The sequence below is a fragment of the Ktedonobacter racemifer DSM 44963 genome, assembly GCF_000178855.1.
GTDB lineage: Bacteria > Chloroflexota > Ktedonobacteria > Ktedonobacterales > Ktedonobacteraceae > Ktedonobacter > Ktedonobacter racemifer.
Genome location: NZ_ADVG01000003.1, coordinates 1,324,130 through 2,246,875, shown reverse-complemented (window position 1 = coordinate 2,246,875; position 922,746 = coordinate 1,324,130). Strand labels below are relative to the sequence as shown.

General features: G+C 52.6%; 767 protein-coding genes and 59 pseudogenes (1 of these 826 running past the window's edge). 405 read left to right on the top strand and 421 right to left on the bottom strand.

The window, feature by feature from the left end; translation table 11 throughout:
• Positions 1-819, bottom strand: partial view of an RNA-guided endonuclease InsQ/TnpB family protein gene (locus tag KRAC_RS38805; protein ID WP_007916844.1) — the 5' portion only. It extends 345 nt beyond the left edge of the window; 819 of the gene's 1,164 nt are visible here — the first part of the coding sequence; the start codon lies at positions 817-819; its stop codon lies off the left edge, out of view.
• On the opposite strand from KRAC_RS38805, the gene KRAC_RS38800 reads away from it, so the two are divergent.
• Positions 805-1,419, top strand: coding sequence for a DUF6585 family protein (locus KRAC_RS38800; RefSeq protein ID WP_040445690.1), 615 nt, complete (start codon positions 805-807; stop codon positions 1,417-1,419). The genes KRAC_RS38805 and KRAC_RS38800 overlap by 15 nt on opposite strands.
• 78 nt (positions 1,420-1,497) lie before the next feature.
• Here KRAC_RS38800 and KRAC_RS67150 read toward each other — a convergent pair whose 3' ends face one another.
• Positions 1,498-1,848, bottom strand: coding sequence for a GNAT family N-acetyltransferase (locus KRAC_RS67150; protein WP_075164462.1), 351 nt, complete (start codon positions 1,846-1,848; stop codon positions 1,498-1,500).
• Here KRAC_RS67150 and KRAC_RS38790 point away from each other — a divergent pair.
• The 4 genes from KRAC_RS38790 (at position 1,836) to KRAC_RS38775 (ending at position 4,309) form a co-directional block, all read left to right on the top strand.
• The gene (locus tag KRAC_RS38790; RefSeq protein ID WP_007916842.1) at positions 1,836-2,486 is read left to right on the top strand and encodes an IS607 family transposase; all 651 of its coding nucleotides are present in this window, start codon (positions 1,836-1,838) and stop codon (positions 2,484-2,486) included. The two genes, KRAC_RS67150 and KRAC_RS38790, sit on opposite strands and share 13 nt — an antisense overlap.
• On the top strand, positions 2,446-3,609 hold the full coding sequence (locus tag KRAC_RS38785; RefSeq protein WP_007916841.1) for an RNA-guided endonuclease InsQ/TnpB family protein: 1,164 nt from the start codon (positions 2,446-2,448) through the stop codon (positions 3,607-3,609). Before KRAC_RS38790 ends, KRAC_RS38785 begins: the two co-directional genes overlap by 41 nt.
• A gap of 68 nt (positions 3,610-3,677) precedes the next feature.
• Positions 3,678-3,941 (top strand): hypothetical protein, encoded by a 264-nt coding sequence (locus KRAC_RS72190; RefSeq protein WP_211221391.1) that lies wholly within the window; start codon positions 3,678-3,680, stop codon positions 3,939-3,941.
• 23 nt (positions 3,942-3,964) lie between these two features.
• Complete coding sequence (locus tag KRAC_RS38775; protein ID WP_052568927.1) at positions 3,965-4,309, top strand: NUDIX hydrolase; 345 nt, start codon at positions 3,965-3,967, stop codon at positions 4,307-4,309.
• A 387-nt stretch (positions 4,310-4,696) separates the two neighbouring features.
• On the opposite strand, the gene KRAC_RS38770 is transcribed toward KRAC_RS38775, so the two are convergent.
• Positions 4,697-5,734, bottom strand: coding sequence for a cellulase family glycosylhydrolase (locus KRAC_RS38770; RefSeq protein WP_007916840.1), 1,038 nt, complete (start codon positions 5,732-5,734; stop codon positions 4,697-4,699).
• Positions 5,735-6,024: 290 nt separating this feature from the next.
• Complete coding sequence (locus tag KRAC_RS38765; RefSeq protein WP_007916839.1) at positions 6,025-7,059, bottom strand: LacI family DNA-binding transcriptional regulator; 1,035 nt, start codon at positions 7,057-7,059, stop codon at positions 6,025-6,027.
• 698 nt (positions 7,060-7,757) lie between these two features.
• On the opposite strand from KRAC_RS38765, the pseudogene KRAC_RS38760 reads away from it, so the two are divergent.
• The 7 genes and pseudogenes from KRAC_RS38760 to KRAC_RS38725 all read left to right on the top strand — a co-directional run.
• A pseudogene (locus KRAC_RS38760) lies at positions 7,758-8,273 on the top strand (ISL3 family transposase); the annotation flags it as partial.
• A 161-nt stretch (positions 8,274-8,434) separates the two neighbouring features.
• The gene (locus KRAC_RS38755; RefSeq protein ID WP_007916837.1) at positions 8,435-9,046 is read left to right on the top strand and encodes a hypothetical protein; all 612 of its coding nucleotides are present in this window, start codon (positions 8,435-8,437) and stop codon (positions 9,044-9,046) included.
• 760 nt (positions 9,047-9,806) lie between these two features.
• Complete coding sequence (locus tag KRAC_RS38750; protein ID WP_007916836.1) at positions 9,807-10,349, top strand: dihydrofolate reductase family protein; 543 nt, start codon at positions 9,807-9,809, stop codon at positions 10,347-10,349.
• A 212-nt stretch (positions 10,350-10,561) separates the two neighbouring features.
• On the top strand, positions 10,562-11,209 hold the full coding sequence (locus KRAC_RS38745; protein WP_075164461.1) for a sensor histidine kinase: 648 nt from the start codon (positions 10,562-10,564) through the stop codon (positions 11,207-11,209).
• Positions 11,210-11,594: 385 nt separating this feature from the next.
• Positions 11,595-13,184, top strand: a complete 1,590-nt coding sequence (locus tag KRAC_RS38740) for a DUF7125 family protein (RefSeq protein WP_007916835.1) — start codon at positions 11,595-11,597, stop codon at positions 13,182-13,184.
• Between the two features lie 18 nt (positions 13,185-13,202).
• Positions 13,203-13,598 carry a response regulator gene (locus tag KRAC_RS38735; RefSeq protein WP_007916834.1) on the top strand — a complete coding sequence of 132 codons (396 nt, stop codon included), beginning with the start codon at positions 13,203-13,205 and terminating at the stop codon, positions 13,596-13,598.
• Between the two features lie 380 nt (positions 13,599-13,978).
• Complete coding sequence (locus tag KRAC_RS38725) at positions 13,979-14,371, top strand: DUF7694 domain-containing protein (RefSeq protein ID WP_420795836.1); 393 nt, start codon at positions 13,979-13,981, stop codon at positions 14,369-14,371.
• A gap of 627 nt (positions 14,372-14,998) precedes the next feature.
• On the opposite strand, the gene KRAC_RS38720 is transcribed toward KRAC_RS38725, so the two are convergent.
• The 12 genes and pseudogenes from KRAC_RS38720 to KRAC_RS38665 form a co-directional block, all read right to left on the bottom strand.
• A complete protein-coding gene (locus KRAC_RS38720) occupies positions 14,999-15,640 on the bottom strand; it encodes an HAD family hydrolase (protein ID WP_007916830.1) in 642 nt (213 codons plus the stop codon).
• 738 nt (positions 15,641-16,378) lie between these two features.
• Positions 16,379-17,836 (bottom strand): ATP-binding protein, encoded by a 1,458-nt coding sequence (locus KRAC_RS38715; protein WP_007916828.1) that lies wholly within the window; start codon positions 17,834-17,836, stop codon positions 16,379-16,381.
• A gap of 368 nt (positions 17,837-18,204) precedes the next feature.
• Entirely contained in the window at positions 18,205-19,095 is an 891-nt protein-coding gene (locus KRAC_RS38710; protein WP_007916827.1) for a hypothetical protein, read from the bottom strand.
• 148 nt (positions 19,096-19,243) lie between these two features.
• A complete protein-coding gene (locus KRAC_RS38705; RefSeq protein ID WP_007916826.1) occupies positions 19,244-20,611 on the bottom strand; it encodes an IS701 family transposase in 1,368 nt (455 codons plus the stop codon).
• 545 nt (positions 20,612-21,156) lie between these two features.
• On the bottom strand, positions 21,157-21,831 hold the full coding sequence (locus KRAC_RS63345; protein WP_052568921.1) for a histidine phosphatase family protein: 675 nt from the start codon (positions 21,829-21,831) through the stop codon (positions 21,157-21,159).
• A 296-nt stretch (positions 21,832-22,127) separates the two neighbouring features.
• Positions 22,128-22,299 (bottom strand): annotated as a pseudogene (locus tag KRAC_RS80005) (ISNCY family transposase); the annotation flags it as partial.
• Positions 22,300-22,314: 15 nt separating this feature from the next.
• Positions 22,315-23,623 (bottom strand): annotated as a pseudogene (locus KRAC_RS38690) (RNA-guided endonuclease InsQ/TnpB family protein).
• A 152-nt stretch (positions 23,624-23,775) separates the two neighbouring features.
• Positions 23,776-25,038 (bottom strand): annotated as a pseudogene (locus KRAC_RS38685) (ISNCY family transposase); the annotation flags it as partial.
• Between the two features lie 363 nt (positions 25,039-25,401).
• Entirely contained in the window at positions 25,402-25,893 is a 492-nt protein-coding gene (locus KRAC_RS38680; RefSeq protein ID WP_007916810.1) for a nitroreductase family deazaflavin-dependent oxidoreductase, read from the bottom strand.
• A gap of 173 nt (positions 25,894-26,066) precedes the next feature.
• Positions 26,067-26,480: a DUF6022 family protein gene (locus KRAC_RS38675; protein WP_157507571.1), complete on the bottom strand. Its 414-nt coding sequence runs from the start codon at positions 26,478-26,480 to the stop codon at positions 26,067-26,069.
• 134 nt (positions 26,481-26,614) lie between these two features.
• Entirely contained in the window at positions 26,615-26,893 is a 279-nt protein-coding gene (locus tag KRAC_RS38670; protein ID WP_007916802.1) for a helix-turn-helix domain-containing protein, read from the bottom strand.
• Positions 26,894-26,904: 11 nt separating this feature from the next.
• On the bottom strand, positions 26,905-27,615 hold the full coding sequence (locus KRAC_RS38665) for an IS6 family transposase (protein ID WP_007916800.1): 711 nt from the start codon (positions 27,613-27,615) through the stop codon (positions 26,905-26,907).
• 116 nt (positions 27,616-27,731) lie between these two features.
• On the opposite strand from KRAC_RS38665, the gene KRAC_RS38660 reads away from it, so the two are divergent.
• Complete coding sequence (locus tag KRAC_RS38660) at positions 27,732-28,010, top strand: hypothetical protein (protein WP_007916798.1); 279 nt, start codon at positions 27,732-27,734, stop codon at positions 28,008-28,010.
• Positions 28,011-28,455: 445 nt separating this feature from the next.
• Entirely contained in the window at positions 28,456-29,148 is a 693-nt protein-coding gene (locus tag KRAC_RS38655) for an alpha/beta fold hydrolase (protein WP_040446678.1), read from the top strand.
• Between the two features lie 120 nt (positions 29,149-29,268).
• Here KRAC_RS38655 and KRAC_RS38650 read toward each other — a convergent pair whose 3' ends face one another.
• Both KRAC_RS38650 and KRAC_RS38645 read right to left on the bottom strand, forming a co-directional pair.
• Positions 29,269-30,879: a penicillin-binding transpeptidase domain-containing protein gene (locus KRAC_RS38650; RefSeq protein WP_007916793.1), complete on the bottom strand. Its 1,611-nt coding sequence runs from the start codon at positions 30,877-30,879 to the stop codon at positions 29,269-29,271.
• 430 nt (positions 30,880-31,309) lie between these two features.
• A complete protein-coding gene (locus KRAC_RS38645) occupies positions 31,310-32,437 on the bottom strand; it encodes an RNA-guided endonuclease InsQ/TnpB family protein (protein WP_007916791.1) in 1,128 nt (375 codons plus the stop codon).
• Positions 32,438-32,511: 74 nt separating this feature from the next.
• Between KRAC_RS38645 and KRAC_RS67145 the strand changes: the two genes are divergently transcribed.
• Complete coding sequence (locus KRAC_RS67145; protein ID WP_007916789.1) at positions 32,512-32,706, top strand: ribbon-helix-helix domain-containing protein; 195 nt, start codon at positions 32,512-32,514, stop codon at positions 32,704-32,706.
• A gap of 114 nt (positions 32,707-32,820) precedes the next feature.
• Here the strand turns inward: KRAC_RS67145 and KRAC_RS38640 are convergent, their stop codons facing one another.
• The gene (locus KRAC_RS38640) at positions 32,821-33,309 is read right to left on the bottom strand and encodes a DinB family protein (protein ID WP_007916786.1); all 489 of its coding nucleotides are present in this window, start codon (positions 33,307-33,309) and stop codon (positions 32,821-32,823) included.
• A gap of 426 nt (positions 33,310-33,735) precedes the next feature.
• On the opposite strand from KRAC_RS38640, the gene KRAC_RS38635 reads away from it, so the two are divergent.
• Entirely contained in the window at positions 33,736-35,373 is a 1,638-nt protein-coding gene (locus KRAC_RS38635) for a zinc ribbon domain-containing protein (protein WP_007916784.1), read from the top strand.
• 72 nt (positions 35,374-35,445) lie between these two features.
• Here the strand turns inward: KRAC_RS38635 and KRAC_RS63340 are convergent, their stop codons facing one another.
• Positions 35,446-35,757: a transposase gene (locus tag KRAC_RS63340; RefSeq protein WP_052568915.1), complete on the bottom strand. Its 312-nt coding sequence runs from the start codon at positions 35,755-35,757 to the stop codon at positions 35,446-35,448.
• A 97-nt stretch (positions 35,758-35,854) separates the two neighbouring features.
• A complete protein-coding gene (locus tag KRAC_RS38625; RefSeq protein ID WP_007916782.1) occupies positions 35,855-36,982 on the bottom strand; it encodes an RNA-guided endonuclease InsQ/TnpB family protein in 1,128 nt (375 codons plus the stop codon).
• Between the two features lie 75 nt (positions 36,983-37,057).
• Between KRAC_RS38625 and KRAC_RS67140 the strand changes: the two genes are divergently transcribed.
• Positions 37,058-37,249: a ribbon-helix-helix domain-containing protein gene (locus KRAC_RS67140; protein WP_007916780.1), complete on the top strand. Its 192-nt coding sequence runs from the start codon at positions 37,058-37,060 to the stop codon at positions 37,247-37,249.
• A gap of 271 nt (positions 37,250-37,520) precedes the next feature.
• Here KRAC_RS67140 and KRAC_RS72185 read toward each other — a convergent pair.
• From KRAC_RS72185 to KRAC_RS67125, 4 genes and pseudogenes are all read right to left on the bottom strand, one after another.
• A pseudogene (locus KRAC_RS72185) lies at positions 37,521-39,031 on the bottom strand (ISNCY family transposase).
• A 227-nt stretch (positions 39,032-39,258) separates the two neighbouring features.
• Positions 39,259-40,230 (bottom strand): GAF domain-containing sensor histidine kinase, encoded by a 972-nt coding sequence (locus KRAC_RS38610; RefSeq protein ID WP_338010137.1) that lies wholly within the window; start codon positions 40,228-40,230, stop codon positions 39,259-39,261.
• Complete coding sequence (locus KRAC_RS38605) at positions 40,175-40,492, bottom strand: hypothetical protein (RefSeq protein ID WP_040445685.1); 318 nt, start codon at positions 40,490-40,492, stop codon at positions 40,175-40,177. The genes KRAC_RS38610 and KRAC_RS38605 overlap by 56 nt, the downstream gene beginning before the upstream one ends.
• Before the next feature lie 159 nt (positions 40,493-40,651).
• On the bottom strand, positions 40,652-40,819 hold the full coding sequence (locus KRAC_RS67125) for a winged helix-turn-helix domain-containing protein (protein WP_244422480.1): 168 nt from the start codon (positions 40,817-40,819) through the stop codon (positions 40,652-40,654).
• Between the two features lie 374 nt (positions 40,820-41,193).
• Here KRAC_RS67125 and KRAC_RS38600 point away from each other — a divergent pair, with 374 nt between their 5' ends.
• From KRAC_RS38600 to KRAC_RS38590, 3 genes are all read left to right on the top strand, one after another.
• Positions 41,194-41,829: a hypothetical protein gene (locus KRAC_RS38600; protein ID WP_007916771.1), complete on the top strand. Its 636-nt coding sequence runs from the start codon at positions 41,194-41,196 to the stop codon at positions 41,827-41,829.
• Between the two features lie 162 nt (positions 41,830-41,991).
• Complete coding sequence (locus KRAC_RS38595; protein ID WP_083815007.1) at positions 41,992-44,190, top strand: sensor histidine kinase; 2,199 nt, start codon at positions 41,992-41,994, stop codon at positions 44,188-44,190.
• A 3-nt stretch (positions 44,191-44,193) separates the two neighbouring features.
• The gene (locus KRAC_RS38590) at positions 44,194-44,841 is read left to right on the top strand and encodes a response regulator (RefSeq protein ID WP_007916766.1); all 648 of its coding nucleotides are present in this window, start codon (positions 44,194-44,196) and stop codon (positions 44,839-44,841) included.
• A 1,081-nt stretch (positions 44,842-45,922) separates the two neighbouring features.
• Here the strand turns inward: KRAC_RS38590 and recD2 are convergent.
• Positions 45,923-48,505: an SF1B family DNA helicase RecD2 gene (recD2, locus tag KRAC_RS38585; protein ID WP_040446668.1), complete on the bottom strand. Its 2,583-nt coding sequence runs from the start codon at positions 48,503-48,505 to the stop codon at positions 45,923-45,925.
• A 281-nt stretch (positions 48,506-48,786) separates the two neighbouring features.
• Positions 48,787-49,323: a hypothetical protein gene (locus KRAC_RS38580; RefSeq protein ID WP_007916761.1), complete on the bottom strand. Its 537-nt coding sequence runs from the start codon at positions 49,321-49,323 to the stop codon at positions 48,787-48,789.
• A 199-nt stretch (positions 49,324-49,522) separates the two neighbouring features.
• Between KRAC_RS38580 and KRAC_RS76805 the strand changes: the two are divergent.
• From KRAC_RS76805 to KRAC_RS38565, 4 genes and pseudogenes are all read left to right on the top strand, one after another.
• A pseudogene (locus KRAC_RS76805) lies at positions 49,523-50,356 on the top strand (serine/threonine-protein kinase); the annotation flags it as partial.
• 255 nt (positions 50,357-50,611) lie between these two features.
• Positions 50,612-51,184: pseudogene (locus tag KRAC_RS76800) on the top strand (EF-Tu C-terminal domain-related protein); the annotation flags it as partial.
• A 105-nt stretch (positions 51,185-51,289) separates the two neighbouring features.
• Positions 51,290-51,697: a helix-turn-helix domain-containing protein gene (locus tag KRAC_RS38570; protein ID WP_007916755.1), complete on the top strand. Its 408-nt coding sequence runs from the start codon at positions 51,290-51,292 to the stop codon at positions 51,695-51,697.
• A gap of 85 nt (positions 51,698-51,782) precedes the next feature.
• Positions 51,783-52,241, top strand: coding sequence for a hypothetical protein (locus tag KRAC_RS38565; protein ID WP_007916753.1), 459 nt, complete (start codon positions 51,783-51,785; stop codon positions 52,239-52,241).
• Positions 52,242-52,918: 677 nt separating this feature from the next.
• On the opposite strand, the gene KRAC_RS38560 is transcribed toward KRAC_RS38565, so the two are convergent.
• Together KRAC_RS38560 and KRAC_RS72180 are read right to left on the bottom strand one after the other, a co-directional pair.
• Entirely contained in the window at positions 52,919-54,145 is a 1,227-nt protein-coding gene (locus KRAC_RS38560) for an ISL3 family transposase (protein WP_083815006.1), read from the bottom strand.
• Positions 54,099-54,527 (bottom strand): transposase family protein, encoded by a 429-nt coding sequence (locus tag KRAC_RS72180; protein ID WP_052568911.1) that lies wholly within the window; start codon positions 54,525-54,527, stop codon positions 54,099-54,101. The genes KRAC_RS38560 and KRAC_RS72180 overlap by 47 nt, the downstream gene beginning before the upstream one ends.
• Before the next feature lie 21 nt (positions 54,528-54,548).
• Here KRAC_RS72180 and KRAC_RS38550 point away from each other — a divergent pair, with 21 nt between their 5' ends.
• Both KRAC_RS38550 and KRAC_RS38545 read left to right on the top strand, forming a co-directional pair.
• The gene (locus tag KRAC_RS38550) at positions 54,549-55,199 is read left to right on the top strand and encodes a transposase (RefSeq protein WP_007916751.1); all 651 of its coding nucleotides are present in this window, start codon (positions 54,549-54,551) and stop codon (positions 55,197-55,199) included.
• Positions 55,200-55,213: 14 nt separating this feature from the next.
• Entirely contained in the window at positions 55,214-55,483 is a 270-nt protein-coding gene (locus KRAC_RS38545) for a WD40 repeat domain-containing protein (RefSeq protein WP_007916749.1), read from the top strand.
• 93 nt (positions 55,484-55,576) lie between these two features.
• Here the strand turns inward: KRAC_RS38545 and KRAC_RS38540 are convergent, their stop codons facing one another.
• Positions 55,577-56,818, bottom strand: a complete 1,242-nt coding sequence (locus KRAC_RS38540; protein WP_007916747.1) for a hypothetical protein — start codon at positions 56,816-56,818, stop codon at positions 55,577-55,579.
• Between the two features lie 153 nt (positions 56,819-56,971).
• Complete coding sequence (locus KRAC_RS74850; protein ID WP_211221390.1) at positions 56,972-57,250, bottom strand: hypothetical protein; 279 nt, start codon at positions 57,248-57,250, stop codon at positions 56,972-56,974.
• A gap of 6 nt (positions 57,251-57,256) precedes the next feature.
• Between KRAC_RS74850 and KRAC_RS38530 the strand changes: the two genes are divergently transcribed.
• Positions 57,257-57,511 carry a carbon storage regulator gene (locus tag KRAC_RS38530; protein WP_007916746.1) on the top strand — a complete coding sequence of 85 codons (255 nt, stop codon included), beginning with the start codon at positions 57,257-57,259 and terminating at the stop codon, positions 57,509-57,511.
• A gap of 101 nt (positions 57,512-57,612) precedes the next feature.
• Here the strand turns inward: KRAC_RS38530 and KRAC_RS38525 are convergent, their stop codons facing one another.
• Positions 57,613-58,503 (bottom strand): SMP-30/gluconolactonase/LRE family protein, encoded by an 891-nt coding sequence (locus tag KRAC_RS38525; RefSeq protein WP_007916745.1) that lies wholly within the window; start codon positions 58,501-58,503, stop codon positions 57,613-57,615.
• Between the two features lie 368 nt (positions 58,504-58,871).
• Positions 58,872-60,257: an ISNCY-like element ISKra7 family transposase gene (locus tag KRAC_RS38520; protein ID WP_007916744.1), complete on the bottom strand. Its 1,386-nt coding sequence runs from the start codon at positions 60,255-60,257 to the stop codon at positions 58,872-58,874.
• Between the two features lie 323 nt (positions 60,258-60,580).
• Here KRAC_RS38520 and KRAC_RS38515 point away from each other — a divergent pair, with 323 nt between their 5' ends.
• Positions 60,581-61,018, top strand: a complete 438-nt coding sequence (locus tag KRAC_RS38515) for a transposase (protein ID WP_007916743.1) — start codon at positions 60,581-60,583, stop codon at positions 61,016-61,018.
• A 6-nt stretch (positions 61,019-61,024) separates the two neighbouring features.
• A pseudogene (locus KRAC_RS38510) lies at positions 61,025-61,261 on the top strand (transposase); the annotation flags it as partial.
• A gap of 54 nt (positions 61,262-61,315) precedes the next feature.
• Here KRAC_RS38510 and KRAC_RS38505 read toward each other — a convergent pair.
• Entirely contained in the window at positions 61,316-62,680 is a 1,365-nt protein-coding gene (locus KRAC_RS38505; protein ID WP_157507569.1) for an RNA-guided endonuclease InsQ/TnpB family protein, read from the bottom strand.
• 211 nt (positions 62,681-62,891) lie between these two features.
• Between KRAC_RS38505 and KRAC_RS38495 the strand changes: the two are divergent.
• The 3 genes and pseudogenes from KRAC_RS38495 to KRAC_RS38485 form a co-directional block, all read left to right on the top strand.
• A pseudogene (locus KRAC_RS38495) lies at positions 62,892-64,037 on the top strand (ISNCY family transposase); the annotation flags it as partial.
• 358 nt (positions 64,038-64,395) lie between these two features.
• Complete coding sequence (locus KRAC_RS38490; RefSeq protein WP_007916730.1) at positions 64,396-65,703, top strand: RNA-guided endonuclease InsQ/TnpB family protein; 1,308 nt, start codon at positions 64,396-64,398, stop codon at positions 65,701-65,703.
• 165 nt (positions 65,704-65,868) lie between these two features.
• Positions 65,869-67,254 (top strand): ISNCY-like element ISKra7 family transposase, encoded by a 1,386-nt coding sequence (locus tag KRAC_RS38485; protein ID WP_007916728.1) that lies wholly within the window; start codon positions 65,869-65,871, stop codon positions 67,252-67,254.
• A 263-nt stretch (positions 67,255-67,517) separates the two neighbouring features.
• On the opposite strand, the gene KRAC_RS38480 is transcribed toward KRAC_RS38485, so the two are convergent.
• Positions 67,518-69,029: a zinc ribbon domain-containing protein gene (locus tag KRAC_RS38480; RefSeq protein ID WP_007916727.1), complete on the bottom strand. Its 1,512-nt coding sequence runs from the start codon at positions 69,027-69,029 to the stop codon at positions 67,518-67,520.
• Between the two features lie 409 nt (positions 69,030-69,438).
• Positions 69,439-70,413, bottom strand: coding sequence for an LLM class flavin-dependent oxidoreductase (locus KRAC_RS38475; RefSeq protein ID WP_007916725.1), 975 nt, complete (start codon positions 70,411-70,413; stop codon positions 69,439-69,441).
• A 573-nt stretch (positions 70,414-70,986) separates the two neighbouring features.
• Between KRAC_RS38475 and KRAC_RS38465 the strand changes: the two genes are divergently transcribed.
• On the top strand, positions 70,987-71,871 hold the full coding sequence (locus KRAC_RS38465; protein WP_007916722.1) for a site-specific integrase: 885 nt from the start codon (positions 70,987-70,989) through the stop codon (positions 71,869-71,871).
• Positions 71,872-71,990: 119 nt separating this feature from the next.
• Here the strand turns inward: KRAC_RS38465 and KRAC_RS63335 are convergent, their stop codons facing one another.
• The gene (locus KRAC_RS63335) at positions 71,991-72,395 is read right to left on the bottom strand and encodes an ankyrin repeat domain-containing protein (protein ID WP_007916718.1); all 405 of its coding nucleotides are present in this window, start codon (positions 72,393-72,395) and stop codon (positions 71,991-71,993) included.
• Between the two features lie 479 nt (positions 72,396-72,874).
• Here KRAC_RS63335 and KRAC_RS38455 point away from each other — a divergent pair, with 479 nt between their 5' ends.
• On the top strand, positions 72,875-74,377 hold the full coding sequence (locus tag KRAC_RS38455) for a GMC family oxidoreductase (RefSeq protein ID WP_007916716.1): 1,503 nt from the start codon (positions 72,875-72,877) through the stop codon (positions 74,375-74,377).
• A gap of 292 nt (positions 74,378-74,669) precedes the next feature.
• On the opposite strand, the gene KRAC_RS80000 is transcribed toward KRAC_RS38455, so the two are convergent.
• Complete coding sequence (locus KRAC_RS80000) at positions 74,670-74,876, bottom strand: zinc ribbon domain-containing protein (RefSeq protein WP_420795848.1); 207 nt, start codon at positions 74,874-74,876, stop codon at positions 74,670-74,672.
• Between the two features lie 75 nt (positions 74,877-74,951).
• Here KRAC_RS80000 and KRAC_RS38450 point away from each other — a divergent pair, with 75 nt between their 5' ends.
• The 7 genes from KRAC_RS38450 (at position 74,952) to KRAC_RS38420 (ending at position 81,725) form a co-directional block, all read left to right on the top strand.
• Complete coding sequence (locus KRAC_RS38450; RefSeq protein WP_007916712.1) at positions 74,952-75,947, top strand: serine hydrolase domain-containing protein; 996 nt, start codon at positions 74,952-74,954, stop codon at positions 75,945-75,947.
• 437 nt (positions 75,948-76,384) lie between these two features.
• A complete protein-coding gene (locus KRAC_RS38445) occupies positions 76,385-77,161 on the top strand; it encodes a hypothetical protein (protein ID WP_007916710.1) in 777 nt (258 codons plus the stop codon).
• A gap of 95 nt (positions 77,162-77,256) precedes the next feature.
• The gene (locus KRAC_RS38440) at positions 77,257-77,973 is read left to right on the top strand and encodes a hypothetical protein (protein WP_007916708.1); all 717 of its coding nucleotides are present in this window, start codon (positions 77,257-77,259) and stop codon (positions 77,971-77,973) included.
• Positions 77,974-77,982: 9 nt separating this feature from the next.
• Positions 77,983-78,393 (top strand): ArsR/SmtB family transcription factor, encoded by a 411-nt coding sequence (locus KRAC_RS38435; RefSeq protein ID WP_007916706.1) that lies wholly within the window; start codon positions 77,983-77,985, stop codon positions 78,391-78,393.
• Between the two features lie 211 nt (positions 78,394-78,604).
• Positions 78,605-79,369, top strand: coding sequence for a 3'-5' exonuclease (locus KRAC_RS63330; protein WP_007916704.1), 765 nt, complete (start codon positions 78,605-78,607; stop codon positions 79,367-79,369).
• Positions 79,370-79,486: 117 nt separating this feature from the next.
• On the top strand, positions 79,487-80,404 hold the full coding sequence (locus KRAC_RS38425) for a tetratricopeptide repeat protein (RefSeq protein WP_007916703.1): 918 nt from the start codon (positions 79,487-79,489) through the stop codon (positions 80,402-80,404).
• Positions 80,397-81,725: a hypothetical protein gene (locus KRAC_RS38420; RefSeq protein WP_007916701.1), complete on the top strand. Its 1,329-nt coding sequence runs from the start codon at positions 80,397-80,399 to the stop codon at positions 81,723-81,725. The genes KRAC_RS38425 and KRAC_RS38420 overlap by 8 nt, the downstream gene beginning before the upstream one ends.
• Before the next feature lie 129 nt (positions 81,726-81,854).
• Here KRAC_RS38420 and KRAC_RS38415 read toward each other — a convergent pair whose 3' ends face one another.
• The 3 genes from KRAC_RS38415 to KRAC_RS38405 all read right to left on the bottom strand — a co-directional run bounded on the left by KRAC_RS38415 (position 81,855) and on the right by KRAC_RS38405 (position 84,410).
• Positions 81,855-83,513: an FAD-dependent oxidoreductase gene (locus KRAC_RS38415; protein WP_007916699.1), complete on the bottom strand. Its 1,659-nt coding sequence runs from the start codon at positions 83,511-83,513 to the stop codon at positions 81,855-81,857.
• 189 nt (positions 83,514-83,702) lie between these two features.
• Positions 83,703-83,969, bottom strand: a complete 267-nt coding sequence (locus tag KRAC_RS38410) for a ubiquitin carboxyl-terminal hydrolase 14 (protein ID WP_007916697.1) — start codon at positions 83,967-83,969, stop codon at positions 83,703-83,705.
• A gap of 177 nt (positions 83,970-84,146) precedes the next feature.
• Complete coding sequence (locus KRAC_RS38405; protein WP_007916694.1) at positions 84,147-84,410, bottom strand: hypothetical protein; 264 nt, start codon at positions 84,408-84,410, stop codon at positions 84,147-84,149.
• A 1,104-nt stretch (positions 84,411-85,514) separates the two neighbouring features.
• Between KRAC_RS38405 and KRAC_RS69530 the strand changes: the two genes are divergently transcribed.
• Positions 85,515-86,264, top strand: coding sequence for a metallopeptidase family protein (locus KRAC_RS69530; protein ID WP_007916693.1), 750 nt, complete (start codon positions 85,515-85,517; stop codon positions 86,262-86,264).
• A gap of 355 nt (positions 86,265-86,619) precedes the next feature.
• On the opposite strand, the gene KRAC_RS38395 is transcribed toward KRAC_RS69530, so the two are convergent.
• Entirely contained in the window at positions 86,620-87,171 is a 552-nt protein-coding gene (locus KRAC_RS38395) for a transposase (protein WP_157507754.1), read from the bottom strand.
• Positions 87,153-87,752 (bottom strand): helix-turn-helix domain-containing protein, encoded by a 600-nt coding sequence (locus tag KRAC_RS38390; RefSeq protein WP_007916261.1) that lies wholly within the window; start codon positions 87,750-87,752, stop codon positions 87,153-87,155. Before KRAC_RS38390 ends, KRAC_RS38395 begins: the two co-directional genes overlap by 19 nt.
• 71 nt (positions 87,753-87,823) lie before the next feature.
• On the opposite strand from KRAC_RS38390, the gene KRAC_RS38385 reads away from it, so the two are divergent.
• The gene (locus KRAC_RS38385) at positions 87,824-88,027 is read left to right on the top strand and encodes a hypothetical protein (protein ID WP_007916689.1); all 204 of its coding nucleotides are present in this window, start codon (positions 87,824-87,826) and stop codon (positions 88,025-88,027) included.
• On the opposite strand, the gene KRAC_RS38380 is transcribed toward KRAC_RS38385, so the two are convergent.
• From KRAC_RS38380 to KRAC_RS72170, 23 genes are all read right to left on the bottom strand, one after another.
• A complete protein-coding gene (locus tag KRAC_RS38380; RefSeq protein WP_007916687.1) occupies positions 88,024-88,740 on the bottom strand; it encodes an IS6 family transposase in 717 nt (238 codons plus the stop codon). The two genes, KRAC_RS38385 and KRAC_RS38380, sit on opposite strands and share 4 nt — an antisense overlap.
• A complete protein-coding gene (locus KRAC_RS63325; RefSeq protein ID WP_007916685.1) occupies positions 88,737-89,915 on the bottom strand; it encodes an eCIS core domain-containing protein in 1,179 nt (392 codons plus the stop codon). Before KRAC_RS63325 ends, KRAC_RS38380 begins: the two co-directional genes overlap by 4 nt.
• A gap of 437 nt (positions 89,916-90,352) precedes the next feature.
• Complete coding sequence (locus KRAC_RS63320) at positions 90,353-93,160, bottom strand: eCIS core domain-containing protein (protein WP_007916684.1); 2,808 nt, start codon at positions 93,158-93,160, stop codon at positions 90,353-90,355.
• 353 nt (positions 93,161-93,513) lie between these two features.
• Positions 93,514-96,018, bottom strand: a complete 2,505-nt coding sequence (locus KRAC_RS63315) for a DUF6519 domain-containing protein (protein WP_169460989.1) — start codon at positions 96,016-96,018, stop codon at positions 93,514-93,516.
• A 60-nt stretch (positions 96,019-96,078) separates the two neighbouring features.
• A complete protein-coding gene (locus KRAC_RS38360) occupies positions 96,079-98,199 on the bottom strand; it encodes a hypothetical protein (RefSeq protein WP_007916682.1) in 2,121 nt (706 codons plus the stop codon).
• On the bottom strand, positions 98,196-100,802 hold the full coding sequence (locus KRAC_RS38355; protein WP_007916681.1) for a putative baseplate assembly protein: 2,607 nt from the start codon (positions 100,800-100,802) through the stop codon (positions 98,196-98,198). Before KRAC_RS38355 ends, KRAC_RS38360 begins: the two co-directional genes overlap by 4 nt.
• Complete coding sequence (locus KRAC_RS38350; protein WP_007916680.1) at positions 100,802-103,318, bottom strand: putative baseplate assembly protein; 2,517 nt, start codon at positions 103,316-103,318, stop codon at positions 100,802-100,804. Before KRAC_RS38350 ends, KRAC_RS38355 begins: the two co-directional genes overlap by 1 nt.
• Positions 103,315-103,680 carry a GPW/gp25 family protein gene (locus KRAC_RS38345; RefSeq protein WP_007916679.1) on the bottom strand — a complete coding sequence of 122 codons (366 nt, stop codon included), beginning with the start codon at positions 103,678-103,680 and terminating at the stop codon, positions 103,315-103,317. Before KRAC_RS38345 ends, KRAC_RS38350 begins: the two co-directional genes overlap by 4 nt.
• A complete protein-coding gene (locus KRAC_RS38340; protein ID WP_007916678.1) occupies positions 103,680-103,997 on the bottom strand; it encodes a hypothetical protein in 318 nt (105 codons plus the stop codon). The genes KRAC_RS38345 and KRAC_RS38340 overlap by 1 nt, the downstream gene beginning before the upstream one ends.
• A 2-nt stretch (positions 103,998-103,999) precedes the next feature.
• On the bottom strand, positions 104,000-104,509 hold the full coding sequence (locus KRAC_RS38335) for a phage baseplate assembly protein V (RefSeq protein ID WP_007916676.1): 510 nt from the start codon (positions 104,507-104,509) through the stop codon (positions 104,000-104,002).
• Positions 104,506-105,630: a phage late control D family protein gene (locus KRAC_RS38330; RefSeq protein ID WP_007916673.1), complete on the bottom strand. Its 1,125-nt coding sequence runs from the start codon at positions 105,628-105,630 to the stop codon at positions 104,506-104,508. The genes KRAC_RS38335 and KRAC_RS38330 overlap by 4 nt, the downstream gene beginning before the upstream one ends.
• Before the next feature lie 12 nt (positions 105,631-105,642).
• A complete protein-coding gene (locus tag KRAC_RS38325) occupies positions 105,643-105,945 on the bottom strand; it encodes a LysM peptidoglycan-binding domain-containing protein (RefSeq protein ID WP_007916672.1) in 303 nt (100 codons plus the stop codon).
• 4 nt (positions 105,946-105,949) lie between these two features.
• Positions 105,950-106,600 (bottom strand): hypothetical protein, encoded by a 651-nt coding sequence (locus KRAC_RS38320; protein ID WP_007916670.1) that lies wholly within the window; start codon positions 106,598-106,600, stop codon positions 105,950-105,952.
• 60 nt (positions 106,601-106,660) lie between these two features.
• Complete coding sequence (locus KRAC_RS72175; RefSeq protein ID WP_007916668.1) at positions 106,661-107,917, bottom strand: eCIS core domain-containing protein; 1,257 nt, start codon at positions 107,915-107,917, stop codon at positions 106,661-106,663.
• Positions 107,918-107,955: 38 nt separating this feature from the next.
• Positions 107,956-109,125: an eCIS core domain-containing protein gene (locus KRAC_RS63310; protein ID WP_007916666.1), complete on the bottom strand. Its 1,170-nt coding sequence runs from the start codon at positions 109,123-109,125 to the stop codon at positions 107,956-107,958.
• The gene (locus KRAC_RS38305; protein WP_007916665.1) at positions 109,122-109,403 is read right to left on the bottom strand and encodes a hypothetical protein; all 282 of its coding nucleotides are present in this window, start codon (positions 109,401-109,403) and stop codon (positions 109,122-109,124) included. Before KRAC_RS38305 ends, KRAC_RS63310 begins: the two co-directional genes overlap by 4 nt.
• Entirely contained in the window at positions 109,400-111,427 is a 2,028-nt protein-coding gene (locus KRAC_RS38300) for an ATP-binding protein (protein ID WP_007916664.1), read from the bottom strand. Before KRAC_RS38300 ends, KRAC_RS38305 begins: the two co-directional genes overlap by 4 nt.
• Positions 111,424-112,641 (bottom strand): Pvc16 family protein, encoded by a 1,218-nt coding sequence (locus KRAC_RS38295; protein WP_007916663.1) that lies wholly within the window; start codon positions 112,639-112,641, stop codon positions 111,424-111,426. The genes KRAC_RS38300 and KRAC_RS38295 overlap by 4 nt, the downstream gene beginning before the upstream one ends.
• Positions 112,638-113,411: a hypothetical protein gene (locus KRAC_RS38290; RefSeq protein ID WP_007916662.1), complete on the bottom strand. Its 774-nt coding sequence runs from the start codon at positions 113,409-113,411 to the stop codon at positions 112,638-112,640. Before KRAC_RS38290 ends, KRAC_RS38295 begins: the two co-directional genes overlap by 4 nt.
• Positions 113,411-114,184: a T4 family baseplate hub assembly chaperone gene (locus KRAC_RS38285; protein ID WP_007916660.1), complete on the bottom strand. Its 774-nt coding sequence runs from the start codon at positions 114,182-114,184 to the stop codon at positions 113,411-113,413. The genes KRAC_RS38290 and KRAC_RS38285 overlap by 1 nt, the downstream gene beginning before the upstream one ends.
• Positions 114,185-114,187: 3 nt before the next feature.
• On the bottom strand, positions 114,188-114,715 hold the full coding sequence (locus KRAC_RS38280) for a phage tail protein (protein WP_007916655.1): 528 nt from the start codon (positions 114,713-114,715) through the stop codon (positions 114,188-114,190).
• Between the two features lie 40 nt (positions 114,716-114,755).
• Positions 114,756-116,705, bottom strand: a complete 1,950-nt coding sequence (locus tag KRAC_RS38275) for a phage tail sheath C-terminal domain-containing protein (protein WP_007916653.1) — start codon at positions 116,703-116,705, stop codon at positions 114,756-114,758.
• 637 nt (positions 116,706-117,342) lie between these two features.
• Positions 117,343-117,501, bottom strand: coding sequence for a hypothetical protein (locus KRAC_RS72170; protein WP_169460988.1), 159 nt, complete (start codon positions 117,499-117,501; stop codon positions 117,343-117,345).
• Positions 117,502-117,775: 274 nt separating this feature from the next.
• Here KRAC_RS72170 and KRAC_RS38265 point away from each other — a divergent pair, with 274 nt between their 5' ends.
• A complete protein-coding gene (locus KRAC_RS38265) occupies positions 117,776-118,084 on the top strand; it encodes a hypothetical protein (protein WP_007916649.1) in 309 nt (102 codons plus the stop codon).
• 195 nt (positions 118,085-118,279) lie between these two features.
• Here the strand turns inward: KRAC_RS38265 and KRAC_RS38260 are convergent.
• Positions 118,280-118,729: pseudogene (locus KRAC_RS38260) on the bottom strand (transposase); the annotation flags it as partial.
• Positions 118,730-119,008: 279 nt separating this feature from the next.
• Positions 119,009-121,363 carry a hypothetical protein gene (locus tag KRAC_RS38250; protein WP_244422441.1) on the bottom strand — a complete coding sequence of 785 codons (2,355 nt, stop codon included), beginning with the start codon at positions 121,361-121,363 and terminating at the stop codon, positions 119,009-119,011.
• Between the two features lie 811 nt (positions 121,364-122,174).
• Here KRAC_RS38250 and KRAC_RS38245 point away from each other — a divergent pair.
• From KRAC_RS38245 to KRAC_RS38165, 18 genes and pseudogenes are all read left to right on the top strand, one after another.
• The gene (locus KRAC_RS38245) at positions 122,175-123,107 is read left to right on the top strand and encodes a hypothetical protein (protein WP_007916646.1); all 933 of its coding nucleotides are present in this window, start codon (positions 122,175-122,177) and stop codon (positions 123,105-123,107) included.
• 103 nt (positions 123,108-123,210) lie between these two features.
• The gene (locus KRAC_RS67105; protein ID WP_007916645.1) at positions 123,211-123,528 is read left to right on the top strand and encodes a hypothetical protein; all 318 of its coding nucleotides are present in this window, start codon (positions 123,211-123,213) and stop codon (positions 123,526-123,528) included.
• Positions 123,529-123,688: 160 nt separating this feature from the next.
• Positions 123,689-124,597 (top strand): hypothetical protein, encoded by a 909-nt coding sequence (locus tag KRAC_RS38240; RefSeq protein WP_007916644.1) that lies wholly within the window; start codon positions 123,689-123,691, stop codon positions 124,595-124,597.
• A gap of 188 nt (positions 124,598-124,785) precedes the next feature.
• Positions 124,786-126,369 (top strand): hypothetical protein, encoded by a 1,584-nt coding sequence (locus KRAC_RS38235; protein ID WP_007916643.1) that lies wholly within the window; start codon positions 124,786-124,788, stop codon positions 126,367-126,369.
• Positions 126,363-126,563 carry a carbon storage regulator gene (locus KRAC_RS38230; RefSeq protein WP_007916642.1) on the top strand — a complete coding sequence of 67 codons (201 nt, stop codon included), beginning with the start codon at positions 126,363-126,365 and terminating at the stop codon, positions 126,561-126,563. The genes KRAC_RS38235 and KRAC_RS38230 overlap by 7 nt, the downstream gene beginning before the upstream one ends.
• Positions 126,564-126,649: 86 nt before the next feature.
• Positions 126,650-126,829 carry an ISL3 family transposase gene (locus KRAC_RS38225; protein WP_007916640.1) on the top strand — a complete coding sequence of 60 codons (180 nt, stop codon included), beginning with the start codon at positions 126,650-126,652 and terminating at the stop codon, positions 126,827-126,829.
• 363 nt (positions 126,830-127,192) lie between these two features.
• A complete protein-coding gene (locus KRAC_RS38220) occupies positions 127,193-127,453 on the top strand; it encodes a hypothetical protein (RefSeq protein ID WP_007916638.1) in 261 nt (86 codons plus the stop codon).
• Between the two features lie 70 nt (positions 127,454-127,523).
• Positions 127,524-128,927 (top strand): annotated as a pseudogene (locus KRAC_RS63305) (PAS domain-containing sensor histidine kinase); the annotation flags it as partial.
• A 709-nt stretch (positions 128,928-129,636) separates the two neighbouring features.
• Positions 129,637-130,521 carry a site-specific integrase gene (locus KRAC_RS38210; protein WP_157507563.1) on the top strand — a complete coding sequence of 295 codons (885 nt, stop codon included), beginning with the start codon at positions 129,637-129,639 and terminating at the stop codon, positions 130,519-130,521.
• A 133-nt stretch (positions 130,522-130,654) separates the two neighbouring features.
• Positions 130,655-131,428: a hypothetical protein gene (locus KRAC_RS38205; protein ID WP_007916636.1), complete on the top strand. Its 774-nt coding sequence runs from the start codon at positions 130,655-130,657 to the stop codon at positions 131,426-131,428.
• A 97-nt stretch (positions 131,429-131,525) separates the two neighbouring features.
• Positions 131,526-132,236 carry a hypothetical protein gene (locus KRAC_RS38200; RefSeq protein ID WP_007916635.1) on the top strand — a complete coding sequence of 237 codons (711 nt, stop codon included), beginning with the start codon at positions 131,526-131,528 and terminating at the stop codon, positions 132,234-132,236.
• A 9-nt stretch (positions 132,237-132,245) separates the two neighbouring features.
• Positions 132,246-132,656 (top strand): ArsR/SmtB family transcription factor, encoded by a 411-nt coding sequence (locus KRAC_RS67100; RefSeq protein WP_007916634.1) that lies wholly within the window; start codon positions 132,246-132,248, stop codon positions 132,654-132,656.
• Positions 132,657-132,867: 211 nt separating this feature from the next.
• Positions 132,868-133,629 (top strand): 3'-5' exonuclease family protein, encoded by a 762-nt coding sequence (locus tag KRAC_RS38190; RefSeq protein WP_007916633.1) that lies wholly within the window; start codon positions 132,868-132,870, stop codon positions 133,627-133,629.
• A gap of 105 nt (positions 133,630-133,734) precedes the next feature.
• Positions 133,735-134,640: a tetratricopeptide repeat protein gene (locus KRAC_RS38185; protein ID WP_007916632.1), complete on the top strand. Its 906-nt coding sequence runs from the start codon at positions 133,735-133,737 to the stop codon at positions 134,638-134,640.
• A complete protein-coding gene (locus tag KRAC_RS38180) occupies positions 134,633-135,988 on the top strand; it encodes a hypothetical protein (protein WP_007916631.1) in 1,356 nt (451 codons plus the stop codon). The genes KRAC_RS38185 and KRAC_RS38180 overlap by 8 nt, the downstream gene beginning before the upstream one ends.
• 2 nt (positions 135,989-135,990) lie before the next feature.
• Positions 135,991-136,230, top strand: coding sequence for a DUF2695 domain-containing protein (locus tag KRAC_RS38175; RefSeq protein WP_007916630.1), 240 nt, complete (start codon positions 135,991-135,993; stop codon positions 136,228-136,230).
• A 300-nt stretch (positions 136,231-136,530) separates the two neighbouring features.
• Entirely contained in the window at positions 136,531-137,028 is a 498-nt protein-coding gene (locus KRAC_RS38170; protein WP_007916629.1) for a hypothetical protein, read from the top strand.
• Positions 137,029-137,448: 420 nt separating this feature from the next.
• Positions 137,449-137,973, top strand: a complete 525-nt coding sequence (locus tag KRAC_RS38165) for a hypothetical protein (RefSeq protein ID WP_007916628.1) — start codon at positions 137,449-137,451, stop codon at positions 137,971-137,973.
• A 346-nt stretch (positions 137,974-138,319) separates the two neighbouring features.
• Here the strand turns inward: KRAC_RS38165 and KRAC_RS76795 are convergent.
• The 3 genes and pseudogenes from KRAC_RS76795 to KRAC_RS63290 form a co-directional block, all read right to left on the bottom strand.
• Positions 138,320-139,318 (bottom strand): annotated as a pseudogene (locus KRAC_RS76795) (alpha-hydroxy acid oxidase).
• A 355-nt stretch (positions 139,319-139,673) separates the two neighbouring features.
• Complete coding sequence (locus KRAC_RS63295; RefSeq protein WP_157507561.1) at positions 139,674-140,381, bottom strand: pentapeptide repeat-containing protein; 708 nt, start codon at positions 140,379-140,381, stop codon at positions 139,674-139,676.
• A 249-nt stretch (positions 140,382-140,630) separates the two neighbouring features.
• Positions 140,631-141,161: an SMI1/KNR4 family protein gene (locus KRAC_RS63290; RefSeq protein ID WP_007916626.1), complete on the bottom strand. Its 531-nt coding sequence runs from the start codon at positions 141,159-141,161 to the stop codon at positions 140,631-140,633.
• Positions 141,162-141,494: 333 nt separating this feature from the next.
• On the opposite strand from KRAC_RS63290, the gene KRAC_RS67095 reads away from it, so the two are divergent.
• Both KRAC_RS67095 and KRAC_RS80730 read left to right on the top strand, forming a co-directional pair.
• A complete protein-coding gene (locus KRAC_RS67095; RefSeq protein ID WP_007916625.1) occupies positions 141,495-142,118 on the top strand; it encodes a metallopeptidase family protein in 624 nt (207 codons plus the stop codon).
• Positions 142,119-142,129: 11 nt separating this feature from the next.
• Positions 142,130-142,849: pseudogene (locus KRAC_RS80730) on the top strand (IS701 family transposase); the annotation flags it as partial.
• A gap of 89 nt (positions 142,850-142,938) precedes the next feature.
• Here the strand turns inward: KRAC_RS80730 and KRAC_RS38135 are convergent.
• Positions 142,939-143,535, bottom strand: coding sequence for a dihydrofolate reductase family protein (locus KRAC_RS38135; RefSeq protein ID WP_007916623.1), 597 nt, complete (start codon positions 143,533-143,535; stop codon positions 142,939-142,941).
• An 887-nt stretch (positions 143,536-144,422) separates the two neighbouring features.
• Between KRAC_RS38135 and KRAC_RS38125 the strand changes: the two genes are divergently transcribed.
• The 3 genes from KRAC_RS38125 to KRAC_RS38115 all read left to right on the top strand — a co-directional run bounded on the left by KRAC_RS38125 (position 144,423) and on the right by KRAC_RS38115 (position 148,916).
• Positions 144,423-145,790, top strand: a complete 1,368-nt coding sequence (locus KRAC_RS38125) for a sulfatase family protein (RefSeq protein WP_083815004.1) — start codon at positions 144,423-144,425, stop codon at positions 145,788-145,790.
• A 277-nt stretch (positions 145,791-146,067) separates the two neighbouring features.
• The gene (locus tag KRAC_RS38120) at positions 146,068-147,426 is read left to right on the top strand and encodes an MFS transporter (RefSeq protein ID WP_007916620.1); all 1,359 of its coding nucleotides are present in this window, start codon (positions 146,068-146,070) and stop codon (positions 147,424-147,426) included.
• Positions 147,423-148,916: a sulfatase gene (locus KRAC_RS38115; protein WP_007916619.1), complete on the top strand. Its 1,494-nt coding sequence runs from the start codon at positions 147,423-147,425 to the stop codon at positions 148,914-148,916. Before KRAC_RS38120 ends, KRAC_RS38115 begins: the two co-directional genes overlap by 4 nt.
• A gap of 87 nt (positions 148,917-149,003) precedes the next feature.
• On the opposite strand, the gene KRAC_RS38110 is transcribed toward KRAC_RS38115, so the two are convergent.
• The gene (locus KRAC_RS38110; protein ID WP_007916618.1) at positions 149,004-149,786 is read right to left on the bottom strand and encodes a hypothetical protein; all 783 of its coding nucleotides are present in this window, start codon (positions 149,784-149,786) and stop codon (positions 149,004-149,006) included.
• Positions 149,787-149,986: 200 nt separating this feature from the next.
• Between KRAC_RS38110 and KRAC_RS67085 the strand changes: the two genes are divergently transcribed.
• From KRAC_RS67085 to KRAC_RS38065, 9 genes are all read left to right on the top strand, one after another.
• A complete protein-coding gene (locus KRAC_RS67085) occupies positions 149,987-150,424 on the top strand; it encodes a recombinase family protein (RefSeq protein WP_338010143.1) in 438 nt (145 codons plus the stop codon).
• Positions 150,360-150,974 carry a GAS domain-containing protein gene (locus KRAC_RS63285; protein WP_052568900.1) on the top strand — a complete coding sequence of 205 codons (615 nt, stop codon included), beginning with the start codon at positions 150,360-150,362 and terminating at the stop codon, positions 150,972-150,974. The genes KRAC_RS67085 and KRAC_RS63285 overlap by 65 nt, the downstream gene beginning before the upstream one ends.
• A gap of 109 nt (positions 150,975-151,083) precedes the next feature.
• Positions 151,084-152,157 (top strand): substrate-binding domain-containing protein, encoded by a 1,074-nt coding sequence (locus KRAC_RS38100; RefSeq protein ID WP_083815002.1) that lies wholly within the window; start codon positions 151,084-151,086, stop codon positions 152,155-152,157.
• Between the two features lie 926 nt (positions 152,158-153,083).
• Positions 153,084-154,127: an aldose 1-epimerase family protein gene (locus KRAC_RS38095; protein WP_007916608.1), complete on the top strand. Its 1,044-nt coding sequence runs from the start codon at positions 153,084-153,086 to the stop codon at positions 154,125-154,127.
• A gap of 470 nt (positions 154,128-154,597) precedes the next feature.
• Complete coding sequence (locus KRAC_RS38090) at positions 154,598-156,154, top strand: sulfatase-like hydrolase/transferase (protein WP_075164455.1); 1,557 nt, start codon at positions 154,598-154,600, stop codon at positions 156,152-156,154.
• Positions 156,155-156,421: 267 nt separating this feature from the next.
• A complete protein-coding gene (locus KRAC_RS38080) occupies positions 156,422-157,909 on the top strand; it encodes a sulfatase family protein (protein WP_007916603.1) in 1,488 nt (495 codons plus the stop codon).
• Between the two features lie 48 nt (positions 157,910-157,957).
• The gene (locus KRAC_RS38075; protein ID WP_007916601.1) at positions 157,958-159,388 is read left to right on the top strand and encodes a sugar porter family MFS transporter; all 1,431 of its coding nucleotides are present in this window, start codon (positions 157,958-157,960) and stop codon (positions 159,386-159,388) included.
• On the top strand, positions 159,385-160,734 hold the full coding sequence (locus KRAC_RS38070) for a sulfatase family protein (protein ID WP_007916597.1): 1,350 nt from the start codon (positions 159,385-159,387) through the stop codon (positions 160,732-160,734). Before KRAC_RS38075 ends, KRAC_RS38070 begins: the two co-directional genes overlap by 4 nt.
• 71 nt (positions 160,735-160,805) lie before the next feature.
• The gene (locus KRAC_RS38065; protein WP_007916595.1) at positions 160,806-162,110 is read left to right on the top strand and encodes an anaerobic sulfatase maturase; all 1,305 of its coding nucleotides are present in this window, start codon (positions 160,806-160,808) and stop codon (positions 162,108-162,110) included.
• Positions 162,111-163,170: 1,060 nt separating this feature from the next.
• Here the strand turns inward: KRAC_RS38065 and KRAC_RS38050 are convergent.
• The 11 genes from KRAC_RS38050 to KRAC_RS38000 all read right to left on the bottom strand — a co-directional run bounded on the left by KRAC_RS38050 (position 163,171) and on the right by KRAC_RS38000 (position 175,440).
• Complete coding sequence (locus KRAC_RS38050; protein ID WP_007916590.1) at positions 163,171-163,887, bottom strand: IS6 family transposase; 717 nt, start codon at positions 163,885-163,887, stop codon at positions 163,171-163,173.
• Positions 163,888-164,088: 201 nt separating this feature from the next.
• A complete protein-coding gene (locus tag KRAC_RS38045; RefSeq protein WP_040446627.1) occupies positions 164,089-166,347 on the bottom strand; it encodes an FAD-dependent oxidoreductase in 2,259 nt (752 codons plus the stop codon).
• Between the two features lie 22 nt (positions 166,348-166,369).
• Positions 166,370-167,761, bottom strand: coding sequence for a hypothetical protein (locus tag KRAC_RS38040; RefSeq protein ID WP_040445671.1), 1,392 nt, complete (start codon positions 167,759-167,761; stop codon positions 166,370-166,372).
• A 122-nt stretch (positions 167,762-167,883) separates the two neighbouring features.
• Positions 167,884-168,771, bottom strand: a complete 888-nt coding sequence (locus KRAC_RS38035) for a carbohydrate ABC transporter permease (RefSeq protein ID WP_007916585.1) — start codon at positions 168,769-168,771, stop codon at positions 167,884-167,886.
• Positions 168,772-168,783: 12 nt separating this feature from the next.
• A complete protein-coding gene (locus KRAC_RS38030; protein WP_007916584.1) occupies positions 168,784-169,752 on the bottom strand; it encodes a carbohydrate ABC transporter permease in 969 nt (322 codons plus the stop codon).
• Between the two features lie 2 nt (positions 169,753-169,754).
• A complete protein-coding gene (locus KRAC_RS38025; protein ID WP_040445670.1) occupies positions 169,755-171,101 on the bottom strand; it encodes an extracellular solute-binding protein in 1,347 nt (448 codons plus the stop codon).
• A 61-nt stretch (positions 171,102-171,162) separates the two neighbouring features.
• Positions 171,163-172,227 carry a LacI family DNA-binding transcriptional regulator gene (locus KRAC_RS38020; RefSeq protein ID WP_007916580.1) on the bottom strand — a complete coding sequence of 355 codons (1,065 nt, stop codon included), beginning with the start codon at positions 172,225-172,227 and terminating at the stop codon, positions 171,163-171,165.
• Positions 172,228-172,452: 225 nt separating this feature from the next.
• A complete protein-coding gene (locus KRAC_RS38015) occupies positions 172,453-172,812 on the bottom strand; it encodes an IS3 family transposase (protein ID WP_274532153.1) in 360 nt (119 codons plus the stop codon).
• A 75-nt stretch (positions 172,813-172,887) separates the two neighbouring features.
• Positions 172,888-173,709, bottom strand: a complete 822-nt coding sequence (locus tag KRAC_RS38010) for an IS6 family transposase (RefSeq protein WP_007916578.1) — start codon at positions 173,707-173,709, stop codon at positions 172,888-172,890.
• A gap of 509 nt (positions 173,710-174,218) precedes the next feature.
• Entirely contained in the window at positions 174,219-174,725 is a 507-nt protein-coding gene (locus KRAC_RS38005) for a nitroreductase family protein (protein WP_007916576.1), read from the bottom strand.
• Between the two features lie 196 nt (positions 174,726-174,921).
• Entirely contained in the window at positions 174,922-175,440 is a 519-nt protein-coding gene (locus KRAC_RS38000; RefSeq protein WP_211221386.1) for a hypothetical protein, read from the bottom strand.
• 51 nt (positions 175,441-175,491) lie between these two features.
• Here KRAC_RS38000 and KRAC_RS37995 point away from each other — a divergent pair, with 51 nt between their 5' ends.
• The 5 genes from KRAC_RS37995 (at position 175,492) to KRAC_RS72160 (ending at position 187,708) form a co-directional block, all read left to right on the top strand.
• Complete coding sequence (locus tag KRAC_RS37995) at positions 175,492-175,995, top strand: ClbS/DfsB family four-helix bundle protein (RefSeq protein WP_007916571.1); 504 nt, start codon at positions 175,492-175,494, stop codon at positions 175,993-175,995.
• Positions 175,996-176,553: 558 nt separating this feature from the next.
• Positions 176,554-180,579 carry a sigma-70 family RNA polymerase sigma factor gene (locus KRAC_RS69520; RefSeq protein ID WP_007916570.1) on the top strand — a complete coding sequence of 1,342 codons (4,026 nt, stop codon included), beginning with the start codon at positions 176,554-176,556 and terminating at the stop codon, positions 180,577-180,579.
• A gap of 41 nt (positions 180,580-180,620) precedes the next feature.
• A complete protein-coding gene (locus KRAC_RS37985) occupies positions 180,621-185,657 on the top strand; it encodes a DEAD/DEAH box helicase (protein ID WP_007916568.1) in 5,037 nt (1,678 codons plus the stop codon).
• A gap of 23 nt (positions 185,658-185,680) precedes the next feature.
• Positions 185,681-187,327, top strand: coding sequence for an NERD domain-containing protein (locus tag KRAC_RS37980; RefSeq protein ID WP_169460987.1), 1,647 nt, complete (start codon positions 185,681-185,683; stop codon positions 187,325-187,327).
• Between the two features lie 51 nt (positions 187,328-187,378).
• Positions 187,379-187,708 carry a hypothetical protein gene (locus KRAC_RS72160; RefSeq protein WP_007916565.1) on the top strand — a complete coding sequence of 110 codons (330 nt, stop codon included), beginning with the start codon at positions 187,379-187,381 and terminating at the stop codon, positions 187,706-187,708.
• Positions 187,709-187,997: 289 nt separating this feature from the next.
• Here KRAC_RS72160 and KRAC_RS37975 read toward each other — a convergent pair whose 3' ends face one another.
• From KRAC_RS37975 to KRAC_RS72155, 4 genes are all read right to left on the bottom strand, one after another.
• Positions 187,998-191,582 carry an ATP-dependent DNA helicase gene (locus tag KRAC_RS37975; RefSeq protein ID WP_157507555.1) on the bottom strand — a complete coding sequence of 1,195 codons (3,585 nt, stop codon included), beginning with the start codon at positions 191,580-191,582 and terminating at the stop codon, positions 187,998-188,000.
• Positions 191,583-191,721: 139 nt separating this feature from the next.
• A complete protein-coding gene (locus KRAC_RS37970; RefSeq protein WP_007916562.1) occupies positions 191,722-193,335 on the bottom strand; it encodes a hypothetical protein in 1,614 nt (537 codons plus the stop codon).
• Between the two features lie 108 nt (positions 193,336-193,443).
• Positions 193,444-195,531, bottom strand: coding sequence for a UvrD-helicase domain-containing protein (locus KRAC_RS37965; RefSeq protein WP_007916561.1), 2,088 nt, complete (start codon positions 195,529-195,531; stop codon positions 193,444-193,446).
• A gap of 1,811 nt (positions 195,532-197,342) precedes the next feature.
• Entirely contained in the window at positions 197,343-197,513 is a 171-nt protein-coding gene (locus tag KRAC_RS72155; RefSeq protein ID WP_157507552.1) for a hypothetical protein, read from the bottom strand.
• Positions 197,514-197,878: 365 nt separating this feature from the next.
• Here KRAC_RS72155 and KRAC_RS37955 point away from each other — a divergent pair, with 365 nt between their 5' ends.
• The 17 genes from KRAC_RS37955 (at position 197,879) to KRAC_RS37870 (ending at position 235,463) form a co-directional block, all read left to right on the top strand.
• Positions 197,879-198,712: a DUF4007 family protein gene (locus tag KRAC_RS37955; protein ID WP_007916559.1), complete on the top strand. Its 834-nt coding sequence runs from the start codon at positions 197,879-197,881 to the stop codon at positions 198,710-198,712.
• 2 nt (positions 198,713-198,714) lie between these two features.
• Positions 198,715-199,200 (top strand): hypothetical protein, encoded by a 486-nt coding sequence (locus KRAC_RS37950; RefSeq protein ID WP_040445667.1) that lies wholly within the window; start codon positions 198,715-198,717, stop codon positions 199,198-199,200.
• Positions 199,188-203,156, top strand: coding sequence for a hypothetical protein (locus KRAC_RS37945; RefSeq protein WP_007916557.1), 3,969 nt, complete (start codon positions 199,188-199,190; stop codon positions 203,154-203,156). The genes KRAC_RS37950 and KRAC_RS37945 overlap by 13 nt, the downstream gene beginning before the upstream one ends.
• Entirely contained in the window at positions 203,153-205,495 is a 2,343-nt protein-coding gene (locus tag KRAC_RS37940) for a hypothetical protein (RefSeq protein ID WP_007916556.1), read from the top strand. The genes KRAC_RS37945 and KRAC_RS37940 overlap by 4 nt, the downstream gene beginning before the upstream one ends.
• Positions 205,495-206,922: a BREX system Lon protease-like protein BrxL gene (gene brxL / locus KRAC_RS37935; protein ID WP_007916555.1), complete on the top strand. Its 1,428-nt coding sequence runs from the start codon at positions 205,495-205,497 to the stop codon at positions 206,920-206,922. The genes KRAC_RS37940 and brxL overlap by 1 nt, the downstream gene beginning before the upstream one ends.
• Before the next feature lie 1,972 nt (positions 206,923-208,894).
• Positions 208,895-209,896: a DUF4007 family protein gene (locus KRAC_RS37930; RefSeq protein WP_007916554.1), complete on the top strand. Its 1,002-nt coding sequence runs from the start codon at positions 208,895-208,897 to the stop codon at positions 209,894-209,896.
• 14 nt (positions 209,897-209,910) lie between these two features.
• Entirely contained in the window at positions 209,911-213,405 is a 3,495-nt protein-coding gene (locus tag KRAC_RS37925; RefSeq protein ID WP_007916553.1) for a hypothetical protein, read from the top strand.
• A gap of 3 nt (positions 213,406-213,408) precedes the next feature.
• Positions 213,409-214,209, top strand: coding sequence for a phosphoadenosine phosphosulfate reductase family protein (locus KRAC_RS37920; RefSeq protein WP_007916552.1), 801 nt, complete (start codon positions 213,409-213,411; stop codon positions 214,207-214,209).
• 115 nt (positions 214,210-214,324) lie between these two features.
• Positions 214,325-216,157 carry a hypothetical protein gene (locus KRAC_RS37915; RefSeq protein WP_007916551.1) on the top strand — a complete coding sequence of 611 codons (1,833 nt, stop codon included), beginning with the start codon at positions 214,325-214,327 and terminating at the stop codon, positions 216,155-216,157.
• Positions 216,154-217,704, top strand: a complete 1,551-nt coding sequence (locus KRAC_RS37910; protein WP_007916550.1) for a hypothetical protein — start codon at positions 216,154-216,156, stop codon at positions 217,702-217,704. Before KRAC_RS37915 ends, KRAC_RS37910 begins: the two co-directional genes overlap by 4 nt.
• Positions 217,705-223,047 carry an FtsK/SpoIIIE domain-containing protein gene (locus tag KRAC_RS37905; protein WP_007916549.1) on the top strand — a complete coding sequence of 1,781 codons (5,343 nt, stop codon included), beginning with the start codon at positions 217,705-217,707 and terminating at the stop codon, positions 223,045-223,047.
• Entirely contained in the window at positions 223,037-224,200 is a 1,164-nt protein-coding gene (locus tag KRAC_RS37900; protein WP_007916548.1) for a cysteine desulfurase family protein, read from the top strand. The genes KRAC_RS37905 and KRAC_RS37900 overlap by 11 nt, the downstream gene beginning before the upstream one ends.
• A gap of 662 nt (positions 224,201-224,862) precedes the next feature.
• Positions 224,863-227,703: a type I restriction endonuclease subunit R gene (locus KRAC_RS37890; protein ID WP_211221385.1), complete on the top strand. Its 2,841-nt coding sequence runs from the start codon at positions 224,863-224,865 to the stop codon at positions 227,701-227,703.
• Between the two features lie 78 nt (positions 227,704-227,781).
• Positions 227,782-230,340, top strand: coding sequence for a class I SAM-dependent DNA methyltransferase (locus tag KRAC_RS37885; protein ID WP_007916545.1), 2,559 nt, complete (start codon positions 227,782-227,784; stop codon positions 230,338-230,340).
• On the top strand, positions 230,337-231,989 hold the full coding sequence (locus tag KRAC_RS37880) for a restriction endonuclease subunit S (protein WP_007916544.1): 1,653 nt from the start codon (positions 230,337-230,339) through the stop codon (positions 231,987-231,989). Before KRAC_RS37885 ends, KRAC_RS37880 begins: the two co-directional genes overlap by 4 nt.
• Positions 231,986-234,190, top strand: a complete 2,205-nt coding sequence (locus KRAC_RS37875) for an AAA family ATPase (RefSeq protein ID WP_040445665.1) — start codon at positions 231,986-231,988, stop codon at positions 234,188-234,190. The genes KRAC_RS37880 and KRAC_RS37875 overlap by 4 nt, the downstream gene beginning before the upstream one ends.
• Positions 234,174-235,463, top strand: a complete 1,290-nt coding sequence (locus KRAC_RS37870) for a hypothetical protein (protein WP_007916542.1) — start codon at positions 234,174-234,176, stop codon at positions 235,461-235,463. Before KRAC_RS37875 ends, KRAC_RS37870 begins: the two co-directional genes overlap by 17 nt.
• Before the next feature lie 39 nt (positions 235,464-235,502).
• Here the strand turns inward: KRAC_RS37870 and KRAC_RS79995 are convergent.
• Both KRAC_RS79995 and KRAC_RS37860 read right to left on the bottom strand, forming a co-directional pair.
• Positions 235,503-235,703 (bottom strand): annotated as a pseudogene (locus KRAC_RS79995) (hypothetical protein); the annotation flags it as partial.
• An 821-nt stretch (positions 235,704-236,524) separates the two neighbouring features.
• Positions 236,525-237,067 carry a helix-turn-helix domain-containing protein gene (locus KRAC_RS37860; RefSeq protein WP_007916536.1) on the bottom strand — a complete coding sequence of 181 codons (543 nt, stop codon included), beginning with the start codon at positions 237,065-237,067 and terminating at the stop codon, positions 236,525-236,527.
• Between the two features lie 177 nt (positions 237,068-237,244).
• On the opposite strand from KRAC_RS37860, the gene KRAC_RS37855 reads away from it, so the two are divergent.
• The 6 genes from KRAC_RS37855 to KRAC_RS37830 all read left to right on the top strand — a co-directional run bounded on the left by KRAC_RS37855 (position 237,245) and on the right by KRAC_RS37830 (position 242,392).
• Positions 237,245-237,742, top strand: a complete 498-nt coding sequence (locus KRAC_RS37855; RefSeq protein ID WP_007916534.1) for a hypothetical protein — start codon at positions 237,245-237,247, stop codon at positions 237,740-237,742.
• Positions 237,743-237,787: 45 nt separating this feature from the next.
• Positions 237,788-238,696 carry a phospholipase D-like domain-containing protein gene (locus KRAC_RS37850; RefSeq protein WP_007916532.1) on the top strand — a complete coding sequence of 303 codons (909 nt, stop codon included), beginning with the start codon at positions 237,788-237,790 and terminating at the stop codon, positions 238,694-238,696.
• Positions 238,697-238,761: 65 nt separating this feature from the next.
• A complete protein-coding gene (locus KRAC_RS37845) occupies positions 238,762-239,697 on the top strand; it encodes a class I SAM-dependent methyltransferase (protein ID WP_007916531.1) in 936 nt (311 codons plus the stop codon).
• The gene (locus KRAC_RS37840) at positions 239,694-240,914 is read left to right on the top strand and encodes a class I SAM-dependent methyltransferase (protein WP_007916529.1); all 1,221 of its coding nucleotides are present in this window, start codon (positions 239,694-239,696) and stop codon (positions 240,912-240,914) included. Before KRAC_RS37845 ends, KRAC_RS37840 begins: the two co-directional genes overlap by 4 nt.
• Positions 240,915-240,950: 36 nt before the next feature.
• Positions 240,951-241,529, top strand: coding sequence for a hypothetical protein (locus KRAC_RS37835; RefSeq protein WP_007916527.1), 579 nt, complete (start codon positions 240,951-240,953; stop codon positions 241,527-241,529).
• Positions 241,530-241,621: 92 nt separating this feature from the next.
• Entirely contained in the window at positions 241,622-242,392 is a 771-nt protein-coding gene (locus KRAC_RS37830; RefSeq protein WP_007916525.1) for a winged helix-turn-helix domain-containing protein, read from the top strand.
• A 386-nt stretch (positions 242,393-242,778) separates the two neighbouring features.
• Here KRAC_RS37830 and KRAC_RS37825 read toward each other — a convergent pair whose 3' ends face one another.
• The 3 genes from KRAC_RS37825 to KRAC_RS37815 all read right to left on the bottom strand — a co-directional run bounded on the left by KRAC_RS37825 (position 242,779) and on the right by KRAC_RS37815 (position 246,089).
• A complete protein-coding gene (locus tag KRAC_RS37825; RefSeq protein ID WP_007916523.1) occupies positions 242,779-245,010 on the bottom strand; it encodes a tetratricopeptide repeat protein in 2,232 nt (743 codons plus the stop codon).
• A 17-nt stretch (positions 245,011-245,027) separates the two neighbouring features.
• Positions 245,028-245,426, bottom strand: coding sequence for a hypothetical protein (locus KRAC_RS37820; RefSeq protein WP_007916521.1), 399 nt, complete (start codon positions 245,424-245,426; stop codon positions 245,028-245,030).
• A 246-nt stretch (positions 245,427-245,672) separates the two neighbouring features.
• On the bottom strand, positions 245,673-246,089 hold the full coding sequence (locus tag KRAC_RS37815; protein WP_007916520.1) for a hypothetical protein: 417 nt from the start codon (positions 246,087-246,089) through the stop codon (positions 245,673-245,675).
• A gap of 362 nt (positions 246,090-246,451) precedes the next feature.
• Here KRAC_RS37815 and KRAC_RS78635 point away from each other — a divergent pair, with 362 nt between their 5' ends.
• The 4 genes from KRAC_RS78635 to KRAC_RS37800 all read left to right on the top strand — a co-directional run bounded on the left by KRAC_RS78635 (position 246,452) and on the right by KRAC_RS37800 (position 253,188).
• Positions 246,452-246,883 (top strand): IS66 family transposase, encoded by a 432-nt coding sequence (locus KRAC_RS78635; RefSeq protein WP_075164454.1) that lies wholly within the window; start codon positions 246,452-246,454, stop codon positions 246,881-246,883.
• 5 nt (positions 246,884-246,888) lie between these two features.
• Complete coding sequence (locus KRAC_RS78630; protein ID WP_075164453.1) at positions 246,889-247,392, top strand: IS66 family transposase; 504 nt, start codon at positions 246,889-246,891, stop codon at positions 247,390-247,392.
• A gap of 244 nt (positions 247,393-247,636) precedes the next feature.
• Complete coding sequence (locus KRAC_RS37805) at positions 247,637-250,918, top strand: AAA family ATPase (RefSeq protein ID WP_007916519.1); 3,282 nt, start codon at positions 247,637-247,639, stop codon at positions 250,916-250,918.
• Positions 250,915-253,188 (top strand): hypothetical protein, encoded by a 2,274-nt coding sequence (locus KRAC_RS37800; protein WP_007916518.1) that lies wholly within the window; start codon positions 250,915-250,917, stop codon positions 253,186-253,188. The genes KRAC_RS37805 and KRAC_RS37800 overlap by 4 nt, the downstream gene beginning before the upstream one ends.
• A gap of 200 nt (positions 253,189-253,388) precedes the next feature.
• On the opposite strand, the gene KRAC_RS63265 is transcribed toward KRAC_RS37800, so the two are convergent.
• The 5 genes from KRAC_RS63265 to KRAC_RS37775 form a co-directional block, all read right to left on the bottom strand.
• Positions 253,389-254,294, bottom strand: coding sequence for an EVE domain-containing protein (locus KRAC_RS63265; RefSeq protein WP_007916517.1), 906 nt, complete (start codon positions 254,292-254,294; stop codon positions 253,389-253,391).
• A gap of 82 nt (positions 254,295-254,376) precedes the next feature.
• Positions 254,377-254,841 carry a DUF6884 domain-containing protein gene (locus KRAC_RS37790; RefSeq protein WP_007916516.1) on the bottom strand — a complete coding sequence of 155 codons (465 nt, stop codon included), beginning with the start codon at positions 254,839-254,841 and terminating at the stop codon, positions 254,377-254,379.
• Positions 254,842-255,153: 312 nt separating this feature from the next.
• Positions 255,154-255,879, bottom strand: a complete 726-nt coding sequence (locus KRAC_RS37785; RefSeq protein WP_007916514.1) for a hypothetical protein — start codon at positions 255,877-255,879, stop codon at positions 255,154-255,156.
• Positions 255,880-256,068: 189 nt separating this feature from the next.
• Complete coding sequence (locus tag KRAC_RS37780) at positions 256,069-257,802, bottom strand: DUF2357 domain-containing protein (protein WP_007916512.1); 1,734 nt, start codon at positions 257,800-257,802, stop codon at positions 256,069-256,071.
• On the bottom strand, positions 257,777-259,474 hold the full coding sequence (locus tag KRAC_RS37775) for an McrB family protein (RefSeq protein ID WP_007916511.1): 1,698 nt from the start codon (positions 259,472-259,474) through the stop codon (positions 257,777-257,779). Before KRAC_RS37775 ends, KRAC_RS37780 begins: the two co-directional genes overlap by 26 nt.
• Before the next feature lie 405 nt (positions 259,475-259,879).
• Between KRAC_RS37775 and KRAC_RS37770 the strand changes: the two genes are divergently transcribed.
• Together KRAC_RS37770 and KRAC_RS74830 are read left to right on the top strand one after the other, a co-directional pair.
• Positions 259,880-261,565, top strand: coding sequence for a hypothetical protein (locus KRAC_RS37770; RefSeq protein WP_007916510.1), 1,686 nt, complete (start codon positions 259,880-259,882; stop codon positions 261,563-261,565).
• Positions 261,566-262,311: 746 nt separating this feature from the next.
• Complete coding sequence (locus KRAC_RS74830) at positions 262,312-263,790, top strand: DUF4268 domain-containing protein (protein WP_007916509.1); 1,479 nt, start codon at positions 262,312-262,314, stop codon at positions 263,788-263,790.
• A gap of 546 nt (positions 263,791-264,336) precedes the next feature.
• Here KRAC_RS74830 and KRAC_RS37760 read toward each other — a convergent pair.
• The 8 genes from KRAC_RS37760 to KRAC_RS74825 form a co-directional block, all read right to left on the bottom strand.
• Positions 264,337-265,248 carry a WD40 repeat domain-containing protein gene (locus KRAC_RS37760; protein WP_007916508.1) on the bottom strand — a complete coding sequence of 304 codons (912 nt, stop codon included), beginning with the start codon at positions 265,246-265,248 and terminating at the stop codon, positions 264,337-264,339.
• 120 nt (positions 265,249-265,368) lie between these two features.
• Entirely contained in the window at positions 265,369-266,238 is an 870-nt protein-coding gene (locus KRAC_RS37755; RefSeq protein WP_157507550.1) for a hypothetical protein, read from the bottom strand.
• A gap of 529 nt (positions 266,239-266,767) precedes the next feature.
• The gene (locus KRAC_RS37750; RefSeq protein WP_007916506.1) at positions 266,768-267,349 is read right to left on the bottom strand and encodes a hypothetical protein; all 582 of its coding nucleotides are present in this window, start codon (positions 267,347-267,349) and stop codon (positions 266,768-266,770) included.
• Between the two features lie 49 nt (positions 267,350-267,398).
• Positions 267,399-267,914, bottom strand: a complete 516-nt coding sequence (locus KRAC_RS37745) for a hypothetical protein (RefSeq protein WP_007916504.1) — start codon at positions 267,912-267,914, stop codon at positions 267,399-267,401.
• 203 nt (positions 267,915-268,117) lie between these two features.
• A complete protein-coding gene (locus KRAC_RS37740) occupies positions 268,118-268,765 on the bottom strand; it encodes a hypothetical protein (RefSeq protein WP_007916500.1) in 648 nt (215 codons plus the stop codon).
• 61 nt (positions 268,766-268,826) lie between these two features.
• A complete protein-coding gene (locus tag KRAC_RS37735; protein ID WP_040445659.1) occupies positions 268,827-269,015 on the bottom strand; it encodes a hypothetical protein in 189 nt (62 codons plus the stop codon).
• Positions 269,012-269,287 (bottom strand): hypothetical protein, encoded by a 276-nt coding sequence (locus KRAC_RS37730; RefSeq protein ID WP_007916499.1) that lies wholly within the window; start codon positions 269,285-269,287, stop codon positions 269,012-269,014. Before KRAC_RS37730 ends, KRAC_RS37735 begins: the two co-directional genes overlap by 4 nt.
• 228 nt (positions 269,288-269,515) lie before the next feature.
• Positions 269,516-270,001, bottom strand: a complete 486-nt coding sequence (locus KRAC_RS74825) for an SHOCT domain-containing protein (protein WP_007916498.1) — start codon at positions 269,999-270,001, stop codon at positions 269,516-269,518.
• Between the two features lie 865 nt (positions 270,002-270,866).
• On the opposite strand from KRAC_RS74825, the gene gad reads away from it, so the two are divergent.
• Together gad and KRAC_RS37715 are read left to right on the top strand one after the other, a co-directional pair.
• A complete protein-coding gene (gad, locus tag KRAC_RS37720) occupies positions 270,867-272,258 on the top strand; it encodes a glutamate decarboxylase (protein ID WP_007916497.1) in 1,392 nt (463 codons plus the stop codon).
• 827 nt (positions 272,259-273,085) lie between these two features.
• Positions 273,086-273,319, top strand: a complete 234-nt coding sequence (locus KRAC_RS37715; RefSeq protein ID WP_007916491.1) for a hypothetical protein — start codon at positions 273,086-273,088, stop codon at positions 273,317-273,319.
• 73 nt (positions 273,320-273,392) lie between these two features.
• Here KRAC_RS37715 and KRAC_RS37710 read toward each other — a convergent pair whose 3' ends face one another.
• On the bottom strand, positions 273,393-274,394 hold the full coding sequence (locus KRAC_RS37710; protein ID WP_007916490.1) for an LLM class flavin-dependent oxidoreductase: 1,002 nt from the start codon (positions 274,392-274,394) through the stop codon (positions 273,393-273,395).
• Positions 274,395-274,571: 177 nt separating this feature from the next.
• Here KRAC_RS37710 and KRAC_RS37705 point away from each other — a divergent pair, with 177 nt between their 5' ends.
• On the top strand, positions 274,572-275,435 hold the full coding sequence (locus tag KRAC_RS37705; RefSeq protein WP_007916489.1) for a helix-turn-helix transcriptional regulator: 864 nt from the start codon (positions 274,572-274,574) through the stop codon (positions 275,433-275,435).
• 30 nt (positions 275,436-275,465) lie between these two features.
• On the opposite strand, the gene KRAC_RS37700 is transcribed toward KRAC_RS37705, so the two are convergent.
• From KRAC_RS37700 to tnpA, 4 genes are all read right to left on the bottom strand, one after another.
• Positions 275,466-276,629, bottom strand: coding sequence for an RNA-guided endonuclease InsQ/TnpB family protein (locus KRAC_RS37700; RefSeq protein ID WP_007916488.1), 1,164 nt, complete (start codon positions 276,627-276,629; stop codon positions 275,466-275,468).
• Between the two features lie 17 nt (positions 276,630-276,646).
• Positions 276,647-278,440: a group II intron reverse transcriptase/maturase gene (gene ltrA, locus KRAC_RS37695; protein ID WP_007916487.1), complete on the bottom strand. Its 1,794-nt coding sequence runs from the start codon at positions 278,438-278,440 to the stop codon at positions 276,647-276,649.
• A 563-nt stretch (positions 278,441-279,003) separates the two neighbouring features.
• Positions 279,004-279,168 carry a helix-turn-helix domain-containing protein gene (locus KRAC_RS79990; RefSeq protein ID WP_083814999.1) on the bottom strand — a complete coding sequence of 55 codons (165 nt, stop codon included), beginning with the start codon at positions 279,166-279,168 and terminating at the stop codon, positions 279,004-279,006.
• Positions 279,161-279,562 (bottom strand): IS200/IS605 family transposase, encoded by a 402-nt coding sequence (gene tnpA, locus KRAC_RS37690; RefSeq protein ID WP_007916486.1) that lies wholly within the window; start codon positions 279,560-279,562, stop codon positions 279,161-279,163. The genes KRAC_RS79990 and tnpA overlap by 8 nt, the downstream gene beginning before the upstream one ends.
• A 209-nt stretch (positions 279,563-279,771) precedes the next feature.
• Between tnpA and KRAC_RS37685 the strand changes: the two genes are divergently transcribed.
• The 9 genes from KRAC_RS37685 to KRAC_RS63260 all read left to right on the top strand — a co-directional run bounded on the left by KRAC_RS37685 (position 279,772) and on the right by KRAC_RS63260 (position 290,616).
• Positions 279,772-280,176 (top strand): hypothetical protein, encoded by a 405-nt coding sequence (locus KRAC_RS37685; RefSeq protein ID WP_157507548.1) that lies wholly within the window; start codon positions 279,772-279,774, stop codon positions 280,174-280,176.
• Between the two features lie 181 nt (positions 280,177-280,357).
• Positions 280,358-281,509: a type IV secretion system protein gene (locus tag KRAC_RS37680; RefSeq protein WP_244422440.1), complete on the top strand. Its 1,152-nt coding sequence runs from the start codon at positions 280,358-280,360 to the stop codon at positions 281,507-281,509.
• Positions 281,510-281,539: 30 nt separating this feature from the next.
• Positions 281,540-282,238, top strand: a complete 699-nt coding sequence (locus tag KRAC_RS37675; RefSeq protein WP_007916483.1) for a CHAP domain-containing protein — start codon at positions 281,540-281,542, stop codon at positions 282,236-282,238.
• Between the two features lie 24 nt (positions 282,239-282,262).
• On the top strand, positions 282,263-282,649 hold the full coding sequence (locus KRAC_RS37670) for a hypothetical protein (protein ID WP_007916482.1): 387 nt from the start codon (positions 282,263-282,265) through the stop codon (positions 282,647-282,649).
• 37 nt (positions 282,650-282,686) lie between these two features.
• On the top strand, positions 282,687-283,145 hold the full coding sequence (locus tag KRAC_RS37665; protein WP_007916480.1) for a PrgI family protein: 459 nt from the start codon (positions 282,687-282,689) through the stop codon (positions 283,143-283,145).
• A complete protein-coding gene (locus KRAC_RS37660) occupies positions 283,142-285,880 on the top strand; it encodes a VirB4 family type IV secretion system protein (protein ID WP_007916478.1) in 2,739 nt (912 codons plus the stop codon). Before KRAC_RS37665 ends, KRAC_RS37660 begins: the two co-directional genes overlap by 4 nt.
• Entirely contained in the window at positions 285,877-288,810 is a 2,934-nt protein-coding gene (locus tag KRAC_RS37655; RefSeq protein WP_007916476.1) for a type IV secretory system conjugative DNA transfer family protein, read from the top strand. The genes KRAC_RS37660 and KRAC_RS37655 overlap by 4 nt, the downstream gene beginning before the upstream one ends.
• Before the next feature lie 72 nt (positions 288,811-288,882).
• On the top strand, positions 288,883-289,650 hold the full coding sequence (locus KRAC_RS37650; RefSeq protein WP_007916473.1) for a hypothetical protein: 768 nt from the start codon (positions 288,883-288,885) through the stop codon (positions 289,648-289,650).
• Between the two features lie 12 nt (positions 289,651-289,662).
• Entirely contained in the window at positions 289,663-290,616 is a 954-nt protein-coding gene (locus tag KRAC_RS63260; protein ID WP_052568887.1) for a DUF3102 domain-containing protein, read from the top strand.
• Positions 290,617-290,940: 324 nt separating this feature from the next.
• Here KRAC_RS63260 and KRAC_RS37640 read toward each other — a convergent pair whose 3' ends face one another.
• A complete protein-coding gene (locus KRAC_RS37640) occupies positions 290,941-291,360 on the bottom strand; it encodes a VOC family protein (RefSeq protein WP_007916470.1) in 420 nt (139 codons plus the stop codon).
• Between the two features lie 565 nt (positions 291,361-291,925).
• Between KRAC_RS37640 and KRAC_RS37635 the strand changes: the two are divergent.
• Positions 291,926-292,483 (top strand): annotated as a pseudogene (locus KRAC_RS37635) (RNA-guided endonuclease InsQ/TnpB family protein); the annotation flags it as partial.
• Positions 292,484-292,703: 220 nt separating this feature from the next.
• Here KRAC_RS37635 and KRAC_RS37630 read toward each other — a convergent pair.
• From KRAC_RS37630 to KRAC_RS37605, 6 genes are all read right to left on the bottom strand, one after another.
• The gene (locus KRAC_RS37630) at positions 292,704-293,681 is read right to left on the bottom strand and encodes a S1C family serine protease (protein WP_007916469.1); all 978 of its coding nucleotides are present in this window, start codon (positions 293,679-293,681) and stop codon (positions 292,704-292,706) included.
• Positions 293,682-294,089: 408 nt separating this feature from the next.
• A complete protein-coding gene (locus KRAC_RS37625) occupies positions 294,090-295,109 on the bottom strand; it encodes a Na/Pi cotransporter family protein (RefSeq protein WP_007916468.1) in 1,020 nt (339 codons plus the stop codon).
• A gap of 194 nt (positions 295,110-295,303) precedes the next feature.
• Positions 295,304-296,266, bottom strand: a complete 963-nt coding sequence (locus KRAC_RS37620; RefSeq protein ID WP_007916466.1) for an ATP-grasp domain-containing protein — start codon at positions 296,264-296,266, stop codon at positions 295,304-295,306.
• Between the two features lie 92 nt (positions 296,267-296,358).
• Positions 296,359-297,615, bottom strand: coding sequence for a hypothetical protein (locus KRAC_RS37615; protein WP_007916465.1), 1,257 nt, complete (start codon positions 297,613-297,615; stop codon positions 296,359-296,361).
• Positions 297,616-297,722: 107 nt separating this feature from the next.
• Entirely contained in the window at positions 297,723-298,511 is a 789-nt protein-coding gene (locus KRAC_RS37610) for an alpha/beta fold hydrolase (RefSeq protein ID WP_007916463.1), read from the bottom strand.
• 308 nt (positions 298,512-298,819) lie between these two features.
• Positions 298,820-299,269: a helix-turn-helix domain-containing protein gene (locus KRAC_RS37605; RefSeq protein WP_007916462.1), complete on the bottom strand. Its 450-nt coding sequence runs from the start codon at positions 299,267-299,269 to the stop codon at positions 298,820-298,822.
• A gap of 419 nt (positions 299,270-299,688) precedes the next feature.
• Here KRAC_RS37605 and KRAC_RS37600 point away from each other — a divergent pair, with 419 nt between their 5' ends.
• The 3 genes from KRAC_RS37600 (at position 299,689) to KRAC_RS79985 (ending at position 304,416) form a co-directional block, all read left to right on the top strand.
• Positions 299,689-302,457, top strand: coding sequence for a helix-turn-helix domain-containing protein (locus KRAC_RS37600; RefSeq protein ID WP_007916460.1), 2,769 nt, complete (start codon positions 299,689-299,691; stop codon positions 302,455-302,457).
• A gap of 27 nt (positions 302,458-302,484) precedes the next feature.
• Positions 302,485-303,801 (top strand): FAD-dependent oxidoreductase, encoded by a 1,317-nt coding sequence (locus tag KRAC_RS37595; RefSeq protein ID WP_007916458.1) that lies wholly within the window; start codon positions 302,485-302,487, stop codon positions 303,799-303,801.
• A gap of 423 nt (positions 303,802-304,224) precedes the next feature.
• Complete coding sequence (locus tag KRAC_RS79985; RefSeq protein ID WP_083814998.1) at positions 304,225-304,416, top strand: helix-turn-helix domain-containing protein; 192 nt, start codon at positions 304,225-304,227, stop codon at positions 304,414-304,416.
• A 270-nt stretch (positions 304,417-304,686) separates the two neighbouring features.
• On the opposite strand, the gene KRAC_RS74820 is transcribed toward KRAC_RS79985, so the two are convergent.
• Positions 304,687-304,878, bottom strand: coding sequence for a hypothetical protein (locus KRAC_RS74820; protein WP_040445657.1), 192 nt, complete (start codon positions 304,876-304,878; stop codon positions 304,687-304,689).
• Positions 304,879-304,951: 73 nt separating this feature from the next.
• On the bottom strand, positions 304,952-306,115 hold the full coding sequence (locus KRAC_RS37585) for an RNA-guided endonuclease InsQ/TnpB family protein (protein WP_007916456.1): 1,164 nt from the start codon (positions 306,113-306,115) through the stop codon (positions 304,952-304,954).
• 181 nt (positions 306,116-306,296) lie between these two features.
• Here KRAC_RS37585 and KRAC_RS37580 point away from each other — a divergent pair, with 181 nt between their 5' ends.
• Positions 306,297-307,328, top strand: a complete 1,032-nt coding sequence (locus KRAC_RS37580; protein WP_157507541.1) for a hypothetical protein — start codon at positions 306,297-306,299, stop codon at positions 307,326-307,328.
• A gap of 39 nt (positions 307,329-307,367) precedes the next feature.
• A complete protein-coding gene (locus KRAC_RS37575) occupies positions 307,368-308,774 on the top strand; it encodes an NAD(P)/FAD-dependent oxidoreductase (protein ID WP_007916454.1) in 1,407 nt (468 codons plus the stop codon).
• A 139-nt stretch (positions 308,775-308,913) separates the two neighbouring features.
• On the opposite strand, the gene KRAC_RS37570 is transcribed toward KRAC_RS37575, so the two are convergent.
• The 6 genes from KRAC_RS37570 to KRAC_RS72145 form a co-directional block, all read right to left on the bottom strand.
• Positions 308,914-309,567 carry a hypothetical protein gene (locus KRAC_RS37570; RefSeq protein ID WP_007916453.1) on the bottom strand — a complete coding sequence of 218 codons (654 nt, stop codon included), beginning with the start codon at positions 309,565-309,567 and terminating at the stop codon, positions 308,914-308,916.
• Between the two features lie 321 nt (positions 309,568-309,888).
• Positions 309,889-310,137 (bottom strand): KGG domain-containing protein, encoded by a 249-nt coding sequence (locus tag KRAC_RS37565; protein WP_007916445.1) that lies wholly within the window; start codon positions 310,135-310,137, stop codon positions 309,889-309,891.
• Positions 310,138-310,541: 404 nt separating this feature from the next.
• A complete protein-coding gene (locus KRAC_RS37555; protein WP_007916443.1) occupies positions 310,542-313,094 on the bottom strand; it encodes an alpha-galactosidase D in 2,553 nt (850 codons plus the stop codon).
• Positions 313,095-313,288: 194 nt separating this feature from the next.
• Complete coding sequence (locus KRAC_RS37550) at positions 313,289-314,590, bottom strand: WD40 repeat domain-containing protein (protein ID WP_007916440.1); 1,302 nt, start codon at positions 314,588-314,590, stop codon at positions 313,289-313,291.
• A gap of 286 nt (positions 314,591-314,876) precedes the next feature.
• Positions 314,877-315,857: a hypothetical protein gene (locus KRAC_RS37545; protein ID WP_007916438.1), complete on the bottom strand. Its 981-nt coding sequence runs from the start codon at positions 315,855-315,857 to the stop codon at positions 314,877-314,879.
• Positions 315,858-316,201: 344 nt separating this feature from the next.
• Positions 316,202-316,384, bottom strand: coding sequence for a hypothetical protein (locus KRAC_RS72145; RefSeq protein WP_007916435.1), 183 nt, complete (start codon positions 316,382-316,384; stop codon positions 316,202-316,204).
• A 334-nt stretch (positions 316,385-316,718) separates the two neighbouring features.
• Here KRAC_RS72145 and KRAC_RS79980 point away from each other — a divergent pair, with 334 nt between their 5' ends.
• Complete coding sequence (locus KRAC_RS79980; protein ID WP_083814997.1) at positions 316,719-316,856, top strand: winged helix-turn-helix domain-containing protein; 138 nt, start codon at positions 316,719-316,721, stop codon at positions 316,854-316,856.
• 258 nt (positions 316,857-317,114) lie between these two features.
• Entirely contained in the window at positions 317,115-317,441 is a 327-nt protein-coding gene (locus KRAC_RS72140) for a hypothetical protein (protein WP_157507539.1), read from the top strand.
• Here KRAC_RS72140 and KRAC_RS37530 read toward each other — a convergent pair.
• From KRAC_RS37530 to KRAC_RS37515, 4 genes are all read right to left on the bottom strand, one after another.
• Positions 317,384-318,490: a Gfo/Idh/MocA family protein gene (locus KRAC_RS37530; protein WP_007916433.1), complete on the bottom strand. Its 1,107-nt coding sequence runs from the start codon at positions 318,488-318,490 to the stop codon at positions 317,384-317,386. The two genes, KRAC_RS72140 and KRAC_RS37530, sit on opposite strands and share 58 nt — an antisense overlap.
• Positions 318,491-318,557: 67 nt before the next feature.
• Positions 318,558-319,523 carry a sugar phosphate isomerase/epimerase family protein gene (locus KRAC_RS37525; protein ID WP_007916431.1) on the bottom strand — a complete coding sequence of 322 codons (966 nt, stop codon included), beginning with the start codon at positions 319,521-319,523 and terminating at the stop codon, positions 318,558-318,560.
• A gap of 15 nt (positions 319,524-319,538) precedes the next feature.
• Positions 319,539-320,306, bottom strand: a complete 768-nt coding sequence (locus KRAC_RS37520; protein ID WP_007916428.1) for an SDR family NAD(P)-dependent oxidoreductase — start codon at positions 320,304-320,306, stop codon at positions 319,539-319,541.
• Between the two features lie 22 nt (positions 320,307-320,328).
• On the bottom strand, positions 320,329-321,480 hold the full coding sequence (locus KRAC_RS37515) for a Gfo/Idh/MocA family protein (protein WP_007916426.1): 1,152 nt from the start codon (positions 321,478-321,480) through the stop codon (positions 320,329-320,331).
• A 145-nt stretch (positions 321,481-321,625) separates the two neighbouring features.
• Here KRAC_RS37515 and KRAC_RS37510 point away from each other — a divergent pair, with 145 nt between their 5' ends.
• Entirely contained in the window at positions 321,626-322,366 is a 741-nt protein-coding gene (locus KRAC_RS37510; protein WP_007916423.1) for a FadR/GntR family transcriptional regulator, read from the top strand.
• A 14-nt stretch (positions 322,367-322,380) separates the two neighbouring features.
• Positions 322,381-323,433: a zinc-dependent alcohol dehydrogenase gene (locus tag KRAC_RS37505; RefSeq protein ID WP_007916421.1), complete on the top strand. Its 1,053-nt coding sequence runs from the start codon at positions 322,381-322,383 to the stop codon at positions 323,431-323,433.
• A 1,018-nt stretch (positions 323,434-324,451) separates the two neighbouring features.
• On the opposite strand, the gene KRAC_RS37500 is transcribed toward KRAC_RS37505, so the two are convergent.
• The 3 genes from KRAC_RS37500 to KRAC_RS37490 form a co-directional block, all read right to left on the bottom strand.
• The gene (locus KRAC_RS37500) at positions 324,452-324,832 is read right to left on the bottom strand and encodes an apurinic/apyrimidinic endonuclease family protein (RefSeq protein ID WP_007916420.1); all 381 of its coding nucleotides are present in this window, start codon (positions 324,830-324,832) and stop codon (positions 324,452-324,454) included.
• 953 nt (positions 324,833-325,785) lie between these two features.
• Entirely contained in the window at positions 325,786-326,328 is a 543-nt protein-coding gene (locus KRAC_RS67055) for an NUDIX domain-containing protein (RefSeq protein WP_075164452.1), read from the bottom strand.
• Positions 326,329-326,695: 367 nt separating this feature from the next.
• Positions 326,696-328,252: a hypothetical protein gene (locus tag KRAC_RS37490; RefSeq protein ID WP_007916417.1), complete on the bottom strand. Its 1,557-nt coding sequence runs from the start codon at positions 328,250-328,252 to the stop codon at positions 326,696-326,698.
• Positions 328,253-328,610: 358 nt separating this feature from the next.
• On the opposite strand from KRAC_RS37490, the gene KRAC_RS37485 reads away from it, so the two are divergent.
• The 11 genes from KRAC_RS37485 to KRAC_RS37435 all read left to right on the top strand — a co-directional run bounded on the left by KRAC_RS37485 (position 328,611) and on the right by KRAC_RS37435 (position 340,380).
• Positions 328,611-329,108: a hypothetical protein gene (locus tag KRAC_RS37485; RefSeq protein ID WP_075164512.1), complete on the top strand. Its 498-nt coding sequence runs from the start codon at positions 328,611-328,613 to the stop codon at positions 329,106-329,108.
• A 45-nt stretch (positions 329,109-329,153) separates the two neighbouring features.
• The gene (locus KRAC_RS37480; RefSeq protein ID WP_007916415.1) at positions 329,154-330,059 is read left to right on the top strand and encodes a phospholipase D-like domain-containing protein; all 906 of its coding nucleotides are present in this window, start codon (positions 329,154-329,156) and stop codon (positions 330,057-330,059) included.
• Positions 330,060-330,126: 67 nt separating this feature from the next.
• Entirely contained in the window at positions 330,127-331,065 is a 939-nt protein-coding gene (locus tag KRAC_RS37475) for a class I SAM-dependent methyltransferase (RefSeq protein ID WP_007916414.1), read from the top strand.
• Positions 331,062-332,276, top strand: a complete 1,215-nt coding sequence (locus KRAC_RS37470; protein WP_007916413.1) for a class I SAM-dependent methyltransferase — start codon at positions 331,062-331,064, stop codon at positions 332,274-332,276. Before KRAC_RS37475 ends, KRAC_RS37470 begins: the two co-directional genes overlap by 4 nt.
• Positions 332,277-332,302: 26 nt before the next feature.
• Positions 332,303-332,884: a hypothetical protein gene (locus KRAC_RS37465; protein WP_007916412.1), complete on the top strand. Its 582-nt coding sequence runs from the start codon at positions 332,303-332,305 to the stop codon at positions 332,882-332,884.
• A 101-nt stretch (positions 332,885-332,985) separates the two neighbouring features.
• Positions 332,986-333,744, top strand: a complete 759-nt coding sequence (locus KRAC_RS37460; RefSeq protein WP_007916408.1) for a winged helix-turn-helix domain-containing protein — start codon at positions 332,986-332,988, stop codon at positions 333,742-333,744.
• A gap of 399 nt (positions 333,745-334,143) precedes the next feature.
• A complete protein-coding gene (locus tag KRAC_RS37455; protein ID WP_007916405.1) occupies positions 334,144-334,551 on the top strand; it encodes an Rrf2 family transcriptional regulator in 408 nt (135 codons plus the stop codon).
• 186 nt (positions 334,552-334,737) lie between these two features.
• Positions 334,738-335,640, top strand: coding sequence for an NAD(P)/FAD-dependent oxidoreductase (locus KRAC_RS37450; RefSeq protein WP_007916403.1), 903 nt, complete (start codon positions 334,738-334,740; stop codon positions 335,638-335,640).
• A 19-nt stretch (positions 335,641-335,659) separates the two neighbouring features.
• Positions 335,660-337,192 carry a DHA2 family efflux MFS transporter permease subunit gene (locus KRAC_RS37445; RefSeq protein WP_007916400.1) on the top strand — a complete coding sequence of 511 codons (1,533 nt, stop codon included), beginning with the start codon at positions 335,660-335,662 and terminating at the stop codon, positions 337,190-337,192.
• A 554-nt stretch (positions 337,193-337,746) separates the two neighbouring features.
• Positions 337,747-338,649 carry a class I SAM-dependent methyltransferase gene (locus KRAC_RS37440; protein ID WP_007916398.1) on the top strand — a complete coding sequence of 301 codons (903 nt, stop codon included), beginning with the start codon at positions 337,747-337,749 and terminating at the stop codon, positions 338,647-338,649.
• 198 nt (positions 338,650-338,847) lie between these two features.
• Positions 338,848-340,380 (top strand): zinc ribbon domain-containing protein, encoded by a 1,533-nt coding sequence (locus KRAC_RS37435; RefSeq protein WP_007916395.1) that lies wholly within the window; start codon positions 338,848-338,850, stop codon positions 340,378-340,380.
• Between the two features lie 81 nt (positions 340,381-340,461).
• Here KRAC_RS37435 and KRAC_RS37430 read toward each other — a convergent pair whose 3' ends face one another.
• Positions 340,462-341,118: a DoxX family protein gene (locus KRAC_RS37430; protein WP_007916389.1), complete on the bottom strand. Its 657-nt coding sequence runs from the start codon at positions 341,116-341,118 to the stop codon at positions 340,462-340,464.
• 854 nt (positions 341,119-341,972) lie between these two features.
• On the opposite strand from KRAC_RS37430, the pseudogene KRAC_RS76780 reads away from it, so the two are divergent.
• Positions 341,973-342,221, top strand: a pseudogene (locus KRAC_RS76780) (integrase core domain-containing protein); the annotation flags it as partial.
• A 16-nt stretch (positions 342,222-342,237) separates the two neighbouring features.
• Here the strand turns inward: KRAC_RS76780 and KRAC_RS76775 are convergent.
• Together KRAC_RS76775 and KRAC_RS37420 are read right to left on the bottom strand one after the other, a co-directional pair.
• The gene (locus tag KRAC_RS76775; protein ID WP_040445653.1) at positions 342,238-342,435 is read right to left on the bottom strand and encodes a hypothetical protein; all 198 of its coding nucleotides are present in this window, start codon (positions 342,433-342,435) and stop codon (positions 342,238-342,240) included.
• Between the two features lie 108 nt (positions 342,436-342,543).
• On the bottom strand, positions 342,544-342,882 hold the full coding sequence (locus tag KRAC_RS37420) for a hypothetical protein (protein ID WP_007916387.1): 339 nt from the start codon (positions 342,880-342,882) through the stop codon (positions 342,544-342,546).
• A gap of 336 nt (positions 342,883-343,218) precedes the next feature.
• Between KRAC_RS37420 and KRAC_RS37415 the strand changes: the two genes are divergently transcribed.
• The 3 genes from KRAC_RS37415 to KRAC_RS67040 all read left to right on the top strand — a co-directional run bounded on the left by KRAC_RS37415 (position 343,219) and on the right by KRAC_RS67040 (position 345,400).
• Positions 343,219-343,710, top strand: a complete 492-nt coding sequence (locus KRAC_RS37415) for a hypothetical protein (protein WP_007916386.1) — start codon at positions 343,219-343,221, stop codon at positions 343,708-343,710.
• 557 nt (positions 343,711-344,267) lie between these two features.
• Complete coding sequence (locus KRAC_RS37410) at positions 344,268-344,867, top strand: helix-turn-helix domain-containing protein (RefSeq protein WP_007916261.1); 600 nt, start codon at positions 344,268-344,270, stop codon at positions 344,865-344,867.
• Positions 344,849-345,400 (top strand): transposase, encoded by a 552-nt coding sequence (locus KRAC_RS67040; RefSeq protein WP_157507746.1) that lies wholly within the window; start codon positions 344,849-344,851, stop codon positions 345,398-345,400. Before KRAC_RS37410 ends, KRAC_RS67040 begins: the two co-directional genes overlap by 19 nt.
• Positions 345,401-345,463: 63 nt before the next feature.
• Here the strand turns inward: KRAC_RS67040 and KRAC_RS37400 are convergent, their stop codons facing one another.
• The 5 genes from KRAC_RS37400 to KRAC_RS37380 form a co-directional block, all read right to left on the bottom strand.
• Positions 345,464-345,994: a hypothetical protein gene (locus KRAC_RS37400; RefSeq protein WP_007916384.1), complete on the bottom strand. Its 531-nt coding sequence runs from the start codon at positions 345,992-345,994 to the stop codon at positions 345,464-345,466.
• Positions 345,995-346,187: 193 nt separating this feature from the next.
• Positions 346,188-346,802: a DUF6985 domain-containing protein gene (locus KRAC_RS37395; RefSeq protein WP_211221384.1), complete on the bottom strand. Its 615-nt coding sequence runs from the start codon at positions 346,800-346,802 to the stop codon at positions 346,188-346,190.
• Between the two features lie 389 nt (positions 346,803-347,191).
• Positions 347,192-348,082, bottom strand: coding sequence for a PhzF family phenazine biosynthesis protein (locus tag KRAC_RS37390; RefSeq protein WP_007916381.1), 891 nt, complete (start codon positions 348,080-348,082; stop codon positions 347,192-347,194).
• A gap of 610 nt (positions 348,083-348,692) precedes the next feature.
• Entirely contained in the window at positions 348,693-349,676 is a 984-nt protein-coding gene (locus KRAC_RS37385; protein ID WP_007913590.1) for an SDR family NAD(P)-dependent oxidoreductase, read from the bottom strand.
• 172 nt (positions 349,677-349,848) lie between these two features.
• Positions 349,849-350,421 carry a TetR/AcrR family transcriptional regulator gene (locus tag KRAC_RS37380; protein WP_007916380.1) on the bottom strand — a complete coding sequence of 191 codons (573 nt, stop codon included), beginning with the start codon at positions 350,419-350,421 and terminating at the stop codon, positions 349,849-349,851.
• Between the two features lie 801 nt (positions 350,422-351,222).
• On the opposite strand from KRAC_RS37380, the gene KRAC_RS37370 reads away from it, so the two are divergent.
• A complete protein-coding gene (locus KRAC_RS37370) occupies positions 351,223-351,786 on the top strand; it encodes a GNAT family N-acetyltransferase (RefSeq protein WP_007916379.1) in 564 nt (187 codons plus the stop codon).
• 349 nt (positions 351,787-352,135) lie between these two features.
• Here KRAC_RS37370 and KRAC_RS37365 read toward each other — a convergent pair.
• Positions 352,136-352,513, bottom strand: a pseudogene (locus KRAC_RS37365) (IS6 family transposase); the annotation flags it as partial.
• A 613-nt stretch (positions 352,514-353,126) separates the two neighbouring features.
• A complete protein-coding gene (locus KRAC_RS37360) occupies positions 353,127-354,077 on the bottom strand; it encodes an alpha/beta hydrolase (RefSeq protein WP_007916377.1) in 951 nt (316 codons plus the stop codon).
• 1,343 nt (positions 354,078-355,420) lie between these two features.
• Here KRAC_RS37360 and KRAC_RS37355 point away from each other — a divergent pair.
• The 3 genes from KRAC_RS37355 (at position 355,421) to KRAC_RS78615 (ending at position 357,381) form a co-directional block, all read left to right on the top strand.
• Complete coding sequence (locus KRAC_RS37355) at positions 355,421-355,903, top strand: hypothetical protein (RefSeq protein WP_040445650.1); 483 nt, start codon at positions 355,421-355,423, stop codon at positions 355,901-355,903.
• A 186-nt stretch (positions 355,904-356,089) separates the two neighbouring features.
• Positions 356,090-356,749, top strand: a complete 660-nt coding sequence (locus KRAC_RS78620) for an MFS transporter (protein WP_007916376.1) — start codon at positions 356,090-356,092, stop codon at positions 356,747-356,749.
• Positions 356,641-357,381, top strand: coding sequence for an MFS transporter (locus KRAC_RS78615; protein ID WP_169460986.1), 741 nt, complete (start codon positions 356,641-356,643; stop codon positions 357,379-357,381). The genes KRAC_RS78620 and KRAC_RS78615 overlap by 109 nt, the downstream gene beginning before the upstream one ends.
• Before the next feature lie 126 nt (positions 357,382-357,507).
• Here the strand turns inward: KRAC_RS78615 and KRAC_RS67030 are convergent, their stop codons facing one another.
• The gene (locus KRAC_RS67030; protein ID WP_007916373.1) at positions 357,508-358,176 is read right to left on the bottom strand and encodes a winged helix-turn-helix transcriptional regulator; all 669 of its coding nucleotides are present in this window, start codon (positions 358,174-358,176) and stop codon (positions 357,508-357,510) included.
• Between the two features lie 229 nt (positions 358,177-358,405).
• Here KRAC_RS67030 and KRAC_RS37330 point away from each other — a divergent pair, with 229 nt between their 5' ends.
• Complete coding sequence (locus KRAC_RS37330; protein ID WP_211221383.1) at positions 358,406-359,308, top strand: alpha/beta fold hydrolase; 903 nt, start codon at positions 358,406-358,408, stop codon at positions 359,306-359,308.
• A gap of 53 nt (positions 359,309-359,361) precedes the next feature.
• Positions 359,362-361,547, top strand: a pseudogene (locus KRAC_RS79065) (RNA-guided endonuclease InsQ/TnpB family protein).
• Here the strand turns inward: KRAC_RS79065 and KRAC_RS73975 are convergent.
• The 6 genes from KRAC_RS73975 to KRAC_RS37300 form a co-directional block, all read right to left on the bottom strand.
• Positions 361,498-361,731, bottom strand: coding sequence for a hypothetical protein (locus KRAC_RS73975; protein ID WP_007916369.1), 234 nt, complete (start codon positions 361,729-361,731; stop codon positions 361,498-361,500). The pseudogene KRAC_RS79065 and the gene KRAC_RS73975 sit on opposite strands and share 50 nt — an antisense overlap.
• A 39-nt stretch (positions 361,732-361,770) precedes the next feature.
• Positions 361,771-362,664, bottom strand: coding sequence for an ABC transporter ATP-binding protein (locus tag KRAC_RS37320; RefSeq protein ID WP_007916367.1), 894 nt, complete (start codon positions 362,662-362,664; stop codon positions 361,771-361,773).
• Complete coding sequence (locus tag KRAC_RS37315) at positions 362,654-363,736, bottom strand: ABC transporter ATP-binding protein (RefSeq protein WP_007916364.1); 1,083 nt, start codon at positions 363,734-363,736, stop codon at positions 362,654-362,656. The genes KRAC_RS37320 and KRAC_RS37315 overlap by 11 nt, the downstream gene beginning before the upstream one ends.
• A gap of 16 nt (positions 363,737-363,752) precedes the next feature.
• Positions 363,753-364,631, bottom strand: a complete 879-nt coding sequence (locus KRAC_RS37310; RefSeq protein WP_007916363.1) for an ABC transporter permease — start codon at positions 364,629-364,631, stop codon at positions 363,753-363,755.
• 25 nt (positions 364,632-364,656) lie between these two features.
• On the bottom strand, positions 364,657-365,739 hold the full coding sequence (locus tag KRAC_RS37305; protein WP_211221382.1) for an ABC transporter permease: 1,083 nt from the start codon (positions 365,737-365,739) through the stop codon (positions 364,657-364,659).
• Between the two features lie 96 nt (positions 365,740-365,835).
• Positions 365,836-367,623, bottom strand: a complete 1,788-nt coding sequence (locus KRAC_RS37300) for an ABC transporter substrate-binding protein (protein WP_007916361.1) — start codon at positions 367,621-367,623, stop codon at positions 365,836-365,838.
• Between the two features lie 748 nt (positions 367,624-368,371).
• On the opposite strand from KRAC_RS37300, the gene KRAC_RS37295 reads away from it, so the two are divergent.
• On the top strand, positions 368,372-369,634 hold the full coding sequence (locus KRAC_RS37295; protein WP_040445648.1) for a WD40 repeat domain-containing protein: 1,263 nt from the start codon (positions 368,372-368,374) through the stop codon (positions 369,632-369,634).
• Between the two features lie 265 nt (positions 369,635-369,899).
• Complete coding sequence (locus KRAC_RS37290; protein WP_007916359.1) at positions 369,900-372,992, top strand: alpha-mannosidase; 3,093 nt, start codon at positions 369,900-369,902, stop codon at positions 372,990-372,992.
• A gap of 101 nt (positions 372,993-373,093) precedes the next feature.
• On the opposite strand, the gene KRAC_RS37285 is transcribed toward KRAC_RS37290, so the two are convergent.
• On the bottom strand, positions 373,094-374,248 hold the full coding sequence (locus KRAC_RS37285; RefSeq protein ID WP_007916358.1) for a GntR family transcriptional regulator: 1,155 nt from the start codon (positions 374,246-374,248) through the stop codon (positions 373,094-373,096).
• 269 nt (positions 374,249-374,517) lie between these two features.
• Positions 374,518-374,865 (bottom strand): carbohydrate ABC transporter permease, encoded by a 348-nt coding sequence (locus KRAC_RS37280; RefSeq protein WP_040445647.1) that lies wholly within the window; start codon positions 374,863-374,865, stop codon positions 374,518-374,520.
• Between the two features lie 540 nt (positions 374,866-375,405).
• Between KRAC_RS37280 and KRAC_RS37275 the strand changes: the two genes are divergently transcribed.
• Together KRAC_RS37275 and KRAC_RS37270 are read left to right on the top strand one after the other, a co-directional pair.
• Positions 375,406-377,490 (top strand): GxGYxYP domain-containing protein, encoded by a 2,085-nt coding sequence (locus KRAC_RS37275; protein ID WP_007916356.1) that lies wholly within the window; start codon positions 375,406-375,408, stop codon positions 377,488-377,490.
• A 115-nt stretch (positions 377,491-377,605) separates the two neighbouring features.
• Positions 377,606-378,391, top strand: coding sequence for a phytanoyl-CoA dioxygenase family protein (locus KRAC_RS37270; RefSeq protein ID WP_007916355.1), 786 nt, complete (start codon positions 377,606-377,608; stop codon positions 378,389-378,391).
• Positions 378,392-378,573: 182 nt separating this feature from the next.
• Here the strand turns inward: KRAC_RS37270 and KRAC_RS37265 are convergent, their stop codons facing one another.
• A complete protein-coding gene (locus KRAC_RS37265; protein WP_157507738.1) occupies positions 378,574-379,671 on the bottom strand; it encodes a Gfo/Idh/MocA family protein in 1,098 nt (365 codons plus the stop codon).
• Between the two features lie 716 nt (positions 379,672-380,387).
• Here KRAC_RS37265 and KRAC_RS37260 point away from each other — a divergent pair.
• The 3 genes and pseudogenes from KRAC_RS37260 to KRAC_RS37250 form a co-directional block, all read left to right on the top strand.
• Positions 380,388-380,597, top strand: a pseudogene (locus KRAC_RS37260) (IS607 family transposase); the annotation flags it as partial.
• A 38-nt stretch (positions 380,598-380,635) separates the two neighbouring features.
• Complete coding sequence (locus KRAC_RS37255) at positions 380,636-381,931, top strand: RNA-guided endonuclease InsQ/TnpB family protein (RefSeq protein WP_007916353.1); 1,296 nt, start codon at positions 380,636-380,638, stop codon at positions 381,929-381,931.
• Between the two features lie 258 nt (positions 381,932-382,189).
• Entirely contained in the window at positions 382,190-383,581 is a 1,392-nt protein-coding gene (locus tag KRAC_RS37250) for an FAD-binding protein (RefSeq protein ID WP_169460985.1), read from the top strand.
• A gap of 458 nt (positions 383,582-384,039) precedes the next feature.
• Here the strand turns inward: KRAC_RS37250 and KRAC_RS37245 are convergent, their stop codons facing one another.
• Complete coding sequence (locus KRAC_RS37245) at positions 384,040-385,245, bottom strand: RNA-guided endonuclease InsQ/TnpB family protein (protein WP_007916351.1); 1,206 nt, start codon at positions 385,243-385,245, stop codon at positions 384,040-384,042.
• A 318-nt stretch (positions 385,246-385,563) separates the two neighbouring features.
• Here KRAC_RS37245 and KRAC_RS37240 point away from each other — a divergent pair, with 318 nt between their 5' ends.
• Entirely contained in the window at positions 385,564-386,178 is a 615-nt protein-coding gene (locus tag KRAC_RS37240; RefSeq protein ID WP_007916350.1) for an IS607 family transposase, read from the top strand.
• Complete coding sequence (locus KRAC_RS37235) at positions 386,150-387,403, top strand: RNA-guided endonuclease InsQ/TnpB family protein (RefSeq protein WP_007916349.1); 1,254 nt, start codon at positions 386,150-386,152, stop codon at positions 387,401-387,403. The genes KRAC_RS37240 and KRAC_RS37235 overlap by 29 nt, the downstream gene beginning before the upstream one ends.
• Positions 387,404-387,560: 157 nt before the next feature.
• Here KRAC_RS37235 and KRAC_RS37230 read toward each other — a convergent pair whose 3' ends face one another.
• Positions 387,561-389,093 (bottom strand): zinc ribbon domain-containing protein, encoded by a 1,533-nt coding sequence (locus KRAC_RS37230; protein WP_007916348.1) that lies wholly within the window; start codon positions 389,091-389,093, stop codon positions 387,561-387,563.
• Positions 389,094-389,634: 541 nt separating this feature from the next.
• On the opposite strand from KRAC_RS37230, the gene KRAC_RS63250 reads away from it, so the two are divergent.
• From KRAC_RS63250 to KRAC_RS37210, 3 genes are all read left to right on the top strand, one after another.
• On the top strand, positions 389,635-390,369 hold the full coding sequence (locus KRAC_RS63250; protein WP_007916346.1) for a winged helix-turn-helix domain-containing protein: 735 nt from the start codon (positions 389,635-389,637) through the stop codon (positions 390,367-390,369).
• Positions 390,366-394,175 carry a WD40 domain-containing protein gene (locus KRAC_RS37215; RefSeq protein WP_007916345.1) on the top strand — a complete coding sequence of 1,270 codons (3,810 nt, stop codon included), beginning with the start codon at positions 390,366-390,368 and terminating at the stop codon, positions 394,173-394,175. Before KRAC_RS63250 ends, KRAC_RS37215 begins: the two co-directional genes overlap by 4 nt.
• Positions 394,176-394,324: 149 nt before the next feature.
• A complete protein-coding gene (locus KRAC_RS37210) occupies positions 394,325-394,876 on the top strand; it encodes a ClpP family protease (RefSeq protein WP_007916344.1) in 552 nt (183 codons plus the stop codon).
• Between the two features lie 832 nt (positions 394,877-395,708).
• Here the strand turns inward: KRAC_RS37210 and KRAC_RS37200 are convergent.
• The 3 genes from KRAC_RS37200 to KRAC_RS37190 form a co-directional block, all read right to left on the bottom strand.
• Positions 395,709-396,806, bottom strand: a complete 1,098-nt coding sequence (locus KRAC_RS37200) for a WD40 repeat domain-containing protein (protein ID WP_274532169.1) — start codon at positions 396,804-396,806, stop codon at positions 395,709-395,711.
• A gap of 20 nt (positions 396,807-396,826) precedes the next feature.
• Entirely contained in the window at positions 396,827-398,785 is a 1,959-nt protein-coding gene (locus KRAC_RS37195; protein WP_007916342.1) for a serine/threonine-protein kinase, read from the bottom strand.
• 473 nt (positions 398,786-399,258) lie between these two features.
• Complete coding sequence (locus KRAC_RS37190; protein ID WP_007916341.1) at positions 399,259-400,227, bottom strand: Na/Pi cotransporter family protein; 969 nt, start codon at positions 400,225-400,227, stop codon at positions 399,259-399,261.
• 122 nt (positions 400,228-400,349) lie between these two features.
• Between KRAC_RS37190 and KRAC_RS37185 the strand changes: the two are divergent.
• Both KRAC_RS37185 and KRAC_RS79975 read left to right on the top strand, forming a co-directional pair.
• Positions 400,350-401,515: pseudogene (locus KRAC_RS37185) on the top strand (RNA-guided endonuclease InsQ/TnpB family protein).
• A 59-nt stretch (positions 401,516-401,574) separates the two neighbouring features.
• Complete coding sequence (locus KRAC_RS79975) at positions 401,575-401,922, top strand: MGH1-like glycoside hydrolase domain-containing protein (RefSeq protein WP_075164451.1); 348 nt, start codon at positions 401,575-401,577, stop codon at positions 401,920-401,922.
• A gap of 1,212 nt (positions 401,923-403,134) precedes the next feature.
• Here the strand turns inward: KRAC_RS79975 and KRAC_RS76755 are convergent.
• Complete coding sequence (locus KRAC_RS76755) at positions 403,135-403,287, bottom strand: hypothetical protein (protein WP_157507531.1); 153 nt, start codon at positions 403,285-403,287, stop codon at positions 403,135-403,137.
• A gap of 20 nt (positions 403,288-403,307) precedes the next feature.
• Here KRAC_RS76755 and KRAC_RS73970 point away from each other — a divergent pair, with 20 nt between their 5' ends.
• Complete coding sequence (locus KRAC_RS73970) at positions 403,308-404,057, top strand: transposase (RefSeq protein WP_083814993.1); 750 nt, start codon at positions 403,308-403,310, stop codon at positions 404,055-404,057.
• A gap of 10 nt (positions 404,058-404,067) precedes the next feature.
• Here KRAC_RS73970 and KRAC_RS37165 read toward each other — a convergent pair whose 3' ends face one another.
• The 3 genes from KRAC_RS37165 to KRAC_RS76750 all read right to left on the bottom strand — a co-directional run bounded on the left by KRAC_RS37165 (position 404,068) and on the right by KRAC_RS76750 (position 406,546).
• A complete protein-coding gene (locus tag KRAC_RS37165; protein WP_007916323.1) occupies positions 404,068-404,481 on the bottom strand; it encodes an HIT family protein in 414 nt (137 codons plus the stop codon).
• A 729-nt stretch (positions 404,482-405,210) separates the two neighbouring features.
• Positions 405,211-405,996, bottom strand: coding sequence for an integrase core domain-containing protein (locus KRAC_RS67010; protein WP_244422436.1), 786 nt, complete (start codon positions 405,994-405,996; stop codon positions 405,211-405,213).
• Complete coding sequence (locus tag KRAC_RS76750; RefSeq protein WP_040445642.1) at positions 405,947-406,546, bottom strand: helix-turn-helix domain-containing protein; 600 nt, start codon at positions 406,544-406,546, stop codon at positions 405,947-405,949. Before KRAC_RS76750 ends, KRAC_RS67010 begins: the two co-directional genes overlap by 50 nt.
• A 537-nt stretch (positions 406,547-407,083) precedes the next feature.
• On the opposite strand from KRAC_RS76750, the pseudogene KRAC_RS37145 reads away from it, so the two are divergent.
• Positions 407,084-407,732 (top strand): annotated as a pseudogene (locus KRAC_RS37145) (RNA-guided endonuclease TnpB family protein); the annotation flags it as partial.
• A gap of 135 nt (positions 407,733-407,867) precedes the next feature.
• Here KRAC_RS37145 and KRAC_RS79970 read toward each other — a convergent pair.
• A pseudogene (locus tag KRAC_RS79970) lies at positions 407,868-409,019 on the bottom strand (IS3 family transposase).
• 65 nt (positions 409,020-409,084) lie between these two features.
• Between KRAC_RS79970 and KRAC_RS67005 the strand changes: the two are divergent.
• Positions 409,085-409,730: pseudogene (locus KRAC_RS67005) on the top strand (zinc ribbon domain-containing protein); the annotation flags it as partial.
• A 59-nt stretch (positions 409,731-409,789) separates the two neighbouring features.
• Here the strand turns inward: KRAC_RS67005 and KRAC_RS79965 are convergent.
• The gene (locus KRAC_RS79965) at positions 409,790-409,960 is read right to left on the bottom strand and encodes a transposase (protein WP_420795847.1); all 171 of its coding nucleotides are present in this window, start codon (positions 409,958-409,960) and stop codon (positions 409,790-409,792) included.
• On the opposite strand from KRAC_RS79965, the gene KRAC_RS79960 reads away from it, so the two are divergent.
• Together KRAC_RS79960 and KRAC_RS72125 are read left to right on the top strand one after the other, a co-directional pair.
• Positions 409,919-410,167, top strand: a complete 249-nt coding sequence (locus tag KRAC_RS79960; protein WP_420795846.1) for a Kelch repeat-containing protein — start codon at positions 409,919-409,921, stop codon at positions 410,165-410,167. The two genes, KRAC_RS79965 and KRAC_RS79960, sit on opposite strands and share 42 nt — an antisense overlap.
• Entirely contained in the window at positions 410,104-410,322 is a 219-nt protein-coding gene (locus KRAC_RS72125) for a hypothetical protein (protein WP_007916319.1), read from the top strand. Before KRAC_RS79960 ends, KRAC_RS72125 begins: the two co-directional genes overlap by 64 nt.
• 51 nt (positions 410,323-410,373) lie before the next feature.
• Here KRAC_RS72125 and KRAC_RS79955 read toward each other — a convergent pair whose 3' ends face one another.
• Both KRAC_RS79955 and KRAC_RS37110 read right to left on the bottom strand, forming a co-directional pair.
• The gene (locus KRAC_RS79955) at positions 410,374-410,655 is read right to left on the bottom strand and encodes a hypothetical protein (RefSeq protein WP_040445638.1); all 282 of its coding nucleotides are present in this window, start codon (positions 410,653-410,655) and stop codon (positions 410,374-410,376) included.
• 34 nt (positions 410,656-410,689) lie between these two features.
• The gene (locus KRAC_RS37110) at positions 410,690-411,799 is read right to left on the bottom strand and encodes a hypothetical protein (protein WP_040445637.1); all 1,110 of its coding nucleotides are present in this window, start codon (positions 411,797-411,799) and stop codon (positions 410,690-410,692) included.
• A 722-nt stretch (positions 411,800-412,521) separates the two neighbouring features.
• Between KRAC_RS37110 and KRAC_RS37105 the strand changes: the two genes are divergently transcribed.
• Positions 412,522-413,583 carry a LacI family DNA-binding transcriptional regulator gene (locus KRAC_RS37105; RefSeq protein ID WP_007916318.1) on the top strand — a complete coding sequence of 354 codons (1,062 nt, stop codon included), beginning with the start codon at positions 412,522-412,524 and terminating at the stop codon, positions 413,581-413,583.
• Positions 413,584-413,830: 247 nt separating this feature from the next.
• A complete protein-coding gene (locus KRAC_RS37100) occupies positions 413,831-415,108 on the top strand; it encodes an ABC transporter substrate-binding protein (RefSeq protein ID WP_007916317.1) in 1,278 nt (425 codons plus the stop codon).
• 167 nt (positions 415,109-415,275) lie between these two features.
• On the opposite strand, the gene KRAC_RS76740 is transcribed toward KRAC_RS37100, so the two are convergent.
• The gene (locus tag KRAC_RS76740) at positions 415,276-415,851 is read right to left on the bottom strand and encodes an RNA-guided endonuclease InsQ/TnpB family protein (RefSeq protein WP_244422435.1); all 576 of its coding nucleotides are present in this window, start codon (positions 415,849-415,851) and stop codon (positions 415,276-415,278) included.
• A gap of 6 nt (positions 415,852-415,857) precedes the next feature.
• Positions 415,858-416,412, bottom strand: coding sequence for an RNA-guided endonuclease InsQ/TnpB family protein (locus tag KRAC_RS76735; protein ID WP_052568869.1), 555 nt, complete (start codon positions 416,410-416,412; stop codon positions 415,858-415,860).
• Between the two features lie 133 nt (positions 416,413-416,545).
• Between KRAC_RS76735 and KRAC_RS37090 the strand changes: the two genes are divergently transcribed.
• The 6 genes from KRAC_RS37090 to KRAC_RS37065 all read left to right on the top strand — a co-directional run bounded on the left by KRAC_RS37090 (position 416,546) and on the right by KRAC_RS37065 (position 424,616).
• Positions 416,546-417,481: a carbohydrate ABC transporter permease gene (locus KRAC_RS37090; protein WP_007916315.1), complete on the top strand. Its 936-nt coding sequence runs from the start codon at positions 416,546-416,548 to the stop codon at positions 417,479-417,481.
• A 39-nt stretch (positions 417,482-417,520) separates the two neighbouring features.
• A complete protein-coding gene (locus KRAC_RS37085) occupies positions 417,521-418,393 on the top strand; it encodes a carbohydrate ABC transporter permease (RefSeq protein ID WP_007916313.1) in 873 nt (290 codons plus the stop codon).
• A 52-nt stretch (positions 418,394-418,445) separates the two neighbouring features.
• On the top strand, positions 418,446-420,362 hold the full coding sequence (locus KRAC_RS37080; RefSeq protein WP_007916311.1) for a glycoside hydrolase family 127 protein: 1,917 nt from the start codon (positions 418,446-418,448) through the stop codon (positions 420,360-420,362).
• 230 nt (positions 420,363-420,592) lie between these two features.
• Positions 420,593-422,473, top strand: coding sequence for a beta-L-arabinofuranosidase domain-containing protein (locus KRAC_RS37075; protein ID WP_007916310.1), 1,881 nt, complete (start codon positions 420,593-420,595; stop codon positions 422,471-422,473).
• A 322-nt stretch (positions 422,474-422,795) separates the two neighbouring features.
• Positions 422,796-423,305: a VOC family protein gene (locus KRAC_RS37070; RefSeq protein ID WP_007916308.1), complete on the top strand. Its 510-nt coding sequence runs from the start codon at positions 422,796-422,798 to the stop codon at positions 423,303-423,305.
• A 489-nt stretch (positions 423,306-423,794) separates the two neighbouring features.
• The gene (locus tag KRAC_RS37065; RefSeq protein ID WP_007916306.1) at positions 423,795-424,616 is read left to right on the top strand and encodes an IS6 family transposase; all 822 of its coding nucleotides are present in this window, start codon (positions 423,795-423,797) and stop codon (positions 424,614-424,616) included.
• Between the two features lie 174 nt (positions 424,617-424,790).
• On the opposite strand, the gene KRAC_RS37060 is transcribed toward KRAC_RS37065, so the two are convergent.
• The 4 genes from KRAC_RS37060 to KRAC_RS37045 form a co-directional block, all read right to left on the bottom strand.
• Positions 424,791-425,618 (bottom strand): alpha/beta fold hydrolase, encoded by an 828-nt coding sequence (locus KRAC_RS37060; RefSeq protein WP_007916304.1) that lies wholly within the window; start codon positions 425,616-425,618, stop codon positions 424,791-424,793.
• Positions 425,619-425,796: 178 nt separating this feature from the next.
• On the bottom strand, positions 425,797-426,330 hold the full coding sequence (locus KRAC_RS37055; protein ID WP_007916302.1) for a MarR family winged helix-turn-helix transcriptional regulator: 534 nt from the start codon (positions 426,328-426,330) through the stop codon (positions 425,797-425,799).
• Positions 426,331-426,352: 22 nt separating this feature from the next.
• Positions 426,353-427,621: an RNA-guided endonuclease InsQ/TnpB family protein gene (locus KRAC_RS37050; RefSeq protein ID WP_007916300.1), complete on the bottom strand. Its 1,269-nt coding sequence runs from the start codon at positions 427,619-427,621 to the stop codon at positions 426,353-426,355.
• The gene (locus KRAC_RS37045; protein WP_007916299.1) at positions 427,599-428,207 is read right to left on the bottom strand and encodes an IS607 family transposase; all 609 of its coding nucleotides are present in this window, start codon (positions 428,205-428,207) and stop codon (positions 427,599-427,601) included. Before KRAC_RS37045 ends, KRAC_RS37050 begins: the two co-directional genes overlap by 23 nt.
• 185 nt (positions 428,208-428,392) lie before the next feature.
• Between KRAC_RS37045 and KRAC_RS37040 the strand changes: the two genes are divergently transcribed.
• The 8 genes and pseudogenes from KRAC_RS37040 to KRAC_RS70360 all read left to right on the top strand — a co-directional run bounded on the left by KRAC_RS37040 (position 428,393) and on the right by KRAC_RS70360 (position 433,248).
• Positions 428,393-429,754 carry an FAD-dependent oxidoreductase gene (locus tag KRAC_RS37040; RefSeq protein WP_007916297.1) on the top strand — a complete coding sequence of 454 codons (1,362 nt, stop codon included), beginning with the start codon at positions 428,393-428,395 and terminating at the stop codon, positions 429,752-429,754.
• 477 nt (positions 429,755-430,231) lie between these two features.
• On the top strand, positions 430,232-430,735 hold the full coding sequence (locus tag KRAC_RS37035) for a VOC family protein (protein ID WP_007916290.1): 504 nt from the start codon (positions 430,232-430,234) through the stop codon (positions 430,733-430,735).
• Between the two features lie 191 nt (positions 430,736-430,926).
• Entirely contained in the window at positions 430,927-431,232 is a 306-nt protein-coding gene (locus KRAC_RS37030; RefSeq protein WP_075164447.1) for a DUF5372 family protein, read from the top strand.
• Position 431,233: 1 nt separating this feature from the next.
• Positions 431,234-431,401 (top strand): hypothetical protein, encoded by a 168-nt coding sequence (locus tag KRAC_RS74815; RefSeq protein WP_211221381.1) that lies wholly within the window; start codon positions 431,234-431,236, stop codon positions 431,399-431,401.
• Positions 431,398-431,661 carry a recombinase family protein gene (locus KRAC_RS74810; RefSeq protein ID WP_052568865.1) on the top strand — a complete coding sequence of 88 codons (264 nt, stop codon included), beginning with the start codon at positions 431,398-431,400 and terminating at the stop codon, positions 431,659-431,661. Before KRAC_RS74815 ends, KRAC_RS74810 begins: the two co-directional genes overlap by 4 nt.
• Positions 431,658-432,080, top strand: a pseudogene (locus KRAC_RS79950) (recombinase family protein); the annotation flags it as partial. The gene KRAC_RS74810 and the pseudogene KRAC_RS79950, both read left to right, overlap by 4 nt.
• A pseudogene (locus KRAC_RS79945) lies at positions 431,965-432,336 on the top strand (recombinase zinc beta ribbon domain-containing protein); the annotation flags it as partial. The pseudogenes KRAC_RS79950 and KRAC_RS79945, both read left to right, overlap by 116 nt.
• Before the next feature lie 63 nt (positions 432,337-432,399).
• On the top strand, positions 432,400-433,248 hold the full coding sequence (locus KRAC_RS70360; RefSeq protein ID WP_169460960.1) for a hypothetical protein: 849 nt from the start codon (positions 432,400-432,402) through the stop codon (positions 433,246-433,248).
• 24 nt (positions 433,249-433,272) lie between these two features.
• Here the strand turns inward: KRAC_RS70360 and KRAC_RS37020 are convergent, their stop codons facing one another.
• Positions 433,273-434,790, bottom strand: a complete 1,518-nt coding sequence (locus KRAC_RS37020; RefSeq protein ID WP_169460984.1) for an ISL3 family transposase — start codon at positions 434,788-434,790, stop codon at positions 433,273-433,275.
• Positions 434,791-435,017: 227 nt separating this feature from the next.
• Here KRAC_RS37020 and KRAC_RS37015 point away from each other — a divergent pair, with 227 nt between their 5' ends.
• The gene (locus KRAC_RS37015; RefSeq protein WP_052568858.1) at positions 435,018-435,593 is read left to right on the top strand and encodes an IS4 family transposase; all 576 of its coding nucleotides are present in this window, start codon (positions 435,018-435,020) and stop codon (positions 435,591-435,593) included.
• A gap of 38 nt (positions 435,594-435,631) precedes the next feature.
• Here the strand turns inward: KRAC_RS37015 and KRAC_RS37010 are convergent, their stop codons facing one another.
• Positions 435,632-436,453: an alpha/beta fold hydrolase gene (locus KRAC_RS37010; protein ID WP_007916288.1), complete on the bottom strand. Its 822-nt coding sequence runs from the start codon at positions 436,451-436,453 to the stop codon at positions 435,632-435,634.
• 641 nt (positions 436,454-437,094) lie between these two features.
• Here KRAC_RS37010 and KRAC_RS63210 point away from each other — a divergent pair.
• Complete coding sequence (locus tag KRAC_RS63210; protein WP_007916286.1) at positions 437,095-437,817, top strand: TetR/AcrR family transcriptional regulator; 723 nt, start codon at positions 437,095-437,097, stop codon at positions 437,815-437,817.
• Between the two features lie 111 nt (positions 437,818-437,928).
• Entirely contained in the window at positions 437,929-439,326 is a 1,398-nt protein-coding gene (locus tag KRAC_RS37000; protein WP_007916285.1) for a phenylacetate--CoA ligase family protein, read from the top strand.
• 22 nt (positions 439,327-439,348) lie between these two features.
• Here KRAC_RS37000 and KRAC_RS72110 read toward each other — a convergent pair whose 3' ends face one another.
• Positions 439,349-439,486 (bottom strand): hypothetical protein, encoded by a 138-nt coding sequence (locus KRAC_RS72110; protein WP_157507523.1) that lies wholly within the window; start codon positions 439,484-439,486, stop codon positions 439,349-439,351.
• A 308-nt stretch (positions 439,487-439,794) separates the two neighbouring features.
• Between KRAC_RS72110 and iscB (KRAC_RS36995) the strand changes: the two genes are divergently transcribed.
• The 7 genes and pseudogenes from iscB (KRAC_RS36995) (at position 439,795) to KRAC_RS36965 (ending at position 445,647) form a co-directional block, all read left to right on the top strand.
• Positions 439,795-441,084, top strand: a complete 1,290-nt coding sequence (gene iscB / locus KRAC_RS36995; protein ID WP_007916284.1) for an RNA-guided endonuclease IscB — start codon at positions 439,795-439,797, stop codon at positions 441,082-441,084.
• Between the two features lie 58 nt (positions 441,085-441,142).
• Positions 441,143-441,634, top strand: coding sequence for an SRPBCC domain-containing protein (locus KRAC_RS36990; protein WP_007916283.1), 492 nt, complete (start codon positions 441,143-441,145; stop codon positions 441,632-441,634).
• 274 nt (positions 441,635-441,908) lie between these two features.
• Positions 441,909-443,204, top strand: a complete 1,296-nt coding sequence (locus KRAC_RS36985; protein ID WP_007916282.1) for a hypothetical protein — start codon at positions 441,909-441,911, stop codon at positions 443,202-443,204.
• Complete coding sequence (locus KRAC_RS36980) at positions 443,191-443,577, top strand: transposase (protein WP_040445634.1); 387 nt, start codon at positions 443,191-443,193, stop codon at positions 443,575-443,577. Before KRAC_RS36985 ends, KRAC_RS36980 begins: the two co-directional genes overlap by 14 nt.
• Positions 443,578-443,609: 32 nt before the next feature.
• Positions 443,610-443,834 (top strand): hypothetical protein, encoded by a 225-nt coding sequence (locus KRAC_RS72105; protein WP_157507519.1) that lies wholly within the window; start codon positions 443,610-443,612, stop codon positions 443,832-443,834.
• A gap of 339 nt (positions 443,835-444,173) precedes the next feature.
• Positions 444,174-444,638 (top strand): hypothetical protein, encoded by a 465-nt coding sequence (locus KRAC_RS36975; protein ID WP_007916279.1) that lies wholly within the window; start codon positions 444,174-444,176, stop codon positions 444,636-444,638.
• A 293-nt stretch (positions 444,639-444,931) separates the two neighbouring features.
• Positions 444,932-445,647 (top strand): annotated as a pseudogene (locus KRAC_RS36965) (IS6 family transposase).
• A 347-nt stretch (positions 445,648-445,994) separates the two neighbouring features.
• Here KRAC_RS36965 and KRAC_RS36955 read toward each other — a convergent pair.
• Both KRAC_RS36955 and KRAC_RS36950 read right to left on the bottom strand, forming a co-directional pair.
• Entirely contained in the window at positions 445,995-447,749 is a 1,755-nt protein-coding gene (locus KRAC_RS36955) for a peptide ABC transporter substrate-binding protein (RefSeq protein ID WP_007916275.1), read from the bottom strand.
• Positions 447,750-448,233: 484 nt separating this feature from the next.
• Positions 448,234-448,560 carry a cupin domain-containing protein gene (locus KRAC_RS36950; protein WP_157507517.1) on the bottom strand — a complete coding sequence of 109 codons (327 nt, stop codon included), beginning with the start codon at positions 448,558-448,560 and terminating at the stop codon, positions 448,234-448,236.
• Between the two features lie 94 nt (positions 448,561-448,654).
• On the opposite strand from KRAC_RS36950, the gene KRAC_RS36945 reads away from it, so the two are divergent.
• From KRAC_RS36945 to KRAC_RS36935, 3 genes are all read left to right on the top strand, one after another.
• Positions 448,655-448,954: a hypothetical protein gene (locus tag KRAC_RS36945; RefSeq protein ID WP_007916273.1), complete on the top strand. Its 300-nt coding sequence runs from the start codon at positions 448,655-448,657 to the stop codon at positions 448,952-448,954.
• Positions 448,955-449,354: 400 nt separating this feature from the next.
• The gene (locus KRAC_RS36940) at positions 449,355-449,717 is read left to right on the top strand and encodes an effector-associated constant component EACC1 (protein ID WP_007916272.1); all 363 of its coding nucleotides are present in this window, start codon (positions 449,355-449,357) and stop codon (positions 449,715-449,717) included.
• Between the two features lie 284 nt (positions 449,718-450,001).
• Positions 450,002-451,078, top strand: a complete 1,077-nt coding sequence (locus tag KRAC_RS36935; RefSeq protein WP_157507515.1) for a hypothetical protein — start codon at positions 450,002-450,004, stop codon at positions 451,076-451,078.
• 247 nt (positions 451,079-451,325) lie between these two features.
• Here the strand turns inward: KRAC_RS36935 and KRAC_RS69500 are convergent, their stop codons facing one another.
• The 8 genes from KRAC_RS69500 to KRAC_RS36895 all read right to left on the bottom strand — a co-directional run bounded on the left by KRAC_RS69500 (position 451,326) and on the right by KRAC_RS36895 (position 460,239).
• Positions 451,326-451,496 (bottom strand): DUF4158 domain-containing protein, encoded by a 171-nt coding sequence (locus KRAC_RS69500; RefSeq protein WP_157507513.1) that lies wholly within the window; start codon positions 451,494-451,496, stop codon positions 451,326-451,328.
• A 900-nt stretch (positions 451,497-452,396) separates the two neighbouring features.
• Positions 452,397-452,792, bottom strand: a complete 396-nt coding sequence (locus KRAC_RS36925; protein WP_007916268.1) for a nuclear transport factor 2 family protein — start codon at positions 452,790-452,792, stop codon at positions 452,397-452,399.
• A gap of 225 nt (positions 452,793-453,017) precedes the next feature.
• Positions 453,018-453,482: an SRPBCC family protein gene (locus tag KRAC_RS36920; RefSeq protein ID WP_052568857.1), complete on the bottom strand. Its 465-nt coding sequence runs from the start codon at positions 453,480-453,482 to the stop codon at positions 453,018-453,020.
• A gap of 901 nt (positions 453,483-454,383) precedes the next feature.
• Positions 454,384-454,965 (bottom strand): dihydrofolate reductase family protein, encoded by a 582-nt coding sequence (locus tag KRAC_RS36915; RefSeq protein ID WP_007916265.1) that lies wholly within the window; start codon positions 454,963-454,965, stop codon positions 454,384-454,386.
• A 915-nt stretch (positions 454,966-455,880) separates the two neighbouring features.
• A complete protein-coding gene (locus tag KRAC_RS36910) occupies positions 455,881-456,504 on the bottom strand; it encodes a histidine phosphatase family protein (protein WP_007915324.1) in 624 nt (207 codons plus the stop codon).
• Between the two features lie 165 nt (positions 456,505-456,669).
• Positions 456,670-458,277 carry an ISL3 family transposase gene (locus KRAC_RS36905; RefSeq protein ID WP_007915325.1) on the bottom strand — a complete coding sequence of 536 codons (1,608 nt, stop codon included), beginning with the start codon at positions 458,275-458,277 and terminating at the stop codon, positions 456,670-456,672.
• 829 nt (positions 458,278-459,106) lie between these two features.
• Entirely contained in the window at positions 459,107-459,658 is a 552-nt protein-coding gene (locus KRAC_RS36900; protein WP_157507737.1) for an IS630 family transposase, read from the bottom strand.
• Complete coding sequence (locus KRAC_RS36895) at positions 459,640-460,239, bottom strand: helix-turn-helix domain-containing protein (protein ID WP_007916261.1); 600 nt, start codon at positions 460,237-460,239, stop codon at positions 459,640-459,642. Before KRAC_RS36895 ends, KRAC_RS36900 begins: the two co-directional genes overlap by 19 nt.
• 127 nt (positions 460,240-460,366) lie before the next feature.
• Here KRAC_RS36895 and KRAC_RS36890 point away from each other — a divergent pair, with 127 nt between their 5' ends.
• A complete protein-coding gene (locus KRAC_RS36890) occupies positions 460,367-460,639 on the top strand; it encodes a helix-turn-helix domain-containing protein (protein ID WP_040445629.1) in 273 nt (90 codons plus the stop codon).
• A 127-nt stretch (positions 460,640-460,766) separates the two neighbouring features.
• Here KRAC_RS36890 and KRAC_RS36885 read toward each other — a convergent pair whose 3' ends face one another.
• On the bottom strand, positions 460,767-462,188 hold the full coding sequence (locus KRAC_RS36885) for an IS701 family transposase (protein ID WP_007916259.1): 1,422 nt from the start codon (positions 462,186-462,188) through the stop codon (positions 460,767-460,769).
• A 368-nt stretch (positions 462,189-462,556) separates the two neighbouring features.
• Between KRAC_RS36885 and KRAC_RS36880 the strand changes: the two genes are divergently transcribed.
• Both KRAC_RS36880 and KRAC_RS36875 read left to right on the top strand, forming a co-directional pair.
• Positions 462,557-463,498 (top strand): PAS domain-containing protein, encoded by a 942-nt coding sequence (locus tag KRAC_RS36880; RefSeq protein ID WP_007916257.1) that lies wholly within the window; start codon positions 462,557-462,559, stop codon positions 463,496-463,498.
• Positions 463,499-463,588: 90 nt separating this feature from the next.
• Entirely contained in the window at positions 463,589-464,260 is a 672-nt protein-coding gene (locus KRAC_RS36875; protein ID WP_007916256.1) for a hypothetical protein, read from the top strand.
• Between the two features lie 504 nt (positions 464,261-464,764).
• Here KRAC_RS36875 and KRAC_RS36870 read toward each other — a convergent pair.
• From KRAC_RS36870 to KRAC_RS36850, 5 genes and pseudogenes are all read right to left on the bottom strand, one after another.
• Positions 464,765-465,526 carry a glucose 1-dehydrogenase gene (locus tag KRAC_RS36870; RefSeq protein WP_007916255.1) on the bottom strand — a complete coding sequence of 254 codons (762 nt, stop codon included), beginning with the start codon at positions 465,524-465,526 and terminating at the stop codon, positions 464,765-464,767.
• Complete coding sequence (locus KRAC_RS36865; RefSeq protein WP_007916253.1) at positions 465,487-466,092, bottom strand: PAS domain-containing protein; 606 nt, start codon at positions 466,090-466,092, stop codon at positions 465,487-465,489. The genes KRAC_RS36870 and KRAC_RS36865 overlap by 40 nt, the downstream gene beginning before the upstream one ends.
• A gap of 1,440 nt (positions 466,093-467,532) precedes the next feature.
• Positions 467,533-467,928, bottom strand: coding sequence for a hypothetical protein (locus KRAC_RS36860; protein ID WP_007916249.1), 396 nt, complete (start codon positions 467,926-467,928; stop codon positions 467,533-467,535).
• A gap of 185 nt (positions 467,929-468,113) precedes the next feature.
• Positions 468,114-468,536, bottom strand: coding sequence for a hypothetical protein (locus KRAC_RS36855; protein ID WP_157507511.1), 423 nt, complete (start codon positions 468,534-468,536; stop codon positions 468,114-468,116).
• 153 nt (positions 468,537-468,689) lie between these two features.
• A pseudogene (locus KRAC_RS36850) lies at positions 468,690-469,818 on the bottom strand (RNA-guided endonuclease InsQ/TnpB family protein).
• A 54-nt stretch (positions 469,819-469,872) separates the two neighbouring features.
• Here KRAC_RS36850 and KRAC_RS78605 point away from each other — a divergent pair.
• The 4 genes from KRAC_RS78605 (at position 469,873) to KRAC_RS36835 (ending at position 473,424) form a co-directional block, all read left to right on the top strand.
• Positions 469,873-470,088 carry a ribbon-helix-helix domain-containing protein gene (locus tag KRAC_RS78605; RefSeq protein WP_274532151.1) on the top strand — a complete coding sequence of 72 codons (216 nt, stop codon included), beginning with the start codon at positions 469,873-469,875 and terminating at the stop codon, positions 470,086-470,088.
• A 46-nt stretch (positions 470,089-470,134) separates the two neighbouring features.
• Positions 470,135-471,514, top strand: a complete 1,380-nt coding sequence (locus KRAC_RS36845; protein ID WP_007916245.1) for an IS4 family transposase — start codon at positions 470,135-470,137, stop codon at positions 471,512-471,514.
• 337 nt (positions 471,515-471,851) lie between these two features.
• Positions 471,852-472,151 (top strand): YciI family protein, encoded by a 300-nt coding sequence (locus KRAC_RS36840; RefSeq protein WP_244422434.1) that lies wholly within the window; start codon positions 471,852-471,854, stop codon positions 472,149-472,151.
• 10 nt (positions 472,152-472,161) lie between these two features.
• The gene (locus KRAC_RS36835) at positions 472,162-473,424 is read left to right on the top strand and encodes an RNA polymerase sigma factor (RefSeq protein WP_007916234.1); all 1,263 of its coding nucleotides are present in this window, start codon (positions 472,162-472,164) and stop codon (positions 473,422-473,424) included.
• Between the two features lie 83 nt (positions 473,425-473,507).
• Here KRAC_RS36835 and KRAC_RS79940 read toward each other — a convergent pair whose 3' ends face one another.
• Both KRAC_RS79940 and KRAC_RS73965 read right to left on the bottom strand, forming a co-directional pair.
• The gene (locus KRAC_RS79940; protein WP_007916233.1) at positions 473,508-473,729 is read right to left on the bottom strand and encodes a DUF6338 family protein; all 222 of its coding nucleotides are present in this window, start codon (positions 473,727-473,729) and stop codon (positions 473,508-473,510) included.
• Positions 473,730-473,742: 13 nt separating this feature from the next.
• Positions 473,743-474,012 carry a hypothetical protein gene (locus tag KRAC_RS73965; protein WP_007916231.1) on the bottom strand — a complete coding sequence of 90 codons (270 nt, stop codon included), beginning with the start codon at positions 474,010-474,012 and terminating at the stop codon, positions 473,743-473,745.
• 91 nt (positions 474,013-474,103) lie between these two features.
• On the opposite strand from KRAC_RS73965, the pseudogene KRAC_RS36820 reads away from it, so the two are divergent.
• Positions 474,104-475,679, top strand: a pseudogene (locus tag KRAC_RS36820) (nuclease/transposase family protein).
• Between the two features lie 269 nt (positions 475,680-475,948).
• Here the strand turns inward: KRAC_RS36820 and KRAC_RS36810 are convergent.
• The 3 genes from KRAC_RS36810 to KRAC_RS63205 form a co-directional block, all read right to left on the bottom strand.
• Complete coding sequence (locus tag KRAC_RS36810) at positions 475,949-478,738, bottom strand: PEP/pyruvate-binding domain-containing protein (RefSeq protein ID WP_007916227.1); 2,790 nt, start codon at positions 478,736-478,738, stop codon at positions 475,949-475,951.
• 79 nt (positions 478,739-478,817) lie between these two features.
• The gene (locus KRAC_RS36805) at positions 478,818-479,462 is read right to left on the bottom strand and encodes a TetR/AcrR family transcriptional regulator (RefSeq protein ID WP_157507509.1); all 645 of its coding nucleotides are present in this window, start codon (positions 479,460-479,462) and stop codon (positions 478,818-478,820) included.
• A 317-nt stretch (positions 479,463-479,779) separates the two neighbouring features.
• Complete coding sequence (locus tag KRAC_RS63205; RefSeq protein ID WP_007912989.1) at positions 479,780-481,021, bottom strand: IS110 family RNA-guided transposase; 1,242 nt, start codon at positions 481,019-481,021, stop codon at positions 479,780-479,782.
• A 37-nt stretch (positions 481,022-481,058) separates the two neighbouring features.
• Here KRAC_RS63205 and KRAC_RS72100 point away from each other — a divergent pair, with 37 nt between their 5' ends.
• Together KRAC_RS72100 and KRAC_RS36795 are read left to right on the top strand one after the other, a co-directional pair.
• Complete coding sequence (locus KRAC_RS72100) at positions 481,059-481,232, top strand: hypothetical protein (RefSeq protein WP_007912987.1); 174 nt, start codon at positions 481,059-481,061, stop codon at positions 481,230-481,232.
• Positions 481,233-481,431: 199 nt separating this feature from the next.
• Positions 481,432-481,845, top strand: a pseudogene (locus KRAC_RS36795) (DDE-type integrase/transposase/recombinase); the annotation flags it as partial.
• Positions 481,846-482,099: 254 nt separating this feature from the next.
• On the opposite strand, the gene KRAC_RS36790 reads toward KRAC_RS36795, so the two are convergent.
• Entirely contained in the window at positions 482,100-482,864 is a 765-nt protein-coding gene (locus KRAC_RS36790; protein ID WP_007916225.1) for a class I SAM-dependent methyltransferase, read from the bottom strand.
• 985 nt (positions 482,865-483,849) lie between these two features.
• On the opposite strand from KRAC_RS36790, the gene KRAC_RS72095 reads away from it, so the two are divergent.
• From KRAC_RS72095 to KRAC_RS72085, 3 genes are all read left to right on the top strand, one after another.
• Positions 483,850-484,173: a hypothetical protein gene (locus KRAC_RS72095; protein WP_157507507.1), complete on the top strand. Its 324-nt coding sequence runs from the start codon at positions 483,850-483,852 to the stop codon at positions 484,171-484,173.
• Positions 484,174-484,243: 70 nt separating this feature from the next.
• The gene (locus tag KRAC_RS72090; RefSeq protein WP_157507505.1) at positions 484,244-484,516 is read left to right on the top strand and encodes a hypothetical protein; all 273 of its coding nucleotides are present in this window, start codon (positions 484,244-484,246) and stop codon (positions 484,514-484,516) included.
• A gap of 466 nt (positions 484,517-484,982) precedes the next feature.
• Positions 484,983-485,210, top strand: coding sequence for a hypothetical protein (locus KRAC_RS72085; protein WP_007916219.1), 228 nt, complete (start codon positions 484,983-484,985; stop codon positions 485,208-485,210).
• Positions 485,211-485,225: 15 nt separating this feature from the next.
• Here KRAC_RS72085 and KRAC_RS36775 read toward each other — a convergent pair whose 3' ends face one another.
• Entirely contained in the window at positions 485,226-486,344 is a 1,119-nt protein-coding gene (locus tag KRAC_RS36775; RefSeq protein ID WP_007916217.1) for a hypothetical protein, read from the bottom strand.
• A gap of 767 nt (positions 486,345-487,111) precedes the next feature.
• Between KRAC_RS36775 and KRAC_RS76730 the strand changes: the two genes are divergently transcribed.
• Both KRAC_RS76730 and KRAC_RS76725 read left to right on the top strand, forming a co-directional pair.
• Positions 487,112-487,402, top strand: coding sequence for a hypothetical protein (locus KRAC_RS76730; RefSeq protein WP_040445628.1), 291 nt, complete (start codon positions 487,112-487,114; stop codon positions 487,400-487,402).
• A complete protein-coding gene (locus KRAC_RS76725) occupies positions 487,306-487,722 on the top strand; it encodes a hypothetical protein (protein ID WP_244422433.1) in 417 nt (138 codons plus the stop codon). The genes KRAC_RS76730 and KRAC_RS76725 overlap by 97 nt, the downstream gene beginning before the upstream one ends.
• A 119-nt stretch (positions 487,723-487,841) precedes the next feature.
• On the opposite strand, the gene KRAC_RS36765 is transcribed toward KRAC_RS76725, so the two are convergent.
• The 5 genes from KRAC_RS36765 to KRAC_RS36740 form a co-directional block, all read right to left on the bottom strand.
• Positions 487,842-489,008, bottom strand: a complete 1,167-nt coding sequence (locus KRAC_RS36765) for a baeRF7 domain-containing protein (protein ID WP_007916216.1) — start codon at positions 489,006-489,008, stop codon at positions 487,842-487,844.
• 640 nt (positions 489,009-489,648) lie between these two features.
• Positions 489,649-490,092: a transposase gene (locus KRAC_RS36755; RefSeq protein ID WP_052568853.1), complete on the bottom strand. Its 444-nt coding sequence runs from the start codon at positions 490,090-490,092 to the stop codon at positions 489,649-489,651.
• Complete coding sequence (locus KRAC_RS72080) at positions 490,067-490,468, bottom strand: hypothetical protein (RefSeq protein WP_040445626.1); 402 nt, start codon at positions 490,466-490,468, stop codon at positions 490,067-490,069. Before KRAC_RS72080 ends, KRAC_RS36755 begins: the two co-directional genes overlap by 26 nt.
• Positions 490,431-491,402: an ISL3 family transposase gene (locus tag KRAC_RS36745; RefSeq protein ID WP_052568852.1), complete on the bottom strand. Its 972-nt coding sequence runs from the start codon at positions 491,400-491,402 to the stop codon at positions 490,431-490,433. Before KRAC_RS36745 ends, KRAC_RS72080 begins: the two co-directional genes overlap by 38 nt.
• A gap of 310 nt (positions 491,403-491,712) precedes the next feature.
• On the bottom strand, positions 491,713-492,357 hold the full coding sequence (locus tag KRAC_RS36740; RefSeq protein ID WP_007916214.1) for a TetR/AcrR family transcriptional regulator: 645 nt from the start codon (positions 492,355-492,357) through the stop codon (positions 491,713-491,715).
• A gap of 151 nt (positions 492,358-492,508) precedes the next feature.
• On the opposite strand from KRAC_RS36740, the gene KRAC_RS36735 reads away from it, so the two are divergent.
• The 4 genes from KRAC_RS36735 (at position 492,509) to KRAC_RS36720 (ending at position 496,204) form a co-directional block, all read left to right on the top strand.
• Positions 492,509-493,609 (top strand): saccharopine dehydrogenase NADP-binding domain-containing protein, encoded by a 1,101-nt coding sequence (locus KRAC_RS36735; protein WP_007916212.1) that lies wholly within the window; start codon positions 492,509-492,511, stop codon positions 493,607-493,609.
• A 1-nt stretch (position 493,610) separates the two neighbouring features.
• Positions 493,611-493,916, top strand: a complete 306-nt coding sequence (locus KRAC_RS36730) for an MDR/zinc-dependent alcohol dehydrogenase-like family protein (RefSeq protein ID WP_040445625.1) — start codon at positions 493,611-493,613, stop codon at positions 493,914-493,916.
• 192 nt (positions 493,917-494,108) lie between these two features.
• Complete coding sequence (locus KRAC_RS36725; RefSeq protein ID WP_007916211.1) at positions 494,109-495,200, top strand: SDR family oxidoreductase; 1,092 nt, start codon at positions 494,109-494,111, stop codon at positions 495,198-495,200.
• Between the two features lie 131 nt (positions 495,201-495,331).
• Positions 495,332-496,204 carry an SDR family oxidoreductase gene (locus tag KRAC_RS36720; protein ID WP_007916210.1) on the top strand — a complete coding sequence of 291 codons (873 nt, stop codon included), beginning with the start codon at positions 495,332-495,334 and terminating at the stop codon, positions 496,202-496,204.
• 428 nt (positions 496,205-496,632) lie between these two features.
• Here the strand turns inward: KRAC_RS36720 and KRAC_RS36715 are convergent, their stop codons facing one another.
• Together KRAC_RS36715 and KRAC_RS36710 are read right to left on the bottom strand one after the other, a co-directional pair.
• A complete protein-coding gene (locus tag KRAC_RS36715) occupies positions 496,633-498,096 on the bottom strand; it encodes an MDR family MFS transporter (RefSeq protein WP_007916209.1) in 1,464 nt (487 codons plus the stop codon).
• Positions 498,097-498,114: 18 nt separating this feature from the next.
• On the bottom strand, positions 498,115-498,459 hold the full coding sequence (locus KRAC_RS36710; RefSeq protein ID WP_007916207.1) for a cupin domain-containing protein: 345 nt from the start codon (positions 498,457-498,459) through the stop codon (positions 498,115-498,117).
• 327 nt (positions 498,460-498,786) lie between these two features.
• Here KRAC_RS36710 and KRAC_RS36705 point away from each other — a divergent pair, with 327 nt between their 5' ends.
• Positions 498,787-499,950, top strand: coding sequence for an RNA-guided endonuclease InsQ/TnpB family protein (locus tag KRAC_RS36705; protein ID WP_007916206.1), 1,164 nt, complete (start codon positions 498,787-498,789; stop codon positions 499,948-499,950).
• 121 nt (positions 499,951-500,071) lie between these two features.
• On the opposite strand, the gene KRAC_RS36700 is transcribed toward KRAC_RS36705, so the two are convergent.
• The 9 genes from KRAC_RS36700 to KRAC_RS36665 form a co-directional block, all read right to left on the bottom strand.
• Positions 500,072-503,200 carry a winged helix-turn-helix domain-containing protein gene (locus KRAC_RS36700; protein WP_007916205.1) on the bottom strand — a complete coding sequence of 1,043 codons (3,129 nt, stop codon included), beginning with the start codon at positions 503,198-503,200 and terminating at the stop codon, positions 500,072-500,074.
• Between the two features lie 629 nt (positions 503,201-503,829).
• Positions 503,830-503,982 (bottom strand): hypothetical protein, encoded by a 153-nt coding sequence (locus KRAC_RS72075; protein WP_007916200.1) that lies wholly within the window; start codon positions 503,980-503,982, stop codon positions 503,830-503,832.
• A gap of 24 nt (positions 503,983-504,006) precedes the next feature.
• The gene (locus KRAC_RS36695; protein WP_007916199.1) at positions 504,007-504,666 is read right to left on the bottom strand and encodes an alpha/beta hydrolase; all 660 of its coding nucleotides are present in this window, start codon (positions 504,664-504,666) and stop codon (positions 504,007-504,009) included.
• A 21-nt stretch (positions 504,667-504,687) separates the two neighbouring features.
• Positions 504,688-505,653 (bottom strand): ring-cleaving dioxygenase, encoded by a 966-nt coding sequence (locus KRAC_RS36690; protein ID WP_007916198.1) that lies wholly within the window; start codon positions 505,651-505,653, stop codon positions 504,688-504,690.
• 21 nt (positions 505,654-505,674) lie between these two features.
• Positions 505,675-506,283, bottom strand: coding sequence for a DsbA family protein (locus KRAC_RS36685; RefSeq protein WP_007916197.1), 609 nt, complete (start codon positions 506,281-506,283; stop codon positions 505,675-505,677).
• Between the two features lie 17 nt (positions 506,284-506,300).
• The gene (locus tag KRAC_RS66965; protein WP_007916196.1) at positions 506,301-506,579 is read right to left on the bottom strand and encodes a ubiquitin carboxyl-terminal hydrolase 14; all 279 of its coding nucleotides are present in this window, start codon (positions 506,577-506,579) and stop codon (positions 506,301-506,303) included.
• Positions 506,580-506,651: 72 nt separating this feature from the next.
• Positions 506,652-507,278 carry an NAD(P)H:quinone oxidoreductase gene (gene wrbA, locus KRAC_RS36675; protein WP_007916195.1) on the bottom strand — a complete coding sequence of 209 codons (627 nt, stop codon included), beginning with the start codon at positions 507,276-507,278 and terminating at the stop codon, positions 506,652-506,654.
• Between the two features lie 95 nt (positions 507,279-507,373).
• Positions 507,374-508,264 (bottom strand): DUF5996 family protein, encoded by an 891-nt coding sequence (locus tag KRAC_RS36670; RefSeq protein ID WP_007916193.1) that lies wholly within the window; start codon positions 508,262-508,264, stop codon positions 507,374-507,376.
• 159 nt (positions 508,265-508,423) lie between these two features.
• The gene (locus tag KRAC_RS36665; RefSeq protein ID WP_007916192.1) at positions 508,424-509,050 is read right to left on the bottom strand and encodes an RNA polymerase sigma factor; all 627 of its coding nucleotides are present in this window, start codon (positions 509,048-509,050) and stop codon (positions 508,424-508,426) included.
• Positions 509,051-509,404: 354 nt separating this feature from the next.
• On the opposite strand from KRAC_RS36665, the pseudogene KRAC_RS36660 reads away from it, so the two are divergent.
• From KRAC_RS36660 to KRAC_RS36645, 4 genes and pseudogenes are all read left to right on the top strand, one after another.
• Positions 509,405-510,607: pseudogene (locus KRAC_RS36660) on the top strand (RNA-guided endonuclease TnpB family protein); the annotation flags it as partial.
• A 238-nt stretch (positions 510,608-510,845) separates the two neighbouring features.
• On the top strand, positions 510,846-511,373 hold the full coding sequence (locus KRAC_RS36655) for a Dps family protein (protein WP_007916188.1): 528 nt from the start codon (positions 510,846-510,848) through the stop codon (positions 511,371-511,373).
• 153 nt (positions 511,374-511,526) lie between these two features.
• Entirely contained in the window at positions 511,527-512,522 is a 996-nt protein-coding gene (locus KRAC_RS36650; RefSeq protein WP_157507503.1) for a ring-cleaving dioxygenase, read from the top strand.
• A gap of 479 nt (positions 512,523-513,001) precedes the next feature.
• Complete coding sequence (locus KRAC_RS36645; RefSeq protein ID WP_007916181.1) at positions 513,002-513,904, top strand: COG4705 family protein; 903 nt, start codon at positions 513,002-513,004, stop codon at positions 513,902-513,904.
• A gap of 87 nt (positions 513,905-513,991) precedes the next feature.
• On the opposite strand, the gene KRAC_RS36640 is transcribed toward KRAC_RS36645, so the two are convergent.
• From KRAC_RS36640 to KRAC_RS36625, 4 genes are read right to left on the bottom strand one after another with little or no spacing between them, the layout of a single operon-like run.
• A complete protein-coding gene (locus tag KRAC_RS36640; RefSeq protein WP_007916179.1) occupies positions 513,992-516,649 on the bottom strand; it encodes an FtsX-like permease family protein in 2,658 nt (885 codons plus the stop codon).
• Positions 516,649-517,311, bottom strand: a complete 663-nt coding sequence (locus KRAC_RS36635; protein WP_007916178.1) for an ABC transporter ATP-binding protein — start codon at positions 517,309-517,311, stop codon at positions 516,649-516,651. The genes KRAC_RS36640 and KRAC_RS36635 overlap by 1 nt, the downstream gene beginning before the upstream one ends.
• Positions 517,304-517,966 carry an ABC transporter ATP-binding protein gene (locus KRAC_RS36630; protein ID WP_007916177.1) on the bottom strand — a complete coding sequence of 221 codons (663 nt, stop codon included), beginning with the start codon at positions 517,964-517,966 and terminating at the stop codon, positions 517,304-517,306. The genes KRAC_RS36635 and KRAC_RS36630 overlap by 8 nt, the downstream gene beginning before the upstream one ends.
• Positions 517,967-517,970: 4 nt before the next feature.
• Positions 517,971-518,606, bottom strand: coding sequence for a hypothetical protein (locus KRAC_RS36625; RefSeq protein WP_211221380.1), 636 nt, complete (start codon positions 518,604-518,606; stop codon positions 517,971-517,973).
• Between the two features lie 380 nt (positions 518,607-518,986).
• Here KRAC_RS36625 and KRAC_RS36615 point away from each other — a divergent pair, with 380 nt between their 5' ends.
• From KRAC_RS36615 to KRAC_RS36605, 3 genes are read left to right on the top strand one after another with little or no spacing between them, the layout of a single operon-like run.
• A complete protein-coding gene (locus KRAC_RS36615) occupies positions 518,987-520,699 on the top strand; it encodes a bifunctional lysylphosphatidylglycerol flippase/synthetase MprF (protein ID WP_007916175.1) in 1,713 nt (570 codons plus the stop codon).
• 53 nt (positions 520,700-520,752) lie between these two features.
• Complete coding sequence (locus KRAC_RS36610) at positions 520,753-521,430, top strand: response regulator transcription factor (RefSeq protein WP_007916174.1); 678 nt, start codon at positions 520,753-520,755, stop codon at positions 521,428-521,430.
• Positions 521,427-522,938, top strand: coding sequence for a sensor histidine kinase (locus KRAC_RS36605; RefSeq protein ID WP_007916173.1), 1,512 nt, complete (start codon positions 521,427-521,429; stop codon positions 522,936-522,938). Before KRAC_RS36610 ends, KRAC_RS36605 begins: the two co-directional genes overlap by 4 nt.
• A 61-nt stretch (positions 522,939-522,999) precedes the next feature.
• Here KRAC_RS36605 and KRAC_RS79060 read toward each other — a convergent pair.
• The 7 genes and pseudogenes from KRAC_RS79060 to KRAC_RS36570 all read right to left on the bottom strand — a co-directional run bounded on the left by KRAC_RS79060 (position 523,000) and on the right by KRAC_RS36570 (position 530,514).
• Positions 523,000-524,203: pseudogene (locus KRAC_RS79060) on the bottom strand (RNA-guided endonuclease InsQ/TnpB family protein).
• Between the two features lie 2 nt (positions 524,204-524,205).
• Positions 524,206-524,784 (bottom strand): IS607 family transposase, encoded by a 579-nt coding sequence (locus KRAC_RS36595; RefSeq protein WP_007916172.1) that lies wholly within the window; start codon positions 524,782-524,784, stop codon positions 524,206-524,208.
• A gap of 51 nt (positions 524,785-524,835) precedes the next feature.
• The gene (locus tag KRAC_RS36590) at positions 524,836-525,261 is read right to left on the bottom strand and encodes a zinc-binding dehydrogenase (protein ID WP_040445621.1); all 426 of its coding nucleotides are present in this window, start codon (positions 525,259-525,261) and stop codon (positions 524,836-524,838) included.
• Positions 525,262-525,846: 585 nt separating this feature from the next.
• On the bottom strand, positions 525,847-527,316 hold the full coding sequence (locus tag KRAC_RS36585) for a cytochrome P450 family protein (protein WP_007916170.1): 1,470 nt from the start codon (positions 527,314-527,316) through the stop codon (positions 525,847-525,849).
• A gap of 68 nt (positions 527,317-527,384) precedes the next feature.
• A complete protein-coding gene (locus KRAC_RS36580) occupies positions 527,385-528,422 on the bottom strand; it encodes an FUSC family protein (RefSeq protein ID WP_040445620.1) in 1,038 nt (345 codons plus the stop codon).
• Between the two features lie 115 nt (positions 528,423-528,537).
• Positions 528,538-529,890 (bottom strand): Dyp-type peroxidase, encoded by a 1,353-nt coding sequence (locus KRAC_RS36575; protein WP_007916168.1) that lies wholly within the window; start codon positions 529,888-529,890, stop codon positions 528,538-528,540.
• Between the two features lie 78 nt (positions 529,891-529,968).
• Positions 529,969-530,514, bottom strand: coding sequence for a hypothetical protein (locus KRAC_RS36570; protein WP_007916167.1), 546 nt, complete (start codon positions 530,512-530,514; stop codon positions 529,969-529,971).
• Between the two features lie 435 nt (positions 530,515-530,949).
• Here KRAC_RS36570 and KRAC_RS36565 point away from each other — a divergent pair, with 435 nt between their 5' ends.
• The 4 genes and pseudogenes from KRAC_RS36565 to KRAC_RS79935 all read left to right on the top strand — a co-directional run bounded on the left by KRAC_RS36565 (position 530,950) and on the right by KRAC_RS79935 (position 535,359).
• Complete coding sequence (locus tag KRAC_RS36565; protein ID WP_007916166.1) at positions 530,950-531,351, top strand: DUF202 domain-containing protein; 402 nt, start codon at positions 530,950-530,952, stop codon at positions 531,349-531,351.
• Positions 531,352-531,433: 82 nt separating this feature from the next.
• Positions 531,434-532,810, top strand: coding sequence for a DUF2252 domain-containing protein (locus KRAC_RS36560; protein WP_007916165.1), 1,377 nt, complete (start codon positions 531,434-531,436; stop codon positions 532,808-532,810).
• A gap of 136 nt (positions 532,811-532,946) precedes the next feature.
• Positions 532,947-533,633, top strand: coding sequence for a hypothetical protein (locus KRAC_RS36555; protein ID WP_007916164.1), 687 nt, complete (start codon positions 532,947-532,949; stop codon positions 533,631-533,633).
• A gap of 551 nt (positions 533,634-534,184) precedes the next feature.
• Positions 534,185-535,359, top strand: a pseudogene (locus KRAC_RS79935) (RNA-guided endonuclease InsQ/TnpB family protein).
• Positions 535,360-536,096: 737 nt separating this feature from the next.
• Here KRAC_RS79935 and KRAC_RS36540 read toward each other — a convergent pair.
• Entirely contained in the window at positions 536,097-536,684 is a 588-nt protein-coding gene (locus KRAC_RS36540) for a TetR/AcrR family transcriptional regulator (RefSeq protein ID WP_007916163.1), read from the bottom strand.
• A 128-nt stretch (positions 536,685-536,812) separates the two neighbouring features.
• Between KRAC_RS36540 and KRAC_RS36535 the strand changes: the two genes are divergently transcribed.
• Complete coding sequence (locus KRAC_RS36535; protein ID WP_007916162.1) at positions 536,813-537,655, top strand: SDR family oxidoreductase; 843 nt, start codon at positions 536,813-536,815, stop codon at positions 537,653-537,655.
• Positions 537,656-538,334: 679 nt separating this feature from the next.
• Here the strand turns inward: KRAC_RS36535 and KRAC_RS36530 are convergent.
• Together KRAC_RS36530 and KRAC_RS76695 are read right to left on the bottom strand one after the other, a co-directional pair.
• Complete coding sequence (locus tag KRAC_RS36530; protein ID WP_083814982.1) at positions 538,335-539,384, bottom strand: IS4 family transposase; 1,050 nt, start codon at positions 539,382-539,384, stop codon at positions 538,335-538,337.
• Positions 539,359-539,664, bottom strand: a complete 306-nt coding sequence (locus KRAC_RS76695) for a hypothetical protein (protein WP_040445617.1) — start codon at positions 539,662-539,664, stop codon at positions 539,359-539,361. Before KRAC_RS76695 ends, KRAC_RS36530 begins: the two co-directional genes overlap by 26 nt.
• Positions 539,665-539,839: 175 nt before the next feature.
• On the opposite strand from KRAC_RS76695, the pseudogene KRAC_RS36520 reads away from it, so the two are divergent.
• A pseudogene (locus KRAC_RS36520) lies at positions 539,840-541,163 on the top strand (Tn3 family transposase); the annotation flags it as partial.
• A 235-nt stretch (positions 541,164-541,398) separates the two neighbouring features.
• On the opposite strand, the gene KRAC_RS36515 reads toward KRAC_RS36520, so the two are convergent.
• The 7 genes from KRAC_RS36515 to KRAC_RS36485 all read right to left on the bottom strand — a co-directional run bounded on the left by KRAC_RS36515 (position 541,399) and on the right by KRAC_RS36485 (position 549,476).
• Positions 541,399-542,346, bottom strand: a complete 948-nt coding sequence (locus KRAC_RS36515) for an NADP-dependent oxidoreductase (protein ID WP_007916155.1) — start codon at positions 542,344-542,346, stop codon at positions 541,399-541,401.
• 55 nt (positions 542,347-542,401) lie between these two features.
• Complete coding sequence (locus KRAC_RS36510; RefSeq protein WP_007916154.1) at positions 542,402-543,424, bottom strand: GlxA family transcriptional regulator; 1,023 nt, start codon at positions 543,422-543,424, stop codon at positions 542,402-542,404.
• Positions 543,425-543,750: 326 nt separating this feature from the next.
• Positions 543,751-544,149 (bottom strand): response regulator, encoded by a 399-nt coding sequence (locus KRAC_RS36505; RefSeq protein ID WP_007916152.1) that lies wholly within the window; start codon positions 544,147-544,149, stop codon positions 543,751-543,753.
• 9 nt (positions 544,150-544,158) lie between these two features.
• Positions 544,159-546,720 (bottom strand): PAS domain S-box protein, encoded by a 2,562-nt coding sequence (locus tag KRAC_RS36500; RefSeq protein WP_007916150.1) that lies wholly within the window; start codon positions 546,718-546,720, stop codon positions 544,159-544,161.
• A gap of 305 nt (positions 546,721-547,025) precedes the next feature.
• Positions 547,026-547,328, bottom strand: a complete 303-nt coding sequence (locus tag KRAC_RS36495) for an SDR family oxidoreductase (RefSeq protein WP_007916146.1) — start codon at positions 547,326-547,328, stop codon at positions 547,026-547,028.
• 2 nt (positions 547,329-547,330) lie between these two features.
• Positions 547,331-548,278, bottom strand: coding sequence for an NADP-dependent oxidoreductase (locus tag KRAC_RS36490; protein WP_007916144.1), 948 nt, complete (start codon positions 548,276-548,278; stop codon positions 547,331-547,333).
• A gap of 238 nt (positions 548,279-548,516) precedes the next feature.
• Positions 548,517-549,476 carry an NADP-dependent oxidoreductase gene (locus KRAC_RS36485; RefSeq protein ID WP_007916141.1) on the bottom strand — a complete coding sequence of 320 codons (960 nt, stop codon included), beginning with the start codon at positions 549,474-549,476 and terminating at the stop codon, positions 548,517-548,519.
• A 222-nt stretch (positions 549,477-549,698) separates the two neighbouring features.
• Here KRAC_RS36485 and KRAC_RS76690 point away from each other — a divergent pair, with 222 nt between their 5' ends.
• Entirely contained in the window at positions 549,699-550,175 is a 477-nt protein-coding gene (locus tag KRAC_RS76690) for a GntR family transcriptional regulator (RefSeq protein ID WP_052568846.1), read from the top strand.
• 30 nt (positions 550,176-550,205) lie between these two features.
• Positions 550,206-550,658: pseudogene (locus tag KRAC_RS69485) on the top strand (aminotransferase-like domain-containing protein); the annotation flags it as partial.
• A 240-nt stretch (positions 550,659-550,898) separates the two neighbouring features.
• Here KRAC_RS69485 and KRAC_RS36475 read toward each other — a convergent pair.
• Positions 550,899-551,144, bottom strand: coding sequence for a helix-turn-helix domain-containing protein (locus KRAC_RS36475; RefSeq protein ID WP_052568841.1), 246 nt, complete (start codon positions 551,142-551,144; stop codon positions 550,899-550,901).
• Between KRAC_RS36475 and KRAC_RS36470 the strand changes: the two genes are divergently transcribed.
• Positions 551,143-551,448, top strand: a complete 306-nt coding sequence (locus KRAC_RS36470; RefSeq protein WP_040445616.1) for a hypothetical protein — start codon at positions 551,143-551,145, stop codon at positions 551,446-551,448. The two genes, KRAC_RS36475 and KRAC_RS36470, sit on opposite strands and share 2 nt — an antisense overlap.
• A gap of 14 nt (positions 551,449-551,462) precedes the next feature.
• Here the strand turns inward: KRAC_RS36470 and KRAC_RS36465 are convergent, their stop codons facing one another.
• A complete protein-coding gene (locus KRAC_RS36465; RefSeq protein WP_007916140.1) occupies positions 551,463-552,581 on the bottom strand; it encodes a hypothetical protein in 1,119 nt (372 codons plus the stop codon).
• Positions 552,582-553,030: 449 nt separating this feature from the next.
• Here KRAC_RS36465 and KRAC_RS66960 point away from each other — a divergent pair, with 449 nt between their 5' ends.
• Both KRAC_RS66960 and KRAC_RS36460 read left to right on the top strand, forming a co-directional pair.
• Complete coding sequence (locus KRAC_RS66960; protein WP_075164445.1) at positions 553,031-553,828, top strand: TetR/AcrR family transcriptional regulator; 798 nt, start codon at positions 553,031-553,033, stop codon at positions 553,826-553,828.
• Positions 553,713-555,287: a DHA2 family efflux MFS transporter permease subunit gene (locus KRAC_RS36460; protein ID WP_007916138.1), complete on the top strand. Its 1,575-nt coding sequence runs from the start codon at positions 553,713-553,715 to the stop codon at positions 555,285-555,287. The genes KRAC_RS66960 and KRAC_RS36460 overlap by 116 nt, the downstream gene beginning before the upstream one ends.
• A 217-nt stretch (positions 555,288-555,504) precedes the next feature.
• Here the strand turns inward: KRAC_RS36460 and KRAC_RS36455 are convergent, their stop codons facing one another.
• From KRAC_RS36455 to KRAC_RS79930, 3 genes and pseudogenes are all read right to left on the bottom strand, one after another.
• A complete protein-coding gene (locus KRAC_RS36455; protein WP_007916132.1) occupies positions 555,505-557,028 on the bottom strand; it encodes a zinc ribbon domain-containing protein in 1,524 nt (507 codons plus the stop codon).
• A 439-nt stretch (positions 557,029-557,467) separates the two neighbouring features.
• A pseudogene (locus tag KRAC_RS72070) lies at positions 557,468-557,614 on the bottom strand (IS982 family transposase); the annotation flags it as partial.
• Between the two features lie 234 nt (positions 557,615-557,848).
• Positions 557,849-558,013, bottom strand: coding sequence for a helix-turn-helix domain-containing protein (locus KRAC_RS79930; RefSeq protein WP_157507497.1), 165 nt, complete (start codon positions 558,011-558,013; stop codon positions 557,849-557,851).
• 233 nt (positions 558,014-558,246) lie between these two features.
• Here KRAC_RS79930 and KRAC_RS36445 point away from each other — a divergent pair, with 233 nt between their 5' ends.
• Positions 558,247-559,671, top strand: coding sequence for a hypothetical protein (locus KRAC_RS36445; RefSeq protein WP_040445614.1), 1,425 nt, complete (start codon positions 558,247-558,249; stop codon positions 559,669-559,671).
• Positions 559,672-559,708: 37 nt separating this feature from the next.
• Here the strand turns inward: KRAC_RS36445 and KRAC_RS36440 are convergent, their stop codons facing one another.
• Positions 559,709-562,300: a HEAT repeat domain-containing protein gene (locus KRAC_RS36440; protein WP_007916121.1), complete on the bottom strand. Its 2,592-nt coding sequence runs from the start codon at positions 562,298-562,300 to the stop codon at positions 559,709-559,711.
• Between the two features lie 362 nt (positions 562,301-562,662).
• Between KRAC_RS36440 and KRAC_RS76685 the strand changes: the two genes are divergently transcribed.
• Genes KRAC_RS76685 through KRAC_RS80725 form a run of 3 tightly spaced genes read left to right on the top strand, consistent with a single transcriptional unit; the run spans position 562,663 to position 563,870 of the window.
• The gene (locus KRAC_RS76685; protein WP_040445613.1) at positions 562,663-562,899 is read left to right on the top strand and encodes a hypothetical protein; all 237 of its coding nucleotides are present in this window, start codon (positions 562,663-562,665) and stop codon (positions 562,897-562,899) included.
• Between the two features lie 32 nt (positions 562,900-562,931).
• On the top strand, positions 562,932-563,519 hold the full coding sequence (locus tag KRAC_RS36430; protein WP_040445612.1) for an MFS transporter: 588 nt from the start codon (positions 562,932-562,934) through the stop codon (positions 563,517-563,519).
• Between the two features lie 33 nt (positions 563,520-563,552).
• Positions 563,553-563,870 carry an integrase core domain-containing protein gene (locus KRAC_RS80725; protein ID WP_075164442.1) on the top strand — a complete coding sequence of 106 codons (318 nt, stop codon included), beginning with the start codon at positions 563,553-563,555 and terminating at the stop codon, positions 563,868-563,870.
• Here KRAC_RS80725 and KRAC_RS70355 read toward each other — a convergent pair.
• The 5 genes and pseudogenes from KRAC_RS70355 to KRAC_RS76675 all read right to left on the bottom strand — a co-directional run.
• Positions 563,849-563,959 (bottom strand): annotated as a pseudogene (locus KRAC_RS70355) (IS6 family transposase); the annotation flags it as partial. The gene KRAC_RS80725 and the pseudogene KRAC_RS70355 sit on opposite strands and share 22 nt — an antisense overlap.
• 104 nt (positions 563,960-564,063) lie before the next feature.
• Positions 564,064-564,504, bottom strand: a complete 441-nt coding sequence (locus KRAC_RS36420; protein ID WP_007916119.1) for a YybH family protein — start codon at positions 564,502-564,504, stop codon at positions 564,064-564,066.
• A 620-nt stretch (positions 564,505-565,124) separates the two neighbouring features.
• On the bottom strand, positions 565,125-565,706 hold the full coding sequence (locus KRAC_RS36415) for an IS200/IS605 family accessory protein TnpB-related protein (RefSeq protein WP_052568839.1): 582 nt from the start codon (positions 565,704-565,706) through the stop codon (positions 565,125-565,127).
• Positions 565,699-567,495: pseudogene (gene ltrA / locus KRAC_RS36410) on the bottom strand (group II intron reverse transcriptase/maturase). Before ltrA (KRAC_RS36410) ends, KRAC_RS36415 begins: the two are co-directional and overlap by 8 nt.
• A gap of 582 nt (positions 567,496-568,077) precedes the next feature.
• The gene (locus tag KRAC_RS76675; RefSeq protein ID WP_157507493.1) at positions 568,078-568,524 is read right to left on the bottom strand and encodes a hypothetical protein; all 447 of its coding nucleotides are present in this window, start codon (positions 568,522-568,524) and stop codon (positions 568,078-568,080) included.
• Positions 568,525-568,540: 16 nt separating this feature from the next.
• Here KRAC_RS76675 and KRAC_RS76670 point away from each other — a divergent pair, with 16 nt between their 5' ends.
• Positions 568,541-568,825: a hypothetical protein gene (locus KRAC_RS76670; RefSeq protein WP_040445607.1), complete on the top strand. Its 285-nt coding sequence runs from the start codon at positions 568,541-568,543 to the stop codon at positions 568,823-568,825.
• Positions 568,826-568,925: 100 nt separating this feature from the next.
• Here KRAC_RS76670 and KRAC_RS36395 read toward each other — a convergent pair whose 3' ends face one another.
• From KRAC_RS36395 to KRAC_RS36385, 3 genes are all read right to left on the bottom strand, one after another.
• Positions 568,926-569,759: an NAD-dependent epimerase/dehydratase family protein gene (locus KRAC_RS36395; protein WP_007916116.1), complete on the bottom strand. Its 834-nt coding sequence runs from the start codon at positions 569,757-569,759 to the stop codon at positions 568,926-568,928.
• A 233-nt stretch (positions 569,760-569,992) separates the two neighbouring features.
• The gene (locus KRAC_RS36390; protein WP_007916115.1) at positions 569,993-571,027 is read right to left on the bottom strand and encodes an aldo/keto reductase; all 1,035 of its coding nucleotides are present in this window, start codon (positions 571,025-571,027) and stop codon (positions 569,993-569,995) included.
• A 248-nt stretch (positions 571,028-571,275) separates the two neighbouring features.
• Positions 571,276-573,054: a thiamine pyrophosphate-requiring protein gene (locus KRAC_RS36385; protein WP_007916113.1), complete on the bottom strand. Its 1,779-nt coding sequence runs from the start codon at positions 573,052-573,054 to the stop codon at positions 571,276-571,278.
• Between the two features lie 1,280 nt (positions 573,055-574,334).
• Between KRAC_RS36385 and ltrA (KRAC_RS36380) the strand changes: the two genes are divergently transcribed.
• The 4 genes from ltrA (KRAC_RS36380) (at position 574,335) to KRAC_RS36370 (ending at position 578,514) form a co-directional block, all read left to right on the top strand.
• Positions 574,335-576,140: a group II intron reverse transcriptase/maturase gene (gene ltrA / locus KRAC_RS36380; RefSeq protein ID WP_007915677.1), complete on the top strand. Its 1,806-nt coding sequence runs from the start codon at positions 574,335-574,337 to the stop codon at positions 576,138-576,140.
• On the top strand, positions 576,095-576,622 hold the full coding sequence (locus KRAC_RS76665) for an RNA-guided endonuclease InsQ/TnpB family protein (RefSeq protein WP_244422428.1): 528 nt from the start codon (positions 576,095-576,097) through the stop codon (positions 576,620-576,622). The genes ltrA (KRAC_RS36380) and KRAC_RS76665 overlap by 46 nt, the downstream gene beginning before the upstream one ends.
• Entirely contained in the window at positions 576,612-576,872 is a 261-nt protein-coding gene (locus tag KRAC_RS76660; RefSeq protein WP_244422427.1) for a transposase, read from the top strand. Before KRAC_RS76665 ends, KRAC_RS76660 begins: the two co-directional genes overlap by 11 nt.
• Positions 576,873-577,182: 310 nt before the next feature.
• Positions 577,183-578,514, top strand: a complete 1,332-nt coding sequence (locus tag KRAC_RS36370) for a hypothetical protein (protein ID WP_040446522.1) — start codon at positions 577,183-577,185, stop codon at positions 578,512-578,514.
• A gap of 322 nt (positions 578,515-578,836) precedes the next feature.
• Here the strand turns inward: KRAC_RS36370 and KRAC_RS36360 are convergent, their stop codons facing one another.
• Positions 578,837-579,811: an aldo/keto reductase gene (locus KRAC_RS36360; RefSeq protein ID WP_007916101.1), complete on the bottom strand. Its 975-nt coding sequence runs from the start codon at positions 579,809-579,811 to the stop codon at positions 578,837-578,839.
• A gap of 690 nt (positions 579,812-580,501) precedes the next feature.
• Between KRAC_RS36360 and KRAC_RS36355 the strand changes: the two genes are divergently transcribed.
• The 3 genes from KRAC_RS36355 (at position 580,502) to KRAC_RS36345 (ending at position 583,297) form a co-directional block, all read left to right on the top strand.
• A complete protein-coding gene (locus KRAC_RS36355; RefSeq protein WP_007916099.1) occupies positions 580,502-581,131 on the top strand; it encodes an IS607 family transposase in 630 nt (209 codons plus the stop codon).
• Positions 581,091-582,407, top strand: a complete 1,317-nt coding sequence (locus tag KRAC_RS36350; RefSeq protein WP_007916097.1) for an RNA-guided endonuclease InsQ/TnpB family protein — start codon at positions 581,091-581,093, stop codon at positions 582,405-582,407. The genes KRAC_RS36355 and KRAC_RS36350 overlap by 41 nt, the downstream gene beginning before the upstream one ends.
• Positions 582,408-582,943: 536 nt before the next feature.
• Positions 582,944-583,297, top strand: a complete 354-nt coding sequence (locus KRAC_RS36345) for a winged helix-turn-helix transcriptional regulator (protein ID WP_007916095.1) — start codon at positions 582,944-582,946, stop codon at positions 583,295-583,297.
• Positions 583,298-583,957: 660 nt separating this feature from the next.
• Here the strand turns inward: KRAC_RS36345 and KRAC_RS72055 are convergent.
• Positions 583,958-584,131: an MmyB family transcriptional regulator gene (locus tag KRAC_RS72055; RefSeq protein WP_157507491.1), complete on the bottom strand. Its 174-nt coding sequence runs from the start codon at positions 584,129-584,131 to the stop codon at positions 583,958-583,960.
• A 215-nt stretch (positions 584,132-584,346) separates the two neighbouring features.
• On the opposite strand from KRAC_RS72055, the gene KRAC_RS36335 reads away from it, so the two are divergent.
• Complete coding sequence (locus tag KRAC_RS36335; RefSeq protein WP_007916086.1) at positions 584,347-584,757, top strand: MerR family transcriptional regulator; 411 nt, start codon at positions 584,347-584,349, stop codon at positions 584,755-584,757.
• 53 nt (positions 584,758-584,810) lie between these two features.
• Here KRAC_RS36335 and KRAC_RS36330 read toward each other — a convergent pair.
• Together KRAC_RS36330 and KRAC_RS36320 are read right to left on the bottom strand one after the other, a co-directional pair.
• A pseudogene (locus KRAC_RS36330) lies at positions 584,811-585,961 on the bottom strand (IS3 family transposase).
• Between the two features lie 232 nt (positions 585,962-586,193).
• Positions 586,194-586,703, bottom strand: coding sequence for a helix-turn-helix domain-containing protein (locus tag KRAC_RS36320; protein ID WP_007916080.1), 510 nt, complete (start codon positions 586,701-586,703; stop codon positions 586,194-586,196).
• A 348-nt stretch (positions 586,704-587,051) separates the two neighbouring features.
• Between KRAC_RS36320 and KRAC_RS72050 the strand changes: the two genes are divergently transcribed.
• A complete protein-coding gene (locus KRAC_RS72050; RefSeq protein ID WP_157507489.1) occupies positions 587,052-587,216 on the top strand; it encodes a hypothetical protein in 165 nt (54 codons plus the stop codon).
• A gap of 379 nt (positions 587,217-587,595) precedes the next feature.
• Here KRAC_RS72050 and KRAC_RS36315 read toward each other — a convergent pair whose 3' ends face one another.
• Positions 587,596-588,801, bottom strand: a complete 1,206-nt coding sequence (locus KRAC_RS36315; RefSeq protein ID WP_007916072.1) for an MFS transporter — start codon at positions 588,799-588,801, stop codon at positions 587,596-587,598.
• 484 nt (positions 588,802-589,285) lie between these two features.
• On the opposite strand from KRAC_RS36315, the gene KRAC_RS36310 reads away from it, so the two are divergent.
• The 4 genes from KRAC_RS36310 (at position 589,286) to KRAC_RS36290 (ending at position 593,953) form a co-directional block, all read left to right on the top strand.
• The gene (locus KRAC_RS36310; protein WP_007916069.1) at positions 589,286-589,732 is read left to right on the top strand and encodes an SRPBCC domain-containing protein; all 447 of its coding nucleotides are present in this window, start codon (positions 589,286-589,288) and stop codon (positions 589,730-589,732) included.
• A 2-nt stretch (positions 589,733-589,734) separates the two neighbouring features.
• The gene (locus tag KRAC_RS36305; protein WP_040445604.1) at positions 589,735-590,118 is read left to right on the top strand and encodes an ArsR/SmtB family transcription factor; all 384 of its coding nucleotides are present in this window, start codon (positions 589,735-589,737) and stop codon (positions 590,116-590,118) included.
• Positions 590,045-590,509, top strand: a complete 465-nt coding sequence (locus KRAC_RS66940; protein ID WP_244422426.1) for an SRPBCC family protein — start codon at positions 590,045-590,047, stop codon at positions 590,507-590,509. The genes KRAC_RS36305 and KRAC_RS66940 overlap by 74 nt, the downstream gene beginning before the upstream one ends.
• 2,751 nt (positions 590,510-593,260) lie before the next feature.
• Positions 593,261-593,953 (top strand): DUF998 domain-containing protein, encoded by a 693-nt coding sequence (locus KRAC_RS36290; RefSeq protein WP_007916060.1) that lies wholly within the window; start codon positions 593,261-593,263, stop codon positions 593,951-593,953.
• 599 nt (positions 593,954-594,552) lie between these two features.
• On the opposite strand, the gene KRAC_RS36285 is transcribed toward KRAC_RS36290, so the two are convergent.
• From KRAC_RS36285 to KRAC_RS36265, 4 genes and pseudogenes are all read right to left on the bottom strand, one after another.
• A complete protein-coding gene (locus KRAC_RS36285) occupies positions 594,553-595,227 on the bottom strand; it encodes a transmembrane-type terpene cyclase (RefSeq protein ID WP_007916058.1) in 675 nt (224 codons plus the stop codon).
• 152 nt (positions 595,228-595,379) lie between these two features.
• Positions 595,380-596,679: pseudogene (locus tag KRAC_RS79925) on the bottom strand (RNA-guided endonuclease InsQ/TnpB family protein).
• The gene (locus KRAC_RS36275) at positions 596,666-597,256 is read right to left on the bottom strand and encodes an IS607 family transposase (protein ID WP_007916053.1); all 591 of its coding nucleotides are present in this window, start codon (positions 597,254-597,256) and stop codon (positions 596,666-596,668) included. The pseudogene KRAC_RS79925 and the gene KRAC_RS36275 overlap by 14 nt, the downstream one beginning before the upstream one ends.
• 1,219 nt (positions 597,257-598,475) lie before the next feature.
• Positions 598,476-599,654: a DDE-type integrase/transposase/recombinase gene (locus KRAC_RS36265; protein ID WP_007916047.1), complete on the bottom strand. Its 1,179-nt coding sequence runs from the start codon at positions 599,652-599,654 to the stop codon at positions 598,476-598,478.
• Between the two features lie 378 nt (positions 599,655-600,032).
• Here KRAC_RS36265 and KRAC_RS72045 point away from each other — a divergent pair, with 378 nt between their 5' ends.
• The 3 genes from KRAC_RS72045 to KRAC_RS36250 all read left to right on the top strand — a co-directional run bounded on the left by KRAC_RS72045 (position 600,033) and on the right by KRAC_RS36250 (position 602,385).
• Complete coding sequence (locus KRAC_RS72045; protein WP_007916045.1) at positions 600,033-600,209, top strand: hypothetical protein; 177 nt, start codon at positions 600,033-600,035, stop codon at positions 600,207-600,209.
• 1,297 nt (positions 600,210-601,506) lie between these two features.
• On the top strand, positions 601,507-601,815 hold the full coding sequence (locus KRAC_RS36255) for a hypothetical protein (protein ID WP_007916043.1): 309 nt from the start codon (positions 601,507-601,509) through the stop codon (positions 601,813-601,815).
• Positions 601,816-601,860: 45 nt separating this feature from the next.
• Positions 601,861-602,385, top strand: a complete 525-nt coding sequence (locus KRAC_RS36250) for a phosphatase domain-containing putative toxin (protein WP_007916041.1) — start codon at positions 601,861-601,863, stop codon at positions 602,383-602,385.
• 130 nt (positions 602,386-602,515) lie between these two features.
• Here KRAC_RS36250 and KRAC_RS79920 read toward each other — a convergent pair whose 3' ends face one another.
• Positions 602,516-602,626, bottom strand: a complete 111-nt coding sequence (locus KRAC_RS79920; RefSeq protein ID WP_157507487.1) for an HAD hydrolase-like protein — start codon at positions 602,624-602,626, stop codon at positions 602,516-602,518.
• A gap of 302 nt (positions 602,627-602,928) precedes the next feature.
• Between KRAC_RS79920 and KRAC_RS76645 the strand changes: the two genes are divergently transcribed.
• From KRAC_RS76645 to KRAC_RS36235, 3 genes are all read left to right on the top strand, one after another.
• A complete protein-coding gene (locus tag KRAC_RS76645; RefSeq protein ID WP_040445598.1) occupies positions 602,929-603,267 on the top strand; it encodes a transposase family protein in 339 nt (112 codons plus the stop codon).
• A complete protein-coding gene (locus KRAC_RS36240; RefSeq protein ID WP_052568838.1) occupies positions 603,261-604,160 on the top strand; it encodes an ISAs1 family transposase in 900 nt (299 codons plus the stop codon). The genes KRAC_RS76645 and KRAC_RS36240 overlap by 7 nt, the downstream gene beginning before the upstream one ends.
• A 76-nt stretch (positions 604,161-604,236) precedes the next feature.
• Positions 604,237-604,677 carry a VOC family protein gene (locus tag KRAC_RS36235; protein WP_040445597.1) on the top strand — a complete coding sequence of 147 codons (441 nt, stop codon included), beginning with the start codon at positions 604,237-604,239 and terminating at the stop codon, positions 604,675-604,677.
• A 136-nt stretch (positions 604,678-604,813) separates the two neighbouring features.
• Here KRAC_RS36235 and KRAC_RS36230 read toward each other — a convergent pair whose 3' ends face one another.
• From KRAC_RS36230 to KRAC_RS78600, 5 genes and pseudogenes are all read right to left on the bottom strand, one after another.
• Positions 604,814-605,083 carry a transposase gene (locus KRAC_RS36230; protein WP_040446514.1) on the bottom strand — a complete coding sequence of 90 codons (270 nt, stop codon included), beginning with the start codon at positions 605,081-605,083 and terminating at the stop codon, positions 604,814-604,816.
• Positions 605,084-605,353: 270 nt separating this feature from the next.
• A pseudogene (locus tag KRAC_RS36220) lies at positions 605,354-606,536 on the bottom strand (RNA-guided endonuclease InsQ/TnpB family protein).
• Between the two features lie 180 nt (positions 606,537-606,716).
• Positions 606,717-606,947, bottom strand: a complete 231-nt coding sequence (locus KRAC_RS36215) for a hypothetical protein (protein WP_157507485.1) — start codon at positions 606,945-606,947, stop codon at positions 606,717-606,719.
• Between the two features lie 72 nt (positions 606,948-607,019).
• Positions 607,020-608,252, bottom strand: coding sequence for an ATP-binding protein (locus KRAC_RS36210; RefSeq protein WP_007916037.1), 1,233 nt, complete (start codon positions 608,250-608,252; stop codon positions 607,020-607,022).
• Positions 608,253-608,434: 182 nt separating this feature from the next.
• On the bottom strand, positions 608,435-608,560 hold the full coding sequence (locus tag KRAC_RS78600) for a hypothetical protein (protein WP_274532176.1): 126 nt from the start codon (positions 608,558-608,560) through the stop codon (positions 608,435-608,437).
• 74 nt (positions 608,561-608,634) lie between these two features.
• Here KRAC_RS78600 and KRAC_RS36205 point away from each other — a divergent pair, with 74 nt between their 5' ends.
• Positions 608,635-609,360 carry a glycoside hydrolase family 127 protein gene (locus tag KRAC_RS36205; RefSeq protein ID WP_244422424.1) on the top strand — a complete coding sequence of 242 codons (726 nt, stop codon included), beginning with the start codon at positions 608,635-608,637 and terminating at the stop codon, positions 609,358-609,360.
• 229 nt (positions 609,361-609,589) lie between these two features.
• Here KRAC_RS36205 and KRAC_RS66925 read toward each other — a convergent pair.
• Positions 609,590-610,905: pseudogene (locus KRAC_RS66925) on the bottom strand (RNA-guided endonuclease InsQ/TnpB family protein).
• Positions 610,906-611,327: 422 nt separating this feature from the next.
• Positions 611,328-612,350 (bottom strand): IS630 family transposase, encoded by a 1,023-nt coding sequence (locus KRAC_RS66920; RefSeq protein WP_157506630.1) that lies wholly within the window; start codon positions 612,348-612,350, stop codon positions 611,328-611,330.
• Between the two features lie 401 nt (positions 612,351-612,751).
• Here KRAC_RS66920 and KRAC_RS36185 point away from each other — a divergent pair, with 401 nt between their 5' ends.
• The 4 genes from KRAC_RS36185 (at position 612,752) to KRAC_RS36170 (ending at position 616,254) form a co-directional block, all read left to right on the top strand.
• Complete coding sequence (locus tag KRAC_RS36185) at positions 612,752-613,294, top strand: CbrC family protein (RefSeq protein WP_007916035.1); 543 nt, start codon at positions 612,752-612,754, stop codon at positions 613,292-613,294.
• A gap of 37 nt (positions 613,295-613,331) precedes the next feature.
• Positions 613,332-613,769 (top strand): virulence activator alpha C-terminal domain-containing protein, encoded by a 438-nt coding sequence (locus tag KRAC_RS69480; protein WP_157507483.1) that lies wholly within the window; start codon positions 613,332-613,334, stop codon positions 613,767-613,769.
• Positions 613,770-613,839: 70 nt separating this feature from the next.
• Entirely contained in the window at positions 613,840-614,751 is a 912-nt protein-coding gene (locus KRAC_RS36175; protein WP_007916031.1) for a DMT family transporter, read from the top strand.
• A gap of 105 nt (positions 614,752-614,856) precedes the next feature.
• Positions 614,857-616,254: an MFS transporter gene (locus KRAC_RS36170; protein ID WP_052568832.1), complete on the top strand. Its 1,398-nt coding sequence runs from the start codon at positions 614,857-614,859 to the stop codon at positions 616,252-616,254.
• 50 nt (positions 616,255-616,304) lie between these two features.
• Here KRAC_RS36170 and KRAC_RS36165 read toward each other — a convergent pair.
• The 3 genes and pseudogenes from KRAC_RS36165 to KRAC_RS63185 form a co-directional block, all read right to left on the bottom strand.
• Positions 616,305-616,754, bottom strand: a pseudogene (locus tag KRAC_RS36165) (ISAzo13-like element transposase-related protein); the annotation flags it as partial.
• A complete protein-coding gene (locus KRAC_RS36160) occupies positions 616,690-617,196 on the bottom strand; it encodes an NUDIX hydrolase (protein WP_007916027.1) in 507 nt (168 codons plus the stop codon). The gene KRAC_RS36160 and the pseudogene KRAC_RS36165, both read right to left, overlap by 65 nt.
• A 793-nt stretch (positions 617,197-617,989) precedes the next feature.
• Positions 617,990-620,704: an Hsp70 family protein gene (locus KRAC_RS63185; protein WP_007916018.1), complete on the bottom strand. Its 2,715-nt coding sequence runs from the start codon at positions 620,702-620,704 to the stop codon at positions 617,990-617,992.
• A gap of 440 nt (positions 620,705-621,144) precedes the next feature.
• Between KRAC_RS63185 and KRAC_RS36140 the strand changes: the two genes are divergently transcribed.
• Positions 621,145-621,627, top strand: coding sequence for a DinB family protein (locus tag KRAC_RS36140; RefSeq protein ID WP_007916016.1), 483 nt, complete (start codon positions 621,145-621,147; stop codon positions 621,625-621,627).
• A 169-nt stretch (positions 621,628-621,796) separates the two neighbouring features.
• Here KRAC_RS36140 and KRAC_RS36135 read toward each other — a convergent pair whose 3' ends face one another.
• Positions 621,797-622,339: a transposase gene (locus tag KRAC_RS36135; RefSeq protein ID WP_007916015.1), complete on the bottom strand. Its 543-nt coding sequence runs from the start codon at positions 622,337-622,339 to the stop codon at positions 621,797-621,799.
• An 81-nt stretch (positions 622,340-622,420) separates the two neighbouring features.
• Positions 622,421-622,849 carry a helix-turn-helix domain-containing protein gene (locus KRAC_RS36130; protein WP_244422422.1) on the bottom strand — a complete coding sequence of 143 codons (429 nt, stop codon included), beginning with the start codon at positions 622,847-622,849 and terminating at the stop codon, positions 622,421-622,423.
• A 657-nt stretch (positions 622,850-623,506) separates the two neighbouring features.
• On the opposite strand from KRAC_RS36130, the gene KRAC_RS36125 reads away from it, so the two are divergent.
• Entirely contained in the window at positions 623,507-624,961 is a 1,455-nt protein-coding gene (locus KRAC_RS36125) for an MDR family MFS transporter (RefSeq protein WP_007916012.1), read from the top strand.
• Positions 624,962-625,372: 411 nt separating this feature from the next.
• Here the strand turns inward: KRAC_RS36125 and KRAC_RS36120 are convergent, their stop codons facing one another.
• Entirely contained in the window at positions 625,373-626,395 is a 1,023-nt protein-coding gene (locus KRAC_RS36120) for a group II intron reverse transcriptase/maturase (protein WP_052568830.1), read from the bottom strand.
• Positions 626,396-626,439: 44 nt separating this feature from the next.
• On the opposite strand from KRAC_RS36120, the gene istA reads away from it, so the two are divergent.
• Positions 626,440-627,918: an IS21 family transposase gene (gene istA, locus KRAC_RS36115; protein WP_007905079.1), complete on the top strand. Its 1,479-nt coding sequence runs from the start codon at positions 626,440-626,442 to the stop codon at positions 627,916-627,918.
• On the top strand, positions 627,911-628,705 hold the full coding sequence (istB, locus tag KRAC_RS36110; RefSeq protein WP_007905082.1) for an IS21-like element helper ATPase IstB: 795 nt from the start codon (positions 627,911-627,913) through the stop codon (positions 628,703-628,705). Before istA ends, istB begins: the two co-directional genes overlap by 8 nt.
• Before the next feature lie 183 nt (positions 628,706-628,888).
• Here the strand turns inward: istB and KRAC_RS36105 are convergent, their stop codons facing one another.
• The 8 genes and pseudogenes from KRAC_RS36105 to KRAC_RS36080 all read right to left on the bottom strand — a co-directional run bounded on the left by KRAC_RS36105 (position 628,889) and on the right by KRAC_RS36080 (position 634,251).
• Positions 628,889-629,665 carry a reverse transcriptase domain-containing protein gene (locus tag KRAC_RS36105; RefSeq protein ID WP_244422421.1) on the bottom strand — a complete coding sequence of 259 codons (777 nt, stop codon included), beginning with the start codon at positions 629,663-629,665 and terminating at the stop codon, positions 628,889-628,891.
• Positions 629,666-630,236: 571 nt separating this feature from the next.
• Positions 630,237-630,368 (bottom strand): zinc ribbon domain-containing protein, encoded by a 132-nt coding sequence (locus KRAC_RS78595; RefSeq protein WP_420795845.1) that lies wholly within the window; start codon positions 630,366-630,368, stop codon positions 630,237-630,239.
• On the bottom strand, positions 630,331-630,417 hold the full coding sequence (locus KRAC_RS78590) for a zinc ribbon domain-containing protein (protein ID WP_420795844.1): 87 nt from the start codon (positions 630,415-630,417) through the stop codon (positions 630,331-630,333). The genes KRAC_RS78595 and KRAC_RS78590 overlap by 38 nt, the downstream gene beginning before the upstream one ends.
• Positions 630,408-630,638 carry a hypothetical protein gene (locus KRAC_RS76635; RefSeq protein WP_052568827.1) on the bottom strand — a complete coding sequence of 77 codons (231 nt, stop codon included), beginning with the start codon at positions 630,636-630,638 and terminating at the stop codon, positions 630,408-630,410. The genes KRAC_RS78590 and KRAC_RS76635 overlap by 10 nt, the downstream gene beginning before the upstream one ends.
• 117 nt (positions 630,639-630,755) lie before the next feature.
• Positions 630,756-631,471, bottom strand: a pseudogene (locus KRAC_RS36095) (IS6 family transposase).
• 25 nt (positions 631,472-631,496) lie between these two features.
• Positions 631,497-631,856: a TniB family NTP-binding protein gene (locus KRAC_RS36090; protein WP_040445588.1), complete on the bottom strand. Its 360-nt coding sequence runs from the start codon at positions 631,854-631,856 to the stop codon at positions 631,497-631,499.
• 236 nt (positions 631,857-632,092) lie between these two features.
• Entirely contained in the window at positions 632,093-633,013 is a 921-nt protein-coding gene (locus KRAC_RS36085; RefSeq protein WP_007916005.1) for a PhzF family phenazine biosynthesis protein, read from the bottom strand.
• A 359-nt stretch (positions 633,014-633,372) separates the two neighbouring features.
• Positions 633,373-634,251 (bottom strand): patatin-like phospholipase family protein, encoded by an 879-nt coding sequence (locus KRAC_RS36080; RefSeq protein ID WP_007916003.1) that lies wholly within the window; start codon positions 634,249-634,251, stop codon positions 633,373-633,375.
• 685 nt (positions 634,252-634,936) lie between these two features.
• On the opposite strand from KRAC_RS36080, the gene KRAC_RS78585 reads away from it, so the two are divergent.
• A complete protein-coding gene (locus KRAC_RS78585; protein ID WP_007915993.1) occupies positions 634,937-635,068 on the top strand; it encodes a hypothetical protein in 132 nt (43 codons plus the stop codon).
• Positions 635,069-635,159: 91 nt separating this feature from the next.
• Here the strand turns inward: KRAC_RS78585 and KRAC_RS73955 are convergent, their stop codons facing one another.
• From KRAC_RS73955 to KRAC_RS36040, 7 genes and pseudogenes are all read right to left on the bottom strand, one after another.
• On the bottom strand, positions 635,160-635,360 hold the full coding sequence (locus KRAC_RS73955) for a hypothetical protein (protein ID WP_169460982.1): 201 nt from the start codon (positions 635,358-635,360) through the stop codon (positions 635,160-635,162).
• A gap of 898 nt (positions 635,361-636,258) precedes the next feature.
• Positions 636,259-637,149 carry an AraC family transcriptional regulator gene (locus KRAC_RS36065; RefSeq protein ID WP_007915990.1) on the bottom strand — a complete coding sequence of 297 codons (891 nt, stop codon included), beginning with the start codon at positions 637,147-637,149 and terminating at the stop codon, positions 636,259-636,261.
• 42 nt (positions 637,150-637,191) lie between these two features.
• Positions 637,192-638,327 (bottom strand): annotated as a pseudogene (locus KRAC_RS76630) (Gfo/Idh/MocA family protein).
• 37 nt (positions 638,328-638,364) lie between these two features.
• On the bottom strand, positions 638,365-639,228 hold the full coding sequence (locus KRAC_RS36055; RefSeq protein ID WP_007915977.1) for a sugar phosphate isomerase/epimerase family protein: 864 nt from the start codon (positions 639,226-639,228) through the stop codon (positions 638,365-638,367).
• Positions 639,229-639,320: 92 nt separating this feature from the next.
• Positions 639,321-640,640 carry an RNA-guided endonuclease InsQ/TnpB family protein gene (locus KRAC_RS36050; protein WP_007915975.1) on the bottom strand — a complete coding sequence of 440 codons (1,320 nt, stop codon included), beginning with the start codon at positions 640,638-640,640 and terminating at the stop codon, positions 639,321-639,323.
• Between the two features lie 192 nt (positions 640,641-640,832).
• On the bottom strand, positions 640,833-641,660 hold the full coding sequence (locus KRAC_RS36045) for a sugar phosphate isomerase/epimerase family protein (protein ID WP_007915973.1): 828 nt from the start codon (positions 641,658-641,660) through the stop codon (positions 640,833-640,835).
• 12 nt (positions 641,661-641,672) lie between these two features.
• Complete coding sequence (locus KRAC_RS36040) at positions 641,673-642,680, bottom strand: zinc-dependent alcohol dehydrogenase (protein WP_007915971.1); 1,008 nt, start codon at positions 642,678-642,680, stop codon at positions 641,673-641,675.
• A gap of 260 nt (positions 642,681-642,940) precedes the next feature.
• On the opposite strand from KRAC_RS36040, the pseudogene KRAC_RS36035 reads away from it, so the two are divergent.
• From KRAC_RS36035 to KRAC_RS36000, 6 genes and pseudogenes are all read left to right on the top strand, one after another.
• A pseudogene (locus KRAC_RS36035) lies at positions 642,941-643,645 on the top strand (IS6 family transposase).
• 430 nt (positions 643,646-644,075) lie between these two features.
• Positions 644,076-644,282 carry a hypothetical protein gene (locus tag KRAC_RS76625; protein WP_040445585.1) on the top strand — a complete coding sequence of 69 codons (207 nt, stop codon included), beginning with the start codon at positions 644,076-644,078 and terminating at the stop codon, positions 644,280-644,282.
• Positions 644,269-645,420 carry a PAS domain S-box protein gene (locus KRAC_RS76615; protein ID WP_040445584.1) on the top strand — a complete coding sequence of 384 codons (1,152 nt, stop codon included), beginning with the start codon at positions 644,269-644,271 and terminating at the stop codon, positions 645,418-645,420. The genes KRAC_RS76625 and KRAC_RS76615 overlap by 14 nt, the downstream gene beginning before the upstream one ends.
• Positions 645,378-646,316, top strand: a complete 939-nt coding sequence (locus KRAC_RS78580; protein ID WP_338010141.1) for a PAS domain-containing sensor histidine kinase — start codon at positions 645,378-645,380, stop codon at positions 646,314-646,316. The genes KRAC_RS76615 and KRAC_RS78580 overlap by 43 nt, the downstream gene beginning before the upstream one ends.
• 991 nt (positions 646,317-647,307) lie before the next feature.
• Positions 647,308-648,217 (top strand): annotated as a pseudogene (locus KRAC_RS79915) (IS3 family transposase); the annotation flags it as partial.
• A 244-nt stretch (positions 648,218-648,461) separates the two neighbouring features.
• Positions 648,462-648,962, top strand: coding sequence for a VanZ family protein (locus tag KRAC_RS36000; RefSeq protein ID WP_007915959.1), 501 nt, complete (start codon positions 648,462-648,464; stop codon positions 648,960-648,962).
• A 614-nt stretch (positions 648,963-649,576) separates the two neighbouring features.
• Here KRAC_RS36000 and KRAC_RS35995 read toward each other — a convergent pair.
• The 4 genes from KRAC_RS35995 to KRAC_RS35980 all read right to left on the bottom strand — a co-directional run bounded on the left by KRAC_RS35995 (position 649,577) and on the right by KRAC_RS35980 (position 653,832).
• The gene (locus tag KRAC_RS35995) at positions 649,577-650,188 is read right to left on the bottom strand and encodes a maltose acetyltransferase domain-containing protein (RefSeq protein ID WP_007915957.1); all 612 of its coding nucleotides are present in this window, start codon (positions 650,186-650,188) and stop codon (positions 649,577-649,579) included.
• A gap of 68 nt (positions 650,189-650,256) precedes the next feature.
• On the bottom strand, positions 650,257-651,714 hold the full coding sequence (locus KRAC_RS35990) for an MATE family efflux transporter (protein WP_007915956.1): 1,458 nt from the start codon (positions 651,712-651,714) through the stop codon (positions 650,257-650,259).
• Between the two features lie 234 nt (positions 651,715-651,948).
• A complete protein-coding gene (locus KRAC_RS35985) occupies positions 651,949-653,061 on the bottom strand; it encodes a Gfo/Idh/MocA family protein (RefSeq protein WP_007915955.1) in 1,113 nt (370 codons plus the stop codon).
• Between the two features lie 21 nt (positions 653,062-653,082).
• Positions 653,083-653,832 (bottom strand): sugar phosphate isomerase/epimerase family protein, encoded by a 750-nt coding sequence (locus KRAC_RS35980; RefSeq protein WP_007915954.1) that lies wholly within the window; start codon positions 653,830-653,832, stop codon positions 653,083-653,085.
• Positions 653,833-654,196: 364 nt separating this feature from the next.
• On the opposite strand from KRAC_RS35980, the gene KRAC_RS35975 reads away from it, so the two are divergent.
• Positions 654,197-655,081, top strand: a complete 885-nt coding sequence (locus KRAC_RS35975) for an AraC family transcriptional regulator (RefSeq protein WP_007915953.1) — start codon at positions 654,197-654,199, stop codon at positions 655,079-655,081.
• A 376-nt stretch (positions 655,082-655,457) separates the two neighbouring features.
• Positions 655,458-655,967, top strand: a complete 510-nt coding sequence (locus tag KRAC_RS35970; protein WP_052568825.1) for an MFS transporter — start codon at positions 655,458-655,460, stop codon at positions 655,965-655,967.
• A gap of 132 nt (positions 655,968-656,099) precedes the next feature.
• Here KRAC_RS35970 and KRAC_RS35965 read toward each other — a convergent pair whose 3' ends face one another.
• A complete protein-coding gene (locus tag KRAC_RS35965) occupies positions 656,100-656,561 on the bottom strand; it encodes a MarR family winged helix-turn-helix transcriptional regulator (protein WP_007915952.1) in 462 nt (153 codons plus the stop codon).
• Between the two features lie 61 nt (positions 656,562-656,622).
• Here KRAC_RS35965 and KRAC_RS35960 point away from each other — a divergent pair, with 61 nt between their 5' ends.
• Positions 656,623-657,273: an ankyrin repeat domain-containing protein gene (locus tag KRAC_RS35960; RefSeq protein WP_007915948.1), complete on the top strand. Its 651-nt coding sequence runs from the start codon at positions 656,623-656,625 to the stop codon at positions 657,271-657,273.
• A gap of 616 nt (positions 657,274-657,889) precedes the next feature.
• On the opposite strand, the pseudogene KRAC_RS79910 reads toward KRAC_RS35960, so the two are convergent.
• Positions 657,890-658,688, bottom strand: a pseudogene (locus KRAC_RS79910) (ABC transporter permease).
• A 6-nt stretch (positions 658,689-658,694) separates the two neighbouring features.
• Positions 658,695-658,907: pseudogene (locus KRAC_RS35950) on the bottom strand (ABC transporter ATP-binding protein); the annotation flags it as partial.
• A gap of 219 nt (positions 658,908-659,126) precedes the next feature.
• On the opposite strand from KRAC_RS35950, the gene KRAC_RS35945 reads away from it, so the two are divergent.
• A complete protein-coding gene (locus KRAC_RS35945; RefSeq protein WP_007915946.1) occupies positions 659,127-660,365 on the top strand; it encodes an MFS transporter in 1,239 nt (412 codons plus the stop codon).
• A gap of 260 nt (positions 660,366-660,625) precedes the next feature.
• Here KRAC_RS35945 and KRAC_RS35940 read toward each other — a convergent pair.
• Positions 660,626-661,330 (bottom strand): annotated as a pseudogene (locus KRAC_RS35940) (IS6 family transposase).
• Positions 661,331-661,416: 86 nt separating this feature from the next.
• On the opposite strand from KRAC_RS35940, the gene KRAC_RS35935 reads away from it, so the two are divergent.
• Positions 661,417-661,710, top strand: coding sequence for a sigma-70 family RNA polymerase sigma factor family protein (locus tag KRAC_RS35935; RefSeq protein WP_040445581.1), 294 nt, complete (start codon positions 661,417-661,419; stop codon positions 661,708-661,710).
• A 27-nt stretch (positions 661,711-661,737) separates the two neighbouring features.
• Here KRAC_RS35935 and KRAC_RS76605 read toward each other — a convergent pair.
• The 4 genes and pseudogenes from KRAC_RS76605 to KRAC_RS35920 all read right to left on the bottom strand — a co-directional run bounded on the left by KRAC_RS76605 (position 661,738) and on the right by KRAC_RS35920 (position 665,656).
• Positions 661,738-663,104: pseudogene (locus KRAC_RS76605) on the bottom strand (DHA2 family efflux MFS transporter permease subunit).
• Between the two features lie 137 nt (positions 663,105-663,241).
• Complete coding sequence (locus tag KRAC_RS35925) at positions 663,242-664,057, bottom strand: SDR family NAD(P)-dependent oxidoreductase (protein WP_007915943.1); 816 nt, start codon at positions 664,055-664,057, stop codon at positions 663,242-663,244.
• A gap of 235 nt (positions 664,058-664,292) precedes the next feature.
• Positions 664,293-664,442 (bottom strand): hypothetical protein, encoded by a 150-nt coding sequence (locus tag KRAC_RS72030; protein ID WP_157507481.1) that lies wholly within the window; start codon positions 664,440-664,442, stop codon positions 664,293-664,295.
• A gap of 626 nt (positions 664,443-665,068) precedes the next feature.
• The gene (locus KRAC_RS35920) at positions 665,069-665,656 is read right to left on the bottom strand and encodes a TetR/AcrR family transcriptional regulator (RefSeq protein WP_007915941.1); all 588 of its coding nucleotides are present in this window, start codon (positions 665,654-665,656) and stop codon (positions 665,069-665,071) included.
• A 129-nt stretch (positions 665,657-665,785) separates the two neighbouring features.
• Here KRAC_RS35920 and KRAC_RS76600 point away from each other — a divergent pair.
• Positions 665,786-665,944: pseudogene (locus tag KRAC_RS76600) on the top strand (NAD-dependent epimerase/dehydratase family protein); the annotation flags it as partial.
• Positions 665,945-665,994: 50 nt separating this feature from the next.
• Here the strand turns inward: KRAC_RS76600 and KRAC_RS35910 are convergent.
• The 5 genes and pseudogenes from KRAC_RS35910 to KRAC_RS35895 form a co-directional block, all read right to left on the bottom strand.
• On the bottom strand, positions 665,995-666,807 hold the full coding sequence (locus KRAC_RS35910; protein WP_007915940.1) for an alpha/beta fold hydrolase: 813 nt from the start codon (positions 666,805-666,807) through the stop codon (positions 665,995-665,997).
• Positions 666,808-666,992: 185 nt separating this feature from the next.
• Positions 666,993-668,285 (bottom strand): RNA-guided endonuclease InsQ/TnpB family protein, encoded by a 1,293-nt coding sequence (locus KRAC_RS35905; protein WP_007915939.1) that lies wholly within the window; start codon positions 668,283-668,285, stop codon positions 666,993-666,995.
• A 20-nt stretch (positions 668,286-668,305) separates the two neighbouring features.
• Positions 668,306-668,452: pseudogene (locus KRAC_RS76595) on the bottom strand (MerR family DNA-binding transcriptional regulator); the annotation flags it as partial.
• 55 nt (positions 668,453-668,507) lie between these two features.
• Entirely contained in the window at positions 668,508-669,008 is a 501-nt protein-coding gene (locus tag KRAC_RS35900) for an SRPBCC domain-containing protein (protein ID WP_007915936.1), read from the bottom strand.
• Positions 669,001-669,351 carry an ArsR/SmtB family transcription factor gene (locus KRAC_RS35895; protein ID WP_040446489.1) on the bottom strand — a complete coding sequence of 117 codons (351 nt, stop codon included), beginning with the start codon at positions 669,349-669,351 and terminating at the stop codon, positions 669,001-669,003. Before KRAC_RS35895 ends, KRAC_RS35900 begins: the two co-directional genes overlap by 8 nt.
• 729 nt (positions 669,352-670,080) lie before the next feature.
• Between KRAC_RS35895 and KRAC_RS66890 the strand changes: the two are divergent.
• Positions 670,081-670,227, top strand: a pseudogene (locus KRAC_RS66890) (zinc ribbon domain-containing protein); the annotation flags it as partial.
• 323 nt (positions 670,228-670,550) lie between these two features.
• Here the strand turns inward: KRAC_RS66890 and KRAC_RS35890 are convergent.
• From KRAC_RS35890 to KRAC_RS35865, 6 genes are all read right to left on the bottom strand, one after another.
• Complete coding sequence (locus tag KRAC_RS35890; RefSeq protein ID WP_007915932.1) at positions 670,551-671,354, bottom strand: class I SAM-dependent methyltransferase; 804 nt, start codon at positions 671,352-671,354, stop codon at positions 670,551-670,553.
• 19 nt (positions 671,355-671,373) lie between these two features.
• Positions 671,374-671,799, bottom strand: coding sequence for a DUF4260 domain-containing protein (locus KRAC_RS35885; RefSeq protein WP_007915931.1), 426 nt, complete (start codon positions 671,797-671,799; stop codon positions 671,374-671,376).
• 20 nt (positions 671,800-671,819) lie between these two features.
• On the bottom strand, positions 671,820-672,161 hold the full coding sequence (locus KRAC_RS35880) for a YrdB family protein (RefSeq protein ID WP_007915929.1): 342 nt from the start codon (positions 672,159-672,161) through the stop codon (positions 671,820-671,822).
• A gap of 55 nt (positions 672,162-672,216) precedes the next feature.
• On the bottom strand, positions 672,217-673,590 hold the full coding sequence (locus KRAC_RS35875; RefSeq protein ID WP_007915927.1) for a transposase: 1,374 nt from the start codon (positions 673,588-673,590) through the stop codon (positions 672,217-672,219).
• Between the two features lie 146 nt (positions 673,591-673,736).
• A complete protein-coding gene (locus KRAC_RS35870) occupies positions 673,737-674,315 on the bottom strand; it encodes a TetR/AcrR family transcriptional regulator (RefSeq protein WP_007915925.1) in 579 nt (192 codons plus the stop codon).
• A gap of 236 nt (positions 674,316-674,551) precedes the next feature.
• Complete coding sequence (locus tag KRAC_RS35865) at positions 674,552-675,445, bottom strand: EamA family transporter (protein WP_007915919.1); 894 nt, start codon at positions 675,443-675,445, stop codon at positions 674,552-674,554.
• A gap of 85 nt (positions 675,446-675,530) precedes the next feature.
• On the opposite strand from KRAC_RS35865, the gene KRAC_RS35860 reads away from it, so the two are divergent.
• From KRAC_RS35860 to ltrA (KRAC_RS35850), 4 genes and pseudogenes are all read left to right on the top strand, one after another.
• On the top strand, positions 675,531-676,040 hold the full coding sequence (locus KRAC_RS35860) for an Lrp/AsnC family transcriptional regulator (RefSeq protein WP_007915917.1): 510 nt from the start codon (positions 675,531-675,533) through the stop codon (positions 676,038-676,040).
• A pseudogene (locus KRAC_RS72020) lies at positions 676,018-676,155 on the top strand (DUF4158 domain-containing protein); the annotation flags it as partial. The gene KRAC_RS35860 and the pseudogene KRAC_RS72020, both read left to right, overlap by 23 nt.
• Before the next feature lie 176 nt (positions 676,156-676,331).
• On the top strand, positions 676,332-677,279 hold the full coding sequence (locus KRAC_RS35855; RefSeq protein WP_007915915.1) for an LLM class F420-dependent oxidoreductase: 948 nt from the start codon (positions 676,332-676,334) through the stop codon (positions 677,277-677,279).
• Positions 677,280-677,963: 684 nt separating this feature from the next.
• Positions 677,964-679,736, top strand: coding sequence for a group II intron reverse transcriptase/maturase (ltrA, locus tag KRAC_RS35850; protein ID WP_007915906.1), 1,773 nt, complete (start codon positions 677,964-677,966; stop codon positions 679,734-679,736).
• A gap of 269 nt (positions 679,737-680,005) precedes the next feature.
• Here ltrA (KRAC_RS35850) and KRAC_RS35845 read toward each other — a convergent pair whose 3' ends face one another.
• A complete protein-coding gene (locus tag KRAC_RS35845; RefSeq protein ID WP_007915904.1) occupies positions 680,006-680,914 on the bottom strand; it encodes an IS982 family transposase in 909 nt (302 codons plus the stop codon).
• Between the two features lie 194 nt (positions 680,915-681,108).
• Here KRAC_RS35845 and KRAC_RS35840 point away from each other — a divergent pair, with 194 nt between their 5' ends.
• From KRAC_RS35840 to KRAC_RS79905, 4 genes are all read left to right on the top strand, one after another.
• Entirely contained in the window at positions 681,109-681,567 is a 459-nt protein-coding gene (locus KRAC_RS35840) for an Rrf2 family transcriptional regulator (RefSeq protein WP_007915902.1), read from the top strand.
• A gap of 157 nt (positions 681,568-681,724) precedes the next feature.
• Positions 681,725-682,306, top strand: coding sequence for a TetR/AcrR family transcriptional regulator (locus KRAC_RS35835; RefSeq protein WP_007915901.1), 582 nt, complete (start codon positions 681,725-681,727; stop codon positions 682,304-682,306).
• An 89-nt stretch (positions 682,307-682,395) separates the two neighbouring features.
• The gene (locus KRAC_RS35830; protein WP_007915899.1) at positions 682,396-683,124 is read left to right on the top strand and encodes an SDR family oxidoreductase; all 729 of its coding nucleotides are present in this window, start codon (positions 682,396-682,398) and stop codon (positions 683,122-683,124) included.
• Between the two features lie 254 nt (positions 683,125-683,378).
• A complete protein-coding gene (locus KRAC_RS79905; RefSeq protein WP_007915895.1) occupies positions 683,379-683,822 on the top strand; it encodes a stage II sporulation protein M in 444 nt (147 codons plus the stop codon).
• Positions 683,823-684,438: 616 nt separating this feature from the next.
• Here KRAC_RS79905 and KRAC_RS72015 read toward each other — a convergent pair.
• The 4 genes from KRAC_RS72015 to KRAC_RS35805 form a co-directional block, all read right to left on the bottom strand.
• Positions 684,439-684,657: a hypothetical protein gene (locus KRAC_RS72015; protein ID WP_157507477.1), complete on the bottom strand. Its 219-nt coding sequence runs from the start codon at positions 684,655-684,657 to the stop codon at positions 684,439-684,441.
• 544 nt (positions 684,658-685,201) lie between these two features.
• Positions 685,202-685,540 (bottom strand): GIY-YIG nuclease family protein, encoded by a 339-nt coding sequence (locus tag KRAC_RS35815; RefSeq protein WP_007915893.1) that lies wholly within the window; start codon positions 685,538-685,540, stop codon positions 685,202-685,204.
• Entirely contained in the window at positions 685,533-686,024 is a 492-nt protein-coding gene (locus tag KRAC_RS35810; RefSeq protein WP_007915891.1) for a DUF3291 domain-containing protein, read from the bottom strand. Before KRAC_RS35810 ends, KRAC_RS35815 begins: the two co-directional genes overlap by 8 nt.
• 38 nt (positions 686,025-686,062) lie before the next feature.
• Positions 686,063-686,620: a hypothetical protein gene (locus KRAC_RS35805; protein WP_007915890.1), complete on the bottom strand. Its 558-nt coding sequence runs from the start codon at positions 686,618-686,620 to the stop codon at positions 686,063-686,065.
• Between the two features lie 198 nt (positions 686,621-686,818).
• Here KRAC_RS35805 and KRAC_RS35800 point away from each other — a divergent pair, with 198 nt between their 5' ends.
• The 4 genes from KRAC_RS35800 to KRAC_RS35785 all read left to right on the top strand — a co-directional run bounded on the left by KRAC_RS35800 (position 686,819) and on the right by KRAC_RS35785 (position 690,071).
• On the top strand, positions 686,819-687,742 hold the full coding sequence (locus KRAC_RS35800) for a GNAT family N-acetyltransferase (RefSeq protein WP_007915888.1): 924 nt from the start codon (positions 686,819-686,821) through the stop codon (positions 687,740-687,742).
• 242 nt (positions 687,743-687,984) lie between these two features.
• Positions 687,985-688,623, top strand: coding sequence for a hypothetical protein (locus tag KRAC_RS63175; protein ID WP_007915886.1), 639 nt, complete (start codon positions 687,985-687,987; stop codon positions 688,621-688,623).
• An 87-nt stretch (positions 688,624-688,710) separates the two neighbouring features.
• Entirely contained in the window at positions 688,711-689,106 is a 396-nt protein-coding gene (locus KRAC_RS35790) for a hypothetical protein (protein WP_157507475.1), read from the top strand.
• On the top strand, positions 689,100-690,071 hold the full coding sequence (locus tag KRAC_RS35785; protein ID WP_007915882.1) for a sodium:calcium antiporter: 972 nt from the start codon (positions 689,100-689,102) through the stop codon (positions 690,069-690,071). The genes KRAC_RS35790 and KRAC_RS35785 overlap by 7 nt, the downstream gene beginning before the upstream one ends.
• Before the next feature lie 65 nt (positions 690,072-690,136).
• Here KRAC_RS35785 and KRAC_RS35780 read toward each other — a convergent pair whose 3' ends face one another.
• The 3 genes from KRAC_RS35780 to KRAC_RS72010 form a co-directional block, all read right to left on the bottom strand.
• Positions 690,137-691,369 (bottom strand): MFS transporter, encoded by a 1,233-nt coding sequence (locus KRAC_RS35780; protein ID WP_007915881.1) that lies wholly within the window; start codon positions 691,367-691,369, stop codon positions 690,137-690,139.
• A gap of 204 nt (positions 691,370-691,573) precedes the next feature.
• Positions 691,574-692,551 (bottom strand): UDP-glucose 4-epimerase GalE, encoded by a 978-nt coding sequence (gene galE, locus KRAC_RS35775; RefSeq protein WP_007915879.1) that lies wholly within the window; start codon positions 692,549-692,551, stop codon positions 691,574-691,576.
• A gap of 133 nt (positions 692,552-692,684) precedes the next feature.
• Positions 692,685-692,840, bottom strand: coding sequence for a hypothetical protein (locus KRAC_RS72010; RefSeq protein ID WP_157507473.1), 156 nt, complete (start codon positions 692,838-692,840; stop codon positions 692,685-692,687).
• Positions 692,841-693,041: 201 nt separating this feature from the next.
• On the opposite strand from KRAC_RS72010, the gene KRAC_RS35770 reads away from it, so the two are divergent.
• Positions 693,042-693,500: a carboxymuconolactone decarboxylase family protein gene (locus KRAC_RS35770; RefSeq protein ID WP_007915876.1), complete on the top strand. Its 459-nt coding sequence runs from the start codon at positions 693,042-693,044 to the stop codon at positions 693,498-693,500.
• Between the two features lie 280 nt (positions 693,501-693,780).
• Positions 693,781-694,356 (top strand): YbhB/YbcL family Raf kinase inhibitor-like protein, encoded by a 576-nt coding sequence (locus tag KRAC_RS35765; RefSeq protein ID WP_007915875.1) that lies wholly within the window; start codon positions 693,781-693,783, stop codon positions 694,354-694,356.
• Between the two features lie 104 nt (positions 694,357-694,460).
• On the opposite strand, the gene KRAC_RS35760 is transcribed toward KRAC_RS35765, so the two are convergent.
• The 5 genes from KRAC_RS35760 to KRAC_RS35740 form a co-directional block, all read right to left on the bottom strand.
• Positions 694,461-695,036, bottom strand: a complete 576-nt coding sequence (locus KRAC_RS35760) for an antibiotic biosynthesis monooxygenase (protein WP_007915874.1) — start codon at positions 695,034-695,036, stop codon at positions 694,461-694,463.
• 85 nt (positions 695,037-695,121) lie between these two features.
• Complete coding sequence (locus KRAC_RS35755; protein WP_157507472.1) at positions 695,122-695,391, bottom strand: hypothetical protein; 270 nt, start codon at positions 695,389-695,391, stop codon at positions 695,122-695,124.
• Between the two features lie 39 nt (positions 695,392-695,430).
• On the bottom strand, positions 695,431-696,651 hold the full coding sequence (locus KRAC_RS35750; protein WP_007915873.1) for a sialate O-acetylesterase: 1,221 nt from the start codon (positions 696,649-696,651) through the stop codon (positions 695,431-695,433).
• A 149-nt stretch (positions 696,652-696,800) separates the two neighbouring features.
• Positions 696,801-698,354 (bottom strand): outer membrane protein assembly factor BamB family protein, encoded by a 1,554-nt coding sequence (locus tag KRAC_RS35745; RefSeq protein WP_007915872.1) that lies wholly within the window; start codon positions 698,352-698,354, stop codon positions 696,801-696,803.
• Positions 698,347-698,961, bottom strand: coding sequence for an RNA polymerase sigma factor (locus tag KRAC_RS35740; RefSeq protein WP_007915871.1), 615 nt, complete (start codon positions 698,959-698,961; stop codon positions 698,347-698,349). Before KRAC_RS35740 ends, KRAC_RS35745 begins: the two co-directional genes overlap by 8 nt.
• Positions 698,962-699,323: 362 nt before the next feature.
• On the opposite strand from KRAC_RS35740, the gene KRAC_RS35735 reads away from it, so the two are divergent.
• The 4 genes from KRAC_RS35735 (at position 699,324) to KRAC_RS35720 (ending at position 704,540) form a co-directional block, all read left to right on the top strand.
• Positions 699,324-699,938 (top strand): hypothetical protein, encoded by a 615-nt coding sequence (locus KRAC_RS35735; protein WP_007915870.1) that lies wholly within the window; start codon positions 699,324-699,326, stop codon positions 699,936-699,938.
• A gap of 105 nt (positions 699,939-700,043) precedes the next feature.
• On the top strand, positions 700,044-701,543 hold the full coding sequence (locus tag KRAC_RS35730) for a phage terminase large subunit family protein (RefSeq protein ID WP_007915868.1): 1,500 nt from the start codon (positions 700,044-700,046) through the stop codon (positions 701,541-701,543).
• Positions 701,544-701,666: 123 nt separating this feature from the next.
• On the top strand, positions 701,667-702,125 hold the full coding sequence (locus KRAC_RS35725; protein ID WP_040445577.1) for an SRPBCC family protein: 459 nt from the start codon (positions 701,667-701,669) through the stop codon (positions 702,123-702,125).
• A gap of 171 nt (positions 702,126-702,296) precedes the next feature.
• The gene (locus tag KRAC_RS35720; protein WP_007915865.1) at positions 702,297-704,540 is read left to right on the top strand and encodes a HEAT repeat domain-containing protein; all 2,244 of its coding nucleotides are present in this window, start codon (positions 702,297-702,299) and stop codon (positions 704,538-704,540) included.
• On the opposite strand, the gene KRAC_RS35715 is transcribed toward KRAC_RS35720, so the two are convergent.
• On the bottom strand, positions 704,517-705,113 hold the full coding sequence (locus KRAC_RS35715) for a TetR/AcrR family transcriptional regulator (protein WP_007915863.1): 597 nt from the start codon (positions 705,111-705,113) through the stop codon (positions 704,517-704,519). The two genes, KRAC_RS35720 and KRAC_RS35715, sit on opposite strands and share 24 nt — an antisense overlap.
• Before the next feature lie 220 nt (positions 705,114-705,333).
• On the opposite strand from KRAC_RS35715, the gene KRAC_RS63170 reads away from it, so the two are divergent.
• The 4 genes from KRAC_RS63170 to KRAC_RS35695 all read left to right on the top strand — a co-directional run bounded on the left by KRAC_RS63170 (position 705,334) and on the right by KRAC_RS35695 (position 708,587).
• Complete coding sequence (locus tag KRAC_RS63170; protein WP_007915862.1) at positions 705,334-705,762, top strand: PPOX class F420-dependent oxidoreductase; 429 nt, start codon at positions 705,334-705,336, stop codon at positions 705,760-705,762.
• A gap of 394 nt (positions 705,763-706,156) precedes the next feature.
• Positions 706,157-706,696 (top strand): DUF6036 family nucleotidyltransferase, encoded by a 540-nt coding sequence (locus tag KRAC_RS35705; RefSeq protein ID WP_007915859.1) that lies wholly within the window; start codon positions 706,157-706,159, stop codon positions 706,694-706,696.
• A gap of 173 nt (positions 706,697-706,869) precedes the next feature.
• Entirely contained in the window at positions 706,870-708,075 is a 1,206-nt protein-coding gene (locus KRAC_RS35700; RefSeq protein ID WP_007915858.1) for an RNA-guided endonuclease InsQ/TnpB family protein, read from the top strand.
• A gap of 71 nt (positions 708,076-708,146) precedes the next feature.
• A complete protein-coding gene (locus tag KRAC_RS35695) occupies positions 708,147-708,587 on the top strand; it encodes a hypothetical protein (protein ID WP_007915856.1) in 441 nt (146 codons plus the stop codon).
• Between the two features lie 46 nt (positions 708,588-708,633).
• On the opposite strand, the gene KRAC_RS35690 is transcribed toward KRAC_RS35695, so the two are convergent.
• The gene (locus KRAC_RS35690) at positions 708,634-709,314 is read right to left on the bottom strand and encodes a hypothetical protein (RefSeq protein ID WP_007915854.1); all 681 of its coding nucleotides are present in this window, start codon (positions 709,312-709,314) and stop codon (positions 708,634-708,636) included.
• A gap of 272 nt (positions 709,315-709,586) precedes the next feature.
• On the opposite strand from KRAC_RS35690, the gene selD reads away from it, so the two are divergent.
• The gene (gene selD, locus KRAC_RS35685; RefSeq protein WP_007915853.1) at positions 709,587-710,642 is read left to right on the top strand and encodes a selenide, water dikinase SelD; all 1,056 of its coding nucleotides are present in this window, start codon (positions 709,587-709,589) and stop codon (positions 710,640-710,642) included.
• A gap of 60 nt (positions 710,643-710,702) precedes the next feature.
• Here selD and KRAC_RS35680 read toward each other — a convergent pair whose 3' ends face one another.
• Entirely contained in the window at positions 710,703-711,812 is a 1,110-nt protein-coding gene (locus KRAC_RS35680; RefSeq protein ID WP_007915851.1) for a winged helix DNA-binding domain-containing protein, read from the bottom strand.
• 219 nt (positions 711,813-712,031) lie between these two features.
• Between KRAC_RS35680 and KRAC_RS35675 the strand changes: the two genes are divergently transcribed.
• Together KRAC_RS35675 and KRAC_RS35670 are read left to right on the top strand one after the other, a co-directional pair.
• A complete protein-coding gene (locus KRAC_RS35675; protein WP_007915849.1) occupies positions 712,032-713,006 on the top strand; it encodes a helix-turn-helix transcriptional regulator in 975 nt (324 codons plus the stop codon).
• A gap of 121 nt (positions 713,007-713,127) precedes the next feature.
• Entirely contained in the window at positions 713,128-714,264 is a 1,137-nt protein-coding gene (locus tag KRAC_RS35670) for an AZOBR_p60025 family cell surface glycopolymer formation protein (protein ID WP_007915847.1), read from the top strand.
• 94 nt (positions 714,265-714,358) lie between these two features.
• On the opposite strand, the gene KRAC_RS35665 is transcribed toward KRAC_RS35670, so the two are convergent.
• The 3 genes from KRAC_RS35665 to KRAC_RS35655 form a co-directional block, all read right to left on the bottom strand.
• A complete protein-coding gene (locus KRAC_RS35665; protein ID WP_007915840.1) occupies positions 714,359-715,174 on the bottom strand; it encodes a COG4705 family protein in 816 nt (271 codons plus the stop codon).
• 186 nt (positions 715,175-715,360) lie between these two features.
• Positions 715,361-715,813, bottom strand: a complete 453-nt coding sequence (locus KRAC_RS63165; protein ID WP_007915838.1) for an HIT family protein — start codon at positions 715,811-715,813, stop codon at positions 715,361-715,363.
• A gap of 174 nt (positions 715,814-715,987) precedes the next feature.
• Complete coding sequence (locus KRAC_RS35655; protein WP_007915836.1) at positions 715,988-716,749, bottom strand: hypothetical protein; 762 nt, start codon at positions 716,747-716,749, stop codon at positions 715,988-715,990.
• Positions 716,750-717,260: 511 nt separating this feature from the next.
• Between KRAC_RS35655 and KRAC_RS35650 the strand changes: the two genes are divergently transcribed.
• The 7 genes from KRAC_RS35650 to KRAC_RS35620 all read left to right on the top strand — a co-directional run bounded on the left by KRAC_RS35650 (position 717,261) and on the right by KRAC_RS35620 (position 728,939).
• Positions 717,261-718,058, top strand: a complete 798-nt coding sequence (locus KRAC_RS35650) for a class I SAM-dependent methyltransferase (RefSeq protein ID WP_007915834.1) — start codon at positions 717,261-717,263, stop codon at positions 718,056-718,058.
• A 245-nt stretch (positions 718,059-718,303) separates the two neighbouring features.
• Positions 718,304-718,741: a hypothetical protein gene (locus KRAC_RS35645; protein WP_007915832.1), complete on the top strand. Its 438-nt coding sequence runs from the start codon at positions 718,304-718,306 to the stop codon at positions 718,739-718,741.
• Positions 718,742-718,891: 150 nt separating this feature from the next.
• A complete protein-coding gene (locus KRAC_RS35640; RefSeq protein WP_007915831.1) occupies positions 718,892-720,823 on the top strand; it encodes a glycoside hydrolase family 127 protein in 1,932 nt (643 codons plus the stop codon).
• A gap of 461 nt (positions 720,824-721,284) precedes the next feature.
• Positions 721,285-723,081 (top strand): ABC transporter ATP-binding protein, encoded by a 1,797-nt coding sequence (locus tag KRAC_RS35635; RefSeq protein ID WP_007915829.1) that lies wholly within the window; start codon positions 721,285-721,287, stop codon positions 723,079-723,081.
• Positions 723,078-724,838 (top strand): ABC transporter ATP-binding protein, encoded by a 1,761-nt coding sequence (locus KRAC_RS35630; protein WP_007915826.1) that lies wholly within the window; start codon positions 723,078-723,080, stop codon positions 724,836-724,838. The genes KRAC_RS35635 and KRAC_RS35630 overlap by 4 nt, the downstream gene beginning before the upstream one ends.
• Before the next feature lie 128 nt (positions 724,839-724,966).
• A complete protein-coding gene (locus KRAC_RS35625) occupies positions 724,967-728,056 on the top strand; it encodes a winged helix-turn-helix domain-containing protein (RefSeq protein WP_007915825.1) in 3,090 nt (1,029 codons plus the stop codon).
• Positions 728,057-728,219: 163 nt separating this feature from the next.
• Positions 728,220-728,939 carry a TMEM175 family protein gene (locus KRAC_RS35620; protein ID WP_007915824.1) on the top strand — a complete coding sequence of 240 codons (720 nt, stop codon included), beginning with the start codon at positions 728,220-728,222 and terminating at the stop codon, positions 728,937-728,939.
• Between the two features lie 13 nt (positions 728,940-728,952).
• On the opposite strand, the gene KRAC_RS35615 is transcribed toward KRAC_RS35620, so the two are convergent.
• The gene (locus KRAC_RS35615) at positions 728,953-731,052 is read right to left on the bottom strand and encodes an XRE family transcriptional regulator (protein ID WP_007915823.1); all 2,100 of its coding nucleotides are present in this window, start codon (positions 731,050-731,052) and stop codon (positions 728,953-728,955) included.
• A gap of 113 nt (positions 731,053-731,165) precedes the next feature.
• Between KRAC_RS35615 and KRAC_RS35610 the strand changes: the two genes are divergently transcribed.
• Both KRAC_RS35610 and KRAC_RS35605 read left to right on the top strand, forming a co-directional pair.
• The gene (locus KRAC_RS35610; protein ID WP_007915822.1) at positions 731,166-731,567 is read left to right on the top strand and encodes a hypothetical protein; all 402 of its coding nucleotides are present in this window, start codon (positions 731,166-731,168) and stop codon (positions 731,565-731,567) included.
• 274 nt (positions 731,568-731,841) lie between these two features.
• Positions 731,842-733,095 (top strand): MFS transporter, encoded by a 1,254-nt coding sequence (locus KRAC_RS35605; RefSeq protein WP_007915821.1) that lies wholly within the window; start codon positions 731,842-731,844, stop codon positions 733,093-733,095.
• 4 nt (positions 733,096-733,099) lie between these two features.
• On the opposite strand, the gene KRAC_RS35600 is transcribed toward KRAC_RS35605, so the two are convergent.
• A complete protein-coding gene (locus KRAC_RS35600) occupies positions 733,100-734,062 on the bottom strand; it encodes a helix-turn-helix transcriptional regulator (protein ID WP_007915820.1) in 963 nt (320 codons plus the stop codon).
• A gap of 234 nt (positions 734,063-734,296) precedes the next feature.
• Here KRAC_RS35600 and KRAC_RS35595 point away from each other — a divergent pair, with 234 nt between their 5' ends.
• From KRAC_RS35595 to KRAC_RS35580, 4 genes are all read left to right on the top strand, one after another.
• The gene (locus tag KRAC_RS35595; RefSeq protein ID WP_007915819.1) at positions 734,297-736,561 is read left to right on the top strand and encodes a PAS domain S-box protein; all 2,265 of its coding nucleotides are present in this window, start codon (positions 734,297-734,299) and stop codon (positions 736,559-736,561) included.
• Between the two features lie 112 nt (positions 736,562-736,673).
• Complete coding sequence (locus tag KRAC_RS35590) at positions 736,674-737,084, top strand: VOC family protein (RefSeq protein WP_007915818.1); 411 nt, start codon at positions 736,674-736,676, stop codon at positions 737,082-737,084.
• Positions 737,085-737,128: 44 nt separating this feature from the next.
• A complete protein-coding gene (locus KRAC_RS35585) occupies positions 737,129-737,554 on the top strand; it encodes an SRPBCC family protein (protein ID WP_007915816.1) in 426 nt (141 codons plus the stop codon).
• A gap of 4 nt (positions 737,555-737,558) precedes the next feature.
• Positions 737,559-738,140: a YdeI/OmpD-associated family protein gene (locus tag KRAC_RS35580; RefSeq protein WP_007915815.1), complete on the top strand. Its 582-nt coding sequence runs from the start codon at positions 737,559-737,561 to the stop codon at positions 738,138-738,140.
• Positions 738,141-738,246: 106 nt separating this feature from the next.
• On the opposite strand, the gene KRAC_RS35575 is transcribed toward KRAC_RS35580, so the two are convergent.
• The 7 genes from KRAC_RS35575 to KRAC_RS35545 form a co-directional block, all read right to left on the bottom strand.
• Positions 738,247-739,734, bottom strand: coding sequence for a carboxylesterase/lipase family protein (locus KRAC_RS35575; protein WP_007915814.1), 1,488 nt, complete (start codon positions 739,732-739,734; stop codon positions 738,247-738,249).
• A gap of 336 nt (positions 739,735-740,070) precedes the next feature.
• Positions 740,071-740,877, bottom strand: coding sequence for an SDR family NAD(P)-dependent oxidoreductase (locus KRAC_RS35570; protein ID WP_007915813.1), 807 nt, complete (start codon positions 740,875-740,877; stop codon positions 740,071-740,073).
• Positions 740,878-741,004: 127 nt separating this feature from the next.
• A complete protein-coding gene (locus KRAC_RS35565) occupies positions 741,005-744,049 on the bottom strand; it encodes a winged helix-turn-helix domain-containing protein (RefSeq protein WP_157507469.1) in 3,045 nt (1,014 codons plus the stop codon).
• 225 nt (positions 744,050-744,274) lie between these two features.
• Entirely contained in the window at positions 744,275-745,159 is an 885-nt protein-coding gene (locus tag KRAC_RS63160) for a VOC family protein (RefSeq protein WP_007915811.1), read from the bottom strand.
• 15 nt (positions 745,160-745,174) lie between these two features.
• Positions 745,175-746,032 carry a DUF2785 domain-containing protein gene (locus KRAC_RS35555; protein ID WP_040445572.1) on the bottom strand — a complete coding sequence of 286 codons (858 nt, stop codon included), beginning with the start codon at positions 746,030-746,032 and terminating at the stop codon, positions 745,175-745,177.
• A 107-nt stretch (positions 746,033-746,139) separates the two neighbouring features.
• Entirely contained in the window at positions 746,140-747,099 is a 960-nt protein-coding gene (locus KRAC_RS35550; protein ID WP_007915808.1) for an acetamidase/formamidase family protein, read from the bottom strand.
• Positions 747,100-747,117: 18 nt separating this feature from the next.
• The gene (locus tag KRAC_RS35545; protein WP_007915798.1) at positions 747,118-748,545 is read right to left on the bottom strand and encodes an APC family permease; all 1,428 of its coding nucleotides are present in this window, start codon (positions 748,543-748,545) and stop codon (positions 747,118-747,120) included.
• Between the two features lie 373 nt (positions 748,546-748,918).
• Between KRAC_RS35545 and KRAC_RS35540 the strand changes: the two genes are divergently transcribed.
• From KRAC_RS35540 to KRAC_RS35525, 4 genes are all read left to right on the top strand, one after another.
• Positions 748,919-749,617 carry a hypothetical protein gene (locus KRAC_RS35540; protein ID WP_007915796.1) on the top strand — a complete coding sequence of 233 codons (699 nt, stop codon included), beginning with the start codon at positions 748,919-748,921 and terminating at the stop codon, positions 749,615-749,617.
• 216 nt (positions 749,618-749,833) lie between these two features.
• Positions 749,834-751,018: a sensor histidine kinase gene (locus tag KRAC_RS35535; RefSeq protein ID WP_007915794.1), complete on the top strand. Its 1,185-nt coding sequence runs from the start codon at positions 749,834-749,836 to the stop codon at positions 751,016-751,018.
• 34 nt (positions 751,019-751,052) lie between these two features.
• On the top strand, positions 751,053-751,658 hold the full coding sequence (locus KRAC_RS35530) for a response regulator transcription factor (RefSeq protein WP_007915792.1): 606 nt from the start codon (positions 751,053-751,055) through the stop codon (positions 751,656-751,658).
• A gap of 41 nt (positions 751,659-751,699) precedes the next feature.
• Complete coding sequence (locus KRAC_RS35525) at positions 751,700-752,866, top strand: GNAT family N-acetyltransferase (protein ID WP_007915791.1); 1,167 nt, start codon at positions 751,700-751,702, stop codon at positions 752,864-752,866.
• Between the two features lie 79 nt (positions 752,867-752,945).
• Here the strand turns inward: KRAC_RS35525 and KRAC_RS35520 are convergent, their stop codons facing one another.
• Positions 752,946-753,422, bottom strand: a complete 477-nt coding sequence (locus KRAC_RS35520) for a hypothetical protein (RefSeq protein ID WP_007915790.1) — start codon at positions 753,420-753,422, stop codon at positions 752,946-752,948.
• Between the two features lie 229 nt (positions 753,423-753,651).
• The gene (locus KRAC_RS35515; protein ID WP_007915789.1) at positions 753,652-754,950 is read right to left on the bottom strand and encodes a dihydroorotase; all 1,299 of its coding nucleotides are present in this window, start codon (positions 754,948-754,950) and stop codon (positions 753,652-753,654) included.
• A 167-nt stretch (positions 754,951-755,117) separates the two neighbouring features.
• Between KRAC_RS35515 and KRAC_RS35510 the strand changes: the two genes are divergently transcribed.
• Positions 755,118-756,164 carry a quinone-dependent dihydroorotate dehydrogenase gene (locus tag KRAC_RS35510; RefSeq protein WP_007915788.1) on the top strand — a complete coding sequence of 349 codons (1,047 nt, stop codon included), beginning with the start codon at positions 755,118-755,120 and terminating at the stop codon, positions 756,162-756,164.
• 47 nt (positions 756,165-756,211) lie between these two features.
• On the opposite strand, the gene KRAC_RS35505 is transcribed toward KRAC_RS35510, so the two are convergent.
• The 7 genes from KRAC_RS35505 to KRAC_RS35475 form a co-directional block, all read right to left on the bottom strand.
• Positions 756,212-757,804 (bottom strand): ABC transporter permease, encoded by a 1,593-nt coding sequence (locus KRAC_RS35505; RefSeq protein WP_007915783.1) that lies wholly within the window; start codon positions 757,802-757,804, stop codon positions 756,212-756,214.
• Positions 757,801-758,733, bottom strand: coding sequence for an ABC transporter ATP-binding protein (locus KRAC_RS35500; protein ID WP_007915781.1), 933 nt, complete (start codon positions 758,731-758,733; stop codon positions 757,801-757,803). Before KRAC_RS35500 ends, KRAC_RS35505 begins: the two co-directional genes overlap by 4 nt.
• 2 nt (positions 758,734-758,735) lie before the next feature.
• Positions 758,736-759,470, bottom strand: coding sequence for a TetR/AcrR family transcriptional regulator (locus KRAC_RS35495; RefSeq protein ID WP_007915779.1), 735 nt, complete (start codon positions 759,468-759,470; stop codon positions 758,736-758,738).
• A gap of 178 nt (positions 759,471-759,648) precedes the next feature.
• Positions 759,649-760,188, bottom strand: a complete 540-nt coding sequence (locus KRAC_RS35490; RefSeq protein ID WP_007915777.1) for a GNAT family N-acetyltransferase — start codon at positions 760,186-760,188, stop codon at positions 759,649-759,651.
• Between the two features lie 172 nt (positions 760,189-760,360).
• Positions 760,361-761,167, bottom strand: a complete 807-nt coding sequence (locus KRAC_RS35485; protein WP_007915775.1) for a DUF6585 family protein — start codon at positions 761,165-761,167, stop codon at positions 760,361-760,363.
• A gap of 104 nt (positions 761,168-761,271) precedes the next feature.
• Positions 761,272-761,844 carry a P-loop nucleotide/nucleoside kinase family protein gene (locus tag KRAC_RS35480; RefSeq protein WP_007915774.1) on the bottom strand — a complete coding sequence of 191 codons (573 nt, stop codon included), beginning with the start codon at positions 761,842-761,844 and terminating at the stop codon, positions 761,272-761,274.
• Positions 761,845-761,878: 34 nt separating this feature from the next.
• Entirely contained in the window at positions 761,879-763,216 is a 1,338-nt protein-coding gene (locus KRAC_RS35475) for a glycosyltransferase 87 family protein (protein ID WP_007915772.1), read from the bottom strand.
• Between the two features lie 932 nt (positions 763,217-764,148).
• Here KRAC_RS35475 and KRAC_RS35465 point away from each other — a divergent pair.
• Genes KRAC_RS35465 through KRAC_RS35460 form a run of 3 tightly spaced genes read left to right on the top strand, consistent with a single transcriptional unit; the run spans position 764,149 to position 765,814 of the window.
• On the top strand, positions 764,149-765,078 hold the full coding sequence (locus tag KRAC_RS35465; RefSeq protein WP_052568819.1) for an IS110 family RNA-guided transposase: 930 nt from the start codon (positions 764,149-764,151) through the stop codon (positions 765,076-765,078).
• Positions 765,038-765,475 carry a hypothetical protein gene (locus KRAC_RS76590; RefSeq protein ID WP_052568817.1) on the top strand — a complete coding sequence of 146 codons (438 nt, stop codon included), beginning with the start codon at positions 765,038-765,040 and terminating at the stop codon, positions 765,473-765,475. The genes KRAC_RS35465 and KRAC_RS76590 overlap by 41 nt, the downstream gene beginning before the upstream one ends.
• Positions 765,476-765,514: 39 nt before the next feature.
• Positions 765,515-765,814 carry a hypothetical protein gene (locus KRAC_RS35460; protein ID WP_211221374.1) on the top strand — a complete coding sequence of 100 codons (300 nt, stop codon included), beginning with the start codon at positions 765,515-765,517 and terminating at the stop codon, positions 765,812-765,814.
• Between the two features lie 133 nt (positions 765,815-765,947).
• Here KRAC_RS35460 and KRAC_RS35455 read toward each other — a convergent pair whose 3' ends face one another.
• The 3 genes from KRAC_RS35455 to KRAC_RS35445 form a co-directional block, all read right to left on the bottom strand.
• Positions 765,948-767,330, bottom strand: a complete 1,383-nt coding sequence (locus tag KRAC_RS35455) for a transglycosylase domain-containing protein (protein ID WP_007915769.1) — start codon at positions 767,328-767,330, stop codon at positions 765,948-765,950.
• 186 nt (positions 767,331-767,516) lie between these two features.
• On the bottom strand, positions 767,517-768,686 hold the full coding sequence (locus tag KRAC_RS63150) for a D-alanyl-D-alanine carboxypeptidase family protein (RefSeq protein WP_007915768.1): 1,170 nt from the start codon (positions 768,684-768,686) through the stop codon (positions 767,517-767,519).
• Between the two features lie 2 nt (positions 768,687-768,688).
• The gene (locus KRAC_RS35445; protein ID WP_040445568.1) at positions 768,689-769,246 is read right to left on the bottom strand and encodes an RNA polymerase sigma factor; all 558 of its coding nucleotides are present in this window, start codon (positions 769,244-769,246) and stop codon (positions 768,689-768,691) included.
• A gap of 315 nt (positions 769,247-769,561) precedes the next feature.
• Here KRAC_RS35445 and KRAC_RS35440 point away from each other — a divergent pair, with 315 nt between their 5' ends.
• The 3 genes from KRAC_RS35440 (at position 769,562) to KRAC_RS35430 (ending at position 771,570) form a co-directional block, all read left to right on the top strand.
• On the top strand, positions 769,562-770,083 hold the full coding sequence (locus KRAC_RS35440; RefSeq protein ID WP_007915766.1) for a DinB family protein: 522 nt from the start codon (positions 769,562-769,564) through the stop codon (positions 770,081-770,083).
• 185 nt (positions 770,084-770,268) lie between these two features.
• On the top strand, positions 770,269-770,595 hold the full coding sequence (locus KRAC_RS35435; RefSeq protein WP_007915765.1) for a PadR family transcriptional regulator: 327 nt from the start codon (positions 770,269-770,271) through the stop codon (positions 770,593-770,595).
• A 24-nt stretch (positions 770,596-770,619) separates the two neighbouring features.
• On the top strand, positions 770,620-771,570 hold the full coding sequence (locus KRAC_RS35430; protein ID WP_007915764.1) for a hypothetical protein: 951 nt from the start codon (positions 770,620-770,622) through the stop codon (positions 771,568-771,570).
• A 118-nt stretch (positions 771,571-771,688) separates the two neighbouring features.
• Here KRAC_RS35430 and KRAC_RS69460 read toward each other — a convergent pair whose 3' ends face one another.
• Complete coding sequence (locus tag KRAC_RS69460) at positions 771,689-772,528, bottom strand: arsinothricin resistance N-acetyltransferase ArsN1 family A (RefSeq protein WP_007915763.1); 840 nt, start codon at positions 772,526-772,528, stop codon at positions 771,689-771,691.
• A 160-nt stretch (positions 772,529-772,688) separates the two neighbouring features.
• On the opposite strand from KRAC_RS69460, the gene KRAC_RS35420 reads away from it, so the two are divergent.
• Complete coding sequence (locus KRAC_RS35420) at positions 772,689-773,450, top strand: SDR family oxidoreductase (protein WP_007915762.1); 762 nt, start codon at positions 772,689-772,691, stop codon at positions 773,448-773,450.
• Positions 773,451-773,516: 66 nt separating this feature from the next.
• Here the strand turns inward: KRAC_RS35420 and KRAC_RS35415 are convergent, their stop codons facing one another.
• Both KRAC_RS35415 and KRAC_RS35410 read right to left on the bottom strand, forming a co-directional pair.
• Positions 773,517-773,879, bottom strand: coding sequence for a VOC family protein (locus KRAC_RS35415; RefSeq protein ID WP_007915760.1), 363 nt, complete (start codon positions 773,877-773,879; stop codon positions 773,517-773,519).
• Positions 773,880-774,039: 160 nt separating this feature from the next.
• Complete coding sequence (locus tag KRAC_RS35410) at positions 774,040-774,972, bottom strand: helix-turn-helix transcriptional regulator (RefSeq protein ID WP_007915758.1); 933 nt, start codon at positions 774,970-774,972, stop codon at positions 774,040-774,042.
• A 204-nt stretch (positions 774,973-775,176) separates the two neighbouring features.
• Here KRAC_RS35410 and KRAC_RS35405 point away from each other — a divergent pair, with 204 nt between their 5' ends.
• Positions 775,177-775,539, top strand: coding sequence for a hypothetical protein (locus KRAC_RS35405; protein ID WP_211221373.1), 363 nt, complete (start codon positions 775,177-775,179; stop codon positions 775,537-775,539).
• Positions 775,540-775,648: 109 nt separating this feature from the next.
• Here KRAC_RS35405 and KRAC_RS35400 read toward each other — a convergent pair whose 3' ends face one another.
• A complete protein-coding gene (locus KRAC_RS35400; protein ID WP_007915754.1) occupies positions 775,649-776,062 on the bottom strand; it encodes a winged helix-turn-helix transcriptional regulator in 414 nt (137 codons plus the stop codon).
• 327 nt (positions 776,063-776,389) lie between these two features.
• Between KRAC_RS35400 and KRAC_RS35395 the strand changes: the two genes are divergently transcribed.
• From KRAC_RS35395 to KRAC_RS35365, 9 genes and pseudogenes are all read left to right on the top strand, one after another.
• Entirely contained in the window at positions 776,390-777,130 is a 741-nt protein-coding gene (locus KRAC_RS35395) for an SDR family NAD(P)-dependent oxidoreductase (RefSeq protein WP_007915752.1), read from the top strand.
• Positions 777,131-777,227: 97 nt separating this feature from the next.
• Positions 777,228-777,455 (top strand): annotated as a pseudogene (locus tag KRAC_RS76585) (enoyl-CoA hydratase/isomerase family protein); the annotation flags it as partial.
• Positions 777,456-777,542: 87 nt separating this feature from the next.
• A complete protein-coding gene (locus tag KRAC_RS73945) occupies positions 777,543-777,938 on the top strand; it encodes an MBL fold metallo-hydrolase (RefSeq protein ID WP_169460959.1) in 396 nt (131 codons plus the stop codon).
• Between the two features lie 269 nt (positions 777,939-778,207).
• Positions 778,208-778,528 (top strand): GNAT family N-acetyltransferase, encoded by a 321-nt coding sequence (locus tag KRAC_RS35385; RefSeq protein WP_007915750.1) that lies wholly within the window; start codon positions 778,208-778,210, stop codon positions 778,526-778,528.
• A 147-nt stretch (positions 778,529-778,675) separates the two neighbouring features.
• Positions 778,676-778,942, top strand: coding sequence for a ubiquitin carboxyl-terminal hydrolase 14 (locus KRAC_RS35380; protein ID WP_007915749.1), 267 nt, complete (start codon positions 778,676-778,678; stop codon positions 778,940-778,942).
• Between the two features lie 41 nt (positions 778,943-778,983).
• On the top strand, positions 778,984-779,148 hold the full coding sequence (locus tag KRAC_RS73940) for a hypothetical protein (RefSeq protein ID WP_169460981.1): 165 nt from the start codon (positions 778,984-778,986) through the stop codon (positions 779,146-779,148).
• 214 nt (positions 779,149-779,362) lie between these two features.
• The gene (locus KRAC_RS35375; protein WP_007915748.1) at positions 779,363-781,021 is read left to right on the top strand and encodes an FAD-dependent oxidoreductase; all 1,659 of its coding nucleotides are present in this window, start codon (positions 779,363-779,365) and stop codon (positions 781,019-781,021) included.
• Between the two features lie 179 nt (positions 781,022-781,200).
• The gene (locus tag KRAC_RS35370; protein WP_007915747.1) at positions 781,201-781,743 is read left to right on the top strand and encodes a P-loop nucleotide/nucleoside kinase family protein; all 543 of its coding nucleotides are present in this window, start codon (positions 781,201-781,203) and stop codon (positions 781,741-781,743) included.
• A gap of 5 nt (positions 781,744-781,748) precedes the next feature.
• A complete protein-coding gene (locus tag KRAC_RS35365) occupies positions 781,749-782,735 on the top strand; it encodes a phosphotransferase enzyme family protein (RefSeq protein WP_007915746.1) in 987 nt (328 codons plus the stop codon).
• Positions 782,736-782,784: 49 nt separating this feature from the next.
• Here KRAC_RS35365 and KRAC_RS35360 read toward each other — a convergent pair whose 3' ends face one another.
• Positions 782,785-783,618 carry an LLM class flavin-dependent oxidoreductase gene (locus KRAC_RS35360; protein WP_007915745.1) on the bottom strand — a complete coding sequence of 278 codons (834 nt, stop codon included), beginning with the start codon at positions 783,616-783,618 and terminating at the stop codon, positions 782,785-782,787.
• A 599-nt stretch (positions 783,619-784,217) separates the two neighbouring features.
• Here KRAC_RS35360 and KRAC_RS35355 point away from each other — a divergent pair.
• The 4 genes and pseudogenes from KRAC_RS35355 to KRAC_RS35340 all read left to right on the top strand — a co-directional run bounded on the left by KRAC_RS35355 (position 784,218) and on the right by KRAC_RS35340 (position 789,930).
• Entirely contained in the window at positions 784,218-785,387 is a 1,170-nt protein-coding gene (locus tag KRAC_RS35355; protein WP_007915744.1) for a hypothetical protein, read from the top strand.
• A gap of 29 nt (positions 785,388-785,416) precedes the next feature.
• Positions 785,417-787,153, top strand: a complete 1,737-nt coding sequence (locus tag KRAC_RS35350) for a thiamine pyrophosphate-binding protein (RefSeq protein ID WP_007915743.1) — start codon at positions 785,417-785,419, stop codon at positions 787,151-787,153.
• Positions 787,154-787,465: 312 nt separating this feature from the next.
• Complete coding sequence (locus KRAC_RS35345; protein ID WP_244422418.1) at positions 787,466-788,395, top strand: 3-oxoacyl-[acyl-carrier-protein] synthase III C-terminal domain-containing protein; 930 nt, start codon at positions 787,466-787,468, stop codon at positions 788,393-788,395.
• Between the two features lie 301 nt (positions 788,396-788,696).
• Positions 788,697-789,930: pseudogene (locus KRAC_RS35340) on the top strand (RNA-guided endonuclease InsQ/TnpB family protein).
• Between the two features lie 31 nt (positions 789,931-789,961).
• Here the strand turns inward: KRAC_RS35340 and KRAC_RS35335 are convergent.
• Both KRAC_RS35335 and KRAC_RS35330 read right to left on the bottom strand, forming a co-directional pair.
• Entirely contained in the window at positions 789,962-791,704 is a 1,743-nt protein-coding gene (locus KRAC_RS35335) for a peptide ABC transporter substrate-binding protein (protein ID WP_007915741.1), read from the bottom strand.
• A gap of 455 nt (positions 791,705-792,159) precedes the next feature.
• The gene (locus KRAC_RS35330; protein ID WP_007915740.1) at positions 792,160-793,002 is read right to left on the bottom strand and encodes an SGNH/GDSL hydrolase family protein; all 843 of its coding nucleotides are present in this window, start codon (positions 793,000-793,002) and stop codon (positions 792,160-792,162) included.
• Between the two features lie 258 nt (positions 793,003-793,260).
• On the opposite strand from KRAC_RS35330, the gene KRAC_RS35325 reads away from it, so the two are divergent.
• Positions 793,261-794,634, top strand: a complete 1,374-nt coding sequence (locus KRAC_RS35325) for a glycosyltransferase family 87 protein (protein ID WP_007915739.1) — start codon at positions 793,261-793,263, stop codon at positions 794,632-794,634.
• A 202-nt stretch (positions 794,635-794,836) separates the two neighbouring features.
• Here the strand turns inward: KRAC_RS35325 and KRAC_RS35320 are convergent, their stop codons facing one another.
• Positions 794,837-795,718: a R2-like ligand-binding oxidase gene (locus KRAC_RS35320; protein WP_007915738.1), complete on the bottom strand. Its 882-nt coding sequence runs from the start codon at positions 795,716-795,718 to the stop codon at positions 794,837-794,839.
• A gap of 385 nt (positions 795,719-796,103) precedes the next feature.
• Between KRAC_RS35320 and KRAC_RS35315 the strand changes: the two genes are divergently transcribed.
• Positions 796,104-797,918 carry a tetratricopeptide repeat protein gene (locus KRAC_RS35315; protein ID WP_007915737.1) on the top strand — a complete coding sequence of 605 codons (1,815 nt, stop codon included), beginning with the start codon at positions 796,104-796,106 and terminating at the stop codon, positions 797,916-797,918.
• A gap of 58 nt (positions 797,919-797,976) precedes the next feature.
• On the opposite strand, the gene KRAC_RS35310 is transcribed toward KRAC_RS35315, so the two are convergent.
• The gene (locus tag KRAC_RS35310) at positions 797,977-798,381 is read right to left on the bottom strand and encodes an ester cyclase (RefSeq protein ID WP_007915735.1); all 405 of its coding nucleotides are present in this window, start codon (positions 798,379-798,381) and stop codon (positions 797,977-797,979) included.
• Between the two features lie 158 nt (positions 798,382-798,539).
• Between KRAC_RS35310 and KRAC_RS35305 the strand changes: the two genes are divergently transcribed.
• From KRAC_RS35305 to KRAC_RS35290, 4 genes are all read left to right on the top strand, one after another.
• A complete protein-coding gene (locus KRAC_RS35305; protein WP_007915733.1) occupies positions 798,540-799,007 on the top strand; it encodes a MarR family winged helix-turn-helix transcriptional regulator in 468 nt (155 codons plus the stop codon).
• Positions 799,008-799,205: 198 nt separating this feature from the next.
• Positions 799,206-799,814, top strand: coding sequence for a TetR/AcrR family transcriptional regulator (locus KRAC_RS35300; protein WP_007915724.1), 609 nt, complete (start codon positions 799,206-799,208; stop codon positions 799,812-799,814).
• Positions 799,815-800,060: 246 nt separating this feature from the next.
• Positions 800,061-801,350, top strand: a complete 1,290-nt coding sequence (gene iscB, locus KRAC_RS35295) for an RNA-guided endonuclease IscB (protein WP_040445563.1) — start codon at positions 800,061-800,063, stop codon at positions 801,348-801,350.
• A 54-nt stretch (positions 801,351-801,404) separates the two neighbouring features.
• Entirely contained in the window at positions 801,405-802,652 is a 1,248-nt protein-coding gene (locus KRAC_RS35290) for a cytochrome P450 family protein (protein ID WP_007915720.1), read from the top strand.
• Here the strand turns inward: KRAC_RS35290 and KRAC_RS35285 are convergent.
• Positions 802,626-802,850 carry a hypothetical protein gene (locus KRAC_RS35285; RefSeq protein ID WP_007915718.1) on the bottom strand — a complete coding sequence of 75 codons (225 nt, stop codon included), beginning with the start codon at positions 802,848-802,850 and terminating at the stop codon, positions 802,626-802,628. The genes KRAC_RS35290 and KRAC_RS35285 overlap by 27 nt on opposite strands.
• Positions 802,851-803,247: 397 nt before the next feature.
• Here KRAC_RS35285 and KRAC_RS35280 point away from each other — a divergent pair, with 397 nt between their 5' ends.
• A complete protein-coding gene (locus KRAC_RS35280; RefSeq protein ID WP_007915716.1) occupies positions 803,248-804,462 on the top strand; it encodes a glycoside hydrolase 5 family protein in 1,215 nt (404 codons plus the stop codon).
• Between the two features lie 267 nt (positions 804,463-804,729).
• Here the strand turns inward: KRAC_RS35280 and KRAC_RS35270 are convergent, their stop codons facing one another.
• The 4 genes from KRAC_RS35270 to KRAC_RS79900 all read right to left on the bottom strand — a co-directional run bounded on the left by KRAC_RS35270 (position 804,730) and on the right by KRAC_RS79900 (position 808,603).
• Positions 804,730-806,154: a transposase gene (locus KRAC_RS35270; protein WP_040445561.1), complete on the bottom strand. Its 1,425-nt coding sequence runs from the start codon at positions 806,152-806,154 to the stop codon at positions 804,730-804,732.
• 603 nt (positions 806,155-806,757) lie between these two features.
• Positions 806,758-807,378 carry a TetR/AcrR family transcriptional regulator gene (locus KRAC_RS35265; RefSeq protein ID WP_007915711.1) on the bottom strand — a complete coding sequence of 207 codons (621 nt, stop codon included), beginning with the start codon at positions 807,376-807,378 and terminating at the stop codon, positions 806,758-806,760.
• A 196-nt stretch (positions 807,379-807,574) separates the two neighbouring features.
• Positions 807,575-808,183, bottom strand: coding sequence for a GrpB family protein (locus KRAC_RS35260; RefSeq protein WP_007915709.1), 609 nt, complete (start codon positions 808,181-808,183; stop codon positions 807,575-807,577).
• A 75-nt stretch (positions 808,184-808,258) separates the two neighbouring features.
• A complete protein-coding gene (locus KRAC_RS79900) occupies positions 808,259-808,603 on the bottom strand; it encodes a DUF3592 domain-containing protein (protein WP_157507467.1) in 345 nt (114 codons plus the stop codon).
• A gap of 429 nt (positions 808,604-809,032) precedes the next feature.
• On the opposite strand from KRAC_RS79900, the gene KRAC_RS35250 reads away from it, so the two are divergent.
• Positions 809,033-809,920, top strand: coding sequence for a cyclase family protein (locus tag KRAC_RS35250; protein WP_007915707.1), 888 nt, complete (start codon positions 809,033-809,035; stop codon positions 809,918-809,920).
• A gap of 115 nt (positions 809,921-810,035) precedes the next feature.
• Positions 810,036-810,818 carry a hypothetical protein gene (locus tag KRAC_RS35245; protein WP_007915706.1) on the top strand — a complete coding sequence of 261 codons (783 nt, stop codon included), beginning with the start codon at positions 810,036-810,038 and terminating at the stop codon, positions 810,816-810,818.
• Positions 810,819-810,886: 68 nt separating this feature from the next.
• Here the strand turns inward: KRAC_RS35245 and KRAC_RS35240 are convergent, their stop codons facing one another.
• The 3 genes from KRAC_RS35240 to KRAC_RS63145 form a co-directional block, all read right to left on the bottom strand.
• Positions 810,887-811,708: a MerR family transcriptional regulator gene (locus KRAC_RS35240; RefSeq protein WP_007915705.1), complete on the bottom strand. Its 822-nt coding sequence runs from the start codon at positions 811,706-811,708 to the stop codon at positions 810,887-810,889.
• Positions 811,709-811,789: 81 nt separating this feature from the next.
• Complete coding sequence (locus KRAC_RS35235; RefSeq protein ID WP_007915703.1) at positions 811,790-812,971, bottom strand: beta-galactosidase; 1,182 nt, start codon at positions 812,969-812,971, stop codon at positions 811,790-811,792.
• Between the two features lie 2 nt (positions 812,972-812,973).
• Positions 812,974-813,786 carry a PIG-L deacetylase family protein gene (locus tag KRAC_RS63145; protein WP_007915702.1) on the bottom strand — a complete coding sequence of 271 codons (813 nt, stop codon included), beginning with the start codon at positions 813,784-813,786 and terminating at the stop codon, positions 812,974-812,976.
• 323 nt (positions 813,787-814,109) lie between these two features.
• Here KRAC_RS63145 and KRAC_RS35225 point away from each other — a divergent pair, with 323 nt between their 5' ends.
• Positions 814,110-815,510, top strand: coding sequence for an FAD-binding oxidoreductase (locus tag KRAC_RS35225; protein WP_007915700.1), 1,401 nt, complete (start codon positions 814,110-814,112; stop codon positions 815,508-815,510).
• Positions 815,511-815,585: 75 nt separating this feature from the next.
• On the opposite strand, the gene KRAC_RS35220 is transcribed toward KRAC_RS35225, so the two are convergent.
• The 5 genes from KRAC_RS35220 to KRAC_RS35200 form a co-directional block, all read right to left on the bottom strand.
• On the bottom strand, positions 815,586-816,080 hold the full coding sequence (locus KRAC_RS35220; protein WP_007915699.1) for a DinB family protein: 495 nt from the start codon (positions 816,078-816,080) through the stop codon (positions 815,586-815,588).
• Positions 816,081-816,437: 357 nt separating this feature from the next.
• On the bottom strand, positions 816,438-818,006 hold the full coding sequence (locus tag KRAC_RS35215; RefSeq protein ID WP_007915698.1) for a flavin-containing monooxygenase: 1,569 nt from the start codon (positions 818,004-818,006) through the stop codon (positions 816,438-816,440).
• Between the two features lie 85 nt (positions 818,007-818,091).
• Positions 818,092-818,520: a nitroreductase family deazaflavin-dependent oxidoreductase gene (locus KRAC_RS35210; protein ID WP_007915697.1), complete on the bottom strand. Its 429-nt coding sequence runs from the start codon at positions 818,518-818,520 to the stop codon at positions 818,092-818,094.
• Between the two features lie 33 nt (positions 818,521-818,553).
• Positions 818,554-819,180, bottom strand: a complete 627-nt coding sequence (locus KRAC_RS35205) for a TetR/AcrR family transcriptional regulator (RefSeq protein ID WP_007915696.1) — start codon at positions 819,178-819,180, stop codon at positions 818,554-818,556.
• A gap of 114 nt (positions 819,181-819,294) precedes the next feature.
• Positions 819,295-819,921: a TetR family transcriptional regulator gene (locus KRAC_RS35200; RefSeq protein ID WP_007915695.1), complete on the bottom strand. Its 627-nt coding sequence runs from the start codon at positions 819,919-819,921 to the stop codon at positions 819,295-819,297.
• 519 nt (positions 819,922-820,440) lie between these two features.
• Here KRAC_RS35200 and KRAC_RS35195 point away from each other — a divergent pair.
• Positions 820,441-821,391, top strand: coding sequence for a GNAT family N-acetyltransferase (locus tag KRAC_RS35195; RefSeq protein WP_007915694.1), 951 nt, complete (start codon positions 820,441-820,443; stop codon positions 821,389-821,391).
• A 427-nt stretch (positions 821,392-821,818) separates the two neighbouring features.
• Entirely contained in the window at positions 821,819-823,069 is a 1,251-nt protein-coding gene (locus tag KRAC_RS35190) for an outer membrane protein assembly factor BamB family protein (RefSeq protein ID WP_040445558.1), read from the top strand.
• A 135-nt stretch (positions 823,070-823,204) separates the two neighbouring features.
• On the opposite strand, the gene KRAC_RS35185 is transcribed toward KRAC_RS35190, so the two are convergent.
• The gene (locus KRAC_RS35185; RefSeq protein WP_007915689.1) at positions 823,205-823,843 is read right to left on the bottom strand and encodes an NAD(P)-dependent oxidoreductase; all 639 of its coding nucleotides are present in this window, start codon (positions 823,841-823,843) and stop codon (positions 823,205-823,207) included.
• Between the two features lie 858 nt (positions 823,844-824,701).
• Here KRAC_RS35185 and ltrA (KRAC_RS35180) point away from each other — a divergent pair.
• The 5 genes and pseudogenes from ltrA (KRAC_RS35180) (at position 824,702) to KRAC_RS35160 (ending at position 831,930) form a co-directional block, all read left to right on the top strand.
• Positions 824,702-826,507, top strand: a complete 1,806-nt coding sequence (gene ltrA / locus KRAC_RS35180; protein ID WP_007915677.1) for a group II intron reverse transcriptase/maturase — start codon at positions 824,702-824,704, stop codon at positions 826,505-826,507.
• Positions 826,498-827,656 (top strand): annotated as a pseudogene (locus tag KRAC_RS79895) (RNA-guided endonuclease InsQ/TnpB family protein). The gene ltrA (KRAC_RS35180) and the pseudogene KRAC_RS79895 overlap by 10 nt, the downstream one beginning before the upstream one ends.
• Before the next feature lie 258 nt (positions 827,657-827,914).
• Positions 827,915-828,355: a hypothetical protein gene (locus KRAC_RS35170; RefSeq protein ID WP_169460980.1), complete on the top strand. Its 441-nt coding sequence runs from the start codon at positions 827,915-827,917 to the stop codon at positions 828,353-828,355.
• A gap of 574 nt (positions 828,356-828,929) precedes the next feature.
• Positions 828,930-830,069: an epoxide hydrolase family protein gene (locus KRAC_RS35165; RefSeq protein WP_007915673.1), complete on the top strand. Its 1,140-nt coding sequence runs from the start codon at positions 828,930-828,932 to the stop codon at positions 830,067-830,069.
• A 283-nt stretch (positions 830,070-830,352) separates the two neighbouring features.
• The gene (locus KRAC_RS35160) at positions 830,353-831,930 is read left to right on the top strand and encodes an MDR family MFS transporter (RefSeq protein ID WP_052568811.1); all 1,578 of its coding nucleotides are present in this window, start codon (positions 830,353-830,355) and stop codon (positions 831,928-831,930) included.
• A gap of 132 nt (positions 831,931-832,062) precedes the next feature.
• Here KRAC_RS35160 and KRAC_RS35155 read toward each other — a convergent pair whose 3' ends face one another.
• Positions 832,063-832,482: a hypothetical protein gene (locus KRAC_RS35155; RefSeq protein ID WP_007915671.1), complete on the bottom strand. Its 420-nt coding sequence runs from the start codon at positions 832,480-832,482 to the stop codon at positions 832,063-832,065.
• A gap of 152 nt (positions 832,483-832,634) precedes the next feature.
• On the opposite strand from KRAC_RS35155, the gene KRAC_RS63140 reads away from it, so the two are divergent.
• Positions 832,635-834,548, top strand: coding sequence for a serine/threonine-protein kinase (locus KRAC_RS63140; protein WP_244422416.1), 1,914 nt, complete (start codon positions 832,635-832,637; stop codon positions 834,546-834,548).
• 82 nt (positions 834,549-834,630) lie between these two features.
• A complete protein-coding gene (locus tag KRAC_RS35145) occupies positions 834,631-834,987 on the top strand; it encodes a hypothetical protein (RefSeq protein ID WP_007915669.1) in 357 nt (118 codons plus the stop codon).
• A 139-nt stretch (positions 834,988-835,126) separates the two neighbouring features.
• Here the strand turns inward: KRAC_RS35145 and KRAC_RS35140 are convergent, their stop codons facing one another.
• The 3 genes from KRAC_RS35140 to KRAC_RS35130 all read right to left on the bottom strand — a co-directional run bounded on the left by KRAC_RS35140 (position 835,127) and on the right by KRAC_RS35130 (position 838,570).
• Positions 835,127-836,002: a COG4705 family protein gene (locus tag KRAC_RS35140; RefSeq protein WP_007915668.1), complete on the bottom strand. Its 876-nt coding sequence runs from the start codon at positions 836,000-836,002 to the stop codon at positions 835,127-835,129.
• Between the two features lie 289 nt (positions 836,003-836,291).
• Positions 836,292-837,980 (bottom strand): serine hydrolase domain-containing protein, encoded by a 1,689-nt coding sequence (locus tag KRAC_RS35135; RefSeq protein ID WP_157507463.1) that lies wholly within the window; start codon positions 837,978-837,980, stop codon positions 836,292-836,294.
• Positions 837,981-838,051: 71 nt separating this feature from the next.
• Complete coding sequence (locus KRAC_RS35130) at positions 838,052-838,570, bottom strand: HNH endonuclease (protein WP_169460979.1); 519 nt, start codon at positions 838,568-838,570, stop codon at positions 838,052-838,054.
• Positions 838,571-838,849: 279 nt separating this feature from the next.
• Here KRAC_RS35130 and KRAC_RS35125 point away from each other — a divergent pair, with 279 nt between their 5' ends.
• A complete protein-coding gene (locus KRAC_RS35125) occupies positions 838,850-839,644 on the top strand; it encodes a PhzF family phenazine biosynthesis protein (protein WP_007915664.1) in 795 nt (264 codons plus the stop codon).
• Positions 839,645-839,707: 63 nt separating this feature from the next.
• Here KRAC_RS35125 and KRAC_RS63135 read toward each other — a convergent pair whose 3' ends face one another.
• Positions 839,708-840,325, bottom strand: coding sequence for a P-loop NTPase family protein (locus tag KRAC_RS63135; protein WP_007915662.1), 618 nt, complete (start codon positions 840,323-840,325; stop codon positions 839,708-839,710).
• Between the two features lie 551 nt (positions 840,326-840,876).
• Between KRAC_RS63135 and KRAC_RS35115 the strand changes: the two genes are divergently transcribed.
• Both KRAC_RS35115 and KRAC_RS35110 read left to right on the top strand, forming a co-directional pair.
• Positions 840,877-841,383, top strand: coding sequence for a shikimate kinase (locus KRAC_RS35115; protein WP_007915660.1), 507 nt, complete (start codon positions 840,877-840,879; stop codon positions 841,381-841,383).
• 68 nt (positions 841,384-841,451) lie between these two features.
• Positions 841,452-841,757 (top strand): S24/S26 family peptidase, encoded by a 306-nt coding sequence (locus tag KRAC_RS35110; protein ID WP_007915659.1) that lies wholly within the window; start codon positions 841,452-841,454, stop codon positions 841,755-841,757.
• Positions 841,758-841,877: 120 nt separating this feature from the next.
• Here the strand turns inward: KRAC_RS35110 and KRAC_RS35105 are convergent, their stop codons facing one another.
• The 5 genes from KRAC_RS35105 to iscB (KRAC_RS35085) all read right to left on the bottom strand — a co-directional run bounded on the left by KRAC_RS35105 (position 841,878) and on the right by iscB (KRAC_RS35085) (position 846,183).
• Positions 841,878-842,486 carry a transglutaminase-like domain-containing protein gene (locus KRAC_RS35105; RefSeq protein ID WP_007915657.1) on the bottom strand — a complete coding sequence of 203 codons (609 nt, stop codon included), beginning with the start codon at positions 842,484-842,486 and terminating at the stop codon, positions 841,878-841,880.
• 61 nt (positions 842,487-842,547) lie between these two features.
• The gene (locus KRAC_RS35100; RefSeq protein WP_007915655.1) at positions 842,548-843,069 is read right to left on the bottom strand and encodes an AAA family ATPase; all 522 of its coding nucleotides are present in this window, start codon (positions 843,067-843,069) and stop codon (positions 842,548-842,550) included.
• Between the two features lie 15 nt (positions 843,070-843,084).
• Complete coding sequence (locus KRAC_RS35095) at positions 843,085-843,711, bottom strand: hypothetical protein (protein WP_040445556.1); 627 nt, start codon at positions 843,709-843,711, stop codon at positions 843,085-843,087.
• A gap of 385 nt (positions 843,712-844,096) precedes the next feature.
• The gene (locus KRAC_RS35090; RefSeq protein ID WP_157507461.1) at positions 844,097-844,849 is read right to left on the bottom strand and encodes a DUF2182 domain-containing protein; all 753 of its coding nucleotides are present in this window, start codon (positions 844,847-844,849) and stop codon (positions 844,097-844,099) included.
• Positions 844,850-844,893: 44 nt separating this feature from the next.
• The gene (gene iscB, locus KRAC_RS35085) at positions 844,894-846,183 is read right to left on the bottom strand and encodes an RNA-guided endonuclease IscB (protein WP_007915649.1); all 1,290 of its coding nucleotides are present in this window, start codon (positions 846,181-846,183) and stop codon (positions 844,894-844,896) included.
• Positions 846,184-846,675: 492 nt separating this feature from the next.
• On the opposite strand from iscB (KRAC_RS35085), the gene KRAC_RS35080 reads away from it, so the two are divergent.
• The 4 genes from KRAC_RS35080 to KRAC_RS35065 all read left to right on the top strand — a co-directional run bounded on the left by KRAC_RS35080 (position 846,676) and on the right by KRAC_RS35065 (position 852,174).
• On the top strand, positions 846,676-849,828 hold the full coding sequence (locus KRAC_RS35080) for a winged helix-turn-helix domain-containing protein (protein WP_007915648.1): 3,153 nt from the start codon (positions 846,676-846,678) through the stop codon (positions 849,826-849,828).
• Between the two features lie 192 nt (positions 849,829-850,020).
• On the top strand, positions 850,021-850,536 hold the full coding sequence (locus KRAC_RS35075) for a DinB family protein (protein WP_007915646.1): 516 nt from the start codon (positions 850,021-850,023) through the stop codon (positions 850,534-850,536).
• Positions 850,537-850,654: 118 nt separating this feature from the next.
• Positions 850,655-851,473, top strand: a complete 819-nt coding sequence (locus tag KRAC_RS35070; protein WP_007915643.1) for an alpha/beta fold hydrolase — start codon at positions 850,655-850,657, stop codon at positions 851,471-851,473.
• A gap of 128 nt (positions 851,474-851,601) precedes the next feature.
• Positions 851,602-852,174 carry a non-canonical purine NTP pyrophosphatase gene (locus KRAC_RS35065; RefSeq protein ID WP_007915642.1) on the top strand — a complete coding sequence of 191 codons (573 nt, stop codon included), beginning with the start codon at positions 851,602-851,604 and terminating at the stop codon, positions 852,172-852,174.
• 20 nt (positions 852,175-852,194) lie between these two features.
• On the opposite strand, the gene pabB is transcribed toward KRAC_RS35065, so the two are convergent.
• Positions 852,195-854,063 carry an aminodeoxychorismate synthase component I gene (pabB, locus tag KRAC_RS35060; RefSeq protein ID WP_007915637.1) on the bottom strand — a complete coding sequence of 623 codons (1,869 nt, stop codon included), beginning with the start codon at positions 854,061-854,063 and terminating at the stop codon, positions 852,195-852,197.
• Positions 854,064-854,194: 131 nt separating this feature from the next.
• Positions 854,195-855,160: a CPBP family intramembrane glutamic endopeptidase gene (locus tag KRAC_RS35055; RefSeq protein WP_007915633.1), complete on the bottom strand. Its 966-nt coding sequence runs from the start codon at positions 855,158-855,160 to the stop codon at positions 854,195-854,197.
• A gap of 565 nt (positions 855,161-855,725) precedes the next feature.
• Between KRAC_RS35055 and KRAC_RS35050 the strand changes: the two genes are divergently transcribed.
• From KRAC_RS35050 to KRAC_RS35030, 5 genes are all read left to right on the top strand, one after another.
• Positions 855,726-856,730 carry a LacI family DNA-binding transcriptional regulator gene (locus tag KRAC_RS35050; RefSeq protein ID WP_007915629.1) on the top strand — a complete coding sequence of 335 codons (1,005 nt, stop codon included), beginning with the start codon at positions 855,726-855,728 and terminating at the stop codon, positions 856,728-856,730.
• 104 nt (positions 856,731-856,834) lie between these two features.
• Positions 856,835-858,118, top strand: a complete 1,284-nt coding sequence (locus tag KRAC_RS35045) for an ABC transporter substrate-binding protein (protein WP_007915627.1) — start codon at positions 856,835-856,837, stop codon at positions 858,116-858,118.
• A 30-nt stretch (positions 858,119-858,148) separates the two neighbouring features.
• Complete coding sequence (locus KRAC_RS35040) at positions 858,149-859,081, top strand: carbohydrate ABC transporter permease (protein WP_007915625.1); 933 nt, start codon at positions 858,149-858,151, stop codon at positions 859,079-859,081.
• Positions 859,082-859,107: 26 nt separating this feature from the next.
• Positions 859,108-859,941: a carbohydrate ABC transporter permease gene (locus tag KRAC_RS35035; protein ID WP_007915623.1), complete on the top strand. Its 834-nt coding sequence runs from the start codon at positions 859,108-859,110 to the stop codon at positions 859,939-859,941.
• 268 nt (positions 859,942-860,209) lie between these two features.
• Positions 860,210-861,379, top strand: a complete 1,170-nt coding sequence (locus tag KRAC_RS35030; RefSeq protein ID WP_007915617.1) for a glycoside hydrolase family 5 protein — start codon at positions 860,210-860,212, stop codon at positions 861,377-861,379.
• Positions 861,380-861,406: 27 nt separating this feature from the next.
• On the opposite strand, the pseudogene KRAC_RS35025 reads toward KRAC_RS35030, so the two are convergent.
• Positions 861,407-862,643: pseudogene (locus KRAC_RS35025) on the bottom strand (RNA-guided endonuclease InsQ/TnpB family protein).
• 203 nt (positions 862,644-862,846) lie between these two features.
• Between KRAC_RS35025 and KRAC_RS66860 the strand changes: the two are divergent.
• Both KRAC_RS66860 and KRAC_RS35020 read left to right on the top strand, forming a co-directional pair.
• On the top strand, positions 862,847-863,155 hold the full coding sequence (locus KRAC_RS66860) for a cellulose binding domain-containing protein (RefSeq protein WP_083815059.1): 309 nt from the start codon (positions 862,847-862,849) through the stop codon (positions 863,153-863,155).
• Between the two features lie 246 nt (positions 863,156-863,401).
• On the top strand, positions 863,402-864,745 hold the full coding sequence (locus KRAC_RS35020; protein WP_007915613.1) for an Nramp family divalent metal transporter: 1,344 nt from the start codon (positions 863,402-863,404) through the stop codon (positions 864,743-864,745).
• 65 nt (positions 864,746-864,810) lie between these two features.
• Here the strand turns inward: KRAC_RS35020 and KRAC_RS35015 are convergent, their stop codons facing one another.
• Positions 864,811-865,287, bottom strand: a complete 477-nt coding sequence (locus KRAC_RS35015) for a DinB family protein (protein ID WP_007915611.1) — start codon at positions 865,285-865,287, stop codon at positions 864,811-864,813.
• A 155-nt stretch (positions 865,288-865,442) separates the two neighbouring features.
• Between KRAC_RS35015 and KRAC_RS35010 the strand changes: the two genes are divergently transcribed.
• The 3 genes from KRAC_RS35010 (at position 865,443) to KRAC_RS35000 (ending at position 867,070) form a co-directional block, all read left to right on the top strand.
• Entirely contained in the window at positions 865,443-865,988 is a 546-nt protein-coding gene (locus KRAC_RS35010; protein WP_007915610.1) for a ribonuclease FAU-1 family protein, read from the top strand.
• Positions 865,989-866,022: 34 nt separating this feature from the next.
• The gene (locus KRAC_RS35005; protein WP_007915609.1) at positions 866,023-866,628 is read left to right on the top strand and encodes an HAD-IA family hydrolase; all 606 of its coding nucleotides are present in this window, start codon (positions 866,023-866,025) and stop codon (positions 866,626-866,628) included.
• Positions 866,629-866,761: 133 nt separating this feature from the next.
• The gene (locus KRAC_RS35000) at positions 866,762-867,070 is read left to right on the top strand and encodes a nucleoside triphosphate pyrophosphohydrolase family protein (protein WP_007915608.1); all 309 of its coding nucleotides are present in this window, start codon (positions 866,762-866,764) and stop codon (positions 867,068-867,070) included.
• 52 nt (positions 867,071-867,122) lie between these two features.
• Here the strand turns inward: KRAC_RS35000 and KRAC_RS34995 are convergent, their stop codons facing one another.
• From KRAC_RS34995 to KRAC_RS34970, 6 genes are all read right to left on the bottom strand, one after another.
• Positions 867,123-868,160, bottom strand: a complete 1,038-nt coding sequence (locus KRAC_RS34995; RefSeq protein ID WP_007915607.1) for a Gfo/Idh/MocA family protein — start codon at positions 868,158-868,160, stop codon at positions 867,123-867,125.
• Positions 868,161-868,212: 52 nt separating this feature from the next.
• On the bottom strand, positions 868,213-868,746 hold the full coding sequence (locus tag KRAC_RS34990; protein WP_040445555.1) for an NUDIX hydrolase: 534 nt from the start codon (positions 868,744-868,746) through the stop codon (positions 868,213-868,215).
• 71 nt (positions 868,747-868,817) lie between these two features.
• Positions 868,818-869,624 (bottom strand): GNAT family N-acetyltransferase, encoded by an 807-nt coding sequence (locus KRAC_RS34985; protein ID WP_007915605.1) that lies wholly within the window; start codon positions 869,622-869,624, stop codon positions 868,818-868,820.
• 155 nt (positions 869,625-869,779) lie between these two features.
• Positions 869,780-870,097 carry an AzlD domain-containing protein gene (locus KRAC_RS34980; RefSeq protein ID WP_007915603.1) on the bottom strand — a complete coding sequence of 106 codons (318 nt, stop codon included), beginning with the start codon at positions 870,095-870,097 and terminating at the stop codon, positions 869,780-869,782.
• Positions 870,094-870,903, bottom strand: coding sequence for an AzlC family ABC transporter permease (locus KRAC_RS34975; RefSeq protein ID WP_007915602.1), 810 nt, complete (start codon positions 870,901-870,903; stop codon positions 870,094-870,096). Before KRAC_RS34975 ends, KRAC_RS34980 begins: the two co-directional genes overlap by 4 nt.
• A 47-nt stretch (positions 870,904-870,950) precedes the next feature.
• Entirely contained in the window at positions 870,951-871,805 is an 855-nt protein-coding gene (locus KRAC_RS34970; RefSeq protein ID WP_007915601.1) for an AraC family transcriptional regulator, read from the bottom strand.
• Between the two features lie 263 nt (positions 871,806-872,068).
• Between KRAC_RS34970 and KRAC_RS34965 the strand changes: the two genes are divergently transcribed.
• Positions 872,069-872,515, top strand: a complete 447-nt coding sequence (locus KRAC_RS34965) for a hypothetical protein (protein ID WP_007915600.1) — start codon at positions 872,069-872,071, stop codon at positions 872,513-872,515.
• 170 nt (positions 872,516-872,685) lie between these two features.
• On the opposite strand, the gene KRAC_RS34960 is transcribed toward KRAC_RS34965, so the two are convergent.
• From KRAC_RS34960 to KRAC_RS34910, 11 genes and pseudogenes are all read right to left on the bottom strand, one after another.
• The gene (locus KRAC_RS34960; protein ID WP_007915599.1) at positions 872,686-873,063 is read right to left on the bottom strand and encodes a response regulator; all 378 of its coding nucleotides are present in this window, start codon (positions 873,061-873,063) and stop codon (positions 872,686-872,688) included.
• On the bottom strand, positions 873,053-875,296 hold the full coding sequence (locus tag KRAC_RS63130) for a PAS domain S-box protein (RefSeq protein ID WP_007915598.1): 2,244 nt from the start codon (positions 875,294-875,296) through the stop codon (positions 873,053-873,055). The genes KRAC_RS34960 and KRAC_RS63130 overlap by 11 nt, the downstream gene beginning before the upstream one ends.
• Before the next feature lie 91 nt (positions 875,297-875,387).
• On the bottom strand, positions 875,388-875,651 hold the full coding sequence (locus KRAC_RS34950) for a hypothetical protein (protein WP_007915597.1): 264 nt from the start codon (positions 875,649-875,651) through the stop codon (positions 875,388-875,390).
• A gap of 217 nt (positions 875,652-875,868) precedes the next feature.
• Positions 875,869-876,607, bottom strand: a pseudogene (locus tag KRAC_RS80720) (IS1 family transposase).
• Between the two features lie 140 nt (positions 876,608-876,747).
• A complete protein-coding gene (locus KRAC_RS34940; protein ID WP_007915594.1) occupies positions 876,748-877,707 on the bottom strand; it encodes an NAD-dependent epimerase/dehydratase family protein in 960 nt (319 codons plus the stop codon).
• A gap of 52 nt (positions 877,708-877,759) precedes the next feature.
• Entirely contained in the window at positions 877,760-878,251 is a 492-nt protein-coding gene (locus KRAC_RS34935) for a hypothetical protein (RefSeq protein WP_007915593.1), read from the bottom strand.
• A gap of 66 nt (positions 878,252-878,317) precedes the next feature.
• Positions 878,318-879,853, bottom strand: coding sequence for a zinc ribbon domain-containing protein (locus KRAC_RS34930; RefSeq protein ID WP_007915585.1), 1,536 nt, complete (start codon positions 879,851-879,853; stop codon positions 878,318-878,320).
• A 176-nt stretch (positions 879,854-880,029) separates the two neighbouring features.
• Positions 880,030-880,233: a hypothetical protein gene (locus tag KRAC_RS34925; protein WP_007915584.1), complete on the bottom strand. Its 204-nt coding sequence runs from the start codon at positions 880,231-880,233 to the stop codon at positions 880,030-880,032.
• 291 nt (positions 880,234-880,524) lie between these two features.
• Entirely contained in the window at positions 880,525-881,199 is a 675-nt protein-coding gene (locus tag KRAC_RS34920) for a hypothetical protein (protein WP_007915576.1), read from the bottom strand.
• Positions 881,200-881,365: 166 nt separating this feature from the next.
• Positions 881,366-882,061, bottom strand: coding sequence for a response regulator (locus KRAC_RS34915; RefSeq protein WP_007915574.1), 696 nt, complete (start codon positions 882,059-882,061; stop codon positions 881,366-881,368).
• Complete coding sequence (locus KRAC_RS34910; RefSeq protein WP_040445554.1) at positions 882,051-883,343, bottom strand: sensor histidine kinase; 1,293 nt, start codon at positions 883,341-883,343, stop codon at positions 882,051-882,053. The genes KRAC_RS34915 and KRAC_RS34910 overlap by 11 nt, the downstream gene beginning before the upstream one ends.
• A gap of 380 nt (positions 883,344-883,723) precedes the next feature.
• Between KRAC_RS34910 and KRAC_RS34905 the strand changes: the two genes are divergently transcribed.
• The 4 genes from KRAC_RS34905 to KRAC_RS34890 all read left to right on the top strand — a co-directional run bounded on the left by KRAC_RS34905 (position 883,724) and on the right by KRAC_RS34890 (position 889,449).
• Positions 883,724-884,533, top strand: coding sequence for an ABC transporter ATP-binding protein (locus KRAC_RS34905; RefSeq protein WP_007915557.1), 810 nt, complete (start codon positions 883,724-883,726; stop codon positions 884,531-884,533).
• Positions 884,526-887,759: an ABC transporter permease gene (locus KRAC_RS34900; RefSeq protein ID WP_007915555.1), complete on the top strand. Its 3,234-nt coding sequence runs from the start codon at positions 884,526-884,528 to the stop codon at positions 887,757-887,759. Before KRAC_RS34905 ends, KRAC_RS34900 begins: the two co-directional genes overlap by 8 nt.
• A gap of 35 nt (positions 887,760-887,794) precedes the next feature.
• A complete protein-coding gene (locus KRAC_RS34895) occupies positions 887,795-888,415 on the top strand; it encodes a hypothetical protein (RefSeq protein WP_007915554.1) in 621 nt (206 codons plus the stop codon).
• Between the two features lie 218 nt (positions 888,416-888,633).
• Positions 888,634-889,449, top strand: a complete 816-nt coding sequence (locus KRAC_RS34890) for an IS5 family transposase (RefSeq protein WP_007915552.1) — start codon at positions 888,634-888,636, stop codon at positions 889,447-889,449.
• A gap of 121 nt (positions 889,450-889,570) precedes the next feature.
• Here the strand turns inward: KRAC_RS34890 and KRAC_RS34885 are convergent, their stop codons facing one another.
• Positions 889,571-892,903: a GH92 family glycosyl hydrolase gene (locus KRAC_RS34885; RefSeq protein WP_007915549.1), complete on the bottom strand. Its 3,333-nt coding sequence runs from the start codon at positions 892,901-892,903 to the stop codon at positions 889,571-889,573.
• 727 nt (positions 892,904-893,630) lie between these two features.
• On the bottom strand, positions 893,631-894,125 hold the full coding sequence (locus tag KRAC_RS34880; RefSeq protein ID WP_007915548.1) for a MarR family winged helix-turn-helix transcriptional regulator: 495 nt from the start codon (positions 894,123-894,125) through the stop codon (positions 893,631-893,633).
• A gap of 273 nt (positions 894,126-894,398) precedes the next feature.
• Between KRAC_RS34880 and KRAC_RS34875 the strand changes: the two genes are divergently transcribed.
• A complete protein-coding gene (locus KRAC_RS34875) occupies positions 894,399-895,862 on the top strand; it encodes a catalase (protein ID WP_007915547.1) in 1,464 nt (487 codons plus the stop codon).
• Between the two features lie 101 nt (positions 895,863-895,963).
• Here the strand turns inward: KRAC_RS34875 and KRAC_RS34870 are convergent, their stop codons facing one another.
• Positions 895,964-897,169, bottom strand: coding sequence for an exo-alpha-sialidase (locus KRAC_RS34870; protein WP_040445553.1), 1,206 nt, complete (start codon positions 897,167-897,169; stop codon positions 895,964-895,966).
• Between the two features lie 299 nt (positions 897,170-897,468).
• A complete protein-coding gene (locus tag KRAC_RS63125) occupies positions 897,469-899,130 on the bottom strand; it encodes a GGDEF domain-containing protein (RefSeq protein WP_007915545.1) in 1,662 nt (553 codons plus the stop codon).
• A gap of 171 nt (positions 899,131-899,301) precedes the next feature.
• Here KRAC_RS63125 and KRAC_RS72005 point away from each other — a divergent pair, with 171 nt between their 5' ends.
• Together KRAC_RS72005 and KRAC_RS34860 are read left to right on the top strand one after the other, a co-directional pair.
• Complete coding sequence (locus KRAC_RS72005) at positions 899,302-899,499, top strand: hypothetical protein (RefSeq protein ID WP_157507459.1); 198 nt, start codon at positions 899,302-899,304, stop codon at positions 899,497-899,499.
• Positions 899,500-899,519: 20 nt separating this feature from the next.
• On the top strand, positions 899,520-900,452 hold the full coding sequence (locus tag KRAC_RS34860; RefSeq protein ID WP_007915544.1) for a PhzF family phenazine biosynthesis protein: 933 nt from the start codon (positions 899,520-899,522) through the stop codon (positions 900,450-900,452).
• A gap of 14 nt (positions 900,453-900,466) precedes the next feature.
• Here the strand turns inward: KRAC_RS34860 and KRAC_RS34855 are convergent, their stop codons facing one another.
• Both KRAC_RS34855 and KRAC_RS34850 read right to left on the bottom strand, forming a co-directional pair.
• On the bottom strand, positions 900,467-901,123 hold the full coding sequence (locus KRAC_RS34855) for an HAD family hydrolase (protein ID WP_007915543.1): 657 nt from the start codon (positions 901,121-901,123) through the stop codon (positions 900,467-900,469).
• 230 nt (positions 901,124-901,353) lie between these two features.
• Entirely contained in the window at positions 901,354-902,013 is a 660-nt protein-coding gene (locus KRAC_RS34850; RefSeq protein ID WP_007915541.1) for a nitroreductase family protein, read from the bottom strand.
• A 118-nt stretch (positions 902,014-902,131) separates the two neighbouring features.
• On the opposite strand from KRAC_RS34850, the gene KRAC_RS34845 reads away from it, so the two are divergent.
• The 4 genes from KRAC_RS34845 (at position 902,132) to KRAC_RS66845 (ending at position 905,307) form a co-directional block, all read left to right on the top strand.
• The gene (locus tag KRAC_RS34845) at positions 902,132-903,034 is read left to right on the top strand and encodes a LysR family transcriptional regulator (protein ID WP_157507457.1); all 903 of its coding nucleotides are present in this window, start codon (positions 902,132-902,134) and stop codon (positions 903,032-903,034) included.
• A gap of 201 nt (positions 903,035-903,235) precedes the next feature.
• Positions 903,236-904,468: an RNA-guided endonuclease InsQ/TnpB family protein gene (locus tag KRAC_RS34840; protein ID WP_007915531.1), complete on the top strand. Its 1,233-nt coding sequence runs from the start codon at positions 903,236-903,238 to the stop codon at positions 904,466-904,468.
• A gap of 138 nt (positions 904,469-904,606) precedes the next feature.
• The gene (locus tag KRAC_RS34835) at positions 904,607-904,990 is read left to right on the top strand and encodes a hypothetical protein (RefSeq protein WP_007915530.1); all 384 of its coding nucleotides are present in this window, start codon (positions 904,607-904,609) and stop codon (positions 904,988-904,990) included.
• Positions 904,990-905,307 carry a hypothetical protein gene (locus KRAC_RS66845; RefSeq protein ID WP_007915529.1) on the top strand — a complete coding sequence of 106 codons (318 nt, stop codon included), beginning with the start codon at positions 904,990-904,992 and terminating at the stop codon, positions 905,305-905,307. The genes KRAC_RS34835 and KRAC_RS66845 overlap by 1 nt, the downstream gene beginning before the upstream one ends.
• A gap of 33 nt (positions 905,308-905,340) precedes the next feature.
• Here the strand turns inward: KRAC_RS66845 and KRAC_RS34830 are convergent, their stop codons facing one another.
• Positions 905,341-906,300 carry an LLM class flavin-dependent oxidoreductase gene (locus KRAC_RS34830; protein ID WP_007915528.1) on the bottom strand — a complete coding sequence of 320 codons (960 nt, stop codon included), beginning with the start codon at positions 906,298-906,300 and terminating at the stop codon, positions 905,341-905,343.
• 171 nt (positions 906,301-906,471) lie between these two features.
• Here KRAC_RS34830 and KRAC_RS63120 point away from each other — a divergent pair, with 171 nt between their 5' ends.
• A complete protein-coding gene (locus tag KRAC_RS63120) occupies positions 906,472-907,059 on the top strand; it encodes a TetR/AcrR family transcriptional regulator (protein ID WP_007915527.1) in 588 nt (195 codons plus the stop codon).
• A 135-nt stretch (positions 907,060-907,194) separates the two neighbouring features.
• Complete coding sequence (locus KRAC_RS72000; protein WP_157507455.1) at positions 907,195-907,359, top strand: hypothetical protein; 165 nt, start codon at positions 907,195-907,197, stop codon at positions 907,357-907,359.
• A gap of 57 nt (positions 907,360-907,416) precedes the next feature.
• Here KRAC_RS72000 and KRAC_RS34820 read toward each other — a convergent pair whose 3' ends face one another.
• On the bottom strand, positions 907,417-909,690 hold the full coding sequence (locus KRAC_RS34820) for a DEAD/DEAH box helicase (protein WP_007915525.1): 2,274 nt from the start codon (positions 909,688-909,690) through the stop codon (positions 907,417-907,419).
• A gap of 324 nt (positions 909,691-910,014) precedes the next feature.
• Here KRAC_RS34820 and KRAC_RS34815 point away from each other — a divergent pair, with 324 nt between their 5' ends.
• From KRAC_RS34815 to KRAC_RS63115, 3 genes are all read left to right on the top strand, one after another.
• Entirely contained in the window at positions 910,015-910,950 is a 936-nt protein-coding gene (locus KRAC_RS34815) for an MBL fold metallo-hydrolase (protein WP_007915523.1), read from the top strand.
• Between the two features lie 171 nt (positions 910,951-911,121).
• The gene (gene asnB / locus KRAC_RS34810) at positions 911,122-912,969 is read left to right on the top strand and encodes an asparagine synthase (glutamine-hydrolyzing) (RefSeq protein ID WP_007915521.1); all 1,848 of its coding nucleotides are present in this window, start codon (positions 911,122-911,124) and stop codon (positions 912,967-912,969) included.
• Positions 912,970-912,989: 20 nt separating this feature from the next.
• Positions 912,990-913,460: a MarR family transcriptional regulator gene (locus KRAC_RS63115; RefSeq protein WP_007915519.1), complete on the top strand. Its 471-nt coding sequence runs from the start codon at positions 912,990-912,992 to the stop codon at positions 913,458-913,460.
• Between the two features lie 3 nt (positions 913,461-913,463).
• Here KRAC_RS63115 and KRAC_RS34800 read toward each other — a convergent pair whose 3' ends face one another.
• Together KRAC_RS34800 and KRAC_RS34795 are read right to left on the bottom strand one after the other, a co-directional pair.
• Positions 913,464-913,808, bottom strand: a complete 345-nt coding sequence (locus tag KRAC_RS34800) for an antibiotic biosynthesis monooxygenase family protein (protein WP_007915517.1) — start codon at positions 913,806-913,808, stop codon at positions 913,464-913,466.
• Positions 913,809-913,856: 48 nt separating this feature from the next.
• On the bottom strand, positions 913,857-915,044 hold the full coding sequence (locus tag KRAC_RS34795; RefSeq protein WP_007915515.1) for a cytochrome P450: 1,188 nt from the start codon (positions 915,042-915,044) through the stop codon (positions 913,857-913,859).
• A 115-nt stretch (positions 915,045-915,159) separates the two neighbouring features.
• Between KRAC_RS34795 and KRAC_RS63110 the strand changes: the two genes are divergently transcribed.
• Both KRAC_RS63110 and KRAC_RS79880 read left to right on the top strand, forming a co-directional pair.
• Positions 915,160-915,945, top strand: coding sequence for a LysR family transcriptional regulator (locus KRAC_RS63110; RefSeq protein WP_007915513.1), 786 nt, complete (start codon positions 915,160-915,162; stop codon positions 915,943-915,945).
• Between the two features lie 191 nt (positions 915,946-916,136).
• Positions 916,137-916,832 carry a peptidoglycan-binding domain-containing protein gene (locus KRAC_RS79880; protein WP_007915511.1) on the top strand — a complete coding sequence of 232 codons (696 nt, stop codon included), beginning with the start codon at positions 916,137-916,139 and terminating at the stop codon, positions 916,830-916,832.
• Between the two features lie 61 nt (positions 916,833-916,893).
• On the opposite strand, the gene KRAC_RS34785 is transcribed toward KRAC_RS79880, so the two are convergent.
• The 7 genes from KRAC_RS34785 to KRAC_RS34760 all read right to left on the bottom strand — a co-directional run bounded on the left by KRAC_RS34785 (position 916,894) and on the right by KRAC_RS34760 (position 922,506).
• Positions 916,894-918,063, bottom strand: coding sequence for a methyl-accepting chemotaxis protein (locus KRAC_RS34785; protein WP_040445552.1), 1,170 nt, complete (start codon positions 918,061-918,063; stop codon positions 916,894-916,896).
• A gap of 47 nt (positions 918,064-918,110) precedes the next feature.
• Positions 918,111-919,382, bottom strand: a complete 1,272-nt coding sequence (locus tag KRAC_RS34780) for a serine/threonine protein kinase (protein ID WP_007915509.1) — start codon at positions 919,380-919,382, stop codon at positions 918,111-918,113.
• Between the two features lie 400 nt (positions 919,383-919,782).
• The gene (locus tag KRAC_RS71990) at positions 919,783-919,923 is read right to left on the bottom strand and encodes a hypothetical protein (RefSeq protein WP_007915504.1); all 141 of its coding nucleotides are present in this window, start codon (positions 919,921-919,923) and stop codon (positions 919,783-919,785) included.
• Positions 919,920-920,825, bottom strand: coding sequence for a class I SAM-dependent methyltransferase (locus KRAC_RS34775; RefSeq protein ID WP_007915502.1), 906 nt, complete (start codon positions 920,823-920,825; stop codon positions 919,920-919,922). Before KRAC_RS34775 ends, KRAC_RS71990 begins: the two co-directional genes overlap by 4 nt.
• An 11-nt stretch (positions 920,826-920,836) precedes the next feature.
• Positions 920,837-921,751, bottom strand: a complete 915-nt coding sequence (locus tag KRAC_RS34770) for a hypothetical protein (protein ID WP_007915501.1) — start codon at positions 921,749-921,751, stop codon at positions 920,837-920,839.
• Between the two features lie 171 nt (positions 921,752-921,922).
• A complete protein-coding gene (locus tag KRAC_RS34765) occupies positions 921,923-922,249 on the bottom strand; it encodes a hypothetical protein (protein WP_040445550.1) in 327 nt (108 codons plus the stop codon).
• On the bottom strand, positions 922,246-922,506 hold the full coding sequence (locus KRAC_RS34760; protein ID WP_157507453.1) for a hypothetical protein: 261 nt from the start codon (positions 922,504-922,506) through the stop codon (positions 922,246-922,248). The genes KRAC_RS34765 and KRAC_RS34760 overlap by 4 nt, the downstream gene beginning before the upstream one ends.
• Between the last annotated feature and the right edge of the window lie 240 nt (positions 922,507-922,746).

Below are 922,746 nucleotides of genomic sequence, written 5' to 3'. Positions count from 1 at the left end.
GCGATTTTTCAGCAATCCCTTGAGGTGGAGGTCCTCAATGCCAATGATCCCGTAACAGGTGGCGAGCCGAGTGGTCAGCTTGTGGAGCACATCATCGCGCAGGCAGGTAATCCGGTAGTGCAGGCGTGCTACCTGTTTGCGTGCTTTCTCTCGGTTCTTTGATCCCAGTTTCCGACGATGCAGGCGCTTGTTCGCCCGGCGCAGTTTCCCCAAGGCGGTTTTGAGGAACGCTTGGTTCTCGATTCCCTCTCCCGTACTCAAGGTCGCCAACCGGTTCAATCCGACATCGATGCCAACAGCCACCTGTTTCTTCTCCGCACTCTCATCTGGCATTTCCACCTGAATGGAGACAAACCACCAATCGGCTGTTTTGGTGATCCGTGCCCCTCTCACGCGGCCCGCAAACCGGAGCTTCTCGGCCATATTCACCCAGCCGAGCTTGGGGACCCAGATGCGGTGATCACCGAGTTCAAACTGATCGTTGGCGAGATAGAAGCTGGGTTTGCTTCGCTTTTTGCTCTTGAACTTGGGGCGACGAGCACGGCCTTCAAAGAACGCGGTAAACGCCTTGCCCAAATCAAGAAACGGCTGGTCTGAAGCGTTTTTGGTGACCTCCCAGGTCCAGGGGAACTGCTCGCGCCTGATCGCATTGAACTGCTTCTTGAGTTTGAGGGCCGTGGGTTTCTCTGCGGCCTCATACTGCCGATTCCACTCGGCCAGTGCCCAGTTCCAGACAAAGCGTGCAGTTCCGGCGGCTTTGGCAAAGGAGATGGCTTGCTCCGGTGTGGGATGGAGTCTGATTTTATGGGCACGAATCATTGGTATTTCCCCTTGCACTACGCCAAAACACGTTGTACCTATATAGTAGAACATATATTCCCCTGTGTCAATGGCAAAGAAATGTATGCTTGGTGCCATCATCTGATGGTGTTTTCCTACCTTTTTGCAAACTGTTGTACACTCTATCGAGAGGGACGCAAGCGACAGATCGTTGCCTGGGAGCAGGTCAGGTTTATCCAGAGACAGGTCGCATACATATGGGGAAAGCCGCAGGGCTTTTATCTGGTGCAACTTGTAGATGGCTCACAGATAGCGCCGGGGTTACTTATCGCGGATATTGAAGAGCTGGGTGACGCGATTGAGCAAGAGATGACTCGACTGTTTCTGCCCACATTCCTGGCTGACTATGAGGCAGGTAAACCCCTTGTCTTTCCAGGGCTCTGCATTACCAATCAGTATATAAGTAGCAGCGAGGAGAAAATTCCTTGGATCCAGGTGGAGCAGTTCGAGGTGAGCAGCGAGAAGTTAGTTATCAGTGAGCGAGGCTCATCTCAAGCCTGGCTTTCGCTCCCGGTTCAGCAGATCCCCAACCTCTGCGTCCTGCTTGCGCTGTTAGAGCATATTGGGAAGTATGTTTGAGTCTTTTGGGAAGGTGCGCCAGCACCTCCCTGATCCTTTCGAAGAGAGCGTTTTTATTGGGGAGTTCGCTCGCGCCATTCATGCACGAGCAGAGAATAGGTGGCCGGCCATATCGATCAGCTGGCCTTCATGCTCCCAGCTTTTGCGACGGACGCCTTCAAAGGTAAAGCCCAAGCGCTCTGCAACGGCACGTGAGCGGCTGTTGCGCACATCAGCTTGGAGACCTACGCGATTGACGTGGAGGAGATCAAAGGCATAGTGCAGCATAGCTTTAAGTGCCCGCGTCATCAAACCTCGCCCTGTGGCACCTTGACCGAGCCAGTAACCAACCTCGGTTGAGCGGATGTGAGGATCGATAGGAAAAAAGAGGTTGCAACAGTATTGATTTTCCGTAGCGAATCGTGTAGAATCGTAGCATGGAGCATACATATTCGCCGAAGCATTTTAGCAAGCTGGTTGGGGTATCCGTTTTCACCCTGCAACGATGGGACCGCAATGGTACCCTGAAAGCCCATCGTACCCCAACCAATCGCCGGTACTACACCCATGATCAGTATCTTCAGTACCGGGGTCTGGTTGCCAGTTCGCAAGGCAAAACCATCGCGTATGCTCGTGTCTCCTCTCCTTCACAGAAAAGTGATCTTGCAACGCAAAAAGACGCCCTTCGGGCCTACTGCCTGGAACACCACATCAAAGTGGATCAGTGGATCGAAGATATTGGCTCAGCCCTCAACTACAAACGCAAAGGCTTCAACCAGATCATTGAAGAAATTGAACTCGGGGCAGTCAAGCGATTGGTGATCGGCTACGAAGATCGTTTTGTGCGCTTTGGCTACGACTGGTTTGAATCCTTCTGTGAACGACATGGAACCGAAATCCTTGTCGTGAATGGAGAGGCCCTCTCCCCAAACGAGGAGTTAGTGAAAGACCTCCTGGCAATCATTACCGTCTTTTCCGCCCGTTTACATGGCCTGCGTTCCCACAAAAATACCATTCGGGCGGCTGCTCTGGGAAAGGAGATCACGGATGATCAAAGCGCACAAGATCCGGCTCCATCCCACTCCTGAGCAAGTCAATTACTTTGTAAAGGCCGCAGGAACCAGCCGCTTTGTATGGAACTGGGCGCTGGCCGAGTGGAATCGCCAATATGAGGCTGGGAAGAAACCCACGGCCTTGAAGCTCAAGAAGCAATTCAACGAGATCCGGCGGGAGCACTTCCCCTGGACCTGGGAAGTCACGAAGAATGCCTCAGATCAACCGATTCTGGAGCTGGGGAAGGCGTTCACGGCGTTCTTTGAAGGTCGTGCTCGCCGCCCGAGGTTCAAGAGCAAGAAACGAAGCAAACCCAGCTTCTATCTCGCCAACGATCAATTGGAACTGGGCGATCATCGCATCTGGGTTCCCAAGCTCGGATGGGTGAATATGGCAGAAAACCTGCGCTTTCAAGGAAAGTTGACAGGCGCACGGATCACGAAAACGGCTGACTGGTGGTTTGTAAGTCTTACCATTGAACTGCCGGATGAACTCCCTGAAAAAAGGCAAGCAGCCGTAGGTATTGATGTGGGCCTGAACCGACTGGTGACCCTGAGCACCGCCGAGGGATACGAGAACCAAGCGTTCCTCAAAACAGCGCTGGGGAAACTTCGTCAGGCGAACAAATGCCTCCATAGACGGGTCAAAGGATCAAAAAACCGCGAGAAAGCTCGCAGACAAGTCGCACGACTTCATTACCGCATTACGTGCCTGCGAGATGATGTGCTCCACAAACTGACCACCAGACTTGCCAATTGCTATGGAATGGTCGGGATTGAAGATCTCAATCTCAAGGGATTCCTCAAGAATCGCAAGCTTGCCCGCTCGTTCTCTGATGCCGCACTTGGCAAACTTTTGAACCTGCTCAATGCGAAGGTGGAGCAGCGCGGTGGACAGGTTCAAAAGGTGGGGCGCTTCTTCCCCTCCAGTAAGACCTGCCACGCGTGCGGTTGGAAGTGGGAAGACATGGAGGTGTCTGATCGCGTTTTCCTATGTCAAAACCCCACCTGTGCGTATCATCAGTTTGAGCAGGATAGAGATCATAACGCATCTCTTAACGTCTTGCACGAGGCCCTGCGCTTGATCGGGCTGATTGATCAAGCCGTCGACGATATTGGCTCAGGCGACGACGTAAACTTGACTGCGGACGCGGGGTAAGACCAAAAAGGCTCCGGCCTTCAGGCACCTACGGATGAAACAGTAACAACAAAATTCCCGGTGAATGGGTGCATGCACACATTTGCTACGGAAAATTGGAGCAGAATACCACCAACCATACGCCCATTGAGCCAGATCCCCACCCAGGGAATACCGTCATCGCAGAAGCGTGTGAGGCCGCGTTTGATGAAATTCTGCGCATCCTCCAAGGTCCGTATAGTTATGCCCCAGCCCAGCCATTCAGCAAGGTAAACACGATTCTCAGCAACAAATGCAAGAAACTCAGGAGCATGACGCATCTCAAGAATTTGCAGGGACGCTCCATCACCTAATCCCTCTTTTGTCAGGGGAAGTCATGGAAGAGGCTGGTCTGGATCTGCACCAGGCGGAGGTCGTACGTTTTGCCGGACTGGTTAGCTGGCCGGTCTCGACGGATCTCACCGGAGCACGTATGGGCATGTACGCCTTTCTGGCGCGCCTGACTCCTGATTATCCGCTCTGGCCTGATCGTGTCACAGAGGAAGGCGTCCTGTCCTGGAAGGTGTTAGACTGGGTGTGTGATCAGAATAATCCCCTGGTTGTGAATAATATCCCCCACTTTTTGCCCATGATGCTGGCTGAGCAACAATCGCAGGAGTACTGCTGCTCTGCTCACAATGGGCGTGTGCAAATGGTGACCAGTGCTTTATCGACGCAGTGATCACCACTGATCTGCGCCAAAGCAACAGGTTTCAGCTACGCTCTCCGTTCTGGGCAGGAGCCTGGCGATCCCCTTTTCTCAGAGACGCGGAGCGACCTTCAGTTACCATTCATCCCTGAGAGCCCAGACAAGCTCTTCTACAATCTCATTGCGCATGTCGTGGGCAGGGGAAACCCCTGCGCCCCCTTTCCCTAACACCTCTTGTTTTTCTGCACTAGCCATCGATATGAGTAATATTCGTGATCAGAAAACGAGGAAGCTAAAAAGAAAGAGCAGCCATTGAAAACAGCCTTGTCTGTTAAAAATATGTAACCTCTTTTCTACGAACAGAGGTTACATATCCTGATATTGCCGAGCACTATTTCTGCGGGAGAACCAGTAGGATTATTAGAGACCGTAAGAGTGTTTGAGGCGACTCACGCCTGAAGCATTATTGTTAGTAAGCGTGAGATCGGTACCGCTACCATTGAGCGTTTCCATGCTATAGCCATCGCCATTGCGCAGTCCGGGCCAGTACACCGAGCCCAGATGCCAGGAGCGCATGAGGTCCGTGCCAGCCTGAACATAGGCGATATAGCCGTTATTATTGATCGGACCATTGTAGTCCCATCCTGAAGTCATTGGAGCTCCCCACTCATCAACGACGGTACGATAGGCGCAGGAGCCAATACGGGCCTTGAAATCATTGATCCAGGCGTCGTAGCTTATCTGGTTAGGATTCCAGAAGCCATAGTTGTGGAGAGAGACGAAGGTTCCGTCTAAGCGGCTGTCCGCGCAGACAGAGGTAACATGGTCATTATAGCCAGCGCCGCTCACAAAGATCTGGCTTCTGGAGACTAAGGGATAATTGTTGATCCACTGAACGACGATGTTGGTCCATTCGCTATCGCTGTAGCCATGTGGCTCGTTCATCGGCTCGTAGTAGACCAGTTTGTTGCTATGATACTTGTTGGTGACCGTTTTCCACATTTGCCAGAAGGTTGTCAGATCGTCAATCTTGCCGTCCTGGAACGAACCGGTGCCCTCCCAGTAGCTCAAGATCACCTTGAAGCCCTGGTCCGTAGCGGCTTTGATCGCGCCAGTATACGCATTCCAGAACTGGCCATTCACGGTATATGGATTGATCGGCAGTCTCACCGTGTTCGCGCTGAGATTCGTCGCGAACCCTTTGATAATCGCGCGCGCTTTTGCATAAGTCACAGCATAATTGTCCAAGACCGAGAGGCCTGAAGGAACCACCGCATCATTGGCGAAGTTATCTCGTGGGTCAGCCCAGTTCACGCCATGAAACTGGTCAGGTGTAACGATATTGCCTTGAGACGCATGTGCGGTTGGCATATTGACCGCTTGCGTTATGAAAAGCATAGCCAGCATCAGGGCTGCTCCCATCACACACGCGAGTCGCATTTTACGCTGCTGAAACATACTATTTCATACTCCTTTTAGATCGGACACCATCAATGTGTCCTGTAGACTGAAGATATATCAAAATATCTCCTTCACTCCTTGAAATCAGTCCATCTATCAGCTCATCATAGAGCGCATGGATTGGGAAAGTAATGAAATTTTATGTACTGAAAACCTGCTAGAGGCCTATGCAGCAAAAAAACTTACCTACTTGTGGCTATCAACATCCTCCTTTCAAAACAAACACCAGGTAATCGTGTGGGTAGCCACCCGCCTATAAATATGTGGCTCCATCCCCCCCCACACGATTACCTGGTGGCAGGTGGAGCGGACGAATTCCTGACGATCAGGCTCGTCGAGAGAACCGTGCGGCACTCAACAGCCGGGGTTCCACCAATCAGAGCAGTCAGATTACGAACCGCCTGCATGCTGATCTCCAGGATCGGTTGATGAACCGTCGTCAAACCACCCGCGATCAGATCTGCATGAGCGATATCATCGAATCCCACCAGTGAGATGTCACCGGGAATACGCCAATGCAGCGCATGCAGGATACTCGCCACCGCACCTGCCGTCATATCATTGGGCGTAAAAATCGCGGTGACGGCATCTGGTAGCTGCAACAACCGCTCAATCTTCTCCTGCTCGATACCAATCACATGCCATTCAGGCTGGAACATCGCCTGAGCCTCGCGCAACGCCTGCTCATAGCCCTGGAAACGAGCCAGGAAATGTGGATGCTCAAATACCGGTGATGGCTCCACATACGCAATACGCCGATGACCAAGATCCAACAGATGCCGAACCGCTTGATAAGCGCCCGCGCGATGATCCACATCAACAAAGCCAACGGTATCTGGAACCTCCTGCGTCCACACCGCCACCACTGGAAGTGGAGAGCGTGCGAGCAGACTCAACAAAAGTTCCTCATGGTGTGGCGTAGACGAGCGCACCAGCAAACCCTCAATGCGTCCATCCAGATAGCGAGCCACATCCGCGATCGAACTGCTCCTCTCCCGTGGATAGACAACCATTCCCGGCAGATCATACGTGGCCACCGCCTCCATCAGCCCGATCAGAAAAGCTCCATCTAAAGTCAGCGCCGCCGCCGCCGGATACGTCTCCTGGCCCAACACAATCCCAATCTCACGAGTGCGCTGAGTACGCAAATTACGAGCAACGGCATTTGGAATATAGCCAAGCTGTGAAGCCGAACGCCGCACACGCTCAATCGTGTGTGTTGGAATCTGATGAGCCGCGGCACTGCCACTCAGAATCTTCGAGACTGTCGAGATACTAACGCCAGCATGAGCCGCCACATCTCGCATCCTCACAATGGCCATTTCACGCTCCTCGTGAGCAAAAAATATTGGGAAATCGATTGCGTAACTCTATTGTACAAGATTACTTAGAAATAATAAGTATGTCAAGGCTATTCTTTTGAAGATCCAACTACTGGAAGTAAAACCAGCACCCCTAGTATTCCATCTACCCGTCATAGAGGTATGGCAACAACATCCTGTTGTATTGAAGAGGTTGAGGACACGGAGATGAATGATGGCTGAGAGCGTGTTTGCTTCTCATGAAAGCGGCATTCTCCTATGTATGCAAACGTAGAGCGAGAAGATGAAAGCGGCAACTGATCTCATCAATCTCTGCAGTTCATATGATAGAGCACGCTGTTACAGTGACTTTCGCTCTGGCGGCTGGCGTAATGATGAGAAGCAAACACGCTCTCAGGTGCGCACAACTGTTATTGCCAGGTACTGGCTTCCTTGAACAGTGCGGAGGCAAGCAGGGAACTACGCCTGGCCATCTCCTTTGGCGTGTAGGGTCTTCCCTGCTCAAGCCATCAAGTGATGGCTTCCACCAACATCGCGGACACCAGGGCTGGATATAGTATTTCAAACTGACGAAGTAACTCTCACCCGTGCAGATAACAATCAAGGTTTTTTGTTCGACTTGTGCTTCCACTGTGAAAGAAGAGATACTCGCCTTCTTCTCTTCGCTTCAAGTACTCTTCTAAAGCGGGTCAATCCCATATCGGGAACTGTTGGACCGTGGCTACACTCAATCGTATCAGTCAGTGCGTGACCAGTTGCTTCGCTTACTTCCAGGAGGGAAGAAGAACGCTGCAAAAGCATGCCCTCTCTCTTCAACTCCTCTCTCCTCGAAGTCTGCGGCTTTCCTCTTTCTTCGTCAGCCTGAAGCACTTTCGATCGATGAACAAGAAACACTCACCACACTCCAGCAATTCGATCCAGAGATCGAGCAGGCCTACCGCCTGGTTCAGCAGTTTGCCCAGATGCTACGCACACGTACCGGAGAGCGGCTTGACGCTTGGCTTGAGAGCGCCAGAGCAAGCCAGATCCGGGAAATTCAGAGCTTCATCCAAGGGATCGAACGGGATAAAGCAGCGGTGGTGGCAGGTCTGACTCTTTCACAGAACAATGGACAGGTGGAAGGCTTCGTGAACAAGCTCAAGCTGATCAAGCGCCAGGGATATGGTCGCGCCAGCTTCCCCTTGCTCCGCCAGCGCATGCTTTACGCTTTCTAAAAAGTATACCTGAAAATGAAGGAAAAAGCATCGCCCAAAGAGACGGTGTTTTTGACCAGCACCTCCGCTATCATAGGGGACAACCGGCTGCTGCAGAGGACTGTTCCCAGGCTCTCTGCTGTTGTGACGTGCGCACCACCAGCATCACAGGAGGAGAAACCATGGCTGCTCTCATCGACTACCCGCAGCGATACTTTGAACTGTGGAACTACACTCCCACATTCAATCAATTACTCTTTCTGGCTAACCCCTCTATGTCTCCGAGTTCTGGGGACACATGCCCTCTACCCCGCATTGATGTGCTCTTTTGGTCGGTTGCCTATCTGCAACTTCCCGCAGACTTCATGGGGTTGACGATGGATCTCGCTCTTCCAGAACAGGTTGACAGCGTTTGCCAGTTATTAGGTGGTTCGCTGCCTTCACGATACCATGTCTATAGATTGCGGGGAAAAGAGTATGAAGGATATGTGGTGGCAGGTGGATATGCCGTTGATGAAAGTGCACGACCATTCGACGAACCATCCAAGTGGGATCTGCCAAAGGGACCAGGGTTCCCTTTCGTCAAGGAAGAACTGTCTGCTTTTTTAAAAGAAGGGCTTATTCCTCTGGACTTGCCCGCTAGCTACTGGACGAAGCTGGGTCAACGGTACGGCACATGGATTCGCAATATCTCTCTTTATGCAGAGCACCCTGATGAAGCTCTCAAGAACTTCCTGGAAGGAGTCAAAGACGGATATACGCATGAGGCACCCAGTTCTGACTCTCACCCCTAACTGAGACCTCCCCGGCATCAATGACCGGGGCTTTCTCGCTCGGTTTTCTGTAAGCATCCCTTGTCCTTTGAGGGGCACTCCACCTGAGCAAGTGGGCAGAGCGCCCCTCAAATGGCCAAGTTCCACGAAAAGGTACGGAGTCAGGCGAGCTATGGCGAATTTCCCCTTCCCTCTCAACTGGAGAAAAAGCAAGCAAACACCATTTCACCAAAGTTGTGTATGAACCACTCTTCGCTTTTACTACCATTTCTGTCTCCCGTTTTCCGTCGAGAAAGGCATGTTTTGAGATGCTGTTTTTGAGATGGGTTTTGACCCAATACAACAAGTTATGAGACACATGAAGCCGAGGGCAAGAACCCGAGGCTTTTGGGCGTTTGGCTATCTCATGAAACGGCACAGCCTGTTGAAAAAGTCATTGATGGATGAGTATATCAGGCCATCATACTTCTATTTACGCTCAAATTTCGCGGCCCCGGAATAAAATGATGAGGTTTTTGGGACTTTTCCAACAGGCTGGTTGGTTTTGAGATAACGAGAACATGGGATAACAGACGAATCCTGGTTCATTCCCGACACTGAACTCGCCTCTCAGGCGACTCCTTCTCTCTGTTTGCCTGTTTGAGAGGCCGATCTCAAAGCGCTCTTGTTCCGATATTTTCCCTTGATTTGCGATGAGTTTTGGGTCAAGCCGGTGTCCTATAAGTGAAAGGTGATTGACACCTCTCGTACATCTCGTTTGAAGAGGAAAGGACACCATCTTATGCGTAACATTATCGAATATACTCTCGTCTCGGTAGACGGCGTCTACGCCGGAGCAGCCATCTCAAGATTTTCTGAATACCGCGACGACGAGGCGTATATGCGGGACGGATTAGACCAGGCACTGGCGTGCGGCGCGCTGTTGATGGGCCGCACGACGTACGAGGGCTTTGCTAAGATTTGGCCCAGACGCACCGACCCGTGGGCTGACAGGATCAATGCCATGCCAAAGTATGTCTTCTCATCGACGTTGGAAAAAGCCGACTGGAATAACTCAACCATCGTTCGAGGCGATGTGTTTGCTGAAGTGACCAAACTCAAGCAGCAAGAAGGAGGCGATCTTCTCATCTATGGGCATGGCCTTCTCGCTGAGACATTGTTCAAGCACCACTTGCTCGACGCCCTCGGTCTCTCGATCTTTCCGTTTGTTCTCGGGCAAGGAAAGCAGCTCTTCCGACAGGGCGAAACCGCCACGTTGAGGCTTGTTGCGACAAAGAGCTTTTCGAAAGGCATTGTCAAGCTCACCTATGAACCACAGTCCTGATGGGTATTCGGCTCTGCAGTTGGTCCCATTTTTGACAACCTGTGGAGCTTTATCTCTGGATAAAAAGACTCTTCTCTCTTAATTGGCGTTTAGACTAAATTCTTGTAAAGCCAGACGGGAAGCGGTTTCATACAATTCATAGCTAAATGGATCCAGTCCGCTCCCCAGGCCGCTTCATACAAAATTAGTCTAAACACCAAGCCAGCCATGAGTTGAAAGCTCCATTGACTACCCTGACGCTCTTATCCTCTCGTCTGAGAAAGAAACTGACTGAGAACGATAGTTTCATGGCAGAACAAATGCTCATACGAATGGAAGGGCAGGTGCGAACGTTGACCTGCTTGATCAATGATCTGTTAGATGTCTCCAAAATACAGGTAGGGAGATTGGACTATGCCAAAGAACCTTTTGATCTGGATGCGTTGATCAACGAGATTGTTGAAACGGCACAACTGACGAGCCCAGGCCATAGGTTAATGATTCATGGAGCCTCGCATGCGACAATTAGTGGGGACTGGGACAAACTGGGACAGGTCTTTATCAACCTGTTGAGCAACGCCATCAAATATTCCCCTCAGGCAGACCATGTGGATATCTCCCTGGAGACCGTGCAAGATGGAGCTTTTGTGCGCATCCAAGATGCTGGGATTGGCATTCCCAAGGAGCGCCAGGACCGACTCTTTGAGCGTTTCTATCGTGTTGATACGTCCAAGCAGAACGATGTTCCCGGACTCGGTCTGGGCTTATACATTGCACATGAGATCATCAAGCATCATGGAGGAGAAATCATGGTGAGCAGTGAGGAGGGGAAAGGATCAATCTTCTCAGTTTCGCTTCCTTTGCACGTATCCGCCACGTAGGAGACCATTCCAGCATGGGTGCCTGACTTCAACGAGCCAGATGTGCACTCTACTTTCTATCGATAGAGAACTCCTACACAGAGATTGGCGGCCTTATGAGCACCCAGATTGAAGGATCTTACGCAACCTCGCTGATACGAAAAGTGGTCTGTTGAAAGAGTGCGTATGAGCCACTACGTTGGTAAAATGAGGCCGAGTGGACTATGGCGCACATGAGTTAATCAGAAAAGAGGTAGAGACCACCTGATGCATTTTTCTCCCATGCGACACGCTTCAAGGACGTCAATCATATCGCATGGACGTGATGCAAGCAACTGTCCTCTCGTCAAATGAGAAACCATGTGACATACTATAGTATCTACATTTGTCGAGTGAGAAAGAGAGCATGATGGATTCGTTCCCCTCCGATGCCACATCGGTCCCGATGGTTCCTCCTCCATCACCACTTGAGCCGACAGGGATCCCTCATTTGGATCTGGTGTTAGGTGGAGGGCTTCCAAAAGGAGCATTAACGGTTATTCTTGGACCGCCTGGGAGTGGGAAAACCACGCTTGCCAGTCAGATCGCGTTCGCCGCAGCTCAGCGTGGAGAGAAAGTTCTCTTTTTGACAGCACTGTCTGAACCAACGACAAAGCTCTTAGAACATCTGCGTTCCTATAGCTTCTTTGCGCCAAACCTCGTTGGTCGCACTGTACAAGTGTTCAGCTTGCAGCAATTTTTCCCACCGGAAGGTCCCATAACGGGGAAGGCGATTGTGGCAGAAGTGCATCGTATGAAGGCGAGTGTCGTGGTGCTTGATGGCTTTCAAGGGTTACGTGGCCAGGACACCGATTTTGTTGCCGCCCGCCGCCTCCTCTACGATCTTGGAACACAATTGAGTATGTTGGGCACAACCTCACTCGTCACAGCGGAGGCAGATCCCCGCGATACAACGCTCTTTCCAGAGATGACCACTGCGGATGTGCTCATCGGGCTCTACAATACATTGCTCGGCGTGCGCACTCATCGGGCGCTTGAGGTGCTCAAAGTACGAGGGAAAGCGGCATTACCAGGCCTCCACGGTTTGGCGATCAACGAGATAGGGGTACACGTTTTCCCTCGATTGGAAACCCGCCTCAGGCACCCGTTCAAGGTGGGCTGGAATAAGAAAACGCTCTCAGCAACGCCAGCGAAACGAGCGACCTTTGAATTGCCCGAACTTGATACCTTGCTTGGCGGTGGCTTGACCCGGCAAACAGGGACGGTCCTGATTGGGAGTCCCGGAACGGGCAAGACACTTCTCGCGCTCCAATTTCTCCTTGCTGGCGTAGCAGAGGGAGAGCCGGGAGTGTATCTCGGCTTTCGAGAGACAGCAGATCAGTTGGTTCAAAAATCGGAGGACTTTGCGTGGAGCCAACAATTACAGCACGCTTTGTCTGCGAGGAGGGGATTGACCGTCCACCACTGGGATCCGGTTGAATTGGACCCCGATCATGTTGCCACAGAGGTGCTTGCGGCATTAGAGCAAATAGGTGCACGGCGTCTGGTCATTGATAGCCTTGCTGAATGGGAGCGAGCCATCCAAAGGAGCAGTGGAGCCGAACGTGTTCCCGATTATCTCGCGGCATTCCTGAGTCTCTTACGTGAACGGGGTGTGACGCTGCTTGCCATCAAAGAGCCAACGCAAGGCATCATCACGCAACCGGATTTCTCCGTGAATGAACTGACGGTGCTTGCAGAAAATGTGGTGTCTATGCAGCACCTCATCTATCAAGGGAAACTCCATCGCATCCTCTTCGTTCCGAAGATGCGCTTTTCCGCCCACGATGAAACGCTCCGTGATTTTCTGATTACGACGCCCGAGGGGGTGCGTGTGCTGACACCCAATGAGCGTGAACAGGACATCTTGATCAAATTAGCAGAGCAGCAAGCAGCAATCCAACGGAGGGAGCCCCCCCCACAGAGGAGTTCCCCTTCAGAGCAAGAGCAACACTAAGAAAGCAGGATGTAACACTTGCATGAGGAAATATACGAACCACCCATCGTCTTGATCGTTGACGATGACATCCCGATTACCGAAATCCTGACGCTGGTGGTCGAGAGCCTTGGGTACCAGCCATTGGTCGCCTTTAATGGACAACAAGCGCTCGACCTCGCCCGTGAGCACTGGCCAGCGCTTGTGCTCACGGACGTGATGATGCCCATTATGGGGGGGATTGGTGTGGTGCAAGGGTTACGTGAGGAAGCAAGCGCAAGGGGAATCGCGCCGCCGCACATGGTACTACTCACCGCAGCCAACATATGGCCTGAGTTATCTTTGCCTGTAGACGCTCTCATCTCTAAACCATTTCATATATATCAGCTTGAGCAACTCATTCACCGCTTCCTTCCCTCACCAGCTTCCTCCTAGTTTCTCTCCTCACGTGGATACCTTCTCTGCTTGCTCTCTAGCAGAAAAACAAGATGAGCAAAGACGTACGCAACAGAAGGCCCGTTCTTTTGCCTTGTATCTCATCTGTTCTCAAAAATCAGCGAACCTGCGTAAGAGCCGTCGTATACGTCAACCTGGGCAGACTCTGAGGGAGGGAGTATGAAGTGCTGATAGTTCCCATCAGGGACGTGTACTTTCATGTCGCGGCCATAGTAGGATTTGCGCTTTCTGTAGTCAGCGAGCGGGATGGTTGAATCAATCCTGCAGAGATAGGTGTTGTTGTCCTGCTTTTTATAGAGCATGTAAATATTGGGATTCGATGAGGTACTCTTTTGGGAACTCTCTGAGGTAATCTCTACGTGGGAAAAAGAGTCCGAAGGGCCTGTGAAGCGTTTTTTCTTGATGAAAGATTACCTCAGATAATTGTCGAAATTCCCTCACGGAATTTCAATATTTACACCTATAGAGATAAAATGCGCATTAAGGATGAACTCGTCGGGCCTGAATGTGAAGGTGTTGAGCTGTTTCCCGCACGCTCACGGGAAGTGGACACAAGCAACCACTATCACCTATGGGTCATTGATGATCCCACATTCCGCTTCCCATTTGGGTTTACCCGGCGCCTGGTCACCGAAGCAACCATTGGTGATGCGCGACAAGAGCCATGGCCAGCCAATGAACGCCCAGCTGATTGTCTTTCCGAAGAAGAAATGAGAGCACTTCTCCAGCAAGAACAACGCAAGTGTTCTTAACACACGCGACATTGCACTGGATACGGCTTCTTCAGAGGCCATATCCAGTGCAATGGAGAGACACAGATCAAGAAAGCGCTTTTTTTGGAGGCAAGTATTCTATAAATAATAGAATACCAAATTTTGGTAATGTCGGGACCCTCAAAAGCTGGGGAGCAAAATGTTGCGTTCGTTCACACACGTGGTCATTGGTTTCATCTCAATCGTATGGTGGTCCATACCCTTTCGTGGTAAACACAGGTGTAGCCCCTGTTCCTTTGAGGTATAGCTGCAGGAAGCAGCTATACCTCTTTGATGGAAATAAAAAAAGAAGACACACGTCTAGCTTTTCAGCCATCTACACAAAGCATCCTCCCCCATCCTAGCGAGTTCAGCTCTATCACCTGAGAAGAGTTCTACTAAGCAAGCACTATTCACCAAACCTGATGGAGTTCCATATCCTCGCCCTTTTCTGCTTTTGACGGATATCTCCCCGTTTTGGCGAGTTTATGAGTCAAACGACAGGTCCTCTTATGACAATCTACCGCCACAATGCATATGGATCTACCTATACGAACGTTTCGCGGCCGAGATAGCCATGCTCATTCGCTTTTCAAAGGAGTATGGGACACACTGGTAAATGCTCCTTCAGGTTACATTAAGGATGATATCCTTCAATTCAATCAGAGTTTCGATTCGATAGCTAGCCTGTGAAAAGTCATGTGCTTTTGTAAAGTCGTTATAGACAATGACACAGTCAATACCGGCCGCCACGGCTGAGTTCAGCCCTCTGGATGAATCCTCTACAACCAGTGTCTCTTCTTTGGTGGCTCCGAGGCGCTTTAAGCCGGTCAGGTATGGTTCCGGGTGCGGCTTGGTGAGCTTGTAGTCTTCGCGAACAAGGACGAAATCCATGAATTGTCTAACTTGGCGCTTTTCATGGATAATTTCAAAATCCACACGTTTTGCAGTCGTCACGATGGCCATGCGGACGTATTTTGACAGTTCAGCAAGAGTTTCAACGACGCCTTCAATCTCAATGGCTTCTGTTCTAAGATATTCCTGATAATAATCATTACGAACCTCACGCTGCCTGCTGATGGTCTGTTCATCAATACCTGCCGCCCTGGCTTGGGCCCAAGTGCCCAATCCCTGGTTCATGTCCCGGAGGTATTGATCCTTGTCCAAAGTCAAACCAATGTCCGCCAGGGCGCGTTCTCCAGCTTTGTAATACCAGAATTCGGTATCCACCAGAACACCATCATGATCGAAGAGTATGTACTTTTTCACTGTCTTGATCCTTTCCGGTAGCCGCGGCAACCAAGTTGTAAATTTGCACGCTTCATGGGAGGAATTTCGCTCATTCCGTGGGAAGCTTGGTCTGTAGGAAGTTTGGTCTCTTTTCCATAACAATACAACGTCGCGCGGGAAATCCCACGCAATGTGCAAATTTTCTCCCATGAAGCGTGCAAATTTACACAAGGATTTATCTGTCTTCTTTGCTATGAAAGAATATTTTCAGTTCTTCTTTTCCAGTTTAGTAGGACCTAAAAAAGCTTTTTGAGTGTGGTTCATCCTTTGCCAGAAGCAGCGAAGAGTAGTAGTAAATAGCGTGAATGTTCGACGATTTTTAAGGTGAAATGTAGGAAATCGGCGCCAATCATAGGAATCGACCAGGAAGACGCTGAAGAAACCGCTCCCCATTTGGGGTATCAGAGTGGAATGTTGTCAATAAACCGAGCGAACGCCCAGTCTGCGCGAGGCATTCCCATCTGGAAATCTCCCTATGGTGCGGGCAAACGCTGCCTCTCTCTGTGGGTCGCTCCCGTCCCAGAAGCTTATGCTTCAGACAGCTTGCCGAACGGAGAGGTCTCCCGCGCCATAGGGGAATGTTCTCTCTGGCGGCACGAAACGCGCGAGGGCGTCCGCAGGAAGCGAGTCCGTGATGGCGTAGCACCATCCCGTGCCCACACACGGATCTCGCCGCCCGAACTTCCTCAAAGGACGTGCGTGGCGTCCTTTCCACGCTCAGGCATCCCTCTTCGTGGGAAAGGTGACCGTAAAGGTCGAGCCTTTTCCGACCTCGCTGTCCACCGTGATGGTTCCTCCATGGCCCTTGACGATCTCGGCCACAATGTAGAGTCCCATGCCCAAACCAGGGATCGCACTCTGCCTGAGATCAGCAGCCCGATAGAAGCGCTCAAAAATCTTGTCGCGCTGCTCGCGCGGGATGCCCAGGCCATGATCGGTCACCTGGATCGTGACCACCTCGTCAGAGGCGGAGAGTTCCACCTCGACGGTCTTTGCATCGGGAGCATACTTGATGGCATTGCTGAGCAGGTTGGTGAACACCTGTCTGAGCCAGTCTCGATCCCCGATCAGGCTGGTCTGCACACTTCCACGGACCAGAATGGTATGGCTGGGACTCGTGTGCTGCAGGGTGTCGATGACCCCCCGCACCAGCTCGTCGAGATCCACCCGCTCCCGGATGTACTCCAATCTCCCTGCCTGGATCTTGGAGACATCCAGTAACTCTGCGATCAGGCGTTCCAGTTGCTTGACAGGTCCCTCCACCCGGGAAAGCGCGGTGGCTGCCTCGTGCTGGGCATGCTTTTCGAGGCGTTTGCGCACTAGTTGGGTTTGTATCTTGACCGCCGTGAGTGGGGTCTTGAGTTCATGGCTGGCCATACTGATAAAGTCATCCTTGCGTTGCTCCAGTTCTTTGCGCGCCGAGTTATCGAGCACAAAGTTGATCACCTGTAGGGGATGATCCTGCAAGAGGACCCCGCATACGAGCACTGGAAGGCGACTGCCGTCCTGACAAAGGTACTCTTTCTCATAGGGCGTCAGTGAGTGCTGAGTGGCCAGTTCCTGATGAGCTTGCTGGGTTCGAGCCAGATATTCTAGAGGGGCCATCTGCAACCAGTTCAGGCGCCCCGCGCGGAGGTCTTCGCGGGTATAGCCGGTCATGCGCAGAAAGGTGTCGTTCGCATCCATAATCTGGTCCCCCTCGCTGACAAAGATCCCGATGATCTTGGACTTCATCAAGGCGTCTGCGCGTTCCTGACCCGGGCGCAAGGCTGCCTCGATCCGCTTCTGCTCGTCGATATCGGTGCCGGTGCCAACCCACTTGACGATCTGGCCTGCTTCATTGCGCGAAGGCTCGACGCGGACTAAAAACCAGCGATACTCCCCGGTCTGGCTATTTCTGAGACGATCTTCGTGCTCATACGTTTCTCCCGTGTCCAGGGCATGCTGTACGAGCGCTTGGGTGCCTTCACGATCATCGGGATGGATGAACTGGAGCTGCGCCCATTTGTCGTGGCGTACCTGCTCAAAAGTCAACCCCGTGTAGTTCAGCCAGCGCCTGTTTGTGTAGTCGTGTAGGCCGTCGGGTCGTGCTGTCCAAACCAACTGGGGAATGGTCTCGATCAGCGTGTCACCTGACGGAGGAGTGACACGCCTCGTCTGCTTTATCTTCGACATAGTACGGTAAATCCCCTTTTCACGTGTCCCAATCCCTGGTAACGAAGATGCGTACCTGCTCTGAGAGAAAGAAAGTAGGTCGAGTGAAATGACCTGATATATTCGAGAAACAAACGAGCTGGCACTTCGTATTCCCGGTCAGCTGCTTATAATAATTGGGGTCAAGTGCTCAGGTTTCGGGTCATTACCACCAGCGCCTTGGACGCGGCAGGCGAGATCGCGAGCGATGTATTTACAATATTCCACGCTGATCCCCCAGATGGGAAGCGGTTTCTCCAGCGTCTTCCTGGTCGATTCCTATGATTGGCCACTACAGTCGCACTTGTTGGGAACCAGAGGAGATCATTGACAGCAAAGAGCGCGACAATCTAGCGCGCTTCGATGTCAGATTGGAGCCTGGCAGCTGTGCGCTCCAAGTTGGCAATGGTCAAGCTCTCCGTCATGCCAAGATACTGCTTGTAGGTATGACGGCGGACACAACGAGAAGCCGACCAATAGCGCGTCTGTTGACCATCCTTGTATCCTCGATGCCCCGTAAAGCGCCCCATAGGCCCAACGAAACGGAAGGAGGAAAGGGTCGCCAACCAGTCAAACCACGCGCGCGAATTGGGTTCCAGATGCACCTCGCCTTCTTGCGAACTGATGATCACGTAGGTACCCGGCGCGCTGTATTCGATCAGGGGAGGCATGCGAGAGCGAGCGAGTTGTTCAACGGGATGCAGAGGTCTCGGTACAGGCCGTGGACCAGGAGGTTCTTGCTCAACCCCAGGAATCGACAGTGCGGAGAGCTGCGTTCCCACCAGTGGTTGCAGGAAGGATTCTAGGGCGGTGAGACGATGCTCGACCGATCGCTCCCGCTCCTGGAGCAGCGCCAGCGTGAGCTGGGCAATCTGCTCCTGAAGAGTCACCACCTTGGTTTCCAGGGAAGCCAGCCTTTGGATCTGGTCCGCTTCCTGCATGTGGGAGGGGAGCAACGAGCAGGCGGTGGAGGCCGGTTCCCTTTCATTTTCAGGCGCTGAGAGGGCTTGCACTTGAGAAGGGACGAGAAGAGGAGAGGCTACATCCAACGGCCGAGATGCCTGGAGTGGGCGGCCATGCAGACTGGCTACCTGTTGCAGGTGTTCCTCCATCACACATTTCATCCGTGCATCCGTCGGGTGGGTGGACAAGGGCACATGGGCCTCTTTGAGCCAGTGGTGGAGCGTCTTGGGATGAATGCCAAGCAGACGAGCACCGTCTGTGACAGGAAGAAGAGTCATATTCAGAACTCATGCGCAAGGAAAGATACGATGGGAGACAACATGCGCACAAATTTCCAGGAACTCCAGCACTTCCAGGAAATTTCTGCGCGTGTCTAGGAAATGACACGCGCCAGGGCAAAGCCAAGAAAGTGGGAATCAGCCAGGATTAGCCAGCCTTGAGACGACGTTTGATGTGGTAAGAGCTCGCCGTGCTTTGGTGGCAACGACGCCACCACGACCAGGCAAGCACCCGGCGTGTGGACGAAGACAAAGGCCAGATGAGCCGTGCGAGCAAATGGCGCACTTCAGGAATGGTCAAGGGAAGTACGCAGGGTTGGGTAGCAGACTCAGAAGTCGTAGGATGATCAGTGGGGAAACGCTCTGTTGCACAAATTCCTGCAAGATAAGCAAGAGCCAACAGCACGAGCGTAATGTGCCGGTACCAACCGATGAAGCTCCGTACTTCGTAGTGATCCATGCCGAGATCTTTGCCAATCTCAAAATTTTCCTCAACACGCCATCTGGCACCAATGGCCTTGACCATTGCTGGCAGGGTGGTTCCTTGCGGAGCAAAGACAAAGTAGTACGCTTTCTCAGATGGATCAGCGAGGCTACGACGAATGAGCAACCAATGTCTTCCATCATCCTCCCACTGGCGCAGCATGGGGACGATGGCCCAGTCGAAGAGCCTGGGGCCTTTGCTGCCTTCGCTCATTGACAGGCGCTGCCAGTTCCCATCGTGAAGGACGAACGCTTCGACCAATGCGGCCTCTTCGCGTCTGCGTCCAGTCGGTGTCTGGAATCCGACTGGTTCATTGCAAGCCACAGCCATCACGTAAGGATACGCACGCATTTCCAACCAGGTTCGCAGGTCCAGATTGCCCCCGTAAACCGTATCAGCTACGACCCAGGAAATGGGGATCTGAGCTTGCCAGATGCGTTCGATCATGCGCTGGGCCAACTCTGGCTTTGTCTGGAAACGAACCGATGCTGGGATGCCTGCGGCTCGACACCGATCGCGATCCTCGCACCAGTCCAAGGGCAAATACAGTTCGCGATCAATCAGGGTATGCCCTTTGGCCGTCACATATGAGAGAAAAACTCCGACCTGGCAATTCTCGACTCGGCCCGTGGTTCCGCAATACTGCAAGCCAACGCCAGCTGATTTTTCGCCTCGCTTGGGAAAGCAGCTTTCGTCGATGACCAGGATAGGCGATTGCAAGCCCAGTTTTTCAAGCACATACGTACGCAAATCATCACGTACGCCATCGGTGTCCCAAACGGCTTGCGAGAGCAGGCGTTGCATGCCATCAGGACGAGCTTCTCCGGCGTGTTCAGCTAATTGCCAGCCATTTTTGCGGGATATTTCGCTCAAAATCCCTTGCAGGTAGGCCAGTACCCGGCGATGTGGCTCTGGTCGGGCAAAGCGCTGGGCGAGGCGCTCATGCAGACGAAAAAGGGGTTGGACCCAGCGACAGACATCGGCAGGGGTCGTCTTGGTTCCGGTGAAGGTGGCATGCTTGTTTCGCTTCATCTTCTTCTCCTTTTAGATGTCGCTATCTGATTTCAGGTTTCACACCTACAGATTGCCACATCTGGAAGAAGATAATGATGTTGCTTTTCTTATACTTTTCTGGTTCTTATTGCTGAGTTAACAAGTGCGACTGTAGTGTTGGCGCCGATTTCCTACGTTTCACCTTAAAAATCGTCGAACATTCACGCTATTTACTAAGTAGGAAATATCTCTTTCCCGCTCTTCTTTGGATTATTGATTTTTAAAATTCAAATCAGGTTTTAGCTTCTTAGTGGGAGGCGTGCTTCCGGGAGGGTACGCTGTTACAGGGGTCACTAGATTGACGCGGACAAAACACACTCTAAGCTCTGAGACAGCCTGAGAGGTCAATTCGTTTCATGGGAATGACCGCTGGTTTGTCGACTCCGGAAATCACGTCTCATCGCAAATGAACATGCCTCCGCAAGAGAAGCTCAGTTCGTCACTCTTTGGTGAGCTTAATTAAAGTACAGCGAAATCCGAAGTCAACAAACCAGCGGTAGTATATCTCAGCTTTGGGGACTCTATCAAATCGGGGGAAGCTCAATCACATCGGCAGCTTCCCCGGAGAGGTGGCTGATACTGGCCCAGGCGCGTAGTTCGCCATGCATTTCACCGTTGTTGTTCGTCAGTTCAATCTCAGTGATTGAGCAATTATGCATTAGCCTGTAGTCAGGTTGTGCGTTTGCTTCCCGGCAGAAGTAATTGACTAGCTTTATGAAAATGCCACCGTGTGCAGCAATAAGAATCCGTTGATTCGAGCGTTCGTGTATGGCTGTCAGCAATCCCCGGCGTGAACGTTCAATCAATTCCAGAAAATTTTCGCCACCGGGAAAACGTTCTTCCGGGTGGCCGTTGGCCCAGGCTGTGTAGATCTGACCATAGCGATTCCAGTTTTCGAGCGTGGGTGCCATTTTTTCCAGATCTCCGACGTTGATTTCGCGAAAATCTTCGACGATCTCTACCGGGAGATGATGTGGTCTGGCGATAATCTCCCCGGTTTCGGCAGCGCGTTTCAGGGGCGAGGCATAGATGGCGTCAAGTGGTAGATCCTTGAGAAAGATTGAGGTCTGCTCGGCCTGCAGGACGCCTTTCGGTGTTAAGGAATAGTCAACGAGTTTATAGGAAAATTCTTTGGTAATGTTTGCGAGATTTTCGCCATGTCGAACCAGGTAAAGCGTATTGGTGGATATGGTACTCATGGGCCCTTTCGTCTGAGTTGTTCTATCTGTGTTGTTTGCCGTACGTCTGCTTGCGGACTCTCTGCTATCGTATCCTATTTTAGCTGAGCCTGACAAGCTATCTTCCAGCGTTTCCAACAGCATTTTTTTCTATGTCGGCAATCTTTCAGTGAGGAGCATTTCTTCAAGGGCAGCTAAATACGCTTCAGGAGATTTGCGAAAGCGAGTGCGATCACGCTGTATCATCTGGCGATAGTCCAGTTCATTGCGCAGGGTATGCCAGCGAGAGATATCTGTGAGATGAAGGTCATCGCTGGTGAAGTGATGGTGGCAGGAAGCAACCAGAGCGATGACACGAACAGGTCCGCGTGCAACCAGACCAGGAGAAGCACTCTTTCGCCCAGTTGCTCGTCGCTCAGAGTGCCGGGCCGAACCAAAATAGTGCTCCAGGTCATTGTTGGTGCGAGGAAGATCAGGCACATCGTAACAGTCAGTACCCTACGGCTAAAGCCGAGGGCTTGGAGTTGTGTCTGAACTCCACCGCAATTCAGCATACCTTTTCAGGCGTGCGGCTTTGGCTTCATCGTCCGACACAGAAGGCGCGTACTGACAAGAGGCCCGTTCCTCTCCAGTCTTGCCGGATAAGAAGCGTTCGCATCGCAATGTTTCTTGCACCAACCAGATCGGCATGGAGCGTGTACTGACAATTCTGACAGACGAAGAGCAATCCTTTGTTGGGTCTATTCTCTTTGCAGGTGTGCCCACATTTGGGGCACGCTTGCGAGGTGTAGTTGGCATCGACCTTGATCGCCATACTTCGATGTAAGAGCGCTTTATAGGCAATCATGCTATGCAACTCAGCGAAGGACCATTTGGAGAAGGTACGATTGGCTTTTCGCTGTTTTGCATTTTTGCCTTTGCGTCGTTTGGTACGCTCTCGAATGTCTGTCAGATGCTCCAGTCCAATCAAGCTTTGAGGGTGCTGTTGGACAATCCGCTTACTCACGACATGATTGGTATTCTGCTTCAACCGTCTCTCTCGTCCACTGATGGCAACGAGCCTTCTTGTCGCTGAACGAGTGCCTTTCTTTTGCAGACGTTTTCTCAGTCGTGCGTAGTGGTTTGCCTTGGGGACAATCTGTTTGCCTGAATGGAAGGTGCAATCCCCTTGCATCGTCGCCGTGACGGCAAGGTATCGCATCCCCACATCCACGCCAACGACTTGCTTGTGTGTTTCAGGTGTAGGATCAGCCGTCTCAATTTCAAGAGAGACAAGGAGGTAAAATTGTTTCTTGGGCTTGTCATACCAGAGTTTAGATGCACCAATCTCCGCTCCACGCTGGATCAATGCCACATGCTTATTGTAGCCAGTATAGGGCACGATAACACGTCCCTCAAGGGTCAGGATGCTCACCTGCTGCTCTTTCTTGAAGGTGTAGTCTTTCTTGTACTGATAGGTCAACGTGGGGGAGATGAACTAGGGAGCCTTATCAAGCCCTTTGTAGCGTTTCTTGGTCTTCCCTTCCTTACGATGAACAGCATTGTTCTTGACCTTTGTCCAGAGGGTTTTATACGAGGCTCCAACTTGGCGAGGAACAGAACAGGCCATTTGCGAAGGCAGATGAAAACGGAGGCGGATCTCTTCGTAGGTGGCATCTTGCAAACGAACAGCATTGCTCATCTTGCCATGCGCAAAGGCGTACTGGCTCACATAGTTGAGAGAATCCCGATACGCCAGTTGCGTTGTACGTAATGCCTTGAATTGCTCGGGCGTTGTATTCAATTTGAGTTTCGCTGTTACTACCGTTTGCATACGCTAAATTATACCATAGTTTTCATCTGACTGTCAACAATACATGAGCAGATGAGAGAATGTCTACGGCGTATTCCACCCAAGCCACCGACAAAGGAACGCCGCATTCCTCCCCATGCCTGAAAGGGCAGGGGCATCCTGCGGCGTTTTGGGTGAAACAATCCGGGCCAATAACTGGCGGTGACTTTACGAAAGGTGGTCAGCATCGTAGCGAGCGCCTCAGAGGAAGTTGAAACGTCCGCCATGGAGTCAAGAAGCTCCTCATAGCGTTGCCGAACCTGTGCTCCCTTCAGTTTTTCATCATTCGAGAGGATATGCGCGGCTCGATACACCCAATGATAGCCGGTTTGGACATCTGACCACAGGGATCTTGTTGCCATTAATCCTTTAGTCAGCATCGACTGCAAACGTTCTAACTCACGTGGCAAGCGCCCCCTTTTTTCAACCACGCTTGTGAGTGAGGCGAGAAGAGCGGTCATGCGTTCCTGTAATTTGAGACCCGAAGCGGAGAGCGGTGGTCGTCCATCGTCAGTGAGTGCACTTCGCACCGCGAGACAATAGCCTCGAATAGCTTGCGCCTCGGTGTCTGTTCGTTTTTCCAGACCTCGTTCAATAGGGCGAATGCCACGAAGCTGCTTCTTCAATTCCTTTTTCGCATGACGATCGGCCTCATAGACAGGTTTGGCCGCCTCGCGCAAGTAGTGGAAATGACATAACTGATGTGGGATATCCGGCAGAACCGTCTGAACAGCGTTACGAATGGAGTGTTGACCATCCGTCACAACGCCGCGAATGGGTACCGGGAGGGAAGCTTGTACCTCGCGCAGCAGCGCTGCGAGATCGGCTTCACTGGCACTGAGTAAACTACGAGCCAACAACACTTCACCAGAGGGACAATCGCGGAGAACCCACAGCACTTCGTGCCCCACATCTGGTTGTAACCCATCCAGAGCCAAAATCACGAAGCCTTGGGGCAAGAGACGTTGACGCAAGCGCGCCTGGTCTGTCAGATGGAGTGTCACTAACTCTTCATAGCGTGCGAGCAAATTCGTCACAGTGCGTTCAGATATCAGTACACTGCGTGCGAGCAACTCTCGGTGGATTTCTGGAACGCTGCGGTGATGCGTGTAGCGAAGCGCGCCAATCAGCGCGATCACATCGAGGCCGAACTCCCCATGAGGCAAGGCCCAGTGCCCTTCCTCCTCTGGACGGTAGGATCGATGATACCATCCACAGGATGGATTTTGACAGCGGCGAATTTTGAGCGTGAGTTGGCACAAACGGTCGAGGGTGGTCACCGTGCGAACAGCAGAGGATGCTACCCACAACCGCTTTCCGCACTCCCAGCACTGCTCATGCAGGGGTACAAGCAGGCATTGTTGTGTTGCTTCAGGACGACTATGTTTTCTTGCCATCGCCTCTTTGCTAAAGGAATTACCATGGACAAGCCTCATTACTCACAAGCCGCTCGTGCGAGATGAGGAAGAGGACTGTACGTGTTCTTTGTCTCAAAAAGGTTTGCCGCAAAGCACTCAGAGATGTACAAACGGCAAACCATTGATTCGTTCAGGGAGACGTTCTCGTCTCCCTTTCGCAAGGGCCGATTCCAGGCTTCTTTTCAAGACGTAAGAGTATCGCGGAGCCTGAATTGGCGTGCAGGTGCACGATCTGGTAGAGAGGCGCGCTCGGTAAAACCGGCAGGCCGCATGTGTATGGGAGCCACGCTACCTCCGCTCCTACTCAGTTCGATCTGATCGTGTTCGTTGTGCTAGTATTGCTCATGAAAACAGAGCCTTTCCTTCAGGAGCATTTCTCTCCGCGCCTTGCCACTCGGATAGACTTTTGACGAGAAAAACGGGGTGACGCGGCGCTTCCACCTCAAACTCCTCCAGTGAAGAAGCTGGGGTGACGTTGTAATACTGTCGAATAAAAGAGGGAAAGCTGTCAAGATGTTCTTTCAGAACGAGTGCGGCTTCCTTGGTGGATAACTCGGTCGCAGAAACCGTTTCTGTGTGACGACCAACCCTCAGCGTGGCTACCCCTGCCGCCCGTAGGTTGCGCACCCAATTGACGGCACCGAACGGGGCAGTGATCCATCGCTGTCCGTTCTGTTTCACGATGGTCACTGGCGTGGTACGAAGCTGGCCGCTTTTGCGACCGCGTACAGTGAGCAGGGTCATACCGCCCATGCTCATGCCTACACGCAGCATGGTCCTTGTGATGAAGAGCCCCAGACGAAAAGTAAATGAGGAGTTATAGGTTTTTGCCATGAGATGCTCTCTTCTTTCTTGTCGTTCTGCTCGCGTGTTCCCCGCAGATGTGCAGAGAGCTTCGAGGATGAACAGTATCTCTTCCAGCGCTTGTCGCTGATAAGGATATGGTGTGTTTAGCAAGGCTGATTGCTTTTTTCAGTTTATGATGCTTGCAAATCTGGAAATGTGGATCACTCAACCATCAGTGCAATGACGATATGATTGGTTTGCTCGCTTGCCAGCATGAGTGGCGAACGAGGAATGCGAAACTGGGTATGGTCGTGGAAGTAGCAGATGAGCAGTGTGCCCAGAATGTCTTCATTTTCCTGGCACAGCACGCACCAGAAGCGACGTTCTCGCTCTTCCTGCGGCCCCCATTGCTCTCGTGAGAATGGGATCGTTCCTGGAAAGCCTGGATCACAGGTCAGGCCCGCTTGTTTGAGTTCAGCAGACAGTGGTTGGAACAGTTCCTGGCTATATCTCGCATAGACCTGCTCGGCTGCTCGAGCAAAAATCGCCTCCAAGGCTGATCGATGTTGTTCCACGACCTCCTGCCAGTGCGCATCGACATATTGCTGAACATACGTTGCGATCGTTTCGATCATTCTCTCTTTGAGGGACATGGTTTCGACCAAGGTTGTCGTCTCTTTGTCTCCTTCTCTATGAGAATTTGAGTACATTTACTTCAACAAAGGCTGAGCGGGATGAAGCTTCCTCTACCTCTCTTGCTTGACTCTCTTTAGTTTTTCTCGTGTTGCGGCTGAACCAGATCGTCGGGGCCAGACCCAGTTTCAAGAACCACATTAGACACAATCTGACGCAACTGTTCCTGAAGGGTCTGTTGTTGCTCCGGCGAGAAGCCATGGAGGGAACGTTCATTAAAAGCGATCACCACAGGGTCAAGCTGATGAACGATCTCACGCCCTTCGGATGTGAGGGAAAGCCGAACAATTCGGCGATCTACCTGGGGTTGTGTTGCAAGAAATCGCAAAGGAAGAAACTGGACGTGATTGTTCATCACAATCGTTCTTACACGGCCACTCCAAACAGCGTGGCAACCAACGCGACCTGCCCTCCGACATCTCCTTTTGCCACCCCTTGTACTTGCCCTTTCCTCAGCCTGTTCATCATCTCGTATCCTTGTAAGGTTCGCCAGGCGGTCTCGAAGGTGAAAAAGCCCATCCCTGGTTTCGTCAACCGTTTGATGAACCGATGGTCTTGCTCAATCACGTTATTGAGGTACTTGATTTGCCGCAACTCACAACGTTCAGAGATGATTCCAGCTGCTTTGAGGTCATTGAAGGCTTTGGGATAGGCAGCATTTTTATCGACGTTGATGACCCGTGGCGAGCTCGTATGAGAGGCGGAGAGGGTTTTCACAAAGAAGTGCTTGGCGGCTTCCCCATCTCTGGTTGAGCTCAGCCAAAAATCGAGCGTGTTTCCCTCTGAATCAACCGCCCTATACAGGTACATCCACTCTTTCTTGATCTTGATGTACGTCTCGTCAACGCGCCACGAGTCGGTTGTGGGCTTCAAATGGAGATGGCAGCGTTTCTCCAGTTCTGGAGCATACTGCTGGACCCACCGATAAATCGTGGTATGATCGACATGCAATCCCCGTTCCAGCATGATTTCTTCGAGATCTCTGTAGCTGAGCGAATAGCGCAAGTACCACCTGACGCACAAGAGAATAACGTCGGTCTGGAAGTGACGCCATTTGAACGGGTGTTGCTCGGTCATATCTGATCCTTTTTGGCTCTTTTCTCTCCACTGTAGCAGATCAGTTTATTTCTTGCAACACAACCGCCAGGCTCGCCCAGGCACGTTCCGATTATGTAAAAATTCAGGATCTGATCATGGGAATCACGCTCCCAGGCGCGTTTGTGGGAGGGATCATCGCGCTAGTTGCCATGATAGTGTTTGACGTATTCCATCCACTAGCAATGAATTGGCTCGAGCAGTTGCTCTTCCGAATGGGATTCTGGCAAATGGAGTTCTGGCTCAGCGATTCTCCAAGTTACCCTTTCCTAGGATTGTTTGTTTTCTTCGTGGCGTTTGTGCTGTTCGCGTTCCTTCCCTGGTGGCTGGTGTCTAAACTGATCAGGAAGAGGCTTCTCACAGAAGAGAGCAGTTGAAGACTGAGGCTTTTCCAGCACTTTCTCTATCTCGGTGCCCAACCCGTGGGCACTACGAAATCTTCCTTGGGTCAAGTCTGAACAGTTTCAGGAATTATTCCTTCTTGACAATATTGAATTTAAGAAATATTATGCATATACTCATCAATGCGATACCAGAAGGAATTTACTTCCTATCTTTTCCTTAGCACTACTATCACATTTCTACATAATAAAACCACCTCTATCTGACTTGGCTCCTTCTTGGCAAGCATTTGATCGAGATATTCAGATTAAATATTGCCGTCTTTATCTATATCTTTCAATATTAGCATGCTGCTGCTGCTGCGATGCTACTCGCTTCATGAGGAGCTACGTCAATGTTGACATGGGAGCAACGCGAACAAGAACTATGTTCTCGTCTCATCTTGAATTAACCCGTAAGCCCATCACGGGATGCCAGGTCTTGCTTTGCGTACCGGGGACCTATTGTTCGCCCGAAGTCTTTGACCTGTTGGATGAAACACTCTTTCCAGACCTGCAACTCCTGCCTATATCCTGGATGACCTCTCCCGGCCCGTGGGACATTCCAACGCTTGGAAGGCGTGTCGCCGCGCTCCTTCGTGAACTGGACCTTGGCCCGGCTCTGATCGCGGGACATTCAACCGGAGGCCCTATCGCACTGGTCGCTGCGCTCACCGAACCTTCGCTCGTGAGCGGTCTGCTGCTCATCGATACCGGAGCCAATACCCATGGGCATGGGGATATAACGAGCATCATCAAGGCCATAGAGGCGGGCGGAGGGACGGAGTTTCACCAGCGTCTCTTGCGCCGTAGCTTCTATTACCAGCCGGAGCAGGCATTTATGCAACGTCTCCTCGCCTATGCTGGTCGTGTATCGCGTGAAGCGGCCCTGCAAGTGCTCACCAGCCAATCTATGGTCGACCTGGCGGGTGACCTGCCGAAGCTTACGATGCCCACCGTCGTCGTGCATGGGACACATGACCAGGCGCGAACGATTGCTCACGCCGAATTCCTGGTAGAACACCTGCCGCACGCTGAATTACGTCTGCTGGACTCAGGCCACACGCCGATGGTGGAGGTGCCAGCCGCGTATGAGCAGGCAGTGCAGCGCCTCCTTACTCTGACGCGCGAGTAAATCAAGTGGTAGTCAGATAAAGGACCGCAAACGTATCTACTCAGGACTTCTCGCCAATACGACACCCCCTTACCCTTGGCGAAGCGTCGTATTGGATGTCTTTTGACTTGCACAGCCGTTCTACTGAAGTAGACGGTTAGTGTAGCAGTATCCTGCTGGAGGAGGAGGTGGCTGATCCGCCTTCACCAAACCCTGGTCAAAGATGTCGTTATAGGTGGCGGTAATCACGGGACCGACGGCATCTGCACCCTCACCACCATTCTCTTTCATCGCGACAATTGTCAGAGCAGGCATCTTATCAGTTTGTTGGTAGTTGTAAGGTGCCTGAGTAATCAACCAGCCATGAGCATGCTGTCCAGGTCCAATCTCAGCAGTACCAGTCTTACCAATAATGCCCCAGCGCGAAGTCGAGAGCATGGCGCCATGCACAAAATCATTGTTGCCAGAGCCACACTGTACTACGCCGTACATAGCTTTACGTGTGTCAATGGCTGTCTGCTGTTTAAGTTGAGCATCGCCCAGGTTTTGAGGTGAAAAAGTCTTGACCGGTGCCTTATCACGTGTGGCAACCTTGCTCAAGACGGTAGGCTGCATCAACTGCCCATCATTGGCGGCAATATTATTGATCATCGCCATCTGGAACGGGGTCACAAAATCGACGCCCTGGCCAAAGGCGTTGTCCACAAGGGTATTCTCGTCAAGTGTTCCATTGGTCTGGGTCACCCGGCTGACAGCAACGGGCAATTCAAAGGGAATCTTTTCGCCCACTAAGAACTTCTTATTGTATGCCAGCCACGAATCAACACCCATATCATCGCCAATCTTGGCGAAGAGGACATTGTCCGAGTGCGCAAAGCCATAGCCAGTTGAGACATTATAGTTGCGTGTAAAAGGATCGAGATTGCTAAATGCTGGAGTAAACAGGTGCTGACCTAGAGTAACAGGACCATGAGTGAATTTTGGCTCATAGACCCGGTCCAGCGAGGTCGTTCCCGAATCAATGGCTGCCATCAGGGTTGTGGCCTTATAGGTTGAACCAGGCACATACTGGCCCTGGGTGGGGCGGAAGACCAGGGGCCGCTCTGGATCATTGGCCATCTGGTTGTAGTAGGAGAGATCGGCATGGGTAAGCGTCTGGGCCATTTTGTTGGGATCATAGCCTGGACTGCTATACATGGCCAGGACTTCGCCTGTGTGCGGGTCCATAACCATAGCTGAGCCACGATCAGTGGGAAACGAATTGACGCCATCGAAGGGGGCATGCAGGGCGAAATTCTTGACCAGGATGCGCTGGATACGCACATCTATCGTGAGATAGATATCATCGCCCAAAGGTGAGCGGTGCAGCGTCTTATTCACCTGGTTATCTAATGACGTCATGCCGACGCGCCCGGAGAGATAGTCGTCAAATTTGGCTTCCAGTCCCGTTGACAGGAAGTATGGGCCGGGATAGTAGCCAATCAAGCCAGCGAGCGAGGGCTCATAGTAATGACGTACATAGCCGCCACAGGCCTTGGGGTCCGGCTGTGAGTCGGCCAATAGGACGCCGTTGCGGTCGAAAATGCGTCCGCGCTGTGGCACGCTGGTACTCATACAGCTACGCAAATTGCGCGGGTTAGAGGTCACCTGGTCAGCGACCGCGACCTGCCAGTAGACCAGGCCTGCACTCATAGCCAGAAACAAGACCAGGAACAATTGCGTGATACGGCGAATACCGTGGCTTATGTTCATCTCTATCCTCAAATGTGCAGACAGCGTTCGCGACTGCCTTTTTCTTTATCGCAAGGTGCTATACGCATTTAGCGGATTTGGTTGGTTTCTAGGAGAGGTGGTATTTGAAAATGGTCTGGGAGGGATGATGTTGCCATACATTTCCTCTGCTTTCTATGGAACTCTGAGTCATGGGAATCATTTACTGACCTCGTGATAAGAAACTAAACGCACTTAGGCCAGAGGCGAGCTAGCTTCTTGCACAAACAGAGGGCTTCTGGTTGTTCTCTCGGTCAGATGCACTCAAAGGAGGATGGATTCTGTCTTACTTCCAGGGTACACTGAAATTGACACTCCCCCAGCTAAAGCACGGGGGATTCTTCCTTCAACCAGGCGGCTTGCTGGCTCCCATTGCTGAGAGGCAGTAGCGGCCCTCCTGTCCAGAAGCGTTTTATGCACTCAGTGGTGCATCAGTTCCCGTCTGCCCGACGGTACTGAGAGCTTTCTGCAAAATGTTCACGGCGGCGTTGTGATCCCTGTCCAACACCACACCACAACCTGTGCAAATGTGCGTTCGTACACTCAGACTCTTCTTGACGAGCGTGCCACAGGCTGAGCAGTTCTGACTCGTGTAGTGTGGAGAGACTGCTATCACAGGGATACCATGCAAAGCGGCATAATACTTCACCCACGTCAGGAATCGCCCCCATCCAGCATCGCTGATGCTTTTCGAGAGGTGCCGATTACGTACCATATTGCGGATCTGAAGGTCTTCAAAGGCAATCAGGTCGTGAGACGAGACGAGCGCGTTCGCCTGTTTTCGGGCAAAATCTTCGCGCTGCCTTTGCACGTTCAAATGCGCTTTGGCGACGGCTTGACGAGCTTTCTTACGATTCTGACTCTTCTTCTGTTTCTTGGAGAGACGACGTTGCAAGCGTTTGAGGCGCTTCTCTGCCTTGCGATAGTGGCGGGGATTCTCAACGATTGCGCCCTCAGAATCGGTAGAGAACGCTTTCAATCCAACGTCGATGCCAACGTGTTTCCCAGTAGGAACATGCTCGATCTGGCGCTCTGCCTGTACCGCAAACTGGGCATAGTATCCATCGGCACGACGGATGAGACGGACACGCTTGATCTGCTTCATAGGGAAGGTTTCAATGTCACGCGTCCCTACCAGACGCAGACGACCAATCCCGCAGCCATCAGTGAAGGTGATATGCCTCCCATCAGGATCAAGCTTCCATCCTGTCTGTTTGTATTCTACTGAGCGGTTATCGTGCTGAAAGCGAGGATAGCCTTTCTTGCCCGGTTTCTTCTGTTTGCAGTTGTCATAGAAGCGAGCTATGGCTGCCCATGCCCGATCAGCACTGGCTTGACGTGCTTGGGAATTGAGGGAGGAAGCAAAGGGGAATTCTTTAGCAAGGATGGCACAATAGCATTGCAGGTCATTCTTCGTGGCGTGTCCATCCATCCACAAACGCAAGCACTTGTTGCGAATAAACTGGACGATGCGAATAGCCTCATCAATGGCGGGGTATTGTTGCGTATTGCCGTCCAACTTGTATTCATAGATCAGCATTGCGCCTCTTGCTCCTTTCCTCATGCTCTGCTATAATTATACATCGGAATTCTGATGTATGCAAGAGGTTGAAAATGAGACGCACCAATATTTACCTGAACGAAAGACAACACGAAAAATTACATGAGCAAGCGGAGAAAGAGGGTGTTCCAGTTGCAGAATTAGTACGGCGTGCCGTGGATGCGTTTCTTATGTGGTACGATCCGTCCTATCAGCCAACTCCACCCAATCCACCCCAAACAAGGAAGAGCCATTCATCCCCCGGATAAATCACGGGGGCTTTCTGGCTCGTTTTCTGTAAATAGACCTGTCAGAGCAATCCATCAGGATCATACGGACAGGCCACCTGTTGGCCTGTCTTACCAGGAGGCATGCCTCGAAGGCTAGATGTCCAGAGCCCGAAGGCCATGCATGCCTAGCGAGTAGCTGATTTCGCCGCCGTGATGCAGGTCATGTTCAATCACATGCCAGACAACCCAGCCACGCGTGTACGCATATTTTTGGCCTTCCAGTTCTGCCTCGAGGACGGCTTGCAAATCGGTGGGCGTGTAACGTGCCAGTGCCTCCTGCATCACCTGCCAGGTGAGAGCCAACCCGTTTACGATCTCACTGGCGGAGCGTATTGGAGAACCAGGTGAGTTCCAATAGGAGAGCGCGTCAAAAGCGTCATCTCCCTCGTGCAGAACATCGTGGTACCAACCTGCGCGCGCTGCAATAATATGACGCGCCACCTCACCGATTGAACGCAGATGAGGCGCAGCACGCAACGCAAGCTGCTCAGGGGATAACGGGGCAAGGGCTTTGCTTAATTCGCTCTGATATTTTTGCCAACCCTCAGTCATAATGGCAAGAGTGATATTCGCGTTCCCCATCAATCGTGTTTCCTCCTCTGTTTTTCATTGCATCTTGGAAGATGCAACGCCAGTATAGCACATCAGCTTTTCTTTTTTAACAGCAACCACTCATATGCTCCTCTACAATTGATGTCCTTGATTTACAACATATCGATAGGGGGAGCAAGGCCAGGAGCTGGCTAACTCGGCGGGAGTACTACCACTGCTCATGCTTCGCGCTGATTGCTCACTCTTGGCCCTAAAATCTGCTCGCTCTTCATGCTTTTTACCAGAAGACATGGCGAGAAAGCCCCGGTCATTTGATGCCGGGGATGAATCGCCACTCCTGTGTACGAGAAGAGAACAGGAAAAAACACGCTTCTAGAACTTGCGTTCTCCCCAGCTCTCTGGTAGAATAGGCGTATCAGCAGAGTCCGTAGGTGAGCGTGCAAGCGAGGAGCAGGAATGCCGAAAAAATGCCAGGGGCAGGGGAAGCCGAAGGAAGAGCAAGAAAAGCGACCGGCGACCCCCACGTTTTTGCTCGAACTGCCATTGGTCGTTGATGCCGGACAAGCCGCCCGCCTGCGCGCCCACCTGGAAGCCGCCCGTCATCTCTACAATGCTCTCCTCTCAGAAGGACAACACCGGTTGAGGCGCATGCGAGCTGACCCCACCTGGCAAGAGGCTCGTACCTTTCCTCGCACCCACAAGACCGAGCGAGCGGCCGCCTTCTCAGCTTTGCGCAAGGCCCACGGCTTCACCGAAGCCGCCCTGCACGAGGCTGTGAAAGGGCTACGCGTCGGCTGGATTGCCGAGCACGTTGAGGCCGTGCTGGCCCAAACGCTGGCGACACGCGCCTATCGTGCCCTCAACCGCGTTTGCCTGGGCAAAGCCAAACGGGTCCGCTTCAAGAGCCGAGGACGCGGCTTCTCCAGCATCGAGAATAAGCGCAACGATACTGGTCTCCGCTTTGTCCTGCAGCCACCCGAAGACGGAAACGCGGGGTATCTCCTCTGGAACGGAGACCAGCTGCCTGCCCTCATCGACTGGAAGGATGAGGTGGTCACCTATGGCCTGAGGCACCGCATCAAATACGCTCGCCTCATCCAGCGCCCCGCCAGCAGCAAGAGAGCCACCGGAGCCGATGAAGAGGGGTATCGCTACGTTGTGCAACTCGCCCTGGAGGGCAAGCCCCACCACAAGCCCAAGCATACGGTCGGCAAGGGCACCGTCGGAGGGGATCTAGGACCCTCGAGCCTGGCCCTCGTTCCCCAGGAAGGGGAGGCGAGCCTGGAAGTGTTCTGCGCCGAACTGGCGCCTGATGCCAGAGCCATCCGCCGCTTGCAGCGGCAGATGGATCGGCAGCGGCGGGCAGGCAACCCGGAGCACTACGACGAGAAGGGGCGCATCAAGAAGCAGGGCAACAAGAAACTGCGATGGAAGCAGAGCAAGCGCTATCAGGCCACCCGACGACGCAAGGCGACCAAAGAGCGCAAGCTGGCGGCGCACCGCAAGAGCTTGCATGGCCGCAAGGTCCATGAAGTGATGGCGCTGGGCAATACCATCGTCATCGAAAAGATCTCCTACAAGACATGGCAGAAGCAGTTTGGCAAGAGCGTGGGACTGCGAGCCCCAGGGATGTTTGTAGAACTGTTGAGACGCACCGTTGCAAGCACGGGCGGCACCCTGGTCGAGGTCTCCACACGCACGACGGCGCTGAGCCAATGGTGCCACGGCTGTGGCAGACGGGTCAAGAAGCCGCTTTCTCAGCGCTGGCACCAGTGCGAATGTGGCATTGGGCCTGTGCAACGCGACCTCTATTCCGCCTTTCTGGCCGCCTACCTTGATCCAGCAGCCCCCATTCCCTCGTGTGCCCGATACCAGGGGTATTGGGAGGGTGCGGAAGCGCGCCTGCGGGCAGCACACGAGCGTACCATACAACGCGCGAAAGAAGGGCAGAGCATGCCCCGAAGCTTTGGTCTGACCAGAGCCGGAGCGCGTCTGCCCAAAAGTTCAGGGGAACTACCACTAGAGCCAGCGCTTCGCCTTCGGGGCGAAGGATTGGAAGCGTGGAACGAACCCCTGGAACCCCCGCGGCTTTAGCGCGGGGAGCTCTCAGCACCTCGATCACAGACCTGTAATTGACCTCGCCCTCCCCATCTGGACCAGAGGCAACTACAGCAAGTAACCACATTGACGAGAGCAGGCTTCAATGATCTGACGCTTGTGACGAAGCCACTCTCTGGCTCGAATCAGCTCCTGAGTAAGATGGTCAAGATCGCGACAGCAGAGATTGCCCATTTCAACCTGTTTGAGATAACGCCAAACGCCCTCGTCGGGGTTGAGATCGGGAGCATAGCCTGGCAGTTGCTCTAAATGGACTCGTTTGCCCATCTTGGTGCGGAGAAAGGCTTTGATCTCCTCAGCTCGGTGAATGGGAGAGCCATCCCAAATGATCAGGATCTGGCCGGAGATCTTACTTGACACTCCCCCGGATAAATCCAGGGGGATTCTTCCTTCATCCAGGCGGCTTGCTGACTCCCATGACTGAGAGGCAGTAGTGGCCCTCCTGTCCAGAAGCGTTTCATGCACTCAGTGGTGCATCAGTTTCCGTATGCCCTACGGTACTGAGCGCTTTCTGCAAAATGTTGAGCGCTGCATTGTGGTCCCTGTCGAGCACTACACCACAGCCAGTACAAACGTGTGTGCGTATGCTCAACGTTTTCTTGACGAGCGTGCCACAGGCTGAACAGTTCTGACTCGTGTAGTGGGGGGATACCCTGATCACAGGGATACCATGCAAAGCAGCATAATACTTCACCCAAGCCAGAAATTGACCCCATCCAGCATCGTGGATACTCTTTGCCAAGTGTCGATTCTTGACCATGTTGCGAATATGCAAGTCCTCAAAGGCAATCAGGTCGTGAGACGAGACGAGCGCGTTTGCCTGCTTTCGGGCAAAATCTTCGCGCTGCCTTTGAACTTTTACATGCGCATACGCCACGACTTGACGGGCTTTCTTGCGATTCTTACTCTTCTTCTGTTTTCGTGAGAGGCGACGTTGCAGGCGTTTCAGACGTTTTTCAGCCTTACGATAATGGCGGGGGTTCTCAACAGTGCTCCCCTCAGAATCGGTGTAGAACGCCTTCAACCCAACGTCAATGCCAACCCGTTTCCCTGTTGGAATGTGCTCAATGTTTCGTTCTGCTTGCACAGCAAACTGGACATAATAGCCATCAGCACGACGGATGAGACGAACTCGCTTAATCTGCTTGAGAGGGAAGGTTTCAATGTCACGTGTGCCAACCAGACGCAAACGCCCAATCCCGCAGCCATCAGTGAACGTGATATGTCGCCCATCTGGTTCTAGCTTCCAGCCAGTTTGCTTATACTCGACGGAACGGTTATTTTTCTGGAAACGTGGATAGCCCTTTTTCCCTGTTTTTTTCTGTTTGCAGTTATCATAGAAACGCTCAATAGCAGACCAGGCACGATCCGCACTGGCTTGACGTGCCTGAGAATTGAGAGAGGAAGCAAAGGGAAACTTTTTAGCAAGAACGGCGCAATGGCATTGCAAATCATTCTTGGTTGCGTGATCATCCATCCACAGACGAATACACGTATTGCGAATGAATTGCACAATGCGAATAGCTTCATCAATAGCTGCGTATTGCGCTTTGGTGCCATCCGCTTTGTATTCGTAGATCAGCATTGCCATCCTTGCCTTTCGTTGTTCTTTCTGCTATAGTATACATCAATAAGTGCTGTATGTCAAATGGGGGAAAAGATGAAACGAACTAATTTATATCTCACTGAGAAGCAAATGGAGCGTCTTCACCAACGTTCTGAAAAGGAGGGAGTAGCAATAGCGGAACTCGTGCGACGTGCTGTAGATAGCTTTCTCGCATGGGATGATCCAACGTACCAGCCCGACCCGATCCACCCCAAAACAAGGAAGAGCCATTCATCCCCCGGCTAAAGCAACGGGGGCTTTCTGGCTCGGTTTCTGTAAGAGTACTTTCAGAAACCCGACCACTGCCCCTGCATCATAAGAGTTTTTGCGCACTTGCATGTACAATTTGCCATCGAGTGTGATCCCGCTGATAGCTGAAAGATGATCGCGTGTCAATTTGACTCGTAAAATTGGAGTCCGCCGCCTTGGTGCCCAAGTTCGCACCGCTATTGGCAACAAATAAACTCCTGCTTCATCTACCCAAAGAATGGTACGCCTTTCTTGTTCTGCTTTTTTTCTAGGATCGTAAACTCATCTTAGAGAGTCGTCCCTCCAGAGCAGCCAGGTAAGCGGTAGGATCTTTGCGAAAGCGAAACTGCTGACGACGGGCTTGCTGCCGAGAAGCTATCTGTTTTCTCAGATGATGCCAGGCGAGCAGATCGTGAGGAACAAGTTCTTTGTCTGTGAACAAATGCAAACGGGTAGCAAGCGCTGCGGTCACGCAAACCGGTCCGCGCACGACCAGCCCAGGAATGGTTCCTTTGCGTCCGGTTGCTCGACGCTCGCTGCGACGAACGTAGCCGAATGCCTGCTCGAGATCATTGTTCGTCCTGGGCATCGCTGCCACCTGGTAACAGTAAAAGAGGTGAGGGGCATAACTTTCAGTGACTTTGAGGAAATGCACAAGAGCCGAGCCCCCTGCTTCTGCTTGCTCGGCGCGCTCTCGCATCCGCATGAGGTGTTCCTCAAAGCGCTTCTGCACTTCTTCTGCCTCTCGCTGCTCCTGGTTGCTCAACCCATGGGCCACTTCCAAGAGCAACGCAAAGAGCGGACGCACCAGCGCAAACAGCTCCTCAGTGGCCAGCAGCCCCTTATTCAAGAGACGCTTTAATCGTTCAAGTTCGATGGGGAGCCCCTTTTTTCTGCCACCCGATCAAGTGAGTCATTGATCGCTTGAATCCGCTCCTGCAAACGGAGGCCAGAAGCCGACAGAGGCGGTATCCCATCATCAGTCAAACTGGCTCTGACTGCCAGACAGTAATCGTGAATCACTTCCACCTCGGCATCGGCCCTCGTTTCGACGGCTCGCTCGATGGGACGCACACCTCGGATCTGCTTTTTGAGTTCCTTTTTTGCATGTCGATCCGCTTCGTAGATCGGTTTGGCAGCTTCACGCAAATAATGAAAGTGGCAGAGTTGATGAGGAACCTCGGGAAACACTCTGGCCACTGCACGTCGAATGGAAAGCTGTCCATCGGAGACCAGACCATTGATAGGGACAGGAAGAAGTTCTTTCACCTCTCTGAGCAGACCTGCCAGATCTTCTTGGGTTGAACTCAGGAGCGCTCTGGCCAACACAATCTCCCCTGAGAGCACTTCCCGGATGACCCAGAGCACCTCATGCCCCACATCGGGTTGCAATCCATCGATGGCCAGGATCACTCGTTCTTGGGAGGAGAAACGAGCTTGCAGTCATTGCTGGCAAGAGAGATGGAGCGTCACCAATTCCTCGTAGCGGTGCATCAGATGCTCAACCGTCCGTTCACACACCCGCAGCCCTCGCTCCTGCAAGATCCGCTGTATTTCTGGGGCTGAGCGCTGTTCTCGATAACGCAACCTGCCCACCAAAGCGATCAGATCCAGACCGCATTCTCCATGGGGTAAAGCCCAGAGGCCTTCTTCCTCTGGTCGATAGGGATGCTTGTACGCTTGGCATGCTGGATTGGGGCAACGACGGACGACCAAGCGTAACTGGACCAGCCCCTTGATCGTGAGGATCTTGCGGTGCGCATGATAGGCCACTGGCATCCACTCGCCGCAAGACTGACAGTGCACCTCTTGTGGCTCCAAACGGACGTGCTGCTCAGCCCGGGGACGGGCTACCCTTCTTCCTTTCACTTTCCTCTTCCTCCTCTTTGGGTCTCGACATAATTACCCGCTATTTCCCGCTAAGGACTAACAAGAAAAACAAGCAGGAGAAGCGTTATTCTCTCTTACCCTACTCGTCTGTTTCAGCTCAGCCTATTTTTCCTCAGTTATGGGCTGAACCCTTGAAGGGGCAAAGAAAGGATAAAGCGCTTCATTGTGCCTGCCTCAGTTCGCACCGTAATCATACCCTGATGGGCTTGAGCAATGCGCTGAGACACCCACAGTCCTAAACCTAACCCTTGTGAATGCGCCCCTTTCACAAAAGGCTGGAACATAGACTCGAGCTGTTCTGGTGGTATCGCTGGCCCTCGATTGCTCACCGTGAGAATGGCCCAAAGACCGTCCATGCGCTGTTCCTGGGTGAGGGTCACGTGGATAGGGGTATTTGGCTCTGCGTAGGTGGTTGCGTTGGAGAGCAGATTCTCGATGACTTGGGCAAGACGATCCCGGTCAGCAATCAGGATGAGCTGCTCAGGAGCCTGGATCTCAATAGCATGTTCTGATGTTCTCCAGATGGGAACGAGATCTTCAACCAGCTCAACCAGATCAATTGGTTGGCGTTGGAGAGAGAACAGGCCTTGTTTGAGACGAGACACGTCCAGGAGATTGGAAATCAATCCATTCAATCTCAATACAATCAAGTCAACAGCTTGGAGTTCGCGCACATAGGTTTCCTGCATTTCCCGACGTGCGCGCCGCTTCAGCAGATCAAGTCGTCCTTTAAGGGGTGTCAGATAGTTGTGCAAATCATGCGCCATGACTGTCAATATTTCTTCAGCAGCAAGCCGCTTCGCCTGTTCCGTTGCTTCCCTGGTGTGTTGTTCCACGAGTTCTGCCCGATGGAGGACAACACCGACCCAATGGGTGACGGCTTCGAGAAAAGGCAGATCGTGTGTGGTAAAACAATGGGAGGTGCTGGATGAAACGAGCAACACCCCTCGCCTCTCGGCATCCACATTGAGTGGCACCAGGATCTCTGACTTAATCCCCAGATCCTGTTTCATTCCCGGCAACTCCTGGGGATCATGCTGTGCTTGTCCGGTCCAATAGGTTTGGCCTGTTAGGTAGACCTCGACCACCCGCCCCCCCGCTTGCCAGCGGCAGGCAATCTAATCCAATGGCTTTTTCTTTCTTGCCCAACGGAGTCACACTTGTTCCATAGGCGATGAGACTCTCCGTGCTAGGATCATAGAGAAACACATCGACTTTTTCCGCATCCAGCGCCTGCGTGACGAGCTGCGCGGTCTGCTGGAAGGTTTCAGCCACATCTGTCGCTGGCAGTTGGAGCAAGCTTTGCAATGTCGTGAGAAGTTTGTCATGTTTCGGTACTTCAGATAACATACCAGCTTCCCCCTCTCTTTCTGGCACACAAGGAGAGAGTAACTGGTGTCGGAACTCCTGGTGCCAGGGGTTGTGCTACGTAGGGTATCATCTTGCTAGTCCTTAGCGGAACTTAGAGGGGTTTTATGTCGGGAAGCCCTCTTCTCTTCTTTTTTTAGTTTACTCCTTTCTCCAAGACCTGTTTACGATCCTTGTTTTTTTTATGGCTGGCCAGCGCTCCTCGTACCAAGTCCTGATAGCTTCTTCGTTGCGTTGAGTGGCCCGTTCAATAGGCTGCTGAACGCTCCACCCAGCTTCTTGGAGCAGTCGTGCCCACGGGGTGCGCAACGAGATTGCTGCAAACAACTGTCATTTCAGAAAGGCACGCCTCTGCGCCTCTCTCCGCAATCATTCGGTGGTGCTGAAAGCAAGGTCAGCGTCCTTGATCTGCCGTCCTGAAAAGGTTGATCCTTTGCCTCATTCACACACGTATTGTAACCTGTCACCCTTCTTTGCCATGCCCAGGCAATCGGGACTCCTGTCCTGGGTGGAGTCGGGACACCTTTTCCCGATAGAATCGGGACTCCCGTCCCATCACAACGAGACTCTTCGTCCGCTATGCTTGAAGCGTGCAGTGACATCGGGAAGAAGAGAAATACCTCGCAGTCACTCTGTTGCAAACGTCGAAATCGCAGGCTGTTCCTGCAAGAAAGGTATGAACTATGTCATCTTCAACACTGTATCGGCTCAGCGGCATTGGCCTGCTCGTTGGTGGATTACTTGCCACTCTCGGCACCATCATTCAGGGATTCTCCAACGATAACCTGCTCAGTCCTCTCTGGATTCCCGCAGGTTTGGCCGTCCTGATCGGGGAAATGTTCTTCCTCTTAAGTCTCCCAGGTCTGTACACGCGTCAGGCTCACAACGCTGGAGTCATCGGACTCGTTGGCTTCATCTTGTTCTTCTTGTCAGCGCTTCTGCTCGGTATCGGCACGAGTACGCTGTACATTTTCATTTTTCCCTGGCTGACTCAGAATGCTCCCAGGTTGGCAGATGGACCTTCGGCTCTGAACATTTTCTTCCCCGTGGCCGGACTCCTGAACCTGATCGGCGCACTTCTCTTTGGGATCGCGACGCTACGCGCAGGTATCCTTTCACGTGCAGCGGCCATCTTGCTCCTGGTCGCCGCAGTCGTGAGCTTTGCCGCGAACTTTGTCCCGCTCCCCTATATGAGCAGTATTACCACAGCACTGACCTTTATTGCACTCGCGTGGTTGGGTTCCTCGCTTCTGACAGAGCGGAGTCAGGAGGCGACCACTCTCTCTCCGGTCAGCCCCCCAAACAGCATTCGTGTCTAATGCAAAACTGGCTCGAACGTCCCGCTGGTTTCTCGATGCCCCACGCAAGCTCATGGTGGGGCATCAGGCGCCATTTCTCTCGAGGGGTACGCTCCCCCTTGGCGCTTCTCATCATGAGAAGCCAGCGTATATGTGGTAATATGAAAAGAGGCAATTCCTTTGATGCGTCGAACAAAAAGTTCTGTGGAGTGTGGGGGCATGAACGTTCCTCCGACAGCAACATCTGAAACGGTCGGATCTGCATCACGAGGCGATCTGCGCCAGCATTCGGGCTTGCTCCTGCTCACACGCATGACATGCATTGTAGTGGATACGCTGGCGCTTGCATTGTTTGTCGTCACACTTCCCACGTACTTTGCACATTTGCACACCACCTGTCCCGCTGCCTCCTGTAGTTTTGGTCAGCTTTCTGCGAGTGCCACACACTCCCTGTCCGTCTTCGGTCTCTCCTTGCACACCTATGCTGTCCTGGTCGTCACCTTCGTCGTCATCGCCACCTTTCTGTGCGTGGCGCTCGCAGCTCTCCTCCTCTTCCGTAGATCTGACACCTGGATGGCGCTCCTGGCTGCTGTCCTGCTGGTGTTCTTAGCGACGAGCGACTCCACCGCAGACACCTCAGTCCTTCGCCCCTGGCTTGGTTCGGCCCTGGCTGTGCCGGTGGCTGGCATCTCAAATTATCTGGGGGCAATCGCCCTTCCGCTGCTCTTCTCTCTCTTTCCCTCCGGGCGGTTTGTTCCCGGTTTCCTCCGCTGGCTCGTGCTCGCCCAGCTCATCATTGGAGTGATCTTCATCCTCCCTTTCTCTCCTCCCGCTCTCGTGCTTATCCTCAGTAATTTCTTTTGGATCAGCTGTTTGCTCTGCTTGGTAGGAGCCCAGATCTACCGTTATCGACGGGTTTCCACTTCGGTGGAACGTCAGCAAACCAAATGGGTCATCTTTGGCTTGTTGCTGACCGGGCTTCTTGCTTTCGGGCTCTTGCTTCCTGCACTCCTCTTCCCACTCTTGCGTCAGCCTGACTCTCCCTACTTCACTCTCTGGACGCTGATTGCCACGTTCATCCTGACCCTTTCCACCGTTGTGTCCCTGAGTCTGGCTATTTTGCGCTATCGCCTCTGGGATATCGACCTCATTATCAAGCGCACGCTGGTCTATGGTATCCTCACCGCTTGTGTGGTCGGTTTCTACGTTTTGGTCGTTGGCTACCTCGGTGCGATCTTTCACACCGGCAGCAACCTCCTGATTTCTTTGCTAGCCACCGGCCTGGTTGCAGTACTCTTCCAACCGCTGAGAGAACTGCTCCAGCGCGCTGTGAACCGGCTGCTCTTTGGGCAACGCGATGAACCTTACAGCGTCATCTCCCAACTGGGACAGCGTCTGGAAGTCACGCTCGCTCCTGATGCAGTCCTTGCCGTCATTGTAGAGACCATAGCCCAAGCGCTCAAGCTTCCCTACGCGGCTGTCGCCTTGAAGCAAGACGAGGAGTTTCCTATTGCCGCCTCCTATGTTTCCCCAAAGGGGAGAGGGGATGCCGTGCTCCATAGCCCAGACACCTTCCTCCATCTGCCGTTATTGTATCAAAGCGAGCCTGTCGGTGAATTGGTGCTCGCCCCACGCACTCGTGGTGAATCCTTGACTCCAGCGGATCAGCGCCTGCTCGCTGACCTTGCCCGCCAGGTGGGAATCGCCGCTCACGCGGTACGGCTCACCGCCGATTTACAACAGTCCCGCGAACGCCTGGTGACTGCCCGTGAGGAAGAGCGCCGCCGCCTGCGCCGCGATCTGCATGATGGCCTGGGACCGGCCCTGGCTAGCATGACGCTCAAACTCGATGCAGCACGCAATTTGCTTACACGCGACCCCGCTGCCGCCGATGCCCTGCTCATCGATCTCAAGAAACAGACGCAGGCATCCCTGACTGACATTCGCCGCCTCGTCTATGCGCTCCGTCCCCCCTCCCTGGATGAGCTTGGGTTGGTCCAGGCGCTGCGTGAGCAGGCCGAGCAGTATCTGCAAGATGGATTGCGCATAACGCTCGATGCGCCGGAGCCGCTCCCGCCACTGCCTGCCGCCGTCGAAGTCGCGACCTACCGCATCGTGCAGGAAGCGATGACCAACGTGGTCCGTCATGCCCAGGCACGCACCTGTATCATTCGTCTTGCCCTCAACCTGGGCTTGGACATAGAGGTGTGTGATGATGGCCGGGGCATCCCGACAGGGCAGCGTGCGGGCGTTGGCCTGACCTCCATCCGCGAACGGGTAGCGGAGCTTGCTGGCATCTGCGAGATTGAGGCGAGACCTTCCGGGGGAACGCGTCTACACGTTCAACTCCCGCTGCCGAAGGCGACTGAACGAGAGGAGTAATCGATGGAACCGATTCGTGTCCTGATCGCAGACGACCATCCACTCTTTCGCGATGGACTGCGCACCCTGTTACAATCAAGAACTGAGACCGAAGTGCTGGGCGAGGCCGCCACCGGCGAGGAAACCATCGCCAAGGCCGCTACTTTGCAACCAGATGTGATCTTGATGGATATTAACATGCCCGGAACTAACGGCATCGAGGCCACACGCCGTATCCTGCATACCAGTCCGCACACCGGCGTCCTAGTCGTGACCATGTATGAAGATGACGACTCGGTCTTTGCCGCCATGCGTGCTGGTGCGCGCGGCTATCTGCTCAAAGGAGCCGACCAGGACGAAACTATGCGGGCTATTCAGGCCGTCAGTCGCGGCGAAGCCATCTTCAGTCCTGTGATCGCCAAACGCCTGATTCGCTACTTTACTCCCACCAAAGCCTCGACAACGCCACCCCAGGCATTTCCTGAATTGACCGAGCGTGAGCGCGAAATCCTGAGCCTGCTCGCTCAGGGACTCAACAACGCCGAGATTGCACAGCGTCTGGTGCTCAGCCTGAAAACGGTACGAAACCACCTTTCCAACGTCTTCAACAAACTCCAGGTCGCTGACCGCGTCCAGGCCATCATTCGCGCGCGCGAGGCTGGGCTCGGATGAGTGCAGACGCGGGCAGCGGATCATCATAATAAGGCCATGCAGTCCTCACGTGCTTGTTGGTCGTGAGGAATACTGGGGGGGTAGGGAGGCATCACATGAGAACCACACGACCTGCTTCTAGTGTACTGAAAAACCCGCCAAAAAGGGAAGAACAAAACCACCCAATAGTGGGCGAAGTACTGGTAAATAAGGTGACGAGTGATCAGGTTTTAGGGCGAAGAGTGAGCAATCGGCGCGAAGAGTGAGCAGCTCAACTATTGGCGACGAGGGAAGTCGCTTGAGATGTGGATCGTTCTCAATCGTTTCTGTAAATTCGCGTGCGAATTTTCCTGTTTTTGCCTGCTATGAGTGGGCTATAGTAGCATGAAACCCAGCGAGACGCGCCTGTTTCAGTCCAAAAACAGGTCGGAACAGGGCAGCAGAAGCTCACAATCCAAGCAATTTTTGCTCATGAATTTACACTATTGAAAGTTGTAAATCTGCTTGTAAAGCCATGTTGCTCATCAGTAATAGATGAGCTGATCACTCTTCGTGCCGATTGCTCACTCTTCGCCCTAAAATCTGTCAACTCTTCGCACTTACTACCAGTTGGGCCTTAGAGTAAAAAATCTGGTGACATCCTCTCTCCAAAGCCTCTTAGCGGAATTTAGCGGGGTGAAAATGTCGCGCCCCCAGTATCTCCCTCTCAGTACAATGTGAGAAGGGCCCGGATCACCGAGCCTTCTCACTATCTGCTATACTAGGGTCAGAACTTAAGCCGTTAGCCCTAGCTAACGAGGAGTGTTAAGCAAAACAAGGATTACCTGCAGCGCCAACTTCAGCAAATCCTTATCCAATAGCACATCTCGTACCTTCTCAAGAAGGGTAACACGCCGGGGTTGACGGCGTTTCTGTTTTTTCCGCACCGCCTTCACCCCCTTTCTAATTTAATCTGGATGATTTCAGCATACAACGAATTTAAAAAGCGCCAAGGAAGTTCTATAACCTCTTTCATGGAAAGCGTTTGTAGCTACTAGGGGTTTGTGAATAGTAGGAACCAAAAGTTGGAATAGGAACGGAGCCCTTTCTGGGCTCCGTTCACTCAAGTGTGAGCTTTTGTATGTTTCCCTGGGGATTCGATCAGCAACTGCTGAAGTGCCGTCTGCCTAACAATGGTCTGGTTGTTCCGGACAGCCAGTGCCAACGCTTTTCTGCTCCCCACAAATATCACTAACTGTTTGCCTCTGGTGAGTCCTGTGTAGATGAGGTTGCGAAAGAGCATGGTAAAGTGCTGGGTCGTGATAGGGAGAATCACTGCGGGAAATTCACTGCCCTGACTTTTATGGATCGTGATTGCATACGCCAGCTCGATTTCTGAGAGGGCTTCTTTGGCAAAGGTGACGGATTTGGTCTCACCGCCGAGGGGAAAGGCCACCGTCATCTGTATGTCTTCATTGTCAATAGCTGTGATCATACCGATATCGCCATTAAACACTTGCAAGTCATAATTATTGCGCTTCTGGATAATTCTATCTCCCACCCGAAAGATCCGCTCGCCCAAGCGCAGCTGCGCAATCCCAGGGCGAGGAGGATTGACAGCCTCCTGCATGCGTTTGTTGAGGGCAATGGTTCCCAGGCTGCCCTTTGTCATGGGAGAAAGAATTTGGATTTCCGCGCCTTTGCCAAGATATTGGGGAATGGTGTGGCTATACAACCTGGTAATGGTCTCTGAGGCATTCATCCCATAGTGCAAGGTGGAGTGATGGGGGATCTTTTTGAGCACTGCCTCTAGCTCCTCGATGTGGGTAGTGGTAGCCGCTAAGGTTGCAATATCAACATGCCGGAATTTGTCAGGAATGACAAACAGGTATTCCTCGTCAGAGACGTGTTCGTCCTGGTTGTCTGCCTTGAGGGTAGGAATGCTATTGGGACCATTCGCATCCTTGTCAGCGTTGTTGGCAGTACCAGGAGCACCTGATGCCCCATTCCCTCTGGTTATCAGCGTTTTGACACGCTTAATAAAATGCAGTTGTTCCTGGGTAGCTTCTTCTGAATCAAGGAAGAGGCAATCAATCTGCTTCCAGGCATCGCGCTTCTCAAGAGGTGAGACAATCCGGGGCATCACCCCTTTGTTGATCTCATGGGCAGAGCGGATAATCGAGGACTGCTCTGCCTGCCGGAAGATTTTGGTCAATCTGAAACAGACCACGGTCTGTGACTGGATCAGATCGTGAAATACATTGCCTGCGCCAACAGCGGGCAACTGGTCAGGGTCGCCAATAAGGAGCACCTGTGTGAGAGGGGAGACAGCCCGCAGCAAGGCCGCTGCCAGGTGGACATCCAGCATCGAGGACTCATCAATAATGAGCACATCGGTAGCCAGCGGGTCTTGCTCATTTTTCTTAAAGCCGCCGATTGCAGGTTGCCACTCCAACAAGCGGTGAATAGTTTTGGCCTCTTGCCCAATGACTTCTGTCATACGCTGGGCAGCTCGTCCGGTCGGTGCTGCCAGAAGCACCTGCTTTTTCATTGCGAGCAGCAGCCTGACCAGCACTCGTGTGGTGGTGGTTTTTCCTACTCCGGGACCACCAGTGAGCAGCGAGAAGCCCTGCTGGACCATGCCTGTGATGGACCGTTGCTGTTCCTCACTGAGGGCAATGGCTTGGTGTTCGCAGAACCGCGTGATCCACCTGCTCACCCGATCCTCCTCCACAGGGATGGTCTTTTTTGCCAGGTCTTTCACTTTTTTGGCAATGTATGTTTCATCAAAATAAATGGAGGGTGCATAGTAGCAGGTGATTGGTAATGCCTCCTGCGCTAGCGCGCCAGGTGTCTGCGACAGGACCCGCATCTTGACTTTGTTTTCAGCGACCAAGGTGGCAAGCAGTGCTTCTGTTCGGCTGTCAAGTGAGAGCGACAACAGATCATTGACCGCTTTGACAATCTGCTCGCGGGTTAAATAGCAATGACCTTCTTCCCGGCTATTATCCAGCACATGGTCAATGGCCGCCTGAATGCGCTGGTCTGACTCTTCACCCAAGCCCATGTTCCGGGCAATAGTGTCCGCCGAGAAAAAACCAATGCCATAAATATCTTCTGCCAGTTTATAGGGGTTTTCTGAGACAATGGCAATCGCCTCTTTGCCATAGGTTTTATAAATCTTGGTCGCGAACAGCGTGCTGATATCGTACTGTTGCAGAAAGAGCATCACGTCTTTAATATCTTTGTGCTCTTCCCAAGCGCGCGCAATCATCTCCAGCTTTTTGGTGCCAATGTTGGGCACCTCATCTAAGCGTTCTATCTGGGTATCAAAGACCTCCAGGGTCTCTTTGCCAAAATACGTGACAATGGCTTTTGCCGTAGCAGGGCCTACCCCTTTAATGAGTCCAGAGCCCAAGTATTTTTGCAAGGCATTGGCTGTGGCCGGTTTTTTCTCCACCACTCTTACCGCTTTGAATTGGTCACCAAACTTTTGGTGGTGGGTCCAGTTGCCGTAAAAGTCCATTGTCGCGCCAGCGAACACTTTGGACTGATGCAGCGTGACCGCCACTTCCTCCTGCGGTCTGTCAAACGGGCTGATTTTCAGGACGGTCCAGCCGGTCTCCACACTATGAAAGGTGATCCGTTTGACAATGCCGGAAATTTTTTCAAGCGTATTCTGTTGGGTAAAGACAGATGATGCCATACACGCTGTTTCATCCTCCTGCTCATGTAGAAGCATTGTAGCACAGGCTAAAACGACTCTGAGCAGCAAACTTGGTACCATTAGGACTTCCATTTTGGTTGGACCAAGCACAGCAAAAAGCGGTGTTTCTTGATGCTCTGTGGCGTCTCTGTACTCTGCCTGGAAAGGAGCGCGGATGCGCCATGCGAAGCTATTAGAGTGCACCGTTTCGGGGGGTTATGCAAAAATCCCCTAATTGTCCCAGAGCTTGGTCGAGAAGCTCCGCTAATGAGGAACCATATTCAATAAAAAAACGGAATAGCTTGTCCTTGCTCGTCGTGCAAGCTGATTCGCTCTCCGAAAAATATATTTTTCTGTCGCGCAACTGCATACTCATCATGTACTTGTCCGCTTACTGCAAACAGATCGCGGGAGTAGGGATCGGTAGAACGGGAATTAATGTACCCACGACGCCGCCAAGTTTGATGATAAAGTCGGCAATGATAAAGTTCTTCAAAGAGGGTAGATAACTGTTCGAGCTGCCCCTCTAGAGTCTCTGACCTACCAAAGAAGACTTTGCGAATAAAAACCTTGCTTGCAACAGCGTTTCCTTGCTCAACCGGAACTGCAACACCGGTTGGGAGATGAGGTCCGGGTTGATAGGGCTTTCCCACCCATAATTGGACCTCTAAGGGCAGAACATTATCAGCAATAATGCGAACTTCTCTCAAACTATCTCCAGGATCAATTATTACGGCAAGTTTATGTAATAGCTCTGCAAAATATGCCTTTTGATCAGCAGATACTTCAACACCCCAATGAATAGGTATATTTGTCATTTTCAATGCCCTTTACCAGGGAGTTACGGTAGAAAGCAAAAAGAGCGCATCTAGACAGCAACGTCTAGCAGTGGTAGACTTAAGCGCAGCACATCATTGACACAAGTCGGAAATCAGCGGGAAGGAACATCTGGCGCACCGTTCTCGCGCGAGTGGCTCTTCCGCTGACGTGTATGCTCTCCTTTCAGGAGGTCGGTCTATGCAGTCTTCCGCCATCTACTGTGATGCCTGTGGTGCCGGCAACCGTCCACAGGCCCGATTTTGCATGGCCTGTGGTCAGACGATGCCCGTTGCTTCTTCGCTTCCCCCCACGGTGCAAGCCACACCAGTTGTCTCTTCTGCCGCACCCACAGTCCTGGCAGGATCGACTCCCGGCTCTCCTTCTCTGACCGGGCTGCTCCCTGCCCACTCTCTACTCAAGCAGCGCTATCTGATCCTGAGCCGACTGGGCCAGGGTGGGATGGGAGCCGTCTACCGAGCGGCAGATACCCAGTTGGGGGACCGGCTGGTGGCGGTCAAGGAGATGAGCCAGAAGGGACTGGACCCGCAAGAGGTCGCTGAAGCTGCCGCAGCCTTCAAGCGCGAGGCGCTCATGCTCGCCGGTCTGTTCCACCGCCACCTGCCACGCATCTATGATCATTTTGCCGATGCTGGGCGGTACTATCTGGTGATGGATTTCATCGCAGGCGAAACGTTGGAAGAGCACCGGGTCAAAGTTGGGGGCAAACTCCTGCGAGAGGAGGTGCTCGACATCGGTCTCCAACTGGCTACTGTCCTGGATTACTTGCACAGCCATCAGCCTCCCATCATCTTCCGTGACCTCAAGCCTGCCAACGTCATGCGCACTCCAGAGGGGGACCTGTTCCTCATTGATTTTGGCATCGCCCGTCACTTCAAAGCCGGGCAGGCCAAAGACACCGTTGCCTATGGCTCAGCGGGGTATGCGGCCCCCGAGCAGTACGGTAAAGCGCAGACGACACCACAGTCTGATGTTTACAGCCTGGGGGCAACTTTGCACCACTTGCTTTCCGGCCATGATCCTTCACTGTCCCCATTCCGCTTCGCCTCGCTCTTCGGTGCAGGCACTCCTGCTGACCTGGGCACGCTGATTGCGCGAATGGTGGACATGGACGTCGAGAAAAGGCCAGCCAGCATGGCCGAAGTCAAGCAGGAACTGCAACGTCTTCACCATCTAGCTGCTCAACCGTTGCCGCCCACACAGATAGCAGGAGCTCTGCCACTTCCGCTGACTCAACTAGCAAGAAATTCGCTGCCTCCCCTCTCGCTTCAAGCAACGGATAAGCCGTTCCTGATGGCGGTAGAGGATGTGTTTGGGATCAAGGGCCGCGGAACCATTGTCACCGGGCGCATTGAACAGGGCACCATCAAAGTAGGTGAACAGGTAGAAATCGTCGGGATGAAGAAGACACGCACGGTTGTCGTTGCCGGGGTGGAGATGTTTCGGAAGATGCTGGATCAGGGAAGAACTGGGGACAACGTGGGCTGTCTGCTACGAGGAGTAGAGCGCGAAGATGTCGAGCGGGGCCAGGTGCTGGCCAGGCCAGGATCGATCAAGCCGTACAAGACCTTCAAGGCGCAGATGTCTCTGTTGTCGAAGGAAAAGGGAGGGCGTCACGCTCCGTTCTTCAACGGCGATCGTCTACAGTTCTACATTCGCACGACGGACGTGACGGGAGCGATCAGGCTGCCGGAGGGCGTGGAGATGGTGAGGCCAGGGGAGGATATCGAGGTAACCGTGGAGTTGATGCAGCCGGTGGCCATGGAAGAGGGTGTGAACTTCGTCATCCGCGAAGGTGGCCGCACCGTTGGCGCGGGCGTCTGCACAGGGGTCAAGGGCTAGCCTTGGTGAGGCGCGAGTGATGAGGGGCGAACCCGGAAGAGAGCCGTATTGCACCGCATCACCTCTGCTCACCTGAGGTCTACCAAAAGAGAAGGAGCGAGCACAATGCCGATAACAGTGACCCCTGAGCTTCGTCAGGCGGCCCGGCGCGAGCTGGTCAGGCAGATTGAGCAGGGAGCCTCAGTCCAAGATGCAAGAGTGAGCAGTGTGGTTTCCATGCATCGGACGACGGTCTATCGCTTGCTCAAGCGGGTACAGCGTGAAGGAGGAGAACAGGCATTGATCGATGGACGGCATGGTCACCCGGTCAAACTGCGTGGGGAAATCCTCACCTTTCTGATCGAGTCCTGCCAGAGCAACCCTTGTGTCTCCAGCCCTGTGGTGCAACGCCTGATGCAAGAGCGCTTCGGTCTTTCCATTAGCGTCAGTCAACTCAATCGCGTCAGAGCCAGCCTGGGATTGACTCGCAGGCTGATACCGCGAGAAAAAAAAGCCCAAACAGATCTCGGTTGAACCAGGATACGGTGAAGGTGCGGGAGGCTTACTGTTATTAGCCACAGCAAACGAAACCGGGCTACTGGCGCACTTGGAGCATGCATTGCCAACGGAAATGACCTCTTCTCGTCCTCCATTAGTGGGCAGTTCAACAGTGGTCCGCCAAAGACTCCTGCTGACGCTGTTGTTTCTGAGCGCTGATGGGCTCCATCGCACCTGGGATCTACGCAGCTACACCGGCGATGGTTTGGCGCTCCTCACCGGGCGCAAGCGGGCCTATGGCTATCGCTACACTGAAGCCTTTTTGTCGCAAGTAGTCGGCGCGGGTGGTGCAGAAAGCCTGACGGATGCTCTTGCTCGATGGACGACCAATCTCTGGCATCCAGAAGCTGAAAATCCTGAGAAACCTCAGTCTCTCACATGCTACATCGATGGACATCGCAAGCCCGTCTACAGCGAGATACTCATTCCTCGTGGACTGATCGGACGCCTGGGAGTGATCCTGGGCTGTCGGGCACTGGTGTTGCTTCATGACGATCAGGGGCATCCCTTGGAAACTTGATCAAGACATGGTTTGCACATACCGTTAGTAATGCTTGCGATAAAATTATTGCACAGAGCAAAGAGATTTGAGTACACTACAAGCATGGAGAGTTGTCGTTTCTCGTCGGAAGTGCCCCTGGTGCTGGTAGAGCACTGAGAGGGGTTCTTGTGCCGAAACGTCGATATAAACGTAGAGAGCCTACGAATGATTGGCAACAGATCCATCCACTGCTCAAAGATACCGCACAGATCAATTACGAGATAATTAGGCTCGTCGTGCTTTGGGGTCAAACCCCTAAAGAGCGAGGAGCGCAAATAGGCCTCTGAGTATGAATGGAACGAAAACGGGTTCTGACGCAAAGTTGGTGGTAAGCTCTTCAAGAGGAGCACAGCGTTGCTCGAATGACGTTATTAACGCCGACGTAATTCTGAGCCGATTTAGAACCGGAATGGCTGCTTTTCGAGGGCGAAAGAAATGATCATTTTTTTTCGCTTCAATGGCGCATCTTTTTTCTGAGCACGCTTCTCACGCGGCGTCAAGGGGAAGCGAAGCGGCCTTGATACCGCGTGAGAAGCGTGCTACACTCGCTCAGCCATTGAGGCAAAACGCGCCTAAACCGGCTCGGATTTTCACCGGCGCTGACAACGTCGGAAAAGGGACGAAGCAACTCAATACCGCAAGGATTTTCCTGGTGATTACGCAGCACAGAGCACACGTATGCGAAGCAGATCAAAATTGGCTCGTCCATACATGCTACGTTTGATCAGCTTCAGCTTATTGATGGCGCCTTCTACGGGCCCTTGGCTCCACTGCAATCTCAATCCTGCTCGAACAGCGGCCTCATCTCGTTGTAATCCCTTGGCAAAACTGATCAACTCTGGAATCTTGCTCCTTTGCACCTCTTTGTACCATTCTGTCAGTCCTGCATCAGTCTGCTCATGAAGCAAGTGAACAAAGGCTTGGGTCAGTCGATGGAGCAAGACAAACCCACCCTCATCCTGACAGAGTTGAGCCAGTTGTGCTCGTTGTTTCTCGTTCAGGCGTTCTCCAGGCAACAGGAAACACCAACGGAGCGGACCTGGTGCCGGGATGGAAGCTTTGAGGGGTTTGGGTTGCCTGCTTTGCTTCCTGCCCGTCCTGGCTGGCATCCCTGCTTGCTGACGTAATTGGGTCACATAGTTGGTGAAGACTGAGCGACAACCATTATAGCCTTGCTCCCGGATTTCCCGATACAACTGTAAAGAATTGTCGCATCCCTCCTCGGCAAAACGATGCTGGAGGTAAGAGGTGTAGGGCATGAGCTTCGTTGGACGAGATTTGTACACTGGTGGATGGGGTGGCCCCTGGAGAAGTCGTCGCACCTTCTTGCGGCTCATCCGTAGCTCAGTGGCAATGTTGCTTTGATTGTACCCTTGTTCGGAAAGGGAGATGACTCGCTCATAGACCGTCATCCTTCGTTGCTGACTCACGTGCTTATCTGCTTCGTGCCGAAGAAGCGGAAGCGAGGGCTCAACTGACCGCGCTCTTTGAGCTGGCCCACCGAAAATCTGTTCAATCAGGGGGTACTCTCGACGCAGAATGCGTTCGAGTGTCTCACCCAAATTCTGTGAAAGGTGAAACCGATCAGCAACCTGGGTAGCGAGAGGGGCCGCCTCTCGTGCTGCCTGAGCATAGCTTCCGCTCCGGTCACGGCTGATCAGCTTCACGCCTGGATGGGCCTTGAGCCAAGCCTTTACTGTCGCTTTTTCTCTGTCAGGTAACAGATCAACGAGATGCCGTTGTTCGAGGTCGACCAAAACCGTGCCATATTTCTGCCCTTTGCGCAGCGCAAAATCATCAATGCCAAGGGCTTCTGGGATGGCTCGCTGAGGCACCTCAAGCGTTCGAACGAGCCGCAGAAGCGTATCGGAACTCACGGACATCCCCAGCACCCTTGCCAAACGTGCGCCAGCATGCGCCTCCCAGCATGAGTCCAATCGTTTGTAACTGGTTTTCGCAGCGCTTCGTTCGTCGGGCGTAGGCTTTGATTTGCTCGCCAAGCCGTTCGGCAAAGGTGCGCCGGGGACAGATACTGTTTGAGCAGACAAAACGGCGCACGCGCAAGACGAGTTGCACCCCGAAATCGGCCCAACACAGATCGGTGATGACGCGGGTGTAATAACAATGAACCTGCCGTGAAGCCGTCTGACACAAGGGGCAGCGAGCCATTGGATTCGAGCTGGTAACCAGGACAACGAGTTGCTTGCCAGTGATTTCCATGGAGATCAGCTTCAAGCCAGAGCAGGAGGGTAACAAAAAATCCATATCACTCTCAATAACAAGGTTGTGCTGGTTTCTCTTCCCAATCAGGGAAATCTGCGAAATATCCACCTTGATTTTGAAGAGCTTACCACCAACTTTGCGTCAGAACCGCCTTTGGCTCCTGGAAAGGTCGAGCGGCGAGAATTTGAGTATGTGCGCCACGGCACGCGCTCGTTCATCCTGAGCCGTAACGTCGTGACCGGCCAGGTCGTAGCTCCCGCCTGCGGACCTACCCGGACCGAAGCGGATTTCCTGGCCCATGTTCAGGCGCTGGTTGCCACTTCGTCCGAGGTCAAGCGGTGGCACATCGTCTGTGACTGTTTGAACACCCATCAGTCCACCTCGTTGGTCGAGTGGGTCGCCACACGTGATGGCCTGCAGGAAGAACTGGGGGCCAAAGGGAAGAGCGGGATACTCGCCTCCATGGCGAGCCGGGCCGCGTTTCTGACTGATCCAACGCACAGTGTCGTCTTCCATTACACCCCAAAACATAGCTCCTGGATGAATCAAATCGAAATCTGGTTGTCTATTCTGGTGCGCAAACTGCTCAAACGGGGCTCCTTCACATCCATAGACGATTTGCAGACCAAGGTACTGGCGTTTATTGAGTATTACAACCGGACAATGGCCAAGCCGTTCCAGTGGACCTATCTGGGCAAGGCGTTGACCGTTTAAAAAGGATAACGACCATGACTTCTCCTTCCATGTCGAGAGAACCTGCTTGTAGGTATCAAGGGCATGCGGATGGTGTCTTTGCGGTGGCCTGGTCTCCCGATAGCCAGTATATCGCCTCAGCTTCCTGGGATCTCACTGTCCAAATCTGGACGGTGGCGAATGCCAGTCACGTCTTGACGTACTCGGGACACGCCGACCGGGTCATTGCGGTCACGTGGTCGCCCGATGGGAAGCATATTGCCTCAGGCTCCTGGAATCAGACGGTCCAGCCCGGCGAATGGTGAGGGGTAGTTGAGCCATAAATACCTCTTTAAGAATTGAACAGCACTTCATGAGGATGCTAGTATAAGCGCATTGGACGTTTTATTCAAGCAGGGTCAAACAGCTTTCTCCTGCTCAGGTTGACTCTTTGCGCAGAGCCAGAGCGAGACATGCTCCGGCTGCATGGTCTCCTGCACTACCGCTAGCAAGTACTGGCTCAACTGAGTCAAGTCGATTTCGTTATGGAGAGTGGCCCCGAACCTGGTCAGCACTTTTTCCGCGTTATACTTGCGGCGATAGAAGCTGCGGTCGATCACCTGCTGGATGGCGCGACGGAGGGATTGGAAAAGCGCCGCGACGGTCAGTGTCGAAACGACAATCGGCACCGGCGAATTCTGGGTAATTCCTTGGAGAGTGAACTGGAGCCCAAAGACCAGCGCCAGGTAGGTCAGCACCAACAGGGCCGAGAGCAACAGATAGATCAGGGTACGGCTGATCAGGCGGTCGATGTCATAGAGCTGAGCGCACAGAATCGAGATCCCAATGCTCAGCGGGAGACACATGATAGCTATGTCAAACAGGTACTGGCTCAAAGGGCTATTATCGTTTAGAAAAAGAATGGTGCCGATGACCAGCACGACCAAGATGATAACACCATAGGCTAACCACTTGATTTGCTGGCGCTCGCGTTCCCTTGCGCGAATGAAGCGCAGGATGAGCGAAACAAATGCTGCGATGGTAAGAGGCAATTGCAGAATATTGAGAATACTCCCCTGGTTCACCCAGAACGTGGTGAAATTCGCGTCTCCAGAGAGCGCTCCGCCGATATAAGCCACCTGGTTTATAAGGACAGCAAGAGAGGTCATGATAGCGGCCAGCCAGCCAACAATCCGCCAGCGTCGTGTGAGCGGGTGGCCATTGGGAAAGAGCAGTGGCAAAAAGACAAGCATGAGGCTCCAGTTGAGCGGCCAGCAGGTATCTCCCAGCCAGTTAAATATGCCTGAGCCTGGCAGCAGCACGTGTCCATGTATAGTGCTGTATGTCGAATAGGCCCCGCTGAAATCAGTAATACCCGTGCCTATACCCACACTGCAAAAGATCCAGCCAATGGTGTTATCTGGCCGCTGCGAGATAATAAGAGCGCCAACAGTGCCGAAGCAGGCAAAGGCAATGCCGGTGAGAATAATATGGCCGCCCTGCCGCAGATTTCCGCCGTCCAGAAACCAGATGACGGTGGCCGAGAGAATCAAAAGCATCGAAATGCTCCAGGCGGCCCAGGCCAGCCCGCGTGCCATTTTCTGGTTGAATTTGAAAATACTCTGCTGTTTGCTCTCTGACAGGATACCAGGTCGGCTCATACACGATCCTCGCTATTGTAGTTTCAGTCTTTAAAACGAAGGGCGGGCACCAATTGTGCTATGAAGATTGTGAATAGCATAGCACACATACCGTCACAGGATCGTTACGGGCGTTTCTTTCGCTAAAAGTTGTGATGCCTGGCATCACAACTTTTAGCGAATATATCCCTTACTCACGCAGAGTTCCGCGCTGAGGACCGAACCGCTGGCTGCGCCGCGAATGGTGTTGTGGCCGAGCAGCACGAATTTGTAGTGCAGGATCGGGCAGGTGCACAGGCGGCCCAGCGTCACCGCCATGCCGCGTCCGGCGTCGCGATCGCTTCCGTCTCTGAGAGAACAGTGTACGTTTGGGATGTGCCTGAGGACATGTAGCAGGCGAAAGGCAGCCAACCGCTGCCTTCTGGAGATCGTACAACAGGTCTTCAACTCCAAAAGGATTTGAGCCTCGGTGTACTAGTCATACGACGCAAGGAAGGGGAGAGCATTATCCTCTCTGGTACTATTCACGTAAAAGTGCTTGAGGTGAATGAGGGAAGGGTCAAGATTGGGATCACAGCTCCCCCCGAGGTCGATATTGTGCGCGAGGAAATAGTGAGACGTGGTGCATACACACAACACCCTGACACAGACCAGAGTGATATGCAACAAAGTGCTCAGCGATCCTCATTTTTGAGGGAGGCAACTGAGAGCTAGCTACTCGGAAAAGTGGGAACCGGAGAACCTTCTGGTAAATTGGCGAACCGGTTCACGTACTTGGCGAGTGGCTCTGTCGGACAGGGCAGCCTGGGCCTGTGTCACGGCCATCCGGCGCCGGGTACTGGTGCTTGGCTGACCAGCACCTGCCCGGTCCGAGCCGCGACCGCTTCGTTGACCTGCTCGATGCCGCGCCACTGGGCCGCCAGCAGGAACAACGTCTTGCGGTCCGAGCCGCCGAGCATGGCAGCGAAGATCGCGCGGTCGTGCTCGATGCGCTGCAGCACTTCGCCACCCTCGCGGACCCGCACAACCGCACCCTCTGGTGCATCATCACAGCCGGTGTGTGAACGGGTGTCCGCTGTCTGGACCCAGATAGCGCCTTCGGCGTCCATGCAGATGCCGTCAGGGCCAAGACCCTCAGCCCACACCCGCCGGTTGGACAGGCTACCGTCGGCTTCGATGTCGAATGCGATGAGTCGCCCAGTGAAGGACTCGGAGATAATCAGTGTCGAGTTATCTGGCGTGATCACCATGCCATTGGGAAAGGCCAAATCAGCCGCGACTTGGCGAGCCAAGCCGTCCGGAGTGACCAGCGCGATGATGCCGGACGTGGGCGAAGCCCCTCTGAGGAACTCGAAATTGATGCTGTTGAGGTAGATGTTGCCCCGGCCATCCACGACGATCTCGTTCCAGAAATCGGCGATCCCGCTGAGGTCGGCGTGCCGGACCATCGACCCGTCCGGCTCCCTGCGCACAAGCTCCTTGCCCGTGACCAGCAGGCGGCCATCGGGTAGCCAGTCGATGGACCAGCCGAGGCCAGCAGGTCCGTGGCCGGTGACTTCGCTGTTGCCGTCGAGGTCGACCGCGACGATCTCGCCCGTCCCCCAGTGGGCGAACCATAGTCGGCCCTCGTGCCAGCGAGGCGATTCGACATAGGCGAGCCCGTCCAGCAGGACTTTGGGTTCAGGCATCGATGATGCGTTTGACATCAGTGCCTCCTTCGATCCAGGTCACGCCTGGTGGGACGGCAGGGATCGCCGGTCCTCATCGGCGAACCAGGCGTTGCCTGTCTTACGACAAAAAACGTCATTTACACTTTCTAGAAGAAGTATACCAGATGGAGAGCGGTTTTCCCAGCGTCTTCCTGGCCGATTTCTACGTTTCGCGCCAATTTCCTATGTTTCGGGTCTGGCCCAAAACGGCAATCTCAACCTGTACCACTTTCCCAAAACGATCCATTGGACGCGCCACATACGACTAGTACTAGTTTGCGGTGCGAAATGGAGAGAAGCGCATGAGAAGGGCGTTGAGAGCCATTGCTCTCGGTATCATGGATGAGGTTCTCTCTGGATGAGCCCTAGGCGACCGTGGCCTGGGCAATATGGCGCAGGTTACTGGAGATGATGCCCAGACCGATCCAACGTTGCATCCCGTCTTCCCCGTGATAGGCACATCTGCGCAACCCATAATCGCGGCGCAGGCTGTGAATGCGCCCCTCGATCCCCGCACGCCAGCGGTAGGCTCGTTTGAAGGCTCGTGTGTGTTCTTGGGCTCGTTGCTCCTGCGAGCGCTTGCCCTCCGCAGGGATCGCCACCACCTTGACCCCTGCGGCTTGCGCTCGCTCACGCGTCCCTGCAGCGTGAACCCCGCGATCGCCGACCAACCAGCGCGGAGGGTGCGCAAAGAGGGGCTGATGATGGGCAAGTGCTTCATCAGCCTGTCCATGCTCATGAGGAGCCGCACAGATCTCAAAGCGCGTGACGATGCCCCCCTCTACCTCGTCGAGCACCACGTGCCGACCGAACTCCACCAGGGCCCCACCTTTGTGGCGAGGGATAGCACGGGTATGCGGTTCGAAGAGGCTGAGGACTTTCTCGCTGGCAGCCACCTTCTTGCCTTCCAGCACTCGGACGTGGGCTTGCGTGATGACCCGTTCGATAAGCGGGAGCACCTGCTGAGCTGAAAGAAGCAGTCGCTGGGCTGGTGCCTCCGCCTGGCAGCTCAGGTTCGCGGCAACCTGCTTGGCCTGCTTGACCATTTGCTGGGTGGTCGTGATCAACTTGTGGTAGAGCGCTCGTTGTTGCTCCTCTTTCTGCTCCCCTTTGCGCCGCAACAGCCGATGCAACGACTGCGCAGCACGACGCGCTGAGCGCACTCGGCTCCGGCAGGCTTGCTTTACCGACGTGAGCGTGCCCTCCACCAGCGGTTTGGCCCGCTGCACGAAGCGGGAAAGCGCCCTCACGCCGTCCACGAGCAAGCCACTGTCGGTGGGATGATGAATGTTGGTCTGCACACAGGTGGCATCAAGGCGCAGTTTGCGTCCGCTGGTGACCTTGGCCTGCCTCGCCAGATGCACCACGCGGTCATTGAGGGTATGCACCGTCTCTGGGCGGATGGTGTGGGCCCAGCGAATGAGCGTGGTATCATCAGGGACTCGCTCAAAATAGACGCGGCAAAACCAGCGCAGCACCAGGCTGTCCTTGACGCGTTCCTCCGTTTCTTGAAAGCTCCACTGATACAAGTGTTTGCAGATGAGCATGCGCAAGATCACTTCCACCGGCGTCGAATGCCGCCCATGCACCAGCGTCCAGCGATAGCGCTTCCCCAGATCTCCACGGACGTGCTGATAGAGGTCATCATCGTCGAGCAACCCATCCAACTGCTTGAGGACAGGATCGGTTTGGGCTGCCACCTCGGGCACGCGGGCAAACACATCTTCTGGTTGGTAGCAATCGATGAGCATGGCCCTTCCTTTCTCTGCCTGATAAGCCCCTCTTGTTCATTCTACCACGCTCTTTCTTCGCTCTTTCTGCTCTCAAGCCGCTTCAGTGGCTCCATTTCGCACCGCAAACTAGTACTAGTATCCCTTGCGAAATGCAGCCTGTAGAGCCGCTTCTTGGGCTAATCAGCCTTCTCGAAACGTGACTGAGCGATGGATAGGCTCCTCTGGCCGGAAAGAGAGGAACCAGCCCGGAAGGAGGGAGAAGCCAGAGTAAGTCACTCATGCCTGCGTTGAACTGGGATATTTCCCTGCTCAGTGGTAGAATTGGAGAGGAGGAAAGAGCCATGAAAAGAAAACTATCCCGAATGGAACGGATATTTGCCAAGATAGCGGCTCAGGCAGTCGAGACCGACCCGGTGCTCAGCGAACTGGATGCGGTTTTGGACGCATATCCGCTTGCTCGCCAGGTGTGCGCAAGATTGGACGGGCTGGGGGAGGATGCTATATCGGGAGAAGTGCTGCTGCGTCTGTTGCTCGTCAAGTATCTGTATACCTGGAGTGAGCAGGAAACGGTCGAGCAAGTGGAAGACAGCTTGGTGCTGCGTTGGTTTTGTCGGCTGGAAATGCGGCCAGCGCCCCTCGAGAGCCTCGTGAGCCGGGCAGCCAGTCAGGTGTCTCCTGCTGTGCTGGAAGAACTCGCAAACCGAGTGGAACGGGCGAGTGAGAGGGCGAAAAGCAGCGAGGGACGACTGCGGCCAGAGTTTCGCCAGCGCCAGAGGTAAACGCTCATGTTAATGGACTGCTACGCGCGAGAAGATGTATTTGCGCAGGTGCCCGAGTTGGCAGCAGAGATCGATCCTGTGCTCTCTCGCCTGAACGTGCTGCTTGATGATGACGAGTTGTATCACCAGGTGCGGGCGGACTTCGGCCAACGGTATCAATCTATGTTGGTTCACGGGCGACACTCGACGCCGGTGGAAGTGCTCTTGCGGATGCTCATCCTCAAGCACCTGTATCAGTGGAGCTGTGAAGTACCCCACGCCTAAAGGCGGGGGCTTCGACAGTGGCTGTCTCCCTCCTCAGAGAGCGCCAGTCGCTGTGGGACGCTTCCCGCCCCGACCCACCTTCCTGGTGGGTTTGCCTTTCTTGCGAACAGGAAGGGCTCCTTGCAGCTCATAGCGGCGCAGAACGTTGAGCGCGGCGTTCTCATCGCGATCGAGCTCAGCCCCACACGTGGAGCAGGAATGCCATCGCACCGAGAGATCTTTGGGGACCAGAACCCCGCAGCCACTACACACCTGGCTCGTCTGCTGGGGCGCCACCTTCATCACCATGCCGCCAGCCTCTTCCGCTTTGCAGGCACACAGCGTGATGAAACGACCCCAGGCCGCGTCCATGATGCTCTTGTTCAGGCCGCTCTTGGCGGCTGCTCCATTGGGCAAATAGTGCGGCACCGCCGCCGCTGTCGTGCTACCTTCGCTTCCCTCTGTCGTTATAGGGATCTCCTCCTTCTTGGGCTTGGGCCTTGCCGTCATATTGGGGATCTGCAACGCCTCAAACACCAGGGTCTCATACTGATTGACCAGTCGACGCGACGTTTGATGCAGGAAGTCCTGCCGCCGATGGCGCACCTTGCGATAGAGCCGCGTCAAGGCGCGCTTGGCTCGGTTGCGTCGATGACTGCCTCGCTTGCGCCGAGACAGCTTGCGATGCGCCTCTTTGATCTGCTGCTCGGTCGAACGGTAGATGCGAGGGTTGGCGATCTGCTCGCCTGTAGAAAGCGTGGCATAGGAGGTGATGCCCACATCCACACCCACCGTCTTGCTGGAGGGATGGACCGGCGTGGAATGGATGGCCTGCTCCACGCTGAAGACCGCATACCACTGGTCGCCATCATGTTTAATGGTGCAGGCCTTGATGCTGCCTTTGATGGGTCGATGCATCACCATCTTGAGATGCCCGATCTTCGAAAGCTTCAACCGACAGGTTTTCTTGCCCTTGTTGTCATGGGGAGTGAGGGCGCCAATGATGGTATACCCGCTCTGCGGATACGTGAAGGAACGATAGCGAGTATTGGATTTGTACCTTGGGTAGCCTGGGGTTTGCCCCTCAGCGACGCGACGGAAGAAGGCACGCATGGCTTTGTCGAGACGTCGGAGCACATCCTGTTGCACCTGGGAATGAATCTCCTGATATTCGAGGCGTTCTTGCTTCACCTGAGGCAATTGGTCGGCCTGCATGCCATAGGAGACCGAGACGTCAGCCATCTTGTAGGCGGCGGTGCGTTCTTCCAGGCTCGCGTTGTAGAGCTCTTTACAGCGACGAAGGGTCCACAGGAGGGTGCTTTCTTGTTTGCGCGTGGGATACAAGCGATAGACATAGGCTTTGACACGCACTGGCGCCTCGTCTGGTTGCGGTCCTGGTGTGTCATTCGCGTCTTCCATGCGCCCCCTCCTCTCGCGGCATTCCTGCTCACTTCAGTGCTGAGACCTGTTTACAGACATAGAACAGAATTTCAAGAAGCAGTATACAAAAGCCTCGCTTTGTTGTCAAGCCCTCGCGTTCCTCCGCTCCTCCGCCACCTAGACCATTCCCAAAAGGAACGGCCCTTGTATCCCCATGGCTCAAGCCAGGGGTTTTACGGGCCGGTTCGATAAAGAACTGGAAGGGCGCGTCAAAGATAGCTTGGTCCTGCGCTGGTTCTGTCGGGTCGCCTTCCATACCGTTCCCGATGCCAGTACGGTGTGGTGCTGGGAACAGACGCTGTGACCGGAAACGATCCATGCCCCGAACGATCGTGTGGTGGAGCTGGCGGCGCAGGCCAGGGTGACCAAAGGGCGCAAGCTGCGGCTGGATGCGACGTGCCTGCAGACCACCATTCATCACCCCACAGACAGCGGGTTGTTGGTGGACAGTGTGCGCGTGCTCTCTCGAATGGTGCAGCGGGCCAGACCGCTGATCCAAGCGCCAGTCAAGAATATCCAACAACTCTGCCGTTCCCGAATGCGCACCGCCCGGTGCACCGCTCAGACGTTGCACCGGCAACTGCGGCGCAAAGGGGAAGACAAGGAAGCCGAGCAGAAGAAACTGTATCAGAAGTTGGTGGAAACCACCGAGCAGATGGTGCAGCAGGCCAGAAAGGTCGTACGCGTGCTGAGCAAGGAGACCCAGCAATCTGCACAACTGCTGGCACGCCAGGCTAAACAGGTCCTGCCCCTGGTGGAGCGGGTCATCACCCAAACCCGTAAGCGCATGCTGGAGAACAAAAAGGTGCCCGCGGGCGAGAAGGTGCTGAGCCTGTTTGAGCCGCACACCCGTGCCATTCCGCGGCACAAGGGCGGAGCCCTGGTCGAGTTCGGACGACAGGTCATGCTCGATGAGGTCGAGGGAGGCATCGTGACGCGCTACGAGATCCTGGAACACCCGGAAGAGCATGGACAGGCTATCGACGCTGTGGTCCACCATCGGGAGGTGTTTGCCCGGCCCCCCCATCTCGTCACTGGCGACCGTGGGGTCCACTCGGCAGACACAGAGGAACGTCTGCGGGCGGCGGGCGTCAAGCGGATCGCTATTCCGGCAATGGGCAAGGTGTCGGAGGAACGGCAGGCGTTAGAACGCACGCGCGGTTTCCGGCGCGGCTATCGCTTCCGCGCGGGTATCGAGGGGCGGATTGCGAGCCTGAGACGCGACTACGGATGGAGCAAATGCCGCTATCACGGGCAGGACGGGATGGAGCGGTGGCTGGGTCTCGGGGTTCTCGCCAGTAATCTCAGGCATATCGCCCAGAAGCAGAGTGCATAACCCCCTCCCTCAGAGGGAAGATCACTCTACCACATAAAACTCAGCAATACATAATCACTGTTGAATTTTCATCGTCTCTACAGGCCACTGGAGCCATTTCGCAATGGATACTAGTACTACAACAGCACCACTTAAAACGTGGGGTGGCTCCACAGGCTCACTGCCACATTACAAGTCTTCTACAAAGAAGGAGCCTAAGAAGTCACCTAAAACGCCGCAGGATGCCCCTGCCCTTTGAGGCATGGGGAGGAATGCGGCGTTCCTTTGTCGGTGGCTTGGGTGGAATACGCCGTAGACATGCTCTCATCTGCTCATGTATTGTTGACAGTCAGATGAAAACTATGGTATAATGTAGCGTATGCAAACGGTATTAACAGCGAAACTCAAATTGAATACAACGCTCGAGCAATTCAAGGCATTACGTACAACGCAACTGGCGTATCGTGATTCACTCAACTATGTGAGCCAGTACGCCTTTGCGAATGGCAAAATGAGTAATGCTATTCGTTTGCAAGATGCCACCTACGAAGAGATCCGCCTCCGTTTTCATCTGCCTTCGCAAATGGCCTGTTCTGTTCCTCGCCAAGTTGGAGCCTCGTATAAAACCCTCTGGACAAAGGTGAAGAACAATGCTGTTCATCGTAAGGAAGGGAAGACCAAGAAACGCTACAAAGGGCTTGATCAGGCTCCCAAGTTCATCTCCCCCACGTTGACCTATCAGTACAAGAAAGACTACACCTTCAAGAAAGAGCAGCACGTGAGCATCCTGACCCTTGAGGGACGTGTTATCGTGCCCTATACTGGCTACAATAAGCATGTTGCATTGATCCAGCGTGGAGCGGAGATTGGTGCATCGAAACTCTGGTATGACAAAGCCAAGAAGCAATTTTACCTCCTTGTCTCTCTTGAAATTGAGACGGCTGATCCGACACCTGAAACGCACAAGCAGGTCGCCGGAGTGGATGTGGGGATGCGATACCTTGCCGTCACGGCGACGATGCAAGGGGATTGCACCTTCCATTCAGGCAAACAGATTGTCCCCAAGGCAAACCACTACGCACGACTGAGAAAACGTCTGCAAAAGAAAGGCACTCGTTCAGCGACAAGAAGGCTCGTTGCCATCAGTGGACGAGAGAGACGGTTGAAGCAGAATACCAATCATGTCGTGAGTAAGCGGATTGTCCTACAGCACCCTCAAAGCTTGATTGGACTGGAGCATCTGACAGACATTCGAGAACGTACCAAACGACGCAAAGGCAAAAATGCAAAACAGCGAAAAGCCAATCGTACCTTCTCCAAATGGTCCTTCGCTGAGTTGCATAGCATGATTGCCTATAAAGCGCTCTTACATCGAAGTATGGCAATCAAGGTCGATGCCAACTATACCTCGCAGGCCTGCCCCAAATGTGGGCACACCTGCAAAGAGAATAGGCCCAACAAAGGATTGCTCTTCGTCTGTCAGAATTGTCAGTACACGCTCCATGCCGATCTGGTTGGTGCAAGAAACATTGCGATGCGAACGCTTCTTATCCGGCAAGACTGGATAGGAACGGGCCTCTTGTCAGTACGCCCTGATGTGTCGGACGATGAAGCCAAAGCAGCACGCCTGAAACGGTATGCTGGATTGAGGTGGAGTTCAGACACAACTCCAAGCCCTCGGCTTTAGCCGTAGGGTACTGACTTCATAACATATATACCTCGCTAAGTGGTGCTGTAGTACTAGTTTGCGGTGCGAAATGGAGCCACTGAAGCGGCTTGAGAGCAGAAAGAGCGAAGAAAGAGCGTGGTAGAATGAACAAGAGGGGCTTATCAGGCAGAGAAAGGAAGGGCCATGCTCATCGATTGCTACCAACCAGAAGATGTGTTTGCCCGCGTGCCCGAGGTGGCAGCCCAAACCGATCCTGTCCTCAAGCAGTTGGATGGGTTGCTCGACGATGATGACCTCTATCAGCACGTCCGTGGAGATCTGGGGAAGCGCTATCGCTGGACGCTGGTGCATGGGCGGCATTCGACGCCGGTGGAAGTGATCTTACGCATGCTCATCTGCAAACACTTGTATCAGTGGAGCTTTCAAGAAACGGAGGAACGCGTCAAGGACAGCCTGGTGCTGCGCTGGTTTTGCCGCGTCTATTTTGAGCGAGTCCCTGATGATACCACGCTCATTCGCTGGGCCCACACCATCCGCCCAGAGACGGTGCATACCCTCAATGACCGCGTGGTGCATCTGGCGAGGCAGGCCAAGGTCACCAGCGGACGCAAACTGCGCCTTGATGCCACCTGTGTGCAGACCAACATTCATCATCCCACCGACAGTGGCTTGCTCGTGGATAGCGTGCGGGTGCTCTCCCGCTTTGTGCAGCGGGCCAAACCACTGGTGGAGGGCACGCTCTTGTCAGTGAAGCAAGCCTGCCGGAGCCGAGTGCGCTCAGCGCGTCGTGCTGCGCAGTCGTTGCATCGGCTGTTGCGGCGCAAAGGGGAGCAGAAAGAGGAGCAACAACGAGCGCTCTACCACAAGTTGATCACGACCACCCAGCAAATGGTCAAGCAGGCCAAGCAGGTTGCCGCGAACCTGAGTTGCCAGGCGGAGGCACCAGCCCAGCGACTGCTTCTTTCAGCTCAGCAGGTGCTCCCGCTTATCGAACGGGTCATCACGCAAGCCCACGTCCGAGTGCTGGAAGGCAAGAAGGTGGCTGCCAGCGAGAAAGTCCTCAGCCTCTTCGAACCGCATACCCGTGCTATCCCTCGCCACAAAGGTGGGGCCCTGGTGGAGTTCGGTCGGCACGTGGTGCTCGACGAGGTAGAGGGGGGCATCGTCACGCGCTTTGAGATCTGCGAGGCTCCTCATGAGCATGGACAGGCTGATGAAGCACTTGCCCATCATCAGCCCCTCTTTGCGCACCCTCCGCGCTGGTTGGTCGGCGATCGCGGGGTTCACGCTGCAGGGACGCGTGAGCGAGCGCAAGCCGCAGGGGTCAAGGTGGTGGCGATCCCTGCGGAGGGCAAGCGCTCGCAGGAGCAACGAGCCCAAGAACACACACGAGCCTTCAAACGGGCCTACCGCTGGCGTGCGGGGATCGAGGGGCGCATTCACAGCCTGCGCCGCGATTATGGGTTGCGCAGATGTGCCTATCACGGGGAAGACGGGATGCAACGTTGGATCGGTCTGGGCATCATCTCCAGTAACCTGCGCCATATTGCCCAGGCCACGGTCGCCTAGGGCTCATCCAGAGAGAACCTCATCCATGATACCGAGAGCAATGGCTCTCAACGCCCTTCTCATGCGCTTCTCTCCATTTCGCACCGCAAACTAGTACTAGTACATCGGCAGGCTATTGTTCCGTGACACTCCGCCGGCGGTTAAAACCGCGCGGCTTCTTGTGGCACTGCTACGTACGCGATCCTCTGAGTGGATGTCCCGTGGGGACGACTCGGCGAGGAGCGTAGTGGGTGAGCAATACCCGAAGAGACGCTTGCCATCCCTCACGTCTTCTTCGGCGCGGTGCCCTGCGCGACCACGGCTCCATACCCTGCGCCAAGAATGGATGGTTCTCCTGCGCATTGGGCGGCTTGGGAGCCGTGCCCACCTCCCGCTTTCGCGGACCTCTCTGCCTGCAGAGGAGCGTGAGGCTTTTCCTTGTGACACTGGCAGGATCCAAAGCGAGCCAGAAGTCGCTTGCCGATGACGCGGGAGGCATTGCGATCGGCATGGTCCCTCGCATCACAGCTGGGGCAAGACATGAGGGGTGATCCTGGCGTGTAGCCCTCTGCGGGTTGCCCATAGGCATAGCGAGCGATCGCCCCTCCGCAGTCGGCATGCTCCCGGCTCGTGTTGCGCGGGTTCACCCGACAGGTGATGATCCCCTGGTGGAAGGCTTTGTAGCGTGTATAGCGGAAGATGCGTCCGCGCAGCCAGTACGAGCGCTTCTCGTTGCCTCGGCGGCTGAAGCTGCCCTTCACTGGCTTGAAGTGCCCCAGGTGCTCGAAGACGAGGATGGAGGCGCCGTGGGCCTGGGCAAAGGCCACGATGCGATGGCTCACCTGGTGCGCGGTGTCCTCATCGAGGGCGCGCACCTTCGCCCACCGCTGCACATTGTCCTGTTCCCCCTCCGCAATGATGCCTGTGGCTCGTCGGTTGCGGGCAATGCGTCCAAGTTGTCTTTTCCTAAGGCCGTGGAGTCGCTTCCCGCCTCTAATGAAGCGGGTCGCCACCACCGTGCCTTCGACGGTTTGGATCGTACAGGCTGCCAGGTGGGTATCGATGTTGAGGTCCACGGCGCACAGCCGCGTGCCTTTCTGCTCGCTGAGTTGCATCTGCGCTTTTTGTGGACGCTCGATCTCGCGTTGCAGTGGGGTGTGCAGCCACCAGCGCCCACCCTTGCGCACCAACTGGGGGCTGCCTGCTTCCTGCGGCGTGCAGCCCTGGGGCAGGGGAGGGCCTGAGAGGCGCAGTTTGGTCCAGACCCAGCTGCGCCCCGTCCACAGCTTGAGCAGGATCTTGGGGCAAGCCCTCTCCTCAGTCGTGTCTGGTCTTGCCCCCTGGATGGGGGGGCCCTCGGCCTGCTGTCCCAGGGAGCGGCCCTTCCACATCCCGGCGTAGAAGGAGACGGAGCGATTCCAGGTGCGAGGAGGGACCGGAGGACGCTCAGTAAACCGCTTCTGTTTTGCCTGGGCCTTCTCTTTGCGCGCACGCCATTTGGCCAGGCTGGTCGTGAAGGCGTGGGCAGCTCCTAAAGCCGCATGGATGGTGGCACGGCGGAACATGGCCGGGAGCTCTTGCGCGATCTGGGAGAGCGGCATGACCGGGTGAGGGTTCTGTTTGGTGGCATGGGTAAGGCGTTCCAGAGCCGTCAAGGCCTCCTGGCTGGAGAGGTCGAGGATCAGAGGGTGGGCCTGGATGACCTCGAAGTAGAAGGACGCTACCTGATTGAAGAGGGTCTGCGTGGCGTGAAACCAGTTCGCCTGCTCGGAGCGAAGGAGCACAGCTTGCTTCATGGTCTTGGTACTCCTGAAAGGTTTCCCTGCCATGGGTCCACTTCTTCCTTTCTTCCTCGCGGTGCCCCCGCTTGCCGCTGAATAGGGGTTGAGAGGGTTCTGCTCCCCTTGTTCGTGCCAACGGAACAGGCATCTGCCTCATATGGCTCGTGCAGAGTATAGCACAGATGGAACACACGTTCAACCCTCTTCGAGGAAAGCCAGCAGAGGATGAAGCCAAGGCAAACCAGCCTCACTGCTGAGGCGACAAGCTACGTGGTTTGCGGCGGGTTCTTCTCTCTCAAGAGGCAAGGGCTAAAGCCGCGTACGCCTAACTACTGGGGCTAAAGCCCCATAGCTTGCGGCGGGCTAAAGCCCTTTTCTGTCAAAGGGCATTCTCCTCGCATTTCCACCAGGGCATCACGATAGGTTAGATTTGCCCAAGTAGTCGCATGATTCGGAACTGCTCATCTTTGCCATTCTTCACCGGAATGGGCATAATCAGCAACTCATCCAATCCTGCTTCCAGGTTCTTCTTCAGACGCTCCTCGATAGTGGCTTCATCTCCAGAAACGACCAGATTCTCTATAAGCGCTTCGGAGAGCTCACCCTCTGGCGAGACAGGAAAGCCCGCGTTCGCGAACATTTTGGCATAGAAGGGAAGCTTCCCGTAAAGCCCTAACTGCCGTCGCGCGGCCGCTATTACCTCCTGCCGATCCTGGCTAAGCGCCACCGGAATATGCGCTACCAATGGCGGTACAGGACGCCCTTCGCTAGCCGCTCCAGTTCGTAGGGCTGGCAATGCTTTCTCCAGCAGATAGTGTACTGGACAATTCCATGAGAGCGCGCCGTCCGAGATTGCGCCCGCAAGTTGAAACGCGTTCTCGCGCAAAGCCGAAACCAGCAGCGGAGTATGTGGCGCACGGGGAAACGTTGATTTGACGTTGTAAAAGCGCCCCTGGTAATCCACCTTGCCATCCCAGAGCAAGCCACGCAGCACGGCAACGTATTCGCGCAAGTGTTCCAGAGGGTCAGCCATCGCGAGACCATAGACGCCCTCTATAATTGGGCGATGGCTCGGCCCGACGCCGAGGCGCAAGCGCTCCGGGACCAGATCATTGAACGCGAGTACCTGCTGGGCCAGCGCCAGGGGATGCCGGGGATAGGTGGGAACAATCGCTGTTCCCATGCGTATCTTGCTCGTTTTCATCGCTGCAGCAGTGTATATACCGAGCGTATCGGGAGCAGGCGTTACCTGCGTCATCCAGACCTGTTCGATACCGGCGACCTCCGCGTCAACAATCGCTGCTACCGCTGAAGCCGCATCCGGGGCAGCTATCGCCAGGCCAATCCGCTCGCGTGCCGTGCGAGATGCGGCTGGAGAGGATGCATTACTGGTTTGCATACATGGCACTCTTTCTAGACTATAGTGAATACACTTTCTAAAGACAGAATAACGGTTCTCGCCTAACGGTAAATTGGAAATTTCTTGGCTCTCCCGCAATTTGATACTGCAGGCGAACCCCTCTGAGCAGTCTGCTCAAGGGATGGGCAGCGAGCAGGGTGAGACTGGTTTATGTAACCACAGCCTCTGCTCACCCGTATTACAGCAGAACACGCGTTCTCGTTCATGAGAACCGCAGCGCATAAGAAGGCAGAGCAAGGATGGATGTTGAGTCGCTCCATCCTTCCTGCTCTGCTGGCACTGCACGTGCAACAGATAGAGCCTGGCTCTCTGTCTGCACCTTACGAGAAGACAACACGTATCCTGTGTCGACCGGTGCATGGTTCCCATCTTCTCTGGGAGGCAAGCGCCAGCACAACACAGGGCACCAAAGAGAGCACGGAGCCCCTCTTCACCGTCTTCTCCCTGCTCTGCAGAGGATTGCCTCTGTAGGCAGACGGCTTCGCAATTACTGAACGCAACGACAGACCTTGTAAAACCACGTCATTTCACACACAGAAGAATGTGCCTACGATGGGGAAACGACCAGGGCTCCTTTATGAAGCGCAACAGAGGCTGGACAGTTTGATGGCGCTGGGACAGAGCCGCGCGCACGCCAAAGCCCAGGCTCGCGTCCTGGGAACCTATCACTGGCCGTTTTCTGATGGAAAGATTCACGCCTATACCACACGGACAACATATCAGAACATCGTAATGCGCTTTTTGTGCTGGTGCCGCGCAACGCATGGGACCAAACGCCTGCACGAGATCGATCAGCGTGCGGATGCGCTCGTCTCTGCCTACTTGCAACTGCATGTGCAGGAGGGCTACAGCCCCTGGACGCTCTCCACCACGCGCAGCGCCTTGCGCCTCTTCTTTGGTTCTCCTACTCTTGCCAGCGAGGTGGCATTACCGGCACGTCGCCGAGAGGCCATTCGTCGCTCCCGTACCCCTTTTTTGCATCAGAAACGGCCTCGCCACATGTCTCCAGAAGCCTGGCAGGATCTGCTTGCCTTTCTTGGCGCAACCGGCTTACGGCGGCATGAAGCGCGAGCACTGCGGGTTGGTCAAATCGAGAGGCAGTTAGATGGACACGTGGTACTCGCCCACGTCCACGGCAAAGGAGGCAAAATACGCCAGGTTCCTGTCCTTCCGGGGCAAGAAACAACTGTGCTCCGCCTGGTCGAGGGACGGCGGGGCGAGGAGAAGGTCTTTCCTCGCCTCCCGAAGCACCTCGATATCCATGCCTATCGTCGACAATATGCCCAGGCACTCTATCAATCGCTCTCTGATTGTCCTCTGCCCCCGCCACAGGGTCGCCTGCCCCAGGGCATCCTTGATGAGGAAGCCGTTCTGGTCGTGTCACGCGCGCTGGGGCATAACCGTCGAGACGTGGTCCTGACCTCCTACCTGCGCTAAGCAGACACCATCACCCAGGAACAGTACTATGGATTCAACTTGAAGTTGGGCCAACATGAGTGTGGCCGCGAGCAGAGAGCAGCACGCTGCGTTTCCCATCCATCCTTGTCGCCCATTCCTTATCCCGCGGAGTTCCCTTCTTGACCTGCTGCTCCCTGTTCAAGAGAGGCTTGCAGGAGCCGTTTCATGGCAGCGCCTCGTGCAACCTGCCACGGAGCCGACCTGCTCTTCCCTTTGGTATGAACATCGGCTCCTCGTGAGAGCAGGAACGCGACCATCTCCACCTTCCCACACTTGACGGCACGGCACAGAGGGGTATCGCCCAGTTTATCTCGTGCTTCTAGATCTGCTCCACCATCCAGCAAGGCTTGGGCAACTGGGACATTTCCCCGTCGCGCCGCCATGTGCAACGCGGTACAGTGTTTGAGCTTCTCCCGAGCGTTGACGTTTGCTCCGCCTTGAACCAGGACACGAACGACATCCGCGCCATATGCCCCATAAGAGGCATTGCCGACGAAATACAATGGGGTGTGCCCCTGTCATTTCTTCGATATCCTGGTTCATACACAGGTTTGGTGAATGTTGAGTTTATGATAGCTGAAGTGATCCATTCCTTGAGCACAAACGCCCGAGCATTTGCCACTTTATTGAAGAGGTTTCACCAAACCTGTGTATGAACCGATATCCTGGCGCGTTTATATCATAAAATGGCACACCTCTCTCGGAAACCGCTTCTGGAGCAGCATGATTTTATACAACCATTAATTGGCGCAAAGCTGAAATGAGAGACGCCGAAAGGCAGGGCAAGTTGTCCTTTGCCCCCATGGTTAGCACTTTGTCAAATCGGTTGGTTATTCGTAGGTTCGCTGATGTTGACATGTAGTACTTGCATCGCTGCCATAAAATACAAAGCGATATATGAGAAATACTACGTTAAGCTGAACGGTGGAGCAGTTTCGCCTCCTCGAGGAAAGGCCCTCAAGCAAGTAAGAAAGAAGAAAAAATGATATACGACTATATTCTTGTGGGAGCTGGTTCTGCAGGGTGTGTGCTGGCCAATCGGTTGACCGAAGATTCTGCAACCTCGGTTCTCTTGCTCGAAGCTGGTGGCACTGATGAGACGGTGCCGGACATCTATGATCCCATGAAGGCGTTCGCACTGGCTCATACCGCAGTTGATTGGGCCTATACGACCGAAGCAGAACCCCATCTCAACCATCGGAAGATCGATTGGCCGCGGGGCAAAGTGCTCGGGGGCTCCAGTTCCATCAACTACATGGTGTATGTGCGGGGGAATCGCTATGACTTTGATCACTGGCAAGCCCTGGGAAACGACGGCTGGAGCTACGCGGAGGTGCTGCCCTATTTCAAGAAAGCGGAAAACCGGGAATACGGGGCCTCCGCCTATCACGGCGTCGGAGGTCCGCTCAATGTTTTTGAGCCGCCTGCGATCAATCCACTGACTGAAGCGTTTCTCGAAGCCGGAGAAGAACTGGGCTGGTCACGCAATGACGATTCCAATGGAGCGTCGCAGGAAGGCTTCGGCACGTTTCAGAGCACCATCCGCGCTGGCAAACGGCACAGCACCGCCGTCGGCTATCTGCATCCCGTGATGCATCGCCCCAATCTCACCGTCTGGACAGACACGCTGGCGACGCACGTCTTGTTTGAAGGAACACATGCGGTGGGGGTCGCCGCTCTCAAAGATGGCTGCGAAGAGCAGGTCTGGGCGAAGAAAGAGGTCATCCTGTCTGGTGGCGCCATCAATTCCCCTCAGCTGCTCCTGCTCTCTGGTGTAGGGCCAGGTGAGCACCTCCAACAAGTGGGTATACGTGTGGTGGCTGATGTGCCGGGGGTCGGGGAAAATCTGCAGGATCATCCAGGCGTCTTTACGTACCACACCACGAAACCCTACTTCTCAGCGTTTGGCGACTTGGCCGCCTCTGGGAACGCGTTCGTGAAGACCCAATCGGCTCTCCCAGAGCCAGACCTCCAACTGATCTTTGGTCCGTTCTTTCTCCCGCCAGTTCAGGGGAATGGCTATACCGTTATCGTCGTGCTGGCAACTCCGCAAAGCCGTGGTCGGATCAGGCTGCGCTCATCGGATCCGACACAGTATCCGGCAATCTTTGCCAACTATCTGGCGAAGCCGGAGGATGGAGAAAAGTTCATCAAGGGAATCCAACTCGTACGACGCCTGAACCAGACCAAAGCGTTGGCGGCCTTCTATCAAGCGGAGGTATATCCAGGGGCGCAGCTGCAGCGAGCAGAAGAGCTCGCCGAGTTCGTCCAGGCGTTTTATCATACCGTTGGCACGTGTAAGATGGGGCAGGATGCGCTGGCGGTGGTCGATGAGCAGTTACGGGTCCGGGGAACAGCCAGTCTGCGGGTCGTGGATGCTTCCATTATGCCCACCATTGTAAACGGCAATACCAATGCCGCGACGATCATGATCGCGGAGAAGGCTGCTGACTTGATCAAAGCCACCAGCACAGTCCTGCGCTGAAGTCGCCCGTCGTGTAGGCTGCCTGGGAGCGGGAGCAACTGGAGAAGGAGACTGGCAGGAGGGACCCAAAAAGGATGCGGCCATAACCGTACAGGGCGGATGCGCCGCGCTAATTGACTTGACGTGGAGGCGCAGATTCTATGACAACTCCGTTCTCCGAAACTTACTCATATATGGACACGCCATACGCGGTGTTCGGTTCCTGCTTCAGTGCAAACAGCAAGCTTTTCGCTCGTCTTACACCTGCTCCACAGGCGTCAATTCCCGCAGAACTTGCGGTACTCCATTCCTCTTATGCCAACGCTGCTAAGTTTCTGGCAGCGTTGTAATCTCGATCCTGCACGCTTCCACAATCCATGCAGACAAAGATACGATCCGAAAGCGTGAGTGTCTCATTGACCCAACCACAACATGAACAGGTTTTCGAGGAAGGCTCCCAGCGGGAGACCCGCTTAATCTCCAAATTTACATCTTCTTGACACAAGGTGTCAGGTTTCATCGATACAATTGGAAACAAGATGACTCTGGTCATTATACATTCATCTACACATGCATCAGAATCTGGAGGGATCGTATGATCAGTGAAAAAAGATTGGCATTGGCACTTGAGCAGGTAGAGAAAGACCATCCTCTGAGTGGAGCTCTTCTGATTGCTCAGGACGGAAACGTCTTATTTGAAAAAGCGTATGGCTTTGCAAGTAGACAATTGCAGGTTCCCAACGTCCTTGAAACCAAATTTCATATCGCCTCGGTGACCAAGATGTTTATCGCGATGGCTGCGCTGGTTCTCTCTGAACAAGGACAGATTTCGCTTCAGGAAAAGCCGTGCCACTATCTGCCCGAATTAGCAGTGCTCGATCAGCATATCACGCTTCATCATCTGTTATCCCATACGTCCGGTTTACAGGATATTTACGATATCCCGAACCTGCGGTTTGAGATGCAACGACTCAAAAACGAACAGGGAGATCTGCTCTCGTATCTGGTCAAGCTGCCCCAATTGTTCCAGCCTGGTGAGGGATGGAGATACAGCAGCACTGGCTACATTTTGATGGGCTATCTTCTGGAAAAAGTGACTGGCTTGTCGTTCGACGAATTGATGAAACGCCATGTTCTCACGCCGCTCGGCATGACCAATACCGGCCTGGATCGGCCTCGGCGGATTAATCTCGGACGTGCCTATGGTCATAGCGTTGAGAATGGAGAAGTGGTCCATGCGGACAATGACCGCTTGAGCATTTTCGAGGAGGCACCTGGAGAGCTATACTCAACGGTGCAGGATCTCAAAACGTGGTGTGACGCGATGTTCACGTGTCCACTGGTCTCTCCACACACGTTGGAGTTGATGTTTTCATCGCACGGGCAAGGCTCTATGTGGGGGATTTCCTGGCAGTATGGATATGGATGGTTTCTTGCTCCTGGCTTTCGGATGCACGGAGGCGGAACTCAGGGCTTTTGCTCGCTGATCAGACAATATCCAGAGCAGAAGGTCAGTATCGTTGTACTCTTGAACTCTTACATGGATACGTATCCAATCATCAGCGCGGTTGAGCCACTTCTTCTGAACTAATCACTCGTTTGGTGACAGCTCTCAAAGAGAGGAGCTGATTCGCGTTACTGCTCTCGCTGACCAACACTTCCATCCAGCAGACGATGGCCGCCAGTCTCTGTCAGATAGGTGTTAACATTCCTCCTCTACTGGCTTCAGAGGCCAATTGGCCATCATCACTGCCAAGATCTGTCAACTCTCCGGGTCTCCCGCTACTTTGGTGATAAGATCTTCAATATGGTGGAGCGTGTTTTTTATCTGGGATTGAAAAACAAGAGCCATCAGAAAAACAAACTCATCCTTCACCAAAGTAGCGGGAGACCCATACTCAGGCTGAATTTATACAATGATGTTCCTGTTCATGTAGATTCCCGTTCACTGGCTCATCCGCCTGCCAATGCAGGTGGGTGAGCCAGTTTTTTTCATGTCTTTTTTCAAACAAAAGAAGGAGAATCCCTATGCGTCGAGAAGATGCACGCTATCGCTTCTTGCTCCAAGAACTAGAAGCCTTCACCGCCGTGTACAGGAAGACGGCCCAGGCCTGGTTTGTGGAGTTTACCCGTGACTCATCCCACGTGACCGACCAGGAACACGGCTACCGACGTGTCTTTCCTGGGCAGCTACTCGCCCGGATCGAGGGCTTTGACACTCCCAAACAGCTCTTTCAGCCCTTTGGCCCGCTCCCACAACCCGCGCGCTTCTTTCTGCCCTATCGCGACATCGTTCTGACCCCGTTCAATGATGAGATAACACGACAACTCGTTGCATGGTGGCACAAAGAGTGGCGACGCCAGTTTCTCGATTTTGCCCATATCCCACCTGCGCCGCCGACACGCCCCAGGGTACTCATCCCCTGTGGCTTTCGCACCTGGCGCTATACCGATCAATTCCTGGTCAGGATCGAAGGCGGAGTGAGAACGCGCCACTGTCAGGTGAGCACGTATTGCACAGGCTACGCTATCTGGCGTTTTCCGCTCCCTCCCGCGCCGTTGCGGCTGCTGCCTCCCCTGCTCCTGCCACGGCTCCATCGGCTGGCGGGCCTCACCGATTGGCGACAACTGGAACAACTCCCTCCCGCAGTACATCGCGCCCTCTCAAAACGCGTGGCCCAACTGATCACCTTTTACACGACGCGCCCCCTTCAGGTCACCCCACTGCCATTGCCCTCGCACACACCGCTCTGCCAGGATATCCCACAACAACAGAGCATGCAGAGAACCTCCGCTCATGAATAAGCGTTCCCTTCCCCGTTGCCGCAGCCCTCCATCACGCCTCTCACACGATCAACGTCTCACCAACAACTCACTCATAGAAAGGACATCAAACTGTCATGTCTGAGACCAACCATGATGCGCATGTATCACTTGATGCTAACAACACGGCACACCACCCCACACACGAGGACCGGTCCTACCGGTACCTCCCATTGGGTGGTCGTATCCTTGATCGCGAACACATTATCACCCTCATCGATCACCGCCCCCGCCTGCTTGCACCGGGCATCGAGATCGTGTTCGCAAGCGAACGCCTGGCACCACTTTTGATTCAGGACCAGGCCGACCAGGAGGTCCTGCTCGACTGGTATCTTCACGCGCGTCCCTCGACCCCTCGACCGTTTCTCCAGCTCGGCACCCACCTGCTCTCACGAGCACACATCTGTGAATTTCTGGAGAGTGTCATCGAAGGCGACACGACGCTCCTCCTGCGCTCTATCTCACTACCAGACCCGCTCATGGGAGACACAACCTCCTCCATCCAGACCCTGGAACTGCGAGGACGGACCGCCGATGCGGTCCGACACTGGCTCTCGGCGCAGACAGAGATTATTGTGCCTTTGAGGCTTGCCGCCAGTCTGCCTTCCACAGCCCTGGGGTTCATGCAGGAAGCGCCCTCCTGTCCCCATTGCGAAAGCTGGCTCACGCCTCATGTGGACCAGCAAACACAGCGCACCCTGACCCTGGTCTGCCCGCTCTGTCAGTACACCGACGGCCCCTTTACCCGAAACGAGGATCACACTCCTTCAACCAACATACCAACGAAAGGATAAACATGCCCTATGAATACACAACAACAACGTTCCTCGCATCTCTCGCTTATGCCTTCCGTCGCGGAGACAGCCTCAGAGTCAGGTGAGAACACCGATTGGAGAGAAGCAGGATTAGAAGAGGACGCAGGCCTCGTGCTCCTGCTTGAGGCCCTCGCCAGCCCCATCCGGTTTCGTTTGCTCCGCTTACTCGCGCAAGAAGGCGGCAACCTCTGTGTCCGGGAGTTGGCCGAACGAATCCCACGTAGCCAGCCCGTCGTCTCGCATCATTTGCGGCTCTTGCTGTTTGCCAAACTGATCGGGGTGAAGCGCCTGGGAACGCATAACTACTACTACATCTTGCCCGACAAGCTCAAAGAGATACGCGAGGCGCTGGCCTCCGTTGAACACCTGCTGCAACAGAGACGTGAGGATCAGCACTAAACACAAAGTACCTCTTCAGGGTCGAGATCTGCAACATTACCCCTGAAGAGGCCTGCGGGAAGAGAGAGCGGGAGTCTTCCAGAACTCTCTCATCTCTGAGGATACCTCACGATCTCCCGGCATGCAACATTCTCCCCATTGTTTTCTGGTAGCGACAGCCTCCCACTACGCATGTGGGAGGCTGTCGTCCTTTGTCTGAAAGGAAATGTCTATGACGCATACCAACCCACCACGCTTTGATTACCAGCAGGCCATGGAACAAGCACGTGCCCTCCTGGCAGAAGAGCAGCAGGCAAGCCTCATGCCCTCAGGCCTCTCTCACAGAGCGCGAGCACAGAGACGCGAACGGCTCGGGCACCTGCTCATGCAGATCCAGATCCGTATGCAGCAGGAGATTGGTCACTTGCGTTACGCCCTGCACACGCTCCCACCACTGCCACCGTTACAGGAGATCCGCTGGGCGCAGGAGATGCTGGCACGCCCCGATCTGGCCGTGTTCCACCTGACCACCGCCGGGCTCGCACATGACGCTGAAATTATCGCGGTAACCCTGGTTGATCGAGCAGGTCTGCCCATCGAGCACCTCGTGGTTCGTCCGACAGAGCCCATTTCCTTTGCACGTGGGGAGGCCCATGGTCTGAGCGCCGCCCAACTGGCGTCGGCGCCCTCTTTCCCTGAGGTGTGGGATCGGCTTGCCCAGGCCTGTCAGGGTCGCTTCTTGCTCAGTTTCCAGTGCGACTACGACATGGCGCGGCTTGAAGAGGTGAGCACACAGTTGCACCTTCCGCCTCTCAGCGTCCAGATGGAGGATCTGCGCGCCCACACCCGGTCCTACTTTGGCGAACTCGGGTTGCGGCTCTCAGACCTCTGCGAACGATGTGGGATCACCCTTCCACCCACACCTGATCCCCTCCACTGTGCCCGGGCACTGCATGCCGTGCTCTGCGCCATGGCACACGAGGGCAAGGAGTTCTAACCATTACGCCCAACCTGCCAGGGGAGAAGAGGAGGAACATCACCACGCTCCCCCTGGCACCCTACCATCATCCACAACACACCAATTATTCATCCTTAGAAAGGACATGATGATACTATGCCTACGTTTTCATCACCAACACCCACCCTTGCCTCAGAGATCGGCTACGCTTTGCACCAGATCCTCATCCTGCGTCCAACCCATCCGCTCACCGAGATCTTCTCTTATGTGAGCGATGAGGGGACCGTTGCACGCACACAGCTCTCTGAGCACATGGCCACCTGGTCTGCGCAACTGAGGCACCCACTGCCCACCACACGCATCTTCCTGAACAAAGAGCATACGAAGCGCCTGCTTTTGCAACGCGGGACCGCCTATGCACTGCTTGGATCCCCTGAGCAGGCACGGCAGGATCTGCATGCCCTCCTGCAACACAGTGGAACCACGACGAGGCAACTGGAAGGCCTCGCCTGTCTCGTGCTCGCCGTCCTCGCCACGGAACAGGAACGCTACCCGGATGCGCTTCCACTCTGGAAACAGGCACGGGCCTGGCTTCATCCACAGGAATATGACCACTTAGCGTTGACCTGGTACTACACGAAGGTGCTCGTGCAGCTCAACCACCTGCGCACAGCCTACCGGGTCCTCACCGAGATCCTCTCCCCCACCACGCCTGGCCTACGCCTGCCACGACAGAAGGAACGGGCGGAAGCCTACGCCGAACTCTTCTCCCAACGTGGTGGGGTGTGTTCCCTCTTGCAGTACCATCAGGAAGCCATCGAGGACCTCAATGCCGCAATTGAACTGCATCCCACCTGTGCGCGCCTCTTCTCCATTCGCGGGTTACTTCACGCCAAACGGCAGCACTGGCAGGCGGCCTATAATGACCTCTGGCGTGCCTTGCACGCGATGCCAGAAGACCAGGCACTGGCCGATTGCCTCTTCGTCGTCATGCAACGCCTGGGTACTCAGCTTGCAGTCCCCACGACCACACCTGCCATGCACACGAGAAGAGGAGGAACAAGGCGTGCCTAACCACCCACCGTCCACATTCACCCGCCAACTTCAGGCGTTACGCGCATCGCTACCTCCAGAAGCACCTGATCCCCTGATCGATCCTCCACCCCACGCGTTCCTGCGCCTGTGGGAATGTGCCAGGGCCGCAGGTATCGTGGTGAGCAAACTCTTCGTGGTTCGCCAGCCGCTTGATTCCCATGCCGCAGGGGCCTATTCCGTTGAGCATCATGACATCTGGGTCTGGTCTGCACCGGAGATGCCAGAAGAGCAGGTCCTGCGCACCCTTCTCCACGAACTAGCTCATGCCCAGTGTCCCCCGAAACTGCCCTATGCATCGTTTGAAGAGGAGTGGGCAGAAGAACGAGCGACCTGGCAGCGCGCCATTGCCCTGGCCCACAGATGGGGCATGACTCATCTTTTCCCGGAAGAGACCATAGCAGAGATCCAGGAAGAGGTGGAGGCGTGTTTGCAGCAACGTCTCGCCGCCTCTACCATCCTTGGTAGCACAGATATGGAGCGCACCGAACAGGCCCTCAGACAAATCCGGCTTGAAGCCCATGCCCGCGGGTGGACCGGTCAACTGCTGCATGACGTCCTGACAGGGACATGCGCTAATCCAGGGTACCTTGGGCAAGTGCTCACCTTTGATCGCTGCGTCCTTCACGCGTGCTGGGAAACAGTGCATGAGCCTGAAGCGGATCCCGACCCGGACACGCTCTTTGGCCCCCTCTCTCATCTCCATGACGCTACCCAGCTCATCCGCGCGGTGGAGATGCTCCAACGCGCACTCGCCTCCTGCGCCCGGCAAGAAGAGGCATTGCGAGCACGTCTTGCCAGCCGCTCCTGGCACAGGACGACATCGGGCAAGGTGTCATATGAGCAAAGCCGACAGGTCATACACGATGAGACCGCACTGCAAGAGGCCATTGCGCTGGTCAACCAGCTTTGCTTTGAAGCTCGTGGCTACGCCCTGCGCATGCACTGGCAACAGTATGAGACCCTGTTCGCCCAGCATGATCAGGAAAGGCAGCCAGCGCACCTCTACTGCCTCCAGCTCATCTTTACCCCATGGACGGAGGTACTCACCACCATTGCCCCCTGGATGGATGCAGCAGAGCTTCCACCCTGTCCGCCCAGACATCCCAGAGCAGTCTGGTTTCTGTTTCCATCCGGGCAAGACATAACCCCGCTTGAGGCGGCCTGGCAACTCTTTGTCCTTTCCTGGGTCAATTGTGCGGATATCAGCTATGAAGGGCTCTTCCACACATCTACGTCGCCTCTACAAGACAGTGGTGAGTCCCAAAGAGCCGTCACTTCAGAGGACATGGAAGGCGTATAAAAAACGTACCGATGGTAGATGAACACGCAAGACGGCGCCTCGTTGGAGGCGCCGTCTTGTTGCGCTTTGGATAAAGGAAAAGATGAAACACAAGAATAAAATCATACGCAGATGGCATTCGCTCGCCGCTCAGTGAGCGAACGCGAGGTACTCATGGACGGAACGCACCGAGGCCGAGCCTTCGCCGACAGCAGCTGCGACTCGCTTGATCGAGCCCGCCCGAACGTCGCCAACGGCGAACAATCCGGGATAGCTCGTCTCAAAGGGCAGCGGTCGCCGGCCCAATGCTTCCCATCGTTCGTCGAGGTGCTCCTCGCCTATAGACCGGTCGGTGAGCACAAAACCGTGCTCATCGAGGGCCGCGCATCCTGACAGCCAATCCGCGGCAGGATCTGCGCCGATAAAGGAGAACAGAGCACTGCACGGCAACACGACATCGCCGCCAACAGTAGTGACACGTATCGACGTAAGGGTCTGGTCACCCTCCAGACTGGCGATTTTGGTGTTGGTTCGTACGGTGATGCGAGCATCGGCCTCGATCCGGTCGACGAGGTAGCGCGACATGCTGGCGTTCAGGTCGTGGCCGCGGATGACGATGGTAATCGGGCTGCCAGCCGCAGCCAGGAACAGTGCAGCCTGACCGGCCGAGTTGCCCCCTCCTGCGACCACGACCGGCGACCCGGCACAGAGGCGGGCTTCCATCTCGGTGGCCGCGTAGTACACGCCGTTGCCTTCAAAGTCTGTGAGACGGGTAGCATCGAGTCGCCGGTAGCGGACCCCGCTGGCGACGATCACGGCGCGACTTGCAACTTCAGTCCCATCCGAAAGGCGGACCACGAGATGCCCAGCCTCTTCACGCAGCGACGAGGCCAGACACGGGCTCGTGAGGTGGGCGCCGAACTTTTCCGCTTGCACAACGGCCCGCTGAGTGAGGTCGCCGCCGGAAATCCCGGTCGGGAACCCGAGGTAGTTCTCGATGAGCGAGCTAGTCCCTGCCTGGCCCCCAACGACGGCCATCTCGACGACCAGGGTTCGCAGTCCCTCGGAGGCGCCATAAACAGCAGCCGCCAGACCGGCTGGCCCTGCACCGACTACGACGAGATCGAAACAACGCTCGGGAAGGCTGTTGATGGTCAAGCCGAGGTACTCCGCCAACTCTCCAGGGGTCGGGCGGCGCAAGACCGAGCTAGAGGCGATCACGACTGGCAACTCGCCCGGGGTGACGGAGAACTCGCGCAGGAGGCGGTCGACGGCAGCATCGCGATCCGGGTCCAGCCACTCATGGGGGATACGGTTGCGGGCCAGGAACTCTCGGATCCGGAGTGACTCGGGCGAGAACCGGGAACTCACGACGCGGATGGCACCTGATGCACCGCTCAGCAGTATTGACCTGCGAACGAGAAAGGCTGCGAGAATCGTGTCACCGAGGCCGGGGTTCGTCGCGATCACATGTTGCAGTGCTGCCCTCGGTACGACGATGACCTCGCCGGACTGGGTGACGCGGGCCGACAGATACACCCGCTGGCCAGTCAGCAAGTTCAGCTCGCCCAGAAATCGACCAGGACCGTGGCGAGCGACGATCCGCTCCTCGCCGTCAGAACGGACCACGATCTCGACAGCCCCCGAGAGAATCACGTAGAAGTCGTAGGTAGTGTCCCCTTCCCGATAGAGGTATTCGCCCGCAACCACCGATCGTCGGGTCCCGAGCGCACCGAGAATGGCAAGTTCGGAGTCATCGAGTGTGGGAAACGCGGCGGCGTCATCAGCCAGAGACGGACGGTAGCTCATTACTTCGGCCTCCTTGACGGTGGTCCTGCGAACTCGCAGGGACCACCAGATATATTCCCTGTGTCATCATCCTGCTCCGATTTTCATATGCAAACGTATGCAAGCACACGTTCACACCGAATTTCGTTGTTCCTGTTTCATCCGCAGGTGCCTCCGGGCCGAAGCCTTTTGGTCTTACGACGTGGAGTGTCACCTCAACTCCATTGCTACCTCGTCAATATAACACCAGACCCAGTCCTCTCCCGGCTCGTGAGATTGGATCAGCGGGTGACCCGTCGCGTGAAAATGTTTTGTCGCATGCTTATTTTTTGAACTATCGCAGCAACCAACATGGCCGCAGATCAGACAGAGACGTAGATGAACCCACGTATCACCTGTTTTCAGACAGTCTTCGCAACCATTGGCAAATGGAGTCACCTCCTGTATCTGGTCCAGATGTGTACAATCTTTCGCCATCAATTTTTCCTTTCTTACCAAAAAACGAACAGCTTCAGCACCTCACTCAGGAAGTTCTTTCCGTTTAAGCTCAAACTCCGTCTTGCTCATATGTCCTGTTTTAAATGTTGCAATCCAGGCATACCTGATACACGCTCGCATTCCCTGTCACCTCAACCTTCCAGAAGACGAGCCTGCTCAGCTTCTGTGAATAATGGCAGATACTCCTGATGGCGTCGAAGCACAGTTAGGAGAAGAGGTAAAGCCGATCGCCTCAATGACACGATAGGCAAACGTCATCCCAGTGCGCTGAGTCTCCGTGAAATCCTCATCATGTTTTCCAACCATCGCGCGGGTGAGAATACCACAGCCACCAATACTGAGAGCCACCCATACAGTAGTTCGGCGTTCCAAGAGCATCTTTTCGACGAATTCTAATGGTCGAGGGAGATCCCTTCTCATTGTTCCTCCTCCTCAGGAGACACTTCGTACGTCATCGAAAGCAGACGTGGACGTCAAGGCAGCCAGGCACTGTTGGGAAAGGATTAAGTCCTTTTAAGCTTACCAGCAAATCGAGGAACGTTCTTCACCTCCATCAATATTTTCTGAAGTATACTGGGCTCTTCCATAGCCCGTCAATATTTTCCATATAAATATTGACAAAATGCGCATCAAAGATGAATTCGTCGGGCCAGAATGTGAAGGAGTCGAACTCTTCCCCGCGCGCTCACGGGAAGTGGACACCGCCAACACTACCACCTGTGGATTATCGATGATCCCACCTTCCGCTTCCCATCCGGCGTCTGGTCACTGAAGCAACCATTGGTGATGCGCGACAAGAGCCATGGCCAGCCAATGAACGTCCAGCTGATTGTCTTTCCGAAGAAGAAATGAGAGCACTTCTCCAGCAAGAACAACGCAGGCGTTCTTAACACACGCGACATTGCACTGGATATAGCCTCTGAAGAAGCCGTATCCAGTGCAATGGAGAGACACAATTCAAGAAAGTGCTTTTTGGAGCAATAATTCTACAAATAATAGAATACCAAATTTTGGTATTTTCAGACCCTCAAAAAGCTGGGGAGCAAAATGTTGCTTTCGTTCACACACGTGGTCATTGGTTCCATCTCAATCGTATGGTGGTCCAAACCCTTTCGTGGTAAACACAGGTGTAGCCCCTGTTCCTTTGAGATATAGTTGTAGGAAGCAGCTATACCTCTTTTGATGAAAAATTAAAAAGAGATACACATCTAGCTTCTCAACCATCTTCTCAAAGCATCCTCCCCCATCTGAATGAGATTGACTCGATTTGGCAGGGGTGTGACAAAAAATGAGAGTGTTCCTCCCTTTGAACTCGCTATAAAAGCGGGTGATGGTCTGGCTTGTTTCTGAGAGCAAAAGTGCTATATTCAAAGAAGTGTGGCGCGTCTCTCTTGCATGGCGCACTCATCATCGAGCATTACCCTATCAGAAGGAAGGAAGAATCTGCCTATTTCATAGCGCAAGGGAAGCGACGTCCCTCTTTACTGAGAGGGAATACATTTCCAAGATAAGAGGAGGCCAACGATGACAACGACGAAGTCTGCTCACTCTTCTGATAATGCTGACGATCTCGATGCTCCTGACAAGAACGCAGCCGGGTCAGATAAGACGAATCAGCAAACGCATACTCACAAGAATATGTGGAGGTGGGTGGTCATAATAGTGAAACTACTCGTTTTCCTCTTCTTCGGCTTCTGCTCATTCTTTGTCCTGTATATTCCCCTGTCTCGTGCGGTAGATAACCCCTCCGCACTCCTGATCACCAGTGGTCTGGTGCTCCTCCTCATCGTCGGAATGGGATATCTATTAAAGGTTCGCTCTACTGCTACACATACAGCAAAGAACAGACAATCAGCGAATGTGTATGAGAAAGCGCAAACAAAAAAGCCAGGCAACCGCATAACTATGGTGAAACCTGACGTTTTTGACCGGCTGGTCCAGGAGGCTGTCAATTCCATTCCCGACGAGTTTCAGAAGTACATGGACAATCTGGCAATCATGATCGAAGATGAGCCGGACGCCGAGACACTCGAAAGAGTAGGGACTGGTGATGGGCGTCTTCTGTTGGGGTTGTATCAGGGCGTCCCGCTCTCTTGCTATGGGAGCCACTACTCGCTCATACCCGAGCGTATCACCATCTATCAGCACGCTATTGAAGACTATTGTCACGGCGATCTTGATCGTATTCGCGCGCAGGTCAGAAAAACGATCCTCCATGAAGTGGCTCATCACTTTGGCATAGAACACGAAGAAATGCCGATTTGGATCCAATAAGGGAGAAAAACAGCAGAAGAAATCTTCCTTGTGGGTACGACTTCTCACGATACAATGTATAGTATAAAAAATAGCGTAAGGGAAACGAGCCAAAATATGCCATACTACCGGTACTTTGTGGACTCGGGAAAGCATACCTGATTTCGGGTATCTATCCTGAGCAATTTGAGCTCAAGTTGCCACGATCTGGTGAGCTTAAAACAAGCCGAAATCCCAAGTCCACAAAGTACCACTAGTGCTCCGTTCGTTAAGTGCAGTAGCAAAACGGATTGGCTTCTAGAACCGGATCATGCGATAAGCCTGCTTGTTTTTGTTACTGGTGGATTTAACAAAAGCAGCACTAGTGCTCAATTCCTCAAAGGCGGTAAGAAAAGAGACGGTGCAGGTGGCGTCGCGTTTTGGGCGGCCGTCCCCAGATCCACGGTTTGGCTCGCCGATTGAGTTGCGCCGTGGCGACGCTCATCGCTCGCTCGATCTCATGAGCATTGGCAAAACTCTGGCCAGCGAAGGCATCGCGTCGGAAGAGGCGCCACCACCCTTCTTGCAGATTGAGCCAACAGGCGCCTTTGGGAATGAAGATGTGCTGGAGGCGCGGATGGTCCACCAGCCAGGTGCGGGTTTCCAGACTATTGTGACTGGAGAGATTGTCCGTGATGATAAAGATGTCCCCTGTCGGATTATCCGCCTCGATGTCTTTGAGCAGCTCAATGTAGTTCTTGGAATTACGCGCAGCCGCACAGCGCGTGATCTCCTTGCCATCGCGGACCCGCAGCGCTCCATAGATCCACACCTTGTCATCCCCACGACTGTATTCCAGGGGAGCTTTGATGCGGTGCCCATCCGCTGACCAGCCAGGCGCTGGCGCGAAGGTACGCGGGGTCACCGGTCCTAACTCGTCAGTGCAGATGGTCGTCGACCCGTCGGGTGGCTCGGTGTAGTGGGTGACGACCGCAGTTCTTTTGGGGCAAAGTCTTTGTCATCACTGGTTCCCCAACTCTGGCGATTGCGCCAGCGTACCCCTTCACGCAGGTAGATCCGTCGGATCTGGCTCCGCTCCACCTGGATACCCGCGGCATGGGCCGCCTCCGTGAGAGCATCCAAGCTCCATTGCGCTGAACCTTCTTCCTCGCGGGCCTGCAGGCTCCCATCGGCATACCGCTCTAACCTCCCTGGAGGTGGTCGCTTCACCAGGGCGAGAATCCGGCTGCGCTCCTGCTCGGTCAAGCGCGGTTTACGTCCCGCTCCTTCCCGCATTCCCAGGCCGTTGATCCCTTGCGCATTGAAGCGGTTCAGGTGGATGCGCACGGTTCTCGGATGGCATGAGAGCGTGGTGGCGATCTCTTGCGGCGTCTTGCCTGCCCAGCTCTCCACCACCATCTGGGCATGAAACTTCCAATCAGCAGGTGCGTGGTGACTCCTGGCCAGTTTGCGCACCTGGCGTTCTTCCTGGGCATCCTGCGCCGCTCGGGCTTGCACGTGTTTGGGCATCGCTCTGCTCCTCTCTTGGTGACTTGCTTTCTCTCTTTTAGCGTATCACCAATGAGGAATTGAGCACTACTATGAATGGCAAAGATTTTGAAAAAAGTATTGAAAATCTTATACTACTACGTAGCAAACTTTATCAAAAGAAAGAAGCAGTTTGCGATATAATTATGTATAATTCAGGTATTGTCAACTTATTTGTAGGAATGGGGATAACTGCTGAGCTAGAAAGAGGAAACAGGTTGCGGAACAGTAAGAGGCTTGGGATAGAGAGGCGTTAGCTGACCAATTTCACTCCGGTAACCTCATTCCAGGTCTGGAATCGGGTCTGTAACATGGCATGGTATTCCCCGGCACTCAAACGATGTCGTCGCGGTTGAAAATGGCCGGAGATGGGACCGAAAGCAGAAAGAAAGCGTTGCGCATGTTTGGCTGATTTGAAGCGCCGCATTTTCTTTTCTCGCAAACGTGTGGGGTGATGCGAGTTCTCTGCTCGGTTGTTCAATCCTTTGTGCTGTCGATGTTCTACTGTCGGCAAGATTTCGCGTTTGGCCGCTCCATAACTCCTGAGCTTATCGGTAATGATCACACGCGGGGCGTATTGCAATCCTTTGAGGAGTTTGCGAAAAAATCTTTTAGCAGTCTTTTTGTTCCGTCGGCTCTGCACGAGGATGTCGAGCACGTTGCCATTCTGATCAACGGCTCGCCATAAGTAGTACTTCTGGCTGCGAATCGTGAGTACGACCTCATCCATATGCCACTTATCCCCACAGCGAGGGCGACGACGGCGCAGTTCATTGGCGTAGGTCTGCCCAAATTTTAAACCCCACTGCCGGACCGTTTCATAGCTCACGACGATCCCGCGTTGTGTCAAAAGCTCTTCTACATCACGAAAACTGAGCGAGAAACGGAAATACAACCACACAGCATGGCTGATGATTTCAGGCGGGAAACGAAAACCTTTGTAATCGGGAGGAAAGCTGTTTGTTTTCATACAGCCATTCTAGCATAGTGTTCAGCTCTATTGCCAAGTTGACAATACCCCTTATCTTTCTGTTCCACCTCCGTTAAGGACGCATAGATCATCTCATCCGTAAAGGAGCCCAGTTGCGGGTCGTCCTTGAGGAGTGAGAGCCCGATGGTGGGGTCCGGCCCTCGCGGGACCACCTGCTCCGCAGGCATCTCGATCTCGGTCACCGCCTGTAGTGCTGGCCTGACCTCCTTCAGATACGCCTCCTTAGCCGAACCTTCGAAATACGCCAGCTCTTGGTTGATCTTCGCTCTAGCCTCTTTGGACAACTTTCCGTGATTCCTGACTCTCTTGGCCATCAACTGCCCGCGATAACGAGCGGCGGCCTCATCTCGACTCCGCCGCGTGTCGTCTGCGGGCGTGCGTTGGACTACTGCCATCCCACCTGGCTGCTGCACCACATGCGTCAGCTCATGGGCAATCAGCCGCCTTCCTTGGTGCGTCCCCAGTGCGAACTGGCCTGCACCGAACGCAATGTCGTGCCCCATCGTGTAGGCATTAGCGTTCACGTCCTGCGCCGATTGCTCGGCTGCCGAGCCGGTATGCACCCGCACTCGGAAAAAGTCGTGACCGAAGCGCTGTTCCATGTCCTGCCGTAACGTCGGCTCCAGCGGCCTGCCGGGGCTGGCAAGGGCCTGGTCTACGCTGGCGGGCACCGCGCCCATCAGCCCATTCGATTGCCCTGAGAAGCGCTGGATGTGCGGTGGTACGCCGCTAACGGCTTGATAGGTCGGCATCCGCATCACCTGATCGGAGAGGCGGTCGGCTTCCTGCTCATAGTCGTCTCCCGGCTGGTTGATCGCCAGTTTCGTCTGTAGCACTCCTACGGCAGGAGCATGGATGGGAATCCGGCTAAAATCGTGTCCGAAGCGGGATGCTCTGTCAAAGGCGGAGCTGAATGAAGGCCCCTGTTCCTGAGCAGGAGCGCTGCCTGGTACAGTAACTGGGGCTGAAGGAGGCTCGAACGCTCTTTGAGAACGAAGCAACATGGACTGCTCACGGCGGCACGTCGCGCATTCACCACCAGCAGGGGTGTGCTGGCCGAAGGCACAGCTACGCTGCACAAGACTGCTTTTGGCTGCTGATCCACTCACCGTCTTGTGCTGTACCTGGGCTTTCGCATAGGTTCGATCACTCATGCTGTTGCCTTTCGATATACCCTCAACTATCTTGGTCTATTTGGCTCGCCGATGAAATTTACAACGCTAAGCATTAAAGCAGCTTCGCATGCTCTTCGAGAGGAAGAGTTTACAATCGGCAACGGCTTCGACGAGGGCCTCCCAACGTGCCGCATAATCAGATGCCAATGAAGCGCAGCGTAGTGGGCAGTCCGATTTGATGCGGCACGTTAGGCAGTTACGATGGGCAACGAAAAGAAGCTGTCCATTCTACTACCTGTTTACCTGGCTGCCACCTTTCTGTGGTTAACCTCACTGGCACGTCGTTTTGTGAGCATATAATCAACATAATAAGATTGATCTACTGACAAACCCTTTTGCGTAGCAATGCCGCTCAACGCATTCGCGGTTTGATGGGTTTTGCTGCTCTCTACCCATCCTACGCAGGCTCGAGAGGCTTATCGACTACGGTAGCTGAGAACGCCCATCAAGCTTTCGTTCATGTTCTCGTTGATCACGCCAAGGTCTTTCTCGAGCAACTCCACGTGCTCCTTGAGTTCCTCATCGAGGCCGTAGATGAGCTCTGAGATCTGGTTAAAATCCTGGAGAGCCATATACAGATCTCCGAGAGTCACTCTGCGAACGCCTAATTGTTCCCCGGACACAATTGACAACACCTCAGGCAGGGGAATATATTCAGCCATCCCTATCGCAGCGAACATCTCACGGCTCTTGGACAAATTCTCGATGAGCTTGACTCCCCGACCCACATTCACATTGATTTCATTCACATCGTCACGAAGCTTTCGTGAGAGATCCAATTGGTCGGAAACTATCGATTGGGCATCGATGCAGAAATCCCCGAACACATCGGCCCCGGCCGCGGTTTGTGACTCCGAATCAAGCTCAGAGGCGTCATGATGCATCTCTTCGAGCCTTTGATGTTGGCCTTGGTAGTCATTTATCAGCGTGGTGGTCGTGTTGAGGATGTACTTGGCGGACCTCACTTGCTCGCTGAAGATCCATCCTTCCCCCGATAGCTTCGATAAGGTCTGATTTACTTTTTCCAGTGCGGCCATAAGTTCGAACGCCGCGTCGATGGGAAGCAGTACGGCCTTTGCCATAGTGGCAATTTTCGCGATGACTTGCGTGCCTTTCGCACGCAAGTTTTCTACCTTCCCTTTGATCTTTGAGAGATCCGGCTTCGGGCCACTGGGGTCCGTGGAAGTGCCGGATGTTTTCGGCCTTTTTTTAGCCGGTTTGACTGCTTCCGGCGAAACGGACTTCGACGAGCCCGGCTTCTCGGTGCCAGGTTTCACGCGCAGCGGTCCCATATGGGTAGTTACCGCCGGTTCATCCGCATGGACTCCCGCCGGTTTTGTCGCAGGCTTGGCCGTACCCCCGAACGGTGTCCCCGGCTCGGACGTGGGGGCTGTTTTCGAGGCCGAAGCGGTCGGGTCGACGGTCTTGGTAGGCTCGGTAGCGGGTTTCGAACTCGCTTTTCCGCCCAGCCCGCCTCCCGCGTCACCCGGACCTGTCCCGCTTGTCACTGCCGGTTCATCCGCACGGACTTCCGCCGATTTTGCCACACCTCCCAACTCTTCCGTGCTCTCTGACGGTTTGGCTCCCCCAGCTCCTTTCGGTCCTTCCACCGGAGCCAGTTCTTTTTGAGCAGGAAGTTTCGAGGAACCGCCGGAGAGAGAACCGCCTTCTGGCTTCTCCGCGTAGAGGAGCTCGGCTTTGTACTCTGGCACTCCCGCCTTGGCTGAGGTGGTGGCTGTGTGTTTCGTTGTGGCCTTATCACTTGGATCCAACGGTTGGTTCCCCCGGGGCATCTTCGGTCGAACCGGCCCGTAAACTTCCAACTCCAGGCCTTTCTCTCTGGCGTAGGTCCTTAAAAGGAGGAGGCAATCTTCTTTCTCTGGGCCACATGGCATCTGATCGACTCCAACCATCAGTTTCCCTCCCCTCACATCGACGTTTGCGAGCCGCAGGCGAAGGGAAAACACCGCCTGCGCCTCCGCGTGAGCGCCGGAGGGGGCGTGGGTCTGCCGACGCCCTAGGAAAGCTCCCAGATCCGATGCCACCTGAGTGCCGTCTGGTCCCACTACCTGGATCGCCGCGTGAGTATCAAAACCCATTCCGAGAGTTGCACCTGGATCGGAGCTGGGAAGGCGGTTTGTACCTCCACCCGTGAAGACAGGGAGATCCGTTTCTGGATCTCGGCCCGAAGGCCGGGGAGCGGTGGAGGTGAAACCGCGCTGGTTCAGGACAATGTTGACTAAGTCTTCCGGGGTGAGGGCAGGTGTGGGTTTAGTGGGCGGAGCGAGCGCCATTCCTATCCGCGTGGCCGACCGTACGGAAACCGGACTTTCGCTTTCCAGAAGGGTGGACGTGGCCGCCTCTGCTTCCCTCTCGTGTGCCGCAGATGGGTCGATCATCGGAGAGGCGGATCCCGTCCCTCCCCGCTCCTGCTGGATCACATGCGCCAATTCATGCGCCAGGATTCGTTGCCCTTGCGGGGCATGAGGCGCATACTCCTCTGGCCCAAACACTATGTCTTGTCCCACCGTATAGGCCGCCGCATTCACCGCTCGCGCTGACTCCGCCGCCCTCCCCCCGGTATGTACCTGCACCCGGGAAAAGTCGTGGCCGAAGCGCGGCTCCATGAAGGCGCGAGTCGCCGGGTCGAGAGGTTGACCGGGTGAGAGCAATACTTCTTGGACGATGGGCGGTGCTGCAACCTGTCCCATGTCGCCAGCCTGGACGCGCTTCGTCCGCAAGTTCTCATGTTCCCAGCCCGGCTGCTTCGTCTGACACTTGGGGCACGCTCCACCGCAGGCGCAAGCACGCTGTAAATGCGGCTCCGGCATCCGCATCACCTGATCGGAGAGGCGGTCGGCTTCCTGCTCATAGTCGTCTCCCGGCTGGTTGATCGCCAGTTTCGTCTGTAGCACTCCTACGGCAGGAGCATGGATGGGAATCCGGCTAAAATCGTGTCCGAAGCGGGATGCTCTGTCAAAGGCGGAGCTGAATGAAGGCCCCTGTTCCTGAGCAGGAGCGCTGCCTGGTACAGTAACTGGGGCTGAAGGAGGCTCGAACGTTCTTTGAGAATGGAGCAATGTGGACCGTTGATTACGACATACCGAGCATTCATCACCAGCAATGATGTGCTGTCCACATGCACAGGTACGCTGCAAGAGACTACTCCGGGCACTCAACGTCTTCTGTTGTGCTTGAGTTTTCGCATAAGCTCGATCTCTCATGGTGTTGCCTTTCGCTGCACCTGAACACAGTTGCTCATTGAACAGTCCACCAACGATGCTCTATCTTTGGTAATGGTGCAAAAATGGCTGTTTGGTGTAACATATTGCTCTGCTTTTCTAGACAGATACTCCTCAGCATATATGATCCTCCTGGTGAATCTCAAAACATCAATCCCTACGTAGAAAATGCACTGATGCCTTCTGCTTCGTATGTAGTAGAAGGCACATGAACTCCCCTTTCTGCATACGCATTCGAGAACCTGCTATCTCTGCTCTTTCACCTGCAATGGGTATCAGAGACGGATGGAATGATAAACACTTCCCTTCTGGTCATAATCTGGCTGGTTGAGAGTCTAGGTTATCTGTACAAAAACCGCGAAAGGTATCACGAAGTCACCTCCTGGCTGACCATCAAAATTGCCGTCAAGTGCAGCTCCATTGTCCTGCTCAGTGATCGCTGGTCCAATGTTTGTATGTTCACTACCCAAGATCTTCAATGTATAGGAACTTGCTGTAAAAGTTCGAGGCTCAATAGCAGTGAATTGCACAACCGTATTGTTTGTGTTTGGTTTAAATGCTAAATTACCAGCTACCCTTACAGAAGTTTGATTTGCGCTTCGCGTTACTTCTATGCTCTGTGGCTGGCCATTTGGTGCAATACCGTTAGGACTTACGGGGCGATTGAAAGTGATCTCGATGACATTAACCGACATGGCATCACCAAATTGTACATTTGGTAAAGTTGGCGGAGTCGTGGAAGTGGGAGGCACCTGCGACAGGTCTAAGGTAAATGCACTGGGTGCTCCCTGCTGAGCAGAGGTAAAATTGATCGTCGTAATACGCAGTGGTGTTGGTGGCTCGCCAAGATAAAACCAGCTCTCGAAGTCACTTGCCAGCGTTCCGGCGCCAGAGGATAGATGCAGGGCTGTACGCGGCGTCTGCCCGTCGCTTCGTGTGTCCGGTTGCCCAAAGGCTTGCCCATCCAGGTAGTACCGTTCGGTGCCCTGGTTGCTCCAGATATCGTGGCCTTTGAGAGTTACTCGTATACGCGGCTGGATGGTCTGCCCGCTGGCAGATGCTGTGATTGATCCCAATGTGACGGGTAAGTTAGCGATGAGTGTTGCAGCAGGCTCAGCACTTGTTGTGCTCGATGGACTTTGGAGCATCCATTGAATAACGTTGGCTTCCACTGTCGTCACGCCGTTCAGAATCAAGCTCATATAAAACTCGTTGCTAAGGCCTGTTCTACCAAGTATCAGTGATGCCGGTACTTCCAGTGTGACAATAACGGTTGCTGGGCTGATCGATAGCTGTTCTGGTACTGCATCCAGCGTGATTTTCAAGCCCTCACTGATAAATTGTGTGGGTGTGAATAAGTCGTCATTCCTCCAGTTGAGACCAATGACATGAATAGCCGGCGAGGCAAGAGCAGGGAAGCATTCACGGCAATCCTGCACATACAATTGCTGATTCTGCGGGTTGAGACGCAGTAGCGCGATGCGACCATAGTGGTGCTGGATCCCTACCGGCGACTGCGCACTGGGATTGGTATTGGGTATTTGATAGGGAGGCCACTCGATATCGCCCGTGGCCGTTCGTGCCGGGATGAGCCAGTAGTCACCCGTTCGATAGGTACCTTGCGAGAGCAATACCTGGATGCCGCCCTCAAGTGACTGCCAGTCGTGAGTGATAGCCAGGCCATTGCGCACATCGTCTGGATTTGCTGATGATCCCATCTGATCCCAACGGCGAAGTTTGGGATGGAGATTTTGATCAACCGCTGCAGGCCCGGTTTCCATTGTAATGATGCGATTTGCCGCATCTACACTGCTAATACGTAACAGTTCACCTGGAAGCCCTTTCAGGTCTTTTTCGTCGTCCATCACCTCTACCCATTGTCCGGGCGCAAAACCCAGGACAGTATCAGGGCCAACGTCGTACACGGTAATGTCGTTGCCGCTGAAGCTTTCGATCGTCGTCACAACCGAACCGTTTTCACGTGACCACTTGAAGGTTGGGCCACTGGGACTATCGCTGCCATAATGTATCTCGACGCGATAGAACTGGTTCTCCAGCAGTTGATAGCCAGACTCAGGTGGGATAAGGCAAGGATCATCAGGGTTATCGACAGGCTGCGTACGAGCGTTCAAGGTACCTGTGCTTGGTGCCACAAGATCATCCCATTGTTGGCTTTTACTGATGCATGTCATCTGGCTGGAGAACCGGGCTATTTTTTGCGAGATGGTGTCGATTTCTTTCGTAAGCGCGGCAATGGTTGCCGCGCTGTTTGCATTACGTGATCGTTTGGCTTTTGCCAGTGCCGCAGCCAACTCAGCAAGCCTTGTCTGCAACCCGGAAACATCCGAGGGTAGAGCTAAAGGCAGGATTTTGACCTGCCACACAGTTTGCGCACGAGTAGTGGTATCGGGTCCACCTAGGGCAACCTCACGAATGTGTGGGTCGTCCAGGGCTGTAATGTGTCGCTGCCACACGTCGAGATAGACAATTGCCCACAGTGTCTTTTTATCCTGGAGGAGAGTCACGACGTCTGGTGGCACCGCATTGGGCAGGTATGGTTGATTATCATACGTAACGTCGGCATCATTTTCACACATAATACCATCGATGTAAAAGCGACCCTGGCTGATGAGCAGAGTGTTATTGTCCTGGACGCTAATCTTAAAACCACTATGGTTCATCGGAGCGCCGCATAGTCCAATTACATCCTTCGTTTCTGTCTCAATGTGATATTGGTCTATAGCCTGCTGTTCGTTCCAGTCAGCGTCCGTTTGCACACGCCCCTGCTGCATTATGACTTTTGTATAGTGTTTCTTGGGATCAAATGTTACTCGACTCAAATCAGCCTTCATTATAAGCCTCCATAGGAACGACCCTCGCGGTCACCTTGCCTATCGATGTTATGATGCATAGAAAATTCCAGCTTCTAATCCGAAACGCAGGTATTCGCCCAGGCGAACGCGCAGGTTGGTTTCACGTTGCGGTTGGTAGAGATTATGAAATGCGCCCATTTCCGCTTCATCATCGGCTCCCCTCCGGATTTCAACGGCGCAGCGCTGACACAGTTGGCAATAGCCAGGATCTCCATAACGTAAGGAGGTAAATTGTGGGTGCATACGTACCGCGTCCTCGTCTGTTGCAGGCTGGCAGTGGTAGCGGTGAGGAACGATGGATGCCGGTGGTAGATATGAGAAACGCACACAACCGGCCTGCCGCCGGTCAGAAAGAACGGCTGCCGACAACGGCAACCAGGTATCTCCGATGGCAAGACTGGCAAGGAAGATGGTATTTGAGGCCAATTCCATTTCGCTGGTGTGTACCTTGCCGATAATAGTGCTATTTTCGATGTGCAGTGGCCCTCCTGCCGCGAGTTCATCGACAGGTGCCGAGTAAGCTACCAGCGTTTCTGCCGTCGCATCGACGATGCTGTTGGCGATCTGTACATGCGTGTTGTCGCTCACGACTTGCAAGCCACCGATGATGCATGAATCGATTTCAACCTGCACGTTAACAGCTTCTACGATTAGGCTCGGTACGGACGAGTGCTGTGGTGTACCATCAATGGAGAGCGTCAGACCTGGGACAAAGGTGCAATGCAGTAGGCGGAGCCGGCTCAGATTTCCGGTTACGCGCAGCGTATATCCACTGATCAGCAGGCCGTTCAGGGTTACCTCCGCGTTCTCGTCTCCGCTGATGGCAATCTCAGCCGTCGCGGTTGGATCTGTCGGAACGACGATGGGCCGCTGATGGTTGTCAGCACGCAGTTCGATATGTTTCGTGGCAGAGATACTCTTTGGCCCAACATAGCGACCGTTATCAGTAATGAGTACCACGCCATCTCCGCTCAGTGCTTGCAGCGCATCATCAATGGTGGCGTTTGGCGTGGGAACCTGTCCAATCGTCTGCTGTTCGAGCGGGAGTGTACTGCTGCGGTCGTAGTCTCCCCCACCCATGTCCGCACTGAAACCGTAAGGAAAGGTGACATGCACATTGGTAGGCGCTTCCTTGCTCGGTGGGAAAGCGATACGGCCCAGGACGGGATCGATTGCGATCTTGTCTTGCGGCACATGCGCCCAACCAATCACTTTATTACTCGCATCCACGAGATCGCTCAGGTTGCAAACTTCAATCAGGTCAGATATTTTCTGGGATGGCTGTTGCGGATCGGGCAACACTGGATGCTCATTGACATTGAGCAAAAGGCTCTTCGAATCATCACCGTAATAGCTGTCCAGGTAGCTATCGAGTACGCGGCGGCTGATCGGCATCGGGACATCGGTCGGCACAGCCAGCGGCGACATTTCATTCAAGCTCTGTTTGCGGCTGAACAAAGGCGTGTTGTTGCCTAATGGACTGAACAGGTAGCGATAGGGATCTGACGAGAATTGCGCAGCGGGCGAGTTGCTCAGGCCATATGCGCCTAAGCGCCAGAGGAAGATTCCAATATTCGGTATATTGTATCGCCCACGGCCGCTGGCTATGCGACGTACATCCAGGGTATGTGCTATGCTATCGAACGCACTATTCAGACGCTCCAGCGGTTCCCATCTTCGCAGGTTAGGGGCATACAGATTGTTGGGACGCAGGTGTTTCATATACTGCGTCGTGGCCAGCAATTGGAAGAATTCCACTACGTGCGCGCTCCAGTTCGTGGTGCTCCGTGCAAGCTCCTCCAACATGGCAACCGTCCCCTTACGCCGGCGAAACCCAATCGTGTTGGCCACCTCGGCACGATGAACAGCGGTAAGAGGATCAATTGTCCCACCAGTTTCTGCCCTCGCGGCCGGGTTGATGTCGTACAGGCCGCGATAGCCGATCAAGTCTCCAATGTAGGGTATGACCCAGCCAGCACAGGTCTCGATGAACTGATCATCGTAGAGTTGCGCCAGGTTCTCCTCGGTAACCGCTACCTGTTCAGCGATGACTGCGAGCAGCGCCTTTAATGGTTCACCCTGCTCCGCGTCGCGAATACGATAAATAGCAGGCAACAGGGCATATAGCCTTTCGATATCAAAGCTCATGGCATTACCCCCAGATCGTCGAGTGGCGCCGGATCGAGTGTGAGCAATTCCGCTGCGACTATGCTCCCTTCTGCGCCCGGCTGGGGCACTGCCGCCACAAGAACAGAGTTCAATTGACTGTAACTCCCAGGCGGGAAGAAATGGATAAGATTGTGCGCAACGGCTCTTTCGAGATCATAGAGAATCAGGCGACGAGGACGATAAAGTTTATAGAGATCTACCGCTACTACTCCCGGAACCGCCTGCATGGTGGCGATGACCTCGCTCTGCGTCACTGGCTGGCCAAATGCCCGCGCGTCGAAGGAGAATGCGTCGCGCAAAGCGTTTTCAACTGCTGTCAGCACAGGATGCTGGGAATAATCTGGGGCTACTTTGACCCTGGCTGCTATCCTGAAGTAGGCCTGCCGATATGTTTGTACACGCAGTGGCACATAAGGATCGCCCGCCATCTGCATCGCAGACAACAGGTTGTTATAGGTCGGACTGCCTTCGCCCACGGCCAGGCCGTTCGCCCCCGCAACGGTTACGAATACGCCTCGCACCTGTCCGCTCCATGTCCAGGTTGCCAGGGCCTTTGCAATCCCGGAGAATGCACGGGCAAAGTCCTCGTAATCCTGCAATGAAACGATGCGATCCAGCGTGAGGATAGTCAGCGGCACATTGAGGCGCGCCTTTTCAAGGGCTTTGGGATCAGTAGCCCCGGTGGCATCAAGACCCTCGGGGTCAGCCGCTCCACTGGCATCCACCGGATTGGTAACGGCCTTGACACCCAGGGGCCGCATCATCAACAGGCTGAGTTGCCCTGCTTTGACTAATCCTGCCGTTCCGATACCCTTACGATACGTTGCTCGTACATTCCCCTGGCCCGTAGGAAGGCGAGCCCCAGTAACTCCATCGCCGAATTCGATGCTTGTTTTTTGGTTATCATTGGTATTGGTCACAAAGATGCGATTGCGTGGTCCATGCCCATAAAGTGTAGGTACTTCGTGCCATTCGATATCGTTGACGCGCACCGTCAGGGTAGATTCCTCGCCACTTGCTGTCGCTGAGCTGATATAGGTGAGTGGAGGCTGGCGCAAGGTGAATTGTTGGTAGGACTGGCTGGCATCACCGCTGCCAAGCGTCTCTCCTAGCACAGTTTCTCCATGCGTAGCAAGCGCAACATTGGCATTGATACGAACGGTTGTGGGATCATAGCTATTTTGCAGGCCTGTACTCAGCGTGATCACCATCCCGTCAGAAGAGACATTTTTGATGGCGACGATCTCGCTGATCGCCGGGTCGCTAGCAGCCGCATTCGGCGCCATGCCGCTGATCACCAGAGTTTGGTTAGCTTGAAGGTCTGGCGCCGCCTGCGAAAGAGCAATCGTACCGACACCTGCTTGTAGTGGTGAGGGTGTTATCGGTATTTCAGCCAGATCCAGCTTTTCACTTTGGGCAAAAACGACGACCCCACGGGGTGAGCCAAATTGGTTCAGATGCTTCGTCGTGTCCGGCGTTATCCGGGTTGTCTTCGACGTTAGCGTATAGTTGTTCTGCGAGGTGTCCAGGACGGAGTTAACCCTATAAAGTGCATGACGCGAGAGGTCGGAGAAAACAATCCAACTGCCCTGTACGATGCCTGCATACGTGGTATCTAAATTGAAAGGGCTCCCTAAGGTACCGAAGTTCCACTCGTTGGCACGTGAGCTTCCCGTCGATAAGCCATAATTTGTCAGCACGCTATCGGGTAGCGTTCGCACATCGGGCGCATTTGCCCCGAAGAGGGCGGCGCGTTTGCGGAAAGTATACACCTCTGAAACGGCGGGGGGATTTATGCTGGCCGTGCCCAGCCCCTTATTCCACGTGACGAGTGTGCGTCCATTCGTGTTATCGAGAGTCACGGTCGTCACTTGGCGAAAATCCCATTGTTCACTGTTCGTATTTCCTTCGCGTTCGCTGCCCACGAAGAGTATACCATCGCTCGGCTTAAGCCCGGTCGTGGTGCCTTTCAGGTAGGCCTGGGTATCACCATTTTTAGGCTGTACAAGGTGCGTTGTTTGCGGCTTGAGCGCATTCCATGAGGCCTTCGCGGTGATCTTTTCAATCGTCTCAAACGTCTGCGGCAACTGGCTGGGTCCCGGAATACTTTGCACTTTCGTACCAATATCAATGGTCGCGTGGCCGGGTGCTCCCTTTGCATCCTCTACGGTAAAAGCCAGGTAGGTGCTGGCCGCGACGCCCGGGCGCATCTTGTAGCCGATAAGCTGCGCAAGCTCTATGAGGGAAACCCGCTCGGTCGCCGTACGCAGGTAGGATTCGTTGGCGATGCGCTCCTGATAGAAGGTGAGCACATCGGCAACAGCGGCCCAGGCATCAAGAAGCGCCAGCGAGAAATCATTGTCATCGCGTGTTTTGAGTTGCTGTAGCGCAGGATAGTCCTGCGCAAACAAGGACAGGCGCGCCAGCATGCTATCTTTAAACTGCGAATGCGTACCAACGCGATAGGTAATCGCCGATAATCCAGGTCGGTTGTACACGGGCGCTGGCGTCTCAACGTGAATTCCCTCGCAACAGCCGCAGTCGTTTAAATTGACGAGAGAGACATCGGTGACATCGCTCATTATTTCCCCCCCTCCATAGTCAATCGAAAAACTCCGTGCTCCGGAAAATTCGGATCGTTGTCGAGTCGAGCAATCTCCATGCGTCCCATTTCGAGCTTCCCGTTAGCTAGTGCCACCTGCTGTGGATCGGGCCGGCCCTGCCGCTGAAACAGTGTGATCTGCACAAATGAGACTCCCTCGGCCGCCATTGCCGCTGCATACAAGGGGCTAAGGTAGACCGGCTGCCCAAACGTGAAGTTATCCGGGTGGAAAACCCCTCGTTGTCCGTCTGGCAGGATTCGATCGCTGAAGACCTGCAGGAGAGCAAACTTGACGTGGCTGCGGAAGTAGTCCGGCAATACGCAGATCGTCATATTAATCTCCAGCGAGACATACAGCGGATCATCAATCTCCATGTCATAACCGGCCATACGATACCTGTCCATACGCTGAAACAATGCCGACTTAAAGCCGCTGTCGACGGGTACACCTCCCACGCGATCTACAGAGAGGAATACTGTACGCCAGCTCCCCGTCCAACGGAAGCTTGCAGAGGCGCGTTGGATACGGGTGTCGCGCTGGGCAACTGCTGCGTAATCTTCCTGAGTCACGGCTCGTTCCTGGATGCGAAAAGCCCATGGGGCCTTCTGGCGCACATCTTCTATACCCTCAGGTTCGACGCCGCCGCGTGCCGCCAGTGGATTGCGCACACTTACGATGGCGGGATTATCAATCAGGATATGGGCAATGGAATCGGCTCCAACATTGCTGTGCACACCGTTGCCCACGCGGTAACTGGCCGTAAAAACGCTGCCCGGCTCTGGTCGTAAGCCGTACTGATCATCACCAAAACGGAGATACGAAATCCCATCCGCTTCGGTCTCTACGACAAAATACTTATCGTTTGGACCGCTACCCAGCAGATCGTATAGTGGGGTCCATTCCTGTGGCAGTGCGTCTAATGAGTTGTTCAACTTGATTGCCGGTCGGGTATCTGAGACATCCCAGGTCATAACGGCGCTGGCCGATGGCGGTGGGTTCTGAGGATCAAAGGGAGCCGCCCGGGTAAGGGGACGACTTTGTAAGTGTGGGCGGTAGCGCGGATAAATAGAAACTGGATTGCTTTGCTCGCAACGATTCCCGCTCGCTACGAGCACCTCAGAGAGGGTGGGCGCGGGAACCGGATTGAGCGTTTCCAGCGGTATAGTACGACCGGAGTCGGCCAACACGATATTGCCATGTGCCACGCTCACGTTATCAACCAGCACCTGGTCTCCGTTATCAAGCGTCAAGGTGGAAGAGATACAAAGCGGGAAGGGTAGAGCATCGTCGCTGTGCCACTCGATCTCGGTCACATCTAGCGGATTATCATTGGAAGGGTTCTGAAATTGTCCGCCCAAGGGGTCTTGAATGAGCCTGACATCTGTTAGCCGCACAGCGCAGCGATGAGTAGGATCGGCATTCTCTGCTACGCCTGTCTGTGTCCCGCGTACCTCCTCAAAGATCAGCACATCACCCACTTTCAAATTCGGCAAATGCCCTTGAAGCGTGGCGTTAGTGGCTCCTTTGGGTAAGCAACACTCATTTGCCCCCCAGGTGTAGAAGGTGAGTTTGTTGTGTGCCTGGTACAGTTCATCAGCATCCTCCATCGTCTCAAATATCTCCGGGTTGAGCGCAAGGGCTGCTGCATAGGTCGATGGATACGATGATATATGCACGGGTTGACCATCGAGATGAGTAAAAAGCTGGGTTCCTTGCGGCAGCGGCGCTAGCCCACTACCCGATTTCACAAGGTCAGCGTTTACCTGGATCTGCACCCAGACACGCGCATTACTACCGTCGTGCATGAAGTAATCCACCAGTCTGGCGTGGCGCCGGACTGAGATGCGCCTGCGGGCCGTTCCCAGGTAAGCTTCGGTAGCGACGGCATCCTGCTGGTAGCTCAGGTAGTCACCGACATAGGCCAGCAGTTCTACCAGGGCGATACCGAGGTCAGCCGCATTACGCTCTTGCCATTGCGGCAGCAGCACCGCCATGCGGTCGAGCATTAACTGACGGAAGCTGTTGAAATCCTTGGACAGGTAATCGATCTCTGGCTCAGAACGGGGTTCTGGAGGACACACCTGCTCATCCCGGCAATCGAAGTCGTTAGGGCAATCTATTTTGAACGAGAAGTCGACTGCGGAGAGCAGGGGATCAAAACTATCTGGCTGCCTCCGATCCTGGATGCTGCGTATCAGGCGCAGCGTGTAGATCGAGAAATCCCCCGGTGCATTGACCTGCACACTCAGCACCTCAGGCGGGTTACCTACGCCATCCGTACCGATCGTCATTTGAGTAGCCACCACATTGGTGATGCGCTTCCCTCCCTCAATCACTATGTTAGCCAGAGTCAGTGCCGTGCCGACCATGGGTTTAATAAAATGCACGTATAACGTGACCTCGTCCTGATCAACCTCTAAATAGTCGATGCCATTGAGCGTCTTATGGCGGCGTACAGCTTCCCTTCGCCGATCATCACAGCAGAAGTAGATCATATCTCTGCTCCTCCCTGTACGAATTGCGCCACCTGTTGCTGTTGAGTCTTCCGAACGGTGTAACTCACGAATATACTCAGGGTCGCATCTACACTCTGCACCTTCACGGCATTCACTTGAATGAGGTCACCAAGCCATTGTTGTAGCGCACCCTGCACGGTAAGTTGGGTAGCCGCCGCCAGCGCATCTCCATTAGGCGCAAAGACCAGTTGTAGCACACCGCAGCCAAATGTGGGGCGATTGACGCGCTCTCCAGGTGAGGTAAAGAGCACCTGCTCGATCAAGTCACGAATATAGTCATCATCAGTTGTCTCCGCGCTATGGCCGCGCCCATCGAAGTGAAATGGATAATCAAGCAGCATTACATTCCCCTCACTTGAACTTGCGTCTCCAGAGCCAGCAATCCCGTCCCGGTTGGCATGCAGATGGCCTGGCTATCCTGCAACACCACAGGCATACCACCAGCCAGCACCCTTGTCGCACTAGTAATCCATTGAGCGGTGACGCAAGGCCCATTGCCAGGAGGCACGAATGGGCAGCCAGCGACAACATACGGACTTGCCTGCGTCACAACCGGTTGACCGCCAACCATCACACGTGGATTGGGTACGAGCGGCTGTGCTTGTCCGCCGTGCATACACATTACAGTTGCACCAACATGTAAGAGAAAGCCAGGCATAATTAAATCACCTCCAATGCTCCGTCGTTAATCGAAACCTGCGGACCTGTCAACTGGATGGTGCCTCCTATCCCATCATCGATCGTGATGCCCAGGCTAGTCATGGTGATCTTTTGCCCTCCTGATGTCTGCAATGTAATGCCGCCGATACCGGGTGTGTCATCGAGCAGGATACTGTTTCCAGCATCGGTTTGAATCAGCACTTTGTTGTAGGGCGGCGGAACAAGCCGTGCGGGAGGCATCTCTGCTACCGAACCCCACCAGCAACCGGACCAGATAGGGTAATCGGGATCACCGTGCTCAAACTCGATCCACACGCCCGCGCCGACCTTAGGCAGGGCGAAAAAACCCATGCCGCTACCGCCAAATGGAGCGCATGGCATGGCCCAGCCGCTCTCGTCATCGCCCATCACATCGGGTACATTTGCTTTTATACGCCCGATCATGAGTGGATCATCTATGTCGGTCACGACACCGCGATATTTTCCATAAAATGTATGATCATTGTTCATGGCAGTACTACCGGCAGCAAAGTGCCTGTCCCCTCTCTACTGATCGTGAATCTCTGCGTGTACGTGCCGCGTGCGATGGTATGCGTAACGCGGCGCACATAATAGTTACCATCATAGGCAAATCCAGCACCGCGCACTCCAACCAGTCCTCGCGCACGTAACACATTTCCATAGCGAACCGTGTCAATTTCACCTTCGCCTCTGACCGCATCCGGCGAATTGGTAACTGTGGCAACGGCTGATGTCGCTGCTTGAGCCGGGTCCTGGTTGGCCGTGTCACGCAACTGAACGGTCCGTTTGGCGGGTGTCGCGCCACTGACAAGCGGTGGCAAACGCAAGGACGGCAGCTGCGGAATGGGAATGCTCAGCCTGGTAATAGGCTCGACAAAACTTCCCTCTGTGCCAACAGGTGTTAAGGCATCATTTGAAAATTGTATGCTTGGACTATTAGTAGAAGGCCCCATATTCATCGAGATGGCTGGTTGTGGAACGCTCAGGTGTGTCTCCGGTCCCCAGTAGACAGTGTCCACACCGAAGGTGAGTGGCTCTGTATAGAATACGAATCCATTGCGCTTTGCCATGCGCTGAATAAATTTCAGGTCGGTTTCATGCTGACGGGAAACGCGCTGTAGTTCAATCGGTATATTCGTTGTCGGTGTCACCCGGTAGGGTGGCAGCAATCCATACTGCACATAATTCGCCAGTATGCGATTCACGATGACGAAGTCGGACTGATTTTTGTAAGGCCGATTCACTTCTTTCAGATCAAGCATAACGGTAGCATTTTTTCCCGTCACAGTCAGCGTAGACAGACCGGGATCGCTAGCAGGTGAAAACTGCTGATGCGTAATCACACCATTGATCAGCACTTCCGGTGACGCGCCCAGCAAAACACCAATCACAACACGGTTGAACGGATCGAGTGAGCCGCCACTGAGTAAGCTGTATCCCATAAGCGAATCCCTGCTTAAGGCGAAGGTTATCTGGAAGCCATCCCCCTGATCCGCGTCGTTCGTTACCTCGACATGCGTCAACGCATTCATGATATCGTAGGATGCGGGCAGCGGTATGGTCTCGCCCAAAAGTAAAATGAGACGGATGCCCAGTAAGCTGCTAAGCATATCTTCCTCGTTCTACAGGTTCGGCAAAGCAATCGTGATGACATTGCCAATCTCATCAGTAAGTTCGGTGGGTTGCAGCACATCATTGGCATCGCAGATGCGCCAGAACTGCCTGGGATCGCCTAGATAACGCGTGGTAATGTTGTCGAGCCGGTCTCCTTGCACTACCGTATGCTCGACAAGTGTCGTTAGAGCTGCGCTTGATGGAATGAAGCGGCGGCGGACGTAGCGAATCTCTCGCGGCAAACCGTCGCTATCCACCATGTTCATGGTGGCAACGTCGAGGTTGTAATAGCGGCTGGTCTTGTCAAACATGCATTTAACCTCCCGGTGTGGATGGCAGAGATGATATACTGCCAACGCTGCTGATGGTCGCCATGACCTCTTTGACGACCTGGTGCGCCATAAACAGGGCTCCTCCAACGCTTGGGAGTCCCAGATCCATGTAATTGAGGACGCGCATCCCCAGACTGACCTTGGCAAGAATGGGATTCAAATTAGGATCGAAGGCCTGCTCTGTAATACTGAAGCTAGTCAACCGGACGGGCAGGACGCGTTTCGCTCCCCACACAAAGAGCGTGAGGGGCGCTTCCGGAGGAATGATCTCGATGATGCCAATTGCGGCCAGCACTTCATTGGCGATAACCAGCGCAGATTTGGGATACAGCAGCATCTCCAGGGCCGAAAGTGCAGGATAGATGCCCATGTTTACGGTGTTGCTGTCCCCTTTTTCCAATTGGTCCGTGGCATCGATCTCTATATCAATGTTGATGGTCTCTTCCGGCGGGCCCTTTAGCCGCAAAGCCTCGCCCCGGCTGGTATCGCTGCTGGCCGTCGTTTGCGGCGTCAACGTCCGCGTGAGTGTGTCTGGGTTGTACTGAAACACAACCACGCTCGCCAGCGGATTGGCCGGGTCAAGCCCGATAATGGCCCCTTTTTGTAGTTTAGGCGAACCAGGGAAAGTCGTCATAGCGATGTATATCCTTTACAAGAGCGATTACGATAGAGCCGTCCCTCAATAGTGTTTCTGCTAAGGCACCGGCGTCCTGATTCCTTCATGACGGGCAAAACCTAGATATCTATGTGCTGTATGCGTCTGTACGCGACAACCTTTGCCAGAAGTCTCATTGCCAACGTAGAACTCATGCGGAATACGGTCTACCGATTGGCCAGCAGTGGGGGCTCCAGGAGCTACTGGTGAGGGTGTTCCACCGAAATGGAACCAGTTGTCTACAAACGCCCCATCTGTTTCCCTCCAGAAAGAAGTTGTTGAAAAGGCGGCAGGAGATTCCCAATCATTTGCTTGATCATTCGTTTTAGCGCCAGGAAAGTTCTCGTTGACAGTGGCGCCAACTATTGTGCCACCAACATTATCCACAACCCGGTATCCAAGTTCTGTCCAGTATGCGGGGGCAACACAGCCTGTTGCCCACGGAGGGCAGGCGCCGTGATCAGTGGGTACGCCTCTTGCTAACAAGTGATGTGGTTTCCTGACCGTTAAACTTCCAGTAAAGCGTCTTGCAGTTGCTCCTGTTCCTTCACGCACCTCAACATCTATGTCATTCAGATGTGCGCTTCCTTCCGTACTTTTTACCCTGACCTCTTCACCCGTGGGTGGGCCCTGAAAAGCTATCTTATCTGGCCCAATGCTTATTCTCCAACGAAGATGTGTAGGATCACTGAAACCAGAAGCTCTAAGTACGCTTGTTGTTGAAAAACTACGCGGATGTTCACCACAGAAAAACCAGAGAGCATCGTGTGGAAAACGCAGTACCTGCGCCCACGACAGGACTGCTGCCGGAGCAGCAGCTTCCGCCTCATCTGGCGTTTCTTCAGGTGCTGTGGAAGCCGCTGCGTCCACTCCCACAGTCTCTCCTGCCGGAGCATCTGTATTTATTCCGGCGTCGGCAACCGCAGCGTCTCCTCGTTCTCCACCCCCACCAGCCACATGCGTATTCCCCAAATCTGATGATGCACTGCGAATCTGAACAATACTTAAATCGTACCCAAAGCGCGGCTCCATAAATACACGAGTACTTGTGTCCAGTGGCTCTCCTGGAGATAGCAGCACACCATGCACGATAGACGGTACCTTTAAAGATGGTGCCAAGGTTGTCCCATGCCTCTGCAAACTGCGCCGTTTATTACGACATTCTTCACACTCTCCATCCACCCCAGCATGTCCTCCACAGTTGCACTTGCGTTGAAGCAGCCTAGTTGGCATAGCAATAAAGGATGGCTTTGATATCGATGTAGTTTTCACTTGGGCTTGAGTTTGTGTGCTCATCAGATCATTGTTCCTTCATACACTTCTTCATGCATAGGCTAACACGTAACTCCTGGACTACCCCTCTTCTCCCAGTGGGGTACACTCAAACTTGCAACATTCTCAGCATCTACGGTACCTGCAGGCACAGATGAGATGTGCGAGATAATAGCACTTACTCCATTTTCAACCTGCTGAGCGATTTGTTCTGCTCCATACTGACCAAAGGGCTTGCCTGGTACATAGCAGTAGGCAGATGCCCCACCACCAATAGCCCCGGCCGCTGCCTGACTGGCGATAGAATTCACCATGAATTGAGCTGGATCGAAATGATGCTGAGATTGCCAACAATGGGCCAATTCATGAGTTAGCAAGCTGGGATTTGATCCAGGGGTTCCAAACAATGCTGGCCCAGCATTGATAACTGTCCCTAAACTGGATGCAAAAAGGCCGGGTACAACAGTCGTAAATGGACGACCTCCACCACCGAGCGCATCTGAGATATAAATATCCCCATAATTCAAGCTGCTGCCATAGACCGAACGGGCCGCCGGCTCTTCGGTAGCGGGGTCAAGTCTACGAAGGCCTGATGGCAATCTTATGCCAAAGGGTAAACGATGAAGACTGCATGGGCCTATATTTCGTGAGATGTTACTGGCAGCAGTGCCATGTACAACGCTCTGGGCAACAGTATTGGCCTCTTGCTCAGCGACATCACCAGGATCATTTACAATCAGTGTCTCCGGGACTATGCCATTACCATCTTTTTGTTGAGCCACGTGTGTTAACTCATGCGCTAGCAGAAATCGCCCAGCAATAGTATGCGGATTGTAGCTTCTTGATCCAAACACCACATCCCGTCCCACTGTATACGCCAGCGCATTCACCGCCCGCGCTGATTCGGTCGCCCTTGCATCCGTGTGCACTCTCACCTGGCTGAAATCATGGCCAAAGCGCGGCTCCATAAATGCACGAGTCTTCTGATCCAGTGGTTGCCCTGAGGATCGCAGTACTTCATGAACGATAAACGGCACTGTCGAAGGCATTGCCTGGGTAGCTGCTCTCCGCTGCAAACTCAATCGCTTCCTACGACACTCCTCGCACTCCCCATCCACGCCCGGATTTCCACCACAGGCGCACTTACGCTGGAGCAGGCCTGTTTGAACAGGTGTGAAAGACCGTTGTGACGTTGGTGAAGCCTTTATCTGAACCTGAGTTTGCATACTCATCCTTTCATCCCTCCATACACCGACTGTGCCATCTGGGCTCCTATCACGTCAGCTTGCGAGCCGCGCGCCACAGTAAACGATCCTCCATTTAAGCGCGCTATCTCCCCACCGTTCGCCAATGATGCAGGTACCCCCTGCTCCGCGAAGAGCCGCGCAAGTTCTCGCTCTACCGCCGCACCGATTTCATAACGGTCGCCCTGGACAAAGCCGTGCAGTACAAGCTCCTCGATGTGCAGCTCTACGTTTGGCGATCTTTGTGATGATGGTCGTTTCGTCATATCCAACCTCCTATCTCTGATTCGGTCAGGGGCTTCTCCAATTTGGCATATTCGCCGCGCGCTGCCTGCACAAGATGCTTCATACGCACCGGCTCCCCTGCATTTGCCGCCAGAAAAGCGGCACTGAGCGCGATATTGCGAATGTTGCCACCCGTCACATTCAATCGTGCGAGTTTACCTACATCCAGTCTTTCTGTAGGTGTAGCAGGTGGGAAGATGCGCCGCCAGATCTCGGCCCGTTGTACCGCATCGGGAAACGGAAACTGTACGATGAAACGGATACGCCGCAGGAAAGCCGCATCCAGTGCATTTTTCATATTGGTAGTCAGGATCGCCAGTCCGCGATAGGCTTCCATGCGCTGTAATAGATAGCTGACTTCGATGTTGGCATAACGGTCGTGGCTGTCTTTGACCTCGCTGCGTTTCCCGAACAACGCATCAGCCTCATCAAAAAGCAGGATGGCCCCTCCCTCCTCTGCCGCGTCGAACACGCGCCGCAGGTTCTTCTCCGTCTCGCCGATGTACTTACTGACGATTGAACTCAGGTCGATATGATACAAGTCCAACCGCAATTCGTGCGCCAGCACCTCCGCCGCTAATGTTTTCCCGGTGCCGCTCATGCCTGCGAACAGTGCACTGATGCCCAAACCACGTGAGCTTTTCCTGGCAAATCCCCACGCCTCGTAGACCTTGTTGCGCTGCCGGACATGCGCCGCAATTTCTCGCAGTATCGAGCGTTGCGCATCCGGCAGCACCAGATCCTCCCAGGTGGCAACAGGGTCGATACGCTGCGCGAGTCCTTCTAGCTGTGGACGCGCCTGCAGACGGCAGGTGTCCCACAAAACGCTGCTCATTTCATCAATTGCTGCCGCATCCTCAACCGACTTCACATATCCGAGCACTTCTATGCTGGTAGACAAAATGGTTGACGTACTCAAGCTAAACTGTGAAACCAGGCCATCCAATCGCCCATTTAAATGCCCTGCCGCCTCGCCTAGCGCCTGCTGCCAGGTGGCACGCTGCTCCTGCAATGTTGGCCTGCACACATCAAAGCTAATGACTGGCCGTCGTAAAGTGCGCCAGCGTTCGCGGTTGCTGATAACTAACGGACTTCTCATGTTTTCGAGAAGCTGCGTTATCGCGTTCCCGTGTGCGCTATCGGTCGCGTCCAATTCATCACATTCAATCAGCAGAACGCAGCCACTCAGTACAGACTCACGCTCCCACAGGCGCTGGAAGGCATCGAGTTCAACCGGACTGGTGGGAAGAGCAGAAGCAGCCATCCTGTACAATTTGAGGCCTGACGCGTTACAGGCTGCCGCCGCAATAGCCAGTTTACTGGCCGTTTCATCTCCGCACAATTGCACAATCGATAGAACCGCCGAACTTGCCGCCTGTCTCCATACGTACCCGACTCGCTCGGCTAGCGCCACATGCGATGGTACCAAATCACCTGTATCTCTCACCGGCTGAACCAGCCCAACCAGCCGCTCGTCCAGGTGCTGCATGCCGATCAGGTAATGAAGAATACGCTCATCAATACGTAGAGAATTCAAGGTCAGCAAACTTCCCGTGCCAACCTCGATCAGCCTCCAGTAGCGCAGCGGGGCATCTGGCACCAGTGCTTCCCAGTGGGGTTGAGGTAAAGCCGCCAGCGCCAGGCTAAACGTAGGATACGTCTTCGTCGCGTCCCCTTGAGCGGCAGCGCACAGGGAAGTAAAAGTTGAATCGAATTCTATTCCCGTACATAGCAACAGGATATCGCGCTCGAAAGACGAGAGACCAAACGCGCTGCACAGCGCCTCCACCGTCGATGGCTTCGGCATGGCTGATACAGCTTCCTGCAGAGCTTGCTGTGCCGCTATTCCCTTCTCCTCCGCCTCTCTTTTGCGCTCTGGATCAGCCGCACTCTCGCCACTCATCATCACAATATGGCACTCCATTGCAGCACGTACAACATCTAGCGTTGCCTTTAGATAGCGTTGGTTCGCCTCGATCCAGTTGTTCTTTGCTAGTATGTTCATGGAATATGCACCTTTGGTCCGCTATAGTTGCCAGCTGATATGTCTAATGCGCTCTCCGCGTCATTCACCCGAATACGCGCAAGATAATCTCCAGTTGGCACGTTCTGGATAGGGACGGTGATGGAATTGCTATCCGCACTACGTGAAGGAGCCAGAAATGTGTAGGTCGTGGATAGGTCATTCGACACCTGGCTCAGCAGCAAAACCACCCGCTGGTCCTTGCCCACGATTGGATTGGCTTGCAGCGTCACATTAGTGGAAGTGGCCGTAATCTGATATACTCCGCCGCTCTTATTGATGGATGGCCGTAAGACAAAGGCGGCTATATTAGACTCAAACTCAACGCTGGTATGCCTGGCGGGAGGGATACCTATATAGATTGGCTGTATCACCTGCAGGCTCTGTAGACCTGCCCGCACACCCGCGGGGACCGTTACCACCAGGCGTTCATTGGTCATGCCGGGATCGGGTGTTGCCTCGATGTCACCAAACAGGACAAGTGTGTGATCCGCGCGTAGATTATGCCCCTGCAGGGTGAGTTTGGCTCCAGGCGTCGAGTCAATCATCTGCGGCGTCATAGAGTCAATCATTGGTTGGTTAAATGGCAGCACATAGAGCTTGCGCTGCAGAACAGGAGGAGCTTCCACTGGCCTATCCTCGCTCTCGATCAGGACGACGCTTCCCTGATAGGCAACGGAGAGCGTATATGGCGTTTGCAGGAAGACAGACCAGAGCTTCGATAACTCCTCCAGGGATAGGGCGATAGGCGTAAAGCGTACCATCTCGATGCTATCGGCAAGATTCGATGAAGTGGGAGCGGGAAACGTGGTATGCAAGATAGTGTCTTGAATTTCCTGACGCGAGAGGATGGGTTGGCTATGCAGCTTTCGCACAACGCTTCCCAAAACGAGTTGTGGCTCAAACTTGGTATCATCGCCGTAGAAACTAAAGAGGTAGTGCAGATCCAGCGCTGCCTGCGGACGCTGCATAACCGTCCCATCAGCACGACGTGTGGGCAAGTCAGCATTCCGTAAAGCGGCATTAGGTGTCACCTGGTAGAGAAAGAGATTCACCCCCACAAAAGTTGTGTCATTCGTCAGCGTCTCAGGACGCACTGTGCGAACATCAGCGCCATTGACATCAACACCCACTACAGCATGCAGAATGCGTTTGAGGGTTGCGGTAACGGTGGCTATAGCCAGATAATTGCTCATCTCTGCCCTCCATTCTGCTGCTTTAAGTAGTCATCTAGTGAAAGCTTTGGTCTCGGGCGCGTAGATGGAGGGCCTACTGTAGCTTCTTTCGTTGGCATAACGGCTCGCACCTCGATGCGACCGATAGTCACGCGGATAGTTGGCGCTGATGTCGATTTTTCAGCCGCTGATACTTCGAGATGTTGAACTGGCAGCAAAGCTCTGGTTAAAGGAGCCCAATTCGTCGAAAGGGATGTGCCCAAGGAGTCCTCATTCGCGGTAGGCCCAGAGACAGTAGATGATGAGACGATACTCCAGGTGGGCATGGTTGCCCCTTGAACAATACCCCTTTCCGCACCTGGCACGCCACGGATTGTGAGGTCCTCCAGTTTTGACGATCGACCTCTGTGCTTTACCTGTTCGGGATGCGCGTGAGCGTCCTGATCGTGCGCCAGGAAGGATTGGCCTCCGGCGTGTTCGGGAGTCTGAGGGTGAATCGCGTGGCGGCGGAACAGGCGCGATGCAGCAGGACTAGGGCGGTCCCTTGCAGGCCCAATGTTATCGTGCACGGTATCCACTGCTCTATCCTCGTGCTCTATGTTGAGCGCTTCCCTGGCTAACGATTGCTCAGGCGCGAGAATCTGTTGTATCACTGAGGCATCCTCGTACTCGAGTGGGTGCGTACCGCTAGTGAGTATCGGCTCTGGCGCAAATATAGGCGCGAGAATCGGCTGTACCATCGGTGCAACACCCAAGGTGCGTTCAGCGAGTCGGGTAAGAAAGTCAGCCATCAGGTCACCATTTCTATATACAATTGCCGCCGGGCAGCACTCATCGACAAAATATCACCCTCACTCCACCCATAAGCTTGCGCCAGGATATGCACTTCGCGCAGCAAGCGCTTCGCCTCCATGCTAATCTCATGCCACAAAAACGTAACAATATCGAACATACTTTGCCAGTGATGGCCGCAGACCGGGCAGGTGAGGGCAAGTTGTATCTCGGCCAGCGGGTCTCGCTCGATCATCTGTGCTGTTACCGACTCTATCACCGGATCAGGCAGCTCTTCCATTGCTACTGGCAGACCATCATAGCAGGCCTGCACAATACAGCACTGCACCAGCCGGTTGCGAGCACTACCAACATCCTGGTTGTTCGCGATAGCGGCCAGATCCTGGCTGTTAGGCAAGCGAAAATGTAATTCGTAACCATCGACACTCATCTGCTGCAACTCGTTAGCAGTATCTGCAAACAAGCTGTCTGCAGCCATGCTTTTAGCCGTTATACCTGGCACTAACCCCATGGCAGCCAGATCAAGCATGCACTCCGCCTGCTCTCGACATTGGAGGCAGGTAGCCAGGGCCACGAGCCGCGAGCCAAAGGTATGTGCGCGAACCGTGAGAAGGTTGCTATCTCTTTGGCCGATACTCAGCCTAGCAAGTGCGTCCCACGACATTTCTGGGAAAGCGGATGCCAGGATGATAAGCGCCTGGTCGATTGGGTGCCGTCCCTGGCCAGTTTCCCAGATATGGAGTATCTCTTGACCAGAAAGTGCTAGCATCATAGCTTAGGTCGCCGGTATGGTGAACGATGGCTCGGTTGGTTCGGTAACGCTATCATCACGTTCCCATCCTTCGTTCTCTAGCTTGATATGCTGGATGGCTATAGCATTCGCATTCGCATCCAGATCGGGCATAGCCTGGTACTCAGAGACCCAGCAGCGATAGATTTTATAGGCAATCACCAACTGACCGGCCTCGTTATACAACTCTAGGATGATATCCTTCCGGAAATCCCTGAGCGACACCTCGGAACCAAGGCCCGCATTTTGCAGCCAAACCTTATTCGCCCACTTCTCGAATTCGGTATCGTGCGTGACACCTCGCTCGAGCGTAATCGCATCGTACTTGACGCGCCCGGGAGACTTGCGACTGGTGCTCGCATCGCCCCCCTCTCGATGCTCTACCACCTCCGATGTGCGCTTCAGCGCACTGACCTTGCTGATACCCGCTACGTAGCGACCATCCCACTTGACACGAAATTTGAAATTCTTGTATGGATCAAAGCGCTGCGTGTTGACGGTAAACTGGGCCATGTTTTTCTCTCCTTATTCCCGATGGATCCCAGGGGAAGCTTTAGACCTCGATCTGGCCTGATATCTGCTGGATCTGAATAATCACGAACTCTGCAGGCTTTAAGGGTGCGAAGCCCACGACGATATTGACTATACCCAGGTCTCTATCATTCTGCGTGGTCGTCTCGCCATCACACTTGACAAAGTAGGCCTGCCTCGGTGTTGTGCCTTGAAACGCTCCCTGGCGGAAGAGATTGTGCATGAACGCACCAACGTTGAGACGAATTTGCGCCCACAGTGGTTCATCGTTAGGCTCGAACACCACCCATTGCGTGCCCTGGTAGAGGCTCTTCTCAATGTAGAGAGCTAAACGACGGATAGGGATGTATTTGTACTCATTTCCGGCAGCGTCACTGCCCAGTAGAGTACGACTACCCCAACCCACCGGCCCATAGGCAGGGAGCACACGCAAACAGTTCACCCCCTGGGGGTTGAGGATGCCATTTTCCGCGTCATTGAGCTGGTACTCGATGCCTTGCACTCCTACTAGTAGCGTCTCCGTACCCGCGGGCGCCTTCCATATACCGCGTGTACTATCGATGCGGGCATAGACTCCTGCCATCGTGCCACAAGGGGCACAGGCCCGCAGCCCTCCCCCATTCGATGGATCGGGAACTAGAATCCAGGGGTAATAGATGGCAGCATAGGATGTTTTAGGAATAATCTGCCCCGCGGTAGTATTGAGGATTGCCTTGTACATGTCATCCGGCCCAAAGACAGGTGGCGTTGTGTTGTGTGGCGCATCCGCAATAAGGAAGGCCCCTCGTTCCTGACAGTACGCAGCCGCTTCTGATAGAATGCTCACATCCGTTATCCCCGGCAAGCAGAGTAAGTTGAACAGGTTAACGGCCTCAAGCGCATAGATCCCTTCGCGCTTTGAGCGATCCGCTATGAATAGATCGTACTCTTCCGTTGCTACAAATGCCCCCCCCTGAGCTCCCTTCAGAGTATGCAGTTGTGCTGCAGTCGTCTGGGCTCCAGAAGTCTGGCCGACGAGAAGGTTCAAATCGCTCGCGAGGTTATCATTGGGTACTGCCCGTATCACTACAGACGAGTTTCTGCCATAGGTTCCGGAAGCAAGCGTGAGAGTGTTATGCGTCGTATCTGGCGTACAGGTGAAATTGCTAAAGGCCGAGTCTGCTGGTCTCAACTCCTTGACAGCATTTTGGACGGCGGTAGCGGCATGTTGCAGATCGGTGAAGGTTGCAGTTGTCGGCAATGTTACCGTATATGGGCTAGAGTTATCCAGACTAATACGGAAACTATTTACTGTCGTGCTTGGGACAGAGGTGATATTGCTGATGGTGCCGCTGGTCAATGTTCCATGGTTAGGTATTGTTGGGGCTGGGAGTGTAGCGTTATCCTTTATAAGGTCCTCGATGGTAACAAGTTGTGAAATACCGTTCACCTGAGTCAGAACATAATTTGCATCCGCACTGTTCATCGAGAGACCTGTCGGATTGCCGGAAGTGTCCTCAGGACCGACAAACTTTTCTATGACACTATCTGAGGAGTTTGATTTAGAAGTACTGACAAATATCAGGTTAAAGGTACTAGAGGTGGGGCCTGGATCAACGAATACATCAGTATATCTGTTTACCTCGCCTGCGTACAACTCATTCACCCGTAATACATCTTTCGAGGATGTGCTGTCCTGTAAGGTAAGCGTATTAGGTTTTGTGTCTTGACCGATGAGTCGTATGACCCATGCCTCGCTACCACCATTGAGGAAAAACTGGTTAATTGCGTAGCTCATTTCTGAGTAGGAGGCCAGGCCTCCAAAGCTGCGCTCGTAATCGGCGTAACTGAGTATATGAGTCGCCAGGTTGACCGGCCCGGTCTTCGCAAGTCCCACAAATGCAGTGACAGAAGTGCTGACCCCCGTGATGGTATGCACCCCACTGGGTATTTCCTGGACATAAATGCCTGGATATGTTGGTTTGATGGGCATTTGGGATCCTCCTTGCTTTAGCTTGGTACAAATAATTAGCCCATCCAATCAATGTTTGGGTTTAGGCATATTGCACCTCATTGCACTTTAGTTGAGTAACACTTCGCCAGATATTACTACAGTGATTATAGTAAAACGTGTGTATAACAATTTTTTAGAGGAGAAATTTTTAAAATTGCAAAGTGTAGTATTTCATTGATGAACATTAAATAGAGGTATTGTCAACTTAGGGGAAGTAACCGAACAATGTGCCAAGATAGCGTCATAAAAACAAATCTTACTGCTCCTGATTTCAAGGGGTTCCTCTTCCCGCATACTCACCTTGATGCGAATGATGCCTTGTCTTTGAATGTATCCTCTGATACGACAATGGGTACACGCAGCGGAAAATGGATTGATCTCAAGGCATTCCGCGATCCCACCGGAAATCAGGTTCCAGCTGGCATGTGATGAAATGTACTTTTTTGATGTTTTGGTGCGATCTCCAGAACTCTTTCTAGACGAGGGCACCCATGTATCGAGTGCCCTCGCTGGACAGCGATGAGTTCGCAGAAACTTTGCAATACAGTCTTCCAGTTTCCGTCTTATAATAAACGCAAAAAGCGTTGTCGCTGTACTCTACCTTTTCTACGCAGGCTTATCGAAAGGGGGCACCGGGCCAGAGGGGGCGCACAAAGTCGATCCAACTGCGCGATTCCTGCCGGGTGAGGCGACCGCCAATATTGGCCGTGATCTGGCCTGCATGGCGCAACATTTCTGAGCGCGACCCCGTACTTAAGGCACTCCAGCCGCTCATCTTCCAGTCGAACTCAAATATTTCCCATTTGGCCCGAAGCATTGATGTCGCAGAGCGACATGAAAGTGGATGAAAATGGTTATACTAACTGGGGTGGTGAGTACAAGTGGTCGTTCCCAGAGTGATACCCTTAGTTCGAGCCCGAAGCTGACCGGGGTGCGTCCAGCATGAATGACTGTTGCCATGAGCACGAGGAGGAAACATGTCGGTTGTTTCGCACCCAGCACCCATCACCCCTGCGGGAGAGACAAGGTTCATCAAGAGGAGGTTCGTTATGCAAATCATCTATGAGCGCTGTGCTGCCATTGATGTGCATCAGAAGACAGCCGTAACCACCGTCTTGATCACGCAAGCCAATGGGCACCAGCAGAAGCAGACGCGGACGTTTGCGACCACGACTAGTGATCTGCTGCTGCTCGACGATTGGTTGCACGAGTTAGGCGTTACCGTGGTCGCCATGGAAAGCACGGGCGTGTTCACGCCTCCCCCAATGTTGCCAATTGGGGTAGACACAGCCAGCAGAGGGTGCAGGAGACATCGGACTCACACGAAAAACGACGCGGATCTGCTGCTCATCGACTGACCTTGACCCGCTTTCGTGGAAGAAGAAAATCTTTGTGTATACTCTTTCACAAGACCCTCTATGGTCAAGTCCTAAAAGCAGAGAAACAGAAGCACGATGAAACTCATGAGCCAAAGGAAGGCAAAACAAGCCCTCGACCAGTGCCACAGCACAGGCATTGAAACCCTGAGAAGAAGCTCATCTGTATGGTTGCTCTCAAGCAGTTCGTTTGGCATGAGCCAACTGCGCTGCCTCAAAAATCAGGGGCTGATAGCACGATTGTTCCTGCCACATGCGGAAGATGATCCTGACCCAGACATTTGCCAAAGCACGGACCGCCATACTATGGCTCTTGCCCTCTGCTCGTTTGCGTTGGTAATACGTAGCCGCCCACGGCTGCGAGAGGGTCGTCTGCCAGGCGAACTGATGCAGGGCATTGCGCAGCGGCTTCAAGCAGGCAAAGCGTTTGTGAGCTTTAGCAAAGTTGCCACTTTGGAACGGCACAGGAGCTGTGCCAGCCAATTCCTGCACACTTTGGGCATCCTGGTAACGGGATCGGTCATCGCCCCATTCGGCCAGCAGGCGGGGAGCCAGACGTTTGGCAGCACGAGGCAGAGATTGCCATAGCTCATGATCGGGGTGCTTCAAAAAAAGTGTGCGAATCTCTCCACCGGCACCTCCAACCCGGCATCCTATTTGCCTATGACCCGATTACCACAGCCCATGGGCAATTGCGAGCGGCATTTCCACATCTCCCTCCAGACGATGAGTCTCACCTACCAAAAAGCCTGGAACATTCACACTGAGCATCCGTGCCCTGTTCGTTCCAGCAAAGTTCAGCGCCTGGAACGGATCCAATCCAGCTACTTCACGCCAACAGCCCGATCTGCTCATAACTCTTCTTTTTTCTGGCCATACGACTATAAGAATCACATCAATAAAGCACTATTCCCTCTCCAAAGGGTAGACTTCTTCATCCACCTGTTGTTCAGGCACAACAGACGCCAAATAAGCATACCACTCAAGCCACGCAAGGATCTGCTGTTGATTGGCAAGATGCCAGACCCGTTCTGGATTGCTCCTCTCAATGATTTCAATAACACGTCGACGGCTTCGAGGAGCCAGACGCACACCAATGCTGTAACATTCAGTATCAATACGCTTCCCCAGGGCACTCACCCATTGCACCAAGGGGCGTGGCAAATTGGTGAGCAAAGCCTGCTCTTCTTCCACAGGAAGCCGCTGAGACTCAGCCCAGGCCAGATAGGTTTGTATCTCATACCTCACCTCAGCATCACTGGGATCATATGGGGTAGAAAGAACCTCATTCACCACCGCCTGGCGGTGCCTCTCGTAATCCTGAGGGGTAAAGAATTCGCCATCAAGATCCACAAAGAGATAGCCATAGCGCTCCAGGCCTTGTGCGCCACCTGCTGCCCAGAATTCCTGCAACCATCCCGTTTCAATGATCACCTCGTGAGGCAGAGGACGTTTCCCCTCACCTGGCATGCCTGAACCCTTGCGCGCTACTGCCTCAAGTACCCACTCCAGATGATCATATGAAAGGCCCCCATCCAGGATCCACTGCGCCCAGGCCACAAATTCGGCAGGAGGCTCTTCCTGCCCTTGAACATAGGCATAGTATCTCTTGATCACCCATCCCCCACCCAACCGAGCAGGGCGACATCCAGGATCAGGGAACCAGGTGCGCACCAGGGCATCCACCGCCGCCACATGCAGCCACTCCGGGTGCTCATACATGCGTTTGAGATAGACCCCAACCTTCTCATTGCTCTGACTGAACCGCTGTGAGTAGTCCAGAGCCAGCGCCTCAAACTGCTCATGCGTGCCTGTCTCATAGGCCACCTTCATGGCGGACACCTGATCTCGCAGCGAGAGGAGGAACACTCCAGCCTCATCACTGCTAGCGCTATCCCAGTCCTTTTCTTGGGCGAAGGGGAGCAAGGCATGGTCATCAACAATAACGCTGTCAGGGCATGGAGGAGATGATTGACCAGGTTCCTCTCGGGTCTGTGCTTGGTGTGAACCATCGACCCGTTTTTTTGTTAGACCTGGTTCACTCACTTCTTTTTCACTTCTATCATGTATTTCTTTTTTAGATAGTTGAGAATTAATAAGAGAAGTGAAGTGAGTGCGCGCGTGCGCGCGTGTATGCGTATGGGTCTGCGATTGTTGATCACCAAGGTCGACCTGGTCTTGTCCCAAAGGTCTGGTATTGCTTGCAACCCTCGACCTGTTCTCAACAAGTTGACCTTTCTCCACACAAGTGGATGGAGCATGTTGAGGGCTCGTCTCTTCCCCTATCGTCGACTTCTTCCAGGAAGAATGCTCTTTTTGCGCCAGGGTTGCTCGTTCCTTCAGCAACATATCGTTCAGCGAGTTCATCTGGGCACTGGGTGATGAGGAGACCTGCATGCGCTCATCTGATGCGTGTGTGGGGAGAGGCGTTGCTGGATAGGCAAACTCCTCCCAGATAATGGTGGTAATAGACGCCCTCACTGCAGGCGTGATACGCATCCCGTATGACTGGAACACCGACGCCAGGCGCTCAACCGTCTGGCGCACCTGATCTTCTCTCCTGGCTGGTTCGCCATGGCTTTGCTCTGTCAAGGAAGGGCACTCTTGCGTGTTTGCTCCCTGTGATGGAGGCGGGGCCAGGTGAAGGGACGGTGATACATGAGATTGCACATCCATTCCTTCCTTTCCATAGGAAGCACGAAAGGCGGCTTCCATAGACGCCGAGACCCGTTGCAGTGCGCGCGAATGGCTCACCCCTTTGCGTCGACCGACTAATCGGCGTACCTGCTCCGCACGCATTGGCAGACAGGGCGTTGAGGTGAGGGGAAAATAATAGCAGGCCCCCATCCCTCTGGGCTGTTTCACCTTGAAGAGGAGGCTTGCGGCCTGCAAGACCGACAGGTACTTTGTTGTTGTGTCATAGCACCAGGGCCAGGCATATGAGGGAGAGGTACACAACGTGCGAATGCTCTGGACCTTGAGCACGACAACGGTCTGGGGATCTTCACGAGGGGCAAGGCGTATCCGTTCAAGCGTAGCTACACGGAGCCAGTGGGCAAGGAACTCCCGCCCATTGAGACAGCGCCGATCCCGGGGAAATCCAAAAAGCTGCTGCACGCGCACAAGCAGCGGTGTGGGAACCTGATCCAAAGACGCCTGTGCACACACCGGCGTTTCATGGGCTCTTGTGTGTTCGGAAGGAGGATGAGGACCATGCTCAGACGTCTCTGACGATTGCGGGGTGCTCTCTCTAAAAGTCATGTTGTGCTGTCTACCTTTCATCATGATGAAGCCATGTGGCTCTCACGCGCTTGTTGGTCGTGGGAAAGAGTGGGAGTAGGGAGGCATCACGTGAGAACCACACGACCTGCTCTTAGTGTACTGAACTACCCGCCAAAAAGGGAAGAAGAAAACCACCCAATAGTGGGCGAAGTTCTTCTCAATTTTGCGCGAAGTTGAATGCATGTCTGGGCAGAGAGCATGGTTCTTCTTCCGTATTTGCCTCCTTGCCCTACCCCAAAGCCGCTTCCCAGGCCTACCGAGAAGCGCAAGAGGAATGCCCCCTGACAAGAATGCCCAAAAATGCACATTTCCCTCTGTTGTTCACCGCCACATTCCCGGAAATGCATCATTGACCCGAAAGTCGTTTTTGGGTACAACAAGAGTGGAACTGCTGTTCGTCCAAAGGGGATGAATAGATCCTGGCAATGTCCAGGGGAGCCTGCCCACCTCGCGACCGAGGGGGCAGGAAGTGGTGCAGTCTGCATCTGGGCCGAGCGGTTCTCTCGTCCATGAGAGAGAGCTGTTCTGCTCTTGTGGCACCACGGGCACGAAGCAACGTTGAGTCTCTCCGTTGCTCCGCGCCTTCAGGCAATCCTCATCCAGGTGTCGAGTCTCTCCACCTGCATGAGCCACGTCTCGTATCCAACGATTTCCTGGCGATTATTTTTGCGCAGAAAGGAGGTCTTTCCCACAAAAGAGCATCCGTGACTCTTGTCCTCTTTTCCCTGATGGGTGAAGAGGTGTGGCGCCTTTCTGTGTTTTTTTGGTCTCACGAAAGGAGTCACTAACGATGAGTCAAGGATCACTCTGCCCCTGTGGGAAACACTGCCGCGCTACGGCGGCCCTTCGCGACCTCATCGACACCCAGAATCAGCTCTGCCTGCTGGCACGCGAAGAGTCTATCATCATTAGCATTCTGGAGCACCTGCACCATGTGGTGAGCGCGTCACAACACCGCTTTACCTCGTGGTTGAGCGCAGTTGCTGCCTGCGAGACGGCTCAGGCCAATCTCGCGATTGCCCAAAGCATCTCCAGGTCTCGGAATACAACGCCTCGCTGGGCTGTCGAAGCCGAGCAGCGTCTTTTTCACCAGTGGGTGAAGAAGGAGCAGCACCACTGGGAACAACGGCTCGCGCAGATCCAACGGGGCATGGCCACCTATCGTGCCTATCTCCAGAAGTGCGCGCAGCAGTTCGTGCTCACACCGGAGTGTCTGGCGTTGTGTCTTCCTCTTCTCGATGAACTTCTGCGCCAGCTGGAAGAACGGATTGAGCAACACCATCTGGCATCCATCTCCGCGCACGAACTCTTTCTGCAATTTGAGCAGCGCTGGAACTACGAGCGAGATCGCCTCGACTATGAGATCACTCAGGTACCCCAGGCCTATCAGGCTGGACGCAATCAAGCGCAGGCTCGATGGGGGCTCTACGTCGTGACCGGGATCGGTCGACCGGTAAGCCTGACACAGGCGAATATGAACTATCAGTTCATGGTGCACAATCGGCAGTTGGAACTCTACTCCCAGCAATGCAAACTGTTTCTTACCACCAAAGTCGAACAGTTTCGTCTCTACGCCCAACAACTGGAAGGACAGTACAAGGCAGCCGTGCTTGCCGCCCAACAAGAACGCTGGCAGATATTGCACACGCAATTGTCTGTTGAGGTGGCTGATCCCGACCAACTCTCATCACTCCAGGCGCTGGTCCTTTCGTACTTTCTCTAGGTTCCCTCTCTCAAACGCAGTCCCACAGCCTTCTCCCGCGCGGGAAGGATGGGCTGCGTTTTTTTATTGTTCTTCACCTTGCCCCAAAAAGGAGTCACACATCATGACACATCATGCTCACACTTCCTGGTCATTTCCTGGTATCCCCCACACCGGGTATTCTCCCGATTGCGCAGCGGATACCAGAAGCTTGAATCTTGTTCTCCGAGCACATGGTCCTCTCTTGCTGCCCCGGATCAGCCCGTTTCCCGTTCACCGGGTCTGGTGGACAGTGTTCGGCCCCCTGGCCAGTCTCGAGGTCCCTCCCGGACACCCTGCCGCGAGGCAAAAGCAGCTCTCGCCTCGCGAATGGCAGAGTCTGCTCCTGGTCACTGGCGTGGTTTCACACGCGTCGGGCCATCTATCCTACGCGGCCCTTTAAGGCATTTTTGGACAAAGACCAGGCAGTTGCCTCGTGTCTGTTTCATCACGTGAAGATGAGAGAATAATGAACATACCACAAAAAAACGCCCAGCGTAGTTGCAATACGCTGGGCGTTCTCACTCCCTCTCTTCTCACACTGAAAAGAAAGGATTCTTCGCATGTTTAGAATACCATCACTGGATGATGTTTTCAATGCTGTTCCACCCCACTATGACGATGGTCGCGTACAGCAACAGGTACTCCTCTCCAGGGAGTTCTCCCAGCTCTTCCCCGAGACCATCTATGGCGGGCGACAGGTCCTCTGGTGGTGCCCTCGCTGCGCTACTCCCTGGTGGCAGGCTGATCACCGCCTCTTCGTGCTTCGGCTCTCTTCTGAGCAGGCGGCCTACATTGGACACCAATTACACGCGCCGATGCGCCAGGATGGCATCTTTCATGAGTTACCCATGCGCGTCTGCCCGGACTGCCTGGGAGCCGTCTGTGTCATTGATACCTATCCTGGTCGTCTAAGCTCACAGATCCTCTGGCATGCCCTGCCCGATACGACAAGCACCTCTTTGAGGTCTCTCCCCACCAACCTGGGTCTCGTCTCGAAGAGAGACAGAGGCTCTTCTGCACGAGACACGCTTCCTCAGGCCTTTCTGTTTGCCATGGCTGAGCAAACGCCACGTGAGAACGCGTTGTCGCTCGCACAGATGGGGAACGCCATGCTGACCTGGCAGACAGACCTACCTGGGGAACTCGATGCGGTCGCCTGGCAACTCCGCTGGGTAGAACGGACCCTTCCTCCTCCAAGGGCCGATGAATGTGAGCCGCTCGGCGCTGCTCACCTGGCACGTCTCACCCATCTGGTCGAGCCTGCGCCAGGGATGAGCTGGCAGGGGTTTCTCTGGCAACCACCCGAGATGCTGAGCAGCGCGCTTTTTACGCGCCATCCCCTGATCGTGCTCCACGCGGCACTCCTGCCACAGGCAGAGCAAACCTCTATCTTTCATCTCTATTCCCTCTGGCAACGCCTCTTGCCCAGGGTCTTTGAGGCAGCCCAATGGGAAGAGCCTCTCGCATGACTGAGCTCTTTTGCCAGGGTTCTTCGCCCACTCCTACAGCCCGTTCGCCTCCCCCTCCTGTCCCTTTCTCACTCTCCATCTTCTTCCTCTTCGCCCTTCACTCCCACCAGGAGCGCGCTCATATGCGTCACACAGCATTGTAGGCGTGTTGCTCCCGGTGGGAGCGTGTTCTTTGGAAAGGAATCCCTATGACGGATTTGCTTCTTCCCGCCTGGTATCGTGCGGTTCAGGTCCCCAGTCGGAGCGCACAACAAGCACTCTTCGCCACGCTTGAAAAGATTGTCGCGACCATCGACCTGACGTTGACCGTCAACACCTATATGGCGGGTGGCAACTACTACATCATCGTCTTTTGCTTAGGCGCCATAGCCCCTCCCGAGCAGGAACAAAAGCGCCTCGAAGCCCCTCTCACGCCTTACAGGCCCTTTCTGACCCTTGAAGAGACCCAGCTGGATGCTCTTGTCCGCGCGCGTTTGAGCAAAGAGCATGAAATTGCCAGGGATACACAGTTTGGCAGAACCCATGTTTCTCACCAGTATCGCCCGGTCGCCTTTCACGATACGCCCAACGTCATCCTCTCTCAGGAGGAGAGAGACCGGCGAAATCAGGCCTGGATTGCCACCATTGAGACCATCCTTGCGGAGGGCAAACCCTTCGTGGAAGTCTTCAAAATGATGTTCGCCGGGGAGCGGATAACATCAGGCGTTCCCCCGGTACAGGCTGACCCCTTTTATGTCAGCATCTTCTGCCAGATGCTGGATCATGCCCAGCTCTGGCTCTGGACGGCCTCTGCCAGGCAGATGTACCAGGACCTCCTCCAGACCCTTGAGGATTTCTGGGTGCGTAAGGGGTGGACAACACCTGATGACCAGCTGGGCCACTTTAACACGCTGGTTGCCGACCTCTTCAAGACGGATCAGCGGTACTGGATCGAGTTTGATGAGCCACAACCAGGTCCCCTGGGTCGCGTGCGGGCCGTGTTTCTCTACCCGCGCTATCCGGCACGAGAGCTCAATAGACTCATTGACCCGAGCACGCATCTGGACGCCTGGCTTCAGGCGCACCAGATCCTCGGGCAGGAAGCCGCGCGCTGGAACATTGATATCATTGGCGAGAATGCATCGGTCCTCTTGCGCCTATCCTACGATACACAGTACGCGTGTTGGGTCCTGCCACACGACCATCACATGAGCCAGGTGTTTCCCTGGACACGCTGGCTTGCCATCGCGGCCGGGATGCTCCACAAACGCTATGCACGCTCCCCTCAGGCTCCAGCATTTCCTGATCGTGTCGTCTCCTACCAGACCAAAGCATCCGTCCCGCGTAAACGTGGAAAAGGGAAGCCCAAAGAGAAGTGGGTCACGCATTCGCGCACGTACACCACCGTCTCCTACGACCTCTCAGAGACGGCTCTTCGCCCTACGATGAGCGAAGCCCCAGAGCCCACAAGCACGAACAAACGCAAGAACTGGCTGGCCCAGGCCCAACCAGAAGATCTGCTCTATGAGCAGCGGATCATCGACACTTTTACCCGTAGCTACCCAACACGCAAAGATGGCACCCGGCGGGAGGGAGAGGTCACCGTCAAGCATCCTGACCCCAAGTGGGTCCCTCTGCTTCGCCCCGCGTTGCGCAAACGGCAGGTGATCAAAAAAGCAGTTGCCAGCGCTTACGAAGAAGACGCAGTTCCTCCAGAACAGGAAACGCCACCTGCGAACCCGCCAATGCCATTAGGCCCCTTCACAAAAGAAAGGAACAACCCATCATGCTAGTTCTACGGCGCAAGGAAGGGGAGAAAATTCTCCTCGCTGGCACTATTCTCGTAGAAGTGCTCGAGGTACATGAGGGAAGGGTAAAACTCGGGATCACGGCCCCTCCCGAGGTCGACATTGTACGCGAGGAAATAGTGCGATGTGATAACCATTCTCAACTCCCCTTTTTCAAGGGAGCATCAAATGTGAGCTAGATCCACTCTCTACGCTTCTTTCCCACTCTAAATTGCGCTATTGTCCCCATGCGTTTGGGCTTCCGTCCTGGCTGGAGAGCGCCCAGATGAGCCCGGTACGAGAACTGCGACAGTTTGCGCAAGGGATTGAGCGGGGGCGTGCCGCAGTAGAAGCGGCACGCCCCCGACCAGAAAGCAATGAGCGAAACGAAGGCTACGTGACCAACTTGAAACTTATCAAGCGTGAAATGTATGTCCAAGCCACGTTTGACGTACTTCGCTCATGAAGAAACTTTAGATTGAGCACAATCCTATTGACAACAACACAATTTGGGGGTAATCTTTTTTCACACGTTGACCATTGTATGTTGACATTTGTGAAAAAGGCTGTTCTCGACAGGAATAGTTATGGGAACTCTTGCTCAGAAGAGAACGTCTTTCACCTCCGTTGCGCATGGCAATCCCTCTCTTCAAAGAGAGGAAGACGGTACTTGCCGTAGAGCGCATGCAAAGACGCAGAATACCATCTGTTGAAGAATGATGGCGTGGTGAACGTCCAGCCAGGTTGGAACAGATCGTTTCATTGAGCGAGCACGTCTGCTCCTTTTGCCCAAGGGACTGAGCAAGGGGGAAAGAAGAGAAGTCATGCTATGTGCCCAGATACTACATTAGTGAGCGCTCTGCTCACATCACGTCCTCAACATACATCTCTCTTGGAGGCACTTCCCCGTGCCTCATGTGTCGTCGATGACACTGAGACGGTTGTGGATGCCAATACGAGCGCACAGGCCGTGACCGGGGGAATACGAAATGCCAGCTCGCTTGTTTCTCGACTAGAGCAGATCATTTCTCTAGACCTCTTGAGTTCAGAGCAGGTACGCATCTTCGCCACCAGGGATTGGGACACGTGAAAGGGATATTAACTGCACTATGTTGAAGAGCAAGCAAACCAGGCGTGTTCATCCTGCATCAGGTGACACACTGATCGAGGCTATTCCCCAGTTGGTCTGGACGGCACGACCCAACGGCTGGCACGAGTATGTGAACCAGCGTTGGTGTAACTATACCGGGCTCACCCTTGAACAGGTGCAAAGCGTATGGGCTCATTTCCAGTTCATCCATCCTGATGATCAGGAAGGGAACCGAATGCATTGGGAGTATGCCCTGGAGACGGGAGCCATGTTTGAGCACGAAGAGCGTCTCAAACAGTGTCCGACGGGAGAGTATCGCTGGTTCTTAACTCGTGCCATGCCAATGCGCGATGAAACAGGTCAGATCGTTTCGTTGTTTGGCACCTGCACCGATATCGACGAGCAGAAGCGGATCGAAGAAACCTTGCGCCCGGCTCTGGAGCGCGCAGACACCTTGATGAAGTCCAAGATTATCGGGATCTTTGTCACCGAAGGCGAGCAGATTGTGGATGCGAACGATACCTTTCTGCGCATGACCAGCTATACGCGAGAAGACCTGCACGCGGGGTGCATGAACGTGTTGCAGATGACCCCTCCAGAATATATGGCTCGGACCCTGCAGGCTCGTCAGGAACTGGACACCCAGGAGTCGATGACGCCCTATGAAAAAGAGTACCTCTGTCAAGATGGCAGTCGCCTGCCGGTGCTTGTGTGCGGGGTCGTCTTCCAGCATTCTTCACGCCAGGTGATCAACTCTGTGCTGGATAATTCGGCGCGCAAAGAACTGGAACAACACAAGGATGACTTTCTCAATATCGTTAGCCATGAACTGGGGACTCCGCTCACTGCGGTCAAGCTGCAGACCCACCTGGTGCGAAAACGCCTTGAAAAGCACTCCCAGCACGAGGCGGCCACCGAGCTTTCCAGGGTGGAGGGGCCCGTCAAGCAACTGGAACGCCTGATCGCGGAGTTACTGGATGCCTCCAAGATCCAGGCAGGGAGATTGGAGTACGTCCGGAAGCGTGTGGATCTGGGCGAGCTGCTGCGGGAGGTCACCGACACCATGTAACATACGAGTCCCAGTCATACCATTGTGGTCCATGGGAGCGTGCAGACCAGCCTGATTGGGGATCGAGACCGGCTGGGACAGGTCTTCAGCAACTTGCTCAGCAATGCCATCAAGTATTCTCCCGATGCAAAGACCGTCGAGGTGGAGCTCTCCTCCTCCGAAGAGGCGGTCACGATCTTGGTGCGAGATTATGGCCTGGGCATCCCTCGAGAGCAGTGCGACAAGATTTTTGAGCGCTTCTATCGGACCGATGTTGCCAGGCTGCGAGCGATCCCCGGGCTGGGCATGGGGCTCTCTATTGTGGCTGAGATCGTCAAGGGCCATGGGGGAACCATCGTGGTAGACAGCGACGTCGGAAAAGGATCGACCTTTACCGTCACCCTTCCCAAGAGGAGGGAGGCCTGAGTGTGGAGAGCACGCCACGCACGTCATCTGAGCCCGTGAGATCTGTGTTTGGGCACGGATGGTACTCCTGCTTGCTGTGGACGCCTTCGCGTGTTTCGTGCCGCCCGAGAAAAAATCCCCCTATGGCGCGGCGGAGCCGGTAGACCTCTCCGGTTCAGCAAGCTGTCTGAAGCATGAGCTTCTGGGACGGGAGCGACCCACGACGGCAACCATCCCCAGTGAAGCCTCCTACCACTCAACCAGAGTAAGGCGCATATTCTCTTTTTCCAAGAGAAAAGTCGCTTTTTGAGAAAGTGGTGGAAAACATGTAACCACAGCCTCTACTCATCCGTATTACAGTAGAACATGCGTTCTCATTCACGAGAACCGCAGTGCATAAGAAGGCAGAGCAGGGTAGATGTTGAGTCGCTCCATCCTTCCTGCTCTGCTGGCACTGCACGTGCAACAGATAGAGCCTGGCTCTCTGTCTGCACCTCACGAGAAGACAACACGTATCCTGTGTCGACTGGTGCATGGTTCCCATCTTCTATGGGAGGCAAGCGCCAGCACAAAACAGGGCACAAAAGAGATCACGGAGCGCCTCTTCACCGTCTTCTCCCTGCTCTGCATATGCTCACCTATGCAAACAGACGGCTTCGCAATTACTGAACGCAACGACAGACCATGTAGGGCAACCACATCATTTCACACAAAGAAGAGTGTACCTGCGATGGGAAAACGACCAGGGCTCCTCTATGAAGCGCAACAGAGACTTGACGGCTTAATGGCGTTGGGGCAGAGCCGTGCGCACGCCAAAGCCCGAGCCCGTCTCCTGGGAACCTATCACTGGCCGTTTTCTGATGGGAAGATTCACGCCTATACTACACGGACAACGTATCAGAACATCGTGATGCGCTTTTTGTGCTGGTGCCGAGCAACTCATGGGATCAAACGCCTGCACGAGATCGACCAATGTGCAGACACGCTCGTCTCTGCCTACTTGCACCTGCATGTGCAGGAGGGCTACAGTCCCTGGACACTCTCCACCACGCGCAGCGCCTTGCGCCTCTTCTTTGGTTCTCCTACTCTTGCCAGCGAGGTGGCATTACCGGCACGTCATCGAGAAGCCATTCGTCGCTCCCGTACCCCTTTTTTGCATCAGAAACGGCCTCGCTACATGTCCGCTGAAGCCTGGCAGAATCTCCTTGCCTTTCTTGGCGCAACCGGCTTACGGCGGCATGAAGCGCGAGCGCTGCGGGTTGGTCAGATCGAGAGACAGCCAGATGGACACGTGGTGCTTGCCCACGTCCACGGCAAAGGGGGCAAATTACGCCAGGTTCCTGTCCTTCCAGAGCAAGAAACAACTGTGCTCCGCCTGATAGAGGGACGGCGGGGCGAGGAGAAGGTCTTTCCGCGCCTCCCCAAGCACCTCGATATCCATGCCTATCGTCGGCAATATGCCCAGGCACTCTACCAATCCCTTTCTGGTCGTCCTCTGCCCCTGTCACAGGGACGACTGCCCCGTGGCATTCTTGATGAGGAAGCCGTCCTGGTCGTATCACGCGCGCTGGGGCATAACCGTCGAGACGTGGTCCTGACCTCCTACCTGCGCTAAGCAGACACCATCACCCAGGAACAGCGCTGTTCCTGTGCATATAGATTCTTTCTTCGTACGTACTGGCTCATCTGCCTGCACTGACAGGCGGGTGAGCCAGTTTTTTCATGCCTTTTATGAAAGGAGCATTCCTATGCGTCGAGAAGATACCCGCTATCGCTTTCTGCTCAAAGAAATAGAGGCCTTCACCAGCCTCTACAAAATGACAGCCCGAGACTGGTTTGTGGAGTTTACCTGTGACCCATCTCACGTGACAGAGCAGGAACACGGCTACCGACGTGTCTTTCCTGAGCAAGTACTCGCCCGTATCGAGGGCTTTGACACCCCCAAACACCTCTTTCAGCCCTTTGGCTCCCTCCCTCAACCCTCTCGCTTCTTTCTGCCCTATCGCGACAAGGTCCTCACTCCGTTCAATGAGGAGATGGAGCAGCACCTCGCCGAGTGGTGGCAGCAGGAGTGGCGACGCCAGTATCTCGATTTTGCCCACATCCCGCCTGCGCCACCGACACGTCCCAGGGCTCTCATCCCCTCTGGCTTTCGCACCTGGCGCTATACTGATCAACTCCTGATCAGGATCGAAGGCGGGGTGAGAACGCGCCACTGTCAGGTGAGTACGTATTGCACAGGCTACGTTATCTGGAGCATTCCGCTCCCTCCCGCGCCATTGCGTCTGCTGCCTCCTCTTCTGCTCCCACGGCTCCATCGGCTCGCGGCCCTCACCGATTGGCAACAACTGGAACACCTCCCACCCGCAGTACATCGCGCCCTTGCCAGACGTATGACTCAACTGATCACCTTTTACACAGCGCGTCCCCTTCAGGTCACCTCACTGCCATTGCCCTCGCACACACCGCCCTGCCAGGATATCCCACAACAGACCATGCAGAGAGCTCCTGTCCATGACTAGCCATTCCCTTCCCCGTTGCCGCAGCCCTCCATCGCGCCTCACTCTCAAGATCAACGTCTCACCAACAACGCACGTATAGAAAGGACATCATACCGTTATGTCTGAGACCCACCATGACACATATACATCTCTTGAGGCTGACGACAAGGCCCACTACGAGAACCAGTCCTACCGATATCTTCCACTGGGTGGGCGCATCCTTGATCGCGAACACATGGTCACCCTCATCGATCATCGCTCCCGCCTGCTTGCACCGGGGATCGAGGTCGTGTTCGCAGGCGAGCGTCTGGCACCACTTTTGATTCAAGACCCAGCCGACCAGGAGGTCCTGCTCAACTGGTATCTCCACGCGCGTCCCTCGATTCCTCGACCGTTTCTCCAGCTCGGCACCCACCTGCTCTCACGCGCACACATCTGCGAACTGCTGGAAAGCGCCATTGAGGGCGACACTACCCTCCTCCTGCGCTATAACTCACTGCCAGATCCACTCATAGGAGATGCCGCAACCTCCTCCATCCAGACCCTGGAACTGCGGGGACAGACCGCCGATGCGGTTCGCCACTGGCTCGCGGCGCAGACAGAGGTCATTGTGCCACTGAAACCGGTTGCCAGCCTGCCTTCCACGGCATTGGGGTTCATGCAGGAGTCTCCCTCTTGCCCCCATTGTGAAAGCTGGCTCACACCCCATGTGGATCAGCAAACACAGCGCACCCTGACCCTGGTCTGTCCACTCTGTCAGTACACCGACGGCCCCTTTACCCGCAACGAAGACCACACTCCTTCAACCAACACACCGAAGAAAGGATAAACACGTCTTATGAACACACAGCAACAACGTTCCCTGCATCTCTCGCTCATGCCTTCCGTCGCGGAGACAGCCTCAACGCCGCGTGAGAACACCGATTGGAGAGAAGCAGGATTGGAAGAGGACGCAGGGCTCGTGCTCCTGCTTGAGGCCCTCGCCAGCCCCGTCCGGTTTCGTTTGCTCCGCTTGCTCGCTCAAGAAGGCGGCAACCTCTGTGTGAGTGAACTGGTTGAACGAATCCCGCGCAGTCAGCCCGTCGTCTCGCATCATTTGCGGCTCTTGCTGTTTGCCAAACTGATTGGAGTGAAACGCCTGGGAACGCATAACTACTACTACATCTTGCCCGACAAGTTGAAAGAGATACGCGAGGCCCTGTCCTCCGTTGAACACCTGCTGCAGCAGAGACGTGAGGATCAACGTTAAACACAAAAAACCTCTTCAGGGATACAGATCTCGCAAATTCCCCCTGAAGAGGCACAGTGAAAAGGGAGCGGGATTCCCTCCAACGCTCTCTCCTCTGAGCATTCCTCACGATCTCCCAGGCATGCAACACTCTCCCCATTGTTTTCTGGTGACGACAGCTTCCCACATGCATAGTGAGAGGCTGTCGTCCTTTGTCTGAAAGGAAATGTATATGACACATACCAACCCACCACGCTTTGATTACCAGCAAGCCATCGAGCAAGCACGTGCCCTCCTGGAAGAAGAGCAACAGGCAAGCCCTGTGCCCTCAGGTCTCTCTCACAAAGCGCGAACACAGAGACGCGAACAACTCGGGCAACTGCTCATGCAGATCCAGATCCGCATGCAGCAGGAGATTGGTCACTTGCGTTACGCTCTGCATACCCTGCCACCACTGCCACCCTTGCAGGAGATCCACTGGGCGCAAGAGATGCTGACACGTCCCGATCTGGCCGTGTTCCACCTCACCACCGCCGGGCTCACAGATGATGCCGAGATTATTGCCGTCACACTGGTTAATCACACAGGCATGCCCATTGAGCATCTTGTCATTCGCCCAACGGAACCCATCTCGTTCGCGCGCTGCGAAGCATTTGGTCTCTCGGTGGCTCAACTGGCTTCGGCGCCACTCCTTACCGAAGTATGGGGCCAACTCATCCAGGCTTGCCATGATCGCTTCTTGCTCACGTTCCAGCGCGACTATGTTGTGGCGCGATTGGAAGCTGCCGCTAAGCGTTTGCAGCTTCCACCTCTCTCCATACAAATGGACGATCTACGCGCTCACACTCGCGCCTATTTCGGCGAACTCGGGCTGCGTCTCTCAGATCTGTGCGCGCGATGTGGGGTCACGCTCCCATCCACGCCTGATCCCCTCCAATGCGCCCAGGCCTTCTATGGCGTGCTCTGCGCCATGGCTCGTGCAGGCGAGGACTAACCATCACCCCAAAGACCAGCCAGGGGGAGCGAAACAGCACCACTCTCCCTCTGGCACAGCACCATCAGACAATATGCTTCAGTAAGAAAGGACTTTGGTTACATCATGCCCACATTTTCATCACCAACACCCACCCTTGCCTCAGAGGTTGGATACGCATTGCGCCAGATCCTCACCCTGCATCCAACCCACCCGCTCACCGAGGTCTTCTCCTCCGTGAGCGAGGAGGGGACCGTTGAACGCACACGCCTCTCTGAGCACATGACCACCTGGTCTGCCCACCTGAGACACCCTCTGTCCAACCCACGCATCTTCCTGAACAAAGAGCGCACCCAACGCCTGCTTTTACAACGCGGGACGGCCTATGCCCTCCTTGGAGCCCCTGAGCAGGCACGGCAGGATCTGCATGCGCTCCTACAACGCGGTGGAACGACAACGAGGCGACTGGAAGGACTCGCCTGCCTCGTGCTTGCAATCCTCGCCACGGAACAGGAACGCTACCCGGATGCGCTCCCGCTCTGGAAACAGGCGCGGGCCTGGTTCCACCCACAGGAATACGACCGCTTAGCGTTCACCTGGTACTTTGCGAAGGTCCTCGTGCAGCTCAACCACCTGCGCAAGGCCTACCGGGTCCTCACCGAGGTCCTCTCCCCCACCACTCCTGATCCACGCCTGCCACGACAGGAGGAACGGGCGGAGGCCTATGCCGAACTCTTCGCGCAGCGTGGCGGGGTATGCTCTCTCTTACAGTACCATCAACAAGCCATCGAGGATCTCAACGCCGCGATTGAACTGCATCCCACGTGCGCTCGCTTCTTCTCCATTCGCGGGTTACTCCACGCCAAACAGCAGCACTGGCAGGCGGCCTATCATGACCTCTGGCGAGCATTACACGAGATGCCAGAAGACCAGGCACTGGCCGATTGCCTCTTCGTCGTCATGCAACGCTTGGGCACACAGTTTGCAGTCTCCACTACGACACCTGCTAGGCGAGGGACGAGGCATGCATAACCGCCCATCTACTACGTTCACTCGTCAACTCCAGGAGCTGCGTGCATCGCTGCCTCCAGAGGCACCTGATCCCCTGATCGATCCGCCACCTGACGCGTTCCTCCACCTGTGGGAGTGTGCCAAAGTCGCGGGGATAGGGATGCGCGACCTTCTGGTGGTACGTCAGCCACTGGATTTCCGCGCTGCGGGAGCCTATTCTATCGAGGATCATGACATCTGGGTTTGGTATGCCCCTGACGCACCAGAGGAGCAGGCCCTGCGAACCCTGTTACACGAACTGGCACATGCTCAATGTCCTCCTCAACTGCCCTATGCGTCCTTCGAAGAGGAGTGGGAGGAAGAGCGGGCAACCTGGAAACGGGCCATTGCCCTGGCCCACGCGTGGGAGATGGGGCATCTCTTCTCGGAGGAGATCGTTGCAGGGCTCCTGGAAGAGGTGGAGGCGTGTTTGCAGCAGCGCCTCGCCGCCTCTGCCATTCTTGGGAGTACCGATACCGAGCGGACAGAGCGTGCCCTCAAGCAACTCTGGCTCGAAGCCAATGTACGGGGATGGGCGGGTGAGTTGCTCCATGATGTGCTCACAGGGGCCAACACTGACCCTGGTTTGCTCATGGAGGTGCTCACCTTTGATCGCTGCATGCTGCATGCCTGCTGGGAACTGGTGCATGAGCTCGAGGACGATCCTGATCCTGACATACTCTTTGGTCCCCTCTCTCGCCTGGGAGAAGGCTCACTTCTGGCAAACGCAGTAGAGATGCTCCGGCGGACCCTCACCTCCTGTGCCCGCCAGGAAGAGGTGCTGCGCACCCGTCTCGCCACGCTGTCCTGGCAGGTGGTGACGTTGGGAACGATGTCCTATGAGCGAAGTCGCCAGGTGGTGCAGGATGAGGTATCGCTTCAAGAGGCCATTGCTCTGGTCAACCAGCTTTGCTTCGAGGCTCATGGCTATGCCCTGCGGATGAACTGGCAGTGTTTTGACGAACTGTTCTCAAAGCAAGAGCAAGTTACCCATCCGGCAAGGCTCTACTGTCTCCATCTCTTCTTCACTCCCTGGACAGAGGTGCTGACCGAGATCACACCCTGGATAGACCCGGAGATGCTCCCAGACTGTCAGAAACGTCTCCCCAGGGCCGTCTGGTTCCTGTTTCCCAGAGGGGTAGATACCACGCTGCTTGAGGTCGCGTGGCAACTCTTCCTGCTGTCCTGGATCAGGTGTGCTGAGATCAGCTATGAAGGCTCGCTCTCCACTCCGGTGAATCCTCTCCAAGATAGGAGAGAGGCTCAGCGGGCACCTTCTCCAGAGGACAGCGAAAGCGGTAATGGGAGCACGATGGGAGGGACGGCGTGACGATGTTGGATCAACGCCAATTTGACGCGCTCTCTACCTGGTTGCAAGAACCCCAGCAGTGCCATGCCAGGCCGAGCAAGAAGGGGTGGCGCTACAGGTGTAACCACACCTTTGAGCATACAGCCATCTGGCTGAGGCGTCAGGGTCTGAATGTCGAAAGCCACCTGGAGCAGTTGAGAGCGCTAGGGATCACCTGCGATTGTGGCATCCTCTCAACGCTCATTGACTGGCCCACACCCTAGCCAGTTTCTCTGCGCGCATTTCATCATCTTCTTCTCTTCCCTCTCCACTCCCACTGTGTTGTACTGCTTTGATTCCAGCAAGAGCGCGAAGCACATGACAATCGGATCACGTTCCTGCTGTATCTCAAGCGCACAGCTACAGACAGGTAGGAGGGAAAACAGGGGAACATCATCAAGACGACAAACACACAGAGAAGACACGTCATCTGTATGTTCTTGTCATGGAAAAGGAATGCCTCCTGCCCGGCCATGATCACGGCTGGGCAGGAGGCATTGTTGTGTTAAAAAAGGAGAGAAAGTATGTCAGACCGACAGGCAAAACGCCAACGCCGCGCCGAGCGAAGAGCGGCGGCGAGCCAGGAGGGGGGAATATCTCATCCTCCCCGGGGTGCACCGCCGCTCTTCACTGAGCGTTCTTCAGTTGCCTCAAGCCATCTCGCCATTGCGCTCAGTGCCGCCGTTCCTCTTCGTGTGCTAGGACTCTATGAACGGCAGGGTCCCGATGAGAATGACCTGGAAGCAGCCCGTCAGGTAGGAACACTGCTTGCATCAAAGGGAGATGTCCTCCTCTTTGGAAGCCAGGTGAGAGGAGAAACTGCTAAGCTCTTCAATCATGTTGCACAGGCTCTAGCGATACTCTCGTTTGCCCCAGGTGGCATGACGTGCTTTGGCCAGCATTTTGACGCTCAGGCCATCCTCGCTGGCTTCTTTGGAGGAGAGGAGGCGAAACGCTATTGTGAACAGGTATCAGGAACAGCCCATGCAAAGCAAGAGATTCCTGACAACCAGGGTGAGTAGGAAGACGCCACCTCAAGAAAAGGCTTGAAAGCAGAAGAAATGAGAGCACGTCTCCAGCAAGAGAAAAGCAGGCGTTCCTAAAAGATACGCTATGAGACATTCCTCCGGGCACTGCCTCTGAAGAGCGCAGTGCCCGGAGGAATCCAGAGGCACTTTTCAAGAGCTCTTTTTTTCAAGGAAGGCAAACCTGATCTAAATGGGGTATACTGAAAACTAACAATCTGGTTAAAAAGCTGATTGCTGCCGTAGTGCGCGGAAAAAGGGCTGTTCATACCCATACCAAGGTTTTTCCATCTGAGGCCAATGGAAGGAGAGCGCCAAATCTCACCTCCGCATTTCGCCGAAGAGGAGAGCCACTCTAGCCAGTGGGAACTGCTGCGTCTATGATTAGTCATTGCTGATTGGCTTAAAGGAAATAAAATGTCAGGTAGACCTTCTTCTCATCTTATTTGGGCAATTTTTGGCATCGTGGGTCCCGCTGTAGTACTTATCAATTTCTTCCTACCGTATATCTTTGTCAACTCATATGATGTCGCAAGGTCACAATCACTTTGGGGTATGGCAGTAACATCGCCTCCAAATATTCAGTACTTTGTTGCGGGAGCGGTGGTGCTTTACTGGCTCGCAATTCTTCTCCCAATGGGAGCTGCGTTCAGCGTGCTTCTCAGAAGAGGAAAGAAGTCCAGAGCATTGTTGGGGTTCAGTATCGTTCTTGCTGTTCTCGGTTTCCTCATGAGCTTGATCTTTGACTTATTCACCATGGTTTTTGCTGGCTTTGGCATGCCCAGTCGTCACCTTCCAGCTCTGTCTTTCTCTTTTGGTCCAAACTTCTGGCTTGCACCGATCGGTTTCCTCCTTTCTCTCGGAAGTTGTCTTTTTTTTCTTTCTCGAAAAACTGAGCTACATAGCTCAAATACGTTGCCAAAAGTGTCAGAGATCTCCTGATCGTTAACTTCAAAATATTTTTGGAACACCGCCCCTGCAGATCAGGTTTGCCATCCTAGTTTTTTTTGAACAGGTAATTCTACAAATAATAGAATACCAAATTTTGGTAATTTCGGACCCCCAACAAGCTGGGGAGCAAAATGTTGCTTCCGTCCACACACGTGGTCATTGGTTCCATCTCAAGTGTATGGTGGCTCATACCCGATACCGCGCTGTATGATGCCTGATGCGTTTGGTCAATCCAAAGTAAGCAAAAAAGTCTTCCGGGGTAGTTTCTCCTGGAAGATCCGTAGCGTTCAGGAGAATGCTGGACAAGGATTGGCAGTCCTCGTGATCGTTGCTCTTCCTATCTGACGAGAGAGCGAGTGATGCTCAAGAGAGTCGGGCAGCCTGCCAGAGCCATAGCCAGTTCGAATTCAGCGCGTAACAGCTGTAAGACATGATACACACCGCTTTCCCCATCGACTGCCAGGCCCCAGAGAATAGGACGGCCAAGCAGGACAGCACGAGCACCGAGTGCCAGTGCCTTAAGGACCGACGTATGCCACCATCGACGTAGACCTCGCAGCGACCCGCAACTGCCTCAACCACTTCGGGCAGCGCTTCAATGCCCGTGACAACACTATCGAGTTGGCGACCGCCGTGGTTGGAGATAATAATCCCAGCGGCTCCATAGGAGAGAGCAAGACGTGCATCTTCTGCGGTGAGAATGCCTTTGAGGAGGATGGGAAGCGAGGTGAGAGAGCGGAGCCAGGGAAGGATTTCCTAGGTGAGAGAGTCGTTTTGGGCGGTTTCCTCCTCATTGCCGCTCTCCTCCATATGAGGAGAAGCATTACCGCTCCCCACAGCAGGATAGTGCGTCTGGAGCAAATCACCGAGATGGTTGCGACTGTCTCTCTCCCGATTGCCCCGCTGCGGCCCATCCACCGTGAGCACAAGCCCCTGGTAGCCGGCTTTCTCTGCGCGTCTGACCAGATGTTCTGCCTGGCGGTAGGAGTCAATGTAGAGTTGGAACCAGCGTGGTGACTTCCCCGTCTGTGCAATCTCTTCCAGACTACATGTGGACTGAGTACTCACGATCATGAGCGTGTCTGCTTGTTGGACGGCGCGCAGTGGCGCATTCCCCATCAGCGTGGGCCAGACCGTGTCCAGTTGTTGGGGCTATCAGGATGGGCATGCTGACAGGAATGCCTAACACGCTCGTTCGCATGTCAATCGTTTTGACGTCGACTAAAACGCGGGGGCGCAGTTGCAGTTGCTCGAAGGCAACTCGGTTGGCACGCAGACGCACCTCATCATCACTGCCTCCTTGATAATAGTCCCAAGCCCAAGGAATGTGTGCCATCCGCTGCTCCGCGAGCACTTCATAGTCTGACAGGTTGACAGGTTGCATTGCAACCTCCTTCCACAAAATAATGTTCCTCTTTTGCACACTTCGAACTGGCCAAATGCGTCAAGCATCATGTAGCGAAGTGTCGCTCATACCCTTTCATGCTAAACACAGGTGTAGCCCCAGTTCTTTTGAGGCATTCCTGTATGCTTCCCTGTCGAGGAGGCGCAAAGGTATGAGGAACACATTTTGCCTCTGATAAAGGGCAAGTAGCCCATGTCATCTGAAGTGAAACATAAACAGGTGAAGGTACTCATGCTACCATACGTGCATACGTTGAGTATCATCTCTTGTACAGATCTCGCCATGTTTACCATACCGTCGCCTGAGGAGGTTCCTGAAGCCGATGCTTTGTCTCCCATGGCGATGATGGTGACAGATCACGATCCCACACACTATCGTCATTTCCATAGGAATGAAAAAGAGCCAGTAATGAAGGGATGATCTCACTCTCAATACCCGCCTCACGAAGGAAGCTCTCTGGGAGACGTCCAGATGAGCGTGCCAGCGTGTAAAGGTCAATAAGCGGCGGACGGCTACAATGAAGTTCTTCTAAGCCATTGACACTCGAAAGGTCAACATCACCAAGGATGGTATGGTTACTATAGGCCCCTTGCACCTTTGCCCCAGAGAGGACTCCCCATGTAAAATTGGTTTGCGTCAAATCAGCCTCTCGTAAATCTGCTTCTACCAGGAAGGCATGAAAAAAGCTTGCCCATGAGAGATTGGCATTTCTCAGATCTGCTCTCCAGAGATTGGCATCAGCCACACTTGCTTCTACCAAATAGGACTCTCTCAAATCTGCATACTCAAGTTTTGCTATATTTAAGATTGCTCTATAGAGATCAGCCTGGCGGAGATCGGCGCCCAAAAGATTAGCATGAACGAGACGGGCACCTCTCAAATTAGCACCACTCAAGTCTGCAAGGCTTAAATCACAATCTTCCAAATCGGCATCGCTTAAATCGACATGATGGGGATAACGTTTCTTGATATATCCATTGCCTGCTGCCTGCAAACTATTTTCTCGTTCCTCCTCCGCCCACTCTTTTCTCCACTGATTCCAGGTTTCCACTCCTTCGCGAAGAAGGGCAAGATGTTGAGAATTCGCCATCTATTCTCCTCTATACAATGGTCCTCGACGAAACGCGTTTTACTCTGCATTCTTGTGGCGCATGACAAAAGTGGCAACCCTCCGCTCTCGTGAGCAGTTTCATGGACGCTCAAAAACATGCCTACAAACTCAGCATTTGACATAGAGATCTCCTTACACAACGTTGATGAAGCGTGCCCGCTGAAAGAGAAGCTTTTCCGCCGCATTCCAATCACAAGGCAAAAAAAGCGTTCCATCAAGAAGCCTCTGAAGCCATTGCTCTATTGAAGGCGCTTCAAGAACGTGTATATTCGGATCTCTGCTGTTATCATTCATAAGAACACGATGTTCAGGATGAGCGCAATCGACGCACGAGTAGCTATTACACCCATGGTCATAGATGATCAGCAGCTTTTCAGGCCATACTCTTTCTTCTATACCACCCACGCTCGCAGACCGAAGCTCGATATAACTCTCGATGAGAGACATTGCACATTCATCACATCCATTGTGTAGTAGCGAGAGACCGAACGCTCCATCGCCCACCTCTCGATAGATTCGTCTCAAAAGCGATGGTAACGGGAAGCCGAGCATTGCTTCCGCTTCTAGCAATGCTTCTTCAGAAAGACATGCAGCCCAACGATGTTTTCGCTCCGACGTGAGCGCTTTCATAAGGACAAGAAGCCTCTCTTCGGTTTCGTCCATCTGCATTTATCCTTTCTTTTCAGCTAATGACCGCCATAGCGTACCAGGAAAGAATTTATTTGTCTTGTCGAATCTACCTGAGACTATAGATACTGGGTAGAAAGCGCATATTCGCCCTCCTGTAAGCCTCCTCTTTAATGGCGCAAGGGAAGCGACGTCTCTCTTTAGTAAGAGTGAAATAGTCTCCAAGATAAGAGGGGGTCAACGATGACAACGATGAAGTCTGCTCACTCTTCTGATGATGCTGGCGATCTGAATGCTCCTGGCAAGAATGCAGCCGGGTCAGGTAAGACGAATCAGCCAATGCATACTCACAAGAAGACGTAGAAGTGGGTGGTCGTCATAGTAAAACTGCTCGTTTCCCTCTTCTTCGGCTTCTGCTCTTTCTTTGTCCTGTATATTACCCTGTCTCGTACGATAGGTAACTCCTCCGCGCTCCTGATCACCAGTGGTCTGGTACTCTTCCTCATCGTCGGAATGGGATATCTGTCAAAGGTTCGCTCGACTGCTACACATACAGCGAAGAACAGACCATCAGCGAATGTGTATGAGAAAGCGCAAACAAAAAAGCCAGGCAACCGCAAAACCAGGTTGCAACCTGACGTTTTTGACCGGCTGGTCCAGGAGGCTGTCAATTCCATTCCTGACGAGTTTCAGAAGCACATGGACAATCTGGCAATCTTGATCGAAGATGAGCCGGATGCCAAGACCCTCGAAAGAGTAGGTACTGGTGATGGGCGTCTTCTGTTGGGATTGTATCAGGGCGTCCCGCTCGCCTCTTATGGAAGCCACTACTCGCTCTTGCCCGAGCGTATCACCATCTATCAACGCGCTATTGAAGACTATTGTCACGGCGATCTTGATCGTATCCGTGCGCAGGTCAGAAAAACGATCCTCCATGAAGTGGCTCATCACTTTGGCATAGAACACGAAGAAATGCCGATCTGGATTCAATAAGGGGGGATAACGTCTCTCGCCTGCCCAACACGAGCCTCATCACGCGTTTGCGCCTGGATGCCTGTCTCTACGATCCTGCCCCGGCTTGCACCGCTGGAAAACGTGGTCGCACTGCCCACAAGGGCAAAGCCCAGCCCAAGCTGGCTGCGCGGCTCAGCGATCCCAGCACGCCGTGGCAGAAACACACGCTGTCCTGGTATGGGGGAGCGACACGCGAGATGGAAATCGCCACGGGCACAGCGCTGTGGTATCAATCTCCTGTTCCTCCGGTTGCCATCCGGTGAGTGCTCATTCGCGACCCTCAAGGCCAATACGAGCCCACAGCCCTGTTGTGCACTGATCAAAACGCCGATGCAACCCAAATGGTGGCGTAGTTTGTCTTGCGCTGGTCGCTGGAAGTGACCTTTCATGAGGTACGTGACCATTTGGGGGTCGAGACGCAGCGCCAATGGTCGGATTTGGCGATTGCGCGCACGACTCCTGCATTGTTGGGACTGTTTTCGCTCGTCACCATTTTTGCTCATCAGTTGTTGGGAGGGCAAGTGTTTCCGGTTCGGCAGGCGGCTTAGTACAGCAAAACCTTGCCGACCTTTTCCGATACGCTTGCCTTCGTTCGTCAGCATCTGTGGCCCTCCACCTTTTTTTCGGTGTCGCCCCTAGATGCCGACACAGTGCAAATTCCACGAGCCCTTTTCGACCGCCTCGTGGAGACGCTCGCTTTTGCTGCTTAGTCACAACATGTTGTCTGTCAAATTTGGATAAAGTCTACCTCAAGAGATGTCAAAGTATCCTTTCGGTCAGTTTCCATCGACGTATGCGTTCACACGCTTTTGTGGAGGACTTCGTAACGCACAAGGATGTTATCGGAGTCCTCCCAACGGCGGACTTCCATGAGCCGAAGCGACGCGTCCGGCTTGCCCACGAAGACAGGGACTCCTTCGCCTAAGACGATGTTGCCAATCATCAGATGGATCTCATCAACCAGATCATGCGCCAGCAGATCGTTCCACAGGGTCCTGCTGCCTGTAATCAAAATATCTTTGCCTGGTTGGCGTTTGAGTTCGGCAATCTGCTGGTACGCGTCTGCCCGCCTGATGATGCGGTAATTGGGCCAGTTTCCTGTCAGCGTATCTGAGACGACGATGTTGTTGACGGACTTGCTCTCCTGGATGATCTCCCTCTGTTCGTCTGTCCATTCATCAGAATCTGGATTCTCGGCGACCTTCGGCCAGTAACCGTGGAACAGCTCGTGGGAAACACGACCCACAAGAAATGTATCGGCTGTACGCAGCAGTTCAGCATTATAGCCGTTAAAGGCTCTGCCACCCATCACCGGGAACATGACCGAGACATCATTGCCTGGGCCCGTGTGATACCCATCCAGTGAGATGATGTTGTAGACAATAATTTTCCCCATACGATTTCTCCTTTTTTTCATTGGCTCTCTGCAAAAGCGAGCCTCTTCACTGTTCTCCTCACCTCTTCTTGCCGTGACTGCAGAAACCGGCAAAATGCTTTTTTCATGGTATTCTTCTCTTGCAAGGGGAAGCAGTGTCGCATTCTCGTCAGAAAAAACTGCTCGAAATTTGGCTTGTCAGGACAAGACCAGGATTCATGTCCCCATTGTCGTCAGTTCTGCCAGATCTCACAATTTACAACCGTCGAGCGGAGGAAATCGCTCTCTGAGCGATTTCCTCAAGCGTCCTGCTCGCTTCTGCTCACTCTTCGCACCGATTGCTCACGTTTCACCTCAAAACCTGCTCACCTGTCAGCCAATTTACCAGCTACAGCCTGACACTCCCTCTGTCTGCAGGCTTCATCTCCTTCCTCGGACAAGCCTGCTTCTCCGAGCAGCCTCTCCTGTCTGCTTTGCTTGACCGTTCTTTATCTCCCTGCTCCTCATCCTCGTTTTCCCTTTCATCCCTCCATTTATCCTCGCTTTGACCCGCTCCTTTTCCCTGTTGGGCTAACGAAGACTTATGAAGGCAGGCAGAAACTCTTCTGCAAACTCATTGCGCATGTCGTGGGCGTCGGGACGGGACTTCATCCCCTTGACAAACAGAACGATTTTATGTTACTTATTAATTACACGAGTAATCTACGAGTAATTGGGATAGTGTTGGCGCATTGTCGCTTTGTCTTTGCGTTGTCACACTGCCTGTGAGCGTACTGATGGCGATCAACGTCATCGCCAAATATTCATTTTTGAGTGGCCTCTCGTCACTGAAATGGAGGTATGCTGCCTCTACACGGATGGGCAGCATACAAACAATTTGGGCGAGGTGGACATGAGCAAAGGAGCCCATGAGATTGAATGTTCTACTCATTATGAGCGACGAGCATCGTCGTGATGCAATGGGATGTTCTGGACATCCCGTTGTGCAGACGCCATATCTGGACAACTTGGGCAGGAAGGGCACACGTTTTACCAATGCCTACTGCAACAGTCCTCTTTGTATTCCGAGCCGGGCAAGTTTCGCTACAGGTCGACATGTTCACGAAATTGAATACTGGGATAATGACAAGCCCTATAGCGGGACACCAAACAGTTGGGGAAGTTATCTAGATGAACGGGGTGTCAAAGTTGTAACAATTGGCAAATTGCATTTTGACCCTTCAAAGACCAATGGTTTTATGGATCAGCGTTATCCACGCCAAACAGGCAATGATCCAGCCGGATTATACCGCGAGCCAGTTCAAAAGCGCGAGCAGGCGCGGAGTCGGTTTGAAGAAGCCGGTTCTGGCGATTCCTGGGTGCAGAGTACAGAGTTGGAGACACAGGCAGCGATCGATTTTATTGCGAGTGAGGCTGGACAACAAGAATCCCCCTGGGTGTTATGGTTGAATTATCTTCCTCCTCATTTTCCGCTTATTGCCCCTCCTTCATTCTATGACTTGTACCCGGAAGACAGGGTTGACCTTCCATATGATTATCCATCGAAGGAATATCATCCAGCCATGGAAGAACTGCGTAACCATTTTGATGGACGCAACCTTGATGAATCTATCCTCCGTCGTACCCGCGCTGCCTATTATGGATTGGTAACCTATATAGACAACCAGATAGGGCGTGTTGTACAGGCCCTTGAACAGAGTGGGCTGGCTGAAAATACACTTATCGTCTACACGAGTGATCACGGTGAGTTACTTGGAGATCATGAACTGTGGTGGAAGAGCGCGATGTATGAACAATCCGTGGGCATTCCGTTGATCATGGCGGGACCAACCATCGCTCGGAATGCGGTTCGCTCGGACCCTATATCGCTTATTGACCTGGCACCCACTATCGCCGAGGCGGTTGGTGTCGCCCCAGATCCAGTCTGGCAGGGGCGTTCTTTTCTTTCTGTAGCTCAAGGACAGGAATACCGGCCCGTTTCGGAGAGTATCTTGAGCCAGTATCATGCACACGGTGTGAGTCACGGCATCTTTATGATTCGAAAGGGGCGCTTTAAATACATCTATTATCCTTCTTTCCCTGCACAATTGTTCGACCTTGACGCTGATCCTTTAGAGATGCACGATCTCTCAACTGTTTCCGATTATGCATCTATCATAGCTGAGCTCCATGCGGAGCTCATACGAAGAGTCGATCCCGATGCGGTGGACCAAAGAGCACTCGCAAATCAGAGGGAGCGACGCAGGGCGTATAAGGCTTCCATTGGCAGTCATTAAGGAACCTCAGTGCATATCGATAGAGATGAACTATTTATTCAGAGCAGCTCAAACCTATCCTTTTTTGTTTTGAAGTGTCATAAACCGCAATGTTGCACAGAATGCATTGTCTCTCTTGATTGAGATGAATCCACCACTGGTGGTGGCAAGAACAGGAAGTTTGGGATAGCATCACCAGAACTTCATGGAAGAGAGTAATACCTTGCTGCCCTTCATCTTTTGAATATTTCAGATGAGGGGAGTCAACCATCAATATATGTAAATGTATGGAGGCATCATGGAAACAAAGACGTCACACATTGCTGAGAGTAGGCTGTTGACCAAGAGTGTCGGATTTATCGCTTTTGTCAGCGCGATGGGCGCATTTCTAGACGGCTATGACAATTTGGTCATTGGCGCCGTGCTTCTTTTGTTACAGCCAGCCTGGAAGCTTACAGCGCCGCAGCTCGGATTAATTAGCTCGGCGGCATTTCTCGGTATGGCGCTCGGTGGACTTATTTTTGGCCGTTTAACCGATAAAATCGGGCGTCAGACCTCATTCATTCTAGACCTATCGCTGTTTGTTATTGGTGGACTCGTGAGCGCGTTTGCTTCGAATATCTCCATTCTGCTCATCGGGCGCTTTATTGCAGGCCTTGCAATTGGCGCAGACGTGCCGATTAGTACATCGCTGATTGCAGAATTCAGTCCAAAGAACAAGCGCGGTTTTCTTACCGGTCTGATGCAACCATTCTGGTTTGCTGGTGCAACCGTATCGGGCATCGTCACCATTGTGTTTCTTCTGAATGGAAATCAGAATGCGTGGCGTTGGGCACTGGGGCTAAGTGCCGTGATTGCCGTAATTGTTATGCTTTTACGTACTCGTATGCCGGAAAGTCCACGCTGGTTACTTGCGAAAGGCCAAAATGTGGATCAGGAGGAGTTCAGTAGAAAGGTTGACGAAAGCTCAACAAGCGTACCATCTTCTGTTGATGCAGAGTCGAAAGTGAGTGTGTTATTTAGCAAGAGGTATGCGGTTCCTTTAACCGTTGTCCTCGTGTTCTGGTTTGTGAGCATTTACCGAGGATCGTCCTTCAACTCGTATTTACCGATCCTGCTCCAGACCTTTGGTGTTCATGGCAATATAGCTGCACTTGAAGTGAACACCGTGCTGTACCTGATCTACGCTGTGGTCTCCTTTATTACAGCTCTTTTCTTGGATCGCATTGGTCGAAGATCGATCATACTCACGAGCTGGCTTATTAATGTGGTGTTTACATTCGCTGTTGCGTTTGTTACCGGATCGCAACCGATCCTCTTTGTGGCATTGATTTTGGCCTCTACCATTTGCAACCAGATTGTCACCACAGCTCTTTATCCGTGGTCCGTTGAATTTTTTCCGACGATGTTGCGAGGTACTGCGCAGGGGTTAGCTACCGGGATCAGCCGCTTTGGTGCTATGTTCGCAACATTCATCTTCCCTATTCTCCAGGTTAGCCTGGGATGGACCTGGGCCGTTACCGTTGTATCGGTAGTGATGTTCATCGGCCTGATCGTTGGTTTCATCTTGCGGCCGGTCGCAACAGAAAATCGTTCGCTTGAAGAAATCCTCGGAAGCGAAAGCAAGCTGATAGGGACAGAAGGAGAAAAAGCTTGAACTGCATTGTCATTCTTTGTGATACGCTACGGTGGGATCATTGTAGTCCATATCATAAGGGTCATCCACTCAGTGACCTCTCTGGTGAGCAGGCACCGTGGGTTGTTCCTACACCAAATATAGAGCGGTTGGCAGATCGCGGAACTGTTTTTGACAATGCGTGGTGCGGTTCATCGCCGTGTATGCCAGCACGACGTGACATCTACACTGGTCGCTACGAGTTCCTTGAGCGAGGATGGGGTCCACTGGAGGATGATGATCTTGATTTGCCTCGTCAGATATCTGGTCCCAAGCCGGCTTCTCTCACCAGATTATTAACTGATGGATATTCTGTCAGCCATCTGATCACGGATCATTTTCATCTGTGGGAGCAGGGTGCTGGAAACTATCATATGGGATATGCTGGCTACGAGTTTATTCGGGGGCATGAAGGAGACGCCTGGAAGACGGACCCCATTACCTTTCCATGCCCCGATGATCCTATGAGCAAGGTGGAGCGTCATCATCGTAACGTCTTCTTAACCAGAAAGAAAGAAGAAGACTATTTTTGCGCGCAAGTATTTACACGGGCGAGCGAGTGGCTACAAGCCAATCATGGTTATAAAGATTTCTACCTGCATATTGATTGTTTTGATCCGCATGAACCCTGGGATCCACCTGAAGAATATGTAAAGATGTTTGATCCACGTGGGTATCAGGTAGAGCGCTGGCATTCAAAACCGCCCTACGATTTCTGGCGCCGACATATGACGGAAGACGAGCTACGTCACTTTCAGGCACGTTATGCTGCTAGTGTCGTGTTCACTGATAAATGGCTCGGTACATTCCTGGATACAATGGATGCATTACATCTCTGGGAAGATACAGTTGTGATTTTTACGAGCGATCACGGGACGTTCAATGGTGATCATGGCCGAATTGGTAAAACCCAAACGCATCAGTTTGGTGCACTCAGCCACATTCCGTTCATCCTTGTGCATCCAGACTATAGAGTAGGTGAGAGAAGAGATCAACTCGTCCAACTTGTCGACATTTACCCAACCGTATTAAGTGTCCTTGGCCGCCCATGTCCTCCTGGGCGGCATGGTGTAGACTTGCTTCCCATTTTGCAAAATAGGACCGCGAAGGCCCACACATATGCCATTTCGGGACAATTTGGGAAAAGTGTTTCGATCACGGATGGAGATTGGATTCTCCATCAATCCCCCGGTCCGGAAAATCAACCACTCTATTGGCACGGACACCAGACCGCACGTTTTGATCCGCTGGGATATACGCTGGGTGCCTACCAGGATGGACGGCGTCCAGTTGTCAATTATCCCTCGTGGGCAGAGCCAACCTGGCTGAGTAACAGGGAAGAAGATCCCAATGAGCTTTACAATCAGGCCAATCAGTATCACGGGCAAGTAGATCGTTTAACCGAAGCGTTGAGAGACCTCTTCATTGAGCTTGGCGCGCCTCAGGAGCAATTTCAACGCTTGAATTTATAGATGCATGCATCCTTCCCAGATGTAGCAAGCTATATGGAGGGCTAAAACGTATTTTTCTTCCATACACCTGGCTGGGGTAGAACACCACTAACCGGTGGCTGAACACAAGACCCCCTTGCGTAGCCTGACGAGGGCTCGATTGGAAGGTTGCTTCCTTGCTAGAACAGGCGTCTGAGCGTCTTTCTTTTGCCGCCCTCGTCGCTTGGGCTCAACCCAGGGTGTGGGAGCAACCTTGTAGTGCAAGAGTTCGCTTACACTCCAGATGTGGTCGGTGAGCCCTGCTGCCATGGCAGGCGTACAGACTCTGCCCTCATGGGTCAGCTTACAGAGCTCATGATGTGGCCAACACAGGTTGTAAGTCGTGCCCAGCAGGTACATTCCCGTTTCCAATGGACGCAGGCGGCGAGCGCCTTGGCGACATTTGCGTGTCAAGGTGGCAAGTCGCTGACGCATGGTGGCATTCAAGCGCTCAATGAAGGCAGTGTTGAGAACACTTCCCCCTTGGGATTGCTGCAAAAGCCGCTCAGCCTCCTCTTGTGAGCCATGCGACATGGTGCGCGTGACCTCAACAACGCGTTTCTTCTGTGTCCGCTTGATCACCGTCCCAATATGCAGGTCTGGCCAGAGACACAAGCGAGCTCGCCCTCGTCCTGGTGTGTCTTTGACCTTTTCGCGAAAAGCTCGCTTGATGCTGCCTGGATACGCCGCCCAGCCATCGGTCAAGACCAGCAGCGCTTTCAGAGGCTCTGCACAGCGTCGTACCTGTTGCAAGATCCGATCAGCCAGCACCCGATCACGGGTGAGTGAGACGGTTCCAGCCAGCCAGAGGCGTGTCTTGACCATGATCGCCAAGCCCATCCAGGCCACCATCTTGCAGCCTTTAATGGTATGATTGCAAATGATAAATTCTGTGTGAGCCGTTTCGCCAAGCTACATCTGGGTCAGTGGCAACTCCCATTATCCTTACGAGCCCAAGCTGCTCGACAGTTGGCGTATCATAGGGAGAGATATCCTTTTTCTTCTTCTCAGGCAGGAGATGCCTATGAAACAACGCCTCTGGAGAGTCCACCATCAGACCGTTAGCAGGCCTGATGCTCAGTTCCGCTGGGGGAAAAATCTGGCATCCTTCCTCGCTGCGACAATTGCTGACCAATCCCACCTATACCGGCACCCTGTATGCCAATCGGAAACACGTCACACAGACTCGTTGTCGCCGTTCTCCTTTACAACCTGCAGGTCGGGGTGAGAGTTCCGTTCCCACCCCTTCAACCGACTGGATAGTGGTGAGCCAGGTTCCCATGATTGTGAGCCAAGAGTGCTTTGAGCAAGTGCAGGCCAAGCTCCGAGAGAATGCCAGCTTAGCCGGGCGCAATAATACCGCCCACCCCTATCTGCTGCGCATCCCTCGTGAGTTGTGGTCTTTGTTGAGGAGCTTGTGTTGGGGTGACGCGCGGAACGCACGCGTATTATCTCTGCCACGGCAAATGGCATCCCATCCACACCCATGAAGAACGTTGTCGCTCACGTTACATTCCGGTTGGTCAGCTTGATGATCTTGTGTGGTCGGATCTTTGTCAACTCATCTCTGATCCCACCAATCTTGCCCTGGCCCTGCGGCGCGCTCAAGCAGGGGACTGGTTGCCTCAGGAAATGCAGGCCCGGCAAGAGCAACACCGGAAAGCGCTTGCCGCTCTCACAGCACAGATGGAACGACTCACTGAAGCCTATCTGGGTGGCGTTTTCCCTCTAGAGGAATATCGTCACCGTCGTCAGGAACTTGAGCAACGGCTCGTTGCCTTGGATCAGCAGAACCGCTTGCAGCAAGCCCTGATTCATCAACGGATGGAGATCTCCGGGATGTGTGAAGCGCTCACGGCTTTTTGTCAGCGGATTCAGGCAGGATTAGTAGAGGCAACATTTGAGCAGAAACGGCAGATGGTCGAGTTGCTTATTGACCGCGTTATTGTGACGATGGGCGAGGTGGAGATCCATTACGTGATCCCCACCTCTCTACGAAGCGAACACATTCGTTTTTGTCATTTGCATCCCGATTTTTGATGGAACCGAGCAACAATGAGAGATTGTACTTCTTGTTCATTTCCTTTACAATACGAGAACGCGCCCTATTCTCGTCAATGTTCCAGGTAGGGCAGCCAGTAATTGAATTTTGCCGGGGGAATGTATTTTGAAAGCGCGTTCAGCTACCAGTAATGATGTAGCCAGAAGAGCAGGTGTATCTCGAGCGGCCGTCTCTGTAGTCCTTAATGGCGCACGAAGTAATATTCGAGTTTCTGCAGAAACTCGGCAACGTATTTTGACTGCGGCTTCTGAGCTTGGCTACTCTCCTGATCTGGCGGCCCAATCCTTGCGTCGAGGACGGAGCAGGGTTATTGGATATGTAAGACGTTCTTTTAATGGAGTGCTCTATGAGCAACCTGTTCCATACCATCTGGGTGCGAGCATAACACGTGCGGCTCAAAACAACGGCTACCATGTTATTGAAGTAAGTGCCGAAGGCTATACCTTCCATCATAGGAAAGAGCTTCTCCAACATCTGCTTGGTTATCGCGTAGATGGCGTCATCTTTGATTGGCCAGGTAGCGTGTCCGATGCCCAACAATTTGTTGACGAAGGTTTACCGATTGTCCAGCTGATTCGTCCGCAACTCGAAGTGTACACTTCGAGTGTTACAGTTGACTCATCACAGGGAATCAACGAGGCGATTCACCACCTGGTAAGTCAAGGACATCAGCGTATTGCATTTCTTGGCAATGGAGGGTCTCATCCTGTCGACAGGATGAGGTTGAACAATTTCAGGCGAGCGTTGGAACATAGGAAGGTAGCTGTATGCGATGAATATCTTCGCTTAGGAAGTGTGTATTCTCTGGAGGAGGGATACAGGTTTACGCAGGATTTGCTCTCTTTAGAGATACCTCCAACAGCGCTCTTTGTGGCGTCCGATATACAAGCGTTAGGTGTGCTTCGAGCTTTGTATCAAGCAGGCGTACGCGTTCCTGAAGATCTGAGCGTGATCAGTTACGACGATACCTTTGCCGCGTATTTATATCCACCTTTGACCAGTGTTTCCCAGCCACTTGAAGAGGTTGCTGAACGAGCTGTTGCACTCATTATAGAAGAGATTGAAGCTACACATACTATCCAGGAAAAAGTCCAGATTGTGCTTCCCACCCGGCTGACGATACGAGCGTCTACAGCCCCTCCTGGAGCGAAGGGAAGCTAAAACGGCGAAGCGTGAATAGCACATTTTCTCCTCATTCGCTGAGACAGGGCTTTTTGCTTGTCCCGTAATAACCGGACAAGCGGGTGGTGCAGGAGGGCAGCTAGCCCACCTGCTAGCGCCCGAGGTGTCCTCGCCTCCCTTTCTTTCCGCCCGCCGCCGAAGGCGGCAAAACAGGCGATTCGGGTAAACCGAAAAGCCCTGTTCGCTGAGAAACATCCTCTTGACAAACAGAACCATTTCATGTTATTAAATAATTACACGAGTAATCAAAGAACAATAAGAGCTCGTGTTGACGCATTGCCACTTTGTATTTGCCGCCGTTACAAGGTGTGTGAGCGTGGTCTGTGCGCCAACCTTTATCGCCAAATATCCTCTTTCGAGTCGCTTCGCTTCTCGTCAGCATAATGGATGAGTGACGCATCATTATGGTCGGAAAGCCAACGATTGGTTCAGGAGAGGCGGGAATGAGCGAAGGAGCCCGTGAGATTGAACGTTCTACTCGTTATGGGCAATAGACATCGACAGGATGCTATAGCTAGTTTCGGACGTCCCGTTGTATACACAGCTGTTCGAGTTTAAGCAAGCTGGTTATGGAGGGCACATGTTTTACCACTGTCTACCCCAACAGTCCTCTCTGCATTCTGAGTCGGACAAGTTTTGCTACGGTCCATTATTCCTCGTGGTTAGAATCAATCAGGTTGAGTAATAGGGAAGAAGATCCAAATGATCGTGCAGGCCGATACTCAGATCAAGTGGAGCGCTTAACCGGAGCATTGTGAGATCCATTCATCGAGAGTGGAGCGCCGCAGGAGCAATTTCAACGCTTGACTTTGTAGAATGCATCCATATTTTCCAGGTAGAGCACTTTGGAGATTTGAAAAGTATTTTTCTTTCATACAAGTGGTTGGCAGAAGGGAGTAATAACCATGACGCTGGGATATGGCGTTTCCACGATAGCAGATCTGCGACAAAGAGTTGGGAATCTAAGGCAACTTGCCGGGTATCAACGGGTCCTCTTGCAAGAGGGGCGCGGGCACGGCAATGAGGTCCTTCTTGTTCGAAATGGAACCGGTCTTTCCTTCCAGATTTCTATCAGCCGAGCCTTTGATCTTGGCTTATGCGAGCTCTATGGAGTCCCTGTGAGTTGGTTATCAGCTACGGGACCAGTTGCACCGCATTTCTACGAAAAAGATGGTCGGGAGTGGAATCGGGGTTTTGAAGGAGGTTTGTTAGCCACATGTGGTCTGACCTATATGGGTAAACCGAATATGGATCAAGGTGAAGCGCTCGGATTACATGGGAGAGTTTCTTTTATCCCGGCAGAGTTGTTACGCTCGGAAGCAGTACAAACCAGCGATGCATACGAGTTGATATTTCAGGGACGAGTACGACAATCGTCAGCGGTTGGGGAAAACATCACGCTCACCCGAACGATTCGAACTGCCATGGGAACGAACCGCATCAGTATCGTGGATGAGGTCACCAATGAGGCATTCACTCCGATTGACCATATGATCCTCTATCACTTTAATCTTGGTTTTCCGCTAATCAGCGAGACATGTCGCATCTTCATTCCAGAAGCGCGCACGAGACGCTGGATTCAGGGGGATGGACCCGTCACAGCTTGGGATCGTTTTCAGGAGCCGTCCGATGCGGCACCGACCGTGCTCCTTCACGAAGGAATACGGGGAGAGCATGGTTGGATAGAAGTCTCCGTGGAAAATAAGATCAGATGGAACGAGCAAGAAAAAACGCTGCGGGCCAGCATTCGCTATCTGCGTGAAGCGTGCCCGTTTCTTACGCAATGGAAAAATGCTGCCAGAGGGGAATATGTTCTTGGATTTGAACCGGGGAATACCTCAACCGAAGGACGAGCTTTGCATCGCGAGCAAGGCACGTTGCCGCAACTTCAGCCTCAAGAGACACGACGCTATGAGTTCGTGTTGGACTTTTCACTGCGTGATTGTTGAAGAGCGCATAAGGATTTGACTATAGAGACATGTAGTAAAGGAAGATCAGTCACCAGACCCCATAGCTAAAGTTAGAGGCTTGCACCTCACCTCCCTCTACCAGGGGACCAGGGGTGGACGCATTAGCATTCAGGACGAGCCTGAACACCGTTAGGACGGGTGACAGGCCGCTTCAACCAAGCGGTACTCTCCGCAGAGAGTCGCCCCACCAGGAAAGGGTACTCACAGGTTGAGCTAGCGAGTAGGGCTTTGGCCCCATGCCGATCCTGGCATGCTGAACAGTCTGGCTGATGCAGGTATCCATGCATCACAAACCGTTTCTCGTGCTGTGCAGAGGAGTGCCTTTGCTCTAGCCTGTTCTCAGCGTATAAGTTCTTATTCTCAAACAGTGTAGTAAAACCGGAAAGGAGAGGGCAGACCCCCGCCACCCATGCGCCTTGTAAGGACTCGGCATTCCTCCCCGCGCATGAATGCGGGGGGCTCCTGCCTCGATTCAGATGAATGTCATTTGTATAATGATGGATACATTTCGACGTGATCATATGTCGTGTTATGGCAACCCATGGATTCAAACGCCGAATCTGGAAGCATTTGCACGCGGTGGTGCACGATTCGATAACGCCTATATTGGATCTTATCCATGTATGCCTGCCCGGCAGGATCTATGGACGGGGAGGCTAAACTTTCTACGGAGAGGATGGTCACCACTAGAGTATGATCAAGATGACCTTGTGACATTGGTGAAACAGCATGAGCATGTCTCGATGCTTATTACTGACCATTATCACCTCTGGCAGTATGGTTCTGGGAACTACCACTTTGGTTTTGACGGCGTTGAGATGATCCGTGGGCAAGAAGCGGATAACTGGATTACCAATGCGGATATTCCTATTGATTATCCCGCCTCGCCAGAGAAATTAAATCGGAACTGGGCCAAATACAGGCGGAATACCAAACATTTTCGTGCCGAAGAAGATTATTTCGCGGGTCAGGTCTTTCAGAAGGCGATGGATTGGGTTGAACATAATCAAACGTTAGAGGACTTCTTTCTACTCATTGATAATTTTGATCCTCACGAACCGTTTGATCCCCCCGCCAGTTATGCGGATCTCTACAATCCAGGTTACCAGGGCGAGTCGATCATCTGGCCGCGCTATGGGACCGCAGATCGATTCTCACCGGATGAATTAAAGCAAATTCATGCTCTGTACTGTGGAGAAGTTACCTATGTCGACCATTGGTTTGGGAAGTTCTATCGTAAATTACAAGAGCTCAACCTGCTGGAAGATACGATGGTCATTGTGACAAGCGACCACGGTTTCCTGTTTGGAGAACACAACTGGGTCGGAAAACATGCTCGCATTCTCTATCACGATATCGCACGCACGCCGTTGCTGGTACAGGCACCGGGTATTGCACCAGGAACAGTCTACAACGAGCTTGTTCAGATGGCGGATCTCACCCCCACGATTCTTGATGCGCTGGAAATACACGTGCCTCAGAGCATACAAGGATGCAGTCTCCTTCCGCTCTGGCAGGCAGGCGCTTCTGCTGGAGACGACATTCGCTCTCGTCATGAAATTCTCTTTGGCGTCTTTGGTGGACCCATGTATTGTACCGATGGTGAATGGCTGTTGGTGAAAAAGCCCCGGGAAGGCAATCATCCATTGTATTGGTATACACGGTCACATTACAACAATTGGGATTTTGGCCAGCAAAACTTTTCAGAGGATGCGAAGGAACGCTTAAAGATCTGGGACGGTAACCGCTTCCCGGTACAATACGAAAACGCGCATCCCGGTCATGCGGCACCAGCTATGCTCAGGCGACCTGAAGATTATCGAACTCACATCCAGAAACCAGAAGACGAACTCTATCACATCGCGTCAGATCCATTGCAGCAGTCCGACAAGAAGAACACTAATCGCGCAGTATTGGCGCATATGAAGCAACTAATGAGTGCATCGATGGAGAAATTAGACGCACCTGAAGAACAATGGGCTCGGCTAGGTCTGGCAAGGAGGTAATGATGCATATTCGTGTATGTTTGACAAATCTGGATATTTACCTGCCAGGAGCCAGCGAAGATCTACGCGAGTGCATGAGATCCTGCGGTATTGAAGTGGATAAAGGCGAGACGCATATAGAGGAAGTCAAATGCCTTGGACATTGCTATCCCTGCAATCTCGGACTTTTCGTCGAGGTCGATGGAAGGCCAGTTCAATTGGCTGCAAAAAATTCCCATAGTCGTAAGCAGGGATAGCTAAACATGATCTACACAAGAGGGAGAAGAGTTGAAAACAAAACGACCACATATTGTTCTTTTTAATCCTGATCAGTGGCGTGGAGATGTAGCGGGGTACGTGGGAAATCCGGCGGCTGTCACACCGACACTTGACCATCTCGTGGAAACCGAGGCAGTCGCATTCAGCCAAGCCTATTGTCAGAATCCTGTCTGCACGCCCAGTCGGTGCTCCTTCATGACGGGTTGGTATCCACATGTCAGGGGTCATCGCACCATGTTCCACATGCTGCAACCAGATGAACCGATGTTGCTCAAAACGCTGAAGGACGAGGGGTATTTTGTCTGGTGGGGTGGAAAAAACGACGTCGTGCCGGCACAGAATGGCTTTGATGCATACTGCGACGTGAAATATCATCCTGCTCGCTCTCCTCTTCCTACATGGGGTGTATTGTCTGAAAAAGAGTGGCGTGATGATCCTGAGAGCGATACTTATTATTCCTTTCTCGCGGGACGGGCGGAGCCTGCTCCGGGTGAAGCCCATGTCTATGATAGCGATTGGGCCATGATAGAGGGAGCCATAGAGGCAATCCGGCAGCATAAGCAAGACGATCAGCCACTTTGTCTTTATCTCCCCTTGTGGGATCCGCATCCACCGTACACCGTAGAAGATCCCTGGTTTAGTCTGATAGACAGATCGAAGGTGCCCCCGCGTATTCCATCACCGACAGACTGGCAAGGCAAGCCAGCAATGCTCAAAGGAATTGCGGAAAACCAGCGATTACAGTCATGGACAGAAGATCGCTGGGCCGAACTGCGTGCCACCTACTATGGCATGTGTGCGAGAGTGGACCATCAACTCAAACTTGTGCTTGACGCTCTACGCGAGGAAGGTATGTATGACGATACAGCCATCCTCTTCTTCTCCGATCATGGTGACTTTACCGGCGATTATGGACTCGTTGAGAAAACGCAGAACACCTTTGAGGATTGTCTGACGCGTGTTCCTTTACTGATCAAGCCACCTGCCTCGGTCCCCATCACGCCAGGGGTACGTGATACCCTGGTTGAACTGATCGATGTGCCCGCAACTGTTGAGGCATTGACCGGAATTCCCGTGCGCCACACGCATTTTGGCCGCTCTCTCTTACCGCTCCTTGCCGATGAGACAGCACAAGGACGGGATGCTGTTTTCTGTGAAGGGGGCAGACTCCATCAGGAAACCCAGGCGATGGAATTAGAGAGTGTCAACGATCAGAATAAGCAGGGTCTGTACTGGCCACGTCTCAGCCTCCAGCGTCGTGAGGGAACAGAACATACCAAAGCTGTCATGTGCCGTACAAAGGATTTCAAATATGTACGTCGACTCTATGAGAAGGATGAGCTTTACGACCTGCACACCGATCCCTACGAGCAATGCAATCGTATTGATGATCCTGCATTTGCCTCCGTGAGAGACATGCTCAAAGATCGTCTGTTGACCTTCTATCAAGAGACGAGCGATGTCGTGCCAATCAAAGCTGATCAACGGGAGGCGTAGCCTCTCAATCGTCAGAGTAGAACAGTAAAATAACAGGAGGTTCATTGTATGAACCAATCGCAAGCATCGTTAACTGCTGGAAGACGTTTTACATTCATGGTGTACTTCTTCGGCGCGTTAGGTGAATTCCTGTTTGGATTTGACACCGGAGTCATCGGAGTCGCGTTACTTTTTATCAAGAAAGATATGAATCTGACTCCCTTTGTGCAGGGGTGGGTTGTGAGTTCGCTCCTCCTGGGGGCGGCAATTGGAGTAGGATGTGCAGGTGTGCTCTCTGATCGTTTTGGACGGCGGCCGATACTGAAAGTAATGGCCATCGTCTTCATCCTGGGAGCGATTGGAGCCGCCCTTTCTCCCGACGTAGGCTGGCTGATCTTCTCCCGTTTTGTGATGGGGCTTGGTGTAGGAGCATCGGCAGTCGTCGTAATGGTCTATCTGGCAGAAATGGCTCCCACCGAAATGCGTGGAAAAATCGCTTCCCTGGGTCAGATGATGGTCGTTTGTGGTATTATGGGCGCCTATCTGGTTGATTATGGACTCTCACCATGGTCCGCCTGGCGTTGGATGCTTGGATTGGGGGCCATTCCCTCGCTCATTCTCTTCATAGGACTGTTCTTCTTGCCTGAGAGTCCTCGCTGGCTGGTCAAGCAGGGGAGAATACAGGAAGCGGTAGCCGTATTTCGTCATATGGGACGCGCAGAGCCTGAGACTGAGTTGCATGAGATTGAGGCTATCGAATCTCAAAAAGTAACACGAAGCTTCTGGGAGGTGTTACGTGAACTAACCGGACCTGGTCTGCGCCTGGCGTTGATCGCCACCCTTGGGCTGTCAGTGCTGTCGCAGTTTATGGGGATTAACTCGATCATCTTCTATGCGCCGACAACACTTGTCTCGGTCGGATTTGGTCAGACGGCATCGATTATCGCGAATTTTGGTATCGGCGCATTGAACGTGATTGTGACTATCATCGCGTTATCCATCATAGACCGCGTAGGTCGTAAACGTTTGCTTCTTGTGGGTTGTGTCGGCATGGTTGTAACGATGGCAATTCTGGGCATTACCACTCTTGCCCTTCCTCATGGAAGCAGTGTTGTGGCTGGGGCGACACTGGTCTGCCTCTCCCTCTTCGTGGTCTCATTTGGGATAAGTTGGGGCGTTTGTATGCGTGTAGTGGTCTCAGAACTCCTCCCGCTCAACGTCCGGGGGACCGCTATGGGTCTGGTTCTGGTCTTTAACTGGTTGGCGAACTTTCTTGTTGGCCTGGTGTTCCCGGTTGCATTGGCCGCGACTGGAATTTCCATTGTCTTTTTTGTCTTTGCCGGGGTAGGGATTCTTTCTTTCTTTTTCGTGCTTGGTCTAGTACCTGAAACGAAAGGCCGGAGTTTGGAGCAAATTGAGGCTGATCTGCGTCGGCATAGTCAACATCCTATCGCGTCTCCATCTCTTGGAAGTCAGCAAGAAAGCGATGTCAGAGTATGAATGGAGGGAAACCGCATATCTTTGTAGTCACATGTCATGATCTTGGGCAGCATCTTGGCTGCTATGGTGTAGAGAGTGTACAATCGCCAAACCTTGATAGATTGGCGGTAGAAGGTACCAGATTCGACCGGGCCTTCTGCACCGCTCCTCAGTGCAGTCCGAGCCGAGCTAGTCTGGCGACCGGTCGCTATGCGCACAATAATGGCGTTATGGGTCTCTCGCATTTAGGCTGGGATCTGTATCCTGAGGAAAAACATGCAGCTGCGAGGATGGCGGAGCACGGTTACGAGACGCATCTGTTCGGATTGCAGCATGTGACGCAGAATGCTCACCGTCTGGGTTTTCAGTACCTGCATGCACAAGGAACAGGGCATGGTGGAGGAACGGAGTCCTCTACCGCACGGAAGGTGAGTGTAGCCGTGGAGGAATTCCTCCACGGCCCACAGCCGCAGAGCCCACTCTACGTGGAGATCAACTTCTTTGAACCGCATCGGCCATACGATTTTGGTGGAGTGGAAGCCGATACCTCGGCAGGTGTATGGGTGCCACCGTATCTTCCTCAGATTCCTGAGGCCCGGGAGGAGATGGCAGCTTTACAGGGAGCTATTCGTGAGGTAGATCATGCCATTGGGTGTATACTTGACGCATTGGATCAGGCAGACCTGTCGCACCGTTCGCTTGTCATCTTCAATGCTGATCATGGATTGCCTATGCCTCGTGCAAAATGTACCCTTTACGATCCTGGAATCAGCATCGCGCAGATTGTCCGTTGGCCTGAAGGGGGAGTGCCAGCGGGCAGGGTGGTTACGGAAATGGTGAGCAACCTTGACGTTTTGCCAACCATACTAGAGGCCGCTCGATGCCCCATTCCCGTGGAGGTGCAGGGGATCTCTTTCCTGGCGCTCTTGCGCAATGAGCCACATCGAGCGCGGAAGGAGATTTATGCCGAGAAGAATTTTCACAGCTATTACGATCCCATGAGGTGTATTCGCACCGAGCGGTTCAAATATATCCGCAATTTCGAGGTCAATTTCTCAATAGAGGTCCCTGGAGACATACAACAGGGTCCGATCTTTTGTAGCGATCCTGGTCGGTACACCAGCCAGCGCCAGCAGTTGATTGAGCTCTATGATCTCTCGGCTGATCCCCTTGAGCAAGACAATCTGGCGGGGCATCCTGAAGTAGCTGACATACAGTGGGAGTTGGACCGACGTCTGTGGTCGTGGATGGAGGAGACGCAAGATCCTTTGCTACAGGGACCAATTGCCTCACCTCGTTACCACATGGCTATGCAAGGGCATCTAGCCACAAGGCAAGCGGGAAACGGCATCGACGTTGGTCCGTAAGGGGGTCCTGTTCCTAGGAGCGAGTAGTTGAGCCGGGCAAGCAAAGGTTGTTCATGGAAAGGAACCACACCATGGTAGATGTATCTGCTGAGGCCACGCCTCTCACCCCTCCGGCTTTTCATATCATGACGAAGCCACGAGGGGCTATCTGCAATCTGGATTGTGCGTACTGTTACTTTTTATCGAAAGAACTGCTCTACCCTGGAAGTCGTTTTCGCATGTCCAATGACTTATTAGAAGAGTATATTCGTCAGTACATTGAAGCACAGAGTGTACCAGAGGTGACGTTTGCGTGGCAGGGAGGCGAACCCACCTTAATGGGACTCGACTTTTTCCGGCTCGCGGTGAGCTATCAGCAGAAATATAGCCGTCCTGGTATGCGCATCTATAATGCATTGCAAACGAATGCCACCCGGCTTGATGATGACTGGTGTCAATTTTTTCGCGAGCAGCATTTCCTTATAGGCGTGAGCCTGGATGGCCCGCGGGAATTCCACGATATCTATCGTGTCGATAAAGGAGGAAACGCGACCTTTGATCGCGTCATGACCGGTATCGCTCTGCTGAAAAAGCACCAGGTTGAATTTAATATTCTCACGACACTACATGCTGCTAATGCCGAGCATCCATTGGAAGTCTATCGTTTCCTCCGTGATGAAGTGGGGACCCAGTTTATCCAGTTTATCCCAATTGTCGAGCGTGACAATGAGACCGGCTTCCAAGAAGGTGATTATATTACGCCACGTTCGGTGACTGGTGAGCAATATGGACAGTTTCTCTCCGTCGTTTTTGATGAATGGGTTCGTCATGATGTCGGACAGGTGTTTGTGCAAATCTTCGATGAAGCCCTGGCCGCCTGGTCGGGGAATCATCCAGGTTTGTGTATCTTTGGAGAGACATGTGGAACGGCACTCGCCATGGAGCATAATGGTGATATCTACTCCTGTGATCATTACGTTGAACCAAAGTACAAACTGGGGAATATGCAATTTATTCCCCTTGCCCAACTGGTGGGAAGCGAGCAGCAGCGCCGCTTTGGTCAAGCGAAACGAGATACCTTACCCCGCTACTGCCGGGAATGCGAGGTGCGTTTTATCTGTAATGGAGGCTGCCCCAAGGATCGCACGCTCACGACTCCTGATGGTGAACCGGGATTGAACTATCTCTGTGCGGGATATAAGGCCTTTTTTAAACATATTGATCGTCCGATGAAGATGATGGCGCAAGAATTGCGTGCACACAGGCCACCTGCAAATATCATGTACTACCTGGCTCAGGAAGAATCTGCACTCCAGCGACGCTATGAACGTGCGAGCCGGAATGAACCTTGCCCTTGCGGTAGTGGTCGGAAATTCAAGAGGTGTCATGGTGCTTGACCTTTACTGAAGAGGTCATTTCCAAGATGCAAGGGCTCTTCGCGAGAAGATTGCTTATGTACTTTAAGTGTGTTGATGTAATTTGTCCGTTGCGGTCCTTTTGCTGATCTAACATATCTCTATACTCGTGTGGCGTTCCCTGCTCGTCAGTACAAAGAAGAAAGAAGGCCTTTTGAGGGCACTGGGAATACGCGACAACGATTTCAAAAGTGATTCTCTTCTTCTGCATGATGACTCTCGTCCTCATACCGCAGTTTTACGGCGGCATGCCAAATAGCATGGATGCACTATAGGGTCCAGCAGGCAAAGAACCTGTTGATGAAGAGGAGATCGTCTCCAAGATCTGAGATTGCTATTGAGCTCTCCCACACCAATGGAGATACGTACAGTGCAAAACTGTGATTGTTATCTGCAGGGGCCCCCGTGCAGATAACAATCACAGTTTTTTAGTCCTGTTCGTGCTTCCTCTGCTAAAGATGAATACTCTTCCTTCTTCTCTTCGCTTCAGGTACTCTTCTAAAGCAGGGCAATCCCAATCCCTCATCCGCTTTCTCCTGGAACAAGAAATTGCCTACCATGAAAGTGCATGGAGCCTGTTTGAGAGCATCCGTTTGTGTGGTTTTCTCCTCTCTGTTCTTGCTCACGTAGAAGACGTACGTCTGTTGTGGGAGGCCAAAACGACGATCTTTGACACCTGGTGTGGTTTTGATGTCCAATTTCTGGTCGGCGCTGGTGTTTCTCCCACAGTAAGGTATCTCCAATCCATCCAGGAAGAATGGGCACAGGATGCGATGGCATACATCGAAGAATGCCAGGCAACAGGGAACTTCCACCATTTGGAGCGGTACCGCGAGGAAACACAGAGGTCCTTTCATAGGATAGGTTCTTCAGTGACATCAAACACGACAGAGCACCCGAAGCCGCAATAAATCGAAGTTGGCTCTCCCAAACACCAGCCGTTTTTGAGGTATTGTCAACTTATTTGTAAGAGCGGAGATTATTGCTGAGTTATAAAGAAGAGAGATACTGAAGACAGCGAAATACTGGGGAGGGGTGGCTGTTATGTGATGAGTTTTCCTGCGGTTATCTCGTTCCATTCCAGGAATCTGCCCTGTAGAATGATACGGTATTCCCTGGCGCTCAAGCGGTGCCTGCGCAACTGGAAATGCCCAGTTATGGGTTCGAAGGCTGAGAGAAAGCGTTGGGCCTGCTTGGCTGATTTGAAGTGCCGCATTTTCTTCTCTCGTAGCCGCGTTGGCTGGTGGGAATTTTCCGCTCGATTGTTCAATCCTTTGTGTTGCCGATGCTCCACGCCAGGCAAGAGCTCGCGTTTTGCTGCTCCATAGCTCTTCAATTTATCGGTAATGATCACTCGTGGGACGTGGTGCAACCTTTTGAGAAGCTTGCGGAAAAACTTCTTGGCAGCGTGTTTGTTGCGCCGACTCTGTACCAGGATATCGAGTACATTGCCATACTGATCGACAGCGCGCCACAAATAATGCTGCTTCCCATTGATTTTGAGAAAGACTTCATCCAGGTGCCACTTGTCTCCCATCTGCTTTCGGCGGCACTTCAATTCATTGGCATATGTCTGGCCGAATTTCAAGCACCATTGCCGAATTGTTTCATCGGTTAGCGCTATCCCACGCTCGGCCATGATCTCTTCAATATCACGAAAACTGAGCGAGAAACGGAAATACAGCCAAACTGCATGGCTGATAATTTCAGGTGGGAAGCGAAAACCTTTATAGGTTGGAGCAGTGGAGGTTGCTTTCATGAAGCTATTCTAGCACATTGTTCAGCTATGTTTTTAAGTTGACAATACCCCTGTCTGCTTCCCTTTCTGTGGGCGCTTTGTTCCTTTAGGGTAAGGGCCCTCGAGTATTAACGGACCGAATTACCACGCTAAGCGCTTAGCGTGGTAATTCGGTCCGTTAATACTCGAGGGCCCTATATTGCTAAGCGGCTCTGAGCATTATTATTCAGCGTAGCAGCGGATCTCAAAGAGAGCAGCGGAAACTTCTCCATGTTGCTTTAACAAATGGATGGAGAGGCAGTCCGTCGTGATCGGTTCCTTGAGTGTGACCGTATTGCGTGTCTGGTGATTATCTGTGTTCTCGACAATGAGTTGCTCACCCGCGCAGAGACGATAATGCTTGACACAAAAGGGCATAACGCGTTCAGGATGCCCCATAAGCACCGATTCCATCGGATGATCAAAATCCGTGTCGAAGGCAAGCTCTATTCGCCTGATACGCTGGGGTTGTTCCCAACGTAGTTCCAGGGTGGGCAATGGATCGTTGAGTGCTGCAACCCAGGCATTTGGCTGACTCGTAGGTCTCGCTATCCCATTCGCTACATTGGTCGGGCTAAAGACGGTCAGTGGTGGCTCACAATGTAACGCAAAGTTATGTCCTCCAGGTCGCCTCTGGGGTTGCCACATCTCAAACGTCTCGACACCGATGTCCTCTGCTGGCTCTTGCGTCCGACTATATTTTGCTGAGAGAATGCCTGTGAGCCGTTGCTCACTTCCGTATAATGCGACCTGCTCGTTCCGCATGGCACACAGAAAGACGTAGCGTGGTTCATCAATAGTGACCGGAAAATTGACTGCGATTTCCTGATGCGCTCCCGCTTCCAGGGCGATGTCAAGTGCTCCGAGCATTACGTCTGGTGTGCAGTTATCGGGCCGATCACTTGTGCGCAGTTCAACCCGTAACGTGGTTGCTTCAGCGACATCAGCTATCAGGGTGAGAGTGGGCATGGGGCCAGCTACGATAGGAAGCATCTGCGCCCACGCACTGGTCAGTGGAATCAGAGGTCCATTAGTTGGCAGTTCGGCTAGCCGTAGCTCACTGGAGGCACTTATGCGAGCCTGCTTCACCAGATCGTCGGGATCATCCAGACGGAAGCCAGGGATATGTTGTCCGCTCCGTATGAGATCGCGTTGCAGTTGCCGCGTATACTCGGTTTCACTAAGAGCAGCAGGAAGAAGGTTTTGTCGCATACAGATCGCTGCAGCCATGCCCACTGCTTGCGCGGCATAAGCACATGTCGCCATCACGCGAGAAGAGCCAAACGCGACATGCGAGGCGCTCATGATGCGACCCGCCAGGAAAAGGTTATGGACATTCCTGCTATACAAACAGCGATAAGGAATCTGGTAAACGCCACGGGCATGCCACTGATTACAGCCAGGACGCTCGCTAAATACGCCATCCGCTGGATGCAGGTCAATCGACCAACCACCAAAGGCAATAGCATCATGGTGATGGCGTTGCTCAACGATATCCCGCTGGTTCAGCATGTAATCGCCCTCGAAGCGTCTGCTCTCACGCTTCCCTGGAATGGAACCTACCCACTCCAGGGTAAGGGTCTCTGCCTCGGGAAACTTGCCCGAGTTCTTGATATAGTTCCAGACGCCATAAACAGTCTTCCACAGCTCCCACTTGATCGTCTCTGTTTCATGTACTGTGTCCAGGCGACCGCCATACTCCATCCACCAGAGTCGGCAGCCATAATCCTTCGTGTTGAAGCTACGGAAGCGCGGTATCCTCGTGATATCTTCCAGGGCATATGCTGGGGGCATAAAGGTAACTGGCTTACCAACATCTTTGCTATAGAAGTAGATGGAATGCCCAAGGAGATCTCCATATTCGGCATCTGGCGCGAAGCCCTCGTCAAATTCCTGGCGGGACTCCGCCCCCATGCGAAAGGCTGCACCCGCCAGGAATGCCAGTGCACCATCGCCGGAGGCGTCACAGAAGAGAGGTGCATGCACATGGTACATTGTCGAGTTCTGGCTACAAAAGGCCTGGATGGCATCAACGCGATCAGGTTGCGTTTTCGTAATATCGATTAAAGCGGTATTTAAGAGCAATGTAATGTTCGGCTCAACAGTCACTTTCTCTAGCAGAATCGTATCAAAGATGATTGCGTTTCCCTCAGGGTTGCGATAGAGATTCTCGACTAGAAGCTCATCAAGAATACCTCCCTCACGCGCCCAGCGATTGTTATTGCCCATGTGAGAGGTCGCGCCCAGCACCCAGAGGCGTACCTCGCTCGACGCATTGCCGCCCAATACCGGGCGGTCCTGCACTAGTGTCACCTTCACCCCCGCCCGGGCTGCGGTAATAGCGGCGCAGACGCCCGACATACCTCCACCAATAATAACCAGGTCGCACTGTAGCTCTTTACTACGATAAGCGCGCCTCGCGACTGGCGCTTCCTGCTGCATCGGCATTGCTCACTCCTTCTTTCTAGTTATACATTAAATAGGCAGTTGCGTTACATGTTGTATTGCTCGTAAAACGTACCCAATGAGCGCTAAAGGCAGTCGGAAACTCGTGGTGGACGTACTTGCCTGCGGGTATGCTGAGCGTGTCATAAGTTTGCCAGTTCTGGGTTCCCAGGAAATCGACCTCAATGGTAATGTCAACGGTCTGAGGTGCGTCATGATAGAGGTGAAGTCCTTTATGTTCGAACCCGGTCATCAGGTAGGGGTCGGAGGGGACATCTGATTTCACTGGTGCCTCCCACCAGGGGCCACCCCAACCCCTGGGTTTGCCAAACTGCCACAGGTCGTCTGTTTTTCCAAACCAGAGACCCGCCTGAGGTTCGCCCGCTAGTAAGTTACTATCGTGCGTTGGCGTGACCTGATTTCCACCCATGACGAGGAAGCCGCGGAAAGCACAGAAGTCAGGAACAACGCGCAGATGGGTAGAGATTGGCCGTACCCCCCAGACCTTGCCACCGTAGGTGGTCGGCGAGAGCTCGTAGAACATACCGTGGCAGTCCATCAGGAAGCGTTCATGCTCTACCTCGCGGATGCGGGGCCACTCGGTCTGCCAGAAATGGTCAAAGGTATGCGACCCCTTGGGAAGGCGATAGCGCGACCAGGAGCCATCCGTAAAGACGCGCAAGATTGCCGATGCCTTATCCCAGCCGGTGGCAAAGATCGCGCTTCCAAAATTCATGCGACCCGTAACCTCGTTGAAACCTGTGCGCTCTAGAATTGTCCAGCGCTCGCCATCCCACTCGGCCAGGCGACCAGCCGCCTGTGTTCCCGCGAAGTCGCGCTCATCATAGGTGTTATTGGTAACAACCACACGTCCATGGCTGGTGTGGCCCGACTTGAAATGCGGTTGTGCGCCCCGTGGAATCTGTAGTTCCTGTGTTAGATCATAAAGTTGCTCGATATTGAAGGTATTAAGGTCAAACTCAAGAAACAGGCCCTCCATTGTCAGGAAGTAGACCTTGTTGGCAGGATCATGCAGATGTCTCATGGTCGCCGCCAGGCGGTGATCCTGTAGCGCTTCGATGGTGCGCACATTCCCTTCAACATCGATAATGTGGGGTCCGAGGATAACCTGGTTTGTCTCCGTATGAAGCAAGCGATTGGCATAGGTGCCAACAACGCTCTCAGGTCGCTTACGTATCTGTAAGTCCTCGTCAACCTCATACAGTCCGGTTCCCGCGCCCGTTGTGCGTGTATGAGACACATAAGTAATGAACCAGAGGCGGTCTGCCCAGGTCATAAGGCCTCCAATACCGCTTTCGCTCCGTGCTGGTAGTGCATCACCTTTGACGGCCAGGCCGGGTATAACGCCGCCAATATTGAGCATGTGATTCCTCCGTACTGATGTATGCATATACTGTTAACCTTTCCTCAGTGCTGTATCTCTTAATGATAGCCGGGTATCAGACACCGGCTATCAGAGTTATGCAATGTCTGAGGCCAGCCACAGAAAGTTCTATGGCTGGTCCTGGTATATTAGCCCTTCAGGCCAGAGCGAGCCAGGGCCTGTATAAACTGGCGTTGCATAAACAGGAACACCACGATAATGGGTACTACGGATGAGACGGCACCCGCCATTATTAGTGACGCGGTGAAGCCCCCACTCTCGTCAACATAGCTTGTCAACCCCAGGGGAATGGTAAAATTGGGTTCGCTGGTAAGCATGACGAGTGGCGTCTCGTAGTCATTCCAGCTCCAGACAAAGGCCAGGATGGCGAGTGAGGCCAGTGCGGGCTTTGCCAGGGGCAGGATAATACGCCAGTAGATATGCCAATCGTTCGCGCCGTCGATACGTGCCGCGTCGCTCAGCTCCTGGGGAATGGTCAGGAAAAACTGGCGTAGGAGAAAGGTTCCTAAAGCCGTAAAGATCCCTGGCAGGATCAATGCCCAGAGGGTATCGTAGAGGCCCAACTGCTGGAAGAGGATAAAACGAGGTACCAACAGCAATTGAGCTGGAATAATGAGCGTACTGATATAGAGAAAGAAGAGCGTGTCTCTCCCTCGAAAGCGCAAGCGTGCAAAACCATAGGCCGCCAGGGAAGCCGTGAGGAGTTCTCCAAGGACACGTACGATGGCGACCATTACCGAATTCCCGATATACATCGTCAACGGATGCTCGCCAGTCCAGACCGTGACATAATTCTCCCAGTTGAGCGGGTTGGGAAACCATTGAACTGGCATGCTAAACACATCAATTTCGCGCTTGAGAGATGAGATGAGCATCCAGGCGAAAGGGAGCAAGAACAAGATTGCCAGCAGCCACATCACAATGCTGATAATCGTCCATTGCACCTTTTTACGCTGCTTCATCGTCCAGGTGCTTCTGCTTCGTGCTCTCGTATGCGTCAATGCGGGTGTTGCCATAAGCTATCCTTTCTAGCTATAGAAGATGCCTCGCCGCTGGATACGCCATAGAAGCAGCGTCAGCAACAGGACTGCCAGGAACATCACCCAGGCCATAGCCGCCGCGTAGCCAAAGCGATAGAACTGAAATCCACTCTGATAGATATAATAAGAGAGCACGGTTGTTGAGCGTCCGGGTCCGCCCTGCGTCATCAGGTTGATCATGCCAAAGTTCTGCGATGCGCCGATGAAGCCGGTCACCAGCAGGAAAAAGATGGCAGGAGATAGGAAGGGCAAGGTAATAACACGAAAACGTGCCCAGGCTCCCGCGCCATCAATCGCCGCTGCTTCGTGTAGTTCCTGCGGCACATCCTGAAGCGCCGCGAGATAGATAATCGAAGCGTAACCCACGCCACTCCAAACCGCCATGAAGATCAGGGCTGGTAGCGCCCACTGGGAGGAGACCAGCCACAGAGGTGGCTGACTGACTCCCAGTGCCTTTAAGATCGTATTGATTGGCCCATAGGTAGGATGGTAGAGTAGAATCCATGTCGTCGCGATAGCCACGCTGTTCGCGATGAAGGGGATAAAGAAAATGACGCGCAATACCGCTCGCCCAGGGATCGGACCATTCAGGGCCAGGGCTACGAGTAGCCCAGCCACGGTAGTCAATGGAACACTGATGCCTACATAGATGAGCGTAATACGTGCGCTCTCCCAGAAGTTTGGATCATGCAGCAACGTGACAAAGTTCTGTAATCCGATCCATTGAATGCCACCCAGGCCCGAAACCACGTCCCAACGCGTGAACGCGATCACGAGCGCGAAGATAAGTGGCAACAACGTAAAGAAGAGAAAGCCAATGAAGTTAGGGGCGATAAAGAGATAGCCAACCCATTCGGCAGGTTCTCCCCTGGCGCGTGCGGCCGTTCGCTTACGAATAACCTTCGCCTCTTTCGTCTCTGCTGGCATCGTTGTCTCTCTGTTGTACAACGTGCTCATAATCAAGCTCCTGCTTTCTTGATCGCATCGTCGCACTGCTGTTTCACTGTACTTACCCATTGATCGGGACTGATCTCGCCAATTAAGCAGCGATCAGTCTGACTCTGCGTAATCTGCATGATTTGCGCACCTGCCACAGTGATCGTATCTGTGACGAATTTGAGGTCAGGGGCAAATACGGCCTTTTTAAAGGCCTCAACGTCATAGAGCGTAGCTTTATTGCTGCCCAGGATACCGTTTACCTGCGTATCCTGATCGATGTTGGGGAGCACCGGGTTCTTGCCAGCGGTTAGCATATATTTGCTGCCGTCGCCTAACCAGTAACGGATGAAGGTCCAGGCGGCATCCTTATTCTTTGTCCTGGGATGCATCATAATCCAGTTGTTAAGGCTTCCACCATTATAAAAAGTAGAAGCGTTGTCAGGTCTGGGCATCGGCGCGAAGGTAGTCATAAAGTCGTGCGGGTACTTGCTTGTATCGTTGACGTAACGTAGCGAGAAGGGAGAGGTTATCCACATCGCTTCCTGCCCCGTCAGGAAAGGATTTTGCGCGTAGGCGCGCAGATTCTGCGCCAGTACCTCGGTCCAGGGAAAGGCGCTCTTCTCTTTGATCATATCGACGTGGAGTTGCAAATCTTGCTTAAAGACAGGATTGTCAAAATTCGATTCTTTGCCCCCGTCTTTATAATTCGCGTTTGGACCCAGAGTAATGAGAGGCAGACCAGGGGATGAATAGGCGCCATACACGGTCTTACCTCCGCTGGTGCTCGTCAGTTTCTTTGCCATCTCGCGATAGTCACTCACGGTCCAGCTTGCTGGCACTTGCAAGCCAGCGGCATCGAGCATTTTCTTGTTGATCGCGACGAAATTTGGCTCGCGAGTGGTAGGGAGGCTATAGTATTTATTGTCAGGTTTAAAAATGGCCTCATTGTTTTGAGTCCAGGAAGAGAGGTCACTATCGCCATTCACATAAGAAGTCAGGTCAACGGCGAGATTAGCCTTGATACGCTGAGACATACGAGCGACAGTATAGGAGAAATAGATATCGATAGGGGTGCCGCCTTGCAGAGCTGTATCAAGCTTGGTATTGCCAGTGTCATCGTTAACGAAGCGCGTGTACTTTACCTGAATATTCGGATGCGCCTTGTGAAACGCCTCTATCAGTTTTGCGGGACCGTTTTCGGCTGGGACTCCTCCCCAGACATTCAGCGTAACAGAGTTTCCACCAGTACCCGAACCGCTGCCGCAGCCAGCAAGTAAGGCAGAAGTAGCAAGAGCTACCCCTCCTGCCTGGTAGAGAAAGGTGCGGCGGTTGACTCTCGTAAAAGCATCATGTTGTGGTGTCATCATAGACTCCTTTCCCAGTTTTTCATCAGAAAAACTGGCTAAGACCAATACACCGTCTTGTCGTTTAAGAGCTAAGAGTGGGCGGCAGGTTCCCTCCAACCGACCGGGTTGAATCACGCAAAATAACAGTCGTAGGAATAGAAATGCGTAAACGCTCTTCGTCATGGCGTTCAAGGAGAACGACCAGGCGTTGTGCCGCAATCTCGCCAATGCGTTGCCAGCCAATATGCACGCTAGAAAGCGTTGGCATAGTAAACTCAGTAATGGGCTCATCGTAGAAACCCATCACTGAAACCTGCTCGGGAACCGGAATGTTTGCTTCCTTGAGCGCGCGCAGACCGCCAATCGCTAGCATATCAGCGGCATAGAGTATAGCGCTAAAATCCCGAGTTCTGGCAAGCAAGTCCTGTGTGGACTGGTAACCATCATTTGGGGTAAATTCTGAAGTCGTAGTGATCAATTGAGCGTCATAAGCCAAACCAGCTTCGCACAGGCCAAGCCGATAGCCAGCCAATTTATCCTGGCTTGTTGTCGTAATAGAGGGGCCATTGATAAACGCGATGCGGCGGTGTCCCAAGCGCACTAATTGAGTGGTAGCCTGCGCTGCACCGCGTATATAGTCGCCCAGTACGCAGTTGATCTCGCGTTCGCCCACATGGGCTGCGGTGAGCACAAACGGAACGTTTGCTTGTTCCAGGGCATCAATGACCTGGACGGAAATAATGCCACCAATGAGCACGACACCATCTGCCTGAGTAAGATGGTGCAGATCGCTTTCAGCCGGAGCCTCCCAGATAGCCCGGCGCAGGCTCATATGCAACCCTTTACGCCGTAAGACTCGCTCAATACCATCAATAACGATGGTATTGAAACTAGAAATGTTCTGGCTTTCCCGTTTCTGCTCCTCCGGCTCGCTCTCACTATCGACACCACGTATCGCGATGACAATCCCATTTCCAGTATGTTGGAGAATCCCCTCCTGATACATTGGATAACCAAGTTCTGTGAGAGCTTGCAGGACAATAGCGCGAGTACGTTCATCAACACTTGCGCTATTATTGAGCACACGGGAAACAGTAGCTGTCGAAACATGAGCGCGTTCAGCAATATCACGCAATTTGATCCGCATGAAATACGTTCCTGACGTCGAAAATATTTATCATCATCGATGAAAGTAGTATACATAATAAAGAAACATTTATACAAGATTAGCGAAAAACTTGCAAGAAATTTTCATAGGAGCAGAGAGAGCAAATAAATGCTTGCACCAAACAAACTCGGTTGTGTTGCAAGAACAAAACTGATCTGTTAAAGTGGAATTGACCCAGAAAAATGGACTCTTGAAATGTGGAGATCAACTCCTCTTTGACTGATGTGCTTGCTCGAAAGCAAGTGGACTGACATACTGGAGTGTCGAGTGCAACCGGATGGGGTTATAGAAGCATTCCAGGTACTCAAAAATGGCTGAGCGGGCCTGCTGCCTGGTCTGGAAACGCACGCGATTGGTACACTCTTTGGCGAGGGTCGCAAAGAAGGACGCCATCGGCGCATTCTCCCAACAATTGGCAGTGCGACTCATACTGACCTCAATCCCCAGCTCACGCAAGGCAGTCTGATAACGCTCACACGTAAACTCGCTTCCCCTATCTGAATGATGGAGCAGCCCCACCTCCGGCTGGCGTCTAGCGACCGCCATGCGCAACGCCAGTTCCACCAGAGGGTAGTGTCAGAACTGAGAGCACTGAAACTCATAAGGAGTCCTGAGAATCTACTACTTGTGCGTTTCTCGCTATGAGGCTACTTGTATGAACGCTTTCAAGGCAGCAAGTCGTCGGAGGAAAGCTTGTCGTTGTTGTAAGAGTGAGACAAATGCTTTCATAGGAGAGCGGGAACGGAAATAGTTCCGTAATTCATCAAAGACAGAACAGAAACGGGCTGCTGATTCGAAGCTTCCGAAGCCACGCATGGGATAATAGCGTTGCTTGATTCCTCGATGGTCTTGCTCCAACCGATTATTCAAATACTTGTTTGTTCGATGCTGGATGTTGCTGCTCATCGTCTCACGTATGGCCCGCGGATAGGACGTATGGCCGTCCGTCGTCACTTGATCGGGAACATGGCCAACGACATCAACGGCCTGCTGGAAAAACTGCTTGGCTGCCTCCATGTTCCTCTTCTCGCTCAGCCGAGAATCAACCAGATGGCCATCAGAATCGATGGCCCGATACAAGTAGCACCACTTTCCATGCACCTTAAGGTACGTTTCGTCGACGTACCAGGATTTTCCCGCCTGTCCACGTCGCCGGGTTCGTAACTGCTCTGCGATCAGTGGAGCAAACCGTGTTTCCCAATCTCGGATGGCTTCATGAGTAAAGACAAAGCCGCGTTCGAGGAACATTTCGGCGACATCACGCAGGCTCAGTTTGTAGCGCAACCGCCACAAGACTGCGAGGAGGACGATGTCCGTGGGGAATTCAAGGTAGTTAAAGGGCGTACCGGTTCGTTCATTGAAAATATGTCGGCAATGTGGGCAGAAGAACATTGCATAGCCAAGTTTCGTTTTCTTCGCTCGTTCTCTGGTGCTCGTTGCTGTACAATGGGGACAGTTCATTGGTCAATGTTCCTCGTTCCGTCAGAATGCTGAGATCAGCATACCAGAAATACGACCCCTATGCCAAGATGGTGTCTGAGTTCTGACAGAACCCAACGCAGGCGTTCTTGAACGTATAATGTGACATTCCTCCGGGTACAGTCTCACAAGAGCACAGTACCCGGAGGAATTGGCAGATGCTTTTCAATGCCGCGCTTTTTTGAGCGAATATTCTACAAATAATAGAATACCAAAATTTGGTAATCTCGGATCCTCAAAGAGTTGGGGAGCAAAGTATTGCCTTCGTTCATGCACACGTTCACCAGTTCAAACCTTGAAGTGTATGGTAACTGGTGCCCTTTCTTCATGGATAAGAGATATGGCAACTATCTCCCTTGAGGCTTTCTTGCCATTCTGCTTTATCTTTGCCTGAACTTATCCAGACAAACGGTACCACTATAGCGATCCAGTGGAGTCTTTTTTTCCACTGCCTGGTGCAACCATAAACCGATCGCCAACATGACGTATTTCTATTCGAAAGGCTGGTTCCAGCGGCCGCGATGAACAACCTCGCCCAGCGGTTTGCGCTTCTTCAGTCCTTTCCCAAGCGAGGTCGCAGGATAGCCGAAGGGGACAATCGCCAGGATCTCGATGTTCTCGGGGATGTTGAGGAGAGGCCGCACATCCTGGAGGTTGTTGAAGCCAACCCAGTTCGATCCAATGCCCCGCGCCCACGCCGTCAGGATCATAGATTGAACTGCTCGGCTAGCATCGGAGACGGCAAATGGGCTTTGCTCCATCCCTACCACAATCGCGAGAGGCGCCTGAGCGATATAGGGGCCAGAACGTGCGAGGGTGGCAAGCTGACCCAATATCTCCTGGTCCTCAATCACAATAAAGTGCCAGGGCTGCCCGTTCATACTACTGGCAGTCAAGTGTCCCGCTTCAACAATTTGCCGAACCGCGTCCTCAGGAATGGGCTTCTCCTGGTATTGTCGCACGGCAAGCACAGTGCGAACAGATTCAAATACGTCCATCGGTTTTTCTCTCTTTCTCGCCCCAGTAAGGCAATGATGGGATTCATTCACTACTGTCCAATAACACATAGTGACGCCCAAATATGCCGTTCGGCACGGAAGTAACTGGTGAATGGTTTTGGCCTCGTTCTTTACTCCTGCCCGTTTCGCTGTTAATATCTCATCTATATCCGTTATAGAAGTGCATAGGAAATGCTTACATGTACTTTTTACGAAAAGTCGAAAATTGCCAGCCGAAGGTGATCGGTTTCTTGCATTCCGGCAGATTATGCACGTGTTGCGCCGTTCGATCTGCCAACGTTACCGCTTCTGGACGGGCAATATTACTCGCATCGATGCCGATCCACAACCGTTCCCCTGGATTAGATCCCACCAGATAAGAGGTGAAGATCTCTCGCAAGCGTTTCTCATCAATAAGCCCATCTGCAAATGCTTCGTACAAACTCGGCCATTTACGCTCAAACCAGAGCGATTGCGAGCGTTCTGGAAACGAGTTGGCCTGTGTTTCGGCCATGAAAGCGTCAACGGTATTGAACAGGGCATCCTTCGCACGCAGAAAGCAGTCATAGATGTCGTGACGAAATTGCCGTATTGTGTTAATGTCTCTCAAAGAGTATGTTTCCCTTGTTTGATAATCTGAACAATACTCGATGAGACCGCCCTCCGCAAGAGAGGGAGCTTTGTCAACGGTCATCGAAGCGTCAACGAGAGGCACGCTTGCCTCCATCTCTTTCCCAGGTATTTCGCGTTATTCGAAAGGATCTCTATGTCTCCCCCAACAAATAAAGCTGAACTGCTCGAAATGATGGAGTGTGGCTATACGGCTTTTGAAGCATTCCTCGCCCCGCTCAGCGAAGCGCAGTTGACCGAGTCAGGTGTGAGCGGCGACTGGTCGCTCAAAGATATCCTGGTCCATCTAGCAACCTGGCAAGGGCGCGCTGCTCAGATTCTTGAGGCAGCCCAGCGCAATGAACAGCCGCAACTCACACCTTCGATTAAAACAGATGAGGAGGTGGATCAGTTCAATCATGCAACCTTTGCTGCCAACCGTTCGCGCCCGCCGGTGGAAGTCAAACAGGATTTTCATGCCTCCTACCAGCAGATCCTGGCAGCGACTGAGGCATTGAGCGAGGAAGATCTGTTTGATCCAGGACACTTTGCTTGGATGAAAGGGAACGCGCTCTGGACGGTCGCCAAGGGTGATACGTTTGGGCACTACGATGAGCACAAGCCAACGATCGAAGCGTGGCTAGCGCGCCAGCGTTTCTAACCTTTCTCCATGATGCCGCTTCTCTGATAAGGCGGTGAGTATTTCTCACTCAACCGGTTTTATGAGTGTTGAAACTCCATCGCCTGGATTAGCCTAAGAGGCGGCTTCGTAACATATAATGATTTGCATTATTTAATCTCCACCTCAAAGAAGAGCTTCGTAACGCTTCCAATGCGATTTAGTCTAAACGTTAAATTATCATTTGCTTCTGAAAAACCTAAGCGACTGACCTCTAGCCGTTTCTAACATTGAAAATGAATTTGTATACTTATCATTACAATATTTAGGAATTATTCCTTCTTGACAATATTGAATTTAAGAAATATTATGCATATACTCATCAATGCGATACCAGAAGGAATTTACTTCCTATCTTTTCCTTAGCACTACTATCACCTTTCTACATAATAAAACCGCCTCTATCTGACTTGGCTCCTTCTTGGCAAGCATTTGATCGAGATATTCAGATTAAATATTGCCGTCTTTATCTATATCTTTCAATATTAGCATGCTGCTGCTGCTGCTGCGATGCTACTCGCTTCATGAGGAGCTACGTCAATGTTGACATGGGAGCAACGCGAACAAGAACTAAGCGAAAAGCTTCACTATATTGAGATACTCGGCGAATTAAACATTCCAGAAGAGTGGGTAACTCAATTTCGTGGGTTTATTACACACCAATTCCAACATCAAGAACCGGCTTATGTTCTACGTTCATTTATCAAACAATATCCTGCCTGCCTTGCTACCTATCTTGTTATGCAAGGAGTCTATAGCTACCAGGAGGGAAATTACTGGTCGCATATTATCGACGAATATGAATTAGCGCCCAATCATACCCACCTGCTGGGCGATTTCTTCAGAAAATTTCTTCATCAACATAACCTTTCCTCTTTTGCCGGCGTAGAAGGTCATAAATTCGTATCAGTCATCCTTCTTCATGGGGGTATTCCCACCTACTCGCTCCACGATTTCTTTGAATATGTATTAGCACCCGCTCTTTCACGTCCTCATATTTATGGTGAAGATGGAGCTGAAATTATCGCAAACTGGTTGGGAAGAAAACATCAAAGTAGTATTGACAAACCCATCACACGCTTCCTTCAATATGGCGGGAAGCTAGCTGCCGACTTTGTAGAGCGCAGTCTTTACATGGCCCAATATTACGCAGAGAATGAATTATTCCCCTCTCTGGAAGAACTAGGGCTGCCTACACGCGTTGTCACTGCCTATGGGCAATGGGTCAAAGAACGAAAACACCAGCGGAATAGCAATCGGACTCGGCTCCAACGTCCAATTATTTCACTTGACCCCTGGAGTGGCGTCCTTCTCCTTGAACTCCCAAGCCAAACCCTAACCCTTTCTGACAAAATTGATACCTGCACCTGGTATGTTACGGTTGATGAAGAAGAGATTGAACAAGTTACCCTATCGCCACAATGGAAAAATGAACGTTGGGAGACAGAAAATTGGCAAATAGAGCTACCCTATGTCGCAGCTCATTATCAGATCAGCTTTGAATTTTTGGGTAATAAGCGTACCTGGCAATTTCATAGTCTGAGTGCGTCAAACACCTTCTTTGCCTTTGATGCTGACTACGGCACACTGCTTCCTCTTCGGCATACACTTCCAGCGAAGACACTCTGGCTTGTTTTTCCCGACAACACATCCTTGCGCATCAAGGGAGGGAAACAACATGAACAACTCCCATCCCTTGCAGGAGCTAATGGTCAATTTTTCATTGAAGAATGGGATCTCAGTAGTGCAGATGCCATTACCTTGGAAGACGAAAGCATTCCTATTGAACTCGATTGGTCTGCATTTCAACCCTATCTGGAAGGTCAGGAAGTACAAGGTCTTTCCTTTCACAAGGGCGAACCCCGTATCTTTATCGGATCAGCACCGAAACTTCGTATCCCGTTTCCCCCTCAAAGCAACCTCAGCGCGGAAATACGCCGCTGGCGTATAGTGCTTAAGGCACGGCACACTGCTTCGACACAAAGCATCAATTTAGAGGAGCTCTCATATTTTTTTCAAGATCATACAATTTACTGTTCTCTTGAAGAGAGTGAACTAATCGATTTCAACTACGATCGTATCTATGACCTCTCTTTACGAGGTCCATTGGGACGAGATATCACCTTTACCTTTGCGATCCTACATAAACTTGATATCAAGACCAATACAATTGACAGCATTAGACTCCCGCAACAAACTGGACAATTCCCTGCTCCTGTCATTACCATTCAGACCTCGTCAAAAATTGCTATCGAGAGTCGACAGAGTGCCACACAAATCATTCAAGCCCAAGATCATCACTACCACATAGAAATGGACCGCCAGGCACACTACCTTGAGCTTTTATTACAGCCACGCTCTTTACCACAACACTACAAGATTCCTCTCACGCTTCCCTTTCCAACGCTCCATTGGGCACTTGTCGAAGACAGTCAGCAAATACCAAGGCTTGAGTGGAAAACGAAAACTATGTCTATTCCATTCGCGCAGCTGGAACAGCTGAGCCGGCCCAAAATATTCGTTGAAATTGTCCCTCACACTCCACTCAATCTCGTCATCAAAGGGAAACTTCTAGTTCACTATAGCAAGCAACATCCTCCGCAGATCATTTATACACGAGGGAAAACTGCTTCAAGGCTAACATTTCGCCTGGCAGAAGCCCTTGATAGTATTCGCCAAAGCCAGGAAGGATACATCTCAATTGACTTAGAGCTAGAAGGTATTCCTGGTCATGCTAGTGCTCCCTGCTTATCGATAGCGAGTATCACCCAGACACTCAACGTGCACCACTTGGCACTAGAAAACCACTTGAAGAATACTTCCAGAATCCTCAATGTCTCCTGGAAGGGGGGGCATGAACTGCGTCAACGTGTGATCCGCCTATGGTCGCTTTGGCGCCCTTGGGAGCCACCCATGGTGCAAGCCATTCCAGACAGGTTACGAAGCGAATGCTATCAGTTCCAAATACCTGCTGAGGAAATTCCCCCAGGAAAATATCGCGTAGAGATGGCCATAGAAAACACTCACACCTCACATACAGTACTCAGGCCATTCCGCGACGCATCAGATATTGCGGATGTGTTCATTGGCACAGAAGTAGAACGTCAAAGGCATCTGAGGCATACACCACACACTGTTGAGGGAATACTAGAACAACTTTTAGCGGCACCACCACCATTCGATCAACAACGATTACTCTATCTTTTGAAACAGAAACTGCTCCCCAAAAAGAGTATGAAATACTTTGACAAAGTGTGTGAAACGTTGCTGGTTATGGTAAGCCACGTCGCGACACTTCCTTACGAAGGTTATGCCTTCTTTGAAGTATTTCGTGACTACCTTCAGGATTTCCCAATTCACCTACTCGCCTATCTCTCTCGCTACAGTCGTGCGGCAGAGATGAAAAAGCGCTGGCAATTTGAAGAGCTTCTTGCAAAAATATTCCCCCAAATGGGAGTCGATACTCTCCTACAACACATTCATACCCAGGAGAGTATCCCTCTCTCAGAGTTGTTGAATGTCCTACCAGAGCTACAAAATGAGGAAAAGCAGAGTGAGGCAATATCAATTCTTCAGGATGCATCCATAACCATAATTGACTACCAAAACGAGGAATGGTCATCGGAAGTAGATGACGACTTCGACCAGATATATGAAAGTCTCTATGAGGTCGTCGTGGACAGCTTGCGGCAATATTTCCGAGAAATCACACAGTTTCCTCTCCTCAACGCTGAACAGGAAAAAAAGCTGGCTCATCAGATCAAATTTGGACAGCAGGCAAAAGAAGAGCTTGAAAAGAGAGGAGAAGCAAGTAGCTACATCCATGTACGCATCCAACAAGGGAAGATTGCAAGAGAGAAACTGATCGAACATAATTTACGCTTGGTTATCAGTGTTGCAAAGAAATATGCACGCGTGGGCCGTCAACTAGAAGATCTCATTCAAGAAGGAAACCTTGGCCTTATTAGAGCATGTGAGAAATTTGATACAGATAAAGGCTATCGGTTTTCAACTTATGCAACCTGGTGGATTAGGCAGGCAATAACACGCAGTTTGGCAGAGCAATCAAGGACAATCCGGCTTCCTGTCTATTTGGTAGAAAAACTACACCAATTACACAGAGGCCAAAGAGACCTTGAATTGCAGTTGGGACGAGAGCCAACGCTCGAAGAGCTGGCAAAACACCAAAATCTAGACATCGACAAAGTTCAAGAATATCTAGTGCTCCGGCAGCAAATATTATCACTCGATGCTCCTATTGGCGCTGAACAAGAGACGACATTAGGAGAAATGATTGAGCAGCCACGCTCTGACCCACAAGAAAACATCAACAATTATGCGGATAAAGAAGCAGTATCTCAATTGATGCAGAATCTGACCGAACGCCAGCGTAGAGTCATTTCATTACGATTTGGACTAGAAGATGGGAAAATCCACAAGCTAGAAGAGATTGGCTCTATGCTCAATGTGACGCGAGAAAGAGTGCGCCAGATAGAAGAAAAGGCATTGCGCCAGCTAAAAATAGATGCTTATAGATTACAATTGAATGATCTTCTGGCAATCTAGAAATTAGCTATATAACTAGTGACAAGAGGAGTGCTTCATTCATGGCAACCCTGAATCCAATCGAGGCAATGGATACCATTCGGCAGACATATTTGCGCTACCTAAAAACTATCTATCCATTTCAAGATATTTCGCTGCAAAAGGCCTTTCATACCGAAATTGCACAACCAGACCTCCTAGTGAAAGGGCCTATGCTCGAAGCTGCGCCACCATTCCAGCACGGTCGTAGCATCAATGAATTGATCGACGCGGATATTCTTCATCCTTCTTTTCGCAAGCTTGGCAGTGATGCTTTACCTATCAAGCGCCCTCTTTATCTTCACCAGGATCAGGCTATCACCCATATAGCCAATCACCAACGCAACCTTATCGTTGCTACTGGCACAGGCTCTGGTAAAACAGAAGCATTCCTGCTTCCCATCCTCAATCACCTCTTACAGGAAGAGGAACAGGGCACACTACGTCAACCCGGTGTACGCGCACTCCTTCTGTACCCGATGAACGCGTTAGCAAACGATCAGCTACGTCGTCTACGGCGTGTTCTCGCCAATTATCCCTCCATTACCTTTGGACGCTACACAGGTGAAACCGAAGAGGCAGAAAAGGACGCTGAGGAACGCTTCTATCAGCAGTTTCCCTCAGAGCAACTCCTACCAAATGAGATTATTAGCCGCACCAGGATGCGCAATGCCCCACCACATATCCTGCTTACTAACTACGCAATGCTTGAATACTTGCTTCTTCGCCCCGAGGACTGCGAATTCTTCGATGGGGAGAGCGGTAAGCACTGGCGATTTCTGGTTCTGGACGAGGCTCATATTTATGATGGAGCAAGCGGTATCGAAATCGCGATGCTTCTACGCCGCCTGAAGGATCGAGTGGTCCAGAGCGAGCCTGATCGTCTGCGCTGCATAGCTACCAGCGCAACCCTCGGCAAAGGGAGGAGCGATTTTGTAGCCGCGGCGAACTTCGCCTCTAACCTCTTTGGTGAGACCTTTGAATGGCATCCAACCGATCCCAAACGGCAGGATGTCATTGAGGCAACACGTATTTCTCTGGCCGAGCTCGGTAGTGCCTGGGGAGGCGGAACACCCACACTCTATTATGCTCTAAAACAGACTATCGCAGCCCTTTCGATATCCGAAAGCGTTGATACCCCACCGCTTCACCTCTCTTCACTTCTTGAAACACTCACCACGGCCACCGCGCCCTTTTTTACTGAACAAACAGCTGTGCATGAAGCTCAGTACTATGCGACAAAGCAATGGGAGTCTGATACGCACGCAACGTCAGAGCATGAGCAAACCCAGCATGCTATCAATGCATTCCTCTATGGACTACTGCGCGGTGATCAGCATATTCATGATCTACAGAATCAGTTGGGCACGCAACCACGCTTGCTTGGTGATATCGCCCATCACATCTTCCCTGGTGATCCTCAGGCAGAGCAACACCTGGTAACACTAGTCGACCTGGCAGTACGCGCTCGTCCTGAGCCAATAAGTTTTTCGCTACTTCCGGCACGCTATCACGCCTTCGCACGAGCCCTGGAAGGAGTCTTTGCCTGTCTCAATATACAGGGGCATAGCGATCATCAACCCCATCTTTTTCTCAGTCGACATGAGACATGCCCTGAATGTCAGGGCTGGGCCATCGAATTAGCAGCCTGTGCCCGTTGCGGTGCAACCTACACTGTTGGGCGGCTTGCCTCAAGGGATGAGCATCAACACAATAAAGCAGAAAAAACACGCACCTATCAGTTTCATCAACTGGCTACGACCGCGCAAGATGTCTCACACAAAGCGGGCTGGTTTCTGCTCAATCAACAGATACTTCAGGTAGATGAAGATGAAATCACTGCTGTGGGAGAGGACGTGGACAATGCGGCAGAGAGTGAGAAAATCTACGCATTTTGCCCTCAATGTGGCAAGCTTACAAACACCGCACAAACGCAGTGTTCTTGCGGGGGCTCTTGTATTTCTTTTCTCGAGCTAACCACCTCGCAGTTTGGGGGTCAGTCCAAAGAGACAGAACCTCGCAAGTGCATTCAGTGTGGCGCACGCAGTACTGGCGGCGTCATTTACCGTTTCTTAACAGGCCAGGACGCTCCCGCCAGCGTTATGGCGACTGCCCTCTATCAGCAATTGCCTTCCTCACCAGACCCCGATGCAGTTGACCTTCCAGGAGAAGGCCGTAAACTTCTTGTTTTCTCTGACAGTCGACAGGATGCTGCTTTCTTTGCGCCCTACCTTGAGAGAACATACAACCAGGTACTGCATCGTCGCCTCATCTTTAAGGCGCTTCTCGCGCACCATCACCCTGATGAAGAAGCACTTCGTCTGCAAGATATGGTCAAATATGTTCTGAAAGAGGCTGATCAGGCTGGTATGTTTACCAGTCGCCAGGGCCGCAATGAGCGTCAACTCCTCGTCAAAACCTGGCTGATGCAAGAACTCATTGCCCTTGACCGTCGTCTGAGTTTAGAGGGTGTTGGCTTATTGCAGTTCCGCTTGGTTCGCCCGGACCGTTGGAAGGCACCAATCAGCTTACAGACCGCCCCTTGGAATCTTTCCAATGACGAAGCCTGGCTCTTATATACACTCCTGTTAGACACACTCCGTCAGCAGAGTGTCACTACGTATCTGGAAGATGTTGACCCTTCCAGCGAGCACTTCGCTCCGCGCAGTAGTGAATTCTATGTCCGTGGCGAACAATCCGACAGCAAAAATAGGATCTTGAGTTGGATCCCTGTTCAGCGTACCAATCGTCGCCTCGATATTCTTGAGCGCATCCTCGTCAGATGTGCGCCTGAGCTTTCTCCAGAACAGCGTAGACAGGAAGGGATAAAACTCCTCAAGGAGATCTGGCTCCAGTTTGTTGAACCACGCTCTCTCATCTGGCGCGATTATATCCTGAGTAGTAGGCACCCTAAAAGCGGCGTCGTATATCGTCTCAATCATGAATTCTGGGAGTTAGTGCCACTCATTCACGATCAGACAGTCTATCGTTGCAATGTCTGCCGCACGATCACAGCGAGTTCGCTCAAGGGCATCTGCCCGACACTTGGCTGTCGGGGAACACTAGAAACCTACCAGGCCGAGCAAATACACGCCGAGGAGGACCATTACCGCAGCGTCCTCTATCTCAATATGCAGCCTCTTCCCCTTTCTGCCCTGGAACATACGGCACAGTGGACCAGTGATGAAGCTGGTAAGATCCAAGAACGCTTCATCAATGGTGAGGTCAATGTCCTCAGTTGCTCAACGACATTTGAGTTGGGTGTAGATGTTGGCGAACTACAAGCAGTCCTGATGCGCAATGTCCCGCCAACAACAGCAAACTATGTACAGCGCGCTGGTCGGGCTGGCCGTCGAACCGATTCGGCAGCCTTCATACTGACCTATGCTCAGCGCCGCTCACATGATCTTACTCACTACAGCCATCCGGAGCGCATTGTTGCCGGCCATATCAGCCCGCCACGGATCGTGCTCGCCAATGAAAAGATCATTCGTCGTCATATGCAGGCTGTGCTCCTGGCGGCATTCTTCCGGTTTATACACGATAGCGAACAGCGTACCTTTAACACAGTCGGAGCATTTTTCCAGCCAGAAGAAAACAATATAAAAAACGGTACTGACTTGCTTCAGGTCTACGCACAAGCCTACCCGCAACATGTACAAGAAGCGCTGCGACGTATCGTCCCCGCCGAGATGCACGACTTGGTCCATATGGACACCTGGGGCTGGTTTCATACACCTGATGAGGATGGATTGCTTGACCTGCTCCAACGCGTCCACACTGAAATTACCTATGATCTCGATGAATATAACCTTTGGATGGATGAGGCTTCCCAAAAGCGCGATTTTAGAGAGGCCCGGAACTACCAGCAGATGATTCGCACAATTCGTGGCCGCTCACTTCTTGGCTTTATGGCTTCACGCAATCTTTTGCCAAAATATGGCTTCCCCACCGATATCGTTGCGCTAAAAACTGATCATATTGCCGATGATACGGCTCGAGTGGTGCAACTTGAACGCGACCTACGTATCGCACTCTCCGAATATGCTCCAGGAGCCGAAGTGGTCGCCGCCAAGCACATCTGGGTCGGCGGTGGGCTCTATAAAATGCCTGGGCGCACCTGGCCCGCGTACCAGTATGCCATCTGCCCCGCATGCAACCGCTTCTTACAAGTGAAGATGGATGAGCATGTCAGCCTGGGGAATGTTTGCTCTTGTGGCAATCCCTTTAAAAATCCACCCAGGACGTTCGTCAGGCCAGAGTTCGGTTTTGTCGCGGCTCGCAATTCAACGCGTTCAACAGGTGAGGCACGTCCACAACGGCTCTATAGTTCGCGCATCTATTTCACCGAATACACAACCGTAGATAACGGCTCGACACAGCCTACCTACGAAGTTGTCGAAGCACTCTCAAGCGCAGATGTGCAGGTTTCAACCTATTACTCGCGCTTTGGCAAACTTGCCCTGGTCAATGAGGGGCCAGAACGCCGTGGCTTCCGTATTTGCCAGGAGTGTGGTTTCGCGGAAAAGGCTCCTCCCGTCATTTCTGCGGTACGGGCTCGCAAGCCAGGAAGATCGAGAGAACATTACAACCCGCGTACAGGAAAAGTATGTGGAGGTCTCATCCACACCCATCACTTAGGCCATGAGTTTATGACAGATGTCGTTGAGATCCGTTTTCATGGCTACCTGGCTCGCTCAAACGAAAAGACGCTCTGGCGCTCACTCCTCTACACATTGCTCGAGGGAGCATCTCAGGCTCTCAACATCCGCCGTGACGATCTGGATGGAACGCTCTATTTCCCAACTAAAGACAATCCTGCCTCTCTTATGCTCTTCGATAATGTGCCTGGTGGCGCAGGTCACGTCAAACGCATTGATGAAGAGATTGAAGCCGTTTTCAAAGCTTCACTGGCGCGGGTCGAACATGCCTGCTGTGGGCCAGAAACCAGCTGCTATGAATGCCTGCGCAACTACCGGAACCAGGCGTATCACGATGAGTTAAAGCGAGGGGAAGCACTTACCTTCCTGACTCAATTACTCACAAGCGCGGGGAAATAGAAAGGACACGACGAATGGCGCATATGATTCCATCTCCAATGCGGTCTGACACGAAAAGTCCAGCTGAGCGAAGGCTCTATGAGCTCTTTCGTACCCAACTCTCTGATGATTGGCTGGTATTCCACAGTGTTCCCTGGCAGGCACGCAACGTCAAATATGGCGCACGGGATGGAGAGGCAGACTTTGTCCTTCTGCATCCCGACATCGGGCTGCTTGTGCTCGAAGTCAAAGGCGGCCATATTCGCTATGTAGGGGAATCAGGGCAATGGTTTAGCAATGAATACGTGATCCATGACCCCTTCGAGCAAGCAAAAACCAGCAAATACCACCTACTTCAGGTTCTGAAGGAACAGCCATACTGGTCTTCCCATCGGATTAATATTGGGCACGCGGTCGCCTTTCCAGACGTCGATATCAGCCAATCCCATCATATGCTGCGACCCGACGCCCCTCGCACAATTATTCTAGATAAAGGGCAGACCAGAAACCTTGAAGCATGGCTACATGACGTTTTCCACTACTGGAGTGGGCAGAATCAGGATAGTGGCACTCCAGGCCAGTTTGGCGCCAGAGAAGTAAAAAATGTGCTGAGCCCTTCTCTTTACCTAAAACCGCTACTCAGTTCCGAGTTTGAAGATGAGGAAGAGGAGTTTCTACGCTTGACGCAGGAACAGTTTCAACTCCTGGATTTCCTACGCCACCATCGACGTGTTGCCATTAGCGGATGCGCTGGATCAGGGAAGACACTCATGGCAGTTGAGAAAGCAAAAAAACTGCATCAACAAGGCTTCTCTGTCCTTCTCACCTGCTATAACTACAACCTGGCAGCTTATTTACGTGAGAGTGTCAATGACTATCCCAATATCCATGTCCACCACTTTCACGGCCTTTGCAGTCACCTCGCCAAAGAGGCTGGCTTACTCAATGAAAAAGCGCTGCAATCGCCTTCACAGGATTACTACAATACCACGCTACCCTCATTGCTTTTTGAGGCAATAGATCGTGTAGATTGGCGCGTTGACGCGATCGTTATCGATGAAGGGCAGGATTTTCGCGAGGAGTGGGAACTCGCACTCCAATACCTGCTCCATGATCCTGATAACGGCATTTTCTATATTTTCTATGACAATAACCAGAAGCTTTATCAAGAGGATCAACGCTACCTTCCGCTACAACAGGCCCCATTCCCTCTCTCGAAAAACTGTCGCAATACGCGCCACATCCACAACTTTGCGCTCCAATTCTACGATGCAGACAGTCTCATTACCTCTGATACCCCACAGGGTCGGGAAGTCGTCATCGAACGCTACTCGGGTAATGATCAACTAAAGAAATTGCTTCGACGTACAATCCATCATCTCGTCCAAGAAGAGCAGGTTGCTGCCGAGGATATCGTCATCCTCACTCCACGAGCCCCACAACATTCAGCACTGACACATATGGGGATGCTGGGGAATTTTCGCCTGGTTTCAACTCCTACCTGGGCTAGCGGCGAAATATTCTACACAACTATTCACCAGTATAAAGGTCTGGAAAGTCCTGTCGTCATCTTGGTCGAATTGGAACCCGACTATGCCCCAAACATAGAAACCTTGCTCTATATTGGAAGTTCCCGTGCACGTAACCATCTTATTGTGCTCTCACATGAGCAGCTTGATGTATCGCTTTAGTGTAATCTTCAGCTATTAACGTTTGAGATAGTTATACAGGGAGGCGCTTTCATGGCATTTCAAATTGAAAACCTCAGGGCACTGGCAAGTTATCGTCTAAACAACCCCGCCGATTTCCAGCAGCATTGTAAGCTACCAAATGCGTTAATAGCAAGCTTACGCCTAGCAAGAAACGGCTTAGTTGTACATCATTGTAATTGTGCTCATATGCAAAATGCCGTGGATAAACCCGACCTGGATATATATCCTAAATTTGGGTTTCTTCTACGAGAGTTTCCGACCTTCCAAACTATTGCTAACAATGCTGACATCCCGCTTTTCTTTACATGTCCAAGCAAAGAATGTCGCTTAGGGTTAGCCAATATAAACAACATCAGTTAACCCTCTCCCTCCTATTTTGATAGGAGAAGTAAAAACTACTTAAGGACAAGTACAGAAACGCTGGAAGTGATCAGGGTTGCCAAAAATCACCAATCAGCTAACTTTTTAGCCAGGTCAACCTTATATGAGCACATCGCTATATATTCTGCAAAGATTTAGTGATGTGCTCAATGTTTGAAGTGTAATACAATCACTGTGAGCCAGACCAAGACTAATCATTTAGGGCTGGCTCAGAAAGGGCAAAAGTGTCATATCAAAAACTGTAAAAAGATAAACTATTCAAACGAACCTACGAAAAGTATTCACGAATGAGCATATCGGCGTCGCCGCTGAGATCTTCCGACTCTTCTGTAATAATCAACTGGTGCGGAAAGTTTTTGCGGTACCAGTCATTCTTCTTCTTCCAATGTGCTCGATAAGCAGCATTATCTAACCGGCCTAGATGTTCCCAGTACCACTGCTTCCCATTCCAGGTAATCGTAAAATCAGGCAAGTAGAATGTTCCATCCTCGGCAAACAGAGGAACTTCATATTGAAATGGTATCTCACGCTCCGTTAACATGTTGGCGATGATCACCTCGGATTTCGAGCGCACAAAGATATCAGCCAACGTTTTATGATACCTCCATTCCTGCTTCCAATCACGTATCGTATGCATTTCCAACGGCAGCGGGTGGAAATCGAAAAGCGAAGCATCGATATTTACCAGGTGTGATTTCTCCGGACGACGCATACGCAAAAGCGGTGAGATATCACCTTGAACAAGCAAAGTGCAATGCCGTCGAGCTCGCGTCACGCCAGTATAAAACAGCTCACGAGAGAGCAAGGTTGTTTTCTCCTTAGGAAGGATAAAGTATACCCGCTCAAACTCGCTGCCTTGAGATTTATGCACTGAAATAGCATAAGCCAGCTCTAAATTATCCTCTACAATTTCCTTTTTAGGATACTCCACCCACAAATGAGACTTGCGACTGAAGATAACCTGAAACCTCTTAAGGTAAAAATACGGCTTCCAGTATTCGCCTGTATCATAACCATGGGGCTTTACAAACCCCAGTTCTCCGTTAAAAACCTCTACCTGCTCAGATTTTTTAGCCGTTGCGTTATATGCCCACATTGGTCTGGCTTTTGAACTGTTAACAATCTGCATCACTTTATCAAAAAGCGCAACGTGAGCAAGCTTCTTATTTAAACCATGATTGTGAGAAAATTGCTGCAATATCTCATTTAGATAGACAGTCCCAAACTGTTCCCCTCTATAGGGAGAGATCACCTGCTGATACTCAGCTCGTTGCCCAAAAGCCTTGTTCCATAATTTATATGGTTGCTCTGGATTAAAACTCTCTCCAGTATCCTGCTCCATATCAGCGACAATCGTTGAGGTGAGCTTTTGCACGAGATCCTCGGGATTTTGCCAATAGAGGACGCGCAAATCTTTATCAATATCCCCACCCTCCTGAAGACTAAGCAGGAAGTCCTCTGGCAAAAAGCTTTCCGAGAAGGAGTGAATAACTTCATCTTTCTCATCTACCTGATTGGAGCGTGTGTACAGCGAAGCTAATTTTAGTATGCTCTCGCCTTCCCCCTTTAGGCGCCCTTCCATCTGCCGTATGTTTGTCGTTAGTACGCCGACACCCTCAGCCATAGACTCATGCAACCAATCGATGATATCGGCAAAAACACGGCCACGACCTATTGGAGGCAGCTGATTAGGATCACCGACAAAAATCAAACGCTTTACTGTTTCCCATTTGATCGCCCGGAAAAGCGCAGCAATCAAATCGAGATCCAGCATAGAAGCCTCATCAATGATAAAGGTCGCGATCCCCTCTTCTCTTCTTCCCCCAGTCCGCCGATAGGTCATATTCTCTGTATTAATCCAGTTGCGACGAGCAAGAAACGAATGGATTGTCGCAGCAGATTGGCCAGTCGCCTCCCTCAATCGATCTGCGGCTTTACCCGTCGGGGCCAATAACTGAAATGAAGCGCCCTCGCCCTCAGTTCGCTTAATTGCTTGAATAAGCGCCTTAATGACTGTCGTTTTTCCCGTACCAGCCGCACCTGAGAGCACACTGAGGGAGCGGGGAAATATTTTCTGACAGACCTCGACTTGTCCATGGATAGCGTTTCGGTATTCATCAGGATTTTGTTCTTGCAGCGGGCTATCTGAGTGCGATAAAAAATTGAACCAGTGCTGCTCAGTCATCGGCACTTTGAATGTAATGCTGGGACGTTGAGCAAGCAGGCGTAATTGCCTTTCTATAAGGCGCTCATCTTCATGCACATATTTCAAGTACAAGTAATGCTCGTTCCCAATTTGGCGCTGAGTAAGTGCGTGAGACAATTCATTCTGGTCAACTTTAAAATACTGGAGGGTATATTGGTGTCTCTTCCATTCAGGCATAAAGCTCAATCTTCGGTTGATTTGATCAAGGACGATGCTGGTAGGAGAGAAGACGTGCTTTTGCTCTCGCTTCAAGTACTCAACGCACAAAGCACGCAAGCGACGCCAATCATTGGTTTCGGCCAGAAACTCTCCTCCCAATTCCGGAGAAGGAAAGACCCCGTGATCAATTTTACTAAAAGGAATGATATCGTCTGCGTCGTCACCAACATACTGCTCGCTAATGACATAAGGATTTTCAGCAATCTCATGTAGTGACCCCTGGAAACCGTATGACCCGCGCTGTGCGTCATCCGCCAGGAGGCGACGCAATTGATCAACCGATAGATCGAAGCGTGGCAAGAGGTCACGCAACAGGTGCTTTTGCTCATCTGATTGCAACTGCCATTGGCGCTTAAGCTTTCGCTGCCTATCCGCCGAAATTGACAGGTCAGGAACTGCATCAATTTCACCGTCCAGGTACTGGAAAAGGGTGGATTTGACAGCTTTTTCTTCGCCCCGCTGTGTGTAGCCTTTAATAAGCGGCACAGCTTCTTTGAAGTCGAGGAAATCAAAAACCTTTGCCAGGCCAGGATACAGTCCGCGGCTTCGCCAAAGCTCTCCCACAAGCGAATGTAACCAGCTTAGACGCAATGACCAGTTATCGCTCGTATCACCCAACTCTTTGAGGTATGCCGCTACTTCGATAAAGTACTCAATCAATGCCAATGCGTCATCGTCGGTCATTATGCGGGTTGCATACTTAAACTTGCGCTGGTTGTCAGGAACAAAAAGAATTTTCTCCAGGACGTCTGGTTTGTCTAAATAAAGGTGGTATGGGATACGAAAGCCTTCATCAGGGTAATGGGAAGTAATGTTGCGCTGCCAGATGAATCCTCCTCCAAACCGCTCCTTCGTCTCTTGCGTACAATTTTCATAAAACAACATCTGGCCCACCCGTTTAACGCGCGATACCCCCACGATCACATACGCCTGTGCATCATCCTCGCTGAAAGGGTTGCTATAGTTCGCATAGTAGAAGATCAGGCTGCGATCCTTCTCGATCTGGCTAAAATACTGATCAGCATATTCGCGCCGTTTATCATAATCAAAGTTCCCATTTGCTTTTTTAATGCCATCTCGATAATACATCTCTTCATACGGCCAAATACAGATGGTAGAAGGGGGAAGTTCCCATTTGCGTTTAGGAGGGAGCGGCTTGCCAAAAAAGGCGGGAGGATCGGCTTCAGCCGTTAATGTCTTGCTTCCAAATGCATTGATACTGTAGATACAGGGAGGAACTTTACTTAATTCAGAACAACACTGGCCACGATTCTCCTGCTCCCACTCAAGATTGCGTTCTTCGCCAATTTTCGTTCCTGGATAGGAGTATTGACCAATGCAATAGGTATTAGCCGCCGGATTGCTGCAGATGCGTCCATTCCAACCATCCATATGCCAGGCTACACGAGCAGAGATATGATTTGTCATTTCCCAAGCCACTTTCATTTAATAATAGCAAAATCCAGATGAATACTATTATAAACCATACGCCCTTTTATAACAGCATTCGCCTCCTATTGGAGAACCTCATAGTCCTTTCAGGTACTCCGAACATGCGTTGAGTGTTTTACTCTTCATCCTCATAATCAAACTGCCTGGCTCTCACTCTTGTATCCCTAGGCATATCTAGACGATCAGCACGCATTGGAGTATTTCTTTTATGACCACGTACGGGAATCTTCGTCCCGGGTTCTTTGTAACGGAGCGAGCGCAAAACTCGGTAATGTGGCATAACTGATCTCTCTTGCCAGGTTAAAGATTCTGGATCAAATGCCATCAAGGCCTCTACCCACGAACCAGTTGGGTGCAAGACCGAATGCCAGGGGCTATTTAATCCACTTGAAATATCCTTGTAGATGATAATTTGATATCGATGCTCTACTGTATTATTCCTATCTGCTTTACCGTTCCTTAAAAATAGACTCGCCATCTGAAAGTGTTCTACTCGCTCACTTCCAATGGTGTCAAGATCGTCGTCTCGGTAAGCTCCCATCAATGCTTGCCAGGCCGTCATAAGCCAGGTAGAGAAAAACAATTGGGCTTGTCTACATTGTTTACATAACTGATATGAATAAGGAGGACTCCCTGTTACTTCTTCACTTTTTGGGATTTGACATGCACCACCTTGAAAACACTGGAACCATACAGGAGCTACCCAGGGGTAATCAATGTGCTTCCTGGCCTCTTCCACTGTCGTGGGGAGATTCATTGACCAAACAATCTTCCCCTGGGTATTCACTACATTTAATGAAATAAAGTCCCGTTCTTGCTCATAGAGCTTTTTCCATTCTTGATCTGATACACTTCGCAACATTGAGGAGTGCTCACGTAACGAACTATCACTTGCAGAAAACAGAAAAATAGCCGCTGTATCCGGACAAACAAGCGTTTTCATTGGCTGAAAAAAGCCAAACCAGAGATGAGGAACATGAAATTCTGGAGTCAGCACAGGTCGATTGCTATGCTTAAGCGTAACACGCTTCTGCTCAATCATATTGATCGCATCTGTATAGAAACTAAACGACCTGGCTTGCTCGAGGCCCGCAAGAAGTAACAAACGCCAGAAGACTTGCCTCTGTATGCTATTATTCTGATTGCTCGCTTGATGTATTTCTTTTTGCAGTTGATACCGACAACGCTCAATCACTGGAAAGCTCAATAACTCGCCTGGTTTTAAAGGAGCAAATGCATGGTGAGTTTCTGACTTTGTTCGCTTGTTCTCTACATTTTGTGCCTTAGCAACCTGCTGCATTTTTGCCGCTGGCTTACTATTTCGTCCAATGGCTTCTAAACTGCTGCGAATTTTTGGCTTGAGTTCTATCTGTTTACGACCCAAAAACGCCAGCCCTTTTTCGCTGTATCCACACACAGCAATCCATTTGCTTTGGGCTATTCCTTGCAATACTTGTTTACCCTCATCTTCAACAACATCAAATACATGAACCAAGTTGGTCTTAACCAAATCGTAGTAGTAGCTGCTTGCTCCGTAGTAAAGAACGGCCGATTTTCTCGAAGAGGATAACTCTAGAGAGTCAAACATCAAAGAAAATCTATCAAAAGAAATCTGATGAGGTACTTTTACGCAACAGCAAGGAATACCATCATCGTCGATCCTCCATACCAACCCCTCAAACGGCTTCCGTTGCTGTAAATACTGTTGTTCAACTTTAGTAAGCCGCATCTTTGCTTGCTTCCTTCTTTTAGGGATGAATTCAGTATCACGATGACCGCATTAGGTGAGGTCTCAGTGTGCTGTAGAGTATGGGCAACTCAAGAATTTCGATCTGTGTTAGGTCTGCTGCTCTACGTTCCAGTAGCGCGTGTCAAATCCCTCGAACAAAGGAGACTTGGACGTTGTGGGAACGGCGAGCAGTAAAGCGCGCATGGCACGAGTCATACCGACGAAGAGGAGACGGCGTTCCAGGGCCAGGGCTTCGTTCTGCTCTTCTGGCGTGGACTGGCTGGGTTTGCGCATGTATTTGTTGACTTTGTGAAAGCCTGCCAGGGCCACGATGGGAAACTCAAGCCCCTTGGCTGAATTGAGGGTGAGGATCTTGACACAAGGACGTTTCAGGTCGAGGTACTGGCCACTCATAAACGCGGCCTCGATCTGATAGCGCTCAAGAGCGGCGGCGAGACTGCGCCCGACTTTCTCGTTGGGGCAGAGAATGGCACAGGAACCGATACCCAGGCGATAGGTACGCCTGGCGGCAGTGAGGAAGCTCGCGAGGAGTTGGGCCTCTTCCTGGTCGTTGTTGACATTGCGCACGATGGGCAATGGGCCGTTGTAGATGTACTCTCGCTCAACCGGATCGCTGTCGAGAATGCCTTGCTGGAGGTAGGATTGTGCAGCCTCGCCAATCTCGCGCGTCGAGCGATAGTTGGCATGCAGAATGCCAGTGCGGCCACGGAATTGCAGATCTTTGTGAATGCTAGACCAGGTGAAGTGGCTGCCATAGATGGACTGGTTGGCGTCTGCGGTGATAAAGAGTCCTCTGGGGGTCTTGCAGAGTTGCGTCATGAGACGAAGGGCGCTCGGATCGAGATCCTGCGCTTCGTCGACAATGACAGCCTCATATTGCCGAGTGATCTGGCGTTGCGCTACCAGTTTCTCCGCCTGGGTGCGCAGTTGATGCCATGTAATCTTCCGTTCTCGCGCGAGCAACTGCTCTAGTTTCTCATGCACAGACCAGACGGCGCGACGCTGGAGGGCACTGAGAGACATCTGCCGTCCCGGTCGTGGAGCTGCCAGGTACTGTTCTAGGGATTCAAGCTGATTCGCGACGATGACACGGTTGATCTCTTGCAGGAGATAGTCGAAGTTTACATCCTTGATGAACTGGCGCTGCGCTTTTTGCTGCACGACTGAGCCAGTATATGAGGCATCCTGCATAGCCTGGAGCAATAGATCGTCGAGCTCTTGCTGATCAATAATTTCAGTTTGAATACCTGCCTCTTTGAGGATGTCGCGTGCGATAAGATCAGTGGTGCTTACCTCGACAAACTTGATGTCCTTTCCCAATAGCTGCTCCAGGAGTTGCTCTGAAGAATGAACCAGGGCGTTGGTATAGGTTGTGAAGAGGATACGAAAGTCGTCGTGTCCGCGCTCGCGAAACTCGCGGATCAGGGCATAGACACGGTGCAGGGCAATCGCGCTTTTCCCAGTACCTGGTCCACCCTTCAGAAGCGTTGGACCAGCGGAGGTAAGACCCCAGGTGACGAACTTCTCCTGCTCGGGTGAGAGCTTGAGCAAGAAGGCCAGCAGGTCGCCTTCTTTGTAGCGCATCAGGCTATTGATCTCTGGCAGAAGGTAATCGGCCTCCTCGAAGACCTGGCTCAGAGGCTTTTCAAAGAGCGCGGTGTGGACCTTGAGCTTATAGTCATCGGGGACATGGGAAGCATCCAGGAGACTGTCTTCATCCTCAATAGATAACAAATCAGCATGGTATTGCGCGGGGATGAGCAGGTTTACCAGCAGTTTTTTAGTGATGGGCGAGGGCAAAGCTTGCGAGGGTGGAATGGTTGCCCCCTCATGTGTATATTTATCAACACGCTCTGAAAACGTTTCTTCGGGACTATACCCTCCCAGGTATTCGCTTTTATACTCCTTTTTGTAAGTCTTCTCTTGCCGCTTCTCTAAATGAAGGAGGCTAATATATGGATGCTGCAAGGTGTACATGATCCGATAATCGCCGCTCTCCAGGCGATAGACATCCCGATTGTTATGGGTGAGCTGCTTTTTGAGATCGCCATCAGGCAGGGGATCTTGCGTTAAATAATGGATTTTTTCCAGAATCTGATGGGCAATTTTAGGTGGAAGGGCAAGCCATTCAGTCTGAAACGTGGGCTTCATCGTCGTCAACCACTCAGAGCTCATATGGTACCTCGGTATTTCTATGGAGATGGAGCATGATTATAAACAGAATTTAGCAGCAAATTGTCGAGATAATCTTCTCTGGTGTACTTATTTTATGCTCATATTGTCATTTTTGCAAGAAAAATCTTATAGATGTAACGATACTATTTCAGAAAGCTCTCTTCTCTAGCACTCGTCCTTCTGATTCCTTACTAGTGATGCCAAATTTTATCGAGTGATAAATAGTTATGCTCGACATTTTGCTCTCACATGTAGTACAGTACAATACACAAGCATCAATCAACCTCTGTTATTACTTAAGCCTTCTCCTTGGACCAGCAGTATCAAGGTCTGTTAGCTGAATACGGCATCAGCATGAGTATGTCTCGCTGGGAAATTGTTATGACAACGCTGTGAGCTAGTCTTTCATTGGGACACTCATACGAGATCGAAGTAGCATAAAAAATGCTGGCAGAAAAGACTCTCTCCAGCATTTTTTATGGCCTACTCGCTCACTGTTCCATTCTTTAATGGATAGCTATTCAACCAACTTCACAGCATTTGTAAAGTACTGCAATTTCAGACACTATCATCTACGTTAAGATTTCAGTTTAAACAAGCGAAATATAGGGGAAAAGCTTTATGAACTTTCTTTCTCTCAATTGGTGTGGATTACAATGGACGCCATGGATACCCTTTACAAGCTCAGATATCAATACACTCCCAACAGGACCAGGTGTCTATCGAATTAAAGCAATAGACATAGACGAACTTTTTTACATTGGGCAAACTGGGCGGAACTTGCGAGAGCGCCTGACTGCATTAATTCGCAATACACTGGACGATCCGGAGCAAATGCCGTTTAATGATCCACACACAGCAGCTCCCTCGCTCTGGGCATGGGGGGATGCAGAGGGGCTCGACTTTGCCTGTTCTGTCGCACCAGTCCCAGCGACGCTAAGCACAGAAAAGCGTGAAGCCTTTGAATGCAGTGTCCTTTGGCGTTACCGATTGGAGTTTGGCTCATCCACACGATGCAACCATGGACGATTTCATCCTCTCTATGTCAAGTCTGGAAATGGAAGAAGTGGTTTCCGTGGAGGGAGATTACCAGAGGGAGAGACAAATCCAGCATGGGGCCCAAGTTATCCAGCACTGCCAGCACAAGGATTACCACAAGAAGAGACCTGGCTGTCACTCGAATGGAGTGAGCTAGCCACTTTGAACCCATCTGCGATCTCCCATATCCCCGAAGAACCCGGCATTTGCAAAATCATCAATGGAGAGAATAGGCTTGTCCTCGTCGAACTCGATCAAAATCTGCATAGCCTCATGGATCGCTTATCTCGAAGAGCATGGAGATCCACAGGCATACAGCATTCTACAATAACGTTTCCTCCTGGTTTTCCCCCGTATCAGTTACGGGAAATAAAAAACGACCTGATAGCCGGGTACTACAGCCTTACCAGACAACCACCATTGGAGCAGCAACGGTTCAACTAGAGTCAAGAAAAACAAATCGTGAAATCGCATTTCATGGGGCGAGACCAATCTTACCGTTTCACTCCATGAAATACCAAATGAGTTCTGAGCTTTTAGAACAACATCAAGATAATAACAACCTGGATGGCGCTTTTGTTCAAGCTACTCTTCTCTGGCCCAACTAATGACTCGAATATGCACCTTCAACAGAAAGAATTTGCATCCGTATCGATGCGCACCATCAAATCCTGCACTATCGCCTTCTCATCTCCTCTCCTCACCAGTGTTCAGGCTTCCCTGGGTAGAAAGATAACCATATTTGCACATTACTAAATATGGCTTTATCCTTCTCATCCTATGGTACCTAGCTCGCGCTTGAGCCAGCGCTCCGTTCTCACAAACACAATCTCCTGGCGTACCTGCTCGCTCAATCGATAGAGTGGAACTTCACCTTTGAGCCGCCATCGATTATCGGGAAACGCTTTCGTATGCAACTGAGCCGGCAGCCAGTAGTGATCCAACTTTTTTCATACTCAACAGCCGCAAACCTGATCGCCTTTGCTCTCCTTTCCTCCTCTCGCATCATATAATGACAACTTTATGAAAGGTCCTATTCACCTAAACTTAAATTATAATTAATCAAACATAAAGATTAGGTATTGCTTAACAAGCAATTTTGGTATAAAATAAACTCATATACATTCAACCGTATCTATGCACAAGAGCATTAGTAGGGAATCCTCCAAGCCAAAACAATTTTTGATTCTTTATAAGTACCCTCAACAAAGATCAGTATGTATTGTTTCGGCTTATTTCTGCTTTATTGTAGCATTTGGTTTACGATTAAACTCAATCAACTGAACTGTTATTAACAGGGAGTTAACTTATGGGAAAAACTATGGGTTTTTTTCAGAACTTCAACTTGGACTTACGCCGATTGAGTGATGCTCTCATTTACATCCAGAACACCCCAACGGCGAGCCAAGAAGAATTGGCTCGTGGGATGAGCGTAAATAGACCAGTTGCAGAGGGATTTTCAGCCTGGCTTCGTCATACAGGATTAGCAAAAATCGTGGTTAATGATGTTTCTCAGACCAAGAAAAGCTACCAATTAACTCAATTTGGTGAACTTGTAGCTCGTTATGACCCTACACTTTCCAATTTGGGGACTCAATGGATTTTGCATTATTATTTATCTGTGAAGCAAGATGAAGCATCCGATGCTTGGTATATTCTAATTAACCATTATTTACCTTTTCATACTGATTTTACAAGCGATAAATTTCAAGCTTATTTTCAAAACCTGATGAAAACAGATGCGAAAAACCGCTCCGCTCTCACGAAAGACCCTGCAGCGGCCCTATACACATATATTCAACCAGATGCATTAGCAAAACTGCATATTTTAGAAAGACAAAACAAAGCCTATGTGGCTCGTCGCCCCAACTATCCATCACCACTTATTATTGGATATATGCTTTTCGACTGGTGGCAACATCGCTATGATTATACAAATACCCTCCGTTTCTCTCAGCTTTGTAACGAAGAAGAGAGCATCGGCCGAATTTGTCTGGCTGATGTAAGCCAAGTAAGACGTTTTATTATAGAACTAACTGGACTAGGATACCTGAGTTTTTCTGATACACAACACGAACCAGTAAATCGTCTCCAGCAGCGCCAAGCAAGTAGCCTGCTTGAACAATACTACAAACAACTATGAACATGACAGATATCGAAAAGGAACTAGCAACTCGCATTCGTAACGTATGCAACGTACAGGCACGATATCGTATTCTTTGGATAGTTGGAGAACCACGATGTGGAAAATCTTTTCTCTGTAAGTCCCTATGCAAAAACAATGGATGGAAATACATTAACTATACTCTCGGCCAGGGGTTCTTAGACTGTGTAGTTGGGCAAGAAGAAATATACCGGCCTAACAACTTCTTAGATGATTTATATCGCTGGTGTAATAAAACTACTGCAGACTTCATAGTCTTCGATGAAATTGAGCCCCTGTTGAGTTTATGGACATGGGATATACAAGAAGAATTTTTCAAACTTGTAGGTCGTGCTCCAGGCTTAACAACTGGCGTGGTAATTACAACTCGCACCCGAACGGCCCAGCAGCTAAATAAAATATTTTTAGAGATGGATCAAAATCATATTTATGAGATAAAGCAAGGAGTGACCTCATGGTTCAAATGATGCGCAATGTAGTGCAAATTCAAGGGGGATTTAAACCATCTGTACAACTTCCCAAAGACTTCTTTAACGAAGAGTATAACCGCCACTTTGTCGAAAGCTATATCCCTACACATGACACTCTTGATATTTTTATGAAAATACGGGATAGTTTACAGATGAATTCTGAGAACCGTGCAAAACTATTCATGGGCACTTATGGTACAGGCAAATCAGATCTCATGTTGATGATATCAAACTATATTACACGTTCATCAGACGATCCACTACTAGCTCCTTTCTTTGAACGACTCCATAACCTTAATAGTAGTAAAGCTAAAGCTATTCAGGATGCACGATTGCATAAACCTCCATTTCTCCTTGTCCTACTACAAGCCGATACAGCAACCACTTTTAGCAGTTTTGTTTTAGATGGCCTAGAAAAAGCTCTAGCTCAAATTGGGCTATCAGATATTATGGATGATACCTACTATCGTGCAGCCACTGATCTTATAGCGCAGTGGGAACGAGAACTTCCAGATAACGTTGAACGAGTAGATAGATGGTTACAAGAAAATTACGGTATGACATTAGGCCAACTAAAACATGATCTTATGGGTCCGCAGGCTGATGGTGCGCTAGACATATTTAGAGTAGTAACAAACAAAATAATAGGGATGCCTTTTCATCCAACTGCGGTGATTGAAAGGCCTGATGACGCCTTCAATGCCGTTTCAAAAAAGCTGGTAGAGAGCGGGAAATACAGCGGGGTATTTATAATCGCGGACGAGTTCACGCATTTATTGCAAAAATTAGCCGAACCATCAACAAACGCACCAAATATTAAAGCTATAGATAATCTTGCTGAAACAGCTTCTAGATCTGGAAAAAACCAAATCCACTTCTATGTTGTAAGCCTCCATGGCTTTTCTAGTGCTGGGAACCAAGCGAATACGCTCTCGTCACAAACTGCACTAGAGCGCACTGGCGGACGTTTTATCCAAGGCCAGATATCTTTAAGATCTCAATATATGGAGGAACTTATTAGCGCCGCTATAGTTAAAAAAGTTTCTCCGGCATCGCTTTTTGAAAAAGATATGCAACAGCAAGATGAGCTTCTTTCCTTGGCGATGAGCCTATGGGGACAGCGTTCGGAAAGACACGATCGAGAGTGGATGAAGAAGACAATTATACAAGGATGTTTTCCACTCCACCCCTTGACAGCTTATTGTTTACCTCTCCTCAACAATAGATTAGCGCAAAACGAACGCACAATGTTTAGCTTTTTGTGGGATGAAAGCCGTGGGCTTAAATCTTTTATAGACACAGCGCATTTAAGATCGGATGACGGACGGCTCAACTTACTCTCTTTGGATCAGTTATTTGCGTACTTTGAAGGTAGCTTGAAAGAGAAAAATACTGAACTCTTCTATCTCTATCAACAGTTCAGCTCAAAGCTAACGCCAGAACAAATACATACAGGGCTAGAAGGGCGGTTGTTAAGAACTCTTATTCTGCTTGATATGACTACTAGTAGCGATTCATCTAGTGCTCCATCAAATTTGCGCACTACTTGGGAGCTACTGCGTCAGGCTCTAAGTCTTTCTCCAAGACAATTGACGGAATTTAATACTGCTCTCAAACAACTAGAACAAGCCGGCATCGCTTATCCCAATCAAGCAGGATATTACCAATTAGTGAAACAGGGGCAAGCGAATCCTAGTGAGCTACGAGGAAGAGTCGAACAATATGCAAAAAGTATTCCGTTTTTGCCCCTCAGCTTATTAAATGAAAGACATCCATTAACAGATATCGAAGCCACAGGCTATAATAAGAAACACGGTACAGAGCGCAAGCTCATAGCCAAATTTGTCAGCGTAGCTGATTTAGCGAGTCCTGCAAACCTCCCCAAAGACCTACCACAAACAGATGGCCTACTATGGTATGTTACAGCCTCTACAGAAGCAGAACGTCTGCAAGCCTGCACTTTAGCCATACAATTAACAAAAACGTACGATCAATTAGTCATAGCGATACTACGTTCACCTACTGATATTATTGAGCGCCTTAAGCGAAAATTAGCTGTAGAGAAGCTAATCAAAGATTCTGATTATAGTCAATCAAGTTACCAGGAACTATTGAAAGAAAGTGGTTTGGTAGGTTCAGACTACTATTCCGCTTTCAATAATGAGTTGCAGAGATTCGGCCATTATGCAGAAATTGAATGGTATCAGCAAGGAAGAGCAACTACAGTACAAACACAATTACAACTTGAAGAACTGGCAACAAAAATAATGGAGAAAGTGTTTCCTCTCACACCAACCCATAGCACAAGGCAACATCTTTCAAAGGCTCCCCGCAACACATCAAAATTGAAAGAGGCATTAGATTCATTGATAAGCGCCCCATTCCGTCGGCCTGCAAGCACAAGTAGAAAATCTATTACAGAGGCAATTTTGGCTAACGGTGCAGAGGAATTAGGTCTGATAGAGTATAAAGATCACGAAGGCGGATACAATATCTATGATGTGTGTGTGCCAGACAGAAGCCAAAGCAAAGCAGTCTGGCAATATTTAGATAGACAATTACAAAAGCAGGGAATTAGCTGGTCAGAAATTGTAGAGCAATTAAAATGTCGTCCCTATGGTTTATACGCACCAGTCATACAACTTTTTCTAGCCGCTTTTTTGCGATTGAATCGGGACTATATTGAAGTCTATACAATAAAAAATAATCACATAGGGAGAAGTCATTACGACCAACGTATAGACGTTACTGGAGAAGTCATTATCAAAATGGTAGATAGTCCCAAAGACTACCTGATCAGTTATAAACCCTTACCACAACAGCAAAAAGAGTTTCTAATGGGTTTAAAAGACATTTTAACTTCAAGCGCGGAATTTTCCAATTATAGAGATATAGAAACAGAGTCATTACACAATCAGGTTGCTACATTCCTACATCAAAGAATAAAAGCTATTCCAATTCTCTCTCAAGTTCCTTCTCTAAGTGAGCTAAGTAGCATATTACCAGGCATACCGGAAGAGACTATCAAAATAGCTATAACCTTAATAGAGATAGCACTGCAACCAGATGATAGATCAAGAGCAGCATCCTTACTTGAAACCTTGCCTCTCAAGATAGGATTATCTGCTAATTACACAGAGTGGACTAGTAATACTATTCAGCAAGCATTATTGTTATTAAAAAGTGCCTATCACCAGCTTCTCCAAATTTCAAAGAGGCTGAGACAGTCAATTATAATGTCACTCAGCCAATGGTTTGGCTTAGCAGAGCCAACAGAAATTGAGCAAGACGTTTTTAAAGCCGCCAACAAATGGCGAAAAGAAAAAGTAGGAACCGTGCGAACAATCGATATGGAAAACAAATCAGATGCTCGCATGCTACTGCACTTACTTGATAACCCTTATAGTTTTGAGCAGGTCTTCTTTAATGCTTTGCCGGCCAATTGGGGATTACATCCTATTAGCCAATGGCAAACGCTTAACACGAGAAGGCTCTTTTTGGAGCGTTTTGAGCAAGCGATACAAACCATCGAACACAAAGCAGCCACACAACTAAGACAATCAACAGGTAAAGACTCTGGAGCAAACGAGAGGCAAGTAACAAACCTAACAAAATCTATTGCAGCCTCTCAACCCGAGATAGTCAGAGTAAAGTCATCAACTATTAATAACGCACCATCCTATGTATCCTCGTCGCCTATACCAGAGGCAAAAGATCCAGGTGCAGAGCAAAAGCAGATAAACATACCTGTCACCTCATCTCCCAATAACTATCAGGCACAAAAAAACACAAATAACAAAACTGAGAAAGATCCGAGTAATATACAGCAAACATTTAACGAGAATTCCATAGAAGATGCATTCCAGACGATACGAGCTATCATTGACAATCTTACACCAAGAAACCAACGATTGCTGTGGACGAAGCTAGTTGAGGAGTATGACCCTCGATGATCACTATTTACTCTGACTTTCACCAACTCAAACAGATAAAACGGACTAGGGATACTTTCATTGCAAGTAGAATACAAGATTATGTACCCCTCCGACAGTGGCTACGCCATGCACTCGACAAAGTAGATAATGATCATGAGGTATATGTACAACTTCCAATCCTAGAGCATTGGTTGAGAGATCTCCGCGACTATAGCCCACAATTAATTAAATGGAGAGAAATACGGCTAGATTCTTATTTTGAACAAAGATTTGGTTTTCCGCCACCAAGGGAACTACCAGAAACAGCACAACAAGATTTGATACATACGCTAGAACCATCGTACAACAAATCCATTGTCGACCCTATCGGGTGGATATTGGGGAAAAAAATAAATTCCATTTGGGAAGGATCACCTTCAGATAAACAGCATCTAGCTAATGTGGCAGCAAATATTTTAAAAGGGAAAGCAATCCCAAGCATGTTCCTCTCACTGGTCAAATTACGTATAGCACAATGGGCAGAACAAGACAATCGCTACCAAATTTTTCTTGATAATACGCTCAAGGAGGCAGCAGAAGAAGTTTTTCTCGGTTGGGCGTTACGATCTTATCCTGCTAACCCTCTCGTTGATCAAAATAAAAATATAGCCTTTATAGAAGATTGCAGCCAGCACACAGATATCGGCATAGAGTGCTTAAAGAAACATAATATACAAATTAAACGTTTTTGGTCTGCTCAAATTAGTACAGATATAGAGCCAGACTTAATGCAGATCGTAAACTCAATGTCCGGTTTGGCTAATGCTGAATTGGACGCTATTGATAGATTAGCCAGAAAATACACTGAACAACTCACGAATGCGCTTATAGAAAATATCAAAATACGCTTCTCACATCTCTCGCATACGAAAGACGTTATAGAAAAGCTGGGAAAAATTGCCACACCTCTGATTCCTAATGATCCCGTCGAGACATGGTCAGCAGAACAATGGCTAGATTGGGTCGCAGATGACTACATGCCTTATTTCATGTGGATACTCCGTACAAAACGTTCTCGTGAGAAACAAATGAAACTAGCGTACCAGTTCGAGGAATGGTTAATAAAGAACTATTCCCAATTGTCCCAAAATTCCCAGGCACCTTTTTCTCCACATCAACTAAACGAAATTAAAGAGTCCTTCAAGTCCCATAAAGTCGATATTGTTCTCTGGTTTATCGTTGACGGGTTAACATGGTGGCAAGGTAAAAAATTAGCTGATTTTTGTATAGAAAGAGAAATAAACAGTATTCACATTCAACCGGCAATATCAGCTCTACCAACAATTACTTCAATATCTAAGAATGCCTTGATAAATGGCTATCTTGATGCATCGACGATGAACCAGCCTCCAGCACACATTATTAAAAATCGTCTCGCCAAAGAAGTCACAAATATACAAGTGTTTACGCAAGCGAATGATCTAGAGCAGGCGTATGCTACTGATTTAGCTCCAGGACTCTATACCCTACTTTATAATGCGCTTGACCATCACAGCCATACACTACAAGGCTTCACAGATGATGAAAGCATCGACGGGCACCTCCAACTCATTGCGCGACTCATCAAAGAAGGATTCGCACGGAGTATGGAACAAGGCTTACACCCACGAGCATTTATCAGTAGTGATCATGGCAGCACCCTGTTGCCAGAAAAGGCGACCGTGCTGAAAATCCCACAATTTGCTTACATGTTAGATGACGATAGCAGTGTAGAGGAAATCTCGACCATAAACAAGGTAAAACCGTTTCAGCGAACACGTGTTTGTGCAACAAACAATATGCCAAATGAAAGTGACTTACGCAGTATTTCAACTAATTGGTATTTTTTGCAAAAAGACGTGTTTAATTTATCAAAACAATTCTTGATTCCCAAAGGCTATAGTGCTGTGGAGAGACGACCTACTGGATGGACACATGGAGGAGCAACGCCTGAAGAAGTAGTAGTAGCAAATCTTGAACTACAACCGTCATTAGAGGAACTGATCGCACCTATCCTACAAATAGAGGGAAGCCTCCGGACAGGTACGATTAGCAAGCTGGAAACGATAATCAAAAACCCAAATAATTTCCCACTCAAAATCATACAATTCTCCATAGATAACGTACTAGTGCCCATGAAACCAACGAGAATAGGCGCTAACTCCACTATATTGATTCCTATCCAAGTACAAACGACAAGTAATCAATCTGACCAATATATCAAATGGTTTCTCTCATATGAAAGGGGCGGTCAACATACAAGTATTGAAGGATCTGTAAACATACAAGTGCGACGCTTATATGCCAACACGTTAGATGATATGTTTGAGGAATTATAATGATGCTACATTTTGAAGAAAAAGCACTTCAATATTATGGTGAAGTATGTGTAAATAAAGGACTCGTCCGTAAAGCAAGCATAGGAACCACAAGTGTTCCTATGTATGTAAGCGAGTGGATTGTCTCACGCTATTTAACCGATGGACAAATCGATGCAGCAGCCCGGCAAAACATGAGAGATTTTGTCAATAAGCATTTACCATCAAAAGATCAGAAAGAACAATTAAAATCTAAACTAAAAAACGGTGGGACGCTTCTCATCCTGGATACCTACAGTGTTGAGGTTAACCTTCGTACAAATGAATATATCTTAAAAATTCCTTGCTTGGATGAGAACAAGGCAACTATCGAACCATATATTGTAGAACTTTATCCTCTTCTACTAAATGGTGGTGTATGGGGTGTTGGCCGCCTAGAATATCAATCACCCGATGAAAGAGAACATACGTTTGGGCAGATACGTATGGTTGACTTTCGACCCATGCAAGCAGCAACGATTGATATGGAGCTCTTTTGCGAGCAACGCAAATATTTCACATTAGAAGAATGGAGAGATCTGCTTGTAAGTAGTATGGGGTACAACCCCGCATTCTATACTCCTGAACAGATGATGCTCCTCCTTGCGCGCCTCGTCCCAATTGTTCAAGAGCGTGTCAATTTAATAGAATTAGCCCCCAAAGGCACAGGGAAATCCTTTGTTTACCTCAATCTATCCCGCCACGTACGTCTGATCTCTGGAGGAAAAGTTACTGCTGCAGTTTTATTCCACAATAATGCAACAAATCAATCGGGACTACTCACAAGGTTTGATGTCGTGGTTTTTGATGAAGCTCAGTCTCTCTCTTTTGATAATCCAAATGAGGTCATTGGCGTGCTTAAAGACTACTTGGAGTCTGGGAGTTTTTCACGAGGTGGGAAACAACAAAATACAGCGACATCTGGTATTGTCATGATCGCAAATATACCATTGGCAGCTGATGGAAATCCGCGTTTTGAAAACCTATTCTTAGACCTACCCGAATTCTTACGAGAGACGGCCTTTATTGATCGCATTCATGGGATATTACCTGGATGGAAGCTACCTAGGATTGAAGCAGAATCGATATCGACTCATATAGGTTTTAAGGCAGATTTCTTTGGAGATGTCCTTCATTCCTTACGTCGCACTGCTGGTTATGAAGATCATATTAAGGCCTATGGACAAATTACAGGAACAAATGACATTCGTGATCGTAATGCTATCATCCGCTTAGCCACCGGTTATTTAAAACTACTTTTTCCTGATTTAAAGCCAAGTCAGGAGGAATTAGTAAACTACTGTCTACGCCCAGCAGCCTCATTACGACAACTAGTACGTAACCAGCTCACAATAATGGACCCAGAATATAAGCCACTTTATATCGATGTAGCATTTACCCAACAATAGCTTTTGAGTGAAGTAGGCTGTTCCTCACATTTGGGGATTTGGGCAGTGCAATGAGAACGCTCCACGCCCTGAAAGCGCGCCAAATCTTGCTACCATGTCACCCAACCAGCAGGTTGCTCAAGAGAGAACTTCACTGGAAAGAACCAGCCAACTCAATGCTGATCGAAATCCTGCACAACCCACTGTATGCGGGAGCGTTTGTCGACGAACATCGACCTACAAACCGGGTCACCGTGGCTCATGAGCGGTTCGTAGACCCATGGAAGAATAGGTCACCATTCAATAGGGAGCCTATCCTGCCTACATCACTTGGGAGCAATATCACCGCAATCAAGCACAGCTCGCCGAAAATGCGCGGAGGCCCACGCTAAACAAACTGCCGTTCGAGGGATACCTGGAGCCCCACTCGAAGGCGAAGCGTTGCAGCAAGGACTGATGTGCTGTGGCCAGGTGTAGGTATCGCATGCGTATGACCTACAAGCGCCATATCCGCTATCTCTGTGATGAGTTTAAACGCCTTTACGCTGGTGCCACGTGTATGTTCCTAGATGGCTCGCCATTGAGGATGTGATGGTCAACGCGTTCTTCGACTCCCTGCGCCCGGCCAAATGGATGCCCTTCAAGCCTTGTTGGCAAGGCGAGCCTGGGAAGAGAACAGTTAGCAGTACCACCGCGATCAGGCCACACGTGCCACGTATGAGGCCCATCTAGCCTGGCGCAGGTGTATGACAGTTGACCCTGACAACCGCCTGGTCACAGCTGAACTGGAACGACGATGGGAAGAAAAGTTGGTGCCCAAGCGTCAGGCTGAGAAAAAGGCGGAGCACTTTAAGCATCGTCCTGTCTTCCCGACGCTTTCTCTCGAGTTGCGAAAGGCTCTTGAGCAGATTGGCCCAGCTCTGCTAGCCCTGTGGGCCAGCAGAAAATCAGCAATGAACACGAGAAACGCTTGCTGCACGCACTCATCAGCCGCGTCATTGCCACTCAGCTTGCTGCTGAATTCATCGAAATCAAGATTATCTGGATCAGTGGGCACTTTTCTGTGGCGCAAGTGATCCCTCCGATCCATCGACAAATAAATGCAAACCATTGCATGGAGCCGATGACTCAGGTTGACGAGTTAACCAGACAGGGGGATTACCGAACAACTCACTGCCGAGGGTTTTCACACAGTCCGCAGACGAACCGTCACAGTTGGCACCATTCACAAACTGAGAAAGAATCATAGTCAGGTCAGTTTTCTGCATCGGAAGGTCTCCATGATTGATAGGGTCTTGACCATACCAGGGTTGACATGAGAACTGGATATCAGACAGAGGTGGACCTATCACCCCAAGTGTATCAAGGCAAACTGACAGAACCAGATATTCAATAATTGCCTGGGTATCGAGTGCACTTAATCCGCGATGATCCTGACCTTTTAGCACGACTTCTCGTCGATATGGTACCACACACCATACATCTCTCCGTAAGAGAGTGTTCTGATAGATGGACGAACAGCCAAGAGGGAGATTCCTTAGCTATTCGTCCATTTGCCTAAGTACTCGACCAAAACCTCTTTGAAATGCTTAGTGGCAGTTTTCCCAGAAAATTTTTTACGATATCAATTTTGCCTTTTTTTAAGTTTTACTGCATGGTCACTAATTTATTAAAAAAGAAACGCTATATTTCCATTAATTTACTATTTTTATACTTATTAATCCGCACCTTCAATACATCATAAAATATGCTTCAGAGAATATACGATTATATTGGCCTCGTTAGTACTTTTACCATATTGACATTTGTGCCTTTATAACTTATTTTAACGTTGCATAACAAACGTGGTCCGGTTTCAAAGGAGAAACATCTACTGACTTTCTATCAATAGATTTCATCTCCTCTTCCTTTTCGCCAAATTATATGCATCTCTTTAATGCCATAGGCAAAAATTTGAATTATGCATGTTAATTACTTATAGAAGGAGAAAAGCGTGTCTGCTGACCTTCAGAATTTCATTCCTAGTCAATCATCTTTAAATGATCCTCAGCAGCGTGAGCTTGATCTGACCTCATTAACAATACAACACCCGCAAGCAGCCTTTGCTCGTCATGAAACCTTTCACCCTCGCTTTGGTTGGATAAAGAAAGGATTTGATCGTTCTCGGCAAAATAGCAATGTCTTTTTGAAAGAGGATGCAACCACCATTCTTGGGGTTGGTAAAAATATGGTGCGTTCCATTCGCTACTGGTGTTCGGCTTTCAAGGTATTGGCTGAAACCCAGGAGAAGAATGCACGAACCAAGGAGATTGTCGCAACTTCTTTTGGAGCTCGTTTGCTGGCCGATGATGGCTGGGACCCTTATATTGAAGATCCAGCATCTCTCTGGTTGCTCCATTGGTATTTGCTCAAGCCACCCTGCATAGCAACAACCTGGTATTTTGCGTTCGCGTGTTTTAAACGGGCAGAGTTCTCGGTCGATAGCCTCTACAATGCATTGGAAGAATATATCCGTCAGCAGTTTCCCAAGCAAAATGTGGCAGAATCTTCGCTCCAAAAAGATATTCTTTGTCTTTTACATATGTATGTTGGCCTCAAGTCACGTTCTAATGCCATGGAAGAGATGCTCGATAGCCCATTTACCACTCTGGGATTGATCCAACTTGAGAGTGATGGCAAACATTATTCATTTCACGTAGGCTATAAAAATACTCTTCCTCCCGAGATCATTGTAGTTGCCTGTCTGGAGTTCGCGAAGAATGTTGGCAAAGGTGAGCGCACAATTTCGATTCCTCGTCTGATGTATGAAGAAGGTAGTCCAGGTACAGTTTTCAAACTAACAGAAAGCGCACTTATAGATGCTATTGAGCAGGTTACACAATCAGATCAGCGCCTCTCGCTTTCAAACACTGCTGGCATTATTCAGCTAGCTTTTACTCAGCATCCCACAGTCCTGGCCGAATCACTTTTAAATCAATATTATCAACATGATTAGCAAGAAGTAGAAGCATGGAACAAAAACTCTCTGACGTTATTTCCTTAAAGCGAAGATACAACCGCTCAATTAACCTTGAACGCGATCTTTCACTTACCGAAAGTGTTCTTGGTTATATCCCAACATCATGGGCATTGGATACCAGTAAGCATATCCTCCATGCCTTAATTACTGAAAACACCGTACGCGCCTGGACAATTACTGGTGTTTACGGAACTGGTAAATCTGCATTCGCACACTTTCTATCTGCACTGATTGCTCCTAAGGCTGATCCACTTCGGCACAATGCACAAGCTATCTTGGAACAATATTTAGGTCCACACCATCCATTAATCAACAGTGTTATTGATCAACTTCCCGAAAGCGGATTACTCCGCGCAGTCGCTACTGCACAACGTGAGCCTTTGAGTTATACCATCCTACGTGCCCTTCGTCGTGGCTGTGAACTCATCTGGCCCCACAATTTCGACCAACAGCCCCTTGCCAGTGTCTTCCAAGACTTGGAAGATTTAGTGGAGGAGGATCAGAAAATTCCCAATCAGGAGATCCTCCAATGCATCCAGCAGGTTGCGAAGGAAACGCAGATGGGTATCCTTCTCATCATTGATGAGTTGGGCAAGGGATTAGAATACGCGGCTTGGCATCAAGAGAGCGATGATCTATATTTGCTACAACAATTAGCTGAACTGCCAGCTAATGAGCAAGCGCCAAAAATTTCTGTTCTGGGACTCCTCCATCAATCCTTTGCAGAGTACGCTCAAAATCTGACAAAAACACAGCGCAATGAGTGGAGCAAAATTCAGGGCAGGTTTGAGGATATTCCTTTCACAGCCACCAACGATCATATGCTACACCTGCTCAGCCAAGCCATTGATCATTCTCATGCTCCAGATCTCCTGCCTTTTCTAGAGAATTGGGCAACAACCTGGCAAAGAACACTCCATACCCATGATATTCACCAAGAACGTCTGACTATTGAAGAGTTCAGCAATCTCTATCCACTGCATCCTCTAGCAGCATTAACCTTGCCTACCTTGTGTAGTCGCTATGCCCAGAATGATCGCTCACTTTTTACTTTCCTAACCAGCCAGGAGCCCTATTCCTTCACCTCGTTCTTGCAAACAACGCCCGCGCAAGGGAGCCAACCAACAACCTTAAAGCTCCATCGTATCTATGATTATTTTGTGGAAGCCTCTAGTATTTCGCATTCAGCCAAGGCATCAACCCAACGTTGGGTTGAGATTCAAGGACGAATTTTGGATGCCCAGCATTTAGAGGCCGATCTAGTACAGGCTCTAAAAACAATAGGTATTCTCAACCTTGTTGATACGTTTGGAGCACTCCGCGCAACTCCTCAGCTTGTTATACTGGCTTTGTCAGAAGATCCTACGGATATCCAAGAGGCTCAACACTGGACACAGGTTATTGAACTTTTGATTCAGCGTGGTTTGGTGACACATCGGAAACAACTTGATGAGTTACGCATTTGGGAGGGTTCAGATTTTGATATCGAGCAGGCGACAACTGTAGCCATTGAAAAAGAGCAAGCCTCGCTGGCCAGCCTCTTAACCAAGGCTTACCCGTTGTCCCCTGTCATTGCACAACGTCACAGCTATACCACAGGCACATTGCGCTATTTTGAACGTCGCTACATCAGTGACTATAACGAGTTAACTCAGATTCGGCCCACCAGCCCCGATAGCGATGGCGTTATCGCCTATTGGTTAGGTGAACAGCTACCTGCACACTGCCCATCGTCGACCACCGATGGCAAACCCTTTGTAGTACTGGCCGGCAAAAATATTGAGAAACTCGCCTCTGTAAGCCGTGAAGTAGCCGCATTAGCTACCATTGATGCAACAGCTCCCCAGCTGCAAAGTGATGGTGTGGCCCGTCGCGAAGTCCGCCAACGTCTCACACAAACGCGGCGGCTCCTCATCGATGTGTTGGAGCAATCATTCCTCTCAGGCAAAGAAGACGTTCCTTGTATATCTTGTGGGAACCTGCTACACCTGCGAACACTCAAAGATTTCCAGCGGCACCTTTCGGCTCTTTGTGACCAGGTCTATCCCCAAACACCTGTACTCTGGAACGAACTAATCAATCGCCGTGATATAACGTCCCAAGGAGCCAAAGCGCGTCGGGAGCTGTTAGAAGCGATGTTGCGTAACCCTCATATTGAGCGTCTCGGCCTCACAGGAAATGGTCCTGAAACCAGTATCTATCTATCCGTGCTCAATCATCCGGGTATTCACCGCTATACTAACGACCAGTGGAGTTTTGTTGAACCTAAGGAACCAACAATTCTTGGAGTGTGGCAAGCCATTGAACAGTTTTGCTTAGACGCTCGCACCCAACCAGAAACACTAGATCGCCTCTATACCACATTAGAAGCGCCTCCTTATGGAATGAAAAAAGGAGCTATTCCACTCTTTCTTGCAGCAGTACTTCTCTATCATAAAGATGATGTCAGCATGTATCAAGATAACACCTTTATTCCATTATTAGGTGCTGAACATTTTGAACTGCTAGTTAAACAACCTGGACGTTTTGCAGTCAAACATTTTGAGGTGACTGGTCTGCGTATGCAAGTTTTTAAGGAATTAGCCTTGCTTTTACGCCGTCCTCAATCCTCTACTGTATCCGCCACCCGCAACAATACCGTACTGAGCATCGTCAAGCCGCTTATCCAATTTGGGAATAGCTTACCTGCCTACACACTGAAAACCAGTCAGCTAAGCCCAGAAGCAATAGCAATCCGCAATGCAATTCGCAGTGCCCGTGAACCTGATGAACTGCTCTTTACGGCCCTTCCTCATGCCTGTGGCTTAGACCCTATTAGCACTCAGGAAGAGCACGATGAGACCAAGATTCAAAAACTGAAAGAAGTATTGATCCGTTCTTTGCAAGAACTGCAACTAGCATATGATCGACTTCTTGAAAAATGCAAATTTTTGTTTTACAATACATTTACTGTTCAAAGTGACATTTCAAAAATCAGAGAAGACCTTCGCGTGCGCGCTCAATACTTGAAAGATAACTGCATTGAGCGACAGATGCGCAGCTTCCTTTTTGCAGCAATCAATGATACAGCAGATGAAAGAGATTGGTTAGAGGCTCTACTCATGGTTGTTGCAGACAAACCAGCGATTTCGTGGACCGATGACGATGTGACACGCTTTGAGGTTCGCTTAGGGGATTTGGCTCGTCGCTTTATCCACTTAGAAGCAATCAAAAAAGAAGCCTATCAGCAGCCAGCTGGTTTTGAGGCACGACGCATTACCGTGACACAACCTGATGGCTATGAGAGTCATCATATTGTTTGGCTCAATCATGAGCATCAAGCAAAAATTGAAGAGCTTGTTGAACATATTTTACAGAGTGACATTATTCATGGTAATGAGCAACTACAACAAGAACTTGTTGCAGCACTCGTTGAGCGCGTCTATCAATCAACCACACCTCAGCACAATTCTTACCGTGCTCCGCAAAAGGGAAAGGAAGCCTAACTCATGGGAACAAAAGAAGTTCGACATATCCTCGGACTTTCTGGAGGCAAGGACAGTACAGCACTAGCGATTCTCATGCACAAAAAAGTTCCGCACATGGAATATTTTTTCTGCGATACGCATAAAGAACTCCCGGAAACCTATGAATATCTTGATCGCATCAAGGCTCGGTTGGGCATTAAAATTACGTATCTCAGTGCAGAGCGTGGTTTCGATCACTGGCTTGACGTCTATGGAGGCTTTCTCCCCTCACCAAAGATGCGCTGGTGTACGAAACAACTCAAAATTATTCCTCTTGAACAATTTATTGGCGACGATGATGCGGTTAGCTATATTGGCATTCGCGCTGATGAGAAGCGCGACGGCTATATATCCACAAAACCTAATATACGTCCAGTCTATCCTTTTAAAGAAGCTGGTTTGGTCCACGCAGATATTGTGCGTCTACTCGAAGAAAGCGGCATTGGGCTACCCAATTATTACAAGTGGCGCTCGCGCTCTGGCTGCTTCTTCTGCTTCTATCAAAGGAAATATGAGTGGGTTATGCTTGCCGAGGAGCATCCAGATCTCTTTGCAGAAGCGGTGCAGTATGAACAAGAGCATAGCGATGGTCGTAGTTTCTCATGGATCCAAGGTGAAACCCTCACGGAGTTGCTCGCTAGAAAAGACCGTATTCTAGCAGACCATGAGAAAACATTAGCTCGCAAACAACTTCAGAAACCGAATAAAAGTTTAGCCCAGGCTCTTGCAGACGTACTTGACGACGAGGATGACAGCCTCCCCTGCTTGGTCTGTCACCTCTAAACAACATATTAGATTGTATTTTGTGGATGAAAAGCATTTTGCGTTTTTCATCCACCCTATATTCCGAATTCTTGCATTTTCCAGAGCCTAGACTCTAAAGAAGACGAGGAATACTATGGCTTTTCATGACTCTGCATGGATACGCTTTCTCCGCCAATATGGGCCGGTACCAACCAATGATAATATGTATGATGAGTTTATTCAAAAAGCTGCCCGTAGCAAAAAATTGAGTCCAGTTTCCTTCTCTGCTGAATATCTTGACGAACTTATTGATAATTTCAAATCCGATGCTCCTATCTCAGTCATTCTCACCGGTACTGCTGGAGATGGCAAAACCTACTATTGCCGCCAAATCTGGATGGCACTTGGCGGGACAGAGGTTGCCTGGACTCAAAAAAACAAAATTCGTACATTGCGTCTTTCTGCAAACCGCGATCTGATTGTTATTAAGGATCTTAGCGAGTTCTCTGCCGAAGAAGCGCAAATATTCTTGCCGCAAATTGCTGCGTGCATCGATCGTCAAAATACTGAAAAAGTTTATCTCATCGCTGCTAACGATGGACAGTTGATGGAAAAATGGCGCGATATTGCTGCAACCCCACAGATTAGCAAAGTACGCCAAACTATCGAGAACCTCCTCGTCAATGAGCAAAAGGAGCATCCAGACTTTTCTCTACGGCTCTATAATCTCAGCCGCCTTCCTATTCGTCGCGTCTTTCCGCGCATTCTCGATGCAGTCCTCAATCACGAAGGCTGGCAACATTGTGAGCAATGTCCCTTCCGTCAGCCAACTACTTCTGCTCAACAGTGCCCCATTTGGGAGAATAAAGAGCGACTGCAAAATGATGCGATAACGCGCGAGCGAATCCTGCAGCTGCTTGAATTGTGTGAACTTAATACTATTCATCTCCCCATCAGGCAACTCCTTTTGCTCGTCTCCAATATACTCCTTGGGCATCCTAATACAAAAGAACATTTGATGACCTGCAAAGATGTTGCACAGATTATTGATAATGGAGATACAGCTCAAGGAAGCCTCTACCGCAATATCTTTGGCGAGAACCTCGGTAAACGTCGTCGCCAATCCACAGAAGTTTTTGTCGCGCTCAATCGCTTTGGCATTGGCAATGAAACGAACAGCAACGTCGATAATATGCTCATTTTCGGGCAGGATGATCCAGCCCAGGAAGAGAACTACCAGCGATTCGTGCTTGCAGATACTTACTACGGCGCCGACCATTCGTTTCAGAGTCAACAAAAAGCCTATCTTGAGGGCACAACGACAGACAATAGCGAAAAATTCCTTTCGATGCTACGTGCTCAACGCCAACGCTTATTCTTCACGCTTACCCCAGAAGCAGCTACTGAAACAAAGCTTTGGAGCCTGACTGTTTTCCAATATGCTGGTGACTACCTTGAGATTATTGAGAAGCTTCGGCAGACTGGCAAAATAACCTCAAAGCAATCGCTCGCACGTTTAGTCCAGGGACTCAACCGCATCTTCACCGGCCTCCTTGCCCACGAAGCGGAACACTTAGTTCTGGCGACGTCAGGCAGTCATTCTCAGGCGCGTGTTTGCCATGTTTTAGAAGAGTATGTGTCTGTCTCAAAAAAATCGGGTACCTATGTGATCCTGGAACTTGACCATAATGAGCGCCCGCTCCTTACTGTCTCGTTAGGAAAAGAAGACGGCCTCCAGGTTCCTCTCCACCTCCAATTGACACGGTTCGAATTTCTATGTCGCGTTGCTGAGGGTGCTCTCCCTAGCAGCTTCTCACGTGAGTGCTACGAAGACATCCTTTCGTTCAAAACGAATCTCCTGCGCCAGCTCGATTATCGCCGCAAATTAGATGATGATGATCCAGATGCTGAGCTAAATTTGAACATGATTTATCTCGACAATGATGGAGATATCAAGGAGAGCTCTCTGGAGGTCCAATTTTCATGATTACATCGTCAAATACTTCCAACAATAAAAGTATTGAAGTCGATATGCTGGTGGATGAAGAGATATGGGGTCATCGTATTTACAATGAGCAAACGCCTTGGCTCTGCTTTCTTGAGTTCTTAGGTGTGCTCTATGCGATCAACAAAGATCCTCACCAGCAAACCTTTGTCGAAGTTGAGCCAAATACACTGAGTTATCTGCCACAATATCGGCTGTACCTACGTAACATTCTCTTTAATAATCCTCGCCTCGTTGCTGTTATGAAAGAAACCACCAATGAGGAAGGGCGTTGGCAGCGCTGGTTCAGCTATATGCAAGACAGTGGTGCAGGACTAAGCGCACAGGCTGATTTTCGCTATTTACAGCAACGCTTCGAAAAATTTTCTGATTTTGTGAAGGTCATTGATTTTCTCCGTGGTACCGCCATTGAAGGTGATAGTAATAAACGTTGGAGTTCAAAGTTTGTCTTTCCTTATGGGCCTGCCTGCTTCTATGAGGATGTCTCTGTCTCTACTAGAGGTTCCGTTACAAATGATAGACGCTTCTTTGCTCGTACTGGCGAGATTCTTTATCTCATGCTCTGCCGCAGTAATCGAGGACCGGAGCTATTGCTTCAGTTTGAGAATATCCTCTTCAAAGAAAATAAATGGAACAAAATCGTTCGAGCACTCCAGCCTGACGCAACAAAAGAGCCAACTCCTAGTAAAGCGAGAGAGGGCGCCTATCTCCCAGGGGGAACACGCCAAAGATATCAAGACCTGGCTGATGATTGGCTTCATATCTTCCGCTGTTCTATGCCTGGATATGATGCTCTTCCACACATTGTGACCATTATGGGCCTACACATGCTCCTCTACATTTTAGAGCGTGCAAGTGAAACCATTCGACACTCGGACCGCGTCACCTTTGTGCTGGAAATCATTGGCCCAGAGAAAAACAGCGTTCATCAATTGGCGACAGCATCCTACCAAGAGAATAATCGATTATCGCAACAGGCTGTAGAAGCCTACATCGATCAGAAGATCTCCACGCCATCTTGGCAGGATGCCATTATGAATAATGACATTGAAGCCATCCGCCAACTTCTCGACACTGATTTTTCCTTAAAAAATGCAGAGAAATCAGACCTCGATCAAGATGCGGAGAAGATCATTAAAGAGTTTAAAAATCGTGCCCTCAACCGGCATCAAAAACATCTGGAAAAAGTTCATGGTGTGTGGGGTGGTGTGATTGGACTCTCCTCCAGACGGAACAGTCGCTATACACGCTATACCCCTAAAGATATTCTGTTAAAAACACTTGTCTTATGCACCGTTACGGGTCGTATGGAATTTCAAGAGTTTCTTCATCAACTGTATACAAAATACGGCTTTATCATTGGCCAAAAGCAAGCGCTGCAGTATTTTGATGCTAAAAAAGCAGAACAAGATGATTTCACAATGAATGCCAAGCGCTTGGAAGACCGTCTCGCTAGCTTGGGACTACTGAAGCGGCTCTCAGATGCATGTGCTTACGTTGAAAATCCATTTGCCCAGGAGCTCCAATAAATGAATACACATCAGTTAATCGGCCTGGTAGCCGCTGACATTATCAAACAATCCTTGGAAACACGTGAAGACCAGGATACGACTGTTGCCCGTTTCCTATTGGATCGTCTCACGCAAACTCAAGTTGCAGAAATTTGCCGCCAGATCCTGAAAGACCCGTTACTCCAACATGAAGTTGAGATAAAAATTCCACGTGCATTTGCTGATGAAGAGGAACTACCAGAGTCAATATTGACCAGTGAGCGTACTACCTACTGGCGCAATGCTCCATGCGACAAACCTATTCTTATTCTCGCCAACAATGATGATGATCAGGGACAATCGTTAAACGATCTTACCTCACTCAATGCAAAAGAGCTAAAATCCAGTATTGATACCTGGATTATGATTGCCAGCCGTATGCTTCCGTTGACTGACGAACAGAAAAAACAGTGGGGGAAAGCTCTAGCTGGTTTGCAACAAGCGAATGAATATACGCTTGAAATGTTTGCTGACTATGTAGCTCAGGTTCATAATTGTATTGCACAAGAACACATTCCACTTATTGAGGCACTAGGCTATGCCCTACCTGTCTTAGAAATCCCCAGAGATACTGGTTATTTTCAAGCAATCCCTGAGAAAAATCGTACAAGTGTGGCAAAATGGCAAAAACACTACCAGGACGCTATCTCCAAACGTGCCAGTCTCTTGCGCAAACATCTCCCGAATCAACAACGCATTGATGATGATGATCTCCTAAAACAATTCAACAATGTTAAAGATGAGATTATACCCGAAGCCCATGAAGTCATTCAGCGTTTTCTTACCGCTCTAGATGATTGGACGGAAGAGAGCGCACAACTTGCTCAATTCGAATGGGAGAAAGACGGTATTAGTGGACTCTTTACCGGTCTCAAAACCAAAAAGGTAGACCTTGCAACTGAGACAAGGGATTTTTTTGAAGATGAAGATCCTGATGAATTGACGCCAGATGATCTGCTTTATCTAGATGCGCTCTCAAAACGGAAAATCACCCGTGAGCCAGTTGATGAGGATAAAGAGTTCTACGATAGACATCATCTGACCTTGGATAAAAAGCGCCCACTCAAAGCGAAATGGGATAAATTTGTCTATGGGAAACCGATTGAGTGTACCGATTTTCTTGTCGGTCTGCTTGACTGCATAGAACGGCTGATTGCACAAGCTGGAGGCGCTCAGGAAAAACGGCGCTTCATCGTCAAAACCCAATATGAAAAGGGTAAAAGCAAGTGGCTTAATGCACTCAATCAAGATGTTGGCCTCTATTTCTGTACGCGCTACCGCGGGTTCGATACTTTGACAAGGCCTTTTATCGATTGGCAAACTTTTTGGTTGTTTGAATATGATCGCCTTATCGATGAGCAAAAAAACAAGGAAAATAGTAAAGGCGAAAAATTCACGAAGAATGTGTCCACTGCTCGCGATGCGACACAGATTAAGTTTCATGTTAGCCTGACGTATGTTATCCATGGGAAACAGGAGACAGCGACCACACAGCTCATCTGGAAGTGTAATCCAGCCACTATTGGAATGGAACTCAACGATGATCTGAACCGCTTGAGCAAAAAACCATTTCTGCTGACCTCGGTCAATCGCGAACCAGTGAGCAAAAAGGGGCATTTGCAGGAAGTTTCCTTAAATGATGTCACTACTCTTGAGGCTGCCTTTAGCCAAGATAGAGGCTCGCTCGTCAGTACTTCAGCCAAAGCATTAGACGCTTCCAAAATCTTCTTAACAAAACTTCAAGAAGCATATAAAGATGGACGCATTGCCCAAGATGGACAGGCAATTCTTAAGCAGACTTGGGACACATTCGCTACGACCTATACCCATGCAATCCAAAGCTTTGCAGATGCTGAAGGCATCGCCAGTGATGCTATTCTCCATCAAGCTGATGCCTATTGTCATTTGCTTCAAGTGCTTCAACAATATGCAGCAGGAGATAAGAACCGCGTAGACCTCTGGCACCCAGTCTTAGAAATTGGTACTGTTCGCATTCTCGATGGAAAACCTGCCGCCATTATTGCACCCTGGCATCCGCTACGTTTGCTTTCTATCTCAGTGAAGGCTCGCCAGATAGCCCACTTTGTTCAGTATCTCATCGAGAACCCAAATGTAGAGTTTGGTGATGATCGACTCTTCTTCTTCCACCTCAAAAATGATATGAGCCATCCTTACTATCCAGAGGTTACAATTGGCTTCCAGGGTGAGCAACCTAGGCTTCTCGGCCTTTCAGACACCGTCAATGACTATAGCTTGATGGAAATCCCATTGCGTGATGATATCGATCAAACAACCAATGAAAATCCCCAGGAAGCCTCTGAAAAAGTTCGAGAAGTAATACGGCGCTACCTCGAGCTTCAACCGCACAAGCGATCTAGTATGGGCATCGTTCTCTACAATTGTGACTCTAAAGGCCTCCCTATGGCTGTTGTTGATAAGCTCTCCTCTCTTTATGACAGCAAAGCCGCCAATGAGGTTTGTTGTCAGATCATTCTCCGCCACCAGGATACGCAGAAGCTGAGCGAACTTTACGAGAAAATGATCGATACAGTCGAAAACGATCCTGATGCATTTATTGCCAGCGAATCTGAGAATGATTTCATGTCACGTCTGCGTATCGGCATTATGGCTACCGATGCGGAAACAAACGAAAACTCTCAGGAAAAGATGACTGACATTGTCTTCTTACAAGACGTAATCTCCCGGCAAGCCCAGATTGTTTGGATTCCAGTGGAGATAGATAGTGATGTCCCCCAACCCTTACAACATTTTCCTGCACGTTGGTCGCGTCGCCATCCCACAGCATACGGAGATTTACGCTCGATCGTTTATCTTGTTTGTCCAAGCCAGCCCGCTGTTGGTACAGCCTATTTGGATGCGATCCATGATGTGGTTGGCGAACATCCAGAAAAAGGGAAACACTTCCTACCATCACGCCAGGTCTCATTTCAAGACAATAAAACCCAGCGTATCTTCCAGGAAGTTCATCAACTTGGCGAGTGGGTTGTCAATTATGATGATCTCCTAGAAAGGCGCTTGCTTCAACATCAAAATGTGACTGTCATTAAGTACCAACAAAATCGTGCACAAGACCGCAATCTCATCATTTCTTCAACCTCATCATTTCAGTTGCTACAAGTACTTGTCAAACAACGCTTGGAGAAACTCAGTCTCTCCAATGAAATAGACATTGATAAACTGGCACAAACATGTATCAATGAGGCCAAAAACCTCTCAGGAGATATCGTCCTACGCGCCGCTCGCCGTGGAGCTAATGCCAGTGAACTCATCGGACTGGTACTTAGCAAATACCTCATTTCATCTGAACTCCAATCTGGTGAGCCTGTTGGTTGGTTCTTCTTAGATGATTATGCAAGCTGGTTGGGACAAGATGAACAACAAATAGCTGATATTATGGCTCTAGCCCTCTGTCAATACAATGGCGTTCCCACTTTAAAAATCATCATTTCCGAGGCCAAATATTTTGAGGCCAATGTAGCAGATGCACGCAAAACCTCACAGAAACAATTAAAAGATACTGTTAAGCGTATTCAAGATGCGCTCTTCCAAAACCCTAGCCGCCTAGATCGTGACATCTGGCTAGCGAGACTGAGCGACCTGCTGATAGATGGTATTCTAGTAAACTCTCATCAACCTATTGATATACAACAATGGCGCGATGACCTGCGCAAGGGAAAGCTACAGATTGAAGTCAAAGGCTATTCACATGTTTTTGCCCCCATTCCAGATGCTGTCATCAGCGACGATCCTCAACTAAAATTAGGGGGCATTGATGGTTGCTATCAAGAAGTTTTTGGACGCAAACACATTCAGGAGCTCCTTTTAGCACTCTATCGAAACAAACCATGCATGCCAATACGCGCGAGTTTAGGGGATCACCGTCCCTGGCTCGAACATACGCCCCGTTACCCTGCACCAGACACCTTATGGAAAATGCAGCCTGCTACAAACCAGATACCGTTAAATGGTCAAACGCCTAGTACGTCCTCGAATGGCCACACTCTAGCAGTTCCACAAGTTGCAAGCGACAGCGGCTCAGGTGAACACATAGCAATAGGTAATGGGAACCATACTCCCAACAAATCACAAATTACAAACCAGGGTACAATGCAACTTCATGTCCACAAACCAACACTGGGTACAAACACACAAAGCAACCAAGGCGCCAGCCAAACCGCTGTGATCGAAAAGAATGAGCAATGGAGCCAAGCAGTACAGCAGACATTGCAAAAGGCGCTTATCAGCTATAGCCTTCAGGCTAAGATTCTGGGGTCACGCCTTACGCCGAATGCACTACTTATTCGGCTTAAAGGCTCAGATCATCTCAAAGTTGAGGATTTGGAGAAGAAGAAATCTGTCCTGCTCACCACCCACGGACTCTCTCTCCTCCATATTACTGCCCAGCCAGGTGAGATAGTCGTCTCGATTGCTCGTCCGCAGCGAGAAACCGTCTCTTTGCTCGATGTTTGGAAAGAGCGCGAATTCTTTACCGGTCCAGGTGAGATGAACCTGTGCTTCATTCTTGGTATCAAAGAAATGGATGGTGAACTCCTTTACCTCAATGTGGGCAAGTCCAACGATAAAGTTGAACAGCACGCACCTCACACACTTATTGCCGGAACCACAGGAAGCGGCAAATCTGTGCTGATGCAAAACCTGCTGCTTGATATCTGCCAAACCAACTCATCCAAACTTGCACATATCTACTTGATCGATCCTAAAAAAGGAGTTGACTATCAACAACTCCTTGATCTCCCCCATTTACGCGAAGGGATCATCACAGAGCAAGGAAGAGCACAAGAGATTCTGAGTTCACTCGTCGCTCAAATGGATCACCGCTATGATCTTCTGGCCAAAGCGAAAGTCAACAACCTGGTAGATTACAACAAAAAAGTGTCTCTAGCGGAACGTCTTCCAGTCCTTTGGCTTGTACATGATGAATTCGCCGATTGGATGTTGGTAAGTGAGTATAAAGAAGCAGTTTCGGCCTCGGTGCAACGTCTTGGTACGAAAGCCCGAGCCGCAGGAATTCACCTCATTTTCGCTGCCCAAAGGCCTGAAGCCAATATACTCCCACCACAACTACGAGACAATCTAGGCAACCGCCTAATATTGCGCGTTGAAAGCCAAGGCACCTCCGAAATTGCTTTAGGAGAAAAGGGAGCCGAAAAACTTTTGGGCAAGGGTCACCTGGCGGCGAAACTCGGTGGGGAAATCACCTATGCTCAAGTCCCATTTTTATCCAGTGAAGACCAATTCCAAGTTGTTGACGAGATTAGGAAGTACGATAATGAACGCTAATACGCGACCTAAGCCCATTTATATGGATTACCATGCCACCACACCCATGGACCCACGTGTAGTAGAGCGTATGCTCTACTACATGACTCAGGCTTTCGGTAATGCAAGCAGCACAGATCATACTTATGGAGATGAAGCTGAAGCCGCTGTCACAGCTGCAGCACGCCACATTGCCACCTTACTCGACACAGCTCCTCGTAACATTATCTTCACATCAGGAGCAACCGAGAGCATTAACCTTGCTCTTCAGGGGCACTGCAATGCCCGCACGCCCCGCCAACGTATCGCCGTCTCTCCTACCGAACACAAAGCCGTCCTTGATACCTGCCAGGCTCTTCAACAACAAGGAAAAGCCATTTTAACCTGGCTACACGTTGACCAACAAGGGCGTATCGATCTGGACCATCTGAAACGTGTCTGTCAGACAGGCATTGACCTTATTTGCATTATGGCTGCCAATAACGAGATTGGGACCGTTGCCCCAATCCAAGAAATTGCCAACATTGCAGCTCAATACAACGCGGCCTACTTCTGTGACGCCACGCAGGGTGTTGGAAAAATTCCCATCGACTTTGATGCCGCTGGTATTACCTATCTCGCCCTCTCGGCACATAAAATGTATGGACCCAAAGGCTCAGGAGCCCTCATCGTCCAACCAGGAGCCAATCTTCTCCCTCTCATCCATGGAGGTGGCCATCAACAGGGCATGCGATCTGGCACCCTCAACGTTCCAGGTATCGTCGGCCTCGGCGAAGCCTGCAAACTACGTTCCCAGGAAATGGATCAGGACGAGCCAGTCATTCAAGCGAAAAGAGATCATCTCCAAAACCTTCTCCAGGCGCACATTCCCCAACTAGTTATCAACGGAGACCTTCATCATCGTTTAGCAGGCAACCTCCACATTTCTATTCCTGGCCTCAATAACAGCATACTTATTGCCCATCTTAGGCACAAACTCGCCATCTCCACAGGCTCGGCCTGCACATCGGGCATTGAAGCCCCCTCTCATGTCCTCCAAGCCATTCACCTACCCTCTAACCTCATCGAAGGTGCCCTACGCATCAGTATTGGCAAATTCACCACCACCGCCGATATTATCAATACTGCCCATATCCTCATTCAAGCCCAAGCAGCAATCGCACAAAAACAGTAAGCTAAGATCTCAAAGAGGCAACCCAGCAAAACGAGACCATTTCATTGGACGCGTTCTCCTTTTTTAAGGATGAAGTTAGAAATTCTAGCCACCGTATTCTTAAAGAGAGCGTTAACGAAAGAAGAGTGTATAGTATGCGCAAAATCAATGATCAACAGGAATTAAATCTCATTCTTCAGAGGAAAGTAGGCTTCCTGAGGAACGCAGGTACCACCGCCATGGCTTCTACTTGGCACAATCTCGCTAAGCTCCGACCACAACCAGGTTTTTGCGGAACTACAATCATGGTCGTAAAGCCACGTGGAAAGCAAGGCTATGACAAATACTTTGCCGCTACAGAAAAAGAGATACCAGATAACGAAAAACGCTGTCGTTGGTGTTGGCCTGACCTAGCGTAGAGATACTACCATAGCTTTTAAAGAAGATTGTTCGAACATATTTAAATTTCCAGGCAGAGAGTGCAGCGTCTAAAGACGTAGAGCAAGAACGAGAACAATCATTCGTCGAATTGAGATATGGGATTGTGAGTGGAGAGCCATATACGCGAGAGCAGGCTACTCAAGCATAGACAACAGATAAATGCACAAACCAGCAAACAATACTAGTTCGATGTGCTTGATCTACTTTCGATCCTATATATTGCTCCAGATGATAAATGTTGGGTGTATAATATCAATCGACAATTTGATTTTGATATTGAGGATCTACTTTTACCAAAAGAGGTAGGAGCAAGAATGCTAACAGAGGCTGAGACCCGTTTACAACTGATCGACGAAAAATTGGCAAAAGCAGGATGGAGCGTGAAACGTGGCAATGTCAAGGTCGAGCATCCTCTGCCAGAAACGGGGAGAAGTGCCCTGGAAAACAAGCAACAGTATTCTGCTGAAACGAGATATGACAATGAGCGCGTGGATTATCTTCTCTTTGGAGAGGATGAGAAACCTATCGCCGTTGTCGAAGCAAAAAAAAATAGCGACGATCCACTTGTGGGGCAATGGCAAGCTAAGCAATATGCTGAACATATAGAGCGCCTTTACCACAGAAAGCCTTTTCTATTTCTCACAAATGGCGACGTCCATTACTTTTGGGATCTCACTAGCGGCTTTGTGCCAAGACCTATCAGCGGTTTCTTCAATCTGGAGGATCTTCAGCGACTCAGAGCATTACAGCTTTATCGCAAAGATCTGCACAAAACAAAGCTCAATCTAAACATAGCTGGCAAAAAACGTCCATATCAAAAAGAGGCCATAGAGAGTGTGCTTGATGCTATAGAAGCTGGACTGCGTAAATTTCTGCTGGTGATGGCGACTGGGACAGGCAAGACCAGAACAGTGATAGGCTTAGTCGATATACTCCTGAGAGCTAGCCTAATCCAAAATGTCCTTTTTCTGGCAGATAGGAGAGAACTGGTGACACAGGCAATGGGTGATCTGAAACATTTTTTGCCGCGTGAAGCCTGCTCAAGGATGGAAGGACAAGAAATTGATCTCACAGCACATATTCATGTAGCAACTTACCCTAGTATAATGCAGGTGTATAAACGGCTTTCCCCCGGGTATTATGATCTCATTATCGCGGATGAAAGTCATCGTTCGATTTATCAGCGCTACAAAGAGCCATTCGATTATTTTAACGCGCTACAATTGGGATTGACTGCTACTCCAACTGATTATATCGACCATAATACATTTGAACTTTTTGGCTGTTCCCCTCGCCAACCAACGTTTTATTATTCATATAAAAGAGCCGTTGAAGAAGGTTTTCTGGTTGATTTTCAAAAAGTGCTTGATACCCAAACGACATTTCAAATAGAGGGCATTAAGGCAGAGCAGCTATCGCCAGAAATGCAGAAATATCTGAAGGATCAAGGGATTAATTTGGATGATCTGGATTTTGAGGGTAGTGATCTGGAGCGAAAGGTCAGTAACACCGGTACAAATGATGCTATTGTCAATGAATTTCTAGAGAAATGCCGCAAAGAGGCCGGAGGAACTCTGCCCGCGAAAAGCATTATCTTTGCTGTCAGCCATTATCATGCCATGGAGTTAGCCGACAGCTTTCGCCGTGTACGTCCGGATCTACCCTACCTTGCAGCAGTGATTGATAGTCATATTGTGCGCGCCGACAAGCTCCTCGACGATTTCAAGCGGCAAGATTTTCCGCGCGTTGCGATTTCAGTCGATATGCTAGATACCGGAATTGACGTACCAGCTATTCAAACACTAGTCTTCGCAAAACCCGTTCTTAGCAAAGTCAAATTCTGGCAGATGATTGGGCGAGGGACACGACTTTGGGAAGATCCCATAACAAAAGAGAAGAAGAAAAGCTTTTTAATTCTTGACCACTGGAAAAATTTTGAATACCACGATGAGCACGCGAAGGGTGAGATTCCAACGCTTACCGCTCCTCTACCAGTCAGCCTCTTTCTCCTCAGACTAGAGAAATTGCAACTACTACGAGAACAAGGACATGACGAAGCTAGAGGAGCTGTCGATCAACTCCAACAGATGCTGGCTGGATTGCCACGTGATCACATACATGTCAGCCCACATCGCCCTTTCTTAGATGTTCTGGCACGTCACGAGAGTTGGAACTATCTTGACCAGGATATGGCTACTGTGACGGAGAAAATCGGCCCTCTTTTCCGCTACTATAACGAGGTCAATTACCTAGAAATGACCTTTGCCATTCATACCGAACAACTCGCCATCGCCTATCTCAAAGGTTCGCCTGAACAAATTCGACGTCTGAGAGAACATATTGAGCGTGCTCTCAAGTTGTTACCTACAGGTCTCCCTGAAGTACAGGCCCAGGCAGAGAAAATTCGCTGGGTATTGAGTAATGAGTTCTGGCAATTTCTCTCGTACGATCGCATTATGGATATGCAACGAATCTTTACGCCACTAATGCGCCATCGCCAGACTGAGTCTGAGCCTATTTTAAAACTGACTTTGCCAGATAATATTGCCAGCCGACGCTGGATTATCTATGGACCTAGCGGAGAAGGGACCTTTGTTGATAACTATCGTAGTCAGGTCGAGACGCATATAAATAATCTGGCCGACCAGATTCCGACCTTATATCGAATAAAACATGTTTTGGCTCAGCAAGAGCCCTCGCTGGATGAAATGCAGGCTATCGCCGAGACATTAAACAAGCCCGATCTCTATATTACAGAGGAGATCCTGCGACGGGTCTATGAGAAGTCAGACGCGGGCCTGCAGGACTTTCTCTATCATATCCTCGGCAGGCGCCGTTTTATGAGCCGCGAAGAACAAGTCCGGGAAAACCTGCAGCGCTTTATGAATGAATTTCCTGCAGTTCTAGCTTCCAGAAAGGATTTTCTGCGCACAGTAGGGACTTGGATTCTAAATAATAAGCCACTAGTTCAAGAGGATCTAGAGAAGCCGCCTTTTAGCCGGATTGGTAATGCGCGGAAACTTTTTACCAGCCAAGAACTCCAACGTATTCTTGAGTTTGCTAATACACAGCTTGCTTCTTAATGGCTATCTCTGTAGTCAGCTGTAAGGAATTTACGTTATAATAGAGCAGTTGGAACATATGTAGAAAAGGACGATGTAATGCTCTCTCCCCGATTAAGACAACAGGTATTTGCGCTCTGGACAATGTTCTGGTCAAGCGGCATGAATAATCCTTTAACTGCTATTGAGCAAATCACGTATTTACTATTTCTAAAACGTCTGGAAACGCTGGACCGCAACCGTCTGAAGCAAGGCAAACTTTCTATTTATGGGCGTCGCCCCAATTGTCGTTTACCTCACCATCCAGACGATTCCATTGATATCGATCAACGCCTGCCCGAGGGAGCGAACCCGGTAGATTACCAACGGTGCAGTGGACACGGAACCTGCCGCTGGTCGTATATTGCCAGACCCAGGCCACCAGTCAAGGACCCAGAAAGCGATGAAGAAATTACCACTCATAAACAGATCAGCCAGTATGCCTTTCCATGGCTGCGTGTGTTGGACGACACTTTGAGGGTACGTGGCAATGGGAACAATGGGGAACGCATTCAGATCTCTACTCCGATGGAGGATGCGTATTTTCAGTTTCCCGGCGAAAAGGGGGGTATGCTGGAACGTGCACTTATCCAGGTCGATAATATTTTTAAATATATAGGTAGCGCAAACGAAGATATCATGGGAGATATCTTTGAGTATTTACTAAGCGAGATCGAGGCTTCTGGCAAAAATGGGCAGTTCAGAACTCCTAGGCATATCATTCGTTTTATGATTGAACTGCTTGATCCTCAATTCAATGAGCTTATTTGCGACCCGGCAGCAGGTTCAGGGGGCTTTTTGATCAATAGCATTCAGCACGTGCTCAAGAAGTATTCTGAAGATACAGTAATTTATGAATGGAATGGCACGCCTCATCGCATCTATGGCGTTCCTCCCAAACCGTACCCTACGCCAGAGAGCTGCACAGGGTATGATAATGATCGCACCATGGTGCGTATTGGCTGGATGAATATGATCCTGCATGGCATCGAGAATCCTCGCATGATCCTGCGTGATGCGCTGAGCCAGCGTATGGAAGATCAGGATAGGTATGATGTCGTGCTGGCAAATCCGCCGTTTGCTGGCCAAGTGGATGTAGGGGATGTCCACCCAGATCTGCCTCGCCACCCCAATAACCGACACAGGCCGATTACGGACAAGAGCGACCTGCTCTTCCTCTGGCAAACCCTGCGCATCCTCAAAAATGGCGGGCGGGCGGCGGTCATCCTGCCCGAAGGTGTGCTTTTCGGTTCGACCAACGCCCATAAAGAACTACGCAGGCAGCTTCTGCTGGAGAACATTGTGGATGGGGTCATTTCATTGCCCGCAGGTGTGTTCTCTCCATATACAGGCGTCAAAACGTCGATCCTGATCTTTCACAAACATAAGGGGGAGTATCGTGCTGGTCAGGAGCCAGTGACCAAAAGCGTCTGGTTTTATGATGTGAGCATTGAAGGCTATTCCCGGGATGCCAAACGCAGGGAGAGGCCGGAGGAAAATGACCTGTGGGATGCTATGGAGAAATGGTCCAGGCAGATCATCGAGGATACCAAGTATTCCAAGCCGGAGATAGAGACAGTGCGCTGGCGCTTGGTTGATGAAGAGATGCTGAAGATCTTTCCCGAGTATCGCGAGAGCCTGGAACCAGAATTGGATAAGTCCTGGGGGCTGCACGAACTTTTCAAAGAATTCGCGGATCTACCCTCTCACCATCCTGAGTCCTTGAAGGCCTATGTGCAGGAGCGAACGCGCCCACGCATTGAGCAGCTTTATACGCAAGCGCTGGCTATTTGCGAGGCATCGCTTCGCGTCCAGGAGCGCTCTTCGAGCGAGAAAGTGATTACTGAGAACATTACTCGGGCTGTGCGCGATCTCAATCGCGTCTTTGATGCGGCAAAGAGAAGAGATACCGAGACGGGTGTGAGCATACTGGAGCGCGGCCAGGGCCTGCCGGAATTTGGGCGCAAAGCGCTGGAAGAGACGCTCAATCTGGTACGCCAGCGGGTCGAGGAGGAGGTGAAGGAACGCGTCGTGCGCCTGGTCAAGGCCAACCGCGATGACTTTGGTCCGCTTTTCGCATCCGACAGTGAGCAGAAGCAGGAAGAGCCGTCGGTGCTTCCTGCTGAAACACCGAATTGGGTGCGCGAGGCGGAGGCTATCGTCAAAGAGTTCGCGAAATTGGATGGCTACGATGTTCGCCTGCTGAAAATGGATGAAGAGATTGATTCCCTAACACGCAAGCGTAAGATGGTAACAAAAAAGATACAAGAATTTAAGAGCTGGCGCGTCCCCGTGCGCGTCTTTCTGCCCAACCTGGATTGGACCAGCCCGGATAGCCTGCTTCAGGGGAGTCACGACGAAAAAGGCGAGCTGCGCCCCGAATATGTCCAGGATCCCAGCCTCTACAACAATGACGGCACCGTGCGCAAAGAGCTCTTAGACCCCGATTGCCTCGAATACAACGACTTTTATTTATCGGCGGGTCGCTACAAACCCTTTGAGTTGGTCCCAGGCAATTACGATCCACCTGAGCGCATTATCCGCGAATTACAGGATTTAGAGACAAAAATTCAAGAGGGGTTGTCAACCTTGTTGGCCATGGTGGAGGAAAGGGAATGAGTATATATAACAACGTGTGGCCCCAGGTGCGCCTTGAAGAGATTACGACTGATCTGCAATCGGGCTTTGCCCAGAGTCCGAATGAAACTAATCAGGGAATTCCCCAATTGCGGACAAATAATGTTTCTGCGGAGGGCAACCTTGACTTATCGGATCTAATTAGGGTCGCCTTACCTGCTAGTGAACAAGACAAGTATCTATTGCAGAAAGGCGATATTATTTTTAATAATACCAATAGCGTAGAATGGGTGGGTAAAACAGCTTATTTCGATCTCGAAGAAGAGTTTGTCTTTTCCAACCATATGACTCGTATTCGCGTCGATGAATCGATCGTAAATGCACGATTCTTAGCTCGCTATTTACATTATCTTTGGAAGAAAGGGTTCTCACGCAGTCGATCTAAGCAGTGGGTGAATCAGGCAGCTATTGATCAATCCATACTGGCTCTCTTTAAAATACCCCTTCCTCCCCTTGGAGAGCAGCAGAGGATTGTAGAGTTTTTACAGCAGGCGGAGATACTAAGAGAATTGAGAGTGGTGGCGAAGGAAAAACTCAAAACGGTTTATCGATCGCTATTTTATTATCACTTTGGCAGTGGCATGCCTACGAAACAATATCCAATAACCATAAAGCTAAAGGATCTACTTGATGAACCTCTTGTATATGGCTATTCGCCTTCAGAAATTCATGATATCCCTTCAGGTACACCCGTTTTTACCTTGAGTGCCATAACTGATCAAGGTTTAAATGAAACACAGATAAAATATACTCCGGAGAGTGACTATGTAGGGAAAGGGGACGATTTAAAAAAGGATGATATTCTTATAACCCGTAGCAATACAAGCGAGCTAGTAGGGAAAGTAGCCAGATATCGAGGAAAACCTTCTCCCGTTATTTATCCAGATTTGATGATTCGTATAAATCTCAAGAATCCACAGGATAGCCCTTATGTGGAGAATTATCTGCGCAGTGATGCTATGACCGCCTTAATACAGCGCAAAGCGCGGGGAACTAGCGGAAGTATGAAAAAGATATCCCAAGGGGATATCAAAGAATTTGCTATTTTATGGCCACCTGAGGCAGCCCGACAGGCGTTTTCCAGGGAAGTCGAACTCATAGATCAACAATTAGAAACTTTATCGATATCTTTGAAACAACTTGAGACCCTTTTTCAATCTCTGCTCACATGTGCCTTTACCGGCCAGCTTACCGAGCAATGGCGCGAAAAGCACGCGGGAGAGATGCAGGGGTTAGAAGAGAGGGCAGTGCGGTCGCACATTGATCTGGAACGCGAGCGCAAGAAGAGGCGACAGGAACAGCAGCTTCAATGGAGAGAAGCGGGAGAGCCGCGAGTGGAGCTGCTGGCGCAATTAAGCGATGATCAACGGGAACTTTTGCAGGTGCTGCTCTCAAATGAGCAAATGTACGCAACCGTGGCCATGCTGAGAGAAAGCGTGAAGCAGGAGTCTCATAGCATGCGCGAAAACCTCAGGGTGCTGCGCGATACCGGGCTAGCCCAGGAGGTGGTGCGAACCAGCCGTTCGGGTGGGCGCGAGCTGGTTTACGTATCGCTCTATCGTCGCCTGCTCGCCTCTGATCTCGTTAAAGAGGCCGATATAGCGCGGTTAGAAAGGGAGACATTGCTGTGAGACTGCGTTATATGCACCTGCCGATGTATAAGCCGCTGGAAGATATTTCCATTGATTTTGGCCACGAGCCGATCATGGGCCGGGCGTCCGCGGTCCATTTTATAGTGGGTGTAAACGGCAGTGGCAAGAGCCGCCTGATGCGCGCGCTGACGGAAATCTTCTTACGCCTGGCCAGCAGCAAGCCTCTGCCCTTTCCTGTCACGCTGGTCTATGACCTGGGCGCGGATAGCGAGGCCGAGCTGGATATCTGGCTTGATGATGTCGCGAACGAGGATGGAACGTTTCCAGCGTATGACGAGGAGCGCGCCCACCTGCCTAAGCACACACTCTTTCTGCATAAGCCGCGGGAAGGCCCAACCATCCTGGCCAACTTTTCCTATGTCCCGCCAGATTTGCCCGAGGCCAGGCATCCTTGGGAGCTTTTAGAGGAGGTAAGTCTGGAGGATTGGGGGCGTGTGCAAACGCTGCTCAAGCAGGGCGGGAATCAACTGGCGGAGGTGATTCCGGAGGAACTGGCCGTTTTTCTCAAGAGATATTATATCGAGCATTCTCCCTTTCCCGGAGAAATACTCTCGGGCATTAGCTTTTTGCCAGATGTGCTGATCGCTTACAGCTCCGGCGCAACCGAAGAGTGGGCGGAACTGTTCGCGCCAGCATCTCTCAACGAGACGCAGGAGCTACTCACCGCTCTCTTTAGCGAAGACGGGAAGCCAGAAAAATACGAGCGCCCCCGTCACTGGAATGCCTTTCAAGATGTTGAACTAGGGAAGCGCCTGGGGCAGGAGCCAGGAGAAAGCTCGCCCGGTGCATTTGAGAGAGAAGCATTTGAGGTAATAGAACCTACACAGAGCACCATGGGCATTTTTATCACATCTCAGGCCCTTAAGCTGGCCGTGTGCGCAGTGACGCTTCAGCAAAGCATCGAAGATCTGCCCGCATTCCAGAATGAGTTTGAGCGAGAAAGGTTGCTTAGGCGCATTGAGCTTTTGAAGCAAGAAGGCAAGCGCATGGATGGCCTTCGCGGGCTGCTCAACGAAATAGACTGGCTCTGGCCCGTCACCCTGGGCTTCAAAATTGCCTTCTATCCGGAACACTACAAGAAAATGCAGAGTTACCAGCTTTTGCGTTTATACAATGCTGCTACAACTGTATTAAAGGAGCCGGATCCCAGTAGAATACGCCACCTGTATTTTGACTTGGCGACTACGCAGAAGGCCGCCGATGGCCGGGACGTCAGCACCGCTCAGGCTTTGATCAATGCCCTCACGGTCCTCAATTCCCAGGGAGAACAGGCAAATGGGGACGATCAGCAGCAGACTGCCCCGTTTGATAGCCACGCGACGCCGCTCGATATCTTCCGCCCACTCTGGAACTTACAGCAGGCGCATATTCTGGAAAATGTGACTATTGCCTTAAGGAAACGCACAGTCAAAGATCTCATTCTCTACGATAGTCTCAGCGACGGCGAACAGGCCTACTTGGGACGAATGGCCCTCTTCTATTTACTCCAGGGCGCGCAGGATGCTATTATTCTGTTGGACGAACCCGAAACGCACTTCAATGACTATTGGAAGCGCGAGATGGTAGACATTATCGATAATAGTCTGCAAAATGACAGCGTCGAGGTTCTGCTCTCTACCCATTCCAGTATAGCCTTGAGCGATGCCTTTGAGACTGAAATCGTTTTCCTTTATAAAGATCCCCTGAAGGGGCAAATCAGCACCTATCAGCTTCCTATCAAAAGCTTTGGCGCCTCACCTGTAGATATCATGCGCGATGTCTTTCAAGCGCCAGAGGGGATTGGCCAGCGCGCCGCCGAATTTCTTGACCTCGTGCTTATGATGGCGCTCTATCCCGCTACCATCGAAGCGATCTGGGCAGCTGATAGGGACGGAACAACCGCAGAAGAATTGCGTACTCTACCAACCTTTCAGGAATTGAGTGGGCAGTTAAAGGATCGCATTACATACGCCTATGCCTTCAGGAAAGATGCCAATATCGCTGAAACCTTTGATCTGATGTTTCTGCGAGCCATACGGGCTGTGCATCGCTACACTCAGAAAATCAGGAGAAAGCGCTCGGTTACTATCAATGACGCGCTCGCTATTCTTGAGAGCAGGTTAGGGCCAGGCTATTATCAATTTGAATTTCGTCGTCGCTTGCGTGATTTGGGAAGAGACTCAAATGCTGCACAAAATTAAGCCGCCGCCTGAGGATTATGCGCTCCATGAGTGCCTGGAATTTCAGCAACATCTGCTCGAATTTGCCTGTTGTCCCGCTCAGTCCTATCCGTTGAAAGAAAAGCAGGCAAATATAAGTAAATTTTTCCCAGATTATCAAGCCGATTGGCTCAGGGAAAAACTCTATCAGGACAAGGGCTCTTTAGCCCGAAGCATCGAAGGATTGGCATGTTATGTCAACAATCATCCTGAAGAAGCGGAGAAAATCCTGGCTGCTTTTGAAACCGATGTAGAGTTTCTTAAGCAGATTATCAACGATCAAGTTTTTCATTTCGCTTATCTCAGTCTGGATAAAGAGGCCAGAGATGTAATCAAGCCATTGATGGAATATTGCTACCAACTATTATGCATCGGTATTCCCCTACAAAGCTCATCAAGGAAAAAGGCTGGTCCTAATGAGAAATTCACCCGCCAGCAACTTGTTGATCACTTTTGGGAGAGAAATCACAGAATACTTCGAGTATGTCCTGCTTGCGATGGACAATCGCCTTTTTATGATAGAGCGAAGGCCGATGCGCATGCGGATCACTTCTTTCCCAAGGCGCGCTACCCGTTTTTATCTATTCACCCGTACAATCTTGTCCCCATCTGTACCGACTGCAATACCTTTCGCAAAGGGACAACCAATCCGCTCATCACAATACGCCAAGTGTCAGTCTCCGCTGGAAAAGAAGAAGAATACGTCGATCCCATTGAGGATGAGAGCAGTGAGAGCCTGCTTGATACTTTTCACCCCTATGGACGGCCCGCTCGCGAATACATTGAGATCGAAGTAGTCAGGATCAACAGAGGGGCGAACGAAGTGCGGATCATCCCTAGCTCCCAACGCAGACAGATATCCACCAAGCGCATCAAAAATCTGGACCGCGTCTTTCGTCTGACAAGAATGTGGGGAGGCAACTATATGGATTATATAGTTGAGCATATGGTGGACCAAGTGCGAGATTATAAGCAATTTAGCAAAGACAGAACATATCCACAAGAAGTCGTTGAAAAGGCTTTTTATGAGCACATTTCTGAGATTATCGGCAAATACGATGAAAAAGCTGGCACTGAACCATTCTTTTTGCTCAAACACAGTTACGCGAAGTATTTGCAAAATCATCAGCAGCATAGCGAGGAAATCATTCAAACAATTGCCTCAGCTAAAGACAGAAATACAACGGGCCCAACAGATGGTGGTCAACAGATGATAAAGACATATAATTTAAGGGCAAAAAGAAGGAATTTATGAGAGTGCTGTGCTTAGGCTAGCTCTACATTCAAATTAGCACTATTGATGATTCATCAACTGAAATTTTGGCATGGTTTGTAATTGAGCATAGTATCCTCCTAGAAGATCGTTTTCAACCTCATGCCGTTGGTAGAAAGGCGTGTCCTTGGGTAATTCTACAAATGCAAAGAGGGGATGCTGACATTGCCAATTCTTTTTCGAGTGAGTAGTCAAGCGGTTCCTCAAATTTGTTGTTTCTCCTACATAGAGGAGAGACTAGATGTATCAGAATCAAAAATTTTGTAGACACCTTGCAATGTAGGGGCTTCTCGCAATGCAGTTTGGGTGAAATGAGAGGGTACACTCCACTGTAAACCCATCCAATTTGCCTCGCTAGGTGTTGCTACAAGCGAAAGGGGCGGAAAGCATTTTCCTCCTGCTGGATTATCTGAATCGTCGTCAGGTAGGCGGCTCCCTCGAGTGTTTTTTTTGCTCTCAGTCGATTTGGTATAGCGTGGATGGAAACGACCATGATTACATCTCGTCGAAGAGCCATACTCTAGGCGATATTGCCAGAGGAGACAAAACTCTAACCCTTCACGACGTTTCCTTGCTTCTTCGGTATCATCTGCCAATGTGATAGGAGCGGCTGAACACTCAAAATGAAGGTTTTCCGCATGTCGCCATGCCCAGAGCGAAGGGGCAGCGGTGTGAGGATCGTTGAATGGCATTTCAGCTCGCATAGTATTGCGACGTAAATCACCGAGACGTTCTCGCAGGTTGCGACCTGTTTCGCCAATGTAGAAAAGTTCCTCAATTCCAACTGCGCGAATGCGATAGAGTCCTGGCATTGCTGGAAGTTGTCTAAATGTTAGAGGGTCAGAGAATGGCTGCCAGGAGGACCATGATAAACCGCACCAGTTAGATGTAAGAAATTTCATTATGCTCCTGCACATCAAGGAGAGGGTCGCTGATCCGCAGGCAATTTATCTAGCCAGTACGGAAACTGAAGCAAAGGTTCAATCTAGAGCGAAACATTTTCCGCAATGACAAACACAAACTCCGCAAATATTCGAGAGGCTCTATGCATGCATAAATACGGTACCTTGATGATAATGAGCTTTTTCCCAATGTAATACATCTGATAGCTCCTCTTGGAATACCTTCAAGAGTTTTTCACGTGCCTCCTGATCAGGCATAATTCCAACTTTCCAGACCAGTAATATTTCTACTTCATCAGGATTTTCCTCAAAACCAAAAATATATCTTGCAACAGTTCCGGGGAAATTATGCAATCCTTCTCGTCTTAACTTCGCTAAGTTTTTACTTAAAATAGTATGTTTGCCACTTTTCACGGGTACACGAATTGAAGTAACCAACAAAGCGTTGTCTTTCGTTGAACTGTGCCAAGATGGAGTTTTCGTTCTAGGTCTACCCACTGACCTCTGCTGAAAACGTTCAATTTCTTCCTTGGGAATCAGTAACATATTTGAGGCGCGAACTGCTTGAAGCCTTTTATTATCTATATAAAAATAGATAGTCTTGTCTGTTACGTTTAAAATTGCCGCAGCTTCCTTAACAGACACATATCCAGGAATTTTAGGAATATCATTCTCCTCACTCATGGCTTTAGTGTATACTTTTCTAAAATTTTCATAATACTTCTCATATTTCCAATAAATTGAAATTACTAGAAAATGGTGGTATACTCTCTAAGAGCCAATAAGGCCGAAGGACACAATGCGCTCCAAGCAGAAAGCAACAAGCGCAAAAATATCAATAAAGCTAATGGATAGAGAGCCATGAACGAGAGAAAGAAAAAACCAAGCTTAGAGCAAATACGGACCCTCTTCCCTTTCGATGTGCCCGATCTAGCGCGAGCAGCAGGAGTAGAAACTGGCACTGTCTACCAGGCGTTACTTCAGCGCCCTATTCATCGCAAGGACGCCGAAAACATCCTTCACGCACTCTCCAACCATACGAAGCTCACACTGACCCTGGAGAACATCGACATGGTGCTCTGGGAAGAATATTTGACCCTCTGGCTCCTTCGCGCCTCGGGCTCAGAACAACAGCAAAAAGGACAGGAATCTGGAGGCACAGCCGCCTACCACTTTGTCTATGCCCGTGACGAGTTGGAGGCGCAGTTTCGTGCTCAAACGTGGCTCGCCGAGCATCCTCATCTTCCCCATCACACCTTCACTCCCTGTCCAAATGGGTTTGAAATCGGGCCTCTGCGTGTACCTGGCATTTGCCCTGATGAGCTCGTGAGCAAAGAAGCACTCCCATACCCATTTTGATCGCAGTGACAAACATCAATGAAGAAAGGATTTACTTCTTTTACCATGAACACCATCCAGCCACCCGACAGAACGCTCCCTATGCTGCTTGATAATCAGCATGCCCCCCTCCAGGATACCTTACATCACCTTCTGGCTCATCACGCCGGACAGGCGCTCGATATCTGTATCACTCGCCTCACCCCCGCTGGTTGGGCGCTTCTCTGTGAGGATCTCCAACGGATAGGAAACCTTCGCCTGTTACTCAATCCCGCGGCCCTAGTCAACAGTGGTGATGATCCTCTGGAAGACTTACCCTCCTCTTTCACAGCTCATCAGACAGGCCACAAGAACGCTGAGGAGTCCTACGAGGAACAACTCGCCCAAACTGAAGCCCTGATCGCCTTTTTGCAACAGGAGCACGTAGAGGTCCGTCTTGCCGCCGAGCATACACACCTCCACGCCCGCTGCTTTCTCTTCTACGCCGACCAGGATAGCGCGCTCATCGCACCACAGACCGCCATCGTCGGCTCATCCGATCTCACTCGAACAGGACTCCTCAGCAATGCTGAACTCAACGTTGTACACCACGCCCACCTCACCCACGAGGACATCGCACTCAAGCGCCTACGAGGCCTCTTAGAGCGAGAAGAACGCACCCTCCTGCTCCAATGCACCCGGGAGCAACGCCTGCTCGCCGCCCGGCTCCCCACCCTCTTGCTCCTGGAACACCTCACCACCTGGTTTGCCCACCACTGGGAACACGCCATCAACGGCAAACACCGCCTCATCGCCCACCTGCAAACACACGGGGCACAATACTCTGGCGTTCCCATGAAGCAGCACAACCAGCCTGGAGGAGCACCAGAGGAAGCACAACCGCCGCACCGGAAGAATGCCTCTGCTCCCCTCTCAGGCATCCCTCGCGATAAAACGTGGGCAGAGCAGGACTATACGCAACACCGACGAGATTGATGTAAAGAGATAGATACGCTTGTCATTTTGTCAGGTTGATAGTAGAGAAGAAGAGGAAGGGAAAGATGTTTCACGCCTCCAATCGTATTTATGCCAGGGCCAGCACCCATGGCCCCCTGCTGCTTGATCCACTGGCCTCCGTTGAGCAGGCACGCGTGATCACGCAATATCATATGCTCACCTCGGCCCTCAAGGAGCCCTTGCCCGAACTGGAAGAGATAGGCATCGACACGTCCACCGCACCGCACCTCATCCTGGATCTGGGGTGTGGGCCAGGAGGAACCTGGGCCTGTGATGTGGCCTTTCACGATCCCTTCTGTCTGGTCTTTGGCGTCTCGGCTCTTGCCCCTTACGTCCGGCAAGCCCAGACCTTTTGTCAGATACAAGCCCAGACCCGTATCCAATTTCTCCAGATGGACTTTGCCAGGGAGTTATGTTGCCCTACCAACTTCTTCACTATGGTCAATGGTCGCTTCTTACGCACCTTTCTTTCACAAATAGGCTGGCCCCGCCTGCTCCGGGAGTGCTTCCGTGTGTTACGCCCGGGAGGGCTGCTTCGCCTCACAGAATGTATCGCCGCCTTCTCCAATAGCCCCGCCTGTGAAACGCTGACACACTACTATGAGCAGGCCCTTGCCGTACGGGCCCAGACCCTCCTCTCTCAGCACAAAGAGAGCCCGGAGAGCTCAGGCCTTGCCAGCATACTGTTGCAGCACACGTCCCTCTTTGAACTCCTGCACGACATTGGGTACTGTGCCATGGAAGAACAACGGATCATCCTCGACTTCTCGGCGGGCACGCTCTATCAAGCCAGTATGCGTACCAATGCCGAATCCTTCTTTTATCAGCTTGCCCCGGTGTTCTATCAGACCACCGACCTGACCCCGGCACGGTTTGAGGACCTCTTTGAACAGATGCGTGCCGAAATGAGTGCCCTCACCTTCAAGGGGCTCTGGACCATCTCTCGTGTCCATGCTTATAAACCAGGAGGTGTCCAATGAGCCAATACCAGAGCATCCCATTCCGACAAGGCCTGCTCTTCTTCTTTGAAGAAGAAAAGCACGAGCTCCAGGATCGCTCCACACTGCCACATATCCTCCTACCGCAGTTCCAGGAGAATGCTCGCCACACCACCTCTCTGGCGTCCAGAGGGGCGCTGTATCCCTTCTATACCCCCTCTGACCCGCTGGTGCTTGATGAGGAGGTGTTCGTATCGCCGATACATCCGTTGGAATGGCGACGCCGCAGCCAGCAAGTGCGTATGCTCATGCAGCATTTTCGCTTTCCCTTTCCCGAACAACGCGATGGCTTCCCGATGAAGCGCGTCCTGGATCTAGCCATTGATCCCAATGGCGAGTGGCTACGACAATGTGCGTCCTACACGCCAACTACAGAGGTCATCGGTCTCACCTCACAGGAGATGTATGCCAGGCAAGCGACCTTCTTTGCCGTCGTCCAGGGCTGCCGCAATGTCTTTACTCAGGTCTGTCCACTCACCCAGCCTCTTCCCTTCCCAGATGAGAGCATGGACCTCATCAGTGGGAGTTTCCTCCATGCGACCCTTCCTGAGTACGCATGGCCATTGCTGCTGGAAGATTGTTTTCGGCTCCTTCGACCAGGCGGAGTACTGCGCCTGCTTGAATGTGTGCAGGGCGAGAGCACCAGCGCGGCCGCAGGGACCCTGTATGCCACCTACTGGCAGCAGATGGACAGATTGCGCGCGGCGGCCCGTCCGTCTGCCCCGGGAACACAAACCATCCGTTCCGCCCGGCCAGAACGGCTCCCGACCCGAATGGAGAAGACAGGCTTTGTCGCCATTGCGCAGCAGGAGAGCCTGCACGACTTTTCTGCCGGGACGCCTTTTCATGGCCTGCTCCGTGAGCAGGCCGATGACTTCTTTCAGCTCCTAGAGCCGTTCTGCACAGCACACGCCTGTGCTCGCGAGACCTACCAGCAGGCCTATCACGAGATGCAACTGGAGATGCTCGAACCGACCTTTCGCGGGTACTGGCACCTCTGCACCACCTGGGGCTACAAGCCATCAAGGCACATCTTACGACCGATCCCCGACATGCATGTGGAGCAGCCATTCCCGCAGGTCCTTTACACGTGCTCGCTGCCATGTTCCCTTTCATTGAGCAGGAGGGAGCACAGGCACACGAGAACAAGCAGCGTAGAGAGACGACAACACCAGCACACACCAATTGATCAGCTGTAAGCAACAGATGCACACCATCACCAAGGAGAGAAGACCATGCAACAGACACACGCGACACAGACAGCGCCATCCTATCACTTGCCCCTTATCACCATCTGTGAGCAGATGCGGGCGACGCACGCAACCCTGTCCCTGACAACCATCCTTCCACCTTCTCTTCCCCTTCCTGGCCGACCAGAAGGCGAGGAGATCATCGCCGAAGTGGCCTTTGAACAGGGGAAGATTATTCACTGCCAGCTCTACATCCGCGCGAACGGACGAGTCCTCATGCAGCATCGTGAAGCGCTCCATGTGCTGCACACAGCAAGCATGCTTCTCTGGCAGGAGTCTGCACACCAGGACATGCACGTGGCCGATGCCGAGACCTCATCGCTGCCCGCTGTGTGCAGCGACCCGGAGGAGCCAAACCGAGTTCCCTCTCAAGCCGTTCCCGTTGAGCAGGTGCCTCTGAGCGCGCTTCCGATTCGCCTCCGCCACGTCTTTTTGCTCAGTAATGGACACCATACGCCCCGAGACATTGCGCGTATGCTTCACTTGCCGCTCGATGAAGTGGAGCGCTTCATAGAGATCCTCCACACGCGCCACCTGACCATCTGGCAATCGAAAGCATCCTGAGCCAACCCAGTGGATGCACAGGCCCAAACGTCTGTGCATCTCACCCCCACATCGACAAGCCTTACAACAGGAAGGAGCGCAAAGAAGATGTCATGAACGCAGGATATTCTCCCGAGAGCGGGCAACAGCACCCGCCTCACATCCTCGTGCTGGGGACACAGAAGGAAGCGCGCATGCTCCGACCACGACTGCGAGGTGGGCAATTCAAGGTGACCCACCTCGCTCATCTCGGAAGTAGTGCCTCTGCCATGACGGTACGACTGATGCAACACGATGTCTGGCTTGCCTGCTGTGTACATACCCAACAGGTGCAACAGATTCGTCAGATCACGCCGCGCACGCCTCTGGTGATCTGTTCTGAGCGGGAAGAGGAAGCGCAGATTGTCAGGATGCTTGATGCTGGGGCCGACGATTATGTCTTCTTTTCCTGTGGAAAACAGGAGTTCCACGCGCGGTTACATGGGCATGCCAGGCGCTATCGAGCATCCCTCTCATCCTCATGTGATATGTCAAGGCAAACTGGCCCATGCTCGGTGCTTGAAAGCGAGGACACAAAGATTCGCTTATTGGGCCTGGAGCGATGTGTCGTCGTTCGTGGGCAGATGCTGCGTTTGACACCTATAGAGTGTACGCTACTGTTCACGCTCATGCGCGAAGGGGGAAAAGTGCTCACCCATGAGTCGTTGCTCCACGCCGTCTGGGGTAGCGGGTATCACGAGGAAGTGGATTATATCCGCGTCTATCTACATACCCTGCGCCTCAAGTTGGAAGATGATCCCAGGCATCCTATCTATCTCGAGACGATCACGGGGATAGGATATCGGTTCCGCCAGTCATGCATTCCTATTATTTATGTAAAATAACCTTTCCCTTCATTAAAGAAAAGCCTCTTTTGCCGTAAGAAATTTTTCAAACCTTTGAAATGGCGTTATAAAGTGATATGCCTGATTAGGTTTGTATTTTATCAAACTTCTCAATCGCACTACCTAGTCACGGTCACCAGGGTCGGGTATTTCTTCAACCCTTGTTGTTCGCTCTTTCATCGAGAACAATAAGGGTATTGTCAAAATGAAATTTACCCTAAAAAGGGTAAATTATAAGTATTTCCTAGTATCCCGTTTTTGCCTTCAGAGAAATAAATGAGGAGCTATATACAAAACAATCCAAAGAGGCAGATACACATCTTCTCTAACTGTCCTCTTGCTTGATGTCGTTACTTTTGTCCATCCCATATCTGTCATTTATATGGTTATCTATGTAAACGTTTTTTTCTTTGCCGATCCTTACGCTTCTTTTTATTTCTCTGCTTCATAGAGGATTGCGTTTGACCAGCTATGGGACGTTGCCCCATGCATTGCAGAAGCTCAGCATAGTTACGTTGCAAAACTCTTGTATCAGGATGCTCTACCCCTAAGCAACGTTCATAGATTGCCAGCGCTTGTTTAAACAATGGCTCTGCTTTGTCGTACATCTCCTGATCCTTGTAAAGTCCTGCTAAATTATTTAGGCATGATCCAGTGTAGTGATGCCAAGGATCTAATTGTTTCTGACATATTGTCAACGCCCGTTTCAATAGTGGCTCCGCATCCTCGTACCTTCTCTGATCCATATAAAGCATCGCCAAGTTGCCAAGATTCATTGCAATTTCTGGGTGCAACGGCCCTAATGTCTCCTCTACAATAGCTAGCGCTTGCTGATACAACTTCTCTGCCTCAGCATAATTGTTCTGATCACGATAAAATGCTGCCAAATTATTCAAGCTTATGGCCGTATGAGGATGCTGTAGCCCTAACTGTCCCACGCAAATTGCTAGCGCCTGTTTTAATAGTGGCTCTGCTTCTCCATACCTCCCTTGCTCCATAAAGAGCTTTGCCAGGTTATTCATACTTGTTTCCGTCATAGAATGTTGTAGACCTAATTGTTCCACGCAAATTGTTAGTGCTTGCTTTAATAGCGGCTCTGCTTCTCTATATCTCCCTTGCTCTATCCAGACTGCAGCCAGATTGTTCATACGCGCTGCTATTGGGGAAGGACCTGATTGTAACTGCTGAATATTGATTTTCAGGGCTAGCTCATACAAAAGCGCTGTTTCATCATAGCGAGATTGACTAGACAGATAATAGCCCGTCAGATTGAGTAAGCGGATAGCAGAAAGGGAAGTTATTTGCTCATGCTTTATCCAATTAACGGAAACCAGAGCATGAGGCAACCAACGCTCACATACGTCCCAATTGAAGAACTCTGGATTGGGGAAGATTTGGGCAACCATATTAACTACCCTCTCCGCCCTCTGTCTTCGCTCGTCGGCAGACATCATGTCACGTAAAACAATCTGCACCAGACGATGTAGAGAGAGTGTCTTCTGCTCACGATCGCGCTTAATGAGTGAGTAGGCTAGCAGGACTTCGAGCACCTGATTAAACTTGAAGGCATTAGCAGCAATGGATCTGGGTGTCAGTCCAAGATGTTCAACATCGTTGTTAAAAGCCTCCTCAGGAATGGTGTCAGGAGCCAGAAATGCGCAGAAACGCAGTAAGTCTGCGGCGGCGGCATTACGTTCTTCTACCCTTTTAAAAGAAATTAACCAAGTAGTAGCAACCGTTTCTGGATAGTCAATTGAGAACCCACGACGCTGCAACAATTCAGAACGATGTTGATGATATAGTTCCAAGTATTCAGCCAAACCAACTTCTGCCTCATCAATGTATGCGCCCGCCTGATCAAGAGCCAAAGGTAAACCGCCAAGTTCTCGCGTAAGTTGGAAGGCCAGGTTATGATTCTGAGGTGAGACTTGCTCTAAAGAAGCATCAGATTTAATCAGCTTGGCGCGGTGTAATAGGAAAAGCGCACCTTGCTCATCTGTGAAACACTCGACAGTGAGAGAACGTGCCAAGCTGCCGAGTGTCGAGGCACGTGTAGTGTAAAGGCAATGGCCTTTAGGCGAAGCAGGAACAAATGCAGGCAACACCTTTGGCTCATCAGCATTGTCAAAGACAAGCAACCAGTTATCGTTGTTTTGCAGCCAGGTCTTAACGGCCTGTACAGAGACATTCTGGTTCTGTTCATTTCTTTGGGGTAAATTGAGCAGATGAGCAAGAGAGACATACGAAGAGATCAAGCTTTCCTGGCTCTCCGCATGCACCCAAAGAATATAGCGGTACTCTTCTTGATAGCGGTAGGCATACTCGACAGCCAGTTGGGTCTTGCCCACACCCCCCAGACCACTGATCGCTTGCGAAAGCGCGGTAGCTTGGCCAGCATGAAGTTGCTCATGTAAACGAACGAGCAGGCCTTCACGACCTGCGAAGTAAGGGTTGTGCTGGTACGGTACATTCCAGGCACGTTCGAGTGGGGCATTATGAGCAGTTTGTGATGCGCCCATATTGATATTGAATGTTTGGGTTATTTCTTGTAGCTCTGCGTTATTCTGCCCATATACAGAGCTATTATTGCGAACATTCTTTTCTCTGTTGTCGCTCATGCTACTGCATGCCTCTTTTACGCTTTGTTCGGCGACTCCTCAAAGTGTTGAGTGATAGTTTGATGATCGCCGATGTTTTGACCATAGACATTGCCATTATTCTGAATGTTAAACTTGCCCATACCAATTTGTTGCTGCTGAGCTGCAGCTAAGATCTGCTTTGCCGCCTCCATGACTGCTTCATCCTGCCCGGCATGAACTTCTCGTAGTATTTTCTTGAGTGGCTCAGTATAGGTTTTGGGATCTTCCTCATGCTCTTCAAGAATTACCCGAGCTTTAGGTTTACCAGCCACAAGACGATTAAGTTGGGTCTTTAAGAGAGCATAACCATCTTTGACAGCCTGGCTAGCAGTATCCTTGGCACTCAGTGCTGCACCAGCAACCAATGCAGCTTCAATTGTAGAAACAGGATCCATAGTATGTCCTCCAGCGTAGAAAGTATTTTACCACCACGATTTCTTTCTCATGCACATGCCAGCAAAATAGAACAAATTGCAAAGAAATTTAGCTACTAGTTATGCTCATTCTATCTAGGCACAGGCTATTTATACCATCATTATCTAGCTACCCGTATTTCCCAATAATAGCTGAAGTATAATTGATTTTGCTCAACACGGCAAGCAATCGCCACAGCGTTCCCCAAATACTCACCGACATTCAAGTCAGGGAAGCTCTGCAATCATATCATTAAGTTCTTGTAGGCCTTCCAAGCCACCAAGTGTAAATAAGAGTGGTAAGATAGACTCAAGGTAGTCAAAGAGGTCTGCGCGAGTCAAAGATGCAAAAACATGAAGTGCTTCATTCCAAATCACATATAATCCATTGGGGTCAGCTTGCTGTACATGAAGAACAATATGCTTCAAAATGACAGATTTGTTAAAGATATCGTCTAGCTCTCGTGTAGCAAGTAGCACTTTGTCTATTAACTTTGAAGAAAGGTAGGGTATAATTCTCATTAGCGCTCTTGTCCGTGGATGCTCTAAATCTCCTAGAGCTATGCCAATATCTGACAACGGATGTAAATTATTGTGCCTATCTTCTTCCATAAGGAAAGCATGATCAATCATTGTAGAGAGCATAACAAGGGACTCCTTATAATGGTACCAAGAAACTGGTTCTTCCGCACTTTCCGTGCTCAGCAATGTAAACAGCTGGCTCAAAACGCATGCAGGAAGCGTATGGAGAACGGTCTCTCCCTGCATGCCCTTTCTATGAGAAAAGTAGCTCTCCGATCCGCTTGCTAAGCTTGCTGGTCTCTGTTTCGTCATATTGCTGAGCACGGGAAGTACGGAAGAACCACACACCTGTGCAATATGGCAGGGCAATCGCATCTAAATTTTCAAGCGGCTTGTAGAGCGCATCTATACAGCAGAGATTGAAAAATTGGTTTATTATGAGACAGCTTGTAGAGCCAGTTCCCCAAATTAGATGCGATTGCCCTGTGCAATATGGACCATCTCTACAAGCCTTGGCAGTGTACCTGAGCCAGGTCCAATTGTTGCCGTATGCCCGGGGAAGTCAGGACCTTGAAGACCTCTTTGGCCATCACCTTTCGGTTGGTACTATTGAGCGCTACTTCATCCGTGCTAACGAGACCATTGAACCCGTTGAGGAAGCGCTCAAAGAGGCCCTGGGGAAGCAGGAGGTCGTTCATCAAGATGAGATTGGCCTCTTTGTGCAAGGGAAACGTCACTGGGTTCATGTCGTCTCGACGCCTCAACTCACGCATTTACGCGCATCACCCCAAACGCGGGCGACAAGCTCTGGATGCGATTGGCATTGTTCCCGCTTGGAAGGGCTGAGTGAGCATGATGGATGGGCCAGCTACTGGGCCGATCATGCTCTCTGCAATGTGCATCATCTGCGGAGCTGACCTTCTTGGCTGAAGAAGAGCAACAACTCTGGGCCCATGAGATGAAGGTGTTGCTTCTGTTGATGCGCGAACTCGTCCCTCAGGTCAAAGCCCAGGGATGGAAAGCCTTTCCTGCGCACATGCAAGAGATCCGCGTTGACTACTATCATCAGATTCTTGAGGTGGAGTATCAATCGGTTCCTGCTCCGCCCCCTTCTCCACCAGGCAAACGAGGCAAACCCAGGCAACACCCAGCACACAATCTCTTAGATCGGCTCCGCATCCATGGTGATGCCGTGCTTGCCTTCGTGCGTGATTTTCGCGTGCCTTTTGACAACAACCTGGCTGAACGGGATGTGCGAATGCTCAGGGTACAACAAAAGATCTCTGGGTGTTTCCGCTCAGTACGAGGGGCTGATTCCTTTTGCCGCCTGCGCAGCTCTATTTCTACCATGCGCAAACAAGGCCACCGGCTGATCACTACTCTAGAAACGGTTCTGGCTAGATATCCTTTCTTTCCCTCCTTCTAGCTCACCTGAATAGTTACTATTTATTTATATTGGTCACAGATATTCTCACAAAATAAAGAAAAGCCAGGTGATCGTTTGATCAGTATATGTTGTAACAACTTTAATAGAGTATTACTACCTAAATATCTTTTAAGATAAAAACAACATTATTTACAGCTGGATAGAGATGTGCTAGTATTGCCATATGCCTATATAACATTCTTCATATTAATCGGAGCATTTATAAATAAGAAGGACCATACATATGTTATTTGAAAATAACATACTGAACTTACAAGACATTCAAGATACCTTAACAAAAACATTATTTCAAAAAGCTTCGCAAAGAACTCAGAAAACCGTGCGTCCTGGCGATATATTAGCTGCGGCTATTGATTGTGGAAACCCACGTGTCTTTACCACGTTAACCCAGGCATTAGCTCATGGTTCTACTCTCGTTGATGTGAAAGAAATAATAGAGATCTACAACCCTAGCCAGACCAGAACCCATCGCCCCCGCCTCCAAAGAGAAGATTTCTCGCCATACACATTAGAAGCGCTCGATCAATTCAGTAACGAATTACAAACGAATCCACAATATTTGCAAGGACATACGGCTGAATTATTCCTTGCCTGTGTACTTCATCATTTAGATGATGAAGACCAAGAATACTTAACATCATTGCTCAACATCGGGCGAGGAATAACACTTTTCCGTCGCCAGATTCCGATTATTGATATTCGTCTACAAAACGAACTGAGCAATCTCTATAAGAAACTCTCTGCCGACAATAAGCTGTTTACAAATGAGCAGTTGAACGGTTATTACGAGACGTTCCGCAAGAAGTTTGGGCCAGAAAAGTTACTCGCGATGGAAGGCGACGAGCTTTTATTCGCTATGAAGGGGGGAAAAGAGCACAATGGACTCTCCTACTGGCTGGAGTTTAAGAACGATAGCGAGTTCCCTTCTCTATTCTTTGGAAGCATTGCAGGTGGAAGCTCGCATAAGTACGGTGTTTATCAGCAAACGGAAACCGGGAAATGGATCAGCGGAACGCCCCAGAGAGAAAAAGAAGTCTCACAGGAAGAAGCTATCGAAATCGCCAAAGAACACCGCAGGCAACTCGTCGATGGCTGTACACTATTAGATACGCTGCCATTAGAAAGTGATGAAGATTACGAGGCACTCCAACGGGAGCTGCAACGTGTCGCTCCCCAAGTCGCAGAAACCACCTGGGGGCACAAGTATTTTAGCCTGTTATATCCAGATAAGTTGGAAGATTTTCACGTGTACTCCTATCAATACTTTCATATGCTTAAATTACTGCAGGCTCCACCAGCAGCGATGGGCGTTTACCAACAAGCAGGGCAGTATACTACCGGCGGCCGTTATCTGATGGGAGGCCAATTTACCCGTATTGCCAGGAGTTTGGGAATGAGAGTGCATATCCTGACTCATTTGCTGAGCGAAAGGAATGGTTCTCCTTATCGCTATTGGCGTATCGGCACAAAAGGTTACTCAGATAAACAAAGCCGTTGGGACGAGATGCGGGACGCCAACTGTTGTACTATTGGATGGTCGGGTATCGGTGATCTCTCATCTCTGCTTACGCTTTCTACTAATAGCCAGCGCAAACAATACCTACGCGAGACATTTTCACGAATCTACCCTGAGGATAACGCGGCAACGATTACAAAAACGACCAATCAGATATTTGCGTTCATTTTCTCGATCAGAAAAGGGGACCTTGTCCTGGTATCAGAAGGAGCAAAAGTATTAGGAGTTGGGCAGATTACAGGTGATTACTTTTATGACGCAACCAAGGGGTTTGCTCACTGTCGCCCAGTGAAATGGCTTTCACTTGAGACCTGGCAACAACCTGACCAGAATCGGGATTTCGAGGGCAAGCTCACAACCGTTTATGACATGAAACGGCCTTTGAACCTGATTGAAGCAGAACGAAAAATTCTCGACAGTGATTCTCATACAGTTACACTATTCCCTCCAGAGAGTCCAGAGCAAATTGAAGAAAAAGAAACCGACGGCACTGATAATCAGATACCACCAGAGCCAGTTCTGGAATTCTTCGCAGATGAGGAGCTAGCTTCTATTCCAGAAACCCGGCTTAAGCAGCAGATCGCCAGGCTGCGACGATCTCTCCTGGTAGACGAAAAGTTAGTACGGGATATCTACTACGCCTTATTGAATAGACATGTCATTTTAACGGGACCTCCTGGAACTGGAAAAACTCAGTTAGCACAACTCATTCCCGAAATTATCTGGCAGGATGACAAACAAGAGAACCTTGATGATAAAGAAAGCAGTAGTGTCTCAACAAAAAACGCTATTCCAGCAGGCTACATGACAACGCTGGTAACAGCAACGAACGAGTGGAGTACGCATACACTGATTAGTAGCATTATGCCAGTCATTGAAAATGAAAAGCTTACCTATCGCACACAGCATGGTTATCTTACCGAGGCAATTCTGCGCAACTGGGTCGTGAGCGAGCATGCAGGTGCACAATGGGAAATTCTCGGGCGCCGCAGCCCTCTTGGGCATGCAGGGCCAGAGCAGCAGGAGGAACGCAAGTATCGAGGGCACTGGCTCGTCATTGATGAATTCAATCGCGCGCCAATTGATGCTGCCCTGGGAGAAGCACTGACCGCATTGAGCAATGGAGAAGCATTACAAGTGCCAGTTGATGGTGGAAGAGTGCGACTACCACTACCGAAAGATTTCCGCATCATTGGGACCCTCAATAGTTTCGACCGCAACTATCTCAATCAGATCAGTGAGGCACTGAAACGCCGCTTCTACTTTATTGAAATTCCCCCTCCCTCACGCAAATATCGCCAGGAAGAACAGGGAATCGTCATTTATAAAGCACTGCAGCAACTTGCTCATCATACACCACTCATTACGACAAAGGATGAGGAAATTACCTGGACTGGTATTCTTTCTGTGCGGGCAAATACTGATGGCATCTATGAACTCGTCTGGCAAGATAAACAGCATCCATTCTTCTCCATATTCACACAACAACTTTGGCCACTCTTCGAGACCATCCGTGTTTATCGACAACTCGGAACCGCACAGGCCATCGCACTAACAAGTCAATTGCTTACACCGGGGCTATTGCAGGATGAGAAAACTGAGGAAGCATGGCAAGAGATGCTGGATATTGCCTTCCGTGATACCATCGCTGACCAGTTACAAGTATTACTTTCTGACGAGTTAGAAGTACTGACGTGGTGCCTTAAACTTGAGGCATCAAAATTCATCGACAAATATAACACAATGCTCATGAATATGCGTGGGAAGAAGCGTCGTTTGATTGCTCACCTGGAAGCGTTAAGCATTGTTGTCAACGAACAAGGTAAGCAGTTAATAACCGACGAAGGGATCGAAGAGCTCCTAGAACAGGATGAACCATATGTCTTGCCAGAAGTGCTTAGCGAAGCATTTCACCTGCAACAGATCCCCTATAAACTGCCGATGTTTTCGCGAAGGCTACGCAACTTTAAGGCGGTACACGGGCTATGATGAAGGACACAAAAACAATACAGGAGTTAGTGCATGAGAAGATGTCAGAGACATGGACCTCATTTTTGCAGCGCCGCGTGATGCACTTGCTACTCGCGCTTGATCCCCAGCTTTTTCATGGCCAGTTTCATGTACTCTATGCAGGAAGTAGTCTCGCCAATCATCCGCTTTTGCAGTTTTATGATCGTTACATGAAGTTCATAACGCTCGGCAAGGATTTGTTTGATGATATACTTCCCCGCATCTATCTGGAATGGAATCAGGTAACTGAGCAATCCATCGCCCAGGATACAAATCCGATCAGAGGGCAAATCGATTGGCCACAAACTCTAAAGCGGGCGAGCAATGAGACTCCGGGGCAACTTCCATTGCGCTTTACGATTCGCTTACGCCAACAACAAAGTGCGCTACCAGAAAACATCCTGGTCGTCGCTACTCTTTCCTGCTACCAGCAATTTATATCCGACACGCTACGTATTGATCAGCAGGAAGAAGTCTTAACGAATCAAGAACGTCAGTTCCTTGTGAACCTTGGAGATCATCTTGATCGTGAGCTCACAAAGCCTCACGTAGGCCTACTGTTGGAGAAGGCACAAGCAAGCAATCCAGACACCTTAATTGAACAAATCCATCTCCATCCTGGTCCGAGTGCTTATCGAGATTTGTTAGAGTGGTGGGAAGCATTTTCTGAGTTACAGATCGGATCTTCACGTGCAAATTTCCGCCTGAGCCTTTCCCACACGTCTCTGCACGATGAACAGATGAATATCTGGTTGTATGAACTATGGATTGTGCTGGAACTCATCACGCTGTTGCAGAAGCAGAATGCACTGGAATCAAACACGCTTAGGATTGCGATAGATCAACTCAGCTTTACCTTCACCTGGAATAAAAAGCGTTATCTTTTTCGCTACCAACGGCGAGGCATGATGGGGTCGGCGATCACACACGATTGGACGCAAATCCCTGCCATCCAATCCTCTTATCTGATAGAGCGTGAGAACCCATTAATTGTGGAATATAAAGGGAAGCAGAGCTGGAAAGAACCTCCAGTTGTGATTGATACAACCTATAATTCTGATACCGGAGAAGCAATACAGCGACTGCTTGGGAATATGGCTATCTATACTACAGCGACAGGAATGCTCATTTCTCCTTATGTATCAGACCCACAACCAGGCTCTCATGTCAGTGGAGAAGCGCATTATGAGAGCGAAAAATATAGCGATCGCACTCAAGAGGCACGTATTAAGCTCTATCAAATAACACCCGATATTCCTGACCCATTGCTTCAAGCACGTCTCATTGCCATTCTGCAACAAATAGTAACCAATCTTCCCGAACGTCAACAGCCGGTCTGCTGTGGAATGATGCTCAACCAGGATAGCAGCAACGCAAGTGGGAGAACCATACAGGAATATAATGTCCTGTGCCCAAAACCACATATCGGATCTCATGTCTATGATCTAGTCAATCGAGAACGGCATTGCCTGCAAGATCCACGCCTCTGCCATGTCATCGGACAGGTTATTATCCCTCCACAGGCCAATAGTATCGTGAATTTGAACGATCTCCAACTCAATATCGAACAACTACGCAGACATACCGAAACCATATTAAGGCAGTCGGAAAAAGAGAATGATGAAGAAAGAGCTGAACAGTTCCGGAGCCTGATTTTACAGCGCGTAGGTGAAAGCATCGAACAATATGTACACGACCATGGGAATACTATATCTCAGGAGAAATTTTTGCGTGAAGGAATTTTCAGGTCATATTGGGATCAACATGCCTGTTGCCTGGAGTCCGAGACACGTTTCATCCTCATCAGTGGGGAATACGTCTGGGATGAATATCAACGCTCTCAACTAGACGATTGGGCAGCACCAGCAGTGCAATACTGCCGAGCGTTAGAGCGCGAAATAAAACGACGATTTTATACCCCTATCCAAACAGAGTATGAGATCAAGGACAAGAGCTGGACACTTGGTTCAATTAAAAACATGTATAATGGTGGCAAACCAAGCATAAACAGTAGAAATTGGCAGGCATTTATCGGGCGAGCACGTACGTTTCAGATTACGGAAGACATCCTATCTCAGCAGTTTGTGACACCAATGGTAATGGAGAAAAAGATTTCAGATTTACGAAATCAGTTGGCTCACGGGGACCATATTGATAGAGATACGGCGAAGACTTTAAGAAACGCCATTCTGGGGGTGAATGGTGCTAGTGGCCTGTTAAAATGGATAGTGAAAAATATTGGCCCGTAAACACATCCAGGTGGTACCCTTTCCATCGAAGATTGACCAAGTAAGAGCTCAAGCATTTGAAGGAGCAATATACTCATGTGGAGCCATCAGACCATACACTGGTAGTGGCTTAGCTAGATGCAACAAAAGAATTTGCACTTGAGTCAGAACAAAAGATGTGCCATATGAGACACACTATTTGAGATTCAGAGATTCCTGATTTATTTTCCCCTTTTATAGGAGAAGGCGAGGGGTGAGAGCGTCCCTTCGCCAATATTCCAGGGCTCCAGGCGCTGAATTTCGCCACCTTCGAGCTTCAAAGGTACTGTTGAAGTAACCTGGATATGCGAGAGGATAAAGAGCGCGACATTGGGATAAAAATTTTGCGCATGCGTCACTTCGTTTGCTGTGAGCAAAATTTGTGTTCCGTCCGAGGTCGTCCCTTTGACCTCAACGTGTAGTTCCTTTCCCGTTGCTAAAGTGCAGAGCAAATCATATGAATGCGTGGCAGAAACATCGGAGACACTCCATCCTTGTTCTTGATAGAAGGCCCTTGCGTGCTCCATCGCATACAGTTCGATTGCTCGCCGGAGATCGGCATCGAAGACATACCCCTGTCCTGAACGTCTTTTTCCCGTGTATTCAATGATGGCGTGTTCGACACTTGCTATTTCAGGAGTGCTTCCAGGCCATCCTCCTACAAGCTCCATAAGCGTGTCCCATTGATCAGGAGTGACGTGAAATATCGATCCGCCCGTTGCGCGAGCGACACTTAATTCTTTCAAAAGCGGTACATCTGTCCGGTTGTCCCACAAGGGCAAAACCGAGGAGGCATAGTAGCGAACCTGCACTCGATCCACTTGCTCACTTGCTTTTTGTTGATCTACCCAGTGCTGCTCATTATGGGCCTTTGCAGAGACGGGATCTGTTAACACTTCTGCCAGTGCGACGATTCCTCTCTGCTGACCATTGCCTTTGGCTTTCCAGATGATGGCTCGGTCGTCAGCTCGAACATCGCTTTTTTGAATAGTCCAGCTATCCTCGTCCTGTTCTTGAATTGCTTTTTCAATATCATACACCCTTGGATTGGCAAGAAAAGCCCAATACTTTCGCTGTCGTCCTTGCATAGCAAGCTACTCCTACAAATTCGCTTCCTGGCACGTTCTCAGAAACACAGTGTTTTCTGGGGTATATCTGAAATGCCCCCCATTAACCAATGGAGATTTTCCTGTCTTCCTTGTGTTGTTCTTCCAGCCAGTATTTTGTCTGGCGTAATCTCATGCCTATCTCTCCCGCCACCTCTTGCAGACGGCCAGATTGGCGTGCCCGATCGATCTCAGAGGATAACGTGATACTTTGTAAATATATGCTGCCCAGATTCAAAAAAATCTGATTATAATTCCTCTCTTGTAAAAGCACGTCCAGGCTGCTGCTGACCTCTTTTTGCAACTCTACGGCACGGTCCCTGGTCATCTTCTGATCGTACATCTCAATGGGTGTGTCTCCAGAAATAAGCCCGTACTTAGCGGAAATGATAAGGATATCCGTTTCCGCTGGCCAATATCCTTCTCTCCTGGCTTTTTTAATACTTTTATACACGCCACCGGTATAGCGCTCTATCGCGGGAAGCATTCCAGAGGTAGGATTCTTGCTACCGGAGCAACTAATCAACATCAATCACTTCATACAATCACCTGACAACGAACAAATATTTTTACAACCTAGCAAGTAGATTGTATTGCAGTTGCGAGTAAAAGAAAAGGAAATTCCGGCGTTCAGGCTGTTCAGAGAATAAACTCTTCCGCACGAGAGCATTGCTCTTGTTGAGATAACATAAGAACATGCCTACTGTAGATTCAAGAAACTTCCTGTGTACAACGTCCAAGAAGCTCACAGCCACAGTGGTTGCAATCCCGTCGCCTGACCTCTTGGGCCATCAAATGCTGAGTGGATTCAGCAATGGCATGCTCGCTACAAGAGATGCGTTTATTGGTCCAAAGTTCCCCCAGAATACCCTTCGAGGAAATCAGCGCCAAAATGGCGGCTGAGGACTGCTCTGATAGAGGCACTAAGATGGCCGGTTCCTCCATCCCACCCTATTCGGACACAATAACATGTTGGACGATCGTGCCTGTGGCTCCATGTACCATCGTACTGCTCTCCTACATCTTCCCGAGCCTCGATCATTTCCTCCAAACTCCCCAGGTCGCTATACTCATCCTCTCCTTCGTAATCTATTGGGACCATCTGGGATTCGCGGAATACAAATACTTTTGCTCTCACGCGTATGCCAGACCACTGGTGCTCCTCTATATTGTTTTTAAAGCCAGATTGATAGAGTGCCGCGATATCCTTATTCCCGAAATTGAGATTGTCGAAGCGGAAACAAAGGGTGGGTTCCCCAGAGGGAATGTTGTCAATGACTTCGCGCAAGGTAGCTTCATCATTACAATAGAAGAGGAGGTCCGCCTGGCCCTCTTGATCCAATGCACCACTCACTGGTTTGAGAAGCCTAGGCCTATATTCCATGGAGTCCAGATACATACATGATTGATATGATTGATGATCAAAATGTTCTTGAGGTTGCAGGATCAGGCACGGGAACATGACAATGTTACTTTCCACAAGGTCGTGACAGAAGGCGAAAAGTTGTTCCCGTGTTGGAATGAGTAATTGCCTTGGCATAGCAGTGACTTCAAAATAATCGGTCATATTTTCTCACATTCTTTTTTGCATCTTATGTGTTACTATCAGCAATCCGGTGAGAAGGCAAGTAGGCAACCAGTCGGCCATCCTGCACAAAGGCAACTTGTACCTGCATCCGTCACCAAAAAACACACGATATAGATGTAAGAGTCCTTCGAGGCCAAGGCATCTACGCGTTGCCCCGACAGACAGCGATCAGATCATGTTCGCCTCATAGAGAATGTCATGGAGCTTTTTTCTGGCCGCCTCCTGGAGCTGCGAGGGCATATTTGGTCGTAAGGGAATGCCTCCAACTTCGCCGTCTCCTTCCTCGTAAACACGATTTCCAGGATAGAGCACATATGCAGATGAAACAATATTGCGTGTCCTGTAATCGCGAGCAGCGCTGTCATGCTGTTGGTACTTGATGCGGGTCACGTAGTTCGTCATTTTGTCCATGTCCTCAGTAAGCGGATAATAGTACCCATCTGTTTCTCGTACCCGTTTATACTTGGCGTCGAAAATGCAAACGGCTTGTGGCTTATTGCGTTCATAGAGCTCAATGGACATGTCCGGTGTCTGCGGTAGATTCCTCCCGTTCGTCGTCACCAACCCCTCTGCTCTGGTCACATTACGATTGGGATAGACCGGCTCGTACATGATTTTGATGCGCTTCTCCTCTTTGGCGAGTACAATACTGGCAGCATTTTTGCGCACCTCGAAACGAAAATTATTTTTCTCTACCTCGTAGAAGAGACCCTGGGAGACCTGTTCATACCCATTGCGCAGCAATTCGTCTATCGCCATCCTGGTGAGCGCGAAGACACTCCACATCTCATAGAGTTCGGGGATTTTCCGTACACTGAGCTCTGTCAGGTAGTCCTGCGCGTTCAGGCTTATTTGAAGCTGCTGCTGAAATTCCAAGTAGAGCTTGTAAAAGCGGCTGTACGTAGGGTGCTTGAGTAGGACCTGTGTCGCTTTTCCGCCTAATACGTTGCTTTGTACAGAATGGAGAAACCGTTCACTGCCCCACTGCCTGCAACGAACCTTCATGCTCTGGCATTGCTCGATTGCACCTTTTAGAGCCGTAATCTCGCGCCTTTCGTCTTCGGCATTCTGAAAGTGATTCCGTTGCATATATGCCAGGGTAACGCTACGCTGCTTGATCTCGCTCTCCGCCCGTTCCTGAATTGAGTTGAGTTTCGCCACGAGCTGTTTTTGTAAAAATTGCTTTAACAAACGATTCTCGTACACGTCATATGAAACGGTGGAGTGAGCAACTTGCCAGCGTGTAGGGAGTGTTAATGAACGCGCTTTTCCAGTTGATCGCCGAGGAACGTGAATCGCGTCTCCACCAATGCTCTGAGAGTCCGCGTTAAATTGCCAGACCTCGTGCCAGTCCCGCTGTTCTGTCGTCTTGCTCAAGACATAATAAGGGTCACGTCGAATCTCACTGAGAATATCACCCAGCTTCTGAACAATGGCTCGCACATGACGGTAATCTTGCAAAGCAGAGGTCTCTTGAAGCCGCCTGACGCTTTTCACGCGTTCACTGATACTCGAGACCAAACTGAAAAGAAGATCAGCAGCGATCGCACTGAGATCATCCTGCATCCTTTGATAGAGAGTTTGCGTAAAGTACTGAGGGATGACCCGAACGTTTGTCATCGCATCGGGATAGCCGGGCGCTGTTACACGCACCTCATACAGGCCAGCATAGCTGCGCGGCCTCCACTGCCAGTAGCCATAGTCATGGGTATGCAATTGAACCTGATCAATATAAATCTCTATTGGGCGAGGCGCATAGGCGGTAATAATGATTTCATTGCGCCTGTATTCCATCGCTCCAGCTTCAAGATTTTCGGCATCTTCTTGAAAGCTCAACGGTTTGCCGTTCAGAGTCAGCCACGTGTTCGGATTAGCATTAGCGCCAGAAGCTGGTGTAGCCATCGCGTTTCAACCTGTTCCTCATTTCTTGCAGCCGCTTTTCGGTACGATCGAGCTTATGTTTTTTGCTAAAGGTGATCAATTCGCCCAGTATCCCATCGATTGATTCAGACCCGTGAATACGCGGCAAAATGCGCTGTTTGCACTGCAGGTCAAAAGCGACCAGAGGGTCGAGAAGCCCGCTACTATTGGCAAGGTAGAGTTCTATTTCGCGGACGATACGGTAGCCCAGACCCATATTCGCGTTCTTAAGGATCTTATCTATTTCGACGATCTGGGCGCGATAACGGGAATCAGGACGAGTTGCCCGATAGCTCTGCCAGGCGCGATTAGAGATGAGCAGTGGTTGACCGGGATCTTCTGGCTCCGGGATAGTGTTCAGGTCAATATTGAAAAACTCAATGGTGTTCGCACGATCAATCACCTTGTCGCTGATCGGCTGCGTCGTCTCATCGACATTGATCGTTCCAGTAAAGAGAAGGTTATCTGGCAGGCAAATCTCCGCGGGAGGTAATTTGAGCCTTGCTTTCTTGCTCTGGCCGCGGTATTGCCTTTGCAGTTGGGCAAATGCCCGTTGACTCATCAGCTCAATACGCCGCTCTCTCTCACTGTCCCCTTCCATGGCGCTCAGGAACTGAGAGAAGTAGTACTCAACATGCGCAAGGTTCATTTCATCGAGGCAGAGACTGTAAAGCTTTTTCTGATTGGCAATCGCGGCAAGGACAAATTCCACGGCAGGTTCTGTGATGTACTCTCCAGTGATCGTATTGAGATGACCCAACAGGTACCGGTCATCGTTCCAATTGGGACGTACCGGGAGGCGCTTAAACGTGCCGTCTTGCCCCAGGGCCTCAGCGTAGAGTTGGGCAAGCTTCGATTTGCCTGTTCCCGAAAGTCCGGCCAGGATAACGAAGGGGCGCGTCTTCAGGCAAATATGGTAGTTGTAGACAGTCTCATCATCAAAGTAATAGCCCTGCTTGCGAATGCGATCTTTGACATAATCTAAGACCTCAGTTTCTTCAAAGAGCGCTTCGTCTTCCTCATCGGAGTCTATGACTTCAATCGTTTCTTCGTCATCAACGTCACTATCCTCATCTACCACCTCCTCTGATTGCCCACCAGAGGCGAGCCTGGACAAAAGAGAGGATTGCATCGACTCAAACTGCGTGACCATTTTACTCAAGTTGGCATTGAGCACGTCAAGGCCTGCCAGTGTAAGTTCCCCTGGTTCATCTTTTTTTGGAGCATCGGCGCTGGATTCACGGATGAGGGACGCTTTAGGTTCACCTTCATTGAGGGGGTAGCCATCGAGATCACTCAGGGTGAAGGCATTCATCAGACTGACAATCCCTGAGACCTGTTGCCTGGTGAGTTGTGTACCAGTAAACAACTCAAGTTCTGGTAACAGGACAGCAAGCGTTGCGAGCGGTAAACCATTCTGGTAAATATCATTCACACGTAACACCAGTGTTTGTGCCGAGCGGTTGATACTCACAACGCTGAATTCATAGGGGAGTAGATATTCTTCTTTCTTCTGAAACACAAAGACACGCTCATCCACTTGTAATGGGAACACCACATCTGAGGGATAGCTCATCGTCAGCGTGTCATTGAATGGGTAAAAATTTTTTATGGTGAGTGTTTCACTCTCGTCAACCCAAAGATAATAATTCATGCCTCGCCTCAATAATAAATTTTGTCTTATTTCTCGTCGAGCAGCTCATATTGCTTCTTTTCAGGTTGCCTACTATTGTAGGGCTGCATTTAAATGCTTGTCAAGCAGCAAGAACTCACTCAGCATAGAAGAGAACAAATATTTTTCTTTATCGTGATTGACTTATTTTTACACAAGATATAAAATCTCATCTATATGCCTGGATGAATGCAAATAAACACCTTCTGCCTTTGCCATAGAAGTATTTCCGGCGATGCCGCTTGACTGAAACAGCTTTTTAGAAGTATGCCGACAAGCAAGCGGCTGCATTCAAAACCCCACGCAAAAGGCATGCTTGATCATCAATACGCGATGGGGCATATTCCATATTTTTTAAGAAAAACGCACAACCTGGAGATCGCTGCCATGCCTATTCATGATATTGAGGCGCTAAAGCGCGCGTATCTCAATTTCCGGCGCAACACAATGGCAAACTTCATTGTCGACGTCCGCCGCACTCGTGCACAACAGATCCGCGCCTTGACCTTTGACTCCAAAGCCCTCTCTGACATTGAGACCTTTGAACGGGAGGTCTGGCTGTTTGAATCTCGCACCTATTTACGCAGCCGTCGCCTGGAACTAGATATTTTTTCTCAATATTACGAGCAAGCTCAACTACGCAAAGCCATGGTCGAACATCACCTGGCACTAAGCGATTTGCACAAAGCGTTGCATACCGGAGATCTCGAACTTCAGGGGAATTACACCTTCAGGCAAACTTCGACTATCTTCGCGCCTATGCTCAAAGAGCAAGACACTCGGTTCAACCTGGTCAAGCAGGCTCTCCATCTCTTCAACAATACAACACTCACTCCACGCCAAAAGGTAGAGCAGGTCTTAACCATGAAGGGCTTTGATGAAAACAACGCCACCGGTCTTGCAATGATCTTTCATCCTGAGGCCATCGGCATCGTCAATAGCGTCACCAGAATACACTTACAACAGATGGGGCACTCTGTAGCAAGCCAGCAGAACTGGCAGCAACTACAAGATGTACTGATCTCATTACATAAATTACTGAGAACACGAGACTTCATCGAGTTGGACGGGTTCCTCTATGTGTATGGCACACAACTTACGCAACAAAACGGTTCTGCGCCTGCACACAGGCAACACATTGCCAGTCTTATAACTAAACATGAACAGCAAAACACAGATGGCAACACACCTCTACCGAGAGTAGTAGCCATCAAAGAACCATCTCAACCGTATACTGAGCACAAATCATTTATGAGCGTAGATTGGGAAGGGATTGCCTGGACAAGTTGGCTCCCATTATCTAGCCCTGCTCTCCCCACTGGCCGAGGTATCTATCGAGTCAGGGCAATTGAACGTGACGAGCTGTTTTATATAGGATCGACAGGAAGCGATTTGCGGGGACGTATCGGGGATCTCTACCGCAACCTGGTAAAAGATCGCACACAAATGCCGTTCAACGATCCACATACTGCCGCACCATCCCTCTGGGCATGGCAAAACGCAGATGGCCTTCATTTTGAGTGTTCCGCAGCAACAGATTCGACGCACCCGGATCTGGATATTCTTGTCCACTATCTCTTATGGAGATATCGGGTAGAAACCGGTACTTCAACCCTTGCAAATCATGGCAGGTTTCATCCGTTGTATACGAAATCGGGTGGGAGAAAAGCTGGGCGGAGAGGTGAACGTCTGCCAGAAGGGCAAACGAACCTACATGGAGGACCAAGCTATCCCCCATTACTATTAACCGCCACCCCAGTTGAACAAACGTGGATGTGGCTGAACTGGAGCGAACTCTACTCATTCCATAGTAGAAACGAGGTTCCAACGTCGTATGGTATCTACAAAATAGTAGATAGTGATTCTGGTGAACTGCTCTTTATTGGCTCCGCAAAAAATCTACGCAGTGCCTTTCAAACCCAGGCTCGCAAAAATTGGCAGTGTCCAGGTCCAGCCTTTGCCTACTCTCTTTTGCCAGATACACTGCTTCCTCATCACATACACGAAATTGGAAATGATCTCTTAGGCGGCTATTTTGCATATGCCAAAGTAGCGCCAAAATTCCAGGGGTAAAAGCAGGCAACATAGCGGTGTGGAAACGGCTGAAGCTGTATCAGACGGCGGTAAAGAATTACAAAAAGATTAAGCCGGTCCCCAGAGAGTAGGAAATCTGCAATATGCAACATGGAACTGGATTTAGACGACAGGCGTTATCGGTGATTGACTTATATACATACAAGATATACAATCCGTGTATCTTCTTAGGCCAAACAGAATCAACCATAATTATTTAAAATTTTGCGATACGATCATTTTCCACGACTCTGCCTACTTTCATAGAAAAGTAAACGTGCCAGGGGTGGTATTCAATCCTGTGGTGACGACTCCCCACGCATAAATGCAAGGGATTCTCAGCAAGCCGAAGCTTCCTGATGGCTCCGTCCGAGCCAAAACGTGTTTGCTCTCTTGGCATTCAAGGCGGCTTGTGGGCTCTTAAAGACCTTGACATTGAGAGGTACAGGAACACTTGTACGCAAGCATTTTTACGCAAGGACACGAATTTACCTTGCAACCCAGAAAACACTTTTTGGTTGTGTATGTACAAAACACTTGTTCTAGTCTATCAGGTAGGGGTAAATATGTCAATAGAGGTCTATCCCACTCTCCCCTATCCACCACAAAAGGACTCGCTTGTATCCCCATGCCCGAAGGCAGGGGTCTTACGCTCGGGTCTGATAAAAAGAAATTTTTGTCATCCATAAACAAACGAAATACAGCACTATGTAAAAAGCTCACAATTGAAGCTGGAGATCACTGCTATGCCCATTCATGATATTGAGACGCTCAAACGTGCGCACCTCGATTTCCGTCGCAACACAATGGCAAACTTCATTGTCGACGTCAGGCGCACACGTGCAGAACAGATCCGCGCAATGACTTCCGATCCCGAGACTCTACCTGATATAGAGACCTATGAACGCGAGATCTGGCGGATTGAGTCACGCACCTATCTACGCAGCCGTCACATTGAACTCCGTATTTTCTTTAATTATGGGCAAACCCAACTGCACAACGCCATGGTTGAACATCACCTGACACTGCGCGAATTGCGCGAAGCACTGCATAATGGAGACCTGGAGCTCCAGGGGAACTACACCTTTGGGCAAACCACGGCTATCTTTGCCCCCCAACTCAAAGAACAACACACTCGGTTCGACCTGGTCAAGCAGGCTTTTCACCATCTCAATGACACTACACTTACCCCGCGACAAAAAGTAGAGCAGGTCTTGAACACGAAAGGCTTCGGTGATAACAACGCCACCGGACTTGGCATGATCTTCCACCCTGAAGCCATTGGCATTGTCAACGGAGCCACGAGAGCCTACTTGCATAAGATGGGGCATACGGCAGCAAGTACGCAGTCCTGGCAACAACTCCAGGATGTACTGTTCTCATTGCATAAATTGCTCAAAACACGTGACTTTATCGAGTTGGACTGGTTCCTCTACCTGTATAGCGCACAACTCACACAACAACAAAACACTTCTGAGGCTGCGCTCGTATACGAAACAAGCAGTGAAAACGAAAACCATTACGATTTACTCGCTCTTTACTTACGGGAACGACCTCGTACAGAGAAAGAAGTTGCATTAACGTTTCGAGAGGTAGAAACCATTATTCGTGGTCAATTACCGTCATCAGCACGCCAACATCGCTCCTGGTGGGCAAATGACTCTATTGTCAATGTCCAATCTCAGCAATGGCTTGATGCGAGCTGGCGTGTCTCCAGAATTAATATGTCAGAAGAAAAAATCATATTTTCACGTATTACGAAACGAGAAAGGCAGTATATAGACTTTTTTAGTGAGCTTCTTCAGGCATTACAAGAAAAACATCTTCCATACCACCGTCTCCCTTCTCCCGATGGTAGAAATTGGATACTGTGGAGATGGATACCAGATAAAGGTGCCCCAGTTACCTCGCTTGTTTTCTCCTTTACTCATTCTCATAGTTTTAGGGTTGAATTATATATTGATACTAGAGATAAGGAAAGAAACAAACTCATTTTCGACGCGCTTTATGAGCGTCGAGAAGACATAAAAGAGGAGTTAGGAGAGCTGGCAGAAGCACTGGAATGGGAGCGTATGAATGACAACCAGGCTTCCCGCATTGCCTTGTACCATGCAGGAGAAATTACAGATACGAAGTCAAACCTTACAGCACTACGAGAGTGGGCAGCGGAAGCCATGAGCCATTTCCAACCAGTTATGATAAAGTTTCTTGACCCTATTCTATAACAATTTCCTGTGCCATCAATGGCGCATCCACTAAATTTAGGGGTGAGGAGCAAGCAGCTATTTGCCGGATCCACCATTCAACCACTTTGACATCAAACTGACAGCAAAGCCACTGGATGCCAGCAAATTACTATGCGTACCGAGAAACGTTGGTTCTCCTCACGCATGACCAAGCTTTTTAGGCCGTTGGGCCCGGTTAAAATATGTATTAAAAACCAATCTGTGTTTCTGGATAGGAATCTGATCTGTCGTACTGAGCGTGGTGACCTTGTGCATTTAAAATCAGAATGGATTATTGCGGATAAGCTCCATGCTGCCAACATTGAATATTAGTACGAGCAACCAATAATACTTGATGATGTTGAGCGTTATCTCAACTTTATCATTGTTAATGATGCCAGTGGCAAGACATGGTATTGGGAACACAATAGCATGCTAAGCGTCGACCAAGTCCGGATCCACTGTGTTAGCTGTCACCAAGAGCAGGGTAGTGGGTATGAGCTGTATAACAAGCATTGAGTATCCATTTTCGCCAGAAAAGCCAACTCAGTGTTCTTCTCTCCACATTTTGATGGTCTTATTGTAACTACCACGAGCAAGAAGACGTCCGTCGGGACTCCACGCGACACTGTAAACAGCGAAGGCATGGCCGGTAAGGGTGTGCAGGAGCCGACCGCTGGAAGGGTTCCAAAGACGGATGGTTCTATCATAACTGCCACTAGCGAGAGTATGTCCATCGGGGCTGAAGGCCACACTGGCAACGGCCCAGCGATGGTCGGAGAGGGTGCGCAGGAACTGGCCGCTGGAGGGGTGCCAGAGGCGGATGGTTGCATCGGCGCAGCCACCGGCAAGTATGTGCCCATCGGGGCTGAAGGCCACACTATGAACAGCGAGGGGATTGCCGTTGAGGATATGCAGAAGCGTGCCGCTATGAGGGTTCCAGAGGCGGATGGTTGCATCGGAGCAGCCACTGGCCAGAATACGTCCATCAGGACTGAAGGCCACACTCTCAACATAACTGGTATGACCGTGAAGAGTACTCAGGAGTTGGCCGCTGTGAGGATTCCAGAGGCGGATGGTTGCATCGGCGCAGCCACCGGCCAGGATGCGTCCATCAGGACTGAAGGCCACACCGTGAACCAAGCCAGCCTGACTGTTAAGGGTGTACAGGAGTTGGCCGTTGGAGGGATTCCAGAGGCGGATGATGGGATCATCACCGCCACTAGCCAGGATATGTCCATCAGGACTGAAGGCTAGAGCTCTAACAGAGCGGGGATGGCCAGAGAGAGAGTGCAAGGTCTTGCGACTGTAAAGGTTCCAGAGGCGGATGGTCTTATCATCACTGCCACTAGCCAGGATGTGCCCATCAGGACTGAAGGCTACACTGTAAATATTTTTGGTATGGCCCCTGAGGGTGCGCAGGGGCTTCCAAGTAGGAGACTGACCAGAAACAGCCATCGTAGCACATCCTTGTTCATTGCATTGTGCCGCCGATCACGTATCGTCAGCATAATAGTAAAAATGCCAGTGTTTCTCTCATTCGTTGGATGCAGTTGCAGTAGAGTCATGCATCGTCGCTCAAAAATGGGGATCCAGACCCATTTCCGAATGGAGATCCAGCGCAAGGTCGAGCGCAATCTGATCCAGGGTCTCCTCATCTTGAGCGCGCACCGTCTCAAGGAAATCGATAAGTCGAGGATCAACAAGCGAGTGATGGAAAGATGAAGGAAGTTGAGAGAGCGAGATGACCGCCTCAAAAAGAAACCCATCCTCTACCCAGGGAAGTTCCTTATAGACGTTCTCAACCGTCTCGGGATGCATGATTGCTTCCAATATGACATCAAGAACGCGAGAAGAGAACGACCGGCTTCCTGTTCGTATCAATGCCATCGCAGCTGCCACACGGATGGGGTCAGTCTCTCCCTTCTCGAGAGACTGCTCCAGCAGATGAAAGGCGTCGGGATAGGCTACACTTTGATCCTTGATCAGTATCCCCACACTGTAGAGAAGGCAAGCATACACCCCTTGATCCCTCTCATACTGAAAACGTGTAGACAGTTGTGGCACCAATTGAGCGGCCTCGCTGCGAAAGTAACTCAAGAGGTAGATGGCATTCGTTCGGATCTTCACCTCTTGATGGGCAAGAAGTTCCAGATAAAGGGGGATTCCATCTTTGACTGCCTGATGAGTGCAATCTACCTCGAAGACTTCTTCTTCTAACTGCTTTTGAAAAGAGGGATCGTGTTTTTCTTCATCAGTATAGATCCGCATATGTTGACGATGATATGCGTCGCCTCTTGCAAGATCAGCGAGCAGAGAAAGAATACTCTCACGCTCCTGGACCTCTTCCTGTTGCACCAATTCAAGAAGAAACGGTACAGCGTAAGCTGACGCTTGATAGACAGTTCCTTGATGATAAATAGTGCCATAGAGCGATCTCAGAGCCACTTTGCGAACCTCTTCATCATGAGAGGCAAGATTTCGAAGCAGTTGTGGCACGTCATCCGCTTTACCATAAGCGTGGGTGAGTATGCCCCAGTCAACAGATGAGAGGTTTTCTAACATTGTTGCCCCAGTTATCAAAATGATACGATCCATCCCAATAGGCAGTAACGTAGGTGGTGAGGTGACCTCGGGCAGAGCCCGGCTCTGTCCCTACGGAATTCCGACATTGATCACACACAATGTGCATCTTTTGTTTGTTGGACCGAAGGGACGGGAAATGTGACGAACAAATACGCTCAATAGAGGCTTTGGTCTCCGTAGGAATCCTGTTTTGCAAACACCAGGCAGTCCAACACGGTGCGTTCTTTCCCTTCTCGCAGTCTCCGCTCACGTTCATGCGCTCTTCCCATTGAGTATATCCGTTTGCCTCGCACAGAGCAAGCATTTCATGCCGGGAAGATCTCAGCATATGAGTCTAGCAATGTTGAAGCAAATCGTCTTAACAATGAAAAGAGCCGGTTGGTTACATCTTTCATCTAGCAGAATCAATGTTTTCCCCCTTCATCCTCTGGAAATAACGGCGTTTCGATTCTGCTCGCTTTTCTAGCCATTGTTTCCATTCTTGCTCCCATTGCTCAATTCTGGGCAAGTACTTTGCCAACCTTTTCTGAATGAGTAGCAGTTCTATCGGGATGAGAGGCTCATCCTCCCCAACAGGATGAGTGGGGAGATTGTTTGCATATTGTTCCAACGCCGTCTCGATCCAAAGGGTTGCCTGATCCCAACAATAGCGAGGGTTGGTGTCGTCATTAGTAAAGGTTTTGTTCATTGTTTCGTGAGGGTCACTCGCGTAGTCGCCAAAGTAACGATCAATCTGCCGCAAATAGCCATTCACCAATGCGCTCACAATATCCACTGAATTCGATGGATTCATCACCCCTTTTGCCCAAGCCTCCACTGCCCCCGAGGGGCTCGCAAGTGCCACATCGAATGCCAGGTTTGCCAGTTCCTGGTTTTTCCTCGACACCTGCTCTAACTCAAGCACACGTAAATTGAGCGATTGGACTTGCTCAGCAAGCTGCTCAAATGCTGTCTGGAACTCTTCTTCGTTCATATTCACGTCTCTCCTTACTTCCAACGTTGTACGTTTGCGCTTAATAATATTAAGCCCATTTTTGTTCATATACTGATGAGGAGGAGTTACGTATAGCTATGCGAGCTAATAAATCATCTTCGATGCACACGTACCCTTGCTTTTCAAGTGCACTCACAATTTCGAGTTTGTGTTCAGTATCAATTATCAACTGAGGGCCATCAAACATGGTGTCTTGAACTTCGCCATATTGCTGCTGGATATCAGCAGGCATCCACTCAAGCATTTCCTGAATAGGATATGGAGGCCAGTCAGTGCCAACATAATCTGAAACGTCATAAAGATCAAAAGCATCTTCGGGTAAAGGCATTGCTTGAGACTCGTAAGCTTCCTCCGTAATCCAAAATGCTCTTTCGACTGCCTCCTGGTAGATATCGGCTGCTACACTGACCTTAAGTTCCCCCCATGTTTTGGATTTTGCCAATGCAGCATATAGTTCGGCGAGGTCCCTTTGCATAAAGACAAGGAATCCAGCGTCTGAGTCACCATACACAAGTTCTTTATCTCTGGAAGCATATGAGCTCATATTTGTCCTTTCATATCCTTAAAGCGTATCTAAAATTGGCAATGTTGCCCGTCCTTGCGTTTATCTTCCCCTGTACGCCACCGCCAGATCAGTCGGACCCGGCACCAGCCGCGTTCTTATGCGTTTAGCGAGCGTGCTCATGCCAGATCCAGTTGGTTAGCGCAGTATAGTAGGCAGATTGTGCAGATCAAACGGTCCGGCGTTTACCTGGGTGGAGGGCCAAACTGTCTGGAATATTCTTGTATAAATCGCGGACGCTCTTGAAGAGGCATTACTGCAAGCAGATGGTCAAAGTCCGCTTTCGATTTCACACGAGTGAGGTTGTAACCAGACTTCCTGTCGTTTCCATCGATGACGGGCAAACCTGTTAAGCGAGTAAATCCTTGCGCAAAGTCTTCATAACTCGTCTCGAAAATATTTTTACCGATAAACTTGAGGCGACCCCCATTGCCCACTTGATAAAGGTTATCATCGACCTGATAGTAATCGCCCTTGCGCTGGTCACGTCCTGGCTGCCAGAGCGTTCCTCTGTCAGATGTTTGCTGGTCGATAATATGAATGACAGGAATTACCAGATCTCCCATCGCCAGATGCGGATTAATCTCACTATCGGTGAGGGTAGCCAACTCTAATCGCATCTCTTGTTCATTGTATCCTGGTTGGCTTGTTTTACCGAGATAAATCAGATTACATGTATCTTCTTGTATACGATACCAATAGGGAGGCAAAGCCACATACTCGCCAGGAGCCAAACGGCCTTTGTCTGCTTTCTCAGGGTAAATAAGTCCGACGGTATCACTGAAGGTGCTAAATGCCACCCAGGGCGTTTTGTTCATGGTAAACGATTGCACGGTTCTTTAGATCCTTTCTAAACCTGTAGTTGAAACCTCTCTCGCTCATTAACTGGCACGCTTAGCAACTGAGGTCCCAAAGACGATCCTTCAAGGCTATGCAATGCTCGGGATTATTTAGGTCGAAGGCAGGGGCATTTGCCTCGGCTTCCTCTTCGCTCTCATAGGCATCATAATTAGCAAGAGGATGAACACGCTCTACCAGATCATCCAGATCGCCAGGGAGTACCCATACGTGATCAATTTTCAAAGATGTCGGCGCAGCATTTTGATCTCTTCCAGGCGCTTTTTCATCCCCGTTTGATAGCCTTGTTCCATAAACGCTCCCAACAGGTCATCTAGCGCTAACTCGGCAGCGGTAAGCTCTGCGTAATACTGCTCATTAGATGGCGTCTTTACAAGCTTAGACTCAATCTCATCGAGATTGCTAGAAATGTAGCACTCCAACGCATAGCCAATCGTGCCGCCAAGATCGAAGAAACACAGATAGCCACCATCCGCGAAACCTCCATAACAGTCCAAAATAATACATACTCAATTCTGGGCAGAGAAATGTTCAGCATCCACGTTTCTTCACTCATGTGTCAGTGAATATGGGCACCAGCCGCAAGGAGGCAGCTAGGCCCATATTGTAGGCCAGAGGAGAAAGGAGAAAAATCAGCTACCAACTGGCTCATATTCTATTTATCGCATGGCTAAATGTTTTTAAGTATTTTATTAAGATCGACTATGAGCCAGAATCCCAAAAACCTAAAATTTCCCAGCCAATATTTTCTGTTTTTGTGCTTGAAATTCCGCCTCAGTAAGAATACCTTTGTTTTTCAACGTAGCCAATCTTTCAAGCTGACTCACAACGTCGTTCGATCCTGTTTGAGCTTTCTGAGGAGCAATTTGGTCGCTATTTACACTTTTAGCAATTTGCTGCTCAATTAATGACTTTGCCTCTTCAAACAAAGTAGTCATCTTTTTACCTTTGAAAGTAACAATATGAGTGCGTCTGATCCGAGAACTGTAATTTGGTGTACCAGCTATCCTCAAATCAATATAGCCCTCAGTCCCGAAACCGGGCTTCCGAAAATGCACTTCTACAATACTTTTAAATGGAATTGTAATTTCGCCAATTTTAGGCTTAAATGCACGTCTGATTTCCTGAATAATTACCCCTGTATCAGTGATAAATAGTGTGCTATTTCGTCCTTTGTATTCACGACGTGATGAAGATCCAGTAACACCCACAGTCTACAACTCCTTAAAAATAATATCGTTTGTCGATCAGCATACAGAGACACGATTTTCTTCAGTGCGCTTGTATACTGCTTCCACCTGTTACACTCAACAATATAGAATCTTTTCAGAGTTTTGTCTATGTTTGCTTATAGGTGAACGGCACTGTGTCTATCGTCCCAAGTATTTGCACGCCGGACGTTTCGGCCAGCATATAGTAACCAAGCCACCAAAGAAAAACCGGGCATCATCACTATCATCCAACACCAAGTAGATACATGCGAGAAACAGGCAAATTGTAACTAATCGCACTTAGCAAAACATGTTCACTTAATCTGAACATATCCAACTATTTAGTTAAAATTCCTGTAACGCCGATACAGCTTGAGGATGGTAATTTTGTGTCAAAGTCGCGATAAAATGGCTCCGTGCTTTGTCTGAAACGTCATGCGCTGCTGGCGCAGCGCACCACTCCGCATGAAAATTACCGAAGAGCTTTCTTACGACGTTTCAGAATAATACTGTTGCCAAGTCGAGAAGGTTGCCCCAGACTCTGCAGAAATCGTTGGGAGAGCACACCTTCACCTCACCAAATTTGACGCCAAATTGACGGCAAAGCCGCCGGGCGCCAGCGGATTACGATGTCCGCCCATGGCGATAATCCCTCTCGCACCGCACAGAAAGCGCCCTGGTGGACAACAGCGAATAAGGGCTGGGAGGCACCCACGGATCTCTCCTGTGGGACGCCCTTCAGAGGCGGTTTGTTGATAGAATAGAAGCAGTATCAACGATCGTCTATTTAAGAGGATCACCGCCGATCTGTCGCGATCCACAAATGGATGGCTTCCAAAGAAAAACGGAGAGAAGGAACAAAGGTATGCTTTCCAAGAAGGTTCCTCTGCATGATTTGAGCGAGGACGATCAGCTTTTAGCCCCGACCTATGGTCAGCGCTGTCTGGACAAACCCCTGCCGCGTTACGAGATTCCCGATGGCGAGATGTCGCCTCAGACCACCTATAATGTTATTCGCGATGAGCTTATGCTAGATGGCAATGCTCGTTTAAACCTGGCGACATTTGTCACCACCTGGATGGAACCAGAAGCGCGCCAGTTGATGAATGAGACCTTCGATAAAAACATGATCGACAAGGACGAGTACCCGCAGACTGCCGAGTTAGAGCTACGCTGCGTCAATATGCTGTCGCGCCTGTGGAACTCGCCTTCGCACGAGGAAGCGGTGGGCTGCTCGACCGTCGGATCGAGCGAGGCAGCCATGTTAGGCGGAATGGCCCTCAAATGGCGCTGGCGCGAACGAATGCGCGACGCAGGTAAGCCAACGGACAGGCCAAATCTGGTCATGGGCATCAACGTGCAGGTTTGTTGGGAGAAATTCTGTCGTTACTGGGACATCGAGCCACGTTTTGTGCCATTGGAGGGCGAGCGTTATCACCTGAGCGCGGAGGAAGCGGTAAAGCTCTGCGATGAGAACACCATTGGAGTGGTCGTGGTTATGGGCAGCACCTTTGATGGTAGCTACGAGCCTGTACAGGAGGTGAATGACGCGCTTGACGCCCTGCAAAAGGAAAAGGGCCTGGATATTCCCATCCACGTGGATGGCGCGAGCGGCGGCTTCGTTGCGCCGTTTTTACAGCCTGATCTGGCCTGGGACTTCCGCGTGCCGAGGGTGAAGTCGATTAACACCTCGGGTCACAAATACGGACTGGTCTATCCGGGCGTGGGCTGGATCATCTGGCGTACCAAAGAGGATCTTCCTCAGGATCTGGTTTTCTCCGTCAACTATCTGGGGGGAGATATACCGACCTTTGCTATCAATTTCTCTCGTCCCGGCAACCAGGTCGTCGCGCAATATTACAATTTCCTGCGGTTGGGACGCAAAGGCTATACGCGTATTCATAAAGCTTGTCAGGAGGTGGCACTCTATCTGTCCGGTGAGATCGCAAAGTTGGGACCCTTCAAGCTTATCAGCGACGGTAGCGATATTCCCGTTTTTGCCTTTGCACTCAAGGAGCCCACCAACTTTACCGTCTTTGATCTCTCTGAACGCCTGCGTGACCGAGGCTGGCTCGTTCCAGCCTACACGTTCCCCGCCAACCGCGAGGATCTCGCGGTCCTGCGCGTGGTCGTCAAAGAGGGCTTCAGCCGCGATCTGGCGGATCTTCTGCTGAACGATATTCAGCGGCATCTCCGCTTCTTCGCTGCTCAGCCAGGCTATCTGCCTAAGCAGGAGCACTCGAACTTCAGGCACTAACTTTTATTGATCTCGGCAGAGAGATCTAAAGATCAAGGTAGGTGCTTTGATGAGAAGCCATTTTTGAGCGGGACAGTTTGTTGATCACTCATTTTTCTCTTGGGCAGAAACAACTAAGAAGAGATTTTCAAGCGTAAACCATATCCAAGAGAAAGAGCGTCAGCTCTTCTTCGCCAGCGCTCTCACTTCCCATCCTCGTGCGAGTCAAGGAAGAAGAACCTGCTGAAAAGAGATGAGATTTCCTCTCTGGATTCAAGTGCTTGAGAGGCAATTGCGGGCTCTCGCGAATAAGCGAACAGCAAAATCTTTGTCCCAAAAAGGGCTGTCATCGTAGGCCAGTCCTAAGTCTTTAGTTTTCTCCGCTGAGATCAATAGCTCGTTTCGTCACCAGACCCCCATGCATACATGCAGGGGCAAGCTCCGGAATCAATGCCTGTCGTTTACCCACATGTAACAATTGCTATCATGCGTGAGTTTGGGAATGCTGTTGATAGGCTTTTCTTTTCAATGGGAGCGATCTGTGCTCAAGCTCCCTTTGTAAATCGTGGGTAAACGACAGGCGTTAAGGGGATAATTACACTATTTATAAAATACAAAATTTTGGTATTTTCCCCCAAAGAGCCGAGGGGCTGTGCATTGCCCTCGTTCACACACGTGTTCATTGCTCCAAGCCTCATCGTATGGGTGCTACCACCTTCTTGACGCGTAACCGCTTTGCGCCCTCTTCGAGAGCATACTCCCTTGTGGATGAAAGCTGATCAGCAGCGTTCAAACGCTATGAATGATACTGGATGTTACCGCTATTTAGATGATGTAGAGAAATACGTATGGATGAGGGAAACACGACACTGCGCGTCGAAGCCAGGACGATCGGGAAGCGCCAATCAGGAGACGCTCCCTGGCAGGTGACGATCTCCCCCGATATGCTACGCACCGACGCCGATACCGGGCAGGGTTATCTGCTGCGTAACGTGATCGCCTCGCTAGTGCGCGCGGAAGTCCAAGCTTTTTCGACGGCGCCTTCTTTCTTTGTGATACGAGAGGAAAACGCGGCTCATTGAAGCAAGAGATCGCCTTCCCCAGATGTGGGGAAGGCGATCTCTTGCTTCAATGAGCGTCCAGGTGGCGAGGATGTTAAAGGGAACTGATGAGATGGAGCAATTGTTTTCGCTCCATTGCCTCATCCACAATGGGCATGGCTAAAAGCAGCAGTTCATCCAGACCACTCGCTAACAGCTCATGCACACGCTCCCTCACCGTCACCTCATTGCCACTGATCACGAGTGCCTGCGCCAGGGCATGCAACGCCGCCTCATCGCCATGCACAGCGGAAGCCCAACCAGCTTGAGCAAACATACGAGCGTGCGCACCCGCCTGTGCTACCTGTTGTATCAATCGACGCACTGCAACGCTCACCGCTGCTTCATCCTGACTTATAGCGACCGGCAAACACGCGATGACAGGGGGAGCTGGGCGAGACTTTTCCTCGGCTCCGGCTCGCAAGGCAGGCAGCGCCTGGTCGAGCAGATAGGGAACAGGACACAGCGAGGCAAGAGCCCCATCAGCAATCTCTCCCGCAAGTCGGAACGCCTTCAAGCCCAATGTCGAGACCAGCAGGGGAACCGGAGCTGTGCGTGGTAAGGTATCCGCCACCTGGAAAAATTCACCCTGGTAGTCGATCCTTCCCTCCCATAAGACGCCGCGCAGCACCTCCAGATACTCTTTGAGATACGAGAGGGGCGCTCTCTGCGGCAGGCCATATCGATTCTCAAGGAACAATGGATTACCGGAGCCAATCCCTAACCGCAAGCGTTCTGGGGCGAGATCATGCACTGCGAGCGCCTGCTGTGCCATCACCAGTGGATGGCGCGTAGCGGCGGGCACAATCGCTGTTCCCAGTTTGATCTTTTCAGTCCGAGTGGCAGCAACCGCCAGAACGGTCAAGATATCCGCGAAGCCTGCGCCTCCCATAGCCATCCAGGCTTGTTGGACACCTGTATGCTCGGCCTCGCATATTCTGAGAATGGCCTCTGCCGTATCTCTTGCTTGAATATAGACTCCCACGCGTGACGCGAGAGAACGCTCTCGAACCGCGTCTACTGGCGATTGCTGGCTCAAATCGTCTTTCTGTGGCATATATTGTCCTCCTGATAGAATCTCTTCCGCTGGTTTGCGCACGATTCGTTTGAACAACAAACAGTGCAGTGATAGTATGAAGCGATGGCTCTGCTTTAACCAGGAGTCTGTTGTATCATATGTCTGGAAAGACATAGCCTTATCGCAAGTACTGGGCTCAGAGACCACGAGGAACGTATGAGAGAAAGAGTCAAGCGCCGTGCGGGATTGGCCGATTTTTTACAAAATCGGCGTGCTCGCCTGCATCCAGAACAGTTTCATCTTCCGGCGTTTCAGCGGCGACGAACGCGTGGCCTGAGACGAGAGGAACTGGCCCAACTCGTTGGCGTGGGCGTTTCCTGGTATACCTGGCTTGAGCAAGGCCGGGATATTCAGGTCTCCGACCAGGTGTTGGAGCGCCTTGCCTCCATTCTGCAACTGAATGAGGAGGAACGCCGCCATCTGTTTCTTCTGGCGCAGGGTTCGATGCCAGCGCTGGATGAACAGGAGAGACAAACGCAAAAACCGAATGCCGCTGCTCAAGCTATTCTAGATGGCTTTACCTATCCAGCCAGGCTTTTTGATGAACGGATGAATATCGTGGGGTGGAATGAGATTGCGAATCGCGTCTTTGGCGATTATCCCAGCCGGTCCGAACGAGAACGCAATGCCCCCTGGTTTCTTTTTATGCATCCGTCTTCACGGACCTTTCATGTCCACTGGGAACGCGAGGCACGGCGCTGCCTGGCCTCCTTACACACGAGATATGATCGATACCCCGATGATCGATGGTTGAACGAGCTGATTACCAAGTTGCAGCAGAACAGCCCGGAATTCCGCGCCTGGTGGCCTGAGCATGAGATTGTTCTGGATTGTGGCAGCTTCTTCGAAGTCAATCATCCACAGGTTGGCCGTCTTGTCTTTCATCAAACCCTCTTTCCCATGCCAGAGCAGCCTGAACTGCAAATGGTTGTCTATACGCCGCTGGCACAAGAAGATACCACAGCTAAATTGAGAGCATTAATGGCTGAAGAGGGCAACGATGACAAGATGATATTGTGACGACTCCCCACGGCTGAAGCCGGGGGCTTCTCAGGAGGCTTGCGCTTCCTGATGGCTCCGTCCGAGCCAAAGATGTTTAATGTTGATGGCGGCATTGTGGTCTCGGTCCAGCTCGCACCCGCATTCACACGAATGCCAACGCTCTTCAAGCGTTTTCTTGACCACAGTGCCACATTCACTGCATATCTGACTGGTCATACGAGGGTCAACCTTCACCACCTGCACCCTACCAGCGTTCTCAGCTTTGTACTCGCAAAAGGCGATGAATTGACTCCAACCAGCATCTAAGATCGACTTATTCAAGCCAGATTTTGCACTGGCTCCATTGAGAAGGTATTGCCCTGTCTCTGCGTCTTGCTTTGGTTTGGCCCGCCTGGAGAGATTGGCAGGCGCGATATCCTCAAAGACAATGGTTTCGTAGGTATTCACCAGACGCCGTGACCACTGGTGTAGGTAGTCAGTGCGTTGATTTCTCACCTTCCTGTGAAGCTTTGCCACACGCTGAACAACCTTCTTGCGCCGATTGGAACCACGCTTTTTCCGTGAGAGCGCTTGCTGAGCCTTGGCAAGTGTCTTCTCAGCACGTCGGTAGTGTTTGGGGTTCTCAATCACATCACCAGAGGAAAGGGTTGCCAGTTTGGACACTCCCAGATCAATCCCCACTGCTACGTCAGTGTAGGGCATGCGTGGCACACGTTCCACTTCACACGAGAAACAGGCATACCAGCGCTCGCCCTCTCGCTTGAGAGTACACGTCTTGATTGTCCCGACCACTTTACGGTGCAACTTGATCTTGACATGCCCAATTTTTGAGAGCTCCAAACGCCCATTCTTGATCGAGAAGCCGGCTTGTGGGTAGCAAAAGGAGTCATAGTGGCTGCGACCCTGGAATCGGGGATATCCCGGTTTCTTGCCCGCTTTGACCCGCTTGAAAAAGTCTTTGAAGGTCTTCTCCACCCGCCTGAGCACATCTTGTAACACCTGAGAGTGGATGTCCTTGTACTCCTCTCTGATCTCTTTGATCTCAGGCAGTTGCATGGCTTGCGCGTTGTAGTTCGTTCCCTTGCCCGTATACTTGTACACCTCTCGACGCTCTTGCAGTGATTGGGTAAGGACACGGCGCGTTACATCCCTTTCGGCATGTACGTTTCCGCATCCTCCCCACCGAACCCGGCGTGCAAGTTGTCCCTGCACCGGGCTCTCCATTATCCTTAACCCAATTGGCTTCTTTTCTTGAACTTCACTTTGTTCTGATGGATGCGTTCTGCCCGATGTTCCTTTGTGTGACACTCAAAACAGATAGCTTCCAGCATCTCTGGTCGATTGTCTGCTTGTCTGAGCTTTCGTTTCCCTGTTTTTATCCTGTTTTTGTGGTGCGTAAAGAGCTTCGTTGCTTTTCCGCACCGCTCACAGCAACCTTTGGCCCTTTTCAATGCTTCCCTTCGATTGGCATCATAGATCGGAGCTTCTCTGTTACCATGCCAGGCGTTTTTGAGCGTTGGGAGTACGAATTGCTCGACTTTCTTCTTCTCTAGATAGGGGTTGGGCCAATGTCGTTTCCATGAAGGGCGGTAATGAATCAGTTTTGTGCGCATTGCTCGTCTTCGCCACAACCACTTTCCTTCCACGTCTTGGGCGGCGAATTCGGCATAGCCTCCTTCTGGCCCATTGCGATGCCGCATGTATTGCTTCCTTACCTGGAATGAGCTTATCTGATACTTCTTTTGCAACCAGCGTCTCAGTCGTATCCAGACATATCGGTCTAGTTTGTCAAAGATTCGGCAAGGATTGACCGCTCTGTAGTAGCTCGCCCATCCTCCTATCAGGGAGTTGATGGCCTCAAGCTTGTGCAAGTAATCATCATTGAGTGTCTTTTTGTTGGTCATCTCTTTAATCTTCTGCCTGATCCGCTTTAGGCCCTTTTCCGTTGGCTGCATAAAGACGCCAACGATATTGCCATTAGAGGTTCGGTTACAGCGGAAGATGCGATATCCCAGGAAATCAAATCCATCGATGATGTGAGTGATGACGGTCTTCTCTTCGCTTAGCTCTAATCCCAGTTCGTCTTGAAGGAAGCGTTTGCATTCCTGCTTGATTTCCTGGGCTTGTGCTTGTGTTCCGCGTACGACGATAATCCAGTCATCAGCGTAACGAAACATTTGCGTTGCGGCTTTGCCTTTCCCTTTCTTTCTTGCTCGTTGCCAAGCAGACCACTTCGCCACGTCTGTTTGTCTATCTGGCATCCCGTAGTGTTCGTGGTACCATTCATCGAACCGATGCAAATAGATATTGGCGAGTAAAGGCGATGCAATGCCGCCTTGGGGCGTGCCTTCTTCGCTGGGGGCCAACTTTTCATGATCCATTATGCCGCTTTTGAGAAAGCTTCTAATGAGTTTGAGAATGTTTGGGTCAGCGATCCGTCGTGCTACCTCAGCGACTAACTTGTCGTGGGGTATGCGGTCAAAACACGCTTTTATGTCTCCTTCAATCACCCATCGGTATCCGGTAGTGGTATTGCCTAATTGGTACAAGGGCTGCACGCAATCCATCGTGTTACGCCCAGGCCGAAAGCCGTTGGAGAAGTAGTAAAAATCTGCTTCCCATATCGGCTCCATGAGCATTTTCAGCAGAGTTTGAACACAGCGATCTTTAATGGTTGGAATTCCTAAAGGTCGCTTCTTGTTCGTTCCGGGCTTAGGTATCTCTACCCGTCTCACGGGCATCGGTTTGAACGTGCGGTTTTTCAGTTCCGCTTGCAAGGTCTCAATGAATTGTTGTCTGAACTTCTCGTTCTCGAAGTCGCTCTTGTCCACATCATTGAAAGCTTTCCAACTCATCCCGTCAACGCCTGCTGTTTGTGAGCCGTCGTTGTCCAGCACGTGTCGGAGGGCTTCGTCAATCCACTCCCTCTTGCACAAAAGATGATAGAGATCTTCAAAACGGTGAGTTCGGTCTGCTTCCGCTTTTCGGGCTAAACCTTGTTGAGCTTTGATGATATCGGACATACGTATCCAGTCCTCTCATACTCTCCTCGGTTTATGGGATAACTGCCACCCTTCCCCTCAGTCCAGGTGTTAGCTGGCTTTCCTGGGTACTATGGTGGCTCTGACTGCTCCCTTGCCCATCAAGTGCAAGCAACCGTAGCCCTTTCGGGCGGGCAAAGAAGCTCTCACAAGTTTACCAGTTGACCCACTACGATCACCTTCGGGTCGCTCCTCTAGGCCGGATACAGACGCATCTCGTCTGCCGTATCGGGAGGCTAGTTTCTACCCCTGTAACATCGCCTTCGCTAAACGCCATGTAGCTTTCTGGAGTAAACGCAGTGTACTCCTTACCCGATACTCACGGTTGTTCTCTTGCGAGATTGGCTATCATCAGGCCGTGTTGCTCTTAACGACCCATCAGGCAGAGCTTTCTTTCGTAACCCTGGTGATCTTTGGCTAGCAGACCGCTTCAGAGGGGATAGCTTTCTTCTGGCGTCCACATTGTCCGAGCAGCTCTTTCACCACCAATGCTTCTTTGGTAGCTACGCTCGTAGCCATCAGCCTCTTGGGGGAGAGGCTGAATCTTACCAACAAACTTCTTTGTTTGTTGCTTCAGATAGTGTCAAAAGGTAAGTGCTTGTCGCACCCGCATTGTACAGCTCACAACATCGAGCAAGCGTCCATTCTAGCTTCTCTGCTTGCTTTCTTGTCGGATAGAGCCTGAATTTGTAGGTGTTGAGACTACACATGCTTTTGATTCTCGATATATTGCTTGATGACTGAAAGCGGTGCGCAGCCAACCGTACTCAGAAAATACGAGTTGGTCCAAAGCGTAGGAAGCTTGCTTTTCAATGGTGGAAACTCCTGACGTAAGAGTCGAGAGGAACGACCTTTCAGCAAACGTATCAACCGATGAATGCCAAATTGTGGATCGCATTCCACCAGGAGATGGACATGATCTGGCATGATCTCCATGCTCAGAAGATCGGCTTGATGCTCCTGGCAAACCTGCGTAATGATCTGTTTCAATCGTTCTGCTATCGGTTCTACAAGTACCTTGCGCCGATATTTAGGACACCAGACCACGTGATACTTGCACGAGTAATAGACATTTTTATTGGATTTGTATGGTATTGCATCCATAGAAACAGTATACAGCGAGAAGCTACCTACTATCAAGCTTTCCACCCCATCCTATCCACCAGAAAAGGAACGGCCCTTCTATCCCTATGGCTAAAGCCAAGGGTTTTACGGGCCGCTTCGATAAAAAGTCTAGCATTGGCGAGAATACGAGACCTTTGCTCAAAACTTCGACTCTTGCGAAAAATACTCGATCTTCTGGAAACGAGTCTATGATCGTTGAAGATTATAGACCTTTAGCACCAGAAAAGGTCGACCCTTCTGCGCAACAAACGCAGACCCGAGAGAGACATACGCATACACGCGCGCACGCGCGTGATGAATTCACTCATCTCATATATTCTCTTTCACCAAAAAAGAAACATGAAAATAATGATAGTGAAGTGAGTACATATCACCTCACACAAAAACAAATCAGCCATTTCGCTATGGTTGGCACTGATGAGCAATCAGGTCGATCGTCTCCATCCTCCAGGGCTGCAACTGAAGATCTCTCTGCACTTCCGGTAGCAGAAAAAACCTCTTCCGCTGCTGGCAAGGAGTGGCTCCCAATGTATCGGCCTCAACGTGCGCCTCGAGCGAATATACAGGCACACCTCGCACCCATGTGGCTCTGACTTCGCCCTAAACTGGGAAGAACTTCGCCCACTATTGGGTGGTTTTCCTCTTCCCATTTCATACCCTCGTTGAGTACACTTACCCCTGACACAGAGAGATCAACAACGAAGAAGGAGCTACTCGATGTCTCACCTGTTTACTCGCGCCTTACTCTCACTTATGACAAGAAGACCGTATGTCATGCTCACGCGATGGGGAGGGATTGTTCTGCTTGTGATGGTGGGGATGCTGCTCACTGTTCATCCGCCTGCTCCCTCTGGCGCATCTCCCGCCGTTCAGGGAACCTCGCTTTCTGCTCCTCCCGTCACCCAGGCAGGTGGAGGCGAAGACACAGGCATGCTTCTCAGCCCATCCTCTCATCAGCAAGCCTTTGCCTGTGGCATTGGAGATGTCACGTGCTACAGCAATGAGTTCCTGGCCAACCTGACTGAGCAAATCTGGAATGTCGTGCGCCCCATTATCGAACTCTTCATGCAGAATCCCTTCAATTTTCTGTCCCAGACCCCGGCGCTCGCCACCTACAACAACACCCAGATTCAACAGATGGTGAGCTGGGAGCTGGGCTTTCTGGATACCGCTGTGGTGGTCCTTGTCGGCTTCCTGGCCTATAACATGCTCATTGGGCGAAGCATTGGCGTTCCCATGCCCTCCTTGCATGAAGCCCTCCCGCGACTCTGCGTGGCCTTTCTTGCCGCCCACATCAGCCTGTATGTGTGTCGGCTCATCATTGACTTCAATAATGCCCTCTGCCTGGGCGTCGACGAGCTATTTCTCCACTCCTTTCTCAAAGACACCCTCTCCCTGATGATTACCTTTGTGGGGCAAACACCCGACCAGGTCGCCATCGGGTTCTTACTGCGCATCTGGTTTGTGATTTTTCTCTTCTGGCACATGCTCTGGCTCGCCTGGCAGATGCTCGTCCGACTGGCGGTGGTTGCCCTGCTCACAGCCCTCTCCCCCCTGGGCCTGCTCTGCCTGGCTCTCCCGCAAACCCAGCGCTGGGGCCAGATCTGGCTCTCTGCCTTTGTCTCCACCGTCATGATCCAGTTTATTCAGGTCACCGCGCTGAGCCTGGGAGGGCTCCTGGTCAGCTACAGCACCAGCATCCAGATCAGCACAGGCCCAGTCGTGGGGCTCGACACCATCATCCAGCAGATTGTGGCGCTTCTTCTGAGTGGGGCCATGTTCTACCTGGTCCCGCGCTTGCCCTCCATGATCCAGAACTATGCCCTGCGCCCGATCTTGCAGGCGCAACAGCAAGCAGACACCGCCCAATCGCAGGTCACCACCCAGGTCGAGTCGATGGCCATTCGAGCCATCGCGGCCCTCTAAGCGAAAGGGAAGAAAGGTAGGTGAGAAGGGATGCTCAAGTTCCTCCTTCTTGGCGGCATGATCCTTATCGTGCTTGGGATGTTTGGCACAAGCATGACCGTGGCGATGGATGCACAGGCCCAGGGAATACCTCAGTCAGCATATTCCGGGCTTCAGACCATCAATACCTCGGGCTTGGGCAAACGTGGCGAAGTGGTGCAATGGGCGCTCAAGATGGCAGCCCACCTCCATTGCACGCCAGTGCGCCTTGCCACCGATTGTCAGGGCAGCAGCGCTGACCACTACTATGACGCGGGCTTCCCGCCTGAGATCATCGCCTGGGCGAACACTCACTGTCCAGGATGTATCTCCTGGAGTCCAGACACCTTCCAGTGCGTGGTCTTCGTCATCGCCGCCTATGCCTACGTCCAGCCACTCCCCGTGCAGGGCCAGAACGCCAATCAGTACTGGGACCACTTTGCCTCTCAGCCTGGGTGGGAGCGTCTGCCCATCCGCGGCGCCACGCCCCAGCCCGGCGATATCATGGCCTGGAACGGAGGGGCCTACGGGCATGTGAGTATTGTCCTTGGCGTTGACCCTCACCATACCGCCATTACCTTTGCCCAGGCCAATGGCGAGTTCCCGATTCAAACCCTTCCGCTCAATCCCGATGGATCAATCAATACCCAGAATGGGTACTGGAATGCCTTTGAGGTGGTGGGCTACCTCCACCCTCTGACCCTTTCCTAAACAAAGAACGAAAAGGAGAACACGATGATACCCATGATTTACTGGCACCCAATACTCGCTGCCACTGTGATGCGGGTCCTGGAAGGACTGCCCGCGCTTCACCTGGTGGGCTGGCTCGCTGCCCCTCCCATTCCCCATCCACTCTTCCCACTCGCAATCGCAGCCGCTGGGGGAGGAGGCGATGCCTCCACTATCACCCAGTTTTTCAAAAACCTCTACGACAATGGCATCAAACCCGTGGCCTATGCGGTTGCCCTCTTCTTCTTTGCGTGGGGTGCGATCGGCCTCATGTTTCCTCATGAGCGATCTCAGGATCACGCGAAGGCCGCGCTCTACCGCGCCCTGGGAGGGCTGGCCCTCGTGTTGCTCGCAACCGCCATCTCGTCCATCATCAATAACGCCGCCCCTTGAGGGGAAAAGAGGTATAGATGAAAGGAGTTTTTTTGCAATGACATCGACTCACACGACAGAGGTATCTACCAGACGCCAGACCTACACCGTGCCCACGCATATGAACGAACCTGATAAGCTGCTCTTTGGGCTGACGGCTCGTCAGCTCCTGGTCCTGATCACCGGGGCGAGTGTCACCTATGCCATCTGGCTCCAGGTCCTGACCTGGGCCATGGCCTGGGGAGGAGAGCTCCTCTGGAGTCGAGGCCTCGCCTTGCTGGTCGTGCTTCCACTCATTCTGGTGACACTCGCCTTCACCTTCCTCCAGATTGCAGATCGCTCGCTTGAACTCTGGGTCGTGGTCTGGATGCGCGCGCGCCTGGCTCCGGTGACCTACGTCTGGCGCAGCGCCAAATGGGATGAGGCCGAGCAGCGTCGTCTTCGTGCACGAAAAAGAGCTCACACACGGCAGGAGGAACACAGCCAAAGTGAACACGAACAGGAGGGATGGTCATGATCGTGAAGGATGAGCAGATTGCCAACGAACCAGTGCTCCTCACAGCGCATCAGGAACACTCTCAGACGGAAAAGATTCGTTCAGAGCGTGCACGCCGCCAGCGTCCACCTCGTTTTCGTCGCCAGCATCGACGGAGCCGAAAACATGGGAGCGTGCAGCACCAGTTTGTCTTTCTTGATCACATTGTTCAGGATGTGCAGGTCAATCGTGCACCTCTGGCAGAGGAACCGCAAGAACGTGACTACCTGGCAGCCCTTGAGATTCGGGCGACCAACTACACCCTGAAATCTCAAGAGGAACGCTCGACGATGATGCTGGCCTTTCGCGCCCTTCTGCGTTCGCTGCGTTTTCCCATCCAGATGCTTATTCGTTCGAAGCCGATGGACCTCTCCTCCTATGTGGAACACCTTCATACCCACACGGACCAGTGGCAAGGAGAAGCCTTTGAGATTGCCGTCTCGCATGAACGCGCCATGCGTCTACTTGGAGCCCAGCGCACGCTCATTGATCGCCGCTTTTACCTTCTGCTCACCGCTGATCAAGAAGGAGTACAGGGCACCTGGAACAGCTCCCTCAGGCGCCTGCTCAGTCGTCGAGCCAGAACGCGTGCGCGCCAAGCCCACCTGGATGAAGCCCAGCAGATCCTTGCCACCCGCGTGCAGGCAATACAGCATCAACTGGCTGCGATGGGGTTACTCAGTCATCGGCTGGCAGGCAAAGAACTGGCCGATCTGACCCATGGTGCCCTCCAGGGAGAGCAGGCGCTGCGCTTTCCACTGCCTGAGAGCATCTTTGCGCTCTCCGACAAACCGCTCGCGCGTCCAGCCCTTGACGTGCTCTCTCCCTCGTCACAGGAGGAAGAGACCTCATTCGATCCGTACACCGCACAAATGGAGGAGACCTTGCTCCTGCCCTCAGCCCGTGACCATTTGCTGGCACCTGCCGACCTCATGGCCCTCAAAGACCTGCTGGCCCCGGAAAGCGTTCGCGTGACCCCGCGCTATCTACAGGTCGGTGAGGAATATGTGCGCGGCCTCGCCATTGTTGGTTTCCCACGCGAGATTGTGGAGGGGTGTCTCTCGCCGCTCCTCGCCTGTGATGAGATTTTTGATCTGTGTTTTCATTTCTCGCCACAAAACACGGCGGAATTCGTCAAGCGGCTGCTCTTCCGCAAAGAGCAGTACGCCTCCACTCAGCGGATGAACCTGCATCGAGGGAGACAGCAGGACCCGACCCTCCAGGTAGCTGAAGCCGATGTAACAGCACTCATTGGGCCGCTGGCCTCAGGGGAAGAGAGCATGCTGGAGATGGGATTCTACTTGCTAGTCCGCGCGCCCGACCTCGCCACGCTCAACGCGCGCACCGACCGCCTGCGCCAGATCCTGCACCAGCACCTCTTCGTGGCCCATCCAACGACGCTTGAACATGCAGAGGCCTTCCGCACATGTCAGCCCACCTGTATGGATACGTTGGGACGTACCTTCACAACCACCAGTACGGTCGCCGCCTGTACCTTCCCCTTCATGAGTGAGTCGTTCGCCATGCAGGACGGCACCTTTGTAGGGGTAACTACGAGTGGTGAACCCGTTCTGCTCAATCCCTGGGTGCTGGAAAGTCCGCATGAGTTCTGGGGAGGAGTCACCGGAAGTGGGAAGTCGTATGCCGTCAAGCTGTGGCTGTTGCATGAACGCTTCCGCCATCCCGACACCCAGGTGCTCATTCTCGATCCTTCCCGCGAGTATGAGCGGCTGGTCGACGTGTTTGGTGGGACCATCCTTCGCCTCTCCCCAGGCTCGGAGCACGCCATCAATCCCTTTGATGTGCTCCCACATGGCATCGACATGGACTGGTATGTCACCACCCAGCGGCGAGGGGACCGGCTCGCAGAAAAGATGACGCAGCTCCACGCCTTCCTGGATCTGCTGCTCGCTGAGTACATCCCTCATCCTACCACGCTCTCTGCGCGCGAGAAGGCCTTCCTGGATCGGGCCTTCTATGAGTGCTACCGGCGGGTGGGTATCACGACAGAACCACGCACCCATGACCGGCAGGCGCCTTTCTTGCGCGATCTCTACGATGTGCTCAAAAGCGGAGTAGTTGGCCAGGATGACTATGGGCTGGCTGACCGACTGGAGCGCTACGTCCATGGCAGCCTGTCTGGTCTCTTCAATCGCCAGACCAGTGTGACGCTTGAGACCTCGCTCATCAGTTTTGATGTGAGTGAACTCCGTGGGAGTCGAGAACTGCGTCCCATCGGGATGTTTTTGATCGCGGAACTCATCTGGTCGCAGGCCCTCTTTCACCCACGTCCCAGGCGTTGCTATATCGATGAGGCCTGGTCCCTCATCGCGCATGAGGAGGGTGGGCGCTTTCTGGAACGCTTAGCACGTGAGGCACGCAAGCATTACTTGAGCCTGGTCACCATCACCCAGAACCCAGAACAATTCATTCTCAACCCCTACGGCAATATCATCGCGCAGAACGCGCTCATCAAAGTCTTAAAACGCCTGGATAGCGTCGGCGCTCAGGCAGCTCGTGAGGCCTTCGGGTTGACCCAGGAAGAAGAGCAGTTGCTGCTCTCCATACAGCAAAACCGGGCCTTGCTCTCCGTTGGCTCCAAACGCATGCTGGTTGAAATGAATGCCTCCCCTGAAGAACATGCCCTCATCACCACCGATCCACAAGAACTGGCGGTTCAACGCCAGCAGACACAGAAGGAAGGAAAGACAGTATGAAGAGCCTCTGGCCATTGGCACAACAAAAGTCTCTCTCCTTTGTCGCCCGTATCATCCCCGCTCGCGGGATGACACTGGTAGAACGCAGCGCCCTGGAAGGCACCATGCAGTCACTGGTGCTGCAAGGAAGCGCGCTCGCTCTGGAAATCGCAAGCACACCTGCCAACGCACACCAGGCACGCAGCGTGCAATTTCTGCTACGCGCCCCCTCTGAAGACGCTTTACGTGCCGCGACACGGCAGATCCAGGTGCGCTATCCCCAGGCCATCGTACGCCACATTCCCCCAGAAGAAGATCCATTACACGTACAAGAACATGAACTGGTAAGTGCGATGGAGCTGCGAGCCGGGGGCGAAGCCTACGAGACACTGCGATCCTGGTCTCCAGGGAAGTCCCCTGAGCAAGGGATCGATCCGTTGCTCGGGGTGCTCACCACGCTTGAGCATCTTCCCGCCGGGATACGCGCAGTCACCCAACTGGCGCTCACTCCGCTACCGCCAACCTGGGCTCGCACGTATCAACGCCTCTCCGTAGAGCACCCGCTTGAAGAAGAGCGAGAGCAACGTCGAGAGGCGCTATCACGCCTGCACCGAGGCGCACCAGGCTGGGAGCAAATACTACTTCTGGGCATCGTGGTGACGTTACTGGTTGGCTGGAATTATGGCCAGGCGCATCACCTTCTCCCTCCATGGCTCCAGGAGGACATGCTCAGTCTCCTGCATGGCTCCCTTCCCCATCTTTCCTCTTCCCAGCAAGCCATCCTTGGGGTAGGGCTGGTGGTGGGAATCATACTCATCGCGGGAACAATCAGAGGCATACGCTCTCTGGGAGAGCGTCTGTTTGGGAGTACGAGATACTATGACATGAAACGAGTAGGCGAGAAAATCGGCAAGAGTGCTTACCGGGCGCGTCTACGTGTCTATCTGATCGAAGAGGCTCCCCAGACGGATGCGAATCAAGGGCAATCGCTTGCACAGACGCAACAAATGCCACAGGTGCTCGCCACTATCAGAGCGGGGCTCGCGTCCTCCTGGCAAGCGTTTCAGCGCAAGCGAGCACAGCAACGACACCATCAACACATTCATGCCACCCTCGTTGCCGCCTATAGACACTGCCACACCTCAACGGCCTACTTCACCTCCCACAGGCTCTCTGCACGTCACGCGCAGCGCTTGACGCGGGAAGGCACCTGGTGGAAACACCTGCACCTGGGCTCTCTCTTTCTCACCGGGGAAGAAGTAGCCACCCTCTGGCATCTGCCATCTGGCGACCAGTTGAGTGAAGGGACCAATGTGGAACAACGGCAAGAGCGCTCTCTGCTCGCCCCTCATGTGCTCGCGACCGGGAATGGGTGGCAGATTGGCACGTCCACCCATGCTGGCAAAAGGGTATCGGTGCGCTTCCCTCCCTCGGAATTGCTCAAGCACAAATTCGTGATAGGGCGTACTGGCAAAGGCAAGAGCACCCTTTTTCATCACCTGGCGCTGGCTCATCTCTCCACCTGCCCAAGACCACACCCTGGTCTCTGTGTGATGGAGCCTCATGGAGATTTGATCAATGATCTTCTGGGCCTCCTGCCACCAGAGCGAGAGAAGGATGTTGTCCTCATTGACCTGCATCACCATCAAGGGTACTCTCCTGGGATCAATCCTCTTGATGCCACCCAGGTTTCTTCACCAGAAGAGGCGGACCTTATCGTCAGTCATCTGCTCACCACCTTTAAAGGCATCTGGAGTTCGGCCTGGGGACCGCGTGTCGAGAATGTGATGCGATTTTCTTTGAAGGCTCTCTTCGAGGCCAACCGGACACTCGTACATACGGATCCCCACCAGGGTCCGGTGCACCAATATACGCTCCTCGATCTCACGGTCTTGCTCAATAAGCAGAGTTTTCGCGCACGCGTGCTCGATCTGGTCGAAGATGTGCATGTGCTTGACTGGTGGCACCAGTACTATGAGCGCCTCGATGCCAGAATGCAGGATGAGATTACCACGCCGGTGCTCACCAAAATCTCAGCCTTTGCCAGCGCACCCATGTCACGGCGCCTGCTTGGGCAACCTACCTCTACGATCAACTTTGCGCAGATCGTGAAACGGCAACAGATCCTGCTGGTCAATACCGCCAGCGGGCAGGTGGGACAGGATGTTTCCTCACTCATCGGAGCTTCCGTATTGGGGCTTTTCTCAGCGGCGCTCTCCCGGCAACTCTCTTTGCCGCCGTCAGAACGCAGTGTCTTTTTGCTCCTGGTCGACGAGTTCAAGAATTACCCCGTCAATTACAGCTCCATCCTGAGCGAACTCCGCAAAGCGGGCACCTTCCTGGTCCTGGCAACCCAATCCCTGGCGCAACTTGATGTCGTCGATCGGGCCTTGCGTCCAACCGTGTTCGCAAACGCCGATCACCTCTTTGTCTTTACACTCGCCGGAGAAGATGCCTACTTGCTGCGACATGAGTTGGGGCATCTGCTCAGCCCCGAAGACGTGACCAATCTCCCTGACTACACCTGCTATGCCCGCTGGTCGCTCAATGGGCAGCGACTCCCGTTCTTTTCCCTCACCCTTGATCTTCCCCCGTCTGGTTGGGGGGAGCAAGCAGACCACCTGCGTGAGCAATACGCGCTGCGCTACGGTCGACCGGTCGGTGAGGTCGATACCCTGCTTGAGATACTCAACGTGCGCCATGGGACACATCATTCACGCAAGAAAGAGAATACGCATGAACCGACACAAACATCAGCAGCACAGGCAGGGCCAGTCACACGTGCCCAGGAAACGGATGTGGCACCATCATCATCCTCGCCTGACACCACATTCCTCTCGGTGGCACAAACGATCACTGCATCACCTCCGGGTGAGAAACGCATCCGTATCCGCCGTCCGAAAGCGGAGATGACGCCATCATCACTACCCGGTGATGGGCACCCTCATTAGCGGCAGGCTCTTCACGGCAAGGAAGGCAAACACCATTATTAGCGAGATTGTCATAGAAAGGACGTCACAAAGATGCATCTTTTTTCATCTTCTCTTCACACGCAAGTAGGGACACAGGAACAGAGCGAGGAGCGCATTCTCGAACAGTATGCCGAACGCCAGGCCCTCTCGGCGGTACGCGGCGCGAACTTCACCCAGTGCCTGGCGCTGCATCAGCTTCCGGCAGACCTTGAACTGGTTGATCCACGTGGAAGATCGTTTCTCTTGCATGGGAAGGATCTCTGTAACGAGCGCACCTGGAACAAGTTCCTTGCCTCGCTTCCACACCCCGTGAACCTGCTCTCCCTGACGCAGAACGCAGAGCCGCTCGCCAGGCTCTACCGCACCTGGCTCATCACCAAATACACGCAGCGCTACCGATGGCTCAGCACACCCGCGCACATCCACTGGTTTGAGCAGGTGACTGCCCTGGCCGTCATTCGCAAGGTGATGGAAGCCAAGCATCACGCCTGGACCTATGAGCAAAACGAACATGCCTTTGCCGACGCCTGGTGTGCCACGGAGATGAGCAACCTCATGGTACTGAGTGCCATGACCGCGGAAATTGCCAAAGCCATTCACCATATCGTCAAGCAACCCGAGCAGGCCAAAGAGATGATTGAACAGCTGTTTGACGCGCAGGCCACCCATTTGCGAGAGAACCCGTTTCACATGCGACAGCCACTGCCCCCGCTTCCCCCGCTGCCCGAAGGGGTTGCGCTCCCCCAAGCGCTCCTCCCTCGTATCGCCCACCATACAGAAGAGGCAGAGGCATCGTCCTCCGTTTCAGGAAAGGAATGAATTGTGTCCAGCATGCAAACGCCCCAACGACAGGATGAGCAAGCGCCGGACCAGCAGCTCACGTTCGACTATTCTCTTCTCGATGAGGAGACACGTCACTTTGTGTATCAAAAGACGGTTGAGACACAGGGGTACCTCAAACGAACAGCCGAAGATGTCGTGCGTATCGGACTCAATCTCCGTGCCGTCAAAGATCGCCTTCCACACGGGCACTTTATGACCTGGGCGAAAGGCGAGCTGGGACTCAGTCGACAAAGCTGCCAGAACTTCATGCGCGTGGCAGAGCGCTTTGGGGAACGCATCCACCGATTCGGTGCGATCCCCATCAGCGCTCTGTATGAGCTGCTTGATGCACCTGAGGATGTGCTCAGACAGATTGAAGAACAGCATATCCCGCTCACACGCCCGGCTGTGCGAGCAGCCAAAGAGCAGGCCCGTCAGGGAACAGTCGAAGAACATCACCTCACCGCGTCATCAGAGCAGATGCCAGACGACACGGCATTGCTCCAGCTTCGCCAACGGATCATGCTCCTGGAACAGGAACGCCTGCAACTGAGCCAGGAAGTCGAGTGCCACAAGCAAAGGGAACGCGAGGAGCCCGTTCTCCCAGCGCAGGTACAGCAACACATTCAGGCGTTAGAGCGACAGGTAAGGGAGTTAAGCGCCCAACGCGAAACACTCTCACGACATCTTGCCAGCGCGACCTCTCAGGCACGAGAAAGCGTGCTTGAGCGCAATACCTTGAGTCACGAGCAGCAGACTCGTACGCGTTGGCGAGAGCACACAACGGAATTTGTGCGAGGCGGAGGGATGTTACTCTCAAGCATGCCTTCTGCCCTGATGCTCGATACCTTTGAGGCGGAAGATTGGACCAGATTGGAACAGGTCGAACAGGTCCTGGCGCAACTACTGCAAGCGATCGATCGAATCCGTCATTTTTCGTCTCATACCGTTGAGGCTGGGTAAAGCATTCTGTGCCTGGAAGGCCAGACACGTACACACAAATCATGAAGGATGGATGCAGGTAATGAATGCCCTTCCAGCTATTCATCACCAGCATCCATCCTTCATAAGATCTGCCATCCCGGTGTACCATCGCTCTTCCAATCGAGGTAGCCTCCCAGGCGGGCAATCGCGGGCCATAATTGTTTAGCCATCACAATGTTGCAATGATGATGATCCAACAGGATTACGGCCTGGATAGCCTCTTGAGAAACTGGGAAAGGCGCTCCGCTATTCGCTCTCAACCGGGGGCATGGGAGCAAGCTCCACTCAATTGGGAAGATATGTCTATTCCGGCAAGAGGTGGGGATTCCAGACAACTTCCCATAGATGATCGTCGGGATCTTTAAAGTAGCCAGCATAGCCGCCCCAGAATGTCTCTCTTGCTGGTTTGATGATCTGTGCTCCTGCGCTTTGAGCCTGCTGCATGACCGCATCAACCTCTTCTCTACTGCTGACGTTATGTCCGATGGTGAGTTCAGTAGGGCTATGGTCAGTTGGGGCAATGTTTGTGTCATGAGCAATGTCGGCTCGGGACCAGAGGGCGAGCTTCAGGCCAGGCTGCATGTCAAAGAAGGCGACTGCTCCATGTTCAAATTCCTTCCCAATGATTCCTTGCGTGGGAAAGCCAAGGCCATTTCGATAGAAGGCAAGTGACCTCTCCAGATCATCTACACCCAGGGTAATGACCGTAATTCGTGGTTTCATAGAAGTTTCCCTTTCTGGGGTACTATCGGTAAATGTTTGCTCCAACTACAGGAAGTATATGGGAGTGGAGTGACAGCCCTATGTCAGTAGTGGGCATGGCTTTGTGAAAGTCGAGCGACCGCGATGCGCGAATCTGTCGGGGTTAAAGCACCCCCGAGATCCTGCGGTACTGGGAAGTGGAAACGAGACAAAGCAGCGGTGATTGCGGGACTCACGCTTCCTCTGGCGATGATTCGCATCGTTGTTCAAGCGATGAAAGCGAATCAACCAATTACATGGTGTGCCACGACTGGTAAATGCCCCGAAGAGTGAGCAACTCAACTCTTGCTTTTAGCAGCACGGCTCTAGAAGCACGTTCACACATTCCGTAGTTGTAAATTCACGAGCAAAAGGGCTTGAATGATGAGCAAAATCTCCTCTCCTTCGGTCCAGTTTTTAGGCGAAAAGGAGCGATCTTGCCGGGTCAGTCCGCGACCTTCGCCCGCAGAGAACAGATAAAAGCGAGAAATTTTGCGTGTACATGAGAAAACCCATGTATATCCCCTGATATACACTATTTTATCGCAAAGCTGAGAAGAAGCTTGAGATGGCGCAGCAAGCCTTGTCACGCAAGAAGCATAGGTCCAACCGACGCAAAAAGGCAGTCATGACGCTGGTAGCTCGCCTTCCTATGCAGGCGAGCTACCAGCGTCATGACTACTTGCATCAATGGTCACGTTGTCTGATGAACACCTACGAAACGCTTGTCTTTGAGGAGGGAGCGCCCTCCACTCTCTCACGAAGGGCAAAGCCTAAGCAGGATGAGGTCACAGGACAATACCTTCCCAATGGGGGGAGTGCAAAGTCTGGATTGAACAAGTCAATTGGAGACGCTGGATGGTCGATGTTCATAGCCATGTGCGAGTACAAAGCGGCAGAGGCTGCTACGGTGCAGGTGGAGAAAGTTGACCCACGCAAGACCAACCAAATATACAGTGGTTGTGGAATAGTGGTCAAGAAACCACTCTCAGAGCGTTGGCATTCATGTAAATGTGGCTATGAACTGGATAGAGACCACAATACTGCTATCAACACCAAAGCGCTTTGGCTCGGACGGAGCCTTCAGGAAGCGCAAGCCTCCTGAGAAGCCCCCGCCTTTAGGCGTGGAGAGTCGTCACTGAATACTTGTATATCCAGACCACATTAGGATCAAGTGAATTTCAACGTGTCGGTGCTATTGCTCGCCAACACGTTGGAGTAGATATTGAGGAAGCACAAGATCATGGCACAACAAACACCAAGAGAGGCAAGTGGGAGGGAAACACCTCTCGTCTGCCTCTCCGTATAGTCGTATCCAGATGCTTTTAACTTGCCTGCTGGAGAATCTGAGCTACATCGGTTTTGACGAGATTCGACGGGATCGCGAAACCAACGCCGTTCGCAGGAGTATTGAACTCTGGATCAACTGATGCCAATGTTGGAATGCCAATGACCTGCCCTTGCAAGCTAATCAGCGCGCCTCCACTATTGCCGGGATTGATCGGGGCATCGGTCTGGATCGCGTTCGGAATCGTGACTGTTTTGGATTCTGGCACGGTACGGTTTAATGCACTGACAATGCCGTTGGTAACCGTCTTGGTGATGCCCAACGGATTGCCAATCGCCAGTACCGTCTGTCCAACGACCAGTTGGGATGAGTTACCAAGGGTTGCCACCGTCATGTTCGCAAATGGCTTGATCCGCACAACGGCCAGATCGTTTGCGGCATTGGTTCCGACAAGCTGCGCCGTCTCGGTGGTGCCGTTGATCAGTATGGCCTGAATAGATTGCGCGCCATTGACGACATGATTGTTGGTCACGATATCGCCGTTATTGTCGATAATCACTCCTGAGCCAATAGCCTGGCCCTGGCTGGTCATCACCTTTAGTTCGACCACTGCTGGCTCGACCTTCGCAATGGCTGCCACCTGTTGCGTCTGAGAGACGGTCGTCGTTGTTGTTGTTGACGCCGTGGATGTGACCAACGCAGTGCCGGTGCGATTATTGTTGCCGAGTAGTACCATGCCAGCGAACAGGCCGACGCCGAAGACGAGCAGCATCACGAGCGCGAGCGCGATGATTGCACCTGCTCGCCAACCAGATTTCTTCTGCTTTCGTGGTCCCTGCGGCGGTACCGACCCTGGCAGCGCTTCCTGTGACTGGTATTTCGGCGGCTGAAGCACTTCGCCTGACGCCGTATCTGGAGCGGGCGCAAGCGATTGATTAGAGGGAGTCTCCGGTGCAGACACAGGCGTATATGGATAGTGATAAGGATGCTCAATATCAGCTTCTTTATACAACATCGTGGTGATCCTCATCTTTCTTTGAGATTTTTTTATCGATCTTGCTCACGTATTTTTGATCATTATGTATCATCGATCTACCTATTAGGTTATGCCACGATCATCAAAAAAGACACAAACTAATGTAAAATCAATGTATGTTTATGTAAAATCAATGTAAGGTATATAACACTCAGTACAATCAGGCAAAGCTTTCAGGAAGAAACCCGTTTATCAAGGGCACTCGATGCCAAAAAAGTTGTTGATTGTACTTAGAAGCCTTCAGCCCATACGATCTAACAGAACAAAAAAGCTCTTATCTACTACATTGGTTTCTTTCTCTGTTCTGGTTTTCCACACGTTCTCCACATCAAAAGAGAACAATGTGGAAAACCAGAACAGGATACGCGAATGGATGGTTTTCGCCGCTCACCCATCTGATACCGGCGAGGAACAGGAATAGCTGGCAGACTCTGAAATCTGGTATACAGACACGTTTTCTCCTGAGGGTACCAGATAAGTCAGTAGCCCGGTAAGTGGACCCGCCAGAGGCACACAACAACAGGTCAGCAGGACATTAAATCCGAGGTGTGCCATGCCAACTTGCATGGTAGGGTTTGGCCAGCATATAGCGAGCAAGGTGGCAAGAGGATGCAACAACAAAAAGAGAAGACATGCTCCCAAACACTTCGTTCCTGTGTGGGCGAATGCCAGGCGCTGCCCCAAAGCAGCATTGCGCGACACCGCCGCGAGCAGCGCAGGAAGTGTCGTTCCAATATTAGCCCCCAACACGGCTGCTAACGCTGGTACCAGGGGCAACGTATGACGGGATGCCAGAGCGAGCACAAACCCGATAGTTGCAGTGCTCGAATTAAGCATCATGGCCAGGGCTGTTCCCAGAAGAAGGAGCAAGAGCGGGGTCGTAGCAACTGTCTGGAGTGCCGCTACTGCCCACGCGCTGCTTGCCAGAAGCTCACTTGCCTGAGAGAGAGTAAAGAGCCCCAGGAGCATAAGGCCACAGGGGAACACGATTTGGCCAACACGTCGCCATCTGGTGCGTGCAGTCATGAGCGCAAGCAAGGCAAAGAGACCGACGAGAGTGAGCGCATAATCGGTAATATGAAAGGAAATCAGCTGCACCGCAAGGGTTGAGCCAACATTTGCTCCGAGCATCATCACGATAGCCGTTGAAAATGGCAAAAGATCTGCGCTCACCAGGTCAATCAACAACGAAGACATGGCACTCGAACTTTGCATGCAAGCCGTCATGATAAGGCTGATGAGATAGGCGATGGCTGGGAAACGTGATATGTGCAAGAGGCATTGACGCAGATAGCGATTGTCCGATTGTCCGATGGCCTCTGTCATCGATCGGACGCCATAGAGCAAAATCGCCATACCAGCCAGGACAGAGAAGAATATCCTTAAAAAGAGAATAGCGTCAAACATCGTATGTTCACCGGTCTTTCAAAGTCATTGCGTTCAATACAAAGCACACCTTCAGGAAACAATACTATGAGTACATGAGAAGCATGCCTGACTGCTCTCTTTCTTTGCGCACCCAAACCATGCTGCCACAACAGAACCTATTTCATACTCAGGGCGAGTTCCTCGCGAAGCATGTCCGTCACCGTTGTCACATCTTAGCCAACGACGACATGCGACACGACGGATGAAAGCCTCTCCAACAATTCACCTTCTGCCCCCGAGAGGCCAGATTCCTGGCGCCATAGAGATGGCTGGCGAGCGAGCCGAGAGAGGGCTCTCGCCAGGCGTTCACAGGCCGCAGAAGAGCACTGAAAGCAGAGACGTGGCGCAACTAGATGGAGCTCACTCAGCCGCAAGCGCCCGGTTGTATCGCGAAGGAGATCCACACGCGCGAACAGGGTTGGGGGAAGGCGGGAAAGGACGTCACGAGCAAAGGCCACGTAGTCCCTCTGCAGCGGGACCGTAACAGCATTCCTCACTTCATCATCCTCCTCTGAGAGCTGGCAAGGCGTATGGACGGCATGCGTGATCTGTCCACAGATCGCCATCACGCTCTGCTCCCCCTCGGGAAGGAAGGGCTGAATCATCATGGCAGCGCCGCGCGCCAGAGAGGCATCGAGATGTGCCTGTCCCTGGATCAGGCTTTCCTGTGCACGTGTCACCAGGCGCAGATCAGTGGGACCAATGGCAATAACCGGTTTGATTATCGTCTCTTGCCAGCCGCGCTCCGCAAGGAGGTGTGCCAGTGACGGGGGTGTGCCAGTCGTTGGCTTTACCCAATGGGTCGGGACAACCGGGATCCCCTGGGCCGCGAGCCCACGGAGATACCACCGCTGTGTGTTCCACTCCAGGAGTGGAAGCGGATTGAGCAACAGCGTCTGCCCGGCGACACGACGTGCCCAGTGCAGAAATGCGCCACGCTGCCGGTCATAGTCCCGAACGGAGCGTACGACCACCAGAGATGGGCGCTCCCACTGATAGGTGGGGTCGTTCCAGCAGACCAGGTCGACATGGACACTCAGGCGGCTCAGCGCTTGCTGCACGACCAGGTCGTCGGGATCGCGATAAAAATCGTCCGCACAGGTCGCAAGTGCGACGAGAGGGTACAATTGCGTCATCTTTCGTCTTCCTCGTCTGAGAAAAGCTCTCTCTCAGCGCCTCTTTCTCGCGAGGCATATGAACACAGCTCTCGGTAGAGAGCTGCCCTTGATCAAAAGCAGTGACGGAAACGGGCGCGAAACTGCGTGAGGTAGAGCGACGGGGTATCCTGCACGCCGAGATCAGGTGCCGCCCCTCGGAACCCGGCCCGTCTGAGCGCGAAGTAGTAGCTCTGCGCCGTTTTGGTGTCGACCCATCCAGAGGTCGGAAGGACATCGAGTTTCGCGACCGCGAGCCCGGCAAGCAGAGAACTCTTGATCTGGTGCGGGGTACGCAACCCACTCCCTTCCCCCGTTTGTACCAACAGATCGAGCAGTGACCCCTGCGCAAACGCTCGCTGTGCTCGCATCGGCGCTGGAGAGGTCAGTTCATCTCCCCGAGGAGCAAGGAGATCCCGGTGTGCGCGTATCCGGGCCGAGAGGGGCTCTGACACTTCTGGGGAGAGAGCCGACGGGAGCCGAAGGAGGATCGCCCCGGCGCGAAGGCGTTGCACATCGAGTCCTCTAAGCACATCATCCGTCCCAAGGAGCAGGGTGGCCTCCTCATACACGCTATCTGGCAGCGCCTCCCCTGCTCGCATCTCGCTGCGCACGATGTCTCCCCGAAAGCCAGACACCAACAGTTCCGTCTCGAGGTGCTCACCGTGCCTCCCCTGCCCCGGAAGCGTGCACAGCATCAGGGATGACGGATGTGGCCGCGTGGCGAGCAGGAGACGAAGAAACGTACTAGCAAAATCATCGGGTCCCACCGCCACCGCAAGCCGTTCACGGCAGAGCTCACGACCGACGCGAGCAAGGATCCATTCGAGATTCAGGAGGACCGCGACACTGGTGGTGGCGTCCGCGGTGGTAAGGCTTGGTCGATGACCGGCACGCAGCACCTGGTGCTCCCGAATCAGCTGCCCACCTCTGGTCTGCGATGCGAGAGGCGCTGAAAGGGCAACACTTCTGGCACCGCAGGTCTGAGCGAGGGCCACGGCTTTGCAGGCCTGCTCAATAATCATCTTTTGCTGCCGCTGTTCATCGCCGTGGGTATCCTCTGTGGGCAAAAGAACTGTTCCCACCCGTCCGAGCTGCGTCGTGACAATCTGCGTGAGCGTCGGGCGTCCCTGATGCCAGGCCTGTAGGAGCGAGACTTCCTCCTTTTGAAGAGGAGGAAGACACGTGAGCACAGCGGCATCGAGCGGGGCCTCGCTTTTTGTGAGCACCTGCTCAAGGAGCAGATGGGAGGACGGCAATCCCTGCTGCACATCTTGCACAGGTGAGGATGGTGCTTGCACGTGCACAGGAGAAGAAAACGTATGAGTCATATCGATGCTCTTTCTCTTCATAGACAACATGTCAACGCGTTGTCATAAGTAGACAAGCAATAAAGCGAAATGGATGAACTCAAGAGCGCATCGGATGCCCACCAGCTTTAGAGAGATGTCTCAGAGACAAGTGCCGCATACGCGCTCGATTCACGCTCCTGGGAGCTGGTTCCTCCGGCAAGAGGGACATCGCTCTGCGCCACAAGGCACAAGAGATCCTTGAGTGTCTGAAGAATCTTGAGCGGTTTTCCCCAGCGGGTATATTCCGTCTCCATGTATTCCACCAGATGGCAGAGTTCTGCACTGGCCAGGGGATGCACCAACCGGATCTGCGACACCAGTTCTCCGTGTGCGCGCTCAGGAGCGATGCCATCCTGCGGAAAGAGGGGAAGCAAAAGCGAGGCGAGCTCGTGAGCGGCCCTGTAGGAGATATCAACGTCAGGCGAAGACAAACGCGTCAGGAGGGCAAACGGATACGAGTGTGGGAAGGGAAGGATGGTGAACGCGCGCAGGCGCTCTGCCAGCGTCGCATGCCACTGCAGCGCATCGAGCAGGCACATGCCAAAGCGTCCAAGTGCGACCACATGGATGCCATCCAGGTGAAGGATGGTATCACATACAATCGCCAGATCCTCAACCCAGGAGAGGATGCTGTAGGCAGCTTGTTCCGCTAGTTTGGAAGAAAACCCGTGTCCAAGGAGATCGGGTGCCACAACGTAGTAGTGGCGGGCAAGCGATGCCATGTACGGCGTGAACACCGCGCTACTTTGCCACTCGCCGTGAAGCAAGAGCAACGGTGAGTTTTGAGGGGTGCCTGCGAACCGGCACCATAGCCTCCGTCCAATTGGATGAAGGGAAAGATGCTGATCAGAGCAAAGGGAAATGGATGCTGCCATCGTGAAAGGTCCTCCATTTTACCAAAATTTTGTAATTTGCCTGTACATACTGTTGTACTGTAGACATGCCTACAAACACTCAGCCTTTGTCATGAGAAGCAACCCTTGATAGGTTCCTGGCGTTTAGTTATCATCACCGTCACCAGTGTAGATCCAGGGATGTTTCAGTCAATGTCGCGAGGTACGTGACTAAGTGTACCTGGTATCAAGGAGACAAGGAAAGATGTAAACCACCCAATAGTGGGCGAAGTTCTTCCCAATTCTGGGCGAAGTGCCATGTATATAGGAAAACCAACACACGCATGTGCTTATTCAGACACATGATTACTTTCCGCCTTGTGCCCCTCCTGGCGATGGTGCAACACATATCCATGCCCTTTGACCACAGCCAATTTCAGAAACGGTGGGAGTTTCTGCTTGAGTTTGGACACGTGCTTTTGGAGCGTGAGAATCTCTTGCGCATCGCAGTGAGCGGCATCAAGGCCAAATGCACAGGCCGCCAGGTCGCCAAAGGAAAGCACCTGCTCAGGATGGGATAAAAATGCCGCCAGCAGGCGACATTGTGTGGGCGTACAATGCAGTTGAAAGCCCTCGGTCAACTGTTTTCGCTGAAAAATGTAGATAAAACGCTCGTGAAAAATCAGCGCCTTATAGGACAAGAATGAAATGAGTGCTGGAGAGTGATCTAAAGTACTCTCCAGTTCATGCGACAAAGACAGGGTACTTGCGTACAAAATAGCATCTTGAGTAAGAACCATTGCATTCCTCTTTTCGTCAAACTTCTCCAGAAGAGATGTCTCTCAAATTGAGACAAAACATTCTCTGTGGAATACATATCCTCTATTGCTTCCTATCAGAGATTTACCCCCTGGGAAAGAGCCTGTATCAGCCCTTCCTGCAAGAACTTCGTAAATAGTATGCCTATTTTTCAGAGGGGTGTACACCTACAGCGCCCCCACAGTTCACAAACAGTATCCCAAAATACCTCAGACAGCAGTTACAATGTTCCTCGCCTTTTTCCTTTCACAAATATGTCTTGTCGAAATACACAAGAAGTGCTATGATCATAGGGGTTATACATGCAAGAGATTCTGTTGATGCATAACATTGTTATACAAAGTTATGCATCAACAGGCCTTTTCTTACGCAGACTTTACTTCTCAAAGAGGCAATAGAGATGACAACCAGAAGAATTCCGAATGTACTGCTTAAGCAGGCACGCGAGGAAAAGGGATGGACACAACGCCGTCTCGCTCTTGAACTTGACGTTGATGAAAAAACTGTACAAAGTTGGGAGCGCGGCACTCGTTTTCCCTCATTAGAGTATCGTAAGCAACTCAGCGACTTACTCGGGAAGCCACTAGAACAATTGGGATTACTGCCACTCGAGAAACAGAAACAACCGGCGTCCCAAGAGATGCTCAGTGCTCCCTCTACTGGAGACCTCTCCTTTACCCTCCAAAAGGTACAGCTATCGAGCATGCTCCTGGAGAAAGGTGATTTTCTCTCATCTTCAAAACGACAACTCATCTCTCGTAACGATGTTAATCGACAGCGCATGCTTACACGAGTCTTTAACTTTTGGATTTCAGGAGTGCTTGCTCATTCCCTCTATCAACACAACCTCCTCCCCTTAGCATTACAAGAGCAGCCAGACGTACTTGTGAACCCCTGGCAAGATACCGTTCGAGAATCGATGCTGCCAGCGAAACCGTTACCCGAAGGCACCCATATCACGCACATGTATGAAGAAGCTGATGGTGAATTGCTTATCTTAGGAGAACCAGGCGCGGGAAAGACCACGCTCTTACTCGAACTGACCAATCACCTCCTGCAACAAGCAAGGCAGGATGCGTTGTCCCCTCTCCCCATTGTATTTAACCTCTCATCCTGGGGCAAAAAACGAACCTCCTTGCACGTATGGTTGTTGGATGAGCTACACACAAAATACCAGGTTCCGCACCAGGTGGCGCGAAGGTGGATTGAGGACGAGCAACTCGCTCTCTTGCTTGATGGGCTTGATGAGATGCAGGCAACACATCGACTGGCATGCATAGAGGCAATCAATCAGTATAGGCAAGTACATGGATTAGTACCTGTTGTTGTTTGCAGCCGCACAGCTGAATATCTCAATCAACCAGTTCGTTTAGTGCTCAACAAAGCAATTTCCATCCAACCGTTAAGCGCTCAACAGGTCAACAAGTACGTCGAACGAGGAGGGGAAGCGCTGATCGCCTTGAAAGTCGCAATGCAACGGGATCCAGGACTGCAAGAATTGGCTGAAAACCCGCTGATGTTGACAACCCTTGCCATGACGTACCATGGGGAATCAGCAGCAGAGCAAATACTGCCAGATTCTTCTGTGCTCATTCACTATCTCGTTTTTGAGACATATGTGAAGCGCGTGCTTCAACGAAGAGGCTCAAAAGGGCAATACACTCCTCAACAGACAAAGCGATACCTCACCTGGCTTGCAAAGCAGATGCAAGAGCATGCTATGACCGAATTCTACCTCGAACGCTTGCAACCGGATTGGCTCCCACCATCTTTGCTCCAAAATTATCGCCTCCTGATCATTCGCGTGGTATTTGGGCTGGAAATCTTCGTCAATAGTAGCGTGCTTGGCATGTTCCGCGGAGATTCACTCCCAGACCAGCCCGGCCTCTTTTCCTGGCTGGGAGGAGGTCACGGAAATACCCTCCTCGACTGGATGGCTCCCGGACTGGGAGGTGGTATTCGAGGGGTGACCAGTCTGATGATTGCCGTAGGGTTTGTCATGATACTCGTTGTCCTTCTCGTGCAACGGAGAACCATTCCAACATTGTCGAAGGCGTTGGTGATACGGGGATTACGAAGTGCAACTCGTTCTGCGCTCGCGGTTGGAAGTGTCGTCGGGGTCTTTTCCGGGTGTATTTTGGGATTCTCTGGAGGTATAGGCTACGGACTCTATCGAGGTGTAGGAACTGGACTCTTCGCCGGGCTTCTGATTAGCATGATGCGCATTTTAATGACGCTCCTGCGCTCAGAAGCAGAAACGCAACAAAGCAAGTCATACTCGTTTTCGCTCTCAACGCGTCTCGTGAATATTGTTTGCTTCAGTATCTGCGGAGCGTGCGGTTTTGGCAGTATCTATGCCTGGCAGTTCGGGCACATCAACCACTTTGTAGTGATCTATGCCCTCATTATTGGCTTCTTTTTTGGCATTGTTGCCGGAGCAGCCAATGGCATTGACATTATTCCTGGCCTTGGTGTCAGCATCAAGCCAGCAGAAATTGTAAAATGGGAGGCTCCATGGAGTCAAACCGGGAACTTGATACGACAGGGCTCGCTTCTTGGAGGTGTAATTCTGGGAGGAGTTGTCCTTATGCTGACATCAATAAGCAGTTCCTTCTATGGTTGGCACTATGGTGTACAATTTGGGCTTATTTATGGCGTCATTGTCGGTTGTATCGGAAGCATAGCAGCCATGTTTACAGGCTTTTTCAGTGCTGGTTGGCTCAGTGAACTGATAGATGACCAGCGCCAGTTTGTCAAACCCAATGAAGGCATTCGCCGTTCCATACGACACGCGCTCTTTGCAGGAGGTATCTTTGGTTCAGTTGGAGGGTTGACTGGTGGAGTTATATGTAGTATGGCCTTTGGGCTAGCGGGTATTCCAGGGTGGCCTATTCTGGGAGCAGGGTTCGCCATCGCCATAGGCATCGTGTTTGCCCACAAATTCTTCGCCTTTTATGGAGGGATCGCCTGGTTGGAGCACTATGTGCTTCGAGCCTTGTTGTGGCTGAAAGGGGAAATCCCCTGGAACTATGTTGCGTTTTTAGACTACGCAGCAGAACGCATTCTTCTCAGGAAGGTGGCGGGAGGCTACATGTTTTTTCATCGGTTGCTTCTCGACTATTTTGCAAGTGCTCATACCGATACACCTCTCTCTGAACATCTCTTATAAGCATTTTAAAGGCGGAATATAGAAAGCATGAAGCAGAAGACACACGCTATCGTCATCGGTGGTGGTATTGCAGGCCTTGTTGCTGCCCGCGTGCTGACCAACCATTTCGATCAAGTTACGATTCTGGAACGAGATCACTACCCGGAAACACCAGTGTTTCGTCCAGGCGTTCCCCAGGGCCGCCAGGTACATACGATGCTGCTCAAAGGGCAGCAACTCCTTGAGTCACTATTCCCCGGTATCTCAGCCAAACTCTATGCTCAAGGAGCAGTGGAACAACTGTATGGGCACAAAAGCCTGTACATTTACAAAGGGCGCCGGTGTCTACAAATTCCACCTCTGTTACGGGGATGGAACTGTTCTCGCATCCTGCTGGAATGGCAGATCCGACACTATGTGCAAGCGCTCAGCCAGGTACATATTCTCGAGGGTGTAGAGGTTATACATCTTCTTCCTGGCCAGCAGCCCAACACCATACGTGGTGTTCAATTTCGCAAAAGAGGGCCTACCAAAGGCGATATTCACGAGCTTGAAGGCGCTTTGGTAGTGGATGCAAGCGGTGCTGCTTCGCGTGCAGTCCAATGGTTGGAAGAACTTGGATATGAGCCTCCACAAGAAACTATAGTAGATGCGCACATCGGCTATGCAACCCAGGTCTACGAGCCCCCGATAAACTTTCAAGCAGAGTGGACAGGCATTGCTATCCAGGCGAGAGACAATACATGCCGGGGCGGTATTCTGATGCGAGTGGAAGGCGAACGCTGGATGGTCGGGTTCTCAGGAACCCGAGAGGAGTATCCCTCAACCAACGAGGAGGAGTATCGCACGTTTGCCCAAAAGCTTCCAGATCCCGTGATCTATGAGGCGATCAAAGATGCGAAGCCCCTCTCACCGATTTATGGTTATCGCCGGACAGAGAACCGTCTCCGCCATTTTGAGCGCCTGAAGCGCTTCCCTGACAACCTCATCATTATGGGAGATGCGAAGTGTATGCTCAATCCCGTCTACGGACAAGGGATGACAATCGCAGTACTCGAAGCACTTGTACTTGACACGTGCCTCAAGCAGTACAGGACCAAGAAGCGACAGAAAGGCTTCTCCCGCGCCTTTCGGCATCAGGTGGCTCGCACCATTCGGACACCATGGATTTTGGCTTCATCTGGTGACGCACCTCAAAAGGAGAAGCAGGGACTTGCAGACCAGTATGTAGACCGCATATTCGACTTGCTGACAAAAGACCAAAAGACCCTTTTGGTCTTCCTAGAGGTGCTGCACATGCTTCGCTCTCCATTTGCACTTCTCCATCCAGGGATTATCACAAAAGTCCTGACGACACGAAAATAGCAAGTGAAAACTTAGATGCTGGGTTGAACTGCTCCTTTAAGGAGAATACGTGCCTACATCGGCAGTCTCTGCTCAAGAGCGATGCCTATTCCTTCTGTGAACTGGGGCAGTTCACAGAAGGAATAGGCATCGCTCAGCATAATAGTTAGGCTCTATTTCTACGAAAGAGCTACAAACGGGGTAAGATCACTTAAAAGTACAAGACTTGTATTGGTCAGGCAGAGTTTAAATAGAAATAATATACAAACCGCCTCTACAAAAGGAATTTATGGGCTTTTGTTGAACTTGGATCTCTTCCTTATATGATATCTAGACGAATTTTCACGTTACGTTACTGATCTACCGATCAAGAACCTTCATCGCATGTACTTTGCGGAAATGAGTAGTCTTTGTGTAGACAAGACGATGACTTACGCTAAATAGCTGGCGTATCAACGTTGGGTTGCTGAAGGAATTGAAGGATTGCGGGATCGGCCTGGTGGAGGGGTTCCTCCCAAGGTCACCAGCGAGTATGAGGAGCAGTTACTTGCCTCGGTACGGCTTCGACCTCGAAGTTTAGGACTGCCCTACTCGATGTGGACACTGCAGCGGTTGGCCGATTACATGGCGGAATAGACAAGGATCCGGGTAGGATACGAAACGGGTCGCCAAGTGCTCAAAAGAGGTGAGATTGTGCTCAGCCGACCTCAACCTACCATCAGTAGCCCTGATCCAGAGTATCAGCTAAAAAAAAGACGATCGAAGAAACAAGTGATGGCCAAAAAGAGGAAGATGTCTTTTATGAGTGACTCTGTTCCAGATCCATCAGGCTTATCCTTCTATCTGAATGGAAAAGGGTGGGGAGTGCATATCCTGGGATGGATGGCACCAGGATTGGGGGGTGGACTACGCGGTGGAGGAAGTCTCGAGATTATCGCCTTTATTGTCGATGTAATTGCCGCGCTCATTGTGGGACGAAGTGGACTGCCCTCCATTACCTTTCAGTTCCTTCCACGTGTCGCGCTCAGCGGTCTTCGCAGTGGTCTTCTCTTTGGCTGCATTATCGCTGCTCCGATTAATGTAGGAAAACGTATGCAAGCATCGCCTTCCAGATCTTTCGTTGTTGCTGCTTCACTCGTAGGTGCCTCAAGACCGGTTGGTCTTTTTGGTCTTATCCCGCGTCCACAGCCAAGTTTACGCCATCGTCCGAGCCAGTACCGGTGGCGACTTGATCTATGAGCCCGATCAAGCGTAGGGCTTCCCGCAGCACATTCTGAGCGGCATTGTGATCCCGATCTTGCGGGAATTGAGAGTACGGGCATGAGGGATTCTGACAGACAAACACCCGGTCTTTGAGCGCCATGTCTTCCCATTTCCACCCGCAGCAGTGACAGGTTTTACTGGAAGGAAAGAAACGGCCCACTTTGATCACCTGTCCCCCGCGTTGCGCGACCTTGGCCTCCAGCAGACGCCTGAGCGCGCCCAGCGAGGCATCAGAGAAGGAGCGAGCCAGGCGTCGGTTCTTGAGGAGTCCCTTGAGGTTCAAGGTTTCCACTCCCACAATCCCATAACTGTCCGCCAGTCGGGTGGTCAGTTTCTGGAGCGCATCTTCGCGTAGACAGGCAATGCGGTAGTGCAGGCGTGCGACCTGCCTGCGGGCTTGCTCCCGGTTGTTTGATCCTGGTTTGCGACGATGCAGGCGCTTGTTCGCCCGGCGCAGTTTCCCCAGAGCCGTTTTGAGGAAGGCTTGGTTCTCGACTCCCTCTCCCGTACTCAAGGTCGCCAGGCGTTTGAGCCCGACATCGATGCCCACCGCCGCCTGTTTCTTCACTGGGATCTCATCAGGCATCTCCACCTGGATCGAGACAAACCACCAGTCCGCGGTTTTGCTGATCCGAGCACTGGTGATCTTGCCAGCAAAGCGGAGATTCTCGGCCATATTCACCCATCCGAGCTTGGGAACCCACATGCGATGATCCCCGAGTTCCAACTGATCGTTGGCGAGATAGAAGCTGGGTTTACTGCGCTTTTTGCTTTTAAACTTCGGGTGACAGGCTTTGCCTTCAAAAAAGGCTGTAAAGGCTTTTCCCAGATCCAGGAACGGCTGATCCGAGGCGTTCTTGGTGACCTCCCAGGTCCAAGGGAATTGCTCGCGCCGGATTTCATTGAAGTGCTTCTTGAGTTTCAAGGCGGCCGGGTTTTCCCCCACCTCATACTGCCGGTTCCATTCGGCCAGCGCCCAATTCCACACGAATCGTGCAACCCCTGCTGCTTTCGCCAAGTAGACGTGTTGTTCTTTGGTTGGATGCAGGCGTATTTTATGCGCACGAATCATGCATTTGCTCACTTATTCTATACTAAATCATCTCATACCCTTTTATTATAGATCATTTGTTCTTCTTTGTCAAGAGAAAAGCTTTGTATGTTCCTTGATACCCTCTCAATACATTTTCTTCACTTTTGGTCAACTGTTAAATCCTCTTTTTACTGCGGTGCTCTTTGGAATCACAGAAGGGGTGGCGACGGGAATATACCGCGCACTCGGGACTGGCGTCTTTGAAGGATTGCTTGTTGGATTGATGACTGGGCTAATCGCCGGACTGAGATATGAGCGAGGCAATGCTTCAAAAGAGCAGAAGAAGCAAAAGTTGTTCCAGAGACGCAGTCTCATTGATCGCCTCGTGAATTTTGTCATCTTTGGTCTGTGTTCAGGAATTGGGACAGCGAGTGCCTACGCTCTTTTCACCGGGGGCTACTTGATCGAAGCCCTGGTCTATGGGCTCGTTGTCAGCGTTGCCTGTGGCATACTCTTTGGCCTGGGGAACGGCACGGAGCTTGTGCCAGACCTTGGCCTGACCATCAAGCCTGCCGAGAGCGTCGCCTGGTCCTGGGCGAACGTGACCCACCATCTTGCCTCCAATGTAAAAAAAGGGCTGCCCATGGCAGGGACCATTCTCATCCTGATGGTCGTGGTTCTTGGATGCGCAGGCCAGGTCTACTATGGCGCAGGTTACGCCTGGCGTTATGGATTGGTCTATGGCTCGGTCATCGGCATCGCCACTGGCGTGGCAGCCATTCTGACAGGGGTGCTCAATAGCGGGTGGTCCAGCAATATGATAGCTGAGAATCAACGCCTCCTACCCAATGAAGGCATCCAGAACTCGCTCAAACATGCCTTTTTTGCCGCAGGCCTTTTTGGCATTATTGGCGCCATCGCGTGTGGCCTCACCAGTGGGTTATCCTTTCGCTTGGCAGGCGTCCCAGGATGGTCGATTCTTCTGGTAGGGATGACGCTAGCCTTTGGCGCTATCTTTGCTTTCCGGTTTTGGACAGCCTATGGTGGCAATGCGTTCGTTGAGCATTATATCCTTCGCTGGTATCTTTGGCGTGCCGGCTCGATCCCCTGGAAATATGTTCGCTTCCTTGATGACGCGGTGGAGCATACTTTCATGCGAAAAATCGGTGGAGGGTATATGTTCTCACATCGCTTGCTTCTGGAGTATTTTGCCAGCTTATCGAACCAGGCAGAAGAGACACAGAGAATTTGAGAGGAACGCGCCACCGTGCCCTCCAGGGGGTTCAGCCCTATGGCAAAAGCCAGGGGACATGCTGGCGTGAATACGAGTAAAGAAGAAACCATGCATACTTTACAACGAACGCACGCGCTTGTCATCGGAGGCGGGATCGCAGGTCTTTTAGCGGCGCGCGTCCTCGTCAAGCATTTTCATCACGTCACCCTTGTGGAACGAGATCATTACCCACAGGAACCGATCTTTCGTCCGGGAGTTCCACAGGGTCGGCAGGTTCACACGCTATTGCTACGAGGGCAACAGGCCCTTGAAACCCTTTTTCCTGGATTGGGAAAGAAGTTGCTCGCCCATGGAGCCATCGCACACGATTATGGCAACGAAAGCCTATACTACTATGGTGGTCGTTGCCCCCACATTCCCCCTACCTTACTCCAGGGATGGACCAGTTCACGCTTACTGCTGGAGTGGCAAATTCGCCAGGAACTTTTGGGCTACCATAGCCTGTGCTTTAAGGAAGGCTACGAAGTGATGGGTTTGGTCGCGTCTGCTGAGAAGAAACAGGTGACCGGTGTGCGCATACGAGAACGCACGCATACTCCTCCGGAGAGCAGAGAAATCAGTCAGATCACGGCAGACCTTGTGGTAGACGCCAGTGGTTCCTCATCTCTCGCACCGCGGTGGCTGGAAGAACTGGGCTATGATGCCCCAAAAGAGACCATCGTCGATACGTTGGTTGGGTACGCAACACGGTTCTATATGCCTCCCGCACAGCGGAACGACTGGAAACTCATTGCGATCCAGGGAACACAGCAAAGTCAACGCGGCGGCGTGTTAATGGCTATCGAGGGAAACCGCTGGATGGTGGTTCTTGCGGGAACGAAGAAAGATTACCCCTCAACCAGGGAGGAAGAATTCCTCACATTCGCGCGTAGTCTTCCTGACCCAACGCTCTACGAGGCCATAAAGGAGGCCACTCCCATCTCGCCAATTTACGGGTATCGACACACCGCAAATCGCATTCGACATTTTGAGCAATTACAGCAGTACCCGGAACAATTTCTTGTTCTCGGCGATGCGGCCTGTTGTTTCAATCCAATCTACGGACAAGGCATGACCGTTGCGGCCCTAGAAGCGCTCATGCTCGATGTCTGCCTGGGCGAATCCAGCAGACAGCAAGGGTTCGCTCATCGTTTTCAGAGAAAAGTGGCCCATGCCATTGCCACGCCATGGCAATTAGCGACAGCCGCAGCCCTCCCGGGGACCAAAGAGAGCCTGACAGGAAGAGTATCTCGCTGGTATCTAGAGCACTTGATCTCGCTTCTGCCAACAGATCAGGCCACATGGCTGACTTTCCTGGAGGTGATCCACATGCTTCGCTCTCCGCTCGCCCTCATGCACCCAAGGATAGTGGCAAAAGTCTTGACCGCTCGCAAGCGTATTTCGTCACCGGAGAGTAGAACGTAATTGTGTCAGTGCATGTGACGCGTGATCAGGGGTCACGTCCCCAGTTTCTGTGCTTTGTTTGCACTAATCTTCGAGTCAGCTCTTGACGGGCTAGGAAAGCCTGATGGAGACGTGATACAGCCATCGCTCAGGCCAGGGATCACACCAGCCCAAAGAGGCGGTACATGAGGAGCGTCACGCTGACGGCCAGGATGGTTCCGGCCAGAGCCTGGAACCATGTATGCGCGTGCAGCCGCCAGCGTGCCCAGCCAACAAGCACTACCAGCGGTGACAGGAACAAGCAGAGCGGCCCCCAGAGCAGGCAGCAGACCGTCACCGCGCCTGCTATCCCGACCAGATGCAAGCTGATTTTCCAGTACTGGGTGATAACCGCAGCAACGGCGACCGCGACCAGAGTAGCAGTCACCGTTGCAAGAAGGGGTAACGATGCATGCAAGAACAGCAGCAAGACGAAAGCAAGCACCATACACGCCAGGCCAAAGAGGAGGGGAACCCGGCGTTGCTCGCGTTTGCTGACATGGTGATCGCTATAGCGTCCTCGACGCACCCCTTGCCAGATAAAGAGGAGCGGAGCGAGAGAAATACCGAGCACAGCGATGCCCCACCAGAGGAGCGCGTGGAGGACGTCCGGTGCCGTTGCGAGAGCGACAATGAGAAATGTGGGCAGGGCAACAAGAAGCGGGTTCGTTACTTCAGAAATGACCGTTGCTCCCCATTTTCCTGGCCCGACAGGGAGGGGAGTGTGTTCCGAACGAGGATATTTTTCTTCGAGAAGTGTGGATCTCTGTTTCATACGTGCCTTCAACGAAAAACGGTTGTCTCCTCGTGGATGCAGGTGCATGCCATCCAACTGCCGTCGTGTCAGACCAGTCAGGAGGAGACCACCTTGTGTACAAGCAGTCTAACAAAGAACAGCAGGAAAGGGAAGCAAAAGCGTGCAGGAGTAGGAGAGAAAGGCCTCTGTGGTACCTACCACAGTTGATTATTTTCCTAAACCGTACGTCGGAGAATCGAGTCCTCTCAGGGCCCACTCGTTGAGAAAAAAGACAACCCAAGAGAAAAACTCCCTGGTCAAGGCCAGGGAGTTTTTCTCTTGTAGCAATGGCTCTAGCTACTACTCGCGCCGTGCCTCTCCACCTTTACGGCCAGCCTCACGGGCCTCTTTACTACTGAACTCGTGAGCTGTTCCTTTCTCATGAGCCACCTCTCCACCTTTACGGCCAGCCTTGCGAGCCTCCTTACTACTGAACTCGTGAGCTGTTCCTTTCTCATGGGCCATATGACCAGCCTTACGGTGCTGCTCTTCGCTTACCGACTCTCCACCTTTACGACCAGCTTCACGACGCTTCTCGTTGTCGGACATTATATTTTCCTAGTATGTATCTCCTTTAGCTATTGCAGCAGTGTCTATCTCTTTACGTCTCCATCCATCCTCTTGTATAAGGCGCTGGATAGAGCGGCTATCCTTTTCACTAACGCGGGTATGTGTTCGTTACTCTGCAACTTTGACGAAATGTCCAGAATCTGGGGCAAGAATCGGGGATGAAAGGGAGTGAGCATGAGAAAAACCTGGATGAGCTCAATCAATGCTACTTGCCTTGCTCAAAGCAGCATTGATTGAGGGTGGATATGTGGGATAAAACGATCTCGCCCTTGGCCTGGTACTGACAGCCTGTCGGCAAACAAAACGGGTTCGCTTTTACATGCCTGTTCTTCGTGGGATTGTTTCAAAGAAATCCCGGCTCGTGAGAGCCGGGATACAAAGAGCTAGCTGATGCTGATACAATCGATATCCGGTGCCCAGCCAGAGCCGCTAGAGAATTGAATGCTATTGTAGCCTGCATTGAGATTCACCACGACACTGGTTGTTTGCACCGCGTTCCAGTTATTATCATTGGTGCCATGGAAGGTGAGCGTACTTGCCGCTCCGCCGTTGACACTTAATTGGGCTGAACGCCCGCTATCACCATCAATATACTGGATTGATAAAGTGTAACTCCCTGTATTGCTGACCAGCACTTGATTGAACGTGAGAGAGGCTCCGTTGCCAATGTTGCCGACCTTCTGACTGCCAGAGCAGGCCGAGCAGGAGACGATGGAGGCGCTCCCAGTCAGCGTATTGCCTGCGGCCTCGGCCTCGGTGGTGTTGTTGCCGCCCAACGTGACACGGTCGATGTCCGGAGCCCAGTTGGAACCCGAGAAGAGTTTGATGGTGTTGCTTCCCGTATTCAAACTTATGGTCATCGTCAGCGTCTGAACTGTGTTCCAGTTGTTGTTGTTGGTGCCGTGGAAATTGATGGTGAGGGCGGACCCCCCATTAATGCTCATTTGCGCCGAACGTCCGCTATCGCCATCGATGTAAGCGATCGTCAACGCGGTCCTGCCGGTTGTGCTGGCCTGGACGTTGTTAAAGGTGAGAGAGGCGCCGTTGCCAATGTTGCCGACCTTCTGACCGCCAGAGCAGACCGTGCAGGAGACGACGGAGGCGCTTCCGGTCAGTGTATTGCCCGCGGACTCGGCTTCATATGAAGTGGGTATCAGGCTGCCAACAATGAGTCGATCAAGATCAGGACTCCAGCCTGAGGATGGCGAGGAGAACTGGAGCGTGTTGTTCCCCGCATTCAGGTTCACCAAAATTGTGGTAGTCTGTACGGCATTCCAGTTATTATCGTTGGTCCCATGGAAGTTCTGCGTGGTTGCGGAGCCGCCATTGACGCTGAGCTGCATTGAACGCCCGGCATCTCCGTCTACATACGAAATGTTCACGGGGTAGGTCCCACTGGCAATGACGGAAATGTTGTTGAAGGTGAGGGAGGCGCCATTGCCAATATTGCCGATCTTTTGACCGCCAGAACAGGCCGTGCAGGAGACGACAGAGGCGCTGCCAGTGAGCGTATTTGCAAGCGCTTCGGCTTCGTAGATCTTGCCCGCGTTACCGCCTGCCGGTGTCACCTTCAACAGGCGTGAGGCATGGCCGTTTAAGGAAGCACTAAAATGATCGGCTATCGTGCCCAGGTTTGTATGGCTCCAGAGGTCACGCACCGTAGGGGCGCCACTTATCCCGAGATCACTCCAGTTCACCGTGACGGTGGCGTTCCCACTATCCAGATTGAAGAGTGCCACCGTATAGGTGCCATCGCCATTATCTGCGTACCATACTTGCTGGTTGTTGAGCTGTGAGAGCGGGCGGGCAGGATGACCGGATTGATCAACCGCAATAACTTCATCATTCGTCAACAATGAGAGTCCAGAGCTGTCCAGTTTGGTGAGATCATCGCCGGAGAAAAGCGGGGCCGCCTCGATTGCCCACAGCGTCATATAACTTTGACGCTCGTCCTGGGAAATCCCATCCAGTGTTCCGCTGCCAACGTCAAGGGAGTCAAGGTCATTCCACCCACCCGGACCAGCGTTCTGCGTCCAGGGAACGACATCGTTGAAGCGTGCTTTGACCGAGTTGTCCCACGTCACCAACGTCCCACAGTAGCATTCGACATCAGTGTCAATGCGCCAACCATTGGCCTGCTGCTGCCAGAAGCTGATATAGCGATGATCCAGAGCCCAGGAGAGCTCAAACCAGATCGGACGTCCACTCTGCGCCAGGGCCTGTGACCACGCCTGCACATCGGGCCGGTTATCGGTGCTCAGATCATAGATGCCAGAACCAGGGGTTACCCCATCGAGTTTGAGGAAATCCACCCCCCAGGAGGCGAACTGATTGGCGATGGAGTTGATATAGGCCTGCGCGCAGCTATTGCTGTAGTCAATGGCATAGTTTCCTCGCCAACCGTTCGTCATCTGTAACGGCTTGATCGCGATATCCTGGGCGTGGCAACTGGTGCCGTAGATAGGAGAATTCTGATTGTAGACGCTCTGGTCGAGGCCGGCAACGTAGTAGATTCCCAACTTTAACCCATAATTGTGGACATAGTTCGCTACGTCGCTGATGCCGGCAGGGAACCGACCAGGATAAGGGGAAGGCCGCCCATAGCCATCAAACGTAGCCTTCCAGTTCAAATCCATCCACCAGCCCGCGTCGATGTTTATGTACTGGTAGCCGTGTGATTGGAGTTGCTGATGCAACACATCGGCCTGGGATTTGACGTGATCGGCAGTGAGCCAGGGGGTATTGTAGCCGCTATAATTCGTTGACTCCAGGCTCCAGCTACTCCAACCCATATATGGCTTCTGGCCCAATCCATTGGAGGAAGCATGCGCTACAGCCGGATGGGAAAAGAAGGGGAGCGGTAAGAAGAGGGCACAACAGGCGAGTATAACCAGTATGGGAATCACGCGACGAATGACAGCAATGTACCGTGGCATAAAGAATCCCTCCTTTGGTTGCTCTACAGGAATACATTCTGTGCACCTGTAGACAGTATGTGCTTCGTTGCAGGTACCATATGGTGTCGGGCGAGAATCAGGGTGTGTCCTCCTTTCCAACGCATCTTGACCGCATCATTGCCCAAACGAGATGCTGTTTTACGGAATTCGAGAGCAACCTGAATGGTCAAGGATCAACGTTTTTTCTCCCAAATCTTGATTGACAGACTGCCGCTGGCAATGAACCGACTATCGGGACTGATGGCAAGGCTGTAGACAGGACCTGCATGGCCCGGCAAGGTACGAATAGTTTCTTGAGAACCGTAAAGATTCCATTCCTTGATGGTTTTGTCTTCGCTACTACTGATGACCGTTTGCCATGCAGGATGAAACGCTACTGAACGGACGGCCCCGGTGTGACCCGTGAAGGTGGAAATGAGTCTCCCGTCGTCGGCCCCCCACCACTTCATGGTCCTATCTGCACTCCCACTCATCAGCATCGTTGAGCTGATGGGAAATTGCCCGTCCTCCACCATGGTCAAAGACAACACTTTCCCGCTGTGGCCTCTGAGGGTACGAAGGAGTTTTCGAGTGTGAGCGTGCCATAAGCGGATCACGCCGACCTCGTCTCCACTCACAATGATCTGGTGATTGGGACTCATGGCAACGCTGTAAAGAGGGCTTGGATGGTCGATGAAGGGCAGCAGAAGCCGTCCAGTCTGCAGGTCCCAGAGTCTGACAGTCTGGTCGGTGCTCGCGCTGACAAGGGTTTGTCCGTCAGTGCCCAGAGCAAGAGAGCGCACTGCATTGCCATGGCCTTCAAGAGAGCGCAAGAGTTTCCCGCTCTGAGGATCCCAAAGTTTGATCGCGCTGTCCTGTCCACCACTGACCAGAAGCCCTCCGCTCGGGCTCCAGGCGAGAGCGAACACGCCTCCGCCATGACCCGTGAGGGTGTGCAGCAAGTGGCCGCGCGAAGGATCCCAAAGCTTGATGGAGCCATCGATACTGCCACTGGCAAGAATCTGCCCATCGGGACGAAAGGCAAGGCAACGCACCCAACTCGCATGCCCCTTGAGCGTCTGCACGACCGCATCTTCTTTCACTTCCTCCGTCAAGAGATCCGCGACCAGGGTTAAAAATGCTCTCAGATCCTCTTCGGAAGCGGATTGACCGTGGATGTCACGAACGGGCTGGCTCGGATTTGCGAGTTCGTGTCGAATGTCGGCAACGATGCGAGCCAATTGCTCCCGGCTCTCTCGGTTGCGGAACATGCTGGCAATACGCCGGGCATCTGCCTGGGGCTTCTGAGAGAAGATCGTGCCGTATAAGACCAGGCTGAGAGATCCCCCCCATCTCTCGGTGAGTGATCGACCTGGGAGTTGGGCAAAGTGGCGATGACATGTAGGGCAGCGGTAGAAAGTGATCTTTGCATCGGATTCGGGCAGCAGTTCTAATGGACAATGTCGACAGGACAAGCAGGTAGCTTTTGAAGTCACGCGATCTCCTCCTCAGAAGAAAACAGAAGCGCTTCATGGCCTTGCGCGAGCGTATTCCCAGATACATCATAGCATTTTCTATGCCTCTATGTGGCAGGTTCCTTCTACTCGTAGCTGAAGGAGAGATTACGGTATTTTTTACTTTCGGTTTTCGGCCAAGCACTTACTGAGACCTCCCCAGCATGAATGCTCAGGGCATTCCCGCTTGGTTTCTATAAATTGGAAGCTGCAAAAAGAAAAGGGATCGCCTATCCTGGCGATCCCTCCAGGTACACTAAGATCCGTATTAGGGATAGGAAATGACACACCCACCGGCGTTGTTATTAAACGCGTTACTCCAGAGCGACTGGACAGGAAATGTTCCTGTGCTCAAGGTAATGTTGGCTGAGGCCCCCTGACCGGAGCTAATCCAGGCACATTTGTCCCCGTTCTCGCTCCCACTGCCGTCGATCCAGCCAGTACTGGGATAGATATCGGTTTCAGTCTCGGCAAACTCATGACCACCGACAATGGTGATACCGTCGGTCAAGCCCGCGCTCCCCGAGTTCACGAAGTTGGCACCACAGCTCGCCCCCGCGTCAGTAATGTAGGGCATGTTGGTATAGGCAATATTGCCATAGCTCGAACTCGTCGAACTGTGCCAGGCGCAGTATTGGGTTCCAAAACCACTCGCGTTATTGTGCGTCGCGGTGTTGATCACATACTGAACCGTTTTATTGGAAGACGCAGTCGTATTGCCAAAATGCGCTGCTGCCTTGACCGCTTCACTGGCCAGTTGCGACTGACTGGGTTTAGAGGGAGCCGCAGATGCATTGTCATACCAGATGCCGGCGAATACGCCGGTGGGGTTTGTGGCATGTGTGCCCGATGAGCCACAGGTAACCGTGCCGGAGGAAACGCCTTCACAGTATTGCGTCACCGAGTTGTTCCAACTTGAGCCACCTACGCCTTTAAAGAAATTCTGCTGAATGGCCGCCTCGCCAGATGGATCGTTGTTGTTCCATTGCGATCCCCAGTAGATCAGATACACCTTGTCCGCTCCGGTTTCCACGCCCACGCCGCCTGTGCCGCCATGGTAGCTCAGATTATTGCTCCCGGCGCAATTGCGACAGGCGGCGGCAGTGTTTTTTACTCGCATGCTGCGTATGGAGTGAAGGACTTCACTGTTTGAGCTTGCGTGAGCAGGACTCGTAGAGCTAGCGAGGGAGATCGAGATGGAGAGCGCGAAGGCCAGCGTGGCCGCCATGAGTAAATAGATGCGCTTCAATGTTGCACTTCTCCTCTTTTTAGGGGCGAGTCAGGCGAATGCCGTTGTATTCGCCTTTATTTAGATAAGTATAAATATATCGATTCACTGATACTTTCTTGCGATTTCACGTGAACAATCCTCTGAAAAGACAGAGCAAAAGACTTGCCGCTGCTCAAACGGGACGAAAGCAGCATGCCATTTGCGTGCAGTTTAGGGTCTCTTCTCTAAGGAAGCTTCTCCGATTCTTATGTAAGACCTCTCAGGCTTGCCCGTCCACCTTAAAACGAGGCATAGCAACAGATGCTGTGTTGAGGATCTATAGCAGGTGGCCTGCGCACGCGTAACGCGCTTTGCACGCTCGCCTATAGGCCAGTGAGACTCGTATCAGGTGATGTTTCAAGGTGTTCAATAAGTATCTCCTCCATGGCGGTGGCGAGCGCGGCGACCGCTGGGTACTCGAAGGAGAGGCGCAAAGGGATCTCGACGCCAAGCATTTTGGCAATGAGCAAAGGGGCGCCACCCAAACTGAAAGGTGGCTGCCACATCGGCTACATCCTGACCGGGATGGTTGGTCGGATGATGTATGAACTGATCAACCATCTGCTTCAGAGCTGTAGAGATCTGCACTGAGAGCAAGAGCAGATGAGGAACAGAATTCAGACTCTGCTCGCGGTGAGAGCGGGAAACCTCTTTGACTTCTCCACCGCTTTGGATCATATGCATAGGCAGCGCGATGCGGAGCTTGATAATGCGCGGGTACTTATCATCGGCCATATTTTGCTTGGACCAGGCAATTCGTTAAGCCTCAGAGATGACTGCTCCTTGCTTAAGGATGACCAGGGCCTTGACCTCTTCGCCCTCGCACTCTGATCCCTTGAAGTGGATTATATCCGCGTCTACCTGCATACCCTGCGCCTCAAGTTGGAAGACGATCCCAGGCATCCGATCTATCTCGAAACGATCACGGGGGTAGGATATCGGTTCCACCAGCCATGCATTCCCATTTTTTCGGGTTGATCCAATGTGGAAGAGCCTACGACACGCCAGATCACTTATCCGCATTTGCCATATGCTGCATATAGTGGCGTGCTGTCCTGCAGGACACGCCACCCGTTTGGATCACAGCCAATCAATGAGAAATTGGCTGTGATCCAAACGCCCTGCTTCTTTTGATGCCCATGACGTATCTGGCATGACTGGCCCAACAATGTCCACTTGATAGCGCATGTGGCTCTCTGCTAGCACCTCTGCATCGACGAAGCCCATGTCCATCAAATGCTGATCTGGAAGCAGTTGCTGCTCGTCCAGGTGCGAATGCAGCTCTCCGATGATGTGGTCGCGCAGGGCACCGCGCAGCCGCGCCCCCGGATGGGGGAAGAAGACGTGAGGGATGGCAGACGTCTCTTCGGGTATTGCTCACCCATTACGATCCTCGCCGAGTCGTCTCCATGGGACATCCATTCAGAGGGTCGCGTACGTAGCAGTGCCACAAGAAGCCGCGCGGTTGCGCAACCGCTGGCGGAGTGTCACATGGAAATGATCTCCTACGAAAGAGGCTGCTTCTCCACAACCTGGGCCAGTCCCGATGTTGCGCAGTCGTAGATGGCACGAATACAGGAAAAATTGAAGAGTGCTTGCTCGTTCACTATTGCTGATGACGGTTGGTTATGTATGCGTTGATAGAAATACACGAGCGGTTTCTCTCCGAAGCGCAGTGCCCCTGCTACTGGTGGGAAAGCAATGGTTCTGCTCTCGCTTGCACCGTCGCGGTCATAGGTGTGCGTCAGGGTGGCACGACCTCTGGACAACGGCCAACTCCAGCGTAAGGAACCGTTGACGCCGGTAAATTCGATCACGGACTGCTCCTCACTATGAGTGCCGGAGGCGCGTTCGTAATTCACGATCACGCTGCTGCCATTGGCGAGCACATAGCGGAGCGTGGCTCCAGCGTGCTGTTCGACGTCAATGATGGTCTGTGGAGGAAGTTGCAGGGCGGTGGCGGGATTGGCTAGCCAGGCATTGAGCACTTCCACGCGCGTGGGTTGTAAGAGATCATTGAGCACAGTAAATTCGTAAGGGGCACGATCCATTAAGGTTCCGCCGCCGCTTCTGGTCTGGTCGAGAAACCAGTTTGTCTGGGGCTGATACTCGATCCCTGGCCGATTGCGTTGCTCTAGATTGAGAAAGCGCACATGATAGAGCTGGCCCAGTGCCTGTTCCTGCAAAAGACGGCGTGCCTCCTCGGCTGGCGGCCAGTTGAGACATCTGACGCTACAGCAGCCAAGCAAACGCTGATAAGCGTGGGCGACCTCTAGCATATGCCGCGCCTGCTCCTGATTTAGCGCGAGTGGCTTTTCACACAACACATGTCGGCCTGTAGCCAGCGCGGCACAGGTCAGTTCTTCATGGGCGAACGGTGGCGTGGTGATGATGACGATATCATTCTCATCTGCTGCTTCGGCCAGCATGGTTTGCGCGTTTTCGAAGGCCCGCGCCTGAGGATATTCCCTGACAAAAGCTGCCAGTGCTTGAGGATTGGGATCTGCGACCACCAGCGTAACCTGTTCCGGGTCAGGCAAGCGTTGGATGGCGGCGGTGTGGGAACGCGCGATGAATCCCGCCCCAACAAGATAAATACGTTGCGTGCTCATTTACTTCCTTGATTTCTTGCAAGCAGCCGATGGTCTCTGAATCTACTTGATGATTGGCCCACGCAGTTTATGCATGTATAAGCTGCTTGAGATAGGCCACGCTTTCTCTAAGCTGTTGCTCTTCATAGGCCACAATGGCCTCGGCTGGCTCATGGCGTTCAAAAGGCGTTTGCCAGTTCTCAGATTGCCTTACATGGGCATAAACGAAGCGCAGCACGTGCGCAAGCTGTGCCGCTGAACGCGGTGGATACGCTGGCCAATAATCATCGGCTAGCACCCGGATATGGCGAGCCTCTAAGGCTCCCATTTCCAGGGACATGGTGATGTCTGGGCACAATTCTCTCACCATGGCAAAAAGCTGCGGGAAGTCAATGACTCCCTGGCCTATGGGACTGCGCGCCAGGCGATAGCCTTCGTCTGTAGGAAAGATCCAGTAGTCTTTGAGGTGGACGTTTTTGAGGTGTGTTCCGATGCGCCTGACAAAGTCCAGGGGTTCTTCAGCCGTAGCCAGCGGATTCCCTGTGTCCAGCGTAATCCCAAAACGGGATGAGTCGATGGCGTTGCACAGCCAGAGAAGTTCTTCCGAAGCCAGGTCTTGATGATTTTCGACCGTGAGATTCACCCCGACACGTTCGGCAACCTGTGTGGCCGCGCCCAATCCCTCCAGCATTTCTTCTAAAAACGCGCTCCAACGGTTCGCAATGAGCCTGCGATCCCCGCCGATTTGCGCGCCTCCTACTACTGTACGCACCGTCTCCACGCCCAGGCGCGCTCCCAGTTCAAGCGTTTCCGCCAGCTTTTCAGGGGCGTATCCTCCCGTTGCCAGATTCAGGAAGAGGTGATGCTCCCGAGCGTAGCGCGCCACAGCATCGATATCCTCTCCCTCCAAAAGCACTGCTGGCAGCTCAGCTCCCGCCAGGCCACAGACCCCCGCGCGCTCTAAAAGCTGGATCGGCTTGATCCGGGGGCGCCCGGCCTGGGGAGCCAGGCCCATGCTAAAAACGGTGCCATATGCTGTAAGGCCAATCCGCATAGGATCCTTCCTTTCTTATTCGGCTGTCCAGCCTCCGTCAATGGTTAGGGCTGCGCCGGTCATGAAGCTTGAGGCGTCCGAAGCCAGGAAGACGATCGCTCCCGCCAGTTCCTCCGGTTTGCCCCAGCGCCCCAGCGGAATGTGGTTGAGAAAGAACCGGTTGGCCTGCGGATCATTGATAACCGGCGCATTGAGTTCAGTCGCCATGGGACCAGGACAGAGGGCGTTGACAGTAATCCCGTATCTGGCCCATTCCAGCGCCAGAACTCTGGTCAGTTGAAGCACGCCACCTTTGCTGGAGGCGTAGGCGCTGCGCTCAGGTAGGGCGACCTGCGCGAGCATTGAGGCCAGATTGATGACCCTGCCTGTGCCCTGTCTCTTCATATGGGGAGCCACCGCCCGCGCGCAGAGAAACGGCGCCTTGAGATTGGTCTGCTGCACCAGGTCCCAACTGGCTTCGTCAAAGGCCTCGGCTGGCTTACGAATATTGATGCCAGCATTGTTGACCAGGATATCGATGCGCCCGAAGGCTGCGATAACGGCCTCAACCATTTGATCGATCTGCTGGGCGTCGGTGACATCGACCGCCAGGCCAAGGACACGGCGTCCAGTCGCGGCAACCAGAGCCTCCGCTCCCCGCTGCGCTTTCTCCTGATCCCTGCTTGTGACTACGACATCAGCTCCAGCCTCCGCCAGAGCCCGAGCCATAGCCAGACCCAGTCCTCGCGTTCCCCCTGTGACCAGCGCGAGCCGGCCATCCAACTTAAACATGTCAAGCACCATAAATACTACTCCTTTGTGACAACTACGACTTGGCGGCGATTGGCCGTGTGACGGGCGGCACGTCTGGCACATCGACCCAGCGCCGCTCACGCGCGGATTGCAAAACAGCGTCGATCACCGCCTGGCACCGCATCCCATCGTAGAAGGTCGGAATGTCATTGCTACCCATAAGAATAGCCTGAATAAAAGCAAAATCCTGATCATAGCGGAAAGTCACGGTTGGTTCGCCGATAGAGGGATCGCGTGGCGAATCGGGATAGACCAGGAACTCGCGCGGCACCTCCCGCGCCTCCAGCGTGCCATCAGGGTGACCGACGAGAACCTCATGCGGGCGATGCAGATGATAGATAAGCGTGCCTTCTGTTCCGTACACTTCAAATTCGTCGAGGCCAAATCCACCCTTTCCACGTCCTTTGGCCACCTTGCTCAGATCGAATGAGGCTACTGTTCCCTGCTCAACACCCACACCAGCGGCAAACTCGGCCAGAAAAATAGAGGCATCCTCAACATCGGCGGGGAACGGTTCTCCGTCAGGAGTCGGGCGCACAGGCGCGAACGTGCGTGTCAGGCCGACCACGCGGGCGATCGGGCCAATCACATTATGGCAGAAATCGATGCGGTGTGCCCCCATATCTCCCACCTCACCAGCGCCTGCCAGATGACGCTGCTGGCGCCAGCCAAGCGAGGTTTCTGGAAAATCCTGCAAACGCGCCACGCGCAACTGACGCGGCAGACCGACCAGTCCCTGACCCACCAGATGCTTGAGGTAGCGCATAGCGGGCACAAAGCGATAGGTAAACGCAGTCATATGGCATACCCCGGCGGCGACCGCTGCTTCATACATTTCCACTGTCTCAGCGTAGGTCATGCCAAGTTGTTTCTCAACCAGCACATGCTTCCCCGCCGCGATAGCCGCGTGCGCGATCGGAGCGTGCAACAGCGTGGGCGTCGCTATGACCACCGCGTCCACGGCAGGATGCTGGAGCAGGCGCTCGTACTCCGTGAAGGTATGTGAAACATGATACTCCTGCGCGACCTGCTTGAGCCGCCCGGCGTCACTATCACACAGAGCGACGATCTCCGCCTGCTCGCAGCGCTTCAACCCGGGCAAGTGGACGCTGTTACTGATACCCCCCAGACCAATCACGCCTACTCCAACCCGCGATTCCCGCATGGCAATACTCCTTCCCTGAAAACAGCTTGACAAACTGATCGGCTATTGGCTACAGTAATTGGTAAAGTTATATTACCAATTACTGTAGCCAATAGCCGATCAGTTTGTCAAGCGTGAAAGACGACTGAGAAAGGAGGAGGAGGCAGTGTTTGAAATATCCCCCAAAAGTGCCCTTTCCGAAGGCATCGTGAACAAGTTGCTCGCTCTCCTCAAGGAAAGGAAACTCCAACCGGGTGATCGCCTGCCCTCGGAGCGGGATCTGGCGGAACAACTCCAGGTGAGCCGCCCTTCGCTGCGGGAGGCCTTGCGGGCGCTCTCGATTATGCATGTTGTGGAAATACGGCAAGGTTCGGGCACATACATCTCTTCTCTCGAACCCAAACGCCTGGTCGAGCATCTTGATTTTGTCTTTGCCCTGGCTGATTCAACCTACCTCTCGCTTTTTGAGGCGCGCAAGGTGGTAGAGGTCGGCATCTGTGGCCTGGCAGCGCAGCGTATCACCGACGAAGAGATCACTCGCCTGGAAAGCTGCCTGGAAAAGTCGCTGCTAGGATTGACCGATGCGGAACTGTATTTCCAGGCTGATGTGGAATTACACGAGATCATTACCGAAGCTGCCGCAAGTCCTATTCTCAGCAGGATCATGGCCAGTATCAGCCATCTGAGCCTCGCCAGCCGTCAACGTACCGCTGTGTTGCCAGGGATCGCTTACCAGGTCATTGAAGATCACCGCGCCATTATCCAGGCGCTCAGGCAGCGTGATTCCGAGGCTGCGCGCCTAGCCATGTATCAACACCTTCTCCATGTCGAGCAGCGGCTGCTCGATGATCTCGCGGCCAGAGCCGCAATGACCGAGCCGCAGTCGGCTACGGCGTTTGAATCATGAGAGGAGACAAGAGCATGTCGACCCATGCAGAGATGAAAGCACTGGTCTGGCTAGGGCCAGAGGATATGCAGCTTCGCGCTGTCCCGCTCCCCGAACCTGCGCCCAGTGAAGTGCTAATCGAGACAAGCGCTATCGGCATCTGCGGTTCTGAACTAAGCGGATATCTCGGCCATAATAGCCTGCGCCGTCCACCGCTGATTATGGGGCATGAAGCTTCTGGACGTATTTTGCAAACAGGTGAGCAAACGACCTTCGCCGATGGCACCGCGGGTCAGGTAGGGATGCGTGTGACCTTCAACCCGCTAATTGTCTGTGGTACCTGTGATCGGTGTCGCGCGGGTTACACCAACCTCTGCCGCCAACGCCAGCTCGTCGGCGCGCACCGTCCAGGCGCGTTTGCCTTCTACGTAGCCGTTCCTGCCGCTCAGTGCTGGCCCGCGCCAGAAAATCTCTCGGATACCGCTGCTTCTCTGGCTGAGCCGCTGGCCTGCGCCATCCACGCCGTTACACTTGCTCACGTCTCCTCGGGAGACAGCCTGCTCATCCTTGGCGCTGGTCCCATCGGCCTCTTTTGCCTGGCCTATGCCCGTTTGCTGGGTATTACAGAAATCATTGTAAGCGATATGCTTCCCACGCGCCTGGCGATTGCGCAGCAATGGGGAGCAAGCGCGACCCTGAACGCGCGTACAAGCGATGTCGTGCAAAGCATCCAGCAGATCTGTGGGGGCGGCGCAATGGCAGTGATTGATGCCGTCGGCGCGACCACCACGCGCGCTCAGGCCGTTCAGGCCGTAGTCCCTGGTGGGCGCGTCGTCTTTATTGGCCTCCATGATGAGGAATCGCCGCTCGCCACGAATTATCTTATTCGGCAGGAAGTTACCATTACCGGCTGTTTTGCCTATACTCACCATGATTTCGGCATCGCAGTGGCCATGCTGAAAGCAGGCAAGCTTCGGCCAGAGGCGGACTGGCTGGAAGAGCGCCCGCTGGCTGAGGGGCCGGCTGCCTTTGCCGAACTGGTCAAGGGTACGGCCAAGGGCACAAAGATCGTACTGCGGACGAAGTAGCCCTCGCGTGATTCTGACACAAAAATCCCTGTGAGACGTTCACCGTGATGAGAAACTTACCCAAACATGGACAAGCCATATCTGGCGTTCCCTTCCTGCTTCCCTGACCACTGCCAGGAGTCCCTAGTCTTACCGGAAACGAGCCAGAAAGCCCCGCTCCTTTAGGGCTGGGGATATGAGGGCCGCTCCTTATTTCATCTCCGCTTCCGGAAGTCTCCTCACATGGGGAGGTCCAGATGCCTGGCAAACGTTTCTGCTCGTGAGTGTAGCGACAGCTTGCGTTGGGATGTTGGTCGGCGCCCCTCAAGGTAGCACACTAGGACGACATGGATACGGTGCAACCAGATGGCTGCTGATCAGTGCTGTCGCTTGGGGCGTAGGCCGGCCTTTCGGCTGGCTTGTGGAAAGTATCCTCAGTATGAGAGTGGACTCCCACTATAGCCCAGATGCACCTGGGAGGCACGATCTGGGCTATAGTGGGAGTCATCACTGGTGGTGGTCTAGTAGGACTCTTGAATGAGTCAGCATGGTATTCAATTTATAGCAGCAGCCTTGATGGCACACGGCAGAAACAGCCTGCCAGCGGACAACCCATTGGTTGCCTCTCTCCAGAAGAGATGAGAGCCTGTCTCCAGCAAGAGAAACGCAGAATTTCCTCGCAGGCGCTACCATATTTCTCCAGGCGTCTTTATTTGAGCAAGAATTCTACAAATAACAGAATACAAAATTTTGGTAATTTCGCATCCCGAAAGAGTCGGGAGCAGCGTGCGGCCTTCGTTCACGTACGTGTTCACAGGGTTGGCAATAAGAAAATGTGAGCATCACCTGACACCCGCTCACCTTTGAGGAAGGCTCTCTTTCATGTACGCTCTCCACAAAGTGGAGCAGCAACATGTATTTTCGTCCCGTTACGCTATTGTGTAGTGACAGACTACCGCAATATCCTTGATCGCGTTGGGATCCAGCTGCGCGCCTCCAGTGAGCCAGCCGCTGAGGGCCTAGTTCCCAGGCACGCTGTTCAAGGGCTTTTCGCCTCGCAGGACGCCATTCCAGATCGCCAGGCTGAGTATAAGGAGAAGGCGCGCACCAAAGGGGCATTGAAACGCTTCGCAAGCTCAAATGAGCGTTGCAAGATCCACCACTCCCGCTCCTGATCGCTCCCCCTGGCATCGTCTTGCCAGAGTGGGCTTTTCAGGAAAGGCGAAGCAATAGAACAGACGCGAAACCCACCTTCCTCAAGGAGCGCCTGTATGCGCGCAAGACGCTCCTCGCTGTGGAACACAATGTTCTCACCATCAATCGTACGCAGTTCGAGCGTCTTCACCTGGAGGTCTCGACAAACACGCAAGGCATGCAGCAGGTCCTGTGAAATCTCATCTGTGATAATGCTCAGTTGCAAAAGGCCTTCTCCTCGCACTTCAAAAACGCACGCATGAGCCTCGAAACGGGGTCATATGCTTCACAAAGTTCAGCTCAGCACAGGCCCCGTACCGTTTTAGCACACATGGTCATTTTACAAAATTTTTGTATTTTTGGGCATCAACTTCTTTTCCAGTGAGAACTATTCGTATTTTTCACGTCTCCCCTTAGAAACAATTGCCAGCCAAACGTATGCAAAAATACAGAAAGGGAGCCACTCATCAAGACATGGCCCCCTTCCCGTCTCCTGGCAGATACGGTCATGGGGATCTCATTCCAGGCTATGCCCAAAATTGAGACCTATCCATCACTTATCCTTCTTCTTTTTCTGCTGCTTTTCCTGCTCTCGCCTCCTTCGCTCCTTCTCGGCAGCCAACTTAGCAGCGGCAGTAGCGGCAGCGATAGCGGCATGAAGAACAGCACTCATCCCTTTCACCTCCCCTCATCTTCCACTTCACTGAGAGCGTTCCGAGAAACTGCGCGTTGCGTTTCTCGAAGATGGTCCATGCCCCGTTTTTGAGCCATAGAGACAAACTGTTCCCTCTTCATTGGTTCAGCGAGCTTCTTCAAGAAGAAGCGCGATCCAAGTGATAGAGAACCTTCTCTTTTCATCACGCAACTGGTTCAGTTAGATGCTGAAAAAAGAGAGAAAAAAAACGATGCATTCAATATAACTGATATCATATTGCTTCAGCAAGGGGCAAATAGGGAAAAAACCGGGCCATCCAATTCTCTCTCTCACTGATCCCGGCTCGCGTAGCGAGCGTTCGAGAGAAGGCGTTTGGGCTGCAAACGGCTTACTCATAACAAGAGGCATCGTCTACGACCCCACAAATATATGCCCCTTTACTATTCCTCGGCACCCACTTGGTGGAACTCCCCATGAGAGGGGCTAGAGTCCTACGCGGGCGGGCATCTCGTGGGAAGATCCAGTTATTTTGAGGTGATATCCCGTGCTATTTGAACAAGGCACGGATGAAAGTGATCAGCATTCTCTATCACGTGTAGGGGATTGACCCATTGAGAATCGGCATACTCTTCATTAAGTTGAACACTCGCTTTTTCTTCATCAGTCAGGTTGACAGCTGTTGTGATTGAGAACATATGGCATCCGTTCGTTGTTGGCTCCCATGCTCTTGTATCCCAGATCTGACTATAGTAGCCGATAATATTTCGGAGACGGGCTTCAGGAATATCAAGGTGCAATTCTCGTCGCAAATTACGCCGTAATGCCTGCTCAACAAGTTCACCTTTGCGCATCCGTCCTCCTATAACCCACCAGTCGGGATGGGGTTCCCATGCCCGCTTGGCAATCAACCACATCCCTTGATGCAATAGAGCAGCATCAGCGCAACAAATTACGAGCGCATCCAATGCTGCTGCGTAAGTTGAATCGGGCAGGAACATTCCTGGTTTTTGTTGCTCTCCCGTCACGTATTGACGATTCGGATACTCTCTGACAGGTTGGTGATACATTGTTTTCTCCCTTATCAGACCGAGCGTAAAACCCTGGACTTCAGTCCCAGGGATAGAAGCGAGTCCTTTTGTGGTGGATAGGGTAGTGGGGGATATATCAGCATTGACATATTCACACCTACCTGATATACTAGAACAAGTGTTTTGGTACATACACAACCGAAAAGTGTTTGGGCGTTGCAAGGTAAATCGTCCCCTTGCGTAAAAGCACTTGCGTACAAGTGTTCCTGTGCCCTCTCGGTGAGGTCTTTTAAGAGCTTCAAAGCCACCTTGCCATTCAAGAGAGCAAACACGTATTGGCTCGGACGGAGCCTTCGGGAAACTTCGGTTTGCTGAGAAGCCCCCCGGCTTTAGCCGTGGGGAGTCGTCACGAATGAACCATCACGCCTAATCGAATGACCTCGATGTTTTTGCTATCGAGTTGGCTCAGTTGTCCTTGCAATCCAGCAATGCGCATGATGTGGATACGGGACTTTATTTGCTTCATTCTGACTAACGCATCTTGTGCTGGAGTAGCTGCGGCATCAATCAATCCCAGATTGGCGTAGGCTTGCGCCCAAAGATAATCGGTATAGGCATTTTGCCGTGTCATGTCCCCTTCTTCTGGAAGGTCCATCAGGTCTGTAAGTTCCTGGAGGGCTTCGCGGGACCAGCCTGCTTCCAGCATTGCTGCTACTTTTGTGTTACGATAGGTTCGCTCGGTGATTCTAATCGAGAACTCCTCCTCAAGGATATCTCTTGTCTCTGCTATTATTTTCCCACCAGCATTGAGGTGAGCCAGCGCAGTTCGTTTTGCCTCCTGATTTCCTTGTGCCAGATGTGCCTTTGCGTATCCCTCATCGAATAACATCACGCCGTGTAATGCTTCGGGAAGCCGCTCAAGATTGCGTATCCTGGTATAGCAGTCAATGGCTGCCAGATAATCAGTATTCGCTTGCCTTCTTTTTTGATTCGCACCTGTGATATTCCCTCTTGCAGCCTCCATTTTTGCTTGAGCCTCGAATACCGTTCCTCTATCGCGAAGCACACTGCCAATCCGAAGCAGCGTTACTGCGAGCAAATGAGGACGTCCAGCCCTTTCAGCTAAAATAGCTGCTTTTTCTAATTCTACAATTGCCGTATCATACCGACCCTGATCACGTAAGATATGCGCATAAAGATGGTGATAGCGACACAGTACTGCCCGTACCTCTTTCTCATCGTCTCCACTGACGTAGGGTAAGGCAGTCGTGAGATCTGCCATAGCAGCGGCAATCTGGGTCAGGCGATCTTGTGCAGTGCCAGTATGGTTGCGGTTCCAGAGGGTTTTGAGACGATCTGTGTAGACTGCAAGATCAAAAGCTGCTTCTTTTTCTTTTGTTTCTCTGGTGTGCGGCGTGGTTGGTACATCCTGATGCTGCTGGAGCAGAATTTCCTCAAGGGTGACAATGCCTAATGCGACTGGTGGAATATCGAGCAACAAAGCCAGCACACGGCGGCGCGCAATGGAGTCTAGCCCGATATTCCTTTTTTCCATGTCTCGTATGGCTTTCTCTGTCATGCTGAGCGCTCGTGCACGTCCCTTTTGGCTGCGCAAGGGATGTTCTTTTTGCTTCATCTTACGATGTAACCTGACGGTCTGTCCAGGATCGGTTTCATCTTCAATGGAAGCCAGCCCGAAGAGAATGGGAGGGATATTAAACAACAGTGCCAGTCTGCGACGAAGAGAAATCGAGTCGAGTCCAACATCATGGCTCTCCAGGTAACACACCGCCCGTTCCGTCAGACCTAACTCCTGTGCCAGACGCTTCTGTGTCCAGGTCGCATCAGTATGCTTTTTTTGTTCTCGATACCAGCGTGCAGTTTTGCCAGGGCGCGGGAATCCATCCGTTCCCATCTCGGCTGGAGAGAGAAGTCCGAAACGTGCCCAATCAACACTTTCCATCGTGCATGCCTACCCTTCTCTGGTACGTTTTCTTATCAAGAGTATACAAAAGATGCTATCTACCATGCAACTCAAAAAGCACACCTCAAATTTCAGTATGCCTCTCACCTGTATTGCTAGCTACTGTCTCTGTGATAGAGTGAATCCTGTGTCATAGCACTAGACATGGTTGTCCATACAGAAAAAGCGACTCAACGTTTCTGGACTGATGATCTCATTGAGGGATGGTATGAGCAAAACCAATAAAACCGAAGTCACACGACTGCTTGAGGAATACCAAAGGAATCCCCCCTTAGGACATCTTATCTGCACTTACTATGTTAGAACAGAAAATGCATTCAAGATTGGACATCAGGAAATGCACGACAGAAAGACAAAGCCAACACTAGAGCAGATACGGACCCTCTTCCCTTTCGACGTGCCCGATCTGGCGCGAACGGCAGGAGTAGAAACCAGTATTGTCTATCAGGCATTGCTTCAGCGCCCCATTCATTGCCAGGATGCCGAAAAGATCCTTCGCGCGCTCTCCAATCACACCAAGCTCACCCTGACCCTGGAGAACATTGACATGGTGCTCTGGGACGAATATTTGACTCTCTGGCTCCTTCGAGCCTCTGCCTCAACACAGCAGCAGGAAGGATGGGAAAGAGAGAGTACATATACATACCATTTCGTCTATGCCCGTGACGAGTTGGAGGCACAGTTTCGCGCTCAAACCTGGCTTGCCCAACGTCCCCATCTTCCCAATCACACCTTTACCCCATGCCCAAATGGCTTTCAGATTGGGCCTGTGCGTATCCCGGGTATTTGCCCTGATGAACTGATGTGTACAGAAACACTTCCATACCCATTTTGACCAAAGTGACAACTACCAATGCGGAAAGGAATATCGTCTCTCACCATGAACGCCATCCAGCCACCCAACATGACGCGCTCTCTGCTGCTTGATAATCAACAAGCCACGCTCAACGAGACCTTACACCATCTCCTGGCTCAGCACGCTGGACGAGCCCTTGATATCTGTACGACACGTCTCACCCTTGAAGGGTGGGCACTTGTATGTGACGGGCTCCAACAGGTAGGAAACCTTCGCCTCCTCCTCAACCCCACGGTCCTCGCCACCATTGAGGATGAGCCTCTGGCGGACATGCACACCACGCGCACACACCATCCGTTAGGCACCGAGCGCTCCAAAGACCCCCAGGAGGAACGACTCGCGCTGGTCGAAGCCTTGATCGCCTTCTTGCAGCAGAACCACGTCCAGGTCCGTTTTGCTGAGCGCCCCCCCCTTCATGCCCGCTGCTTTCTCTTCTATGCCGACCAGGATAGTGCACGTAGCGCCCCACAGACTGCGATCGTCGGCTCATCTGATCTCACCCGAACAGGACTCCTCACCAACGCCGAACTCAACGTGGTGCACCGAGCCCACCTCACCCACGATGACATCACGCTCAAACGCCTACGAGGCCTCTTAGAGCGAGAGGAACGTACTCTCCTGCTCCAATGCTCCCAGGAGCAGCGTCTGCTCGCCGCCAGGCTCCCTACCCTCTTGCTCCTGGAACACCTCACCACCTGGTTTGCCCACCACTGGGAGCACGCCACCGACGGCAAAGGCCGCCTTATCGCCCATCTACAAGCCCACAAAGCACAGTACTATAGCGCTCCTCTCAGGCAGCACGATCAGCCTGGTGAAGCACCAGAGCAAGCGCAACCACCACACGGGAAGGATGCCTCTGCTCCCCACTCAGGCACCCCTCGCAAGGAAACGTGGGCAGAGCATGACTATACGCAGCGCCAACAAGGTTGATGTGGGAAGAGAGATACGCTTGTCGCTTTGTCAGGTTGACAGTAGAAAGAAGAAGAGGAAGGGAAAGATGTTTCACGCCTCCCATCGTCTGTATGCAGAAAGCAGCACCCATGGCCCTCTGCTGCTCGATCCACTGGCCTCCGCTGAGCAAGCGCGTGTGATCACGCAATATCACATGCTCGCCTCAGCCCTCAAGGAACCCTTACCCGAACTGGAAGAGCTAGGCATTACTACGTCCACCTCGCCTCACCTCATCCTGGACCTTGGATGTGGGCCAGGAGGGACCTGGGCCTGTGATGTGGCCTTTCACGATCCCTTCTGTCTGGTCTTTGGGATCTCAGCTCTTGCCCCCTACGTCCGGCAGGCCACTACCTTTCGCCAGATGCAGGGTCAGACACGCGTTCAATTTCTCCAGATGGAGTTTGCCAGGGAGTTGTGCTGCCCGACTAGCTTCGCCACCATCATCAATGGCCGTTTTTTGCGCACCTTCCTCACAGACGCGGGCTGGCCCCGGCTGCTCCGGGAGTGTTTCCGTGTACTACGACCGGGAGGGCTTCTTCGCCTCACGGAATGTATCGCTGCCTTCTCCAATAGCCCGGCCTGTGAAACGCTGACCCACTATTATGAGCAGGCCCTTGCCATATGCACACAGACCCTCCTCTCTCAGCATGAAAGAAGCCAGGAGGGCTCGGACCTTGCCAGTATACTGTTGCAACACACGTCCCTCTTCGAACTCCTGCACGACGTTGGCTACTGTGCCATGGAAGAACAACGGATCATGCTCGACTTCTCGGCCGGCACCCTCTATCAAGCCAGTATGCGCACCAATGCCGAATCCTTCTTTTACCAGCTTGCCCCGCTGTTGTATCAAACCACCGACCTCTCCCCGGCGCGGTTTGAGGACCTCTTTGAACAGATGCGAGCAGAAATGAGCGTTCCCACCTTCAAGGGGCACTGGACCCTCTCTCGTGTCCATGCCTTTAAACCAGGAGGAAGAGCGCAATGACACCACTGTCTATACCTCTTCAGTCGGGACAAGGCCTGCACTTCCTGGCAAAGAACGAGCGCCAGGTTCTCTCCAGGGCGTCCCACCTCCTCGTGCCACAGGTTCATGAGGACAGGGGATATCCATCCCCTCTGCCACCAGGGGAAGCGCTCTACCCCTTCTATACCCCCTCTGACCCATTGGTGCTTGACGAGGAGGTGTTGGTGTTGCCGATCCATCCCTTGGAATGGCGGCGGCGCACGCAGCAGGCTCGCATGCTCTTGCAGCATTGTGGCACGCCACTTCCCGAACGACACGAGGGGCGCCCTCTGGCACGGATCCTGGAACTGAGCATTGATCCTCATGGCGAGTGGCTACGACAGGTTGCCTCCTTACACCCAACCACCGAGGTTATTGGCGTCACGTCACAGGAGATGTATGCCAGGCAAGCCGCCTTCTTTGCCGCCGTCCAGGGATGCCGCAACGTGCATGTTCAGGTGTGTCCACTCTCCCGGCCGCTTCCCTTCCCGGCGGAGAGTATGGACCTCATCAACGGCAGGTTCCTCCACGCAAGCCTTCCTGAGCACCTCTGGCCGTTGCTCCTGGAAGAGTGCGTTCGGCTCCTTCGGCCAGGAGGGGTCCTCCACCTGCTTGAATGTCTACGAGGGGAGAGTACCAGCGCTGCCGCAGGTACCCTGTATGCCGCCTACAGGCACTCCCTGGAGAGGAGACGCGTCGCGTCACGCCCGTCGTTGCCAGGAGCACGGACCATACGCGCCTTTCAGCCTGAGCACCTCCCTCTACGGCTTGCGAAGGCAGGCTTGGTCGCGGTTGAGCAGCAGAAGAGCCTGCTCGACTTTTCTGCCGGGATGCCCTTTCATGGCACGCTCCGCGAACAGGCCGATGACTTTTTTCAGCTCGTTGCACCTCTCTGCACCCATCACCATGCGCCTCTTTCTCTCGAAGCCTACCAGCAGGCCTATCACGAGATGCAATTGGAGCTACTCGAGCCGACGTTTCGTGGGTACTGGCACCTCTGCGCTCTCTGGGGCTATAAGCCGTATGCACGCGTACTGCGACCAATCCCCAGTATTCACAGAGGCCAACCATGCTCGCATAGACACGGGCAGCCATGTGCTCTTTTTCCCATGCCGAAGGATGTGCAACAACGCGAACCAGAGCCAAGCGAAGAAGCCGACCAAACACACGACCGATCAGCAGAGAGAAGTTAGTAATAGCACAAGGAGATAATAATAATATGCAGCATAGACACTCTACACCCACAGCACACGCCTCCCACCTGCCTCTCGCCGCCTTATGTGAGCAGGTGTACGCTGCGCAAGCAAGCCTCTCACTGTCTGCCACTGTTCCGCCTTCAGCGCCTGTTGCCAATCTCTCAAAAGGACAAGATATGGTTGCTGAGCTCTCCTTTGAACAGGGAAGAATCACGCGCTGCCAGCTTTCCCTTGGTACGAGTGAGCGAGTGCTTCTGCAACAAGGTGAAGCCTTCCAGGCACTCTACACGGCAGGTGTGCTTCACTGGCGTATGCATCCACAACAGCACAATGCTGAAGCAGAAACAGCGCCTCTATCGGCAATAGCCTCCAACAGCAACACCACGGAACTCCCCGGGCGCGTTCCCCTCCATGCGGTACCCGTCGAGCACGTGCCTCTCACCTCACTGCCCGTTCGTGTCCGTCACGTCTTTTTGCTCAGTAACGGGCAACGAACCCTGGAGGATATTGCCCATGTGCTGCGATTACCTCTTGAGGAGGTTGAGCGCGTCATCCAGATCCTTCAGAAGCGCAAACTGACGATCTGGCAGTCGAGAGCGTCCTGAGCCGATGCATTGGTCTTTACATCGTGTGCATAGACGTTTTCTGCTTACACATCTCGCCGCCGAGACCATGCCTCATCAAGGAAAGGAAAGCACAAGAGGCCATGAACGCAGAATACTCTAGAGAGACCGTACAGCAACACCCTCCTCATATCCTCCTGCTGGGGACGCAGGAAGAAGTGCGCATATTACGGCGGCGGTTACGCGGAGGTCACTTCAAGGTGACACATCTGGTGCATCTGGGAAGCAGTACAGCTGCCATGACTGTGCGGCTCATGCAACACGATGTCTGGCTGGCTTGCTGCACTCATTCGCGCGATGTCCAGCAGATTCGTCAGATCACACCTCGCACACCGCTGGTGATCTGTTCCGACGTGAAGGAGGAAGCGCAGATTGTCAGGATGCTTGATGCTGGCGCTGACGATTATGTCTTCTTTTCCTGCGGGAAGCTGGAACTGCATGCCCGCTTACATGGGCATGCCAGGCGCTATCGAGCATCGCTGGCATCCTCTTGTGAGGCATCAAGGCACCTTGGCCCTTGCTCAGTACTTGAAAGCGAGGATGGGCAAATTCTCCTACTGTGCCTGGAGCGCTGTGTCGTCGTTCGTGAACAGATGCTACGTTTGACGCCCATCGAGTGCACATTGCTGCTCACTCTCATGCGCCAGGGAGGCAAGGTGCTCTCCCATCAGTCGTTGCTCCACGCCGTCTGGGGCAAAGGGTATCACGAGGAAGTGGACTACATCCGCGTCTACTTGCACACCTTACGACTCAAGCTGGAAGACGATCCCAGGCATCCCACCTATCTCGAAACCATTGTAGGAATAGGCTATCGCTTCCGCCAACCGTGTACCTCTCTGTAGAGGGGATGAAAAAGAACAACGTTTTACATGCGCGTGGGGACTCCTCGCAATTTATCCGGGTTAACAATCACATCAATCTCCCGAATACGTCCATCGAGAATATCCAATGTCAGAAGAGAAAAAGGTAGTGTTGCAAAAAATTAAAGCTCAGCAAATTGAGGCACACATGAACAAATTTCACGAGGATAAGATGCAGAACATTCACCTTTTCTCTGCGGCAATGATTCTTGTACCGTAATTACTTGCTCCATTTTCTCGGCTCAAAATTTTTGCAACACTACCCGCCAGACAACGACCACCAAAATCCAGAACAGGGACATCCATCGAAACACTTGACAGCATCCGTCTTTCTGGTCTATTATAGACTTACTGAGTCTGGAATAGAAAGGAGAGAGAGGAGTGAAGTATTCACAAGCGACCAATTATGCGCTCCACACGATGATGTACTTTGTGGCTCTCCCTGTGGGGTCCACCATTGGTGTTCAACGTTTGGCAGAGCTTCAAAAACTGTCTCCGACCTATCTCTCGAAGATTTTGACGAAGCTGGTGAAGGCGGGCATCATCGAGTCGACTCCTGGAGTCAACGGAGGATACCGGCTGACACGAAACAAAGCCGATCTTTCTTTCCTGGAGGTGATTCATGCCATTGAAGGGACGGCCACCTTGTTTCATGATGGGCTTCATCATCACGAGTGCTTGATTCAGGATGTCATGACGCAGGCAGAACAACAGATGGAAGATTACCTCAAAGAGCGAAAGTTGATTGAACTGGTTGGTCAGGTCGGTGACGTGACCTCGCTTGTGTAAATGCACCCGCGTGTTTTTTTTGCCAGCAATCGTAGATATCAAGAGTCTGTGAAGTCTCTAAATAAAAGGATGGATATGGTGTGATCGCTGACTGTGCCATTGGGGAAATGCACTCGCGTGTTTTTTTTACAGCAATCGTAGATATCAAGAGTCTGCAAAGTCTCTAAATGAAAGGATGTGTCTAGTATGATCGTTGACTGTGCCATTCTCGGCGGTGGACCGGCCGGGTTAAATGCGGCACTTGTCCTGGGCCGTGCGAAGAGAAGCGTCATGGTCTTTGACGATAATCGGCCAAGAAATGCCGTCACGCAGGAAACACATGGATTTTTGACACGAGACGGAATCAAACCGCACGAGTTTCGAGCTCTGGCGCACCAGGAAATCAGCAGGTATCCTTCCGTGAACATGCAGCCCGTACGAGTCATTGGCCTTCGCCGTGCTGATAACGCGTTTGAAATCACCACCGAGAAAGGGGATCGATTTTTTGCACAAACGGTCTTGCTGGCTACCGGTCTCAAAGAGATTCTTCCCACGATCGCTGGTTTGCCTGACTATTACGGAAAAAGCCTGTTTTCCTGCCCCTATTGCGATGGATGGGAACTCAGAGATCAGCCCCTGGTCATCATCTCCGAGAGGCCACAAACGTTCCACCTGGTCAAAGCCGTCTGGAATTGGAGTCACGACTTGCTCGTCTGCACGAATGGCCATCAGGTTCTCACGAAAGAACAGCACGATCTGTTGCGCCAGAAAGGAATTGAGGTGGTGGAAGATCGGATTACTGCCCTTCTTGGCAAGCAGGGGCAGCTTGAGCGGGTTGTGTTTGCCACGCAGGGAGAGAGAGAGCGTCGCGGCGGTTTTGTCGCCTCGCAGTTACTTCAGGCCTCGCCTTTTACTGAAGAGCTCGGTTGCCAGCTGAATGCCATGGGAGGAATCATCACGGACCCCCTTGGGAGAACGAATATTCCAGGCGTGTATGCCGCTGGTGACACCTTGCTGGCCGTCCCACATCAACTGATCATCGCAGCTGCCGGGGGAAGTTCGGCCGCTGCAGGCGTGAATGCAGATTTAACCGAACGTGAATTTCTGTAACAGAAAAAAGAGGAAAAACATGAAATTACCATACAGATGGAGGGCCACGCTTGTTATTGCGCTCGGCCTGCTGATGGCGGTCCTCGACTCGACCATTGTGAGCGTCGTGCTGCCACAAATAGCGACGGCCTTTAAGACCTCTATGGGCACCATTACCTGGGTTGCGACCGGCTATATCCTGGCGAACGCGGCCATTATCCCGGTTGTGGGATATATTAGCGACCGCATTGGCACGAAGACGGTGTTCCTCATCGCTCTGGCGCTCTTTACCATTGGTTCCGCGCTCTGTGCCTTTGCCCCGAACGAGCACATGCTGATCGCTTTCCGTGTCTTGCAAGGGATTGGTGGTGGCGCGCTCATGCCGGTTGCAACGGCCATCATTTTCCGTCTCTTTGGCCCCACGGAGCGGGCAGGAGCCATGTCGCTGCTGATGATCCCGCTGCTATTGGGACCGGCTTTCGGTCCCGTGCTGGGCGGCTATTTGGCGACGAACTTGAGCTGGAATGTGATTTTCACGATCAATCTGCCGATTGGCGTCATCGCGTTTCTCCTGGCGCTCCTGATTCTGCGTGGCAAAGCCGGCGAACAGGAAGAGCGTGACGCGGGTGAGCCGGTGGCGAAAGGCTTTGATGTCTTCGGCTTCCTGTTCTCTATGGGAGCCATCGTTACCCTTGTCTACGGCATCTCCATGGCAGGGGCTAACGGCTGGAATGATCGCACGGTCCTCACCTACCTGATAGCCGGTGGCGCGCTGCTCATCACCTTTCTGATCGTCGAACTGCGGGTTGCCGACCCGGTGATCGATATCCGTTTGTTCCGCCGCTACACCTTTACCATGGCGAACATTCTGATCTGGGTTACAACGGCTGTGCTTTACGGCAGCATCTTCCTCCTGCCATTCTTCTTCGAGAACGTTGAGGGTCTGTCCTCAGTGACGACCGGGGAAATTCTCATCTCCCAGGGTCTGGCCATGGTCGTGAGCATAGCACTCAGCGGAAAACTCTACAACCTGATTGGGCCACGTATCCTTGCGGTGGTCGGCGTGGCAATCGTGGCTGTTTCGATGATCGGTTTTACCCACCTGACCATAACGACCACAGGTGCCGATGTCCAGATCTGGCTGATCCTGCGTGGCCTGGGTATGGGCCTGGTGAGCATGCCGCTGCAAACCGTAGGAGTCTCGGTCATCAGCAACAAACAGATGGCAAAGGCCACCTCTCTCATGAGTTCGACCCAAACGGTCTTCAGTGCGATTGGCTTGGCGGTCCTCACGACCTATCTGACGCAGCATGCAGCGGCTCACGCGCAGGATGGAGCAGCCACCTGCATCGCGCAGCTCGGCTCGCACGCTCAGGCGCTCCACACCTGCATCGCGCAGCAGGCGCTGACGATGGGCATGAACGATACCTTTCTGTTCACGCTTATCTGCTGCCTCGGTAGCGCGGTCCTGGCCATCTTTCTTGGTCGCGACCGCGCTCTCGAAGCCGCCAGGGCTGCCCGCCAGCTCGAAAAACAAGATGAGGTAAAAGCGCCTGCTTCCATCGGCGACTAACGCCGATGGTGGAAAGGGAACACGATCCTCCTTGCGTCGAATATGTACAGGTGAACTATTGTGACACACCGCCAACGGTTGAAACCGTACGGCTTCTTCGTGCACTCCTTCGTAGTCGGTGTTGTGAGTCGATGTAGCGTGGCTACAACTCGTTCAACTCCGTAGTGGGAGAGGAATACGCTCAAGCTCTGATCTACACATCAGATATCTTGAAGGGCGGTGCCCTGCCCGTTCACGCTCTCATGCCTTGCTTTGCCGTTGTGTAGCCCTGCGAAGCTTTTGACAGCTTGGAGAGGGTGAACACCTTTCTCTTTCGAGAACTGCTGTTGCCAGCAGTGGGAGGCTTTTCTTCTGCATGTTCTTCGTGCTCGCAACGCTTCCTAAAGCCGTACCGGAGTCGTGCCTTCGTTGCTGCATGTGCATATTCTAACAAGAGAACGTTTGTTCGTCAAGCACAAGGCTAAAGCGACAAACGCCTCACCACTGCCGTTGAAACGGCGTGGCTTGCGGCGGGCTAAAGCCCATATTGTCAAACAGGAAAGGATACATGAGCTATGAGCCATGAGAGTACCCACCGCCACACGGCAGATCAAGGCGATCCGCACAACCATAAACATACGGAAAGCTCAGCGTTTCTGCATCTCTTCGACCGTTTTTTGGCGCCACTCGATAAACAGATTGTTGCGTGGCTCCAGCTTACGCCGGGGAGCCGGGTACTGGATGCCGGGTGTGGTGGTGGTGGCATGACCCGGCTCCTGGCCGGGGCAGTCGGGTCAGGTGGTGAAGTGGTCGCGCTGGATGCCAACCCTCAGTTGATCGAGTGGAACCGGAGTCACGTCAAAGATACGGATGTGGCTGGACAGATACAATTTCAAGAGGGCGATGTGTTGCATCTGCCATTCGAGAATGGTACGTTTGATCTTGTCTGGTGTAGCCGCGTTATTCACGGTCTGAACGATCAGGTTGCCGGGGTACGCGAACTCGCGCGAGTAGTACGGCCAGGCGGGCGTGTCGTGCTGCGTGAGGGCGGACTGCCTCCGCGCTTCCTCCCCTTTGACGTGGGCCTGGGCGATCCAGGTCTGGAGGGACGGCTAGAGGTTGCACACGCGCAGCAGTTCGCCAACTGGCGCGGTTCGCTGCCGAACGGGGTTGCCTACCCCTATGGCTGGATTCACATGTTGCGTGAAGTCGGGTTGAGATCGGTGATGCCCAGGAGTTTTTTGCACGAGTTCACATCACCCCTTGAAGCGTCTCAAAAGGACTATTTAGAGGCCTGGTTGAGCGGCTACCTTCATCATCCAGAGCGTGAGCAGCGGCTCTCGACCCAGGATATCTCTACCCTCGAACAGTTGCTCAATCCAGCGAGTCCACAGTATGTTTTCGCCCGCGATGACTTGCATGGTATTGTGGTCGAAACCATGTATGTAAGCTCTCTCTCGGACGGAAACCATTTGTGAGCTGTTTCTGGCAAGACAATGACAGGATAGGGCTTTAGCCCGCCGCAAGCCACGGTTCTTTAGACCGTGGTGAGGCGTGTTATTGGGCTTTAGCCCTTATCAAATCTAGTACTCATAGAACACATGTTTGACAATTTCACATCAGCAGAGTATTCTCTACGAGAGATACCATCTATTTTGTGAGAGGAGGTCCTGAAAATGGCAAAAGCCACGAAAACCATCAGGCAGGCGTTGCACTATCCGCCGCAGTATGCTGCCTACTTCGCGGCCAATCAGGCCCTCTTCAATCGTGTCGTGGCCTTTTATTTCGACTGTATTCAGGCGCACGAGGGTCTCCTTTCCCTCAAAAACAAGCAGGCCCTCACGGCCCTGGAGAAACTCACGCATGCAACGGAGTCTAGCCCCCATCCGATCATGCCGCTCACCGATCTCGCGCCAGATATCCCGGCGATGTTCAGACGCGCCGCCATCAATGCGGCCCTTGGTTCGGCCCGCGCATTTTTCTCCTCCCTCAAAACATGGCGAGCACGGAAGCAGAAACACGAAGCCAAACACACGAAAAAGCGCAAGAAGAGGCCGTTTCGGGAGCGGCCACCAGTCCCACCCCGATCATGGAACAAGTCGGTTCCCTTCTACGCAAGCCTTTGGCGTGAGCGTCATAGGCATGGTATCGTGCTCAAAGTCTGGACCGGCTCGTGCTGGTCCTGGCTCAAACTACAGATCCTCGGTCGCGATCTCCCCGATGGGTACGCGATGGGCAGTCCACAGCTTGTTCGCAAGGGGGATCGCTGGTGGCTGCATACTCCCATTGAGAAGACCTTCGAGACTCCCGCAAAGAGCGGAGAGCAACTCACCACCGCCCAGACACGTCTCTGTGCGGTGGATCTCAATCTCGACAAGCATCTCGCTGTGTGCAGTGTCCAGACAGTTGACGGCACCATCCTGGCTACGTCCTTCATCGGAAATGGCACAGCGGTATCGGGCTGTAGGAAACAACTCCTTGGACGCATTGCACGCAACCGATCACAGACTGGTCTCATCGCCGAGAACGAACAGGACAATGCCGACCTCTGGGCGAAGATCAGGCACGTGGACGAACAGATCGCGCATCTGGTGAGCGCTCGCATTGTCCAGTTCGCCAGCGAGCACAAGGCGAGCATCCTGGTTTTTGAACATCTGGGCAACCTGCAACCGGAGAAGGGCACGTATTCGCGCCGGAGCAATACCAAACGCGCCTACTGGATGAAGGGGCGCATGTTCCGCTATGCAACGTACAAAGCCTGGCATGCAGGCGGCATCATCACCTGCCGTGTGAATCCGCGCAATACGAGCAGAGAATGCCATCGCTGTCACGCTGCTGTCATTCGCTATAATCAGGGACACCCTGTGGAAGGCTATACCTCCGGTGCCGCACTCTGTCTGTGCCCACAATGCCAGATGCGCGATCATGCCGACCGCAATGCCAGTATCCGTGTCGGACAGCGCTTGATCGAGCGGACGCAAGAACCGTTGAAGGAAAAGCCTCATGCTCGTTCGCAACGTGCGAAGAGGGAGTCGAAAGACTCAGGTGTTGGGATCTCCCAGGATGCCAAACGCCAGATGGGACCATCCATCCCTGCGGCCAGGCGTGGAGATCATGCCAACGGGCATGGCACCGCCCAGGGGAGAAGGCGCCGGATGGGCGCGTCTTTCCCAGATATTGCGTCCCAACTACGGGTTCACTTTGAGTAGTGGCTACGCCACCTGTCTCACGAACCCGACTACGGCACAGTGTCAGAAGCTGCTCGGCTTTAGCCGATGCGGAGTGTCACACTACCGCTTTTCGGGTTCGAGTAGTTTCTCCTGTGCCTGGTTCTGAGCGGGCGTCTCGCTCTTTGTTTCGCGCGTGCTCAACAGCGGTAGCACATAGCGATCACAGCCGATATATCCAGCCACGCGCCACGCGAGTAGAAGTAGCAGTGCTCCGAGCGCCAGATTCGGGTTAATACTGATAGTACCGGCAAAGAGGTAGCTCAGGTTCATAAAGAGGCCAGCGAGAGCCGCGAAGCCCGTAAGGAAGCCAAAGATAAGACCGAGTCCGACGAACACTTCGCCTAATGTTACAAGATAGGAGAATACCACAGCATTGGGAAGCACGATATCGTGCAGAAATGTAGCGTACCAGCCTTGAACGCTGGCATGCTCTCCACTCGCTTTCTGCAACGCCCCCAGCACAAAGTGATGTAGCGCCATTCCACTATGCGCGTTGAACACCCACGCTTCTTCATGGGAGCGGATGCCAAAGGCATTGAATGTAAACGAGTAGCCGGTCAACTTTGCCAGGCCCGCGCTCAACCACGTATAGCCCATATACAGGCGTAAGAGCAGCCAGAGCCAGGAAGCCCGCGTGTCGGCAAACAGGAAGCGCGCGATAGGCAGTTGCGGAGTCGCCGTCACACGATAGGGCTGTTTTAAGATGGTAGCTTTCATCAGAAAGTGCATCCCTTTATATAAGATTCAGTTCCATAAACAGGAACCTATTACCATCATACTGAACAGCCCGAATGTGCCTCGGGAGCAATGGCCTGTTTGGCGCCAGGTACACCTTTACGCTGCCCTTCACTAGAGTGATTGGCGCTCCCGCAATTCATGCAAAGGGTGAGCTTATCAAAATCATGCTCTTGTTCAGAATTCGCTTGTGAAGAAGCCACACAAACTTTTGCCTGTTCGTATTATTGTAGTGACAGAAAAGGGCTTCAGCCCGCCGCAAGCCACGGGGATTCATCCCGTGGTTAGGCGTTTGCGGCTTTAGCCCTTGCCCTTCCGTTTTTTCTGTACGCGAAAAGAATTGATCAGTAGTACCTTGAGAACTGAATAACGTACGGGTTGCATGGCGAAGGGTCATGCGTAAAAACGTTACCGCGTTTCCCACTATCTCAGCTATTTCGACGTGCGAAGGCACGGGTATCCAATCCACGGCTTTAGGAAGTGTCACGTCACCGAACGAATAGCGCCAAGGAAAAGCCTCCGCGCCTTTAGGGTACGTTCCCCAGGAGTGAGCCTCGAAAGAGGCGGGTGTTGCGTCTCTCCAGGACGCCGAAAACGAGAGTTGTGGGCCATCTATCCCTTCTCGAAAGGCATGAGAGCAGCAACGCGCCTGGCACCGCGCAAGAGAGACCATGCATGGATGGATGCATCCTCTCAGCTTTTCCTCCTCCACTACGATGTGCGCCGAGTCGTAGCTACGCTACATTTCTCAGCACATCGTGTACAGAAGAGAGGCGAAAGAAGCCGCGCGACTTCAGTCGCGGCGGAGTGTCACACGATCACCCACCGATGCTTGGATGGCGCAACAACTGTGGGAGGCAACCCCATATGGAGAACAGCCACGCTATCTGATTCGAGATAATGATAGCAAGTTTGGACCAAGTTTTGCATGCGTAGCAACAACAACTGGTATCAAGGTGCTTCGCACGCCATACCGAACTCCGCGAGCCAATGCTGTCTGTGAACGCTTTTTGGGAAGTGTAAGACGAGAATGTCTGAATCACTTCCTAATCTTCCATGAGAAGCAGCTTTCTCATCTCCTCAAAGCATATGCCGTGTACTTCAACCAGGCTCGACCTCATCAAGGACGTGGGCAGTGCATTCCGGACCCGTCCGTTCCATCTGCTCCTCTCCCAAACCCGCCGAGCCAGGTGATCGCCGTTCCTGTGTTGGGCGGATTACACCATGACTATCGCCGAGCGGCATAAACAATGGCAAGAGCAAGTATTCCATGGAATGCCTGAGAGGGGGGATGGGCATGCTTTGCCTATTTTCCTTCTTCGGAAAAAGAGAACAGGTCTTCCCTCCGCTTTATTGTTGAGGTCAAAAAACTGTGCTTCTTTTCTCACGAAGCACAGTTTTTTGACCTCACCTTTCCTGGTGGTGCATCTCGAGATATGGAAGATGAGAACGTATCCCGGTGTAACATTTCGATTTCCTGGAACAGATGTCCCAAGTAGCCAACACAACCACGGCCAACACCGTTTGCAGCAGCAATCCTCGTCCCTTTTTATCGCCGATTTGCCCGATGCCAGACATCTTGTGTCGATGCGTCAAATCCAGTTCCGTCGTATCCTGGATCAGCAGGATGACGGAACGCTCTTGCATCTCTCTGCGCGTCTGCAACCAGTGGGGCTGCATCAGAGCAGCAAACGTGACATCCGACTCGTCAAGGGGTGCGGCAAGTTTTTTTGCGCGAGACTGCATCCAGGAAAAAGCTCAATGCTACAAATAGGATCTCTGCCGCGCAATGTTGACATAGATGGTCAGTAGACTGTTCGTTCTCCATCGTGTTTTCACCAGATTTCCAGCGTGTGACCATCGTCACAGACTTCCAATAGAAAAGGATGTATAGATGTATACAGGAGAAACGTGTGAACTGAGCTCTCACCAGATCATACACCTACAATACGATCACAAGGAGTGGTCATAACATTTTTACCCAGTAAAATTCCCGCTAAGCAGATGACATTTGGTACAGTAGGGGTAAAATACGAGTTGTTAATCACTTCATCTATATCAATATGAGAGGAGATTTTTACTATGACTTATATGCGTTTTATCAGGCCTATTCTTGGCATTGTGGCCTGCATTGCTATTGTGATAGGTTTCTTTCTTCCCTACTTTGTGGTCAGCGGTCCTGATGGAGAGACGACCAACACCATGGTGGATGTTCTCTTTGGGACCACTAAGAACAATCTGGTCAGGGGCCTTTGGGACCTGGTAGGTTGTGCGGTGCTTGTGTTACTACCCATAGTCTCTTTTGTCATGATGCTTTTAGGGAAAGCAAACAAGAATCTGCGTCGTTCAGCGCTCCGCCTTGTTGGCTTTATCCTTGTGGTAGGGCTCATCTACACGCTTATAGTAGCACAATTTGCCTCGCAAATCGCGGCCATTGGGAGTGGAGACATTACAGAGACTGCCGGTCCAGGCTTATGGCTTGTCTTAGGCGGGCTGCTGGTCGTGTTCGTTTGTAACATAGGTGCGGCTGCTGATGTGGAAATTACAAAAGTGGGAGATGAGAAAAAGGAGTGATTTGCTGGTAAATAGGGATCGCTACGTTTTTCCCCCGTTACATTACTCTAAGGGCCAGCAGATTGGGAGGAAAACAGAAAACATTCCTCTCAGGGCAATCATATAGGCTGTCGCAAAAAACGAACGTTATCTAAAGTTCAAGCGTAAAACGTTGTACGTAACGTCTTCAATATGCTTCTTACCATTGGCATGATGAGTAACGAGACGTTAAAGACGTTTTTACGTAACGTTTCAACAATGTGCCAAAGTGCTTCAAAAAGAAACATAAAAGACGTTGAGGACGATGACCCTTTGGCCTTTCGATAACGCTCGTTTCTTAAGATCGAACATCTGGAAGATTTTAGAACAGATTTTGAGCTTGTAGCAGCATCTCAAAACTCATCTCATAATCAAAGTCTCATGTTCTAGATTGTCTGACGAGGTTTCTCCTTCTCCTCCTGGTGAGCTTCAGTAGAGGCATTTTGGCTCAATCTTTCTGCCAACCGCTGTAGTGCTCAATTCCTCATTGGTGATACGCTAAAAGAGAGAAAGCAAGTCACCAAGAGAGGAGCAGAGCTATGCCCAAACACGTGCAAGCCCGAGCGGCGCAGGATGCCCAGGAAGAACGCCAGGTGCGCAAACTGGCCAGGAGTCACCACGCACCTGCTGATTGGAAGTTTCATGCCCAGATGGTGGTGGAGAGCTGGGCAGGCAAGACGCCGCAAGAGATCGCCACCACGCTCTCATGCCATCCGAGAACCGTGCGCATCCACCTGAACCGCTTCAATGCGCAAGGGATCAACGGCCTGGGAATGCGGGAAGGAGCGGGACGTAAACCGCGCTTGACCGAGCAGGAGCGCAGCCGGATTCTGGCCCTGGTGAAGCGACCACCTCCAGGGAGGTTAGAGCGGTATGCCGATGGGAGCCTGCAGGCCCGCGAGGAAGAAGGTTCAGCGCAATGGAGCTTGGATGCTCTCACGGAGGCGGCCCATGCCGCGGGTATCCAGGTGGAGCGGAGCCAGATCCGACGGATCTACCTGCGTGAAGGGGTACGCTGGCGCAATCGCCAGAGTTGGGGAACCAGTGATGACAAAGACTTTGCCCCAAAAGAACTGCGGTCGTCACCCACTACACCGAGCCACCCGACGGGTCGACGACCATCTGCACTGACGAGTTAGGACTGGTGACCCCGCGTACCTTCGCGCCAGCGCCTGGCTGGTCAGCGGATGGGCACCGCATCAAAGCTCCCCTGGAATACAGTCGTGGGGATGACAAGGTGTGGATCTATGGAGCGCTGCGGGTCCGCGATGGCAAGGAGATCACGCGCTGTGCGGCTGCGCGTAATTCCAAGAACTACATTGAGCTGCTCAAAGACATCGAGGCGGATAATCCGACAGGGGACATCTTTATCATCACGGACAATCTCTCCAGTCACAATAGTCTGGAAACCCGCACCTGGCTGGTGGACCATCCGCGCATCCAGCACATCTTCATTCCCAAAGGCGCCTGTTGGCTCAATCTGCAAGAAGGGTGGTGGCGCCTCTTCCGACGCGATGCCTTCGCTGGCCAGAGTTTTGCCAATGCTCATGAGATCGAGCGAGCGATGAGCGTCGCCACGGCGCAACTCAATCGGCGAGCCAAACCGTGGATCTGGGGACGGCCGCCCAAAACGCGACGCCACCTGCACCGTCTCTTTTCTTACCGCCTTTGAGGAATTGAGCACTAGGTGCTCCTCCTCTTTCTTTTCCTCATTCACAGCGCAAAAATCCTTTCTTTACAGATCAATTGAGAGATCACCCAGGAGTGTATTAAAGCGCAACCGCTCCCTATCTAGCCCGGATGCGAGTTCAAGTCTGGCCTGGGCGATTTGAGCACCGCCCAATTTGAATCCTGGGTCGAGTCGGTAGTTGAATGCGACCTCTAAAGCCGTATAACAGAGGACATGCAGAGAAACTAATGGACAGTCGGCGAGGGAGTCCCCCCCGCATGCTCGATCTGGGTAGCGCAGGTGGAGGATATTGTGCGAGAGCGTCAACAGAATGAGCACCGCATCTCCTTTGAACTCAGGGTACTTCTCGTTGCATTGCAAGACGAAACGCTCAGCTTTCAAAAACGTTCTTTTGTCACAGGGCTTTTCTTCCCCTCGGTAGCGTAGACAGGTCTCTTCCCTGGGGGCTGTTTTGAGCCATTGCCGCCGTTCACGGCGACGTGCATTGCGCCGCTGTCGCCGCTCCTCGTAATCCTGGACCTCTTGCTTTATCTCATCCAGACTCATGTATTGCAAATGCTTCTTCCTCCGAGGCATCCCTTTCGGCCTCCTTTTCTCTTCTCGCTCGGTCGTTCATCTCGTGTCATGCCAGGGCATACAAAGCTGTCGAACAGCAATCGTCACGCCGCCAGCAGCTGAGGGGTGCGGCAAGTTTTTTTTCATGAGGCAGAGTAGGCCCTTAATACTCAAGGGCCAAGATGATCTATTCAGGATTGGGCCATATGAGGGCTCAAATCGCAGAGAGTAATGGATCCTCAGAGTCAGGAATATCGTAGGCATCTGCGGTTGTGAGATGCCCATCCTGTTGGCTTACCCTAGTGATCCTTGCGCCGTCTTTAAATACGAGCTGGAGACCATGCTCCACCTCCCACTCACATTCACATGCAACCTGTACATAAATGGCCTCGTCCCTACGATCCCTTTGGCTGATATAAACTTCTGTGGGATACACATATTTCCAGATATCCTCTTTCGTGCTAAGCTCAAGAGGGTCCATATCGACAGCATCAAGCGTTTTCTCGTAGCTCTCATAGACCAGATCAGAGAGGCTATCGCGATAATGAGTATCTAATTGAAAGAAATTCTGAAGGGCCCTTTCTATCTGTTGAACAAGGTTAGGATTGGGTAGTGGATCGGTAATGACAAATCGTAGGGGTTTCCCACCGAAAAAATTCACGCTAACTTCATCGCTACATACCCACTCTTCATCGCTAAATACCCACTCTGGAATATCGAGATGTTGTTGTAAGGAACCTAAACCCTGGTTAGAGTCATTCATATGAGTCATATTCTCCTGCAATCTTTTTTCTTTTCCGCCCTTCCAATACAAAGATGATTGCTTCAAGCGTACCTGGTCCTCCAAAAGTTTACAAGGAATTGGGGGTTGGTTAGCCAAGTCAGGGTGTTATGAGGTGTAAATTTTGGAATTACGTGGGTCTTCCGCTCCTTTGGTGAAGGATGAGCTTATTGAACAAAAACCCTGTGCTCTTTGAACAGAGAACCAGAACCTCGCTCTTGTCCTAGTGAAGAGCTTTCACCAAACCCGCGGAAGACCCAAAAGATTGGCCGTTTCCTACCAGAAGTTTGGCCGCAGGTTGCCGATTGAAGAAAACGTCTCTTCAATCGGCACGAGTCTCCTTCACCAATGGATGAAAAACAAGGGGGATGTGGTTCAAACGGTACTTTGTCATAATTTCCACTTACGAGGCTTCTTCTTGGCCCAGGTTATGAAGACTAGAGAAGCACTTCTCCCTGGAGAATCACCACAGCGCTCCCACCGATTTTCACCGTCTCAATGGCATCGCGTGAACCAACAATCTCTACATAAATCTGGCTCGGTCGCTGCATCCAGTGCCCCTGTTCAGCGATGAAGGCTGGCTGCTCAATGAGCTGATACTTCCAGAGATACGCTGCCATCCCCCCGGTTGCTGAACCCGTTGCCGGATCTTCCGGCACGTCGGGAGGTACCCCGAATTGGCGCGCAAAGGTAGCGCCAGCCGGGGTAACGCCGCCCAGGCAGAAGAGATGCGGGCTGAAGAAATCGCTTCTGTCACGCAGGCGCGTGTAGGTTGGAATATCCAGTTGCGCCCGGCGTAATGCATCATGGCTGCGCAGCGGGACCATAATCATTGGCGTACCCGTGCTCACGGTCTGAATGGGTGTCTCTGGTAAGGCGTCTTCGGGCGCAAGGCCAAAGGCGGATAGGACCTCCTCGGCCTGGTAGGTACGCAGAAAGAGGGGCTTTCTCTGGGTCATCACAATACACTCGACCTGGCCCTCTTTGGCACTAATCTCAACCGTGATTGGACCGTCGCGCAATTCAAGCTGGATCGAAGTATAATCGCCTTGTAGTTTCAGGCGACCGCTGTGTACCAGGGCCATCGTCGTCGCAATGGTGGGATGACCGGCCAGGGGAATCTCCTCGGCGGGAGTAAAATAGCGCACTCCAAAATCGGCGATCGACGATTGACGCACAAACGCAGTTTCCGAGAGGTTGGTCTCGCGGGCAAACGCAAGCATCAGTTCATCATCAAACTCGTCTGTATCCAAGAGCACCGCGCAGGCATTGCCTGCGAGGGGCCGTGTGGTAAAGGCATCTACTTGAAAAAACGGGTAGGTGGGCATATAACGATTTCTTCCTTTCTTCTCTTCAGCGCTCTGCCCATCTTCTCAAAAAGCGCAACGTTGTACCAGAGCCAATCATGAATGAACAGAGACAGCCATTGTGAGAAGCTTGGAGCGCATAACCGCATAGGCATTCCCCATCCTTAGAGTCGATGTCTTGCATGACTCTACGACGCTGTTCGTGGCCAACCTTTCGGTAGGAAACGGCCAATCTTTTGGGTAATCCGCAGAAGCATCTTTTGGCAGCGATTCTGCATTGTGCAGCATATCGTTGTCATTTCTCAGGTAAATTGGCGCGTTTCTCTCAGATAATTTGCCGACGATTGGCTTGAGGGGTGCATTGAGACGATTTTTGAGAAAAACTTCTCTCTCATAATATGGCGGTGCAATTTCATCTCATCCCTTTGATGCTTTTCGGAAAAATGCAACGGCTCATTTTGTAGGCATAAAATGGCGTCCTTTTCGGGCTGTTGCAAACGGTGACGAGAAGCAAATCGGAGGGAGGCCCAGGATACGTGAAAAAATCTATCACTTTGAGTAGTTTTCACACGTATCCTGGCCTACCTCCGATAGGGACACGCATCTCCCCGCAATGCGGATTCGATTCGCCTTACGCGGTGGGTTGGCCGATGAGTTCGAGCGAGACCGTCCACAGTTTCTGTGCGATGTCCGGGTCAATCGCCCACTGCTTGACACCGTCACTGTTTTTGAACAAGTCAGCGTCGTTGGGCACCGTGTGGGCCTCCTGGCCGTCGGTAAGATAGTGTCCGCCGGTGTGGGCGAATTCGGGGGCAACTGCCGCGACGAGGGTAGTAGCGGCACCTTGCTCGACAGTCTTGTAGACGAAGACTCCCGCGGCCTCGGCGGCGGCCAAGTAATCTTTTTGTTTCTGTGTGAAGTCTCTTTGCAATCCGGTGGCGATACCGCCGGGGTTGGCAGTGTTGGTGACGATGCCGTCGGCGGCCCAGCGGCGCGTGGCTTCGACCGCAAATAACGAGTTGGCGGTCTTGGACTGTGCGTAGGCCGCCTGCGGGTCGTACTCGCGTCGTTCAAAGTGGATGTCGTCGAACACGACTGGTGATCTCATATGTGCTGTGGAACTGACCGAGACGATGCGTGCCTCGCCCCGTTCGCGGGCACCAACGGCGAGGGCGTCATGCAATCCAAGGCTCAGAGTGAAGTGACCAAGGTAATTGGTGGCGAACTGCAGTTCCCAGCCTTCCGCAGTCTGGGACAGAGTGCTCGGAATGGCCCCTGCATTGTTGATCAGCAGATGCAGCGGTCCCTTCCAGCTCTGGACAAAGTTGGCTACTGAGGCTTGATTGGCGAGGTCCAGAGCGGTGACGCGCACACGCTTATTCCTGGTTGACTTCGCAATGTCCTCGGCAGCCTTCGCGCCAGCGTCGGTATTGCGGACTGCGAGGGTGACTCCCGCACCAGCACTAGCGAGTGCACGAGCGGTCTCAAGGCCGATGCCAGACGAGGCTCCGGTGACGATGGCACGGACGCTAGAGAGGTCGAGACCAGCTACGACGTCCGCAGCGGTGCTTGTGACGTTGAATCGGGTTGTGATGAGTGGATTGGGTGCTGTCATGAAAATCTCCCAAAAGAAACATGAGTGTTTGTGATTGTACCAGAAGTGTGGAGAGCCGTGATTGATAACACACACGTCCCATTTGCCTTGGCACAATCTAATAGTCAGACAACGTTTGGCAATCATTTGTTTTATAAATGATTGTTTAGGCACTCATTTAAGAAGAAAATTTTTAGGACCCTGTCACCGCATTCCAGAAAGCGGTAAAGCCAGCATCCCCAAAACGGTCTGCCTCTGAAGGATGGAGTGCAATGAACTCAATTGTCATATTCATGAGAGAGAGGAGTAAGGTCGTACCAAATTCATAGGGCTGATCTTTGAGAGCACCACAGGCAAACGTCTCTTGAATCATCGCATGAAGAGCTTCGTATCCTTCCATACTCAGGCGTTTGGTCTGTTCCCAGATGGAATTCGAAACGCTCAATTGGGTTATGACTTTGTATTTATCAGGATGGGCAATGCCGAACCGAACATACATGTCCCAAACCCAACGAGCACGGACCCCTAAGCTTGCATGGGCGGGATACGTGTCGAGCATGTTTGCTCGCACTTCGGCCTTCAATTCCAAATACAATTCATTGAACAGTGTCTCCTTGGTCTCAAAGTAGGTGAAGAGTGATCCTTCTGAGACTCCGGCTACTTTGGCGATTTTGGACGTAGGGACACTCAAACCTTGCTCGGCGATCAGCTGAACTGCTGCCGCAAGGATAGCGTCGCGTTTCTCTGGACTTTTGGGTCTTGCCATACACTCTCACCAATCGAATAATGACTGAGTACGTACTCATTATAGCAGAGCTGAGAGGAATACGCGAGGACTGCTCGTAATATTCCAGCACATCGTCGTCTCGTTCCAGCGCGTAGAGCGCCCAGAATTCTACCCGATCACTTTCAAACTGGATAGACACACCCATTTTGGGGCTAGGATAGCGTCCGGTGATATTACTGGCACGCCCACTCACGTGGCGAATCGGGCGAGATGAACGAATGGAGGAGATGAGCGCTTCCGTTTCAGGAGTCAACTGAAGATGCTGGCTCCAAGTATGAAATGCCTCGGATGTCATTTTCATGGCCACGTTCCCTTGCGTTGTGCTGGAATCGCCAGTTTCTTGCTCTCTCAAAAGCAAGTATACCTGAGATTCACTAGAAATGCGATCACTTTTAAGCATTCCCTGGCGTCTTTCTCAGATATCGTGGCGAGGATGCCAGAGGATCTCAGGAACAAGAGCAGTGGAAAGCAACGAAAGAATAAGAAATGATGCAGCGCCAAATTATGTGAGAAAGCCCATCCTCTAAAAGCACCTGCCAGCGTGGCGCGTTTTCTGAGAAACCATCAATTTTATCTGATAAATGACAATCGTGGCAGTGCGTCGAGAGAATGCTGTCTTCACGCTTTTTTGCTCACTTTTCTCAGATGTTCTTGCCAGAATATACTGCACAGTGCCAACATATGCTTCATAGGATTGTCTTTTTCCTCAACATACGGTATGCTTGTCTTAGGTTGAGTTGTCCCTCGTAGGCCACCATCCGCCTTGCACCGTTCTGCACTATGGAATTACGCTATCAACAACTCTCACCAGTCAATGTCGAGTCTGCTCACGAGATCTTGCGTCTGTGTGGACTAGATATGCAGGAACGCCTGGGTTTGAACCATTGGGTGCCTCCTTATGCCCTGGAGAAATTGCGCTGGGACGCTGAGAATCGCCAGGTGTACGCCGTCCTGTACGCGAACCAGGTCATCGCAACGTTTACGCTTGGGACTACTCTCCCCAGGTCGTACCAGAAGATTCCGGCCATTCTGGAGATGTGGAATACCCCGCAACCATATGCTCTCTACGTTAACCATCTTGCTATCTTGCCCTCTTTTCAGGGTCGCGGTCTTGGTCGCCAGTGTGTCCAAACGATCGAGGGCATGGGAGCTTTCCAGGGCTGTGATGTGCTTCGTTTGGATGCCTACAGCAAACATGCTGGCCTTCAGATCTTCTACCCAAAGCTCGGCTTTCGTAACGTCGGACGCTTCTCTCTCTGGTCTGAACGACTCGGTGAGGCTGAAACAACGTGCTATGAGAAACGTCTGGCTCCGCAGATTAGAGCAGACGAACGGCATCCCTAAGAAACCATAGCCTCCTCTTGTGCCTGAATGAGATTTGCCGTCGATGAAGTATGGATGTTTCAGGGCAAAACAACCGTAGAGATTTCAGGTCATCTACTACCTTCTACCCAGAAAGCCTCTGTGAAGGATATCTTGGCAGCAGATTTGCTCACTTTTCCAACAGAGAGATCTGGATGAAATAGACATCTGCGGCAGCGGCTGTGTTTTCATCTAATACACGCTTAGGCAAGTCCAGCAGCGGCCTGAGCCGAAATGACGACTCAAACATAGTTTGTGAAGCAATTCGCGCCGATGCGCTTGTGAAGCATATCCCGCCGGATTTTGCCAAAGGGGTCTGCAAATCACAGGATGCGGTGAGTGTTTTGAGAAGAAACTGTTTGGCTGCTTGTGTATCTCGCGTCGAACTGAAAAAGAAATCGAGCGTGTTTCCCCGCGAATCAACCGCTCGATACAAATACATCCACTCTTTTTTGACTTTGATATAGGTTTCATCAACCCGCCAGGAGTCCGTCGTGATCTTTAAATTCGCTCGACACCGTCGTTCGAGTTCGGGCGCATAGTGCTGAACCCAGCGATAGATCGTCGTATGGTCGACAGGCAATCCGCGCTCAAACATCATTTCCTCTAGGTCGCTGTAGCTCAAAGCATAGCGAAGATACCATCTCACGCACAAGAGAATAATGTCGGCTTGGAAGTGGCGCCATTTGAACGGGTGCTGCTCTGCCATGACGAATTCCTCTTTTCGCTCGACTGTAGCAGATCAGCTTATTTCTTGCAACACAACCATCGCGCAGGCGAGCGCGATTTGCTGATTCGCTATCCCCATTGGAGGGTGCAGGACTACGCCTAGTACTGCGTTCCTCATTGGTATGAATAAAACGATGAATCCAGGTCTAGAGCTAAAGCAGGCATGCCTTACCTATAGGTTTAGCTAGCAGGAATGTCAGCGCCAATGAGGAACGCAGCATTAAGTAGCTCTATCCTCGCCAATTTTCTGAAACCAACCGAGATTGGGATTGCTGATCAGGTCAGGTGTTTTTTGTTCAATGGTCTGCCGCCACGATATGCGTCAGAGAGCACTTTTGCGTAGGGAGTTTTCTGCTGCGGATTACCCAAAAGATTGGATCTTACACAGCTTAGGTGAGACTAGGTTGCTTCTCTCAGAAGGGGGCCCAGGATTCCATGTAAAAATCACTCATAGTGATAGATTTTTACATGGAATCCTGGGCCTCCCTCTTCCGGGGTCACTTAGTTCAGACACGCACTCATGATTTATTGGATTTGCGCGTTTTTACGGGAGAATCCAATAAATCATGAGTGCGTGGTTGCGATGGAAGCAGTTATCCCTGCTCGATGAACGCCAGCCCTTTGAGCACATACTCCGCAAAATCTGGTGGATAGCTATGATCCAGGCTGGGGCGGATTTCAATTTCGCAGGGGAGATCGTATTCCTGCATGATCTCAACAACCTTACGCGAGATCTTCAGGCATTCGGTATCTTTGTCGCCAACGAGAATAGAGCCGCGCAGGCCAGCGGGCTTCTGGGAGGCAAGCAGAGCAGGTAGAGCCTCTAATTCAGCCTCGCGCAAGTAGGGTCCCAGAACGACGAAGCCGCGCGTCTTGATCGACTGGTGCAGCGCCATCCAGATTGCCTGACCGCCGCCCATCGAGAAGCCGCCGAGCACCACGCGTCCTGGATCGATGGAATATTCGCGGGAGAGCTTGGTCAGATGCTCGCGTATCTCGTTGATACCGATTTCGCGCTCATCCCAGACAAAAGCATCCTGCCCAACGATTTGCGAAGACTGTGGCACGGCCAGCAGCCAGTTATGAGTGATGACATTGCTCCAGTGTTCAACGGTATTGTGCATGTTGCCGGTATTACCATGCATAGCAATCAGCAGTGGAAACGCTTCTTGCTGCGCCTCTGGCTTTCTGACAAGTAATTCGGGTTGTGCGTTGGCCTGTGCCTCTTTGAGACGCTGGAGACAGATCTCGGCCATTTCCTGAAACTCTGGCAGTTGTTGCAGCGAGGCCAGATCAGGATCATCTTTCAGCCATTTGGGTGGAAACCATTCGCCTCGATCTAGAGCCTCGCGGAAAATATGCAGAGCTTCTGCTGGCTTGCCGAGTCGGGCGTGCATGCAGAGACGCCAATAGGCGATTTCACGAGAGTGATCAGGGAAGCTTGCCTTCTCCTGTTCAACGAGTTCAAACGCCCGGCTGTACTCCTTAGCATTGTACAACTCCATGAGTTGCTCCTGGAGGATGTAGAAAGTCAGTTCGCTCATAATGTCTTTCCTTTCTATTCTCTGCCTTTGATACCAAGGGAATCATAGCTTATAGAATATGTAAATGTCTATCTTTTGTTTTAGCGTTTTGCTTCATAATTTTGAGGGGAAAGACAGCCCTGTGAATCATATGTTGGCACTGTGCAGCATATTCTGGCAGGGAAATGAAGGGAAAATGAGTGAAAAAGCACGAAAACAATCTGTTCTCGACATACTGCCACGATATGCTACACAATGTGGAATCGCTGCCAAAAGATGCTTCACAGCATCACGTTGCCTGATGGTTCTCGATCAGCTTGGGAGCGTGAAATGATGCCACGACATGCTTCACAAACACTGCCTACAGGAGGGTAAAATCACAGCAGCGAAACGGGATCAGATGTTTCACAAAGTTCGGCTCAATACAGGCCCCATACCGTTTTAGCACGCATGGTCATTTTACAAAATTTTTGTATTTTTGGGCATCAACTTCTTTTCCAACGAGAACTATTCGTATTTTTCACGCCTCCCCCATAGTAACAATTGCCAGCCAAACGTATGCAAAAATACAGAAAGGGAGCCACTCATCAAGACATGGCCCCCTTCCCGTCTCCTGGCAGATGCCGTCATGGGGTCTCATTCCAGGCTATGCCCGAAACGTCGACCCTTCTGGAGAAGGCCGATCTTCCGATAAAAAGTCTAGCATTGGCGAGAATACGAAACCTTTGCTCAAAACGTCGACTCTTGCGAAAAATACTCGACCTTCTGGAAACGAGTCTACGATCGTTGAAGATCATAGATCTTTAGCACCAGGAAAGGTCGACCCTTCTGCGCAACAAACGCAGACCCGAGAGAGCCATACGCATACACGCGCGCACGCGCGTGATAAATTCACTCATCTCACATATTCTCTTTCACCAAAAAAGAGAAACTTGAAAATAATGACAGTGAAGTGAGTACATATCACCTCACACACAAACAAATCAGCCATTTCGCTATGGTTGGCACCGATGAGCAATCAGGTCGATCGTCTCCATCCTCCAGGGCTGCAACTGAAGATCTCTCTGCACTTCCGGTAGCAGAAAAAACCTCTTCCGCTGCTGGCAAGGAGTGGCTCCCAATGTATCGGCCTCAACGTGCGCCTCGAGCGAAAATACAGGCATACCTCGCATCCATGTGGCTCTGACTTCGCCCTAAACTGGGAAGAACTTCGCCCGACATTGGGTGGTTTTCCTCTTCCCATTTACTGCCCTCGTTGAGTACACTTACCCCTGACACCTGGAGATCGCTACAGAAGAAGGAGATACCCGCTATGTCTCACCTACTCACTCGCGTCCTGCTCATACTGATGATAAGGAGATCGTATGTCATATTCATGCGCTGTGGAGGTGCAATGGTATGGCTGGCGCTGGCTCCTGGAGGATTTCCACAAAGCCCTCAAAACGGGCTGTCGGATGGAACATCACAACGTGCAAAGCATGGAGGCTCAGTGGAAATTACTTGCGGTGCTGACTCCCATTGCCTTGCGTTTGTTGATCATTCGGCACACGGCACAGCAAGCGGGAAACATGCCAGCGACCGACGTGGTTTCGCAAAAAGCCATCCAGGTCATCGTCTTCTTGGATCGACGTCACCCACGGGGTGCGCAACGAGATGAGTGCCTCATCCATTTTTGGGATTCAATGAAGAGACTCTCTCAACACATGAGCAGAACGCGAGGAGAAAAGAAGCGCTGTAATTCACTCAAGCGCTTCTTGTCACGACACAATTGCTCACTCATCCAAAGATCCCATCTGTCTCCAATACCTCCTCCAAACGAGTCCGCGACAATTGCTTTTAGCGAGTAAAAGAACGTCTCTCCGTTTTTTGCAAGGCGTCGTTTGTTCCTTTGTTACATCCATAAAATTGCGTACTTGTTTCCTGCTCACCGCTTCTGTACATTCGTGGTATCAACCCGATTTCACATGCCGCCTTGACCCGTTGGCCATTGACTTTGCGGCTTAAAGAACGAAAGACGCGAAAAAGGAATTGCTATGTCCACCCAGATACCAGAACAACCACGCATTGAAGAAGCGGTCAAACCACGAAACCGTTTTTTGCTGAATCGAAACTTTACCTTTCTTGCCATCGGGCAAGCCATTTCTCATCTCGGTGATTTTGTCTATAGCACCACACTGCTGGTGTGGGTCTTTACCCTGACACATTCAGCTGCTGCGGTCAGCGGTGTCTTGATTGCTCAGTATGTTCCCATGTTTCTGCTTGGCCCGGTAGCGGGCGTTTTCGTCGATCGGTGGAATCGCCGCACGACTATGGTAGTAGCCGACCTGTCACGCATGACTGTGGCGCTCCTGCCCTTGTTTGTGGCTGGTACTTTGCGCCTGCCTACCATCTATCTCAGTGTGTTTCTGATCTCGGTGTTTTCGCGGTTCTTCACTCCAGCCAGGGCGAGGATCACCCAGATCATCGTCACGAGTGAGCAACAGGCCCAGGCCGCCTCTGTCGGTCAAGCCACCTTTGCGCTTGCTATGGTTCCCGGTCCCGCGCTGGCAACACCTTTGTTCTTTGCCGTTGGACCGTTTATCGCTTGCAGCATCAACGCAGCGTCATTTCTGGTATCTGCCCCTGTCTCCTGGCATTGCGTGCTCCGCGTGCCGCATTCCATCCCTCTCTCCTGTCGGAGAAAAGTGGCCTGAAAGCTGTCGGGTCTGAGTTGTCCGCAAGTTTCCGGCTCATCATCACGACGCGAGTTCTCCTGGTGGCGGTCGGCATGGCTTTGATTGCCATGCTCGGCGCAGGCGCAATCGAGGCATTGGGCGTCATCTTTGTCAGCCAACGGCTTCATGTCAGCTCCAGTCTCTACGGACCATTGGTCGCAACTGGGGGGGTGGGAATACTGGTAGGAGCGGTCTTGGCTGGCCTTCTGGCTACGAGGATGACCTCAAAAACGATCCTGACTGGCAGCGTCTTCCTGTTAGGTCTGGGTCTTGTGATCTATGGCTTCCAGACCTGGTATGTGGCAGCGTTTCTGGTGTACTTTCTTCTTTCCACCCCAAATGGTGGAGTTGAAGTTGGCTTCGCGCCCATGATGCTCAATGCAACTCCACGCGCGATGATCGGGCGTGTCCAGGCCGTCATGGAAACGGTGATGTTTGGCACGAGTCTCGTCTCGATTGCTCTGGCTGGCGCTGCTAGTCAATTCATTCCCGTCTGGCTCATTTTTGTGATCAGCGGAGTTCTCATGGCCCTGGCTGGCCTTTTCGGCTGGTTTGCCCTTCCAGGTGGCTTCAGACCAAAGGGAATCGAGACACAAACAGCGAGCGATTGAGCGCTCCCCAGGCTGGTCGAAAGCGAATGCTTTCTCTCAACAACGGAGAGATTGGTCGTCACAAGCCCCCCTTGCATCGCAGAAGAAATTGCTGGAATGCAGGGGGCAGAGTCATCGTTGTCTTCTTCAGGCACGGCGAGTGTATGCCTCTCTTTCATCCATCACTGGTCCGTCATACGCCAGACCGAGCTGATCGCACGCCCATCTTCCCCACGCATAGATTTGACGCAGCAATGGCTCTGCGTTTTGTCCCAGTTGTGAAAGCCGGTATTCCCCCTTGAGAGATTTCTGCCCAGAGGCATGCCGCGTGAGCACTCCCATCTGTTCTAATTCTCGTAGCTTCAGGATGAGCATATGTTGGCTGATCGGAGAAAGGAGCTTCTGCAATTCGCCAAAGCGTTTGGGACCACTGAGCAATTGATACCAAATCCAAAATGTCCATCTCCCTCCCAGACTGATCAGCCAATCAACCTCCTGCTCGCCTTGCTCGCTGTATTCCTTGTCCCAGGCGTCCATCTGGCGTATGATCGGCTCTAAACATTGCCCTACTTCCGAAAGCCGGTAATCAACCTTTGGGGGAACCTGGAGATAGACCTGCCGGTGAAGTATCCCTGTCTGTTCTAGCTCTCGTAATTGGATGGTGAGCATCTGGCGGCTGACCTGGGGAAAGAGTCGTTGGAGTTCCCCAAAGCGTTTGGGACCACTGAGCAATTGATACATGATCCAAAACTTCCATTTCCCCCCAACACCACCTCCCCCCAGTGGACAGACCGTCGTCTTCTTCTGCCGAGTCATCGCATGTGCCTCTCTTCGTGTGCAGGGTATATTTTGTTCCCCTGTTACATCCATAAAATTGCGTACTTGTTTCCCATCTCTCTCGACTGTAGAGTAATTGTAGCAAACAAGAGGGGCCGGTTACAAGGCACCATTACACGATCCTTCTTGACAAAAGCCGGGATAGCAAGAATAAAGGACAAAAGAAAAGAGGAGCCATATGAACAGCAGAAGAAAAGTTTTGCCTGATATGTATATAGAACCCCGTACCGTCGTGACGGAAAAAGGCACAGTCGAGTTCGACATGAGCGGAAGAGCTGGATCGGTGATCCTTTCCGTTCACGGTGGGATCGGCGGTGCCGATCAGGCCCGTTTGATCACGAACTGGCTGGATAGCAGCGCCTACCGGCTTCTCTGCCCATCAAGACCAGGATATCTGGGAACGCCTCTCTCCAGTGGGAAGACGTTTGAACAGCAAGCCGATCTGATGGCCGCGCTGTTAGACTATCTCCAGATTGAAAAAGTCGGGGTCGTGTGCCTCTCGGCAGGCGGTCCGACAGCGTACCAGTTCGCGATCCGCCACCCGGACAGGATCTGGGGTTTGGTGGCAATAGACAGCGTGAGCGGCTCGTATCACCCACCGGAGGGAGCCGGACCGGTGACTGAGGCCATTTTTATGAGCAATCCGGGGCAGAAGTTTTCGCAAATGCTCATGGAGAGATTCCCCAAATTACTGTTGGGCGAAGCATTTCGGGGCATTGGATACTTCACCAAGGAACAGACAAAGAGACAGGTTGAGCACGTTTTAAACGATCCTCAAGCGCTCGACTGGATGAAAGCATTGTTGGAGACGATGTATCCCTATTCCGAGCGAAAAAAGGGAAATCTGAACGATATGGAAGAGTTCCTGAAGCTCACACATCTTCCGTTAGAGCAAGTCCGGTGTCCGAGCCTCATTATTCACGGCACACACGATGCCGACGTAAAATTCTTCGATGGGGTGTACGCCTATGAACATATTCCCGGTGCAGAGCGATACTGGATCGAAGAGGGTGATCATACCGGCTTCTGGCTCAGTCAGCATGCCAAACATGTTCAGGAATACGCGCGGACTTTCCTGAAAAAACATGCGCCCGACGGACAGAGAGCCTGAGAAACGTGGCGGAGCGGCTATCGTCATTGTCGCGCGTCTTCTTCTCACATCTCATGGACCTCTGGCAACTGGCAAATGACGGGGATTGTTCTGAAATGAGCACGCATCTCTGCATGCGTTTGTACGTCACCACGAGGAAGAAGGAACATGGCGCATCCAACAGTAACAATCCAGATCTCGCCAGAATCACAGCCATCAACGCCGATCTTTCTGGGAGAAGTGGCGGTCTTTGCTCAAGTTCTCACCCAGACGGGAATCCTGAAAGCGATCCAGGACCAGGTGCGTTTTGCTCGTGCCGCTTTGGTCAGTACGACCTCATCGATTTTGTTGCCGTGCTCATCGGCTATGTCCTTTCCGGCGAACCGACGCTGCTAGCCTTTTACGAACGGCTGGCTCCGTGGGCTTCGCCGTTCATGGCTCTTTTCGGGCGAGGCCGGCTGCCCCATCGCTCAACCCTGTCCCGGTTTCTGGCGGCTCTCGACCAACCCACGGTGGAAGCCCTGCGCATACGCTTTCAAGAGGATGTGCTTGCGCGCAACCCCTTTTCTTCCCCTGGTGGCCTGTTCGACCGGACAGGTGCGCGGTGGCTGGTCCTCGATGTGGATGGAACCCGACAAGCGGCTCGTCAACGAGCACTGCCGCAAACGGACGCGTTGCCTGCTCCTCATCGGCGTTTCGATCAGGTGTGTGCCCCAGTGTATCAAGGACGCAAGCGGGGAGAAGTCGTCCGTACCAGAACTGTTGTGCTTCAGGCGCATACGCAGCAATTTCTCGGCACGTTTGGTGGGCCTGGCAACGGGGATTATCGTGGTGAGTTGCGACAAGCGATAGGGGTGATCAAGAACTACGCGACAAAATTTGGGCTTTCCACTGCTTCGGTGCTGCTTCGTCTGGATGGCCTCTATGGCGACGCCGCTCCGCTCACCGATGTTCTCACGGCTGGACTTGGCGTGATCGTCAGAAGTCGTGCTTACCACCTGCTCGATCTGGAAATGGTCAAGCAGACGCTTGCCAGCGCTTCGGATCACGTGTGTACCCATCCAGAAAGTGGGATGACGCGGACCCTCTACGATTGTGTGTCCGTCCCCTTGACGCCAACTGGCCCCGAGGTGCGCCTGGTGATCGCTACCCATGCCGTCACCTCCTCACCCGCCGACGTCGGGGTGGAGCGAGACGGTATCGTCTACGAACTGTTTGTCAGCACACTTCCCTCTCCGGCGTTTCCTGCCTCGGATGTGCTTGACCTCTACCTGCATCGCGGATCGTTTGAGACGGTGCTCGCGGATGAGGATGTCGAACAGAACGCAGATCGGTGGTACTCTCATACCCAGTGCGGCCAGGAGTTTGCCCAGATCCTGGCGCAGTGGGTATGGAACCTGCGCCTGGAGATGGGGCAGAAGCTTTCCCCGGAAGACGCGCGTACCACCGAATTCGCCAAAGCTCTGGTGGTTGAACAACCACTTCCCATCGAGCCATCTCTCGCCGTTGAGCCTGTACCTTCGGAGAAGAAACCAATGCTGCAAGCTCACTCAGAGGGCAACTGCTGGTACGTCTGCCTTGCTTGTGAAGTGGAGAGCGTAGCGCGCACACCCTACACCGATGAGGCAATTGGTATCGATCTGGGTGTCTCCAAGTTGGCAACGCTCTCTACTGGCGATATGATTGAGAACCCTAAACACTACCGACGTGCTGAGAAGAAGCTTGCTAAAGCACAGCAAGCCTTGTCCAGAAAAAAGAGGGGTCTAAGCGACGTAAGAGGGCGGTTGAGCGTGTCGCTACGCTTCACAGGAAGGTGCGCAATCAGCGCAATGACTACCTTCACCAATGGTCACACCGTCTGGTAAGCACCTACGAAACCATCGTGTTTGAAGATATCGCGCCTGCCAGCCTCTCCAAACATGCGAAACCCAAGCAAGACGCAGAGACAGGGCAATACCTTCACAATGGAGCCAGTGCGAAATCTGGCTTGAACAAGTCCATTTTAGATGCTGGTTGGGCAACCTTCATAGCCTTCTGCGAGTACAAAGCTGTAAACGCTGGTACGGTACAGATCGTGTTGGTTGATCCGAAGTATACCAGCCAGATATGCAGCAGTTGTGGCACCGTTCGCAAGAAAGAACTCTCAGAGCGTTGGCACTCTTGCGAGTGTGGATGTGAGTTGGATAGGGACCACAACGCTGCAATCAACATCAAACAGCTTTGGCTCGGACGGAGCCATCAGGAAGCGCAAGCCTCCTGAGAAGCCCCCAGCTTGAGCCGTGGGGAGTCGTCACGACCATAATTGTAGGCTCACCCGCCATTTTGATGATGAGGGGAATATCTGAGCGGCAAAGCGTATTAAAAGATGCCACATGAACCTCACTGTGGCTGATCTCTGTTTCGTTGAACGCAGCTTTTCGGGGTTCGTTTGCCCAGTTGCTCATGCTTTCCAGTCTCATCATCAAAATGGCGGATAATGCTGCTTAGCCCAGCACTTCGATATCAGGCAATTCAACGGCTGATGGCGCATCCTCCACTAGTGCGACGTCTGCTTTCTCTTGCCATCTGGCATCAGGATCGGGGACCGGTATGGAGGAGAGTAACATCTGAGTGTAGGCATGGGTTGGATGCGTTAAGACATCGTCGACATTTCCGCGTTCGACGATCTGTCCTTGTGACATCACAAGGATGTTGCCTCCGACATAGTACGCGGTTGAGAGATCGTGGGTAATGAAGAGCGTGGACATACAATATTTTTGCTGGAAGTCGAGCAAGATGTTCAGGAAGAGTACACGTACGGCGGCATCAAGCATTGATATTGGTTCATCGGCAATAATGAACTTTGGTTGGAGGAGGTGAACACGCGCAAGCATGATGCGCTGGCGCTGTCCACCGCTGATCTGATGAGGGTAGCGATTCAATACATCCTCTGGTCGTAGATCCACCGCGTGGAGCGATTCCTCGATGCGTGCTAATCCTTGTTGGCGTGTCGAGGCAAGTTGAAACTTTTTGATGGCCGTCCAAAAGACACGATCGACGCGGTAGAACGGATTGAAAATGCCGTAGGGATCCTGAAATACTGGTTGAACTTCTCGCCGATAGACATCGTATTCCTGGCGTGAAAGCCTATAGATATCTTTCCCTCGATATGTCACGCTGCCCTGCGTCGGTTTTTGCAGCCCAAGGATAATGCGTGCAATCGTGCTCTTACCGCTGCCACTCTGCCCTACAAGACTGGTTATGCCGGGTGGATCAGACGTCAGGTTGAATGAGACATCGTCCACCGCCGTAAACTTGCCACCAGCACTGCGTGCTGCGGGTCCACGAAAAACCTGTGTGATGTTTTGCACTTCGATGTTACAAGAGCTAGTTGTCATGAGTACCTCCCGCTCCAAATTGTGTATACAGGTGACAGGCAACGAGCGTCGGTTGTTTGCTCTGAGCGTCTTGCTCATTGGCTATCGTGAGGAGTTGTGGAACTTTTTCACGACATTCTGGCATCACGTGTGTGCAACGTGTATGGAAGCGGCATCCTGCTGGCCAGTTTCTGGGGCTGGGCGTGTTTCCGCGAATACCCTCCATGCGGACTCTCTGCCCACCAATTTGCGGAATTGAGTTGATTAATCCCTGCGTATAGGGATGCTTGGGTGCCTTAAATATCTGACGTACGTCGCCTACCTCAACAAGCGTGCCCGCGTACATGACGGCGATGCGATCCGCCAGTTCAGCATGTACAGCCATGTCGTGTGTGACCAGAATAATGGTCATCCTAAGCTTATCGCGCAACTCGCTGAGCATCTGGATAATAATACGTTGATTATGAACATCGAGTGCTGTAGTTGGCTCGTCCGCAATTACCAGGTCGGGACGAAGCGCGATAGCCATGGCTATCGTGACGCGCTGCTTCATTCCTCCTGACAACTCGTGTGGGTACATCCGTGCGACGTGAGGCTCAAGGCCGACTTGCTGGAGCAGATCAGATACTATGTTCAGAGCTTCGCGCCTGCTCATCTGGCTGTGCTCAAGGATCGCGTCACAAAATTGGTCAGCGATGCGTAGCACCGGGTTAAGTGAGTTCATCGAGCCCTGTGGCAGGTACGATAGATTGCGCCAGCGGATTGCGCGTAGCTGTTCGCCACTCACTGTGAGCAGGTCGATTGGGCCCTTTTCTTGCGGATAGAAGTGGATGGCTCCTCCAGCAATATACCCTGGTCGCTGTGTAAGCCGCAGTAGCGCGGTTGTCAGGGTGCTTTTGCCGCAGCCGGACTCCCCGGCAATGCCCAGGATTTCACCACGCTTGATACGCAGGCTGACGCTATCTACGGCTTTCGAGACCCCGCTGACAGTATCATAATACACTTTGAGATCTTCAATAGTGAGCAGGAGCGATTCATCCGTGCTCTTTCCCGCTGTCTTCGTCATGTGCGATGCATTGTTTGATTTTACCATTACTGTGCCTCCCTGCTTATGCTCCTGCTGTTTTGCGCAGTCTGGGATTGTAGACCTCTTCAAGCCCGATGTTGATCAGATTGACAGCGAAGAACAGCAGTGCCAACACGACCACGGGTGCGACGAAGATCGGCCAGGCACCCAGGCTTAACGCGCCCCAATCCTGGGACCAATTAAGCATGAGTCCAAGATCCAGTGTGTTACCAGGTCCCAGTCCAATAACCTCAAGGCCGACCAGGGCAAAAATCGCGCCCAGCGAGGCGGAAGCAAAGCCGACACCAATAAATGGTAAGAGGTTAGGCAGCAGTTCCAGGAAGATGATTTCGTAATCATTTAACTTTGCCACTTTTGCCAGTTCAACGTAGGGACGGCTACGCAGGCTCAATACTTGTGAGCGAATTGTCCGAGCAGCGAATGGCCAGCTAAATACGGACAGGATAGTCGCGATAGAAAACAAGCTCACCTCCCTCGAATAGGCAGAGAGCGTGATCAGCAGCGGGAAACTCGGCACAACCAGAAATACATCGGTGATGGTCGAGAGCACGCTATCGACCTTGCCGCCTTTATATCCTGCAATAAAGGCGACCACTACCCCGAACAAGGTTGAGAGCACGCCTGCGACCACTCCGACTTCGAGCGAAGCTGACAGAGCCGTTGCCGTCATCGCCAGAATATCACGTCCATAACGATCGGTCCCCAACCAGTGTTGCGCGTTCGGTAGCTCCCAGGGAGGATTAACCGAGATAGCAAGCGGGTCCTGTCCATGCCCAATGATAGCGCTAATAAGCGGGTGAAACATGGCCAGCAAAATAAAAAAAAACAGGATCAGAATACCAACCTGAACTTTGCGGCTGGATGTCCATAATCCCCAGAGCGCAAGTAAAAATCTCCGCATTGGACCTTCCTTCTTCACCGTGTTCTTAGTAATATTTGACTCGTGGATCGAACATTGGCAGAAACAAATCAAGAATCAAGTTGGCAGTAAGGACACCGAAGATGGCCATGGCAACAATACCTTGAATTGTGTTGAAGTCAAGTTGTTGAATGGCAGTGACGAAAAGGTTGCCCACGCCTGGATAGGCAAACAACTGTTCCACGAGCACATTGCCATTGAAGATAGCTCCCAATGTGATACCCAGGCCGGTAATTTGGGGAAGATAACAGTTGCGCAGGGCATACCGGTTCAGGATACTGCGCGGCTTGAGACCTTTAGCTTCCGCGAATGTCAGGTAATCTTCTCCCACAATGGTAATCATCAGCATCCGTGTTGAGAGCATCCAGCTACACACACTGATGAGCACAATAGATAGCGCGGGCAGTGTGCCATGGTTGATAACACTCAGGATAAAATCCCAGTTGAGCCCTGCTGTATAGTTGGGATCGTAGGCTGATGCCGGAGGAAACCAGTTGAGCCGATACGCGATGAAGAAGATGAGGATCAACGCGACAAAATAATAGGGGATATGTGAGAGCCCGATACACAGGTTGGTTAACCATTCCGATACATGCTTGTCGCGTTTCCAACCAATGAGTGCGCCAAGAGCGAGCCCGAGAACCCAGGAAATGATGGTTGAAAGTCCTAACAGGCCGATCGTCCAGGGGAGAGAGCGCGCAATGATATCCTGCGAGGAGTTTGGAAAACTGATCAACGAAGGTCCCAGGTCGTGTTTAACGATTAACTGGTACATGTAGTGGAGATATTGCTGGAACAGATTGCCTTCGAGTCCAAATATCTTGTTATAGTACTGTACAACGTTCTGACTGGCGTGGGCGTTATAGCCCTGACGCGATTGCAGGCTTTGAACATAAGAAGCAATCGGATTACCTGGAATGAGGTGAAAGAAAAAAAAGGTGACGGTGAGCGATCCCCACAGCGTCAGGATATAGGCACCAAAACGGCGGATAGCATACGCTATCAGGGGGTGAGCAGCCAGCCATGTGCGCAGAGATGAGAAGATATTTTGTTTGCCCGGTGAAAGCTCACGTGACATGCCTTTGATCATACAATGCTCCTTTTTCTAGGATCAGAACAGGCTGGACAGAAACCAGCTCTGGCCAGTCTGCTTGCTGAATGAAGGAATGAGGATGCTGGATGAAGCTTATGCTTTGCCAGTGGGCTTAAGGCTTCCAACGACGAATAAGAACTGACCCCACCAGTTGGATGGTACCTGGTAGAGATTGTCATCCGTTGGCCAGTTCGTCCAATATGACGTATTAAAAATGGTGGGATACGTTGTTTGCGTAACCGGAATGATCGGCATGTCTTTGTAATACGTCTCTAGTGCCTGATTGAACAAGGCCATATTCGCAGAGCTACCGGGATCGGTGTGGTCCAGTTGCGTTGCCAGACTATCGAGATCTGTGTATTTCACACGCTGAATATTGCCACCAACGCTTGCATCCTGGTTGATTGGCTTGGTTTTACTGATCTCGTAACCGCTATATAACTGCCCAGGATCGAATACCTCGCCACAGATATAGTACGTTGTGATATCGAATTGTCCATTATTGAACTTGTTGGTCCAGACCGTACCGTCGTAGTATCTGACATTGGCACCGATACCGATCTTGTTGAGTTCATCGGCCAGCTTCTGTCCATAGATGTATTCAGGGTCACCAATCTTTGATGGTGTCATAATCTCGTATTGCAGTGGTTGACCATTGTACGTGCGTTTTCCACTGCTATTGAGTTTCGCTCCCATTTCATCCAGGAGGGCTGCCGCCTTTTTGGGATCATACGTCAATTGATACTTTGCGGCAATGCTCTGATCCGACCACTTCTCATTGGAGGGGTAGTCGGCCCAAGGGAACTGTGCGGGCGGTGTAGGAACAGACCAGACAGTACTACCAAGCATCTTGCGATCTATCAGGTATGAAATAGCCCAGTGCATACGTGGATCGGCCAGTAAGCCCTTGGATGGGTCACAGTTAATGGCAATGGCTCGTGGACAGGGATCGCGGAACTTCTGTTCGATGGCAATATTTGAGTATTGATTTTTGATCGCAACCGCGTGCTGATAGTCGAAAGCTGGCACATCAACCTGGCCGCGTTTGAATTGTTCAACCTCGGAGTCTGTACTTGGAGTGGTACGATAGACGACATATTCAGGCTTGGGATCAAGCTCGTCCTTGTTCCAGTAATTGGGGTCTTTTTTCCAGATATACATGAATTGGGAAGGGATTGTGCGATCCAGTTTGTATGGACCAGTCCAGACTGGCGGGCTGGCCTTAAAGGTTAGCGGATTCTGTTTGGACCAGATGTGCTCAGGCACAATTTCCTGCCCATTGACGATCCCACAAATAAAGTTGTAATGAAAACGGGGATTGGCAATCTTCAAATCGATCACCACTGTCTGATCATCCGACGCTTTAGCCTGTTTCACGAATGGTGTATAGCTGGACGATCCAATCAACGCGTCGTTCTGTAACAGCATTTGCAGTGTAAATACGACGTCTTTGGCCGTGAATGGGGTACCGTCATTCCAGTGTGCTTTGGGATTCAGCTTGAGCGTGAGTTGCGTGTGGTCTGGGTTATATTCCCAGCCTTTGGCGAGCCAGGGTTTGGTTTCACCGGTAATGAGATTGTAGTAAAAAAGGAATTCTTTGCAGATCTGACCAAAGCCAGTTTCGTATTCCTGCCCATTGGGAATAAATGGGTTGAAACTATCGAAGACAGCAAATTGTGCTGATTGGTCGACAACAAGTGTCTGGTTGCGTGGGGTCGGCGTGATCGACGCTGTTTGCTGACCACTGCCAGGACTTGTGCTATCGTTACAGGCAGTCAAGAAGCTGCCGCCAACGATACTTCCCCCAGTCACGAGTGCAAGCTGCAGCGCCTGTCGTCGGGTCATGGATAATTCGTTGTTGTTGATGGGTCGCTCAGTCATAAAAAATACCCCTTTCCCATTCCAATCTGCAGAGATTGGTGGCGATAGTCGACTGGACGAGAGTTGCATCATCAGATGATAAATAAGAACTCTGCCAGTATGTATACACATAGATACATGGACACAAGGGCATACCTCTGACATACATTGTCAGCGTTTGTTGCTAGAGAGAGCGTGCATCGAAATGAAATGCTTGGATGGAACACCTTTACCAGGTAATAACCGCTATGTGCAGTGATGAGTTGTTTTATTGATATCCGCTACCTTCCTTCTCACGTTATAAAGCGAGCAGTTTTCAATATGCTGACAGCATACGAGAAGATACATTGCCTATCGTCTTTCCTGCCAACTCCTGCTCACCACTACTGAAAATGAAAGATGATCAAATTAGCAAGCAACAAGAGACTAATTTGTTAGCAATCATCTATACAAATTATATTAATAAAACTTTGATTGGTTTGTCAATAGCAATAATTGATACATACCTAAATATGTTGTTATCTCGTACATTTACCTTCAATTTGGTATACTAATGACAGAAATTTCCTGACAGGGAGGTCATTACCCTATGAGAGACCACACGAAAGAGCGATTACAGCGGCTATACGTTCCGGGTGTTCAGAATAGCTCATCTTCACTCATGGATGAACAGATACTTCGTAGTCAGCCCAAAGAGAGAGAAGTCCTTTCTTTTGCACAAAAAGGCTTCTCAAGACGAAGCTTACTCCTTGGGGGAGTCATATCGGGGGTGGCTCTCGCCAGCGCCAGTTGTGGCTTCAATCTATTGCCACAGATAAGGAGCCAGGGGAAGCCCACGAGTAACCACCTGCTGCGTAGTATCAATTGGGACGGACTCGATTTCTCGTGGTTGTCAGATAGCTTACATATCGCCTATGCCAGCAACCGTGGGTTGTTCGTTGTGAATGTGGAAAATGGACAACGGCGCTGGCAACAGAAAATATGGCCTGGTTATGACTATACATCCACATGGGCGACATCATGGTCGAAGCGTGGTACGACTGTTGCATATGTTGGAGGTGCAGCACTCCTGGTGCAGGAAGTGGAGAGCGGACAGAACGTTTGGACGCATCGCTATACATCATTTCCAGAACGTCGTGTAGCGCTCTCTCCTGATGGCACTCGTATTGCCTTTAGCCTATCGCCGGACACCACCAATGCTGCTCATCAGCCAGGCATCGTACAGGTCTGGGACGTACAGCATGGCACCATGCTTTCGCAGTATCCTACCTCACTAGAGGGACAGGAGATTGCGCGAGTAAATGATATTACCTGGTCACCGAATGGAGCGTTCATCGCGTCAGCATGTCAGGATGGTTCAGTACACGTCTGGGGTGCGGCTGATGCTCACCTTCTCTGGCGCTACGATGCCTCTGCCAGTTCCGGACCATGCTCTGTGCTTGGCTGGTCGCCTGATGGGAACGCTATTGTCTTTGCTGCCAGTGGGAAGACAGGCAAAAGCTTGCTGGGAGTATGGAATGCGCGTACCGGTCGGGTGCGTTTGCAAACCAACGCAGATGTCGGTGTAACCGCTCAAAATGGGAAAGACAGGCGCATCACATGGTCTCCCGATGGTACGCGTATGGCCTTTGGTGTCGTCAATAACATAGGCTCAGCGATTGATGTCTGGTCCCTTCAGGGCGGTCGGCGTCTTTTTACCTGTGAGCATGTCAGTGGACAGCCGCTTTACGTAACCTGGTCACCGGATGGGAAATACCTGGCCGCAGGAAATTATATTGCCGGCTCCAGTGAACCGGCGCAAGGGGACAATGGTAGCCGTTCGGTTGTTCAATTCTGGGATGCTTCCAGTGGTCAAGCGCTGTTTACCTATAGCGCGCCGAAAAATCCAGATCAACTGGCCTGGTCACCTGATAGCCGTTATCTGGCGCTGATTACTCCACTGAACTATGGGATTTTGAGCAATAAAACCTGTCTCTCGCTATGCCGTTATGGGTATGAAGATTATACGCTACAAGTCTTTCGTGTGCCCTGATTTCATCACTCTATCCAGGCTCTGGCGCGTAAACAAATTTGTACAGATAAATATGACTTGACAAATTTGAAAAGTACCTACTAATATTTGTATAGACATTTCTGAAGAGAAGGGGACATGGCGCTTGCGTCATGCTATGCTCGTGCCTGGTTCGCGCCTGTAGTTTATCAATAAAAAGCGACCCGGATACTGTGTTCTATAAATCTTTTCGTTTCTGTTGTTTTACAGATGATACAGCGATAATACATACACGAGCGTTTTCCCTATGAGTATGCAAGAACGTATCGAGCATACAAGAAAGTATGGAGATATTTTGCCATATCATCATTTTGCTACTCAGCATGAACTTACGCGCACACTGCAAAAAATTGAACGCGCTATCTATTCGCCAGTAGCGGATTTGCATATTGAGGGCTGGATTACGCCTGAACCTGTGCCTTTCGCGGAACGTCAGACTGGACGATATGTTACCCTGACCATAGGACAGAGTTGGGGGAAACTCTGGGATTGCGCGTGGTTCCATTTCACAGGAACTGTTCCCAGACAGGACAGGAAGCAGAGCGTCGTACTCCTGCTTGATCTCAGTGGCGAGGCATATGTAGTAGACAGTAATGGATGCCCTGTTCTGGGCCTTACCACGGTGAGCTCAGATTTTGATAAATCATTGGGACGTCCAGGTAAACGCGTGGTGCCATTGTTCCAAAGCACGCAGGGAGAAGAGAACATCGATCTCTGGGTAGAGGCCGGGTGTAATGATCTCTTCGGCAAGTACCAGGACAGCGGCACCATTAAAGAGGCGCATATCGCATTGTATGACGAGCAGATGGAGCAGCTGTACTACGATTTCGCTGTTTTGCATGAATTAATGACGCAGCTTTCGCCAGAGACAGCGCGTTTTCAGCGTATCCTGGCTGCATTGCATAAAGCTATGCTCTCTCTGATCGAATATAGTCCCACTGATGTGCGTAACGCACGTGCTCTGCTTGCCTCTGAGCTGGCCAAAAGCGGAGGCACGCCTTCGCTCAATATCAGTGCGATCGGACACGCGCATATCGATCTGGCCTGGCTCTGGCCTATTCGTGAGACCATTCGTAAGGGAGCGCGCAGTTTCTCGACGGTGCTGGCGAATATGGAGCGTTACCCCGATTATATCTTTGGTGCCAGTCAACCACAACTCTATCAGTGGATGAAAGATTACTACCCCTCGCTCTACGCCAAGATCCACGCTCGTGTCCACGAGGGTCGCTGGGAGACACAGGGAGCAATGTGGGTTGAACCTGATACGAACCTTTCCGGTGGCGAGGCGCTGGTACGGCAGGTCCTCTATGGTAAGCGCTTTTACCGTCAGGAGTTTGGTACTGATCCGCGTATGCTCTGGTTGCCAGATGTCTTTGGGTATACGGCTGCTTTACCTCAGATTCTCAAAAAGGCAGGCGTCGATTATTTTCTCACGATCAAACTTTCTTGGAATAGTGTGAATACGTTCCCCCACCATACCTTTCTCTGGCAAGGACTCGATGGGTCGACCGTACTGGCACACATGCCGCCAGAGGGAACCTATAATAGTTCCGCTGCTCCTCGGGCTGTGAGTGCCAGCGAGAAGAATTTTGCTGATAAGGCCGTCTCGGAACACTGTGCGTTGCTCTTTGGTATTGGCGATGGCGGTGGGGGTCCTGGTATTGAACACCTGGAACGCCTGAAACGTGAGAAAGACCTCGCAGGGCTGGCACCGGTCAAGCAGGAGACGATGGAGTCATTCTTTGCGCGTATCACACAAGATACGAGTGAGTACAAAACATGGGTTGGCGAACTCTACCTGGAAAAACACCAGGGAACATATACGACGCAGGCAAGAAACAAACGTTTTAATCGCAAAATCGAGTTAGCTCTCCGTGATCTTGAGTTTGTGGCGACGATTGCCCGGGCAGAGGCCGGGACTCGCTATACCTATCCGACCAGCGAGATCGAGGCTATCTGGAAAGAAGTACTCCTGTATCAGTTTCATGACATTTTGCCTGGCTCTTCCATTACGCGTGTCTACGATGAATCGTTAACCCGCTATCAGCAACTTTTTGCGCAGGTACAGGATTTGTTAGGTGCTGCACAGGCTGCGTTCATTCATTTACCACAGCAAGCCAAAGTTGAACGTCCAGTTACCGTGTTTAACACGCTGTCCTGGCAACGTAGTGAATGGTTGCGTATTCATGATCACTGGCACTACGTTACGGTTCCCCCGCTGGGCTATGCTGTGCTGCCAACAGCTTCATCTGAGGTGCTGCCGGATAATATGCGTCTTGTCGCAACAGAAGGAGTGCTGGAGAACGAGTACGTATCTGTACACTTCGCGTCCGATGGTTCGATTGCGTCTATCTTTGATAAAGAACATCTGCGCGACGTTCTGGCACCTGGTCATCGTGGCAACAAACTAGCGGTTTACGATGACGACGGCGATGCCTGGGATTTTTCCATCGCCTATGATGAGCGGCCACCGCAGTATTTCACGCTGGAAGCACAGACCGCCCGTATTGATGGTCCGCTGGCAACGGTGGAACAGACCTATCGTTATGGAGAATCATTCCTCCGGCAATCTATCATCTTGACTACGAATAGCCGTCGTATCGATTTCGTTACGAATATTGACTGGCGTGAAAGCGGCAAGATGTTACGCACAAGTTTTCCCGTCGCGATACGCTCACAGCAGGTTACCTGTGATATTCAATTCGGTGTCCTTCAACGACCGACACATCATAATACCTCCTGGGATATGGCTCGCTATGAAATCTGTGCGCACAAGTGGGTTGATCTCTCTCAACCAGATTATGGCGTTGCTCTGCTTAACGATTGTAAGTACGGCCACAAGGTCCAGGAGAATGTGTTAGATCTGCATCTTTTGCGTAGTCCTGGTTATCCAGATCCACAGGCGGACCGCGCGCAACATGAGTTTACGTATGCGCTCTATCCTCATGCGGGGGACCACATCAATGGAGCAGTTATGCACGCAGGCTATGAACTCAATGTGCCACTTTTCTCTGTGCAAGGAGAGCCGGCTGGCGATCCTTCCACAACCGGTACAACTTTTGCAAGTGTCAATGCGGAAAATATCGTCATTGAAGCCGTGAAAAAAGCAGAGGATAGCGATGCGATTGTTATCCGTCTGTACGAGACATCTGGTATTTCCACGCGAACGACGTTCACCCTGCATAAAGAATGTGAGAACGCCTGGCTGGCGAATCTTCTCGAAGAACCCGAAACAAGGCTAGAGCACCAGCAAAACGCTGTTGAACTGGAGTTCAAGCCATTCGAAATTCTGACATTGCTGATACATATTGCTCCACAGGCAACAGAATCAAGTTGTTAAAGTCGTTGCAGGCGGTAGTAACATGATTTTTGAATAGACGGAGAAGCCGTTCTACGTATCAAAGCTTGTAGAATGGCTTCTCAGCTATATGATATTTTGCTTCACTCTCGCCCATCAAATGAAGAACTGGAGATGCGTAAACGAGCACCGCATGATTGTCGAATAATTAAGTTTGTAGGCAGCTGAATGTGTTTCGGTGTTCCTACAACCTGACCCTCGATACGATTGATAAGTAATGTCCCGGCACGTCCCCCCAGTTCTTTACGTTGTTGGGCAATAGTCGTTAGTGGCACACTGAGATGTGCTGCATAGCTCACATCGTCAAAACCGACTAGAGCAACATCTTCGGGAACCCGTATGCGATGCCGTTGTGCTGCCTGAAGTAATCCCAATGCGACTGCATCATTGACAGCTAAGAAAGCACTTGGGCGATCTGCGCTCGTCATGATATCGTCGTAGACATTTGGAGGATCCGGAGCCGGTGTTGGGGCATTGTGGTACACAAGAGATTCATCATATACTTGATTATACTCTTTTAGGGCTTTACGATAGCCCTCCCAGCGATCTCGTACAGATGTTGTCAGCAAACCCCCTCGACTAGAACACACGAAACCAATCCGTGTGTGGCCTAGAATGAGTAAATGTTCAGTACCTCTATATCCTCCACCAATATTATCCGATACGACGTAGTCACAATCTATCTCAGGAATATAGCGGTCAACCAGTACAAACGGGAAGCTGTCAGTTTTGAGTTGTTCGATAGAGGAATCATGGGAACTATTACTGATAGGAAAAATAATTAATCCTACCGTATTAGCGCGTAAGCGTGCAATATCAAAGGCTAATGCCTGTGGATCTTCCTCTGCATAAGCAAAGCTCAGTTGATAGCCTCTTGGCTTTACAACTTGTTCTACGCCAAGCAGAATATCCATATTTAATTCATCGCCTGCCTGGCTTAATATTAAGCCGACATTTTTCTTAGCAGGCGGCTGTTGCTGTTTACCTTCCTGCTTTGATGGCAATTTGCGCACAAATGTGCCACTTCCCTGAATACGTTCGAGTAACCCTTCGGTTACCAGTATGCTGAGTGCTTGACGTACTGTTCCTCGGCTGGTCTGGTGCTGTTGCGCAATTTCAGCTTCAGGAGGTAAACGAGTTCCTACCGCTAAATCTCCAGAGAGGATGTGTTCCCGAATTTCGTTCAAAATCTGAGAATACAGCGCCTGTGAATGGGGGCTTTTTTTAGATTCTTGCACAGTCTGAGCATCCTTATAAAATTAATAACTTACTTGCTAAAATATTTTACTTTTGTAGTATCCATAATAGCTGTTTTGTGCCACAAAAAGTCAAGCCTTTCATCGCTAAATTAACCAAAACAACTATACAAATTTTATCATTCTAGCTTCCCATCCGACAACACGAAAGAATCTCATATAAGTGGTATAAGTAGTGTAAAAACAATGGCAAATTACGCACATATCTTATATACGAATATGGCAATTTGGCCAGACTATAGCTGAATTATTTAGCGAAGAAGCCGTTGTAAATCTGCACAAGCATTACATTGGTTTGATTCAACGGTCCCCCGACTAATGAGATAGACAGCCTCAAAAATTTGGAAGCCGCCGATAATGCCGGTTACAAGTGTAAAGACAATCATTGGTCGCATGAGCGGGATAGTGACATGGCGTATCACATTCCAGCTTGAAGCGCCATCAACTCTCCCCGCTTCATATAATTCGGAAGGAATACCTTGCAAACCGGCCAGGAATAAGATTACGCAACCACACGCTGCGAGTGACGGTACAACCAGGAAGAGTACAAATATACTTGTGATGCATTTGAAAGGAAGTGACCAATTTCTTTTCTTCATTGAAGTCTCTTCTCCCCCAGTAAAAGCTAGAAATAGAACAACCGCACGTCATCATGAGATGCTCTTTTCAAGAAAGGAACGCTGTACCCCCTGTTGTATACACAAGGGCAAATTCGTATATACATATTTATCTATAATATATTTGCCCTGGCATGTCAAGAGGTAAAATCCCATTGAGAAACCTCATGTGTTTGCGGCGCATGAGGTTTCTCTCAATGGGATTTTACCTCTCCTCCTTTCGAGGTGCAAAATAACTGCTAATATCATATATGGCGTTATTGCCAAAAAATATGTGTTGACAAATTCATTTTTGCTGATTATCATTTTGTATAGTTAAGATGAAATATTTGTATTTAGTTGTTTATACCTTTGCTGGTTGAAAGGAGCAGTTATCACGGTTATTAAGAAAACTAAAGACAATCCAGGATAATTGTTGTGCTTGATTGCGATCAGGATGATGGCAAGACTGGTAATCCGCACAAAAGTCGAAGATAAGCGTTCCCCGTAGGTTTTAGATTTAATGAATAAGGAAGGACCCTTATGGTGAAAACTGTTCTCCTTAGACGGCTGTCTTTTAGTTTACTTATTGCAACTCTGTTCTCCGTTTGTTTCGGATTTACAGGTATAAGCAACATCCCCTCTGCGCATGCAGCGTCCAGTTCATCGAGTTCTGTGAATGCGAGTGGGGTTCAATGGCCGGATAACCAGGCACTGCCCAGGTTCCCAGCTCCTCATCACCTGGATGTGATTGACCTGGAAAATGGACCAGGCGATGTTAGCCTGATGCTGTCTACATTGGAAGGAATTGCCAATCGGACACAACCAAGAATATATTTGATCGAGCACACTCATGATGAAGGCTCGTATACTTGGTTAAATGATTCGCATATTCCCTATCAAGTACACCAGGATCCCTGGGAAATCGTGAATAAGTACTATCATGAAGCCAAAGGCATCATCATCTATGATCCTAACCTGCTGGATTCAATAGATGTCGCGACTACGTTAGCAGGTCTCAAAGATGGTATGGTGGTGAGCCCAACCCTGGCACAAACGCTCACTGCAGCGCCATATCATATGCCTGTTTTAGATGATTTGCGCGGAAATTTTTCCAGTGCACTCGATGCATATACCTGGGAATTCCAGAATCTCTGGCCGCAGACGACTCACCGCATGCTGATCGGGTTAAGGCCCACTACCAATATTCAAGTACCGCCAGACAACTGGAAAGATTTTCAGACGGTTTTACAAGAGAGTAAGCAGCTTACCGATGGATCAAACCGCCAGACGTATACTATAGACCTCTCAAATTTCCTTGGCGGAGACGCGGTCTATCTACGTTTCCAGGACGCTTTCCCCAATGATGGTTGGGGTCCATCCGTCCATCAAGTGACGGCGAATGCAGATGGGAACGTCATCGCACAGTTTACCGGATGCAGCCAGCAAGAGGAGCAATACATTTTCGACCATGGGAACTCATCGTGCGATCTCAGCCAGACCAATGCACATCGTTTCGCTGATGGCAAAAGCTATTTTGTGTACCGCTTTGTTCCGCCTGCCGGTACGAAACAGCTAACTGTCTCAGTTGATATGTGGAACCAGTTCCTGGTGTCTGCATCCAAAGTTGCCCCGGCTGCTTCGTCGGATCAGCAGGTCCCGTTTGGCTATCTCAGAGATTATGCAGTAGCCAACCACGCGTTTGTCTTCTGGTTAACCGCTTCTATGGACCCGAACCAGATCGCGCTGTTCAACAAAATTCTGGCCGCGGTCAAGCCCGGAACACCTTACCTGGGGTGGTTTGATGATGAGCCTGCCGGGGTAAAGATGGCATCTCAACATGGAGTATATGTCCTGGCCGCAGACTGGTTCTCTAACTTGACTGTCTGGTCTGGCGTCCCTGCTCCTTCGCTCAAGATCAAACCCATCGCTGCTCCACCACTGCAAAACAAGGTCTATGTCACCTTTGTCGTAAGTGATGGCGACAATCTCCAGTACGACGAACATTACATGCGCGTCCTTTGGGATGATCCAGGTAGAGGAAAGGTGCCGTTAAACTGGTCGATTAATCCTTTGCTGATTGATGCCGCACCATTCTTCTTGAATTATTACCAGCGTACTGCGACTTCCAACGATCTGCTCGTTGCAGCACCTTCAGGCGCGGGATATTTCTATCCATCGCAGTGGCCGCAGGACAACCTGCCTACCTACCTGCAACAGTCGAATAAGTACTTGCGTGCTATGGGTACAGATATCATCTATGCCCTGGATACAAGCTCGACGATGCCTGCATCGGTTGGTCAGGCCTATGCACAAATGAAGCTGAACGGCGTGTTCTACAACATTTCCAACCAGAGCACAGCCTCCGTTGTCAATGGAAACCTGCCAGTCTCTACTCAGTTGAATGCTAGTAGTGATGATGCTGTGGTAAACGCTATTCAGCAACAAGCTGCGAATTGGGACGGGAAGTCCCCGTTGTTTATCTCTGTGTCCTTGATTGCCTGGAATACAACAGCAACTGATGCAGTCTATATAGCTCAGCATCTTGACAATAAATACTCGGTAGTCCGCGGAGACCAGTTTTTCCAACTGACCCGCGAAGCCAATCATTTACCACCAGCCAGGTAAGAATAATGTCCAAGTAGTGCGATCACGAGATGAAAAGTACGTAAACAGAGAGAGGTACGCTGCGAGTTCTTCGCAGCTACCTCGTTGTTTTCTTGTACAAAAGGAGTGCTTGTCGATGTTGAGTCCTATTGTAGAGCCAGGTCGTTTTACCGATCTTGACAGCTTCATTTTCGAATCTTGGGGCTATTTTATTATTCCGAATGTTCTGTCGGAAGATGAGGTCGCTGAATGCCTTGCAGCATCGAAGCGAATACACGCTGCAGCAGGTACCAAAGGTTGGGGCCAGGTTGGACGTGGATATGAAGTAGAGGCTGCTTTAGAAAAATTAATCGATCACCCGGCGGTGTTACCAAAGGTTCGAGGCATCTATGGAGATCGTTTTATTTTACAATCTGGATGGAATACCATGCAGCCTACACACGGCAAGATGGGAGGATGGCACCAGGATGGTTCAAGTGCATATAACTTTGATAAGCTAGGTTCCCCCATCCCGCTAATTCAGCTTCGCGCCTCTTACCTGTTAACTGATCAAAGCAAGCCACGAACCGGCAATATGGAGTTTATTCCTGGGAGTCACCGAAGTATGGTAGCCCTGCCTGACTCTGTTCGCAAAGGAGAAACTGAAGTGCCAATCGGCCATGTAGTTTGTGCACCGGCAGGTTCTGTACTGCTATTCCATAACGCGCTATGGCATCGAACCTACGCGCATGATGGGGACTATGATCGCTATACCATGCATTATATTTATAGTCCACCCTGGATAAGGAACTCTGATCGCCTACAGAACTCCCAAGAATTTTTGCAGCGAACGACGCCTTTGCGGCGTGCATTAATGGGAGAATTTGAAAGGCCAGATGCTCCTTATGGAGCTAATTATCCAAGTCCACAATTTGAAGATTAAAGTTTGGAAGATTAAAGTAATTCGTAAAGTTGTACGAATTTGACCAACATCATGGAAAGATGTAGGGATACAGCCTGCTTGTCTAAAGATGAGATTGACCCGCTTTGATGGCTCATATAATAATTTGAGTGTAGTCTCAGAGGGAGCAATCCCTCTGGGAATATACTGATAAGAATGCTGGCTTAATTGTTCTGCTGGCGCAGGCTTTCGAGCAGAGTGGCATAGTCGAGCTGGTCCAGCGGGAACAGAACTTCGCGATGATTATAGCTGGAGTAGTTGATGGCGTTGGCTAACTCCAATTCCTCTAGCCCGTGTATGCCATCGGAGCGGAGATCAGTTCCATTCAAAAGAGCCTGGTGGAAATCGCGGTAGACGGCAACGTGATCACCAGTGCTCTCCTCCCATGTCACCTCATATGGGCGTGCCCGTGGACTCTCATAGGGATCGGAACAATGTACCTGGTAATCCCGCATGTCTACATCAAGGATCTGAGCGGTAAGTTCGCCGGGCCCAAGCTCAAGGGAGCCATGTGTCCCCACGATTTTCAGGCGTTCGGGGCGGTCTGCCTCGGCAGTGCTGATATGGAGCATTCCTAACGCACCATCCGACCACTCTAACATGGCCTGTACTGTATCTTCCGTCTCAATAGCATGAAGCAGACGACGCGTCCAGGCGACAACGCGTGTGGGCTGCCCGAGCAGGTAGCAGAGCACATCGAGGTTATGCGATGCCTGGTTTGTCAGGATACCACCCCCTTCGCCCCACCATGTAGCACGCCAGGACGCCAGCTTGAAGTAGCTATCCGGGCGCGGCCACGTCGCGATGAGCTCAACACGCTGGATCTGCCCCAGTACTTGTTGCTGTAATAGCTGCCGGGCCGCATTGACCTCTGGGCGAAACCGATGCTGAAAGAAGACACCCAGCAACCGCTGGTTTTGCCTGGCGGCATCAAGCATAGCGTCGGCCTCAGAAACCTGAACCGCCATAGGCTTCTCGATCAGGACATGGCTTCCGGCCCGCAGGGAATCGATCGCCATAGAGGCATGAAGAAAGGGGGGAGTAAAAATGACAACAACATCCGGTCCCGTCTCCGCAAGCATCTGGCGGTAATCCCCGTAAAAGGCGCACCCCAGTTCTTCCGCACGCTGCCTACCAACGCTAGCATTGACATCGGCAACGGCGGCAAGATCGACTTCTGGTAGAGCTAGCGCGGGCCGGTGAGCATTCAGAATACCGGCTCCGGCGCCAATAACGGCGTATCGTAGGCGTGGTTGTCGCATCAAGGTACCCATTCATTCTTTCAAGGAGTGCCTGTAGAAAGGTCGCAAGCATTAACGCTAGGAGACGCCCGCTTGCCGCAAGAGTGTGAGCAGCGAGGCAAACGATTCGCGTGTAGCCTGCTCTGTGCCACCATCAGGGTGTGCATAGTGCGTCTCCAGTGATATTGTTCCCTCGTAGCCGTCCGCCGCGAGAGCACGGAACTGGTTTACCTGTGATAATGCTCAGTTGCAAAAGGCCTTCTCCTTGCACTTCAAAAACGCACACATGAGCATCGAAACGGGGTCAGATGCTTCACAAAGTTCAGCTCAATATAGGCCCCGCACCGTTTTAGTACACATGGTCATTTTACAAAATTTTTGTATTTTTGGGCATCAACTTCTTTTCCAGCGAGAACTATTCGTATTTTTCACGTCTCTCCCATAGTAACAATTGCCAGCCAAACGTATGCAAAAATACAGAAAGGGAGCCACTCATCAAGACATGACCCCCTTCCCGTCTCCTGGCACATGCCGTCATGGGGTCTCATTCCAGGCGATGCCCGAAACGTCGACCCTTCTGGAGAAGGTCGATCTTTCAATAAAGGATGGAGACGAGCAGCGAGATGAACGCCCTCTAAGGACCTTCCTGTGCAAAAATGTACAGTTCCAAGCGTCTTCTCTATGGAGATACATACCAGGTATTGACAACGTGTGTGAAAGGAAGTGAGAATAAGGAGATGTACGCAGTCGTACCGTTTGCCAAGCAGGTGGATGTCAGCGTGAAAACAGTGCAGCGCTGGGACCGAGAAAGCAGGCTCAAAGCCAAACGAACGCTTTCTGGGCGTCGCTCCTCTCATGAGGTCGATCTGACCACGGCGCTCAACCTTCCGAAGCTGCCAGCCGCTCACCGAACGATCGCTACTTGCCGGGTGTCGAGTCCTGCTCAACTGGAATTCCCGCAAAGCGGGAGAAAAGGCGCTCAAGGATGAAAACCGCGCACAAGATCCGGATGAACCCCACCCCTGAACAGGTGGAGTATCTCAAACGAGCCTGTGGCACGAGGCGGTTTATCTACAACTGGGGACGGGAGCAGTGGGAGAAGCAGTATCAGGTGTATAAAGCTGAGCAGAAAACCGTTCCCCAAGAGCAGCGCGTGCTCAAACCGCCACATGCCCTCGCACTCAAGAAGCAATTCAACCAGATCCGGGAGCAGGAGTATCCGTGGACCTATCAGGTGACGAAGTGTGTGGTGGAGGGTGCGTTCGATGACCTCAAAAACGCCTATGACAACTTCTTTGCGGGCCGAGCGAACTACCCGCAGTACAAGAAAAAGGGCAAGTCGCACGACTCGTTTTATCTCTCCAACGATAAATTCACCTTGGGAAGCCATTGGATCTCGATTCCCGGACTTGGCCGCTTCATCCTCGATCAGCGCCAAATGAAGAAGGACCGAGGCAAGCTCTTACGCAGACTGGGAACGGTGAACATCGCCGAAAAACTGCGCTTCGTCGAAAAGGGGAAAGCCACCACTCCCACGAAGAAGCGAAACACGCGCAAGCACGTCGTGTGCGAACGGGTCAAGATCCTGGGGGCGACGGTCTGCTGTGAAGCGGGGCACTGGTACGTCTCCATCCAAGGAGACATCACACGGGAGCGCCCCACAACGCCCGAAGCAGTGGTGGGGGTAGATGTGGGCGTAAAGCAAGCTGCTGTGGTGAGCGATGGGCGCAGGCTTGAGAACCAAAGGCCTTTAGCGCTCCATCTCAAGAAACTCGGCAAGCTGCAACGCAAGCTGTCAAAGAAACAGAAGACGAAAGACCCGCAAACCAGGCGAACCGTGTTCAGTAAGAATTACGAGAAGCAACGACTCAAGGTCGCACGCAAGCATCAGCAGATCGCCAACATCCGGCGGGATGTGCAGCACAAGTTCACGACCGAACTAGCGCAAACCTGTGGGGCCATCGGCATCGAAGACCTCAACATCCTGGGGATGATGGCCAACCGGAAGCTCTCGCGTGCGGTGGCCGATGCCGCGATGGGGCAACTGTTGCAGTTCCTCAAGACCAAAGTGGCCAACGTCGGGGGCGGTCTCTTCATCGCCTCGCGCTGGTTCCCTTCGACCAAACGCTGTTCGTGCTGTGGGCATGTCAAAAAGCGCATGCCGCTCAAACACCGCACCTATGAGTGCTTGGCCTGTAGGCTGGTCATCGACCGGGATCTCAATGCCGCCTTGAATTTGCTGTGGTTCGCAACACAACAGCTTCGCCAGCTTCACGCGTAAAGCTGGCCGTCCTGGAGAGTGGCTACCGCCGGACGTAAAATGCCTGGGGAGTTGATGTGAGACCAAAACGGGAGGGCTGATCCAAAGGTTCCCGTGCGCTGGCTATCGACGATGAAGCAGGAAGAACTGACCGCTCGGGGGTGTTTACGCACGTTCGAGTATGAGAAAGGTAGCAGTACACTCTCCTGTCGCCTAGTACTATGTATCACCTTATTTCACATTCTTCCTTGTCCTGAGACAAAGAAAGGATTCGCCAAGATGAGCCATGATGGTTCCCACGTCGATACGCAACCGCCCGCCCATGCTGATCTTCCCATATTTGAAGGTATCTTCTCGACAGAGGAGGGAGATCGGAGATTGGCCTCGGACGACTTTGGACATCTTGTTCATCGCGTCCCGTCCGCGGTGCTCTCACCACGCTCAGTAGATGATGTCGTACGCGTCGTTCAGTATGCGCGCCAGCACGGCCTTACCGTCGCGCCGCGTGGTCAGGGACATTCAACAAGTGGGCAGGCCCAGGTAGAGGGGGGAATCGTTGTTCATCTAACATCGCTCAACGCCATCACCGCCATTCACGCGGATTGCGTCGAAGTCGAGGCTGGAGCGCTCTGGAGCACGCTTTTACAGGCCACGCTCGCTCAAGGTCTCACTCCCCCAGTGCTGACGGACTTTACTGGGCTCTCGATTGGAGGCGTGCTTTCCGTAGGAGGCATAGGTGGTACGAGCTATCGCTATGGACCCATTGTTGATAACGTGCTGGCACTCGAGGTGGTGACGGGCGAGGGCAAGCTTGAGACATGTTCCCCTCAGCAGCAGCCCGACCTCTTTCATAACGTCCTGGCAGGGCTGGGGCAGTGTGGCATGATCGTCAAGGCGACCCTCCGGCTCGTGCCCGCGCCCACGCACGCGCGTGTATTTCACCTGTTCTATCCTCACGTCGGAGCGATGCTGCATGATCAACGGCTCCTGATGCGGGATGGACGCTTTGATTATCTCCTCGGCTACATCATCCCGACCCCGCAAGGCACCTGGGGCTACATGCTAGAGGGCACCATTTTCTACACCTCGTCGGCGCAGCACCCCGACAACGCACAGTTACTCGCACATTTGGGCTTCATTGCAGGCATAGAGCAGGTAGAGGATATGACCTACCTCACCTTCGCCAACCGGGTAGTCCTACAAGTAGACGGACTCAAGGCGCAGGGCGCCTGGGATCAACAGCATCCCTGGTTCGACGTATTCGTGCCCGATTCAAAGATCGAGCCGTTCGTGAGCGAGGCGCTGGCAGAGATTTCGCCCATCGACTTTGGCCTGATGCCCATACTCCTTTACGGGCTCGACAGCGCTTCTTTCCGCGCGCCGCTACTGCCTGCGCCTGCTGAAGGAACGTTCTTCCTGTTCGATATCCTGCGTTCTCTCGCTCCCTCCTCGGGGACCCTGGCACAAGCGATAGAGCACAATCGCCAGCTCTACGAGCGCAGCCGGGCTCTAGGAGCCACCTGCTACCCCATCGGCACGCTTAACCTCACACCTGCCGACTGGCAAGCGCACTTTGGCCCCCAATGGGTAGGTCTACAACGCGCCAAACAGCGCTTCGACCCCGACGATATTCTGACTCCGGGTCAGAATATCTTCCCTCGCCAGAAATAGCCCATCTATCACTACGAGAAAACGGAGCGAAAGAAGGTGCCGAAAATCTTCCCCTAATATGCGCTTCCCCCTCCTACCAGAGGTGCATGCACCTCTGGTAGGAGGGGGAAGCGCATATTAGGGGAAACGAGGGCGAGTAACCTGATTTACGACTTGACACTCCCCCGGATAAAATCCAGGGGGATTCTTCTTTCATCAAGGAATGTGCTATCGACGACATGTCTCTTCCTCCAGATAGCCCTGAAGCAAAACTCGCCACGGATAGTGGGTCTTCCGCTCCTTTGGTGATAAGGTCTGCAATAACAAGATCGGGAAAAGATCTGTAGAGATCCGGGAGCCGATTGCGAAAAAGAGCTCCCTCCTGATAAGCTCATCATTCACCAAAGGAGCGGGAGACCCATCGAATCTCAATATTTACAGGGCATGCTACAGTTCATCTAAACAATGACAAGCATTGCTCAGTATGTGGGAGCACCCACTGGACGGACTGCCACGCCCACGATCCCTTGCCCGAAGGATTCAGGGATTGCTTTTCGAAGAATGTTCAAACTGCCATTGACATCGGCATTGATACGCCTGCCAGTACTGGTACGAAACAAGCCACGTTTGATGCGTTTGCCCAGGTAGTGCTCATGATGGCAAAGTGGCTCAAGATCAAGAAAGCTACACCAGTAAGTGTAGCTTTCTTCTTGTAGAATCACATGTATTCCCACCAGTTCTGCTTTATATCTGAGCATATCAATGAAGCGAGCAAAGGGGATTTGCACAAACTGTTGATTGTTGCGATTCCCTATGTTGATTTCTTGCTTCCAGCCGTCGTTCTTCCCGATCACCAATGTTCCTATGCCTTCCTCTATCAGATGCTCGATGAGGCGATGGCTGTGGGTGTGCAAGTAATGATCAATTTTGCGTGTGCGCTTATTGGTAAGGCGTTCTAAACGAGTGGAGGTATGACGCTTGTGCTTACTGAGATGGCTCTGCAACCGTGCACGTTCTTTGTTATACCATTGGTTGATGTGCTTAAGCGGACGCCCGTTAACCAGCCAAGGCGTAAAGCCTGCTTTGTTTGATGTTAGCGTTGCTACGTTGTTCAATCCAATGTCGATACCAGCGACGAGCAAGGGATCGACGGCTGCCTGTTTGGGTTCTTGCTCATAGACCACTTCTACCACATAGAACCCGCTGCGAGGGATGATACGGGCTTGTTTGACGTGAGCCTGCTTCGTAGGTATCTCGATTCCTAGTAGGGATGGAGCAATCATTCCTTGCTTCTTGAGGGCTTTTTTCGAGATGGCTTGGATATCGTATATGAGGATATTGCGCCCTTTTTGCTTGTCTTTGTATTTAGGCACCTTGGGACGGCCTTCAAACTTGGAGGGGTCTTCAAACCATGCTGCAAGCCCTTTACGAAATGCCTTCCAGTTCTTTTCAAGAAGTCGAAGGACATCATTGCTCACTTTACGCGGTAAGGCTTTGTAAGCATCAGTGTCCTTCACCAGATGATAGACATCGACAGAGCTCAGGTACTTTCCCGTATGGATGAAGGATTGGCGCATGTGGTAGTTCGCGAGATTATAGAGGTTTTTGGATGCGAAGGAGGCTGCATCTATGGCAGCATACCGAGAATCACCTTTGCAGATGATATGCCGCTCAACGAGTTGCACCTCTAGCACCTCTTTCACATTTATTTCACTGTATCGTACTATAAATGCCAGTACATGTCAATATTCGACATCATTTCTTAGAAACGTTTCCCACACCAGATCAACATAAAGAAGCTGCTGGAGATATAGACCGCCTTTTTGGTGAAGATAAATAGCAGATCTAACAAGCAGGGCCGCAACTTTCTTCAAGTTATGGCCTTGCTTGTTAGCTCTGGCTCTATTGATGCGTTTAAGATAGTAGATTAGATTTCTTTAATGCATGAAAGGGTAGTGTAAAACAGTTTTGACATAATCACTCAATTGTGTTAAAATGTGCTTATGAAGAACACATATGATATACAAGCGTTTGGGAAGCTTATTGGCAAGTCCACCAAAACGCTCCAAAAGTGGGACCGTGAAGGCAAATTAATTGCCCACCGTTCTCCACAATCGAACAGGCGTTATTATACGCACGATCAGTACCTTGAGTATCGCGGGTTGAAAGCGTCGGAGCAGGGACTTACCATTGCTTACTCGCGTGTTTCTGGGATTGCTCAAAAGCCTGATCTGGTCAATCAAACAAAAGCGTTAGAAGCCTATTGCCACCAGTATTCGCTCAAGGTCGATGAATGGATGTCGGATATTGGCAGTGGGCTCAACTACAAACGCAAACAGTTTCATCGTCTCATGGAGATGGTAGAGCTTGGTCAGGTGCGTTGTATCGTTCTTGCCCATCGGGATCGGTTAGTGCGCTTTGGTTATGAATACTTTGAAGCGTTTTGCGAGCGGCACCGTACCGAACTCATCGTCATCAATGGCGAGAACCTTTCCCCTGAGCAAGAACTGGTACGAGACTTCATTGCGATTGTGACCGCGTTTTCGGCCCGGCTCCATGGTTTGCGTTCCTACAAAAAGGTTCTCAAAGATGCTGCTTTGCAAAAAGATCAGAATTGACATTTCTGAGCAAGATACCGCCACTCTGGAATTCATGCAAGGCAAGTGTCGAGCGCTCTACAACTGGTGGGTAATGCGACTCAGAGAGGGTGAGAAATGGGACCTCTACGAGGCCAAACGAAGTTTGCAAGAAAGCAAGCAGCACGATCCTGATCTGGTTCAGGTATATGGCAAACTGTTGCAAGAGGTCTACTATCGTCTGGATGGCGCGATGAAAGCATTCTATCGCCGGGTCAAAGCAGGGGAGAAACCGGGATTCCCACGAGTACGCCCACGTCACTGCTTTTTCACGCTTTGCTATCCGGCAATGTACCTCAAAATTGAAGGCGATAAGCTCATTTTGCCCACCGGAGGCAAGGGCAAAAATAAGCTGTATCCCAATATCATTGCACGCCTGACTGAAGTGCCACCAGAACAGTTCAAAGAAGTTGCTATCAGCCGCGATGCCAGAGGCAACTACTTTGCCTCGTTTGTGAGAGAGCGCAAAGAGAAAGACTGCGAGACAGATGGAACGGTCGCCTTTGATCTTGGTATCAAAACCCTGGCAACAGGCATCAACGAGCAGGGGCGAATATATACCATTGGCGGCTTTAAAGGATCGCGCTGGTATAACAAACAGTTGGATAGGATTCGTTCCAAGCGGGACAAATGCAAGAAAAAGTCACGTCGCTACCTCCATCTCAGCAAGGTCTACAAACGCGTTTCGCAGAAGAAACGCAACAAACAACGTGATAGCCTGCATAAGGCATCCCATCTTATCGCCCACAAACTGGTTGAGAGAACCGTTGTGATTGGCGATCTTTCCCAGCGGCAAATGGTCATGAAAGAGCATCGAGAGCGCAACAAACACCTCAATCGTGCAGTCTATAACGAGTGGAGCTTGTACACCTTCATTCAATTGCTCACCTACAAATGCCAATTCTACGGGAAAGACCTTCACTTTTTAGATGAGCGCAACACCTCCAAGCAGTGTAGTGGCTGTGGGAATCTGCAAGCGATGCCACTGTGGAAGAGAACCTATGGTTGCGTGAAATGTGGACTCGTCATGGACCGCGATGAAAACAGCGCACACAACATCCTGGCGAGGTTCTTTGCTCGGCAAGAGCCACACGCTCAGGCTCGTCCTGAGTGCAGTGTGCTGCATGCGACCCAAAATGGCGTAGAAGTCACGAAGGCTTCCTGTAAGGGGCAAGTACAGCAATTGAATCTATTTGAGAGTGTGTAAGCACTTTTGAGTAGATTTAGAAAGGCAGTTCTAGTATGGCTGTATTTATCAGAATACGATGCCTACAGGGTACCTTGGTGACACTCCGCATCGGCTAAAGCCGAGCAGCTTCTGACACTGTGCCGTAGTCGGGTTCGTGAGACAGGTGGCGTAGCCACTACTCAAAGTGAACCCGTAGTTGGGACGCAATATCTGGGAGAGGCACGCCCATCCGGCGCCTTCTCCCCTGGGCGGTGCCATGCCCGTTGGCATGATCTCCACGCCTGGCCGCAGGGAAAGATGGTCCCATCTGGCGTTTGGCATCCTGGGAGATCCCAACACCTGAGTCTTTCGACTCCCTCTTCGCACGTTGCGAACGAGCATGAGGCTTTTCCTTCAACGGTTCTTGTGTCCGCTCGATCAAGCGTTGTCCGATTCTCAAACTGGCATTGCGGTCGGCATGATCGCGCATCTGGCATTGTGGGCACAGACAGAGTGCGGCACCGGGGGTGTAGCCTTCCACAGGGTGTCCCTGATTATAGCGAATGACAGCAGCGTGACAGCGATGGCATTCTCTGCTCGTATTGCGCGGATTGACACGGCAGGTGATGATGCCGCCTGCATGCCAGGCTTTGTACGTTGTGTAGCGGAACACGCGCCCTTTCATCCAGTAGGCGCGTTTGGTATTGCTCCGACGCGAATACGTGCCCTTCTTCGGTTGCAGGGTGCCCAGATGTTCAAAAACCAGGATGCTCGCCTTGTGCTCGCTCGCGAACTGGACAATGCGAGCGCTCACCAGATGCGCGATCTGTTCGTCAACGTGCCTGATCTTCGCCCAGAGGTCGGCATTGTCCTGTTTGTTTTCCGCGATGATGCCAGTCTGTGATCGGTTTTGTGCAATGCGTCCAAGCAGTTTCTTCCTACAGCCCGATACCGCTGTGCCATTTCCGATGAAGGAAGTAGCCAGGATGGTGCCGTCAACTGTCTGGACGCTGCACACAGCGAGATGCTTGTCGAGATTGAGATCCACCGCGCAGAGACGTGTCTGGGCGGTGGTGAGTTGCTCTCCGCTCTTTGCGGGAGCCTCGAAGGTCTTCTCAATGGGAGTATGTAACCACCAGCGATCCCCCTTGCGAACAAGCTGTGGACTGCCCATCGCGTACCCATCGGGGAGATCGCGACCGAGGATGTGGACTTTGAGCCAGGACCAGCACGAGCCGGTCCAGACCTTGAGCACGATACCATGCGTATGACGCTCACGCCAAAGGCTTGCGTAGAAGGGAACCGACTTGTTCCATGATCGGGGTGGGACTGGTGGCCGCTCCCGAAACGGCCTCTTCTTGCGCTTCTTCGTGTGTTTGGCTTCGTGTTTCTGCTTCCGTGCTCGCCATGTTTTGAGGGAAGAAGAAAATGCGCGGGCCGAACCAAGGGCCGCATTGATGGCGGCACGTCTGAACATCGCCGGGATATCTGGCGCGAGGTCGGTGAGTGGCACGATGGGATGGGGGTTCGCACCCGTTGCATGGGTGAGCTTCTCCAGGGCCGTGAGGGCCTCCTTATTTTTGAGGGAAAGGAGACCCTCGTGCGCCTGAATACAGTCGAAATAAAAGGCCACGACACGATTGAAGAGGACCTGATTTGCCGCGAAGTAGGCAGCATACTGCGGCGGATAGTGCAACGCCTGCCTGATGGTTTTCGTGGCTTTTGCCATTTTCAGGACCTCCTCTCACAAAATATATGCTCTCTCTCGTAGAGCATACTCTGCTGATGTGAAATTGTCAAACATGTGTTCTATGAGTACTCTGTTTGATAAGGGCTCAAGCTCAATAACACGCCTCACCACGGTCTCAAGAACCGTGGCTTGCGGCGGGCTAAAGCCCTATCCTGTCAGCTTTGCCATTGATCCTTTTAATCGTCATGTCTTTGTGGCACGGAAGGAATTTTCGTCTGATATAGGATCTGGGGATTGAGAAACGGCTCTCTGGCGAATCTGGTGCGAAGGTTTGCAATACCATCGTGGAGGCATGATGGCTCTGGCTCCAGAAAAAAACGAGCCAGTTTCTGATAAGCTCATCATTCACCAAATTCGCCGGAGAGCCACCATCCGTGGCGAGGTCTCCTCTGAAGCATTTCATGGCATTTCCATCCCGTTTCCATCCTGTGACCATAGTTACAGACGTCTATGATAGACTACAATAAAAAAGAGAAAGAAGCGAAAAGCCTTCTCAAGAACAGATGGGGGGAGAAGAGACGTGGACCTACTTTTGCCGTTTCTAGACATATCTGAACCCGATGGACAGCAGTTTCAGGTAGAATTGGAGAAAGACATGGTGACCATTGGGCGTTTTGAGCAATTCAATGATATCGCCCTCTCTCCCGATCCCCAGCAACTGATCACCCGCAAAGTGCATTGTACCCTTGAGCACAATCTCTACGGCTGGTGGGTCGTCGACAATGGCAGCATCAACCGCACGTTTGTACGTTGTGGGAATGATGTACAGGTGGTACAAGGCCGGGCCTTGCTCAGCGAGGGAGACAGCATTCGCATCCTGGGGAAATTAAGCGAGACGAGCGAGCCAGGCTACTGGGAACTGACCTTCAGCGATCCGCTGGGGACGCGTCCTTCGGGTCCACCACTTCAGGTCGCGTATCTGGAATATGATTGGATTCAGGCTCGGCTCTATCGTATCGAGGGTTCCAAGCAGCAGGAGATTCATGAGTTACGGCCTCAGGAGCATAAATTGGTCCGCTATATGGCACAACGCAACCAGACCAATGGCCATGTCCCCGTGATGTGCTCGTATGAAGAACTGCTCGCCGCCGTGTGGGGAGAGGATGCCTACCACACGGAGGGGGACATCAATCACCTGATCTGGGAACTGCGCAAGAAGCTCGAACCCGACCCCAAAGCGCCGCGCTTTCTTGAGACGGTACGCGGGTTGGGATATCGACTGGTTACCTCACCCAGAGCGAAGGAGGGAGCATGAACAATCAGAGCTGGCTGAGTCGTCTATGGCGTCGCAAGCCTGATCAGCAGAGAACTACTCAGGCGACCCAATCATCGCCATCCGTGCTCTTCCCTCAGTCGACGGACAAGGATGAGCAAACTTCTGCAATGAGCGTCATTGAACAGCGGGCTGCGCAAGCGTACCACGTGCCTCCACCAGGGACTCCTGCCGTAGCAAAAGACACCCAGGGAGCGGCCTGGCATGTCGGAGAGGAACTGCTCAATCAATACGAGGTGATGGGCCTCTTGGGTGAAGGTGGGATGGGTATGGTTTATAAGGTCCATCACCGGGGGTGGAATATCGATTTGGCGGTGAAAAGTCCTCAGCCCGCTCTGTTTGCCAGAGAGGGCGGCGAAGAGAACTTCATCCGCGAAGCGGAGACCTGGGTCAATCTGCCCCTGCATCCCCACATCGTGAGTTGTTACTACGTGCGTCTCATCGATGAGATCCCACGCATCTTTGCCGAATATGTGGCAGGAGGGAGCCTGGGGGACTGGATTCGCAGCCGTCGCCTCTATGAAGGGGGACATCAGCGAGCCCTGGAGAGGATGCTTGACATCGCCATTCAGTTTGCCTGGGGATTGCATGCCGCCCATGAACAGGGCCTGGTACACCAGGACATCAAACCTGCCAATGTGATGATGACGCCGGAGGGGGTTGCCAAAGTCACCGATTTCGGTCTAGCGAAAGCACGTGCGCTAGCCGGTGAGCCAGAAGGAAGCAGTGGAGGAAACGGTCAGCGCAGTATCCTGGTGAGTGCTCGCGGCATGACCCCGGCTTACTGCTCCCCTAAGCAGGCCGCGGGACATCCCTTGAGCCGCAAGACGGACATCTGGAGTTGGGGGGTCTCACTGCTGGAGATGTTGGTGGGAGACGTCACCTGGCGGAGCGGCATCCTGGCGCGTGAGGTCCTCGCGAGCTATGAACCTGAGGCGGTCGTCATTCCTCCTCCTCCAGCCAAACTGGTGACATTGCTCGCACACTGCTTTGCATCAAGGCCAGAGGAGCGACCTGCGACCATGTTGGAGGTCGCGATCGCCCTTCAAGAGATCTATGCACAGGAAATCGGGCGAGCCTATTCACGAGAAACCCCGCAAACAGCCAGGATGCAGGCGGATAGCCTCAATAACCAAGCGCTCTCGCTCTATGACCTGGGAAAGGTTGACGCCGCGCTACAGATCTGGGATCAAGCCTTACAGATGGACCCTCAGCACCTGGAGACAACATATAACAGGGGAGTCGTCCTCTGGCGACAAGGAGATCTGACTGATGATGCGCTTTGTCGCCAACTCGAACATATTCGAGCAGACCAGGGGGAGGCAGCGCAGGCAACATATTTGCTGGCCCAGGTACATCTAGAACGTGGAGAGAGAGATGCGGCGCTTCGTCTCCTTAAGCAAGGAGGTGCGCATTCCATTGAAACCGATAAATGGCAATCCTTGCTTGCGAAAGCACAGAGAGCGACTAGCCTTCGTTGCCTGCATACCTTCGAAGGCCATACAGGCTTTGTGTGGTCAGTGAGTCTGAGTGGAGATGGACGCTGGCTCGTCTCGGGGAGTTGGGATAAAACGATACGGCTCTGGGAAACCAGCAGTGGACGCTGTGTGCGCATCTTCTATGGCCATACGGCCCCTGTAGAGTCAGTGAGTCTGAGTGGAGATGGACGCTGGCTCGTCTCAGGGAGTAATGATAAAACGATACGGCTCTGGGAAACCAGCAGTGGACGCTGCGTGCGCACCTTCTATGGCCATACGAGTGATGTGAGGTCAGTGAATCTGAGCGGAGATGGACGCTGGCTCGTCTCGGGGAGCGATAAGGGCACGATACCACTTCGGGAGATAAGCAGCTGGCGCTGTGTACGCACTTTCTATGGCCATACGAGCTCTGTGGTCTCAGTGAGTCTAAGTGACGATGGACACTGGCTCGCCTCGGGAAGCAAGGATAACACAGTGCGGCTCTGGGAGGTGAACAGCGGACGTTGTGTGCATATCTTCAAGGGTCATACGAGCGATGTGACCTCAGTGAGTCTGAGCAGGGATGGACGCTGGCTCGTCTCGGGGAGTCAGGATCAAACGATACGGCTCTGGGAGGTGGGCAGCGGACGTTGTATACGCACCTTCTATGGCCATACGAGCGATGTAAGGTCAGTGAGTCTGAGCGGAGATGGACGCTGGCTCGTCTCGGGAAGTGATAATAACACAGTACGGCTCCGGGAGGTGAGCAGCTGGCGCTGTGTACGCACCTTTGAAGGCCATACTGACTCTGTGGCCTCAGTGAGTCTGAGCAGAGATGGACACTGGCTCGTCTCGGGGAGTCAGGATCAAACGATACGACTGTGGAGCGTTGCAGAGCCAGAGCCCTGCTGTTCCTTCTCTCTATCGCAGATACGCACCCATGCTGACATAACGCAGGAAGAGGCCTATGGAGAACGTCTGCTAGAGCAGATGGAGCAGGCACAATTACAAGGCCAGTTTCCCATGGCGTTATCGCTTTTGAATGAGGTTCGGGCCTTGCCAGGTTGGGAGCGTAACCCTAGGTCTCGTGGAGGATGGGCACAACTTGCACGGCACTGTTCTCGTGTTGGTTTGCGTGCGAGCTGGCACCTGAGGACCCTCGAAGGCCATAGGTACCCTGTGAGGTCAGTGAGTCTGAGCAGAGATGGACACTGGCTCGTCTCGGGAAGCAATGATAATACCGTGCGGCTCTGGGAGGTGAACAGCGGACGTTGTGTGCACACCTTCAAGGGTCATACGAACATAGTGACCTCAGTGAGTCTGAGCAGAGATGGACACTGGCTCGTCTCGGGAAGCAAGGATAACACCGTACGGCTCTGGGAGGTGAACAGCGGACGCTGTGTGCACACCTTCAAGGGTCATACGAACATAGTGACCTCAGTGAGTCTGAGCAGAGATGGACACTGGCTCGTCTCGGGAAGCAATGATAATACCGTGCGGCTCTGGGAGGTGAACAGCGGACGTTGTGTGCACACCTTCAAGGGTCATACGAACATAGTGACCTCAGTGAGTCTGAGCGGAGATGGACGCTGGCTCGTCTCGGGGAGTAATGATAAAACGATACGACTGTGGGAGGTGAACAGCGGACGTTGTGTGCGCACCTTCACCTTGGAGGGCCTTACTAACTTTGTAGAGTCAGTGAGTCTGAGCGGAGATGGACGCTGGCTCGTCTCGGGGAGTAATGATAAAACGATACGACTGTGGGAGGTGAACAGTGGACGTTGTGTGCGCATCTTCCAAGGCCATGCTGGCAATGTGGACTCAGTGAGTCTGAGCGAGGATGGACGCTGGCTCGTCTCGGGAAGCAAGGATAACACCGTACGGCTCTGGGAGGTGAACAGCGGACGCTGTGTGCGCATCTTCGAGGGGCACACGAGCACTGTGGCCTCAGTGAGTCTGAGCGGAGATGGACGCTGGCTTGTCTCGGGGAGTCAGGATCAAACGATACGGCTCTGGGAGCTCGATTGGGAACTAGAAGCCCATGAAGCAACCGAATGGGATGAAGGGGCTCGTCCCTACCTGGAGCCCTTTCTTACGCAGCATAGGCCGTATGCGGCGCACCTTCCACCAGACCGCGAGCCAACGGGGCAGGAAATCCAACAGGCGCTTCTACGTCAAGGCACCCCCACATGGAACGAAGACGATTTTCAAGGGTTGATCCGCCAGTTGCAAGACGTTGGCTACGGCTGGCTGGACCCAGAAGGCGTGCGCAGACAGCTTACATCTCTGGCACGTGAATGGCAAGGCCCATTTCCTGTGTCAGGGCAATAGGAAACGAGAGAGAACAATGAGTATGTTGCAGGCCAGGATCTTCTCTCATCATCTACAAAGCCATATGGACTCAAGCAGCCTGGCCTCTGACAGGGATACCAGAAGGGGAGGAATCACAGGAGATCCTGAAACGCCGCTGTCAGCAACTGTTGGAAGACCAATATACGGCCATCAGCAAGCATCTTTCTCCTCAATTCCTTAAAAAGTTCATTCTCTGCATTAATACAGCTATTGAGGACAGCGTTGCGAATAGCATCATCACTCAGCTGTTCTACCTGCAAAGTGAAGATGCGACCAGAGATATCCATCTGTACCTCAACTCTCCCGGTGGCAATATCTATGCCGGACTGGCAATCTACGATGCCATACAGTCGCTCCGCCCAGAGATTGCCACCTATTGTCTCGGTCGGACAAGTGGCTTTGCAACGCTCCTGCTGGCTGCAGGGGAAAAGGGCCGGCGATACGCGTTACCAACGAGCACAATCGGGCTGACTCAGGTCGTGGCGGGAGGCGGTCCGGCAGCTATCGAGATCACGGCCCGCGAGATATTACACTTGCGCCGCCTCCTGGTAAACCTCTTTGTCAAGCAGACCAGACAATCCGACGCAACGATCCGCGAGGATATGGATCATATCTCGACGTTCGCAAAAAGAAGGACGGAGTACTTACCGTCTGTGGCATCCACTACAATCGGAGTGTGAATGCGACAAAAAAACATTATGGCAACTAGGCTTGCTGTCCTCTCCTGTGGAGCATCTGTAAGACCTGCTGCGGTGCATACGACTCAAGAACGCTGCACGCCACGTCCGGAAAAAACCACATCAGGCAAGACTCAGCGAAGCAGGAAATCCTCGAAGCGACTCGAGGAATCTCCCGATTGGAGTGGCACTCCGCCGACGGTTGCGCAACCGTGCGGCTTCTTCTTGCACTCCTACGTAGTCGGTGTTGTGAGGAGATGGAGCGTGGCGACGACTCGTTCAACACCGTAGTGGGTGAGGAATACGCTCAAGCTCTGGTCTACACACCAGATATCTTGAAGGGCAGTGCCCTGTCCGTTCACGCGCTCATGCCTTGCTTTGCCGTTGTGTAGCCCTGCTCGCGCGTTCGACAGCTTGGAGAGGGTGAACACCTTTCTCTTTCAAGAACTGCTGTTACCAGCAGTGGGAGGCATTTCTTCTGCATATTCTCCGTGCGAGCAACACTTCCTAAAGCCGTACCAGAGCCGTGCCTTCGTTGCTGCATTTACTTCTTCTAGCAGAAGAACACTTGTTTGTCTAGGGCAAGGGCAAAAGCCACATACGCCTAACCACTGCCATGAAAATGGCATGGCTTGCGGCGGGCTAAAGCCCATCGTGTCAACCACTGCTCCACTTTTCCACATTTACCCCCTTCTCTGTGGAGAACTTGTGGGAAACAATGCTCAGTATAGACTGAGGAGGAGATGCCCATTGCGAGATCGGCTCCATCTGCAAGGAACATCCTCCTCGCTGTATCCCTTCTCTGTCATACAGATCCAAGATTCGCTCGACCTCATCAAATAACTTTCCATATGTAGATACCTTTGCCACGACCTATTGCAATACGCCGACTCTCCGGTGACCAGGCAAGCGCGCTCACAAAGGGAGGATTTTTGAAGATGGCATATACCTGACCGGTTCTAGCGTTCCAGATATGGATAGGAACGGAGCTATGGCCCCCAGAGGCAATGAATCTGCCATCGGGAGACCAGGATGTAAAAGAAAGAAAGGATCCGCGTTGACCCGTGTGGGTGAGGAGAGGAGGGTCTCCGACCGTAGCTTCCCACACTTGCACAGTGGCATCATTGCCCGCTGTGGCGAGGAATCTGCTATCAGGGGACCAGGACGCGGCATTGACCCCTTCGATTCCGGTTACATGCCCCCAATACACGACAAGCGGCGACGACCTCCCCATGGCTTCATATACCCGTACAGAGCAATCAACACATGTAGTGGCGATGAGCCTCCCATGGGGGGACCAGGCCACCGACAGGCTGTATCCCCCACCTGCAAACGTCTGCAGAGGGCCCTCACCGCTTCTGGCATCCCAGATCTGCACGGTCCCGTTATAGTCGCTCGAAACCAGAAAGGCACCGTCGGGGGACCAGTCCAGAGAACAGACATGTCCGTAACGCACTGCCTGGAGATGTCCTCGATACACAACAAGAGGGTCCTTGCCAGTATTGGCCTCCCAGACCTTGATGGCCCCGTTGCTGGCACAGATAAAAGCAAGGTGCTGATGATCCGGCGACCAGACATCGACGTTGAAAGTAGAGGGATGCTCTCTGTACTCAGCAAGCGGCCCTTCCTCCGTATTACCCCCCCAAACGATAATAGTGCCATCATACGCAAATGCAAGATGGCGGCTATCGGGGGACCAGTCTATATCCATGATAGAGGAGGCGCGATGATTGCGATAAGTCACCAGGGATCCCTCTCCAGTTCTGGCATTCCAGATGTGGACACGGCCACGATAGTCGCCCGAGGCAAGAAAGGTGCCATCGGGGGACCAACTAATTGCTGAGATCCCTGCGCCACAATGTCCTCGATAGGCAAATAGATCTTTCGGCATATAAAGCTCTTTCCAAGAGACGCGACAATGGCCGTCGGTCACAGCATCCTGGTGATTTTCTATCACTCACGAAGTTCATGCGCTTTTTGATACGCCTGATGCGCTTCGGACATTCGTCCGAGCTTTTCAAGCGCATATCCTTTATTCTGATAGGCTTCGGCATCGTTTGGACGAAGCTGGACGGCGTACTCAAGAGCGGTTAACGCCTCCTCATTGTGCCCTATAATCCTGAGCAGAATTCCTTTAGTTCGGTAAAAAGTGGCGTTTTTGGGATCAAGCTGGATGGCATACTCAAAATTGGCTAACGCTTCTTCCATGTGCTTCAGGCCCCAGAGGGTCAATCCTTTACTAAAATAGACAGAGGCATCCTTTGGATTAAGACGAATGCTTTGTTCAAAAGCCTCCAATGCCTCCTCGAGTCGCCCAAGGGTGTCGAGCACCTCCCCTTTGGCTTGATAGGCATCTGCGTTTGTTGGATCAAGGCGAATGCTTTGTTCAAAAGCCTCCAGTGCCTCCTCATGTCGCCCAAGGGTTCTGAGCAGAATTCCTTTGTGGCTGTAGGCGGATATACGGGTTGGTTCAAGGTGAATGACCTGCTCAAAGGCTGTCAGTGCTTCTTCAGCTCGTCCAAGCATCTCCAGCGAACACCCCTTAAGGAAATGGATATTCGCATCTGTTGGATTGAGTTGAATCGCCTGCTCAAAAACTGGCAATGCCTCCTCATCACGCTTTAGTTTTTGGAGCGCCATTCCTTTACCAAAGTAGGCGGAGACATGGGTCGGATCGATGTGAATGGCTTGCTCATAAGCTGCCAGCGCCTCTTCCATGCGGTTGAGTCTGCGAAGCAGAAGTCCTTTATTCCCATATACCTCAGCACTGGTTGGATCAAGACGAATGGCTTGCTCGTAAGCCTGTAACGCTTCTTCTTGACGCCGAAGTTTTCCAAGGATTATTCCTTTCAAAGAATAGGAGACAGCCTCAACCGGCTCATCTTGAATAGCACGCTCACACAAAACCAGCGCCTCCTCGTGCCGTTCGAGCCTGTTCAATGAAACTGCCTGGACAAAAAATGTTGAGGTTGAAAGTTCAATAAATTTGGAGCTCTCACGTGAATAAGGGAGTCCTATCAGGCGAACAAAGCATGCCTCTAACTCCGTTGCTACTTCCTCCATGGTGGCGGGACGAGCCTCGGGTTGGTACTGGAAACATCTGTCAAGGAGCTGCATGATCTCAGGAGGCATAGGAGGAATTGCCTGATGTTGTCGCTGATAGCTGGTAAGTACCTCGCGCGCCATGATACCGCTCATCCAAGTGACCCCGCCAACGAACATTTCTAGCACCGAGACGCCCCAACTCCAGATATCCGTTTTTCGACTCAGCGGTCTGCCTGCCGCTTGCTCTGGTGAGCAATAGGCCGGGGTCATCCCGCGCGAACTGACCAGGATGCTTTGCCGATCGCTCCTTGCTGTGCCGCCAAGGTGCTCTGGTTCACCTGCTACGATGCGTGCCCTGGCGAGACCAAAATCGGTGATTCTGGCAAGTCCCTCCGAACTCATCATCACATTTGCAGGCTTGACATCCTGGTGGACCACTCCCTGCTCGTGCGCAGCATGCAACCCCCAGGCGAACTGGATGGCGATCCTCAGCATTCGGAACATCGCCATACCCTTTCTTCCTTCGTAAAGGCGCTGATCACGAATCCAGTCGCTCAAACTACCCCCGTCAACATAATCGATAAAGATCCGTGGAATGTCGCCCAGGATTTCCACAGCGGAGCAATAGACAACGTTACTATGCATCTTGAGTTTTACCCAGGTTTCCGCCTCTTGAATGAAGCGCTCCTTGCCGTTGGCAGTGGTGAAGATCTCTGGTTTGGGACTCTTGACCGCTTCATAGGTATTCCTTTGACGATCGTAGATCTTATAAACCCTTCCCATGCCCCCTTCGCCCAAGATGCTGCGCACTTCATACCTATCAAGGATGACATCGCCGACCAGCCAGTCATAGACGTCCTTCGGCATCACAACCTCCTTCATGAGATAGTTCCCGCCTGCATGAGGCGTCGGCGGTTAAGCAACAGCTGATCCATCAAGAGCAGGATATGGGTGCCAGGAAGCCCTATTGGAAGAGACGTTTTCTGGCTGTACAGGTTGTTCCATCAGACATTCCCCTCATACGAGCAAGAGCATTGGCACGTTCTGGAGCAGCTATCTGCCATATTCCCCGTTTCACTTCTTTTCTCTACTATACGCTATAGGATCCGTCCACGGCAATGGTCGTACAATGGAAATGCGCTGAAAATGCCATGGAGAACCAAGAGATGGCTGTGATGATGTTCTCCTTGCCAGGCTGCATAGATCTTGAAAGAACAAAGAGTCCAGCAGCCTGACTGATGCAGAAGGTACGCTTCCCATCGGCTTATCTCTAGCACCTTGCAATGTGGAGAACCTGTGGAAAAACGCTCTCGTCCATCACCTACATACAGACGCAATGCCTATCCGGCAGATTCTTGCACATAGCGTACAGTCCCCTGTTCTCCCGCTGGTGATGGCACCAGGTAAGATAAAACCCCAGCCAACGGACTCGCCAGAGGAACACAGACACAAGTCAAGAGCACATTAAAACCCAGATGAGCAATAGCCACCTGCATCGTGGCATTCGGCCAGTAGCACGCGAGAAGGAAGGCCAGGGGGTTGAGAAGGAGGAACAGGAGACATGCACCAATGAGCTTGGTCCCGGTATGAACCAGCGCCTGGCGCTGTCCCGTGCGCGTCGTTGCACGACGAGCCGCCAGTAATGTAGGAAGCGTGGTACCCACATTCGCCCCAAGCATCAGCGCAAGTGCAGATTCAGGGGCAAGGGTATGAGCGGAGACCAGAGCAAGTGCCAACCCGATCGTAGCCGTGCTCGAGTTCAGGAGCGTAGCCAGCAGTATTCCCAGCACGAAGAGAAGGACAGGTCTGCTCGCGTATGTATGAAGTATTCCAACCACCCAGGGACTGCTCGCGAGGAGTTGGCTTGCCTGAGAGAGAGTGAAGAGGCCCAAGAGCATAAGACCAAAGGCAAACAGCGCCTGTCCCACGCGCCTCCAGGGAGTGTGAGCGGTACAGAGCGCAAGCAAGGCAAAGAGACCGACGAGAGTGAGCGCATAATCGGTAATATGAAAGGAAATCAGCTGCACCGCAAGGGTTGAGCCAACATTTGCTCCGAGCAGCATCACAATAGCCGTTGAAAAGGGCAAAAGGCCCGTATTCACCAGATCAATCAACAACGAAGACATTGCGCTCGAACTTTGCATACATGCCGTCAGAACAAGACCGATCAGATAGGCGAAGGCGGGGAAACGCGCCACGTGCAAGAAGCATTGCCGCAGATAGCGACTGTCCGATTGTCCAATGACCTCCGTCATCGATCGGACACCATAGAGTAAGAGCGCCATACCTGCCAGGATAGAAAAAAACATCTTGAAAAAGAGGTTTCAACAGTATTGAAAAAGCGAGAAAAATAGGTTAAGATGTAGTTGTGGAACATATGTTTTAAACAACAACCTTCTTCGAGCAGCGGTTCTGTGAAAGGATGTGAGGGATGATCAAGGCGCATAAGATCAGACTCCATCCCACAGCGGAACAGGCGGTGTACTTTGCCAAAGCCGCCGGGACCGCACGCTTTGTCTGGAACTGGGCATTGGCTGAGTGGAACCGCCAATATGAGGCCGGGGGAAACCCCACCGCCTTCAAGCTCAAGAAGCAGTTTAACGAGATCAGGCGGGAGCAATTCCCCTGGACCTGGGAGGTCACCAAGAACGCCTCTGATCAGCCCTTTCTCGATTTGGGCAAGGCGTTTACCGCGTTCTTTGAGGGCCGTGCACGCCGCCCGAAGTTCAAAAGCAAGAAGCGCAGTACGCCGAGTTTCTACCTCGCCAACGATCAGTTTGAACTGGGTGATCACCGCATGTGGATCCCCAAGCTCGGCTGGGTGAATATGGCCGAGAAGCTCCGGTTTGCGGGCCGCGTGAAGGGGGCACGCATCACCAAAACAGCCGAGTGGTGGTTTGTGTCCATCCAGGTCGAGATCCCTGATCCCATCGCGGTGAAGAAACCAGCCGCCGTGGGTATCGATGTGGGGCTGAACCGCCTGGCCACCTTGAGTACAGGAGAGGAAGTCGAAAACCAAGCCTTCCTCAAAACCACCCTCAAGAAATTGCGTCAGGCCAACAAACGGCTGCACCGCCGAAAACTGGGATCCCGCGAATCGGGAGAAAGCGCGCCGACAGGTCGCCCGTCTGCATTATCGCATCACCTGCCTGCGCCAGGATGTCCTTCAGAAGCTCACAACCAAACTAGCCGACAGTTACTGGATCATCGGGGTGGAAGATCTCCACCTCAAGGGACTCCTCAAGAATCGCCGTCTCGCTCGCTCGTTCGCCGATGCCTCGCTCGGCACCCTCAGACGTCTGCTCGAGGCAAAAGTGGCGCAACGTGGGGGAGAGGTGATCAAGGTGGACCGTTTCTTTCCTGGAAGTCAAGACCTGTCATTGCTGCGGTTGGACGTGGGAAGCGATGACGCTCAAGGATCGCATCTTTGTGTGTCAGAATCCTGCTTGTCCGTATGATCAGTTTTCGCAGGATCGAGATCACAACGCAGGTCAGAATGTGTTACGGGAAGCCCTTCGCTTGATCGGGCTGATGGATCAAGCCGTCTCCGGTACTGGCTCGGACGAAGACGCAAACTTGCCTGCGGACGCGGGGTAAGACCAAAAGGCTTCGGCCCGGAGGCACCTACGGATGAAACAGGAACAACGAAATTCGGTGTGAATGTGTGCTTGCATACGTTTGCATATGAAAATCGGAGCAGAGTAGCGATCCCTTTCCCTAGTGTAGCCTACGACGAGGAGGTATACCATCCTGATCTATGGTGGCGCGGACCAATGTGGCCTCCCGTGGCGTACTTTATGCTTGAGGTTCTCAGAGCATATGGCTATGAGAGCGCGTATCAGGAGATAGCAGAGCGTTTGTATACCACGATGGTACGAGATGGAAACCTCACCGAGTGCTACAATTCCCAAACCGGCGCGGGAATGGGATGCCGTCAGCAGGGCTGGACGGCGGCCCTGGTGCTTCACCTGAACAAGCATCTCCGAACAAATAGAAGGATTTGACACTTCCCCAGATACATCACGGGGAATTCTTCATTTTACAAAATTTTTGTATTTTTGGGCATCAGCTTCTTTTCCAGTGAGAACTATTCGTATTTTTCACGTCTCCCCCACAGAAACAATTGCCAGCCAAACGTATGCTAAAATACAGAAAGGGAGCCACTCATCAAGACATGGCCCCTTCCCGTCTCATGGCAGATACGGTCATGGGGGTCTCATTCCAGTTTATGCCCAAAATGAGACCTATCCATCACTTATCCTTCTTCTTTCTCTGCTGCTTTTCCTGCTCTCGCCTCCTTCGCTCCTTCTCGGCAGCCAACTTAGCAGCGGCAGTAGCGGCAGCGATAGCGGCATGAAGAACAGCACTCATCTCTTTCACCTCCCCTCATCTTCCACTTCACTGAGAGCGTTCCGAAAAACTGCGCGTTGCGTTTCTCGAAGATGGTCCATGCCCTATTTTTGAGCCATAGAGACAAACTGTTCCCTCTTCATTGGTTCAGCGAGCTTCTTCAAGAAGAAGCGCGATCCAAGTGATAGAGAACCTCCTCTTTTCATCACGCAACTGGTTCAGTTAGATGCTGAAAAAAGAGAGAAAAAACGATACATTCAATATAACTGATATTATATTGCTTCAGCAAGGAGCAAATAGGGAAAAAACCGGGCCATCCAATTCTCTTCTCTCACTGATCCCGGCTCGCGTAGCGAGCGTTCGAGAGAAGGCGTTTGGGCTGCAAACGGCTTGCTCATAACAAGAGGCATCGTCTACGACACCACAAATATATGCCCCTTTACCATTCCTCGGCACCTACTTGGTGGAACTCCCCATGAGAGGCTCTCTCCCTGACGCTTTTTCAATAGAATATAACAAGTAAATAAGAGCAAAAGGGGTGAGAAGCACGCGTCACCGAGTACCTGGCAGCTTGAGAGAGGACTTTTGTGTCTGGGAGGAGGTCGGCGAACAGAAGAGATCGTCCTACAAGCAGAAATGTGAGCTGAAAGAGGACAATCTCCATGAGGAGTCCATTATGGACTGTGTGGCAGGACCAGGTCAAGGAATTTTTTACGCACTTGCATGGGCATCAAAGCAAAACGCTTGCGCTGTTTGTGGTCGGAGTGATCAAAGCCCGGAGTCTGGTGATCCCGGTCGTGGCCGAAGAACTGTTAGCCGAGAGTGAAGCGAAGGCGAGTAGCATCGAGCGTCGTCTGGAGCGCTTTTTAAGCAATGAGCGTATTGAGACCGAGAAGACCTGGGACGCGCTGCTCGCCCAAGTGCTGCCCTTTTTTCGGCGAGGCCCGTTGCGCCTGGTTATCGATCTCACCTCCTATGAAGAGCATGCGCAAGTGATTTACATCGGTCTGCTGCACCATTCTCGCGTTTTACCGCTGGTATGGAAAGTCATGCCAGGCTGGCAAAGGTGGGATCAAGGCTGTGGGAGTGCATTGAAGAGCTGTTCAAGCGACTGGCTCCTCACATCGGCGAGGCGGAATGCACTGTGCTTGGCGATAGCGCATTTGGCTGCTCTCCGATGGTCGCTCTTTGTCAGAAATACGGCTGGCATTACCTCTTCAGAATTTGTGCCCATCATACCTGCCAGCCCTACGCGCCTGCTGGCCATCTCTTGCCTTCTCGTCGGGTCTGCGATGTGGTCGCCACGCAAGGCTCGCGGTTTTATGGACGCGTTCGGTTATGGCAGGAGGAACAGCTTGAGACCAACCTGAGTGCCTATTGGGACCCGCATGAGGAAGAAGCTCTGCTGGTCATTTCTGACCGTCCCGCAGGTGGAGCCCGCTTGCGAGAGTATCGCTTGCGGTGGCGAGTGGAATCCACCTTCCAGGATTTGAAGAGTCGTGGGTGGCAGTGGGAAAGCTGTCATGTGCGCCGGTTGGATCGCATCGATCGGATGCTGCTCGTGCTCTTTCTCGCCGTCTGGTGGCTGGTTCATGGGGCTGCCTCCTGTATGCATCATGGCAAACGCGATCGCTATGATCGCCATGACCGCCGCGACAAGAGCATTTTCCGCATTGGCAGGCTGTATCTGTTAGATCTTGCGGGCAACTCCTCTCGTCTCTGCGAACGTAAGAAATGTTTATTATTTCGAGGTTCGTCGGTCAAATGGCGTTTTTCTCTTCGCTTTTGATGCGCCGAGCCTATTGCTCTCTGTACAGGGATGCGGTGATCTTCTGCAAGGTCTCCTGCTTGTCTGCCTTGCTGATGTGGTGGGCGGTCTGCTGCGAGCGAAAATCGACAGCGCGCCAGCGAGGGTAGATATGCAGATGAAAGTGGAAGACCTCTTGACCAGCAGCTGACTCATTAGCTTGCGTCAGGTAAATCCCTTCGCACTCCAGTCCCAGTTTGACAGCACGAGCGATCTCTCTTGCTGCTCTCATGATGTGGGCACCAGTTACGTCATCCAAGGAATAAATAGTGGGAATATGTTGCTTGGGCACGACCAGCGGGTGATTTTCTTTGGAAAGAAAGACGATAATGTGCTCATCTTCTGTCACCACATAGGCTGGGGCTTGATGGTGAATAATCTGGCAAAAAATGCAGTTCTCACTCATGCGGTAGGGCTCCTCTCCTTCATTTCGCTGTTCATTATATCAGAGTCTAGATACGCCTCTCCCTTCACTTCTTCCCTCTTTGAAGATGTTCTACATGAGCTAAAAAGTGTCAGGGAGAGAGCCCATGAGAGGTGCTAGAGTCCTACACAGGCGGGCATCTCGTGGGAAGATCCAGTTATTTTGAAATGATATCCCGTGCTATTTGAACAAGGCACGGATGAAAGTGATCAGTATTCTCTATTACGTGTAGGGGATTGACCCATTGAGAATCGGCATACTCTTCATTAAGCTGAACACTCGCTTTTTCTTCATCAGTCAGGTTGACGGCTGTTGTGATTGAGAACATATGGCATCCGTTCGTTGTTGGCTCCCATGCTCTTGTATCCCAGATCTGACTATAATTGTCGTATACTATAAAAGAGACACAATCTATTTGTTTGAGAGAAAAAGCACTAAAAATGGCAAAAGCCACGAAAACAATCAGACAAGCGTTGCAGTATCTGTATTGTTTTCCGACTTCAGCTCTTGCAAGAGTACTTGAGATTACAAAAAACAAGCATCCAAGCAACAAGCAAATGAGTAAGCACGAGAGCATGAGCGAGAACAATGAGGAAAGGGTCGACCAGGGAGGGGAAAAGGAGACGAGCAAGTGATGGAGAGGAAACGAGCAAGCAAAAAAGTGGACAGCAGTCTCCTCGACGAATCCATTCCCGCAAGCAAGCACAAAGATTATCGAGCTTGGAGGTGTCGCCGTCGCAGGTTCATCAAGCGTTGTCGTTCCTCTGAACGAGCGCGCTCTTGCATCAAGGCAATGTAGTCATCCAGCGGCATGCGTTGGCCTTGCAGCCCTTTGATGGAAAGCTGCTTGATGATGCTCTCATGCTGCAGGACCTCGAAGCAGCGCTCGGCAGCATTGACACCCAAGGTGATGAGCTGTCCAGCCAGTGCTTGCTTGATGTAATAATCGGCCCCATCAACGCTCACGCGGCCGTCTGACTTCACCCGTCGCGCATAGGTCCGCCCGTGAACTGCTTGCAACCAGGCATCCGGATCGACGACGGCTGGAAGCGCGGGTAAGGTGGGCAGCACAGGATGCGCCTGGCTGGGAGGACGATTGCGACAACTGCGCCCCTGATGAGGGCGCTGCGTGTTGTAGAAGTGCTCAAAGGTCTCGGTGACATTGCGAACCTCTTCGAGGGTTCCAGGACGATGCACAAACAGACATTCTTCCTTGTAGGTCCGATGATATCTTTCCACATAGCAGTTGAGTTCTGGGTGGCGGGGAGGCAAGACGTTGGGCTGCACGCCAACACACAAGAGAAATTGGCACAGGGCTGAGGGAAAATCGCGTGCCGTTGCACTGCCTACCCAACGAGGATCGCGGTCAAAGGTCAAGATGCTGGGACAGCCGTAGCGACGCAAGAAGGTGGCCACCGCCTGGAACGCCGTTTCGGCGTGAAAGTCTTCATGAACCTGGGCGTCGAGCAAGAGGGAAGTGCCTGCGTCGACCCGCATTGCACGCTTCGATCACATGCTGCCGCGCGGGCATCAGGATCATGCAGATCAGCAGGAACGGTGGAGACATCTTTAAAGTCGAGTTGGACTTCCTCCAAAGGGGCTCTTGGCAGGCGAGGAGAGCGCTGACGAGGACGATCACGCTCAATGGCTCCTGCAGCATCCAGGATGCGCCAGATGGTGCGTGTCGAACGAGGCAAGCGGGCCTTTTTGCCTGCAAGGCTTCATCTCGCTGCAGATAATACAGGATCGCCAGTGGTCCAGGCGTGCGCTGCAACGGCTCTGGGGGAGCCTGACGGATCGAGAGCACCCGCTCTTTGACCTCAGTGTCAATGCGAGGAGGGTGATGGTGAGGGGCGCGAGAGCGAGAAAAGAAGATGGAAGCATCGAGCGCTCCCTGGGCTTGGGCTTCTCGAAAACGCTGACGCCAGGTACAAACCATGCTCACAGAGCAGCCGACCGCATCAGCATACTGCTGAAGTGTCCACTCAGGATGCTGCTGAAGCAGGTGGAAGAGGTGAGCACGCTTTCCAACATATTCAACTTCCATAACACTCCCTTTCTGAGAAGCGGAGAGCAGAGAAACGATCACCTGTCATGGAGTTTACCTGATGAAAGGGAAGGGAGTCGAGCAAGCGGACAAGGGCTATTTCACAGTGAGAAGCAAGTAGTAAAAAGAGAGCCTGCTCGCTTGATTTTGAGAAGCGAGCAGGCTCTCTTTTTACTACTTGCTTGCTTATTTCAAGCAAGCAAGGGAGCGCAAATTTACTGTTTGCTTGCTAAAACAAGCGAGCAAGTACGATATTCATAGCTTGTTTGCTTTTTCGATCTCAAGTACTTTTGCGAGAGCCAAAGTCGGAAAACAATACAGTATCCGCCACAGTCAGCCCACTCCTTCGCGGAGCATCAGGCGCTCTACAATCGTGTCGTGGCCTTCTACTTTGAGGTCATCCAGGCCCATGAGGGCGGCCTCCTCTCTCTCAAGAGCAAGGAGGCCCTCACCGCCCTAGAGAAACTCACCCATGCGACGGAGAAGAGCCCCCATCCCATTCTGCCACTTTCCGACATCGCCCCGGATATCCCCGCGATGTTCCGGCGCGCCGCCATCAATGCAGCCCTTGGCTCTGCTCGCGCATTTTTCTCCTCGCTCAAACAGTGGCGAGCACGCAAAGAGAAGCACGAGGCCCAACCATGCAAAAAGGGCAAGAAGAAGCAGCCGTTCAGGGAGCGGCCACCGGTCCCGCCGCGTACCTGGAACAAATCGGCCTCCTTCTACGCGGGCTTGTGGAAAGAACGCGCTACGCACTCCATCATGCTCAGAGTGTGGACCGGCTCGTGCTGGTCCTGGCTCAAAATTGGTGCGCTTTCTCGCGATATTCCCGAGGGGTACGCAATAGGGAGCCCGCAACTGGTTCGCAAGGGCAACCGCTGGTGGTTGCATACTCCCATCGAGAAAACGTTGGAGGCCCCCGCCAAGGTTGTTGAACAGATAGCATCCAAAGAGACACGTCTCTGCGCGGTCGATTTGAACCTCGACCAGCATATAGCTGTGTGTACCGTCCAGGCAGTCGAAGGCACCATCCTGGCTACGTCCTTCATTGGAAATGGCACAGCGGTATCGGGCACAAGGCGCGAGACTGCTTGGACGTATTGCACACAACCGATCTCAGACTGGCATCATTGCCCAAGGGGAGCAGGACAATGCTGATCTGTGGCGCAAGATCAAGCACGTCGATGTGAGCTTGCCCCGTTTTCGTAGAGTCTCTAGAGGTTTGAGGTGAGGAGAGTGAAAAATGTTTTGACGCAACGTGACGTTAACGTTTTTATTATAGTATAAAAATTGTATTACGTCAAACGTTACGTTATGTTTTTTAATTCCCCGTCCGCTCATAATTCAGTGGACTTACGTATCCGAGTGTAGAATGCCGACGAACACGATTATAATAGACTTCCATGTAGGTAAAGAGTGCTAATCGCGCTTCATCATGTGATGAATAAATGCGTTCCCCTACACATTCATCTTTTAAGGTTCCAAAGAAACTCTCCATCGCGGCATTGTCCCAACAATTTCCTTTACGTGACATACTTGACTGTATTCCAGCTTGTTCTAAACACGCCTGATACGCTCTTGAAGTGTACTGACTTCCTCTATCACTGTGATGCAGCAACCCCGCTTTAGGGCGACGGCGGGCAAGGGCAAGGTTAGCGTGCCTGTTCTATTAATCCCTCATCGCAATTGCTCGACATCGACCATCCCACAACCATTCGTGAATACAGATCTAAAATGACCGCGAGATAGAGCCATCCTTGTCGAGTTGGGATATACGTGATATCCGTCACCCATTTTTTGTTTGGCGCTTCAGCACGAAATTCCCGATTTAAAAGGTTGGGAGCGACTGGATGAGCCATATCTCTTTTTGTGGTCACTACTCGACGCCGTTTACGTCTGGCAGAAAGGTTCTTCTGCCGCATGAGCCTGGCGATCCGTTTGCGTGAGCAGGTGATCCCTTCGTCACGCAGCTCTCTCAAAATGCGTGGGCTTCCATATCGTCCTTGATGAGTTACAAACACCTGCCGTATCTTCTGCGTTAAATGAGCATCTTCTCGTTCGCGCAGGCAGGCTGAACGTTTGCGCCAGGCATAAAAGCCGCTTTCCGAGATTCCGAGCACATCGCACATGATAACAATGGAGAATTCATGCTTGTGCTGTTCAATAAATTGATGTTTCATTTGGATTCCCGTGAGAAGATGCTCACTGCTTTTTTTAGTATGTCACGCTCCTGCTGGAGTCTTTCGACTTCGCGTTTCAAGCGACGATTTTCTTCCTCAAGCGTGGTTTGATGCCCTTTGCCTGGAAATGCTTCTTTCCCATGTTCTGCTAATTCCTTGCGCCACCCATGAATCGCGCTGTCGGAGATACCCAGCTCGCGCGCTATTTGTGCAATCGGCTTGCCTGATGTTTGCGCCAGCCGCACGGCTTCCTCTTTGAATTCTTTTGTGTAGACCTTTTGGCTCTTTCCCATTGATAAGCCCCTTTCTGATCTGCTTCGAGTATATCTCAGCTTTAGGGACTCTTTCAAATCGGGGCAATCTCAATGAGCACATCGCGCACCAGGTGAGCGCCCGCATTGTCCAGTTCGCCATCGAGCAGCAAGCAAGCATACTGGTCTTCGAGCATCTCGGCAACCTGCGCCCGCAAAAAGGCACGTATTCGCGCCGCAGCAACATGAAACGCGCGTACTGGATGCGCAGGGCGCATCTTCAAGTACTCGAAGTACAAGGCGTGGAATGCAGGTGGTCTCATCACGTGCCGCGTCAATCCGCGCAATACGAGCCGGGAATGCCATCGCTGTCACGCGCCTGTCATTCGCTACAACGAGGGTGAGCCGGTTGAGGGATACACGCCCGGCGCGGCGCTTTGCCTGTGCCCACAATGCCAGATGCGCGACCATGCCGACCGCAATGCCAGTCTGAGAATCGGGCAGCGCTTGATCGAGCGCTCCCAAGAACCATTGAAGGAAAAGCCTCATGCTCATTCGCGACGTGCGATGAGGGGGTCGAAAGACCCAGGTGTTGGGATCTCCCAGGATGCCGAACGCGAAGGGCAACCATCTCTTGCTCAAGCAAGGCAAGGGGATCACGCCAACGGGCCTGGCACCGCCCAGGGGGGATTGCGCTGGATGGGTGCGCGCCTCTCAGATATGGCTACCACACTACGCCTCCATTTTGAGTAGTCCCTACGGGACATGTCTCACGGAGGCGCTTACGGAGCCGTGTCAGAAGCTGCTGGGCTTTAGCCCATGCGGAGTGTCACCAGTCGCTCAATGCCTTCCGTAACCAGCAGATCAATGATCCTCTTGCTCGCTGCGTGCAGGTAGTGGTTAATGCGGCGCGTCCGCCTGTTGGTGAGGCGATCAAGTTGGTGGGAAGTTTGGGAAGTCTGTCGCTTATCCTTTGCCAGGATTGCCTGAAGGCGCGCACGGGATTGACGGCGGCGGTAGGGCCTGATGGGCGAATTTACGCTATTGGGGGCCGAAACGCAAGTGGCCCTCTCAAAACGGTGGAGGCATATGACCCCAGAACGAATACCTGGACACCCTTGCACCTATGCCAACCGCACGCTATGGCCTTGGAGGCGCGCTCGGACAGGATGGAAAAATCTATACAGTAGGCGACTCTACCGAGAGTTATGTCAATACAGTCGAGGCCTACACTAACCAGCCAGTGGCGATGCATGGCATACAGGTGGGAGAAATTTACCTGCACCCCGAAGCGACAATACCGCAAACCGGGCGGGAAAGAAAGCGCACCCAGCGAACAAATTGATGATCTAAATCTGAGGCCTCTCCGGCATACATGCACGGAGGTTCCTGTTCCTCACCCATCGTTTCCGGCCTCTCCCGAAGGAGAAACCGGCTCTTGGTGGAGATAGGCAGGACTTTTCAGCCGACACGCTCTGGCACGGGCAGCTTTGCCAGAAGCCGACACGCCCATGCTTCGGGGGAATGGCTCCCCTTCATTCGCACGTTGTTGCAGATCCTCCATCACGGCTCGTAGGCGCGGCTCCGCACCTTCCCAGACGTGCTGGGTGATGGAGGGTGTTGTTTGCTCAGGTTCCAGGTAGGCAATCAGGAAGGCCGAATACAGATCACGTTGCACTGGTCCCAACCCGCACTCACAACGGTGCCAACGCTCAGATCGTGGCTTCTTGTGATACTGCCCCGACTTCTGGCAGTACTGAGAGAGTTTGGTCTGGTAGGCTGAAACTTCGCGCAGGGTGCCGCCAGTTTTTGCAACTATGCGAGTCAAATGCGCTACAAACATCCCTGGGGCGCGCGCGTCCGATGCTCCGACCATACTGCTTCTGCCATCCTTTGAACGAGGTTTTCTCTATGGTGATCGTGGTGCCCACCGAAGCGATGCGATGAGCCAGGTGTCCATGCAGACTCTTGCGGTGAGCAGCCAGCCGTCTTTCGGTTGTGGCGTGTTGTCTCCTGGTCGCCTGGTATCGCTTACTCTCCCTCCATTTGAGACGACCCTTGCCCTTTTTGACACGGCCCTTTTCGTCGTAATTGTTGGGATTCGTGGCGCGTCTTTGCCGGTCCATCTTGCGCTGCAACCGGCGTTTTCTGCTGGCATTGGGGGAAAGCTCCTGGCAGAACGTGACCAGATCCGCCTTTGCTCGACGAGGGACAATCGCGAGTGTCGATGGGCCAATATCCAGGCCAATCATGTCTTTGCCTCCCTCCTCATGCTTCGGTTTGACGAAGGCATGGCCCTCTAAAACCAATTGCACGCAATAACGATGGCTGTCTTTATCGGCTCCCTGTGCCTGTGGTGAGGAAGCTTTGCGGCGAACCAGGCGCACATACTTGATGGGGTGGCGCATGCCATGCCGCACCACCGGGTCTCGCCAGTCGATGATGGCTGGGATGACCTCTTGGTTCCAGATCAGGAAGCCGCCATCGCCCGCATTGGGATCACACACGAAGCGCATGCCGACATCGTTGCGTTTGCCCTCCACGCTATCGATGCCACGTCCTTTGCTGCGGAAGCGTACTCGTGTGGCTTTCCCAACACAGACCCGGTTGACCGCCTGATAGGCGCGAGTCGCAAGGGTTTGAGCCATGGTGCTCTCGATGTGATCAGCGATCCACGAGACACGGGCAAGCTTGGCATACTCGTGTAGCTCGTATTCGGAGAAGTGATACTTCTTGCGTAAGGCAGAAAAAGCCTGAGCGCGTTGCTGTTTGTGCGAGCGTGGGAGAGCTCGCGCCTTGTTCCATGCAGAATCATTGCGCATGCATCGGAGCCGCTTCATGGCTTCAGCAAGCAGAGCGTTATACAGGCACCGAGCCGCTTCCAGGTGCGCACGTACATGGCGTTCCTGGCTCCAATCGACCTGGAGAGGGAGTTCGAGAAGAAAGGTCGGTGTCGCGGGCTCGCTTCATGACGTGCGTTGCCTTCCAATGCAGAATATCTCTTGAGAAAGAGATGGGACTACTGCCCGTCCCTCGTGTCTTTCTCCACGTTCACATGCCTACACAGCTATTCCAGTTGAGCAGGCTTCTTCCGGTCACTCGACGACGTACCGTTCGGAAATGGATTCGTGAGAAGCAACTCCGCGCTCTTCAGGTAGGTCGAAGAGGAGGATACCGGATCCGGCGCTCTGACTGAAATGAGCTTCGCGCGCAAGCGTGAGACAATACAAGACGATGATCGTTCTTCATCCTGTGGAGAACACCGTGCGAAAGAAGAGCGATGCTTCCTCTCCACCCACCCAGCCCGAAAGGAACGCCCATTCATCCCCGCCTTAGAAAGAGCGGGCTTTCTGGGCCGTTCTCTGTATTCATAAAAATCAGGAAACCCTTTTCTTTACTAGCTCTTTGAGCCTAGCTGTCATCTATTTTTCGGCAAAAAGGCGCTATATTCGCCGTTATATCCCTTGACAGGGCCATAAATTGAGGGTAATCTATATTTGTAGTAAGGAAAAGCTTTTCCTTACCAGATCATTTGGAGAGATACGTGAGTAGCGAATTAAGTAATGAATCCGTTAGTCGACAGATGCAGAGCGTGACTATCCACGATGTAGCGCGCGAAGCCGGTGTGAGCATTGGCACGGTATCGAAAGCCCTCAATGGACAGGGAAAACTGAAGTCCGAGACGCGTGAGCGCATTCAAGAAGTGGCGACACGCCTGGGATTTCGCCCAAACATGATGGCACAAAATCTGTTACGAGGTCGCAGCTATACCGTCGGTCTGCTCACAACTGATAGCTACGGGCGCTTTAGCATCCCCTTGATGAAGGGTATTGAGGACGCGCTTGGTACAGCGCAGATTCTGGTCTTTCTCTGTGACGCGCGCGACGATGCCCAACGTGAGCGTCAGTACATTGAGACACTGCTCAGCAAGCGTGTTGACGGTATCATTGTTACCTCGCGCCGGACTGATCCGCGTCCCGCTATCGACGTTGGGCAAACGGGCCTACCAGTGCTCTACGCCTATACACAGGTAAAAGAAGGAAATGCACTCTGTATCTTACCTGATGACGAACAGGGTGCGCGTCTTGCTATTGAGCATCTTGTCGAGCACGGACGACGCCATATCAGCCATATCATGGGACCAAGCCACTTTGAGTCGACGCAGTTGCGACAGAAAGCAGTGCGCCAGGTACTTAAGGAGGCCGGGCTGGCTACCCACGAGCAACGTTTTCTCTCCGGGCCTTGGCAAGAAAGCTGGGGATACAACGCCACTCAATTTCTCATAACCTCTGACCCACAAGTAGATGCGATATTTTGTGGCAACGATCAAATAGCTCGTGGCACTATTGACATGCTACGAGAACTGGGGAGGAAGGTTCCTGATGACATCGCCGTCATCGGCTTCGACAACTGGGAGATCATCGCGGCGTCCAGCCGCCCACCACTGACGACTGTTGACCTGGACATCTATCACCTGGGACAACTGGCAGGTAGTCGCCTGCTAGCGATGATAGATGGCTCAAGAGAGACGGGTGTCATCCGACATCCTTGTCACCTGGTCATACGCGCTTCCTGTGGAAGCCACGATTCGGTGCCCAACCTATAAAACAACTTCCACTTATTAGGAAAGTATTTTCACAACTGTCTGTAGACATATCACAGGGATCATCACTCTCTAATGTAATGGTCAGGACATGTTTTGCCGTCATGCGGACATAATTGCAACATGTAGACATGTTGAATGCTTCTAGAAAGGGGGAACCCAAACAAGGTAGAGCCTCCATAGTTTTTCACCAGGAACGGGTATTGGGTGCATTGCAGCACATCAAACGAAGAGGAAAGGATATTTAGCAATGAAGATGCGAAACTTATGGCGGGCTGTAAGCCTGCTGTTCGCTTGTGTAGCCGTCTCAACAAGCCTGCTCGGCTGTTCGGCACTGGGGTCAAATGGGTCCGACGCCAATACGATCTCCTTCTGGGTTCGCGCGGCTGATGAGAATTTTGTACGCCCACTGGTCACCACCTATAACGCCAGCCACAAAACGCAGGTTAAACTGACGACCATTCCAGACGCGCAGTTTGTGACCAAGTTTGGTACCGCTGTCGCGGGCGGAGACTCGCCTGATGTCGTAGCTATCGATCTCGTATATATGCCTTCTTTCGCGGCTGCTAACGAGATGACCGATATTACCAATATGGCGCATTCGCTCTCGTTCTATGATAAACTCAGCCCTTCCCACATTCGCCTTTCTACTTACAATGACAAACTCTATGCTCTGCCCTTCAGCGCCGAGGGTTCGGTGCTCCTCTATAACAAGAAACTCTTCCAGCAGGCAGGACTGGACGCAAACAAGCCTCCGACCAACTGGAGCGAGCTAGAGACATATTCCAAGAAGATTACCGCGCTCGGCAACGGCGTGAAGGGATACTACTTCTCCGGTCGCTGCGCGGGCTGCAATGCTTTCACCTATCTTCCCTACATCTGGGCCAGCGGCGGCGATGTGCTGAGTGATGATGGCAAGACGGCGACCATCACTTCATCCCCCGCAGTTAAGGACGCGCTGAACTTCTACAAACGCCTGTGGGACGAGGGACAGATTCCCGCAGGTGCCAAGGTCGATGATGGCTCAAACGGGCTGAATGCCTTCTCCACAGGTAAAGTCGGCATGGTGGGTAGTGGAGCCTTCTCAATCGGCACGCTCAAGAAGCAGCATCCAGATATCGATTTCGGCATTACCTATCTGCCTGGCGAAAACGGCAGTTTCTCATCCTTCGCGGGTGGAGATACCATCGGCATTCCTCGTGGCTCCAAGCACGTCAATGAAGCCTCCGACTTTATCAAGTGGGCGCTCTCTGAGGATGTCCAGATCAACCAGTTCGCCAAAAACGGTAGTATTCCAGTCCGTACCGACCTTGCTGAGAACAAATATAGCAAGCTCGATCCACGCTATGTTACCACATCGCAGGCCATGGCAAAGGGTCGTACACCCTATTCGGTCCACTATAATCAACTCTTTAACGACACAAATGGTCCCTGGCTGGCTATGCTGCAAAAGGCTATCTTCGATGGACAGGTCGATAACGCCATGAAGACAGGTCAAGACCAGTTCACCAAGATACTCAATAGCTAAGCTATCCAATCGGCGTCAGAGGTTCTAGGCGATGTTATGTCGCATCATATACGACGCAACATCGCCTGAGATACCTCTTAGGCACTTCTCGACTAAATACTCCGGCGCTGCGATTCTCCTGGTTTATGCCACTTCTCGCCGTGCTATTTAGTGACGACTCCCCACGCCTACAAGGCGGGGGCTTGCGGAATGACGCAGCCGTGTCGTCCCACGGCTTGTTCTAAGATATTCAAGCTGGCATTGTGATCTCGCTCGATCACCAGGCCGCAGGCGGAGCACTCATAGAGGCGGACCGAGAGGGGCATGGGCTGGCGATGACCACAGGCCGAGCAGGTCTGTGAGGTGTATGCAGGGGGCACTTTCACCACGCGTCGCCCAGCGTCCTCCGCTTTGGCGACCAGGGCGGCGAAAAAGGCCGACCAGGCTGCATCACTGATCGATTTGGACAAGGAGGGGTTCTTGGCCATGCTGCGGACCACCAGGGCCTCAACCGCGATCAGCCCATAGCGGTTGATCAGGCGCCGCGACTCCTGCTGGACGAAGTTCTCCCGCCGGTTGGCGATGCGTTCATGCACCCGGGCGACCACTTGACGGCGTTTGGCCCGCTCTTTGCTTCCTTTCGCCGTTTTGGCGAGGCGGCGTTGGGCCTTGGCGAGAGCCTGCTCTTCCGCGCGAAAGAACCTGGGGTTGGCAATGGCGGTGCCATCGGAGAGGGTGGCGAAGGTGGTGAGCCCGACGTCCACGCCCACTCAGGCATCTGACGGGGGCAGGACCTCGGGTCCGACCTGGGCGCAGCAGATCGAAACGAACCACTTGCCCGTGGGGGAGCACTTGACGATGGCGGTCTTGGGGGTGCCCTGCATGCGCCGGTGCTGGACCATCTTGACATGGCCGAGTTTGGAGAGGACCAGCTTGCCGTCGCCCGAGAGGGAGAAACAGCCCTTCTCGCCGTACTGAGGAAAGGTGAGGCTATGATAGCTAAACCTGGATTTGTAGCGTGGGAAGCCAATCTTCTCGCCCTTCTTGCGCCCACGAAAGAAGGCCTGGAAGGCCAGGTCCACGCGCTTGAGCACGTTCTGCAAGACCTGGGCGTTGACCTGTGCGAGTTCCGGGCGCACCGCTTTGCACGCGGGGAGTTCCGCGCACTGGTGGGCGAAGCCAAGGGAGACCCCAGCCATGCGGTAGGCATCGCGCCGCTCTTGCAGGGCAGCATTATAGGTCTCGCAGCAGAGGGCGAGCCACTCGTTGAGCAGACGTTGCTGTTTCTTGGTCGGATACAGCCGGAATCGATAGGTCTTGTTCATACCTATGGATTCTCATGGAGGGGTGCGAATACGGAAATGACCACCCTTCCCCGAACAAGGAACGCCTCTGCGCACCCCCATGGCTCAAGCCAGGGGCCCTCAAAGGCGCTTTTCTGGTAGAAAGGACATGTTTATGTACGCCCAAAGCAGTCAAAGTGTGCTTGTAGGGAAAAAGCAGACGCGTGCATCCGGCAGATTCGAGCGGAAACAGCGTTGGGCCGGGATCTTATTCGTTCTCCCCAGCGTGCTCTTCGTGGCGGTCTTCTTCCTGGTTCCGCTCATCATGACGGCTGTTATGTCTCTCTATGACTGGCCCCTGCTTGGTGACCATCACTTCATCGGACTGCAAAACTATATCCAGATGGCCTCGGATAGCACATTCTGGCAGAGCCTGTGGTTCACAACCAAATACACGATCATTGTGACGCCTGCGATCTTTATTATTGCCTTTATCCTGGCTCTACTCATTCGTCAGCAGGTACCGGGGGTAGGAGTCTTTCGCACGGCATACTTTATCCCCGTTGTGATTGGTCTTAGCACGGCGAGCCTGCTCTGGACATGGATGTTTAACGATCAGTTTGGCATCTTTGACAGCGTTTTGCTGCGTCTGCATCTCATCAAAGAACCCATCGTCTGGCTTGCTGATTCGACAACATCGCTCATTGCTATCGGCGTCATGGTCGTCTGGAAAACTGTAGGTTCAACGATGATCTTCCTGGTCGTGGGGATGAATGCCATTCCCAATGAGTTGCTGGCGGCTGCCAACGTGGATGGCGCTGGACGTTGGGCGCGCATCCGTTATATCATGCTGCCGCTCTTGAAACGTACCTTCGCGCTGGCACTTGTGCTCTCAGTGATTGGCTCATACCTGGCGTTCGACCAGTTCTATGTTATGACGCACGGTGGTCCACAAAACTCCACCATTACGGTTGTGTACTGGATCTACAACAATTCGTTTACGTACTACAAGCTTGGCTACGGCTCGGCGCTTTCTATCATCCTGCTCATCATTCTGATTATCCTGAGCGTCATTCAGTTATATCTCTTACGCGATGATACTCAATACTAGAGGTGCGGTCCTTTTTCGAGAAAGGAAGGCTTAAGTAGCATGGCTATCCCAATGAAAGTTCAATCAAAGCACCGCCTTCAGGCCAAAGCGCCTGTAACCCGTGCGCTCTACTATATCGTTTGCACTGTACTCGCCCTGATCTTTCTCTTTCCCATAGGATGGTCTATCCTTGCCAGCCTGAAGCCAGCCAGCGAGTCCATGCAATCGCCAGCGACATTTCTGCCGTCACACATCTCTTTCGAGAATTATACCAGCATCTTGAACACTGGTATCGTCAATTATCTGCTCAATAGCGGCTTTGTCGTTATTGTCACAGTTGTCTTGACGCTCGTGCTCAGCATTCTAGGAGGCTACGGCTTCTCACGCTTCAAGTTTCCGGGGAAAGACATCATCTTTATGGTCATTCTTGCCACGATGATGATTCCCTTCCAATCCATCCTGACGCCCCTATTCCTGCTCTTACATTCCTTAGGGCTCCAGAACACACTTCTGGGACTGGCTCTGGTCTACACGACTTTCCAACTCCCCTTCGCCATCTTTATGATGCGCAACTCGTTCGATAGCGTGCCTAAAGAGTTAGAGGAGGCGGGCTATATTGATGGTTGCAGCTCAGTAAGTGTGCTTTACCGCGTGCTCATCCATGTCATCTTTCCCGGCGTGGTCACGGTGGCACTGTTCGCGATATTCGCCGCTTGGAACGAGTTTCTGGCTGCTCTCATCTTTATGACGGATAGCGATCAATACACTATGCCCGTCTATCTCATCAGCGCACAAAGCGGACAATATGGAACGGTAGACTGGGGAGCTATCCAGGCCGGAATGACCATTACGATACTCCCTTGTATTATCGTTTTCCTGCTGCTTCAGCGCTATTACATCAATGGCCTGATCGCCGGTGCCATAAAATCGTAGCGAGGTGGCTTTTTCCGCGCCCACTTTTGACAATGAAAGGTTCTACAAAACCATGACTCTGCGACAAATAGAATCACATACTCACCTTCACGAGCCATTCGTAGTAGATACCACTTACAGCCCACAGGCACGCCTGCATCCATTACACTTGCGCCAGGTGCGCCTGCAAGATCGTTTCTGGGAACCACGCCGCCAGATCAATCGTAACATCACACTTCCTTCGCAGTACCAGCAATGCGTGCAGACGGGACGTCTCGACAACTTCCGGCGCGCGGCGGGCCAGGTCGAGAGTCCCTTCCAGGGGCGTTTCTTCAACGACTCCGATGTGTACAAATGGGTCGAAGCCGTAGCCTGGACACTTGCAGCCGAGAAGGATGAGAAACTGGAAGCGCTAGTTGATGAGGTCATTGGACTGATCGCCGCCGCCCAGGGTGAAGACGGCTACCTGAACACGTATTTTACCTTCGAGAACGCCGATAAGCGCTGGACAGACTTACAGGTCATGCACGAACTCTACTGCGCAGGACACCTGATCCAGGCTGCCGTAGCGCACCACCGCGCCACGGGCAAGACAACCCTGCTGGATGTCGCCACCCGCTTCGCTGACTATATCGATAGCGTCTTTGGCCCCGGCAAGCGCCCTGGCACTTGTGGACACCCTGAGATAGAGATGGCCCTGGTCGAACTGGCCCGCGATACGGGCGAGGAGCGCTATCTTAAACTGGCACAGTTCTTCATCGACAATCGTGGTCAACAGCCTCCCATTATCAGCGGCAAGCCATATTACCAGGATCACGCGCCCTTCCGCCAGCAAGACGAGGTAGTGGGACACGCTGTCCGTGCTCTCTATCTTTACGCCGGAGCCACTGACGCCTACACAGAAACCGGTGAACAGGCTCTCTTGCATGCGATCAATGCCCTCTGGGCAGACCTACAGCAGCATAAAGTCTATGTCACGGGAGGTGTCGGATCACGCTACGATGGTGAGGCCGTTGGTGAGAGCTATGAGCTACCAAACGACCAGGCGTATACCGAGACCTGCGCCGCCATCGCGCATATCATGTGGGCCTGGCGCCTCCTTCTACTCACCGGAAATGCCCTTTATGCCGACGCTATGGAACTCACCCTCTACAATGGCATGCTCGCTGGTATCTCGCTGGATGGTGAGAGCTACTTCTATCAGAATCCCCTGGCGGACCGTGGCAGGCATCGACGTCAGCCCTGGTTCGGGACTGCCTGCTGCCCACCCAACGTAGCGCGCTTGCTGGCCTCGCTTCCGGGTTACATCTACACAACCTCGGACGCTGACCTCTGGGTTCACCTCTACACGAGTAGTGAGGCCAATGTGCGTTTGCCACAAGGTAGCGTGCTCAAATGTAAGCAGACCAGCAACTATCCCTGGGAAGGTAAGATCAAGCTCAGCATCGAGCCCAAACAGGCAAACGCTATCTTTGGCCTCAATCTGCGCATCCCTGCCTGGGCGCATGGCGCGACGGTCAGCGTCAATGGTGAAACACTCCCTCCTCCCATCCAGCCTGGCAGCTATTATCGCATCGAACGCACCTGGCAACCCGGCGACCAGGTAGAACTTGTGTTGCCACTGCTCATGCGCGCCGTGACCAGCCATCCATACATCTCAAACAATAATGGGCGCGTTGCTCTGCTGCGCGGTCCGCTGGTCTACTGTGTCGAGCAGTCCGACCACGAGGCCGATGTCTGGGATCTGTACCTACCCAAAGACTTTCAGTGGAGCGAGCACTACGCTGAAAACCTTCTGGGTGGCGTCGTCACTGCTCAAACATCAGCCTTCGCGCGTACAGACACAGGCTGGCAACAACAACTCTACCGCACCTATGGCGAGGAACAACCGACCTACGCCCCGGCGACGCTGACCGCTATCCCTTACTACTCCTGGGCCAATCGCGAGGCTGGGCCCATGCAGGTCTGGCTCCCCATTAAGCCAGAGTAAGAAGTGTCTCTCGCGTCTATCGCGCTCATAGAGAAGAGGAAGTATTCGTACATTTTCAACATACGATGCCTCCTCTTTCAACTCGTTCTACATAACTCGATTTCCAGGCGCACTGATAAGAGAAGGGCAAAAAGGGGTGAACAATGGCCGAGAAGACACTTGAGCCTGGACAGCCTGAGATTGATCCTATAGAATCCTTGTCGTTGTTCTTAGAGAGAGGAGCAAGAACCATGCAGCCAAACAGGAAGAAGCTGGTCAGAGCCACCTTCGATCCTCTTCCACCAGGCCATATTCGTCCAGCTGGGTGGCTGTTACGTCAGTTGCAGATCCAGGCCGAAGGATTAACTGGACACCTCGACGAATTCTGGCCTGATATTGCAAACAGTGGCTGGATTGGTGGAACAGCAGATGCATGGGAGAGAGGTCCCTATTGGCTTGATGGCCTGGTTCCTTTAGCCTTTCTTCTCGACAATCAACATCTGAAGGCCAAGGCTCACTATTGGATAACATATATTCTAGATCACCAACATGAAGATGGATGGATCGGCCCTCTGCAAGAAAACAAGGATGATGGATATGAATATGATCCATGGCCCGTATCAGTAGTACTCAAAGCCATGACCCAGTATCAGGAGGCAATAGGAGATTCGCGAATCATTCCGGCTCTGGTACGCTTCTTTCAGAGGTTGCAAGAACTGCTTGCTCTGCAATCTCTGAAGTCATGGGCTCGGATGCGGAGTGCCGATCTTGTTTTATCTCTGTACTGGCTGTATGAGCGAAGAGAAGAGGATTGGCTTCTTGCGTTAATACAGACTGTTCAACACCAAAGCTATGATTGGATAGAGCATTTTGAGCATTTTCTCTATACAGAGAGGCAGGATACCTGGGAACATGAAAATCATGGGGTCAACACAAGCATGGCCTTGAAGCAACCGGCTGTTTGGTATCGCCTCTCTCAACAGCAGCAGCACCGCCAAGCCATACAAACAATCATTGAGACGCTCGATACCTATCATGGGCAAGTCACTGGAGTATTCTCGGCAGATGAAAACCTTGCTGGAAAGAATCCCTCACAGGGGACAGAATTATGTGTTGTCGTCGAATATTTGTTTTCATTAGAAGTGCTTCTGGCTATTCTGGGGGAGATCTCTCTGGCTGATCGTTGGGAAAGAATCGCTTTCAATGCTCTTCCTGCAACGTTCAAACCAGACATGTGGGCACATCAATATGATCAACAAGTAAATCAGGTGATTTGCGCAATCGACGAGGACAAGATCTATACAACTAATGGGGCGGATGCAAACGTTTTTGGTCTGGAACCACACTTTGGGTGCTGTACGGCCAATATGCATCAGGGCTGGCCGAAGTTTGCGACGCATTTATGGATGAGAACCCAGGACGAAGGACTGGCAGCACTGACCTATGCTCCCTGTACCATTGCCACTCAGTTGTTAGGAATACCAGTGCAGATCCAAGTGGATTCGAACTATCCTTTTAGTGAAACAGTACACATTGTCGTCTCAACTGAATGTCCGATACGTTTCCCCCTTCTTTTACGTGTTCCCACCTGGGCTGAGGGTGCTCACATCATTCTGGAGGATGGTAGGAAAGAGCCAATGCAACCTGGCACCTATTATCGCGTTGAACAAGAATGGTATCGGCCCACTTCCATTTGTCTGCACCTTCCTATGCAGATACACGCACAAACGCGCTATCATGCCAGTGTCTCGGTTGAGCGAGGCCCTCTCATCTATGCTCTGAAAATAGAAGAAGAATGGAAGCAGATTCGAGGCGAGCCTCCATATGCTGATTGGGAAGTCCATCCAAAGGTGCCCTGGAACTATGCACTCAAGATGGAGAGGGCAGATCCAGAGCACTCCTGCCGCGTCATCTTTCATTCACCAGGTGCAGTCCCTTTCTCTCCAGAAGGAGCCTCTGTGCATCTGAGGGTAAAGGGGAGGCGAATCCCTTCTTGGACGCTTGAACACAATGCCGCTGGTTCGCTCCCTATTTCTCCAGTCTCATCAGCGCAACCCATTGAGGATCTCACACTGATCCCCTATGGTTGTACGAACTTGCGTGTGACGGAATTTCCAGTACTTGATGAATAGTGCATATTGGTAAATGACGTGAAGAGTGAGCAGGTTTTGACCTCAAGGGTTAGCATTTGCCCTGAAGGGTGAGCAGTACAGCAAGACAGCAGACAAGAAGCCGCCTCAGAAGCGGCTTCTTGTCTGCTGTCTGTGTAAATGCAATCAGCATTCTTGTTGAGACGAATGGGGAATACCTCGTCGCACGATGCCGAGACGAGAAGCGGGAGTCAGTCCAACGTGAGCAAAAAGTGGCCTCATCTCCCCTCAAAGGAGGCTGGCTTCCGATCTTTTTTGATAGTAGAATGTGGGGAGAGCGAGATCTCATAAAAGGAGCATGAAGATGTCACCACAACCGAACGCAGTGCCACCGATTCCTGAGGGCTGTTCCACCGTGATGCCGTGGATTATTTCACGAGATACGGCCAGGCTCCTCGATTTCCTGAAACACGCCTTTGGGGCGCAGGAGCTCTCCCGCCTGTATAATGCAGATGGCATGATTACACATGCCGAGGCCAGAATTGGTGACTCGATTGTCGGGTGCTTTGATACGAGAGAGGGGTGGCCGGAGACCCCTTGCTTCCTGCGTCTGTACGTCGAGGACGCTGATGCCGTGTACCAACAAGCCCTTGCTGCTGGAGCTGTTTCCGTCACTGAGATGACCAGCCTGGTCTGGGGGGACCGGGGAGGGCGTGTACGCGACCCCCTCGGCAACATCTGGTGGATTCAGACCCGGGTCGAGCAGGTCGATCAAGAGGAGATAGCAACGCGCGTCCAAGATCAGGAGTCTCTCGATGCCATACAGTATACCCGGGAGTCTCTTGATCGCGAGATGAGAAGTCGAGGGCGCTGAGTTCGGACCACCCCATTTATCGTACGCAGGTCTCAACAAGAATGCTGATTGCATTTACACAGACAGCAGACAAGAAGCCGCTTCTGAGGCGGCTTCTTGTCTGCTGTCTTGCTGTACTGCTCACCCTTCAGGGCAAATGCTAACCCTTGAGGTCAAAACCTGCTCACTCTTCACGTCATTTACCACATATGTGACAACTCCCCACGGCTAAAGCCCTGTCTCTTATACACATTTAACAATGGCAAAAGGGAGGCAGCATCAGATGCGAGACGGGAAGCTTGAGCTTACACATCTCTGTTTGTCAGCTCTTCTTTCCCAGACAGCTTTTTCAGCCGCGTTGCCAAATCACTTTGTTAAATATGTATAAGAATCAGCCCTGTAAGAGCAAGGGCCGGTTCTGTCAGAACTCAGGCAACGCCCTTGGCAGAGCAGCCATCCTTCTGGTATGATGATGCTGTGAAAAGAGGATGGAATGAGGAATGATGATTGATGAACTGCCCCCACTGTGCTATCACGACGACCCGGAAACGAGCGAAGCAAACCAAACTTGGATACACCACCTTTTTCTGCCCGCAGTGCCGATGTACCTTCAACGAGCGAACTGGTACTCCTTTCAACCATCTGGAGTTCCCGACAGATATTGTCCTGCTCGCAGTCCTGTGGCGTCTGCGTTACAAACTGAGTCTGCGTGATGTCGCAGAGATGTTTTTAATGCGGGGCTTCCAGTGTACACATGAGGCGATGAGAGACTGGGAAGCGCGGTTTGCGCCGTTGCTTGGGGACCAATTACGGACAAAACGGCGTGGCCAGGCGGGAACATCGTGGTACGCCGATGAAACGTACCTGAAAGTACGTGGAAAATGGTGCTACCTCTATAGAGCGATCAACCACGATGGCAATTTGGTAGATTCTCTGTTGAGTGAGAAGCGAAATATGGAGGCAGCGCAGCGATTTTTCAAGCAAGCAGTTGATGTGATCGGCCATACACCAGAACAGGTGACGACCGATGGTCATACGTCCTATCCGCGTGCCATCCGCGAGGCGATGGGCAGCCATGTTCAGCATCGAACGAGCAAATATCTCAATAATCGGCTCGAGCAAGATCATCGGGGTATCAAACAACGGTACTATCCGATGCGTGGTTTTGGAACCATTGAAGCGGCGGCACGCTTCTGTCGTGCCTTTGACGAAGTGCGCAATTATTTCCGTCTGCGCCGCACCATGGGCGAAGTGATCTCCCTCCTGGAACAACGACAGGCTTTTCTCCAACGTCTTGCAGCCCTGCAAACAGTGGTACAAGCGGCATTATAGGCCAATGAAATAAGAAGTGAGCATTGCTCTGATCCGGCAAGCTTTTCTGTGTTCTCAGTTCTGACAGAACCGTTTGGCCGGGCAGGATTTGCGCTGCTGCGTCAACAGGTTCTTCACGCATTGTAGAGAAGAAAAATGGTCTCCGGAAAAGCGAAAGCTTTCAACATGATACGCTCATCTGTTACGTTTTCGGACCAAGTCAACCACCTGGCGAATAGCATGCACAACCAACTCAGGCTCCTCGTGATGGATGTAGTGTCCACTGTGTTGCGCAACCATCTGTACACTTTGTGAGGAAAGAAGTAAAAGATGTCTCTGCCCTTCTTGCCACGCTTGCTCGAGTCTTGTTGCGAGTTCACGAGGAAAGCCGGGAAATTCAGTCATGAGCATCTCTATCCAGACTTCAGAGGTGTGTGTCAATACCACGAGGGGTACCGCTCCCAACGAAGGAATGGCACACACTAGGGCAGCGCTGGCAACCGGATCTATTCCTTCTGGATTCGCCGTCTCCTGAGTTTCCTGCCTGAGGACTGTTCGTACCTCACGTATCCTCTTGTTCTCATCAGACGCTTCCGGAGGTAGCAGCGCAACCAAATCAAGATCTGGATGAGCTGAATCAACCAGGATGATCCCGCCGACATCATCTGGATACTGGTGAGCGTACAAGCGAACGTTGAAACCGCCAAACGAATGTCCAACGAGGACATAGGGACCAGGGAGACCAATCCGAGTGAGCAAGGTATGCAATTCGTTCACGACCGTCTGACTGGTGCGAGGAAGAGGACCGGGGTCGCTCTGGCCGCGCCCTGCACGATCATAGCTACAGACACAGGTGAACTGAGAGACCGCCTCCTGTATTTGGTGCCAGACCTCGCTGATATCTCCCATTCCTGCATCCAGCACGACCGTAGGGCTTTCCGTTCCTGCACAGAAGGCCGCAAGTCGATATCCTCCCACATCAACGAGGATTTTAGGGAAAGGAGACAATTCCTTCGTATGCATCACTCAATCCTCCATAATATCAATGGCCCTTATTCTATCTTTCTTGATGCGATTTGGCAAATATTAAGCGAGCGAGCAGCACCATTTGCGCGGAAGAGCCCGAGTCCGGCGCAAGCGGAAGGTAAGTTTGGCGCGAACACCGATCGCTGCTCGGACCTAACAGGAGTAAGTCCCGTTGCTACATGCCATCGTTTTTCATTTCTTGCAACGCCTCTTCCGCCCGTGCATTGAGGTTCTGCGTAAAATGAACAATTAGATCCAGTTGCTCATCAGTTAGCAGACTCGCGGCCTCGACCGTAATCTCGGCCATGCGCATAAAATAGTTGCCGAAGCCGCCTGCGAGCGCTTCGGGATTGAGCTCCATGAGCACAACGCGGCGATCTTTCGCAGAGCGCACGCGACGAGCATAGCCGAGCTTTTCCAGGCGATCGAGCACAAAGGTGATGGCCCCCGTTGTCAGGCCGCTGAGATCGGCAATGCGGCTCGCGTTGAGCGGGCCCAGGCGCGAGAGCAGGCTCAGCACTTTTATATCGGTGGCATGGATGCCTGTTCGGGCCGCCACGAACTGAAGAAAAAAGGTCGAGACATCGGTGCTGCGCTGCATCTCACTAACCAGATCCCTCAGCAGCCCAGCGCGATCACGCTGCTGCTCTCTCGCTGCGGCCTGTCCGCTTTCTTCTGCTTTCGCCTGCGTCCGTCTCTCTTCCTCCATGTTGTCCTCTGCCTTTCTAAATCTACTCAAATGTGCGCGAGGCCCACTCAAATAGATCCAATTGCTGCACGTGCCCCTCACAGGAAGCCCCCTTGACTTCTACGCCGCTTTGGGTCGCATGCAGCACACCGCACTCAGAACCAGCCTGAGCGTGTGGCTCTTGCCGAGCAAGGAACCTCATCAAGAGGTTGTGCGCGCTGTTTTCATCGCGGTCCATGACGAGTCCACATTCCACGCAACAATAGGTTCTCTTCCACAATGGCATGGCTTGCAGATTCCCACAGCCACTACACTGCTTGGACGTGTTGCGCTCATCTAAAAAGTGAAGCTCTTTCCCATACAACTGGCATTTATAGCTGAGCATTTGGAGAAAGGCATACACCCCCCACTCGTTATAGACTGCACGATTGAGGTGTTTGTTACGCTCCCGATGCTCTTTCATGACCATTTGCCTCTGGGAGAGATCACCAACCACAATAGTTCTCTCAACCACGTTGTGGCTTATCAGGTGTGACGCTTTATGAAGACTATCCCGTTGCTTATTGCGTTTCTTCTGCGAAACGCGCTTGTAGACCTTGCTGAGATGGAGGTAGCGACGTGACTTTTTCTTGCATTTGTCACGCTTGGAACGAATCCTATCCAACTGTTTGTTGTACCAGCGCGATCCTTTAAAGCCGCCAATGGTGTAGATTCTGCCTTGCTCGTTGGCTCCCGTTGCTAGTGTCTTGATGCCCAGATCAAAAGCGACCGTTCCATCCGTCTCACGGTGTTTTTCTTTGCGCTCTCTGACAAATGAGGCAAAGTAGTTTCCTCTGGCATCACGGCTGATAGCTACCTCTTTGAATTCTTCTGGTGGCACTTCTCTCAGGCGTGCAACGATGTTGGGATAGTGTTTGTTTTTGCCCTTGCCTCCAGTGGGCAAAATGAGCGTATCACCTTCAATTTTGAGGTACATTGCCGGATAGCAGAGCGTGAAAAAGCAATGACGTGGGCGTACCCGTGGGAATCCCGGTTTTTCTCCTGCTTTGACCCGACGATAGAACGCTTTCATTGCGCCATCCAGACGATAGTAAACCTCTTGTAGCAGTTTGCCATACACCTCAACGAGCTCAGGATCATGGACCTTGCTCGTTTGCAAGCTCTTCTTTGCCTCGTAGAGATCCCACTTTTCGCCCTCTCTGAGCCGCATAACCCACCAGTTATAGAGCGCTCGGCACTTGCCTTGCATGAACTCAAGAGTGGCAGCGTCCTGTTCGCTGAGGTCAATCCTAATCTTTTTGCAAAGCAGCATCTTTGATAACCTTTTTGTAGGAACGCAAACCGTGGAGCCGGGCCGAAAACACGGTCACAATGGCAATCAAGTCTCGTACCAGTTCTTGCTCAGGAGAAAGGTTCTCGCCATTGATGACGATGAGTTCGGTACGGTGCCGCTCGCAAAACGCTTCAAAGTATTCATAGCCAAAGCGAACTAACCGATCCCGATGGGCAAGAACAATGCGACGCACTTGACCAAGCTCTACCATCTCCATCAGACGATGAAACTGTTTGCGTTTGTAGTTGAGCCCACTACCAATATCCGACATCCATTCATCGACCTTGAGCGCATGCTGGTGGCAATAGGCTTCTAACGCTTTTGTTTGGTTGACCAAATCAGGCTTTTGAGCGACTCCAGAGACACGTGAGTAGGCAATGGTGAGGCCCTGCTCTGGCGCTTTCAATCCACGATACTCAAGATACTGATCGTGAGTATAATAGCGCCTGTTCGATTGTGGAGAACGGTGGGCAACTAATTTGCCTTCACGATCCCACTTTTGGAGCGTTTTGGTGGACTTGCCAATAAGTTTCCCGAACGCTTGAATATCATATGTGTTCTTCATAAACACATTTTAACACAATTGAGTGCTTATGTCAAAACTGTTTTAACTCTCCTTTCTGATCCCGCTGCAACATTTTTGCGCCCTCCTTCGTAATATATTTTAATCACTGTAATATCAAATTACTGTCATTTTTAGTCAATGTGATGCTTGACCGCTGAAATTAGTGTATCAGAAGGAGCAATTCGATGTCTACCCAACCACTGCATATTCTCATTATCGGGGCCGGCACCGGCGGGCTGTGTTTGGCGCAGGGTCTGAAGCAGGCTGGGATCAGTGTGACGGTGTATGAACGCGATCGCACACGCATCAATCCCCTGCAGGGCTTCCGCGTTGGCATTGGTCCCGATGGCATTCGGGGCCTGCGGGCCAATCTGCCGTCCGAGCTGTTCGAGACCTTCCTCGCCACCTGTGCGCGGCCTCCGCTCTACCTGAATTTGCTCACCGAGCAGATGAAGGAGTTGATGAGCCTGGAGAGTACGCTGCTGACGGGCGATCCTGATCCGGCGAGACGCGAGCATACAGTCAGTCGCATGACGATGCGCCAGGTGCTTTTGAGTGGGCTGGAAGATATTGTTCACTTTGATAAGACGTTTACGCATTATGAGCAGCAAGACGATGGCACGGTGACGGCCTTTTTTGCAGATGGCTCCAGCGCTACAGGCACGGTCCTGGTGGCGGCGGATGGGGCGAATTCGCGGGTGCGCCGGCAATATCTGCCCCATGCCACGCTGGTGGAGACGGGTCTGCTCTCCGCGGGGGCCAAGGTGCCGATGACGCCGGAGAATGTGGCGCTGATTTCGGAGAAGGTGTTGAAGGGCATGAGCATGGTCTTTGCGCCCAGAGGCGTTGGTTTCATCCTGCATATGGTGGAGTTTCCCTGGCGGCACGATGGCCAGCTCAAGCCAGGGATTGGCGTGAATGAGGCTGAGGTGCTGGCTCAGTGGCCAGGCATGTTATATGACAATGAGAGCGACTATATCGGCTGGGGCCTGTGGGCGCCTCGCCAGCAATTCCCGCGCGATCCCATGAACCTGCGCGGGGAAGAACTGGTGGCGGTGATCCGGGAAATGACCAGCTCCTGGCATCCCAGCCTGCGCACCCTGATCGCGCGCTCTGATCCATCGACGGCGCTGCCGGTGAACATTCGCACCTCGCAGCCTATCGTGCCTTGGCCGACCACGAATGTCACCCTGCTGGGCGACGCCATCCACACTATGACCCCGGGTCGGGGAGCCGGCGCCAACACCGCTCTGCGCGACGCCCGCCTACTCTGCAAGCAGCTCGTGGCCGCGCACGATGGCCAGCTGGATCTGCTGACCGCCATCCACGGCTATGAGGAGAAGATGCAGAAATACGGTGCAGAGGCTGTCAAGCAATCGCTCGCCCAGATGGACCCCAACGCGCCCATCAATAAGCCGGTGATCGGAACAGCCATCATGGCTACCCAGCGCACGATGCTGCGCGCCGTCAATCATCTTCCCCCAGCCAAACGCGCTGTGGCCCGCGCCTTCAGCCGCGGACGCGGGGCGGATCGGCAGGAAGATTAATGCCTCCAGCTCACGAGTCTGTCCATTGTGGCATTCCGTGAGGAGCATTTGTACAATGGTGTGGGTTGCTCTTGCCTCAAGAAAAGGGGTAGACACCCACGGAATTGTCACATGTACTCCCACAGAATACCAAAATGGCCCCTATGAGACACATTGAAGCGATCTATCACAGATGTTCATGCTAAAAACAGAGTCAGGGCTTGTAAAAGCTCTCCTCTAGGGGCTTGAGACAGGTTCTACAATCTGCGTCAAACTCGCCTTCCGCTTGCGCCAAACTCGGGCTCTTCCCCGATCCTGGTGCTGCTCGCTTGTAGCTCTTTGCCAGAATAATTGGATTTTCCGCTGGTTTGATGAATCTCTTCACCTGCTTGAGAGGAGAAAAAGAGAAACATGAACTCGCCTTGAAACAAGGGTCGATTCTGTCCTCCTTTGAAGGTAAACTGTATCTATCAATACATTCCAAGAAGGAGCCTACATATGACAACAGAACCGAACAGAGTGCAACCGATTCCTGAAGGCTATTCCACTGTGACACCGTGGATTGTGACAAGAGATACGGCCAGGCTTCTCGATTTTATGAAACAAGCATTTGGGGCAGAGGAACTCGGCCGGGTATATAACGAGGATGGCTCGATTGGACACGCCGAGGCCAGAATTGGCGACGCTATTGTCATGGCGTTTGATGAGAAAGAGGAGTGGCCGGATACTCCGTGCTTCCTGCGCCTCTTTGTTCCTGATGGCGATGCCCTCTACCAGCGAGCACTCGCTGCCGGAGCGACCTCGGTCACCGAGATCACGAGCATGTTCTGGGGCGACCGAGGTGGGCGTGTGCGTGACCCATTAGGCAACATCTGGTGGATTCAGACCCATGTCGAGAACGTTGCTCCCGAGGAGATGGAAAAACGAGCTAGAGAGAAGGAGATACATACTAGTATCTCGATGCCATGCAGTATGCCCAAGGGTCCTTTGATCGCGAGATGAGGAGTCGGAAGCACAAATAGGATCAGAGCGTCCTCCTGAAAACGGTTGGCAGTTCGCATTGCAGTTTCATCAGACCTACAAGGCATGGAGCACCCATTGACGCAGCAATGCGAATCCTGCCCTCCCGAACATCATCCGTTTGATCAGTTTGATTCTCGTCACCTGGCCTTCTACCTGCCCGTTTAAACGAACTGTCAACTACACCTAATAACACGAATGGTGAGCATTGCTTTACCATTACCCATCCCTTCCATCCCCTCAGCGGGCACAGCTTTCCCTTGCTCTCGCAGAGCCGAGCCTGGGGAGAAGAGCGCGTCTTCTTTGCTGATCCGCACACCCATCAGATCCGCTCGCTGCCCCTGGCCTGGACCAGTCTCGCCCCTCCTGACCCCTTTCTGGTTGTTGCATCTGGGAAATCGGTGCTTCGTTTTGAAGACATAGGACCTCTCAACCAGATGCTTAACGTTCTCCCGGCTTACCAGAAGGAGGATCAGTAAGATGAGGCAGCAGGTCACCGCTCACCACCTTCGTCGCCTGGCATGTCTGTATGTGCGGCAAAGTACGCTCCAACAAGTCCTTGAGAATACCGAAAGTACTGCTCGCCAGTATGCGCTCCGTGAACGCGCGCGCTGGCACTGGGTTGGAGCGAGGAGCGCATCGTGGTGATCGACCAAGATCTGGGCTATTCGGGAGCCTCGACAGCTGACCGCCTGGGTTTCCAGCGCCTGGTGGCTGAAGTCGGCCTCGGACAGGTCGGGCTGGTCTTAGGGCTGGAGGTTTCTCGGCTCGCGCGTAACTCCAGCGATTGGCATCATCTCTTGGAAATCTGTGCGCTCACTCATACCTTGATCTTGGATGAAGAGGGTCTCTACGACCCCTCGACCTTCAATGACCGCCTCTTGCTTGGACGAGAAGCGGCACGATGAGTGAAGCAGAACTTTTTGTGCTGCGCGCCCGCCTGCAAGGCGGTATTCTCAACAAAGCGAGGCGAGGAGCTCTCAAACTGACCTTACCCATCGGGTTGGTCTACACCGAAACGGACGCTGTGGTGCTTGATCCTGACCTACAAGTGCAAGCGAGCATTCGCGAGGTCTTTCGCAGTTTTGCGCACACTGGCTCCGCTTTTACGACGGTGCACCACTTTCGCCAGCAGCATGTGCTTTTCCCGCGCCGCCTGCGTCGTGGAGCCCATCGCGGAGAACTCGTCTGGGCAGAGATTGAGCACCACGATGTGTTGCGGCTCTTACATCACCCAGCCTATGCAGGAGCCTATGTCTACGGGCGCACTCGCACCACCAAGACTGCCGATGGCAAGCTCCATATTCAGGATGTTCCCCGTGCCAACTGGTCAGTCCTTGTGCGCGACGCTCATGTCGGGTACATTAGTTGGGAAGACTTTGAGAGAGAACGCGTCACAACTTGCGTTGAACAGTCAAGCCTATTCGCCCCAACGCTTCTCCCCGCCACGAGAGGGGCCAGCGCTCTTACAGGGCCTTCTCCTCTGTGGGTGCTGCGGGGAGCGGATGACGGTACGCTATCATCAGCGAGAAGGTCAGCGCATCGTACCAGACTATCTCTGCCAGAGCCAAAGCATTGCTCAGGGCCGTGCCCCCTGCCAACGCATTCCTGGGCGAGATCTGGACAGAGCGATTGGGGCAGTGCTCTTGGAGCGCGTGACTCCTGAGGCGCTGGCTTTGACCTTAGCTGTGCAAGAGGAGATCATCCAACGCTCGGATGAAGCACGTCGCCTGCGACATCTACAAGTGGAGCGTGCGCAATATGAAGCGGAGCTGGCTCAACGCCGCTATCTCAAAGTTGATCCTGATAACCGCCTGGTTGCAAGTGTCTTAGAGGCGGAATGGAACGCAAAACTGCGCGCGCTGGAGGAAGCGCGGGCTATTGAAGAGCGTTACAACCAGAGTGATCAGCAGCAAGTGAGCGAGGAAGAACGTGCGGACATCGAGGAGATACCCGAACGGTTTCATCAGTTCTGGAATGACCCCAAGACCACGGCGCGCCAACGCAAACGTGCGGTGCGTCTGCTGATCGAAGACGTTACCGTCCGCAAAGCCGAGCAAATTGTCGCGCACATCCGCTTCAAAGGAGGAGCGACCCAGACCATCACGGTCCCCCTTCCTCCTCCCTTTGCGCAATCCCGCTTGACGTCTCCTGAGACGCTGGTCGCCATGGATCGCCTGCTGGAGGAGTACACGGATGCAGAAGTCGCAGAGCAGCTCAATCAGCAAGGCTATCGCACGTTCGATGGCCTCCTCTTTCAGAGGACGCATGTCTATCAGCTTCGTCGGCATCATGGTCTTGCCGATCGGTATGCACGCTTGCAAACACAGGGTATGATCACCGCGGAAAAACTGGCGCACTCCTACGGAGTCACGGCTCAAACGATCTGGCGCTGGTATCGCCAGGGGCGTATTGCTGGAGCACGATACAATGATCGGGGATCGTGCCTCTTTCTTCCTAAGGCTCGCCAACCATTCTTGACTGACTCAAAATGATACTGATCCGAGAGACGAGGTGCATTATGCAACGTGATCGTTGCTCTGAATGAGTGTCAATCCGGCCAGGACAGCCGCTTTGTCTCGTTCAAGGCCATTGGCAAAACTTTGGAGTTCTGGGATGGCACTGGCTTCAACCTTGCTCAGCCAGGAGTCGAGTTGGGTTCCTTGACGGGAACGCACGAGGCGAAAAAACTCCTGCACGAGTTGATAGATGGTCTCTGCTGTGGCGCTAGCCTGGCGTATCGCCAGGAGTTCTTCTTGCTCTTCTTTCGAGAGATCGTCAAAGGGTCGAACAAAGAGCCAAACGACCTTCTTCGCAGAAAAATGATCCAGGACACCAGCCTCTTCCAGCTCAGCTGGCTTTTTCCCACGCACGACTTCCAAATGGCCTTGGAGCGCTCGGTCAGAATGAGGATAGCCCTGAGCCTTGATCTCGCGCCAAAGCTGTTGGATGTTATGAACGCCCTCATCCCATCGCTTCCTCACATAGGCTTCATATCTATCAAAACTACTCCGATGCCGGTGATGGTAGTTCGTTTCGACATAGGCCCCATCGTTGAGCCAGCGCTGGACTGTTCGCACGCCGAGACCCACTCGTTTTGCGATCTCTTTGACTTTGGCCCCTTGCTCCCGTAGAGCTACCACTTGTTGATAGCGATCATACCGCTCCGTTTGATGGGCCGAGTAGGGCTTGCCGTCAGAAGTCAGAAGTCGCGGCAGAGGTGCCTCGGGTTCGGTCTCTTTGGCTGATTTTTGCTCTGCCTTCTGGCTTTTGCGTATCTCAGCCCGACACCGCGCCAGCGCCTTTTCGACCGCTTCTGTCAGGTTTTTGCAGAGGTGGGAGCGATCTGCTGTCTGAACCGCTTGAGGAGCCCCCTGACTGGCGGCTGCGGCGTAATCTCCCCCTCGATCGCGGCTGACTACCTCAATTTCTGAATGTGCTTGCATCCAGACTTTGGCTGTTTCTGCTTTGCGGTCTGGGAGCAGGTCTATGGCCTTGTGGCTGGTTAAATCGACCAGGACCGTGCCGTAGGTCCGCCCACGACGCAGCGCAAAGTCATCAATGCCAAGATGGGTCACCGCCTCAACAGGAGGAAGGGGCAATGCCATGACGCAACGAAGCACGGTAGCTGGGGAAGTCGTCATTCCCAGGCAATCGGCCAGACGAGCTCCCCCTTCTCCGCAGGTGGCCAGACCAATGGCCTCGATGGCTTTTCGCAGTCGTGTCGTCTTGCGCGCCCAAGCTTCGATAAATGGGCCAAGGCGCTCGGCAAAGACTTTGCGTGGACAGGAAGCCGTATCGCAGCGAAACTTGCGAACATGAAGCGTGAGTTGGACGCGATGACCTGCGCAAGGAACATCAGCGACCACACGCGTGTAGTAACTGCGAATGTGCGTGGCAACCTCGGCACAGAGCGGGCATGCTCCCCCCTCTGCCGTTGCAACCACATCAATACGCAACACATCCTCCACCATAGCGAGTTGGGCCACTTCTAGCCCATCAGGCAGCGACAACAACGAAGATATTTCCATCATCATCTCACTCATCATGAATAAGCGACAGAAAGCACTTTTCATGAGAAGCGTATCACTTTTCATCGATGTGCTACTTGAGAGTGGCAAGCGAGCAGCACCATTTGCGCGGAAGAGCCATGTTGGTTCTTACACATTCTCGGTGAATGATGAGCTTATCTAAACGAAACCTCTGTTTCTCTGAGCACGATATTCGAGCCATTCGCTCCATATTTAAGAGCTTATCACCAAGAATGTGTAAGAACCCACGGGATGCGCAACGAGCGAGCAAAGACCCCTTGACCGTCTGGATCATCCGCGTCTGGGAAGAGCTGGCCCCGGAAGGTGAAGAACCGCTGGAATGGGTCTTGTTGACCTCGGTTCCCACCACGACGCTCGAACAAGCATGGGAGCGTGTGGACTGGTATCGGCAACGCTGGCTGGTTGAGGACTATCATCAATGCCTCAAAAGCGGGTGTCGCATCGAGGAACGGCAATTACAAACGGTTGACGGTCTGATGCGCTTGTTGGGGCTGTTGTCCCCTCTTGCCGTGCGCTTGTTGCAGGTACGCGCCTATGCTCGTTCCCAGCCAGAACGCCTTGCTCACGAAGTCATTGAGCCTCTGGCGCTTGCCATATTGGCTGAGCGCTCTGGGCAGTCGCCCGCCACCATGACTGTCGGTACCTTCTGGACGGAAGTGACACGGCTCGGTGGCTATCTGGCACGTCGCCATGATGGTCCTGCTGGATGGCGAACCATCTGGAAAGGCTGGTTCTCTTTGCAAACGCTGCTTGAGGGCGTTCACCTTGCATTTCACCTCCGTTTGTAAAATGTGGGTAAGAATCAGGTCTTTTAAGCGGGGGAGTGTCAATGGACGTGATCGGTAACATTCTGCAAAAACGAGAGCAGGTGCTGATTGACAAAGGCGGGATTGTCGAGGTTGGAGATGTGGCCCGCATCGGGTACGACAACGAGGCGGCAATGTGGATCGTGCGCCGCCCACAGCGGCATGGCCTGCCTGATATTGCCGTTCCTGTCGTGGTCCCCAAGCAGCAGCAGTTCCGGCTGCGTAATCCTGTAATCGGGCTCGTAATGCAGACAGGCGGTCATCTCTGTCACGATGGTGATGAACTCGGCTTTGGAGAACTGACTGAACGTGGTGTAAAGGTAGGCGCGCGCTTCCGCTCTAAGGACGCTGGCGCGCGCAGTCTGGCGCTTACACAGCTCGTAAGGATAGAGGCTCAGAATAAGCGGGGTGAGGGGTAGTGCCAGGCGTTCAAGCGCCGTGAGCCTGAGCGTATTGCAGGTGCTGTCAATAGCCACCAGCGCGGTCACACGCTGCGGGTAGTGAAAAACCACTTCCTGAGCGATACTGCCCCCCATCGATTGTCCGACGAAGATGGCTTGCGCATATCCAAGTTGATCCAGGATTGCCATGAGATCCTCGACCGTCCTGCGCAAAGAGAAGCCCGCTCCCATAGGCCGGGAGAGGCCGTGTCCGCGCACATCCCAGGTGAGCACACGATAATGCTCGGCGACCACCTGCACCTGCGGATCGAACATATGGTGATCGGCGAGCGCCCCATGCGTGAACACGACCAGCGGGCGATCCTGCGGCCCTGCCAGCCAGTAGTGCAGAGGACAGCCCTCGCGTTCGAGAACGTATTGGCTCGTCGTTGTGGTATGCATTGTTATAGTTCCTCCTGCGTCATGGTCGGACATGGGCTTTTTCCTGTTATCTTGAATTGAACACACTGAACAATTTTTATCATTTTGTTTAGTATAGTAACAAGAGCGATGCCTGTCAATGGGATGATGGGAGAGGTTCCACCAATAATCGGGTGATGAGGGTTGCCAAAAAGAAGAGAGGTTGCTCCTGTAGACCAAAAATCAAGCATACTGGTGGAACCTCTCAAGTACGTGACAGTACCACTCAAGATCGAGTTCGATGCCCCTGGGGACATTCCTCCTGCTCTGACTGAGGCAATCCGCTCTCTGTACACCCTACACGCCTGAATCGGCGACTATGAGCAGTGGCGGCAGCAAGGCTATCCGGTGGGCAATGGCCTGGTGGAGCGGGCGGTGGCTCTCATCATCAATGCACGCATGAAATGCTGGGGCATGCGAAGGATTCGCGCAAATGCCACCGCGGTGGTCACTTTATGCGCCCAACGCATCAATGCTGCCTGGTAGGCGGCTGTCTAGCACCCGATTGTTGGTGGAACCTCTCCCATCATCCCCCCTTGACGCGGGATCGCTCTTGTTGCTATACTAAACAAAATGATAAAAGTTGTTCAGTGTGTTCAATTCAAGATAACAGGAAAAAGCCCATGTCCGACCATGACGAACGAGAGGCTCACATTCTCCGTGCGGCAGCAGCCGTCATCATCCGCCAGGGATATGACAAGACCACGATGAGCGATATCGCCGATGAAGCAGGGGTCAGTCGCGGGACAGTCTACCTCTACTTCAAGGGAAAGGAGGAACTCTTTGAAGCCCTCCTGTATTGGGAATGGATGCACTATGCTCAGGCCTGCCTGGAAGCTCTCGAGTCCGACCCACGCGGCGGCACCATTGGAGGGTTCTACCGGGCGCTCTTTCGGGCTGTCGACAGCCGTCCCCTGATGGCCTCCATCATGCGACGAGATCGGCGCGTGCTTGGCACCTATCTGCGCAAGCCGGACACTCTGTTTGCCTGGATGGGGTCTGGTTCGATCACCGTCGATTTCATCCGGGCGCTCCAGGCGGTCGGCGTCGTACGCCAGGATCTTGACCCGGAGGTCACGGCACACCTCCTCGAAACGGTGTCGTATGGGCAGTTGACGATAGGAGATTTTAAATCACCTGATCAGTTTCCTCCCTTTTCTATGGTTATGGAGGCGCTTGCCGCCATGTTGGATCGCTGGCTTTTGCCAGAAGATGGAAGCAATAGTGAGGCGGGCAAGCAGGTCTTTCGCCAGAGCTTTACTGCAGCGAAGGAATGGCTTCTCGAAATGAGGCTTTCCCGCAGACAGGCAGGAGACGCACATGAGGGGGCGGAAAAAGGGAACTAATCGCCTCTCTCACCAGAACACCTTCCACTGTTCTTGATAAGGCCGACAACTTCTCGTCATGATGACTATTCGTTCTATAGTTTTCGCTCAACGAAGCGAAAGGAGAAAGAGATGTCACACGCTCGTACTCCAGATCGTGATCGTGTTTCCTCCTGGCCATTGTTCCTTGATGCCAGTCGCGCCAAGAAACAAGGTTTGGACGCGATCATGCGGCGGCAGCGTACGCGCCTGGCTGAGATAGTGGCCTACGCACGTGCCAACTCCCCCTACTATCACAAACTCTACCAGAATCTGCCGGAACGGATCGAAGATCCTGCGCTGTTGCCTGTCACCAGCAAGAAGATCCTGATGCCCTACTTCGACGACTGGGTAACTGACCGCGAGGTGAGCATCGAGCAGGTGAGCGAGTTCGTTGACAATCCTGACCTGATTGGGGAGCGGTTCCTGGGCAAGTACCTGGTGGCTACCACCTCGGGCACCAGCGGGAGGCGTGGGATCTTCCTGCAGGACAAGCGGAGCGGGGTGGTGACAAATGCCCTCGCTCCACGGGAGACCTCCCAACTAGGAGCCAGCGATCTCATCAGGCTTCTCGCACATGGCGGACGCCTGGCTCTGGTGATCGCTACTTCCGGCCACTTCCTCGGCGCTGCCGGGAGCGCCCGGGTGTCCAAGGACAGCTTGCTGTACAGCAAGATGGCTCGGCTCTTCTCGGTGCGCACCCCCCTGCCAGAACTGGTCGCCCAGCTCAACCAGTTTCGCCCAGCCATCCTCTTCGGCTACGCAAGCCTGATCGTGTTGCTGACCAGGGAGCAGGAAGCTGGCCGCCTGCACATCAACCCGGCTCTGGTGCAAGCTGGCGCCGAGACGCTCCCTGCAAGCGAATTCGACCGGATCGCCAAAGCGTTTCATGCGAAGGTCAGCACCGCCTACGCCGCGACGGAGTGTTCCTTCATGTGCTGCTCGTGCTGCGAGCAGGGGTGGTATCATGTCAACAGCGACTGGGTCGTGTTCGAGCCGGTGGATGCTGACTATCGGCCTGTCCCGCCGGGGACACAGTCGCACACTGTGCTGGTCTCGAATCTCGCCAACCGGGTGCAGCCGATTCTGCGCTATGACCTGGGCGACAGCATCCTCCAGCGGCCTGATCCCTGCCCATGTGGCAATCTGTTGCCCGCGATCCGCGTCCAGGGCCGTATCGCTGATGTGCTCACCTTCCCCATGGAAGGCGGCGAGCAGGTGAGCATCGCGCCCCTGGTGTTCGGCTCTCTGATTGATGGTCTGCCAGGAATCGAGCTGTTCCAGATCGTGCAGACCATACCCACCAGCCTGCGTCTGCGTCTGCAGTTCGCGGCAGGCGCAGACTCTGACCGCGCGTGGCAGCAGGTGCAGACCGCAGTGACGCGTCTTCTCACCGAGTACAAGGTCAGCCACATCACGCTTGAGCGTGCAGAGGAACCACCGCAGCAGTCGCCTGGTGGCAAGTACCGCTCGATTATTCCATTGAACTGAGCAAGCTTGAGAAGGAGAGCGTTTACTGGTCGTCGAGGCTATTGTGCTGCTCGGCCCACTGAACACCCGGCTCGGCCTTTCGCAGCGGACCGAGGATTTGAGCAAGATAGGAGAAGTTTCCTTGCTTTCCATATGCTATGTTCTCATAAAGATCGTTCACGATCCCCCGTCCATCTGCTGATGGAAGACGATGACCAACGAAGTCAGGAACCCCATGCCTAAAGGCAGGGGCTTGCGTAAGTAAGCCTGGACCTGACCAGTCTCAGCCAGAGCAGACTTGATGGATAGAATCATCAAGGCTATCGGGCTACGTTAGGAACGAAATAGGTACGTTGGGGTGCTTTGCCAGCTCCAACCGCTACGGTACAGCATTAAACATCCCTAGAGGGTTAAGGACGTGTGTTGTACGTAAAACCGTTTGCTAACATTGACGAGGCAAACATTACCCTGCAAGACAGGAGGCTCAACTTGAGCAATGTATTCGTGATTGATAGTGACTATAAGCCCTTAAATCCGGTGCATCCAGCACGTGCAAGGCTCTTGCTCACACAGGGCAACGCAGCCGTGTACAGGAGATACCCATTTACCATTGTGCTCAAACGGGTGGTAGATCAGCCAGAGGTGCAACCCTTGCGCCTCAAGCTTGATCCTGGCAGCAAAACCACGGGTATTGCCCTGGTGAACGATACCAACGGGAAAGTTGTTTTTGCGGCTGAACTTGAGCATCGTGGGCACGCTATAAAAGATAGCCTGGATAGTCGCCGTGGTGTTCGTCGCAGACGACGCAACCGCAAAACAAGGTATCGCAAACCGCGATTTCAGAATAGAAGGCGTAAGAAAGGGTGGTTGCCACCATCGCTGGAAAGTCGTCTTGCCAATATTCTGACGTGGGTAGCTCGCTTGTGTCGCTCTGCTCCCATTACTGCTCTGAGCCAGGAATTGGTCAAGTTTGATCTGCAACTGATGGAGAATCCCGATATTACAGGAGTGGAATACCAGCAAGGCACGCTGCAAGGCTACGAGGTCAGGGAATACGTACTCGAAAAATGGAAGCGAACATGCGCCTATTGTGGCAAGCAAGATGTGCCCTTGCAAATTGAGCACATTCATCCTCGCGCCAACGGTGGCACCCATAGGATAAGCAATCTTACCCTGGCTTGCGAGCCATGCAATATTGCCAAAGGGACGCAGGATATTGCGGTGTTTCTTGCGAAGAAGCCTGATGTGCTCAAGCGCATTCTGGCTCAGGTCAAAAAGCCTCTCAAGGATGCCAGTGCAGTGAATGCTACACGCTTTGCCTTGCTTGAACGGCTCAAAGCATTTGGCTTGCCTGTCGAGTGCGGCAGTGGTGGGTTGACCAAGTACAACCGAACCACAAGAGGGCTAGCCAAGACGCATTGGCTCGATGCCACCTGCGTGGGCAAGAGCACCCCTTCTGCCATTTCCCACAAAGGGGTGGTTCCTTTGCTTATTACTGCCAATGGTCATGGAAGAAGACAAATGTGCGTTCCTGATAAGTACGGATTCCCAGAAAAACATAAACAACGAAGAAAAACGTTTCTTGGATATCGCACAGGTGATATGGTAAAAGCCATTACCTCCAAAGGAACATTTGAAGGAAGAATAGCCATTCGCCATCGTCCGTCGTTTCGCCTTGGGAAGGTCGATATCCATCCCAAATATATGCATTGTATCCATCGAGCAGATGGCTATGAGTACACACAGAAAGGAGTGCGCAATGCTCCTCCCCATGTCTAAAGCCAGGGGTCCCCGCATTGCGCAATTTTATGATGGTGAATGGTGAAAGGAGATACCCATGACCGATGCGTTCTCGCGGGCCAGTACGCGAAACTCCAAGTGGATCAAAGCAATGCCTGAAGTGCTCTATCGAGCCTTTACTGACCCCGCAGCCCTGGCTGTCTGGCAAGCACCGGGAGACATGGCTGGTCAGGTCCATCGTTTCGACTACCGAGTGGGCGGAGGGTATCAGATGTCGCTGTACTACCCTTCAACCGAAACGACCTCCCCAGGCAAGACTGAAGATCGGGAAGATCGCTATACGGCGCGATTTGTGGAACTGACGCCTCCGAGAAAAATCGTTGAAGCGATCACCTTTGATACGGTCAATCCGGCGTTCAAAGGGGAGATGATCATGGAGGCCACATTTGAGACTGAAAACGGCGGAACAACCGTCTCTCTCTTCTTCAAGGGGATTCCGTCGGGCGTTCGGCCCGAGGACAACGAAGCTGGCACTCAGTCGAGTCTGGAGAAACTGGCCCGTTATGTCGAGCAGGAGGCTGACCGATAAAAGCGGGTCCGCGCATCGAAAGGAGAGAGTGACCCACTCACCCTCTCCATCAGGAGTTGACTTCCTCATCTGTCTGGCAACGGGGGTTCGCTCAAGATATTACCTCCCTTAGTAAGTTACGCAGTCTCACTCATTTATACCTAGCAAATTGCCCAAAGATAAGTGACCTCCCACGGGATGCGCAACGAGATCACAGCAAGCTAGCAGCAGAAAGAAAAAGAGATCTCTAATGAGAAGGAACAAAATCTTCTCTCAGAAGGAGGTCTCTCTACCTATGATACCCAACGCTTGCATTCAAGTCCACACATCTCCTGTAGATCGCCCCTCGGTACCAATCTGGTTCGCTGAAGTGGTCATCATTGTTCAGCACCTCGCAGCGAATGGTCTGCTTGATGTGTTTGCTCATGAGGTGCGTTTGGTGCGCGGACGTTTTGGCAGCTATGAACCCATCGATTTTCTTGCCTTGCTGATAGGTTATGCAATCAGCGGCGAGCGGACGTTAGCAGACTTCTTTGAGCGCATAGAGCCTTTCGAGACGGAGTTCATGGCATTGTTTGGGCGCAGATGTCTTCCTCATCGTTCTAGCTTGAGTCGCTTCTTAGCCGATGTAGATCGTCCTTGCTTGGAGACCTTCCGTGCACTCTTCCAGCACCATGCTTTCACTGATGGCTGGACCTTGGAGAGTATCGGCGGATTGTGGGATCGCCAGGGTCACCGCTGCATTGTTTTTGATGTAGATGCCACGCGTCAGGCCGCACGGCAACGAGCGTTACCTTGTGGTCCTGAACTTCCCGCTACGCGACGCCGTCTTGATGCGGTCTGTGCGCCTGGTTACAAAGGGCGCAAGCGAGGTGAGGTGGTACGTACACGTACCACCGCTCTTCAAATGCATACTCGTCAATGGATCGGGACATATTCAGGGAAAGGGAATGGTGACTATCGTGACGAACTTGCTTCAGCACTTCAGGCGATCACCTCCTACGTGAAAACTTTTGCGCTCACATCAGAGGTGGCCTTAGTCCGTCTCGATGGGCAATATGGCGACGCGGCGGTGATCGCGCAAATCATCCTGGCTGGTGTGCACCTCGTGACACGAGGGAGAGGATATCAGATCTTGGAGCATCCCCAGATTCAAGGTGTCCTGGTTCATGCACCAACGGCAAACATGACGAGCATAAACACGGGTGAGGTCGTTGAGCTCTTTGATGGAGGCTGGCTTCAACCAGGGGAAGACTTCCCTCAAGTTCGCGTGATTGTTGCCCGACATCAAGCGCCTGCACCTGAAAAGTCGATTTCGGTGGGAAAGCGCATCAATGAGTGGGTCTATGAACTCTTCATGACGACCCTTGATGTCGAAAGATTTCTGGTGGAGGACGTGCTGGACCTGTATCATGGACGTGGGGCGTTTGAAGCGGTGCTCGCAGATGAAGATGTCGAAAACGACCCGGATCGCTGGTGTTGCTACTCAGAGTGTGGGCGTAGCCCTCTGGCAAATCGCGTGCCAATGGATATGGAACCTTCGGCTCGTGCTCGGACATGGCATGCAGGGACAACAAATGCGCGAAATTGAGTGGACCTCCTCGAAGGAACCTCCAGCACACATAGTGGTGTCGGAACGTCTCTCTGAAGAATATGCCCCTTGGCAGCAGGCGAAAGGTGGGGGATGGGCGCGTGGTGGTTTCGGAGCAGATGCCTTCACCTTACAAGAGAACGGGATGCTGCAATGTCCTGCAGGAAAATCTCTCTGGTTGAGCGAAGTGCGCCAGGAGAACGCCTTCTCTCAACGAGCTGTCTATGTAGCCCTCCAAGAAGATTGCTTGTGCTGCCCTCTGCGTGAGCAATGTCTGGCTCGAAAAGCCAAAGGGAATCGTGCTCGTCGCGTCAGTGCTGTTCGTCGTCTTTTGCCTGCACCTTCATGCGTAGAACCACGTCTGGAATCCTAGCAGCAACGCAATGGGTGGATGTCGCGGGGCGGATGCTTCGCAGAACATGGATGACCCACTGGCGCAGACAACATGTCGAGATTGTTCCACTGCCTGACATTCCAAAGAACATTTCCCCTCCACAGCGCTCACCGCGTGCCGTCCGCTCGCATCATCGCTGGAGTTGGTATGATCGACTTGGGCGTAACGCTTGGTGGGGCCCAGCGGTGATGCGAGTCACTGTCGCAGGTGTTCCCGCTTTTCTGGCAGTGAAGTAACGAAAGAGGGATGAGGAGAGAGTAACGTGTCTCAAAAGCGAACAATCTCCCTCTGAGCAGAGTACGAGGGCAGTAATCCTTTGTCCATTTTCACACTCGATCTTTTTCTCTTTTTACTCGCTTGCTGTGATCTCGTTGCGCATCCCGTGGGAAGAACCGCTCTTCGCCTTATTTACCACATGGCGTTTGTGCTCCTCAACGCAAACGGCAGAATTTATGAAAAAGGGACGACACTCGGCTAATCTCAGACTATGGTACAATTCGGATACTTCAAAAATCCTGTGATGTGTCCAAAAACTGTCTTGATTTTTTGGGTCATCAGAGCTATCATAGAAAAATATGGAAGAACAAATCGGAAGCAAAGCATTACGACCCAACCCCGCGCTTGAACCCTTGAAGGTGTTAGTGGGGCAATGGCAAACCACCGGGTCTCATCCTTACCTTCCCGGGATAATCTTGCATGGCCGTACAACTTTTGATTGGCTTGCTGGCGGCGCGTTCTTGATCATGCACACAGAGATTGACCACCCTAGTTTTCCTGACGGGGTTGCGATTTTTGGCAGCGATGATGTGGCGAAAACCTATTTTCAGCTTTCCTTTGATGAACGTGGCATCTCCAGAAAATACGACATGACCATGACAGGAAATCAGCTCAAGTGGTGGCGTGATGAGCCCAGTTTTTCTCAGCGAGTCACCATGACCATAGAAGACAACGGCAACAAGATGGAAACTCAGGGTGAAATGTCACGAGAGGGAGCAGCCTGGGAGAAGGACCTTGCACTGACGTACGTACGAGTAAGGTGACACATTCGCACCTCTCTCCCTTCCCAATGGGTAATGCATCTGTTCGCATACAGAGAGCAGTGGAGCGAAAAAAACATCCAGTCATGCTTTATTGGCTTGTCCGTAAATATGACTGGATGTTCTTTATTGAGGACGACATATGCATATCAGAAGGCTGATATTACTATGCTGACCTTACTTTTTCTTCTTTTCTTGCTGTACCTTACGTACTGCGTCGTGGAGCTCTTTTTCGGGTATTGTCAAGTTGATGAAACCACGCACAAAAAAACTGAACAGCATGATACAATGGTCTCATGAAAAAGAATATCTCTGCCTCTCCCTACAAAGGATATCGCTTCCCGCCAGCGATCATCAATCATTGCGTCTGGCTGTATTTCCGGTTTTCACTCAGTTTCCGTGATGTCGAAGAGCTTATGGCAGAGCGTGGAGTCGTGCTCACCCACGAAACCTCCGTCAGTGGTGCCTCAACTTTGGCCAAACGTATGTCAATGAGCTGAAGCGTCGCCGCACGAGGCTGGGAGATACGTGGCATCTGGATGAGGTGTTTTTGACCATCAATGGGAAAAGACAGTATCTGTGGCGCGCGGTGGATCAACATGGCAAGGTGCTTGATATCCTGGTCCAGAGTCGGCGCAACAAACACGCCGCTAAGAAGTTTTTTCGGAAGCTGCTCAAAGGGATGAAATACGTACCTCGTGTGATTATCACCGATAAACTGGCGAGCTATGCTGCCGCCAAGAAAGAAATTTGTCCAGGTGTCGAGCACCGCCAGCACAAAGGCCTGAACAATCGAGCAGAGAATTCGCACCAGCCCACGCGACAACGAGAGCGAAGCATGCGCCGGTTCAAGTCCCCTGGTCACGCGCAACGCTTCCTCTCGGTCTTTGGACCGGTCTCCGATCACTTTCGCCTACGACGACATCATCTCAAAGCTTCGGAGTATCGTGCTCTTTTGCAAGAGCGATTCCAGATCTGGAACGAGATCACTACGAGCAACCAAGCCGCTTAACGCAGAGGAATTCCCAACTCTTCCCATGTCTTTCTCTTTTTAGCCCCTTTTTCAGAAACCTGTATCCTTCCATGCAATCAAGTTGACAATACCCTGGCGCCTATCTCCTCGCCATTTCCCTCGCGCCGGAGATGACGCCGCGCTTACTATTTCTCCAGAGTGTATCGTTATCTATCAATAAGCATAAGCGATCCCGCCGAATATACTCCAGTTTCTCCCCAAAAACGGCCATATGCCGCGAGAAAAAGCCGACAACAAAGAAAAGAGGAGAGGATGCAATTTGCATCCTCTCCTCTTCTAGAGAGTGTACGTGAATGGTTATCACGCACCCTCTACGTCACACGAGCTTATTTATACGTGCTCGTGTTGGCACAGGGGGAATCGCCGGACTTGTAGATGTTCGCCCATTGCTGTGGAGGAATGATACCTTGTGCATTGTCCACGATACCCTGGACACAGGGCTTGAGGACATAGCTCGAGGCACGCTGATCGAAAGGAATCCAGGCCGCATCCTCGACAAGCTGCTGCTCAACCTTGTTGTACTGGGCAATACGCTCAGTGGTGTTCTGATTGACATCAGCCTGCAACATGAGATCCTGCGTCTGCTGCTGAAGGGCAACATCCTTGGCCTTACCCAGACCGAAGTTGGTATCATTATTGGGTGATCCCTTACCAAAGAGCAGGGTGGTCCAGTCCTCAGGATCGGGATAGTCAGCACCCCAGGCAGCGGCCCACATCTGCAATTTGCCGTTGCCGACGGTACCAGCAACATCAGCAAGGCGCTTATTGAAGTCTTCATCGTTGATAGTGACGTTAACACCCAGGGTATCTTTCCACTGCTGCTGCGCGAACTCGAAGAGGTTCTTGGCAGTCTGTGAACCACCACTGGCCGTTATCATCGTGATGGCGGGGAAGTTGGCGGTCGTGTAGCCTTCCTCCTGCATACCTTCCTGGAAGAGCTTCTTGGCCAGGTCTTTGTCACCCTTGGTGCTGGTCACGCCAGCGGGACCCTTCAGGTCGGGATTGTAGCCAGGCATACCCTGAGGCACGATATGGTTGGTCGCCAAACGCGCGCCCTTATTGATGTTCTTCTCGATCGCGGCCTTGTCGATGGAGAGCGCAAAGGCCTGGCGGATCTTGACGTTGTTGAAAGGCTTGGCCAGCCAGTTCATGGAGAAGTAGTCGATGGTCAGCTGAGGCACCTGGCGGTACTGCTTGTTGGGCAGAGCGCGCGCCTCATCCAGGTTAGCGGTCGGCACGCCAGCATTATCCAACTGGTTGGTCTTGTAGGCTTTATAGGCCGTCTGGGGATCTTTGTAGAAAGCGTAGACGACTTTCTTCAGCTGTGGTTTGCCACCCCAGTAGTTGGTGTTGGGCACAAAGCTGATAGACTTCCCGGAGGTGTACTGATCCAGCTTGAAGGGGCCAGAGCAGCCACCCTCATTCAGGTGCTTCAGGAAATCAGTGTCGCCATACTTCTGCACAAAGCTCTTCTCCAAGACCCAGGAGGTCGGGTAGGTCAGCGACTGCAAGAAGTACTGGGCGTTGCTGCTGGTCACGATTTTGACAGTTGTAGGATCGGGAGCAAAAAGGCTGTCACCGATCAGCGTGGGGACTTTGCCCGCGAAACGCTTATCGGAGTCCTTGATAAGTGACAAGTAAGAGGGGGCAACCGTCGACTTCAGCTCTGGCTTGAGCGCGCGGTCGATGCTGAAGACCACGTCATCGGCAGTGATAGGATTGCCATCACTGAACTTAATGCCGGGGCGCAGTTTGAAGGTCCAGGTCAGGCCATCGCTTGAGACTGTATAGGACTGAGCCAGTTCGGGATACACCTTCAGGTTGTTATCGAGCTGGACCAGGCCCGTGAACATCAGATCAATAGAGCTGATCGAGGGGCTGTCGGTCGAGAGGCCAGGGTCGAGCGTCGCGACATCAGATAGACCACTCAACGGAGTGACATAGATCTGCTGATCAGCAGACAACTTGGTGGAAGAGGCACTATTCCCTGCTGAGTTGCCACCGCATGCTGCAACAAGCACAGCAAGCAGGGTCAGGAGCAATGGCAAAAATAGTGTCACAGGTTTCTTACCAGACTGCATTGAGTACATTCTCCTTAGAAAAGTATACAATTGGCCACGTCTGTTGAAATAGCAAAGAGCAAATATCGCCGTTTGAATCGGCTTATATAGCCTTTTCTTGGCTTTATCCGAAGATAAATTAGGCCCCTCTCTATTCCAAGTTCGCAAATACAACTGCCATGTAAGTCGAGCAAAGGCAGGATTAGCTCGCCTTTCTTGCCTTCACCTTTTCATATCCTTAGAAATGGATACTACCTTACCGCAGCGTATTGTATATACGTACGTCACGATTTTGCGTAATCTCTCATTCAAAGTCCCAAAGACCAGAATTCACCTACTTTGATAAGTTATCTAGTGCAAGGTTATGAAACCTTTTCTGGAAGAGATAGATGTTTTTCATAAACACATCCATATACTCCAGTTTTCCTCTAAAAACGGCCCTACGCCGCCAGAGAAGACAGCGAAAATTCATCCCACCTACCCAAAAATGCATAACATGAAGGATCTATTGGTAGACTTTGTCGTTCACTGATGGTGCGCGAAGCATCAGCGTCTCTGCCGGAGGGTGGACTAAGACAACCTGGTGATACACCCCTCTCGGAAAGCAGCAGAACTCGCGAGGACCTATGGTGAACCGTTCTCCCTCTACCTCGACAACAATGCTTCCTCGTAGAACGATAAAGCATTCATCGCTCTCCTGATGGGCGTGAGGCTGAGGATCAGCCCACGCTTCTGCCGTGTTGTTGTACCAGATCTGAAGCCGATCAGACTGAAAGCCCACCTCGTCAGGCGGTAAACGGCCTGATAATAGGGTTGCTGATAGTTGCAACACATGTTGATTTTTCGTATACTTCAGGTATCGAGGTCAACGCATCGATGGCCCAGCAGCGAATCGTCTCGCGGGGTCAGAAACCAGGAGGACGCAGGTGGTCAAAACGCAAACGCTCTCGTTCCCCATCCGCGTGCCCGATGGCATGCAAGCTCAGGCCCTGCGGCTCCTCGATGCCAGCCGCCTCGCCATCAACCAGATCATCACCACGCTCTGGCCCCAGCTGATGCCTTTGCTGGCGAGAGGGCCGGTCCTGCCTGGAAGCAGGTCGAGCGCCACCTGCTCATCCGCTCTGGTCACGGCAACCGCCAGGAGCGCTGCGAGATGGAGTAGGCGGGCCGCATCCTGCGCACCCAGGCCAGCCGCAAGCGCGTCTTCGAGGGTATTGTCAACTTAAAAATTTTTGTTGATGAGCTTTCACCACATTGACGCCACATTCGCTAGGATTCTCCAGAAAAAACGGTCAGAAAATGGGCATCATCCCCACTTTTGGGTCTGCTTCTCTTGTTTAAGCTCTACAATTTTGCTTAAGTTGACAATACCCAACAAAATGAAACAGAGGCAACCAAACATTACAGATCAAGGGATTACGAGCGTTAAGGCAAAGAACTCATAGAAACTGGCTGATCAACTGATTTGTTTTGATCCGATGCTTCATTGCGGATGTCACCAGCACAACTGCTGTTTGTGGGGTCTTTCCGCAGTGACATTGCCAAGCTCCTGACAAAGGGAACAAACCCCTTCAAGGGGGAATCCATGAGCTTGTTATGCTCTTTTCTTGAAAGGCGGGAAACACAATGAGCAAACAAACCTACCTCCTCTCTTTTGAGGGGATCTCGGCAGCCGAGGCGAACCAGTATGCAGAAGAATTACGAGAGGCCCTCTTAGATGCGACTCCTGAGCTTCATGTCCAACGACAACGAGAGAATCCGCTAGCTCAAGATCTGGGAGCGTCCCTGGTGCTGATTATGGGCGCGCCTGCTGTTGTCGCAGCGGTTCAGGCCATCGGCAACTGGCTGCAAAAACGACACAGCGCAACACTTACCATTGCAACCGGAGAAAAAAAGATAGTGGCAGAGAATCTGACGAACAAAGATGCGGCGCGCTTGCTTGAGCAGTTTCTGATGCAACATGCTGAACACAAGGAGCCAGGTCTATGAATGCAGCCGCCCTTTCGCCTACTGCTTCTACCTCCCTTGCCATCGTGCTTGGCACCAGTGCTTGGCCGAACTCCCCAAGCTTACAGGCATCGGAAGCCTTCATGCATGCGGCGCACGGGTTCAGGAATTATCTGCTCGATCCAGGCGGCTTTGGTTTGCCTGAAGCAAACCTCCTGGATCTCTTTGACTCTCCCTCTAGTGTCTCAGACCAACTAGAACAGCTTGGCTCCTTTCTCCAACAACGGTCAAAGAGACTCAATGCGACACACCAGAAGGTGCGCGACGTGTTGATCTATTTCGTGGGACACGGAGGGTTTGCCGGTACATCTCATGATTTTTACTTGATGCTTCACCGCGCGAATGCGAGCAGCTTGAGAGCAACAGGCTTGTCCATTGATGCGCTAGCAGAAGTGTTGCGAGAACAGGCTCGCCAGGCTCGACGGTATCTGCTGCTGGACTGTTGCTTTGCCGCTGCTGCATTTCGCTCTTTCATGGGAGGACCTGATCAGACGGCCATCGAGAAAACACTGGATGCTTTTGCAGTCCAGGCCAAAAGCAGCGGCTTTCCTGGGAGGGGGACAGTCCTCCTTTGTTCTTCTGATCAGAAATCTCCTTCACTCCTCCTGCCCGACGAAAGTTCTACGATGTTCTCTCATGCTCTGCTTGACGTTCTCAAGAATGGGGACCTCCATCGATCACATCCGATGTCACTTCGTGATCTCAAAGAACTGTCAGAGGATCGACTGGTAGCACTACCAGAGAAAAATGCTCCTCGGCCTGGCTTGTACTCTCCTGATCAAAGTGAAGGCGATGTGGCTGATGTTCCCTTGTTTCCGAACGTACGCGCTGAGGAAGAGCAACGCCGCCAAACTGAAAAAGAAAAACGGCGTCAAGTTGAAGAGCAAGCTCGCGGAATTGAGGAAGAGCGGGTTCGTAAGGCAAAGGAAAAGGAACAGCGGCGACGCGTCGAGGAAGAGCGACGACACCAGAAAGAGAAAGTGGAAGAGGAGAAACGGCAGAGTATTGAGGTCGATTCTTCAAAGGCAATCCTCGTGAGCCAGCTGGCCCAGCCAGCCAATGCGGCGCCTCTTTCGAAAATGGCTGAAAACGCTGAACCCGAAGCCAGACGACTAGCGAAAGTTACGTTTTGGGTTATGTTTATAGGCTATATAGCCTTAGTAGCATTCTATGCGATCTTCATAACAGGGGCTGGCCTCATGTCTCTCAACAGTAGTAGTTTACTTTTTTTTGGTGCCCTTTTACTCCTTGGAGTGTTCGGATCGTTTCTAGGAGCTTACAGAACATTTAGAAAACAAAACAAAAAGAAGCACGACAGTGTACACAGACCGTTGGACAATTGATTTCAGTATCGATAGCCTTGCCTGTTCGCACTCGCTATGTGTCGCTGTCAACAAAGGGCAATAACCTTTTGTCTTTGCTCTATCCAGATTAGAGAATGTATAAGTATTATATCGTCTCTCTAAATGGTGATCCGATGCTTCGTTCTCCCGGCCTTTCCTGAGGCGCTTCACAACCGGTTGCAGTGAAATTTGACTCATAACCTCGCCATTTTCTTTCTCTGACGCATATCCTCCCGTTTTGGCGAGGTTATGCGTCAAACGATAAAGCTCGTCTTCGACGATTGATCAGTTCACGCTCTTTCTCCGTAAAGGTGTAGTGACGTGCAATGTCTCGATCAGAGAGGTCAGAAGGGATCTGTGTCAGCGCGTGACGTTGCTCTGGGTTGAGGTACGTCGGGATCTTGTCATAACTAGGCACGATGGGCGTTCTCTCCAGTTTTGTCTTGGTTGTAGCATACTGCCTGCTTGCGCGTCAATAAAACCGCCTGAGATGGGAAAGGAAGCCCACCTCAGGCTTAGCGGGGAGAAAACCAAGCAGAAGCGTCTCGACGAATCCTTAGCGGGGAAAACGGGGGGTAAAAATGTCGGGACCCCATGAGAGTAAAGTCTGCTCCTGGTGCCGTTTCAACAGGATGTTCAGATAGTCTCTTGTAGCTTCCAGAGAGGTCAGCTCAGAACGGCCAGAGTATCTGAAGACATCTGGGTCGGACTGGCAGGCAAGGAAATCCGCTGCATCCTCGGACATGACTTGCCGTAAAATGAGTCTTTCCGATTCGATGAGAGGAAAAACAGAAAAGAGATCTTGGAGTGGCCTCATATATCCTTTCCCCCTTCGTAAAGAACGAGCACAAGATACCCATTTCAACTCTTGTTAACAAAGGATACCACAGACTCGGCCACAAGAGGTATAGTTGTCCTCGTTGGTCTCGCTCAAGCATCTTCCATCTCCTGTCATGCAAACATACTTCGCGCTTTTCTCTCTCCTCCTGTCCTCCTGGTAAATGCCCCACGAAGTGAGCAGGTCTGGCCCTCAAACGTGAAACATTGCCCTCAATCTTGAACACTGGGACAAAATTTCCTGCGCTCTCCCTTCGCTCTGGCGTCCTCCGGTTCAAAGCACACACCCGAGCGCCGGGCAGCAGACCCTCTGACAGAGAAACGTTGGTCGGCCACAGGAAAAACAGACTGGGACGTGGTTGGCGAGTAACAAACGAGAAAGGGAATGAACGATGCGCAGAGACATTCCACCATCTTTGAGGGACGGGTCATTCATCTGCGTGGTTCTTGAAGCAGAAAATCCTGTTCGTCCCAATTCGCGCTATTGTGAAAGAATGAAGTATTCATCCCGTTCTTCTTTGATTTTCTTGTTCTCATCTAGCAAGTAGAGAATTGCTCTCGCTAAGGTCACCATCGTCCCACCTGGATCCAGACCGATCCTCATAGTTACCAGAATGAGTGCGTTACTTTCATCGCCAATTGCCGAGATCTCATGAACACTTCCGGCCTCGATAAGCTGCGCGGCTTTGATCTTGGGCTCCATGTAAGCGTCGATGCCTGTCAATTCTGCGGTAGCCTTCATGGGCTGCGTAGTTGTTACCACAGCGTGTACATTTGGTGCGAGTAGCTCTCTTGTCTTCTCCCAATCATGATGACTCCAAGCGTTTATATGGGCGCGTGCTATGGTAATGGCTGTCGAGTCTTGCATTTTCATCATTTTTTCCTCCAAATGAATTCTTTTTTGACTATCAGCGTTTCTTTTACCATGTCCATGTGTGTAGCGGAGAAGCGGTCTCAGCTATGAGAGAGTATGGCATAGACCCGAGCCTCAAGGAACGGGTAATGGTCCTCACGTTTCGTGCTTGTCTATGCCAGAGTATGGCATAACGTGAGCTAGCTTGAGAACGCGCGTGACAAAACGTGAACGTTAACCAATATTACACTATGAGGGACGCTCGATGGGCCCGGGGGAAGGGCAGGTACCGGTTTCGAGCCAGGCAACCAGATGTTCGAGATGAATGTTCCAGCCGTTGTTTCTGAGAGTGTAATAGTGATCCCACTCCTTGCCTTCGCCGATGCCCGAATGGATGAGATGGAGACGGGTGCCATCGTTTTCTGCGGTCAATTCAAAGGTTACCGGAGTGGGACTCGGCTCCATGGCTTCCCAGGTATAGCTGAGGCGATGAGGCGGGTCGAGGACGAGGATCTTGCCAAAGTTGTACACTCCCCTCGCACGATCCCACTCAAAGCTGATCGCACCCCCAGGCCGTAAATCGAGTTCGGCTTTCACAAGAAACCAGCGTTCCAGCTCGGCTTGCTCGGTCAAGGCCTGGAAGACGCGTTGTGGGGTGGCTTTGATGAAGAGTTCTTTCTCAATTGAGCGGCCATCAGAATTGGTTTTCTCCATGATCACTGTACAATCCTTTCTTTATCGGTCGCGCCTAGTGCTCAATTCCTTCTGGATCTAGAGTACTATTCTCAGACAGGGTCTGTTTTTCGGTAAGAGATTCCCTCTCTCTTGAAGCTGCGCAGCACATGTCGTTTCTCACTCAATGTGCAGCCGTTCTGCACTTCCCAATGCATTCCAATTTACAAAATACAGATGGAAGAAACCTCTTGTGGAGCACTTTGCCCACGAACATTTCTACCAGTGCTCAAGATTGAGGGCAAATGCTCATGTTTGAGGGCCAGATTCGCTCACTTCGTAGGGCATTTACCATGAGCAATTGAAAGGCCGCTCCAGAGGCGGATTGTTGCGCACCGTTTTTGTAAATTCGGGAGGTCAGTGCAGAGTGCGTCTCGCGCAAAACCTGGTAAATGCCCTGAAATGTGAGCAGGTTTGGCCCTCAAAGGTGAGCACTTGACCTGAAATATGAGCACTGGCGTGGAGTCGCCTGAGAAAACCGCTCCACATCTGGCCTCTTTCTCCTAAGAGTTGTAAATGGCCGCTTCTCGTATGAATGGACCGGATTCCATCGTTAGCGATGGAATCCGGTCCATTCATACGAGAAGCGGCCAAAGATATTTCTGGGCCTGTTCCCAGCAAACCGAGTTGGCATCATATGGCTCGGTTTGCTCTCTAGGCTCTGCATTAAGGAACGGGCCTCGTTGCCGCAAAGGAGAGAACTGCGGCACAGTTCCATTCTCGGCAGAGTGTTTGAGACGATACAAGAGTCAACTCTGCCGATACCACCGACATGTTGATCAAAACAGGACCGATAAGATCAGTTCTCGATCCAGTTTGCTGGGAACTGGAGTGCTTTCACCGCTCAGCTTCATCCTTTTCCCATTGCGTAGCCGGCGGCCCATCATGCACGCGCGTAGCGCATAAGCACAACACCTGATGGCAGTGGCCTGGATTCGATCAGGCGCAGATGAACGCGCAGCCCCTCTGGAAAAAGCTTCTTGCCACTGCCGAGCACAACTGGGTAAACATGTAAGCTATATTCGTCAATCAGATCGTGCTCGGCCAGGGTATGAACCAGCACGCTGCTGCCATCGATGACGATGTTTTTGCCGGGCTGTGCTTTCAAGCTGCGTACTTCTTCGACAACATTGCTGCTAATCAAGGTGGAGTTGCGCCAGGCCGAGGCCGTTGTCAGTGTGGTGGAAACAACGTACTTCGGCATGCTGTTCATGAGATCGCCAAAAGGGTCACCGGCTGGCATTGGTTCAAATGCCCCGCCGTGGATCTGCCATGTTTTGCGCCCCAGAAGCAGCGCGTCACTTTGGCTCATGGCCTCAAAGAAGTGCGCACCAATGTCATCGTGCCAGAACGGCCCTGTCCACCCGCCGTGGGTGAAGCCGCCCTCGGTATCTTCATCTGCGCCACCAGGCGCTTGCATAACATTGTCCAACGACACAAACTCGGATACTACGATGTTTCGCATGATTACCTCCGTAACATATATTCATCGGTAATGGTGGATGTAGGTTGATTTTCCAGCGTGTTTGGTGTAAATCATTTATTCCGTGGGCGGAAATTGGATAATTAAGTGGGCGGTAAAACGGGTATTAGGACATATATTCATTGTCGAAAAAGAACTAGCCCCGCTCTGCTGGCCGGTTTTGGCTTTCTAAGCATTCGCCCATGTAATTATCCAATTTCTTCGGAATCCGCCCATTTAATTCCAAAATTCACATGTTTGGTCCTCCCTCTGGTTGTTCTACTGCGCTATTCTTTGCGACATTTGCCAAAGCGGTTGTGGCCACCTTCTGAGGAAACTGCGAGATCAGCGAAATACTCCTGCAGGTCTTGGCACTGGCTCTCCTGGGTGCCCTTGTTTCTGGCGCGAGGTCCAACTCTTTTGGATGCCACTTGTCGAGATGTCACTGGTCGTTGACAAGGAGTATCGCTTTCATGAGGCCGGCTGCAATGTCCGCGCACCGCAATTGCCCCCTAATTTACAAGATGTCGATGGAATATGCAAGGTCAGGAGCCGCATTGCCCGGATGAGGTACTACCAGTGCTCATATTTCAGGTCAAGTGCTCACCTTTGAGGGCCAAACCTGCTCACATTTCAGGGCATTTACCACCTCCGACGCATATCTGTGCCGCATTGACGCATAAATCCGCCGCAAATACAGTAAAACCGGAAGAAAATAGCGAGCTCGTGAACGAATTTGGTGCTCCATGTTTCACGGCAGATTTATGCCTCTTGACCAGATTTGGGGCATAGTGCTTGCTTGCTGAGAGCAGGATCATCAAAAAGAGAGTATGGATGTGCTAAAGATCTGTTTTCCTCCGACCTTTTAAGAAAAAAGGAGTAGGCATTGATTGAGCGCTACTCCTTTTCTGGGGTCACTTAACAGAGATGTGAAATGTCATTGATGCTCAGGACTTCTATCTCCATACGAGGGTAGAGTGGGAGATATGCTTTCTGTTGTTCCTTGGGGACGAAGCGAACTCGGTTAATCGCACCATAGTCGATTTCAAACCAGCTTGGGGTGCGTGGCGAGATCTGGAGCAGAACATGAAAGAGATACGTGAGCATTCCTCCATGAGTCACGGCAACGATGGTATCATCGGACCTGAAACGTTCAAGCAATGTGTTGAGGATCTGTCGACAACGCTCAAACATGCTTTCTTGCGTATCACCTCCATGATTCCAACCGTCCGGTTCAATAGTGGAAGGCAGAACTGCAAGTGGAAAGCGTCGGAGCAGTTCCTGGCTCCCATAGCCTCTGTATGAACTATCAAGCCCTTCACGAAGCTCTGTCCATACCTCGACCGGACAATTTCCGATCTGGTGTGCGATAATGCTTGCGGTCCCTAATGCCCGCAGCAGTGGACTACTCAAAAGCGCTGTGATTGGCACATCCGCTAGTCGTCGCCCAATTTGCAGTGCCTGCCATTCCCCCACAGGTGTGAGGCTGTCATCAGTTGAATTGGTGCCACATTCTCCATGGCGAATGAGAATGAGATCCATAGGCAGAGGCTCCTTTTCCAAGAGAGACGTGTGTTGAAGAACATAAAACGTTTCAAGAGCACTATACCTCAGTTGTCTGTAGAGAACAGTCTAGCAGGTTACAGACGCCTAAAGAATTTTCTGCTATACTGATACTGCAAGAAGAGAAAGGCTCCCTCTTTCTCGCTACAGCGCATGAAGCACACGTTGACGAAGCAAAGCAAATCCGGCTCTACCATACATGGTTCGCTTGATCAGCTTGAGTTTTGTGACATGCCCTTCCACCATTCCATTGTTGATGGACCACGTTAAACCAGCCCTCACTGCAGCTTTGTCTCGCTTTACGCCACAAGCAAATTGTTGCAGTTCTGGGAGTTCACTGGCAGCGACCTGCTCTAACCAGGCATCTAGCCGGTGTCCTTCTCGCTTATGGACCATCGATAAAAACTCCTGAATGAGATGGTATGCTCTCTTGAGCGTCGTGCTGGCTTGGCAAAAGGCTGCGAGATCGCCTTGTTCAATCTCATCAAGCAGGTTTGGGTCACGGACAAAGAGCCACACGGCTGTATTAGCAGAAAATTTGTGGAGGCGATGCATATTGGCAGATGTTCTTACCTCCGCTTGCTTGAGTGTTTCCAGGTAGCGATAGATGCTTCGCTCCGATCCACTGTAGCCTTGTTCCTTCACCTCACGCCAGAGTGTCAGTCCATTGCGTTCTCCAGCTTGCCAGCGTTGGAGGACGTATGGGGCAAATGGATCGAAAGAACTTTGTCTCTTGCGCCGTTTTTTCGTCTCGGGGAACGTTCCTCGTTTGAGCCAGTCCCGTACCGTTCGTTCTCCCATATCAAGTTGCTGCGCAATCTGTTTGGGCTTCATCCCTTGCGCTCGCAACTCCACCACCTGCTGATAGCGTGCATATCGCCCTGCTCGTCGGGCCAGTCGCGCTTTTTCCACATGAGCAGGTTCAAGAGGACGCCATTCCTCGATAGAGATCACGTCCTTGCTCTGTTCTGGCTTTTCTGCTTTGCTGACAGCTACAATCTCTGCCTGACATCGTGCCAGGAGGAGTTGTGTTGTCTCCGTCAAATTCTTTACCACATGGAAACGATCTGCTACTTGAATGGCCTGGGGAGCGCCTTGAGAAGCTGCTGATGCGTACTCACTACCACGATCACGACTCACGACCATCAAGTCCGGGTGGTGGCGCATCCAGCGCGCCGATGTCTCCGCTTGCCGATCAGGGAGGAGATCAATCACCCGATGACTTTCCAGATTTACCAAGATCGTTCCAAACCGGTAGCCGCGTTGAAAGGAAAAATCGTCTATTCCCAGAAAGAGGACTGACCCGGTAGAGACATCTGGGAGATCCATGATGCGGCGCAAGATCGTTTGGCGAGAAGTCTGAATGCCTAAACGAGCGGCCAATCGAGTGCCGCCTTTGCCACAGGTTGCCAGCCCAAGAGAAGTGATCTGCTGGCAGAGTCGGATTGTCATTCGTGCCCAGGGTTCCACAAAGGCCGGGAGGCGCTCGGTAAAGACCTTTCGCTCACAGAGCGGATTGCGGCAGTAGAATTTCCGAACTGTGAGACAAAGTTGGACGCAGCGGCCTCCACAAGGAGCATCACGCAAGCTTCGGCGATAATGGCACTTTATGGACGAGGACACTTCACAACAGAGCGGGCAGCACGATGTAGGATGCGTTGAGGTCACCGAGATGATCAAGCTGATCTCGGTGATCTGGATGTGATCAAGCAGCATGCCTTCTGGCAGGGAAAGCAATGAGGTCTCTTCCATGACAACCTCACATTCGGCGATGGAACACCCTTCTAGTAGGTTCTTCTGGAAAGGACTATATCATTACGTGTCAAATTTTCGTTCTCAACAAGCAAGCACTATGCCCCAAATCCGGTCAAGAGGCGATTTATGCGTCAAAATGGGAACACGGCGAAGTTATGTGTCAGAGAAATTGCTCTTGACTCATCTATTTGAGCTCAAACAAGTGGCGATTTTATGAGTCGGAAGTGGCGATTTTATAGTATTTCTGACAACGCTTGTTGCAGAAAGTTGATACTACGCCGAGTTGTTCGCCAGAAAACGAGTATTTTAGTCTCAAACGAGCAGTAGCCTATCCAGTTTTGACCGAAAACCTCCTTACCGTACACATTTCACTTTTAGATACGCTGTCCCCAGAATTAGGTTATATTGCATAGATGTTTTTTGTCACCAGAAAAGAGGGCTCCGCGTCATAAATAAATGAGACCACAAATGTTGAGGTTTGTGGTCTCGTCCCTTAGATGTCACAGAACTTCGTCGGCAAACAAAGTTCTGCGCTCCCTTAGCAAAAGGAGATAATTTTAATTGTCTACATTCTCGAACGGAGGAGGCGACTCACACGTCACAAATTCTCTCGCCAGCTCCAGGTCCAAACATAAGAAAAGGCCATCTACCAAACTTAGCCAAGCCCAATGGTTCCTAACCCTCTGCACTCCTGTTTATGTATGCATGGCATTTGTTAGCTATCTCATCACAAGAGACATAGTTACAATCGGAGCAACAACTGTCTTCTCAGGGCTGGCCTACATCGTGTACCGCTACCATTTTCGCTAACCTAGTGCTCTATTCCTCAAAGGCGGTAAGAAAAGAGACGGTGCAGGTGGCGTCGCGTTTTGGGCGGCCGTCCCCAGATCCACGGTTTGGCTCGCCGATTGAGTTGCGCCGTGGCGACGCTCATCGCTCGCTCGATCTCATGAGCATTGGCAAAACTCTGGCCAGCGAAGGCATCGCGTCGGAAGAGGCGCCACCACCCTTCTTGCAGATTGAGCCAACAGGCGCCTTTGGGAATGAAGATGTGCTGGATGCGCGGATGGTCCACCAGCCAGGTGCGGGTTTCCAGACTATTGTGACTGGAGAGATTGTCCGTGATGATAAAGATGTCCCCTGTCGGATTATCCGCCTCGATGTCTTTGAGCAGCTCAATGTAGTTCTTGGAATTACGCGCAGCCGCACAGCGCGTGATCTCCTTGCCATCGCGGACCCGCAGCGCTCCATAGATCCACACCTTGTCATCCCCACGACTGTATTCCAGGGGAGCTTTGATGCGGTGCCCATCCGCTGACCAGCCAGGCGCTGGCGCGAAGGTACGCGGGGTCACCGGTCCTAACTCGTCAGTGCAGATGGTCGTCGACCCGTCGGGTGGCTCGGTGTAGTGGGTGACGACCGCAGTTCTTTTGGGGCAAAGTCTTTGTCATCACTGGTTCCCCAACTCTGGCGATTGCGCCAGCGTACCCCTTCACGCAGGTAGATCCGTCGGATCTGGCTCCGCTCCACCTGGATACCCGCGGCATGGGCCGCCTCCGTGAGAGCATCCAAGCTCCATTGCGCTGAACCTTCTTCCTCGCGGGCCTGCAGGCTCCCATCGGCATACCGCTCTAACCTCCCTGGAGGTGGTCGCTTCACCAGGGCCAGAATCCGGCTGCGCTCCTGCTCGGTCAAGCGCGGTTTACGTCCCGCTCCTTCCCGCATTCCCAGGCCGTTGATCCCTTGCGCATTGAAGCGGTTCAGGTGGATGCGCACGGTTCTCGGATGGCATGAGAGCGTGGTGGCGATCTCTTGCGGCGTCTTGCCTGCCCAGCTCTCCACCACCATCTGGGCATGAAACTTCCAATCAGCAGGTGCGTGGTGACTCCTGGCCAGTTTGCGCACCTGGCGTTCTTCCTGGGCATCCTGCGCCGCTCGGGCTTGCACGTGTTTGGGCATAGCTCTGCTCCTCTCTTGGTGACTTGCTTTCTCTCTTTTAGCGTATCACCAATGAGGAATTGAGCACTACCGGTACTTTGTTGACTGCGGCTTGCAGAAAGCTTGAACCAGGTGACACAATGGAGGTATGCGAGCGTATCCACAAGACCTGAGACAACAAGTGCTTCGCGCAGTTGACGACGGGAAATCCCGAGCGGAGATCATCAAACATTTCCAGGTGTCGCGGGCGACCATCAAGCGATACCTCAAGCAAAGGCGCGAAACAGGAACGGTCCTACCGCGACCTCTTCCTGGGCGGCCCTCGAAGAAAGGTGCAGCGTTGCAGATGGGAGTGCAAGAGATGCTGGAAGCTCACCCCGATGCAAGAAAGCCGAGAGTATTGCCAGTGGTGGGAAGCTGAGCACGGCATGCACGTGAGCCCAGCTTCGATGAGCCGAGCAATCCATGCACTTGGCTGGATGCGTAAAAAGGGGAGCAACAATCAAAACGTGCCATAGAGGAAAAGTCCTTGTCCCCGCCCAAGCTGATCAAGCAAGCACTGGAGAAGAGATGGTGGGGGCTGCTCTGACCACGCTCGCCAGAAGCGCCGAAGCATGATCCAGGGCTCCAACCACCCGCGCACAGCCCGTAGTGCCACCGGCCAGGACAGAGGTGGACGAGATCCTGTTTCCTGGCTGATTTTTTTTTCCCGTTGCTGTCATGTCGACAACAACCTCTGGCTCTGGAGAAACTGGCAGCTTAGATGCTTCTCTCGCATCTTCCATCGCGCTGGAGCAGGGGTGAGAGGCGTGATACCAGCAAAACGAGAAGGCGCAACAGACCAGTTGCCAGTGCCGCCGGATGGCCTGGTCGCTTCTCACTTGATACTGTGACCAACCCAGGGCGTGTTTGACCTGCTTGTAACTCTGCTCCACCCACATGCGCAGCCCGTACAACCTGATTACCTCTTCCAGGTTCGCCGGGGCCAACGGGTGTCCGGTCACCGGGCACGCGGTGCGAGCAGGGAGGTTAGTGACCAGATACCAAGTGGTAAGATCGGGCAAGGTCTGTGGATCGGTGGTTGCCACCACAGCTCGTTCCGTCTTGTCTGTCCCATACGGTCCTGCCACGATCTCCAGCGCCCACCAGTTCTGTATGCTCCTATCTCGAAATGTTCTCGTGAGAGGTACCCACTGGCCCGGCAACTCCGCACTCTTCCAGCCAGCCGATTGGGCCACTTCTCGCAGCGACCCTGGGGTGCCTGCCCGATGCCACCAGTCATGAGAAGGCTTGAGGGCAAGCATATAGCCCAGCTTGAGGTCCCTGAATCCTGTTCTCAAGGGGCGGTCCTCTCCGTGAAAGGTATCCGCCACCACCGCTCGAAAAGGGATTCCTTCCGTGTGCGCCTGGTTGACCAATTCCAGGGCAATCTTGAGTTTCGTCCGAAAAGCAGGATCGTCCTCGCCTTTCTCAAAGTGGTGAGCAGGGGTGTAGGGCTCAACATCGATGGGGGAATAGACTGCTTCGTCCGCCCACAGGCTCGTGACGGAGACCACTCCATTGTCGACCTTTCCCAGTTTTCCCAAATATTGCCTGCCGACATGAGCCGTCTTGTGGCCATCTTTGCGATCTCCCGTCTCATCGATGACCAGAACTCCCTTGGACGTGGGGGCGGTTGTTGGGTCCCCGCGCAACAGTTGGAGCCGACTTGCTTGCAGTTTTCGCTCATCCCAATCCGCTTCCGAGAGGAACCATTGCAGCGCTTGCGCTCGTGGTAGCTGGGCTCCGACTCTTGGTTCGGTGTTCATCACTCCTGTGAGCGTCTTGTGCCGTTCGCTCGGCAGCAACAGACCCTCCACATATCGCCGAAATCCATTGCGCTGATTGCTCTTACCAAACAAAGGATCAAAGTGTTCCACATACTCTTCCAAGGGCGCTGGGGCTTTTGTTACTTCGATGCGTTTTGTCATCTTCTCTGCCTCCTCTGCCTCATTCTATCCTTCTTTTCCCGCGTCAACAAACTACCGGTAGTGCTGCGTTCCTCATTGGCGCTGACATTCCTGCTAGCTAAACCTATGGGTAAGGCATGCCTGCTTTAGCCCTAGACCTTGATTCAGCGTTTTATTCATACCAATGAGGAACGCAGCACTACAGCGGTGTTCACAAAGATTGAGCTACCTCGTTCTTTGGCCTTTCTTTCAAACCAGAGGGCTCGCCCTGGTAATCTCCGTGTGATGAGATTGCCATCTCTTCTCCCTGATGCATACACTAGCCTTAAGTAGGATATTCTTTTTCTCGGCTTGTAGAGCGATTGAGCATTGCTAAAAGGAGCTCTGAGATGGGGAAAAGCTTGCAACATGTCACACAGCGCAAGCAGAAACGGGGTGGAACGCCTGGAGGGAAGCCCATTTCTCACGCACGCTCTCTGGGGGAAGCACGCAAGCGACGCAACCAAGTAGAAGCCATCTGGGAGTCTTTCCCGGAGGGTCTTATTGCGTGTGACCGCCACCAGAAGATTGTCCGGATCAATGCCGCTGCTCGCAAGCTCTTTGAAGTGGTTTCCAAAACCCAATGCCAGGGAAGAAACCATCAGCACTTTCTCACCTCCTACATCAGTTCCGATGAGCAGCTCCCATGCGCTTCGAGAGAGCAATGGCTGATGAACCTCGCTCTTGCTGGGACAACAGGAGCCGGTTTGCCAGAACAGATGCTGCTGCATCTGCCTTCCGGGCGCAAGATCTCGGTCACGGTTCGTACCTTTCCCGTGAGTGCTCACAGGTGCGACACGGAAGAAACCGTCTCGGTCTTCCATTGGTGGCAGGAAAGCTTCTCTCTCCAACGTGTCCAGGAGTCGATGCTGGATCTGCTCGCCGCGATCACGCAGATTCCCAAGCAGATGATGGATCACGTCTTGCTAGAAGAAACCTTCCTCCTCTCGTCTCCGATGCTCTTCGTTGCCCAGCAACTGGTGAATGTCATCCAGTCTGTCCTGAATTGTCTCCATGTGAATATGCTCGCGTTCGGTCGCCGAACGAGCCATCTGTATTTTGTCGCAGGAAGTGGCAGGACCGCTGAACAAGAACAGTACTGGCGAGACATCGGAGGACACTTCCATAGCACAGAGTGCTCCTGGCCAGGAGGCCACGTTCTGGTTGACCTTGCCTATAGCATCTCCGGAAACGTGAGACACGTCCCCTTGCCATCTGGCTCAATCTTTGTGAACACCGGCTGTAGGTGTAGTTGGCGGTTTGTTCAAACGAATTGGTCAAGGGAAAAGTGAATAAATTGAAACTCATCAAATTATTCTGCAAAGACTGGGTATGCCTCCTCCCCATGTATGAACGTAGCACTCGAAAGGAGTAAGTAACAGATGGAACACCGCACAACCGAACACGCTCCAGTGGAGCTTTCCTCACAACTCGTCACGATCATGACGACGGAACACTACAACTTGCGCATGGCACTCTCGATGAACGACACCGAAATTACCGGTCGTGCCTCGCTCTTCGTTGGGGCTGTCTCCAGTGCCTTGATCGCCCTGGCTTTCGTGGGGCAGGTCTCCCATCTGGGAACAGCCTTTTTCGTGTTTGGCCTGGTGGTGCTGGCCGCTCTGGTGGTGATGGGGCTGATCACCTTTCAGCGTGTGCTGGAATCGAGCAATACGCAGTTCATGTACGCGCGGGGGATCAACCGTATTCGCCACCTCTACCTGGAGTATGCCCCGCAGATGTGGCCCTACTTCATCCTCTCTGCCCATGATGATGTAGAGGGAACCCTGACAGATATGGGTGTGATGCATTCCTCCGGCTGGCAAGGCTTGTTCTCTCTGGCTGGCATGGTGGCCATGATAACAAGCGTCCTGTTCGGAAGCTTTGTGGGTCTGCTGCTGGCTGCCTTCGGACTATCCTTGGCGACGACGGTGAGCGCGGGGATTGTCGCCTTCCTGCTGAGCGTGGGCCTGCATCAGCTCTATCAATGGAGGAATTGGCAACAACTTGTACGCGATCTGCCCGCCCGTTTTCCCAGCCAACCAGGCCACTAACGTTTCTTCAGCAATCAGCCGGCTGTGTTGCAAAAAGAGTAGATCTGTACTAGGTATAATAAGCTGAGATGTATGTTGAATGGTGTGCAGTCGGCGAGGACTCCCGCCAGCCTGTCTGAACGTGAGGTTGGCTCATCTCTGGCATTGCAGGGAGAAAGATAATTGCGTCATTCGTCAAACGCACGCTCAGATTCGTGCTGCTGAGTCGAAATTTCCGAAACCATGCATTGGGTAGTATCGCTGTTTGATGCCTCGATGATGTTGTTCTATGGGGTACGTAAGTCCTGTTGTCTATGAGCAGCAGACTTGTCTTTGATGACTCCACAAAAGCTGGGGAAGACCAGTTGCGCAAATGCCAGCCATTACATGCCCACACGCGTTTGGCTCCCCCTCGCTCCACCAATTGCCCAAAGAGCGTATCAATGCGATAGCGCACAGTGAATTCACTCTCCATGAGCTCACTATACACTTTAGAGTGAACTCGCCTACCCTCCAGCACAACCCCTACCAGGCGCGATAACCTCCATCAACCGACAAGGTACTGCCGATTGTGAACTTGGCAGCGTCCGAACACAGGTAGAGAACCGCCGCTGCGATTTCCTCACTGGTGCCAAAACGCCCAATCGGATGCTTGGCGATCAGGTCGTCGCGAGCCTCGCCTGTATTAGCGATAAAACGATCAATCATCTCGGTCTGAATTGCACCAGGTGCCACCGCATTCACGCGAATATTTTGTTTGGCAATTTCCACCGCGATTGACTTGGTCAGACCCTCAACCGCGAACTTCGAGCCGGCATAGATGCTGGCATAAGCCGCTCCCACAAGCCCGAACATACTTGAGGTATTGACAATAGCGCCGCCGCCCGTTTTCTGCATGGCAGCAACTTCGTGCTTCATGGAGCACAACACGCCCCAGACATTGAGGTTAAACGTGTTTTGGTATTGTTCCTCCGTGATCTGATTCAGCGGACAGACAATCTCAATGCCGGCATTGTTAAACGCCGCATCGAGGCGGCCATACGTTTTTACGGTGAAATCCACGGCTGCCTTCACATCGTCTTCTTTGGTCACATCGGTACGGATAAAAGACGCCTCGCCGCCACGTTTTTTGATTTCATCGACGACTGCCGCACCTTCTTTCTCACGGCGTCCGGCGAGGACAACTTTAGTACCAGCATCGGCGAAGGCGATTGCAGTTGCCTTGCCGATGCCAGACGTGCCGCCGGTCACAAATGCGACTTTGTTGGCGTATGAATTATGTCCCATATAATCCCCTCTCTTCTATGCGTTGGGTGATAGTTCACCCCACATTCCCGTTTGATTGTCTCTGCCAGTTTTCTGCTTATTGCTTGCCACCAATGGAAGACCGAGACGGTTTCTTCCGTGTCGCACCTGTGAGCACTCACGGGAAAGGTGCGAACCGTGACCGAGATCTTGCGCCCGGAAGGCAGATGCAGCAGCATCTGTTCTGGCAAACCGGCTCCTGTTGTCCCAGCAAGAGCGAGGTTCATCAGCCATTGCTCTCTCGAAGCGCATGGGAGCTGCTCATCGGAACTGATGTAGGAGGTGAGAAAGTGCTGATGGTTTCTTCCCTGGCATTGGGTTTTGGAAACCACTTCAAAGAGCTTGCGAGCAGCGGCATTGATCCGGACAATCTTCTGGTGGCGGTCACACGCAATAAGACCCTCCGGGAAAGACTCCCAGATGGCTTCTACTTGGTTGCGTCGCTTGCGTGCTTCCCCCAGAGAGCGTGCGTGAGAAATGGGCTTCCCTCCAGGCGTTCCACCCCGTTTCTGCTTGCGCTGTGTGACATGTTGCAAGCTTTTCCCCATCTCAGAGCTCCTTTTAGCAATGCTCAATCGCTCTACAAGCCGAGAAAAAGAATATCCTACTTAAGGCTAGTGTATGCATCAGGGAGAAGAGATGGCAATCTCATCACACGGAGATTACCAGGGCGAGCCCTCTGGTTTGAAAGAAAGGCCAAAGAACGAGGTAGCTCAATCTTTGTGAACACCGCTGTAGCGGTAGTTTGTTGCCTCGGGATTTTGCGCCTGATATTGGATAGCTATCCAGAGCCATTTAAGCACAGATTGTCCTCACTTGATGGGTTTAAAACGGGGCAAAATCCCAAGGCAACAAACTACCGGTAGTGCTGCGTTCCTCATTGGCGCTGACATTCCTGCTAGCTAAACCTATGGGTAGAGCATGCCTACTTTAGCTCTAGACCTTGATTCAGCGTTTTATTCATACCAATGAGGAACGCAGCAGTAGAAACATTATGCCCACAGCTCAGTGTAACCAATCAATTGCCCAACGTATCAGGAGAAACTTTATTGTCCCTACTTCCCCCATCACAAGTTACGACTTACCTAATGGGCGATATACTGTCCATTGTTCGCTTTTGACTTCTATGGCATTTTCAGCGAGTGCTCGTAAAGCACTCGCATCTGGAGACTAAAAAAGACCCGGTATTCGCGCAACCCACTCCGACAATGCACAAGCGGAGAAGTTAACATCACAACCATCAACTTCCTCAAATGAAGAGGTAAAGATAATGCTCCAAAATTGGCAATCATCATAGAAACGATAGTACCGAGTGTTCGCCCGATGTAAGCTATTCCTGGAGCATCGGGAACTCTCTGGAGACAAGGAGCGTTCAAATAGACCTTCCTGCGAGCCTGGTTTCAAAGCACGCGATGAAGCATTCCAATCCACCGCTATAGCATAGTTTTTGATCGCCTCGAGTGAGCGCATGCAACGATAGAGTGTTGAAATGGACATGAGGCTCCTACTCCTAAAATGTTTCTACTTACATTAGTAACGCTTATCATAAGATATTTTTTCTCTTAAAGTGAATAGGTGAAGTCAAATAAAGTACTTCTTCATCATGCTCATATCTCTCTTAAAGGTTATCCTCTAAAGTGAGGATATGAAGCAGACGAGAAACGAGTCAGAAAGAAAACCCTTAGAAGGGTAGGCAAATTACAAAACTTTAGCGTTACTGATGTATTGCTAAAAAATTAAGAAGCAATCTAACAAAAGCGGCTCTGGCAAAGCTTTTTCCATCGAACTGCTCCCCATTCGAATTGAAGAGATGTTTTTCCAGGGGTTGCTCTTTGGATAGAGGGAGAAATAATCAAGCATTCAGCGTACGGACGAACTGTCGACAAGAGGCATCAGAACTACGAACCCACAGCTCTACATACACTTTATGATGTCGCATATTCTATCCTGGACAGACCAGCAACTCCTGCATTTTCGCTTAGACAAGATTAGTGGATGCCAATCGCTTTACCAATGGCGGTAAGCAAGACAGACCAGAACACCCCTTGTTGGACAAAAAGCCCAATCTGTACAATAAATGGCGATGTGGGGTTGATAGCTTTTTCATAAATTCCTGGAAGGATAACAATGGCGATAATTGCAGAGAGTACGACGGCAGAAAGGGTAATATGGAGCTGGATATCCTGGTTTGTTTGAAACTGCATAATGCTCGAACTGAAGAGTACTCCGATGATAGTCCCCAGGTAAAGCAGCAGCTGTTTCCACAGAGGGATTGAAGGAGGGGTAACGGGTTTAGCAAATTCGAAACCATCGCTGGGTATCGCCTTGATATATATTGTGGTAATGCGTGTATTTAAATCAAAATAGCGAAGCAAGGTCCCCATACAATAACTCTCCCCTTTTTAAATCCTTCTACATTTCAGTCAGAAGCTATCATCGTTGTTGTAGCCACTACGGCAATGGGAAATAGTGAGCTTACTCTAATAGACGCATGCATATGATGAATTTACAATACATGTTTTGCAATTACCCATATTATCACTATCTAATTAGAAAATTGCACAATTCATTAAAGGTTCAATTTGTCAATTGCCTGGTAAAGAAGAGGTTCCAGTACATTGGTTTCCCCATTTTCAAGTTCAACCGCAACATAGCCTAACGCCAGTGGAGTAACATATTGATAGTTGTTTTGTGCCTGTTGAGGATTAGAGATATAGGAAACCATTTCCGGTTTCACAACACGTATCTCAGGTGGTCGTGAAAAAGGAAGTTTTTCTTGCCAGGGAAAGGCGGTAAGTTGTGTAAGAATGTCAGGAAGTGCTGATCCACCCCCTACCAGGTAAATTGCTGATGGCAGTACTTCCCCTTGAGATAATTCTTCAATCGACAATTCCATTGCGTCCATCCATGTTATGCAAACTGAAGCGATAACATCTTTCAATTCATCATGAAGGTTCCCCCGAGTTTTCCCCAAACTATACTCAATTTTCAACTTTTCGGCTTCTCTTAAATTTATTTCTCTTTTCGAAGCTATATGCCTTTTGACACTCCCCCGGATACATCCAGGGGGATTCTTCCTTCATCCAGGCGGCTTGCTCACTCCCATTGCTGAGAGACAGTAGCGGCCTTCCTGTCCAGAAGCGTTTCATGCACTCAACGGTGCATCAGTTCCCGTATGCCCTACGGTACTGAGCGCTTTTTGCAAAATGTTCATCGCGGCGTTGTGATCTCGATCCAGCACGACACCGCATCCTGTGCAGAGGTGAGTTCGGACACTCAGGCTCTTCTTGACGAGCGTGCCACAGGCTGAACAGTTCTGACTGGTATAGTGTGGCGGGGCGGCCACAACAGGGATACCATGCATTGCCGCATAGTATTTGACCCAGGTCAGAAATAGACCCCATCCAGCATCGTGGATGCTCTTGGCAAGGTGTCTATTTCTGACCATATTGCGAATCTGCAACTCTTCAAAGGCAAAGAGGATCGTGAGACGAGACGAGCGCGTTTGCCTGCTTCCTGGCAAAATCTTCGCGCTGCCTTTGGACTTTCAAATGCGCTTTTGCGACAGCTTTGCGAGCTTTCTTGCGGTTCTGACTCTTCTTGTGCTTCTTGGAGAGGCGACGTTGCAAGCGTTTCAGGCGGTTTTCTGCTTTGCGATAGTGGCGAGGGTTCTCAACCGTATTGCCTTCCGAATTGGTAGAGAACGCGTTCAAGCCAACATCAATCCCAACCTGCTTACCAGTGAGAAGATGCTCGATATGCCGCTCGGCAACCACAGCAAACTGGCAGTAGTAGCCATCGGCACGACGGATGAGACGAACGCGCTTGATGTCGGGGATGGGGCGGGTGGCAAGATCACGACTGCCGATCAGGCGCAAGCGACCGATAGCGCAACCATCGGTGAAGGTGATGTGCTTGCCATCAGGGTCGAGTTTCCACCCGGTCGTCTTGTACTCCACCGAGCGGTTATCGTGCTGAAAGCGGGGATAGCCCTTCTTGCCGGGCTTGTGGTTACGGCAGTTGTCATAGAAGCGAGAGATGGCAGTCCACGCCCGGTCTGCTGCTGTTTGCCGAGCCTGGGAATTGAGAGAAAAAGCAAAGGGGTGTTCTTTGGCAAGAACGGCGCAATACAGTTGCAAGTCATTCCTGGTCGCGTGGTCATCTATCCACAAACGCAAGCACGTATTGCGAATGAATTGCACACTGCGAATAGCTTCATCAATGGCAGCGTATTGTGCCTTGTTGCCCTCGATTTTGTATTCGTAGATGAGCATTGCGCCCTTGCCCCTTTCCTCTTTGTTATGCGATAATTATACATCAAAATTCTGATGTATGCAAGAGGTGAAAGAGTGAGACGTACAAACATTTACCTGAATGAAAAGCAACACCAAAAATTGCATGAGCAAGCTGAGAAAGAGGGTGTCCCTGTCGCGGAATTGGTACGACGTGCCGTGGATGCATTCCTGTTGTGGTATGATCCGTCCTACTGTCCAACTCCACCCAATCCACCCCAAACAAGGAAGAGCCATTCATCCCCCACTTAAAAGATCTGTCTTTTACCCACAATTTACAATCGTATAGAATGGAGAGATGAAAACGCAAGAGATTCTGGACCCAGAGCAATGGGCAGAAGCTACCTTTGGACAGACGCAACTGAAAGACATGCGCCGCACGAGGCGGGCCGTGACGACAGCGGCTCACATGGCCGAGGAGCCCGCAGCCTCGCTGCCAGCCCAGGCGCAGACCTGGAAAGATGCAAAAGCCGTGTATCGACTGCTTGATGAACCCAATGTCACCTTTGATGCGCTGATGCAACCCCATTGGCAACAGACACGCCTGCGCATGGATACCTTGCCACTTGTGTTGCTGGTACAGGATACGACGGACCTGGATTTGAGCCATCGGCGCAAAATGAGCGGCTTGGGAGAAATCGGCAATGGGAATGGGCGTGGGATGTACCTGCAAACCGTCCTGGCCGTTGAACCGGACAGCCGGGCGGTGCTGGGGTGTGCCTATCAATGTCCCTTCATTCGCATTCCTGCACCCAAAGGCGAAACTCGAGCGCAGCGGTGCAGGCGCGAGAAAGAAACCGATATCTGGCACCAATGTGTCCAGCACATTGGACCCTCTCCCGCATCGAGTGTGCGGGTGCAGGTAGCAGATCGTGGAGCCGATATCTTTGAGTTCCTGCACGTTTGCCGAAGCATCGATACGCACTTTGTTGTGCGTGCGACGCAAGATCGGCGTGTTCAAACCCAGGAGGGAACGCTCGGGTATCTCTTTGAGCAGGTCCGTTCGCAGCCAAGTTCGGACGTGCGTCCGTTTGATCTTCCCGCTCGGCATGGGCACCAGGCTCGTTCTACCACGTTGTATCTGTCGTGGACCTCTCTTGAACTGCTGCCACCGCGCAATGATAGCCGTCTCAACAAACTTCCTCCCTTGCCTGTCTGGGTCATTCGGGTGTGGGAAGAAGGGGCTCCAAAAGGCGAAGAGCTGCTCGAATGGATTCTGTTGACCTCTCTGGTCGGGACAACTTGTGAGCAAGCCTGGCAACGGGTCGAGTGGTATCGCGCTCGCTGGCGGGTGGAGGACTATCACCATTGCCTCAAAACGGGATGTCGTATCGAAGAGCGGCAAGTCCAAAGCGCCGAGCGCCTGATCCGCTTGCTGGGAATGCTCTCTCCTCTCGCCGTGCGTTTGTTGCAAGTGCGTGATCTCTCCCGTCAAGCGCCAGAAAGCCCGGCCCATGAGGTCATCGAGCCAGAAACGCTCACGATCCTGGCTGCTCACGTCGGTCTCTTGCCTTCCACCATGACGGTTGAGACCTTCTGGACAGAGATTGCGCGCATGGGAGGGTTCTTGGCGCGTCGAGGTGACGGGCCTCCTGGCTGGAAAACCCTTTGGAAGGGCTGGCTCCACTTGCAGGCACTGCTTGAGGGCGCTCATTTGGCTTTTCACCTCCGTTTGTAAAATGTGGGTAAAAGACAGACTTAAAAGATTGGGGCTTTCTGGCTCGTTTCCTGTAAACTCATAACGAGATCCCTCCGATGACAAATAGAAGCGGTTGGTTTTGCTCCTATCATAGCTCATCGGAGAAAGGTCTGCTTATCCAAAACTCATGTTGAATATCAATTCGTCAAGAAAAATAGAAAATTGATGTGGTAGGCTGTCGATTTGACGATATGCCATTCGTCGTTATGACAGAATAGCGTGAAGGACGCTACTAAATCTCTATCAGTTAAAGAAAGAACGAACGACTATGCAATATGCATTCTTGATCTATGCAGACAGAGAAGCTTATGCTACGATGACACAGGAAGAACTCTCTGCTATGGAGCGAGACTACGCAGCCCTGGCCCAGGCGGTGAGCGAGCGTGGCATTATGCGCGACGGCAGTCAACTCCAGCCAGCCAGCACGGCAACGACTGTGCGTGTGCGTAACTCCCAGAAGCTGATCACCGATGGGCCCTTTGCCGAAACGAAGGAGCAACTCGCTGGCTACTTCATACTACAGTGCAAAGATCTGGACGAAGCGCTCGCTCTGGCGGAGAGAATGCCCAACGTGGCGTATGGTTCCATCGAAATTCGTCCAATTGTGGAAAGGTAGACCAACCACGATGAGCGCATTGCACGATGTGATCGAATACACCTTTCAACAGGAGGCTGGTCGCGTGATTGCTGCACTCTATAGCAGCATCCGCGATCTCGAACTGGTGGAAGACGCGATGCAAGATGCGCTTGTACTTGCCCTGGAACGCTGGCCCCTGGACGGCGTTCCAGGCAATCCCGGTGCATGGATTACTACCGTTGCCCGGCGCAAAGCTATTGATCGGCTGCGGCGGCAAGACACCCTGACTCGCAAGATAGCTACCCTCACAGCGCTCGTCAACGATGAGCAAGAAGAAGACATCATGGACATGCACGAGATCCCCGACGAGCGCTTAAAACTGATCTTTACCTGCTGCCATCCCGCCCTTGCGAAAGAAGCGCAGGTTGCCTTAACGTTGCAGGTTCTGGGTGGCCTGACGACGGCTGAGATTGCCAGTGCTTTTCTCGTCACACAGACGACGATGGCGCAGCGTCTGGTGCGGGCCAAGCGCAAAATCCGAGATGCCAGGATTCCCTATCAGATTCCACCAGCCAATACCATCGCTGAGCGCATCGATACAGTGCTTTCTGTGCTGTACCTGATTTTCAATGCGGGCTACAGCGCACCAATCGGCGACAAGCTAATCCGGCATGATCTCTGTGCCGAGGCGATTCGCCTTACGCGCGTCCTGACAGCGCTGTTAGCGCAGGAAACGGCGCTGGCAGAAGATGCCGAAGCGCTTGGCTTGCTGGCTTTGATGCTACTGCACGATGCTCGGCGCCAGGCACGCACCACGCCGAATGACGAACTCATCCTGCTGGAAGACCAGGATCGCACACAGTGGAATCACGCACAAATCACAGAAGGCTGTACTATTTTGGAGCGAGCGTTGAAGATGAGAACAGCTGGCCCTTATCAGATCCAGGCTGCCATCAGTGCACTGCATGCCCAGGCCCGGCGCTACGAAGAAACTGACTGGTACCAGATCGTCATGCTCTATGATGCGCTGTACAGCATGCTGCCCTCACCGGTGGTAGCCCTGAACCGGGCCGTCGCAGTGGCAATGATAGCAGGTTATGACAAAGGGTTACGTCTACTTAATCAATTGGCAGAGACCGCCGAACTGAACGAATATTATCTGTTTCATGCTGCACGTGCTGACCTTCTGAGGCGTACAGGCAGCCTGGACGAAGCTCGCATCGCCTACGCCCGCGCGCTTGAACTCTGCCAGAATGCCACCGAACAAGCGTTTCTCCGCCGCCTCCTTGCCGAGATGTCTGGTTCTAAATAAAGAGTTCGGAAAGAATTGAAGAAAGCCAACCGTGAAACGAACACGCTCTTCTGGCTGCTTGATCAGCCTGGTTTATCCAGAACTCACGTTATTGAAGAAACTTCGAACAATTCGACAAAATTACAGGCGTCCATTGAGATTAACAGGCCCTTCGTTTTGGGGACCAACCCTATCAACTGGCCTTCCCTTTTAACCGTACAGACTTTCTCAAGGTAAATTTCTTTTGGGTGGGGAAAGGTTGAGACATAGGATTCACCACCGTATACTCCACCAATAGAGCCCCCATCCTTGAGGTGAAAGAGCATGCCATAACATTTCTTACGATCCGAGAAGACATAGTCCCAAGGCGATGGGTCTGGGCGCAAGAACAGCCCCGTGGAGGAATTTCTGTAACCCTCTTAATCGTGTGGTGATGCCACTGGCAAGGCCGACAAGGATCGGGAAGACGAGATCGATGAATAGCAAGGATGTTCCATCGAGCGTCTTACAGAAAACCGAGCGAAAAAGCCCCGGTTCATTCATGCCGGGGATGAATCGCTCTTCCTTGTTGGGAGGCTTGGATGGGAGGTAGCTGCTTGTGATGCTCATTCCTCCTGCTCGTTAGCGCTCTCCGCTTGACATACCGCTTTTTTGAGGTAAAATACCCTCATAGCATTCAACGGAAGGTCAGTCAGCCCAGATGAAGCGAGCCAAGACGCCAACATTTCTCATCGAGTTCCCCCTCCAGGTCGACTGGAGCAGCGAACGACAGCTGCGTGCGCATCTGGAAGCGGCACGCTGTCTCTATAATGCGCTGCTCTCTGAAGGCAACACACGGCTCCAGCAGATGAGGAATGACCCCGCCTGGGCGAGTGCACGCGCCATCCCTCGCTCCAGGCGAGAGGAACGCGCGCAGGCCTTCTCTCAGCTGCGCAAGAAGCATCACTTTTCCGAATACGAGCTGCATGCCTCTGCCAAAACGGCCCGCGTCTCGTGGCTTGTTGACCACATTGATGCCACCATGGCGCAACCCCTGGCCACCCGAGCCTATCAAGCCGTCAATCGCGTCTGTGTCGGCAAAGCAAAACGGGTGCGTTTTCGAAGCAAGGGGCGTGGCATCGATAGTGTGGAAGGCAAGCGCAACGATGTCGGCCTGCGCTTTGTGCTTGACCCCAACGCTGGGGACGGTGGCTTTCTCATCTGGAACCAGCTGGTCATCCCTGCCATCATCAACTGGCTGGACCCGGTGATCCAGCATGGATTGCGCCACACGATCAAGTATGTGCGCCTGGTCCGTCGCAAAGCGTCCTCTCCGCAAGCGAGAGGGGCTGATGTTGAGGGCAACCGGTATTCTGTGCAACTCATCTTAGAGGGGCACACCTTTGTCAAGAAAAAGCACGAGAAGATGGGCACCCAGACCATTGGCCTCGATATTGGCCCCCAGACGCTCGCCATCGTCCCACGTGAGGGGAAAGCCCAGTTGGTGACCTTCTGTGAGCAACTCGCCCCCAATGCCCGCAAGAAACGACGCCTCCAGCGCCAAATGGAGCGGCAACGCCGCGCCAACAATCCCGAGCACTATGATGAGTTGGGACGCGTGAAGAAACCTGGCAAGAAGCGCTTGCGGTGGAACGAGAGTCAGCGGTACAAGACCACGCGCAGGCAGCATGCCACTGCGGAGAGAAAACTGGCCGCCCACCGCAAGAGCCTGCATGGCAAGCTTGCCCACGACATCGTCAAGGTGGGGAACACGATCACCTTAGAAAAAACCTCGTTTGTGGCATGGCAGAAGCAGTATGGGAGAAGCATCGGACTTCGCGCCCCAGGGATGTTTGTAGCACATCTGGCCCGCATAGTTGCAAAAACTGGCGGCACCCTGAGCGAAGTTTCTGCCTTCAAGACCCAACTCTCCCAATATTGTCATGCCTGCGGAGCCTACGTCAAGAAGCTCAGATCGCAGCGCTGGCACCACTGTTCCTGTGGCTGTGGACCGGTGCAACGCGATCTGTACTCGGCCTTCGCGGCTTTCTCACCTGGAACCCCAACAGACCATCCCCTCTGTCACCCAGTCGGACTGGGAAGGTGCGGAGCCGCGCCTGCAAGCCGTGATGGAGGATCTGCACCAACGTGCGAATGAAGGGCATGTCTTGCCCCCAAGCATGGGCGTGGTGGCTTCTGGCAAAGCTGCCCGTGCTAGAGCGCGTCGGCTCGAAAGTCCTGCCTATCCCCACCAAGAGCCGCTCTCCCTTTCGGGGGAGAACGGAAGCGTTGGGTGAGCAACAGGACCCCCCGCGCATTCATGCCGGGGAGGTCTCAAGGGTGAGCTTGCGCGCCTTCTCAGGATAGCCACCGTCTAGAGCACCGGTCGAAAAATCATGAGCGAAACGGGAGAAATCCGTAGTGGAGAAGGCTGAACCAATCCACCACGGCTTTCTCCTCATACGTGCAGAGAGACGGTTGTTTTCCCGCTTACTGTTAGAAGACGATTATTTTGACTCTCGCTCAATTTAGGCAAGCGAGAGTCAAAATAATCGTCGCTGAACACTTACTTCAGTTCAGGCGCTTGTGTTCGTGTTTGGAGAGAGGCTGATGATGGCATCCCATCGGCTCCACTCGGATCGAGATACACCCGCCCATTCGTTCTATCCACCTCGATGATTTGCCCATCTTTGATGGTACTAAGCGCGCCTGGCACATTAATGACAGCTGGCACCCCATATTCACGGGCAATGATCGCTCCATGAGAGAGCAGCCCACCTGTTTCCAACACGAGGCCACTGACGAGCGGAAACACGGGCGTCCAACCCGGATCGGTTCCCCGCGTCACCAAGATCTCTCCTGGAGAAAGTCGCACCGCTTCGTTCATGCTCTCGACCAGGCGTGCCATTCCTCGCGCCCGGCCAGCGCTCGCGGGCAACCCCTGTAGGAAGACTCCTGTCGGTTGTGGATCGGGCAGAGGCGCGCCCCCGGGTCCCAGAGCCGCAGGTGCCTCGATTGTGTGCCAGTAATCGAAAGCTGTTCGGCGTGCAGCGGTGATTGTGATCAGATCGGAACCCAGAACGTTCGGCTGGCCCGTTCTCACGATATCGCCCACCTCATAAAGGGTCAGGAAAAAGAGATCATCGGGATCAGCTAGCCAGCGCCGCTCGGCCCACCGTCGCCCGAACTCGACGAGGATCAAGCGCATGGGGAGCAGAAACTTTGCCACGTAGGACCGGATGTTATCACGCTGGCGCGTCTTGTTCTGGGCCTGTTTGAGGAGCCAGCGGAACAGAGGACGCCGGAATGGATGGATCTGGGTAGTGAGGTGCTTGACCGTTTCTTCGCGTTCCTGCATACGACGTTGCTCGATGGTAAGAGGATTCGCCTGTTCGCCCAGGCGCAGGTAGCTCTTCACCATCTCAATGACCTGCGCTGGCTGCTCCGCCCAGCGCGGATTGTGCAGTTCCGCATCATTGGGGCAGCGATAACCGTGGCGCTGGATAAATGCCTCAAACTGGATACGGAATGGTTGCGCCTCAGGGAGTTTCCGCAGCAGTTCCAGCGCTTTTTCGGAAGGATATTTCTGGACGACCTCCGCGAGTCCCGCCCCGTTTAACATCTGCGCCATCTGCCAGAGCAGTGAACCTACCTCGGCGGTATACACGCCGGAGAGGGCCTGCACAAGCACTGTGGCCTGACCAGGCTTCCCCGTCCACTTGCTCACCTTGCGTTCCAAGAAGTAAAACGCGATCCCGGCGAGTCCTGCCCCAAAAACGATGCGCCGTAGCTCCTTCCCACGCTCAATCCAGAGTGGAACAACGTCCCAAAGGGCGCGATCGTCAAGTTGGGAGAGGTCTGTGCGCTGAAATTCATCAACCCACGCGTCAATCTGCGCAAAGAGCTGCTCAGGACTTCTGCGAGGCTGTTTCTGTTTGGGGATCGCTGGTTGCTTTTTCACTTGCTCTTTCGCGGCTTTGCGTGCATCGCCAACCACCCTAGGGATGCGGCTGAGAAGGCGCCAGATGTGAATGGTATCGTCAGAGCTGCGTCTGCCGCGCCCACTGGTGCCCCAGGTGCTATCCAGCAAACCAGTTGGCATTCCCATCTCAATGGCACCACGGATGAGCGCGCCTTCGTTGACGTACAGACGCCCGTAGAAGCGCTCGCCAAGCAGCGGAAGTGGAGGCGCCTCAGGAGCCCGTTCTTCCGGAGAGGGAAAATGGCCAAGGAGAAAGAAGGTCGGCCAGAGCGTTGCGCTGAGTGGCGTAATCGGGTCGAGGAAGTTTTCTCCAATGTTGACGCGGGTCCAGAGATCAGACGTGTGGGCTTCTGGTTTCTCGCGCCGGTCCCAGTGATCATCGCCAGGCACCGGCAGGTCTTCTTGACACACCGTTACCGTCTGTTTGCGTACGAGCGTCGTGACAGGTCGCGCTTGCAACAGAAAGACCTGATCATCGGCCATGGCCCATTCGATATCCTGCGGAGTGGAAAAGAGCTGTTCAACGGTGGTCCCAAGCTCAAAGAGCCGGGTCAGTTGGGACGCTGAGAGCACAGGAAGTGTGCGCACCTCGGCTGGAATGACCTGTGTCTCCACACCGTTGGTTGTAGACGCAGGAGCGGTCATCAGCACTTTTTCGGCCACATCAAGGCGTTTGACTTGCCCGGTGTGCTTGTCGAGCGTGATGGTATCGGGAGTGACCTGGCCACTGACGACGGCTTCACCCAAACCAAAGGCGGCATTGATGATCAGTTCGTCCTGGGCATTGGTGATGGGATTGCAGGTAAAAAGGACACCAGAGGCTCGCGCCTCGACCATATGCTGCACGATGACAGCCATCTGTACAGTTTGATGAGGAATGTGGTGACGAGCGCGATAGATCAGCGCTCGTGTGCTCCAGAGAGAAGCCCAACAGCGTTTGAGGGCAGAGCACATCTCTGCGGCACTACTCAGACCCAGGATGGTCTCGTAGAGGCCAGCGAAGGAGGCACTGGGTAAATCCTCGGCGGTGGCAGAAGAGCGCACTGCGACGGTGAGAGCAGCGAGCCGCTGATACGCGTCGAGAACGGCAGCCTCTATGTCGACCGGCAGCATTGTCTGTTCGAATAGCGTGGCGATCCGAGACGCGGCTGCTTCAGCAGTTGCAGGCTGATCTGGGGAAACGCTCTGCACGAGTTGTTCGATCTCGGCGTGCAGGCGATTCACCGTGACAAAGCGCTCATACGCGCTCGTCAAGACGACGAATCCCTGAGGTACGGGCAAGCCTGCCAGGAGGAGTTTCCCCAGGGTCAGCGCTTTGCCTCCGCCGGTCGCTTGATCGTACGCAGAGGTGTTCTGGAGTGAAACCGTATACATGATGAAAATCCTTTCTCAGTGGGTAAAATCCTTTCTCAGTGGGTAGAGGAGTTGCAGTGACGTGGCCAAGGTTGCGCGATCATTGCTCCGGGTTCTGCTGGTCCCTTTCACTATCTTCCTTAGATGAGGTGCTTGCGTCGGCTGAACCCGCGCGCGTCAACGCCCAAAAAGCCCAACTGATCGTATCGGCAGCCTCAGCTCCCGTGAGACCAAGATACTGATCGAGGGCGCGAATGAGCGCCGACGAGGAGAGCAACAGGACCATACGTACCAGGTAGATCCGTTCGTGTTCCGCAAAGAACGGCAACACTGGGGCAAGAGCTGTTTCAATCATTTTGAGGCGCAAAGGAATGGATTCTTTGCGAATCTCCTGGGCCAGTTCGCTGAGCGAGGCCATTTTCATTGCCTCGCTCATGTCTGCTGCTCGCAGATACATCTGGCGCACCATCGCAATCAATTCCTGGGGACTGTGCGGTGGAAGCAAATCGGTGAATCCCGCTTTGCGCACCACATAGGCGCCGAGCCCCTCGACCAACTCCTGCTTCGTCCGAAAATAGCGATAGATCGTCGGCACAGAGACGCCTGACTCGCGAGCAACATCCGGAATGGACCAGGTGACCGCCCCATTGGCCATCGTCCGAATCAGCCCCTCCAAGATGAGATCACGTGTGTGCTCCATGTGCTCCTGCCGCAGTCGGCTTGGTGGCGTTTTTCGTTCGTTCATGATATGAATCATATCATGATGAGATGAATCATGTCAAGAGTATCTGAGAAAGAAGGAGTCCGAAAGCGACGAGCAGAGCAAGGAGGATCACGATGCAACCCTCATATTGGTACCCGTCAGTTGAACTCTCCCAGTCCGAAGAGCAGAAGCCATAACATTTGTCAAGTCCCTTTTTGGGGGGATTTCTTCTCGCTTGACGGGAAAAGACACAATCTCTCCCCCGAGCGCCTGGAAACCTTCCAGGTGTAACCCCACCGCATTCCCTCGGGGGGTGGGGGGCGCATCCAATAGGTGAGCTAGCCGCGCGGCTAGCTCACCTATTGGATGCCAACCTTGTTCGCATCGTAGAGATCCTGGGTCTTGAGCAGGTGAACACCCACGATGATCATTTTTCGCATCACGGCAACCAAAGCCGTCCCTTTTTTCAAGCCACGATCCACCAGACGCTGATAGTAGTCCTTGAAGGGAGAGTGTTTCTCATGCAGCGAGCGCAAGGCAGCCAGGTAGAGCAAGCGACGAACTCGTCCGCTCCCCCGTTTGGAGAGCTTGCTTTGTCCTTTCCATTTCCCACTCTGCTTCACCTGGATATCCAACCCAACGTAGGCCACGACTTGATCCATATGGGCAAAGCGCTGCACGTCCCCCAATTCGGCTCGCAGCACTGCAACGGTCAGTGGTCCAAACTCGGCAACAGCCAGCAAGCGCTTGGCCTGGGGATCATTGGTCAGCAGCTGATCAATTTCTTGCTCAAGCTGAGCCAGATTGATGAGCGTATGCTCCAGCTGATCACACACAATCGACATGCTTTTCGAGCGTGCCATCACCGCCACCCCGCTGGCAATCGAGGTCTGAGCCAAGGCGAAAAGAGCTTGAGCAGTTGGGCGGCCATAATGGTGAGGAGCCAACTCATGCAAGAGGTGAGACAGCTGCTCGACCCCGGCGTCCACGACCGCCTGAGCACTGGGATAGCGCTTCAGGACTGCCAGAGCGGTGGGGCGTGTTGGGTCGGCAAACACCTGCACGAACTCAGGAAACAAAACGACCAGAAGCGCATGCAGTTCGTTTTTGTAGCGGACCACATCCTCACTGAGTTGTTGTTGCAAGCGAAGCAGTTCGCGGTAGGTCCCAGTGTGCTCATCGGGCAAGTAGCCAAAGCGGGCTTCCCCACTGAGCAAGACGCGTGCGATGGTGCCGGCATCCAGTTGATCCGTTTTGGCACGCAGGCCTCGCTGCTGCGCAAAGGCATGCACTTGAGCCGGATGCAACAGACAAAGCCGGTATCCAGCCTTGAGCAGGGCCTGCGAAAGATTTTCTCCGTAACGCGAGGTCGCCTCTAATCCAACGAGAATCGAGGAGGGATCGCTCTTGAGGCTCGCGAGTTTCTCAAAGAGCCAGTCAAAGCCCTCTCTCGTATTGGCAAAGGTGCTTGGTTTGAAGACCTGCCGTTTCTCAGGAGTCAAACAGCACATGGCGCAGGTTTGACTGCCAATGTCGATTCCAACCACATACCGAAGAGATGCCGGTTCTGGCGGCGTCGGGACAACATTGCTGTTGGACATGATCAGCCTTCTCCTTTCTCATGGAGTTGGTTCTCGCATGCATCCATGCTCCACCCAGGTCGTCGCAACAGGAGTCCTGTCCTTTCAGGAGAAGCGAGAACTCACGCTGGATCGGCAGTCATCTTCTCTGCGACAAACGCTGCAACAAGCCCAATGGTCGTTTGCCATCCTGATGGACAGAGAGCCGTCTACTCAAGGCGGTCACCGTTAGGGTCAACAGGCCGCATGTCACGACAAAGGCTCTCCTGTTGGTTCCATCGTCGAGAAGAGATGAGCTTTTGCCTTCTCTCTTCTCTCCTAACAATTAGTATATGAGTTACTAAATTATTCTACTACTGCCAGGAAAGATTCATCGCTGGACTCTTTGGAGTCGCAATCTAAATACAGGAGAGGAACGAGGCATTCACAGCCATCTCGTTGATTCCATGTTGAGTGAGAAACGGAATATGGAGGCAGCGCAGCGGTTTTTTAAGCAGGCAGTTGCTGTGGTTGGGCATACGCCAGAGTCTGTTACGACAGATGGGCACGGTTCCTATCCACGAGCTCTCCGCGAGACAATGGGCAATCATGTCCAGCAGAGGACCAACAAGTATCTCAACAATCGTCTGGAGCAAGACCACCGAGGTATCAAACAGCGGTACTCTCCCATGCGAGGATTTGGCGTATTTGAGGCGACGGCACGTTTTTGTTGTGCTTTTGACGAGCTACGGAATGATCTCCATCCGCGCCCCATCATGGGAGAATCGCTCTCACTCTCCGAACAACGACGCGTTTTCCTCGATCGGCTTGTGACCTTGCAAGCACTCCTACAAACAGCTTCATAGAAAGAGACAAGTTGTAATCAGTTGTCATGGATCTTTTATGAGCTTCTGTGCGCTCAGTTCTGACAGAACCGCTTCGGTACCAACATGTGGAAGTACGCGTGGAGCAAAGTCTCTCTGCCAACCCAACGTTTGCGCCTGCACCCCTGTCCCGTACGCAACGGGCCCATTCTCGGCTCTCGTGGACTGCGCGGCTGGCTCGCAATGCGCGAGAGCCTTCTGCTCCTGCTGTGGCTCTCACCCTGTTTGGAGTGCCCTCAGACACGGCTCATATTCTCGGCCTGGGGACCGTCTAAGAGATGGGCACGGATCAGAAGGAGCGTAGGGACTTCGCGATTGCCCGGCACTCGCTCAGCTTGTCTGTCAGATGGTCCAGGTTCGAGGGCGCGCTCAAGTGCAAAACCTGCGGCGGCGAGCTGGTTGAGGTACGTGCTGAGCATGCGATGATAGTCTCCAACCCGGCTACGGACTCCATCTGGGTTCGATGAGAACCATTGCCGTTCGTCAAAATAGCCGGTGACGGTCCTGCCGAGTGGATGCTCAGGATCAGACAACGATGTCCACTGAGCGTGAGGGGACTCAAAACACGGGTGAGGGATGGCGAAGACCAGCCAGCCTCCTGGCTTGAGAATCCGTCTGACACTCTGAAAAGTGGCTTGAAGATCAGGAATATTGATCAGTGCCATCACACAAACACAACCAGTAAACTGCTGGTCGCTCAGCCCCTCCGCATGTTGAGCGTCTCCTTGAACATATCCAATTCCCAGTGGTTCCTGCACTTCATAACGTTGGGCGAGGGCCAACAGGTTCGGGGCCAGATCAAGACCGATGACCTGCGCTCCACGTCGGGCCAACTCGCGCGCTACCCAGCCTTGTCCGCAGGCCAGATCACAAATGACTTCCCCCTCGACCTCTCCGACAAGCGTGAGCAGACCCGGCAAGATCACTTCCATGTAGACAGGTCTCTCGCGCAGAAACTGATCATACCATTGGGCGATATCATTGTAAGAAGCTCGTGTCATAGCTCTCTCCTTGCTTGATGGCGACTATCTCCTCCTGGCAGTATATCATCTCGACTTCTTTGACCTAATTTTTGGCCAAATGGGTGGCAGCGTGCTAGCCTAACTCAATAACCAGCGGCAGGAAGCTGAGTTAGGATGTATAATCTCCTTAAGCTGAGCCTAACGCTTGCTTTGTGAGGAAGAGAAGAAAGCCAAAGCAGAGTAACCCGAGGACGGGAGAAGCATGAGCGAAAGAGATCTTTTATCTGAGGATTTACAGAGAAAATCGCTGTCCAGGAACGAAATTGTGTTGCCATATGCAGACGCCTTGCAAGCGCTGGTGATTCTAGAGGAAGCCCACCAGGCAGTGTTGGGGTGGGAGCCCTGGCTGAAATGGCCCAATGGGTCGCATCTGCACCCGCTTCTAGTACTCTGTCATCTCTGATTTGATGAGCGAAAAAGCGGGAGTGCAGAGGGCGGCGAGCCCTCTGCCGGGGCGACGCGCTGCCGGGGGCAGATGAAGCGCGTGGGTGTCCCCGCATCACTTCTCCTCTCCTCGCCGCCTCAGGCGGCACTATGAGACATTTGATAATTCTTGCAACTTTTATGGTCTTGCTGGACTTGTCTACTTAGACGAGTTAAAATCTTGTCTAAGAAGAAATTTGGAGGGCTATCATGTCAAAAAGGGCTATGGGTTGGTGTTATTTTATTGATATTACTTTGGGGATTTTATCTTCCGTTCTGTTTCTTGCATTTCAAGGTCAGCATAGTAGCGATTCCTCGCTCATGAATGGCTACATACATCACAAGAGGCCGACCGGTCGTCGCACCGGGAAGGACAGCCACCAGAAAGGACAACCAGGTTGAGCACTCCTATGCCTCCGAACATGCCGCCAGAGGGTCAGCAACCGCTGTATACCTACAATCAATCGCCGCACACATATTATCCGCCGCCCATGGGTAGGTTCGCACCACCGCCCACGCCCCCGAAACGTGGCCTGCAGTGGTGGCACTGGCTGCTTATCGCCGGGGGCGGCATCATCGCCATTTCCTGCGTTCTGTGTGGCTCGCTCTACACGCTGGGGAGAATCGTCGCCAGCAATGCACCCACACCGAGCTACTCATATACTCCACCGGTGGCTTTCCCGTCGCCGACGGCATTCAGCCCGACAAGGGCCACCCCGTCGCCGACGGCATTCGGCCCGACAAAGGCCACCGGGACCTTAAGCTTCAGGGGGAGTGCCGGCGACTTCATCGCCGGAGGCAAGTTGTACTCGTACTCCACCAGGAAGGGCGACGCGCTGACCATCTCCGCCAGTTCCACCGGTAGCACCGTGAGCATCGGGGTTACCGGCTACAACGGCGACTTGTGGACCCTGGATTTCGGAGCACCCGGTACGGTGGCACCCATTAATGGGAAGCCTGCTGTTCTCGTTCCGGGTACCTACAGCGACGCGCACCGGTACCCGTTCAACGGGAATGGGCCGGGCCTGGCTCTGTACGGCAACGGCCGGGGATGCAACACGGTGACCGGCTCGTTCACCATCATTGACGCTGTCCTCGGTCCTCAGGGCTATGTGCAGAAGTTCGACGCAACTTTCGTGCAGCACTGTGAGGGAGGGACCTCAGCGGCGAGTGGTCAGGTCCACATCTCGAACCCGCCAGCAGGTTAGCAACCGCCGTATCCCCAGGCCGCCGCGAGTAGGTTCGCACCACCGCCCACGCCCCCGAAACGTGGCCTGCAGTGGTGACACTGGCTGCTCACCGGGGTCAGGGCTGATGCGTGCTCGCAGACTCGCATCAGCCCTGACCCCTGGAATGCAAAACCTGGAAAAACCGCCTCTCATCTGCTACACTTGAACAGAATAGTGGAAATAAAGCCTTCCTTCGCAGGTCCGACGATGGCTAAGTACAATCAAGTAACTTTTTGTGGGTTGCCTGTGCTTGCCAGGCAACCCACAAAAAGTTACTTGATTGTACTTAGTACTCTGTCATCCGTCAAGCGATGAGTAAAAAGCGGGAGTGCAGAGGGCGGCGAGCCCTCTGCCGGGGCGACGCGCTGCCGGGGGCAGATGAAGCGCGTGGGTGTCCCCGCATCCTCTCTTCTTTGCTTGCCGCCCCAGGCGGCACACTCATCAAGTGAGAGATGACAGAGTACTAGGTGATTCGTTTGATCGCGAGGATGGAGAAGACTGGGGCACCTATGTACAGCGGAGTGCCCGTCATTACCGTGAAGTGCTCAAAGCAGAACAATCCCATTGGGACGACGGAACATTTCCTCACCATGATCCTACGCTGATCCTTTACTTTTGTCTGACCACGGCCAATCAAGAAGAGTGGAATGAGCTTGAGAGCAAGTGCCAGTGATGTGTCTTGAAAGATTTATGTTTCGCCCAAACGAAGTATCACCTGTGCTGGAGCCAGAAGCACCCGCAAAGGGCCAAGTAAAACAGGGGCGAAAGGAGCATCCTGATTGAGCACAACAGAACGGATGCGGCCCCGAGCATCGATGAGGAGAAAGCCGCTGATCTGAAAAACATCGCGCACCATGCGCGCCGGCCCATAGTGCTGGAGCTGGGATGTGGATCCTGCCAGCCAGTTGTGTGCCCACACGATCACATTGTGAGCCAAGCTCCCCAGGAGCATCAGCATCTGTTGGGCTTCAAAGTGCTTCTTCCTGCGCTTGGCAAGTCCCAATCCTTGCTTATCACCTTTGAACGAGGTTTCTACACCCCCGCCGCGCTGATCGTAAAGACGAACGTGCGCCAGCAGAACCTGGGTGGAACTGAGAGACCGCTCTCCATAGCCTCCGGTCAGTTCACACACCTCGGTGGGAAGCAAGGTAGAGATGAGCACGGCAATACCCCACTGCCCATTTGGCTTCCGCTTGCGTACCGCAATCCGCACTACATCACGCACATACTCTGGAGCTGGCTCTTCGACCCACCCAACTTGTCGCCCTGGTTCATCCGGGTCCTCGATCCATGTCGTGACGGATGCCGCCAGGTGGCGAGCACGTTGCCCGGAGTAATCCTTACAGTGCATTTGATAGCCTCTCGCCAGGGCCCAATTGACATCATCCAGACTCCCACCGCCAGCATCGACGCGGAGCAACGTACGAGATCGTTGGGCTTCGTCCAGTCCCAGAGTTTGTTCAGCGGCCTGGATCAGCGGCTGAAAGGCTGAGGCCAGGCTTGTCCGACCCTCAAACAGCCGGTCGGTCACGACCTCACCGTAGCGTGTGGCCAGTACCCGGCCCAGTTGTCGTCCACGGCGATTGCGCGCTCCAGCAAAATAGCCTTTGGTGGCCAGTGCTGCCCTTTTGCCACACGGCAGGCCCGTGAGATCCACATCCAGAATCTGGTACTGTTGGGAGTAGTCGTGTTGATAGCCCTGGCTATGGTGGCGATAGATTTCGTTCGCTGTTTGCTCCATCTGCTTGACGGTGTCGGCAGTGCAAGCAGAAAGCGTTTGCTGGATCACCGACTGTGATGAACGCATCGAATAGTTTCTCAAAAGGAGCATCCTTGACGGTTTTTTGCGGAATATGGACCAGTTTGCGGACGGGTGCCAACAGATCCATTTTACGGATCTTGACGCCGAGAACTGCCAGGCTCGCGCGGCCAGTAAAATGGGCGGTCAGGTTTGTGGTAGATTCGTTCATAGGGATGGCCTTTCTCTCTGTTGTTTGTTTGTCTGTGAGAGGTATAGGCCATCAAACTTCTCAGGGCAAACTCCTTCTTTCTTGTAGCAGCATGCTGCCACTACTTTGGCCAAATTTTACGTTTGAGGAAGACGCTCCAAAAGAGCGGCATGGGATCTGAGCACACCTCGTTGCGCAAGTCGTGGGTTTATGGAGATAGATCAATGATGGTTCCTGCCACTCCCAAGCTTCACCCGTGCATGTAACAATCCAGGTTTTTGCTCTGTTCGTGGTTCCTCTGCGAAAGAAGAAATACTCTTCCTTCTTCTCTTCACTTCAGGTATTCTTCTAAAGCGGGACAATCCCACAATATCGCTTCCCTCTGCCAAGCCATTTGTGCCCAGGGATATCGTGGCTCGGAAACTGCTGTACGCAATTACCTGACGGCGCTTCGCGCGCGAATCGAGCCCCGGAGTCGACCGCGACGCTATTACCCTCCAGTCTCTCACAGGCATCAAGCGCGACCAAGCTGTCATTATGGATGCTCTGACGTACGAGTTGGAGTCAAGGGCAGATCCATTGTCTTAAGCTGCTCAAACGCCAACCGTATGGACGTGCTGGATTTGTGGCTACCCATCCAGAAAGCTCGAAGAAGAGTCCGGTTGGCGTCACGCGTTCAGGTGTTGTCTATGAACTCTTCTTCACCACTCTGCCGCAACAGGCGTTCACCGCCTCCGATGTTGTCGAGATCTACCGGCATCGCGATGCCTTTGAACCTGCTCTAGCAGATGAAGATGAAGAACAGGGCCCCGATCGCTGGTGCAGTCACTCGGCCTGGGGAGCAGGAGTGCTGGCAGGTGGTGTCGCAATGAATGTGGAACCTCCGCCTGGAGTTGGGACACCATCTGCATCCTGATCCGGTACGCACAACCGAGGCGGGCTCCTGCCATCCCACCTCCCTCGCCCACTCCACCACGTGTGGCTCCTCCCTCCGGCTATGCACCTCCTCATGTGGGTTTGCCCTGGAAGGCTGGCCGCTTCTCTGGCCAGGACTTCGCCCTCCAGCCTGATGGGACGCTACAGTGCCCTGCTGACCAGAAGCTGATCCCGCATGAGCAACGGAAAGAAGCCGATGGGAGCCTGCGTGTCGTCTATGGGGCCAGTATCCGCAGTTGCCGCCCCTGTCCGCTACGCGAGCAGTGCCAATGGCGCAGAATGATGTCAGGTTGGAAATGACGCCATTTGAACGGATGCTGTTCGGTCATAACGTGTCCCTTTCGCACGTTTTCCTTTACTCTCGCAGATCCGCTTTTTTTTGCAACACAACCGTATTTGTTATCCAGTGCACCATTGAATTAATAGCGAAACACTGCCGTAGCGAGTTTGTCACCAGGCATACGATCGTGTTCGAGAACATAGACAGATCCATCATGAAGGAGTGTCTGTGTTGCGGCAACGTCTAAGAGATCGCTCGCACCAAAGCGGAGTTCCTTGTACACATGCGTCTTGTTGGCTGATGTATCAAAGGTTCCCCAGAGCTCTCTGTCAGAGGCGATCAGCAGGGTATCGACTTGCCCATAGTGGGAGGCAGGAAGAATAACGTTGATATTATGGGACGCTCTCCTGGTGCCTGCGTACTCTTCATAGCGAGCTACCGCCTCACTTTGTCTTTGTAAGAGACTTGACTCGATAAGCGTCCAGGCCCGGTCGTGCAGTTCTTTATTACTTAATTTGTCAGGATTGCCCCTGACCTCTTGGGGGGGAACATGGGGATAGGTATTGACTTTGCGATAGAGCGGACAGAGGTATTCTACGCCAGCCAGGACCAGCGGCACCTTTTTGTTGTGCAGAAATTCATGCAAGCCACGATCAATCTGCCCAAAGTAGCGTAAGAGGTTCTTCTTTGTATCGGTGATTCCTGGTCTCTGGCCGTGAAAAATGACTGATCGCTTACCGCCTGTTCCTCTGGATACTTCAGACGCCCCACTGTGAGATTGCACTATATTTTGCGTTTTATCATAGTTCAGTGCCGCTGAGATGCCCACCGGAACGTGTTCTGGAAGTGCGACCTCATGGATATGATAGCGTGTACCTTCGAGCAAGCGCACCTCGTGCTGAGAGAGAGCCAGGATATAAAAGCGCACATCATTCGTGAGAAATGGTAGCAATGGCTTGAGATAGAAGTGGGAAGCCACCACAACCTGGTCCTTTACCGGCATGGGCAAGGGAAAAGCGCGAAACAGGCCTGGCGAACTGTACAAACACAAACCCTCTTCAGGGCGTTGCCAAATCGCATCATCGATGAGTAATGTACGCATAGGCTGAAGGAGTGCTTCTCTACGTGTAGGAGTACTTAATTTGAGCGGCATGCTCTGCTCAGCTTCTCGTATCAGCTCGCGTAAGCGTATCGGATTTTGTTGTGTTTCACCCTCTCTAGAAGAGACGAACATAAAGATTGAGATACAAGGCCCCTCACGCACCTTCATGAGCTCTTTGATCTCAAATTGAGATGGAATTTGCATATGCTCGCACACTTTCCTTTCTGCTTTAACTCGGCCCCATCTTTTAAAAAAGAGTTACCTGTAATCGTCTTACAGGAGACAGCAAACACATCACCTGTTTTCTCAAGAGCACCAGGCAGGTACCCTTTGTAGGGAAACGATGTATGGGGTAGTGTTGCAAAAAATTTTGAGCGGAGAAAATGGAGCCAGTAATTACAGCACAAGAATCATTATTCTAGAGAAAGGGCGCACGTTTTGCATCTTTTACTAGTGAGGTATGTTTGTGTGTACTTCAATTTGCAGAGCTTTAATTTTTTTGCAACACTACCTTTGTTGCGATGGTTGGCTCATCTGGAAGAAGATCACCAGGCCAAGAAGAAAAGCGAGAAGAAAGATTGCGGGATGTCGCTTCATGAGTGCCCCAGCCCTTGCTACATACACTGAGGAAAACATCATATCGAAGTTCGTGCATAAAAGCAACAAACAGGCACTTTTCATCCCAGATGAGATGAAGGAAAGCCAGCCATTGTTTCGGAAGAGGCAAATGCGCCCAGGTGCAGGGCGGACCTCGCGTCGTCCCCTTCATCTGACGCCAATGGGACGGCGTATCGTCCCTCCATGCCCTTGCGCTGTACTTGACGGAAAGACCATAAATTGAATCTTACGCAACCTTGCTGATCGCAGTTGTGATACGCTGAGAGTTTGCATCGTTTTTCATGCTCTGTGGTTTCTTCAGATGAACCACCTGCTGTCCTTGCATCTTTTTCTTCTTGTCCTTTCTGTCTCGACTCGTTTTGCTCTGATAGAGCACACGAAGCTTGAGCAAATCGACTTCGGCGCGACCATACATACTTCTTTTGATGAGCTTAAGCCGATTCACATTTCCTTCTAAAGGACCATTGCTCCAAGGTAACGTCAATCCCGCAAGAACGGCATCTTTGTCTTGCTGCACACCCGTCACAAAGGACGCAAACGCTTCAAGATGGCTGGCTTTCACCGCTGCCAACCAGGCGTCAAGCTGTTCTCCAGTGCGCTTACGCACCATGTGAAGAAACATCTCCACCAGTTGGTAGGCGGTCTCAAGGTGTGGGCTCGCTTGCCTCAACTGCCGAAGGTTCTCTTGTTCTTCTTCCGCGCAAATCCTCCTGCTTGCGGAAAAAGAGCCAGGTGGCCTGTGGTGCCGAGAGAGCCAATAAGGGATTGAGCGGTTTTGTCGCTGATGGGGAACCGCTTTTGCGGGCAGGAAAGCTCAAAGCATCTAACGTCTCCAGGTAGCGATAGATGGCTCGTGGTGACCCTTTATATCCCTTTGCTCTCAGTTCTCTTTCCAGTTGTGCTCCTTGGCGACACCCTTGTTGCCAGCGTTCCAGGAGATAGGTCTTGTAGGGATCGATGAGGCTTGCTCGAGGCTTGCGGGAACCGGAATAAGGAATATCTCCCCGATCAAGCCATTGCCGAACGGTTCGTGGTGCCATGCCCATGTGAGCCGCAATCTCCAGGCTTTTCATCCCTTGCAATTGGAGTGCCATCATCTGCTCGTAACGAGCCGTTCGCTCCGCTTGACGAGCGTGTTGCGCGAGTTTCGGAGCCGCGTGTCCTGGGATGGCTTTGACGTTCAGGTGAGGGTTGCTGCTCATCGAGGGCGTTGGCCTCTGCCTGCTCAACACGACGCAGTTGCGTCAGGCTTTGGGTCAGTTGCACTGAGACACAGGCGGCCAGATTCTTTACCAAATGCCAGCGGTCGCTCACCTGTCGAGCTTGAGGAGCCCCTTTTTGAATAGCCGACGCATATTCCGAGGAACCATCGCGGCTGACCACCTTGATGGAGGGATGCTTGAGCAGCCAGGCGGAGACCGTTTCGACCGAGCGGTCGGGGAGCAAGTCAATGGGCAAACCCAATTCCAGGTCACAAATCAGGGTTCCATAGCGCAGCCTGCGCTTGCGTGCCCAGTCATCGAGACCAATAATGTGTGGTGCTGATTGAGCTGACGGGTGCGATTGGCGAACCAGACGCAAGATCGTATCGCGACTTCCGCTGATGCCGAGTTCACTTCCTACATCCGCTCCGGCCTGGCCCCCGATTTTGAGTCCCAACTCACAAAGGGCTTTTTGCAGCCGTTTCGTGCGTTGAGCGTGAGGATGGCAAAGTTCTGGAAGTCGTTCAACAAAGATCTTTTGAGCACAAGTACTCTTTTTACAAAAGAAACGGCGGACATGCATGATGAGGCGGATGGAATGCCCAACGGAGGGAAGATCGCGCAACGCCCGCGTATAGCGACTTTGGAGACGCGAAGATGCGGTTCCACAGGAGGGGCAAGAGGCTGTTGGGGATGTCGTACGTAGGGTCAGGATGATCTCCTCGGCTCCCTCTACTCCTTCCACTTCAACATTGGGAAGGTCGGGAAAAATGATCATGGGATGTTTTTGGGTCCTTGAAAAAGCCTTACAAACGTGAAAAAATGTTCAACTCTGTAGTATACCACATCCTTGATCAGCAAAGTTGCGTAAGATTCATAAATTTGCCACTTCTGACTCATAAAATCGCCAGTGCCTTGAGCTTAAATGGATGAGTCAATATTGATTTTCCTGACCATAACTTCGCCCGAAACACAGATTGACTCAAAAACTCGCCAATTTGGAGCGAGTGGAGAAAACTCGCCGATCCTGCTGAAAGATAGGGGCCAATTGCCAAAACGTGGCGATGATTTGTGTCAATGAGGCGAAGTTATCTGTCCTTCCCTGGCAAAGGAACCTCATACCCGCGTGCCGAGAGATAGCCATAAAACGCAAAGCGATAAAACCAGGTTGCCATTTGTCTGGGAGTGTAGCGCTTTTCGCTCTCCAACCACCAGACGATCGTCCCAATCAGAACATGTGAAAGTTGCATAACAGGCAACTCAGGGGGCATGGCTGGATCAATCGGTTGACTGGGTTCCACCTGGTGTTTCCACCGTCTCTCCTTCTCAAGCATGAGCTTGATGGTGTGCTCACGCATCCTGGCCGCAAACCACGGACTGCCGTTTTTCCCCAGCATCGCTCGGTACAGCCTGGCATGTTCAGCGACATGCTCAAATAACTGGCTCCAGATCCCGACGAGATTCTCCTCCTTCTCACCAGGATCAATGTCTTTGTGGAAGGGTTTCATATCCTCCACCAGGTGATTGGCTGCTTCTTCAAAGATCTTGACTACCAGATCGTATTTATCCTGATAATGGCGGTAGAACGTGGCTCGGTTGATCATGGCCCGTTCGGCAATATCGCCCACCGTGATGGACTCGAACCCTTTCTCGGTAATCAGTTCAATCATCGCTTCCTGCAAGAAGTGATGGGTGCGCCGGACGCGCAAGTCTGTTTGTACTTCGTGCGCCATGTTTCCCTCTTTGTTGCATATGTAACAAACGGCACGTATTGATGCTTGTCTGGAGCATTCCACCGGGCTACACTCTCCATTGTAACAAATTGACGCCTTTGCGACAATTTGTCGCTATTCAACCCTGGGGTTTCCCATAAAGGAGAGGAATATGTCATCGAGTCGCTTCACAAACGACGTATGGATTTTGGGCGCAACCGGTCATGTGGGCCGCGCGGTCGCCGCTCGTCTCGTTGAGAGCAACGTCTTACCTGTGCTGGTTGGGCGTGACAGGGAACGCCTGAGCCAGTTGGCCGCCGCTCTTTCGAAAGAGCTACGGATCATTGTTGCCGCTTCACCAGAAGAGATTGCGACTGAGATCAGCCGACAGCGGCCAGCTGTCGTCATCAATACCATTGGTCCTTTCACCGAAACCACTGTGCTGATTGCCCGCACTTGCCTCCCGTGCAGTCACTACATCGATCTGGCAAACGACGTGATTTCCGTATCTGCACTGCTTGATCTGCATGAGGAAGCCGTCGCCGCAGGCCGCACGTTGGTCACAGGTGCCGGATTCGGCGTGCTAGCTACCGAGAGCGTTGTGATGAAGCTGTGTCAAGACCGTCCGACTCCTGACCGAGTTCGCACAGACATGCTGCCCTCGGTTGAGATTGAGGGGGGGGTCATTGGTGAAGCCCTTGCGGCAACCCTCATTGACGGACTACCCTACGGCGGACGTTCCTACAAGCGTGGTCGCCTTGTGCGGAACCGAATTGGCAGCAGTGTGACCACCATTATCCTTCCTGATGGCTCACATGTCGCTACTGCAAGCGCTCCGCTTGGCGAACTGCTCGCAGCACAACGAGCGAGCGGATCTCCTAACGTCCTAGCCGCCTCTAGTGAGGTACCTACCGGTCCCGCCGTTCGCGTGATCCTCCCAATTGCGGCCGGGCTGTTACATATGAGGCCACTACGCACCTTCGCAAAACGCCGATTTGCCCGCCTACACATCTCCCCTCGAAAACGCCCACGAGAATACTCATGGGGACATGCCTCCGTTCAATGGCCGGATGGGGCCGACCAGGAAGGCTGGCTGCGCACCGGTGACGCCATGGTGTTTACCACCACGGTTGCGGCAACAGTTGCGGAAAAGCTGCTTGCCGACCAGGGCCAGCCAGGAGCGTATACCCCTGGAGCTCTCTTCGGGCCGGAACTGGCCGAAGCCGCTGGAGGGATATTCCTTATCACACCTCCACACAGAAAGGATCACTAACATGCCAACACGCCCCAGCCTGAACTTGCAGACGCTTCTGCTCATCTTTCGGTTTGTGTCAGCGAATGTGTCGTTCCAGGTAACATCTCGCATGAGGCACATCCGCACGAAGTTCGTCTCCGGTATGATGGACAACGAGGTCAGCAAAGTGCTCTACGAAGATTTCCTGCCACAGGCCCTTGCGGAAGGACACTATGTTGCCGCCCCGGAACCAGTCGTCGTTGGCAAGGGACTCGACCACATCCAGGCTGGCTTAGACGCTCAAAGGCAAGGCGTCTCCGCGAAAAAAGTGGTCGTTTCTCTCTAAGCGCTCTTTCTTCCATCTGTACCTTAGACACCTTTTGCTGACTCATAACCTCGCCAGTTTCCCCTCTGACGCATAAAGCCCCTTTTTGGCGAGGTTATGAGTCAAATTACAGTACTCCAGCTATAATGGGTTGTGAATAAGAAGAATCACCAGGGTAATTTGTTGAGGCTTTAGTAGACAAGGTGGTACTCTATGCAGCCCTCTTCTCAAAACACACCTTCAGTCCAGCGCTCCCACTCAGCCACGCTCCTGGTAGGTGGTGACCTGGGCGTCGTGGGCCGTGCCGTGGTCGAGCACTTTGAGGCCAATCCAGCTTGGGAGGTCCTCGCTATCTCGCGGCGGACACCTGATTACCCAACACAGGCACGCTTCCTCTCGCTTGACCTGGCGAACCGCGCTCAGTGTCAGCAAGTGCTCACAGAAGCCAGGGGTGTGACCCACGTGGTCTTTGCCGCGCTGGCACCCGCCTCAACGCCCTCTGCTGAAGTAAGCATCAACCTTGCCATGCTTACGAATCTGATTGAGAGCCTGGAGGAAAACGGCGCGCCGCTTGAACGTGCTCTGCTCGTGCAGGGGGCCAAGGTCTATGGCGCCCATCTCGGCCCCTATCGAACGCCAGCGAAGGAGAGCGACTCGCGCCACCTACCGCCAAACTTCTATTATGACCAGGAGGATTACGTACGCGAGCACGGCGCGGCTAGGGGGTGGAACTGGACGGCGGTTCGCCCCTCGGGCATGTGTGGTCTCTCCATAGGCAGCCCCATGAACCTAGCCCTGACGTTGGGAATCTATGGCTCACTCTGTCACGAGCTACATGTCCCACTCCGCTTCCCCGGAACCAACGCGGGCTATACCCATCTCCAGGAATTGACCGACGCCGGACTCCTGGCACGGGCAATCGCCTGGGCGCTGACAGAGGAATGCTGCGCGGGCGAGGCCTTCAACATCACCAATGGCGACCTCATTCGCTGGCAGAACCTGTGGCCCGCCCTCGCCACCTTCTTTGGCACATCACTTGAGGCTCCGCTCCCTCTGCCGCTTGCGACCTTCATGGCCGATAAAGATGAGACGTGGAGCACAATGGTGGGAAAATACAAGTTACACCCTTACCGCCTATCAGAGATGGCTGGCTTTGAGTTTACCGACTTTCTCTTCCGCCTGGACTACGACGTGATCTCAGACACACGCAAGGCCCGACGCTCTGGCTTTCAAGAATGCCTCGACAGCCAAAATGCTCTCCTTGAGCTGCTCCAATGCCTGCGTGCTAAGCATATCATTCCTTGATTTTCTACCCCCTTGGCGCGGACACCCGTGCATGGAACAATCGAGGTTTTTTGCGCTATTCGTGGTTCCTCTGCGAGAGAAGAGGGCTATGATACAATCAAAATAGGCGTTTTTGATGATTGGAGAACATTATGCAAACACATATGAATGGAAAAATCTGTATCGTTACAGGCGCGAACTCAGGGATTGGCAAGGTCGCAGCACGAGAACTGGCGAAGATGGGGGCGACCGTTGTGCTGATCTGCCGCAGCCGCGACAAAGGAGAAGCAGCCCAGCAAGAGATCAAGACAGCGAGCGGAAATAATGCCGTTGATCTGTTACTGGCCGACCTATCATCACAGCAATCCATCCGTCAGTTGGTGGAGCAGTTCAAGAAAAGATACACTCAGTTACATGTAGTACTGAATAACGCGGGCGCGATGTTCCCCAGTCGTCGTGAGAGCGTCGATGGCATCGAAATGTCGCTAGCCGTCAACCATATCGCCCCATTTTTGTTCACCAATCTCTTGTTGGATACCTTACAGGCCAGCGGGCCTGCCCGCATCGTCAATGTGAACTCCGGAGCGCATTTCAGCGGTAAGATTAACTTTGACGATCTGCAATCGCAGAAAAAGTATGGCGGGTTGGACCTGCAGGCATATTCTCAATCGAAGCTGGCTAATTTGCTGGTCACGTACGAACTGGCCCGACGGCTCAAAGATACATCAGTAACCGTCAATGCGCTTCATCCCGGCTTTGTCGCCACCAATATCTCGCAAAATGCCGCACCCGGCCCGTTGAAACCATTCATGAGCGTTGTGGGTAGATTTATGGGCATCAATGTGGAAGCGGGCGCGAAAACCTCGATCTACCTGGCCTCTTCACCAGAGATCGAGGGCGTATCGGGCAAATACTTCGTCAAATGCGTCCCTGTGACTTCCAGCAAGCTTTCCTACGACGAAGCGCTCCAGAAGCGGACGTGGGAGGTCAGCGAGGAACTGACAAAGACGGCGATTCACTCATAAGAGATAGTATATCGCATGTTTCTTTGATCGTATGAGGCGTTTTTGCTGTTCGAAACGCTTTATAGGCCCTTGAGTAGTAACGGATACTGTTGCTAAATTCACTTCTCATCCTTTTGGGCAGGTTGTTCAAGCTCACATTGAGAAGGTCAGCACTTTCTTGTCAAGCTAGACCAGCGAATTTAGCAACAGTATCCATTAATACTCAGAGGCCTGCTTGCACAAGAGGCCATGAAAACGATCGTTTTCATGGCCCACAAAAACAATTCAGTACCAAAATCGCGGATGGCATCTACAGGTCAAAGCGTTCCATCTGCCAGGAACACGTGCTGGGCTGATTTCTGAACCTGGCAGAGGTTGGCCCAAGATCTTCACGAAAATGTGCATTTTCTAAGATCTTAGGCCAACCTCTCTGAGCCCTCCATACTTCGCTACAATAGCTGTTTGCGGCGTCCTCGGATAAAGAGAACCGCAATAAGTGCCAGAACGGTGACAACCGTGAGCAGGAGGAAGGCATCTTGCAACGCAAGGACAAAGCTCAGAGAAGCGACGGAAGAAGCCGCTTGCTGCCCACTCTTGGTAAGTTGCACGCTATGCACCTGGCTCTGGATTTGTACCAGGGTGGCAACCATGGCAATACCCAGAGAACTCGATAGGGAGCGCGTCAAGGTATTCATCGTCGTTGCTAATGCCATTCGCTGAGGTGCCACCTCAGCCGTTGCTGTGACGATCAATGGCTGATAGCAGAGGCCCAGCGCCAGCCCTTGCACAATGAGTAGGGTCTGTAACCACCAGAAGGGCGAATCGAGCGCGATGAAGGTCAGTTGCCAGGTGCACACAATGAGGAGCACGACTCCGAGAAGGATCACCGCCCGTGCCCCCAGGCGATCTACCAGGCGCCCTCCGATGAGCGAGGCAACCCCAGAGGCCAGGGCGTAGGGTAACAACATCAGGCCAGCTTGCAGTGCAGTCTGTCCGAGGCTCTCCTGCAGATAGAGTGGGAAGAGAAACGTCGCACCCTGTAAACGGACCGTAAGGAAGACCGTTGCCAACATGCTGAAGAGAAACGGGCCATTGCGAAAAAGACTGAGATGCAACAATGGTTGAAGATGGTTGCGCTCTCTCCGCAGTTCAATACCCACAAACACGGCTAATGCCATACATCCTACCGCAAGGAGGCTGAGAATCTCAAACGATCCCCAGCCGACGGTGCTGGCATCCGAGAGCGTATAGAAGACAAGCCCAAGGCCAATTGCGACCAGGACAAAACCCAAAAGGTCGAAAGGCAGATCCTTCTGAACGTCCAGCTCACGCAGGAATTTCACCGACAGGAAGACTGCCAGCAGACCGATGGGAACATTGATAAAAAAGATGCTGGGCCAATCTGCGTAGGTGATCAAGTAGCCGCCAAGCGTTGGACCAAGTGCAGGTGCCAGTATGGAGGGAATCGCATAAAATCCCATCGCCAAGCCGCGCTGTTCTGGTGGAAACACGCGCAACAGGAGCGCGTTGGCAAGGGGGAAGAGAGCCGCACCACCGATGCCCTGAAGAATGCGAAAGCAGATAAGCGACGGCAGGTCCCAGGCCCAGCCGCATAAAGCTGAGCTGAGGGTGAATGCTACCAGGGAGAGGATATAGATCCGCTTGATGCCAAAACGCCTGGAGAGAAAGGCAACCACAGGGGTGAAGATACCAAGCGTCAGTATATACGCTGTGACGACCCACTGGATGTTCTCAACACTTGCATCAAAGGCATGTTGTAAGCGCGGAATGGCAATCGAGACAATCGTTTGATCCAGCAAACTCATAAACACGCCGAAAAGGACGACCCAGAGGACGACCCATTTGTAGGCCATCTTTTCCCTTTTTACCGGAACGGATATACGTTTGTCCATCTATCACAAAACTCCTCTTCACTCCTCAAGCCATTGCGTGATGACTTGTTTACTGGCGTGAATGTCGATGTGTCGAAATGGCCCATGCCCAATGTTCACGAACTTGTGGGGCATACCAGACGGCACGATCACAATATGTCCACTGCTCACATCGATGGTATCGCTGCCAACCGTGAAACGAGCCAGACCTTCCCGCACAAGAAAGATCTCTTCATAAGGATGGGTGTGGAGCTGTGGGCCACGACCCGGTGCGGTCTCATCGAGCCAGAAAAATGAAATGGGAGCTCCCCCATGCTCACTCCCCTGAAACAGGTAGGTGGTCCCATCACGATGGATTTTTTCTTTCGGAATAACGTAATCCATGATCATCTCCTTCCATAAAGAGGGAGAGGATGATCAAGAGAAAGGGTCTTCATCGTCTTCTCCTTCTATTTTGAGGCTTCAATACACAACCAGATGAACAGATAGCAACTGTACCTGTCGTCTTCCTGTGATAGCAAAAGTATAAAGAGAAAGCGGGTGAGCGAGCATCACCCTGCCGGGGCATTGGTGCGGGTGAATTGGGGGAGGGAAAAAGAGGAAATCAACAGTATTGAAAAAACGAGGAAAATAGGGTAAGATGTAGGAATGGAACATATGTTTTAAGCAACAACCTTCTTCGAGCAGCGGTTCTGTGAAAGGATGTGAGGAATGATCAAGGCGCATAAGATCAGACTCCATCCAACACCGGAGCAGGCTATCTACTTTGCCAAGGCCGCCGGGACCGCGCGATTCGTCTGGAATTGGGCGCTGGCTGAGTGGAACCGGCAATATGAGGCAGGCTTGAAGCCGACCGCGCTCAAGCTCAAGAAGCAATTTAACGACATCAGACGAGAGCAATTTCCCTGGACCTGGGAGGTCACGAAGAACGCTTCAGATCAGCCGTTTCTCGACCTGGGCAAGGCGTTTACCGCCTTTTTTGAAGGGCGTGCCCGCCGCCCGAAATTCAAGAGCAAGAAGCGCAGTAAGCCGAGCTTCTATCTTGCCAACGATCAGTTGGAGCTCGGTGATCATCGCATCTGGGTTCCTAAACTCGGATGGGTGAATATGGCAGAGAAGGTGCGCTTTGCGGGCAAAGTGACGGGCGCACGCATTACCAGGACAGCAGACTGGTGGTTCGTGAGCATTCAGGTAGAGATCCCCAATACCATACCGGTGAAAAAACCGGCCGCTGTCGGCATCGACGTGGGACTCAACCGGCTGGCAACCTTGAGTACGGGAGAGGGAGTTGAGAACCAAGCCTTCCTCAAAACCGCGCTGAAGAAGTTACGCCGGGCCAACAAGCGTCTGCATCGCCGGAAGGCGGGATCAAAAAAACGGGAGCAAGCACGCAGGCAGGTTGCACGCCTGCACTACCGCATTACCTGCTTACGCGATGATGTGCTCCACAAGCTGACCACCAGGCTCGCCACCTGTTACGGGATCATTGGCATTGAGGACCTCCACCTCAAAGGGTTGCTGAAAAACCGGAAGCTTGCTCGTTCGTTCTCGGATGCGGCATTAGGCAAACTCCTGTCGCTCCTGGCGAGCAAGGTAGAGCAGCGCGGCGGGCAGGTCATCAAGGTAGATCGCTTCTTCCCATCAAGTAAGACCTGTCATTGCTGCGGCTGGAAGTGGGAAGCCATGCAGTTGTCTGATCGGGAGTTTCTCTGCCAGAATCCCTCCTGTGCGTATCATCTTTTCCCACAGGACCGGGACCATAATGCCGCGTTATGCATTCTTGCTGAAGCCTTGCGCTTGATCGGGCTGATTGATCAAGTCGCCACCGGTACTGGCTCGGACGATGGCGTAAACTTGGCTGTGGACGCGGGGTAAGACCAAAAAGACCAACCGGTCTTGAGGCACCTACGAGTGAAGCAGCAACAACGAAAGATCTGGAAAGCGATGCTTGCATACGTTTTCCTACATTAATCGGAGCAGGAAATCAACCGCTCATCTACAACAAACCCAGACGACGTACCACTTCGCTGGCCTCATGACGACTGCCAATGTCCAGTTTGCGATAGATACTCTTGACTTGCGTTTTCACCGTGTTGAGGGAAACGACCAGTTCGCGAGCGATCTCCGGGTTGGTACGGCCCGCGACCAGGAGACCCAGGACACGTCGCTCTTGAGGGCTAAGCGGTTCAAGCACGTCATCACCGCTCGCTGGTGTCGGAGAGAGTTGGACCGTGGGAAAGCCACGCAGCAACGTGCGTAAATAAGCCACCTGGAGAGGCGCACGCACCTCGGAGACCATTCCCTTAAGCAATGCGGCCATCTCGGCACCTTCATCGAGAAAGAGACGCTGATACCCTGCGGTCTGAGCCAGGGTAAGCGCTTCTTTGAGCACCTCTTTCGCCTCCTGCCTACGCCTGAGACGTTCATATGCCCGTGTCATGAGAAGAAGCACCTCTACCTCGCTGCGTAGGCGAGCCTGACTCTGTGCCTCCGCACGCCAACAGGCGAGGATAGAGAGCGCCTGATGTACCTTTCTCTCTTCTCCCTGTGCGATCAGCAGCCGTGCGGCTAGCAACTGCTCTTGCTCGTGCATGATATCCAGAGGCGTCTCATCCTGCGTAATGGTTTGCTGCCCAGCAAACCGACGTTGTGCCGTGACGAGGTCGCCAGAGGCGAGGGCAAAGTGGGCCAGCCACAGCTCGATCTCGCGGGAGTAGCGCGGTTGGGCGAGAGCGGGCGAGAGGTGCTGCAACACATCCTGCGCCTGTGTGTGCTCACCGCGAGCATACAGCACTCGCGCCAGCAGCGTCGCTGACTGAAGCCACAACCATTCATTCCTGGTCTCGGCATGCAGTGCGTACGCCTGCTGGATATACTGCTCGGCCTCCGACAAACGGTTCCACTCGTACGAGAGGGTCGAAAGCCCGAGCAGGGCCGTTCCCCGGTCTGTGAGATTATCCACGACGAGGTCGAGGACCTGGCGCAAGAGCAGAGCTGCCTGCTCCAGATGGCCTACCCCAAGCGCAAGATAGCTCTGCTGGATAAGCGAACCACTCCTCCTGGCATCGCTCTTCTCGAAAGGGACAGGATTGAGCTTCCAGGATTCATGCATGATCTGTCGCGCCTCGGTCATCCTGCCCGCTACGAGGGCTGCTATGCCAAGCATATCCAGAGCAAGGCTGCGCCAGAACCGTTCCTCGTCTGGCAACATCTTGAGCGCCTCCCGAGCGCAGCGGATCGCGGTCGCGTGGTCGTTCACGTGCCCACTGAGGAGTGCATGCAGCGTCAACCCTTCTCCCAGGCGAGGCAGGTCACCAAGTGCCCGCAAACGATGTTCGGCCATCTGGAGATACTTCTCAAACTGTGGCTTTAAGGCGAACGTACGCTGCTGTGTCGTGAACAGCAGCGCCATGGCATAGGTTTCGCTGAGCGTTGGTGACTCACGCAGGATTTCTTCCGGGAACTGTCTGAGCCAGCGCAAAAAGGTATGCAATTCCTGATGGTGCAAGAGAGGCTGTGACTCCACGATGCGCGTCATCAGCGCGGCGGCTCGTGTCAGTTCGCGCGCACGCAGTGCAGCTTCAACCGCATCGGAGAGCAGGTCGTGTTGCTCATACCAGCGACTGGCACGGCTCTGGGTGGCAAGCAGACTCGCTCCGCCCAGACGGCGGCGTGCCTCGTGCTGCATCGCCTCAGCGAAAAGTGCATGGTAGCGATACCAGGTGCCACTCTCGTCTAAGGGCAGCAAAAACAGGTTCGCGCGTTCAATCTGTTCAAGCAAGAACGTGCTGTCATCGCGGCCAGTCACCGTATCACATAGCGAACCAGTCAGGCGGACCAGGCCAGTCGTCTGCAGCAGAAAGGTTTGCATCGGCTCCGCTTGAGAGGCAAGCACCTCGGCTACCAGATAGTCGAGGATATGGCGCTGGCTCCCACTGATCTGTGCCAGTCGCTGTTCCATCTCCCAGGCCGAGAACGATTCATACCCTCGCAGGGCCAGCGTGAGCAGGCGTAACCCGGTGATCCACCCCTCTGTCCGCCTCTGGAGCTGGTCCAGCAGCGTCTCCTCGAACGGGAAGGGCAGGGCCTGTCGTAAAAACGCTCGCGTCTCTTCCTGCGTAAAGCGCAGGTGAGGTGCGCCCAGTTCAACCAGTTCATCATGAGCGCGGAGTTGAGCCAGAGGCAACGGCGGTTCTGAACGCGTCATCAGGATCAGATGCAGGTTCGTGGGCTGGTGTTCAAGGAAGAAAGACATGGCCTGATGAATGTCACTCCTCTGAATCACATGGTAATCTTCCAGCACCAGGATACCGCGTCCCGGCATGCAGGCCAGATCATTGAGGAGCCCGGTCAGGATGGTTTCCAGAGAAAGACGTGGAAAAGGAGGCTGCCCGGCGGCACGCAGCACAGGCAGGATGCTCTCTCCCAGGTTCGGTTGAAAGGTCTGGCAGGCCACAAGAAGATAGTGCCAGAAGCGGATCGGGTCATTCTCATTCGCATCCAGGGCAATCCATGCGACTGGCTGCGAACTCACCTCGCGCGCATGGCGTGCCGCGATCCAATCGCTCACCAGCGTCGTTTTGCCAAAGCCAGCCGGGGAGAGCACCAGCGTCAGTTTGCGCGAGATGCCATCATCCAGCCGTGCCAGCAAACGCTCGCGGGAGAGCAGGGAAGCGGTTGGACGTGGTGGGTGCAATTTGGGCAGAAGGAGCGGTGCCTGTTGAAGCAGGGTGGAAGGAGCAGGCTGAGGATGCTGAGAGGGTGAAAGGTGAGACGGTTGGGCTGGTTCACTTTGGATGGTCTCTGCCTGCATGGCAAGCGCAAGCTCCTCCAGGCGGACGATGGTAAGATCAATCGGGCGCCCGGCATACTTCTTCACGACACGCTTCCCCTGACGGCGATAGGCGTACCAGTAGCCATCGCCGCCTCTGACACGCGTCTCCTTCAGTAGAGTGAGATGTCCCTGTTGGCCTTGAAAGGAAAAAGAGGTGTCTTCGTCGAGCAGCCGGAATACATGCTCCTGAGCAGACAACCTCTCCCTCTTTTCCGTGTTTCCTTCTTTCTGCCAGATATACTGTCTGTCTTCTCCTGACCAGAACAGCGTCGCCGGAACCTTTTTTGCCATCTCTTTCTCTCTTCGCGGATACAGATATGGGTATGTTTCCCAACGATTGGCTCTGCCATGATTATATCCCCCACGAGATAGTTGTACAAGCGTTCCCCAACAGGGAGAAGAACCATCTCCAGACACCACCAATCGAGCATAAAAACCGATCGGCGATGTCTAGTGGAAACCTCTTTGATGACTAGTACAGATCTCCTTAACACGGGATCGCAAGATTACGGCGGGCTTAGCGTATGTTTTGCCCGTCATAATCTTGTGAACCCTTATTGAGCCAAGACAGTGAATTAAGCAACAGTATCAGTAACGGACCGGAATACAGCTCTCCCGCACTTTCCGTGATAAGCTGCGCAATAACATGATTATGCAAACGTTGGTGTTGCTCCACAAATACATTCTGAAAAAGCGCACGCGCCTGATAAGCTCATGTGCTTCACATAAATTGCAGGAGAGCCCCAAAAACTTCGCTAGATTCTAAGGCTTGGGGGGGACTACCTCTGGATGATTTTCAAAAGGCCAGCGTTAGTATCTACACTAGATTCGGTCATCGCTAGTGATATAATTTTCATGCATACCGTATTTGCCGAACGGAGAGAGAGAAAAAGAAAGTGAGCTTGCCCCACTTTTCTGGGTCAAGACCAATAATAGGAGTTGGCATGCTTGACCTCAATTTTGCATGGTGCATTGGGGCGAAGATGCTGTTGCGGCGTTCCCTTGCGGATAGCAAGGTGCAAGGACGCACCAATCTGGTTCTCGGATTTGCCCTCGGCTTTCTTGCTCTCCATGAAGTCGCTTCCCTTCTCCTTTGCTCACAGTGCCGCCATCATGGCTTGCACAACGTGGATCTCATCCTGGTTGATGGTATGGCCCATGTTGGGATACAAGCGTGCCGTCACCTGTCCTCCCATCCGTTGGAGCACTTGAGCAGAATATTCAACCCGCTCTTTGGGAATGTGGAAATCCCTATCACTACAGCCGAGAAACATGGGTGTCCCATCGAACGACCCAGGATAGTTTCGCGGCGTTCCATCCGGTCCGATGAGGCCACCGCTCAAGCCCGCCACACCGCCATAGCGCCTGGCATTACGGGCCACAAACTCAAGGGCCAGACAGGCACCTTGCGAAAAACCTAAGAGGATAGTCCGTTCGGGTTCAATGCCTGCATCCACTGCTTGAGCCAGGAGGGATGCAATAACCGCCAGGGCGGAAGTGAGATGGGGCTCATTGCTGGCAAGAGGTGCAAGAAAACTATTGGGATACCACGAATAACCGGCAGCCTGTGGTGCAAGATAGGTAAAACCAGGCTGGTGTAGCTCGCTCGCCAGGCTCAGGATATCTTCTGCCGAGGCACCACGTCCATGGAGCATGATCATAACTGCTTTTGCCTGCTTAAGCGGTAAACCCGCAGCAAGGACAGGCTGTCCCTGGTGTGGCCCGGTCACGTTATTCAAATGATGAAGCTGTTCCATTCGATATCTCCTTCCACCTGATTACTCGTTATTGCTCCTGCCAGCATTCTCCTCTAGCACATGCAGTGGGGGCAATACCTTCTCGATCCGTGAGCGACTCTCTTCTAGCCAGGGGGGAAGCTTGAGGTGCGTTCCGAGCTGCTCAACCGGCTCATCGATGGCAAAGCCAGGAGGATCAGTCGCGATTTCAAAAAGGACGCCCCCCGGTTCGTGAAAGTAGATCGAGTGAAAGTACTGGCGGTCCAGCACGGGCGTCACATCGCTGTCCTGGTCTAACAAATGCTCTCGCCAGGCGAGCTGATGGGCGTCATCCTCGGTGCGCCAGGCCACGTGATGCACGGTGCCCACTGCTATTCTCCCGCGTGGCTGATTGGAAAGCTCCAACACATCGACGCGGGCGCCCGGGCCGACTTCGTATCTGAAGCGGTTGCCTTCTTGTTGCAAGGGGCGAAAACCGAGCACTTCAGTGAGCATCGCGGCTGTTGGCTCGTGATGGGTCTCTGCCAGTGTAATACTGGAGAAGCCTCGAATGGCATACGCTTGTGGAACGGGCCCGTGTTCCCAGCCGCGGCGGAGATCCGCCTCGCGGGAGGCGACCAACTCCAGGGAGAGGCCGTGTGGATCGTTGAAGGAGATCACCTGCTCCTTGAACCGAGCAACCGGCCCCGTGATCGTCACCCCATGGTGAGATAAACGGTCGCTCCAATAGTCGAGCGCATCCGCCGGGATAGCCAGGGAAATGTCCACAATCTGGCCAGTTCCTCTGCGTCCTCGCGGCGCTCCCGGCCAGGGAAAGAACGTCAGAATCGTACCAGGCGTTCCCATTTCGTCTCCATAGTAGAGATGATAGGTACCCGGATCGTCAAAATTCACCGTTTGCTTGACCAGGCGTTGTCCCAGCACTTGGGTATAAAAATCCACATTCGCCTGGGGATCTCCTACAATAGCTGTGAGATGATGAAAACCCGTGAGAACGTTGTGTTCCATATGTTCCTCCTAGGTACTCTGCTACCTGATATCAGGTAAGTGAGAGCTCCGCTCTTCATGATGTTGCTTCTTTTCTGCTTTGACATTGCTGTAAGGAGCCAGCAGTGCCTGTTGAATGGCGGCAAATAGGGCCGCTTGCTCCCATGACCCATCGTGACGGACTCCATTGATATAAAACGTTGGCGTTCCTTGAACTCCGCTTTGAATGCCGCCCTCCACGTCTGCCTCAATACGGCGAAGATGCTGATGATGTGCCATATCGTACTCAAACTGCCCTACGTCCAGGTCAAGCGCCTCCGCAAAACGCCTCAAGTCAGCGTCTTCTAACGTATGCTGATGGTGGAAGATATAATCGTGCATCTCCCAAAACTTCCCCTGGGCAGCCGCCGCTTCCGCTGCTTCTGCGCTATGCAATGCATGCGGATGAATTTCAGTCAGGGGGAAATTTCGGAACACAAAGCGCATCTGCGTCCCAAGTTGTTGTTGAAGTGCTCTCACAACTGTTGTTGACCGACGAGTGTAGGGACATTCGTAATCGCCATACTGCACCAACATTACAGGGGCATCAGCAGATCCCTGACGGTGGTCTTGCTCACTTACAGGAACCACAAGAAGGGCTTTATATTGCATGGATTGTTCTCCTCTGATCATTCTTCGTTATCTGCGAATTCGAAAGCCACCTCATCGACATAACACCACCCCCAATTTTCTCCCGGTTCGAGCGACGCAATGAGTGGATGTTGTGTCGTGTGAAAATGCCTGGTGGCATGTTTGTTTTTTGAGGAATCACAACAGCCAACATGTCCGCACGAAAGACAGAGGCGCAGATGCACCCACGTATCTCCCGTTTTCAAACACTCCTCACATCCATTGGCACTTGGCGTGACTTCCTGTATTTGATCCAAATGTGTACACTGCTTTGCCATATGCTTCCCTTCTCCAGTTCATTTTTCAGTGATGCTCCACACGTTGATCAGCAATAGATGCCCTCTCTTCTATTAGGGCGCAACTGGAGCTCGTCCACTAACAAAACGCGCAGCGACTTCGGTCACGCGTTGCCCCTGAAATCTCGCGGCCGCGAGTGCGCTCTCATCAGGTGGGACCGAGCCATTGTTCGATGTGTAGGAGACTCCATAGGGATTGCCAACCTGGAATTGTATAGGATCAAGATAGCCAGGAGGAACGATAATCGCGCCCCAGTGGTAGAAGACATTATTCAAAGCGGTAATGGTTGTTTCTTGTCCACCATGCGCGGTCCCAGAACTACTAAAGCTCGACGCAATCTTATTGGCGAGTTTGCCCTGTGACCAGAGCTTGCCTGTGCGATCAATGAACTGTTTCAACTGAGCGGCAGGCAGACCGAAACGGGTTGGCGTGCCAAAGATGATGGCATCAGCCCATTCGAGATCTGCAAGCGTTGCCATCGCGATATGCTGCGTCATTTTCCGATGTGCAGCCCAACCCTGGTTGGTGGCAATCGCCTCTTTCGGAGCCAGTTCCTCGACTTCCCGTAACCGCGTATGGGCACCTGCGCCTTTTGCGCCTTCTTCCACAGCCAGAGCCAGCTGGTAGGTTGACCCGGTCGCACTATAGTAGATGATCGCGACCTTGACCTCTGTTGACATAGATGTTTTCCTCCTTGTTGTCTGTGAAATGGAAGAGTATGTTGTGTTGGTAGTTTGCTTGATGTGTTCATCCCATCGTTGAACTGAGATGGGTTTCAGCTTCCTCTTTCCAGGGTTGCGCGATCCCAACGTGCCAGGTTTGCTCCAGCCTCGTAGGTCGATTGGAAAAAATCTAGCATCATCTGGGCGGGTGTGTCCGTTGTGCGTATATCCTCGTACCGCAAAAAGAATTCTCCCATCTCCTGGCTATAAAATGCCACTTCTGGACGAATAGATGCTCTCTCCAATCCGGATGGTACTGGGGCTGTGTAGGAATAGAATGCTGGATGGGGAAAACTTGCATTCCCAGGCCAGAAGCCACAACTGATGACCTCGTGCGAATACGCCTCGCGCGTAATAGGATCAGCTCCCTCCCGCTCTGGAGCACGCCGCCCCGAGAAAAAGGTCAGCGCCAGGTCAAAGCTTCCCCAGAAGAAATGAATGAGGCTACTTTTGCCAAGAAATTGGGAGCGATAGCGCTTTAAGACCTTGTCGGTCTCAACGAGCAGATGCCAGAAGCGCTCAACATAGAGAGGGTCATACGAGGCATGCACCTCGTCCTCCTCAAAACGGATAGGGTTCTTGATCTCATTGGGAAGGGTATTGATCTCCACATCTATCCCAAGATCATGCAGCGAGGTCATGACCTCCCGGTAAAATGTAGCTACCGAGCGCGGGGAGAGCGGGATCGTCGCTGTCGCCCCCTCACTCGTCAGTATGAGCAACTGGTGATCGATAAAATCAAACTGGATTTCGAAGAGACCTTCTTCATAAGGTGTGGAAGCGGTTGTTAAACCACGTGCTGTGACATAAAGAGGGATGTGCCACCAGTGATTGATGTGAGGACTCAACGCCAACCGGACTTTGCCAACGATCTGTGTCCATAGATGCAACGTCTCGCAGGTATCTCTCCAGTCATCGAACGGTAATGCAGGCCATTTTTCCATAGATAGATGCTCCTTCTCGTTACCTGTATTAGCACACGATATCTCTTCAATAAAGAGTATACCCTTGGAACGACCTTTTTCAAAGGTCGTTATGTATCGTTTAGGCGTCGTTTTTATGACAGTCGTAGATGGTGTAGTAATGTAAAAAATGCAATAGCGTTATACTTGCGTTTCGAGTCGCTGGCGTAGGAGTACCTTCGCCCGTCGAAAGTAGGTACTCACAGTGACCGCTGGCATATTGAGCACTTTGCCAATCTCAGCGAACGATGGCTGATAGGCATAACGCAGCCAGACAATAGCACGAAACGTGGGAGGAAGGGAGCCAATCGCCTCTTGTAAGAGCAACTGGGTCTCCCGCCTTTCCGCCATTTCTTCAGGAGAAGGACGCTGATCGGGGATCTCAAGCAAGATTGACTGTTCCTCGAGCACATCCTCATAGACCTCCACCTGTGAGAATGGAAGCGCATGCCTGCTTCTCCGTCGCAGTTCATCAACACAACAATTTCGCGCGACTCGAAAGAGCCAGGACTTGAAGGAGCGATTGCGTTCCAGGAGAGGCAGGAACGTTGCGAAGCGCAACAAGACATGTTGCAACACATCGCACGCCTGATCATAGTCACCGAGCTGCTTGTAGATAAAATTGAAGAGCGGTTTCTGGTACCGCTGGACCATGGCTTCAAAAGCCAGTTGATTTCCCGCCAGGGCTTGTTGTGCCAGGACCGCGTCTGGCATATCGAGCGATGAGGGCATCAAGGCCTGGTGTTGCCTACTACCCAGACTAGACATATTCCTTCCCTCGCTGCTCAGAACGTAGTAGATACTGCTATGCATTGCTTCATTTTGCTTTCCAGAATCCCATTATCCAGACCATCACTGCAAAAAAACAGTATAGAGAACACTGCCCTGCTGGGTATTAGCTTCCTCTTCTCCCCAGGAAGGGATGTTTCTCGACGTATCCTTGAGGTGCTCATAGGAGATTCAAGTGCCAGGGATATGCCGATTGATGGCTAGTCGGCATATCCCTCCCTTCACCGGACATCGCCTGCGGATGCCCCCGTTTTCAAACGCGGGGAGGAAGCAGGCGTTCCTTGTCGGAGTGGGGCAACGGAGGGGGAGCCTTTCCGGTTCGCTGCCCCGCAACAGGAGGGCACCTATCAAGAGCTTCGGGTGCTCTACGCCTTGCCGGCGCAGATGGCCTGTTCTGTCCCTCGCCAGGTAGGAGCGACCTACAAGGGCTTGTGGACCAAATACAAAAAGCATGCCGCCAGCCGCAAGGCCGGGGTGACCAAGAAACGCTACAAAGGACTCGACCAGCCGCCCCGCTATCTCTCTCCCACCGTGACCTATCAGCAGGGCCGGGACTACGGCTTCAAAACCGAGCAGCGCGTTTCGGTCCTGACCCTCTCCGGTCGGCTGATCCTTCCCTACAGCGGCTACGAGCGCCATGTGGCCCTCATCGAGCAGGGAACCTCCATCGGTACGGCGCAGTTGTGGTATGACCAGCGGAAAAAGCGCTTCTACTTGCTGGTGGCGCTCTCCCTGGAACTGCCCGACCCCGAGCCAGGCGACCTCCCCCAAGTGGTTGGGGTGGACGTCGGACGGCGGTACCTGGCGGTGACCTCGACCACTACTGGCTCGGGTGATCCTCTCTTCTTTTTGGGCAAAGAGGCGGTTGCCCAAGCTGACCACTACACCCGCCTGAGAAAACGACTTCAGCAGAAAGGCACTCGCGGCGCAATGCGCAAAGTGCGTGCGATTGAGCAGCGAGAGAGACGGTTGAAAGCTGAGACCAACCACTGCATTTCCAAGCGCATCATCCACAGGCACCCCGCGTCCCTCATCGGGCTGGAAGAGCTAACAAACATTCGAGAGCGCACCAAGCCAAAGAGGCACCGGCGCACAAAGCAAGGCAAAAGCAGCGAGCTGGTCTCCCCCAAGCAGCGCAGGGAAAACCGGCGGCGCTCCCAATGGTCCTTTGCCCAACTGCAGGCCATGATTGCCTACAAGGCGATGCTCGCCGGCTCAGTGGCCACCAAAGTCGATGCCGATTACAGCAGCCAGGCTTGCCCCAGGTGCGGGCACACCGCGCGGGCCAATCGGCCAGGCAAGGGCCTCGTCTTTGTCTGTCAGAACTGCCACTACACGCTCCATGCGGATCTGGTGGGAGCGAGGAATCTGGTGCTGCGAACGCTTCTGGTTTGGCAAGACTGGGCCAGAACGGGGCTGTTGTCGGTAGCCCCTGATACGTCGGACAGCGAAGCCAAAGCGGCACGCCTCTCAAGGTATGCCGAGTTGCGGTGGAGTCCAGACGCAAGCCCCTCGCTTCAGCGATGGGGTCACTGACTCAAGATCATACCTGCTCTCTACCTGGAAGAAACGGTCGTTACGTGTCGTCTAGCAGTCGTTTTGCCATCAATACCTCATATCATTATCTGCACTGCTCACCGGTCTCATCAAAATGACTGCCAAACGATGGATAACGATCTATGGAAAAACAGTATGATCCAGGTATGATCTGTGTGAAAGAGCATGCCTTGAAGGCTCTGGAGAAGAGAGAGTAAGCGCCTAGAGGAGAAAACCTATGACGAAAACACTACAAGAAACGCGAACACCTGCTCAGACATCAGCGTTGGGGTTAGAAGCCGAAGCAGACCTCACGTCTCTGCAAATACAGGCGGTCACCGATATCCTCAATCATGTCATCGCGACGACGACTGCGCTCTTTGTCAAAACAAAAAGTTATCACTGGCACGTATCGGGGCCACATTTTCGTGACTACCACCTGCTCTTTGATGAGCAAGCACAGGCCCTCTTCGCTTCGATTGATGTGTTGGCTGAGCGTGTGCGCAGCATTGGTGGAACGACCATCCGCAGCATTGGGCAGGTCAGCCATCTGCAACGGATCGAGGATGATGATGCCACAGATATTTCCGCGTCAGAAATGGTGCAGCATGTATTGTTGGACACCAAAATTCTGCTCCAACTTCTGCGCCAGGCCCATACCATCAGCGAGGAATGCCATGATATCGCCACCACCAGCGTGCTAGAGAATCTCTTAGATGAGACGGAGAAGCGCCGCTGGTTCCTCACTGAGGTGGCAACAGCGTAGTTGTCAATCGTGTTATACTAGGGGCACTTTTGATGCGCAAGGATGAGGGAGAGAAATGCTTCTCCCTCATCCTTGCCTACGTGCTACTCAACAAACTGTTCACAGATCGAGTGCTCTCCCGGAGATACTTATATCCGAAAAAGTGCAGGAACAATGATGCAAAACAATCTTCTCGGTATTCATCATGTCACAGCGATTACGAGCGATGCACAGCGCAATGTTGACTTCTACACTGGCTTCTTTGGATTACGGCTGATCAAAGTGACCGTCAATTTTGATGACCCCAGTGCTTATCACCTGTACTATGGAGATAATGTGGGACACCCGGGTACGATCATGACCTTCTTTGCCTGGCCTGGAGCCCCTCGTGGACGGCAAGGAACGGGACAGGTTAACGCTACTGCTTTCGCGATTCCTCGGTCTTCTCTCGGCTATTGGATTGGCCGCTTGATCGAATATGGCATTGAGTACAAAGGACCCACCACTCGCTTTGATGAACAGGTCATCTCACTCCGCGATCCAGATGGATTGGTTGTGGAACTCGTCGCGCGTCCAGGCATTCAAGAGCGTCTCGGTTGGAAGGGTCAGGCGATCCCTCCTGAACATGCTATTCGTGGTATCGCAGGTGTTACGATCTGGGAAGATGATTATGAGCAGACAAATCATGTCTTGAGCGACATTCTAGGCTTTCGATTGATTGCTGAAAAACAGAATGTGTTTCGCTACGAATTTGGAGCAGAGGAAAACAGAGCGAGACTCGATGTACGTCATACCGCAGGCTTCTGGCGTGGGGCAGTTGCAGCGGGAACGGTGCACCATGTTGCACTACGCGCTGCGACAGATGAAGTCCAGCAAGCATGGCACGATATTCTTGTTGGAAACGATCTCAACGTTACATCCATACGGGATCGTAAGTATTTCCACTCCATATACTTTCCTGAACCTGGTAGTGTGCTCTTTGAGATCGCTACCGATCTCCCAGGCTTTACTATTGATGAGTCGGCTGAGCGCCTGGGAACGCAACTCCAGCTACCGCCCTGGCTCGAAGCTCAACGTTCAGAGATAGAACGTGTATTACCACCACTCCGTTGGCCATCAGCACAAGGAGAAGCAGAATGGTCTGAGAGAGGTCGAGACGTTGGGCAGTAGTTCAGTTTCAGAGCTAAGTTAGCCGAGGCACCACTCAATGCTGACCTGGGCAGGATACAAGGCTGTGTTGCAAAAATAAAACTCATCAAATAAGATATGGTCCAAATTTGACGGCAAATTGACGGCAAAGCCGCCGGACGCCAGCGGATTAGGATGCACGCCGACGAGCGGTGATTCCCCTCGCGCCGCATGGGAAGGGCCCTGGCGGACAGCGGCGAAAAAAGGGCGGGGAGGCGCTCGCGAATCTCTCCACCGGCACCTCCCTGGCTCAAATGCACTTTTGATGATGCCTGAAACAAGATCAAAAGGAAGGAATGACCAGCAAAGTCAGAATATGTCGCTTTCTCATTTTCATAAGGGAGTATAATGAGAAGAGAAGGTAGAAGAGGAAATAGCTGGAATCAACCCATTGTGCTGGTTCATAGATATATTTGTCGCTCTCCTTCTTCATTTGCCAAAGGAGGAGATCCCCTTATTTTATGAATCGTTTGAGGTACGGGCAAAAGAGCGATGTTCTTGCGCAAGATCGCCATCTACTCAATAAAGTTCCCGAAATTACGCTTTCTTTCTGGATTATTAAAGTCTTTTGCACGACCGTTGGAGAGACTGTAGCTGACTTTCTGAATGTCCAGTTGCATTTAGGCCTGACAGGGACGACGGTTGCCATGTCCGGCATTTTAGGCGTTGTTTTCCTTTTCCAGTTCGCTACGCGCAGGTACATCCCAGGTATCTACTGGCTGGCAGTCGTGCTGATCAGCATTGTTGGAACGTTGATCACCGATAATCTGACCGACAATCTGGGTGTCTCCCTGGAGACTGCGACTGGTGTTTTTGGCATTGTTCTGCTGGCCACGTTCGCGCTCTGGTATGCCAGCGAAAAAACGCTCTCCGTCCATACGATTTACACGCGACGCAGGGAGAGCTTCTACTGGTTGGCCATCCTGTTCACCTTCGCTCTGGGCACAGCGGCAGGCGACCTGCTGGCAGAGCGCTTCAATCTGGGTTACACGGTCTCAGCCCTGCTCTTCGGGGTGGTGATTGCCATGGTGACACTTGCTCACTTGCGTTTCAAGCTGAACGCCATCCTGGCTTTCTGGATCGCTTATATTGTCACACGGCCTCTGGGGGCGTCGCTCGGTGATTATCTTTCCCAGGCACGCGACGATGGAGGTTTGGGCTTGGGCACGACGCTGACCAGCGCGCTCTTTCTGGGTGTTATCTTCCTAACGGTGATCTATGTGACAATCACAAGAAAAGAGCCAGCTCCCCGCGCCGAGGCAGCCATACCAGCAGAGCACCTTTTGGTTGATCCTCAGAGCACCTTCGCTCGCGAGCCGGTAAAAACACCAGCCGGGTATGGCCAGGACTTGATGGATCAGTGATCTGTTGCTGTGAGAATGGGCGATTTTGGGCTCGTGACATGCGCTGGCTATGCAGCGCATGTCATATGCACAATCGACCAAAGGAGGCTAGAGATCGCGTAGTGCTTCTACTGCCGGACGGCGAGAGGCGACTTGCATACCGAGAACGGCTACGATCATGGAAACAATTGAGGCTGCCGCCATCAAGACCAGGTAGATCCAGGGAATGGAGAGCGCCTCTGGCGGCGGATCGAACACTCCGGTGAGGATCGTCACGAGCATCTGGGCGATGCCGAAGCCCAGCACTATTCCGATGATGCCTCCGCTCACCTGGATTACGACTCCTTCGCCCCATAGAAACGCACCGACCTGGTGGCTTTTTGCGCCCAGCGCGGCGAGGAGCGCAAAGGTACGCCGTCGTTCGGCCAATCCCAGCGCCAGGATCAGGCCCGTTGCTCCCGCTACCAGGAGGATTGCAAAGCTCAACTCGAGGGCTGTGAGACCACGCAGATCTACCGCCATAAGGCTGGAACCGATCAATCGCTGTGTTGAGCCAATATCAGTCACTCTGGCACCTGGAAGTGTGCCGATCACGTTCCGTGTTTGCAGGGCCAGGTCTGTGGGATTCCCATTGGCACGCATCAGTACAATCTCTGCCGCGTTGCTGCCCGTCTGCTGCGCGATATAGCTCGCGTTCGCAACCATGAAGGAGTCTTTCGGCGCGGTCGGAAACTCTCGCACCACTTCTAGAAAGTGGAATGTTACTACATGGTAGAGATGATCATTCACATTTAGCAGTCGCAGGTTGATCTGATCACCCACATGCAATTGGTAATTGGTCATTGTTTCCTCGGAAACCAGGATGGCGTCTGGGTGTGCTGCAAGCGCCGCCAGGGTTGCCCGCGCATCCCCTTGAGCGAAGAAGGCATTGGAGAGGTGGGTAGCGTCACCGATATGTATGGGATCAATGCCGTACATATCCTGCAGGTCGCTGCCGACGTAGGCGAAGCGATGTTGCATGGTCTGTACGGCAGCCGCGCCCGGCAATGCCTTCAATTGCGATAGCAGACTACTGGGCGCGAACGTCGTCGAACCCATCACCGTCACATCCGCGCCATTAGTAAGCTCAGCATCTATGCGCGCTTGCGCATTATAGGTCGTGTTGAAGACCGCCGTGGAGGTGGCGAAGGAAAAGGCTAGTGCGACCAGCACCGCGCCACGAGCAATACGCAGGGACTGGCGCCCTAGTGACGCAGAGACAACACCAGAAAGTTTCTGGGCGATGGGACGCAACAGGGCCGCAAGGACTCGACGACCATGCTCAAGCCCCCCCCCACACAGACGCATCGCCAGTAACGCCACACCAATCCAGAGACACAGGGGGGCGAGAAACGTCTCATATGCCACCGAGGTTGCTGGCACGCCTTCTGGAGCGAGGACAACCTGGTAGCCAGTGCTGGCGGTGCGCCAGAAGATAGTCCCTGCAATTACCAGCAAAATTACATCGAGATATACGCGCCGCCACAATGGTTTGTGCCCACGACCTACAACAGCACGTGCTGCCATAACCGTCGCCCTGGATGCCTGCATCCAGGCAGGATAGACAACGGCAACAATTGCCAGGATAAAGCCGACGAGCGAGGCGTTGATCGTCCAGAATAGCGAGGTTGTGCTTGAGAACAGGCCAACGGATGCAATGGTTCCGGCGGCAAAGAAGGCCAGCCCGATACCCAGCGCGACACCACCCAGTCCAACAAAGGTCGCTTCCAGCACCGACAGGTTCAGTATGTGTGAAAGAGACGCCCCGCGAGTACGTAACAACGCCTGCTCATAGCGTCGTCTCTCTATGCCGGAGGCAGCTACAGCCAGGGTGAGCAGCATGGCCAGGATAACGCCTGGCAGCCCCAGGAATAAGAAGAGTACCAACGCGTAGAGAGCATCCTTGCGTACGCTATCCAGGCGCGCAGCCAGGTTGTTTCCGATGATAGCGCTGCCAGCAACACGGACCTCAAGATTGTTCGCCAGTTGCTCAGCATAGAGAAACGCACTGTTGGGATCGGTTGGCAAATCGCGCGTGATTCTGACGTGAAATTGCAGGCGCACCGAATCAGGACGTACTACAGCTTGCGGATCGAATACCTGGTGCCACTGACCGGCAGGCAGGATAAGAACATTATCTGGCGGCGCCTGTGGCGCAGCATTAGTAGGAACACCTACCGCCTGGAAGAACGAATCCGCGTTGGGAAGGTCAACCACACCCGCAATTTTCACATTCACCGCAGGCAGTCCTACGCGCTGAATCTTCACCGTATCACCTGCAGTGACATGGAGATTGGAAGCCGTTTGCTGGGCCACAAGTACCCCATCCAACGACCCAAACAGCAGACGCAACTGCGTAGGAAAGTGCTGGCGGTACGTCGAACTAAGCCCAACCACTTTACCGGGGCCGGTGGTTTGCAGCGTTGCCCCGGCATTGGCGTTGAAACCGGCAGTATTGGCGTATCCCACCTGCTCTAATACCGTATAGCTGGTGGATTTGCCGATAGCATTCGCGATCGTATTCGCATCGGTGCCAGGAGCAAACTGTACCTGCCAGTCCACAGGCACGCCTGCTGCTGAGCGCTGCGTCATCGAGGCCGAACTGGAAGCGATGAAGACGCCAATCGAAGTCAGTAGGGCAACAGTAAGTGCAACACCCACTATTGCTCCCAATAAGCGCCCAAAACGGTAGGCGAGTAAGCCTTTGAGCCAGAGCATTGTCAGCATTACGCTTGTACCTCCAACAGACCATGATGCATGTGCCATATTGTGTTCATGCGCTCGGCCACGATCCTATCGTGCGTTGCGACGACGAGGGCAGTCTCCGTCCCTTCAAGTGACTCCAGGAGAACATCAAACAACTGCTGCGCCGTCGGATGGTCTAGCTGACCTGTTGGTTCATCAGCAAGCAACAGTTTAGGATAAGTGGCCAGCGCGCGCGCGACAGCAACCCGCTGCGCCTGACCACCGGAGAGTTCTTCAGGGAGTTTCTCCCCAATGGAACGCAGTCCGATGCGGTCGAGAGCGTCAAGAGCCGCCGCTCGTGCTTTCTCGGTGCTCCCCTGCCCAAGCAGCAGAGGGATCTCCACGTTCTCCACAACCGTCAGCGGAGCCAGGAGGCTCGGTACCTGGAAGACCAGGCCAATCTTCAGCGGGCGCAAGGTTTCGCGCGCGCCAAGCATCGGCCAGGTAATGCTGCCAGAGGTCGGTGTATCAAGTCCGGCTAGCAAATGAAGCAGGGTGGATTTGCCACCTCCTGAAGGCCCCATGAGAGCAATACGAGCACCAGGAAGAATGGCACAGGTGGCAGACGAGAGAGCCACTACGGGCGTTTTTCCTTGTGAATAAGTGCGCCCAACCTGATCAGTGCGGACAAGTACTTCATCCATTAATGACCCTCCCATCGAGCAAACGAACAATGCGGTCAGCCTGCGCGGCCAATTCATCACTATGTGTCACAATCAGTGTCGCGCCCCCCTGCTGACGAAGAGACGTAAACAATCGTACAATGTCCTGCTCGGTTTCCGCGTCCACTTCTCCAGTCGGCTCATCGGCTAGCAGCACGTGTGGATTGGTGGACAACGCGACGGCCAGGCCAGCACGTGCGGCTTCCCCACCGGAAAGTTGCGAGGGGCGCGCGTGGCGACGATGGGTAAGACCAACCAGGTCTATCAGGCTGTCGAGGCGCTGCCTGTCGAACTTACGCGCGAGATGCATCTGCAAACGCATATTCTCAATCACGGAAAGATGCTCGAATAGGTTGCGCGACTGGAGCAGAATACCGATTTCAGCTGCGCGCATCGCGGCGCGGACGGATTCGGGTTTGTGCGTTAGTCGCTTCCCCATCAAGACAACATGACCACCGTCGGGTTCATCTAATCCGGCTAGGCAGGACAGGAGCGTGGACTTGCCGCTGCCCGACGGCCCCATTACAGCGACGATCTCACCGGTCTGGACATGCAGGCTGACGCCCCGCAGCGCGAGCGTCTCTTCCTCACCACTATGATAAAAACGATAGAGATCAACTGCTTCGAGAACGTTCATAGTACTACACCCACTTAAAGCTTCTGGCAATGCGCGCCCATTGATCGACATTATCAGCACCGACAGGAGCTGATAGTGTGAGCGTGGCAAGTTTGCCGTTGTGATAGAACAGATACCGGTTATTTTCCAGGCGTACCTGCTTGTTCGTCACAGAGTTGGGGTCAGAGTTTGAGGTATAGGTAATGAGAGTGGCCGGTCCGTTGGGCAGTTGCACGTCCCGCACTTTTACATCACGTATGGCCCGCCCGGTCTGTTGTAATGTTGGTACCTGATCATTGCGTACCGTGCTGGCGCTGGGTTGAGAAGTGGCATTTGTGAGTGTTACTTGCAATGCGTTTAGATTGCTGGTGAAGCTGACATTCGCTCCGTTGCTTGTCTGCGCCCACCCCTCTGGTACCTCTAATTGATAGTGGCCAGTTGAAGATGTAGAGGTTACAAAGGCCTGCGTATCTGGAATATCACTTCCACTTATCTGAGAGCCGCTGACAACCGGGACCGGTTGCTCTTTCGAGGCTGGCCCTGACTGTGTTGGCACAGGGGTTGATGCTGGTAACATGCTGCTCGCACCTCCGCATCCCGCAAGGATGACGAGGCAGAGCGTCAGGATAATGAGAAGACTGTGCTTTCTCACTCTGGTCATCTTCATGGAAAACTCCTTCATTTCTCTGTCATATTGAAGCTCGCCAAGCGGCATGTGACAGATGAGAAGGCCCTCGCGATTGTTCGCCTGAAGGCGTCGCAGGCGTTACCACGCGCCTTCTCCCATTTTTGTAAGCTTGGACACGTGTCACATACCGTACTGCCCATTTATGAGATGAACATGAAATTTTGTGGGGTGCTAGAAATGGCGCCTTTTTCATGGAGGTCTCATTTTCACCTCCTATGCTCAGATCAGGCCGGGATGGACTATGCTCATATCTGTGAGAGAGGGGCTGCGTTTTTCCAGATGCACACTGTTGTATTCTGTATCGCTTCCCTTGTGAATAGGGAAAGTGTCAAGCCAGTGAGAGAGGGGAATCGATGTTTGCGCTAGCGCAAGATAAAACGAGGCAGACCCTCATGGTAATCGGTCGCGGCCTTTTAGCCGCAGTGCTCGTCATCATAGCGGTGACCAATTTGATGACGTTGGTGATCGAGCTTCCGTGGGATAGTATAGTAGTGACAGAGCCTTTACTCGATCTCGGAGGTCAGGTGTGGGAGCGAGACGGTTTGATCGTGACAGGCATCCTCTTATTACTGATAGCCCGCGCTTTGGTACGAGGGAAGCGGCAGGCATGGTGGTTGTCCGTGGGTCTCCTGACGTTGTCGCTGACAAGTGCGCTGGAAAGCCACTTTGATCGCAGCACAATGTTGCTGGCGCTCACCCTGCTCATCCTCTCGCTTGCCCTGGCCCCACTCTTTCCGACGCGCAGCGACATAAGGGCATCGATTCAGGGATATATCGCGTTGGTATTGGGTTTGGGATGTGCAGCAGGACATATAAGGGCGAGCCAGTCCTGGCTGGCAATAGGATGGCCGGGAGTGCTCATCCTGCTCCACTTGCTAACGTTTCTGATCCTGGGATACGGGGTAATCCGGGTCTTGCACCCCGTCTACTCCGCTCGTCCACGCTTGGAGCAGGAACATGCCCGCGTGTATGAGATTGCACGTCGCTACGGCGGCCTCGCGACCGTCCACTTCGCGCTCGGCAGAGATAAGAGCTACTTCTGGTCTGAGACGGGGAGAACGGTCATCGCCTACCGCGTTGCCGAGGGAGTGGCCCTGGCCCTCGGCGATCCCATCGGACCACAAGAAGAACATGCCCAGGTGTTGCGGGCGTTCCTGGCGTTTTGCCGCCAGCAGGACTGGTCCATTGCCCTGTATCAGGCCAGTGGCCAATCCCATTGCCTCTGTCAGGAAGTCGGGTTGTCTGCCTATAAGATTGGAGAGGAAGCCATCATCGAGATTCCTCGCTTCACGATTAAGGGGAAACAGGGCGCGCCCGTGCGTCACGCTGTTACTCGTGCCAGACGGGAGGGTCTCTCCGTACACTGTTGGCTGGGAGAGACCCTCCCTCAGGCAGTCTTTGCAGGTATGCAGCGAATCTCTACGGAGTGGTTAGGTGCACGAAACGCGCAGGCACAAATGGGCTTCAGCATGGGACGCTTTCCTGCTGATTGGTCAGAAGATGTACTGACTGTGGTCGCGGTCGATTCGCGGGGCGAGGTCGTAGCATTTCTCACCTGGACCCCCCTTTACGCTGCCAATGGCTGGGCGCTTGATGCTATGCGTCGAGGAAACAGGACGCCTCCGGGTGCGATGGAGCTACTCATAGTCCATGCGGTCGAATGGGCGCAGGCGCACGGCTATACGCGGATGTCGCTTGGCCTGGCTCCCTTGAGAGGGGTGGGGGAAGAGACACTGCTGACAACATACAATGCCGATGAGCAGAAATCGCACATACGCTCTGCCTCCCTTCTGGAACGGTGGGCCGCCTCCCTGCACCAGCGGGGAATCTTTCTCGGTCCCTATCGTTCACTCGCTACCTTCAAATCGAAATTTCAGCCTACCTGGGAAGCTCGTTACTTGATCGTCAGCCAAAGGCAGGCGCTTCCTCGCGTTCTCTGGGCATTAGCGCAGGTACATAGCAGTGGGTGGCGGGGTATGTTGAAAGAGGCATGGAGAACAGTGCGTCCAGATACTGCCATGAAGAAAGCGTTTGCCAGACTGCGATATGTGGGAAATGATGTGTGATCCCGCAATCCAGCAGAGCATGCACACACCCAATGACGAAAGGAGAAATAGCTATGCGTATTCTCGTGGTCGAGGATGATCCACGCCTGGGACCCAGCCTGAAGAAAGGATTGGAAAAACACCATTATGCCGTTGATCTGGCACTCGATGGAGAAGACGCGGTGTTGATGGGGACGACCACACCGTATGATCTGATCGTGCTGGATGTGCTGTTGCCGCGACTCAATGGCTTCGAGGTCTGCAGTCAGTTGCGCAATCACCGGCGGACAATGCCCATCCTCCTCTTGACGGCGCTTGGCGAGTTGGATCATCGGGTAACGGGGTTAGATACCGGCGCGGACGATTACCTCACGAAACCCTTTGCGTTCCGGGAGTTGGAGGCGCGTATCCGCGCCCTGCTGCGTCGTGAAAGTACCACCAAGACGGCTGCATTATGCTTTCTGGACATCATGCTGGACACGAGGACGCATGAAGCGCGGCGTGGAGAGCGCATGATCCCCTTAAATAACAAAGAGTATGCACTGCTGGAATACCTGATGCGCCACCCGCGCCAGGTACTCAGCCGAACGATGATTGCAGAACACGTGTGGGATTGTGAGACCGAGCATCTTTCCAATGTGATTGATGTCTATATCCGCTATTTGCGGCGCAAGCTCTGTGAAAACCATGAGCCGGACGTGATTCACACGATTCGTGGAGCGGGATACCAGCTTAAGGAGCCTGCTTCATGATAGAACGTCTGCAGCAAATACGCCCACCCGGCATTCGGGTCCAATTGACGTTGTGGTACACCGCAATATTCACTTTGCTGATTCTCCTCTTTAGCCTCATCTTCTACACAACGCTTTATACATTTCTGGCCTCGGGCCTTGATTCCGCACTGCAGCTACGAGCGCAGCAGATTGCCGGAGGTGTTTCCAATGACAGCGGCAACATCGTCATTCAGGATGTCACGGGCGAATTGCCGGGACTTGATGCCACCGCAACACCTGAAAATCAAGGTCAGGGAACAACCAAAGCAAAACAACTGGGTTCGCAATCGGACGTGAACTTCGGCACGCTGGTGCGCATACTCGATGCAAAAGGGCAAACAACCTACATTTCGCCTGCCTTTCATGCTCTCTCATTACCTTCGAACAGTTTCACCAGCCCCCTGCATGGAAGTGCCTGGCAAGGCACTCTCACCGCTCACAATGGACAGGCCGTGCGCGTGTACAGCGTTGCCCTCTCCGACAACGGAACGGTCTTTGGAGTTCTCCAGGTCGGCGAGTCGCTAACACAACTGACGTCCACATTGCAGAGCGTTGCCATTGTCTTGCTTGTGATTACTCCTTTTATGCTGCTACTCGGCGCAATTGGCAGTTACTGGCTTGCAAAACGAGCATTCAGACCGGTCCTCTATCTCACTCGCACAACGCGCGAAATCGAGGCAGGCGATCTTCACCGACGCGTGCCGATTCCTCGGGCCAGGGACGAAGTACACGAGCTTGCCCTGACTTTTAACGAGATGATCGGGCGACTGGAACAGGCATTTACACAACAACGCCGTTTTGTCGCAGATGCCTCGCACGAATTGCGCACGCCCGTCGCTGTCATCCGCAGCTTCACCGATGTGGCGCTGGAAGAACCACGCGCTTTCGAGGAGTGCATCACAGCCTTGCGTGAGATTAACGCTGAGTCCGAGCGATTGGGGCACTTAATCAACGATCTGCTCTCCCTGGCGCGAGCAGACGAGGAACAGATGCCGATCGAGCGTGAGCCGGTGCGGTTGGACCTGCTGACCCTTGATGTCTGCGAGACAATGGAGCTCCTGGCAATCGAGCGTGGCATCGATCTGCAGGTTCAGAAGATCGCACCAGCCACCATCCAGGGTGATACCGTGCGTCTCATTCAAGTAATAATGGGAGTGGTAGATAACGCACTCACCTATACCAACGCTGGTGGCAAGGTCACGCTTAGCGTTGAAACACACGCATTAGTGGCGCGTCTTGTAGTGCGCGATACCGGCATTGGCATCGCCGAGCAAGACATACCGCATATCTTCGAGCGTTTCTATCGCGCTGATCCGGTGGGCTGGCGGGCAGCCAGGGGCAGCGGGTTGGGACTCTCAATTGCGGACTGGGTGGTCCGAGCGCATGGAGGTTCGATAGACGTCGAGAGCCAGGTGGGACGTGGAACGACGTTCACGATCACACTGCCTCTGGCTTCACCGACATCTGTACAAACACATAGGGAGTGATCTCGCACCGGCGCAATCAGCAACTGCTGAAACAGTTCACCTAAACAATGACAAGCATTGCTCAGTTTGTGGGAGCACCCACGGGACGGACTGCCACGCCCTCTATCCCCTGCCCGAAGGAGTTGGGGATTGCTTTTCGGATAATGTTGAGGCTGCCATTCACATCAGCATTGAGACGTCTGCCAGTGCTGGCACAGAATAATCCTCGTTTGACCCGCTTACCCACATAGCGCTCATGATGGCAAATTGGCTCAAGATCAAGAAAGCTGCATTTGCTTGTGTGGCTTTCCTCTTGTAGAATGACGCGTATCCCTACCAGCTCCGCCTTATAGCGGAGCATGTCAATGAAGCGAGCGAAAGGGATTTGAACAAACTGCTGGTTGGTACGCTTGCCCAGGTTGGCCTCTTGCTTCCAGTTGGCATTCTTCCCGATGGCGAGCGTCCCGACCCCTTCCTCAACCAGATGTTCGATGACGCGATGACTCTGGGTGTGCAAGTAGTGGTCAATTTTGCGTGTGCGCTTGTTCGTGAGGCACTCTAAGCGAGTGGAGGTGTAGCGCTTGTGTTTGCTGAGATGGCTTGGGAACCTTGCACGTTCTTTGTTGTACCATTGGTTGATGCTCTTGAGCGGACGCCCGTTAACCAGCAGAGGCGCAAAGCCTGCTTTGTTTGCGCGTTAGCGTTGCCAAGTTGTTCACCCCAATGTCAATACCAGCGACGAGCAAGGGATCAGCCGCTGCCTGTTTGGGTTCTTGCTCGTAGACAACTTCCACGACTTAGAAGCCGATGCGAGGGACGATGCGGACTTGTTTGACGTGGGTCTGTTTGGTAGGAATCTCGATTCCCAGTTGAGATGGCGCCATGCTCCCTTGTTTGAGCGCCCTCTTTGAGAGGGCTTGCAGATCGTACACGAGGATATTGCGCCCTTTTTGCTTGTCTTTGTACTTGGGCAATTTGGGACGGCCTAAGAACTTTGAGGGGTCTTCAAACCAGGCTGCAAGCCCTTTGCGAAAGGACTTCCAGTTCTTGTCAAGAAGCCGAAGGATATCATTGCTTACTTTACGAGGCAAGGCTTGGTAGGCATCGGTGTGCTTGACCAGGTGATAAACCTCGACATAGCCCAGGTACTTGCCTGTCTTGATAAAGGATTGGCGCATGTGGTAGTTCGCCAAATTGTACAGGTTTTTGGACGCAAAGGAGGCGGCATCTATGGCCGCATAGCGAGGATCGGTTGGGTGAATGAGATGGCGCTCAACCAGTTGCATCCTTACTCTTCCTCTTTCGCTTCCAATTCCTTGACGATCTTCTCAGTCTTGCGCTTCGCACGGCGTGGCCCATACATCCGAGCACAGAAACGATAGAAAATGCTGCTCAAATCTTGTATCAAATCTTCCTTGTCGTCATCAGCCAAATTCACAATCTCAACGGTACGACCGTGTGCTTCTAACAACGTGAGAATGTAGTTTGCTCCAAAGCGAGTCAGCCGATCCTTGTGTTCCACGACAATGCGGGTAACGCTGGTATCCTTGAGCAGACTCAGGAGTTTCGGGCGGCTATCATTGACGCCTGAGGCAATTTCCTTGACGATCATTGTCACTTGATAGCCTTTCGCAGCACAGTAATTTTGCAGTCGCTCGACCTGGCGTTCTAAGTTTTCTTGGTGCTCCTGTGAGGAGACACGAGCATAAATGACTGTCTTCTCAGGAGGAGACAAAGATTTCTCACCTTCAGTCACAATAATGGTTCCTGAGGGGGCCTGATAGCCTTTGATCTGCCCAGCTTGCCACCAACGAAACGCCGTTCGGTAACTAATGCCTTGTTGTTTGGCGTATTGACTTAACTTCATACAGAAAGTCTACCATAGATGACTCCATATAGCAATATATGGCATCGTTTCTTATGAACGTTTATAACACCACCTCCCCATCGCGGATACCCCGCAGGCCAACAGCTCCCCTGGCAATGGTCGAAAGGGTCGCTGAATGACCCTGGCGATTGTCTTGCCTTTGAAGGCCTCTATGATGTCTTCGACAACGGTCTTATCGTTGTGGTCGAAGACCTGGCTCGCACCAAGTTTTTTGATGTAGTTGAAGTTTCGTGGGGACGCTGTCGTGATGACCTCGTAGCCAACAGCGGCGGCAAGCTGGATGGCATTGCTGCCTACGCTCGTTGAGCCCCCCAGATGAGAAAGCGTCATCCCTGTGGGGTTTGGAGCCGAGCAGGGATACTGGAGCGCGAGATGGTCTTTCTGAAACAGACCGCAGGCTGCGGTGGACAGGGCCAGGGGTAGAACGGCGGCGTTTTCCTGAGACCTCCCCGGCATGAATGCCTGTCACTTATACACAAATATGAAAGTTTGCAGAAGATCCTCAGAATGATGCGAGGGAAAGGTGTTGAAAAAACGCCCCTCGATGCACAATGATGTGCTTTCAGCTTGGCGAGACAAGCGACGTTTTCACCGAACGTGTGTCACCTCTCGTGTGGGGAAAAACGAGGCACCTGCAGCGCATCGCTTCCGTGTTCTTTCTCAAGATCGCATATTTGTGTATAAGTGTCAGGCATCAATGACCGGGGCTTTCTCGCTCGGTTTTCTGTAAGATCATCGCGAGAGTTCCTTTGGGAAAGGCTCGATGGGCGATTCGGCTCGTTGTTTCTGGAACTGCATCTAGACGCCTCGATTTCATGGACATGAGCATGCTCCTTCACTTCTCACCTTATACCCCCTTTTAGTCAAGGTGATACTTTTTTTCTCACCTTCTCACCTTTGCTCTTTCTTGACGAGTTGTCTGGACAAAATTTCCCAACAGAGTATATTCTGAAACACCTAAAAAAGCTCTGGTATTCGCGTTTCATGCGGAGTGGTGCGCCGCGTCAGCGGCGCACGACGTTTCATTTATCCGGGGGAGTGTCAATGCGCCCTCTTGAAGCCGATGTTATCTGGCACAACCGTTGCCGGCCCCACCGGTAATAACTCGGCAGGGTCGATGTTGAGCCTCATGAAGGCGATCTTTTCGCTCCACACCTTTCTCAGGAGATCCTTGAAGAAACCAATGGTGAGGAACTCGCCCGCGCAACGGCGGTATCCGAAGCCGAATGGCGCATACCCGGCATCGTCGCACACTGGATAAGTCTGGTCGCCGTCACGCGCGTACACGGCGCCAAACGCACTGTTGGTGATCGAAGCCCGTCGACCGTCCTTGACGCTAAAGGCTTCCCTACTGAAGGGGCATTGGGCTAACCCGACTTGCTTGCACCTGGTCTCGTCGTTCTGTTCACTCGTCGGAGCCTGCTGATAGCGATCCGGGTCGAAATCATTCGGATTGTTCCAGTGAAGAGGGTCTCTGCTGGTTTCTGGATGAGGCGTAATAATGGTGCTGAGGCCAGTGGACCCGGTGCCAAAAGCTTGTTCCTGAGCAGGTAGCACTGAAGTGCTGCCGCGGTTGGGCGAGATGGTCCGGAATAACTCCATCACGAAACGGTCAAGTCTGCTGAAGGCGGCGTTGTCCGTTTCGTCGGGGCCACGCTTCATCGTCTTTTCAAACCATGAGCGGACAGCCCGGTCCCCCTGTGTTGCCTCCAGTCGGTCCATCATGTTGTAGAGCGTCGTGCCCCACTGGCTGAACGCCAGAAAATTGTGGAAGCACTCGAAGACGATGTCCTTTCTCCTGAAGTTCTCCCCCAGCGCGCCGTTCTTGATCCAGTAGTAGACCAGGGTCTTCTCGGGATTGGGCACATGACCGTCGATCAGATCTTGTACCCGCTGGTCAACCCAGCCCTTGAGACGGTGACGGAGCTGGCGCACACGCATGTAGTTGTCATGGACGACCTGCAGGGTCGGGTACCGGTAGCCGAAGACAGCCACGAAGCTCTGGCCGATCTGCCTGACTTCGGGCGGAATGTCGTCCCCCGTGATGCCAAGGTGAAGGTCCCAGTACAGGTCGAAGTATCTCTGGGAGTACTGGTGCATCAGTGGCTTGCCTTCGTTTTGCTCGCCGAAGAGGGCATCGAGGAAGTGTTTGATCTTGTCCGAGTACATCGGACCATATAGATCCGGCGTGACAGCCGAATAGTAGATCTTCTTTCTCTCGTTGTGTGGGCCGCGCTTCTGGTACCCCTGGATGAAGACCGTCAATCCCTCCTCCACCATATTCAGCTCCCAATTGTCGTAGAGCATCCCGACGAGGTGAGCTGGCATCGCCGCCTCCTTGCTCAGGGCGAGGTCGATCATGGGAAGCACTGGCCGTTCGCCCTGATAGATGGTGCTGCGGAAAAACGGCTTCACAGCGCCCTGGATATAAGCAGGGTCGAAGGTGGGCGGCATCTTCCTGGCATCGGGAGATATATCCTGCTGGTCACCAGTTTTCGCTGGATCAATCATGTATTGCTCCTTTTCTCTCTTTTTCAATCGCTCAAGACCTCTTTTTGATTATGTCCTGCCACTCCCTTTCACGGTGAAACGACCTTCCTCTCAAAGAAGGGCATCTGGCTGAGGAAGGTGATCATAAGGACGATCCCCGCACCGACCAGGATGGTTACCACTCGCCATACGGCAAGGGACTGACCTGACGTCTTGATACTGATGAGCAGCAGGATCAGGATCGTGAAAAAGAAGAGGTACAGGAAGTAGTTCAGCTCTTTGACGGTGAATGCCAGGAACGTGCTCGCCACCACGATCAGCCCTACCACCAAAGCGTTCTGCACGCTGCCAATCAAGACGGCTGCCAGGAGCGCACCCAGGAACGTCGCAACGACATTCTGTAACGCCATCCTCAGCGAGACCTTCTGATCCTGTTGGGTGCAGATGATGACGGTGAGGGCTGCCCAATAGAACGGCGGCCCACCCAAGATCCAGCCGCTCCCTGCTGCAACTGCTGCTCCCATTGCACGCAACAAGCTCAAGCGCAGTAGTGGGGAGGTCAACGTGAGCTGCGCTGTGAGCGTGGTGCGTCTTGGTTGTGGCCTGTTTGGTCGCGCTTCGTTTCTCAGTCTGCTCCGGTATGATTGGAGCCATGCAAACAAGAGCGCGAACAGCATCAAGATCACCCCACCAAGCAGAAAGCCTCCCGCCGCTGGTAGCGCTGTTGCCGGACCGCTACGGTTCGCAAGCGAGATCACGAATGTGATCGTCAAAAGCAATCCCATGACAGCCGCGGCCCGACCATACACCGAGAGGAGTCCGCTGAGGAAGACCACGAGGAAGATCTCCACGATCTCGACCCACCATGGCCCACCGATGAGCCGACCCAGTGCGATCATGAGCGCGCCGCCGACTGCGGTCATTCCCAGCGACCATGCCTGTGTGCGGGACGACGTGCCGACGTTCCCGAATGAGGTAAGCAATGCACCAGTCATGACCAGGACACCAAACGTACGCTGACCAAGGATGGTCAGGACAAGCAGGGGCAGGAACATCGCCAGGGCGGTAGAGAAGCCTTTGACCGGATTTAACTTGGCGCCGAAGTTGCTGCGGAATAAAACCACCATTCTCTCCATCACTCTCTGCCTTTCTCGCCAATTTCGACCTCTGGCCATGCCAGGAGTATGGCCATGCATGCTCTCCATCTGTGTCAACACGGTCGTGAGCCGGTTTGGATTCTGGCTAGCGCTCGGCTCCACCTCCTCCCTCGGCAACATACTCGGCGTCCGCCAGCCACCGTAACGCCCGCAGGCCGGGCAGAAAGAAGTATTCCCCGCCGCGGTTGGTCACGAACTGGGGCAAGCCATGGAGGCGTTGGCGGATAGGCTGCTTGGGGATGGTGAACATACCGGCCCCGTCATTGGGCCCACACATCGGATCTTTCTCACTAGGTGCCCCAATGAAGATACCCTGATTGACCCACTCACTCTGAACAAACTCGAACTGCCGCGAAAGTGAGGCACCGATGAAGACGAAAATGATGCCACGATCGGCTCCGTCGTCCTCCAGGACCCCCTCAGGAAGGAGGGGACCGTAGACGGTGCCGCGGCGAATCAAGCGATGGCGATTGACCTGGGTGATTTCGTGCTTGAATTGGTCACGCGGGTTCACGCGCCGTGCATGCGATCCAAGCGGGCATTTGAGGCCCTTGGGGTCGGAGTCCGCGTAGAGAAAATCGTTGTTGCGTCGCGGATCGGCACCCAATTCCGGGTCATCATGCTCTGGGCAGAGCATGAGGGGCGCGCCGCTGCGCCAGCGACCCATCATCTTGGCGGCCAGCCATTCTTCCTCCGCCGCGCTGGTCGTGTGTGCCGCCAGGTATCGGCGGAACGCGGCGACATCTTGATGCAGTTTTCTCAAGGCCACATACGACCCGTTGCGGCCCAGCACCTCGGGCTGGGGCTGCGGAGGCAACCTCCCCGACTCGTCGAGATATCCCAAAATAAACTCTCCCGCCTTGAGCGGAGCTTCCTGGGGATTGCTGGGAGCAAGACCGCTCCCCTCGATCGCTGGTTGGCCGATGCTGTCCCGAAAGCCGAAAGGTTCGCGCCCCGTGGGAAGTTGATAGCAGTCCTGCTGGTAGATCGCCGTCACGCCAGGCATCTGCTGGTAGGCCTGTCTTGCAGGCTCCAGGACCTTCGCCAGGCGTGTCTGATCAGGGGCGAGCGCAGCGATCACGAGATGGACCTCGGAGGTGCCCAACGGCCACTCCCACTTTTCAGGAGCGCTCTCGCCCACATCGCCCAGTTCCGCGGCCCGTGCCGCCATTCCCTGTTGGAACTCCGGTGAGAAGCTCTCAAGCGATGCTTGGGGGACGCCTAACGCCTTCAGGCCGTGATAGGAAAGCGCCACCGCAACCCAGGCATCGCCTGCAGGGCTGGTCAGATCGGTGGCCGAGGCAATCGCGGGTGTGAGCCGCTTCAGCAACTGATGGCCGGCGGCGCGCTCGTCAATGCGAAGCATGATGTACGTTCCGGCATACGGCGTCGGACGAGGGTGGAGCACGCCGCTCTGAATGTCGTTGAATTCAAGCATGGTTGATTCTCCTGGTGTCACTGTCCCAGGCGTTGTTGGGAAGCGATTGCTTGCTATCGGATTGGGCTACTCTCCCGCTTACGTCGCTGCCTGGTCAAGCAGCGGCTTCAACGCCGGGTGCTGCAGCGCCTGCTCAGCCTCAGGGGTGTCGAGCACCTGCTGGAACGCGTGCTGCAGTTCCAGCGCTTTCCAGATCTGCTTGACCGTGGGCTCGGGATAGCTGCTATCATAAGCGGTAGCTTCATATTGGTGCGCCGTTAACCAGTCCTTGACGCTCGGGTCCGTGATGCCCGGGTAGCCCTCGACATGCGACCAGAACTCCGCGAACGATTGCGAGACGGCGTTATCGGCAACGGCAAAGTCATCGATGTACTTATCCCACGTTCCGTCGAAGCTGCTGCAAAACAGGAGCCGCGTATCGTTGTCGATGAGCGTCACCCTGGCTTCGTGTATTGTGCCGAACTTTTTGGCGTCCTCTCTTCGGCGGGGATCGGCAGCTCTCCGCTTGATCGCCTCGCGCAGCGCTTGTTGGTGGCCTGGCTTGACGTTCCCAATGACAGTAAATTCTGTCCTCACTCCCGACTTCAGCCCCTTCCGCTTTGGATACTCCTTTGTCGTCTCCATGTCTTTTGCTCCTTTGTGTGAAGATCTCTAGTCTCAGCATGGTACTCAACTGCTGAAGTGGATGAGCTTTCCTTGTACGCTGCGTAGACGCAGTAGAGTCATGCTCCTCTCTGTGACAGAAGGAGACGCAAAGCCACTCTACTTCTGCCCACCTTAGCATCTCCATGAAGCATACTAGATGAGTCCAACACCTTCGCGCCCAATCTGCCACACTCCGCCAGATTCAAAAATAGGCATTTTTGGCGGGTCTGGTACACTCATATTACCAATTGGCTGAAACGCTGACCAAGCATGCTGTGCTTGCACACCGTTACATCATAGAAGTATTACGGAGGGTGAAGAGCACCGTTCGCTGATTCCTTAATCAATCGGATGGGGGCATACGTACTTGTTGCATGCAACGGACAGCCAAATTGCTCGAAGGGGGCCATGGTCATGGGAGCATCTCACATCAGCACAGACGTATCCGATGAGAACGCCGCGAAACAGGTCCATGAAGCCATTGAAAAGACGCTCATGGGTTGGATTAAAACGTCTCTTTCGCTGATCGGCTTCGGGTTTGCCCTTGGAGAGGCTTTTCATCTTGTCAGAACCGGTGGACCAAGGAATTTCGTGGACACGCTCAGGGAGTATCTTATAACCTCAGTTGCGGTCGGCCTCATCATCCTTGGCGTGTTAGGTCTGCTTGGGGCCATCATTCAGTGTAGATGGAGCCTGAAGCGTTTGAAGCAGGGCTCTGCCACCACGTACGAGAAGCCCTGGCGCTTGAGTGTGCTGGTGGCGGTTCTGCTGATGATCATCGGCCTCCTCGCGCTGGTGGCAATGGCTCTTCCATAGCCTCGTTGATCTCCTCCGGACACCGGAAGAAGGGAAAAATGCAAACGAGAAGGCCTGGCTTCATCTGGGTTAGGAGGGAATAATGAGCAACGTTTTGCGATCTTCATCCACACTGTATGCACGAACCAGCGCGGAACGCTATGCTGCTGGCAAGGCGCTCCGTGCTCATTGCCCTCGTTCCAGCCATGCCCGGTGGGAGCCCACTCCCAATCGCCCAGATCCCCTGAGTATCCTGGAAGCATCAAACCGCACGAGGGTGAAGCAACTTGTGCCCATCCGCTACGGCCGCATGCTCGTCTCGCCCTACAACTTTTTGCGCGGATCGGCCGCGATGATGGCACATGATTTAGCGAGCACGCCCATCACCGGGATCTCGACGCAGATTTGTGGCGATGCCCATCTGGGCAATTTCGGGATCTATGCGACGCCTGAGCGCAACCTCGTCTTTGACGTGAATGACTTTGACGAGACTGTCTCTGGTCCCTGGGAATGGGACGTGAAACGGCTCGCGACCAGTATTGTTGTGGCAGGACGGCAGAATGGCTTTTCCGCGCGTGATTGCCGACAAGCGGTTATGAGCTGCGTTTCGTCATATCATGAGCGTATGTATGAGTTTAGTACGATGCGCCGGATCGATCTCTGGTACGCGCGTGTGGATGTCGAACTCCTTCGTACGGTCGCTGATCGTGACCTTCTTCCTCGACTTGACCGCGCAATCTCTCGGGCTCAGCAGCGCACCAACATTCGCGCGTTTCCCAAACTTACACATGTGGTGAATGGTCAAGTGCGCATTAAGGATGATCCTCCGCTGATTGGTCATCATCCGAACGAGCGGCTCTCCACGCATTTGTCGGCATTTGTCGCTGGCTACCTGGAATCGACCCGGGAAGAGCAAAAAACGTTGCTCCAATGGTACCAGCCCATCGATCTGGCCTGGAAAGTGGTGGGAGTAGCCAGTGTCGGCACGCGCTGCTATATCGTGCTGTTGTTGGGGGAAGGAGAGGAAAACGATCCGCTCTTCCTTCAGATCAAGGAAGCACGGCCCTCAGCCCTTGAACCCTATACTGGCCCCAGCCCGTATTCCAACCCGGCTCAGCGTATCGTGCATGGACAACGACTCATGCAGGCTGCCAGCGATATCTTCCTGGGCTGGACCCAGTTCGAGGACGTCAACTACTACGTACGTCAACTGCGCGATATGGGATGGTCAAGCGACGTGACCACCATGAGTCTTGCCCGTTTCACCGTCTATGCTCAACTGTGTGGATGGGCGCTGGCGAGGGCGCATGCGCGCGCTGGTGATCCGGCGTTGATCAGCGGCTACCTGGGCAAAAGCGACTCCTTTGCTCAGGCCCTGGCTGAGTTTGCCTGCGCGTATGCTGACCAGAATGAACGAGACTACGCCAGCTTAGTGGCGGCTGTAGAAGCCAAACACATCACAGCTATCACAGACATATAGACGATGATTTACACCCAAGCACAGATTGCCTGTAGGCGCCAGATTCAGTTTTCACCCTTTTCTCATACTAAAATCGAACGAAAGAATAACAGGGCTGCGTAAGCTTGCTCGGTTGAGGCAAAGAGGGACAATACCAATGGCGCGAGTAAAGAAAGTGTCCGCAGCTGATCCGGCCCACATGCCGCATTCAGATCAATTTCATCTCAATAGGCCTTCTCTCTGGGAAGCAATGCTGAGTATGCTTGCGGTAGGAGTCCTTCACGCGTTTCTTCCCACCAAACTGCTGATCGGCCCAGCCTGGTTGCTCCTGGCAATCGAAGCGGTCTTTCTGTTGCCAATCGTCTTTACCCTTTTGACCGAACGTGGCCTTCCGTACAAAACGCTGCATCCACTTCTTCTCACGCTGCTCGGAGTGCTGACTCTCGGCTTGGCCAGTGGGATTATGCTTCTCATCATCACCGTGGTAGGAAACAAATACGCCACAGTCCTGCTACGCTCCGCAATTCTCCTCTGGTGTTCCAATGTTCTCATCTTCGGATTATGGTACTGGCAAATCGACGGTGGAGGACCAATGAAACGCCATCAGTCTGGCTCCCGGGCAGCAGATTTTCTGTTTCCACAGCAGGAAGACGGCAATCCCACTGGTTGGATACCAGGTTTCATAGATTACCTTTTCCTGGCATTTACTGGCGCCACAGCTCGCAGCCCCACTGAAATGTTTCCTCTTACAGGACGAGCGAAGGTGTTGATGATGATAGAAGCCTTTCTTTCAGTGCTGGTCGTTGCGGTGCCGGCCATTTCGGAGTTTCATTTGCCCTGGTAAGCAGAGGCCGCCGGTAGTGTCAGGACTGAGGACACAAAAACTCATCAGGGAACAGCGCCTGCTAAGGGACTGCTGTCTCTCGCCAGGAGATTGCTCGTATCGCCTCTTTTAAAGCAGCAATTCGATTGAGGAACGATGGAACGATCATCTTTACTTGAAGAGTAAGAGTGGTTTTGCCAGAGAGAGCGAGGACAGAGATCGTTCCGCAATTCGTCAAAAGCACAACAAAAACGGGCTGCTGAGTCAAAGTTGGTATTGTCAACTTGTGTAGTGTTTTCTTTCCTCGTCTCCCGGTTTCCCCTCATCGTGACGAAGCAAGCGAGCACAGATGTAAAAAGGGGAAAGGTTGCGGAAAGGGCTTCTGAAGCTGACCCAGTTTGGTGTAGTTGACGAAGGAGAAGACGAACGAGCTCTTGTTCTCTTATTTATCTAACCGCGCCAGAAGACCCCTGTTGCGCAAACATGGGGATGAATGGCGCGCTCCTTTCTTGGGGTGGATAGGGCAGTGCAAATCGTTGCATTTTTACGCCGTAACTGCTATGATGTAACCTATGAAACAGAAACGCGCTTTCAAGTACCGCGTATATCCCACGCCAGAACAACAGCAGATCCTTGCTCAAACCTTTGGGTGCTGGTCGCTTCGTCTATAACTGGGCCTTGCGCAAGAAAACCGATGCCTATTACAACGACCATCAGCGACTCTATTACAAAGAGTTGAGTCTCCTGTTGACTGACTTGAAAAAGCAAGAAGAGACACACTGGTTGAACGCCGTTTCTAGTGTGCCCTTGCAGCAGGCTCTTCGCCACCTGGACAAAGCGTTTCTCAACTTCTTTGAAGGACGTGCCAAATACCCGACCTTCCACAAAAAGCGAAATACCCAATCCGCCACGTATACAGCCAATGCTTTCACCTGGCGCAATGGCTCTCTTACGCTTGCCAAGATGAGCGAGCCTCTCCAGATCGTGTGGTCGCGTCCTCTGCCAAACGAGGCCATTCCTTCGAGCGTCACTATCACCAAAGATTGCGCTGATCGCTACTTCATCAGTCTCCTTGTGGAAGAGGAAATTGCCCATCTGCCTTGCAATGAGAAGGCGATTGGTGCTGATCTTGGCTTGAAGTCCTTTGTGGTTCTCTCGACGGGTGAAGTGGTAGGCAATCCCAGATTCTTTCACAAGGACGAAAAGAAACTGGCGAAAGCTCAACGCCGCCATGCCAAGAAGAAAAAGGGCTCGAAAAATCGAGACAAGGCGCGTCTCAAGGTCGCACGCATTCATGCTCGTATCGCTGATCGTCGCCGTGACGCGCCTGCACAAGCTCTCTACCCGCCTGATTCGTGAAAACCAAACGATGTGCGTGGAGAGTTTGCAGGTCAAAAATATGGTCAAGCACCCAACCCTGAGCAAAGCGATCAGCGATGTGGGATGGAGTGAGTTTGTGTCTCAGCTCGAATACAAGGCAGACTGGTATGGTCGAAACCTTGTCAAGATCGACAAGTGGTATCCCTCCAGTAAACGGTGTTTCGAGTGTGGTCATATTCTCACCTCCTTACCGCTTGATATCCGCCAATGGGATTGTCCTGAATGTGGTGTCCATCATGACCGCGATATCAACGCTGCCAAGAATATTGTGACCGTGGGGCTCACGGTCCTCGCCTGTGGAGAGTCCATAAGACCAGGACGGGTTTCGTCTCGTTCTGGCAAGACTCAGCGAAGCAGGAAACCCTAGAGGTGACTCTAAGAATCCCCTGGCTTTTAGCCATGGGGAGGATGTCAATTATAGGAGAAGGTGCAAATTTACCCATACAGTGGCAAATAGAGGCCCACATATGCTTCAAAATGAAAGTGGCATAATTTACTTCACGGGGCGTTCTGAGTTGAGAGGACATCGCTCTCATTCGTTCCGTCAGCTTGAGAAGGGCTGTCATGCCCACAGAGCTTCTTGATGCGCACCCTTTGCGCGGGTGGGAGCACTCCCTTTCAGGTATAGATTTTTTGAGGAAAGAGGGTGAAAAAGGAACGGCAAGACCGCGTAATCTGCTAGGATGAGAAAAAACCAAAGAGACTCATCAAAAGCAGGTAGTAAATTGGGTGCGCATCAGCACACCTTTTGAGGCGAAACTGACCCGCATCAGCGCGAAACATGGAAATTGACGATGGAGAATCGAGAAAAGCAGCCCCAGAGGCGGATTGTTTCGCACCATTTTTGGAAATGGGTGAGGGCAGCGCAGGGTATATCTTGTGGTTCCAGCATGTGTTGGACATTTCCCAACTATTCCCATCTCCTTTGCGGTCTGTGTCAGCTTCGCTAGTACTGGGCCTCCATGCTCGTTGAGAGAACGCTACAATGTTGGCCCTCCCCCAAGATTGCCTTTCGACTTCCCAGCGAAGCCGGTGCACATGCGCAACTGGCGCACGCCGCCGTCAATAGGATCGACTCCTAGCAGAGAGGTGACACACCATCTTTCAGTCCCGACTCGGCTTTGTTCTGATTCCGGCGATGACGAGATCGAGCATGCGGTTGGCCCCATCAGGGTCGGACGCATGTTCATTCACCAGGGCGATTCCGTAGACGAGTCGTATCACGTCGAGAATATGGACATCCGTTCGGATTTGTTCTGCGGCCTGGGCGCGGAGCAAGAGTACTTCTCCCGCCTCGTGCATAGCTTTGTTCGCGTCATAGATTCTCGTTCCCGGAACGTGCTTGGCAGCCATGATGGCTGCTCCCATGCTCCGCCCTCGAGCCGCAAAGTCCATCTGGAGACGAAGCCAGCTGATCAGGGCGTCTAAGGGAACCGGAGCGCTTGCGAATTCTCCAGCGCACGCCCTCAATTCATTGGTCTCATCCAGGAACACGGCCTCAAGGAGATCCTGACGCGTGGGGAAGTGGCGGTACAGCGTTCCGATCGCGACCCCAGCCGACCTGGCAATGTCCTCGAGGACGATGTCAGCGCCGCGCTCCGTGACCGCGACTCGCGCCGTTTTCAGCAGGCTGGCGTAGTTGCGCTGGGCATCAGCTCGCATTGGGCGGTTGGCTTGTGGTGGCTCGTTCATTTCATGCAACTCCTTGCTCCCAGGAATATTAGTCCTTGACAAAGTGAGGGTTCCTCCGTTACTATAGGGAGGTAGCCTCATTTTATCACACTCACGCTTGATCTTACCAGTAGAAGGAGAACTTTCTTATGCGTGTTTTCGTCACAGGAGCAACAGGATTTATCGGTTCCGCCGTCGTCCGCGAACTCATCGGTGCCGGTCATACGGTTGTCGGCCTTACCCGCTCAGACACTGGTGCCGCAGTCCTGAAGGAAGTTGGGGCCGAGGTGCACCGTGGTGCCCTTGACGACCTCGACAGCCTGCGCCTCGGTGCCGCCGCTGCGGACGGCGTCATTCACCTGGCGTTTCAGCACGACTTCTCGGACTTCGCAGCCGCGCTCACCACCGATCTGCGTGCCGTCGAGACGATGGGAGCGGCGCTCGAAGGCTCCGGCAAGCCGTTCGTGACCACCGCTCACCTGAACGGGGAGGCATCGAATAACGCGGTGCTCACACTGGCTGGAGTGCGAGCATCGGTCATCTCTCTCTCTCCATCCGTGCACGGCGAGGGCGACAAGGGCTTCGTACCGATGCTAATCAACATCGCCCGCATGAAAGGCGTCTCTGCCTACGTCGGCGACGGGTCCAACTGTTGGCCTGCTATCCATCGCCTCGATGCGGCATGCCTGTTCCGCCTGGCACTGGAAGTCGCCCCAGCGGGGTCACGGCTTTACGGGGCCGGCGACGAGGGTGTGCCATTCCGCGACATCGCCGACGTCATCGGTCGCCACCTGAACCTGCCGGTGGTCAGCATTTCCCGTGAAGAGGCAGACGCCCACTTCGGCTCTTTTCTCGGCACCGTGGCGGCGACCGACATCTCGGCGAGGCTCGACATGCCGAGGTTGAGTGCACAGACCTGGGAACTCTTGGGATGGCAGCCTGTGCGCCCGCGACTTCTCCCAGACATCGAAGAGCACTACTTCAACAACTGATGTGAGGCTGAGGGCCATTGTCATGAGTAATGGCCGCTTTCCGTATGAACGGACCGGAAGACAATGCGAAGCGCTTCGTGTTGTCTTCCGGTCCGTTCATACGGAAAGCGGCCTCATGCTATTCTCCTTGATAGGTTGGGAATTTCCCGATCATCAGGCTCGTGAATTTACACCTGATGAGTGCTTCAATCCGCCTTTGGAGCCATTCCTTCATGATACATAAGCCGAATGTTCGTCCATTTTTTGGCCCAAAGGTGAGCCACTTTTTGAAGGTTCGAACAACAGAGCTTTTAACCACCATAAATACCATGAAATATGCCAAATATGATCATTCGCATCTTCATTTCTGGCTTGTTTTCTGCTAAACACATCTGAGAAACCGCTTGGAACGAATAGGTAAAAGCTGAAATTACGGTAGTAGTGAGCGTGATTTGCTCGTGAGGGAAGCTAAGATTTGTACCTTTGTCCTCGAAAATTCTGATTTTTAGCTCAACCTTCGAATAAATGGCTCACCCTTGGACAAAAAAATGGACGAACATTCGGCTTATGTACCACTTCAGGTTCTGGATGGTCAATTTCGACTCTTCGCACTTATTTTGTCAGTTTCGCCTCAAAAGGTGTGCTGATGCGCACCCAATTTACTGTGGGGATTTTTACATAACCCCCCATACGCACCAACTTAAGGACCAATGGACCAGTTTAACCCATCTTTGAGGAGTTGGGCCGCATTCGGATGTGTGTGCCGGGTGTTCATGGAGCATCCGGCACGCATGCGTTGCGCAATCGAGCGCAAGGCCGCCGCGAACTCGCGCTGACCAGCCAGAGCTTCCATCAGCGTCCAAGCCGTATCGCGTATCACCTGGGCCAGTTTAACCAAGCTGCGCTGCGCATTCTGCCAGGCCAGCAGGACGATGAGCCAGTGTTGAATCAGCATGCCGATCAGCTTGGCATACAGTTCGCACAACACCCGCCAGGAGTGTGTCGTGCGCCACTCATCAATGTGCCCGTATTGCTTCCAAAGCTTGAAAAGCCATTCGATTTGCCAGCGTTCTCGTAGGAGCACCAACGCTTCCCCCAGCCGCAAGCGTTTGGATGGGACATCGGTTAACAGGATCGTCCAATCCGCCAATGCCAGAGCACGCGCGGATGCTGGCTGTGCGCGTCGCGACGCATCCTTGAGCAGATTCTGGCGTCGCTGCTCGGCAACGTCTTTAGGCACACGAACCATTAACAGCCGCATCGGATACCGCTGCTGCTTCCCAACCAGCACATGCAGCTCTTTGGTTTGTCCCACTCGTGGAGGCAAAACGGCCTGCAAGCGCAAGCGCCGACCTTGCTCAGTGAAGAAGGCCGTGTTCGTTCGCGCTCGCGTGAGGGTGAAGCTCCCGGCTTGCCGACGCTTCATGGCTGCCTCGATATCAAAATAGCCCAGATCAGCGATGTACAAGCTTCCGGTGGGCAGGGACGCCTCATGGAAAGGACTGCATTGATCGGACACCCGTCCATCGGTCAAGCAAGGACCTGAGATCTGACCACGTGTCAGGTTCCAGCGCACATGCAGTTTGACAGCTGCCTCTCCTCCTCCCGAGCCTCCACCGCTGCCTGCCCAACAGTCCGCCAATTCCTTTGGCAGAGTAATACTGCTGCTATCTTCAAGCACCACGCTCTTGAAACGGTGCAATAATTCGAGTGGCACTGGCTGTTCAGCACACACCAATACCGTGACCATTTCTTCGAGCACCGATAGCCGCGAACCGAGCACAAGACTCCGTGAAGCGCTTGTGGACGGCTGTATCGCTCACCTCCACTTCTCGGATGCTCGCCATCGAGGCCAGCGTTTCCAAACTCGCATCGGGATGGGTCAGCCAGCCGAAGACGAACGTCTGAACCAGATCGGCTCCGCTGAATTTTCTCTGCCGTTTAATACACCCTGTTTCGCAAGCCAACACCTTGGCTCGCTCTTCCAATATCTGTTTCAGCGATAGCTCAATCGGTGATACCTTTTCCATGTCACTGCTCCTTCTGAGATGATTATCACGTTTTTCTTGTTCTTAGCATCGCAGATGGAGCGTCTTTTTGCCTCAGCCGTTCTTAAGTTGGTGCGTATGGGGATTTTTACATAACCCCCCGAAACAGTGCCTGGTCAAAGCCGAGTGCACCGTTTCGGGGGGTTATGTAAAAATCCCCAAGGACAAACTGGTGATCACCCCCCTGTCCAAAGCCGTGCCTGATGAAGTGGAAGGACTGGCGCGGCAGGCGTACGATCTGCTCCCGCAGATCAAACTGCCAGATCTCCTCCTGGAAGTGGATGCCTGGACACCGTTCTTGCGCCATTTTACGCATTTGCAAACGGGAGAGCCGGCCAAAGACCAGACCGCGCTGCTCGCGGCGCTCCTGGGCGAAGCACTCAACCTGGGGCCAGCGAAAATGGCCGAGGCGTGCGTGGGGATGACGTTTGCTCGGATCAGTTGGGTTGAGGACTGGTGCATGCGTGATGAGACCTACACCAAGGCGTTAGCAGAAGTCGTGAACTTTCAACACCAGCATCCGTTCGCGGCGTATTGGGGCGATGGGACAACGTCTTCCTCCGATGGGCAGCGCTTTAAAGTAAGCGGCAGGCGCACCCCTGGTGCCACCGTGAATCTACGCTATGGGACTGAGCCGGGGGTGAGTTTTTACACCCATCTGTCCGATCAATACGGCCCCTATCGCGTGAAGGTCATTAGCGCCACCGCTCGTGACGCGCCGCATATGGTGGATGGACTGCTCTATCATGAAACCGACTTAGCCATCCGCGAACACTATTCAGATACCTGGGGTTATACGGACCAGGTTTTTGGAATTATGCGCCTCCTGGGCTTCGAGTTTGCCCCACGCATTCGGGATTTGGGAGGAAAACTGATCTTTACGTTTGACAAACCGGAGTGTTATCCAACCCTGCAACCCTTGCTGGGCGGCACCATCAATGTGAAGCAAATCGAGGCACACTGGGATGATCTGCTCCGCCTCACCAGTTCCCTGCGCAAGGGAACGGTCACCGCCTCCCTGATCCTGAACAAGCTCGCATCCTATCCTCGACAAAATGGGCCGGCGTGGGCGCTGCGCGAGTTTGGACAGTATCTTCGCTCTGAAATGGGTTCAGAGCCCGCCATTGCGCCGACGCGTGCAGGTAGGACTCAACAAAGGGGAAGCGCGCAACGCCCTCGCGCGTGCGGTTTGTCACCACCAACTGGGAGAGCTCCGGGATCGATCCTACCAGGATCAGCAGTATCGCGCCAGTGGTCTCAATTTAGCGGTCGCGGCGATTATCTTGTGGAATACCGTGTACCTCGCCGCCGCCGTAGAGCAGTTGAAGCGCGACGGGGTCATCATCAACGACGATCATCTGCAGCATCTCTCCCCGCTCGGATAGGAACACATCAATCTCACTGGAGACTTCCAGTGGAATCCCAGACAGATTCCTCCGAGCGGACAGCTCCGCCCTCTCCGTGTCAATGGGCATCGATAACTCATCCGTTCTTAGCGTATGTTTTACCCGCGGTAATCTAGTGACCCCAGAGGGCGATCCCCAGTGTAAATATGATAATTAAATGAGGTAATTTCATGCCATTAATTGCTGCCTGGCTGTTTTTAACAACGTTTGATTGAGGACAAGCAGCCAGCAATTAGTTATCACAAAATCCCCTCATTTAATTATCGTTTTTACACCAAGGGTACTCACTTTTCAGGGCATTCTTATAAAGCTACTCCACCACCTGGATGACAACTTTGCCAGGCATATGACCACTCAAACTATGCTCATATGCCTGACGCGTTTCAGCTAATGGATAGACGCTATTCACAACAGATTTCATATGACCTTCATCAACTAACTCGGCAATGCGTGCTAGTTGCTCATAGTTAGGGCGAACAATAAACCACTTCGCATCCCGTTCATATTGCTTCGCCCACTCAAAGATCCTATTCTCCTGCTCGCCAGCAATACCAACCAGGATACCGCCTTTTTTCAGTACCTTAAATGACCGTTTCTGTGTATCGTCACCAATGGTATCCAACACAAAGTCAACATCGTTGACAACATCTTCAAAACGCATCGTTGTGTAATCAATAAGCTGATCTGCACCAAGTTCACGCAAAAACTCATGCTGCCGTGCCGATGCGACTGCGATCACCTGCGCGCCAGCCCAATGCGCGATCTGCACAGCATAGTTTCCTACACCACCAGCAGCTCCTTGAATCAAGACTTTCTGTCCCCGCTTCAGCAACCCCTGCTCAAAGAATGCTTGCCAGGCAGTCAGTGCCGAAAGTGGTAACGTCGCCGCCTCAATGTGGCTACTACGACGAGGCTTCTGGGCAATTTCAGCTGGTTCGACAATGGTATATTCAGCCTGGGCGCCATTTCTCCAGAAACTGCTCAGTCCATAGACGTCGTCACCTACATTAAATGTTGTGACACCCTCACCTAATTCAACAACTGAGCCAGAAATCTCATGACCCATGATGATTGGCTTCGCACGCTCTTGCCCATCGGCAGTCTTCCACGTTGGAACCCATTCAAGCTCCTGCGGAGAAATACCAACAGCATGCACTTGAAGTAAAATCTCACCAGCTCCAACTTGAGGCTGCTTTATATTCCCATACTCGATCACTTCTGGACCACCTTTATGAGTGGCGATATATGCTGCTTTCATTCTATCTCTGCTCCTTTATCTGAACATATCAAGCAAATGCTAGCTTGCTGTATAGTCACCGTTCAACGCTTCTATGAAATGCGAAGCGATGCCCGCGCTGCAGAGGGGGGGCACCAAATTGCCTTTGCCACAAGCGACGAAAATGCCTTACATCCTCAAAGCCACATTGCAATGCGACCTCCTCGACACGAAGCGCCGGGTTAGATAACAAGGTGGCAGCAAGCTCAATCCTCAAACGCTGGTGGTACTGAATGGGGGTCAGGCCAGTGGCCTCCTTAAAGGCTCGATTTAATCCCCGCGTGCTGATGCCTGCAATGTTTGCCAGTTCATCCAGCGTCACGTGCTCTGCGATATGGTTGATCAGGTAATCCTGTGCCTGGTGTACCCCCGAATGCAGGTGCGTGCGATACTCAAGGTAGATACTGCTCTGCGGCTGAGATCCATTGCGCCTCAGATACACGACCAGGTGACGCGCTACCTGGGCCGCAAACATCGGCCCTTGATCTTGCTCTACCAACCCCAGCGCCATATCAATACCAGAAGCGATGCCCGCGCTAGTGGTGAGCCTTCCATCGTGGACAAACAGCACATTTTCAAGTACTTTGGCTTTTGGAAAGCGAGCCTGGAGTACGCTGGTCTGGGACCAGTGCGTCGTACAGCGTCTTCCATCAAGCAACCCTGCCTCTGCAAGTGCAAACGCACCAGTACAAACAGAGGCAATATGGGCTCCAGCTTTTGCGGCTGAAGACAACCAATCGCGCGTCTCCTGATCGAGGAGTGGTTTCTCGTGGGAGGCGAAGTCCCAGTCCACCCCTGCTAGAAGGATCAGGTCATCTACTGCGACAGGAGCCAGGGGCGAGGGCTCAGCCAGGACTATTCCCTGCGCACTTATCTGCTGGGTCTGAGACGAGCTATAACTCAAGGTGTAGGGGGCGCCCATACAGCGAGCAGTATCAAAAACCTGTGCCGGACCGGACAGATCCAGCAAATGGACTTGCGGGAGGACGACAAACACTACGTTGCGTGCTTCACTCTGTTTGCCAAACAGGGTGAGACCTTGATGGTGAAGATCCCTCATCCCAACCTCTCTCTCTTAACTTCAAGCTACCTACTGTTCCGTTTCGTTTTATCTGAAAGAGATGTAAACCGGCTGCGGCGGCAGGGAAGTTGGATGCCGAGGGGCTGGCGCCCCTTTGCACCCCCGGGCACCTTTTTCAATTGAGCTGTAACAGAGGCTACCTATCTGGCTCGAGCTGTTCTTGTTTGAAAGGTATGAACATAGTATATACGTTGTCTTTGTGCTCGACCAGGGGCTAATGATACAAAAAGGAGGGCGAATTTAGCCAAAACTTCTCTCTGGCTTGCTTCGCCAGGATATACATACTTCTTCTGCTCCAGTTCTCCTTATGGTGCAAGCAGTTCTGCGATCAGTTGCAACAGTGCCTCCAGGTCAAAGGGTTTCTGCAGTGTTCTGATATGATCCAGGGCACCATTTCCTTGTGGCAAATTGGCGCTCATGAGGAGAATGGGGTAGTGCTTCCCACCTTCTCGGCGACGCAGGTGCTCGGCGAGTTCCAGCCCATTCATCCCAGGGAGTTGGTAATCGAGCAGAAACAACGCAGGCGTGATGGTTGAAAGCATCATCAGTGCTCTCTCGCCACTTGAAGCAAGATAGCCTTGATAGGTCGTCTCCTCCTGGAACGTTTCCAGCAGAAGGTTCCCAAGAATGGGATCATCTTCGACAATGAGAATACTCTTGACAATGACAACCTCGCTGCATACCTGTTGTTGGGAAGTCTTCATGTGCGTTCCTCATGTTCTTTTCCGGGGAAGCATCACCTGAAAGGTCGATCCTTTTCCCGGTTCGCTTTCGACGGTGATGGTCCCCCCATAGTGTTTCACAATCTCCGCGACAATGTACAATCCCATGCCCAGGCCGGGGATCGCCTTCTGCCTGGGATCAGCGACCCGATAGAACCGGTCAAAAATCTTGTCGCGCTTTTCGCGCGGGATGCCCAGGCCGTGATCCTGCACACGGATCGTGACCGTCTCAGCAGAGGTGGAGAGATCCATCTCGACGGCCTCTGCACTGGGAGAATACTTGACGGCATTGCTGAGTAGGTTGGTGAAGACCTGTCCGAGTCGGTCTCGATCCGCCATCAGGCTGGTCTGCACCGCGCCACGCACCAGGATGCGATGGCTGGGATGGGTTTGCTGCACGGTGTCGGTGATCTCCCGCAGCAGCGCATCGAGATCCACCGTCTCCCAGACGTACTCCAGCCTCCCCGCCTGGATCTTGGAGACATCCAGCAACTCTTCTACGAGCCGGGTGACTTTGTTGATCTGGGTCTCCATGCTGGAAAGAGCCGGAGCAGAACCCTGGAGGCCTTGCTTGGCCAGTTGCCTGTGCAGCAAGGTGGTGTGCAGTTTCAAGGCCGTGAGCGGGTTCCTCAGTTCATGGCTGGCCATGCTGATAAAGTCATCCTTGCGTTGTTCGAGTTCCTTACGGGCCGAGTTATCCAGCACAAAGCCGATTGCTTGGAGCGGGTGATGCTCTAAGATGACACCGCCCACGAGCACCGGAAGGCAACTGCCATCTTTACACACATACTCTTTCTCATAGGGCGTCAACGACTGCTGGGTGGCAAGTTCCTGCTGGGCCTCTAAGGTGCGAGCCAGATACTCTGGAGGCGTCATGTGCAACCAGTTCATGCGCCCTTCGCACAAATCTTCCCGGCTATAACCAGTCATACGCAGATAGGTCTCGTTCGCTTCCACAACCTGCTCATCTTCGGCGAAAAAGATCCCGATAATGCTGGAGTTCATCAGGACGTTGACGCGTTCCTGGCTTTGGCGCAAAGCTTCCTCCGTCCGTTTCTGCTCCTCAATGTCGGTGTTGGTGCCAAACCATTTGAGAATCTGACCTGCTTCATCGCGCATCGGCATGGCGCGGCTTAAGAACCAGCGATACTCCCCAGTCTGGCACTGTTTGAGACGCTGTTCGTACTCAAACATTGCGCCCGTGTCCAGGGCATGCTGCATGTGCACTAGGTGGCCATCCTGATCATCAGGATGGATAAACTGGAGATGAACCCTTCGGTCGTTTTGTATGTGCTCAAGCGTCAACCCGGTGTAGTCACGCCAGCGCTGGTTCGTGTATTCGTACAGGCCGTCGGGTCGTCTCACCCACACCTGTTGTGGCACCGTTTCGGCCAGCACGCGCAAGCTCTCCTGGCTTTCTTTGAGCTGCTGTTCGACTCGTTTCTGCTCCTCGATGTCAGTGCTGGTGCCAAACCATTTGAGAATCTGGCCGGTTTCACCACGCGCGGGCATGGCGCGGGCTAAGAACCAGCGATACTCCCCAGTCGTGCCCTGGCGCAGGCGCAGTTCCGTTTCATACCCCCCGCCGGTCTGGACGGCGTGCTGCCACGCGGAGCGGACGCGTGACCGGTCCTCCGGATGCAGACACTGCATCCATCCCTCCCCCTGGGCCTCTGCGGTACTCAGGCCGGTATAGTCGCGCCAGCGTTGATTAAACGAGTCATGAGAGCCGTCGGGTCGCGTGATCCAGACCAGCTGGGGGATGGCATCGATGAGGGCATGGAGTTCCGCTTCGGCGCGCTTGCGCTCGGTGATGTCGATGCCGGCGATGATGAGGTACGCGATGTGGTGATCCGCATCCCTGTGGGGAGTGATCACGACCTCCAGGTGACGGTCCAGGCCTTCCCTGAGGTGAACCACCGCCTCGAACCGCACGGTTTCTCCCCTGCTGGCTCGCGCGATGGCGGCACACAACTGCTCTTGACTGGTCGGAGAACAGGACCACCACCGGGTTTCGGCGAGCGGGTAACCAATGACCTCCTCGCGTCGGACGCGCGCTTCCGCCAAGGGAACCTCATTGATCTCCAGGACGATCCCCTCGGGGGTCAGCACGCCGATCCTGCTAAACAAGCCATTCAGGTCCTCGATGGAGAGACGCTCGTCCTGGGGAACCGGCGCCTCTCGTCGGGCTGCGGCTCTGCCCTGGTGGACCTGCACCATCAGCCCCCCAACCGTGGGAGAGAGCTGCACGTGCAGCCAGGTTCGAGTCACGGGAGACACATACTCCACTTCGCTAGGTGCCTGGGTCTGTCTGGTCTGCTGGACGGCCTGGTAGAGTGCGGTGCTCACCAACTGGGGAGCGCCGCGCCACAATGGCTTGCCCAAGACGTCCTCTCGTGTGGCTCCGGTGATGGTCTGCGCGCTGGCATTGGCATACACAATCTTTGCGGCATCATCGACGACAAACAAGGCCCCAGGAAGCGTCTCAAGAAGCGTGAGGAGCGTCTCACTCGACGCAGGCGTGAGACGCTTGGTCGGCTTGGTATTCGACATAGTGTGGTCAATCTCCCTTTCACGTGTCCCCATCCCTGGTGGCGAAGATGCGTACCTGCTCTGATATCTCGAAACAGCATTGAGAAATGTGAGAAGACGCGGAACCCCCTTCTACGTTAAACTACTTTCAAGCCCTTCTGTCGAGAGGGCTTGAGCAAGGGTATGCTTGCTCATAGGAACTGTCGGGTCCGAAAGGCGACATGTTGCTCGAGGAGGAACCTGCCCATGTGGTACGCAGGCATCGACTGGGCTGACGAAAAGCACTACACCGTGGTTATCGATGATGTCGGCCATCAGAGTGGCACTTATTCCTGTTTGACGAGGTAGTGTACACCAGCTTTTCTGGCTTCCTCAGCCCATAGCTGCTCGGTCGCCAAGAGATACGCAGTGACGGGGGAAATAAGATAGACGCGCTCGATTCCCTGAAGCGCTTTATGGACGCTTTCTCGCTCTGTCATATCTCCTAAAAATGTTTCTACGCCCTGCGCCTCCAGCTTTACAGCAACAGATGGTTTACGCACGAAGGCACGCACTGGGATCTTCCGTGCCAAGAGTTCTTTCAGGACGGCATTCCCCACAGCACTCGTTGTGCCTGTCACAAGAATCATGGTCATCTCCTCCTTTCCTCGTCCTCTACGCGCAAAATGATTTTTCCGCGCGTGTGCCCTTGTAGGGCCTGCTCAAACGCCTGGGATGCCTCTGAGAGAGGGAAGACCCGCTCGGTGATTGGCCGGAGCTGGCCTGTATCTATCAGGTTCCCGATGTGTATGAGCTGTTCTCGATTGGGCTTGACGACAAAAAAGAACGCACGCACACCAAAGGCGGCAGCCTGCTCTTGGGATGGGGGGCTAAACACACTCAGGAGCAGTCCGCCCTTCTTTACGACGCACCAGGAGCGAGCTACTGTCTCACCGCCTATGGTATCAAGCACCATATCAACATCACGCACCACATCCTCGAAACGCGTGGTGGTATAATCAATGATCTCATCGGCTCCCAACGTGCGTAGGAATTCATGATTGCGTGCAGAGGCTGTCGCGATCACAGTGGCACCAGCCCACTTTGCCATTTGAACCGCCATGCTTCCCACGCCACCAGCGGCACCATGAATGAGAAGAGATTGCCCACTGGTAAGCCCTGCGTGTTCAAAAAGCGCTTGCCAGGCTGTCAGTCCAACCAGAGGAACTCCGGCTGCCTGTATGTGCCCAAGGGTTCGTGGCTTGGGCGCCACATCAGTCGCGCGTGCGACAGTGTACTCCGCAGCCGCGCCATCCAGCCAAAATTCGGTGAGCGCATAGATAGCCTCTCCTACGGCTATACCAGTGACGCCGGACCCCACTTCAACGACCTCGCCAGAAACATCATGACCTGGTATTGGATGCTGACGTTCGATACCAGCCGGTGTTTTCCAGGTTTCCGACCAGGTAGGTTCCTGCCACATCACACTTGTCGCATGGACACGAATCAGGACTTCTCCCACTCCTGGCTGAGGTTGCGGTGCATCTTCGAACACAAATTGATCGGGTCCGCTCTGACCATATAGGCGAATAGCTTTCATCTCTTACATGTCTCCTTGTTCTTCCTCATTCTTCTAGAGGGTATTGTCAACTTACATTTTTCTCTTGATGAGCTTTCACCACTGAACCTTCATTTGAGGTCTTTCAGAGGGCTTTCTTCCGAGAAGATTTTGAGCCGGCGCCCACTTTTCTCCAGAATTTCTGGCAATAAACTCAACAATTGTCCTTGAGCTGACAATACCTCCTCATGGTTTTTTAGGACTTGACCATAGAGAGTCTTCATCCTGGTACATTGAGCACGATTTTTCCTTGATGGTGCCGCGTCTCCAGTCGCTCATGAGCTTGCTTGGCCATTACGAGGGGAAACACCTGATCTAGGTGAACCGTCAACTGACCATGGTCCACCAGCTTCGTCAGTTCGGCCAATTGTCGCCCATCAGGGCGGAAGTAGAGTACATGCGTGTCAATATGACGGGTGGGTGTCACCTGCTCAAGGTCGACAATGGTGACGAGCCGCCCCCTCTCGCGTACCACCTGCATGCTTCTTGCCGCTGTCTCTCCCCCAACGCAGTCCAGGACCGCATCGATGCCCTCAGGATGAGCCGCGTGGACAGCCTCCGCGAAGTCCGTTTGCGTATAATCAATGAGTTCGCTCGCTCCCAGTTGCTGAAGGTACGGGTGGTGCTCGCTCCTTGCAGTGACCATGACGTGTGCTCCGACGCGCGCAGCCAGTTGGACAGCAAACGTGCCGGTTCCTCCCGCCGCGCCGGTAATCAAGAGCGTTTCTCCCGGTTGGATCTTCAGCAGTTCGAAAATCGCCTGGTAAGCGGTCAGCCCGTTGACGGGAAGGGCAGCTGCGTGCAGGGCATCGAGCGAGGAGGGCATTGGAGCGACAAGATTCGCAGGGACAGCCACGGCAGAAGCATAATGACCAATGCCGACCTGGTATGTCGTGCAGATCACGTGGGTTCCCACATCCCATCCCGTGACTGCCTCTCCCACCTTTGCAATGATCCCTGCTGATTCCCAACCAAGCACGAGCGGAAACTGTTGCCCTTCTAATACGACGCTTCCTTGCCGCACTTTCACATCCCACATCCCGACGCCGGCTGCCTGGACGCTGATGAGGACCTGCTCTGGACCACAGGGTGGCACAGGCAGATCCACAAGCTTGAGTTGATCAGGGCCGCCAAAGGCGGTAATGGCGATCGCTTGTATGCGTTGTCCTTTGTCTATCACGGTTTTCTCTCCTCTCTAAATGACCATTTTGGGGCTGGGTGGTGTCCCCAGACATGATGGTCTCCTTTCTGCAATGCAGCGTTCGTGCTCTTGTCTTTTACTGACACCAAGAAGTATACTCTGATAAAGGACCTGTTAAAAGGGCCATTTTCAGGTAGACGAAAGGGGCCATTTAAGAAAGATTTTGATTCATACAGGGGCTTTAAGGAGAGCAGATACAGTATGTCTAAAAGAGCAATACCTGGCAAAAGGCCAGAAATCGCTCTTGACCAGAACGCGTCAATTTCGTTGTACAAACAGCTTTACGAGCGATTGCGCTCGGAGATTCTCACAGGACAATTAGAGGCCGGTACGCGCCTGCCTTCGACGCGCGTGCTTTCGAGTGAACTGGGGGTATCACGCAACACCACCGCTCTTGCCTACGAGATGTTGCTACTGGAAGGATATATTGAGAGCAGGGTGGGAGATGGTACGCGGGTCGCCCATCTGCAATCAGAGCAGTCGTTTATAGGAGATCAGCACACAACGGATAGCTCAGAAACGCCTCAAGCAGTGCTTGCCCGCGCGGCCAATTGCTCATCAAGGGGTCTTCTTCAGAAGAATTCTTTACCGACCGGGCCAACCGAAGCACAAGCGTGTTCTGCTCCGGCCAGCCAGATGTGGCAGCCTTTCCGTACGAGGTCTGGGCCAGATTGGTAGCAAAACATGCGCGCCACGCACATCGGTATTACACGCGGCGTCCACTGCTCGCCCGAACAGATCATCCTCACCGCTGGAGCACAGGGAGCACTCGACCTGGTCGCGCGCGTCTTGCTTGATCCTGGTGATCTGGCCTGGGTCGAAGATCCTGGGTATGAAGGAGCACGTGGAGCACTGCTGGTCGCCGGGGCAAAACTGGTCCCCGTGCCAGTGGATCGGGAGGGGATCGATGTTGAAAGCGGACGACAGCTTTGCCCAAAGGCACGGCTGGCCATCGTTACCCCTTCGCATCAGTTCCCGACAGGAGTCACCATGAGTCTCAGCCGACGGCTCGCGCTGTTGGAATGGGCGAGAGAGACCCAAGCCTGGATCATCGAGGATGATTATGATAGTGAGTATCGCTTTAGTGGACGACCGCTGGAGGCGCTGCAAGGGCTGGATAACGCCAGGCGCGTGATCTATATTGGAACCTTTAGCAAAGTGGGATACGACACCAATGTGGGGTCACTAGATTACCGCGGGTAAAACATACGCTTAAAGAAGCGCAAGAAGACGATGACACGCCAATTGAAACTCTTCTCAGAATAAGGGGATTTTTACATAACCCCCCGAAACGGTGCCTGGTCAAAGCCGAGTGCACCGTTTCGGGGGGTTATGTAAAAATCCCCACTGTCGCATCATCCAGGTAGGTAAAAAGTATGAAAATTAATCCTACCTAATTGACTATCTCGCACAGGTGGTCACTTGAACCTGCACTAAGCCCTTCCGCTCAAACGCGTGGATCGTATTGCGCACGGTCTGCGTTGCACAGCCCAGATTGCGGGCGATTTCCGATGGGCGTTGCTTTCGACTGGATGCGAGCAGAATCTGACTTCGGCGCAGGGTAAAGGCATCTGAGGAGCGCAGCCCAGCTTCGATCCCTGCTTGTTCGGCCGGACTCAAGGCTCTGACATAGATGGGGACTTTCATGTCCTCATTTCGGTTCGGCGATCTGTTTACTATGGGCCAAAGCGTCTCCGCGGACCTGGAGAACGCAGCCTATCGTTGGGCACAACACCTGCTCACTGTCGATTTCTCTGTATCACACGCTCATCTGCCAGCTCTTCATGCCGATGGAACGTCTGCTCGTTATTCGCTTCTTGATAGACCTCTGTTTCTCTCGCGCTGCAGGGAAGACGCTATGCATGCTCTCAGCGAGGGCAATCACTCCACATCACGTCAAGATCCCGCCCTCTCAGAGAGTGAGGCGACTTTCCCATCTATGCAGAGATGAGCAATGTGACTGGTTCAGCCTTTTTCAACCTGGTGAACCAGATCCCAGAATTCCTGCGTTGCTTGGCTCATGTATCCTCCCTCGATGCCTGCTCTGTTGAATGACACGGTGGGGCAACCTGAAAAAGCGGTGGCAGATACGAGCCAGGCATCCTCCTGGGAAAAGGTCAACATATCATAGCTGCCTGCCGTTCCCTGCGAGTTACAGCTGGAATCCTTGTTGGAGGGCCAGGGGAGCAAGTTATAAGCAGTGCGATACAGTTTCTGAATTGTGCTCTGGTCTATAGAGATGCGGAAATCCGGCCCAGAGCCTGGCTGTATGCTAGTAGGAGCGTGCTTGATTTCCAATTTGTCGGGCCTGACCGGCGCGAACGTCATGCTGGAAAGCTCCTGGTCCAACTGCTGCTGGAATTGCTCGGTCAGGTGCAAGGCAGGAAAGGTTGTCTTTCCTGCCATTCTGAGTTGTGAGCAGTCACCGCGAAAAACCTGGGCGCGCAGGAGGACCTCACCCTCGTAGAAGAAGAGGTCATCGTAGGTGGGGGCCTGATCTCCGCAGAATCCGGTTGTGGACGGTGGAGTAGAGAGGAAGGCAGAGAAATATGTGAAGAGCCTTTGTACCTGTCTGGTTGATGTGATCTTCCCGTAGAGCGGCACCTGGACGTTGCCCTGGTACCGTACAATCTCCAGGTGATCAGGATGTGTGACGTGAGGAGCGCTGGTGATGGCCTGATCGAGGAGTGACCAGAAATCCTGGTTGGCCTGGCGCAAATCGCCGCCGCGCAAAAAGAGATCTTCGCAGCCACTCCGGTCAGCTATGACGGTCTCGGCCCTTTGCGCACCTGCCCAGAAAACCAGTTGATATCCAGGGCCACCTATGGTTGGACAGGCTCGTCCTGGCGCCAGTTGTGGAGAGGCCAGCGCGGCCTTGTAGAGTTGTTGTGCGGTCTCCTGTTTGATGACATACAGCGTCTCTGGAGATGCCTTTCCATTTTCAAATATTTCGATCTGGAGTTTGGTCAAATCGGCGCTGCTACGCAGGTTCACCAATGGTTTTGGATCACAGGCTGTAAAGAGCAAGGCGCAGAGTATCGCTATCAAAGCAAGCGGGAAAAGGTGCAGTGGTACCCTCATCATGATGTCTCCCTTGATTATGGTCATTACGTGAAGAAGATATTCCTCTTAGGAGACGTATTCGGTCGTGCCTTTGTTGCAATGGTCGGTCAGGCAGTCACGATATTCGGACTTCTTTTGGCATATTATCTTCAATACCGTGACTCCCTGATATCATCTCATCTCTTCTCTTCATTGCACAGATGGTTACTTGAACCTACACTAAGTACAGTCAAGCAATGTTTTGGGAAATGAAGTCTGCTTATCAAAGGCCTTCAATGCCAAAAAAGTTGCTTGAGTGCACTTAGGGGCAAGCCCCTGCATGAGATGCATGGGACCTCTGACCTTGTCATCTCCCCAACGTTTCTCCAAATCACATTCACAACTAACCAGTTGGTTAGCTGTTGACAACGCATAGAAACGCGTGTATATTCTAACTATCTGGTTAGTTAGTAATAGGGAGAGCGCATTTCATGGCACAGAAACCAAAGCGTGAACGGGATTCGCAGGTGGCAAAGGCAGCCATCCTGGAAGCTGCGAAAGAGATCTTCGCGCACAATGGATTTGGCGCGGCCCGCGTAGACGCGGTAGCCGAGGCGGCAGGTTACAATAAGAGCCTCATCTTCCAATACTTTGAGGACAAACTGGGGCTGTACCGGGCCGTGGTGCATAGCTGCAAAGAACATATGGAAGATGATCTCATCCTGATTATGCTGAACAATATGCAGGACCGTGAAACTATCGACACCGAACAGTTTCGTGAGTTCCTGGCGACGGTCATCCGTGAGTACTTCAATTATCAGATCAGCAATCCGCGAAGCATGCGCATTCTGGCCTGGGAGATGGCGGAAGGCTGGAACGCCTACAGGGCCATATCGCTGCCAGAAGGGCCTTACTGCTTCCGCAGCAAGTTCAAAGCTGTCAGTAGCTTCCTGGAAAAGGCGCGCGAGCAAGGAATCGTTCGACCAGAGATTGATCCTGTACTGCTGGTCGCGCATGTGCTGAATATGTGTGTCTTTCACGCGCTCTCTATCCCTCGCTACCAGATAAACTTTCCAGAGCGGGATTTTTCCTCGCCAGAAGCACTCGCGCAAGCTCGCGAGCAGATTGTCATGCTGGTGCTTCATGGCGTTATGGCCTCTAAGGAGACAACACATGCGACTGAACTACCGCTGGCAGGCAACAATCGTGCTGGTACTGGGACTCTTCATGGCGGTCCTGGACAACACGATTGTGAGCGTGGCTCTGCCGCAGATCCAGAAGGCATTTAACACAAGCTTTGACACGGTTACCTGGGTCTCTACTGGTTACTTCCTTTCCCAGGCAGCGGTCATTCCAATCATTGGTTACCTGAGCGACCGCCTGGGTACCAAAGTGGTCTATCTCACGGCATTGGGGCTTTTCACTGTAGGATCCGCCCTCTGTGTCTTCGCTCCTAACGAGGAACTGCTGATTGTCTTCCGCGTGATCCAGGGCCTAGGTGGGGGTGCGATGATGCCAACGGCTTTCACGCTCATCTACCGCCTCTTCGGACCAACCGAGCGCGGACCAGTAACGGCCACTGTTGGTATTCCGGTCTTCCTGGCTCCGGCCTTCGGCCCAACCATTGGCGGCTACCTGACAACCACCTTCGACTGGAGCGCCATTTTCACGATCAACCTGCCTATTGGCCTGATCGCGATTGTGCTGGGCCTGTTCATCCTGCACAATCGCGCCCAAGAACGCGCGGCAGCAGGCGAAGAGCATGCCAGCCAAGGGCAGCGAGTTGATATTGCCGGGCTGCTCCTCTCGATGCTGGGCTTTACCACGCTGGTGTATGGCATCACCGAAGCCGGTACGCGGGGGTGGGTCGATCCTATCGTCATCAGCCTTATGGCGGCGGGAGGCGTCATCCTGATTGTGTTTGCCATTGTTGAGCTTTTCATCGCCAGCGATCCGGTAATCAATCTGCGTCTCTTCGCGCAATATACATTCGCCATTTCCAATCTCTTGTTGTGGGTCGTCAGCGCCGTACTCTTTGGGAGCCTGTTCCTGTTGCCTTTCTTCTTCGAGAACGTACAGGGGAATACGCCGCTCACGGCAGGTCTGTGGCTAATGGCCCAGGGCATCGCGACGGCGATTGGTATGGTGTTTGGAGGCCAACTGTACAATCGGGTCGGGCCACGTCCTCTGGCCTTCGTGGGATTAATTCTGCTGGCTGTTGGCACGTATGGATTGACACAACTGGATGTCTCGACCTCAGGAGGTGCGTTACAAGGTTGGCTGATTCTACGCGGCCTGGGACTGGGATTGACCAACACATCCCTGCAAACTGTCGCGCTTTCGGCAGTCAGTAATAAGGCGATGGCACGCGCTTCCTCGCTACTCAATGTCATGCGTATGGTCTTCTCGGCGGTCGGCGTCGCGGTCCTGACCACCTACCTGAGTCAGCAGGCCACTTCATACGCGATAACGGCGAAGCAAGGGGTACAGGCGATTCCACCGAGCGGTATAGCGATGACTTGCGCGGCAACCGTAGGAGCGCACGCCGAGGCACTGAAGAATTGTGTGACCCAGCATGTCACGGTTATGGGACTCAACGATACCTTCTGGCTCGTCCTGATTGGATGCGTCATCTGCATATTCATCGCGCTGGTGCTCGGACGTGATCCGGCACTTGAGGCGGCCAAAAGGGCTCGCGCCCATGGCGAAGTTGTGCAAGCGGAGGTCCCGGTGGCGATTGGCGAGTAAAATCCCGTTCGCGGTCAGATCGCTAGCACCGTTCTCTAAGCGGAGAGGCGGTGATGGTCCCAATTGTTGTTGACAATTGGGACCATCACCGCCTCCTTCATCTCATTAGCTCAATTAGCTACCATCTGATACTCCCCGTGACACTCCGCATCGGCAAAAGCCGAGCAGCTTCTGACACTGTGCCGTAGTCGGGTTCGTGAGACAGGTGGCGTAGCCACTACTCAAAGTGAACCCGTAGTTGGGACGCAATATCTGGGAGAGACGCGCCCATCCGGCGCCTTCTCCCCTGGGGGGTGCCATCCCCGTTGGCATGATCTCCACGCCTGGCCACAGGGATGGATGGTCCCATCTGGCGTTTGGCATCCTGGGAGATCCCAACACCTGAGTCTTTCGACTCCCTCTTCGCACGTTGAGAACGAGCATGAGGCTTTTCCTTCAAAGGTTCTTGCGTACGCTCGATCAAGCGTTGTCCGATTCTCAAACTGGCATTTCTGTCGGCATGATCGCGCATCTGGCATTGTGGGCAGAGACAGAGCGCGGCGCCGGGGGTGTAGCCTTCCACAGGGTGTCCCTGATTATAGCGAATGACAGCAGCGTGACAGCGATGGCATTCTCTGCTCGTATTGCGCGGATTCACACGGCAGGTGATGATGCCGCCTGCATGCCAGGCTTTGTACGTTGCGTAGCGGAACATGCGCCCCTTCATCCAGTAGGCGCGTTTGGTATTGCTCCGGCGCGAATACGTGCCCTTCTCCGGTTGCAGGTTGCCCAGATGTTCAAAAACCAGGATGCTCGCCTTGTGCTCGCTCGCGAACTGGACAATGCGAGCGCTCACCAGATGCGCGATCTGTTCGTCCACGTGCCTGATTTTCGCCCAGAGGTCGACATTATCCTGTTCGTTCTCGGCGATGAGACCAGTCTGTGATCGGTTGCGTGCAATGCGTCCAAGGAGTTGTTTCCTACAGCCCGATACCGCTGCGCCATTTCCGATGAAGGAAGTAGCCAGGATGGTGCCGTCAACTGTCTGGACGCTGCACACAGCGAGATGCTTGTCGAGATTGAGATCCACCGCGCAGAGACGTGTGGTGAGTTGCTCTCCGCTCTTTGCGGGAGCCTCGAAGGTCTTCTCAATGGGAGTATGTAACCACCAGCGATCCCCCTTGCGAACAAGCTGTGGACTGCCCATCGCGTACCCATCGGGGAGATCGCGACCGAGGATGTGTACTTTGAGCCAGGACCAGCACGAGCCGGTCCAGACCTTGAGCACGATACAATGCGTATGACGCTCACGCCAAAGGCTTGCGTAGAAGGGAACCGACTTGTTCCATGATCGGGGTGGGACTGGTGGTCGCTCCCGAAACGGCCTCTTCTTGCGCTTTTTCGTGTGTTTGGCTTCGTGTTTCTGCTTCCGTGCTCGCCATGTTTTGAGGGAGGAGAAAAATGCGCGGGCCGAACCAAGGGCCGCATTGATGGCGGCACGTCTGAACATCGCCGGGATAACTGGCGCGAGATCGGTGAGCGGCATCACCGGATGGGGGCTAGACTCCGTTGCATGCGTGAGTTTCTCCAAGGCGGTGAGGGCTTGCTTGTTTTTGAGTGAAAGGATACCCTCGTGCGCCTGAATACAGTCGAAATAAAAAGCTACGACGCGATTGAAGAGGGCCTGATTTGCCGCGAAGTAGTCGGTATACTGCGGCGGATACTTCAAACTTTGTCTGATGGTTTTCGTGGCCTTCGCCATTTCAGCCTCTCTTCTCACAAAAATATATTTGTCTCTTCTAAAGAATACTCTACTCGTTTAAAGCTGTCAAACAAATGTTCTATATAGTACTATGTTTGACAAAGGCTAAAGCCCAATAACACGCCTCACCACGGTCTAAAGAACCGTGGCTTGCAGCGGGCTAAAGCCCTATCCTGTCATGAATGGTTTACACTTACACACAACTATCAAATCTAGAGGAAAACGTGGAAGCGATGCGCGGCACATGCTTCGTTTTTCCCACACGAGAGGTGGCTCGCTTTCTCTGAAGAAGCTGCGTGTCTCGCCAGGCTTGAAGCCCATCATTGAGCATTTTTCCTGGCATCTTTCTCTCGCATGGTCATGCGGATCTTCCACAAACGTTCAAACTTGTGTGTAAGTGTAAAGCTTAAAAGACCGGGGCATTCTCGCTCGGATTTCTGTAATAGGCTTTGAACATCCGATAGTGCGACTGATGAAAATGGATCAGAATGGTCGTCACTTCGCTTGGAGAGAACTGCCCCATACGTTCTCGCTGTTTACCCGCTTGCAATTGGCTGGCTTTCCATTGTGGTGCAAAATTGAGCATAAAGTCATCGACATCACAAAACCCACGGGTTGCGCAACGAGTTTTTAACTCAGCAGCAATCTGGTTTGAGAACGTCCTTTATTTCTTACAGAGAACGGCCCAGAAAGCCCCGCTCTTTCTAAGGCGGGGATGAATGGGCGTTCCTTTCGGGCTGGTTGGGTGGAGAGGAAGCATCGCTCTTCTTTCGCACTGTGTTCTCCACAGGATGAAGAACGATTATCGTCTTGTATTGTCTCACGCTTGCGCGCGAAGCTCATGGAAGTCAGAGCGCCGGATCCGGTATCCTCCTCTTCGACCTACCTGAAGAGCGCGGAGTTGCTTCTCACGAATCCATTTCCGAACGGTACGTCGTCGAGTGACCGGAAGAAGCCTGCTCAACTGGAATAGCTGTGTAGGCATGTGAACGTGGAGAAAGACACGAGGGACGGGCAGTAATCCCCTCTCTTTCTGAAGAGATATTCTGCATTGGAAGGCAACGCACATCATGAAGCGAGCCCGCGACACCGACCATTCTTCTCGAACTCCCTCTCCAGATCGATTGGAGCCAGGAACGCCAGGTTCGTGCGCACCTGGAAGCGGCTCGGTGCCTGTATAACGCTCTGCTTGCTGAAGCCATGAAGCGGCTCCGATGCATGCGCAATGATCCGGCATGGAACAAGGCGCGGGCTCTCCCACGCTCGCACAAACAGCAACGCGCTCAGGCTTTTTCTGCCTTACGTAAGAAGTATCACTTCTCCGAATACGAGCTACACGAGTATGCCAAGCTTGCCCGTGTCTCGTGGATCGCTGATCACATCGAGAGCACCATGGCTCAAACCCTTGCGACTCGCGCCTATCAGGCGGTCAATCGGGTCTGTGTTGGGAAAGCCACACGAGTACGCTTCCGCAGCAAGGGACGTGGCATCGATAGCGTGGAGGGCAAACGTAACGATGTCGGCCTGCGCTTCGTGTGTGATCCCAATGCGGGCGATGGCGGCTTCCTGATCTGGAACCAAGAGGTCATCCCAGCCATCATCGACTGGGGAGACCCAGTGGTGCAGCATGGCATGCGCCACCCCATCAAGTATGTGCGCCTGGTTCGCCGCAAAGCTTCCTCACCACAGGCACAGGGAGCCGATAAAGACAGCAATCGTTATTCCGTGCAATTGGTTTTAGAGGGCCATGCCTTCGTCAAACCGAAGCATGAGGAGGGAGGCAAAGACACGATTGGCCTGGATATTGGCCCATCGACACTCGCTCTTGTCCCTCGTCGAGCAAAGGCGGACCTGGTCACGTTCTGCCAGGAGCTTTCCCCCAATGCCAGCAAAAAACGCCGGTTGCAGCGCAAGATGGACCGGCAAAGACGCGCCACGAATCCCAACAATTACGACGAAAAGGGCCGTGTCAAAAAGGGCAAGGGTCGTCTCAAATGGAGGGAGAGTAAGCGATACCAGGCGACCAGGAGACAACACGCCACGACCGAAAGACGGCTGGCTGCTCACCGCAAGAGTCTGCATGGACACCTGGCTCATCGCATCGCTTCGGTGGGCACCACGATCACCATAGAGAAAACCTCGTTCAAAGGATGGCAGAAGCAGTATGGTCGGAGCATCGGACTTCGCGCCCCAGGGATGTTTGTAGCGCATTTGACTCGCATAGTTGCAAAAACTGGCGGCACCCTGCGCGAAGTTTCAGCCTACCAGACCAAACTGTCTCAGTACTGCCAGAAGTCGGGGCAGTATCACAAGAAGCCACGATCACAGCGTTGGCACCGTTGTGAATGCGGGTTGGGACCAGTGCAACGTGATCTGTATTCGGCCTTCCTGATTGCCTACCTGGAACCTGAGCAAACAACACCCTCCATCACCCAGCACGTCTGGGAAGGTGCGGAGCCGCGCCTGCAAGCCGTGATGGAGGATCTGCAACAACGTGCGAATGAAGGGGAGCCATTCCCCCGAAGCATGGGCGTGTCGGCTTCTAGCAAAGCTGCCCGTGCCAGAGCCCGTCGGCTGAAAAGTCCTGCCTATCTCCACCAAGAGCCGGTTTCTCCTTCGGGAGAGGCCGGAAACGGTGGGTGAGGAACAGGAACCTCCGTGCATGTATGCCGGAGAGGCCTCAGTTTATCAATGTTGTAATGGCATCTTGCGCCATCTGGCTGAGCAGGGCATAGAGGATACCTCCCGCTGCACTCGTGGTCAGCAGCGTCCCGATAAAGGCCCTGGGAGGAAAGAGGGGGGCATATTCCTGAAGCTTTTTTGCCATTTCGACATATTCCCCCCCCGTATACTCCTCCAGGATTCTTGTGTGAAGGAGATATTGACCAATAGCATACGGAATTTCACTAAACACACATGTTGCAAACAGCAGACCCGCAATCAACCATTTCATATCGAGCGGGAACAGCCATATCTTGATGACGCTAAGCATACAGGCGACGAGCAAGATGGTATTAAGAAGCGCATCATACTTATACACCATGCGTAATCCACTGACATCACTGGCGACGTCAATATACTGTTGATCGACTGTCTCTTGCGAGACAGAGGGGGCTTTTGCCTTCTTCTTGCCCTTCTGCTTCGCTTCCGTTAACGCTGGTACGTATTTGGGAATTGTTCTGAATAAGGGATCTGCCATCCGCCGAAAAGCGACAATGAGAAAATATAACTGGATGTAGGAGGCAAGCAGCAGAACGATTTGCAGACAAAGCGCAAGAATCTGTACCGTCGTCTGGCGGAGCATCAGGCCGATCACAGTGCCAAGAGCAAGCCCAACGGGAACAGATATATAGAGAACCACTTCATCTCGCGTCATCTTTTCAAGCGCTTTGACATCGACTTCAAGAGACGTATACGATACCGCGCGCCTGATACGTCTGAGCGTATTTTGCTTATACCACTCCATGGAGTGGCTACTTATCTCGATCAAGAGCACCAGCGTTGCTGCGTAGAAAAGCCAGCTCCCGAGCGCACTCGTCCCAAGGAGCCAGAAAGCAAACACCAGGAAGATGACTATATAGGCCACACTCTCTGTCAGTAAAGACACGATGCGCCCGCTTCGACGCAAGAGGAACGACACACATGTGGGCGTAAAGCATACTGCAATCGTCAACCAGAGTATCTGGCAGACAAACAGAAGGCCATTCCACAAGCTAGCGGTAGGGGGTAAATGTTCAGCCCGTGTCATCTTTACAAAGACGGTAGCAACGACAGAAATCAGCAGGAGAAGCATGGGAAATGCAAGAATGAACCCCCTCCACTTCCTGAAGGCCGAGGAATTCCCTTGCTGAGAAGGTGTTATGAGTGTTCCTCCTGAAATTGGAGGAGGGACAGGGCCTTGTGGATCGCTTATAGATGGTGTGAGAGCTGGAGAAGGTTTTTGAAGAAACGTAGGTATTGAGATGTCTTGTTGAGAACTTGCAGGCGACGAAGGGGTTGTAGAAGTCCTTTGAAGAAACCTGGGAATTGGGGGAGGGACAGGGAGTTGTCGGTAGTTTGTAGGCAGTGATGGGGTTGTAGAAGTCCTTTGAAGAAACCTGGGAGGGATAGCGGGCCGTGATACCACAGGACGAGCAGAATAAGCAAGATAGCGTTCGATCGCAGCTATACCTCGTGGATCGTTCAATTCTCTTAATACCGCCTGGATTTCTTGAGAAGAAGGATAGCCTCTGAAGGCCATTAACAACGGTTCTACCGCAGCCGAACCGAAGCTGACCGCTCGATTCCAATCCTGTTGGGCTACTGCCAATAAGGCAGATTGTTCCGCATTCGCTGGTTGCCAGCCAAGCTGCATCAGAGCTTCTGCTACCCGCTTGCGCACCCTGCTGCTCCTATCTCTCAGAGCGACCAGCAGCGGCTCTATAGCACGAGTATCTCCAAGCTTTCCCAGAGCTACTATAATCTGCATACGTACATCCCAGTCATCCTCCTCTCTGAAGTCCTCAATCAGGGGCTCTACTGCAACCGGGCCTAAGCTGACCACTCGATCCCAATCCTGCCGGGCAATTGCCAACCATACAGACTGCGTCTTATTCATTGGCTGCCAGCCAAGCTGATTCAGAGCTTCTGCTACCTGCTTGCGTACCCTCCAGTTCCTATCCCTCAGAGCGATTACCAGCGGCTCTATAGCACGAGTATCTCCAAGCTTTCCCAGAGCTACTGCAGCCTGCTCGCGTACCTGGCTCTCATTATCTTTCAATAATTTGATCAATGGCTCTACGGCACGAACATCCCCAAGCTTTCCCAGGGCCTCTATGACCGGCTCACGTATCACTCTCTCATTTTCTTGTAGGGCTTTAATCAATGGTTCTACAGTTACCGAGCCTAAACTGATCACCCTACTCCAATCCCGTTGAGCTACTGCCAACAAGGCAGATTGTTCCTCATTTGCTGGTTGCCAACCAAGCTGCATCAAGGCCGCTGCTACTTGCCTGCGTACACGGCTATTCCTGTTTCTTAGTGCTCCCACTAGTGGTGCCACCGCTCGCATGTCCCCGAGCAGGCCAAGGGCTGTTGCAGCCGTCTCCCGGACTCCACTGTCAGTATCTTTCAAGGCCTCAATGAGTGGTTCCACAGCACGGGTATCCTTCAGTTTTCCCAAAGCCACTGCAGCCCGTTGTTGACGAACTATATTATAAGGATCTTTCAGTGCCTCGATCAGCGCCTCCACATCTTGAACGTTTTCCTCTTTCCGGTCCATACCGTGCTGCATTAATGAATCCTTTCAATCGCCAGGCCGTAGAACCTGAAACGTACTATATCACAATAATGACTTCTTTATTCTATATCACATGAAATGGATATTAAAGAGTTTGCTTTAACTGCTACTTCCTCCAGATTGAGCGAGCCGATGTCCTTGCGCCTATCCAATTGCTTCAATATGTGTTGTATTCCTTGACAGGCGATTTTTATTCTTTATGCTATAAAGATAAAATAAAGTATATAGTGTTTTATGCCTCTTTTTGAGATGTTTATAGCGCGCTGAACATTTTCCTCGCAGATGCGCTCACGAGCTGGATGATCCTCGCTAAAAAGTTAATGTTTATTAGCTGTTGGGTTGGAGGAGCCCACGCGATGCGCAACGAGCCGAGGTGGGTGGAGAATGTGAGCCGTCTATCCGGTCTATTAGGCGCGCCTGTCGCAGCCGTGATTATGGTATCGATTGGCGCAGGCAACCTGTTGTGGTTCGATGCCGCCTCGTTTGCGCTCTCCGCGTTACTGATCGGCCTGCTTGTGCCGAAGGCAGCGAGCAGCGAGAAGAAGGGCAGCTCAGGCGTCAGCAATACCTGTCAGATCTGCATGAAGGCTTAAGCTTTATCTATCGCGACAAGGTAATTCTGGCCTTGACGGTCACCATTCTGATCACCAATCTGCTCGATGGTGCTATGGGCGCGGTCATCACTCCGGCCTATGTGCAGCATTTCTTCTATAGTCCTATACCACAAGGTATACTCATGGGGGTCTTTGGGGGCATGGCCTTTCTGGGAACGCTGATCTATGGCGCGATAGGACATCGCTTACCACGCCGCACAACACTAGGCGCCAGCTTTACCATCGTTTCGATGCGCATCATAGGCATGGCCCTGCTCCCAGCGTTACCATTTCTCATCTTCATACATGCCCTCACCGGCCTAGCCTGCGGTCCCCTCAATCCGCTGCTTTCGGCCATGTCATATGAGCGTGTCCCCAAAGAGTTACGAGCACGCGTGTTTGGAACGAGTACGGCAGGCGTTCTGGTGGGTATTCCAGCTGGCGTCATGCTCTGCGGCTACCTGGTAACCTGGATAGGTTTGATTCCCAGTGTGTTCACCATGGGAGCCATCTATCTCCTAACAACGCTCTCGCTGCTCATCAATCCAGCACTCAAAGGCATGGAGAAAGCACCACAGGAGCAAAGCAAGAGCCCTTCGCAAGCAAGCCCTGCGACATAAGGGTTGAAGGAAGGTATCCCATCGGCATGAGGGTTGAGGGTACTAGGAGAACCAGGCAAAACGCGGAATCCGGGTGAACTGGGCGGCCGATATGGTCGCCCCTACCAACGCGCTAGCCGCCTACTCTACTTCGTCGGCTCGTTCAAGCTCGCTGTGGCCGAGCGTCGATCATATCACACTCTGGGTGCATTCTTACGAGCGGCAGAGGCATGGATCAACTTTTATAATTGTCTGCGTCCTCATGAAGGCTTGAACAACCTTTCTCCACAACAATACGCCCAACTTCATGGGCTGGAAATGCTTCCTTCTCTCTCCTTCTGGGTACTGGACATTTCTTCCAAATCGCGATAACTGAGCGTATAGCGCATGTACCAGCGTACACACAAGAGAAGAATTTCAGGCTGGAAGTGACGCCATTTGAAGAGACTCTGCTCGGACATGTGAGCCCCCTTTTGCTCTTTTCTCTTCAATGTAGCAGATCAGCTTCCTTCTTTGCAACACAACCTTGAAAACTACATGATGACATTCAATATGCCGAATATGCTTATCTATCTATTTGAGAAAGGTTGTTATGAACCCGGTCTTTTCCAGCGACGGGATCGGCGTGCCGATGGAGAAGCTTCCAGATACCCTCTTCATGGCGAAAGATCTCAGTGACGCGCAAAGCCAGTGGACTATATTCCTCTTGTCCATCTACGCGTACCTCACCATTTTGAAGGTAGATGAGATAGGCCAGGTCACCGCTCATGCCTGTGGAGATGAGTTCGAAGGTATCGTGTCCCCCACTATAGCGAGAGGCAACCCACTCCAGGCGAGGCCCGACCTGGTTCCACCCTTTCTCATAGGAACCAAAGCCGCCAAAAATAGTAACATCATCAGAATGCGACCAGGACGCACTGTAGTGTGTGGGATCTCCTGCCAGAAGGCGCTGATTCGCTTCCCTCATCTGCGTCACTGCCTGATCGAAATCATCTGTTGTTGACAAAATCTTCTCCTCTCATGACTTTTGGACGACAGAACGCATGTGAGACGTGCCACTCTCCCACTTGAGCAGAGGAACAATCCCAGCAGCATATTTGACGCCGCTGAAAGACCCCACCAGATAGTATATCGGCTTGAGCCCATTTGCCTCTTCTCAAGCAGAGCGCACAGGAGCGTGTGGCGGGCCTAGGTCATGCGTTAAGTGAGGTGAAGTATATATAAAAAAAGGGAAGAAAGGAAGGAGAAGATAGGGACAAAAGTGCAGCCCAAAAATCAAAGAAGAGCCATTCCCTGCGGGACGTCCACCTTCCAGGTGCAGATCTGGCGCAGCGCCCAGATAGTCCCGAACCGGGGGATATGCTGGCGGGAGAGCAGGAGGAGTGAACGCTGCGCCAGGATTCTGTGTGTATGAAACGATGAGCGATATTGGTGCACTATAGTGCGCGCAGTTGATTGGTCTCGCCACGCGTCTGGGAAGAATGTTTAGCTTGCTGCTCTGTAAAGGCCACAGGTGCTACGTTCCGATAATGTTGTGTGACCAGTGCTTTCTCGCCACGATCTCTGTAACAGAAGCAGAACTACAGTATCTTAAAATGATGACGAATATGCCTATAAGTCATCCGTTCAGACGGCCAGCCGTCTGGGGAGAACTGCGGCTCCCGCTACTCCTCGCCCCACTTGCAAAGGGTCGGAGTTACTTTTGCGTAAGATGTTGTACGATCCGTTGATATCGGCATGAATGAGGCGTCCATCCCTGGCACGATACCAATTGCGAGCCACACGCTTGCCTGAGAACACTGGCTTCTCAGCCGTGTTGGCTTCATAGGTTGGGATGGGATCGTCGTCCAGAAAACTGGCCTTGCTGGTGTAGCTTTCTTCTTGAAGGATAACCCTGATCCCAACCAGGTGCGCTTTGTAGGTCAACTGCTCAATGAAACGGCCATGGGGAAGCTGCACAAACTGCTGGTTGTTCCTGCGTCCCATGGTCACCCCTTGTTTCCACAAGGGATTCTTGCCAATCACCAGCGTTCCGATGCCCTCGCTGACCAGCAGGTCAATGATCCGACGGCTGGCCGTGTGCAGATACGCATCCACACGGCGATTGCGCTTCGTCGTCACGCGATCCAGCTGGCGCGAGGTGTATCGGTTCTCATGCGCGAGGCGTTGCTGCTGCTTGGCGCGCTGTTTGTTGTTAAAACTAAGCATGAGTGTCACCACTCCTACTCGTCTTCAAAACCGTGCTTGACAGTTTCCCGTCACACGGCTCCTCAGTAACATGGCCTTTGTCGTAGGTACCGTTGGCCTTTTTCGAGTGGCGCTCGTCGTGGCAATGACGATGGAGAGCGAACTTGTTGCTCAATTCCTCTCCGCCTCCTTCACTTTTCGGGGTAATGTGATCGATCTCTATGAGGTCTTCATCTTTGAAGTACAGTCCACACCAACGGCATTTTCCCTCTTGCTTCTGTAAAAGTTTTGCTTTAACTCCGTTAAGAAGCGGGTGTTTCTTGAGTCGCTGGCTCCAGTAAAGAAGATTTCCGTCATATGGGCTGGCAGTTCCTTTCACTTTTACATGACGCCGGATGTATGTTTGTTGGTGGTTTCGTAGTTGTAGGTCGGGGGTTCGGAAGATCCATCCCTTTCCTTCATCCACTTTCCAATACTTTTGCATAATCCAGTGTCGATTTTTGTTTGGGTGCCTGCGATTCGCCCATCTTTCCAATTGTCGAAAAAGTACCATGTCGCAGTGCTTGAATGCCCTTCTTGCACAGATGCTTCGGTAGTAGTTTGCCCATCCGTAAATGACCGGGTTCAACTCTTTAATGAGCTTTTCCTGTTTCATGCTCCGGTGCTCTGCTACCAGACGATGCGTTTCTTTCACATGGTGCGCAATCGCTTCCTTACTGGGTCTGATGAGTGTCTTGAAGCCAAGTGGTTGACCATTAGGCCGCTTTCCGGTGTGTGTTTTCCCCATCGGATACTGGCGTATGGTGAAACCAAGGAAATCAAATCCCGTTTTTCCCTGATATTCCATCAAGGTGTGCGTGATCCGTGTCTTGCTCGGCTTGAGTTCTAGTCCAATGCGCTGTAACCATTCCGAAAGGATTTCTTTTGCTTTTTCGACGCCTTCGAGCTTGGGATGGAAAACCATCAGATCATCGGCGTAGCGGACAAATTTGGGTCATCCCTCCTTCCACCGGTAGGCCGCTATCAAGTCCGTTTCCATACCATGAAGCGCGATATTCATAAGTAATGGTGAGATGACTCCCCCCTGCGGGGTTCCTTTCCGGGTCTCGTCAAATATGCCATTATCAATGATTCCCGCTTTGAGCCAAGCTTTCACAAGCAGCCTTACTGCGGGATAGGTGTCGAGTTTGGCGAGAAGTGCCTGATGATCAATATGATCAAATGCTCCTTTAATATCGGCATCCAGGACATACTTTGCCTGTGTGCAGATATTGGTGTGAATGGTTTGAATTGCATCATGACAGGAACGTCCAGGGCGGAAACCAAAGCTATTGGGTTCAAATTTGGCTTCCCATTGTGGCTCTAAAGCGAACTTTACGAGGCACTGGTGCGAGCGATCTCGCATGATGGGAATCCCCAAGGGTCTTTTCTCATCCTTTCCAGGCTTGGGAATATAGATCCTTCGCACTGGTTGGGGTTTGTATTGAGACCATTGCTTGGGGTGGATTTGTTCAGCCAGAGTGAAACGCTGGGCCGGTTTGACTGATTTTACTCCGTCAATGCCTGCTGTGCGTTTTCCCTGGTTGTCTTGGGTCACTCGTCGAACCGCTAAAAGCCTTGTCGCTCTGGATTTCATCAGAAGTTTCTGTAGTTTGTGGACTGCTCTTGTGTTGCCACGGCTCTCGGCTTTGAAGATGCGCTTTTGTAGGCGGTAAACATGCTGCTCGAGCTTGCGCCAGGGCAGTTTGTTCCAACTTTCACTCTCAGGGTCAGGTGGTAGCTTGATCTTGGGTGCCTTCGTTTTCACCATACTACTCGTTTCTCTTCATTCCATGTTACCGTGCCTACGTCAGCATATCCTGGGCATTACCCCAGGCATTGGCTTTTTAGGCAATCCTTCTCGGAGGCAGCTTGCGGATGGTTTCCTGCTCATCGTATCGACCTCCAATGAGAGCGTACCTTCGAGTTACTCCGTTCCGATTATCTGTTTTGCGCTGCCGTAGGTTTGTGCTATCCACCGGGTACGCTAGTGAGTGAGGCAGGGTATCACTACACTACCCTTTCACTTTCTCCATTGTTTCGCAGATTGGTACCTTACCTTTTGGTCAAGTCTATCAGCCTGTTTGACTTGTTCAACCTAACGATGGTTCCGTTGCACATTCGCGTTATTCATTCTGTTGAATGAACTGCTAACCATAGCCGCCTGACTCGGAGATGGGTCTGCTTCAGACTAGCAGTTTCCTCTCCTGGATACCCGCTTTACGGATTGAGGACCAGTCGCTACCGTAGGGCATCGTCTTTCCGTGCTCACTTCACAGGTGAGGAATTGCACCTCACGTCAGATAATCAGTTATCAAGACATTGATCAATGTCTTGCCAGCCTTCCCCTTACTTATCCAGCAAGTTTCGGCTGAACGGATCGCACGTAGCACTGATTGAGGCTTTTGAGGGGTTTGCCACTCACCAGACGAGGCACAAAGCCGGGCTTGTCGCTGGTGATGGCAGCCAGCACATTGACACCCACATCCACGGCTGCCCGAAGCTGTGGGTTGATCGCAGCCGGTTGGATCTCCTGCTCATAGACCACCTCCACCATGTAGCCATCGGCGCGTGGAACGATGCGAACCTGCCGGATGGCTTCCCAGGTGATCTGAGTTGCTATCTCGATGGGAAGTCCTGATGGGACCAGCTTGCCTGTGCGCTTGAATACCCTCTTGCCCAGGGCTTTTTTCTCGTAGATGAGCAGGAAACGGCCCTTGGTCTTGTCTTGATAGCCAGGGATCTTGGGGCGTCCCGTGAAGGTAGAGGGGTCTTCGCGATAGGCCTCCATTACGCGCAAAAAAGCTGCCCCAATTGTGGTGGAGCTGAATGAGGATGGCATTACTGACTTTGCGAGGGAGGGCACAATAGGCCTCGTGGTGTTTCAAGCGATGGAAGATGGCAGCGTAGGGCAGGTAGGTTCCCTCGTGAATGAAGGCTTGTCGGATCTGGTAATTGGCCTGGTTATAGAGGTTCTTGGAGGCAAAGGCTGCTCGATCAATGACGGCAAAGCGTGCATCCTGATGACGAATGAGATGTCGTTCGACCAACTGCACCTGGTGCCTCCTCCCTTTCCAACAACACGTCCTTCGTGTCGGTGAACCTCTCTTGGCGTTTCATGCAAGAACATTCTTTCTAACGAAACTCTACCAGAGATGTCTCCAGTTGTCAATATCTCGAATGATTTCTTGGAAACGTTTATCACACCTGTTCGCGCCAGGAATATTTGGGATTGTAGCCTAGTAGTTTGCGGGCTTTGTCGATCGAGAGCAGTGTCTCATGCTCGCCGACCCCCTCACGTAGTGGCACGCTGGGATAGACTTCGGCCATTAACTCGCTGTTGGTCTGATTCTGTGTAGTATCCGCAGCGGCAATAATAAAGGTTTCAGCTCCGGTGATATCGGCTTCGAGACCCAGGCGGCAACTCTGTGCGACATCACGGGCGTCGACGTATCCCCACAAATTCCATTTGCGCGTCAGTACGTTCTCTGAAAACGATGGGAAGCGAGCGTAGTCGTGTGGCTCCATGATATTAGAGAAGCGCAAACCTACAAAAGGAATGCCACTCCAGCGGTTGAATTGCCGTGCCATCTCTTCACTGATGACTTTGGAGAGCGCATAGCTGGACTCTGGATAGAGAGGATGCTGTTCATCGATAGGAGCATAACTGGGTTTCTCACGGTCGAAAGGCAGGCCCAGTGTGGTCTCACTTGATGCCCATACAACGCGCTTCAGACCTGATGAAACAGCTGCGCTAAAAATATTGTATGTACTGAGCGTATTATTGCGAAAGGTTGTGCCCTCTGTCTGCCTGCCAGGTGCCGGGATTGCGCCGAGATGCACGACGCCATAGGCTCCTTGAAGCACCTCGATGGTCTGCCCCAAATCTGTCAGATCAACTTTAAGGAATGGTGAAATCTCTTCACGAGGTGGCACCAGATCAACGTTGAGTACTTCATAATTATGATCTATGAGCTCGCGAATCACGGCTCTCCCGGCCTTGCCACTACCGCCGGTAACAACAATCTTTTTCATCAGACCTCCCGCTTCTGGATACCCCTGCCTAGAGGCATGGGAAGGAAAGAAGCGTTCCTTCCTCGGGGAGAGGAGTAGTGTTGCCGGTTGCTCCGTATGCCCTCAACGCAACAAATGTCGTCCGCCTTTGGGAAGAGTCGACCCGCCTCCTTGCTTCAGCGGATCGGCGTATCGGGCAAGACCACTGATAATCACCAGAGTGGGTCGTGCCATCTCCCAAACAGGTCACGTGATTATGCACTAGGAACCGGCAAAGGGTTTCGCTCGACGAACTGGCGCTGATGCCAGTATGGATAGATCGGCGTCGTTTCGCTGGCCGCATCGAGCTTCGCGACCTGTTCCTCAGTCAACTTCCAACCGTCTGCGCCGAGGTTCTGTCGCAACTGCGACTCGTCGCGGGCACCGATGATTACACTTGCCACCGTGGGGCGTTGCGACAACCAGTTCAGAGCGATCTGCGCCACAGTCTTGCCTGTTTCCGTGGCTACTTCATCCAGAGCGTCAACAACCTTGTAAAGCGACTCATCGGAAACTGGCGGCCCTTGATCTGCGGTCCGATGGAGTCTACTGCCGGCGGGGAGCGGTTGATTGCGACGGATTTTCCCAGTGAGACGCCCCCACCCGAGAGGGCTCCAGACGATCGTTCCAACCTTCTGATCGAGCGCGAGCGGCATGAGTTCCCATTCGTACTCGCGCCCGATGAGGGAGTAGTACGCCTGATGGGCCACATAGCGAGACCAGCCGTATTTTTCCGAGACGGCAAGTGACTTCATCAAATGCCAGCCAGAGAAATTAGAACAAGCGATGTAACGGACCTTGCCGGTTTGAACAAGATCATCGAGTGTCCGCAGCGTCTCCTCGACTGGAGTCAGCGCATCGAACCCATGCATGGTATAGATGTCGATGTAGTCCGTGTTCAGCCGACGCAGGCTGGCCTCACAAGCGCGTATCAGATGGTGGCGCGAAGAGCCGAGATCGTTGGGCCCTTCCCTCATACGGAAGGTCGCCTTGGTTGAAATGAGAACATTATCTCGTCGCCCGGAGATGGCTTTGCCGAGAATTTCTTCCGACATGCCGTTGGAATAGACATCTGCAGTATCAAACAGGTTGACGCCCGCCTCTAAACACATATCGATCAGACGGCTCGCTTCCGCAACGTCACTACTACCCCAGGCACGAAAGAAGTCGTTTCCACCGCCGAAGGTGCCTGTACCGAAACTGAGCACAGGGACTTTCAAACCGGAACCGCCGAGTTGTTTGTATTCCATTGGTTCGCTGCCTTTCACCAGGTAAAATTGTTTGGTGCGCCAGGGATACTTCATGCGCTTATTCAAATGGGTTTGCCGCAGCTTTCGGGTGATCTCGCTGGTTGTTAGAAAGCCTTGGACCATAATCGTGTATTTTAGCAGTGTGTCGAGCTTTGTCAGCGTTAGGGCTATTTTGATAAACTGTATAGTTCCTCAACTATACAGACAACTCTCCCAACTCAAGCGCGGAAGAGTCGTCAGTTACTGCCTTAACGCTTGCGTTCCATCACACTTTTGACTGCTTGCTTGACAACTCCAACTTCTTCTACATCCCCTCTGACCAGCGCCGCCGCGAAATTCTTGGCCTGCTCAATGGTGATATGGGGCGGCAAGGTTGCCACATTTGGGTCAGTGTAAACATTCACTACCACGGGTTGGCTGCTGGCGAAGGCCTCATCAAGTGCTGGGGCAAGCTGCTCTGGCCTCTCCACGCGTATGCCACGCAGTCCTATTGCCTCGGCCAGCCGTTCATATGCCTCGTCGGGTAGCGACTGCGTGAGCGGCAACCTGGGATTTCCCTCTTCAATACGCATCTCCCAGCTTACTTGATTGAGATCTTGATTGTTGAGAACAATCAAGATGAATTGGGGGTTACTCCAACGCTCAAAGTACTTCTGCACGGTAATCAGTTCATTGATGCCGTTCATCTGCATGGCACCATCTCCAGTAAAGCAGACGACCGGGCGCTCAGGATAGGCAAATTTAGCGGCAATTGCGTAGGGGACTGCAGCTCCCATGCTTGCCAAGGTGCCTGAGAGCGAACCCTTCATATTACCCCGAGCCTGAATGATGCGTCCATACCAATTGGCCGTTGTTCCAGCATCAGCGCTAAGAATGGCGTTATCGGGTAACCGTGATGAGAGTTCCCATGCCACCAGTTCTGGATTGATGGGGTGAGCGCCCTGATGTGCACTCTCTTCAAGCGTTTTCCACCAGTTGCGTACACCGGTCTCAATTTTTTTACGCCACGAGCGATCCGCCTTTTTGTGTAGCAAGGGAATGAGAGAGCGCAGCGTTTCTTTACTGTCACCAATGAGTGCTGCCTCCATGGGATAGCGTAAACTCAGCATACGCCCGTCTATATCGATCTGAACGCCGCGTGCCTGTCCCTCTTTGGGTAGGAACTCTGAGTAGGGGAAGCTAGAACCGATCATGAGTAGCGTGTCACATTCCATCATCATATCCCAGCTTGGTTTTGTCCCCAGTAGCCCGATACCACCCGTTACAAACGGTAGCGTATCGGGAAGTGCCATCTTTCCAAGCAGCGCTTTGGCCACGCCGCAGCCTAGCAGGTTGGCGACCTCGGCAACTTCGTTTCCCGCGTGCAGTGCGCCTGCTCCGACCAGGATAGCAACTTTCTTGCCATCATTCAAAATGTTCGCCGCGTGGTGTAGATCTTCTTGCTTTGGTATAACAAACGGCGCGGAGTAGCCGACGCCACTATGAATAGTGTTGTGGATGTGTGGCAGCGTCTCTATCGCATTCAGATCCTGTACATCCTTGGGCAGAATAATACAGGTAACAGTTCGTTCTGCGTGGGCAATGCGGAATGCACGGTCGATCACGTGACGGGCCTGTTTCGGGTCGTTTATCGTTTGTACATACTCGCTGGCGACATCTTTGAAGAGGTTTTGTAGGTCAATTTCTTGCTGATAGAAGCCTCCCATCGCATAGCGCGCCGATTGACCGACTATCGCGACGACCGGCTGATGGTCCAACTTTGCATCATACAAACCGTTTAGCAGGTGGATCGCGCCCGGACCCGATGTCGCCATACAAACTCCTACCTCGCCAGTGAATTTAGCATGCGCGCAAGCCATGAATGCTGCCATCTCTTCATGCCGCACTTGAATAAAATCAAATTTATCCTGCTGCCGTTCTAATGCTCCTAGTAGGCCATTAATGGCGTCTCCGGGATAGCCATAAATGCGTGTTACTCCCCACTGTGTGAGTCGCTCTAGAACGAAGTCGCTAACTTTTTTGCCCATGCTTTTCTATCTCCACAGTTTCTTGGTGTACGCATGCGGAAAAGATTTTGCGTCCCATATGGAAGGGTTGGTCAAACTGGTAAATAGTGCTTCAACGCTGCTTCTACTCTTGCCCAAAGTACGCAATAGGAGCTATCGTTATTCCATAGCTCGTCACGATATTTACCTGAATAACGTTACAAAACTTTTGGGATTCTCTTACAGAGATAGTGGCGAGAAAGCCACGGTCATTGATGCCGGGGATTGAGATTTGCCGATCCTCTTCTTCTGAAGAATACAGGTATGTCTTGTGATTCTCTTATCTTTTTCTCCGACTAACTACCAGGTAACAAAACCTGCTTATTCCTTTTTCACTTCTTAGCGGCTAAGAAATGCAGAGATTTTCTCTACGACATTTATCTTCACAAGCAGATCTTCACAGACTCTGCAACTTTAAAAGGCAAGTATTATCACTATAGCTTCCCAGCTAATTTTTTTCGTACATAGGAAGTAATATATTTAATGATTAGAACATTCAGGAGATTTCGAGCATGAAGAAGGAAGAACTTATCTAACCGCGCCAGAAGACCCCTGTTGCGCAAACATGGGGATGAATGGCGCGCTCCTTTCTTGGGGTGGATAGGGCAGTGCAAATTGTTGCATTTTTACACCGTAACTGCTATAATGTAACCTATGAAACAGAAACGCGCTTTCAAGTACCGCGTGTATCGTGCGACCCGTTTTGCTCCAAACCATGATAAATGGGGGACGAGCAGCGGTGTTTTTTTTGAAAGACACTGACAACTGTTTCTCTGACGAGAGGCGCAATTCCTCTCTCATTCGATAGGAATGGATAGCATCATCCCCACTGTAGCGACTGGCCCTCAATCAGTGAAGCGGGATGAAACGGGGGATGCCTCATAAACCTGATATGAGGACACCTTCTAGCTGGCTACTACGGTGAGAAGCCTGTCTAACAAGGCAGATAAAACGAATGCATGACTGAACCATCGTTACGGAAAACTGGCTTACGCAGGATAACAAGCCAGCCCAAAACGGGAACGAGTCGAGTACACAATGGAGATGGTACAGCTCCATTGCCTATCTGTCAGGACTCCGGTGGAGAATGCACACCTACGGTAGCGCAAAACAGAGCAACGGAACGGAGTAACCGCGTGTTTGCTCTCATGGGGGTCGATACCATGAGCAGGTGCCAACCGCAAGCAGCACGACGGAAGGATTGTCCAAGAAGCGAATGCCTCTCGGAAAGCGAGAGGATAGGCTGACGTGGACACAGTTGTATGGAAAGTAGAAGATCAAGTACGATAGCAAATAGGAAAGCACCCAGGATCAAGAAGAAAATTGACCCTGAGAGTGAGGCTTGGAACAAGTTGCCCTGGCGCAAGTTTGAGCAGCATGTCTACCGCATCCAAAAGAGAATCTACCGAGCCAGTCAACGTGGCAATCAACGTGCAGTCCAAAAACTTCAAAAGCTCTTGATGAAATCGGAAGCAGCAAGGCTTCTTGCTGTACGCCGCGTCTCACAGGATAACCAGGGCAAGAAAACAGCGGGGGTTGATGGAGTGAAGAACTTGAAACCTCAACAGAGGCGACAGGTGGCATCGCTCATTCATCCCAAACAATGGCCGCAGAAAGTAAAACCAGTCCGAAGGGTATTTATCCCCAAGCCTGGAAAAAACGAACAACGGCCTTTAGGGATTCCTACGATGTATGAGCGCGGACGACAATGTCTTGTGAAATCCGCGCTCGAACCAGAATGGGAAGCTCGCTTTGAGGTGAACAGCTATGGTTTTCGCCCTGGACGATCCTGTCACGATGCTATCGCAGCAATCTTTCTGGATATCGGAAAAAAGGCAAAATATGTCCTTGACGCTGACATCCGGGGCTGTTTCGATAACATTGACCAGACAGCACTCTTGAAAAAACTTCAGACCTATCCACGTCTGAGACAGGCCGTCCAGGCCTGGCTCAAATCGGGAGTCATGACAGAGGGGGAATTCACACCTACACCCAGCGGAACCCCGCAGGGTGGCGTTGTCTCTCCTTTACTCATGAATATAGCGTTGTACGGGCTGGAAGAGGCTCTCAAAGGCGTAAAGAGGACCACAAGGGATAAACCCCAAATGGTACGATACGCCGATGATCTAGTGGTCTTTCATTCAACGCTAGAAACCATCCTTGAAGTGAAAACAAGAATCAATGACTGGTTAAGGGACATGGGACTGGAACTGAAGCCAAGTAAAACGAGAATAAGCCACACGCTCACACCCTATGAAGGAAATGTGGGATTCGAGTTTCTAGGATTTTCCATCCGGCAATATCCGGTAGGAAAGAACCGTACAGGGACAAACTCACAAGGCACTCCGCTTGGCTTCAAAACGATCATCAAACCGAGCAAAGAAGCCGTCAAACGACACATAGCCCAGATGAAGCAGCAAATCAACAAACGGAGATCAGCGCCGCAAGGACAACTGATTAAGGAACTTTCTGCCATCATCAGGGGATGGTCCAACTACTACAGAACAGTCTGCTCCAAGGCTGAGTACAGTAGATGTGACTACATTCTTCAGCAACAGCTATGGTCGTGGGCAATTCGTAGGCACCCAAACAAAAACAGACATTGGATTAGGCAAAGGTACTGGAAGAGAGGCGAAGGCCAATACAGCATCTTTGCAACCTCCGAAGATTATGACCTGAGAAGGCATGATGCGACGAAGATCCAACGACATGTCAAAGTAAAAGGTGCTGCCAGCCCCTATGACGGAAACCTCATGTATTGGAGCCAACGACTGAAAAACCACCCAACAACGAGAGGAACACTGGCGATGCTGCTTCTGAAGCAGCAAGGCAAGTGTAGATGGTGCGATTTGCAGTTCCGCGAAGGAGATCAAATCGAGATAGACCACATCACTCCTAAAAGTGAGGGAGGAGGAGAGGAACTGAGTAACAAGTGTGCTCTCCACCGACATTGCCACGACCAAAGACATGGTACCCATAACAAGGGCCATATGATTGAGGAGCCGAGTGAAGAGAAATCTTCATGCTCGGTTTTGCAGACGAGCGGATGGGGCGACCCATGCGCTTAGTTTATCCCACGCCAGAACAACAGCAGATCCTTGCTCAAACCTTTGGGTGCTGTCGCTTCGTCTATAACTGGGCATTGCGCAAGAAAACCGATGCCTATTACAACGACCATCAGCGACTCTATTACAAAGAGTTGAGTCTCCTGTTGACTGACTTGAAAAAGCAAGAAGAGACACACTGGTTGAACGCCGTTTCTAGCGTGCCCTTGCAGCAAGCTCTTCGTCACCTGGACAAAGCGTTTCTCAACTTCTTTGAAGGGCGTGCCAAGTACCCCACCTTCCACAAAAAACACAACAATCAATCCGCCACCTATACCGCAAACGCTTTTACCTGGCACAATGGAGCTATCACACTCGCCAAGATGAACGCCCCCCTTGATATACGCTGGTCGCGCCCTCTGCCAAAAGACGCACCCCCTTCGAGTGTGACCATCTCCAAAGACTGTGCTGGCCGTTACGCGCATCAGCATCCTTGTGGAAGATGAGATTGAGCATGTACCTGCCAATGAGCAGGTGATTGGTGCTGATCTTGGCTTAAAGTCCTTTGTGGTCCTCTCAACAGGCGAAGTGGTGGGCAATCCCAGGTTCTTCCACAAGGATGAAAAGAAACTTGCCAAAGCCCAACGTTGTCATGCCAGGAAGAAAAAGGGCTCAAAAAACCGAGACAAGGCACGTCTCAAAGTAGCACGCATTCATGCCCGTATCGCTGATCGCCGCCGTGACGCGCCTGCATAAACTGTCGACCCGACTCATAACGCGAGAACCAAGTGGTGTCCTGAGTGAAGCCATTGCGCACGACTTGCCAAAGGACATCTGCTTCTTGTAGAGTATCAAAGGACCAGAGGCCATCCTCTGCAAAAGAAGCGCAGCATTGAGCGGGGAACCGACGGATAAAGGCGAGTAGACGAAAAACAAAGATACAGATAGAAAGTCCTATAGTTCCGGGATAAGCACGTTGACTGGAAGGAATACTGATAGGGGATCGGAATGGAACATCTCAGAAAACGTAAGGTGAACAGCATGCGTAAGAGGATTTGTGATGCATATGAGTAACATGGAAAAGCTGTTTCAATCGCTTCATCAGAGAAAAAGACCAGAAGATATTGCGCAATTGATCGTAGAGCAGTTGGGCGACCAGCTCAGTGGAAAGCAAAAAGCCGTCCTACAACAGGCTGCCCAGGGATCACTCAAACAACACTTCCTGGCATATACCTCCATGCTGGAAGACTTCGCAAGACCAGTTGGCCTTGTTCGCCAGGCCGCAGTTGCCGGACAGTTATTCGCTACTCCTCCTCTCGCTGCAGATCAATGTGATGATCCTACGCTTGTCGAGGACTATATTCGCCAGGTCAGCCAGCAGATCAGGAAAGATTTTGGACGGAACGATTTTCAAACGCATCGATTGAATCATGGAGCTCGGAAGGTTGCTGGCCTGGACCTCTCGCGACGGCGTTACAACAAGCTCTTCCGCATACTCACGCGAATGGAGGCCAAACTTCAGACGCTGATCTGCGAATGGAAAAAACTGGAATGGACGCAGATGGGCAAATCGGGCTTTAGCTCAAAGCTCTCCTGGGAATCGTTCGCCGCAGATGAGAATAGCGCCTGCTTCATCGCCTATTATGCGGCTCGCTGTAACTTGCGAAGTGAGTTCACGATTGCTGGGCAGCAGAAACCATATGATGAGATAGCAGATATGTTATTCTCCCGCTGCCGAGAGAGTGCTACCACCAACTGGTGGGCCATTGCTCATGCTTATCCAACCCAGGATGTGCTGGTGCATCTGAGCGATGAACAGAAGGGGGATTTACTCGGGAAATGGTTTACCGTCTTGCAAGAAATAGCGGGACTGCTTGAGGAGACATGGGGAAAATCACATATTCGGCGAGAAACGATGGTTGTTCGGCCTGGGAATGACTCCAGTACCTGGAATATTCTGGCAGGGGCGTGGAACAGAGCCAGAGACCACTGGGTTGCTTTGGTCTATGCACTGGGCATGGAAGAAATACTTGAGAAGATTTGTCCAGGGAAAGTCCTCAGGCTCATGGCCGCTGACGTAGTAGCATGGCACTACAGGTCAGGGGGAAAGCTTGATACCAATACCGAGGTGTGGAAGGAACTTCCTCTTCCTTGGGAAGTGCTTTCGGGAACCGCTACTTGCACACGCCAGATGGTAGAAGACGTGTGCCGAAAACATGGCCTAGACTCAGAGCAGTCAGGGTGGACGACGCCAAGGCCACGAAAAGCGGTCGCACAATTTCGACCTACTCCTGAACTGGTGCATGGGGTTACCGTTGAAAATCCCTATCTCGCCACCTTCTTACGAAAAGCAGGGTTCTTTTCAGGAAAACAGATTAAATTATCGCATCTTCATTGACGAGTCACTTTGCACAGGAGTATACTTGCTGTGGTTTCCGGGGTAGCTCAGTGGTAGAGCGGTTGGCTCTAGGTCCGACTGGACGCAGGTTCGAGCCCTGCCCCCGGATTATTTCCACCAAGGGATGCCTTATCGATTGAAGACGGCAAGATGGTCTCTCTCTGCTCCCAGCATCCACCAAATCACATACTTTTCAGGTAATACGTTTCACACTACACTTTGCACAAGATTACATCCTGCCTCTTTTGATAGGTATCATTTCCCTCTTGTCTTATTTCTCTGTTGACATCCTCCCCATGGCTTTAGCCGTGGGGAGTCGTCACTAGGCGTTTACATCCTTAGGATGTGCAGTAACAAAACTAGTGATCAGCTGAAGCTCATCCTCGCTCAAATGGAAGTCAGCGGCTGCAGCCAGTTCTGCAATCTGCTGAGGGCGGCGTGCACCAACAATGGCGGCAGTAACGGTGGGATTGCTTAGCGTCCAGGCTATAGCAACGGTACCGGCTGTGACATTGTGCTCTTTACCAATGAGGTCCAGTAACGCAGCTATCTGGAGATTACGCTCAAGATTTGCGCCCGTGAAGTTAGGATGTGTTTTGCGCCAGTCATCCTCTGCCAGCTGATTCATGCGCTTCTTGCTCATTGCCCCCGTCAGCAAACCAGAAGCCATTGGTGAATAAACGATGACCCCAATATCATGTTGTCCACAATAAGGTAAAATCTCTTTCTCTACATCAGGGCGGACTAGAGAGTAGGGTGGCTGAAGCGTCTCGACGGGTGCGATTTTCTCAGCACGTTGCATCTGCTCGACGGAGAAATTAGAAACACCAATATGGCGTACTTTGCCTTCTTTTTTTAGTTCGGCGAGTGTGCTCCAGCCTTCTTCAAGGTCGGGATCAGGATTAGGCCAGTGAATCTGGTAAAGGTCGATCACATCAATGTCGAGTCGTCGCAAGCTGTCCTCAACCTCACGTTTGATCGACGCTGCTTTGAGGCTATTGGTCACTCCTCTCTCTTCATTGTTTTCTCCCCAAACCAGAGAGCACTTGGTGAAGATATAGGGACGTTCGCGTCCCTTAATCGCTCTCCCTACGACCTCTTCGGAATGGCCTAGACCATAAGCGGCAGCTGTGTCAATCCAGTTGATGCCCAGATCCAGTGCGCGCTTGATGGTATCCTCTGATTCATGGTCATCTTGTGGGCCCCAGCCAGCTTTCCATGGGCCACCAATTGCCCAAGCTCCCAGGCCAATAGGTGTAATCTGTATATCAGTTTTTCCGAAACGTTTTTTTTGCATGACTGTACCTCTTCACAATATTTCTTGTCGTGACACGATGATACATGAGAGATTCATCGGCTATGATGGACCTGAGGTGCTCTTGTCTTCCTGTGAGCAGTGAGGAAATGATAAACGACTATTGAGTAATTGAATAGTACGCACTTTCGTTGCACATACTTACCTCAAGGTTACCAGTGGATTGACACACTTCATCTGAAACGCTGCCGTCTGAGGCAGGGGGAGAAATTGGAAGTATAGCCTCCCCCCTGCCTCAGACGGCACCATAGGTGCGAGCGTAAGGAATTCCCTCTCTTGTATGTGCCGAAGTGAAGGATGTCACGATCAAGCGGGGACGAAAGGGCAAGGCTCCTTGACCCGGTTCTAGTGCTGCATCCCACTCGCTTCCCCACTTGCCACTGTCGGCGGCAATCGGACAGTTGAAGTAGTTCGTCCACGAGCAGATGTTGGAGAGAGGTGTGCATTCCTATCAGTCACCACACCCCATGCATAAATGCAGAGGCTTGCACCTCACCTCCCTCTCACCAGGGGACCAGGGGTGGACGCATTGACCAGCAAAGCCTGAAGGCCGTTGGGACGGGTGACAAGGCTTTCAACCAAAGCCCCTCGGACGTATCCGAGCGCCCCACACGAAAAGGAGATATGTACCAGGTATTGACAAAGTGTGTGAAAGTGAACTAAAATTATTACATGTACTCAGTCACACAGTTTGCCAAGCAGGTGGGTGTCAGCGTGAAAACGTTGCAGCGCTGGGACCGGGAAGGTAGGCTCAAAGCCAAACGAACGCTTTCTGGGCGTCGCTATTATACTGAGGCCGATCTGGCCACGGCGCTCAACCTTCCTCAGCGACCAGCCGCTCGCCGCACGATCGCCTATTGCCGGGTGTCCAGTCCTGCTCAACGACCGGACTTGCAGAACCAACGAGTAGCGCTCTCGAGCTACGCGGTCTCAAAGCAGCTAGTGGTGGACGAGTGGATGATGGAGATTGGTGGGGGTCTCAATGTTGAGCGCAAACGGTTTCTGGCTCTGGTGGATGCCATTGTGGCAGGAGAAGTGGAGCGTGTGCTCATTGCTCACCAGGATCGGCTGGCGCGCTTTGGCTTTGCTCTGATCAAGCATCTGTGCGAGACCCACCACACGGAATTGGTCGTGATGAACACGGAGACGCTCTCTCCAGAACAAGAGCTTGTCCAGGATGTGATGAGCATTCTCCACTGTTTTTCATCGAGATTGGATGGCCTGCGGAATTACCGCAAAGCGGTAGAAAAGGCGCTGAAGGATGAAAACCGCGCACAAGATCCGGATGAACCCCACTCCTGAACAGGTAGAGTATCTCAAACGAGCCTGTGGCACGAGGCGCTTTATCTACAACTGGGGACGGGAGCAGTGGGAGAAGCAGTATCAGGCGTATACAGCTGAGCAGGAAATCGTTCCTGAAGAGCAGCGCGTGCTCAAACCGCCACATGCCCTCGCACTCAAGAAGCAATTCAACCAGATCCGGGAGCAGGAATATCCGTGGACCTATCAGGTGACGAAGTGTGTGGTGGGAGGTGCGTTCGATGACCTCAAAAACGCCTATGACAACTTCTTCGCGGGGAGAGCGAACTACCCCCAGTACAAGAAAAAGGGGAAGTCGCACGAGTCGTTCTATCTCTCCAACGATAAATTCGTCGTGGGGACCCATTGGATCTCCATTCCTGGCTTGGGTCGCTTCATCCTCGATCAACGCCAAACGAAGAAGGACCGCGGCAAGCTCTTACGCAAACTGGGAACGGTGAACCTCGCCGAAAAACTGCGCTTCGTCGAAAAGGGGAAAGCCACCACTCCCACGAAGAAGCGCAACAAGCGCAAGCACGTCGTGTGCGAACGCGTCAAGATCCTGGGGGCGACGGTCTGCTGTGAAGCGGGCCACTGGTACGTCTCCATCCGGGTAGAAACCACACGGGAGTGCCCCAACACTCCCGAACCAGTGGTGGGGGTAGATGTGGGCGTAAAGCAAGCTGCTGTAGTGAGCGATGGACGCAGGCTTGAGAACCAAAGGCCATTAGCGCTCCATCTCAAGAAACTCGGCAAGCTGCAACGCCAACTCAGTAAAAAACAGAAGACGAAAGACCCTCAAACCAAGCGAACCGTGTTCAGTAAGAATTACGAGAAGCAACGGCTCAAGGTCGCGCGCAAGCATCAGCAGATCGCCAACATGCGCCGAGATGTGCAGCACAAGTTCACGACCGAACTGGCGCGCACCTGTGGAGCCATCGGCATCGAAGACCTCAACATCCTGGGGATGATGGCCAACCGGAAGCTGTCGCGTGCCGTGGCTGATGCCGCGATGGGGCAACTGTTGCAGTTCCTCAAGACCAAAGTGGCCAACGCCGGGGGAGAGCTCTTCATCGCCTCTCGCTGGTTTCCTTCGACCAAACGCTGTTCGTGCTGCGGGCATGTCAAGAAACGCATGCCGCTCAAACACCGCACCTACCAGTGCCAGATCTGTGGACTGGTGATCGACCGGGATTTGAACGCCGCTTTGAACCTGGCCTGGTTCGCCATGGAAATGCTTCGCCAACGAGCAGAGCCTCAAGTTGGCCGTCCTGGGTAGTGGCTACGACCGTGACGTTAAATGCCTGTGGAGCTGGTGTGAGACCGAAACGAGAGGGCTGATCCAAAGGTTCTCGTGCAATGGCAACTGGCTGAGAAACAGGAACAACTGACCGCTCGGGAGTGTTTACACACGTTCGAGTATGAGAAAGGTAGCAGTACACAGGTTGACTCGTGTACAGGGCGTTGGCGCTCATGCCGATTCGTGCATGCTGAACAGTCTGGCTAACGCAGGTATCCATGCGTCACAAACAGTTTCTCTTGAGTCAGAGGAGTGCCTTTGCTCTAGCCTGTTCTTAGCGTCTCTATTTTTATTCTTGTTCAAGACAACAAAACCGGAAAGGAGAGGGCAGACCCCGCCACCCATGCGCCTTAGAAGGGCTCGGCATTCCTCCCCGCGCATGAATGCGGGGGTCTCCTGCCTCGGCTGGATGAAATTAAGACATCTTGATCGTTCATGCCATACCCTGTAAAATAGAGCGAGTTACTTCTGGAAATGTAGTATCTCATGGTTACTAGATAGGGAGAGGAAAGTAGATGGTCTTAAAAGAAAAGAGCACGTGGGTCATTCAGGAAAATGATTGTGAAGTCTGTTCGATTGAAAAGGCACTGGACGCTGTTGGTGGTAAATGGTCTTTTCTGGTAATACGAGAACTGTTCCATGAAGCAAAAAGATATGGCGAACTCAAACGTTCGATTCAACGAATTAGTCCGAAGTCGTTAGCGGCAACGCTTCGCCATCTGGAAGACAATGGTATTATTCAGCGCACCGTTCACCCTACAACTCCTCCAATGGTTGAATATGCCTTGACTGAAAAAGGAAATGAACTCCGTCCAGCTATTTATGCTATGAAAGCCTGGGGTCAACATTGGGAAAGCAAAAGTAACTGAGAAAAATGAGCCTCCCCAGCTTTGTAGAGCCAAAATTGATGAGGTATACGTGTGATGGGCCTACATTAGAAGCGCACCCGAAGAGAAGAAGGAGCGTATCTCTTCTTTCACAGAGGAAGCACAAGACGAAAAAAACTTGATTGTTATCTGCACGGGTGTGAGTTACTTCGTTAGTTTGAAATGCTGCAGGTACGCGACTATCTGGCGCAATTGCAGGAGTGGCTCTAGGCGTGTTGAGAGCGGGGGCAAGCCCCGCGCAGAGTCTGCTTATGAGGGTTTGCTCAGCGGTTCGCCGCTGAGCAAACTCCGGTAAAAAGAATCGGGGTGCGTGATCGATGGAAATGCGACCAGAATGGCGCGACAGAATCCTCTTGCTTCCTGTTAAGATGTGATGGATGTGCGACAAAGCCAACGTTCTCTTCAAGAGAATGTCATATTTTGAACAGGTGATTCTATAAATAGTAGAATACAAAATTTTGGTAAATTCGCATCCCCGAAAGGGCCGGAGGCAGCATGCGGCCTTCGTTCACGCACGCAATCTCCTGTTCGCACCATCGCCAAGTTCTCGTTCCGCTGTGCTAATTGCATCAGTTTCTTCTCTGTATCTGCTTCTGGAAGCGGCGTGTAGACCGCCATTCGTAAGTCGGGGGAGCTCATATTCTAAAAGGATGTGGATTGGAGGATCAGCTGTCCAACAACTGGATAATCCTGTTCTTTTCGTTCCCGATGAATGCCCTGGATATCATAGCGCAACCACCAGTTACGGAATTCCGCATTCTGCTCATGCAAATCGGCAAGGAGAGCAGTCAGCCATGCTTCTCCGATATATTGCACGGTACTCGTGCAAAAAAGCGCATGTACAGGTAACCAGGCCATCAAAGAAAAAACCTGGGCGTCCTCGCTAACATCCAGTACTCGGTAGATATACTTGAGACACGGGCATAGTTTCAACTAATCGCAATTAGGTGAATCCATCTCCTTAGGTATTAAGAAATTTTTCTCTGATACCCTCTTGACCTGGAGTGCACTTCAGGTTGTATAGTTCCTGCATGGAAACAGAATTCTCGATCCAACGGGTTGCGGAAAGAACAGGGCTCTCCATCGATACCCTACGCTACTATGAGCACATTGGACTGCTTGAGCCGGTGAGCCGCGCATCAAGCGGCCATCGTCGCTACACACAAAAGGACATTGACTGGATTGGCCTGGTTATCAACTTACGCGAAACGGGGATGCCTCTCGCGCAGATTCACCACTTTGCCGAGCTTCGCCGCCAGGGAGAGGCTACGGCAACTGAGCGCCTGCACATCCTTGAACAACACCAGCACGCTCTCAAGCAGCAAATGCAGAGGCTGGAGCAGCACATGACGGCTTTGCAACACAAGATTGCACATAAAAAGGCGTTCCTGGCTCAGCGTGACGCTCCACCTCATCCCACTTCTGAATCTCACGCAGAGTGAAGAGGAACGTTATTGATCTTTACCCGAAAAAGTGAAGTCCTCAAAGAGGAGATTTAGCTCATCAATTGTTCGTACCTGAGGGGACTCAGATATTGGAGTGTGGAATGCCTTCGAACCCGATTATAAAACGTTTCGATGTAATCAAAGGTCACACTCCTAGCTTGTGCTCGTGTCTGAAATGCCTGTTCGTCGAGACATTCTCCTTTCAGCCTATGAAAAAAGCTTTCCATCGCGGCATTGTCGTAACAATCCGCCGTTCGGCTCATGCTGACCATCATGTCTGCTTGGACTAAGGCCGTTTGGTAGCTCATGCTGGTATAGGTACTGCCACGATCAGAGTGGTGGAGCAAGCCAGGTGGTGGATGACGCCGAGCGATCGCCATCTGGAGCGCCTGGATAACCAATGATGTATCCTGAGTTGCAGCCATTGACCAGCCAACGACCATTCGCGAGAACAAGTCTAACACCACAGCCAAGTACAGCCAGCCCTCTGCCGTCCAGATGTACGTCGTATCTGCCACCCATTTGGCGTTGGGCTCTTCGGCACTGAAAATCCGTTGGAGCAGATTCGGCGCGGCCTGGGCCTCGGGATCGCTGTGCGTGGTCACGGTGCGATGCCGGGGACGCTTTGCATACAGCCCCTGTTCACGCATCAACCGAGCCACCCGCTTGCGCGCGCACTTGATCCCGTGGTCCTGCAGATCAGCATGGATTCGCGGGCTGCCGTACACGCCACGATTGGCCTGGAACACGATTCTGATCTGTTCAGCCAGTTCGGCATCTTTCCGCGTGTGCTCGCTCGGCTGGCGTTTCCCCCAGGCGTAATAGCCGCTGGCCGAGACATCGAGCACGCGGCACATCAGCGCGATGGGATACTCGTGCTGGTGCTCTGCAATGAACTGATATCTCACTATCTTTCTCGCGAAAAGATGCCCACTGCCTTTTTTAAGATGTCACGCTCCTGTTTGACAATCTCCAACTCACGCTTCAGTCAGCGTACTTCCTCTTCTTGATCCGTTTGATGCCCACTGCCTGGAAAAGCTTGGGAACCGTGTTCAGCCAGTTCCTTGCGCCACTGATGAATCGAGGTATCTGAAATGCCCAGCTCGCGGGCCACCTGCGCGATGGGTTTCCCACTGGTCTGTGCCAGGCGCACCGCTTCTCGCTTGAACTCCGGTGTGTAGGTCTTTTGTACCTTCTGCATGATCCATTCCCTCCTTGGAGAAGAGTATATCCGAAACTTCTCCTCTTCCACAATTTCGGGGCAGGATCACCTCTCCTCCTTGCGGAGTTTCATGCACACAGGACTTGCGGATCTACGGGATACATGCCTTCTTCCGCCTTCCGCTTTCTTCGAGCATGCTCTTGTCCACCTTTGCCTTTCGGCTCCGGGTAAGCTCTTGTCCTAGAGGTCTTCACTCTCTTCCTCTTCCGTATCATACGGAGATTTCATATGCACCGACGCGGCGCACGCTGGTGATCCAGTATTTAGCTCGTTGCCACCCGACTCCAAGATTTTTGAGGGCAAGTCGGATGGTTTCGAGACTCACCTGGCTCCCCGTCAAGCCCTGCTCAACACAGACCTCTGCGGCCAATTCCAACGTCCAACAACTCGTCGTTTTGCCGAACGTTCGCGGAGTCTGGTGCAACAGGGCTCGCAACGCCTCACACCTGGCTTGGTCAAACTGCGCTCGTACCGTTTTTGGCCGGGAAGATTCTTGTTTGAGACATTCCAAGCCTTTTTGCTCAAAAGCATGGATCGCATTGCGTATGGTTTGCGTTGCACAGCCCAGGTTGTGGGCGATTTCTTTGGGACGTTGTTCTCGACTAGAGGCCAGCAGAATCTGACTTCGGCGAAGAGTAAAGACATTCGATGAGTGTAATCCAGCTTTGATCCCTGCTTGTTCGACTGGACTCAAGGCTCTGACATAGAGGGGGGCTTTCATGCCTTCATTCTAGCAGCCTTCCGCCTCTTTGCACAAGAGCTTTCTTGAACCTGCACTAGTAAATACACACAACACCCTGACATAGACCAGCTTGACATGCAACCAAGTGTTCTGCAATACTCATTTTTGAGGGAGGCAACTGAGAGCTAGCTACTCTGAGAAGTTGGAACCGGAGAACCTTCTGGTAAATATGGAAATCGACTCTTTCACGCTAAGTGGGGGATAGGCTGCGATCCTTAACAAGTCTTTGATGATGCCGGTGCAGACCTTTCGTGTGTATCTGGGCAGGGCATATCCACGGGTCCCGGCCTCTCTCACCCAGGTTTTGTCATGGAAGGCTCAACAATCTTGGCAGCGCAGCCAATTTTTGCTTCTTCAAGAAGTGCCCTCCCTGCTGGAGCCGCCGAAGCGGTCCCCATGTTCTTCTCTGCTGCTGACCGTGCCCTTGCCCGTTGGTGTCCTGCCGTCTGCCGCAACTCGGTTCCCCGCGTCCCCTCCGGGGCGAGCTACTGATTTACAGACCACGGAACGTCAAGGTCGCGCAGGTGGCGGTGGGACGGTATGGGGCGCGCTTGTCTTGACCTTGACGTCTGTGGTGGGCTTGACGAGCTCGCTCCGGGAGGCAGCAGCTTCTCTTTACTACGGCAGTTCCCTCTCAGATGTTACAAGTCTTAGCGTGAATGTTCGACGATTTTTAGGGTGAAACCCGGGAAATCGGCGCGAAACATAGGAATCGGCCAGGAAGACTCTGGAGAAACCGCTTCCCATCTGGGTTCTTCCATTTCCATTTTGTAAATTGAGGCTACTACATAGGTGTGTGACTCAAGAGTCGTCCATTTTGACCAAGGCTTCTCCAGTCTCTTGAGGAGAGAAGAAAAGGTGCTCACCACACTCACCGGTGAGCACCTTTGACCAACAGCGCGCCGGCGAGCAGCGTTACCCCAACTACCATCCACCCGGCGTGAAAGATACCAGCGTGCTGGCTTATTACCCCAAAGAGCAGTGCGAAGAGCACAAAGGCGAGCGAGGAGAGGGCTCCCACCCCCGAGGCTGCTCCTGCTCGCACCTCTGAGGGGAGGGAATCGTGCAGCATGCGGGTAAAAATCGTATTGACCGCGACTCCTCCTGCAACCAATACCCCCTGGGCCAGGATAACAATCACCGCGCTTCTCACGACGACCAGCGCCAGGCTCGACGCCACCAGCAACCCGGCCATACCCACGACGCTGGCTGGCTTCGCGAGTGTCAGTCGAGCCGCAAGCCAGGAGCCTGCTCCTCCCGCCGAGAGCACCGCCGCGTTGGCTACCCCGTAGAGCCCAACCGGAGCAGCCAGGGCCAACTGCCATAGCGGTCCAAACTCGAAGACCGCCGAGAGAAGGAGCGAGGTGGCGAGTAAGATAGAGACGGTGCGCAGAATTTTTCCCCGCTGGAAGAGGATCTGCGAAATAGTCCGCACATGACTGACGAATGAGGTGCGTTTCTCGGTGTGATGCAGATGAGGTTCCTGGAAGGTGAGTAGGGCGCCCAGGGAAATAATCCCCAGCGGAATCGTGGCAAAATACGCCAGCCGAGGTGAAAGCAGTACGGCCACCAGCCCACCAGCGAGCGCACTGAGGAGTAAGGCCAGGCTATTGAGCAGCTTGACCTGGCTCAGACGCTGGGCAAAGGCGAGCCCGTGCCCGGTCTCTTCCAGCAGTGTGTCGTACAGGATGGACTCGTAGGTGCCTGACACCAAGGCGACCGCGACCCCGAAGAAGAGGGTGCTGACCAGGTAGGTCGGGACATTGTAGCTGAGCCCCCCGAGCAGGGCGTTGATCATGGCAGCGAGCGAGGCCAGCATGAGGATGCCCTTGCGGCTCCAGCGATCAGCAAGGAGGCCTGAGGAGAGATCGAGCAGGGGGATCAGGCTGCTGTAGCAGGCGGCCATCAGGCCAAGGGTGGCCTGGTCAAACCCAAGACTCCGGAGAAACACCTTCTCGATGGGCGCCCAGAGCACCAGCCCCTGCGAAAAAGCGGCGATATAAAGTGGCAGCAGGCGGGTTCGCAGCGCTTGAGACCGAGATGTCCATGGCGTGTGGTTGGTGAGAGGTAGCTGCATGTCATCGTTCCCTTCTTTCAGAGCGTTGATATCACTTGCAATAGGTATTATGTGCAACCAAAGGTTGCATAACTCTTCTCAAAGCGGGATGCAAAAGCGGAAACGCTCACCATTGAGTCTTGCGGAAGGCATTAAGCCTTTGAAACTCCCAAGGGTTGCGTGTATGACTCTCCTACCTCGTCGGAAGGGTGGCTTCCCTTCCGACGAGGTAGGAGAGTCATACAGGTTGCGCGACGAGATTTTTAGCTGAGCATTAGTGAGCCCGGTGGAACCTCCTGACAAAAGGCCCTCGGTAGCCTCTTTGAGCAGTATCCAGAGCGAGGGCGTTCTGACGTTGTCCACCTTTTGAAAACAGCCTGCTCTCCTCTTGACAACGTTCTTCTTTCTCATTAAAATAATAGACATGACGTGCAACCTTTAGTTGCACATCATGTGCTCTACTCTGGAATAGTTAGTTGCGTTACATAACGTCAGGAGTGTTTTTATGACCGATAAGATCGAGCGAGAAATCAGCATTCAGGCACCGATAGCAACAGTATGGGAAGTCATCACAAAGCCTGAATACATCAGCCAGTGGTTTGGGAGTCAGGTAGAAATAGACGTGCGACCAGGAGGAAAAGGCAGACTGATCTGGGGCGAGAACTTTGAAGCCCCGCTGGAAATTGTGGAGGTAGAGAAGCCGCATCTTTTCTCATTTTTGTGGGTTGCACCCGATGAGGAAACCAAAGCGACCCATCAGCAAACCCTGGTTGCATTCAGACTGATAGAGGATGGTGCGGAGACAAAGCTCTCCTTCACAGAAAGCGGTTTCGAGAAACTCGCGATTACAGCAGAACAGAAGGCCACTCTGATTGCCAACCATACCCCTGGCTGGGCTGACTTTCTGTCCAAGTTGCAGCGTTGTGCCCAGAACATCCCAACAGAGGCATAGGTATGTCATCACCTGCACCTTTTAATGAAAAGCTCTGGTTTGCCATTGCTGAACCGAGCCGACGGAAGATCATCGAGGTTTTGCTTTTCAAAGGTGAAGCGACTGCAAGCAGGCTGGCGGATGACGTGCCGTTTAGCCGCCAGGCGGTGAGTAAACACCTGGCCGTTCTGAAAGGGGCAGGTCTCGTCAAAGAGCGCAAAACGGGCAAAGAGGTCCGTTTTAGCCTCTCGCCAGAAGGACTCAGTGTTGCTGCCCAAGAACTATCACGGGCTGCAATGCTCTGGAATGAACGGCTACAAAAGATCAAACACATTGCTGAAACTCTTCATCAAGGAGGAAAGAGTACAATGGAGACAAAAAACAATCATAAAAGAACAATTCATTAAAGAGACACCAGAACGATCCTTTAAAACGCTTACCGAAAAGCAAGAATTAGAACGCTGGTTTGTACAAGAAGCTGATATCGAATTGAAACCCGGAGGAACAATTCGTACAAATTGGGCCCCTGGTGTGGGAGAGTATGGAAAAGTACTAGAAGTGAAGCCGTTTCAGTTGTTCAGTTTTACTTGGGAGGGAGCATTTTCTCCTACTCCGACAACCCTTACTTTTGAGTTAACACAGGAAAAAGACGGTACGTTGTTAACATTTACCCATAGCGGTATTGGAGAAGGATGGGATGCTTATACTAATATCAGCAAAGCGTGGGATGCTCACCTTAAAGATTTAACGTCTTGGATTGAAACAGGGACATGCCCACCTCCAGGTCCAAGAGGATAAGACAAGGAACAGTCATCGCCAACAAGGGTCAGAATAGTCATGGACACTCTCTGGCTGTAAATGTACTCGCTTCGTGGGAGGAAATCTGCCCATTTCGTGGGTCGGCGCACCATGGTATCGCTACGTCAAAGAACCGAACCTCCCACGGAATGAGCGAAATTCTTCCCACGCGATGGCTCTGACACAACTTTGGTGAAGGATGAGCTTATTGGATGAAAACCATTTTTCCTTTGAGCACGAAACAGAATCTCTACCAATGTATTATTGATGAGCTTATCACTAAAGCTGTGTCAGAGCCACGCGATCTCAAAATTTACAACATGTGGACAAAACGTGCATTACTTGCTCACCACAGCCCAGATCATTTCACGCCTAGCCCATCGTGGTTCTGTTAAGAGTGAGAGCGTTTTTCGCCGCTTGTGCAGTTTAAATTGGAGGACTCCCTTGCGCGGAGAAAGCGCACTGGTGCTAGTACAATCGGGGCACTCAACCAGGGAAACACCACTGTCCAGAAACTGCTGGAGATCAATGGGAATCACCTGTAAATCTGATAATTAAATGAATGCATTGTTAAAAATTTTGACAATTAAATGGGCGGGTAAAACGAGTAAGCGTATACAAAATGTTTGCAACTTATCGCTGTTTATGGTCTATTTAGCTGTTTGCTCGTTTTACCGCTCACGTAATTGTCAAAAATTCCGCTCACGTAATGGGTCTTCCGCTCCTTTGGTGAAGGATGAGCTTATTGAACAAAAACCTGGGCTCTTTGAGCAGAGAACCAGAACCTCGCTCTTGTCCTAGTGAAGAGCTTTCACCAAACCCGCGGAAGACCCACGTAATTCCAAAGAAACCATGCGTCGCAGCCGCACCACCCGGCATGGAACTGAGGATGAGACGACAAAAAGCTCTTGCTATCCAGGAGTTCCAGACGAAACGTCATGCACCGTAGGTGCACCATTCAGAATGAAAAAGAATTCGATGGACGAAGTTGGTACACTACGGAGGAAAGATCCCAATACTAAAAACGATGGAAATAATAAGGCAGTCAAGCTTGAAGACGAAGCTGTCTTCGGGTGTCTGGAAGAACCACTCATTGTTGCTCCCATCAGGGAAGCACGTAGAGGAAAATCTCATGTGGAAAGACGCCCTGTTGGTGATCTTTCAGAGCAAGCGTCGAATCAGTTTTCAGGAGGAACATCTCTGGAAGTCGTGTCCCCACAATGGAGGTGAGCCGTAAGAGAGGAACTGACTCCTTTCCCATCGCAAATAAACAGAAGATTCAACAACGGCTCGTTCGCCCATTGGAACGCCTAGGTAATACGGTCATCTTGCAGCCTTAAGCCAAGACAACCCCTGCCTAAGCACTCTTACATCATCTGAACAATTGATACGGAAGGTTCAGATCTGAGGGAGAGATTTTTGTCTCTCGTGCCAGGTTTTCAGAGGAAATTTACACTTACTACCAGCTATTTTTCTAGAGTTGTCTTCCAGAGAGCAGAGAACTCATCTTGGCTGAGTACTTCTTCTGGCACGCGATAGCCATTTCGAAGGTATCGCTTATGAGCATAACCCATTTTTGTGGAGTCTTCGAAGTAAAGCGCCACCATCATTTCTTCCCTTATATCGCACAAAAGCATTAGCCATATCCCAATCGCCCTGCCATGCCTGAGCATCGACTTCGGTGATACCACTGCGAGCCATTCCTAGATGCGGCAACAATTGTGGCTGTAGATATATGAATTGGGCAAGAAAAGAGCCATTGATTAGGTTGAGGGCTTTGCTGTTTAGTTTTTTTCTTCATGAACGCCCTCTCTATCAGATTAGAACCATTACTTCTACTTTCAAAAACAGAAAATATTGAGCAAAACTCTTTAAGCTAACCCAGGATGTCAAGACACCAAAATCACAGCCGCTAAGGTGTGATCGTCTTTCCGTACAAAACTAGCCTTCGCGTTTTTAGTGTGAAATGGACACCATATACATTTAAGAGGAAATTATACTTTTTCATTCTTCTTATGAGGATGGAACCCAACAAGTGGATAGACAAGATCCCTCAGATGTTTCCCGCACTTTGAGCACTCAATCTGAACATTGAGTCTTTCACCATCTCCAGAACAGAACCACCGCAATCCTCCATGAAATTGTTGGTGAAATGGAGGATTGGGAGACTGGGTAATAAGGTGACTCAGGATGTCAAGACAGAAAACGGACGACTTCTAAAGTGTACTCTCCTTTCTTGACTAACCCGATATGCGAGCTCTGTTGCGAGAACATTGCTCCGTACAGGAGTCAGTCTGGTTATGACTTCTCCAACAACTTTTTTAACCTGGCGATTCCCTTTAATACCTCTTCCCGATTTTTCGCGCTCTTTATCCAGTAGTAAATAAGGTCAAATCCGCAACACTTTTGAGGCGAACGTGAAATAATCAGCGCGAATTGTAGGAATTCAGCATGTGTAGCATCTGGAGAAACCGCTTGCCACCTGAGGTATTAGCATAAAATGTTGTAAATGGCCTCTGAGTATGAATGGAACGGTGCGACCCGTTCCATTCATACTCAGAGGCCACATCCTGACCGTTCTAGTGGGGTTGTCCGAATCCATCAACTCAATGCTGCTTCTTGAACCCGCTCATCCCGACTAAAGACCTGCTGGAAACACATCTCCAGACGCATCAGAAAAATCTGCTGATCGCTTATCCTTGGGATAATAAATAACCTCCTATCGAGGATCTTGAAAAAGGAGCAAATAGCATGAATACCATGCAAGCATCATCTGTCGTAGGTAATACACGACCCCCCCTGTCACTGACCAGACTATTGCTGCTCTGCGGAGCCATCGCCGGCCCCCTCTTTATCTTGACCGTGCTCATTCAGGACTACACGCGTCCGGGTTTTGACCCACGGCTCGATATGCTGAGCCTTCTCTCTCTTGGGGACTGGGGATGGGTTCAGATGGTGAACTTCGTACTCGCTGGAGTGCTCAATCTCCTCTATGCGGCTGGCCTCTGGAGGAGACTGCATCCTGGACGGGCCGGAACATGGGGACCGCTCTTGATCGGGGCCTATGGGCTCGGTCTTGTGACTGTTGGTTTTTGTCGGACCGACCCTGCCAATGGGTTTCCTCCAGGATCTCTTGCCGGAACTGGTCCCTCCTGGCACGGTGTGATCCATGCCCTAGGCGCACTTTTCGTCTTCGTTGTCCTGGCTGCAGCCTTGGCGGTCTTTGTCCGGCTCTTCCTCGCACGCAAGGAGCGCGGGTGGGCGCTCTATTGTCTGGCAAGTGCAGTTCTTCTCCTCCTGTGCTTTTTCGTGGGGTTTACCAATGCGGCGTTGATGGCGCGCCTCGTGCGGCTCGGAGTGCTCATTGGGTGGATGGCCGCATCAATGATTGCCATCAAGCTGTTCTGCACACCAGATAAAATGCAACAGACGCGAGACCAGTAACCCTCTCGCGATCAGGTTGTTTCTCAAGAAACGCTTGAAAACCAAATACCTGTCCGCTTTGGTTTTCAAGCGTTTCTCTGAGGAGCGCAAGCTGGACAGCAAAGCCCAAGCAATTTGCAGGACGCCTTCGGCGATTGACCAGTTCTAATTCTTCGAAGAAGTATACCCGATGAGAAGCGGTTTCTCCAGATGCTACATGCTGAATTCCTACAATTCGTGCTGATTATTTCACGTTTGCCTCAAAAGTATTGCGGATTTGACCTTATTTACTCCAGCTTGGGAGCCTACTTGCTATTGTTGCGTTTCTGATCTGACCTTCTGTAGAGAACTTGAGACGTTGTTTGGCCGTGACATATCGCTCTAAAAAGCTCTGATGCTCCTCATTGAAGGCCCAGAGAATTTCCCCGCAGCAGGGAGTTTGCAACCACAATGGGAGCCAAAAATACCAATTATACTGACCACGTGCGCCTCGAGCCTTTCCTTTCCAGATCCTGGTATAGCTGCAATGGAGGCAACTTACATTCATAGTGGATGTGGATACGCTAGTGCTTTTATGACAGACTCAGATTGAATGTCTTCATCTCCAATAGCGCTGCCTTCTACCTCGATTGTATCGATGTTTCTGCTTGATCCCCTCTTATGGGAGACGTATGGACTATCTTTGTTTCTGCTCGCATCTGAACGTAGACCATTCCTACATACGCCACATCATAGATGAACGTGGCGACATAGAGGAACGGCAAGAGCACAGAATGGTGCCAGGGGGCGGAATACAGATAGAAGGCCAGCGACGCACAGGCCGTGCCAAGTAATTTGCATAAAGCGATACTCATCGATTGACCACGTAAGGAGCGACGACGGAACAGCATGGTGAGAAAGAGTATCGACATCATCAGATTTTGCCCAAACGCAGCATACACTCCTGAATCATGGAACTCAAGTGTGAGCAGGAGCACTGCGAAAAAACTGGTGACGAGTGCCAGGCCCAACAGAGTATAAAAGGCCCTCTTCGACAGATTGGGAAATTCTCTGGGCCCATAACAGATCGTCAAGGCAAGAATGACAGCATCCAGGACGAACCAGATGAGATTGACGATGTGTTGGATAAGTTGAGGCGGAAGAAGAAACGAGAAGATACATTCCCAGGATATATTGGCGCAGAGTGCAACCAGGGGCATCCCATAGGAGCGGTCGCGCCAGCTACGTTGGATGATCAAAAGGTAGGTAATTGTCCAGAAGAGGCCCGAACCGAGCATGAGGAGTGTAAAGTACATTTTGATATCCCTTTCGTGGGCAAACCCCGTGCTTAAGAATGCGGGTTAAGAATATTTGGAGCTATAGCGTGAGATGAAATAGTTCTCCAGACCAAATGTTCCTCAATAGTGTAGCGTGAGGAGCTTTCTCTGTCTAGATAGTTCCGTCGCGACTAGCGAATCCTGACAGGGGCCAGGATTTTCACGTGAACGGGTTTGTGAGGGAATGACTTCCTCACGGGATGGACTACCAGCAGATGGACCCTGCTTTCCCCATCCTCTACTCCCTTCCGCTCGAAAGCTCCAGGAGCTACTTTTCGGAGAATATTTCCCGCGCCATTGACATCGGCATGGATCACTCGCCCATCGGCGGCTCGATACAGTCCCCGTGTGACCCGTTTGCCGCTAAACTGGTAGTCTCCCTGTTCGCCTTTGCGATACACGGGCAGGGGGTCGAGATCAAGCAAACTGGCTTTGCTTGTATACGACTCTTCGGTGAGAATCACGCGAATGCCGACCAGTTCCGCTTTATACTGAAGCATCTGAATGAATCGAGCGTGCGGGATCTGCACGAAATGTTGATTCATGCGTTTTCCCAGGCGAATCTCTTGTTTTTGCAGCGGATTCTTGCCGATGATGAGCGTGCCAATCCCTTCGGCGACCAACAGATCGATCAGGAAGCGGCTGGCCGTGTGCAGATCATGCTCGATGCGCCGGTTCCGTCGCGTCGTCAGTTGCTCGATGCGCCGACTTCGGCCAGGACGTCCGAGGGATTGCTGGAGTACTGCTCGTTGTTTATTATAATACTGGTTACAGGACTTGATGCCGCGCCCATTAACAATGACTGGAACAAAGCCCGGTTTGTTTGCGCGTTAGCGTGGCCAGATTGTCCATGCCAGGATCAAGTCCAGCGAGCAGATCGGGATCAACTGCCGTGACGGTGGGTTCGTGTTCATAGATGACTTCTACCACCACATAGCCGTTTTTGGGAACCACACGCACCTGCGCGAGCGTTTGAGGGTTTTGCTTCGTTTTCACCTGAATACCCAGTTGCGAGGGCTGGATGATGCCTCGATCCAGGGTTCGTTTGCCCCGGCTCACGGCTTGCATCGTGTAGACGAGCAGATTCCGCCCTTTCGCCTTTGGCAAATACTTCGGGAGTTGAGGGCGCCCCACAAACTTCGCTGGGGTCTCTCGATACGCAAGCCTGCCCGCCCAGAAACTTGACCAGGCGGTGCAGACCTGCTTGAGGACGTGTTGCGCCACTTTGGCAGGCAACGCCCTGTACGCCTCATGCTCTTGCATGCGTTTATCCAGAGCGGGATAGGAGAGGCTGGTGCTGGTCGCAAAAAAGGTTTGACGCACCTCATAGAGGGCGGCATTGTAGAGATTCTTCGAGGCAAAACAGGCGGCATCCACACAGGCAAAGCGCGGATCGGTCTGCGCAATGATGTGCTTCTCAACCAGTTGCATCCCCCGCCTCCAATTCCTGGACAATCCGCTCGGTCTTGCGCTTCGCCCGACGTTGCCCGTAGAGTCTGGCACAAAAGCTGTACATGATGCTGGTCAGATCGGAGAGCAAATCCTCGGTGCCATTCTCCGCGTGATTGACCACCTCGATTTCCCGCCCGTACGCGGTGAGGAGCGTCTCAATATAGCGAAAGCCAAAGCGCGTCCCTCGGTCTTTGTGTTCAATGACAATGCGCCCCACATTGGGATCGGCCAGCAATGCCAGGAACTTGGGGCGATTGTCGTTGACCCCCGAACCAATTTCCTTGACCACCTTGCTCACCTGGTAGCCACGAGCTGCACAGTAGGCCACCAACCGCTCCGCCTGACTGTCCAGATTGGCCTTGTTCTCGGCTGAGGAAACACGGGTATAGACGACCGTTGTGGCTTTTACCGGGCTGGCGGTCCTGGCCGGTTCATCGATCAGAATGGTGTGCGCTCCGACACGCCTGCCCTGGATTTTTCCGTCGCGGAACCAGCGCCAGGCCGTCTCATAGCGTACCCCTTGTTGTTTGGCGTAGTCACTGAGTTTCATGCTCATATCATACCATGATCCTCAGTGATTATCAAGGATTCGCTATGTTTTCAATGATCGTTTTCAATACCTCTGGTATTGACACTCAACTTGGATGGCTGATCCCAAGGATTGCGCAACGAGATGCAGGAATTGATGGGTCAAATAGCCCGTTTTCATCGGAGGAGCCAATCGCCTTCTGCCGGATTCCCCTCATGAGGCACAGCCATCTCTGTCTGAGCGAAATCTTTGTTCAGAATCACGTAAGTCGCAGTAGCAAGCGCTGTCCAGGTCGCAACATAACACCGCTAGTTTCTTGTAACCCCGACTATTCTGAGTACAATGGTACATGTGCATTCTCGCATTCGCTTTTGTTTTTTAGGGATAAGGAGAGAGAAGAGGAGTGGATCCACTAAACAACTTGAACGCCTTTGCAGTATCGATCTTGCCCGTAGTCTTGGTAATCATGTTGGTTATGTTGGTATTTAATCAGCTCAACAAAGGCTGGTGGAAGTGCAGCGCCCCCGGATGCGACTTCCGAACAAGAAGCGAAGAGGAAGCGCTTGGACACCAGGCAAAGCACGCGCAGCACAAGGCGGTATTTGAAGACTAACGTGACGAAAAGGCCCTCGCTCGCGGGCTGGGCTCACCAACAACAAAAGCATCGTGGCTTGGCCAAGCCACGATGCTTTTTCTCCTTGCAAGAGAACAATTGGGTGCGGCAAGTTTTTTGCGTCGAGCTCATCTAGGGTAATGGAGAGATGGGACGATGGGAGAGAACAGCGCGATTGGAAAGAGGGGAGAGACTGTGGATCCTCTCTCTTCGGCGGGTTCGCAATGAAAGACCAATCGCGCGAGAACGCGATGTTGTGTGCGGGACCTCCCTTATCATCTCCCACGATCATTTCCCTCAAGAAAGCTCTCAGTGCGTTTACGCCGCGTGTGGCAGCGGCTTGTTGCCTGAACGGACCCGACGCAAAAAGGAGTGGAATGAAGGCTATTGTCACCAGGGGCAGAGTAGCGGGCAATATAGGCATTATCTGAACAATTTCAATGGCTCCGACTTTTCTTTGGTAGTGGAATTTTACCCATTTTCCTAGAGGGCGCATTTGGCCTGTAAATGTCATTTTCCCCTTCTTAACCCCCGTGTCAAGTCAAATAAAAATGTTACCGAAGGGAGATGGTTCCCTCAAATAAGAATGTTACTGGAGCCGACAATCTCCTTCCTTGAGAAAAGCAGAACAATTTAAGCGATGCTGGCGGTTGCACAGGGAGTGTCCCACAGCGCATCCAGCAAGCGGTAAATCTCCTTTCGCAAAGCCATAGGGTTGGTCTGCTCGTAGAGAGCTTGCAAACGCGTGCGTTGGTCGAGGCTCTGTCCTCCAGCGGCGATCAGGCGCTGATAGGGCGTTTGGGCTTGGTCCCAATGACGCACGACCTTGTCGGCCTGGCACACTTTTTCCTTCAAATGCAGGACGGGCTGAAAGAAATTGTAGTAGATCCACATGTGTTCATAGAGGGCGTTCATCGCTTGCACCTGCTCAGGAGTATCCAAGCGAATGGCCCCGAAATACTGGCGCACCAGAGTCGCATTTTTCTGCTCAACAAACCGGTTGTCATTTTTCTGGTAGGGCCGGCTCCGACTCAACATCAGACCAGTGATCGCCTCGCCCCAGAAGCGCACGAGATGATGATTAAAGAACTCCGACCCATTATCGGGATGCAGTTCCTTGACCGCAAAGGGGAGGCGTTGTAGGATGTGGCGGAAACCACCTTCCATGGCCTGTTGTCCTTTACCCAGGATCGCTACCCGTTCACTCCAGCCTGTGGCTACATCCACCATTTGCAACGTAAAGGCAAAGATCCCCTCGCCGCTTTCCCCACTGTGCTGGACCAGATCGACTTCAAAATGGCCGGTCTCGCTGGTTTCCCATGGAATGCGCTTCATCGGGACTGGCTTGCGCACTTGATTGGCTCGTTCTGGGCCTTTTTGCGGCAAGCGCTGTTTACGGCTACGGTACTTGTACAAGATCCGCGTCACCGTGGCCTCACTGATCTGGGCGAGCCGCTCACGGACCTCGCTGGTGAGCCGCACACTGCGAAAGCGAGCCAGATGCTCTGCTGTGGAAAGCAGCACAGGCGTCAATCGTTCGGCACACACATAATCCAAACTTTCCCACACCACCAGGATCACTTGCTCAACGGCTAACCCATCGGTGCGCCCTCTTCCTTTTTCCCGCTTCTTGCGCTCCAGCGTGGGAGCATGCAACAATCTGAGCAGGCTTTTGCGATGCAAACCCGTTACCTGCTCCATTTCGGTGAGCATACGACTTTGTTCCGTTCGCTCAGCTTTGATGTACAAGGGCTTCATTCGCTTGAGATATTTTCGACGTTCGCTCACAGTCATCTCGTCTTCTGTCGGCATGCTCTTCCTCCCCTCGGTAACATTCTTATTTGAGGGAAGTGTACCTTCTTCAGTAACATTTTACTTGAGGGAATGCGACCCCTTGAACAACTTCTGGTTTTCTGGTATCATCTGCTCATTGTATAAGTTCCTCTCCCCACCTCAGCTTGGCTGAGTTGTTGGGGCTATCGAACACACAAGGGTTGCAGTGTATCCTGCGTGCGTTTCTCACCGATGAAGCAAAACGAGATCAGCAATGACCTCTCGGCTGGGAAGGAACATAAAACACACATCACCTCGCCGTTTGTAGAAGGTATAGTTCGCCATGAGGGATTCTTACTCGGGCGAGCTACATCTCCAGCAAACGCGGAGATGTCCACCTCCGGAAGGATATGCACGATGGGCATCAAGAAGGCCGCCGCCGCGGTCGTCAAGTCGCCGGCTGGTCAGGCCGTCGCCAAGGTCGAGATCGCCACCGCCAAGGGCCTCGCCACCGCCGCCGGTCGGGGAGACCTCGTCCCGGGCATCGAGGAGGCCGGCAAGAAGCTGACCGGCGACAGCGGCTCCGGTAGCTGAGGTGACAAGGAGGCGTCGTCCGCTCGCTTGCGCGAGCGGACGACGCCTCCCGCGCTTTTACTTCCCTTTGCACAGTTCTCACATTCCTAATTCTTTTCCCATCTAGTGCAGACTCGCGACACCTGAACAGGAATGGCGAAATGAGGCTCATAAGAGCATCCTAATAGGGGTGAAGGTTGCTGCTACCAGGGGCGAAGTAGGTAAAGCTCGAAAAGTGCCGGATAGTGACGGAGTTGGCACTCGCCTCTCACAGTTGCGTATATCCAGAGCCACTCATGAGCACAAGGCGATCAGGAAAAATAGCCAAAACAGGTAGAGTTCACTTTCCAAAGCAGAAGTCGGCACTCTGCTCTCTTCAGATCTTACTTTGCGGCTGGTGGCAGCAACCTTCACTCCACCCCAAAAAGATGTGGCGCACCCTCTCCAGAGCTGACGGGTACGCCACATCTTTTTGGGGTGGAGTCTGTTTAGAGCATAAGCGCATAAGCAGCGGCTTGTTGCCAGGACTCTGCCTCACGCAAAAAACCTTGCCACACCCAAGTGCAATAGTAGCAAAACACAAGCAATATGATGATCCCCCAGGCTTAGGGAAGGCGACGGACCAGTACACCACTCCACTACGTGTATCAGGCTCGCCTTTGACTAGGAGCAGGCCACTTTCATCAAACCAGGTACCAACTCGGTAGGAAAGGGCCTTACCTAGCCACCGCTTAACGTCGACTTTCTGGATATCCGTCAAGTCATGATGCTTCTACTGGGCCTCGCGCCAGAGATGATGAGCGCATGTAGACAGAGACTCCAGAATATGTTAGTTTTTGAGGGGAGGTGCGAAGTGAAAAAGAAGCTCAGACGGATTGTCGTGCAAAGCCAAACCTACCTCTGGGAGTTTAACTCCAGGCTATGAAGCGACTGGTGATCCAACGAAACCATGGCAGTGCCAGGATGGTTTTACTGCCTATCTGTCCCAGACAAAAGCCGGCCCTCTGCGCATCTTTTTTCGTACCTGGGAAGATCCCATCATTGGGGGTCCACTGCGAACGGGGGCTCCGCTTGATCTTGAAAAGCTATTCGCAGAATCATGGAGAGCCAATTTCCATCAGCCAAAATATGCGGCTTGGATCATTCAAAAGGCTTTAGAAGTGGGTTGGAAGCCAGAGCGAAACAGGAGTCCGTTCATTATCGAGCAGGGTCTTGAGTGGCTCATGCAGAGGAAGTGATCAGATGGAGAAAGAAGGCCTCTATGATTGAAAGTAGGCATCCTCCTTAGCACGAATGTTTCGTGCTAAGGAGGAGTCACTTGAAATTTCCGTATATTCCCTGTTACTTTCGCTGTATCCGTAGTGTCGGCATGATTCGCGAATGGTATGGAGCGAAGGTCGCTAGACGAACCTGGGATGAGGCACAGTATTTTCCGCCCCCACACATGAAGCGTCCCGACCAGACGCTCTTTGCTGGTTCATGGGACGACAGAGAGATCGCTCATCGCCGCTTTGATCGTCATGCGTGGATCCGCAGCGAGGTACTTGATAGCCAAAAGAAACTGAAACGCCTTCATCGGCGGCGTGTAGCTCGCCAGCTGCGAGCACACGAGAAGCATTGGGGATAATTCATTATATGCTTCAATCACGTCTCATATGAGAGAGAGATCCAGATGCGTGCACAACTGTATTCTCTTCGCGAACTGCCTGCCGGGTGCATCAGCATGATGGCCCGTCCACGCGGTGGTGACTGGCTGCTTGATGAGGTTACCGCCCTGCGCGAGGCAGGCGTCCATGTGCTGGTCTCCCTGCTCACCCCCCTAGAGATCGATGAGTTCGAGCTTGCAGAGGAATCTGCATTCTGCAAAACCCAGGACATAACCTTCTTTTCCTTCCCGATCATCGACCGTAGCGTGCCACCTCTCAACGATCGCACACTGGCTCTCATACAACTGCTTGATGACCAGCGCGTGCAGGGCAAGCACATTGCTCTCCACTGTCGGCAAGGGCTTGGACGGGCCGCTTTGATGGCGGCAAGTCTGCTCGTGCTCTCTGGCTGGTCTCCTGATGGTAAATCCCCTACGAAGTGGACGGATTTGGCCCGCAAACGTGGAACATTGCCCTCAATCCTGGACACTGGGACAAACTTTTCTAGAAAAGCTGCTCCTCATCTGGCTTCTTTCATTGATGTTTTGTAAATGAGCGATCTACAACTGCTTACCTCTCACAAAAGGCGCGTTGGGCAAGCACGTCAGGCAGTTCCGAAAGCTCAGTGATCTCGGCAAAAGGTTGTATGCTTGTTTCATTTCGCACTTGGTGACGATTCACCTAGATGGCCCGGATACCGACTGCTTGCGCTCCACCTACGTCGTTGTGTAAGGAATCGCCAACATGAATGATCTCCTGAGGGTGTGTGCGTCTCAGAAAGGACCCGCTCATAGAATTCAGGCTGAGGCTCCTGTACTTGATAATCTTGGGCAAAAATCGTAAAAGCAAACAGACCCGGTAAGCCGCAGCGTTCTTGGTAGGTGTTTCCATTGGTGACAAGCCCGAGACGATAGGTATCTTTCAACAGAGAGAGCCATCGGGATACAACGTAATGGCAGCTTAGCACCCGATTGTTGGTGGAACCTCCTGGTCCAGGGCTTTTTGGTTTACCCGAAAAGAGTGAAAAAGAAGTCATTTCTTGCTACACTTAGGAAAACTCAAAACACCCCTAAGAAAGCGAGAAATGACCTTGGATGTACCTTACCATATCTGACGAAATGAAAAAAGCCTTTCCCGAAGCGCTTCACGTGGATCCCACCTCCTTCTACGCCGCCTTTGCTCAGGTGAAAGATCGACGTGGCAAACGAGGGAGACGTTATCCCCTTCCGTTAATATTGACGCTGCTGCTGTTAGGAAAGCTGGCAGGAGAGAGCAGTATCCACGGGATTGTGGAGTGGATTGACGAGAGAAAGGAGCAACTTCAGGGCTATTTGGGCTGGCCGAGGCGCTTTCCAACGAATTCGACCTACACCTTTGCACTCAGTCAGTGTAATGACCAGGAGATTGCCACCGTCTTGGCTGTGTTGTGCTGAAAGCCAGAGCGGTTGAGCACTGCGGTGAGGAATCTGGTCGGCTTTCCAAGCCAGGTCAAGAGAAGCCGCTCATTCAGACAGCCATGGATGGCAAACAGATGCGAGGAACCTTAGGACACCAGAGCAGTGAGCAGCCTCCTGTCCATCTGCTCTGCCTCTATGAGTGCCAAAGCGGCATTGTCCTCGCCCAACGTGGGGTTCGCAGCAAAGAAAATGAGATCAGTGCGGCGGCGGCCTTGTTGCATCCCGCCTTGGTCAAAGGGCGTATCATTAGTGCCGATGCCATGCATACGCAAGCAAAGTGGTGTGCGGCGGTTGAGCGCTATGGAGGCTACTATCTGCTGATTGCCAAGCTGAATCAGCCACAACTCTATGAAGATCTCCGCGACTTTTTTGAGGAAGAAGACGCTCCCCGCCAGCAGTGGCAGTATGCCAAGAGCGTTCAAAAGGGGCATGGACGTCTGGAAATCAGAGAACTGTGGAGCAGCACGCTGATGAATGACTGGTTTGAGCCGCAATGGGCAGGTGTGGCACAGGTCTTCCGGTTGCGCAGGCACACGACGCATCAAAAGGATGGGAAGGTGCGTGAGGAGATCGTCTATGGTCTCACCAATCTGCCGCCTCGTCTGGCCAACGCAGCACGCTTACTCCAGTTGCAGCAAGCCCATTGGTGTATTGAAAACCGCCTACACTATCGGCGTGATGTGACGATGGGTGAAGATGCCTCTCAAGTCCGTTTGGCAGGGGCTCCAGCAGCGTTAGCAGCCCTTAATGGAGGGGTACTCGCCATGATGGATTGGTTGCAGGTCAACAATGTCGCCTCTGCTATGCGGCATTTTTGTGCTCAGCCTCGCGAGGCCTTGCAACTGCTGTGTGGCAAGTTATCACGGTAATACGGGTAAACCAAAAAGCCCTGCCTCCTGGTCTGAGTTCGTTGACAGGACGGACGACATATTATAGAATGGATATATGGCACTTAAACGAATGGACAACATCGGCATCGTGGTGGGATCCCTCGATGCCGCTATCTCTTTTTTCGCTGAGCTCGGCCTCGTGCTCGAAGGGCGAGCCATGGTAGAAGGCGAGTGGGCAGGGCGCGTCACTGGACTGGGCGACCAGCGCGTTGAGATCGCCATGATGCGCACGCCAGACGGCCACAGCCGGCTCGAGCTCTCGCGATTTATCACGCCTCCTGTGGTCGCCGATCACCGGAACGCCCCAGTTAACGCTCTCGGCTACCTACGCGTCATGTTTGCCGTGGACGACATCGACGATACGCTCGTCCGGCTCCGCAAGCACGGCGCAGAGCTTGTCAGCAGCGAAGTGGTCCAGTACCAAGACGCGTATCGGCTCTGCTACATCCGCGGACCTGAAGGACTTCTCATCGGGCTGGCCCAAGAACTCGGCTGAGTCGCCGCGGTTTCACGTGGATCGCGGCTGGACCAGCCGAGGCCATGGGCGGAAAAGAGGAATAGAAGTAGGAAACCTCGCTACTGAGACCTGTGGTCTTGCGCCTTCTCGCTGATCGAGCGGTTGGTCATGAGAGTCAAGCGGCTATTAGGTCAGAGGGATGGAAGAGCATCTGCTGTTTGAGCAAGGCGACGCCTGCCCGGCCATACGCTTGCCGCTTTAGCAGTTTGAGGCGATGGATAAAGCCTTCCGTTGGCCCGTTGCTCCACGCCAGAGTTAGCCTTGCTTGTACGGCAGACTCCTCTTTGTGCAGATTGCGTGCAAATGCCTGCAGTTCAGGCTCGCCATGCTGCTCCACTTCTTCCAGCCACCCCCGCAGCCGATATCCTTGGCGTTGACACAGCATATGACAAAAGGCTTCCATTTGGCCTGCCGTGCGAACCAGCGACTCGTCGGCTTGGATCAGCCGCGCCCACAGGATGCTCAACGAGCTGTATTTTCGATTGAAGCACCTTGGCAGGCTCGTTCAACACTCGCGCTTGTCCACGGAACAAGGGTTCAGACATCTTCTGCTCCAATAAATGTAGGAAAACGTATGCGAGCATAGCTCTCCCACATCGTTCGTTGTTGCTGCTTCATCCGTAGGTGCCTCAATGTGACCAGCACATTTTTGGTCTTACCCCGCGTCCACAGCCAAGTTTGCGTCTTCGTCCGAGCCAGTACCGGAGACGGCTTGATCAATGAGCCCGATCAAGCGGAGGGCTTCCGCCAGGATATTGAGAGAGGCGTTATAATCTCTATCCTGCTCGAATTGAGCATACGCGCAGTGCGGGTTCTGACAGAGAAACACCCGATCTGAGAGTTGCATGTCTTCCCACTTCCAACCGCAACCGTGACAGGTTTTACTGGAAGCAAAGAAACGGTTGACCTTGATGACGTGCCCACCTCGTTGCTCCACCTTCGCCTTCAGCACGTTCAAGAGTTTGCCTAATGCCGCATCCGAGAACGAACGCGCGAGCTTGCGATTCTTGAGCAACCCGCTTCCGGTTGAGGTCTTCAATGCCAATGATCCCGTAGCAGTTCGCGAGCCGGGTGGTCAGCTTGTGGAGCACATCATCTCTCATGCAGGTGATTCGGTAGTGCAGGCGTGCAACCTGCCTGCGTGCTTTCTCCCGGTTTTTTGAGCCCAGGGTGCGGCGATGCAGCCGTTTGTTGGCCTGACGGAGCTTTTTGAGCGCCGTTTTGAGGAAGGCTTGGTTCTCGACTCCCTCTCCCGTACTCAAGGTTGCTAGTCGGTTCAGTCCGACATCGATGCCACAAGCAGCCGGTTTCTTCGCCGGGATCGCATCTGGAAGTTCGACTTGAATCGAGACAAACCACCAGTCCGCCGTTTTGGTAATGCGCGCACCTGTCACCTTCCTGCCCACAAAGCGCAACTTCTCTGCCATATTCACCCAGCCGAGCTTGGGGATCCAGATCCGATGGTCCCCAAGCTCGAATTGATCGTTGGCCAGATAAAAGCCCCGTTTGCTTTTCTTCTTGCTCTTGAACGTGGGCCGACCGGTCTTTTTTCCCTGTTTCAATCCGTCAAAATACGCGGCCCAGGCGTTTGCCAGATCGAGGAAGGGCTGATCGGAGGCATTCTTGGTGACCTCCCACGTCCAGGGATACTGCGCTCTCCGGATCTCGTTAAACTGCTTCTTGAGCTTGAAGGCAGTCGGTTTTTCACCAGCCTCGTATTGGCGATTCCACTCAGCGAGTGCCCAGTTCCAAACGAAGCGCGAGGTTCCTGCAGCTTTGGCAAAATAGCCTTTCTGCTCTTCTGTTGGATGGAGACGTATCTTATGCGCTCGAGTCATTGCCCACCGCTCCTGATAGACGTCAAAGCCCCTTATCTCTTCCAGTATAGAACATTTTTTCACATCTGTCTATGAGAATGTCCTTTCTGGGCATATTGCCACGCTTTGCCTCCATTCTCCTCTCTTTTTGAGAACCGTTGAAAACTCTTTCTCGAAAAAGAGAAGCGATGAAGAATGCTCTCAAACCGGATTGCTGTTGAGGGAGACCTTGTTTCCTCGAAGCGTTCTTGCTACTTCGTCACGTGTCTGCTGGAGATCAGTTACGGTGAGGGCTTCGGCCAGTGATCCAGGGACAAGGGTCAGAAGTTCGAGAAGTGTGCGGGAGAGGGCTTCTTGCATCACAGAGGGGAAATCCCATAACGTTCCATCTGCATCAAAAGAAATGGTGGTAATCACGGATTTTTCGCTCACTTTCGTCGCATTTCGTTTTGCTGAGAAGGGCAGAGAACGGTGATACACACTTTTCAGAAGACTGTGCTTTCTCTATCCTTCAACCACACTCCAGTCTGTTTTTCCTGTAGCTGACCAACGCTTCTCTGTCAGAGGCGTCTGCTGCTTGCGTGGGGTGTGTGCTTTGAACCGGAGGACGCCCTTACTTGGGGAGAGAGAACGCATTCTTCCACAGCGAGGACATTCCACCAGATTGATGCCGCTGTCGGTAAATCGTTTGAGATCGATGGGAACCTGTTCTCCAGAAAACGTGCAGTTGGGTGAAGTGTTCGTTTGCACCTGTTCTTTCGCAGGTTCCACCGTTTTCGTCATGTTCTGCTGTTCTTTTTCCGGCGCGGTTTGCCGTTCGGGCTCTTTCCCATTCACACCTGGCTCTTCCGCGGATGTTTGATCCTGTGCAAGCGTGGTAGGACCAGCTCCATCAATGAGCTTGAGCGTATCATGACGCAGCACCAGCAGCTCTGCAGCGGACTTGAGCCGCGAGGGGGCCACATCGGTTTCCCCATCCAGATACGACCATTCCAGGGCCGTCACGACCAGCTTCATCAGGTTGTCCATCGTGACGCGGCCTGAGCGGGTCGGGTCAAGGACCGGATGCGTGAGCCAGGTGTAGATCGTGCCTGTCCATTGGGAAAGCCTGAGCTGCGGCAAGAGTGGCCGGTACTCCTGCTCTAGAGTCGCCAGGATGTCACGAACTTCTTCGGAGGTGTGGGAAGCTACGCGGCAGAACGGGGCGAGTTTATCGAAACGGCGACGAAATTGCAGCCACGTTGGATCGGGTAAATCGAATGTTTCCTTCAAGGGAATCGTGTCTCCGCGCCCTGCGGCTACCAAACACAATCCCAGCGGATGATCGTACTGGAGCCTCCCCTGGTCCGTCACTTCTTTGAGCAACATCAGATGCTCAAGCGAGAGGTCGTGTGCATCATCGACAATGAGGAATTCGGTGCCGTATTGGTGCAAGTGTCCCATCAGTTTGGGCTTGCGCGTGCTCCAATGCCCTCGGATCGGGAGACCTAAAGCTGCCAAAAACTGGTCGCCAAATGCCTGCTCATCGTCATTGTTTTTGGGAGCCACCACCGCGAGAACGGATCGTCCGCCAGCCCGTTTTTGGAGGTCGCGGATACTCATGGTTTTGCCAGCGCCCGGATCAGCCACGAGCAGGTGCCAGGAACGGTTGTCCCAGGCGTCTTGGAGCATCTTCTGAAACCTTCGAGCGAAGGCGGTCTCGACAAATATCTCCTTTTTGAAAAGAGGATGAGTCATGAACGTTCCTCCTCGCGCATCGTGCGGACGGGTAAAATACGGGTGGGACGATCCGGTTCAGCATCCGGGACAGGGTCCGCAAGCGTGACGACTTGTGTGATCTCTGCCTCGACGCTCGCTAATCGTTCAGAAACGAGGGCAGGATGAATCTCTGAGCGTTGGCGATCCCATTGACGGGCCTGTTAACTTGCGCGAATCTCTGTGCTGCGGCGATGGCGTGCCGCCCGTGCTTCGTCCTGAATACGAGCACGAGCGGGTAGCCCTTGTTCGCGGGCGATTCTGGCCTGTTCCTCATTGTGTTTACGCATGGCTCTGGCTTCCCACTCACTCACACGACCCCCTATCAGCCCAGGGCTGGCCGAAGTTTGCGACGCATTTATGGATGAGAACCCAGGACAAAGGACTGGCAGCACTGACCTATGCTCCCTGTACCATTGCCACTCAGGTGTTAGGAATACCAGTGCAGATCCAAGTAGATTCGAACTATCCTTTTAGTGAAACAGTACACATTGTCGTCTCAACTGAATGTCCGATACGTTTCCCCCTTCTTTTACGTGTTCCCACCTGGGCTGAGGGTGCTCACATCATTCTGGAGGATGATAGGAAAGAGCCAATGCAACCTGGCACCTATTATCGCGTTGAACAAGAATGGCATCGGCCCACTCTCATTTGTCTGCACCTTCCTATGCAGATACACGCACAAACGCGCTATCATGCCAGTGTCTCGGTTGAGCGAGGCCCTCTCGTCTATGCTCTGAAAATAGAAGAAGAATGGAAGCAGATTCGAGGCGAGCCTCCACATGCTGATTGGGAAGTCCATCCAAAGGTGCCCTGGAACTATGCACTCAAGATGGAGAGGGCAGATCCAGAGCACTCCTGCCGCGTCATCTTTCATTCACCAGGCGCAGTCCCTTTCTCTCCAGAAGGAGCCTCTGTGCATCTGAGGGTAAAGGGGAGGCGAATCCCTTCTTGGACACTTGAACACAATGCCGCCGGTCCGCTCCCTGTTTCTCCAGTCTCATCAGCGCAACCCATTGAGGATCTCACACTGATCCCCTATGGTTGTACGAACTTGCGTGTGACGGAATTTCCAGTACTTGATGAATAGCGCATATAGAAGATAGCAGGCAGTTGGTCTATTCGGTCAACCGAGGTATCGTATTCTTCCTGTTCACGTTGAAGATGTTTTACCACAAGAGAAGGAGAAAGTGCCTCCTCCTCCTCTTGTGGTAAATTTTGGAATGAAATGGCTCTCCCACACTTTTGAAACGTCATGTGCTGCTAACGCAGCGCACCACTCCGTATGAAAAAGAGTTATACTCGAAGGAGTCAGTACCCTACGGCGAAAGCCGAGGGCTTGGAGTTGTGTCTGAACTCCACCGCAATTCAGCATACCTTTTCAGGCGTGCTGCTTTGGCTTCATCGTCCGACACAGAAGGCGCGTACTGACAAGAGGCCCGTTCCTCTCCAGTCTTGCCGGATAAGAAGCGTTCGCATCGCAATGTTTCTTGCACCAACCAGATCGGCATGGAGCGTGTACTGACAATTCTGACAGACGAAGAGCAGGCCCTTGTTGGGTCTATTCTCTTTGCAGGTGTGCCCACATTTGGGGCACGCTTGCGAGGTAGAGTTGGCATCGACCTTGATTGCCATACTTCGATGTAAGAGCGCTTTATAGGCAATCATGCTATGCAACTCAGCGAAGGACCATTTGGAGAAGGTACGATTGGCTTTTCGCTGTTTTGCATTTTTGCCTTTGCGTCGTTTGGTACGCTCTCGAATGTCTGTCAGATGCTCCAGTCCAATCAAGCTTTGAGGGTGCTGTAGGACAATCCGCTTACTCACGACATGATTGGTATTCTGCTTCAACCGTCTCTCTCGTCCACTGATGGCAACGAGCCTTCTTGTCGCTGAACGAGTGCCTTTCTTTTGCAGACGTTTTCTCAGTCGTGCGTAGTGGTTTGCCTTGGGGACAATCTGTTTGCCTGAATGGAAGGTGCAATCCCCTTGCATCGTCGCCGTGACGGCAAGGTATCGCATCCCCACATCCACTCCGGCGACCTGCTTGTGTGTTTCAGGTGTAGGATCAGTCGTCTCAATTGCAAGAGAGACAAGGAGGTAAAATTGTTTCTTGGGCTTGTCATACCAGAGTTTCGATGCACCAATCTCCGCTCCACGCTGGATCAATGCCACATGCTTATTGTAGCCAGTATAGGGGCACGATAACACGTCCCTCAAGGGTCAGGATGCTCACCTGCTGCTCTTTCTTGAAGGTGTAGTCTTTCTTGTACTGATAGGTCAACGTGGGGGAGATGAACTTGGGAGCCTTATCAAGCCCTTTGTAGCGTTTCTTGGTCTTCCCTTCCTTACGATGAACAGCATTGTTCTTGACCTTTGTCCAGAGGGTTTTATACGAGGCTCCAACTTGGCGAGGAACAGAACAGGCCATTTGCGAAGGCAGATGAAAACGGAGGCGGATCTCTTCGTAGGTGGCATCTTGCAAACGAACAGCATTGCTCATCTTGCCATGCGCAAAGGCGTACTGGCTCACATAGTTGAGAGAATCCCGATACGCCAGTTGCGTTGTACGTAATGCCTTGAATTGCTCGGGCGTTGTATTTAATTTGAGTTTCGCTGTTACTACCGTTTGCATACGCTAAATTATACCATAGTTTTCATCTGACTGTCAACAATACATGAGCAGATGAGAGCATGTCTACGGCGTATTCCACCCAAGCCACCGACAAAGGAACGCCGCATTCCTCCCCATGCCTGAAAGGGCAGGGGCATCCTGCGGCGTTTTGGGTGAAATCCCAGAACAAAGATGTTTAGCCGCGTACCGCCTGAGAGTGTGTTCACGAAACTGTTCTGAGGTGTCTGGGCGAACCTGCTGATAACCCGTTTGTGTAGAGTATACACACTGGAACACAATAGCATTTCTTGCCACACACTCGAAGCCTATCTCAAGCATGCTAGCACTATGAATCAAGCATGATTTGAAATAGGCTTCAAGCATGTTACTTCTGGCCAGCCTCCTCTTTCATCCCCTCTATGATGTACCTAGTGCTCCGTTCGTTAAATGCGGTAAGAAAAGAGCCGCCGATAGTGGCGACGAGTCTTGGGAGGCCGTCCCCAAACCCAGGGCTTGGCTCGGTGGTTGAGTTGCGCGGTCGCCACGCGCCTGGCCAGATCAATCTCGCTCGGGTTGGCAAAGCTCTGGCCGGCGAAGGCATCGCGGCGGAAGAGCCGCCACCAGCCTTCTTGCAGGTTGAGCCAGCACGCTCCTTTGGGAATGAAGACGTGGTGGATGCGGGGATGTTCTGCCAGCCAGGTGCGGGTTTCCAGGCTGTTGTGGCTGCTCAGATTATCTGTGATAATGAAAATGTCGCCCGTTGGATTGTCGGCTTCGATCAGTTTGAGCAACTCGATAGAATTCGTCGAGTTGCGCGCGGGCGCACAGCGGGTGAGTTCTTTGCCATCGCGCACACGCAACGCCCCATAGATCCAGGTTTTCTCCAGTCCTCGGCTGTACTCCAGAGGCGCTTTGATCCGGTGCCCATTCGGCGACCAGCCAGGTGCTGGGGGAAAGCTGCGGGGCAAGACCGGCCCTAATTCGTCGGTACAGATGGTCGTCGAGCCTGCGGGTGGGTCGGTGTAGTGGCTGACGACCGCTACCCTTTTGGGACGCGCGTCTTTTTCATCGCTGGTCCCCCAACTGTGGGTCCGACGCCACCGCACCCCTTCGCGCAGCAAGATCGTACGGATCTGGCTGCGTTTCACGGCAATCCCGGCTTCCTTGGCTGCCTGGGCCAGTGCATCCAGGCTCCACTGCGCGGCTTTTTGCTCCTCTCTGGCCTCCAGGCTTCCGTCAGTGTACCTGACCAACCGCCCGGGAGGCGGCTGCTTGGCCAGGGCAATGATCCGGCTGTCATCTTCTGTCGTCAAGCGACGAGGACGGCCGGCTTTGGGTCGATCACCCAGCCCCTCAATCCCCCCTGTCTCAAAGCGGTGCAACCGACGGCGCACGGTCTGCGCGTCACAGTGCAGGGCCTGCGCAATGGCTTCCACGCGTTCTCCATCCCAGCTGCGCACGACCATCTGTGCATGCAGGATCCAATCCGCTGGTCCATGCCGGCTGGCGGCCAGTTTGCGCACTCGCCTCTCTTCGCGTTCATCTTGCGCTGCTCGCGCTCGCAGGATCTTCGGCATCTCTCGCGCTCCTTTCTCTTTTCCACCTTCCTCTCTTCTGATTCTATCACCACTTCACGAACGGAGCACTAGTGCTGCTTTTGTTAAATCCACCAGTAACAAAAACAAGCAGGCTTATCGCATGATCCGGTTCTAGAAGCCAATCCGTTTTGCTACTGCACTTAACGAACGGAGCACTAGTGTAGGTTCAACAAAGCTCGTGTGTAATCTGACCCAACCAGATCTGCACTGTCAGAGCAGGAGGAGCGCCGAGAGATATGGTAAACTGAGGAAAAAGGAGCCTGAGAACCATGAAGAGACAGGAACAATCGCTTTTCCCCACTTTCAAATATCATCCTGATCCCTTAGCGACAGGCACGATCCGGCGACAACAAACCTCCTGCCCGGTCTGTCAACAGATCCGGGCCTACGTCTATGTTGGCCCATTTTATGCTGAGGAGAACGTCGAAGGAATCTGCCCCTGGTGTATTAAAGATGGCTCGGCTGCACAAACCTACCACGGACAATTTACCGACCTGATTGATTGCGACTGGAGGGAATTCGCTCCAGAATATCTCAACGAGTTACATCATCGAACCCCTGGCTATCGCAGTTGGCAATCAGAAGTCTGGCTCAGCCATCACAACGATTTTTGTGCGTTTGTGGGCTATGTGGGATGGAAAGAGATCCAACCTTTTGCCGAGGAGGTAGCGGAGGATCTGGCAAAGATGAAGGCTCTCTATGGGTTCTCGCAAGCCCAGTTGGAGCGATGGAACACTGGTGGTTCCATTCAAGGCTATCTGTTCCAGTGTGTTGTGTGCGGAAAGTATCGTCTTACCGCTGATGCAAGTTAGAAGAGAATCACGCGATCTTTGGCGTAAGCGACTCAGCTTGTTCACAGCCAAAATAGTCACAGACCCGCTGCCTGAGTTCACTCGCCGTCAAAAGCCGAGCAGGTTCGACAATCGTTCGCTTTCCGTGAACCCACTTTGGCTCAATGCGGTTCAGCCAGGGGCTTTTTATGGGCAACCAGCACGGAATGATGCGCACGTCCCCCATTCCCCGTTGATTCAGGTCTTCTTTGCGTCCATCTTATCAAACGCTGAGGTCATTCAATTGCTCGAACAACAGCATACCGCTCACAGCGAGCGACTGGCATCGTATCAACAGTTAGTCCGTTTTCCCTTGGATGCTCTGGTTGGGGCGCCAGGAGTGAGTCGCAGACAGATGCTACGGCGTCTGACATTAGAGCAGGGGGTAAAACGAGAGCAGGCGTATATTGACTGGTTGGAGGAGGCCATCGAAGTCGTGCGCCGTCTTCCAGAGTAAGAGGGAAATATACCTATTGGGATAGGCTCTTAAGTGCAGCCATCCCCTCTGAATAAAAGGAGTCCCATAAGTGGCCCTACTGATAAAAAAGAAAGTGCCCGTACGAGCATATAGTGCCCTGCTCCTCTCAACCCTCTGTTGGGGATTGGCCCCAGTCGCAACGCGCTATTTACTCATCTCTTTCACGCCATTGCAACTTGTCTTGATACGTTTTGTTATTGCAGCGCTTTTCTTCCTCCCCTTGCTCACACCCTTGCGTCGTTTCCATTGGAGCGTGAAGAAAGTCTCTTGGGTCGTATTTTGTGGGGTGGCTGGCGTCATCGGCTACAATGTTCCTGTCGCCTACGGCTTGCGCGTCATTCCTTCTAGCCTGGCAGGTTTGCTGATTGCATCAGAGCCAATCTGGATTCTTCTCATTGCCGCCTTCGTGCTACGTGAAAAAATCACTTGGACAATGGTGATTGGCCTCCTGCTCTCCGTCCTTGGAATAACCGTCCTCTTTGGTCAAGCATATGTTGATGCAACCTGGAATATGCGAAATTTTGCAGGCGCATTGCTCATATTACTCGCGGCGTTCATGTGGGCAATGTATACCGTCTCAGTACGTCGGTTGAGCAAAGAAGTGGGGGCACGTACAGCTACTGCTCTCACGATGATTGTTGGAACGTTTCCACTCCTTACCTGGTGGGATAGCCACACCTGGTCTCTCCTCAGATATTTGAGTGGAGCAGCCTGGATAGCTCTTGTGCTCTTAACCGTGGGAAGCACGGTAGCGGCAACGATCCTCTGGAACTATGGCGTTGCGTATACAACAAGCTCACAGGCAAGTATTTTTCTCTACCTTATCCCTCTCATCAGTATCATTGGGGGAACGCTCTTCCTCCATGAGCACACAAGTATCCTGACTCTTCTCAGTGGGCTACTCATTCTTGGAGGGATAGCACTAGGCCAACTTGTTCGCCCTGGTAGAGCGAAAAATTAGAAAATCCATCGCTATAGACGAACTATACAACCTAACATTTGAGTATCCTCTTAGTCCTATTTTGTTAACTGGGCTACTTTGAGTTCAAGCATGGAAGGGAAATCGATGACAGGCACATACGATCCGAAAAAATGGGGCATCCTGCAAATTATTAACATAGGCACGCTTATGTCGACGCTGGATGTTGGTATCGTCAATGTGTCTTTGCCTACGATGGCAAAAGAGTTTTCCGTCCCCCTGGCTCAGATTCAATGGGTCGCGACTGCTTACCTGTTGACAATGGTTGCCCTGCTCCCATTTTTAGGGAAACTATCTGATATCTGGGATCGGAAAAAGATCTACAGCTACGGATTTCTTGTGTTTAGCATAGGCTCTCTCTGTGTTGCTGTGTCACACGGAATTGTCAGCGTCCTACTTTCTCGCTGCCTGCAAGGAATTGGAGCCACCATGATTATGGCCAACAGTCAGGCAATGCTCCGTCAGGTGTTTCCTGATCATGAAATAGGGCGTGCACTTGGCGTGAACGCTATCGTTCTTGCCGCTGGAACTCTGGCTGGCCCTGCCGTTGGCGGACTCCTGCTGAATTTCGTGCACTGGACGTGGTTGTTCATAATCAATGTACCAATAGGCCTGGCTGCCTTTCTGCTCGGTCGGCGTTGGTTCCCACAGGCGAAGAGTGGGGGGACCAGGACAGCGTTTGATATTGCTGGTTCATTTCTGCTTGCCGCAGGCACTTGCATGCTTATGCTTGCATCCGAAGCGAGCGAGCAGGGTGGAGGATTTACGCCACCAATAGTGTTCGAGGGCGTGGCTGGTCTGGCATTGTTGGTGATTTTATGGTTCTATGAGCGGCATATATCGTACGGTATCCTGGATCGTGAATTGTTCAGCCAGCCTAAAATAGCGCTTGGTAATACGAGCGCCTTCTTCATCAATATGGCACAGACGGCGACCATGATCCCGATCACGTTCTATCTGCAGGAACAATTGGGCTTTTCTGCGGGAGTAACCGGGATGCTCTTGATCTTACAGCCGCTGCTGATGGGAATTGTGGCGCCCTTTGCGGGCTGGTTCCGTGATAAACACGGCGGATTTGTTCCTGTGACTGTAGGATCACTGTTTTGTGCCGCTTCGATGTTGCTCATAGCCTGTTCTCAACATGTGACGGCTATAAGTGTGAGCCTACAACTTGTCCTGTTCGGGATCGGCATGGGACTTTTCCATGCAACCAATAACGCAGAAATCATGAGCGCCTCGCCCGAAGCGAAAATAAGCCTGAGTAGCAGCCTACTTGCAATGATCCGTTATCTCGGTCAAATTGCTGGAATCGGGCTAGCCACACTCCTCGTAGGATCGATGGGGAAGGCAGGGGCGACGGTTGGTATTCCACTGCAGATTTTGTTCTGGATCTGTTTCCTGTGCTGTCTGGGAGTAGCCATAATCAGGTGGATGAGCCTACCAAACAAACTACTGCCCTTTCAGAAACTAATCCGGCCATGGTAACAAAGTAGGATTAGTTAAGGTTGTATCGCTTCTTAGGGATTCAAGAAATATTAACCATCCCGGAGAGCTGGCGCGTGATACGCGATGTCCACGAACCATTTTTCCAAGGAAGGCAAACGCTGAAGTTGGGTTTCTACGGCGTTCATTGCCTCCTTGGTTAGTTTGACACCTGTCTGATAGATGTTCGTCACTAATTTGACCACTGGATGGACCCCTTTCCATGTCATGGTTCTGGCATACTGGATCACGGCGTCTACGGAATCGAGCAAGGAACTATTCCAGTGCTGTTCGAGAATTCCCCAACAGCGTTCAACCGGGTTGTGCTTACTGTGGTAGGGAGGATAATACGCGAGACGGACAGTGATGTGATACTACTTGACAAATTCCACCAGACGCTGCATGAACTGCGTTCGCCGACTGTGGTTCTCCGGTCCGTTATCTAGATTGATGACGAGTGTGGTGATTTGGGAAAAGCGCTCTCTTACGCTCTCCCACCACTTTATCATCTCCAGGCAAGACCCTTTCTAGAACAATTTCGTTTTCGAGAGTCCCTAACTGCGTAAACACCTCTGTATAGATGGGTAGAGCGAGGTCCAGTTGCAGGGCTTCATGGATCTCAAACCAGTGTAATGAGTCATGCTCATCAGGTAAGACATTCCTTGGCGTGTTGGTCCATTCTGTGACCAGATAGATGTACAAGGTATATTCCTCGTGACGCACTGGTTCTTGGCTAGTAAGAACAGTAAGAAGCTTTATGGCCGTTGCAGTCACATCCAGCTCTTCTTTGAGTTCCCTGATCAGGGTTTGTTCTGGTGTCTCGTTGCTTTCTGCATGGCCGCCAACAATGTCCCATACGTTGGGATAGAAGGTGCGATGAGCAGCCCTCTTTCCCAATAAGAGCTTGTTCTCTTTGAGCAGGATACCTCCAACACAGACGTTCACTCTACGTACTCCTCTGCCGCGATGGGGTCCCGTTGATCTGCGCCAGGCTGGCGTTCAGTTTGGTCTGACATACTCTTGCTCCCTTTAAAGTGATCTGTTTCTATTGTAGTGCTGCTTGCCAAGCTTGACCAGCGTTTGGAGTCAGTATATGGAAGGAAAAGAGGATTGCTCACATCTACCGTGTGAGCTTTCGCCACTGGGACTGCTCACTCCTGTCAAATATGCTACGGGTTCGTGTCCCCGCACAGCAGCAACACATGTAAAAGAGGCGTTTTATTGCCTCTTTTTGATCCCTTTGCTCTACCAGAGTATGGCATATGTTCAGCAGGCTTCTGAAGCACTTTTGTCATATCTGGGTTGACATCCAGGAAAACGCAACGATGAGTGTTTATCATCTCTGGGACAATTTCGTTTTCGCGAGTCCCTAAAGCGATTTTAAATGTTGTTTGACATATATATTCGCCACTGCGGCATTACATTTGTCAAAAAAGGAAATGTGGCGAGGATATGTGTCAAAGCAAATGGGGCTTCTCCTGATTTTCTGTCCAGCCCTGATCTTCAACTTTGACTTTCGAGCAACTGGCAAATGCCCTAAAACTTTCGCCATTGTTGCCCTGAATCGTACACGCTTGCCCCGCATCAAGCACATTGGGATACAGTTCCCCAGGAAAGCCGCTTCCCACCAGGAGCATCTTCATGCAATAGTGTAAATAATATGCATTCCGAGATATTTTTGTGCACTGTGTCGCTTGACTCAATACACTCGACAAACGACATACTGGTCGCTTGGGGTTCACTCAAGCAACACAGGGAGAAGCCGAGATGAATAGGATGGGGGTGTTGGGGCAGGTTGCCCTAAAAAGCTGAGGAGCACCATAACTTTCTGCTCGCGCCCGGTGCTTTTGTCACGTGCCGACAACATTGTCCTGCCATCTGAATTAACATCGACGGTAATTTCGATGCGTGGCACGCCGCGTGGAGCGGGTGGAATACCGTCGAATAACAGGCTCCCTACAAGCCTCTTGTTTTTCGCCCCCTCCTGTTCCTCTTGCAGCAAGTGGATCGCTATGCTGGATTGGTTGTTTCTGGCGGTAGAGAATACTCGGCTCTTCTGAGTTGGAAAAGTCGTATGGCGCTTGATCACAGGCGTGAAAACGCCGCCATGGGTTTCGATACCCAGAGCGTGGGGGGTCGCATTTAGCAAGAGAATATCCTTCACCTCACCGGCGAGAACAGCACCCCTGATGGCTGCGCCAATAGCGACGGCTTCATCGGGGTTCACGCCACGGTTAGGTTTGCGTCCAAAGAGATCTCGGATCATCGTTTGCACGGCGGGCATGCGCGTCTGACCACCAACCAGCACTACCTCATTGACATCGCTGGAGCGCAGGTAAGCATCGGAGAGGGCACGCATCACAACATCACGCGACCTCTTGATCAGGTCTTCTACCAATTGTTCTAGTTTGGTGCGGGAGAGTGTCATGGTCAGGTGCTTGGGACCTGCAATAAACGGCAGGTGAATCTCGGTCTGCAGACAACTAGAAAGGTCTTTTTTGGCCTTCTCGGCTGCCTCTTTCAAACGGAGCAAGGCAGCGCGATCCTGGCGCAGATCGATGCGCTGCTCCTTGCGGAACTCATTGGCCAACCAGTTGACGATGCGCTGGTCAAAGTCATCGCCGCCCAGATGCGTATCGCCGTTGGTGCTTTTCACTTCGAAGACGCCGACGTCCAGCAGAAGAATGGAGATATTACAGGCATTTCCACCAATATCATACACTACGAAATATTCATGTGTTTGCTTTTTCCATCCATAAGCTAAAGCTGCGGCGTTTGAAGCAGTAATCATCTCTGCTCGACTAAGCCCTATCATCTCACAGGCATCCTGGATCACCTGACGTTGCGCCGCATTGAAGGAGACGGGAACGGTCACAACTGCCCTCGTCACAACTGCTCCGAGGTAGTTCTCGGCATCGCTCTTGAGTTGCTGTAAGATCACTGCCGCTATGTCCCTTGGGCTATGGGCCTCCTGGTCGAAGCGTTCGATCCTGGGATCATCAGACGTGCTTCCAATGAGCCAATGTAGTGAAAAAACCGTCTGTTCAGGATTCCTGACTGCGTGTTGTTGGGCAGCCTCACCCACAACCCAGCCGAGCGCTTCCGAGCGCGCAGCAATTGAAGGAGTCGCGCGAGCCCCTCCTCTGTTGGGAATGATTACTGGTTTACCATCCTGTAGCACGGCGACGCATGACTTGGTTGTCCCAAAGTCAATGCCAATCCAATGACGACTGTGCGTGAGATGTGGGGGAACGACGGTAGTATGGGGAAGCGTCGTCCGGAGTTGCCTCAACCGGGCAAGCACTTCATCCTTGCCGAAGTGAGCCAGAGCAAGCGTTGGCTCCCAACCAGTGATCCACCACGGTAAGGCGCCGAGTGCCTCCTCTGGCCTCCCGAGTTGAGCCAGAGCCTCGCCTTTGAGGAGGTGGATCTGAGGGAGGGAGTATGGATCAAGGTGGAGAGCCTGGTCACAAGCGGTCAATGCCGCCTCTGGGCGCCCAAGTGCTAAGAGCGAGTTCGCCTGATTGATCAGTTTTGTTATCTCTGGGGGAGTTGTTTCTGAGACCTTCCGTGGATACGCCTGCTGTGCTTGCTGCTCATAGATGGCCTGCAGTTCTTCTGCTATCTGCGCCATAGTGGCTGGACGGTCCGCTGGTTGGGGCTGCAAGCAGTGACTCAGTAGCCTGACCAGCTCAGGGGGCATCGCTGGGATCATTTCATGTGTGGAAGCGTGGCTCGCGAGTGCTTCTCGTGCTGCTGCCCCAATCTTCCAGGTGATCGTCCCCACAAACATCTGGAGAATCGAGACGCCCCAGCTCCAGATATCCGTTTTGCGGGAAAGGGGACGTCCGTAGGCTTGTTCAGGGGAGCAATAGGCGGGAGTCATGCCCCCAAAGCTGACCAGGATGCTTTGTTCTGCCTGTTCCACCTTCTTCCCTCCCTCACCTGCCAGGGTACGCGCTTTCGCCAAGCCAAAATCCGTGATTTTGACAATCCCCTGTTCCGTCATCATCACATTGGCAGGCTTGATATCCTGGTGTACCAGTCCCTGTTCGTGAGCCGAGTGGAGTCCCCAGGCAAATTGGATTGCGACATCCAGGATGCGCAAGAGAGCAGCCTCTTTCCCTCCTTGGTACAGTTTTCGCGAAACAATCCAGTCAGCCAGGCTTCCTCCCGCGACATACTCCGCAAGAATGTGGGGAAATCCCTCCCAAAGGAAGACAAAGTAGCATGCGACAACATGGGGATGCGCTTTCAGATGAATCCACGTTTCCGCTTCTCGAACAAAGTCCTCCTGGCCGCCCGGCTTCACAAAAACCTCTGGTTTGGGGCTCTTTAAGGCGTACACCTGACCCCACCGGCGGTCGTGGACTTGATAGACGTTGCCCATCCCACCTTTCCCCAAAAATGCCGTGACTTCGAGATCGTTGGCGATGGTCTCTCCAATCTTCATGTGCTCGTATCCTTTCAAAGCCCTATCCAGGAACCTTTGTCCCAATGTGCTGGGTTCAGGACAAAAACTGGGACAATTTCAGGTCATTTACTAGTGCAGGTTCAAGTGACCACCTGTGCGAGATAGCCAACCTGTTGGCAGCCAAAGGAGCCACACATACGGTTTATCCTCTGCGAAAAAGCGTCTCCTTGCCTTAGGAAAGCAGTTGGCCGTTCTTTTCCAGAGTGCTCCCACTTCAGGCGAATCAGGTTCGATCTTGACCGCTTTTCATGAGAGAATGAGAAAAGAAGATAATTATTGATTGGAGTTTAGATAAAATCCTTATGAAGTCAAGCTAGAAGCGGCTTGAGCTACACAAATGAGAAAAGGCGTCAAGTGGCTCTGCAAGCCAGTTTACGACAAATTTATCTAAACTCCAATATTGAGAGAGGTTATTTCTCATGACCACAAGATTCACCAACGTTTTCAAGCAGCACCTCTGGGCGAACCTGCAACTACTTGAAACCTGTAGCAAGCTGAGCGAGGAACAACTCGACGCGACCGCAATAGGAACATATGGCAGTATACGAGAGACACTCAAACATCTCTTCGCTGCTGAAGAACGTTATACTTTTCTTTTGACTGGTCAACGATCTGAGCCTGAACTCTCTGAAGAGGCTCCCTTTGTGGGTTTCAATGAATTGCAGCAACGGGCATGCAAGACTGGCGAAGCGCTGATAGCTCTTGCCGAGGATGGTGAGGAGAACCAGGTGATTCATCTCTTTTATGACGAACAGGATCACGAGGTTCCTGCATTCATCGTGTTAATCCAGGCGCTCAATCATGCAACAGATCATCGTTCTCAGATAGCTACCTTGCTGAGTTTGCAGGGGATGAGCCTGCCCCAACTCGACGGTTGGTCGTATTATCGTGCCATGAGCTAGAGGCCGAGAGAATGGCGGTCTCTGCCTTCCGACATCGGACATCCTTGCCTCACTCGTACTCTGGCGAAAAACGTCGTCGGCCACGTGCATCAGAGGGCGAGGCGAATGAGACCTTTTGGGTAAGAGGCTCAGCCTGTCACTGCCTTTCGCCCCTCTCTACAAAGTCTTTTCACGCTACACCAAGTGGCTCAAGCAATGCGCAGCCAAAGTAATCGCAGACTCGCTGCTTGAGTTCACTTGCTGTTAAAAGCCGTGTGGGTTCAACAATGGCGCGTTTTCCATGCACCCACTTCGGCTCGATCCGGTTCAACCAAGGACTCTTGACCGGGAGCCAGCAGGGAATGATCCGCACACCTGTTTTACCCATTTGTGTTTCCTGTTGGACCGCTTGATTATGCTCTCGCAGCCAGGTTTTCACCTGTTTGCTCACATGCCACGAAGCATTATCCCAGATCAGAAGCAAGACCTGCTTGCCTTGGGCATGGACCTGCTCGCACAGCCATTGCAGAAAGTCGATCGTAACGGAACTGACCGGGCGGCCTGCGACAAAACGCAGAGACATCTGTCCGCTGGTGGCGGTAAGCATCCCGTAACAGGCCAGGGCTTTTGGCTCAGCATCGTCTTTCTCTTTGTGCAATTCTTGCAAACGAAGCGGTTTGTCCTGCTCGCTCCAACTGTGCAGATTCGGCTGGCTGAGCCTGCTCCACCACACCTCATCCTGGTAGCCGATCTCCCATCCGTTCCGCTGGGCTAACGCAATGAGAGCGTTACGCCGTTTTTTTTCCGGAGATAGTCAGGGTCGGGACTGGTGATCCAGTGTGCGGGCTCGCTGCCATCCAACGCCAAGGCGCTTGAGGGCGAGTCGAATGGTCTCAATACTCACCAGGTTCTCGGTGAGACCTTGCTCAAAGCACACTTCTGCCGCCAGGGAAAGGGTCCACAGGCAGGTCTTTTTTCCATAGATGTGCGGCGGTTGGTGCAGGATGGCACGCAGTGCTTCACATTTGACCTGATCAAATTGGGCTTGCACCGTTTTGGGCCGCGATGATTCCTGTGTGAGGCACGCTAACCCTTTCTCTTCGAAGGCATGGATAGCGTTGCGCACGGTTTGTGTGGCACAGCCCAGATTCTGGGCAATGACTTTGGGACGTTGCTTTCGGCCGGAGGCGAGCAAAATCTGACTTCGACGTAAGGTAAAGGCATCAGATGATGCGTAGCCCAACTTCTAACCCTGCTCGCTCTTCTGGGCACAACGCTCGAACATACATGGGGGCTTTCATGCCTTCATTCTATCAGGCGTCCCTTCTTTACACAAGAGCTTTAATGAACCTGCACTAGAGACCTTTTACAATCGGGTCCGTCGCCACTCCTCGCTTGGCTATCTGAGTCCGTTGGCCTACGAGGAGCAAGCACAAAAAGATCCTCAAAGGGATTCTTGACGATCCCATTGACCTTTTTACAATAGTTCAGCTTTCACAACTGGACGTTCCACTAAACTGGGGCAGGGTCACCAACCCTTTGTCATATTTTTAGAGAGGAATTGAGTAGAAATCTTTCGCCCTTCCAAAACAAGCGAGCGGATTCACCAAACCAGCGGGAGATCCAGTTTTCACGTCATTTATCACTTCTTTTCTCGAATGTAGCAGATCAGTTTATTTCTTGCAACACAACCGGAATAAGTTCATCAGCAAGACTGTTGCAAGTTATAGCAGGATAAAGTAAACTCAACAGTAAGCCTCTCTATCTAAACGAGGTGCGTCTGCATGCAACCATTGTTCTTTGCTCAAACTGGCGACACTTTGAAGCTGACATCATTCTAACATGCATTGTATTGTATAAAAAATCATATGAATGTCTATTTCCCTGGAGGATTCCTTTCATGAACCGGTTTCGTCTCAATCCGAAGGTAAGTGTAAGCATTGTTTTCGTCGCGGCATTATTTATGAGCATTATGGATGGAACAATCGTTACTGTGGCCTTACCTTCACTGGGTAAACAGTTTCATATGGCAGGCACATCTATTAATATTGTAATGGTAGTGTATATCGTAAGTTTATCAGTTCTTATTCCTGTATCAGGGTGGATGGGAGATCGCTGGGGAACAAAACAGATTTTTTTGTCGGCCCTGGCGCTTTTCAGTCTGGCCTCCGCGCTCTGTGGCCTGGCTTGGAATATTGAGGCACTGGTGGCCTTTCGGGCTTTACAGGGACTGACAGGGGGAGCACTCATACCAGTCGGCACAGCCATTCTCTATCGCACCTTTCCACCATCGGAACGGATTCGTCTGTCAAGCATCCTGATGATTCCAACGGTTCTTGCACCAGCCACAGGTCCAGTGATCGGTGGCTTCTTTGTCGATCAGTTATCATGGCGCTGGATCTTCTATGTTAATATTCCCTTTGGGATCGCGGCAACGATCTTTGGCCTGCTCTACCTGCAAGAGCATCGACAGGCTGCTGATGAACGCTTCGATCTGCCCGGCTTTGTGCTGGCTGGCATCGGTCTGGCTCTGACGATGTATGCATTAAGTGAAGGGGCATCCTTTGGCTGGACCTCTCCGAGCATTATGAGTAGCGCCATCATCGGCCTGCTCTTACTGGCCGCCTTCGTGATCGTTGAACTACGCACACCAACGCCAATGATTGACCTGCGACTGTTCGGCAATCATATCTTTCGCACCTGTACGCTGGTCGGCTTATTCGGTAGCGCGGGCTTTCTGGGCGTTCTTTTTGTGGCCCCGCTCTATTTACAGGAAGGACGCGGCATATCGGCTCTCCTTTCTGGTCTGACAACTTTCCCTGAATCGATAGGTGTAGTTTCATCAATGCAGATTGTTTCGCGCCTCTACGGACGTATCGGGCCGCGCCGCCTGACGATCGGGGGTCTGCTCTGGGCGACCGGGATGATGGTGTTTATGTGTTTCGTGGATGGCAACACGAGTCTTTGGCTGATCCGCATCCTGCTGTTTTTAATGGGTGGAGGCATGGCCTATATGTTTCTCTCCATGCAAACGGCGGCCTTCGCCACAATCACGCCCGCACAGATGGGCAGAGCAACAGCCGTCTATAATGTGCTCTGGCAACTGGGTTCGGCCCTCGGGATTGCGGTAATGAGTACAGTGCTCAGCATCGTCGGACTCTCACGCCCCGGAACGCAGGGCATTCCGGTCCCCAATCTGTCCGCCTATCAGATTGCCTTTGCCGTCGCCGCTGTGCTTGTCCTCATCGGCGTGAGCATTACCCTCCAGATACGCGATAAAGATGCAGAGGCGACGATGAGACATGAAATCTCCGGCCAGGAGGAACCCTTAGAAGTACCAATGCCGGTGCTGTAATACGTGCTTTGCCTCGGTTCTCTATACGCAATCGTTCGACACAAACTGTGAGACTCTGAGAAAGGTGACGACTCCCCACGGCTCCAAGCCTGCCTTCTATACACATTTAACAAAGTGATTTTGCCACTTGGCTGAAGAAGCTGTCTTGGAAAGAAGAGCTGGCAAACAGAGATGTGAAAGCTCAAGCTTCCCGTCCCGCATCTGATGCTGCCTCCCATTTGCCAATGTTAAATGCGTATAGAAGGCAGGGCTCCAAGCCGGGGGCTTCTGGGTAGGGTAGACCGCCAGCGAGGTGCCCTACTCACTTGTACATGAACAACTGAATAGAGCCCTTTTCCAACGGTCCCCCTCAGAACCGTGCGGGCACGATTTCCATGCACACGGCTCGCCAAGAACACCTTTTGGTCGTCTTTAGCTTGGAATATATGCCAGGTCCGTCAGCTTTACCTCGTCGTATTCGCCTCGGTGGATTTTTCCATGGCAGCTTCCGCAGACAGGGATTTGCTTTCGATTGATCGCTCGGAGTATCCGGTTGAAGCCCGTTGGTTCTCGTCGGTGAGAGAGCTTGCGTATGTGCCGGACATGGTGCATCACGATTTGCTCTGCACTTTCTCCGCAAATGCAGCACGGTAGCCCTAGCTTGGAGCGTGTTCTCATCTGTATCGTCATTCGTACCCGTTCTACATTTGAAACAGAGCTGCCTTGGAAGGCATCTCTGTCCTTCGACCAGTCGTGGTTAGAGTAGAAGGAGACTTCTTTGTCTTCCTTGCCTTCTTTCCTTTTGATGACGATGGTGAGATTCTTTCCAAAGCGTTTGAAGACTTTGGAAAGTGAGATTTTGTACTTCATTGCCAGGGTTTTCGCTAGAGAGTATCTGAGAATGTATTGGATGCGGCTGAGCTTGGACCAGTTGTCTACGAATCCGTAGTAGTTCTGTATACCTCGATTGATGCTGCTGTACAGGTGAATGATCTGATCTGTGTCCAGGTAGGCCCAGCCTGCTTTTGCAATGGGGAAACCTTCTGCTGTGCAGACACCTCGTTCGCTCAGTCTCTTGATGAGTTTGGGTAGAGGAGCTTCCATGATTGTTTCCCAGCCGGTGGATCGACGTTTGACTTTCTTTCCTGACCGACTAGTGGAGAGCGTTACCTTAGCTTTTCCGCCGTTTCCGATCTTGAGGATCGTTCCCAGAAAGAACGCTTCTTCGGCTTTGGCGTTGGTGATGCGAGTTTTCTCTTCGCTGAGAGTGAGCTTGAGTGCTTCTTTCAGGAAGTGCTTGATTTCCTGTTTGATTTCTTCTGCCAGCTTCTGGCTTCCGCAGAGTCCAATAATCCAATCGTCGGCATATCTCAGGTATTTGAGTGTTGAGAGATAATTACCGCGTCCGATGGCGACAATGAGAAAGTCCGGCCACCTTGAGGCAGAAATCCGCAAGATGGCCTAGAATGACACTCATATCAAGCAATGAGGAGAGTGTCATGAAGAAAGACGCGGAGGTTATGTTGTATATGCGGGAAAGACACAAAGGTACTACACAGCAAGTAGCTGCGGCACGGGCAGGCATGAGTGAACGCACTGCCCGTCGGTATGAACGAGCCGGGAAATTGCCCAGCCAGCTCAAACGTCCCCGAATCTGGAGAACACGTGAGAACCCTTTTGAGGAAGATTGGCTCTGGGTGGTGGAACAGTTACAACGCGATCCAGCACTGCAAGGGGCAACCTTGTTTGCTTTGTTGTGTGCACGGCATCCGAGCAAATATCGCCCGACGCAGGTACGCACCCTGCAGCGGCATATTGCGACCTGGAAAGCGACGCAGGGACCGGACAAAGAGGTCTATTTTGAGCAAGTGCATACCCCTGGGGAAGGTGCGCAGTCCGATTTTACCCACATGGAGGAGTTCAACGTCACCATCGCTGGGGAAGCATTTCCTCATCTCCTCTATCATTGCGTGCTCACGTATTCCAACGTCGAAGCTATCAGCATTTGCTTCGCAGAAACGTTTGAGGCGCTGGCTGAAGGCCTGGAGCGAGCGTTGTGGCAGTTTGGCGGAGTCCCAGCCCAGCATCGCACCGATCATCTCAGCGCAGCAGTACGTCGCCTGGACAAGGCAGGGCGCGAAGATTGGACGCAGCGCTATGAGGCGCTCATGCAGCACTACGCGATGACGCCGACGACAAACAACGCAGGGGTCGCTCACGAGAACGGAGATGTCGAACAATCGCATTACCGCTTTCAACAGGCGCTAGACCAAGCACTCCGGGTGCGGGGAAGCAGAGATTTTCCTGATCGTGCCAGCTATGAGCGTTTCCTCCAGGATCTGGCGCGCTATCGCAACCAGACCCGCGCCGGACGGTATGCCCAGGAGCAGCAGGCATTGCGCCCTTTACCAGCGCAGCCGTTAGCTCCCTGCCGCGAGGTCCGCGTGAGCGTGAGCCGCTTCAGCACCATCGTGGTGCAAGGCAATATGTATTCCGTGCCCTCCCGCCTGATTGGAGCAACGCTGCTGATACGGGTTCGTGCCGAACACCTGGAGGGCTATCTTGGCTCCAAACACGTGGTGACCTTGCCTCGCCTGCACGGACGCGCGCAGCACGTGATTAACTATCGCCATATCATCTGGTCATTGGTGCGCAAACCGGGGGCTTTTGCTGCCTATCGCTATCGTGACGATCTCTATCCGACCCTGGCCTTTCGCCGGGCCTACGATCGGCTCAGGAGTGATCTACCTGCGCGTGCCGATCGGGAATATGTGCGCGTGCTCCATCTGGCAGCTACCCTTTCAGAGGCCGAGGTGGAAACCGCGCTGCTGTTGCTAGAAGAAGCCAAGACGGTGCCGACAGCGGAGGCAGTGCGCGATCTGGTCCGTCCCATCGAGGTCCGCCAGGTAACGACCGTACCGGTCAATTTGCAGCCCTACGATCAGCTGCTGCCCTCCCAGAGGTGTGCCCATGCCTAATCGACAGGAAGAATTGACGGCCATGTTGCGCGAACTGCGTCTGCCGACCATGGCCAGCACCGTTGCTCAGATCGCGCTCAAAGCCAGCAAAGAGAATCTGACCCATGAGGGTTTTCTCTACGAACTCGCACGCCTGGAATGCGAGGCGCGAACGCAGCGGCGCATCGAGCGCTATCTGGCGCAGTCCAAATTACCGCGTGAGAAAACCTTTCGCACCTTTCAGTGGGAGCGCCTCTCGGCGGGTTTACGGCTCCAAATTGAGCGCTTGCGCAGCGGGGCGTTTGTCACTCATGCTCACAATGTCATTGCCGTTGGGGCGCCAGGCGTCGGGAAAAGTCACGTCGCGGCGGCGTTAGGCCATGAGCTCATCCAACAGGGGCATACCGTGCTCTGGACTTCTACGGCAGCGCTTGTCCAACGCCTGCTTGCTGCTAAACGGGAGCTGCGTCTCCCTCAGGAGATTGCTAAGCTTCAGCAAGTCGCCTGTCTGATCCTGGATGATATTGGTTATGTCCAACAGGATCGGGAAGAAATGGAGGTGCTCTTCACGCTCCTTGCCGAGCGCTACGAGCAACGCTCGGTGCTCATTACCACTAATCTCGTGTTTTCTGCCTGGGATCGGATCTTCAAGGATCCCATGACCACTTTAGCAGCGGTCGATCGTGTGGTTCATCACTCAGTCATTCTCGATATGGCAGGGGTGGAGAGCTTCCGTGCAACTCAGGCGCGGGATGACCATACACCGTCCGAAACGGGAGTGGGAGCAGCAGCAGCTCCGATGCCGTAATCGACACCTGGTTCTGAGGTAATCGGCGTTCCTTGTTCAGCTTTTCTGTTTTTTTTACCAGGGAACCCTTTTCGGTCAGAGTAATCGCCATTTGATGCCGATTCTTATTGACTTTCAACAATTTGAGACGGATAAAATGTGGATCGTCCACTACCACTGAGGGGAGCGTTCGCAGACGTGCGGTCAATTCTCTGAATTCGCGGGTCTTGGTTCTGCCTTGCTTTGCCATTCTCCGTTTTTTTCAGAGAGTGCGTGATAGAGAGGATTTCGGGCTTTTACCTTGCCGTTTTCTCGCTTCGTGCGTAGCGTTTCCACAAATTCGTCGAGTTCATGGAGATACACGTTTGCGAGGATCGGGCTGGCAATCGAGCCTTGTGGAGTTCCTACAAGGCTATCCTTTCTGGTCCCATGGAGGTCCATGTATCCTGCGTTTAGGAGTTTCCAGATGAGGTTGAGGAACCGTTCATCCTTGATCTTCTTGCGCAGAATGGATACCAGGGTCTGGTGATCCACCTCATCGAAGCAGGCGCGAACGTCTCCCTCGATGAACCAGTTGACTGCCGACCATGTTTCTCTGATCTCTCGTAGCGCCGTGTGACAACTGTGATTTGGCCGAAATCCATGACTGGTTTCTCGGAAGTAAGGAGTGTGAGAGCTATCATAGATCGCCTCCAAGATCATGTAGATAGCTTGTTGTACGATTTTATCTTTTGCGCTTGGGATACCGAGTTTCCTCATTTTTCCGTTGGCCTTTGGGATAAAACTCTGGCGTACGGGTTGAAATTGGAATGACTCAGATCTCATCGCTTCGATGCTCTCTCTAATAGTTTCGAGAGAGAAGCCATCGAGGGTTTCTCCATCCGTTCCGGGAGTCATGTTTCCGGGTTTTGATTTGATCTGTTCGTAGGCGATGATGTACAAGTCTTCCTTGAACATCAGCCTATAGAGATCATCATTCACCCACTGTCTGGTGCTATTGATTTTCCGTAAAGTTTCCAGTCTCTCTGGGATCTTTTGACTCATCCAAGTCAACCCCTTTCAAGTGGAATGTATTCTCTAGAGTCCTTCCCCGTGTCTCATCCGTTACGATGAGCGTTTGAGTAGTATGACTCCTCCGTCGCCCTGCGCGTCTCCGCGTTTAGGCGATCCCGTAGTTCCTCCATGGTCCTGCTCCGTACTTAGGTCCTCTCTTGGGTGGTTTCCTCGCTCCCTGCGAGCGCCCACAGGAAGGGCATTTATCCACTCGTCATTCCTGAGCTGATAATCCTGTGTCTCTAGCAACAATGTCCCTGCGAGAGGGGTGGCCGACAGACCCGGCTCACCGAGAGTTCGACCCTTAGGTCTAACCATATACGGCCTAGCTGACAATCATCTTGGGGATGGACATTTTCCCTCATTTGCCTTTGACCCACCATGCTACAGTCCCCTCGTCCCTTTCGGGGCGAAAGTTAGGTGGTGCTTTAGTTACTTTTGCCCTAGTAACACTGGATATTCCAGTAAGGGCCATGGAGGCGCAACGGCGCACAACGACTCAGCCTGCTCGTCCACAGGCTTGAAGCGCATCAGCTAAAATATTGCGACTCCCGTTGTGATCGCGGTGGACCACCAGGCCACAGTGGGAACACTCATAGACCCGCACCGCCTGCGGGCATCGGTTGGCGATGCCCGCAGGCGGAACAGGTCTGGCTCGTGTACGCCGGGTTCACTCGCACCACCTGCCGTCCAGCTTCTTCCGCTTTGGCGCGGCTCGACGGGTGAAGAACATCGACCACGAGGCATCGGCAATCGATTTCGAGAGGTGAGGGGTTTTCACCAGCGTCCCCACGACCAGCGCCTCGATCGCCAGCACCCCAAAGCGGGCGACCAGCTTGCTCGCTTCTTGCTCGATGAAGTTCTTGCGCCGGTTGGCAATGCGTTCGTGGATGCGCGCCACGATTTTGCGTTTCTTCTCGCGTTGGCATTGTCAACTTATTTATAAAAACGAAATATACTGGTGAGCTATAGGAGAAAAGCAATAAAAGGGTAATGAGAAGTGGGGAGGTAGAGGTAGTTATACGACCTGCTTGACTCTAGTTACCTCATGCCATTGCTGGAATCGGCCCTGCAAAAGGGCACAGTACTCCCCGGCAGGGAAACGATGCCTTCGTGGTTGGAAATGTCCAGCGATGGGTCCAAAGGCCGAAAGAAAGCGTTGTGCGTGTTTGGCCGATTTAAACCGCCGCATTTTCTTCTCTCGTAGTCGCGTCGGTTGATGTGAGTTTTCCGCTCGATTGTTCAAGCCTTTGTGTTGCCGATGCTCCACGCCAGGCATGATCTCGCGTTTCGCTGCTCCATAGCTCTTCAATGTATCGGTAATGATCACGCGCGGGACGTATTGCAACTCTTTGAGGAGCTTGCGAAAGAACTTTTTGGCCGCCTGCTTGTTGCATCGGCTCTGCACCAGGATGTCCAGCACGTTGCCGTACTGATCAACAGCTCTCCACAAATAATGGGTTTTGCCATTGATTTTCAGGTACACCTCGTCCATATGCCATGTGTCTCCCGTTTTCGGACGGCGACGGCGCAGTTCGTTCGCGTAGGTCTGCTCAAACTCAAGCACCACTGCCGCACGGTTTCATAGCTCACGACGATTCCGCGCTGTTCCAGAAGCTCTTCCACATCGCGAAAACTGAGGGAGAAGCGGAAATACAGCCACACTGCGTGACTGATGATTTCAGGTGGGAAGCGAAAGCCTTTGTAGCTTGGAGCAGGGGTGTTTGTTTTCATGCAGCTATTCTAGCACATTGTTCAGCTACTTTCCCAAGTTGACAATACCGTCACGAATCACCTCCAAACCAGCGTCCTTGAGCCGGCTGGCTTCATCGACAATCAACAATTCAATGTGACGGGAAAAGCGGCGCGTCACCAAAAACTCTTCATTGCCCTGGTGGAGTTGATTAGCAGCCTCAACCAGATAGGAAAACGCCGCAAACAACGTCAGCACCTCTTTTTCGATGCGTGCGGCAGAGGCAGAGACCGGTGGGGTATAAAAGACCGTTCGACATTCCTGAATGGGAACGTCCAGGGGAGCGGAAGCGAAGGCCAGAGGTCGGTAGGGATAGAGGCCATCCACGGCACTGCGTCCGGTGAAGGTGATCAAGGGTTCAGGCAAGAAGGGTTTGAACAGGTTCCATTGCGCGTACTATGGGTTGGATAAACCCAAAGCCTCACCTAAGCCCAAGAAAGAGATACCCTTCAAAGCCTCTCGGAGGCACGAATATTGAAGCATCGATATACCCACGGGTTGCGCAACGAGATTACCGATATCAGAAACTGATCGTTTGAACGAGCGAACAGACCTCGTTCAGGCGATCAGTTTCCCTTTTTGTCCGAAGACGAAAGAAGCTCTCACTCAGCCAGCGTGATCCACCCTTTGCCCATGAAGTAGCACTGCCCGCCAATCGACACATCCGTGATGTGTTGTCCGTCCAGTTCGATCTTCACCTGCACCAAACTGGGACGTCCCAACTCAAAGCCTTGTTCACTGACCATTTGACTGCTCCCCACTCCGGCAGACTGCACCAGTCCATGGCGCACGAGATAACAGCCCAACGGGCCGCTGGCGGCACCTGTTGCTGGATCTTCGGCGATGCCCATTGCTGGGGCAAACATGCGGCTATGCACCGTCGAATCGGGGAGCACTACCTCTTGCGTGAAGACGAAGACATGCGGAGCAGCAAAATCGCGCAGCACATGCTCCCAGACATCCAGTCGAAAGCGAATGGCGCATATGGCCTCTAAGCTCTTGACTGGCACAAAGAGGAAAGGGACTCCACACGACACCACTTCCAGCGGTAGAGTTGTGTCGAGGAGGGCGGGATCAAGGGAGAGCATCCGGGCAATCGCCTCGCGGTCGGCGAACACCGGCCCAAAAGTGGGGAGCGGCTGACGCATCTGGATCAAGTGGAGCTGCCCTTCCCGCGCAGAGAGGGTGACGGGAACCACTCCCACGCCTTCTTCAAAAGTAATGGTCGTCTCTGGTTCAGTGAGCTGGATCATACCCTCATAGGCCAGCACAAAGGCGGTTCCAACCGTCGGATGACCCGCCATGGGCAATTCGACTGCAGGGGTAAAAAAGCGTACCCGATAGTCAGATGCCGCTTCTTGAGCAGGGAGCACGAAGGCACTCTCCGAGAGATTGAGTTCTTTGGCCAGTGCTTGCATGGTTTCCGTGGCCAGACCGCGCGCATCAGGAAACACGGCCAGTTGGTTCCCGCCGAAAGGCTGATTCGTAAACACATCCACGAGAGAATAATGCAGTTGTTTCATTTGTTTCTCATTCTACGTCATTCGTTCAGAAAGCAGAATTTTTCTGATCCCCCAGTACATCTCAGAGCGAAGCCCCTTTCCAAGCCGAGAGAAACCCAGCGCGCCCAGGCACGTGCACGTCAGACGATCGACAAGCCGAGAAACGTGGCAAAGGCTGGTGGGATTCCGAACAGCCTGATCGAGACCTTGCTTGCTGTTTGTGCGCGTGCATTGCGTGCGAGGCGCTCGGTCCACGAGAGTCGGTAGTGTGCTCGCTCTGCACGAGAAAACGGTTGAACTGGCACGGCCTGCGCCGGTGGAGAGGTGTCAACTACGCGGACAGGGCCAGTCCTGTGCTCACCCGCGTGATCTACGCACGCTTAGTCGCGAGACCAGAACGCAGCGACCGTTGTCGCGAGTTCACGTCCCTGGTTGCGGCCAGCCAGGGCCGAGGGCGAACGCGTCGCGGGGTCCAACGGATTCGCGCCAATAGCGGCGAGGGAAGCAGCGTCTGACGATATAATCAGGACGCGGCTCCCCTCGCGTTCCAGGACAGCAGCCTCTGAGGCCATATCAGCACCAGGCATACTCGCGTTATTGCCCATTGGATTCAAAATCACCACGCGTTCGGAACCCTGCGCCAGGTCCACGTTCGCCAACGAACGCATTCCTCCATCGATATAACGATGGCCCGCGATCGTCACAGGCGGCCAGACACCGGGCACAGCACAACTGGCCGCGACCGCATCCACCAAGTCAACCCCTGATTGGCGATCAATAACATATTCCTCACCGGTCTCGGCATCTACCGTAACAATCAGGAGACGCTGCTGTGGCCACGTCTGCAGAGGCAGGCGGGACGCTATAATAGCACGCCGGTCTGCCTCTGAGATCGTCGGGGTAGCGAGAGCATAGGCACCGATAGCCGCTCGCAGGGCTTTACTATCGGAACCCGCCTTCGCGTATGCCTGGCGCCACGCCTCCATCAGTTGTGCGGCATCGAAGGCCACCATGCGCTCCTTCGACTGCTCAACAGGAATCAGTTGCGCGGCAAAGAGCTCGTCAAGCGGAGTCCCACTGGCAATCTGCGCGCCAACCGACGAGCCGGCGGAGGTTCCGATAAGCAGGTCCGCATCCCGTAAATCCACTCCGGCCTCATATAAGCCAGTCAGGATACCCAGTTCCCAGGAAATTCCGGCCACGCCTCCTCCACCGAGAACCAGCGTTCGCGTCCTCTTCTCATACGTTTCTTCCATCATGTTTTTCTCCTGAAAATAGCAGGTGCCATCCACAAGAGGGATGGCATTGTCTTCTGCTTCTCTGACATGTATCTCTGCTCGCAAGCATATCACAATCTGCCAGGGGAGTGCTGCTGAGCGGCAGGACGTCAGAATCACCTTGAGCTCTATTGCTTATCCCTGCTCACTCACATTTTGCACAATCTCCCCGGCGCGCCCTTTTTGGCCGGGTGTAAATCCCAACATTTTGATGATGGCACCTGCATACGTATTCCGGTCTGAACACCCCTTTTCTACGGCGGCGAGATAACTCATCCACAGGATAAGTATGGGATTTTCACCTTCAGAATGTTGGGGGTTATAACTGAAGGATAGGAGCTTTTGCCCACAATTCAAGCAACTTTTGCTCGTGAATTTACAACCGCCGAATGTGTGAATGTGCTTCTAGAACTGTGTTACTCAACAGCAATAGTTGAGCTGCTCACTCTTCAGGGCAAAAGCCGACCCCTGAGGGCAAAAAGTGCTCAACATTCAGGGAATTTACCACCACCTCTAACCTGCTGGAGTCCCGACGAATGCGAACATCACTTGCACACAAGAAGAATCTACTACTTTTATCCGCGGACAAGGACAACCAGGTCATCTGAGGGTACAATAACGCTCCTGCGGTACAATAGAAAGAAGAGGAGCGAAAGGAAGGAGCACCATGTCAACTGTAGAGCGTGCACAAGCCATCCTCGGCGATCCCTCGTTGGTCGCACTCAAAGAATGGGAGGGCCTCAATGGCGAGATGGGGGGGTCTACCACTCGCACGACCATGGCCATTTCTCTCTCCTGATCCTCGTCGCTGCGTTCGGAGGGGAGGGGTTGGTGCTCCCGAGCAATCGGGACCCGGCCTCTTACCCTACGTCGGGGAGAGATAATGCCTCTTACATGGCAAAGGGAAGCAGGTCGTTCAGTTGAGGGCACACAACGGTATGCGTAATGCAGAGGAGCCAATGGAATGCCTTCAACACCAGGGTGTCCTGGGAACGGCTGGAGAGCCGGATACCGAGAAATTGGTCCGTCCTGTTCGGTGGGAGACACACAGAAACCTGATCTGGAAACAGATCAAGGCGCTGTGTGTCCACCCTATTGCTTCTAACGCGGAGAAGCCGGAAGGCATGTACAGTAATCTGCTCCGCAAGTCCTGTATGCATGGTGAAACTGTATTTGTTGAACCCAAGTTCCCTCCGGCGTTTGGTCCGCCTATCGCAGCATGTCTGACGCAATGACATCGGAATACACATCTCCCTTTCGAGGATGTGCAATGCTCACTCCGATGAGGAACACACAATGAGTGTGGTAAGGAACGAACGGGCACCTACCCATACTATCACGTCTCATGGGCGTAAATGCGGGATGGTCCGAAGACGGAGACGCCCAGGATCACGGAGCCATCGTAGTACTCGCGGGAGTCACGACTCGCCATGGAGCGCCGGAAAGCGGCGAACAGGGGGAAGGATGGCAGGTGGATGGCATCTAAAAAGGAAGGGGCGCGAGATGCGCTATTCCCGAACTGAGTGGATGCCTTCTGCTGGAGAGCCGTGTGCGCTTAACGGTGCAAGCACGGTTCGTGGGAGGGGCCGACAGAAAAGGGCCAGCAGTGGTACCTCGCTGGCAGCCTACTCTACGGCAGGTGAATCGACTCAAACTCATCAAGCTACAAATGTATGGGCGTGCCAACTTTGATCTACTCCTTTTACGGATACTCTATCATGATGAAGCTTTCCATACAAAGTGCGCATGAACCTAATTTCTGTACAATTATCTGAGGTAAAACAAAGAACTCTTGAGCCATGCCAATGGTATTTTATTAGCTTGTAAAGTGCTTTGAGCAGCCAGGGCAAGAAAAAGATGCAGGCGAATAGTACCTCAAATAATAGTATTATTTTGCCCTCATCTAATGACCTTATTTACATCCGCTCCTTCATGCACGTTCCATGGGCCGACCGAAAATTTGAAATTCGCCATCTTTATCTGCCTCCGTTATCGATTTTCGTTTATTAATGCGGTTTGCATCGCCGCGAACTTGCTGGGCATAATCCCAACCGCCGATTTGAATGACCGGCTGAACAAATGGATGCTGGAAAATCCGACTTCATCCGCAATTTCGGTCAAGTTAAGCTTGCCGTCGACGATTCTTTTTTTCGCTTGCTCAATCCGAATATGCGTCACGTACTTATGAATCGATATACCTAGCTGCTTCTTGAACAAATGAGACAAATGGTTTGTGGACACCCCGACATGCTCACTGATCGACACGTTGTTAAGTTGAGGGTCGGAAAAGCATTCGTGAATATAGTTAATCGCTCTTTCGATAAACGCCCACCCTTTTGTCATTTTGCCTTCGTCGTCCTTGCGATCCGCTTGGTTTTTCAAGAAGATGTGCAGCAATTCCAGGCAAATCGATTTCATAATCAGAGAGCTTCCAGGCCGTTTATCCAAAAACTCCTTGTGCAGCAGCAAAAACCGCTTCTTCAAATCAATCCGGTCCGCCAACTGCAAATGGGAGATAGGGACGATCGAATCCAGTTTCATCTCCCTATCGACGACCTTTTTCCTCATCCGCTTCGTCGCGTTCGTATACTTCAGCAAGCTCCGCTCTTCGTCGTAATAAAGATCAAAGTGAAAAATATATTGAATCAATGGGACGGTCGAGGTCGATTTGATGATATGGGACATAAAGGGGTGCATAAGCAAAATATCGCCCTCCCGAGCCTCATACTTTACGCCGCTCAGGAAAAATACCGCTTCCCCTTGCTCGATATAAGTAAAGACGTGATCGTGATCCATCCACTCCCCAGTTAACGAGCTGGACTTCATAATTCTCACGGCCCTGACGAAAGGGGATATGCTATTCATCCACGACTCATCCATCGCATTGACCTCCTGACTGCCTTCGTGCCAATCGAAGTTTTCCTAATACGTAATAGCAACCTTTGCTCCGGCAGTCACCGATTGCTCGATCGCTTCCAGAACGACCTGGTTCGGATACCCGTCCTCGAAGCTGGGGGAAGGATTGCCGCCGTTTCCGGAAATCCCCCGCATAAACTCGTGCATCAAATTAATAAACGCATGCTCGTATCCGATCGGATGCCCCGCCGGCCAATAAGCTCCCGCATATGGGTGTACGCCCTCTGTACAGGTAATCGATCGAAAGCCCTGAATACCAAGAGGATCATTCTCCAAGTATAGTTCAAGTGTGTTCATCTGATCCATAGCCCAACGGATCGAGCCCTTCGAGCCGTTGATTTCGATGCGGTTTCCGTTGCGATTCCCTTTAGCGAAGCGAGTAGCTTCGAACACGCCCACTGCTCCGTTCTCGAATCTTGCCAGCGCGGCAGCCGCATCGTCCACATCCACATCGGCTACGGCGCCGCTGCTGGCCGCTGCATCCAATCCTCCCGACATTTCGCCGACGGGCCTCGTCTTAATGAATGTTTCCAGCAGGCCGGACACTTCGCGGATTTCCCGACCAAAAACCTTGTCAGATTGATGGAATGTGCCATCAGATCGCCCAACGTCCCCGATCCGGTCACTTCCTTCCTCATGCGCCACACGAGCGGGAACTCAGGATCCATAATCCAATCCTGCAAGTATTGGGCGCGAAAATGATAAATATCCCCCAATACGCCCTCCTGAATGAGCTTCTCCGCCCATTGCACGGCTGGCGCGAATCGATAGTTGTGGCAGATCATATGGACGACGCCCGCTTGCTCCGCGGCTTTCCACATTTCCTTGGCTTGCAGGGCATTCATCGCGAGCGGTTTCTCACAGAGAACGTGCTTGCCTGCTTTCGCCGCCGCAATAGCGATCTCCGCATGCGAGCCGTTCGGAGTGTCGATGTCGATGACGTTGATATCGTCCCTCTCCAGCAAGCGGCGCCAATCCGTCTCGTAGGACAGCCATCCTAGCTTCTCCGCAGCGAGCCGAACGGTGTTCTGATCCCGTCCGACAAGCATTTGCAGCACGGGCTCCACGTCCGTATCGAAGAAAAAGGGCAAATCCCTATAAGCATGGCTATGCGCTTTGCCCATGAACTTAAAGCCGACCATGCCGACGCGTTACCTTTTTTTAGCCGTCATGACGGAGTCACGCTCTTCTGACCGGAATGTTCAGCTGCTGCTCGACAAAATCGCGGCAAATTTGCAAGCTCTGCATCGGGGTACTCGTCGACTGATCGATTTCGACGGTCATCCAGCCCTTATAGTCGATTTCGTTCAAAGCTTCTATAATCGGCGGGAAATCGATAGAACCCAGCCCAAGCTCGCAAAATACGGGGAGCGCCTCATTGCCCAGCAGCATCGGGAAGTCCTCCTTCGTCGCCTCTTTGGACGTCAAATCCTTCAAATGCACGTAGGCGACCCGATTGTGGTATTTCCGAATGATCGCCGCTGGGTCCATGCCCGCTCCGGTCAAGTGAGCCGAATCCGGCGCGAAAAACACAACTTCTGGGTCGCATAGACTCATAAGCTCGTCGAGTTCGTTCTCGTCCTGCACCTCCGTCCACAGATGCGGATGCAGGCAAGCTTTAACTCCAAGCTCGTACGTTCTTTTAGCTGCCTCATTAATCGTCACCGCGGCTTGCTTCAGCTCCTCCAGACTCGTCGGCTTCTGGCGGGGGCCGCCGGGACCAAACACCAAATGCTCGGCTCCGCACTTGGCGATGACGCGCGCCAGACGAACATTGTAATCGACGATTTCCTGACGAGCCTCAGGATTCCCGAATCTCCGATTCATCCCTCCGGAAGCTCCGCCGTAAAGGGCCGTCATCGCAAGACCGTGCCGCGCCAAAATCTCCTTGAATTCCTCCATTCGATCCTCGTAGGATAGAACGAAGGACGCCCACGGCTCAATCGCCCGGTAGCCGAGCTTCGAAGCCTCCTCCAGCGCCTTGAAATGATCTTCTCCCCACGTAATCGCATGTACTGCAATGCTTCCTTTGAAATTGAACATGATTAAGCCTCCGCTAAGCATATTAAAGATCGTCCCGACCTGTCCTACAACGCAGAAGAAAGTGATGATGACGTTGTTTTTAAGTCAGTACCCTACGGCGAAAGCCGAGGGCTTGGAGTTGTGTCTGAACTCCACCGCAACTCAGCATACCTTTTCAGGCGTGCTGCTTTGGCTTCATCGTCCGACACATCAGGGCGTACTGACAAGAGGCCCGTTCCTCTCCAGTCTTGCCGGATAAGAAGCGTTCGCATCGCAATGTTTCTTGCACCAACCAGATCGGCATGGAGCGTATACTGACAATTCTGACAGACGAAGAGCAAGCCCTTGTGAGGACGATTCTCTTTGCAGGTATGCCCACATTTGGGGCAGGCCTGCGAGGTATAATTGGCATCCACCTTGATCGCCATACTTCGATGCAAGAGCGCTTTATAAGCGATCATACTGTGCAACTCAGAAAAAGCCCATTTGGAGAAGGTACGATTGGCTTTTCGCTGTTTTGCACTGGCTTGCTTGCCTTTCCGTCGTTTGGTCTGCTCGCGAATGTCTGTCAGATGCTCCAGTCCAATCAAGCTTTGAGGATATTGCTTCACAATCCGTTTACTCACGACATGATTGCAGTTTGCTTTCAACCGTCTCTCTCGTCCACTGATGGCAACGAGCCTTCTCGTTGCAGAACGAGTGCCTTTCTTTTGCAGACGCTTTCTCAGCCGTGCAGAGTGATGGGATCGAGCAACAATGGAGGGGTCAGCATGGAAGGTGCAATCGCCTTGCATGGTCGCCGTGACGGCAAGGTATCGCATCCCCACATCCACGCCAACGACTTGCTTGTGTGTTTCGGGGGTAGGATCAGCCATCTCCATTTCCAGGGAGACAAGGAGGTAAAATTGCTTCTTGGGCTTGTCATACCAGAGTTTCGATGCACCAATCTCCGCTCCACGCTGGATCAATGCCACGTGCTTATCGTAGCCAGTATAGGGCACAACGATACGTCCATCGAGCGTGAGAAGACTCACGTGCTGCTCTTTCTTGAACGTGTAGTCTTTCTTATACTGGTAGGTCAACGTGGGAGAGAGAAACGTAGGAGCCTGATCAAGCCCTTTAAAACGTTTCTTGGTGAGACCTGCCTTACGATGAGCAGCATTGTTCTTCACCTTTGTCCAGAGGGCTTTATACGAGGCACCAACTTGGCGAGGAACAGAACAGGCCATTTGCGAAGGCAGATGAAAACGGAGGCGGATCTCTTCGTAGGTGGCATCTTGCAAACGAATAGCATTACTCAATTTGCCATTCGCAAAGGCGTACTGGCTCACATAGTTGAGTGAATCGCGATACGCCAGTTGCGTTGTACGTAATGCCTTGAATTGCTCGGGCGTTGTATTCAATTTGAGTTTCGCTGTTACTACCGTTTTCATACTCTGAATTATACCATAGTTTTCATCTGACTGTCAACAACACATGAGCAGATGAGAGAATGTCTACGGCGTATTCCACCCAAGCCACCTACAAAGGAACGCCGCATTCCTCCCCATGCCTGAAAGGGCAGGGGCATCCTGCGGCGTTTTCGGTGAAAACCAGAAGTCGTTGTCCTTCGCGAGCGCGACAGGTTATAAATTTGCGAATGCCTTATCGAATCCCGCCTTGGATCTTGCCAACAGCTCTTCCATGCTTTCGGAAGTAGACGGACCCAACACTTCTTGCGCGACGACGCCGGAATATCCTGCCGTCTGCAAGCCTTGCAGAAATCCGTGCAAATCGATAACGCCCTCGCCCGGATACAAGCGATCGGCATCCAACAGGTTCTCAATCGGCCCGGCCTTGGCATCGTTGATATGAACGTGCACGATATGCTCCGGCTTTAATTTCAAAAGATTGTCTACCGTCAGTCCGTTCGTATACCAATGATAGGAATCGACCAGCAAGCCAACATTCCGCGCCCCAATCGTCTCGATCCAATCCAGCGTGTCGTCCATTCGCCATAGGAATGGGTTAGCCCATTGCGTCCGCAAATGCCGGCTGCCGACAAATTCCAGTCCGAGACGAATGCCGAAAGCTCCCAGAATATCGGCGCAAAGCCTCAATCGGCGCGTCGCCGCAGCCATGAAAGGGGCGACCGCCTCATCGGTGGAAGGCAAAATATACGTACAGCACTTGAAGCAGCCTAAGGACATAGCCGCTTCGGCCGCTTCCGCCAGAGCTTTCAAACCTTCGCGAAATCGCTCCTCGCTAGATCGCCAATCGACATCCAAATCGATGGAACCGATAATGACCCCTTTGCTTTCCAGCAAGTGCGCCGCTTTTTCCCGTCCGCATTGACGAATAAAATGAACCGGATTAAGATCGACCGCTTGAAAGCCAAATTGGGCCGCGCCCGAAATAAACTGCTCGTTCGACTCGATCGTTCCCAGACCCGCCCGTGTTAGTCCTCTAATCACTTGTTATTCCTCCTAGGACCAATCGAATAAAACGCCGTTGTAGTCGTCCTTGTTATTTCTTAGGCCGTCGTAAGCTTCCTGCGCCTGTTCAGGCTTGATCACATGGCTAAGCAATGGCTCGATTTGCAATCGGTTTTGCTTCATCAATTCAAACACGATTTTGGAATTTCGGACTAACGAATGCTTCACGAACGCGTTCGGCTCCGTCGGATATCGCCATTCATGGCCCCCCTTAAACGTAATGCAGCCCCGGTTGTAAAGATGGCAATAATTCAGAACGTCCGTCACATCCGTGTTGAACTCCCCGCGCGGGCTGCCCAGGAAAACGATCTCCCCCAAGCTCCCAATCCACCCGAGGCTTTCCACGCCAACCTTGGGTACGCCCGTCGCCTCGATCTGCGTCGACACGCCTTGCCCTCCCGTCAATGCCAGGATTTGCTCCTTTACCCCTCCATTCCCGCCGTTAAGCGCGTAATCTATGCCGCATAGATTCGCGGTTTCAATCCGTTTGGACGACAAATCGACGCCGATGACGAAAGCGCCCTGAAGACGAGCCAACTGAGCGGCCAAGTTTCCCACCAAGCCAAGGCCCGTTACGCTGACGTAATCTCCAACTTCGATATTGGAGACTCGCACCGCCGTAAACGCAACCGTCGCCATCCGGGTAAACGGCACCCATCTTAAATCAAGGTCGGCAGGAGGCTTGATAAACATATGGCTTGCGGATACCACTTGATATTCCGAATGGTTTCCGTAATGGAACACGGTATCACCTGGCTTGAAGTCCGCAACTCCCCGCCCGACTTCAACGACTTGGCTTACGCTCGCATAGCCCGGACAAACCGGCAATTTGGCCCACCACTCCTTGCCGGACAACATCGCCAGCTCCGTTCCCGGGCTGATGAGCGAATAAATCAGCTTGACGAGCACTTCATGATCAGCCAGGGCTGCTGGACTGAAATCTTCTTCTACGGTTTCAACCTGTTGCGGGCTGACGAATATAACCTTGCGATTTTTCAATCGGGTCCACTCCTTTGTTATCGCTTACATGATTAATCTAATGCTTTTCCGATTTGAAGTCTTTGATCACAAAACCGATTTTTTATCTAAAACAACGATCTGTGCCCGCGCCACTCAAAATACCAACTATCGATCTCACCTTTGAGGATCTGGGGGAATAAGGGGTCAAGAGGGAACACCAACGGTGACCAACATCGTGGTGGTATTGTCAAGTTGATGAAGTTACACACAAAAGCTGAATAGCATGATAGAATATCCTCATGAAAAAGAGCGTCTCATCTTCACCCTACAAAGGGTATCGCTTTCCGCCCGTGATTATCAGTCATTGCGTGTGGTTGTACTTCCGTTTTCGCTCAGTTTCCGTGATGTCGAAGAACTCATGGCAGAGCGTGGAGTTGTGCTCACCTCCGAAACCGTCCGTCAGTGGTGCCTCAACTTTGGCCAAATGTATGCCAATGAGCTGAGGCATCGCCGCGCAAAGCCGGGAGACAAGTGGCATCTGGATGAGGTGTTTTTGACGATCAAGGGCAAAAGACAGTATCTGTGGCGTGCGGTTGATCAACATGGTAACATGCTCGATATTCTGGTACAGAGTCGACGCAACAAACAAGCGGCCAAGAAGTTCTTTCGCAAGCTCTTAAAGAGACTCAAGTACGCGCCTCGCGTCATCATCACTGACAAGCTGGCCAGCTATGCTGCAGCTAAGAAGGAAATCCTGCCCAGCGTCGAGCATCGACAACACAAAGGCCTGAACAATCGAGCTGAGAATTCGCATCAGCCCACCAGACAACGTGAACGAACCATGATCTCCTGGTCACGCTCAGCGCTTCCTCTCGGCCTTTGGCCCCATTTCCGATCATTTCCGACCCCGAAGGCATCATCTCAACGCCTCAGAGTATCGTGCGCTTATACAGGAACGATTTGAGATCTGGAATGAGGTTACCACCGAAAAATCAGCTGCATAATGGGCCTTTTCTCCAGTTCCCACCTCCTCTTGTTCTCTCAGCAAGCGTTTTCTCGCTACTTCTCGCTTCTTCAAACATTAACTTGACAATACCATTCCATCAACAGTTACTCACGCATTCCAGTCTCATCATCAAAAGTGCGTATGAGCCGCGAAAAAGCCCTACTCGCACGCCAGACAACGTGGGAGGTCTGCATTGTTTTGCTCCACTGCTTGAGGACAAGAAACGATGCGCTTGACTTTGACCGCCTATTCTACAATGTGAGGGAAGAGAGAAATTGCTACATATTCTATCTGTCTCACTGGACTCGCTGCATGGGGAAAAGCGCTCCCAGCTCAACGCCCGTGACCTTGTGCTCTGATGGGCGTGCAGGGTGAGAACAGGAGCGTTCTCTGTGATCCTGGGATACGTGAGGAGGGAGAACGATCCTATGTCTTTGCCTCATTTTCCTCATCAAAAAGAGGGGAACCAACCATCTCAGGGTCCCGAGGTACCTGAGTATCGTTTTCTGGCCATCGTACAAGAGAGTGCCGATGTCTTTTGGATTGTGACTCCTGATGGCTCGATGCAAGAACCCTGTCCCAGTTGGCAAACCTTTACCGGACAGCAAGAGCGCGCGTGTCTTGGGCGAGGCTGATCGGCAGGATGCACGGCATCCTGCCGATCAGCCTCAGATAGCAGAAGCTGCCATCCAAGCTGTCGCCACTGGCTCTACCACGAAGAGGGAGGGCCACATTCGTCGGTATGATGGGGCCTACCGCCTGGTATGCCTGCGTGCGATCCCGGTGCGCGAGTCTGCTAGATCCATCCGCGAGGTCGTCGTCTGTGGCACTGATATCACCAGGCAGGAACTGAGCGGGCAGATGAGTGACGCACAGGTGCAGTTGGCCGTGATCTCTTCCGGTGTGGGGACGTGGGATTGGGATCTGGTCACTAATCAGATCATGTGGACCAAGCATTGTAAAGCACTTTTGGGAGTGTCACCCGAGACTCCCATCACGTATGAGGGCTTTCTGCAGATCGTCCATCCCGATGATCGTGAACGGGTAGACCAGCTCATTGTGCGTGCTCTGGCCGAGCACACGGACTATCAGACGGAGTATCACGTGATCTGGCCTGACGGGAGCATGCATTGGCTGGGAAATAGGGGCCGGATTATCTGTGATGTGCATGACAAGCCAATACATATAATTGGAGCCATAATCGATATGACGGGCCTCAAGCAAGCTGAGGAGTCCGTCACGGCCATTCTCGAAAGTATTACCGATAGTTTTTGGCATGTCGATACAGTGTGGTGCGTCACTTACATGAATCAAAAAGCGGAGGAGTTTGCAGGCAGAAGCCGAGAAAAGGTGCTGGGCCAGTGTCTGTGGGATGTGGTACCTGATCTTCTTGGCACGCCTTTTGAATACTACTATCGTGCAGCGATGGCAATGCAGCAAACAATACACTTTGAAGCGCTCCATCCAACCTACCAGAGATGGGTTGATGTGCATGTGTACCCAATGCAGGATGGACTCTCGATTTATATGCAGGACATCACTGAGCGCAAGCAGGCAGAAGAAGCCCTGCAAGAGAGCGAAGCACGCTTTCGCCGGTTCATGGAGTCCAATATCATCGGTATGACGATGACTGACCTGGAGGGGAACATTCATGAGGCCAACGATACTTTTCTCTCACTGATCGGCTATACACGAGAGGAGCTGGTAGCGGGGCGGATGAGTGGACGTCCATCACCCCACCAGAAGCTCAGGCAAAAGACGCACAGGCGATAGAGGAGACGCTGAGGACGGGTGTTGCTCAGCCGTATGAAAAAGAATATGTGACGAAAGATGGCAAGCGGGTGCCGGTGCTCATTGGCCGAGCACTCTTTCGCAGGGAAGGTTCCACGCCGTTGCTTCTTTGTTTCATCTTAGATCAGACCGTTCGCAAAGAGCTCGAACGGCAAAAAGACCTCTTTCTCGGCATGACCGGCCATGAGTTGAAAACACCGCTTGTCGCACTCAGAGGGATGCTCCAATTAGTCCAACGACGCCTCAAACGGGTTCTTACTACTCCGGGCCACTTGCCCCCAGAGATGAGCACATTCCTCGATGGTCTGCAGAAAAGTATCGTGGATTCTGTTCGGCAGATTGATGTGCAAACGCGTTTGATTAACGATCTGCTGGATGTTTCACGCATCACAGCCCAGACCTTGAGGCTCTCATTGCGCCACTGTGACCTGGTCTCCATCGTGCGCGAAATCGTCGAGGATTTGCGGGTGATCGCGCCTGAGCGCTCACTCCTGCTCGACTTGCCGGAACACACCACGGTCAACGTGGTGGCTGATCAGGACCGTATCAGTCAGGTGGTGACGAATTATGTGACGAATGCTCTCCGGTATTCAAGCCCCAATCAGCCAGTGTCTATTGGGCTGGACATTCAGGAGGATGTTGCCCGTGTCTGGGTGCGAGATCAGGGACCAGGCCTCACACAGGAAGCCCAAAAGGACATCTGGCAGCGCTTTCACCAGGTGAAGGAGGTGCCCGTGCAGAGTGGTTCTGGGAAAGGGCTGGGCCTGGGCTTATATATCTGTCAAACCCTCATTGAGCAGCACCAGGGAGAGGTGGGCGTGGAGAGTACGCCTGGGGAAGGCTCCATCTTCTGGTTTACCTTGCCCCTCGCCACATGACAGGAAGCGTGTCCATGCCGCATCAATACATCTCAATTGAGACAGAGCCGCCAACTGATGTCAGGGAAAGAGCGGGTTGGTGGCAAAGGAGCGACAATCTCGCCCTCCGAGAAGAGCGTACGACCCACTTTATTGCGTGTGCCATTCTGTGCAGAACGTATTTTCGCGATAGATGAGGAAGAACTTCGCGATGGTTTGGGTTGCAAATTGTTTCATTCGATGGCTCATGGCCGAGGTATTCCCCTAAAAAAGGGAATCCGTGTGACCAATAGTAGAGAGTATAAACCTTTTTCATGTGTGGTGGTGTGCTGCAGGCGCATGACCCATTGGTGGCGAATTGGTTTCTCTAGCAATTCTATCTTTTTACCTCTTTTAAGACACTTTGCTGTTGGCCTCTGAGGAACAATGGAGCGGATTTGCACGATAAGGAAAATAAAGTGGCTTAGGAAGCGGTACAAGAGAGAACGTACCGATCTAACAACGCCATTCCTGCCACGCAAAAGGGAGACGATCATCCCTTGGCTCAAGCCACTTGCCGAGCCGAAAGAGGGTCGAAGAAACTCTCTTACCGTGCAAATCCGCTCCATTGTTCCTCAGAAGCTAACAGCAAAGCGTGGGATCTCAGCTTCTGTCAGCCTCAGCAGACGAAAGCTTGCTTCACGCGCGACGTTTGCCGCTCGCATCTCAAAAGCGGTCAATTTACAGAAGAATGATGGATGATGCTAGATGGGGAGCGGTTTTTCCAGGCACCGAAGCGTCAATTTCCATGCTTCAGTGTAAAATTCCACCATTCAGTACAAAATCGGTCCATCCTTCGGTTAATTTACCACTTCTTCGGTCGAGATGTGGCGAGAATTTCCCGATCATCCTGCCGTGAATTTACACATGGCGAGTGTTGCGATCCGCTTCTGGAGCCAGGTGTTCAGATAACCAATATAATGGCCCTAGAAATTTGAACACAGAAAGAGACTGGAATAAGATCTACTGAAGGATGATGAGAAAACAGTATACGGCAGCATTCAAGGCCAAAGTGGTTCAAGAATTGCTCAAAGAAGAGAAGACCATTGCACAAATCGCCTTGGAATATGAGGTTCATCCCACGCAGCTAAAGAATTGGCGGGCACAGGCATTGGAGGGCCTCCCAAGCCTGTTTGAAAAACAGGACTCAACTGCTGATCTGAAAGCTGCTTATGAAAAACAACTTACTGACCTCTACGACGAAATTGGGAAGTTGACGACGCAGGTCGCCTGGCTCAAAAAAAAATCTGGCATTGAGCCTCCCTTGTGATGAGCGAGTAGCTTTGATTGAACGTGGAGAGAGCGAGCTGCCTCTCAGTGTGCAAGCAGATTTGTTGAGTGTGAGTCGTTCCAGTCTCTATTACCAACCTCGTCTTCCATCCGAGGAAGAAGTGAGGATCAAGCATCGAATTGATGAGATTTACACGCAGTATCCTTTCTACGGTTCACGGCGAATCGCGGTTCAACTGAAACAAGAGGGCATCCAGATCAATCGAAAAACAGTGGCCAAATACATGCGTGAGATGGGTATTGCGGCCATCTATCCTGGCCCGAACCTGAGCCGACGCAGCCAGCAGGAACGCGTGTATCCCTATCTGTTACGCCATGTGACCTGTAAGTATCCCAATCATGTCTGGGGCGTTGATATCACGTATATTCGTATGCACAAAGGTTGGATGTATCTGGTTGCGGTTCTCGATTGGTATTCGCGCTATGTGCTCAGTTGGGAACTGGATCAGACGCTGGAAATGCCTTTCGTGCTCAGCGCTGTTGAGTATGCGCTCAAGCAAGCTGTTCCAGTTATCTGCAATAGCGATCAGGGCAGCCATTTTACCAGCCCGCAGTATTGTGATCTGCTTCTGCAGGCCAACGTGCAGATCAGTAATGAAGAACCAAACTATAAAAATGATCCCGGTTACAGAGGTCAGAACTATAAAAATGACGTTGACGCGCATTTGCGTCGGATTTGGCTGAGCGTGTCGATCTAGAACCCTCCGCCACAAATTTCGCGAATTCCCCGTCGATTCTTAGATTGTATGAAGATGACATCATACCTTTTGTTCTTTTCAGCCTATTTGGTCCGACGAAACTATGCTATAATTGCTAAAAGATTCAGAGGTACCACAAGTGAAGTCATTATCTAAAACATTATTAGCCTTATACCTACTAATCCTGCTATGGTTAGTTTTGTTCAAATTTTCATTTAATTTATCCTCAGTATTAGATTATCAAACTAGAAGTCTTAACTTGATTCCATTTGCAGGTGCTTCGCGAGATAATTTGAGAGAGATGATCTATAATTTTGTCGTTTTTATTCCTTTCGGCTTGCTTTTAAGTGTCAATCTCAAACGAGCTAACTTTTGGCGAAAGCTCGCTTTTGTATTCATTTTTAGTCTTGCTGCCGAGATGATTCAATTTGTATTCGCGATCGGAGCAACAGATATAACAGATGTAATCACGAATACTTTTGGCGGGTTTCTTGGGCTGATACTATATGATTTAAGCAATAAGTATGTTGATAATGAAAAACTAGACCGATTTATTGTTGTGGCTGGTACAATTTTACTCATATTATTTATCTTACTTCGTTTCCTATTCTTCAAGGTAAGGTATCAATCGGCGCACTAGGCTGGAAAGCAGAAATCGCGAACATAAATGCTCGCGATTTCTGCTTGGCTGGCCGTTGTTGACGAAGTTCGCACCGCGATTATAGCTTGCTCTGACGTATACACGCAACAATATCAATGCTAGCCATTGGTGCCTGCAAGGCCATATGCAACGGTCTTAGGGCGATATTATAGTTCATTAATCACCTATCTGGAGAGCTCTGAGTATCCGATTCAGTAATTTATCGTAATTTTCAGGATTTTGCCACCCTTTGAAATTTAGGTATAATGGCCCTAAGAATTTGAACACGGCAAGAGGTGGAAATAAGATATACTCAACACATGATGAGAAAACACTATACAGCAAATTTTAAGGCCAAAGTGGTTCGAGAACTGTTGAAGGAAGAGAAGACACTGGCACAATGTTGCGTACCTGGTAAAATAGACAGTAATCGAAGAGAGCAGGTACGAACTCATGACAAGCAAGCGCAAACAGTACACCTCGGAGTTTACGTTTAAAGTGGTGATGGAAAGCTTCCAACGAGACACCACCATTGAGGCCGTGTCTTCTTCCTTCTCCCACCCATTGGAGCAAGATCAGTCCAGACAGCTAGAGCTGTCTGGACTGCGCCTTCTTTACTCGATCTTGCGATCTTTGTAATAGTAGATTCTATCCTGTTCATTGATTTCTCGAAGCACTTTGCAGGGATTCCCCGCAGCAACTACATTGGCAGGAATATCCTTTGTGACAATACTGCCTGCCCCAATGACGGTATTCTCCCCAATAGTCACGCCCGGACATATGACCGCGCCTGCGCCAACCCACACATTCTCTCCAATGGTTACTGGAAGAGCATACATGTATCCCCGGTGCGTGGGATCAATGGGATGCCCGGTCACCGCAATCGTGACATTGGGCCCAAACATGACCCGGTTTCCGATGATAATCTTGTAATCGTCTACCAGACTCAGGTTAAAATTGGCGTAGACCATATCACCGATAAACACATTGATTCCATAGCAGAAATAAATGGGCGGTTCGATCCAACAGCGTTCCCCTACGGCTCCGAACATCTCCTTCATCAACTCGTGGCGCTTTTCGATTTCCGTCGGTCTCGTATGGTTAAAGTCATACATCTGTTCTTTGGCGCGGAGTCGTTCTTCTGGTAATCCTTCACTCATATCGGTGAAAAGCTTCCCACTGGCGATCCGTTCTCTCTGTGTCATAGGATTCTCTTCTTGACTCATAAGACCCTCTTCTTTCTGTTTTTTCACTCATATGCCATCGACGAATGGCGTCGTCTCCTTCAGCATGTTCAGGCTTCCTGTTCCACATCTCCTTCTGATGAGAAATCCCTGGTGATGTTCTTGAGCCAGGTAAAACGTCGATAATGCCGATAGATAAAAGGCATTTTGACGAATTCATCCAGGCAGAGCACGAAATACACCACCATGGCAGGAAACCGAAATACAAAGGCACATAACAAGCCAAGCGGGACGGAGAAGCCCCACATGACCAGTGCATCATTGACAAGCCCAAATCGGGAGTCTCCACCAGCGCAGAACACGCCGACAATTGCCGTCGCATTGATGGATTTCCCAATTACGTAATAGGCGTTGATGAACAACATGACCGCCAGATATCCAGACGCTGCCCTCGTCAAGGGGACGATTTGAAGGAGAAGCGGCCTGGTCAACAGGATCAGGATGCCCCCGGCAGCGCCACAGAGAAGGGCCAGTTTGCATAACCGAGAGGCGTCCCCCCTGGCCCGCTCCAACTGCTTCTCCCCGATTTCCTTGCCAAGCAGGATAGCTCCGCCGCTGGCAATGCCAAGGCTCACAACGGTAGCGAGATCTCCAACGACGGTCGCAAGAGAATTGGCTGCGACGACATCAGCTCCCAGGTGTCCCAGGATGACCGCGTACATGGCAATCGCCCCACCCCAGACGCATTCGTTTCCCAGAACAGGCGAGGCATACCGCAGGTAGTCCCGAAAAAGCAGCGGGCTGCGGACAAACAGCGCGCGCAGCCTCAGTTGCGCAGTGGAAGCGCGCCGGGAGTCAATCAGACACCAAGCCAGTCCAAACGCTTGAGCGATGGTCGTGGCGAGAGCAACTCCAACGACTCCGAGTTTTGGTGCCCCAAACAGTCCAAAGATAAAGAGTGCGTTCAGACCAACATTGAGGACCAGGGAGATCGAGGTGATGAGGGTGCTGATATGGACCCGCTCCATACTGCGGATAAAGCACAGATAGATCAGCGAAATGCTCATAAAGAGATACGAAGGACCAGCAAAGCGCAGATAGGAGGCACCTGTGGCGATGAGATCCTTATCCGAAGTAAAGAGCAGCATCAAGAGTTGCGGGCACAAGCAGGCACCCGCGCAAAATATCACGGCAATCAAGAGCGAGAGCCTCAAGGTGATCCCGTAGAGCGTCTCAATCGCTCCTGTGTCTCCTTTGCCCCAATACTGCGCCACCAGCATGGTGGCGCCGATAGTCAGTCCGGCAAAGAAGAGATTCAAGATGAAAAGGATCTGGCTGGCGAGAGAAACGGCGGAAAGGTCCGTCTGGCTGACAGAACCGAGCATAATGACGTTAGCAGAACTCCCCACGGCGGTGAGGAGATTCTGCAAGGCAATCGGCAAGACCAGGGCGAACAAGGTCCGATAGAACGCACGCGTCCCCTCACGCGTGCTGGTCTGCGGCTTGAGCTCAGGTATGAGCTCCCCTTCCCCCTTCCTGCGGGGTATTCTGATGGTGCGTTTTTCCATATCAATTCCGCTCTGATTCTATAACTATCGTATCTTCCTTGAATGGGTGACTATCTGCGTTCCGGTGAACGGTTCGCAATGACCTGCCAAAAGTCCTTGTCTGTTGAGGCGCAGACGTGTGTGATCAAGTCATGTACTGTACAGGTGCTGCGCGGGGCGGTCCAAGCGCCAGTCTGGCAGGTGGGCCTAAATCCCGGCAAATATGAATAAAGCTCTATGTGGCGAGGCTGCTTCTTATCCCAGAGCATCCTGAGCAAAGATACTCGGATCAAGAGATGCCGGCCTGGAACAGGTGCTGCCCAGAGTGATATGATGGCCTTCGCGCGCCGATTCATGCAGGGTTTGCATGATATCCAAAACATGAAAGGCCAGTTCTTGACTGGCTCGATGGGATGCGCCAGTGCGTATGGCATACGCCATATCAGCCAGACCAATGCCTCGCGAATTGTTGGTATAACCCCGTGTCACAGACACCTCACGCCAGGCCGTTTCATCCATACGCCTGATCTGAATCGGCCCCCCAAATGTATTTGGATCGGGTACCCGCAGTGATCCCTCAGTTCCATAAATTTCGATGTTTGGGAGATGATGATGCCAGACATCGAAACTCGTAATCAGGGTGGCAATCGCTCCATTCTCAAACTCCAATGTACCGGCGATATGGGTTGGGGTATTCACTATGATGATCTCGCCAGCGTGTGGCTGACTGGTAATCTGGCGTTCGGGGAACGTAATGCGAGTTGAACTGGAAACGCGTTGTACGGGTCCCATCATGGCGATCAGAGCCGTCAGGTAATAGGGTCCCATATCAAAGAGCGGCCCGGCTCCGGGTTGATAGAAGAAATTTGGATCAGGATGCCAGTCTTCGGGACCATGCCCCATAAAGAATGCAGCCGCCGCGACGGGCACGCCAATTACTCCATCATTGATCAGATCGATGCAGGTCTGGATGCCACCGCCCAGAAAGGTATCAGGCGCACTGCCGACCCGCAACCGGCGTTCTCGAGCCAGGCGTAAAAGGGCCTGCCCCTCCTCGCGTTCAAGGGCCAGCGGTTTTTCACCATAGACCGCTTTCCCGGCATTGAGCGCGGCCATACCTATCTCAGCATGGGCTTTAGGAATCGTCAGATTGAGCACAACCTCTATGTCCGGGTCATTCAGCAGTTCCTCTACACTTAACACTTTCGGAATGCCAAACGCGGCAGCCTGGCTCTCCGCACGCTCTCTTACCTGGTCCGAACAGGCGACAATACTCAGGATATCAAAGGTGCGCGGAGCCTGGAGATAGATTGAACTGATTGCTCCGCACCCGATGACGCCGATAGAAACCTTTTCTTCTGTCTTCACTTGACTTGTATGCTCCTATACTCATTCGGGCAACGTACGCAAGAAGTGCAGAGAACGTCCGGCGCTCTCCAATGCAGGAATGCGTGGCTGATCGTTTTCCACGATATAGCCCTGTGCTCCGCTAGCGCGTGCGGCTGCAATAATCTCGGCGATGGGCAGGGTGCCCGCGCCTACTTCGGTGAATGTGCGTTCAGGTGTCATGTCCTTCAGATGAACCAGCGTGACACGTCCGGAGTGGCGTTGCAGGTAGTCGACGGGATCGACACCAGCAAAGGCTGCCCAGTATGTATCGAGTTCAAAAGTGACACTGGCAGGATCGGTATGCTCGAAGAGAGAGTCGAGCACAAGCGTGGGATTCTCGTCGCTCATGGGCGCGAATTCAAAGTCGTGGTTATGATAACCAAGGGTCAAACCTCGCGCTTTGGCTTTGCTGCCAAGACGGTTTAAGGTTTCCGCCAACGCGGTAAACGCTTCCGTTGTGCGTTGATCGGGTGGAAGCCAGGGTACGACGATGTACGGGCAGCCAATGGCCAGAGCGTACTCAGCCTCTTGTTCAAAGCACTGTTCCAGGGTCTCCAGCGCAAGGTGGGAAGAGAGAGCCTGGATACCGGTTTCGGCCAGTAGCGCTTGCATCTGTGGGATGGACAGACCACCATAGCCAGCAAACTCTACCGCTGTATAGCCTAGCTCTGACACACGCCTGAGCGTACCCGCGAAGTCTCGTGCCGTTTCATCGCGTACAGTAAACAATTGCAACGCCATTGTTTTCATGTGAAAAAACCTTTGTGAATGCCCTCTACAGGCTGGCTCATATGTTCAACGTCATCTAAAAACCTCTATAGATAGCAGAGAGAACAAAAAAACGGGGTGTTTTCTCATCCCCGCCTATGTTCTCCTCGCCTACGCAACAGTCTTTTCCATGTGCTCGTGTTGATGAGCAGACTTCTCGCACGCGGCCCGCGCATGTTGGCCTACGGTTTGCGCTCAGCAAGGAGAAGCCCTCCCTTTTTATTGTGGGGGTATCCTGACGTTGCGTTTTTCTATACCATAACAATAATCTATTTCTATTGGAAGAGCTATCAATTTCTGCTATGATGCTATAACTATCGTATTTTTCTTGAACAGGAGGATGCCTGTGTTCCAGTTAACGGTTCGTGATGACCTGTCAGAAGTCATTGCCTATACCTCACCGAACGTGCCGATCCGCTCCGTCCCGGGAAAGTTATCCCTCTTTCCCAACAAAGCCGCCGTGTGCCACTGGCATAGCGAACTGGAGTGTATCATCGTGCTGGAAGGCGAGATGCACTATTTTGTCAATGAAAAGGTGCACCGACTCTCACAAGGCATGGGCATCATCGTCAATACCAATCGGCTGCATTTCGGGTATGCGGTCGATGACAGTGACTGCGTGTTTATCGTGCTTCTCCTTCATCCTTCCCTGCTTGGAGGAAATGACTATATCGAGAGCCACTATCTCAATCCTTTGTTCTATGATGCCGACAGTGATGCCATCCTTTTATCGCAAGACGGGGCGTGGCAGTCTCAGGCCCTGCTCTTGATCAAAGCCATGTTTCAGTTAGCCCAGAAACAATCAGATCATTTTGAATTTCAGATCCACATCCAGTTTGCTTCGCTCTGGTTACTCCTGTACGAAAATACCGTGGCCAAAAACGGCTTGCATCAATGCTCATCCGCGCCGAGCAACCACCTGAAAGACATGATTGGATATATCCAGAAGCACTATCCAGAAAAAATCGCCTTAAATGACATTGCATCAGCTGGCTTGATGTGCCGCAGCAAGTGCTGTAGCCTCTTCAAGCAAACCCTTCATCAAACGCCCATTGAATACCTGCTGCATTACCGCATCCAGAAAAGTCTGTCGCTGCTCGCAGATGGCAATCTCACAGTTACAGCCATTGCTGCGGCTTGTGGCTTCAGTGGGGCCAGCTATTATACGGAGGTCTTTCGGAAGCTCATGGGCATCTCCCCCAGTGTCTACCGAAAAAGCAGACTGTCATAAATCTTTCAATTGGTATCATAGGGGCAAAACATATGGCCCAAAACGGATCATGGGGATCTCCCGCCCATTTAATTGTCAAAATTTTTAACAATGCATTCATTTAATTATCAAATTTACATCCCAACAACCAGCGAGCTGATTGTTGGGATTTACAACTTACATATACCCAATCATGACAGCCAGGCGCAACGGATGTGCCACACGGTTTTGCAAATGGAATGTTCAGGTAAAAGAGAGGTGGTAAAATACATCCATCTTGAAGAGGAAGCAGGGAACAGAAAACCGATGGATGAACACGCCTTGCGACAAATGAGTACAGAGATCTTGTGCATTTCCTGCAGGACTTCACCTTTCCGATCTTGTGGGGATTAACCCCGTGCTCTGGTTCGGCATCTTAAGCGCGGTCGGCTCGCTCCTGGGCATCGCGACAACCGAGCTGGTCAATCGCCGTCTAAACATGAACCACGCCCCCTCACTGTTACATGCTCTAGCCATCATCAATTTGTTGCTGATCCTCGGCATGGTAAGTTTTGCCCTGGCTGGAAACTTCTACCTGGCCCTGCTCTCGGTATGGGGCGTCGGCATCATGCGTACCGCAAGCCGCCCGCTCTATAACACCTGGATCACGCAGAATAGCGACTCTCGCGTGCGCGCCACCATCTTCTCGGCGGCAGGCATGATCGACGCTATGGGTCAAATCGGCGGAGGTCCAGCCATCGGCTACATAGGCGAGCGCGTCTCTATCCGCGCAGCTCTGACAGCCACTAGCCTGCTATTGAGTCCCATCCTCTTCTTCTTCCTACGCGGCTTCCGCCTGCTCCAACGCAGCGATGGCGCCTCCCTGGAGAACCAAACTCTGGAGGCCGCTACGGAAATAGAGGGATAAAATTTTGAGCTGGTTGTGTGTTCTGCACAACCAGCTCAACTCAGACATCGTCTGCGGCGCTCATAGGGTAAGAGTTCCCAAGACTCAGGTACTCATGCAGTGACGAAACAGATTTGGAAGAATATGAGCTGGCTATTCCTCGCTCGCGCTGTGCAGCATGCGTTCCATCAATGTGACCGCTTCAGCGATGGTTGCCTGTTCGACAGTCGTAAACTGAGCAAGCATTGTTCCAAGTTGTGCAGTTCGCCTGCGCCGCCCTTCACGCAGCACATCCATGCCCTTGGGCGTCGCAACCAGATGTATGGTGCGACGGTCATGGGCATTTTCCTGACGTTCAACCAGCCTCTGCGCGACCAGAGCCGCGACGATCCGGCTGATAGTAGGTACAGCAACCTGCTCCGCTTCAGCTAGGTCGGTCACGGTACATGGACCGCCAAATCCGATTACCGAGAGCGCCGAGAGACGCGCTGGCGCTAATCCAGTCAACAAATCCTCCTGACGCGCACGCCGCAGCAGATGAATGGCCACGGAATGCAGGCGGTTGGCGATATCCGCCTGATTGCCCGCAGAAGAACTTGAATCTTGATCTGTCATGTGATACTCTATCCTTGTAAATTAGTTAGCCATGCTAAGCATTTGAGAGAAAGGAATGTTCATGTCTCAGTTCAACGATCTTTTTGCGGCTATCGCTGCCGGTGATGACGCACAGCTCAGCTCCCTTCTCGCACAGCAGCCCGAGTTGGTCAATACCCGCTCACAGGCAGGAGTATCCCCTGTGCTCTGGGCCTATTATACAGGCAAAACAGACCTCCTCCCAACCCTTTTCACTGCCAATCCACTGCTCGATATTTACGACGCGGCGGCGTTGGGAGATCAAAGCAGGCTGCTTTACCTGTTGAACGATGCACCGGCGCTAGCCCACAGCTATTCGCAAGACGGCTTTACAGCGTTGCACCTGGTGGCCTTTTTTAGCAACAACACCGCTGCGGCATCTACGTTGTTGGACGCTGGAGCCCAGGTGGATGCTATCGCGCGCAATAGCCAGCAGGTCACTCCATTGCATAGCGCAATAGCCGGCGGGCATTTTGCCATTGCCCGCGTCCTTGTGGAGCGCGGCGCCAACGTGAATGCCCGTCAGGAGAGAGGTTTCACTCCTCTCATGGAAGCCGCCCGGAATGGTGACGCCCCGCTGGTAGACTATCTCCTCCAACATGGCGCCGATCCCACGCTGGCTAAGGATGATGGACATACAGCCGCAGATTGTGCGCGGGAAGCTGGGCACGCCGAGGTGACCTCAAAGCTTTGAAGCATGGCCGGGGCTTTCCAATTCTCCTCTAGCATCCGCCTCGGCTCACGTAGGCGCGAAGGTTTTCCTGAGAAGGGAATGTTTCTCCCATGTGCTCAGAATTGGAAGGCCCTGGAATGGCCTAAGATATGCTTGCCCTTGAGCATAAGAGGAAGGCCCTGGATCACTGTAAAAATCGTAACTATTCAGAAGACCCATGTAGAAGACACAAATCGTGCATGCGCTTTCGCTTTTGAGCTTGATATGGCTGCGAACATAACAGCATTTGCACGAAATAATGCTTTTACTCCACTCTTCTGAATAGTTACGATTTTACACGTATCCTGGGCCTTCCTCTTCAACATACTCTCCTTTATCGTATCATTCCTCACAACACTGGCGATCCAGGTCCCATTGACACCACATAGCGTACAGAAGGGAGCACCAAGCCATTTCTGGCGTGAATTGGCCTATTAGGCCCGCGGGAGAAATTTACAACGCTAAGCCCTCAAAGTAGCCCAGAGGTGGACCAGATTACAACGCTAAGCGCTTAGCGTTGTAATCTGGTCCGTTCGTACTCAAGAGCCAAGTTACGCCTTTCGGCTTGGCTCCAAGCCCCCGATTGAAAATCGGGGGTTCATGACACGCGCTTTTGATAGGCCCTCATCGCAAAGATGTAGGCCACCAGCAGAATGCCGACGCACCATGCCAGAGCAACCCAGATCTCCTGGGACACGGGCTGTCCAGCCAGGAGCGCACGGATGGTATCCACGATCGCAGTCACTGGCTGGTTTTCGGCAAAGACCCTAACGACCAGCGGCATCGACCTGGTGGGCACAAACGCCGAGCTGATAAAGGGCAGGAAGATAATCGGATACGAAAAGGCGCTTGCGCCGTCTATCGATTTGGCGGTCAGTCCGGGAATCACCGCGACCCAGGTTAACGCCAGCGTAAACAACGCGAGGATGCCGACGACGGCCAGCCATGACAGGATGCCCGCCGACGAACGAAAGCCCATAAGCAATGCGACGAGTATGATGACTACCACCGAAATCGCGTTAGAGACCAGCGAGGTCAGCACGTGTCCCCACAGCATGGTGGAAGGAGCAATCGGCATGGAGCGAAAGCGCTCAATGATCCCCCCGTTGCACATCGGTAAACAAACGGTAAGCTGTATAGGATATCCCGCTGGCAATCGCAATCAGTAAGATCCCAGGTACCAAGTAATTGACATAATTCGCTGTCCCGGTTTGAATGGCGCCACCGAACACATACACAAACAGCAACATCATCGCAATCGGCGTGATCGTGACCGTGATGATGGTGTCCATACTGCGGAAGATATGGTGCATGGAACGACCGAGCATCACGCTCATATCGCTGAAAAAGTGGTTCTGTATCGTTTCCTGTTTCTGTATCGTTTGGTTCTGTATCATTTCCATTTACTGTGCCTCCTTTTTGCCAATGATGGCCAGAAAGATCTCTTCCAGGGTCGGTTGTTTTTCCACATACTCCTTTTGAGCAGGGGGAAACCGCTTTTTGAGCTCTGTGAGCGTGCCGCTGGCGAGAATCTTTCCCTCATGGAGAATGGCAATGTGATCAGCAAGCTGCTCCGCCTCGTCCAGGTACTGCGTGGTCAAGAAGACGGTGATGCCGTGAGATAAGCTTCGAGGATGCTTTAGGTTTGTTGGGTAGATAGTATACCTGCTCTTGTGTATTTGGGGTCCCGACATTTCCCCCCCAAATCCCCGCTAAGGATTTGGGGGGGAAATGTCGGGACCCCAAATACATTTGCTAAATATGGATAAGTTTGTTATATTTGAGCTCTTTGTTTTAAGTGGTCCTGGATTTGCTCTGAAGGAGATCTTTGTGTCATGCTGGCTCAACAATTGGGTATTCCTCAAAAAAAAGAGGCGAAAAGCTTTCTACTTATCCTTCTGATAGATGCATTGGGAACTGGCTTATTTGCACCTTTCTCGCTGCTCTATTTCCATGTTATTGCCGCGCTACCGCTCACCGAGGTGGGTGTAGCGCTGAGTATCGCGACCATCTTCACCATACCAATAGTGCCGATCACTGGTACGCTGGTGGACCGCTTTGGCGCCCGGCGGCTGGTGATCTTTGCGCAACTGCTACAAGGCGTGGGCTTTCTCGGCTACCTGCTGGTTAACAATATGGTGCTCCTAGTCATCACGGCCATCTTTGTCAACATTGGACAGCGCATCTTTTGGTCTGCTTACTTTTCGCTGGCAACCGACCTGGCGGGAAAGGGAGAGAGGGACCGCTGGTTTGGCCTGCTGGGGACCTCTCAAACGGTCGGAATGGGGATTGGCACCGCGCTCACCGGCGTGATCATCGCGGCGCTTGGGATAATGGGATATTATAGCATTGTGCTGGTGAACGCGCTCAGCTTCTTTCTGGCAGCCGGAATGCTCTATTTCTTCGTGCCGATAGAGCGGCACACAGAAAGTGAACAGAGGGAGCTACCGGGGAGCTACAGGCTGATGCTCAAAGACCGTCCTTACCTGGGGCTGATTGTCACCAACATCGCCTTCGCTCTCTGTCTCAGCCTACTAGGATTAGGGCTGCCGGTCTACGCCATTGACACCTTGCATACCCCGATATGGGTGGCCGGAGTCGCCCTGGGACTGAATATGGCACTGATCGCGCTGCTGCAGACATTTCTCATTCGCCATCTGCGCTCGCTGCGCCGCACGCGTACGATTATCCTGGCGGGTCTCATCCTGGCGCTGTGGTGCCTGCTCTATGTCCTGGCGCTCCCCCTGCCACGCGCAATCGTCATTCCTTACCTCATCATTGCCACCTGCGTCCAGGGGGTCGCGGAAGCCATGCACGCGCCAACCTCCAACGCCCTGGCGGCTGAGGCCAGTCCACTGGCTCTGCGCGGTCGCTACCTGGCGGCCTTTCAGATCTCCTGGGCGATCGCGAACATTGTGGCCCCGACCATGTTCACCATGCTCTTCAGCATCCACCCGGCTCTGCCCTGGGCCATCGCAGCCGGACTCATTCTGCTGGCCAGCCTGGGTACTTTGCTGATCGAACCCCACCTCCCTACAGAGGCGATACGCATTTCAGAAAAGGCAAAGATTTGATAGCATCAACAACAAAAATATCACAATAGTATTTTTAATGCACTTACGACAAAAGAATACAAGGTGTGATATAAGTAGGCCCTCGAGTACTCATGGTTGCAACAACCTTCATTCCACCTTGAGAGATCGGCGCCAATCAGGTCACACACCCCATACAGACCTGAGAAGGTATTGTCAAGTTAATGTTTGAAGTAGCGAGAAGTAGCGAGAAAACGCTTGCTGAGAGAACAAGAGGAGGTGGGAACTGGAGAAAAGGCCCATTATGCAGCTGATTTTTCGGTGGTAACCTCATTCCAGATCTCAAATCGTTCCTGTATAAGCGCACGATACTCTGAGGCGTTGAGATGATGCCTTCGGGGTCGGAAATGATCGGAAATGGGGCCAATGGCCGAGAGGAAGCGCTGAGCGTGACCAGGAGATCATGGTTCGTTCACGTTGTCTGGTGGGCTGATGCGAATTCTCAGCTCGATTGTTCAGGCCTTTGTGTTGTCGATGCTCGACGCTGGGCAGGATTTCCTTCTTAGCTGCAGCATAGCTGGCCAGCTTGTCAGTGATGATGACGCGAGGCACGTACTTGAGTCTCTTTAAGAGCTTGCGAAAGAACTTCTTGGCCGCTTGTTTGTTGCGTCGACTCTGTACCAGAATATCGAGCACGTTGCCATGTTGATCAACCGCACGCCACAGATACTGTCTTTTGCCCTTGATCGTCAAAAACACCTCATCCAGATGCCACTTGTCTCCCGGCTTTGCGCGGCGATGCCTCAGCTCATTGGCATACATTTGGCCAAAGTTGAGGCACCACTGACGGACGGTTTCGGAGGTGAGCACAACTCCACGCTCTGCCATGAGTTCTTCGACATCACGGAAACTGAGCGAAAACGGAAGTACAACCACACGCAATGATTGATAATCACGGGCGGAAAGCGATACCCTTTGTAGGATGAAGATGAGACGCTCTTTTTCATGAGGGTATTCTATCATGCTATTCAGCTTTTGTGTGTAGCTTCATCAACTTGACAATACCCTGCTGCGAGAGGATGCGTGGTTGACCATGCCGCTGCTTCCCGCCTGGGTTCAGGGACGAACGGATATTGCTATTCTGCTCCAGCTTCGGATCTTCACTCCCGACAAACAATGGCGGCTGCTGCCAACGCGCGCCAATGGCTGCCCGACTTTAGGGCTCTATCGGCGGGAAGTTGGGGAAGATGGCTATCAGCTCTCTAGCCTGTGGGTCCTGGGGGTGGAAGGCGAACAGATCGGCAGCATCGTTGTGTTCCTGGATGTGGCCAGTTTCACAGCTTTTGGCCTCCCGTCCACCATTGAAGAGGAAGCTGGAGGCCAATAAGCATGAAGATCGGTTTTCTGGAGGATTTTACAGTCTCAGAGCTTCTTCGTGCAGAGCGGCTGTTTTACTCTCCGCTGGCTCCATTGCTTTGACCTGCCTGCCAGGCAGCACCAGGCCGGTGATCGCTCCCAGCAGCGAGAGGGCAGCGGCGACGCTCAGCGCGCTCGCGAAGCCGCTGCTGAAAGCCTGGGCGGAGCCGAGGCTGCCGGTCGCGGCAAACACCGCCGCCAGGATCGCCACGCCGAACGCACCGCCAAGCTGACGGAACATGCTGAAAGCGCCGGAAGCCTTGCCGATGTCGACTGCTCTCACCGCGTTGATTACGGCATTCTGCGTAGCGGGAAGGGAGAACGAGGCGCCGCAGCCGGCGATGATCAGCGGCACAATGAGCTCCGCATAGGGCAGGCCGGGCGCGGCGACCAGCCCGATCCAGGCGATCCCGATCGCTTGTAGGAGCAACCCGCCGGCCACCAGAACCTGCTCGCCGATCCGGTTGACGAGAGTCCCGGTCAGCGGGGCAACCACGAACAGGGTCGCGGTCAAGGGCAGCAAGCGCAGTCCGGCGCCCTGCGGTCCATTGCCCTGCACAACTTGAAAAAACTGGGCCATAAAGAAGACGACACCGATCAACGACGTGGTCTGCAAGAAGGTCGCCGCGTTGCCCGCAGAGAAGGCGCGGGAGCGAAAGAAGTGCATCGGCACCATTGGCGCGCGAGCGCGCAGCTCCCAGGCAACGAAGACAATGGCGAGCAGCCCACCAGCCACAAGCGTTGCGACGACCTCAAAGCGGCCCCAGCCGACGCTGTTCCCGCGCACCAGCCCCCACACCAGCCCGAGGGAGGCGCCCGAAATGCTCAGCAGGCCGCCGAGATCGAGCGAAGTGCGTGGCCCGAAGCTTTCCTGTACGCGACTGAGCACGAGCGCGACAACCAGCAGGCCGATGGGCACGTTGAGCCAGAAGATCCACTGCCAGGCCAGGCCCTGGGCGATGATTCCTCCCACAACCGGACCGGCGATGAGGGCCAGACCGCTGATGCTGCCAAAGATTCCCAGCGCCCGCGCCCGCTGCTGTGGCGGGAAGGCCGCGCTCAGCAGTGTCAGCGCCAGCGGTCCCACCAGCGCGGCTCCGCATCCCTGGATGGTGCGGGCGGCAATCAGCCAATGTTGTGAGCGAGCGCGCAGGCAGCAGACGCTCCGACAAACAGCAGGAGGCCAGCGACGAACAAGCGCCGCCGCCCGAAGCGGTCGCCCAGGGCAGCCGCCAGAATGAGCAGCACCGCGAAGCTCAAGGTGTAGGCGTTCACGGTCCACTCCAGATTCGCGATCGAGACGCCCAGGTCCCGGTGAATCGTGGTCAACGCAGTCGTGACGACCGTGGCATCGAGCGCAACCATAAATGATGCCAGCGAAGCGAGTATCAGCACCCAGATTTGTCTGGCTTTTTCGTGAGATTCTTGTAGCATGTTTTCCTTCCTCACTCTAGGCAAAGGCTCCGCACGGCTGTCGTGCGACAGAAGAGGCAGAGAAAAGGTCAATCTATGACGCTTCCGCTTGACGCATTCACAATAGCGCCAGTGATGGTTCGCGCTCCATCCGAGGCAAGATATGCCGCCAGCCGTGCCGTGTCGGCCACGGTCGGCAGGCGTCCCAGAAGCGTTCGCTGTTCAAACATCGACACGACTTGCTCTTTCGAGACCCCCAGCCGCTGTACGGCATTCTCAACCGATTGCTGGATGGTTCTGGTCTCCACCATAGCCCCGGCACGAATGCCAACAACTCTGACGCCAGCCCGCCCCAGATCGGTGGCCAGACATCGCAAGAGCGATTCTATGGCCCCAAAGGCCGAGCCAATGGCCGCGGCGTTTGCAAAGCCCCGCCCGGGGATCGCGGTGACAAACAGGATGACCCCTCCTTGCTGTTGGACCATATGGCGGGCGGCTGCACGCGCCGTGATGAATTGCGAGGGAACCAGGGTGGAGAACGGCAACAGGAACTGCCCAAGGGGGAGTTCCATGGTACTTGTCGAGTTGCCATAGTCCTTTGCCTGTGGACCCATCATATTCAAGAGGATATCAATGCTCCCCGCTTCTTGCACCACGCGATCGAGATAGGCGTTCACTGCCTGCTCATCAAGGGCGTCTACCTGTGCGGCGTAGGCGATACCGCCGTCTTGGTGAATGTCGGCAGCAACCTCCGAAACAGCGCCTAGAGTACGACCGGAAAGAAAGACCGTGGCCCCCTGGACCGCGAACTCTTTGGCCATCGCCTGACCTATGGCACCGCCTGCGCCAAAGATGACGGCGTGTTTGTTCTTTAACAAAGGTGTGGATGTCGATGTAGTCTTCATGCGTTCATTTCCTTTCAATGCTTGTTGCCTTCGAACAGTTCCTAATTGCTCTGAAAGTCGAGGCCCCGATGGCTCCGGATTGCGGTGCTCACGCAGCGCGTGTGCATGTGCTCGCGCGCGAAAAGGGAGGAGCGAATTACTGCTCATTGTGAGCAGAAGCAGTCCAGCTTTCGCCTCGGGCAGATCTCCGGTATCAATCCCTTTTCATGTATAAGACACCAATGTGGTCCCAAACTCATCGCAGGCGACCGGCAAACATGGGGAGTCGGGACGAAAAAGGAGTCACATCAAGCAGGCCCATGATCTCGGTGTCGGTTACTTTCTCGGACTCGTCATTGACGAGCAGCAGCGAGAGCGTTAGCCGCGAGGTGTTCTCTCGCCCCACTTCCCAACCATCTCGTTAAAGGAATGAAGAGCATGATCATCAAAAAAATCGAGAGAGGTAGGTACTGTAAAATTCTTTGTGTAGTGGAGACAATGAATAAAGAGATATTGCGGAAGATGGAGGAGGAGAAACATGAACATACGCAAAGAGATTCTCGACGAATTGCTCAATTGACGTTTAAACTAAAATAACCTCAGCAATCCTCTCTCAAGGATTGCTGAGGTGGAGTAATGTATCCAAATAGTAAATTGGGTGCTCATCAGCACACCTTTTGAGGCGAAACTGACCCGCATCAGCGCGAAACATGGAAATTGACGATGGAGAATCTAGAGAAGTAGCCCCAGAGACGAATTGTTTCGCACCATTTGGGAAATGGGTGAGGGCAGCGCAGGGTACATCTTGTGGTTACAACATGTGTTGGACGTTTCCCAACTATTCCCATCTCCTTTGCGGTCTGTGTCAGCTTCGCTGGTACTGGGCCTCCATGCCCGTTGAGAGAACGTTACAATGTTGGCACTCCCTCAAGATTGCCTTTCGACTTCCCAGCGAAGCCGGTGCGCATGCTCAACTGGCGCACGCCGTCGTCAATAAGATCGACTCCAAGCAGAGAGGTGACACACCATCTTTCAGTCCCGACTCGGCTTTGTTCTGATTCCGGCGATGACGAGATCGAGCATGCGGTTGGCCCCATCAGGGTCGGACGCATGTTCATTCACCAGGGCGATTCCGTAGACGAGTCGTATCACGTCGAGAATATGGACATCCGTTCGGATTTGTTCTGCGGCCTGGGCGCGGAGCAAGAGTACTTCTCCCGCCTCGTGCATAGCTTTGTTCGCATCATAGATTCTCGTTCCCGGAACGTGCTTGGCAGCCATGATGGCTGCTCCCATGCTCCGCCCTCGAGCCGCGAAGTCCATCTGGAGACGAAGCCAGCTGATCAGGGCGTCGAAAGGGACCGGAGCGCTTGCGAGTTCTTCAGCGTGCGCCCTCAATTCATTGGTCTCATCCAGGAACACGGCTTCAAGGAGATCCTGACGCGTGGGGAAGTGGCGGTACAGCGTTCCGATCGCGACCCCAGCCGACCTGGCAATGTCCTCCAGGACAATGTCAGCGCCGCGCTCCGAGACCGCGACTCGCGCCGTGTTCAGCAGGCTGGCGTAGTTGCGCTGGGCATCAGCTCGCATGGGGCGGTTGGCTGGTGTTGGCTCGTTCATTTTATGCGCCTCCTTTCTGCCTTTGGAGAGTAGTCCTTGACAAAGTGAGGGCCCCTCCGTTAATATAAGGAGGCAACCTCATTTTATCACACTCACGCTTCATCTTACCAGAAGAAGGAGAATTTTCTTATGCGTGTTTTTGTCACAGGAGCAACAAGCTTCATCGGTTCCGCCGTCGTCCGCGAACTCATCGGTGCCGGTCATACGGTCGTCGGCCTTACCCGCTCAGACACTGGTGCCGCAGACCAGCAATGCATTGGTCAATTTTGTATGAACGGATGGGTTGAGAGTCATCTCGTTGGAAGAAACTGTTTGCATAACCTTCTCGCTTCGTAGTATCAGGCGGTGAAGAACTCAACCAGGACAGGAGCAAGGGCTTCCGCCTTGACCATGTGGGTCTGCCCTGCCAGGGTGTGGTAGTTCGCATTGGGCAGTGTCTGTGCCAGCGCTTGCATTGAATGACGCATCCATGTCGGACTTTTCCCCCCATCCATGACCAGCGTAGAGGCGGTGATCGAAGCGCCCAGCGTCCTTGGCAAGGGTTTGCCTGCTCCATAATCGACCAGCGTTCTGATGTCGTACGGGAGCGTGTGCGCAACTGCCTTGAGTTTTGGCCACATCGGCATAAGAGGCATGATGGAGACCATGAAGCCGGGCGTGCCGACCTGCTTCATGAACAGCTTGACCGCCTCCGTGCGCTGATTCTCCACCACCAGCTCTTTGAGGCGGGCGAGGAACGCTTGCGTCACCGGTTTGCCTGTATCGTCAACGACGAACGGTGCTTCATACAACGCCAGTTTCGTAATGCCAGAGAGACGGTTCGCGGCTTCGATCGCCAGCGCGGACCCGGAGGATTGGCCAGCCACAAAGGCTGTTCCACCCACTGCTTCGATGAGGGCTTCGAGATCTTCGACTTCCCGCTCAACAGCGTACGGCAAGGTGTCGCCACTTTCGCCCCGGCCACGGCGATCGTAGGTCACCACAGTAAAGTGCGGTGAAAGCATCGCCGCCAGCGCTTTGCTCGGCCCAAATTCCCGGTAACAGAGCGCGCCATCCACCAGGATGAGAGCCGGTCCCTGGCCGACCTGAGAGTATTCGATAACGGTACCGTCTTTGGAAAGAACGGTGTTCTGTGCGATGACTGTAGCCATTGTCTTTCTGCTACCTTTCTCATACTCGAAAGTGCGCGAACCCACCCTCAAGCGGTCAGTTCTTCCTGCTTCATCGTCGATAGCCAGCGCACGGGAACCTTTGGATCAGCCCTCCCGTTTCGGTCTCACATCAACTCCCCAGGCATTTTACGTCCGGCGGTAGCCACTCTCCAGGACGGCCAGCTTTACGTGTGAAGCTGGCGAAGCTCTTCTGTTGCGAACCACAGCAAATTCAAGGCGGCATTGAGATCCCGGTTGATGACCAGCCCACAGGCCACGCACTCATAGGTGCGGTGTTTGAGCGGCATGCGCTTTTTGACCTGCCCACAGCACGAACAGCGTTTGGTCGAAGCAAACCAGCGAGAGGCGATGAAGAGATCGCCCCCGGCGTTGGCCACTTTGGTCTTGAGGAACTGCAACAATTGCCCCATCGCGGCATCGGCCACCGCACGCGAGAGCTTCCGGTTGGCCATCATCCCCACGATGTTGAGGTCTTCGATGCCAATGGCCCCACAGGTGCGTGCCAGTTCGGTCGTGAACTTGTGCTGCACATCCCGCCGGATGTTGGCGATCTGCTGATGCTTGCGCGCGACCTTGAGTCGTTGCTTCTCATACTGCTTGCTGAACACGGTTCGCTTGGTTTGAGGGTCTTTCGTCTTCTGTTTCTTTGACAGCTTGCGTTGCAGCTTGCCGAGTTTCTTGAGATGGAGCGCCAATGGCCTTTGGTTCTCAAGCCTGCGTCCATCGCTCACCACAGCAGCATGCTTCAAGCCCACATCCCCCACCACTGGGACAGGTTTGGGAGGGCACTCTCTCTTGATCTCGACGTGAACGGAGACGTACCAGTGGCCCGCCTCACAGCTGACGGTCCCCCCCAGAATTTTGACTCGTTCACACACGACGTGCTTGCGCTTGTTGCGCTTCTTCGTGGGAACGCTTGCTTTTCCCTTTTCGACGAAGCGCAGTTTTTCTGCCAGATTGACCGTTCCTAGCTTGCGCAGCAGCTTGCCTCGGTCCTTCTTCGTTTGGCGTTGATCGAGGATGAAGCGGCCAAGCCCGGGGATCGAGATCCAATGGCTTCCCAAGGTAAATTTATCGTTGGAGAGATAAAACGAGTCGTGCGACTTGCCCTTTTTCTTGTACTGCGGGTAGTTCGCTCGGCCCGCAAAGAAGTTGTTATACGCTTTCTTGAGGTCGTCGAAGGCTCCCTCCACCACACATTTCGTGACGTCATAGGTCCATGGGTACTCCTGCTCCCGGATCTCGTTAAATTGCTTCTTGAGTGCGAGGGCATGTGGCGGGTTGAGCAGGCGCTGCTCTTGGGGAACGGTTTCCTGCTCGGCTTTGTACGCCTGATACTGCTTCTCCCATTGTTCCCGCCCCCAGTTGTAGATAAAGCGCCTCGTGCCACAGGCTCGTTTGAGGTACTCCACCTGTTCAGGCGTGGGATGCATCCTGATCTTGTGTGCGATTTTCATCCTTGAGCGCCTTTTCTCACGCGTTGCGGTAGTTCCGCAGGCCATGCAATGGAGGAGCGACGCCCAGAAAGCGTTCGTTTGGCTTTGAGCCTGCCTTCTCGGTCCCAGCGCTGCAACGTTTTCACGCTGACACCCACCTGCTTGGCAAACGGTGCGACTGAGTACATGTAATAATTTTAGTTCACTTTCGCGCACGTTGTCAATACCTAGTACAGATCTCCTTTACTTTGCTTGCAACTCTTGCACATACCCGAGCAGGTAATCCCAGGTCATGCTCATTCCTTGCAGCATACCCATGTCGACAGCGACTGAAAGCGCCGCTGCACTGGTGAACTGGACTCGAGCAATCACGCTCGTTTTACCAGCCTCTTCCGTGAAGATCGCTGTGGTCAGGTGCTCCGGCATACCCTCGATGGGGTTGGCATGCTCGTCGGCGAAGGTCGAGGTATAGACCAGCTTTTCCGGCGGCACGATCTCGCTGTACACACTGCGCGCCCAGTGATCTTGCCCCTCCGGCGAATGCATGCAGTAGTGCCAGATGCCACCAGGCCGCAAGTCGATGGTACAGACGGGAATGGTGAACGGCTGTGGCGCCCACCAGCGCTTGAGATGCTCCGGCTGGGTGAAAACCTGAAACATCAGTGTGCGTGGCGCGGTGAATTGCCGTTCTACGACGAATTCCTGTTCCCCAACACGGGAACTCAAAGAGTGGTAATCAAACATGCTTGTCCTCACTTCGGTTGCTGGTGGGTTGCTCGGTGGCCTGCAATTCCAGTAGGTAATCGTCCAGACGATCGAAGCGTTCTTCCCAGAGGCGACGAAAAGATTGCAGCCAGGACTCCAACTCCTGGAACGGCTCACGTCTCAGCTTATAAATCCTCCGGTTGGCCTGCGGCTGGACCTCTACAATGCCAGCCTCGCTCAGAACCTTGAGATGCTTCGACACCTGCGGCTGCTGTAATCCCAGCCGCTCGGTGATTTCTCCCACTGTCAGAGGGCCATCGCGCAACAGTTCCACAATGTGGAAGCGATTTGGCTCCGTCAGAGCAGTCCAGAGTGTTTTCATACTCCAAGTATACCCGAAAGAGAATATATTCGTCAATGCATATTCTTCAAAAGGAATATTTCGGCTTATCACGAAAGCACACTCAGGAAACATTGATGAGTTGCAAAATCGCTCGTTATCTACTGATCTCTACATAGATTGCTAAACTTTGGAAAAAGGCAAAGAGGCGCAGGGTTTCATCAAGTAGGTGGTACATTGTGCAAATGTTCGAGTGATTTTTGTATGAAACTTCAAACAAGCGACCTGTGCCACCACGTATGGTAGTTCAATTCCAGATCGATGGGGTATGTTTTAGCCATAAAGGTAAGCTATTTTCCCCGAAGGTTGACCATTTGGTATGGACCTGGTGCGAAACCATTCGCTGTGCTTGTTTTTGGCACAAGATGTTTTAAGGATAGGTCAATTGCCCCATGCACTGGAAAGCAAACACATGATATCTTGGCTCTGACACACCTTTAGTGATAAGCTGATCAGTGAGAAAATCGTAGTCGTTGTTCTCTGCGACCAAAGGAAACGGCTTTCGCTCAATAAGCTCATCCTTCACCAAAGTTGTGTATGACCCGCTAAGGTATTGTCAACTTAAGGATTTTTTTGATGAGCTTTCACCACTTCGATGCTACTTTCTCCAAGATGCTTCAGTAAACACTGTCCGAATTAGCGCGTCATTCCCACTTTGAGGCATGTTTCTCTTATATAATCTCTACAATTTTGCTTAAGTTGACAATACCCGTCAAGAAGAGCCTGAGTGTCCGAACTCACCTATGCACAGGATGCGGTGTCGTGCTGGATCGAGATCACAACGCCGCGATGAACATTTTGCAAAAAGCGCTCAGTACCGTAGGGCATACGGGAACTGATGCACCGTTGAGTGCATGAAACGCTTCTGGACAGGAAGGCCGCTACTGTCTCTCAGCAATGGGAGTGAGCAAGCCGCCTGGATGAAGGAAGAATCCCCCTGGATGTATCCGGGGGAGTGTCAAAGGGAATCCTCGGCATTCCCCTGGCCATAAGAAAAACTGAGCATCACCATATATAGAGCGGAATAATAGAGGAAAAGTACTTTTCGGCCCTTTCTCCTATCGCCCTTCTTACGCCAACCTCGCAGTCAATAGCGGTGATATAGGTCTTTACGCTAACAGTCAGACAAAGCCAACTGACGTTAGTTATACGCACGCCAAAATCTGGCTGTTATAAAGCTTCTATTTAATACCAATCCTGACTTTGTAGCTGAAGTACCAGGGGATGGCCTCGGAACCGATATAGCGTTGCGCGGCCTCTCTGAGTTGCGCCAGGCCAATCTCTTCTTCAGTGATTGTGTTCAGCTTGAATTCATGGCTATATCTATTGGTCATGATCATACCTATAAAGCGCTCGGCATTGCCATGCTCGGTGTGATGAAGCAGGAGCTCGCGTGTGAAGCGGAAGTGGCCGCTCGCGTGCATACGCTCCAGGTGCTGCTCCTTGGGCCAGCGCTGGAGATTCTGCTCCAGTTCGCGCTCACGCAAGAGGGCGTCGAAGCGCGCATCGACCTCCTGGTACACTAGCTCAACTTCCCAGCCAAGTGTGGGCGGCCAGGAGTAATCATAGGCGGCGAAGAGGCCACCGGGGCGCAGGATACGCGCGACCTCCGCCAGGGTCGAGGTTGGCTCCATCCAGTGAAAGGATTGAGAGCTGGTCACAATGTCGACGCTCCCGTCGGGTAGGCCAGTCTGGTGGGAGATCCCCTCCTGGAACGCAATGCGCTTAGCATGAGGATGCTTTGCGGCATTGTGTATGGCCTGGTTTCGCATATCGGCGTTGGGTTCAATGCCAATCACACGCTGTGCTCGCTCACCCCACATCATAGTCGAGAGGCCGGTGCCACTACCCAGGTCTACCACCAGGGCAGGCTGAGGAGTGTTGATTAACTGTGTAAGGATATCGACCAGGACTGGTGGCGGGCTGGGGCGCGTCTGGTCATAGAGCGCGGCCTCGCCGGTCCAGATCTCACTCGTATCACTCATGCTCTTTCTCCCTTCATAACTATACATGGGCAAGGTGCGTATCTTTAAATTCGGTCATGTATTTGAGGCCAAAGCCGAGGGCGCGATCCAGGCCGATATGGGCGAACCAGATCAGTGCCAGCAGAAAGGCCAGTTCTTTGCCACCGAGCAGACCATACGCGGCCAGCACTCCCGGTAACAGGTAGGTATGCATAAGATTATAGCAGCGCGCGCCCAGCCTGCTCCCCGCCAGGTAGCCCAGGGCCGAGAGATCAGGAGTGAGCAGCAGCAAGCCAAACAGCCACCAATTGCCTCCATGGAGCGTGTAGAGCACAAGCGAAGCCAGCAGCACTATCGCGCCCTCAAGATGCAGGAGCACACGCGGACTCAAGAGATCCAGAGAGTTGGCTCTCGTTTTTCCCTGCTGACCATTTTCTTGCGTTTGCACATTCAACGTCTCTTCCATGAGTGTCTCTCCTTTCGTCATTACTGCGCCCAGACGTAGGCCAGAATAGTATTGATGATAAAGATCACGGCGAAGGTAATGCTGAGTTCACGGCGTCCGGCGACGAAAAGTGCGGCAACTCCCAGGCCGAAGAGGGCCAGTTTGAGCAACAGGTGCCAGGGTTCAGGAAGCGGCCAATTTGCCCTTGGGGCTTCAAAACAGCCCCAGATGATCGCCACAAGCACAGGGATACCCAGCCCAAGCCCAAACCTGGCGATCGTTCCCCAATTTGTCGTGAAGCCCCAATAGCCAAATGAAGCCAGAAGAGCGAGTTCTAAGAAAAATGCAAGTCCAAGATTGATATTCTTTATAAGTGCTAACATGTAGATGAGTCCTTTCAAATTCTTTCGCCTGGTTTACAATTGATGTTTAGACTACCTAAGTTTCGCCCAAAATAACAACAATCTGGAAGGGAGCAAGCAGCTCCTGCAAGGGATAGAGGAGTGAGTGAGCCAGGGGAGCGTCCTGATTGAGCTCGATCTCAACCACCTGATGCAACGCATTGAAACGGAGCAAACCGCTGACATGAAAGACATCACGCACCATACGCAAGATGCCATAACGATGGATTTTTGGGCTGTTCAGCCAGCGACGTGCCCAGACCACCACGTTGTGAGCCAGTGAGCCGAGCAGCGCCAGCATGTACTGCGCCTCAAAGCGCTTCTTATTGCGTTTCGTCAGTCCCAATCCCTGTTTATCACCCTTGAAGGAGGTTTCGATGCCTCCACCACGCTGATCATAAAAGGTCACATAGGCCAAGAGCACCGCCGTGGGATCAGCCGCTTGCGATGCCTCCCATCCCAGAAGGGGAAGAACCTGCTCAATCGAGAGCGAACACATCAGAATGCCATAAGCAAATGTGCCATCTCTTCTGCGACAGCGTACCGCAATACGTCGCATGGGACGGACGTAGCCAGCGGCTTCCTCGCTCACCCAGCCAAAGGAACGTTCCGACCAGGTGGGGTCCTGGACCCATTCCTTGACCGTTTGAGACAGTCGCGTGATACGTCGTCCCGAGTATTCTTTCGCCATGACCTCGTAGCCTCGGGAGAGCAGCCAATTGAGGTCGTCCTCGGTTCCCGCACCTGCATCGACACGGATAATGGTCCGTCTGCGTTTGGCATCGTCCAATTGCAAGGTCGTCTCAGCAGTCTCTACCAGCGGTTGCAGAGCCTTGATCAGTTGGACATTGCCTGCAAAAAGCTGATCGACCACGACTTCTTCATACTGGGTCGCCAGCACACGACCCAATTGCCGCCCTCGGCGATGATAGAGTCCTGCAAAATAGCCGCGCGTGGCAAACGCCGCTTTTGGTCCACAAGGCATGCCCGTCAGGTCCACGTCCAAGAGTTGAAAAGCGGCCTGATAGTCATGATGAAAGCCTTGGCTCTGAGCGCGGTAGATCTCATCGAGCGCCTGATGCACCTGAAGGACATTTTCCTCAGCACAGGCAGAAAGCGTCTCTTGCACCACCGACTGCTCAGCACAAGAGGTTCGACCGAAGGCTCGTTGCAAGCCCGGATCGGCTCGCAGCCGACTGTTGATTTCTACCAGTCCATGGGCTCCAGCCAACAGACTGATAAACGCATCCATCAGCTTGTCGAGAGGCGTATGCTTGATGGTTTTCTGCCTGATCTGCACTCTCTTGCGGATCGGGCTCAAGACATCCAATTGCTGCAATTTGGCTCCTATGGCGGCCAGGATGGCGCATCCAGTGAAATGGTTCGTTGTTGTTGTGATAGACTCGTTCATGGTGATACTCCTTTTTCTAATGAAAGCTCCTTTGTTCCTTCATTAGCTATGGAGTATCGCTCTGCTTTTTGCAAGCTCTGCACTGGCTCGCTGGACTGTCGTCAATTTGGGCGAAACTTAGGTAGTCTAAACACCAATTACAAGCTTTATTTTCCACTGCCTTGACGTGTATGCAGGTCGTGTAAAAGTAGATCAAGCAAGCGTTTAAAGGTTTCGTTTACATCCAGAGGGAGACCAAAGCCTCCTGCGGTCTCCAGAGTAACGCAACCATGTACGAGGCTGCGCACCATACGGACCGCGTGCAGAGCGTCCTCCTGGCTTAGCATGTAGGCTCCCAGCGCTCGCAAAGCGATCTCTATTCCCCTGCGACCTGCTTCCTGCCACTCGGCATCGCCTGGTTCGGGAGCACGGGCGGTCGCTTCATAGAGGCCAGGACGAGTCCTGCCAAAGTCACGCAGGGTGTGTGCGAGCGCGACCACTGCATCATCCCCCGCCTTCCCCATTATCGCCTGCCCCAGTTGCTCTGTCATTTCTTGTAATCCCAACAGCGCCAGGGCCCGCTGCAAGCCTGCCAGGCCAGAAAAATAGTGATAGAGCGTTGGTGTGCGCACACCCAGGTGCGCGGCCAGCATCGCCATCGTCACCATGTGTAGTCCATGCTCATCCGCCAGTTCTGCCGCAGCCTTCACAATCGCGTCATACTCTAGACCCGCTCTCGGCGCCATGGATATCACTCCCTCTCTATCTTTCATGAGTAGGCATTTATTTAATATATTTATATATTAGTCTAATGTCATTAGACTGTCAAGAGGAAAGTTGGTATCTACAGGATCTCCAATTCTCCTTTGGCGTCTGCCTCGGCTCGCAAGCTTGCCTTTGGGTGTCTGGTTTCTGGTTCTTGAGATCCTGTTTATCCGTTGAGGCTCGTTAAGCCCCCTCCACGCCTTCCCTCATTCCACACTTACACACTCTTCGCGTGCTTTTTCGGCTGTACATCTGCTTCCTTGTGGAGGATGACAGCAACCACAACGAAGAGGATTCCCACAATCTCTATTGGCTTTGGAAGTTGATGCAGGACAACAATACCAATAATGGTAGCAGAGGCTGGGAGTAAGGAGAGCAAGAGTGCATAGGTCGCTCTTGGCAATCGAGCCATTGCCAACTGATCGCAGACGTAGGGGATGACCGAAGAACAAACGCCTACGCCAATACCGGCAAGAAGGAGCAGTGGCTGTGGAAACGCTGGCAAGGCATCCGTGAGTCCAAGTGGACTGACAGCCAGGAGTGCAATGAGCATTGCTGCTCCTAGTCGATCAATTCCAGCAGCACCGCCATCTTCGGCGATGCGGTGTCCAAGCACGATGTAAAGAATGAAAAGGAGACAATTGGCAAAGGCGAAGCCGAATCCTAAAGGGGAACCGCTGAAGCGTGCATCGGTCAAAAGCCATCCCCCTGCAGCGGCTAAGAGCAATGCACTGATGTTACGTGGAGTTCGTGCGCCTAGCGCAGCCAGGGTAATGGGACCAAGAAACTCGATGGCTCCAACTGTGCTCAATGGAATACGGGCAATCGCTAGATAGAAGCATGCATTCATCAGACCGAGCACAACTCCCAGCGCAATCAAAATACGTCGTATTGCCCATGATGTGCTCATAAACAGACGCCATGGGCGACGCCATGCAGCAAAAACAACGGCGGCACTCGCAATACGAAGCCATGCAACTCCAAGGACAGAAACATGAGCAAAAAGGAGGACTGCAAAGGCAGGTCCAAGGTAGCGGAAGAGGGCACTTACCAGAAAGAAAACATGTGGTGGAACTTTTTCCATCATCCCTATTTTTTTCGTAGAAATCATGGTGTTTCCTCTCATTGTTGTTTCTCGTAATGGTACAATGGAAGGAAGCAAAAATACATGGCATATTTGAGGAGATACGGAACATATGGCTGAAGATTTAAAGAAAAAACGCCCTTTTACTTACACTGGGTTCCGTGAGGAGATTGACGCGGTCAATCTCCGCGTGCTGGAAGAACTCCAGCGTGATCCTCGGTTGACTATGTCCGAACTCGGTCGCCGAGTCGGTATGTCTTCTCCTGCCGTCACCGAGCGAGTCCGCCGGTTGGAAGAAACGGGAGTGATTCAAGGCTATCGCTTGGAACTGAATCCTGCGGCACTTGGGCTTCCAATTGCTGCGTATGTTCGTATCCGTCCAAATGCTGGGCAACTTCCCAAGATTGCGGAACTGGCGCAACAGACTCCTGAAGTCGTTGAATGTCACCGCGTCACCGGTGAGGATTGCTTCATTCTCAAAGTTCACATTCCTGCTATTGATCAGCTTGATCGTCTTCTCGATAGTTTCCTTTTCTATGGCTCAACAACGACGACCATTATCCAGTCTACTATTGTTCCTCTGCGTCCCCCGCCACTTCCTGAAGATACATTGCTTGAGTAAAGTTGGAGAACCATCCCCCGAACAACTTGCCCGCTATTTTCACCTGGATGATGAGGATCGTGCCCTCTTTGTCCAGCGTCGTAGAGATCATAACCACTTAGGATTTGCCCTCAAGAACGGACGTTGACTGCATTGAACTTCTGATACAACGCTAGAGAAGCACATCGCCACTTTTTCTTCAAATATTAAGGCAGCACAGCTGTGCTGCCTTAATATTGCTCTGTATTTTTGTCCTCTTCCCTGATATTATAACGAAGGGGAACTCTCTACAAAGGAAGGAACGGACACCGCATGGCACTGCAATTTGGTTTGCTTGTTCCTCAGGGTTGGAACATGGATCTGGCAGGGATCAAGGACCCTATAGAAGCCTACGAAACGATGACGTGTGTTGCTCAAACGGCTGAGGAGGTTGGCTTCGCTTCCGTCTGGCTTGTTGATCACTTTCATACCATCCCACGCCCATCACAAGAGGTCACGTTTGAATGCTGGACTACCACAGCAGCCCTTGCGCGCGATACGACGCGTATACGCATAGGCCAGTTGGTCACCTGCAATGGCTATCGTAACCCTGCGTTGCTCGCAAAAATGGCCAGTACCGTCGATGCGCTCTCGCATGGGCGGCTCAACTTTGGTATCGGAGCAGGCTGGTTTGAGCATGAGTATCGCGCTTATGGATATGACTATCCTGAGGCCCCTGAGCGCCTGCGGCACTTGCGAGAGGCTGTACAGGTTATTCGAGCTATGTGGACTCAGGAGGAAGCCGCTTTTGAAGGAAAATACTACCAGGTACGTGGAGCTATCAATCAGCCCAAAGGTGTGCAAAAGCCGCATATCCCGCTGCTAATTGGCGGCAGCGGCGAGAAAGTCACTCTCAAACTGGTGGCACAATATGGTGATGCCTGTAACGTGGGCGATGACCCTGCCACTATGAAACAGAAGCTTGCCGTACTCAAGGAGCACTGCGAGACGGTTGGACGTGATTACGAGAGCATTCATCGCACATCAACCACATTGTGCCTCATGGCTGACAGTGATGAGCAGGCGAGAGCTTTGCTTCCCCCTGAACGCAAAGCTAGACTTGGAGACAGAGTCAATACTGCTCTGATTGGCAGCCCTGAGACGATTCGCCAACGTCTGGCCGCCTATGAAGCAGCAGGCGTGCAGGAGCTGGTGCTGCGTTTTCTAGATGGAACTAATCTGGAAGCTCTTCGCCGCTTCGCCAGAGAGTTCTTCGCCTGACAAGTAAAACGAACAAGCTTGGATTTCATTGCGTACTCTGTGGGACAAAAGGGGCGCCAATTTACAAGATGTTGATGGAAGGTGTGACCCGTTTAGCCGAAACCGCATCAATACGGGGGATGGCTAACAGAGAATAACATCTGATAACTGATCTATTGGTGGAAGGTGCAATCCCTTCCCTGGCGTGTAGGCGTCAGAAAGCTGCATCCCCGTGGTAGCGACTGGACCTCAATCCACGAAGCGGGATGTGAGACAAAAGAAAACCGCCAGTCCGAGGCGGTAGAAGTCTGAAGCGTGCTGTCATGATGAAATGTTCTCCAACCGGAGAATGAATTGAAGGTATGACTGACCCATCGTAAGCATGTACAAGCTTAGACGGACTAAGTGGCTTGACCAAATGGTATCTGCGTGAACCTTTGAGTTCTTTACGTTCAAAGGAAAAGTGAGGCTCCTCTTCCATGAGCCCCATCCTACCGAAATACGCACGGTGGATAGTACCCATCTACAACAGCCCAACGACAATGGATCGGAACGGGGGAACCCCGTCATAGCTCTTGCCCGTGGTCGATCGGATAAGTAGGAATCCATCCAATGCTTGACGGAGAACGATGGTCTAAAAAGCAAATGCCTGGGGAAAAGCCCCAGGATAGGCTAACGTAGACCCTGCTGTATGGAGGATAGAGAGTGAGTAGAAGAACAGATAGGAATACGCCGCCTCATCAAGAAATTGACGAAGCGAGCGGGACTTGGAAGAACCTGCCCTGGAAGAAACTAGAGCAGCACGTCTTCCGTCTTCAGAAGCGCATCTATCGAGCCAGTCAGCGTGGCGAAACGAGAAAAGTAGAGAAGTTGCAAAAGTTGCTGATGAAATCGGAAGCCGCACGACTCCTTGCGGTACGACGGGTGACACAAGACAACCAGGGGAAGAAAACAGCGGGCATTGACGGGATAAAATCTATCAATCCCAAACAAAGACTTCTCATGGCTCAAGCCATTCACCCGAAAAACCAACACCGTCAAAAAGCCAAACCGGTACGCCGCATCTGGATACCCAAACCAGGGAAGAAAGACGAACGCAGGCCGCTAGGTATTCCCATCCTGGTCGAGAGGGCACAGCAAACTCTGGTAAAACTGGCCCTAGAACCGGCTTGGGAAGCGGTGTTTGAGGAAAACAGCTACGGTTTCCGACCAGGGCGCTCATGTCACGATGCCATAGGAGCAATCTTTAACGGTATCCGATTCAAATCCAAATTTGTGCTGGACGCCGATATCAAAGGTTGTTTCGACAACATCGACCAAAAAGCGTTACTCCAAAAGCTCAAAACATATCCGCAGCTTCGGCACCTCATGAGAGGATGGCTGAAGGCAGGAGTACTAGAAGGGGTGGACTTCACCTCAACGGAAACAGGAACGCCGCAGGGCGGCCCACTGTCGCCGCTACTAGCTAATATCGCTTTGCACGGCATAGAAAAAGCGGCAGCAAATGTCTGTTCGAAGCAGAAAGGGCAACCAATCTTCATTCGATATGCAGATGATTTCGTCATTTTACACGCCGACAAAGAAATATTAGAGAGAGCAACAAAAGCAGTAATGGAACACTTAAAAGGCATGGGACTCTGGTTGAGCCCGAAGAAAACAAGAGTCACCCATACGTTAACTTCATATGAGGGGAACGTAGGTTTTGACTTTTTAGGCTTCTCCGTACGTCAATTTCCAATGGGAAAAACCCATACCGGAAAAAACACGCAAGGAAAACCCCTTGGGTTCAAAACCTTCATCACCCCGAGTAGAGAAGCCATCAAACGTCACACTCTCCAAATGAAACTGCTGATACGAAAACGAAAATCTGCCCCTCAAAAGGCGGTCATTAGCGCGATCAACCCCGTCATCCGAGGCTGGGCGAATTACTACAAGTGGGTAGTGTGCAGCAAGGCATTTCATGCCTGCGACCACAACACCTTTCGCCAACTCGCCCGATGGGAACAAGCAAGGCATTTAGGGAAGAGCAAAAGATGGGTCAAAGACAAATACAGCATTCCCATTGACGGATCCCAACGGTTCGGCACCTACATCCGAGATAAAGATGGGAACCCCAAAGCTGTATACGTCCGATATCATACAGAAACGCATAGCCAAGACTACGCAAAAGTCAGAGGATCGGCGAGTCCGTATGATGGGAATCACATCTACTGGTCACAGCGACTCAAGCAACACCCGCTTATGAAAAGCGAAAGAGCAAAACTCCTCGCCCTTCAAAAAGGACAATGTCCCAGATGCGGACTCTACTTTCGAGATGGCGATGTCCTAGAAACGGATCATATCACCCCAACCGCACTTGGTGGAAAAGATGATATCAGCAACAAATGGGTTTACCATCGCCACTGCCATGATGAGAAAACCGCCGAGGATGTAGCGAGAATCGCGCAACACAAGGCGGCTGGTGTCAATCACAGTTGACCATACACTGAGGAGCCGTGTGCGGGGAAATTCGCATGCACGGTTCTGGATTGGCGGTGGCGGGAGTGATCCCGCTGCCGACCATACGAGGCCCCATCAGGAGCGGCATCGCCTCTCTAAAGAGCGCTGATTTCCCATGTTTCGGCTCAAAATCGGTCCACTAGAAAGTATTCAAGAGGTCAATTACCAGCTCTCTTGGCAAGTGGACAGAAATCCACTTATGATAGGGGTGAGTTGGTTCAGCGCTAATTACGCTTTGTGCTAGTAGTTTAGACGGCCAGATCAGCTAACTTGAGAGGAGATCGACCTAAGAGCGTGTTGACCATCATGCCAGCGCTATGAGCAGTGACTTTGACCGCAATGCGCGTGAACAGTCCCCAGACGCTCTTGGCATAATGCTTGGAGAGGTGAAACTGCTCTTGCAATTGGGCATTGACCGTTTCGCAGATCAAGCGCAAGCGATTGAGAACCTTTTGAGCCGTCGCAGAGCGCTTGGCAGGCTGATTTGCTTTGACGGGAGCTAATAAGAGCAACGAGCGAGTGTGCTCAAGGGTACTTTGGAGTGCTTGATCATTGTAAGCCCCATCACCAATCAGCCGCTTGAGGTGATGAGCCACCGAATCGAGCAACTCCACTACGGGCTGATTGTCATAGTGACTGGCTGGAGTCAGCAAGAAGCCAAGAATGACGCCTGAGAGACCAACGAGGCTATGGAGCTTGCATCCAAAGTACTTCATCGCCTTGCTGCTACAGACTCCATAGTCGGCATGACCAGCAAAATCGCTTGCCTTCTTACTGCGTTTGTAGCTGAGACAGGGGACAGGAGCCGAGTCAATGGCGGCGGTCTCCTCCATCTGCTGGGCCTCTTGCACCAGACACAAGCCTGCTCGTATGGCCAAGATCACGGCCCACAGAGATCGCTTGCGGCGGTTGTAGCGGCTGCGTTCATTGAGTCCAGGAAAGAAGGGCCGCAAATGCTCGTGGTGCAAGCGAAAGAAGTGATCTTCTCTCGGCTCTCCAATGAGCTCCTGATACAAGGCGATGGTGACCACCTCGCTATCTGAAAGCTGGGGGGCGGGTCCTGGTCGCTCTAAGGCGTCTTGGATCACGGCTGACCCTTTCATTAGGTCGTCAACTATGATAAAAAGAGTGGTGAGAACGGTCGCTTTGTCAAGCATTGCTGTACGCTCCTTGTTTGTTGATTGGCTTTACAAACAGAAGCGTACTTCCGTTCTCCTTTTTTGTCATCCACTAGCACAAAGCGTATCTTTATATCGACAATTAGCAATGATAGTAATAAAAGGTAACGAAGAGTATAATACACTGACGATTACCCCATTATGGTCCTTATTTCGGTGGAAGGAGATGCTGCATACACCTGACCTATCACACTGATTACGCTCTCCGTGTCTTGCTTTACCTGGCGGCCTACCCTGATACCCAGCTAGCAAACATTCAGGACATCGCCGATACCTACACCATCTCTAGCAACCACCTGATGAAGATCGTGCATAAACTGGGCAAGCTCGGCTATATTGAAACAATCCGAGGACGTAACGGTGGCATGCGGCTGGCGCGCAAGCCTGCTGATATCCGCATCGGCGAGGTGGTACGCCAGACTGAGGAAGATTTTTTTCTGGTAGAATGCTTTGATAGCGAGCACAACTGCTGCGTCATCACGCCTGTCTGTAATCTTCGCACCGCCTTACAGGAGGCGCTCACCGCCTTTCTCAGCGTCCTCGACAAATACACCCTGGCCGACCTGACCAGTAATAAGGCCCTCTATCAGCGACTCATTACGATCATGCAGAAGGAACCACAAAGGTTGTAGGGAAAGTCGAGGTGCGAATTGGGTTCGCACGACCCACGCCTCGACTTTCCCTGCCTGTGAGAGCCATAAGCGCGAAGATTCATTACATCCTTGACTTTTCATTCCAACATGATTTATACTTACCACCAAGAGAGAAGGAGGAAGCAGAGACAAGACAATGGCAGGCAAGAAAGCATTTCAACCAGAGCAGGTATTGCAACAGGCGATGGATCTGTTCTGGGAGCAGGGATATGAAGGCTCATCGGTCGAGGACCTGGTGGCGCACACGGGTATCGGGCGTGGAAGCCTTTATGATACGTTTGGCGATAAACACTCATTGTACCTGGCCGCACTGGATCGCTATTGCGCCCGAAACCAGGGACAAATTGAGGCCTTTCGCCAGCAATCGGGACCGTTGCGCGAGGTTCTGGCGAGCATTTTTCAAACATATATCGATATGTTGCTCAATGATCCCAAACATCGTGGCTGCTTCCTGGTCAACGCCAGTGTTGAATTGGCGCCTCATGATCCCGATGTACGCACACGTGTGCAGGCCGCCTACAAAGTTATGGAAGAGGCCTTCTACCGCCTTCTCATCAAAGCGCAGGCGGCAGGCGAACTTGCCTGGACATATGATCCACATCAATTCGCCCATTTTCTGCTTGGTGCTCTAATCAGCATTCGCGTGCTCGCACGCACTAACGCTGAGCGTGAGGTGCTCCAGAATATCGCGCGCACAACGCTGTCTGTCTTTGACTAAATTTTTTTGTCTTTATGTTGGAATAATTATTCCAACATAAAGACAAGTTAGATCGATATAGTGTGATTAGCTACGAAAGGAAAACGGCTATGCAAATCGAAGGTTCAATCGCCCTGGTGACCGGTGGCAATCGTGGGCTGGGGAAAGCCTTTGTCCAGGCCTTGCTCGACGCGGGGACGCGCAAAGTATATGTTGGTGCCAGAAGACTCATAGAGGCAGATGATCCCCGTATCCAACCAATCAAGCTCGACGTTACCAGCAAGGAGGATATCCAGGCAGCCGCACAAGCTTACCAGGATGTCAACATTCTGATCAATAATGCTGGAGTTGCGTATGTAAACTCTCATGCCGCGCCCACGTCGATAGATGAGGCGCGCCAGGAGATAGAGACGAACTACCTGGGAACGTTGGCCATAAGCCTGGCGTTTGCCCCAATTCTTAAACAGAATGGAGGAGGTGCCCTCGTCAATATGCTCTCCGTAGCAAGCTGGTATTCTAATCCTGTTCTTGGCTCCTATGGCGCTTCCAAGGCGGCAGCATGGTCTATCACTAATAGCATACGTATGGAGTTGCGCGCTCAGGGAACACTGGTCACCGGTATCCACGCCGGCTTTATCGACACCGAGATGGCCTCCTCCTTCCCAGGTCCCAAGGCTCTGCCTCAAGACATTGCTCAGGCAACTATTGAGGGCCTCCTTGCTGACCGCGAAGAGGTCCTCGCCGACAAGGTGAGCCATGAGATCAAGGCCGCTCTGGCTGCTGATCTATCCGCCTTCTATCGTCGGATACAGCAGCAATGGGACAGCAGCACACGATAAGTAACCCTAGACGGGGTACCCAATGGTAGGAAGTAGTGGCGTGCATCGCGATCACTACCGTGATGCACGCCACTACTTCCTATCCCGAGGCGAGCTTGAGAGTCGAGGCGAAGTCACTATGTAGAGCGAAACAATACTTGTTCGGAGGAGAATAAGCGCATGGCCAATCTCACTCATCTTGCCCTGCTGGAAAAGGGCATTGAGAACTGGAATCAATGGAGACAGAACCACCCTGAGATCGAGCCCGACCTCTTATGACTGTCCATCTCTCATTACATGAGAATGTATGGGAGTATATTGGACACAACCTGCAAATAGAGCTACTATTCCTGCTAGGAGCGGTTACCTTTGATGTAGGAACCTTATTCTTGCTCATCTTCAATGGTGTGACTGGCAGTATCTTCGCCACTGCCATCGCTCTACATTATGGTGTGGGGTTCTTGCTTAGGGGCCTGCTTCCTCACGGAGTTCCCGAAACTCTGGCCTGGTTATTCATCGCGACATGCAGCTTTTTTATGGGAAGCCGTCTCCGTGCTTACTTCTTTCAGAGGAAAGAGGAAAGTACAACAGCGAAGGAGCAGGCCGGCAAAGGAGTGCACAATTCAGCAGCAATCTACATTTTTCTGCTTTTTATGGCGACGTTGCTTATTCTGCTTGTGGGTTTTCTGGAGGCTTACGTCTCTCCCCACCTTATATGAAGGGACAATATGTCCCACCCTGCTTGCCAGTGATCAGGAGAGGTGAGACATAGACCTCCAGAAAACCCGCGCAGACCAGCAAAAACGTGGTTATACCTATCAGTCAACCATAGGTCTTCCAGGGAAGGAGGCTATCCTTTGCATGAGAGGGCGCACCTTCCGAAACCCAACCCCCATTCGGTGGCAAGCGGTGGCACGGCGATAGTGACGCCGCTTGCCACCGAATGGGAGTCAGGTGGTGACTAGCGCTTCGCGCTCAGAATTTCGGATAAGTAGTACCTGGCCAGAAATGACAAAAGCGCATCTCCCTGGTGGCAATTTTTGCCCTTGAGGGTGAAGCACTTTCACAAAAGCGCTGGATCTTGAAGGTTTTTTTAACTTAGCGCTTGTACCCTTTCTTCAGAGCGCGTTGGCGGGAATCTTGCGAAGCTAGAGGTTCGGTTTCCCAGTATTCTTTCACAGGTTGTTCGGGCTGCTGCCAGTATTCTTGCGGCGCACACTATGGAGTCGGGTGATACTCTTGCCGTGATTGTTCCGAGGTTTGATAGCGCTCTGAGGCATGCCGCTGCTCAGAATGGGCTTCGACCTGTGGACGCTCAACTGGCTTGGGACGCGTCTACTCACGCTTCGCTTGCCCCTGGTGGGCTGGTGTGCGTACAAGGTGCGGATAATACTCATGGAAGAAATGGCGACTGATAAAGGTCCCTTTGAGTTCGGGGTCGTAGCGACAAGCTTGGCAAACATGGAGCGGTTCGGGCAGTGGCTCACCCCGTCTCAACTCATGCACAATGTAGAGTGGGGGTCGTGCTTCTTCGCAATAGTGACACTGGACCATAATGTGTTCCTCCTCTCAACTGCTGACCACTTTCCAAAATGTGGTAAACACCGCGCGGGTACGTTCAAAGGGAAAGCGCAGGAAATACATCGCTAGCGCGCAAAGCCCGAGAGCTGACTCCCTTCCCCATCAATACACCATCCACTATCCACATTTTTCAAACCCATGCTCACCCTTACCATCGCCACCTGGGCATCACACCACTCACGCTCAGTTCGCTAACGACTGTGTTGTTGGAGAAGATCCCCTCTTTCTGCTTGAAGAGCTATAGCATAATGTTTGTCGTCTACGCACTACATTTACTGCAATATAATTTTTTCTCCTAAGAAGAGTATATTATATTAATAACCAAAGTACAAGCAAAATTAAGTATAATAGAAGATGCTGTATACTCGTACGCAGCTACTAAATCTAATTTAAATGCATTTCTGTCTCCCAAAAAAGGTATAGTGTATAGATGTATGGTACGGGGGGAATATCCGTGCTACACGTCTGTCTACACACTATACTTTGAGTGCCACAGGCGCGAAAGCAAATACGCCAATTAATATTCCTGCGCAGGGTCAAGAGTAGCACGCCAGAGCTGCTCAAGCGCTTTCAAATCGTCCATAAAGGCTTCCTGGCCCTGGTCAGGCTTTTGTTCCAGTTCTTCAAGCACCTTCAGCGTAAAGTCTTGAGTGCCCACCTCCTTCCAATCTTTGCGCAGCCTGGGGTGAAAGGCGGTGCCAGTCATGCAGGCAAATTGAAACTTGTTCTGCTCACTCTGTACATTTGCGCTATGCCCTATAAGATATTTCCCGTTATTGATATTGGTAACAAGGTAGACACAGCCACGGCGCTTGCGTTCTTTGTATTCATTGATAAGAGCTTTTCGTTTATTCATTGATGCTCACACTTCCTATGCTCTCTGCCTTGTCTCCTCCCGTGATGGGAGCTGGAAAGGTTTGGCTAAAGGAGAAGGCAAAGGGTGTTGGACCATGCAGGCGTAGATAATCCATGCGCTCTTTTACCTCGTCCAGGTCAGGTGTATGCCCCGCTGGCACCCACCATAGGGCGATGTAGGCACCCTTCAAGGGTACAAACCATTCTCGCCGGCGACGCATTATCTGCACATGTTCCCCCCGATAGGTAAAAGCCCTGAGTGCCTCGATGGAGGACCAGACCGATATAGTTGCAAAGAGCCGCTCATCTGTGAGTAGATCGCGCGAAAATGAAGAAAGGTCCTCAGCCTTTAAACGCCAGATAAAGCCCGGACTGGCCTCGGCAAACGCGTAGATCTGGTCTAGTTGAGCGGCAAAAGCGGCCAGGCGTGGATCGCCCAACGGCGCGAGGGCGTAGGCCATATTGACCTGGGCAATATGATACATAAATTGTTTGGCTTTCCTTTCTGTAAGCAACAATCTGTTCACTCTTCTAAAAGTCGGCGCTGAGCTCCCAGGCGCTCCACCTGGGAGCGAAATACGCGTTTATTCTGCTGGGGATTGGCCACGGAGGGATCGGGAATCCACTCCAGTAAGCCACTCTCAATAGCCCGCCCAATGCGCATTCGGTTTGCCTGGGTATTTTCGCCAAAGGCCAGGGCAGCCGCGTTACTGATCGTAATCAAGTCGTCGACCGAGACCCACCAACGAACGCGCGAGACCAGAACCCCTATATCTGTACGCCAGAAGTCAGCGGGAAAGCTAGCTTTGGAGCGCAGCGTGTTTCCCAGCAAGAGATCCCGGAGGTGATACAGCGCCGCCTCGGCGCGCTGGATATCATCCCTGGTCGCGCGTATACGCGCATACTCTCCATTAGCAATACGTATCAACAGATCTAGCTCCTGCCACAGGGAACTTCTCTCATCCAGCCATCTCTGACCCGCAGGCAACTCCGGCTCACCCAACGCCATCCCCAGTTCACGATAACGCTGGCAGACCAGGGCCGCGATCTCTTGCACAAGGGCATCAGTAAAAAGAGCCATAAACTCCCTCGCTTCATTACATCATCTCCCCTGGATCATAACGTAACTAACGTTAGTTGTCAACAATTCTCCACTTCAGCTTCTCACCCGCCAATGGTTTGCCTTTCTAGTACAGATCTCCTTCTTCGTGTGATACAGTTCCCTCATACCTCATCAATAAACAAGAATAAGTGGTTGAAGATAAAGGAAGCATTGTAGATGATTTCTCGCTTGGTTACGTTGCCGGATGATTTTGTTCGTATTGATGAACTCCTCCGCATTTGTGAAACTGCAGATACGGTTGATCTCGATCTTCATCGCCACGCGCTCCAAAAAAACCAGGCTACCGAACGATTCCAGGTATGGCTTGATGATGCTGGCAACATGCAAGGGTTTGCGCGGCTCCACTTTAATGAGACAGAGAGCCTGACGGAAGGCCGTTACTGGTATTACCTTCGGCCAACAGTCATGGGTCAGGGTATCGAGGCGAGTGCTTTACAGTGGGCTGAGCAGAAAACCTTGCAGCAGCGTGCGCATCGTGCATGTCGTCTGTTTACCGCGTCGCGTGCGGATCATCCCGCTCGTTTTCAGTTTCTGGAAGCGAACAACTTTACTCGTGAACGCTATTTCTTCACCATGAAAAGGGCGCTACATGAGACTCCACCAGCTCCAGAAGTGCCCAGTGGCTACACGATTTGCACCGCGACATTGGCAGATATCGAAGACTTTACTGATTTGCATAATGTGGCGTTTCGGGAACATTGGAACTCCCTCCCAATTACCAGTGAGGAATTGCGTGCGGAGAAGCTTGATCCTAACTATCGGCCTGAGATCGATCTTCTGGCGGTAGCCCCTGACAGCACCCTGGCCAGCTTTTGCACTGCTAGCATTGAGCCCATGAAACGTGAAGGAATTGATGAGGTTGTTGGCTTTATCGATAGCCTCGGAACCCATCCATTACACCGTGGTCTTGGACTCGGTCGTGCGCTCCTCCTCCAGAATTTGCGCACACTGCATGCTCTTGGGATAATCAAGGCATGCATTAGTGTCGATGCGGCTAATCCCACAGGTGCAGTGCGTTTGTATGAGTCGGTGGGATTTCAAACATTTGAGACATGGCTCTCCTACTTCAAATCTTTGTAGGCCGTGCGCGCACCGGTTTGATCACTGACTTGCATCTCACCTTTCCAGAGGAGATATAGGTCAGCTCTTCCGGCTCAATCTGTTTAGACTGGCACCTGCTGATCTTTTTGCTCCCACACACCGTACCTCTTCGTGCCTGCGGCACGAAGGGAAAGTAAGCAGGCGCAGACATCAAATAGGAAATATGTGATAGGATAAACAGAACAAAATTTGCTGTGCATTTGTAGAAGGAGAAACCTTTCGTGCAGGATCACGCTATTCCCAGGGCCGCCATGATTGGAGCCGCATCTGGAGTCTTAGTAATGGCTTTCTTTAGCACCGGATGGGCCTCGCTGGCTGTAGGTGCCTTGAATGGCTGGGGCAATGCCTTTCTCTCGCCTCTCGTGTGGCTCACCGGCATCATACAACTTATCGCGGGAATCTACCTGCTCATCGCGGCACGGCAATTTCCCGTCGCGACAGCTGAGCAGCAGGCACAAGGCCGAAATATGGGCAAGTGGTATGGCATCACCTTTGGGCTGGAAGGCGTTTTCATTGGTGTTGCATCAGCGATTTGCAATGTAATCGGCCATACCGAGATCCTTATTCCGATTATTGCCCTGATTGTTGGCGTGCATTTCTACCCCTTCGCGCTTATCTTTAACAGGCACATCGACTACTGGCTCGCCTCATGGACCTGCCTGGTCGCGCTTGTTGCGCTGTTTGCCGTCCCCGCAACACCTATAACATCAGGTGGAATGACTATTGACATGCAGTGGCTTGTGTGTGGCCTTGGAACTGCCATCGCGACCTGGATCTACAGCGTGTACGGATTCCGCGAGGGAATGCGCATGTTGCGCTTCAATAAACAGCGGCAAGTGGAGGTTACACTTCCTTCATAGACGTCACATTCCCGGCTCCATGCCCCTACACTACTGTAAGCTATAATGTTCACGAAGCCCAGACCCTTACATACTATAAGGAGAGGCATGATGGCAAGCGATGGGATACTGGGGCAGCCAGCACGCCTTTATTTTCAAGGCCAATATAGCCAGGAGCAACAGGGGCTGCGGTTGCTTGATGCCTACCTTTATGTACACAGAGAGAGCGCTGAGATGGCGCGGCACTTGCTGGTATATCTGGAGTTGGGAAGGCACCACAAGAACATAGACGCACACCTGGTTTATGGAGAACTGGCTGGTGATTGGACTATTGATGTGACGGTCTATAGCCTGCAAGATTATTTCAATTATATGGTTGTACTTAGTACAGAATACATAGCGGGAACGCAAGACTTGAAACGCGTGCTAACGCTTCAGGCGCTCCATGACCTGCACATGGCTTTGCGCAAACAGTTGATCGAAGAGGAGAACACGGCGTGTTGACCGGTGCATTGGCGCTCCTGCTACTGGGGATAGGAACGCTTGCCCTTATGAAGGGTGCGGATTGGTTTATGGACGGCGTTGGCGATGTGGCGCGCCAGGCTGGCATCAGCCTCTTCGTCCTGGGTATTATCCTGGCAGGGCTGGAGCCGGAGGAGATGCTGACCGCTGCCATTGCCTCGAGTCAGGGGAATGCCCCGCTCGCGCTGGGCAATATACTCGGTAATAATTTCACGATGATTACTATCGCGCTTGGCCTCTCGGCGATCCTCTTTCCCATTGTTCTTGGGCGCGAACTGCGCCGCCAGGCCGTCATTGCCACCCTTATCTCGCTGCTACCAATTGGCCTGCTTCTTCTGGGAAACATATCGCGCCTGGCTGGCCTGCTGCTCCTCCTCGTCTTTGTCGGCTACACATGGCTACTGCTCCGGATAGATCGCCAGGCTATCGAACGCTTTCAAAAACTTGAAGATGACGATGATGATGACAATCAACAAGCGCCCAGACAGAAGCTTTGGCGACCGCTGGGACTCGTCGGTGGTGGCTTGCTGGGGATGGCTCTGGGAGGACCGGCCATCGTGTGGGGTGCGGAAGCCCTGACACAGGTTGTTGGTCTGAGCCAGCACGTCATTGGAGCCACACTTGTCTCCCTGGCGACCGCGAGCGAGATGATCGCCCTGGGGATCGCGGCGGCACGTAAGAGGCAATCAGAGGTCCTGGTGGGTGGTGTGCTAGGGTCGTTCGCCTATAACCTGCTAGTTACCCTTGGCCTGGCAGCCCTGGTGCGCCCGCTCCCAGTAGATCTCCATCAATTGATGATCTCGCTGCCCGCGATGATCCTGGCTCATTTGCTGTTGCTTGGTTTCATCTGGCGTGGGCGCCTCAGGCGCTTGACAGGAGCCTTCCTGCTCGTGCTCTATGCTGGCTTTATCCTGGCGATGGTGCTCACCGGCCACCGGGTAAACTAATGGGAAGAAAAAGTAATTGGGGCATATAATTATGCTAGACAGGCATCTCCTGGCCATTGTGACCCTTACAGTCCATGCTCTTGCCTCTGGGATCGAAGAGGAAGCAGCAGGGCGACAATACTCAAGAGGAGTAACGCTCCTCCCAGGCCAGTGCCTACCCACGCCAGTCCGCTATCGCCCAGGCGTCCTATAAGCGGGTCCAGAGCGCTTTTTCCCAGTGAGCCAACCAGGGAGAGCGCGGAGAGAGTGGTCGCCCTGGTAGTGTCTGCGATACGCCCATTCACTTCTTGTGCTACCACAGGCTCCTGCCAGGCGGAAAAGACGATCACGCCCGCGATCAGCAGGAGGGTAAGTAACCAGCTATGAGTCGCCCATGGTAAGAGCAGGTAGCAGAGTCCAGGGAAGAAGCAGGAACAGGCCAGCAAGAGACGTGTGCCCAGTAGCTTGTGTATAGCTGCCAGGCGTAGGAGAATGAGCAACTGTAAACCGAGCGCGGCGGCTGTCAGTGGCCCAAATAGGGCAACTGGAATACCCACTCGTTGAAAGTAGGGCTGATTATACCAAAAAACTGCATTTGTCAGCGCGAAATTCACTGACCCCCACAGGCTCAAGAGCGCGAGTACAGGTTGAGAACGCACGGTCTTCCAGGCACGTTGTAACACCTGCCTGACTTGAACCTGCTCACTGTTCTCCGTCGTTCTAGCGGCCGGGGCATAGTGCCATATACGAAATGCCGCAAGGAACGCGAACAGGGAGGGTATGAGGCTCGCCATAACCGCAAGCAAGGGGCTGGCAGCCCCTAAAAAGCTACCCGTAAGCAGCCCTAGAAAGAATCCCGCGCTCGACGCGCTGGCGAGCAGCGCGAAAGCCTCTCCGCCTTGCCTGCTTCTCTCATGAGCAGGTAAAGAAGCGTAAACCAGGGCACTTTCGCAACCAGAAACACAGGCAAAAGCGACACCACCCAGCACTTCAGCACAGGCAAAGAGCCAGAATCCATGTGCGAGCACGAAGACCAGCATCCCCACCAGGCCAATAGCGCGCCCAAGCAGAATCATCCTGGTATAGCCAATGCGCTCCGACCAGATGCTGGTTGGAACGTCCGCTAGCCAGATGCTGGCCGAGAGAATCGCCTCCATCAGAAACATCTCGGTAAAATTAAGCCCCCGCTGCTGTTGAAAGAGAACCAGCGTGGTCGAGTAGAAGAACAAATTACTGAAGAAGCGCGAGATCACCAGCCAGCGAAGTGTAGGCATAGAGAGCAACGCGCGCCCCGGCACGGAGCGCCAGAAAAAAGACATACAGATATCCTCCTGTCTAACAAACACCCATCATCAGAGAAGGTGGGTACAGGAGGTGCGCGCGCGGCCTGGCGAGCCAGCAGGACTTATATTGGATGTGGCTGCACTTGAATACGATCCATAATGAAATTGTATCCCATTTACGCGTTATACGCCATTGATCTAGTTGCGAATGAATACCCGCAAGCAGACCAACGGCGTATATTAATCGTGATAACCCTGGGGATGGGCCTGGAGCCAGTTCCAGGCATCGGCGATCATGCTCGCCAGTTCGGGCTTTTGTGGCTTCCAGCCTAGATCGCGCTGGGCCTTCTCGCTGGAGGCAACCAGCACAGGAGGATCGCCAGCGCGCCGATCAGTCTCGATAGCCTTGATGGGTTTGCCCGTCACCTGGCGCGCGGTCTCAATGACCTCGCGGACCGAGAAGCCCTTGCCGTTGCCCAGATTGTAGATTTCGTGCTTCCCTGGCTGGGCATGGGTAAGGGCCAGGATATGCGCTCGTGCCAGGTCCTCGACATGGATATAGTCGCGAATTGCCGTACCGTCAGGGGTTGGATAGTCCGTACCATAGATCTGGACCGATTCGCGGGACCCTGCCGCCGCCTGGAGCACGAGCGGGATCAGGTGTGTCTCAGGATTATGCACCTCGCCCAGCTCGCCACTGGCGCCGGCAACATTGAAATAACGTAGGCTGACGGCAGCCAGGCCATGTGCCGCAGCCTCAAAGCCTATCATCTGGTCCACAGCCAGCTTGGAGCCGCCATAGGGATTAGTTGGTCGGGGTTGCGCGGTCTCCAGGATGGGAGTCTCCTCCGGTGCGCCATAGACAGCCGCCGTTGATGAGAAGACCAGGCGCTTCACGCCCGCCTCGCGCATGGCGTCGAGCAGGTTGAGTGTGCCCACGACGTTATTGCGATAATAGCGCTCTGGCTGCGTCACCGACTCGCCCACCAGCGAGAGGGCCGCGAAATGCAGCACACCATCAAAACCATCCTTGAAAACCTCTTTGAGTCGCTGGGCATTGAGCAATTCGCCCTCCACCAGTTTAACCTGGGGAAGCACCGCCTGGTGATGGCCCTTGGTGAAGTTATCCAGCACAGTGACCTCATGCCCAGCCTCCACCAGTTGCTTGGTCATGACACTACCAATATATCCGGCCCCGCCGGTAACAAGAAACTTCAAGCTAGAACCTCCATAATAGGTTGTATTTCCCTGTAATCATACAACAGATAGAAAGCATCTTGTCCGAGGGGCTTTCCCATTCGGTAAGACCATCGCTATCGAACATTCTCCTGTATTGCTTTTTTAGACATGTTCAACTTCTTTGTCCAGGTTGATAGATCTCGTCAACCTGGGGATGGTCTACATGGTACAGCGTTTTGAGCAGGCGTCTGATGCCCGGTGGATTACGCTCCCCAAGAATATCCTGATCAACCTCGAAGTGTTCAGCCAGCCATTCGTGTTTGTCCATCGGTCACATTCTTTCGCCGCGTTCCGTCAAGGTAGTGACGGGCGAGACGCAACCGATGTGACAGGGAGCGTAACTCCCTGACGTTGCGCCGGATGCGTGGCGACGTCTCGATCGGAACTGGAATGGTCAGCATCCCAGTTGTCCATTTTTAGAGAAAATCGGTGATTCTTTTCAGCAAAGAGACCTGAAGGAGAGTACAGAATGCCAGCACGAATGAAGAACCCAGCGATGATCCTTCCTGACGCCATGAAGGGCATCCAGAACCTATACAAGGCCATGAGCCAGGGAGGCGTACCACAGCAGACGCTGGAGCTTGTCCATCTACGAGCGAGCCAGATCAATGGCTGTAGCGCCTGCGTCGATGCGGGCGCACGCAGCGCCAAGAAGGTAGGCGAGACCGACGAGCGACTCTTCGCCCTGGCGGCCTGGCGAGAGACGCCCTACTTCACCGATGCCGAACGTGCCGCCCTTGCGCTCGCCGAGGCTGCTACCCGGCTCGCCGACCGAGCGGATGCGGTCTCCGACGAGATCTGGGAGGAGGCCGCCAACCACTTCGATGAAAAGGGCCTGGCCGCCATCATCATCATGATTGCTACGACCAACCTGTTCAACCGCCTCAACGCCACCATCAGGGAGCAGGCGGGCGCGGCCTGGAGCTGAGCGACGCCAACACCGTCCACCGCCTTCTGCGGTGGAGAACAGCAGCGGTTGGAGGTGCCATGCGGCGCACTGCTTGCATAGGATCGCCCATCTGAACCCTTTCTCGCGCGAAGACAGGATCTCTTTCACAACACCACTGAGGAAGAGGTAATGTTGTCCCGATTGGAGAGATGGTCTAAAGTGAAAGGAGAAGTGACCATCTCTCCAATCGGGACAACATCATCCCAGAGTACGGATATCAGCATAGATGGAGGAGGGCTGTCGGGAGGAAAAGATCGTCATGAATACTTCTGCCGCCTGGAAACAAGTGTATATCCTACTCCTTAGTAGTATCCTGGGGGCGCTATTCATCGTGAGTACCTGCACGGTGACGTTTGCCGCCCCAAGCCTGGCAACAGGAAAAAAGGAGGCTCCTATGAAGCTCATCAGTCCTGCCTTTGAACATGGTCGACCGATTCCATCTCAGTATACCTGTGATGGAGCCAATCACCATCCGCCCCTTACCATTTCCCATGTGCCAAGCGAAGCGCAAAGTCTCGCCCTGGTGGTTGAAGACCCGGATGCACCGACGAAAGTGTTTACGCATTGGCTCATCTATAATCTTCCTCCCTCAACGCAGCACATCCTGGAACAGAAGGCTCCTCTCGGAGGTACTGATGGCGTCAACGATTTTGGCACACGTGGCTATAAAGGACCATGTCCACCTTCTGGTGTGCACCACTATGTCTTTCGACTCTTTGCGCTCGATACACGGTTAGCGTTACCGGAAGGCATGAAAAAAGAGGACGTATTGGCGAAATTGAAAGGCCATGTGCTTGCAACAGCCGAATTAGTGGGAACATATACGAGAAGGTAAGAAGTAGAGATGACACGCGTTGGCCCTTTTTCCCGCTAAGTAGATAGTATCTGGAGCAGTAGATGTAAAATAAGTATCGAGACCTGGAAATCAATATGCTCCTTTCAGATCTGCCTCCGTTTTGGATAGAGCCACCCGATAAAGAGGCGTGTCAATAATGGCATTACTATCCAGTTGAGAAGTGCTATGAGAATAGCTGTTAGCAGCAATGCTCTCAGAACGAAATGGAGTGAGGTCAAAAAAGAACCAAATAGCAGATATAATATGGTCAAAATAGGAAAAGCCGCTAACCAGGTCAACAGAGCTGTTTTGTAGCGAGGGGGAGCGCTTTTTTGTTGTCCAGGTACTGTAAACCAAGCCTCCAACCCGGACGTTACCTGAGTCTCGGGTTCCTGTTGTTGAAAAGCCAGCATACGAGTACTCCATTTGAGTTGCTCTTCAGACTCCTCCCACTGTCGTAGATGGCTCAGGTGATCGAACTTGTAGACGATTCGATATTCATGTTCATCGGGTGATACTGAGCGGAATACCGACGTACCCAGGTGCCCGGGGAACTTCATAGCCGCTTCCACTATGCCCGAAATACACTCCTCGAGTTGCTCCTCACTCCCTGGCTTTGCTTTCCTGATGACACTGATGGTCACAGGTATATCGCTCCTTGCATATTTCTGTTCTGCCATATCGAGACTCTTTTCATCGTGAGCATGTATTCGGATAGGCGACAATTTGTCTGGGAATGACTCATATATCCAGTGTACAAGCCGACTACTTACTCAACTGTACATCAACAGCCTGGGCAGCCAGGAGATGACCTATGAAAGCGCCGTACTCGTCTTTTGCCAGTAGATCTTCGTCGATCTTTACGCGGTGACGGGTCGTGATCGTTTCGAGATTACGATGTGGATCATAGCCGACCTTCTCAAATTCTTCCCAATAGATACCTGTCCCATAGCGCTGCCAGCGAGGTACTGCCTCAAATTGGATGCCACGTTGGAGCAGTAACTCCGCTTTAAATGCCCGTGACTTGCCGCTCAAGATATCCAATCACTCTATTCGCAATATGTTGGCTTCAAATCAAGCAAGTAGCCAGGGGCCAAAGGCGGGAATAGCCATGTCCGCGCCATCGGTAATATTGCAATAGGGGTCGGCACCCCAGCCATACCAGAGGGCCGCACCTTCAGGTAGAGGCTCCTCCTTGAGATGCAAGGTGACGACATTCCCTTCCAGGGTCGTTTTATAAATGGCTGGGATGGCAACTCCCTGTTGATCGCGCAACGAAAAGCCGCCAGGATGGCCGGACGCATGTAGACCGCCGCGCACATAACGGTACGTGATGCGAATACGCGCTTGCTCTCTTTCGAGTACAACAGAGGAGATATCAGGCGAACGTAAGCCATCTACACAATCAGCCAGGCGCCTACCAAGTCGTTTCAGACCTTGCGTACTGATATGAATCAGGTCATCCAGTTCGAGGTCGATTGTCGCTACCATCGCGGTATGGGGAAGTATATCCTGCCATGTACGTTGCGCCTCGCGCATCCCACTCCAGCACACATCGGCGTCCGGATCTGCAATCGAGCGAATAAATCGGCCAATCTGCACATAGTAAAATGGGAGATCCGGGGCCTGGAGATCAGCACGCAAGGCTGTCACAAGGGTGTGCATACGCTGATGATACCGTTCGGTCGCTTCGGGATAGGCATCACTCTCCCCCTGATACCAGAGCACGCCCGCGATCTTGCCACCCACCTTCTCCACGCGTTTGAGCAAAGCACCATACAGAGAGGCATCGCCCTCATCACGTTTGGCCGGGTCCCACTGCTCCATGGAGGTTCCGCCATGCGCGCTTGGAATCAACCCGATGGGCACTCCGGTACGGATATAGCGCTCCTTGGCGAAGGTCAGGCCCAGGCCTGCCCCCTTGGTCTTCTGGGGATCGCGGGGTGGTATTTCATCTGGTACCTTGTCGAACCCCCAGAGCTGATGATGCACAATACGTGGCGACTCACCAAGCCAGTGCAATGGCTCTTCCGCGATGGCCCACTCCTCACGTGACTGAAAAGAATGCACAAATGGAGAAGGTGATTCGACATCTATCAGGTCGCCAATACCCTCCATATTGCTCTGCCCGGCCAGGACCCAGATTTCCCCCACCAAAATATCATGTGCGTCCCCCACCGTATATGGTCCCCCAACGGGCAACTCCACTATCTGTCCATCTGCCTGCTTTACGCGAGCCTGATTGTCAGAGTCTCGCTGCAATACCTGGTAGCTCTGCAAGGTTGTGTAGATCATCGACGCTGCGGGCCCTTTCAACTGAAAAATAGTAGTCAGCTTTACTATATCATTTTTCAGCCCGCATACAGCCAGAATTTCTCAAGGGCATATGATAACGGGCTGGTAGAGCCAGCCCGTTATCATATGCCCTTATTCCCTTTTTTACTCTACATACCTACCGCACCCGCGATAACAAGGACATTTTTTATCGCGGCAAAGTGCCAGAGTTCCTTGCCAGTAGCCTGATCAAGCACAGCCCTGCTTAGCGGGAGTACCAGGCTGTCGCCGAAAGGGAGAATCAATGGAGCATTTAATGCAACACCATCGACGTCTTTGGACCAGTATATCTTACCATTCTGTGGATTAATGGCTTGTACTCTTTGCCTGCTTCCGTCAAAGTAGAAAATGCCATAGATGCTTCCATTGTTACTCGCGATGCCGACACCCGAGAATGTGTTTTGTGACCCGGTCGTACACCAGGCATGTGTACCATCGCTGGTGTGGTATCCACAGAAGTGGCTGCCATCGAAAAGCACAAGCATATTCTGTACAACAACAAGGTCTGTAGGATTGTCAGCTTGCGACATGACTGACCACAATTGCGTGCCAGTAGTAGCATTCAGGGCAATGAGTGGTCTCTGATCTTTGTGGGAACCCTTAGGATCGTCAACTAAAGAATGCGTAACTTGGACATAGAAGACATTATTCGCTACCGTAGCGCTAATTGGCCCAGTTTGAACATCTTTCGTCCAGAGTGTGTGCCCATCTTTCCCGTCCAGGGCTTTAATATAATGCTTATTGGCAATCACATAGGCAACGCCATTGTTCAGACTAAGTAGCGCGGGTTCAGGTGCGTCATAATGCCAGATGATCTTACCTGTTTTCGCGTCCAGCGTATAAAGGTTTCCTTGTGAGTATCCACTAGCATATACGCGTCCCTGCTCTACTACAAGCAATGGCAAAGGGTCACCACCAACGACATGCTGGTCCATTGTCCCTAAATCTGTTTGCCAGATAAGGGTTCCATCCAGCGCATGCAGTGCCAGGACTTGCTTATTACCAGCAAAGTAAACAACGTGATCCTGAACGACCAGGTTGGCTTCACCACCGTAGGCTAACCCCTTATTGCCCTTGATGACCTTGACATTACTCTCTAACCCCTTTGGCACCGTATAGGACCAGAGTTTTACCCCTGTAGAGGCGTCCCTTGCTGTAAGAACCTCCCTTCCTGCGGTAGAACCAGCAAGGGTAAGTTCTGCGGCAACCACAATATTGTGTAGTGTTTTATTAGAAAAGCCGGTGGATGTTTGTTGCTTCTTGGCAAGGTCATGAGATGCATTTACCGCCGAGAAAATGAGGAGTGCACTGCTGATTAAGATGGCGACAACAACAACAGCAGCAATCCCCCGAAGAGTGGTTAGCCAGCGTTTACGGGTTCGCGGTGCCTGCTCTGGCTGAGAGCGCAAGCTACGATTAAGTTCAGGGGGTGATGTTTCTTCGGATGCTGGTGATTGCTTAGAAGATACGTGGCTCATTGTAGGTTCCTCCTTTTGATAGTCCTCTTGATGCATCTCAAAAATGAAGTGCTCAAGATAAGGATCGTCTTCTGCTTCTTGCAGAATCGTGATAATCGTATCCAAATCTCCACGCTCAAGCGCTGTACTATAGCGATAGAGCGTCTTTTCATATGCCAGGCGTTGCTGCCTATCGTGCTTAAGCATGGTGCCCTCTCTCCTTCCCTTGCTGATCTCGTGCATGCCAGGTCGACCGCAGACGATTAAGCGCTCGATGTAGGCGGACGCGCGCGGAGCCTGGAGAGACATTAAGCGCCAGGGCCAAACTCGATGTGTCCAGGTCCTGTAAAAAGGCCAGGCGTAGCACCCGTCGATCCTCGGGTAAAGCCAGCGCAAGTAGTTCAGCAACCTGTGTACGCGTCTCTACCTCTTGTTCAGGACCTGGATGGGCCAGGCTGCTCAGTTGATCAAAAAAATCACTCTCGCCGCCAGGTTCCTCAGCAAAAAGTGAGCTACTGAATAAGAGTTCGCGCTGGCTTTGCTTGAACAGAGAGGCGCGCCGTCGTTTAATAACATTAGCGGCAATACCTAGAAACCAGGCCCGAGGTTGGCGCACAGTATGAAAGACATCAATGTGGGCCAGAGCCTCCAATGTGGCCTCGTTCAAAACCTCGGATGCGATGTTCTGTAGCGTCTCGCCCTTTGCCAGGCCAGCGCGTGCGACATACGAGCGTATAATACCCAGGAGTGGCTCCATATTCTCCTGCAAGAACGCGTGCAGGGCCAGGGCAGACTTATCTGCTGGTTGCTGCATAGCCTGTCTCTTCTCTCCACGAGATATCACAATATTTCACAATCCATTTCTCCAATACTGCTTCTCCAGGATTTTTAGATGCATGAGATAGTCAATTTAGCAAGTCATTTTGTTACAGCTTTTTCAGAAGCTAAATATTTACCAACGATAATTTTAAAATAATTTGATACAGATACATACAGAATAATTCATGTATAAGTCAAATTACCAGAAAAATATATGACAAAAAGAAGAATGCAATAGTGACTAAAAACAGGTAAATACGTTACTGTTATTGCGGAGCTTTTATTGCCGAAACCGCAAAATAGGCCCTTTAGTTCTTTATTGACAGAATACCTATATAATGCAGAGGGGAATAAGCAATGTCTATGCGCAGGATGGCATTCGGCGCTCAGGGAGGGTACTCGCTGGCTCGTTTGCTTATGCTATTTATCAACACCTATTCGGGACGTATTATTGGTAGTTCGCTGGTATTGATCGCGGGCATTATTTATGCTCTACAATCACACGCGGTCATGTATGATCATGCCCCCGTCGGTACCTATCATATTGTGCTTGACGCCGAGGAAGGCCGTTATTATTTGCACTGCGAAGATTGCCACAACACTATTTATTACATTGCTCAGACCGGCGACTTCAAGCAGTTTGTACAGTTTGATAGTAGCGCTCGGCTTGAGGACATGATCTATCGTAGTGATGCACTAGAGAATGTCAATGTCGATGGACATACAGGCGAGGGCTACAAGCTTACCTACATCGCCCAGGTCAATGCCAGTGGTCAGAAAATTGTCTATGAGACGCAGGAGCACCAGGATCATCCTGATGATTACTTCGATAATCATTGGACTCTTGGACTCCCTATCGTGGCATTAGGTGGTGCGCTCCTCGCCTTTTCCGTCTGGATCTTAATCTCTGATAAACGCAAGTTCTCAGTGAAGCAAGCAGCAAAATCAGTGGAGCAGGTACCAAATTATTAGGTATACTAGAAGTAGAGTAGCAAAATCTAGGCGTGATGATGTAGCTGGAAAACTGGCATAGGTGTCATTGACCTGTGCAATGTGATGGGGATGAAGAGGGGCTATATGTCTAAACGCCAACAGCAACATCTCATATTACCTCCCTGGCCAGAGCGGCCTGGACTGGGCTGGTTTGCCCGGGAGGTCCTGGGCAAACCGCTCTACCCCTACCAGGAACTTGTAGGCGATGCCATCTTAGAGAGCGTACTCGAAGGGCGAGGCGATACCTTCACCGTCATGTTTGCCCGCCAGATGGGCAAGAATCAGCTCAGTGCCACCCTTGAGGCCTATCTGCTCTTCTGTATGCGAGAGGGCAGCATCGTCAAGGCCGCTCCCACTTATAAGCCCCAGACTATCAATAGTCGCCAACGCCTGCTCTCCCTGCTCGATAACCCGCTTATGCGTAACCGTGTCTGGAAGCATTATGGCTATACAATAGGCATGGCTCCCAGGCACGAACAAGTCCCCTATCAGACGGGGCCACGCGTGATGTTCTTCTCCGCCGGACCTGGCGCCAGCATCGTTGGCGCGACCGCCTCCCTCCTGCTGGAGATCGATGAGGCGCAAAGCATTGATCCAAACAAGTATGATACCGATCTCAGACCTATGGCCAGCACGACCAATGCCACAACCGTTCTCTACGGAACCGCCTGGTCTGAGGAGACGCTCCTGGCACGCATGCGCACCCATAACCTGGAGCTTGAGCGCCTGGATGGTCGCCAGCGCCATTTTGCCTACGATTGGCGTACCTTGGCGGCCATCAATGATCACTACAAGCGCTACGTCGAGAGCGAGATAAAGCGTCTCGGCGAAGATCATATCAGCATCCGTACCCAGTATCGCCTGCTGCCCATTCTCGGCTCAGGCTACCTGCTCAATGACCTGCAATTCTCACTCTTGCGAGGCCAGCACACCTGGGAGTCTTCTCCAGATCCAGCCGAGGGCTTTTACGTTGCCGGACTCGATATAGCTGGTGAGCAGCATGCGCGCCCTGGTCAGCCAGCCGGTAAGCACGATAGCACCATCCTGACGATTGGGCGCGTCACTATTAACGATCTCGGCCTGCCCGAGCTACGCATTGTACGACACTACGACTGGACCGGAATGAAATATACTGACCAGTACGCCGCGGTCTCGCGCATCCTCCCGGAGTGGAATGTGCGGCGCACTGTTGTCGATAAAACAGGTCTGGGTGAAGGATTGGCCTCTCTGCTCAGCACACGCCTGGGCACTGAACGCATTCGCTCCTTCCATTTCACTCGCGCCAGCAAGTCCCAACTCACCTATCACCTCCTTGGCCTTATAAACGCAGGTCGCGTCAGCATCTATCGCCAGGAGGGTGCTCCTAACGCCACCTACCAGCAGTGCTGGCATCAGTTGCGCCACGCGCGTTACGAGGTACCCGCCGAGGGACTCATGAATATGTATGTGGACGAGTCTGATGGCCACGATGACTACCTGATGAGCCTTGCTCTCTGTTGCGAGGCTCTCCGCGATCACAATATGCCCTCCTCTCCCAGTAGCGTCATCCCTCCACCCCAGGGCTACGACGATGGAAGATATTAAAAGAGGTGTAGAAGAAGTGGCTGGTGCATGCACCAGCCACTTCTTCTACACCTCTTTACTTTAGTTGTTTTTGAAGAGATAATCATTCTAATAACAAGTACATCGAGGAGTAATGGAACACATATGGTACACACTTCTTTCGAGCAAGATATTTTTATCGCGACCTCGTCTGAAAAGGTCACAGACTTCCTGGTTGGTCTCAACAACCATTCACAGATCCACCCGCTTATTGTCAAAGTCGAGCAAACTGCCTCCTCTACTGCGGAAGATGGCACAGAGATCAAGCATTACAAGATCCGCGACCGGATGAAACAAGGCCCCTTTACCATAGCTTTCACCTACGATGTCATGATAGGCATCAATACGCAGGGAGAGATCGTCTCTGATGCCTACCAGAAACCTGGTATCCACCTGCACAACATCACGCGCTGCCTCCCCGAAGGCAACGGCACACGCGTCACAGAGCATGTAGAGATCACCGCCCCTCGTCTGCTCATTCAGACTGTATTTAAGCAAGGGTTGGCCTCCCACAAAGAAATGTTCGCCAATCTCAAAAAGGCCCTTGAAAACATAGATGCATGAGAATGTTTCTATAAAAGATATCGACTATCATGGCTCAGCTCTTGCGGCTTCGCGCGCTTGACAAGCAAGAGATGCTCACGTTATACTCAAAAAGGCAAATCTAAAGGACAGAACGTCCTTTACTAATTCACAGCATGCGCAGCACATGCTTTACTTCCTGCTGCATCATACATGACATCTATCGACTTGCTCGATGATCCCAAGGCTCTTCAGCAGCTTGTGTTTCAACTCTCCCACGTCAATGCAGGCATAAAGATCGCTGCCCTCCGCCAGTCTGTCGCATTCCAGGATAAGGCTCCGCTCAAACTCATTCTCGAAGCCCTACAGGATAGGCGCGAATATGTTCGCACAGCCGCGACAGAAACCATAGAGTCCCTCAAACCCTGGATCACAGACGAACAATGGCTGGAGGCACTTCAAAAGCCCTCTGACCTCGTCTACCAGGACGCCCTTGCCATCCTGGAAACACAAGGGAAGGACGCGCCGTTCAAGCCTATTTTTCGCGCCTCTTTTGCCTTAAAGCGTTCACTCCGAACCAAGGCTCAACACATTTTGGCAATGCAAGCCCAACAATGGTCGGCCAAAAAAGTAGCCTCTTTTATTCAGATGCATACAGAAATTCTGCAAAAGGGCGCTCCCACTAACCGTATGATTGCCCTGGAAATGCTTGGAGTTCTAGGGGATAAGGCACCTGTAGAAGTTTTTCTAGTGGCGCTTCAAGATGACAATGCAGATGTCCGCTGGACTGCACTCAAAATGCTTGGTACTCCAGGTGAAAGAGTATCTATAACACCCTTCCTGGCAGCGCTTCAAGATTCCGAGGCTTATGTCCGCTGGACCTCACTCGAACTACTCACCGAGTTTGGCAAGCAAGGTCACAAACTACTCTTTGAGCTAATTATGCCTCTGCTCAATGACCCGAACGCCAGAGTACGTTCTAACGCTCTAAAAGTATTAGATAGCCAGGAAGAAATTTCCATTGACTACTTCATCGCAGCCATGCATGACACCAGTGAAAGTGTGGTGCATACAGCCACAATCATACTGGGTAAGCGCAAAAACATAAAGGCAATCCCAACATTGACAGAGCACTTACTGCATGATCCAGACGACTCTTTGGATGACTACAATGAATATGCGTGGCAAGCCATAGAAGAGTTATATGAGCACATTCCCTTAGATCAGTTGATTGAGGCTTTCAATAATGGAAATGAAAGAGTACAGATTAACGCAATCGCATTACTAAATTTGCTCAAGAAGAGGACGCCAGTCGAATTATTTCTGAAACTTCTGGATGACAAAGATCCACAGAGACGCCGCCTGGGCATATGGGCGCTAAGCGGCCATCTCTCACACATTCCAATAGAGATCATAGCCAATAAGCTCAAGGACAGAGATAAAAAGGTGCGTGAAACTGCCGCACGTGTGCTATGCCGAAGGGACCTGGAGATTCCCGCTGACCTCATCTTGCCATTTCTGGATTGCCCGGAAAATATCGCGCGTGCCGCCGCAGTCAGGCTCCTAGGCACGCGTATGTCAATCGAGCGACTGCTAGCGGCGAGGTATGATCACAAGTGGACAGTACGGGTCGCGGCAATCGAGATATTGGGTACGATGGGAGAGCAGGTCCCACTTGATGTGTTGCTGGAGGCTCTCTGCGACCAGAATCTAGAGGTGTGTCGGGCAGCTATACAGGCTCTAGGCGAACAAGGAACGCATGCTCCAATCAACATCATCATAGGTGCTTTGCTAGGCCCACGTCGCATAAGCTCTACAGCCATAGAAGTTTTAGCGCAACTTGATAAACGTCCTCCATATGAGCTGCTACTGCAAGCACTCAAAGACCCGAGGCCATATATACGACGAATGGGAATCGAATATCTACAATCATTGCAATCTGATGCACCACCTCCCGTTGATGCCATCATACCTTTGCTCCAGGACAGTGATGCTTACATACGAGAAGCAACCATCAAGACATTGAATCACTGGGGAGTAATTGAGCCTGCCGAACTATTCGTTAAAGCTCTGGCTGATGACAGCTACTCTGTGCGCGAGGTAGCGCTTAGCATTCTCATAAAACTGGGAGGACATGCCCCTCGTGAGCCACTCAAAGTACTGCTTGGAGATAGCAGCGCCTACCAATTTGCCATCAAATGCCTGCAACAGACTCATCCCGAGGTGCTAGGCGAAGTAGTGGAGGAGGCCAGCAATATCCTGTCGGGGCAAGGAACGGGTGAGCTGCTTGGTTCCATCCAGCAGGCACATATAGCCGAGATCATCGGCAACATGCCCACCCCAGGTCCATTACTGGTAAACAAACTGGTCGAGCTGCTAGATTGGCCTCACCCAAAGGTACGCATGACGGCAGCCCTGGCTCTAGAGGGCCGGTCAAGTAACAGTGGTGACAGGTGACAAGCCAGCAATCACGACACTCAAGACGCGATGGGCCATCTCTTCTGCCGAGATGGTTCGATTTCCCCGGCTCCATTGAGCTGCCGGACCGAAGACTGCCCAACTGATGACCTGCGCCGTGGCTTCTACTGTCTCCTCTCCAACGTAAATCTCCGACGCCCTACGCTTGAGCCACAAGAAAAGGATCTCATAGAGTTCTTGTTGCAAAGCAATCTCAAAAAGCGGCTCAAACTGCTTATCGGCAGGCTTGAGCTGACCGCGAAAGCGAGCAAGAAAATCAAACACGGCCAGAATAAGTAAGCGGAGCGTGTCGGTTTGCAACGTGGATGAAGCAGGGAACTGGCTCAAAAGTGCCCGATGAAACTTCTCGCGCATCCAACTCTCTAAAAGGGCATATTTGTCTTCAAAGTGGGCATAAAACGTGGCCCGATTCACCGTGGCCAACGTCGTAATCTCTTGCACAGAGATGGAGTGAATGTTGTGCCTTTCTTCCAGTAATGCTATGAACGCTTGCAGCAGCAACTGACGGGTGCGCTGTACTCGTGGGTCGTCTCTTTTCACTGTTCCCGGCATCTTTTCTCCTCGCGATCTGCGCGTTCTCATTCACACGTGTGCCGTAACCAACACTTTCCCTTTGCTGTTGTCTACACAACAATCTGGTCTGTTTGCTGATTGCCGGGAAGCCGAGGCTTCCCTTACACTGGCAACAGTGTAGTATACCCCAAAGTGTTGATTATGCAACAGTGTCGCGTATGCAATGACACCCGTTGAAAGAGGAAAAGGAGACGAATCTATGACTAACAGGCTTTCCAATTGGGCCAGGGAGTTTCTCCGTGAAGACCACGCGGCAGTGGTCAGTACATTAAACAAAGATGGGAGTTCCCACCTCACCACGATCTGGTATCTACTGGCAGATGATGAGACACTGGTCATAACTACCCCGGGCCGCAGCCAAAAAAGCAAGAATCTCCGTCGAGACCCCCGTATCGCGCTTTGTGTTGGAGAGGAGGGTCGTTCTGTCAGCCTCTATGGACGCGTTTCCATCATCGAAGATCAGACACTCGTCCAGCAGGATCTCGAACGCCTGATAGAACGCTATGTGAAAGATGAAGGCATGCGCCCGCATGTAGTGACGGCCTTACTCCAGCGGGCTCCTGTGGCTCTGCATTTTCTCCCAGAAAAAGTCACCGAATTTTCAGGATGGAGCATGACGCACATCTAGAAAGCTCGGTGCAGGTCACTCGCGAGACAACCCGCGCTCCACGAGTGACTGATTTGCGCACGTCTATCAAAGCGAGGTCAGACTCAAGTCCGAGGGGGAAGGAGCGTTCCTTCCCCTCATTCTCTTGCAGATGAAAAAGTCAGGGAGTCCTGGGTTCTCTGGAAGGAAAAGAGATTTCGACCATTCTCGCCGCCATTGCAGGTTATGTTCTCGGTAGAACGACTACCGCGACGACACAAAACAAAAAAGAAGGGCCAGAACCATAATCCTCGGCTTTATTGAAAAGACTCGCCGCCATATGCGATACTTGTTGCAGCAGGGCAGCAGGGCGTCAGGTACTTCCCAACATAACTAGGCTCGCCCGGTCAGAGTCAATGGAAAGGACGCGAGCGACGTGGAAGGCAGCGAGATTGAGCACTATTTACAGGCACTGGACGAGGAGCTAGAGAAGCGCACAAAGGTGCGCAAGCCCGTCCGCCTGGCGGTGGTGGGCGGAGTCTATATGATGTTCTTTGTGCAAAATCGGGCCTCGACCAAGGATATCGACGTGGTTCCGCTCGATTTTCCCGATACTATGAATCCCAATCAAGAGACAAAGGCGTTTCGCTCAGCTATCAATGCTGTAGCGAAACGCTACCAGCTTACACGCGACTGGATGAATGATATCGTGGCCTCCTTCACACCTGAGATGGGACCCATCACCCTCTGGCGCTCCTATACCAACTTGCAAATCTATGTGCCAAAAGCCGAGTATATTCTGGCGCTGAAACTGCTGGCAGGACGCGCACGCGACGAAGACGATATCGAAGCTCTCTGCGAGCAGATTGGCGTCGAAACGCGTGCGCAAGCACAAACGCTGGTGGATCGCTATGCAACACCCGAGTGGCAGAAAGAGTGTAATCTTCAAGCTACATTTGATGATTTATTTGAGTAATCTTCAAAATAGCCAAAAATTCCTTTTATCTTTCATATCGCGCCATGCGAGAACTCCTGCCTTCAGACAAGGGGAGCATAAGTCCCAACGATGTGGCGAGCCACGTCCGAGAGCATAGCGCGTGTCATTTCTCTTGCTTGACATAAACTAATCATATATGGTATATTTCATGCATGGAGAGAACAGTATGCATCCAGCTTCAACCGAATACTGAACAGGCTCAAGCCTTACATAAGACGTTGGCACAATTTACCGTTGTCTACAATCATGTGTGTGCCTATGGTTGGCAGCAAGGCGAAAAGAACGGTGTCAAGCTTCACCACGCCACTTATTACGATACCAAAGCATTGTGTCCTGATCTGGTGAGTGATCTGCTTATCCAGGCTCGTGTGAAAGCCACAGAAACGCTCAAGAGTGCTTTCACCTGGAAAGCCAAGAAAGAAGCTACCTATTCCAAGAAGGTTGCCAAAGCACAGAAGCAGAGCAAGCCCGTTCCCGTTTTCAAGCCTGTTCGTTGTCCTCGCTCTCTCGCGTGTGCTGTTCGTTATAATGTCCATACCTACTCCCTCAACTGGGAGGCACAAACCGTTCGCCTCTCCACCACTCAAGGGAAGATGAGTCTTTCTTTCACCGTTCCTCATTTCAGTAAGCGCTATCGTGGCTGTAAGATCGCCACAGCAGATTTGCTCTCTCGCAATGGGGTATGGTGGTTGCATGTCGTGGTTGATGCCCCTGAACCCGTTGTTGAGTATCACGATGAAGTCATTGGGGTAGATTTGGGACTCAACCGTCCTGCTGTGACTTCTCAACGTCACTTCCTTGGCTCTCGCCACTGGAAAGAAGTGGATCGCCGCCGTTTTCGCCTCCGTCGCAAGCTTCAGTCCAAAGGATCGAAGTCTGCCAAGCGACATCTCAAAAAGATCTCGCACAAGCAGATGCGTTTCCACCGGGACTGTGACCATGTGCTCTCCAAACGCATCGTTCAAAACGCTACTGCTGGCAGTACGATTGTGCTTGAGAATCTGACCAACCTTCGAGAAGGTGTCCACCATCGGAAAGGCGAAGGGCAACGCAAGCTGCATTCCTGGTCCTTTGCGCAATTGTACGGCTTCATTGCCTACAAAGCGCAAGAGCGGGGAATCGCGGTCGAGCGAGTGGACCCCCGCCATACCTCGCAAACCTGTTCACAGTGTGGGCATCAAGCACGCAACAATCGCCGTTCTCAAGCGGTCTTTCATTGTCGCTCCTGTGGCTATCAACTCAACGCGGATCTCAATGCCAGTTACAACATACGAGACAAATTTTGTCTTGCTCAGGGTGGTACATCTGTCCTGGGTGGGCCGCTGTCAGACGGCCTCTCGTCTCAGGCTTCGGTCTAGGGACAAGTCCCCGGCTTTCGCCGTAGGATATCTGATGTTATAATAGATACGAAGACAGGAGGAGCTCGATAATGTGGGCCGAAATACAAAGCATGCAGACAACTTATCGCCAGATCGTTCAAGGTGAGCGTCCATGGAATGCCCTGGGCGATTTCCTCAACTACTGGTATTGCTATGCCGTGGAACGTCGCTCAGAGCTAGTGCAGGAAGCTATAGAGCAACCAGCCGGGACCGACCCGGAGCATTACCAGTGGGCGGCTTTTTGTGCCGCCGCCGTCGAGTTCCTCTGCTTACAGGCCAACATCACTGTTCCCGACTGGGTCCACGCTCCCGCATATAACCTGTCTGATCCCTGGTTTACCGGCCTGGGCGCGCGCAAACCACACGTGCAGGCACGCCTCAAACAAGAGGCCCCCGAACCCTTCGCCCGGCGCAATGTCTATTGCAGCCCTCGCGTCTTCGCCAACAAATTCGAGGTCGCAGCTCAGGTTGCCTCGCGCCAGACCGCATAGGAGCTGGCGCTTCCCCGTTTTCCCAAACATAATAAATTGCGCCTCTTTATGCTTGAGGGTATTGTGTACTTACTTGGCTCTGGGTCGTGCCAGCCGGATATGTATATGTGCTCGATCCCTCTTGATAGTGATTGTGCTCTTCTTTAGGCTGTGGCTGGGCGGGACGATATCCCTCCTGATAATAATTCTGCGGTTGAGCCGGAATAGGAGGCATCTGTGGGATGGAAGGAAATTTCGGAGCGTCAGGGGAGTTGGGATCATAGGGCACATACACAATCTGTTGATAAACCACTTGCTGTCCCTGTCCCTGAGGAGCTGGCTGAGGCTGCTGCGGCACATGGAAGAACGCCACACGCTCACGCAATGAAAAGATGAAAGGAGCGAGGATGGCTAATATGATATGGAAGAGAATCGCGATAATCAGAACGGTAATCGCTACGGATGGATCATTATAAGGCGACAACGCAGAAAGAGCTAGAGCAAGACCCAGCCCCAGTATGCCAACAATTATATGCAACATAACATAAATTGCGCCCACACGCCTGGCACTGATACCAAGCCAGAGCACTACCCCGATAAGGTAAAACATTACAAGCAAAACAACTGCTGTAGGATTAAACGCGAAGAGTTCACCAACCAGGAAGGTATACAGTGGAGTCACGAGAAGCACGATGCCTAGCGTAATAAAGAAGCGCTTGAGTGAAGAAGGCCTACCAGGTGGATTCATAAATTCCTCCAACTTTTTTATATTCTCATTTTCAGATATATTTTATACATATACGTCTAAGCTCGCTTTAAGGTTGTGATTATCATTTTAAATACATTTTCACATCACCTATCATACGGGGAGGGATAAAGACGAGAAGAAGGAGATACATACCAGATTATCTGCTTTCTATTGAGGCTGCATCTCTCTTTGTGATTTACTAAGGGTAGACTTTTGTTTCTCTATAGCTAACACTGTTTCATGCTATTTTCCTGGAGAGGAAAAATTTCTATATGAGCATACAACAGCCGGTCCGGCTCACAGAGCTTGCCAGTTGCGCGGGGTGCGCCGCCAAAATCGGCGCGGATATGCTGGCCCAGGTCGTGAAGCCGCTACGCCAGCGCGTCGTGCCAGAGCAGTTGCTTATCGGCCTGGGTGCGATTGACGATGCCGCCGTCTACCAGGTCAGTGAGCAGCAGGCCGTTATCAGCACCGCCGATTTCTTCCCGCCTGTGGTAGATGACCCCTATACCTTTGGCGCTATCGCGGCCACCAACGCTCTCAGCGACGTTTATGCCATGGGTGGACAGGTGCTTATGGCCATCAACCTGGTGGCCTGGCCAGAGTCGCTGGATACTAGCATCCTCAGCGAGGTGCTGCGTGGAGGGATGGAGGCGGTCGAGCGAGCAGGCGGAGCCATCGCAGGCGGACACTCAATCTCTGATGAAGAGCCGAAATATGGCCTCGCCGTCACAGGTATCGTTCATCCCAGGCGTATTCTCACCAAAGGTGGCGCCAGACCCGGCGATATCCTGGTTCTCAGTAAGCCTCTAGGCACAGGCCTGATAACTACCGCTCAGAAACGCGGCCTGGTCCACGAGGACGACATGGCTGCCGCAGTCACCTCCATGACCACGCTCAATAAGCGCGCCAGCGAACTACTGGTCGAGGCCGGTCCAGCCGTACACGCCGCGACGGACATCACCGGCTTTAGCCTGTTGGGACACGCCTGGGAGATGGCTACGCAGAGCAAGACCTGTATGCGTTTCGATTATACCGCGCTCCCCCTGCTCCCCAATGTTCGCCACTATGCCGAGGCGGGCTGCACACCGGGTGGCACGGCCCGCAACGTGCGCTCAGTCGGTTCGCATGTCCACATCAGTGAGCACATCGATCAGTACGCTCAGGCCATTCTCTTTGATCCTCAGACCTCCGGCGGCCTCTTCGCCGCCATCGATCCCGTCCTGTGGGAAACGCTCTCACAACAGAGCGAGGTCCCCTTCCGCCGCATCGGCGAAGTAACCGATCTCGTCAGCGACCCTGAACAAATCATACTCTCGGTCGAATAGCTAGAAGCCCGCTACTGGCGTACGCGGTAATTTTCCAAGCCCCAGTACACCAGTAGCAGGCTATCCCACAACAGAGCCAAACTGGATATCAAATGCTTCAGCCCCATCCAAGATCCAGCGCATGAGGCTTACGCCCTCACTATATAACGCCTCTTGCTCTGAGGGCAAAAGTGGTTCACGTACTGGTTCGATCACGAGCGCGGTGGATGCTGGCCGTCGCTCAAGCCGCCACCGTCCCCGCACAAAGCCATCTACCAGGAATGTCGTGCATCGGCTATTGCCAATAAAAATAGAAGAACGATGCTCGTCGGAGATGACTCGGCGACGGTCAGCGTGCGAGAACAGCAGGTTGTCAAAATCGGGGAGAAAGCGTACAGGCGCAGGCGTGTCTGCATAGGGCCGGGGAGCATCAGGCAAGTCAAAGAGTTCTCGCCCTTGCTCATCTCTGAAGGTGAGCAATTCTGGCCGCAGGCTGTCGAAAATGGGTTGGAGCCTGGTAAGTGCGGACCAGGTCTGCATGTCCTGCACACTTGCCGGACCAAACGCCGCCAGGTACCGTAAGACAAGCCTCTGCATATCCCCTTCTGAGCCAACTATTGAGCGCCCGAGCCAGGAAGCCGCCTCGGTATGAGCAGGTCTACCAGTAAAACCCCAGGTCCCCGAGGGAATAGGCTGAATAAGCGCCATATGTATTCTTATGGCATCCGCTAATTGCTGGGTCCCCATCCCAGGAGAAAACTCCTCCATCTTCATACGCAACTCAAGCCCTGTCCGTGGCTGCTCGCGCACATACACTTGCATCATATCGGTAAACCTCTCCAGATCAAAGCTCCGCGCCCTCTTCATAAAGAGGCGAAGATTACGACTCAATGCGGTCTGGATAAGAGGATGGACCAGGATATAATCCTTCGCCGTCATGAGATGTAGAGTGCCACGAAGCGATGATCCCCTTACGAGCTGCCTGCTTTCAAGGAGCTGGGTTAACGACTCACGTTGGAATGAATGCAAACGCGTCCAGAGACCAATATATGAAGCGTTGGCGACCTGGGCCTGCATAGCAACGAGCCTTGTAATGACGTCCAGGTGAGACTGCGTTGTCCGCTCTAACAAGAACTGGCGCGCCAGGGTGGCGCGATTCAACTCGCGCAGGGTCAAAATACGCTCAGCCATCGTGCCTCCTGCTCTCTTTCATCCTCTATTTCCTTGACTTCTCTCTTATCCACATCTTACTATGGAAGAAGGACGGAACCAGCCCTCCTTTAAGACTTTTTTTCAGATCTGGGTAGGAGGGTATGGTGCGCTCCGGGTGGTAGCCGCAGGTTACCACCCGGAGCGCACCATACCCTCCTACTTCGGCGAGCGCCGCAGGCGCGAGGAGTCACGCATAGCATGTATCATCCGACCAGCCGCGTTCTCACTGTTCTTGAGTTGCTTCAATCTAAACCCTTTATTACTGGTCCCGAGCTTGCCACACGCCTGGAGGTGGATGTGCGCACAGTTAGGCGCTATATCACTACCCTCCAGGATGCTGGCATTCCCGTCGAGGCCAACATTGGACGCCATGGGGGCTACCGTCTCCGCCCAGGCTTCAAACTGCCGCCTTTAATCTTTACAGAGGAAGAGGCTACGGCCATCATGCTTGGTCTGTTGGGCACTTCGTGGCTGGAGATTGGGCAATCATCAGCAGCCGTGGAGGGCGCGCTGGCGAAGGTCTCGCGCGTGCTCCCTTTCCGGGCGCGGGATCGCCTGAACGCCGTTGCCTCTCACCTCTTCTTCTTCTCACCCCAAAAGGATGCACAACCCGATGTCTCGCTCTTAATCAATATAAGCGAGGCCATCGCTCAACAGCGGCGAATCATGCTGGATTATCGCTCTCATCGCGACCAAACAACTAACCGCAAGGTCGAGCCATACGGTATGATAGGCTGGGACGGACACTGGTATTTGATAGGCTACTGCTGCCTGCGGCAAGATATCCGCACGTTTCGCCTGGATCGTATTCAGCAGGTAGCGGCCCTGGAAGAAACATTTGAGCGCGAGGGGGTCTTTGATTGTCGCGCCTACATGGCGGAAAAGTATACCCAGAGATCGGCTCGCTGGCGCATTGAAGTTGAGTTTCAGGCAACGCTCTATGCCATACAGCAGAAGATTCCAGCCTCTTATGGCACACTCACTCCCACATCCAATGGAGTCCTGTTCCAGGCCGAATACGACAATATTGATAGCCAGGCTCGCTATCTTATGTCTCTCAACATCCCCTTCTTCGTCCACCAGCCACCAGAACTCCGCGAGGCCCTGCGGAGACTGGGGGAACAAATGCTTCAGATCGCAAATGCCCCGCTCGCCACACAGGTCAATGGTTAGGTAAAGAGTATTCTACTCTTTGTTTTCTCCATAGAAGAGTCTATAATTGGCAATCAATGCATGCTTTAAATACGCATATGCCAATACCAGAATTTTATTTAGAGTAGTTTGGAGTCTTGTAATGCTAACATCACCCCTACATAGGGCGGCAAGAGTCTCGGTGCGCTCACAAGTGCTGGCTGCCTGGTGGCCCGCGTTCATCGTCGCCGTCCTTTATATCTTATGGGTAGGCCTACTGGTCGTTCTGCGAGGCTATACAGTTCTAGATTTTGTGCACCTGGGCACTGTCTGGAGTGAGCATAAAGCCAGCGGCACCTGGGGCTACGATGGTCAATTTTACTACCAGCTCGCCCGTGACCCCTGGCATGCCTACCAGTTCATGGATAATGCCCCCTATCGCTATCAACGCATCCTCTATCCCCTGCTCGTCTTCGCCTTCAGCCTGGGGAACGCGGCCCTGGTCCCCTATGTTATGCTGCTCTTCAATGGGATAGCGATTGTCGCCAGTGTGGCAATTGTGGCTCATATCTTGCGGAAACACCAGGTCTCGCCCTGGTTCAGCCTGGCTCTAGGTCTTTATTTCGGCCAGTTCGCGGCCTTCACTTTCGATACAGCCGAACCTTTCATGGTCTTTCTGCTCTGCCTGGGCATCTTCTTTACCCAGGAGAAACGCGCCTGGTTGGGGGCGCTCTTTATGGGGATGGCAACTCTCACTCGCGATACAGCAGTCTTCTTTCCACTAGCCTATAGTGTGGTCTTTCTCCTTCAGCGTCGCTGGCGCGACCTTATCCCTATGACCCTGCTGGGAGGGTTACCGCTTCTACTCTGGCTTACTGCCATCGTCCTGATTTTCGGCAAGAGTGGCCTGGGCTTTACTCCCTCCTTTGAGCATCTCCCTTTCGCGGGGGTCGCTTATTTTGCCAATGCTCCACGCAAATTCTGGCTCCTGCTGCTGGTGATGTTCCTTCCTACGCTTGCCAATTGCCTGCTGGTGGGCTGGGAGGTCTGGAAGCGGCGCTGGTCTCCCCTGCTGCTCGCATGGATCATCAATCTTCTAACCATCGTCTTCCTCTCGCATTATTCCTATATCGAGTTGATCTCCTGCAGTCGTATCAGTCTAGGCCTGATCCTGGCTGGCGTCATGTACGCCGCCTATAGCAAGAACAGGCTCCTTCTCTGGTCCACACACTTCTACACCCTCACCTGCCTGGTATATATAGCCGGCACGCTCCTGCGCTGGCCCGCCTTTATCGGGTGAGATGTGTATATGTGGTGTGGCGATGCTTGCGGTCTGCCACACCACATATACATACTGGGACATATTATAGAGAGAAAAACCATTACATCTTCTATCATTTTTCATCAAATCCCGTTGTGAGCCGAAACCGCCTGGTGAACATTCGCCAATTTTGTTTCAACAAGCCAGCTTGTACACCCGATGCGTGAGAAATTTCCGGACGAGACGTAATGAGGATGAATACGACAAGGATCGCTGCAAGGATCAAAGATGAGCCAATAGTGCCAAATCCCAGCCCGCCTTGTGCATGTGACTTTGTAAGAAGATCACCCATTGTCGCACCGAATGGACGCGTGAGAACAAATGCCATCCAGAACAAGAGGGTTTTGGAGATCCTGGTGAAAAAAGCTGCGCAAACTATCAGCGCGAGTAGACCTGAAATGAGCAGCACGCCTCCCCCAAATCCGAGGTGGGAATCGTCTGCCAGGAAATCACCCAGCGCGGTCCCCAGGGTGTTTGAAAAGAGAATTGCCGTCCAAAAAAGGAATTCAACTTTCACCGTGGTGATCTTGTTTACCGAGAAAGAAGCTTTACTGAAGCGCCAGACTATAAAGATAGCTAGCAAAAGAGTGCAGAGAAGGAGGGAACCTTTTGCGTAGCCCAGCCCTAAAGTGCGGTCCATATAATCTGACATGGTAGTACCAGCGATACTGGTTGAAAGGATAACGCTCCAGTAAAGGAAGGGATGATATTTCTTCGAGAGAAGCTGTGTCGTCAGAGTGATGACAAATAGCCCAATGAAAAGCAAAGAACTAATTGCATAGCCAACACGCATAGTCATGGATAAAAGATCACCACCTGTTTCGCCCAGAGTGGTTGCGCAAATCTTCATGATCCAGAACGCGATAGTAATTTGAGGGATTTTCTTCATCAGCATATCCTCCTACTACGTAGTCTACTGATGAAGAGAAGCGAAGCATAGAAGCGTATTGAAGCTATCTCCCGACCGGAGCTTCTATCTCCGCAAACATACGAACAGAAGCCTGGGCACACCTCGCGAATCGCTCGTGCCCAGGAAGGTAATAGAAGCCAAAACCTATCCTCTCTCCAGATAAAGCTACTTAATGGCGCTTAGCTTGCGCGTAAATTCTTCGCAGAAGGCAGTCAGCTCATCCGCAGGAATGATAGGATGCTCTTCGTCAGCCTTCAGGCGCTCGAAGATACGCGGTCCCTTATGCTCAGCGGGGAGATCAGCCGATTTGGGAACCATGTGGATATGCACATGAGGAAAGCCCTTGCCCTCCGCGAAGCACATCAAATATTCCTTCTGGACAGAACTATCCAGGTGCATGGTCTGGGCCAACCTATATTGGATCTCAGCCAGTTCTAAAAATTCCTCCCGAGACAGCTCATGCAGCGCCTCCACGTGACGTTTGGTCAGGATTACCAGCCAACCAAGGTGGATGGTGGGATAGGCATGATCAACCACCCAGTACGTTCCTTCATAGACGATGGGTCCAGGCGAAATACTACGCTCACCACTCAAGCTGAGACAGCTTAAACACTCCATAGAAGAGCCTCTTTCCTCAAATAGTTCTCCATGAGTATATCATCCCTCGCGCCTGCGGCGCTCATGGGTAAGGGGATGTCTGTGTGAGCGGCGGCTTTGCCGCCGCTCACACAGACATCCCCTTACCCGAGGCGAGCTTGCGAGCCGATGAGTTCAGCCGCCCGGAAAAGAAGGCTATAAAGCGGTGATTGTCAGGCTGCTGACACGCAGAGTGATGCCATGCGACTTGATACGCAATGGTCCTTGAGAGAGATTGGGCGAGGATGCGCTAGCTACAGTAAAGGCCTTTACGCCATCGGCGAAAAACTCTAAGATGTTATCGCGAATCTCCAGCCTGTAGACATGTGGCTCCATGCGCGGATCATAATCAAAGGGAGGCTGGCTCTGCACGACGTTGGCAGGCGGATCAATCATGGCCTGGAGTTGGGGATGAAGACCCCCAATGGTTGGAAGCTTGGAGAGCAATCCACTCGCACCTGCATTATAACCATCGATTTCACCCGTATGGGGGGTGCTAAATATAAAGCTTCCCCCACTGGGTGCGCTATATCCACTCACTTGAATGTGAATCTCAACAGCATACATCGTCGTAGGGGCAACAAAGGGGACGGTAAGCACATCTTGAGCACCACCTTTAGAGTAGAGCTCTCCATGCTGGACCTGCCAACCCGTGGCCCCCTCCCAACCCGCAATACCACGCGCCCAATCAGCCTTGTAGAGTATCGTTCTGGCCGCTGGCCCTTTACGCGGCGATGGCGTAGGTGTAAGCGCCTGAGAAGTGGGCTGCGTTCCTGAATCCGAACTGGTTGTGGGGCCGCCAGAGCAGGCAGCCAATACCACCATGAGGCAGACAAAGAAGAGGCTACATATAAAGCGCCGCCGATGCCAGGGAGTATAAGCGAAATACAGGTTTTGTCTATACATTGACGAAGGCATACGAACACTCCTTTATTCGCTACAAGCCAGTAATTACTAAAATACTTTTTAGATCATTACCTATAGATAGTATAGGGGCAGGGGTAAAAGAATGTCAAGAAATAGCCACGCTATAGCTATCTTTCAGCATTGACAGAAGCATATAGAGCATGTTAAGCTCTATATGCTCTTCTCCATATATAGCAAGAGTAGGGTTGTTCTCAAGAAAGGTAGTAATTACAGATGGCCTTCAGCGGCGAAATACCTGTGCAGATGCCAGGTATCCATGATACAACCTCACAGGATAACCAGCTTTTCGTCCAGGGCCGTACTCTGCCTTTTTTTAGCCATGCTTTGGCGCTGAGAAGCTAAAACGCGTAGCAGTCAGGTAGACATAGGCCGTGGGCGAAAAAATTTGCCCACGGCCTTCTGCGTTTTTGGCGCCAGCTTATGTCTCCTAGCAGGACCGTGGGCAGGATGTCCACGGTTTTTTTGTCAACATTAAAATTGCAAATTGCAAGGAGAAATCAGCATGCGAGATAGCAACACTCAGACCCTTTATGATTACCTCGTCTCCGAATACAACCACCACTTCGACTACTGGGACTGGTCGTACCTGGACGGCAGAAGGGTAGATGTAGCAACCCAACCCAAGATGTGGGACTATATCAGGGCTGTACAGACCGCCATGCAGCAAGTACAATCCATCCTCGACATGCGTACCGGTGGTGGCGAAAAATTCGCCGATCTACTTAGACAGTACCCCGTGCCGCATGCCTACGCCACAGAGGGCTACGCACCAAATCTCGCCATGGCCCATCGGCTCCTTGATCCCCTGGGGGCCACCGTCTATGCCGTAGATGACGAAACACTTCCCTTCGCCGACAATACGCTGGAGCTTATTATCAATCGCCATGGGAGCTACAATCCACGCGAGGTACTGCGTGTCTTAAAACCAGGTCAACACTTCATCACGCAGCAGGTTAGCGACCAGGCCAATGTACGCATCCATGAACTATTGGGACGCCAGAAGGAGTTGCTCTCCTACGAGGGCGCACCCCACAAATCCGCCTGGAACCTGGAGTACGCCACGCATGAACTGCATGCGCACGGCTGGCAGATTATAGAGCAGCATGAGCACTTTCATACCACGCGTTTTCTCGACCTGGGCGCCTTTGTCTACTATCTCAAGGCCATTCCCTGGGAGGTACCCGATTTCTCCATCAACGCCTACTTTGATAAGCTCATTGAAATTCAGCGCATCTTTGAGCGTGATGGCATGCTCGACATTCCCTTCCACACCTTCTTCATAATTGCGCGTAAGCCATAGGAACTGCTATCTCCTCCCGGCTCGCAAGCTCGCCTCGGGTAAGGGGATGGTGGTGCGGATGGCGGCTCCGCCGCCATCCGCACCACCATCCCTATCCATTGAGCTCCGCAGGCGCGAAAGTGACGCATCCATACACAACCAAAGCACGAGACATTCGTATTCCTGGTAATAAAGGTATAGAAATCATAGAATTTTAGGGTCAAGCGTTGAAGCCCAACCCATCATAGAGGAAAGCAGGCACATTCATGCAATACGGAGATCCAAGAGACGCGCGGAGAGCGGCCAGGAACGCCCGGCGCTCCTACAGGCGAAACTATCGTCGGTCCAGAGGTGGCTGGCTCGGTATCGTGTTTATCATCATCGCCGTCGTCTACTTTACACACCACCTCTCGACAATACTCTTCGGCCTGGGCGTGCTCGTCCTCCTGTTGATCGGGGCGGGCCTCTTCATGTCCAGTCGCAATAGAGGCATGAAATATCAACAGCCATACCAGACACCCGCCGAGTCGGAAGAGCAGCAGTCCTACTACCAGCCTTATGACCAGGGCTACCAACCTCCACCAGCAAACTATCAGGAAGGCGGACAGCAATACTACTATCCCTCGCAAAATTCTACCCAGCCTCAGCCACATGAGGCCCCCGAAGCCCAGTATCCCGAGCAACTGCCACCCATGCAACAGTAAAGAGTAGCACGACGCTGCGGGAGCACACGTTAAAGCACACGTTTATATATGATGGGGCGGAGAATGTCGTATCATGGTATGTAAACGCGTGCTCTCGCAGCGTCGGCACCCACTTGGTAGATCTCATAACCAGAAAGGCTCTTTCCCACAATGACTTTTAGCAGTCATTCCAACTCACAGCAACAGGATACCGCTTTTGTTGTCGATACTCGGCGCAGTCCACAGGCCAGATTACACCCGGTCAGCATGAGCAACGTACAGCTTACGGATACGTTCTGGCAGCCACGCCGTGATATCAATCAGACCGTGACGCTTCCACAGCAATACGAACTATCCGCGCGTACCGGGCGACTCGATAATTTCCGCCGGGCGGCTGGAGATAGCTCAATTCCTTTCAGGGGCATATTTTACAACGACTCCGATGTCTACAAATGGGTGGAGGCGGCCTCCTGGACACTCGCTCAGACTCCCGATGCACGCTTAGAGCAGCAGCTCGACGAGGTAATCGCGCTTATCGCCTCAGCTCAGGATGATGACGGCTATCTAAACACCTATTACTCCTTTGAGCGCCAGGCCGAGCGCTGGAGCAACCTCACAGATATGCACGAGCTCTACTGCGCGGGCCATCTTCTCCAGGCTGCGGTCGCGCACCACCGGGCAACCGGCAAGGCCAGCCTGCTCGATGTGGCGACCCGCGTGGCCAATAATATCGCCTCGGTCTTTGGTCCCCAGGGGCGCCCGGGAACCTGTGGACATCCCGAAATTGAGCTGGCCCTGGTCGAGCTGGCCCGCGAGACAGGTGAGCCACGCTACCTGCAACAGGCACAGTTCTTCATCGGTCAGCGTGGTCAGAAGCCGCCTGTCCTCAATGGCTCGCCCTATTGCCAGGATCACCTGCCAGTGCGCGAGCAGCAGGAAGTCGTGGGACACGCAGTCCGCGCGCTCTACCTCTACGCAGGGGTAACCGATGCCTATCTTGAGACAGGGGAAGCAGCCCTTGACCACGCGCAAGAGGCCCTCTGGCAGAATCTCACGGAGCGCAAGACGTATGTGACAGGCGGCGTGGGATCACGCTGGGAGGGTGAGGCATTCGGTGAGAACTATGAGCTCCCTAATGAACGGGCCTACACGGAGACCTGCGCCGCCATCGCCAGCGTCATGTGGAACTGGCGCCTCCTCCAGGCCAGGCCGGAGGCGCGCTTCACCGATGTGATCGAGCAAACGCTCTATAACGGCGTTATCGCGGGTAGCTCGCTCGATGGGAAACTCTACTTCTACCAGAATCCCCTCGCGGACCGTGGCAAACACCGCCGCCAGCCCTGGTTTGATACGGCCTGTTGCCCCCCCAATATTGCGCGCCTGCTCGCCTCGCTCCCCGGCTATTTCTACAGCACCTCAGAGGAGGGCATCTGGCTGCATCTCTACGCCAGCAACACCGCTCAGATTCCCCTGGCCAGCGGAGAGGCCATTACCATCGAGCAGCAAACGAACTACCCCTGGGATGAAGAGATTGGCGTCAGGCTCCAGATGCGAGAGGCCCAGGACTTCACCCTCTTTGTGCGCATACCCGCCTGGGCGACAGGCGCCCAGATCCAGGTCAACAAGCAGCCTGTCGAGGGGCTTGCCATCAAGCCAGGCACTTATGCCCAGCTCAACCGCACCTGGCAGCCAGGCGATAAGGTCACAATTGTCCTGCCTCTGGAGGTTCGCCTCCTGGAGAGCCATCCCCATGTTACCAGCAACCGTGGCCGCGTCGCCATCGCTCGCGGTCCCCTGGTCTACTGCCTTGAGCAGGTCGATCACGGCTCCGTCGATGTATGGGATATTGTCCTCTCAGGCCAAACCCACTGGGAAGTACAAGCACAAAAGCAACTCCTGGGCGGAGTCGTAACCCTGCACACTCAGGGCTACGAACAGGTCTCAGAGGACTGGCAGGGACAGCTCTATCGCCCCCATAACCAGACCAGGCAAAACAGCTATCGCCCGGTCCAGCTCATCGCCATCCCCTACTACGCCTGGGCTAACCGTGAAGCCGGCCCCATGCAAGTCTGGCTTCCTCTAGATGAGAATATCAAATTGTAGGGTCAAGGTGTTCAGGGTGTGAGGCGGGCATGCGCCCGCCTCACACCCTGAACACCAACAGATAACCTCTTGACAATGTAGTAGTTTCGCATATACACTTATCTTATATATGATGTATTAGTATCTGGAGAAGCAAAAATGTTGAACAGTTGCATTAAGTTCTTACCACGAAATGGGGGACTTCATTGCGGCAATGGCATGCCACTGGCCCAGGGGATCACTCTGCCCTTTTTGCCTGCATGCGCCTGTTCACATTCTTCGCGATCACCCCTCTCTCATTAGCGACTGATCGCGCTTCTCACCGGCGTACGCAGCGAGTACGACCGGTGATGATGAGCGTGCGTTGGCTTCGCCCTTTCCATCCTTTCATCTTCACTCCCTGAATCCAGGACGCCTTGCACGTCTCTGCCCTCAGCGGTTGTCCTCGTCTGCGACTTGTATCCCTTCATGGAGGACAACCAATGAAGCTCTGGCAGTTTTTACTGTCGCTCAAGGCACGCAACTCACCGCCACGCGTCACATCGCGCCAGTACCTTACACTCTTGCGGACTTATCTGGGGCCACAGCGTCTAAGGGTCGCCGTGATGGCGCTCCTGCTCTTCGCCAGCATCGCCATGCAATTGCTGGGACCCCAGATCATCCGCGTCTTTATCGACGCCTTTCAGCGTGGCGCCACGCAGCAAGTGCTCACGCTTACGGCCCTACTCTACCTGGGCGTGGCGATAGGCGGTCGCCTCGTCTCCGCGCTCGCAGCCTACTTCTGTGAGGATGTCGGCTGGCGCGCCACCAACTGGCTGCGTGAGGATCTCACGCGCCACTGCCTGAACCTGGATCGCACCTTCCACAGCAGCTATACCCCGGGCGAGCTTATCGAGCGCGTCGATGGCAATGTTGATTCCCTGGCGAACTTCTTCTCGCGCTTTATGGTTCTCGTGCTGGGCAATGCCCTGCTAGTCCTGGGCATCCTGGTTCTTATGGCACGGGAGAACGCGTGGTTGGGCATCGTCATGGGCGCCTACCTTGTTATCAGTATCATTGCCTATGTACGCGTCCAGAAATTTGCTATTCCATACTATAAGAAACACCAGCAGGCGGAAGCAGTCTTGAGCGGCTTCTGGGGAGAGCTACTTGCTAGCCTGGAGGATATCGCCTCCAGTGGAGCAGCACCCTATATTCTGCGGCGCTATGTGCAGTTGCAGCGCCAGGAGAACACCGCCGAAATCAAGCGCACCTTCTACTGGACCAGCTTTGAGGTTTCCGGGCTGGCAATCGAGGTAGTGAGCATGATCTTTGCGCTCATCATCAGTGTCTACCTCTTCGTGCATGGCTCGATCACACTCGGGACACTTGTACTCCTCCTGAGCTACAACTCGCTCATGCTCGACTACACCTTTGAATTAACAGAACAGTTTAGCGCCCTTCAGGAGGCCACGGCCAGCATTGAGCGCATCAACGAAATCTATCATACCGCTAGCCAGGTTCCAGATGGTCCCGGCGTAAGCTTCCCTACCGGTGCCCTGGACATTGCCTTTGAAGAGGTCGCCTTTCACTATGAGTCAGCCCAACCAGTACTGCGCGACATCTCGTTTGAGGTGCCAGCCGGAATGGCCGTGGGCCTGATCGGGCGTAGTGGCAGCGGTAAGACCTCGCTCACGCGCCTGCTGATGCGCTTCTATGATCCAGTGGTTGGCAGCATTTGCCTGGGGGGACAGGATCTGCGCCAGGCATGGCTAGAGGACCTGCGCCAGCGTGTGGGACTCGTCACTCAGGAGGTGCAGCTCTTCCGCGCCACGCTGCGCGAGAATCTGACCTTCTTTGATGAGCGGATCGATGACGAGCGTATCCTCGCAGCCATCACCCAATTAGGCCTGTATGATTGGTATATGCGCCTGCCAGAAGGCCTCGATACACCGCTCGCAAGCAACGGCGCGGGCCTCTCGGCTGGCGAGGCACAGCTCCTGGCCTGTATCCGCGTCTTTCTCAAGGATCCGCAATTGATTATTCTGGATGAGGCCACCTCGCGCCTGGATCCCGCGACCGAGCGGCTCATTACTCAGGCGACCGAACGCTTACTGCGCGGGCGTACAGCGCTTATTATCGCCCACCGTCTCTCAACAGTGGAGCGCGTTGAGCGCATCATGGTTCTAGAGGCCGGTCAAATCGTGGAGTATGGCTCACGCGCCGATCTGGCGGGAGATCCCGCCTCGCGCTATGCCCGACTACTACAGATGACGCATCCGGAGGAGCTACTGGCATGAAAACGCAACAATTTTTATGGCGTCTCATACGCTTTACGCGCTGGAGCTACATGTGGGACATACTGCTCCAGTTTCCGCGCCGCCTCCTGCCGCTGGCGCCAGCCCTCATCATCCAGCAAATCGTGGACGGCCTGACGCATGGAATGCGGCTCGATGCCAACTTCTGGGGCCTGCTCGCGCTCTTGCTAGGCCTGGTACTGGCACGCATGACATGCCTTATCATAACGATGGTAAGCGAGCGTTTCCCGATTTTCAACATCGAGGCCCTGCTACGCAAGAACCTGCTGGAGCACCTGCTACGTCAGCCCGCGGCAGTCGACCTCCCTTATCCCAACGGAGACATTATCAACCGCCTCCAGCGTGATCCAGGAGGTGTAGGCTTCTTCCTGGTAATGAGCGCCTTTGTCTTTGGCATGGCCGTTGAAACCGTGACAGCGCTCATCATCATGGCCCATCTCAACCTTCAGTTGACGATTGTAGCGGTCATACCTCTGCTCCTGGGAAACGTGCTGGTCAATACCTTTGGCAGACGTATCGAGCGCTATCGCACCGCTACCCGCGAGGCCGGGAGCGCGATCAGTAGCTACCTGGTCGAGATGTTTGGCTCCGTCCAGGCCGTCCAGGTCGCGGGCGCGACCGAGAGTGTGATCGGACATTTTCAGCGCCTCAACCAGCGCCGCAGGCGGGCCGCGCTTCAGGAGAATCTTTTTAGCAATGCCTTCCTGGGCCTCTTCGATACCGGCATTTCGAGTATCGGCATTGGCCTGGTGCTCCTCCTGGCGGGCAGTGCGTTGCGCGCAGGCAACTTTACTATCGGTGACTTTACGCTCTTTGTCGCCTATATGGCAAACATCGCCCGCTTCAGCGGTGAGCTTATCGAGCGCATCGCGGCCTACAGACAGGTGCGGGTCGCTCACAAACGCTTGAACGACCTCATGCTCGGAGCAGAACCAAATGCCCTGGTAAAGCCTGGACCAATCTACCGTCGTGGCCCCCTACCAGCTATTCCCGTGCTACGCCAGGGAGCCGAGGAGCGTCTGGAGACACTAGAGGTAAGCGATCTCAGCTATCATTATCCCGGCACCCAACGTGGCATCAGCGAGATCAGCCTGCGTATTGAACAAGGGCAATTTGTCGTAATCACCGGGCGCGTTGGCTCAGGAAAGACCACGCTGCTACGCGCGCTACTTGGTTTATTGCCAAAGATGCAGGGCGAGATCCGCTGGAATGGGGGCCTGGTGACGCAGCCTACAAGCTTCTTTGTGCCACCACGCAGCGCCTACACACCCCAGACGCCCGCACTCTTCAGCACAACCTTGCGCGAGAATATCACGCTTGGTCTTGTCCTGGACGAGGGCCAGGTGCAGCAGGCCGTCCACACCGCAGTCATGGAGCGCGACGTCGAGACCCTGGTTTCCGGCCTGGAAACCGTCATCGGCCCCCGAGGCGTCAAGCTCTCAGGCGGCCAGGTACAGCGGAGCGCGGCAGCGCGTATGTTCGCGCGCGAACCCGAACTACTGGTCTTCGACGATCTCTCCAGTGCCCTGGACATTGAGACTGAACGCCTACTCTGGCAGCGCATCTTTGCCCAGGAACAGCGTACCTGCCTCGTAGTCTCACACCGCGAAGCAGCGCTGAGGCGAGCCGATCACATCATCGTCCTCAAAGAGGGACACATTGAAGCGCAGGGGAACCTGGAATACCTGCTTACCTATAGCGCAGAGATGCGCCAGCTCTGGAAAGGAGATCTGTACTAGAGGTACATAGCGAGTAAGCCATGTGCTTACAAGCCATGGATGGGGAGCACTTGTTTTTTGCTCCCCATCCATGTACAATCATCCATAGATATTGTTGGGGAGCAAAACAGAGGGAGCAATATACATCTATGCCCAGGCGTGCGCAGTATACCATCAGCTGGCTAGCTGAGCTGAATGCCTACTCTTTTATTGGACCAGCAGGCGAAACAGCCTCTTCTTTGCAAGGTGAGGAATGGCTGCAATGGCTTGGGGAGCACACGGCTTTTGCCTTTCATGGGCGTAATGGTCAGCTTAATCTGCTCAAGGAGCGCCGCAGATCAGGCGAAGGCTATTGGTATGCCTACCAGCGCCAGGAGACAGGCATGGTCAAGCGCTACCTGGGACGGAGCGAGCAGCTAAACCTGGAGCGCCTGGAAGAGGTCGCGACGCTGCTGAGGCACACCTCAATGTACCCCAACACGGCCACGAGTCAACCACCACAATTTGAGCCGCTCTTGATGCCCAAGCTCCAATTGCCACGTCTTCAAAGCTCACTCCTCCCTCGCGAACAGCTCTGGCCCTTGCTCGACAAGGGATTGGAGTATAAATTGACCCTCATAGCGGGACCAGCTGGCTATGGGAAGACCACGGCAATCGGTCAGTGGCTTGCCAAACGCCGCTCTCAGGAGGGATTTCCGCATGTAGCTTATCTGACTCTGGACGAGGGCGATAACGATGTGATCCGCTTCTGGCGCTACATCATCGCCGCCTGCCAGGACGCGTATCCTGACTGTGGCAAGGAAGCGCTGGCACTCCTGCGCGCCCATCGCCTGCCTCCCTTTAAGCCATTGCATATGATGCTCACAACTCTCCTCAACGAGCTTAGCCAGCTTGAGTATCCCACAGTGCTCATCCTGGATGATTGCCACGTGCTACACACGCCCCAGGTGATCGAGACGCTGAGTTTCTTCCTGGATCACCTACCGACCTCGCTGCATCTCTATATGCTCATCCGCGGCGATCCTCCCTTTTCGCTCACACGTCTGCGTGCGCGCAATGAGCTATTAGATATCTACCCTCCTCACCTGGCCTTCTCTCTGGAAGAGACACGCGCCTTCTTTGAGCGTGTGCTGTCCTTTTCGCTCACACCCAAAGAGGTACGCCAGATTCACGAACATCTTGAGGGTTGGGGCACAGGATTGCGTCTGCTAGCTATGTCCATTACAGGAGCCAACGATAGGCGCGAAGTAGAACAGATACTGCAAACCTTTACGCGTAGTCATTGGAGCGTACGTGCCTATTTATTTGAAGAGGTGCTCCACACTCTCACGTCTGAGCAACAGGAGTTTCTCTTAGAATCATGCATACTCCCGCTCGTTAATGCCGAACTGTGTGATGTTATCCGCGAGCGCCAGAACAGCGCGGTGCTGCTCCAGGACCTGCGCGCCAGCGATCTCTTCTTGATTCCCCTTCATGGGTCGGGAGGATGGGCGCGTTATCATCCACTTTTCGCCGACACCATGCGCCAGGAAGCGCATAAGCGCCTGGGCGAGCCGCATCTGCACAGGCTCTTAGCCCGCGCCAGTGCCTGGTATGAAGCACATAATCTCTATGCAGAGGCGATTGAGACGGCACTCGATGCCACCAATTTCATGCGCGCGCTCGACCTGCTTGAGCGCTTTCTCAAGGAGAAGTTGCATACTCAAGCCCTGGCCACTCAGGAACTATATACGCTGCATCGCTGGTTTAGACGCCTGCCTGAAAAAGATCTGGCACACCATCCCGACCTCTGTGTACACTATGCGATGACCCATCTCTTCCTCTTGATGGAAGAGCCACAACTTCACCCTGGCAGAGAATATATAGACCATTTATTGCGCCTGGCGGAACAGCGCTGGCGCGACATCAACAACACCGAGAAACTGGCCGAGATCTTCGCCTTCCGCGCGTTACTATCACGCCAGGAGGGCAATATTCTCCAGGCCGTGACCTGGGCCAGGCAAGCGCTGGCCTGGCTCCCACAAGAGGATCGCACCTGGCGCAATCTCGCACTGACCGTCGTAGGCACAGGAGAGATCCTCGCTGGTGACCTGCGAGAGGCACGCCGAGTTCTCCTTGAGGCCCTGGCACTTAATGAGCAACAGGGCAATTTTCTCTACGCGCGTGCCACGCGCGGAATGTTGGCCTGGGTAGGCTGTGAACAGGGAACATTGCATCACACCGCCGAACAATTTCGCCAGATGCTCAGCGAAGCCCGGACACAGGAGGATAGCGATGATATTGCGCGCAGCCTGTATGGACTCGCACAGATCTACTATCAATGGAACGACCTGGAGAAGGCGGAGCCGATGGCGCGTGAAGCCCTGGAGGTCTCCGAACAGATGCATATCGAGGAAGTACAGGCGCAGGCCAGCATCCTCCTGGCCTTGATCGAGCAGGCTCAGGGACAGGGCAAGCAGGCCCAACAGCGCCTGACTGCCTGGCTAGTACGCACGTCCACACCCCACACTCCTCTCAGCTATCAGCACTACCGCGAAGTACAGACCTGCCTGGCACGCCTTCAACTGGCGCACGGCAGTCTAGCCGCCGTAGAGCGCTGGTTCAGCAATATAGAGCAGAGCGAGGAAGCTCTACCGCTCCTCAAATGCCAGCGTGAACACATTCTAAAAACGCGCTACCTGCTCGCCCAGGGGAGTATCACTGTCGCCCTGGAGCAACTCAATCACATCTGTGCAGAAGCTCAACGAACCGATCACATCGCCCTTTTACTCGAAGCCCAGGTCGTCATGGTCCTCGCCTATGCGCGGCAGGGAACACCGGCCAAAGCATTTACCCAACTCCAAACCCTCCTGGAAACCACGCATAGCGAAGGCTATACACGCCTCTTTCTCGACGAGGGCGAGGAGATGGCCTTGCTCCTGCGCGGGCTCCTGCCTCGCCTTACAGACAAAACCCTGCGCAACCACGCCCTGCACCTGCTCAACGCCTTCGCGCCAAGCAGCCCAACATCAACGCAGCCGAGCACACCCGGCGCCTCACTCCTGCTCGAATCCCTCAGCCCACAGGAAGAGCGCGTCCTGCGCCTGCTGGCCTCCGGCAATAGCAACGCTGATATCGCCCGCGAGCTTGTCGTCTCAGTCAATACCATCCGCACTCAACTCCAGAGCGTTTACCGCAAACTCAACGTCTCCAACCGCGTCGAAGCCAGCAACACAGCCCGGCAACTGGGCCTCGTTTAATCAGGTTGGTATTGTTGCATAGTTTGCGGGCTAAGCCCGCAAACTATGCAACAATACCAACCTAGTATTAAGATTGACAATTGCGATTTCAAGCCTTACCATGAAATACCTGAGGTACATAACAAGCAGACAGAGATACACATCCCGCTTATGGAGTAACTGAATGAAAATGAGACAATATTCCCCCTCAAGAATGATTTTTGAGGAAAAATCCCTCGGTTTTGACCGCCTGATTATGCTCTGCGACGGCATATTTGCCATTGCCATGACCTTGCTTGTACTTGATATCAAGCTGCCTGAAGGCGTACAGGCAGGTGCACTACATGAGGAACTGGGCAATCTCCTGACGAAAAGCATCTTTTATCTGATCACCTTCATTACTGTGGCTGGTTATTGGGTGAGCCATCGCCAACTCATGACATATATCAAGCGCCAGGATGGACCCTTTACTACGCTCACATTCTTATTTCTGGCCTTTGTCGTCTTCTTCCCCGCCTCCTTTAATGTCCTGGTAACCACTGGGAACCCGGCTGAAGTTGTCATATTTTACACTCTCGTCCTGGTAGGCTGTGGCCTCTCGTCATTCTTGCTCTGGGCCTATGCCTCGTGGAAACACAGATTAATTGATGCAGCAATCAGCCAGCATGAAATTATTACACGCTGCATTCGTATTCTGATTATGCCCATCTATTTCTGCCTCTCCCTCATCCTGCTAACCATCCCACACATTGATGCAAACGCAGTATTCTATAGCTGGTTCCTGCTCCCTATCGTTGCCAGAATCGCTCATGTCATCAGTGACAGGATCGAGAAGCGCCTCACGCGCCATCACACAATGGCACCAACAAAACCCGAGAGCAAAACACCGGTTTCCGGCGAATAATAAACCTTTTAATTCAGTATAAATAGGGGTGCCTTGTCCGTAATCCTTGGCGCTCCAGGCTAATGAAGCGTTGCGAAAGTGCCTGAGCCTCTTCGTAGCGCCCCTGCTTAAAATAGAGCGAGGCCAGGTTGGTAAGGCTGATGGCAAGATAAGGAGACTGTGCACCAGTAAATGACTGCTCACAAAGCTGAATGGCTTGCCGGAAAAGCTCTTCCGCTTGCTGAAGTTGACCCCACTTTACGCAAAGCTGGGCCAGTTCGCTGAAAGCGGTGGCTAGCAAGGAATGCTCCTCCTCCTTCGCCAGCAGAAGCTGGCTAGTATGTAATGCCTGCTGAAAGAGTGTCTCCGCCTCTTCTTTACGACTCTGCTCAGCATATAGAGCAGCAAGCTTACTCAGGCAATACGCCGCGTAGGATTGGTAGCGACGCTCCAACTGGCGCTCGTTCACCTGGATGGCCTGTTGTAGGAGTTGTTGGGCCTGCATATAGCGTCCCTGCGCGCTAGAAAGCGTTGCCAGGATGCTCAAAACATAGATCATATCGGGATGAGATAGCTCATCAAGTTGCTCTAACATATCCCGCGCCCGCACGCCAAAGGACTCCGCCTCCTCATAGCGTGTGCGAGCAAGGAGATATCCTGCTACTTTCGCACTCAGGAAGGCAATGGGATGCGCTATCACACTCCATTGCTCAGCATGGGACAGAGCAGTATAAACGTGAGGTAGGAGCCACTCGCACCGCTGCCAGTAATCCTCGTGCAACAGATCGAGTGGAAAGAGCGCTTCGAGCATACGTGTAACCATCAATATCCACCTCTGTCGCTCCTCCAGAGGTAAACTTTCTCGCACCACCATTTGCACCAGGCGATGCATGGTGAACAATTTTCCACGCGCACTACGGCCAATCAGGGAATAGGACAGCAATTCCCTCAGAGCTGCATTGCGTCGCAAAGGCTCTGTAAGCAGTGAGCGCAAATCTGAATCAAGAGATGACGCGCCCTGGCTGATCATCTCCTCAGGAATACTCTCACCTGCCAGAAACGCGCAGAGCGTGAGCAGCTCCACAGCACCTATCTGCCTACCTTGCACTTGTTCAATGGAGACCTGAAAGGTTTTGAACACAGGAAGGGAATGTCCGGCAATGCTGACCTGATGTTGAAGCAAGTCGGCTGGATATGCCTCTAGCAGATGCAAAAAATCGCCAGGACCGCATTGCGTCTCTTCAATATATGTAGCTGCCTGGTCAAGAGCCAACGGCAGACCACCCAATGCCTCTACTAATGCATCTCCCTCAAAAGAGAGTGTATCATGCTCCTGCTTCTTAGAAGAAACTGGAGACAACTCATTCGTCCACAGACGTCCAGCTAGAAATACACGCCCCTCTGCCGCTGTGAATGGCTGTAATGACACAATATGTCCCAGCCCTTGAAGAGCTGTGAGACGCGTAGTAAGGAGTATGGCACCCGAGCGTGCCAGAGGCAGAAACTCTTGAAGGAGAGCAAGGTCTTCTACATTATCAAAGATAAGCAGCCAGCCAGAGTGATTGGTGAGCCAGTGCAGAACTGAAGAAATAATTTCATCCTCCAGCCCTCGCCCTGGAGAGAACTGCAAAGCGCGTGCTATGGCCTGAAAACTAATAAGAAGCGTATCGCGAGTACTCGCATCGCACCAGAAGACTGCGCTATATTCCTCAGCATGAAGATAGGCATATTCAAGGGCTGTTTGGGTCTTCCCAACGCCTCCCAGCCCGCTCAAGGCATAACAACTGGCACCGACTGTCTCTGTGAGCCGAGCATGCAGAGTTTGTAATAGTTCCTCACGCCCAGTAAAGAAAGGGTTGCGCGGATAGGGCACATACCAGTAAGCGGAGAGGGCTATCAAGCTGGCCTCCAGAAGTTGACGCGTCTCCTGGCTATCAAGCTGAAGGTGGCGGGCCAGTTCCAGAACCATACCCTTGCTATCTGGAAGAAAGTCGCCACGTTCCCAGGTGCCAATCGTATTACGATGCACACCAAGGCGGGCCGCAAGACGCTGCTGGCTCAGCCCCTGCCGCTTACGCAGTAATTTTAGCAGTTCACCAAAGGTGGTTACCTCAAGAGGCTCTCTCTCCTGCATAGATTCACGCTCCACTCGCTTGCCCTTAATTGCACAATTGATTCGTGCATCGCCTGTCCTATTATATCCCTAGAGCTTATTGGTCATTCAAACACAAAGGAACAAACAAACCAATGAAATTTGCAAAAATGGTATTCCTGGTCGCAGGAATTTACGGTATTGTGGTGGTTGCGCCGCTCTTTCTTACAGAAGGGGTTATTAACGCCACTCAGCCACCAGCTATCACCCACCCTGAGTATTACTATGGTTTTGCGTGTGTAGCGCTGGTGTGCCAGCTACTCTTCCTGGTAATAGCACGTGATCCAGCGCGCTATCGGCCAATCATGCTGCTGGCAGTCTTAGAGAAGGCCTCCGGGATAGCATTTCTCCTGCTCGTCTTTCTCCATCGATCCCCGCCAAGTATGCTTATTGGAGGTGTGGACGTGCTTCTCGGTATTCTCTTTCTTATTGCTTATATCAGAATGGCGCCCGCCCGGGTTCAGCACCCAACAGTTGCACGCAGTTCCGGAGCATAATCGTGCTCATTGGCCGTTACATACGAGAATGATTTGTCCCCGCCTCACTTCTCAGCACCTACGGTGCTTCGCATAGTGTGTGATGCTGGCGTGACGCAGCAACGCCAGCATCACACACTATGCGAAGCGAAAATTGAAGACCGTTTGAGCATGGTCCAACAGACTTCATCCTTTTAATCATCCATTCAATAGTGCTTATGTGTGATGCTGGCTCATCCTTCTGGCGCTTATAGTAGGGGCAGTTACAAACGTACTACTAGATTGGAGCACAGATATGAGCACATTAGAGGTCTCTACCCTACCGCCAGAGCGCACAAAGAAAACATCTAAACGTAAAATTGTCTTCTTTCTCGCCGTGGTGGCATTCTTGAATACCATGGGATTCACGATTATTGGTCCCGTGGTCCCGTTTATGACTCGTCAATACCTGGGCAACCCGAACGACCTGGCCGTTGTAGTGGGCTGGCTACTCTCCATCTATGGCATCTGCCAGATGCTCGCGGCCCCAGGTCTGGGCCTGTTGAGCGACCGCTATGGGAGGCGGCCCGTCATCTTCATCTGCCTGCTTGGCTCAGCCATCGGCTACCTGCTCTTTGGCCTGGGGGGCGCGCTCTGGATGCTCTTCCTGGGGCGCATTATTGATGGTCTGACCGGGGGCAACTTTAGCGTCCTCTTCGCCTATGTCGCGGACATCACCGAGCCTGAAGAGCGTGGCAAATACTTTGGCATCTTCGGTGGGATCTCGGGCGTAGGCTTTATTGTCGGCCCGGCCATTGGCGGCCTGCTGGCGAATGTCAGCTATAGCATGCCCTTCCTCGTCGCAGCAGGAGTGACGCTGCTCAACCTGGTCTGGGGCTTCTTCTTCCTTCCTGAGAGCCTAAATAAAGAGCATCGCCTGACCACTATGCGCCTGCGCGACCTCAATCCTCTCGCCCAGCTAGGCACTGTATTCAATATGGCAAATCTGCGCTGGCTGCTCCTGGCTGGCTTCTTCTACGCCTTCCCGTTCGCTATCTTGCAGGCCAATCTGACTATCCTGATGCGCGACAGCCTGGGCTGGAACGCGACAGACGCGGGCCTCGTCTCAACGCTCGTAGGGGTTGTGGATATCCTGGTACAGGGTGTGCTGGTAGGCAAGCTCATAGACATCTTTGGCGATATCAAAGTGGGCATCAGCGCACTGGTACTGGTCGCGATCAGCTACCTCCTGCTTGGATCAATTGCCCTGATCGCCTCACCAATTCTATTGATCGCGGGCGTAATCCTCTTCTCAGGTTCGGGTGGGCTGGTCGAGAATGCACTGCGTGGCCTGACCTCGCGCGCTGTAGGGCCGAAACAGCAAGGCCTGGTGGGTGGCGCGAGCCAGTCGATGCAATCCCTGGCATTGATCCTGGGTCCGATCCTCGGTGGCGTGCTTTACGCCCAGTTCGGACACGCCACGCCCTACTGGAGCGGCGCGCTGATCATTGGACTGGCTATCCTTTCCGTTGTCCTGGCGCTTCCAGCTTTACGCGCAGCTAAAGCCTGACCAGCTACACCGGATCGTCCACCTGGGCGATCCGCATTATTTGTTCAGCCAGCTCGCGCAGGGCCAAGCGGAGTTCGGGCGGTTGCCGGACCACAAAGGGAAGGTCCAGGTTGACGAGGTAGCGCGCGAAGGCAGGCAGGTGCACATGATGCGTCTCGAGGAGCGTTCCAGTGGCAGTAGCGCTCAACTCACCATGCGACGAGGGGACCTTATGTCGTACCTCGTAGAGCGGCACCTGGAACTCGACCTCGATCTGCCACCTGTTGGGGATGCTACCCAGGTGCTTCATAACATACGCCTGGCAATCGAAGTCCTCGTCACGTGTGAATGTCTCATCCAGAAAACGCACACTATCGACGCGATCCAGGCGAAAAAGGCGCGGGGCCTGGCGCAGGCAACAATACCCAACAACATACCAGTGGCCCTTCCAGCCCACCACGCCATAGGGTTCGATATCGCGCTGAGACTCCACGTTATGGTGCGAGCGATATGCTATCGCGATCCGGCGCCGCGTCTGCACCGCCTCGCTGACATTGACCAGCAGTTCGGCATCGGGGCGTTCATCCCTCTGCTGGGGCGAGAGGATCATATGCGAAGAAATAGCCTGCAAGCGCTCGCGCCCACGCAGCGGCAGGACGCGATACACCTTGGCAAGGGCTCCCTCAAGAGCCACAGAAGGCAGGCTGACCTCTAGCCAGGGCGCTCCCAGCAGTGCCAGAACCAGGACGGTCGCCTCCTCTTCCGTGAAAAGCAGCGGCGGCAGTTTGAAGCCAGGACGCAGGCGGTAGCCGCCACCAGGACCACGCGCTCCCTCGACGGGCATACCCATCTCCTGAAGCATCTGGATATACCGACGCACAGTGCGCGGCTCTACCTCCAGGCGACGCGCCATCTCCTCTCCACTCATCTGCGAGTGCGTTTGCAGCAGCTCCAGAATCGTCAGCAAGCGCGTCGTCGGATGATACATTACCTTCCCTCGCTTATGAATTCTTTCTATCTCTCATTAGAAATGTATTTTATCCTCTACCACTGATAAAGTACAATATTTTCCCTTGCCCTGCATAAACTTCCAATTCTCCTCGGCTCGCTGCGCAACCCTTACCCTTAAGCGACGCAGGCGCGAAAACTTATGCAAAGGCAGCCTTTACCGCTTGGAGGCTCGTACTATACCAGTAAGAGAGAGAAAAAAAGGAGGAAGTTCATGCATTCAGAACACCCTCTGTTTCAAGAAGATAGCAATACCTGGATTCATGGCCTGACCACATCATCGCGACTTTCTGCACTTACGCAAGAGATGTTCGATGTCTTCTGGATCTTAACCCCAGCAGGAGGGATGCAAGCCATTAGTTCTAGCTGGCAAACACTTCCTGACCAGCAGGATTTTGCATATCCTGGTCGAGGGTGGCTTGATGCTGTTCATCCTATGGATCGGCAGCAAGGAGAAGACGCACTACACGAGGCTATTGACTCTGGACATACGAGCGAACTGGTATGCCATATTCGTAGCGATGATAACTCGTATCACCTGGTACACCTGCGTTTTATCCCTGTACGTGAAGCTTCCGGCACAATCAACGAAGTTCTGGCCTGTGGCAATAACCTTACCAGGCAGATGCAGACGGAACAGATGAGCGAGGCACAGGTGCAGCTTGCCTTGAAGGCTTCTGGCGTAGGCATGTGGGATTGGAATCTACTTACTGATGAGCTAATATGGACGGATCAGAAAAGAGCCCTCTTTGGTTTGTCACCAGAAATCCCTATCAGCGATGAGCGTTTCCTGGAAACTTTACATCCTGACGACCGTGAGCGCACCCATCAGCGTAACATGCAGGCCATAGCCGAGAAGAAAGAATATAACAAGGACTACCGTACGATCTGGCCCGATGGGAGCGTGCATTGGCTTACAGACCGAGCACAAGTCATCTGTGATGAGACTGGAAAACCGACACGCGTGGTGGGCGCCACGCTGGACATTACTGAGCTAAAACACAAGGAAGAAGAACTTCAGGAAGCCAAAGACGAGGTGACCACCATTCTCGAAAGTATCACCGATGCCTTTCTCTGCCTCGATTCACAGTGGCGCTATTCCTATTTAAACCAGCGCATGGAAACGTATTTGGGTAAGAAACGCGAAGAGGTATTGGGCAAGGAAATGTGGAAGGTTGTACCTATGCTCCTCGGCACAATATTTGAGGATCGCTACCGTACAGCGATGGCAACACAGCAAGCAACACATTTTGAAGCATTCCATCCCGCCTTCCAGCGTTGGGTCGAGACGTATGTGTATCCACAGCCCGATGGGCTGTCAATATACTTTCACGATATCAGCGAACGGAAACAGATAGAGGAGGCCCTAAGAGAGAGCGAAGCCCGCTTTCGCCTCCTTATGGAATCCAATATCATTGGTATAATAACAACGGATAGGAATGGCAACATTCTCGAAGCCAATGCGGCCTTCCTCTCGCTTCTTGGCTACACGCAAGAAGACCTGGCAACGGGTCAGATGAAGTGGGATATCATCACTACTCCCCAGACTCGCGCAAGAGACACAGAGACAATAGAGGAGGCACTGAGGACGGGAGTTGCCCAACCATATGAAATAGAATATCTCACAAAAAGTGGTAAACGTGTGCCAGCGCTCATTGGGCGCGCACTCTTCCGCAGAGAGGGCTCTCCCCCATTATTTCTGTGTTTTGTGCTGGATCAGACTTATCGCAAGGAGGCGGAGAAACAAAAAGACCTCTTCCTGGGCATAACCGGTCATGAGCTTAGGACACCCCTGGCTGCCCTCCGAGGAACGCTCCAACTGATCGAAAGACGCCTCAGGCGCTTCATCAACAAGACAGATAATCTCACTCCAGAGATGGTCTCATTCTTTGAGGGTATACAGAAAAACCTGGCGAATGGTGTCCGGCAAGTTGATGTCCAAACCCGCTTAATTAACGACTTATTGGATGTCTCACGTATTACATCTGGCACCTTAAAGCTCTCGTTACAGCGCTGCGACCTGGTCCCCATCATACGCGAAACTGTCGAAGACCTCCGCTTAGTAACTCCTGAGCGCCAACTCCTACTTGAATTGCCAGAAGACACGCCGGTCAACGTCCTGGTTGATCAGAACCGCATCAGCCAGGTGATAACGAACTATGTGACGAATGCCATCCGCTATTCGAGCTCGGATCAGCCAGTACACATCGGCTTAGCCGTTCAGGAGAATATGGCTCGCGTCTGGGTGCGAGATCACGGGCCGGGCCTCTCAAAAGAAGCTCAGGAGAAGGTCTGGCGCTGCTTCCACCAGGTCAAGGAGGTACCGGTGCAGAGCGGCTCGGAGAAAGGTCTGGGCCTGGGTCTATATATCTGTCAAATCCTCATCGAGCAACACCACGGAGAGGTGGATGTTGAAAGCACCCCTGGCAAAGGCTCGACCTTCTGGTTTAGCCTCCCCCTCACCAATGAAAATGAATAAAAAATTGCTTGAATTTAGGACCAAATCTCTCCTCTACTAGTGATATGCTACCTATGCAGATCAAGAAACGTGAGAAACAATCTTTGTTTAAAAGCAGATTAAGGAGCCTCTGATGAAATTCGCCTCTATGCGTCTACTGGTCAATGATTTTGCGGCCTCGGTTCGCTTCTGGCATGACTTACTGGGATTAAACATGACCTATAGCGATGAATCAATAGGCTACGCCTATTTTGAGACTGGCGGCACCACCGGGATAGAACTCTACCAGCGTGATGGCTTCGCTTCAGCCCTGGGCGAAGTCACTCCTGCCGCCGCTCCCACGGGTCGCCAGACAGTACTGACCTTTGGTGTGGACGATGTAGATACCACCTACGCCGACCTCATCAAACGCGGTGCCGTCGAAGTCTCAGGGCCACACGACCGCCCCGAATGGCGCGCCCGCACAGCCCATATCAGCGACCCCGATGGAAACCTCGTCGAGCTATACAGCCCCCTCCAGGCCTCTGAAATACCAACGGCTTAATAGCCCCGCCAGGCGCTGCTAAAGCACATTACTCAGGAGAAAATATGAGCAATCGCACAACCATCTCAAAAATTACCATAAACGCATCAGCCGCCCGCGTATGGGACGCAATCACGAAGCCAGAGCTGGTAAAGCAATGGCAGTACGGCTCCGACCTCATTACCAATTGGCAGGTAGGTAGCCCCATCGTCTTCCGCAGTGAGTGGGAGGGCACAGTCTTTGAGCAAAAAGGCACGATCCTGGAAGTTAAGCCACAAGAGCTGGTCAAGTACACCCTCTTCTTTCCTCACCCGGGCCTGGAGGATAAGCCAGAGAACTACTTTACCATGACCTACCTGCTAGAAGAGACCAGCGACCAAACAACACTCAGTATCATTCAGGATGACCCCAGGGAGATGCCGCCACAGGAATCGTCTGAAGAGGGTGAGAACAGCGTGCTGATCACCCTAAAGCGGCTCGTCGAGGGGTAGCCCTATGGCAAGTACAGACAATCTGCCCACCATTGGGTTTGCTACACAGCAGGATTGGGAGCTATGGCTACACGCAAACCATGATGGGGCAAAGGGCCTCTGGGTCAAACTAGCAAAGAAGGAGAGCGGCATTCCTTCTATTTCATATGCCGAGGCCCTGGACGTGGCTCTCTGCTATGGCTGGATCGACGGTCAGAAGGCCTCACTAGATGAACAATACTGGCTGCAAAAATTCACGCCGCGCGGTCGCAGGAGCGCGTGGTCGAAGGTCAACCGCGAGAAGGCAATGGCGCTTATCGCTGAGGGCAGAATGCAGCCAGCGGGCCAGAAACAGATAGAGTTGGCGAAAGCCGATGGACGCTGGGAGCAGGCCTACGAACCACAGAGCAAGATAAATATCCCCGACGATTTGCAAAGTGAGCTAGATCAGCACCCACTGGCGAAGGAATTTTTTGCTACCCTGGATAGCAGGAACCGCTATGCCATCCTCTATCGCATTCAAACAGCGAAGAAGGTCGAGACGCGCTCAGCCCGCATCCAGAAGTTTATCGAGATGCTCTCTAAGCGAGAAAAAATCTATCCATAACGCCTGAAACAAAATCAAGAACGTCTCTCAGTACCTCTAAATTGTAGGGTCCAAGCTAGCTTGGGCCCTACAATTCTCTCTTCCTTAGATTTAGCAAATAAACCATTTAGCGCCTTCCCTCCCACAAGGCGCGCTCCGCCTGGTGGGGGTCATCCACGACCTCTGAGAGAGTATTGAAGTTCATGGTGGCGCGCCGCTTCAAGTCGTAACGCGCCCAGCCCGGATCTCCATATTTAGCGAAAGCCACCCAGGAGGCATGCATCTCGTCGGCTAGCTCCTGCGGAGGATTGTCGCCCAGGAGGTTATAATATTCCGGCATATGCAAATTATCAAAGACAAAAGGGATCTCCAGGGTATGGGACGCACCCAGGCGATCATCAAACTGGCGCGAACGCCAGGTAAACTCATACATATAGGCTGTGTCTCCACGTTCCGCGACGGCTTCGGCCAGGCGTATAGCCGGAATACGGAAGACCTGGTCTGTCATGATGGTGGTCAGGATATCGCCACGGCTCCCCTCCGGCAGCAAGGAGCGATAGGTTGCCAGCGTCTCCTTTAAGGGAAGTCCATACGCCGTGATGATCGTGGATAGGTATTGATCAGTGACGGCATCGACCAGGCCGGGTGGGACGGTGAAGAAGCGATACTCTTCGCTATTCGTCCCCACAAGCACCTCAACACCCTTACCGGCCCCGGCAAAAATATGCTTGATCGGCAACTGGGGCAGGACATCACCATCAATGGTCGGCTCAAACGGCATCAGGTTGACAAGCACCTCGCCCCAGAGCGCGGGATCAGGACGCTTAATAACATCATTCGCTAACTCTATCTGAGCCGCGACCAGGCGCTCAAGCGGGATAGCCTCCAGGGCGTCGGGAGTAGCTTCGACCTGGAGTAGTTCAGCGAGATGATGTGTCACCAGTCGCGCGGTCTCAGGTGTATGCGCATGGTGGCCCGCGCCGCTCTGCGCGATAGCCCGGCGGAAAAGTCCCTCCGCGCGCGGCATGGAGAGCAGCGAAGTAACGCTCATGCCACCCGCGGATTCACCAAAGATCGTTACATTGCTGGAATCACCGCCAAAGGCTGCGATATTCTCGCGCACCCATTCAAGCGCGGCGACCTGGTCAAGCAGACCACGATTGGCATTCCCATCACCAAAATAGAGAAATCCATCGATTCCGAGGCGATAATTAATGGTTACGCACACCACACCATCGCGCGCGAAACGACTGCCATCGTAGGTCGGAATCGCGCCCGTCCCATTTCTAAAGGCTCCGCCGTGAATCCAGACCATAACTGGAAGACCTGAGTGTCCTGTGTCAGGCGTCCAGATATTCAGATTCAGACACTCTTCGCCAGCGATTACTGGCTCAGGGAGCAGGACATCGAAAGGTGGGAAATAAGGTGGCTTAGGTACGGTAGGGCCATAGGTAAGCGCGTCGCGAACGCCATCCCAGGCCAGTGCTGGCTGAGGCGGCAAAAATCTACGCGAGCCAAAGGGTGTAGCCGCGTAAGGAATTCCCTTGAAGGCGAACACGCCATCTACCAGGCTCCCACGCACCGCTCCCTGGCGTGTCCTGACAACTGTGTTCATAGACACCTCCTGTGTATTGGTAGGTCTTCCTCGACCTACCTGCTTATAAACCAGCAAGGGCATACTCTTAAAAGCAGAAATATTTTGCTGCTTGTTTGTGCACCAAGTGTATCACACGCGTATTTCTCTTTTCAAGAAACAAACAGGCAAAAATACCGGCTTTCCATAGCGAAATTAGATGTGGGTACAAGCTAGAACTTTCGCGCCTGCGGCGCTCAGGGTAAGGGGTGTCGGGTGATAGGCAGGCTCTTTGCCTGCCCATCACCCGACACCCCTTACCCTGAGCGAGTTTACGAGCCAAGGTAAATGCTAGAGGAAAGTAGGGGAGCCTTGATCTCACCTGGTTGGGTTTTTCAGGCTCTGCGGTTTCAGCCTGCTTGCCGCACCTTGAGCAAGGAATATGCGTGACATAAAGCGGGTGGACAATATAGACGCCTGATTCATTCTATTAGGAATAACGGAGCTTTTACCCTGCTCCATGGCACGTAATGCTGTTGTAACGGCCTCTTGAGCTGATATTGTGGCGCCCGCTCTCGGTACAGGATGCTCCGTCTTTTGGTGGAATGAAGTCTCGACCTGGCCAGGACACAATGCCGTGACACGTATGCCCCGTTGGTGATATTCCACCGACAAGGCTTCACTAAAGGAGAGCACAAAGGCTTTGCTTGCCGCGTAGACCGCCATATATGGCATTGGCATATATGCAGCCATTGACGATACATTGATCATAGCGCCCTCGCCGCGTGCAGCCATCTCCGGAAGAAAGGCATGGGCCAGGTCAACCACTGCGGTCACATTAAGCATTACCTGCTGATGATCGCGCTCCGGGTCAAGCTTCTCAAAGGCGTCATAGGTTCCCATACCCGCGTTGTTGATAAGCATATCAATATGCAGCCCTCTTGTCTCTACTGCCGCTTTGACCTGCGCGGCAGCCTTTTCCTGACTGAGATCAGCCACAATCACTTCACTACGAATTCCATATTGTTTTGTTAGTTCAGCCGCCAGTTTTCGCAATGCTTCCTCTGAACGTGCTACCAGGACTACATGCATGCCTCGCTTTGCCAGCCCCCGCGCAAAGACCTCGCCAATTCCAGATGAAGCTCCAGTAATGAGTGCCGTTTTACCTGCATATACATACATCATTATTTCCCTCTATTCTTACTTTTATAAACGCTCTATCTCAAGCACCTGCGCAAAGTATAGCCAAGTCATTGGGCTAAAACACCCTCCCGATGGGTAGTTCAGCGGGTGGTTGTGGTAAGTAAGAGGGTTAAAGAAGTTTGAGGTGGCGCGCAGCCTCGCCCGCTTGCAGGCGATTGTTAATGCCCAATTTGCGGTAAAGATGCTTTACATGATCTTTCACCGTGTTCACCGATACGATTAACTCCTCTGCGATGTCCTTATTGGTCCAGCCAGCAGCCAGGAGCCGTAGCACCCGCTGCTCCTGTATGGATAGAGGCTCAAAGAGCAAATTATCGGAGTCAGCCACAGGAGCTATAGGCAATCCAGCACTCTGGGTGATTGTGCGTAGGATGATCAGCGCATATGAACGCAGCTTTTTATCCTTTTGTAAGGTTGGGAGTAGCGACCGAAGCAAAGGAACCAGCCCTTTCCCTTCATTGAGAAAGAGGCGAATAAAGCCTTCGTTAACCGCCTGTGTGAGGGTTTGACGCAGATGGTGTTGTGCCTGCTGATTCTCCTTACTGGCAGCATGAGCTAGCGCCAGCAAGAGTTGAATTTCAAGCATATAATACTGATGCTGTTGCGCCAGCACGTTAGAATGCAGATGCTCAAGCTGAATCAGAGCAGCCTCTACCTCACCTCGTTCAAGCAAGAGACGGCTCGTCAGAATGTGCGTCCCCAGATAATGAATAAAAGGAAGCCGCTCCTGATTGTGAGCCTGGGCCTCCAGGTGCCGCTCTACAGCCTCCAAATTGCCATTTGCGAGCAAGAGGCGCCCCTGCCAATCCACAACATAAGGAAGAAACTCTAAGATGCCGGAGGCCGAGCTATTATGGAAACGAGTAAGCTGTGCGGTCAGTTGCCTCAGCGCCTCGGTAGTCTGCCCCCGAACATACTGAAGGAGGGAGAGCTGAAAAGTGGCGCGTTCGTGTAATTCCTGCTTTTGGTGACGAGCAAAACGAATATGCTCCACAGCCTCCTGTACCTGTTGTTCTACGGCAGCCAGATCGTTCCATTCAAACAAAAGCCAGGCCAGTGAGAGGAGCGCGTCCGCCATGAGCTCATGGTCCTCCTGCGCACGAACCTCAGAGAGCACCTGGCGATACAAAGCCTGCGCCTGGTGATACTCGCCTGCAAGCTGGTAGCTCCTTCCTAAAGTCAAGCGAACCTGGTGGGTAAGATAGCTATAACCCAGAACCTGGCTACGAACCAGCGCATCTAGAATGAGAGGCCGAGCCTCACTTAGAGACCCCTCAAGCAGTTTCTCCATACCAACCAGGAGCAGGCAGGCGCTATGCCAGATGCGCATGCGAATATCCAGGTCTTCCTGGGGAAGCAGGGCAAGGGCCTGCTGTGCATACTCCAGGGCGAGCGAAAATGGTCCCTGTTCCAGGGTACTGATCGCCTGAGATGCCTGAATAGCGCCAAGCCAGGGCAAATTCCCCTGGCGACGCCAACCTTCTTCAGCCAGTTGAAGCAACGTTCCAGAACGTGAGCTTCTCCCCTCATGAGATGAGAACTCCTCAGAAAGTGAATGTTCCTCCTCCAAGGCCTGATACGCTATGGCGGAGATAAAGCAGAGCATTGGATATTCGCGCAGCATGGCTTCGGGAATAGGCTCTAGCCAGCGGAGCATCGTCTTCGCATCGTAAACAGGTTCCTGTGCGGCAATACGTTCGACAAGCCGCGCAATTTGTGCCACATCACGTGCCAGCAGGGAGGCTTCAATTGCCTCCGAAAGCATCCCCTGTTGCTCATACCAGGAGCTTGAGCGCTTTGATAAAGCGGAAAGCGTCTCGTCGCTCAGACGACGACCAGCCTCGCGGCGTAGTGCCTCCGCAAAGAGCGTATGATAGCGATACCATCCCCCTGATCCTTCCAGGGCTTCTAGAAAGAGGCCTGCTCGTGCGATGGCCTCTAGCTGGGCTGCACTATTCTTATTTCCAATAACAGCATCACAAAGAGGGCCATTCAGGCGACTGAGCACGCTGGTCTCCAGCAGAAAGCGCTGAATTGATTCAGGTTGTGTCTCTACAATTTCCGTCACAAAGTAATCGAATAGAGAGCGATGGAGCAAAGAGGAGTCCGCATATGAGTCAGGCGGGAAGACTGCCTGTGCAAGGGAATGTATACTTTGCCTTCCCTGCAATGCCAAGGAGAGCAAACGCAGTCCAGCCGCCCAGCCGCCCAGGGATGCATCAAGCTGCTTCAAGGCTGCATCTGAAATTGGAGCTGAAAATGCCTGGCTGAGAAAGGCCGCTGTTTCCTCCGGCGAGAAACATAGATCAGTCGTGTGCAGTTCATATATCGCACCCTTTACCCGCCAGCGCAAGAAGGGCAGAGGCGGTTCGACGCGGGAAAGCATCAAGACATGAGCTGTTTTCGGCAGATGGTCAAGGAAAAAGGCCAGCGATTCGTGAACACGCGGTTCCGTAATGACATGGTAATCATCCAGTATGAGTAGTCCACTATTTCCCTGATGGGAAAGCATATTGAGCAGGAGTGTGAGCGCCTCTTCTAGCGTGTGTGACGCGAAGGGTAATTGTATCCCAGAAGTGAGCAGGGCGAAGGTTGATGGTCCTGACTCACTCTCCTCATGTCGCTGCAACGCCTCACAGGCCGCCATGACATAGTGCCAGAAGCGGAACAAATCATTATCTCCAGCATCGAGCGATACCCAGGCGATAGCGGGAAAAGCGTCATGTCCGCTACGAGCGTTGATCCACTGATTCACCACGGTCGTTTTGCCAAAACCAGCAGGGGCTTGTAGCAGGGTGACTGCATGCAGAAGCGCCCTATCAAGCTGGCTCAGCAAATGTGCACGCTCTATAAGCAAGGGTGGCAAGCGCGGAGAAGATAACTTGGTAAGAAGCAACGGGAGCGCTGGGTATGAGGAGGATTTTTCACCATGCGAAGGGCGAATCACTTCTAAAACCTTGCTGCGGGCTTCCCGCATAGCCTGGCGCTTCTCGCGCTGCTTTCGTACACGCGTCTCATTCAAAGCTCTGGCTCGAGTAGCCTGACATTCGGGAGAACAGTAACGTGGAAGGGGGCCAGGATAGCGCTGCTGCGTGGTTGACTTATGGCAAACTTCGCAGGTAAACGTCACCTCGCGCATCGAAATTGTGCGCATATATGCTTCTTGCTCTGCTTGTCCAAAAACATGAACGGTCTGCTGAGGAAAGGGCTCTCGGTCAGGCACTCTGTTCGCTCCCGGCACACTAAGCTATACAATTTTAAAGAAAGCGTACCACCCCTATGAGAGTCATGTCAATGTGACAATAACTTGCAGGTTACCGTCACATTGACATGACTCTCATAGGGATTACACCCTTACCTTATGGAAGCGAGGAGGAGGCTACCGTTGATGCAGGCGCCGAATCTCTTGAATCTCTTTACAGTGAACGGCTGTATGCACGGCCTGGCTGTAGAGAATATTACTCACGGCAAAACGTTGCGCCTCCTGGCCGGGCCAGGTGAACATGACATAGCACTCCAGGGCGTCGGGTAGATGCCGCACCAGTTGCAGAATGTGCTCGTGATTGGCGTTATACAACAGTAGGGCAGGCTCAATTGCACGCCCAACGTAATCAAGCAACTCGGCACTGGCGTTGTCTGTTGTATACCAGTCGTGGCTATACTGGCAACCAGGGCGCGTCAGCGCGGCCTTGACGACGCGCATCCAGAGATCATCCCCATCCGAGATATGATGCACCAGTTGGCGAAGGCTCCACTCACCAGGAGCCTTCGCCAACTCCAGATCCTGCTCAGCCAGACCTGCCAGTGCCTCCTTCAAGCGTTGCGGCCCCTGGGCATAGAGCTCAATAATCTCCTCGGGCGAGCGCTGGCGTGGCACGATAAAGAGCAACGAATGTCCATCCGGGTCGAGCACAAGCAGGGCGGGATCATCAAGGGGTGTTCTGGCCTCTTGAACACTTGCCAGGCCGCGCTCGGTCCATGTTGCGCGCTGGATCTCCAGATTCTGGCAATAGAAGGTCAGGACCTGGCCAGGTTTAATAATTGAATGCGTGCTCGCAAGATAAGGCGTTACATCGCCCGCCTCTGGACCAACCAGCAACATAGGATCATTGTCAAAGTCGGCCACCTCCGCCAGCGTCGTGGGTAGTGTTGTGTCTGTCTCTGTAAAGCCAAGCTGATCTACATAAAATGCGCGGCTTGTTTCAAGATCCTTCACATATAATGCCCACGACGGAAGAGGCGTCGTCCTGGCTTCTTGTTGCATAACGTTATATCCTTTCTACGCCATGCTATAAAACACAGAACCAAGCGTACGCAACGTCTCCTCAAGCACTGGGAAGAGCTCAGATGCAATCGTTGGGGGCTCTGGGGCAAACTTGAGCTGGAAATAGAGGCTACGCACAAACTCCCTGATGTTGTTAGAAGCCGAGACATCGGTCTCTTTGAAACTAGCCTCAAACCAATTGGATAGCCCCTCTAACGCAGTTAAACGCTCCAGCCAGGCAGTGAGAAATGGCATTTCTAGCAGGTCACGCTTCAGGGCTTTGCGTACAGCATAGACCAGGCGATCATCCTCACGATAGAGGTAAACATGTGCCACCCGCTTACGCACCTTGTCCGCAATAGCATTGAGGATGCGTTCCAGGTCAGCCACGCCGAGATAGCGACTCTGTGCCAGGATCATAAGGAGATCAGCAGTGTGAGCTGCCGAGTGCGCCCAACCTTTACCCTGAACATATCCACGCAGATCCTGTTCCTGATCTAAATACTGTAATACTGCCTCCAGCCAGGCTCGCACCTCCTGCTCTTCGAGAAATGGCTGAAGCTGATCATACTCAATCACACATTCGAGAATCAGGGCCGAAAAGGTGCGCAGAAAAACAGCATCACTCCCAGGCTCTGTGAGACCTACCTTCAGGTTATCCTCCATCTGTCGCCCCATGGCTCGCAATTCTGCGGGGGTATAGAGACCACGCTCGATCCAGACTGCCAGGATCGGATAGCAGTATTCATCACGCAGAACCGGGTCGGTCGAACCCAGCATGGCCAGAAGCTCTGGCAGGAGCGCACTTGCACTCTGCCCTTCAGGGATAGCATAATCAGCGTCAATAATAGCTTGCCAGAATGTATTCTCCAAAAGAATTCTCCTCAAAAAGGGCATTGGTGCTACCTCTGCCCTGACAGACAAAAAGAGAGCATCTTCAGCACCTGGCGTGAAGATGCTCTCTTTTACTAATTTAGTGCTTACTTGCTAAAGATGCTCAGGGGAAGGAAAGCTCCCACAAGAAAGTTAGGCATATCGACTACTTCACAGAGCTTGAGATCAACGGCTACGCTACAGAGCATATAGGCCTCCACCCGCGATAAGCCATAAGTGGTGTGTAGATGCTCAATCATATGGCGCACGGCACTGCGTGTGGCCTCCAACAGATCGGGACCGATGCCATCGGTAGCATAATACCTATCGGTATTCGTACGTGGCGTCAAGGGACCGGCGGTCAGAAAATGTGGCTGCTGGACCTTTTTGTCTTTATGCACCGTGAGGCGAACGGTTGCCCTCATAGACGTTTCGATAGCGGTGCCGCAGACCTCGCCATCGCCCTGGGCGGCATGCCCATCGCCAATGGAGAAAAGCGCTCCTGGAACCTGCACGGGCAAATAGAGATGTGCACCCTTCGTGAGATGCTTCGTATCCATATTGCCGCCATGATGATATGGTGGAATGGTCGAGAAGGCCCCAGGCTCAGCAGGAGCCAGGCCAATCTCACCACAGAAGGGGCTCAAGGGAATGCGAATACCAGGCGCGAACTCGCCCCAACCATCCGCTCCAGCACTCAAGTCCCAGATTTTGAGCGCAGGCTCTGGAAACTCGTCGGCAAGCAGGCCAAAGCCCGGAATATTCGCGGTCCAACCCCAACTAGCTGGCTGCAAGTCGAGCATCTCGACCTCCAACGTATCGCCGGGCTCGGCCCCTTCAACATAGATAGGCCCATTGACCTGGTCCACCCGTGAAAAATCCAGCGTCCGCAGGGTGTCAACCGTGCTATCCTGCTTTATTTCGCCATTGGAGGCATCTAGCAGGTCGAAGAAGACCTCTTCGCCCGACTGGATAGTGGCCAGCGGGGGTATGCTGTTATCCCAGGCCTGGTGCCATTGGTGCTGGTGAATCGTACGCCTCGCCTTTTTTCCGGAATCCGTTGTCATAATGCGTAACCGTCCTTCTTATTCAACTTCGGCGGTAATGCTGTCGCTCTCCTTCAACAGATGAGGAGCACTCCTTGTCAGCACAGCCACGATGATGATTCCAACTACCAGCCATACCGCCACGATGGGGCCAGCCAGGTTCAGGGGTGCCGCTGGCAGGGGCACAAACTGGAAATACAACACAAACAAGAGGATGACAAAGGGAATAAGCGGCACAATCACGTGGCGCAGAATATTGAACTCCTCTGGATAACGCCTGCGATAGAAGAAAGGCACCGAGACACAGGTAGCCATATACACCAGGATGATGGGCAGGGTCAGTATGGTACCCAGCAGGGCAAACGCCGTGGTTGTACCATAAATAAAGCCCGGCAGCAGCGAGAAGACGAGGGCGATCACCATCGCGAAAATGATCGCCACATACGGAGTGCGCGTGTTGTTGAGGCGTGCCAGAACCTTTGGTAGCGCCCCCGTACGCCCCATGGCGTACAACATACGGGATGATGCCGTCACACCTGCATTCGCATTCGCCAATGCACTATTGAGAATAGCCAGGATCACAATAAAGCTGAAGCCACCCCAGACATTCTTAGCCATTGTGCCCCAGGGATCGGCGTCCGCCGAATACTTGGCGATCTGCGCCGGTCCCCAGCCTACAACACCTGCATAGGAGCAGAAGACATAGAAGATACCAATGCAGAGCGCCGACAGAAGGATGGCCCGTGGAACCGTGCGACGCGGATTACGCGCCTCTTCCGCCAATGGGGCCGATGACTCAAAGCCCGCAAAGGCCAGCAGCACGAAGATCATACCAAAGAACACGCCCTGCCAACCATTAAGGCCTGGGAGCAGACTGGAACCTGGATTGAAGACCGCCAATGTATTGTTCGGCGAAGTAGCAATCAGCCAGATAGAGAGCGCGACGAAGACGACAATTTCGATGACACCCAGCACGATACCAGTATCGGCAGAAATTTTGATGCCAAATATCGTGAGAGCGAAAATGAGAAGCGCAAAAGCCACGGTCCAAAATGGCCACCCCAACGAGACGTGAAAGAGGCCACTCACAAAGGAGTCCGCGACCGGCCCCAGCACCAGGAGCTGAAAAGGCACAATCAAGAGATAGGCCAGGTTAAACAGCCAGCCCGTCAGCCAGCCAGCCTGTAAACCAAGCGATTGACCCACATAGGTGAAATAACCACCAGCCGAGGGCAGATGCTTGGCCAGGGAACCAATGCTCAAGGCAATCAGGCAGCAGACCACCAGCGCAATGATGACCGCCAGGGGCAAGGCGCTTCCCGTAAAGGCGATAGCAGCGCCCAGGCTGAACGAAACAGCCGAGGCAGGCGCCATAGTGGTAATGGACTGAAATAAAACACCTGGAAGACCGATTGTGTTTGCCCGCAACTCTTGGGGCACCGAGGGTTTGGCAGAAGAAGTTTCCATAAATGATTAACGCTCCTTCTCAAGATAAATGCATACTATGTACATAAGCCAGGTTAGGCGGTTTGCACATTTGCATACGCTTGCCTCTAGAGGCTACCAAGCTATAGGCATAATTATATCTTTTAGATTTGTACAGTTTCAACAAAACACGCTTTTAAAATCAGGGTTGAGAGCATTTGCTATCTGATGCTTATTACATTTGTCATAAGGCACTTATGACACCCTTCACTACCGGAAAAAAGCACCTCCAGCTACACTTAGAACTGTCGAGGATGCCTGAAGCATAGAGTCTTCAGACCTCATACGACACTCTGGCAATTCAACATTTCCATAACAAACATCTATACGCTTATATAGCAAGGAGGCACTCATCATGACCACACATCGCTCAACCTACATCCTGGTCGCGCTCTGCGGCATTCTGGGAACCATCGCCCTGACGACCTACTTCGCCGCCCCGTGGACTTTTATGCCCCTACCCGCCGCCAACTCCACCATCGCGCAGTTACAGACCTTTGGCATCAAATACCATAGCACCATTCTCTTTGATGCCTGGCTACAAGCCATTGGTTCGCTGCTCAGCATCATCTTCAGCCTGGCTATTATTCACCTGGCTGGTGCATCGCAACGCTTCTTTGGGCGTATGACTCTCCTGACGGCGGGCGTCATTATGGCCCTCTCGCTCGCGGAGGTAACCTTTGAGATTGGAGCTGTTATGTCTGGGGACAATGGTCATTTGCAAGCTGCGCAAACTTGCTTTGATCTGACCAATACCTTTATTCACGTCTTTCTGCTCGCGCCCTCGCTTTTCCTGATGCAAGGCCTGGCACTGTGGAACACCCGCCTGCTCCCACGCGCCTTTAGCTACCTGGCCATCGGCCTTGGCATCCTCTTCCAGGTTATGGGTGCTCTGGGACTCTTTAATACTGCCTTCCTACTCATAGTTATCATCATTCTGATGATTCAGAACGTATGGACTATTGCCGCCGCTATCACACTGCTCTTCCGCATGAACAAGGGAGCCAGAAACCTGGCTACACAGGCTCAAGAAGCAGCGATTGCTCGCGGCTAAGCACATCAGTAGAATCATTAGTAGCAGCAGATTGGTGTGAGCTTCGGACTAACGTCCGGAACCAACACCAACCTGCTTTCTCTGAAGCTACATACACGTAAATTCGTATCATAAGTAAATGTTGGCCACCTCATTCATCTAGAAAGAGTACTCTCTCTTTCATGCGGATAGTGTAAAATAAAGCTAAGCATTATGTAGCAAGGAGGCTTCAGAAGTTTGCTAGACTCGCAACAAATTCAAAGCTCAGAGAGAGAGACGATTGAGAAGGCTCCTGGCTCTTCACCTTATCTCTTATGGCTGATCTGGGTAATCTGGTTGCCTTTCTTCAGCCCAGGCATAATAGGCCTCTACCTGGCTCATCCACCGATACCGATCCTGTTTATTAGCTTCCTCGGTGTGGCACTCTTCTTCACGCTCTATCTTAGAGAGACACTGGTGAACGCCCAACGCCTCACGGGAGAGGTAACCCTAACGCCTGGCAGTCACGTTTGGAGTTGGCTACCTCTGGTAGGCATGGCCGCCTTAAGCTTCACGCTCCCGCTTGTCTCGCATGGCGATCCCAGCGACTGGCTTGACTTCTTCATCTTCACAGCTTCCTATGTCGGAGGGCGCTTTCCTACGCGTCAAACCACGCTGATACTGATCCTGCTCGTCCTGTTAAATGTGGGGACTGGTTGGCTGGTGCATTTCGCCTGGATAGGCATTGGCAGATCAATCATATTTACCATCGTGGTCGGCTATGTCGTGAGGGCCATTGTCTGGTCCTTGACGCTTCGCCGGGAGCTACGCCTGGCACGAGAGGAGATCGCGCGCCTGGCTGTAATGAATGAACGGCTACGCATAGCTCGTGATCTACATGACCTGCTAGGCCATAGCCTCTCGCTCATCGCGCTTAAAAGCGAGTTGGCGGGACGCCTGCTAATAATGGCGCCTGAGCGAGCCACGACTGAAGTCAAGGATATAGAGCAAGTTGCACGGACGACGCTGCAAGAGGTTCGCCAGGCCGTCACCAGCTATCGCCAACCCACCCTTGCCAGCGAGATCCAGGGGGCGCAGGAGATTTTAGCCGCGGCAGGTATCGTCTATAACTACGAGGGTGACGAAAAAATTATTCACACGCTTCCAGCCACCATTGAAGCCGTTCTGGGCTGGGTGATACGTGAGGGAGTCACCAACGTCATCAAACATAGCCGGGCTCAACACTGCACTTTAAGTATTTCTCAGCATCCTCATGAGATACGTCTTATCCTTACTAATGACGGCCCAGCCACAGGCAACGCTAGCAAAGGGAACGGACTGCATGGCATCACTGAGCGCGTGGCAGCCCTGGGTGGAACATGTGAAGCCGGAGCAGGCCTCAAAGGCGGCTTCCACCTCACAGTCTCTCTACCCACGTCATGATTAGACTATAAGAATATCGAGGAGAATTCTCACTATGATTCGCGTACTGTTAGCAGAAGACCAGGCCATGGTACGTGGTGCGCTCGCGGCCCTGCTCACGCTAGAAGGTGATATCGAGATTGTAGCGGAAGCGGGGTCCGGCGATGAAGTGCTTCCTAAAGCACTTGAGAGTAAACCTGATGTCGCCCTACTTGATATTGAGATGCCTGGATGTGATGGACTTACCGCTGCCGCCTCTCTACATGCGCAATTACCCTCCTGTCGCATACTCATTCTCACAACCTTTGGGCGTCCTGGTTATCTACGCCAGGCCATGCAGAGCGGTGTCGTAGGTTTCCTGCTCAAAGATGCCCCCTCAGCTCAACTCGCTACAGCGGTTCGCCGCGCCATGGCTGGCGAGCGCGTTGTTGATCCAACTCTGGCCCTCTCCGCCCTCAGCGAGGGAAGCAATCCACTTACAGAGCGAGAGCGCACTGTACTGGCCGCCGCTACCGAGGGTGCGAGCATCGCCCAGATCGCTGCTAAACTTTTTCTCTCCGAAGGCACTGTACGCAACTATCTCTCGGTCGCCATCCAGAAGTTAGGTGTACGCAACCGCATCGAAGCCGCTCGTAAGGCCGAACAAAAGGGCTGGCTCTAATGCATTCTAAAACAAATAGGCAAAGTTAAAGGAGACAACCCTTGAGCCAGGTCACGATCCGCCAGCTTACAGATGACGAGCGCTTCATAGTTTCACGCGATCTTATGAGCTATGCCTTCAGGTCCACCCCACCACTCCCTTCGCTTGAGGAATGGTCTCAGCCTGATTATATGAAAAACGCGGCTATCCTGGGCCTCTTCCGCGAAGAAAAACCTCTTGCCTGTGTGGCCTATTCCACCATGATACAAAACGTGCGCGGCAAGCTCTACCCAAACGCTGCTGTGTGGGGCGTGGTGACCCATCCTGCGGCGAGGCGCAACGGATACTCGCGACAGATACTTAACGCGCTCATGCATCACATGCACGAGGCGGGCATTCCTTTCTCTAATCTCTACCCTTTCCGCGAGTCCTTCTACGACCGCCTTGGCTATACGACATTCCCCCAAACACGCACGGTACGCATCCCCGCTGAGTCCTTCGCGCCACTCCTGCGCAAAGAGCTCAAGGGACATGTAGAGCTCACCTCAAATAGTGATGGATTCAGCACGCAAAAAGCCTACCTGGCTCATCAGCACCAGCAAACACACGGCATGGCCCTCGATCCCTCAGCCAAGAGCTATGGACATACCTCCTGGCAAGCAACCGCAACCATCGGTGGTGAGCCACGTGCGATGATGCTCTACACTATTACAGGTGAAGAGGAGGATAGAGAGATGGAGGTTCCCTGCTTCTTCTACGACGATAGCCCCGGCAAATACTTGCTACTCGCCTGGTTCGCCCGCCATATCGACCAGGTCAAACACGTTAAGCTCCACCTGCCACCCACGGAGTTCCCCGAGACCTGGCTCCCCGACCTGCGCCCTATGATCCAGGCAGAAGAGGCCCCCATGGCACGCATCATCACGGTGGCAGGCATAGGCGGCCTGAACTGCGGAGCGGGAGAGTTTAGCGCCCGCATCAGCGATCCCATCTGCCCCTGGAACAACGGCTCCTACCATTTCGCCAGCATCGACGGCACTCTGCATGTCAACGCCACCACTCAGGCTGACTGCCAGCTAACTATTCAGGGCCTTACCGCCCTGGTCTATGGCACACACGATCCCGAGACCTTCGCCCTACGCGAATGGGGCGATTCCTCGCCTGAGCTACAAGTGCGCTTACGTACCATGTTCACGCCACAGCTCCCTTACCTATATAGCAGATATTAAGCGTGCTACTTTCGTACGCACCTCATTCAGGCTGTAGGTGCGTACGAAAGTAGCATCGGCTCTACAGACAAACATACTTTTAGACCTGGCCAGCCTCCAGCAAGCTTAAGCGCATGTGCAATACATCGCCCTCAAGCCAGGTCGTATAATCGATGCCCTTCGCCAGGCCCACGAGGCGTGCCTGTTCGTTTAGCCAGTGGGCAAAAAAGGCCAGTTCTACGTGCCAGGAGTCTAGGTGATCGCGTAGCACGCCCAAAGCGGCTTTTAACAGCCAGCTATCGTCTTCACGTTCCAGAGAGACATTGCTGGCACCATGCATCAAGACCATGACTGTGGCGCTCTGCCTGGCCTGGCGCTCAAGTACCTGCGCGTCGGCTTGCTCTCCAGCCGTGAGCGACACTGGCTGCATAAAGAGGCGCGCCGCATCTTCCGGGCTGAGCTTCCCCTGTTGCGCCAGAGCGCAGGCATATGCTGTCCAGGTTGTGAGGTGTGATTGTAGCCAGTTCGCGGCCTCTTCCGCTGGTAGGGTGTCGATAGAAACGTGGTTAGAGGTCATCAAAACGCTCCTTTGCTTTTTTGTGACAACAAGAAGGCACTCCTGCTGTCAAAACAGGAGTGCCTTCTTTTCCGTCTTTTCCAAACAAAACAGGCCACCCCTTTTTGGGATGACCTTGTTGCGAGGTAAATATATATCATGAATTGACGTGTGTCAAGGAGCAAATAAAGTGTGAGGGATAGCTCCTTATATGAAGAGCTATCCCTCACATCTTACCCCGCTCCCCCATCTATCCCTGGTAAGCGACTGGTTTGCCGCTGCCAGGCTGGACAAGCACTCTCCCCTGGTCATAAGCCAGGTTACCACGCACGAAGACGCGCTGGATCTTGCCCTTGATATGCGTTCCAGCGAAAGGAGTCCAGCCACAGCGCGAGAGAATCTGCTCGTTGCTAATGACGTACTCTTCTTCGGGATTGACCAGGACAATATCGGCATCCTTCCCCACCTGTAACGCGCCCTTGGTCTTGAGACCAAAGATCTCCGCCGGGTTGACGACGCAGCGTTCAATGACAGCCTCCAGGCTGACTTTGCCCTGGCTTACGGCATTGAGCAGCAGGGGAAGCATGGTCTGCACACCCGTCATACCCGATGGTGCCTTGCTGTACGGCTGTTCCTTCTCTTCACGGGTATGGGGAGCGTGATCGGTACCGATGGTATCAACGATGTTGAAGTAGCGCCAGAGCGCCGCCTGATCGCTTTTGCTTCTCAAGGGTGGGTTGACCTTGCCAAAGTTGCCCAGGCGATGCTGGTCCTCCTCGTTCAAGAAGAGGTGCAGAGGCGTGACCTCGCAAGTGACGCGTACCCCCTTCTGCTTGGCCTCGTGAATCAGTTCCATCTCACGCTGGGTGGTGGTGTGCGCAACGTGGAGACGCCGTCCGGTCTTCTCAGCGATGGCAATAGCTCGGCTCAAAGCGATCTGCGCGCTGACGGGGGGACGCGCCTGGTTATGGTCTTGCAGGCCTAACGCGCCAAAATACTTGAGCGATTGCTCGTCCTCAGCATGAACAACAATGGGTTTCTCCAGGGGAAAGGTCGAGAAATGGCGGTAGATGGGAGAAAACTCGGTCACTAACAGCGAGCCAGTGGAGGAACCCATATAGAGCTTCATGGCCGCGACCTCGCGCGCGATGGTGGCGGCCTCTTCGATATTGGTATCGGTCGCGCCAAGGTAGAAACCATAATCGACCACGGCCTTGGAGCCAGCGATGGCGGCCTTTTCGGTCAGATGCGGCAGACTATCGGTTGGCGGTTGTGTATTGGGCATATCCAGAATAGTAGTCACACCGCCCGCCAGCGCGGCCATTGTTCCCGTATAAAAATCCTCTTTGTGGGTCGCGCCGGGATCACGAAAATGCACATGCGTATCAATAAAACCAGGCAGAACCAGCAGGCCTTCGGCGTCAATCACATCCTCACCCGGCTCAGGCGTAAGTTCGGGCGCAATCTGGACAATACTTTCATTCTGCACACGAATATCGAGCCGCGTCGGCGCATATGTCGAGGCCACAAGCCCATGACGAATCAACATACCCATCTCTCTCCTTCTATACCTGAGGTGAGTGTATGGGTTCTGTTTGCTGGCCTCCAGCTAGCAAACAGAACCCATACACTCACCTCCTATTGCCCATTTCTTGAATTACCATTATACTTGAAACGCTGCTCTATTGCTTGATGAGTTTGGAGAGATAGGAGCTCATGCTATATAAATCCCTTATTCGCCCTGTTATGTATCGTTTATCCGCTGGTGACCCGGAGGACGCGCACCACTGGTTGATGGACCGCCTGGCCTGGATCTCTCACTATCCAGCTCTGCTCAAGACTATCGAGGTAGCCAACGCGTACAACTCACCCGGCCTGGCACGCGATGTCTTTGGCGTACATTTTCCCAATCCGGTTGGCCTGGCGGGCGGCGTAGACAAAAATGGGATTGCGCTTCCGGCGCTGGCCGCGATGGGCTTTGGCTTTATCGAAGCTGGAACGGTCACGCGCTATGCCCAGCCCGGCAATGAGCGGCCACGCATCTTCCGCTTCTCAGAGAACGACGCCCTCATCAACCGCATGGGTTTTCCTAATGATGGAGCCGACGCCGTTGCCAAGCGACTCTCCCGACTTCCTCGTCCCTCGATTCCCATTGGCTGGAGCATCGGCAAATCTAAGGTTACGCCTCAAGAGGAGGCCATTGAAGACTATCTCTACTCCCTACGCAAACTGCACGACTTCTCCAACTTCTTCACCGTCAACGTCAGTTCACCCAACACGCCCGGCCTGCGCAAGCTCCAGGATAAAGAGCCACTGGATCGCCTGCTCCACGCCGTCGTCCAGGAGACACAGGGCATCTCATCAGAGAAGGGAACAACACCGAAGCCAGTCCTGGTCAAGATCGCGCCCGACCTCACCCAGGAGCAGATCGACGACGTCATTGAAGTCTGCCTGGCGCGTGGCATTCGGGGCATCATCGCCACCAACACCACCCTCGCGCGCGAGGGCCTGACGCGCAGCACCAGCGAGGCTGGCGGACTGAGCGGGCGTCCACTGCACACACGCTCCCTGGAGATCGTGCGCTACCTCTGCCAGACGCTAGACGGTAAGATTCCAGTCATCGGCGTCGGCGGCATCTTCGGTCCAGACGACGCCAGGAGTATGTTTGACGCGGGCGCCAGCCTGATCCAGATCTATACCAGCTTCATCTACGAAGGTCCCGGCATCGTCAAACAGATCAATAAAAGCCTGGACAAGAAGTAGGCTTCTGACGCTGCTAAAGCACGCGTCGGTCCACGCCCATAGGCTATTCATCTAACATCCCGGCGCTGGAAGCCGAGCAACCCGGCGAGGGTGAGTATCGCGGTTACACAGACCAGGCCGACGAGAGGCGCGATGCTCAGTTGCGCGGCTGGCAGGCGGGGAGCGTAGACAAACGGCGAAATGATCAATAAGAATGAGCTTGCTAAATGCAGCTCGACAGGTAGTTCCAGGGCCAGGAATCCCGCCAGTATAACCCAACTCAGGAACCCTGCCACGCGAGGCCAGAAGCCATATAAGGCCATCGTAATTCCAACCAGCACCCAGACTGATGGCAGCCGTACGAGTGTGGCAAGCAAGAGGCGAGGAAGCTCATAAGCCAGGTTGCCCGTGCTCATTCCATATACAAGGCCCATCGCCAGGCCAAGCGCGCCCAATACGACCGCTGGACCAGCAAACGCCAGAAGCAGGTGACTGGTTACCCACTGTACACGACTAACTGGGGTGGCCAGGACAAGATCAGCATGCGTTGCCGTCTCCTCAGAGCGCAATCGTAACGTGGTCTGGATCGCGTACACTGAGAGTGCCTGGGTCAGTAGATAGATGATCAGGGCAAAAAAGCCATCGACCGGGCGCGCGTTAGTGCCCACATTAGTAATCAGCGCGTTGAGCTGGCTACTGGCGTTCAACTGCTCTGTCGCGCCCTGAGCAACACCACCTAGAGCCGCACCAAACCCGGCAAAGGCGATAACCCAGATAAGTAGCGTCCCCCGGTGTAGTCGCCAGGTCAGAGCAGGGGCGTTCCGCAAGCCTGGTGAGGCCGTAGCAGAGGCGAGCCGTGATGGCAGTAAGCCAGCGCCAAGGTCGCGTCGTGAGGCAAGTACATAGGCCACAGCAATGAGTATGATGACAAGGCCAATCATAGGTGCGAATAAGCCCCAGGATTCGTGAGCGAAGGGCCTCACCCCCTCAGCCCAACTGAATGGCGACAGCCACACCAGCCAGGAGGCGCCAGGCATATCGCTTAAGGCACGCAACACATAGAACAGGGCCAGAAAGGCACCCGCGATTCCCCTGGCTGTTCCAGCACTTGTCGTCAACTGAACTATGACGCCTGCCAGCGCGGCGAAAATCCACCCGGCGGCGGCGAACGATAATCCAAGCGCGATAGATCCGGAGGCTGGAAGACCCAGGCCAAACAATCCACAGGCGATAAGAGCGGCCACCATCAGGTTAGCGGCAAGCGTCACGATCAGGCTGGCCGATAAGGCCGAGTGCCGACCAACCACAGTCGAACCCAATAGTTCACGTCGGCCAGATTCCTCTTCAGTGCGAGTATGACGAATGACCGTAAGCAGGCTTGCCAGGCCTAATCCAAGCAAGCCCCAGCCTCGTGTTCGCCACGCTGTAAGGCCGCCAATGGATGGGTCAAACACGGGTCCTATCATTATGATCTCCGTTGGATTGTTTGTCGTCTCGTTGGTGAATGCCTGGCGCGCCTCAACGGTGGGATACGTTTTGGGTAAGGCTGCCGCGACTCCAACCGTGAGTGCTGCCAACGCCACGATCCAGATGAGTAGTATGAGCCGGTCCCGCCGCAAGATCAAGCGGATCAGCGAGCCGGTGCCAACAAGTGTCTTCATTTAGATATCTCCACGGACCTGCTACGCGAACCATTGTCCGCCGATTCCTGCGTCTGGTAATGTCTCAAGAACAATTCCTCCAGGGTCGGTGGCTGGCTTACCAGGCTTCGCAGGCCAACCGAGGTAAGGTAGCGCAGCACATCGTTCAGCTCAGCGGTATCTACCTCGCAGCGCACCTGGCTCCCCTCGACCCGCAAGTCATGCACGCCGGGCAACTCGGCCAACCCGGATGGGGCCGTCGCCAGTTCAGCTCTGAGTGAGGTTCGTGTGAGGTGGCGTAGTTCGGACAGCGCCCCACTCTCCACCGTTTGACCATTGCGAATGATGCTAACCCGGTCGCAGAGGGCTTCCACCTCGTCGAGAATGTGACTGGAGAGCAAGACAGTACGCCCTTTCCGGCGCTCCTCCGCGATGCAATCACGGAACACGGCCTCCATCAGTGGGTCGAGACCGGAAGTTGGCTCATCCAAAATGAGAAGCTCCACATCGGAAGCCAGCGCCGCGACCAGGGCAACCTTCTGCCGATTCCCTTTCGAGTAAGTACGAGCCTTTTTCCTTGGATCAAGCTCAAATCGCTCCAGTAGTTCCGCACGGCGTTGAGGATTAAGTCCACCTCTCAAGCGGCCAAGCAGATCAATTATCTCACCACCAGAGAAGTTGGGCCACAGCGTGACATCCCCGGGCACATAGGCGAGACGGCGATGCAGCTTGATAGCATCCTCCCACGGGTCTCCGTCGAGCAGCCGAACTGAGCCAGCATTAGCACGCAGCAGACCGAGCAATATACGCAGGGTCGTGGTTTTTCCGGCTCCATTGGGACCCAGGAAGCCATGCACTTCACCAGCACGCACGGACAAATTAAGTCCATTCAGCGCGCGCGTCTGGCCAAACGCTTTGACCAGACCAGCGACTTCAATCGCAATTGTCATGACTATTCTATCTCCTTATATTGGTGTTGGATAGCGTTGGCAAATTGGTCCAGTAATTGATTAAAGATTTGCATTGCCTTATCAAGGGCCTCGGGAGCAGGAGACTCTTCCGGTTCAAAGGTACGATGCAGAGTTAGCGCGAGCGCCTCCGCCAGTTCATCAGGCGCCAGGTGAGAGCCTGGCGGCAAGAACCTGTCTGCGACAAAGAAACCGATATTGATAGCCGAGATCATCTTAATCTGCGTCTCCATATCGATGTCGGTACGCAACAGGCCATTATCGTGTAACAATTCCAGATATGGCATAGATGTTCCCAGGCGGATTTGTACGAGATTTTGCCCTCCACTGGAGTGGATCAAGTCGCCCAGCGTCTCGGTATCACGTAGCAGCACAGCCCGAAACAATGAATTGCCAACGGCAATCAAAACCAGGTGCCTGGTCAAAGAACTGAGCATCACCCCAGTAGGATCGCTCGCAAGCCGCTGCCGGAGTTCCGCGAGGACGGACAGCCACTCACGTACCAGCAGCGCCTCAAAGAGTGCCTCACGTGTCTTCCAGTGCAGATAGATTGTTCCCTTCGCCACATTGGCCTGTTTCGCGATATCGTCAATTGTCGTCTTCTTGTATCCCCAGCGTTGTAACAGTTCCTTCGCGGCATCTAGAATACGATCCGCACGCGCCTGGCGTCGTGAGCGTTCCTCGCCTCTCTCCTGCTCCTTCTCATCTAAACTCGGCAATCTCTATCTCCTTTTTTCTCCCATGACCAAATAGTCAAATTTAGTCATCATGCTTAACAAGTCATAGCGTATAACCTTTGGAGGCTAAAAGTCAAGGGCAGAATAAAAGGTCAGGTTATCTGGAAGCAGCGCTTCCAGATAACCTGACCTTTTATTCTGCCCTTGAAAATTTCAAGCCTTATGCGAGCAGGAGCGTTTTATAGAAGATGATGGTACCGTCCAGTTCGCCGTTCGCGTTCAGGGCATAGGCGGGAATAACGCCGACCTCTTGATAGCCAATTTTGCGGTAGAGCTTCTCAGCGACATCGCCTTCACGGGTATCAAGTACGAGCAGAGTACGCTTATGCTCGCGTGCCACCTGCTCGATTGCCTGCATAAGGGTGCGCCCCGTGCCGCGACGGCGCTGGCTCTGCAAGACGAAGAGCTTCTGCACCTCAGCTCGGTGCAGAGCATTAGCCTTCGTTGCCAGTTCCAGCTGCACGCTACCAACAACGCGTCCATCCTCACGCGCCACGAGCAAGATATGTGTCCCCTGCTTCACATTGCGGAAGACCCCCTGCCAGTACTGGCGCGCCTCGCCCTCGCCCAAAGGCGGGATAAAGCCCACAGAGGCGCCCGATTCCACAGTATCTTTCAACAGCTCTATCAGTTCGGGCAATATGCCCTCTTCCTCCTTCGGAGGAACCACTGCAATTGACGAATCAGCAAACGGAGTCATGCTACAATACCACTTTCTCTTTGAATGTGACAGCGGGGCGTAAAAAATTAATCTCGTACTCTCGGTTGACGCTGCTAAAGCACGCGTCTACATATAATGATACGGGAGCGTCGTATCATTATATGTAGACGCGTGCTTTAGCAGCGTTGTGCCACTTTACCATTGCACCTTCTCATGGCCTGGTGCCAGTAATATGCTGTACAAGCATCCTGAATACCTCAACGTTTGGCACATCGCCTAAACTGACAGAAGCCCAGCGAAAGAGCTTCCCATGCTTTTTAATAACGATGCTGCCATGGCTTTCATCAATATTGATACTCTTCAGCTCATTCCAGGGCAACATATTATTCCTATGATAGAGAGCATGGGGAGTGAGAGATAGCGGCCCAAATTGTACAGTCTGATATGCCTGATAGGTACTCATGGCCATGGGGAAGAGAAGAGGAGCCGTCTCGACTTCGATTGTTTTGCCCAGTTCACGCAGTTTAGCAAAGGTCTCATCAAGCTTAAGCGTCACCCCATCATTAAGGGTCAGTATATAGATATGCTTGTATGTTGTTGATGTACTTGTATGCCCCTCGCCATCGGTCGATGTATGGGTCTGCACAATCACATTATGCCACACGACCTGGATATTCTGCCAACGTACAACCTGGGTAGATGTGCGCCCCAGATAGAGCAGACCAGCATCATAGACAAAGACACGCAATACACGATTCCGATAGGTTTGAACAATACCTACACCTGGAAAAATAACAAAAATTAGTCCAATGGCCGTCACGATCAGTGGAAAAAAGCTATTCATAGTAAAAGCAAAGGCCATGCTAAAAAGTATCGCCAGAACGCCCATTGCCACAAATATTGCAAGCACGATGATCATGCATGTGGTTGATGGTTTATAGGTAGCTCTCAGATCACCTAACTCATATTGAGAGCCAAGAAGGAGGGGATCATTTGTTATAGATGAGGATGCCTGCATATGTAAAACTCCTTTATAGAAAATGCCTCTCTCTTGTTACCAGAGCTACTTATAAAGAGAGACGCTTCTGGAAGTCATACATCAAATGCAGCGTCGGGGCAGTATCATCGCGTGGCATTTAGCGCTACTTGAATAGTCTGGAGCAAACTGTCATAATCGTAGTTACGTACATTGGTGATATCGAGATCAATTACCGGCCCGCCGAGGGCGAGGTCAGCAAGGCGCTCCTGTGTAAAGACATCCTGGTTGTTTTCGACAAAGGCCTTGTCGCGATGGTATATATGCCGCTCCGGCGTCCCCATGCGAGCCAGGAAACGCTCCAATACTATCTCTCCCCTGGCCTTACACTGGATCTGCAAGGGCAAGAAATCGTGAAACTGCTTTATCTGCAAAAACTCGCTGGTCGCTAGCTCAGCGTGACGAAAAAAGCCCTCAATGATCAAGGACTGGCCTGCTGCCAGGAGCAGGCTGGCAAAATAATACATCATTTCAAAACTCGCTGGTCCGATCATGGGAGGGCGCCCATGGGTCTGACTGTCTAGCGCATCAAATATTCTCTCCGCCACTTCATCGCGATGAATAGCAGGCAGTTTTAGATCGGTCGCCAGGCGCTTCGCCAGCGTGGTCTTGCCTGCTCCAGGGACACCATTTACAATAATCAGCCAGGGTTTCTGCATATTTAAATTTACCTCCGCCCCAGTTTAACATAATTTATAACGCGAGGTGGATCTCCTTCGCCTCCTCTTCATCTTCATCTTCTGCGGCGCCGAAGACCTGGAGGTGCTCGTTGACGCGGCGCACGGCGGACCAGAAGGCACGCGTCTGGCGGAAGAGGGGCTTGATGTCGGGAATCAACACACAGATGCAGAGCAGGAAGACCGGAATGAGCTTGCTAAGGACCATGAACTGCCAGGCCTGCTCGCCTGGGATAAGCCCCCAGTAGCCCTGGTTGGTAACATCGATGTGCAGGGCGTTGAGGAGGGCAAAGCAGTCTGGCAGGCAGACCAGGAGCATGCAGGCCTTCGCCCAACGCGTCTGGAACTCGGGGCAGCAGACGACACAGATGGGAAGCACATAAGCCAGCGTGCTCCAGTGGTATTCAAAGGTCAGCTCGTAGAAGAAGAGATAATAGACTACCGCCAGAAAAATGGCCTTGCTCCTATGCACACAGCGAAACGCGGCCCAGAAAATAGTTAGAACCAGCACACCATACTGGATGATTTTATAGACAATATCGGGCCAGTGCGTAAATGAGGTATGCCGCAATAACGCATTCAAGGTGATAATCTGGTTAGGCCCGGCGCCTCCTGGACTAAAAAGCATCGCCTTGAGGTTATCGATGTAATAGCCTCCAATGCTAGATAACATCCAGGTTGCCAGGCCAAAACAGAGAGCACCAACAATAATAGTGCGCCATCTCCCCTTCGCAAACAAAAATGGAATAAAGAGCAGGCCAATTGGCTTCACAAGCAGACTCAGCCAGTACCAGATACCACGCCAGACCACGTACCTATTTTTTACGAGATTGATCAGAAAGAGCAAGAGGAAGACATTGAGCACGAAATGAAACTGCCAAGCCGCCAGCTCCAGGTAGACGCTAAAGTTGGCGAGCAACATAAAGACGGCAAAGCCCAGATGCTTACTCCCACGAAAGCTCCAGATGAAATAGCCCGTGACCAGCACCGTGATGACCAGTTTGCTCCAGAGCCAGACATAGGGCGCAGAGGCGGGATCAAACTGCATCAGAAAGGTACCAATAATGATGGTAAAGAAGGGATGGTAGACATTATTCTGCGAGAACTCCGCCTTCGCATACTGCGAGCCATTCCAGAGCGGCTCGCCCGTCAGCGAGCCATTATGCCAGAAGGCCCAGGCTCCACGCGGAACCTGGTAGAAGTCAATGCCCTTGGCCCCTTCATGCAGCGCGGCCCCGCTGAAAAAGAGATTGAACCAGCCTGTCTTGCTCACAGAGATATAGAACAGCAGATGTATAATACAGGCGATATAAATCAAGTAATAGGTCGCGAAATGCCGCGCAATACGTTTCATCCGTTTTCCTTCATATACTTTTTTAGCGCCCGCGACGCTCTATTAGCTGATTGGAATATAGAGCCTGCTTCTAACGTACCACCTATCTCATACCAACCAACCATCACCATATAGACACATCCATATATATTAACGCTCGGACCAGAAAAAAATTACCACCTCGCCAAAAAGCCAAAAATTAAGGAAAAAGCCATGATGCGTTTAGCTGGAAAAGTTGCCCTGATTACTGGTGATACTAGTGGCATTGGCCTGGCGACCGCAAAGGAGTTCCATGCTCAGGACGCAGAAGAGGTCTGGTTAGCCTACGCGTCCGTTTCTCTCAACTGTTCCTCTCTTCCATGTTTCTCTTTTCCTTTGTTTACCCCACTCTGCTCATTCTTTCTCCCTCCTCTGTCTTCCTTCCTTGCCAATCTCACTAGAAGACCGAGCGAGTGCTGTAGCGAAAACTGTCTGCTGACGCCAATTCGGAAGCCGCGTATCAAGATGCCTATCAGAGTGAAGACGGTTATCTCTGTGAAAGGTAACATACTCTTTTTCATCTGAATGAGCAGCATACAACAGAGAAACACAATGTATTAAGCGCACATCACCACTATCGAGGACAAAAGGAGAAGGCAACCACTCACGCCCATTAACGTAACGTATCATAGCACCTCGTTGTTAGGATGTTGTCATGGGGTGCGTCGCGTGCTACCCTACCAGTGTTCGACTTCAGGGGACGCCGCCGTGGTGCGTGGTGTCAGGGCTGACCGTGGTTTGCGCATGGGACCTGTGAGCCCGTCTCGTTGGATGCCGCGCCCGCCCGAATACCTGAGACTTCCGATGACCCACGGTGGTCAAGCTCGTATTGGTGAGTGATTTCCCACACGCCCGAATGACGCACCTCATCCACCCGGATTGTTTGTGTCGTGTGGAGATGGGAGGATCATGAGATGCCAACGACAGAACTCTCTCATGCGCTCGCCACGCGTTTCGTGGCATTGGATACGCATCGCCATTACCTGATGGTTGGTGCGGTGGATAGCCAGCAACAGGTGGTCCTCTCCCCTCGGCGCTTTGGCTTTGCAGCGTTTGCTGAGTGGGCTCAAGATCATTTCACCCACGCGGATGCGGTCGTGCTTGAAGCAACGGCCAATGCGTGGCTGCTGTATGATCAATTACACCCTCTGGTCGCAGAGGTGGTCGTCGCTCATCCGCAAGCGGTCAAGCTGATTGCTGCCGCGCGCGTGAAGACGGACTCGCGTGATACGATTAAATTGGCCAGTAGGCTTTCTGCCAACCTCATTCCTGCCGTGTGGGTGCCGCCGCAAGAAGTGCGCGAACTGCGCGCTTTGGTGACCCATCGCAACCGACTGGTAAAGCAACGAACACAGGCCGCTCATCGCCTGCACAGCGTGTTGCAACGGCACAATCTCGACCCGCCTCCAGGGACGCCGTTTGCTGTCCACCAACGGGAATGGTGGTTGACTTTGGATCTGTCACCTGCTGAGAAACTCCGGGTTCAACAGGATCTGAGCTTGTACCAAACCCTGGAAGCATTGATTCAGGAGAGCGAAGCAGAGCTCGGTCGGCTTTCCACCTGTGATCCGTGGGTCAAACAGGTTCCTTTCCTCGTACAGTTGCCTGGGTTGGGAGTCCTTTCCGCCATGCGTATCCTGGCCGCTATTGGGGAGATCACCCGCTTCCCCTCGGCCAAGCATCTCGTGGGCTATGCCGGCTTGGGAGCAAGCGTCCACCAGTCTGGGGAAACCAATCGAGGCGGTCGTATCACCAAGGAAGGACGCAGTGATCTGCGGGGAATCATGGTTGAGGCAGCCTGGGTTGCCGTCGAACATCACCCCCGACTTCCAAGCCCAGTTTGAGCGTTTAGCCGCACGCATTGGCAAACAAAAGGCGATCGTGGCCATTGCCCGCAAGCTGTTGGTGACCATCTGGCATGTGCTCAGCCAGCAGGAAGCAGATTGCCACGCACAAGTCGAGGCTATCACCCGCAAATTGCTGAACTGGATTAGTCATACGGGAACTATCCCGGGCAAGAAACGCGACCGGCTCCTGCTCTTGTACGACTATCTTGATCAGCTTGGTTTGAGTGAAGAGGTCGAGCAGGTCAACTACCACGGCTCGCGGCTCGCGACTCTCTGCGCGGCAGAAGCAGCTTCGAGCGACCCAACAGAGAGGATGAGCAGAGAGGTTCATCTTGGTGCTTTTCCCCGTCAAGGTGAGACAGCATGGGTATGTGCACGGTTCACCCCACCTTGACAGGTGAGCAGCTTGTGCCGTTTTTGGCTCTGGGAGTGGTTGACCAACCATACCGTGGCGGTCCTGCCAGCCAGGAGCGTGGGCGATCCCGCCCTTGACTGGGGTGGGCGAGCTCTGTGCGCCGAGAGCGAGCGGGGTCCTGCATTGAAGAGCGTCACCATCTCCCGCTCGCTCTCGCTCTGCAAGTCTTTCCACCCCAGTCAAGGGTCGATGCTCTCGGGATCGCTTGCCCCACGCTCCTGGCTGAAACAGGCATTTCAGCGCATCCACCAAGCCTCGAGCTCGCAAGGATGCTTGATGAGCCTACGGCTCGCCTCCTCCCAAGGGGTTGACAAGTAGACACATTGGTGCGCATCCCGTGGGCCTGTAGGGTCCAAGCTAGCTTGGACTCCGAGCGAAGCGATCCTCCGGCGCCTGGGTATCGGCCTACGGGCCTCGGAGTCCATGCCAGCATGGACCCTACAATTTAGAGCTAGTGGGTCTGATACCAGTCGGTGGTTGTCAGTTTGGGATAGCTGACCGTCTTTTTCACAACATCGGCGGGTGGAGCGGGGAAAGCCTTCATAGGTGTATTCCCCTCCGCCAGCAGCATCGTATCGTGCCAGATCTGTGCCGCCCCATCCAGGCCAGTAATCCCGGCCATCAATGAATGATTGCTATTGCCTGTCCAGGCACCCACGACCAGGTCAGGTGTATAGCCAATAGTCGAGGTATCCTGAAAGGTCTCTGACAAGCCTGCCATCACCGCGGCAGGTCGCACAGGGCCAGCATTACCAGCCTGGCATTGTGTGTGACTTGTAGAATACAGTTCAAGTGGATTACATATACCAAATTCCGTGGCCTGACTGGCTGTGCCGCTCAGGGCATCCGTGATCATAAAAGCGGCTTCAGGACTCAAAGCACGCGTTCCTTGCGTAGAATCTTGATAGAGCACGTGACCGTCAGAGGAGGTAGCCTTTACAATAGCGTGTGGATCCATGTGTATACCTTTATTCGCCATTGTAGCGTAAGCTGATGTTTCATCCAGTAAGTTCAGCGAAACTGCCCCCACAGCCCAGGAGTAATAAGGCTCTCCCACAATTTTTATCCCTAACGCCTGCACTTTCTTCCTCACTGTCTGAAGTCCAAGCTTGACAGACAATTTGAGCGGCGGAATGTTCAGTTCGGTCTGTAAGGCGGTTCGATATGACATATACCCATGAAATTTTTGGCCGTAGTTAGAAGGTGAGTAGGTGCCGGCATTTGAGTTTCCTGTAGCTACAGAAAAGGGGCCATCATACACCACCTCGCCCGGGCTAATACCCTGCTCGAAGGCCGTCGCGTAGATAAAAGGTTTGAAGGTTGAACCCGCCATAAATGGCTGAGTTGTCAAATTAGCCTGACTTCCCCCATAGCTCGTATCCATGTTGCCAAGCAGCGCGCGGATGCCGCCACTATGAGGATCAAGGACAACGACCGAGGCGTTATGCATGTTGTGAGTAGCGGACATCGTCGCGAGATACTGCCGTGCCTTCTGGTATGTCTGCTGCTCCAGTGAGAGATCCAGCGTGGTCGCGACATGCAGCGCAGTCGCGGGCAGATGGTCCACATCTACATGGAGCGCGCTGGCAAGCTCACTTACAGCCGTATCAACAAAATAGGCTGACGACAGGTCTTTGTGTTGCAAACAATCAAGTTGTGGATTCTGACCATGCAACTGGCAGATAAGCTGGTTGTGAATGTCATAAAACTGAATCGGTCCATTTTGCGGTTGAGGCTGACCAAGGCTAATGTTGTTTGCACAAGCGCTCAAAATGCTGAGTAGCATGCTTATCAATAGCATATAAAATGCATACGTTAAACGCTTCTTAGGCATAATTCTCCTGTTTTCCAGAAAATATGGGCAACTATCACGCCTCGCAGATCGGGTAGTGCTTGTAAACCGCGCACCTACCCTCACTTCCCAGGGAACGCCCCCGCCCGGCAGGAGGGGCCTGGTAGGTGCGCGATTTATAAGCACTCCAGGCCCCTCCTGCATGGGCGGGGATGCTACGGGAAATGCTTATGGCTTAACGGAACGAAGTATCGTTGAGACATCCGCGTTCAGCGCCTCAGGCGATGGCGCGTTAATCTCAACTCCAATGAGTAAATGTCCATTGCTTTGGGGCGTGAAAATGGCATGATAACCAATTTCCTTATCATGTCCAGACTCAACGCCTGGCTCGTTTACCTGTGGTAGATTGACGTTCTCCCAGACATAGGCATGATTATATGCTGACGCTTGCAGTGTCCAAATTGTCCCAGTGATATCTTCGCTAAAGACTTCCAGTTGCATACCATAACGCATCATGCTGGCGAGGTCAGCGGCGCTGGTGTAGTTGTCCGCGCTGCTGATAGCATAGGGACTGTTAAAATGGGTATCATTGAGCTGTAGCTGACGTGCCTCTTCGTTCATCATAGCGACAAAGTTTTGCGGGTCACCTCCCACTGCGCGTGCAATCACCCCGGCGGCATCATTACCTGATGGAAGGAGTAGTCCATTTAACAGATCATGCAGTGGGATCTGGTCACCTGCGACTAGCTGTGCCGTACTCAATCCCTTTGGGACTGCGTCCAGGCTCGCCTGATCTATGGTGATCATTTGATTGGGATCGGCATTCTCAAGCGCGGTTATGGCGACCATATATTTAGTGAAATGAGCCACTGACACACGTGCATGACCGTTCACGTCTACCAGAACCGTACCCATATCCGCATCCAGGAGAAAGGCGTTACTCCCATGCAAGACCGGCTTCGCAACGACTGTTGATGTCTGGTGCTGGATCTTCGGATGGGTCTGCTCCTGCTGTGGTTTGACGCGCGCGAAAACCGTGAGCATGCTCGCGAGGAGCAGCACAGCTACCAGGCCAGTTAAAACTGTCACCAGGCGGCGCCTGGCACCCGGCGCTTTTCGTTTGCGAGGCTGAAAACCTGAATGAAGGGGGGGAGCCGTTTCCGCCTGATATTCTCGAAGGTCTATAGGCTTACGCTTCTCTCCATTCTCCAAAGCATACCTGGCAAGACGCGCTCTCACCTGCGCGATCCGCTGGACATCCTGCTCAGCTATTTGCTGCAAATCCTTGAGCATCCGCGTATCTAGTGAGGTATGCGAGGCTATAGGTAGCTGTTGCAGGTGCAACTCAATCTGCTCATCGACGGTTTCAGGAGCAAACTTTTCATCGTGATGATCCATAACTATACTCCCTCCTGCCGACGATAGAGCTTACGTAAGAGATTGAGGGCGCGTGAGAGCGTCACCCGGATAACCTCGTCGCTTTTATTCAGGCGTTGCGCGATCTCCTTCGTGCGCAGGCCATGCCCAAAGCGCAAACGCACGATCTCCTGTTGCAGGCCGGAGAGATTCGAGAGGTGCGCACGCAGCACCGCGTGCGCCTCATTACGCAGCGCGACCTGCTCTGGTGAACGCTCGTCATCGCTAAAGTGCGTCACGATGATCTGCTCCAGGGCCACAGATGGATGACGGGCGTTACGCCGATAATAATCGATAGCTTTGTTGTAGGCGATGCGACGAAGCCAGGCAAGCTGCTCTCCCTCGCTCCAGGTAAGCCAGACCTGGTTCTCCAGTGCCGCGACAAATACGTCCAGTAACAGGTCATCGGCGTCTTCCCTGGAAGAAATATAGCGCGCGATATACATCAAGATGATGGGCGCGTAACGATCATATAGGAGCGCAAGTGGTGAGTCCTCAAAACCTATCTCCCGTTGAAACTGGCGCATGTGTTCCCTCAGCATTGCTTTTTCTGCTTTATTAATCGCTCTGTTAGCAAAAATGTTAACACATCTCTGCTTTTTTAGCTCTTCCACATTTGGTTGAGCCAGGTCATACCAGTTCTTGTCTCAGCTCGCTACGCTCGCCCAGGGGTAAGGGGTGTGGGTGGAAAATGGCAATGCCATTTTCCACCCACACCCCTTACCCCTGGGCCCCTCAGGCGCGAAGACACTCCTGAGAAAGAGCAAGATGGAAGAAGTTTTAGGCCCTCCTGGATGCTATGATTATCAGGCCACCACTCATGGCAGCGCAGCACTAGAAGCAAGGAGCATATACATATGAAGGAACAAGCACTCCCACTTATTACGTTCTACAAGGGCTGGGAAGCCTATCAGCGCAACCTCGTCGAAATTATCGCGCCGCTTTCATCCGAGCAGCTAGCTTTACCCGCCCCGTCGCATCAATGGACGATTGGGATGCTAGCCCAACATATAGTAGCCAACCGGGTCTGGTGGTTCCAGGTCTGGATGGGTGAGGGAAGTCCCGATCTGGCCCCCATCGCGCACTGGGACCCTGCGGATGAAGTGGAGCAGCCCCCACTTACAGCCGCTGAACTGGTTGCCGGGCTTGAATCCACCTGGCGCATGATTACCGATGCCCTTACCCGCTGGACGCCCGCCGACCTTGAGCACGTCTTCCAGCCGCCAGCCGCTCTGAAAGAAGAAGAACGGGAATACTTCCCCCCAGTCTCACGACAGTGGGTTATTTGGCACGTCCTTGAACACGAAATCCACCACGGAGGAGAACTCTCCCTCGCCCTTGGCAGCCATGGCCTGCCAGGAATTTATGGCAACATCTAACTGATCTGTTCAAGAGCGCAGAGAGTAATAGAAGAGATGCCGGTCGCTGGGTTTTACTCAGCGACCGGCATCTCTTCTATTACGCAAGAAAGGTGCAGGCCACTCTTGACAAAATCGATACTTCGCTTTACTATATAGCTATGCATAGTAAGTAATACGAAGTAATGGTCAGGAGATAATCAAGTATGCGTATCACGCGCAACTCTAAGTTGGATCTGGGGCGCTTCTCTGATCCCTCACTCCTCATCCTGTCCAGCCTGGCAAGTGGCCCTAAACATGGGTACGCCATGATACAGGATATTGAGCAATTCTGTGGCACTCACCTGGAGGTGGGCACGCTCTATGGCGCGCTTGCGCGCCTGGAGAATCAGGGCTGGATTGAGGCCCTGGAACTGGAGGAGCGGAGGCGCCCCTACCGTATAACACAGTTGGGCGCGACTGTCTTGCGCGAACAACTCTCAACGATGAAACAGGTTGTCAGCACTGGCCTGCAACGGCTCGCCACGTCCTGAATATAGAGAAGAGGATATTGTAGGATGCATGACACTTCTACCCCATCGCTTTATCAACGCTGGGCCAGCAGGCTGATCAAACTCTATCCGGCCTCCTGGCGCGAGCGCTACGCCGACGAGATGCTCCAAATTCTGGAGGACTCACCACCCTCGCTAAAAACTATCTGTGATCTCTCATTCAATCTCTTTGATGCCTATACTCACCAATCTCTTATACAAGGAAGGATCCCTACAATGCTACAAAAATTGCGCGCCAACGAACTCGCGCTCTATACCTCGGCCATCTTCTTCTTTATAGCCTGGCTAGTAGAGCAAGCTCATGCAAACATAGTAGGAGAGCAGACTCAGATGAAGGCGCTTTTCCCTTACAATTTATCTACCATTTTAGACCCTACTTCGCCTATATTGTCGAAGTTTATCGCTGCTAACTTATACACTCTGCCCATACTTATCCTGCTTGGTGGTCTTCCGCTGCTCCTCGCAGCCTGCTGGCGAGCTTTGAAAGGGAAAAATCTACGCGCCCTGCTCCTTTGCCTGCTGGCCCTTGTGAGTCCAATCCTCGCGGTGACGATACCTGTAGCCTTTCCGTTCCTACTCTATATAGCTGGCTTTAGAGGTAGCATTCCGGTATTAGACTCTACCTGGGGTGTATTGATTGCTTTCGCGATCTGCATGGGGTTAAGCGTAGCATTCATTGTCTCTACCATTAAGCGCATGGAACCCAGCCGCCGAATTACACATTACGCCCTCTATGTTGCGCTAGTACTTACTGTGGCAATGCTGAGTGGCTTTGTGACGCTACTCATTGCCACCCTCCCAACGATCTTCAATGTCTCTACGGCCCCTGGCGACGAAATGGCATACGCGGCACGCCATATTCTCCTGTTACTGGTCATGGTGGCAACCACTGGCACAGCCATCTATTCGCTGTTTCACGCCTTCCAGGCCAAACAAAGTGAGCAAATAGCCGCATAAAAAAGATGCAATTTATTCTGAGTGGCGATATGATGCGCCCTGACAGCCGCAGCTGCCAGGGCGCATCATATCACCACTCAGAACGATCACCGCAGGCGCGAGGTGGAACACCAAATGGTTATTTTAAGAGTTTCTCCATGAGGACGACATCGACCCACTGCCCATCGAGCAGCCCCTGCTCGTGATAGACGCCTACCTTACGAAATTCATGGCGCTCATATAAGCGCATCCCTGGCGCGTTGCTTGGGAAGGCCGCCAGCACCATCTTGTGATAGCCCAGCGTGCGCGCACGTACCTCCAGGGCGCTCAGCAGGGCGTCGCCAATGCCGCGCCCCCGCTGCTCGCGCGCGACATAGACGGAGAAGTCTACCACATGATCGTAAGCTGGTCGCGGGTTAAAGGCATTCAGCGATCCCCAGCCCACCACAGCGCCCGCCGCATCCACCGCGACCAGCACGGGATGGCGATGCGTGCGCGAGTTCAACCATTCGGCCCGCTCCTCAGGCGTGCGCAGTTGCGTCTCCAGCGTAGCTGAGCGATCCTCTATGCCCTGATTATAAATACTTGCGATAGCTGTCGCATCCTCACGCGTGGCCTCACGAATCTCCATATGCTGCTCCTCCAGAGACTTCTTTACCAGTTCCGTCCATGAACGCGACCTCTGGCCCAGGCCTCCAAGATAGGCCCCCAGAAAGTCGAGCGTTGCCGGGTCCAAACAGTAATAGCGGTTAGGCCCATCACTGCTGACCTGCACAATTTCGGCCTCACGTAGAAGCGCGAGATGATCAAAGAGGCTGGACTGCGCGAGCGGCAGGATCTCGGCAAGTTGCGCCGAGGTACAATCTTTACGCTCAGCTAGCAAGGCAACAATCCGAAAACGCGCCGGATTCGCCAGCACGCGCAACATACGCAGCACCCGCGCTTCCAACGCCGTCGGAACCAATTCCTCCGTTTTCATACAGACCTCCAGTTCATAATACTACCCTTTTTCCCGATTATCCGGAGCATATATCCTGCATAACTGGAATGTCAAGCAAGGTTGAGCATCGCTTCCCTGTGCTCATCTTGACAAGGAAGGTATGGTAAGAAAAAAAAGAAATAGAAAGAGCGAAACAATTATGGTTTCAGAACAGAAGTTGGGGTCCATCATCGTGACGGGGGCAAGCCGTGGGATTGGGGCTGCCATTGCCAGACTCGCCGGAGGCTATGGATATCCCGTTGCTGTGAACTTTACCAGCGATGAGGCCGCTGCCCAGGAGGTCGTTTCGCATATTGTTGCCGCTGGCGGTCGAGCCACTGCCGTTCAAGGGGATGTCGCTCGTGAAGAGGATGTCATGCGCCTCTTTGAGACAGCAACGCAAGAATTGGGGCCACTCCAGGGACTTGTAAACAACGCCGGGATTACAGGTGGCTTTGCTCGCGTCGAAGAGGTAAGTGCAGAGGTTCTTACTCGGGTACTTGCGGTCAACGTCGTTGGGACGATCCTGTGCGCGCGAGAAGCCGTGCGGAGGATGTCACTGCACCATGGTGGCACAGGCGGAGCCATTGTTAATATTTCCTCTCTCGCCGCGCGCCGGGGTGGCGCTGGCGAATGGGTCCATTACGCCGCATCCAAGGGAGCGATTGATAGCTTCACCATCGGCCTGGCGCGTGAGGTCGCCCATGAGGGTATTCGTGTCAATGCCGTCGCTCCTGGACTGATTGAGACCGATCTGCATGCAGCAAGTGGCGCGCCTGATCGCCTGGAGAAATTAGGTCCATCCGTTCCTATGCAGCGGGCAGGCACTGCAAATGAAGTGGCTGAAGGCGTTCTCTGGCTGCTTTCTTCGGCAGCCTCTTACACAACAGGGACCATCCTGGAGATTGGTGGGGGCCGCTAATAGCCGCAATGCTTGAGCCTCGGCTTCACACGAAGAAATTCGTGTGAAGCCGAGGTGCCCCATCAGCTAGCTATTGTAGCGGCGAGAGAGGCCGACTTGATTGCCGGCTGGATCGGCAAAAATGGCCCATTCAAGAATATTGGGAATCACTGTCTTGGGGACGATGGTTTTGCCTCCATGCGCCTCTATCTCGGCGAGAGCGGCATCGATATCGTCGGTCGCCAGGTAAACCAGGAGTCTACCGGGTTGATATGCCTTCTCGTGGGGTCCTTGAAAACCTCCGCGCAGGCCACCCTCCGCCTGGAATGTCACATAGTTATGGGCCGTATTGGTCTGAATGTTCCAGCCAAAGACCTCACTATAAAACATGCCTGCCTGGCTGGCATCGACTGCGGGAATCTCAATATGAGCGATTGAATAATTGGCCATAACTTTTTCCTTTCCTGATCTCATCTATTCTTCATTGGTGACAAAATCATCAATACCAGACCCCCTTATAGAGAGGACGAGAAGATGTAGATGTCTTCTATCGCTCTCTCGAGGTCATCTATATAGGGAAGTATACGCAATGAATGGTGACACCCTTATGTCACAATTCGGCGTAGTTATGGGCAATTTCGTGCACCACTTGTTGCACTCGTAGGCGCAGTTCCTCTGGCGCAAGCACCTTGGCATCTGTTCCCAGGCCCAGAACAATACTCACAAGCCAGTCATACTCCTCCGGGCGCAGTTGCAGGCGAAGCCATCCATCCCCTGCCTCAGTTCTCTGCAGACGCGGTCCCAGGTGTGGCTCATGCTCTAGCCGTAGCATACCACGGGCTGTCAGGAAAATATGTACCTCTGGATAGGAGGAATCAACATGCAGAATGGGAGTGGCCGGGCGTTCCAACTCGGGAGGTTCCATGGCTGCCTTCACCTCTAGAAAGCGATCCACGCGGTACACACGCGTTGCCTGGCGCTCATATGAGTACGCCTCGCAGTACCAGAGTCCCGCCGTGGTGCGCAAGCGCAATGGCAGGAGCGTTTGTTGTGAGACACCCTTCTCAGAGCAATAGCTCACGGAGACCCAGCACTCTTCCTGGGCGCTTTTCAGTAGCCGGTCGAGAAATGGCGTAGGATAGGAGCGCGAGGATGGCACATCAAGTGAAACTGCTTGCTGCAACTGCTCAAGGTTTACGCGCTCATGACGAGGGAGCAGAGTTTGGATCTTGAGCAGCAACGACTCGCGTTCTCCCTTAAAAGGCACATCACCCAACTGCGAAAGGCTGCTCAGGGCCAGGCGCAAGAGAAGGGCTTCGTGCAGAGTCAGAGCCAGTGGGGGCAGAGAGTAATCAGGTGGTAGGGAGTAGCCGCCAGTAGAGCCTAGTTCCGCCACAATCGGGATTCCCATCTCCCCCAGGGCGTCGATATCGCGTAAAATAGTACGCCTGGATACCTCAAAACGCCGAGCAATCTCCCCGGCCGTTCGTTTACCTCCCTGCAAATACAAAAGCATAGCGGTTAATCGATCTACACGATTCATTTTCTGACAGCCCCCTTTTAGCACTGTGCCCAATAGTATACAAAAGGCGTCAAGGCAGGCGCATCGTTCAAATGGACGATGTATTATTACGCGCTTGTGTCATTAATACCATGGTCTTTACGACTGCTCGCGGAAGAAGCGGCAGTCCTGGATGTGTTGAGTGAGGGGCGTCTGACCCTGGGGTGGGATTAGGCTATGTGCAGCATGAGTTCGCCGCCCGTGGTTGCCAGTATGCGGATGTGGGTGAGCGATGATCCTGAGCGCGATTGGGAAACGATCCTTGCTCCTGCGCTGGCGTATCAAGCTGGGGTGTACGCCCGGATGGGAACGGATGCCGGACACCCACAACCGCCCAACATTGATCCTCATACCTTGCGGCGTACTGGCCTGCTGATCGATACGCCGGAGAAGATGGTCAACATGATCCAGCCGATGCAGGCGAGCGCCCCTCTGACGGAGATCTGCTTTTGGTCCCATCTGCCCGGCGTCTCACATGAAGCGGTAATGGCCCATCTGGAGCGCGTCTCGAAGCACGTCCTCCCACCATTTTCCGCTAGAGAGGTATGATGGCAAAGGTGGTCTCTGAGGGTCTAATAGAATCCTACCGTGATCCTGGTGAATCTCCCGCATTGAAACGCCATGCGGGAGGTTCACCAGGAAAACCGTCAGAGCCCCATCACCGCTGCATTTCTTCCTCTTCCAGGTGCTCAATCTCCCCTGTCTGCTCCAATCCCCAACGTTTACACCATGGTCTTGTTTTCTCAAAATGCTCCACGTAGTGCTCTCCCCACGCGAGCATCGGGAGGATAATCTGTTGTAAGCTGGTTCCCACCTCCGTTAACGAGTACTCGACTTTCGGGGGAATTTCTTTATAGATCTCCCGATGGATGATGCCATCGGTCTCCAGTTCCCGCAGTTGTTGCGTCAGGATGCGCTGCGAAATGTCAGGTAAGAGCCGTTTGAGTTCGTTGAAGCGTCGAGGGGTTTCCAGCAGATAGTACACAATGAGGCTTTTCCATTTTCCCCCGATCACATCAGCGGTAGCTTCCATCAAGCATTGATAATTTCTCGTGTAGATGGGTTCTCGCATGCCTGTTTCCTCGTTCGTTCCAGTTACTTTTCTGTGACTACACCACATTTTTGTGCGTACTTGTCAAAGCATATACAGTCTACTACACTGACGCAAGACAGAAACACGCGTGACCAATCAAGGCATGGGAGCCTTTCCCAAGGGAGATACGCTTGTAAGAAGGAGCGCACATACGCTTGAGAAGGCTATCAACGGCGATGGTCTTAGGGCACCTTGAGGCCAGGAAAAACGATTGGCACGCGTGTTTTTGAGAGGAGAAAAAGCCCCGGAAACGGGGATGGTTCTCCCTTTGTGAAGAGAAGCAATATATTGAAAAAGGAGCTATAGATGCGATTACAAGGAAAAACGGCACTGGTCACGGGAAGCACCTCGGGGATTGGGCAAGCGATTGCAGAAGCCTTCGCGCGGGAAGGGGCACGCGTGGTGGTCAATGGTCGAAACGCGCAGCGTGGACAAGCGGTAGTGGATGCCATTCGAGCCAAAGGGGGGCAGGCAACTTTCCTTGCCGCCGATCAGGAGTCAATCGAGGGGGTACGACGCTTAGCCAAAGAGGCGACCACCGTGTTCGGGTCGATCGATATTCTGGTGAATAATGCAGGGATCTTCCCCTTTGCTCCCCTGGAGCAGGTAGATGAAGCTACCTTTGACACTACCTACGCGATCAATGTGAAAGGACCATTTTTTCTGACCGCTGCCTTAGCTCCCCAGATGGCGGAGCGTGGGTCAGGCAAGATCATCAACATTACGACCATGGTAGCCCACGTTGGGGAACCAACGATGTCGCTCTATGGCTCAACGAAAGCGGCCCTGACGCTGTTGACCAAGTCCTGGGCCACTGAGCTTGGACCCAGAGGGGTCAATGTCAATGCGATCGCTCCAGGCCCGACGTATACACCCGCCACTGAGGGCATGGTGGAAGGACTTCATCAATTAGCGACTGCCCTCCCGGCCAAGAGAGTGGCCCAGGCTTCCGAAATTGCCGCCGCTGCGGTGTACCTTGCCAGCGATGAGGCGGACTTTGTCCACGGGGCAACCATTCCCGTTGATGGAGGGCGAATCGCCATCTAATAAGCAGGTGGAAAGCTTGCATTGCCGCATTTCATAGATGCTATACGAGAGAAACATGTGAGAAAGGGAAAAGGGTGACTTCCCACATCCTGCATTTGGCATCACCGCTGGTGACGGTCTCCAGGTTGTTTGGGAAGAGGTGGTCGGCCCAACGCGAGCGAAGTGGCTCCTGTGGAGCGGCGAAACCATTGATGCACGGACAGCTGAACGATGGGGAGTGGTGACCGAGGTGCTCCCACATGATCAGGTGCTTGCACGTGGCCTGGCAATCGCTCACACGTTGGCAGCAAAACCTGATCTGTACCGCAGCAGGCTCCAGCGCTAGACGCTTAACCAGCGTCTGCGGCGTCGCATTGCCGAGGGCGTGCCTTTTGGGATGACCCTCGAAGGGCTCACTGCTAAGGAAGAGAACATGACTGGTATCTATACCATTGTATCGTCGCCAGATAGGTCTGGTTCTGGCACGAATACGATCATCGTAGGGAGTGGCATTGAAGGTGCCTCTGTTATTGATCCTACGGTTGCCGATCTCGCGCATCTTGAGGCCATTATTCATGCGGCCGAATCCCGTGGAGGAATTCGTCGTATTTTGATTACCCGTGGACACACGGGGGCTATGGATGGGGCTCAAACCTTGAGACAGAAGCTCGGTGTGCATATTTATGCCTGGAGTTTCAAAAGTGTTCCGTTTGCCCACTTTGAGATGTCCGATGGGATGCAGGTACCTGCTGGCTCTGAGATGTTACGAGCAATTCATCTTTCAAATGCCCTCTTTTTCTTCGGTCTCGAGCTTTTTTTCGATAAATGACCTAATTCAACTTTCTACGTTGACCATAGAGCATTCCACGATTATGGCGATCTTTTTCGCCAGTTGACGCTCATTCTATTCCACGCTTACAATAGAAAGCACATACTCATGCATACCCTTTGCATTCTCTTCAATCAGTTTGAGGGCCACGACCCTCTTCAGCTTGCTGCTGTCGTGGCAGCGTGATCAACTTGCACACGGAGTTTGGTCTTTGTGATAGACTGAGGATCTCTCGCAGACACGCAATCAGGCTCTTCTGAGGAGGAAAAATGAGCACAACCGATCCAGTTCCTATTGTGACCAACAATAGAGACGAACATCGCTATGAAGTGAAGATTAACGAACAGCTTGCGGTCCTGACCTATAAGCAGCAGGCGGGACGTATTGTCTTTCTTCACACAGGCGTGCCGCCTGCTCTGGAAGGACGAGGAATCGCGAGCCAGCTTGCGTCTTTTGCACTTGAAAATGCACTCGCGCAGCATCTCACAGTTGTTCCTTTATGCCCCTTTGTTGCCTCTTACATTCGACGCCATCAGGAATATCTGCCATTGCTCACAGAAGCTGAACAGGCCCGTCTCCTGGAAGGCTGAGGGACATGGGAAGCGGGCGTTCGTCAGGCAAGCCTGGATTGAGACATTTGAAAAATGACATCTGATCCAAGAGGAGTTTTAGCTCAAGCGGGAAGGGCATTCTTGAGAGTAGAAGCAGACCGTTTTTGATGAGAAAGGAAAAGATTTATGGCCAGGGTTTGTACCCATCTGGACCAGATTCAAGAGGTTACTCCATCCGCCAATGGTTGCGAAGACTGTCTGAAAACCGGGGACACCTGGGTTCACCTGCGTCTCTGCTTGATTTGTGGCCATGTTGGTTGCTGTGATAGTTCAAAAAATAAACATGCGACAAAGCATTTTCACGCGACGGGTCACCCGCTGATCCAATCTCACGAACCGGGAGAGGACTGGGTCTGGTGTTATATTGATCAGGTAGCAATGGAGTTGAGTTAAGCAGCAGTGTGAGAAGAAGCAAGACGTGAAAAACAAACTGATTGAACGATGGCCAGCGTTGGGCACTGGGGATCGATGTCACGATCAACACGCTCCCCAGCGAAATCAAAACCCCCATTCCCTGCGATCAAGATGAGGTTCATCAAGTGAGAGAATACTATGCTATAGTATCCCTGGCTGCTAGAGAGGTCAATCCCTTCTGGTAAAGGAACAGTTCTGCTACATATCGGAGGCGAATGGAGCGGCCTGTACCGTGCAGGGATGAGGAAAGGGGCGCTTGCGTTGCCCTCGCTGGAGAAGCGCTCTCCCTTATTACCATCTGCTTCTTAGAAGAAGCAAAAGGAAAGAGGACGATGACACAGGGAATATATCTGGTGGTCCCTGCGAGCTCGCAGGACCACTGTCAAGGAGGTCGAAGCAATGAGCTACCGTCCGCCGCTGGCCGATGACTCTGTCGCGTCTCCCACACTCGATGACTCCGAACTTGCCATTCTTGGGGCGCTCGGGACCCGACAATCGGTGGCTGCGGGCGAGTACCTCTATCGGGAAGGGGACACCACCTACGACTTCTACGTGATTCTCTCGGGAACTGTCGAGATCGTGGTCCGTTCCGACGGTGAGGAGCGGATCGTCGCTCGCCACGGTCCTGGTCGATTTCTGGGCGAGCTGAACTTGCTGACCGGCCAGCGGGTGTATCTGTCGGCCCGCGTCACTCAGCCCGGCGAGGTCATCGTCGTACCGAGGGCCGCGCTGCAACATGTGATCGCGACGAACCCCGGCCTCAGTGACACGATTCTCGCCGCCTTTCTCGTCCGCAGGTCTATACTGCTGAGCGGCGCATCAGGTGCCATCCGCGTCGTGGGTTCCCGGTTCTCGCCCGAGTCACTCCGGATCCGCGAGTTCCTGGCCCGCAACCGCATCCCCCATGAGTGGCTGGACCCGGACCGCGATGCTGCCGTCGACCGCCTCCTGCGCGAGTTCTCCGTCACCCCGGGCGAGTTGCCAGTCGTGATCGCCTCCGGTTCAGTCTTGCGTCGCCCGACCCCTGGAGGGCTGGCGGAGTACCTCGGCTTGACCATCAACAGCCTTCCCGAGCGTTGTTTCGATCTCGTCGTAGTCGGTGCGGGGCCAGCCGGTCTGGCGGCGGCTGTCTATGGCGCCTCCGAGGGACTGCGAACCCTGGTCGTCGAGATGGCCGTCGTTGGGGGCCAAGCAGGGACCAGCTCGCTCATCGAGAACTACCTCGGGTTCCCGACCGGGATTTCCGGAGGCGACCTCACCCAGCGGGCCTTTGTGCAAGCTGAGAAGTTCGGCGCCCACCTCACAAGCCCGTGTCTGGCCTCGTCGCTGCGTGAAGAGGCCGGGCATCTCGTGGTCCGCCTTTCGGATGGGACTGATGTTGCATGTCGCGCTGTGATCGTCGCCAGCGGGGTCCGCTACCGGCGACTCGATGCTACCCGTCTCGCAGACTTTGAAGGCAACGGCGTGTACTACGCGGCCACCGAGATGGAAGCCCGCCTCTGCGCCGGGTCGCCGGTCGTGGTCGCAGGAGGGGGCAACTCGGCTGGTCAGGCTGCACTGTTCCTGGCTGCGGCTGGCAGCCCAATCACCATCGTCATCCGCGGCCACGACCTGAACGCCAGCATGTCGCGCTACCTCGTCGACCGGATCGAGGCCGATGCTCGCATCAACGTACGAACCAACACCAAAATCGCCAGTCTGGAGGGTGACCAGACTCTCACGTCGATACGGGTCACTACTGTTGGCGGCGATGTCGTGCTGCCGTGCAGTGCTTTGTTCTCCTTCATCGGCGCAGATCCTGCCACGGATTGGCTGACAGGATGCGCGGCCCTCGATGAGCACGGTTTCGTGCTCACCGACCGGTCTCTAGGCGAAGAGCACCTCGACGAACGATGGGAAGCATTGGGCCGGCGACCGCTGCCCTTTGAGACTAGCTATCCCGGATTGTTCGCCGTTGGCGACGTCCGGGCGGGCTCGATCAAGCGAGTCGCAGCTGCTGTTGGCGAAGGCTCGGCCTCGGTGCGTTCCGTCCACGAGTACCTCGCGTTCGCTCATTGACCAGAACGGTGAGCTATGCAAAGGCCCAAAATCGCCAGTAGCCGCCTTTTCCCTCAAGCTCAAACACCTCCAACTTTCTGCAAAACTATGGTCCCATCAAGCTGCAAAACCATGGGTAAAATGACAGCTTGCTGATAGAATCGCTTTGTGTTCTAATAAATACATAGAAAGAGTGCGATATGACAAAACCTTATTTAAATACTTTATATACCCTATGCGGCTTCCCCTTTACCGGAAAGAGCACGCTTGCCAGGGAACTTGAAAGTTGGTTAGGAATAAAACGCGTCTCAATCGATGAGATTAATGGTGAGCGAGGCATCTGGAACGACGAGACCGGTATGTCAGCAGAAGAGTGGGAGCGAACCTACCAGGAAGCCTACCGGCGCATCGCCACGCATCTCAGCCAGGACGTAGACGTAATCGATGAATCGGCAAATTTCACCAGGGAGCAGCGTGACCGCCTGCGAGATATAGCCGAGCAGCACCACGCCCAGGCCAGCGTTATCTTCATAGATATCCCGCTATCTGAGGCCCGCCGCAGATGGCAAGCCAATCGCCAGATCAGGGCACGAGCGGACGTACGAGATGAGGACTTCGCCCATGTCGTCGACAATTTCGCCCCACCAACAGAAGACGAACACGTGCTCCACTACGATGGCTCGCTTCCGCCCGCAGAGTGGGTTCGGCACACATTTCCTAAAGAGAAAGGGCTAGAAAGTTAATTCACATGATTGACAGACATAGCCAGCAAAATCTTGATCAGGCCATACTGCTTGAGCTTGTCAACCAGTATTACCAGGTTCAGGTCGACACGCTTCAGCAGTTACCAAGCCCAACAGGCAAATTGATCTACCAGGTAGGGCTAACAGACGGAACAAGCTGGATACTTCGCCTGACGCCTGCACATGACCAGGCTATGCTTAACGAACTAGGGCAGTTCCTGCGCTTCTTTGAAGAGGTAAGCTATCCCGCTGAGCGCGTCATCCCAACTACTGAAGGAGCAATGTTCACCACAGTAGGGGATCGCGCGCTCTGTATGACAACGTATCTCACAGGCACACCGCTGGACTATTCACCCACGTCCTTTGCGCTGCTAGGGACGGCCCTGGGACGGCTACATGCTCTCAAGCCAGCACTTACCTATACCCCGCCCAAAGCAGGCATGCTTCCTGCGGGCGAACTGGCCTTCGCCCGCCAGCAATTGACCTCAATAGAGCATGCTGTGCCGCACGATGCCCTTAAGCAATACCAATGGCTCGATACAGCCCTCACATCCATCACCTATGGCAGCGATCTTCCCGTAACGCTGATTCACAACGATTGTCATCCCGCGAATGCCCTTTTAAGCTCGCCTGGACAGGCAACACTGCTAGATTGGGAGGGCGCGGGCATGGGGTCAGCCAGTATAGATGTGGGTTTCCTGCTGACGAACTGTGATGGAAAGGTCCCTTGGGACCCCATAACGAGCGCATCTTCTCAGACAGAGGATACACTTATTCGCTCCGCCATCGAGGGCTACTGCCTTCATTACCGCCTGACGCCAGCCGAACTCGACTATCTACCGGATGCGATCCGCTTCCGATCTCTGGTCTTTGGCACTGGCTCTTTCGTCCAGGCTATCAAGCGGCATGAAAGAGCAGCGTTTTCGCAACAGTGGTGGAGGCGCTACACCTCAGCGGAAGAGGTTGCAGGCAAGGCGAGAATGTATTTTTAATAGAACATTCTCGCCAACAACGACATTGGCGGAAATCCTGCGAAGATGCTCAAACAGTTGTAGGCGGTCCCAGGCGGATGCGCGTGCGGACCTGCTCAAGAGAGTAGTTCCAATCGAAGGCCTCCTGCCACCAGGTCACGCCAGCTTCGGCGAATGGCTGTATGACTGCCCGATCCTGCGCTTGATCGCTACCCGTGGTGTGGCCAGCGGCGATCACGTCGAAGGGTTCAACACCCTGACGCTGTGTTTTGAGATAAGCCGTTAGCTCCTGGTAATCCTCGGGTATCAGTTCTCGTCCCTCAGCAATGGGGCAGACACCATCCCAGCGCGCGGCGCGGCGAAAGGGCTTCTTGTTGGGCCAGACGCCCGCGACCCAGATGGGGATGCGCGGCTGCTGCACAGGCGTGGGCAGGAAGCGTGCCTCCGTGAGCTGGTAGTGCTTCCCTGTGTAGCTAAAGGTCTCGCCGCTCCACAGCTTTGTAAGCACCTCCAGGCTCTCGTCCAGCATCTCTCCATGCAGGCGGTCTTCGCCCGACTCGCCAAAGCAGCTAAACTCCCGGCCAAAATCGCTGCCAATGCCCACACCCAGGATCAAGCGCCCACCCGAGAGCTGGTCAAGGGTTACCGCCTCCCGCGCCACCTTCCACGGTCTGCGGCGCGGCAAGGGAGTCACGATGGGTCCCAACTTGATGCGCTGTGTGCGCATAGCCATCGCCGTCAAAGCGATCCAGGGATCGGCCATCGGCACCTCCCAGCTTGCCCCAATATGATCCCAGATAAAGAAGGCATCCCAGCCAGCCTCCTCGGCCTCATAGGCCAGTTCGGCCAGCAGCCTGGCATCGCCATATAGGCCAAAATTAGGTGTATTGATAGCAAAATGCATTTCTGCCTCTCCTCTCACTTTTGCATATATCGAGAGAAGTATACTCTGTATTCCTGACATCCCCTGTCTACATTTCCGCTTTTTTTAGCCTCTCTAAAGATCACATTCGCCTGGATAGGCTTTTCTGTCAAAACATCGCAGCCGTTTCTACAGCTTATCAATTGGAAACACCATCTAAACGACGCTATATCACTAATACCCAAATAGGCTATAAATAAACCGTGATATCTATTACAAAAACGTAATATTTGTGCATATAACTCAACCATAAAACACAAACGTAGTACGGTTAAGCATTGTTTATCAAGTTAAAACCATTTCATTTATCCTCTTTACCTATTTACTCTTTTAACAAATCATTCACATTAAAAATAGACTAGTGCATATAAATATGATACATTTACTTCTACTGAGTAGATAGAGTAAAAAACTCTACTCTATCCTTATCTATTACCTTCTTACGTAAAAGTTTTAACTAGAGCCTGCCATGAAGTAAGTGACAGGCGGTAAGCAACCAAGGGACAAAGCGCTAAAGCGCGAGCACAGGAAAAGTCAACGAGTTAATACCGTCACCATCGCATCAAGACAAGGAGGAGCATATGAATACTATATCGAATCACCCATGGTCTCCCGGCGAGCTTATAGAAACACAACAGGATGCGCCCTCAAAAGGCCTGTTTCAGTGGTGGTACAGCCTGACTGCGCTTCCTGATGCCTCTGTCACCGCAAGTGTCGTTCAGCGAGAGGCAATACGCAAATCGCGCTTAATCAGTGTCATCGTTGCCTGCCTTCTGATCAGTTTCACCGCTTTTATCCCAGGCTGTTTAGCACTCCCAAACCACTATGTCATTGTTGCGGATCTGGGAATGATGCCTTTCTGCATTATTGCTTTGATACTCAACAAAACCCAGAAGCCAACCCTGGCTGGTGTATTGCTGACCGTGGCTTTTGAGCTTGCACTTATGCTCGTGATATTAACATCAACACCGTTTGACGAACCAAGCCTGCAACAGTATGAGCTGTTTGTTTTCGGTGAGTTGCTGGCGGTGTCCTTAATCACACCCGCGAGTGTTTTCGCAGTCGGTCTCTTTAACATCGGCTTTATCTCATGGAGCTTAGTGTTTCAAACGCCAAAGGACCCTCATCTAATAGCAGTTTTACAGACGCAGTTTGCGCCTATCTGGGTAAGGCCCGTCGCCGTTCAGTTCCTTGTGGCAGGCGTGACCTACTTGTGGGTGATAAGTGCGACGAAAGCCATTGCACGCGCCAATCAGGCAGAGATGATCGCCAAACTTGAACACGAAATGGCTGACCAGAAGCGCGACCTCGAAGCGGGCATCCAACAAATCTTGCAAACGCATGTCTATGTAGCCAATGGGAATTTCAACGCGCGTGCTCCTCTTACGCAGGATAATGTGCTCTGGCAGATTGCACAGGCATTGAATAATTTGCTCATCCGTTTTCAGAGGGCAGTACAAGCAGAGAGAGAATTAAAACGGTTGGAAGAAGCAATAAGTTTTTCCGTAAATAATATCCAACAAGCGGACGTTGATAAACAAATGCCCGTACTCCAGCCTACACGAACATCACTCGATCGTATGATCGCGGTTCTTCAGGGGCGCACACTCGGTAAGGCTTCGGCTTATCCCAGCCAGCCAGGGAGCCGGGTTCCGCCACCTCAAAGTAATCATGGCGACTGGCCGCAACTCAGGCCCTGGAGGAATAGCATAATGAGCCAGACCAGCAATACACCTGATATGGACTCATAGTTTATCGCAAGTGAAAGGAAACCTCTTCAATGCCGTCAGCCATCCATGTCTTGCTACAGGCCCTAGAGGAAATCGGAGTAAAGCATATTTTCGGTGTTCCAGGGGGACCACTCGTCCCCCTGTTTGAAGCTCTCGCCGAACGACAACATATCCAACCTGTTTTGGCCAAACATGAGGAGGGTGCAGCCTTTATGGCCGAGGGCTACGCGCGTGTGCGGGGCGGTCTGGGCGTCTGTTGTGGCACAAGTGGACCAGGGGCAACAAACGCCCTCACTGGCATTGCCAGCGCCAATAGCGATTCCATCCCAGTGTTAGCACTTACCGCACAGGTAGCCACCAGCGTCTTTGGCAAAGGAGGCTTGCAAGACAGTAGTAGTGGTAATCGGACTGCGGACGTTGTCGATATGTACCGTTCGGCAACAAAATTATCGCTCATGCTCCAAAACAGCCAACAAATGCAACATATGGCCCGCCGTATGATACGAACGGCACTTACCGGGCGGCCAGGGGCGGTACATTTAAATCTTCCTGCCGATATCGTCAAACAGCCTGCACCCGATGATGGACTGCCAACAACCCATTTTTTTACACGCAGTACCTCTACCGGAGATCTCGCGGCTATTCAGAAGGTTGCCAGAATTTTAAGGGACGCGAAGAGACCAGCCATATTTGCTGGACATGGTATCAGCGTTTCGCGCGCGTGGCCTCAACTACAACGGGTCGCCGAAACCCTACAAATTCCCGTAGCGACTACGCTCAAAGGGAAGAGCGCCTTTCCAGAACGGCATCCACTCTCTTTAGGGGTATTCGGCTTTGGCGGGCATCCCCTGGCAGAGACCTACCTCTATGCGGAAGATGTTGATGTGCTGCTGATCATTGGCACCAGCCTGGGTGAGTTTCAAACCAATGGCTGGGACCCGCGCCTGGCCCTCTCTCATCGTACAATCATCCAAATCGACCTCGATCCGCTGGCTATTGGTAATATCTATCCTGTTAACCACGGCATTGTCGGCGATGCCAAGGCCGTGCTCAAAGTACTTGCTGCGGCGCTCACTGGACTCGTTCCAGCTAGCCGAGGCTCAGTGAGTGCTCTGGATCGGCTACGGAAGACGATCCCGCGCTACTATAATGCGAAGACGCTTCAGGGTGAGGCCTCCCTCCTCAAGCCCCAGGCCCTTGTGGCAAAAATGAACGAAGTACTGCCAGATAATACGCTGCTGTTCGTGGATAACGGGAACTGCCTGAGCTGGGTGGGACAGTTTTACGAGGCCAGGCGGCCTGGAACGGTGTTTTTTGCGACGAATACAGCTTCCATGGGGTATGCTGTGGCTGCCTCCATCGGCGGCAAAATTGCCGCGCCCGATAAGCCTGTTGTGGCATTGCTTGGCGACGGAGCCTTCGGCATGCATGGGATAGAGGTACACACAGCTGCGGATTACAACATTCCGGTAATCTGGGTGGTCCTCAATAACGGTGGGCACGGAATGGTGTATAACGGGGAGAAGTTGCTCAATGGCGTATCCTACCTGACCACCTTCGACAAGCCACTAAATGTGAGTGGCATTGCAAATGCTGCCGGGGTCTCCGCGGTGAGAACCACCAGCCTTGACAAGTTCGAAGATAGCCTCCGCCAGGCGATTGACGCGAGAGTCCCCTGCGTTATTGAGGCAATGGTAGACCTTGAAGAGGTGCCGCGTTCCCTGCAACAACGCGCCGATACCTTAACAGCTTTCTTTGGAAAACAAAAAGAGCGCGCGCTCGTGTAATTAAAGGCCTCTCGTCTCAGGCCTTTGACAGTGCTAGCCGCCAGTTTCATCAGGAATTTCCAGTTCTTGCCTCGGCTCGCTACGCGAGTCTCGGGGTAAGGGGTGTGGGTGGAAAACGGCATTGCCATTCTCCACCCACACCCCTTACCCCGGTGGGCCAATGCCATAAGCCGGAATGAGTTGCAGATGAACATTATTGAGAATCTTAAAAGTACCCTCTCCATGAGACATGATTTTGGAGCAAAGGGAAAGCCACACGTTAGATCAAAAAAGCGCAAGAAACGGATAGGTATCAAAGGATGCGGCTACTGCATGCCACCATACATACGCGGTAATGATGATCCTATTTTTCAACAGATCACTACCCAGGCCAATGCACAGGGAATTACCGAGAAGGACCTTTTCGTCGGCATGAAGGAAAGGCGATACCTGGATAAAGATGAACGGATTGAGCCGCTCATGATTGAAGCGTCTCGTCTGGCGCTTAAACAAGCCAATATCACCCCGGAAGCGATTGATCGGCTCTATGGATACGCCTCAGTCCCGGAATACTACACGCCAAATAGCCTCTATGTTGTGCATAACGGCCTGCAACTGCCCGAGCGAACGTTAGTTGTGCCACACAATAATGAATTTAGCACCTTCCTGCTAGGTGTGCTAGAAGCCTTCAACGCGATTACAATGGGTTGGAGCGATCATGCTTTGGTCTGCTGCGGTTCAAATTGGACACAATATATGGATTACACGCAGGGACACTCACTTAGTATCGGCGACGGGGCAGGGGCCGCGGTTATTGGACCAGAGGCAGACTTTGAGATCATTGACTATGCGACGCAAACACTCAGTGACCAGTATGGCGCGATGACAATGCAAGCTCGTGACTCACCCCGCGCGACATACAAAATAACCGAAGATGTTGGCATTTATTCCTTCCAGGTTTCGGCAATGGAAGGAATACCGAAGATGGTGCAACAACTACTATCCAGGAATAAGCTAACGGGCCGTGATATCGCGCTCATAACCCATCAGGCCTCTCGTGTCCTTATGGATCACTGGGAAGAAAGCCTTCAACCACGAGAATATCCGGACACGCTAGAACTATTTGGCAATCTAACGCTGGCGTCCTATCCCGTTACGCTGGCCTATCATTATCTCACTATCTCATCGAAGTATCTTGTGTTAGCCGCCTTAGGCGTTGGTTATCACCAAACAGCGTTGTTGTTAAAAAGGACAGGCTCTTGAAACGAAGCCATGACATTAGTTCAATTTGTGTCATCAATTGGCCAATTGATGACACAAATTGAACTGCCATTCACCCAAAACGCCGCAGGATGCCCCTGCCCTTTCAGGCATGGGGAGGAATGCGGCGTTCCTTTGTCGGTGGCTTGGGTGGAATACGCCGTAGACATGCTCTCATCTGCTCATGTATTGTTGACAGTCAGATGAAAACTATGGTATAATTTAGCGTACGAAAACGGTATTAACAGCGAAACTCAAATTAAATACAACGCCCGAGCAATTCAAGGCATTACGTACAACGCAACTGGCGTATCGGGATTCTCTCAACTATGTGAGCCAGTACGCCTTTGAGCATGGCAAGATGAGCAATGCTGTTCGTTTGCAAGATGCCACCTACGAAGAGATCCGCCTCCGTTTTCATCTGCCTTCGCAAATGGCCTGTTCTGTTCCTCGCCAAGTTGGAGCCTCGTATAAAACCCTCTGGACAAAGGTCAAGAACAATGCTGTTCATCGTAAGGAAGGGAAGACCAAGAAACGCTACAAAGGGCTTGATAAGGCTCCCACGTTCATCTCCCCCACGTTGACCTATCAGTACAAGAAAGACTACACCTTCAAGAAAGAGCAGCAGGTGAGCATCCTGACCCTTGAGGGACGTGTTATCGTGCCCTATACTGGCTACAATAAGCATGTGGCATTGATCCAGCGTGGAGCGGAGATTGGTGCATCGAAACTCTGGTATGACAAGCCCAAGAAACAATTTTACCTCCTTGTCTCTCTTGCAATTGAGACGGCTGATCCTACACCTGAAACACACAAGCAAGTCGTTGGCGTGGATGTGGGGATGCGATACCTTGCCGTCACGGCGACGATGCAAGGGGATTGCACCTTCCATTCAGGCAAACAGATTGTCCCCAAGGCAAACCACTACGCACGACTGAGAAAACGTCTGCAAAAGAAAGGCACTCGTTCAGCGACAAGAAGGCTCGTTGCCATCAGTGGACGAGAGAGACGGTTGAAGCAGAATACCAATCATGTCGTGAGTAAGCGGATTGTCCAACAGCCCCCTCAAAGCTTGATTGGACTGGAGCATCTGACAGACATTCGAGAGCGTACCAAACGACGCAAAGGCAAAAATGCAAAACAGCGAAAAGCCAATCGTACCTTCTCCAAATGGTCCTTCGCTGAGTTGCATAGCATGATTGCCTATAAAGCGCTCTTACATCGAAGTATGGCAATCAAGGTCGATGCCAACTCTACCTCGCAAGCCTGCCCCAAATGTGGGCACACCTGCAAAGAGAATAGACCCAACAAAGGATTGCTCTTCGTCTGTCAGAATTGTCAGTACACGCTCCATGCCGATCTGGTTGGTGCAAGAAACATTGCGATGCGAACGCTTCTTATCCGGCAAGACTGGAGAGGAACGGGCCTCTTGTCAGTACGCGCCTTCTGTGTCGGACGATGAAGCCAAAGCCGCACGCCTGAAAAGGTATGCTGAATTGCGGTGGAGTTCAGACACAACTCCAAGCCCTCGGCTTTAGCCGTAGGGTACTGACTACTGATTAATTACCATTAGCTCTTGGCACAAAGCGGGTCCGTCGAGATATAGATATTGCCCCAATCATCGGGAGGCCAAATACCTTGAGCATTATCGACGAAACCTACGAGACAAGGTTTACGCACAATCAATGTATTGCTCTGGCTTATGGGCAGCCAGGCAACATCGTTGACTAGTTGTTGCTCTGCCTTGTTGTACAACTGTATACGCTGCTGCTGGTTAAGCGTCGTATCTGCCTGCTTGATCAGTTCCTGTGTCTGTAGTTGCGATGATACATTCGCAGACTTGTTATGAGCATAGTTCAATCCATTGCCACCGTTCTGGTTATCCAGGAACAAATCAAGCCAGTCCTGGGGATCAGGATAGTCTGCGCCCCAACCACTCTGCCACATTATGGGGCCATTGGAATTACCCTGTGCTGTGCCGAGATACTGGTTGCGCTGGTTAAAGTCGAGGTCATTAAGTGTCACATCGACGCCTAGCACAGCTTTCCACATCTGCTGCACGGCCTGAAACTCGTTCTTAGCATCGGGCGAACCATTGGTAGCTACAGTAAATGTGAGCTTTGGCAGAGATGAAGGCGTCATGCCCTCTTCTTTGAGCCCTTCCGCAAAAAGCTGTTTGGCTTTTTGCGCATCGCCACGGGTACTTGTGACTCCGGCTGGGCCAAGCAATTGCGTGTTATATCCAAGCTGCCCTTGCGGAATTATATGGTTGGTGGCAAAGACAGTATCTTTGCGAATATTATGCGCGATCTTCTCTTTGTCGATGGACAGGGCAAAAGCCTGGCGAACCTTGATATTGTCAAAAGGCTTGACCAGGTAGTTCATCGTATAGTAGCCAATGGTGAGCGCGGGCGTGATATGGAGCTGCTTTTGCGGCAACGCTTTGGCCGACTCAATATTAGCTGTCGGCACCGGCGCATCATCCGTCTGCCCTACCTGATAGGCTTTAAAGGTTGTAGGTGCATCCTTATAGAAGAAGAAAATGACTTTGCCAAGCTGAGGTTTCTGGCCAGTATAGTGTGGATTCGGCACGAAGGTAATTTGCGTGCCATGCGTATAGCTGGCTACGATCCAGGGACCCGCTCCGCCTCCTTCAGTCAGATGATCCATAAACTTTTGATTACCATATTTATCTACAAGTTTCTTCTCAACAACCCACGAACTGGTGTAGGTTAAGGCCTGGAGAAAATACGGAGCCTTTTGCGTAATAACAATCTTCACCGTCGTCGGATCAGGAGCAAACAAGCTATCATTGATTAATGTTGTGACCTTTCCATTGCTACGTTTATCCCCATCCTTGATAAGCCCAAGATAAAAGGGGGCTGTCGTGGATTTGAGGGCGGGATCAAAGGCACGGTCAATGCTCCAGACAACGTCCTCTGAGGTCAGGGGAGAACCGTCACTAAAAGTCAGGTTAGGCTTCAACTTAAATGTCCAGGTCAAACCATCAGGGGATTGTTCCCATGATTGGGCTAGCTGACCATAGACCTGAAGCCGGTTGTTAAGCTGAACTAAACCGCTAAAGACCATACCAATAGCTGACGTAGAAGGTCCATCTCCGGCCAGTGCGGGATCAAAAGTCGCAATATCACTGATACCGCTGATGGCATGGTGAAATACTTGTTTGTCTGCGGTCGCCTTCGTGGTAGTATTGGTGGTATTCGAATCTCCACCACAGGCTGCCAGGTATAAAGCAAGCAAACAAAAAATAAGAGGGAGGAAACGACGCATGTTTGCTGTGTTCACGTGCATGTATCTCATCTCCTTCGAAGGTGATAGGTTCCTTTGTAGGGATCTTTACATCGGTCTACAGCGGAAAATAGTGGCTATTAGTCCGCCAGGCTATATTTAGCAGAAACCAGGGAGGCAAAATGCGCACCTCTGATCGCCTCCCTTATATAGCTTGGCGATCTACTATGGGGGGTAATGCTTTTTATTGTAATCTGAAAGCAAGAAGACTCGCAATCCATAGATACGACAAAAATATAGAATATAACGACATTAGAAGTATATATCATTACATTTTCATAGGAGCGCGAGTTATATGTTATTTATAATCACAACTATTTGTAATCATCCAGGAGCCTGACCTTGTAAAATGAACCGGGTTCAGCATAGGCTTTTTTTCTCTCTAATAGGCTTTTTTTTCTCTCTAATAGAAGAGATTTCTCCCATGCCGAGCGACATGGAAGAAATCACCCTTATACTTACGCGAAGTGCTTGACCAGGTCAGCCACAAGAGCTCGGAGGATGCGCTTATTCCCCTTCAGACTCGGATGCAAGCCGTCCCAGGAGACCAGTTCAGAATCAGCAGGCTGGCCGAAAAGCTCCCAGAGATTGACGGCAGGATCAGGCTGCTTGAGCACGGCTTCGGCTACACACGCGGAATCTTCGTTGTAGAACATGATCTGCCCAAGCTGAAAGAAGGGGAAGGCGGCAATCTTCTCCTCGATCAGCGAGGTAGGCGTCATCCAGATCCACTTTGCACTTGTCTGGCTGGCGGCGAAGTGACGCAGCATGACCAGGTTCTTCTCCGTCTCTTCAGGGCTTACCAGGGGCTTAGTTGGAGAGGCACCATGCCTGCGCCCATCGTTGGAGCTGATGTGGCAGATAATCCAGTCGGGCCGTTCATTCACCACGGCGCTAAAACGGGCAATCTCATGCGTGCTTGTATCCCCGCTGACGCCCGCGTTGACAAAGCGAACGCCATCCTGAGGGCGTCGAAGGGCGAAAACGGCACGCAGGATTTCGAGCCAGGATTGCAGGTCATCGGTTGTACTGGAGCCAAAGCCAACCACCTTAGCACCAGGAGCAAAGGGAAGCTGGTCCACAAGCGCGGCAAAGTCCGCATCGGCCAGCAATTCCTCGGCCGCCTGGCGCACCCGAGCCTGGAAGCCCTGGCGGATCTCGTTATATGTCGCGACATCGATCCCAAACATGTTGGCAATTATGGCATCATTTATTCCAGGGAATTGAGCTAGAGCCTTCTCTGGATGAGTCAGTTGAATCCAATATTCAAGCATCTGGCGCTGAGAAATAGAGTTGGTCATACGAAATTGCTCCTTTTATTTACTTCAATCCATTGTGCCATATTTTTTTGCATCCTAAACAGGCCTCAGACATTCACAAACTACCATTTCAGTATAAAGGAGATATAGCCCGCTGTCTCTGTCCAAAAGCAGAAACACTCCCTGGACAAAATGCCAGGAAAGAGTATGGTCCTGTTTGCATATACCCACACACCATATTGATGGTATTATATACACCACTTCTTCACCATAGAAACTTATGAGGAGAGTTTCACCAATATGAATACTAAGACACTAAGTTCACGTACAGGCTTCCTGACCGATATACTTTTGCTACTACTGGCAGGTATGCTACTTTACTATGGCTCTTCATGGCAGTTCTCAAGTAAGTATGTAGATGCTGCTATTTATCAATGCTATGCAGTAGCATTCTGGCATGGGCAAGATGGCCTAAATCAATTACCTGGCGAGCAATGTGCATTTCTGAATAATAAAGGTATGCTTCAATCTGAGATACAGAGACTGCACAAATACCATGCTCCTGCCCCAATAATTTCCCTGGCTGAGCGCCAGTTAAGTGGTGTACGTTCACACACTACCCCGCGCGAATACCCAATTCTAACACTGCTACCTTTTTCACTGCCCTTAATAGTTCCCTTCCAATTTTATCAGCAAGCTTTTGCCTGCCTAGTGCTCCTGGTTGTAGTACTGCTCTATTTCTTGGTTAAACACTTCATCTCGACTCGGAGTGCGATTCTCTTCCTGATCTATGCTGTTATAGCAGGCTGGTCAACGCTAACAAGCCGCTTCGATATCTTTCCTGCTGCTTGCACTATGTTTGCATTGCTCCTGGCTGAACGCAAACGCTGGACCTGGGCATATGTCTGCATCGCTCTTGGAACGTTCCTCAAATTCTATCCAGTTCTGCTGCTATTGCCACTACTGCTGGCACAACAACAAGCTTCTCAAGGGCTATGGTATGCACGCCAACGCTGGTTACCCGTCCTGGTCGGCTTTGTTGGATGTACCATACTTATCACACTGGCATCACTTCTGATTAGCATTCCCGGCACAATGGGAGCATTATCCTATTTCCAGGCTCGTCCTCTTGAAATAGAGACACTTAGTGGAGCCTTCATCTGGCTAGGAAGCTTTGTAGGGTTTCCTTATCATTATCGCTATGCTTTCGTCTCAATGAATGTCACAAGCACATTAGATAGCATTGTCTCTCTAGCAGGAACTTTGCTATTAGTAACTGGGATTCTTACTCTCTGCTGGCTACAATGGCGCAAGAAAATCGCTTTATCCATGGTGTTCCTGGTCATGATAGTACTCGTACTGGTAACAGGGAAAATTTTTAGCCCTCAATATATCATCTGGCTTCTGCCATTACTTGCCACAGCCAGGCAAGAAACACGGCCTGCAATTGTATTATGGACCTCGGTAATGCTTCTAACCTATTTTATCTATCCTGTTGTATATAATGCAGGCTCTCCTCCACCTGAAACTATCTTTCCGCTCTCCCTGGTAAGAGGCCTGCTGTTACTCGGCTTTGTCATAGGAACACTTATTCGAAGCTCGCTAGCGCAACCCCCTGAACAACAAACACATATTCCCAACACATTGCCAACCTCAATAGCAATCGAGCCATAGCTATCCAACTTTTATTGCCTTGATAAAAAGCAAATTATCAAGAAATGCTATCAATTATGAAGGTGCATTTGTTCAGTTACTGGCAATTGCTCGTCGAGTGAAAAGAAGTGATGACACATTGTCTATTAGCAATGTGTCATCACTTCTTTTTAAGCCCTACCAAGCTTGCGGATAGGGGTGCATGTAATTAGAAAAATCTCTATTAGGAAACCTGCGTCTCCTCAATATCAGAGGACTGATAGACCTGCTCAAGGGTCTGGTTGCGGGCGCGAGCAATGCGTGCCAGGCGCTTCTCGAACTGCTGGCGCGCGTAGTCACGCACGGCTTCGGGGGTGCCATTCTGCTGCTGATCGCTCTGGATAGCGCCGAAGAGTTCGTTCATGCGATCCTCGACGATGGGCCAGAGGGACTTGTCCTGGGCCACCAGGCGCGAGATCAGGAAGACCCCATAAGCGATGTGTCGCGACTCATCGCGCTTAATATACTGGATGCCCTGTTGCAGGCCAGGCATGATATTGTTCTGTGTGAGCAAGCGGAAGAAGCTGAAATAACCTGTCTCGGCAAGCACACCCTCGACAATCATGTTATAGAGCACCGAGGCCCGAGCCTGGTTCACTGGTGAGGGATCGGTGAGCAACAGGTTCATCTCACGCGGCAGGTCGTCGGAGAAGAGGTCGCGGGTATTGTTTGCAGTGCGCACACCATGCAGATCACCCTCGGCCTGCATGACCTCGTCGAGGATGCGGCGAAAGAACTCGGTGTGCTTCCCCTCTTCCCAGAGAAAGGTCGTGAGAAAGAGCTCTTCTTCCAGGCGCCCCTCACGCGCCACAGTCATGATCAGAGGCAGGAGGTCCAGCGTTACAGCCTCCTCGCCTGCCTGAAAACTAAGAATCAGGTTGCGCAGCCGTGTCCTGGGATCCTCCGCCAACTGTTGCCAGTCCTGGCAGTCCTGGCTTAGATCAATATCGCGAGGGTCCCAGGTTCCCAACTTCTTGGCCTTGTGGTAGAGCCGCATGGGAAGAATGTCATGCCGCAAACCACGGCTGCTTAGCGTAGTATAGGTTCGACGAGGCATCGTTGCCATAGGAGCCAACTCCTTCTCTTGCTTCTTGCTTCTTGCTAAAAACAGACTGTTTCAGTCTGTTTCGCATATGGTTTCATCAATCACTATAGCAAGTGTAGTTTTCAGCTAAGAAAAAATCAAGTAGGCTCAAGTCAGAGCTAATACATTGTTTGCCGTTGCCGCCATATAGTGTGGGTAATTTCATAGAGTGTTAAGCCATCCTCTTTTATAATTAAGGCCTGGCGGACTTCTATAAGCAAAAGATACCCTTATCCTCATAGCACAAATCTGTGAAAAAGATGTGCTTAATATGTTATTCTTTTAGTAGTTTCAGGCGCCTAATGTTTCTAATGGTATTTCAATTGATGGCGCAAGTAAAGCGCTATGTATGGAGGGCGAAATCCGCATGGATCCCATTCACAATGAGGAACAGCAACCCCAACCGCAACATCAAGACGAGCAGAATCTGCCGGCCGACAAACAGGCCGATCCACCCGAGAAAGACGTTATTCTCCCTGAACAGCAGGAAGCGTTATTTCCAATCAGTCAAGACGAGGATACCGCTCCCAGGCCCAAGCACCCCATAGAGGAACATCCAACCTTTCAAGAATATGGATCATCAACGCCTGCAGCCGCAGCCGCAGAGTCCTATGGAGAAAGTACACAAGTTGTGTGGCAGGAGGCGCCCTACGGACCAACACCCCAGCCAGCGCCTCCGCCACAGACGCCCCAGGTCCAGCCCGTACCAGGGCCGTATGATCCCTACAATAGCCAGCCTTCCTGGCCAGGCTATCCACCACAAGCAAACACGGTCCCAACAAATCCATACAACCCATATGCCAGCCAGCCAGGCGTTGGCTCAGGCATAAACTATGCGGCCACTTCTGGCATGAACTATCCTCCAGTCGCGCCCGCGCCTGCCTCAAAGCCACCCAAACAGCCAGGAAAGCTGGCTCGCCCTCTGCCGCTCTGGGGGGTTCTGGGAGGCCTGGGCCTGCTGATCGTCCTCTTCGTGGTCCTGCACCTTACTGGAAGCGATTGGGCCGCGGGATCAGCCCATGCCGCCGTGGCGGCGCTACTGCTAGGCGTTCTCTTGCTGATCGCGCTCGCCGTTCGCATGGGAGATGGGATGGCCTCCATTCTCAATAAGACGCGTGTGCGCCAGGCCATAACTTCTGCCATTATCATCATTGTGCTCTTCATCTACTCGGGCGTGGCCTTCAGCATTCAGCCCTCTCTGCACATCGCGCAGGCCCATAGCCTGGAGAATCAGCAACAGTGGCAGCCTGCTATCGATGAGTATACCCAGGGAGGCGAGCAGGCTCCCGATGGTGCAGATATTGCCCGGACCTATACCTCCTGGGGCCTGGCGCTAAATAAATCACAGCATTATAACGAGGCCTTAACCAAATTTGATACGGTCATCCAGAAATTTACCGCTAGCTCGGTAAATGATGAGCTCCATCGCGCTCAAGTGGGGGATATTGCGGCGCGTATCGGCCTGAGTCGCCAGAGCCTGGACACAAAAGATTACGATGTGGCTTCAAAGAGCCTCGACACAGTTCTGGGACTTCCTTACTGCGATAACACCTGCCAGGCACAGGCCAGCGCCCTGGATGCCACGGCCTACTACAATATTGGCGAAGGGAAGCTACAGACGCAAGATTATGAGTCAGCGGTCAACGCCTTCGATAAGGTACTCACTAAATTCTCCAGTGCTCCTGAAGCTGGGCAGTTGCATAGCGACATGGCAAAGGCACTGCTGGGAATGGGAAAGCAGGAGCGCTCCTCATCCTGCTCCACCGCCATCCCAACCTATCAACGCCTGGCCAAGGAGTATGGTGATACCAACGAGGGCAAGTCAGCGCAAAAGGATTTGAACGCGCCCCAGGACATCACGGGACACTTTACCAATGTCGAATCCGACGTTCCCTTTAATCAGATCGGGCTGACGACAGGTCTGAAGGGTGGAATGGGAAAGGACGAACTCTTCGCCAAATGGGATGCCTCGAAGAAGACAGGTATCCAGGGCAATGGCAACTTTGCCTTTCATGGCATTTCCCAGGGTAGCTACGACCTGATATGGTACGCCAACAATGGCTCCTATGAATATGTTGAATTCATCTATCACCAGGTATCACAGGAACCAACCTATGTGGCAGAGGTCGGTCCCCTCTGTCCCGTGAACATGGGCAATGTCAGCAACGTTCACACGGTGTAGAATGATAAAACATGCATATTTTCCAGGTGAAGCACATGTGCTTCACCTGGAAAATATATTATTTATCTGCGCCAATCTGGCGGAGCAGCGCTGGTAGGTCTAGCAAGCCCCGGTGCGAAACGATCTTACCATTGACGACTTTGAAGAAGCGGTAACGGCCAACTTCAAACTTTTTGCCTGACGCTGGTATACCACGAAATGGTCCAGAATGTGTTCCGCAGAACGTCTCACAAACCGCGACAGTATCGCCTTCGTCAACAATTTCTTCAATAATAGTCTTATGATCAGGAAACGCCTCATTTACAATTACCAATAGATGCTCAAGTCCCTCACGGTTGCGTGGCTCAGATGAATAATCGTAATAGGCTGGATCAAGGATCTCATCGAGCACATCCGCCTTATTCTCGTTCCAGACTTCCGTGACGAAACGTTTAATGACATCCTTGTTAGTACTGTTAGACATCTTACCCCCCTGTAGTGATCAGTAAAAATGTTTTCAGAAAAGAGAAACTGCGGTATAATAGTCAAGCAATTTGACTACATTGCACAGTATATAATACCAGCCAGAGATAGTCAAGCAACTTGACTATCTCTGGCTGGTAAAAAAGGGAATCGACGACGATGGAATTTGCACCCAATTACGAACTGACGCCTCTACTAATGCTTGGCTCTCGGGCGGTAATTGATGACTTACATAGACATATGGCCACGCTTGGCTACGATGATGTGCGGCCCGCACATGGCTTCGCTTTCCAGCGGCTCGCACCATATGGGGCAACCGGTAACGAGTTGGCCGAGTTTCTGGATATCACCAAACAGGCTGCCAGCGAAATGATTGACTACCTGGAGAAGCGCGGCTACGTTACACGCCAGCCAAATCCAGCCGATAAACGCGGCAAGATCGTAACCCTCACAGAGCGAGGCTGGGGCTGCATCCGCGAGACAGAGGCCTACCTCACACGCCTGGAGGCGCAGTGGGCAGAGATCATCGGACCTCAGCGTATGCAGGAACTACGCACCGACCTGCGCCAACTTATCACGATGGCCAATGGAGGAACGCTGCCGCATAAGTTTCGCCCGGTATGGTGATGACAATATTAAGGATGTTAACCAACGCTGCTAAAGCACGCTTCTGCATATAATGATACGTCATGCGACATATCATTATATGCAGAAGCGTGCTTTAGCAGCGTTGGCCCTAGTAAACCTTGACAAGAGGGCAAAAATTATGGCATACTTTGAATGAACATTCATTCATCTGAATATCCATTCATTGAAGGCAAATGTATGAAGGACTCCATTCAAGAGCAACTCATCGCCGCACGGCGCAACCAGATCATTGACGCGGCAACGAAGGTGTTCGCCCAGAAGGGCTTTCACCCCACAACAATCCGGGATATCGCCCGAGAGGCTGGTATCGCAGACGGCACCATCTATAACTACTTTGAGAATAAAACCGCGTTGATTCTGGGTATCCTGGATCGACTGAATGAATCTGACCGGAGGGAAACAGACTTCGGAGGCTTTACTGAGGGAGACTTTCGTAGCTATATGAAGGCCTATTTCCGCCACAGGCTAACCGCGCTTAAGGCGGATAATTTCGAGATCTTCAGGGTCGTCATCTCAGAGGTTCTGGTCAATCAGGAGTTGAGAGAGCTGTATTACCGGAAGATTATTGAACCAACATTTACTATGGCGGAAACGTACTTTCAGCAATGGACAGAGCAATATATCGTCAAGCCAACCAATACGCGCCTCGCTATGCGCGCCATCTCGGGCATGGTGCTTGGCTTGATTGTGGAATACCTTATGGGAGATCCAATCCTGGAAGCAGCCTGGGATGAGCTACCAGACCTGCTTACCGCTATGATCATGGGTCAGGAACCCCATGCCTAAAGGCAGGGGCTTGCGTAAGTAAGCCTGGACCTGACCAGTCTCAGCCAGAGCAGACTTGATGGATAGAATCATCAAGGCTATCGGGCTACGTTAGGAACGAAATAGGTACGTTGGGGTGCTTTGCCAGCTCCAACCGCTACGGTACAGCATTAAACATCCCTAGAGGGTTAAGGACGTGTGTTGTACGTAAAACCGTTTGCTAACATTGACGAGGCACACATTACCCTGCAAGACAGGAGGCTCAACTTGAGCAATGTATTCGTGATTGATAGTGACTATAAGCCCTTAAATCCGGTGCATCCAGCACGTGCAAGGCTCTTGCTCACACAGGGCAACGCAGCCGTGTACAGGAGATACCCATTTACCATTGTGCTCAAACGGGTGGTAGATCAGCCAGAGGTGCAACCCTTGCGCCTCAAGCTTGATCCTGGCAGCAAAACCACGGGTATTGCCCTGGTGAACGATACCAACGGGAAAGTTGTTTTTGCGGCTGAACTTGAGCATCGTGGGCACGCTATAAAAGATAGCCTGGATAGTCGCCGTGGTGTTCGTCGCAGACGACGCAACCGCAAAACAAGGTATCGCAAACCGCGATTTCAGAATAGAAGGCGTAAGAAAGGGTGGTTGCCACCATCGCTGGAAAGTCGTCTTGCCAATATTCTGACGTGGGTAGCTCGCTTGTGTCGCTCTGCTCCCATTACTGCTCTGAGCCAGGAATTGGTCAAGTTTGATCTGCAACTGATGGAGAATCCCGATATTACAGGAGTGGAATACCAGCAAGGCACGCTGCAAGGCTACGAGGTCAGGGAATACGTACTCGAAAAATGGAAGCGAACATGCGCCTATTGTGGCAAGCAAGATGTGCCCTTGCAAATTGAGCACATTCATCCTCGCGCCAACGGTGGCACCCATAGGATAAGCAATCTTACCCTGGCTTGCGAGCCATGCAATATTGCCAAAGGGACGCAGGATATTGCGGTGTTTCTTGCGAAGAAGCCTGATGTGCTCAAGCGCATTCTGGCTCAGGTCAAAAAGCCTCTCAAGGATGCCAGTGCAGTGAATGCTACACGCTTTGCCTTGCTTGAACGGCTCAAAGCATTTGGCTTGCCTGTCGAGTGCGGCAGTGGTGGGTTGACCAAGTACAACCGAACCACAAGAGGGCTAGCCAAGACGCATTGGCTCGATGCCACCTGCGTGGGCAAGAGCACCCCTTCTGCCATTTCCCACAAAGGGGTGGTTCCTTTGCTTCTTACTGCCAATGGTCATGGAAGAAGACAAATGTGCGTTCCTGATAAGTACGGATTCCCAGAAAAACATAAACAACGAAGAAAAACGTTTCTTGGATATCGCACAGGTGATATGGTAAAAGCCATTACCTCCAAAGGAACATTTGAAGGAAGAATAGCCATTCGCCATCGTCCGTCGTTTCGCCTTGGGAAGGTCGATATCCATCCCAAATATATGCATTGTATCCATCGAGCAGATGGCTATGAGTACACACAGAAAGGAGTGCGCAATGCTCCTCCCCATGTCTAAAGCCAGGGGTCCCCGCATTGCGCAATTTTATGATGGATTAAGGAGCGAGAAGCCATGACGAAGAAACAAACGCTACCAGCAACCGCGTCCACAACTTCTATCGCACCCGTCGACATTACCAGCGCCAGGTTCAAGGCCAATCCCTTTCCCTTTTATGCCCAACTTCGTGCCGAGGCGCCGGTTTTCCCGGTAACCCTACCTACGAAGCAGCGCGCCTGGCTGGTAACACGCTACGATGATGTGCTCAGTATCTTGAAGGATAAGCGCTTCGCCAAGGACCGCCGCAATGCGATGACGCCTGAGCAGCTAAAAAAGGCCCCCTGGGTTCCACCCATGTTCAAGCCACTTGAGCGCAACATGCTCGACCTGGACAGCTCGGACCACACCAGGCTGCGCACCCTCGTACACAAAGCCTTTACACCGCGCCTGGTTGAACAGATGCGCGAGCAGGTACAGGTCCTGGCCAATGAATTGCTGGATAAAGTAGAGCCAAAGGGCAGTATGGACTTGATCGCCGATTTCGCGCTGCCACTGCCACTCACCGTCATCGGGCGTATCCTCGGGGTACCAGCTCAAGATAATCATAAGTTTCATCGCTGGACCAAAATCCTCATTTCAGGAGGTACCAACCGCAACCTTTTCGTGCTCGTTCCCAGCATCATGGGCTTTATGGCATACTTAAAAAAGCTCATCAAAGAGCGACGTACCCGTCCTCAAGATGATCTTATCACGGCGCTCGTGCAGGCCAAGGAAGGCAGCGATCAACTCAGTGAAGATGAAATCCTGGCCATGGTCTTTCTGCTGCTCATTGCGGGCCACGAGACCACCGTCAACCTGATCGGCAGCGGAACGCTCGCCCTGCTGGAGCATCCCGACCAGCTGGCGAAATTACAGAGCGAGCCAACACTCATCAAGCCCGCCATTGAGGAACTGCTACGCTTTGTCTGCCCGGTTGAAACAGCTACAGAGCGCTATGCCAGTGAAGACATCACGATTGAGGGTGTCACCATTCCACGCGGGGAGCTGGTCCTGGCGGCAATTGGCTCAGCCAACCGGGACGTAAACTACTTTAATGATCCCGACACGCTGGACATCACCCGCGAGAACAATAAGCACCTGGCCTTCGGCCAGGGTGTGCATTACTGCCTCGGTGCTCCCCTATCCCGGCTTGAAGGGCAGATCGCTATCAGTACCCTGATCCAGCTTATGCCTGATCTCCGGCTCAGCATCGCGCCAGAGCAGGTCCGCTGGCGCGGCAGCTTTGTACTGCGCGGATTAGAAGCGCTGCCAGTCTCGTTCTAATAGGTAGGCTGGCTCATAGAGTGGCCCCTGCTTAGCTTTCAGCAGATAGGCATCTCCCTGCTCACTCACCACGCGATATACCCTGGCGTTCACATCGAGTCCCTGCGACAGCAGCTCAAATGTGGCGGCATTGAGAGCATACTGCTCCGCTAAGCAGTGGCGTAGGCTCTCATCTGAAAGACGTGGTTCCTTGCTCATATCCCGATTCCCTTCTATCTAGTAAGAGTTCTATTACAAAGCAGAGTGTAGCATAAGTCGGGTTTATTTTTGCCAGCAACAACCAATAGAGTTATATTCATTGAATGAAACAATGATATCTTCATTTTTGCCATTCCCTCATATAACACAAACCGCTATTATTCAAAGACACTCATATGCAAATAATTACCTGCAATCTGATGCGCAATATTTTGCATTGACTTTCTTCTACCCTTGACAAAATCATGCCAAAATGTTAATCAATATTCATTGAAACGCACCAAATAAGTTTCCAATATGGAACTACAACGCCAAAGATGGCATTTGTACAGGCATGGAAGGAAGCCCAGTTGCGTACTGTGCGCGCTGGGTATAGAGCAAACAAAGGAGTTGTTCAATGGCGGATGGAACCATCTATTCATCACTTACCCGGCGCCTGAGCACCAGGCGCGAATTTATGCGTAACACAGCTATCGCGGGCGTCGCAGCCACGGCTGGCGCCTCACTTCTCGGTCAGATCATGCCCACTCCGGCGCTGGCGGATAGCCGCTTCGACTTTGTTGATACGTGTGGAAGTGACTTTACTTTGGGCAACAAAACCTTCTATTTTGGTGGAACAAACAACTACTATCTGCACTATAAGTCCCACTTTATGATTGATGATGTGCTCCAAAATGCGGTGGCGATGGGGCTGGGCGTCGTACGCCTCTGGGGCTTTCTCGATGGGCAGGCTTCAGACGGCTTTGTCATGCAACCCCAACCAGGAGTCTATCCAGAAGATGGCTATGAGCGCTTCGACTACACCGTCTGGAAGGCCAGCCAGCTTGGCCTTAAGCTTGTCGTGACGCTGACCAATAACTGGGATGCCTTCGGCGGCATGAACCAGTATGTCTCCTGGTTTGGCGGCACCAATCACGATGACTTCTACACAAAACCTGAGATCAAACAGGCCTTTAAAAACTATATCCATAACTTCCTACATCGCCATAACCGCTACACCAACCGGAAGATGATGGATGAGACAGCGATCATGACGTGGGAGCTGGCAAATGAGCCACGCTGCGAGTCGGATAAGTCCGGCGATACCATCGTAAACTGGGCACACGAGATGAGCGAGTATATCAAGGACCTTGATCATCGCCACCTTGTGGCCGTCGGCGACGAAGGCTTCTATAACTATCCCGGAAACCCCGATTGGACGCGTAACGGCTATAGCGGCGTCGACTGGAAACGCCTGGTCGCGCTCCCCGGTATTGACTATGGGACCCTGCACTTCTATCCCAATGATTGGGGCAAAGACGCCGATTGGGCTGTGCAGTGGATACAGGACCATATCCAGGATGGGCACGCGGCGGGCAAGCCAGTCGTTGTCGAGGAGTTTGGCTGGCGCGACCTGGCTACCCGCGACGAGATCTATCGCCGCTGGACGGATACCGTCTATCAGGCAGGAGGCAATGGCGATCAATTCTGGATCCTGACTGGCTTGCAGGATGATGGCGCCCTCTACCCCAATTATGATGGCTATCGCGTCACCAATCCCAGCAGCACCGCCAGCGTGCTCGCGGCACATGCCGCGCAGATGAAGGCAAAATCAGGTAGACTTGTGAAATAAAAGGGTGTGGCTACGCGTTGCCTTGCAACGCGTAGCCACACCCTTTACACTCCCTGTAAAGAACCAGAGAAAAGGCTTCTGGTATTCAGGCATTGAAGGAGTTGCCGGCTGCTCCTTCTCGGGTAGATCTGTAATCAGTGCCTCAGTGGTCAGAATCATAGCGGCAATGCTGGTGGCGTTTTGCAGAGCGGAGCGCGTCACCTTGGCAGGATCGGTGATACCGGAACTGAGACCTCTCCGGCCTAAAGGCACGGAGGTTCCTGTTCCTCACCCACCGTTTCCGATCTCCCCCGAAGGAGAAACCAGCTCTTGGCGGGGATAGGCAGGACTTTCGAGCCGACGCGCTCTGGCACGGGCAGCTCCGCTCTTGAGCCGAGCCACTACGCCCATGCTTCGGGGCAAGTGCTGCCCCTCATTCGCACGTTGTTGTAGATCCTCCATCACGGCTCTTAGGCGCGGCTCCGCACCTTCCCAGACGTGCTGGTTGACGGAGGGAATGGTTTGCTCCGGTTCCAGGTAGGCCAGCAAGAAGGCCGAATAGAGATCACGCTGCACTGGCCCGAAGCTGCAGGGGCATTTGTGCCAGCGCTGTGAAAGCGGCTTCTTGTGATACTGCCGACACTGATGGCAATATTGAGACAGTTTGGTCGATGATGCAGGAACTTCGTACAGGGTGCCGCCAGTTTTTGCAACTATGCGAGTCAAATGCGCTATAAACACCCCCGGTGCCCGAAGTCCGATGCTCCGACCATACTGTTTTTGCCAGGCTTTGAATGAAGTCTTTTCTAGAGTGATCGTGGTGCCTATCTGTGCAATGCGATGAGCGAGATTGCCATGCAGACTCTTGCGGTGCGCGGCTAGTTTGCGCTCGGTGTTGGCATGCTGTCGCCTGGTCGCCTTATACCGCTTACTCTCTTTCCAGCGCAAGCGACCTTTTTTCACACGTCCCTTTTCGTCATAATTTTCAGGATTATTGGCACGGCGCTGCCGATCCATCTTGCGCTGCAATCGGCGCTTTTTTCTGGTATCAGGTGCTACTTCCTCGCAGAACGTGACCAGATCGGCTTTGCCTTCTCGTGGCACCATTGCCAGTGTGGATGGGCCAATATCCAGGCCGATGATGTCTTTGCCCACTTCCTCATGCCTGGGCTTGACGAACGCGCGGCCTTCTAACACCAGTTGCACGTAATAGCGGTTGCCGTCTTTGTCGGTTCCCTGCGCTTGCGGTGACGATGCTTTGCGGCGGACCAGACGCACATATTTCATGCGGTGGCGCATGCCATGCTGCACCACCGGGTCAAGCCAATCGATGATGGCTGGGATGACCTCTGCATTCCAGATGAGAAAGCCACCATCGCCTGCATTGGGGTCCAGCACAAAGTGCATGCCGGTATCATTGCGCTTGCCCTCTACGCTATCGATGCCTCGTCCTTTGCTGCGGAAACGCACCCGTTTGGCTTTTCCGACACAGACGCGATTGGCGGCTTGATAGGCGCGGGTGGCAAGCGTTTGGGCCATCGTACTATCGATATGATCAGCGATCCACGAGACACGGGCTTGTTTGGTATACTCATGCATCTCGTATTCTGAGAAGCGGTATTTTTTGCGCAGAGTAGAAAACGCCTGTGCCCGTTCCTGTTTCTTGGAGCGAGGGATAGCGCAAGCTTGTGCCCACGCTGGGGCATTGCGCATACCTCTCAGCCGCTTCATGGCCTCATCAAGGAGAGCATTATACAGACACCGGGCCGCTTCCAGGTGTGCGCGTACCTGGCGTTCCTGGCTCCAATCGACCTGGAGAGGTAATTCGAGAAGAAAGGTCGGTGTCGCGGGCTCGCTTCATGATGTGCTCTCCCTTCCGATGCGGTACATCTCCTCAGAAAAGGACGGGCAGCAGTCCCGTCCCTTGTTCTGGCTCAACTTTCACACGCTACGAAGCTCTTCTTTCTGTGCCGTCTTCTTCCGGTAACTCGACGACGTGGCTGTGACGTCCTTCTTTCCTCTCGACCGCAGGCAATGTCAGCAGTGGAATCATCGCACGATCTATTCAACAACAAAGCGAACACGAAGAGGTTCCTGCCTCCACCCCTGCCCCAGATAAGGAACGCCCATTCATCCCCGTCTTAGAAAGAACGGGGCTTTCTGGGCCGTTCTCTGTAAACATATCCTCATAACGATCTGCCAGCACATTGTAGCCGATATTTTTACTCCCTTGCTCATACGGCGCACATCTTCATCAAATACAAGCTGCTTGGCCATGATTGTGCTCCTTTATTTATTGAAATTGATGGACAGTGCTTATCGGCTGCTCTGCTCAGGCACGCTCTCTGGCTTGAGCATACGCCAGAAGATCTCTGCAGCGGGGAAGTGCTCGATGTATTCTTCTGGATAATACTCAGCCCAGTGGGTAAGGCCATCAAGACACGCGTAGATAGCTCTCAGCAATTGATCTGGATCGCCCGCTACGATCTCACCGCTCGCCTGCCCCTCGACAATGCTCTGCCTGATCACGCCACGTAAGGCATGCGCGCGCTTATGCACGAGCTCCCGTAGCTCCTCCGGCGTAGCCTCAGAGTTGCGCATACGATCTAAGAGCTGATGGTACTCGGGGTGGCGCCTGCTTTCTATAAGCCCTGTCAACAACACCCTCAAACGCTCTCCTGGGGTCTTCGTCTTATCCAGCTCCTGCACCATCGTTAAGGGATTGGCTTGAAAGGCTTGCTCAGCTATTGTGTGCAGAATTATATCCTTGCTCGTGAAGTAACGATAGGCCAGTCCATGGCTGACCGAGGCCTCTGTGGCGATATCGTCCATAGTTGCAGCCGGCCCCTTGCGCGCAAAGACGCGCCTGGCAGCCTCCAGAATATGGGTCCGTTGCTCATCACGCAGACGTTGTTTGGCTTCCTCTGACCGAGGCATAAGAGCGCCTCCTTCCCTCTTCTGTATACAATAATGACTGACTTAGTCAGTCATTATTGTATACAGAAGAGGGAAGGAAGTCAAGTAGGGTCCAAGCTAGCATGGACTCCGAGGCCCGTGTAGGCCTCTGACGCGGGGTACGTCGCTTCGCTCGGAGTCCATGCCAGCATGGCCCCTACATGTTAACTGCTAGATCCTATGCCTCTTTAACAGCGCGGGCGAGAATTTCTTCGACGACCAATGTTTTGGCATCGGCGTAGTTCTGCGTATACTTCCAGGTCTTACGCGCAAGCTCACGCTTGGTATGCTCATATACCAGTCGGTCAGATTCATTGCGACGGATCCAATCACGGAAGAGGAGCATACGCTCAACCTCTGGGCTGCCAGGTGAGAAGACATGGAGGTTAACGGCTGGATTATCCCCTTTAAGCATACGGTGCTCGTGCCATTCCGGCTCGCGAATCCGTAACACATAGCCCGCGCCCTCCAGGGCCGAAACATAGGCGGCTTCATCCGCCGAGCTCGGCACTACGAGCAAAATATCTAAGATTGGCTTGGCTGCCAGTCCTGGCACCGAGGTCGAGCCGACATGCTCCAGCAGCACAATTCGCTCGCCAAGCACAGCCCTGATCTTCTCAGCCTCGCGCTCAAAGAGTTCTGGCCATGCTGGATCATAGTCTGCAATTGTCACAGATCCATTCAGAGGCTTGCGTTCTCCCACAGTTACCGCCTGCAATTGTTCCTCAGTAGTTACTCTACCAACTGCCTCTGGAACTTTAGCATGTGTATTATCAATTTCAGACATAGCATCTCCTTTCGCTGCCAAATGTACATTGCATCAAATCTTCTTCTTTTTTCGGCGAGATTCAGTAGAACAACACTAATGAGAAAAGAGAGAGAACATTGGAGTCCATACCAAAAGCGCGGCCACGCCTCCAAAAAATATACAGATACATGGCAGAAGCCAGCGTGCTCCAAAGGTATTGATATGCGCGTTCGCTGGATACGCGGGATCATAAAGCACAGGTACGTGATCGCCGACCTTGTGAGATGGTGGCCTGGAGCCGTAGCGCGATACAAAAATGATCTCTTCCTCGCCTCGTTCCATATCTACATACTGAAAACGCACGACTGGATAATAAACACCTCCACCCTTTCCCCCCATTCTCCAACGCAAGTCAATGACATCTCCTTCTGTCGCGACAGAGTGTCTGCCAAACCACATCTGCTTCACCGCCATTATAAGACCAGTCAGGATAAAAAGGGGAGGTATAGCATATAAACAATTCTGCGATAAGAAAATTAGGATACCAGGTGGATAAGACATAGCTTGTACCGCCTTACTATCGCTCAATTTGGAGGCCGCATGCTTTTTATTAACGCCTTCCTAATACACAAGCAATAATTCACGCAGATCAATAGCTCTGTAGCAAGGCAACAAGACATACAATTTAATACAAAACATTTAAATTCATGCTATCATCTTTTTCGATAATTTTCATCAAAAACTTTTCATTGACAGGCTCACATACCTCTTTTACACTGAGGTTATTATATTTCTCTTCATAAAAAAGGACACAGGCTCTCTCATGGACGAAACTTCATAAGCGGTGAGAGATCCTGAGTAGAAGATACCTGGCAAGGAAAGAGCATTATGGATAAACGTGTTCAATTTGATTTCGAAATTGAATTTACCAATGGCGGTGGCATCCAGGGACAGGACTTCCGCCTGGATATCGCGGGCGATGATATAAGCGACCAGGAACTCGCTGACTACCTTGTTAGCGATATGCGCCTACTCATGGTGGGAAGAGTCAAGATTCTTAATAAGACCATTCTCATAGAGCAACACAAACGCACTCCCATCAATACTCAGACCGGGACAGAGAGGCTGGTTGACCTGAGTCATACTATTGAACATGGCCTGGTCACCTATAAAGGTCTGCCTGCTCCCATTATCTGCGATTATTTGAGCCGCGAGGAATCCAAAAAGCAGTATGCCAGCGGGACTCAGTTTCAGATTGGTAAGATCGAGATGGTGACCAACACCGGCACCTATCTGGATTGCCCTTTTCACCGCTATGAGCATGGGAAGGACCTCTCAGAAGTCGGTGTAGAGAGACTCGCGGACCTGGAAGGTATTGTCATTCGCGTTGATCATAAAGAGACATTTGCCATCAATGCCGACTTCTTTCGTGGCAAAGAACTCCGAGGGCGAGCCGTGCTGGTACATACCGGCTGGGACAATTACTGGAACACAGAGAATTATTTTGAGCACCATCCCCATCTGACAGAGGATGCCGCGCTCTATCTTGTCGAGTGTGGGGTCAAGCTGGTTGGCATCGACTCCGTAAACATCGATGATACCAGGGGCGGCGAGCGGCCCGTGCATACCCAACTCCTGGGGGCCGAGGTCCTGATCGTTGAGCACCTGTGCAATCTCCAGCAGCTACCGGATGAAGGCTTTACCTTTAGCGCCCTTCCGCCAAAATTCAAAGGGGCAGGAACCTTCCCAGTAAGAGCGCTGGCCAGGCTACACTAGCTCTCCAGGTAAGTGAGTGCGAGCCACGCAGTGGCGTGAGGTTGTATATCAAGTTCTCGGCTCATCCGTGCTTATATATGCAGCATAGTATATGTAATCACGGAAAGGGCCATATATGCAACAGACAAATGCTTCCTCATCCTTTCTGCCAGTGCGCAGGAAACGCGGCATCGCTACCACAAGCGGCTTATCGTTAGCCATTCTTGGCGCCATCATTATCTTTGGCATCGGCATCATCAGCGGGTTCCATAGCATCTCTGGCACCAGCGAGTTTAGCCAGGTCGCAGCCTGGTTGATCCTCTTCGCCCTGTTTGGCACGCCTCTGCTGGCGGGACTCGTGGGAACTCTGCGCTCAGGACATCTGGGTACAGGCACGCTCTCCGGACTATGGAGTGGCTTTCTGGTTGGCCTCTGTCTGGCCATCTATATCATTATTCTCTACCTTACCAACGCGCCCACCCAGGTCTCACCAGAATCAGCCAGGCAGGCACAGGACGCCCTGGCGCAGCAGGGCATACAGATCTCTATGCAGAGCATCCAGGCCAACGCTATGCGCCAGGTTGGTCTCACAGGCCTGGTCATCGCCGACGTGATTCTCATCTTGCTCTGGTTGGGCATCGGTGCAGTGCTGGGAGTTATCGGAGGAGTCATTGGCAAGATCTTTGTGCACCAGCCACGTGACTATGTCGTACCCGCGGCAGCCCCGGCACCTCATTATGATGAGACACCTCCCCAGGAACAGTATGTAGAGCCAGCCCTCAACTATGCCACGCCACCCGTTGAGGAACCCTCTACCGAACCCGCTCCCCAGGAAGAGGCACGCGCCACTGAAGATTTCTATAATACCACCCCATCAGCCAGATCTTCACTCGATGAAGTGCCTCCCCAGGAGAGCTAGCCCGGTGCTATGTATGTACGTGCCTCCACTGACACGGAGGCACGTACATACATAGCACTCATCTCACCCTATCTCCCAACCGGAAATTGAACCTCGACGACAGATGTATCCTGGTGCAAGCCTTGCAAGTAGATTTGGCGCGGCGGTCCTACAAGCCGATAGCTGTTATCATCCAGCCAGCGATGAAGGACAGCAAAGGCCTGGCCGCTGGCAAGAACATCACCGGTGAAAACGGTGCAGGCCATCAAATGCTCGGGCAGCGTGTGGACGGTGATGTGCTCATTGCCGGGAAGAGGCGTGCGCAAAGGCATGGCAAACTCTACATCCGCGTATAGCCCGTCCTCACGCGCTTCATGGCGCGAGTACCAGAGCAGCATATCTGGACCAGAATGTGCTATCTCTTGCTGCCCCAGGTAGGACTGAAGGCGCGTCCGTGGCTCCGCAAAGTTACTTCCAAGCGCTACGAGGCCTCGGGTTGAGGCCACAAGTAGCAGATCGACCTGTTTTAAGCGTACTTCATAGTCTGGCATATTCTCCTCCTGTTCAATCTGGCGCAAGCGGGCGGCGATACGTGCCAGGCGAGCCTGCTCGGTATCAATAATCTGCTGCGTCTGGGCCTGCTTGAGCCTGAACATACCATGTAGCACCTCCAGGGGAAGCGACTCCTCTAACAGTTGCGCGATCTGTTCCAGGGGAAAGCCCAGGTCCTTGAGAGCGAGGATACGGTTTAAGCGTGGAAGCTGATCTAGTGAGTAGTAGCGATAGCCGGACTCGGGGTCCAGCGCCGAGGGCTTGAGCAGACCAAGCTGGTCATAGTGGCGCAGCGTCGCGATGGACACCTGGCCTACGCGAGCGAACTCGCCGATTTTGAGCATACTCCTTGCTGTCATTCTTCTTATTGAGAACCTCCAGCCAGAGCATACACTCTCAAGTAAGGTGAGAGTCAAGGGGAAATGTGGGCAAATAAAAGGCTAAGTCTGTTCAAGGATACGAGCAAACGCCTGGAGATAGCTTGTGTCAGTGCCTTGCTTGCGGAGCATCCAATACTCCGCTCCCCAAAAGAGGTACGCATAGAGGGACGTTTCTGATCCTGACCAGCGCATGCAGGCGTTATAGTTCCTGATGATCTGTTCCGGCAAACAACTGTACATCCCCTGCCCATCTGGATTAGGTGGAGTTGTCACCGTCTCCCATGGCTCTGCCTGTCCCTCAGCAATCATCACTTTTTGCCCATGAGCGCGAGTCCTGGCGAACATCTGCTCCCGTCTCCATTGCTGCCAGAGACTCTTGCTTCCATCCAGGTAGAGTGTTTTTGCCCCAATATTCATAAGAGCGTGACGCGGGTAGTAATCGATGCCGACGATATCTGCCAGACGTTGTGCGACTACAAGCGAGTCGCCCTGATCGCGGGTCCGCCACCATTGGGAGAGCCGAACCGGCAACGAGGTTGGCAAAAAGCCGTTCAGCATAATCGGCCTGGTGGGATCGGCTTTTCTGAGCGCTTCCACCTCTTTTTCGACAAAGGTCGCATCCAGACGCCAACTGTGTTCTACCCCAAGGGGGTCCACGGCCTCGTGTTCCACTTGCCAGGCAACAATCCCTTTTCGATCTTTATACCGCTCCACAAGGCGTGTGATGAGTGCCGTCGCAGCCGCCAGCAGGGACTGGTACGCTGATGGCTTGATGAGGGTATGTTCCGGGAAGGGACGCTGGAGATGGTGGGCTGGCACAAAGAACTCCGGGTAGCTAAAGGTTTTCAGAGGGCCAACACACAAGATAATCTGCTTTCCTGCTTGCTCAGCGGCATCAATCTGCCAATCAAGCTCATCAGGATAAAAAACGCCTGCTTCCGGTTCTATGCGATTCCAATAGGCTCCTAATCGAATGAGCTGAAATGGATAGGTGAGCAAGGTTTGCAGGGTGGTGCGCACATCTAAGCCCAGTGTGGCCACATGCGGCGGGCGAAAGCTGATCCCAAGCAGCGTTGAACCACGCGGTTCAATCGGTAGATACTGCCACGCATCAGTCAGGGGTTGTGTTGCCTGCTTCAGCCGAACTTCTGAGATGAACGGTAATGCCAGGAAGCAGGCAGCACCCCCACCAAAAGCCAACGTTCGCAAGGTTTTGCTTGGAGCTTTGTCTGTTTTTTGCATGCTTATCCTTCTTCGCTGTCCTGTACACTTTCACTCACTCCCGCAAAATATTCAAAAAGCACCAGAGAAAGCAAAAACCAGATGAAGCATACAGGAGTAAATTTGCCTATCCCTTTCGCCAGAGAGGCTTGCTGGCTCTTATACGTATACCATGACTTGATCTTTGGAAAAACGCTCACTCCTATGAATATTTTATGTGTGGGAGCTGCCTGTTTTTCATGAAACTGTGAGTGTCTCGCCAGGCCTTCAGGCAATTTGATGCGTGCCAGGATCCTTTTGGGGAAGGTCACGTACCATAAAGGCACAGATGGAAAACTATTTTTTTGCAGTTCAGTGATGATCTCAGAACAGGTGATATGGTCGGTATGTCCATAGAAACCAGCAAGGTCGTATGTCAGAAGCAAATCAGGCTTTTCTTGCTCGATAAGCGTCGCAAGAAAGGTCGTCAACTCCTGCTTTTTCTTGCACAGTTCTCCATCGCCAAAGTCCTCCTGAATGAGCCTGGATATCCCAAGGATGGCGGTCACCGCCTGAGCTTCTTTCGTGCGCATAGCTTTGAGATTGCCATTGCGTATTGCGTTCGGGCCTCTTTCTCCTTTAGTCAGAAGCACCAACGTCACTGTACTCCCTTTCTTTGAGAGACTGTGCAGGAAGCCCCCACACGTGATGGTTTCGTCATCTGCATGGGGAAAAAGAACGAGCACACGCTGAAACTGCCTCGCATCCCTCAGAGGGACCGCAAAATCCGTGACAAGCAGAAAGCCTGTTAGCCAAAGGAGAAGGATGGGACCCACTACGATGAGGAGAATGATCATTATTTCTTCCTGCCTTTTCTCTCCAGATCACCGTCTGCTCAGAAAAGAGCTTACCAACATGATAACCGCGTGGCTAGAATATCTGCTTCTTTGATTATCGCATAGCAAGATGACAAAGCGATGACAAAACAGGAGGGAAAAGTTCATGTTCTGGTCATGCTGATTGTTTACACTCTGCACTGACGCATCTATAGAAAGGAAGGAACTGTTTTGTTTTTAAGGGAATACGGAAGAGATGAAAATGCGCAAACAATCTAATTACCAGCAAGGAATTTTGAACAATGCACAAATGAATATAATAGATGCAAAATGGAGATAATGATATGACTCTCGCATGGAATCAAGATTCCGTCGCGAACTGGAGTATGACAGAACAATCCCCTTGCACTATCTTCAAGGCTCAGAATGTTGCAGAAATCCTGGAGGCGCTCGCTACTGCACGCATGCAGGGTTTATCAGTAATTGCACATGGTGCCGGGCATAGCTATACGGATGCAGCCTTGAATACTAATGGAGTTATCATCGACGTAACAGACATGCGCCGTATCCTCTCCTGGGACCCTGAGCAAGGGATCATGCAAGTTGAGCCTGGTGTAACTTTGCGTGATATTGTTCGTGTCGCCCCGGCTGATGGCTGGTGGCCAGCAGTTACTCCATCCACCGCGGATGCTACTATTGGTGGCTGTGTTGCCATGAATGTGAATGGGAAAAATGCCTGGAAATATGGCTCTTTTGGCGAACACCTGCTGTCACTCACTATGCTGCTGGCTAGCGGACAGATGCTCGCCCTTTCACCCATGAACGACCCTGAGCTTTTCCGGGCTGTTGTGGGGAGCGCCGGTTTATTAGGGATAATCACCTCTATTACACTACAGCTACGGCGCATTCCCTCGGGGAGCGTGGATGTTCTTGTACGGCCAGCCGCTTCATTAAGCGAGATTTTGACGATATTCCAGGAAGAACAGTCGGCAGATTACATAGAAGCCTGGGTGGATGGCTTCGCTGGAGGACGCTCTTTGGGCCGGGGGATCGTCACCTGTGCAAAGTATAGAGACGCGGGTGATGGCAATAGCGTACAGCCCCAGATGTTCCCCGTATCAGATCGGCTCAAGGAGGAATGTGCTCGCTGTATCGGCAAGATGGGCCGACCTGCCGTGAAGAGCGGCGTGCGCATCGCAAACAGTGTGCTGTATTGGTGGAGTAAATGGTGGGGTAAGAAAGTCATTCGACAGAGGTCTCTGTTTCAGAGTACCTACTATCCGCCAGCAATGTTTACGGGTTATCGAACGCTCCTCCCGCAGGGGACCGAAACATTTCAGGCGTTTGTCCCGCGCAGCCAGGCAGAGGTCCTTTTCAAGGAAATCATACGGTGCTCGCAAGAGAACCATTTCATGCCGCTCTGGTGCGTCATAAAACAGCACCGGCAGGAGCCATTCCTTCTCAGCTACCAGGTCGATGGCTTCTCGCTAGAAGTCAATTACCAGATTGTCCCTCAGACTGCGCAAAGATTGCGCAAGATGCTGTGGGAGTTGATGAACCTCGTGATTGTGGCAGGAGGAAGATTCTATCTCGCGAAAGACTCTCTACTCACCAATACCCTCTATCGCCGTAGTGTTGGGGATGCTACAGTTGAAACATTTCTCCAGCTTAAACAAGTGTATGATCCTGAAATGCTTTTCCAATCGAACCTGTTTCGTCGTGTGTTCCAGGCATCTCTTCAGTGAGCCAGGAGGGGACCCTCGAGCAATGTTCGAAGGCCACCCTCCCTCGTCCTTGTTGTTTAGCCTCTCTCTTCGAGGCTAGAGGTCGATTGCGGGAAGTTGATGCACGCCCAGTGCGAAGGAAAGTTCGCCTCCGTGGTGCATGTCATGCTCGATCAGGTGCCAGATGACCCATTGCCGCGTAAAGGTTTCCTCATCTTGAGTGTCCTCGTCAACATCGCGCAAAATCTCTTGCAGGTCGGCGGGCGTCCAGCGTTCGAGTGCATTTTGAAGCGCCTGCCAGGTTATCTCCAGGCCGCTCACCAGTTCGGCGGCAGACCTTACAGGCTGAGTGGGGCGATCCCACTCTCCAATGGTGCGAAGCCGCTCATCACCTATTTGCAACACATAGTGGGACCAACGGGCACGAGCGCCAATAATGTGGCGCACTAGCGTGTCTATATCGCGCAGGTGAGGCGCGACACGCAGGGCAAGCTGCTCAGAGGTGAGCGGGGCAATGGCTTTGACAAGGTGTTGCTGGTAGACATCCCAGCCCTGGTAGAAGGGTGCGAGCGTAGAAGGTTGCTCGATCATCAATGATTTTCCTCACATTTTCATGGTGTAGTTTGTTACGCACAATTAGCATGTACACTTGTGGATTGCTTGTTGTGAAAATGGAGGACGGTACACCTGGGGCATTCAGACAATAGGTTTGATGACCAGAATGAAAGGCAAGGTGTACGACCTCCACGAGATGTGAATGGTGTTCATACAATTCCCCTCCTTTCCTGTCTGAAGAACGACGTTTCGTGCTAATAGGATAGCATAGTTTCCCTCTCTATTTCAAGCTGTGTAGGGGAGTCTTCGCGCCTGCGGCGCTCAGAGAATAAATGATATGCATGGGCAACGGGCCGCAGGCCCGTTGCCCATGCATATCATTTACCCAATCTTTCAATTTGTGAGAGGGATATATTGAGGAAGCAGGTCGTAGTTTTGGCGGTCGAAGCGGCGCGTGCGGCGGCGGAACTCAAAGGTAAAGCCGGGCCAGAGCGTGGTGTTGCGCCCCCTGGCGTCCAGGTACCAGCTTACACAGCCGGAGGCCCAGACCGTCTTCTGCATCCGCTGCTGCACCTCGTCGTTGTAAGCAGCCTCGACCTCGGACCGGATCTCAACGACCTGCGCCTGCTTGCGCTCCATCGTTCTGAAGCAATCGAGTAAGTAACTGAGCTGCGACTCGATCATGTAGACCATAGAGTTATGGCCCAGGCCTGTGTTAGGACCAATCAGCAGGAAGAGGTTGGGAAAGCCAGGAACAGCCGTACCCATATAGGCATGTATATTCTCGCTCCAGGCGTCAGCAAGCGTCTGGCCCCCGCGCCCACGCACACATTGAGGCAGCCGTGCATCAGTGACATGGAAGCCGGTGCCGCAGATGATGACATCGACTTCGTGCTCCTGGCCGTCCTCTGTGACCACGCTTCGGCCTCGGACCTCGCGGATATGCTCGGTGACAACCTCAACATTGGGTTGAGCGGCCGCTGGATAGAAGTCGTCTGAGACCAGGATACGCTTGCAACCCATGGCGTAGTGAGGTGTGAACTTCGCCCGTAGCTCTGGATCGGCTACTTGCCGCTCCAGGTGCTCACGGGCAAACTGCATGCCCTTCTCCATCGCCTTCTGATTGTAGACTATGCCCAGGGCAGTTAATTCCTGGCGCAGATAGATGCGCGTGCGTACAAAGCGCTGCGTGAAGGGGAGGAGGCGATACAGACGCTTCTTCTCCTCCGAGATGGGATGATCCAGGCGCGGAACGATCCAGGGCGGTGTGCGCTGAAAGAGGACCAGGTGCGCGACCTTCGGCTGAATCTGGGGTACAAACTGAATGGCCGAGGCCCCGGTGCCAATTACAGCCACGCGCTTACCTGTAAGGTCCAGGTCGTGACGCCACTTCGCCGAGTGAAAAATTTCACCCTCGAAGTTCTCAATGCCAGAGATATGTGGAAGGGCAGGCTCGCTGAGTGGACCATTGCCGAGAATGAGGATATCGGTAGTAAACTCGCGCTGCGAGGTCGTGATATGCCAACGCTGCTCATCATCACTCCACGAAGCGTCGCGAAGCTCGTTGTTCCACCAGATATGGGGCAAAATACCGAAGCGTTGCGCGCAGTCGCACAAATACTCCTGAATCTCGCGCTGGGGCGAGTACATATGACTCCAATTTGGGTTGAGGGCAAAGGAGAAGGAATATAGGTGCGAAGGGATATCACAGGCACAGCCCGGATAGGTATTGTCGCGCCACGTCCCCCCAATATCCTCCGCCTTCTCCAGCACAACAAAATCTTTGTACCCGCGCTGCTTCAGCCGAATGGCCATGCCCAGTCCGGAGAAGCCCGTGCCAAGAATACAGATGTGCACATGTCGGACCTCACCGTCAGCCGACTGGTCCGGGACATCTGTACGCTGCTGCTCATCGTCAGCATACTTCTTGCGAGCGCCACTGCCCGCGAAAACCTGGAACATACTCGCTGCCTCCAAGCATCATTTGACTGCTCGTCTGATACATCTTGAAGAAGAGTATACCATATTACTGATTATGTATTACTGATTATGATTTTACAACAGGTGTAGGGGCACTCGAAGCATCTGACATAGATGCAACCGACTTCATGTAGATAAAATGTTGCAGGCCAGCCTGGCGTAAAACCATTTTGAAAAAACCGGGGAAGGCTGTCAGAGCGGTTTCGGTATCAAGCGTTTCCGGGTTCTCGAGCGTGTAATACTTTCTATGCCAGAACACAGTACAGCCTCCCGCGGCCTGCACATTGCGATACCAATCTACCTTTGGACCATAGGTTAAGGCAATCACGAAGCCCTCATTTAGCGGCCAGACCATAATCACTATCTCGTAAGATTTTCCGCTTCGACGCCCAACATGCCTAAGGAGCGCGAAAGGGCCGAAGGGAAGGATCGCAAGCCCACGCAGGACGCGATTCGTGACATATTTGTTAAATACGCGTATCCGGTCAGGAAACATGGTATCCTCCTTGAAAAAGTATCAGGGCTACTTTTACGGCCTTAATGAACGCATAATAACCTCGATGACGGCGTTAGCGTGGTCGGATGACGAGTCCTGCGCCTCCTCACCCGCAAGCAAACGGTGCATTACGACATAAGTCAGCAGGCCACCAAGTAACGTGTACGCCACGGCATCTACATCGATATCCGCGATAATTTCTTGCGCTTTGGCAGCTCGTAGTTGCGCGGTAATAATACTGATACCTCGTTGGGTAACAGTCGAGAAGAACAGCTTGCCAAGCTGGGGGAAACGCGGCATCTCCGTAATAATCATGCGTATCAGGGGAAGATAGCCAGGCTGGCTGATCATAGCCAGTATCTCGTAAGCTAGCGTCGCCAGAACCTGGCGCAGTGATGCGAGATCATGAGCAGATGGAAGAGTGTCAAGCTTCTCAGAGAAACGCGGCATCTCCATAGTCAGGTGACGCAGGACATCCACAAAAATCGCCTCCTTGTTGGCATAGTGGCGATAGAAGGTCTCCTTTGAGGAAATTCCCGCCTCTGCCAGGATGCCTTCAATACTTGTTCCCTGGTAGCCTTGCTGAAGAAAGAGTTGGTGCGCAGCGGCGCGTAGCTGCTCCCGTGTCTTCTGAGTACGTGTGTTCTGTCTCTGCTCCATTATCGCTCCCTTGCAATCGTAACGTACGGTACGTTACGATTATGCCACAAAGGGCCGTGGAAGTCAAGGGGCAAGGGCCTATATATATAGGAGCGATACAAGTGATCTTTTCGCCTAGGCATGGTGGGAAAGCGACAAGAAGTCGTCCAGGTCCTCACGAAGCAAGGAAACCAGATCTCCCTGCGCTTCTTGCTCCAGCCATTCCTCAAGAGCCACACGCAACGCTGTCATGTAGATGGCCACCAGGAAGCGAATCTCATGGCGGTTTGGGGCAGATTCCAGGCGGGAGCAAAGCGCCTCACAGATGGCTGGCTCTGTTCCCATCAGCGCATAGAGATAGACAGAAGCAATCGAGGGGGTCTGCACGGCCACCTGATAGCGGAGCAGAAAACTGGCCCGCTGCTGCTGATACTGGCTGGCCAGGTGCTCAAAGGTTGCTCGGAGTGCTGCGTGCGGTGACTCCGTTGGCGCAGCGTGCTGCAAAAAGCGGAGACCATCACTCAGGGCCGCGTGCATTGGCCCAAAGAGCACCTCCTCTTTGGACGCAAAATAGCGAAAAAAGGTGCGCGATGACATCATCACCGCCTCAGCAATGTCCTGGATGGAGGTGTGCTCATACCCCTGTTGCTGAAAGAGTCGGAGCGCCGCCTCCTCAATGGTGGCCTGAGCCAGACGTTTCTTGCGTTCTCGCAAACTCATCTGCTGCGATTCGTCATGTAGTGAGGATGCTATGCCATTCATTTCTATTTTTCTCTTATTGACTTTTGGTGTTCAGTGACATTACAATTCAAAATAGACACATATGACAACTGGAGACAGTATACACGTTGTGTTGATTTCTTGAAATGACGACTTTTGAAGAATGGGGCTTCAGTTTTTTTTGAGAAGCTCAAAGCGGACCTCAGTATGGTATTATCCATCTATGTGCTTCGATTTCTCAGAGCACATAGAGGTCTGAAAACTTTTTGACAGCAAAGGGCACTGATAGACATGGCTAAGGCGAAAGATCACCACCACTATGCACCCAACGCTTGCATAGTCGCCCAGGGCCTCACTATGTCCTTTTTCAGGTTGGTCATCCCCTGATTTACATAGTTGACTAATTTTGTCCGTGGGCGTCCCTCTCCACTACACGCTCGCGGCTTTTTTGTTATCCGCCAGATCGACTCTTACCTCTCACGACAAAGCCTGCTCGCGCCGGGTGAAGACACGCCCTCAAAGCTACTCTAGAGTAGCAAGCATATAGAATGGAGTTTCTCTATGACCAGTATTCTCCTTCCCCCAGGCTTTGTGACACGCCCGGCAACACTTCAGGATGCCGAGGCTATCGCGGCCCTGAACGTTGAAATCGAGCTCGCCCTGCTGGGCGTTAGCGAGAGCGCAGCCGTTGATATGCTGGAGTTCTGGCAGGACCGTGATGTTAACTTAGAGAGCGACACGCTGGCGGTGACGGCGCCCACAGGCGAATTCGTTGGTTATACCAGTGTGGCCCGAACGAGACGCGGGATTATGCTCGACGCCAATACAGCCATACGACTCTCCTATCAGCAACAGCCTATCGGCGCCTATCTGCTGCAATTCGCTGAGGAGCACGCACGCACCTTGCTCGACACTTACCCGGAGACGCCTCGCACCTTCTACACGTGGAGCTTTACACGAGATATGTCTCACCTACTCACGCAAGCGGGCTTCGAGGTTGAGTCCAGCGATTACCGTATGCGTATCCTCTTTGAAGAGCCGCCTATGGCCTCCTGTCCTATCGAGGGCGTTACCATTCGCCCCTTCATTCCAGGTCAGGAGGAGCGAGCCATTTACCATGTCGTTGCCGAGACCTTTCCCGATATCGATGGCGAGCCATATCGCCCCTATGCAGACTGGTACGAGGGTATGTTTGAGAAGAACTCCAGCGCCGACCCATCTATGTTCTATGTAGCTATCGCCGATGGAGAAGTGGTTGGCGTCACGCTCTGCCGCATCTATCCCCAGGAGCATAGTGGACATGTCTCGCAGGTCGGAGTACGCCGTCCCTGGCGCAAGCGAGGCATCGCCCTCGCCCTGCTCTCTACGGCCTTTAATGAGTACTACCGTCGCGGCGTCCGCGAGGTCCTGCTTGACATGGACTCCACCAACCAGACGGGGGCCTGGAACCTCTACCATCGCGCCGGTATGCACGTTCGCTCCCAGGTCGATTTCATGACAAAGAGCATATAGAACCAGATTGCATTGTAGGGTCTCCTACATTTTCTCAGGGGTAAGAGTGTGGTGCTCATTGGCAGCCACTGGCTGCCAATGAGCACCACACTCTTACCCCTGGCGAGCGTCGCAGGCGCGAGCATCAAGCAAAAAAGAGAGAAATATATGTATAAGATAAATAGGTCATATGCCCCATTTATCTTTATCTCTTTCCTCCTACACTAAGGACAGATAACTTGTATAAAACTTTTCTTACTCGTAGGAGTGATACGTTATGTCCTGTCATACGCTCATATCTTCGAAAACAAACAGGCATTCAATTGTTCTCAGCAACTTGTTGTTACTGGTTCTTTGTTTCTTCTTCGCGGGCTGTGGCTCGAAACCAACATTACAGGAACAAACTTCCAATCAGAAGATTCCAGACAAAACATCAGGAGATTGTACCTTGCCAACTTCGCCCTCTTCCCAATCAGGGACTATTCAGTATGCTGTGAGCTGGGATGCGAATCCACAAGAGGCGGATAACAATCAGGGCATATCCAGGCTCCATGTCACCGCCTTTGACACCAGCACCGGGCATATACGCTGGCAACGCGAACCACTCAAAGTGAAAGATATGTATCAATCGAGCGAGCAAAGAATTGTGGATGGAGTACTCTACATCGCTAGCAGCAGCCAGCACAATGCGCTCCTCCTGGCGCTCGATACCCGGGATGGCCATTTGCTCTGGCAGCGCGAAACCGAGGAAACAGGCTTCAATACTATGCAGTTCTGCAAGGGAACCATCTATCAGAATACAGAAACTACCGTTCAGGCCCTGCAAATGAGCAATGGACAGGTACGCTGGAGCTATAAGAGTCCTGCTTTTCTCTCCGGGCTTGTTACGACGAGTGCGGCAGTATACCTTGTCGAAACAGAAATAAACGCGCAGAGCCAGAATGGTCAGCGCAGGTTCGCCACAGCGCTTGATACCACTCATGGCAAGGTTCTCTGGCGGAAAGCCTACACGACCGCGAACGATAGCAGTACCTTCAAGCTCATAGCCACCAAAAATGCCGTCCTGGCTATCAACCAGATTGCTTCTGACCCCTCCACGAGCAGTCCTATCACCAGTGTGCAGGCCTTGCAGCCCGAGACCGGGAGAAGCATCTGGACGATCCCTATGTCAATGTCCAATGAACCGCTATCCGTCACGGCGCTTGGTGATACATTATATCTCAATGGGCACAATCGGCTTTATAATCCTAAAGCTCATCCCGCCTCAGAGCCAGGTCAGGACATGCTCTTGATGGCATTCAATGCTCACACGGGCAAATTACGCTGGCAACGCGAGCACAACTACGAGCAATTTACCTTTCTCTCAGAGCAAGAGTTATACGCCTACAAAGGCTACCGAGGTGATGGAAGCACGCCCAGGAAGACGTTCTGCGCCCTTGACACCGCCACAGGCAAGGATCGCTGGTGCATTGACAGCTTACAGCCCAGCCTTTTTAGCCTGAGTGCTAATAAAGACACGCTTATCGTCGTGGAGGAACTCCAGCCCTCGCCCCTCTCCCTTCAACAGAACCTCTACGCCATAAACAAGCGTGATGGAAAGATTCTCTGGCATCAACCCTGGCAGAGCAGCGCCCCGTCGCTGGTCACTCTGACTCTTGTTACCATCACTCCAGACCAGAACGCAGTTCCTTTCGGCTAAGCCCCTCCTCTGAAGCCTGCAAAAGGATGTCACATGGAAGTAGCCGCGTACGCCAGTAGCGTGTCCGCTACTGGCGTACGCGGCTACTTCCATGTGAGAAGTCTATGCAAGCATTGACCCTACAAAGCCTTGCCTCTAGTATGCTGCGGTGAAGCGCTGGCGGCTGAAACGCGGCTTCTCGACTTCGTCGATGATGGCGATGGCGAAGTCTTCGGCAGAGATACGACTCTCGCCTTTGTCATTGGTCACAAGCTGATCTTTGCCAGTACGGTACTTCCCGGTGCGCTGTCCAGGCTCGATGAGGGCTGCCGGGCTGATGTTCGTCCAGTCCAGGTCTTTCTCGCCCAGGTAGAGATTGAGCGCGTCATGATGGGCGCGTGCAATCCCCTGCAAGGCGGAGGGGAACTCGGGCGTATCCATCAATTGCACGCCAGGGGCGACCTCCAGGCTGCCCGCGCCACCTACAGCGATCAGGCGCTGCACGCCCGTACGCTTGACTCCATCAATCAAGGTGCGCGTCATCTCGACAAAGGACTCGGGCAGCGCGCCATGTGCGGGACCCAGCGCGCTGACCACGAGATCATGACCCGCCGCCACCTTCGCGACACTCTCAGGATCGCTGGCGTCCCCCTGAGCAACCGATAGATTTTGTAGACACTCAGTGAAGCTCGACGGATTGCGCACGATAGCTGTAACCTGGTGCCCGCGCTCCGTCGCCTCACGGGCGATACGCTGGCCAATCATGCCATTGGCCCCAAATAGAGCAATTTTCATTGTATACTCTCCTTATCTAGATTCGCACGCCGGAGACTAGCTGCGAAAAGAATTGGAAGTTGTCAAAGTTTATAATCTCATTGTATGTATAGCCAGGCAAACAAATATAGACAGAGGAAGAATCTTTATCAAACCGCGCCAGAAGACCCCTGTTTTGAAACATGGGGATGAATGGCGCGTTCCTTTTGTGGGGGAGAGAGGATGGAAAGAGGTATTGCCTTTTTACACCGTAACTGCTACAATATAATGTATGAAGCAGAAACGCGCTTTCAAGTACCGCGTGTATCGTGCGACCCGTTTTGCTCCAAACCATGATAAATGGGGGACGAGCAGCGGTGTTTTTTTTGAAAGACACTGACAACTGTTTCTCTGACGAGAGGCGCAATTCCTCTCTCATTCGATAGGAATGGATAGCATCATCCCCACTGTAGCGACTGGCCCTCAATCAGTGAAGCGGGATGAAACGGGGGATGCCTCATAAACCTGATATGAGGACACCTTCTAGCTGGCTACTACGGTGAGAAGCCTGTCTAACAAGGCAGATAAAACGAATGCATGACTGAACCATCGTTACGGAAAACTGGCTTACGCAGGATAACAAGCCAGCCCAAAACGGGAACGAGTCGAGTACACAATGGAGATGGTACAGCTCCATTGCCTATCTGTCAGGACTCCGGTGGAGAATGCACACCTACGGTAGCGCAAAACAGAGCAACGGAACGGAGTAACCGCGTGTTTGCTCTCATGGGGGTCGATACCATGAGCAGGTGCCAACCGCAAGCAGCACGACGGAAGGATTGTCCAAGAAGCGAATGCCTCTCGGAAAGCGAGAGGATAGGCTGACGTGGACACAGTTGTATGGAAAGTAGAAGATCAAGTACGATAGCAAATAGGAAAGCACCCAGGATCAAGAAGAAAATTGACCCTGAGAGTGAGGCTTGGAACAAGTTGCCCTGGCGCAAGTTTGAGCAGCATGTCTACCGCATCCAAAAGAGAATCTACCGAGCCAGTCAACGTGGCAATCAACGTGCAGTCCAAAAACTTCAAAAGCTCTTGATGAAATCGGAAGCAGCAAGGCTTCTTGCTGTACGCCGCGTCTCACAGGATAACCAGGGCAAGAAAACAGCGGGGGTTGATGGAGTGAAGAACTTGAAACCTCAACAGAGGCGACAGGTGGCATCGCTCATTCATCCCAAACAATGGCCGCAGAAAGTAAAACCAGTCCGAAGGGTATTTATCCCCAAGCCTGGAAAAAACGAACAACGGCCTTTAGGGATTCCTACGATGTATGAGCGCGGACGACAATGTCTTGTGAAATCCGCGCTCGAACCAGAATGGGAAGCTCGCTTTGAGGTGAACAGCTATGGTTTTCGCCCTGGACGATCCTGTCACGATGCTATCGCAGCAATCTTTCTGGATATCGGAAAAAAGGCAAAATATGTCCTTGACGCTGACATCCGGGGCTGTTTCGATAACATTGACCAGACAGCACTCTTGAAAAAACTTCAGACCTATCCACGTCTGAGACAGGCCGTCCAGGCCTGGCTCAAATCGGGAGTCATGACAGAGGGGGAATTCACACCTACACCCAGCGGAACCCCGCAGGGTGGCGTTGTCTCTCCTTTACTCATGAATATAGCGTTGTACGGGCTGGAAGAGGCTCTCAAAGGCGTAAAGAGGACCACAAGGGATAAACCCCAAATGGTACGATACGCCGATGATCTAGTGGTCTTTCATTCAACGCTAGAAACCATCCTTGAAGTGAAAACAAGAATCAATGACTGGTTAAGGGACATGGGACTGGAACTGAAGCCAAGTAAAACGAGAATAAGCCACACGCTCACACCCTATGAAGGAAATGTGGGATTCGAGTTTCTAGGATTTTCCATCCGGCAATATCCGGTAGGAAAGAACCGTACAGGGACAAACTCACAAGGCACTCCGCTTGGCTTCAAAACGATCATCAAACCGAGCAAAGAAGCCGTCAAACGACACATAGCCCAGATGAAGCAGCAAATCAACAAACGGAGATCAGCGCCGCAAGGACAACTGATTAAGGAACTTTCTGCCATCATCAGGGGATGGTCCAACTACTACAGAACAGTCTGCTCCAAGGCTGAGTACAGTAGATGTGACTACATTCTTCAGCAACAGCTATGGTCGTGGGCAATTCGTAGGCACCCAAACAAAAACAGACATTGGATTAGGCAAAGGTACTGGAAGAGAGGCGAAGGCCAATACAGCATCTTTGCAACCTCCGAAGATTATGACCTGAGAAGGCATGATGCGACGAAGATCCAACGACATGTCAAAGTAAAAGGTGCTGCCAGCCCCTATGACGGAAACCTCATGTATTGGAGCCAACGACTGAAAAACCACCCAACAACGAGAGGAACACTGGCGATGCTGCTTCTGAAGCAGCAAGGCAAGTGTAGATGGTGCGATTTGCAGTTCCGCGAAGGAGATCAAATCGAGATAGACCACATCACTCCTAAAAGTGAGGGAGGAGGAGAGGAACTGAGTAACAAGTGTGCTCTCCACCGACATTGCCACGACCAAAGACATGGTACCCATAACAAGGGCCATATGATTGAGGAGCCGAGTGAAGAGAAATCTTCATGCTCGGTTTTGCAGACGAGCGGATGGGGCGACCCATGCGCTTAGTTTATCCCACACCACAACAGCGGCAGGTGCTTGCTCAGACCTTTGGGTGTTGTCGTTTCGTCTATAATTGGGCATTGCGCAAGAAAACTGATGCCTATTACAAGGACCACCAGCGACTCTACTACAAAGAGTTGAGTCTCCTGTTGACTGACTTGAAAAAGCAAGAAGAGACGCACTGGTTGAACGAGGTTTCCAGTGTGCCATTGCAGCAAGCTCTTCGTCACCTGGACAAAGCGTTTCTCAACTTCTTTGAAGGACGTGCCAAGTACCCCACCTTCCACAAAAAGCGAAACGCGCAATCGGCTACCTATACAGCAAATGCCTTCACCTGGCGCAATGGCTCTCTTACACTTGCCAAGATGAGCGAACCTCTCCAGATCGTGTGGTCGCGTCCTTTGCCAAACGAGGCCATTCCTTCGAGCGTCACTATCACGAAAGATTGCGCTGATCGCTACTTCATCAGTCTCCTGGTAGAAGAGGACATTGCGCATCTGCCTTGCAATGAGAAGGCGATAGGTGCTGATCTTGGGCTGAAATCCTTTGTGGCCTTGTCCTCTGGGGAAATTGTTGGCAACCCCAGATTCTTCGCCAAAGATGAGAAGCATCTGGCACGCGCTCAGAGACGACATGCCAAGAAGAAAAAAGGCAGCAAGAACCGAGACAAGGCACGCAAGAAGGTTGCGCGTCTTCATGCCCATATCGCTGATCGACGCCGTGATGCGCCTGCACAAGCTCTCGGCACGACTGATCCGTGAAAATCAAACGATCTGTGTTGAGTCGCTGGCAGTCAAAAACATGGTCAAAAATGAGAAGCTCGCCAAAGCGATAAGCGATGTCGGATGGTCTGAGTTTGTGTCCCAATTGGAATACAAAGCCGACTGGTATGGTCGAACCCTGGTCAAGATTGATCGGTGGTACCCTTCCAGTAAGCGCTGTTTCGAGTGCGGTCATCTTCTCGACGCTCTCACGCTTGATGTCCGTGAATGGACCTGCCCTGAATGTGGTGTCCATCACGACCGTGACATCAATGCAGCAAACAATATCCTTGCCGTGGGACTCACGGTTCATGCCTGTGGAGAGAACATAAGACCTGAAGCGGTGAAAACCAAACCAGGCAGTTCTCGACGAAGCAGGAAAGCCTCGAAGTGATTCGAGGAATCCCCCGGCTTTAGCCGTGGGGAGGATGTCAACATAGGCGATGGCATAAGAATAACGGGTTTTCTAGCTCAACCGAGGGTGCAGGCTACAGCCACGTACGATGCCAGTCACTATCCCTTTGGAACGGACATCATTTTTAAGGATGATTTGAGTACCCTCTCAGGAAAGTGGAAGACGAGTTCAGACTGCACGAATCAGAAAGGCGTTCTGCACGTCAGTGAGACGAAAGGTCGGGCGTTTTATCCATGCTTGAGCACATTTGATCCTTTCTATGACGGGTCTGGTAAGTATACCTATGAGGTCACTATCAAACAAATGGATGCCTCTGCCGCAGGTCTGATCTTTCGCGGCAAGAACGATGATCAATACTACCATTTCCTCCTCGTTTCTAGCGATGGTACCTATACTCTGTCCGTTTACGATACACTGGATAAATTCAAACCTTACCAGGTGATCAAGTCAGGGAAGCTACAGGGACAGCTCTCATTTCCCCTACGTATAGGCGTTGTCATCATCGACAAGCAAAGTATTGGACTCTATGCTAATAGCGTGGAATTGGCGAATGTGACCGATGATAATGCTGGGGTTACAGGAGATCTTGGTGTAGCGGTTTTCAACAATCAAGGAACAAAAACGGCCTGGACTGATTTCGTGAACGCCAAATGCTGGGCACACCGAGGCGAATGGTGAGCGAGATAAATGTTGACACATTCCCATTCATCTCTCTGACGCACTATCTGCTAAAGGCTTTTTCGTGCTGCTCTACGCAACGATCTACCCTTTTTTTCTCATTAGCCGCTATATCATGTGCTTCGTCAACTGCGCGTCAGCACGAAAGGTTTCTCCCTCTGGATCGCAACCGAGACCATAGGCGGTCAATGCTGAGGCAATCAATGGTTGAGCAGCTCACTTTTCGCATCTAGTACTCAGCACTGGCGTTGAAACGTGCTCATCCTTCGCGCAAATCACCACGATTTAATGCCTTTGGGGATGAGCCAGCATTCCTCACAAGGCACCCTTAATCACCCTACGCAATCATACACCTGGGTGATGTTCTCCCGCTCGCAAACCTCTATACTTTGTTTCAGGCAACGCACCACATTCCCAGCAAGGGAGAAACGCGTATGCACGTACACATCCGTGTAAAAGCCAATCATAGGGCAAAAACACCATAAACGAGGGCCGATTGTGTCCTCCTTCGAGGCTATACTCTCTTTGTAAGCAGAGATGAAGCAAGAGGCATTCAAAAAGGAGCGAAGAACGCATGAGCATGCAACCATTCAAAATCGCCATTCCCCAGGCTACCCTTGACGACCTGCGCGAGCGCTTAGCCCGCACACGCTGGCTCAGTACTGCCACAGAAGCCGACTGGGCCTATGGCATCAGCCTTGAATATATGAAAGAACTCGCCAACCACTGGCTGCATGAATACGATTGGCGCAAGCACGAGGCGGCCCTGAATAGCTTCGCGCAATTTAAAACCGAGATAGATGGCGTGGGCATCCACTTCATCCACGAACGCGGCAAGGGACCAAACCCGACGCCGCTCCTACTGCTCCATGGCTTTCCCGACTCATTCTATCGCTATCATAAGGTCATTGAGCGACTGACCGATCCCGCTAAATTCGGCGGCGATCCCAATGTCTCCTTTGATGTGATCGTGCCATCTATCCCAGGCACAGGCTTTTCGGATCGCGTTACGGTGGACGACGATACCAATGCCGATCTCTTCGCGAAACTAATGACCCAGGTACTCGGCTATGAGAAATTTGTCTCGGCAGGCGGCGATCACGGGGCCATCATCACCCAGGCCCTGGCGCGCAAGTATCCCGAGTTGCTCATCGGGATTCACCTGACCGATGTGGGCTACCCTGATCAGAATACCGATTTCTCAAGCCTTACACCCGCCGAAATGGAGATGGCTCAATGGGTCCAGAAATGGTTTATGGAAGAGGGTATCGGCGTAAACATGATCATGGCCACCAAGCCTCAAACCCTGGCTTACGGCCTCAACGACTCACCCCTCGGCCTGGCCGCCTGGCTGATCAGCTATGGCAGTAGCGGTGAGAAAGGCAAGGAGGAGTTCAAAACACGCTTTAGCGCTGATGAACTGCTGACCAATGTCACAATCTACTGGGTCACCGAGACCATCAACACGGCGGCAGGGGCCTATTATGCCAATGCACACGTCGCCAGTGGAGGCAATCTCGGCAAGAGTACAGTAGTTCCGGCAGCCGTCGCCCATTGTCCTTACGATCCTCCGCTGCCTCGCGAGTGGGCCGCGCGCCAGGTCAACCTGGTACACTTTACCGATTTCCCTCGCGGCGGTCACTTCATGGCCTGGGAAGAGCCTGAACTCTACGTCGCGGATCTCCAGAGTTTTGTGCGCCAGATCTTGAAATAGTCCAGGCTAGCCTGGACCCTACACTTTGTTAGATATACCGTTGTAGGGGCCTGGCTTGAATGGCCTCCCCCACCCAGGATCGATTGATCCTTTGGCGAGAGAGTTCAAGCTAGCCTGGACCCTACAATTACAATTTGTTGGATTGCTTTCAGAGAAATCTTCCAATCACTCACCCTTATGCCTGGTAAATCAGGTGATTAGGGCTTCCTTTTATAATATACTGAACATACTTTAGGTAATAGATAAGCGATACATTGACATAGTATGAAAGAGAAAATACTCGATGAGTACTGCATCCATGACTAACACGACATCCAGCCAGATCCGCCTGCGAGGTTTCGCGCTGGCTAGCGTGCTGATCGCGCTGATGCTCTCTCTCTTCCTGGAGGCTCTGGACCAGACGGTTGTGGGGACCGCCATGCCGCGCATCATCGCCGAGCTGCATGGGTTAGATCGCTACACCTGGGTTGTGACGGCCTATGTGCTGACCACAATGAGCATGGTACCAATTGTAGGCAAACTCTCCGACCAGTTTGGCCGCAAGTGGTTTCTGCTTGGTGGTACTGCTCTCTTTCTCATAGGTTCACTCCTGGCCGGGGCATCGCAGACGATGAATCAATTGATCTTCTTCCGCGCGCTACAAGGGATGGGCGCGGGCATTGGCATGGCCCTGGTCGCGACCGTGGTTGGCGATCTCTTTCCTCCAGCCGAGCGAGCCAAATGGTCAAGCCTCTTCGGCATCGTGTATGGTGTCTCCAATCTCTTTGGTCCAACGCTTGGCGGCTGGCTTACTGAGCATGGACCGCTTATTGGGAACTTTGTGACTACAAGCAGCCGCTGGCGCTGGGTTTTCTATATCAATCTGCCTGTAGGCTTAATCGCAGTCATCGCGCTGCTCTTCTTCTTGCCAGCCCACCTCTCGGTCCGCACCAGTGAAAAAACGGGCCTGGCGGCGATACGGCATATCGATTTTCTGGGCGCGGTTCTCTCCACGGTCGCGACCGTCTGCCTGATGCTGGGACTGACCTGGGGCAGTTCACAGATGTATGCCTGGAACTCACCTCAAGTCCTTGGCTTGATGGGTATTGGCGTAGTCCTCTTTCTCCTGTTTATCCTGGTCGAGCGCAGGGTCGCCGAACCCATCCTGCCCCTGGACCTGTTCCGCAATCAGGTCTGGAGCTGCGCCGCGCTTTTGACCATGCTCCAGATGATGGTGTTGATGGGCCTCTCGCTCTACCTCCCTCTCTACTTGCAGGGAGTGCTCTCTGTCTCGCCCACCATCGCTGGCCTGGTCATGACGCCCCTCTCTATAAGCATGGTGGTTGGCGCGATGCTGGCAGGTCCCATCATCGGCGCGCTCAAGCGTTACCAGCTTGTTACCATCATCGGAGCGCTGCTGATGGGAATTGGTACCTTCTTCTTCACGCTGATGACGCCCTCAACCAGCCTGTGGCAGGCCATTGGATTCATGATCCTGGCGGGCATCGGCACCGGGACGTTCTTCTCCCTCACAGCAGTCGCGCAGAACGTTCTGCCAGCCAGTCGCCTGGGCGTCGGCACGGCGGCAAACAGATACCTGGGACAACTGGGCGCGACGCTGGGCATCGCCATTGTGGGAACCGTGGTCAATAGCTCCGCCTCCAGTGATGTGATGCGCAGCCTGCCGAGTACTGAGGCCGGTAAGCTCTCCCTCGCCACCGCGCTCCAACACGGCTTCGTAGCCGTGCTGCTCTTCACGATCATCGCGCTGCTCGTGACCTTCTTCCTCAAAGACGTGCCCTTCGTCACCGCCTCGCCAGACCAGGCAGTTGAAGAGGCTGATGCAACGGCTGAAAAACAATCTGTTCCAGCGTCTAAATAGCATCTTGGTGCAATTGTAGGGTCCATGCTGGCATAAACTCCGAGGCCCACAGGCCGATACCCAACCGCTGGGTAGTCGCTGCGCTCGGAGTCCATGCCAGCATGGACCCTACGGTCTTTCTGGCTCCATATGCTATGCTCCGCTCTTCTCGGTAGCTTGCAATACGCGTTCAATCAGCGAGGCTATCATGCGTCCATATCCATCATCCTGTAAGAGGTGCGCGACTCCCTGCGCTCTGCTTGCATATGCGCGAGCTTGTTCGTGGTCACCAAGGCGCAGACAAATCTCGCCCAGGTTCGCATAAAGCGAGGGAAAAAATCCCTGTACGCGTTCGTCTCCTACGGCCTCGGCTGCCTTCAGGGCGCGCTGGTGCCATAGCAGCTGCTCTCCTGGTTCAGTGCAGGCATGGGCCATAAAGTGGGCGACAACGCATGCCTGGTACTGGTCCTCAGTACGCAATGCCTCATCCCACATTTCAATGTAAAGTCTCTGTGCACCTTCTCGGTCCCCATTCAGTACCTGACCCTGAGCATGATTAATTTTTTCGAGCACCGTGTCCTCCTTCTTTTTTTACTACCTATTTTTCACTGTTTTACCTTTTAACCATTGCACAAATACCTGTTATTTGGTAAAATAGAAGAGGTTATTGGGATAGTTATATTTATTTTAAGGGTCGTCAGGGATAAGAGATGCCGCTCGACGGATTGCAGATACATAATTACCGCTTGCTTCGGCTGGTGGGAAGTGGGGGCATGGGAGAGATCTATCTCGCGGACGACATACGCCTCGCGCGCCAGGTCGCGATCAAGGTCGTTCGCACTGAGGAAGATGAGGATGAGGGCAGCGAGACAAGCAGCAAGGCGTTGCGCCTATTTCAGCGTGAGGCACGGACAATTTCGATGCTTGATCATCCTCATATTTTACCCCTCTTTGATTATGGGGAAACTACGTTGAATGCCGCCCAGCTAACCTATCTCGTGATGCCGTATCATGCCGAAGGCTCACTCGATATCTGGCTGCGCAAGCGCCGCCGCGCGACGCTGCTGCCCCCTCAGATGGTTGCACAGATCGTGCGCCAGGCCGCGAACGCCCTTCAGTATGCCCATGATCATCATATCATCCACCAGGATGTGAAATCATCGAACTTCCTGGTCAGTAATAGCCATGTGCAGCCTGACGTCCCTCACCTCCTGCTCTCGGACTTTGGCCTGGCTCGCCTGCGCCTGGACAACTCCAATTCAAGTAAGCATGCGCGTGGCACACCAAATTACATGGCCCCCGAACAGTGGCGAGGGGAGGCTGTACCCGCCAGCGATCAATATTCCCTCGCAATTATGACCTATAAGCTGCTCACCGGACAGTATCCCTTTCAAGGTGATGCCGTTAGCATCCTTTACCAGCATATCCAGACCGCGCCACCCGATGCCAGCCAGTTTAATCCAGAGATCTCTCCCGGGGTAAGCGCGGTTATTCAGCGCGGCCTGGCGAAGAAGCCCGAGGAGCGCTATCCGACCATCGCCGCCTTCGCTCAGGCCTTTCACCAGGCTATCTATGGTCCAACTGAGTCAGACGAACTGGTGCTTGAGCGCTCTACCTCGGAGTTCAGCACCGAATTGCCCAGCCAACTTTTCCACACCCAGTTTCATTCCGTTTCACAGAACGCCTCATTCCAAATCGCAAGCAGTCCCCAGACTCCCTCAAGCGAGTATGGCACCCCGTCATCACCCATTACAGGGGTAGATTGGCAAGAACCCTCACTCCATACAAGCGAGCCTAACGACCCTGGCGACGCCCCGCCAGCTCCCTTACCCCTACCAGGCGAGATTCAACTGAAGCAGATATCTAGCAAACTCGAACAATCCGGGTCAGCCTCTATATTCAAACCAGCCAATATAGATGATGGTGGGCAAGAACCCCCTCTCCCCACCTGGAACACAGGCGACGATAAGAATAAAGGGCGGAAAGAGAAGCGCAGGCGGTTTCTCCTGGCTGCAATCATTCTTCTGATCCTGCTCGCCCTTCTGGGTACCTTCGTGCTAAACACAGTCCTCAATGACCATACCTCGACCCTTGTGCCTGGTAGCTCTCCAGGTACTCAGACACCAATAGCGACAGCCCGTCCGACCACTGGCAACACACCTGGAGGTGTTCGACCAAGTCCAACAAGTGCTGGAGTAGTAGGAGCGACCACTCCTGTCTCAAAAGCCAGGGCGACCAGTACAGTCACATCGCTCACACCCACCCCAACTGGAACAACCACGACCAATCCCTTCCAGGTACAGGGAATCAATATCGCATTCGATCCCCCTACCATCTCGACCTCCTGTGGCGGCATCGCCACCGTTACCTATATCGCGACTGTTACTGTCAGCGACAACAGCCCTGGCGGCGAGGTCGACGTCAAATACTCATCCGATAACGGAGCAAGCTATAATACAACCACGCTCACCTTCGCCGCAGGTGAAACCAGCCAGAGCTTTAACTTTAGTCGCCAGCTAACCATCTCGCTCAACCTGCTCAACCTCATAAAGCTCGACGTTGAACACACCGGCATCGTCACCACGACCCGCCCCAACTCCATCACAAAAAGCGCCGCCCCATCAGAAAGCTGCCATTAAATTCTTTTACATCTATGCAAAAGGTGGTATACTTCTTTTTAAGAAAAACGTGGACAAAATAGAGCATAAAACGGTTACATCTATGATGAGGGATTTTCATCAATTTGTGGCTTTTCTGCTGGGCCTGAGTGTTGGAGCGCTCCCCCTGGTGGACTTCCTCCTACTCATGGGCTTTATTCGCTTTGTCTTTCCCAGCCGCCTACACGACCTCTCGAGGCTCCTCTACGACTGGATTCTCCCCCTGATTACCTGCATTCTTGCCGCGGGCATCTTGCTCTGGGGCATGCTCTATGCCTATTCCGGCTCGCTGGGACGCATTACCTTTAGCTTCGGCATCTTCCTGGCGCTACTCCTCTCAACCCTCCCGGCCCCCCTGCTCTTCATCTACTGGAGCCAACATCGCTATCACGACGGCCTTGAACACAAAGATCCAGCCTGACAAATTCTCTTCGGTAGTCGAGCCTGCGGCGCTCACAAAAAGTTGGTAGTGTTGTCTGTATTGCGGACTGAGTCCGCAATACAGACAACACTACCAACTTCAAAAGAGGCAGATGGATCATTATATGTAGACGCGTACTTTAGTAGCGTCGCTCCCCGTCGCTCTTGACATCCTTGCGAGTGACCGTTACATAAGCAACAAAGGCAATAATCAAGATTGTCAGAGCAAGGCTGACCCAGCCCGTACCCAGGCCAGCTCCACCGGCGCTTGGCTCCTTGCCTGCCCAGTCTGCAAATGAGGCACCAAGCGGCCTGGTCAGGATATAGGCGAGCCAGAAGGCGATGATCTCATTCAGACCAAGCAACCAGTAGGCCAGAGCTGGCAGAGCGATCAATACGATGAACAGCACGCCTGAGGCGAAATAACCCAAATGGGCGGTCATCGCGGTCAGATCACCTACGGCGGTGCCAAGCGCAAACGTCGCCATGACCGTGGCCCAGTAGAATAGCTCGCGGCGACGCGTGTAGATGCTATGAATGGATAGCGTCTTCTCGCTTAGATACCAGACGGCAAAAATGACGACCAGTGCGACCAGAAATAGGACGCTTGATACGATATACGGAACACCTAACCCTATGTGTAGTACATCGGCGGCCATCGTGCCAAATACGGCAACCATGGCAGCGGCTAGCCAGTAGATCCAGGGTACATAGCGGCGCACCACGAACTGCAATAGCAACGCCACTACAAATCCAATGAACCCAAGGCCAACCGCGATTTCCGGAGCCATGTGGTTCACGAGAAAGTCCGAGGTCACCTCGCCCATGGCAGTGGTCAACAATTTGATGATCCAGAAATAAACCGTTATTTCAGGAACCTTTTTCAGGGCTTGTAAAGCAAGCTGCCCGGGCTGGACAGCATTATCCTGCGTGGACTGATAGCTGGTGGGCGAAAGGGAAGGGTTGGGGAATGTGGAATCTGTATCTGATCGATGTGGTGGTATGGTTTTACTCAAATGCTCATTCTCCTAATTAACGACAATAGTGCTATATATTCATTGATCATCTTTAGCATGTCATCATCTGCGGTCATCATTTAGTGAGCAAATATATTTATATAACCGCATTTATAAATTCAAGACAAAGTAAGGCCAATTGAACGCTAGCAATGTGCTATCAAGGCCAATGTAGCCTATATTCTAACATACAAGAAGTTAAAACATAAAATGATCCGGCAGAGATAGGACCAAAAGGAGCCCACTCCTGGCGTACACGGCTACAGGAGCGACGCCTGGGAGGATACGGCTACCCTATGCGCTCAAAACGCAGGCGCTCACAGGCATCCCCCCTATGGCTGCGAAAGACGAAGGCGTAAATAGTACTCTCGGGATCCCGCTGGAACTCGATCACTACATCATCAACCCACGAATCATATTTGTAGCAGAGATCACCTACGGTAGGCTCGAAAGCAAGGTCCAGGCCACAGCGATGGCGATTGCGATTGCGCAGGCAGACGCGTCCATCCTCAATGCTCACATCATAGGTGGTAGCGAGTTCCTCACAATGGTAGACTCCCGCATAGGCCTGCGCCTCAGGCTCGCTCAAGGGTGAAGAGCGGAAAGGAAGAAAGGTCCAGGTACGCTCGCCACGAGAGACCTCCAGGTGAGCATGCACACCACTTTTACCGGGAACAACCGTAACCTGGTAGCTTCCATCAGAGATCTCAAAGGTGTGCTTCTCGCGCGGCAACAACTCGACCTCATCAAGGCCGTTGACGGTAACACACAGGCGACCTTCTACATCCGCTATTTGCCAGACATAGGCATTCTCGGGACAATGATAGGAACCTGTCACACATGCACGCTCCGCCTTGCTCAAGATGTATGGCGCTCTGCTTGCGACAGGTGCGGATGGTTGCTCAGACTCATCGAGCAGGATAGCCCGCAGACGCCCGGTATACTCCCAGGGCAGCAGACGTGAGGTGTTGGAGAGGATGAAGAGGGATAGGCGCTCTCCGACATAGTGCTCACAAACCGCGACATAGCCACAAGTCCAACCCCGGTGATCAATGAAAGGCGCGCCATTCCTGGTCCCCACACATAGCCCATAGGCATAGCCCGTGCTTGTCCCATCAAGTAAGCGGCCAGGAGTCAGATAACGTTCTATAAGCTCTGGTCTGCCCTGTCCCAGGCGATTGACCGAGAGATTCTGATACCAGAGCGCCAGGTCTTCGATACAGCTCCACACGCCGTCGTCACCAGTCAGCTCTAACTCGTTAGTACAGGTAAAATGAGTTGCTTCACCCATATCAAACTGGTCGCTTCCTGGCTCTTCATTGCGCAGGGGGAAACGACCATAGCCAGTCGCGCGCTGCTTGATAGGCAGAGAGTGATTCTCGCGGAAGCAGGTATTCTGCATGCCCAGCGGCTCATAAATGTGCTTCTGGCTAAACTGGCTCAGAGTCTGACCCGTAATGCGCTCAATCATCAGCGAGAGTAGGAAGTAATTAGAGTTCGAGTAGTGAAAGCGCTCGCCAGGCTGAAAGATCAGCTCACGCTGTGCCAGAAGAATCTCTAGCGCCTCGTCCCGATTCAAGTAATCGTGAAATTTGACACCAGCCATGAAGAGCGCGAGCACATAGTAATCGCGAATGCCGCTACACTGGTGCAGCAGGTGAGCCAGCGTGATACGCGGACCATAATCGGGAAACTCCGGAAGGTATTTGCGAATATCATCCTCAAGCGAGAGACGCCCTGCCTCCTCCAGCAAAGCGATGCACATCCCTGTAAACTGCTTTGCCTGCGAGGCCAGGCAGAAAACGGTACGCGGCGTAATCGGCACATCATGCTCCAGATTCGCCACGCCATACCCCCGCTTAAAGATCAGCTCTCCATCGCGCAGAACGCCAACCGCGCAACCCGGAGTATCCTCCTGATTATATGCCTGGAACAAGGCATCGATCTTCTCCTCGACCTGCTGCTCTAATGTCATCATAACCTTCATTCCCAGAGCTCTAAATCAAATCAGGTCCCTATTGTCTTCAATGCATAGCAAGCTGTCAAGAGCTACTTGATGCTGTTGTAGACCGCCACCCAGTCATGAGAGATTTTATACTGGGCATCGCTCAGGCTTAATGCACCAGAACAGACCTCGTTATGCAGATAATTCTCCACCACGTTTTTCTCGCGATAACCGGGAAAAGGGCTACCAGCCTCAGGCCAGAGATTAGAGATGGCATTGGACCCACCCAGCCCAAGCGAGATAAAGTGATCGACCTCGTACTGCCCGGGCCTGTAACTACTAATACCATAGCTGGCATAAACCTTACGCTTGGTACTCTGCGAGACATTCCGCACCGAACTGGCATAACCAGGAGTACAAACCTCCTTCGTAGTCGCATTGCTAAAGATAGCCCCAGGAGTACACGTTGCATCAGGATACGGACCATTCGCCTGGCACGCCTGCGCCGCATAGGTATGCTGCCCCTGATCATGCATGGTTGCAGCGCTCACAGGGCTGTACATACCAAACAAGAGGACGAAAGAAAGCACAAGTACACTTCCCAGCATAGATATATTTCTCACAAGCTCACCTCATTGCTTTTACTACGACACTCCTGCCCTCTCAAACATCGTGCTATGTTCCCAGAGCCAATTCCCAGCCACGCCCTATTTCAAATATACGCATGCAAGCATAATTTTCTATACGTTCTATACAACCTCATTTTATGCCTTTAAGAAAGCTAACAGACTTAAACATACTTTGGCTCTCTAAGTAGGTCCATTTGGCTGTAGACGAGAAGGCTGCTTCCTACTACAATGGCGGATAATCTGGCAATAAAAGAAGAGATGAAGGAGAGACAAATGAGCCTTCCCGTATTTTTTGTGGATGCCTTTACAAATACGCCCTTCGCGGGCAATGCGGCGGCAGTCGTAGTACTGGATGGACCTCGTGAGGATGCCTGGTTGCTACGCGTCGCCAGTGAGATGAACCAGGCCGCGACCGCCTTTATCTATCCCCAGGATAATGGTTACAACCTGCGCTGGTTCTCGGCCAAAGTCGAGCTGGAGTTGTGTGGGCATGGCACCCTGGCCAGCGCACATACCCTCTGGGGCCAGGGCTACCTGGCAAGCGATGCCCAGGCTCGCTTCCATACCAGGGCTGGTCTCCTGACAGCCAACAAGGTTGGTGAGTGGATCGAACTCAACTTTCCCGCCAAGCCCGAGGAGCAAGCGGAGATCTTACCCATCTTTGCCGAGAGCCTTGGTGCGACACCACTCTATATCGGTAAAAGCCAGCTCGACTATATTGCCAGGCTCGAATCTGAAGCGGTCGTGCGCGGCCTCCAACCAGATTTCGCGCGCCTGGTGACTATCCCGGCTCGCGGCATCATCGTCACCGCGCAAGCCGACGCTAACCATGACTATGATTTTGTCTCGCGCTTCTTCTGCCCCAGCGTAGGCATCAATGAAGATCCCGTGACAGGCTCAGCCCACTGCGCTCTCAGCCCCTTCTGGAGCAAGCAACTAGGCCGCGACCAGCTTACCGGCTACCAGGCCTCAGCACGTGGGGGAGTTGTCCGCGTCCGCCTGGATGGCGAGCGCGTGCACCTTGGAGGACAGGCCCTAACCACCCTGCGCGGCGAACTACTTTCTTAATCCAAGTATTGCAGCAGAAGGGCCCTGGCGAACGCCAGGGCCCTTCTGCTGCAATACTTGGATTTATTCATTGACAAGCAGCGCGATTAGACGCTCTCGATCAACATTGTTTCGGATAATAAAGACACGCTCCCAATGCTTCTCTAGATAGACGCGCATAAAAGCCGCGGTCAGCGGTATCGTCTTTTGACACCGCTCCAGGCGCTTGATTAAGACCTCTGCACTAGCAAGTCCAGCACTGGCCCTATCCTCTTCACGATACATTCGCACAGCCTCGACCACAGTGGGATCAGATTCAATATTGCCAATGCCATAGCTACGCGTGTTCTTCATGAAGTTGAAAAGCAGCTTTGTAGGATAGGGATTGGTGCCGCGCAGAGTTTTAGCAATATGGCGACGCAAGACGCGCCAGACCGCGACAAGCCAGGGCACCTCAAGCAACACAATATAATCGGCCTGATAGATAAGGGGATCGGTCGAGATAATATAGATGCCCTCGGCGATCCACGCGGATTGCTCCGCGATAACGGCGGCATCCTCCACCCAGGCCAGCATGTCATTGCCACGCTTCCAGCCAATTTTATCCAGATCGTGATGAGGTATATCAAGCTTGCGAGCCAGGTCCTGAGCCAGAGTCGTCTTCCCGCTGCCAGGGCCACCAAGAATACAAATTTTTGCCATATGTCTCTCTTTCGGTACATTTTAGTGTGTAAAAGCGCAAGTTTCACAAAACCTTGAGTGAAAAAATGCCAGAAATGCACGCGAAAGAGGACCACCGCCTTGTGCCGTGATAGGGAGACAATTTCGCATGAGGATCGAAGTTGAGGATTAAAGAAGCTTGTGAGAGCCGCCGAACCTCTGGGAGAAATTGCTAACGCCCTGCCCTACTCTTATGACAGACAAAACAAACCCTTGCCGCACCAGGCGACAGTGGCCTTCCTCCGTCATACACTTCCAGGCATACGTTAGCAATGAGCCGGCATACTCGCTCCTTCATGAAGAATATCTATTTACCCGGCCAGTATACACAAGGCAGCACAAAAAGTAAATGCCCGCTTGGGTCCGGGGTATATCATTTTTTGCAAAGAAGGCATCACATCAAAAACATGACGGGCATCCCGATATCCTCCACCAGGTTGTTTTTCCCCTCAACGTACGTTATGCTTCCTCAAAGACCCATCGCAATCACAACATGATCCTAAGCGTTATCAAGCAGAGAAAGGGATATCATCGTGAAGCGAATTCTCCTGACGGGGATGTCTGGAACCGGTAAATCCACGATAATCAGTGAGCTTGCCGCACGTGGATATAAGGCCGTGGATGCGGACTGCGATGAATTCTCAGAGTGGGTGGAGGTCACCAGCAACGCTGGCACCTTAGAGTCACCGGTCGAAGTGGATAGGGACTGGGTGTGGCGAGAGGACCGCATTCAAGACCTCCTGTCTACTGAGGACACCGATGTGCTGTTCCTGAGCGGATGCGCGGAGAATATGCGGAAGTTCCTTTCCCAGTTCAACCACGTCGTACTGCTGAGTGCGCCCACTGACGTCATCGTTGAACGCTTGCGCACAAGGACAAACAATCAGTATGGGAAGCATCCCGACGAAATCGCTCGTGTGCTTGGTTTAGTAGAAACGGTCGAGCCATTGCTACGACGTGCCGCGGGACACGAGATCGATACCAGTGCTAGTCTCGAGGATGTCATGGCGACCCTGCTCCGACTGGTCAGGCATACTTGACCCCGTCTCGCGTAATGAACGTACAGAGCGATAACAAAGAACGAGCTTCAGGGAAAAGGAGTTCTCAAATGAATTGGGCAACATTTGCCATAGAAAAGCTACGGGAAGGACAACAAGCACAGATCAAGCCACGGGGTCATTCGATGAATGGGAAAGTCAACGATGGAGATCGCGTTACCCTCCAGCCGTGTTCTCCAGAGCAGTTACGGGTAGGCGACATTGTTCTGGTGCAGATCAAAGGCAACGTCTATCTGCACTTGATTAAGGCCATTGACCAAAAACGGTTTCTGATTGGAAATAATCGCGGAGGCATTAATGGTTGGGTTGGGCCTCATGCCATCTATGGGCGGGCAGTTCAGATCGAGAGACGTTAGAGGAATCTCGCGAACCAGATGGATCAACGGACTACCGCTGGTAGGCCGCTTTTCGTACCCAGGAGAGGTAATGTGAGGCATGGTCATCCTACCAAGCTCTGCGAGCAGGGGTCTGGCTGTTCACAGCCTCTCAGGCAAGGCGTTCTGGTACATATGTAGGCTATCACTATGCTGTTGCAAGGGTGCGACAACTTTGGGATGCGGATGACTGTAGATAGTGGGATAGTCTATTTCGTCTAACTCTGGGCGCACAGGAAAGGCCAGTTTCTCCTGCGCCAGCGAGAACTCCGCCTGTACGCCTGGTTTGTTGCCGCGTGCATCAAGGCGTACCCATCTTTGAAGCGATGGGAGATAGGCGGCGTTAAGGGCATGGACCGAGTAGCCCGTCTCAGGCGTGTCCCCCAGCGTCAAGCGCTGATAGCAAAAGCCTGTGGGGATACCCTGCCCTCGCAGGAGAGCAGCTAGTAGGTGGGATTTAGCATAACAGATGCCTGTCTGGTACTGTAACACCTCGGAGGCGGTGCATGTTACCTGGGGATTTTGCACATCCCATGAGTGAGGAATGGTATCGCGCACAAACTCAAATGTCTGCTGAACGCGCTCTACTTCCAACTCGGATGCTAACTGTAATTGTTGTATTGCCTGGCGTACCAGGGGATGAGAATAGTTTATGATCTCATCTTCGCGAAGATATACATCTATCTGGGAAATCTCACACTCAAGTTGCATGTTATTTACCTTCCAATAGTATTGCCTGGCTTCTCTGCCTGCCTGTGACAGCTCTTGACTGCTAACGTATCTGGCACAAGATCTCCTCGACAATTTCTGCGGGACTCTTCTCGTCGGTCGGGATATGTGTGGCGAAGGCGGGCGACTCAAAGGCTGCGAGACAGCGCTGGAAACGCTCACGAATCCAGGCCAGGGATTCCACCGTATGCTCATGCTGCCGCTGCTCTAAGCGAGCGTACAGTGTCTCCTCGCGTGCTGTGAGGCAGAAGTGATAGAGCTGTGGATCAACCTGGCGCAAGCCAGCGGTAATCTCCTCAAAATAGGGACGGTGCCATATGGTCATAGGCATGACCAGCGTCCGCCCGTAGACCTGCTTCAGCACACGTGCCGTCTCGACCACCAGAGGACGCCACGCCGTCAAATCCTGAAAATCCTCAAACTTTTCAATGGACCTCGCGATATGCGCGAGGCCAGCCCCCACAACCTCTGGATCATAGAGCATACTATGATAAAGTCGCTGCACCAGCAACTCAGCAGTCGTCGTCTTCCCTACCGCGAACGAACCATTAATAAGAATGATCATTTTATTGAATACCTTCTAATGGAAATCGAAGACCAGGCGAACGTCGCTTGTGTGACCATATACATTTAGGAGCCCATCAAGTATTTCTGTTAGAAAAGATCCCGCAGCCTCTGCATATGTTTCCGTCCAGATTGCGTTGCAATAAGGACTATCTTTGCTTGTATGATGGTAACTGATTGGAATATCCTTTGGCCAATCTTTCCAGGTGGGAGAGCTATCTGGATGGAAAAGGTGCTTTACACGCTTATCTACACGGGCGTACACTTTTCTACGCTTACCATGCCAGTCAAAGCGAGCTAGCTCCTCCAGCGTCAACCAGCTTGCCCGCAAACTCTCTGTATGAAATTCGCCTGTTTCTTCATCAAAGAGCACATAGTTATACCAAATCTGTAATTCAGCCGAGAGATCATCTGGTAGACCTCTAAGGGGAGCGATAGGCATAAATAGCTCTTCCCGATCATTTCTCACACCCGCAAGAATAGCAAAGAGGGCATAGTTTTGCATATCATAAATCGAGTCAGGACGATACTCCAGGGCATCATCTGGATCGTACTGATGAATTTCATTCTCGACCATTTGTCCAACAAAATACCACTCATCGCCGATGCGCTGCTCCACATATATTGCAATATAGGTTCCCATGCGCTTCTTCCCCAGCATAAGCCATTTAAGGCTTAGCTTAAATACGTATTTTCGCACAGTGTAGCACATAGGCACGAGTAAACGGGATCCACGTTGAGTCCATCACATCAACAATAAATGCAAAAGCAGTATTATTTACAATAGAAGCTAATCACTTCTTTTCGGTAGGGACCAGCTTTAGCGCGTCCGAAGGCGATTGATCGCCTGTAGGCGTAGCCCAAAAACATTCCATAAGAACCATTTCGTGGAATGGGATGACTGTTTCCCATAAAAGGTTTTGGCTTATGCCGAACTGCCATGAATGGCGTTCGGACGCGCTGAAGCTGATCCCTACCGGCCTGGAGAGCCATCCCAGCCGCAATAGCCACATACGCCAGTAGCAGACTCACACGCCAGGCAGCAACGCGGGATAAAAGAGGGCCAGAATACCCATGAGCACCAGGCCAATACCAACTATTAAACTGAGGCGCGCTCCCTGCCCCCATACCTTCAGGCAGAAGATTAGCGCGGTCAGACCCAGCATCCAGGGAATATTCATCAGCCCGACGACAAGCATGATCAGCATTAGCCCTCCGCAGGCCCCCAGGCAGTAGAAACCATTTCCGATGCCCGCCCTGACATTCGCCAGCCCGCCTGACATCACATGAAGATAACAGCCAGAACTTAGCACAGGGTTGCAGTGCACCAGGCAGCGCCTGGCCAGCGGCGTTAGTTGGTAGATCCCTATAGCTATAAGCAATGCAGATCCCAGGATGCTCGCCAGCATCGGAGTATGTGACGCGAGATAGCCAGCGGCGAGCGAAAGTCCATAGACGGGGATGCCGGTGAGGGACCAGGCGAGGATATAGCCGAGGAGAAAGCCGCCACCACGCATAAGCGGGCGGAAGGTTACCTCGTCCTCCAGGCGTAATACAGCAAGGTGGAGCGAGAACACAGGTGCGAGGGAGGGCAGCATCATCGCGATCATCATAACAGTCCAATACAACAGGAAGGCAGGAAAGCTTAAACCCATCGGCCCATATTGATGACCAGGGGGCATGCTCCAGGCGTGCACCAGCGTAGGGATCCAGGCCAGCAGAGCTAGAAAATGCGTCGCCATCCAGGCTTGCGCGTGCTTCGACGCGTTTGGTAATGTCATCACCTCAGCCATCTAAAGATTGCGCCATGCGGGGGCCCCTGGCTCTAGCCATGGGGAGGAGCATGGCGCACTCCTTTCTGTGTATACTCATAGCCATCGGATCGTTGCACACAACGCATATATTTGGGGTGAATATCGACCTTCTCCAGTCGGAATGAAGGCCGATGACGAATGGCTATCCGTCCTTCAAATGTTCCTTTGGGTGTGATGGCTTTGACCAGATCACCCGTTTGATACCCAAGAAATGTCTTTTTGCGCTCTTTGTGCTGCTTCGGGAATCCATACTTGTCAGGCACACACATTTGCCTCCTCCCATGCCCTGTAGCTTTGATGCGCAGTGGGATGACTCCCTTCTGCAAAAGCACATCAGGCGTGCTCTTGCCTACGCAAGCTGCATCGAGCCAGTGGGTTTTGGGGAGCCCTCGCGTGGTACGATTCCACTTCGTCAATCCACCGCTCCCCCACTCGACAGGCAAGCCGAGAGCTTTCAACCGTTCGAGCAAAGCACATCGTGTGCTATTGACAGCGCTGGCATCCTTGAGTGGCTTTTTGACCTGAGCGAGAAGACGCTTGAGCACTTCAGGTTTCTTTTTCAAGAAGACTTCGATCTCCTGAGTGCCTTTGGCAGTATTGCATGCTTCGCACGCCAAGGTAAGATTGCTCATCCTGTTCGTACCACTACGGGCACGTGGATGGATATGCTCTACCTGAAGCGGGACATCTTGTTTGCCACAATAGGCACACGTGCGTTCCCATTTTTCCAGCAAGTATTCCCTGACCTCATAGCCTTGCAAGGTTCCTTGCTGGTATTCCACACCTGCAATGTCGGGATTCTCCATCAATTGCATATCAAACTTCACAAGCTCCTGACTGAGAGCGGCAATGGGAGCATATCGACACAGGCGAGCTACCCACGTCAGAATGTTGGCAAGGCGACTTTCTAACGATGGTGGCAACCATCCCTTCTTCCTCCGTCGATTGTCAAATCGCGGCTTGCGGTAGCGTGTTTTACGCTGCCTACGCCCCTGGCGACTTGCACGACGGCTATCAAGACTGTCTTTAATTGCATGCCCTCGATGTGAGAGTTCAGCCGCGAACACAATTTTGCCGTTGGTGTCGTTCACCAGGGCAATTCCCGTCGTTTTACTGCCTGGATCGAGTTTCAAGCGCAATGGCTGTACCTCTGGCTGCTCGACAACCCGTTTGAGCACAATGGTAAACGGATACCGTCTAAACACGGCTGCTTTCCCTTGCCTGAGCAAGCGCCTCGCGTGTCCTGGATGCACCGGATTTAAAGGTTTATAGTCACTATCAATCACAAAAACATTGCTCAAGTTGAGCCTCCTGTTTCCAGGGTAATGTTTGCCTCGACAATGATAGAGGGCGGTACTTTTCCCTGAGCACTGCATAGACCCCGCTTTGCTGTTTAACCCAGAGATTCTAGAGCTACCGGCTGGCACGCACCTGTAGGTAGGAACTTGAACACTTCTCCTCTATCGTAGCCTGATAACCTCCTGCCTCGCGCAGAAGGCCCATGGCTAAGCCTGGACAGGTCCGAGCTTGCTTTCACAAGCCCCTGCCTTTAGGCATGGGGTACCTGACTACTCGCTCCTCTTCTTTTGCTCGCCACAGCATCCTTTACTTCAATTATAAACTGATATGCTCCTAAATACTATTCTTATTTTTATTGACATTCCGGTCACTCTACCGTTTGCATACTCATCCTGGCTTATGTTACACTCTTCAAGATTGAGTAATTGAGATTTAATAATGGATGTTATCGTCCTCTGAGGCGCTCCACGTGGGGCTAAAACAGTTAGGTATTTATGCCGAAGTCATCTCTCCATGCACTTACCTGGTCAGAAGAGCAACAATGCTATGAACTGCGCACGCAAGGCGAACTAGAGCAATATTTTGGTTCTGAGAACAACCAGCCATGGCAAGACTGGCTGGTTGACCAGACCTCCTTCGCCTTTCAGGGACGGCTTGGGCATATGAGCGTGGTGAAAGAGGCACGAGCCCGGGGAAATGGCTACTGGTATGCCTATAGTACACTTCAAGGGCAGACACACAAGCGCTACCTTGGACAGACAAGCGGCGCCACGCTAGAACGTTTAGAGCAAGTAGCGCAGACCTTCGCGAACGAGCATCGCTCTGTGTCCCAAACGAGTCAACAGACTACACAGGCACTTCCTGACTCGCCAGGTATTGTGCATCAGAGCCACGTACCTCTCATCGCTACCAAGCATACTCATCCTCAACTCCCTTCGATGCTGGTCAGGCGCGAGCGCTTGCTGCAAGAGGTGAATGAGGTACTTACCCATCGCTTGCTCTTGCTCTCCTCATCTGCTGGAAGCGGGAAAACAACGCTGCTGAGTACATGGGCGTCACGCTCGCCGCATACGATAGGCTGGCTCTCATTGGATGAGGCCGATAATGATCCCACGCGCTTTTGGGCCTCGGTCATTACAACCTTGCGCATCTGCCTGCCAGAGATTAGCGATACATCCCTGGCTATGCTCTACACACCTCAGCCACCCCCGCTTTCAACTATACTCATCACCTTTATCAATGAGATTCTCAGGTCCTCCGGCGAGATTATCCTTATTCTGGATGACTACCATGTGATTGAAGACCAGGCCATTCATGAGGCCATGCTCTTCTTGCTCGATCACCTCCCCGCGAATATGCACCTGGTTATCGCCAGTCGCGTTGATCCGCCATTCCCTCTGGCACGCTGGCGCATGCGAGGCCAGATGAGCGAGATTCGCGAGCCAGAGGTACGCTTTACGCCAGTAGAGGCCCAGGCCTTCCTCAATGAGGGTATGACGCTCTCGCTCTCTGAGACAGAAGTACAAGTGTTGGAGAAGCGCACAGAAGGCTGGATCGCGGGCCTACAACTGGCCGCACTCTCACTGCGTTCACACAAAAAGCCTTCTACCTTTATCGAGCACTTTACGGGCGAGCATCGCTTCATTCTCGATTATGTACAGGAAGAGATTCTTCAACATCAAGCGCCATCTGTACAGCAGTTTCTGCTCCAGGTTGCGGTGCTCTCGCGCATGAACGCCGCCCTCTGCCAGGAACTAACGGGCGAGCCAGCCAGCCAGGAGCTGTTAGAGATGCTGGAGCGCCACAATCTCTTTATAGTTCCGCTGGACGAGCAACGGCAGTGGTATCGTTTGCATACCCTCTTTCGCGAAGTACTCCTGGCACGCCTACAAGCTACACAACCTGAGCAGGTAAACGCGCTACACCAGCGCGCCGCCCGCTGGCACGCGGCCCAGGGTTCCATCCACGAGGCAATGTTCCACGCCCTGGCCGCGCAAGACTATCCATTCGCGGCCACAATGCTGGTGCAAGGCGCGAGGCAGCTATGGACACAAGGCGAGACCAGAACGGTCGCGACCTGGCTACTACGCCTTCCCGATAACATTCTGCGCGAACACCTGGGATTTGCCCTCACCTCGGCCCTGAACTTACTTTCTAGTACCCAATATATGCCGGAGCAGCAGCGAGCACTGGCACTGGCACAGAGTGGACAGATCATCACCCGAGTCGAGCAAATATTGCCTAACGAGAGAGACGCATCCCTCACACCGACAGAAACAACAAAGATTGAGAACCGCATCTGCCTGCTGCGCGAGTTTGTCCCGATGAGCGAGGCCTTCCGCGTGGGCAATATGCAGCAGCTTCGCCTCATTGCCCAGCGCATACAACATCTCATGCTGGGCGAATCCGTCGCCTGGAAATGGTTTGTGCTACATAAGTTCGTTGTCAGTTCCCAGGTCTTGGGCGACTCGAGCTTCTTTTTAGAAGAACTGATCGAGTTAAAGCAGCAGGCACTTCAGGAGCAAGACTACGTGACAGCTATTGCTGTGATATGCTGGCTCGCAGCGGCCTTTCTCTACGCGGGCCAGCTCCACTCGCTACACCAGGAATGTTTACAGGCCCAGGACCTCCTTGGGCAGTTGGGACAACACGTCTCGGTCGCTGTCTACCCCGCTTTCGATCTCTCTTTCCTCTACTATGCCTGGAATAAATTGGAGCAGGCAGAGGCTAGCTTACAGGTAGCATTGCAACACGCCTCGCGCTGGCAAGATATGAACCTGCTCATCTGGGGCCATGCGACTTATGTAAAAATCGCTCTGGCCTCCGACAAGATTGCGGATGCAGAGGAGGCGCTGGAGCAGGCCCAAAGCCTGGTCGAAAGCACTGGCTTTACAAACTATGCCCATGATGTCGCAGCCGCCCAGGTAGCACTCTGGCTCACACAGGGCAACTTCATAGCGGCAGAGAACTGGGCGGCTCAATATGACTTCGATCCCCAGACCTTGAGCGTTCTCTATATCGAGGAATATATAGCGCTGATCAATGTCCACCTCGCACAAGAAAAATATGTGCAGGGTTTACACATCCTGGTTCCGCTACTCAGCAATATGGAGCAATGTAAGCGCACCTGGGAGGTCATTCACCTGCTGGCGTTACAGGCCAGCGCGCTCTACGGACTGGGAGAAATGGAACAGGCCCAGCAGGTTGTCGTACGCCTCCTGAACTTGACGGAGCCTGAGGGCTATATTCGTGTGTACCTGGACGCGGGCAAGCCTATGCGCCACCTACTCCAGAACTTGCTCAAAAACCCGCCAAGGCCAGAGTTATCCCCTACCTGCATCTCCTACATCTCCACCCTGCTAACAGCTTTTGCCCAGGAGGAACAGAAACACACGCAGAAAGCCACCAACCTGCAAATCGAAAAGCACACTCCACAGGCTCCAGAAGGACTCTATGAACCCCTGAGTCCTCAGGAGCAACGCGTCTTAAGCCTGCTGGTCGCCGGGCAAACCTACGCCGAGATCGCGCAGAAGTTGGTCGTCTCCCCCAATACCATTAAGACCCAGGTCAGCAGCATCTATCGCAAGCTGGATGTCAGCCGGCGCGCCGAGGCCATCGCCGCCGCCAGGCGTCTGCACCTCCTCTAAATTAAATCCTCGCGCGAGGCGTTGTGTGCCAACCCACAACTACCTACCTCACCCAACGCTAGAGACTAATCACCCGCTCAATCACCAGGACGGGTGAAGTCATACCCCTCGCTTTCCAGCTATACTTTGCACATCAAGAGATGAACATGCATCTATCCTCAAACAAATGAGAAAAAGAAAGGCAACTACATTATGAACGCAACGACACTTCTACGTGAGCAGATTCAACAGGCGCATGGTTTTCTAAATGTTACTCTGGAAGGCATCACTGCCGAGCAGACCCACTGGGCACCTCCTGGAACCGCGAACCCCATCGCCGCCACTTATGTACATGCCATCGCGAGCGAAGACCTGGCCATCAACATGGTTCTCAAAGGTGGAGCCCCTCTCTACGCAACTGAATGGGCAGAGAAGACCGGCATCAGCGAGGTACAGCCTCTGAGCACTGCGGAATGGGCACGCCGCGTCCGCATCGACCTACCCGCTGTAAGCGTCTATGCTCAAGCTGTCCACGCAGCCACCGATGCCTACCTCGCGACCCTGACAGATGAGGACCTGGCCCGCGACCTCGACCTGACAAGCTTTGGCCTGGGACACATGACGGTTGGCACAATCCTGAATCGTATGGTCCTGGGACATATCGACAACATGACAGGTGAGATCTCAGTCCTCAAAGGCCTCCAGGGGGCAAAAGGTTACCCTATCTAACCGGAACTACTCGCGACACCATGAACCAGCCAGGCATCAACAAACCAGCGTCACACTGGCTGGTTCTCCTATCACACAAAAAGAATTCAATAGTACATTTTCTGGGGAGTTTATAGCTATGTCATTCTTTACCGCAAAAGACGGCACCCGTCTCTTCTATGAGGATTGGGGCCAGGGGGCGCCAGTTGTCTTTGTCTCCAGCTGGGCCTTGAATGCCGATATGTGGGAATATCAAATCCCTACACTGGTTGAGCAAGGGTTGCGTTGTATCGTTTATGATCGTCGTGGACACGGGCGTTCGGACCGAACGGGGCATGGCTATGACATAGATACCCTTGCCGATGACCTTGCCGCGCTGATTGAGCACCTCGACCTGCGTGACTTCACCCTGGTAGGCCACTCGATGGGAGGTGGCGAGGTTGTACATTACCTGGCCCGCCACGGCTCCGACCGCGTCGCCAGAATTGCGCTTATCTCAGCGATTCTCCCCTTCCTATGCAGAACAGAGGATAATCCAGAAGGCGTGCCCGAGGCTGTCTTTAAGTCCATCTCCGGACAACTTCGCGAAGATCGAGTACAATATTTTACCCAAAGAGCACAGGCTTTCTTTGCTACGCACCTGGGCAACAAGGTCTCGCCAGAACTTGTCCAGTGGATGACGGAGCAATGTCTCTACAACTCACCTATGGCTTTACTCCAATGCTGGCACACCAACGTCTACACCGATTTCCGCGCCGAAATGCAAGAAATCACCCTGCCAACGCTGATCATCCATGGAACGGCGGATGCCTCTGCCCTCATCGACATAACCGGGCGACGCTCCGCCAAACTGGTGCCAGGCAATATCTACAAAGAGTACCAGAACGCGGGACATGGCCTCTTTGTCACACACAAGCACCAGCTCAATAATGACCTGCTGGCTTTTATCCAGGGTTGAACCCGCTACTGGCATACGTGACTTCAGTAGCCGCGTATGCCAGTAGCAGGCCAATAACTTGAAAAAGGTGAGGAGTGGCTGTATGATGACAACGCGAGCAGAGAACGGCAATACAGCGAGGAGCACCCATGTTTGACACCTTAACATACGTCACAGGCAACCCTGGCAAAGTGAAACGCTTCAGCCACTATATCGACTATCCACTACTGCACAAAGACCTGGATCTACTTGAAATTCAATCACTTGAGCCAGCAGAGATCATCGAACATAAAGCCAGGGAAGCATATAAACATATTCAAGCACCTGTACTGGTGGAAGATACCTCGCTGCAATTCCTGGCCCTGGGGAAACTGCCAGGACCTTTCATCAAATGGTTCTACGCAGAGCTAGGCACAGAAGGGCTATGCAAGCTACTCACCGAGTCACAGGACAGGTCAGCTCTGGCCTCAGTACACATTGGCTTATATGATGGTCATGTCCTGAGCATCTTCACCAGCGCCTGTGAAGGCACCATCGCGCTCACCCCTCGTGGCAATGGCGGCTTTGGCTGGGACCCCATCTTCATCCCCAGCGGCTACCACCAGACCTGGGCCGAGATGTCAGAGGCCGAGTATCTAGCAACCTCTATGAGCACTCAGGCCCTGCAAGATCTCGCAACCTATCTAAACGCCACGCTAACAAGTAGCCGCGTACGCCAGTAACGGGCTACTTGTTAGCGTGGCTACTGATCATGGGCTGGGGGTGTGATGACCTGGACCTGGCGCAGGCCACGGATGGCGTTGCAGATATAGACCTTTTCTGCTGTCAGGAGGTCGTCCAGGGTGAGAAGGGCCTCCTGCACGTTGGGGTGCTCCTCCAGGATGCATTGGCGCGCGATTCCTGGCAGCAAACCACAGGTTACTGGCGGGGTAAGCAACCTGCCATCACGCTCAATGAAGATGTTGCTTATCGCGCCCTCGGTCACTTCACCGCGCTCATTGAGGAAGAGTACATCGGCATAGCCATGCTGATGGGCTGACTGAAAGGCCCGCTCATAGAGGGGGCGCTGCGTAGTTTTATGGAAATACATGCGATCCTGCGAGTTGGTCCGTTCGGTGCTGATGATCACTCGCACTAGCTCCTCTCGCGACTTTTGAACCTGTACACTCTCGCAGGTGAAGACACCGCTACGCTCTAGCAGCACGCGCACTTTATAAGCACAACCCGGCAGCATCTCACGCTCCTGCCGACGTAAAAGCGCCTGGAGACGCCCCTCATCCCAGGGATAACCGAAATAGCGAGCTGAGTCCTGCATCCGCTTGAGATGCTTCTCCAGACGTTGATAGCCCGCGTCCCAGAGAATGGATTCCAGGATAGCAAACTCTTGCGCTTGTGTGGTCAGGAAGCGAGCCTTGACCGCGCACTCGGCGGCCTCTTCAGCGGCCCGCGAGTCATAGACAATACCACTGCCAATACCCATCATTCCCTGCCCATGCTCAAGGTCAATGGTGCGAATAGCCACGTTAAACATAGCCTGAACGGGGCTTTGTGGCGAAGGAGGCGCGATATAGCCAATCGACCCGGTATAGACGCCCCTGGGCGTCTGCTCCAACTGGCCAATAATCTCCATGGCCTTGAGCTTGGGAGCGCCCGTCACCGAACCACAGGGGAAGAGGCTGGAGAAGATCTGCTCAAGGCTGGCATCGCGTCGAAGCTGGCCTGTGACGGTCGAGGTCATTTGCAGCACGGTCTCATAGGTCTCGACCTCTAGCAGGCGCGGAACAGTGATCGAGCCAATCTCGCAGACGCGCCCCAGGTCGTTGCGTAAGAGGTCCGTAATCATGATATTCTCCGCCCGGTTCTTGGCGTCACCGCGCAACCATGAGACCTGCTGCTCATCCTCCAACAGCGTGCGGCCTCGCTGGGCTGTCCCCTTCATAGGGCGAGTCGTTATATGCTGGCCATCTATCTGGAAAAACAGCTCAGGCGAGAAGCTCAATACAGCTCGCTCGCCTATACGCATATAGGCGCTATAGAGCGTACGCTGAACCCGGCGGAGGCGCGTATACAGGGCCAGGGGCGAACCCGCGAAGCGAAAATGTGTGCGCCCCGTCAGGTTAATCTGATAGACATCTCCGGCGCGAATATGCTCCCGTACTCGCTCGACCTTCTGGCGATACGTCTCCTCGTCAAGATCAAAACGTACGTCCTGGACTTCACAGTTCATCTCATCCTGGTGATCTAAGGCATAGGCTTGCCAGGCAGCCTCTCTGAGAGCGGCATCAATCCGATATGGCTGACGGTAGACCCCAAACCAGGCCAGGGGCGCGTGTTCATCCCTATAAGCGACCTTACCCAGTTTTTCCAGGAAGTAGCCACATTCATAGGCAAAGTAACCAGCGAGGTAATAGCCCTCCTGGACATATTTCTGCATAGTCGCAAGCAACGGCAGAAAGTCGCTCGCCTGGTGGATCTGTAGAATATGCACCGGGTCGACAAAGAGATAATCCCACCCATCACCCTGCCCTCCCAAAGTATTCTCAAGCAGCACTACATCACTGCCTACCTGTAACAAATGCACAAAGTCTGATGCTGAATTGAGGGAAACCATAAAAACCGCCTGACGCTTGCTCCACAGAACTGGAGCGAGAACTCCGGATATGCGTAAGGCATGGTATAGCAAATGGCCAGCAGCCGTCAAGGCCGCTACTGGCGTATGCCTCTACTGTAGAGGCAGTTCTCTTAGAGAGGTTGAGTAGCGCGCTTGGCGAGAAATTCCGGGGTGGCAAGCGCTTGCTGTCTGAGGCAGATCAGGGAGATGCCCAGTACAAGGACGAGCGTGACAACTAAGCCGCCTTCAGGGCCAAACTCTCCGCCATTGAGCAAGGTCGCGTAAGTGTTCTGGAAGAGGAAGAGATTCCCACCATGATACTGCACGCCGCTTACGGGCAGGGCAAAGATATGACCCTGCATCCAATTCCACGTGGTATGCAGACCAGCGACGCGCCAGATATTGCCATCGGCAAGGGCACAGAGAGCACAGAGCACGCCGAATAATGTGAGATTGAATAGGGCCAATAGATTAACGTGAGGATTAAGAATGTGCGCAAGCGCAAATGCCAGGGAGGACATCAAAATACTGAACCAGCGACCATAGCGCCCGGTCAGCCTGGAGAGCAACCAGCCTCGGTAAACGATTTCTTCTTTTGGTCCCTGAACCATCCAGCCAAGCAAGGTAAAAAGGAGGGCGACCACGCCACCTCCCTCTGCTGAACCCGCCAGTTGTAGTGTCGCGGTACTGGAAGAGAGCAAGATGCAGACAATCACACTCATCAATACTACACCAAGGAGCAAACCTTGTAAGTAAGTACGCAAAGCCTGCCATCTCGGCAATCTAAAAGGCCAGAGACCTCGCCGCTCAACGATACATACCCAGATCCAGAGCATGAGGAAGGTTGAGCATGAAGCGATCAGCCAGTAGAGGGTAAAGCCCAGCGCAGCAGGAATAGTCTCCGGACGATGTGACAGATTAGCAATTGCTTCACCTGCTGGCAAATCTCTAAGTAACTTATAAATTAGAGGAATACTGCTATAGACTGGCAGCAGCGTAAAAAGCGTAGCGAGAAGAGAGATCAGCAACCACCAGGTATAAAACGTTGCCTTCTTTTCTACCTTAATAATGTCGTTATTACTACATGATGTCTGCATTTCAGTATTCCATCCTTTTATATCCCAGGTTCGCAGTCACAGGAGGATAGCAGTAATCTCACTTTAGCTATCTGAATTCAAAACATATCGTTATCATGTCTGCACGACAAGACAAAGGGGATTTGGTTCAATCAGTTTTTAGAATGCATCAATTAGCGTAGCTGCACGTCAATGTATCTCAAAATGCATCAATGCAAGAGAAAGTACGTCTATAATTATTATCGTAAAAAGCTTGGTTTTGTCACGCGAAGAAGGGATGAGTTTATGATAGAGAGTGCAGAGAAGCAGGGGTTTTATCATCCATAACAAGAACTCCTGAGTTTGTTTTCGTATTGCCCAAGCAAGAGGTAGTGTACCCAATTTATAAGCGTAATCTATGAGTCATTTGACCCATTTTCAAACACTAGCGAGAAAGAAGTTACTCAAATTGATGTCAAAACAAAAAATGCATTGCTAGTTATCAGCATGCGATTCCTTGACATTAACAGCAATATATGTTAATTAATTGTAATACTATCTAGTTTATCGATTAACTGCAAGGCTTCTCCAAAGATGAAGGAGCACCATGACAACTATTTATGATATCGCCAGGGCGGCAGGTGTCACAGCGACAACGGTTTCAAATGTCCTCTCGGGCAAAGGATCAGTAAGCGAGAAGACGCGCGCACGTGTGCTTCAGTACGTTCAGGAACTGGGCTATAGCCCCAATCTGGTCGCACGCAGCCTGATCAAGGGCCGCACCAGCATCATTGGCCTGATCGTCTACCCTGTTGATAACCCCTTCTTCGCGGAAATTGTGTACACGGCGGAAACGCTGGCCTATGCCGCTGGTCTACGTATCTTTGTCACCACTCTTACCGACGATGACAAGATGACACAGCTTATGCTGAAAGACCTGGTCGCCCGAAAAGTTGATGGCATTATTATCACCTGTGCGCTCTCGCCGCAAATTGTGCAAGAGCTTATACCACCCTCCCTCCCAGTAATTTACTGCCTCTGGGAAGGTGAAGATCTCCCCAACTATGCAACTGTCCTATTTGACTTCTTTGAAGGAGGCAGGCTCGCAGCGGAACATCTCTTTACGGCCGGACATAGGCAGGTTGGTATAGTTACACATCTAGACAATAATAATTACGACCATCATGTCATACGCACAAACGGCTTTAAAAGTGTTTTCATAGAGCGTGGCGTCTCTATTGATCCAGAGTTCATAGCCGGGGGAGCATCTAAACTGGAGTTGGGAAAGGCGGCGGCCTACGAACTCCTTAAGCGCCCTGAGCGGCCTACTGCTATTTTCACAACCAATGATCTCATGGCCATTGGGGTCTTGTCAGCCGCCTGGGATTTAGGCATACGTGTTCCAGAAGAACTCTCAATTGTTGGCATCGATGACATCAACCTGGCCAGGTATACCAGTCCTCCATTGACCACCGTCAGAATCGATAAATATAAATTAATACACCAGGCCCTGCACACTTTACAACAAGCGATTGAGCACCAACCCATAGTCTCAACACACGTCATAAAACCAGAACTTATCATACGCCATTCGGTGGCACTACTTCCTTAGGTATTCCCTTCATAGGTTTTGCTACGCGAAACCATGATGTGAATAGATCGCAATGTCGCCTATCCCCTGACGTTGGGGACATTCTCAGGAAAGTGGGGTTCATTATGATCTACGCCTCTGGTCCAGCTTTGCGCCGGCGCAAAGTATGGCTCAACACATTCTTTTGTCTCCTTGCCCTCCTTAGTACCGCTATGGGCCTGGCCGCCTGCGCGGGCAGCGATGACGGCAAGATTCACCTGACCCTCTGGTACTGGAACCGCTCTATTAGCGATAGCCTGATCGCGCAGGTAAGTAAACAATTTCCCAATATTGTCCTGGATGCACAGAAGATTACGGATTATGACAATAAGGTGCGTACCTCGATGGCGGCCCATAGTGGTGTACCCGACATCATGGGTATCAACTCGAACATCTCAACCTATTTTCCCGACGAGGATCAGTTTGTTGATCTAAAGTCCCTGGGCGCCAACGATGTGCAATCACAGTACCTGGCCTGGAAATGGAACCTGGGCATCGCTCCCGATGGCAAGATGATTGGCTTCCCCATGGATACCGGTCCCACCGCCCTCTTCTATCGCACAGACCTCTTTGAGAAAGCCGGGTTGCCAACCGATCCCGCGCAGGTCGCAGCCCAGCTCAAGACCTGGGACGACTACATCAATGCCGGTGTCAAATTGAAGCAGGCAACCAACAACAAATCCTTTATGTTCGATAACATCGGCACCGTGTATGGCCAGATGCTTGGACAAAGCGCCAAACAATATTTTGATAAGAGCGGCACCTATCTGGGCGACCAGTCTCACATCAAGGCCATGTGGGACGAGGCGATCAAGACCTACAAAGCGGGCGTCGATGGCAAGGTTCCCCTGTGGGGCACCTCCTGGAATCAGGGCGTCAGCAACGGCTACATCGCCTCTTTCGTAGGCGCGGTCTGGATGAAACAGGTCTTGCAAGACGCGGCACCTGATACCAAGGGAAAATGGCGTATCGCTCGTGCGCCCGGTGGTGATGGCAACTCTGGCGGCTCCTTTATGGCGGTTACCAAGTACTCTCAACACCCTAAAGAGGCCTTCGAGGTCATCAAGTGGCTTCAATCACCCACCAACCAGGTCGCCGGTTATAAGGATCTCCAGCTCTATCCCTCGGCGTTAGATTCCCTCAATGATCCCGCTTTGCATCAGAAAGAAGACTTTTACGGCGGTCAGGATACCTCGGAAGTCTTTAACGTCGCGGTCAAAAACATTCCCTCTTTCTACTCAGGTCCTTACGATGGTATTGTTGGGGGCGCCATTGGTGACCAGCTAAACCTGGTGGAGTACCAGGGAAAAGATCCTGACCAGGCCTGGAATGATGCACAGGCGACGACACAACGTGGTCTCTTACGCTAGTGTTTCGCTACTTCAAGGAGGAAATATCCGATGAGTGCAACACCTGTGAGTATTGCCGAGAAGGTTGAGAAGCAACATACCGTCGCGCGGAGCAGCAATCTGCGCAAGTACCTTCCCATGTATCTCTCAATCGCGCCCTTCTTTATTATCTATCTCTGCTTCGGCATAGCGCCAGTCATTTTCTCGCTCTACCTGGCCTTTCAGCGCTGGGATGGCATCGGGCAGATGAACTTCATCGGTTTCAACAACTTCGCGTTCGCCTTGACCGACCCTATCTTTGGCCAGGCGATTCTCAATACCTTTGAAATCTGGATCATCTCCACCATTCCTATGCTGGTGCTGGCGCTACTACTGGCCTTTCTCTTAAATATGCGCAAGCGCTCCAAGTTTGCCTACCAGGTGGCCTATCTCCTGCCAAACATCACCTCGACTGTGGCTATTGCCTTGATCTTTGGCTCTTTCTTCGGTGATCAGTATGGGCTTATTAACCAGATGCTTGGCACCATGCATCTGAACACCATTGGCTGGCTTACCGATGCCTGGCCGATGCGTTGGGCGGTTGCCATGATCACCATCTGGCGCTGGACCGGCTATAACGCCCTGATCTACATGGCTGGCTTACAGAGCATTCCCAGTGATTTCTACGAGGCGGCGCGTATCGATGGCGCCAATACCTGGAGAACGTTCTACCACATCACGCTCCCGCTGCTCAGGCCAGTGATTCTCTTTACCGTCATCTCCTCCACCCTTGGCGGAATGACGCTCTTTACCGAGCCTCAGATCCTCTTTGGCAATAATGGCGGCGTCGGTAATTCCGGTTTAACGATGTCACTCTACCAGTATTGGCAGGCCTTCGCCTCCTTCCACTATGGCTTCGGCGCGGCGGTCGGCTGGATCATGTTCTTTATCCTGGTCATCTTCACCTTCGTTAACTGGAAAATTGTCCAGAGTACAGAGCGCTAAAACTACGACAAGAAGGAGAAAAAGCAATGATACAACACGAGTCTCGCTGGTTACGCTTTATTGTCGAGGTCGCTCTGCTACTGGGGCTGATTATTTCGATCTTCCCCTTCTATTGGATGATTGTTATGGCGACCAATACGACGAGCGATATCTACCGCGTCCCACCCAAGTTGATCTTTGGCAGTCAGCTTCTGACAAACATCGCGCATGTATTGCAGAGCATTGACTTCTATCGCAGTTTCCTCAACACCGTCCTGGTCGCGGGCAGCGTCACGCTGCTAGTGCTCTTCTTCTGCTCCCTGGCAGGCTTCACCTTCGCCAAGTTTGAGTTTCCAGGGAAAAATACGCTCTTCGTGATCCTGATCGGTACGATGATTCTGCCCTCCGCAGGTTCTCTAGTGGCCTCGTTCGTCATCATGTCGGATCTGCACTGGATTGGGACCTTCCTACCACTTATCGTTCCAACCATGGTGACGGCCTTCGGTATCTTCTGGTTGCGCCAGTACTCTCTTGGCGCGATCCCAAATGAACTGATCGATGCCGCGAAGATCGATGGGGCAGGACACTTCCGCATCTACTGGAATGTAGCCCTGCCCACCCTGCGCCCAGCCCTGGGTTTCCTGGGCATCTTTACCTTTATCGGCTCCTGGAATGACTATCTGTGGCCATTGATCGTACTCAATGACCCCAAGCTGTTCACCCTACAGGTTGCGGTTGCCAATCTAAATGGTGTCTACAACACCGACTACAGCATGGTCATGACTGGCACCCTGCTGGCGACTATCCCACTCATTATCATCTTCTTCCTGGGAACACGTCAGTTCATCGCCAACATCTCTGCGGGCGCGATTAAATTCTAGCCTCACTCCTCAGTCACCTACTTGCAAGCCAGGATGTCTTCCCTTAGCGGGAAGACATCCTGGCTTTTTACTTTCTTGCTGCCTATGTAAACCATGCGTGCAGCCTTGACAGGCAGGCACAAAAAGGGGTACAAGTATTTCATGAACAAGGCTACATATTCACTGAAATGTAGCTTCAGGTAGCTTGTTACAGGCATTCGCTAGATTTAAGGATAGAATCGCGCAATTGTATTGAAGCAGGCTGGAATGATTCAGCGGCGGAGGAAGCATGAAGAAAAAGCAAGCAATCTCCCCCATTACCTGTTCCTTAATGCTTGGCATCGTCTGCCTCGGCATACTGGGAACGCTTCTCTTCTGGAAGACATCTACAGGCATAGCCAGGGCCAGCGGTAGCCCCCCCACAGGCTTACATGTCGTGGGCAATCAGATTAAAGATAGCGATAGCAATATCCTCATCCCCCATGGCGTTGATCGCATGGGGACCGAATACCAGTGTACCAAGTCTGGTACCACGGATTTTGACGGACCAGTAGATCAGGCTTCAGTCAGCGCCATGCAGACCTGGAACGTGAATATCGTGCGTGTACCTTTGAATGAGGACTGCTGGCTGGGCATCAATGGCTTTCCCGCGAACGGAAAATCGGCTTCACAGTATCAGGCAGACATCATCAACTGGGTTAACCTCTTGAACCAGAATGGGATGGTCGCGATTGTCGAACTACACTGGAACGCTCCCGGCTCCCTGCAGGCGACTGGCCAGGAACCAATGCCAGACCAGGACCACGCGCCTGCCTTCTGGACCTCGGTCGCCAATACCTTTAAAAGCAATTCCTCGGTCATCTTTGACCTCTATAATGAGCCATATACCAGTAGCTGGTCATGCTGGAAGAATGGCAGCACCGCTCCCAGTACAAACCCCTGCTCGGATGTAAGCTTCGCCGTGGCTGGCATGCAATCCCTGGTCAACACGGTCCGCGCGACTGGCGCGACCAATATTCTGATGTTGGGCGGTCTGGCCTACTCCAACGACCTGAGCGGCTGGTTGGCCAATAAGCCGAGTGACTCCAATAATAATCTCGTGGCCTCGGCTCACATCTACAATTTCAATTCCTGTAGCAATAGCGGCTGCTGGGACTCGCAAATCGAGCCAGTGAATGCGCAGGTACCCGTGCTCGTTGGCGAGCTGGGCGAGAATGACTGCTCCTCCGGCTTTATCAACACCTTGATTAGCTGGCTGGATCAGCATTCCATTGGCTACCTGGCCTGGACCTGGACGGCAACGGGTAACTGTGGGGGCTCGCCCGCGCTCATCACCGATTACACCGGCACGCCGACAAATTATGGGCAGGGCTACAAGACGCACCTGCTCTCTCTGGGAAGTGGCAGCGGCGGCGATAGCACTCCAACTCCTACGTCGACTAACAGTATCTTAAAATGATGGCACATATGCCTATGTGCCATCCGTTCAGACGGCCAGCCGTCTCGGGAGAACTGCGGCTCCCGCTACTCCTCGCCCCACTTGCAAAGGGTCGGAGCTACTTTTGCGTAAAATGTTATACGCTCCGTTGATATCGGCATGAATGAGGCGTCCATCCCTGGCGCGATACCAACTACGAGCGAGACGCCTGCCTGAAAACACCGGCTTCTCAGCAGCGTTCGATTCATAGGTTGGAATGGGGTCACCGTCCAGAAAGCTTGCCTTGCTGGTGTAGCTTTCTTCCTGAAGGATGACTCTGACCCCAACCAGGTGCGCTTTGTAGGTCAACTGCTCAATGAAACGGGCATGGGGAAGCTGCACAAACTGCTGATTGTTCCTGTGTCCCATGGTCACATCCTGTTTCCACAAGGGATTCTTGCCAATCACCAGCGTTCCGATGCCTTCGCTCACCAACAGATCAATGATCCGACGGCTGGCCGTGTGCAAATACGCATCCACACGGCGATTGCACTTCGTCGTCACACGGTCCAGGTGGCAGGAGGTGTATCGGTTCTCATGCGCGAGGCGTTGCTGCTGCTTGGCGCGCTGTTTGTTGTAGAACTGATTCAGGCTTTTGAGGGGTTTGCCACTCACCAGACGAGGCACAAAACCGGGTTTGTCGCTGGTGATGGCTGCGAGCACATTGACGCCCACATCCACGGCTGCTCGAAGCCGCTGGTTGACCGCAGCCGGTTGGATCTCCTGCTCATAGACGACTTCGACCATGTAGCCATCAGCGCGTGGAACGATGCGTACCTGCCTGATGGCCTCCCAGGTGATCTGGGTCGCGATCTCGATGGGGAGTCCTGATGGGACCAGTTTGCCTGTGCGCTTGAATGCCCTCTTGCCCAGGGCTTTTTTCTCGTAGATGAGCAGGAAGCGGCCTTTGGCCTTGTCTTTGTAGCCAGGGATCTTGGGGCGCCCCGTGAAGGCGGAGGAGTCTTCGCGGTAGGCCTCCATCACGCGCAAAAAAGCTGCCCCAATTGTGGTGAAGTTGAATCAGGATGGCGTTACTGACTTTGCGAGGCAGGGCACAATAGGCCTCATGCTGTTTCAAGCGATGATAGATGGCGGCGTAGGGGAGATAGGTCCCCTCGTGAATGAAGGCTTGCCGGACGTGGTAATTGGCCTGGTTGTACAGGTTTTTAGAGGCAAAGGCCGCCTGGTCAATGAGAGCAAAGCGTGCATCATGGTGACGGATGAGATGTCGTTCGACCAACTGCATCTGGTGGCCTCCTCCTTTTCCAACAACACGTCCTTGGAGTCGATGTGCCTCACTCTTGTTCTTTGATTGAAGAACATTCTTTCCAACAGAACTCTACCAGAGACGCCTTCATTTGTCAACATCTGGCATAATTACTTGGAAACGTTTTTAACACCCCAACTCCTAAGCCAACTAACACCCCAACTCCTGGCGGAAGCTGCAAAATTGCCTACACCGTCTCGAACCAGTGGAATAACGGCTTTACCGCCAATGTTACCATCACCAATACTGGCACCTCCACCATCAACGGCTGGACGCTGGTCTTCTCATTCCCCAATGGGCAGCAACTGACCAGTGAATGGAGTGGCAACTTCACCCAGCAGGGAGCACAGGTAACTGTCACAAACTTAAGCTATAACGGCTCAATCAGTGCCGGTGGCTCGACCAGCATCGGGTTCAACGCCTCCTACAATGGCACTAACACCAATCCAACATCCTTCAAGCTCAATAGTCAGCAATGCACCACCGCGTAGTCGAAAGTTGCCCGACGCGTGCTTTAGCAGCGTCGGGCTATTGAGAGGCCCGCTACTGCCTGTTTCTTCGGCTTTAAATTGCTACCACTCTACATTTCCCCGTTTTTCGACGTGGCTACAATCAAGCCCCTTGACAAAACTTTTATCTCCAGGTATTCTAATTTTTAGAGCATTAAAAATTTTTTTTATCATCTTAAAAACTACGTCTTTCTGCTCTTCTAAAAAATCGGGAAATGGAGTTCGCAGATGTCTTCTAAGCCACTGAATAAGTTGGGGGGGAACTTCTTCTCGCGCTGCCTCCCGCCACCATCCACGGCCTCAGATGATGCCACTATACTGGCCGCGCAGAAGGTGCTCAAGGGGAAAGGAAAGCCTGCGTTAGGTGATCTCCTCCCTTTTCTTGGTCCCGCTTTTATCGCCAGTGTAGCCTATGTTGATCCCGGAAATTTCGCCACGAATATACAGGGTGGAGCGGAATTTGGCTATTTGCTTGTGTGGGTCATCATCGCAAGCAACCTTATGGCAATGCTCATTCAGGCGCTCTCGGCAAAATTGGGGATCGCGACCGGGCATAACCTGGCCGAGATGTGCCGCGAACACTTTCCCCGCCCTGTGGTGTGGGGCATGTGGGTTGTGAGCGAGGTTGTCGCCATTGCCACAGATATGGCGGAGTTTCTTGGCGCAGCCCTGGGCTTCACGCTGCTCTTCCATATTCCCTTGCTCATCTCCGGCCTGCTTACCGCCGTCTGTACCGTCCTGCTACTTGGACTACAGCGACGCGGATTCCGCCCATTAGAGGCCGTGATTACCATCCTGGTCAGCATTATCGCGCTTTGTTACCTGCTCGAAATCTTCATCAGCCGTCCCGATTGGGGCCAGATCGGCCTGAGCGTTGTTACTCCCCGCCTGGATGGCACAGAGAGCCTGCTACTTGCGGTCGGCATTCTGGGCGCGACCGTGATGCCACATGTCATCTTCCTGCACTCATCTCTGACGCAGAAACGCATTATAGTCGACGATCCCGCGCACCAGAAGCGCATCTACCGCTTCGAGATCATCGACGTTATCATTGCCATGGGTATCGCCGGACTGGTCAATATGGCGATGCTGGTCATGGCGGCCTCAACCTTTCACACCAATGGCCTGACCAATATTGCCTCTATCGAGGAGGCTTACCGCACGCTCAAGCCACTCCTGGGGAACGCCTCCAGCAAGATCTTTGGTATCTCGCTATTGGCCTCGGGCCTCTCCTCGTCGGCGGTAGGGACCATGGCGGGGCAGGTCGTCATGCAGGGCTTCTTAAAACGCAGCATCCACATCTGGATTCGCCGCCTGGTTACGATGTTGCCCGCACTCATTGTGATCGCCATCGGTCTCGATCCGACGCGCACGCTGGTCATCAGCCAGGTGGTCCTGAGCTTCGGTATCCCCTTCGCCCTGGTGCCCCTGGTCATCTTCACCAGCCAGCGCAAGCTCATGAAAAATCTGGTCAACCATCGCATTACGACCGCTGTCGCCTGCATAGTTGCTGGTCTGATCATCGCCCTCAACCTCTACCTGCTCACCAGCGCCATCCAATCAATCTTTTAATTCCGCATAAGAGAAGGAGGGTGGTTGCGGCGCAGGCCGCAACCACCCTCCTTCTCTTATTTCTTCTATTTCCACCAGAGGTAGGCACGCAACACCTCGTCGGTATGCTCAAGCGTATGCTGATAGGTCTTGGTCAATACCCATTGCAGGGAGCGCTCTCCCCACAACACAGGCAAGCGCTCTTGCAGGCGCTCATCCGTCAACTCAGCAAGCAAGGTGATCTGTTCGACACGCCGGGCCTTAAACTCTTCGCTCATCGCGGCTATCTCGTGTCCCTGGCCCTCGTTCCAGGCCTGATTCTCTCGCGCCTCGTCCTCCTCCTGCGTGCCTACAATTGGTTTTGCCCCGCCAGACCACTGGCGCATGGTGGGGAGAGCTATAGTCTTTTCATACAAAGACAGGTGGAAGAGTAAACGCGCCACCGGCCATTTATCCTGACGAGGAGCTAGAAAGAGCCGCTCCTGCGGCACCAGGCTCACGGCCCAGAGGAACTCGTCCGCGCTCATCCGCAAACGCTCTTGAAACTTCTTTACCAGCTGCATTACCGATCCTTCTACATTCTGGAGAGCTTATTCCCTGCTTGTATTATATGTCTTTGCAGAGAAGACCCGCTACTGGCGTACGCGGCTACTCTCTATCGCTGGAGCCAAACGGTATGATATGCTGTGTTTAAAAAAGCGAGAGGCATGAGGATTCAATGAAGCAGAAGCGCGCGGATATGAGCGGTTGGCATCACGTTATCAAGAGCAGGTTTTTGCAGCGAGAAATTAACGATGCAGCCTTTCAAGGCTATGCAAGCCTATTCTACTTTGATGAGGTCGATGCTCCATTATGGATGCCGATAGCTGGAGAGCGGGTCTGCGTGGTCAATAACGGCTACTCCTGGCTACAACTCTTTCCCCAGGGATCAAACCATGTCGCCACGATTACATTCGATACGCAAGACAGAGTTCATCATTGGTATATCGATATAAGCAAACGCACATACATGGACGAACAGGGAATGTTGTGCTATGACGATCTGTATCTGGACCTGGTCTTCCTCCCTGGTGGAGAAGTTGAACTCCTCGACGAGGATGAATTGAACGAGGCCTATGCGCAAGGCATTATCTCAACTGACGAGTATAACCTGGCCTGGAACGAGACCAGAAAGCTCATGACGCAGCTCGAAGAACAACGATTTCCCTTGCTCCCACTGGTTGCGCATTACAAAGCTCGCCTGGAAACTCAAATCAGTGTATAGCATACACGAATTTTATTGTAGAGAAGAGAAATATATGCGTAACAAACCAAAAATCCTACTTTTCGACGTTGATGGCGTGCTCGCCATTGGTGATCACTGGGGCAAGCATCTGGAGCGGGATTATGGCATCACCAAAGCTATGACTCAGGAGTTCTTCACTAACAAATTTGGCGCATGCATTATTGGCAAGGCTGATCTGAAAGAAGAGCTTGCGCCATACATACAACAATGGGGCTGGAGAGGGACAGTTGATGATCTCATAGCTTACTGGTTTCGCGCCGAGCATAACATCAATGAGCCACTCCTGGCCTATATCCAGACGCTCAGGGGTCAGGGCACAGCCTGTTACGTGGCGACGATGCAGGAGCAATATCGCACCGCCTATATCCTGCAAGAGATGGGCTTCGAGAAGCAATTTGATGGCATATTCTCATCGGCTTTTATCGGCTATAAAAAGACCCAGCCAGAGTTCTATGCTCACATTCTCAAGAAGCTAGAAGTAACGCACGCCCAAGAGGTCCTTTTCTGGGATGACAGTCCAGCGAATGTAGCAACAGCCCACAGCGTTGGCTTGCAGGCCGAGGTGTACTCCGATTTCGCTGATTTTACCGAGAAGATGCGGCTCTACTCTGACAAATAACAGTAACTGTGATATGATAAGCTGCACTAAAATCCCGACGCTACTAAAGCACGCATCTACATATAATGGCACGAGGTGTGTCGCTCCATTATATGTAGATGCGTGCTTTAGTAGCGTCGGACAGGAGCACGATATGGACTTAGAACAGCTCTCCGCAGCGGTAGAGGGCGTCTCGCAAACCTATGCTGAGCGCTTTAATATCGAGCGCGACACGACATGGTTTGTCTTGAAGCTACAAGAAGAGGTTGGCGAGCTCACACAAGCCTATCTCATGCTCTCGGGCCAGGCCCGCACCAAGGGCAAGTCACCCGAGGAAATCCAGGCCGACTTCCGTAAAGAGCTCGCCGACGTCTTCTGCCAGACGCTCCTGCTCGCCAGGCACTACGACATAGACCTGGAGCACGAAATCGAGGAGAAATGGCTGCGCTGGACTAAGGCTTAGCATAAGAGAAACGTGTTCCCAGCTGGGATACACGCTTCTCTTATGCTAGAGCTTAAAGCAGGCTGGCAATTTCAATGGGAAGCCCCTGTTGCTCGGCAGATGCGATGGCCGCGAACATGAGGGCCAGGGTCTTCAGGTTATCTCTTCCCGATGAGCCTGGCTCGCTTCCCAAGCGTATCGCCTGGACAAAGGCAGTGAGGCTGCCCGCGAAGTCAGTTGGCACCAGGGCTGGTGACTCGACTGGGGCCAGCTCTTCGCCGAGGCGGCGCACAAAAATATTGTTCGTCACCCCACCGATCTCGCTGCGATCATTCCAGATCAGCTCGCCATCGGTAAACTCCATGTGCCAGTCGCCAGTCCAGGATGTTGGTTGACCAGGGCTGACCCAGCTTCCACGATAGGTGACGACCGCGCCACCGTCAAAACGAATAGTGGCCGCAGCGGCAGGCGGCTCCACAAAGCGGCTCCAGGCTGGATTCCAGCTTGTGCAGGAGATACTAACCGGCTCCTGCTTCAGGACATAGCGCATCAGGTCAAAGTGGTGAATCGACATGTCCGCCAGCAGGGGCTGCCAGATATGATAATGGCGGTTAGTTTCTACAGGTGCTCTATTGGCATAATGGCGGAAGTCGACAGTGACAGTTCCCAGCTCTCCGAGGGTCTTCTCTTGCACATACTGCCTGGCCGCCAGCGCTCGCGGAAAGAAGCGATAATTCTGACTAATCATCAGGATGCGCTGCTGCTCCTGCGCCAATGTGACAAGCTCGCGCGCCTCCTGTATGGTTGGCGCGAAGGGCTTCTCCATCAAGACATGCTTTCCCGCCAGGAGTGCCGTCCGGGCGCTTGGCACATGTCCTGCCAGGCTAGCGGTGATGAGCACAGCATCCGCTTCATACGCTTCTAGAGCGGCCTCCAATGAGGAGAAACAGCGCTCCTGCGGTAACGGCCACTTCTCAATGGCACGCTGCAATGCCTCCTCTACAATCTCTACCCACGCCACCACCTCGACCTCTGTATTTGAGTTCAAAACCGTGCGAAACCAGTGACCACCAATTCCTCCCAGGCCAACTTGAATTAGACGCAAAGCCATTCCAGGTCTCCATCCTCTCTAAAATAATGTAACAAACATCATCATCATAAGTTCAGAGCAATTGTAGCTTCTCCAGGCCCATGTAGGCGCCCGCAACATCCGTCATTTTGCCACTTCTCACATGGAGCCTGAAATCCTCCAGAGGCATCTCGACCACCCTGACGAACTCGTGCTCATCGAGCGCCGGTTCCTGAACCTTGACACAGTTGCGCGCGACAAAGTTATGCTTGAGCATCGTTGAGTATGCACAGTGCCAGCACGTTCCCGCCAGTTCAAGCTCACCGCGATAGCCCGTTTCCTCCAGCAGTTCGCGGGCAGCCGCCTGCGCGGGATCCTCACCCGGTTCGACCCCTCCACCAGGCAGATCCAATAAAATCTCTTCCGGGCCAGGCCGAAACTGCTGTACCAGGAGCACTGTGTTGTGTGGGGTTAGTGCCAGGACACAGGCCGCGTGAGTCTCATGTTTAATCTCAAAATCGGCCTCGGCACCATTGGGAAGGAGATAAGCCCTGCGGAGAATATGACGAAAACCGGCAAAAACCTTGGTCTCCGCACGCTTTTGCCACGGCTGAATATTCAAAGGCATAACCTCGTCTTTTTTGCCTTGATTATATCATCTAGGCCCTTACAGCGATGTATGAGAGAGCTAAACTGTATTTAGCTCTCTTTGCCGTAGACACTGAATGTACCACATTCCTGAAAACCAATGCGGCGATAAATGGAGATACCCATTGGAGATGCCGATAACACGCCGGTAGTATAGCCACTCTTCTGCGCTTCCTGCAAGGGCGCCAGAGTCATTGAACCGCCAATCCCCTGACCTCGATAGTCTGACAAGGTCACAACATGGCCAACGGAAGCGGCTTCCTCTCCCAGGAATAAGTCGGAAGTAGCAACCGGTTCCCCGTCAATGGTTCCAAGATACAAACGTATCGGACCTTGAGAATATAAGTCTAGGCCTGAATAAAGAGCAAAGCACTGCTGAATAAGCTCTTCTGGGCAAACAAAGAGCCAGACACGTATCCATTGCAGCAATTGCTCCGGTGTAGTTACTGGATGGATAACCAGGCGCGATGATACCGGGATATCCGTGTGCATTTTACGCAGGTCTAAGGCCATAATAGGCTCTGTCTCTACGTGCGCCAAACCATGCTCTTCTAAGATCTGTCCTAAATTGGCTGGACGAGAGGAGGGACCAACAAACCATAGAAACGGCAGATGCTGCTGCTGAAAATAGCCATAAACATGCTCAATAGCACCAGAAGTGCTTTCTGGTTCAAGCTGTGTCTGCAATACACCATTAAAGCCATCCATCGGGCTACCAGTTGTATACCAGAGTATGCCAGGGTCATCATAAAATATTGTTTGAGGTAGATGACTAAAGAGCTTGCATTGAGCGATGTTGTTAGCATCATAGGCCAGCGACGCCTCCAATGGCGTGAGATCTTGCGGGATAGTACTCACAAAAATATGCGCCTTTCTCCTGTTGCAGATGCTATTTTCAAGCTTTAACTGTCTCAAAAAGCTAAAATGTAATAAACTAGCATTTTACTTTATATTATCCCAGGAAATCTAGAGAAGCAATATAGGTTATACATGCGACCTTTTCGAAGGTAGAGCTAAACAAAGAGCGCCTGGAGGCCCCACAGGGCGAGCATTCCCACCACAATCGTCAGAAAGACATTGCGCGTTCGCCAGGCGATAAGGGCGGCGAGAAGGCCCGCCAGCCAGCGCGGATTGTGCAGAGAGAGATCTACGGCCCCACTCGGGAGCAGAAGTTGGGGTACAATGATAGCCGTGAGCACCGCTATCGGCACGAAGCGCAGGGTTCTGAGCGCCAGCGCGGGCATCTCCACCCGTCCCAGGCCCAGGATAAAGCTCAAGCGCAACCCATAGGTCAGAAGACCAATTCCAATAATCAGCAGCCAGATCGTCATCTCTTCAGCTCCTTGTCGTCTCTCTCCTCCAGAGAGGTCGAGGGGATATGCTCGCTCTGCTCCAGAGAGGTCGAGGGGATATGCTCGCTCTGCTCCACGCTCTCCTCAAGTGGAGCTTTCCTTTTCATCTTTTTCTCAAGCAGGAGGCCAAGCAAGATGCTGGCAAAGGTCGCCACCAGCAAGCCAGAGTTGAGGGGTAAATGCGCCGCCAGCACCGCGACCAGCCCGGCAACCAGCGCTACAATGACTTCTACCCGCTCTTTGAGCGCCGGGACCACGAGGGCGATAAAGGTCAGCGGTAAAGCGAAGTCCAGCGACCAGATTGCGGGAATATTTGCCCCCAGGAGCATCCCCACCGCGGTACTCGCCTGCCAGATACTCCAGAGCGTCAACCCTGCCCCCAGAAAATACCAGTGTTTATGAGGACTCTCATCCCGCTGCTGGAAGCGGGTAATAGCGATGGCGTAGACCTCGTCGACCAGGAGATAGGCCAGGAGCAGCTTCCAGCCTGTGCCCAGGCGCCGTAGGTGGGGCGCGATGGACGCGCTATAGAGGGCGTGGCGTAGATTGATGATGCAGGCGGTCAGCAGGATAATGCCCGCTGGCAGAGCTGCGCCTAACAGCTGGACCGTCACAAACTGGGCCGAGCCAGCGAAGACGATAGATGACATGGCCTGGGTCAGAGCCAGCGAGAGGCCAGAGCTACGCGCTGAGACGCCATAGATCAGCCCAAAGGGCAGTACGCCCATCAGGATCGGCAGCGTACTTCTGATGCCTGCGAAAAATTCGGAACGTGATGTTTGCATATCCCTATTCTAGGGCATATGGCGGGAGACCGTCTTGAACGTTCTTGCTATCGCTGGCAGGCACGCGCATACTGCCCCGGCGTCACACCGACCAGGGCTTTAAAGTGGCGCGTCAGATGGCTCTGGTCGCTAAAACCAACGGCACCCGCCACCTCCGCCAGGGGCATCGAGGACGCGATAAGGCGCTTGGCACGCATCACACGTAGCTGAGTGAGATAGCTATGGGGAGGCAGACCCACCGTCTCGCGAAAGACGCGCAGCAGGTGAAAGGGGCTGAGTTGCACCAGGCTCGCCAGTTGGTCCAGCGAGACATTCTCCGTGGCATGCTCTTCAAGATAGGTTCGCACATGCTGAACAATCGAGCGGCCTCCCCTGGTGGGACGCTCAATGAGGCGGGTATCCGCGTGGCGCATCACCAGGTGCGCGAAGGTCCAGGTCAGCCTGGACTCCCGCTCCAGGGTGGAGGGCGAGCTCGCCAGCGCCAGGTGAAGCTGAGCGAGCATGCCGGCCAGCATAGGATCATGGATTACAGGCGAGGGGAAGAAAGGGACATCCAGCGTGGGTGCCTCGTCCGGCGAGGCCGCCCGCTGGACTAGCGAGACATCGGGATAGAACATGCGATAGCTCCAGCCCCGCTCAATGGCCGCCTCACCCGTATGGACCTCGCCCGGATTGACAGCGACCACCCAGCCCTGCGGAGCGATATGCGAGCTTCCACGATACTTAAAGCGCTCGGCCCCCGACTCAATCACGCCAATGGCATAGCCCTCATGCGTATGCGGAGCAAAGCTATGCGTCACATACGTCGCCTGCAACAGCTCAAGATCATTAAATGCCGGGTCACGCCAGAAAGTAGTCTTTTCTTCTAAGCCCAACCCGGCCCCCTGGCGTCTCTTCTCCACACGCGTACTCCATCTGAGAGAAAGGGAAAACAGAATCTTTCTTCTAGAGCAAAGTATAGCAGAAAAAAAGGATAATCTCGCCCCTGATTAGAGGCAATCTTGAGCGACACAGCCATTGTGCATATTTAATGCAACAAATCTACTTAATGTTTTACAATGTATTATTTACATTAACACGAAATATGTGTATACTCCTTGTAGGGATTCTATAGTGTGCTTTTGTCAGAAGTGTACTTGAACTCTTCAAACAGGAGAAAACAACCATGACAATGCAACCTTCCCCAAATCCTGGCCATTTGCTTCAGGATGTAGCAGCTTCCTTGTCTTTAACAGATCAGCAAATTCAGCAACTAGAAACGCTCAAAGCGAAACACCACCTTACCACATCGCCTCTCACATGCCAGAAAGGAACATATACAGCTTCATTGGTCAACGGGACGTTTACTAAAAGCGGCTCATATACGGTGCTCTGGGCGCATATTCACGCGGAAGTAAAGATTACTGCTCCTCAAGACGGCTCTGTATATGCCGTTGAAGTGAAAGATGGAGACCAGGTAGTATACTCTGCGCAGGACATACAGGTGGGTCAGGCGCTCACCTTTGACTATGATCCCGGCTTCTCTATAGATGGGAGCATCACGTTACAGTGCACGAGTGATCCGCAGAAAACTGCCAACTTCACCATCGAAGGCGAAGGGTGCCTCGGATAGAAAGTTAGTAGAATAGAACACCATGCGCAAGCAGGAGCAATAGACTATAAGCGTCTACTGCTCCTGCTTGGGAAAACAGAATCTTTCTTCTAGAGCAAGTATAGCAGCAAAAGAGGACAAATACGATGAGAGAGAAGCCAGCGAAAGCGCAGGATCAACGCGACTGGTCACTAGCAGAGGAAGTGCGCGATTTTTGTGACTAAGATATCCATATCAAAGGGTTTTTCGATGAAAGCATCGGCACCCGCTGCCTGCACAGTCGCTTTCACATTAGGATAAGCAGAAAACATGATGATAGGGATCGCCCTGGTCTCCTCCTGGCTTTTCAGGTGTCTGGTGACCTCTCGTCCATCTCGACCCGAGAGAAATACATCCAGCAGGATGAGGTCAGGCAAGGCATCCTGCTGCAATTGCTCCAGTGTCTCTGTCTTCGTTGTGACGAGCACTCGATAGCCCTCCATGGAAAGCAGGTCGTGCAAAAAGTCGAGAATGTCGAGATCATCATCGACCACCAGGAGTGTTTTCTGTTGACTTTGTCTACTCTGCATTTGGCTGCTTCATCCTTTCACGCTCTTCCTCCTGAGAGAGTACCTGGCTTTCTCGCTGCATAAGGGGCAAGCTTAGAGAAAAGATGGCTCCTTTGTTGCGCTCACTCTCGACCCAGAAGTGTCCTCCATGTCGCTTGACAATTTCTTGTGAGATGGACAGGCCAATCCCCATACCTGGATAGGTTTTCTCCTCTTGATCAGTGACCCGATAGAAACGCTCAAAAATTTTCTGGTGATGTTCTTTGCTAATGCCCAGGCCAAAATCCTGAACGCGGATCAGCACCTGCTCCTCAGTTGTGCCCAAATGGATAAGAACGGTGTTGGCGTTGGGCGAATATTTAATAGCATTCTGGAGAAGATTTATCAGCACTTGCCCCAGGCGATCCGGGTCTCCAAACACAGTGGCTCGAGCCTCTCCTTGCACAAGCAATCGATGGGTCTGCGTCGTCTCCTGCACGTCCTCCACAATCTCTCGTACCAGGGTATCCACGTCTACCTGCTCTTCTCGGTAGATCATTTGTCCTGTCTGCATCATAGAAACATCCAGCAGATCGTTGATGAGCTTGGTTAACTTCTCGATTTGTGCATCCATGCGGGCAAGATATTGCAGTATTTTTTCATTTCCCTGTTGCGACATTCCCTGTTGTGAGAGGAGTCGTTGTACCAGGCTCAGAAAGCCCTTCAGACTGGTCACTGGGGTTTTGAGTTCATGGGAAGCCATGCCGATGAAGATGTCTTTGCGCTGCTCCAAGGCTTTGCGTTCACTGATATCGAGCACGAAGCCGATACAGGTCTGAGTGTGCTCGATGCAGGTCAGGGCCATGAATATCGGGAGAGCCTTCCCACTTTTATGCAACAAGATGGTTTCCTGCGGGTCAGAGGAACCATCTCCAGCGCGTGCAGACTGAATGAGTGGGCGAAGGAACGAAGCCGGAAAAAAGGGGGGCGTCATGGCATAGAGCGCTTCTGCCTGCCACTCATCTTGGGTATAGCCCACCAGATCCAAGAAGGCTTGATTGGTTTCCAGAAGCCTTCCCGTCTCATCTGCAACAAAAATCCCGATCAAATTTGAAGCAAAGAGTCGCTGCGACTTCGCTTCTAAGCGCCGCTGCTCCGTGATATCACGGGCGATGGTCGAGGCACCATGAATCACGCCGTCTTCATCCTTGATGGGAGAGATCGTAACGGAAACCAGGAGTTCCTGGCCATCTTTGCGTACACGCCGGGTTTCAAAGTGATCTACCCGTTCACCAAGGCGAATCCTCGCCATGATCTGCTCAAATTCCTCGTATTGATCCGGCGGGAAAAGCCGGGTCACATGCGTTCCAATCATTTCTTGGGCCGTATAGCCATAGATGCGTTGGGCGGCGCTATTCCAACTGGTGATAATGCCTGAGAGAGTTTTGCTGAGGATGGCGTCATCAGACGAATCCACAATGGCTGCCAGGGCCCGGAGCCGCTCTTGTGCGGCCTGGCTTTCCGTGATCTTGACCTGTAAGGTGTTGGCCTTCTGTTGCAGCAGTGTAAAGGTCCGTAACCGTTCCTGTTCAGTGAGCTGGCTATAACTCGTAGGGGGAACGAGATGGGAGTGCAACTGGCAAATGTGAGTGAACGCTGCCTCATGCTTCCTTCCATCAAAGTCCTGTAGGGGGTACGCGCAGAAAAGGGAAAAGGTATACCTCTGGCCTAACGCGTTCCAGAGTTCTTCCAGGCGAATGGCTGCCGCCTGCTTCCCCTGTGCCCACAAGAGCGCGACCATTTCCCCAAAGATACGCACGCGGCGGCCTCCCTGCGTTGCTTGTTCGATGAGCGGTCCAATCACCTCTATGAAGCGGGTCGAATCTGGCTGCCCATCGACGAGGAAGCGCGCCATGGTTGTGGCGGCATCTAAAGGGATATAGGTCCCAGTGGCCACGGCCTGAGCCAGATCGAAGCCAACGGCTTGCAAGTGCTTCTCCAGGTGTTCGTGGTGGGATGGCGTCGCGACGACAATGCAGCTGTCCCCTGTCCGTAAACTATTGCCGAGAAATGCGCTGAGCATGGTGATGAGTGAGGCGTCGTGCTCACTAAAGCAAACAACATGCGTATGGCCTGCGAATGTGTGCTCAGAGAGAGTATTCTGTCCTGTTGATGAGATATCCAGAGGAGTGAGCGCCCAGTCATGTTCATGCATGAGCCGTGATTCTGCATCGTTGTCTTGCTGGGGCGTACTCATTTGATCTTGTAAGTCCATTCATATTACTCTCTTCCCGCACCCACTCAGAGGGTCTTCTCGTCTGAGCCTCTGAGTGGGTGCGGGAAGAGCACAGAGGCGGATGATATGTTCACAAAGACGAGGCGTGAGAGGTGGTTTGCTCCTGATCCTCAGCTTGATGCTCCTGTTGTTGATACAGGAAGACCAGAGCAGAGAGGCGTTTGGCAAAGGAAACCACCGTTCCATCTGGGCGCTTGAATGCTGTCGTTCCAGGATGCACAGGATCATGCAGATGGACACGAACAGGAAAATATCGCCCATCCCGACGCAGAATATCATAGCCATCAGGGGACGGGATCGCCGCTCCTCGGGGAGCACGCATCGTCTGGTTCATCGCAACGCCTCCTGCTTTTAGGGGTCAAATATCACTCCTACTTTTTCTACGTAGAAGTAGGAGAAAAGGTAACAGAAAGTAGCATTGTCAACTTATCAATAAAAGGAAGAGTTTTTCTAGAAATGGAGAAAGAGAAAGCAAAAGAGTGGTAGCAAATAGTGGAGTGCTATGCGAATGTTTCATTCCTAATGGAGTTGTTTTAAGGTTGGGTAGTGGATCACATGAAGCTGATGGCCCTTTCCAGATTATAGCGGTGAAGAAAGAGATCCAAGCAGGCAGTATGCATGAGAGGAGATTTAGAGAATGAGAGCGTTTTGCGAACAAATCTGCCAAGACGCTGCCGGAGTGTATTATTCCATCGCTCGACATGGGCAGTTTCACCTGTCTCTTTGCCCACTGCTGCATGTTGCTTCTCGGGAATGATTGCTTGATATGCACTCCAGAAATCGGTATAGCAATGCCCAGAACGATACATTTCTGGAATAGCATTCCACAGCTCTCGGCAGGTATTCTCGCTTCTGTCTCCAATAGCTCGTGCAACAACTTGCCGAGTCTTTCGGCAGAGAGCAATCCAAATCCAGACTTTATTGGTCTTCTGTAAGACAAATGACCAAAGTTCATCTCATTCAAGTAGAGTTGCTTCTAGGTCATTTGCATTGGGTACAATGAGCGTTTCACTCAAGGGAGGCAAGTCCGCTGCTTTTTTTTAACCATTTCGCTACTGAGTAGCGCGAGACACCAAATGTCCGTTCAATCCCTCTTAAACTACTCCGCTCTTGATACGCTCGCAGTATCTCTTCCTTGCGTTCCTCTGAATACTCACGAGGCGAAGGATTTTCCCGACTATACCGCTTACACTCCTGGCAGAAGTATCTCTGTTTTCCATTAGGTGCATGCCCATTACGCACCAATTTTCCACTTTCACAGTAGGGACACCAAAGAGTGATCGTGACCATTTTCATTTCTCCTGCTCGCCTGTTTGATCTTCTCCTTTCAGTCTATCAGCTCATGATTATCCACCACCTAAGGTTGCTTGATAGCGAAGAGAGCATGCGCGATGGCATGCTCTCTTCGCTAGATTCACCAGGCCCTCAGGCTATTTCTGCTGAAGGTAGGGTGACATCTTCAACATCTGCCTGCTGACCAGCGGACGCAGGAGCGGCAGGATAAGGGCCACGGCTCCTTTGGGGCGGGTCGCCTCCGCCACGTCGCGCATGATCTCGTCAAAGGTATGACGTTGGTATTGCAAGAGCGCCTGGCTCTCTTCAGTATCGAGCCAGTCGGTGCAATAGGGCTTGCTATCGGGCGCGAAGGCTTCGTCGGGTGGAGGCTGAAGACCAATTTCGCCAAGCGTGCGATAGAGGTAGTCACGATAGCGAATCTGGCACTTAGGACCGCCACCAATCAACCAGACCTTGCCCCAGATGGGACTATGCATACCATTGGCGATTGCCAGGCCCACATCATGGGTGTGAACCACCTCCAGGCGTGTGTTCAAGGGAATGGTATACATGATAGGATGCATCTGACGTGCCTCTAACGGAGGCACATCGCCAAAGCGGTAAATTGCCCATTCCAGGTTAGAGGTTCGCAACATCTCTTCGCCCTCTAGTTTATGCCTGGTATATTCGTCGGTCGCCATAACGGGATCGGTCAGGCGGCGCGGCGGCTCCTGATCCTGTGTGGGCCCAAAGACATCCAGGCTGGAGCTAAAGAGGACCTTCGGTGGCTGGCTCTGTGCTTTGGCCGCCTCGATGACATTGCGTGTTCCCCCAACATTCACCTCCTGGGCCAGTTGAGGGTTCTCATCCACGGCAGGTGGAATGATATAAGCCAGGTGAATGACAGCCTCCTGCCCCTTCACAGCCTCAGCTACGGCCTGGGCATCGCGGATATCGCCCCAGATAATCTCGGCTTTGCCCTCAACAAGGTGGGCCTTCTTCTCCGCCCCCTTCGACTTCAGATCAAAGCAGCGAACCGTTTGCCCCTGCTCGATGAGCGCCTGCACAGTGCTAAAGCCAACGTTACCAAAAGCTCCAGTAACCAGAATACGCATAAATATAATGATTCCTTCTCTTGTTATTTTCACAGATACTGTATTGCTAATGCTATCCCAACGTGCTCCCATAGCGAGACTGCGAATGGGACGTAGCATTACGAGCTACGTTATTGAGCTCGATGATAACCGGATCAAGCGGAGTACCAGTGGTAGGGAGATGCATATTAGTCATCGTGCCCGTCGCGACAGCCTGGTGTAACACACTCGAGACCTGATAGGCAGCCTGGCGCGTCACGATAAGCATGTCCGCGTCGCTCTTCATACGTTGCATGCGATTCAGAAGGTTATTGAGTGAACCAGCGACATTCCAGAGCGCATGCCCCTCACTCAGGTTCACACGCACACTCAGATCACCGTTGCTAATACGCGCATGCGTCTCCGCAATCTTCTGGAAGCCTTCTTCAAGTTGCTGCTTCTGCTGCACCTGTGTCCGAACATGTAGCGCGAGTTCCTGCTGCAACGAGACAATCTCTTCAGCGCGGTCAGCGCGGTGAATGGTATTGATCAAGTTGCGCATAATGACATATGTGACACTCCGCATCGGCTAAAGCCGAGCAGCTTCTGACACTGTGCCGTAGTCGGGTTCGTGAGACAGGTGGCGTAGCCACTACTCAAAGTGAACCCGTAGTTGGGACGCAATATCTGGGAGAGACGCGCCCATCCGGCGCCTTCTCCCCTGGGGGGTGCCATCCCCGTTGGCATGATCTCCACGCCTGGCCGCAGGGAGAGATGGTCCCATCTGGCGTTTGGCATCCTGGGAGATCCCAACACCTGAGTCTTTCGACTCCCTCTTCGCACGTTGCGAACGAGCATGAGGCTTTTCCTTCAAAGGTTCTTGCGTACGCTCGATCAAGCGTTGTCCGATTCTCAAACTGGCATTTCTGTCGGCATGATCGCGCATCTGGCATTGTGGGCAGAGACAGAGCGCGGCACCGGGGGTGTAGCCTTCCACAGGGTGTCCCTGATTATAGCGAATGACAGCAGCGTGACAGCGATGGCATTCTCTGCTCGTATTGCGCGGATTCACACGGCAGGTGATGATGCCGCCTGCATTCCAGGCTTTGTACGTTGCGTAGCGGAACATGCGCCCTTTCATCCAGTAGGCGCGTTTGGTATTGCTCCGGCGCGAATACGTGCCCTTCTCCGGTTGCAGGGTGCCCAGATGTTCAAAAACCAGGATGCTCGCCTTGTGCTCGCTCGCGAACTGGACAATGCGAGCGCTCACCAGATGCGCGATCTGTTCGTCCACGTGCCTGATCTTCGCCCAGAGATCGGCATTGTCCTGTTCGTTTTCCGCGATGAGACCAGTCTGTGATCGGTTGCGTGCAATGCGTCCAAGCAGTTGCTTCCTACAGCCCGATACCGCTGCGCCATTTCCGATGAAGGAAGTAGCCAGGATGGTGCCGTCAACTGTCTGGACGCTGCACACAGCGAGATGCTTGTCGAGATTGAGATCCACCGCGCAGAGACGTGTCTGGGCGGTGGTGAGTTGCTCTCCGCTCTTTGCGGGAGCCTCGAAGGTCTTCTCAATGGGAGTATGTAACCACCAGCGATCCCCCTTGCGAACAAGCTGTGGACTGCCCATCGCGTACCCATCGGGGAGATCGCGACTGAGGATGTGTACTTTGAGCCAGGACCAGCACGAGCCGGTCCAGACCTTGAGCACGATACAATGCATATGACGCTCACGCCAAAGGCTTGCGTAGAAGGGAACCGACTTGTTCCATGATCGGGGTGGGACTGGTGGTCGCTCCTTGAATGGCTTCTTCTTCCCTCCCAATCTCGTCTGTTTGGCTTCGTGTTTCTGCTTCCGTGCTCGCCATGTTTTGAGGGAGGAGGAAAATGCGCGGGCCGAACCAAGGGCCGCATTGATGGCAGCACGTCTGAACATCGCCGGGATATCTGGCGCGAGATCGGTGAGTGGCATGATCGGATGGGGGTTCGCACCCGTTCCATGGGTGAGTTTCTCCAGGGCCGTGAGGGCCTCCTTATTTTTGAGGGCCAGAAGACCTTCGTGTGCCTGGATACAGTCGAAATAAAAGGCCACGACGCGATTGAAGAGGACCTGGTTTGCCGCGAAGTAGGCAGCATACTGCGGCGGATAGTGCAACGCCTGCCTGATGGTTTTCGTGGCTTTTGCCATGTTCAGGACCTCCTCTCACAAAATATATGCTATCTCTCGTAGAGAATACTATACTGATTTGAAATTGTCAAACATGTGTTCTATTAGTGCTATGTTTGATAAGGGCTCAAGCCCAATAACACGCCTCATCACGGTCTAAAGAACCGTGGCTTGCGGAGGGCTAAAGCCCTATCCTGTCAGGAAGATAAGAGCTTGTCATTACAGGTGACAGGCGCATCTGGCTGGGGATCGACCAGGCCTGCACTAGATACATGTGTTAGTTGGTTAGCCTGGATTGAAAGCGGTATTTCTGCAATCGCACTGATGAGAGCGATAGATAGAGCAATTAAACCCCACACGAGAAGCTTGCGCGCTTGAGAATATCCGGTCTGTGCTTGCATCCTTGCCTCCTCATTGATGCATACGAGTTACTATCGAATTTATAGAATGTTGAGCGACCGCTCTGGGAGCCTTTAGCATACTCTGTTGCATGGGTTTATGCAATGTTTTAAGCGTGGATACTATGCTTCTACTTGAAGGGTTTGAGCCAGGTTGATGACTTAGCATTTGTGTTGGAATAGCCAGCCTTACCAATCAAAATCCATGCCAGCAGGAACCACAAGATGGGACCCGCTCCTGACGTACGTGGCTACTCTCGCTCTGGAGAGTAGCCACGTACGTCAGGAGCGGGCCTATATCGTTGTGAGAGTAATAGCGACGATCACGATGTTTGAGTTGTTGGGCAGGGTGAGGCTTTTCACCGCTTTGCCGTTGTTGAGCACGATAGTGTAGTCAAAGAGGTGGATGTTGCCGTATTGCGCTGAGGAGGGTCCCCAGCGGGTATCCTGGGCGACGGCGAAGCGCTCATAGGGCTGGGGCGCGGAGGCGAACCAGTCCGAGAGGGAGAGGTTTTGCGTGGCAGTTGTGTTGTCGGTATAGGTAAAGGGCTGATTCACCTGGTTCCCGTTGATGGCTGTCCCCAGGATGTGTACCTCCTGATAGGCGTTGTTCGGGAGATTGACGCTCACATTGGAGCCGCCCCGCAAGACGTTGTTGGCGCCCGCCTGAGTTGGTCCAATCGAGTAGCGGTGGTAGTTGGCGAAGACAGATGTGCCAATGGTGGATTTGAGCGCATCGCCCACGCCATCCAGGTTCGCATCCCCCGCGGAAGTTCCGATACCTCGCAGACTATAAGGAAGGGAGACGCTTGTGTCATGGATGGTCGGCTGGACATATACTCCGCGTTCGGTCAGGCGCTGGGCGCTGGGGCTATAGTCCCAGAAGACGCGGAACTCGTAGTGGTGCCCACTGACGGCACTAAAGTTGAGGGGGAACAGCTCATCGTTGGCATTGTAATCGGTCGTCACGTTTGCGTCCGCCTTTACCAGCCCAGGCCTCGGCAGTAGTGCGACAAGACATATGCTTAGTGCTTATCCGAAAACCTCTACATTGACCAAGACCAGTGAGAAGATAGTTTCTTCTCCTCTTTTTTGTGCGCTCAGCATTCTCTGAAGAGGGGCGGTTTGAAAGTGCTTATTTTGGTCCCCGTCGATCAGAATTGAGCAGGCCGCGTTCTATTGCGAGAGCAACGGCTGAAGCGCGCGAATCCACTCCGAGTTTGGTGTAGATACTGGCAAGATGGGATCCAACTGTGCGGATACTGATACCCAAACGAACGGCTATTTCTTTGCTGCGTTCTCCGCGCGCTACTCCCTGAAGAATTTCTCGTTCGCGCTCGGTCAGTTCCATGCCCTCGACGTTGCCAAAAGAAGGCGCTGCATCTTTCGCTTGCGACGACGTCAGCGCAAACACACGCGCCAACATTTCCGGTTGGAGGAGCATTTCACCGCGCGCCGCCGCTTGGATCGCATGAAAAAGCGTTTCACGATTGGTATCTTTCAGAAGGTAGCCGCAGGCACCTGAGCGGAGTCCACGCACCATCAGATCATCTTCGTTGTATGTGGTCAGGATAACCACCGCAATTTGCGGCCAGGCGTTGCGGATATGCGCAATGGCTTCCAACCCATCCATGCCCGGCATCCGCAAGTCCATTAGGACCACATCTGGCTGGAGTTCCTCCACCACGCGCAGCGCGGTTGCGCCATCCGCCGCGTCTCCGACCAGGGCAAATCCTTCCCCTGCCAGTTCCAACATCATACGCAAGCCCTCCCTGACCACCAGGTGGTCATCGACGACCACCACGCGAATGACCTGTGGCTTATTGCTCATCACGTATGCCTCCATCTGTTCCCAGAAGGTGTAAGCAAATGGTGGTTCCCTTGCCGAGAGCGCTGATAATCTGAAGTTGCCCTTGCAGCAAGCGTGCGCGTTCGCGCAATCCAAGCAAACCATAATGACCGGCCTGCCGCACCGCAGCTTCCGGGTCAAAACCGATTCCATCATCCCCTATCTCAAACGTGAGTCCCTGTTGATCGCAGTTTGCGCAGACCCACGCACGTGTGGCCTGCGCGTGGCGAGCAATGTTCATTAAGCCTTCAGTAACCAGGCGTAGAAGATGCTCCTGCAAAGCAGGTGGAAGCAGCAGTATTTCCGGCAGAGAACAGGCACAGGAGATACCAGTAGCGGAAGTAAAGCGTTGGATTTCGACCTGGACCGCCTGGGAAAAGCTCTGCGCGTCCTGCGTTTCGGCACGCAAATCCTCAATCGCTGCGCGCGCCTCTGTGATCGTTGCCCGTGCGCGCGTCATCGCCTGTTGCACGATGGTCCGCGCCTGATTGATCTGCTGTTTGAGCAACAAGGCATCGATCGTCTCCAGTTGCATCGTCAAACCAACCAGCCCCTGGGCCAGTGTATCGTGGAGTTCACGCGCCAGGCGCTGGCGCTCGGCGATCAGCGTGAGGTCTTCCACCTCCACAGCGTATTCCTCCAACTGCTCATGCGCAGTCTTGAGTTCCGCGTGGGCGATTTCCAGTTCGCACAGGAAGGTCTGGTCTCGCTGGTGCGCTCGACCCTGCTGGATAGAGAGCAAGACACACGCAATGACAAACAAGATTAGCGTTGTACTCCCAGTTACGGCGTCGATCAATTTATTCACAGACCCGCTCCCATGCCCAAGTATGGACACGATCTGCGTCCCTTCGGTCAGGCCAAAGAGCAGCAGGCAGCCGCCTCCTACCAGGATCGTCAGGCGAGCTTGCCTGAACAGCGTAATGGCCTCAATCGTCAGCGCAAGGCACAGGCCAACGATCGCATCCCCCGCCTGGGCCAGAAAATAGATCAACAGCACGAGTATGCCTTGCCCCAGAAAAGAGAGCAGGAGATCCCGGTTTTTGCGTAAAGAGAAAGCTCCCCAGTGTAGCCCAGCATGCAAGATCATCAGGAGAGTGAAAAGCGCTAAGTTGAACTGGGGATTATTCACCATTCCCTGTGGGATTTTGTCTGGATACAGGTTCTGGATTGGCAAAGCTGTTTGCACAACTTGAATATAGACCAGCCCTACCCATAAAAGGAGGAACCAGCGTAAGGGAGATGTTTGATTGATGCTGTTCATGCGTGTTTTCTTCCGTTGCCTGATCATGCCCTGGCTCTCTCTCAAAAACGCTTCTCAACCAAGGCTTCTTCTGGTCTCGTGCTGCCTGGCACTTTTGCAAGTATAGCATGACTGGTGGAGTAGCACTACGGTTCTTTCGGCAGAAGCGGTTTGCCGAAACTACCTAGACTCCACTGTCTCTTTCGGCAGTTTTTTCTTGCCTGGTTTACCGAGACGCGCGCGCCGGAAGTGCCGATGTCACGGCGCTCCGCAAACAAGTAGACTGGTTTCTAAGAAAGAGACGTATGTACAGCATTGCTGGCACTTTGCGAGAGAGGAGCTAATGGATGACAGAAGCAATACTGCTGGCTATGTATAGAGATGAAGGAAGATTCTGGTTTATGAAAATGAAACAGGGGTCGCTACTCACACGAGACGGTACAGACAAAGGACAGGTTGAGGCCGTGCAGGTGTGTAAAACCTATGATACAGGCAGCGCATCGGTCCAGGCGCTCCAAGGGGTGAGCCTGCGAATCCAACGTGGAGAAGTGGTCGCAATCATGGGGCCAAGTGGGTGTGGCAAGACAACCTTGCTCAACTGTCTGAGCGGTCTCGATAGTGTGAGTTCAGGCACGATTAAGATTGCCGGGCAGGATATCCGCGGGCTTTCCGACCGGGAGCTTACGGCGTTTCGCGCCCGCGAAATGGGTTTCGTGTTCCAGACCTACAACCTGCTTCCGGTCCTGACCGGGCTGGAAAATGTTGAGCTTCCTTTGCTGGTGAGCGGAGTTGCTCCCAAGGAGGCCCGTACACGAGCCAGGGCAAGCATCGAACTGGTCGGCCTTCTTGACTGGGCGCGGCACCGCCCGGCAGAGATGAGCGGAGGTCAGCGCCAGCGCTTTGCCATTGCTCGCGCTCTGGCCACCATGCCCTCGATTGTCTGGGCCGACGAGCCAACCGGGGCGCTAGACAGCGCGACCAGCCAGGAGATTATTGACCTGATGTTGCACCTTAACCGCGAACATGGCCTGACCTTTGTCTGGGTGACGCATGCCATGGAAGTAGCACAACAGGCCCATCGCCTGGTGACCATGCGCGATGGACGTATCGAAGCGGATCACTTACTGAAAGCTGAAAGCTCCGCGTTGGCAACGCGGGCAACGCTGCCATTAAGCAGTGCAAAGCAAGAGAGCAGGCGAAACGATGAATAATCTATCTCCGACCACACTTGCCCTGCTGCTGGCCGGGCTTACCGCTGGCATCTTGCTGGTCGTGCTGAGCCTGGGCGCCAGCAACCCCATCCTCTGGCGACTGGGACTGCGCAATGTGCTGCACCGCCCCGGCCAGACAGTGATTATGCTGGCAGGTCTGATGCTTGCGGCGGTCTTTATTACTGCCTCGTTTGGGCTACAGGATAGTTTCAACCAATCGATGGTATCCGATCGGCTCATGAAAATGGGCAATGTAGACGAGGCAGTGAGTGGCACATTCACCCAGGCCCAGGTCAACGAGGCCCTCGTGCATCTCCAAAGCATGCCTCAGGTGCAGGCAGCGACTGGCATCTTTTACATGCCGCGTGGCGCGAGGATTTTCTCCGCGCGCACCGGGCTTTCTACCAACGACCAGTATCTCTACGGCATTTCACCCGCGTTTGATCAGGTCTATGGCCCGCTCACCGATACCCAGGGCCGCCGGCTGCACTTTGCGGATCTCGGTCCTAACGACGCTTTTGTGAGTAGCACCGTGGCCCGTGATGAACATGTCCAGGTAGGAGACCGGCTCCAGGTTGCGCTCTTCGGCCAGAGCAACGCCACGATTGTGGTAACGGTCCGGGCGGTGCTCTCTACAGACCTGGCAGTCACCGATGGCGAACTGGAATTCGAGGGATCCTACCCGGAGATCATCATGCCGCTAACAACTGTTCTTCCGTCGCTCGCGCAGCACCATCTGGCCCAGCCAGTGCCCAATGTGCTCTGCGTGAAAAATATCGGGCAGGGAGGACTGGATGATATTGGCCCTGATGGCAGGCGTGGCCAGCCTGTGCTCGATTACCTGGCGCATTTTTTTCACGCCGCACCCGACGCGCGAGGCTTCTTTCCCACGTATTTCGATTCGACCATTCTTCATCCACTCAAGCCCGATATAGCGGAGAGTCAAGGGGATTTCTCCCCGCTTGATAATAAGAGCGATTTTATCGCGTCGCCTGCCGCGCGCCAGTTTTCGCTGCTGCTCCCTACCTTCACCGCTTTGCTGGTAGGCGCGGGTATGCTTCTGCTGGTGCTGCTGTGTCTGCTCCTGGCGGCCGAACGACGAGGAGAGCTGGGCATGAGCCGTGCGATCGGTTTACAGCGCCAGCACCTGGTACAGACGTTACTGATAGAGGGCAGCGGTTATGCGGTGATTGCATCTTCGCTTGGGCTGCTGCTGGGGGTTGGGGTGGTTGCGCTCGAACTGGCGGCGCTCTCCCAGGTGCCAGCTGCTGGAGTGCTTTCCAGCCATATCGCGTTGCACTTATGGGTAAGCTGGCCAGGACTACTGAGTTCATGGTGCCTGAGCGTGCTCACGATGCTGGTCGTCGTGTTCATCACGGCGGTCTGGATCAGCCGCACCAATATCGTGGCAGCGATCCGCAACCTGGACGATCCTCTGCCCGCCCATGCAGCCCTCGGAACGTTGTGGCGCTTCCTCTGGTCCACACCACGCGACGAGGCGGGCCAGCCGTTGTCCGAAACGACTGCGCGCCGTCTGTCTCGCCGGGGGAGCGCGCTGCTTCGCTTGCTCTGGGAGGGTTTTCTACGTGGCCCTCTCTGCCTGCTCATAGGTATTCTCCTCTTCCAACTGGTTGGAGCGCAGTTCGACAGCGGCTGGCAGCAGCTGAGCGTCACCTTGCTCATTGCTGGCGCCGGGCTGTTGGTAAACTGGCTGCTGCCATTGCTCAAAATCCTCCCCCGACTGGCCAAGCGACTGAGCGTGAGCCTCATCGGAGTCGGTTGGCTGGTCTATAGTATCTGGGTAGGGAAAGACCTCTTGCTACTTCTGTTTGTATCCGATGTTTCGGCTTTAGGAACACATCAATTGAACAGCCCTTCTTCTTTCGCGGTCTTGCTCAGCCTGCTTGTACCAATCTTAGGCACTGTCATGCTGGTGATGAGCAATGCTGATCTCCTGGTCAGACTGCTGACGCTCCTCCTGCGCCGGGTGCGCGCCCTGGCTCCTGTGAGTCGGACCGGACTGGCGTACCCAACCACTTTCCGCTTTCGCAGTGGCGTCACCGTTGCGCTGCTCGGTCTGATTACCTTCCTGATCATCCTGGTCGTCACCAACAATCTAAGCAGCATTCAGCAGTCCGGGCTGCAAACAACCACCGGAAATTTCCAGCTTGAGATCGACGGGACGGACCTGGATGCGGTAGATCCAGCGCACACCACGAACCTGAATGCGCCGCTGCTCGCTACCCCCCAAACGCTGAGGCAAGAGATTGCCCTGGCGACACTCGTGCGTTTCGCGTACGATCCGCACAACGCTCAGCCGATTCGTCTCTCGCGGCCGGGAAACCAAGCCTATCCCTTCACACACTTTCCAGGCGCTCTGGTCGTCGATACGACATTCCTCTCAGACACGACCATGCCATTGTTCGCGCGTGCTCAGGGCTACGACTCGGATCGCCAGGTCTGGAACGCGGTTCGTGATCAGCCGGGCTACGCGGTGCTGCAGTATGTCGGGAACGTGGGACTGCCGGCAAATCAGGGCTTTGAGCCTTTCTCCGTGAAGGTGCCGGAGAATGGAGATCCTCATGCGCCTTACCGCCAGGTCAAGGTGATTGGCCTGATACCGTCGAATGCCTATTGGGGAACTCTGCTCTTTTCCGAGAAAACAGAGGCAGCTATCGGGGCAACTCCCTATGACCGCTTCGCCTTTTATTACTTCCGCCTCCAACCAGGCGTGAGTCTGGTTCAGGGAGCCAGCGCGTTGAATAACGCTCTCCAACTGAGTGCACACGGCATTGCTCTGAATTCTCTGGAGCAGGACACCCTGGATGCCTATACAGCCAGTCTGACGCTCTTTCTTGCCGCCTATCTGGCGATGGGGTTACTCTTTGGTGCCTTCTCCATTGGCGTGATCACCAGTCGTGCTGTAGTGGAGCGGCGCCAGCAGATTGGTATGCTGCGAGCGTTGGGCTTTTCACGCGCCCTGGTGCGGCGGTCGTTCCTTCTGGAAGCCAGTTTTGTGATCACCTTAAGCCTGCTGGCAGGCTCCCTCCTGGCCTGGTGGCTCGCCTACCAGATTACACGCCAGGCATCGCAACAGTTCCCTTTCCCACTTGGCCCGGTGGTCTTGCTCCTGCTTGGGAGTTACCTCGTGGCCTTATTGTGTACGGTCCTGCCCGCGCACAGGGCCTCGCGTGTGCCACCAGCCGAAGCATTGCGGTACGAGTGATTTTTGAGAAGAAATGGAAAGAAAGGATAACAAGCATGTCTGATGAAGATACACAACGGAGCACTTCGCCTGAACCAACCAATCTCCTCCAGAATAGGCCACAGCGACGATCCCGGCGCGGGCCTGCCGCTCTGCTGCTCCGTCTGGGAGGCGTAATCATTGTCTGTGTGATGGCCATTGTGACCTGGCAGGCTCTTGCACAACACACGTCACCCCCCAGTTCGAGCGCGCCAGGAACAAACGTACCGACGAAAGGCAATGACAATGGCAACGCGGTTCCTCCTGGCTGGAATGATCCAGCGATCTATTGGCAAACCATCAGGACACAGGTTGCCCAGGGCCTGCACCTCAGCGAAGCCCAGATAAGCGCGCAATTGCAGGCAGCAGGTGCTACCAGCACGGCTACGCCGGCTTCTACCAGCAAGAATGCCGCCCCAGATCCGGGGGCGCCCATGGCTAACCTGGCGGCGCAACTGGGCATTTCAACCGACCAGTTGCGCACGCTTGAACTGAATGCACTGCAAACAGCCTGTCACACACTGGTGACCCAGGGGAAATTGACGCAGGCAGACGAGGATCAAAGGATGCAGGTGTTCAGAGGTTGGGATCAGGGTACGTTGAATTGGTACGTGATGCACGCGTTTACTGGCCAGTAGTTCATCAAATTGAGCGAACCAGAATCAAAAGGCTTTGCTCGCACGGCGTCTGTCTCTTGTTCCTTGCCGAAGAACACTTGGAGAGGTAAACCCTGCAAAATCAAGTGAAGTAGCAAGTCAGTGCCCAGTTTTGCAGGGTCTTCCTCTCCAAAGCCATTGAGAGTCTCGATGTTGAAATGTGTCCAGTTACTACCGCAATCCGAGGAGGAATAATCCGCATGGCACGAACATATCCCTGGAAGGTCAGTGATGCATTCTGGGAGGGCGTCAAACCGTTGCTGCCTGCCACACCGTCACATGCAAAAGGGGGACGTCCCAGGATGGATGATCGACGAGCTTTTGAAGCGATCATTTATATCCTGCGCACCGGTATCCAGTGGAATGCGTTGCCCAGAGAGCTGGGCGCGAGTTCGACGGTGCACGATCGCTTTCAGGAATGGGAACAAGCTGGCTTCTTCATGGCGTTGTGGCAAGCAGGATTGTGTATGTATGATGAACTGGAAGGCATCCAGTGGGAATGGCAAGCCGTGGATGGAGCAATGACGAAGGCTCCTTTCGGAAAAGCCGCAACCGGAGCCAATCCCACCGATCGCGGCAAACGAGGAGTTAAACGTAGTTTGCTGACGGACGGCGCAGGAATTCCCCTGGCCATCGTGATCGACGGAGCGAATCGCCATGATGTAAAACTGCTCTGTGCTACCTTGGATGGCATCGTCATCGCACGTCCGGAGCCGGCCGAGGAGCAGCCGCAGCACCTCTGTCTGGATGCGGGCTACGTGGGAGCGCCAGCACGTCAAGAGGTTGAGACCCGCCACTACGTCCCACATATTCGCAGCCGTGGCGAGGAGAAGCAGGAGAAAGTCCTTACCCCTGGTCATCGCGCGCGACGCTGGGTAGTGGAACGTACCCATTCGTGGATCAATCGCTCGCGTCGGCTCCTGGTGCGTTGGGAGAAAAAAGGGGAGAATTACCTCGCCTTCCTTCACCTTGCCTGTGCTCAATTGATCTTTGCCAAAGTAGAGGTTTTCGGATAAGCTCTTAACATGAAAAACGCAAATAACCATGGTCGTTTTCGCATTCTGGTCTCCCTCCACGAATAGAAATTGCGTTGTATGGTCCAGGCATGTATGGACCATACAACGCTGTTTAACACTGCTACTGGATTACGATGTCATCGACGTAGCCACGGTAGCCCCCGCTACTGTTGGGCTGGTCGTAGCCAAGGTTAATACTGGTGATCGTTCTGCCCGTGGCAAGCGATCCCAGGTTGACGGTCACCTGGTTCCATGTATCTAGCGTCAAGTGGTTGCATTGATAGGCGGGATGGCTGCGATTCCCATTCTGGTCGACGCTGCCGGAATCACGAAGGTTCGTTCCGTCACTGAAGATCAGGTCTAGCGCCACGCAGGTACTATTACTGCCACTCACCAGGTTGCTAGTCGCTGTGCTCTGCGGATAGATCCAGTATGTGAGCGTGGTGCCCGAGTTTACAGCGATATTGCGCGAGCTGACATCAAAGAGCTTCATATATGCGTACTCGCTAGAAGCGCCCTGGGTGAAGCCGGAATACATCAGGGCCACATTTCCCGTATGCTGGGTTTCGCCACTGCGTATATCCGTCTCGGGTCCCGTCAGGTTACAGCAGATGCCCGTCACGTTGCTGCTCCCGCCATGGGGATAGCTGCCAGTGTCAACGGTATTTGTCCAGGTCAACTGCGGATCGCCGCTTTCGAAGCCCGTTGAAAATGAGGGCGCGCCCGCCCCCGCACTATAGACTTCTAGCTCGTAAAGCCGGGTCGCGGTATCAGTAGTGCTGGTTGGCTTAGTAACGTTCAGCTTCACATAGCGGGCGGTGCGTGGCGCGATGGTGTTGTACACGCGACTGGCTTGATTGCCACTGACATTGACTACCGTGGTCCAGTTACTGTTATCGGTACTCAACTGGATCGTGTAGGCATTGGTGTTCCATGACGTGACCTCTCCGCCCAGGCCAGCGTTTTTGAGTACAAAAGAGCCGACCGTCTGAGCCGAACCGAGATCGACCACGAGCGAAGAGGGAGTCACGCCCGAACACCATTTACTGTTGCCCTTCAAGGCACCATCGACGGCATTGGCTGCCCCTTCGCTGCTGGCACAGGCAGTCGAACCGGTCGTGGTTTTGTTGAGGGCCAGGTTCGCCCCCAGGGCCGGGGGCACAGGTGGCGGAGTAAAGCCATCGTTAAAGGAGGGCGGAGGCGTCCCACTGGTACCCCAATTCGAGGCGCTATTCCCCATGGTGAAATTAAGGGTTGCGCCATTGGCAATATCGCTGTAGTGCAGCCATGTCTGGTCGCTTGCAACGCCATTCACATTCAAGCTCTGCACATAGGGGGCGCTATCACCAGCGCCAGAGCCATTGATTTGCAGCACTTTACTGCCTGCTAGCTGGATGGTCTCGGAGCTAAAGAGAGGTCCATGCAGGACTAAGGTATCCGCGCCAGGGGTGGCTGGATAGAGGCCCAGGGCAGCCCAGACATACCAGGCCGAGGTCGCGCCCAGGTCATCATTTCCAGGCAGGCCTCCGGCCGAAGAGGTAAAGGCTCCCGTCATCACACTACGAACCGCTGTCTGAGTCCCCGCGGGATAGCCAGCAAAATTGTAGAACCAGGGCGTGGCGAATTCAGGCTCATTGCCAATGTAGTAATAAGGCTGGCTGAGACCCGCATTCACCTGGGTGAAGAGATGATTCAATCGCTGGATCACCGTTGCATTACCGCCCATCAAATTAATCAGGCTCTGCGCGTTGTAGGTCACATTCCAGGTGTATTGGGCCGCATTCCCTTCCGTAAAACCGGAGCCGCTCGCCGGGTCGAGAGGCACCGCCCAGGTACCATTACTATTGCGGGGCGTAATATAGCTGGTGGTTGGATTGAAGACATTCTCCCACCACTGGGCATGGCTTATATAGGTGTTGTAGGCATTAGTATTGCCCAGCGCCTTCGCGAATTGGGCGATGGCAAAATCCGAGGCCGAGTACTCCAGAGAGTCCGAGGCATCGCCAGCTATATAGTGTTGACTGAGATAGGAGCCGAGATTCCCGCGAATCGGACTTCCCTGCGTGGTCGCATTGACATCACTGCCCACCTTGTCCATCAAGGCAAAAGCGCCTGCCGTATCGAAATTACGCACGCCAAAGGCGTATGCGCTCGACACAATAATGGGTCCGGGATCGCCCGTCATGATGAAATCTTCGTTCGTCTCCTGAGACCACTTCGGTAGTTCACCCCCCTGCTGGCCGTCAAGCACCATCGACTTCACGATATCCGTCATCTCGTTGGGAGCGATCATGGAGACCAGCGCGGTCCACGAGCGATAGATGTCCCATCCTGAATAGTTCTGGTAGACCGTCATACCGCTCGCCGTATGCACCGCGCCATCAAAGCCCTGGTACTGACCGTTCACATCACTGGCGACGTTCGGACTCTGAACCGTATGATACAGCGCGGTATAGAACTCAGTCAGGTCAGTTGTTGAGTTCCCACTCACCTGCACACGATTGAGCATGGCATTCCAGGTATTGCTCGCATTGCTCTGGACGCCAGAGAAATCCCAGCCAGCATTCTCGCTGGCAAGATTTTGCTGAGCATTCGCAATGCTCACATAGGAGAGAGCGACCTTCATCTGCACGACAGCGTTTCCGCTTGTATTGAAGGTCAGATAGCCGCCCGTATTGGTACCGCTTGTGCTTGTAGAACCGGCGGAGATGGTTCCTCCCGACCAGGTGCCCACGCCCGTGGGAGTCTGATCAAACTGGATCGCGAAATAGATTTTATAGGTCTTGCTCGATCCACAAAAACCGCCAGCGGTCACACTACCAGTCACGCTGTTGCCGCTGATCTGCACGGAACCACTACGACTGCCCGTAGCACTACGGCTGGTATTGAGCAAAACCGTCGCCTGGCTCGTGCTAGGATAGGTGAAGCGGGCCATGCCGGTACGTGTCGTCGCGGTCAATTCGACCTGGGTATTGTATTTATCCAGCTTGTTTTTGTAGTAGCCAGGGGATGTACTCTCATTGCTTTTGGTATAGGTAGAGCTATAGCCAGTCCAGTTGGTGCCTGGCGATGCGCCAAGAGAGCCGGTAATGGGAAGGATGGGAAGGTCATCATTATTGGAACAGCCAGCGCCATCGAAATGCGTCACGCTAAACTCTTGAATGGTGGTATCGTTATAGGCATAGCCAGAGGGTGAGCCATTGGGAGTATCGGGACTGAACTGAACCATGCCGAAGGGGACGACCGCGCCAGGATAGGTACTGCCACCACTACCACCTGGCACCGGATTAGGGGCATTACTACTCGCGGTACCTATAAAAGGGTTCACATACTGCACGAGATTCTGGGTCGCCAGGGCATGAGCATGAGCAACTGGCGCTTTAAATAGCATCAAACTTTGCGCAACCAGGAGACTCAGAATAATCCCACAGGGGAGAACAAAGCGACGTAACATCAGATCCCTCTTTCCTTGTCACCCGAGACCAGGCTCAGCATGACAAAATTGAAATTCCATTTTCAACTTTTGTCGAACGCTTAGGCTAACATCATGTGGTCTAGTTGTTCTACACTATAAAAAGGCATGGAAAAGAATGAGGAAGTGACTTCTCACCCCGGCACGACTGGCCGGGTAAGGGTGCGTGGTGGCTGCAATGAGCAGGGGAGTTTGCGGGAGGTAAAAGCGGAAGTGTTGAGCATTCTTTGCATATTCGTATCCCTGCATCCTTGCATTGAACGAACAAAATTCACGTTTATACTGTTGAAACCGGTTTCTCACTTAAACTATAGCCAACAATTCTCCTGCTGTCAAGAGGCGCTCCATGATCGGGTGTGATTCACGTTTTTGCGCTTCCACCCCATAGACGCCACGCATGCCCCCGAATGGGGGTTTACGGCGCGTCGATTCATCATCCAGGCTCTCCAATCCCTCCTTAACACATCAATGCTCCCTGGTCAACACACCCTTTTTGCCTCTTTTGCACGAATTTGGGGAGACATTCACGCATCTGGGATAGCCTGGTCACGCCAGAAGATACATCGCCGCGCCATAAATGATTTTGCTGGGAAATGTTGTCCGGACACGTTGCCCAAAGAGAAGAAACCATCACGCGGGATGGCTTCCCAAGCCGGTAGGAACCAGCTTTTGGAGCGGTTCTACGTAATATCTTGCATGGACCTGCATTTTATCCGATTTGTTCCGGGGTACAGCTTTGAGTGCTGGAGAGTTCGTTGTTGAGCGCGAGGGTTTCGGCCAGATCGCGGAGTTGTCCGCGCAGGTGGGCGAATTCGCTGGCCTCCAGGGCGACGCGACAGTTGAACTGGCCTGGCACGGGGAAGGCTTGCTCTTTGAGAGCCTGTCCAGCCTCGGTCAGACTGATCTCGACGGCGCGCTCATCGCGTGCACTGCGCGTGCGATGGATGAGGCCAGCCGCCTCCAAGCGCTTAAGGAGTGGCGAGAGCGTACCAGAATCCAGGTAGAGCGTCTGCCCCAGATCTTTGACCGTACTCTGGCCTACCTCCCAGAGCACCAGCATGACCAGGTACTGGGGAAAGGTCAAACCCAGTTGCTCAAGCAGACCACGATAGGTGCTCATCATGGCGCGTGTCGCGGCATAAAGGGCAAAACAAAGCTGATTATCGAGCTTTAAAGCTTCCTCGGGCGATGTCGATAAAGTCATTAGAACCTCTTGAATAAAGACTGGGAGCAGCGTTGCACCACATTACTACGTTTCATTGCACACAATTAAATTGACAAAAATATACTACCGTGCTATTATCATAGCATACATTTCAATAGTATGCGATTCAATCGTGTGAGCGAAACTAGTCGCTGTGAAGCGGCATTCACGATTGCTTTTTCATGGCTAGCAGGCCGGACCCTCCGGCACAGCTAATAAGCTTAGTTGGTCATGTTCCACACATGACCAGTTTGGAAAGGTGTCCGCAGAGACATGACGGAACAAGATAAGCGTTTTCTTACGACTGATTTCGGTATCCCCGCTCCAGATAATACGAATTCACTGACCGTGGGCTATCCTGGCCCCACGCTGTTGGAAGATTTTCATCTCGTTGAGAAGCTGGCGCACTTCAACCGCGAGCGTATTCCTGAGCGCATTGTCCACGCTAAGGGCGCTGGCGCGCATGGTTATTTCGAGGTCACGCACGACGTTAGCCAGTATACAAAGGCCGCTTTCCTCAATACCGTTGGCAAGCAAACGCCTGCCTTTGTGCGCTTCTCCACAGTTGGTGGTGAGAAGGGCTCAGCGGATAGCGCCCGCGATCCACGCGGCTTCGCCATTAAGTTCTACACGGAAGAGGGCAACTACGATCTCGTTGGTAACAATACGCCCGTCTTCTTCCTGCGCGACGCCATCAAATTCCCTGACTTTATTCACACACAGAAGCGCAATCCACAGACCAACGCCAAGGATCCTGACGCCTTCTGGGACTTTATCTCGCTGACACCGGAGGCGCTGCATCAGGTCACGATCCTCTTCTCCAGCCGTGGCACACCCAAGACCTACCGCCATATGGATGGCTTTGGCTCGCACACCTTCAAGTGGATCAATGCCGAGGGCAAAGCGGTCTGGGTCAAGTACCACTTCAAGACTGAGGCTGGCATCGAGAACTGGACCGACGCCGAGGCCACGCACATGGCGGGCGCCAATCCTGATTTCGCGACCCTGGACCTCTTCGAGCATATCGAGAACGGGAAAGAGGCCGCCTGGACCTGCTCTGTACAGATCATGCCCGTGGAAGAGGCGGCGAAGTACCGCTTCGATCCCTTCGATGTGACCAAGGTCTGGCTGCATAGCGATTATCCCCTGATCCCGATTGGTCGCCTGGTGCTGAACCGCAACCCGGAGAACTACTTCGCCGAGGTCGAGCAGGCCGCCTTCGCGCCGACGAACATCGTTCCCGGCATCGGCTTCTCGCCTGACAAGATGCTCCAGGGCCGCATCTTCGCCTATCCAGATGCCCATCGCTATCGCGTCGGCACCAACTACGCGCACCTGCCCATTAACCGTCCCCAGGTTGAGATCAACAACTATCGCCGCGACGGCGCCATGCGCTTCGATGGCAATGGTGGCGCGACCCCCAACTATCAGCCGAACAGCTTCGATGGTCCTAATGCAGCCCCCGAGTTCTATCGCGGCGACCATCAGGATGCCTTCAGCGGCAACGCTGAGCGCCTCGCCTATGAGCTGAAGGATGATGACTTCGCGCAGCCGGGCGCGCTCTATCGCTTGATGAGCGAGGAAGAGAAGACCCACCTGGTCAATAACCTGGTCGGTCATATGCGCAACGTCAAGAGCAAGGAGATCGTCGAGCGTCAGTTGAAGCATTTCTTCCGCGCCGATCCCGAGTACGGCCAGCGCGTCGCCGCCGGCCTGGGCCTGGAAGTGACCGCCTAGTTTCTCAGCCTAGCCTCCAGCTACGTCCCTGAGATAAGAGCAACCCATATAGAAAAGGGACGCGCGAGAGCTCGCTCTCGCGCGTCCCTTTTCTATATGGGCTACGCCACCTGGTATGACATTATTTGCCAGGTCTTGCCACCATCCTTTGTCTGCAACAGGCTCGTACTGCTATCCAGCCCACTCGTATTGGCGTCAAAATGATCTACATTGCTCACAATGGCCCAGCCTTCATTAGCCAAGATAAAGTTAGAATTTATAACGGCTTTGCCTGGAAGCTGTGGCACGGCTGACGTCCATTGCACTCCGTCATCATTAGTCTTGAGGATAACCGCTTTCTGTAAGATCATCCAATGTTGCGAATCAAGATAGGTAACCTGCGGCTGGTCTGCCAGATCATTAGAGAGCGTACCAACCTGCCAGCTCTGTGCACCATCATGGGTCGTGTAGTAGAAGAGCTTATAGCTCCTACCAACCAGCATGTAGACCGGAATAATACCGTCACGCTCATTAAAGAAAACCGACTCTTCCTGATTGGTTGTAGGCAGAGAAAAAACCTTCAGCTTCGGCAGTGGCAGTTCCTCTTCGTGCCAGCTCTTGCCGCCATCGTGGCTAATCTCAATGCCCAGAGGCGTCTTGCCGCTCTGGATGCCCAGTATGCTATTTACAAAATAGATATGCGTACCCGCCACGCGGTTCTGCGCATCTGGCTTATCCTCCACCAGCAGGTTCCAGTTTCTCCCGCCATCGGTACTGTGCAAAATACGATTAGACTCTGGATGAATGTCCTCCTGGCCACCTCCTGTGTGGATATAGGTCTGGCCAACCGAGATCCAGGCACTCTGGGCATCCAGGGCCATAAGCGAATTAATGTTAATATAGTGGCGCGTCTCTCCCTGTGCGACCAGGTGCTTTACAGCCTCTCCAACCGCTCCTGCTCCCGATTTGGCATCGGAGTAGGTACTGACCGTGCCGGGAATTTTCCCACTCTGCCAGGTCGCGCCACCATCGGTGGTGCGATAGCTGCGAGCGAGCTGTGACTCATTCGACTTCCCATACTGCACATAGATTGTATTCCCCGGCACAATAAACCAGGCGACATGGCTATTCACAAAATACGGAATTACTCCTATCGCCCCTATAGATGAATCCCATGGCGTCGCACTATGCCAGTGTCTCCCACCATCACTTGTATGGAGCAAGGCCCGATAGGTCAACGCCCAACCTCCGCCATCGGGAAACATGCGTATATTATTCCAGATCCCCGTCTTAGAACCACCACTATTATCAGGTAAGATACTCCCCATAGGGCTTCCATTCACCCCACACCCCGCCATTAAAATAAGACAAGCCAATAAGCCTAAACAAATACCTGCATTCAATTTATTATTTTGCATACAACAACCTTTAAGTTTCTTTTGCTATTACTCCATAACATATTATCGCTCCAGCACGCAAAATGTGACATGCCCCAAAAATAGGGAAAGTCCAAGCTAGCTTGGACCCTACAACACTATTGGTCAGTCCGTTTAGCTTTATAGGAAGGGAGTATGCTGGTGCGGGTTCCAACAAACTCTCGTGTAGGAAGTAGGAAACCTGTTCCGTTTTATCCTTCTCCGGTATCTGACGCAACGTTCGTGTCCTTTTTCAACTTCGCCAGACACGTTTGATTGCGTCCGAGACGCTTGGCCTCGTACATGGCCTGATCGGCTGCGTTGATCAGGCCATCGCGCGAAGCCGCCGTCTGAGGATAGGTCGCAATCCCCAGCGAACAGGTCACACGCAGATTTTTCTCAGAGGCAACCACCTGCTGTAAAACCTGCATCCGAATCATCTCAGCCACCTCGTACGCCGAACACAGATCTTGCCCTGGCAAAACCGCTAGGAATTCCTCACCTCCCCACCGTCCCAAACAATCTTCCGAGCGCAAGATTGAGGCTACTCGCCTGGCCACCTGGCACAGCACCAGATCTCCCGTTGAGTGCCCATACTGGTCGTTGATAGCTTTAAAGTGGTCGATATCCATGAACAGGACGGAGCACGGCGCCTGCTGGGCCTTGGCACGCGCCACTTCCTCATCAAGTCTGGTCACTAACGTCCGATGATTGGACACACCGGTCAGGGGATCAGAAGCCGCCAACGTATCTAACTGCGCATTCTTCTCTTGGAGATCTCGCTTCAAGTTATTCAATTCGTGCGTCGCTAGCACCTGACGCAGGATCAGCACAATCAGAATACTGGTACCCCCAAACTCAGTGACCTGTAACCTCGCGGGGGTGTACGCATTGGCAGGCTGGATCGCGAGAGACACCAGCAGCAGCGCAAAGATCAGCACCAGGAGAGACACCAGCCAGGTTTTCCGCCGGCCAAAGACCTCCGTTTCCTCTAACAACACCGCAGGACCACGTTCCAAAGGCGCATCCTGGCTCAGCACACGCCGCATCGTTTGGGCTGCCGCAGCGATCAGGGTGAGACTTCCAAGCAGGCCAGGGTTTGGTCCGATCGTGAGGCTCGCCTCTGCTGATTGCAGATAGTGATAGACCACCACCTTACCAACCAAGAAAATGACCATTGCCAGCGTGAGCAGAGCGATGACCTGTCGGATACCCACATGGACCGTTTGGAAGGCGACGAACAGCAAGCAAAAGAGCGACACCAGGTTGGCGATGACGAAGAGAATCCCCAAGGTCTTTTCCAGGAGTGTTAGCCTGGGCTCGAAAAGCATGGGAACCATGATCACATAGCAATAGAGGGTCACTACCGTCGCCAGGATGATCAAGCTATCAAGCAAGATACGCAAGCGCGAGAGCCGGGAGAGGTTTTGCGAGGGCAAAAGCAGAACCGCCGCAATGAAGAACGGATACACTCCAAGTTCAAGCACATGATACAGGAAAGAGTAGGTCGGTGCCCGCTGGGTCCACATGGTCTCGGACACCCAGCCAAGGAGTGCAAGAGCAGCCCACAACGTAGTCATGCCCAACAGAACCGGGATGAAATGCCATCCGGTCCGCGTGCCAGCGCCAGGGGGACCGGACATGCTCAGCAGCCCCCATGAGCCGCGAAAACACATGAGCGCCAGGAACAGCGCGTACAAGACGCTTAAGGCGTCAAGGAGTGGGGCACCAAACGTCAGTCTGAACGGTCTGAGAAAAGAGAAAGCCCCCAGGACAAGGCTTCCCAGGAGGAGCCCACCAAACAAACGCCAGGAGATGTATGGAGTAGGAACAGGTGTCTCACTTCCTACATGAGAGTTTGTTGGAACCCGCATCAACATATTCCCCCTAAAAGCTAAACGGACTGACCACTAGAAGCAATAACTCTTATGTCTTATTCACGTTTGATATCGAGCCAAAGGCAACGTACTATATCTGTAGTATAAGGAGGAATGCATACTATATTGAAAAACCTTAAGCCCTGTCCTGAATGTGGCGGAAGGCGTGTGCCAACAACAGCTGAAATAGCCGGGGATGACCAATGGCTTAACCCACCCTACATTCGCATTAAGCAACCCGAGCGCAGGAGTAACTGGTTCAAGGGCAGACTCAGAACGTCTGAGGTAAGCACTATCACCTGCCTCGACTGCGGCTACACAGCCGTCTTTGCCACAAACCCAGAAAATCTCACACCTGACGAGTAATACCAATATGGGGTAAATATATGCATAATAAAAATTCGTGTTCCTACCACTTCCGTGTGGTAGATGTCTTTGCTGATCACATCTTTGGCGGCAACCAGCTAGCCGTGTTTCTGGATGGCACAGGTCTTACCGAGCAAGAGATGCTTGCCATTACGCGTGAGATGAACTTTTCTGAGACAACCTTTCTCTTCCCGCCATCTCAGCCTGACTCGCATGCCCGGGTCAGAATATTTACGCCCACTGGCGAGATTCCCTTTGCTGGTCATCCCACGCTCGGCACTGCTTTTGTACTCGCTACCAATAATCTTCTTCCAGCGAACACACAGCATATCGTACTGGAAGAGGGCGTTGGACCTATTACCGTCCGCCTCTCGGGCGAGCCGTCTGCCCCCGAATTTCTCTGGACCACGCTCCCTCCCCTGACCTTTCAAGCCCCCTTTGAGAACCGCGAGGCTATCGCGGAGGCCCTGGGTCTACGCGCCACAGATCTCCTGGCAGAGGCTCCCATCCAACTCATCTCGACCGGGAACGCCTTCGTCTACGTTCCCCTGCGCAGCCGTTCCCTGGTGGAACAGGTCGAGGTCAATATGGCGCAGCTACGTACAAGCTTCGCGGGCGTCTCCTCGCCCAAGTTATACATCTTCGCCCTTGAGCCACAGGCCGACGAGCAGGGGCGTTTCCATGCCTTCGCGCGTATGCTCAAGCCCTATCAAAACAGCATCGTCGAAGACTCCGCCACCGGGAGCGCGGCGGGTCCCCTCGGCGCCTACCTCGCCCAGCATGGCTTAATCCCCTGCCAGAATGTGGCAGCGCTGGTAGTTGAACAGGGAACGCAGATGGGCCGCCAGAGCTTCCTGCACGTCCATGTCCAGCGCCAGGACGACTCTCTATCCGTGGACTTTGGCGGCAGTGCCGTCCCAGTCTACGAAGGCATTCTGCGCCTGTCACGCTAACATGTTTACATGTATCAGAGCAACAACGCTTGCAAATCGGCAATCGCCTGCTTGCGTGTCTCGAAGACAACGCCGTGCATGCCACAAGCTTGCGCGGCCGCAACATGCGGGGGGTAATCGTCGATAAATACGATGGATGCATAGGGCAGTTGAAGCCGCTCAGCCGCCAGGGCATACAGCCGTGGATCAGGCTTCACCAGCCCCTCCTCGCAGGAGAGAATCATCATATCGGCGACCTTCGCAAGGCCAAAGGTGTTGCCAAAGCTGTGGCGGGCGTCGGGCCACGCATTACTCAGGAGCGCGATCTTCCTGGTCTGGCGTACCTGCTGTAGAAACTGCACAAATGCCTCATCGACATAATCGCCTGCAACAAAATCGTTGCTGAAGGCGCTCAGTTCCGCATCTGTCAGTCCATAGGTCTGCTGAATCTCACGCCAGACATCCTCGACGCTCGCCTGCCCCACCATGGCCCGCTGGCTCGCCTCACACAACCAGATGGCGAGCGGCAAACCTAACGACGAACCCTCAAATCTTGGCTCCCACCGCTGCAAATCTGGCGACCGCCGCTTATGGATGAGCACACCACCAACATCACATAGAATGGCGCGGATACTATTCGGCGTACCTGCCGATGCATCAAAGCTTATAATTTCACCATCTTGAGAATGCATATTTCTAGCTTCCTCTGTGTCACTATCGCATTCATACTTGAAAGAAGACTTATTTCTTCAGTCAAGTATACCTGGTTGCTCTGAGCATCAGCAGGGAGTCACGCTATTCTAAAAAACCTGCGCATCTGATTTGCACCAGGCTTTTTTAGAATAGCGTGACTCCCTGATCGTTTATCCGCTTGCGAACAGGACCGGGACTCCCCTTACCCCCACACCGCTCAAGCCTCTGTTTACCACCGGTCCCAGTGCAAAACGTTTTCCAATGGTTTGCGAACAGCGGGCTTGAATGTGGTTCCCAGCGTATAAGCAACAGGGATGAGCCCTACTTGCATCACTTGATCATAGGGGATGCTCAGCACATCCGCTGCCTCCCGCTCAAAGTCGAGATGAAGAGTGGTTAGGACTGTGCCCAGACCACGTGAGCGTGCGGCGAGCATGAAACTCCAGGTCGCAGGCCAGATCCCACCCCAGTGACCGGCCTGCGAAGCTCCAGAGAGATTCTCGGCGCGGCCCTCGATGCAGGGGATGACGTGGATAGGAACCTCGTGCAGGTGTTCGGTCAAATACCGCGTGGGGGCAAACATTCGGGTCAGGTCTGCCACCTCCTCCTCAGAGGCTGCGGCGGCTATCATGTGTTTCAACATATCCTCCTGTCCCCCTGGAGCCTGTGTGCTTTTGCGGTAGATTGCAGCTAATGCTGCTCGTTGAGCGGAGTCAGTGACGACAAGAAAATGCCAGTTCTGCATACTGCCAGGGGTCGGAGCCTGCACAGCAAGAGATAGGCATTCCCGAATGACCTCCGGTTCTACTGGGCGTGTGAAGTCCAGGCGCTTGCGTACTGCACGGGTTGTGGTAAGTAATTCATCAATGGAAAGATCGAGGATGGGCATACTGTTCTTCCTTTCTCCTGTTTATCATCTGTTCGGTATCGTCGATTGCCAGGAGTATACTTGCTTTGCTACAATGAACGCAAATCATATTAACCATAAGCTTATGAAAGATAACCATATGAACTTCTCACAACTTCAGTGTTTTGTCGCTCTCGTCGAAACCGGAAGCTTTACCGAAGCCGCCTATACGCTTGATCTGACACAATCGACGGTGAGTCATGCCCTGGCTGCTCTCGAAAGCGAATTAGGCGTCACCCTCCTTGAGCGCAACCGCAAAGGCGTGGTGGCGCTCACCACCATCGGGCACTCGATCATTCCCCACGTGCGTGCGCTCCTGGTACAAGCTGAGGCCATCGAACAAGAGGCAAAGGCTGCCCATGGCCAGACCTCAGGAAAACTTCGGCTGGGCACGGTTCTCTCCCTCTGCCCTGATGTGCTTGCCAGTGTGCTGACGCGTTTTCGAACCTCGTATCCTGACATGGAGGTGGTGCTCTTTGAAGGCACGATGCAAGAAGTGAGTGAGTGGATTGAGAGCAGCATCATTGATGTCGGGTTCGTGTTCCACTCAGCATGTAGGATTGAGAGTACGCTGATTACGACAGACGAATTGTGTGTGCTTGTTCCGCCTGGGCACGGTTTCCATGCGAAGACCGCCGTGACTCCTAGAGAATTGCGTGAAGAAGGGCTGATCATGGCAAAAGCTGGCTGTGCATCTCAACTCATGGAGATGGCTGGCTTTGAGCCGAGCAGAGCTAGACCACAGGTTCGCTATCAAGCTAGTGATAGTGCAACCATCCTTGCGATGGTCCGTGAGGGACTTGGGATCACGCTCATGCCACGCATGATGCTCCCGAAAAAACTTGAGGGAGTGATCGCTCTTCCGCTTGATCCACCACAACCATTGCCAATTGGGCTTGCTGTCAGATCGCAGGCAATGGCATCCCCAGGCGCAAAGTTGTTTGTGCAAACAGCGTTGACCTGGGCGCAAGAGCAGGCGTCGCTACTTCCTCGCGCTCGTTGAGTTCGCCTTCCAACAGTTCCGCAAGGGAAAAGAGTTCGGAACAGTTCACCCAAAACGCCGCAGGATGCCCCTGCCCTTTCAGGCATGGGGAGGAATGCGGCGTTCCTTTGTCGGTGGCTTGGGTGGAATACGCCGTAGACATTCTCTCATCTGCTCATGTATTGTTGACAGTCAGATGAAAACTATGGTATAATTTAGCGTATGCAAACGGTATTAACAGCGAAACTCAAATTGAATACAACGCCCGAGCAATTCAAGGCATTACGTACAACGCAACTGGCGTATCGGGATTCTCTCAACTATGTGAGCCAGTACGCCTTTGCGCATGGCAAGATGAGCAATGCTGTTCGTTTGCAAGATGCCACCTACGAAGAGATCCGCCTCCGTTTTCATCTGCCTTCGCAAATGGCCTGTTCTGTTCCTCGCCAAGTTGGTGCCTCGTATAAAACCCTCTGGACAAAGGTCAAGAACAATGCTGTTCATCGTAAGGAAGGTAAGACCAAGAAACGCTACAAAGGGCTTGATAAGGCTCCCACGTTCATCTCCCCCACGTTGACCTATCAGTACAAGAAAGACTACACCTTCAAGAAAGAGCAGCAGGTGAGCATCCTGACCCTTGAGGGACGTGTTATCGTGCCCTATACTGGCTACAATAAGCATGTGGCATTGATCCAGCGTGGAGCGGAGATTGGTGCATCGAAACTCTGGTATGACAAGCCCAAGAAACAATTTTACCTCCTTGTCTCTCTTGCAATTGAGACGGCTGATCCTACACCTGAAACACACAAGCAAGTCGCCGGCGTGGATGTGGGGATGCGATACCTTGCCGTCACGGCGATGATGCAAGGGGATTGCACCTTCCATTCAGGCAAACAGATTGTCCCCAAGGCAAACCACTACGCACGACTGAGAAAACGTCTGCAAAAGAAAGGCACTCGTTCAGCGACAAGAAGGCTTGTTGCCATCAGTGGACGAGAGAGACGGTTGAAGCAGAATACCAATCATGTCGTGAGTAAGCGGATTGTCCAACAGCCCCCTCAAAGCTTGATTGGACTGGAGCATCTGACAGACATTCGAGAGCGTACCAAACGACGCAAAGGCAAAAATGCAAAACAGCGAAAAGCCAATCGTACCTTCTCCAAATGGTCCTTCGCTGAGTTGCATAGCATGATTGCCTATAAAGCGCTCTTGCATCGAAGTATGGCGATCAAGGTCGATGCCAACTCTACCTCGCAAGCGTGCCCCAAATGTGGGCACACCTGCAAAGAGAATAGACCTCACAAGGGCCTGCTCTTCGTCTGTCAGAATTGTCAGTACACGCTCCATGCCGATCTGGTTGGTGCAAGAAACATTGCGATGCGAACGCTTCTTATCCGGCAAGACTGGAGAGGAACGGGCCTCTTGTCAGTACGCGCCTTCTGTGTCGGACGATGAAGCCAAAGCCGCACGCCTGAAAAGGTATGCTGAATTGCGGTGGAGTTCAGACACAACTCCAAGCCCTCGGCTTTCGCCGTAGGGTACTGACTGTATATCGTCGGAGAGTCACGATACCGCTCGCCGAGCGTATGAACCATGCAACAACACAACTCAAACCCTCCTATACAAGCTCCCGTAACCTCACAGGAGCGCTGGGACGCAGACCTGCTACAGCCTGAACGGGCATGGTGGCAAGAGGGGTGGCAAGCCACGGCTGCTCCTGCCAAAGAGACGACGGCCAAACTGATCCCGATTGTCACGACTGTACCGACCATTGATGCGATCGAACTGGCTCAGACCTACATTCACCGATGGCCAGCACAAGAAAATGTGATCAAAGACTACTTACTTCCTCTCGGATTGGACACCAACCATGGTTTCGCCAAGGTTGCGGTGGAGAATTCGGAGGTGGCCAGGCAACGAATGCATCTCCAGCAACGCCTCTCCAGTATGAACTGGATCATCGGAAGGACCAGGTGATGACGGTCTGTAAAGTCGCGCTGACAAATCTCGCGATGTGGACCCGTGACCAGTATTTTCCGTCCTCTTATGCTCACGCAATCTGGCGACGTTTGCTTCCGTTCTTCCAACTTCCGGGAACCATCACATGCGATGCCACTACAGTCCAGGTAGAGCTTCGTCCGTTCAACGACCGGGCGCTCAATTGTGATTTGGCTCTCCTGTGCGAACGGGTCAATCAAGCTTCTCCTCGCCTCCCTGACGGACGCTCACTCTCTTTCTGTCTCTGTTCCTCTCGTTGCATTCTTCCTGCGCAGAAGACGGCTAGAATTATGTGACTCCCTTCCCTGATCAGCGCCAAAGCTTTACACTCACAATTGGCCAATGAGCCGTGCCAGTCGGATTTCTTCTTGATTCGCGTCGGAGACCGGAACAAGACCAAGAGTCAACTCATCAATTCCTATCTCAAGTAGTTCCAGCAGGCGATCTCGTATTTTACTTTCATCGCCAAAGACCAACAGACTTTCAATGAAACTATCCGAGACCGTATCGATCTCTTGTTGCGAGAAACCTGCCGCAACGAACATATTACGATAAGCTGAGCGCGTATGGTAAATGCTCATAGCCTGACGCCCTATCTGCAAAGCGGTGGCACGATCATTTGTAAAGGCTACCTGCACATGAGCAACAACCGGCGGCCGGGGTCGCCCAGCTGCGTCCGCCCCTGCTCTCATGGCTGGAAGGGCCGTATTAAGCAAGTATGGAAGCGGGCACATAACAGAGAGAGCACCATCCGCAACCTCGCCAGCGAGGCGAAATGCTCCTTGTCCAAGCGTTGCGATAAGCAAGGGAAGCTGCGCTGAAGCATGCAATGAGGCATCAGTCGTAAAGTAGCGCCCCTGATAATGCGCCTCGCCTTGATAGAGTAGCGAACGCAACACCTGAGTATATTCTCGCAGGTAGGAGAGAGGCCGCTCCATTTCTATGCCGTACACGCTCTTCGCAAACTCTGGCGAACTTGTTCCAAGACCTAGCCGCAGCCTACCTGGAGCCAGGGCGTTTAGACTTAAAGCCTGCTGAGCCAACAATACAGGATGGCGTGAAAAGACCTGCACAATAGCAGTTCCTAATTTGAGATGCGTCGTGCGCATTGCCGCCGCCGCCAGTGTCGTAAGCAGATCTGGATTCCAGGGCGGACCACCAATCCAGATATGGTCAACTCCCACCCTCTCAATCTCAACTAGCGTTGCGACAAGCGTTGCCGGATCAGCAGGAACGACCGACAACCCAACACGTTCCCGCAGAGAACGAACCTCAGTTTTCTCTTCCATTTAGACTTTCCTTCTGTACTTCCTTCAAAAATTTCTCTAAAGCTAAGCATTGAGGCATTGAAGCATTGCTTATACAACATACTGTTGCATAAAAAGCCTACCAGGAGATACAATGATGCGTCAATCAGCAAAGAAACATAGAATGTTGTATATGCGACAAAGGAGAGAAAAGTGACGCAAAAGTCAGAAACAACAGAGGATTTACGCGTCCTCCGTACCCGCAAACTGCTCCAACAGGCCTTCATCGAACTGACGGTAGAGAAAGGATTTGCTACACTCACAGTGCGAGATATTACGAAACGAGCCATGATCAACCGCTCGACGTTTTACCGCCATTATCTGGACAAATATGACTTACTTGAACAATATATGAACGAGATATATGAGCTGACCGAAGACCAGGCCTTTCTAGCAGAGAAACAAGAAGCGACCTCCCCTAGCCCCCTTAATCTGCTCAAGCATATTCAACAATACGCTGACTTCTATCGTGTGATGCTCAGCGCGAAAGGAGACCCTTACTTCATGCAACGCTTTCGACAAAATACGGAAAAGCGCTTTCGCTCTTTTTCCACTCAGATACCTGCACAGCCAGAGCCCGACGCACCTCCAATCGATCTAAGGCTCATTTGTATCGCCTATGCAGGAATCGGCGCGACCACCTGGTGGTTAGAGCAAGAACAATCCTGTCCACCCGAGCAGCTCGCCAGGTGGATGAGCCAGCTCAGCAGTGCCATCGCCGGCCCTTCCCTCAAACCGTAGGCTTCCGCCAGTTTGCCAACTCGTTCGTTTAGAATAGGGCGCAAAAGTATGTCAGGTTTTGCCTCGTGCTCGCGATAGAGTAGTGTACGCCATCTGGCGGACGGTTCTAAAAATATATGAATCAAGGAGAGACACGTGTTATCACAACCCTACGAGGAGACCGTGGCACTACCACCAGCACAGCCAACCAAATTAAGTGAGCAGAGTATCGACAGTCTTTTAACGAGCGAGCGGGCATGGCTAGTACTTAATCGACGTACTCGTAGAAAGCCAGACATTCCACGTCCTGGCCATCAATAAGTAGCCGCGTACGCAAGTAGCGGGCGGCCCGCTACTTGCGTACGCGGCTACTTATCCTTATTTGTCGCCTTCCAACAGGCACTCTAGCAGGTAGATGGCGCCGGTCTTGTCAAGGGGACGGTTCTGGTTGCCGCATTTGGGGGACATGATGCAGGCATAGCAGCCGCTGGTGCATTCGCATTTGCGCAGGGTGTCCAGGGTGGCCTGGGCCAGGGCGTGCCACTGTCTGTAGGCCTCCTCGCTGTAGCCGATGCCACCGGGATAGCCATCGTAGATGAAGATGGTGGCCTTGCGCGTCTGCGGATGAAATGGCACGATGCTGACGCCGCCGACGTCGCGGCGGTCGCCCAGGACGAAGAGCGGGAGCAGTGCGATCATGCCATGCTCGACGGCATGCAGCGAGCCAGCCGGGTCGAGCCGCCGCTTGATGAGAGCATCGATAAATCTGTCTTCGATGAGCATCCATAAGGCCCTGGTCTCTAGAGGCGCCGAGAGCGGCTCCTCCAGTTCGCACTGCTCAAGGATGTTGCGATACTGGTTGTGCTTCCGGTTGAAGCCCTGCACCTCGCGTGTGACCAGGACCTGTCCAGAATACAGCTCAAGCTGTGGGCGCTGCTGGTGCTGCTCACTCTTGATGATCTCGACATCCGTCTGGACGATAGGTTCCGTGTAGAAATGGGTCTCATTGGGCAAGACCTCGATGCGACCTTGCGAGAGGTCCAGTCGCTGCACCTCGTAGGCGGCTCCTTGTGAGTAGTAGATAGCCCCTGGATGGCACTCGCTGATGGCGTGGTAGATGTCGGTCTCTTCAAGCAAACGCTCCTTGCCGCCACTGCTCAGGCTCATGATGGGGATACGCACCCCCACCTGGCGCAGCGAGACCTGGAAGGCCACGCTCTTGCGTGGATCGCGCAGGTGATAGTAGTCACCACGCCTGACAAGCCTCTTCTCCGCGACGAGCTGCTCCAGCGTATGCGCGGTCGCCGCGCCAAAAAGCCGCTGGTCCGCCAGGGAGAGAGGTTGCTCGAAGGCCGCGCATAGCAGGTGCTGTGGAAAGATATAGGGGTTGTTGATGTTGACCAGGGCACGCTCGGCAGGCTGATCCAGTAGCATCGATGGATTGGCGGCGAAGTACTGGTCGAGGGCGTCCTCACGCAGGACGAAGATGCTCAAAGCACTGCGGTTGCGTCTCCCGGCACGTCCCGCCTGCTGCCAGAAGCTGGAGATACTCCCAGGGAAGCCCGCGACGATTGAGACATCCAGGTCTCCCACATCGATACCCACCTCTAAGGCGCTGGTCGAGATGATGCCCAGGATCTCACCCTGGGCCAGCTGGCGCTCGATCTCGCGCCTTTGCTCGGGAGTATAGCCCGCGCGATAAGCCAGGACCTTGGATTGTAGATAGGATGGCAGCTTGTTACGGGTATAGCGCACCATACGCTCGACCGTCTGGCGAGCCTGGCCAAAGAGAATTGAGCGCACGCCCTGGGTGATAAAGAAGGCCAGCAGGCCCGCCGCCTCCTCGATATAGCTCTGAGCATCGGGCGGCTGCCAGAGCAGGGTGAGGCGTCCACCAGAGGGCGCGCCATTCTCAGTAATAGCGCTCACATCCTGGCCGATAAGCTGGATGGCGTGATCCTCGGGATTGCCGATGGTGGCCGAGCCGAAAATAAAGGTAGGTTGCACATCGTGCAGGGCCAGGACACGCTTGAGCCGCCGCAGGATCAGCGCGACATGGCTGCCAAAGACGCCCCGGTACATATGCGACTCGTCGACGATAACATCTTGCAGGCGGGAGAGGAAGCTCGACCAGGAGCGATGATAGGGCAGCAACCCCATGTGCAACATATCGGGCGTGGTGATGACGGCCTGGGCGCGTGTACGAATGGCGGCGCGCTCAGTCTGAGGCGTATCGCCTGTGTAGACATCCACGCGCAGGTCCGCGTCCCAGGCCTGAAGCCGTTCCTGCCACTGCTGGATCAAGGCCCGCGTCGGCGCGATGCACAACAGGGTCGCGCCTTGCTGGCGATGTCGCCTCACTCGCGATGGCAGGGCCATGGCATAGGTCTTTCCCGAGGCGGTGGCGGTAGCGATCGTCACATGCTCGCCATCCAGCGCGCGCGTCAGCGCCTCGTGCTGGTGGGTATAAAGCTGTGTGATACCGGGAGGGAGCAGGGCCTGTACCTCATCCATCACACTGGCGTGCCGCGCTGGTCGGGGCATAATCTGATGTTCGGCCTGGATACGCTCTTTATAGCTGGACCATTCCGTGAGGCGGGTCAACAGTTGCTGCGCGTAGCGGTCGTTTATCACCTTCTCATCACTCGCCATCAACAAATCCTTTCATTTCACTTCACATATTATAACCGCTGCGAGGGGAGCCCGCTACTTGCGCACGCGGCTACTGATGGGTTTCACGGGGAATTTGTAACGCCACATGCCATTCCCGACGTGGCATGTATGTACAGAAAGCGCGTAAGCCAAATACGCGAATAATGTAATAAATGCACAGTAAGCCTTGCAACCTTTCCGGTAGGGACGCGCTAAAGCGGGTCCCTACCGGATTGAGAGCGGACGCGCGCGAGGCATCCAGTGAGGGGACGCGCGCCGTTTACAAGAATTTCCCATCAGCCAGAAAAAAAGAGGAGCGCCGCTATGAGCAGCAAAAAGAAGGAAAGTGACCAGAAGCGTATTGCGTATGTTCATCGCGTCGTGCTACCTGCGACACAGTCGCCCGCGCAACTGGAGGGAGGGTCGATCTTTTTTGTTGGTACAGCGACGGTACTGGTCAAGTACGCTGGCTTTACCTTCCTGACAGATCCCAATTTCCTGCATCGGGGGGAGTATGTGCATCTTGGTTATGGGCTGCGCTCAAAGCGCCTGACCTGTCCGGGGATAAACCTGGAAGAGTTGCCACGCCTGGACTTTGTGCTGCTTTCGCACCTACATGAGGACCACTTTGACCGCCTGGTGGCACGCAAGCTCCCCAAGAACACGCCCATTGTGACAACCCCCAAGGCCGCGAGCGCTCTGGCAAAGAAAGGCTTTATAATCACTTATCCCCTCAACACCTGGGAGACCTTCGTTTGGGAGCGTGGCGCGCAACAGCTCGCGATCACGGCCATGCCCGGCAAGCACGCTCCAGGGCCACTCGCAAAACTCCTGCCTCCAGTCATGGGAAGCATGCTCGAATTCCAGCAAACCAGCGGCGAGACACTGATGCGCATGTATATCAGCGGAGATACTCTCTATATAAAAGATCTGGCGGAGATCCCTCACCGCTATCCCAATGTCGACCTGGGGCTCTTCCACCTGGGCGGCACACGCGTCATGGGCCTCATGGTCACAATGGACGCGAAGCAGGGGCTAAAAGCCATAAAGCTTATCAATCCCAAGACCGCCATTCCCATCCACTACAACGACTATACCGTCTTCAAGTCGCCCCTTGAGGACTTCCAGCGTACCGTCGAAGGCGCGAAACTCACATCGCGCGTCCACTACCTCACACATGGCGATTCCTACACCTTCCAGGTTCCCGCCGAAAGAAGGAGCGCTACTGACGTACGCGCCTACGCGAACCCCAAGACATAGATGTTACGAAATGGGTAAAGGGGTATCGTGGTAGACGGGTCTCGCCCGTCTACCACGATACCCCTTTACCCATTCGATACCTTGATGTCATCGAGTATATTTATAGTATCAAAGTAATTTCGATATACACAAATAGCAGAGGTAAAACCCCCTGGAAAGTGAGTTTCTCTTATGTGCGGTATCACCGGTTGGATCGATTGGGAGCAGGACCTCTCGCAGCAGCAGGCTGTGCTGGAGCAGATGGCCTGCACGCTAAAGGAACGCGGGCCAGACAGTGAGGGCTACTGGCTCTCTCCCCACGCCGCCCTGGCGCATCGTCGCCTGATTGTTATTGATCCCGTTGGCGGCAAGCAACCTATGCTCTTTACCCAGGGTGAACAGACTTATGCCCTGACTTATAATGGCGAACTCTATAACTTCCGCGAGCTGCGCGAGGAGCTGCGCACGCGCGACCATGTCTTTCGCACCCATTCTGATACCGAGGTTTTATTACATGCCTATGTCGAGTGGGGCGAGGAGTGCGTCAACCACTTTAATGGCATCTTCGCCTTTGCCATCTGGGACGAGGCGCGTCAGCGGCTCTTTATTGCCCGCGACCACCTGGGCGTAAAGCCGCTCTTCTACGCCCAGGTAGGCAGCGCCGTCGTCTTTGGCTCAGAGATCAAGGCCCTGCTAGCCCATCCGCTGGTCGAGCCTGTGCTGGATGATGAGGGCATGAAGGCCATCTTTGTCTCGCTCTTTATGTCTGGTGGCGGCATCTTCCGCGATATTCATGAGCTACGCCCCGCCCACTGCGCAACCTTTACGCGTGAGCGTACGCATATTCGTCCCTACTGGCAGCTAGTCAGCAGGCCCCATACCGATGACCTGGAGACGACCGCCGAGTATATTCGCTCGCTTCTGAAGGATACCGTCAAGCGCCAGCTCATCGCCGATGTACCCGTGGTGACACTCCTCTCGGGCGGACTGGACTCCAGTGGCGTGACCTCGCTGGCGGCGCGCGAATTTCAGAGCGAGCACAAGGTGCTTGATACCTACGCCATCAACTATGCCAATAGTGAGGAGCACTTTGAGGGCAACGCCATTCGTCCAAGCATCGACCGCCCTTATGTCGAGCAGGTGGCGCGTTACCTACCGACCAATCATCATGATGTTGTGGTCTCCACTGATGAGCTGATTGAGAACCTGCTCGTACCCATGCGCGCCCATGATCGGCCCAAGATGGGGCAGATCGAGACCTCGCTCTACCTGCTTTTTAAGGTCATCAAACAGAACGCGACGGTCGCTCTCTCGGGCGAGTCGGCCGACGAGGTCTTTGGCGGCTATCCCTGGTTCCACCAGGAGCATGTGCTTAATACGCCAACCTTCCCCTGGATCGCCGCGCGCATGAATCCCAGGGGCGATAACCAGTTTATGAATATGGGTACGCCCTTCCTCTCGCCAGCCCTGGCGCAAGAGCTCCAGCCACGCGAGCATATGCAGCGCCTCTACCAGGAGGCCCTGGCCGAGGTTCCGCGCCTGGAGGGCGAGTCTCCGCGCGACGCCCGTATCCGCGAGATCTTCTACTTGAATATGACGCGCTTCCTGCTCCTGCTACTGGACCGCAAGGACCGCATGAGCATGGCAACGGGCCTGGAGGTACGCGTCCCCTTCTGCGACCATCGCCTGGTACAGTATGTCTGGAATATTCCCTGGGAGATGAAGACCGTCGATAATATCGAGAAGGGTATCCTACGCCGCGCCTTTAGCGGCCTGCTTCCCGAAGAGGTGCGGATGCGACGCAAGAGCGCGTACCCAACCTCGTTCGATCCAGCCTATACCCAGGCCGTGCGCCGCTGGACGCTGGAGATCCTCAATAATGCCAACGCGCCAGTAAACGCATTCGTCAATGGAGCGTTTATCCGCCAGCTCGCGGAACATCCCGATGAGGAGATGCGTGGCGAGAACGCCTACTTCCTCTTTGACTACTTGATTCAGGCCAATGCCTGGTTGCAAGAGTATCATGTCATAACGCCATAAAACAGGAGAAGGAGATCCACATGCCAGCTCATCCTCCGCGCGCCACGCAGGAAGAGGAGGCCCTGCGCTACTACCTGGAAATTCACCGGGCGCTCTGGCACAGCCTCGCCACGACCTGGATGGACCTTGATCTCTCGCTTGCGCAGTTGCGTACTTTGCTCTTGCTGGTGAATCATGGTCCGCTTCAGGTCGGTCACCTGGCGCGCCATATGGAGATCGGCGTTCCCACGGCTGGCCACCTGGTAGAGAAGCTGGTGCAAGGGGGCTTCGCGCGACGTTTCGAAGATCCTGCTGATCGCCGTCGCTGCCTGGTCGCGCTCACTGACCAGGGCGAAGAGCTTTACGCGCGCTTGCTCGTCGGGCGGCAGGCTATCGCCGTCTGCCTGCATCAGCTTGGCGATGAGGACCTCTCCGCCTATCTCCAGGGCGCTCATGCCCTCGCGGACAAGCTGGCTTCACAGCTTTCCACAAACGCAACTCAGGCACGATAAAGCTTACCTATGAAACACCTGACTATCGCGTGGTGCCTGCTCTCGCTCAAACATACCATAATCTCTGACAACACCGGCGATACGCAACCGGTAGTCTTTGAATATATCGGCTCTGCCCCTGGACTGCGCCGCCCGGTGCTCTTCCATTTGCCTCCATGCCTGGATCGCCTGTTCATCCCTCCAGAATGAGAGAGAGAGAACCTTCCCAGGAGTCGAGAGGCTCTCGAAACGCTCTATAGAGATAAAGCCATCGATTTCATCGAGCAATGGACGAAGAGAAGCAGCTATATCGAGATATTCCTGCTTCTCTTCCGGCTTTGAGATAACTTCAAAGATAACAGCCAGCATGGTTAAAATATCCTTTCAGTCCTGTGAGATTCTTCAAATTATGCATTTTTATTGCAGAGTGAGAAGGGCAACGCGTACGTTCGCAGAGGCACGATAGGTGGCATTTCTAGCAAGCCGCGCCAGGTCAATGCCACAATCCAACAATTGCGACACACCAGCCTGGGCAATCAGCGTCGCCAACGTTTCGCCTGGACAGATATGCGGTCCCATACCAAAGGTAAATGTGCGGCGCTTCTCTCGCAAGATCTTGAACTGCTCAGGCTCTGGATTGGCCTCTGGATCACGATTGGCGGCTGCTAGAACCACGAGCACTACATCCCCTTCTTTCATTTCCTGCCCTGCGACTGAACCATTCTGGGCAAGGAAACGACGAGTATTCTGTATTGGCGAATCATAGCGAAGCACTTCGGCAAGCACAGGACTCAGTAGCTCAGGATCAGCCTGTACTTCTTCGAGTGCATCTTGATGAGAACCTAAATAGACGACGGTATTCCCAATCAAGCCCGCTGTCGCCTCATAGGCCTGAGAGAGAAAACCAATGGCGTTAGCAGCAATAATGTTTCTAGCCTCACATCCAATACCCTTCGCCTGCTCTTCCAGAATGATCAGGAGATTGCGCTCTGTTCCTCTATGAGACGTACCCAAAAGCGTGTGCATGAGATCCAGTAAGTGACCTGCGGCCGCCTTTCCTCGCTCAATTTGCTCGGTCGTGCTGGTCGGCGCGAGACACCTCACAAAGTCACCCATCCATACAACCGTCTCTTGCAACATATTTTGAGGAACACCGAGCAAGCTAGCAACCACGTAGATTGGCAGGTGAAAGGCAAAGTTCTCTAGAGCATGAGAAGTAGCTACAGTCTGGCTTCCGCTCAGAAACAAGCTAGCCCACTTGCGACTCTCTTCGACAATTGAACGTGCCTCAAGGGACTCGATAGAAGAGCTGATAGCTTGCTTGAAAGGGCAATAGCGCTCGCCATCATTCATGCGCACGAGATAGCGAAAGATCTCCGCGGCCGGTGACCCAAGCAATGCACTGGGAACTGGTTCAGCCAGGGGCCGTACTCGACAAATAGGATTCGTTAGCACTGCGGACACCGCGCTTGCGCTTGATGCCACCCATAACCTCAGACGCGCATCCCAATAGATGGGACGTTGCATGATCACCTCAGTGTAGTATTGATAGGGATCAGGATGAGTAACAGCCTCAATTGGATTGGTGGGAGAGAGGGCTGGCATGAACATTCTCCTTTTGCAATATCGACGCTCCTTGTTCTTAACGCAAGACAAGTATACTGATACCGCTACTTATTTGTCCAATAGATAGCTTTTATCTTCGCCATCAGTTATACTGATGGCTATGGAATTGAGTGAAATCGAAGCATTTGTCACAATTCAACGCACAGGCGGCTTCACAAGGGCAGCTGAGCTTTTGCACTTATCACAGCCAGCAGTCAGCCGACGCATCGAACTGCTGGAACGGGAACTGGGAGTGGCTCTTTTTGAACGGCTCTCCAATGGAATTCGCCTGACTGAGGCAGGTCAGGCGTTTTTGCCCTATGCGCAACAGGTGTTGACCGCGATTGTGGATGGCAAAGCAGCCATCCACGCCCTTGAGGAGGAAGAACAGGGTACAATTGAGTTAGCGCTCGTTGGTACATTGGCCAGTACACAACTAACAACGCATCTTCAAGCCTTTCGCGAGGCGTATCCACGTGTGCATTTGCGGCTTCGCACCGCGCGTAGCGACGAGGTTAGTACCTTAGTGCAGCAGGGCGATGCACACCTGGGCCTACGCTACTTTGCCGATCCTCACCCCGATATTCACTTTATTGAGACTCCCATTATTCTCATAGTTGTTATCATCTCACTGGGTTGGGGAACGGTCCCCGGCATTCTGGCAACCATGGTTTGGACGCTTATGCTCGCCTTTGTGCTACAGTACTCTCATGCCACGCCTATGCTCACAAGTAACACCTTCGCGCTCACACAATCTGAAAATATTTTTGGCCTAGGCCTCTTCGCCATCAGACGACTACCCCTCGCTGTCACCAGCCCAGCGTGGCGCCCAGACGCTGCCGCGCGACGAATATGGCAACCCGCTCACCGCCGAAAGCATCGGGCCACCTCCGATACTTAGCGCCACGCCACCACACTCTATAACCCGGCGAGCCACGTAGTGGCGAGAAGTATCCAAATTGAAGCACAATGCCTTGCCCCGGGCAGAGAAACAGAGTATCCTAGAAAAGGAATCTACAAAGAAAACTTATATTCTTAGAATAAACGAACACTACATATCTCTATCTACTACAAATCGGAGAAGGTTCAAGGATGACAAAACACACCAATCCAGACCAACCAGCCTCATCAGATGACATTACGCTAAAAGATAGCGATTCCCTTCTTGAGTATTCCCAGTCTGCCATTAACATAGATGCATCCACACTTACACCACCTCCTCCACCCCCACCAGTCCAGAAGCGCCCTGTAAATGAAGAGAAGAAGATTATCCTGATGATCACGCTTATCGGTGTAGCCTTACTACTATTAGCGTCTAGCATATTCTTATCACCCATAGATGCAGCAAGAACCGCTTTAGCATTTCCAGCACTATCAACGACCAGTGTCAAAGGTGCAAATGGAGCTAAACCCTCTCCCGTACCCTCGTCCCCCCCCATACTCAACCTCGCACCAGCTTCTACCCCCACGCCTGGGAATACTCACACAGTTTCCGTTACACCGGTACCCGGGACACCCAGGCAACCCACTCCCCCGCGGCCGACGCCAACGCCCAAACCAGTCTGTCCACCACTGATTCAATATGGTAGCACAGGTAGCTGGGTCAGAACACTTCAGCAAGAATTGAATGCGCGCAACATGCGGGACCAGAACGGGCATGCTCTGGCTGTTGACGGAGACTTTGGCGTAAATACACAATACGCCGTTAAAGAATGGCAGACTAAGGAGCATATACAGGTTGATGGTCAAGTTGGGCCCATTACCTGGCATACATTAGGAAATTGTTAAAGAAAAGATATTTATGTATGCAAAAACAGCCTTTGTCTGTTTTTGCATACATAAATATCCCTTACACATCTACGTGGTGACCCAGGGCATCCGTTGGTACGGGCGCCCGCAGAGCGGTACTATTCTCGCCAACGGCCGCGTAGTCCAGGGTCTCTTCTGGCAACTGAAAGTTCTCAATAGAGGCATTCCATTGCTGCGCGAGTTTCGCCAGGGAGTGAATGTGCTCGGCGGTCTGGAGAATAGAGCTACTGGATTGATGGATGCGTTGCGCGATGGCATACAGATCGGAGATCATAGATTCAGCCAGGGTGGCATTGGCTTGCGCGGAAACGAGAAGCTCATTGAGCAAGGCTTCCAGCCTCTGGGTATCCGTATTGATGCGCGTCAGCAAGCGCTTCTGCTGTTGCGCATCTTCCAATGACTGTGTCGTATTGACAATCAACGTGCTCTCACCCGAACCCTTTTGCAGCTCTGGACGTTTCAGCAACATCGCTCGTATCTCATGGATAAGTTCGACATTGAGCTGAAGGGTGCTACTCAAGCGCTGTATAAATGCGACAAGCTTCTCTACAGTTTCGGTAGTATCAGAGAAGCGCGTGGTTTGGATCTCGGAGGTCTGAGCCAGTTCAATCGAGCTAGAAAGGAGGTTTTGTGTCTTAGACATCACTTGCTCAGAGGAGTAGCGTGTCCACTTCGCCAGGTTTGCCAGCTCTTCGATAAGCGCGTTACAAATATCCGCAACCATACCAAGCCTACCGGCAGGCACACTGGCTCGGGCGCGCAAATTTCCATCCATGATAGGCTTGATATCAGTCACGAGCTGGCGAATTTGTAGCTCCAGTTGCTGGACATCATTGGTAGCTTTACTGGTATGCTGAGCCTGCTGAATACTCACATTAACATTATCGAGAAGGGCATTGACCGTCTGTGCAAGGGAAGAAAGCGCATTGTCACCAAGAAGGGGAGCGCGGCTCTCTCTCTGACCAGCCATATACGCCTGGCAGACCTCTACCAATCGCGCATATTGATTTTTCGTCGCGCGCTGCGTAAAGCGCACAAGAGCGATCTCAGCGAAAAAGACCCCGATGGCACAGGCCAAAAGCACACCTAAAAAAAGGCTGACACCTGTATTCTCACGCTGCCCCAGCCCGACGACACCAACAATAAAGATCGCGGTGACAGGCAGCATGGCTGCGAGAAGTAATTCTAAGCGCAAAATATTTGATTTCACTGCTTGAGACTCCTTATAAAGATGGACCCGGTACATAGTATTTCTGCTCATTCAGTTCCAGGGCGGTTTCTATCGGACGATTCAGTGGGCATATTGCCCGGGATCGATAGCTCCTGCGGCTCAGAGCGCCAGGCAAGTAGGAATGTCTCGTCTGGATCAGATACAACTTGAGGAAATGATTGAGACGCCGACTCAACTTCTGGCCGTTGCAAGGAGGCGCTCGTCAATCCATTATCACGCGCCTTGGGCGTCGTTCTATCGCTAGAACTGACGCTCTGCTCCAGTTTGGATGAAATGACCCTTTGCTGTTGCTGTCGCGACTGGGGAGCTGGCAGAGGTACGGGAGGCGGGATAGCAGGGGCAGCCATCTCGCGTATCTTTTCAATTCTCAGTGCGATACCTGCTTGTTTTGGTGTGTATAAACGCTCATTCAGCACATGCGTATAGGCCGTCACCAGCTCCCTGACCGTCTGAAAGCGCCGTCCTGGATCGCGATGCAGTGCATGATTAACTACCAGCTCTAGCGCGACCGGGATAGCTGGCGCGATCTCATGCAATGACGGGAGAGGCTCATTAATATGTTTACGCGCCACCTCTAGATAGCTACTCCCTGTAAAAGGGGGAGCACCACTCAACAGTTCAAAGAGCATGATACCAAGCGAGTAGACATCAGAGCGAGGATCGCCCTCGGCTCCTCGCACGATCTCTGGCGCAAGATATTCGGGCGGGCTCAGGTAATTGCCTGCGACATTTTTCAGGTGTTCGTACATAGTAGCCTGAGTAATGCTCTCTTCAAGCCCTCTGAGGCGCAACATAGCGATTGTACCCAGATCTATGAGCTTGACATCGGCTTTATCGAGAAGGAGCACATTACTAGAATTGAAATAGTGGTATGCCTGCCCCTGCTCATGAATAAAATCGAGCAGGTCCGCGATTGGGTTCAGGATTGTAAGCACTTCATGCGGCGTCCACTGTCGCTGCTGTTTTAAACGCTGAGCCAGGGTCTCACCTGAAAACATGGGATGAATATGATAAAAAATGCCCTCTTGTACCCCATAGCCATAGAGCGGGAAGAGATGAGCATGACGGAATGTGACGAGTTGCTCTCCCTCGCGTTCAAATCTTGTTTGAAAATTCCTCCTCGTACTGTGTGGAAGCGCTTGAGGAAGGAGAAAAATGGTGATGAATAGTTCGGGAACCAGCCAGAGTTCACGCGTACGAGCATGATATGTTGCAGTCATATTTCCACGGTTACGCAGCTCTTCCAGGCGATACCCGCGAATTTTTCTCCCTAGAAATGGATCTTTTGCTGTATCCATAAGAGTCGATTCCTTTCTATGCCTACCGCTACCCCCATCTTATACTAGCTGGTACACACCTTTATTTAAAATATCACATATATGATTCATACATACTATGAAATACCTCATAAATCCAGGGCTATTTAATTCTCTTCTGCTTCCTGCCTCGGCTCGCTACGCGAGCCGAGGATAAGGGGATGTGCGTGGAAAACGGCAAAGCCGTTTTCCACGCACATCCCCTTATCCTTGAGCGCCGCAGGCGCGAAAGACCCTCAACCCCATATGTATGAGCAGTAAATAGCCCCGTCGTAAATCGCTAAAGGAAGGGAGGGATATGATGGTGAGATACAAGTTGCCAACTTGTATCTCACCATCATATAGGGCAGGCACCGTAGGGCCTCTCAGGTCTTCCCAGGTCTTAAAGGCCGGGAATAAAATGCGGTGCCAGCAAGAGCGAACCCAGACTGGCCAGGCAGAGGATAATCAGCAGCCACAGCCAGAGTTTAAGATTCGCCTGGTGCTGCTCATCGTCTTGCTCCTCATCTCGATATCTACTCATTTCACATCCTCTTTTTCTGGCTCCTGGGATGGCACATCTACCGTGCTTTCCTCTACCGTGCGTTTGAGTAAGACAAAGCCACCTGCGGCTGGATCAGGCTTCTTGCCGCCTAAGAAGAGTAGCACGCGCATAAACCAGTTGATCTTGATAGGCAGGCGCAATCTCAGGATTTCTTGCAGTGGCCCATGAAACTCTTCAGACTGCCAGCCAAAGCGCTGAAAGAAGGCCAAACCGCCTTCGGGGGCGAAACGCGTCTTGACGCTATCAGCCACGAAGGTATTCCAGTAAGCATCATCGCGTTTGAGGGCAAAGGGTGAGACATACTCGGTCAACCACCAGCCGAGATGCTCACACTCCTGGATATCTTTCGCCAGAGCCACAACCTGCTCAGGATATAAGTAGATGAGTAGTCCCTCAGTTAAAATGAGCGCTCGCTTAGCGTCCTGGTTGACACGTTGGAGAAAAGTTTTGCGTGCCTGGTGATCAGTAATATCGAGCGCGATGCGTTCCAGGGCACAATGCGACTCTTTCCCCTCCAGTTGCGCCTCTTTATAGGCTATCACATCGCTATGATCGACCTCGATCCAGCGTAGCGAGGGCGGTAGCGAAAGGCGATACGGTCTCGTATCCAGGCCAGCGGCCAGGTTGACGACCGTGTCGATCTCTTCCTGCTCGATGATACGCTGGATGATTTCGTCATACACATGTGTACGTACAACCAGCGACCATTTCTCCTGCTCGCCACGGGGCAGAGAGTGCATAACCTCGGCTCCACGCTCACCCGCCAGTTGCCTGGCATACTCGTCCTTAAAGAGACCGCCAGGGCGCTCCGTTTCTAAGGCGCGATAGTAAGCAGTCAGACGAGCCGTATCAAATGTATCTTGAATAAATAGAGATGACATAAGCTAGATCCTCATTGTCCAGGCAGGGATGGTAATGACAAATGTGGCAAAAATGGAATAGGTACCTGGAGCCAGGAAAGGGTCAGGAGACCAACAATAGTCACAATGATAAGCAAGAGAAAGAATTGGCCGGACTCTATCATCGCCGAAGTCGAGACAGCCCCCTGGACCGTATGGTTATAGGCTTTCCGTATATAGATGGCCCCTCTACGCCTTCTTTTTCCCCAGATGGAGATAGTATCTCCCAGTGAGACATTGGCGCCACGCAGATAGCCATGTATACGCGCATCCTGTGGCTGACCATTCTCTCCACGCACACGTATCGTCGTTATCATAATTTTTTCTTGTTCCTTAGCGCGTACCTCATTCGGAACGGGCCAGAGAACATCGCGTAGCAGGCGTAGAAAGAAGCCTAAACCAGCTAGAGGCGGATTCTCCAGCTGTGATTGTACCAGTACCACCTTGCCCCAGAGTTCTGGCGGCCTGTGAGGGAAACCCGTAGGCAGCTTATCAGCCTGCCATGGAGCCTGTGAAGAAGTAGGAGATTGCAGCCCTCGCTCCTCACGTACAATGGTAAACATATCTCTTGAGGAACTCTCATAGGGAGCCAGGGACTGGTCTGCGACCGAGTAGGGAGACAACTCCTGGCGGGGTTCGAGCGCGGTAATCTCCTTAAGTATCATAGGAGGCTGCGGGGATTGAGTTGCTGGCAGTGGCAGGAGCGGCTGCGTTGAAGCGGAGTGCTTTGACGGTTGTATCGATCTAGCTTCTGGATAATCCTCCTCTTGCGTTACAAGCAGACCCGGTTCAAAAAACTGTACCGCTAGCTGCTCAGATGACAGGGGTGAACCACAATTGGTGCATACTTGTGCCTCAACAGAGAGCTTATTACGATAACCACACGTATCACACTTTATCAACGGCACGACTTCGCCTCCTTGCCAGTTAAGGTTCGTCCCTTCCCTCTATCTCTCATAGAGCAGGCTCAACGCCACATTTTGAGGGAAAATAGAAGTAGTTAGCTACTCTTATCTATTTTCCCACAAACAGACCACTTTTGAAAGGAAAAAGGACTTTATGACGCCTGGATAGAGATCTTAGCTCGCGGTCCGGGCGACATCAATCGCTCCTTTATACGTTTTTTCCATAACATTCAACCCAGAATTTGCTATATCCTGGCCAGCCTTTACCGCCTTTTCCAAAACGGCGCCCCAATTAGTCTTGCCTTTAGCACCATCTCCTGGCGCAGCGGCAGGACTATTGTGATTATTAATAGTGACATTGCCAAACACATGACCCGAACCAGAGACCTGTATCTGATTTTGATTGCCTTTAACATGGATGCCCGATTGATTAGAAATTTTGATATTTCCAAATTTCCCTCCTACACTCGGTGTAGGATTCCCTGCCTTAGTCAGATTCACACCAGCAGGTGCTGCACTGGTAGGTGCCTTAGCTCCTGATGTAGGACCAGCTGCTGCCTGACTGGTCGGTGACCAAACTTGCTTGTCTCCGGACCCAGGCTGGCTACCTGTCGGACTCGGATTGCTTGCTGACGCAGGTGGCTTAGAGCTACCTGTTGGATTGCTTGCTGACGTAGGTGCCTTAGAGCCGGTTGCTGGGCTGGTTGCTGACGCAGGCGGTGTAGCGGCAGACCCATTGGGATTATTAACAGTGACATTGCCAAACACATGACCCGAACCAGAGACCTCTATTCGATTTTGATTGCCTTTAACATGGATGCCCGATTGACTAGAAACTTTGATATTTCCAAATTTCCCTCCTACACTCGGTGTAGGATTCCCTGCTTTAGGCGGATTCACACCAGGAGGAGTTGAGCTGGCAGGTGGCTTAGCCCCGGACGAGGATGGCCTGGTGGGAGTTGGCATCCTGGTAGGGGCCGATGATTTCCTGAGTGAGC

Excerpts from the sequence above, each read along its gene's own strand:
- KRAC_RS38800 (WP_040445690.1), top strand. The coding sequence starts at position 805 with ATGGGCACGAATCATTGGTATTTCCCCTTGCACTACGCCAAAACACGT.
- KRAC_RS38790 (WP_007916842.1), top strand. The coding sequence starts at position 1,836 with ATGGAGCATACATATTCGCCGAAGCATTTTAGCAAGCTGGTTGGGGTA.
- KRAC_RS67150 (WP_075164462.1), bottom strand. The coding sequence starts at position 1,848 with ATGTATGCTCCATGCTACGATTCTACACGATTCGCTACGGAAAATCAA.
- KRAC_RS38785 (WP_007916841.1), top strand. The coding sequence starts at position 2,446 with ATGATCAAAGCGCACAAGATCCGGCTCCATCCCACTCCTGAGCAAGTC.
- KRAC_RS38775 (WP_052568927.1), top strand. The coding sequence starts at position 3,965 with ATGGAAGAGGCTGGTCTGGATCTGCACCAGGCGGAGGTCGTACGTTTT.
- KRAC_RS38770 (WP_007916840.1), bottom strand. The coding sequence starts at position 5,734 with ATGTTTCAGCAGCGTAAAATGCGACTCGCGTGTGTGATGGGAGCAGCC.
- KRAC_RS38765 (WP_007916839.1), bottom strand. The coding sequence starts at position 7,059 with ATGGCCATTGTGAGGATGCGAGATGTGGCGGCTCATGCTGGCGTTAGT.
- KRAC_RS38755 (WP_007916837.1), top strand. The coding sequence starts at position 8,435 with ATGGCTGCTCTCATCGACTACCCGCAGCGATACTTTGAACTGTGGAAC.
- KRAC_RS38750 (WP_007916836.1), top strand. The coding sequence starts at position 9,807 with ATGCGTAACATTATCGAATATACTCTCGTCTCGGTAGACGGCGTCTAC.
- KRAC_RS38740 (WP_007916835.1), top strand. The coding sequence starts at position 11,595 with ATGATGGATTCGTTCCCCTCCGATGCCACATCGGTCCCGATGGTTCCT.
- KRAC_RS38715 (WP_007916828.1), bottom strand. The coding sequence starts at position 17,836 with ATGTCGAAGATAAAGCAGACGAGGCGTGTCACTCCTCCGTCAGGTGAC.
- KRAC_RS38710 (WP_007916827.1), bottom strand. The coding sequence starts at position 19,095 with ATGACTCTTCTTCCTGTCACAGACGGTGCTCGTCTGCTTGGCATTCAT.
- KRAC_RS38705 (WP_007916826.1), bottom strand. The coding sequence starts at position 20,611 with ATGAAGCGAAACAAGCATGCCACCTTCACCGGAACCAAGACGACCCCT.
- KRAC_RS63345 (WP_052568921.1), bottom strand. The coding sequence starts at position 21,831 with ATGAGTACCATATCCACCAATACGCTTTACCTGGTTCGACATGGCGAA.
- KRAC_RS38680 (WP_007916810.1), bottom strand. The coding sequence starts at position 25,893 with ATGGCAAAAACCTATAACTCCTCATTTACTTTTCGTCTGGGGCTCTTC.
- KRAC_RS38675 (WP_157507571.1), bottom strand. The coding sequence starts at position 26,480 with ATGATCGAAACGATCGCAACGTATGTTCAGCAATATGTCGATGCGCAC.
- KRAC_RS38670 (WP_007916802.1), bottom strand. The coding sequence starts at position 26,893 with ATGAACAATCACGTCCAGTTTCTTCCTTTGCGATTTCTTGCAACACAA.
- KRAC_RS38665 (WP_007916800.1), bottom strand. The coding sequence starts at position 27,615 with ATGACCGAGCAACACCCGTTCAAATGGCGTCACTTCCAGACCGACGTT.
- KRAC_RS38660 (WP_007916798.1), top strand. The coding sequence starts at position 27,732 with ATGGGAATCACGCTCCCAGGCGCGTTTGTGGGAGGGATCATCGCGCTA.
- KRAC_RS38650 (WP_007916793.1), bottom strand. The coding sequence starts at position 30,879 with ATGAACATAAGCCACGGTATTCGCCGTATCACGCAATTGTTCCTGGTC.
- KRAC_RS38645 (WP_007916791.1), bottom strand. The coding sequence starts at position 32,437 with ATGCTGATCTATGAATACAAGTTGGACGGCAATACGCAACAATACCCC.
- KRAC_RS67145 (WP_007916789.1), top strand. The coding sequence starts at position 32,512 with ATGAGACGCACCAATATTTACCTGAACGAAAGACAACACGAAAAATTA.
- KRAC_RS38640 (WP_007916786.1), bottom strand. The coding sequence starts at position 33,309 with ATGGGGAACGCGAATATCACTCTTGCCATTATGACTGAGGGTTGGCAA.
- KRAC_RS38635 (WP_007916784.1), top strand. The coding sequence starts at position 33,736 with ATGCCGAAAAAATGCCAGGGGCAGGGGAAGCCGAAGGAAGAGCAAGAA.
- KRAC_RS38625 (WP_007916782.1), bottom strand. The coding sequence starts at position 36,982 with ATGCTGATCTACGAATACAAAGCGGATGGCACCAAAGCGCAATACGCA.
- KRAC_RS67140 (WP_007916780.1), top strand. The coding sequence starts at position 37,058 with ATGAAACGAACTAATTTATATCTCACTGAGAAGCAAATGGAGCGTCTT.
- KRAC_RS38605 (WP_040445685.1), bottom strand. The coding sequence starts at position 40,492 with ATGTTATCTGAAGTACCGAAACATGACAAACTTCTCACGACATTGCAA.
- KRAC_RS38600 (WP_007916771.1), top strand. The coding sequence starts at position 41,194 with ATGTCATCTTCAACACTGTATCGGCTCAGCGGCATTGGCCTGCTCGTT.
- KRAC_RS38595 (WP_083815007.1), top strand. The coding sequence starts at position 41,992 with ATGCGTCGAACAAAAAGTTCTGTGGAGTGTGGGGGCATGAACGTTCCT.
- KRAC_RS38590 (WP_007916766.1), top strand. The coding sequence starts at position 44,194 with ATGGAACCGATTCGTGTCCTGATCGCAGACGACCATCCACTCTTTCGC.
- recD2 (WP_040446668.1), bottom strand. The coding sequence starts at position 48,505 with ATGGCATCATCTGTCTTTACCCAACAGAATACGCTTGAAAAAATTTCC.
- KRAC_RS38580 (WP_007916761.1), bottom strand. The coding sequence starts at position 49,323 with ATGACAAATATACCTATTCATTGGGGTGTTGAAGTATCTGCTGATCAA.
- KRAC_RS38570 (WP_007916755.1), top strand. The coding sequence starts at position 51,290 with ATGCCGATAACAGTGACCCCTGAGCTTCGTCAGGCGGCCCGGCGCGAG.
- KRAC_RS38560 (WP_083815006.1), bottom strand. The coding sequence starts at position 54,145 with ATGTCCGTGAGTTCCGATACGCTTCTGCGGCTCGTTCGAACGCTTGAG.
- KRAC_RS72180 (WP_052568911.1), bottom strand. The coding sequence starts at position 54,527 with ATGGATTTTTTGTTACCCTCCTGCTCTGGCTTGAAGCTGATCTCCATG.
- KRAC_RS38545 (WP_007916749.1), top strand. The coding sequence starts at position 55,214 with ATGACTTCTCCTTCCATGTCGAGAGAACCTGCTTGTAGGTATCAAGGG.
- KRAC_RS38540 (WP_007916747.1), bottom strand. The coding sequence starts at position 56,818 with ATGAGCCGACCTGGTATCCTGTCAGAGAGCAAACAGCAGAGTATTTTC.
- KRAC_RS38525 (WP_007916745.1), bottom strand. The coding sequence starts at position 58,503 with ATGTCAAACGCATCATCGATGCCTGAACCCAAAGTCCTGCTGGACGGG.
- KRAC_RS38520 (WP_007916744.1), bottom strand. The coding sequence starts at position 60,257 with ATGCTCATCGATTGCTACCAACCAGAAGATGTGTTTGCCCGCGTGCCC.
- KRAC_RS38515 (WP_007916743.1), top strand. The coding sequence starts at position 60,581 with ATGAAAAGAAAACTATCCCGAATGGAACGGATATTTGCCAAGATAGCG.
- KRAC_RS38505 (WP_157507569.1), bottom strand. The coding sequence starts at position 62,680 with ATGGAAGACGCGAATGACACACCAGGACCGCAACCAGACGAGGCGCCA.
- KRAC_RS38490 (WP_007916730.1), top strand. The coding sequence starts at position 64,396 with ATGCAAACGGTATTAACAGCGAAACTCAAATTGAATACAACGCTCGAG.
- KRAC_RS38485 (WP_007916728.1), top strand. The coding sequence starts at position 65,869 with ATGCTCATCGATTGCTACCAACCAGAAGATGTGTTTGCCCGCGTGCCC.
- KRAC_RS38480 (WP_007916727.1), bottom strand. The coding sequence starts at position 69,029 with ATGAAGCAAGCTGTGCTCCTTCGCTCCGAGCAGGCGAACTGGTTTCAC.
- KRAC_RS38475 (WP_007916725.1), bottom strand. The coding sequence starts at position 70,413 with ATGCAAACCAGTAATGCATCCTCTCCAGCCGCATCTCGCACGGCACGC.
- KRAC_RS38465 (WP_007916722.1), top strand. The coding sequence starts at position 70,987 with ATGGGGAAACGACCAGGGCTCCTTTATGAAGCGCAACAGAGGCTGGAC.
- KRAC_RS38455 (WP_007916716.1), top strand. The coding sequence starts at position 72,875 with ATGATATACGACTATATTCTTGTGGGAGCTGGTTCTGCAGGGTGTGTG.
- KRAC_RS80000 (WP_420795848.1), bottom strand. The coding sequence starts at position 74,876 with ATGAAACCTGACACCTTGTGTCAAGAAGATGTAAATTTGGAGATTAAG.
- KRAC_RS38450 (WP_007916712.1), top strand. The coding sequence starts at position 74,952 with ATGATCAGTGAAAAAAGATTGGCATTGGCACTTGAGCAGGTAGAGAAA.
- KRAC_RS38445 (WP_007916710.1), top strand. The coding sequence starts at position 76,385 with ATGCGTCGAGAAGATGCACGCTATCGCTTCTTGCTCCAAGAACTAGAA.
- KRAC_RS38440 (WP_007916708.1), top strand. The coding sequence starts at position 77,257 with ATGTCTGAGACCAACCATGATGCGCATGTATCACTTGATGCTAACAAC.
- KRAC_RS38435 (WP_007916706.1), top strand. The coding sequence starts at position 77,983 with ATGAATACACAACAACAACGTTCCTCGCATCTCTCGCTTATGCCTTCC.
- KRAC_RS63330 (WP_007916704.1), top strand. The coding sequence starts at position 78,605 with ATGACGCATACCAACCCACCACGCTTTGATTACCAGCAGGCCATGGAA.
- KRAC_RS38425 (WP_007916703.1), top strand. The coding sequence starts at position 79,487 with ATGCCTACGTTTTCATCACCAACACCCACCCTTGCCTCAGAGATCGGC.
- KRAC_RS38415 (WP_007916699.1), bottom strand. The coding sequence starts at position 83,513 with ATGAGCTACCGTCCGTCTCTGGCTGATGACGCCGCCGCGTTTCCCACA.
- KRAC_RS38410 (WP_007916697.1), bottom strand. The coding sequence starts at position 83,969 with ATGGCGAAAGATTGTACACATCTGGACCAGATACAGGAGGTGACTCCA.
- KRAC_RS38405 (WP_007916694.1), bottom strand. The coding sequence starts at position 84,410 with ATGAGAAGGGATCTCCCTCGACCATTAGAATTCGTCGAAAAGATGCTC.
- KRAC_RS69530 (WP_007916693.1), top strand. The coding sequence starts at position 85,515 with ATGACAACGACGAAGTCTGCTCACTCTTCTGATAATGCTGACGATCTC.
- KRAC_RS38390 (WP_007916261.1), bottom strand. The coding sequence starts at position 87,752 with ATGCCCAAACACGTGCAAGCCCGAGCGGCGCAGGATGCCCAGGAAGAA.
- KRAC_RS38385 (WP_007916689.1), top strand. The coding sequence starts at position 87,824 with ATGAATGGCAAAGATTTTGAAAAAAGTATTGAAAATCTTATACTACTA.
- KRAC_RS38380 (WP_007916687.1), bottom strand. The coding sequence starts at position 88,740 with ATGAAAACAAACAGCTTTCCTCCCGATTACAAAGGTTTTCGTTTCCCG.
- KRAC_RS63325 (WP_007916685.1), bottom strand. The coding sequence starts at position 89,915 with ATGAGTGATCGAACCTATGCGAAAGCCCAGGTACAGCACAAGACGGTG.
- KRAC_RS63320 (WP_007916684.1), bottom strand. The coding sequence starts at position 93,160 with ATGAGAGATCGAGCTTATGCGAAAACTCAAGCACAACAGAAGACGTTG.
- KRAC_RS38360 (WP_007916682.1), bottom strand. The coding sequence starts at position 98,199 with ATGAGCTTTGATATCGAAAGGCTATATGCCCTGTTGCCTGCTATTTAT.
- KRAC_RS38355 (WP_007916681.1), bottom strand. The coding sequence starts at position 100,802 with ATGAGCGATGTCACCGATGTCTCTCTCGTCAATTTAAACGACTGCGGC.
- KRAC_RS38350 (WP_007916680.1), bottom strand. The coding sequence starts at position 103,318 with ATGATCTACTTCTGCTGTGATGATCGGCGAAGGGAAGCTGTACGCCGC.
- KRAC_RS38345 (WP_007916679.1), bottom strand. The coding sequence starts at position 103,680 with ATGCTGCTTGATTATCCATTTCACTTCGATGGGCGCGGCCATAGCGCG.
- KRAC_RS38340 (WP_007916678.1), bottom strand. The coding sequence starts at position 103,997 with ATGCCTGGCTTTCTCTTACATGTTGGTGCAACTGTAATGTGTATGCAC.
- KRAC_RS38335 (WP_007916676.1), bottom strand. The coding sequence starts at position 104,509 with ATGAACAATGATCATACATTTTATGGAAAATATCGCGGTGTCGTGACC.
- KRAC_RS38330 (WP_007916673.1), bottom strand. The coding sequence starts at position 105,630 with ATGCTTAGCAGCTTACTGGGCATCCGTCTCATTTTACTTTTGGGCGAG.
- KRAC_RS38325 (WP_007916672.1), bottom strand. The coding sequence starts at position 105,945 with ATGTTTGACAAGACCAGCCGCTATTACAACCTCGACGTTGCCACCATG.
- KRAC_RS38320 (WP_007916670.1), bottom strand. The coding sequence starts at position 106,600 with ATGACGACTTTCCCTGGTTCGCCTAAACTACAAAAAGGGGCCATTATC.
- KRAC_RS72175 (WP_007916668.1), bottom strand. The coding sequence starts at position 107,917 with ATGAGCACACAAACTCAAGCCCAAGTGAAAACTACATCGATATCAAAG.
- KRAC_RS63310 (WP_007916666.1), bottom strand. The coding sequence starts at position 109,125 with ATGAGTATGCAAACTCAGGTTCAGATAAAGGCTTCACCAACGTCACAA.
- KRAC_RS38305 (WP_007916665.1), bottom strand. The coding sequence starts at position 109,403 with ATGACGAAACGACCATCATCACAAAGATCGCCAAACGTAGAGCTGCAC.
- KRAC_RS38300 (WP_007916664.1), bottom strand. The coding sequence starts at position 111,427 with ATGAACATACTAGCAAAGAACAACTGGATCGAGGCGAACCAACGCTAT.
- KRAC_RS38295 (WP_007916663.1), bottom strand. The coding sequence starts at position 112,641 with ATGAGCAATTATCTGGCTATAGCCACCGTTACCGCAACCCTCAAACGC.
- KRAC_RS38290 (WP_007916662.1), bottom strand. The coding sequence starts at position 113,411 with ATGGCTGACTTTCTTACCCGACTCGCTGAACGCACCTTGGGTGTTGCA.
- KRAC_RS38285 (WP_007916660.1), bottom strand. The coding sequence starts at position 114,184 with ATGATGCTAGCACTTTCTGGTCAAGAGATACTCCATATCTGGGAAACT.
- KRAC_RS38280 (WP_007916655.1), bottom strand. The coding sequence starts at position 114,715 with ATGGCCCAGTTTACCGTCAACACGCAGCGCTTTGATCCATACAAGAAT.
- KRAC_RS38275 (WP_007916653.1), bottom strand. The coding sequence starts at position 116,705 with ATGCCCATCAAACCAACATATCCAGGCATTTATGTCCAGGAAATACCC.
- KRAC_RS72170 (WP_169460988.1), bottom strand. The coding sequence starts at position 117,501 with ATGAGCGGCTGGAGTGCCTTAAGTACGGGGTCGCGCTCAGAAATGTTG.
- KRAC_RS38265 (WP_007916649.1), top strand. The coding sequence starts at position 117,776 with ATGCAAATCATCTATGAGCGCTGTGCTGCCATTGATGTGCATCAGAAG.
- KRAC_RS38250 (WP_244422441.1), bottom strand. The coding sequence starts at position 121,363 with ATGACTTTTAGAGAGAGCACCCCGCAATCGTCAGAGACGTCTGAGCAT.
- KRAC_RS38245 (WP_007916646.1), top strand. The coding sequence starts at position 122,175 with ATGAGTCAAGGATCACTCTGCCCCTGTGGGAAACACTGCCGCGCTACG.
- KRAC_RS67105 (WP_007916645.1), top strand. The coding sequence starts at position 123,211 with ATGACACATCATGCTCACACTTCCTGGTCATTTCCTGGTATCCCCCAC.
- KRAC_RS38240 (WP_007916644.1), top strand. The coding sequence starts at position 123,689 with ATGTTTAGAATACCATCACTGGATGATGTTTTCAATGCTGTTCCACCC.
- KRAC_RS38235 (WP_007916643.1), top strand. The coding sequence starts at position 124,786 with ATGACGGATTTGCTTCTTCCCGCCTGGTATCGTGCGGTTCAGGTCCCC.
- KRAC_RS38230 (WP_007916642.1), top strand. The coding sequence starts at position 126,363 with ATGCTAGTTCTACGGCGCAAGGAAGGGGAGAAAATTCTCCTCGCTGGC.
- KRAC_RS38225 (WP_007916640.1), top strand. The coding sequence starts at position 126,650 with ATGAGCCCGGTACGAGAACTGCGACAGTTTGCGCAAGGGATTGAGCGG.
- KRAC_RS38220 (WP_007916638.1), top strand. The coding sequence starts at position 127,193 with ATGTGCCCAGATACTACATTAGTGAGCGCTCTGCTCACATCACGTCCT.
- KRAC_RS38210 (WP_157507563.1), top strand. The coding sequence starts at position 129,637 with ATGGGAAAACGACCAGGGCTCCTCTATGAAGCGCAACAGAGACTTGAC.
- KRAC_RS38205 (WP_007916636.1), top strand. The coding sequence starts at position 130,655 with ATGCGTCGAGAAGATACCCGCTATCGCTTTCTGCTCAAAGAAATAGAG.
- KRAC_RS38200 (WP_007916635.1), top strand. The coding sequence starts at position 131,526 with ATGTCTGAGACCCACCATGACACATATACATCTCTTGAGGCTGACGAC.
- KRAC_RS67100 (WP_007916634.1), top strand. The coding sequence starts at position 132,246 with ATGAACACACAGCAACAACGTTCCCTGCATCTCTCGCTCATGCCTTCC.
- KRAC_RS38190 (WP_007916633.1), top strand. The coding sequence starts at position 132,868 with ATGACACATACCAACCCACCACGCTTTGATTACCAGCAAGCCATCGAG.
- KRAC_RS38185 (WP_007916632.1), top strand. The coding sequence starts at position 133,735 with ATGCCCACATTTTCATCACCAACACCCACCCTTGCCTCAGAGGTTGGA.
- KRAC_RS38180 (WP_007916631.1), top strand. The coding sequence starts at position 134,633 with ATGCATAACCGCCCATCTACTACGTTCACTCGTCAACTCCAGGAGCTG.
- KRAC_RS38175 (WP_007916630.1), top strand. The coding sequence starts at position 135,991 with ATGTTGGATCAACGCCAATTTGACGCGCTCTCTACCTGGTTGCAAGAA.
- KRAC_RS38170 (WP_007916629.1), top strand. The coding sequence starts at position 136,531 with ATGTCAGACCGACAGGCAAAACGCCAACGCCGCGCCGAGCGAAGAGCG.
- KRAC_RS38165 (WP_007916628.1), top strand. The coding sequence starts at position 137,449 with ATGTCAGGTAGACCTTCTTCTCATCTTATTTGGGCAATTTTTGGCATC.
- KRAC_RS63290 (WP_007916626.1), bottom strand. The coding sequence starts at position 141,161 with ATGGACGAAACCGAAGAGAGGCTTCTTGTCCTTATGAAAGCGCTCACG.
- KRAC_RS38135 (WP_007916623.1), bottom strand. The coding sequence starts at position 143,535 with ATGGGGAAAATTATTGTCTACAACATCATCTCACTGGATGGGTATCAC.
- KRAC_RS38125 (WP_083815004.1), top strand. The coding sequence starts at position 144,423 with ATGAGATTGAATGTTCTACTCATTATGAGCGACGAGCATCGTCGTGAT.
- KRAC_RS38120 (WP_007916620.1), top strand. The coding sequence starts at position 146,068 with ATGGAAACAAAGACGTCACACATTGCTGAGAGTAGGCTGTTGACCAAG.
- KRAC_RS38110 (WP_007916618.1), bottom strand. The coding sequence starts at position 149,786 with ATGGTGGCCTGGATGGGCTTGGCGATCATGGTCAAGACACGCCTCTGG.
- KRAC_RS38095 (WP_007916608.1), top strand. The coding sequence starts at position 153,084 with ATGACGCTGGGATATGGCGTTTCCACGATAGCAGATCTGCGACAAAGA.
- KRAC_RS38090 (WP_075164455.1), top strand. The coding sequence starts at position 154,598 with ATGCGGGGGGCTCCTGCCTCGATTCAGATGAATGTCATTTGTATAATG.
- KRAC_RS38075 (WP_007916601.1), top strand. The coding sequence starts at position 157,958 with ATGAACCAATCGCAAGCATCGTTAACTGCTGGAAGACGTTTTACATTC.
- KRAC_RS38070 (WP_007916597.1), top strand. The coding sequence starts at position 159,385 with ATGAATGGAGGGAAACCGCATATCTTTGTAGTCACATGTCATGATCTT.
- KRAC_RS38065 (WP_007916595.1), top strand. The coding sequence starts at position 160,806 with ATGGTAGATGTATCTGCTGAGGCCACGCCTCTCACCCCTCCGGCTTTT.
- KRAC_RS38050 (WP_007916590.1), bottom strand. The coding sequence starts at position 163,887 with ATGAAAGCAACCTCCACTGCTCCAACCTATAAAGGTTTTCGCTTCCCA.
- KRAC_RS38045 (WP_040446627.1), bottom strand. The coding sequence starts at position 166,347 with ATGCAGCAGGAAGCGCCAGTCGCGAGGCGCGCTTATCGTAGTAAAGAG.
- KRAC_RS38040 (WP_040445671.1), bottom strand. The coding sequence starts at position 167,761 with ATGCATACATCAGTACGGAGGAATCACATGCTCAATATTGGCGGCGTT.
- KRAC_RS38035 (WP_007916585.1), bottom strand. The coding sequence starts at position 168,771 with ATGGCAACACCCGCATTGACGCATACGAGAGCACGAAGCAGAAGCACC.
- KRAC_RS38030 (WP_007916584.1), bottom strand. The coding sequence starts at position 169,752 with ATGAGCACGTTGTACAACAGAGAGACAACGATGCCAGCAGAGACGAAA.
- KRAC_RS38025 (WP_040445670.1), bottom strand. The coding sequence starts at position 171,101 with ATGATGACACCACAACATGATGCTTTTACGAGAGTCAACCGCCGCACC.
- KRAC_RS38020 (WP_007916580.1), bottom strand. The coding sequence starts at position 172,227 with ATGCGGATCAAATTGCGTGATATTGCTGAACGCGCTCATGTTTCGACA.
- KRAC_RS38010 (WP_007916578.1), bottom strand. The coding sequence starts at position 173,709 with ATGAACTGTCCCCATTGTACAGCAACGAGCACCAGAGAACGAGCGAAG.
- KRAC_RS38005 (WP_007916576.1), bottom strand. The coding sequence starts at position 174,725 with ATGGACGTATTTGAATCTGTTCGCACTGTGCTTGCCGTGCGACAATAC.
- KRAC_RS37995 (WP_007916571.1), top strand. The coding sequence starts at position 175,492 with ATGTCTCCCCCAACAAATAAAGCTGAACTGCTCGAAATGATGGAGTGT.
- KRAC_RS69520 (WP_007916570.1), top strand. The coding sequence starts at position 176,554 with ATGTTGACATGGGAGCAACGCGAACAAGAACTAAGCGAAAAGCTTCAC.
- KRAC_RS37985 (WP_007916568.1), top strand. The coding sequence starts at position 180,621 with ATGGCAACCCTGAATCCAATCGAGGCAATGGATACCATTCGGCAGACA.
- KRAC_RS37980 (WP_169460987.1), top strand. The coding sequence starts at position 185,681 with ATGATTCCATCTCCAATGCGGTCTGACACGAAAAGTCCAGCTGAGCGA.
- KRAC_RS72160 (WP_007916565.1), top strand. The coding sequence starts at position 187,379 with ATGGCATTTCAAATTGAAAACCTCAGGGCACTGGCAAGTTATCGTCTA.
- KRAC_RS37975 (WP_157507555.1), bottom strand. The coding sequence starts at position 191,582 with ATGACAAATCATATCTCTGCTCGTGTAGCCTGGCATATGGATGGTTGG.
- KRAC_RS37970 (WP_007916562.1), bottom strand. The coding sequence starts at position 193,335 with ATGCGGCTTACTAAAGTTGAACAACAGTATTTACAGCAACGGAAGCCG.
- KRAC_RS37965 (WP_007916561.1), bottom strand. The coding sequence starts at position 195,531 with ATGAGCTCTGAGTGGTTGACGACGATGAAGCCCACGTTTCAGACTGAA.
- KRAC_RS37955 (WP_007916559.1), top strand. The coding sequence starts at position 197,879 with ATGGGAAAAACTATGGGTTTTTTTCAGAACTTCAACTTGGACTTACGC.
- KRAC_RS37950 (WP_040445667.1), top strand. The coding sequence starts at position 198,715 with ATGACAGATATCGAAAAGGAACTAGCAACTCGCATTCGTAACGTATGC.
- KRAC_RS37945 (WP_007916557.1), top strand. The coding sequence starts at position 199,188 with ATGGTTCAAATGATGCGCAATGTAGTGCAAATTCAAGGGGGATTTAAA.
- KRAC_RS37940 (WP_007916556.1), top strand. The coding sequence starts at position 203,153 with ATGATCACTATTTACTCTGACTTTCACCAACTCAAACAGATAAAACGG.
- brxL (WP_007916555.1), top strand. The coding sequence starts at position 205,495 with ATGATGCTACATTTTGAAGAAAAAGCACTTCAATATTATGGTGAAGTA.
- KRAC_RS37925 (WP_007916553.1), top strand. The coding sequence starts at position 209,911 with ATGGAACAAAAACTCTCTGACGTTATTTCCTTAAAGCGAAGATACAAC.
- KRAC_RS37920 (WP_007916552.1), top strand. The coding sequence starts at position 213,409 with ATGGGAACAAAAGAAGTTCGACATATCCTCGGACTTTCTGGAGGCAAG.
- KRAC_RS37915 (WP_007916551.1), top strand. The coding sequence starts at position 214,325 with ATGGCTTTTCATGACTCTGCATGGATACGCTTTCTCCGCCAATATGGG.
- KRAC_RS37910 (WP_007916550.1), top strand. The coding sequence starts at position 216,154 with ATGATTACATCGTCAAATACTTCCAACAATAAAAGTATTGAAGTCGAT.
- KRAC_RS37905 (WP_007916549.1), top strand. The coding sequence starts at position 217,705 with ATGAATACACATCAGTTAATCGGCCTGGTAGCCGCTGACATTATCAAA.
- KRAC_RS37900 (WP_007916548.1), top strand. The coding sequence starts at position 223,037 with ATGAACGCTAATACGCGACCTAAGCCCATTTATATGGATTACCATGCC.
- KRAC_RS37885 (WP_007916545.1), top strand. The coding sequence starts at position 227,782 with ATGCTCTCTCCCCGATTAAGACAACAGGTATTTGCGCTCTGGACAATG.
- KRAC_RS37880 (WP_007916544.1), top strand. The coding sequence starts at position 230,337 with ATGAGTATATATAACAACGTGTGGCCCCAGGTGCGCCTTGAAGAGATT.
- KRAC_RS37870 (WP_007916542.1), top strand. The coding sequence starts at position 234,174 with ATGCTGCACAAAATTAAGCCGCCGCCTGAGGATTATGCGCTCCATGAG.
- KRAC_RS37860 (WP_007916536.1), bottom strand. The coding sequence starts at position 237,067 with ATGAGTGAGGAGAATGATATTCCTAAAATTCCTGGATATGTGTCTGTT.
- KRAC_RS37855 (WP_007916534.1), top strand. The coding sequence starts at position 237,245 with ATGAACGAGAGAAAGAAAAAACCAAGCTTAGAGCAAATACGGACCCTC.
- KRAC_RS37850 (WP_007916532.1), top strand. The coding sequence starts at position 237,788 with ATGAACACCATCCAGCCACCCGACAGAACGCTCCCTATGCTGCTTGAT.
- KRAC_RS37845 (WP_007916531.1), top strand. The coding sequence starts at position 238,762 with ATGTTTCACGCCTCCAATCGTATTTATGCCAGGGCCAGCACCCATGGC.
- KRAC_RS37840 (WP_007916529.1), top strand. The coding sequence starts at position 239,694 with ATGAGCCAATACCAGAGCATCCCATTCCGACAAGGCCTGCTCTTCTTC.
- KRAC_RS37835 (WP_007916527.1), top strand. The coding sequence starts at position 240,951 with ATGCAACAGACACACGCGACACAGACAGCGCCATCCTATCACTTGCCC.
- KRAC_RS37830 (WP_007916525.1), top strand. The coding sequence starts at position 241,622 with ATGAACGCAGGATATTCTCCCGAGAGCGGGCAACAGCACCCGCCTCAC.
- KRAC_RS37825 (WP_007916523.1), bottom strand. The coding sequence starts at position 245,010 with ATGAGCGACAACAGAGAAAAGAATGTTCGCAATAATAGCTCTGTATAT.
- KRAC_RS37820 (WP_007916521.1), bottom strand. The coding sequence starts at position 245,426 with ATGGATCCTGTTTCTACAATTGAAGCTGCATTGGTTGCTGGTGCAGCA.
- KRAC_RS37815 (WP_007916520.1), bottom strand. The coding sequence starts at position 246,089 with ATGCTCTCTACAATGATTGATCATGCTTTCCTTATGGAAGAAGATAGG.
- KRAC_RS37805 (WP_007916519.1), top strand. The coding sequence starts at position 247,637 with ATGTTATTTGAAAATAACATACTGAACTTACAAGACATTCAAGATACC.
- KRAC_RS37800 (WP_007916518.1), top strand. The coding sequence starts at position 250,915 with ATGATGAAGGACACAAAAACAATACAGGAGTTAGTGCATGAGAAGATG.
- KRAC_RS63265 (WP_007916517.1), bottom strand. The coding sequence starts at position 254,294 with ATGCAAGGACGACAGCGAAAGTATTGGGCTTTTCTTGCCAATCCAAGG.
- KRAC_RS37790 (WP_007916516.1), bottom strand. The coding sequence starts at position 254,841 with ATGTTGATTAGTTGCTCCGGTAGCAAGAATCCTACCTCTGGAATGCTT.
- KRAC_RS37785 (WP_007916514.1), bottom strand. The coding sequence starts at position 255,879 with ATGACCGATTATTTTGAAGTCACTGCTATGCCAAGGCAATTACTCATT.
- KRAC_RS37780 (WP_007916512.1), bottom strand. The coding sequence starts at position 257,802 with ATGGCTACACCAGCTTCTGGCGCTAATGCTAATCCGAACACGTGGCTG.
- KRAC_RS37775 (WP_007916511.1), bottom strand. The coding sequence starts at position 259,474 with ATGAATTATTATCTTTGGGTTGACGAGAGTGAAACACTCACCATAAAA.
- KRAC_RS37770 (WP_007916510.1), top strand. The coding sequence starts at position 259,880 with ATGCCTATTCATGATATTGAGGCGCTAAAGCGCGCGTATCTCAATTTC.
- KRAC_RS74830 (WP_007916509.1), top strand. The coding sequence starts at position 262,312 with ATGCCCATTCATGATATTGAGACGCTCAAACGTGCGCACCTCGATTTC.
- KRAC_RS37760 (WP_007916508.1), bottom strand. The coding sequence starts at position 265,248 with ATGGCTGTTTCTGGTCAGTCTCCTACTTGGAAGCCCCTGCGCACCCTC.
- KRAC_RS37750 (WP_007916506.1), bottom strand. The coding sequence starts at position 267,349 with ATGAACGAAGAAGAGTTCCAGACAGCATTTGAGCAGCTTGCTGAGCAA.
- KRAC_RS37745 (WP_007916504.1), bottom strand. The coding sequence starts at position 267,914 with ATGAGCTCATATGCTTCCAGAGATAAAGAACTTGTGTATGGTGACTCA.
- gad (WP_007916497.1), top strand. The coding sequence starts at position 270,867 with ATGCTTTCCAAGAAGGTTCCTCTGCATGATTTGAGCGAGGACGATCAG.
- KRAC_RS37715 (WP_007916491.1), top strand. The coding sequence starts at position 273,086 with ATGGATGAGGGAAACACGACACTGCGCGTCGAAGCCAGGACGATCGGG.
- KRAC_RS37710 (WP_007916490.1), bottom strand. The coding sequence starts at position 274,394 with ATGCCACAGAAAGACGATTTGAGCCAGCAATCGCCAGTAGACGCGGTT.
- KRAC_RS37705 (WP_007916489.1), top strand. The coding sequence starts at position 274,572 with ATGAGAGAAAGAGTCAAGCGCCGTGCGGGATTGGCCGATTTTTTACAA.
- ltrA (WP_007916487.1), bottom strand. The coding sequence starts at position 278,440 with ATGTCCGATATCATCAAAGCTCAACAAGGTTTAGCCCGAAAAGCGGAA.
- KRAC_RS79990 (WP_083814999.1), bottom strand. The coding sequence starts at position 279,168 with ATGTGTAGTCTCAACACCTACAAATTCAGGCTCTATCCGACAAGAAAG.
- tnpA (WP_007916486.1), bottom strand. The coding sequence starts at position 279,562 with ATGGATGCAATACCATACAAATCCAATAAAAATGTCTATTACTCGTGC.
- KRAC_RS37685 (WP_157507548.1), top strand. The coding sequence starts at position 279,772 with ATGATCGTTGAAGATTATAGACCTTTAGCACCAGAAAAGGTCGACCCT.
- KRAC_RS37680 (WP_244422440.1), top strand. The coding sequence starts at position 280,358 with ATGCTCACGCGATGGGGAGGGATTGTTCTGCTTGTGATGGTGGGGATG.
- KRAC_RS37675 (WP_007916483.1), top strand. The coding sequence starts at position 281,540 with ATGCTCAAGTTCCTCCTTCTTGGCGGCATGATCCTTATCGTGCTTGGG.
- KRAC_RS37670 (WP_007916482.1), top strand. The coding sequence starts at position 282,263 with ATGATACCCATGATTTACTGGCACCCAATACTCGCTGCCACTGTGATG.
- KRAC_RS37665 (WP_007916480.1), top strand. The coding sequence starts at position 282,687 with ATGACATCGACTCACACGACAGAGGTATCTACCAGACGCCAGACCTAC.
- KRAC_RS37660 (WP_007916478.1), top strand. The coding sequence starts at position 283,142 with ATGATCGTGAAGGATGAGCAGATTGCCAACGAACCAGTGCTCCTCACA.
- KRAC_RS37655 (WP_007916476.1), top strand. The coding sequence starts at position 285,877 with ATGAAGAGCCTCTGGCCATTGGCACAACAAAAGTCTCTCTCCTTTGTC.
- KRAC_RS37650 (WP_007916473.1), top strand. The coding sequence starts at position 288,883 with ATGCATCTTTTTTCATCTTCTCTTCACACGCAAGTAGGGACACAGGAA.
- KRAC_RS63260 (WP_052568887.1), top strand. The coding sequence starts at position 289,663 with ATGCAAACGCCCCAACGACAGGATGAGCAAGCGCCGGACCAGCAGCTC.
- KRAC_RS37640 (WP_007916470.1), bottom strand. The coding sequence starts at position 291,360 with ATGAAACCACGAATTACGGTCATTACCCTGGGTGTAGATGATCTGGAG.
- KRAC_RS37630 (WP_007916469.1), bottom strand. The coding sequence starts at position 293,681 with ATGTTGTATAAAGAAGCTGATATTGAGCATCCTTATCACTATCCATAT.
- KRAC_RS37625 (WP_007916468.1), bottom strand. The coding sequence starts at position 295,109 with ATGTTTGACGCTATTCTCTTTTTAAGGATATTCTTCTCTGTCCTGGCT.
- KRAC_RS37620 (WP_007916466.1), bottom strand. The coding sequence starts at position 296,266 with ATGACGCAATTGTACCCTCTCGTCGCACTTGCGACCTGTGCGGACGAT.
- KRAC_RS37615 (WP_007916465.1), bottom strand. The coding sequence starts at position 297,615 with ATGACTCATACGTTTTCTTCTCCTGTGCACGTGCAAGCACCATCCTCA.
- KRAC_RS37610 (WP_007916463.1), bottom strand. The coding sequence starts at position 298,511 with ATGGCAGCATCCATTTCCCTTTGCTCTGATCAGCATCTTTCCCTTCAT.
- KRAC_RS37605 (WP_007916462.1), bottom strand. The coding sequence starts at position 299,269 with ATGGTTCTTACTCAAGATGCTATTTTGTACGCAAGTACCCTGTCTTTG.
- KRAC_RS37600 (WP_007916460.1), top strand. The coding sequence starts at position 299,689 with ATGACAACCAGAAGAATTCCGAATGTACTGCTTAAGCAGGCACGCGAG.
- KRAC_RS37595 (WP_007916458.1), top strand. The coding sequence starts at position 302,485 with ATGAAGCAGAAGACACACGCTATCGTCATCGGTGGTGGTATTGCAGGC.
- KRAC_RS37585 (WP_007916456.1), bottom strand. The coding sequence starts at position 306,115 with ATGATTCGTGCGCATAAAATACGCCTGCATCCAACCAAAGAACAACAC.
- KRAC_RS37575 (WP_007916454.1), top strand. The coding sequence starts at position 307,368 with ATGGCAAAAGCCAGGGGACATGCTGGCGTGAATACGAGTAAAGAAGAA.
- KRAC_RS37570 (WP_007916453.1), bottom strand. The coding sequence starts at position 309,567 with ATGAAACAGAGATCCACACTTCTCGAAGAAAAATATCCTCGTTCGGAA.
- KRAC_RS37565 (WP_007916445.1), bottom strand. The coding sequence starts at position 310,137 with ATGTCCGACAACGAGAAGCGTCGTGAAGCTGGTCGTAAAGGTGGAGAG.
- KRAC_RS37555 (WP_007916443.1), bottom strand. The coding sequence starts at position 313,094 with ATGCCACGGTACATTGCTGTCATTCGTCGCGTGATTCCCATACTGGTT.
- KRAC_RS72145 (WP_007916435.1), bottom strand. The coding sequence starts at position 316,384 with ATGTGGCAGCCACCTTTCAGTTTGGGTGGCGCCCCTTTGCTCATTGCC.
- KRAC_RS72140 (WP_157507539.1), top strand. The coding sequence starts at position 317,115 with ATGCTGATCTGGAAGCAGTTGCTGCTCGTCCAGGTGCGAATGCAGCTC.
- KRAC_RS37530 (WP_007916433.1), bottom strand. The coding sequence starts at position 318,490 with ATGAGCACGCAACGTATTTATCTTGTTGGGGCGGGATTCATCGCGCGT.
- KRAC_RS37525 (WP_007916431.1), bottom strand. The coding sequence starts at position 319,523 with ATGCGGATTGGCCTTACAGCATATGGCACCGTTTTTAGCATGGGCCTG.
- KRAC_RS37520 (WP_007916428.1), bottom strand. The coding sequence starts at position 320,306 with ATGGTGCTTGACATGTTTAAGTTGGATGGCCGGCTCGCGCTGGTCACA.
- KRAC_RS37515 (WP_007916426.1), bottom strand. The coding sequence starts at position 321,480 with ATGCGGGAATCGCGGGTTGGAGTAGGCGTGATTGGTCTGGGGGGTATC.
- KRAC_RS37505 (WP_007916421.1), top strand. The coding sequence starts at position 322,381 with ATGTCGACCCATGCAGAGATGAAAGCACTGGTCTGGCTAGGGCCAGAG.
- KRAC_RS67055 (WP_075164452.1), bottom strand. The coding sequence starts at position 326,328 with ATGTATCACCAACCTGTCAGAGAGTATCCGAATCGTCAATACGTGACG.
- KRAC_RS37490 (WP_007916417.1), bottom strand. The coding sequence starts at position 328,252 with ATGGAAAGTGTTGATTGGGCACGTTTCGGACTTCTCTCTCCAGCCGAG.
- KRAC_RS37485 (WP_075164512.1), top strand. The coding sequence starts at position 328,611 with ATGCACGACAGAAAGACAAAGCCAACACTAGAGCAGATACGGACCCTC.
- KRAC_RS37480 (WP_007916415.1), top strand. The coding sequence starts at position 329,154 with ATGAACGCCATCCAGCCACCCAACATGACGCGCTCTCTGCTGCTTGAT.
- KRAC_RS37475 (WP_007916414.1), top strand. The coding sequence starts at position 330,127 with ATGTTTCACGCCTCCCATCGTCTGTATGCAGAAAGCAGCACCCATGGC.
- KRAC_RS37470 (WP_007916413.1), top strand. The coding sequence starts at position 331,062 with ATGACACCACTGTCTATACCTCTTCAGTCGGGACAAGGCCTGCACTTC.
- KRAC_RS37465 (WP_007916412.1), top strand. The coding sequence starts at position 332,303 with ATGCAGCATAGACACTCTACACCCACAGCACACGCCTCCCACCTGCCT.
- KRAC_RS37460 (WP_007916408.1), top strand. The coding sequence starts at position 332,986 with ATGAACGCAGAATACTCTAGAGAGACCGTACAGCAACACCCTCCTCAT.
- KRAC_RS37450 (WP_007916403.1), top strand. The coding sequence starts at position 334,738 with ATGATCGTTGACTGTGCCATTCTCGGCGGTGGACCGGCCGGGTTAAAT.
- KRAC_RS37445 (WP_007916400.1), top strand. The coding sequence starts at position 335,660 with ATGAAATTACCATACAGATGGAGGGCCACGCTTGTTATTGCGCTCGGC.
- KRAC_RS37440 (WP_007916398.1), top strand. The coding sequence starts at position 337,747 with ATGAGCCATGAGAGTACCCACCGCCACACGGCAGATCAAGGCGATCCG.
- KRAC_RS37435 (WP_007916395.1), top strand. The coding sequence starts at position 338,848 with ATGGCAAAAGCCACGAAAACCATCAGGCAGGCGTTGCACTATCCGCCG.
- KRAC_RS37430 (WP_007916389.1), bottom strand. The coding sequence starts at position 341,118 with ATGAAAGCTACCATCTTAAAACAGCCCTATCGTGTGACGGCGACTCCG.
- KRAC_RS76775 (WP_040445653.1), bottom strand. The coding sequence starts at position 342,435 with ATGCCCATCCCCCCTCTCAGGCATTCCATGGAATACTTGCTCTTGCCA.
- KRAC_RS37420 (WP_007916387.1), bottom strand. The coding sequence starts at position 342,882 with ATGCAGTCTCGCGCAAAAAAACTTGCCGCACCCCTTGACGAGTCGGAT.
- KRAC_RS37415 (WP_007916386.1), top strand. The coding sequence starts at position 343,219 with ATGACTTATATGCGTTTTATCAGGCCTATTCTTGGCATTGTGGCCTGC.
- KRAC_RS37410 (WP_007916261.1), top strand. The coding sequence starts at position 344,268 with ATGCCCAAACACGTGCAAGCCCGAGCGGCGCAGGATGCCCAGGAAGAA.
- KRAC_RS37400 (WP_007916384.1), bottom strand. The coding sequence starts at position 345,994 with ATGCCTCGGAGGAAGAAGCATTTGCAATACATGAGTCTGGATGAGATA.
- KRAC_RS37390 (WP_007916381.1), bottom strand. The coding sequence starts at position 348,082 with ATGCCCACCTACCCGTTTTTTCAAGTAGATGCCTTTACCACACGGCCC.
- KRAC_RS37385 (WP_007913590.1), bottom strand. The coding sequence starts at position 349,676 with ATGACAGCACCCAATCCACTCATCACAACCCGATTCAACGTCACAAGC.
- KRAC_RS37380 (WP_007916380.1), bottom strand. The coding sequence starts at position 350,421 with ATGGCAAGACCCAAAAGTCCAGAGAAACGCGACGCTATCCTTGCGGCA.
- KRAC_RS37370 (WP_007916379.1), top strand. The coding sequence starts at position 351,223 with ATGGAATTACGCTATCAACAACTCTCACCAGTCAATGTCGAGTCTGCT.
- KRAC_RS37360 (WP_007916377.1), bottom strand. The coding sequence starts at position 354,077 with ATGAGCGAACTGACTTTCTACATCCTCCAGGAGCAACTCATGGAGTTG.
- KRAC_RS37355 (WP_040445650.1), top strand. The coding sequence starts at position 355,421 with ATGTCATATTCATGCGCTGTGGAGGTGCAATGGTATGGCTGGCGCTGG.
- KRAC_RS78620 (WP_007916376.1), top strand. The coding sequence starts at position 356,090 with ATGTCCACCCAGATACCAGAACAACCACGCATTGAAGAAGCGGTCAAA.
- KRAC_RS67030 (WP_007916373.1), bottom strand. The coding sequence starts at position 358,176 with ATGACTCGGCAGAAGAAGACGACGGTCTGTCCACTGGGGGGAGGTGGT.
- KRAC_RS37330 (WP_211221383.1), top strand. The coding sequence starts at position 358,406 with ATGTATATAGAACCCCGTACCGTCGTGACGGAAAAAGGCACAGTCGAG.
- KRAC_RS73975 (WP_007916369.1), bottom strand. The coding sequence starts at position 361,731 with ATGAGCAACTGGGCAAACGAACCCCGAAAAGCTGCGTTCAACGAAACA.
- KRAC_RS37320 (WP_007916367.1), bottom strand. The coding sequence starts at position 362,664 with ATGACAACTAGCTCTTGTAACATCGAAGTGCAAAACATCACACAGGTT.
- KRAC_RS37315 (WP_007916364.1), bottom strand. The coding sequence starts at position 363,736 with ATGGTAAAATCAAACAATGCATCGCACATGACGAAGACAGCGGGAAAG.
- KRAC_RS37310 (WP_007916363.1), bottom strand. The coding sequence starts at position 364,631 with ATGCGGAGATTTTTACTTGCGCTCTGGGGATTATGGACATCCAGCCGC.
- KRAC_RS37305 (WP_211221382.1), bottom strand. The coding sequence starts at position 365,739 with ATGATCAAAGGCATGTCACGTGAGCTTTCACCGGGCAAACAAAATATC.
- KRAC_RS37300 (WP_007916361.1), bottom strand. The coding sequence starts at position 367,623 with ATGACTGAGCGACCCATCAACAACAACGAATTATCCATGACCCGACGA.
- KRAC_RS37290 (WP_007916359.1), top strand. The coding sequence starts at position 369,900 with ATGAGTATGCAAGAACGTATCGAGCATACAAGAAAGTATGGAGATATT.
- KRAC_RS37280 (WP_040445647.1), bottom strand. The coding sequence starts at position 374,865 with ATGAAGAAAAGAAATTGGTCACTTCCTTTCAAATGCATCACAAGTATA.
- KRAC_RS37275 (WP_007916356.1), top strand. The coding sequence starts at position 375,406 with ATGGTGAAAACTGTTCTCCTTAGACGGCTGTCTTTTAGTTTACTTATT.
- KRAC_RS37270 (WP_007916355.1), top strand. The coding sequence starts at position 377,606 with ATGTTGAGTCCTATTGTAGAGCCAGGTCGTTTTACCGATCTTGACAGC.
- KRAC_RS37265 (WP_157507738.1), bottom strand. The coding sequence starts at position 379,671 with ATGCGACAACCACGCCTACGATACGCCGTTATTGGCGCCGGAGCCGGT.
- KRAC_RS37255 (WP_007916353.1), top strand. The coding sequence starts at position 380,636 with ATGAAAACCGCGCACAAGATCCGGATGAACCCCACCCCTGAACAGGTG.
- KRAC_RS37250 (WP_169460985.1), top strand. The coding sequence starts at position 382,190 with ATGAGCCATGATGGTTCCCACGTCGATACGCAACCGCCCGCCCATGCT.
- KRAC_RS37240 (WP_007916350.1), top strand. The coding sequence starts at position 385,564 with ATGAAGAACACATATGATATACAAGCGTTTGGGAAGCTTATTGGCAAG.
- KRAC_RS37235 (WP_007916349.1), top strand. The coding sequence starts at position 386,150 with ATGCTGCTTTGCAAAAAGATCAGAATTGACATTTCTGAGCAAGATACC.
- KRAC_RS37230 (WP_007916348.1), bottom strand. The coding sequence starts at position 389,093 with ATGGCAAAAGCCACGAAAACCATCAGGCAGGCGTTGCACTATCCGCCG.
- KRAC_RS37215 (WP_007916345.1), top strand. The coding sequence starts at position 390,366 with ATGAACAATCAGAGCTGGCTGAGTCGTCTATGGCGTCGCAAGCCTGAT.
- KRAC_RS37195 (WP_007916342.1), bottom strand. The coding sequence starts at position 398,785 with ATGCCGAAGGACGTCTATGACTGGCTGGTCGGCGATGTCATCCTTGAT.
- KRAC_RS37190 (WP_007916341.1), bottom strand. The coding sequence starts at position 400,227 with ATGTTTTTTTCTATCCTGGCAGGTATGGCGCTCTTACTCTATGGTGTC.
- KRAC_RS76755 (WP_157507531.1), bottom strand. The coding sequence starts at position 403,287 with ATGGTGCAGCAGACCGATGTAAATCACTTGCGCATGCTCTTCATAGGA.
- KRAC_RS73970 (WP_083814993.1), top strand. The coding sequence starts at position 403,308 with ATGGAAAGTCATGCCAGGCTGGCAAAGGTGGGATCAAGGCTGTGGGAG.
- KRAC_RS37165 (WP_007916323.1), bottom strand. The coding sequence starts at position 404,481 with ATGAGTGAGAACTGCATTTTTTGCCAGATTATTCACCATCAAGCCCCA.
- KRAC_RS67010 (WP_244422436.1), bottom strand. The coding sequence starts at position 405,996 with ATGCGGGTCGACGCAGGCACTTCCCTCTTGCTCGACGCCCAGGTTCAT.
- KRAC_RS76750 (WP_040445642.1), bottom strand. The coding sequence starts at position 406,546 with ATGGAAGTTGAATATGTTGGAAAGCGTGCTCACCTCTTCCACCTGCTT.
- KRAC_RS72125 (WP_007916319.1), top strand. The coding sequence starts at position 410,104 with ATGCCAACCGCACGCTATGGCCTTGGAGGCGCGCTCGGACAGGATGGA.
- KRAC_RS37110 (WP_040445637.1), bottom strand. The coding sequence starts at position 411,799 with ATGCGCAATGATTCTGCATGGAACAAGGCGCGAGCTCTCCCACGCTCG.
- KRAC_RS37100 (WP_007916317.1), top strand. The coding sequence starts at position 413,831 with ATGAAGATGCGAAACTTATGGCGGGCTGTAAGCCTGCTGTTCGCTTGT.
- KRAC_RS76735 (WP_052568869.1), bottom strand. The coding sequence starts at position 416,412 with ATGAACAAGACCTATCGATTCCGGCTGTATCCGACCAAGAAACAGCAA.
- KRAC_RS37090 (WP_007916315.1), top strand. The coding sequence starts at position 416,546 with ATGTACGCCCAAAGCAGTCAAAGTGTGCTTGTAGGGAAAAAGCAGACG.
- KRAC_RS37085 (WP_007916313.1), top strand. The coding sequence starts at position 417,521 with ATGGCTATCCCAATGAAAGTTCAATCAAAGCACCGCCTTCAGGCCAAA.
- KRAC_RS37080 (WP_007916311.1), top strand. The coding sequence starts at position 418,446 with ATGACTCTGCGACAAATAGAATCACATACTCACCTTCACGAGCCATTC.
- KRAC_RS37075 (WP_007916310.1), top strand. The coding sequence starts at position 420,593 with ATGCAGCCAAACAGGAAGAAGCTGGTCAGAGCCACCTTCGATCCTCTT.
- KRAC_RS37070 (WP_007916308.1), top strand. The coding sequence starts at position 422,796 with ATGTCACCACAACCGAACGCAGTGCCACCGATTCCTGAGGGCTGTTCC.
- KRAC_RS37065 (WP_007916306.1), top strand. The coding sequence starts at position 423,795 with ATGAACTGCCCCCACTGTGCTATCACGACGACCCGGAAACGAGCGAAG.
- KRAC_RS37060 (WP_007916304.1), bottom strand. The coding sequence starts at position 425,618 with ATGCATACGAAGGAATTGTCTCCTTTCCCTAAAATCCTCGTTGATGTG.
- KRAC_RS37055 (WP_007916302.1), bottom strand. The coding sequence starts at position 426,330 with ATGGAGGAAGAGAGACGGACGCAGGCGAAAGCAGAAGAAAGCGGACAG.
- KRAC_RS37050 (WP_007916300.1), bottom strand. The coding sequence starts at position 427,621 with ATGCTGCTTTGCAAAAAGATTAGGATTGACCTCAGCGAACAGGACGCT.
- KRAC_RS37045 (WP_007916299.1), bottom strand. The coding sequence starts at position 428,207 with ATGAAGAACACATATGATATTCAAGCGTTCGGGAAACTTATTGGCAAG.
- KRAC_RS37040 (WP_007916297.1), top strand. The coding sequence starts at position 428,393 with ATGTCTACCCAACCACTGCATATTCTCATTATCGGGGCCGGCACCGGC.
- KRAC_RS37035 (WP_007916290.1), top strand. The coding sequence starts at position 430,232 with ATGACAACAGAACCGAACAGAGTGCAACCGATTCCTGAAGGCTATTCC.
- KRAC_RS74815 (WP_211221381.1), top strand. The coding sequence starts at position 431,234 with ATGAGGCAGCAGGTCACCGCTCACCACCTTCGTCGCCTGGCATGTCTG.
- KRAC_RS37020 (WP_169460984.1), bottom strand. The coding sequence starts at position 434,790 with ATGATGATGGAAATATCTTCGTTGTTGTCGCTGCCTGATGGGCTAGAA.
- KRAC_RS37015 (WP_052568858.1), top strand. The coding sequence starts at position 435,018 with ATGTGTAAGAACCCACGGGATGCGCAACGAGCGAGCAAAGACCCCTTG.
- KRAC_RS37010 (WP_007916288.1), bottom strand. The coding sequence starts at position 436,453 with ATGCATACCACAACGACGAGCCAATACGTTCTCGAACGCGAGGGCTGT.
- KRAC_RS63210 (WP_007916286.1), top strand. The coding sequence starts at position 437,095 with ATGTCCGACCATGACGAACGAGAGGCTCACATTCTCCGTGCGGCAGCA.
- KRAC_RS37000 (WP_007916285.1), top strand. The coding sequence starts at position 437,929 with ATGTCACACGCTCGTACTCCAGATCGTGATCGTGTTTCCTCCTGGCCA.
- KRAC_RS36990 (WP_007916283.1), top strand. The coding sequence starts at position 441,143 with ATGACCGATGCGTTCTCGCGGGCCAGTACGCGAAACTCCAAGTGGATC.
- KRAC_RS36985 (WP_007916282.1), top strand. The coding sequence starts at position 441,909 with ATGATACCCAACGCTTGCATTCAAGTCCACACATCTCCTGTAGATCGC.
- KRAC_RS36980 (WP_040445634.1), top strand. The coding sequence starts at position 443,191 with ATGCGCGAAATTGAGTGGACCTCCTCGAAGGAACCTCCAGCACACATA.
- KRAC_RS72105 (WP_157507519.1), top strand. The coding sequence starts at position 443,610 with ATGCTTCGCAGAACATGGATGACCCACTGGCGCAGACAACATGTCGAG.
- KRAC_RS36975 (WP_007916279.1), top strand. The coding sequence starts at position 444,174 with ATGGAAGAACAAATCGGAAGCAAAGCATTACGACCCAACCCCGCGCTT.
- KRAC_RS36955 (WP_007916275.1), bottom strand. The coding sequence starts at position 447,749 with ATGCAGTCTGGTAAGAAACCTGTGACACTATTTTTGCCATTGCTCCTG.
- KRAC_RS36940 (WP_007916272.1), top strand. The coding sequence starts at position 449,355 with ATGAGCAAACAAACCTACCTCCTCTCTTTTGAGGGGATCTCGGCAGCC.
- KRAC_RS36925 (WP_007916268.1), bottom strand. The coding sequence starts at position 452,792 with ATGATGAAAATGCAAGACTCGACAGCCATTACCATAGCACGCGCCCAT.
- KRAC_RS36920 (WP_052568857.1), bottom strand. The coding sequence starts at position 453,482 with ATGGAGAAAACCAATTCTGATGGCCGCTCAATTGAGAAAGAACTCTTC.
- KRAC_RS36915 (WP_007916265.1), bottom strand. The coding sequence starts at position 454,965 with ATGCGAAACATCGTAGTATCCGAGTTTGTGTCGTTGGACAATGTTATG.
- KRAC_RS36910 (WP_007915324.1), bottom strand. The coding sequence starts at position 456,504 with ATGGATCTCATTCTCATTCGCCATGGAGAATGTGGCACCAATTCAACT.
- KRAC_RS36905 (WP_007915325.1), bottom strand. The coding sequence starts at position 458,277 with ATGGAAGAGACCTCATTGCTTTCCCTGCCAGAAGGCATGCTGCTTGAT.
- KRAC_RS36895 (WP_007916261.1), bottom strand. The coding sequence starts at position 460,239 with ATGCCCAAACACGTGCAAGCCCGAGCGGCGCAGGATGCCCAGGAAGAA.
- KRAC_RS36890 (WP_040445629.1), top strand. The coding sequence starts at position 460,367 with ATGCGAGCGTATCCACAAGACCTGAGACAACAAGTGCTTCGCGCAGTT.
- KRAC_RS36885 (WP_007916259.1), bottom strand. The coding sequence starts at position 462,188 with ATGACAAAACGCATCGAAGTAACAAAAGCCCCAGCGCCCTTGGAAGAG.
- KRAC_RS36880 (WP_007916257.1), top strand. The coding sequence starts at position 462,557 with ATGGGGAAAAGCTTGCAACATGTCACACAGCGCAAGCAGAAACGGGGT.
- KRAC_RS36875 (WP_007916256.1), top strand. The coding sequence starts at position 463,589 with ATGGAACACCGCACAACCGAACACGCTCCAGTGGAGCTTTCCTCACAA.
- KRAC_RS36870 (WP_007916255.1), bottom strand. The coding sequence starts at position 465,526 with ATGGGACATAATTCATACGCCAACAAAGTCGCATTTGTGACCGGCGGC.
- KRAC_RS36865 (WP_007916253.1), bottom strand. The coding sequence starts at position 466,092 with ATGGGGAAAAGCTTGCAACATGTCACACAGCGCAAGCAGAAACGGGGT.
- KRAC_RS36860 (WP_007916249.1), bottom strand. The coding sequence starts at position 467,928 with ATGGGGACCTTGCTTCGCTATTTTGATTTAAATACACGCATTACCACA.
- KRAC_RS78605 (WP_274532151.1), top strand. The coding sequence starts at position 469,873 with ATGTATGCAAGAGGTGAAAGAGTGAGACGTACAAACATTTACCTGAAT.
- KRAC_RS36845 (WP_007916245.1), top strand. The coding sequence starts at position 470,135 with ATGAAAACGCAAGAGATTCTGGACCCAGAGCAATGGGCAGAAGCTACC.
- KRAC_RS36840 (WP_244422434.1), top strand. The coding sequence starts at position 471,852 with ATGACACAGGAAGAACTCTCTGCTATGGAGCGAGACTACGCAGCCCTG.
- KRAC_RS36835 (WP_007916234.1), top strand. The coding sequence starts at position 472,162 with ATGAGCGCATTGCACGATGTGATCGAATACACCTTTCAACAGGAGGCT.
- KRAC_RS79940 (WP_007916233.1), bottom strand. The coding sequence starts at position 473,729 with ATGCTCTTTCACCTCAAGGATGGGGGCTCTATTGGTGGAGTATACGGT.
- KRAC_RS73965 (WP_007916231.1), bottom strand. The coding sequence starts at position 474,012 with ATGAGCATCACAAGCAGCTACCTCCCATCCAAGCCTCCCAACAAGGAA.
- KRAC_RS36810 (WP_007916227.1), bottom strand. The coding sequence starts at position 478,738 with ATGTATACGGTTTCACTCCAGAACACCTCTGCGTACGATCAAGCGACC.
- KRAC_RS36805 (WP_157507509.1), bottom strand. The coding sequence starts at position 479,462 with ATGAACGAACGAAAAACGCCACCAAGCCGACTGCGGCAGGAGCACATG.
- KRAC_RS63205 (WP_007912989.1), bottom strand. The coding sequence starts at position 481,021 with ATGTCCAACAGCAATGTTGTCCCGACGCCGCCAGAACCGGCATCTCTT.
- KRAC_RS72100 (WP_007912987.1), top strand. The coding sequence starts at position 481,059 with ATGCATCCATGCTCCACCCAGGTCGTCGCAACAGGAGTCCTGTCCTTT.
- KRAC_RS36790 (WP_007916225.1), bottom strand. The coding sequence starts at position 482,864 with ATGACACGAGCTTCTTACAATGATATCGCCCAATGGTATGATCAGTTT.
- KRAC_RS36775 (WP_007916217.1), bottom strand. The coding sequence starts at position 486,344 with ATGCGTTCATCACAGTCGGTGATCCAGCAAACGCTTTCTGCTTGCACT.
- KRAC_RS36765 (WP_007916216.1), bottom strand. The coding sequence starts at position 489,008 with ATGCAAATTCCATCTCAATTTGAGATCAAAGAGCTCATGAAGGTGCGT.
- KRAC_RS72080 (WP_040445626.1), bottom strand. The coding sequence starts at position 490,468 with ATGGGCATGGCACCACGAACCGTTCGGCAATGGCTTGATCGGGGAGAT.
- KRAC_RS36745 (WP_052568852.1), bottom strand. The coding sequence starts at position 491,402 with ATGATCATTTTTCCCGACCTTCCCAATGTTGAAGTGGAAGGAGTAGAG.
- KRAC_RS36740 (WP_007916214.1), bottom strand. The coding sequence starts at position 492,357 with ATGGCGCACGAAGTACAAACAGACTTGCGCGTCCGGCGCACCCATCAC.
- KRAC_RS36735 (WP_007916212.1), top strand. The coding sequence starts at position 492,509 with ATGTCATCGAGTCGCTTCACAAACGACGTATGGATTTTGGGCGCAACC.
- KRAC_RS36730 (WP_040445625.1), top strand. The coding sequence starts at position 493,611 with ATGCCAACACGCCCCAGCCTGAACTTGCAGACGCTTCTGCTCATCTTT.
- KRAC_RS36725 (WP_007916211.1), top strand. The coding sequence starts at position 494,109 with ATGCAGCCCTCTTCTCAAAACACACCTTCAGTCCAGCGCTCCCACTCA.
- KRAC_RS36720 (WP_007916210.1), top strand. The coding sequence starts at position 495,332 with ATGCAAACACATATGAATGGAAAAATCTGTATCGTTACAGGCGCGAAC.
- KRAC_RS36715 (WP_007916209.1), bottom strand. The coding sequence starts at position 498,096 with ATGGACAAACGTATATCCGTTCCGGTAAAAAGGGAAAAGATGGCCTAC.
- KRAC_RS36710 (WP_007916207.1), bottom strand. The coding sequence starts at position 498,459 with ATGGATTACGTTATTCCGAAAGAAAAAATCCATCGTGATGGGACCACC.
- KRAC_RS36705 (WP_007916206.1), top strand. The coding sequence starts at position 498,787 with ATGATCAAGGCGCATAAGATCAGACTCCATCCAACACCGGAGCAGGCT.
- KRAC_RS36700 (WP_007916205.1), bottom strand. The coding sequence starts at position 503,200 with ATGGCAAAAAAGGTTCCGGCGACGCTGTTCTGGTCAGGAGAAGACAGA.
- KRAC_RS72075 (WP_007916200.1), bottom strand. The coding sequence starts at position 503,982 with ATGGAGAGCAAGAAAGCCGAGGGCAAATCCGAGAACCAGATTGGTGCG.
- KRAC_RS36695 (WP_007916199.1), bottom strand. The coding sequence starts at position 504,666 with ATGGAACAGCTTCATCATTTGAATAACGTGACCGGGCCACACCAGGGA.
- KRAC_RS36690 (WP_007916198.1), bottom strand. The coding sequence starts at position 505,653 with ATGGAACACAACGTTCTCACGGGTTTTCATCATCTCACAGCTATTGTA.
- KRAC_RS36685 (WP_007916197.1), bottom strand. The coding sequence starts at position 506,283 with ATGCAATATAAAGCCCTTCTTGTGGTTCCTGTAAGTGAGCAAGACCAC.
- KRAC_RS66965 (WP_007916196.1), bottom strand. The coding sequence starts at position 506,579 with ATGGCAAAGCAGTGTACACATTTGGATCAAATACAGGAAGTCACGCCA.
- wrbA (WP_007916195.1), bottom strand. The coding sequence starts at position 507,278 with ATGTCAACAGAGGTCAAGGTCGCGATCATCTACTATAGTGCGACCGGG.
- KRAC_RS36670 (WP_007916193.1), bottom strand. The coding sequence starts at position 508,264 with ATGGAAAAATGGCCTGCATTACCGTTCGATGACTGGAGAGATACCTGC.
- KRAC_RS36665 (WP_007916192.1), bottom strand. The coding sequence starts at position 509,050 with ATGTCTAGTCTGGGTAGTAGGCAACACCAGGCCTTGATGCCCTCATCG.
- KRAC_RS36655 (WP_007916188.1), top strand. The coding sequence starts at position 510,846 with ATGACGAAAACACTACAAGAAACGCGAACACCTGCTCAGACATCAGCG.
- KRAC_RS36650 (WP_157507503.1), top strand. The coding sequence starts at position 511,527 with ATGATGCAAAACAATCTTCTCGGTATTCATCATGTCACAGCGATTACG.
- KRAC_RS36645 (WP_007916181.1), top strand. The coding sequence starts at position 513,002 with ATGAATCGTTTGAGGTACGGGCAAAAGAGCGATGTTCTTGCGCAAGAT.
- KRAC_RS36640 (WP_007916179.1), bottom strand. The coding sequence starts at position 516,649 with ATGCTGACAATGCTCTGGCTCAAAGGCTTACTCGCCTACCGTTTTGGG.
- KRAC_RS36635 (WP_007916178.1), bottom strand. The coding sequence starts at position 517,311 with ATGGATGAAGTACTTGTCCGCACTGATCAGGTTGGGCGCACTTATTCA.
- KRAC_RS36630 (WP_007916177.1), bottom strand. The coding sequence starts at position 517,966 with ATGAACGTTCTCGAAGCAGTTGATCTCTATCGTTTTTATCATAGTGGT.
- KRAC_RS36625 (WP_211221380.1), bottom strand. The coding sequence starts at position 518,606 with ATGACCAGAGTGAGAAAGCACAGTCTTCTCATTATCCTGACGCTCTGC.
- KRAC_RS36615 (WP_007916175.1), top strand. The coding sequence starts at position 518,987 with ATGTTTGCGCTAGCGCAAGATAAAACGAGGCAGACCCTCATGGTAATC.
- KRAC_RS36610 (WP_007916174.1), top strand. The coding sequence starts at position 520,753 with ATGCGTATTCTCGTGGTCGAGGATGATCCACGCCTGGGACCCAGCCTG.
- KRAC_RS36605 (WP_007916173.1), top strand. The coding sequence starts at position 521,427 with ATGATAGAACGTCTGCAGCAAATACGCCCACCCGGCATTCGGGTCCAA.
- KRAC_RS36595 (WP_007916172.1), bottom strand. The coding sequence starts at position 524,784 with ATGAAGTTAAGTCAATACGCCAAACAACAAGGCATTAGTTACCGAACG.
- KRAC_RS36590 (WP_040445621.1), bottom strand. The coding sequence starts at position 525,261 with ATGCCGGGGAGGTCTCAGGAAAACGCCGCCGTTCTACCCCTGGCCCTG.
- KRAC_RS36585 (WP_007916170.1), bottom strand. The coding sequence starts at position 527,316 with ATGATTGATCCAGCGAAAACTGGTGACCAGCAGGATATATCTCCCGAT.
- KRAC_RS36580 (WP_040445620.1), bottom strand. The coding sequence starts at position 528,422 with ATGGTGGTTTTATTCCGCAGCAACTTCGGCGCCAAGTTAAATCCGGTC.
- KRAC_RS36575 (WP_007916168.1), bottom strand. The coding sequence starts at position 529,890 with ATGCTTGAATTCAACGACATTCAGAGCGGCGTGCTCCACCCTCGTCCG.
- KRAC_RS36570 (WP_007916167.1), bottom strand. The coding sequence starts at position 530,514 with ATGGAGACGACAAAGGAGTATCCAAAGCGGAAGGGGCTGAAGTCGGGA.
- KRAC_RS36565 (WP_007916166.1), top strand. The coding sequence starts at position 530,950 with ATGGGAGCATCTCACATCAGCACAGACGTATCCGATGAGAACGCCGCG.
- KRAC_RS36560 (WP_007916165.1), top strand. The coding sequence starts at position 531,434 with ATGAGCAACGTTTTGCGATCTTCATCCACACTGTATGCACGAACCAGC.
- KRAC_RS36555 (WP_007916164.1), top strand. The coding sequence starts at position 532,947 with ATGGCGCGAGTAAAGAAAGTGTCCGCAGCTGATCCGGCCCACATGCCG.
- KRAC_RS36540 (WP_007916163.1), bottom strand. The coding sequence starts at position 536,684 with ATGAACGAGCCACCACAAGCCAACCGCCCAATGCGAGCTGATGCCCAG.
- KRAC_RS36535 (WP_007916162.1), top strand. The coding sequence starts at position 536,813 with ATGCGTGTTTTCGTCACAGGAGCAACAGGATTTATCGGTTCCGCCGTC.
- KRAC_RS36530 (WP_083814982.1), bottom strand. The coding sequence starts at position 539,384 with ATGGTCACGGTATTGGTGTGTGCTGAACAGCCAGTGCCACTCGAATTA.
- KRAC_RS76695 (WP_040445617.1), bottom strand. The coding sequence starts at position 539,664 with ATGGAAAAGGTATCACCGATTGAGCTATCGCTGAAACAGATATTGGAA.
- KRAC_RS36515 (WP_007916155.1), bottom strand. The coding sequence starts at position 542,346 with ATGAAAGCAGCATATATCGCCACTCATAAAGGTGGTCCAGAAGTGATC.
- KRAC_RS36510 (WP_007916154.1), bottom strand. The coding sequence starts at position 543,424 with ATGAGGGATCTTCACCATCAAGGTCTCACCCTGTTTGGCAAACAGAGT.
- KRAC_RS36505 (WP_007916152.1), bottom strand. The coding sequence starts at position 544,149 with ATGAAGACTTCCCAACAACAGGTATGCAGCGAGGTTGTCATTGTCAAG.
- KRAC_RS36500 (WP_007916150.1), bottom strand. The coding sequence starts at position 546,720 with ATGTCGAATACCAAGCCGACCAAGCGTCTCACGCCTGCGTCGAGTGAG.
- KRAC_RS36495 (WP_007916146.1), bottom strand. The coding sequence starts at position 547,328 with ATGATTCTTGTGACAGGCACAACGAGTGCTGTGGGGAATGCCGTCCTG.
- KRAC_RS36490 (WP_007916144.1), bottom strand. The coding sequence starts at position 548,278 with ATGAAAGCTATTCGCCTATATGGTCAGAGCGGACCCGATCAATTTGTG.
- KRAC_RS76690 (WP_052568846.1), top strand. The coding sequence starts at position 549,699 with ATGTCTAAAAGAGCAATACCTGGCAAAAGGCCAGAAATCGCTCTTGAC.
- KRAC_RS36470 (WP_040445616.1), top strand. The coding sequence starts at position 551,143 with ATGTCCTCATTTCGGTTCGGCGATCTGTTTACTATGGGCCAAAGCGTC.
- KRAC_RS36475 (WP_052568841.1), bottom strand. The coding sequence starts at position 551,144 with ATGAAAGTCCCCATCTATGTCAGAGCCTTGAGTCCGGCCGAACAAGCA.
- KRAC_RS36465 (WP_007916140.1), bottom strand. The coding sequence starts at position 552,581 with ATGATGAGGGTACCACTGCACCTTTTCCCGCTTGCTTTGATAGCGATA.
- KRAC_RS66960 (WP_075164445.1), top strand. The coding sequence starts at position 553,031 with ATGGCACAGAAACCAAAGCGTGAACGGGATTCGCAGGTGGCAAAGGCA.
- KRAC_RS36460 (WP_007916138.1), top strand. The coding sequence starts at position 553,713 with ATGCGACTGAACTACCGCTGGCAGGCAACAATCGTGCTGGTACTGGGA.
- KRAC_RS36455 (WP_007916132.1), bottom strand. The coding sequence starts at position 557,028 with ATGGCGAAGGCCACGAAAACCATCAGACAAAGTTTGAAGTATCCGCCG.
- KRAC_RS79930 (WP_157507497.1), bottom strand. The coding sequence starts at position 558,013 with ATGCCTACACAGCTATTCCAGTTGAGCAGGCTTCTTCCGGTCACTCGA.
- KRAC_RS36445 (WP_040445614.1), top strand. The coding sequence starts at position 558,247 with ATGCGCAATGATCCGGCATGGAACAAGGCGCGGGCTCTCCCACGCTCG.
- KRAC_RS36440 (WP_007916121.1), bottom strand. The coding sequence starts at position 562,300 with ATGCAGCACGGTATGGACCGGAAAGAGGAAAACGTTCAAGATGTGGAG.
- KRAC_RS76685 (WP_040445613.1), top strand. The coding sequence starts at position 562,663 with ATGCGCAACGAGCCGAGGTGGGTGGAGAATGTGAGCCGTCTATCCGGT.
- KRAC_RS36415 (WP_052568839.1), bottom strand. The coding sequence starts at position 565,706 with ATGCTTAGTTTTAACAACAAACAGCGCGCCAAGCAGCAGCAACGCCTC.
- KRAC_RS36395 (WP_007916116.1), bottom strand. The coding sequence starts at position 569,759 with ATGAAAAAGATTGTTGTTACCGGCGGTAGTGGCAAGGCCGGGAGAGCC.
- KRAC_RS36390 (WP_007916115.1), bottom strand. The coding sequence starts at position 571,027 with ATGGAATACAAACAACTCGGCGGTTCCGGTTTGAAAGTCCCTGTGCTC.
- KRAC_RS36385 (WP_007916113.1), bottom strand. The coding sequence starts at position 573,054 with ATGGGCAAAAAAGTTAGCGACTTCGTTCTAGAGCGACTCACACAGTGG.
- ltrA (WP_007915677.1), top strand. The coding sequence starts at position 574,335 with ATGGAAAGTAGAAGATCAAGTACGATAGCAAATAGGAAAGCACCCAGG.
- KRAC_RS76665 (WP_244422428.1), top strand. The coding sequence starts at position 576,095 with ATGCTCGGTTTTGCAGACGAGCGGATGGGGCGACCCATGCGCTTAGTT.
- KRAC_RS36370 (WP_040446522.1), top strand. The coding sequence starts at position 577,183 with ATGAGTAACATGGAAAAGCTGTTTCAATCGCTTCATCAGAGAAAAAGA.
- KRAC_RS36360 (WP_007916101.1), bottom strand. The coding sequence starts at position 579,811 with ATGCAAAAAAAACGTTTCGGAAAAACTGATATACAGATTACACCTATT.
- KRAC_RS36355 (WP_007916099.1), top strand. The coding sequence starts at position 580,502 with ATGTACTCAGTCACACAGTTTGCCAAGCAGGTGGGTGTCAGCGTGAAA.
- KRAC_RS36350 (WP_007916097.1), top strand. The coding sequence starts at position 581,091 with ATGAAAACCGCGCACAAGATCCGGATGAACCCCACTCCTGAACAGGTA.
- KRAC_RS36345 (WP_007916095.1), top strand. The coding sequence starts at position 582,944 with ATGGTCTTAAAAGAAAAGAGCACGTGGGTCATTCAGGAAAATGATTGT.
- KRAC_RS36335 (WP_007916086.1), top strand. The coding sequence starts at position 584,347 with ATGGAAACAGAATTCTCGATCCAACGGGTTGCGGAAAGAACAGGGCTC.
- KRAC_RS36320 (WP_007916080.1), bottom strand. The coding sequence starts at position 586,703 with ATGAAAGCCCCCCTCTATGTCAGAGCCTTGAGTCCAGTCGAACAAGCA.
- KRAC_RS36315 (WP_007916072.1), bottom strand. The coding sequence starts at position 588,801 with ATGCAGCTACCTCTCACCAACCACACGCCATGGACATCTCGGTCTCAA.
- KRAC_RS36310 (WP_007916069.1), top strand. The coding sequence starts at position 589,286 with ATGACCGATAAGATCGAGCGAGAAATCAGCATTCAGGCACCGATAGCA.
- KRAC_RS36305 (WP_040445604.1), top strand. The coding sequence starts at position 589,735 with ATGTCATCACCTGCACCTTTTAATGAAAAGCTCTGGTTTGCCATTGCT.
- KRAC_RS36290 (WP_007916060.1), top strand. The coding sequence starts at position 593,261 with ATGAATACCATGCAAGCATCATCTGTCGTAGGTAATACACGACCCCCC.
- KRAC_RS36285 (WP_007916058.1), bottom strand. The coding sequence starts at position 595,227 with ATGTACTTTACACTCCTCATGCTCGGTTCGGGCCTCTTCTGGACAATT.
- KRAC_RS36275 (WP_007916053.1), bottom strand. The coding sequence starts at position 597,256 with ATGAGCATGAAACTCAGTGACTACGCCAAACAACAAGGGGTACGCTAT.
- KRAC_RS36265 (WP_007916047.1), bottom strand. The coding sequence starts at position 599,654 with ATGCCGACAGAAGACGAGATGACTGTGAGCGAACGTCGAAAATATCTC.
- KRAC_RS72045 (WP_007916045.1), top strand. The coding sequence starts at position 600,033 with ATGGGCATCAAGAAGGCCGCCGCCGCGGTCGTCAAGTCGCCGGCTGGT.
- KRAC_RS36250 (WP_007916041.1), top strand. The coding sequence starts at position 601,861 with ATGCGTGCACAACTGTATTCTCTTCGCGAACTGCCTGCCGGGTGCATC.
- KRAC_RS79920 (WP_157507487.1), bottom strand. The coding sequence starts at position 602,626 with ATGAGCGGGTCCTTTCTGAGACGCACACACCCTCAGGAGATCATTCAT.
- KRAC_RS76645 (WP_040445598.1), top strand. The coding sequence starts at position 602,929 with ATGTACCTTACCATATCTGACGAAATGAAAAAAGCCTTTCCCGAAGCG.
- KRAC_RS36235 (WP_040445597.1), top strand. The coding sequence starts at position 604,237 with ATGGCACTTAAACGAATGGACAACATCGGCATCGTGGTGGGATCCCTC.
- KRAC_RS36230 (WP_040446514.1), bottom strand. The coding sequence starts at position 605,083 with ATGCTGTGTCAACGCCAAGGATATCGGCTGCGGGGGTGGCTGGAAGAA.
- KRAC_RS36210 (WP_007916037.1), bottom strand. The coding sequence starts at position 608,252 with ATGACTCATCCTCTTTTCAAAAAGGAGATATTTGTCGAGACCGCCTTC.
- KRAC_RS78600 (WP_274532176.1), bottom strand. The coding sequence starts at position 608,560 with ATGCGTAAACACAATGAGGAACAGGCCAGAATCGCCCGCGAACAAGGG.
- KRAC_RS36205 (WP_244422424.1), top strand. The coding sequence starts at position 608,635 with ATGAGAACCCAGGACAAAGGACTGGCAGCACTGACCTATGCTCCCTGT.
- KRAC_RS66920 (WP_157506630.1), bottom strand. The coding sequence starts at position 612,350 with ATGGTCGTGCGCAGCTGGGATGGAGAACGCGTGGAAGCCATTGCGCAG.
- KRAC_RS36185 (WP_007916035.1), top strand. The coding sequence starts at position 612,752 with ATGAAGAGACAGGAACAATCGCTTTTCCCCACTTTCAAATATCATCCT.
- KRAC_RS36170 (WP_052568832.1), top strand. The coding sequence starts at position 614,857 with ATGACAGGCACATACGATCCGAAAAAATGGGGCATCCTGCAAATTATT.
- KRAC_RS63185 (WP_007916018.1), bottom strand. The coding sequence starts at position 620,704 with ATGAAGATTGGAGAGACCATCGCCAACGATCTCGAAGTCACGGCATTT.
- KRAC_RS36140 (WP_007916016.1), top strand. The coding sequence starts at position 621,145 with ATGACCACAAGATTCACCAACGTTTTCAAGCAGCACCTCTGGGCGAAC.
- KRAC_RS36125 (WP_007916012.1), top strand. The coding sequence starts at position 623,507 with ATGAACCGGTTTCGTCTCAATCCGAAGGTAAGTGTAAGCATTGTTTTC.
- istA (WP_007905079.1), top strand. The coding sequence starts at position 626,440 with ATGAAGAAAGACGCGGAGGTTATGTTGTATATGCGGGAAAGACACAAA.
- istB (WP_007905082.1), top strand. The coding sequence starts at position 627,911 with ATGCCTAATCGACAGGAAGAATTGACGGCCATGTTGCGCGAACTGCGT.
- KRAC_RS36085 (WP_007916005.1), bottom strand. The coding sequence starts at position 633,013 with ATGAAACAACTGCATTATTCTCTCGTGGATGTGTTTACGAATCAGCCT.
- KRAC_RS36080 (WP_007916003.1), bottom strand. The coding sequence starts at position 634,251 with ATGATGGAAGAAACGTATGAGAAGAGGACGCGAACGCTGGTTCTCGGT.
- KRAC_RS78585 (WP_007915993.1), top strand. The coding sequence starts at position 634,937 with ATGTCAACTGTAGAGCGTGCACAAGCCATCCTCGGCGATCCCTCGTTG.
- KRAC_RS36065 (WP_007915990.1), bottom strand. The coding sequence starts at position 637,149 with ATGGATGAGTCGTGGATGAATAGCATATCCCCTTTCGTCAGGGCCGTG.
- KRAC_RS36055 (WP_007915977.1), bottom strand. The coding sequence starts at position 639,228 with ATGTTCAATTTCAAAGGAAGCATTGCAGTACATGCGATTACGTGGGGA.
- KRAC_RS36050 (WP_007915975.1), bottom strand. The coding sequence starts at position 640,640 with ATGAAAACGGTAGTAACAGCGAAACTCAAATTGAATACAACGCCCGAG.
- KRAC_RS76625 (WP_040445585.1), top strand. The coding sequence starts at position 644,076 with ATGTCTTTGCCTCATTTTCCTCATCAAAAAGAGGGGAACCAACCATCT.
- KRAC_RS35995 (WP_007915957.1), bottom strand. The coding sequence starts at position 650,188 with ATGAGTCAAGAAGAGAATCCTATGACACAGAGAGAACGGATCGCCAGT.
- KRAC_RS35990 (WP_007915956.1), bottom strand. The coding sequence starts at position 651,714 with ATGGAAAAACGCACCATCAGAATACCCCGCAGGAAGGGGGAAGGGGAG.
- KRAC_RS35980 (WP_007915954.1), bottom strand. The coding sequence starts at position 653,832 with ATGAAAACAATGGCGTTGCAATTGTTTACTGTACGCGATGAAACGGCA.
- KRAC_RS35965 (WP_007915952.1), bottom strand. The coding sequence starts at position 656,561 with ATGACAGATCAAGATTCAAGTTCTTCTGCGGGCAATCAGGCGGATATC.
- KRAC_RS35960 (WP_007915948.1), top strand. The coding sequence starts at position 656,623 with ATGTCTCAGTTCAACGATCTTTTTGCGGCTATCGCTGCCGGTGATGAC.
- KRAC_RS35945 (WP_007915946.1), top strand. The coding sequence starts at position 659,127 with ATGCTGGCTCAACAATTGGGTATTCCTCAAAAAAAAGAGGCGAAAAGC.
- KRAC_RS35935 (WP_040445581.1), top strand. The coding sequence starts at position 661,417 with ATGCCGCTGCTTCCCGCCTGGGTTCAGGGACGAACGGATATTGCTATT.
- KRAC_RS35925 (WP_007915943.1), bottom strand. The coding sequence starts at position 664,057 with ATGAAGACTACATCGACATCCACACCTTTGTTAAAGAACAAACACGCC.
- KRAC_RS35920 (WP_007915941.1), bottom strand. The coding sequence starts at position 665,656 with ATGAACGAGCCAACACCAGCCAACCGCCCCATGCGAGCTGATGCCCAG.
- KRAC_RS35910 (WP_007915940.1), bottom strand. The coding sequence starts at position 666,807 with ATGGCTACAGTCATCGCACAGAACACCGTTCTTTCCAAAGACGGTACC.
- KRAC_RS35905 (WP_007915939.1), bottom strand. The coding sequence starts at position 668,285 with ATGAAAATCGCACACAAGATCAGGATGCATCCCACGCCTGAACAGGTG.
- KRAC_RS35900 (WP_007915936.1), bottom strand. The coding sequence starts at position 669,008 with ATGTTTGATTACCACTCTTTGAGTTCCCGTGTTGGGGAACAGGAATTC.
- KRAC_RS35895 (WP_040446489.1), bottom strand. The coding sequence starts at position 669,351 with ATGAAAACACTCTGGACTGCTCTGACGGAGCCAAATCGCTTCCACATT.
- KRAC_RS35890 (WP_007915932.1), bottom strand. The coding sequence starts at position 671,354 with ATGAGTGATACGAGTGAGATCTGGACCGGCGAGGCCGCGCTCTATGAC.
- KRAC_RS35885 (WP_007915931.1), bottom strand. The coding sequence starts at position 671,799 with ATGGAAGAGACGTTGAATGTGCAAACGCAAGAAAATGGTCAGCAGGGA.
- KRAC_RS35880 (WP_007915929.1), bottom strand. The coding sequence starts at position 672,161 with ATGTTAGCACTTATAAAGAATATCAATCTTGGACTTGCATTTTTCTTA.
- KRAC_RS35875 (WP_007915927.1), bottom strand. The coding sequence starts at position 673,590 with ATGAACGAGTCTATCACAACAACAACGAACCATTTCACTGGATGCGCC.
- KRAC_RS35870 (WP_007915925.1), bottom strand. The coding sequence starts at position 674,315 with ATGGCGCCGAGAGCGGGTCTAGAGTATGACGCGATTGTGAAGGCTGCG.
- KRAC_RS35865 (WP_007915919.1), bottom strand. The coding sequence starts at position 675,445 with ATGATTTCTACGAAAAAAATAGGGATGATGGAAAAAGTTCCACCACAT.
- KRAC_RS35860 (WP_007915917.1), top strand. The coding sequence starts at position 675,531 with ATGGCTGAAGATTTAAAGAAAAAACGCCCTTTTACTTACACTGGGTTC.
- KRAC_RS35855 (WP_007915915.1), top strand. The coding sequence starts at position 676,332 with ATGGCACTGCAATTTGGTTTGCTTGTTCCTCAGGGTTGGAACATGGAT.
- KRAC_RS35845 (WP_007915904.1), bottom strand. The coding sequence starts at position 680,914 with ATGCTTGACAAAGCGACCGTTCTCACCACTCTTTTTATCATAGTTGAC.
- KRAC_RS35835 (WP_007915901.1), top strand. The coding sequence starts at position 681,725 with ATGGCAGGCAAGAAAGCATTTCAACCAGAGCAGGTATTGCAACAGGCG.
- KRAC_RS35830 (WP_007915899.1), top strand. The coding sequence starts at position 682,396 with ATGCAAATCGAAGGTTCAATCGCCCTGGTGACCGGTGGCAATCGTGGG.
- KRAC_RS79905 (WP_007915895.1), top strand. The coding sequence starts at position 683,379 with ATGACTGTCCATCTCTCATTACATGAGAATGTATGGGAGTATATTGGA.
- KRAC_RS72015 (WP_157507477.1), bottom strand. The coding sequence starts at position 684,657 with ATGGTCCAGTGTCACTATTGCGAAGAAGCACGACCCCCACTCTACATT.
- KRAC_RS35815 (WP_007915893.1), bottom strand. The coding sequence starts at position 685,540 with ATGAATAAACGAAAAGCTCTTATCAATGAATACAAAGAACGCAAGCGC.
- KRAC_RS35810 (WP_007915891.1), bottom strand. The coding sequence starts at position 686,024 with ATGTATCATATTGCCCAGGTCAATATGGCCTACGCCCTCGCGCCGTTG.
- KRAC_RS35805 (WP_007915890.1), bottom strand. The coding sequence starts at position 686,620 with ATGGCTCTTTTTACTGATGCCCTTGTGCAAGAGATCGCGGCCCTGGTC.
- KRAC_RS35800 (WP_007915888.1), top strand. The coding sequence starts at position 686,819 with ATGATTTCTCGCTTGGTTACGTTGCCGGATGATTTTGTTCGTATTGAT.
- KRAC_RS35790 (WP_157507475.1), top strand. The coding sequence starts at position 688,711 with ATGATGGCAAGCGATGGGATACTGGGGCAGCCAGCACGCCTTTATTTT.
- KRAC_RS35780 (WP_007915881.1), bottom strand. The coding sequence starts at position 691,369 with ATGTCTTTTTTCTGGCGCTCCGTGCCGGGGCGCGCGTTGCTCTCTATG.
- KRAC_RS72010 (WP_157507473.1), bottom strand. The coding sequence starts at position 692,840 with ATGGACAAACACGAATGGCTGGCTGAACACTTCGAGGTTGATCAGGAT.
- KRAC_RS35770 (WP_007915876.1), top strand. The coding sequence starts at position 693,042 with ATGCCAGCACGAATGAAGAACCCAGCGATGATCCTTCCTGACGCCATG.
- KRAC_RS35765 (WP_007915875.1), top strand. The coding sequence starts at position 693,781 with ATGAATACTTCTGCCGCCTGGAAACAAGTGTATATCCTACTCCTTAGT.
- KRAC_RS35760 (WP_007915874.1), bottom strand. The coding sequence starts at position 695,036 with ATGGCAGAACAGAAATATGCAAGGAGCGATATACCTGTGACCATCAGT.
- KRAC_RS35750 (WP_007915873.1), bottom strand. The coding sequence starts at position 696,651 with ATGATCTACACAACCTTGCAGAGCTACCAGGTATTGCAGCGAGACTCT.
- KRAC_RS35745 (WP_007915872.1), bottom strand. The coding sequence starts at position 698,354 with ATGCTTAAGCACGATAGGCAGCAACGCCTGGCATATGAAAAGACGCTC.
- KRAC_RS35740 (WP_007915871.1), bottom strand. The coding sequence starts at position 698,961 with ATGCAGCAACCAGCAGATAAGTCTGCCCTGGCCCTGCACGCGTTCTTG.
- KRAC_RS35735 (WP_007915870.1), top strand. The coding sequence starts at position 699,324 with ATGTCTATGCGCAGGATGGCATTCGGCGCTCAGGGAGGGTACTCGCTG.
- KRAC_RS35730 (WP_007915868.1), top strand. The coding sequence starts at position 700,044 with ATGTCTAAACGCCAACAGCAACATCTCATATTACCTCCCTGGCCAGAG.
- KRAC_RS35725 (WP_040445577.1), top strand. The coding sequence starts at position 701,667 with ATGGTACACACTTCTTTCGAGCAAGATATTTTTATCGCGACCTCGTCT.
- KRAC_RS35720 (WP_007915865.1), top strand. The coding sequence starts at position 702,297 with ATGACATCTATCGACTTGCTCGATGATCCCAAGGCTCTTCAGCAGCTT.
- KRAC_RS35715 (WP_007915863.1), bottom strand. The coding sequence starts at position 705,113 with ATGCCGGGAACAGTGAAAAGAGACGACCCACGAGTACAGCGCACCCGT.
- KRAC_RS63170 (WP_007915862.1), top strand. The coding sequence starts at position 705,334 with ATGACTAACAGGCTTTCCAATTGGGCCAGGGAGTTTCTCCGTGAAGAC.
- KRAC_RS35700 (WP_007915858.1), top strand. The coding sequence starts at position 706,870 with ATGGAGAGAACAGTATGCATCCAGCTTCAACCGAATACTGAACAGGCT.
- KRAC_RS35695 (WP_007915856.1), top strand. The coding sequence starts at position 708,147 with ATGTGGGCCGAAATACAAAGCATGCAGACAACTTATCGCCAGATCGTT.
- KRAC_RS35690 (WP_007915854.1), bottom strand. The coding sequence starts at position 709,314 with ATGAATCCACCTGGTAGGCCTTCTTCACTCAAGCGCTTCTTTATTACG.
- selD (WP_007915853.1), top strand. The coding sequence starts at position 709,587 with ATGAGCATACAACAGCCGGTCCGGCTCACAGAGCTTGCCAGTTGCGCG.
- KRAC_RS35680 (WP_007915851.1), bottom strand. The coding sequence starts at position 711,812 with ATGGCTGAGCGTATTTTGACCCTGCGCGAGTTGAATCGCGCCACCCTG.
- KRAC_RS35675 (WP_007915849.1), top strand. The coding sequence starts at position 712,032 with ATGTATCATCCGACCAGCCGCGTTCTCACTGTTCTTGAGTTGCTTCAA.
- KRAC_RS35670 (WP_007915847.1), top strand. The coding sequence starts at position 713,128 with ATGCTAACATCACCCCTACATAGGGCGGCAAGAGTCTCGGTGCGCTCA.
- KRAC_RS35665 (WP_007915840.1), bottom strand. The coding sequence starts at position 715,174 with ATGAAGAAAATCCCTCAAATTACTATCGCGTTCTGGATCATGAAGATT.
- KRAC_RS63165 (WP_007915838.1), bottom strand. The coding sequence starts at position 715,813 with ATGGAGTGTTTAAGCTGTCTCAGCTTGAGTGGTGAGCGTAGTATTTCG.
- KRAC_RS35655 (WP_007915836.1), bottom strand. The coding sequence starts at position 716,749 with ATGCCTTCGTCAATGTATAGACAAAACCTGTATTTCGCTTATACTCCC.
- KRAC_RS35650 (WP_007915834.1), top strand. The coding sequence starts at position 717,261 with ATGCGAGATAGCAACACTCAGACCCTTTATGATTACCTCGTCTCCGAA.
- KRAC_RS35645 (WP_007915832.1), top strand. The coding sequence starts at position 718,304 with ATGCAATACGGAGATCCAAGAGACGCGCGGAGAGCGGCCAGGAACGCC.
- KRAC_RS35640 (WP_007915831.1), top strand. The coding sequence starts at position 718,892 with ATGACTTTTAGCAGTCATTCCAACTCACAGCAACAGGATACCGCTTTT.
- KRAC_RS35635 (WP_007915829.1), top strand. The coding sequence starts at position 721,285 with ATGAAGCTCTGGCAGTTTTTACTGTCGCTCAAGGCACGCAACTCACCG.
- KRAC_RS35630 (WP_007915826.1), top strand. The coding sequence starts at position 723,078 with ATGAAAACGCAACAATTTTTATGGCGTCTCATACGCTTTACGCGCTGG.
- KRAC_RS35625 (WP_007915825.1), top strand. The coding sequence starts at position 724,967 with ATGCCCAGGCGTGCGCAGTATACCATCAGCTGGCTAGCTGAGCTGAAT.
- KRAC_RS35620 (WP_007915824.1), top strand. The coding sequence starts at position 728,220 with ATGAAAATGAGACAATATTCCCCCTCAAGAATGATTTTTGAGGAAAAA.
- KRAC_RS35615 (WP_007915823.1), bottom strand. The coding sequence starts at position 731,052 with ATGCAGGAGAGAGAGCCTCTTGAGGTAACCACCTTTGGTGAACTGCTA.
- KRAC_RS35610 (WP_007915822.1), top strand. The coding sequence starts at position 731,166 with ATGAAATTTGCAAAAATGGTATTCCTGGTCGCAGGAATTTACGGTATT.
- KRAC_RS35605 (WP_007915821.1), top strand. The coding sequence starts at position 731,842 with ATGAGCACATTAGAGGTCTCTACCCTACCGCCAGAGCGCACAAAGAAA.
- KRAC_RS35600 (WP_007915820.1), bottom strand. The coding sequence starts at position 734,062 with ATGTATCATCCGACGACGCGCTTGCTGACGATTCTGGAGCTGCTGCAA.
- KRAC_RS35595 (WP_007915819.1), top strand. The coding sequence starts at position 734,297 with ATGCATTCAGAACACCCTCTGTTTCAAGAAGATAGCAATACCTGGATT.
- KRAC_RS35590 (WP_007915818.1), top strand. The coding sequence starts at position 736,674 with ATGAAATTCGCCTCTATGCGTCTACTGGTCAATGATTTTGCGGCCTCG.
- KRAC_RS35585 (WP_007915816.1), top strand. The coding sequence starts at position 737,129 with ATGAGCAATCGCACAACCATCTCAAAAATTACCATAAACGCATCAGCC.
- KRAC_RS35580 (WP_007915815.1), top strand. The coding sequence starts at position 737,559 with ATGGCAAGTACAGACAATCTGCCCACCATTGGGTTTGCTACACAGCAG.
- KRAC_RS35575 (WP_007915814.1), bottom strand. The coding sequence starts at position 739,734 with ATGAACACAGTTGTCAGGACACGCCAGGGAGCGGTGCGTGGGAGCCTG.
- KRAC_RS35570 (WP_007915813.1), bottom strand. The coding sequence starts at position 740,877 with ATGATGTATGTATATGCAGGTAAAACGGCACTCATTACTGGAGCTTCA.
- KRAC_RS35565 (WP_157507469.1), bottom strand. The coding sequence starts at position 744,049 with ATGCGCACAATTTCGATGCGCGAGGTGACGTTTACCTGCGAAGTTTGC.
- KRAC_RS63160 (WP_007915811.1), bottom strand. The coding sequence starts at position 745,159 with ATGCAACAAGAAGCCAGGACGACGCCTCTTCCGTCGTGGGCATTATAT.
- KRAC_RS35550 (WP_007915808.1), bottom strand. The coding sequence starts at position 747,099 with ATGACAACGGATTCCGGAAAAAAGGCGAGGCGTACGATTCACCAGCAC.
- KRAC_RS35545 (WP_007915798.1), bottom strand. The coding sequence starts at position 748,545 with ATGGAAACTTCTTCTGCCAAACCCTCGGTGCCCCAAGAGTTGCGGGCA.
- KRAC_RS35540 (WP_007915796.1), top strand. The coding sequence starts at position 748,919 with ATGACCACACATCGCTCAACCTACATCCTGGTCGCGCTCTGCGGCATT.
- KRAC_RS35530 (WP_007915792.1), top strand. The coding sequence starts at position 751,053 with ATGATTCGCGTACTGTTAGCAGAAGACCAGGCCATGGTACGTGGTGCG.
- KRAC_RS35520 (WP_007915790.1), bottom strand. The coding sequence starts at position 753,422 with ATGACCTCTAACCACGTTTCTATCGACACCCTACCAGCGGAAGAGGCC.
- KRAC_RS35515 (WP_007915789.1), bottom strand. The coding sequence starts at position 754,950 with ATGTTGATTCGTCATGGGCTTGTGGCCTCGACATATGCGCCGACGCGG.
- KRAC_RS35510 (WP_007915788.1), top strand. The coding sequence starts at position 755,118 with ATGCTATATAAATCCCTTATTCGCCCTGTTATGTATCGTTTATCCGCT.
- KRAC_RS35505 (WP_007915783.1), bottom strand. The coding sequence starts at position 757,804 with ATGAAGACACTTGTTGGCACCGGCTCGCTGATCCGCTTGATCTTGCGG.
- KRAC_RS35500 (WP_007915781.1), bottom strand. The coding sequence starts at position 758,733 with ATGACAATTGCGATTGAAGTCGCTGGTCTGGTCAAAGCGTTTGGCCAG.
- KRAC_RS35490 (WP_007915777.1), bottom strand. The coding sequence starts at position 760,188 with ATGACTCCGTTTGCTGATTCGTCAATTGCAGTGGTTCCTCCGAAGGAG.
- KRAC_RS35485 (WP_007915775.1), bottom strand. The coding sequence starts at position 761,167 with ATGCAGGCATCCTCATCTATAACAAATGATCCCCTCCTTCTTGGCTCT.
- KRAC_RS35480 (WP_007915774.1), bottom strand. The coding sequence starts at position 761,844 with ATGCAGAAACCCTGGCTGATTATTGTAAATGGTGTCCCTGGAGCAGGC.
- KRAC_RS35475 (WP_007915772.1), bottom strand. The coding sequence starts at position 763,216 with ATGAAACGTATTGCGCGGCATTTCGCGACCTATTACTTGATTTATATC.
- KRAC_RS35465 (WP_052568819.1), top strand. The coding sequence starts at position 764,149 with ATGCCAACGACAGAACTCTCTCATGCGCTCGCCACGCGTTTCGTGGCA.
- KRAC_RS35455 (WP_007915769.1), bottom strand. The coding sequence starts at position 767,330 with ATGCCTAAGAAGCGTTTAACGTATGCATTTTATATGCTATTGATAAGC.
- KRAC_RS63150 (WP_007915768.1), bottom strand. The coding sequence starts at position 768,686 with ATGGATCATCACGATGAAAAGTTTGCTCCTGAAACCGTCGATGAGCAG.
- KRAC_RS35445 (WP_040445568.1), bottom strand. The coding sequence starts at position 769,246 with ATGCTGAGGGAACACATGCGCCAGTTTCAACGGGAGATAGGTTTTGAG.
- KRAC_RS35440 (WP_007915766.1), top strand. The coding sequence starts at position 769,562 with ATGAAGGAACAAGCACTCCCACTTATTACGTTCTACAAGGGCTGGGAA.
- KRAC_RS35435 (WP_007915765.1), top strand. The coding sequence starts at position 770,269 with ATGCGTATCACGCGCAACTCTAAGTTGGATCTGGGGCGCTTCTCTGAT.
- KRAC_RS35430 (WP_007915764.1), top strand. The coding sequence starts at position 770,620 with ATGCATGACACTTCTACCCCATCGCTTTATCAACGCTGGGCCAGCAGG.
- KRAC_RS69460 (WP_007915763.1), bottom strand. The coding sequence starts at position 772,528 with ATGAAAACGGAGGAATTGGTTCCGACGGCGTTGGAAGCGCGGGTGCTG.
- KRAC_RS35420 (WP_007915762.1), top strand. The coding sequence starts at position 772,689 with ATGGTTTCAGAACAGAAGTTGGGGTCCATCATCGTGACGGGGGCAAGC.
- KRAC_RS35415 (WP_007915760.1), bottom strand. The coding sequence starts at position 773,879 with ATGGCCAATTATTCAATCGCTCATATTGAGATTCCCGCAGTCGATGCC.
- KRAC_RS35410 (WP_007915758.1), bottom strand. The coding sequence starts at position 774,972 with ATGAATCGTGTAGATCGATTAACCGCTATGCTTTTGTATTTGCAGGGA.
- KRAC_RS35405 (WP_211221373.1), top strand. The coding sequence starts at position 775,177 with ATGAGTTCGCCGCCCGTGGTTGCCAGTATGCGGATGTGGGTGAGCGAT.
- KRAC_RS35400 (WP_007915754.1), bottom strand. The coding sequence starts at position 776,062 with ATGCGAGAACCCATCTACACGAGAAATTATCAATGCTTGATGGAAGCT.
- KRAC_RS35395 (WP_007915752.1), top strand. The coding sequence starts at position 776,390 with ATGCGATTACAAGGAAAAACGGCACTGGTCACGGGAAGCACCTCGGGG.
- KRAC_RS73945 (WP_169460959.1), top strand. The coding sequence starts at position 777,543 with ATGACTGGTATCTATACCATTGTATCGTCGCCAGATAGGTCTGGTTCT.
- KRAC_RS35385 (WP_007915750.1), top strand. The coding sequence starts at position 778,208 with ATGAGCACAACCGATCCAGTTCCTATTGTGACCAACAATAGAGACGAA.
- KRAC_RS35380 (WP_007915749.1), top strand. The coding sequence starts at position 778,676 with ATGGCCAGGGTTTGTACCCATCTGGACCAGATTCAAGAGGTTACTCCA.
- KRAC_RS35375 (WP_007915748.1), top strand. The coding sequence starts at position 779,363 with ATGAGCTACCGTCCGCCGCTGGCCGATGACTCTGTCGCGTCTCCCACA.
- KRAC_RS35370 (WP_007915747.1), top strand. The coding sequence starts at position 781,201 with ATGACAAAACCTTATTTAAATACTTTATATACCCTATGCGGCTTCCCC.
- KRAC_RS35365 (WP_007915746.1), top strand. The coding sequence starts at position 781,749 with ATGATTGACAGACATAGCCAGCAAAATCTTGATCAGGCCATACTGCTT.
- KRAC_RS35360 (WP_007915745.1), bottom strand. The coding sequence starts at position 783,618 with ATGCATTTTGCTATCAATACACCTAATTTTGGCCTATATGGCGATGCC.
- KRAC_RS35355 (WP_007915744.1), top strand. The coding sequence starts at position 784,218 with ATGAATACTATATCGAATCACCCATGGTCTCCCGGCGAGCTTATAGAA.
- KRAC_RS35350 (WP_007915743.1), top strand. The coding sequence starts at position 785,417 with ATGCCGTCAGCCATCCATGTCTTGCTACAGGCCCTAGAGGAAATCGGA.
- KRAC_RS35345 (WP_244422418.1), top strand. The coding sequence starts at position 787,466 with ATGCCACCATACATACGCGGTAATGATGATCCTATTTTTCAACAGATC.
- KRAC_RS35335 (WP_007915741.1), bottom strand. The coding sequence starts at position 791,704 with ATGCACGTGAACACAGCAAACATGCGTCGTTTCCTCCCTCTTATTTTT.
- KRAC_RS35330 (WP_007915740.1), bottom strand. The coding sequence starts at position 793,002 with ATGACCAACTCTATTTCTCAGCGCCAGATGCTTGAATATTGGATTCAA.
- KRAC_RS35325 (WP_007915739.1), top strand. The coding sequence starts at position 793,261 with ATGAATACTAAGACACTAAGTTCACGTACAGGCTTCCTGACCGATATA.
- KRAC_RS35320 (WP_007915738.1), bottom strand. The coding sequence starts at position 795,718 with ATGGCAACGATGCCTCGTCGAACCTATACTACGCTAAGCAGCCGTGGT.
- KRAC_RS35315 (WP_007915737.1), top strand. The coding sequence starts at position 796,104 with ATGGATCCCATTCACAATGAGGAACAGCAACCCCAACCGCAACATCAA.
- KRAC_RS35310 (WP_007915735.1), bottom strand. The coding sequence starts at position 798,381 with ATGTCTAACAGTACTAACAAGGATGTCATTAAACGTTTCGTCACGGAA.
- KRAC_RS35305 (WP_007915733.1), top strand. The coding sequence starts at position 798,540 with ATGGAATTTGCACCCAATTACGAACTGACGCCTCTACTAATGCTTGGC.
- KRAC_RS35300 (WP_007915724.1), top strand. The coding sequence starts at position 799,206 with ATGAAGGACTCCATTCAAGAGCAACTCATCGCCGCACGGCGCAACCAG.
- KRAC_RS35290 (WP_007915720.1), top strand. The coding sequence starts at position 801,405 with ATGACGAAGAAACAAACGCTACCAGCAACCGCGTCCACAACTTCTATC.
- KRAC_RS35285 (WP_007915718.1), bottom strand. The coding sequence starts at position 802,850 with ATGAGCAAGGAACCACGTCTTTCAGATGAGAGCCTACGCCACTGCTTA.
- KRAC_RS35280 (WP_007915716.1), top strand. The coding sequence starts at position 803,248 with ATGGCGGATGGAACCATCTATTCATCACTTACCCGGCGCCTGAGCACC.
- KRAC_RS35270 (WP_040445561.1), bottom strand. The coding sequence starts at position 806,154 with ATGCGCAATGCCCCAGCGTGGGCACAAGCTTGCGCTATCCCTCGCTCC.
- KRAC_RS35265 (WP_007915711.1), bottom strand. The coding sequence starts at position 807,378 with ATGCCTCGGTCAGAGGAAGCCAAACAACGTCTGCGTGATGAGCAACGG.
- KRAC_RS35260 (WP_007915709.1), bottom strand. The coding sequence starts at position 808,183 with ATGTCTGAAATTGATAATACACATGCTAAAGTTCCAGAGGCAGTTGGT.
- KRAC_RS79900 (WP_157507467.1), bottom strand. The coding sequence starts at position 808,603 with ATGTGGTTTGGCAGACACTCTGTCGCGACAGAAGGAGATGTCATTGAC.
- KRAC_RS35250 (WP_007915707.1), top strand. The coding sequence starts at position 809,033 with ATGGATAAACGTGTTCAATTTGATTTCGAAATTGAATTTACCAATGGC.
- KRAC_RS35245 (WP_007915706.1), top strand. The coding sequence starts at position 810,036 with ATGCAACAGACAAATGCTTCCTCATCCTTTCTGCCAGTGCGCAGGAAA.
- KRAC_RS35240 (WP_007915705.1), bottom strand. The coding sequence starts at position 811,708 with ATGACAGCAAGGAGTATGCTCAAAATCGGCGAGTTCGCTCGCGTAGGC.
- KRAC_RS35235 (WP_007915703.1), bottom strand. The coding sequence starts at position 812,971 with ATGCAAAAAACAGACAAAGCTCCAAGCAAAACCTTGCGAACGTTGGCT.
- KRAC_RS63145 (WP_007915702.1), bottom strand. The coding sequence starts at position 813,786 with ATGATCATTCTCCTCATCGTAGTGGGTCCCATCCTTCTCCTTTGGCTA.
- KRAC_RS35225 (WP_007915700.1), top strand. The coding sequence starts at position 814,110 with ATGACTCTCGCATGGAATCAAGATTCCGTCGCGAACTGGAGTATGACA.
- KRAC_RS35220 (WP_007915699.1), bottom strand. The coding sequence starts at position 816,080 with ATGATCGAGCAACCTTCTACGCTCGCACCCTTCTACCAGGGCTGGGAT.
- KRAC_RS35215 (WP_007915698.1), bottom strand. The coding sequence starts at position 818,006 with ATGTTCCAGGTTTTCGCGGGCAGTGGCGCTCGCAAGAAGTATGCTGAC.
- KRAC_RS35210 (WP_007915697.1), bottom strand. The coding sequence starts at position 818,520 with ATGTTTCCTGACCGGATACGCGTATTTAACAAATATGTCACGAATCGC.
- KRAC_RS35205 (WP_007915696.1), bottom strand. The coding sequence starts at position 819,180 with ATGGAGCAGAGACAGAACACACGTACTCAGAAGACACGGGAGCAGCTA.
- KRAC_RS35200 (WP_007915695.1), bottom strand. The coding sequence starts at position 819,921 with ATGAATGGCATAGCATCCTCACTACATGACGAATCGCAGCAGATGAGT.
- KRAC_RS35195 (WP_007915694.1), top strand. The coding sequence starts at position 820,441 with ATGACCAGTATTCTCCTTCCCCCAGGCTTTGTGACACGCCCGGCAACA.
- KRAC_RS35185 (WP_007915689.1), bottom strand. The coding sequence starts at position 823,843 with ATGAAAATTGCTCTATTTGGGGCCAATGGCATGATTGGCCAGCGTATC.
- ltrA (WP_007915677.1), top strand. The coding sequence starts at position 824,702 with ATGGAAAGTAGAAGATCAAGTACGATAGCAAATAGGAAAGCACCCAGG.
- KRAC_RS35165 (WP_007915673.1), top strand. The coding sequence starts at position 828,930 with ATGAGCATGCAACCATTCAAAATCGCCATTCCCCAGGCTACCCTTGAC.
- KRAC_RS35160 (WP_052568811.1), top strand. The coding sequence starts at position 830,353 with ATGAGTACTGCATCCATGACTAACACGACATCCAGCCAGATCCGCCTG.
- KRAC_RS35145 (WP_007915669.1), top strand. The coding sequence starts at position 834,631 with ATGATGAGGGATTTTCATCAATTTGTGGCTTTTCTGCTGGGCCTGAGT.
- KRAC_RS35135 (WP_157507463.1), bottom strand. The coding sequence starts at position 837,980 with ATGATGACATTAGAGCAGCAGGTCGAGGAGAAGATCGATGCCTTGTTC.
- KRAC_RS35125 (WP_007915664.1), top strand. The coding sequence starts at position 838,850 with ATGAGCCTTCCCGTATTTTTTGTGGATGCCTTTACAAATACGCCCTTC.
- KRAC_RS63135 (WP_007915662.1), bottom strand. The coding sequence starts at position 840,325 with ATGGCAAAAATTTGTATTCTTGGTGGCCCTGGCAGCGGGAAGACGACT.
- KRAC_RS35110 (WP_007915659.1), top strand. The coding sequence starts at position 841,452 with ATGAATTGGGCAACATTTGCCATAGAAAAGCTACGGGAAGGACAACAA.
- KRAC_RS35105 (WP_007915657.1), bottom strand. The coding sequence starts at position 842,486 with ATGCAACTTGAGTGTGAGATTTCCCAGATAGATGTATATCTTCGCGAA.
- KRAC_RS35100 (WP_007915655.1), bottom strand. The coding sequence starts at position 843,069 with ATGATCATTCTTATTAATGGTTCGTTCGCGGTAGGGAAGACGACGACT.
- KRAC_RS35095 (WP_040445556.1), bottom strand. The coding sequence starts at position 843,711 with ATGGGAACCTATATTGCAATATATGTGGAGCAGCGCATCGGCGATGAG.
- KRAC_RS35090 (WP_157507461.1), bottom strand. The coding sequence starts at position 844,849 with ATGACATTACCAAACGCGTCGAAGCACGCGCAAGCCTGGATGGCGACG.
- KRAC_RS35080 (WP_007915648.1), top strand. The coding sequence starts at position 846,676 with ATGCCGAAGTCATCTCTCCATGCACTTACCTGGTCAGAAGAGCAACAA.
- KRAC_RS35075 (WP_007915646.1), top strand. The coding sequence starts at position 850,021 with ATGAACGCAACGACACTTCTACGTGAGCAGATTCAACAGGCGCATGGT.
- KRAC_RS35070 (WP_007915643.1), top strand. The coding sequence starts at position 850,655 with ATGTCATTCTTTACCGCAAAAGACGGCACCCGTCTCTTCTATGAGGAT.
- KRAC_RS35065 (WP_007915642.1), top strand. The coding sequence starts at position 851,602 with ATGTTTGACACCTTAACATACGTCACAGGCAACCCTGGCAAAGTGAAA.
- pabB (WP_007915637.1), bottom strand. The coding sequence starts at position 854,063 with ATGGTTTCCCTCAATTCAGCATCAGACTTTGTGCATTTGTTACAGGTA.
- KRAC_RS35055 (WP_007915633.1), bottom strand. The coding sequence starts at position 855,160 with ATGCAGACATCATGTAGTAATAACGACATTATTAAGGTAGAAAAGAAG.
- KRAC_RS35050 (WP_007915629.1), top strand. The coding sequence starts at position 855,726 with ATGACAACTATTTATGATATCGCCAGGGCGGCAGGTGTCACAGCGACA.
- KRAC_RS35045 (WP_007915627.1), top strand. The coding sequence starts at position 856,835 with ATGATCTACGCCTCTGGTCCAGCTTTGCGCCGGCGCAAAGTATGGCTC.
- KRAC_RS35040 (WP_007915625.1), top strand. The coding sequence starts at position 858,149 with ATGAGTGCAACACCTGTGAGTATTGCCGAGAAGGTTGAGAAGCAACAT.
- KRAC_RS35035 (WP_007915623.1), top strand. The coding sequence starts at position 859,108 with ATGATACAACACGAGTCTCGCTGGTTACGCTTTATTGTCGAGGTCGCT.
- KRAC_RS35030 (WP_007915617.1), top strand. The coding sequence starts at position 860,210 with ATGAAGAAAAAGCAAGCAATCTCCCCCATTACCTGTTCCTTAATGCTT.
- KRAC_RS35020 (WP_007915613.1), top strand. The coding sequence starts at position 863,402 with ATGTCTTCTAAGCCACTGAATAAGTTGGGGGGGAACTTCTTCTCGCGC.
- KRAC_RS35015 (WP_007915611.1), bottom strand. The coding sequence starts at position 865,287 with ATGCAGCTGGTAAAGAAGTTTCAAGAGCGTTTGCGGATGAGCGCGGAC.
- KRAC_RS35010 (WP_007915610.1), top strand. The coding sequence starts at position 865,443 with ATGAAGCAGAAGCGCGCGGATATGAGCGGTTGGCATCACGTTATCAAG.
- KRAC_RS35005 (WP_007915609.1), top strand. The coding sequence starts at position 866,023 with ATGCGTAACAAACCAAAAATCCTACTTTTCGACGTTGATGGCGTGCTC.
- KRAC_RS35000 (WP_007915608.1), top strand. The coding sequence starts at position 866,762 with ATGGACTTAGAACAGCTCTCCGCAGCGGTAGAGGGCGTCTCGCAAACC.
- KRAC_RS34995 (WP_007915607.1), bottom strand. The coding sequence starts at position 868,160 with ATGGCTTTGCGTCTAATTCAAGTTGGCCTGGGAGGAATTGGTGGTCAC.
- KRAC_RS34990 (WP_040445555.1), bottom strand. The coding sequence starts at position 868,746 with ATGCCTTTGAATATTCAGCCGTGGCAAAAGCGTGCGGAGACCAAGGTT.
- KRAC_RS34980 (WP_007915603.1), bottom strand. The coding sequence starts at position 870,097 with ATGACGATCTGGCTGCTGATTATTGGAATTGGTCTTCTGACCTATGGG.
- KRAC_RS34975 (WP_007915602.1), bottom strand. The coding sequence starts at position 870,903 with ATGCAAACATCACGTTCCGAATTTTTCGCAGGCATCAGAAGTACGCTG.
- KRAC_RS34965 (WP_007915600.1), top strand. The coding sequence starts at position 872,069 with ATGACAATGCAACCTTCCCCAAATCCTGGCCATTTGCTTCAGGATGTA.
- KRAC_RS34960 (WP_007915599.1), bottom strand. The coding sequence starts at position 873,063 with ATGCAGAGTAGACAAAGTCAACAGAAAACACTCCTGGTGGTCGATGAT.
- KRAC_RS63130 (WP_007915598.1), bottom strand. The coding sequence starts at position 875,296 with ATGGACTTACAAGATCAAATGAGTACGCCCCAGCAAGACAACGATGCA.
- KRAC_RS34950 (WP_007915597.1), bottom strand. The coding sequence starts at position 875,651 with ATGAACCAGACGATGCGTGCTCCCCGAGGAGCGGCGATCCCGTCCCCT.
- KRAC_RS34940 (WP_007915594.1), bottom strand. The coding sequence starts at position 877,707 with ATGCGTATTCTGGTTACTGGAGCTTTTGGTAACGTTGGCTTTAGCACT.
- KRAC_RS34935 (WP_007915593.1), bottom strand. The coding sequence starts at position 878,251 with ATGCGGAGTGTCACATATGTCATTATGCGCAACTTGATCAATACCATT.
- KRAC_RS34930 (WP_007915585.1), bottom strand. The coding sequence starts at position 879,853 with ATGGCAAAAGCCACGAAAACCATCAGGCAGGCGTTGCACTATCCGCCG.
- KRAC_RS34925 (WP_007915584.1), bottom strand. The coding sequence starts at position 880,233 with ATGCAAGCACAGACCGGATATTCTCAAGCGCGCAAGCTTCTCGTGTGG.
- KRAC_RS34915 (WP_007915574.1), bottom strand. The coding sequence starts at position 882,061 with ATGAGCAATAAGCCACAGGTCATTCGCGTGGTGGTCGTCGATGACCAC.
- KRAC_RS34910 (WP_040445554.1), bottom strand. The coding sequence starts at position 883,343 with ATGAACAGCATCAATCAAACATCTCCCTTACGCTGGTTCCTCCTTTTA.
- KRAC_RS34905 (WP_007915557.1), top strand. The coding sequence starts at position 883,724 with ATGAAAATGAAACAGGGGTCGCTACTCACACGAGACGGTACAGACAAA.
- KRAC_RS34900 (WP_007915555.1), top strand. The coding sequence starts at position 884,526 with ATGAATAATCTATCTCCGACCACACTTGCCCTGCTGCTGGCCGGGCTT.
- KRAC_RS34895 (WP_007915554.1), top strand. The coding sequence starts at position 887,795 with ATGTCTGATGAAGATACACAACGGAGCACTTCGCCTGAACCAACCAAT.
- KRAC_RS34890 (WP_007915552.1), top strand. The coding sequence starts at position 888,634 with ATGGCACGAACATATCCCTGGAAGGTCAGTGATGCATTCTGGGAGGGC.
- KRAC_RS34885 (WP_007915549.1), bottom strand. The coding sequence starts at position 892,903 with ATGTTACGTCGCTTTGTTCTCCCCTGTGGGATTATTCTGAGTCTCCTG.
- KRAC_RS34880 (WP_007915548.1), bottom strand. The coding sequence starts at position 894,125 with ATGACTTTATCGACATCGCCCGAGGAAGCTTTAAAGCTCGATAATCAG.
- KRAC_RS34875 (WP_007915547.1), top strand. The coding sequence starts at position 894,399 with ATGACGGAACAAGATAAGCGTTTTCTTACGACTGATTTCGGTATCCCC.
- KRAC_RS34870 (WP_040445553.1), bottom strand. The coding sequence starts at position 897,169 with ATGGGGAGTATCTTACCTGATAATAGTGGTGGTTCTAAGACGGGGATC.
- KRAC_RS63125 (WP_007915545.1), bottom strand. The coding sequence starts at position 899,130 with ATGCGGGTTCCAACAAACTCTCATGTAGGAAGTGAGACACCTGTTCCT.
- KRAC_RS34860 (WP_007915544.1), top strand. The coding sequence starts at position 899,520 with ATGCATAATAAAAATTCGTGTTCCTACCACTTCCGTGTGGTAGATGTC.
- KRAC_RS34855 (WP_007915543.1), bottom strand. The coding sequence starts at position 901,123 with ATGCATTCTCAAGATGGTGAAATTATAAGCTTTGATGCATCGGCAGGT.
- KRAC_RS34850 (WP_007915541.1), bottom strand. The coding sequence starts at position 902,013 with ATGCCCATCCTCGATCTTTCCATTGATGAATTACTTACCACAACCCGT.
- KRAC_RS34845 (WP_157507457.1), top strand. The coding sequence starts at position 902,132 with ATGAACTTCTCACAACTTCAGTGTTTTGTCGCTCTCGTCGAAACCGGA.
- KRAC_RS34840 (WP_007915531.1), top strand. The coding sequence starts at position 903,236 with ATGCAAACGGTATTAACAGCGAAACTCAAATTGAATACAACGCCCGAG.
- KRAC_RS34835 (WP_007915530.1), top strand. The coding sequence starts at position 904,607 with ATGCAACAACACAACTCAAACCCTCCTATACAAGCTCCCGTAACCTCA.
- KRAC_RS66845 (WP_007915529.1), top strand. The coding sequence starts at position 904,990 with ATGACGGTCTGTAAAGTCGCGCTGACAAATCTCGCGATGTGGACCCGT.
- KRAC_RS34830 (WP_007915528.1), bottom strand. The coding sequence starts at position 906,300 with ATGGAAGAGAAAACTGAGGTTCGTTCTCTGCGGGAACGTGTTGGGTTG.
- KRAC_RS34820 (WP_007915525.1), bottom strand. The coding sequence starts at position 909,690 with ATGGCGAGTGATGAGAAGGTGATAAACGACCGCTACGCGCAGCAACTG.
- KRAC_RS34815 (WP_007915523.1), top strand. The coding sequence starts at position 910,015 with ATGAGCAGCAAAAAGAAGGAAAGTGACCAGAAGCGTATTGCGTATGTT.
- asnB (WP_007915521.1), top strand. The coding sequence starts at position 911,122 with ATGTGCGGTATCACCGGTTGGATCGATTGGGAGCAGGACCTCTCGCAG.
- KRAC_RS63115 (WP_007915519.1), top strand. The coding sequence starts at position 912,990 with ATGCCAGCTCATCCTCCGCGCGCCACGCAGGAAGAGGAGGCCCTGCGC.
- KRAC_RS34800 (WP_007915517.1), bottom strand. The coding sequence starts at position 913,808 with ATGCTGGCTGTTATCTTTGAAGTTATCTCAAAGCCGGAAGAGAAGCAG.
- KRAC_RS34795 (WP_007915515.1), bottom strand. The coding sequence starts at position 915,044 with ATGCCAGCCCTCTCTCCCACCAATCCAATTGAGGCTGTTACTCATCCT.
- KRAC_RS63110 (WP_007915513.1), top strand. The coding sequence starts at position 915,160 with ATGGCTATGGAATTGAGTGAAATCGAAGCATTTGTCACAATTCAACGC.
- KRAC_RS79880 (WP_007915511.1), top strand. The coding sequence starts at position 916,137 with ATGACAAAACACACCAATCCAGACCAACCAGCCTCATCAGATGACATT.
- KRAC_RS34780 (WP_007915509.1), bottom strand. The coding sequence starts at position 919,382 with ATGGATACAGCAAAAGATCCATTTCTAGGGAGAAAAATTCGCGGGTAT.
- KRAC_RS71990 (WP_007915504.1), bottom strand. The coding sequence starts at position 919,923 with ATGAGTAGATATCGAGATGAGGAGCAAGACGATGAGCAGCACCAGGCG.
- KRAC_RS34775 (WP_007915502.1), bottom strand. The coding sequence starts at position 920,825 with ATGTCATCTCTATTTATTCAAGATACATTTGATACGGCTCGTCTGACT.
- KRAC_RS34760 (WP_157507453.1), bottom strand. The coding sequence starts at position 922,506 with ATGTCACTGTTAATAATCCCAATGGGTCTGCCGCTACACCGCCTGCGT.